Annotated in this window: 576 protein-coding genes, 5 tRNA genes, 2 other RNA genes and 11 pseudogenes; 307 read left to right on the top strand and 287 right to left on the bottom strand. The window is 70.6% G+C overall.

All coding sequences use genetic code 11. The features are described 5' to 3' along the window. The first annotated feature begins 112 nt into the window (after positions 1-112). From ACE101_RS20210 to ACE101_RS20220, 3 genes are all read left to right on the top strand, one after another. On the top strand, positions 113-757 hold the full coding sequence (locus tag ACE101_RS20210; RefSeq protein ID WP_379133251.1) for a L,D-transpeptidase: 645 nt from the start codon (positions 113-115) through the stop codon (positions 755-757). A gap of 324 nt (positions 758-1,081) precedes the next feature. Beyond that, positions 1,082-3,757, top strand: a complete 2,676-nt coding sequence (gene ppdK / locus ACE101_RS20215; RefSeq protein WP_379133253.1) for a pyruvate, phosphate dikinase — start codon at positions 1,082-1,084, stop codon at positions 3,755-3,757. 155 nt (positions 3,758-3,912) lie between these two features. Further along, entirely contained in the window at positions 3,913-5,094 is a 1,182-nt protein-coding gene (locus ACE101_RS20220; RefSeq protein WP_379133256.1) for a cell wall hydrolase, read from the top strand. Positions 5,095-5,261: 167 nt separating this feature from the next. Here the strand turns inward: ACE101_RS20220 and ACE101_RS20225 are convergent, their stop codons facing one another. From ACE101_RS20225 to ACE101_RS20245, 5 genes are all read right to left on the bottom strand, one after another. Further along, positions 5,262-5,471, bottom strand: coding sequence for a hypothetical protein (locus ACE101_RS20225; protein ID WP_379133259.1), 210 nt, complete (start codon positions 5,469-5,471; stop codon positions 5,262-5,264). A 70-nt stretch (positions 5,472-5,541) separates the two neighbouring features. Then, complete coding sequence (locus ACE101_RS20230) at positions 5,542-7,776, bottom strand: xanthine dehydrogenase family protein molybdopterin-binding subunit (RefSeq protein ID WP_379133262.1); 2,235 nt, start codon at positions 7,774-7,776, stop codon at positions 5,542-5,544. Continuing rightward, a complete protein-coding gene (locus ACE101_RS20235) occupies positions 7,769-8,839 on the bottom strand; it encodes an FAD binding domain-containing protein (protein WP_379133264.1) in 1,071 nt (356 codons plus the stop codon). The genes ACE101_RS20230 and ACE101_RS20235 overlap by 8 nt, the downstream gene beginning before the upstream one ends. After that, on the bottom strand, positions 8,836-9,333 hold the full coding sequence (locus tag ACE101_RS20240) for a (2Fe-2S)-binding protein (RefSeq protein WP_379133266.1): 498 nt from the start codon (positions 9,331-9,333) through the stop codon (positions 8,836-8,838). The genes ACE101_RS20235 and ACE101_RS20240 overlap by 4 nt, the downstream gene beginning before the upstream one ends. A 170-nt stretch (positions 9,334-9,503) precedes the next feature. Then, complete coding sequence (locus tag ACE101_RS20245) at positions 9,504-10,601, bottom strand: FUSC family protein (protein ID WP_379133268.1); 1,098 nt, start codon at positions 10,599-10,601, stop codon at positions 9,504-9,506. Between the two features lie 222 nt (positions 10,602-10,823). On the opposite strand from ACE101_RS20245, the gene ACE101_RS20250 reads away from it, so the two are divergent. After that, positions 10,824-11,594, top strand: coding sequence for a transporter substrate-binding domain-containing protein (locus ACE101_RS20250; protein ID WP_379133270.1), 771 nt, complete (start codon positions 10,824-10,826; stop codon positions 11,592-11,594). A gap of 21 nt (positions 11,595-11,615) precedes the next feature. On the opposite strand, the gene ACE101_RS20255 is transcribed toward ACE101_RS20250, so the two are convergent. The 8 genes from ACE101_RS20255 to ACE101_RS20290 all read right to left on the bottom strand — a co-directional run bounded on the left by ACE101_RS20255 (position 11,616) and on the right by ACE101_RS20290 (position 22,548). Then, positions 11,616-13,307: a methyl-accepting chemotaxis protein gene (locus ACE101_RS20255; RefSeq protein ID WP_379133272.1), complete on the bottom strand. Its 1,692-nt coding sequence runs from the start codon at positions 13,305-13,307 to the stop codon at positions 11,616-11,618. Between the two features lie 435 nt (positions 13,308-13,742). Next, positions 13,743-15,725 carry a transketolase gene (tkt, locus tag ACE101_RS20260; protein WP_379133275.1) on the bottom strand — a complete coding sequence of 661 codons (1,983 nt, stop codon included), beginning with the start codon at positions 15,723-15,725 and terminating at the stop codon, positions 13,743-13,745. A 184-nt stretch (positions 15,726-15,909) separates the two neighbouring features. Beyond that, positions 15,910-17,796: a TRAP transporter large permease gene (locus tag ACE101_RS20265; protein WP_379133278.1), complete on the bottom strand. Its 1,887-nt coding sequence runs from the start codon at positions 17,794-17,796 to the stop codon at positions 15,910-15,912. Positions 17,797-17,807: 11 nt separating this feature from the next. Continuing rightward, a complete protein-coding gene (locus tag ACE101_RS20270) occupies positions 17,808-18,824 on the bottom strand; it encodes a TRAP transporter substrate-binding protein (RefSeq protein ID WP_379133281.1) in 1,017 nt (338 codons plus the stop codon). Between the two features lie 199 nt (positions 18,825-19,023). Then, positions 19,024-19,908 carry an NAD(P)-dependent oxidoreductase gene (locus tag ACE101_RS20275; RefSeq protein WP_379133284.1) on the bottom strand — a complete coding sequence of 295 codons (885 nt, stop codon included), beginning with the start codon at positions 19,906-19,908 and terminating at the stop codon, positions 19,024-19,026. Beyond that, positions 19,899-20,927 (bottom strand): transketolase family protein, encoded by a 1,029-nt coding sequence (locus ACE101_RS20280; RefSeq protein WP_379133287.1) that lies wholly within the window; start codon positions 20,925-20,927, stop codon positions 19,899-19,901. Before ACE101_RS20280 ends, ACE101_RS20275 begins: the two co-directional genes overlap by 10 nt. Next, positions 20,924-21,784 carry a transketolase gene (locus ACE101_RS20285; protein WP_379133289.1) on the bottom strand — a complete coding sequence of 287 codons (861 nt, stop codon included), beginning with the start codon at positions 21,782-21,784 and terminating at the stop codon, positions 20,924-20,926. Before ACE101_RS20285 ends, ACE101_RS20280 begins: the two co-directional genes overlap by 4 nt. Before the next feature lie 14 nt (positions 21,785-21,798). Beyond that, positions 21,799-22,548, bottom strand: a complete 750-nt coding sequence (locus ACE101_RS20290) for an SDR family NAD(P)-dependent oxidoreductase (protein WP_379133292.1) — start codon at positions 22,546-22,548, stop codon at positions 21,799-21,801. Between the two features lie 343 nt (positions 22,549-22,891). Between ACE101_RS20290 and ACE101_RS20295 the strand changes: the two genes are divergently transcribed. Beyond that, on the top strand, positions 22,892-24,751 hold the full coding sequence (locus ACE101_RS20295) for a tetratricopeptide repeat protein (protein ID WP_379133294.1): 1,860 nt from the start codon (positions 22,892-22,894) through the stop codon (positions 24,749-24,751). 83 nt (positions 24,752-24,834) lie between these two features. After that, positions 24,835-25,716, top strand: coding sequence for a 4-(cytidine 5'-diphospho)-2-C-methyl-D-erythritol kinase (locus ACE101_RS20300; RefSeq protein WP_379133297.1), 882 nt, complete (start codon positions 24,835-24,837; stop codon positions 25,714-25,716). A 207-nt stretch (positions 25,717-25,923) separates the two neighbouring features. Here the strand turns inward: ACE101_RS20300 and ACE101_RS20305 are convergent, their stop codons facing one another. The 5 genes from ACE101_RS20305 to ACE101_RS20325 all read right to left on the bottom strand — a co-directional run bounded on the left by ACE101_RS20305 (position 25,924) and on the right by ACE101_RS20325 (position 32,445). Next, complete coding sequence (locus ACE101_RS20305; RefSeq protein WP_379133300.1) at positions 25,924-26,961, bottom strand: polyprenyl synthetase family protein; 1,038 nt, start codon at positions 26,959-26,961, stop codon at positions 25,924-25,926. A gap of 215 nt (positions 26,962-27,176) precedes the next feature. Then, complete coding sequence (locus tag ACE101_RS20310; protein WP_379133302.1) at positions 27,177-27,815, bottom strand: TetR/AcrR family transcriptional regulator; 639 nt, start codon at positions 27,813-27,815, stop codon at positions 27,177-27,179. 50 nt (positions 27,816-27,865) lie between these two features. After that, positions 27,866-31,003 (bottom strand): efflux RND transporter permease subunit, encoded by a 3,138-nt coding sequence (locus tag ACE101_RS20315; protein ID WP_379133305.1) that lies wholly within the window; start codon positions 31,001-31,003, stop codon positions 27,866-27,868. Positions 31,004-31,016: 13 nt separating this feature from the next. Further along, positions 31,017-32,117 (bottom strand): efflux RND transporter periplasmic adaptor subunit, encoded by a 1,101-nt coding sequence (locus ACE101_RS20320; RefSeq protein ID WP_379133307.1) that lies wholly within the window; start codon positions 32,115-32,117, stop codon positions 31,017-31,019. A 136-nt stretch (positions 32,118-32,253) separates the two neighbouring features. Continuing rightward, a complete protein-coding gene (locus tag ACE101_RS20325) occupies positions 32,254-32,445 on the bottom strand; it encodes a hypothetical protein (protein WP_379133310.1) in 192 nt (63 codons plus the stop codon). Positions 32,446-32,447: 2 nt separating this feature from the next. On the opposite strand from ACE101_RS20325, the gene ACE101_RS20330 reads away from it, so the two are divergent. From ACE101_RS20330 to ACE101_RS20350, 5 genes are all read left to right on the top strand, one after another. Beyond that, on the top strand, positions 32,448-32,729 hold the full coding sequence (locus ACE101_RS20330) for a hypothetical protein (RefSeq protein WP_379133313.1): 282 nt from the start codon (positions 32,448-32,450) through the stop codon (positions 32,727-32,729). A 65-nt stretch (positions 32,730-32,794) separates the two neighbouring features. Continuing rightward, entirely contained in the window at positions 32,795-33,250 is a 456-nt protein-coding gene (locus ACE101_RS20335; protein WP_379133315.1) for a histidine kinase dimerization/phosphoacceptor domain -containing protein, read from the top strand. Continuing rightward, on the top strand, positions 33,244-33,411 hold the full coding sequence (locus ACE101_RS20340; RefSeq protein ID WP_379133316.1) for a hypothetical protein: 168 nt from the start codon (positions 33,244-33,246) through the stop codon (positions 33,409-33,411). The genes ACE101_RS20335 and ACE101_RS20340 overlap by 7 nt, the downstream gene beginning before the upstream one ends. Positions 33,412-33,448: 37 nt before the next feature. Further along, positions 33,449-33,682 (top strand): putative signal transducing protein, encoded by a 234-nt coding sequence (locus ACE101_RS20345; RefSeq protein ID WP_379133319.1) that lies wholly within the window; start codon positions 33,449-33,451, stop codon positions 33,680-33,682. After that, a complete protein-coding gene (locus ACE101_RS20350; protein ID WP_379133322.1) occupies positions 33,666-34,415 on the top strand; it encodes a tRNA1(Val) (adenine(37)-N6)-methyltransferase in 750 nt (249 codons plus the stop codon). The genes ACE101_RS20345 and ACE101_RS20350 overlap by 17 nt, the downstream gene beginning before the upstream one ends. A 67-nt stretch (positions 34,416-34,482) precedes the next feature. Here ACE101_RS20350 and ACE101_RS20355 read toward each other — a convergent pair whose 3' ends face one another. Beyond that, a complete protein-coding gene (locus ACE101_RS20355; RefSeq protein ID WP_379133324.1) occupies positions 34,483-34,791 on the bottom strand; it encodes a hypothetical protein in 309 nt (102 codons plus the stop codon). Positions 34,792-35,094: 303 nt separating this feature from the next. Between ACE101_RS20355 and ACE101_RS20360 the strand changes: the two genes are divergently transcribed. From ACE101_RS20360 to glyS, 3 genes are all read left to right on the top strand, one after another. Further along, complete coding sequence (locus tag ACE101_RS20360) at positions 35,095-35,958, top strand: S49 family peptidase (protein ID WP_379133327.1); 864 nt, start codon at positions 35,095-35,097, stop codon at positions 35,956-35,958. 70 nt (positions 35,959-36,028) lie between these two features. Further along, complete coding sequence (locus ACE101_RS20365) at positions 36,029-36,973, top strand: glycine--tRNA ligase subunit alpha (protein ID WP_379133330.1); 945 nt, start codon at positions 36,029-36,031, stop codon at positions 36,971-36,973. 63 nt (positions 36,974-37,036) lie between these two features. Beyond that, complete coding sequence (glyS, locus tag ACE101_RS20370; protein WP_379133333.1) at positions 37,037-39,142, top strand: glycine--tRNA ligase subunit beta; 2,106 nt, start codon at positions 37,037-37,039, stop codon at positions 39,140-39,142. Positions 39,143-39,233: 91 nt separating this feature from the next. Here glyS and ACE101_RS20375 read toward each other — a convergent pair whose 3' ends face one another. After that, on the bottom strand, positions 39,234-39,425 hold the full coding sequence (locus ACE101_RS20375; RefSeq protein WP_379133335.1) for a hypothetical protein: 192 nt from the start codon (positions 39,423-39,425) through the stop codon (positions 39,234-39,236). Between the two features lie 422 nt (positions 39,426-39,847). On the opposite strand from ACE101_RS20375, the gene ACE101_RS20380 reads away from it, so the two are divergent. Next, on the top strand, positions 39,848-40,000 hold the full coding sequence (locus tag ACE101_RS20380) for a hypothetical protein (RefSeq protein WP_379133337.1): 153 nt from the start codon (positions 39,848-39,850) through the stop codon (positions 39,998-40,000). A 31-nt stretch (positions 40,001-40,031) separates the two neighbouring features. Here the strand turns inward: ACE101_RS20380 and ACE101_RS20385 are convergent, their stop codons facing one another. Together ACE101_RS20385 and ACE101_RS20390 are read right to left on the bottom strand one after the other, a co-directional pair. Continuing rightward, positions 40,032-40,223, bottom strand: coding sequence for a hypothetical protein (locus ACE101_RS20385; RefSeq protein WP_379133339.1), 192 nt, complete (start codon positions 40,221-40,223; stop codon positions 40,032-40,034). Between the two features lie 683 nt (positions 40,224-40,906). Beyond that, positions 40,907-41,062, bottom strand: coding sequence for a hypothetical protein (locus ACE101_RS20390; RefSeq protein WP_379133342.1), 156 nt, complete (start codon positions 41,060-41,062; stop codon positions 40,907-40,909). Positions 41,063-41,557: 495 nt separating this feature from the next. Between ACE101_RS20390 and ACE101_RS20395 the strand changes: the two genes are divergently transcribed. Both ACE101_RS20395 and ACE101_RS20400 read left to right on the top strand, forming a co-directional pair. Beyond that, entirely contained in the window at positions 41,558-42,763 is a 1,206-nt protein-coding gene (locus ACE101_RS20395; RefSeq protein WP_379133344.1) for a glycosyltransferase, read from the top strand. Then, a complete protein-coding gene (locus tag ACE101_RS20400) occupies positions 42,760-43,572 on the top strand; it encodes a WecB/TagA/CpsF family glycosyltransferase (RefSeq protein WP_379133347.1) in 813 nt (270 codons plus the stop codon). The genes ACE101_RS20395 and ACE101_RS20400 overlap by 4 nt, the downstream gene beginning before the upstream one ends. 235 nt (positions 43,573-43,807) lie before the next feature. Here the strand turns inward: ACE101_RS20400 and ACE101_RS20405 are convergent, their stop codons facing one another. From ACE101_RS20405 to ACE101_RS20415, 3 genes are all read right to left on the bottom strand, one after another. Further along, positions 43,808-44,278: a cysteine hydrolase family protein gene (locus ACE101_RS20405; RefSeq protein ID WP_379133350.1), complete on the bottom strand. Its 471-nt coding sequence runs from the start codon at positions 44,276-44,278 to the stop codon at positions 43,808-43,810. 190 nt (positions 44,279-44,468) lie between these two features. Then, complete coding sequence (locus tag ACE101_RS20410; RefSeq protein WP_379133352.1) at positions 44,469-45,761, bottom strand: lipopolysaccharide biosynthesis protein; 1,293 nt, start codon at positions 45,759-45,761, stop codon at positions 44,469-44,471. A 13-nt stretch (positions 45,762-45,774) separates the two neighbouring features. Next, positions 45,775-46,782, bottom strand: a complete 1,008-nt coding sequence (locus ACE101_RS20415) for a lipid II:glycine glycyltransferase FemX (RefSeq protein ID WP_379133355.1) — start codon at positions 46,780-46,782, stop codon at positions 45,775-45,777. Between the two features lie 201 nt (positions 46,783-46,983). Between ACE101_RS20415 and ACE101_RS20420 the strand changes: the two genes are divergently transcribed. Next, on the top strand, positions 46,984-47,781 hold the full coding sequence (locus tag ACE101_RS20420) for a polysaccharide deacetylase family protein (protein WP_379133358.1): 798 nt from the start codon (positions 46,984-46,986) through the stop codon (positions 47,779-47,781). After that, the gene (locus ACE101_RS20425) at positions 47,768-48,892 is read left to right on the top strand and encodes a glycosyltransferase family 4 protein (RefSeq protein ID WP_379133360.1); all 1,125 of its coding nucleotides are present in this window, start codon (positions 47,768-47,770) and stop codon (positions 48,890-48,892) included. Before ACE101_RS20420 ends, ACE101_RS20425 begins: the two co-directional genes overlap by 14 nt. A 7-nt stretch (positions 48,893-48,899) precedes the next feature. On the opposite strand, the gene ACE101_RS20430 is transcribed toward ACE101_RS20425, so the two are convergent. Continuing rightward, positions 48,900-50,930: a right-handed parallel beta-helix repeat-containing protein gene (locus tag ACE101_RS20430; RefSeq protein ID WP_379133362.1), complete on the bottom strand. Its 2,031-nt coding sequence runs from the start codon at positions 50,928-50,930 to the stop codon at positions 48,900-48,902. A 407-nt stretch (positions 50,931-51,337) separates the two neighbouring features. Between ACE101_RS20430 and ACE101_RS20435 the strand changes: the two genes are divergently transcribed. Next, entirely contained in the window at positions 51,338-52,804 is a 1,467-nt protein-coding gene (locus tag ACE101_RS20435) for a GumC family protein (RefSeq protein ID WP_379133364.1), read from the top strand. A gap of 153 nt (positions 52,805-52,957) precedes the next feature. Then, positions 52,958-54,139, top strand: coding sequence for an O-antigen ligase family protein (locus ACE101_RS20440; RefSeq protein ID WP_379133366.1), 1,182 nt, complete (start codon positions 52,958-52,960; stop codon positions 54,137-54,139). Between the two features lie 163 nt (positions 54,140-54,302). On the opposite strand, the gene ACE101_RS20445 is transcribed toward ACE101_RS20440, so the two are convergent. Beyond that, a complete protein-coding gene (locus ACE101_RS20445; RefSeq protein WP_379133369.1) occupies positions 54,303-55,277 on the bottom strand; it encodes a hypothetical protein in 975 nt (324 codons plus the stop codon). 252 nt (positions 55,278-55,529) lie between these two features. Next, a complete protein-coding gene (locus ACE101_RS20450; protein WP_379133372.1) occupies positions 55,530-55,730 on the bottom strand; it encodes a hypothetical protein in 201 nt (66 codons plus the stop codon). 284 nt (positions 55,731-56,014) lie between these two features. On the opposite strand from ACE101_RS20450, the gene ACE101_RS20455 reads away from it, so the two are divergent. Then, entirely contained in the window at positions 56,015-56,302 is a 288-nt protein-coding gene (locus ACE101_RS20455; protein ID WP_379133375.1) for a hypothetical protein, read from the top strand. Positions 56,303-56,629: 327 nt separating this feature from the next. Here the strand turns inward: ACE101_RS20455 and parE are convergent, their stop codons facing one another. Then, a complete protein-coding gene (parE, locus tag ACE101_RS20460; RefSeq protein ID WP_379133378.1) occupies positions 56,630-58,714 on the bottom strand; it encodes a DNA topoisomerase IV subunit B in 2,085 nt (694 codons plus the stop codon). Between the two features lie 256 nt (positions 58,715-58,970). Here parE and ACE101_RS20465 point away from each other — a divergent pair, with 256 nt between their 5' ends. Further along, the gene (locus ACE101_RS20465) at positions 58,971-59,159 is read left to right on the top strand and encodes a hypothetical protein (RefSeq protein ID WP_379133381.1); all 189 of its coding nucleotides are present in this window, start codon (positions 58,971-58,973) and stop codon (positions 59,157-59,159) included. Between the two features lie 7 nt (positions 59,160-59,166). On the opposite strand, the gene topA is transcribed toward ACE101_RS20465, so the two are convergent. Then, entirely contained in the window at positions 59,167-61,875 is a 2,709-nt protein-coding gene (topA, locus tag ACE101_RS20470) for a type I DNA topoisomerase (RefSeq protein WP_379133383.1), read from the bottom strand. A 189-nt stretch (positions 61,876-62,064) separates the two neighbouring features. Here topA and ACE101_RS20475 point away from each other — a divergent pair, with 189 nt between their 5' ends. The 4 genes from ACE101_RS20475 to dprA all read left to right on the top strand — a co-directional run bounded on the left by ACE101_RS20475 (position 62,065) and on the right by dprA (position 66,320). Then, complete coding sequence (locus tag ACE101_RS20475; RefSeq protein WP_379133385.1) at positions 62,065-63,015, top strand: aspartate carbamoyltransferase catalytic subunit; 951 nt, start codon at positions 62,065-62,067, stop codon at positions 63,013-63,015. 179 nt (positions 63,016-63,194) lie between these two features. Next, positions 63,195-64,496 (top strand): dihydroorotase, encoded by a 1,302-nt coding sequence (locus ACE101_RS20480; RefSeq protein ID WP_379138813.1) that lies wholly within the window; start codon positions 63,195-63,197, stop codon positions 64,494-64,496. Further along, complete coding sequence (gene plsY, locus ACE101_RS20485) at positions 64,496-65,098, top strand: glycerol-3-phosphate 1-O-acyltransferase PlsY (protein ID WP_379133388.1); 603 nt, start codon at positions 64,496-64,498, stop codon at positions 65,096-65,098. The genes ACE101_RS20480 and plsY overlap by 1 nt, the downstream gene beginning before the upstream one ends. A gap of 34 nt (positions 65,099-65,132) precedes the next feature. Beyond that, complete coding sequence (gene dprA, locus ACE101_RS20490; protein WP_379133391.1) at positions 65,133-66,320, top strand: DNA-processing protein DprA; 1,188 nt, start codon at positions 65,133-65,135, stop codon at positions 66,318-66,320. A gap of 59 nt (positions 66,321-66,379) precedes the next feature. On the opposite strand, the gene ruvX is transcribed toward dprA, so the two are convergent. Beyond that, positions 66,380-66,877 carry a Holliday junction resolvase RuvX gene (gene ruvX / locus ACE101_RS20495; protein WP_379133394.1) on the bottom strand — a complete coding sequence of 166 codons (498 nt, stop codon included), beginning with the start codon at positions 66,875-66,877 and terminating at the stop codon, positions 66,380-66,382. Positions 66,878-66,927: 50 nt separating this feature from the next. On the opposite strand from ruvX, the gene ACE101_RS20500 reads away from it, so the two are divergent. The 6 genes from ACE101_RS20500 (at position 66,928) to gatB (ending at position 72,252) form a co-directional block, all read left to right on the top strand. Then, on the top strand, positions 66,928-67,638 hold the full coding sequence (locus ACE101_RS20500; RefSeq protein WP_379133397.1) for a metal-dependent hydrolase: 711 nt from the start codon (positions 66,928-66,930) through the stop codon (positions 67,636-67,638). Between the two features lie 100 nt (positions 67,639-67,738). After that, positions 67,739-68,317, top strand: coding sequence for a hypothetical protein (locus ACE101_RS20505; RefSeq protein ID WP_379133399.1), 579 nt, complete (start codon positions 67,739-67,741; stop codon positions 68,315-68,317). A 129-nt stretch (positions 68,318-68,446) separates the two neighbouring features. Then, positions 68,447-68,734, top strand: a complete 288-nt coding sequence (gatC, locus tag ACE101_RS20510) for an Asp-tRNA(Asn)/Glu-tRNA(Gln) amidotransferase subunit GatC (protein WP_379133402.1) — start codon at positions 68,447-68,449, stop codon at positions 68,732-68,734. A gap of 56 nt (positions 68,735-68,790) precedes the next feature. After that, entirely contained in the window at positions 68,791-70,284 is a 1,494-nt protein-coding gene (gene gatA, locus ACE101_RS20515) for an Asp-tRNA(Asn)/Glu-tRNA(Gln) amidotransferase subunit GatA (protein ID WP_379133405.1), read from the top strand. Between the two features lie 4 nt (positions 70,285-70,288). Then, entirely contained in the window at positions 70,289-70,588 is a 300-nt protein-coding gene (locus ACE101_RS20520; protein WP_379133407.1) for a hypothetical protein, read from the top strand. Between the two features lie 191 nt (positions 70,589-70,779). Next, the gene (gene gatB / locus ACE101_RS20525; protein WP_379133410.1) at positions 70,780-72,252 is read left to right on the top strand and encodes an Asp-tRNA(Asn)/Glu-tRNA(Gln) amidotransferase subunit GatB; all 1,473 of its coding nucleotides are present in this window, start codon (positions 70,780-70,782) and stop codon (positions 72,250-72,252) included. Positions 72,253-72,452: 200 nt separating this feature from the next. Here gatB and ACE101_RS20530 read toward each other — a convergent pair whose 3' ends face one another. Beyond that, positions 72,453-72,659 carry a DUF1737 domain-containing protein gene (locus ACE101_RS20530; RefSeq protein ID WP_379133411.1) on the bottom strand — a complete coding sequence of 69 codons (207 nt, stop codon included), beginning with the start codon at positions 72,657-72,659 and terminating at the stop codon, positions 72,453-72,455. A gap of 121 nt (positions 72,660-72,780) precedes the next feature. Further along, positions 72,781-73,638 carry an outer membrane protein gene (locus tag ACE101_RS20535; RefSeq protein WP_379133413.1) on the bottom strand — a complete coding sequence of 286 codons (858 nt, stop codon included), beginning with the start codon at positions 73,636-73,638 and terminating at the stop codon, positions 72,781-72,783. 276 nt (positions 73,639-73,914) lie between these two features. Here ACE101_RS20535 and ACE101_RS20540 point away from each other — a divergent pair, with 276 nt between their 5' ends. The 3 genes from ACE101_RS20540 (at position 73,915) to ACE101_RS20550 (ending at position 76,940) form a co-directional block, all read left to right on the top strand. After that, complete coding sequence (locus tag ACE101_RS20540; protein ID WP_379133416.1) at positions 73,915-74,100, top strand: hypothetical protein; 186 nt, start codon at positions 73,915-73,917, stop codon at positions 74,098-74,100. A 227-nt stretch (positions 74,101-74,327) separates the two neighbouring features. Then, a complete protein-coding gene (locus ACE101_RS20545; protein ID WP_379133419.1) occupies positions 74,328-75,758 on the top strand; it encodes a DEAD/DEAH box helicase in 1,431 nt (476 codons plus the stop codon). A 120-nt stretch (positions 75,759-75,878) separates the two neighbouring features. Further along, positions 75,879-76,940 (top strand): GGDEF domain-containing protein, encoded by a 1,062-nt coding sequence (locus ACE101_RS20550; protein WP_379133421.1) that lies wholly within the window; start codon positions 75,879-75,881, stop codon positions 76,938-76,940. A gap of 93 nt (positions 76,941-77,033) precedes the next feature. Here the strand turns inward: ACE101_RS20550 and sufA are convergent, their stop codons facing one another. Both sufA and ACE101_RS20560 read right to left on the bottom strand, forming a co-directional pair. After that, positions 77,034-77,414: a Fe-S cluster assembly scaffold SufA gene (gene sufA, locus ACE101_RS20555; RefSeq protein ID WP_379133424.1), complete on the bottom strand. Its 381-nt coding sequence runs from the start codon at positions 77,412-77,414 to the stop codon at positions 77,034-77,036. A gap of 240 nt (positions 77,415-77,654) precedes the next feature. Beyond that, positions 77,655-79,457, bottom strand: coding sequence for an ABC transporter transmembrane domain-containing protein (locus ACE101_RS20560; protein WP_379133427.1), 1,803 nt, complete (start codon positions 79,455-79,457; stop codon positions 77,655-77,657). Positions 79,458-79,596: 139 nt separating this feature from the next. Here ACE101_RS20560 and rpmE point away from each other — a divergent pair, with 139 nt between their 5' ends. Further along, entirely contained in the window at positions 79,597-79,845 is a 249-nt protein-coding gene (gene rpmE / locus ACE101_RS20565; protein ID WP_379133430.1) for a 50S ribosomal protein L31, read from the top strand. 170 nt (positions 79,846-80,015) lie between these two features. Here the strand turns inward: rpmE and rcdA are convergent, their stop codons facing one another. The 10 genes from rcdA to ACE101_RS20615 form a co-directional block, all read right to left on the bottom strand. Then, the gene (gene rcdA, locus ACE101_RS20570; protein WP_379133432.1) at positions 80,016-80,549 is read right to left on the bottom strand and encodes a protease adaptor protein RcdA; all 534 of its coding nucleotides are present in this window, start codon (positions 80,547-80,549) and stop codon (positions 80,016-80,018) included. A 490-nt stretch (positions 80,550-81,039) separates the two neighbouring features. Continuing rightward, a complete protein-coding gene (locus tag ACE101_RS20575; RefSeq protein WP_379133433.1) occupies positions 81,040-81,255 on the bottom strand; it encodes a hypothetical protein in 216 nt (71 codons plus the stop codon). A gap of 90 nt (positions 81,256-81,345) precedes the next feature. Then, complete coding sequence (locus ACE101_RS20580; RefSeq protein WP_379133436.1) at positions 81,346-81,924, bottom strand: GbsR/MarR family transcriptional regulator; 579 nt, start codon at positions 81,922-81,924, stop codon at positions 81,346-81,348. Positions 81,925-81,940: 16 nt separating this feature from the next. Further along, positions 81,941-82,072, bottom strand: a complete 132-nt coding sequence (locus tag ACE101_RS20585) for a DUF2474 family protein (RefSeq protein WP_379133438.1) — start codon at positions 82,070-82,072, stop codon at positions 81,941-81,943. Continuing rightward, complete coding sequence (gene cydB, locus ACE101_RS20590) at positions 82,072-83,079, bottom strand: cytochrome d ubiquinol oxidase subunit II (protein WP_379133441.1); 1,008 nt, start codon at positions 83,077-83,079, stop codon at positions 82,072-82,074. The genes ACE101_RS20585 and cydB overlap by 1 nt, the downstream gene beginning before the upstream one ends. Before the next feature lie 10 nt (positions 83,080-83,089). After that, the gene (locus ACE101_RS20595; RefSeq protein WP_379133443.1) at positions 83,090-84,526 is read right to left on the bottom strand and encodes a cytochrome ubiquinol oxidase subunit I; all 1,437 of its coding nucleotides are present in this window, start codon (positions 84,524-84,526) and stop codon (positions 83,090-83,092) included. Between the two features lie 247 nt (positions 84,527-84,773). Further along, positions 84,774-85,748: an NADPH:quinone oxidoreductase family protein gene (locus tag ACE101_RS20600; RefSeq protein ID WP_379133445.1), complete on the bottom strand. Its 975-nt coding sequence runs from the start codon at positions 85,746-85,748 to the stop codon at positions 84,774-84,776. A 90-nt stretch (positions 85,749-85,838) separates the two neighbouring features. Further along, complete coding sequence (locus ACE101_RS20605; protein WP_379133448.1) at positions 85,839-87,152, bottom strand: lipopolysaccharide biosynthesis protein; 1,314 nt, start codon at positions 87,150-87,152, stop codon at positions 85,839-85,841. Then, entirely contained in the window at positions 87,149-88,084 is a 936-nt protein-coding gene (metA, locus tag ACE101_RS20610; RefSeq protein ID WP_379133451.1) for a homoserine O-succinyltransferase MetA, read from the bottom strand. Before metA ends, ACE101_RS20605 begins: the two co-directional genes overlap by 4 nt. 17 nt (positions 88,085-88,101) lie before the next feature. Beyond that, positions 88,102-89,400 carry an O-acetylhomoserine aminocarboxypropyltransferase/cysteine synthase family protein gene (locus ACE101_RS20615; RefSeq protein WP_379133454.1) on the bottom strand — a complete coding sequence of 433 codons (1,299 nt, stop codon included), beginning with the start codon at positions 89,398-89,400 and terminating at the stop codon, positions 88,102-88,104. Positions 89,401-89,720: 320 nt separating this feature from the next. Here ACE101_RS20615 and ACE101_RS20620 point away from each other — a divergent pair, with 320 nt between their 5' ends. Next, positions 89,721-91,502, top strand: coding sequence for a long-chain-acyl-CoA synthetase (locus ACE101_RS20620; RefSeq protein WP_379133457.1), 1,782 nt, complete (start codon positions 89,721-89,723; stop codon positions 91,500-91,502). Positions 91,503-91,659: 157 nt separating this feature from the next. Here the strand turns inward: ACE101_RS20620 and parC are convergent, their stop codons facing one another. Together parC and recO are read right to left on the bottom strand one after the other, a co-directional pair. Beyond that, positions 91,660-93,906, bottom strand: coding sequence for a DNA topoisomerase IV subunit A (gene parC / locus ACE101_RS20625; protein WP_379133459.1), 2,247 nt, complete (start codon positions 93,904-93,906; stop codon positions 91,660-91,662). A gap of 53 nt (positions 93,907-93,959) precedes the next feature. Then, positions 93,960-94,700 (bottom strand): DNA repair protein RecO, encoded by a 741-nt coding sequence (recO, locus tag ACE101_RS20630; RefSeq protein WP_379138816.1) that lies wholly within the window; start codon positions 94,698-94,700, stop codon positions 93,960-93,962. Positions 94,701-94,972: 272 nt separating this feature from the next. On the opposite strand from recO, the gene ACE101_RS20635 reads away from it, so the two are divergent. Then, the gene (locus tag ACE101_RS20635; protein WP_379138819.1) at positions 94,973-95,893 is read left to right on the top strand and encodes a chemotaxis protein CheA; all 921 of its coding nucleotides are present in this window, start codon (positions 94,973-94,975) and stop codon (positions 95,891-95,893) included. Positions 95,894-95,918: 25 nt separating this feature from the next. On the opposite strand, the gene ACE101_RS20640 is transcribed toward ACE101_RS20635, so the two are convergent. From ACE101_RS20640 to ACE101_RS20650, 3 genes are all read right to left on the bottom strand, one after another. Further along, entirely contained in the window at positions 95,919-97,631 is a 1,713-nt protein-coding gene (locus ACE101_RS20640; protein WP_379133461.1) for a calcineurin-like phosphoesterase C-terminal domain-containing protein, read from the bottom strand. 62 nt (positions 97,632-97,693) lie between these two features. Then, positions 97,694-97,888 (bottom strand): DNA gyrase inhibitor YacG, encoded by a 195-nt coding sequence (locus ACE101_RS20645; RefSeq protein ID WP_379133463.1) that lies wholly within the window; start codon positions 97,886-97,888, stop codon positions 97,694-97,696. 7 nt (positions 97,889-97,895) lie between these two features. Then, positions 97,896-98,543: a Maf-like protein gene (locus ACE101_RS20650; RefSeq protein ID WP_379133466.1), complete on the bottom strand. Its 648-nt coding sequence runs from the start codon at positions 98,541-98,543 to the stop codon at positions 97,896-97,898. Between the two features lie 188 nt (positions 98,544-98,731). Between ACE101_RS20650 and ACE101_RS20655 the strand changes: the two genes are divergently transcribed. Further along, positions 98,732-98,806 (top strand) — tRNA-Gly (locus ACE101_RS20655). A 304-nt stretch (positions 98,807-99,110) separates the two neighbouring features. Here the strand turns inward: ACE101_RS20655 and ACE101_RS20660 are convergent. Beyond that, positions 99,111-99,926 carry a hypothetical protein gene (locus tag ACE101_RS20660; RefSeq protein WP_379133468.1) on the bottom strand — a complete coding sequence of 272 codons (816 nt, stop codon included), beginning with the start codon at positions 99,924-99,926 and terminating at the stop codon, positions 99,111-99,113. 25 nt (positions 99,927-99,951) lie between these two features. On the opposite strand from ACE101_RS20660, the gene ACE101_RS20665 reads away from it, so the two are divergent. After that, the gene (locus tag ACE101_RS20665; protein ID WP_379133470.1) at positions 99,952-100,500 is read left to right on the top strand and encodes a hypothetical protein; all 549 of its coding nucleotides are present in this window, start codon (positions 99,952-99,954) and stop codon (positions 100,498-100,500) included. Between the two features lie 97 nt (positions 100,501-100,597). Here the strand turns inward: ACE101_RS20665 and ACE101_RS20670 are convergent, their stop codons facing one another. After that, entirely contained in the window at positions 100,598-101,209 is a 612-nt protein-coding gene (locus tag ACE101_RS20670) for a hypothetical protein (protein ID WP_379133472.1), read from the bottom strand. Between the two features lie 102 nt (positions 101,210-101,311). Beyond that, complete coding sequence (locus tag ACE101_RS20675; protein WP_379133475.1) at positions 101,312-101,701, bottom strand: hypothetical protein; 390 nt, start codon at positions 101,699-101,701, stop codon at positions 101,312-101,314. Positions 101,702-102,454: 753 nt separating this feature from the next. Between ACE101_RS20675 and ACE101_RS20680 the strand changes: the two genes are divergently transcribed. Together ACE101_RS20680 and ACE101_RS20685 are read left to right on the top strand one after the other, a co-directional pair. Then, positions 102,455-102,739, top strand: a complete 285-nt coding sequence (locus ACE101_RS20680) for a hypothetical protein (RefSeq protein ID WP_379133478.1) — start codon at positions 102,455-102,457, stop codon at positions 102,737-102,739. A gap of 317 nt (positions 102,740-103,056) precedes the next feature. Further along, positions 103,057-103,692, top strand: coding sequence for a transglutaminase-like cysteine peptidase (locus ACE101_RS20685; protein ID WP_379133480.1), 636 nt, complete (start codon positions 103,057-103,059; stop codon positions 103,690-103,692). On the opposite strand, the gene ACE101_RS20690 is transcribed toward ACE101_RS20685, so the two are convergent. The 4 genes from ACE101_RS20690 to ACE101_RS20705 all read right to left on the bottom strand — a co-directional run bounded on the left by ACE101_RS20690 (position 103,676) and on the right by ACE101_RS20705 (position 106,476). Next, positions 103,676-103,987, bottom strand: a complete 312-nt coding sequence (locus tag ACE101_RS20690; protein ID WP_379133483.1) for a hypothetical protein — start codon at positions 103,985-103,987, stop codon at positions 103,676-103,678. The genes ACE101_RS20685 and ACE101_RS20690 overlap by 17 nt on opposite strands. Positions 103,988-104,194: 207 nt before the next feature. After that, the gene (arfB, locus tag ACE101_RS20695; RefSeq protein ID WP_379133486.1) at positions 104,195-104,620 is read right to left on the bottom strand and encodes an alternative ribosome rescue aminoacyl-tRNA hydrolase ArfB; all 426 of its coding nucleotides are present in this window, start codon (positions 104,618-104,620) and stop codon (positions 104,195-104,197) included. A gap of 80 nt (positions 104,621-104,700) precedes the next feature. Beyond that, the gene (locus tag ACE101_RS20700) at positions 104,701-105,816 is read right to left on the bottom strand and encodes an alkene reductase (RefSeq protein ID WP_379133488.1); all 1,116 of its coding nucleotides are present in this window, start codon (positions 105,814-105,816) and stop codon (positions 104,701-104,703) included. A gap of 159 nt (positions 105,817-105,975) precedes the next feature. Beyond that, a complete protein-coding gene (locus ACE101_RS20705; protein ID WP_379133490.1) occupies positions 105,976-106,476 on the bottom strand; it encodes a MarR family winged helix-turn-helix transcriptional regulator in 501 nt (166 codons plus the stop codon). Between the two features lie 230 nt (positions 106,477-106,706). Here ACE101_RS20705 and ACE101_RS20710 point away from each other — a divergent pair, with 230 nt between their 5' ends. After that, positions 106,707-107,132: an organic hydroperoxide resistance protein gene (locus ACE101_RS20710; RefSeq protein WP_379133493.1), complete on the top strand. Its 426-nt coding sequence runs from the start codon at positions 106,707-106,709 to the stop codon at positions 107,130-107,132. 81 nt (positions 107,133-107,213) lie between these two features. Here the strand turns inward: ACE101_RS20710 and rdgB are convergent, their stop codons facing one another. From rdgB to ACE101_RS20725, 3 genes are all read right to left on the bottom strand, one after another. Further along, positions 107,214-107,846 carry an RdgB/HAM1 family non-canonical purine NTP pyrophosphatase gene (rdgB, locus tag ACE101_RS20715; RefSeq protein ID WP_379133495.1) on the bottom strand — a complete coding sequence of 211 codons (633 nt, stop codon included), beginning with the start codon at positions 107,844-107,846 and terminating at the stop codon, positions 107,214-107,216. A gap of 5 nt (positions 107,847-107,851) precedes the next feature. Then, positions 107,852-108,565 (bottom strand): ribonuclease PH, encoded by a 714-nt coding sequence (gene rph / locus ACE101_RS20720; protein WP_379133498.1) that lies wholly within the window; start codon positions 108,563-108,565, stop codon positions 107,852-107,854. Between the two features lie 101 nt (positions 108,566-108,666). Next, positions 108,667-108,927, bottom strand: coding sequence for a hypothetical protein (locus tag ACE101_RS20725; protein ID WP_379133500.1), 261 nt, complete (start codon positions 108,925-108,927; stop codon positions 108,667-108,669). Between the two features lie 240 nt (positions 108,928-109,167). On the opposite strand from ACE101_RS20725, the gene hrcA reads away from it, so the two are divergent. Genes hrcA through pdeM form a run of 3 tightly spaced genes read left to right on the top strand, consistent with a single transcriptional unit; the run spans position 109,168 to position 113,584 of the window. Further along, entirely contained in the window at positions 109,168-110,271 is a 1,104-nt protein-coding gene (gene hrcA / locus ACE101_RS20730; protein WP_379133502.1) for a heat-inducible transcriptional repressor HrcA, read from the top strand. Then, positions 110,268-112,823: a ligase-associated DNA damage response DEXH box helicase gene (locus ACE101_RS20735; RefSeq protein WP_379133504.1), complete on the top strand. Its 2,556-nt coding sequence runs from the start codon at positions 110,268-110,270 to the stop codon at positions 112,821-112,823. Before hrcA ends, ACE101_RS20735 begins: the two co-directional genes overlap by 4 nt. A gap of 47 nt (positions 112,824-112,870) precedes the next feature. Continuing rightward, on the top strand, positions 112,871-113,584 hold the full coding sequence (gene pdeM, locus ACE101_RS20740) for a ligase-associated DNA damage response endonuclease PdeM (RefSeq protein WP_379133506.1): 714 nt from the start codon (positions 112,871-112,873) through the stop codon (positions 113,582-113,584). Between the two features lie 119 nt (positions 113,585-113,703). On the opposite strand, the gene nth is transcribed toward pdeM, so the two are convergent. Further along, on the bottom strand, positions 113,704-114,450 hold the full coding sequence (nth, locus tag ACE101_RS20745) for an endonuclease III (RefSeq protein WP_379133508.1): 747 nt from the start codon (positions 114,448-114,450) through the stop codon (positions 113,704-113,706). A gap of 20 nt (positions 114,451-114,470) precedes the next feature. Between nth and ACE101_RS20750 the strand changes: the two genes are divergently transcribed. After that, on the top strand, positions 114,471-115,007 hold the full coding sequence (locus ACE101_RS20750) for a DUF2244 domain-containing protein (RefSeq protein WP_379133510.1): 537 nt from the start codon (positions 114,471-114,473) through the stop codon (positions 115,005-115,007). Between the two features lie 148 nt (positions 115,008-115,155). Here ACE101_RS20750 and recD2 read toward each other — a convergent pair whose 3' ends face one another. From recD2 to ACE101_RS20775, 5 genes are all read right to left on the bottom strand, one after another. Beyond that, complete coding sequence (gene recD2, locus ACE101_RS20755; protein ID WP_379133512.1) at positions 115,156-117,363, bottom strand: SF1B family DNA helicase RecD2; 2,208 nt, start codon at positions 117,361-117,363, stop codon at positions 115,156-115,158. 45 nt (positions 117,364-117,408) lie between these two features. Next, entirely contained in the window at positions 117,409-117,777 is a 369-nt protein-coding gene (locus ACE101_RS20760) for a hypothetical protein (RefSeq protein ID WP_379133514.1), read from the bottom strand. A gap of 102 nt (positions 117,778-117,879) precedes the next feature. Next, a complete protein-coding gene (locus tag ACE101_RS20765) occupies positions 117,880-120,231 on the bottom strand; it encodes a penicillin acylase family protein (RefSeq protein WP_379133516.1) in 2,352 nt (783 codons plus the stop codon). A 108-nt stretch (positions 120,232-120,339) separates the two neighbouring features. Beyond that, on the bottom strand, positions 120,340-121,533 hold the full coding sequence (locus tag ACE101_RS20770) for a GGDEF domain-containing protein (RefSeq protein ID WP_379133519.1): 1,194 nt from the start codon (positions 121,531-121,533) through the stop codon (positions 120,340-120,342). Positions 121,534-121,963: 430 nt separating this feature from the next. Beyond that, positions 121,964-122,980, bottom strand: coding sequence for an alpha/beta fold hydrolase (locus ACE101_RS20775; protein ID WP_379133521.1), 1,017 nt, complete (start codon positions 122,978-122,980; stop codon positions 121,964-121,966). Between the two features lie 73 nt (positions 122,981-123,053). Between ACE101_RS20775 and ffs the strand changes: the two genes are divergently transcribed. From ffs to truA, 7 genes are all read left to right on the top strand, one after another. After that, an RNA gene (ffs, locus tag ACE101_RS20780) (signal recognition particle sRNA small type) lies at positions 123,054-123,150 on the top strand. Between the two features lie 60 nt (positions 123,151-123,210). Next, entirely contained in the window at positions 123,211-125,046 is a 1,836-nt protein-coding gene (locus ACE101_RS20785; protein ID WP_379133524.1) for a DNA polymerase III subunit gamma/tau, read from the top strand. A 54-nt stretch (positions 125,047-125,100) separates the two neighbouring features. Continuing rightward, positions 125,101-125,424, top strand: coding sequence for a YbaB/EbfC family nucleoid-associated protein (locus tag ACE101_RS20790; RefSeq protein WP_379133528.1), 324 nt, complete (start codon positions 125,101-125,103; stop codon positions 125,422-125,424). A gap of 252 nt (positions 125,425-125,676) precedes the next feature. After that, positions 125,677-126,282: a recombination mediator RecR gene (gene recR / locus ACE101_RS20795; RefSeq protein WP_379133531.1), complete on the top strand. Its 606-nt coding sequence runs from the start codon at positions 125,677-125,679 to the stop codon at positions 126,280-126,282. Positions 126,283-126,378: 96 nt separating this feature from the next. Continuing rightward, on the top strand, positions 126,379-126,900 hold the full coding sequence (gene def, locus ACE101_RS20800; RefSeq protein WP_379133534.1) for a peptide deformylase: 522 nt from the start codon (positions 126,379-126,381) through the stop codon (positions 126,898-126,900). A 7-nt stretch (positions 126,901-126,907) separates the two neighbouring features. After that, on the top strand, positions 126,908-127,840 hold the full coding sequence (gene fmt, locus ACE101_RS20805; RefSeq protein ID WP_379133537.1) for a methionyl-tRNA formyltransferase: 933 nt from the start codon (positions 126,908-126,910) through the stop codon (positions 127,838-127,840). Between the two features lie 5 nt (positions 127,841-127,845). Then, positions 127,846-128,631 carry a tRNA pseudouridine(38-40) synthase TruA gene (gene truA, locus ACE101_RS20810; RefSeq protein WP_379133539.1) on the top strand — a complete coding sequence of 262 codons (786 nt, stop codon included), beginning with the start codon at positions 127,846-127,848 and terminating at the stop codon, positions 128,629-128,631. Positions 128,632-128,747: 116 nt separating this feature from the next. On the opposite strand, the gene ACE101_RS20815 is transcribed toward truA, so the two are convergent. Both ACE101_RS20815 and dapE read right to left on the bottom strand, forming a co-directional pair. After that, a complete protein-coding gene (locus ACE101_RS20815; protein WP_379133542.1) occupies positions 128,748-129,329 on the bottom strand; it encodes a hypothetical protein in 582 nt (193 codons plus the stop codon). Positions 129,330-129,396: 67 nt separating this feature from the next. After that, positions 129,397-130,587, bottom strand: coding sequence for a succinyl-diaminopimelate desuccinylase (gene dapE / locus ACE101_RS20820; protein ID WP_379138821.1), 1,191 nt, complete (start codon positions 130,585-130,587; stop codon positions 129,397-129,399). Positions 130,588-130,690: 103 nt separating this feature from the next. Here dapE and ACE101_RS20825 point away from each other — a divergent pair, with 103 nt between their 5' ends. Next, positions 130,691-131,482 (top strand): HesA/MoeB/ThiF family protein, encoded by a 792-nt coding sequence (locus tag ACE101_RS20825; RefSeq protein WP_379133545.1) that lies wholly within the window; start codon positions 130,691-130,693, stop codon positions 131,480-131,482. Here the strand turns inward: ACE101_RS20825 and ACE101_RS20830 are convergent. The 3 genes from ACE101_RS20830 to ACE101_RS20840 form a co-directional block, all read right to left on the bottom strand. Further along, positions 131,451-132,932 (bottom strand): AMP nucleosidase, encoded by a 1,482-nt coding sequence (locus ACE101_RS20830; protein ID WP_379133548.1) that lies wholly within the window; start codon positions 132,930-132,932, stop codon positions 131,451-131,453. The genes ACE101_RS20825 and ACE101_RS20830 overlap by 32 nt on opposite strands. 482 nt (positions 132,933-133,414) lie before the next feature. Further along, positions 133,415-133,936, bottom strand: a complete 522-nt coding sequence (gene infC / locus ACE101_RS20835; RefSeq protein ID WP_379133551.1) for a translation initiation factor IF-3 — start codon at positions 133,934-133,936, stop codon at positions 133,415-133,417. 254 nt (positions 133,937-134,190) lie between these two features. Continuing rightward, a complete protein-coding gene (locus ACE101_RS20840) occupies positions 134,191-135,420 on the bottom strand; it encodes a glycosyltransferase family 4 protein (RefSeq protein ID WP_379133554.1) in 1,230 nt (409 codons plus the stop codon). Between the two features lie 171 nt (positions 135,421-135,591). On the opposite strand from ACE101_RS20840, the gene ACE101_RS20845 reads away from it, so the two are divergent. Further along, the gene (locus ACE101_RS20845; protein ID WP_379133556.1) at positions 135,592-136,401 is read left to right on the top strand and encodes an alpha/beta hydrolase; all 810 of its coding nucleotides are present in this window, start codon (positions 135,592-135,594) and stop codon (positions 136,399-136,401) included. Between the two features lie 51 nt (positions 136,402-136,452). Here the strand turns inward: ACE101_RS20845 and ACE101_RS20850 are convergent, their stop codons facing one another. Beyond that, the gene (locus ACE101_RS20850; RefSeq protein WP_379133559.1) at positions 136,453-136,704 is read right to left on the bottom strand and encodes a BQ00720 family protein; all 252 of its coding nucleotides are present in this window, start codon (positions 136,702-136,704) and stop codon (positions 136,453-136,455) included. An 86-nt stretch (positions 136,705-136,790) separates the two neighbouring features. After that, positions 136,791-137,225: an Hsp20 family protein gene (locus ACE101_RS20855; RefSeq protein ID WP_379133562.1), complete on the bottom strand. Its 435-nt coding sequence runs from the start codon at positions 137,223-137,225 to the stop codon at positions 136,791-136,793. Positions 137,226-137,536: 311 nt separating this feature from the next. Between ACE101_RS20855 and ACE101_RS20860 the strand changes: the two genes are divergently transcribed. Further along, positions 137,537-139,060, top strand: a complete 1,524-nt coding sequence (locus ACE101_RS20860) for a carbohydrate porin (protein ID WP_379138824.1) — start codon at positions 137,537-137,539, stop codon at positions 139,058-139,060. Between the two features lie 141 nt (positions 139,061-139,201). On the opposite strand, the gene ACE101_RS20865 is transcribed toward ACE101_RS20860, so the two are convergent. From ACE101_RS20865 to rplU, 14 genes are all read right to left on the bottom strand, one after another. Beyond that, a complete protein-coding gene (locus ACE101_RS20865) occupies positions 139,202-139,849 on the bottom strand; it encodes a DUF2939 domain-containing protein (protein WP_379133564.1) in 648 nt (215 codons plus the stop codon). A 39-nt stretch (positions 139,850-139,888) separates the two neighbouring features. After that, positions 139,889-140,437, bottom strand: coding sequence for an RNA pyrophosphohydrolase (locus ACE101_RS20870; protein WP_379133567.1), 549 nt, complete (start codon positions 140,435-140,437; stop codon positions 139,889-139,891). Positions 140,438-140,516: 79 nt separating this feature from the next. Next, positions 140,517-141,719: a divergent polysaccharide deacetylase family protein gene (locus ACE101_RS20875; RefSeq protein ID WP_379133570.1), complete on the bottom strand. Its 1,203-nt coding sequence runs from the start codon at positions 141,717-141,719 to the stop codon at positions 140,517-140,519. Between the two features lie 122 nt (positions 141,720-141,841). Then, the gene (locus ACE101_RS20880; RefSeq protein WP_379133572.1) at positions 141,842-143,164 is read right to left on the bottom strand and encodes a S41 family peptidase; all 1,323 of its coding nucleotides are present in this window, start codon (positions 143,162-143,164) and stop codon (positions 141,842-141,844) included. Then, positions 143,164-144,471, bottom strand: coding sequence for a murein hydrolase activator EnvC family protein (locus ACE101_RS20885; RefSeq protein ID WP_379133575.1), 1,308 nt, complete (start codon positions 144,469-144,471; stop codon positions 143,164-143,166). Before ACE101_RS20885 ends, ACE101_RS20880 begins: the two co-directional genes overlap by 1 nt. Beyond that, a complete protein-coding gene (gene rlmH / locus ACE101_RS20890) occupies positions 144,468-144,956 on the bottom strand; it encodes a 23S rRNA (pseudouridine(1915)-N(3))-methyltransferase RlmH (protein ID WP_379133577.1) in 489 nt (162 codons plus the stop codon). The genes ACE101_RS20885 and rlmH overlap by 4 nt, the downstream gene beginning before the upstream one ends. 30 nt (positions 144,957-144,986) lie before the next feature. Next, complete coding sequence (gene rsfS, locus ACE101_RS20895; RefSeq protein WP_379133579.1) at positions 144,987-145,496, bottom strand: ribosome silencing factor; 510 nt, start codon at positions 145,494-145,496, stop codon at positions 144,987-144,989. Beyond that, positions 145,493-146,128: a nicotinate-nucleotide adenylyltransferase gene (locus ACE101_RS20900; protein ID WP_379133582.1), complete on the bottom strand. Its 636-nt coding sequence runs from the start codon at positions 146,126-146,128 to the stop codon at positions 145,493-145,495. Before ACE101_RS20900 ends, rsfS begins: the two co-directional genes overlap by 4 nt. A gap of 7 nt (positions 146,129-146,135) precedes the next feature. After that, on the bottom strand, positions 146,136-147,431 hold the full coding sequence (locus ACE101_RS20905; protein ID WP_379133584.1) for a glutamate-5-semialdehyde dehydrogenase: 1,296 nt from the start codon (positions 147,429-147,431) through the stop codon (positions 146,136-146,138). 93 nt (positions 147,432-147,524) lie between these two features. Then, positions 147,525-148,646 carry a glutamate 5-kinase gene (gene proB, locus ACE101_RS20910; RefSeq protein ID WP_379133587.1) on the bottom strand — a complete coding sequence of 374 codons (1,122 nt, stop codon included), beginning with the start codon at positions 148,644-148,646 and terminating at the stop codon, positions 147,525-147,527. A gap of 110 nt (positions 148,647-148,756) precedes the next feature. Next, positions 148,757-149,785 (bottom strand): GTPase ObgE, encoded by a 1,029-nt coding sequence (obgE, locus tag ACE101_RS20915; RefSeq protein WP_379133590.1) that lies wholly within the window; start codon positions 149,783-149,785, stop codon positions 148,757-148,759. A 64-nt stretch (positions 149,786-149,849) separates the two neighbouring features. Then, positions 149,850-150,491: a GNAT family N-acetyltransferase gene (locus ACE101_RS20920; protein ID WP_379133593.1), complete on the bottom strand. Its 642-nt coding sequence runs from the start codon at positions 150,489-150,491 to the stop codon at positions 149,850-149,852. Between the two features lie 190 nt (positions 150,492-150,681). Then, positions 150,682-150,948, bottom strand: a complete 267-nt coding sequence (gene rpmA / locus ACE101_RS20925) for a 50S ribosomal protein L27 (protein WP_379133596.1) — start codon at positions 150,946-150,948, stop codon at positions 150,682-150,684. A 46-nt stretch (positions 150,949-150,994) separates the two neighbouring features. Continuing rightward, complete coding sequence (gene rplU, locus ACE101_RS20930) at positions 150,995-151,312, bottom strand: 50S ribosomal protein L21 (protein WP_379133599.1); 318 nt, start codon at positions 151,310-151,312, stop codon at positions 150,995-150,997. 290 nt (positions 151,313-151,602) lie between these two features. On the opposite strand from rplU, the gene ACE101_RS20935 reads away from it, so the two are divergent. The 4 genes from ACE101_RS20935 to ACE101_RS20950 all read left to right on the top strand — a co-directional run bounded on the left by ACE101_RS20935 (position 151,603) and on the right by ACE101_RS20950 (position 156,160). After that, on the top strand, positions 151,603-151,992 hold the full coding sequence (locus tag ACE101_RS20935) for a DUF2267 domain-containing protein (RefSeq protein WP_379133602.1): 390 nt from the start codon (positions 151,603-151,605) through the stop codon (positions 151,990-151,992). A gap of 285 nt (positions 151,993-152,277) precedes the next feature. Further along, positions 152,278-153,270, top strand: a complete 993-nt coding sequence (gene olsB, locus ACE101_RS20940) for a l-ornithine N(alpha)-acyltransferase (protein WP_379133605.1) — start codon at positions 152,278-152,280, stop codon at positions 153,268-153,270. Between the two features lie 199 nt (positions 153,271-153,469). Continuing rightward, positions 153,470-153,688, top strand: coding sequence for a hypothetical protein (locus ACE101_RS20945; protein ID WP_379133606.1), 219 nt, complete (start codon positions 153,470-153,472; stop codon positions 153,686-153,688). A gap of 135 nt (positions 153,689-153,823) precedes the next feature. After that, on the top strand, positions 153,824-156,160 hold the full coding sequence (locus ACE101_RS20950; protein ID WP_379133608.1) for a type IA DNA topoisomerase: 2,337 nt from the start codon (positions 153,824-153,826) through the stop codon (positions 156,158-156,160). Between the two features lie 157 nt (positions 156,161-156,317). On the opposite strand, the gene ACE101_RS20955 is transcribed toward ACE101_RS20950, so the two are convergent. From ACE101_RS20955 to fliL, 4 genes are read right to left on the bottom strand one after another with little or no spacing between them, the layout of a single operon-like run. Beyond that, positions 156,318-157,241, bottom strand: coding sequence for a MotE family protein (locus ACE101_RS20955; RefSeq protein ID WP_379133611.1), 924 nt, complete (start codon positions 157,239-157,241; stop codon positions 156,318-156,320). Then, positions 157,238-157,726, bottom strand: coding sequence for a DUF6468 domain-containing protein (locus ACE101_RS20960; protein WP_379133614.1), 489 nt, complete (start codon positions 157,724-157,726; stop codon positions 157,238-157,240). Before ACE101_RS20960 ends, ACE101_RS20955 begins: the two co-directional genes overlap by 4 nt. Positions 157,727-157,761: 35 nt before the next feature. Further along, entirely contained in the window at positions 157,762-158,982 is a 1,221-nt protein-coding gene (gene fliM, locus ACE101_RS20965; RefSeq protein ID WP_379133617.1) for a flagellar motor switch protein FliM, read from the bottom strand. An 11-nt stretch (positions 158,983-158,993) separates the two neighbouring features. Next, the gene (gene fliL / locus ACE101_RS20970; RefSeq protein ID WP_379133619.1) at positions 158,994-159,503 is read right to left on the bottom strand and encodes a flagellar basal body-associated protein FliL; all 510 of its coding nucleotides are present in this window, start codon (positions 159,501-159,503) and stop codon (positions 158,994-158,996) included. A 263-nt stretch (positions 159,504-159,766) separates the two neighbouring features. Between fliL and flgF the strand changes: the two genes are divergently transcribed. The 4 genes from flgF to flgH are packed head-to-tail and all read left to right on the top strand — an operon-like array spanning position 159,767 to position 163,129. Next, on the top strand, positions 159,767-160,513 hold the full coding sequence (gene flgF / locus ACE101_RS20975) for a flagellar basal-body rod protein FlgF (protein ID WP_379133622.1): 747 nt from the start codon (positions 159,767-159,769) through the stop codon (positions 160,511-160,513). A gap of 16 nt (positions 160,514-160,529) precedes the next feature. After that, positions 160,530-161,321: a flagellar basal-body rod protein FlgG gene (flgG, locus tag ACE101_RS20980; RefSeq protein WP_379133625.1), complete on the top strand. Its 792-nt coding sequence runs from the start codon at positions 160,530-160,532 to the stop codon at positions 161,319-161,321. A 6-nt stretch (positions 161,322-161,327) separates the two neighbouring features. Then, entirely contained in the window at positions 161,328-162,368 is a 1,041-nt protein-coding gene (gene flgA / locus ACE101_RS20985) for a flagellar basal body P-ring formation chaperone FlgA (protein WP_379133628.1), read from the top strand. A 20-nt stretch (positions 162,369-162,388) separates the two neighbouring features. After that, complete coding sequence (flgH, locus tag ACE101_RS20990) at positions 162,389-163,129, top strand: flagellar basal body L-ring protein FlgH (protein ID WP_379133630.1); 741 nt, start codon at positions 162,389-162,391, stop codon at positions 163,127-163,129. 16 nt (positions 163,130-163,145) lie between these two features. Here flgH and ACE101_RS20995 read toward each other — a convergent pair whose 3' ends face one another. The 3 genes from ACE101_RS20995 to ACE101_RS21005 form a co-directional block, all read right to left on the bottom strand. Then, a complete protein-coding gene (locus ACE101_RS20995) occupies positions 163,146-163,538 on the bottom strand; it encodes a GcrA family cell cycle regulator (protein ID WP_379133633.1) in 393 nt (130 codons plus the stop codon). Positions 163,539-163,690: 152 nt separating this feature from the next. Continuing rightward, positions 163,691-164,110: an RNA polymerase-binding protein DksA gene (gene dksA, locus ACE101_RS21000; RefSeq protein WP_012333933.1), complete on the bottom strand. Its 420-nt coding sequence runs from the start codon at positions 164,108-164,110 to the stop codon at positions 163,691-163,693. Positions 164,111-164,441: 331 nt separating this feature from the next. Continuing rightward, positions 164,442-164,855, bottom strand: a complete 414-nt coding sequence (locus tag ACE101_RS21005) for a flagellar assembly protein FliX (RefSeq protein WP_379133635.1) — start codon at positions 164,853-164,855, stop codon at positions 164,442-164,444. Between the two features lie 229 nt (positions 164,856-165,084). On the opposite strand from ACE101_RS21005, the gene ACE101_RS21010 reads away from it, so the two are divergent. From ACE101_RS21010 to ACE101_RS21020, 3 genes are read left to right on the top strand one after another with little or no spacing between them, the layout of a single operon-like run. Next, a complete protein-coding gene (locus ACE101_RS21010; RefSeq protein ID WP_379133638.1) occupies positions 165,085-166,197 on the top strand; it encodes a flagellar basal body P-ring protein FlgI in 1,113 nt (370 codons plus the stop codon). Between the two features lie 60 nt (positions 166,198-166,257). Then, positions 166,258-166,608, top strand: coding sequence for a rod-binding protein (locus ACE101_RS21015; RefSeq protein WP_379133640.1), 351 nt, complete (start codon positions 166,258-166,260; stop codon positions 166,606-166,608). Then, complete coding sequence (locus tag ACE101_RS21020) at positions 166,592-167,059, top strand: hypothetical protein (protein WP_379133641.1); 468 nt, start codon at positions 166,592-166,594, stop codon at positions 167,057-167,059. Before ACE101_RS21015 ends, ACE101_RS21020 begins: the two co-directional genes overlap by 17 nt. On the opposite strand, the gene ACE101_RS21025 is transcribed toward ACE101_RS21020, so the two are convergent. After that, a complete protein-coding gene (locus ACE101_RS21025; protein WP_379133644.1) occupies positions 167,060-167,383 on the bottom strand; it encodes a porin in 324 nt (107 codons plus the stop codon). A gap of 120 nt (positions 167,384-167,503) precedes the next feature. On the opposite strand from ACE101_RS21025, the gene ACE101_RS21030 reads away from it, so the two are divergent. Further along, on the top strand, positions 167,504-168,283 hold the full coding sequence (locus tag ACE101_RS21030; protein ID WP_379133647.1) for a class I SAM-dependent methyltransferase: 780 nt from the start codon (positions 167,504-167,506) through the stop codon (positions 168,281-168,283). A 111-nt stretch (positions 168,284-168,394) separates the two neighbouring features. Here ACE101_RS21030 and ACE101_RS21035 read toward each other — a convergent pair whose 3' ends face one another. The 4 genes from ACE101_RS21035 to ACE101_RS21050 form a co-directional block, all read right to left on the bottom strand. Then, on the bottom strand, positions 168,395-170,050 hold the full coding sequence (locus ACE101_RS21035; RefSeq protein WP_379127565.1) for an ISL3 family transposase: 1,656 nt from the start codon (positions 170,048-170,050) through the stop codon (positions 168,395-168,397). Between the two features lie 107 nt (positions 170,051-170,157). Continuing rightward, complete coding sequence (locus tag ACE101_RS21040) at positions 170,158-171,957, bottom strand: hypothetical protein (protein ID WP_379133650.1); 1,800 nt, start codon at positions 171,955-171,957, stop codon at positions 170,158-170,160. A gap of 4 nt (positions 171,958-171,961) precedes the next feature. Continuing rightward, entirely contained in the window at positions 171,962-173,836 is a 1,875-nt protein-coding gene (gene flgK / locus ACE101_RS21045; protein ID WP_379133653.1) for a flagellar hook-associated protein FlgK, read from the bottom strand. 41 nt (positions 173,837-173,877) lie between these two features. Then, complete coding sequence (locus tag ACE101_RS21050) at positions 173,878-175,248, bottom strand: flagellar hook protein FlgE (RefSeq protein WP_379133656.1); 1,371 nt, start codon at positions 175,246-175,248, stop codon at positions 173,878-173,880. Between the two features lie 242 nt (positions 175,249-175,490). Here ACE101_RS21050 and ACE101_RS21055 point away from each other — a divergent pair, with 242 nt between their 5' ends. Together ACE101_RS21055 and ACE101_RS21060 are read left to right on the top strand one after the other, a co-directional pair. Continuing rightward, a complete protein-coding gene (locus ACE101_RS21055; protein ID WP_379133659.1) occupies positions 175,491-175,958 on the top strand; it encodes a BLUF domain-containing protein in 468 nt (155 codons plus the stop codon). A 126-nt stretch (positions 175,959-176,084) separates the two neighbouring features. Continuing rightward, positions 176,085-176,537 carry a response regulator gene (locus ACE101_RS21060; RefSeq protein ID WP_379133661.1) on the top strand — a complete coding sequence of 151 codons (453 nt, stop codon included), beginning with the start codon at positions 176,085-176,087 and terminating at the stop codon, positions 176,535-176,537. A gap of 35 nt (positions 176,538-176,572) precedes the next feature. On the opposite strand, the gene ACE101_RS21065 is transcribed toward ACE101_RS21060, so the two are convergent. After that, the gene (locus ACE101_RS21065) at positions 176,573-178,195 is read right to left on the bottom strand and encodes a peptide chain release factor 3 (RefSeq protein ID WP_379133664.1); all 1,623 of its coding nucleotides are present in this window, start codon (positions 178,193-178,195) and stop codon (positions 176,573-176,575) included. A gap of 140 nt (positions 178,196-178,335) precedes the next feature. Beyond that, positions 178,336-179,097: an SDR family oxidoreductase gene (locus ACE101_RS21070; protein ID WP_379133666.1), complete on the bottom strand. Its 762-nt coding sequence runs from the start codon at positions 179,095-179,097 to the stop codon at positions 178,336-178,338. Between the two features lie 122 nt (positions 179,098-179,219). Here ACE101_RS21070 and ACE101_RS21075 point away from each other — a divergent pair. Both ACE101_RS21075 and ACE101_RS21080 read left to right on the top strand, forming a co-directional pair. Next, positions 179,220-179,294 (top strand) — tRNA-Gln (locus ACE101_RS21075). 206 nt (positions 179,295-179,500) lie between these two features. After that, positions 179,501-179,731 (top strand): hypothetical protein, encoded by a 231-nt coding sequence (locus ACE101_RS21080; protein WP_379139073.1) that lies wholly within the window; start codon positions 179,501-179,503, stop codon positions 179,729-179,731. Here the strand turns inward: ACE101_RS21080 and ACE101_RS31700 are convergent. Beyond that, a complete protein-coding gene (locus tag ACE101_RS31700) occupies positions 179,620-179,874 on the bottom strand; it encodes an FAD-dependent monooxygenase (RefSeq protein ID WP_502361933.1) in 255 nt (84 codons plus the stop codon). The genes ACE101_RS21080 and ACE101_RS31700 overlap by 112 nt on opposite strands. On the opposite strand from ACE101_RS31700, the gene ACE101_RS21090 reads away from it, so the two are divergent. The 4 genes from ACE101_RS21090 to ACE101_RS21105 all read left to right on the top strand — a co-directional run bounded on the left by ACE101_RS21090 (position 179,782) and on the right by ACE101_RS21105 (position 181,692). Next, a complete protein-coding gene (locus ACE101_RS21090) occupies positions 179,782-180,435 on the top strand; it encodes an AMP-binding protein (protein WP_502361937.1) in 654 nt (217 codons plus the stop codon). The genes ACE101_RS31700 and ACE101_RS21090 overlap by 93 nt on opposite strands. 217 nt (positions 180,436-180,652) lie before the next feature. Next, the gene (locus tag ACE101_RS21095) at positions 180,653-180,976 is read left to right on the top strand and encodes a hypothetical protein (protein WP_379133671.1); all 324 of its coding nucleotides are present in this window, start codon (positions 180,653-180,655) and stop codon (positions 180,974-180,976) included. A 161-nt stretch (positions 180,977-181,137) separates the two neighbouring features. After that, a complete protein-coding gene (locus tag ACE101_RS21100) occupies positions 181,138-181,365 on the top strand; it encodes a PadR family transcriptional regulator (protein ID WP_379133674.1) in 228 nt (75 codons plus the stop codon). Positions 181,366-181,461: 96 nt separating this feature from the next. Next, on the top strand, positions 181,462-181,692 hold the full coding sequence (locus tag ACE101_RS21105) for a hypothetical protein (RefSeq protein WP_379133677.1): 231 nt from the start codon (positions 181,462-181,464) through the stop codon (positions 181,690-181,692). Positions 181,693-181,914: 222 nt separating this feature from the next. Here ACE101_RS21105 and ACE101_RS21110 read toward each other — a convergent pair whose 3' ends face one another. Then, a complete protein-coding gene (locus tag ACE101_RS21110) occupies positions 181,915-182,220 on the bottom strand; it encodes a hypothetical protein (RefSeq protein WP_379133679.1) in 306 nt (101 codons plus the stop codon). A 189-nt stretch (positions 182,221-182,409) separates the two neighbouring features. Between ACE101_RS21110 and ACE101_RS21115 the strand changes: the two genes are divergently transcribed. Continuing rightward, a complete protein-coding gene (locus tag ACE101_RS21115) occupies positions 182,410-183,012 on the top strand; it encodes a PAS domain-containing protein (RefSeq protein WP_379133682.1) in 603 nt (200 codons plus the stop codon). Positions 183,013-183,316: 304 nt separating this feature from the next. After that, the gene (locus ACE101_RS21120) at positions 183,317-184,798 is read left to right on the top strand and encodes a methyl-accepting chemotaxis protein (protein WP_379138827.1); all 1,482 of its coding nucleotides are present in this window, start codon (positions 183,317-183,319) and stop codon (positions 184,796-184,798) included. A gap of 243 nt (positions 184,799-185,041) precedes the next feature. Here the strand turns inward: ACE101_RS21120 and ACE101_RS21125 are convergent, their stop codons facing one another. Next, positions 185,042-227,491 carry an LEPR-XLL domain-containing protein gene (locus ACE101_RS21125; RefSeq protein WP_379133685.1) on the bottom strand — a complete coding sequence of 14,150 codons (42,450 nt, stop codon included), beginning with the start codon at positions 227,489-227,491 and terminating at the stop codon, positions 185,042-185,044. A 176-nt stretch (positions 227,492-227,667) separates the two neighbouring features. Beyond that, the gene (locus ACE101_RS21130; RefSeq protein ID WP_379133688.1) at positions 227,668-228,453 is read right to left on the bottom strand and encodes a SapC family protein; all 786 of its coding nucleotides are present in this window, start codon (positions 228,451-228,453) and stop codon (positions 227,668-227,670) included. Between the two features lie 644 nt (positions 228,454-229,097). On the opposite strand from ACE101_RS21130, the gene ACE101_RS21135 reads away from it, so the two are divergent. After that, positions 229,098-230,099, top strand: coding sequence for a helix-turn-helix domain-containing protein (locus tag ACE101_RS21135; protein ID WP_379133690.1), 1,002 nt, complete (start codon positions 229,098-229,100; stop codon positions 230,097-230,099). Between the two features lie 15 nt (positions 230,100-230,114). Here ACE101_RS21135 and ACE101_RS21140 read toward each other — a convergent pair whose 3' ends face one another. After that, positions 230,115-232,496 carry a tryptophan 7-halogenase gene (locus tag ACE101_RS21140; protein ID WP_379133693.1) on the bottom strand — a complete coding sequence of 794 codons (2,382 nt, stop codon included), beginning with the start codon at positions 232,494-232,496 and terminating at the stop codon, positions 230,115-230,117. 286 nt (positions 232,497-232,782) lie between these two features. Here ACE101_RS21140 and ACE101_RS21145 point away from each other — a divergent pair, with 286 nt between their 5' ends. The 5 genes from ACE101_RS21145 (at position 232,783) to ACE101_RS21165 (ending at position 240,088) form a co-directional block, all read left to right on the top strand. Next, positions 232,783-233,070: a DUF3467 domain-containing protein gene (locus ACE101_RS21145; protein WP_379133695.1), complete on the top strand. Its 288-nt coding sequence runs from the start codon at positions 232,783-232,785 to the stop codon at positions 233,068-233,070. Positions 233,071-233,136: 66 nt separating this feature from the next. Then, a complete protein-coding gene (locus tag ACE101_RS21150; protein WP_379133697.1) occupies positions 233,137-235,002 on the top strand; it encodes an efflux RND transporter periplasmic adaptor subunit in 1,866 nt (621 codons plus the stop codon). Positions 235,003-235,012: 10 nt separating this feature from the next. After that, the gene (locus ACE101_RS21155; RefSeq protein ID WP_379133699.1) at positions 235,013-237,157 is read left to right on the top strand and encodes a peptidase M50; all 2,145 of its coding nucleotides are present in this window, start codon (positions 235,013-235,015) and stop codon (positions 237,155-237,157) included. Continuing rightward, complete coding sequence (locus ACE101_RS21160) at positions 237,150-239,144, top strand: preprotein translocase subunit SecA (RefSeq protein WP_379133701.1); 1,995 nt, start codon at positions 237,150-237,152, stop codon at positions 239,142-239,144. Before ACE101_RS21155 ends, ACE101_RS21160 begins: the two co-directional genes overlap by 8 nt. 11 nt (positions 239,145-239,155) lie before the next feature. Beyond that, positions 239,156-240,088, top strand: coding sequence for an efflux RND transporter periplasmic adaptor subunit (locus ACE101_RS21165; protein ID WP_379133703.1), 933 nt, complete (start codon positions 239,156-239,158; stop codon positions 240,086-240,088). A 37-nt stretch (positions 240,089-240,125) separates the two neighbouring features. On the opposite strand, the gene ACE101_RS21170 is transcribed toward ACE101_RS21165, so the two are convergent. Next, complete coding sequence (locus ACE101_RS21170; protein WP_379133704.1) at positions 240,126-240,818, bottom strand: GntR family transcriptional regulator; 693 nt, start codon at positions 240,816-240,818, stop codon at positions 240,126-240,128. Positions 240,819-241,118: 300 nt separating this feature from the next. Between ACE101_RS21170 and ACE101_RS21175 the strand changes: the two genes are divergently transcribed. Continuing rightward, positions 241,119-241,973, top strand: a complete 855-nt coding sequence (locus ACE101_RS21175) for an FRG domain-containing protein (protein WP_379133706.1) — start codon at positions 241,119-241,121, stop codon at positions 241,971-241,973. A 172-nt stretch (positions 241,974-242,145) separates the two neighbouring features. On the opposite strand, the gene ACE101_RS21180 is transcribed toward ACE101_RS21175, so the two are convergent. Further along, entirely contained in the window at positions 242,146-242,892 is a 747-nt protein-coding gene (locus ACE101_RS21180; RefSeq protein WP_379133708.1) for a glucose 1-dehydrogenase, read from the bottom strand. A 107-nt stretch (positions 242,893-242,999) separates the two neighbouring features. On the opposite strand from ACE101_RS21180, the gene ACE101_RS21185 reads away from it, so the two are divergent. After that, positions 243,000-243,329, top strand: a complete 330-nt coding sequence (locus ACE101_RS21185; protein ID WP_379133710.1) for an ArsR/SmtB family transcription factor — start codon at positions 243,000-243,002, stop codon at positions 243,327-243,329. 53 nt (positions 243,330-243,382) lie between these two features. On the opposite strand, the gene ACE101_RS21190 is transcribed toward ACE101_RS21185, so the two are convergent. The 7 genes from ACE101_RS21190 to cysC form a co-directional block, all read right to left on the bottom strand. Next, complete coding sequence (locus tag ACE101_RS21190) at positions 243,383-244,114, bottom strand: ABC transporter permease (protein WP_379138830.1); 732 nt, start codon at positions 244,112-244,114, stop codon at positions 243,383-243,385. 2 nt (positions 244,115-244,116) lie between these two features. Beyond that, positions 244,117-244,866 (bottom strand): ABC transporter permease, encoded by a 750-nt coding sequence (locus ACE101_RS21195; protein ID WP_379133713.1) that lies wholly within the window; start codon positions 244,864-244,866, stop codon positions 244,117-244,119. Between the two features lie 13 nt (positions 244,867-244,879). Then, positions 244,880-245,719, bottom strand: coding sequence for an ABC transporter ATP-binding protein (locus ACE101_RS21200; protein ID WP_379133716.1), 840 nt, complete (start codon positions 245,717-245,719; stop codon positions 244,880-244,882). Then, the gene (locus ACE101_RS21205; protein WP_379133719.1) at positions 245,716-246,762 is read right to left on the bottom strand and encodes an ABC transporter substrate-binding protein; all 1,047 of its coding nucleotides are present in this window, start codon (positions 246,760-246,762) and stop codon (positions 245,716-245,718) included. The genes ACE101_RS21200 and ACE101_RS21205 overlap by 4 nt, the downstream gene beginning before the upstream one ends. A 189-nt stretch (positions 246,763-246,951) precedes the next feature. Then, positions 246,952-249,012 (bottom strand): phosphonate metabolism protein/1,5-bisphosphokinase (PRPP-forming) PhnN, encoded by a 2,061-nt coding sequence (gene phnN / locus ACE101_RS21210; protein WP_379133721.1) that lies wholly within the window; start codon positions 249,010-249,012, stop codon positions 246,952-246,954. 7 nt (positions 249,013-249,019) lie between these two features. Further along, complete coding sequence (nadC, locus tag ACE101_RS21215; protein WP_379133723.1) at positions 249,020-249,856, bottom strand: carboxylating nicotinate-nucleotide diphosphorylase; 837 nt, start codon at positions 249,854-249,856, stop codon at positions 249,020-249,022. A gap of 226 nt (positions 249,857-250,082) precedes the next feature. Beyond that, positions 250,083-250,763, bottom strand: a complete 681-nt coding sequence (gene cysC, locus ACE101_RS21220; RefSeq protein ID WP_379133725.1) for an adenylyl-sulfate kinase — start codon at positions 250,761-250,763, stop codon at positions 250,083-250,085. A gap of 591 nt (positions 250,764-251,354) precedes the next feature. Here cysC and oxc point away from each other — a divergent pair. Next, complete coding sequence (gene oxc, locus ACE101_RS21225; protein ID WP_379133728.1) at positions 251,355-253,136, top strand: oxalyl-CoA decarboxylase; 1,782 nt, start codon at positions 251,355-251,357, stop codon at positions 253,134-253,136. A 103-nt stretch (positions 253,137-253,239) separates the two neighbouring features. Then, positions 253,240-253,935, top strand: coding sequence for an alpha/beta hydrolase (locus tag ACE101_RS21230; protein WP_379133731.1), 696 nt, complete (start codon positions 253,240-253,242; stop codon positions 253,933-253,935). Between the two features lie 393 nt (positions 253,936-254,328). Here the strand turns inward: ACE101_RS21230 and ACE101_RS21235 are convergent, their stop codons facing one another. From ACE101_RS21235 to ACE101_RS21245, 3 genes are all read right to left on the bottom strand, one after another. Next, positions 254,329-255,525, bottom strand: a complete 1,197-nt coding sequence (locus ACE101_RS21235; RefSeq protein WP_379133734.1) for an HPP family protein — start codon at positions 255,523-255,525, stop codon at positions 254,329-254,331. Positions 255,526-255,755: 230 nt separating this feature from the next. Then, positions 255,756-257,006, bottom strand: coding sequence for a formyl-CoA transferase (frc, locus tag ACE101_RS21240; RefSeq protein WP_379133736.1), 1,251 nt, complete (start codon positions 257,004-257,006; stop codon positions 255,756-255,758). A gap of 197 nt (positions 257,007-257,203) precedes the next feature. Beyond that, positions 257,204-257,635, bottom strand: coding sequence for a PAS domain-containing protein (locus ACE101_RS21245; RefSeq protein WP_379133739.1), 432 nt, complete (start codon positions 257,633-257,635; stop codon positions 257,204-257,206). A 354-nt stretch (positions 257,636-257,989) separates the two neighbouring features. Here ACE101_RS21245 and ACE101_RS21250 point away from each other — a divergent pair, with 354 nt between their 5' ends. Then, entirely contained in the window at positions 257,990-258,682 is a 693-nt protein-coding gene (locus ACE101_RS21250) for a GntR family transcriptional regulator (RefSeq protein WP_379133742.1), read from the top strand. Between the two features lie 13 nt (positions 258,683-258,695). On the opposite strand, the gene ACE101_RS21255 is transcribed toward ACE101_RS21250, so the two are convergent. The 4 genes from ACE101_RS21255 to ACE101_RS21270 are packed head-to-tail and all read right to left on the bottom strand — an operon-like array spanning position 258,696 to position 261,794. Continuing rightward, on the bottom strand, positions 258,696-259,484 hold the full coding sequence (locus ACE101_RS21255; RefSeq protein WP_379133744.1) for an amino acid ABC transporter ATP-binding protein: 789 nt from the start codon (positions 259,482-259,484) through the stop codon (positions 258,696-258,698). A 13-nt stretch (positions 259,485-259,497) separates the two neighbouring features. Further along, complete coding sequence (locus tag ACE101_RS21260; RefSeq protein WP_379133746.1) at positions 259,498-260,172, bottom strand: amino acid ABC transporter permease; 675 nt, start codon at positions 260,170-260,172, stop codon at positions 259,498-259,500. 9 nt (positions 260,173-260,181) lie between these two features. Further along, a complete protein-coding gene (locus tag ACE101_RS21265; RefSeq protein ID WP_379138833.1) occupies positions 260,182-260,847 on the bottom strand; it encodes an amino acid ABC transporter permease in 666 nt (221 codons plus the stop codon). 50 nt (positions 260,848-260,897) lie between these two features. Beyond that, positions 260,898-261,794 (bottom strand): transporter substrate-binding domain-containing protein, encoded by an 897-nt coding sequence (locus ACE101_RS21270; protein ID WP_379133748.1) that lies wholly within the window; start codon positions 261,792-261,794, stop codon positions 260,898-260,900. Positions 261,795-261,969: 175 nt separating this feature from the next. Here ACE101_RS21270 and ACE101_RS21275 point away from each other — a divergent pair, with 175 nt between their 5' ends. Further along, the gene (locus ACE101_RS21275; protein ID WP_379133750.1) at positions 261,970-263,445 is read left to right on the top strand and encodes a protein adenylyltransferase SelO; all 1,476 of its coding nucleotides are present in this window, start codon (positions 261,970-261,972) and stop codon (positions 263,443-263,445) included. 12 nt (positions 263,446-263,457) lie between these two features. Here the strand turns inward: ACE101_RS21275 and ACE101_RS21280 are convergent, their stop codons facing one another. The 10 genes from ACE101_RS21280 to ACE101_RS21325 form a co-directional block, all read right to left on the bottom strand. Next, positions 263,458-264,732 carry a lytic murein transglycosylase gene (locus tag ACE101_RS21280; protein WP_379133753.1) on the bottom strand — a complete coding sequence of 425 codons (1,275 nt, stop codon included), beginning with the start codon at positions 264,730-264,732 and terminating at the stop codon, positions 263,458-263,460. 374 nt (positions 264,733-265,106) lie between these two features. Further along, positions 265,107-265,191: transfer RNA gene (locus ACE101_RS21285), tRNA-Tyr, on the bottom strand. Positions 265,192-265,286: 95 nt separating this feature from the next. Beyond that, positions 265,287-267,080, bottom strand: coding sequence for a single-stranded-DNA-specific exonuclease RecJ (gene recJ / locus ACE101_RS21290; protein WP_379133755.1), 1,794 nt, complete (start codon positions 267,078-267,080; stop codon positions 265,287-265,289). 160 nt (positions 267,081-267,240) lie between these two features. Further along, entirely contained in the window at positions 267,241-268,641 is a 1,401-nt protein-coding gene (locus tag ACE101_RS21295) for an NAD(P)(+) transhydrogenase (Re/Si-specific) subunit beta (protein WP_379133758.1), read from the bottom strand. 4 nt (positions 268,642-268,645) lie between these two features. Further along, the gene (locus ACE101_RS21300; RefSeq protein ID WP_379133760.1) at positions 268,646-269,095 is read right to left on the bottom strand and encodes a proton-translocating transhydrogenase family protein; all 450 of its coding nucleotides are present in this window, start codon (positions 269,093-269,095) and stop codon (positions 268,646-268,648) included. Positions 269,096-269,112: 17 nt separating this feature from the next. Next, positions 269,113-270,252: a Re/Si-specific NAD(P)(+) transhydrogenase subunit alpha gene (locus ACE101_RS21305; protein ID WP_379133761.1), complete on the bottom strand. Its 1,140-nt coding sequence runs from the start codon at positions 270,250-270,252 to the stop codon at positions 269,113-269,115. A 219-nt stretch (positions 270,253-270,471) separates the two neighbouring features. Further along, positions 270,472-270,765, bottom strand: a complete 294-nt coding sequence (locus ACE101_RS21310; protein ID WP_379133764.1) for an aa3-type cytochrome c oxidase subunit IV — start codon at positions 270,763-270,765, stop codon at positions 270,472-270,474. A gap of 145 nt (positions 270,766-270,910) precedes the next feature. Continuing rightward, positions 270,911-272,272 (bottom strand): ABC1 kinase family protein, encoded by a 1,362-nt coding sequence (locus ACE101_RS21315; protein ID WP_379133767.1) that lies wholly within the window; start codon positions 272,270-272,272, stop codon positions 270,911-270,913. 109 nt (positions 272,273-272,381) lie between these two features. Beyond that, on the bottom strand, positions 272,382-272,693 hold the full coding sequence (locus ACE101_RS21320) for a metal-sensitive transcriptional regulator (protein WP_379133770.1): 312 nt from the start codon (positions 272,691-272,693) through the stop codon (positions 272,382-272,384). Positions 272,694-273,072: 379 nt separating this feature from the next. Continuing rightward, positions 273,073-274,923, bottom strand: a complete 1,851-nt coding sequence (locus ACE101_RS21325) for a M3 family oligoendopeptidase (protein ID WP_379133773.1) — start codon at positions 274,921-274,923, stop codon at positions 273,073-273,075. A gap of 308 nt (positions 274,924-275,231) precedes the next feature. On the opposite strand from ACE101_RS21325, the gene ACE101_RS21330 reads away from it, so the two are divergent. The 10 genes from ACE101_RS21330 to ACE101_RS21375 all read left to right on the top strand — a co-directional run bounded on the left by ACE101_RS21330 (position 275,232) and on the right by ACE101_RS21375 (position 287,988). Then, positions 275,232-276,719 carry a sigma-54-dependent transcriptional regulator gene (locus ACE101_RS21330; protein WP_379133775.1) on the top strand — a complete coding sequence of 496 codons (1,488 nt, stop codon included), beginning with the start codon at positions 275,232-275,234 and terminating at the stop codon, positions 276,717-276,719. 172 nt (positions 276,720-276,891) lie between these two features. Then, positions 276,892-278,820, top strand: coding sequence for a L,D-transpeptidase family protein (locus tag ACE101_RS21335; protein ID WP_379133778.1), 1,929 nt, complete (start codon positions 276,892-276,894; stop codon positions 278,818-278,820). A 158-nt stretch (positions 278,821-278,978) separates the two neighbouring features. Further along, positions 278,979-280,481: a peptidoglycan L,D-endopeptidase MepK gene (locus tag ACE101_RS21340; protein WP_379133780.1), complete on the top strand. Its 1,503-nt coding sequence runs from the start codon at positions 278,979-278,981 to the stop codon at positions 280,479-280,481. A 97-nt stretch (positions 280,482-280,578) separates the two neighbouring features. Next, a complete protein-coding gene (locus ACE101_RS21345; protein WP_379133782.1) occupies positions 280,579-281,544 on the top strand; it encodes an ABC transporter ATP-binding protein in 966 nt (321 codons plus the stop codon). Beyond that, positions 281,541-282,728 (top strand): ABC transporter permease, encoded by a 1,188-nt coding sequence (locus tag ACE101_RS21350; RefSeq protein ID WP_379133785.1) that lies wholly within the window; start codon positions 281,541-281,543, stop codon positions 282,726-282,728. The genes ACE101_RS21345 and ACE101_RS21350 overlap by 4 nt, the downstream gene beginning before the upstream one ends. A gap of 171 nt (positions 282,729-282,899) precedes the next feature. Then, a complete protein-coding gene (locus ACE101_RS21355) occupies positions 282,900-283,883 on the top strand; it encodes an MBL fold metallo-hydrolase (RefSeq protein WP_379133788.1) in 984 nt (327 codons plus the stop codon). 152 nt (positions 283,884-284,035) lie between these two features. Continuing rightward, positions 284,036-285,565, top strand: coding sequence for a phytoene desaturase family protein (locus ACE101_RS21360; protein WP_379133789.1), 1,530 nt, complete (start codon positions 284,036-284,038; stop codon positions 285,563-285,565). 53 nt (positions 285,566-285,618) lie between these two features. Continuing rightward, on the top strand, positions 285,619-286,356 hold the full coding sequence (locus ACE101_RS21365) for a lysophospholipid acyltransferase family protein (RefSeq protein WP_379138836.1): 738 nt from the start codon (positions 285,619-285,621) through the stop codon (positions 286,354-286,356). Positions 286,357-286,372: 16 nt separating this feature from the next. Further along, a complete protein-coding gene (locus tag ACE101_RS21370; RefSeq protein ID WP_379133792.1) occupies positions 286,373-287,482 on the top strand; it encodes a glycosyltransferase family 2 protein in 1,110 nt (369 codons plus the stop codon). After that, complete coding sequence (locus tag ACE101_RS21375) at positions 287,479-287,988, top strand: Mut7-C RNAse domain-containing protein (RefSeq protein ID WP_379138839.1); 510 nt, start codon at positions 287,479-287,481, stop codon at positions 287,986-287,988. The genes ACE101_RS21370 and ACE101_RS21375 overlap by 4 nt, the downstream gene beginning before the upstream one ends. Here ACE101_RS21375 and ACE101_RS21380 read toward each other — a convergent pair. Further along, entirely contained in the window at positions 287,957-288,451 is a 495-nt protein-coding gene (locus ACE101_RS21380) for a DUF427 domain-containing protein (protein ID WP_379133794.1), read from the bottom strand. The two genes, ACE101_RS21375 and ACE101_RS21380, sit on opposite strands and share 32 nt — an antisense overlap. A gap of 181 nt (positions 288,452-288,632) precedes the next feature. Here ACE101_RS21380 and otsB point away from each other — a divergent pair, with 181 nt between their 5' ends. Both otsB and ACE101_RS21390 read left to right on the top strand, forming a co-directional pair. Then, the gene (otsB, locus tag ACE101_RS21385; RefSeq protein WP_379133797.1) at positions 288,633-289,382 is read left to right on the top strand and encodes a trehalose-phosphatase; all 750 of its coding nucleotides are present in this window, start codon (positions 288,633-288,635) and stop codon (positions 289,380-289,382) included. Positions 289,383-289,458: 76 nt separating this feature from the next. Continuing rightward, positions 289,459-289,881: an FKBP-type peptidyl-prolyl cis-trans isomerase gene (locus ACE101_RS21390; protein WP_379133800.1), complete on the top strand. Its 423-nt coding sequence runs from the start codon at positions 289,459-289,461 to the stop codon at positions 289,879-289,881. Between the two features lie 279 nt (positions 289,882-290,160). Here ACE101_RS21390 and ACE101_RS21395 read toward each other — a convergent pair whose 3' ends face one another. The 5 genes from ACE101_RS21395 to ACE101_RS21415 all read right to left on the bottom strand — a co-directional run bounded on the left by ACE101_RS21395 (position 290,161) and on the right by ACE101_RS21415 (position 295,258). Continuing rightward, on the bottom strand, positions 290,161-290,895 hold the full coding sequence (locus tag ACE101_RS21395; protein ID WP_379133802.1) for an ABC transporter ATP-binding protein: 735 nt from the start codon (positions 290,893-290,895) through the stop codon (positions 290,161-290,163). Beyond that, positions 290,892-291,644, bottom strand: a complete 753-nt coding sequence (locus ACE101_RS21400) for an ABC transporter ATP-binding protein (RefSeq protein ID WP_379133805.1) — start codon at positions 291,642-291,644, stop codon at positions 290,892-290,894. Before ACE101_RS21400 ends, ACE101_RS21395 begins: the two co-directional genes overlap by 4 nt. Continuing rightward, positions 291,641-292,975, bottom strand: a complete 1,335-nt coding sequence (locus tag ACE101_RS21405; protein WP_379133808.1) for a branched-chain amino acid ABC transporter permease — start codon at positions 292,973-292,975, stop codon at positions 291,641-291,643. The genes ACE101_RS21400 and ACE101_RS21405 overlap by 4 nt, the downstream gene beginning before the upstream one ends. Continuing rightward, positions 292,972-293,925, bottom strand: coding sequence for a branched-chain amino acid ABC transporter permease (locus ACE101_RS21410; RefSeq protein ID WP_379133811.1), 954 nt, complete (start codon positions 293,923-293,925; stop codon positions 292,972-292,974). The genes ACE101_RS21405 and ACE101_RS21410 overlap by 4 nt, the downstream gene beginning before the upstream one ends. Positions 293,926-294,022: 97 nt before the next feature. Then, a complete protein-coding gene (locus ACE101_RS21415; protein WP_379138842.1) occupies positions 294,023-295,258 on the bottom strand; it encodes a branched-chain amino acid ABC transporter substrate-binding protein in 1,236 nt (411 codons plus the stop codon). Positions 295,259-295,552: 294 nt separating this feature from the next. Here ACE101_RS21415 and ACE101_RS21420 point away from each other — a divergent pair, with 294 nt between their 5' ends. The 3 genes from ACE101_RS21420 (at position 295,553) to ACE101_RS21430 (ending at position 298,165) form a co-directional block, all read left to right on the top strand. Further along, entirely contained in the window at positions 295,553-296,398 is an 846-nt protein-coding gene (locus tag ACE101_RS21420) for an IclR family transcriptional regulator (RefSeq protein ID WP_379133814.1), read from the top strand. A 115-nt stretch (positions 296,399-296,513) separates the two neighbouring features. Further along, positions 296,514-297,272, top strand: coding sequence for an SDR family NAD(P)-dependent oxidoreductase (locus ACE101_RS21425; protein ID WP_379133816.1), 759 nt, complete (start codon positions 296,514-296,516; stop codon positions 297,270-297,272). Positions 297,273-297,283: 11 nt separating this feature from the next. Beyond that, positions 297,284-298,165, top strand: a complete 882-nt coding sequence (locus tag ACE101_RS21430) for a beta-keto acid cleavage family enzyme (RefSeq protein WP_379133819.1) — start codon at positions 297,284-297,286, stop codon at positions 298,163-298,165. Between the two features lie 192 nt (positions 298,166-298,357). Here the strand turns inward: ACE101_RS21430 and ACE101_RS21435 are convergent, their stop codons facing one another. From ACE101_RS21435 to ACE101_RS21470, 8 genes are all read right to left on the bottom strand, one after another. Further along, positions 298,358-298,771, bottom strand: a complete 414-nt coding sequence (locus ACE101_RS21435) for a helix-turn-helix domain-containing protein (protein ID WP_379133822.1) — start codon at positions 298,769-298,771, stop codon at positions 298,358-298,360. Positions 298,772-298,792: 21 nt separating this feature from the next. Then, on the bottom strand, positions 298,793-300,457 hold the full coding sequence (lnt, locus tag ACE101_RS21440) for an apolipoprotein N-acyltransferase (RefSeq protein WP_379133825.1): 1,665 nt from the start codon (positions 300,455-300,457) through the stop codon (positions 298,793-298,795). A gap of 233 nt (positions 300,458-300,690) precedes the next feature. Next, positions 300,691-301,812, bottom strand: coding sequence for a hemolysin family protein (locus tag ACE101_RS21445; RefSeq protein ID WP_379133828.1), 1,122 nt, complete (start codon positions 301,810-301,812; stop codon positions 300,691-300,693). Positions 301,813-301,845: 33 nt separating this feature from the next. Beyond that, a complete protein-coding gene (gene ybeY, locus ACE101_RS21450) occupies positions 301,846-302,325 on the bottom strand; it encodes an rRNA maturation RNase YbeY (protein ID WP_379133830.1) in 480 nt (159 codons plus the stop codon). Positions 302,326-302,336: 11 nt separating this feature from the next. Beyond that, the gene (locus tag ACE101_RS21455) at positions 302,337-303,446 is read right to left on the bottom strand and encodes a PhoH family protein (RefSeq protein ID WP_379133833.1); all 1,110 of its coding nucleotides are present in this window, start codon (positions 303,444-303,446) and stop codon (positions 302,337-302,339) included. 10 nt (positions 303,447-303,456) lie between these two features. Further along, the gene (miaB, locus tag ACE101_RS21460) at positions 303,457-304,800 is read right to left on the bottom strand and encodes a tRNA (N6-isopentenyl adenosine(37)-C2)-methylthiotransferase MiaB (protein ID WP_379133835.1); all 1,344 of its coding nucleotides are present in this window, start codon (positions 304,798-304,800) and stop codon (positions 303,457-303,459) included. 135 nt (positions 304,801-304,935) lie between these two features. Continuing rightward, positions 304,936-305,361, bottom strand: a complete 426-nt coding sequence (locus ACE101_RS21465) for a hypothetical protein (RefSeq protein WP_379133838.1) — start codon at positions 305,359-305,361, stop codon at positions 304,936-304,938. A 55-nt stretch (positions 305,362-305,416) separates the two neighbouring features. After that, on the bottom strand, positions 305,417-306,316 hold the full coding sequence (locus ACE101_RS21470) for a hypothetical protein (protein ID WP_379133840.1): 900 nt from the start codon (positions 306,314-306,316) through the stop codon (positions 305,417-305,419). Between the two features lie 529 nt (positions 306,317-306,845). On the opposite strand from ACE101_RS21470, the gene ACE101_RS21475 reads away from it, so the two are divergent. Then, positions 306,846-307,877 carry an aspartate-semialdehyde dehydrogenase gene (locus tag ACE101_RS21475; protein WP_379133843.1) on the top strand — a complete coding sequence of 344 codons (1,032 nt, stop codon included), beginning with the start codon at positions 306,846-306,848 and terminating at the stop codon, positions 307,875-307,877. Positions 307,878-308,278: 401 nt separating this feature from the next. On the opposite strand, the gene ACE101_RS21480 is transcribed toward ACE101_RS21475, so the two are convergent. After that, complete coding sequence (locus ACE101_RS21480) at positions 308,279-309,445, bottom strand: M20 aminoacylase family protein (RefSeq protein ID WP_379133845.1); 1,167 nt, start codon at positions 309,443-309,445, stop codon at positions 308,279-308,281. Between the two features lie 209 nt (positions 309,446-309,654). On the opposite strand from ACE101_RS21480, the gene ACE101_RS21485 reads away from it, so the two are divergent. After that, positions 309,655-310,533 (top strand): aldose 1-epimerase family protein, encoded by an 879-nt coding sequence (locus ACE101_RS21485; RefSeq protein WP_379133848.1) that lies wholly within the window; start codon positions 309,655-309,657, stop codon positions 310,531-310,533. A gap of 96 nt (positions 310,534-310,629) precedes the next feature. Further along, complete coding sequence (locus ACE101_RS21490) at positions 310,630-311,592, top strand: tyrosine recombinase XerC (protein ID WP_379133850.1); 963 nt, start codon at positions 310,630-310,632, stop codon at positions 311,590-311,592. A gap of 21 nt (positions 311,593-311,613) precedes the next feature. Here ACE101_RS21490 and ACE101_RS21495 read toward each other — a convergent pair whose 3' ends face one another. The 3 genes from ACE101_RS21495 to ACE101_RS21505 all read right to left on the bottom strand — a co-directional run bounded on the left by ACE101_RS21495 (position 311,614) and on the right by ACE101_RS21505 (position 315,098). Further along, positions 311,614-313,152 carry an ABC transporter ATP-binding protein gene (locus tag ACE101_RS21495; RefSeq protein WP_379138844.1) on the bottom strand — a complete coding sequence of 513 codons (1,539 nt, stop codon included), beginning with the start codon at positions 313,150-313,152 and terminating at the stop codon, positions 311,614-311,616. A 25-nt stretch (positions 313,153-313,177) separates the two neighbouring features. Further along, positions 313,178-314,188, bottom strand: a complete 1,011-nt coding sequence (locus tag ACE101_RS21500) for a BMP family protein (RefSeq protein WP_379133853.1) — start codon at positions 314,186-314,188, stop codon at positions 313,178-313,180. Between the two features lie 115 nt (positions 314,189-314,303). Then, positions 314,304-315,098, bottom strand: a complete 795-nt coding sequence (locus ACE101_RS21505) for a helix-turn-helix transcriptional regulator (protein ID WP_379133856.1) — start codon at positions 315,096-315,098, stop codon at positions 314,304-314,306. Between the two features lie 81 nt (positions 315,099-315,179). Here ACE101_RS21505 and ACE101_RS21510 point away from each other — a divergent pair, with 81 nt between their 5' ends. Further along, positions 315,180-315,974, top strand: coding sequence for a class I SAM-dependent methyltransferase (locus ACE101_RS21510; protein ID WP_379133858.1), 795 nt, complete (start codon positions 315,180-315,182; stop codon positions 315,972-315,974). A gap of 46 nt (positions 315,975-316,020) precedes the next feature. Here the strand turns inward: ACE101_RS21510 and ACE101_RS21515 are convergent, their stop codons facing one another. Beyond that, the gene (locus ACE101_RS21515) at positions 316,021-317,658 is read right to left on the bottom strand and encodes a dihydroxyacetone kinase subunit DhaK (protein WP_379133861.1); all 1,638 of its coding nucleotides are present in this window, start codon (positions 317,656-317,658) and stop codon (positions 316,021-316,023) included. A 38-nt stretch (positions 317,659-317,696) separates the two neighbouring features. Further along, the gene (ribA, locus tag ACE101_RS21520) at positions 317,697-318,806 is read right to left on the bottom strand and encodes a GTP cyclohydrolase II RibA (protein WP_379133864.1); all 1,110 of its coding nucleotides are present in this window, start codon (positions 318,804-318,806) and stop codon (positions 317,697-317,699) included. Positions 318,807-318,944: 138 nt separating this feature from the next. Here ribA and ACE101_RS21525 point away from each other — a divergent pair, with 138 nt between their 5' ends. The 3 genes from ACE101_RS21525 (at position 318,945) to ACE101_RS21535 (ending at position 321,479) form a co-directional block, all read left to right on the top strand. After that, positions 318,945-319,628, top strand: coding sequence for a RibD family protein (locus ACE101_RS21525; RefSeq protein WP_379133866.1), 684 nt, complete (start codon positions 318,945-318,947; stop codon positions 319,626-319,628). Between the two features lie 69 nt (positions 319,629-319,697). After that, positions 319,698-320,240: a cytochrome b gene (locus ACE101_RS21530; RefSeq protein ID WP_379133868.1), complete on the top strand. Its 543-nt coding sequence runs from the start codon at positions 319,698-319,700 to the stop codon at positions 320,238-320,240. 105 nt (positions 320,241-320,345) lie between these two features. After that, complete coding sequence (locus ACE101_RS21535; protein ID WP_379133870.1) at positions 320,346-321,479, top strand: M20 family metallopeptidase; 1,134 nt, start codon at positions 320,346-320,348, stop codon at positions 321,477-321,479. Positions 321,480-321,500: 21 nt separating this feature from the next. Here the strand turns inward: ACE101_RS21535 and ACE101_RS21540 are convergent, their stop codons facing one another. The 3 genes from ACE101_RS21540 to dut all read right to left on the bottom strand — a co-directional run bounded on the left by ACE101_RS21540 (position 321,501) and on the right by dut (position 323,639). Further along, a complete protein-coding gene (locus tag ACE101_RS21540) occupies positions 321,501-322,547 on the bottom strand; it encodes an HD-GYP domain-containing protein (protein WP_379133872.1) in 1,047 nt (348 codons plus the stop codon). A 96-nt stretch (positions 322,548-322,643) separates the two neighbouring features. After that, on the bottom strand, positions 322,644-323,144 hold the full coding sequence (locus tag ACE101_RS21545; RefSeq protein ID WP_379133874.1) for an RrF2 family transcriptional regulator: 501 nt from the start codon (positions 323,142-323,144) through the stop codon (positions 322,644-322,646). A 9-nt stretch (positions 323,145-323,153) separates the two neighbouring features. After that, positions 323,154-323,639 (bottom strand): dUTP diphosphatase, encoded by a 486-nt coding sequence (gene dut / locus ACE101_RS21550; protein WP_379133876.1) that lies wholly within the window; start codon positions 323,637-323,639, stop codon positions 323,154-323,156. 345 nt (positions 323,640-323,984) lie between these two features. Here dut and ACE101_RS21555 point away from each other — a divergent pair, with 345 nt between their 5' ends. The 3 genes from ACE101_RS21555 (at position 323,985) to ACE101_RS21565 (ending at position 327,308) form a co-directional block, all read left to right on the top strand. Beyond that, on the top strand, positions 323,985-325,103 hold the full coding sequence (locus tag ACE101_RS21555) for an asparaginase (RefSeq protein ID WP_379133878.1): 1,119 nt from the start codon (positions 323,985-323,987) through the stop codon (positions 325,101-325,103). A 228-nt stretch (positions 325,104-325,331) separates the two neighbouring features. Then, entirely contained in the window at positions 325,332-326,234 is a 903-nt protein-coding gene (locus tag ACE101_RS21560) for a GGDEF domain-containing response regulator (RefSeq protein ID WP_379133881.1), read from the top strand. 384 nt (positions 326,235-326,618) lie between these two features. Next, positions 326,619-327,308 carry a helix-turn-helix transcriptional regulator gene (locus ACE101_RS21565; RefSeq protein ID WP_379133884.1) on the top strand — a complete coding sequence of 230 codons (690 nt, stop codon included), beginning with the start codon at positions 326,619-326,621 and terminating at the stop codon, positions 327,306-327,308. 42 nt (positions 327,309-327,350) lie between these two features. Here ACE101_RS21565 and ACE101_RS21570 read toward each other — a convergent pair whose 3' ends face one another. Beyond that, positions 327,351-328,586 (bottom strand): DNA topoisomerase IB, encoded by a 1,236-nt coding sequence (locus ACE101_RS21570; RefSeq protein ID WP_379133887.1) that lies wholly within the window; start codon positions 328,584-328,586, stop codon positions 327,351-327,353. A 143-nt stretch (positions 328,587-328,729) separates the two neighbouring features. Here ACE101_RS21570 and ACE101_RS21575 point away from each other — a divergent pair, with 143 nt between their 5' ends. Together ACE101_RS21575 and ACE101_RS21580 are read left to right on the top strand one after the other, a co-directional pair. Further along, entirely contained in the window at positions 328,730-329,869 is a 1,140-nt protein-coding gene (locus tag ACE101_RS21575) for a glycosyltransferase (protein WP_379133888.1), read from the top strand. Further along, positions 329,866-330,537, top strand: a complete 672-nt coding sequence (locus ACE101_RS21580) for a class I SAM-dependent methyltransferase (RefSeq protein WP_379133891.1) — start codon at positions 329,866-329,868, stop codon at positions 330,535-330,537. Before ACE101_RS21575 ends, ACE101_RS21580 begins: the two co-directional genes overlap by 4 nt. A 12-nt stretch (positions 330,538-330,549) precedes the next feature. Here ACE101_RS21580 and ACE101_RS21585 read toward each other — a convergent pair whose 3' ends face one another. Beyond that, on the bottom strand, positions 330,550-331,647 hold the full coding sequence (locus ACE101_RS21585) for a patatin-like phospholipase family protein (RefSeq protein WP_379133893.1): 1,098 nt from the start codon (positions 331,645-331,647) through the stop codon (positions 330,550-330,552). Positions 331,648-331,905: 258 nt separating this feature from the next. On the opposite strand from ACE101_RS21585, the gene ispG reads away from it, so the two are divergent. After that, positions 331,906-333,192, top strand: a complete 1,287-nt coding sequence (gene ispG / locus ACE101_RS21590) for a flavodoxin-dependent (E)-4-hydroxy-3-methylbut-2-enyl-diphosphate synthase (protein ID WP_379133896.1) — start codon at positions 331,906-331,908, stop codon at positions 333,190-333,192. A 203-nt stretch (positions 333,193-333,395) separates the two neighbouring features. Next, a complete protein-coding gene (locus ACE101_RS21595) occupies positions 333,396-335,366 on the top strand; it encodes a potassium transporter Kup (protein WP_379133899.1) in 1,971 nt (656 codons plus the stop codon). Here ACE101_RS21595 and ACE101_RS21600 read toward each other — a convergent pair. The 7 genes and pseudogenes from ACE101_RS21600 to ACE101_RS21630 form a co-directional block, all read right to left on the bottom strand. Beyond that, positions 335,356-336,627 carry a nucleotide disphospho-sugar-binding domain-containing protein gene (locus tag ACE101_RS21600; protein WP_379133902.1) on the bottom strand — a complete coding sequence of 424 codons (1,272 nt, stop codon included), beginning with the start codon at positions 336,625-336,627 and terminating at the stop codon, positions 335,356-335,358. The two genes, ACE101_RS21595 and ACE101_RS21600, sit on opposite strands and share 11 nt — an antisense overlap. Positions 336,628-336,712: 85 nt before the next feature. Then, on the bottom strand, positions 336,713-337,369 hold the full coding sequence (locus tag ACE101_RS21605; RefSeq protein WP_379133905.1) for an NrsF family protein: 657 nt from the start codon (positions 337,367-337,369) through the stop codon (positions 336,713-336,715). Positions 337,370-337,475: 106 nt separating this feature from the next. Further along, positions 337,476-338,036 (bottom strand): annotated as a pseudogene (locus ACE101_RS21610) (RNA polymerase sigma factor); the annotation flags it as partial. Between the two features lie 22 nt (positions 338,037-338,058). Beyond that, the gene (locus tag ACE101_RS21615; RefSeq protein WP_379133907.1) at positions 338,059-338,763 is read right to left on the bottom strand and encodes an NrsF family protein; all 705 of its coding nucleotides are present in this window, start codon (positions 338,761-338,763) and stop codon (positions 338,059-338,061) included. Between the two features lie 287 nt (positions 338,764-339,050). Then, positions 339,051-342,239: an efflux RND transporter permease subunit gene (locus ACE101_RS21620; protein ID WP_379133909.1), complete on the bottom strand. Its 3,189-nt coding sequence runs from the start codon at positions 342,237-342,239 to the stop codon at positions 339,051-339,053. A gap of 93 nt (positions 342,240-342,332) precedes the next feature. Beyond that, entirely contained in the window at positions 342,333-343,463 is a 1,131-nt protein-coding gene (locus ACE101_RS21625; RefSeq protein ID WP_379133912.1) for an efflux RND transporter periplasmic adaptor subunit, read from the bottom strand. Positions 343,464-343,635: 172 nt separating this feature from the next. Further along, positions 343,636-343,956: a rhodanese-like domain-containing protein gene (locus ACE101_RS21630; protein WP_379133914.1), complete on the bottom strand. Its 321-nt coding sequence runs from the start codon at positions 343,954-343,956 to the stop codon at positions 343,636-343,638. A 217-nt stretch (positions 343,957-344,173) separates the two neighbouring features. Here ACE101_RS21630 and ACE101_RS21635 point away from each other — a divergent pair, with 217 nt between their 5' ends. Together ACE101_RS21635 and ACE101_RS21640 are read left to right on the top strand one after the other, a co-directional pair. Further along, a complete protein-coding gene (locus ACE101_RS21635; RefSeq protein ID WP_379133916.1) occupies positions 344,174-344,308 on the top strand; it encodes a hypothetical protein in 135 nt (44 codons plus the stop codon). A gap of 69 nt (positions 344,309-344,377) precedes the next feature. After that, the gene (locus ACE101_RS21640) at positions 344,378-345,664 is read left to right on the top strand and encodes a glycosyltransferase family 4 protein (RefSeq protein WP_379133917.1); all 1,287 of its coding nucleotides are present in this window, start codon (positions 344,378-344,380) and stop codon (positions 345,662-345,664) included. Between the two features lie 2 nt (positions 345,665-345,666). On the opposite strand, the gene ACE101_RS21645 is transcribed toward ACE101_RS21640, so the two are convergent. After that, positions 345,667-346,593, bottom strand: a complete 927-nt coding sequence (locus ACE101_RS21645; RefSeq protein WP_379133920.1) for a methyltransferase domain-containing protein — start codon at positions 346,591-346,593, stop codon at positions 345,667-345,669. A gap of 370 nt (positions 346,594-346,963) precedes the next feature. On the opposite strand from ACE101_RS21645, the gene puuE reads away from it, so the two are divergent. After that, positions 346,964-348,391 carry an allantoinase PuuE gene (gene puuE, locus ACE101_RS21650; RefSeq protein WP_379138846.1) on the top strand — a complete coding sequence of 476 codons (1,428 nt, stop codon included), beginning with the start codon at positions 346,964-346,966 and terminating at the stop codon, positions 348,389-348,391. A gap of 43 nt (positions 348,392-348,434) precedes the next feature. On the opposite strand, the gene ACE101_RS21655 is transcribed toward puuE, so the two are convergent. The 3 genes from ACE101_RS21655 to ACE101_RS21665 form a co-directional block, all read right to left on the bottom strand. Beyond that, positions 348,435-349,310 (bottom strand): tetratricopeptide repeat protein, encoded by an 876-nt coding sequence (locus tag ACE101_RS21655; protein WP_379133923.1) that lies wholly within the window; start codon positions 349,308-349,310, stop codon positions 348,435-348,437. After that, complete coding sequence (ilvD, locus tag ACE101_RS21660; protein ID WP_379133925.1) at positions 349,297-351,030, bottom strand: dihydroxy-acid dehydratase; 1,734 nt, start codon at positions 351,028-351,030, stop codon at positions 349,297-349,299. The genes ACE101_RS21655 and ilvD overlap by 14 nt, the downstream gene beginning before the upstream one ends. Before the next feature lie 457 nt (positions 351,031-351,487). Then, on the bottom strand, positions 351,488-352,624 hold the full coding sequence (locus ACE101_RS21665; protein WP_379133927.1) for a zinc-binding metallopeptidase family protein: 1,137 nt from the start codon (positions 352,622-352,624) through the stop codon (positions 351,488-351,490). A gap of 272 nt (positions 352,625-352,896) precedes the next feature. Between ACE101_RS21665 and ACE101_RS21670 the strand changes: the two genes are divergently transcribed. From ACE101_RS21670 to ACE101_RS21680, 3 genes are read left to right on the top strand one after another with little or no spacing between them, the layout of a single operon-like run. Beyond that, positions 352,897-356,142 carry a transglutaminase family protein gene (locus ACE101_RS21670; protein ID WP_379133930.1) on the top strand — a complete coding sequence of 1,082 codons (3,246 nt, stop codon included), beginning with the start codon at positions 352,897-352,899 and terminating at the stop codon, positions 356,140-356,142. Continuing rightward, positions 356,139-358,649 carry a circularly permuted type 2 ATP-grasp protein gene (locus ACE101_RS21675; RefSeq protein ID WP_379133933.1) on the top strand — a complete coding sequence of 837 codons (2,511 nt, stop codon included), beginning with the start codon at positions 356,139-356,141 and terminating at the stop codon, positions 358,647-358,649. The genes ACE101_RS21670 and ACE101_RS21675 overlap by 4 nt, the downstream gene beginning before the upstream one ends. Next, positions 358,646-359,557, top strand: coding sequence for a transglutaminase family protein (locus tag ACE101_RS21680; RefSeq protein WP_379133935.1), 912 nt, complete (start codon positions 358,646-358,648; stop codon positions 359,555-359,557). Before ACE101_RS21675 ends, ACE101_RS21680 begins: the two co-directional genes overlap by 4 nt. Here the strand turns inward: ACE101_RS21680 and ACE101_RS21685 are convergent. Further along, positions 359,547-359,738, bottom strand: a complete 192-nt coding sequence (locus tag ACE101_RS21685) for a DUF1192 domain-containing protein (RefSeq protein ID WP_379133937.1) — start codon at positions 359,736-359,738, stop codon at positions 359,547-359,549. The two genes, ACE101_RS21680 and ACE101_RS21685, sit on opposite strands and share 11 nt — an antisense overlap. Positions 359,739-359,924: 186 nt before the next feature. Here ACE101_RS21685 and rpmH point away from each other — a divergent pair, with 186 nt between their 5' ends. From rpmH to ACE101_RS21710, 5 genes are all read left to right on the top strand, one after another. Further along, positions 359,925-360,059: a 50S ribosomal protein L34 gene (rpmH, locus tag ACE101_RS21690; RefSeq protein ID WP_010300405.1), complete on the top strand. Its 135-nt coding sequence runs from the start codon at positions 359,925-359,927 to the stop codon at positions 360,057-360,059. 28 nt (positions 360,060-360,087) lie between these two features. Then, positions 360,088-360,501 (top strand): ribonuclease P protein component, encoded by a 414-nt coding sequence (locus ACE101_RS21695; RefSeq protein WP_379133939.1) that lies wholly within the window; start codon positions 360,088-360,090, stop codon positions 360,499-360,501. Positions 360,502-360,607: 106 nt separating this feature from the next. Beyond that, positions 360,608-362,425: a membrane protein insertase YidC gene (gene yidC, locus ACE101_RS21700; RefSeq protein WP_379133942.1), complete on the top strand. Its 1,818-nt coding sequence runs from the start codon at positions 360,608-360,610 to the stop codon at positions 362,423-362,425. Continuing rightward, the gene (yihA, locus tag ACE101_RS21705; protein ID WP_379133945.1) at positions 362,425-363,072 is read left to right on the top strand and encodes a ribosome biogenesis GTP-binding protein YihA/YsxC; all 648 of its coding nucleotides are present in this window, start codon (positions 362,425-362,427) and stop codon (positions 363,070-363,072) included. Before yidC ends, yihA begins: the two co-directional genes overlap by 1 nt. Further along, entirely contained in the window at positions 363,072-363,446 is a 375-nt protein-coding gene (locus tag ACE101_RS21710) for a DUF423 domain-containing protein (protein WP_379133949.1), read from the top strand. Before yihA ends, ACE101_RS21710 begins: the two co-directional genes overlap by 1 nt. Positions 363,447-363,462: 16 nt before the next feature. Here ACE101_RS21710 and ACE101_RS21715 read toward each other — a convergent pair whose 3' ends face one another. Then, entirely contained in the window at positions 363,463-364,128 is a 666-nt protein-coding gene (locus ACE101_RS21715; protein WP_379133952.1) for a metallophosphoesterase family protein, read from the bottom strand. 141 nt (positions 364,129-364,269) lie between these two features. Then, positions 364,270-366,906 (bottom strand): ATP-dependent chaperone ClpB, encoded by a 2,637-nt coding sequence (gene clpB, locus ACE101_RS21720; RefSeq protein ID WP_379133955.1) that lies wholly within the window; start codon positions 366,904-366,906, stop codon positions 364,270-364,272. A gap of 239 nt (positions 366,907-367,145) precedes the next feature. Here clpB and ACE101_RS21725 point away from each other — a divergent pair, with 239 nt between their 5' ends. Further along, the gene (locus ACE101_RS21725) at positions 367,146-367,916 is read left to right on the top strand and encodes an MOSC domain-containing protein (protein WP_379133958.1); all 771 of its coding nucleotides are present in this window, start codon (positions 367,146-367,148) and stop codon (positions 367,914-367,916) included. A gap of 38 nt (positions 367,917-367,954) precedes the next feature. Here ACE101_RS21725 and ACE101_RS21730 read toward each other — a convergent pair whose 3' ends face one another. Continuing rightward, entirely contained in the window at positions 367,955-368,164 is a 210-nt protein-coding gene (locus tag ACE101_RS21730) for a hypothetical protein (RefSeq protein ID WP_379133961.1), read from the bottom strand. 311 nt (positions 368,165-368,475) lie between these two features. On the opposite strand from ACE101_RS21730, the gene ACE101_RS21735 reads away from it, so the two are divergent. The 3 genes from ACE101_RS21735 to ACE101_RS21745 all read left to right on the top strand — a co-directional run bounded on the left by ACE101_RS21735 (position 368,476) and on the right by ACE101_RS21745 (position 369,915). Continuing rightward, positions 368,476-369,120, top strand: coding sequence for a helix-turn-helix domain-containing protein (locus tag ACE101_RS21735; protein WP_379133963.1), 645 nt, complete (start codon positions 368,476-368,478; stop codon positions 369,118-369,120). Positions 369,121-369,131: 11 nt separating this feature from the next. Further along, positions 369,132-369,464 carry a hypothetical protein gene (locus ACE101_RS21740; protein WP_379133966.1) on the top strand — a complete coding sequence of 111 codons (333 nt, stop codon included), beginning with the start codon at positions 369,132-369,134 and terminating at the stop codon, positions 369,462-369,464. A gap of 76 nt (positions 369,465-369,540) precedes the next feature. Next, positions 369,541-369,915, top strand: coding sequence for a secretin GspD/PilQ domain-containing protein (locus tag ACE101_RS21745; RefSeq protein ID WP_502361934.1), 375 nt, complete (start codon positions 369,541-369,543; stop codon positions 369,913-369,915). 63 nt (positions 369,916-369,978) lie between these two features. Here the strand turns inward: ACE101_RS21745 and ACE101_RS21750 are convergent, their stop codons facing one another. Beyond that, positions 369,979-370,137: a hypothetical protein gene (locus ACE101_RS21750; protein WP_379133970.1), complete on the bottom strand. Its 159-nt coding sequence runs from the start codon at positions 370,135-370,137 to the stop codon at positions 369,979-369,981. A gap of 271 nt (positions 370,138-370,408) precedes the next feature. Between ACE101_RS21750 and ACE101_RS21755 the strand changes: the two genes are divergently transcribed. The 7 genes and pseudogenes from ACE101_RS21755 to ACE101_RS21785 all read left to right on the top strand — a co-directional run bounded on the left by ACE101_RS21755 (position 370,409) and on the right by ACE101_RS21785 (position 377,687). Then, entirely contained in the window at positions 370,409-371,947 is a 1,539-nt protein-coding gene (locus ACE101_RS21755) for a YifB family Mg chelatase-like AAA ATPase (protein WP_379133973.1), read from the top strand. Between the two features lie 112 nt (positions 371,948-372,059). Beyond that, a pseudogene (locus ACE101_RS21760) lies at positions 372,060-374,194 on the top strand (ATP-binding protein). A gap of 43 nt (positions 374,195-374,237) precedes the next feature. Beyond that, positions 374,238-374,498, top strand: coding sequence for a hypothetical protein (locus tag ACE101_RS21765; RefSeq protein WP_379133976.1), 261 nt, complete (start codon positions 374,238-374,240; stop codon positions 374,496-374,498). A gap of 103 nt (positions 374,499-374,601) precedes the next feature. Further along, a tRNA-Ile gene (locus ACE101_RS21770) sits at positions 374,602-374,677 on the top strand. 518 nt (positions 374,678-375,195) lie between these two features. After that, positions 375,196-376,617 (top strand): pilus assembly protein TadG-related protein, encoded by a 1,422-nt coding sequence (locus ACE101_RS21775; protein WP_379133978.1) that lies wholly within the window; start codon positions 375,196-375,198, stop codon positions 376,615-376,617. A gap of 2 nt (positions 376,618-376,619) precedes the next feature. After that, a complete protein-coding gene (locus ACE101_RS21780; RefSeq protein WP_379133980.1) occupies positions 376,620-377,138 on the top strand; it encodes a TadE/TadG family type IV pilus assembly protein in 519 nt (172 codons plus the stop codon). Between the two features lie 12 nt (positions 377,139-377,150). Beyond that, entirely contained in the window at positions 377,151-377,687 is a 537-nt protein-coding gene (locus ACE101_RS21785; RefSeq protein WP_379133983.1) for a TadE/TadG family type IV pilus assembly protein, read from the top strand. Positions 377,688-377,808: 121 nt separating this feature from the next. On the opposite strand, the gene ACE101_RS21790 is transcribed toward ACE101_RS21785, so the two are convergent. Both ACE101_RS21790 and ACE101_RS21795 read right to left on the bottom strand, forming a co-directional pair. Further along, positions 377,809-378,462: a hypothetical protein gene (locus ACE101_RS21790; protein ID WP_379133985.1), complete on the bottom strand. Its 654-nt coding sequence runs from the start codon at positions 378,460-378,462 to the stop codon at positions 377,809-377,811. Then, positions 378,459-379,676 (bottom strand): ATPase, encoded by a 1,218-nt coding sequence (locus tag ACE101_RS21795; protein ID WP_379133987.1) that lies wholly within the window; start codon positions 379,674-379,676, stop codon positions 378,459-378,461. The genes ACE101_RS21790 and ACE101_RS21795 overlap by 4 nt, the downstream gene beginning before the upstream one ends. Positions 379,677-379,920: 244 nt before the next feature. On the opposite strand from ACE101_RS21795, the gene ACE101_RS21800 reads away from it, so the two are divergent. Beyond that, positions 379,921-381,210, top strand: a complete 1,290-nt coding sequence (locus tag ACE101_RS21800) for a cystathionine gamma-synthase family protein (protein ID WP_379133989.1) — start codon at positions 379,921-379,923, stop codon at positions 381,208-381,210. Between the two features lie 9 nt (positions 381,211-381,219). Here the strand turns inward: ACE101_RS21800 and ACE101_RS21805 are convergent, their stop codons facing one another. Next, on the bottom strand, positions 381,220-382,308 hold the full coding sequence (locus tag ACE101_RS21805) for a glycosyltransferase family 61 protein (RefSeq protein WP_379133992.1): 1,089 nt from the start codon (positions 382,306-382,308) through the stop codon (positions 381,220-381,222). Positions 382,309-382,461: 153 nt separating this feature from the next. Between ACE101_RS21805 and ACE101_RS21810 the strand changes: the two genes are divergently transcribed. From ACE101_RS21810 to ACE101_RS21825, 4 genes are all read left to right on the top strand, one after another. Then, positions 382,462-384,255 (top strand): cation:proton antiporter domain-containing protein, encoded by a 1,794-nt coding sequence (locus ACE101_RS21810; protein ID WP_379133996.1) that lies wholly within the window; start codon positions 382,462-382,464, stop codon positions 384,253-384,255. Positions 384,256-384,264: 9 nt separating this feature from the next. Next, on the top strand, positions 384,265-385,371 hold the full coding sequence (locus ACE101_RS21815) for an ATP-dependent DNA helicase (protein ID WP_379133999.1): 1,107 nt from the start codon (positions 384,265-384,267) through the stop codon (positions 385,369-385,371). A 221-nt stretch (positions 385,372-385,592) separates the two neighbouring features. Continuing rightward, a complete protein-coding gene (locus ACE101_RS21820) occupies positions 385,593-385,889 on the top strand; it encodes a ribbon-helix-helix domain-containing protein (RefSeq protein WP_379134002.1) in 297 nt (98 codons plus the stop codon). Beyond that, positions 385,886-386,182 carry a type II toxin-antitoxin system RelE/ParE family toxin gene (locus tag ACE101_RS21825; RefSeq protein WP_379134004.1) on the top strand — a complete coding sequence of 99 codons (297 nt, stop codon included), beginning with the start codon at positions 385,886-385,888 and terminating at the stop codon, positions 386,180-386,182. The genes ACE101_RS21820 and ACE101_RS21825 overlap by 4 nt, the downstream gene beginning before the upstream one ends. An 80-nt stretch (positions 386,183-386,262) precedes the next feature. Here the strand turns inward: ACE101_RS21825 and ACE101_RS21830 are convergent, their stop codons facing one another. The 3 genes from ACE101_RS21830 to ACE101_RS21840 all read right to left on the bottom strand — a co-directional run bounded on the left by ACE101_RS21830 (position 386,263) and on the right by ACE101_RS21840 (position 387,147). Continuing rightward, on the bottom strand, positions 386,263-386,763 hold the full coding sequence (locus ACE101_RS21830; protein WP_379134006.1) for a P-loop nucleotide/nucleoside kinase family protein: 501 nt from the start codon (positions 386,761-386,763) through the stop codon (positions 386,263-386,265). 4 nt (positions 386,764-386,767) lie between these two features. After that, positions 386,768-386,908, bottom strand: a complete 141-nt coding sequence (locus ACE101_RS21835) for a hypothetical protein (protein ID WP_379134008.1) — start codon at positions 386,906-386,908, stop codon at positions 386,768-386,770. An 89-nt stretch (positions 386,909-386,997) separates the two neighbouring features. Then, positions 386,998-387,147 carry a hypothetical protein gene (locus ACE101_RS21840; protein ID WP_379134010.1) on the bottom strand — a complete coding sequence of 50 codons (150 nt, stop codon included), beginning with the start codon at positions 387,145-387,147 and terminating at the stop codon, positions 386,998-387,000. 195 nt (positions 387,148-387,342) lie between these two features. Between ACE101_RS21840 and hslV the strand changes: the two genes are divergently transcribed. Continuing rightward, on the top strand, positions 387,343-387,873 hold the full coding sequence (hslV, locus tag ACE101_RS21845) for an ATP-dependent protease subunit HslV (RefSeq protein ID WP_060849237.1): 531 nt from the start codon (positions 387,343-387,345) through the stop codon (positions 387,871-387,873). Positions 387,874-387,933: 60 nt separating this feature from the next. Next, entirely contained in the window at positions 387,934-389,247 is a 1,314-nt protein-coding gene (gene hslU, locus ACE101_RS21850; RefSeq protein WP_379134013.1) for an ATP-dependent protease ATPase subunit HslU, read from the top strand. A gap of 63 nt (positions 389,248-389,310) precedes the next feature. On the opposite strand, the gene mraY is transcribed toward hslU, so the two are convergent. From mraY to rnpB, 7 genes are all read right to left on the bottom strand, one after another. Then, entirely contained in the window at positions 389,311-390,396 is a 1,086-nt protein-coding gene (gene mraY, locus ACE101_RS21855; RefSeq protein ID WP_379134015.1) for a phospho-N-acetylmuramoyl-pentapeptide-transferase, read from the bottom strand. Positions 390,397-390,486: 90 nt separating this feature from the next. Next, positions 390,487-391,980 carry a UDP-N-acetylmuramoylalanyl-D-glutamyl-2,6-diaminopimelate--D-alanyl-D-alanine ligase gene (locus ACE101_RS21860; protein ID WP_379134018.1) on the bottom strand — a complete coding sequence of 498 codons (1,494 nt, stop codon included), beginning with the start codon at positions 391,978-391,980 and terminating at the stop codon, positions 390,487-390,489. Further along, a complete protein-coding gene (locus tag ACE101_RS21865) occupies positions 391,977-393,440 on the bottom strand; it encodes a UDP-N-acetylmuramoyl-L-alanyl-D-glutamate--2,6-diaminopimelate ligase (RefSeq protein ID WP_379134020.1) in 1,464 nt (487 codons plus the stop codon). Before ACE101_RS21865 ends, ACE101_RS21860 begins: the two co-directional genes overlap by 4 nt. Next, positions 393,437-395,227, bottom strand: coding sequence for a peptidoglycan D,D-transpeptidase FtsI family protein (locus ACE101_RS21870; protein WP_379134022.1), 1,791 nt, complete (start codon positions 395,225-395,227; stop codon positions 393,437-393,439). Before ACE101_RS21870 ends, ACE101_RS21865 begins: the two co-directional genes overlap by 4 nt. Positions 395,228-395,235: 8 nt before the next feature. Beyond that, the gene (ftsL, locus tag ACE101_RS21875; RefSeq protein ID WP_379134024.1) at positions 395,236-395,697 is read right to left on the bottom strand and encodes a cell division protein FtsL; all 462 of its coding nucleotides are present in this window, start codon (positions 395,695-395,697) and stop codon (positions 395,236-395,238) included. Continuing rightward, positions 395,694-396,704: a 16S rRNA (cytosine(1402)-N(4))-methyltransferase RsmH gene (gene rsmH, locus ACE101_RS21880; RefSeq protein ID WP_379134027.1), complete on the bottom strand. Its 1,011-nt coding sequence runs from the start codon at positions 396,702-396,704 to the stop codon at positions 395,694-395,696. Before rsmH ends, ftsL begins: the two co-directional genes overlap by 4 nt. A gap of 390 nt (positions 396,705-397,094) precedes the next feature. Further along, positions 397,095-397,506: RNase P RNA component class A (gene rnpB, locus ACE101_RS21885), an RNA gene on the bottom strand. A 121-nt stretch (positions 397,507-397,627) separates the two neighbouring features. On the opposite strand from rnpB, the gene ACE101_RS21890 reads away from it, so the two are divergent. Beyond that, positions 397,628-397,798, top strand: coding sequence for a hypothetical protein (locus ACE101_RS21890; protein WP_379134030.1), 171 nt, complete (start codon positions 397,628-397,630; stop codon positions 397,796-397,798). Positions 397,799-397,923: 125 nt separating this feature from the next. On the opposite strand, the gene ACE101_RS21895 is transcribed toward ACE101_RS21890, so the two are convergent. Next, positions 397,924-399,009 (bottom strand): calcium:cation antiporter, encoded by a 1,086-nt coding sequence (locus ACE101_RS21895; RefSeq protein WP_379134032.1) that lies wholly within the window; start codon positions 399,007-399,009, stop codon positions 397,924-397,926. Between the two features lie 93 nt (positions 399,010-399,102). Next, a complete protein-coding gene (locus ACE101_RS21900; RefSeq protein WP_379134035.1) occupies positions 399,103-399,543 on the bottom strand; it encodes a VOC family protein in 441 nt (146 codons plus the stop codon). A 143-nt stretch (positions 399,544-399,686) separates the two neighbouring features. Here ACE101_RS21900 and pepN point away from each other — a divergent pair, with 143 nt between their 5' ends. Both pepN and ACE101_RS21910 read left to right on the top strand, forming a co-directional pair. After that, positions 399,687-402,371 carry an aminopeptidase N gene (gene pepN, locus ACE101_RS21905; protein ID WP_379134038.1) on the top strand — a complete coding sequence of 895 codons (2,685 nt, stop codon included), beginning with the start codon at positions 399,687-399,689 and terminating at the stop codon, positions 402,369-402,371. A 180-nt stretch (positions 402,372-402,551) separates the two neighbouring features. Beyond that, positions 402,552-404,894: a PAS domain-containing sensor histidine kinase gene (locus ACE101_RS21910; protein ID WP_379134041.1), complete on the top strand. Its 2,343-nt coding sequence runs from the start codon at positions 402,552-402,554 to the stop codon at positions 404,892-404,894. A gap of 302 nt (positions 404,895-405,196) precedes the next feature. Here the strand turns inward: ACE101_RS21910 and ACE101_RS21915 are convergent, their stop codons facing one another. Next, on the bottom strand, positions 405,197-408,127 hold the full coding sequence (locus ACE101_RS21915) for a bifunctional [glutamine synthetase] adenylyltransferase/[glutamine synthetase]-adenylyl-L-tyrosine phosphorylase (protein ID WP_379134044.1): 2,931 nt from the start codon (positions 408,125-408,127) through the stop codon (positions 405,197-405,199). A gap of 197 nt (positions 408,128-408,324) precedes the next feature. After that, a complete protein-coding gene (locus ACE101_RS21920) occupies positions 408,325-408,804 on the bottom strand; it encodes an Lrp/AsnC family transcriptional regulator (protein WP_379134046.1) in 480 nt (159 codons plus the stop codon). Positions 408,805-408,948: 144 nt separating this feature from the next. Between ACE101_RS21920 and ACE101_RS21925 the strand changes: the two genes are divergently transcribed. Continuing rightward, a complete protein-coding gene (locus ACE101_RS21925) occupies positions 408,949-409,962 on the top strand; it encodes a 1-aminocyclopropane-1-carboxylate deaminase (protein ID WP_379134048.1) in 1,014 nt (337 codons plus the stop codon). Here ACE101_RS21925 and ACE101_RS21930 read toward each other — a convergent pair. The 6 genes from ACE101_RS21930 to ACE101_RS21955 all read right to left on the bottom strand — a co-directional run bounded on the left by ACE101_RS21930 (position 409,941) and on the right by ACE101_RS21955 (position 415,058). Continuing rightward, positions 409,941-411,386 carry a sensor histidine kinase gene (locus tag ACE101_RS21930; RefSeq protein ID WP_379134051.1) on the bottom strand — a complete coding sequence of 482 codons (1,446 nt, stop codon included), beginning with the start codon at positions 411,384-411,386 and terminating at the stop codon, positions 409,941-409,943. The genes ACE101_RS21925 and ACE101_RS21930 overlap by 22 nt on opposite strands. Continuing rightward, positions 411,383-412,069 (bottom strand): winged helix-turn-helix domain-containing protein, encoded by a 687-nt coding sequence (locus tag ACE101_RS21935; RefSeq protein WP_379134053.1) that lies wholly within the window; start codon positions 412,067-412,069, stop codon positions 411,383-411,385. The genes ACE101_RS21930 and ACE101_RS21935 overlap by 4 nt, the downstream gene beginning before the upstream one ends. Before the next feature lie 392 nt (positions 412,070-412,461). Then, positions 412,462-412,905 carry a Ros/MucR family transcriptional regulator gene (locus ACE101_RS21940; protein ID WP_379134056.1) on the bottom strand — a complete coding sequence of 148 codons (444 nt, stop codon included), beginning with the start codon at positions 412,903-412,905 and terminating at the stop codon, positions 412,462-412,464. A gap of 151 nt (positions 412,906-413,056) precedes the next feature. Continuing rightward, positions 413,057-413,419 carry a DNA-binding transcriptional response regulator gene (locus ACE101_RS21945; protein ID WP_379134058.1) on the bottom strand — a complete coding sequence of 121 codons (363 nt, stop codon included), beginning with the start codon at positions 413,417-413,419 and terminating at the stop codon, positions 413,057-413,059. A gap of 326 nt (positions 413,420-413,745) precedes the next feature. Further along, a complete protein-coding gene (locus ACE101_RS21950) occupies positions 413,746-413,919 on the bottom strand; it encodes a hypothetical protein (protein ID WP_379134060.1) in 174 nt (57 codons plus the stop codon). 71 nt (positions 413,920-413,990) lie between these two features. Next, positions 413,991-415,058 (bottom strand): GSCFA domain-containing protein, encoded by a 1,068-nt coding sequence (locus ACE101_RS21955; RefSeq protein ID WP_379134062.1) that lies wholly within the window; start codon positions 415,056-415,058, stop codon positions 413,991-413,993. Here ACE101_RS21955 and ACE101_RS21960 point away from each other — a divergent pair. Continuing rightward, on the top strand, positions 415,048-416,061 hold the full coding sequence (locus ACE101_RS21960) for a WcbI family polysaccharide biosynthesis putative acetyltransferase (protein ID WP_379134065.1): 1,014 nt from the start codon (positions 415,048-415,050) through the stop codon (positions 416,059-416,061). The two genes, ACE101_RS21955 and ACE101_RS21960, sit on opposite strands and share 11 nt — an antisense overlap. A gap of 10 nt (positions 416,062-416,071) precedes the next feature. On the opposite strand, the gene ACE101_RS21965 is transcribed toward ACE101_RS21960, so the two are convergent. After that, entirely contained in the window at positions 416,072-416,467 is a 396-nt protein-coding gene (locus ACE101_RS21965; RefSeq protein ID WP_379134068.1) for a response regulator, read from the bottom strand. A gap of 368 nt (positions 416,468-416,835) precedes the next feature. On the opposite strand from ACE101_RS21965, the gene pal reads away from it, so the two are divergent. The 4 genes from pal (at position 416,836) to ftsH (ending at position 421,419) form a co-directional block, all read left to right on the top strand. Further along, positions 416,836-417,360: a peptidoglycan-associated lipoprotein Pal gene (pal, locus tag ACE101_RS21970; RefSeq protein WP_379134071.1), complete on the top strand. Its 525-nt coding sequence runs from the start codon at positions 416,836-416,838 to the stop codon at positions 417,358-417,360. Between the two features lie 73 nt (positions 417,361-417,433). Continuing rightward, complete coding sequence (gene ybgF / locus ACE101_RS21975) at positions 417,434-418,345, top strand: tol-pal system protein YbgF (protein ID WP_379134074.1); 912 nt, start codon at positions 417,434-417,436, stop codon at positions 418,343-418,345. Continuing rightward, positions 418,342-419,373: a tRNA lysidine(34) synthetase TilS gene (gene tilS / locus ACE101_RS21980; RefSeq protein WP_379134076.1), complete on the top strand. Its 1,032-nt coding sequence runs from the start codon at positions 418,342-418,344 to the stop codon at positions 419,371-419,373. Before ybgF ends, tilS begins: the two co-directional genes overlap by 4 nt. A gap of 123 nt (positions 419,374-419,496) precedes the next feature. Beyond that, complete coding sequence (gene ftsH / locus ACE101_RS21985) at positions 419,497-421,419, top strand: ATP-dependent zinc metalloprotease FtsH (RefSeq protein ID WP_379134079.1); 1,923 nt, start codon at positions 419,497-419,499, stop codon at positions 421,417-421,419. Positions 421,420-421,931: 512 nt separating this feature from the next. On the opposite strand, the gene ACE101_RS21990 is transcribed toward ftsH, so the two are convergent. After that, positions 421,932-422,108 carry a hypothetical protein gene (locus ACE101_RS21990; RefSeq protein WP_379134082.1) on the bottom strand — a complete coding sequence of 59 codons (177 nt, stop codon included), beginning with the start codon at positions 422,106-422,108 and terminating at the stop codon, positions 421,932-421,934. Between the two features lie 497 nt (positions 422,109-422,605). Between ACE101_RS21990 and minC the strand changes: the two genes are divergently transcribed. The 3 genes from minC (at position 422,606) to minE (ending at position 424,561) form a co-directional block, all read left to right on the top strand. Next, a complete protein-coding gene (gene minC, locus ACE101_RS21995) occupies positions 422,606-423,367 on the top strand; it encodes a septum site-determining protein MinC (RefSeq protein WP_379134085.1) in 762 nt (253 codons plus the stop codon). Positions 423,368-423,479: 112 nt separating this feature from the next. Continuing rightward, the gene (gene minD, locus ACE101_RS22000; protein ID WP_379134088.1) at positions 423,480-424,295 is read left to right on the top strand and encodes a septum site-determining protein MinD; all 816 of its coding nucleotides are present in this window, start codon (positions 423,480-423,482) and stop codon (positions 424,293-424,295) included. Continuing rightward, the gene (minE, locus tag ACE101_RS22005; protein ID WP_379134091.1) at positions 424,292-424,561 is read left to right on the top strand and encodes a cell division topological specificity factor MinE; all 270 of its coding nucleotides are present in this window, start codon (positions 424,292-424,294) and stop codon (positions 424,559-424,561) included. Before minD ends, minE begins: the two co-directional genes overlap by 4 nt. A 502-nt stretch (positions 424,562-425,063) precedes the next feature. Here the strand turns inward: minE and ACE101_RS22010 are convergent. Beyond that, complete coding sequence (locus ACE101_RS22010; protein WP_379134094.1) at positions 425,064-426,131, bottom strand: LysR family transcriptional regulator; 1,068 nt, start codon at positions 426,129-426,131, stop codon at positions 425,064-425,066. A 170-nt stretch (positions 426,132-426,301) separates the two neighbouring features. Between ACE101_RS22010 and ACE101_RS22015 the strand changes: the two genes are divergently transcribed. The 3 genes from ACE101_RS22015 (at position 426,302) to ACE101_RS22025 (ending at position 430,163) form a co-directional block, all read left to right on the top strand. Then, positions 426,302-427,177, top strand: coding sequence for an NAD(P)-dependent oxidoreductase (locus ACE101_RS22015; protein ID WP_379134097.1), 876 nt, complete (start codon positions 426,302-426,304; stop codon positions 427,175-427,177). A gap of 14 nt (positions 427,178-427,191) precedes the next feature. After that, on the top strand, positions 427,192-428,721 hold the full coding sequence (locus ACE101_RS22020) for an aldehyde dehydrogenase family protein (protein WP_379134100.1): 1,530 nt from the start codon (positions 427,192-427,194) through the stop codon (positions 428,719-428,721). Positions 428,722-428,798: 77 nt separating this feature from the next. Beyond that, positions 428,799-430,163, top strand: a complete 1,365-nt coding sequence (locus tag ACE101_RS22025; RefSeq protein WP_379134102.1) for a DUF3100 domain-containing protein — start codon at positions 428,799-428,801, stop codon at positions 430,161-430,163. 31 nt (positions 430,164-430,194) lie between these two features. Here the strand turns inward: ACE101_RS22025 and ACE101_RS22030 are convergent, their stop codons facing one another. After that, on the bottom strand, positions 430,195-431,445 hold the full coding sequence (locus ACE101_RS22030) for a NupC/NupG family nucleoside CNT transporter (RefSeq protein ID WP_379134106.1): 1,251 nt from the start codon (positions 431,443-431,445) through the stop codon (positions 430,195-430,197). A gap of 240 nt (positions 431,446-431,685) precedes the next feature. Between ACE101_RS22030 and ACE101_RS22035 the strand changes: the two genes are divergently transcribed. Together ACE101_RS22035 and recA are read left to right on the top strand one after the other, a co-directional pair. Continuing rightward, the gene (locus tag ACE101_RS22035) at positions 431,686-434,610 is read left to right on the top strand and encodes a caspase family protein (RefSeq protein WP_379134109.1); all 2,925 of its coding nucleotides are present in this window, start codon (positions 431,686-431,688) and stop codon (positions 434,608-434,610) included. A gap of 196 nt (positions 434,611-434,806) precedes the next feature. Beyond that, positions 434,807-435,898 (top strand): recombinase RecA, encoded by a 1,092-nt coding sequence (gene recA, locus ACE101_RS22040; RefSeq protein ID WP_379134112.1) that lies wholly within the window; start codon positions 434,807-434,809, stop codon positions 435,896-435,898. 69 nt (positions 435,899-435,967) lie between these two features. Here the strand turns inward: recA and ACE101_RS22045 are convergent, their stop codons facing one another. Further along, complete coding sequence (locus ACE101_RS22045) at positions 435,968-436,384, bottom strand: MAPEG family protein (RefSeq protein WP_379134114.1); 417 nt, start codon at positions 436,382-436,384, stop codon at positions 435,968-435,970. A gap of 240 nt (positions 436,385-436,624) precedes the next feature. Between ACE101_RS22045 and alaS the strand changes: the two genes are divergently transcribed. The 6 genes from alaS to ACE101_RS22075 all read left to right on the top strand — a co-directional run bounded on the left by alaS (position 436,625) and on the right by ACE101_RS22075 (position 444,637). Further along, a complete protein-coding gene (gene alaS, locus ACE101_RS22050) occupies positions 436,625-439,285 on the top strand; it encodes an alanine--tRNA ligase (RefSeq protein WP_379134117.1) in 2,661 nt (886 codons plus the stop codon). A 245-nt stretch (positions 439,286-439,530) separates the two neighbouring features. Continuing rightward, positions 439,531-440,085 (top strand): dTDP-4-dehydrorhamnose 3,5-epimerase, encoded by a 555-nt coding sequence (gene rfbC, locus ACE101_RS22055; RefSeq protein ID WP_379134120.1) that lies wholly within the window; start codon positions 439,531-439,533, stop codon positions 440,083-440,085. A 25-nt stretch (positions 440,086-440,110) separates the two neighbouring features. After that, positions 440,111-441,160 carry a dTDP-glucose 4,6-dehydratase gene (gene rfbB / locus ACE101_RS22060; protein ID WP_379134123.1) on the top strand — a complete coding sequence of 350 codons (1,050 nt, stop codon included), beginning with the start codon at positions 440,111-440,113 and terminating at the stop codon, positions 441,158-441,160. A 3-nt stretch (positions 441,161-441,163) separates the two neighbouring features. After that, on the top strand, positions 441,164-442,060 hold the full coding sequence (gene rfbD / locus ACE101_RS22065) for a dTDP-4-dehydrorhamnose reductase (RefSeq protein WP_379134126.1): 897 nt from the start codon (positions 441,164-441,166) through the stop codon (positions 442,058-442,060). An 11-nt stretch (positions 442,061-442,071) separates the two neighbouring features. Further along, positions 442,072-442,959, top strand: a complete 888-nt coding sequence (gene rfbA, locus ACE101_RS22070; protein WP_379134129.1) for a glucose-1-phosphate thymidylyltransferase RfbA — start codon at positions 442,072-442,074, stop codon at positions 442,957-442,959. Positions 442,960-443,104: 145 nt separating this feature from the next. Continuing rightward, positions 443,105-444,637: an acyl-CoA carboxylase subunit beta gene (locus ACE101_RS22075; RefSeq protein ID WP_379134132.1), complete on the top strand. Its 1,533-nt coding sequence runs from the start codon at positions 443,105-443,107 to the stop codon at positions 444,635-444,637. A 20-nt stretch (positions 444,638-444,657) separates the two neighbouring features. Here the strand turns inward: ACE101_RS22075 and ACE101_RS22080 are convergent, their stop codons facing one another. From ACE101_RS22080 to ACE101_RS22090, 3 genes are all read right to left on the bottom strand, one after another. Continuing rightward, a complete protein-coding gene (locus ACE101_RS22080) occupies positions 444,658-445,575 on the bottom strand; it encodes a metallophosphoesterase (protein WP_379134135.1) in 918 nt (305 codons plus the stop codon). A gap of 163 nt (positions 445,576-445,738) precedes the next feature. Next, positions 445,739-445,936 (bottom strand): hypothetical protein, encoded by a 198-nt coding sequence (locus tag ACE101_RS22085; protein ID WP_379134137.1) that lies wholly within the window; start codon positions 445,934-445,936, stop codon positions 445,739-445,741. Between the two features lie 288 nt (positions 445,937-446,224). Further along, a complete protein-coding gene (locus tag ACE101_RS22090) occupies positions 446,225-447,607 on the bottom strand; it encodes an aminotransferase (RefSeq protein WP_379134140.1) in 1,383 nt (460 codons plus the stop codon). A 128-nt stretch (positions 447,608-447,735) separates the two neighbouring features. On the opposite strand from ACE101_RS22090, the gene ACE101_RS22095 reads away from it, so the two are divergent. Together ACE101_RS22095 and ACE101_RS22100 are read left to right on the top strand one after the other, a co-directional pair. Beyond that, entirely contained in the window at positions 447,736-448,275 is a 540-nt protein-coding gene (locus ACE101_RS22095) for a hypothetical protein (RefSeq protein WP_379134144.1), read from the top strand. Between the two features lie 15 nt (positions 448,276-448,290). After that, positions 448,291-449,037 (top strand): 2-keto-4-pentenoate hydratase, encoded by a 747-nt coding sequence (locus ACE101_RS22100; protein WP_379134147.1) that lies wholly within the window; start codon positions 448,291-448,293, stop codon positions 449,035-449,037. Between the two features lie 10 nt (positions 449,038-449,047). On the opposite strand, the gene ACE101_RS22105 is transcribed toward ACE101_RS22100, so the two are convergent. From ACE101_RS22105 to msuE, 4 genes are all read right to left on the bottom strand, one after another. After that, positions 449,048-450,562: a sensor domain-containing diguanylate cyclase gene (locus ACE101_RS22105; protein WP_379134150.1), complete on the bottom strand. Its 1,515-nt coding sequence runs from the start codon at positions 450,560-450,562 to the stop codon at positions 449,048-449,050. 211 nt (positions 450,563-450,773) lie between these two features. Then, complete coding sequence (locus tag ACE101_RS22110; RefSeq protein WP_379134153.1) at positions 450,774-451,613, bottom strand: ATP-binding cassette domain-containing protein; 840 nt, start codon at positions 451,611-451,613, stop codon at positions 450,774-450,776. A 28-nt stretch (positions 451,614-451,641) separates the two neighbouring features. Continuing rightward, positions 451,642-452,427, bottom strand: coding sequence for an ABC transporter permease subunit (locus tag ACE101_RS22115; protein ID WP_379134156.1), 786 nt, complete (start codon positions 452,425-452,427; stop codon positions 451,642-451,644). 68 nt (positions 452,428-452,495) lie between these two features. Next, positions 452,496-453,092 (bottom strand): FMN reductase, encoded by a 597-nt coding sequence (msuE, locus tag ACE101_RS22120; protein WP_379134159.1) that lies wholly within the window; start codon positions 453,090-453,092, stop codon positions 452,496-452,498. Positions 453,093-453,428: 336 nt separating this feature from the next. Between msuE and ACE101_RS22125 the strand changes: the two are divergent. Further along, a pseudogene (locus ACE101_RS22125) lies at positions 453,429-454,012 on the top strand (acyl-CoA dehydrogenase family protein); the annotation flags it as partial. A 291-nt stretch (positions 454,013-454,303) separates the two neighbouring features. Then, positions 454,304-456,433 (top strand): hybrid sensor histidine kinase/response regulator, encoded by a 2,130-nt coding sequence (locus tag ACE101_RS22130; protein WP_379134161.1) that lies wholly within the window; start codon positions 454,304-454,306, stop codon positions 456,431-456,433. Between the two features lie 89 nt (positions 456,434-456,522). Here the strand turns inward: ACE101_RS22130 and ACE101_RS22135 are convergent, their stop codons facing one another. Continuing rightward, positions 456,523-457,815, bottom strand: a complete 1,293-nt coding sequence (locus ACE101_RS22135) for a flagellin N-terminal helical domain-containing protein (protein WP_379134164.1) — start codon at positions 457,813-457,815, stop codon at positions 456,523-456,525. Between the two features lie 1,072 nt (positions 457,816-458,887). Next, positions 458,888-460,183, bottom strand: coding sequence for a flagellin N-terminal helical domain-containing protein (locus ACE101_RS22140; protein WP_379134167.1), 1,296 nt, complete (start codon positions 460,181-460,183; stop codon positions 458,888-458,890). Positions 460,184-460,727: 544 nt separating this feature from the next. Between ACE101_RS22140 and ACE101_RS22145 the strand changes: the two genes are divergently transcribed. Further along, on the top strand, positions 460,728-461,147 hold the full coding sequence (locus tag ACE101_RS22145) for a flagellar biosynthesis repressor FlbT (RefSeq protein WP_379134170.1): 420 nt from the start codon (positions 460,728-460,730) through the stop codon (positions 461,145-461,147). On the opposite strand, the gene ACE101_RS22150 is transcribed toward ACE101_RS22145, so the two are convergent. The 4 genes from ACE101_RS22150 to ACE101_RS22165 are packed head-to-tail and all read right to left on the bottom strand — an operon-like array spanning position 461,108 to position 466,150. After that, positions 461,108-461,893 (bottom strand): ATP-binding cassette domain-containing protein, encoded by a 786-nt coding sequence (locus tag ACE101_RS22150; protein WP_379134173.1) that lies wholly within the window; start codon positions 461,891-461,893, stop codon positions 461,108-461,110. The genes ACE101_RS22145 and ACE101_RS22150 overlap by 40 nt on opposite strands. Continuing rightward, positions 461,890-463,623, bottom strand: coding sequence for a dipeptide/oligopeptide/nickel ABC transporter permease/ATP-binding protein (locus tag ACE101_RS22155; RefSeq protein ID WP_379134176.1), 1,734 nt, complete (start codon positions 463,621-463,623; stop codon positions 461,890-461,892). The genes ACE101_RS22150 and ACE101_RS22155 overlap by 4 nt, the downstream gene beginning before the upstream one ends. Beyond that, a complete protein-coding gene (locus ACE101_RS22160) occupies positions 463,620-464,567 on the bottom strand; it encodes an ABC transporter permease (protein ID WP_379134179.1) in 948 nt (315 codons plus the stop codon). The genes ACE101_RS22155 and ACE101_RS22160 overlap by 4 nt, the downstream gene beginning before the upstream one ends. 5 nt (positions 464,568-464,572) lie before the next feature. Continuing rightward, positions 464,573-466,150 (bottom strand): ABC transporter substrate-binding protein, encoded by a 1,578-nt coding sequence (locus ACE101_RS22165; RefSeq protein ID WP_379134182.1) that lies wholly within the window; start codon positions 466,148-466,150, stop codon positions 464,573-464,575. Between the two features lie 739 nt (positions 466,151-466,889). Here ACE101_RS22165 and ACE101_RS22170 point away from each other — a divergent pair. Both ACE101_RS22170 and ACE101_RS22175 read left to right on the top strand, forming a co-directional pair. Then, positions 466,890-467,909 (top strand): glycosyltransferase, encoded by a 1,020-nt coding sequence (locus ACE101_RS22170; RefSeq protein WP_379134185.1) that lies wholly within the window; start codon positions 466,890-466,892, stop codon positions 467,907-467,909. A 610-nt stretch (positions 467,910-468,519) separates the two neighbouring features. Further along, positions 468,520-469,671, top strand: a complete 1,152-nt coding sequence (locus ACE101_RS22175; protein ID WP_379134188.1) for an alginate lyase family protein — start codon at positions 468,520-468,522, stop codon at positions 469,669-469,671. 190 nt (positions 469,672-469,861) lie between these two features. On the opposite strand, the pseudogene ACE101_RS22180 reads toward ACE101_RS22175, so the two are convergent. The 6 genes and pseudogenes from ACE101_RS22180 to ACE101_RS22205 all read right to left on the bottom strand — a co-directional run. Continuing rightward, positions 469,862-470,230, bottom strand: a pseudogene (locus ACE101_RS22180) (transposase); the annotation flags it as partial. Positions 470,231-470,253: 23 nt separating this feature from the next. Further along, positions 470,254-471,605: pseudogene (locus ACE101_RS22185) on the bottom strand (IS701 family transposase). Between the two features lie 159 nt (positions 471,606-471,764). Beyond that, positions 471,765-472,901 carry an acyltransferase family protein gene (locus tag ACE101_RS22190; RefSeq protein WP_379134191.1) on the bottom strand — a complete coding sequence of 379 codons (1,137 nt, stop codon included), beginning with the start codon at positions 472,899-472,901 and terminating at the stop codon, positions 471,765-471,767. A 72-nt stretch (positions 472,902-472,973) separates the two neighbouring features. After that, complete coding sequence (locus ACE101_RS22195) at positions 472,974-474,359, bottom strand: O-antigen ligase family protein (protein ID WP_379134194.1); 1,386 nt, start codon at positions 474,357-474,359, stop codon at positions 472,974-472,976. Positions 474,360-474,454: 95 nt separating this feature from the next. Continuing rightward, a complete protein-coding gene (locus tag ACE101_RS22200; RefSeq protein ID WP_379134197.1) occupies positions 474,455-476,476 on the bottom strand; it encodes a glycosyltransferase family 2 protein in 2,022 nt (673 codons plus the stop codon). 32 nt (positions 476,477-476,508) lie between these two features. Then, positions 476,509-477,321, bottom strand: a complete 813-nt coding sequence (locus ACE101_RS22205; RefSeq protein WP_379134199.1) for a methyltransferase domain-containing protein — start codon at positions 477,319-477,321, stop codon at positions 476,509-476,511. A gap of 1,114 nt (positions 477,322-478,435) precedes the next feature. Between ACE101_RS22205 and ACE101_RS22210 the strand changes: the two genes are divergently transcribed. Beyond that, on the top strand, positions 478,436-479,578 hold the full coding sequence (locus ACE101_RS22210) for a hypothetical protein (protein WP_379134202.1): 1,143 nt from the start codon (positions 478,436-478,438) through the stop codon (positions 479,576-479,578). A 24-nt stretch (positions 479,579-479,602) separates the two neighbouring features. Here ACE101_RS22210 and ACE101_RS22215 read toward each other — a convergent pair whose 3' ends face one another. Next, positions 479,603-480,328, bottom strand: coding sequence for an FkbM family methyltransferase (locus ACE101_RS22215; protein WP_379134205.1), 726 nt, complete (start codon positions 480,326-480,328; stop codon positions 479,603-479,605). A 276-nt stretch (positions 480,329-480,604) separates the two neighbouring features. Between ACE101_RS22215 and ACE101_RS22220 the strand changes: the two genes are divergently transcribed. The 3 genes from ACE101_RS22220 (at position 480,605) to ACE101_RS22230 (ending at position 482,498) form a co-directional block, all read left to right on the top strand. Further along, the gene (locus tag ACE101_RS22220) at positions 480,605-481,351 is read left to right on the top strand and encodes a hypothetical protein (protein WP_379134208.1); all 747 of its coding nucleotides are present in this window, start codon (positions 480,605-480,607) and stop codon (positions 481,349-481,351) included. A 229-nt stretch (positions 481,352-481,580) separates the two neighbouring features. Next, the gene (locus ACE101_RS22225; protein WP_379134211.1) at positions 481,581-481,724 is read left to right on the top strand and encodes a hypothetical protein; all 144 of its coding nucleotides are present in this window, start codon (positions 481,581-481,583) and stop codon (positions 481,722-481,724) included. Between the two features lie 33 nt (positions 481,725-481,757). Next, positions 481,758-482,498 carry an LbetaH domain-containing protein gene (locus tag ACE101_RS22230; RefSeq protein WP_379134214.1) on the top strand — a complete coding sequence of 247 codons (741 nt, stop codon included), beginning with the start codon at positions 481,758-481,760 and terminating at the stop codon, positions 482,496-482,498. Between the two features lie 52 nt (positions 482,499-482,550). On the opposite strand, the gene ACE101_RS22235 is transcribed toward ACE101_RS22230, so the two are convergent. Next, positions 482,551-486,366 (bottom strand): heparin lyase I family protein, encoded by a 3,816-nt coding sequence (locus tag ACE101_RS22235; RefSeq protein WP_379134217.1) that lies wholly within the window; start codon positions 486,364-486,366, stop codon positions 482,551-482,553. Positions 486,367-486,892: 526 nt separating this feature from the next. Here ACE101_RS22235 and tnpA point away from each other — a divergent pair. The 5 genes and pseudogenes from tnpA to ACE101_RS22260 form a co-directional block, all read left to right on the top strand. Next, positions 486,893-487,267 (top strand): IS66-like element accessory protein TnpA, encoded by a 375-nt coding sequence (gene tnpA / locus ACE101_RS22240; protein WP_379134220.1) that lies wholly within the window; start codon positions 486,893-486,895, stop codon positions 487,265-487,267. Beyond that, positions 487,257-487,514, top strand: a pseudogene (tnpB, locus tag ACE101_RS22245) (IS66 family insertion sequence element accessory protein TnpB); the annotation flags it as partial. The gene tnpA and the pseudogene tnpB, both read left to right, overlap by 11 nt. 353 nt (positions 487,515-487,867) lie before the next feature. Further along, a pseudogene (locus ACE101_RS22250) lies at positions 487,868-487,993 on the top strand (IS66 family transposase); the annotation flags it as partial. 9 nt (positions 487,994-488,002) lie between these two features. Beyond that, complete coding sequence (locus ACE101_RS22255) at positions 488,003-488,107, top strand: IS66 family transposase zinc-finger binding domain-containing protein (protein ID WP_379138848.1); 105 nt, start codon at positions 488,003-488,005, stop codon at positions 488,105-488,107. Positions 488,108-488,119: 12 nt separating this feature from the next. Beyond that, positions 488,120-488,426 (top strand): annotated as a pseudogene (locus ACE101_RS22260) (transposase domain-containing protein); the annotation flags it as partial. Positions 488,427-488,454: 28 nt separating this feature from the next. Here ACE101_RS22260 and ACE101_RS22265 read toward each other — a convergent pair. From ACE101_RS22265 to ACE101_RS22280, 4 genes are all read right to left on the bottom strand, one after another. Then, positions 488,455-490,404 (bottom strand): heparinase II/III family protein, encoded by a 1,950-nt coding sequence (locus tag ACE101_RS22265; protein ID WP_379134223.1) that lies wholly within the window; start codon positions 490,402-490,404, stop codon positions 488,455-488,457. Positions 490,405-490,427: 23 nt separating this feature from the next. After that, on the bottom strand, positions 490,428-492,746 hold the full coding sequence (locus tag ACE101_RS22270; protein WP_379134226.1) for a glycosyltransferase: 2,319 nt from the start codon (positions 492,744-492,746) through the stop codon (positions 490,428-490,430). 113 nt (positions 492,747-492,859) lie between these two features. Then, the gene (locus ACE101_RS22275; protein ID WP_379134229.1) at positions 492,860-494,122 is read right to left on the bottom strand and encodes a nucleotide sugar dehydrogenase; all 1,263 of its coding nucleotides are present in this window, start codon (positions 494,120-494,122) and stop codon (positions 492,860-492,862) included. Between the two features lie 134 nt (positions 494,123-494,256). Further along, a complete protein-coding gene (locus ACE101_RS22280) occupies positions 494,257-495,756 on the bottom strand; it encodes an O-antigen ligase family protein (protein ID WP_379134232.1) in 1,500 nt (499 codons plus the stop codon). 312 nt (positions 495,757-496,068) lie between these two features. Between ACE101_RS22280 and ACE101_RS22285 the strand changes: the two genes are divergently transcribed. The 5 genes from ACE101_RS22285 to ACE101_RS22305 all read left to right on the top strand — a co-directional run bounded on the left by ACE101_RS22285 (position 496,069) and on the right by ACE101_RS22305 (position 504,369). Beyond that, on the top strand, positions 496,069-498,234 hold the full coding sequence (locus ACE101_RS22285) for a GumC family protein (protein WP_379134235.1): 2,166 nt from the start codon (positions 496,069-496,071) through the stop codon (positions 498,232-498,234). A gap of 85 nt (positions 498,235-498,319) precedes the next feature. Continuing rightward, positions 498,320-500,569, top strand: a complete 2,250-nt coding sequence (locus ACE101_RS22290) for a polysaccharide biosynthesis tyrosine autokinase (RefSeq protein WP_379134238.1) — start codon at positions 498,320-498,322, stop codon at positions 500,567-500,569. Continuing rightward, complete coding sequence (locus ACE101_RS22295) at positions 500,559-501,356, top strand: hypothetical protein (RefSeq protein WP_379134240.1); 798 nt, start codon at positions 500,559-500,561, stop codon at positions 501,354-501,356. The genes ACE101_RS22290 and ACE101_RS22295 overlap by 11 nt, the downstream gene beginning before the upstream one ends. Before the next feature lie 46 nt (positions 501,357-501,402). After that, on the top strand, positions 501,403-502,860 hold the full coding sequence (locus ACE101_RS22300; RefSeq protein ID WP_379134242.1) for an oligosaccharide flippase family protein: 1,458 nt from the start codon (positions 501,403-501,405) through the stop codon (positions 502,858-502,860). Between the two features lie 228 nt (positions 502,861-503,088). Continuing rightward, a complete protein-coding gene (locus ACE101_RS22305) occupies positions 503,089-504,369 on the top strand; it encodes a polysaccharide biosynthesis/export family protein (protein WP_379134245.1) in 1,281 nt (426 codons plus the stop codon). Between the two features lie 173 nt (positions 504,370-504,542). Here the strand turns inward: ACE101_RS22305 and ACE101_RS22310 are convergent. From ACE101_RS22310 to ACE101_RS22320, 3 genes and pseudogenes are all read right to left on the bottom strand, one after another. After that, positions 504,543-505,079: pseudogene (locus tag ACE101_RS22310) on the bottom strand (IS630 family transposase); the annotation flags it as partial. A gap of 17 nt (positions 505,080-505,096) precedes the next feature. Continuing rightward, on the bottom strand, positions 505,097-505,516 hold the full coding sequence (locus ACE101_RS22315) for a winged helix-turn-helix domain-containing protein (RefSeq protein WP_379126108.1): 420 nt from the start codon (positions 505,514-505,516) through the stop codon (positions 505,097-505,099). A gap of 430 nt (positions 505,517-505,946) precedes the next feature. Beyond that, positions 505,947-506,759 (bottom strand): class I SAM-dependent methyltransferase, encoded by an 813-nt coding sequence (locus tag ACE101_RS22320; protein ID WP_379134247.1) that lies wholly within the window; start codon positions 506,757-506,759, stop codon positions 505,947-505,949. 1,161 nt (positions 506,760-507,920) lie between these two features. On the opposite strand from ACE101_RS22320, the gene ACE101_RS22325 reads away from it, so the two are divergent. From ACE101_RS22325 to ACE101_RS22350, 6 genes and pseudogenes are all read left to right on the top strand, one after another. After that, entirely contained in the window at positions 507,921-508,598 is a 678-nt protein-coding gene (locus tag ACE101_RS22325; protein WP_379134249.1) for an exopolysaccharide biosynthesis polyprenyl glycosylphosphotransferase, read from the top strand. A gap of 189 nt (positions 508,599-508,787) precedes the next feature. Then, a pseudogene (locus ACE101_RS22330) lies at positions 508,788-509,006 on the top strand (phosphomannomutase/phosphoglucomutase); the annotation flags it as partial. Between the two features lie 273 nt (positions 509,007-509,279). Further along, complete coding sequence (locus ACE101_RS22335; protein ID WP_379134251.1) at positions 509,280-510,722, top strand: mannose-1-phosphate guanylyltransferase/mannose-6-phosphate isomerase; 1,443 nt, start codon at positions 509,280-509,282, stop codon at positions 510,720-510,722. Between the two features lie 415 nt (positions 510,723-511,137). Next, positions 511,138-511,344, top strand: coding sequence for a hypothetical protein (locus ACE101_RS22340; protein WP_379134253.1), 207 nt, complete (start codon positions 511,138-511,140; stop codon positions 511,342-511,344). A 297-nt stretch (positions 511,345-511,641) separates the two neighbouring features. After that, positions 511,642-512,289, top strand: a complete 648-nt coding sequence (locus tag ACE101_RS22345; RefSeq protein WP_379134256.1) for a class I SAM-dependent methyltransferase — start codon at positions 511,642-511,644, stop codon at positions 512,287-512,289. Positions 512,290-512,308: 19 nt separating this feature from the next. Further along, complete coding sequence (locus ACE101_RS22350) at positions 512,309-513,523, top strand: glycosyltransferase (RefSeq protein ID WP_379134257.1); 1,215 nt, start codon at positions 512,309-512,311, stop codon at positions 513,521-513,523. A 44-nt stretch (positions 513,524-513,567) separates the two neighbouring features. Here ACE101_RS22350 and ACE101_RS22355 read toward each other — a convergent pair whose 3' ends face one another. Beyond that, positions 513,568-514,020: a hypothetical protein gene (locus ACE101_RS22355; protein ID WP_379134260.1), complete on the bottom strand. Its 453-nt coding sequence runs from the start codon at positions 514,018-514,020 to the stop codon at positions 513,568-513,570. A 201-nt stretch (positions 514,021-514,221) separates the two neighbouring features. Between ACE101_RS22355 and ACE101_RS22360 the strand changes: the two genes are divergently transcribed. After that, on the top strand, positions 514,222-514,497 hold the full coding sequence (locus tag ACE101_RS22360) for a hypothetical protein (RefSeq protein ID WP_379134262.1): 276 nt from the start codon (positions 514,222-514,224) through the stop codon (positions 514,495-514,497). Positions 514,498-514,665: 168 nt separating this feature from the next. Here ACE101_RS22360 and ACE101_RS22365 read toward each other — a convergent pair whose 3' ends face one another. Beyond that, entirely contained in the window at positions 514,666-515,040 is a 375-nt protein-coding gene (locus tag ACE101_RS22365; RefSeq protein ID WP_379134264.1) for a hypothetical protein, read from the bottom strand. 406 nt (positions 515,041-515,446) lie between these two features. On the opposite strand from ACE101_RS22365, the gene ACE101_RS22370 reads away from it, so the two are divergent. From ACE101_RS22370 to ACE101_RS22405, 8 genes are all read left to right on the top strand, one after another. Further along, on the top strand, positions 515,447-516,910 hold the full coding sequence (locus ACE101_RS22370; RefSeq protein WP_379134266.1) for a UbiA family prenyltransferase: 1,464 nt from the start codon (positions 515,447-515,449) through the stop codon (positions 516,908-516,910). 77 nt (positions 516,911-516,987) lie between these two features. Continuing rightward, positions 516,988-518,061: a hypothetical protein gene (locus ACE101_RS22375; protein ID WP_379134268.1), complete on the top strand. Its 1,074-nt coding sequence runs from the start codon at positions 516,988-516,990 to the stop codon at positions 518,059-518,061. A gap of 627 nt (positions 518,062-518,688) precedes the next feature. Further along, positions 518,689-519,432, top strand: coding sequence for a Crp/Fnr family transcriptional regulator (locus ACE101_RS22380; protein WP_379134271.1), 744 nt, complete (start codon positions 518,689-518,691; stop codon positions 519,430-519,432). An 842-nt stretch (positions 519,433-520,274) separates the two neighbouring features. Then, positions 520,275-521,051, top strand: a complete 777-nt coding sequence (locus tag ACE101_RS22385; RefSeq protein ID WP_379134274.1) for a response regulator transcription factor — start codon at positions 520,275-520,277, stop codon at positions 521,049-521,051. Positions 521,052-521,406: 355 nt separating this feature from the next. Next, complete coding sequence (locus tag ACE101_RS22390; RefSeq protein WP_379134276.1) at positions 521,407-523,722, top strand: GumC family protein; 2,316 nt, start codon at positions 521,407-521,409, stop codon at positions 523,720-523,722. Positions 523,723-523,771: 49 nt separating this feature from the next. Continuing rightward, positions 523,772-524,794: an NAD-dependent epimerase/dehydratase family protein gene (locus ACE101_RS22395; RefSeq protein WP_379134278.1), complete on the top strand. Its 1,023-nt coding sequence runs from the start codon at positions 523,772-523,774 to the stop codon at positions 524,792-524,794. 49 nt (positions 524,795-524,843) lie between these two features. Next, positions 524,844-527,084, top strand: coding sequence for an NAD-dependent epimerase/dehydratase family protein (locus ACE101_RS22400; protein ID WP_379134281.1), 2,241 nt, complete (start codon positions 524,844-524,846; stop codon positions 527,082-527,084). Next, positions 527,074-528,393, top strand: a complete 1,320-nt coding sequence (locus tag ACE101_RS22405; RefSeq protein WP_379134284.1) for an MATE family efflux transporter — start codon at positions 527,074-527,076, stop codon at positions 528,391-528,393. Before ACE101_RS22400 ends, ACE101_RS22405 begins: the two co-directional genes overlap by 11 nt. 353 nt (positions 528,394-528,746) lie before the next feature. Here the strand turns inward: ACE101_RS22405 and ACE101_RS22410 are convergent, their stop codons facing one another. The 3 genes from ACE101_RS22410 to ACE101_RS22420 all read right to left on the bottom strand — a co-directional run bounded on the left by ACE101_RS22410 (position 528,747) and on the right by ACE101_RS22420 (position 532,572). Continuing rightward, positions 528,747-530,033 carry a methyl-accepting chemotaxis protein gene (locus ACE101_RS22410; protein ID WP_379134287.1) on the bottom strand — a complete coding sequence of 429 codons (1,287 nt, stop codon included), beginning with the start codon at positions 530,031-530,033 and terminating at the stop codon, positions 528,747-528,749. Positions 530,034-530,296: 263 nt separating this feature from the next. After that, positions 530,297-531,505, bottom strand: a complete 1,209-nt coding sequence (locus tag ACE101_RS22415; protein WP_379134289.1) for a glycosyltransferase — start codon at positions 531,503-531,505, stop codon at positions 530,297-530,299. 80 nt (positions 531,506-531,585) lie between these two features. Then, complete coding sequence (locus ACE101_RS22420) at positions 531,586-532,572, bottom strand: NAD-dependent epimerase/dehydratase family protein (protein ID WP_379134292.1); 987 nt, start codon at positions 532,570-532,572, stop codon at positions 531,586-531,588. 527 nt (positions 532,573-533,099) lie between these two features. Here ACE101_RS22420 and ACE101_RS22425 point away from each other — a divergent pair. Beyond that, entirely contained in the window at positions 533,100-534,428 is a 1,329-nt protein-coding gene (locus tag ACE101_RS22425; protein WP_379134294.1) for a right-handed parallel beta-helix repeat-containing protein, read from the top strand. 148 nt (positions 534,429-534,576) lie between these two features. Here ACE101_RS22425 and ACE101_RS22430 read toward each other — a convergent pair whose 3' ends face one another. The 4 genes from ACE101_RS22430 to ACE101_RS22445 all read right to left on the bottom strand — a co-directional run bounded on the left by ACE101_RS22430 (position 534,577) and on the right by ACE101_RS22445 (position 539,787). Continuing rightward, positions 534,577-535,305: a Crp/Fnr family transcriptional regulator gene (locus ACE101_RS22430; RefSeq protein ID WP_379134297.1), complete on the bottom strand. Its 729-nt coding sequence runs from the start codon at positions 535,303-535,305 to the stop codon at positions 534,577-534,579. Between the two features lie 55 nt (positions 535,306-535,360). After that, on the bottom strand, positions 535,361-536,635 hold the full coding sequence (locus ACE101_RS22435; RefSeq protein ID WP_379134299.1) for a glycosyltransferase family 4 protein: 1,275 nt from the start codon (positions 536,633-536,635) through the stop codon (positions 535,361-535,363). 355 nt (positions 536,636-536,990) lie between these two features. Continuing rightward, entirely contained in the window at positions 536,991-538,400 is a 1,410-nt protein-coding gene (locus tag ACE101_RS22440) for a mannose-1-phosphate guanylyltransferase/mannose-6-phosphate isomerase (protein WP_379134300.1), read from the bottom strand. Between the two features lie 130 nt (positions 538,401-538,530). Continuing rightward, positions 538,531-539,787 carry a polysaccharide biosynthesis/export family protein gene (locus ACE101_RS22445; RefSeq protein WP_379134301.1) on the bottom strand — a complete coding sequence of 419 codons (1,257 nt, stop codon included), beginning with the start codon at positions 539,785-539,787 and terminating at the stop codon, positions 538,531-538,533. 372 nt (positions 539,788-540,159) lie between these two features. On the opposite strand from ACE101_RS22445, the gene ACE101_RS22450 reads away from it, so the two are divergent. The 3 genes from ACE101_RS22450 to ACE101_RS22460 all read left to right on the top strand — a co-directional run bounded on the left by ACE101_RS22450 (position 540,160) and on the right by ACE101_RS22460 (position 543,616). Further along, positions 540,160-541,155, top strand: coding sequence for a UDP-glucuronic acid decarboxylase family protein (locus ACE101_RS22450; protein WP_379134304.1), 996 nt, complete (start codon positions 540,160-540,162; stop codon positions 541,153-541,155). Continuing rightward, positions 541,152-541,985 (top strand): WecB/TagA/CpsF family glycosyltransferase, encoded by an 834-nt coding sequence (locus ACE101_RS22455; protein WP_379134307.1) that lies wholly within the window; start codon positions 541,152-541,154, stop codon positions 541,983-541,985. The genes ACE101_RS22450 and ACE101_RS22455 overlap by 4 nt, the downstream gene beginning before the upstream one ends. 179 nt (positions 541,986-542,164) lie before the next feature. Further along, on the top strand, positions 542,165-543,616 hold the full coding sequence (locus tag ACE101_RS22460; RefSeq protein WP_379134310.1) for an exopolysaccharide biosynthesis polyprenyl glycosylphosphotransferase: 1,452 nt from the start codon (positions 542,165-542,167) through the stop codon (positions 543,614-543,616). Positions 543,617-544,389: 773 nt separating this feature from the next. Here the strand turns inward: ACE101_RS22460 and ACE101_RS22465 are convergent. Together ACE101_RS22465 and ACE101_RS22470 are read right to left on the bottom strand one after the other, a co-directional pair. Next, a complete protein-coding gene (locus ACE101_RS22465; protein WP_379134313.1) occupies positions 544,390-545,103 on the bottom strand; it encodes a LuxR C-terminal-related transcriptional regulator in 714 nt (237 codons plus the stop codon). Between the two features lie 967 nt (positions 545,104-546,070). After that, positions 546,071-546,688 (bottom strand): DUF2939 domain-containing protein, encoded by a 618-nt coding sequence (locus tag ACE101_RS22470; protein ID WP_379134315.1) that lies wholly within the window; start codon positions 546,686-546,688, stop codon positions 546,071-546,073. A gap of 368 nt (positions 546,689-547,056) precedes the next feature. Between ACE101_RS22470 and ACE101_RS22475 the strand changes: the two genes are divergently transcribed. Then, entirely contained in the window at positions 547,057-547,647 is a 591-nt protein-coding gene (locus ACE101_RS22475) for a HupE/UreJ family protein (RefSeq protein WP_379134318.1), read from the top strand. 42 nt (positions 547,648-547,689) lie between these two features. On the opposite strand, the gene ACE101_RS22480 is transcribed toward ACE101_RS22475, so the two are convergent. Then, a complete protein-coding gene (locus ACE101_RS22480) occupies positions 547,690-548,580 on the bottom strand; it encodes a class I SAM-dependent methyltransferase (RefSeq protein WP_379134321.1) in 891 nt (296 codons plus the stop codon). Positions 548,581-548,694: 114 nt separating this feature from the next. Between ACE101_RS22480 and ACE101_RS22485 the strand changes: the two genes are divergently transcribed. Further along, the gene (locus ACE101_RS22485) at positions 548,695-548,949 is read left to right on the top strand and encodes a hypothetical protein (protein ID WP_379134323.1); all 255 of its coding nucleotides are present in this window, start codon (positions 548,695-548,697) and stop codon (positions 548,947-548,949) included. 222 nt (positions 548,950-549,171) lie between these two features. Continuing rightward, positions 549,172-549,248: transfer RNA gene (locus ACE101_RS22490), tRNA-Pro, on the top strand. Positions 549,249-549,337: 89 nt separating this feature from the next. Here ACE101_RS22490 and ACE101_RS22495 read toward each other — a convergent pair. From ACE101_RS22495 to ACE101_RS22515, 5 genes are all read right to left on the bottom strand, one after another. After that, complete coding sequence (locus ACE101_RS22495) at positions 549,338-550,591, bottom strand: tyrosine-type recombinase/integrase (protein ID WP_379134326.1); 1,254 nt, start codon at positions 550,589-550,591, stop codon at positions 549,338-549,340. Between the two features lie 331 nt (positions 550,592-550,922). After that, a complete protein-coding gene (locus ACE101_RS22500; protein ID WP_379134329.1) occupies positions 550,923-551,636 on the bottom strand; it encodes a hypothetical protein in 714 nt (237 codons plus the stop codon). Next, positions 551,633-552,106, bottom strand: coding sequence for a hypothetical protein (locus ACE101_RS22505; RefSeq protein WP_379138851.1), 474 nt, complete (start codon positions 552,104-552,106; stop codon positions 551,633-551,635). Before ACE101_RS22505 ends, ACE101_RS22500 begins: the two co-directional genes overlap by 4 nt. A gap of 2 nt (positions 552,107-552,108) precedes the next feature. Next, positions 552,109-552,516, bottom strand: a complete 408-nt coding sequence (locus tag ACE101_RS22510; RefSeq protein ID WP_379134331.1) for a hypothetical protein — start codon at positions 552,514-552,516, stop codon at positions 552,109-552,111. A 7-nt stretch (positions 552,517-552,523) separates the two neighbouring features. Beyond that, complete coding sequence (locus ACE101_RS22515; RefSeq protein ID WP_379134334.1) at positions 552,524-553,486, bottom strand: hypothetical protein; 963 nt, start codon at positions 553,484-553,486, stop codon at positions 552,524-552,526. 122 nt (positions 553,487-553,608) lie between these two features. Between ACE101_RS22515 and ACE101_RS22520 the strand changes: the two genes are divergently transcribed. Further along, complete coding sequence (locus ACE101_RS22520) at positions 553,609-554,097, top strand: hypothetical protein (protein ID WP_379134337.1); 489 nt, start codon at positions 553,609-553,611, stop codon at positions 554,095-554,097. Here the strand turns inward: ACE101_RS22520 and ACE101_RS22525 are convergent. Further along, entirely contained in the window at positions 554,070-554,870 is an 801-nt protein-coding gene (locus ACE101_RS22525; protein WP_379134339.1) for a BRO-N domain-containing protein, read from the bottom strand. The genes ACE101_RS22520 and ACE101_RS22525 overlap by 28 nt on opposite strands. 173 nt (positions 554,871-555,043) lie before the next feature. Continuing rightward, the gene (locus ACE101_RS22530) at positions 555,044-555,709 is read right to left on the bottom strand and encodes a helix-turn-helix domain-containing protein (RefSeq protein WP_379134342.1); all 666 of its coding nucleotides are present in this window, start codon (positions 555,707-555,709) and stop codon (positions 555,044-555,046) included. Between the two features lie 636 nt (positions 555,710-556,345). On the opposite strand from ACE101_RS22530, the gene ACE101_RS22535 reads away from it, so the two are divergent. The 8 genes from ACE101_RS22535 (at position 556,346) to ACE101_RS22570 (ending at position 562,128) form a co-directional block, all read left to right on the top strand. Then, positions 556,346-556,726, top strand: coding sequence for a hypothetical protein (locus ACE101_RS22535; protein ID WP_379134345.1), 381 nt, complete (start codon positions 556,346-556,348; stop codon positions 556,724-556,726). Next, positions 556,723-557,019: a DUF837 domain-containing protein gene (locus ACE101_RS22540; RefSeq protein ID WP_379134347.1), complete on the top strand. Its 297-nt coding sequence runs from the start codon at positions 556,723-556,725 to the stop codon at positions 557,017-557,019. Before ACE101_RS22535 ends, ACE101_RS22540 begins: the two co-directional genes overlap by 4 nt. Next, complete coding sequence (locus ACE101_RS22545) at positions 557,019-557,402, top strand: VRR-NUC domain-containing protein (protein ID WP_379134350.1); 384 nt, start codon at positions 557,019-557,021, stop codon at positions 557,400-557,402. Before ACE101_RS22540 ends, ACE101_RS22545 begins: the two co-directional genes overlap by 1 nt. A 2-nt stretch (positions 557,403-557,404) precedes the next feature. After that, on the top strand, positions 557,405-557,860 hold the full coding sequence (locus ACE101_RS22550) for a hypothetical protein (protein WP_379134352.1): 456 nt from the start codon (positions 557,405-557,407) through the stop codon (positions 557,858-557,860). Beyond that, positions 557,860-558,165 carry a hypothetical protein gene (locus ACE101_RS22555; RefSeq protein WP_379134355.1) on the top strand — a complete coding sequence of 102 codons (306 nt, stop codon included), beginning with the start codon at positions 557,860-557,862 and terminating at the stop codon, positions 558,163-558,165. The genes ACE101_RS22550 and ACE101_RS22555 overlap by 1 nt, the downstream gene beginning before the upstream one ends. A gap of 82 nt (positions 558,166-558,247) precedes the next feature. Beyond that, on the top strand, positions 558,248-558,565 hold the full coding sequence (locus ACE101_RS22560; RefSeq protein ID WP_379134358.1) for a hypothetical protein: 318 nt from the start codon (positions 558,248-558,250) through the stop codon (positions 558,563-558,565). Next, positions 558,558-561,209 (top strand): PriCT-2 domain-containing protein, encoded by a 2,652-nt coding sequence (locus ACE101_RS22565; protein ID WP_379134361.1) that lies wholly within the window; start codon positions 558,558-558,560, stop codon positions 561,207-561,209. Before ACE101_RS22560 ends, ACE101_RS22565 begins: the two co-directional genes overlap by 8 nt. Before the next feature lie 247 nt (positions 561,210-561,456). Then, on the top strand, positions 561,457-562,128 hold the full coding sequence (locus ACE101_RS22570) for a transcription termination/antitermination NusG family protein (protein WP_379134364.1): 672 nt from the start codon (positions 561,457-561,459) through the stop codon (positions 562,126-562,128). Between the two features lie 500 nt (positions 562,129-562,628). Here ACE101_RS22570 and ACE101_RS22575 read toward each other — a convergent pair whose 3' ends face one another. Further along, the gene (locus ACE101_RS22575; protein ID WP_379134365.1) at positions 562,629-562,796 is read right to left on the bottom strand and encodes a hypothetical protein; all 168 of its coding nucleotides are present in this window, start codon (positions 562,794-562,796) and stop codon (positions 562,629-562,631) included. 104 nt (positions 562,797-562,900) lie between these two features. On the opposite strand from ACE101_RS22575, the gene ACE101_RS22580 reads away from it, so the two are divergent. The 5 genes from ACE101_RS22580 to ACE101_RS22600 all read left to right on the top strand — a co-directional run bounded on the left by ACE101_RS22580 (position 562,901) and on the right by ACE101_RS22600 (position 564,750). Continuing rightward, a complete protein-coding gene (locus ACE101_RS22580; RefSeq protein ID WP_379134366.1) occupies positions 562,901-563,026 on the top strand; it encodes a hypothetical protein in 126 nt (41 codons plus the stop codon). Positions 563,027-563,036: 10 nt separating this feature from the next. Further along, complete coding sequence (locus ACE101_RS22585; RefSeq protein WP_379134368.1) at positions 563,037-563,276, top strand: hypothetical protein; 240 nt, start codon at positions 563,037-563,039, stop codon at positions 563,274-563,276. Positions 563,277-563,378: 102 nt separating this feature from the next. Continuing rightward, on the top strand, positions 563,379-563,660 hold the full coding sequence (locus ACE101_RS22590) for a hypothetical protein (protein ID WP_379134370.1): 282 nt from the start codon (positions 563,379-563,381) through the stop codon (positions 563,658-563,660). Between the two features lie 144 nt (positions 563,661-563,804). Then, a complete protein-coding gene (locus tag ACE101_RS22595; protein WP_379134373.1) occupies positions 563,805-564,392 on the top strand; it encodes a hypothetical protein in 588 nt (195 codons plus the stop codon). Beyond that, positions 564,340-564,750, top strand: coding sequence for a hypothetical protein (locus ACE101_RS22600; protein WP_379134376.1), 411 nt, complete (start codon positions 564,340-564,342; stop codon positions 564,748-564,750). Before ACE101_RS22595 ends, ACE101_RS22600 begins: the two co-directional genes overlap by 53 nt. Positions 564,751-565,202: 452 nt before the next feature. Here the strand turns inward: ACE101_RS22600 and ACE101_RS22605 are convergent, their stop codons facing one another. Then, a complete protein-coding gene (locus ACE101_RS22605; protein WP_379134378.1) occupies positions 565,203-566,507 on the bottom strand; it encodes an SEC-C metal-binding domain-containing protein in 1,305 nt (434 codons plus the stop codon). 297 nt (positions 566,508-566,804) lie between these two features. Between ACE101_RS22605 and ACE101_RS22610 the strand changes: the two genes are divergently transcribed. From ACE101_RS22610 to ACE101_RS22650, 9 genes are all read left to right on the top strand, one after another. Further along, positions 566,805-567,209, top strand: a complete 405-nt coding sequence (locus tag ACE101_RS22610) for a hypothetical protein (RefSeq protein ID WP_379134381.1) — start codon at positions 566,805-566,807, stop codon at positions 567,207-567,209. Then, on the top strand, positions 567,206-569,797 hold the full coding sequence (locus ACE101_RS22615; protein ID WP_379134384.1) for a PriCT-2 domain-containing protein: 2,592 nt from the start codon (positions 567,206-567,208) through the stop codon (positions 569,795-569,797). Before ACE101_RS22610 ends, ACE101_RS22615 begins: the two co-directional genes overlap by 4 nt. A 1,943-nt stretch (positions 569,798-571,740) precedes the next feature. Further along, positions 571,741-572,580 (top strand): hypothetical protein, encoded by an 840-nt coding sequence (locus tag ACE101_RS22620; RefSeq protein ID WP_379134387.1) that lies wholly within the window; start codon positions 571,741-571,743, stop codon positions 572,578-572,580. A gap of 4 nt (positions 572,581-572,584) precedes the next feature. Continuing rightward, on the top strand, positions 572,585-572,824 hold the full coding sequence (locus tag ACE101_RS22625) for a hypothetical protein (RefSeq protein WP_379134390.1): 240 nt from the start codon (positions 572,585-572,587) through the stop codon (positions 572,822-572,824). Between the two features lie 81 nt (positions 572,825-572,905). Further along, on the top strand, positions 572,906-573,148 hold the full coding sequence (locus ACE101_RS22630) for a hypothetical protein (RefSeq protein ID WP_379134393.1): 243 nt from the start codon (positions 572,906-572,908) through the stop codon (positions 573,146-573,148). A 103-nt stretch (positions 573,149-573,251) separates the two neighbouring features. Next, positions 573,252-573,470 carry a hypothetical protein gene (locus tag ACE101_RS22635; protein WP_379134395.1) on the top strand — a complete coding sequence of 73 codons (219 nt, stop codon included), beginning with the start codon at positions 573,252-573,254 and terminating at the stop codon, positions 573,468-573,470. A gap of 11 nt (positions 573,471-573,481) precedes the next feature. After that, complete coding sequence (locus ACE101_RS22640) at positions 573,482-574,522, top strand: hypothetical protein (RefSeq protein WP_379134398.1); 1,041 nt, start codon at positions 573,482-573,484, stop codon at positions 574,520-574,522. Positions 574,523-575,165: 643 nt separating this feature from the next. Further along, a complete protein-coding gene (locus ACE101_RS22645; RefSeq protein ID WP_379134401.1) occupies positions 575,166-575,354 on the top strand; it encodes a hypothetical protein in 189 nt (62 codons plus the stop codon). A 235-nt stretch (positions 575,355-575,589) separates the two neighbouring features. Further along, a complete protein-coding gene (locus ACE101_RS22650) occupies positions 575,590-575,979 on the top strand; it encodes a GFA family protein (protein ID WP_379138853.1) in 390 nt (129 codons plus the stop codon). Positions 575,980-576,266: 287 nt separating this feature from the next. Here ACE101_RS22650 and ACE101_RS22655 read toward each other — a convergent pair whose 3' ends face one another. Further along, positions 576,267-576,413 (bottom strand): hypothetical protein, encoded by a 147-nt coding sequence (locus tag ACE101_RS22655; protein WP_379134404.1) that lies wholly within the window; start codon positions 576,411-576,413, stop codon positions 576,267-576,269. A gap of 226 nt (positions 576,414-576,639) precedes the next feature. Between ACE101_RS22655 and ACE101_RS22660 the strand changes: the two genes are divergently transcribed. The 3 genes from ACE101_RS22660 to ACE101_RS22670 all read left to right on the top strand — a co-directional run bounded on the left by ACE101_RS22660 (position 576,640) and on the right by ACE101_RS22670 (position 581,535). Beyond that, entirely contained in the window at positions 576,640-577,713 is a 1,074-nt protein-coding gene (locus tag ACE101_RS22660) for a HamA C-terminal domain-containing protein (RefSeq protein ID WP_379134407.1), read from the top strand. Then, positions 577,710-580,319: a DEAD/DEAH box helicase gene (locus tag ACE101_RS22665; protein WP_379134410.1), complete on the top strand. Its 2,610-nt coding sequence runs from the start codon at positions 577,710-577,712 to the stop codon at positions 580,317-580,319. The genes ACE101_RS22660 and ACE101_RS22665 overlap by 4 nt, the downstream gene beginning before the upstream one ends. Positions 580,320-580,431: 112 nt before the next feature. Beyond that, positions 580,432-581,535 (top strand): IS630 family transposase, encoded by a 1,104-nt coding sequence (locus tag ACE101_RS22670; protein ID WP_379134412.1) that lies wholly within the window; start codon positions 580,432-580,434, stop codon positions 581,533-581,535. A 148-nt stretch (positions 581,536-581,683) separates the two neighbouring features. Here the strand turns inward: ACE101_RS22670 and ACE101_RS22675 are convergent, their stop codons facing one another. Both ACE101_RS22675 and ACE101_RS22680 read right to left on the bottom strand, forming a co-directional pair. Then, positions 581,684-582,130: a BrnA antitoxin family protein gene (locus ACE101_RS22675; RefSeq protein WP_379134415.1), complete on the bottom strand. Its 447-nt coding sequence runs from the start codon at positions 582,128-582,130 to the stop codon at positions 581,684-581,686. Then, positions 582,114-582,401, bottom strand: coding sequence for a BrnT family toxin (locus ACE101_RS22680; RefSeq protein ID WP_379134417.1), 288 nt, complete (start codon positions 582,399-582,401; stop codon positions 582,114-582,116). Before ACE101_RS22680 ends, ACE101_RS22675 begins: the two co-directional genes overlap by 17 nt. Positions 582,402-582,949: 548 nt before the next feature. On the opposite strand from ACE101_RS22680, the gene ACE101_RS22685 reads away from it, so the two are divergent. From ACE101_RS22685 to ACE101_RS22840, 32 genes are all read left to right on the top strand, one after another. Continuing rightward, positions 582,950-583,339, top strand: a complete 390-nt coding sequence (locus ACE101_RS22685) for a hypothetical protein (protein WP_379134419.1) — start codon at positions 582,950-582,952, stop codon at positions 583,337-583,339. Beyond that, the gene (locus ACE101_RS22690; RefSeq protein ID WP_379134422.1) at positions 583,332-583,688 is read left to right on the top strand and encodes a hypothetical protein; all 357 of its coding nucleotides are present in this window, start codon (positions 583,332-583,334) and stop codon (positions 583,686-583,688) included. The genes ACE101_RS22685 and ACE101_RS22690 overlap by 8 nt, the downstream gene beginning before the upstream one ends. Beyond that, positions 583,685-583,858 (top strand): hypothetical protein, encoded by a 174-nt coding sequence (locus tag ACE101_RS22695; protein WP_379134424.1) that lies wholly within the window; start codon positions 583,685-583,687, stop codon positions 583,856-583,858. The genes ACE101_RS22690 and ACE101_RS22695 overlap by 4 nt, the downstream gene beginning before the upstream one ends. A 74-nt stretch (positions 583,859-583,932) precedes the next feature. Further along, positions 583,933-584,523 (top strand): phage antirepressor N-terminal domain-containing protein, encoded by a 591-nt coding sequence (locus tag ACE101_RS22700; RefSeq protein ID WP_379134427.1) that lies wholly within the window; start codon positions 583,933-583,935, stop codon positions 584,521-584,523. Position 584,524: 1 nt separating this feature from the next. After that, a complete protein-coding gene (locus ACE101_RS22705) occupies positions 584,525-585,742 on the top strand; it encodes a tyrosine-type recombinase/integrase (RefSeq protein ID WP_379134429.1) in 1,218 nt (405 codons plus the stop codon). Positions 585,743-585,762: 20 nt separating this feature from the next. Further along, entirely contained in the window at positions 585,763-587,562 is a 1,800-nt protein-coding gene (locus tag ACE101_RS22710) for a phage terminase large subunit family protein (RefSeq protein ID WP_379138856.1), read from the top strand. 2 nt (positions 587,563-587,564) lie between these two features. After that, complete coding sequence (locus ACE101_RS22715) at positions 587,565-587,822, top strand: phage head-tail joining protein (protein ID WP_379134432.1); 258 nt, start codon at positions 587,565-587,567, stop codon at positions 587,820-587,822. Positions 587,823-587,884: 62 nt separating this feature from the next. Next, positions 587,885-589,417: a phage portal protein gene (locus tag ACE101_RS22720; protein WP_379138859.1), complete on the top strand. Its 1,533-nt coding sequence runs from the start codon at positions 587,885-587,887 to the stop codon at positions 589,415-589,417. Further along, positions 589,417-590,319: a S49 family peptidase gene (locus ACE101_RS22725; protein ID WP_379134435.1), complete on the top strand. Its 903-nt coding sequence runs from the start codon at positions 589,417-589,419 to the stop codon at positions 590,317-590,319. Before ACE101_RS22720 ends, ACE101_RS22725 begins: the two co-directional genes overlap by 1 nt. A 67-nt stretch (positions 590,320-590,386) precedes the next feature. Then, a complete protein-coding gene (locus ACE101_RS22730; RefSeq protein ID WP_379134437.1) occupies positions 590,387-590,974 on the top strand; it encodes a hypothetical protein in 588 nt (195 codons plus the stop codon). Between the two features lie 3 nt (positions 590,975-590,977). Then, positions 590,978-591,358, top strand: coding sequence for a head decoration protein (locus ACE101_RS22735; protein ID WP_379134439.1), 381 nt, complete (start codon positions 590,978-590,980; stop codon positions 591,356-591,358). Positions 591,359-591,364: 6 nt separating this feature from the next. Continuing rightward, positions 591,365-592,420: a major capsid protein gene (locus ACE101_RS22740; protein ID WP_379134442.1), complete on the top strand. Its 1,056-nt coding sequence runs from the start codon at positions 591,365-591,367 to the stop codon at positions 592,418-592,420. Between the two features lie 88 nt (positions 592,421-592,508). Further along, positions 592,509-592,805 (top strand): hypothetical protein, encoded by a 297-nt coding sequence (locus tag ACE101_RS22745; protein WP_379134445.1) that lies wholly within the window; start codon positions 592,509-592,511, stop codon positions 592,803-592,805. After that, positions 592,802-593,158 (top strand): head-tail joining protein, encoded by a 357-nt coding sequence (locus ACE101_RS22750; RefSeq protein WP_379134448.1) that lies wholly within the window; start codon positions 592,802-592,804, stop codon positions 593,156-593,158. The genes ACE101_RS22745 and ACE101_RS22750 overlap by 4 nt, the downstream gene beginning before the upstream one ends. Further along, entirely contained in the window at positions 593,155-593,820 is a 666-nt protein-coding gene (locus tag ACE101_RS22755; RefSeq protein ID WP_379134450.1) for a DUF6441 family protein, read from the top strand. The genes ACE101_RS22750 and ACE101_RS22755 overlap by 4 nt, the downstream gene beginning before the upstream one ends. A gap of 35 nt (positions 593,821-593,855) precedes the next feature. After that, positions 593,856-594,479: a hypothetical protein gene (locus ACE101_RS22760; RefSeq protein ID WP_379134452.1), complete on the top strand. Its 624-nt coding sequence runs from the start codon at positions 593,856-593,858 to the stop codon at positions 594,477-594,479. A 9-nt stretch (positions 594,480-594,488) separates the two neighbouring features. Next, entirely contained in the window at positions 594,489-595,934 is a 1,446-nt protein-coding gene (locus ACE101_RS22765; RefSeq protein WP_379134455.1) for an SGNH/GDSL hydrolase family protein, read from the top strand. Positions 595,935-595,937: 3 nt separating this feature from the next. Continuing rightward, complete coding sequence (locus tag ACE101_RS22770; protein WP_379134458.1) at positions 595,938-596,372, top strand: hypothetical protein; 435 nt, start codon at positions 595,938-595,940, stop codon at positions 596,370-596,372. 21 nt (positions 596,373-596,393) lie between these two features. Next, complete coding sequence (locus tag ACE101_RS22775) at positions 596,394-597,335, top strand: phage tail tube protein (RefSeq protein WP_379134460.1); 942 nt, start codon at positions 596,394-596,396, stop codon at positions 597,333-597,335. A 2-nt stretch (positions 597,336-597,337) separates the two neighbouring features. Continuing rightward, a complete protein-coding gene (locus ACE101_RS22780; protein WP_379134463.1) occupies positions 597,338-597,754 on the top strand; it encodes a hypothetical protein in 417 nt (138 codons plus the stop codon). 53 nt (positions 597,755-597,807) lie between these two features. Then, the gene (locus ACE101_RS22785) at positions 597,808-598,005 is read left to right on the top strand and encodes a DUF7697 family protein (protein WP_379134466.1); all 198 of its coding nucleotides are present in this window, start codon (positions 597,808-597,810) and stop codon (positions 598,003-598,005) included. Next, the gene (locus ACE101_RS22790) at positions 597,992-601,576 is read left to right on the top strand and encodes a phage tail length tape measure family protein (protein ID WP_379134469.1); all 3,585 of its coding nucleotides are present in this window, start codon (positions 597,992-597,994) and stop codon (positions 601,574-601,576) included. Before ACE101_RS22785 ends, ACE101_RS22790 begins: the two co-directional genes overlap by 14 nt. A gap of 3 nt (positions 601,577-601,579) precedes the next feature. Next, positions 601,580-601,954 (top strand): hypothetical protein, encoded by a 375-nt coding sequence (locus ACE101_RS22795; protein ID WP_379134472.1) that lies wholly within the window; start codon positions 601,580-601,582, stop codon positions 601,952-601,954. A 3-nt stretch (positions 601,955-601,957) separates the two neighbouring features. After that, complete coding sequence (locus ACE101_RS22800; protein WP_379134474.1) at positions 601,958-602,506, top strand: DUF1833 family protein; 549 nt, start codon at positions 601,958-601,960, stop codon at positions 602,504-602,506. After that, positions 602,503-602,910: a glycoside hydrolase gene (locus ACE101_RS22805; RefSeq protein ID WP_379134477.1), complete on the top strand. Its 408-nt coding sequence runs from the start codon at positions 602,503-602,505 to the stop codon at positions 602,908-602,910. Before ACE101_RS22800 ends, ACE101_RS22805 begins: the two co-directional genes overlap by 4 nt. Beyond that, positions 602,907-608,228 carry a host specificity factor TipJ family phage tail protein gene (locus ACE101_RS22810; RefSeq protein WP_379134480.1) on the top strand — a complete coding sequence of 1,774 codons (5,322 nt, stop codon included), beginning with the start codon at positions 602,907-602,909 and terminating at the stop codon, positions 608,226-608,228. Before ACE101_RS22805 ends, ACE101_RS22810 begins: the two co-directional genes overlap by 4 nt. Next, on the top strand, positions 608,225-608,653 hold the full coding sequence (locus ACE101_RS22815; protein ID WP_379134483.1) for a hypothetical protein: 429 nt from the start codon (positions 608,225-608,227) through the stop codon (positions 608,651-608,653). Before ACE101_RS22810 ends, ACE101_RS22815 begins: the two co-directional genes overlap by 4 nt. Next, positions 608,646-608,864, top strand: a complete 219-nt coding sequence (locus tag ACE101_RS22820) for a hypothetical protein (RefSeq protein ID WP_379134486.1) — start codon at positions 608,646-608,648, stop codon at positions 608,862-608,864. The genes ACE101_RS22815 and ACE101_RS22820 overlap by 8 nt, the downstream gene beginning before the upstream one ends. Beyond that, a complete protein-coding gene (locus ACE101_RS22825; protein ID WP_379134489.1) occupies positions 608,857-609,063 on the top strand; it encodes a hypothetical protein in 207 nt (68 codons plus the stop codon). The genes ACE101_RS22820 and ACE101_RS22825 overlap by 8 nt, the downstream gene beginning before the upstream one ends. Positions 609,064-609,104: 41 nt before the next feature. After that, positions 609,105-611,381 (top strand): hypothetical protein, encoded by a 2,277-nt coding sequence (locus tag ACE101_RS22830; protein ID WP_379134492.1) that lies wholly within the window; start codon positions 609,105-609,107, stop codon positions 611,379-611,381. 10 nt (positions 611,382-611,391) lie between these two features. Continuing rightward, complete coding sequence (locus ACE101_RS22835; protein WP_379134495.1) at positions 611,392-611,757, top strand: hypothetical protein; 366 nt, start codon at positions 611,392-611,394, stop codon at positions 611,755-611,757. Positions 611,758-611,891: 134 nt separating this feature from the next. Continuing rightward, positions 611,892-612,581: a YoaK family protein gene (locus ACE101_RS22840; RefSeq protein WP_379138862.1), complete on the top strand. Its 690-nt coding sequence runs from the start codon at positions 611,892-611,894 to the stop codon at positions 612,579-612,581. Between the two features lie 170 nt (positions 612,582-612,751). On the opposite strand, the gene ACE101_RS22845 is transcribed toward ACE101_RS22840, so the two are convergent. Beyond that, the gene (locus ACE101_RS22845) at positions 612,752-613,327 is read right to left on the bottom strand and encodes a hypothetical protein (protein ID WP_379134497.1); all 576 of its coding nucleotides are present in this window, start codon (positions 613,325-613,327) and stop codon (positions 612,752-612,754) included. Between the two features lie 374 nt (positions 613,328-613,701). Here ACE101_RS22845 and ACE101_RS22850 point away from each other — a divergent pair, with 374 nt between their 5' ends. From ACE101_RS22850 to ACE101_RS22875, 6 genes are all read left to right on the top strand, one after another. Continuing rightward, positions 613,702-614,520, top strand: coding sequence for a class I SAM-dependent methyltransferase (locus ACE101_RS22850; RefSeq protein WP_379134500.1), 819 nt, complete (start codon positions 613,702-613,704; stop codon positions 614,518-614,520). 220 nt (positions 614,521-614,740) lie between these two features. Continuing rightward, positions 614,741-615,307, top strand: coding sequence for a glycoside hydrolase family 108 protein (locus ACE101_RS22855; protein ID WP_379134503.1), 567 nt, complete (start codon positions 614,741-614,743; stop codon positions 615,305-615,307). Positions 615,308-615,395: 88 nt separating this feature from the next. Then, the gene (locus tag ACE101_RS22860; protein WP_379134506.1) at positions 615,396-616,094 is read left to right on the top strand and encodes a hypothetical protein; all 699 of its coding nucleotides are present in this window, start codon (positions 615,396-615,398) and stop codon (positions 616,092-616,094) included. A gap of 11 nt (positions 616,095-616,105) precedes the next feature. Beyond that, the gene (locus ACE101_RS22865; protein ID WP_379134509.1) at positions 616,106-616,612 is read left to right on the top strand and encodes a hypothetical protein; all 507 of its coding nucleotides are present in this window, start codon (positions 616,106-616,108) and stop codon (positions 616,610-616,612) included. Between the two features lies 1 nt (position 616,613). After that, positions 616,614-616,976 (top strand): hypothetical protein, encoded by a 363-nt coding sequence (locus ACE101_RS22870; protein WP_379134512.1) that lies wholly within the window; start codon positions 616,614-616,616, stop codon positions 616,974-616,976. Positions 616,977-617,357: 381 nt separating this feature from the next. Then, entirely contained in the window at positions 617,358-618,662 is a 1,305-nt protein-coding gene (locus tag ACE101_RS22875) for an OprO/OprP family phosphate-selective porin (protein WP_379134514.1), read from the top strand. Between the two features lie 31 nt (positions 618,663-618,693). On the opposite strand, the pseudogene ACE101_RS22880 reads toward ACE101_RS22875, so the two are convergent. Then, positions 618,694-619,020 (bottom strand): annotated as a pseudogene (locus tag ACE101_RS22880) (ROK family protein); the annotation flags it as partial. Between the two features lie 359 nt (positions 619,021-619,379). On the opposite strand from ACE101_RS22880, the gene ACE101_RS22885 reads away from it, so the two are divergent. Continuing rightward, positions 619,380-620,870, top strand: coding sequence for a carbohydrate porin (locus ACE101_RS22885; RefSeq protein WP_379134517.1), 1,491 nt, complete (start codon positions 619,380-619,382; stop codon positions 620,868-620,870). A gap of 19 nt (positions 620,871-620,889) precedes the next feature. Next, positions 620,890-621,348, top strand: a complete 459-nt coding sequence (locus ACE101_RS22890) for a hypothetical protein (RefSeq protein ID WP_379134520.1) — start codon at positions 620,890-620,892, stop codon at positions 621,346-621,348. Positions 621,349-621,411: 63 nt separating this feature from the next. On the opposite strand, the gene ACE101_RS22895 is transcribed toward ACE101_RS22890, so the two are convergent. The 5 genes from ACE101_RS22895 to ACE101_RS22915 form a co-directional block, all read right to left on the bottom strand. After that, complete coding sequence (locus tag ACE101_RS22895) at positions 621,412-621,609, bottom strand: hypothetical protein (RefSeq protein WP_379134523.1); 198 nt, start codon at positions 621,607-621,609, stop codon at positions 621,412-621,414. 10 nt (positions 621,610-621,619) lie between these two features. Beyond that, on the bottom strand, positions 621,620-621,871 hold the full coding sequence (locus ACE101_RS22900; RefSeq protein ID WP_379134526.1) for a hypothetical protein: 252 nt from the start codon (positions 621,869-621,871) through the stop codon (positions 621,620-621,622). Between the two features lie 36 nt (positions 621,872-621,907). Further along, on the bottom strand, positions 621,908-622,165 hold the full coding sequence (locus tag ACE101_RS22905) for a hypothetical protein (protein ID WP_379134529.1): 258 nt from the start codon (positions 622,163-622,165) through the stop codon (positions 621,908-621,910). 571 nt (positions 622,166-622,736) lie between these two features. After that, entirely contained in the window at positions 622,737-623,024 is a 288-nt protein-coding gene (locus ACE101_RS22910) for a hypothetical protein (protein WP_379134532.1), read from the bottom strand. An 849-nt stretch (positions 623,025-623,873) separates the two neighbouring features. After that, positions 623,874-624,152 carry a hypothetical protein gene (locus ACE101_RS22915; RefSeq protein WP_379134534.1) on the bottom strand — a complete coding sequence of 93 codons (279 nt, stop codon included), beginning with the start codon at positions 624,150-624,152 and terminating at the stop codon, positions 623,874-623,876. A 1,163-nt stretch (positions 624,153-625,315) separates the two neighbouring features. Between ACE101_RS22915 and ACE101_RS22920 the strand changes: the two genes are divergently transcribed. After that, positions 625,316-627,358 (top strand): peptidoglycan DD-metalloendopeptidase family protein, encoded by a 2,043-nt coding sequence (locus tag ACE101_RS22920; protein WP_379134536.1) that lies wholly within the window; start codon positions 625,316-625,318, stop codon positions 627,356-627,358. Positions 627,359-627,375: 17 nt separating this feature from the next. Here ACE101_RS22920 and ACE101_RS22925 read toward each other — a convergent pair whose 3' ends face one another. Beyond that, positions 627,376-627,846, bottom strand: a complete 471-nt coding sequence (locus tag ACE101_RS22925) for an Lrp/AsnC family transcriptional regulator (RefSeq protein WP_379134539.1) — start codon at positions 627,844-627,846, stop codon at positions 627,376-627,378. A 110-nt stretch (positions 627,847-627,956) separates the two neighbouring features. Between ACE101_RS22925 and ACE101_RS22930 the strand changes: the two genes are divergently transcribed. The 3 genes from ACE101_RS22930 (at position 627,957) to ACE101_RS22940 (ending at position 630,964) form a co-directional block, all read left to right on the top strand. Further along, a complete protein-coding gene (locus ACE101_RS22930; protein WP_379134541.1) occupies positions 627,957-628,931 on the top strand; it encodes a mitochondrial fission ELM1 family protein in 975 nt (324 codons plus the stop codon). Between the two features lie 33 nt (positions 628,932-628,964). Continuing rightward, the gene (trxB, locus tag ACE101_RS22935) at positions 628,965-629,942 is read left to right on the top strand and encodes a thioredoxin-disulfide reductase (RefSeq protein ID WP_379134544.1); all 978 of its coding nucleotides are present in this window, start codon (positions 628,965-628,967) and stop codon (positions 629,940-629,942) included. 131 nt (positions 629,943-630,073) lie between these two features. Beyond that, entirely contained in the window at positions 630,074-630,964 is an 891-nt protein-coding gene (locus ACE101_RS22940; protein ID WP_379134546.1) for a LysR family transcriptional regulator, read from the top strand. 220 nt (positions 630,965-631,184) lie between these two features. Here the strand turns inward: ACE101_RS22940 and msrP are convergent, their stop codons facing one another. Then, a complete protein-coding gene (msrP, locus tag ACE101_RS22945; RefSeq protein WP_379134548.1) occupies positions 631,185-632,159 on the bottom strand; it encodes a protein-methionine-sulfoxide reductase catalytic subunit MsrP in 975 nt (324 codons plus the stop codon). A gap of 332 nt (positions 632,160-632,491) precedes the next feature. Between msrP and ACE101_RS22950 the strand changes: the two genes are divergently transcribed. Then, the gene (locus ACE101_RS22950) at positions 632,492-632,728 is read left to right on the top strand and encodes a hypothetical protein (RefSeq protein ID WP_379134551.1); all 237 of its coding nucleotides are present in this window, start codon (positions 632,492-632,494) and stop codon (positions 632,726-632,728) included. 64 nt (positions 632,729-632,792) lie between these two features. On the opposite strand, the gene ACE101_RS22955 is transcribed toward ACE101_RS22950, so the two are convergent. The 3 genes from ACE101_RS22955 to ACE101_RS22965 all read right to left on the bottom strand — a co-directional run bounded on the left by ACE101_RS22955 (position 632,793) and on the right by ACE101_RS22965 (position 637,004). Continuing rightward, positions 632,793-634,541 carry an AMP-binding protein gene (locus ACE101_RS22955; RefSeq protein WP_379134554.1) on the bottom strand — a complete coding sequence of 583 codons (1,749 nt, stop codon included), beginning with the start codon at positions 634,539-634,541 and terminating at the stop codon, positions 632,793-632,795. A 35-nt stretch (positions 634,542-634,576) separates the two neighbouring features. Continuing rightward, complete coding sequence (locus ACE101_RS22960) at positions 634,577-635,299, bottom strand: hypothetical protein (protein ID WP_379134555.1); 723 nt, start codon at positions 635,297-635,299, stop codon at positions 634,577-634,579. A gap of 202 nt (positions 635,300-635,501) precedes the next feature. Beyond that, positions 635,502-637,004, bottom strand: a complete 1,503-nt coding sequence (locus ACE101_RS22965; RefSeq protein ID WP_379134556.1) for a leucyl aminopeptidase — start codon at positions 637,002-637,004, stop codon at positions 635,502-635,504. 276 nt (positions 637,005-637,280) lie between these two features. Between ACE101_RS22965 and lptF the strand changes: the two genes are divergently transcribed. Genes lptF through rsmA form a run of 5 tightly spaced genes read left to right on the top strand, consistent with a single transcriptional unit; the run spans position 637,281 to position 644,102 of the window. Further along, the gene (lptF, locus tag ACE101_RS22970; RefSeq protein ID WP_379134558.1) at positions 637,281-638,447 is read left to right on the top strand and encodes an LPS export ABC transporter permease LptF; all 1,167 of its coding nucleotides are present in this window, start codon (positions 637,281-637,283) and stop codon (positions 638,445-638,447) included. A 7-nt stretch (positions 638,448-638,454) separates the two neighbouring features. After that, the gene (gene lptG, locus ACE101_RS22975) at positions 638,455-639,543 is read left to right on the top strand and encodes an LPS export ABC transporter permease LptG (protein ID WP_379134562.1); all 1,089 of its coding nucleotides are present in this window, start codon (positions 638,455-638,457) and stop codon (positions 639,541-639,543) included. Positions 639,544-639,587: 44 nt separating this feature from the next. Then, complete coding sequence (locus ACE101_RS22980) at positions 639,588-642,209, top strand: LPS-assembly protein LptD (protein WP_379134564.1); 2,622 nt, start codon at positions 639,588-639,590, stop codon at positions 642,207-642,209. A gap of 19 nt (positions 642,210-642,228) precedes the next feature. Beyond that, positions 642,229-643,233 (top strand): 4-hydroxythreonine-4-phosphate dehydrogenase PdxA, encoded by a 1,005-nt coding sequence (gene pdxA / locus ACE101_RS22985; protein WP_379134567.1) that lies wholly within the window; start codon positions 642,229-642,231, stop codon positions 643,231-643,233. Continuing rightward, complete coding sequence (gene rsmA / locus ACE101_RS22990; RefSeq protein ID WP_379134569.1) at positions 643,230-644,102, top strand: 16S rRNA (adenine(1518)-N(6)/adenine(1519)-N(6))-dimethyltransferase RsmA; 873 nt, start codon at positions 643,230-643,232, stop codon at positions 644,100-644,102. The genes pdxA and rsmA overlap by 4 nt, the downstream gene beginning before the upstream one ends. 4 nt (positions 644,103-644,106) lie before the next feature. On the opposite strand, the gene ACE101_RS22995 is transcribed toward rsmA, so the two are convergent. From ACE101_RS22995 to ACE101_RS23035, 9 genes are all read right to left on the bottom strand, one after another. Continuing rightward, a complete protein-coding gene (locus ACE101_RS22995) occupies positions 644,107-644,907 on the bottom strand; it encodes a bestrophin-like domain (RefSeq protein ID WP_379134571.1) in 801 nt (266 codons plus the stop codon). Between the two features lie 142 nt (positions 644,908-645,049). Then, positions 645,050-646,012 carry a Tim44 domain-containing protein gene (locus ACE101_RS23000; protein WP_379134574.1) on the bottom strand — a complete coding sequence of 321 codons (963 nt, stop codon included), beginning with the start codon at positions 646,010-646,012 and terminating at the stop codon, positions 645,050-645,052. A gap of 203 nt (positions 646,013-646,215) precedes the next feature. Further along, positions 646,216-647,343 (bottom strand): ATP-binding protein, encoded by a 1,128-nt coding sequence (locus ACE101_RS23005; protein ID WP_379134576.1) that lies wholly within the window; start codon positions 647,341-647,343, stop codon positions 646,216-646,218. Between the two features lie 149 nt (positions 647,344-647,492). Then, positions 647,493-647,846: an SUF system Fe-S cluster assembly protein gene (locus tag ACE101_RS23010; RefSeq protein ID WP_379134579.1), complete on the bottom strand. Its 354-nt coding sequence runs from the start codon at positions 647,844-647,846 to the stop codon at positions 647,493-647,495. A gap of 212 nt (positions 647,847-648,058) precedes the next feature. Further along, on the bottom strand, positions 648,059-649,300 hold the full coding sequence (locus ACE101_RS23015) for a cysteine desulfurase (protein ID WP_379134582.1): 1,242 nt from the start codon (positions 649,298-649,300) through the stop codon (positions 648,059-648,061). Between the two features lie 137 nt (positions 649,301-649,437). Further along, entirely contained in the window at positions 649,438-650,757 is a 1,320-nt protein-coding gene (gene sufD / locus ACE101_RS23020) for a Fe-S cluster assembly protein SufD (RefSeq protein ID WP_379138865.1), read from the bottom strand. A gap of 2 nt (positions 650,758-650,759) precedes the next feature. Continuing rightward, positions 650,760-651,512, bottom strand: coding sequence for a Fe-S cluster assembly ATPase SufC (sufC, locus tag ACE101_RS23025; protein ID WP_379134584.1), 753 nt, complete (start codon positions 651,510-651,512; stop codon positions 650,760-650,762). 146 nt (positions 651,513-651,658) lie between these two features. After that, on the bottom strand, positions 651,659-653,128 hold the full coding sequence (gene sufB, locus ACE101_RS23030; RefSeq protein ID WP_379134587.1) for a Fe-S cluster assembly protein SufB: 1,470 nt from the start codon (positions 653,126-653,128) through the stop codon (positions 651,659-651,661). 68 nt (positions 653,129-653,196) lie between these two features. Further along, positions 653,197-654,372 carry a cysteine desulfurase family protein gene (locus ACE101_RS23035; protein ID WP_379134590.1) on the bottom strand — a complete coding sequence of 392 codons (1,176 nt, stop codon included), beginning with the start codon at positions 654,370-654,372 and terminating at the stop codon, positions 653,197-653,199. 267 nt (positions 654,373-654,639) lie between these two features. On the opposite strand from ACE101_RS23035, the gene ACE101_RS23040 reads away from it, so the two are divergent. The 4 genes from ACE101_RS23040 (at position 654,640) to ACE101_RS23055 (ending at position 660,235) form a co-directional block, all read left to right on the top strand. Next, entirely contained in the window at positions 654,640-655,299 is a 660-nt protein-coding gene (locus ACE101_RS23040) for an alpha/beta hydrolase (protein ID WP_379134593.1), read from the top strand. 183 nt (positions 655,300-655,482) lie between these two features. Next, positions 655,483-656,448 carry an endonuclease domain-containing protein gene (locus ACE101_RS23045; RefSeq protein ID WP_379134596.1) on the top strand — a complete coding sequence of 322 codons (966 nt, stop codon included), beginning with the start codon at positions 655,483-655,485 and terminating at the stop codon, positions 656,446-656,448. Continuing rightward, on the top strand, positions 656,445-657,104 hold the full coding sequence (locus ACE101_RS23050; protein ID WP_379134599.1) for a hypothetical protein: 660 nt from the start codon (positions 656,445-656,447) through the stop codon (positions 657,102-657,104). Before ACE101_RS23045 ends, ACE101_RS23050 begins: the two co-directional genes overlap by 4 nt. Next, positions 657,101-660,235, top strand: a complete 3,135-nt coding sequence (locus tag ACE101_RS23055) for a helicase HerA domain-containing protein (RefSeq protein WP_379134602.1) — start codon at positions 657,101-657,103, stop codon at positions 660,233-660,235. The genes ACE101_RS23050 and ACE101_RS23055 overlap by 4 nt, the downstream gene beginning before the upstream one ends. 163 nt (positions 660,236-660,398) lie before the next feature. Here ACE101_RS23055 and ACE101_RS23060 read toward each other — a convergent pair whose 3' ends face one another. Beyond that, positions 660,399-664,436 (bottom strand): Pls/PosA family non-ribosomal peptide synthetase, encoded by a 4,038-nt coding sequence (locus tag ACE101_RS23060; RefSeq protein WP_379134605.1) that lies wholly within the window; start codon positions 664,434-664,436, stop codon positions 660,399-660,401. 289 nt (positions 664,437-664,725) lie between these two features. Next, on the bottom strand, positions 664,726-665,319 hold the full coding sequence (locus ACE101_RS23065) for a histidine phosphatase family protein (protein WP_379134608.1): 594 nt from the start codon (positions 665,317-665,319) through the stop codon (positions 664,726-664,728). Between the two features lie 113 nt (positions 665,320-665,432). On the opposite strand from ACE101_RS23065, the gene ACE101_RS23070 reads away from it, so the two are divergent. Then, on the top strand, positions 665,433-666,383 hold the full coding sequence (locus tag ACE101_RS23070; protein ID WP_379134610.1) for a polyphosphate kinase 2 family protein: 951 nt from the start codon (positions 665,433-665,435) through the stop codon (positions 666,381-666,383). A 55-nt stretch (positions 666,384-666,438) separates the two neighbouring features. Beyond that, entirely contained in the window at positions 666,439-667,320 is an 882-nt protein-coding gene (locus ACE101_RS23075) for a glycosyltransferase family protein (RefSeq protein ID WP_379134612.1), read from the top strand. Positions 667,321-667,566: 246 nt separating this feature from the next. Here the strand turns inward: ACE101_RS23075 and gyrB are convergent, their stop codons facing one another. The 4 genes from gyrB to ACE101_RS23095 form a co-directional block, all read right to left on the bottom strand. Further along, positions 667,567-669,993: a DNA topoisomerase (ATP-hydrolyzing) subunit B gene (gene gyrB, locus ACE101_RS23080; RefSeq protein ID WP_379134615.1), complete on the bottom strand. Its 2,427-nt coding sequence runs from the start codon at positions 669,991-669,993 to the stop codon at positions 667,567-667,569. A gap of 275 nt (positions 669,994-670,268) precedes the next feature. After that, on the bottom strand, positions 670,269-671,231 hold the full coding sequence (locus tag ACE101_RS23085) for an aldo/keto reductase (RefSeq protein WP_379134617.1): 963 nt from the start codon (positions 671,229-671,231) through the stop codon (positions 670,269-670,271). An 11-nt stretch (positions 671,232-671,242) separates the two neighbouring features. After that, positions 671,243-671,884 carry an MBL fold metallo-hydrolase gene (locus tag ACE101_RS23090; protein WP_379134619.1) on the bottom strand — a complete coding sequence of 214 codons (642 nt, stop codon included), beginning with the start codon at positions 671,882-671,884 and terminating at the stop codon, positions 671,243-671,245. Positions 671,885-672,020: 136 nt separating this feature from the next. Continuing rightward, a complete protein-coding gene (locus tag ACE101_RS23095; RefSeq protein WP_379134621.1) occupies positions 672,021-672,875 on the bottom strand; it encodes a protein-L-isoaspartate O-methyltransferase family protein in 855 nt (284 codons plus the stop codon). A gap of 226 nt (positions 672,876-673,101) precedes the next feature. On the opposite strand from ACE101_RS23095, the gene ACE101_RS23100 reads away from it, so the two are divergent. Continuing rightward, positions 673,102-676,101 carry a penicillin-binding protein 1A gene (locus ACE101_RS23100; RefSeq protein ID WP_379134623.1) on the top strand — a complete coding sequence of 1,000 codons (3,000 nt, stop codon included), beginning with the start codon at positions 673,102-673,104 and terminating at the stop codon, positions 676,099-676,101. Positions 676,102-676,252: 151 nt separating this feature from the next. Continuing rightward, on the top strand, positions 676,253-677,278 hold the full coding sequence (locus tag ACE101_RS23105; protein ID WP_379134626.1) for a hypothetical protein: 1,026 nt from the start codon (positions 676,253-676,255) through the stop codon (positions 677,276-677,278). 38 nt (positions 677,279-677,316) lie between these two features. Here ACE101_RS23105 and ACE101_RS23110 read toward each other — a convergent pair whose 3' ends face one another. After that, positions 677,317-677,529, bottom strand: coding sequence for a hypothetical protein (locus ACE101_RS23110; protein WP_379134628.1), 213 nt, complete (start codon positions 677,527-677,529; stop codon positions 677,317-677,319). Positions 677,530-677,715: 186 nt separating this feature from the next. Between ACE101_RS23110 and ACE101_RS23115 the strand changes: the two genes are divergently transcribed. Beyond that, entirely contained in the window at positions 677,716-677,961 is a 246-nt protein-coding gene (locus tag ACE101_RS23115; RefSeq protein ID WP_379134630.1) for a hypothetical protein, read from the top strand. Positions 677,962-678,056: 95 nt separating this feature from the next. On the opposite strand, the gene trhA is transcribed toward ACE101_RS23115, so the two are convergent. Both trhA and ACE101_RS23125 read right to left on the bottom strand, forming a co-directional pair. Continuing rightward, a complete protein-coding gene (gene trhA, locus ACE101_RS23120) occupies positions 678,057-678,761 on the bottom strand; it encodes a PAQR family membrane homeostasis protein TrhA (RefSeq protein WP_379134633.1) in 705 nt (234 codons plus the stop codon). Between the two features lie 88 nt (positions 678,762-678,849). After that, positions 678,850-679,920: a COX15/CtaA family protein gene (locus tag ACE101_RS23125; protein ID WP_379134636.1), complete on the bottom strand. Its 1,071-nt coding sequence runs from the start codon at positions 679,918-679,920 to the stop codon at positions 678,850-678,852. A 167-nt stretch (positions 679,921-680,087) separates the two neighbouring features. Between ACE101_RS23125 and ACE101_RS23130 the strand changes: the two genes are divergently transcribed. Beyond that, complete coding sequence (locus ACE101_RS23130; RefSeq protein WP_379134638.1) at positions 680,088-680,303, top strand: DUF2842 domain-containing protein; 216 nt, start codon at positions 680,088-680,090, stop codon at positions 680,301-680,303. Positions 680,304-680,417: 114 nt separating this feature from the next. Next, a complete protein-coding gene (locus ACE101_RS23135; RefSeq protein ID WP_379134640.1) occupies positions 680,418-680,762 on the top strand; it encodes a hypothetical protein in 345 nt (114 codons plus the stop codon). Between the two features lie 105 nt (positions 680,763-680,867). On the opposite strand, the gene ACE101_RS23140 is transcribed toward ACE101_RS23135, so the two are convergent. Next, positions 680,868-681,920: a polysaccharide deacetylase family protein gene (locus ACE101_RS23140; RefSeq protein WP_379134641.1), complete on the bottom strand. Its 1,053-nt coding sequence runs from the start codon at positions 681,918-681,920 to the stop codon at positions 680,868-680,870. Between the two features lie 136 nt (positions 681,921-682,056). Between ACE101_RS23140 and ACE101_RS23145 the strand changes: the two genes are divergently transcribed. Both ACE101_RS23145 and ACE101_RS23150 read left to right on the top strand, forming a co-directional pair. Next, complete coding sequence (locus ACE101_RS23145) at positions 682,057-683,283, top strand: GNAT family N-acetyltransferase (RefSeq protein ID WP_379138868.1); 1,227 nt, start codon at positions 682,057-682,059, stop codon at positions 683,281-683,283. 101 nt (positions 683,284-683,384) lie between these two features. Beyond that, on the top strand, positions 683,385-683,633 hold the full coding sequence (locus ACE101_RS23150) for a hypothetical protein (protein WP_379134642.1): 249 nt from the start codon (positions 683,385-683,387) through the stop codon (positions 683,631-683,633). Positions 683,634-683,861: 228 nt separating this feature from the next. Here ACE101_RS23150 and ACE101_RS23155 read toward each other — a convergent pair whose 3' ends face one another. From ACE101_RS23155 to repA, 3 genes are all read right to left on the bottom strand, one after another. After that, on the bottom strand, positions 683,862-684,890 hold the full coding sequence (locus ACE101_RS23155; protein WP_379134644.1) for an extracellular solute-binding protein: 1,029 nt from the start codon (positions 684,888-684,890) through the stop codon (positions 683,862-683,864). Between the two features lie 153 nt (positions 684,891-685,043). Then, positions 685,044-686,117: a plasmid partitioning protein RepB gene (repB, locus tag ACE101_RS23160; protein WP_379134647.1), complete on the bottom strand. Its 1,074-nt coding sequence runs from the start codon at positions 686,115-686,117 to the stop codon at positions 685,044-685,046. Beyond that, complete coding sequence (repA, locus tag ACE101_RS23165) at positions 686,114-687,331, bottom strand: plasmid partitioning protein RepA (RefSeq protein ID WP_379134650.1); 1,218 nt, start codon at positions 687,329-687,331, stop codon at positions 686,114-686,116. Before repA ends, repB begins: the two co-directional genes overlap by 4 nt. 323 nt (positions 687,332-687,654) lie before the next feature. Between repA and ACE101_RS23170 the strand changes: the two genes are divergently transcribed. Both ACE101_RS23170 and ACE101_RS23175 read left to right on the top strand, forming a co-directional pair. Beyond that, positions 687,655-688,446 (top strand): metallophosphoesterase family protein, encoded by a 792-nt coding sequence (locus ACE101_RS23170; RefSeq protein WP_379134653.1) that lies wholly within the window; start codon positions 687,655-687,657, stop codon positions 688,444-688,446. Between the two features lie 52 nt (positions 688,447-688,498). Next, on the top strand, positions 688,499-688,807 hold the full coding sequence (locus tag ACE101_RS23175; protein ID WP_379134656.1) for a hypothetical protein: 309 nt from the start codon (positions 688,499-688,501) through the stop codon (positions 688,805-688,807). Positions 688,808-689,007: the final 200 nt, after the last annotated feature.

Genomic DNA, 689,007 nt, shown 5'->3' on the forward strand with positions numbered 1-689,007 from the left:
CCGCCGCGCTTCCCCACGACCCTGCGGCCCGCACGACACACATCCGGGCGTCGGATGCCGTTAGGAGGAAAGGAGAGACGTCAGACGAACCAGAGTCATGAGGTGCCCTGCCATGTTCCCGCGCCGGATCCTTCTCGTCCTTGCCGCGGGCCTGCCGCTCGCAGCCTGCAACGCCCGCGCTCCCGTCAAGGTCGCGGCCGTGGACGATCCCGCGGCGTGGTACATCGGCGCGATGCCGGATCAGCCCTACGACGTGCCCCTGGTCGATCGCAGCCGGATGGATCCGAAGTACCGGCGCCAGGTGGTCGCCTATGCGGGGCCGGAGAAGCCCGGCACCATCGTGGTCGATATCGACGAGCGCCTGCTCTATCTCGTGCAGGACAACGGCGAGGCCGTGCGCTACGGCGTCGGGGTCGGCAAGCTCGGCTTCTCGTGGAAGGGCACCGCCACCGTGGGCCGCAAGGGCGTCTGGCCCGATTGGGGGCCGACCGCCACCATGGTGAGCCTCAACCCGGACCTGCCGCGCTCGCGCAAGGGCGGGCTCGACAACCCGCTCGGCGCCCGGGCGCTCTATCTCTACCAGGGCCCGCGCGACACGCTGTTCCGCATCCACGGCACCAACGAGCCCTGGAGCATCGGCGAGCAGATGTCCTCCGGCTGCGTGCGCATGCTCAACGAGGACATCGTCGACCTCTACAACCGGGTGCCGGTGGGCACCACCGTGCTGGTCAAGCGGCACGGAAAGTACCGGGCCTGACCGGCCCGGGCCGCGCGAGGCCTCCGCGCGGCGTCGTGACGCGGCCACGCTTGGTCGCCGCAGACGCGGTCATGACGATCGGTCCGGCTCATCACCGGCCGGTCTTCGCGCGTGTGCGCCGTGTGCGCGGCGCGACTATGCCGCGACTGGCGAAGAATAAAGCGGCGATCGGCCTGAACTCTACGGTTTAGGCGGATTCCGTGGTCCCGGCCCGAATCGCGGGGAGAGGAGCGGCGGCGCCCCACCGTTCAGCTTGCGTTGTGCCGAGGGATGGTCCAACCCCGCGAGGCGTGAGGTTGCAACCCGGACATACGGACGAACACCATGGCGAAGTGGGTCTACACCTTCGGCGACGGCAAGGCCGAAGGGCAGTCGTCGATGCGCAATCTGCTCGGCGGCAAGGGCGCGAACCTCGCCGAGATGTCGAATCTCGGCCTGCCTGTGCCGCCCGGATTCACGATCACGACCGAGGTCTGCACCTATTTCTACGATCACGGCCGGGAATACCCGCCGGAGCTGAAGGCGCAGGTGGATGCCGCCCTGGAGGCGGTCGGCGGGCTGACCGGGCGCTGCTTCGGCGATGCCGAGACGCCGCTCCTCGTCTCCGTGCGGTCGGGCGCCCGGGCCTCCATGCCCGGCATGATGGACACCGTCCTCAACCTCGGCCTCAACGACACCACCGTCGAGGCGCTGGCCCGCGGCTCGGGCGACGAGCGCTTCGCCTATGACAGCTACCGGCGCTTCATCACCATGTACTCGAACGTGGTGCTCGGCGTGGAGCACCACACCTTCGAGGAGGCGCTGGAGCACTACAAGGAGTCCAAGGGCCTCGACCTCGACACCGACCTCTCGGCGCAGGACTGGAAGCACCTGATCGGCGAGTACAAGGGGATCGTGAAGCGCGAACTCGGCCAGGACTTCCCGCAGGATCCGCAGGCCCAGCTCTGGGGCGCGATCGGCGCCGTCTTCGGCTCGTGGATGAACCCGCGCGCCAACAAGTACCGCGAATTGCACAACATCCCGGCGAGCTGGGGCACCGCGGTCAACGTGCAGGCCATGGTGTTCGGCAACATGGGCGACACGTCGGCCACCGGCGTCGCCTTCACCCGCAACCCCTCGACCGGCGAGAAGGCGCTCTACGGCGAGTTCCTGATCAACGCCCAGGGCGAGGACGTGGTGGCGGGCATCCGCACGCCGCAGGACATCACCGAGGCCGCCCGCATCGAGTCCGGCTCCGACAAGCCCTCGATGGAGCGGGCGATGCCGGAGGCCTATGCGGAACTCGTCCGCATCTACGGCCTGCTCGAACACCACTACCGCGACATGCAGGACATGGAGTTCACCGTCGAGAACGGGAAGCTCTGGATGCTGCAGACCCGCAACGGCAAGCGCACCGCCAAGGCGGCCCTGCGCATCGCCGTGGAACTCGCGGCCGAGGGCCTGATCACCGAGCGGGAGGCGATCGGCCGGGTCGAGCCGGCCTCCCTCGACCAGCTCCTGCACCCGACCATCGACCCGAAGGCCGAGCGCAAGGTGATCGCCACCGGCCTGCCGGCCTCGCCGGGCGCGGCCTGCGGCGAGATCGTCTTCAACTCTGAGGAGGCGGAGGCCGCCAAGAAGGCCGAGCGCAAGGTCATCCTGGTGCGCGTCGAGACGAGCCCCGAGGACATCCACGGCATGCACGCGGCCGAGGGCATCCTCACCACCCGCGGCGGCATGACCTCGCACGCCGCCGTGGTGGCGCGCGGCATGGGCAAGCCCTGCGTCTCCGGCGCGGGCGCGATCCGGGTCGACTACAACGCCCGCACGCTCTCGGTGGGCGGCGTGACCCTGAAGGCCGGCGACCTCGTCACCATCGACGGCTCGAACGGGCAGGTGATCCGGGGCGAGATGCCGATGCTGGAGCCCGAACTCTCGGGCGACTTCGCGACCCTGATGGGCTGGGCGGACACGGTGCGGACCATGAAGGTGCGCGCCAATGCCGAGACCCCGGCCGACGCGCGCGCGGCCCGCAACTTCGGCGCCGAGGGCATCGGCCTCTCGCGCACGGAGCACATGTTCTTCGACGAGGGCCGCATCACCGCCGTGCGCGAGATGATCCTCGCCGACGACGCCGAGGGCCGGCGCGCCGCGCTCGCCAAGCTGCTGCCCTACCAGCGGGCGGATTTCGTGGAGCTGTTCACCATCATGTCGGGCCTGCCGGTGACGATCCGGCTGCTCGATCCGCCGCTGCACGAATTCCTGCCGAAGGAGGAGGAGGTCGCGGCCTTCGCCGCGGAGACCGGCCTGCCGGCGGACAAGCTGCGCCGCCGCATGACGGAGCTGCACGAGACCAACCCGATGCTCGGCTTCCGCGGCTGCCGCCTCGCGATCCTCTTCCCCGAGATCGCCGAGATGCAGGCGCGGGCGATCTTCGAGGCCGCCGTCGAGGCCGGCAAGCAGACCGGCAAGCCGGTCATCCCCGAGGTGATGGTGCCGCTCGTCTTCACCAAGGCCGAGTTCGACCTCGTGAAGGCGCGCATCGACGCGATGGGCAAGGCGGTCGCGCAGGAATCCGGCGTGACGGTCGAGTATCAGGTCGGCACGATGATCGAGCTGCCGCGGGCGGCCCTGCGGGCCGGCGACATCGCGCAGACGGCGGAGTTCTTCTCCTTCGGCACCAACGACCTGACGCAGACGACGCTGGGCATCAGCCGCGACGACGCGGGCACCTTCATCGGCTCCTACACGAAGAACGGCATCCTGACCTCGGATCCCTTCGTGTCGATCGACCAGGAGGGCGTCGGCGAACTCGTGAAGCTCGGCGTCGAGCGCGGCCGGGCGGTGCGTCCGGGCATCAAGCTCGGCATCTGCGGCGAGCACGGCGGCGATCCGGCCTCGATCGCCTTCTGCCAGGAAGTCGGTCTCGACTACGTCTCCTGCTCCCCCTACCGGGTGCCGATCGCCCGCCTCGCCGCCGCCCAGGCCGCGTTGCAGGAGAAGCCCCAGAGCCAGGCCTGAGGCCGGCGACGGCCGCCGCTCCCCGGAGCGGCGGCCCGAATTAACCCCCGCGAAACCATACGCACCGATCATCCCGGGCAGCCGCGATGCGGCTGTCAGTGCAACAGCCGCGGGATCGGAGCGTGGGGAAGAGACGGACAGTGCGGGGGAGGGGCGTGCGGTGGATCTGCGCCGCCACGGCTCCGTGGGCGGTCGCCACGGGCGTCCTCGTCTCGTTCACCGCGGCGGCGGGGGTGGATTCCTCCCTCGGCGCCAGCGCCATCCCGGCCCTGACCGCGCGGGCCACGCCGCCCCTGCCGGTCGAAGGGTTGATCGGTCCCGTGAGCCTCACCGGCCCGGGCCTGACCGCGCCGCTCGATGCCGAGCCGCTGCGCGCCGATCTCAAGACGGATGCGGGGCTCTCACCGCTGCCGCAGCGCGGCGCCAAGGCCGATGCGCTGCTGCCGGCCCGCGTCGGCAGCCTGCACCGGCTCGCCGCGATCCGCCGCTCCGGCTGGTTGAGCGGTGCGGGCAGCGGGATCGCTTCCACGCTCACCACCGGCCCGGCGGTGTGGGACCCCGAGGTCGAGCCGCTGAACGGCTTCGTTCCGTTTCCCGAGGGCGAGGGGTTCGACCGCGCCGCCGAGAGTTCGCCGACGAGCGGTGCCTCGCAGGAGACCCGCGGCGCCTCGACGGGCGGGCGCACCCGCGACGCCCGTCAGGACGGCGGCACGCCCGCGGTGCCCCGGGCGGTCGCCCTGTCGTCGACCACGCCCGCGCCCGCCGACGCCACCCCGATCGAGGTCGCGGCGGCTCCGGTCGCCGGCGGCTTCGTCTCGCCCCGCCTCGATGCGCGCAGCGGCGTCACCGCGGTGGCACGCATCGCGCCCGACGCGCTCCCGACCGAGGAGGCGCGGCGGCGCTACGCCGATCTCATCACGCCGGACAACGCCGAGAAGGAGCAGCGCTGCCTCGCGGAGGCGGTGTATTTCGAGGCGCGCGGCGAGCCGGAGCAGGGTCAGGCGGCGGTGGCGCAGGTGGTGCTGAACCGCGCCAAGAGCGGGCTCTATCCCGCGAACATCTGCGGCGTCGTCTACCAGAACCGGCACCGCTATCTCGGCTGCCAGTTCTCCTTCGCCTGCGAGGGCCGCTCGCTGCGGGTCAACGACGAGGCCGCCTGGACCATCGCCACGCGCGTCGCCAAGGCGGTTGTGGAGGGCCGCACCTATCTCGCCGATGTCGGCGGCGCGACCCACTATCACGCGGATTACGTGCGCCCGCGCTGGTCGCGCCGTCTACGCAAGATGGACGTCATCGGCCGCCACATCTTCTATCAGCTCAAGCCCGGCCAGACCTGACGAGCGCCACTGGCGTCGGGACTCCTCGTCCCGGCACCGCTTGCGGTTCCATAAGATACCTTATGCGAATCAGGGCTGCAGGCGCAAAGTCGAACTGTCCCACCTGAGCCCCGTGCAAGCCGGTCGCAATGCCGGTCGGCCGTGTCGGCCTCCCCGGCCGACCGCGCCTACCGGTGCACCGGCCCCTCGGCCTTGGCCGTGCCGAGAATGCAGAGCGAGATGCCAGCGACGCCGATCAGCGTCCCGATGGCCGATTGGTGGATGTAGGACCAGTAATAGCCCGGCCCGCCCACCGCGATCCCCGCGAGCGTCAGGAGGAGGCCCCGGAACGGCGACGCGTTCTGGGCGTCCGGCATGTCGTGGGTTGCGGCATCCATGGGCAGGCCTCGATGGTGCGATCTGCCATCAACGCGGGGCATGCAGCCCGGGGTTCCCCGGGCCGCGCGATCAGAGAAGCCGGTCCAGGGTGATCGGCAAGTCGCGGACGCGGATCCCGGTCGCGTGCCGGACCGCGTTGGCCACCGCGCCGGCCGTGCCCGTGATGCCGATCTCGCCCACGCCCTTGATGCCGAGGGCGTTCACGTGCGGATCCTCCTCCTCCACGAGGATCGCGTCGAGGGACGGCACGTCGGCGTTCACCGGCACGTGATAGTCGCCGAGATTGGCGTTCATGATCCGGCCGGAGCGCGGATCGTGCACGGCCTTCTCGTGAAGCGCGAAGGAGACGCCCCAGATCATCCCGCCGTAATACTGGCTGCGCACCAGCCGCGGATTGATCACCCGGCCGGCCGCGAAGGCGCCGACGAGCCGCGTGCAGCGCACTTGGCCGAGATCGGGATCGACCTTGACCTCGGCGAAGACGGCGCCGTGGGCGTGCATCGCGTAGGATTCCCGCGCCGCCGGATCCGTGCTGCTCGATCCGCGGCCCTCGACCGAGGCGCGGCCCGCGCGGGCGAGGATCTCCGTGAAGGCCTCGCCCCGGCTCTCGTCGTCCCGGCGCAGGAGCCGTCCGTCGCGCGCCACCACGCCCGTATTGCCCGCGCCGAACAGCGGCGAGCGCTCGTCCGCCATGGCGAGCGCGGCGAGTTCCGCGATCGCCGCCGTGCCGGCGGCGTGGATGGCCGAACCCGCCGTCGCCGTATGGGCCGAGCCGCCCGCGATGCCGGCATTGGGCAGGCGGGAATCGCCCATGCGGAAGCTCACCTGATCGGGCGTGAGGCCGAGGGATTCCGCTGCGATCTGGGCGAGCGCCGTCCAGGCCCCCTGCCCCATGTCATGGGCGCCGATCTCGACGCTCGCCGCCCCGTCCGCCGTCAGTTCCGCGCGCGCCTCGGCCTGGAACATCAGCGCCGGGAAGGTCGCGGTGCCGAGGCCCCAGCCCACCAGGAGCCCGTCGGCGTCGCGCATCTGCCGGGCCGCGCGCGGGCGCGAGGCCCAGCCGAACCGCTCGGCGCCGAGCCGGTAGCACGCGCGCAGGGCCTTCGAGGAGAAGGGCCGTCCGGAGGCCGGCTCGCGCTCGGCGTAGTTGCGCAGGCGGAATTCCAGCGGATCGAGGCCGCAGGCCTCCGCCATCTCGTCGATGGCGCTCTCCAGCGCCACGCTGCCGGTGGCCTCGCCCGGGGCCCGCATGAACAGCGGGGTTCCGGTGTCGAGCCGCACCGCCCGGTGCGAGGTGGCGAGCGCGGGCGTGGCGTAGAGCGTGTGCGAGACGCCGCCGGCCGGCTCCACGAAATCGTCGAAGCTGCTCGACGCCGTGAGCGTGCGGTGGTCGAGGGCGAGGAGCCTGCCGTCCGCATCGGTGCCGAGGCGCAGCGTCTGCCGGGTCGGGGCGCGGTGGCCGACCGGGCCGTACATCTGCTCGCGGCGCAGCACGAGCTTGACCGGCCGGCCGAGGAGCCGTGCCGCCATCGCGCCGAGCACCTGCGGCCCGGAGATCAGGCCCTTCGAGCCGAAGCCGCCACCCAGGAACGGGCTGCGGATGTGGATCGCGTCCGGCCGGATCCCGAACAGGCCGGCGAGCCGCCCCTGCGCGATCGCCATGCCCTGGCTCGGCGTGTCGAGAGTGAGTTCGTCCCCCTCCCAGGACGCCACCACCGCGTGCGGCTCCATGGCGTTGTGGTACTGGGCCGCCGTTTCATAGGTGGCCTCGACGCGCCGCTCGGCCCGGGCGAGGCCCGCCTCCACGTCGCCGGTCGCCATGTCCGGTGGTTCCCCGACGCCGATCGCCTCCGGCCGGTAGGGCTCGGCGGAATCGAGACCGGTCCGGGCCGGCTCGGCCTCGTAGCGCGGAGCGAGCAGGGCCGCACCCTCGGTCGCGGCTTCCAGGGTCTCGGCGATCACCACGGCGATGGCCTGGCCCGGATAGCGGACGCGGGAATCCTGGAGCAGCTCCATGCGGAAGGTGAAGGGATCGGCCTTCTCGTCTGGATGACGGGCGAGCGGCGGGGCGTTCTCGGGCGTCATCACGGCGACCACGCCCGGATGCGCCTGGGCGGCCGCGACGTCGAGGGACACGACCCGTCCCCGCGCGATCGTGCTCGTCGCCAGGACGGCGTGGAGCATGCCGTCCGGGTGATGGTCGGCGGCGTAGTGCGCCGCCCCCGTGACCTTGAGCCGGCCCTCCCGGCGGGTGAGCGGCTGGCCGAGATTCGACCCCTGACGCAGGCGGACGGGCTCAGGCATGGGTGATCTCTCCGGCGATCTCTCCCGGCGCGGGGACGAGGACGGAACCCGGCAGCGCCGGCAGGCGGGCGGGCGTTCCCAGGGCCGCGCGGGCGAGGGCCCGCGCGACGAGGCGGCGGGCGAGTCCGATCTTGAAGGCGTTCTCCCCCGAGGGAGACGCGGCGGCGAGCACCGCCTTGCCCGCGCGGGCGAAGGCCTCCGGGTTCGGGGCCGCGCCGACGAGGAGATCCTCGGCCGCCCGCTCCCGCCAGGGCTTGAGCGCCACGCCGCCGAGGGCGATGCGCGCCTCGGCGATCCGGCCGCCATCGAGGCGCAGGGCCGCCGCCGCCGAGACGACCGCGAAGGCGTAGGAGGTCCGCTCACGCAGCTTCAGGTAGCGGGAATGGCCGGCGAAGGCCGCGGCCTGCGCCGGGAGCCGCAGGGCGGTCACGAGCTCGCCGGGCTCCAGCACCGTCTCCCGGTCGGGGGCCGAATCGGGCAGGCGGTGGAAGGCCTCGAGGGGCACCGCGCGGGGCCCCGCCGCACCGGCGATCTCCACCACCGCGTCGAGGGCGACGAGGGGCACGCAGAAATCGGACGGATGGGTCGCGATGCAGTGCTCGCTCCAGCCGATCACCGCGTGCTGGCGGTTCTCGCCGCCCCGGGCATCGCAGCCCTCGCCCGGCTGGCGCTTGTTGCAGGCGCTCGCCGGATCGAAGAAGTAGGCGCAGCGGGTGCGCTGCAGGAGGTTGCCCGCCACCGTCGCGGCGTTGCGCAGCTGCGCCGAGGCTCCCGAGAGCAGCGCCTCGGCCACGGCCGGATGGGATCCGGCGAAATCCGGATCGTGGGCGAGGTCGGCGTTGCGCACCAGCGCCCCGATGCGCAGCGACCCGTCGGGCAGCCGCTCGATCCGGTCGAGGCCGGGCAGGCGCGACACGTCGACGAGGCGGCTCGGCCGCACGATGCCGCCCTTCATCAGATCGACCAGATTGGTGCCCCCGGCGAGGAAGACGGCGCCGGGCGCCGCGCCCGCCGCCACCGCCTCGGAGACGGAGGCCGGCCGGACGTAGTCGAACGGATTCATGCCGCCTCCCCGCGATCGTGCTGCCGCAGGCGCGCCTGCGCGTCGCGGACGGCCTCGGTGATGCCCGCATAGGCCCCGCAGCGGCAGAGATTGCCGCTCATCCCCTCGCGGATCCGCTCTGGATCGTCGCCCGCCTGTCCCTCGCGGATGAGCCCGACCGCCGACATGATCTGGCCCGGGGTGCAGTAGCCGCATTGCAGCGCGTCATGCGCGATGAAGGCCTCCTGCACCGGGTGGAGCGTGTCGCCCTCCGCGAGCCCCTCGATGGTGAGCAACTCGGCGCCGTCGTGGCTGACGGCGAGCGCCAGGCAGGCATTCACCCGCCGCCCGTCCACCAGGATCGTGCAGGCGCCGCACTGGCCGCGGTCGCAGCCCTTCTTGGTGCCGGTGAGCTGGAGGCGTTCGCGCAGCAGATCGAGGAGCGTCACGCGGGCGTCCTCCAGAACCACCGCCTGCGCGGCGCCGTTCACGGTGAGGGTGATCGGAATGGGCATGCCGCCTCCTGTCCGGATGCACAGGGGAGCTAGGCGGCCGGCCGCCAGCGGCCAGGGCGGGCCTCCCGCACCGCGACATCACGTCCGACGGGGCTCCCCCTCCCCGACCGAGCCCGGGCAGGTCGAGGAGGTCCCGGTGGCACGGATGTCGAGAAGAGCCGGCCGAGGGATCAGGCGGCGTCCCGCATCACCGCCACCGTTTCCGCCGCCCGCTCGGCGAGATCGTCGAGGTTCCGCCGCATCTGGTCGAGGGAGAAGGCGATCCAGAAGATCTGGCCGACCACGTCGGTGGAGAGGGCGCGGGTGAGCTGCCGGCGGCGCATCTCGTCGATCGCCCCGCGATAGGCCTCGATCGCGGCCGGAAGCGCGGCCTCGTCGCGCGAGGGCGGCTGCCCGGCTTCGAGGCTGTCGGCGATGCCGCGCAAGCGCCGGGCCGCCGCCGCGGAGGCGTCCGCCCACGGCGTTTCGAGCGCTGGCCCGAGATCGGCCTCCCGCGTCGCGCGCCGCAGCACCACGACGTCGTGGCGCAGGCGCATGAGCGTGCGGGCGAGCGGCTCGGCGTCGGGCGCGGCGGCGAGCCGGCTGCGCCGCTCGCGGGCCGCCTCGGCGACCAGGGTTTCGAGCCGGTCGAGGCTGCGCCGGGTCGCGAGCGGCAGGCCCTGCGCGTCGATGGCCGCATCGTCGTGCCGGCCGAGCGCGTCGAGTTGCTGGGCGAGCAGGCGGGCCGTGCGGGCGGCTTGATTGCGCACCACCCGCGAGGCGTGAGCCGGCACGACGAGATGCGAGACCGCGAGGCCGACCGCGCAGCCGAGCCCCACCTCCAGGATGCGGTCGACCGCGAAGGCGATGGGCCCGAGCGTGCTGCCCGTGGTGCTCAGGAGCACGATCACGGCGGTGATCGGCGCGATCCGGAATCCCGCCGAATGGGCCGCCGCCACCGAGAGGGGCGCCACCGCGACGACGAGGGCGAAGGCGCTCGCCACGCCGCTCTGATGCGGGATCGTCAGCGCCACCGCCCCGCCGTAGATGGCGCCGAGCACCGAGCCCAGGAAACGGTCGACGGCGGCCTTGAGGGAGGAGCCGAGGCTGCTCTGGGTGACGATGAGCGCCGTGATCACGGCCCAGAAGGATTGCGGCAGGCCGAGCCCGCCCGCGAGCGCGAAGGTGAGGAGGCTCGCGACCGTCATCCGGCCGGCCTGCATGACCTTGGCGCGATTCCGGGCGAGCCAGGCCCGCGGGCGGGCGGCAAGGGTCGAGATCTTCGTCATCGTCCGCCCTCTCCACGACGGGCCGGCGCCGTTCTGTCAACAGCCGCAGCGCGGCCGTGGACAGGCCCCCCCGGGCCGGCTAAGCAGAACCGCGTAGAGAAATTCTGCTTAGATTCCTGATTTCGCATCATTTTCTCCGCCGAACCGGTGACCATTTCGGCACCGGCCGCTGCGGCCGGCGGAATGATGCTGAGCCAGACGGCGACGCAACGGGGGCGACGGATGAGCAAACGCGGGTGGGCCGGAATCGTGGCGGCCGGATGTCTGGCGATGGCAGGGCCCGCGGCGGCCCGGCCGCTCGCGGCGATCAAGGAGAGCGGCACGCTCCGGGTCGGGCTGACAGGCGATTACGCGCCCTACTCGCTCAAGCGCGAGGACGGCAGCCTGAAGGGGGCGGATGTCGACATGGCGGCGGACCTCGCCCGGACGCTCGGGGTGACGCTCGCCATCGTGCCCACCACCTGGAAGACGCTCAAGGACGACCTCCTGGCCGACCGCTACGACATCGCCATGGGCGGCGTCAGCGTGACGGCGGACCGGGCCGCGGTGGCGGATTTCTCGGTGCCGGTGATGACGGACGGCAAGCGGCCGATCGTGCGCTGCGCCGATGCCGGGACCTTCACCTCCATCGCCGCCATCGACCGGCCGGAGGTGCGCGTGGTGGTCAATCCCGGCGGCACCAACGAGCGCTTCGCCACCGCGCATTTCCCGCACGCCGCCCTGCGGGTGCATCCCGACAACCGCACCATCTTCGAGGAGGTGGCGCAGGGCCGCGCCGATCTCATGGTCACGGACGGCGCGGAGGTGGATTACCAGTCGCGGCGCCACCGCGGCGTGCTCTGCCCGGCGGCGGTGCCCGACACCTTCGATCACGCCGACAAGGGCTACTGGATGACCCGCGACCCCGCTTTCAAGGCGGCGGTGGATGCATGGCTCCAGACCTCCCTGAAGTCGGGCGCCTACGACCGGGCCCTGGAGGCGGCGGCCCAGTAACGGGCCGCCCCAGCCCGACTCTCAGGCGGCGCGAACGGTGGCGAGGAAGTGGGCCACCTCGGCGCCGAGCTGCTCGGATTGCCGCGACAGCTCCGTCGCCGCGCTCAGCACCTGCGCGGCGGCCGCGCCGGTCTCCTCCGCCGCCCCGGCGACGTCCGTGATGGTGGAGGTGACCTCGCTGGTGCCGTCCGAGGCCTGGGCGACGTTGCGGACGATCTCCTGCGTCGCCGCACCCTGCTGGGCGACGGCCGAGGCGATCGCCGCCGCGACGCTGCGGATCTCGCTGATCCGGCCGGTGATCCCGGCGATCGCATCGACCGCCTGCGTTGTGACCCCCTGGATCTGGGCGATCTGCGCGGAGATCTGGTCGGTGGCCTTGGCGGTCTGGGCCGCGAGTTCCTTCACCTCGGCGGCGACCACCGCGAAGCCGCGCCCCGCCTCCCCGGCCCGGGCCGCCTCGATGGTGGCGTTGAGCGCGAGCAGGTTGGTCTGGCCCGCGATGGAGGAGATCAGCCCGACCATGTCGCCGATGCGGGTCGCCGTCTCGCTGAGGAGCTGGACGAGCTGCGTGGTCTGATCGGCCTCCCGCACCGCCGCCTCGGCGAGGTCCGAGGAGCCGCTCACCTGCCGGCCGATCTCCTGCACGGATGCGCCGAGTTCCTCCGCCGCGGCCGCGACCGTGCCGACATTGACCGACGCCTCCTCGGCGGCGGAGGCCACGGAGGCGGAGCGGGCCGCCGTCTGCGCCGCATTGGCGCTCATCGTCTGGGCGGTCGCCTGGAGTTCCGTCGCCGCCGTCGCCACCAGCCCGACCACGCCGCCGACCGACTGCTCGAACTCCTCGGCCATCGCCAGCGTCGTCTCGCGCCGGATCCGCTCGTTCTCCGCCCGGCTGGCCGCGTCCCGCGCCCGCTCCTCCAGCGCCCGCGTCTTCAGCCCCTCCCGCAGGTCGACGACCGCGGAGGCGATCTGGCCGATCTCGTCGCCGCGCCCGACGCCGCTCACCGGCGCCTCGATGTCGCCCTCCGCCAGCCGCTGCAGCGAGCCGGTCAGGCTGCCGAGGGGCTTGGCGACGCCGCGCCCGATCACCACCGCGAAGGCCCCGAACAGCAGCGCGGCGAGAAGGATGTTCCAGCTCAGGGAGCGGATCTCGCGCCAGAGCGCGGTGTCCACGTCGTGAACGTGCAGGCCGGCCCCGACGATCAGGCGCCATTCGGGGATCCCCACCGAATAGGCCACCTTCAGGGTCTCGGCCGTCTCCCCCGGCTTGACCCAGTGGAAGTCCGTGAAGCCCTGGCCGGCCCCGCTGGTCCCGACCTCGACCACGTCGCGGACGATGGCCTTGCCGGACTTGTCCTTCAGATCCAGCATGGACTTGCCCTCCAGCTCGCGCCGGATCGGGTGCATGGCGGCGGTGCCGTCGAAGTCGTAGACGTAGAAGTAGTTGCCGCCGTCGAAGCGGGCCTGCCGCAGGGCTTCGAGGGCCGCGCGGCGCGCCTCCGCGTCGCTGAACTCCCCCGCCCTCGCCCGGGCCGCGAAGCCGTGCATGATCGTCGCGGCGGCCTCCACGCCGTGCTGGATCTCGCTGCGCTTCTGCGCGAGCATCAGATCGCGCATATGCACGAGCGTCAGCGTCATCGACCCTGCGAGCACGGTCAGCGCCGCGAGCGCGAGCACGATGAAGCGATGGGTCACACGAAACCGGTAGGTCATCAAGGGCTCCGAATCACGGCGCTCCGACCTTGCTTTGTTATCGTTAAGATCCCTTCACCATACGGCGCAGCGGCCAATCGGGCCATCTCGGTCGGGCGATGGTGAACAGCAGAAATCAAAAATCTGAACTTCTGCAGTAATAATCGACATCTGCTCCCGGTCGTGATCTTCATAAATGCGATCGATCCTAATTTATTAGATTAAATCGAGAAATTTCGGCATAATTTCAGAAAATGGAAAGCCATAACGGCAGTGATTTCGGATATCTTCTAGGCGAGAGCAGAGGGCCGGCGCGGATGACTGCGCGGGCGGCCGTCCTCCGGGCCCCTCTCATACGGTTTCCGGTTGATTGCTTCGCAATGCGGAAATCGGCTTCGCTCAAGCGCCGCGCGGGCTTGCTGATACCCAATCCGCTTCGATCAAGCGGATTGGGTATCAGAGCCGCGCCCGTGCCTCGCGCACCACCGCCTCGGCGGTGATGCCGAAATGGCGAAACAGCTCGTCGCCGGGGCCCGAAGCGCCGAAGCCCGTCATGCCGACGAAGCCGCCGGCCTCGCCGATCCAGCGGTCCCACCCGAAGCGCAGGGCCGCCTCGACCGCCACCCGGACGCTGCCGGGCGGGATCACCTCCGCCCGGTAGGGCGCGGGCTGCGCCGCGAAGGCCTCCCAGGAGGGCATCGACACGACGGCGGTCGGGATGCCCTCGGCCTGGAGCTGCGCGCGGGCCGCGAGCGCCACCGCCACCTCCGAGCCGGTGCCGATCAGGGTGACCCGCTGGCGCCCGCCCGTCGCCGGGGCGAGCACGTAGGCGCCCCGCGCGCTCAGGTTCTCGCCGCCGGGGCTTTTCCGGAGCGGCGGCAGCGGCTGGCGCGAGCAGATCAGCGAGGTCGGGCCGTGCCGGTTGGCGAGCGCCATCTCCCAGGCCTCGACGGTCTCGACCGCATCCGCCGGGCGCAGCACCAGCATGTTGGGAATGGCGCGCAGCGAGGCCAGGAACTCCACCGGCTGGTGGGTCGGCCCGTTGCGGCCGATGCCGATCGAATCGTGGCTGTAGACCGTGACGACCGGCAGCCCCATCAGCGCCGCCATGCGCAGGGCCGGGCGGAGATAGTCGGAGAAGACGAGGTAGGTGGCGCCGACCGGGATCAGCCCGCGATGGGCGGCCATGCCGTTCATCATCGCCCCCATGGCATGCTCGCGGATGCCGTAATGCAGGTAGCGGCCGGCGCGGTTCTCGGCCGTGAAGGCGGCGAGCGCCTGCTTGTGCTTGGTCGGTCCTTCGAGGTCGGGGGCGCCGCTGAACAGCTCGGGAACGCTCTCGGTCAGGGCCGCCAGGATGTCGGCCGCCACCTCGATGCTCGGGCGCTCCGGCGCGGTCTCGGTCCAGTCCCGCTTGAGGCGCGCGAGCGTGTCCCGCCACGCCTCCGGCAGGCGCCCCTCGGCGCGGCGGTCGAACTCCGCGCGGGTCGCCGCGAGCAGGGCCGCCCGGTTCTCCTGCCATGCCGCATAGGCCGCCCGGTTGCGGGCCTCCGCCCCGTCGCGCCACGCCGCCAGCACGTCGTCCGGTACCGCGAAGGCCGGATGGTCCCACCCGCGCGCGGCGCGGGCCTCCGCGCAGTCGCTGTCGAACACCCGGCCGCCATGGGCGCCGCGCTGGCCTTCGAGCCGCGGCAGGCCGCGCCCGATGATCGTGCGGCAGGCGATCAGGCTCGGGCGCGGATCGGCCTTGGCGAGGAGGAGCGCCGCCGAGACGGCCTCCACGTCGTGCCCGTCGCAATCGATCACCTGCCAGTCTGCGGCCTGGAAGCGGGCGCGCACGTCCTCCGAGATCGAGAGGTCGGTGCTGCCGTCGTCGGTGATGCGGTTGTCGTCCCACAGGAAGGTGAGCTTGCCGAGGCGCAGGTGGCCGGCGAGCGAGATCACCTCGTGGGCGATGCCCTCCTGCAGGCAGCCGTCGCCGACCAGGGCGTAGGTGCGGTGATCGACGAGGCCCGGGCCGAACTCGGCGGCGAGCTTGGCCTCCGCCACCGCCATGCCGACCGCGTTGGCGATGCCCTGCCCGAGGGGCCCGGTCGTCGCCTCGATGCCGTGATGGGGGGCGAATTCCGGATGCCCGTGGCAGGGCGAGCCGAGTTCGCGGAAGGACTTGATGGCCTCGATGGAGATGCCGGCATAGCCCGCAAGGTGCAGCGCCGCGTAGAGCAGCATCGAGCCGTGGCCGTTCGAGAGCACGAAGCGGTCGCGGTTCGGCCATTCCGGATCGGTCGGATTGCAGACGAGGTGCCGCGTGAACAGCGCGGTGGCGATCTCGGCGCAGCCGAGCGGCGCGCCCGGATGCCCGTCGCCGGCGCGGGCGATCGCGTCGAGGGCGAGGAAGCGGATGGCATCGGCCATGCGGCGGGGATCGGCGGCGGCCATGACGGGGTCCTGCGGGCAAGGCGGGGGCGTTCGGAGCCGGGGCTCCGTTCGCCTCTCCGGTGGAGAGGTCGCGACGGGTGGTTCAAGGACCGGGACTTGCGAGAACCGGCAGGCCGACGTGACGGGCGTCGGTGACCGTCCCAGGGCGTCTCCGGAGACCCTGGGACGTCGGTTCGGAGCCGGATCAAGGTTTGGCGAGGAAGCCGATCGAGATCCAGGGCACCAGGATGACGACGACGAGGCCCGCGATCAGCGCCAGCATGTAGCCGACGATCGGGCGGATGCCGGCGTCGGGGTGGATCCGGCTGATGGCGCAGGCCGCGTAGTAGCCGACGCCGAAGGGCGGGGCGAACAGGCCGACGCCCATGGCGAGGATCACCACCATCGCGTAGTGCACCTCGTGCACGCCGACCTGGCGGGCGATCGGGAACAGCAGCGGCCCGAACAGCACGATGGCGGGGATGCCCTCCAGCACCGAGCCCAGCACGATGAAGGCCAGGGCCGACACCGCCAGGAAGCCGAGCGGCCCGCCCGGCAGGCTCTTCATGATCACCGCGAGGCTCTGCGAGAAGCCGGACTGGGTGAGCGCCCAGGCCATGCCGGTGGCCGCCCCGATGATCAGCAGGATCGCCCCCGACAGCGAGGCGGTCGAGACCAGCATCGGGTAGAGCCGCCGCCAGTCGAACTGGCGGTAGATCAGCAGGCCGGCGAGCATCGCGTAGACGATGCCGATGGTCGAGACCTCGGTGGCCGTCGCCACGCCCTCCACCACCGCCGCCCGGATCACGAAGGGCAGCGCCAGGGCCGGGATCGCGATGACGAGGGCGCGGCCGATCTCGGCCCCGGTCGCCCGGCGGACGTGGCTCAGATCCTCGCCGCGGTAGCGCCACCAGACCAGGGCGCAGAGCGTGATGCCGAGGACGAGGCCGGGCAGCAGGCCGCCGGTGAACAAGGCGGTGATCGACACGCCGGTGACCGAGCCGATGGTGATCAGCACCAGCGAGGGCGGGATGGTCTCGGTCTGCGCGCCGGTGGCGGCGAGCAGCGCCACGAGGTCGCCCTCCTTGGCACCCCGCGCCTTCATCTCGGGAAACAGCACCGGGGCCACCGCCGCCATGTCGGCGGCCTTCGAGCCCGAGATGCCCGAGACGAGGTACATGGCGCCGACCAGCACGTAGTGCAGGCCGCCGCGCACGTGGCCGAGCAGGGCAGCGAGGAAGCCGACCATGGCCTTGGCCATGCCGGTCATCTCGATGAGGAGACCGAGGAACACGAAGAGCGGGACTGCGAGCAGGATGAGGTGGCTCATGCCCTCGTCCATCCGCCCCACCACCACCATGGACGGCGCCCGCGTGGTGAAGGTGAGATAGGCGAAGGTGGCGAGGCCGAACGCGAAGGCGATCGGCACGCCCGAGAAGACCAGCGCGCCGACCACGAGCACGAAGAAGATCAGGAGGTTCCAGTTGCCGAGCGTGCGCAGGGTCGGCTCGAGGTAGAACAGGGCGGCGATCACCGCGCCGGCCAGGACCAGGGCGCCGAGGGAGGCCTTCCAATCGGCGCTCTCGACGAGGCGCAGCGCCGCGATGGCGAGCATCAGCACGAAGCCCACCGGCAGCGCGGCGGCCCGCCACGCATTGGTGATCTCGAGAGCCGGCGTCTGGACGAACAGCTCCTCGCTGGCGAACTCGTAGGCGGGTTCGAGGAGGAGCCCGATGAAGACGAGGCCCGCCGCCAGCGACACCGCGTCCAGGAAGGCGCGCATCTTCGGGGAGGCGAGGCTGACGACGGCGGTCATGCGCATGTGCTCGGCGCGCCGGTAGGCGACCACGGCGCCGAGCATGGCGAGCCAGAGGAACAGGATCGAGGCGAGTTCGTCCGCCCACACGATCGGTTGGTGGAAGACGTAGCGGCTCACCACGCCGGACAGCAGCACGACGATCTCCGCCACCACGAGAAGGGCGGCGGGGATCTCGATCAGGACGCCGAGCGCGTCGTCGAGCCACTTGAGCCTGGCCCGGTAGCTGCCGGCCGCAGCGACGGCCGGCGGATCATCCGCGAGTTCGAGATGCATTCGGTCCTCCCTCAGGCCAGTTTTCCGGACACGGCTTCCAGGTGGCCCCAGGCCGCGTCTCCGAACTTGGCGCGCCAGTCCTTGTAGAAGGTCGTGCGGGAGAGCGCATCGCGGAAAGGCTCGCGATTCACCTCGATGAAGGTGATGCCCTTCTGGGTGAGTTCCTGGCGCAGGGAGGCGTTCAGGCGGACGATGTCGGCGCGCTGGTCGTCGGCCGATCGGTCGAGCTCGCGGGTGACGAGGGCGCGCAGGTCCTCCGGCAGGCGCTGGAAGGCGCGCTTGTTGCCGAGGATCCAGTAGCCGTCCCAGACGTGGCCGGTGAGGCTGCAGGACTTCTGCACCTCGTAGAGGCGCGTGGTCGCCGTGATGGCGAGCGGGTTCTCCTGGCCCTCGAAGATCTTGGTCTGCAGGGCGGAGTAGAGTTCGTTGAAGTTGAGCGGGGCGGCCCCCGCGTCGAGGGACTTGAACAGCGAGGTCAGCATCGGGGCCGGGGGCACCCGGATCTTGAAGCCCTTGAGATCGTCGGGGGTGCGGATCTCGCGGGTGGACGAGGTGATGTGGCGGAAGCCGTTGTCCCACACCTTCGAGACGGACTGGATCGGCGTCTTGGCGATCTGCTCGCGCACGTAATTGCCGAGGCCGCCATCCATCGCCTGCCAGACCGCGTCGTAATCCTTGAAGGCGAAGCCGGTGTTGGGGAGGCTCGCGGCGGCCACGAAGGTCGCGAGGATCGAGGTCGAGAGGTTGAAGAACTCGACGCTGCCGTTGCGCACCTGCGAGAGCAGGTCGGTGTCGGAGCCGAGCTGGTTGGCCGGGAAGAGCTTGATGTCGAGGCGCCCGCCCGAGGCCTCGCGGATGCGGTTGAGGGCTTCCTGGGCGCGGATGTTGATCGGGTGGGTCGGGTCCTGGCCGGTGGCGAGCTTGTACTCGAACTCGGCCGCGTGGGCCGGGCGGCGCAGGATGGTGACGAGGGGCAGGCTGGCCGCGCCGGCGAGGAGCGTGCGGCGGCTGAGGGTCGATGTCGACATGGGCGTTCTCCCTGAATTTGGTCGTTCGAGGTCGGTTGGCCGTGTTGTTCTTGCTTGGGCGGATCCCGCTCATCGCGTCGGGGCGGAGCGCGGGATCCCCTCTCCCGGGTGGGAGAGGGGGATCGCGCCTTCCTTCAAGCTGCTGGCTCGGACGTCGATGTTTGAAGCCTCGCACGCCCGGAGGAGCGAGGCTCGCGCCTCACCCCTGTCCGTTGAGCTTCCGGTAGGAGCGGATGACCTGGCTGTCGTCCAGGAGCCCCTCGCCGCGCCCGGAGGTGGCGAGGAAGAGCTGATGGGCGAGGCTCGCCAGCGGCAGGGCCGCCTTCTGGTCGCGCCCGGCCTCCAGCACGATGCCGAGATCCTTCACGAAGATGTCCACCGCGCTGGTGACGCGCGGCGTCTCCTCGAGCATGCGGGGCCCGCGGTCGCGCAGCATCCAGCTCGCCGCCGAGGAGCCCGACAGGATCTCCAGCACCACGCCGAGGTCGACGCCGACCTGCTCGGCGAGCGACAGCGCCTCGGCGGTGGCCACGATGTGCACGCCGCAGAGGAGCTGGTTGACCGCCTTCACGGTGGCCCCCTGCCCCGGCTTCGTGCCGACGTGGAAGATCCGCGTCCCCAGCGCGTCGAGGATCGGCCGCACCCGCGCGAAGGTCTCCTCGGAGGTCGCCGCCATCACGGTCAGCGTTCCGCCCTCCGCCCCGACGACCCCGCCCGAGACGGGCGCGTCGACGAAGCGGCGGCCCGCCGCCTCGACCCGCTCGGCGATCCGCACCACCGCCTCGGGCGGGCAGGTCGCCATCAGGATCACGGCGGCTTCGGGCGCGAGCGCCGCGAGGGCGCCCTCCCCGAACAGCACCGCCTCGGCCTGGGCGGCGTTCACCACCATCAGCAGGAGGGCGTCCGCGCCGGCGGCCGCCTCCGTCGGGGAGCCCGCCTCCGTGCCGCCGGCCCGGGCGAGGGCAGCCCGGCTCTCGGCCCGCACGTCGTAACCGCGGACCGAAAAACCCTTGGCGGCGAGGTTCGACGCCATGGGCAGGCCCATGGAGCCGAGACCGACGAAGGCGATCGCGCCTAGAGCCATTCGCGGATGCTCCGCACCACCGCCTGGGTCGAGAGACCGTAGCGGTCGTGGAGGGTCGGCAGCGCGCCGGCATCCAGGAACTCGTCCGGCAGGCCGATCTGGCGGAAGCCCTTCTCGGGCAGGATGCGGTTGCGCATCAGCAATCCCGCCACCGCCTCTCCGAGGCCGCCGATCACCGTGTGGTTCTCGGCCACCACCACGAGCCGGCCGCCGCGTCCCGCCTCGCGCAGGATCGTCTCCTCGTCGAGGGGCTTGATGGTCGGCACGTGCAGCACGGCGACGTCGACGCGGTCGTCCGCCAGGGCCTCGGCGGCTTCGAGCGCCCGCATGGTCATCAGGCCCGAGGACACGATGAGCACGTCGCGCCCGTCGCGGATCGTCTTCGCCTTGCCGAGCTCGAAGCGGTAGCCGTACTCGTCGAGGAGAAGGGGCACGTTGCCGCGCAGGAGCCGCAGGTAGACCGGGCCCTGATGCGCCGCCATGGCGGGCACCACCTGCTCGATCTCGTGCGCGTCGCACGGATCGATGATGGTCAGGTTCGGCAGGCCGCGGAAGATCGCCAGATCCTCCGTCGCCTGGTGGCTCGGCCCGTAGCCGGTCGTCAGCCCCGGCAGCGCGCAGGCGATCTTGACGTTCAGGTTCTCCTCGGCGATCGCGAGGCAGATGAAGTCGTAGGCGCGCCGCGCGGCGAAGACCGCGTAGGTGGTGGCGAAGGGCATGAAGCCCTCGCGGGCGAGGCCAGCCGCCGCGCTGAACAGCAGCTGCTCGGCCATGCCCATCTGGTAGAAGCGGTCCGGATGGGCCTGCGCGAAGATGTGCAGGTCGGTGTACTTGCTCAGATCCGCGCTCAGGCCGACGATGTCGGGCCGCTCATGGGCGAGCTGCGCCAGGGCGTGGCCGAAGGGCGCCGCCTTGGTGCGCTGGCCCGGAGCGGCGAGCGAGGCGATCATCGCCGAGGTGGTGAGCCGCGGCCCCCCGTTCAGCAGGTGGGTTGGTCTGTCGTACTTCGAGCGCCTCATTCCGGCCTCCCCTCGGCCAGGACGGCCAGTGCCTGTTTCCATTCCGCGGCCTCGACGCGCAGGAAGTGGTTGCGCTCGCGGGCCTCCAGGAACGGCACGCCCTTGGCCATGGTGGTGTCGCAGATGATGATCCGGGGCCTGGGCTCCGGATGCGCCTTGGCGGCGTCGAAGGCCCGCACCACCGCCTCGAGGTCGTTCCCGTCGACCCGCTGCACGAACCAGCCGAAGGCCTCGAATTTCGGCGCCAGCGGCTCGAAGTTCAGGACGCCCCGCGACGGTCCGTCCGCCTGCATGCCGTTCACGTCCACGATGCCGATCAGGTTGTCGAGCTTGAACGAGCCGGCCGACATCGCGGCCTCCCAGGTCGAGCCCTCGTCGAGTTCGCCGTCCGAGAACAGGTTGTAGACGAAGTTCTTCGAGCCCTTGCGCTTCAGGCCCAGCGCGAAGCCGACCGCGATGCCGAGACCGTGGCCGAGCGAGCCGCCGGTGATCTCCATGCCGGGCGTGTAGGCGGCCATGCCGGACATCGGCAGGCGGCTGTCGTCGCAGCCATAGGTCTCGAGTTCGTCCTCCGGCAGGATCCCGGCCTCGATCAGCGCCGCGTAGAGCGCGATGGCGTAGTGGCCGATCGAGAGCAGGAACCGGTCGCGGCCCTCCCATTCGGGATCCTCGGGCCGGTAGGTCATGGCGTGGAAATAGGCGACCGCGAGCACGTCCGCGATCCCGAGCGCCTGGGCGATGTAGCCCTGGCCCTGGACCTCGCCCATCCGCACGGCGTTGCGGCGGATGCGGAAGGCCCGCTCGGCGAGCGACACGTTCGAGCGCTCGTGGGGTTGGATGGCCTCAGCCGGCGACATGGTCTTCCTCCCTCTCAGTGGATCAGCATGCCGCCGTTGACGTCGATCACGGCGCCGGTGGTGTAGGCGGAGAGGTCGGAGGCCAGGAACAGGCAGGCCTTGGCGACGTCGTCGGCGACGCCGAGCCGGGCCAGCGGGATGCCCTTGATGATCTCGGCCTTCAGCGCGTCGGTGAGCTTGCCGCCGGTGATGTCGGTCTGGATCAGGCCGGGCGTCACCGCGTTGGCGCGGATGCCGTCGGGGCCGAGTTCGCGGGCCATCGCCTTGCAGAGGCCGAGCACGCCGCCCTTGGCGGCGCTGTAATGCGGGCCGCCGAAGATGCCGCCACCGCGCTGCGCCGAGACCGACGACATGCAGATGATGGAGCCGGATTTCTGCGCCCGCATCTGCGGGATCACCGCCTGGCTCATGTAGAGCGTGCCGCGCAGGTTCACGTCGGTGACCGCGTCGTAGTTCTCCGGCGCGATGTCCATGATCTTGAGCGGCTGGGTGATGCCGGCGTTGTTCACGAGGACGTCGATGCGGCCGAAGCGCGCCAGCGTCTCGTCGGCGGCGGCCTGGCAGGCCGCCCGGTCGGTGACGTTGCAGGCGAGCCCGAGATGGCCGCTGCCGATCTCGCGCGCCGCGGCCTCGGCCTGGCCCGCATCGAGGTCGAGGATGACGATCCGGCCGCCCTGCTCGGCGAACAGGCGGGCGGTGGCGCGGCCGATGCCGCGCAGCGAAGCGGCGCCCGTGATCAGGCAGACCTTGTCGGACAGAAGCATGGATTCCTCCCTCGTGCGGCCGGTTCGGCGACCGGCCGGCGCATCGATTGCGACCGACGAGGGGGAGCGGCGCGTCGCCGCGCTGCCAGGCAGGATCTCGCATCCTGCCGGGGCCCCGGGATCCGGGCGTTTCCTCTCGCTGTCGTTGAGTGGACCCTGCCAGGGGGAGACGCCGCGGACAAACGCGGAATTTGCAACGTCAGATGAATCCGATTCATCTGTTCGGCGGGCCGTGCCTCCCGCTCGCCCCGGTTTGGTCTTGCCGCTGCCCCGTCCAGAGTCCAATGTCGCGCCCGATTGCGCGCCGCGGTCGCGGCCGGCGCGCCGATGGAGCCGTCGCTTGGTGCCCACCACCCGTACTCTCTCGTCCCGCCTGCGCGGCGGCGCCGCCCTGTTGGCGCTGCTGCTGGCGGCCCCTTCTCCCGTCCTCGCCGCCCGGCTGACGCCCCGCGACGCGATCTCGCCGTCCGCCTACGAGCCGGCCGATTCCCTCGAGGGCAACTTCCTGGCGGCCTACATCGCCGGCGCCTCCCGCGACACGGCCGCCGCCGCCTCCTATTACCGGGAGGCGGTGAAGGGCGACCCGCGCAATGCCGAGCTCCTGGAGCGCTCCTTCGTGGCGCTGCTGGCGGACGGCTCGCTCCAGGAAGCCTTCCGCGCCGCCGAGAAGCTGACCGCGCGCGACTCCTCGAACGGCCTCGCCCAGCTCGCCCTCGGGGTGCAGAAGCTGAAGGCCAAGCAGTGGAGCAGCGCACGCCAGAACCTGCAGCGCGGCGGGCGCGGGGCGGCCGCCGACCTCACCTCGACCCTGCTCACCGCGTGGTCCTACGCGGGCGAGGGCCAGGGCAAGCGCGCCTTCGAGACCGTCAACCGGCTCAAGGGCGAGCGCTACTACAACGTCTTCCGCGACTACCACGCCGGCCTGATCGCGATCGTGGTGGGCGACAAGGTGGAGGCGGAGCGGCGCCTCAAGGCCGCCTACGACGCCGACCGCAACACGCTGCGCATCGTCGACGCCTATGCCCGCTTCGAGGCGGATTCCGGCCGGCCCGACCTCGCGGTCGCCGCCTATCAGGCCTTCGACGCGGTGCTGCCGCGCCACCCGATCGTGCGCGACGCCCTGGAGAAGCTGAAGGCCGGCAAGACCCTCGGCCCGCTGATCACCAGCGCGCAGGAGGGCGCCGCCGAGGTGCTGTACGGCCTCGGCTCCGCCGGCACCTCGCAGGGCGACGAATTGCCCGCCGTGGTCTACCTGCGGCTCGCCCTCAACCTCGCCCCCGAGCATCCGCTGGCGCTGCTCACGCTCGCCGACACGCTCGAGCGGATGAAGATGCCCGACCGCGCCAACGAGACCTTCGCGCGGATGCCGGCGGGGTCGCCCCTCAAGCTCAACGCCGACATTCAGATCGGGCTCAACCTGGAGCAGATGGGCAAGGGCGAGGAGGCCCTGGCCCATCTCGATCAGGTCGCCAAGACCTACCCGAACGACGTCGACGTGATCTCGGCGCTCGGCAGCGTGCAGCGCTCGCGCAAGAAATACGCGGAGGCCGCCGAGACCTACGGCAAGGCGATCGCGCTGATCGGCGCCGAGCCGGCGCAGAACTACTGGACGCTGTTCTACTACCGCGGCACCGCCTTCGAGCGGGCCAAGGACTGGCCGAAGGCCGAGGCCGACCTGAAGAAGGCCCTGGAGCTGGTGCCCCAGAACCAGCCGAACGGGCGGGCGCAGGTGCTCAACTACCTCGCCTATTCCTGGGTCGACCAGAACATGAACATCGACGAGGCCTTCCGCATGCTCAAGCAGGCGGTCGACCTCCAGCCGCGCGACGGCATGATCATCGACAGCCTCGGCTGGGCCTATTTCCGGCTCGGCCGCTACGACGACGCGGTGCGCGAGCTGGAGAAGGCCGTCGACCTGAAGCCGGGCGACCCGACCATCAACGACCACCTGGGCGATGCCTACTGGCGCAGCGGCCGGCGGCTCGAGGCGAAGTTCCAGTGGCAGCACGCCAAGGACCTCAACCCCGAGCCCGAGGATCTGGCCAAGATCGACCAGAAGCTGAAGGACGGCCTGCCCGAGCCGGACAAGCCCGCCGCCACGGCGGAGAGCCATCCGACCCCGGATCAGCCCGCCATGCCCAAGGGCGCGCCCGTCCCGAGCGACCCGCCCGCCATGGGGAGCGAGCCGAAGGGCGGCGGCTAGCTCCGGGACCGGATTGCCGGACGGAGGAACCCCTCTCCCGCCTGGGAGAGGGGGTTTTTGCATGGTGCCTGACGAGTCCTGACGTGTTGCCCCTGACCACCCGCGCGCCCGCGAAGATCAACCTGACCCTGCACGTGCTCGGCCGCCGGCCGGAGGACGGCTACCACGCCCTCGAGAGCCTCGTGGTCTTCGCCGGCGTCGGGGACACGCTCACCCTCGAACCGGGCCCCGGGCTCGCCCTCGCCGTCTCGGGTCCGACCGCGGGCCCGGCCGGCCCGACCGCCGACAATCTCGTGCTGCGGGCGGCGAACCGGCTCGCGGCGCTGGTGCCCAATCTCGCGGTGGGCCGCTTCGCGCTGGTGAAGCGCCTGCCGGTGGCGGCGGGCATCGGCGGGGGCTCGTCCGACGCGGCGGCGGCGTTGCGCCTCCTCGCGCGCCTCAACGACCTGCCGCTCGACCATCCGGCCCTGGCGGACGCCGCCCGCGCCACCGGGTCGGACGTGCCGGTCTGCCTCGATCCGCGGGCCCGGATGATGCGCGGGGCGGGCGAGGCGATCGGCCCTGCCCTCGCCCTTCCGAGCCTTCCCGCGGTGCTGATCAATCCCGGGGTTCCGGTCGAGACGGCGCCGGTCTTCCGGGCCCTCGGGCTCAAGGTCGGCGAGGCGAACCCGGCGGCGCGGGTGCCCCATCTGGAGATCCCGGCCGATCTCGGCGCGAGCGATCTGGTCGAGCGGATCGGGCCCGCGCGCAACGACCTCGAAGCCCCGGCGCTGACGGTCGCCCCCGTGATCGGCGACACGCTCGGCGCGCTGCGCGACCAGCCCGGCTGCCGGCTCGCCCGCATGTCGGGCTCCGGCGCCACCGTGTTCGGCCTGTTCTCCCACCGCACGCGCGCCGCCCAGGCCGCCCGCGCCATCGCGGCCCGGCATCCCGGCTGGTGGGTGCGCGCCACGATGCTGCGCTGATCCCCGCATTCGCGCTCGTTCAGGCATGGGACGGCCCACGGCGCTCGGCCGCCAAGAGGCGGGGCGCGATCCCGAGCAGGGGCGGCATTGAGCCGGCCACCCGTCCAGCCCTCATGCGTCGAGAACCCGCCGCCCGCCGGACCCAAGGCAGCGGGAACCGAGGCGGCAGGCGAGACCATCGCATGCCGCCTCAGGTCGGAAGCCGGCTCAATGCGCCCGGGCGATGCAGAAATCGACCGCCTGGAGCAGGGCTCGCTTCATCGGCGCATCGGGAAAGATCGCCAGCGCATCGCGGGCGATGGCGCCGTAGTGGCGGGCGCGCTCGATCGTGTCCTCGAGCGCCCGGTGGCGCCGCATGATCCCGATCGCCGCGTCGAGGTCGCGGCCCTCGTCGATCTCGCCCTGCTCCAGAGTGCGGCGCCAGAAGGCCCGCTCCTCGGCCGTCCCGCGGCGGAACGAGAGCACGATCGGCAGGGTGATCTTGCCCTCGCGGAAATCGTCGCCGACGTTCTTGCCGAGCGCCGCGCTGGTGCCGCCGTAATCGAGGGCGTCGTCAACGAGCTGGAAGGCGATGCCGAGATTCATGCCGTAGCTGCGGCAGGCGGCGGCCTCCGATTTCGAGCGCTCGGCGAGGACCGGGCCGACCTCGCAGGCGGCCGCGAACAGCTCGGCGGTCTTGGCGCGGATCACCGCGAGGTACTCGTCCTCGGTGGTTTCGGTGTTCTTGGCCGCGCCGAGCTGCATCACCTCGCCCTCGGCGATCACCGCCGCGGCGGAGGAGAGGATGTCGAGGGCGCGCAGGCTGCCCACCTCGACCATCATCTTGAAGGCTTGGCCGAGCAGGAAGTCGCCGACGAGCACGCTCGCCTGGTTGCCCCACTTGATGCGGGCGGCGACCCGGCCGCGGCGCATGTCGCTCTCGTCCACCACGTCGTCGTGAAGAAGCGTCGCCGTGTGCATGAACTCGACGCTGGCGGCGAGCTTCACGTCGCCGTCGCGGCCGCCCTCGGCCGAGCGGTAGCCGCAGAGCTGGGCCGTCGCCAGCGTCAGGATCGGCCGCAGCCGCTTGCCGCCGGACGCGATCAGGTGATTGGCGACCTCCGGGATCATCGTCACGTCGGAGCCGGTGCGCGACAGGATCGTCGCATTCACCCGCTCCATGCCGCCTGCGACCAGCGCGACGAGGTCGTTGAGGCTCGCCTCCGGATCGGAGGATTTCTCTTCGAAGGGGAGGACGACGCCCACGCGCGGACAATCTCCGAGGTTCGAGGGAGGCCGCCCGGAATGCCCGGACGACCGCTCTGGATCTCCGTCGAGCGCGAATTCCAGGATCGGAACCGCGCCCCGTGCGCCGCCGGGCCGTCTCGCGAAGGGCGTCACGCCCCCGCGGTGCACCAGCCCCTTTGCACGCGATCAGCCTCGGCGGCAACACGCAGCTTGCCGCAAGGCACAGGCGGAACTCACCGCGCCCGCAGGCCCGCGAGCACGAAAGCGATCATCTCGTCGAGGGTCGGACCGGCTTCGTCGGCGCATTGCGCGATCAGCGCCGGGTGGCAGAACCGCACGAAGGCCGCGTGGACGCAGCGCGCCGCCGCCATCGGATCGGCGACGTCGAACTCGCCCGCCTCCGCCCCCTCCGCCACGAGGCGGCAGAGCATCCTGTCCACCGCGCCGATGTGGCAGTGCACCACGTCCCAGCTCTCCGCCATCGCCACCTCGACCATCTCGTGCATGCGGCGGTTGGCGGTGAATTGCTGGGCGCTGCGGCTGTGAAGCGTGACGAGGAACTCGCGCAGGCGTTGCGGCGCCGGCACGCCGGGCCGCGTCGCGATCGCCCGGAGCTCCGCCTCGATGCCGGCGAGGAGCCGCGCGGCCACGGCCTCGTTGAGCGCCTTCTTGGAGGGAAAGAACCGGTAGACGTTGCCGGGGCTCATACGCAGATCCGCCGCGATGTCGGCCACCGTGGTCTTGCGGTAGCCGAGGTCGCGGAAGAGCCGCTCCGCGATCGCGAGGATCCGGCACCGCAGGTCGCGCGATCCCGGATTGTCCGGCTCCCGCCCCGGATGCTCCGGTTCCCGGATCAGATTCTCTGTCGTCATGAGGGGTTACGCTCCGGGGCCGAAACGCGGCCCGGTTCCTCTGGGTCCTGTCATTCGGCGGCGATGGCCATCGGGATGACAGTCTGCCGCACTTCCCCCGGTTGTCCACCCTCGTCGAGGCGGCGGCGGTACCACAGGGCGTAGAGGGCGGGGAAGAAGAACAGCGTCAGGAAGGTCGCGACGAACAGCCCGCCCATGATGGTGACCGCCATCGGCCCCCAGAAGGCGCTGTGCGAGAGCGGGATCATCGCCAGGATGGCGGCGAGCGCGGTCAGCACCACCGGCCGCGCCCGGCGCACCGTGGCCTCGACGATCGCCTCGCCCCGGCGGTGGCGGCCGGCGGCCACGTCCGCCTCGATCTGGTCGACCAGGATGACCGCGTTGCGCATGATCATCCCGGCGAGCGCGATCAGGCCCAGCAGGGCGACGAAGCCGAACGGCTTCCCCGCGAGGTTGAGGCCGAGCGAGGCGCCGATGAGCCCGAGCGGCGCGGTGAGGAAGACGAGGATCAGGCGCGAGAAGCTCTGCAGCTGGATCATCAGCAGCGTCAGCATCGCCAGGATCATGACGGGGAAGAGGATGAACAGCGAGGCGTTGGCCTTGGCGGATTCCTCGACCGCGCCGCCGATCTCCAGCCGGTAGCCGGGCTGGAGCGAATCGCGGATCGGCTTGAGGGTCGGCCAGATCGCGTTCGTCACGTCCGGGGGCTGCACGCCGTCGACGACGTCGGTGCGCACGGTGATCGCCATGTCGCGGTTGCGCCGCCACAGGATCGGTTCCTCGTGGCCGTGATCGAGCCGGGCCACCTGCGCCACCGGCACCGCCACCCCGTTGCGGGAGAGCACGGTGAGGTCGCCGATGCGGCCGAGGTCGAGCCGCTCCGCGGCCACCGCTCGGGCGACGACGCCGACCTGCTCGATCCCGTCGCGCACCGTGGTGACGGTGAGGCCCGAGAGCAGGGTCTGGAGCGTCTGCGACACGTCCTGCACGTTGAGCCCGAGCGCACGGGCGCGCTCCTGGTCCACGACGAGGCGCAGCGACGGCGTCATCTCGTTCCAGTCGAGCTGCGGCTCCTTCACCTTGTCGTTGCGGCGCACCGCGTCGCGGACCCGGTAGGCGATCTCGCGCACGGTCATCGGATCGGGGCCGATCACGCGGAACTGCACCGGGAAGCCGACCGGCGGGCCGAAATTGAAGCGGTCGACCCGCACCCGCGCCTCGGCGAGCGCACCCGCTTCCACCGCCTTCTCGATCCGCGCCTTGATCCGCTCGCGGGCCTCGACGCCGCGGGCGACGATGACGATCTCCGCATAGGCCTCGTTCGGCAGTTCCGGGTTGAGGCCGAGCCAGAAGCGCGGGCTGCCCTGGCCGAGATAGGCCGTGTAGGTCGCGATGTCGGGATCGTCCCGGCCGAGGAGCCGCTCGGCCGCCTGCACCACGCCCGCCGTGGCGCCGATGGCGCTGCCCTGCGGCAGGCGCAATTGCAGGAAGAGTTCGGGACGCTCGGAGAGTGGGAAGAATTGCTGCTGGACGCGGCCGAACCCGACCACGGAGGCCGCGAAGATGCCGATCGTCGCCGTCACCGTCGCCACGCGCCGGCGCGTGCAGGCCCGGATCATCCGGCGCAGGACCCGGTACAGCCGCGTCTCGTAGAGGGCATCCGGGTCGCCGTGCGAGCCGTGTTTGGCAAGGTCCTTGGCAAGGTCCTTGGGCAACAGCAGCACGCCGAGATAGGGCGTGAACAGCACGGCCACGAACCACGAGGCGACGAGCGCGATCGCCACCACCCAGAAGATGCCCCCCGCATACTCGCCCACCGACGAGTTCGCGAAGCCCACCGGCAGGAAGCCCGCCACCGTGACGAGGGTGCCGGTGAGCATCGGGAAGGCGGTCGAGTCCCAGGCGAAGGCCGCCGCGCGCAGGCGGTCCCAGCCCTGCTCCATCTTCACCACCATCATCTCGACCGCGATGATGGCGTCGTCCACGAGGAGCCCGAGGGCGATGATGAGCGCGCCGAGGGTGATGCGGTGGAGATCGATGCCGAGCGCCTGCATCACCACGAAGGTGAGCGCCAGGACGAGCGGCACCGAGAGCGCCACCACGATGCCGGTGCGCCAGCCGAGCGAGAGGAAGCTCACGGCGAGCACGATGACGAGCGCCTCCACGAAGGAGCGCTCGAACTCACCCATCGCCTCCTCCACCACCTTGGGCTGGTCGGCGACCATGGTGAGGTCGATGCCCTGCGGCACCGCCGCCATGAACTCGCGGGAGGCCGCCTCGACGCCCTCGCCGAAGGCCATGATGTTGGCGCCGCGCGCCATCACCACGCCGATGCCCAGCGCCGGCCGCCCCATCTGGCGCACGAGGCTGTCCGGCGGGTCGACGAAGCCGCGCGTCACCGTGGCGACGTCGCCGAGGCGGAAGGTGCGCCCGCCCGCCTCGACCGGAGTCTCCGCCACCGCCCGAACGCCGTCGAGGGCGCCCGTCACCCGCAGCGGGATGCGCTGGGCCGCGGTCTCGACCGTGCCGGCCGGCACCACCGCATTCTGCCGGCCGAGGGACTCGAACAGGGTCTGGGGCGTGATGCCGAGCGTCGCGAGCTTGGCGTGGCTGAACTCGACGAAGATGCGCTCCTCCTGCACCCCGTAGAGGTTCACCTTCACGACGCCGTCGACCTTGAGGAGGCGCTGGCGCAGCCCCTCCGCCACCTTCTTGAGCTGCGCGTAGTCGGCCCCCTCCCCGGTCAGCATGGAAAGGACCGAGTCGACGTCGCCGTACTCGTCGTTGACGTTCGGGCCGATGAGGCCGGCGGGCAGCTCGCCGCGCACGTCGTCGAGCTTCTTGCGGATCTGGTAGAACAGGGCCGGCACCTGACCCGCCGGGGTGTTGTCCCGGAAGACGACCTGCATCGCCGCGAAGGACGGCTTCGCGAAGGTGGTGACCTTGTCGAAGAAGGGCAGCGTCTGCAGCTTCTTCTCGATGCGGTCGGCGACCTGATCCTGCATCTCGCGGGCGGTGGCGCCGGGCCACAGCACCGTCACGACCGCCACCTTGATGGTGAAGTTCGGATCTTCCGCCCGCCCGAGGCGCAGGAAGGCGAAGCTGCCGCTCGCTGCGACGGCGAGGATCAGGAACAGCACCAGGGCGCGGTGCTCGACCGCCCATTCGGAGAGGTTGAGGCGCTTCACGGATCCCTCCCGCTCAGAACTGGAGCGCCTCGACCACGCGCACGCGCTGGCCGGGATCGAGCTTCTGCACGCCGAGCCGGACGATGCGCTCGCCCTCCGCGACGCCCGCGGAGACGAGGGCGTCCTGCGCCTCGTAGGCCGCGACCGTCACCGGCCTGAGGCTGAGCCGGCCCTCGGCATCCACGCTCCAGACGGAGGAGCCGGTTCCCTGGTTGAACAGGGCGGCGAGCGGGATGCGGACGATCCGCTCCGCCGTGGCGCCGCTGAGGGTCACGGTGGCGGTCATGCCGAGCTGCACGCGCTCGTCGGCGTCGGGCAGGGAGAAGCGGGCGAGGTAGGTGCGGGTCGCCGCGTCGGCAGCGGGCGCCAGTTCGCGCAGGCGGGCCTTCAGCCTCGCCTTCGGGTCCGACCACAGGCCGACCGTGGCCTCCCCGGCCCGGGCCTGCCCGACCAGGGATTCGGGGATCGCGATCACCGCCTCCTTCTCGGCCGTGCGGGCGAGCCGGATCGCCGCCTGTCCCGGCGCCACGACCTGACCCGGCTCGATCATGGTCGCGGTGACGACGCCATCCGCATCCGCCGCGAGCACCGCGTAGGAGACGGCGTTGCGCGCCAGCATGAGGGCGCGTTCGGCCCGCAGCAGCCGGCCCCGCGCCTCCTCGGCGGCGGCCTTCTGCCGGTCGAGGGCGGAGGCCGCGGTCCAGCCCTGCGCGGCCAGCGTCACCCCGCGCTTGAGATCGGCCTCGGCCTGCGCGAGAGAGGCGGAGGCTGCCGTGCGTTCCGCCTCGGCCTGCTCGGTCTGAAGCCTGAGATCGATCTCGTCGAGGGTGGCGAGCGGCTGCCCGGTCCGAACCAGATCGCCGACATTGACGAGCCGTTTCTGGATCTTGCCCTGCACCCGGAAGCCGAGATCGCTCTCGATGCGCGGCCGGACGGTGCCCACGAAGGTGCGGCTCGGCACGCGGTCCTCGAAGGCGACGGGCTGGACCAGGACCGGCCGGGCCGCCTGCGCGCCGGGGAAAGCCGGCGCCTTCTCCTCGGTGCAACCCGCGGCGACGAGCCCGACCACGGCGGCGAGCGCGAGGTCGGCGGACAGGAAGGCGAGACGTGCCATCACGGGGCTCCGGCCGGAAGGAGGTGCTGCGGCCGGGCGGGTCCTGCCTCCGGGCGAGGGGGCGGAAGCCCGGCGGGGTCCGGTCCGGCCGCAGCACGCGAAGGCTTACGCCGAAATTGACGATTGTCAACAATCGTCAATTTTCCTCCCCGTCCGACCCTTCGCGATGACCGCGGCTGCGCTGGCGGAGTGCTGCGCAGCTTTGGATATTCCAACCGAATTTGAATGAAACAATTTCGATCCCATCGTTGCCGGCGCTTTTCCGCAGCAGAACCGCTTCGCAAGAGCAATAAATACTCTCGATGAACCCATGCAGAAGGCGGTACATCGATGACTATGGTCCTTGCGACGCAGCGCGGCCGGCACCATTCCTGGTTGAGTTACGGCATCGGGGTGCTGCTGTTATTGGCTCCGACCGGGTTTCGTCTGGCGTTCGGCGACCACCTGCAAGGCGTGCCCTTCATCATGCTCACCCCGGCCATCGCCCTCGCAGCCCTGCTGGGCGGGGTGCGGGCCGGGCTCGTCACGGCCGGCCTAGCCTCACCGCGGCCGCGGTCTGGTTCCTGCCCCTCGGCCTCGCGCGGCCGTTCCGCTGGCCGGGCGGCCCCGTAGCCCTCCTGCTCTATGCCCTCACCAGCGCCATCCTGCTCGGCGCGATCGACGCGCTGAACCGCACGGTGGACGCCCTGCGCCAGGAGCGGGACCGCTCGACCCTCATGTTCGAGGAGTTGCAGCACCGGGTCGCGAACAATCTCTCCTTCGTGGCGAGCCTGATCGGCCTCGAGCAGCGCCGCCTGCGGGACGGAGCCGACGCCGCGGAGATCCTGACGCGTGTGCAGGACCGTCTCGACCTGATGAGCCGCATCCACCGCCGCCTGCACGATCCCAGGGCGGCGGAGCGCCCGGTGGCGGATCAGCTGCGCGCCCTCTGCGACGATCTGCTCGCGGTCGCCGGTGCGACGGGCATCGTCTGCGACGTCACGGCTCCGGGCGTGACCCTGGGCCTAACGCGGCTCCTGCCCGTCGCGCTGATCGTGGCGGAGACGGTGACGAACGCCGCCAAACACGCCTTTCCGGCCGGCCGGGGCGGATCACGATCACGCTCGACAGCGTACCGGGCGGCTGCGTGCTGACGATCCGCGACGACGGTTGCGGCTTTCCGGCCGGCTTCGATCCGGAGGCGAGCCGCAGCCTGGGCCTGCGCATCACGCGCTCGCTCGTGCAGCAGCTCGGGGGCGAGCGGCGCGTCTCGGCCGGCAGCGGCGTGACGACGCTGGTGCGCTTCCCGGCGTGATGCTGGCGCCGGGCGCCGGGCCGGGGCATGAGACGGCATGGTCGAGATCCTGCGAACCAACGACATCGTGCTGATCGGCTTCGCGCAATCGCTGCTGGAGGGTGCCGCCATCCCGGTCCTCGTGGCCGATGCGCATATCAGCGCCCTGGAGGGGATGATCGGGGCCTTCCCGCGCCGCCTGCTCGTGCCCGGGGATCACGCGGCGCAGGCCCGGCGCCTGCTCACCGATGCGGGGCTCGCCCACGAGCTGCGCGATGCGCCCCGGCGCTGACCCGCAGCCCTGGCTGGGGGGACGCCTGCACCTGCACCAGCCGCCGCGGGGAGCGCACCGGGCCGGCACGGATGCGGTGCTTCTCGCCGCCGCCGCCGGAACCCCAACGGGGACCGTCTACGATCTCGGTGCCGGCACCGGGGCGATCGGCCTCGCGGTCGCGGCGCGGGCGCCCGGCTGCCGTGTCGTCCTGGTGGAGCGCGAGGCGGAGGCCGCGGCCCTGGCGCGCGCGAACATCGCGCTCAACGGACTGGCGGAGCGCGCGAGCCTCGTCGCGGCGGACGTGACCGCCGCGGCGGCCGCACGCCGGGCGGCGGGGCTCCTGCCGGATACGGCCGATCTCGTGCTGACGAATCCGCCCTTCTTCATGGGCGGCCACCGCCCCTCGCCGGTGGCCGCGCGGGCGGCCGCGCATGCGATGCCCGAAGGCGGCCTCGATGCGTGGCTGCGCACCTGCGCCGACCTGCTGCGCCCGGGCGGGCGCCTCGTGCTCATCCACCGGGCGGACGCCCTGCCCCCGTGCCTGGACGGCCTCGGCGGGCGGTTCGGCGGCGTCACCGTCCGGCCGATCCATGCGCGGCCGGGGGAGCCGGCGCTGCGCGTCCTGATCGCCGGCATCCGCGGCAGCCGCGCGGCCTTCGGGCTGTTGCCCGGCCTCGTCCTGCACGGGCCGGACGGCCGCTTCACCGCCGAGGCCGAGGCGCTCCATCGCGGCGAGGCGCTGCTCGACTGAGCCCGGCGCGGCGCGAGCGGCACCGGGTCGCCCCGGATGCCCATCCCGCCGGACCGGTCCGACCCGCTCAGTAATAGACGTAGAAGCGCGGCCGGTAGTAGCGGCGATAGTACGGACGGTAGTAGTAGCGCCGGTACGGGCGGTAGTAACGGTACCGCCGGTAGGGGCGGTAATAATAGCGCCGATACGGACGGTAGCCGTAGTACCGGGGGTAATAATACTGGGCCTTGTCGACGAGCGGCGCCGCCTGGGCGGCCTCGCCCAGCGCGACCGCGCCGGCACCCGGCAGGGCGGCCGCCTCGCTCCGCCCGGCCGTGAGCCCGAAACCCGCGACGATCATGGTCAGCACCACGGTCGCCCAACGAAGCACACGCATCCACGTTCTCCTCATGCAGCATCCCCGGCCGGGCGGAGGGCCCGCCGGGGAACGAGACCAAGACAGGGGGCCCGCGCGATCCGGCGAGATCCCCGGACGACGCGCACCCCCGCGGATGCTCGCGACGACGGGGTCGACCGAGGAGCCGCAAGCCCCAACCTAGGCGCCTGCCGACGCGGGTCCAATCGACGGGGTCGACGAAGCTGTGAGCCTGCTCTCGGTCGGGAATGCCGAGCCGCCGGCTTGCGGGAGGGCACGGCCGAGCCTACCTCCGGCCCGGTTCATCGGAGTGACCAGACCCCCATGCCGTTCGCGTTCCGCAGCGCCCTGCGCGCCCTCCTTCCCGCACGGCTGCGCCGCGATCGTCCGGTCGTGCCGGTGGTGCGCCTGAGCGGGCCGATCGGCGCGGTCTCGCCGCTGCGCCAGGGCCTCTCCCTCGGCGCCTGCGCGCCGGCCCTCGAGCGCGCCTTCGGCATCCCCGGCATCAAGGCGGTCGCCATCATCATCAATTCGCCGGGCGGGTCCCCGGCGCAATCGCACCTCATCCATCGCCGCATCCGGGCACTCGCCGCCGAGGCGAAGGTGCCCGTCCTCGCCTTCGTGGAGGATCTCGCGGCCTCGGGCGGCTACATGATCGCCTGCGCGGCCGACGAGATCATCGCGGATCCCTCCTCCCTCGTCGGGTCGATCGGCGTCGTCTCGGCCGGTTTCGGCTTCCAGGGGCTGATCGAGCGGCTCGGCGTCGAGCGGCGGGTGCACACGACCGGGCCGTCGAAAGCCATGCTCGATCCGTTCCGCCCCGAGGATCCGGCGGACATCGCCCGGCTCAAGGACATCCAGGCGGACGTGCAGGCGCTGTTCAGCGAACTCGTGCGCGAGCGGCGGCCCCGGCTCTCGGGCGATCCCGGGGACGTGTTCTCGGGCGCGGTCTGGACCGGGCGGCAGGGCCTCGCGCTCGGCCTCGTGGACTCGCTCGGCGACGCGCGCACGGTGCTGCGGGAGCGCTACGGCGAGAGGGTCGAGATCCGCCTCGTCGAGCAGGTGCGCGGCGGGATCCTCGGCCGGCTGCTGCGCCGCCGGGAGCCCGGCGCCGCCGGGGCCGAGGCGCTCGCCGGGGCGCTCGCCCTGCTGGAAGAACGGGCCGCCTACGGGCGGTTCGGCCTGTGACGGATCGCGTCCCGGGTTGACTTGAGGGGGCTCCCCCGTAAACGGGCCGGGCCTTTCCGCGAGACGCCCGATGACCGCCACCGACGACGCCCTGCACCCGACGCGTTCGTTCCAGGGCCTGATCCTGACGCTGCAGCGCTTCTGGGCCGCTCAGGGCTGTGTGATCCTCCAGCCCTACGACATGGAGGTCGGCGCCGGCACCTTCCATCCGGCGACGACCCTGCGCGCCCTCGGCCCGCGCCCCTGGAAGGCCGCCTACGTGCAGCCCTCCCGGCGGCCGAAGGACGGCCGCTACGGCGAGAACCCGAACCGGCTCCAGCATTATTACCAGTTCCAGGTGATCCTGAAGCCGAACCCGCCGAACCTCCAAGAGCTCTACCTCGCCTCCCTGCAGGCGATCGGGGTCGATCTCGCGCTCCACGACATCCGCTTCGTCGAGGACGATTGGGAGAGCCCGACGCTCGGCGCCTGGGGGCTCGGCTGGGAATGCTGGTGCGACGGAATGGAGGTGAGCCAGTTCACCTACTTCCAGCAGGTCGCCGGCTTCGAATGCGCGCCGGTGGCCGGCGAGCTGACCTACGGCCTCGAGCGCCTCGCCATGTACGTGCAGGGCGTCGAGAACGTCTACGACCTCAACTTCAACGGGCTGGACGGCGCCGACCGGGTCTCCTACGGCGACGTGTTCCTTCAGGCCGAGCAGGAATACTCGCGCCACAACTTCGAGGCCGCGGATACCGAGATGCTGTTCCGGCAGTTCCGGGACGCGGAGGCCGCCTGCCGGAAGTACCTCGAAGCCGGCGAGCCCGGCATCGATGCCAACGACGCCCGGCACAGGATGGCGCAGCCGGCCTACGACCAGTGCATCAAGGCGAGCCACGTCTTCAACCTGCTCGACGCGCGCGGCGTGATCTCGGTGACGGAGCGCCAGAGCTACATCCTGCGGGTGCGCGACCTCGCCAAGGCCTGCGGCGCCGCATGGCTGCGGACCGAGGCCGGCGGCATGGCCGCCGGTTAGGGACCCGCCTCCTCCGCTCTCGCCCGTCTCGCCCGCGCCTCTCCTGACCCCGCCGGTGCCCCGATGCCCGATCTCCTGCTCGAACTCTTCTCCGAGGAAATCCCGGCCCGCATGCAGCGCCGGGCCGCGGAGGATCTGCGCAAGCTCGTCACCGACGCCCTCGTGGAGCGCGGTTTCCTCTACGAGGGCGCCAAGGCCTTCGCGACGCCGCGCCGGCTCGCGCTCCACATCGCCGGCCTGCCGACCCGCGGCAAGGACGTGCGCGAGGAGCGCAAGGGCCCGCGCGTGGGCGCGCCCGACGCGGCGGTGCAGGGCTTCCTCAAGAGCGCGGGTCTGACGAGCCTCGACGAGGCCAAGGTGGTCTCGGATCCGAAGAAGGGCGAGTTCTACGTCGCGCTGATCGAGCGGCCCGGCCGCGACACGATCGACGTGCTGGCTGAGATCCTGCCGGCGGTGATCCGGGGCTTTCCCTGGCCGAAATCCATGCGCTGGGGCGCCGCCTCGGCCGAGCCGGGTTCCTTGCGCTGGGTGCGCCCCCTGCACGCCATCGTGGCGAGCTTCGGCCCCGAGACCGAGACGCCGGAGCGGGTGCCCTTCGCGGTCGACGGGATCGAGGCTGGCTTCATCACCTACGGCCACCGCTTCCTCGCCCCCGGCCCGATCGAGGTGCGCCGCTTCGCCGATTACCAGCCGTCCCTCGAGCGGGCGCGCGTCGTCCTCGATGCCGACCGCCGCCGCGACATCATCCTGCACGACGCCCGCGACCTCGCCTTCGCGCGCGGGCTCGACCTCGTGGAGGACGAGGGCCTGCTGGAGGAGGTGGCGGGCCTCGTCGAGTGGCCCGTGACCCTGATGGGCTCCTTCGACGAGAGCTTCCTCGACATCCCGCCGGAGGTGATCCGCGCGACGATCCGGGCGAACCAGAAGTGCTTCGTGCTCCGCGCCCCCTCGGCGGATGGGCGCGAGCGGCTCGCCAACGCCTTCATCCTGGTCTCGAACCTCGTCGCCTCGGATGGTGGCGCCGCGATCGTGGCGGGCAACGAGCGCGTGGTCCGCGCCCGGCTCTCCGACGCCAAGTTCTTCTGGGAGACCGACAGGAAGGTTCCGCTGGAGAGCCGCCTGCCCAAGCTTCAGGACATCGTGTTCCACGAGAAGCTCGGCACGCAGGGCGCGCGGGTGGAGCGCATCGCGGCGCTCGCGAAAGCGCTGGCGCCGCAGGTCGGCGCCGATCCGGCCCTGGCCGAGCGCGCGGCGCACCTCGCCAAGGCCGACCTCGTCACCGAGATGGTGGGCGAGTTCCCCGAGCTGCAGGGCCTGATGGGCCGCTACTACGCCGAACTCCAGGGCGAGCCGGCGGCGGTCGCCGCGGCGATCGAGGAGCATTACAAGCCCCTCGGTCCGAGCGACCGCGTGCCGACCGAGGCGGTTTCGGTGGCGGTGGCGCTCGCCGACAAGCTCGACACGCTCGTCGGATTCTGGGCCATCGACGAGAAGCCGACCGGCAGCAAGGACCCCTTCGCCCTGCGCCGCGCGGCGCTCGGAGTGATCCGCCTCGTCCTCGCGGCCGGCGCCCGGCTGCCGCTGCTCCCGGTCTTCGCGAGCGCCGCGGCGGGCCACGCCGCCGCCCCGCCGGACGCCTTCGCGGCGGACCTCCTCGGCTTCTTCGCCGACCGCCTCAAGGTTCACCTGCGCGACCAGGGCGCCCGCCACGACCTGATCGACGCGGTCTTCGCCCTGCCCGGCCAGGACGACCTGCTGATGGTGGTGCGCCGGGTCGAGGCGCTCGGGCGCTTCCTCGACACGGAGGACGGCCGGAACCTGCTCGCGGGCTTCCGTCGCGCGGCGAACATCCTGCGGATCGAGGAGAAGAAGGACGGCCGCGCCTACGACGCCGCGCCCGATCCCGCGCTCTTCGCCCTGCCCGAGGAATCAGCCCTCGCGACCGCACTCGATGCGGCGCGGGACGAAGCCGCCGAGGCGGTGGCGGCCGAGGATTTCGAGGGGGCGATGCGGGCGCTCGCGGCCCTGCGCCCGCCGGTGGACGCCTTCTTCGACAAGGTCACGGTGAATGCCGAGGACGCGGCCGTGCGGGCGAACCGCCTCGCCCTCCTCAACGCCCTGCGCGCCGCGACCCGCGCGGTGGCGGATTTCGGCCGCATCGAGGGATGACGACGAAAGCCGCGGCGTGATGCCGCGGCTGATCACCCTCACCGGAGGAGGTCTTGCAAGATGCAATCTTGCGAGGCCGGCTCTGCCGCCTTCAGGCGGCGTCCGCCAGCATCTCGCGCACCGAGCGCGGCCGCTGCTCGCGGCCCCAGGCATGGAACAGGTAGTAGCCGTTCCAGCGGGCCGCCTGGCGGGCCGCGTCGAGAACGAAGCCGCGCGGCAGCTCGGCGACTCCCCGCACGCCGGCCGCGTAGCGCCAAGTCGGCATGCGGATGAACGACGGCACCGGCAGCCACGTGGGCACTGCACAATAAAGCTCCCGCTTATGTGCATTGCGAAACAAATTATAAGAAACGATCTCGCCGTCCATTTGCCTCTCCCCCCTTATTCGCTTCGTACTTTGGTCGGAGTGCCATGTCAAGGCAAATAGAACGGGCGATCTTATGTTGATTTAAGATAATTCTGGGCAGCGGCGCATGGCCGTTGCTCGCTGCGGGTCCGATATTGTCATGCGCGCCAATTGAATTCTGCTGGATGTTGGTGGGTGTTCTCAGGCTGCAAGGCGGAAGGCGATCGGGTTGCAGGGCACCGGATTGTCCGCGATCCGGCGCATGCAATTCCTGCATATCTCCCATCTGGCATTTGGAATACCAGGCGGCGTTGTGCAGTGCGATAAGCGGACATCGCACGACACCACGGGACACCGTCATGACCGCCTTCATCTTCCTCGGCTTCGTCGCCATCGCCGCCAATGCGATGCTGGCCGTGCTCGCGGCCGATCGGCTCACCCCCAAGGAGCCCGCTCTTCCGCTGGTCGCCGGAAACGAGAACGAGATCGCGGCCGCCAAGCTCGCGGCGTAAGCCTCGCCGCGGCGCTCCCGCCGCCCGCGCCTCACTCGGCGCGCTGGCTCATCGGAAATCCTGCTCCCTCGATGGCATCGGCGATGCTCAGCGCCGTGCCGATCACGAGGAGGAGCAGGCCCACTCCGATGAGGCCGATAGCCTCGACCGGCCGCCACGCGTGAGGATTCCGACGTCCCCGCGCAGGCCCGGTCCGGGCGGGATGAGCGATGACACGTGGCATGAGCGATCTCGCGCCTGCGTCGCAGCGCCACCGATCGATCTCCGGCTGGCCTGTCGCAGTGAACCGAGGCTATGCAGCCTTGGTTAACGATGCGTTAAGTGAAGATTTTCGCCCTATCGCTCGCCTGAAGGCCGCTCCGGCTTCTGTTCTCCCATAGATTCGCTCGCGCCACGAGGACGACGAGGATTTCGATCAGCCCTCCAGGGTACGGGATCGAACGATCCCCGGCCGCTTGCACCGGCCGCGCGACGCTCAGCCGATGGCGATGATCCCGCCCGGCGGCCTTTCGCCGATGCCGGCCGGGCGCCTGCTCTTCCGGCTCCCTCTCAATGCGGCGGAAGCGTGGCCGCCACGGCCATCCGTTCCCGCATGGCCCGCGCCCGCGTCGCCGGGCCGGAGGGCCGCCGGCCGCCCCGTCGGTTCAGGGTATGTTCCGTTCCGGCCTGGGCACAACAGGGCTCGAGCCCGCTCTCCGGGACGGAGGCGGGCCACGCGGATTGTCAGGTTCCCCGGATGCGGGTTCCTCGGATGAAAGACCGGATCGGCCGATCCGTCCACGAGAGCTGCCCCCGATCGCGTTGCGATCGGGGGCAGCTCTCGGCTTTCGATCCGACATGCGTCCTGTCCCGAACCGGTATCGACGTCGGTGGGACGCGCTCCGAGCGCCCGTGTGGGCGTAACAGTCAACCGATGCTGTAGACCCGCTCGATCGCGACGCCGCAGCTTTCCGCGAGGCTGAAGGCGAGCTCGCGCGTGAGGCCGAAGATCAACGGGCGCTCTCCGCGCAGCAACGTGTAGCTGCCATCCGGCTTCACGGTGATGCGGACCGGCTCCGACATGGGCGTCTCCCTGTACTCGGCTGGCTCGCGCATGACGGCCAGCATCTTTATGGCGCCACGCTAGGCCGATTCGCGGCGCGCTTGAAGAGCCTCGCGCCGACGAGGACGCGCCGGGACCTGCGCCGGCCCGCGCGGGGCGCGCCTGATCATGCCGTCCTCTTCGCGCATCGTCGCCGGTCGGCATCCGGTGCCGTCACGCGTCCGGCGCCGGGCCTCGCGGCGGTGCGCGCCGGGCCGCCACCCGCGGGGCGGCGCAGCCGTCTCATCCGGGGACGTCCCGATGCCGGCGCCGAGCGCTCGTGCGCCGATGAACTGGTTGCGCCGTCACGAATACTGACCGTTTACCGTAAACGCGCAGATTTCGTTTCGTTTTGAAACGAAAACCGCTGGCACACGGCTCGCTCGAAGCCGGGCATCGACGATGCACCGCACGAGTGTGGCCGAATGCTTCCATCCCCGCTGACGATCAGGCGACCCGCTCCGGCAGCGCTTGAGGTGCCGGCCAGCCGGGGCACGGATGCCCCGGCGCTCCGCGTCCTCGTCGTTCACAACCGCTATCAGATCCGCGGCGGCGAGGATGCCGTCGTGGAGCGCGAGGCCGCCGCCCTGGCGCGGGCCGGCTGCGGCGTCGAGGCCGTCTTCGTCAGCAACGACGACATCCGCGGGCCGGTCGACCGCCTGCGGACGGCGTTGGAGGCGGCGCACGCGCCGCGCGGCATCGCCCGGGTGCTGGAGGCGGTCCGGAGCTTCCGGCCGGACATCGTCCACGCGCACAACACCTTCCCGCTGATCTCGCCCGCCGTGCACGCGGCGGTGCGCGCCGCCGGCCCGGCGACGGTCCAGACCCTGCACAACTTCCGGGTGGCCTGCGCGGGCGCCATGCTGATGCGCGACGGCGCGCCCTGCGAGACCTGCCTGACGGGTTCGCCCTACGCGGCCGTGCGGCACGGCTGCTACCGGGGCTCCCGCGCCGGCTCCCTCGCCGTGGCGCGGATGATCGACCGCCACCGCCGGGCGGGCACCTGGACGCGGAGCGTCGACGCCTTCGTGGCGCTCACCGAATTCGCCCGCGGGCGCTTCATCGCGGCGGGGCTTCCCGCCGACCGCATCGCCGTCAAGCCGAACGGCCTCGCCGATCCCGGCCCATCGGAGGCGCGTCGCGACGGCATCCTCTTCGCCGGCCGCCTGAGCCGAGAGAAGGAACTCGAGACCCTGGCGGCGGCCGCCGCCCGCCTGGATGCACCCGTCGCGGTGGTCGGCGACGGGCCCCTGCGTGCGGATCTCGTCGGCGCACCGGGCCTGCGGCTCGCCGGCCCTCTGCCGGCGGCGGAGGTTCAGGACCGGATGGCGCGGGCCGCGGCGCTCGTCGTGCCCTCCCTCTGGTACGAGGGCCTGCCGATGGTCGTGGTCGAGGCCTTCGCGGCGGGCACGCCCGTCATCGCCTCCCGCATCGGCGCCTTGGCCGACCTCATCGAGGACGGCGTCACCGGCCTCCTCGTCACCCCCGGCGATCCCGACGACCTCGCGCGCGCCTGCCACCGGATCCTCGCCGATCCCCCGGCCGCGCGCCGGATGGGGGCGGCCGCACGCGCCGCCTACGCCCGGTCCTGGACCGAAGAGGCGACCACCGCCTCGCTCCTCGCCATCTACCGCCGGGCGCTCGCCTCCCGGTCAACCGCAGGTCTGAAGAGCGCGTCATGAGCCATGATCCCGCCGTTTCCCGCTACCGCTTCGCCGGCATCGGCATCTCGGTCGTCGACATGCCGGGGCTGATCCGCTCGGTCGCGCGGCGGTTGAACGGCCCGCCGCATGCGCCGGGGAGCTTCGTCGTGTTCCGCGACGCGCACGGCATCGTGCGGGCGACCGAGGATTCCCGCCTGCGCGCGGCGCACGAAGCGGCGCTGCTCGTGTGTCCGGACGGCCGGCCGCTCTACTGGATCGGGCGCCTGCGCGGAGCGGCGGGGATCGGGCAGGTGCCGGGCATCGAGTCCGTCGAGGCGGTCTGCCGGGCCGGCATCGCCCAGGGCTGGCGGCACTATTTCCTCGGCGGCGGCGAGGGCGTGGCCGAGCGGCTCGCCGCGACGCTGTCCAAGCGGATACCCGGGCTCGTCGTGGCCGGGGTCGAGACCCCGCCCTTCCGGGATCTCGATGCCGCCGAGGCCGAGACGATGCGCGCGCGCATCCGGCGATCGGGCGCGCAGATCATCTGGGTCGGCCTCGGCACGCCCAAGCAGGAACTGTTCATGGTCGAGCACGCGCCGCACCTGCCCGGGACGATCGCCATGGGCGTCGGAGCGGCCTTCGACGTCCTCACCGGACGGGTGCCGCGGGCGCCGCGGACGCTGCAGATCCTCGGGCTCGAATGGGCCTACCGCCTCGCGCGCGAACCGGGACGCTTGGCCGCCCGCTACGGCCGCACGATCCCGCGCTTCCTCGGCCTGGCGCTGCGCGAGAGCTGGCAGGGCGCGCGGACGGCGGCGCTGGCGCAGAGCAGCATCCCGCGGCTCTGAAAGCCGCGGGACCTCAGCCGGCGGCCCGCGGCGGCGGCGACCCCGCAGACGCCGCGGCGTTGCGAACACGCTGACCTTGCCAGGCCGGCAGCCGCCTTTCCGCCACCCTGCGGATCGGCCGAGCCGCGGCGGGGCACCGTCTCGTTCCGGATAGTGCGTCTCGTTCCGCCGATCTCTCCTGGCCGATGTCCGGCAGCGGGTCCCCGCCCCCGGGTGGGACGCAGGTCCTGGTCCCTCAAAGCTCCTCGGCGCCGTGCAGGACGTTTCCGGCACCGAAATGGCGCCTCCGGAGGCTCGCACCCAAGTTGGCGGATCGGTCCAGCGACGAGCCGACGGTCAGCCATGTCAGCAGGGTCGGGTGAAGCCCGGCACCGAAGAGCATGAAGCCGGCGGCCAGGCAGCAGGTATCCTCCTGAAGGCCGCAGACCAGGACGCGCTCGATCCCCGCGCTCCTCAGATGGCCGACGAGTTCACGTTGCGGAAGGTCGCCGTGCTTCACGAACACCCTGTCGGCGGGGACGAGCGGATCATCGGCCGCGGCAGGCTTCCATCCAAGTTGACGCCAGAACGGCGTCACGGCCTCGTCGTGACGCTCAACCGTCGCCACCGAGTGCATGGTCCGCGCGAGCCGGGCAATCTGCGCGACCTGCCATTGCGGCGGGCTGAAGCAAGGCTGAACGTCGATGATCAGGAGGGCCTGTTTCATGGGCTCGCACGCCGCATCATTGGCCGAAGCGGTCACCGGTTCGTCGCGGGCAATGCCGTAAAATCAAAGACTTAAAGCGGCACCCGATTGCAACGTGATCGGGTGCCGCTTTCGTGGCTGCGCCTGCCGCTACCAACGGACGGCAGGCGGACCGCGCAACGGGTGCAAGCCCGGTCGCGTGCGCCGTTCATCAGGCCGCTCCCCCACCCCGCCGCATGGCCGCGACGAGGGAGAGCAGCGAAGCTGCGTGGCCGGCGATCACCGCGCTCGCGGCGCCGGTCACGCCGGCATAGGTGATGAGTGGCCAGACCAGCGCCAGCGAGACGCCCATGCTGACCGCGAGCGAGAGGAAGATCACCCGCGTGTTCTGCTTGGCGCGGAAGTAATGCGCGGTCAGGTCGCGCAGCAGGACCAGCACGACGCCGAGCGACAGGATCTGCAGGCAATGGGCGTAGGCCGCGTAGTCCTGCCCGAAGATCAGGCCGAGCCAGAATCCCGCCGGCCCCGCGAGGACGAGCAGGATCGCCCCGATGGGCAGGCCGAGCCGCAGGCCGGCGCGCAGCAGGGAGCGCTTGAGCGCCGCCTCGCCGCCCGCCGCGTAGGCCCGCGCCGCCGCCACCGGCAGGACGTTCTCGGTGGCCGCGAGCAGGAGGAGCACGGTGCCGACGAGGTATTGCGCCGCCCGCAGGCCGCCGAGCGCGTCGAGGCCGAGGGCGGAGCCCGCGGCGATCCAGACGAACTGCTCCTGTGCGAAGGTCACGAACACGATCGGCAGGAGCCAGCGGGCGATCGGCATGTGGCGCCGCGTGAGGGCGACGACGTGGAGGCGGCGCGGCGAGCGGATAGCCGGCCTGGCGAACCCGATTACGAAGGGCAGCGTCGTCGCGAGCGAGGTCGCGGCCAGCAGCCACACGTATCCGACACCGTCCATCGCCCCGTGCTCCAGCCAGACGAGGCCGCCCGCGAGGGGGAAGCTCGCCGCGCGGGCGAGATCCATCCCGAGCGCCAGCATCCCCTCGCCGCGGGCGAAGAGCAGCCGGCGCAGGGTGAACTGGATGTTCTGCGCCAGCATCAGGGCCGTCGCCGCCACCAGGCCCGGGATGGAGGGCTCTCCGCTCAGACTGAGCGCGACGACCACGAACGCGGCTCCGGGCAGCGAGAGCAGGACGGCCCCCGCGAGCACGCTCGCCGCATAGGTGCCGGAGACCCGCCCGCGCGTGCCGGAGAGCGTCATCATCGGCGCGGTGATGAGCGCGTTGTGCAGCCCTTGCGCGAAGGACAGGACGATCAGCACCAGGGCGAAGGAGCCGAACTCGGCGATGCCGAGGAGGCGGGCGGCGGCGATGCCGCTGAGGAAGCCGAAGCCGCTGACCACGCCCTGATCGGCGAGCGAGACCAAGCCGGCGGGGACGCGGGCGGCGAGGCGGCCCAGTTCGAGCCGGATCCGCGCGAAGGCCGGGGCGGGCAGAACGGCACCGTGCATGGGGAATCGTCCTTCAGCGCCGCGCGAGGAACGCGGCTGCGGCGTCGCGCAGGAGCCGGCTGCGGCCGTAGAGCCAGAGCGGCGCGCTCTGAACGACGTTGCGGCAGAGGCCGCGCTTGAAATCGAAGACGCCGCGGTTCGCCGCCGGGTCGATGCCGCCGAAATCGAACACGTGGTGGCCGTCCGCCTTGGCCTGCTCGACGCAGCGCCAGACCGCGAGGGGCGCCGCATGGGTGGCCCGGGCGCGCTCGTTCGAGGCCGCGAAGAAGTCCGTCCAGCGCGTCGGCGTCCTGTGCGCGATCCGGATCAGGATCGGCTCGCCCCTCTCCCGAACCTCCAGCATCGCCACGCGCGGATCACTGGCGGCCACGTCCCGATAGGCTTGCGTGTCGAGCGTGCTGGAGAAGCCTTTGCGGGCCTTGAGCGCGGCATACATGCGGCTGAAGCCGTCGAAGGCGCGCAGGCGCTCCTCCGGATCGGAGAGAAGATGCGTGCTCAGATCCCCGTTGCGCTCGGCCTTGCGCAGGTTGGCCCGCCAGCGCGGATCCATCCGCGCCCGGATCGCGTCGAGATCCTGCGCGAGATCGAGTTCCAGGGTGTGGTTCCGGGCCGAGACCACGGGGGTGAAGCCGTGCGCGAGCAGCGCCAGCACGGCATCCCGGCGCTCCGGCTGGTGGTAGTTCACGCCGACGAGGTCGCTGCGGCGCAGATCGAGATGGGCCAGGAAGGCCTGCAGCACCGCCTCGGCCCGGCTCTCGCCCAACGGGGTGAGGATCGGGCAGCCCTGGGCCAGGATGAAGCGGCCGGGCCCCCGTCGCCGCTGCTGGTACTGGATGTAGGCGAGGTCCTCGCCCTCGCCCTCGCCGGCGCGGATCGCGATCCGCCGGACCGCCCAGCCGATGCGGCTCTTGTAGGTGCCCCAGGGCCGGGCCGCGTAGATGCTGGCATCGGGCTGCCGCCCGATCGCGCTGTCCCATTCCGTGGCATCCGCGAGGTCGACGATCGCGAGCTGGGCCGCCATGAACACGCACACTCCGTTGTCTGCCCCGGCACGGGACATCGGCCGCGCCGACAGCGCGTCCGGCGCAAGGCCGGGGCCAGATCGTCCTGCGTAGTCCCGGCCGGTGGACGGTGGAGTAACCATGCTTCGCTTCGCGTGATAGTGGCGGTTATCATGGGTCTGCGCCGTGTTATGGTGACTCACCATTCGCCTGAGATGACGATGCATCGCTGGGTCAAGACAACCTTGCGCGACACGCCGGGATTGCGCGAACTCGCCTTGCGCGGCGGGTCCTGGCTGCGCACGGTCGCCTGCGCGGAGCCGGGCCTCTACACCCTCTGCTACCATCGCGTGCCGGCCGCCTGTCAGGACGGGTTCGCGGCCCAGCTGCGCTTCCTCCGGCGGCACGGCGACTTCATCGACGCCGACACGGCGGTCGCGCGCGTCGCTGCCGGCTGGCCGCCCGGCGAGCGCGCGTTCCTGATCAGCTTCGACGACGGCTACGCGGACAATGTCGACGTCGCCCTGCCCGTGCTGCGCGCCCTCGGCCTGCCGGCGATCCTCTTCCTGGTGAGTGCCTGGATCGATGCGCCGCCGCAGCCGGAGGGAGAGCGCCTCTACTTGAACCGCACGGACGTCGCGGCGTGGTGCGAGGCCGGGCTGCGCGTCGGCTCCCACGGCACCACGCATGCACGGCTGAGCCGGATCGCGCCCGAGGCGGTCGCCGCGGAGCTGAGCCAGTCGCGCAGCCACCTCGCAGCGCTCACCGGGCAGGACATCGTGCATTTCGCCTGCCCCTGGGGCGTGGCCGGGCATGATTTCGATCCGGACCGCGACCCCGGCCTCGCGCGGGCGTCCGGCTACCGGAGCTTCTTCACGACGCGGCGCGGCCACGCCGCCCGACCGGAGGACCTGCTGCTGATGCCCCGCCACGTGGTCGAGCCGCACTGGGCTCTGTTCGAATTCGAGGCGCTCCTCGGCGGGCCCAAGCTCGGGTGGCGGTTCCATGGCACGGCCTGAGCCCGGGGCGCCCCGCCCGGTCGTGGTGGTGACGGGCGCGCTCGCCCCCTACACCCACCGGCTCTACGAGCATCTGGCGGGCGAGCTCGACCGGCCCCTGCACGTTCTCTCGTGCACGCCGCGGGAGGCCGCCCGGCAATGGGTGGTGCCGGCGCCCCGCCACTACCGGCACGCCGTGCTGCCGGGCTTGCGCTGGCATCGCGACTCGATCCGCAATCTCTACGTGAATCCGGCCGTGGTACCGCGGCTCCTCGCCCTCCGGCCGGCGGCCCTCGTCCTCAACGACTTCTCGCCGACGATGGGGTTTGCTGCCGCGGCGGCCCGGCTGCGGGGCATCCCCTACGCGATCCGGACCGACGGCGTGCCCGAGACCGATCCGGGCGGACGCTCGCGCCCGCACCGCCTCCTGCGGCGCGGCATCGTGTCGGGGGCGGCCTTCGGGCTCGGACCGAGCGCGGGCAGCGCGCGGCTCCTCGCGCGCTACGGCCTGGCCGCCGACCGCTTCGCGCTGAGCCCCCTGTTCCCGGCCTGGAGCCCGGCCGCCGCGCCGCCGCCCGGGGCGGCGCGCCCCTACGACCTGCTGTTCTGCGGCATGCTGAACGAGGCGGTGAAGGGCGCCCGCTTCTTCACCGAGGTGGTGCTGGGCTGCCTCGCGCGCGGGCGCCGGCTCTCCGTGCGGGTGGCGGGCGACGGGCCGCTGCGGAGCGAGATGGAGGCGCGCTTCGCCGAGGCCGGCGTGCCGGCGCGGTTCGACGGCTTCCTGTCCCAGGATGCCCTGGCGGAGACCTACGCCTCGGCCCGGCTGTTCCTGTTCCCGAGCCGCGGGGATGTCTGGGGCATCGTGGTCCAGGAGGCGCTCCAGAGCGGGGCGACGGTGCTGGCCTCGCCTCATTCGGGTGTGGCGCGCGAACTGCTGGAGGCCGAGGGCTGCGGCATCGTGCGCCCCCTCGACCGCGACGCCTGGATCGCGGCCACGCTCGAGCTGCTCGACGATCCGGCGCGGCGGAGCGCCCTGCGGGCCGCCGCGGCCGCGGTCCTGCCCCGCTACACGCCCGAGGGCGCGGCAAGCGGCTATCACGCGGCCGTCGAGCGGATGCTCGCGGCGGCCTGAGCCCGCCTCAGGGGGCCCGGAACGGGCGCTCCAGCAGCGTGTCCCGGCGCATCCCGGCGGGATCCATGCGCCGCGCAACCCTGCCGTCCGCGAGCGCCCGCGCCAGGGCGTCGGGCGCGGCGAGGCCCGGCAGGTCGAGGAGCGTGTTGAACAGGATGGTCTGGCGGCGCGGATCACCCTCCTGCTCGAAGAACAGGTCGCGGCCGTTGATGATCAGGTTGCCGGTGATCTCGTTGTTGCGGGCCACCGTCGGCTCGTCCGACAGAAGGGCGGCAAGGCCGGGATAGCGCTCGCGCCAGCGCGCGGAGGCGACCGGCACGGCGGCGTAGGCGGCGCGTACCTCCGAATGGGGATCCGACACCGCCGCCGCCATCCAGGTCTCCCCGCGGGAATCGAGGCTCACGGCCGGGCTCGACGCCACGAAGACGTTGTCGGTGATCGCGTTGTCGCTGCCGCCGCCGACGAAGACCGGCTTCTGCACCCCGACGAACAGATTGCGGCTGACGCTGAACCCGCTCGCCATGTCGTCGAGATAGACGCCCTTCACCTCGAAGCCGGGGGCGGGCGTGACGTCGTGGACGTAGTTCTCGCGGATGGCGGAGCCGCGGGCGGTCCAGTCGCGCCCGGCATAGATCGCCCCGGAATCGCTGAGGCCGTACAGGAGCCGGGCGACCTCGTTGCGGGCGAAGAGATGATCGTTCCCGCGCAGATGGACCGCGTAGCCGACCGCGTCGTGGATGTAGTTGCCCACCACCTGCGCCCCGACGCCGTCGACGTCGATGGCGGGGTTCTGCGTCGGGGCGAGCCGGGCGAAGCGGGTGAGGCGGCTGTCGCGGACGAACAGGCCGCCCGGCACCAGGGCGGCGCGGTCGCCGCCGACGAGGCGGATCGCCGCCGCGCCGATGTCGTGGATCGTGCAGCCGTCGAGGCCGCCGCCGGCGACGCCCTCGAACACGGCGGCGCGGCCGGCCGCCCAGCCGAGATCGCTGTGACGGATGACGATGTCGGCGCCGCCCCGCACCACGACGAGGTCGCCGCGCGCCCGTTCGAGCCGCAGGTTCTCGATCGCTACGTGCCGGGCGCCCTCGGCCACGATCAGGCTCTCGGCGACGCTCGCTTCGAGATCGGGCCCCCCGGCGGCCGGCCACGCGAGCAGGAGGCCGCGCCGCCCGTCGCGCCACCACTCGCCGGGCGCGTCGAGCTCGCTCAGGGCATGGAGCACGACCGCCCGCCCACCGGACTTCACCCCCTCGTAGGGCGGTTCGGCGAGGGTGAGGCCGCCCCGCCCGTCGACCCGCTCGACCGGGATGGTCTCGCGCAGCCAGTCCCATTGCCAGAAGCCCTCGGCCCAGAGGTCTGGCTCGTGCTCCCAGGAGCGGCCGGGCGGGTCCTTGAAGGCGAAGGCGGGGGACCCGGCGCCCGCGACCGGCACCACCGTGGCGTCGCCCTCGTTCGGCCAGCGGGCGGGATGCAGAGCCCCGCCGCGGTCGAACACCTCCATCGCCTGCGCGGAACGCTCGCCGAGGCGGTTCGTCTGCCGGAAGCGCGGCTCGCGCCGCAGGGTCTCGGGCAGCCGGTAGGCCCGGACCTGCCCCCGCGCCGCCGCGGGAAGCCGTGCGCTCAGGTCGGCCGGCATCGGCGCGGGTGGCAGGGGCAGGCTGCCCGCGAGACGCGAGGTTCCGTCCGGCGCGCCGCGGATCACGAGGGGGGCCTCCCGCGTGCCGCCGTGCTCGGGCCCGATCCGGACCGCCTGCGCGAGCCGGTGCAGCCCCGGTTCGAGAGCGATGACGATCGGCGCCCCCGTCCCACGCCGCCGCAGCTCCGCCGCGCGGGCGAGCGCCTCTCCGAGGCTGGTGAACCGATCCTGGGTTGGGCGCGCGAGGGGGGCATCGCTCGGGGCGACCCGGAGGATGCGGGCCGGCGCCTCGCCCGCGGCGGCCGGCGCCGCGACGGGGATCCAGGATGCGAGGATCGCGACCGCGAACCGCCCCAGGCGAGGCGACCCGCGTCGTGCGGCCGATGACCGGATCCTGCACATTGCTTCAGGGCCAGGATTGCAAAGCCACACCATTTCCCCGTCCATCGCATCCAATAAGGTTGATCTTAGAAAGATAGACGGAAGAAATACTTACCCTATGCCATCGATTTCCCGGACGATCGGAGCGGGAGCGGACGGGGATCCGGGAAGGGGTGGTTCACCAGGTGCAATCCCACCTCTGGGGCGGTTCAACAGCCCGCTGCGGGTTGTCGGGGTTCCCCGGCGCCTGCGCCATCCGTGCTGTCCCGGGATCCGCGCCGCATCTGGCGCGGCGGTTGCGACCCTCCCGCCGAGAGCGTCCGGCCGGGCGCCGATCGTATCGAAACGGGACGGAGCCGCGCCGCGCGGCCGAGCCCTGGGCGAGCGGGTCCGGCCCTCGGTGTCGCAAAGGCACAGCGGAGACCACAGTGACCACGCATCTTTCGCGATCGATGCTCCAGAACGCCGGCACCCGAGACGCCGATGCCTTCGTCAGCATCGGGCCGGTCCTCGATCTGCGCGCGCTCCTCGGCATTCTCGGCCGTCAGAAGCTGTGGCTGCTGCTGCCGCCGGTCCTCGCGCTCGTGCTGGTGCTCGCCGTCGCCCCGCTCATCCCCGAGCGCTATCAGGCCAGCACGCAGCTCCTGATCGATCCGCGCGGCCTGCAAGTGGTCGACAAGGAACTCACGCCGAGCGCGCAGACCAGCGACGCCAGCATGACCATCGTCGAGAGCCAGGTCCGGGTGATCACCTCCGAGCGCGTGCTCCGCGACCTGATCGCCCGCGAGCGCCTGACCACGGATCCGGAATTCGCCCGGACGGGCGGTCCCCTGGCGCCCCTGCGCGCCGCCGTGAGGCGCCTGATCGGGGGCGCGGAGGTGCCGGAGGAACCGACGCTGCGCGTGCTGCGGCTCCTCCAGAAACGCGTGAGCGTCAAGCGCAACGAGCGCAGCTACATCATCGACATCGCCGTCGAGGCGTCGAGCCCCCAGATGGCCGCCCGCCTCGCCGACGCGCTGGCCACCGCGTATCTCGAGGGCGAATTCTCGGCGCGCAGCGACCTCGCTAGGCGCGTCGGCGTCTCCCTCTCGGCGCGCCTGTCCGAGCTGCGCGACGAGGTGCGCACCGCCGAGGAGCGCGTCGAGGCCTTCAAGGCCGAGAGCAACATCGTGGGCGCCGCGGGCCGCCTCGTCAGCGAGCAGCAGCTCTCCGACCTCAACGGCCAGCTCGTGGTGGCGCGGGCGCGGACGGCGGAGCTCAAGGTGCGCACCGAGCAGATCGAGCAGGCGCGCCGCAGCGGCGATGCGTCCTCCATCACCGAGGCGGTTCAGTCGCAGACCATCGCGCAGATGCGCTCCCAACTCCTCGACATCAAGCGCCGGCAATCCGACGCCATGACGCTGCTCGGTGCGCGCCATCCGGAGGTGGTGACGCTCGAAGCCCAGGCCCGCACCGCCCGGGGCCAGATCCGCGAGGAACTCGACCGGATCGCGAATGCGGCCCGCATCGATTACGAGCGCGCCCGGGCCAACGAGGCCTCGCTGTCGCGCAGCCTCGACGGATTGAAGAATGACGCCCTCTCGACCAACCGGGCCTTCGTGCGCCTGCGCGAGCTGGAGCGCGCGGTGGAGAGCAGCCGCAGCGTCTACGAATCCTTCCTGCGCCGCGCCAAGGAGGTGAGCGAGCAGCAGGCCGTCGACAGCGCGAATTCGCGGGTGATCTCGCGGGCGGTGCCGCCGCGCGATTCCACCAACATGCCGCTGGTCGTCCTGCTGCTCGCGGCGCTCGTCGCGGGCGGCGGCATCGGCGTCTGCGCGGCGTGGCTGCGCGACGCGCTGCGCCGCCCCGGCCTGCCCGTCCCGCCGCGGGACGTCTACCGGCACCGCGCCGCCTGAGATCCGTCTCGCCGGGGCACGCGTCCCCGGCCCTCGGCGGAACGGCCTCATGCCGCTCCGCCGAGCGTCTCGTTTTCGCAGCAACGTCGCCGCCGGGCCGGTCGCCGCTTCGGTGAAGGATGCCCAGGACCGGTCGAGACCGCGGGAGCCGCCATGGGTGCCATCCAGTATCGTGCGCTGCGGGACGATCCCCGGGTCGGCTTCTGGACCGCCGTGGTGATCGCGGCGATCCTGGCGGTCTGGCGGCTCGGCAGCTTCGCCGATGCGAGCGGCGGCAGCCAGACCAAGTACATCCTCTACGTCCTGCCGCTCGCCTGCCTCGTCGCGCAGGTCTGCGCGCGCCGGTTCGTCGTCCCGATCAGCGCCCCCGGCCTGCAGGCGGTCGGGCTCTACCTCCTCGCGGTGGGCGCGTCCCTCGCGGTGAGCCGGTCGACGAACGCGTTCACGCTGCGCGACGTGCTCATCATCGCCACCTACCTGCTGATGTTCGGGGTGTCGTGGTCGGCTTCCCCGCGCGAGGTTCTCGCGATGGGCATCACCTGCTTCGTCTGCATGGCCATCGAGGCGTTCCAGGACGGCATCAGCTTCAACGTCGACATCCTCGATTCCGACGGCATCCTCGAATCCGTGATGGCCTTCCCGCTCGGCGTGATCGTCCTCTACTGCATCCGCACGCGCCGGCTCGGCCCGGGGATCCTGGCCACGCTCCTGTTCTTCGCCGCCTACAAGCGGATCGCCATCCTGGCCGTCATCGGCGTGGTGGCCTTCGAGTGGGGGCTGGCCCTGGTCGGCCTCGCGCACCGGCGGCGCGCCGTCGCGACGACGGCCGTGATCGTGCTCTCGATCCTGTCGCTGTTCTCCGCGCGCCTGTTCGAGTTCGCCGCGGTGCTGATCGGGGGCGAGCACGTCTCGGCGAACAGCGTGTCGCTCGGCCGCTTCGAGTTCGCGCAGGCCATCTGGCGCCAGCTCGACGCCGCCCCGCTGCTCGCGCTGCTGTTCGGGCACGGCCCCGGCTCGGCCGACAGCTTCGTGCAGGCGGCCATCGACAACGCCAGCAATCCCCACAACGACTGGCTCAAGATCTTCGTCGATTACGGGGTCTTCGGCTTCGTCGTCATGCATCTGGTGCTGCGCCGGATCTTCGCCGGCGGTGCCTTCGCGACCTCCGTCCACCTCTACACGGTGATCGTCATGATGACGGACAACGTGCTGATCTACACGTTCCATCACGCGATCGTGCTGGTGGTGATGCGCGCCGCAGCGCCGCTCGCCGCCCGCGCGACCCGGCCGGCAATGGGGAGTGCTCCGGACGTTCCCGCGCCGATGCCGCGATGAGGACGGCCGAGCCGGAGCGGCGGTCCGGGGGACTGTTCGATGCGGTGACGTGACTCGCCGGGCCGGGCTAGCTCCATCTCCGGCCGTCAGGGCGCGCACGCCACCGATTTCGCGCTGATTCCGGATCAGGCCGCGGCGGCTTCCAGCGGCTAAGCCGCAGCCATCACGGCCCGAACAGGACCGCCTCGGTGTAGGACAGATCCGCGAGAGCGGGCGGGTTCGGCCCCCGGTAGAGCTTCGGGGCCCGGTCCGGGAAGTAGCGCCCGACCGCACCCGCCATCGGACCATCGGCATCGACCACGAACCACGGGGCCGCATGGTGGCGCAGCAGGTGGCGCCCGATCGCTCCCAGCCACGCCGAGAGGTCGAGGTCCGGCGAGCGGTAGACGACCTGGAGGCTCGGCACTTGCGGCCATTCCCGCCGCCCGGGAATGAGGTTGAGCTTGCGCCACTGGAGGACGACGAGCCCCGCCCCGTCGCGATCGGAGCAGATCAGGCTGAGGCATCCGTAGGAGTGATGGTCGCGCGCGAGGCGCGCCTGCGCGTCCGGAAGCAGCGCGAGGGCGTCGGGTCCGCAGGCCCGCACCTGCTGGCCGGCCCGCGGCCGGCTCAGGGCCGGAACGACGAGGAACTGTCCGCGGCAGATGCGCCGGAAGCCCCGCACCGCGTGCGTCGCCAGGGTGTGGGGAGCGGGCGACATGTTCACGTAGGTCGTCGTCTTGTCCCGCATGGCGTAGCCGTCGAGCATGACGCCGAGGGAGCGGAACGCCGGCTCCACGTACCAGCTCGACAGATTGCAGCGCAGATGCGGACCGGCCGGCCCCTCGACCTGCTGATAGAGCGTGAGCAGGACACCGACTGCCTGTCCCTCGTGCTCCAGCAGGAAGCCGTAGCGCGGGACGCCCGCGGGCAGGGGCCGGGCCCGGTGCCGCTCCAGGCCGGTGCGCCAGTAGGCCTCCGAGCGGTCGGCGAAGCCCTTGCGGAGGAGCCGCAGCACCGCGCCGAGGTCCGCCTCCTCGATGGCGCGCGAGCGCAGCCTGGGCGCGCCCGCGCCGGTACGGCGCTCGTCCGGCCGGCCGGGTGCGGCGGGAGCCGCCGGGACGGGATCGCGCTCATCGACGGTGATCAGCGCCTGCATTCATGCTCTCCTGCGCGCGCCGTCCCATTTGCGGAGCAGCCGTCTCGGGAGCGAAGACCACGCCAGATCGGCGGATGGATCGAACCGGTCCGTAACGATGGTTAACCTCGCGCGGGCACCCGGCGGCACTCGCGGTTCCGGTGTCCCTGGCGCGATCTGAACGCGACGCCGCACCCGTCGTGCCCGTGCCGTTCCGGAACGGGCGGGTCCGACCCGCGGGGCCGGCGATCACCCGATCCGGGGCCGGAGCGATCACTTTCCCGGGTTGAGGATGCGGCGAACCTCGCTGAAGAAGTCGACGGCGGCATCCTTCTCCGCATCCGCGCGGTCGTCGTTCGACGCCACCGTCATGATCTGCGCATCCAGGCGACCGTTGACGAAGCCGCGGAAGTTGGGGTCCCGGTCGTTCAGGTACTTGGCCAGCATCATGATCGCGGTCTCGATCACGCGCACGCGGGTCTCGAATTCCATCGCTGACATTCCGTTGGGGCTGAGTATGTCCCGGGCCGTGACTCGATCGTCAGATGACCGGTCGCGCCGACGCCAATCGCCGTTCGACGACTTCTCCTCGGCCCGGACTCAGAATCGCCGAGACGGCTTAATGAAGCGTGCATCGGGCTGCGCGGCTCTTCACGGCCGGCTCTTGGCAATCCTGCCAATCTCCCGGCAACCGAAACACGGGCGACGCGTTGAGGCGCTGAGTTGCACTATCGGGATGATGCGCCGGAGCGATCAGGATGCAGAAGTCGTCGACTTACGGAATGGTCCTGGCGGGTTTGAGCAGCCTGCCGCTGATGCTCGCGATCCCAGAGCCGGCCGCCGCCCAGGGAACCCAGCGGGAGCGGATGGCCTGCATGTCGGATGCCATGACCCATTGTTCGAGCGCAGTTCCCGATCCGGACCGCATCGAGGTCTGCCTGCGGCGCAACTACAGCCGCATCAGCAGCAATTGTCAGCTCGTGCTGGGCCCGGGCGAGCCGGCGATCCGGGCCGTCGCGGCCGGCGGGATGCGCAACCGTCCGTAGTGGCCGGTGCCGGCGATCAAGGATCGCCGGCTCCTCGGCGGGAGAGCCTGTTTGGCGGCTCTCGGCAATTGCTCTCAGAAAACCCTTCGTCCCACCCTCGCCCTCCTTCGAGGCTCCTTCGGAGCAGCTCAGGGTGAGGGGGAGAGTGGGATGGCTGCAGAACCCGTCATACGGTTTCCGGATGATCGCTTCGCGATGCGGAAACCGGCCTCGCTCAGGCGCCGCGCGGGCTCGTGATACGGTTTCCGAAAGTGATCTTCCGGAAACCGTATCAAACTGGCTCCGAGGCGCGCGATACGCGCTCCATCGCCTGCCGCGCCGTACGGATCAGATATCGAGCCCGGCCTCGTCCGCGAAGGCGGCGCGTTCCGAGATGAAGGCGAAGCGGGCCTCGGGCTTGTTGCCCATCAGGCGCTCCACCGTGTCGCCCGTGATCTCGCGCGCCTCGTCCAGCACCGCGACGCGCAGCAGCGTGCGCTTCGCGGGATCCATCGTGGTCTCCTTGAGCTGGCCCGGCATCATCTCGCCGAGGCCCTTGAAGCGCCCGATCTCGACCTTGCCGTTCTTGAACACGCTCTTGATCAGCTGGTCCTTGTGGCGGTCGTCGCGCGCATAGGCGCTCTTCGAGCCCTGGGTCAGCCGGTAGAGGGGCGGCACCGCGAGGTAGAGATGCCCCCGCTCGATCAGCCGCGGCATCTGCCGGTAGAAGAAGGTGATGAGCAGCGAGGCGATGTGGGCGCCGTCCACGTCCGCATCGGTCATGATGATGACCTTCTCGTAGCGGAGGTCGTCGTCGCGGTAATGCGTGCCGGTCCCGCAGCCGAGCGCCTGGGTCAGGTCCGAGAGGAGCTGGTTGGCGCCGAGCTTGTCGCGGCTCGCCGAGGCCACGTTCAGGATCTTGCCGCGCAGCGGCAACACCGCCTGCGTGGCGCGGTCGCGCGCCTGCTTGGCCGAGCCGCCGGCCGAATCGCCCTCGACGATGAAGATCTCGGAGCCCGCGGCGCCGGCCTTCGAGCAATCGGCGAGCTTGCCCGGCAGGCGCAGCTTGCGGGTCGCGGTCTTGCGGGCAACCTCCTTCTCCTGGCGGCGGCGCAGGCGCTCCTCGGCCCGGTCGATCACCCAATCGAGGAGGCGGTTCGCCTGCGTCGGCGAGGCGGCGAGCCAGTGGTCGAAGGCGTCCCGCACCGCCGCCTCGACGATGCGCGAGGCTTCGAGGGTCGCGAGCTTGTCCTTGGTCTGGCCTTGGAATTCCGGCTCGCGGATGAACACCGACAGCATGGCGGCGCAGGTCGCCATCACGTCGTCGGTGGTCACCGCCTGCATCCGCTTCACCTGCCCCACGCGCTCGGCATGGTCGCGCAGGCCCCGCAGCAGGGCGATGCGCAACCCGCTCTCGTGGGTGCCGCCCTCGGGCGTCGGCACGGTGTTGCAGTAGGAGGAGGAGAAGCCGTCCTCCTGCGAGAGCCACGCCACCGCCCATTCGAGGGAGCCGTGGCTGCCCGGCTTGGTGATCTTGCCGGTGAAGAGCGCGTCGGTGACGAGTTCCTTGCCGTCGATCTCGCGGGCCAGATAGTCCTTCAGGCCGGCGGGGAAGCGGTGAACCGCTTCCGCCGGCACGTTGTCCACGCCCTCCAGCAGGGCGGGCGCGCAGCGCCAGCGGATCTCGACGCCACCGAACAGGTAGGCCTTCGAGCGCGCCATCTTGAACAGGCGGCGCGGATCGAAGGTCTGCGCACCGAAGATCTGCGGGTCGGGGTGGAAGCGCACCCGCGTGCCGCGCCGGTTCTGCACCCGGCCGACCTGCTCCACGCCGCCCTGCGGCAGGCCCCGCGAGAAGGTCTGGCGGTAGAGGGTCTGGTTGCGCGCGACCTCGACCTCCAGGAGGTCGGAGAGCGCGTTCACCACCGACACGCCGACGCCGTGCAGGCCGCCCGAGGTTTCGTAGACCTTCGAGTCGAACTTGCCGCCCGCGTGCAGCGTGGTCATGATCACTTCGAGGGCGGACTTGCCCGGGAATTTCGGGTGCGGGTCCACCGGGATGCCGCGGCCGTTGTCGGTCACGGTGAGGAAGCCGCCCTCCTCCAGCTCCACCTCGATGAAGCTCGCGTGGCCCGCCACCGCCTCGTCCATCGAGTTGTCGATCACCTCGGCGAAGAGGTGGTGGAGCGCCTTCTCGTCGGTGCCGCCGATATACATGCCGGGCCGGCGCCGCACCGGCTCCAGCCCCTCCAGCACCTCGATCGCCGACGCGTCGTAGCCCGCCTCCGGCGCGGGCTCCGGCTGCGGCACGGCCACGGGCTTCGGGCGTTTGGCATCGGCACCTTTGGCACCGGCGCTTTCGGGCCCGGCGGCGGAGTCGACGGACGCCGGCTTGGCGCCCGGACCGAAGAGATCCCGCGCGACGTCGCTCACGCGGCGACCTCGCGACGGAGGGACGGCTCTGGCAGCATTGGCACTCATCCTCTCCCTATACCGGAACAAACCGGAAACAGAAAGGGTCCAAACAGGGGCAGAGGCGCGCAGGGCGCGCCGGCGAGTCACCGGTTCGTAAACAGGTTACGTTAAGATTGCTTCACTCCGCACCCCCCTCCGGCCCGAGCCGGAACAAAGAGAGCCTCAACGCGTTACGGCTAAGCTGTCGCCGTGATCACCGAGGAGACCCCAGCCGATGACCGTCGCCACTCGTCACGCGCGTCACGCCGCTCTCGCGCGCGCCGAGCGCGCGGCCGGCCAGGCCTTCGGCTACCTCGACGAGGCCACCATGCTGGCCCACCAATCCGTCCACCGCTTCGCCGCCACGGCGACCGGGGCCGCCGTGGCCGTCGCCGTCGCGGCGACGCTGGCCTGGACGCTCTGAGCGGGCGCTATTCGGCGGCGGCCGCCTTCTTGCTCTTGGCGGCACCGGTCTTGGCGCCGCCGGCCTTCGCCGTCGTCTTCTTGGCGGCCGTCTTCTTGGCCGGGGCCTTCTCGGCCGAGTCCTCAGCCGCATCCGCCTTGCGGGTGCGGCCCCGCGCCGTCGGCTTCTTCTTCGTGCCGCCTCCGGCTTCGCGCCGCGCCGCGATCAGCTTCAGCGCCTCGTCGAGGGTGATGGCATCCCGGTCCGTGCCCTTCGGCAGGGTCGCGTTCACGTCGCCGTCCGTCACGTAGGGGCCGTAGCGTCCGGCCTTCACCGTGACCGTCCGGCCCTCCGGATCGTTCCCGAGCGCGCGGCCCGGATCCGCCGCCGGCCGTCCGCCGCCCTGCTCCTTGGCGACGATGAGGTCGATGGCGCGGTTTGCGCCGATCTCCAGGAGATCGTCGTCCTTGCCGAGATTGGCATAGGTCTTGCCGTGCTGCACGTAGGGTCCGAAGCGGCCGAGATTGGCGAGGATCGGCTCGCCGGTCTCGGGGTGGCGGGCCACTTCGCGCGGCAGCGCCAGGAGCTTCAGGGCGATCTCGAGCGTCACGTCCCCCGGCGAGAGGCCGCGCGGCAGCGAGGAGCGCTTGGGCTTCTCGGCACCCTTCTCCGCCGAGGCCTCGCCGAGCTGCACGAAGGGGCCGAAGCGGCCGTCGCGCAGGGTCACGGGCAGGCCCGTCGCCGGATCCTCGCCGAGCACGCGCACGCCGGGCTGGCCGCCCTCGCCGGAGGTGCCCTCTCCCTCGCCGTCGATGCTCGCCGCCGAGAGCTGCCGCGTGTACTTGCATTCCGGGTAGTTCGAGCAGCCGACGAAGGCGCCGAACTTGCCGAGCTTGAGCGAGAGGGTGCCGCTCGCGCAGTTCGGGCAGGTGCGCGGGTTCGCCCCATCCGCCCGCGGCGGGAAGATGTGCGGGCCGAGCAGCTGGTTGAGCGCCTCCAGCACCTCGGCGGTGCGCAGCTCCTTGGTGCCGGCGATCGCGGCCGAGAACTCCCGCCAGAAGTCGCGCAGCACCTGCCGCCAGTCGATCTCGGCATTGGAGATCCGGTCGAGCTGCTCCTCCAGCTCGGCGGTGAAGTCATACTCGACGTAGCGCCGGAAGAAGCTCTCGAGGAAGCCGGTGACGAGGCGCCCCTTGTCCTCCGGCATCAGGCGCTTCTTCTCCAGCCGGACGTATTCCCGATCGCGCAGGACCTGGAGCACGGCGGCGTAGGTGGAGGGACGGCCGATGCCGAGTTCCTCCATCCGCTTCACGAGGCTCGCCTCGGAGTAGCGCGGCGGCGGCTCGGTGAAGTGCTGACTCGCGGCGATGCGCTCGCGCTTCAGGTCGTCGCCCGTCGCCATCGGCGGCAGGCGGCGGGATTCCTCGTCCTCCTCGTCGTCTTTGCCCTCCTGATAGAGGGTGAGGAAGCCGTCGAACTTCACCACCTGCCCGGTCGCCCGCAGGTCGAGGCGGCGCGGGCCGACCTGGGCGGCGATGTCGACGGTGGTGCGCTCCAGCTCCGCCGATTCCATCTGGCTGGCGATGGTGCGGATCCAGATCAGCTCGTAGAGCTTGGCCTGCTCGGGTTCGAGGAAGCGGGCGACCTCCTTCGGCAGCCGGCCGAGATCGGTCGGGCGCACCGCCTCGTGCGCCTCCTGGGCATTCTTCGCCTTGACGCTGTACCTGCGCGGCGCGCCCGGCAGGTAGTCCTCGCCGAACTCGGCCCCGATGACGCGGCGCGCGTCCTGGATCGCCTCCGGCGCCATGTCGACGCCGTCGGTCCGCATGTAGGTGATGAGGCCGACCGTCTCGCCGCCGATCTCGATGCCCTCGTAGAGCCTTTGCGCGATGCGCATGGTCTGGGCCGGGGCGAGGCCGAGCTTGCGCGAGGCCTCCTGCTGCAGGGTCGAGGTGGTGAAGGGCGGCTGCGGGTGGCGCTTGGCGGGCTTCGCCTCGACGTTCGCCACCGTGAAGGTCGCGAGTTCGAGGTCGCGCCGGAACGCCTCCGCCTCCTCGGCGGTCCCGATATCGAGGCGCTGGATGCGTTTGCCGTCCGCGCCGACGAGCCGGGCATCGAACACCGCGCCCTTGGCGGTAGCCAGGGTGGCGACGAGCGACCAGTATTCCCGTGCCTTGAAGGCCTCGATCTCCGCCTCGCGGTCGCAGACGAGGCGAAGCGCCACCGACTGCACCCGGCCCGCCGAGCGGGCGCCGGGGAGCTTGCGCCACAGGACCGGCGAGAGGTTGAAGCCGACGAGGTAGTCGAGGGCGCGCCGCGCCAGATAGGCGTCGACCAGCGCCTGGTCGATCTGCCGCGGCTGGGCCATCGCCGTCTGGACGGCGTCCTTGGTGATGGCGTTGAAGGTGACGCGCTCGACCGGGATGTCCTTGAGCACGCGCTTGGCGTGCAGCGCCTCCAGAACGTGCCAGGAGATCGCCTCGCCCTCGCGGTCCGGGTCGGTGGCGAGGATCAGCTTGTCGGCGCCCTTGACCGCGCGGGCGATCTCCGAGACGCGCTTGGCCCCGCGATCCTCCAGCTCCCAGAGCATCTTGAAGTCCTGCTCGGGATCGACCGAGCCGTCCTTGGCGGGCAGGTCGCGCACGTGCCCGAAGGAGGCCAGAACCTCGTAGTCGCGGCCGAGATATTTGTTGATCGTCTTGGCCTTGGCCGGCGACTCGACGACGACGACTTTCATGAACGGCTTGCCTCTTCCCAAGCAGACCGCTGCGGTCTTGAGTCTCGACGGGGGCGAACGCGCGGCGCTCGGGGGGAGCCGCCTCGGGCCGGAGAAGTGGGTGAAGCAACCGCGCTTGTCAAATGCCGGGATGACGAGGGCTGCCCTGCTTGCAGGCCGGACGCCCTCCTCCTATAGGCGGGGCTCAGCATGAGCACCCAGCCGATCCGCCCGGGCTTCCCGCACCGTCACCTGCTCGGCATCGAGGGCCTGACGCCCCTCGACATCGCCGCCCTGCTCGACCGTGCCGACGAGGCCGTCGAGATCAGCCGGCAGGTGGAGAAGAAGCGCGCGACGTTGCGCGGCCGCACCCAGATCAACCTGTTCTTCGAGCCCTCGACCCGGACGCAATCGTCCTTCGAGCTCGCCGGCAAGCGGCTCGGGGCCGACGTGATGAACATGTCGGTCGCCTCGTCCTCGGTGAAGAAGGGCGAGACCCTGATCGACACCGCCGCGACGCTGAACGCCATGCGGCCGGACATCATCGTGGTGCGTCACCATCAGGCCGGCGCGGTGCATCTCCTCGCCCGCAAGGTCGATTGCGCGGTGGTGAACGCCGGCGACGGCGCCCACGAGCACCCGACCCAGGCCCTCCTCGACGCGCTGACCATCCGCCGCAACAAGGGCCGGATCGCCGGCCTGCTGGTGGCGATCTGCGGCGACGTCCTGCATTCCCGCGTCGCGCGCTCGAACATCATCCTGCTCCAGGCCATGGGCGCCCGGGTGCGGGTCATCGGCCCCTCGACGCTGCTGCCGCCGGGCATCACGCGCATGGGCGTCGAGGTCTTCACCGACATGCGGGCGGGTTTGCGCGACGTCGACATCGTGATGATGCTGCGCCTGCAGCGCGAGCGCATGAACGGCTCCTTCGTGCCCTCGGTGAAGGAGTATTTCCGCTATTTCGGCCTCGACGGCGAGAAGCTCGGCCTCGCCAAGCCCGACGCGCTGGTGATGCATCCGGGCCCGATGAACCGGGGCGTCGAGATCGCCTCCGACGTCGCGGACGGTGCGCAGTCGCTGATCCGGGAACAGGTGGAGATGGGCGTGGCGGTGCGCATGGCCGTGCTGGAGGCGCTGGCGACGCACCTGCCGAACGCTTGACATGCCGCGGCGGGATTTCGAGCCTGATCGCCGGGCGGTCCGGCGTTCGGAGCGGGAGGGCTGGCTCGATGGGAGTGACACGCCGTGACGGCCTGTATCGGCATATCTGAGGTGGCGGCGCGGCCCGGCCTCTCGCGGTCCGGCCTCGTCCGGGCCCTGGTTCTGAACGAAATCGCGGGCTGATCGTGCGACCCTGTCTCATCTCCAACGCGCGCCTCGTCGACCCCGCCACCGGCCGGGACGGGAGCGGCGCCGTCCTCATCCGCGACGGCCGCATCGCGGACGTCCACTGGGGTGCTGCTCCGCCCGCGCCGGAGGGCGCGGAGATCGTCGACGGCAACGGGCACGTGCTCGCGCCCGGTCTCACCGATCTGCGCGCCTTCGTGGGCGAGCCGGGGGCCGAGCACCGCGAGACCCTGGCCAGCGCCAGCGCCGCCGCCGCCGCGGGCGGCGTCACCACGCTGGTCTGCATGCCGAACACCAACCCGATGATCGACGAGCCGGCGATCGTGGATTTCGTGCTGCGCCGCGCCCGCGACACCGCGAGCGTCCACGTGCTGCCCGCCGCGGCGATCACCAAGCACCTCGCCGGCAGGGAGATGACGGAGTTCGGCCTCCTGTCCGAGGCCGGCGCCGTCGCCTTCACGGACGGCTTGCGCGCCGTCACCAACGCGCAGGTGATGCGCCGTGCCCTCACCTATGCCCGCGACTTCGGCGCGCTGCTGATGCAGCACGTCGAGGAGCCCGACCTCGTCGGCGACGGCGTGATGAACGAGGGCGAGATGGCCTCCCGCCTCGGGCTGCACGGCATCCCGCGCGAGGCGGAGACGATCCTGCTCGAGCGCGACCTGCGCCTCGTGCGCCTCACCAAGGCCCGCTACCACGCGGCCATGATCTCCTGCGCCGATTCGATCGAGATCGTACGGCGGGCCAAGGAGGCGGGGCTTCCCGTCACCTGCGGCGCGTCGATCAACAACCTCGTGCTCAACGAGAACGACATCGGCCACTACCGCACCTTCTGCAAGCTCTCGCCCCCCTTGCGCACCGAGGAGGACCGGCAGGCGGTGGTGGCGGCCCTGAACGAGGGCGTGATCGACGTCATCGTCTCGGACCACAACCCGCAGGACGTCGAGACCAAGCGCCTGCCCTTCGCCGAGGCCGCGGACGGGGCGCTCGGCATCGAGACGCTGCTCGCCGCCGCGCTCCGCCTGGTGCATGCGGGCGACGTCGCCCTGCCGCGCCTGCTCGCCGCCCTGTCGGCGGAGCCGGCCCGGCTCCTCGGCCGCGAGGACGGGCGCCTCGCCGCGGGGGCGCCGGCCGACCTCGTCCTGTTCGATCCCGACGAGCCCTACGTGCTCGACAAGCGCCTGCTCAAGTCGCGCTCCAAGAACTCGCCCTTCGACGAGGCGCGGCTCCAGGGCCGCGCCCTCCTCACGATGGTGAGCGGAGAGGTGGTGCACCGCGTCGAGGCGGGCCGCTGATGGGCGCACAGAGCGGGTTCCTCCTGCTGGCCGCCCTCGGCTTCGGCTATCTGCTCGGCTCGATCCCGTTCGGGCTGATCCTCACCCGCTTCGCCGGGCTCGGCGACGTGCGGGCGATCGGCTCGGGCAATATCGGCGCCACCAACGTCCTGCGCACCGGCCGCAAGGGCCTCGCGGCGGCGACGCTGGTGGGCGACGCTCTCAAGGGCACGCTCGCCGTGCTGATCGCGGCCCGCCTCGGCGATCCGGACGCCGCCCTCGCCGCGGGCCTCGGCGCCTTCCTCGGCCATCTCTTCCCGGTCTGGCTCGGGTTCAAGGGGGGCAAGGGCGTCGCGACCTTCATCGGCGTGCTGCTCGCGCTGGCGCCGCTGGCCGTCCTCGCCTTCGCGGTGATCTGGCTCGGGCTCGCGGCCCTGCTGCGCTACTCCTCGGCCGCGGCGCTCGCCGCCAGCGCCGCCACCCCGGTCGTGCTCTGGGCGATGGGAGAGAGCCGCATCGCCCTGCTGTTCGTGGCGCTCGCCCTCCTGCTATGGTGGAAGCACACGCCCAACATCCGCCGCCTGATCGACGGTACGGAGGGCCGGATCGGGCAGAAGGGGTGAGACGATCCCCTGCCCTGCCGCAGGGGAGCCTCACGTGCAGTTGACCGATGCGCAGCGTCTCGACTGGCTGCGGCTGATCCGCTCGGAGGGCGTCGGCCCGCGCACCTTCCGCGGGCTGGTGAACCGCTTCGGCGGGGCCGGCCCCGCCTTGGAGGCGCTGCCGGACCTCGCCCGGGCGCGCGGCAAGGCCGTCAAGGTCACGACGAAGGCGCAGGCCGAGCGCGAGATCGCGGCGGCGGCCCGGATCGGCGTGCGCTTCGTCGCCATGGGCGAGGCGGATTATCCGACGCCCCTCCAGGCCACCGACGATTGCCCGCCGCTCATTGCCCTGCGCGGCGAGGCCGCCGCGCTGCGGCGCCCCTGCGTCGCGATCGTGGGCTCGCGCAACGCCTCCGCCGCCGGGCTCACCTTCACGGAGCGGCTGGCCCACGCGCTGGGCGCCGAGGGCCTCGTCGTCGTCTCGGGCCTCGCCCGGGGGGTCGATGCCCGCGCGCATGCCGCCGCCCTCGAATCCGGCACCGTCGCGGTGCTGGCGGGAGGCCACGATCGGATCTACCCGGCCGAGCACGAGCCCTTGGCCGACCGCATCCTCGATCGCGGCGGCGCCATCGTCGCCGAGATGCCGCTGGGCTGGGAGCCGCGCGGACGCGATTTCCCGCGCCGGAACCGCATCATCTCGGGCCTGTCGCTCGGCTCGATCGTGGTCGAGGCGGCGCGCCGCTCGGGCTCGCTCATCACCGCGCGCTTCGCCCTCGAACAGGGGCGCGAGGTCTTCGCCGTGCCGGGCTCGCCCCTCGATCCCCGGGCCGAGGGCACCAACGACCTGATCCGGCAGGGCGCCACTCTCTGCGCCGATCCCGACCACGTCCTCGCAGTGCTGGCCCCGCTCATCGCCGGCCGGGGCGAGGCCGGCGGCGCGGAGGACGGCGAGCGGCCCGCCGGCCCGTCCCTGTACTGGGACGAGACCGACTTCTTCGGAGAGGACGCCGCGCCCCGGGCGCGGCGTCCCGGCTTCGAGGAGGCGCAGGAGCCCGCGCAGGAGCCCGCGGAGGCAACCGACCGGGGCCGCCTGGTCGGCCTGCTGGGGCCGTCGCCCGTCGCGGTCGATGCCCTCGCCCGGCAGGCGGGCCTGCCCGCCCGCTCGGTGCAGGGCCTCCTGCTGGAGCTGGAACTCGACGGGCTGGTGCTGCGCCATCCGGGCGGCGCGGTGTCGCTGCGCTGAGATCCACGCTCCTCCCGCCCGCGGCATCGGGGCGAGAGCGCGGGGGATGCGGCGCCGGCCTAGCCGGGATCGTCGGAATCCGGGTCCGGCTCCAGGCCGGCCAGCACGTCGAGGCAGCCCTGCAGGATGTAGGCGGCGGCGAGCTTGTCCACGAGTTCGCCGCGGCGCGCCCGCGAGGCGTCGGCTTCGAGAAGCGTGCGGGTCACGGCCGCGGTCGAGAGGCGCTCGTCGAACAGCAGCACGGGCAGCGGCAGGATCGGCGCGAGGTTGCGCACGAAGGCCCGGGTCGATTGCGCCCGCGGTCCCTCGCTGCCGTCCATGTTGAGGGGCAGACCGACGACGAGCCCGCCCACCCCGTGCTTGCGGGCGAGCGAGGCGAGCCGCTGCGCGTCCGGCGTGAACTTCACGCGCTTGATCGTCTCCAGCGGCGAGGCGATGCGCCGTCCCACATCCGACAGCGCGAGGCCGATCGTCTTCGTGCCGAGATCGAGGCCGAGGAGCCGCGCGCCGCCGGGACGCGAGGATTCCGCGAAGCTCGCGAAATTCTCCCGGTTCACCGGCGGCGCCCGGGCTTTAAGTACGTCGCGTCCATCCGGGAGACCTCCTCATGCGCATCACTTGGTTCGGCCACTCGGCCTTCCGCCTCGACTTCGGGTCGAGCCACGTCCTGATCGATCCCTTCTTCACCGGCAACCCCGCTTTCGAGGGCGGCGACGCCGCCCGCGCGAAGGCGGTCGAGGGCGCGACCCACATCCTGATCACCCACGGCCACGGCGACCACGTGGGCGACACCCTCGCGGTGGCGGGCGAGACCGGCGCCAAGGTCGTCACCAACTACGACCTCTGCATGTGGCTCGCCTCCAAGGGCCTGACCCATTTCGATCCGATGAACACCGGCGGCACCACCGACCAGGGCGCCTTCACGGTCACCCTCGTGCGGGCGGACCATTCGGCCGGCATGAGCGAGGCCGGCGTCACCGTGCCGCTCGGCCTGCCGAACGGGATCGTCGTCCGCGCGCCGGGCGAGCCCACGATCTACCACATGGGCGACACCGACATCTTCGGCGACATGGCGTTGATCCAGGAGATCTACCGCCCCGACGTGCTGATGGTGCCGATCGGCGACCGCTTCACCATGGGCGCCGAGACCGCGGCGCTCGCGGTGAAGAGGTTCTTCAAGCCGAAGGCCGTGATCCCCTGCCATTACGGCTCCTTCCCGATCATCGACCAGACCGCCGACGCCTTCGTGGCCGCCCTCGACGGCAGCGGCGTCCAGGTGGTCGTGCCCCACAAGGGCACCGCGGTGACGATCGGGTGAGGCGCCGCGCCGATTAAGGTTAAGGGAAGGTTGCCGTGGCGGGAGCGATCGGCGGGCGTTAACTCGGTGTTTACCCGCCGCCAACCGCACGAGGCCGCCCGTGCTGTCCTTCTCCTTCGCGACCACGCTGCCGTCGGGCGGCCGTGACGGCGCTCTTCGCCTGACGGTGGATCTCGACGGCTCGCTCTCGCCCCTGCGCGGCCCGCTTCCTGCCGCGGCGGGCCGCTTCTCCCGCTGGCTTCAGCGCGAGCCGGCGCGCCGCAGCCGGGTGCCGCACGCCGCCCTCGTGGCGATCGGGCGCGCCCCCGCCCCGCTGCGGCCGCCGAACCGCCCCGCAACGGCAACCGCCCGCGCCCGGGTGCCGGGGGGTGCCTTCGTGCCGGTCGGGCACGCCGCGCGCGACGCGGCTCAACCGCCGAGGCCGCATCCCGGCCGGCCGCGGATCGCCCCCGCCCCGCCGGCCCGGCGCCTCGCGCGGCCGCGCGGGGCGGCGATGCCGCTGCGTCACAAACTCATGCTGGCGCTCGCCGCCGAGGTGCTGCTCGCCGGGACGGCGCGGGCCCGCCAGGACTTCCGGACCCCCGCGATCATGATCGAGGATGCCGATCACCACGGTCACCGGATCGCATCCGCCGCAATCCGGTGGGAGACCGCCTGCGCTGAAGCCGCGCGCTGCTGAAGGACGGCGCCGTCTCCGGGGCAGGCGCTGATCCCGCCTCCCCTCGCCGTTGCGACCGCGCGAAGGCCGGTGCTATAGCGCCGGACAAACGGCCCCCGAGGCCGGACTTTCCACGCGAAGCGGGGTTTCATGTCGGTCGACGCGCAGACGGTTCGGCGCATCGCGCATCTGGCGCGCATCGCCGTGAGCGACGCGGAGGTGCCGCCGCTCCAGGACGAGCTCAACGCCATCCTGGCCTTCGTCGAGCAACTCGGCACGGTCGACGTCTCGGGCGTCGAGCCGATGACCTCGGTCACCCCGATGGCGATGAAGCAGCGCGAGGACGTGGTGACCGATGGCGGCTACGCCCGCGAGGTCGTCTTCAACGCGCCGCTGACCGAGGACAACTACTTCCTGGTGCCGAAGGTCGTCGAATAGGCGGGCGGGAGCGCGTTTCGGCGCGCGGGCATCTTGGGCGGCGAGGACTTTTCGACTTGAGCACGACACCGGCAGACCTGACCGAACTCACCCTCGCGGATGCGCGCGACGGTCTTCGTCAGAAATCCTTCTCCGCCCGCGAGATCACGCAGGCGCATCTCGACGCCGTGGCGCAGGCCCGCCCGCTCAACGCCTACCTGATCGAGACGCCCGAGCGGGCGCTCGCCATGGCGGAGGTGGCCGACCGCAAGATCGCCGCCGGCGAGGCGCGCCCCCTCGAAGGGCTGCCGCTCGGCATCAAGGATCTGTTCTGCACCCACGACGTCCCGACCACGGCGGGCTCGAAGATCCTCGAAGGCTTCCGGCCGCACTACGAATCGACGGTCAGCCACAACCTCTGGCGCGACGGCGCCGTGATGCTGGGCAAGCTCAACCTCGACGAATTCGCCATGGGCTCCTCGAACGAGACCAGCGCCTACGGCGCGGTTGTCTCGCCCTGGCGCCGCAAGGATTCCGATGCGCCGCTCGTGCCGGGCGGCTCCTCGGGCGGCTCGGCCGCGGCGGTGGCGGCGCGCCTCTGCCTCGGCGCCACCGCCACCGATACCGGCGGCTCGATCCGCCAGCCCGCCGCCTTCACGGGCACCGTCGGCATCAAGCCGACCTACGGGCGCTGCTCGCGCTGGGGCACCGTCGCCTTCGCCTCCTCCCTCGATCAGGCCGGCCCGATCACCCGCACGGTGCGGGATTCGGCGATCCTGCTCGCCTCCATGGCCGGGCACGACCCGAAGGACACGACCTGCGTCGATCTCCCGGTGCCGGATTACGAGGCGTCGGTCGGGCGCGGCGTGAAGGGCCTCACCATCGGCATCCCGAAGGAGTACCGCGTCGACGGCATGCCGGCCGAGATCGAGCGGCTCTGGCACCAGGGCGCCGAGTGGCTGAAGGCGGCGGGCGCGACCATCGTCGAGGTGTCGCTGCCCCACACGCAATACGCCCTGCCGGCCTACTACATCGTGGCCCCGGCCGAGGCCTCCTCGAACCTCGCCCGCTACGACGGCGTGCGCTACGGCCTGCGCGTCCCGGCCAAGGACATCGTCGGCATGTACGAGCAGACCCGCGCGGCCGGCTTCGGCCGCGAGGTGAAGCGGCGCATCATGATCGGCACCTACGTGCTCTCGGCGGGCTATTACGACGCCTACTACGTGCGCGCGCAGAAGATCCGCACCCTGATCAAGCGCGACTTCGAGACCGTCTACGCCAACGGCGTCGATGCGATCCTGACCCCCGCGACGCCCTCGGCAGCCTTCGGCATCGGCGAGAAGCAGAACGCCGATCCGGTGGAGATGTACCTGAACGACGTCTTCACGGTGACGGTGAACATGGCGGGCCTGCCCGGCATCGCCGTGCCGGCGGGGCTCGACGCCCAGGGCCTGCCGCTCGGCCTGCAGCTCATCGGCCGCCCCTTCGACGAGGAGACCCTCTTCGCCGCGGCACAGGTCATCGAGGATGCGGCCGGCCGCACCGTCCTGCCGCCGCGCTGGTGGGCCTGACCGCGTGACGGTTCCCTACTACCCGCCATCCGTCTGGCTGATGGCGGGCCTCGATCCGGTTCTGATCGGGGTCGCGCTCGTCCTCGGCTGGAAGGCGGATCAGTTCGGCAAGCTGTTCATCGTCGCCATCGTGGCGCTGGCGGTGTCGGTGCTGGCCTCGTGGATCCTCACCGGCATCGGCCTGCCCTGGCCGGCGCCGGTCGGCCACGACCTGCCGACCTTCTTCCCGGTGCGCACGGTGGCGGCCTTCCTGTGGGCCGTCCTCGGCTACGGTGCGCGGCGCGTGATCGCGCCCCGGACCTGACGCGCTTGACCGCCCCCGCCACGGCTTCCTACTAAGCATCGTTCGCCGCGGTGGTCCCCGGTTGGGCGGCGAAGATGATGCAAAACCAAGAGCCTGAGCGGACTTGCATGGGGCAGTCCTGCCTGGGCGAAACCGCACGCCTCTCCCGTTCGGGAGAGGACCGATCGCGCCATTCTCGGAGATCCCCTGCCATGAACGCTCCCGTGAACCCCAAGAAGCTGATCAAGGGCGCCTTGGGCGACTGGGAGGTGGTGATCGGCATGGAGGTCCACGCCCAGGTGACGAGCCGCTCGAAGCTCTTCTCGGGCGCCGCCACCGCCTTCGGCGCCGAGCCGAACGACCATGTCTCGCTGGTCGACGCCGCGATGCCCGGCATGCTGCCGGTGATCAACCGCGAATGCGTGGCCCAGGCCGTGCGCACCGGTCTCGGCCTCAAGGCGCAGATCAACCACCGCTCGGTGTTCGACCGGAAGAACTACTTCTACCCGGACCTGCCGCAGGGCTACCAGATCAGCCAGTACAAGAGCCCGATCGTCGGCGAGGGCGAGGTGCTGGTGGACCTCCCGGACGGCGAGACGATCCGGGTCGGCATCGAGCGCCTGCACCTGGAGCAGGATGCCGGCAAGTCGCTGCACGACCAGCACCCCTCCCTGAGCTTCGTCGATCTCAACCGCTCGGGCGTGGCCCTGATGGAGATCGTCTCGACGCCCGACCTGCGCTCGTCCGAGGAGGCCAAGGCCTACGTGACGAAGCTGCGCACCATCCTGCGCTATCTCGGCACCTGCGACGGCGACATGGAGAAGGGGAATCTCCGTGCCGACGTGAACGTCTCGGTGCGCCGCCCCGGCGAGCCCTTCGGCACGCGCTGCGAGATCAAGAACGTCAATTCGATCCGCTTCATCGGCCAGGCGATCGAGACCGAGGCGCGCCGCCAGATCGCGATCATCGAGGACGGCGGCACCATCGAGCAGGAGACGCGCCTGTTCGACCCGGCCAAGGGCGAGACGCGCTCGATGCGCTCCAAGGAGGAGGCGCACGATTACCGCTACTTCCCCGATCCGGACCTGCTGCCGCTGGAATTCGACCAGGCCTTCGTGGACGCGCTGGGCGCCGACCTGCCGGAGCTGCCCGACGCCAAGAAGGCGCGCTTCGTCGCCGATTACGGCCTCTCGGCCTATGACGCGACGGTGCTGGTGGCCGAGCGCGCCTCGGCCGACTACTTCGAGGCGGTGGCCAAGGGCCGCGACGGCAAGGCCGCGGCGAATTGGGTCATCAACGAATTGTTCGGCCGCCTGAACAAGGAGGGGCGCGGCATCGAGGACTCTCCGGTCTCGGCCGATCAGCTCGGCGCGATCATCGACCTGATCGGCGACGGCACGATCTCGGGCAAGATCGCCAAGGACCTGTTCGAGATCGTCTGGAGCGAGGGCGGCGATCCGCGCGCCATCGTGGAGAGCCGCGGCCTCAAGCAGGTGACGGATACCGGCGCGATCGAGGCCGCGGTGGATCAGATCATCGCGGCGAACCCGGACAAGGTCGAGCAGGCCAAGGCCAAGCCGACGCTGCTCGGCTGGTTCGTCGGCCAGACCATGAAGGCGACGGGCGGCAAAGCCAACCCGGCGGCGGTCAACGCTCTCCTGAAAGCCAAGCTCGGCATCGAGTGAGGTGGGAGCCGGGTTCGGGGCTCTCCTCCCCGTTCCCGGACGGCCGACGCGTCGGCGAACCGCCCGCAAGCAGCAGCGCCCGACCGGGAACGGACCTCGCACCGCTCCTCATCGGCGGTGGCGCGTAATCATCATCCGCGGCTCCCGGGGCACGAGAACGGCCGGCGATCATCGGCCGCTCCGCATCCCCCTGCGGGCGATCACTGCTCGGACAGCTTCATTTCCGGGCTGTATTCCTTGCCTTCGACCTCCTTGACGACCGCCTGGGCGGCGATGATCTGCCCGGTCGCGCTGTTGAAGGTGAGCGACGGGGATCCCGACAGCGACCATCCCTTGTTCAGGGCGTCGGTCACGCGATGGCAGAAGGCTGCGTCGTCGGGCCCGGTCAGAAGACGATAGAGCTTCATCCTGCTCCCTCATGGCTGGTCCGGCCTGATCCGTCCCGGCTCTTCATGGCCCGCTCCAACGACGAGAGCCCGGCCTTTCGGCCGGGCTCTCGCGCTGGGTGATCGGGGCCCAGGCTGGATCTTAGTAGGTGCCGAACTTGTAGTTCAGGCCGGCGCGGACCACCGCGAACTCGGTGTCGCGGCGCAGGTTGGCGCCGCTGACCACGACCACGCCCGGGCTCGACGTCGTCACGATGCCGCCCGCGTTGTTCACCGCGAAGGCGCCGTTCAGGCCGTTGCCCCGGTCGAGGTTCACGTAGAGGCCTTCGACCTTCAGCGTGACCGCGTTCGACTTGAAGAAGTTCAGGAACGAGTCGGTGGGCAGGGCGTACTCGACGCCGCCGCCGACGGTCCAGCCGGTCTGGAAATCGTCACGGTTGGCCGTGCCGAAGTCGCTGCCGCCGCCGCCGCCGTAGGCGAAACCGCCGGTGGCGTAGACCAGGGTCCGATCCCAGGCGTAGCCGAGACGGCCGCGCACGGTGCCGAAGTAGTCGAGGCCCGACAGGCCGTTCGGGTTGAAGACCTGCTGGGCGGCCAGCGGGCCGGTGGCCAGGAAGCGGTTCCGGTCACGGCCGAAATCGGCGTACTGGGCGTCGGCCTCGATGCCGATCACCACGCCCGAGCCCGGCGTGAACTGGTAGTTGTAGCCGACCTGACCACCGCCGACGAAGCCGTCGGAGTTGTTGCGGTTCTGGAAGGCGACGACCGTCGGGTTGAAGACCAGGCCGGAGGCCGGGCCGACGCCGATCACGGTCGGGTTGTTGTTGTCGTTGGTGCCGAAGCCGTAGCCGGCGTTGAAACCGGCGTAGAAGCCGGTCCAGGTGAACACCGGCACCGGCGTGAACACCGGCGGGGGAGCGGCCCGGCGCGGCAGATCCGCGGCCGAGGCGGCAGCGGTGAGACCCGCAAGGGCGACCGTGGAGAGGAGGATCTTCTTCATTCTCATGGTCCTGTTGGCGAGAGCCGGCGGGGCTTCTATCCCCGGCCTCACGTCCGGTCTGTCGCTTTCCTGCAACGAGGACAGCCAATAACCCCCCACTCGTCAACAAAAGATGAACTCACGGTTCTGGCGAATCGAAAAATGCTCCTCACGGTCATTACGCCAGATTAACCTTAATATCCTATTGTGCATCCGGTTCGATACCGGAGGCTCGACCGCATGCCGAAGAGTGATGACACGGCCCCGCCCCGCATTCTCTTGATGCGGACCGGCGCGGTGGCGATCGTGATGATGGTTGCGGCGGTCGTCGCGACGCGGTTCATGGCGAACCAAGGCCGTGCGACGCTCCAGCATGCCGCGGCCGCCGCCTTGCGGGTGGTCGCGGAGCCCGAAACCACCGGAACGCTGGCCGCGCTCGGCGATCTTCGCCTCGATCCCTGCGCCGTCCGCGCGGCGCCGTGAGCGGCATCGCCGCGGATTGTGGCGACGCAACCTCTTGACAAACCCGCGCCCATCGGGCGTGTCGCAGCGGCCGGCGCGATCCCGCGCGCGGCAGCAATGGCAGGTTCGGGTGTTCCGGTCGCACGAGCGCGGCGGGGATGCGAAACTTCTTTTCGTCCAGGCCGTTGCCGCGACGGATTCCCCATCGCGCCGGTTGCCCGGCCCGCGCGCAACGGTTTTCATTCCTGATGTCATTCGCCGAACTCGGTCTCAGCGAAAAGGTCCTGCAGGCCGTCTCCGCGGCCGGCTACACCACGCCGACCCCGATCCAAGCCCAGGCCATCCCGCACGTGCTCGCCCGCCGCGACGTTCTCGGCGTCGCTCAGACCGGCACGGGCAAGACGGCCGCCTTCACGCTGCCGATGCTCACGCGCCTCGAACAGGGGCGCGCCCGCGCGCGCATGCCGCGCACGCTGGTCCTCGAACCGACGCGCGAACTCGCCGCGCAGGTCGTGGAGAATTTCGAGCGCTACGGCACCAACCACAAGCTCAACGTGGCGCTGCTGATCGGCGGCGTCTCCTTCGCGGATCAGGACGCCAAGATCACCCGCGGCGTCGACGTGCTGATCGCGACCCCGGGCCGCCTGCTCGACCATTTCGAGCGCGGCAAGCTGCTGCTCACCGGGGTCGAACTCCTCGTCATCGACGAGGCGGACCGCATGCTCGACATGGGCTTCATCCCGGATATCGAGCGGATCGTGAAGCTGGTGCCGTTCACACGCCAGACGCTGTTCTTCTCGGCGACGATGCCGCCGGAAATCCAGCGGCTCGCGGACGACTTCCTGCACAATCCGGTGCGGATCGAGGTGGCGCGCCCCGCCTCCACGGCCTCCACCATCGAGCAGCGCCTCGTCGCCACGGGCGGTGAGGGCCACCAGAAGCGCAAGACCCTGCGCCGGCTGATCCGCGGTGCCGAGGAACTCAAGAACGGCATCATCTTCTGCAACCGCAAGCGCGACGTGGCGCAGCTGCAGAAATCCCTGGCCAACCACGGCTTCAACGTCGCGGCCCTGCATGGGGACATGGATCAGCGGGCCCGCATGGCGGCCCTGGACGCCTTCCGCTCGGGCGAGACCCCGCTCCTCGTGGCGAGCGACGTGGCCGCCCGCGGCCTCGACATCCCGGCCGTGAGCCACGTCTTCAACTTCGACGTGCCGCACCACGCCGAGGATTACGTTCACCGCATCGGCCGCACCGGCCGGGCCGGGCGCAACGGCTCCGCCTTCACTCTGGTCGCGCGCGGCGACGAGAAGGCGCTCGCCGCCATCGAGAGCCTGATCGGCCAGCCGGTTCCCTGGGCGGAGGGCGACCTCGCCAGCCTCCCGGAGGAGGAGCCCGGCGAGACCCGCGAGCGCCGTCCGTCGCGCGAGCGGAGCGGCCGCAGCGACCGGGCCGGTCGCGGCGACCGCAGCCGGCGCGGCGAGCGCCGGGTCGGTGAGGAGCGGCCGAAGCAGCCCCGCCGCGAGGCCCCCCCCCGGGCCGAGGATCGTCCCCGGGCGGCCGCCCGGCGTCGCGACGAGGACGATGCCATGCCGGAGGCCGAGATCGGCCTCGGATCCCATGTCCCGGCCTTCTTGCTCCGTCCGGTCGTGCTGAAGAAGCGAAAGGACCGTGAGTAGAGGGGCAGTTGTCCCGCTTGTTATAGTCGTGGCTGCAGCTTTAACGGCTTTTCCACCCGTTCGCTGTAGCCAGACGTGGTCGGACGGGTAGCGTTCCAGTCCGACGCACGGAGAAGCCGGATGAGCGACCTGTTCCGGGCCGACACGGACCGTAGTTTCACGGTCGGCCAGCGGGCCATCGAGCTGATGAAAGCCTACGGGTCTTCGGCAAGCCCGCGCAGCTATGCTGTCTGGTATACGTACGTGTCAGGGCATCAGCCTCTGCTCAACGAGGCGGTGAAGCGCCTGACGGCCGAGCACGGCGTTCTGCGCGACGATACGATCGACGTCCTCTACGACACCTACATCGACAGCCGCCGGCATTTCGCGGAGACCGAACGGGCGGGCACCACCATGCTGTCCGAGATGGAGCAGGTGCTGGAGATGCTCGACGTGGCGCTCGGCTCGACCGCCCGCTACGGCGCCTCGCTCCAGGCCTTCAGCCAGGATATCGTTTCGCCGACGGCGAACCGCGCCCGGCTGCGTGACCTCGTCACCTCGCTGATCGTTGCGACGCGCGACGTCACCGCGAACAACCGTACCCTCGAAGCGCGGATGCGGGAGAGCCGCGAGGAGATCCAGAGCCTTCACGAGACGCTGGAGGCGGTGCGGGTCGAATCCCTCACCGACCCGCTGACCGGCATCGGCAACCGCAAGCTGTTCGAGGAGGTTCTGCGCAAGGCCGTCGAGGGCGCGGCCGCGAAGGCGCAGCCCCTGTCGCTCATCATCCTCGACATCGACCATTTCAAGCGGTTCAACGACGTCTACGGCCATCTCACGGGCGACCGCGTGCTGCGGCTCGTGGCGCTGACGATGCGCGAGATGGTCGATTCCCGTGCCACCATCGCGCGGTTCGGCGGCGAGGAATTCGGGGTGATCGTGCCCTACGGGGCGCGGAGCGAGGCGGTCAGCGTGGCGGAGCGGATCCGCACCAGCGTGATGGGCCGCGAGCTGGTGAAACGGTCGAGCGGCGAATCGCTCGGCCGCGTCACGGTCTCGGTCGGCGTCGCCTCCTACCGGGGCGACGACACCGCCGTGTCGCTGCTGGAGCGTGCCGATCAGTGCATGTTCGCGGCCAAGCGTGCCGGCCGCAACCGCGTCGTCGTGGACGATGCGGAGTTCGAGGCGACGCAGGTCGCCTGATCGCGGCGAGCAGCGGGGGAGCCCGCCACTCGCCGTTCCCGAGAGACGTCACGCGTCGGACGGGTTCGATGCGCGGGCGGCCGCGCCCTCGGGTCAGGCCTCGGCGGCCTGAAGCGCCTCGGGCTTGACCGGCGTGATCGCCACCGATTCGCCGCAGCCGCAGGCCGAGGTCTGGTTCGGGTTGTTGAAGACGAATTGCGACGACAGCTTCGTCGTCTGGAAGTCCATCTCGGTGCCGAGCAGGAACAGCACGGCCTTCGGATCGACGAAGACGCTGACGCCGCGATCCTCGACCACGTCCTCGCCGGGACGCCGCTCCTCGGCATATTCCATCGTGTAGCTCATCCCGGCGCAGCCGCCGTTCTTCACGCCGACGCGCACGCCCGCGATGGGGCGATCGGCATCCGCGATGATGCTCTTGATCCGCGCGGCGGCGGCCTCGGTGAGCGACATCACCTTGAAACTCTTGACCATCGTTCTCTCCGGCAGCCGGGTTCAAGGCCCGGGCGGTTGAGGATTCAAACCATCGACCGGCAAGATAAGCATCGCCCGGTGCGGGGTCCACCGCACCGGAGCCGCAAGGCCCTCGTCGGACGGTCAGGGCCGTCGTCATACGGTTTCCGGATGATCGCTTCGCGATGCGGAAACCGGTCTCGCTCAGGCGCCGCGCGGGCTCGTGATACGGTTTCCGAAAGTGATCTTCCGGAAACCGTATCAGACGGCAACCAGCCGCGCGCCCTGGCCCTCGCCGGGATCGGCGAACTGCAAAGCCGCGAGCTGGGCGTAGAGCCCGTCGCGGGCGAGCAGCCCCTCGTGGGTGCCCTCTTCCACCACGCGTCCCTCGTCGAGCACGAGGATGCGGTCCGCCGCGCGGATCGTGGCGAGGCGGTGGGCGATCACCAGCGTGGTGCGCCCGCGCATCAGCAAGTCGAGGGCGGCCTGCACGGCGCGCTCGCTCTCCGCATCGAGGGCCGAGGTCGCCTCGTCGAGAAGGAGGATCGGCGCGTCCTTCAGGATCGCGCGGGCGATGGCGATGCGCTGGCGCTGGCCGCCCGAGAGGGTCACGCCGCGTTCGCCGACAGGGGTGGCGTAGCCCTGCGGCAGGGCGCGGATGAAACCGTCCGCATGGGCCTGCTCGGCGGCCCGGATCACCTCGGCCTCGCTCGCCTCCGGTCGTCCGTAGCGGATGTTGTCGAGCACGCTGCCGCTGAACACGGTCGGGTCCTGCGGCACGAGCGAGAGGCGCGCGCGCAACGCCGCCGGGTCGACCGTATCGACCGGGACGCCGTCCACCCGCACCCGTCCCGAATCGGGATCGTAGAAGCGCAGGAGCAGTTGCAGCACCGTGCTCTTGCCGGCGCCGGACGGGCCGACCAGGGCGACGCGCTCCCCGGGCGCGACGCGGAAGGTCAGGTCGTGCAGGGCGGAGCGCTCCGGCCGCGTCGGATAGGAGAAGCTGACGCTCTCGAAGGCCACCTCGCCCCGCGGCGGGGCCGGCAGGGCCGCGGGCGCGGCCGGAGCGGCGATGGCCGGCTCGGTGCGCAGGATCTCGCCCAGGCGCTCCGCGGCGCCCGCCGCGAGGGTGAGTTCGCCGTAGACCTCCGAGAGCTGCCCGAGGGCGCTCGCGCCGAACACCGCATAGAGCACGAATTGCGAGAGCTGGCCGGCCGACATCACCCCGCTCGCCACCCCTTGCGCCCCGTACCAGAGCACGCCGACGACGCTCGCGGAGACGAGGAAGATCGCGACGCCGGTGAGCAGCGCCCGGGCCCGGGCGGAATCGCGGGCCGCCGTGAAGGCCGCCTCGGAGGCCGCGGCGAAGCGCGCGGCGGTGGCCGGGCCCATGCCGAAGGCCTGCATGGTCCGCACCGCGCCGACCGCCTCGGTGGCGTAGGCGGAGGCGTCCGCGAGCCGGTCCTGCGCGGCGCGCGAGCGGCGGCGCACGCCGCGGCCGGAGAGGATCAGCGGGAACACGATGACCGGGATCGCCGCGAGCACAAGCACGGAGAGCCGCGGGCTCGTCCACACCATCATGGCGACCGCGCCGAGGAACAGGAAGGCGTTCCGCAGCAGGATCGAGAGCGACACGCCGAAGACCGACTTCACCTGCGCGGCATCCGCCGTGAGGCGCGAGACGAGTTCGCCGCTGCGCGTCCGATCGAAGAAGGCCGGATCGAGGATGGTGAGCCGCGCGAAGACGGCGGCGCGCAGATCGGCGATCACCCGCTCGCCGAGCGTGACCACGAAGTAGTAGCGCGCGGCGCTCGCGACCGCGAGCACGCCGACGACGCCGATCAGCGCCCCGAAATAGGCGTCGATCAGGGCCGCGCCGACCTGCGAGAAGCCGAGATCGACCACGCGCCGGATGGCGATGGGGACGACGAGCGTCGCGCCGGCCGCGGCCATCAGCGCGACGAGCGCCGCGGCGATGCGTCCGCGGAAGCGGAGGGCGAAGGGTATGAGCGGCTTCAGCGCGCCCAGGGAGGCCCGGGAGCGGGCTGTGTCGGCGGAATCCATGTCGAGTGAGTGAATCCGTTTGTTACGCTTGTTTGGCGCCGTCGGGTGAGGTATAGGCCGCCGCTCATCCGATTACGCGCGATCAATGGCCGCGGCCCCGAGCGGAGCATGTGCGGCGGGCCGTTTCAAGGATTACGTCATGGCGAAGACCACTGCCAAGAAGGCAACCGAGCATCCCGACTACCACTTCATCAAGGTGGTGATGACGGACGGCACGGAGTACACGACCCGGTCGACCTGGGGGAAGGAGGGGGACACCCTCAACCTCGATATCGATCCGACCACCCACCCGGCCTGGACGGGCGGCGAGCAGAAGCTGATGGACCGCGGCGGCCGCGTGTCGCGCTTCAACTCGCGCTTCGGCAACCTGACCTTCGGCAAGAAGTAAGCCTGCGGGCGCACGGCGCCCGGCACCGGCTTGCACGGATCGAGCCCCGGCCTCCGGTCGGGGCTTTTTCGTGTCCGTCGTCCGGAACGGGACGCCCGGGTCCGCCCAAGACGAAGCCCCTCCTCCGCGAGGGAGAAGGGGCCGGGTTCCCGCCTTTCGGGAAGAGGCGTCTACTGCGCCGCGTTGAAGGCGGCGCGCAGCATGCTGTGCTGGGCGAAGACCGGGCTCTCGCGCGGCGCCGGCGTCGGGCGGTCGTCCGAGATCAGGCTGTCGAGATGCCGGATCCGCGCATGCAGGCGCTTCGAATGCTCGACCAGCGCCTGAAGGGACAGCGGCAGCTCCGCGAGCACCACCGCCGAGGTCTCCGGCCCCTCATTGGTGCCGAGCCGCACCCGGGTCTTCTCCTGCTGCGCCTCGCTCAGGGTCAGTTCGCCCTCGGCCACCGCGCGCTGCACGAGCAGCCAGGAGGCGATCTGCATCAGGCGGGTCGTCAGGCGCATGCTCTCGCTGGCGTAGCTCAGGGCCGCATGCCGCGCGAGAAGCCGGGATTCGTCGCGGCCGGGACCGTCGAGATAGGCGGCGGTCTCCTCCACCAGGGTCATGCCCTCGCGGAACAGGGTCCGGAAAGCCTCCGAGGCCACGAAGGTCTCGCCGAAATTCACCGTCTCGCGCGGGTCCCGAAACATGACGTCCATCCCCAACATGACCCCTCCTGCGACCTGGGCGTCCTGGCGCCGTTCCGTTTCGGAACAGGCGCTCCGTGTTCGAACCCGACGTCGCAACAATAGCGCCGCGGGCCGGCCGGCGCCCGGGTAACGGCGTATTAACCTTAACGCGCAACGCGCCAGACGGCACGGGGCTCCCGAGTCGCGGCGTCGCGGGGAAGGATGGGGGCCAAAAAAGAAAGCCGCCCCGAAGGGCGGCGAAGAGTCGTACAGGGAGGCATCAAACAGAGTGGACAGAGACCACTCGACATCCAGAAGGCTGGACAGCTCCGGTTATCGTGTAGAAAGCTTAAGGAATGGTTAACGGACTGTAACGCCAAGCTCGATCCGGAAACCTTCACGAATGGTTACGACGACGCCCGGTCGACGCGACGGCGAGCGAGGCGGGGGAGACAAACGAAAGCCCCTCTCCCGCGAGGGGAGAGGGGCCCGAGCCTTGTCTTGACCAAGCGTTGCGGCTGGCGAGCCGTCAGCCGGCATGCAGCTCCGGGCCGCCCGCGGCCGCGAACGCGGCCCGCGCCTTGCGCGGTGCATCGTTGTAGGGCGCGTTGTAGCAGCGGCGCACGGAGGCCCAGTAGGCGTCCCGCTCCGCGGGGGAGAGGCGGCTGAGCGCGGCGTTGAGCGCCGCTTCACCGGCCGCTTCGAGGCTCTTCAGGTCCGAGGTGGTCAATTCGATGGACGACATGCCCGATCACATCCGAGCGTGAGACGATGGCGCCACCATGGCACAGCTCGTGCCGCACTGCACGCGCTTCGGGACGCCAGCGTGATCGAATCATGACCGGCCCGGCTCGCCCTCGTCCCGGCGCGGCCCGGCGCCGAGCAGCCGGTCCTTCATCTCCAGGATCCGCTGCACCCGCGCGCCGAGGCTGAGGAGCTGGATCAGCCGCTCGGTCTCCAGGCGCCGCACATCCGCGTACCAGCCGGCGAAGAGTTCGAAGAGGTCGTGCATCTCGCGCAGCCGTGCCTGCGCATGCCGCTCCTCGTCGGTCCGCGGCTCCTGCATCAGAATCTCGCGCAGCAGGGTCAGGGTCGGGTCGACCTCGCGCTTCTTGCGCTCCTCCACCAGGGTGCGGACGATCTGCCAGATGTCGTCGGGCGTCGAGAAGTAGTCGCGCCGGTCGCCGGGCACGTGCTGCAGGCGCACGAGGTTCCAGGCCTGCAATTCCTTCAGGCCCATGCTGACGTTCGAGCGCGAGAGGCCGAGCCGCTCGACGATCTCGTCGGCGTTGAGGGCCCGCTCGGCGACGAAGAGCAGGGCGTAGATCTGGCCCACCGTGCGGTTGATGCCCCAGCGCGAGCCCATCTCGCCGAAATGGAGGACGAAGGTCTGGATCAGCGGGGGGAGCTGCACGCGGGCACCCGACGGGTCAGACGGCCTTGAGCCAGGCGCGCAGGACGAAGGCCACCGCCCCGAGGACGAGGACGCTGCCGCCGTAGAGCGCCACGAACCAGAGGAGCCGGCGCCATAGCGCCGCCGGCTCCGGGGACGGAGGTGCCATCAGTGGTAGCCCGTCGAGTCGACCTTCCCGCGGAACACCCAGTACGAATAGGCGGTGTAGGCCAGGATGATCGGGATCAGCACCGAGGCGCCGACCAGCATGAAGATCTGGCTCGACCGCGGCGAGGCGGCGTCCCAGATCGAGATCCGGCCGGGCACCACGTCCGGGTAGATGCTAATGCCGAGGCCGATGAAGGAGAGCAGGAACAGCCCGAGCGCGATCAGGAAGGGCGCCCGCTCCCCGCCGCGATGCAGCGAGCGGAAGAAGAACACGCTCGCGATCACGACGAGGAGCGGCACCTGGGCGGCGAGGAGCACGTTCGGCATCGTGAACCAGCGCTGCCAGTACTTGCCCTCCAGGAAGGGCGTCACCGCGCTCACCAGCGCGATCGCCACGATGGTCGCGGCGCCGAGGCCCGCCGCGAGGCTGCGCGCCCGGTCCTGAAGCGGCCCGACCGTGCGCATCACGAGCCAGGTCGCCCCGAGCAGCGCGTAGCCGCAGACCAGGGCGAGCCCGACCAGGATGCTGAAGGGCGACAGCCACTCCCACCAGCCGCCCGCATAGGCCCGGCCCTCCACCGTGATGCCCTGCAGCATGGCGCCGAGCGCGATGCCCTGGGCGAGCGCGGCGACCACGGAGCCGCCCGTGAAGGCGAGGTCCCAGAAGGCCCGGTGTCCCGGATCGCGCCAGCGGAACTCGAAGGCCACGCCCCGGAAGATCAGGCCGAGCAGCATGGCGATGATCGGCACGTAGAGGGCCGGCAGCAGCACCGCGTAGGCGAGCGGGAAGGCGGCGAACAGGCCCCCTCCCCCGAGCACGAGCCACGTCTCGTTCCCGTCCCAGACCGGGGCGACCGAGTTCATGGCGGTGTCCCGCTCCTCACCCGGCCGGAAGGCCGGGAAGAGGATGCCGATGCCGAGATCGAACCCGTCCATCACGATGTAGGCGAACACCGCGAAGGCGATCACGAAGGCCCAGACCACCGTCAGGTCGATGTGCTCCACCATCTCCACCTCCTCATTCGGCGGGCTGGAGCGTGCGGTCCGGATGGACCGCGGGGGCCGGCGTGATGCCGGCCGTGCGGATCGGCGCGCCGGTCTCGACGCCGGGCTCGCCGTAATGCGGCGGCTTGCTCATCAGCTTGAGGATGTAGATCACGCCCATCGAGAACACCGCGAAGTAGATCAGCACGAAGGCGGTCAGCGAGCCCGCCACCGCGGGTGCCGAGAGGGGCGAGACCGACTGCGCCGTGCGAAGCAGCCCGTAGATCGTGAAGGGCTGGCGCCCGACCTCGGTGGTGATCCAGCCCGCCAGCACGGCGACGAAGCCGGCCGGGCCCATCAGCAGGGCAAAGCGGTGCAGGGAGGCCCATTCGTAGAGCTGGCCGCGCAGGCGCGCGTAGAGGCTGAACAGGCCGAGGGCCAGGATCAGGAAGCCGAGCCCCACCATCACCCGGAAGGACCAGAACACCACCGGCACCGGCGGCCAGTTCTCCCGCGGCACCGTGTCGAGCCCCTTCAGCGGCGCGTCCGGATCGTGCTTGAGGATCAGCGAGGACAGCTTCGGGATCTGCAGGGCGTAGTCGACCCGGCGCGTCTCCTCGTTGGGCCAGCCGAACAGGACCAGCGGCGCCCCGGCCGGGTGGCTCTCGAAATGGCCCTCCATGGCCATGACCTTGGCGGGCTGATGCTCGAGCGTGTTGAGCCCGTGCGCGTCGCCGGCCGCGATCTGGATCGGGGCCACCAGGGCGGCCATCCACATCGCCATCGAGAACATGGTGCGGGCGCCCTCGTGCGGGCCGCCCACCGCCGCCTTCCGGTCGCGCAGGAGGTGCCACGCCCCGACCGCGCCGACCACGAGCGCGGTCGTCAGGTAGGCGGCCAGCACCATGTGCACGAGGCGGAACGGGAAGGAGGGATTGAAGACGATCGCCCACCAATCCTGGGGTACGAACTGCCCCTTCTCGTTCAGGGCGTGGCCCTGCGGCGTCTGCATCCAGGAATTCACCGACAGGATCCAGAAGGCCGAGAAGAACGTGCCGGCCGCCACCGCGAGCGTCGCCAGGAAGTGCAGGCGCGGGCCGACCTTGCTCATCCCGAACAGCATCACGCCGAGGAAGCCCGCTTCCAGGAAGAAGGCGGAGAGCACCTCGTAGGCCATCAGCGGCCCGAGCACGGGACCGGCCTTGTCGGAGAACACCGACCAGTTCGTCCCGAACTGGTAGGACATCACCAGCCCCGACACGACGCCCATGGCGAAGGCGACGGCGAAGATCTTCACCCAGTACTTGAACAGGTCGAGGAAGACTTGGCGCCCGGTGGCGAGCCAGAGGCCTTCGAGCACGGCGAGGTAGCTCGCGAGCCCGATCGAGAAGGCCGGGAAGATGATGTGGAACGCCACCGTGAACCCGAACTGGATCCGGGCCAGGAACAGCGCATCGACGTCCGACAGCATGGACGAACCTCCGTGCGAGGCTTGCCTCCGGGGAGGCCGGGAACGCAGGTTATCTCGTCTTTTCAGGGATTTCTGAAAATACAGGAACTACGCGACCCATCGCCGCGACCCGGCGGCGGCGCGGGCGCCGTCGCGGGGTCGTGAACGCTGAACCGTGACGATGGGATCTAGCGGAGCGGTCCGCCGCGGCCAGCCACCCCGCGCGACCGGGGCGGTCCGCCGGGTTTTCGTCGGGATGCGCGACCCGTCAGGGCCGCAGCAGGACCTTGCCCACCGCCTCGCGGCGCGACAGGACGCCGAGCGCCTCGGCGGCCTGCGCGAGCGGGTAGACGCCGTGGACCTTGGCGGTGAGCCGGCCCTCGGCGACCAGCGCGAGGAGCCGGGCTTGGTTGGCGGCGTGCGCCTCGGGCTCGTTCTTCACGAAGGCGCCCCAATGCACGCCCTGCACGTCGATGCCCTTGAGGAGCACGAGGTTGAGGGGGATCTTCGGGATCGGTCCGGCCGCGAAGCCGATCACGAGGAACCGCCCCTTCCAGTTGAGCGAGCGCAGGGCCGGCTCGGAGAAATCGCCGCCGACCGGGTCGTAGACGACGTCGATGCCCCGCTCGCCGCCGAGGCGGCGCAGGCCCTCGCGCAGGTTCTCCGTCCCGTAATCGAGCACGAGGTCGGCGCCGTGCGCCTTGGCCGCCGCGAGCTTGTCGGCCGAGGAGGCGCAGGCGATGACGCGGGCGCCCATGGCGTGGCCGAGTTCGACCGCCGCGAGGCCGACGCCGCCCGAGGCGCCGAGCACCGCCAGGGTCTCGCCGGGTTTCAGGGCGGCGCGATCCTGAAGAGCATGGAGCGAGGTGCCGTAGGTCACGGTGAGGCCGGCGGCCTGCTCGTCGCTGACGCCGTCCGGCACGCGGCTGAGGCTGCCCGCGCGGACGACGATGCGCTCGCGGCAGGCGCCGTGGCCCAGATGCGCGATGACCCGCTCGCCGACGCGAAATCCCTCGACGTCCGGCCCGAGCGCCTCCACCACCCCGGCCGCCTCGGCGCCCGGCGAGAAGGGCAGGTCCGGCTTCACTTGGTAGCGCCCGGCGATGATCAGAGTGTCGAAGAAGTTGAGCGCGGCCACCGCGACCCGCACCAGCACCTCGCCGGGACCGGGCACCGGATCCGGCAGGTCCTCGATCACGAGATCCTCCGGGCCGCCGAGCGCCTTGCACAGGAGCGCCTTCATCGTCGTCCTCCCCGCCGCCGTCGTCGGCGGCCTGCCGCATCCCTGCGGCAGGCGCGCGAGGCTGGCAAGGGAGGGATCGGACCGGAGCGATCAGGCCAGGGCGGGCCGCGGTCGCAGGAGCGCGAGCACGTCGGTGCGCATCTCCCCGAGGCGGCGCAGGGTGACGGCCGTGCCGAGGATCCAGGCGGCGTAGCTCGCCAGAACCGCGCCCGCCGCCCCGGCGACGCCGAACACGGGCGTGAGCACGAGATTGGCCCCGACCAGCACCGCGAGCGCGAGGATGCAGAGGCGGGCGTTCAGCCCCTGCGCGCCGGTGAGCGTGAGGACATGGGCGCTCGGCCCCGCCAGCGCCCGCAGGAGCTGGCTGCCGATCAGGATGGCGAGCGGCGCGGCGCCCTGCCGGAACTCGGGACCGAACAGGCCGAGCAGCGGCTCGCCGGCCAGGGCAACCGCCGCGAGGGCGGCGAGCGTCGCCACGGCCGGCAGCGTCACCGCCCGGCGCAGGATGCGCCGCATGGCGGAGAGGTCGCCCGCGAGGCGCGCGTCGGCGAAATCCGGCACCGCCATCTGCTGGGTGACCTGGACCACGTAGCCGACGAGGAGCGCGAGCTTCAGGCAGAGGCCGAACACCGCCACCTGCGCCGCGGGAAGGAAGGGTGTGACGCACAGGATGCCGAGATCGGCGAAGATGTTGGTATAGAGCGAGAGCAGGATGAGGGCGTGCGCCTCGCGCCGCCAGCGCCGGGTGAGCCGGCGCGGCGGGATGCGCCGGGCCGGCAGGTGCGGTGCCAGCAGCCGGTACTGGACGACGGCGATGACGAGGGTGAGCGCGGCGAAGAGCCCCGTCACCACGGCGCCCGAGGCGCCGGGCCAAGCGAGGCCGAGCGCCACCACGAGGCCGAGGAGGCAGGCCGGCCGCACGATGCCCTCGGGCACGTAGCAGAGGCCGAACAGGCGCATCGCCCCGGCGAGATTCGTGAACAGGGTGAGGCTCGCCGTCGCCGGGATCAGCAGGCCGGCGATGACGCCGCAGGTGCGCGCGGTCGCGTCGAGGCCCGGCACGGTCAGGCTCAGGGCGACGATCCCGGCGCCGAAGGCGAGCGCGGTGGCGAGGCTGTCGCCGGTGGCCCGGGTCACGAAGGCGGCGTAGAGGCCGCGTCGCGCCTCGGCGCGGTAGCGGGCGGCGAAGCGCGGGGCGATCTGCTGATAGCCCTGGGTGGCGATGAGCCCGGCCACGATGGCGAGGCTGGTCGCGGCGTAGAACAGGCCGAGATCGTGGGCGCCGACGAAGCGGGCGAGGAAGGCCTGCGCGGCGAAGCCGAAGCCGGCCCCGCCGAGGCGGATCGCCGCGAGACCGGCGGAGCCGCGAAGGAGGCGGGCGAGGAGCCCGGCGCGGCCGGTCATGCGGCGCTCGCGGCGTCGGCGGCCCGGGCCCCGCGCCGTGCGGCGACGAGGGCGAGCCAGTTCGCGAACAGGGCCCGCGCCATCCCGGGCCAGGCCGGATCGGCGGGCGGGACCATGGCGGACGGATCGTTCCCGGCCGCGTCGAGGGAGGCCGAATCGAAGTAATGCGCGGGCAGGTCCGGCCGGTCGGGCCGCTCGCCGGCGAGGAAGCGGGCGAGGTCGCGGCGATACTCGCGGGCGAGGCTGTCGGGATCGTATTCCGGATGCCCCTGCAGGAAGACGAAGAGGCTGCGGCCCGGCCGCACGAACAGGTCGACCCCCGCCTCCTCCGAGCGGGTCAGCACGGCATAGCCCGCCGCCGCCAGATCGGTCTCCGGCAGCTCGTTCCAGCGGGAATGCGGCACCGGCAGCGTCTCGGGCAGGCCGGCGAGGAGCGGATGGCGGCCTTGCGCCCGGCAGGCGAACACGCCCGCGCGCTTGCGCGGCAGCCGGCGGCGGGCGACGCCGTCGAGGTGCAGCACCGCCGCATGGGCGGCGAGACACGAGAACAGGGTCGAGGCGGTGTTGTCCCGGGCCCAGTCGACGACGCGGGTGAGCGCCGGCCAGGAGGGCTCGTCGCGCAGATCCGCCGCGCGCGGCTCGCAGCCGGTGACGATGAGCGCGTCGAGGCCGGCGCTCTCCAAAGCGTCGGCGGGGGCCGAGCGCGGGGCGAGGTAGTCGAGCGCCTGCGGGCTGCGGGCGATCTCCGGGAGATGGAAGCGCAGCAGGCGCACCTCGTCGCCCAGCAGCCGCGCGAATTGCCGTTCCGTTGCCGCGAGTGCGGTGTCCGGCATGTTGTTGAGGAGGCCGATGGTGAGGCGCTCGCCGCCCGGCGCACGCCGCGCGGGGCGCAGCGGGATCGCGGGCGGGGACGTGACGACGGGCTGGCGCATCGCTGTCCGCCTCGCGGCTACTCGGCGGCGCGGATCAGGCCGCGGCTCGCGACCGCGAGGGCCTGATCGAGGTCGGCCACGATGTCGTCGCTGTGCTCGATGCCGACGGAGAGCCGGATCGTCTCGGGCCGCACGCCTGCATGGCGCTGCTCCTCGGGGGACATCTGGCGGTGGGTGGTCGAGGCCGGATGGCAGGCGAGCGACTTGGCATCGCCGATATTGACCAGCCGCTTGACGAGCCGGAGCGCGTCGTAGAAGGCCGCGCCCCCCGCATAGCCGCCCTGCACCCCGAAGGTGAGCAGCGAGGAGGCCTGCCCGCCGAGGTACTTGCGCGCCATCGCGTGGTAGGGGCTGTCGGGAAAGCCCGCGTAGTTCACCCAGGCGACGCGGGGATCGTCGCGCAGGAATTCCGCGACCTTGCGGGCGTTCTCCACGTGCCGCTCGACCCGCAGCGCCACCGTCTCGATGCCCTGGAGCAGCAGGAAGGCGCTCATCGGCGCCAGCACCGCCCCCGTGGTGCGCTGGTAGACGCTGCGCGCCCGCGCCGCGAAGGCGCCCGCCCCGAACCGCTCGGCATAGACGAGGCCGTGATAGGAGGCGTCGGGCTGGCAGAACATCGGGAAGCGCTCGGCGTGCTCCATCCAGGGGAAGCGCCCGCCATCCACGATGATGCCGCCGAGGGTGGTGCCGTGGCCGCCCATGAACTTCGTGAGCGAGGCGACGACGACGTCCGCGCCGTGATCGATCGGCCGCATCAGGATCGGGGTCGCGACGGTGTTGTCGACGACGAGCGGCACGCCGTGGGCATGCGCCACCGCGGCGAGTTCCGCGATGTCGCAGATGTTGCCCGCCGGGTTGCCGATGCTCTCGCAATAGACCGCCCTGGTGTCGCGGTCGATCAGGCGGGCCACCGCCTCGGGGGCATCGCTCTCGGCGAAGCGGGTGCGGATGCCCTGGCGCGGCAGCACATGGGCGAAGAGCGTGTGGGTGGTGCCGTAGAGCTGGGGCACCGAGACGATGTTGCCGCCGCAATCGGCGAGCGTCGCGATGGCATAGTGCAGGGCCGCCTGGCCGCTCGCGACGCTGAGCGCGGCGTGGCCGCCCTCCAGCTCCGCCACCCGCCGCTCCAGCACCGCGTTGGTCGGGTTGGCGATGCGGCTGTAGCGGTAGCCCTCGGCCTCCAGGTTGAACAGGGCGGCGCCGTGCTCGGCGCTGTCGAAGGTATAGGCCGCGGTCTGGTAGATCGGCACCGCGACCGCCTTGGTGGTCGGGTCGTCGTCGTAGCCGGCGTGGATCGCGATCGTCTCGGGCCGCATCGTCTCGTCCTCGCAGCTGTCGTGCTGGCGACCTGCAAGCGGCGCACCGTCCGGATTGTGCCGTAACGGAACGATCCCGGTGGTGCGTGCGGTCGTCGATCGCGGGATCCTCGCGCCGGAACTCTTTCGTCTTGCTTCCCGGCGGTCCGCGAAGGCGGCATTCCGGACGGGAAGCGGCGTCCATGCTGAAGATTGTCTTGCCGCAAAGGCTAGGATCGTCTGGTCTCGGGGCCGCCGCGCCCTGGAAGGACGCCGCAAGCCTTTGTTCATGCCTTGGGCCGCAGCGTTCCGTCCGAACTCGGCAGACTGGGATGCGAGGCATGGCGACCGCGAGCGCGCAGGTGGCGCGGCACGAACCGTCCGCTCGGCCGGGCGGCTGGCTCGGGGCGCTCGAACGCACGTCCCGAATCGGCGCGCAGCCCTGGCGGACCCTGCCGCGGGTCGTCGACGACCTCGGCCTCGCCCATGGCGAGGCGCCGGCGCTGATCGGCGAGCATGGCAGCCTGAGCCATGCCGGCCTCGCCGAGCGGGCGCGCCGCTATGCCCGCTGGGGGCTCGCCGAAGGCATCCGGGCCGGCGAGACGGTGGCCCTGCTGATGCCGAACGGCCCCGACTACATGGCGGCCTGGCTCGGGCTCAGCCGGATCGGCGCGCGGGTCGCGCTCCTCAACACCAATCTCACGGGGGCGAGCCTCGCGCATTGCATCGCGGAAGCCACGCCCCGGCACCTGATCGTCGGCGAGCGCTTCGCCTCCTCCTGCACCGCGGCGGCGCCGCATCTCGCCGAGCGGCCGCGGCTGGTCTGGGCCGGCGATCTCGCAGCCATGCTCGCGGACCACGACGGGGCGGCCTTCGCGGAGGGTGAGGAGCGCGGCGTGACCCTCGCCGATACCGCCCTCTACATCTACACCTCCGGCACGACCGGCCTGCCGAAGGCCGCCCGGGTGAGCCATCACCGGGTGATGACCTGGAGCCACTGGTTCGCCGGGCTCCTGGCGACCGGGCCGGAGGACCGGCTCTACAATTGCCTGCCGATGTATCACAGCGTCGGCGGCGTGGTCGCGACCGGCAGCGCCCTCGTGGGCGGCGGGGCGGCGGTGCTGCGCGAGCGCTTCTCGGCCCGGCGCTTCTGGGACGACATCGCGGCAGAGAACTGCACCCTGTTCCAGTATATCGGCGAGCTCTGCCGCTATCTCCTCGCCGCGCCCTCCCATCCGTTGGAGCGGGCGCATGCGCTGCGCATCGCCACCGGCAACGGCTTGCGGCCGGAGATCTGGACGGCGTTCCAGGCGCGGTTCGGCATCCCGCGCATCCTCGAATTCTACGCGGCCACCGAGGGCACCTTGTCGCTCTGCAACGTCGAGGGGCGAGTCGGCGCGGTGGGGCGGGTTCCGCCCTTCCTGGCGCATTCCTCGCCGGCGGCGATCGTCCGGCACGATCCGGAGACCGGCGCGCCGGCCCGGGGCGCGGACGGCCTCTGCCTGCGCTGCCCGCCCGGCGAGGCGGGCGAACTGATCGGCCGGTTGAGCCGGGAGGTCGGAAGCCAGCGTTTCGAGGGCTACACCAGCGCCGCGGCGAGCGATGCCAAGGTGCTGCGCGACGTCTTCAAGCCGGGCGACGCGTGGTTTCGCACCGGGGACCTGATGCGGGTCGACCGCCAGGGCTTCTACACCTTCGTGGACCGGGTCGGCGACACCTTCCGCTGGAAGGGCGAGAACGTGGCGACGACGGAGGTGGCGGCGGCGCTCGCCGCGGCGGCCGGCGTCGAGGCGGCGGCGGTCTACGGCGTGGCCGTCCCCGGCACCGAGGGCCGGGCCGGCATGGCGGCGATCAAGGCCGGGCCGGGCTTCGATCTCGCGGCTCTGCGCCGGGATCTCGCCGAGCGGCTGCCGGCCTATGCCCGGCCGCTGTTTCTGCGGCTCTGCGCGGATTTCGAGATCACCGAGACCTTCAAGCAGAAGACGCAGGCGCTGGCGGAGGCGGGTTTCAACCCGGCCCGCGTCGCCGACCCGCTCTACTTCGACGATGCGGGGGCCGGGGCTTACGTGCCGCTCGACGCGGATCTCCACGCGCGGATCGTGGGCGGCGCGGTTCGGGTCTGATCGCGCGGTCGAGCGAACCGGGCGCAGCATTCCCCGCTCGGGGCGAGTGACGACCTTCAAACATCACCGGACGAGGCGCGATTTCTCCTCTCCCCGTCTGCGGGGAGAGGAGATGCACACGGCCGAAGTGCGTCGATGTGCGACCTGTCCCCCGCCGCTACAGCCGGTTGCTCCGCGGGAAGCCGCGCGGCGCCATGGTGCCCACCGTGCCCCGGTGGCCGATCCACTTGGCCAGCTCCTCGCCGACGACCGTCCGCGTGCGGCCGGCGCTGTCGGGCCAGGTCAGGCCCTCGGCCAGCTTGAACACGCCCAGATAGGCGAGCGTGCTCTCGCGGTAGCGTTGCAGGCGCACGCCCTTGCCGCGGGCCATCTCGGGGATCTCGGTGAGCGGGAAGACCACGAGCAGGCGGTTCTCGCCGCAGGCCACGACGTGGTCGCCCTCCCCCACCTCGACGCAATGCGTGACGACCGCGTCCCCGTCGAGGGCGATGACCTGCTTGCCCTTTCGGGTATTCGCCACCAGCCCGTCCGTGGCGGTCGTGAAGCCGCGCCCGTCGCTCGTCCCGAACAGGAGCTTCGTCCCCGCCCGGTAGGGCCAGACCGTCACGATGTCGCTGCCCTCGTCGAGATCGGCCATCAGCCGGATCGGATCGCCGAAGCCGCGCCCGCCCGGCAGCTTCGCGGCGTCGAGCGTGAACACCTTGCCGTTCGTCGCCAGCACGAGGAGCTTCGCCGTCGTCTCGGTGGGGAAGCTGAGCTTGAGCGCGTCGTCGCCCTTGAACTGCACGCCCGAGAGATCGGCCACGTGGCCCTTGAGCGCCCGAATCCAGCCCTTCTGCGACACGATCACGGTGATCGGCTCGCGCTCGATCATCGCCTCGGCGAGGTCGATGTCGGAGGTGTCCGGCGGGTTCTCCAGGGTGGTGCGGCGGCGGCCGAGCGGCGTCTCCGGCCCGAAGGTCTTCTTCACCGCCCGCACCTGCGCGGCGATGGACTTCCATTGCAGCGGCTCGGAGTCGAGCAGGGCGTCAAGGTCGGCCTTCTCGGCGGTGAGGGCCGCCTGCTCGCGCTTCAGCTCCATCTCCTCCAGCTTGCGCAGGGAGCGCAGCCGCGTGTCGAGGATGGCGTTCGCCTGCACCTCGGTGAGCTGGAAGTAGCGCATCAGCTCGGCCTTCGGCTCGTCCTCCTCGCGGATGATCCGGATGACCTGATCGAGGTCGAGATAGACGATGAGGAGGCCGCCGAGGATCTCCAGCCGCCTCTCGATCTGCCCGAGGCGGTGGCGGGAGCGGCGCTGGAGCACCACGCGGCGGTGGTCGAGCCACGCGCGCAGGGCCTCGGCGAGGCCGACCACCCGCGGCACCTGCCCGCTCACCAGCACGTTCATGTTGAGGGAGAAGCGGCTCTCCAGTTCGGTGAGCCGGAACAGCGATTCCATCAGCACGACCGGATCCACCGTGCGGGAGCGCGGTTCCAGCACGACGCGCACGTCCTCCGCCGATTCGTCGCGGACATCGGCGAGGAGCGGCAGCTTCTTCTCGGTGAGCAGCTCGGCCATCTTCTCGATGAGCCGCGCCTTCGGCACGCCGTAGGGAATCTCCGTGACCACCACCTGCCACGCGCCGCGGCCGAGATCCTCCTTCGTCCAGCGTGCGCGGACCCGGAAGCCGCCCCGCCCGGTGCGGTAGGCCTCGGCGATCGCCGCCGCGGAATCGACCACGATGCCGCCGGTGGGGAAGTCCGGCCCCTTCACGAAGGAGGTGAGCTGCTCGGAGGTCGCGCCCGGATGCGTGATCAGGTAGAGCGCCGCGTCGCAGAGTTCGGCCGCGTTGTGCGGCGGGATCGAGGTCGCCATGCCGACCGCGATCCCCTGCGAGCCGTTGGCGAGCAGGTTCGGGAAGGCCCCCGGCAGGACGACCGGCTCGTCCTTCTCGCCGTTGTAGCTCGGGCGGAAATCGACCGCGTCCTCGTCGATGCCGTCGAGGAGGAGGCGCGCCACCTCCGTCAGCCGCGCCTCGGTGTAGCGGTAGGCGGCCGGGCCGTCGCCGTCGATGTTGCCGAAATTGCCCTGGCCGTCGACCAGCGGGTAGCGCTGCGCGAAATCCTGGCTCAGGCGCACCAGCGCGTCGTAGATCGCCTGGTCGCCGTGCGGGTGGAAGTCACCCATCACGTCGCCGACGATCTTCGCGCATTTCTTGAAGGCCGTATTCGGATCGAGGCGCAGCAGGCGCATCCCGTAGAGGATGCGGCGATGGACGGGCTTGAGCCCGTCGCGCGCATCGGGCAGGGCCCGGTGCATGATGGTCGAGAGCGCGTAGGCGAGGTAGCGCTCCTCCAGCGCGGCCTTCAGCTCGACGTTCTCGATCCCGTCGCGATCGGATGGCGGCTCGAACGGCTTGCCCATGACTCCGTCAGCTCATTGGTGTCCGGTTTCGAGGCCGGAACATAACACGAACATCAACCGGCATCCGCGGTGCCGAGTGCGACGAATCGCTCACGCTCCTCGGGCGGCGCGAGACCGCGCGGCTGCCAGACATGCTGGTCCAGGAAATATCCCGTCAAGGTAAACCCCTGACGAACGTCGCGCGCGGTCGGCGTGGCGCCGGTGCCGCCGGATCCGCGCGGGACGAGGAAATCCGGCAGGGCGAGGAGCCGGTCGCGCCAGGGTTCGCCGGCCTCGGCGCTGACGGCGCGCCCGCTCTTCGGCGAGACGTAGGCAAGATAGGCGTTGGAGCCCGTCGCTGCGCAGGCCGAGAGATCGAGGCCGAAGCCGAGTTCGGCCAGGATCGCGAGTTCGAACCGCACCATCAGGGCGGGGGCGACGGCTGCGTCGGTGAGATGCGCGATCAGCACCTGGGCGGCGGCGTAGAGGTTCGGATGCGGGTCGCGCTCCGGCAGGAGCCGCAGCAGGGCGGCCGCGTGGGAGAGGCCGTAGAGGGCGAGGCGCGAGCCCATCAGCCGGCCGGCCGCACTCTCGACCGGCTCCACGGTGAAGTGACCCAGGCCGTCGTCGAGGCGCGCGCGCCAGACCGCCCGCACGCGATTGCCGGGTTGCAGCACGGGTTGCATGCGCCGCGAGCGTCCCCCCTGGACGAGGCCGCGATGGCGCCCATGCTCGGCCGTCATCAGCTCGAGGATGACGCTCGTCTCCCCGTGCCGCCGTGCCCCCAGGACGAGGCCCTCGTCGCTCCATTGCATGAGGACGACATAGACCATCGGCCCCGGCAGAGGGGAGCCGATTTCGCGATGATGCCGATGCGGCCCGCGGCGCCCGGCCCCGGGCCGGACCGCGCATCCGGACGGCGAGGTGTTGCAAAACCGCACGGGCCGGGCTTGCCGACGTGGCGGCGCGCTAACGGATTCGTGAGTTGTGCCCGCTATTTCCGTGAAGCTGCCCGTCGCTCGACATCTTCGCGCCTGATTCGCAGGGATGCTGTCAAGCGGGGAGGCAAGGGACGAGGGCCGTGAGCATGATGTCCGTGGAGATCGATCCGACCGAGCGGCGCGAGACCAAGCCGGCGCGCCTCGCCTGGCGCGGCCCGGTGCTGATCGCGGCCGCCGGGCTCGGCGGGGTCGTCGCGCTCGGCGCCCTCGCCTATCCGGCCGTCTCGGCTCTGATGGAGCCGCGCGCGAGCGGGATCCGCGTCGGCCCGGTCCGCGAGATGCCGGAGATCAAGGACGGCGTTCCGGCCCTGCGCGCGGATGGCACCGAGGCTCCGCGGGTGCGCACGGTGGCGATTCCGCCGGCGAGCCCGGTCGAGAAGCCCGCGGAGGCCGCGCCGGTCGCGCCGGTTCCCGCCCGCGCGGACAGCCTCGTGACCGGCACGCTCAATCCGCCCCAGCACTTCGAGCGTGCGCTGCCGGCTGGGCCCGACGCCAAGCTCGCGGAATCCAAGCCCACGGAATCCAGGTCCACGGAATCCAAGCCTGTCGAGGCCAAGGCTGCGGAACCCAAGGTCACGGAGTCCAAGGCCAGCGAGGCCAAGGCTGTCGGGGCCAAGCCTGTCGATCTCAAGCCCGTCGAGCCGAAGCCGGTGGCGGTGAAGCCCGCCCAGCCGAAGCCGGCCGCGCCTGCCCCCGAGACCCACGAGGCCGCGGCCAAGCCGGCTGCGCCCGTCAAGGCGGCGGTCAAGCCGGAGAAGCCCGCGCCGAAGCCCGTCGCCAAGTCGGAGAAGCCCGAACCGGCGAAGATCACGGCGGCCAAGCCGCCCGCCAAGTCGGCCACGACCCGGACGGCGGCGGCCGAACCGGCCCCCGCGGCGCCCGCCGAGCCCGAGCCGAGAACCTTCCTCGGCCTCCCCGTTCCGGATCTCGCGCCGGCCGGGAAGGCGATCAAGGACACGGTGGATGCGGTGGGCGACGCGGTGATCAACTTCCCCAAGCGGCTGTGAGGGCGCACCGCGGCCCGCGCCGGGCTCAGATCCGCCGCGGACCGGCCTCGCCCGCCAGCACCTCCAGGACAATCCCGGCCTCGTGGCGGCGGCCGTACTCGTCGGTCGCCTCGACGCTGACGCGGTGCGTGCCCGGGCCGAGATCCCGCGGTAGCCGGGCGGTCCAGACATGCGTGGAGGGCTCGGCCTTCACCCACGGCTTCTTGGTCGCGGCGTTCCGGGCATAGAGCGCGGCCACGAAGGGATCCGGCCGGCGCGTGCGCACCATGTCGATCGCCGCGCCGCCGTTGATGCGGAAGCACAGGCGGCTCTTCGGCCCGCCATCGAAGAAGTTCACGACGAGATCGGTGGTGCCGACCGATTCGGCGGGAATCGGCGATCCGAACAGCTCGTTCAGCCGGGTGTCGGGCAGGTTGGCGACGTCCTCGCCGTGGAACTGGCTCTCCAGCACGATCCGCATCTGCCGGGCGCCGTCCTCGCTCGCCGGAACGTAGCGGGTGGTGTAGTCGCGCCCGCTCCGGATGCTCAGCACGTGGAAGCCGTGGGGCGTACCGTCCCGGCTGTCGGCGGTGGCGATGCCGCGGCGGTCGAGGGGCCCGCTCCACCAGGAGCCGGACACGGCGGTGAGCACGTGGTGGTGATGCGCCTGCGGCCCCGACGCGCCGGGCCGGCCCTCCGCATCGAGGTAGTGGTGCTCGGTGGTGTGCGTGTGGCCCGCGATGCTGAAGGATGGACGCCCCGCGAGGAGGCGCAGCAGGGCGGCCCGGTCGGTGGTGCTGATTCGCGGATCGTCGGGACCGAGATCGGTGGCGAGGGGGATGTGCGAGGCCACCACGACGAGGCGGTCGCGCGGGGTCTCGCGCAGCACCGCCTCCACGAAGGCGAGCTGCGCCTCCCCGATGCGGCCCTCGTAGGTCCCGCCGCGCGCCGCCGAGCCCGTGGCGGCTCCCCGGTAATGGACGTTGTCCAGCATCAGGAACAGCACGCCGCCGTGGTTGAAGGCGTAGTACGGCGCCCCGTAGGCGCGCTTGAAGGTCTCGCGGCTGTGGCGGGCGTCGGGGGCCTCGAAGTTGAGGTCGTGATTGCCGCCGATGTGGTACCAGGGCACGCCGACCCGCCCGATGATCCGGTTCTGCCGGGCATAGAGCGACAGATCGTCGAACAGCACGTCGCCGGTGGTCAGGCCGAAGGCGGCCTTGATCCCCATGGCGCGGGTGACGGCGGTGTCGCGGACGTAGCCGAGCTCGGCATGGCTCTCGGGCTGCGGATCCGTGAACAGGATGACATCGAAATCCCCGCTCTCCTCCGCGCGGGTGAGGCCGAAATCGATCGAGGCCGGCAGCGGCCCGGTGGGCGCGATTCCCGCGAAGCGCAGGTTCAGCGCCGCGGGCGTCCCGGCCGGGTGGTGCAGATAGGCGAAGCGCGGGATGTTGTCGGCGTCCCGCTTCAGGGCGTAGCCGTTCGGCTTGATCACGAAAATCGCCGTCTCGTCGCCGATCGGCAGCGTGTAGCGGCCCTGCGCATCGGTGCGCACCACCTCGCGCCCGTTCGACACCAGCACGTCCGGGATGCCCGGATCCTCGGCCCCGCGGCGCCCGCCTCCGGAGCGGTCCTCGTACACCACGCCGCTCGCCTGCGCGGCGGCCGTCTCCTGCGCGCCGGCCCCCCGCGGGGCCAGGGCGAGGGCCGCCGCACCGGCCACGGTCTCGCGCCGCGTCAGCGTCATCCGTTCGCTCATCCGCCGTCTCCCTTTGCCGGCTCCTTCAAGCACGGGTGGTTGAAAACCGGATGACGGCGGCCTCAGCGTTCGCCCTCGTCCTCGGAGCCGAGGGCGTCGTCCTCGCGGCCGGGAATGGCGTAGCGGCCGCTGAACCAGCGCTGCAGGTCGACATCGGCGCACCGCTTCGAGCAGAAGGGCCGGAGCTTCGGATCCGCCGGCTTGCCGCAGATCGGGCAAGGGGCGGCGAGCTTGTCGTCGGGAGTGTCTGCGGTCACGGCAGCCTCACGCGGCGGCGCGCCAGGCGCCGCGGACGGGATAGCCTTCCCCCTCGAGAAGGGCGATGGTCTCGTAGAGCGGCAACCCGACCACCGCGCTGTAGGATCCCACCAGCTTGACCACGAAGCCCCCAGCGAGCCCCTGGATGGCGTAGCCGCCCGCCTTGCCCCGCCACTCGCCGCTCGCCACGTAGGCTTCGATCTCCCGCGTGGCGAGGCGCTTGAAGCGCACTCGGGTCTCGACGAGGCGCTCGCGGGTGCGGTCGCGCGGGCCGGCGATGCAGACGGCGGTGTAGACGCGGTGCGTGCGGCCCGAGAGCAGGCGCATGCAGGCCTCGGCCTCGTCGGCGACCTCGGGCTTGGGCAGGATGCGCCGGCCGACCGCGACCACGGTGTCGGCCGACACCACGTAGGCGCCGCTCAGATCCTCGCCGTGACGGGCGGCGGCGACGGCGACGTCGAGCTTGGCGCGGGCGAGGCGCCGGGCCAGCTCCCGCGGGCGCTCGCCCTTGAGCGGCGTCTCGTCGAGGTCGGCCGGCAGCAGGGCATCCGGCTCGATGCCGGCCTGCTGCAGCAGCGCGAGGCGCCGCGGCGAGGCCGAGGCAAGCACGAGCTTGGGGCGTGAGCCCGAGGCAGGCGGAGAAGACTCGGTCATGGCGCGCCCTGGGTGATCGGGGGGTCGTCTCGGCGAGACGCACCTGCCCTATCTCGCGCCCGCCGTCCAGCCACGCCGCGCCGCACCGCACACCCCCGTGGACAAACCCGCCTGCACTGCGTATGGTCCAGCCGACTCGGACGGGCGCCCCGCGCCGCCGGGTTCGATCGGGCCTCGCAGGGTCCGATGCGGGCGTAGTTCAGTGGTAGAACGTCAGCTTCCCAAGCTGAATGTCGTCGGTTCGATCCCGATCGCCCGCTCCAACTCCCTGATTCACATTTCGAGCAGATCGTCGCGGCATTCCTGGCCTCGGCGATGATCCCTGCCGCTTGCGCGGGGGCAGCCGCGAAAGCGGAGGCGCCACGGGCGACACGTCGCTCGTCCTTGTGTTGCGCCAAGGTCTGTCACGGAGAATCAAGCGAGGAAGAGCAGCCTGAATAAGGTGCGGGCACCGGCGCGGCGCCGAGGGAGGGATTCAGGAACGGAGGCTGCCGAGACGGCAGATCGAGGTGCAACGGCGCAAGTGGCGCCGGTGACGATCGACGAGCGGGGACTGCGACGATGGGGTCAGACGCGGGATCCACTTCTCCGGCTCCTGAGACGGCCGTCATCGACCCGCCGCGGCCCAGGAGATGGGGAGGTCTCGCCCTCGTCGTCGCCCTCCTGCTCTGCGCCGCTGGCGTGTTCGCGGTCGCTCATTTCTGGTCGCCGCACGCCAACCTGCGGGTCACGACGGGGCCGCCGGGCAGCGCCGCCTACCGCTTCATCACGGCCTTCGTGTCGGTCTCCAAAGTTCAGCACCCCCGCGTCAACCTTGAACTCGTGCAGGTGAGCGACCTCGCCGGGAGCGCCAAGGCGCTCGAGGAGGGCCGGACCGATCTTGCGATCGTGCGCAGCGACGCGGCACCACCCGCCAACGCCCAGACCATCGTGATTCTGCGCAGGGACGTCGTTGCCTTCGTCCTGCCGCCCCAAAGCCATGTCAGCTCCGTCGCGAACCTGGCGGGCCAGGTCATCGGCATTCCGGCCGGGCCGCTGCAAGCCTCCAATGCCGAGGTTCTCGACGCGGTTCTGTCCTATTTCGACGTGCCTGCGAAGGACGTCGGCAGGATCTTCCTGTCGGTGGACGATCTCGCCCAAGCCGTCCGGCAGAAGAAGCTCGCGGCGGTGCTCGCAGTCGGCCCCATGGCGCCCGGCGAGGCCGTCGACGTGGTCGCCGCGATCGCACGCGCGACCAAGGGGGACACCGGGAATCCTCGGGCTCGACGAGGCGGAGAGCATCGGCAAGCGTTTCCCGGGCTTCGAGTCGATCGACGTGCCGGCCGGAGCGTTCCGGGCGAGGCCGGCGACGCCGAGCGACACCGTCACGACGCTCGCCGTCACCTATCGGTTCGCCGCCTCGGAACTGATGCCCAACGTGGTCGCCGCGGCCATCGCCCGTTCGATCCTGACCACGAAGACCAAGCTCGCGGCCCTGACTCCGCTCGCCAACCAGATCGAGGCGCCCGATCCCGACGACAAGAGCCCGACCCTGCCCGTCCACCCGGGTGTCGCAGCCTACCTGAGCGACGGGGACCGGAGTTTCTTCGACCAGTTCCAGCAATACTTCTACGTCGGTGGGCTCGTGATCAGTCTCGCCGGGTCGTTCTTCGCGGCCGCATCGGCCCAGTGGAACCGGCGACGGTCGGAGGCCGGTTGGCAGCCGATCAAGCGGCTGGTCGAGATTGCCGACACGGCGCCGCAAGCCGACCTGCCAGGGCTTGCCGCGTTGGAGAACGAGTTTCACCAGCTCGTCTCGGCGGTCCTGGGCCGCTCGCCGGAGGGCGGCAACACCGATCGGATGTCCGCTTTCTCGACAGCCCTGGCGCATGCGCGGCACGCCCTCGACCAGCGGCGCGCGAGCCTTGGTCCGGAGACGGGATCCCGGCCCGCACCCACGCTCGTCGCCACCCATTGAGGGACGATCGGCCGGCCCTCGTCGCACGTGCTCCGGCTGGGCCTTTCACCCCATGGAACGCGGTCACGGGCGCAACGCTTGGCGCACCTCCGAACGGCTACGTGGCCGCCCGTGGGCCGACGAGAAGGGAGCGCAATCGGTCCTCGCCGAGCACGCGACCAAGCTCGCGGTAGGCGAAGTACGGGATCAGGGCGACGAACATCACCCATGCGAGCGTAGCCAGCCCGGCCGGGCCCCCCGCGATCTCGGGCAGGACCTCGCCCACGGCCTTCCCGTGCCACGCTCCCACCAGCACCTCCTCCAGCGCATAGGCCGCGACCAGGACGACGGTGAAGGCCAGGGCGCGATAGAGGATCAGAGTGGCGAGTCGTCCCTCCTCCAGGCGGCGGCCGACGACGGACGACCCCAAGCCCGAAGACTCCGCGATCAGCATCATCTTGGCGAATACCAGAGCGTTGATGAGGCCAAGCGCATAGAAGTGGTGGCTCGGAAAATGCGGGACCTCCTGATCGACGCGGGCATATATGTTGAGACAAAACAGGATCAGGGTGCCGAAGATGACGATCAGATAGAGAGCGAACCACAGGTAACGCTCGGCCTCGTCGATTGCGCGGCGAACGACCGTCCGCCCGGGTCTCTGCGTGTTGGAATTCGCGGAGTTCGTGGGCGGTGAAGCCGGGGTCTCGGCTCGATCGGACAGGGCGCTCATGGACCGCCTCCTGACGGAATCGGGACAGGAGCAGGCGGTGCGGGGCCGCCGGCGGCACGGCTCGGAATCGTCACTCCGGCCATGGATGCGGGGCTCCGGCTCTCACCCGGCCTGACAGCGCTGATAGCTCTGAAGACTTTTGAAGTCCGGCCCCAGCGAGACCACGTTGCTCTCCCTCGAGACGAGGATCAGGTTCGCGATCGACGGCTGCGGCGACTCACCGGTCGAGCAGCGCATATGGGCGGAATAGATCGGGCCGGCCCGGCCTGCGGTCTCGTCGACCCAATCGATCGTGCATCGTGAGTCCGCGCGGGCGTAATCCGACGCGGTGATCGAGAGGGCCGGCTGATCATTGTTGATGCACGATTGGCCGGCCGGGACCCACTGGCCCCAGAACGTCTCCGGGACAGCTCTGTGACGCTTGATGTCCGCGGTCGCTGCGTGGGAGGCGACCAGGAGTGGGATGGCCGCAGCCATGCCGATGACCCGCATGCATGCCCCCTGTCTCTCGTCACTGCGTTCAGGCTCATCGCCGCCTGCGCCGGATATCCGGCCGATCTCGGGAACGGTTGCGCGTCAGGATGGCCTTCCGTGGGAGGAGCTTCGATCGTGCGACGCCGTCTTTCGCCGGGACCGCCGGTCGACGCTGCCGTTACGCTTGGGCGAACCCGGTGACGCCCGCCGGATCTGCCAGCAAGCCTCATTGAATATGGGCCGGCCCCCTGCCGCTTGATCGCCGGAGACAGCGGCGGTTCGGACGAAACGATGGCCAGCCGCCAGTCGCCAGTCGCCAAGCGTCGTTGCGGACGTTCAAGCCTGGGTTGAGGCGGAATGCGGTCGCCTGCCTTCGAACGAAAAGCCTGGCTCCTGCTCTGCCGATCGGAGACATAAGCCGTCCGGCACCTTCCAAGACGAGGGCCGCGTGCCCCGATCGGATCAGGGTCAGCGCCACGCACATGCGCGGCGCGTAGGCGGCGGCGCGGCAGGAGCACGGACCGGCGCCGGCGATCGTCGCGGGCGCAGACGGGGCGGCCATGATGTCCGGTGTCGGACGTCAGGGTCAGGCAAGTCCAGGCGGGACTTGGCGGATGAAGCAATTTATTTCAAACGGTGAAGCAATTTAGTTCATACGCATCAATGCATGATCCGATCGATCTAGATCAAATGCTTGATTGCGTCCGCGTGCCCGATCGATATTTATGGGATTAAATTGCTAGCAATTGGTTGCAGCGAGAGAGGAGGTCCATGATTGCCTCGATGTTTCACAAGCCTGTGCGCCTGAATAATGGCACGGATGACAGGGACGGCTGTCTGCTGTTCTTCCAGGACGAGCTGATCTGTGTGCTCGTGCAGCTCTCGGCCACGACCCGCGAGGAGACGGGCGTGAACGGGCACTGGTTCATCGAGGCGGGCTTCGGCCCCTGCCACGTCGGACCGGCTGCGAGCCCGATCTTCGGGACGATCGATGAAGTCAAATCGTGGGCCGCCAAGCGGTTGAGCTGCGGGCGGGCAGACGCGGATCTCTGCTGAGACCGGCGCCCGGTCCACCGGATCGCCGTTCCCGCCGTCGCCGGCCCATTCCGGCCCACGGCCAGCCAATCCGTATCCTTGTGCAGAGAACCCGGCCGAGGGAACGCGCCCAAGGGAACACGCCCAAGGGAGCCCGCTCGAGCAAACCCGACGAAGGAAATCCAGCCGCGACGCCCGGAGCCGCCGTCCCGCACCCCTCCCTCCGGGGCTGTGGACGAACGGGGGCGCCTGTTAACCCTAGCTTAACCACTCCATTGCCGGCGTCCTGATCCCGTGTCACCAAGGCTTAACGAAAGCTTAACGGGACGGGCAGGCAGATGCGGAGCACGGATCGGAGCCGGGGCGTCGTCAAGACCGCCGTCCTCATCGCCAGCCTCCTGATCGCCCCGCAGGCGAGCGGCCAGACCCTGGCCGCCCTGCCCCAGGCCACCGCGCTGGCCTCCGTCGCCGGCGACACGAAGCCGATCCCCGCCTGGGTGGATTTCTGCCAGCGCTACGCGTCGGAATGCGCGGTGGATGCCGGCGAGCCCGACCTGATCAGCCTCAGCCCGCGCCTGTGGCAGACGATCTCCACGATCAACCGCAGCGTGAACGCTCGCATCCGCCCCCTCACCGATCAGGAGCATTGGGGCGTGCCCGATCGCTGGGACCTCGCCGAGGACGGCAGCGGCGATTGCGAGGATTACCAGCTGCTCAAGCGCAAGCTGCTCGCCGAGAGCGGCCTGCCCCGCCGGGCCATGCGCATGACCGTGGTGATCGACGAGAAGGGCGAGGGCCACGCCGTGCTGATGCTGCGCACCGACCGCGGCGACCTCGTGCTCGACAACAAGACCAGCGCCGTGCTGCCCTGGCACCGCACCGGCTACACCTACATCAAGCGCGAGTCCCAGGACGCCGTCGCATGGGTCTCGCTGGGCCGCGCGGTCGGGCCGCTCGTCACCGCGAATCGCTGATCGCCAAGTGAAGCCCGGCTTGGTGAAGCCCGGCTTGGTGAAGCCCGGCTTGGTGAAGCCCGGCTTGACGCGCCTCTTCAGCGAAGGCTGCGGTGGCGTGCGTCCAGGGAGCCTGCAGGACCACCCGCACCGGAGCGCGATCGACCAAGTCCCCGGACGGGTGGATCGTCGGATCGAGCCCCGGCCGCAATCCCAGTGCGGCGGCGCCGTCGCCGCCCGCCACCATCAGCACGCCCAGCCACAGCATTCCGACGCCGAGAGCCTCCGCCCCCAGCCGCACGCATCCCCGCTTCATCGGATCGACCTCGTCCCTGCCCGCGGCGGCCTTGTTGAGACCAGGCGCTCGCGTGGACGGCATCGTCCCGCACGGGACTTAACGGTGCCCCTTCAGCGATGAAAGGCTGGCCTCGTCTTCCCGGCAAGTGCGGATCGTGCTGAATCGTTCGTCATGCGGCGCGCCGGGACTTCGGATCTCCGCGTCTCGACAGGGTGACGTGTTCGTTTACTCTGATCCCGGGGCGCTGCCGCGCAGGCGCTTGACGCTGCCGCGCCGCGTCTTGGCGTCGAGGCGCCGGGTCTTCGACGCGAGGGTCGGGCGGGTTGGGCGGCGCGGCTTCGGCGGCACGGCGGCCTCGCGCACCAGCTCGGCGAGCCGCTCGCGCGCCTCGGCGCGGTTGCGCTCCTGCGTGCGATGCGCCTGCGCGGTGATCACCAGCACGCCGTCCGCCGTCAGCCGCCGGCCGGCCAGCTTCATCAGGCGGATCGCCACCGCGTTCGGCAGCGAGGGCGAGCGGCGCACGTCGAAGCGCAGCTGCACCGCCGTCGCGACCTTGTTGACGTTCTGGCCGCCCGGCCCGGAGGCGCGCACGAAGCTCTCCTCCAGCTCGGCCTCGTCGATGATGATGGAGGGCGTGCATTCGAGGCTCAACGAGGCGTCTCCCGCGCGGTCGGGCGAGAGATGACCCGCGCAGGCGCCGGGCACAAGGCGGCCGGCGCCCGCGGGACCGGTTACGCCGCCGCGTCGAGGGCCGGATAGTCGACGTAGCCCCGGGCGTCGCCGCCGTAGAAGGTCGAGCGGTCGTAGCGGTTGAAGGCCGCGCTCTGGCGGATGCGCTCCGGCAGATCAGGGTTGGCGATGAACAGGCGGCCGAAGGCCACCGCATCGACGTTGCCCCCCGCCACCGCGGCGGCAGCCGTCTCCGGCGTGAAGCCGCCGGCGGCGATCAGCGGGCCGCCGAAGCGCTTCTTGAAGCGCGACGCCGCGTCCGGCGCGTTCGGGTCGAGGGCGTTCACGTCGCTGGTCTGGTCCGCCCGCGGCTCCACCACGTGCAGATAGGCGAGGCCCCGGCGGCCGAGTTCCGTGGTCACGTGGTCGAACAGCGCGCCGGGATCGCTGTCCTTCATGCCGTTGAAGTGGCCCCAGGGCGAGATCCGGATGCCGACCCGGTCCGCCCCGATGGCACCCGCCACCGCGTCCACGACCTCGAGCTGGAACCGCGCCCGGTTCTCGATCGAGCCGCCGTAGCGGTCGGTGCGCCGGTTGGTGGAATCCTGCAGGAACTGGTCGATCAGGTAGCCGTTCGCGGAGTGGATCTCGACGCCGTCGGCGCCGGCCGCGCGGGCGTTGAGCGCCGCCTGTCGGAACTGGCCGACGATGGTGGCGATGTCCGCCTCCTCCAGGGCGCGGGGCGTCTCGAAGGGCACCGCGTTGAAGCGGCTGTCCATGTGGTTGCCCGGGGCCGGCACGGCGGAGGGAGCCACCGGCAGGGCGCCGCCCGGCTGCATGGAGGAATGCGAGATGCGGCCCGTGTGCCAGATCTGGATGAACAGGTGGCCGCCCTTGGCGTGGATGGCGTCCGCGACGCCGCGCCAGCCCTCGATCTGCTCGGCCGTGTAGACGCCCGGCGCTCCCGGATAGCCGCGCGCCTGCTCGGTGATGTCGGTGGCCTCCGCGATGATCAGTCCGCCGCGGCTCGCGCGCTGGCCGTAATACTCCGCGTTCAGGGGCTGGGGCACGTCGCCGGGCTGGCGCGAGCGCATGCGGGTCAGCGGCGCCATCACGACGCGATGGTCGAGCCGGACCGCGCCCAGGGTGAGCGGCTGAAAGAGCGTGTCGGTTGTCATGGAATGGCGAACTCCGGGAGCGGAGCCGCCCGGCGGCTCCGTCTGTCCTGTCCGGCGCGGCCGGACCCCCGACAGATGGGGGCCGGCCCGCCCCCCGGAAGGCTCAACCGTCGGCGGTCGGCTCGGGCAGTGCGGTTTCGCACATGCGACGCCGTCGCCTCAGGACGGGCCGCGCTCCGGTGCCGCGTGGGAGTGCAGGGCGTCGCGCAGCTCGATGATCTCGTCGCGCAGGGTGCGCAGACGCTCCGGCGAGCGGTCGGCGGCGCAGAGGATCTCCTCCGGGAAGGGCAGAGCCTTGTGGCGGAGCGCGCGTCCCGCATCGGTCAGGGTGATCCGCATCAGCCGCTCGTCGCTCTCGTCGCGCGCCCGCCGCACCAAGCCCGCGCCTTCCAGCCGCTTCATCAGCGGCGTGAGCGTGCCGGAATCGAGGTAGAGCCGCTGGCCGATCGCCTTCATGGTCTGCCCGTCCTCTTCCCAAAGCACCAGCAGGACGAGATATTGCGGGTAGGTCAGGCCGAGGCTGTCGAGCAGGGGCTTGTAGATGCGGTTGAAGGCATGCGCCGCCGAATAGACCGCGAAGCAGATCTGGCTGGCGAGGTGAAGGTCGCCGGTCGCCCGTCCGTATTGCGACGGGGTCTCCTCCGCGCGGGAGTCTGACATGTCCGTCTCCTTCCTGCAGGACCGGACGCCGTGGCGATCAGCGCCACACCACCGTCATGGGTTGCGTGCCATTCCCGCAGCGACCGCGGGAGAACGCAACCCAAGATACGTGTCTCCGGCGAAGAAAACAAATTGCGCACAATGAATTTGCGCGCTATATGAAACCCATCGGCTCTCGGAGCCGTTCGGATTCCACCGGGCGGACGTCGCCCACTCAACGGAGAATACCGATGACCGTCGACGTGAAGTACACGACCCAGGCGACCGCCACCGGGGGCCGCGACGGCCGCGCGCAGACGGCGGATGGCAGCCTCGACGTGAAGCTGACCACGCCCAAGGAGCTGGGCGGCGGCGGCGGCGAGGGCAACAACCCCGAGCAGCTCTTCGCGGCGGGCTATTCCGCCTGCTTCCTCGGCGCGATGAAGTTCGTGGGCGGCCAGGAGAAGATCAAGGTTCCGGCCGACGCGACCGTGACGGCGACCGTGGGCATCGGCCCGCGCTCGGAGGGCGGCTTCGGCATCACCGCGAATCTGAAGATCTCGCTGCCGGGCCTCGACCGCGAGACCGCGCAGGCCCTGGTCGAGAAGGCGCATCAGGTGTGCCCCTACTCGAACGCCACCCGCGGCAACGTCGACGTCGGTCTGGAAGTGGTCTGAGCCGCGGCGCGACGCCGGCGCGATCCGCCTCGCCGGCGTCGCGCCGGCTCTGTTCGTCGGGGCGAATACACGCCCCGACGATCACCCGTCGCGGCGCAGGCAGGCGGCCGCGAGGTTGAGGAAGGCGCGGGCCCGGTGCGACAGGGCGCCGCCCGTCTGCCAATCGATCCCGTGCTTCTGCGCGGAGTTGAGTTCGCCGAAAGTCAGCGGGCTCTCGTCCGGCTTGAACATCGGGTCGTAGCCGAAGCCGAGGCTGCCCCGCGGCGGCCAGACCAGCTCGCCGAACACCCGCCCCTCGAACAGCTCCTCGTGGCCGTCGGGCCACGCGATCACGAGCGCCGAGACGAAATGCGCCCGGCGGTTCGTCGCCGCACGCTGGGCCAGCTCCCGCTCGATGCGCGCCATCGCGCCCGAGAAATCCTTCGAGCCTCCCGACCAGCGGGCGGAGAACAGGCCGGGCGCCCCGTCGAGGGCATCCACGCACAGGCCGGAATCGTCCGCGAAGGCCGGCAGTCCCGTCGCCGCGGCGGCCGCGCGCGCCTTGATCGCCGCGTTCTCGGCGAACATGGTGCCGGTCTCCTCGGGCTCGGGCAGGTTGAGTTCCCCCGCCGAGACCGCCTCGACGCCGAAGGGCGCGAGAAGCTCGCGCATCTCCTTCAGCTTGCCGCTGTTGTGGGTCGCGATGACGACCCGCCCGGAGAGGATCCGTGCCATCGCGATCAGCCCACCGCCTGCTTCTGCAGAGCGACGAGCTGGGCGACGCCGCTCTTGGCGAGCCGCAGCAGGCCGAGGAACTCCTCCTCCGAGAAGGGCGTCACCTCGGCGGTGCCCTGCACCTCCACGATGCCGCCGGTGCCGGTGATCACGAAGTTCGCGTCCGTCTCGGCGGCCGAATCCTCGGCGTAGTCGAGATCGAGGATCGGCGTGCCCTTGTGAATGCCGCAGGAGACGGCGGCGACGTGGTCGCGCATCGGATCGACCGAGATGATCGAGCGACCGCGCATCCAGGTGAAGCACTCGTGCAGCGCCACCCAGGCCCCCGTGATCGAGGCGGTGCGGGTGCCGCCATCCGCTTGCAGCACGTCGCAATCGATCACGATCTGGCGCTCGCCGATGGCCGGCAGGTTGACGACGGCGCGCAGCGAGCGGCCGATCAGGCGCTGGATCTCCTGGGTGCGGCCGGACGGCTTGCCGGCATTCACCTCCCGCCGGTTGCGCTCGTGCGTCGCACGCGGGAGCATGGCATACTCGGCCGTGATCCAGCCCTTGCCGGAGCCGCGCAGCCAGGACGGGCCGCGCTCCTCCAGCGAGGCGGTGCACAGCACCCGGGTCTCCCCGAAGGTGACGAGGCAGGAGCCCTCGGCGTAGCGAGCCACGCCCCGCTCCAGCGTGACCTTGCGCAATTCATCCGGCGCACGCTTCGAGGGACGCATCGGGCTCTCCTTGGATCTTCACGGGGTCGCGCTCTTAGGCGCAGACGGGCCCGGCGGCAAGCGGCCCGGAGAACCGCGCGGTCTCCGGGCCGGTCAGCGGCTCAGGCGCGCCAGTGCCGGCGATGATGATGGTGATGGTGGTGCCGGTGGTGGCGCCAGTGATGATGGTGGCGGCGGTGGTGGCGATGCCCGTGCCAGTGCCGGACCGGGACGACGCCGCTCTCGGCGGAATCGACCACCCCGGGGGCCGGCGCGAAGGGGGCGGCCTGCGCGGAGCCGCCCGCGCCCACGAGACCGGCCACCACGAGGGCGGCCGCGGCAACGAGATGACGACCGCGAACCGTGAAACGGGGGATCAGCATGACGGCCTCCAAGATGCATGTCGACCCGTCGGCGCCGTGCGCCGAGCGGGACCGGCACCATGGCGGCGGGAGGATGAACGGATCCTGATGGCAACGACAGGCCCCGCGTTCAGCCTGCCGGGCGCCTCTGCCGCGCGGCGCGAGAACCGCGAAGACACAACCCTGCGCCAAGGCCGCGCAGGCGCTTGCACCGGCGCGCCGACAGCCTCACACTGAGAGACTAGACGTTCCAAGCGGTTGATGAACACGCGCGATCTCCCTCCCCTGCCGGCCGGCCCTGGCCACGCCCGCAGCCTCGCCGAGTTGAACGAGCGCTCGCGCGAGATTTTCCGCCAGATCGTCGAGAGCTATCTCGCGACGGGCGAGCCGGTCGGGTCGCGAAACCTCGCCCGCATCCTGCCCATGGCGCTCTCGCCGGCCTCGGTGCGCAACGTCATGGCCGACCTGGAGCAGGCCGGCCTGATCTATGCGCCGCACACCAGCGCGGGCCGCCTGCCGACCGAGACGGGCCTGCGCTTCTTCGTGGATGCGCTGCTCGAACTCGGCGATGTCGGCCGCGACGAGCAGGGCCGGATCGAGGCGCAGATGCGCGCGGCCGCCTCCCGCCACACCTTCGAGACCGCGCTGACGGAAGCCTCCGTGATGCTCTCGGGCATCTCCCGGGGCGCCGGCGTGGTGGTGACGACGAAGCAGAACGCCAATCTCCGCCACGTCGAGTTCGTGCGGCTCGATCCCGGCCGGGCCCTGGTGGTGCTCGTCTCGGAGGACGGCTCGGTGGAGAACCGCCTCGTCGACCTGCCCGCCGGCCTGCCCGCGGGGGCGTTGCAGGAGGCCTCGAACTTCCTCAACGCCCGCATCCACGGCCGCACCCTCGGCGAGTTGCGGGCCGAGATCGAGATCGGCCGCGAGGCGATGAAGCGGGAACTCGACGCGCTCACCGAGCGGCTGGTCGATGCGGGCCTCGCGCGCACGGTCGGGCCGAGCGAGGAGCGTCAGCTCATCGTGCGCGGTCAAGCGAACCTCCTGGAGGATCTGCGCGCCGCGGAGGATCTGGAGCGGATCCGCCTCCTGTTCAGCGACCTGGAGAGCCAGAAGGACGTCATCGATCTCCTCACCCGCGCGGAGGGGGGCGAGGGCGTGCGGATCTTCATCGGCTCCGAGAACAAGCTGTTCTCGCTCTCCGGCTCCTCGATGATCGCCGCGCCATTCCGCGACGGCCGTCAGAAGATCGTCGGCGTCGTCGGGGTGATCGGCCCGACCCGGCTCAACTACGCCCGCATCGTGCCGATGGTCGATTTCACCGCCCGGGTGGTCTCCCGGATGCTGGAGAACGGGCGCGGGTGAGCGCCGGCGAGGGCGCCCGGACGAGGCGCCGGGCGCGCGCCGCGGCATCCCCCGCGCCGGAGCCGGAGGAGGCCGCGCTTCCCCCGGCCTTCGGCGCATGGTTCGCCGCGCGCGGCTGGGCGCCGCGCCCGCATCAGCTCGCCCTGCTCGCCGCCGCGCGGGCCGGCCGCTCGGCCCTCCTCGTCGCCCCGACCGGCGCCGGCAAGACGCTCGCCGGCTTCCTGCCGACCCTGGTCGACCTCGCCGGGCGCGCGGCCTCCGAGCGGCGCGGCCTGCACACCCTCTACATCTCGCCCCTGAAGGCGCTCGCGGTCGACATCGCCCGCAACCTCGAGGCACCGGTCGCCGAGATGGGGCTGGGCTTGCGCATCGAGACCCGCACCGGCGACACCCCGGCGCACAAGCGCAGCCGCCAGATCGAGCGCCCGCCGGACATCCTGCTCACCACCCCCGAGCAGCTCGCCCTGCTGATCGCCCACCGGGAAGCCGAGACCTTCTTCGCCGGAATGAAGCGCGTGGTGCTGGACGAGTTGCACGCCCTCGTCACCTCGAAGCGGGGCGACCTCCTCGCCCTCGGCCTCGCCCGTCTGCACCGCCTCGCCCCGGGCCTCGCCGCCACCGGCCTCTCGGCCACGGTGCGCGAGCCGGAGGCGCTCCAGCGCTACCTCGTCCCGCAGGCGCCGGAGCCCGGCCTCGCCGACCTGATCACGGTGGCCGGCGGCGCCAAGCCCGACCTGCGCCTCCTGGAGGCGAGCCGGGCCCTGCCGCTCGCCGGCCACACCGCCTGGCAGGCGATGCCGGCGATCTACGACCTCATCCGCCGCCACCGCATGGTGCTGGTCTTCGTCAACACCCGGCTCCAGGCCGAGTACACCTTCCAGGAATTGTGGAAGCTCAACGAGGATTCGCTGCCGATCGCGCTCCATCACGGCTCCCTCGACGCCACCCAGCGCCGCCGGGTCGAGGCCGCCATGGCGGAGGGCCGCATCCGCGCCGTGGTCTGCACCGCCACCCTCGATCTCGGCATCGACTGGGGCGACGTCGACCTCGTGGTGAATGTCGGGGCGCCCAAGGGCGCGAGCCGGATCATGCAGCGCATCGGCCGGGCCAACCACCGCATGGACGAGCCCTCGAAGGCCTACCTCGTCCCGGCCAACCGCTTCGAGATCCTCGAATGCCGCGCCGCCCTCGACGCCGTCGAGGAGGCGGCCCAGGACACGCCGGACCCGCGCCTCGGCGCCCCCGACGTGCTCGCCCAGCACGTGCTCGGCATGGCCTGCGCGGGGGGCTTCGCGGTGGAGGATCTCCACGAGGAGGTGCGCTCCGCCGCCCCCTATGCCGGCCTCACCTACGAGGAGTTCGAGCAGGTCGTCGATTTCGTGGCGACCGGGGGCTATTCCCTGCGCGCCTACGAGCGCTTCGCCAAGATCCTGCGCGGGCCGGATGGGCTCTGGCGGGTGCGCGACGCCCGCACCGCCCAACAATACCGCATGAATGTCGGCACGATCATCGAATCGACCACCGTGAAGGTGCGCCTCGCCCGCGGCGTGCGCGGCAAGCCCGGCACGATCCTGCCGGCGGGCGGCCGGGTGCTCGGCGAGGTGGAGGAGGATTTCGCCGAGACGCTGACGGTCGGCGACACCTTCCTGTTCGCCGGCGAGGTGCTGCGCTTCGAGGGGCTGCACGAGGACGAGGCCCTGGTGACCCGCGGTCCCGCCGGCACCGACCCGGCGATCCCGAGCTATGCCGGCTCGAAGTTCCCGCTCTCGACCTTCCTGGCCGCCCGGGTGCGCGCGCTGATCGCCGACCCGTTCGAATGGGACCGCCTGCCCGCCCAGGTGACCGACTACCTGCTCCAGCAGCGCCGCCGCTCGATCCTGCCGGGGCCGCGCGACCTCCTGGTCGAGACCTTTCCGCGCGGCAACCGCTACTACCTGACCTGCTTTCCCTTCGAGGGGCGGCTCGCCCACCAGACGCTCGGCATGCTGCTCACGCGCCGGCTGGAGCGGGCGGGCCTGCGCCCCCTCGGCTTCGCGGCGAACGATTACGGCCTCGCCGTCTTCGGCACCCGCGATGTCGCCGAGCGGATCGGCCGTCAGCCGGACTTCCTCGACGATCTCTTCGCCGAGGACATGCTGGGCGACGACCTCGAAGCCTGGCTCGATGAATCCGCGATGATGAAGCGCACCTTCCGTCAATGCGCGGTGATCGCCGGGCTGATCGAGCGGCGCCATCCGGGCCAGCGCAAGACCGGGCGGCAGGTCACGATGTCGACCGACCTCGTCTACGACGTGCTGCGCAAGCACGAGCCCGACCACCTGCTCCTGCGCGCCGCGCGCCAGGATGCGGCAACCGGACTCCTCGACGTGCGCCGCCTCGGCATGATGCTGTCGCGCATCCAGGGGCGAATCATCCACAAGGCGCTCGACCGCGTCTCGCCGCTCTCCGTGAACGTCATGCTCGAGATCGGGCGTGAGCGGGTCTACGGCGAGGGGGCCGACGAGATTCTGGCCGAAGCCGAGGCGGCGCTGCTCGACGAAGCGCTCGCCTGACACCCAGCAACGAGCCAGCGCGCCCGGGCTCCAAGGACGAAGAGACCGTGACGCCGGCCCTGAAGCTCGAGAAGACCCGGAAGACCCCTGCCCTGTTCCTCGCCGGCGAAGCCCTCACCCTCGATCTGAGCGGCGCCCTCTGGCTCGACGCCCACCGCACCCTCGTGGTGTCGGATCTGCATCTGGAGAAGGGCTCCTCCTTCGCCGCCCGCTCGGGCCAGTTCCTGCCCCCCTACGACACCCGCGAGACGCTCGCCGCCCTGCACGAGGCGGTGGCGCGGTTCGACCCGGCCCGGGTGGTGGCGCTCGGCGATTCGTTCCACGATGCCGGCGGTCCGGGCCGGATGGATCCGGGCGACCACGCGCTGATCGCCGCCCTGCAGGAGGGCCGCGACTGGATCTGGATCAACGGCAATCACGACCGCGCCGTGCAGGACGGCGTCGGCGGCCGTTTCGCGGATGCGCTCGTCGTGGGCGGCCTGACGCTCCGGCACGAGCCCAGTCCGGGCGCGGCCCCCGGCGAGGTGGCGGGCCACCTGCATCCGGTGGGCAAGGTCGCCATGCGCGGCCGCGCGGTGCGTCGCCGGTGCTTCGCGACGGATGGCGAGCGCTTGGTGATGCCGGCCTTCGGCGCCTATGCGGGCGGCCTCAACGTGCGCAGCCCCGCCTTCGACGCGCTCTTCCCCGGCGGGCTCACCGCGCATCTCCTCGGCGACGGGCGGCTCTTCGCCATCGGCCGGACGATGCTGACGCGGGACTGATCTCCGCGGAGCCCGTTCGGTCGATCTTGCGGCCTTTCCCATCCGCCGCCCCAGGACGGGGGCGAGGGTTGGGGAGAGGGTGTATGGGAAGCGGTCCGCGCCGGCCGTCGAACGGGCCTTCAGGCCGGTCCCGGCGTCTTGTCGGGGAAGCGGCAGAGGTCCGCGATCACGCAGCGCCAGCATTCGGGCTTGCGCGCCTTGCAGGTGTAGCGCCCGTGCAGGATCAGCCAGTGATGGGCGTTGAGGCGGTAGGGTTCCGGCACGATCGCCTCCAGCCCCTCCTGCACCTTGTCGGTTGTGCTGCCGATGGCCAGCGGAATGCGGTTCGACACCCGGAAGATGTGGGTGTCGACCGCGATGGTCGGCTCGCCGAAGGCGACGTTGAGCACCACGCTCGCGGTCTTGCGGCCGACGCCGGGCAGCACCTCCAGCTGCGCGCGCTGCCGCGGCACCGCGCCGCCATGCTCCTCGACCAGGATGCGCGACAGCGCGATGACGTTCTTCGCCTTGGTGTTGAACAGGCCGATGGTGCGGATGTGGTGGCGCACCACCTCCTCGCCGAGCGCCAGCATCGCCTGCGGATGATCGGCCTTGGCGAAGAGATCGCGGGTGGCGAGGTTGACGCCCTTGTCGGTCGCCTGGGCCGAGAGCACCACCGCCACGAGCAGCGTGTAGGCGTTGACGTAGTCGAGGTCCGAGCGCGGCGCCGGGTTCGCGGCGCTGAGGCGCGCGAAGATCTCCCGCAGGGTCGCCGCATCGACGGGCTCCGGCCCCACGGGACGTGCGGGCGCGGTCATGGGTGCGACGAGGGCCGCCCCGGCCTTCGTCTTCACTTTCGAGGGAGAGGCCGGCTTTCGTCGTTTCATGGCCGCCTTATATTGCCTGCATGGAGAGCGACAAGGCACAGGACGGCCGGCCGGCGCGCCACCCTTACGGGCGCGATCCGGACGCGATCGAGCGTCCGGTCTTCGCGGCGGTGATCCGGCCGCACTGCTCGCTCGGCCGCACCGGCTTCACCGTGGTGATGGGCGGCTGTTGCCTCGTTTCGCTGGTGACGAGCATCGTGTTCCTGACGCAAGGATTCTGGCCGATCGCCGGCTTCTTCGGCCTCGACATGCTGGCCCTGTGGCTCGCGCTCAGCCTCAGCCTGCGGCGCGGGCGCTCCTTCGAGGAGGTGATGATCAGCCAGATCGAGATCCTGCTCGCCCGCGTGAGCCATCGCGGCGAGCGCTCCGAATGGCGCTTCAATCCCCTGTGGAGCCGGCTGCACAAGGTCGAGGACGAGGAGTACGGGCTGCAATCGCTGGCCATCGTGTCGCGCGGGCAGCGGGTGCTGGTGGCCCGCGACGCCTCGCCGCCCGAGCGCGAGACCATCGCGGACGGCATGACCCGCGCCCTCGCCGAGGTGAAGAAGGGATTTTAAGCCGGTCCCCCTCACCCACTTCTTTCGCGGATCTCCCTCCACGGCGCTCCGGTCGTGCGGGAAAATCGGGTCATGACGACTACGTCATCTTGCAAGCCGGCTTCTGATGCGACGTCTTCGGCTTCCGCCGATGCCCGTGCGCGCCGGCTCATCCCGCCCCCAGCCACTCCTTCAGCTTCGTGAAGCGCGGCCGCATCGCGCCGCCCCGCACCGCGATCGCGACCGCGCGCTTCTGCGCCACCAGCACCACCAGCTGCTTGCCGCGCGTGACGCCCGTGTAGAGGAGGTTGCGCGCGAGCATCGTGTAATGCTGGAGCGCCACCGGGATCACCACGGCCGGATATTCCGAGCCCTGCGCCTTGTGGATGGTGATGGCGTAGGCCGGCGAGAGCGCGTCGAGTTCGTCGAAGGGCCACGCCACCTCGCGCCCGTCGAAACCCGCCACCAGCGTCCCCTCCTCGGCGTCGATCCGCAGCACCACGCCGAGATCCCCGTTGAAGACCTCGCGGTCGTAGTCGTTCTGCCCCACCATCACCCGGTCGCCCGGGGCGAAGCGCCAGCCGAAGCGCTCGACGGAGTGGAGCGGCGCCGGGTTCAGCACCTGCTGGAGCGCGTGGTTGAGGTTGCGGCTCCCCAGCGCGCCGCGGGTCATCGGGCAGAGCACCTGCACGTCGCGCACCGGATCGAGGCCGAAGCGGCGGGGGATCCGCCGCGTCACGATCTCGACCAGCCGCTCGGCGCCGATCTCCGGATCGGCGATCTCGACCAGGAAGAAATCGCCGGACGGGTCGGGGCTGCCCTCCGGCATGCGCCCGGCCTTGATCCGGTGGGCGTTGACGATGATCCGGCTCTCCGCCGCCTGCCGGAACACCTCCGTGAGGCGCGCCACCGCGATCCGGCCGGAGCCGATCACGTCGGCGAGCACCTGCCCCGGCCCGACCGAAGGGAGCTGGTCCACGTCGCCCACGAGCCAGAGCGCCGCGTGCCGCGGCAGCGCGCGGGTGAGCGCGTTCATCAGCGGCACGTCGATCATCGAGGCCTCGTCCACCACGAGCAGGTCGCAGGCGAGGGGGTTCTGCTCGCCCCGCTGGAAGCCGCCATGGGCGGGGTCGACCTCCAGCAGCCGGTGCAGGGTCTTGGCCGGGCGCCCGGTCTGCTCGCTCATGCGCTTGGCGGCACGCCCGGTCGGGGCCGCGAGGAGCACCTCGGCCCCGACGGTGGCGAGGATCCGCAGCAGCGCGTCGAGGGTGCTGGTCTTGCCGACGCCGGGCCCGCCGGTGATCACCGCGACCTTCGCGCCCATCACCGTGCGGGCCGCCTCGCGCTGCGAGGGCGAGAGTGACCGGCCCGTCTCGGCCTCGACGCTCGCCAGCGCCGCATCGACCGCGATCTCGCCCCAGGGCAGCGGGGCGGCGTCGAGGGCGGCCAGCCGCTCGGCGATCGCCCGCTCGGCGGCGTGGAGCCCGCGCAGGAAGACGTGCGTCTCGCCCCCGATCGCGTCCGCCACCACCGCCTCGCCGCCGATCTCCTCGACCAGGGCGGTGCGCACGAGGGCCGGCTCGACCCCGAGCAGGTCGGCGGCGCGGGTGACGAGATCGGCCACGGGCAGCGCGCAATGGCCGTCATCCATCGCCGCCTGGAGCGCGTAGGCGATGCCGGCGCGCAGGCGTGCCGGCGCGGTCGGCGGCAGGCCGAGCCGGGTGGCGATGGCATCCGCGGTGCGGAAGCCGATGCCGCGCACGTCGCGGGCGAGCCGGTAGGGATCGTCGGTCATCACCGCGATCGACTCCGCCCCGTAGGTCTTGAAGATCCGCACCGCCCGCGCCGTGCCGACCCCGTGCGCGTGCAGAAAGACCATGATCTCGCGCACCACCCGGTGCTCGGCCCAGGCCGAGACGATCCGCTCGGCCCGCTTCGGCCCGATGCCCGTCACCTCGGTGAGGCGCTCCGGCTGGGCCTCGATCACCGCGAAGGTCTCGGCCCCGAAGGCCTTCACGATGCGCTTGGCCATCTCCGGGCCGATGCCGCGCATCTGGCCGGAGGCGAGGTAGCGCTCGATGCCCTCCGCACCGGTCGGCGGCGTGCAGGCGAGGGTGTCGGCCCGGAACTGGAGCCCGTGATTGCGGTCGCTGACCCAGGCACCCGTGGCGGTGATCCACTCCCCCGCCGCGACCGCGGGCGCGTGGCCGACCACCGGCACGAGGTCGCGCCGGCCCCGCGCCTTCACCTTGAGGACGCAGAAGCCGGTCTCGGCACTGTGGAAGGTGACGCGCTCGATCGTCCCCGCGAGGGCGTCGGGGGGCGGTTCGGCGCCGCCGGCCCGCGGCGGGCGGCGCGTGGACGAGAAAGCGGCCATCGGGTCACGGCAAAGATCGGGAGCACGCGACCGGAGCGCAAGCCTCTACCAGATGCCCGGCACCTCGGCGGGCGGGACCGGCGGCGCATAGCGCTCGTGCGGCGGGCCGAAGCCCTCCAGCCGCCAGGGCCGGTGCCGGTGCCAGCGGGGCGGCCCCTCGGGGCCCGCGCCCGCGTCGCAGACGCGCACGCGCCGCACCACCTCCTCGCCATCCGCATCGATGCGGCGCCTCACGAAGACGCGGCAGGTCTCCTCGTCCCGGGAGAAGCGCGGCGGCGGGGGCGGCGGAGGTGCGTAATCGGGCCGGACGCCGTAGGGCGATGGGGGCGGCTCGTCGAGATCGGCCGCGAGGGCCGGGCCGGCGAGAACGGCCAGAACGGCGACGATGAGGCCGGATCGGGCGGGGCGGCACATGGAGGAGCTCCGGGGCGGAACCGGACCGGGACCGCCGATACCGCCACCCTGCCCTGCCGGCCTTGAACCCGGTCTGAAGCCGGCATTGGGCAGCCGTACAGGTCACCCGGCCGGAACCAGGCGGATCACCCGCTCGGTCGCCGCATCCACCGCCTCGCGCGAGTAGAGGAGCGGCCGGTATTCCCGCTTCGCCCAGGGCTCCGCATGGTCGGCGTAGTGCGGCGAGCGCGGATCGCCCGATTGGCCCGGCCCGTTGATGAACAGGCTGGCATCCCAGTTGCCGACATCCACCACCATGCGGAACGAGGCACCGGCGACCAGCCGGAAACTGTCGGTGCGGTAGCCGGTATACATCACGGTCGAACCCGAGCCCCCGACCGGCAGCGGGCCGATATCGTGCCCGGGCAGGCCGGCCCCCGAGAGCGGGTGGATGAAGTGGGCGCGGTGCAGCTGTCCCCAGCGCCAGCCCTGCGGATCGGAGCCGAGCCGGGCAAGGCCGTCGCGGAACGCCGCCGCCAGGGTTCCGGCAAGGAGCGCGGCGCGGACCTCTCCGTCGAGGGGCGGCTCGCCCGCCTCCAGGAGGCCGAGCAGGGTTTCGGTATCCCCGGGGGCGAGGAGCGCCGCGACCGCCGCGTCCCGTGCCAGCACCCCGAGCAGGGCCGGGCGCAGGTGAACCGCCCACCAGATCTCCACCAGGGCCGCGGGCGCGCTGTCCTCGTGCACATGCCCGTCGAAGGCGCCGAGCAGGGTCAGGGCCGCCCCGAGATCCCCCTCGCCCCCGGCGAGCACCCGGGCGCCGAGGCGGGCGAGCCGCAGGGCCGGGAGCGAGACGTCGTCGCCCTGGAGCGCTGCCGAATCGGCGAGCGTGTGCCGCGGCTGGCCGTCGAGCACGGCGGCGATGCGCTGCGCGCGCCACGGCTCGGCCCATTCGTAGCCGAGAGTTTCGGGATAGCCGTCCGGCAGGTTCATCTCGTTGGCGCTCGCCACGAAGCCCCGGGCCGGATCGATGCTGCGGGGCAGATCCGCCGCATCGACGAAGCCGTCCCATTCGAAGCGCCCGTCGCCCGGAACCGGCATCAATCCGTCCCAGTTCGGCCGGCGCGGCGCCTTGCCGGCGACGAACCACCCGATGCGGCCCGATTGATCCGCGTAGACCTGATTGACGGTGGGCGCCGACCAGTGCCGCAGGGCCTGCGCGAAGGCCTCGGGATTGTCCGCATCCAGATAGGCGAGACTGCCGAAATAGGCGGAGGTGCCGGGCTCGCTCCAGACGGTGCGCAGGGCGAAGGCCCGCCCCGCGGCGCGATCCTCGTGCACCACCGGGCCGTGGCGGGTGAAGGCGAGCCGCACGATCTCGTCCGGTCCGCCCCGCACCGGGATGTGCTCCTCGATCCGGTGCAGGCGCTCCCAGCCATCCGCGTAACGGTAGAGATCCGGGTCCTCGGGGTGGATCTCGTAGACGTAGAGATCCTCCTGATCGAGGGGCGCGATGGTGAGGCTGAAGGCGGCCCTGCCATTATGGCCGATGGAGATGCCCGGCAGCGCCGGCTCGCCCGCGCCGATCACGTCGAGGCCCGGTGCCGAGAGATGCACCACGTAGCGCAGGGACGGCAGCGTGTAGGCGCGGTGCGGGTCGCTCGCCAGGATCGGCCGCCCGGTCGCGGTGCGGGCGGGCGCCACGGCCCAGTTGTTCGAGCCCTCGGCGGGCGGCGCCCCGGCCGGCGGCGCGGCCTCGCCCGCGACGACGGCGCCGTGCTCGGTGACCATGCTCCAGCGCCACGCCTCCGCGCGCGGGCAAGCGAGCCGGGCGGGCGTGAAGCCGACGCCCACGGTGCCGAGACGGATCAGGTCGAGCACGGCCGCCGGCACGGCTGCCGGATCGAGCCCCTTCGGCAACCCCGGGACGTGCGCCGGCGCCAGCGCCTTGCGGCAAGGATCGAGGGCGAGCGCGCCCCGCGCCGCCACCTGCGCCCTGGCGACCTCCGAGAGCGCGTTGCGGGTCAGCGCGTGGCTGCGGATGCGCACGACATCGAAGACATCCCAGCGCGCCGGGCGCGTGCCCGTGGCGGCGAATTCCGGCGGCAGCCAGGACGGATCGCTCTCGGTCAGGCCGATGAAGGCGTTGAGGCCGGCGACGAAAGCCTCCGCGATCGCCCGCGCCTCGGGCGTGCCGTAGGCCGCCCACTCGGCCGCCTCCTCGCCCCGGTAGAGGAAGAGCCGCGCGGCCCGATCCTGGGCGAGGTAGCCCGGCCCGAAATCCGCCGCCAGTCGCCCGAGACCGCGCTTGCGCCAGAGGTCGAGCTGCCAGAGCCGGTCGCGGGCGGCGTTGAAGCCCTGGACCCGGAAGGCGTCGCGGCGGCTCTCGGCCCGGACATGCGGCACGCCCCAGCGGTCGATGCGGATCTCGGCCGGGTGCTCGAGGCCCGGAATGGCAAGGGTGGACTCGGCTGGCATCGTCGCTCCTTCGGACCGCGGCGGCAGTCTCCTCGGCGCTGCCGGAGCTGTCCAATCAGGGCTGGCCCGCGGCATCCGCGCTGGTGCGGGGCACGGTTTCCTGGCGGTCTAGCATGTTGCCCGGATGGAGGAGCTGCGTGACGGCCCGCCCGCTCCTGGTCCAGGGGCACGCGGGGGGTCGGCACGGCGCCATCGCAGCCGATCGCGTCCCTGCCGCTTGGCCTCGTAGAGGGCCGCATCGGCAACCTCCAGAAGCGGCCCGAGCCCGGTCTCGCCGGGACCGAAGATCGCGGCGCCGATGCTGATCGTGGCTGTCGCGAGCGGGAGGGTCCGGGCGTCCTGGACCGCAGCGAAGCGCGCACGAAGGGCCGATCCGACGCGCTCGACGTCGGCGGAGGCCGCTTCCGTCAGCAGGGCCGCGAACTCGTCCCCGCCGAGCCGGGCGACCAGGGCGCCGGAGGGCAGGGTCGCGGTGAGCGCCGCCGCCAGCGCGACGAGGGTGTGGTCGCCGGAACGGTGGCCGAACGTGTCGTTCACGGCCTTGAAGTGATCGACGTCCAGCAGCAGCAGCGCGCCGCCGTGGGGCTCCGCCGCGCGCAGGAGACGGGCGGCCCGCTCCTCGAAGGCCCGGCGATTGAGGACGCCCGTCAGCGGGTCCTGCTCCGCCAGCGCCGCGATCCGATCCTCCCGCCGACGCCGGACCGAGGCGGCCATCAGCAGCGCGAGCAGGACCTCGACGACGATCCCTTCGAGCAGCGAGAGCTGGATCAGCAGCCCCTTGAAGCCGATCAGGCTGACGAAGGCCCCGGGCAGGAAGACGAGGCACGTCTTGAGGCCGTAGAAGGCGCCATGCCCGAGGAAGGTGTAGGCGAGCCGGTTGGAGGCGGAGGTCTTGCAGGGCCCGGGCGCCCGGAGCAGCAGCAGGCCCGTCGCCGACGCGACGATGGCGACCAGCACCGAGTTCAGGACACCGAAGATCCGGGTGACGCTCGCATCGGCCGGCACGGCGACGAGGAGCATCCACGGCAGCAGCAGCCCCCACCAGAGCGGGCTCAGCCGGCGCCCGACGAAGCGCCCGACGCCGAACAGAAACAGGAGATGCGCGATCACCAGGAGGCCGTTCGCGGCCCACACGCCGAGATAGAACGAGAAGGATTGGCGCAACGGCGACATCGAGCAGCCGAGCACGATCACGGCGAAGCCGGCGCTCCAGAACGGAAGCGCTTGATCGCGAACGACGCGCCACTCCAACGCCAGGAAGCCCGCCGTGATCAGGGCGATCACCAGCGTCAGCAGCAACAAGGTCGGAGCGTCTATGCCTATCGCATCAGCCGACTAATCATCAATCATAAAATCGTATACACGATCTTCTTAAACAAAACATTCCTTCGATCATCTATAAATATATTATTGAATAAAGATCAATATCCGTCCGTTGCCGCAACCGGCGCACGCCCCTGGGTAATCATCATAAAAATCGGCGATCTCAATGGTTTGCTCCCGATCGAGGTCCGACCGTCACGCGGCACGCCGGTCCGGAGCGACCGTGCTGAACAAGCCGATCGTGCATCGCGGGTCTCCCGCTTTCCCGGACGACCGAAGCGACAGCGGAAGCAGATCCGGGACAGGGGGAAGAACCGGCAACGGACGCATGCGTCCGCGCACAGATCCGACGCGGCCGCCACCATCCGTCCGCGCCGTCCGGGTCGACGGCTGCCGGCACCACGGGTCGTCAGCGTCCGGCCAGCGCTTTCAGCAGGGCCTCGTGGAAACGATCCGGCGCCTCCACCTGCGGCGAGTGGCCGAGATCCGGGAAGGCCACGAGCTTGGCATCGGGGATGAGGCGGACCACCTCCGGGCCGAGGAGATCGTAGCGCCCGAGCGTCGCCGCGAGGCCCGCAGGCGCGCGGTTGGCGCCCGGCGCGGTGCGGTCCTTGTCGCCGACGACGAGCACGGTCGGCACGCGCAGGCGCTCGAACTCGTGCACCACCGGCTGCGTGAACACCATGTCCGAGGTCTGGGCCTGGTTCCAGGCCACGCGCTCCGCCCCGGGGCCCGCATAGAGCCCCGCCTGCATCCGGACCCAGCGGTCGTATTCCGGCTTCCACTGGCCGTTGTAGTAGAACTTGAGCTGATAGGCCTTGATGCTCTCGAAGCTGGTCTTGCGTTCCTGGGCGAAGGCGGCGTCGATGGTCTGGTAGGGAACACCCTTCTCCTGCCAATCCTCCAGGCCGAGCGGATCGACCATGACGAGCTGATCGACCGTGTCGGGGAACATCAGCGCGTAGCGGGCGGCGAGCATGCCGCCCATCGAGTGGCCGATGATCGTGGCCTTGCCGATGCCGAGGGCGTCGAGCAGGCCCTTCGTGTTGGTGGCGAGCTGCGCGAAGCCGAACTGGTAGCCTGCGGGCTTGGTCGACTTGCAGAACCCGACCTGGTCGAGGGCGAGCACCCGGTAGCCGGCGTCGCGCAGCACCGCGATCGTCGTCTCCCAGGTGGCGGCGCAGAAATTCTTGCCGTGCAGCAGCACCGCGACGCGGCCGTTCGGCTGCGCGGGCGCCACGTCCATGTAGGCCATCGCCAGCGTCTGTCCCTGCGAGGTGAAGCTGTGGCGGCGCACCGGATGCGGGTAGGCGAAGCCTTCGAGTTCGGGCCCGTAGGTCTCGGCCGCGCGCACGGGCCCGGCCGAGCCGGCCAGGGAGCCGATCGCGAGGGCGAAAGCTGCGGCGGCGAAGGCACGGTGCGGCATGGACGTCTCCGATCTGTCACGACGGCGCGGTCCCGCGCTTGCGTTTCCGCCGCCGCCCGCTCATATAGGCGCCGGGAGGTTGGCGGGGGACGTTTCACTCGCCAACCGGGTCAGGTCCGGAAGGAAGCAGCCCTAACGAGAACGAGCGGGTTCTCGTCCAGCCTCCCACCTCATCCTCACGAGAGCGCGCGCCTGGCCATCGGCCAGCGCGCCCTCCGCGACCGCGGCGCATGGACGAGACCACCGGCACGCCTTCGACCGACGAGCCGGGTTTCCCCGGGCTCGTTGCACCGGCCACCCCAGCGCCGGCCGCCGCACCCTACCGGGTGCTCGCCCGCAAGTACCGCCCCAAGGATTTCGAGGATCTGATCGGCCAGGGCGCCATGGTGCGCACGCTGGCGAACGCCTTCGAGGCCGGGCGGATCCCGCAGGCCTGGATGCTCACCGGCGTGCGCGGGGTCGGCAAGACCACCACCGCCCGCATCCTCGCCCGCGGCCTCAACTACGCCCTGCCCGACGGTTCGGCGGCCGGCCCGACGATCCACATGCCGGGTCTCGGCCTGCACTGCGCGGCCATCATGGAATCGCGCCACATCGACGTGCTGGAGATGGACGCCGCGTCCCATACCGGCATCGACGACGTCCGCCAGATCATCGACGGCATCCGCTACGCGCCGGTCTCCGCGCGCTACAAGGTCTACATCGTCGACGAGGTTCACATGCTGTCCGAGAAGGCGTTCAACGCCTTCCTGAAGACGCTGGAGGAACCGCCGCCGCACGCGAAATTCGTCTTCGCCACCACCGAGATCCGCAAGGTTCCGGTGACGATCCTGTCCCGCTGCCAGCGCTTCGACCTGCGCCGGGTCGAGGCGGGAACCCTGATCGCCCATCTCCAGCGGATCTGCGTGGCCGAAGGCGTGACCGCCGAGCCGGAGGCGCTGGCGAGCATCGCGCGGGCCGCCGAGGGCTCGGTGCGCGATTCCCTCTCGCTCCTCGACCAGGCGATCGCGCACGGCGCCGGCACCGTTTCGACGGAGACCGTCCGCGACATGCTCGGCCTCGCCGACCGGGCGCGGATCATCGACCTGTTCGAGGCCGCCATGCGCGGCGACGCGCCGGCCGCCTTCGCGGAACTGCGCGCCCAGCACGAGGCCGGCGCGGACCCGTCCGTCGTCCTTCAGGACCTCGCCGAGTTCACGCATCTCGTCACCCGCCTGAAGGTGGCGCCCGACACCGCCCGCGCGGACGGCGCCCTGAGCGAGGCCGAGCGCGGCCGCGGCAGCGACTTCGCCGACCGGCTCTCCGTGCGGGCCCTCTCCCGGGCGTGGCAGATCCTGCTCAAGGCCATCCCCGAGGTGCAGGCCGCGCCCCGGCCGCTCGCCGCGGCCGAGATGGCCCTGGTCCGGCTGATCTACGCCGCCGACCTGCCGACGCCCGACGAGGCGCTGCGGCAGGTGAGGGAGGGCGGCGGCGTGACCCTGCCGCCCGGCGCCCGCACGCCGCCGGTCGTGCCGGCGGGCGGCCCCGCCCTGCGCGCGCTGCCGGACAGCCGGCCGCGGCTCGAAGCCGTCCCGGCGCCTCTCCCCTCGCCGGCCGCCTCTCAGGCGCCGGCCGCACAGGCCGCCCCCCTGCCCGAGGCGGCCCCGGCCCTGCGGCTGCGCCGGTTCGAGGACGTGGTCGCGCTCGCCGATGCCAGGCGCGACATCGGCCTCAAGGCCGCCCTGGAGCGGGACGTGCATCTCGTCCGCTTCGAGGATGGACGGATCGAGTTCCGCCTCGCCGAGGGCGGTCGCCCGACCCTCGCCAACGATCTCGCCCGGGCGCTCGACCTGTGGACGGGCCGCCGCTGGGTCGTGGCCCTGTCCAAGGAGACCGGCGAGGCGACGCTCGCCGCCCGCGCCAAGGCCGAGGTCGAGAGCCGCCACCAGGGCGCGGCGGCCCATCCGCTGGTCCAGGCGGTGCTGAAGAACTTCCCCGGCGCGCAGATCATCGACGTGCGCGAGAAGCCGGCGGAGACGCCGCCGGACGATCTCGCGCCGCCCGACGAGGGCGAGGCCGACCTGTAGCGGCGGCCGCCCCCGCGCCCCACATTGCTCGATGACCGATTCAGAGGACACGCCATGCGCGACATCATGGGGCTGATGAAGCAGGCCCAGGCCATGCAGCAGAAGATGGCCGACCTGCAGAACGAACTCGACGCCGTCGAGGTCTCCGGCGGGGCCGGCGGCGGCGCCGTCTCGGTGACGATGACCGCGAAGGGCCTCGTGAAGGGCGTCTCGATCGACGCCGCCCTGCTGGTGCCCGACGAGAAGGAGATCCTGGAGGATCTGATCGTCGCCGCGGTGAACGACGCCCGCGCCAAGGGCGAGCGCGCCGCCCAGGAGCGCATGCAGGAACTCACCAAGGGCCTGCCCCTGCCCCCCGGCATGAAGCTGCCGTTCTAGCGCATTTTCCGACGAAGCGGATACCGGTTCGCCGCAGACAATGCGGCGAAATCAATGACATAGAGCAGCGCCCGAGTGCAACGTGATCGGGCGCTGCTCCAGCGCCCACCCGCCCTCTCTCCGCTGGCGAGGGGCGGGTTCTGCGTCGCGTCTCGGAGCCCGTTCGACGGCTCTCGGCACCTGAGAATGAGGGTGCGGGTGGGACGGCTGCGTAACAGGTCGAACAGGCTCTCACACTCGGATCCGCCTCCCATGCCCCAAGCCGTCGCCGGTCCGGAGATCGAGCGCCTGATCCAGCTCCTGGCCCGGATGCCGGGCCTCGGGCCGCGCTCGGCCCGCCGGGCGGCCCTGCAATTGATCAAGAAGCGGGAAGCGCTGCTCGCGCCCCTGGCGGAGGCGATGCGGATCGCCAACGAGCGCATCGTGGTCTGTCACGAATGCGGCAACGTCGACACCGCCGATCCCTGCACGATCTGCCGCGACCACAGCCGCGACCCGTCGATCCTGGTCGTGGTCGAGGACGTCTCCGATCTCTGGGCCCTCGAACGCTCGGGCGCGGTGACGGCGCGCTACCACGTCCTCGGCGGCGTGCTCTCCGCCCTCGACGGCATCCGGCCGGAGAACCTCAACCTGTCCCGTCTCGTCGAGAGGGCGAGCGTGCCGGAGATGCGCGAGATCATCCTCGCCCTCAACGCCACCGTCGACGGGCAGACCACCGCCCATTACGTCACCGAACTCCTCGCCCACCTGCCCGTGAAGGTCACGAAGCTCGCCCACGGGGTGCCGGTGGGCGGCGAACTCGACTACCTCGACGAGGGCACCCTCTCGGCCGCGATCCGCCAGCGCACCGCCTTCTGAGCATCGACGCACGGATTTGACCCCGGGCGGACGAATCCCTATCTCGAACTGTCTTGTTGAGCAGCGCCCCGCGGCGCCCCGATCCGGTTTACCTGCATGACCATCCGCCCCCTCGTCATCCTTCCGGACGCGCGTCTGCGCGAGGTCTCCGAACCGGTCGGCACGATCACGGGCGAGGTGCGCAAGCTCGCGGCCGACATGCTGGAGACCATGTACGACGCGCCCGGCGTCGGCCTCGCGGCGATCCAGGTCGGCGAGCCGACCCGGATCGTCACGGTCGACACCTCGAAGGAGAAGGAGGCGCGCACTCCCCTCGTCCTCCTCGATCCCGAGATCGTCTGGACCTCCGAGGAGACCCGCTCCTACGAGGAAGGCTGCCTCTCGATCCCCGAATACTACGCCGAGGTGCTGCGGCCCGACCGCGTGCGGGTGCGCTTCCGGACCCTCGACGGCGAGGTGGTTGAGCAGGAGGCGGACGGCCTCCTCGCCACCTGCCTGCAGCACGAGATCGACCATCTCAACGGCGTGCTGTTCATCGATCACATCTCGAAGTTGAAGCGCGACCGCGTGCTGAAGAAGTTCTCCAAGGCGGCCAAGCGCGGCCAGGAAGCGGCCTGATCGGCCGATGTCCCTCAAGGTCGTCTTCATGGGCACCCCGGATTTCGCGGTGCCGACGCTCGCCGAGATCGTGGGGAGCGGTCACGAGGTCGTGGCGGTCTACACCCGGGCGCCCGCGCCGGCCGGGCGCGGCATGGCGCTGCGGCCCTCGCCCGTGCAGGCCCTCGCCGAGCGCTTCCGGCTGCCGGTTCTGACGCCCGCCACCCTGCGCACCGAGGAGGCCGCCGAGACCTTCCGCAGTCACGGCGCGGACGTGGCGGTGGTGGTCGCCTACGGCATGATCCTGCCGCCCGCGATCCTCGACGCGCCGGACCTCGGCTGCCTCAATCTTCACGCCTCGATTCTGCCCCGCTGGCGCGGCGCCGCGCCGATCCAGCGCGCGGTGATGGCGGGCGATGCCGAGACCGGCGTCGCGGTGATGCGGATGGAGCCGGGCCTCGACACCGGCCCGGTCGGGATGCTGGAGCGGGTGGCGATCACCCCCGACATGACGGCGGGCGACCTTCACGACCGGCTGATGCCGCTGGGCGCCGACCTGATGAACCGGGCGCTCGGCGCCCTGGAGCGCGGTGGCCTGACCTTCACGCCCCAGGCGGAAGAGGGCGTCGTCTACGCCCACAAGATCACCAACGAGGAGGCGCGCCTCGACTGGGCCGAGCCGGCGCAGCGCCTCCATGACAGGATCCGCGGTCTCTCTCCGTTCCCCGGCGCCTTCTTCATGGCCGATCTCGGCCGCGGGCCCGAGCGGGTGAAGGTGCTGCGCGCGAGCCGCACCGATGGGCGGGGCGAGCCGGGCAGGCTCCTCGACGCGCAGGGCACCATCGCCTGCGGCGAGGGGGCGATCCGGCTCCTGCGCGTGCAGCCGGCCGGGAAGGGCCCGATGGAGATCGGCGATTTCCTGCGCGGGCGGCGCCTGGAGCCCCGCGCGCGCCTCGCCTGATCCCGATGCCCCGCTACAAGCTCGTGGTCGAGTACGACGGCACGGCCTTCGCGGGCTGGCAGCGGCAGGCTGCCGACCGCAGCGTTCAGCAGGCCCTGGAAGAGGCGATCGCGCGCTTCGTCAACGCGCCGGTGCGGGTGCATTGCGCAGGCCGCACCGATGCGGGGGTGCATGCCTCGCATCAGGTCGTGCATGTGGACCTCGCGCGGGACTGGCGCACCGACACGGTGCGCGACGCGGCCAACGCCCATCTGCGCCCGGAACCGGTGGCGGTGCTGAGCGCCGCGCGCGTCGGGCCGGATTTCGACGCCCGCCACTCGGCGCTGAAGCGCCATTACCGCTACCGCATCCTCAACCGCCGCAGCCCGCCCGCCCTCGCGCGGGGCTACGTCTGGCACGTGCCCTGGGGACTCGACGCCGCGGCGATGCACGCGGCGGCCCAGACCCTGCTCGGCCGCCACGACTTCTCGGCCTTCCGCGCCGCGGAGTGCCAAGCGAACAGCCCCCTGCGGACCCTCGATCAGCTCGACGTCACGCGCAGCGGCGAGGAGATCCTCGTCGCGACCTCGGCGCGCTCCTTCCTGCACCATCAGGTGCGTGGGATGGTCGGCACGCTGATGCTGGCGGGCTGCGGGCGGCTCGACGCGGCGGGCGTGCGCGCGGTGCTCGATTCCCGCGACCGGGCGCGCTGCGGCCCTCTCGCGCCGGCAGCCGGGCTGACGCTCGCGGGCGTGGATTATCCGGCGGAGGTGTTGGTCGCGCCCCAGGATCCCGGCGCAGGCGGATCTTAGGGCAGGTCTCGGCCGCGTCCGATCACCTCCGACGGCAGCCGCGACGCTCAACTTGGACAACCTGAGCCGACGCGTCATCGTCCGCCGCTTGTTCCGGGGGCGATCCATTCTTCCGCCTATATCAACGCGTGCGCCCCGCCGGCCACCATCGCCACGATCCCCGCGCAGGCGAGCGTCGTCAGCGCGGCGGCGGGGCCGGACAGGCCGAGCGTCTCGCGCACCGCCGTCGCGTGAACGCGCAGCACGACGACCGTGAAGGCGCCGGCTTGAAGGACGGCCAGTCCCGGGGTGGACAGATCGAGGGCGAGCAGCAGGCCCGGCACCGACAGGGCCAGGAAGGCCACCACCAGGATCCAGTTCGTCACCACCACGAAGGGCACGTAGAAGGCGGTCAGCCGCAGGCGCCGGGCGATCCCGATCATCGCGACCGGCACCGCCAGGAAGCAGGCCAGCACGCCGCCGAGAACCGCCAGCGTGACGTGGTCCGCCCGCAGGAGCGGCGCCCCGTCGAGGGCGGCCGGGCCGCGCTCCAGGGCGAGCGCCGTGACCGCCGCCGGGGCCGCGAGCACGATCGCCCCGAAGGAGCGCCAGAAGCCGCGCTCGCTGCAATCGAAGCAGCGCAGGGCGCCCGGCTTGTGGTTCAGGAGGCCGGCAGTGCCGCGCAGGGAGCGGGTGATGTCGTCCGCGCTGACCAGCATGCGATCCGGAGCCCCTGCCGGATCCCAGCGCCCGGCAGGGGGAGATTCAACTTTCGTCGTAGATCGGTCAAGCCGTCTGTTGCGGCGCAGCATCGTCCGGGAAGGTGTCGTCGAGCACCCGCCGGAAGATGCCCGTGAGCCGGTCGAGATCGGCCACGGCCACGCGCTCGTCCACCTGATGCATGGTCTGCCCGACGAGGCCGAACTCGATCACCGGGCAGGCATCCTTGATGAAGCGCGCATCCGAGGTGCCTCCGGTGGTGGAGAGGGCGGGCCGGCGGCCCGTCTCGGCCTCGATCGCCGCCGCGACCCGGTCGACGAAAGCGTCGGGCTGCGTGAGGAAGGCGACCGCGTTGGTGGGCCGGACCTCCAGCGTGTAGCGCACCGCGTTGCCCGAGGCGGCGGCGAGGCGGCGGCGCAGCTCGGCCTCCAGGGTCTCGGGCGTCCAGAGATCGTTGAAGCGGATGTTGAACATGCCCCGCGCCTCGGCCGGGATCACGTTCGTGGACGGATTGCCGACGTCGAGCGTGGTGAATTCGAGATTCGAGGCGTCGAAATGCGCCGTGCCCTGGTCGAGGGGCGTGGCGAGGAGCGCGCCCGCGAGGCGGATCAGGCCCGGGATCGGGTTGTCGGCCCGGTGCGGATAGGCGACGTGCCCCTGGATGCCGTGCACGGTCAGCGCGGCGGTGAGCGAGCCGCGGCGGCCGATCTTGATCATGTCGCCGAGCGCGTCGGGATTGGTCGGCTCGGCGAGGATGCAGAAGTCGAAGCGCTCGCCCCGCGCCCGGGCCCAGTCGAGGAGCTTGACCGTGCCGTTGACGGCCGGCCCCTCCTCGTCGCCGGTGATCAGGAAGGCGATGGAGCCCCCGAAATCCGGCCCGCGCTCGGCCAGGAAGGCCAGGGTCGCCGCCACGAGGCAGGCGATGCCGCCCTTCATGTCGACGGCGCCGCGCCCGAAGAGGTCGCCGCCCTCCACGACGCCGCCGAAGGGGTCGTGCCGCCACGCGGCCGCGTCGCCCGGCGGCACCACGTCCGTGTGGCCGGCGAGCAGCAGGCAGGGCCCGGCGGTGCCGATGCGGGCGTAGAGGTTCTCCACGTCCGGCGTGCCGGGCTCGGAGAAGACCGGACGCTCGATCGTGAAGCCGGCGGCGTCGAGCTGATCGGCGAGGTAGGCGAGCGCCCCACCCTCGGCGGGGGTGACGGAGGGGCAGCGGATCAGCCCCTGGGCGAGGGAGAGAGCGGACGGGGTGTTCGGCACGGGCGGCCCCGGTTGGACGACGAAGCCCGACCCGTTAGCGCCGAACGGCTGGGATGCAAACATCCGGCTTCCGGCCGGGCGCGTCCGGGGTTATGGGCCGGACATGACGAGCCTCTCCTCCGACGAGATCGAGCGCTACGCCCGCCACATCGTGCTGCGGGACGTGGGTGGGCCGGGCCAGGCCCGGCTGAAGGCCGCCCGCGTGCTGGTGGTGGGCGCCGGCGGCCTCGGGGCGCCGCTGATCCAGTATCTCGCGGCGGCGGGCCTCGGCACGATCGGCGTCGTGGACGACGATACCGTGTCCCTGTCGAATCTTCAGCGGCAGGTCATCCACGGCACGCCCGATATCGGGCGGCCCAAAGTCGAGAGCGCAGCGGCGGCGGTGGCCCGCCTCAACCCGCACGTGCGGGTCGAGACGCATGCCTTGCGGCTCTCCGCCGACAACGCGCCGGCGCTGGTCGCCGGCTACGACCTTGTGGCGGACGGATCGGACAATTTCTCCACCCGCTACACGGTCTCGGATGCCTGCTTCCGGGCGGGCAAGCCCCTCGTCACCGCGGCGCTCGGGCAGTTCGACGGTTCGCTCACCACGATCCGGGCGCACGAGACCGGCCCGGACGGGCGGCCGAACCCGACCTATCGCTGCCTGTTTCCCGAGCCGCCGCCCGCAGGCGCGGTGCCGACCTGCGCGGAGGCGGGCGTGCTCGGCGCGCTCGCGGGCCTGATGGGCTCCCTGATGGCCCTGGAGGTGATCCGCGAGATCACCGGCTTCGGCGAAGGGCTGGTCGGGCGCCTGCTGATGGTCGACGCCCGCTCCCTGCGCTTCGAGACCCTGGCCTATGCCTGGGACCCGGAGAACCCGCTCAGCGGAACGGCGGCTCGTCGAAGCTCCTGAGCTTGCGGGAGTGCAGGTTGCTGCGGTCGCGCCGCAGGGCGTCGAGGGTGGCGAGGCCGATCAGCAGGTGCTCGCCCACCGCCCGCTCGTAGAAGGCGTTGGCGGCGCCGGGCAGCTTGATCTCGCCGTGCAGCGGCTTGTCGGAGACGCAGAGCAGCGTGCCGTAGGGCACCCGCAGCCGGTAGCCCTGCGCCGCGATGGTGCCGCTCTCCATGTCGACGCCGATCGCCCGCGAGAGGTTGATGCGCCGCCGCTCCTGCGACCATCGCAACTCCCAGTTGCGATCATCGTAGGTCACGACGGTGCCGGTGCGCAGCCGGCGCTTGAGGGCCTCAGCCCGCTCGCCCGTCACCGTCGCGGCGGCCTCCTGGAGCGCCACCTGCACCTCGGCGAGGGCCGGGATCGGCACGTCCGGCGGCACCAGCTCGTCGAGGATGCGATCGCGGCGCAGGTAGCCGTGGGCGAGCACGTAGTCGCCGATGGTCTGCGACTGCCGCAGGCCCCCGCAATGCCCCACCATCAGCCAGCAATGCGGGCGCAGCACCGCGAGGTGATCGGTGATCGTCTTGGCGTTCGAGGGGCCGACGCCGATGTTGACGAGGGTGGTCCCCTGCCCGTCGCGGGCGACGAGGTGGTAGCCCGGCATCTGGGAGCGGTGCCAGGGTGAGGCGGCGATGAGCGCGTCGGGGCTCGCCTCCCCGGCCTCCTCGGCGGTCACCGCGACGCCGCCCGGCAGCACGAGCCGCTCGTAGCGGTCGGGCGCCTGTTGCAGCGTCCTCAGGCCCACCCGCACGAATTGATCGACGTAGCGGTGGTAGTTCGTCAGCAGGATCCAGGGCTGGATCGCCCGCCAATCGGCTCCCGTGTAGTGCACGAGGCGGCGCAGCGAGTAATCGACCCGCGGACCGTCGAAGAGCGCGAGGGGCCGGGGCTCGTCGCCGGATTCGAGCCAGAGGCCGTCCGCGATCTCGTCGCCGACGGTGGAGAGCATCGGGGTCGGGAAGTAGCGCGCCAGTTCGCTCGACGTCTGGTCGCCGCGGCTCAGCTCGACGCCCGGCTCGACCACGTAGGGATAGGGAATCTCCTGCGCGCTCGGGCCCACCTCCATGGCGGCACCGTAATCGGCCACGAGGGGGCGCAGCTGCTCCAGCAGATAGGCGCGGAAATGGGCGGGCTGCGTCACCGTGGTGGCGTAGACGCCCGGGCCTTGGAGCTTGGCGGTCGCGCGCTTGATGCGCGGCATCGGGCCGGTGGGGCGATAGGTCAGACGCAGCTCAGGGTAGCGGAAGCTCAGGCGCTCGGAATGGTCGGGCGGCACCCCGTCGCGCAGGAAGCGTGCGAGTGCGGCCTTCAGGCTGTCGGTGGCGGAGGCGTGCAGGGCGGCGAGACGGTCGACCGCCGTCTCCGGCTCCGTCACGGTCTCCATCGGTCTCAGTTCGTCGGCGAACACGATTCTCGCGGCCTCCTCGCGGATCCGGGGGAAGGCCCCGGCGGGCAAAGCGCTCGCCCGTGTTGCGGCGGCCTCGCCCGGAAGGCAAGGCCGCCCGCGGGGCAAGGCCGCGCAACGGGACTTCAAGTCCGCCCCGACGTCTCATACGGTTTCCGGATGATCGCTTCGCGATGCGGAAACCGGCCTCGCTCAGGCGCCGCGCGGGCTCATGATACGGTTTCCGAAAGTGATCGTCCGGAAACCGTCTCATGCGGCTTCCGATTGATCGCTTGGCGATTGCTGCGCCATCGCTTCCGCGATGCGGAAACCGGCTTCGTTCGGGCGTCCGAACGGTCACGTGCGGACGCCGTATCAGTCCGGCCCAACACCGAAGCCCCGGCGAGGCGAGCCTCCCGGGTGCCAAGGCGGCACGGATCCACGGCGGCGGGGATCAATCGCGGCCGCGCCGGGGCGGGAACCCGCGCCCGAGCAGCGGCGCGCGGTCAGCGCGGCGCCAGGATCATGATCATCTGGCGTCCTTCGAGCTGCGGCTCGCTCTCGACCTTGGCGACTTCCTGCGTCTCGGCCTTCACGCGTTCGAGCAGGCGGAGACCGAGATCCTGGTGCGCCATCTCGCGGCCACGGAACCGCAGGGTCACCTTGACCTTGTCGCCTTCCTCGAAGAACCGCTGCACGGCCTTCATCTTGACGTCGTAGTCGTGCTTGTCGATGCCGGGCCGGAGCTTGATCTCCTTGACCTCGACCGTCTTCTGGCGCTTGCGGGCCTCGGCCTGCTTCTTCTGCTCGTTGAAGCGGTAGCGGCCATAGTCGAGCAGCTTGCAAACCGGCGGCACGGAATTGGGCGCGATCTCGACGAGGTCGAGTCCCGCTTCCTCTGCGACCTGCAGCGCTTCGAAGAAGCCCATCACGCCACGGTTCTGTCCGGTGTCGTCGATGAGTTGAACTTCACGAACGCCGCGGATGTCCCGGTTGGCGCGCGGCCCGTCCTTCTGCGGGGCCGGCATGGCTCTCATAGGTCTGCGAATGGCTGTGATCTCCTCGTTGCTGCCACGATCGGCAAGTCGCCCGCCCCTGAGCCTCAAGAGCGGGGATGGACTGCCGCGCGGACAAACTCATGTAAACCGCGGCACCTTGGCTAAACCGCGCGGGATGTCAACTCGCCGGAAGGGAACTTGGTTGCGCGGGGGTGTTGAACCCGCGGAATCTTGTTCGAATCCGGCGCCAAGCGGAGTTCCGGCTGAAGCCGGAGGTTGCAAATTCACGCCGCACCGCCCGCTCGGCGGAGAAGCCCCGCATAGACGTCCAGCGTGTCGGCGGTCATCCGCTCGAGCGAGAAGTTCTGCTCGACGTGATGGCGCGCCCGGCGGGCCAGCGCATCCCGGGCGCTCGCTCCAAGCCGCAGGGCCTCCGCCACCGCCCTGGCGAGCGGCTCGACCTCGCCGGCCGGGACGCGCCAGCCGGTGCGCTCCCCCGCCGGCACCTGTGGCGGCGCCAACACGGTCTCGCGCACGGCGCCGAGATCCGAGACGACCACGGGCGTGCCGAGGGCCTGGGCCTCGACCGCGGCGCGGCCGAAGGCCTCGGGCGCCGTGGAGGGCACTGCCACCACGGAGGCCGCCCGCAGGGCCGCCGGCATGTCGGTGCAGTGCCCGACCCGGCGCACGATGCCCGCGAGATTGTGGCTGGCGATCAGCGCGTCGAGTTCGCGGACGTAGCCCGCCCGCCCCTGATCGTCGCCGGCCAGGATCACCGCGAAATCCCGCAAGCCGCCGGACCGCAGGGCGGCAGCGGCCTCGATCAGCACGCGCTGCCCCTTCCAGGCGGTGAGCCGGGCGGCGAGCAGGACGACGCGCTCGTGCGGGGCGATGCCCCAGGCCCGGCGCAGGGCCTCGACCCGGCCCGGGCCGACCTGCGCCGCCGAGAAGGTGGTGAGGTCGGTTCCCCGGTGGATCACCCGCAGCCGCTCGTCGCCGGCCTGGGGATGCGTCGCCCGGATCAACTCCGCGGTGTAATGCGAATTGGCGATGACCACGTCGCCCCGGGCCATCACCGAATTGTAAAGCTGCTTGACGGGCGTCCGCCCCGCATAGCTGCCGTGATAGGTGGTGACGAAGGGAATGCCGAGGCGCCGCGCTGCGCCGAGGGCGACCCAGGCGGGGGCCCGCGAGCGGGCATGCAGCAGCTGCACCCCTTCCGCCCGGCAGATCCGGGCGAGGCGCCCGACATTCAGCGCCATGGCGAACGGGTTCTTGGTGCGCGCCGGGAACGGCACCCAGGCACCGCCCTTGGCCTGCAACTCGCCGACGAGGCGTCCGCCCTCGGTGGCGACGAGGGCCCGGCCCCCGACCGCCGCGAGGGAGGCAGCCACGTCGACCGCCGTGCGCTCCGCGCCGCCCGCATCGAGCTCCGGGATGATCTGGAGCACCGTCGTGCCCGCGAGCGGGTGGCGGGTGCTGGCGGGAAAGGCGGTGGCCTGGCTCGACGGCATGGGGCTCCAGGTCATCGCTCGGCACGCCACGCTGTCCGGTCCGCCCGTCGCGGCCGTTGCGCCTGGGCGCACTCCCTGGTGTAGAGGTTCGGTGACGCCGAGCATGCCGTGACCTTCTCGCGATCGGATTTCCGATCTGTAAACGCTCAGGCCCGGAGACCCTGCCCCACGATGGATCAGCCGAACCCTCCCGCCATTCCGATGCCCGTCACGACGAACGGGCGGACCCGTCAGATCGCAACCCTGGTGCGCCCCGGCAAGGGGCCGCCCGTCGTGTGGCTCGGCGGCTTCCGCTCCGACATGCGCGCGACCAAGGCGGAGGCGCTCGATGCCTGGGCGGAGGCACGGGGCCGTGCCTTCATCCGCTTCGACTATGGCGGGCACGGGGAATCCGAGGGTGCGTTCGCGGATTTCACCATCTCCGACTGGCTCGGGGATGCGGAGGCGGCGATCGCTCGGCACGCTGCAGAGCGGCCGATCCTCGTCGGCTCCTCGATGGGCGGCTGGATCGCGCTCCTCGCCGCCCGGCGCGTGAAACCGGCGGGCCTCGTCCTGATCGCGCCGGCGACCGATTTCACCGAGACCCTGATGTGGGAGCGCTTCCCCGACGAGATCCGCCGCCAGATCGCCGAGCAGGGCGTCTGGCTGCGGGATTCCGCCTACTCGCCCGAGCCGACCCCGGTGACGCGGGCCCTGATTGAGGATGGGCGGCGCCACCTCCTGCTCGGCGGGCCGATCGACCCGGGCTGCCCGGTCCGCATCCTCCAGGGCATGGCCGATCCGGACGTGCCGTGGGCGCACGCGATGCGCCTCGTCGAGCGGCTGCCGGCTCACGAGGTGGTCGTCACCCTGATCAAGGATGGCGATCACCGCCTGTCGGATCCGGCGAGCCTCGCACGGTTGACGGCGGCGGTGGAGGAGCTCGCCGGAGCAGCCCTGACGAGACATCCCCTCGCCCGGCCGGGCAAGGGGATGTCCTGATCTCGGATGTGCTGATCTCGACGATCCCGGTCGCGCCTGCTCCGCGTCGGGTCAGTGCACGCTCACGGCCTGGAGGTCGTGCGCCCAGGCATTGGCGATGGCCGCGTCGCGGCTGTCGGTGAGCAGGATCGGCGCGCCGCTCGCGGACAGGAGCGCGAAGAGGCTGAGGCCGGGGGAGAGATCGGGCGCCTGCGGGAAGAGGCGCTTCACGTCCTCGGAGCTCATCGGCTTGACGTAGGCGACATGGCCCTCGCCGAGAGCGGCGAGCGCAGTGGCATCGATGGTCGTATTCTGGTCGGTCATGGTTCGCCCTCCTTCAGAGGCGGCAGAGCGGTTGGTCGCGGCGGGCCCCGCAGCAGCCCGGCAACGCGGAGATGATATGGTGTGCCTCACTCGGTTTCGCGCGAGGCGATGTCGATCCGTCGCACGATGCGCTCGGGCTCCGGGCGGACGAGATCGATCGACAGCAGCCCGTTCGACAGGTCGGCCCCCATCACCTCCATGCCGTCGGCGAGCAGGAAAGCGCGCTGGAACTGCCGCGCGGCGATGCCGCGATGCAAGAAGGTCCGGCTCTTGTCATCCGTCTGGCGGCCGCGGACGATGAGCTGACTCTCCTCCAGGGTGACGTCGAGCTGGTCGCGGGTGAACCCGGCCACGGCCAGCGTGATCCGCAGGCGCTCCGGCTGCCGCTCGGTGCGGGCGAGCCGCTCGATGTTGTAGGGGGGATATCCGTCATTCGCGGCCTTGGCGACGCGATCGAGCGCCTGCTCGATCTCGTCGAAGCCGAGAAGAAACGGATGCCCGAAGGGCGAGGGACGCGACATGGACGAACGAAGCCCTTCTGCGACGAGGCACTTCGAGACACGAGCCCGCGATCGCAGCGCTCAGGTGGCCGGCGGCCATCCGCCGTGCCGTAGATATGGAAGCGGCCGGAAGGGCCATCAAGGGGCAGCGCCGCCGACGCCACGCTCTCCCCGTCTTCCACAGTGGTCCGGGCGCAACGCTGCGCGCGTTCCGCAAGGTCACGGACCCGGGGGCCTCTGGTTGCCGCTCCTCGCTTCCGCTAACGCTGGAGGCATTCCAACCTGCCGCAGCCGCCCGGCTGCGCGGCCGATCTGACGTGTCGAGGTTCGTGATGCGCCGCCCGGCTTGGTTTCCGGTCCTCATCCTCACGCTGGTCTGCGGGCCGGGCGCGGTCCTCGCCCAGGCCGGCGGCGGGCCGGGGGCGACCTCGGTCGCCGCGCCGGTGATGCCGCCTTCCCCCGCCCTGCCGGAGGGCGCGGGCGGCGATCCGCAGACCTCGGTGGCGCAGGCCGAGACCTCGGCGAAGCCCTCAGCCAACCTGACCACGTCGATCCAGGGGCTGCTCGGTCCGCAGGCGGATCCGGGCGGCATCCGCAGCTTCCTCGCCAAGCGCGGCATCGAATACAGCCTGACCTATATCGGTGAGGCCCTCGGCAACGTTTCGGGCGGCATCCGCCGCGGCGCGATCTACGAGGGCCGCCTGGATCTCCAGATCGATGCCGATCTGGAGAAACTCGCCGGCTGGAAGGGGGCGGCCTTCCACACCAATTTCTACCAGATCCACGGCACCGGCCTGTCCCGCTACTTCGTCGGCAACCTCGACGTGATCAGCGGCATCGAGGCGCTGCCGTCGTCGCGCCTGTACGAATTGTGGATCGAGCAGAAGCTCTTCGATGACCGGTTCGGCCTGAAGGTCGGCCAGATCGCCGCCGACACGGAGTTCCTCGTCAGCCAGACGGCGACCCTGTTCCTCAACTCGACCTATGGCTGGCCCGACATCACCGGCGTGAACCTGCCGAGCGGCGGCCCGGCCTATCCGCTGGCGTCGCCGGCCGTGCGGGCGAAGTTCACGCCGAACAAGAACTTCTCGCTGCAGGTCGGCCTGTTCGACGGCGACCCGGCCGGACCCTACCGGCCGGGCCTCGACCCCGATCCGCAGCGCCGCAACCGCACCGGCACGAATTTCCGCGTGACCGACCCGCCGCTCCTGATCGCGGAGGCGGCCTATGCCTACAATCTCGACGGCGGCGCCCGGAAGCGGCCCGTCATCGACGAGCCGGGCACGGTGACGCTGGGCGGCTGGTATCACTTCGGCCGCTTCGACTCGTTGCGCTTCGACGAGACCGGGCGCTCGCTGGCCGATCCGTCCACCAGCGGCATCGCCCGCCGGTTCCGCGGCAACGACGGCATCTACGGCATCATCGACCAGACCCTGTTCCGCGAGCCCGACAAGAACGACGAGGGCGCGAGCGCCTTCATCCGCCTCTCCGGCTCGCCGGGCGACCGCAACCTCGTGGATTTCTACGTCGATGCTGGCCTGGCCTATAAGGGCCTGCTGCCGGGGCGCTCCGACGACACGGTCGGCATCAGCCTCGCCTATTCGCGCATCTCGCAATCGATCCGCGGTCTCGACCTCGACACGATCCTGGCGACGGGGCAGCCTCAGCCGATCCGGAATTTCGAGGCGCAGCTCGAAGTGACCTACCAAGCTCTGATCGCCCCGGGCATCACGGTGCAGCCCGACTTCCAGTACGTCTTCCATCCGGGCGGCAACGCGGTAAACCCGCGCTCCCCGAGCGGCCAGCGGATCAAGAATGCCGCGATCCTCGGTGTCCGCTCGACGATCCGGTACTGATGCGGAGGTGGTCGGGAGTGGCCCCCGTTCCCCCGCCGGACCCCGGATCTCCTTCCGCCGACGCGACAGGAATCCGGGAACGAGGGCAGTGGATTCTTCGGTCAACCATGCCCCTCGCTGCCCGGCGATATCCCGTCCGGCTCAGTCGGACCTCGATGGCCGCGGGGTCTGCGGCTCCGCACGACCGGGCAGCCGCACCAGCTTCTGGCTGATCCGCTCGCGCAAGGCCGCCGGGAGTTCGAGATCGACCACCCGCCATGTGAAGCCGCGCAGCCGCAGGCGCAGGCGGACCTGCTCCGCCCGCGGATGACCCGGCGGGTAGCTGAACACGACGCCGCGGAAGCCGCGCATCTCGGCGGTCCGCGCGAGCGCGACCAGGTCCGGCAGCGTGCGCGCCGACAGGCCGTGCCCGCGGCCGGATTCCTCGGCGGCGCCCTGTGCCGGGGCGACGCCCAGGCGCTCGGACGAGCCATCACCGAGGAGATCGACCAGCACCTCGGGCGTCACCAGGGCGCCGACCACCGGTTCCACCAGCCCCGCCACCGCCTCGGTGAGGATCTGGCGGTCGCGCGACGACAGGTCCGGCTTGGACTCGATGGCCGCGAGCGCCGCCGCCGTGGCCTGCCGGCTCAGGGACAGGCGCAGGGTGCGGACGTTCACCCGCTGCGACACGGCCGCGACGTCCCGCATCCGCACCGCCTCGCTCAGCCGGTAGAGCGCGAAATAGGGGGACAACGAATACGCGAACCACGCCAGGACGAGGCCGGCGAGCAGGCACCACCACCGCATGCGATCAGGTCGCCACCGCGCGCAAAGCCGGGCCGCGGCTCATGCCGGACGCGCGAAGGGAGCGAAGGCCGCGATGACCTGCTCGTAGACCGGGCGCTTGAAGGGGATGATCAGGGTCGCGAGGTTGGCCAGGGGCTCCCAGCGCCACGCCTCGAACTCGGCCTTGTGGGCGCCCCCGCCCGGCCGGTGGATGTCGATCTCGCCGTCATCGCCCTCGAAGGCGAAGGCGAACCACTTCTGGGTCTGCCCCCGGTAGCGCCCCCTCCAGGGCTGACCCGCCGCGAAGGTGGGCAGGTCGTAGCTGTACCAGCCGGGCGCCTCGGCGAGGAAGCGCACCGCCTCGGGCCGCACGTTGGTCTCCTCGTAGAGTTCGCGCAGGGCCGCGTCGCGGGGCGTCTCGCCGGCATCGATGCCGCCCTGCGGCATCTGCCACGCATGCGCCTGCGTCTCCGCGGCGAGCGCCCCCTCCCCGCGGCGGCGGCCGGCGAAGACCAGCCCGTCGCGGTTGAACAGGGCGATGCCCACGCAGGGACGGTAGGGAAGGTCGGCCAGGGCGGAGCCGGCCGCTCGGGTGTCGTGATCTGCCATCGGGCGCTCAATCGAACCTGTTCACGCGCTGCTGCGTCGTTGTGCGAGAGAAGTCGCGGCCGGACAAGCGCCGGGCTGGTCAGCGGCGCGTCCTCAGGGCGCGGCTCGCCGGCACCAGCAGGATGCCCCGGGCTTCGAGATCGCGGCTCCAGCGGGCGATGCGATCGATGGTGAGGGGAAGCGCCATGGCGGAGCCGAGGGCGAGGCCCTTGCGGCGGGCGGTCTCCTCCAGGCGGGCGAGTTCGCGATCGATGGCGTCGGGCAGCGGCTGGGCGTCGATCACCGCATCGGCCCGGGCCACGGGCGCCTTGGTGCGGCGGCCGGCCTCCAGGGCGACGGAACGCGGCGAGCTGCCGTCATCGAGGAAGCCGAGCCCCCTGGCGGCGATCTCGCGCAGGACCGGGTCGAGGGAAGCGGCCTCGGCCGTGAGGCGTGCGCCCATGTAGTTGACGACGCCGACCGCCCCCGGCACGCGGGAGAGGACGAAGGCGAGACGGTCGGCATTCTCCGCGGGCTTGGCGCCGGCGAGCAGCGTCTGCGGGCCCGGATCGTTGTCCGGATAGTCGAAGGGCTCCATCGGCGCCTGGACCATCACCTCGTGGCCCGCCTCCCGGGCCTGGGTCACCATCTTGGCGATGTCGGTGCCATAGGGGGCGAAGGCGAGGGTCACCGCGGGCGGCAGCCGCTTCATCGCGTCCTGGGTCACGGCTTGGCCGATGCCGAGCCCGGTCACCACGAGGGCGATGCGGCCGGCCGTCGCCGCCCCGCCCGGCAGGCCCGGTGCTTCGGGGCGGGCATAGACGTCGAGGGCGCGGGCGCCGTCCGGCCCGAGGCGCGGGAGCGCCCCGTAGCGGCCCTTCTCCACCAGCCGCGGATCGGGCGCGGGCGCGAGGCGGATCTCGCCCGCATCGGGCACTTGGATGGGCACTTGGATCACCACGGAATCCGGCACCGCGCTCCCCTCCGGCCGGGTGACGGCGACGCCGGAGGCGCGCTCGACCTCCCCGGCGGTGCGGTTCGGCCCCGGCGGGGGCGTCGCGACCAGGGGTTCGGGCGGCGGGGCCACCGGCTCGCGCCGGGTGATGGTCACGAGGGCGTGCGGCTCGCCGCCGAGCGGATCCTCCGTGAAGGCGACGGTGCCGACGAGCGCGGTCGTGGCGACGATCAGGGCCACGGCGAGGATCGGGCGCAGGGGGATGGCGGCCCGCCAGCGGGCGAACCGGGAGGGCGTCTCGTTCCGCATCCCGAGCGGCCGGGAGAGCACATCGTTCGCGAGGGTCACGGCGTCGGATCCGACTTGGCGACCGCCCGGATACGAAGAGGCCCGCAGCGACGGTCGTCTGACCGTCATTGCGGGCCTTCATGGTTAATGCCGGTTTAACGCCGGCCGGCGGCGATCCCGGTTCAGTTCGGGACGCCGGTCTTCGCCGTGTTGGCGGCACCCTTCTGCACGCCGTGCAGCAGGTCGACGGCGGCGGTGAGCTGCTTGTCCTTGGCCGGATCCGGCGGAACATAGGCCGAGGAGCCGCCGCGCTCCTCCTGGTCCTTCTGCTTCAGGTGGCCCTTCAGGCCGGCCTCGCCCTTGGTCTCGTCCTTGCCCTTCAGGTCGTCGGGCACCTCTTGCAGGACTTCCTGATCGGGCTCGATGCCCTTGGCCTGGATCGAGCGACCGGACGGCGTGTAGTAGCGCGCCGTGGTCAGCCGCAGCGCGCCGTTGCCGCCGAGGGGGATGATCGACTGCACCGAGCCCTTGCCGAAGGAGCGCGTGCCGAGCACGGTCGCGCGCTTGTGATCCTGAAGCGCGCCCGCCACGATTTCCGAGGCGGAGGCCGAACCGCCGTTCACCAGGACCACCACCGGCTTGCCCTTGGTCAGGTCGCCGGACTTGGCCGAGAAGCGCTGCGTCTCGTCGGGGTTGCGGCCGCGGGTCGAGACGATCTCGCCCCGGTCGAGGAAGGCGTCCGACACCATCACTGCCTGATCGAGCAGGCCGCCCGGGTTGTTGCGCAGGTCGATGACGTAGCCCTTCAGCTTGTCGCCGGGCAGGTCGGTCGAGAGCTTGTCGATCGCCGCCTTCAGGCCGTCGAAGGTCTGCTCGTTGAACTGCGTGAGGCGGATGTAGCCGACATCGCCGCCCTCGACCCGGGAGCGCACCGGCTTGATGCGGATGAGGTCGCGGTTGAGGGTGATCTCCAGCGGGTCCTTGGCCTCCTTGCGGGAGATCTTGAGCTTCACCGGCGAGTTGACCGGGCCGCGCATCTTGTCGACGGCCTGGTTCAGGGTCAGGCCCTGGACCTGCTCGTTGTCGATCTGGGTGATGATGTCGTTGGCGAGGAGGCCGGCGCGGGCGGCCGGCGTGTCGTCGATCGGCGTGACGACCTTGATGAGGCCGTCCTCCATCGTCACCTCGATGCCGAGGCCGCCGAACTCGCCGCGGGTCTGCACCTGCATGTCGCGGAAGCTCTTGGCGTCCATGTAGCTCGAATGCGGATCGAGCGAGGTCAGCATGCCGTTGACCGCCGCCTCGATCAGCTTCGCCTCGTCGGGCTTCTCGACGTAGTCGGTGCGGATCTTCTCGAACACGTCACCGAACAGGCTCAGCTGACGGTAGGTCTCGGCGGAAGCCGCCACCGCGCTCGTGCCCGAGAGCAGATGGGTCTGGGTCGCCACCGTGGCGGTCCCGGCGCCCAGGATCGCACCGAACAGGACGAGGGAAACTTTGCGCATTATCCGCGAACCTTCTCGCTTGCCGCCTTGGCCCACCACGGCTCCGGGTCGATGGAGCCACCGTCTTTCCTGAACTCGACGTATAGGACGGGATCGTTCCGCCCGCCGGCTCCCGCCGAAGGCGCCAAGCCCGAGTCCCCCATCATGGCGACCGGCTCTCCGGCAAGCACGAATTGACCCACGTTCACGTTGATCTGATCCATGCCCGCCAGAAGGAGATAGTAGCCGTCGCCCGCGTTGATGATCAAGAGACGTCCATAGCTGCGGAACGGGCCCGCATAGGCCACCCAGCCATCCGCCGGAGAGGACACCACGGCCCGCGGGCGCGTCGCGAGCGAAATGCCGCGCGTCGTTCCGCCATTGCCGTCCGGCGCCCCGAAGGTCCGGACCATCTCGCCGCTCGCGGGGCGCAGGACCGCTCCCCGGATCTGCGCGAAGGGCATCTTGGGCGCCAGCCGGGCCGGGTCGCGCAGGGCGGCGGCGGCGAAGCGCTCGCGGGTCTCGCGGCTCTCGGCCTCCGCGGCGCGGCGCGCCGCCGAGATCTCGCCGTCGAGCCGGTCGACCAGATCCTTGACGGTTCGCGCCTCCTTGGCAAGGCCGGAGGCCCTCTCGCGCTCGCCCGCGAGTCCGGTCTCCGCCTCGCCGAGGCGGGATTGGCGCGCCGCGATCAGCGCGGTGATCCGCTGCTGCTCCGAGGCCCAGTCGGCCAGATCCCTGCGCAGGGTCTCGCGGTCGGTGGCGATCAGGCCGCGCAGGCGCTCCAGCTCGGTGAGATCCCCCGCCAGGGTCTCGGCCTCGCCTTGCAATTCGGGCACCACCGCGCCGAGCAGCATCGAGGTGCGGATCGCGGCGAGCACGTCCTCCGGCTGCACCAGCACGGCGGGCGGCGGGCGGCGCCCCATCCGCTGGAGGGCGGCGAGCACCTCGGCGATGACGCCGCGGCGCGCCTGGAGCGAGCGGCGGATCGCGGCTTCGCTCCCGGTGAGGGTCTGGAGCCGCGTCTCCAGGGCGGCGATGCGCTCCTCGCCCTCCTGCGCCTTGCGGGTGCCGTCGATGAGGGCTTGGTTGAGGCGGGCCCGGTCGCCCTTCAGCTCGGCGACCTCCTTCTCCAGCTGGTCGCGGGCCGCCGCGCTCGCGGCGAGCGCGGTTTCCAGCGCCTTCAGGCTCTCGGCGCGCTGCTCCTTCTCGGCCCGGGCCTGCTCGACCGGGTCGGGCTTCGGCGCCTCGGGCCGCGCCGGGGAACGCTCCTGCGCGAGGGCGACCGGCGCGGCGAGCACGAGGGCGAGAAGGGGAAGGCGGCGGATCACGGGGCGCCGCGATGATAGGGGTGGCCGGCGAGGATGGTCATGACGCGGTAGAGCTGCTCCAGGACCAGCACTCTGACCAAGCCATGCGGCAAGGTTGCGGCCCCGAAGGCGAACAGGAGATCGGCCCGGCGCTTCACGCTCTCGCAGAGGCCGTCGGCGCCGCCGATCACGACCGCGAGGCCGGGCCGGCCGCCGTCCCGCCATGCGGCCACCTGATCGGAGAGGGCGAGGCTCGTCACGGAGCGCCCTCCCTCGTCCAGCACCACGAGAGCGCTTCCCGGCGGCACCGCGGCGAGGATCGCCGCCCCTTCCTCGGCGGCGCGATCGGCCGCGCGGCGGGCACGGCTCTCAGCGAGTTCCGTCAGCTGGACGGCCGAGAGGCCGAGGCCGCGGGCGAGCGCATCCGCCCGCTCCCGGTAGGTCTCGGCGAGGTCGCGCTCGGGCCCCCTCTTGAGACGGCCGACGACGATGAGGGCGAGCCGCACCGGCCCCCTCCCTTTCCTGGCAGGACGGCGTCAGCCGGCGAGGCGGTCGCCCGGCCGGTCGGAGCCCCACATCTTCTCGAGGTTGTAGAAGTGCCGCACCTCGGGCCGGAAGATGTGGACCAGAAGGTCCCCCGCATCGATCAGCACCCAGTCGCAGGCCGGCAGCCCCTCGACCCGGGCGTTCCCGTAGCCGGCGGCTTTCAGCTCCTGCATCAGCTTGTCGGCGATGGAGCCGACGTGCCGGTGCGAGCGGCCTGAGGTGATGATCATGGCATCCGCGATCGAGGTCTTGCCGGCGAGGTCGATCTCGATCGTGTCCTCGGCCTTCATGTCCTCGAGGCAGCGCCGGGCGATCCCCATGAGATCCTCGGCCGGCGGCGTCTCCGCCTCGGGCCGAGCGGGAAGCTCGTGGATGTGAGCCTCGTGGGAAGACTGTTGGTTCAGTGCCGACCCCTGTCGATGCGCGCCACGCGGCGCCATGGCCTCAAGATAAGGGCTGGACGCCCCGGCTTTCAATACGGTGATGCCGCCGGACGTCATCTTGGCGTGGATTCGCTGCCCGCCGTGGCGTCGCTCGCACGTCGGGAGTGCCGGAGCGCGGTCGAGGACAGGTCGGAGCGCGGCCCGTAGATGAAGGTCCAGGCCGGCGGAGCCGCCCCGGCGAGGCAGGCCGCCTCGCGCTCGTCGAGCCGGAACCGCCGCAGCGCCCGGGCCGCCGGCGAGGCGATCGCCCTCAGCGTGAAGCCCGGCCGGTCGATCACCGCGACCGGCACGGTGCGGGCGATGTCGCGCCATCCCTGCCAGCGATGGAAGCTCGCGAGGCTGTCGGCGCCCATGATCCAGACGAAGTGGACGCCCGGGCGGTGCCGCAGCAGCCACGCCAGCGAATCCCGCGTGTAGCGGGCGCCGATCGCGGTCTCGAAACCGGTCACGGCGATGCGCGGATCGCGGGCGATGGCCTCCGCCCCGGCCACGCGCGCGGCGAGGGGGGCGAGGACGCGCCGGTCCTTCAGCGGATTGCCGGGGCTCACCATCCACCACACCCGGTCGAGACCGAGTCGGCGCAGGGCGATCTGGCTCACATGCAGGTGGCCGGCATGGGCCGGGTTGAACGAGCCGCCGTAGAGGCCGACCCGCAGACCCGGCGCGCTCGGCGGCAGGCGGACGATCACCGAACGGCTACGGCCGGGTCTGACCGGAGCCGTGCACGCGGTACTTGAAGGTGGTGAGCTGCTCGACACCGACCGGGCCGCGGGCATGCATCCGCCCGGTGGCGATGCCGATCTCGGCCCCGAAACCGAACTCGCCGCCATCCGCGAACTGCGTCGAGGCGTTGTGGACCACGATGGCCGAGTCGACCTCGCCGAGGAAGCGCTCGGCGGCGGCGGCATCGTCGGTGACGATCGCGTCGGTGTGGTGGGAGCCGAAGGTCTCGATGTGGTCGATGGCGGCGTCGAGCCCGTCGACCACGCGCACGGCGATGATGGCGTCGAGATACTCGGTCCGCCAATCGGCCTCGCTCGCCGGGGTCACGCGCGGGTCGACCGCCCGGGTGGCCTCGTCGCCCCGGACGGCGCAGCCCGCCTCCAGGAGATCGCGGACGAGGGGCGCGAGATGCGTGGCCGCGCAGGCGCGGTCGATCAGGAGCGTCTCGGCCGAGCCGCAGATGCCGGTGCGCCGCATCTTGCTGTTGCGCACGATGGTGCGGGCCATGGCGAGATCCGCCTGCGCGTGCACGAAGACGTGGCAGATCCCCTCCAGATGCGCGAAGACCGGGACCTTGGCCTCGGTCTGCACCCGGCCGACGAGGCTCTTGCCGCCGCGGGGCACGATCACGTCGATGCAGCCGTCGAGGCCGGCCAGCATGGCGCCGACCGCGGCGCGGTCGCGGGTGGGCACCAGCTGGATCGCCTCGGCCGGCAGGCCCTCGGAGGCGAGGCCCTCGGCCATGGCGGCCGCGATGGCGGCGGCGCTGCGCAGGCTCTCGGAGCCCGCCCGCAGCACCGCGGCGTTGCCGGCCTTGAGGCAGAGCGCCCCCGCATCGGCGGTGACGTTGGGCCGGCTCTCGAAGATCACGCCGACCACGCCGAGCGGCGTCGAGATGCGCTCGATGGCGAGCCCGTTCGGACGCTCGAAGGCGGCGAGCTGCCGCCCGACCGGATCGGGCAGGCCGGCGATGGCCTCCACGGCCTCGGCGATGGCCTCCACGCGGGCGTCGGTCAGTTCGAGCCGGTCGAGGGTCGCGGCCGGGAGATTCTTGGCGCGGGCATCGGCCATGTCGGCGCGGTTCGCCTCCAGGATCGCGGGAGCCGAGGCGCGGATGGCGGCGGCGGCGGCGCGCAGGCCCGTGTCCTTCTGCTGCGCCGGGACGAGCGCCATGCGGCGGGCGGCGGCCCGGGCCTTGCGGCCGATCTCCCGCATGATGGCGTCGACATCGTCGGCCCCGGCACGGACCTTCAGGGTGAGCACGGACACGGCACGGTTCCCGGTGAACGGTGAGGCGGCTCCCCATCGAGAGCGCCCCCCCTCATGCCACGCAGGCGCCGCCAGCGACAAGCAGAGCCGCCGCTATTCGCCGATCAGAGCCATGTCGTCCCGGTGGATCATCTCTGCGCGTCCGGGATAGCCGAGCACGGCCTCGATCTCGCGGCTGGAATGGCCGATGATGCGGGCCGCGTCGTCGCTGTCGTAGGCGACGAGGCCGCGCCCCAGAATCGTGCCGGAGAGAGAGCGGATCACCACGGCGTCGCCGCGGGCGAAGGCGCCCTCGATCCGCGAGACGCCCACCGGCAGCAGACTCGCCCCGCCCTGGAGCGCGCGCTCGGCGCCGGCATCGATCACGAGGCTGCCGCGGGGTTCGAGGGAACCGGCGATCCAGGTCTTGCGGGCGGCGGTGGGGGTGGAGGCCGAGAGGAACCACGAGGCCCGCGCGCCCGCCGCCACGGCCTTGAGCGGGTTCTTGCCGCGCCCGTCTGCGATGAGCATGTGGGTGCCGCCGCCGGCGGCGATCTTGCCCGCCTCGATCTTGGTGCGCATGCCGCCGCGGGAGAGTTCCGAGGCCGGCCCCCCGGCCATGGCCTCGATCTCGGGGGTGATCCGCTCGATGACCGGCAGGTGGCGGGCATTCGGATCGCTCGCGGGCGGGGCGGTGTAGAGCCCGTCGATGTCCGAGAACAGGACCAGCAGATCGGCCCCGATCATGGTGGCGACGCGCGCGGCGAGCCGGTCGTTGTCGCCGTAGCGGATCTCCGAGGTCGCGACCGTGTCGTTCTCGTTGACGACCGGGACGGCGCGGACCTCCAGAAGCTTGAGGGTGGTGGCGCGGGCGTTGAGGTAGCGCCGCCGCGCCTCGGTGTCGGTGGGGGTCACCAGAATCTGGCCCGCCACGATGCCGTGATGGGCGAGCGCCTCCGACCAGTAGCGCGCGAGCGCGATCTGGCCCACGGCGGCGGCGGCCTGGCTCTCCTCCAGCCGCAGGGCGCCGGCGGGAAAGCCCAGCACCGTACGCCCGAGGGCGATCGAGCCGGACGAGACGACGAGCACGTCGACGCCGCGCGCATGCAGATCCGCGATGTCCTCCGCGAGGGCGGCGAGCCACGCATGGCGCAGGCGGCCGCGCGCGCGGTCCACGAGGAGCGCGGAGCCGACCTTGAGAACGACGCGGCGGAACTGATCGAGGGCGGGAGTCATCGCGGGAGAGCCGGGGGGAGAGGGGTTCCCCCGCGCATAGCCGGAGACGGGCCGGCGCGACAGCCCCCGGATGCCGGCGCCGCGATTTCAGCGGCGGGCGGCCCGTCCCCTCAGGGCTGCCACGCCTCGGCCGGCTTCGCCTCATCGACACTGGCCGCATCCATGGCCGCCATCAGCGCACGCAACGCCTCCGGCACGCCCTGGCGGGTGGCCGCGGACAGGACGAGCGGCGGCCGGCCGGCCGCCTCCGTGAGCCGCGCGACCTGCTCGGCCAGCGTCTCGGGATCGAGCACGTCGGCCTTGGACAGGGCAACGATCTCGGGCTTCTCCGCGAGGGCGTGGCCGTAGGCGTCGAGTTCCGCCCGCACCAGCCGGTAGGCGGCGCCCGCATCCTCGTGGGTGCCCTCCACGAGGTGGAGCAGCACGCGGCAGCGCTCGACATGGGCGAGGAAGCGGTCGCCGAGGCCGACGCCCTCGTGGGCGCCCTCGATCAGGCCGGGAATGTCCGCGAGCACGAATTCGCGGGTGTCGACGCGCACCACGCCGAGCCCCGGATGCAGGGTGGTGAACGGATAATCGGCGATCTTCGGTTTGGCCGCCGTCACCGTCGCCAGGAAGGTGGACTTGCCCGCATTGGGCAGGCCGACGAGGCCCGCATCCGCGATCAGCTTGAGCCGCAGCCAGAGCCAGTGCTCCTGGCCTTCCAGGCCGGGATTGGCGTGGCGCGGGGCACGGTTCGTCGAGGTGGTGAAATAGGCGTTGCCGAACCCCCCATTGCCGCCGCGGGCGAGCAGCACGCGCTGGCCCACCCGCGTCAGGTCGGCGATCAGGGTCTCGCGGTCCTCTGCGAGGATCTCGGTGCCGGCCGGCACCTTCAGCACGACGTCCGCCCCCTTGCCGCCCGCCCGGTTGCGGCCCGAGCCGTGCTCGCCCTTCTTGGCCTTGAAATGCTGCTGGTAGCGATAGTCGATGAGGGTGTTCAGCCCCTCCACGCATTCCGCCCAGACGTCGCCGCCGCGGCCGCCGTCGCCGCCGTCCGGACCGCCGAACTCGATGAACTTCTCGCGCCGGAACGACACGCAGCCGGCTCCGCCATCGCCGGAGCGGACGTAGACCTTGGCTTCGTCGAGGAACTTCACGGCACGATTCTCCTGAGCAATCAACGCGGACGAGCCGGAGGGGATGCCCCTCCGGCCGGACCCGTCAGCCGCCCGCGCGCAGGCTCTCGCCCGCGGCGCGGTGGCGATCGAAGACGAGGCCCGCGGCGTGCCACGTCTTCAGGCTGTCCCAGGCCCGCCGGTCGAGCCGGAAGTGATCGACCGGGAACAGGCCGCCCCGGGCCGGGAAGGCGCTGAGGCCCGAACCGACCGCGGCGAAGCCGCACTTCTCCAGCACCCGCCGCGAGGCCGGGTTGACCACCCGGGCCGCCGAGGTGAGCGCCGCCCCCTCCGTATAGGCGAAGAAGGCGTCGATCATCGCCCGGGCCGCCTCGGTGGCGAGGCCCTCGCCCCAGTGCGGCTGGCCGATCCAGTAGCCGAGATGCGGGCCGTCCCGATCGGGATCGGGCTCGATCCCCACCACGCCGATCAGCGTCTGCGGCTGGCGCCGCGGCGTGATCGCCATGGTGAGGGCCCGCCCCTCCGCATTGTCGCGCCGCGCCCGCAGGATGAACGCATCCGCCTCCCGCGGGTCGAGCGGATGCGGAATTCGCGCGGTCATCTCGGCGACGGCTTTCTCACCGGCGAGGCGTACAATGGCTTGCGCATCGGCCTGGCGCGGCCAGCGCAGCCAGAGCCGGCGGGTCTCAAGCCGGAAGACGTCGTCGCGGGTGAGGTCGGGGAACATCGGTACACTCCGATCCGACCGGAAAGGGCAGGGGCGCCCTCGCGCGGCCACGAGAACGACGAAGGGGAAGGTGGTGCCCCACCCTCCCCTGGTTCTCGATCGGAGCTTGGCCGTTCAGGGCCAGGATCGCGGATCCGCCGGGTCGGTGTGGGGACACCGGCGGAGCTCCTTCGTCACTGGCTCCGTCGGCTTACTCTGCGGCCTCTTGGGCCGGAACGACCGTTACGTAAGCTCGGCCCTGTTTGGTCACGAACTGGACGCGGCCCGCCGTGAGCGCGAAGAGGGTGTGGTCACGGCCCATCCCGACATTGGTGCCGGGATGCCAGCGCGTGCCGCGCTGACGCACGATAATGTTGCCGGCGATGACGGCTTCGCTGCCGAACTTCTTCACGCCGAGACGGCGGCCGTCGGAATCGCGGCCGTTGCGGGACGAACCGCCTGCTTTCTTGTGAGCCATCGGGCTAACTCCTGAATCTTGCTATGGGATCTGCTGCCTGCCTGGATCAGGCGGCGCTGATGCCCGTGACGCGCACCACGGTGAAGTCCTGGCGGTGACCGCGCTTGCGGCGCGAGTTCTGCCGGCGGCGCTTCTTGAAGGCGATGATCTTGGGGCCGCGCTTCTGCGCGACGATCTCGCCCGCGACGCTGAAGCCGGACAGCGTCGGCGCGCCCACCTGCGTGGCGCCCTCGCCGTTGGCGAACAGCAGCACTTCGCCGAAGGTCACGGCGGTGCCGGCGTCGCCCTCGAGCTTGCCGATCGTGATGACGTCGTTGGCGGCGACGCGGTACTGCTTGCCGCCGGTCTTGATGACTGCGAACATCGTTCTGGTCTCGTGTTCCATCCGGGCTCCGGCAGGGACCGGGCGCCGTCTTTTTGGCAGTTGACGCCCGCGGCGCCCCATGGACCGCCGCGAACGCGACGGCGCGCGGACCGAAGGGTCCGCGCGCCAAGGATGGTTCACTAACCGTTCGCTCCGCCTCGTGTCAATGCCGCGACTGCATCCGGCGCGTCATCACGGCACGGATCCCGGTTTCGATCGCTCCTCCCCGGCCCGGTTGATTTCACGCGGCGCATCGCCGAAGACCACATCGTCTGTCGCAGGAGACCATGATGGAAGAGCTTGTTGCCCGGGTGACGCAAGCCACGGGACTGGACGCGACCACGGCCCGGACGGCCATCGGCCACATCCTGGCTTTCCTGCAGAAGGAAGGGCCGGCGGCTGAAGTGAACCAGCTCATCACGGCGATCCCCGGGGCCGACAGCGTCGTGTCCCAGGCGAGCGGCACCGAGAGCGGCGGCGGCGGACTCATGGGGATGCTGGGCGGCCTGATGGGCGGCGGCGTCATGGCGCTCGGCCAGAAGCTGATGGCGGACGGCGTGTCCATGGGCCAGATGCAGCCGCTCGGCCGCGAACTCTTCGCCTATGGCCGCGAGAAGGCCGGCGAGGACGTCATCGGGCCCATCGTCGGCTCGATCCCCGGCCTCAGCCAGTTCATCTGAAGCCTCGTTCACCGAGGCGCGTGCCGGTCCGCCGGCGAGACCGTGCCGCGATGGGACGCAAAGCGGAACCGCCCCGTCGCGATTCCGCCCGCAACCTTCGCCGGCTCGGAATCGGAACGGCCGTGCGCCGTTCCGGCGCTTCCCCCAGATCTGATCGAAGTTATTGATCAGCTTCGTTTTCCTGTGTCACACAACCGTGCGGGCTTCATGCTGTTCTCCCGCCGAGACGGCACGGCGCTCCTGTCGGGCGCGCGGGTTCGAGTGGCCGCACAGGAAATCACGATCATGGTTCCGTTCCTCTCCCGCGGCCCGCTCCCCGCCGGGCGCGACGCCCAGGCTCCGACGGCCCTCGCCCGCCTGATGCAGCGCGCCGGCGAGGCGCGGCCCGGCATCGACCTGCGGGGCGCGGTCGCCTCGTCGCGGCTGTTCCCGCCGCTCAAGCGGCTGCCGACCCACGGGCTCGATCCGGTCCTCGGCCGGATCGGCGCGCTGGAGGTGCGGCTCGCCACCCGGCCGAAGGATGTCCGGCGGGCCCAGCGCCTGCGCTACCGGGTCTTCTACGAGGAGATGGCGGCCGTGCCCTCCGCGCTCGCCGCCCTCAAGCGCCGCGACGTGGACGAGTACGACGCGGTCTGCGACCACCTCCTCGTCATCGATCACGCGGCGACGGAGGCGAAGCCGTTCCGCAAGCCCCGCCCGAAGGTGGTCGGGACCTACCGCCTGCTGCGCCAGGAGCAGGCGGACCGCCATTTCGGCTTCTACACCGCCGGGGAGTACGATATCGGGCCGGTCCTCGACGCGCACCGGAGCCTGCGCTTCCTGGAGCTCGGCCGCTCCTGCGTGCTCAAGCCCTACCGCACCAAGCGCACGGTCGAGCTGCTCTGGCACGGGATCTGGACCTACGTGCTCCATCATCGGATCGATGCGATGCTCGGCTGCGCCAGCCTCGACGGCACCGATCCGGACCGGCTCGCCCTGCCCCTGAGCTTCCTGCACCACTTCGCCCGGGCCTCCGACGGCTGGTGCGCCCGCGCGCTGCCGGAGCGGCACGTCGCGATGGACCGAATCAGCCGCGAGGCCATCGACCCGAAATCCGCCCTGCAGGCCCTGCCGCCGCTGGTCAAGGGCTACCTGCGGCTCGGCGCCACCTTCGGCGACGGTGCCGTGATCGACCGGCAATTCGGGACTACGGACGTGTTCGTGGTGCTGCCGGTCGCGGCGATCGCCCCCCGCTACATCGGTCATTTCGGGGCCGGCGCAGAGCGGCACGCCGCCTGACGCAGCCCTCCCGGCGGCGCGCCGGGCCCGAGCCCCCCCGCATTCTACCCCTCTTGCCATCGCGCCCCATGAACGATGGGGTGTGCCGAAGCACGACCGGGGATCGCATTCCGCGTCTAGATCGTTGGGACCCGGCGACGAGGCGGGGTGTCAGGGTGAGGGTGGCGAGATGAGCGAGCGATCGAGAGAGAGGTGTCGCGTGTCCCGGCGCCGGACGCGCCGTCACCGGTCCCAGGGCTTGGCGCCCCGCCGGATCCTCTACGCGGTGGACGTGCTCGACGCCTACACGCCGTGCGACGCGCGGCCGGCGAACGACAACGCCGCCATGCCCGGCATCCACCGCATCCGGCACCGGTCGGCGGCCTTCCTGAGGATCGTTCCGGGATCGGAGGGCGTCGAGGTCCGCACGGCGCCCTGAGACGGAGCCGCTCCGGGTTCCGAGGGTCGGTTCGCGGTCCGGGATCGTGGACGTCGCGCCCGCGTCGGTTGACCGGCCAGGGCACGCGCCTTAAGTTCCTGCTTTGTTCGCGCATCCGCTCCGGGATCCCGAATCATGGCCCGCGCCTCGTCCGACCGGACGCTGTTCTTCTTCGAGAAGCCTTCGGCGATGAGGCAGCTGCAGCGCTTCTTCAAGGCGCCGACGACGGTCTGCGTGGCCGCGGAGGGCCATCTCCTGGCGGCGCAGGAGCCGGCTGCGATCAGGCCGGCCTGGAAGACCTGGCGTTTCGACGATCTGCCCATCGCGGTCGACGAGATCCCGGTGACCTGCGCGCGCAACCGCTCGGGTGCCTCGCACGAGGCGCGGATCGCGGCGATCCGCGGGGCTCTGCAGGGCGTCGACCGGGTGATCATCGCGACCGATCCGGGGCGCGAGGGATCGATGATCGCCTGGGAGGTGCTGGAGCATCTCGGCTACCGGGGCCGCGTGGACCGGCTGAAGCTCGGCGCCCTCGACGAGGTCTCGATCCGCCGCGCCTTCGGGGCGCTCGCCCGCGAGCCGGATTCGGGGGAGCGGGACTACGCGGCCTATCTCGAAGCGCTCTGCCGCCGCTACGAGGATTGGCATCTCGGCCTCAACGGCACGCGGGCGGTCTCGCTGCGCCTGCGCCCGCCCGCCTTCCGGGAGCCCTGGCGGTTCGGCGGCGTGCAGACGCCGACCCTCGCGATCCTGGCGGATCTCGAGCGGCGCATCCAGGATTTCGTCCCGCGCGACTTCTTCAAGATCGCCCTGCCGGTGGAGACGCAGAGCGGCGCGGCCCTGACCCTCTGGCACGCCCCGAAGGAGCGGATCTTCGACCGGGCCGAGTCGGAGGCGATCCGCGATGCCGCAGCCGGCTGGTCCGGGCCGCTCGCGGTGGCCCAGAAGGACGTGCGGCGCCCGCCTCCCCGCCTGTTCTCGAAGGACACGCTCGCCCGGCGCTGCGCCAAGCGCTTCGGCTGGGACCCGCAGCGCACCGCCGCGACGGCGCAGGATCTCTACGACCGCGGCTTCCTGAGCTATCCGCGCACGGAATCCGAGCACCTGCCGGAGAGCCAGAGCGGCGATGCGGCGGCGATCCTGGCGGCGATCGCCGGCAGCCTGGACGCCGTCGCCGATCTGATACCCGCAGCGGCGGCGATCGTGGTGCGGCGCGGGCCGCGCGGCCACTACGTGAAGGATCCGGGCGAGCACCACGCCATCGTGCCGCTGCGCAAGGTGCCGCGGTCCGGCGAACTCGCCCCGGAGGCGTGGCGCCTGTGGGAGTTGGTGGCGCGCTCCTACATCGCCGCCCACCTGCCGGACGGTATCGACGCGCGCACCACCGTGACGGCGACGGTTGAGGCTCCGCCGGGACCCAAGCGCTTCGCAGTGACGGGCAGCGTGGTGCGCGCACCGGGCTGGCGGGCGCTCTACGGGACGGAAGCGGAGGACGAGGATCCGGTCCCGGGCAAGACGCGGCGCGACGACGAGCCGACGACCGGCCGCCTCCCGCCCGTGCGCGATGGAGAAGCCGCCCGGGCGACGGACGCGGTGGTCGAGACCGCGGTGACCGAGCCGCCGCGGCGCATCACCCGGGGCGAATTGCCCGTCGTGATGGGCCGGCTGATCGATCAGGTCGAGGATCCGGCGCTGCGGCGCGCCCTGGAGAATCCGGCCAATCCCAACGAGCCGCGCGGCCTCGGCACCGCCGCCACGCGCGACGCCGTGCTGCCCAAGCTGGAGAAGAGCCACTACGTGGTTCTGGCCAAGGGCAAGGACCCGGCGATCACCGTGACGGAGGCGGGTCTCGCCTTCATCGACGCCGTGCGGCGGGTCTTCCCGGCCTATGGCGATCCGGTCGGCCGGGCCGTGTTCGAGGCGGATCTGGGCGAGATCGGCCGCGCGCCCACCCGTGCCGAGGCGGTGCGGCGGGCCGAGGAGTTCCGGCAGCGGACGCGGGCGCGGCTCGACGCCCTGATCGCCGCGGTGGCAGGCTCGGAGCGGATCGCCGTGGCGGCGCCGGCTCCGGACGCGGCGGGGCGGCCGCCGACCACCGCCATGGTGTCCTTCGCGACGGCGCTGGCGGCCCGCAAGGGCGTGCGCCTGCCGCGTGGGCTCAAGCAGGACGCCGCCATCTGCCGCCGGTTCCTCGACGCCCATGCGGAGCCGCGCGAGGCGGTCGCTCCGGGGACGGCACGGCCGCCGACGCCCGCGATGCGCCGCTACGCCGAGGCTCTCGCGCGCGAGAAGGGCCTCGACGGCCTGCCGGACGATGCGGCGACGGATTTCGCCGCCTGCCGCCGGTTCCTCGACGCGCAGGGGGCCTCCAAACCGGCAGGCCGGGAGCCGCGTCCGGCGCGAAAGCCGGGTGTCCGGCGCCGGGCCCGGCCGCGGACCGGCGGAGACCGCCATGCCGATTCACCGGCGTGAGCATCGATCGCCGAAACGGTGACCAGTTCGGCGGCAACGAGAAGCCAAGCCGAATGGCACGGGCCGAGCCTGCTTGGGGCAAGCCTGCTTGGGGCCACTCTGCTTCGCCAATTCCGGACGCGCGCAGGCGGCTCACGCCGGGAGCGCCGGAGGTCTCTCACCGTGGCGGTGCGTCGATCGCCGGCAACTCGTTCGGTGGGAGCGGCGGCGCGCCGGGCGCGGCCGGACGCGGAGCAACGCCGCGCGCGCGCATCGCCAGCGCCACGGTCAGCCGCTCGGCGGTCTCGGGCTGCATCACCGCCAGCACCTCGGCCATCTTGCGCGGGTTCATGGCCACCACGACCGGGACCAAGACGTCGAGGGACAGGCGATCGAAGACGCGGGCCGCATCCTTCGGCTTCATCGTCTCGTACATGGTCACGATCGGCCGCAGACCGGCGGCCTCGCTCTCGCTCCTGCGGGCCGGGACGCCCTCCGCCTTGTCCTCCAGCGACTTGAGATCGTTGATGCGGCTCTCCAGCCGCCGCTCGGCATTCTCGATCAGCTGCTCGCGGGTGTCGAGGTCGCGGTTGCGCTGCTGAAGCGCCTCGCGCCGCGCGCCGAGCTTCTCCAGGATCGCCCGCTCGGCCGAGGCGGCCCCGTCCGGCGCCTTCGCCGCGGGGCTCGCCGCGTCCTTGGAGACATCCTTGGGCGCTTCCTTGCCCGCTTCCCCCTCCTTCGGCGCGACCGAGCCCGTGACAGACGGATCCGGCAGCTCGGCGTTGGTCCGCGCATAGGCGAGCACGCGGGCGAAGTCCGACCGGCGCGGGCCCCCGTCATCGGCCGCGAGCCCGATAAGCTTCAGGAGCAGGAGGCCGCCCGCCGCCAGCGCCACCCCGTCGATCAGGCGCAGCCGCAGGCTCGGGGGGCGCCAGGACGGCTTGCGGACGAGGCTCGCGGCCGGGCGGGCGGCAGCCGGCGATCGCGCTTCGGCCGCGGGCTTGACGCCTGAAGCGGGCTTGACACCTGAAGCGGGCTTGGCCGTCGGCGCCGTCGGGACGCCCGCGATGAAGGCCGCGATCCGGCGCAGCCGCGGATTCATGCGGCCTGGCTTTGCAGGCGGCTCAGCGCACGCTCGCTCAGGGCCCGCGCGGCCGCGGCGGCGGCGCCGAGCCGCTCGGCCGTCGAGACGACGGGTGTCTCAGGCGCTGCGGGCTGGGGCTTGGCCGGCCGCGGCATCGCGGGCTCGGGCGCGGCCGGACGAGCCTGGGCGACGATCCGCCCGATCCGCGCCATCACCGCCTCGCCCGCCCGGACGCCCTCGGCGAGGCCGGTTGCCGTCGCCTCGGCCACGCTGAGGCGCTCGGCGAGGGTGCGCTCGCATTCGCCGAGCGTCGCCCGCAGACCGGTAATGGCGCGCTCGGCCGATTCCGTGGCGACCATCAGGTCGCCGATGGTCCGGCGCAGGGCGGTCTCGTCGGCCTTGAGGCGGGTGATGCGGCGGCTGAGGCGCACCGAGGAGGCGATGCTCGCCACGAGCAGGATGGCCACGAGGCTGTCGGCCAGCATCCCGATGAGGGCGGTCATGGCAGCACCCCGTCCTGGCAGGTCTCGGGCATGGATCAGCCGTCCTTCTGGTTCTTCATGGAGGCCTCGAAGGCCGCGAAGGTGGTGCGGGCGCGCCGCAGCGGACGGGTCACCTGCACGGCGATGCTGTCGTCGAGGCGCCCGATCCGCCCCTGGGTCAGCGCCCAATCGCCGCAGCGCAGGGTGATGAGGTCGCTGGGCTTGGCGTCGAACATGATGGTGTCGCCGACCTCGAGCGCGAGCACCCGCTTGAGCGGCAGCGTCATCTGATGGAGCACGGCCTCGACTTCGAGATCGGCCTGCCAGATCTCGGTGGCGAGATGCCCTTCCCAGACGTGGTCGCGCCCGAGCTTCTCGCCCATGAAGCTCTGCACGAGCAGGTCGCGGATCGGCTCGATCGTGGCGTAGGGAAACAGGATCTGGAGCAGGCCGCCGCGGCCCTCCATGTCGAGCTTGAGGTCGATCAGGATGGCCGCGTTGGCCGGCCGCGTGATGGTGGCGAAGCGCGGGTTCGACTCGATGCGGTCGATCTGGAACCGCACCGGCGACAGCGGCTGGAACGAGGCTTCGAGGTCGCTCAGGATGATCTCCAGCATCCGCTGCACGAGCGACATCTCGATGCCGGTGAAGGGCCGTCCGTCGAGGCGGATCGTGGTGCTGCCGCGCTTGCCGCCGAGCAGGAGGTCGAGAGTCGCGTAGGCGAGGTTCGAGTCCACCGTCAGCAGGCCCGAGTTCTCCCACACCTCCGCCTTGAACACGCCGAGCAGGGTCGGCATCGGGATGGCGTTGAGATAGTCGCCGAACCGCACCGAGGTGATGTTGTCGAGGGTGACCTCAACGTTGTCCTGGAAGAAATTGCGGAGGCTCGTCGACAGCAACCGGATCATCCGGTCGAAGACGATCTCCAGCATCGGCAGGCGTTCGTAGCTGACGACGCCCGAATCGACGATGGCGCGGATCCCCCCCGCGCCCGAGGCCGAGAGCTCCCTCAGCGAGAAGCCGAGGACTTGATCAATCTCCTCCTGGTTGAGGATACGGTCGTTGCCGGCGAGTTCGGGGAGGTTCTCGGCCTCGCCCTCGTCGATCATGTTGGCCCATTCGGCCGCCATGTCGCTGGCATGGGCGGTTGTGCCCTGCTCGGCGAGCGCCGCACCCCATTCCTCGGCGAGCGACGCGTCGCTGCCGCCGCCGCCGCTCTGCTCGGCGAGGGCGGCCGCCCAATCGTCGTCGAGGATCTCGTCGTCCGGACCGGTCACCTTCCGCGCCCCTACTGGATCACGAATTCCTTGAACAGCACCGCGTCGACCTTGGCGGGATAGACCGCGACGTTGACGCGCCGCAGCAGTTCCTCGCGCAGGCGATAGGTGCCCATCGAACCCTCGAAGTCCCCGGCGCGCAGCTCTCGGATGTAGGCTTGGAAGGCATCCTCGATCCGCGGCATCAGCGGCTGGATCTCCGCCGCCACCTTCGCGTCCCGGACCTCCAGGCTGAGCTTGAGCTTGATGAAGCGGGTCTGGGTCTGGCCGACATCCGAGCTGAGGTTCATCACCATGTCGCGGACATCGACGAAGGCGACCGGGGCCCTGGCCGCGGGAGCCTCCTTCTCAGCATGGGCCGCGCGGCCCTTGAGCACCAAGTAGCCGCCGCCGGCGCCGCCGAGCAGCAGGACGGCACCGGCCGCGATCAGGATGAGCTTCTTCTTCGATCCGCCGGGGGCGGGAGCCTTGCCTTCGGCGCCCTCTTCGTCGTCGGGGGCCTTTTTCGGCTTCTTCGCCATCGCTCGCTGTGATCCCGCGCCCGCCCGGACCCGCGCGGCGGTCTGACCAAACGGTAAGGAGATACGGTTAACACCTCGTTAAGGCGGCAAATCCTGCCGGGTCGAACCTGCCGCGCGGCGCCGGGAGCGCGGCCTCACCGGCCGCCCGCAGGACACCAGATCTTTGACATAACTGCGATTTCTCGACCGATGGCGGCTGGCACGCCGCCTGCGATCCCCTCCCTGCCAGTCCCGCGGGACCGGGCGGTGGAGCGCAGGCACGGATGCAGAACGCGCAGTTGATCGGCCTCTCGGCCCAGGTGGCCCTCGGGCGCGAGCTCGAGGTGATCGCCAACAACATGGCGAACGTCTCGACCACGGGCTTCAAGGCGCGCGCCACCCGCTTCGAGGAATACCTGATGCCGAAGGCCCGCGCCGAGACCTTCCGCATGCCGGACCGGCGCCTGTCCTACGTCATCGATGCCGGCACGCCGCTCGACCTGCGGCAGGGCCCGGTCGAACCGACCGGCAACCCGCTCAACGCCGCGATCCGGGGCGACGCCTTCTTCGCCGTGCAGACCGCGCGGGGCGAGCGCTACACCCGCAACGGCGCCTTCGAACTCAACGCCCAAGGCCAGCTCGTCACCAGCGACGGCGACCTCGTGCTCGGCGACGGCGGGCCGATCCAGATCAACCCGCAGGAGACCGGCGCGGCGATCGGGCCGGACGGCACCGTCTCCACCAACCAGGGCAACCGCGGCAAGCTGCGCCTCGTGCGCTTCGCCGATCCGCAGGCGCTCACCAATGCGGGCGCCAACCTCTACGCGTCGAGCGCCGCCCCGCTTCCGGCCGGCCCGCAGGCCCGGGTCGAGCCGGGCGCCGTCGAGCGCTCCAACGTCAGCCCGGTCCTCACCATGACCCGGATGATGGAGGTGAACCGCATCTACGCCCTCGTCTCCGACACGGTCTCGCGCATGGACGCGCTGCGCGGCAGCGCCATCCAGCGCCTCGCCGATATCGGCAACGCCTGACAGGAGACTCCGAGCGATGCGCGCCCTCTACGCCGCCGCCACCGGCATGGCGGCCCAGGAACTCAACGTTCAGGTCATCTCGAACAACATCGCGAACCTGCGCACCACCGGCTACAAGCGCCAGCAGGCGCATTTCCAGGATCTGCTCTACCAGAACCTGCGCCGGGCGGGCTCGGCGACCTCCGACCAGGGCAACCAGCTGCCCGCCGGCCTCGCCCTCGGCTCGGGCGTCAAGACCACCTCGACCGCCCGGGTGATGAGCCAGGGCACGCTCTCCTCGACGGAGAAGACCTACGACGTCGCGATCCGCGGCGAGGGCTTCTTCCAGATCACCATGCCGGACGGCCGCACCGCCTATTCGCGCGACGGCTCGTTCGATCTCGACCAGCAGGGCCAGATCGTCACCCGCGACGGCTACCTCCTCAACCCGAGCATCACGGTGCCGAACAACGCCACCGGCGTGACCATCAGCGCCTCCGGCATGGTCCAGGCCACGGTGCCGGGCCAGACCGCCCCGCAGAATCTCGGCCAGATCCAGCTCGCCCGCTTCGTCAACAAGGTCGGCCTGGAATCGATCGGCGACAACCTCTTCACCGAGACCCTGGCCTCGGGCCCGGCCATCACCGGCAATCCCAGCTCCGAGGGCTTCGGCAACCTGCAGCAGAACTACCTCGAAGAGGCGAACGTCAACGCCGTCACCGAGATCTCGTCGCTGATCGCGGCGCAGCGCGCCTACGAGATGAACTCGAAGGTCGTCACCGCCGCGGACCAGATGCTGTCCACGACCTCGCAGATGTTCCGCGGGTAACGCGCCATGAGCCACGCTCCGACCGATCTCCCGACCCGCATCGCCGCCCGCATCGTCCTCGGCCCCGGGATCCTCGGGCGCACCGCGCTCGCCCTCGTCGCCCTGGGCCTGCTCACCCTGCCGGTGCTGGCGGGGCCGGCGCGCCCGCTCCTCAAGGGCGACATCACCGCCAAGCGCGACGTGATCACCCTCGGCGACCTCGTGGAGGGCGCGCCCGCCGATCTCGCCGAGCGCCCCCTGTTCCGGGCGCCCGCCCTCGGCGCGACGGGCACGATCCAGGTGCGCCGCATCGTCGAGGCGGCGGCCGGCCTCGGCCTCGAACCGCCGGAGAGCGGCGGACGCCTCCAGGTCAGCGTGCAGCGCGCGGCCCGGCGCATCGCCGGACCCGAGATCGAGACCGCCGTGACCGCCGCCCTGGCGCGCCAGCAGGGCTTCGATCCGAGGAACCTCTCCGTCGCCTTCGACGGCGAGCCCCCGGTGCTGACCGTCCCGGTCGATCTCGACGGCGCGGCCGAGGCGGTGGAACTCGCCTACGACCCGCGCAGCCGGCGCATCTCGGCGCTCGTGGTGGTGGGCGCGCGCCAAGCCTCCCTGCGGGTGAGCGGCCAAGTGATCGAGATGACGCAGGTCGCGGTGCTCACCCGCCCGCTTGCCCGCGGCGAGACGGTGGGCGCGGCGGACGTCACGACCCAGCGCCGCGTGCGCGATGCCGCCGCCGCGGACGCCCCCGCCGACATGGCGGCGCTCGTCGGGCAGGTGGCGCAGCGCCCGCTCCCGGCCGGCCAGCCGCTGCGCTCCGGCGATCTCGTGCGGCCGGATCTCGTCCAGCGCGGGGACACGGTCACCATCCTCTACGAGGGTTCCGGCGTGAGCCTCGCCCTGCGGGGCCAGGCCAAGGAGGGCGGTCCGCTCGGCGCCGTCGTCGCCGTCGTCAATCCGGTCTCCAAGAAGGTGCTCCAGGCCACCGTGATCGGCCCCGGCCGGGTCAGCGTCGGCCCGGCGCCGAAACCCGCCAGCCTCGCCGCCGCCCTCCCCGCCCGCCCGTGAGCGACAGGTCCCGGATTGCCATGACCCGCCCCGTCCGTCTCGCCCTGCCCCTCGTCGCCGCCCTCGGCCTCTCGGCCTGCAACACGGTCGACCGGCTCTCGAATGTCGGTGCGCAGCCCACCCTCTCGGCCATCGAGGACCCGACCGCGCAGGCCGGCTACAAGCCCGTGCGCCTGCCGATGCCGGAGCTGCAGCCGGTCTCCTACGCGCCGAACTCCCTGTGGCGGACCGGCTCGCGGGCCTTCTTCAAGGACCAGCGCGCGGCGAAGGTCGGCGATCTCGTCACCGTGAAGGTCAACGTCACCGACAAGGCCAACCTGAACAACGAGACCAAGCGCTCGCGCGCGAACTCCGAATCCTTCGGGATCCCGAACGCCTTCGGCCTCGAGACGAAGACCAAGATGCTCGGCGGGGCCACGCCGGACAAGCTGCTCAACACCGACTCGACGATGAGCAACGACGGGGCGGGCTCGATTCAGCGGGCCGAGACGGTGACCACGAACGTGGCGGCGATCGTCACGCAGGTGCTGCCCAACGGCAACCTCGTGGTCGAGGGCAAGCAGGAGATCCGCATCAACTTCGAGGTGCGCGAACTCGTCGTCGCGGGCGTGATCCGCCCGGAGGACATCGAATCGGACAACACCATCGATTCGGCCAAGATCGCCCAGGCGCGCATCGCCTATGGCGGACGCGGCCAGATCACGGACGTGCAGCAGCCCCGCTACGGGCAGCAATTCCTCGACATCCTGCTGCCGTTCTGAGGCGCTGATCCGCCGCTCAGCGGCGGACGGCGCGCTGGCTGCGCTCCATGGGCGTGTAGGCGATCCGGGCATGGGCCTCGCAATAGGGCAGCCCGGGCTGACGCTTGGCGCAGCAGAAGCGGAAGTCGCGGCCCATCGGATCGCCCACCGGGAAGCGGCACGACCATTCCTTGAGTTCGAGGATGGGGTGCAGGGGCTCCGCCGCCGCCGGCGGCGCGGGGTCGTTGGCGGCGGCCTGCGCCTCCGTCGCCAGGTTCTTCCGGGCCAGTCCCAACCGGTGGATCTTGCCCATGACCGCGTTGCGGTCCTTGAGGCCGAGCCGCTTCGCGATCTCCGAGCCGGTCAGGCTCTCGCTCCACAGCCGCTTGAGTTCCTCGATCCGCTCGTCCGTCCAGGTCGACATCGCCATCCCGTCGATCACTCGCGAGTCGACGTGTCGGCGATCCGCCGGCCGGATTCCAGCGGCCAGGGCCGGCGGCGCGATTCTATCCACCGCGAATCGCGAGGCCGCCCCGGCCCGCGCCGCCGGCGGAGGCGGCGCTGCACCTCGAGCGTGCAGGATCAATCGTCGCGATAGACGCGCTCGCGGCGCTCGTGCCGCTCCTGCGCTTCGAGCGAGAGGGTCGCGATCGGCCGGGCCTCCAGCCGCTTGAGCGAGATCGGCTCTCCGGTCTCCTCGCAATAGCCGTAGGATCCGTCCTCGATGCGCGCCAAGGCTGCATCGATCTTGGCGATCAACTTGCGCTGGCGGTCACGGGCGCGCAGCTCGATGGCCCGGTCCGTCTCCGACGAGGCCCGGTCGGTGAGATCCGGATGGTTCTCGTTCTCGGTCTGCAGCGCGACCAGCGTGTCCTGCGCCTCACGCAGGATGTCCTGCTTCCAGCTGAGCAACTTGCGGCGAAAATACTCGCGCTGCCGCTCATTCATAAAGGGTTCGGCATCGCTGGGGGCATAACCGTCCTCGATCACGACCTTCGCCATCACGCCCCTCGAGTCTTCTGAGTTATCGCGGCCGGCGCCGTTCGGAGCAGGCGTATAATCGAGCCGCGAGGGCCCGACAACGTGCTGCCGTCATCACGCAAGGTTTAGACCGACCGCGCCCTCGCCCCCTGCTGCAAATGCGCCACGTGGGTTGCAACCCCGCGACAGTACCGAAGCGCAGCCGGCGAGACGCCGCTCTCCCGGCAGGCCCGCCACGCAGCGGCACTGCTCGCAGAGATGGAGGCCAGGCGCAATCCGAACTTCCGGTTGATGCAGCCTCCCGGTTGCAGCATCGGCAGGGGCCGGCGGCGCCGGCACCTCCCGCCGCTCCTCATCCGGCAACGCCGAGCTTGGCGAGTTCCACCTCGGCCCGCAACTCGATCTGGCCGATCAGGTCGTCGAGGCGCGGATCGCCCGTCGGGCCCATCCGTTCCGCGAGCCGGGCGGCGATGGTCCTGAGATCGGCGGTGTTCACGCGGCCGCCGAGCAGGGCGGCCTTGAGGCGGTCGAGGGCGTCGAGGAGGTCGTGCCCCCGGCGCGCGGATTTCCGGCGGCGCTCGGCCGGATCCTCCGCCTGCGCCTGGAGGGTCAGGATGGCGTCGAGCCCGGCGAGCGGCACCGCCCCACCGGCGCTGGTGGCGGCCTGCGGCGTGGAGGACGAGAGGGTGAAGGTCTGGCTCGCGTCGCCGGGGCGCTTGGTCACGGCGCCCGGGCCGGCGGTCGCGAAGCGGGGATCGACGCGCATGCGGGGCTTTCGGGATTCCTGAGGCTCGTCCGAACCTCCCCCGTCATGGTGAACGAACCGTAAAGGAGCCGGCAAATCCTGCCGGCCCGGTCGAAAGGACCGGGGCGGCCAACGCGCGGCGCATCCGCACTCGGGAAAAATCATGCGCCTTGTCAAAGACATGGCGTGGCCACCCGCTTGGCATGTTCCTGGCAGCGTCGGGGGCAGCCCGCCCGGAACCCCATACCCGATGCGCCGTCCGCTCCTCCTCGTCCTGCTGTCGCTCCTCGCGATCCTCCTCGGCGCCGCGCCGAGCCTCGCCCTGTCGCGGGTGAAGGATCTCGCCACGATCGAGGGCGTGCGGCCGAACCAGCTCGTCGGCTACGGCATCGTGGTCGGCCTCAACGGCACGGGCGACACGCTCAACAACGTGCCCTTCACCAAGCAGTCGGTGCAGGCGATGCTGGAGCGGCTCGGGGTCAACACCCGCGGGGCGACGATGCGCACCGCCAATCTCGCCGCCGTGATGGTGACGGCGAACCTGCCGCCCTTCGCCACCCAGGGCACGCGGATCGACGTCACGGTCTCCTCCCTCGGCGACGCCAAGTCGCTCCAGGGCGGGACGCTGCTGGTCACGCCGCTCCTCGGCGCGGACGGGGAGGTCTACGCCCTCGCGCAGGGGTCGCTCGCCATCGCGGGTTTCCAGGCGGAGGGCGACGCGGCCAAGATCACCCGCGGCGTGCCCACCAACGGGCGCATCGCCAACGGCGCCATGATCGAGCGCGAGATCGAGTTCAAGCTCAACCAGCAGCGCGCGCTGCGGCTCTCGCTGCGCAATCCCGATCTCACCACCTCGAAGCGCATCGCCTCGGCGATCAACGACTTCATGGGGGCCGACACCGCCGAGCCCACCGACCCCTCGACGGTCACCTTGCAGGTGCCGGCGCGCTACCAGGGCAACATGATCCGGCTGCTGACCGAGATCGAGCAGCTCAAGGTCGAGCCCGACCAGACCGCCCGCGTGGTCATCGACGAGCGCTCGGGCATCATCGTGATGGGCCGCGACGTGCGCGTCTCCACGGTGGCGGTGGCCCAGGGCAACCTCACGGTCACCATCGCCGAGCAGCCGCAGGTCAGCCAGCCCGAGCCCCTGTCCAATGGCGCCACCGTGGTGGTGCCGCGCACCGCCCTCAAGGTCGATACCGGCGACAAGAACAAGCTCGCCCTCGTCAAGGAGGGGGTGAGCCTGCGCGAGCTGGTCGACGGGCTCAACGCCCTCGGCATCGGCCCGCGCGACCTGATCTCGATCCTGCAGGCCATCAAGGCCGCGGGCGCCCTCCAGGCCGACATCGACGTGATGTGACCCGCGCTGACGTGGCCCCCGCTGACCCACCCCCACTGACCCACCAAGGAGACGATCCGGATGCTGCCTCTCGCTCCCCTCGCCGCCACCACCGCGATCGCCGCCGGTCAGGCGCTCGCCGGCGTCGCCGGTTCGGCGCTCTCCGCCGCCACCGGCTCGACCGACAAGGTCAAGAAGACCGCCCAGGACTTCGAATCGATGTTCCTGGAGCAGACCCTCGACAAGCTCAACGGCTCGACCGGCACGGACGGCCCGCTCGGCGAGAACGGCACGGGCGGCGGGGTCTACCGCTCGATGCTCAACAAGGAATACGCCCAGGGCATCGTGAAGAGCGGCGGCGTCGGGATCGGCGATCAGGTGATGCGCGAGATGCTGCGGATGCAGGAGGCCGGCCATGCCGCCGCGGCCTGAGCCCGTGGCCGATGCCGCCGGCGCCGAACGGCTGGTGGCCGAGACGCTGCGCCGGATGGAGGAGCTCGAAGGCGTGCTGGAGCACGAGAGCGCCCATATCCGCGCTGGCCGTCTGCGCGAGGGCCTCGCGGACGAGGCGCGCAAGGCCGCCCTCGCTGGCGCCTATCTCCAGGGTCTGGAGACGGTGAAGGCCAACGCGGTCGCCCTCGCCCGCTTCGCGCCCGCGGGGGTCGCGGCGTTGCGCGAGGCGCATCGGCGCTTCGCCGCCATCGTGGAGACGAACCAGACGGTGCTCGCCACCGCCCGCGCCGTGTCCGAGAGCTTGATGAAGTCGCTGTCGAGCGAACTCGCCCGGGCCGCGCAGCCGCAGGGCTACGGGGCCCAGCGCCCGGCGCCCTCGCCCTACGGCGCGGTGCGGGCGACACCCCTCGTCCTCTCGCGCAGCCTGTGATCAGGGCGCGCCGGAGCCGGCGCGCAGGCGGATATAGGTGCGGGCCGGGCCGAGTTCGGTCTGGGTCCGGGCATCGATCGCGAGCCGCCCTTCCGCGCCGACGGACGGGGTTGCGTCCCGCGCAGGCGCGATCCGCGTGCCGGCCTCCGCCCGCATGCGCCCGCCGATCCGCAGGCAGGTCTCCGTGCCGGACATCCGGGCGAAGCCCGCCCCCTGCGCCGGGCAGAGCACCGGCACGCGGGGCAGGTCGAGATCGAGGGCCTGCCCGGGCGCCGGGACGGCGGCCCACAGGCCGATCGCCGCGACCATCTTCCACCGCCTCATGCGCCGCTCCATCCACCACGCCGCGCCCAGGATCGCCGGGCCTCGCGGCCCGATTCCGACATCGACCGGACCCATCCGCTCCTCCTACCTTGCCGTGCGGGCCTGCCCGGAGACAACAGCATGACCGACATCCATCGCGCCGCGGCAGCGGGGTTCACGGCGCAGCCGGACCTCTACGTGTCGGGCCGGCCGGGCTATCCGGCCGCGATCGTGCCGTGGCTGCGCGCCGAACTCGGCCTCGGCCCCGGCCGGACGGTGCTCGATCTCGGGGCGGGCACGGGCAAGTTCCTGCCCTGCCTGCGCGAGACCGATGCGCGGGTGATCGCGGTCGAACCCGTCGCGGCGATGCGCGAGAAACTGGTTCGGGAGCATCCGGACGTGCAGGCCCTCGATGGGCGGGCCCAGGCGATCCCGCTCCCCGACGCCTCGGTCGACGCCGTGGTCTGCGCCCAGGCCTTCCACTGGTTCGCCTCGGCGGCGGCGCTCGCCGAGATCGCCCGTGTGCTGCGTCCGGGCGGCTCGCTCGCCCTCGTCTGGAACGTGCGCGACGAGGGCGTCGGCTGGGTGGCGGCCCTGTCCGCGATCATGAACCGGCACGAGGGCGACGTTCCGCGCTACCACACGGGCGCGTGGCGGCAGGTCTTCCCGGCACCGGGCTTCGGGCCCTTGCGCGAGACGCGGTTTCCCCACCGCCATGTCGGCCCGCCCGAGGCGGTCATCCTCGACCGCGCCCTCTCGGTGAGCTTCATCGCCGCCCTGCCCGCGGCGGAGCGCGAAGCCGTGGCGGCCGAGATCCGCGCCCTCATCGCGGCGACGCCGGACCTCGCCGGGACGCAGGAGGTCGCCTTCCCGTACGAGACGGCGGCCTTCGCGTGCCGGCGGGTGGACGATGTGAGCTGAGGGGGCGAAACATCGGGATGGCGATCCGATCCCCACCACCCCCTTTCCCGGAACCCCTTCCGCTGTCGCTTCAATCGTCCAGGAAACGGGTTCTCCCGCACTTTGCGTGGATCAGGCCGCGATGAGGGTGCGCCGTCGCAGTAGGTCGAAGCTGGCGCGACCGTACATGGTGCGCTTGAGCATCTTGAGCCGACTGATCTGCCCTTCCGCCTGAGCGTTGCTCCACGACGTCGTTAGCGCGGCCCGAACGGCCGCGCCATCCTGCGTCAAACCGGCCGCGAAGGTCTCCAGCGCAGCGACACCGCAGGTCTGGGTGTCGAGCAGCCACCTGTCGAACTCGCCGGCAGGGTCCGCCGGGCGGTCGCCACCCAGGCCACAGGCCCGCACGAGCATCGTGAACCGCTGCGCCAGATCGGCGATCCGTGCGGCTTCAGGATCCTGCCGGATGCGGGCGAGGTCAGCCGCGGCGCGCGGCTGCAGTGTCGCGAGGGGCTGCACCAGGATCCAGGCCAGCTGCTTCGGAGAGGGGATTGGCACGGCGCTGATCGCCTCGGCGTTCGTCGAGGCGGTTTGCGACAGCCATTTGCGGGCCGTGCGCCGCGCCGGCCTCGTGCGACGTTCGGCGACGAAGCGGTGCACCTGCCGATGGGTCCCCGCGAAGCCCTGGGCACGGATCTCGCGCCAGAGCGCCATGGCGTTCTCGCACCCCTCAGCCATGCGCTGCTCCAGATGAGCGAGGTAGCGGTCGAGGCGAGACGGATTGGGTCGGCGCCTGGCGCGCTCCGGGAAGCTCTCGGCCTGGGCGTACTTGCGTACCGTCGCACGCGCCAGACCCGTCGCGCGCCCGATGGCCAGCAGCGTCTCGCCGGCGAGATGACGCCGGCGCACGTCCTCGTAGGCTGCAAGCCGGCGAGCGCGGCTGTCGCGGCTGATGGCAATCTCGGCCGCGCTGCGGCAATAGGCATGCGGGCGTTCCCCCGGCTGTCGGCCGTCACCTGTGGGAAGGACGGGAAGCTGTCGCAGCCGGCCGTGAGCACGGCCAAGCCAGCGTTCGAGGGCTTGGCGCATGTTGAGGAGGAGGTGCCATCGATCGGCGACCTGGAGAGCAGCGGGGGCGCCCGCCGTGGCCGCTCGGGCGTACTCGGTCGAGCGGTCGCGGGCGATGATCTGGATACCGGGATGGCGACGCAGCCACGCGGTGACGGTCACAGCCGAGCGGTCGGGCAGCAGGTCGATCGGGCGTCGGCGTTCGAGGTCAACGAGGAGGGTGCCGTAAGTCCGTCCCTTGCGGATGGCCCAATCGTCGATGCCGACGGCTCGTGGTGGATCCGCACGCGGCAGCGGGAGGCGGTGCAAGAGGCGCAGCATCGTATCGGGGCTGGTCCGCATCCCCAGGTGGCCGGTCAGGCGTGCACCGGCCTCCGCGCCCGCTGCAAGCCCGATCCGGGTCTGGGCCTGAGCGAGGCGGCGCGTCCGTCGGGCTCGTGGGGGCACCAGCCGTGGGAGAGGCTCGGCGAAGGTGCGGCGGTAGCAGGTGGGATGACGGCAGTAGAAGCGTCGGATGCGCAGGCGCAGCGTCACGGGCTGGCCGAGGCTCGGCAGATCGGCGGGACGGCGATCGTAGCGGCTGTGAACGGCGGAACTGAGCGTGCCACAGGCCGGACATTGCGCATGAGCGCGGCGCACATGGGCGAGGATGACGAGGTGATCAGCGCTCCGAGTGACGCTCTCGATGGCGCAGCCCGGCAGGGATGAGGGGACGATCATCCCGTCCGTGAATCAGCCAGCGCCAGCTTCGTCACCGCGACCGTTCCACGCAAAGTGCGGGAGAACCAGGAAACGGGGTGAGGTTACGGTCTGCCCCTGATCCGCCGCTACAGGTAGTTCGCCAGCGACAGCTTCGCCAAGGTCGAGGTCGTCTGGTAGCTCGCCTGGAGCTGCGTCTGGAGCGTGAGCAGCTTCGCCGCCACTTCCTCGGTGGTGACGGATTCGATCCCGTCGAGGGAGTTCTGGAGGACGAGGCGTGTGGCGGCGTTCTGCGTCTTCTGGCTCGCGACCCGGTTCGAGGCGAGGCTGAACTCGGTGCTCATCTGCGCGATGGTCTGCCCCTCGTCGGGTTTGAGCAGGCCCATGAGCCGGTCGGAGAAGGCCGAGAAGCGGGTGTCGTCGGTCTTGTCGTCCGTGAAGGTCACGCTCGCGGCGACCGCGATGCCGGCGAGCGCCTTGCGCAGGGCCGGCTCGTTCGCCTGGAGGCCGACTTCGACGGACTGGCCCGCGGAGATCTGCAGGGTCGCCGTCGCGCGGGCATCGGTCGAGGTGTCGTCGCCCCGATACCAGATCACGGTGCGTCCGCTCGGATCGGCGACGTAGCCGGTGGCGGTGCCGGCCGCATCCGTGGCGACGCGCCGCGGCGCGAGGCCCGGCGAGGACGAGGCCGCGAAGAAGTCGGAAGCGGCCCGCGTGGCCGAACTCGCCGCGAGGTCGGTGCCCGCGGCGCTCCCGATCGCGGCGGAGAGCGCGGCCTGGAGGTTGCTCGCCGTCTCCTCCGGCGTGGCGCCGAGGGCGAAGGTGCCGGCCGCATTGCTGCCGGCCGCCGCGGCCGTCAGGGTGATGGTCGTGCGGGTGCCGTCGCGCAGGCCGAGGACCACGCGCACGGTGTCGCCGACGCTCGGCTGCGCGTCCACCGTCAGCGCCGCCGAGGCCGCGGTGCCGCCGCTCAGGGTGGCGGCCACGCCCGGCGGGGCGGCGCTCTGCGCGCCGGCGACGGTCCGGCCGCCGAGGGCCGCCGTCAGGTTCGCGGCGCTCTGGATGGCATCGCCGCCGATCGCGAAGGTGTTCTGGCTGCCCGCGGCCGGCGCGGTGCGGGCGGTCAGGTCGACGAAGCCCTGGCTGCCATCGGCGTTCTGCACGGTCACGCGGACGATGTCGCCGTCCTTCGGCTGGCTCGCGAAGGCGAGCGTGGCCGAGGCCGGCGCGCCCGCGACGCTGGCGAGCCCGATCGCCGCGGGGTTGGAACTGGCGGCGCTCTCGATGGTGAAGCCGAAATTCGCCCGCACGTTCGGGTCCGCGCTCTCGGCCAGCGTCACCGTACTGCCCGTCCGCGCGAGCGAGAGGCGGCCCGTTGCGGGCGTCCGCGTGCCGAGATCGGCGCTCCGGCGCTCCGCGATCAGCCGGGAGACGCCGTCGAGCGAGGCGGCCGGATCGCCGTTGAGGATCTTGTCGGAACTCTCCACCGGGGGAATGTTCGTCACCCGCCCGCCGAAGATGTACTGGTCCGCGGCATTCTGGTTGAGGGCGTCGACGAACCCGCCGAGGCGGCCCTCCGCCATGCTCCGCAGGTTGGCGCGGGCCGAGCCGCCGACCTGGGCCGCCGTATTGCTGAGCTGGCTCCAGGTGTCCGAGGCCAGGGTGGCGGCCTGCTGGATGCTGGCGCCGGCGAGCTTGATCCGCGTCGTGCCGCGGTCGATGACGGCGTCGTAGCCATCGAGGCTGGCGAGCTGGGCATGGGCGCCGAGGCTCGTGGTCCGGCCGGCCCCGAGCCCGCCATAGGTCTCGGCGGCGCGCCCGCTCGCGAGCTGCCCCGACAGGGCGTTGAGCTGGCTCTTCAGCCCGACGAGCCGGCGGGTGTTGAGATCGCTCGCGTAGGTGCCGGCGGCATAGGGGGTGATCGCCATCGCGTCAGATCCGCATCAGGGTGTCGAGCATGTCCTTGGCCGCCGTCAGCACGCGGGCATTGGCCGCGTAGGCGGATTGGAGCTGGATCAGCTTGGACAGCTCCTCGTCGATGTTGACGCCCGATTGCGAGGCGAAGCGGCTCTGCGCCGTCGAGAGCGCGATCTGCTGGCCCTCGTCGAGCTGCTTGGCCTGGGCTGCGGCCGCGCCCTGAGCGTCGATGATCGATTGCGCGAAGCTCTGCACGCTCGCGCTGTGGGGCGCGCTGACCCCGCCGATCCCGCTCGCCGCCGAGAAGGTGCGGCTCGTGCCCGTGAGCGCGTCGCGCAGGAAGTCCGGCCGCTTGGTGTCGCCGGTGCCGGTCGGGTCGGCGTAGGTCACCAGCCGCGCCGTATCGGCGGAGAGCGCCGGATTGACCGTGAGGCGCTGCGCGAGTCCGGTGAGGTGCGCGCCGCCCTCGAAGGAGCCCGTATAGACGCCGTTGTCGTCGCCCGAATCCACGAAGAGCGGGATCTGCACGGCGCCGTTCTGCGTGTCGGTCGGGCTCGTCGGCACGGTGATGGAGGCGCTCGCCCCGGTGAGCGTGAGGCCGCTCGCCAGGATCCGCACCGCGCCGGCCCCACCCGCGGGCGCGGCAGCGACGGAGAAGCCGGAGCCGAGGGCCGCGGCGATGGCGTCGGCAAAGGTCGAGGGTCCGCCCGAGACGTCGAAGGGAACGACGAGCGCGGTCGGGTCGTCGGTCAGGCTCGGGTCGATGGCGGCGGGGGCATTGCCGTTGGTCGGCATCAGGACGACGTTGCGGGCGACGCCGCTCGCCGTCCGCACACCGAGCGTGACGGCGTTGCCGGCCTGGAGGCCGGTGAGATCGATGTCGAAGCCGCTGCCGCCCGCCCCCGTCGCGGCGGTGCCGGTCACCGCCTTGTCGCTCATCGCCCGCGACAGGCCGGCCGCCAGGTCGTCGAGCTGGCGCTGGGCCTGAACCAGGGTGTCGTCCCGCAGGGTGAGCGCCGCCGCGATGGAGCCGGAACGGATCGCCTTGTCGGCCACAAGGTCGATGCGCGCGCCGGCGGGCGTGGTCGCCGTGATGGTGCCGACCCCGCGCGTGCTCGCATCCGTGCCGTAGAGGGCGGAGGGCCCGAGGTCGCTGCGCCCGTCGAAGCTGAGCACCGCCGCCGCGCCGTGATCGACCAGCGTGACGCCCGAACTCGTGAGCACCGTCACCGAGCCGTCGCCGAGGGCGGTGGCCTGCACATCCATGGACCGGGCGAGTTCGGTGATGCGCTGGTCGCGCTGGTCGAGCAGCTCCGCCCCGAGCGCGCTGCCCCCGCCGTTCCCGCCCGCGCCCACGATGCGGACGTTGAGATCGGCGATCTGCGACAGCAGGGTGCTGGCCGAGGCGACGCCGGCCCCGAGCCGTCCCTCCAGGCCGCTGCGCAGGTCCTGCACGCCGCGCGCGATCTCGCCGATCCGGTCGGCGAGCCGGCCGGCCTCGCTGATCACGGCGGAGCGGTTCGCCGCCGCGGTCGGGTCGTCGGCGAGCGTCTGGAGAGAGGTCGCGAAGGCGTTGACGACCCCGTCGAGGGCGGCGTCGCTGCCGGGCGTCCCGTAGAGCGCATCGATCTGCGCCTGCACCGAGGCGACGAGGTCGGTATAGGCCGCCCCCGCGGTCTCGAGACGCAGCTGCTTCTGGGCGGTGGCGTCGAGGACCCGCGTCACCGTGCCGGTGCCGACCCCCGCATTCCCGGTCTGCGAGACCGGCGTGAGATTGCGCTTGACGTAGCCGGCCGTGCCCTGGTTCGCGACGTTCTGCGAGACGATGCCGATCGCCGCCTGCGTCACCTGCAGGCCGGCCGTCGCCGTGTTGAGCGCGTTCAGGGCCATCGGTCCACCTCACCTCGCACAGACGCTCTCCCGCGCCGCCGTCACCGGATGATGTTGATGAGGTCGCTCATCATCTGCTGGGCGGTCGACATCACCCGCGTGTTGGCCGAATAGGCCTGCTGGGTGATGATCATCTTCGAGAATTCGCTCGCCGTGTCGGTGTTCGACTGCTCGACATTGCCGCCGACGATGGTGGTGCCCTTGAGGCCGGTGAGCGGCTCGCCGGAATCGACGGTCTGCGCGTAGTTCCCGCCCGAGGTCGCCTTGAGGGCGTCCGGAGCGTTGAATCGGACGACACCGACCTGCGCCAGGGCGAGGCTGTTGCCGTTCGAGTAGGTGCCGGTGAGCTTGCCGTCGCTCGTGACGGCGAGCGCCGTGAGGCTGCCGGAGGCGTAGCCGTTCTGCTGCAGCGTGTTGGTGGTGATCTGCCCGCTCGCCGCCCCGTACTGGGTGAGCCCGCCGCTCATGTCGAGGCTGACCGTGCCGAGCGCGGTGCCGTCCACCGTCAGGCCCGGGATCGCGAGCGTCCCGCCGGTGGGCGCGGTGATCTGGCCGCTGCCGTTGAAGGTGAAGGCCGTGCCGACGTTCTTCCAGGTGGACGCGGCGGCGGTGGTGCCGGTCTTGCTGGCATAGAACAGGTTCCAGGTGTCGCTCGTCCCGGTGCCGGACTCCGCGGCGGCGACCTTCGCCCAGCGCATCTGCAGGTTCACGGGGGACCCGTCCGCCGCGTAGGCGGTCAGCGAGCCGCCGGAGATGCTGGAGGACAGGAAGCTGTCGGTGTCGCTCGCCGCCACGCTCGCCGGCGTGGCCGCGCTGCCGGAGAGCACGCGCACGTCCCCTCCGGCGAGCGCTCCGAGCAGGGTCGATCCGGAGGTGGTGGTGGGCGATTTCGGCAGGTTGGCCGCGTAGGAGATCGTGGTGGTGGCCTTGGCGGGCACCGCCTGGTTCGAGATCTTGATGACGCCGTCGCCGGTCGCTTGGCCGGTCAGCGGGTCGAGGCTCTGGCCGACGAGGTAGGAGCCGGCTCCGTTGACGAGATTGCCGTTCTTGTCGACCGTGAAGTCGCCGCGGCGGGTGTAGAGGTCGCCGGTCGGAAACGTCTGCTGGCCGGCCGTGTCCGTCCCGGGCGTGCGCACGACGAAGAACCCGTCGCCGTTGAGCGCCATGTTGGTGGTGACGCCGGTCGCGGTGAGGTTGCCCTGCAGCGTGTTGGTGAGCTGCGAATAGGCCGCCACCGATCCGCTGGTCTGCGTGCGGGCCGGCTCCTCGGTGAGCATGTCGACGAAGGTGGTGTCGACGCGGCGGAAGCCGGTGGTCTGCGCGTTGGCGATGTTGCCCGAGATGTTGTCCAGGGAGAATGCCTGGGCCTTCAGGCCGGAGACCGCGGTCTGCAGAGCGTTGAAAACATCCATCGCGGCACAATCCCGTCCCGTCGTTCCGGATCATCCGCGGCAAGCCCGGTGCCAGAGCCAAGTGTTTGATTTCACGAAGGTCGCGGGCGACGCGGCCGGCAGAACATGCCGGCCCGGACGGACCACGGGGCAGAAGATGCCGGGTCCCGTCCCGCACTCCATCGGATGCGCGGCACCCCGTTTACGCGCTGTTGAGCGCGCAGGGCCTATGACCGGTCAGGCTCTTGCCGGACGACGGGCGCATGCGGAACAAGCGGACCAGCCTCATTCATCTGATCTACTTCTCGCGCGCGCTCGTCTCGACGGAGGGCGCGATCCGTGCGCGCGAACTCGGCGAGATCGCCCGGCAGGCACAGAAGCGCAACGAGTTCTCGGTGATCACGAGCTTCCTGATCTACGAGCAGGGCTACTTCATGCAGGTGCTGGAGGGCGATCGCACCTCGATCCAGGACACCTTCACCCGCATCGTGAACGACCGGCGCCACCGCGACGTGCAGATCATCGAGTGGCGGGAGATCGTGAAGCGGGAATTCGTCTCATCGTTCAACATCGCGCAGCGCGTCGCCGCCAACGAGCTGGTGTTCCAGAAGGCGAACGTGCTGCCGATGCTCCAGCGCGGCACCCCCAAGGCGCCGGTCGTCTACGGCCTCGCGCGGGCGCTCCAGGCCGATTCCATGGCCAAGCAAGGCATCGACCATCTCTTCGTCTGAGTCCCGGGCGCACCCGCATGCCGCGCATCGGGGTAGCCCTTCCTCAATCATTCTGGTGTGGCGTGGTCCCGGTGAGGCGCTGCGCCGGAATGCGTGCAGCACCGTAGTCAGGTCCGGTTGGTCTCCATGAGCGATGTTCCTTCGATCCTCATCGTGGACGATCAGGTGAAGCTGCTTCGCCTCGTCACCGAACTGATGAACCGTCTCGGCTTCCCCGAGGTCGACGGCGTCACGAACGGGCCCCAGGCGCTGGAGGCGCTCCGCAGTCGCCGGTACGGCCTCGTCATCGCCGACCTCGACATGGAGCCGATGGACGGCATCCAGCTGCTGCGCGAGATCCGCTCCGACGACGCGCTGGTGAACATCCCCTTCATCCTCACCGAGACCTCGTTCAGCTTCGAGGACATCAACGTGGCGCATATCACGGGCGCCGATGCCTTCATCCTCAAGCCGTTCGATCTGGCCCTGCTGAAGACCAAGCTGAAGCAGGTGCTGAACGGCCGCCCGCGCAAGCGCGAGCGGGCCGCCGCGGACACCTCCGCCCTCTCGGCGGATTTCCCGATGCTGGCCAAGCTCTGAAGGGTCCGGCCGGCGCGATCCGGCGGCCGTTACCGTCAGGCCGCCCGCTTCTGGTAGTCCTTCACGTCGGTGAAGCGGATCTCGGTCCAGCGGTCCTGCTCGTACTTGAGCGAGAAGGCCGTGGTCGCCATGAAGACCGGCGCGCCGTCGAGATCCGCCGCCATGGACGAGCCGTGGGCCGCCATGAACTTGTCGAGTTCGGCCGGCGCATCGGCGTCGATCCAGCGGCAGATGGTGAAGCGCGTCGGATCGTAGTCGATCGGCAGGCCGTACTCGGCCTGGAGGCGCTCCTTGAGCACGTCGAGCTGCAGGGCGCCGACCACGCCGACGATCGCTCCCGATCCGTCATGGGGCACGAAGAGCTGCACGACGCCCTCCTCGCCCATCTGCTGCAAGGCCTCGCGCAGCTTCTTGGCCTTCATGGCGTCGGTGAGCTTGATGCGGCGCAGGATCTCGGGCGCGAAGCTCGGCACTCCGCGGAAGACGAGGTCCTCGCCCTCGGTGAGCGTGTCGCCGATGCGCAGGGTGCCGTGGTTGGGGATGCCGACCACGTCGCCCGCATAGGCCTCGTCCGCGATCGCCCGGTCCTGCGCGAAGAAGAATTGCGGCGCCGAGAGCGAGATCGGCTTGCCCGTGCGCACCAGCCGCGCCTTCATGCCCCGCGTCAGCCGGCCGGAGCAGACCCGCATGAAGGCGATGCGGTCGCGGTGGTTCGGATCCATGTTCGCCTGGATCTTGAACACGAAGCCGGTCATCTTCGGCTCGGTGGGCGCGACCTCGCGCCGGTCGGCCGACTGTCCCCGGGGCGGCGGCGCCACGCCCGCGAGCCCGTCGATCAGGTCGCGCACGCCGAAATTGCGCAGGGCGGAGCCGAAGAACACCGGCGTCAGGTGCCCCTCGCGGAAGGCCGCGAGATCGAAGGGCTTGCAGCCGGCCTCGGCCAGCTCCGCCTCCTCGCGCCACGCATCCGCCTCGCCGCGCTCCGGCAGCAGCGTGTCGAAGAGCGGATCGTCGAGCCCCGAGACCGGCACCGTGCCGGCCTCGTCGGCGGCGTCGAGCCGGCGCACGCGCCGGTTGGCGAGGTCGTAGGTGCCCGCGAAGCTGCGCCCGCGCCCGATCGGCCAAGTGATCGGCGCCACGTCGAGGGCGAGCGTCTTCTCGATCTCGTCGAGGAGGTCGAAGGGATCGCGGGATTCCCGGTCGAGCTTGTTGACGAAGGTGACGATCGGGATGTCGCGCAGGCGGCAGACCTCGAACAGCTTGCGGGTGCGCGCCTCGATGCCCTTGGCGGCATCGATCACCATCACGGCGGAATCGACCGCCGTGAGCGTGCGGTACGTGTCCTCCGAGAAGTCCTCGTGGCCCGGCGTGTCGAGGAGGTTGAAGACGCAATCGCCGTATTCGAAGGTCATGACCGAGGTCACGACCGAGATCCCGCGCTCCTTCTCGATCCCCATCCAGTCCGAGCGGGTGGCGATGCGGTTGCGCTTGGCCTTGACCTCGCCCGCGAGCTGGATGGCGCCCCCGAACAGCAGCAGCTTCTCGGTGAGCGTGGTCTTGCCGGCGTCCGGGTGGGAGATGATCGCGAAGGTGCGCCGCCGCGCCACGGGGTCGGCGGGCCGCGTCGTCGCGGTCGTGGGATCGGTCTGCATCAGCATGGGGGCGAAAGAACCTGAGGCCGCGCGACGGGGCGCGGCCGAGCAACCGGAAACGAGCGGTGCCACGGCAGCCGCGGCACCTGTCACGCCCTTCTACAGGATGTGGGCCGGCCCGGCCAACCGGGCCTGCGCGCCGGGGCTCAGCCGCGGCCGATATACGGCATCGTGGTCGCCATCACCGTCATGAACTGAACGTTCGCGTTCAGCGGCAGGCTCGCCATGTAGACGACGGCGTCGGCGACGTGCCGCACGTCCATCACCGGCTCGACCTTGACGGAGCCGTCGGCCTGGGGGACCCCGGTCTGCATGCGCGCCGTCATCTCGGTGGCGGCATTGCCGATGTCGATCTGGCCGCAGGCGATGTCGAAGGCACGGCCGTCGAGGGAGGTCGAACGGGTGAGACCGGTGATGGCGTGCTTCGTCGCCGTGTAGGGCGCGGAGTTCGGGCGCGGCGCATAGGCCGAGATCGACCCGTTGTTGATGATCCGTCCGCCCCGGGGATTCTGCCGCTTCATCAATCGGAAGGCCCCCTGGGTGCACAGGAACGCCCCGGTGAGGTTGGTATCGACCGCGGCCTTCCAGGCCGAGACGGGGAGTTCGTCGAGGGGCACCGGCGGCGCTCCGATGCCGGCATTGTTGAACAGCACGTCGAGGCGCCCGAAGGTCTCGGCGAGAGCGTCGAACAGGGCGGCGACCGAGGCCTCGTCGCCGACATCGGTCGGCTGCGCGAGGACGCGGCGCCCCTGCGCTTCGATCTCCGCCTTCACCGCCGCCAGGGGCTCGGGCCGGCGGCCCGACAGGACGACGTCGTAGCCCGCACCCGCGAGCCCGAGCGCCACCGCCCGCCCGACGCCCGATCCGGCTCCCGTCACCAGCGCGACCTTCTGCGGTCCATTGCTCATCTGGATCCTCCCTGGGGGGTCTCACGCACCCCTCGCCCCGGGCTTACACTGCGGCCCGTCCGCCTCCAACCGGACGGTTGCCAGGCCCGCCCACCCCGGCTATGGAAGCGCCATCCGCACGGTGGGGCGTCGCCAAGCGGTAAGGCAGCGGTTTTTGGTACCGCCATTCCCAGGTTCGAATCCTGGCGCCCCAGCCAATCTACCTTTGTTCTGCAAAGGCTCCACCCGCGGACATGTCGGAACATCGCGCGCGATTCGGACGCCTGAACGCCGGCATGGACTGCTTACCTCGGTGCACGAGCCAGCGAGACGCGTGTTTCGGCGCCGTCATGCATGTCTGGTGAGTTTCTGGTTACGAACCATCCATGGTCAGGCGGGTTTAGGACGGAGATGGGAGGCGCCCATGTCCACCGAATCCCCACCCTCCAATCCCGATGGCCCTGCACAGCCCGCGGCGACGCACGGAGCGACCATTCGCTGGAGCAGCCGGGGGCACGGCACCGCGCAGGTGACGACGGGCGGCTATGCCACGCGGGAGGAGGCCACCGCCGCGGCCGTCAGGATCGCCATGGAGAAAGGCTGGACACCCCCGCGCTGGTGGCAGTTCTGGCGCTGGCGCGACAGGCGATCCTGATACCGTGAGACGGGGCTCACCGTCCCTGCCCGACCGGCGGGGCTGTGGATGTGCGCCGCGTCGCCGGCCAGGAAGACCCGCCCCCGCCGGTAATCGGCGACCTTGCGCTCGTCGAGCCGCAGCTCTTCGCGCTGATGGACCACCCGGATAGGGAGCGGCGCGACCTCTCCTCCCTGCGTACCCTCACGCATGTCGGGGCCTCGGCGCCGCCGACGCTGCGTCGGCGGGAGCGCGAGCGCTTCGGCCCGATCATCGCCCATACCGACGGGGCGAGCGAGATGGGCCTCGTCAGCCTTCTCTCGCCGGCCGACCACATCCTCCCCGATCCGGAGGCCGACACCTCCGCCGGGCGCATCCTCCCCTCCGTCGAGGTGAGATTCAGGAGCGCCGACGCCACCCTCACGGAGCCGGAGCCGGAGGTCGGCGGCGCCATCGAGGTGCGCTCGCCCGCGATGGCGGGCGGCTATCGCAATCGAGCCGACTTGCAGAGGGCGGCCTTCCGCGACGGCTGGGACTGCTCCGGAGATCTCGGGCGGCTCGGCTCCGGATCGTTCCGGTCCCGCGGGTTCCGCGCACCGAGCAGGGAAAGCCGGACCGGGAGGCGATCCGCAGCCTGCCCTGCTCCGGGACCTGAGCGCCGGAATGCCGCCTCTCAACGGCCGGCGACCCGACGGGTATCATCGGCGGCACGCAACCTCCAGTGATACGGTTTCCGGAAGATCACTTTCGGAAACCGTATCACGAGCCCGCGCGGCGCCTGAGCGAGGCCGGTTTCCGCATCGCGAAGCGATCATCCGGAAACCGTATGAGTCATCCTCATGCACCACACTCAGCTTACCCCTGGGCGGGGCAAGCCCGCTCCCGCCCACGAGCCGCTCGTCCGAGGCCTGGAGGCCAAGGCCGGCGCGATGCCCGGGTCCGATGGCGCGTAGACGCGCGCTCGGCGCCGGCCTGCTGTCGCAGCACATCCTGCCGAGCGCGGCCACGATGATCGGGGTTTGCACCACCCTGATCGGCCTCGTGAAGATCATCGAGGAGCGCATCGGTCCAAGTCACGTCGACGAATACGCCGCCCTGACCGCTCTCCTGTTCCTCGGGAGTTCGATGGCGTCGTACCTGTCGATGCGCTGGTCGGGCGAGGAGCGCCTCTCGGCAAGGCTCGAAGGCGCGGCCGACATCTGCTTCCTCATCGGCCTGCCGAGCCTCTCCGTGATCTCGGTCCTGTTCGCGTACGAGGCGGTCTGAAGCCCGCGCGGGCCTGCTGGAGCACTACCCCTTTCTCGTTGCCTCTCCTGCTGATGAGCGAGCTGTCGTGCCGCTGGTCCGCATACAAGATCGCGGGTGCCGGCCGGCGACGACCTCACCCGCGAGGCCGCGGCGATCCGGTGCGAGCTCCGGGGGTTGAGATGATCGAGAACCGGATCCGGCTGGTCATCATCGGCGCGCTCCATGTCGGTGGCCCGATGTCGGGGGAGCAGCTATCGGAAGCATCCGGCATCGGCGCCGGCTATCTCTATCCGGCGCTGTTCACGATGGAGGACCAGGGCCTCGTCACTGGTGAGTGGGAGAACGGGCCGGCGCCCCGACGCCGGATCTTCGGTCTGCGCCCGCGGCATACCCGTCCTGCTTCTTAACCCATGTTTGCAGCTGAGCTCGCACCAATCGGCGCTTACCGCGTTCGATCTGGGCCGCCGCTCAAGGGAGGGCGTCTCACAGGATGGACGCGGAAGATGGAGACACCGATCGCCGACAGCTTCCTTCATGAGGCCGCAGAAGCGCGTGATCGCCTCCTTCACCATCGCCGCCAATTGTGTCGCGCGATCACCCGCTCGGGCTATCGCGATGCGCCGCTCGGCCGGCTCGCCCTGGTGCAACGGGACCTCGAAGCGATCGAGGCCGTGATCCGGGACGAGAGACGCCGGCTGGAGCAGGGTGATCTCCAGGAGGACACACGCCTTTAGCCGCGCTCCCGCCCCGCCGCATCATCCGCGAATCGTTCCGGCGGTCGCATTCGGGTGGAAAGCCGATACGCTCAGGTGCGTCCCGATCGGCCAGGGCGAGGTCGCAACACCCGCAGGCTTCAAATCAGCACGTCATATTACCTAAAGATAATAAAATATATCGCAGCGTATGATATTCAATTTATAAAATCTCACGAGACAATGCGAATTCATGGGCAAAAATCAATCCCCCTTGCCAAGTCTCCTGGCCGTCGCCAGCACCAGATCCAGCAAATGCTGACGCGTGTCCGGATCGCTGATCCGGCTGAACGCGCGTACGAGTTCGACCGACTGGTTCTCCAGGCTCAAGGGACCGGCTGATCCATCAGCCGGAACTTCGTTCGGCAATGCATCGAGCCGGGTCCCGAGCACCGCCTCGATCCGCCGCAGGCGATCAGCACGACAGCTTCTGGTTGATTGCTGGTCATCCTTCGCAGATGCATTGAGACGACAGCCAGGATCGTCCGAATGACGCTCGCGCTTGGTCATCAGCTTCTCCTCGGCGCAGCCAGCCCGCGGTGTGGCGCCGGCACAATAACACGGATGCAGCGTCACAGTACCGAGGATTGCATACAATCAAAGCTATTGATCCCGCTTGCGTTTTCACGTTACGAGCCGGATCCGGGAAACAGACCGGAACGACCGGCGGTTGTGCCAAGGCGGGGTGAGAGGGCATCGATGCCGGGCTCGGATTACACACTCGACGCGGGGGTGAATCCCCTCAGCGAGCTGATGACAGCGGAATCGGTAGGCACCTGGGATTGGGACATCCCGGCCAACCGCCTCTACACCGATGACGTGCTGGCACGCCTGTTCGGCGTCGATCCCGAGCAGTCGAAGGCCGGCTTGCCGCTGGAGCACTATACGGACGGCATCCATCCGCAGGATCGCGAGTGGGTGGTGCCGTACATCGCCGACGCCACCGAGCGCTCCGGCCTGCTCATTGCGGAGTACCGTACCTGCTCGCAAGGGGGCGACGTGCGCTGGGTGCTGGCGCGCGGCCAGTTCTATCACGACGCGGTCGGCCGGCCCCTGCGCAGCCGCGGCATCATCATCGACATCACCAACCGCAAGCTCGACGGGGAGTCCTTCGCGGGCGAGGTGACCCCGCAGGCTCATCATCCGCTCGAACGGGCGGCCGATCTGTGCCTGTCGGTGCGTGACACCATCGTCGAGGCTGACAATCCCTTCCTGCTGAAGCTCATCGACATGCTGCTGCTGGAGCTGGGCCGCGAAGTGGGCGAGCTGGCGCGGGCCGAACGGCGCCAGCGTCTCAACTGACGCCGGCCGACCTGGCTGGCCTCGCGGGATCCCGTGCAGGGGTTCCGAACCCGGCTGGATGCGGCGACCGGATACGCGGGCCCTGCGGCGCTGAGCGGAGCCCGATGGCGCATCGCGCAGCGGAGAGCCGGACGGCGAAGGCCGATGCCGGCTTTCCGGGCAGCCACGATCCGGATCGGTTGTGTTCGCGAAATTTTAGGCCTTCCGACTCATCCATGGGTTGCAAAAGCTGCTGACCCGGCGATCCACCCGGACTGCGCGCGGCATGTGCGGCTTTTCCGATGCGTGCTGCGGGGGGCTGACCATGTTCGGACGGATGAAGCGGGCCGCTGCGGAGGCCATGACAAAGCTCGCCGCGCTCGACCGCTCCCAGGCCGTCATCGAGTTCGATCGCGACGGGACGATCCTCACCGCCAACGCGAACTTCCTTGCCGCCGTCGGTTACGACCTGTCCGAGATCGAGGGCCGGCACCACGACCTGTTCGTCGAGCCGGCCTATCGCGCCAGCGCGGCCTATGCCGAGTTCTGGGCCACGCTCCGGCGTGGCGAGTTCCATGCCGGCCAGTTCAAGCGGATCGCCAAGGACGGCCGCGAGATCTGGATCGAGGCCACCTACAATCCCATCCGCGACCGTGCCGGCAAGCTCCACAAAGTCATCAAGTTCGCCACCGACGTCACCCGTCAGAGGCTGGAGGATGCCGACCGCAAGGGCCAGATCGACGCCATCCGCAAGTCGCAGGCGGTCATCACCTTCGATCTCGATGGCCGCGTGCTCGATGCCAACGACAATTTCCTGAGGGCGGTCGGCTACGCGATGGCCGAGATCGCCGGCCGGCACCACAGCCTGTTCGTGGATCCGGCCCTGAAGGCGAGCCCGGACTACGCTGAATTCTGGTCGCGCCTGCGGCGGGGCGAGTACCAAGCCGGGCAGTACCGGCGGCTCGGCAAGGGCGGACGCGAGATCTGGATCGAGGCGTCCTACAACCCGATCCTGGATGCCGGCGGCCGGCCCTACAAGGTGGTGAAGTTCGCCACCGACATCACCGCCCAGGTGAGGCTGCTCGGCGAGTTCAGGCGCCTCATCGAGCAGAATTTCGGCGAGATCGAAGGCGCGGTCGGGCGCACGACCCGGGAGGCGGGCGGCGCGGGCGAGGCCGCAGGCGCGACGTCGCAGGCCGTTCAGACCATGGCGGCGGCCGCGGAGGAACTCGCCGCGTCGGTGACCGAGATCTCGGAGACCATGGCCAAGGCCCGCTTCGTGATCGACCGGACGCATCAGCAGGTGCACTCCGCGAGCGGGGTCACGCGGAGCCTGTCGACGGCCACGATCGCGATGAGCGGGATCGTCGGGCTGATCCAGACGATCGCGAACCAGATCAACCTCCTGGCGCTCAATGCCACGATCGAGTCGGCACGGGCGGGCGCGGCGGGCCGCGGCTTCGCGGTGGTGGCCCAGGAGGTCAAGAGTCTCGCCAACCAAGCCTCGCAGGCGACCGCGCAGATCTCGGCCGAGATCGGCAACGTGCAGGCCATCTCCGAGCAGGTCGTGACGTCGCTGGAGGCGATCCAGCACTCGTTCGGCACCATGCTGGAGCACGTGACCAGCACGGCCACGGCGGTGGAGGAGCAGAGCGCGGTCACGCGCGACCTGTCGGCGAACATGCAGAGCGCGGCGGGTGCGGTGACCCTGATCGCGGAGAACATGCGGGTGATCTCCGGCTCGGTGGCCGGCATCTCGGAGGCGGTCGCAACCACCAAGACCGCGGCCCGGATCCTCACCCGATAGGCGCTTCACGGGGATCCCGCCCGCGCGCCTCAGCAGAAGCCGCCCCACGCGATTCTGCTTGAATTCCTGCTCCCGGATTTTCGCCGCCGAACTCGCCACCACGTCTACCAACGGCCCGAGATGCTGACGCACCGGTCCGTTGGGCCATCTCGAAATTTCAGCGCCAAGTCGGAGATTTCGCGGACATTCGAGAACGGAACCAGCGGTCATGTTCGATGACCGCTGGTATTGGGCGAATGATGCTCAGAGGAACATCACGTCTCCGGCGTCGGCCTTCGGTTCGAGGTTGCCGCTCTCCTCGTCGAAGACGTAGGTCGTGTACCGCCCCTTCGCCGTCCGCTCGGACGGGTCGACGTGGATGACGATGCCCGTGTCCCGGATGGTCCGGATGACATCGGTGGGATTCAGGGGCTTGTGCGCGAACCCCCGGATCGGGGTCTCCGCCGCGACCTGCGCCGCGAGCAGGCTCGCGCCCGGCGCGCCCTGGCCGGGCAGCGTGACCCCGGCATCGAAGCTCCAGTAGGCGGTCTTCTTGTAGACGCCGAGGAACGTGTAACCGGTGCCGCCGGTGATCTCGTCGCCGCCCGCGCGGTAGGACGGCGCCGTCCCGCTCATGATCGCGCCGATCTGCTCCAGCGTCAGCCACGGCGCCTGTGCCATCACCCCGCGGTACCACGCCAGCACCGCCTTCTTTCCGGGATGCGGGTTGTTCAGGAACGGATAGGTGATGGTGCCGCCCCAGCTCGCGCCGCCGAGCCAGCCGGTCGCCGCCATGGTCGCGTCGTACCACGCCAGCAGAGCCTTCTTCCCGGGATGCGGGTTGTTGGCGAAGGGATACTGGTAGCCCCACGGGAAGAAGCCGGCCGCCCCGGGCGGCGAGCCGAAGGTGTAGCTCGCATAGGGGTAGAGGCCGTAGGCGGTGCCGAGGCCGGGCATGCCCCAGTAGGCCTGGGTGTAGGCAGCAAACGCGCCGCTCGTGTGCCGGCCCGCCACCGCCGTGCCGTTGGCGTAGCTCAGCATGGTGGTCGGCGAGCCGGCCGCACCGATGAAGCCGAGGCTCGCTCCGCCCATCCCGAGGGTGACCGCGCCCTGCGCCAGCCCGACCGGGCCGGGCGCGATCGCGTAGAGGGCGTTGGGACCGACGAGGCGCCCGGCCGCGTCGAGGGCGGGAACCAGCATCACGGTCGCGCCGAAGATCCGGTTCGCCTCCGCGCCTCCGTCGATCACGTCGTGGTTGATCAGCACGGCGCCCGGGTCGCGGGAATAGTGCCGGCCGTCCGGTCCCCACCCGCTCGTTGCCGCGCTGAAGAGCACGCCCGTGCCGAGGGTCGAGCCGTTCCACGAGAACGGGCTGGTCGTGCCGGCGAAGAGCCGGGCGAGAACCTGGATCCGGTCGGCAGCGAGGGAGTCGGACGTGGTGGCGCCGCCGTCGCTCGTCCCCTCGACGGGGAGCTGGATGAGGGCCGTGTCGCCCACCAGCACATCGCTGCCGGGACCGCCCGCGATGCGGTCGTTGCCGATGTCGAGCGCGTAGCCCTGGCCGTTGCCGAACACGATCTCGACGGTGGCCTTCGCGGCGAGGTCGGCCGGATGGTTCGCGGCGAGATGGGCTGCGAGCGCCGCATCCTGCGCCGCCGCCTTGGCGACGAGCACGGCGTTCACCGCCGCGGCCTGCTCCCAGGTGAGCGGGTCGAGCTCGGCATTGGTGCGGGCGACGCCCGCCTGCACCATGATCAGGTTGTCGCCCACCACGAGATCGTCGCCGTCGCCGGCATCGATCACGTCGTTTCCGAGCACGAGGTGGTGCGGCGTCCGGAAGTCCGCCAGCGCGGTCGAGATCGTCGCCATCGAGGCGGCGACGAATTCGCGGGCCCGGCTCACGGTCGCGGTGAGGTCCGAGACCACCCAGCGCATGTCGCCGAGGAAATCGGCGAGCGCCGTGGCCGAGGCGAGGGACAGGTCGTCGAGCGGTCCCCGGCCGCGGACCACGATCCGGGCCTGATCGCCGACGATGGTGTCGGCGCCCCCACCGCCCGCGATGGAGTCGTTGCCGAAGCGCAGCTCCTCGGGCGAGCGGATGCCCCTGGCGTGGTCGGTCATGTCGACGCCGGAGGCGAAGCTGTCGAGCATCTCCAGCAGCTGCTGCATGGCGAGCGTCACCGCGTCGATCCGGCCGTTGAGCGCGGCGTAGCGTGTCACGTCGAGGGTGAAGATCTGGGCGTCGTCGCCATAGATCGTGTCGGCGTCGACGCCGCCGTCGATGGAATCGTTCCCAGGCAGGACGCCCCGCGTGTCGACGAGGTTCGGCACCACCGCTGCGTAGACGGTGAGCGCCGCGCCGTCGCTCCGGCGCACCGGACCGGCCCCCGCGATGTCGCCGAGCGCGCCGGCGAGATTCGGATAGGCGGTGATGCGCGGCGCGCTCGCGTTGAGCACTTCCGGCAGGAGGTTCGCCGCCGGGACCACGACCGCGCCGCCGAGCGGCAGGTCGAGCCCGGCGGATTCCGCCGCGCCGATGAGCCGGACCGCGTTCACGATGGTCGGCAGGTCCGAGACCGTCTCCGCGGCGTTCGACGCCCGATCGCCGAAGATCAGATCGTCGCCCGCGCCGCCGCGGATGGTGTCGTCTCCGCGCTGGCCGAACAGGACGTCGTTCCCGTCGCCGCCGTCGATGACGTCGTTGGCGGCCGCCGCCAGCGATACCGCCAGCACCGCGGTGTCGAAGCGGCCGTTCGCGGTGAGCATCGTCCCGCCCGCCGCGTCGCTCGCGCCCGTCGCGAGGAGCAGGTCGGACTTGGCGAGCGCCTCGATCCGCAGGGTGAGATCGACGGCATCGCGGGATTCCATCCGCATCGCGGCCGTGACGGTGCCGGCCTCCTCCAGCACCACGTCCCGGTGCCAGCTTCCGTCGCTGTCGAGCAGGGCGGAACCGTCCGGCCGGTAGGCGCGCACGATCCGGCCCACATCCCCCAGGATGACGTCCCGGCCCGCGCCGCCGCTCAGGGAATCCGCCCCGAGGCCGCCGACGATCGCGTCGTCGCCGGTGCCACCCTCGATCCGATCGTCGCCGCGCTGGCCGAACAGCTGGTCGTCGCCATCGTCGCCCGTGATGACGTCGTTCCCGCCAGTCCCGTCGATGAGATCGAAGGGCATGACCGCGCGCCGCACGGAGTCGAACGGCGCCGGGTCGCGCAGCCACGCGACGGCCTTCAGGTCGTCCACGAGGACGTGGCGGGTGATGACGCCGTTGTCGCCCAGGATCACGTCCGCACCGGCACCGCCCGCGATGACGTCGGCCCCGTCCGCCGCGCCGACCACGTTCGAGCCGCCGATGATGTCGTCGTCGCCCTCGTCGCCGAGCAGCCGGTCGTCGCCCTGGCCGCCGAAGATCGCGTCGTCGCCGGCATTGCCGTGGATCTCGTCGTTACCGCCGGCCTCGTCCGCTCCCGTGAAGAGGGAGATGCCGCGCTGGTTCACCGGCAGGGCCGTGTCGTAGAGCGCGTGGTCGCCGAACAGCCGGTCGTGGCCCTCGCCGCCCAGGATGGTGTCGGCATCCGTACCGCCGGCCACGAAGTCGTTGCCGGCCCCGGCATCGATCCGGTCCGCGCCGCCCGCGAGCGGGTCAGCGGATTGCAGGCGGCGCAGCGCGCGGACGCCGGCGACGGTGACGAAGTCGGCGGCGCCGTTGTCGCCGAGGATGAAGTCCGCCCCCGCGCCGGTAGCGATCGTGTCGAAGCCGGCGCCGCCGAGCACGACGTTGTCGCCCTCGCCGGCCGTGATGGTGTCGCCGCCGCCCGTCTCGGCGTCGATCGTGGCGGTCGAGGCGAGAATGCCCGACGCGAAGGTCGCCCTCCCGGCATCGCCCAGGATCACGTCGGCACCGGCGCCGGTGACGATGCGGTCGGAGCCCATGCCGCCGACCACGAGGGTGTCGCCGTCGCCGGCCGTGATCGCGTCATCGCCGCCCGTGCCGGTGTCGGTGGAGATTACCTGCCGGAGCAGCCCCTCACCGTCGTAATCCGCCCGACCGAGGTCGCCCAGCACCACGTCGCGGCCCTGTCCGGTGATGATGCTGTCGGAACCCGCACCGGCGATCACGAGGTTGTCGCCGTCGCCGAGGCTCAGCACGTCCGCGTCGCCGATCTCCGGATCGGTCGAGCGCACCAGCTCCCGCTTGCCGTCCGCCTGGAAGCGCACGAGGCCGTTGTCGCCCAGCACCACGTCGGCGCCGGAACCCGCCGTGACGACGTCGCGGCCCGCGCCGCCCAGCACCACGTTGTCGCCCTCGCCCGCCTCGATGCGGTCGTCGTCGCCCGAGCGCGGATCGGTCGTGGCGATCCGCATCGGACGGCCGGCCGTGAAGCCCGCCTCGCCCGCGTCGCCCAGGATCACGTCGGCCCCGCGCCCGGTCGTGATCTGGTCGCGGCCGGCTCCGCCGACCACGATGTTGTCGCCCTCCCCGGCCTTGATCACGTCGTCCCCGCCGCCGCGCGGATCGAGGCTCGCGACCTCCGTCACCACTCCGGCCGCATCGAAGCGCACCACGCCGTCGTCGCCCAGGATGATGTCGGCGCCCGCGCCGGTCGTCACTGCGTCGCGGTCGACGCCACCGAGCACCACCGCGTTGCCATCGCCAGTCACGATCGTGTCGCGGCCGCCCGAGATCGGATCGGAACTGCTCACCTCCGCACGGATTCCGGCCGCGAAGCGCGCCGAACCGTTGTCACCGAGCACGACGACATCGCCGTTGCCGAGGGTGATGGCGTCGTTGCCGGCGCCGCCGATCACCACCTTGTCGCCGTCGCGGCCGGTGATGTGGTCGTCCCCGCCGACGAGCGGATCGAGGCTCGCCGCGAGCGCCCGCAAGCCGCCCGCGAAGGTCACCTGACCGTCGTCGCCGAGGATGATGTCCCGGCCGGTGCCGACCGCGATCGTGTCGGCGCCCACGCCGCCGATGGCGAGGTTGTCGCCGTCGCCGGCGTTGATCACGTCGTCTCCGCCCGCGGTCGGGTCGGTGCTGCCGAATTCCCGGCGGATCCCGGCCGCGAACACCGCGTAGCCGTTGTCGCCCACCACCACGTCGCCGCCCGCGCCCGCCGCGATCGTGTCGGCGCCCACGCCGCCGATCACCACGTTGTCGCCGCCGCCGGCCGCGATGGCGTCGTCGCCGCCGAGGCTCGGATCGAGGCTCTCGGCCCGGGTCACCCGGCCCTGCGCACCGAAGGTCAGGTGGCCGTTGTCGCCGAGCACGATGTCGGCATCGGCGTCGTCCTTGCCGGCATCGATGGCATCGCCGCCGAGGCCGCCCACCACGATGTCGGCGCCCGCCCCGGTCACGATCCGGTCCGCCGCGCCGCCGCTGCGGTCGCTGGCGACCTCCGCGATGATTCCGGCGAGGAAAGTGATGGTGCCGTTGTCGCCCAGCGCCACGTCGCGGCCGCGGCCGGTGGTGATGCTGTCGGAGCCCGCACCGCCGATCACGAGGTTGTCGCCGTCACCTGCATCGATCGCGTCGTCACCGCCCACGCCCGGATCCAGGCTCTCGACCCGCGTGACTACGCCTGCGGCCAGGATCACCCGCCCGCTGTCGCCCAGAACCATGTCGGCCCCGGTCCCCAGCGTGATCGTGTCGGCACCGACGCCGCCGAGAACGATGTTGTCGCCCTCCCCGGCCGCGATCGTGTCGCCGCCGCCGATCCCCGTATCCGTCGCACGGATCTCGACCGGCAGACCCGCCGCGTCGAACGTCACCTCGCCCGCGTCGCCCAGGATCACGTCCCGGCCCGCGCCCGTGGTGATCACGTCCGCATCCGCACCGCCCAGCACCATGTTGGCGCCCGTGCCCGCCCGGATGTCGTCCGCTCCGCCCACCGACGGGCTCAGCGTGCGCGCCGCCACCGGCCCATCGGCGGCCAGCGTCACCGTTCCCGCATCGCCCAGGATCAGGTTCGCGCCCGCGCCGACCTCGATGCGGTCGCCACCCGCGCCGCCGATCGCCACGCTGCCACCGTCGCCGATCGTGATCAGGTCGCGCGCGCCCAGCTCGGGGCTCGTCGCGGTGATCACGCTGGCGCGCGCCTGCGCGTCGAATTCCACCGTGCCGTTGTCGCCCAGCACCACCGAGCGGCCGTTGCCGAGGCCGATCGTGTCGGATCCCGAGCCGCCCAGCACCACCGCGTTGCCGGCGCCCAGCGTCACCGCATCGTCGCCGACGACCGTGACGTCGCCGGTCTCGGCATGCGCCACCCGGCCGGCCGCGAACCGCACCAGACCCGCATCGCCGATGACCACGCTGTCGCCGTCGCGCGCACCGACCGTGTCCGCCCCGGCGCCGCCGATCACGGTCTTGGCGCCGTCGCCGAGCGTGATGGCATCCGCCGCGCCCAGGCTCGGATCGAGGCTCTGGACGAGCGTGAGCACGCCACCCGCGAGATCGATGCGGCCGCTGTCGCCCAGCACCACGTCGGCGCCCGCGCCGGAGGTGATCGTGTCGGTCCCGAAGCCGCCGAGCACGACATCGTCGCCGTCGCCGGCCGCGATGGTGTCGCTGCCCCCGAGACCCGTCTCGGTGGAGAGCACCTGCCGGAGCAGCCCCTCACCGTCGTAATCCGCCTGACCGAGGTCGCCCAGCACCACGTCGCGGCCCTGTCCGGTGGTGATGCTGTCGGAACCCGCACCGCCGATCACGAGGTTGTCGCCGTCGCCGAGGCTCAGCACGTCCGCGTCGCCGATCTCCGGATCGGTCGAGCGCACCAGCTCCCGCTTGCCGTCCGCCTGGAAGCGCACGAGGCCGTTGTCGCCCAGCACCACGTCGGCGCCGGAACCCGCCGTGACGGCGTCGCGGCCCGCGCCGCCCAGCACCACGTTGTCGCCCTCGCCCGCCTCGATGCGGTCGTCGTCGCCCGAGCGCGGATCGGTCGTGGCGATCCGCACCGGACGGCCGGCCATGAAGCCCGCCTCGCCCGCGTCGCCCAGGATCACGTCGGCCCCACGCCCGGTCGTGATCTGGTCGCGGCCGGCCCCGCCGACCACGATGTTGTCGCCCTCCCCGGCCTCGATCACGTCGTCCCCGCCGCTGCGCGGATCGAGGCTCGCGACCTCCGTCACCACTCCGGCCGCATCGAAGCGCACCACGCCGTCGTCGCCCAGCACGATGTCGCGGCCGATGCCGAGAGCGATGCTGTCGGCGCCCACCCCGCCGATGGCGAGGTTGTCGCCGTCGCCGGCGTTGATCACGTCGTCTCCGCCCGCGGTCGGGTCGGTGCTGCCGAATTCCCGGCGGATCCCGGCCGCGAACACCGCGTAGCCGTTGTCGCCCACCACCACGTCGCCGCCCGCCCCCGCCGCGATCGTGTCGGCGCCCACGCCGCCGATCACCACGTTGTCGCCGTCGCCGGCCTCGATGGCGTCGTCGCCACCGAGGCTCGGATCGAGGCTCTCGGCCTGGGTCACCCGGCCCTGCGCATCGAAGGTCAGGTGGCCGTTGTCGCCGAGCACGATGTCGGCATCGGCGTCGTCCTTGCCGGCATCGATGGCATCGCCGCCGAGGCCGCCCACCACGATGTCGGCGCCCGCCCCGGTCACGATCCGGTCCGCCGCGCCGCCGCTGCGGTCGCTGGCGACCTCCGCGATGATTCCGGCGAGGAAAGTGATGGTGCCGTTGTCGCCCAGCACCACGTCGCGGCCCTGTCCGGTGGTGATGCTGTCGGAATCCGCCCCGCCGATCACGAGGTTGTCGCCGTCGCCGAGGCTCAGCACGTCCGCGTCGCCGATCTCCGGATCGGTCGAGCGCACCAGCTCCCGCTTGCCGTCCGCCTGGAAGCGCACGACGCCGTTGTCGCCCAGCACCACGTCGGCGCCGGAACCCGCCGTGACGACGTCGCGGCCCGCGCCGCCCAGCACCACGTTGTCGCCCTCGCCCGCCTCGATGCGGTCGTCGTCGCCCGAGCGCGGATCGGTCGTGGCGATCCGCACCGGACGGCCGGCCGTGAAGCCCGCCTCGCCCGCGTCGCCCAGGATCACGTCGGCCCCACGCCCGGTCGTGATCTGGTCGCGGCCGGCTCCGCCGGCCACGATGTTGTCACCCTCCCCGGCCTCGATCACGTCGTCCCCGCCGCTGCGCGGATCGAGGCTCGCGACCTCCGTCACCACTCCGGCCGCATCGAAGCGCACCACGCCGTCGTCGCCCAGGATGATGTCGCGGCCGATGCCGAGAGCGATGCTGTCGGCGCCCACCCCGCCGATGACGAGGTTGTCGCCGTCGCCGGCGTTGATCACGTCGTCTCCGCCCGCCGTCGGGTCGGTGCTGCCGAATTCCCGGCGGATCCCGGCCGCGAACACCGCGTAGCCGTTGTCGCCCACCACCACGTCGCCGCCCGCCCCCGCCGCGATCGTGTCGGCGCCCACGCCGCCGATCACCACATTGTCGCCGTCGCCGGCCTCGATGGCGTCGTCGCCGCCGAGGCTCGGATCGAGGCTCTCGGCCTGGGTCACCCGGCCCTGCGCATCGAAGGTCAGGTGGCCGTTGTCGCCGAGCACGATGTCGGCATCGGCGTCGTCCTTGCCGGCCTCGATGGCATCGCCGCCGAGGCCGCCCAGCACGATGTCGGCGCCCGCCCCGGTCACGATCCAGTCCGCCGCGCCGCCGCTGCGGTCGCTCGTCGCCTCGGCGCGCAGGCCGAGGGCGTAATCCATCGCGCCGTTGTCGCCGAAGACCACGTCGTCGCCGGCCCCCGCGGTGATCGTGTCGGAACCCGAGCCGCCGAACACCCCGTTGCGCCCGTCGCCGACCGCGATCGCGTCGTTGCCCGACACGCTCGTGTTCTGGGTCTCGACGCGCACCAGGATGCCGGCCCGGAACTGCACCCGGCCGTCATCGCCGAGGACGGTGTCCGCGCCCGCCCCCGCCGCGATCGCGTCGTCACCCGCGCCGCCGATCACGACGTTGTCGCCGTCGCCCGCCTCGATGCGGTCGCCCGCGCCGAGCAGGGAGTCGAGGCTGCGGGCCAGGACGAGGACGCCGTCCGCGAAGCCGAGGCTGCCGTCGTCGCCGATGATGACGTCGTCGCCGCGCCCCGTGACGATCCGGTCGGCACCGACGCCGCCGATCACGATGCCGCCACCGTCGCCGAGGGTGATGGTGTCGGCCCCGCCCGCCATCGGGGCGGTCGTCACCGCCGTCAGCACCCGGCCGAGTTCATCGAATCGCAGTTCATCGAACTGCACTTGGCCGTTGTCGCCGAGGACGATGGTGCGGCCATGGCCGCCGGTGATCGTGTCGGCCCCCGAACCGCCGAGGATGAGGCTGCCGCCGTCGCCGACGAGGATCCGGTCGGCGCCGCTCACGGAATCGTCGGTGGTCTCGACGAGAACCGGCAGGCCGGCGGCCGTGAGGGTGGCGCGGCCGGCATCGCCCAGGATGACGTTGTGCCCGTCGCCGCCCGTGACCGTGTCGGCGCCCGCGCCCGCGATCACCAGGGTGCGGCCCTGGCCGAGCGCGATGGTGTCGCCGTCGCCGATCGCGGGCGCGATGCTGGTGATCGCGACGACCTGTCCGCCCTCGAAATCCGCCTGTCCGCCGTCGCCGAGCACGACGTTGGTGCCGTCGCCGAGGGTGATGCGGTCGCGCCCGGCGCCGCCGATCACGACGTTGTCGCCGTTCCCCGCCGCGATGACGTCGTCGCCACCGATCTCGGCCGACGCCGTGACCGCGCGCAGGATGGTGCCGCTCGCGTCGAAGCTGACGATGCCGTTGTCGCCGAGAATGACGGCGCCCCGGTCCTTCCCCTCGATGCTGTCGCCGCCCGCGCCCCCGAGCACGACGTTGCGGCCGGTGCCGAAGACGATCCTGTCCGCGCCGCCGATCTCGGCCGCCAGGGTCTCCACGCGGGTGCGGGTGGCCGTGGCGGCCGCACCGCTCGTGATGCCGACCGCGAAATCCGCGCGCCCGCCGTCGCCGAGGATGACGTGATCCCCCGCGCCGGTGGTGATCGCGTCGCTGCCGGCGCCGCCCAGGATGACGTCGTTGCCGTCAGCGGCCGTGATGGTGTCGGCGCCGCCGGTCCCGAAGTCGATCGACTCGACATGGTCCGCGAGGCCGGCCGTGAAGGTGGCCTTGCCGCTGTCGCCCAGGATGACGCGGTTGCCCTTGCCCGCCGTGATGGTGTCGCCGCCGAAGCCGCCGATGATCGTCACGTCGCCGTCGTCGGCCGTGATGGTGTCGGCGCCGCCGATGCCGCTGGCGAGCGAGGTGACGGTGGCGATCAGGTCCGCCGCGAAGGTGGCGCTGCCGCTGTCGCCGAGCACCACCTGCGTGCCGCGGCCGACCGTGATCCGGTCCGCGTCCGCGCCGCCGAGGATGGTCGAGCTGCCGTCCTGCGCCTTGATGGTGTCGGCGCCGCCGATGCCCGGATCGATCGACTCGATGCTGGCCAGGAGGCCCGCCGCGAACGCGGCCGCGCCGCTGTCGCCGAGGATGACGTGGTTGCCCTTGCCCACCATGATCGCGTCGCCGCCGAAGCCGCCGATGATGGTGGTATCGCCGTCATCGGCCGTGATCGCGTCGGCGCCGCCGGTGTCGGTGGCGGTCGCGGTGATGCCGGCGATCAGCCCGTTCGCGAAGGTGGCGCTGCCGCTGTCGCCGAGCACCACGTGCCGGCCCCTGCCGACCGTGATCGTGTCCGCGCCCGCGCCGCCCAGGATGGTGGTGCCGCCCTCCGCCGCCGCGATGACGTCGCCGCCGCCGATCGCAGCCTCGCCGTCCCGGGTCTTGACGGCGGAGAGGGCCCGCCCGCCGTCGACCAGGGTGAAGGTCGCCTCGCCGGTATCGCCGAGGATGACCTGCGTGCCCTTGCCGACGCCGATCCGGTCCGAACCGGCGCCGCCGACGATGACGGAATCCCCGTCCTGCGCCGTGATCTGGTCGTCGCCGCCGATCGCCCCCGACAGGCTGGCGATGCTCGTCAGGATGCCGTTCGTGAAGACGGCGTCACCGTTGTCGCCAAAGATGACGTGGTTGCCCGCCCCGGCCGTGATCCGGTCCGCGCCCGCGCCGCCGAGGATGACGGTGTCACCCGAGGTCGTGGTGATGATGTCGGCCCCGCCCGCGGCCGTGTTGGTCGAGACGGCCCGGCTGAGGACGTGCGTGCCGTCCAGGAAGACCTGCGGCGTGGCGAGCCCGTCCTGATGGATCTGCCCGTGATCGCCGATCACCACGTTGGCGCCGGCCTTGGCGTCGATCGTGTCCGCGCCGGCCCGGCCGGTGTCGTCGATGGTCAGGATCCGCGTCGCGACCGCGAGGTCGAAGGCGGAATCGCCCAGGATCAGGTCGGCGGAGGGTCCGCCGGTGATCGTGTCATCGCCAGCGCCGCCCGCGATGATGTTGCGGCCCGTGCCGCCGATCAGGACGTCGTCGCCCGCGCCGCCGTCGATCACGACGATGCCGGTCGCGCCGGAGGCGTCGATCCGGTCGTCGAGGCTGACCGGGCGGCCGTCGATGCGGGTCGAGCCCTCCGGACGGAATGCATAGGCCCGCCCGGTCGGGTTTCCGGGCGTCGAATCGTAGCGGCTGTTATCGGCCGAGGTGTCGCCGAACAGGGCGAGCGGGCCGGTGGAGCCGGTCACCGTCAGGGTGTCGGCGCCGCCGCCGCCATGGATCTCGGTGAGGGTTCCCGCCGCGGTGCCCGCCACCGTGACGCTGTCGTCGCCCTCGCCGAGCAGCACCTGGACCGAGCCCATGCCGGCATAGGTGATGCCGCCGCGATAGGTCGTGCTGCCCGTGACGATGTCCTGCGTGGACATGCCGAGGCCGCCGATATGGTCGGCCGTGAGCACGCCCGTGACGTTGGTCTGCACCGAGTCGTTGGAGACGACGAGCTGGTCGAGATCGGGCTTGCCGTTCGTGGCGATGGCCCGCGAGACCGGGGCGTTCGTCTCGCCCGGCAGGGTGATCGGCTGCTGGAGGCCGCGATTCTGCGGCCCGGTGCCGCCCTCGAGCACCAGCGGGCCCTGGATGCCGCCGACGTCGTGCGGCTGGCGCGAGAAGGTCTTGAGGTCGCTCTGCGTCTTGGCGCCGTTCGGATCGCGCGCGACCGTGATCCGGATCGGCGTGTCGGAGTCGTTCGGGCCGAAGGTCACGCTCGCGGGCCGCCCGCCCGCCGCCGCGGTGAAGCGCGGATCGCTGCTCGACAGGATGGTCTGGCCGTCGCCGGCCAGGGTCACCGTCACCGCCGCCGTCGGCGGCGTCGTCAGCACCATGTCGTAATAGGAGGTCTGCGTGTCGGTGACGACGACGCCCGTGGCGGCCGGGCGCACCAGCACGCCGGCCGAGTTCCCGTCCACGACCGCGACGTTGACCACCGGCGTCTCGGTCATGCCGCCGAAGAAGCCGGCCGCGCCGAGCGAACTCGTCACCCTGTGAGTGATCTGCACGGTCTCGCGGTTCTGGACCTGACCGTCCGGCGGGGCCGAGACGAGCACGGTCTGGCCGATGGCCCAGTTCGCCGCCGTGAAGGTCAGGACGGCATCGCTGTTCGTGTCGACCGGCAGGGCGCTGCCATCGGCCCGGGTCAGCCGGATGCGGCCGCTGTTCGCGGACAGCGCCACGGTGACGGTCTCGCCGGCCCGGGGCGGATTGTTGAGGACGACCGTGTAGCTGTCCGTCTGCTGCGGCTTGGTGCCTTCGAGGACCGTGGTCTCGCCATCGGTCTGCGTGATGATCAGGCCCGGCTTGTCGTCATCGATCACGGTGACGAGCGTGGTGCGCAGGACGGCGCCGTTGACCTCGGCGTTCGAGCTGAGGACCGAGTGCCCGATCGCGATCTTCTGGTCGCCCTCGGCCGCCGTGTCGGATTTCGCGCGGACGAAGACCGTCCGGGCCGGCGCCCAGACGTAGCCCCCGGCCCCGTCCGAGACCGTCGTGACGCGCAGCGTCAGGCTGTCCGCATAGGTGACGCCGTCGGCCGAGACCTCGATCGTGCCGGCGCCGCCCGCGAGCCCGCGCATCTGCGCGGAGGCCTGCGCCGCCGAGACGGTGACGACCGCCACATCCGCCGCCGTGAGCTTGGTCGTGGCCGGCGGCGGCGGGGCCACCGTGTAGGTGGCGACGCGGCTGCCCGCCTGGTTCGGCCGGGTCTCGGCGCTGTCCTCGCGGACGGTCAGGCCACCGCCATCGCCGATCGCCTGCCCCTCGGCCGTCGCGACCGTGGCGTTGACGCCGGCGACGAACAGGCCGTCGAAGCGCTTGTCGTCGCTCGACACGGTGTGGTTGATCAGCGCCGAGTTGCTCTTGGCGTCGCGCGAGATCACCTCGCCCGAGACGTCGCCCGCGACGTTGAAGGTGTCGCTGCCGAGCCCGCCGATCAGGGTCGTGACGACGCCCGCCGCCGTCGAGAGCACGTAGAAGGTGTCGTCGCCCTCCAGGCCGTCCACCTCGACCGCCTGGACGTTGCTGAACTTGATCGAGAGACCGGCCCCGTAGACGCCGTCCTTCGTCACCACGAAGGTGTCGGCGAACTCGGTGCCGAGCGCCACCACCCGGTTGAATCCGCTGCCGCCGTCGATGTCGACCGGCGCGTTGATGTTGTACTCGATCTTGTCGTTTCCGCCGCCCGCGTTGACCTTGATCTTGCCGTTATTGGCAAGCGCGAAGGCGCGGATCACGAACTCGTCGTCGCCATCCTCGCCGTCGAGGCGCAGGTCGGCCTTGTTCGAGTAGATCTGGAAGACGTCATTGCCGGTGCCGCCGTAGATCACAATCGGCACGGAATTGCCCTTGGACAGGTAGCCGCCGAAGGAGAGCTGCACCGTGTCGAAGGCGTCTTCGGCGAGGAGGCCGTTGGCGACGTCGCGCGGCGTCGCGAAGACCTGCCCCATCTGGAAGAAGTCGTCGTCCGCGCCGCCGTCGAGGGTCATCAGCGCGGCGTCGTCGTCCATATAGAAGCGGTCGTTGCCGAGCCCCGCCTCGACCACGATGCGGCCGTTGAGCGAGGCGTCGACGTTGATGCGCTCCACCGCCGCGTCGGCCGGATAGGTGCCGTCCGCGTTCGGATGGACCAGGGCGACGAAGTTCTTGCGGCCGAGGACGGTGTCGGCCGCATCCGTGCCGAGGATCGTCAGCGTGTCGACGCCGCGATCGGCGTCGCCGCTGTCGTGGACGTTGATCCGGTAGGACGAGGTCCCGGCGAGCTGAACCAGCGCCGTGTCGGTGTCCTGGCCGCCGTCGATGTCGAGGGTGTCGCGCCGGCCGTTGCTGACGCTCGACAGGGTCGGCAGGCTGGTGATGGTGATCCGGTCCTGTCCGTCCTGGCCGAGGATGCGGGTGTTGCCCGCGATCTCGGTGAGCGCGGCGTCGAGTTCGTCGTCGCCGGCCCCGAGCGCGATGTCCGTCCCGGTCGAACGCAGGCGCCCGCGCAGGGTCACGCGGTCGCGCCCGCCCAGGGTCGTCAGGGCCAGGGTCGAGGCCGCGACCGTGCTGCCGAGGAGGGTGATCACGTTGTCGCCCGCGCCCGCGCGGATCGCGATCGAGCCGGCCTCGATGGTGGCCGTCCGCAGCACCGTCCCGTTCGCCGAGACCGCGCCCGTGATCGTATCGGCATCCGCCCCCGTATTGACGGTGAGGGCGCCGGACACGGTCCAGTTGCCGCCGAGGCCGACCGTGCCGGCGCCGTTGCCGAGCGCGATCGCCACCGATCCCGCCTGGACGCGCGCCGAGGCCTGGACGAGGCCGGCGACGATCAGCGCGTCGGTGAGCGTGTCGATCCCGCTTCCGCCCCGGATCGAGAGGGCGCCCGCCACCGTGGTGAGGCCGGTCAGCCGGATGTCGTTGCGGCCCGATCCCGCGCCGTTGCCGCTGCCGGCCGCGATCTCCAGCGAGCCCACCCGGACGGTGCCGTCGACGGCGATGGCATCCGCGCCGTCGCCCGTCCGCAGGACGAGGGCCCCGGCGATGTCGAGATCGGCCGCGATCGCGAGCGCGTTGTCGCCGTCGCCCGCATCGATGGTCAGGGACGCCGCCTTGATGCGGCCGGCGAGGGTGACCGTGTCGGCGCCGGAGCCGGACGCGATGCCGATCGCGCCGTCGACATGGGCTTCGCCGTCGAGGCTGACCGCGTTGCGGCCCGCGCCCGCGTCGATCCGCAGCGCGCCGAGACCGACGACGCCGTTCGCGATCGAGCCGTAGCTGCCCTTGAGGGTGATGGTGTCGTCGCCCGCGCCGGTGACCACCGCGACTTCGCCCGAAACCGCGAAGGTGCCGTCGAGGCCGATCCGGTTGGTGCCGTCGCCCGCCGCGATGGCGAGCGAGCCCGCCTTCAGCGCTCCGGTGAGCGTGACGGCATCGTCGCCCGAGCCGGCCGCGATCCGCGCCGCCCCGCCGATATTGTACTCGCCGCCGAGCGTGATCGTGTTCCGGCCGTCGCCCGCATCGATCCGCAGCGCGCCGAGCCCGATCACGCCGCCCGCCACCGAGCCGTAGGTCCCGGTGAGGCTGATCGTGTCGTCGCCCGCGCCGGTCAGCACGGCGAGTTCGCCCGTCACCGCGTAAGTGCCCGACAGGGTCACGGCGTCGGCATCGGTGAGGCTCGCCCCCGGCGCGGCCGCGTCGATGGTGAGGCTGCCGGTGCGGACGTCGCCGGCGAGCGTGACGGTGTCGCCGCCGTCCTTGCCGCGGATAGTGATGGAGCCGCCGACGGTCAGCGCGCCCTCGACGGGCTTGCCGTCCCGGTCGAGGGTGATGCTGCGCGTGCCGGTGGCGAAGCTGCCGTCGAGGCGGATGACGTCGCCGTTGCTGCCGCCCTCGATCAGGATCGAGGCGCCGACATAGCTGCCCTTGAGGTCGATGATCGCGCCGGTGTTGTCGGACGCGCCCGACGCGCTGGTGTCGCCGCGCAGGGTGATCGCGCCCTTGGCCTTGATGACCGCGCCCGACTGGATGGTGAGGTTGTCGCCCGCGTTGAGCGTGACCGAACCGCCGGTCGAGAAGATCGTCACGCCCGACAGCACGGTGAGATCGTCACCGGCCGAGCCGGTCTCGCCGGCCGTCTGGACGATGTCGCCCCCCGAGATGATGTCCTTGTCGATGGTGAGCGGGCTCGACGTGCGGATGCTGAGCGTCCCGGCCGCGCGGAATCCGGGTGCGGTGTCGGCGACGACGCCGCCGACGCGCAGGCCGCCGATGTTCCAGAGATGGACGCTGCCGGCGGTGCTGTAGCCCTCGATGCCGCCGTAGCTGTCCGCATGGGCGCTGCCGTTGTCGGCCGTCATCCGCGCGACGATCCGCTTGTCGGCCGTGCCGATATCGGCCTTGGCGATCAGGTAGGCCTTGCCGGAGGTCAGGTTCGAGGCCGTCGCGGCCGGATCCTTGCTGGCATCGTCGTAGAGCGCGAGCCCGTTGAGGATGCTGCCATCCGCCGCCGTGAGGAAGGCGACGCCGCTGCGGCCGGTGCCGACCGTGCCGAGCGCGAGGTCGCCCCGCACCTCGTTCAGGTAGAGGTTGCCGAACACGGTCTGGGCGCTCACCGCCCCCAGCCGGTCGCCGCCCGCGCGGCTGTCGATGTCGACGTTGTTCGCGGCCGTGCCGATGGTGTTGCCGGCGATGAGCGTGACGCCGTTCGCCGTGACGTTGACGCCCGGGCGCGATTCCGCGCCGTCGTTGCTCAGGGCGGAATCGATGTTGGTCGGATCGACGAGGTCGCCCGCATCGAGGATCGACACCGCCGCCTTCAGGGTGACGTCTCCGTTGCTCGCGGTGACCGCGAGGACGTTCATGGAGGTGCCGGTCTCCTCGAGATGGACCCCGTCGCGGCCCGAGGCGAGGACCGTGCCGGAGAGCTTCATCTCGATGCGGTCGCCGGCGGTGCCGATGCTGCCGCCCTTGGCCTTCAGGTAGACGTTGGCCGCGACGATCTTGTTGGTGTCGGTGTGAACGGCGTCGAGGATCCCGCCGGTCTCCGCCACCAGGTAGACGCTGCCGCTCTGCGAATAGGCGGATTCCAGGTTCAGGTCGCCGTTGCGCTCGGTGACGCGGATGTCGCCGGCCGTGCGCACCGTGAGCGCGCCCGTGCCCTGGAGATCGATGCCGATGACCCGCGCGGCATCGCCGACGCCGCCGTCGCCGCCTTCGAGCACGATGTTGCCGCCGCGCACGGTGGTGCCGTTGGCGTCAGCAGCGGTGCTGATGCCGGTCTTCGTCTTGATGCGGATCTCGTCGCCGCCCGTCGAGACGACGGAGGTGAGCTTCAGGGCGCCCTGGGTGCCCACGTAGATCTGCCCGCCGGCGCTGACGTCGAGCGTGCCGGTGGCCGAGAGGTTCATGGCCTTGCGGCCCTGGATCAGCACCTGCTTGATCAGGTTGCCGGGATTGGTCGGGTCGGAGGCCGACTGGAACACCACGACGCCGCGCGCGCCCTCGGCCCTGATCCGCCCGGTCTCCACGACCGTGATGGTCGAGGCCGTCACCGAGGCGACCGTGTAGTAGGTCGTCGCGCCGGTCTGGTTCTGAGTGGTGACGCCGAGGGTTCCGGCGACGCCGATCAGCATGCCGGCCTTGAAGCCGTCATCCAGGAAGCTGCCCGAGGACCGGGTCAGGGTGCCGTCCGCGCCGAAGGCGATCGAGGTGGTGGTGCGCGGCCCCTCGCCCGTCGCGACGGTCTGGCCGAGGCTGATGGTCTTGGCGGTCTCCGCCGTGAAGGTCTGGCCCGCCGCGGTGAGGATCACGCCCTGGTTGATGGAGGCGATCGTGTAGACGGTCGGCGTCTCGCCGGTGGCGTTCTGGGTCGCGCCGCCGATGTAGAGGGTGCCGCCGACCTTGAAGATCGCCGGATCCCAGCCCTGGCCGTCCGTGCGCGTGATCCGGCCCTGGCCGCCGGCATTGTCGAAATCGACGCGTGCCTGGACCGGGGCCGAGGTCAGGAAGACGATGTCGCTGCGCTCGGCGGCGCCGAGCGCCACGAGCTGGTCGCGGTTCAGGGGCTGCCGCGTGGTGAGGTCGATCACGGTGACGCCGTCGACCGAGCCGATATGGCCGCCCGTGCTGGCGACGCCGCTGACCACGAGGCGCAGATTCGCCCCGCGGATGACCGGATCCTGCTTGTCGACCTGGGTGCTGGTCGTCTCCTTGAGCAGGCCCTGGCCGACCGCGTTGATCAGCTCGTCCTGCGTCCAGCGCTTGATGCCGGCATTGATCACATCCTTCGTCGTCTGGTCGATGAAGAAGTGCGGATTCGCCTGCCGCGTCGTGCCGAGGTTGAACTGCGCGAAGAACGTGTCGAGCTTGGCGTAGTCCGCGGTGCGCTGGCTCGAGAGCTGCGACACCCGGCTCGCGACCGCCGCGTCGATGGCGCTGCTGGTCAGCGTGCCGGCCCTGAGCTTGGCGGCGCCGTCCGCCCGGTAGCTCGCAAGCGCCGTATTCAGCGCGTCGCCGGTGAGGCGCGGCGCGAAGGCCGCGTTGTAGATGCCGGGATTCGCCTGCTGGTTGCGGTAGCTCCAATACGTGGCGTAGTCGGCCTGATCGCCCGCCGGGAGCGTCAGGGCGTAGGCCGCGTCGTAGCCGTTGCCGTGGGCGCCGAAGCGCGCGTGCAGCGCCTGATAATCCGCCTTGATCTGGGCTTCGGCCGTGGCGAGGCGGGAGGCCACGTCATCCGCGATCGCCGCGTCGCCGAGCGAGGTCGCGCGGCCGGCCGCGGTGAAGCTCGCGGTGGCGCTCGCGCGTTCCGCGCCGGTCAGATGGACGCTGCCATTCGCCAGCGTGGCGCGCTGCGCCCAGTAGGTGGCGTAGTTCGTGGCGAGGTTGGCGTTGTAGACGTCGCCGAACCGATCGAACGTCGCCTTGAGCGCCGTGTAATCGGCCGCGCGGCTCGCCTGAAGGGCGGCGATCTGCGCCGCGACGTAATCCGCGAGGTCGGCGCCGGTCTTGCCGGCATTGCGGCCCTGCTCGGTGTACTGGGCCTCGTAGGAGCTCTGCTGCGAGGCCGAGAGGAGCGGGGTGCCGTCGGGGGCGAGGTTGCCGCGATAGGTCCAGTACGCCTCGTACTTGGCCCCGAAATCGGCGGCCTGGCTGCTGCCGAGGCTGCCGAACACCGCGTCGAGATCCTGGTAGGCTCCGTTGCGCTCGGCTTCGAGCCGGGCGATCTGCGCCGCCACGTAGTCGGTGAGCAGCGACCCGCTCAGAGTCGAGGTCAGAACCTGGCTGCGGATGGCGTCGCGCTCGGCCTGCGCGACGGGCACGACGAAGCCCGCATCGAAGCGCGCCGTGTCGGCCTGCTGGCCGCGGTAGCCCCAGTAGGTCGCGTAGGCGCCGCCGATATCGGCGACGTCGCTGTCGCCGTACTTCCCGTACTGCGTGTTCAGGGTCTGGTACTGGAGCGTGCGCGAGGCCTCCAGCGTCGCGATCGCCAGCGCCACGTCATCGTCGAGGGCACTGCCACTCAGCCCCTTGTCGAGGCCCTGCTGGCGGTAGAGCGCCTGATAGGAGGCGAGTTCCGCCGAGCCGGCCGCGAAGCGGAACGTGTAGGTCGGGTCGTAACGGGACGGGTCGGCCTGCAGGTTCCGGTAGTGCCAGTAGGTGGCGTATTCCTGCCGGGCGACGCTCTCGTAGGCGTCGAGCGTCTCGTTGAACTTGCGGTTCGCGTCGGCCTCGGTGAGGGCGAGATCCTTCCACACGCCGTCGATGAGCTGCGCTTCCACGCGCTCGTCGCGCACCACGAGGGTGTTGACGTTGAGCAGGCTGCCGGCATCGACCTTCACGAGGACGTCGCCGCTGGTGGTGAGGCCGTAGAGGCGCAGGTCGCCGCGGGTCTCCTCGATCCCGACCTCGCCGGTCGCCGTGATGGTGACGCGGTCGCGCTGGGTGCTGCCGGTATCGAGCTTCAGGACGGCGGCATCCGTCGCGCCGCCGACCCTGCCGCCCGCCGTGATCGTCAGGCTGCCCGCCGTGATCGCGCCGGCCCGGCCGGCCGCCGCCGTGATGTCGCCTCCCGCGACGAGGGTGACGTCGTAGCCCGAGCCCGCCGTGACGCGGTCGATGGCGAGATCGCCCGAAGTCTTCAGGTAGATGGTGCCCGCGCTCGTGGTCGCCGAGAGAGCGCTCGTCGCGTTGACGGTGAGCGCCCGGTCGGAGGCCGCGGTGCCGGTGCCCTGGCCGATGCTGCCGGCTGCCGTCAGCGAGACGATGGCGCCCGACACCGTTGCGGCGGGGCTCAGCGCCTGGATGGCGCCGCCCGAGACGATCGTCGTGGTTCCGGTGGCGTTCGCGATGCCGCCGACGAGCAGCACGCGGCCGGCGCCGGTCGAGGTGATGGTGACGCTGCCCGTGCTCGCCCCGATGAAGCCCATCGCGATCGGGTAGCTGGCATACACGCTGTGCGTGCCATCGGTCTCCGTGTAGGTGACCGCGATCCGCTCCTGGTAATAGGTCTTCTTCCCGTACCACGTGCTCTCGGTCCAGCTGCGGCCGGCCTTGACCTCGGTCGGGCCGGTCGGGACCGTCACCCGCGAGTCGTAGTTGTAGGCGCCCTTGCCCGTGGCATCGAGGTAGAAATAGGCGCTGTTCGGGACCAGCTCGCCCGTCTTCACCGTCTTGGTGTCGTAGTTGTCCTCGTCCGGCGGGTCGGCCGCGAAGGCGTCGATGCCGAGCCACGACGAGGTGCCGGAGGTCTTGGTGTAGGTGGTCTTGTCGCCGCGGCCCGCCGTGAAGGCGTAGCGGAAGCTCTCGGCGGTGCCGCTCCCGTTCGTGAGGCCGGCGCCGGGGGTGTAGCTGGTGATCGCGCCGCCGTTCTGGTGGCCGCCGATCTCCGCGCCGTTCGCCCCGAGCAGGGCTTGGTAGCTGGTGATCGAGCCGTCCGCCTTCTGCGTCAGCAGGGTCTTGCGCGCGACGGCACCGGTCGCCGCGTTGGCATAGGCGAGATCGGTGATGTCGATGATGCCGCTGCCGCGCTGCGACACGTCGAGACGCGCCACCACGACGTCGTAGTCGAGCTGGTTGTTCACCGTCACGCTGGCGAAGCCGCCGAGCGCCCGGATCGCGCCCTGGTTCGGGCTCGTGTTGACGATCGTCCCGGTGAGCTCGATCTTGCCGCCGCTCGACGTGATCTCGCTGATCACGATGCGATTGTTCTGACGGTCGAACACCGCCGAATAGCCGTCCTGCGTCAGCGACTGGATGACGTTCGTGCGGTAGGGGTTGTTCTTGATCTGCTCGATCTCGGCCGAGACTGCCGAATTCTTGAGGATGTTGATGGTGTAGACGTCGCGGCCGCTCTGAACGAGGCCGTTGATGTTGAGGAACTGGGCGTTGATGGTGACGTTGCCGCTGGCGACGAGGCGCGCCGAGGCGGTGCTCTGGAGGGCGCTCAGCACCTTCGAGGCATCGCCCGCATCCACGATCTTGTTCGGATCGCCGCCCGTGATCGCCCCGGCGACCTGCCCGTAGGGATCGCCGCCGACGGGGTAGATCGTCCTGTCCTTGATCGTGACGGCGCCGCCGATCTCCGAGATGTTGTTCTTCACCCGGATCGTGGCGCGGATGGTGTAGTCGCCGCCGGTCTGCGTGCGCGTGGTGAGATCGGCATTCACCGCGACGATGTCGCCGAGGATGTTGAGCGACGGCGCCGGCACCAGGACGTCGTTGATGGCGGTCGCGCCGAGCCAGTTGCTGAGCGTGATCTTGCTGTAGTTGCTCGGCGAGACCACGCCGCCGGTCGTCAGCGTGCCGAAGGCGACGCTGGACGCCGGCAGGCCGGGGAAGAGCAGCGCGTTCTCGTCGGCGATCGCCTTGCGCTTGGCCGCGAGGTCGGTCACGCCTGTGACGTTCTGGCCGTTGTAGAAGGTGCCGCCGTTCGATTCCGGCATCACGATGCCGCCGATGTTCAGCGCGGCGCTCGAGTAGTTGTCGATCGCGACCTTGGTGTCGGACTTGGCGTCGAGGTCGCCCGCGCCGGTGAGCTGGCCCGCCACGATGTTGATGCGGCCCGCGCCGGCGGTGAACCGGCCGATCGTCAGGGTCGGCACCTCCCGCTGGATGGGCAGCACCGTCACGCGGCCCTGGCCGTCCCGCACGATCTCGGCGAGGCCCTGGCTCTGCAGGACGCCGACGATGCGCGCGACTTCGCTGTTGTAGAAGTCCTGCAGCGTCGCGTTCTGCGCGTAGTTCTGCAGCTTGTCCTGGGCGTCGTAGAGCTGCTGGATCAGGGCGCTCTGCGCGTAGGCCGAGCCGAAGCTGACGGTGATCGGCACGCGCTTGAGGGTGACGCTGGTGCCGGAGGTCAGCGAGAAGGTCTTCTGGGTCGGATCGGCCGCGGCGAGGCTGCCCGCGCCGGTGAGCTGCTGATCGTTGATCAGCACGGTGCCGGTGATGGTGGTGGCGCCGCCCGCCCCCACCGTCATCTGGTCGATGGCGATGGCGATGTTGCGCGCAATCCCGGTGGTGATGGTGCCGTCGACGACGACGCGGCCGGTGCCGCCCTGGTTGGCGGTGCCGGAATAGACCGCCTGGGCATTGCCGCCGAGCACGCTGTCGATCGCGCCCGCGACCGCCGTGGTCCAGTTGGTGCCCTTCGCCTTGGCGTCGGTGCTGACCGTGTTGAGGCGGTTGGTGAAGAGATTGGCGTCGCCCGCCGTGGCGACGGTGGCGCCGGAGGCGACCGTCACCGTGTTGGTCTGGACGACGGTGATGTCCGCCTTGATCGTCTGGATCGGGATCGCGCTGCCCGCGAAGGTGTCGGTCCGGGCCGAGATGACGTAGCTGTCGTCGATTTGCTTCAGGTCGGTGCCGGCCAGGAGGTCGACGTCGCCGTAGGCGGTGATCGCCGCGCCCTGCGCCACCATGACGGTGTTGACGGGCCGCAGGTCCACCAGAGTGGCGCCCGCCGCCACGGTGGCGGCCCCGAACGTCTCCGAATTGGCCACCGTGCTCGCGCGGCCGGTGCCGTTCGCCGAGGCCGTGAGCGTGCCGAGCGTGAACAGGCTGGCATTCTCGCCAATCAGCACCTGCGCCGTGAAGGCGTTGGCGATGATCGTCGAGGTCGTGCCCGCCCCCGAGATCGCGCCGCCGGTGGTCAGCGTGACCTTGTCGGAGGCGTCGATCCGGTTCCGCGCCGTGAGCGAGATCCCGCCCGGCGCCGAGACGCCGCCCACGGTCTCGAGCTTCGTCGGGTTGGCCGCGGTGCTGCTCGCCACGGTCACCGTCGCGGTCACCGCGACGGTGGTCAGGCTGTCGGCGCCGGCGGCGCTCGCGATGCCGCCCGTGGTGCCGACGATGTTGGCCTGGGCGAGCGGCGGCTTGAGCACCGTGTTCTGGGCGCTGGCCTGGATGTCGCGGGCGAGCACGCTCGCGCCGGCCCCGAAGGTCGCCGCCGTGTCGTGGCTGAAGGTGGTGCGCACCACCGCACCGCTGCCCGCCAGCGCCCCGTAGGCGCTGGTGAGAACCTGGCCGCTGCCGGTGGCGACGTGGTTCGCCGCCATGAAGAACAGGCCGCTCGCGGCGGAATTCGCCGTGAGGTCGAGGTTCGCGCCGGGATCGAGGCTCGCTTGCGTCGCCCCGGTCGAGGTGCTGGTCGCCACGCCCGCGCTGCCCGAGGCGAGGCCGTAGGCGCCCGCCACCGCCACGGCGGCGTTGTCGTCCGATCCGCTCGCCGTCACCGTCATGGCGCCGGCCCGGATCGCCCCCGTGGTCTTCAGGCGGGCGCTGGTCTGCGTGTTCGACGTCGCCGTCGACAGGGTCGCGCCCGCGCCCACCAGGCCGGCGCTCGCGCTGCTGCCGTTGGCGACCTGCTGCGTGCGGGCGTTCGCCGCGAGCGTCACCGTCCCGGCCACGCTCAGCACCGTGCCGGCGTCGAGCGTGCCCGCCACGCGGCTGTCGTTGGTGGCCTGCGTCACGGTGGAATTGAGGCCGATGAGGCCGCCGGCCGCGCCGGTCGCCTCCGCGTTCGCCGCGCTCTTGCCCGCGGCCTGCGCGAGCGTCGCCTGCACGACGAGATTCGTGGCGGTGATGGTGGCGTTGCGGGTGAAGGCCGCCACCGTGGCGCCGACCTTGGCGAACGCCGTCGAGGCGCCGACCGCGGCGGTGCCCGCGTTGATGCCCGTCGCCGCCGCATGGACGTCCGGCGTCGCCACGGCACTCACGGTCACGGTGGCGCCGCTCACCTGGGCGCCGTCGATCGAGGCGGTCACGGTGGGCGTCACCGCCGCATCGGCGACGGAGCCGCCGGCCGCGAGGGCGAAGATGCCGCCCGCGACCGCGATGCCGACCACCGCCGTGTCCACCGAGGTGGTGTCCGCGGCCTCCACCGTCACGTCGCCCGCGGCCGTCACCCGGCTGCCCGAGACGATGCCGGCGGAGGTGCGGCTGTCGACGCGGTCCTGCGTGACCGCGCCGCCGCCCGCGAAGCTGTAGCCCACCGGGCTGAAGCTCGCGGCGAGCGAGGCGGTGGCGGAGCGGCTCGTCAGGCTCGCGGCCTCGGTCGCCCGCACGGTCACCGAACCGGTGGCGCTCAGGCCGCGATCCGCCGCCCGGATCCGGGCGGTCACGTCGTTGGCGATGGTGTTGGTCGCCGCTGCGACCGCCACCGCGATCGCGCCGCTGCCGATGACGCCGTAGCTCGCCGCCAGGGAGGCGGCCCCCGTGGTCACCGAGAGAAGCGAGGTGTCCGCCGCCGTCACGGCGACCTCGCCGGCCCGGATGCCGGTGCCGTCGCCCTCGACATGGGCGGTGACGCCCGCCGAGACTTGGTTGCGAGCCCCCGCCCCGGCGCCGGCGCCCTGCGCGCTGATCGCCCCGCCGCCGACCGCGACGGCACCGGCCGCCGTGAGCGCCGTGATGGTCTGGCTCGCCTGCGCGCTGACTTCGAGCCGGCCCCTGGCCGTCAGGGTCGCGTCGCTCGCCAGGGCCTCGACCGCGATCGCCGGCTTGGCCGTGCCGGCGTCGAGGATCTCGCGGTTGAGCGACGTGAAGCCGATGACGTTGAAAGCCGTGCTGACGCCGAGGCTGACGCCGACCGCGACGCCGCCGACCGAGGCGCCGGCCGCGAGCGCGATGGTGCGGGCGTCGATCGCGGCGGTGTTCTCGGCATGGACCGTGATGCCGGTCTCGGCCGAGATGGTGGCGCCCAGAACCGTCGCCCGGGTCGCGCCGCCGATCAGGTTGGTGGCGATGGCGCCGCCGCCCGCCACGCCGACCGCCACCGCGCCGCCCGAGAGGGCGGCGGAGGCCGCCGCCACCTGGGCGCTGATGGTGGGCGCCGACGCCGCCTGGACGCTGACGCCGCCGGTGCGGGCCGTCACGGCCGCCCCGGAGATCGAGCCGGTGACGCTGTCGTTGATGATGTTGAGGGCCGTCGCGACGCCGATCGAGGGCGCGACGCCCACGGCGCCGAAGGCCGCCGCGATGGCCGCGGTGCCGACATGGACCGATTGCGTGGCCGCATCCCGCGCCGACACGCCGACGGAGCCGGCCGTGACCGTCGTGGTCGAGCCCTCGATCGTCGCGCTGGTGGCGACGCCGATCGCATTGCCCGAGTAGGAACCGGCGCCTGCGACGCCGACGCCGACGAGGGCGCCGGTCACGACGGCGGCGGAGGCCGCCACGGTCGCGCGGATCGTGCTGGCGGCGGTCGCCGCCACCGCGACGGCGCCCTGCGCATCGAGCGCCGTGTCGGCGATGCGCGCCTGGACGGCGGCGCTGCCGGTCTGGAGCGGCTGGGCGCGGCGCTGGCCGTTGTCGTCGGTCGACCACGTCCCGATCAGGTTCTGCGCGCCGCTGAGGCCGAGGGCCACGGGCACGCTGGCGATGCCCGCCCCGCCGCCCGCCACGCTGGCGAAGGCCACCGTCGCCGTGATGGTGGCGCTGCTCGCCGCGGTCACGCCGACGCCGCCGGCGCTGGTGATGCGGTTGCGTCCGCTGCCGCTCGTGTCGACGAGCGCCCGGGTGCTGCCGGTGATGACGTTGAGCGCCGAGGCGCCGCCGCCCGCCACCTGGACGTTGGCGATGCCGGCGCCGCCGAGGCTCACGGTCGCCGCCGAGACGGTGGCCGTGATGGTCGCGCGGTCGGTCGCCGTCGCCGAGACGTCGCCGCTGCGGCTGGTCAGCCCCGTGCCGAGGTCGCGCAGGGTGGCTTCGGTGTCATTGCCGATGGTGTTGGTGGCCACCGTCGCCGCGACGGTGACGCCGACGCTCGCGACGCCCGCGCCGCTGCCCGCCACGCCGACCGCCCCGGCGATCGCGGTGATCGAGGCGCGGTTCTCCGCCGAGACGGCGACGCTCGCCGCCTTGATGCCGTCCGCGCCCGCATTGCGGATCGCGGCCCGGGTCGGCACCGCGACGGTGTTGACGACGCCGCTCACCGAACCGGCGACGCTGACCGCCGCCGCGCCGCCGCCCTGGATCGAGGCGGAGACCGCCGCGAGCGAGGCCTTGATGGTCTGCTGCGAGAGCGCGCCGACGCCGAGCGCACCCGTGGCGTCGAGGCTGGAATCGGCGAGATAGGCCTGGACCTCGCTGCCGCCGCCGATCTGGTTCACCGCCGCCGCGATGCCGATCGCCACGCCGACGCCCGCCGCACCCCCGCCGCCGCCCGAGGCGGCCGCCGCATCGACGCTCGCGGTGATGCTGGCATCCGCCGTCGCCGCGATGCTCACCGCGCCCTGCGCGGTGAGACGGCTGTTCGTCACGAAGGCATCGGTCTTGGAGCCGATCGCGTTGCGCGCGCCCGCGCCGCCGCCGGTCACGCCCACCCCGGCGGCTCCGCCGCCCGCCACCGCGAGCGCCGCGGCCGCGGAGATGGCCTTGATCGAGCCCGTGCTGGTGGCGCCGACCGAGATCCCGCCCGCCGTCGTGACGAGCCCGTCATTCGCCCCGTCGATAGAGGCCTGGACGTCGTCCGCGATGCTGTTGAGGGCGAGCGCGAAGCCCACCGCCACGCTCACGCCGGCGGCCCCGCCGCCCGACCCCGCCAGGGAGGCCGCACCGGTGATCGCGCTGATCGCCGAGGAATCCCGGGCCGAGACCGTGACGCTGCCGGCCCGGATGCCGGTGCCGTCGCCCTGGATGACCGCGTGCGTCGCCACCGCGATGGCGTTGGCGCTGACCGAGCCGGCCGCCGTCACCGAGACGCCGGCCGCGCCGCCGCCGTTGATCGCCGCCGAGGCGGCGACGATGGTGGCCGCGATGGTCTGGTCGGCGGTCGCGGTGACGCCGAGGGCGCCGGCGACCGTGAGCGCGGAATCGAGGACGGCCGCCTGCACGCCCATGGCGGCGCCGGTCGCCGTATCGACCCGCTGGCCGTTGGCGTCGACGCCGCTCGTCCAGCCGCCGATCCGGTTCTCGGCACCCGCGACGCCGATCGCCACGCCGACGCCCGCCGCCCCGCCGCCCCCGCCCGAAGCGGCCACGGCCGAGATGATCGCCGTGATCGCCGAACCCGCCGCCGCGCTCACGCCGAGCGCGCCCGCGCTGGTGAGCCGGCTCGCATCGACCGTCGCGGTGACCGAGCCGAGGATGACGTTCGACGCGAAGGCGCCGCCGCCGCTGACGCCGACGCCGGCTGCACCGCCCCCCGCCACCGAGAGGGCCGCCGCGGCGGCCGCCGCGAAGATGGTGCCGTCGCGCCGGGCCGCGACCGTGACGTCGCCGGTCCGGGTGGTGAGGCCCGTATCCGCGCTGCGGATCGCCGCCTCGACCGCGCCCGAGACGCTGTTGAGGGCCAGCGTGAAGCCGACCGCCACGGCGACGCCCGCCGATCCGCCGCCGGCGCCTCCGAGCGAGGCCGAGCCGGCGAGCGCCTTGATGCTCGAACGGTCGGTGGCGTCGAGCGCGACGCTGCCCGCCGTGATGCCGGTCGCCCCGTCCCCGTCGATGACCGCGCGGGTGACGACGCCGACCGCGTTGGTGACGACGACGCCCGCCGCCGCCACGCCGATGCCGGCCGCACCGCCGCCGCCGATGGCGGCGGACGCGGCCGCCACCTGCGCCTGGATCGCCTGGTTCGCGGTCGCCGCGACCGCGAGCGCGCCGGTGGTGACGATGCTGCTGCCGGTGATCGTGGCGAGCACGCTCGATTCACCGCCGATGACCGGGGCGTCGACGCGGGTCCGGTCGCTGCCGCTCGTCGTCCAGGCGCCGATCTGGTTGGCGGCGGCCGAAGCGCCCACCCCCACGCCGACGCCGGCCGAGCCGCCGACCCCGGCCGCCAGGACGGGGGCGAGCACGGTCGCGGTGATCGCCGAGGCGCCCTCGGCCCCGACCGAGAGGCTGCCGCTGCCGGTGATCCGGCTCGCGTCGATATGCGCCCGCGTCGCGGTGACGATGGAGTTGAAGGCGAAGGCGCCGCCGGCCGAGACCGAGACCCCGGCCGAGCCGCCCCCGCCGATGCTCATCGCCGCGGCCGTGGTGCTGGTGGTGATGGTGGCGGCGCTGCGCGCCGCGACGGACACCGCCCCGGTCGCCGAGAGGCCGTCCGTCACGTCGGCGATGGCCGCCTCGACGGCGTTGGCGATGCTGTTCAGGGCGAGCGCGAAGCCCACCGAGACGCCCACCCCCGCCGAGCCGCCGACGCCGGCGCTGATCGAGGCGGTGCCGGCATTGGCGGTGATGCGCGAGGTGTCGGTGGCGCTGACGCGCACCGCGCCGGCGCCGACCGCGTTGCTGGCGACGGCGCTGCCCGCCGCGCCGGTCCCCTCGATGAAGGCGCGGGCCGAGACCGCGATGGCATTGACCACCACGGTTCCGCCGGCGGCGACGCCGACGCCGGTATTGCCGCCGCCGCCGATCGCCACGGAGGCCGCGGCGACGAGGGCGCTGATCGTGTTCTTCGATTGGGCGTCGAGGCTCAGCGTGCCGACGGCATTCGTCCTCACGCGGGTGAGCGAGGCCTCGACCACGGTGCCGCCGCCCGTCGCGAGCGCGTCGCGCCGGTCCTTGCCGGTGCCCGTGGTGGTCCAGGTGCCGATGCGGTTCTCCGCGCCCGCCGCGCCGATGCCGACCCCGACGCCATTGGTGCCGCCGACGCCCGCCGCCAGCGAGGCCGCCACGATGCTGGCGGTGATGGTGGTGGAGGCCTCCGCCGCGACGGCGATGTCGCCGGCGCTGTCGAGCCGGCTCTCGCCCGCGGTCGCCCGCGTGCCGGTGGTGATCACGTTCGACGCGAAGGCGCCCGCCCCCGCGACCGCGACCCCGTTCGTGCCGCCGCCGCCGATGCTGAGGGCTGCCGAAGCGGCGGTGGCGGTGACCGAGCCTGCCGACTTCGCCGAGAGCGCGAGCCCGCCGCCCGTGGTCTCGAGGCCCTGGTCGAGGCCGCTGATCGTCGCCGAGACGTCGTTCGCGATGCGGTTGAGCGCGATGCTCGCACCGATCGCGATCGCGACGCCGGTGGTGCCGCCGGCCCCGACCGCCAGGCTCGCCGACAGGGCCTTGGCGCCGATCGCGGAACCGTCCTCCGCCGACACGGTGGCGCTCGCCGCGCGGATTCCGGGCGTGGCGCCCGTCGCGTCGCCGTCGATCACCGCCTGGGTGGCGAGCCCGATGAAGTTCTGGGCGTAGGTGCCGCCGGCGCTCACCGCGCCGCCGGTCTGGCTGCCGGCCGAGAGGGCGGCGGCGACGGCCACCAGCGTCGCGTTGACCGCGTTCGTGGTGGTCGCGGTGACCGAGAGCGCGCCGGTCGCATCGACCCGGGTGTTGCGCAGGGTGGCGGTGACCCCGGCGCGGTTGCCCTGGACGGGAGCGTCGGAGAGCCGGTTCGCCGCCGCATCGTAGGCGGTCCAGGAGCCGATCTGGTTGTAGGCGATGGCGATGCCGAGCGCCCCGGCCCCGGCGGAGCTGCCGCCCGAGGCCCCGATCGAGGCCGCGGCCCCGACGATGTCGGCATCGATGGTGAGCGTGCTGGTCGCCGCGACGCGCACGGCGCCGCCCGCTGTGACGCTGCCGTTCTCGACGAGCGCCGAGGTCGTGCTGTCGATGAGGTTGACGGCCCCGGCCCCCGCGGCGGCGACGCCGACGCCGTTGCTGGTGGCGCTCGCGCCGGCCGCGAGGCTCGCGGCCGCCGCGATGGTCTTGATGCGGCCGGTATTCGCCGCCGTGACGGCGAGGCCGCCGGCACCGGTGCTCAGGGTCGCGACGTTCGCCACGCGCGCGGCGACGTCGCCCGCGACGCGGTTGACGGCGACGCTGGCCCCGAGGGCCACCGCGACGGCCTTCTGGTCGCCGAGCGCGAAGGCGATCGAGAGCGCCCCGAGATTGGCGGTGATGGCCGAGCTGTTGGTGGCCCCGACCGTCACGCTGCCCGCCGCGATGCTCGCCGCGTCGGCGATCTCGGCGGTCGTGGCGGCGCCCACCGTGTTGCCGGCCCCGGCCCCCGAGAGGCTGACGCTGGTGGACGAGCCCGAGCCGGTCGCCGAGACTCCGATGGCGGCGGCGAGGACGGTGGCGTCCACGCTCCGGCCCGTCGTCGCGGTCACCGCGAGCGCACCCGTGGCGTTGACCGGGCTGCGCAGCAGCGAGGCCCGCACCGGCCCGCCGCTGCCGACCGTGTTGGCGGCGGCGGAGACGCCGATGGCGACGCCGGTGGCCGTATCCTTCGTCGCCACGCCGGCCGCGATCGAGAGGGCGCCGGTGAGCGCCTGGATGCCCGAATCGTCGCGCGCCGAGACCGTGACGCCGCCGATGGCGGCGTTGCTCGAACCGAGGCCCGAATCGGTGATCTCGGCGATGGTCGAGCCGGAGATGGTGTTGACGGCGAGCGCGCCGCCGCCGCTCACCGCGAAGCCCTGACCCTGGCCGCTGACCTCCGCGGCGACCGAGGCCGCGATGGTCTGCGCCGTGATGGTCGCCGCGCGCTCGGCCAGGGCCGAGACCGTGCCGGAGCCCGACACCGTCGAGACGGCATGCAGCGCCGCCGTGACGTTGCTCGCGATCTCGTTGGTCGAGAACGAGCCGCCGATGGCGACCGCGCGGCCGTTGCCGCTCGATTGCCCGCTGAAATTGGCCGCGACGGCGATGGCCCGCGCCGTCGTCATGATGGCGGATTCGTCCCGGGCCTTCACGGCGACGCCCTCGGCGCCGGACGCGATGGTGTCGTCGGCGAGCCCCCGCCCGTCGATCAGGGCCGTGACCTCGGTGACGACCTTGTTGCCGGCGTAGAGCCCGGCGCCCGCGAGCGAGGTGTTGCCGCTGCCCGCGCCGCCGCCGCCGCTCGACGCGCCGAATGCCACCGCGGTGGCGCCGATCGCCGCGTCGATCGTCGCCTTGGAACCCGCCGCGACCGAGACCCGCCGGTCGGCATTGACCTTCGCCTTGGTGATCCTGGCCGAGACGTCGAGCGAGGAGGTGGTGCCCGAGCCGAAGCCGTTCCCGGTGGGCAGACCGCTTCCGTAGAAGCCGATCATGTTGAAGGCGAGGGACACGCCGATCGCGAGGGCGGAGGCGGATTCCTTGCCGACGACCACCGAGACCGCGGTGGCGTCGATGCCGGCCGTGATGGCGGAATCGGTGCGGGCCGAGACGTCGACGGCGCCGCTGCCGCCGTTCCCCTGCGCGTCCTCGGCCGTCGTGCCGGTCGCCCAGAGGTTGCTGGTGGCGATGTGCGCGTCGACGCCGCCCAGGATGGTGTTGAAGCCGAGCGCCCCGCCCCCCGCGAAGCCGATGGTGTTGCCGGTCTCCTTGCTGACGATCGCCGCGATGGCGGTCGCTGCCGCCTCGGCCCGGATCGCCGCCGCGCTGCGCGCCGCGACCATGACCTTGCCGTTCGTCGCCCGCAGCGTGTCGACGCCGTCGATGCCCGCGGTGAGCGCGTCGTCGACGATCGTGTTGCGGGCGAGGCTCAGCCCGACCGTGATCGACGTGGTCGTGGTGCCCCCGGTATTCGTGCCGGTGCCCCCGGTGGTGCCGCCGCCCGGACCGGAGCCGCTCGTGTCGGGCAGGCGGTAGACCACCGCCGTGACCGGGGCCGAGACGTCGGCCGCGATGCTGGACTCGCTCGTCGCGGTGACGGCGACGCCCGCATTGGTCAGCGTGCCGCCGCCCGTGATGGTGGCGGTGGTCGCCAGCTTGACGAGGTTGAGGGCGCTCACGGCGCCGACGCTGGTCGCCGCCTCGCCGACGCTGGCGACCGCATTCTCGATCCTGGCGGTGATCGCCGCGTGCGAGCGCGCCGCGACCGTGACGACGCCGGTGGCGTTGACCGGCGTGCTGCCGATGCTCGCCCGCGCCGCGAAGGGCGACTGACCCTGGATCGTGGTCGCGAGATCCGTGCCGGCGAGCGCGTCGACGAGGTCGAGCAGGAAGTTCTGCGAGGCCACGCCGATCTTGTTGGCCGCGAGCGTCACGCCGACCGAGGTGCCGCTCGATTCGACGCTGCTGTCGACCGTGGCCTTGATCGTGGCCGTGTCGTTGGCCGTCACGGTGACGCCGCCGACCGTGGTGCCGGCCGCCGCGTCGCCGAGGATGCTCGCGCTGATCCCGGCGCTCGCCGAGCCGACCACGCTGTTGCCCGCGATCACCCCGCCGATGGCGAGCGAGGTCCGGCCGGCCTCCTGGCCGGGCTTGAGCTTCGACTCGACCTTGCTCGTGATCGTGGCCGCGATGCTGCCGGTCTGATCGGCCTGGACGGTCACGTCGCCCGCCCGCGCGACGGTGACCCCCGTCATCTCGGCGCTCGCCGTGCTGCGCACGCTGTTCTGGACGAGGATGCCGCTGACCGCGACCGCGTAGGGCTTCGCCGCGGCGCCCGTGCCGGTGCCGCCGGTTCCCGTCCCGCTTCCGGTGCCCGAGCCGGTCCCGCCGGTCGCCGGGGTCGAGGAGCCGGCCGTATCCTTCGTCTCGCCGAGGTTGAGGATGCCCGGCGGCAGGAATTTCACGAATTCGCGGAGATTGTTCTCCCGCCAGGAATGCGCGGCATCGAAGGTCTCGCTGCCGAGATCGATGGATTGCGTCGCCCCATAATAGACGTAGAGCGTCTCGACGCCGTTTGTCTTCGTGTAGACCGTATCGCCGAACTTCACGGTCCGGGTGCCGGACGCGGTCGTGTAGGTGTAGTCGCCGAGAACCTTGTCGGCGAAATCCTGCAACAGGCTGTTCTTGGTCAGGCTGGAGAGCGACGAGAGGGCGTTCTCGGCCGTGATGGCGCCGTTGCTGACCGCCTTGACGGTGACCGCGCCGCCGGCGTCGACGGTGGTCGCCTTCGCGGTGCCATCGACCTGCGCCAGCGCGCGGGCGTTGACGAGGTTGCTGGAGAGCGCGAAGCCGAGGGCGTAGGTGCTGGCATTCTTCAGCACGGCGTTCGAGGCGCTGGCCTTGTTGGTCAGCGAGGCGCTGATCGCCGCATCGGCACTCGCCTGGACCGTGAAGGCGCTGCCGGCGCCGGTGGTCACCGCGCTGCCGGAGACCGTGGCGCGCGCGCCGGCCGGGGTGTCGTCGAGGTTCTGGCCCTGCGCGATCACCGGATCGCCGGTGAGCGTGTCGATCGCCCGGAACAGGACGTTCTGCTCCCGCCAGCCGACCGTGTTGAAGGCCAGCGTGACGGCGACCGCGCCGTTGTCGCTGGAGGTCGCGCTCTTGGTGGCGGCGGTGATCGCCGCCTTGTCGTCCGCGACGACCGAGACGCCCCCGCCGCCGGCGAGCGTGGCATCCTGCACCGTCGCGGTGGCCGCGCCGAGGACCGCGTTCGTCGCGATCACGCCGCCGAGGGCGAGGCTGGTGGTCTGCGTGCTGCCCGCCGCCTGACCGCCGGTCGGCTTGTAGGAACCCGCCGACTTCACCGTGGCGGCGCTGTCGGCGGTGGCCTGGATCGTGCCGGTCTCGCTGGCCGAGACGGCGACGGCCCCCGTCCCGCTCGTCACGCGCGCGCCCGTGATGGTCGCGGTGGCGTCGCCGTGGACGCTGTTCAGCACCACGAGACCGCCGATCGCCAGGGCCGAGGCGGATTGCGGGCGGACATTCGCCGCCGGGTTCGCCGCCGAGGGATCCCCGGTCGGAGCCTGGGTCTCGCCCGCTGGCGTGGCCGCGGCGGGCGCCGCCGGATTGGTCGCGCCGGTGGTGCCGGTGCCGGGCAGCGTGAAGTCGTCGGGGAGGAACGAGGAGTCGAGCGAGCGCTTCCAGAGCAGCTTGTTGGTGAAGTCCGTCGCCGCGAGGTCGAGCGTCGCCGGGCTGCCGCCCATGTAGACGTAGATGTCGCCCGCCTTGTAGTCGGAGGCGCTGTTGGCGATCTTGACCCAGTCGGCCTTGCCGCCGGTGGTGGTCGTCAGATCGACCGCGGCGAGGAGGATCTCCTCGAGCGGGCTCGTGCCGACGTATTTCCAGATCTGCCCGCCCGCGGTGGCGAGCGTGTTGCCGGTCTCGATGGTGACCGTGGTGGCGGAGGCGCTGCGCTGATCGTAGGTCGGCTTGGCGTAGCCCTCGCCGATGCGCACGCGGGTGCCGAAGCTCACCGTCTGCAGGTTCTCGGTGAGCGTGCCGCCGGACGCGGCGTCGAAATCACCGAAATCCGAGAGCTTGAGCCCGAGCGGGGCCAGGAACGCCTCGACCTGCGCCTTGATCCGGTCGACCTGCGCCTGCGCCTCGGCCTTCAGGCTCTCGATGCTGAGTTCCTGCCCGAGCAGGATTCCGAGCCGCTTCTGCGCGTCGGAGCCCGCCCGCAGCGCCTCGTCGCGCAGGAGCCCGATGCGGGAGGCGTCGATCAGGCCCTTGACCGCCTCCGAACGGCCCTCGGCCGTCCCGTCCGCCGCCCCCTGGAGCTTGCCCTTGGCGAGCGTCAGGACGGACTTGAGCGTCTGGTTCTCGCTCGATGCGCCGATCCGGGCGACGACCCCGTCGATCGCGTCCGCGATGGCCCCGTCGAGGGCGCCGAGCACGGCCGTGTCGAGGCTGCCGAGCTTGTCGATCAGGCCCTTGGCCTGGGTCTCCAGGCCCTCGATCTTCTCGAAGGCGCTCGCGGCCAGTTCCTTGGCCCTGGCGACCTGGGCGACGACCTTGTCCTCGAGGGCGCTCACCTCGGCCGGCAGCAAGTCCCGGCGGTTCTTGACGAGGTTGCCCTGGACGGTCGCGGCCTGGACCTCGTTCGGATTGGTCGAGAAGTCGGAGGGCAGGAACTTGTTGAGCTTGCTTTGGCTCGTGACCGTGCCGCCGTCGGTCTTCGTCACCGTCGAGCTGGTCACGATCTGGACGTTCGAGGCGATGCCGTTCGAATCCGCCGCCTGCACGCGCACGGCCCCGCCCGCCGCGGCGATGTCGCTGCCGCCGGCCGTGTCGATCGCGAGCCCGGAATTGTCGATCGTCGCGGTCGCGCTGCCGCTGACCTTGTTCGAGGCGAGGACGACGCCGAAGCCGCTGCCGCCCGAGCCCTTGAGCGCGTCCGTGCTGCTGAGCGCGGCGTTGCTCACCGTCGCGTTGATCTTCGCGGCGGCGCTCGCCGCCACCGCGATGTCGGCGCCGGCCGCGATCGCCGAGGCCACGATCGTCGCCTTGGCGCCCGAGCCGGTCTCGCCCCCGAAGGCGTTCGCCAGGGTCGGCGAGCCGATCAGCGCGTCGAGCGTGTTGAAGAGCAGGTTCTGGGTCTCGTAGCCGACCGAGTTGAAGGCCAGCGTGACGGCGCCCGAGACGCCGCCATTGTCCCCGCCCGTCGTGGTCGAGGAGGCCCGCAGCCGCGCGTCGACCCCGGCCTCGTTGTCGGCCTGGACCGTGAGCGAGCCGTCCGCGGCCGTGGCGGTGCTGCGCAGGATCGAAGCCTCGGCCCCGCCGCGCACGACGTTGGTGACCGCGATGCCGTTGGCCGCGATCAGCGTGCCGGAATTGCGCGCGGGTTCGCCCGGCGCCGGGGACGGCGCGGACTTGAACGCCTGCCCGCCCGAGGAGGCGACGGTGCTGACCACCGTCGCCGCGATGTCGCTCTTGTCGGTCGACAGGATCGAGAGGTCGCCCTTTGCCGCGACGGTGGCGTCGGTGACGCGCGCGAGCGCGCCGCCGGTCACCTCGTTCATCACGATGAGGCCGCCGAAGGCCTTGGAGGAGGCCGCCGGAGTCGGCGCGGTGCTGGCCGGGATCGTGATCGCGCCGGTGGCCGGGTCCCTGGCATCCGGATCCGTCGAGGGCGTCACGCCGCTGTCGGTCTTCGTCGCCGCATTGCTCACGGACGGGGGCGGCGCGATCTTGTCGATCTGCGGTGCCGCCGACAGGGCGAGCGCGCTCACCCAGTCCGCACTGGTGTAGTCCGCGCCCTTGAGCGTGACCTTGGCGTTGTCGGGGCCGCGATAGATGTAGATCGCGCCGCGCACGCCCTTGGACAGCGTGTCGTTGACCGAGAGCCGCACGGCCTCGCCGACGCGCATGTACTGGTAGCCGTCGAGGGAAGAGTAGCGGGCGCGGGTCTTGGTGACCCTCGTGGTGGTGCCGGTCGTCGCGTCCTCGGAGACGGTGGTGATCGCCTTGGCATCCGCCGTGGTGCCGGCGGTGTCGGCGGGTTTGGTCGGCGTCTGCGCGACGGTCACGCCCTCCGCCACGTTCAGCCACTTCGTCGCGTCGCTGTAATCGGCCCTGCCGAGATCGAGCGAGGCCTTGGCACCGATATAGACGTAGACCTGCCCGTTGATCCCCTTCGTGGTCGCGGTGCCGGGATTGTAGTCCGCAGCGAGCCGCACGCGGTCGCCGGTCAGGACGGTCTTGGTGCCCGACTTCGTCGTGTAATCGTAGGTGTTGAGGGCGCGCGCCTCGGCGATCTTCGCCACTGCGGCGATCACCCCGTCGACCGCCGAGGCGCTGACGAGGGTGCTCGACGAGGTGACGCCGGCCTGGTTCGCCGCGGTGACCGAGACGCCGCCGAATTCCGAGGCGACGCTGCCCTGGCTCGTCGCGGGCGCGCTCGCCCCGACGCTCGGCGCGCCGATGAAGGCCTCGGCCCGGCCGCTCACCTTGTTGCTGGCGAGGATTGCCCCGGCCGAGATGCCGCGCGCGCCGGTCTGGGCCGCGTGCTCGTAATCCTCGGCCGTGGTCTGCGAGACCTCGTTGCCGACCGTGGCGGCGATCTGCGCCGTGGTCTCGGCGCCCACCGCGACGTCGCCGCCCGCCTTGACCACCGACCCGGTGATCGAGGCGGTGGCATCGGCCGCCTGCTCGCCCCGGGTCGCCGCCGCGATCAGCGGGTCGCCGACGATCGTGTCGACCGCGTTGAAGAGCAGGTTGGCCTGCTCGTAGCCGACCGCGTTGAAGGCCAGCACGACGCCGACCGCCGCCGTCTCGCCCGCGACCGACCCCGTGGCGCTCGCCGTGATCGAGGCCGTGTTGCGGGCCTTGACGCTGACGAGCCCGCCGGTGGACAGGCCGGCGCCGCCATCGACATGGCTCGCCGCGATCGAGGCCGTCGCGCCGTTGAGCACCGTGTTGGTGACGGCGACGCCGCCGAAGCCCTTGCCGCCCTCGATCACGCTCGCGTCCGAGGCCGTGATCGTCGCCCCCGATTCCGCCGTCACCGCGACGTCGGAATCCGTCGCCACCACCTGGGCGCCGGTGATCAGCGCCTGCGCCTTGCCGGAGACCTCGTTGCGGTCGAAGACGAGGCCCAGGCCGGTGGAATCGATGCGCCCGGCCTTCGGCTGCGAGCCGGTGGTGCCGCCCGGCACGACGTTCGCGGCGTCGAGCTTCTTCCAGAGCGAGAAGTCGGAAAAGTCGCGCGTGGTGTCGCCGAGAACGGCGTTCGTGAGCGGCGTGCCGCCCATGTACTGGTAGACCGCGCCCGCCTCGCCCTTGCCGGCCCCGCTCGGGGTCCAGGCGGTGCCGAGGCGGATCGTCTGGCCGAACGTCACCGTGCGCGTGCCGGAGGCCGTGGTGTAATCGTACTCGCCGAGGAGCTGATCGGCCGCCTTGGTCGCGCCGATCACCGAACCGGTCTTCGTCGCCGTCGCGCTCGCACCCACCGTAGTGCTGGCCTCGATGGCGGCCTCGTCCTTCGCCGAGACCGCGACGCCGGTGCCCTGGATGGTCCGCGCGCCGGACTGCCCGTCGATCGTCGCGGTCGCCGCGCCGCTGATGCGGTTCATCGCCACGAGGCCGGAGACGGCGAGCGCCGAGGCGCTGGCCGCCTGGGCGGTGGCGGCGACCGCGTTGCCGAGTTCGGCCTTGATGGTGCCGGCCGATTGCGCGGCGACCGTGACGGCGCCCGCCGCGGTGACGGCGGCGTTGGTGATCGTGGCGCTCGCCTGGGCCGGGCTGCCGGTCCCCAGATTGGTGCCGATCACCGCGTTCAGGCTGTCGAACAGCAGGTTGCTGTTCTCGTAGCCGACGGCGTTGAAGGCGAGTTGCACGCCCGCCGCGCGAGCCGTCGTCCGCGGCGGGGTGGCGGGCGGGGTCGTGCCGCCGCCCGTGCCCGTGCCGGTCCCCGTTCCTGTCCCCGTGCCCGACGCACCGGCGGGCCCGGTGGCGGCGGCCGTGATCTGCGCCGCGACAGTGGCGTCGATCGAGCCGGCGGTCTCGGCCTTCACCGAGACGTCGCCGCCCGCGCCGCTCGTCGTCACGCTGCCGCCGTCGATGGCGGCCGTGGCGAGCGCGTTGACGGTGTTGGTGGCGATCACCGCGTTGATGGCGAGCGCCGTCGCGTTCGACGTCTGCGCCTTGTCGAAGGCCGAGACGGTGCCGGGCGTGTCGGCGCTGGTGTCGCCGGCATCCGCCTTGTCCTTGAGCGTGGCGGTCGCCTCCGCCGTGGCCTCGGCCTTGGCCGTGATCGTCGCGCTGCGGCTGGCGGCGACCGCGACGCTGCCCGAGGCGATCGTGCTCGCCCCGGCGATCCGCGCCGTGGCGCCGCCCGCGATCTCGTTGCGCACCACCATGCCGCCGGCCGCCGTCGCGCCCGCGCCGGTCGCCTTGCTCTGCACGGTCTCGGCGTCCCGCACCGGGCGCCAGAGATCGAGATCGCCGTAATCCTGGGTCTTGAGATCGAGCTTGGTCGCCGCGCTGCTCGGGATGTCGGCGCCCATATAGGCGTAGACGGCGTTCTTCTGGCCGATCTTCTTCCAGAGATCGATGTCGGTATAATCGGTCGTGGCGAGGTTGAGCGGCGCGGAATCCGCGGTTCCGGCGTAGCGGTAATAGGCGCCGGCCTCGCCCTTCTCGGCCGGGTAGCCCGCCTGGAGCAGCACCACGTCGCCCGGATGGACCACCCGCGTCAGGGTCGCGGGAGTGACCGGGTTGCCGGGATTCGCGGGATCGACCGCGTCCGCCGTGCCGGGCTTGACCGGATCGGGCGAAGTCGGGATCGCGGCGGGGAAGTCGAGGACGACGCGCTGGCCGAGGGTGATCGCCACGGGGGCGGGGGCGCTGGCCTTGAAGTCGGCGGGCTTGGCCGCCTTGGTGTCGAGGCCGCCGTCGCTCGACGCCTCGCTCGACGCGACGAGCTTCACGTTGGCGTTGATGGTGGCGACGTCGGTGCCGCGCACCGCGAGGGCGTCGCCGTTCGTCACCGTCGCGCCGCTGATCTCGGCGGTGGCGGAGCGTGCCATGCGGTTCTGGACGATGATGCCGCCGATGCTGCGGCTCGACGCGCTCGCGGTGCCGCTTCCCGCCGAGGGGTCCTTGCGCTGGGGCAGGTTCAGCCGCGCCAGCACCGTGTTGAGGGCGCTGCGCTGGAGATCCGCCTTGGCCTTCTGCGCCTCGGTCTGCTCGGGGCTCGCGCTGGTCACGCTGGTGCTGACCGTGGCGTTGACCGTGCCGGCGCTCGACGCGTTCACCTGGACCGCGCGGTCCGCGCGCACGGAGGCGCTGCTGATGCGCGCGCTCACCGCCTGCGCGGCCATGGTCGAGAAGAAGGCGGTGCCCAGGATGGCGTCGATCGCCGTGCCGGCGAGCTTGTCGGCGAGCGCCCCGGTGGCGATGCCGGCTAGCCGGTAGCCGACGACGTTGAGCGCGGAGGCCCCGCCGATTGCGGTGGCGCCGGCCTGGGTCCCGCCCTCCGCCGCGCTGCGCGCCCGCGCGTCGATGGCGGAGAGGTCGATGGCGTTCACGCGGACGTCGCCGCTGCCACCCGCGGTCAGGGCCGTATCGCCGAGCGCCGCCTGGACGGAGCCGCCGCTGATCGTCGCGGTGGTGCTGCCGAGCACGATGTTGGCCGCCACGGAGCCGGCGACGCCGACCTTGGAGGCGACCGCCGCGGCCGCGGCCTCGGCGCTGAGGGTCAGGGAATTCTGCGCCTGCACGGAGACGCCGGCGCGGCCGGTGACGACCGCGTCGGTGAGCGCCGCCCCGGTGGCGCGCTCGGCGGTGTTGATCGCCGAGCCGCGCCCGATCCCGACCGCGCTCGCGTCGCTCGTCGGCGTCGCATCGATATCCGAGGCGGTGTCGACCGGCACCGCCGTCGCGGTGGCGGCGGTCGCGTCCAGAGCCAGGAAGGAGACCGATCCGGCGGCGGTGATGCGCGCCGCCTCGGCGACCGCGTGGGTGCCGCCGGTGAGCACGTTGCGCGCCTGGATCGCGGTCGCGGTCGCCGTGGTCGCGTTGGTGGCGGCCGCCTCCACCGAGGCGGCGCTCAGCAACACCCCGCGCACGGCGACCGTGACCGTGTCGTCGATCGTGTTGGTGACGGCGCCGGCCTTGACCGGCGCTTCGAGGGATCCGTTCGTCTCGCCGTCCCCGGCGATCGTGGTGTCGTTCCCCTGGGCGTCCCGGCCGAGGCCGGGCGTCGCCGCGCCGATGCGCGTCGTCACCGTGCCGCGGTTGTCGGCGGCGAGCGACAGGCCGCCCTCGGCCTCGATCACGCTCGCGGCGCCGGCCGCCGGCAGCGTGCCGCCGGTCGTCGGGCCGATCACCACGGCGGTCGTGCGCGCGACCGTGGCGTTGCCGGTGAGCGCGAAGAAGTTGAGGAGGTCGCTCACCACCGGCAGGTCGCCGTCGTCGGTCGCCACGAGGCGCGTGGCGACGTCGGTGCGGTCCTTGGCGGCGATCCGGACGGCCGGATCGGCCGGGGCCGGAGCGCCGGGGGGCACCGCCTGCACGATCCGGGCGCCCGGATCGATGCTGACCGTGGTGACGTTGGTGACGCGCGTCTCGGTCTTCTTGACGAGGCCGGTGGCGGCCTGCTCGATCGGCGTGAACACGTCGGACAGGGAGGCATCGCCCTTGGCGACGGCCTTGATCTGGTCGGCCGTGCCGCTGCCCGTGCTGGTCAGCGTGCCGATGCCCGGCAGGACGAGGCCGATCTCCGTGACGGTCACGCTGGCGGCCGTATCGGCCGTGAGGGCCACCGTGCTGCCGTTCACCGCCCCGCCCGCGCCGACCGCGATGGTCGCGATGTTGGCGAGGACCGGGGTCACGGATTTCAGCTGCGGCGAATCCGCGGAGGTGAGCGTCACGGCGTTGTCGACGCGCGTCGAGACCGAGGCCGCGCCGTTGGTGGCCGTCACGCGGCCGTCGAGGGTGACGGTGGCCGAGCCCGTGGCGTTGACCGACAGGGTCGAGGCGAGCGCCGGGACGACGTCGCTCGCCCCCGCATTGAGGGCGAGGTTGCTGCGCACGCCGATCGAGACCGAGGTGCCCTCGATCACCGCACCGCTGCCGAGGCTCAGCGCCATCTCGGCATCGACGTTGCTCGACAGGGCGTGGCTCGCCGCATCCGCCAGGACCGTCGCGGCGGTGGCATCGGCCGAGACGGCGAAGCTCCCCGTCGCCCGGATGCCGGCGCTGGCGAAATTCAGCGCGTTCCGGCCGATGCCGCCCGAGAAGGACAGGTCGACATTGCCCGCGATGGTTGTCGCCCCGGTGTCGACGACGAGGGTGTCGTCGCCCGCGCCGCCCGACACGGAGACCGAGACGGAGGGCGGCAGGCTCGCGAGGTGGAGCGTGTCGCTCCCGGCCCCGAGCAGGATGCCGAGGCTGGTCGTGGGTGCCTGGAACGCGATCAGGGGGGTCGCCGCGCCGGTCGTGCCGAGGCCGTAGACCGCGCCGTTCAGGCCGAGCGTCATGTCCGAGGCCGGGCCGGACAGGGCGCCGCTGAGATCGAGGGAGAGGCCGGCCACGCCGCCGAAGGTGCCGCTCAGGCTGGCGCCTGCGCCGATCGACAGGGCGGCGGTGCTGCCGCTCGCGCCCCCGAGCGACGCGACGCCGCCGAAGTCGGTCGCGAACTTCCCGGCGCTGACCGAGCCCCGATCCGCGCCCGTCAGCGTCCAGAGCGCCGAGGGCCCGCTGTCGAGGACGAGCGAATCCTGCACCCCCGCCCCGAGGATGCGGAAGCTCGGCAGCGAGGCGGTGGCATCGTGCTTGTTGAGGTCCGCGAAGGAGGCGGCATCGACGCGGATGATGTCCCGGCCCGTCGAGCCGTTGATCGTGACCGCGCGCAGTTCGCCGATATCGCCGAAGGCCAGGACCTTGCCGGGCTCGCCGGCGGCGCCGGCCTGGTTCAGGTCGATGATCTGGACGCGCTCGACCTGGACCACCTGGGCCTGGGTCGTGTCGACATGCTCGATGAGGCGGACGAGGAGCTGATGCTCGGCCGCGACCGGGGTCGCGTCCGTGGCGATGTTGACGGTGATGTCGGTGCTGAGGAGCACCCGAGGCTCCAGCGGATCGAAGATCAACCGGTCGCGGCGCAGGGAGAGGCCGTTCTTCGCCTTGAGCTTGGCGATCAGGTCGCGCTTGGAGGCGCGCCGCGGCCGCGAGGCCTGCGGCCGCGGCGCCGCCTGCGCGCGATCCCGGCGCCGGAAGAGCGGTCCCCAGAAGCCCTGCGACGTGAACGGGAACGCCATGCTCAACTCTCCTGGCGAGCGATGCGGCTCTCGCCGGCGCCCGCGGCGGCGGACGTGCCACGAGGGCGGCGACCGCGAGCGGACCCGGCAAGGAGGAGGGCGCGCGAGACGGGCCGCGCGCCCTCCGTCAGCGATGTGCGAAGAAGGAGCGGGCCGCGGCGGGCAGCCCGCGGGGATCAGGCCGTTCCGCTGGTCGCGAAATCGGCGGGCGCGGCAGGAGCCGTGTCCGGAACCGGCTGGCCGACGCGCTCGGCGATCGGCGCCAGATTCGTGAGCGAGGCGAGGTGCAGGTAGATCAGCTCGAGCTCGTCGGCCTGCATCAGCTCCGCCAGCTTGTCCCCCGACAGGGCCTTCAGCCGCTCGCGGTTGATGACGCTGAAGCCCGAGAGGGTCGCGCGCTGGCCGGTGCGCAGGGTGAACTGCGCCTGCATCGGCTCGAGGAGACCCAGATTCTCCAGGCGGGCGACGAAAAGCTTGGTGCGCTGGAACTGCGCCTGATAGGCCTGCAGGAAGCCGAGCACGTTCTGGAGGTACTGCGTGCGCTCGCCATCCGCATCGAACAGGCGCTCGCCGCGGCCCTCGTCGTTGCAGCCGGCGAATTCCTCGTCGACGCACAGGGTGAAGAGCGCGTCCGGAGCATTCGCGTCGTCGGCCGAGAACACGAACGGATAGCGGCGCAGGAAGGCCGGCACGTATTTGCCGGTCCAGGCGCCACCCTCGCCCACGTAGAGGTTCTCGCCGTCGCGGATGCCGAGCAGCACGACCGGGATGATCTCGTCACCCGCGCCGCCGAATACGATGGTGTACTCGGACGCGGCCGGCGCGAACTCGGCCGCCATCAGCGGCACCGAGTTGATCTCCCGCGCGAACTCATAGCTCGAGCCGGCCTTGATCGACCACGAGCCGTGACGCTGCCGCGTGACCGGCACGGCCCGCTCGTAGATCAGGAGCTGCTTGGCCATCGTTCACTCACCCCCAACGTGCAATTTTTGTATCCGCTCGTCCATATCAGTGCGTCCGGCGGCTGCGGAGGGGTTGCCGGTCGTTTGTATTGACCTACCGTCTCAGAACTGCGCGGCGGAGTGCTGATCCGCGCGCGGTGTGTCCCTGCGGTTAACATTCACCAGCAATCCCGATCGATCTCGGACCGGGTCCGGAGCCCGCGCCATCCCGACTAGCACCGCTGCCCGCCGTCCCGGGCCGCGCGCGGCCCGCCTGAATACAAGGCCAATTCGGCGGCACATCGTGTCTCGGTTGTGTCTCTGCCCTGTTTGGGGTAGCCAGCCTCGCGGTGGCCGCCACCACAAAACCTCACGCAGTCGTTTCTTTATTGGTGTCTCACATGCGGTCTGTCGGCCTGTTCATCGGCGCGGCGGCGTTTGAAGATGGCGGCACGATGAAGGGCTGCGGATGCAAGTCGTGCCCGGCCGGCCGCATCATCGGCAGCGCCCGGCCGTGCGGCGGGCGCGCAAGACCGGCCGTCCGGACCGCCGGGAACACGACCTGATCATGGTGATTATCCCGGATCGGCCTCGGCCACCGTGGCGGTCTGCCGCTATGGCCCGGAAACTCTACGGCTGCCGCCCCACGCCGGACCCCCTCTCTCGTGCCGAACCTTCCCCAGCTTCACTATCTCACGACGGAGCTTCCCGAGGCGGAGGCGGGGCGGATGTGGCGAGAGGTGCTCTCGCCCCTGTTCGAGCCGCTTCCGAGCAGCCTGAGCCGCGCTATTCCGGTCGGCTCGGTCACGGGCGCCATCGTCGGGGAACTCGCCGTCGCGCGGGTCGCCTACAACGCGCAGAATTTCCTGCGCGACGCGACGCGGGTCCGCAGCACGCCGGACCACATCCTGCTCCATCTCTACAAGAGCGGCGGCTTCACCGGGCGGATCACGCGGCAGCAGACCACGATCTGGGGCGGCCACGTGGCGGTGATCGACCTCGCCTGCACCGTCGAGACGCAGGCCGCCTCGTCCGACACCACAGCGCTGATCGTGCCGCGCAAGTTCCTCGCCGGCCTCCCTCTCGACCGCTTGAAGCCGCGCCTCGACGGGGCCCGCAACCGCCTGCTCGGGGCCTGCATCTCCTCCCTGCGCGAGCGCAGCGCCCAGCTCGAAGAGGCCGATGTCGAGGCGGCGGTGGCCGACACCACCGCGCTGATCCGGCGCATCCTCGACCCCTCCGGCTGGGATGCGCCCATTGAGGCGGCCTGCACGGAGGGCGGCCTGCGGACCCTGGCCGAGGAGGTGGTGCGCAACAACCTCGCCCTGACGGACCTCTCGCCGGACTGGCTGGCCGCCGAATTGCAGATCTCGCGGGCCACGCTCTACCGGCTCTTCGCGCCGCATGGCGGCATCATGCGCTACGTGCAGGAGCGCCGGCTCCTCGCCGTGCAGGCCGCCCTGCGCGATCCGCTGGAGCGCCGCCGCCTGTCGCGCCTGCGGGTCGATTTCGGGTTCAACAGCGAGGCGCATTTCAGCCGCAGCTTCCGCGCCCGCTTCGGCGTCACGGCGAGCGAGTACCGCAAGGAGCAATGGGCGCTCGCCGCCCGCACTCAGCTCACCAACCCCGCGATGATCCGGCAATGGTGGAGCGGCGTCGCCACCTGAACCCGGCAGAGATCCTCAGCGCGCGCGCACGCCGGAATAGAGCGTGACGAAGGGCTGCCCGTCGCGGCCGAGACCAGCGGCGACGTGCCCGAGCCGTTCGCCGCGGCGGGCGGCGAGCGCCCGCCCGGCCTCCTCGGCCGGGACCCCGAGAGCCGCGAAGGCCCGGGTCAGGATGTCCTCCAGGGCCGCGACCGTGAGGCCCGTCGCATAGAGGTTCAGGTCGTAGGAGAGGCGCGGACCCGGCTCCTCGCGCGCCTCCAGATAATGCGGCGGGCCGTCGCCCTGCGCGCGCACGGCCGCCAGGATGGCGTGGCCGAGCCCCACCACGAAGGGTCCGCCGGCCTTCTCCGCCACCTGCGCCAGGCGCCGGGCGATCTCGTCCGGGCTGCGCGGGCCGGGCCAGTGGTAGAACGTCACGACCGGTTCGGCCCGCGCGAGCGGGCTCCACTTGTAGGCGCGGTGAACGAGGATCGGCTCGCCCGGTCCGGCCGGCCCGTGCTGCCAACGGCGGTCGGCCTCGGCCGACCACTCGACATAGAGCTTGTAGAGCGGGCCACCCGGCCCGTCCTCGAAGCCGAGATGCAGGATGTCCGCCCCGGCGATCGCGGCGGCCGCCTCGGCGCGGGCGGCATCGGCGAGCCCCAGTCCCGCGGCGATGCGCGCGAGGGTCCGGCCGGGATCGAGCCCGAGCGCCGTGCGGTGGAGGCTCAGCAGGAAGCGGTCGGCCTGGAGCGCGCCCCGCGCCGCCTTGATCGAGCGCTCGCAGCCGAAGGGCTGGCGCAGGGACGCGACCATGTCCACGAGGCGCGCGCCCGGCGCCGACCGGCGCAGCACCGCCAGCGGGTCGGCCGGCTCCCGCGCCGTCCGCAGGGTGGCCGAGACCGCGCCCTCCGGCAGCGGGCCGTGGATGCGGGCGAGGAGTGCCGCCTGCGGCGCCATCGCGCCCGCCAGCCGCTCGGTCCGCTCGCGCACGGCTTCGAGGAAGCGCCGGCTCTCGTGCCGGTTGGCGAGGTCGGCCGGGGCGAAGGCCCGCCGCGGCAGGCAGCCGGCCCCCGCGAGGGTGTGGAAATACGCGGTCTCGTCGAAGGCCGCGCCGGCCGGCGCCTCGATGCAGCCCGCGGCCTCGTAGAGGGCGAGGCGATCGGCGAGGCTGTCCGGAACCGCGGCGGCGCGCGCCTCCGCCCAGAACGGCTCCGGACGGCGACCGAGCCGGCCATGCAGGGCGACGGCATCGCGGGCCGCCTCGTGGACGAGGGCCATGCGCGCGCCGTAGGCCCGGCGCAGGGGCTCCTCGGGGGCGCCGCGCGGCAGGAGATCCACGAGGCTCTCGATCGCCCGCTGGATGAGGTGGAGGCCGAGGCCGGCGACGGGCCCGACCTCGCAGGCGGCGGCGCCGAGCGCCACCACGTTCTCCCGCCAGATCACGGCCCGGCAGCCGCTGCGCAGGGGCCGGGCGGAGGCGGCATCGCCCTCCCCGCCGAGCGCCCGGGCCGCGGCCGAGGCCTCGCCCCGCCGGGCGACGACGCGGCAGGCGGTGCGGTCCGCCAGCGGGATGCGCTCGATCCAGCCGGACGGCGTGCCCTCGTACCACGTGGCGGGCGTCCAGGCCGGATCGGCCGGCAGGGACAGGCCGAGGCTCTCGTGATCGGGGGTTTCAGGGCCGAGGATTCCGCCCCACCGGCCGTCCCAGGCTTCGCCGAGACCCTCGCCGATCAGGATCCCGGCCGCGCCGCTGCAATCGAGGAAGAGATCGCCCGCGATGCTGTTGCCCTCGCCGAGGTCGAGGGCGCGGACGGCGCCTTGCCCGTCCCGACGGACGGCGCGGACGCGGCCCTCGGTCCAGGCGACGCCCTCCGACCGGGCGAGGTCGCGCAGGAAGCCGACCAGCCCGTCCCGGTCGAGGTGATAGCCGTAATCGCCCGCCTCCACGATGGAGGAACCGCCGTCCGCACCGCCCGGCCCGCGACCGAGGGCGGCCAGGCGCGCGTTGAGGGCGTAGTCGCCGTAGTCGCCGGCCGCCGCCCCGGCGAGCGCGTCCCGCACCCAGAAATGGAACAGGTCGAGCCCGTTCGGCCGCGGCCCGCAGGGCCCGAGGGGCAGCCAATGACCGGTGCCGGCCGCGAACCAGTTCTCGAAGCGGCTCGCCAGCCGGTAGGTGGCGGCGCAGCGGCGCATCAGCGCCGCCTCCTCGATCCCGGCCCGGCGCAGGAGGCGGGTGAAATCCGGCCCGGCGACGACGGCCGCGCCGCCCGATCTCCGGGGCCGCGGCGCCACCACCGTCACCCGCCAGCGCGCCCGGCGCAGGATCGGCTTCAGGATGGCGGCGGCCAGCGCGCCGGCGAGCCCTCCGCCGACGATGACGATCCGGCGCGGGCTATCATCGACCGGGAGGGTCATGTGAGACTCTTGATCAACGGAATCGTCGTAACGGCCGCTCTTTGCCGTACTCTCCCCGTGAAGGCCGACTAGGGAAAGTCCGCGGTATTCACGGTACTGCGGGTCGACACTTGCGCCCAACCGGCGAACCAATCAAGGGTAGGGCGCGGGGCATCCCGCCAAAAGGGCGGTTCGATCGTCAATCCGATTCGGCGAGGGCCAATTCGCGACACGTCTCAGCGTGCCGCCGCGGGTCCTGGCGCGCCGGAGCAGGCCGTTCGACCGTGGGGGAACAGTGAGACAATCGATGCAGAACGAGTCGGACGCCGTGAAAAGCCGCGCCATCATCTGGCGCGAGGACGAGATGATCACGCAGTTCGCGAACGTGGTGAACGTGCAGGGCACGCGCGAGCAGGTCGATTTGTTCTTCGGCACCAACCGCACCTGGAACGTCAGCGAGAACTCGGACGTGGTGGTCGATCTGTCGAACCGGATCATCCTGACGCCGCTCGCCGCCAAGCGGCTGCTCTCGGTGCTGACGGGCGTGCTCAACGAGTACGAGAGCCGTCACGGCCGCCTGGATCTCGAGGGCTGATCCGCCCCCATCAGGTCTCCCCCGCCGGCCGTGGTCCGGCTTCACGGTGTCACCGGGCGAAGAGCGATGAGCAACGGCGTGGCGGCGGACAAGGGCGGTGATGCCGCCGCGACCGACGAGCGGCCGTTGGTCCTGGAGCCGGCCCTGTGGCAGCGGCTCCAGGCCGCCGCGACCTTCGAGGCCGCGGCCGCGGCCTGGCTCCCGCTCCAGGCGCAGCTGCTGCGGGGGGCTCAGGCCGGCACCGTGCTCGCCGGCGACGCCCCCGCGGCGCTGGCGCCGCTCGCCGTCTGGCCCGCCGGCTCCCGCGAGGACCTCGCCGAGGCCGCCCGGGTGGCGGCCGCCGAGAAGCGCCCGATCGTTCAGGAGCCGGCCTCGGGCGACGGGGCCGCGCTGGTCGCCGTTCCGCTCGTCGAGGCCGAGGGCGGAGACCTCTTCGGCTGCGCCGCCTTCCGCCTCGTCGCCCGCGACCGGGACGTCCTGCGCGCGGCGATCCGGCAGGTGCAGTGGGGCGCCGCCTGGCTCGCGGCCAAGCGCGGGCTCGCCTGCGGGCGCGACGAGCGCCGGCAGCTCGCCCGCGCCCGCGCCGCCCTCGACCTGCTCGCCGGGGTGCTGGAGCAGGAGCGCTTCAAGGCCGCCTGCATGGCGGCGGCGACGGATCTGGCGATCACCTTCGACTGCATGCGCGCCGCGGTCGGCTTCTCGCGCAAGGGCACCGCGCGCGTGGCCGCGATCTCGCACACCGCGCAGTTCGAGCGCTCGATGAACCTCGTGCGCAAGCTCGGCGCCTGCATGGACGAGGCGCTCGACCAGCGCAGCCTCGTCCTGTTCCCGGCGCCGGAGGGCGACACCGCCGTCACGCGGGCCCATGCCGATCTCGCGCGCCTGCGCCACGACGGGCGCGTGCTGACGGTGCCCTTCCTCGCCAACGACCATTTCGCCGGGGCCTTCACCCTGGAGCGGGCGGGCGACACCCCGTTCGACGCGGAGACGATCGCCATCATCGCGGCGGCCTGCGCGGCGATCGGCCCCGTCCTCGACGAGAAGCGGCAGAACGACCGCTGGCTCGCGGTGAAGGCCGGCGAGGCGGCGGGCGCGCTCGCGCGGCGCATCGTCGGTCCGAACCATGCCGGCCTCAAGCTGACGCTGGGCGCCCTCGGCCTCGCCGGTCTCCTGCTCGGCACGGTGACGGCGGATTACCGCGTGACCGCGGATGCGCGGGTCGAGGGGCTGGTGCGCCGCGCCGTCGTCGCGCCTTACGACGGCTACCTCAAGCTGGCCGAGCACCGGGCGGGCGACATGGTGCACAAGGGCGACCTGCTCGCCGCCCTGGAGGACCGTGACCTCGTGCTGGAGCGCCTGCGCTGGGTGACGGAGCGCCAGCAGCGCCGCTTCGAGTACGACAAGGCGCTGGCGACGCGCCAGCCCGCGACGATCAACGTGGTCCGCAGCCAGATCGATCAGGCCGAGGCGCAGATCAACCTCGTCGACGAGCAGCTCGCGCGCCTGAAGTTCTACGCCCCCTTCGACGGGCTGATCGTCTCGGGCGATCTCAGCCAGTCGATCGGCGGCGCGATCGGCAGGGGCCAAGTGCTGTTCGAGGTCGCCCCCCTCGACGATTACCGCGTGGTGATCAATGTCGACGAGCGCTTCATCGCCGATCTGCGCGAGGGCCAGACCGGCCAGATGCTGGCGGGCGCCCTGCCCGACCAGCCCTACCCGATCGTGGTGCAGACGATCACGCCGGTCGCCGAGGTGAGGAACGGACGCAACATGTTCCGCGTCGAGGGGCAGGTCACCGCGGCCTCGACCCGCCTGCGCCCGGGCATGGAGGGCATCGCCAAGATCGAGGTGGACCGCCGCCTGCTCGCCTGGACCTGGGCGCGGCCGATCCTCGACTGGCTGCGCCTCGCGGTCTGGCACTGGGTGCCGTGAGGGCCGCGCCGTGCACTCGCTCTTCAGCCAGTCCTGGTACCGGGTCGCCGCCCTGCGGCCGCGCCTGCGCAGCCACGCCGAGATCCACCGCCAGCGCTTCCGCGGCGACGTCTGGTACGTGCTTCAGGACCACCAGACCGGCCGCTTCCACCGGCTGTCGCCCGCCGCCAACCTGATCGTCTGCCTGATGGACGGGCGACGCACCGTCCAGGAGATCTGGGACCACGCGGTCTCCCGCAACGAGGACGACCCGCCGACCCAGGACGAGACGATCCGGCTGATCTCGCTGCTCCACGGCTCGGACCTGCTGGAGGGCGCCTTCCCGCCGGACTTCGCGGAGCTGCTCGAACGCGCGGACGCGGTCTCGCGGCGCAGCCTGATCGCGCGGGTGCGCAACCCGCTCGCCCTGCGCTTCCCACTCTTCGATCCCGACCGGCTGCTCGACCGGCTGGCGCCGCTGTTCCGGCCGCTGTTCTCGCTGCCGGGACTGATCGCGTGGCTCGCGATCGTGGCCGCGGGCCTGATCGTGGCCGGGCTGCACTGGAGCGAGGTGACCGGCGACCTCGCGACCCAGCTCCTGTCGGCGCAGAACCTCGCGGTGATGGTCTGCATCTATCCGCTGATCAAGGCGCTGCACGAGGCGGGGCACGCCTGCGCCGCCAAGGCCTGGAACGGCGAGGTGCACGAGGTCGGGATCATGCTCCTCGTCATGATCCCGGCGCCCTACGTCGACGCCTCCAGCTCCGCGGCCTTCGGCTCGAAATGGCAGCGGATGGTGGTCTCCAGCGCCGGCATCTTGGTGGAGATGCTGCTCGCCGCCCTCGCGACCGTCGTGTGGGCGACGGTGGAGCCGGGCCTCGTCAAGGCGGTGGCCTTCAACGTCATGGTGATCGGCGGCGTCTCGACGCTCCTGTTCAACGGCAACCCGCTGCTGCGCTTCGACGGCTACTACATCCTCGCCGACCTGATCGAGATCCCCAACCTCGCCGCCCGCGCCAACCGCTACCTGCTCTACCTCGTGCAGCGCTACGCGCTGAAGATCGAGAGCGCCGAGAGCCCGGTCACGGCGCGGGGCGAGCGGGCCTGGATGGCCGCCTACGCGGTGGCCGCCTTCGTGTACCGCACCGGCGTCTCCCTCGCGATCGCCTCCTTCGTGGCGACGCAGTTCTTCGTGTTCGGGGTGCTGCTCGCCCTGACGGCGGTCGCCGGCATCGTCGTGCACCCGCTCGTCAAGGGCGGCCGGTTCCTGCTCACCGACCCGACGCTGAACGGCCGGCGCGCCCGGGCGCTGCGGGTCACCGGCGCGGCTTTGGCCGCGATCCTCGTCGCGGTCTTCGCCGTTCCCCTGCCCTATGCGACCATCGCGCAGGGCGTGGTCTGGGTGCCGGACCGCTCCGAGCTGCGGGCACGGACGGACGGCGTGCTCACCGATTTCCTCACCGAGCCCGGGCGTCAGGCCCGCCAGGGCGATCCGCTGGTGCGGCTCGACGATCCGAGCCTCGAGGCCCGGGTCGCCATCCTGGAGGCGCAGCTCGCCGAGCTGCGTCTGCGCTACGACGCCGCCCGGCTCGGCGACCGCGTCCAGGCCGGAATCCTCGAAGAGCAGATCGGCAGCGCCGAGCAGACGCTGGCGGTGGTCCGCACCCGGGCGGCCGACCGGGTGCTCTATGCCGAGCGGGAGGGGCGCCTCGTCGTGCCGGGGGCGACCGATCTCCCGGGCCGCTACGTCCGCCGGGGTGACCGGATCGGCTTCGTGCTCAGGTCCGACGATCCGGTGGTGCGGGTGGTGGTGCCGCAGGCGGATGTGGACCTCGTGCGCAGCCGGCCCGGCCCGGTCGCCGCGCGCTTCGCCGACAGCCCGCAGGTCCGGCACGCGGCCTCCATCCTGCGCGAGGTGCCCGGTGCGCAGAGCGAGGTCCCGAGCCTCGCCCTCACCCCCCAGGGCGGCGGCCTGATCCCGGTCGACAGCACGACCGGTGAGAAGCCCCGCGCGCTCCAGAGCATCTTCGTCTTCGACGTGCAGGTCGCGGGCGGCATCCCCCTCGACGTCATCGGGGAGCGGGTCTACGTGCGCTTCGACCACGGCAGCGAGGCGATCGGCTGGCGCCTGCTGCGCGGCCTGCGCCAGCTCTTCCTGAGCCAGTTCCGTGTCTGAGACGCTGGGCCTCCCCGCCCCGCTGCGGCTGCCGCCCCTGCGCGCCTATGCGGAGCGGACGGTCCTGCGGCCGGGGGTGATCGACCGGGCGGCGACCCGGGCCGTCGGCGCCGTGCGGGCCCGGCTCACCGGCTGGCAGGGGCGGCGCTACGGCCGCCTCGCGCGGGCGGCGATGGAGCGCTGGATGAGCATGGCGATGCTCAGCGACGCCGCCCTCGATGCGGAGCGGCGCGTCATCTCGGCGGCCCTGCGCGGACGCGAGACCTTCCCGCCCGGTGCGGTGGCGGAGGCCTTCGCGCTGATCCGCGAATTGTCGGCGCGCATCAGCGGGCAGCGCCCCTACCCGGTGCAGATGATGGGCGCGGCCGCCCTCCTCGACGGCCGCGTCGCCCAGATGGCGACCGGCGAGGGCAAGACCCTCACCGCGGCGCTCGCCGCCGGCACCGCCGCGCTCGCCGGGCTTCCGGTCCACGTCGTCACGGTGAACGCCTACCTCGCCGAGCGCGACGCGGCGCTGATGCGCCCGCTCTACGCGGCTCTGGGGCTCACGGTCGGGGTGGTCGGCGAGGGGCAGGAGGTGGCCGAGCGGGCGGCGGCCTATGCCTGCGACGTCACCTACTGCACCAACAAGGATCTCGCCTTCGACTACCTGCGCGACCGCATCGCGCTGGGCCAGCGCGCCACCGACATCCGCATCAAGCTGCGCAGCCTCGCCGCGGAACCCGGGGTGACGCCGCCGCTGCGCCTGCGCGGCCTGCACTTCGCCATCGTCGACGAGGCCGACAGCGTGCTGATCGACGAGGCGCGCACGCCGCTGATCATCTCGGCCCAGGCGGGATCGCAATTCGAGCCCGCCACCCTGACCCAGGCGCTCGGGATCGCGGCGGCGCTGGAAGCGGGGCGCGACTACGTGGTGGAGGCCGACCAGCGCCGGATCGTGCTGACGCAGGACGGGCGCGAGACTCTCGATGCCCGGCTCGCCGGGGCGGGGCCGGCTTGGCGCGCGCGGGTCACGCGCGAGGAACTGATCCGGCAGGCACTCTCGGCGCTGCACCTGTTCCATCGCGACGAGCACTACATCCTGCGCGACGGCAAGGTGGTGATCATCGACGAGTATACGGGCCGCGTCATGCCCGACCGGGCCTGGAGCGACGGCCTCCACCAGATGATCGAGCACAAGGAGGGCTGCGCGCTCTCCTCCGCCCGCAGCACCATCGCGCGAATGACCTACCAGCGCTTCTTCCGGCGCTACCGCAAGCTCGCGGGCATGACCGGCACCACGGCCGGCGTCGCGGCGGAGTTCTGGACCGTCTACGGGCTGGCAGTGGCCCGCATCCCGACGCACCGCCCCGTCCAGCGCAAGCACCGGCCCGACCGGGTGCTGCCCGACGACGCGGCGAAATGGGAGGCGGTGGTCGAGCGGGTCGCGGCCCTGCACCGGCAGGGCCTTCCGGTGCTGCTGGGCACGCGCTCGGTCGCGTCCTCCGCGGCGGCGAGCGCGCGGCTCGCCGCGGCCGGGCTGCCGCACACGGTGCTCAACGCCGCGCAGGACCGCCAGGAGGCCGCGATCGTCGCCGGGGCGGGGGAGCGCGGCCGGATCACGGTGGCGACGAACATGGCCGGGCGCGGCACCGACATCAAGCTCGGCCCCTGGGTCGGGCAGAACGGCGGCCTTCACGTCATCATGACCGAGCGCCACGACGCCCGCCGGATCGACGACCAGCTCGCCGGCCGCAGCGGGCGGCAGGGCGAGCCCGGCAGCTTCGAGGCGATTCTGTCCCTCGACGACCCGCTGCTCGACGGCTTCCCGGTTCCCCGCCCCCTCGCCCGCGCCCTTCTCGCCCGCTTCGGCCAGCCGGCCGGGCGACTGCTGCTGCGGTGGGCCCAGCACCGCGCCGAGCGGCTGCACGCGCGCATGCGCGCCGATCTCCTGCGCTCCGACCGGATGCAGGACCGCATCCTGGCCTTCGCCGGCCATTCCGAATGAGGTTCCGCTCGATGACGACCCCTTCCCTGACGGCGTCGGCCCTCGCCGCGGCCCTGCTCGCCGCCGGCCTCGCCACGGCGCGGGCCGAGCCCGGGACCGTCGATTGCGTGATCGAGCCGACCCAGAAGGTGAAGATCGGCAGCGCGACGCTCGGCATCCTCAAGGAGGTCGCCTTCAACCGGGGCGATGCGGTCAAGGCCGGCGACGTCATCGCGCGGCTCGACACCAGCGTGGAGGAGGCCAACGTCGCCCTCGCCCAGGCGCAGGCGTCGAGCCGGGAGAACATCGAGGCGCAGCGCGCCCGCGTCGAACTCTACAAGCGGCGGCTGGAGCGGCAGAACCAGCTCTCGAAGGGCATCGTGACCCAGGAGAAGATCGATCAGGTCGAGGCCGATTACGAGATCGGCAAGCGCGACCTCCAGACCGAGACCCTGAAGCACGACCTCGCGGGCCTCGAACTCGCCCGCGCCCGGGCGCAGCTGGAGCTGCGCATCATCCGCAGCCCGATCAGCGGGCTCGTCACCGAGCGCCTGATGGCGAGCGGCGAGTTCGTGCGCCAGGACGGCGCCATCTACACGCTGGTGCAGCTCGATCCGCTCTACGTGGAGGCCTACGTCCCGGTGACGCGCTGGGGCGAGATCAAGCCCGGCTCCATCGGCACGGTCACCCTCGACAAGCCGATCGGCGGCACCTATCCGGCCGAGGTCACGGTGGTCGACCGGGTGTTCGACGCGGCGAGCGGCACCTTCGGCGTCCGGCTGGAGCTGAGGAACCCGGACAATGCGCTGCCGGCCGGCCAGCGCTGCAAGGTGAGCTTCACCGCGCCCGCCGCCTCCGGGCCCGTCGCCGACGCGCTGCCACCCGAGACCGGGGGCATGGGCGCCGGGTCGCTGCCGCCGGTGCGGACACGGCCGTCGTCCTCCATCCCGCGCTCGCGGCCGTAGCGGCTCCGGTTCGGACGGGGCGACGCAGAACTCCCCCCTATTCCCGCGTCTCGGGCTCGAAGAAGCGGCCGGGCGCGGCCTGCACCACCTCGCGCGTGGCGCCGATATGCCGGCGCATGGCCGCCTCGGCCCCCGCGCCGTCCCGCGCGGCGATCTGCGCGATGATCGCGGCGTGCTCCCGCTGGGCGGAGGCGAGGTCGTGGGCGCGCAGGAACCGCGTCTGGACCCGGAAGAACATCAGCTGCGCCAGGAAGAGATGCTCGCGGATCATGCTGTTGCCGCCGGCATCGAGGATCGCCTCGTGCAGCGCGTCGTTGATCCGCAGATAGGCTTCGACGTCGTTGTCCGCCGCGGCCGCCTCCGCCTCCCGGTGGATCGCACCGAGGCGCGCCACCCCGGCGGGATCCGCCCGCTCGGCGGCGAGCCGCGCCGCCAAGCCCTCCAGGGCCTCGCGGACCTCGATCAGCGAGAGGCACTCGGCCCGCGAGAAGCGGCGCACCCGGGCGCCGCGATGCATCTCGACCGTCACCAGCCCTTGCGCGACGAGCAGGCGCAACGCCTCGCGGACGCTGCCGCGGCTCGCCGCGAGGTCCAGAACGAGGTCGCTCTCGACCAGCCGCTGGCCCGGCGCGAGCTGCCCGTCCCAGATCCGCGACCGGATCTCGGCCGCGAGGGCTTCGGGCGCCGAGCGGGCCTCGGCGGTTCTGTCGAGGTCGAGAGATTTCTTCACGCCCACCTGCCGCCCGCGATCCGGCCGCGCGGGCGCTCCTCCCGTCCGCGCGGCCGGGCCGCGCCATGGCCTGCAAAGCTCGGGGAGACCAACGGATCTGTCCAGCGGGGACAGGGGGATTTGCACATCGTGCTCCCAGGCCGGGCCGCGCGCTTCTGGTCTATAGGAGGCCGGTGCCCGCTCGAGCAGCGCCCGATCGCGGCGCGATCGGGCGCTGCTCTCGGTCTTTGGTTCAACGCGCTTGCCTGCGCCGAATCGGTATCCACTTCGGCGGGAAGCGCTCTGGAGCGGTAAGACGATATGCAGATCGTGGACGTGCGGAGCTGGGAGCAGCTTCAGACCGAGCTGTTCAAGAACGCCTGGAACGCGCGGATCCGGCGGCACCGCTCGCCCTACCTGTTCCGCGGCGTCGGGCGGGCGCGGTTCGACACCCGCACCTCCCTGGCCCGGCTCGGCGGCGAGTACTGGACTCTCGAAGCGCATCTCCTGCGCAACTTCCGCAAATACGCCCACCGGGAAGTGGTTCCGTTCGACGACGACTGGAACTGGATCGCGCTCGGCCAGCACCACGGCCTGCCGACCCGGCTGCTCGACTGGACCTACTCGCCCTACGTGGCGATGCATTTCGCGACCTCGGAACTCGCGCATTACGACAGCGACGGCGCCATCATCGTGGTGGATTTCCACGCCGCCGCCGACCAGCTGCCGGAGCACCTGCGCGCGATCCTGTCCGAGACGGGCTCGCACGTCTTCACCACCGAGCTGCTGCGCCGGGTGGCACCGAGCCTCAAGTCCTTCGACGACGGCCACCGCGACCTCGACTTCGTCACCTTCTTCGAGCCGCCCTCGCTCGATGAGCGCATCACCAACCAATACGCGGTGTTCTCGCTGCCTTCGAACGCGCGGCTGAGCTTCAGCGCATGGCTCGAAGCCCACCCGGTGATCGCCCGCAAGCTGATCATCCGGGCCGATCTCAAATGGGAGATCCGCGACAAGCTCGATCAGGCGAACATCACCGAACGGGTGCTGTTTCCGGGGCTCGACGGGCTCAGCCGCTGGCTCGGGCGCCAGTACATGAAGCCGGAGGACGTGCATCTGCGCGCCGAGGACGACACCTGGAGCCAGCAGCAGGAGATCCCGCCGACCTCGGCGTGATACCGGCGGCCCTTGAACATGACCGCCGGTTCCGGTCTCGGATTCTTGCCAAGTCTCTGACTTGGCGTCGAAAATGCGAGATGGCCTGACGGACCGATGCGTCAGCATTTCGGGCCGCTGGCATGACAAGGCGCTCCCGGAGGGGAGCGCGCCCGGGCGGACCGCGGGATCCTCAGCGAACCCCGCCGCTGGCGTTGATCTCCTCGCCGGTCACCCAGCGGGCCTCGTCGGAGGCGAGGAAGGCGACCACCCCGGCGATGTCGTCCGGCTGGCCGGCCCGGCCGAGCGGCGTCTGGGCGACGAAGCCGGCCTCCATGTCCGAGCCGGCGATGCCGGCCGCGTGCGTGCCCTCGGTCACCACATAGCCCGGGCTCACCACGTTGACCCGGATCTTGCGCGGGGCGAGTTCGTTGGCGAGGACGCCCGTGATCGCGTTCACCGCGCCCTTGGTCCCGCTATAGACCGCCGAGGTCGCCGGATGAATGCTGGTGACGACCGACGAGATGTTGACGATGCTGCCGCCTTCCCCGAGGTGCTTCGCCGCCGCCTGGGTCGCCAGCAGCACGCCCAGCACGTTCACGTCGAAGAGACGGCGGTAATGCGCCTCCGTCACCTCCTCGATGGGGGAGAATTCATAGACGCCCGAGTTGTTGACCAGCACGTCGAGCCGGCCGAACTCTTTCACCGCCGCCTCGATCAGGCCCTGCGCCTGCGCGGCGTCGGATACGTCGCCCTTGACCGCGACGGCCCGGCCGCCGGCCGCGGTGATCGCCGCCACGACGGCGTCGGCGCCCGCCTGGCTCGACACGTAGTTGACCACCACCGCCGCGCCGTCCTTCGCCAATGCCTTGGCGATCGCCGCCCCGATGCCCTTCGAAGCGCCCGTCACCACCGCGACCTTGCCGTCGAGCTTTGCCATGTGTGCTAACCTTCGAGATGGGCCGGCTCCGGGATGGTCGCCTTGGTCCCATAGTTCGGAATTTCAGAACTAATGGATCGCGGTTCAAGACCCCATATGGAGAAATCATGAGGCCCTTGTTCCATCCCGCGATCGAGGACGTTCGGCCGGAGGCGATTCTGCACGCCCTGTCTGATCCGAACCGGGCGGCGATCTTCGCGCAGATCACCAGGGCGGGCTGCGTCGAGGCCTGCTCGGCGGTCTCCGCGGTGGGAGACCGGGTGATCCCGAAATCCTCGCTCTCCAACCATTTCAAGGTGCTGCGGGAGGCCGGGCTGATCCGCAGCGAGCGTCACGGCATCGAGATGCGGAACCAGTCGCGCTGCACCGAGGTCGAGGCGCGCTTCCCCGGCCTGCTGTCGGCGATCATGAACGCCTACGCGTCAGGGAGGCGGTGAGGTCGCGACCGGACTTGCGTTGCCGGACCGGTGACCACTTCGGCGAATGATGCTCAGCGCTGCCGCGTGCGGTCGAGGGCGAGGAGCGCCGCGTTGATCGTCACCGCGAAGCCGGTGAGGAGGAGCGCCACGGCGAGCACGCTCGCCATGTCGCCGCGCTCCATCGCTCCGACCGCGAGATGGCCGAGCCCGCGCTGGGAGGCGAACATCTCGCCGATGAGCACGCCCAGGAGCGTGAGCGAGACCGCGAGCCGGGCGCCCGCGTAGATTTCCGGCAGGATCGCGGGCCAGATCACCGTAGCGACGGTCTGCCAGCGCGTGAGCCGCATCGTCGCCGCGGTGCGCAGATAGACCGGCCTCATCCGCAGCACCGCGTTCATGGCGAAGAGCGTGAGCGGGATCACCCCGTGCATCACCCCGAAGGCGACCCGCGCCGACAGGCCGAGCCCGAACAGCAGCAGGACCACGGGATAGAGCGTCACCTTCGGCAGGGCGTAGAGCGTCACCAGGATCGGCTCCGTCACCTCGCCAGCGAGCCGGCTGGTGCCGAGAACGAGGCCGAGCGCGATCCCGCCCGCCAGCACGATGGCGAGCGAGAGGCCGAAGGCCCGTCCCGTCTCCGCCACGTCGCGCCAGAAGCCCGGATCGGCGAGGAGCCGCCGCAGGGCCGTGATGGTCTGCGCGGGCGAGGCGATGCCCGCACCGCCGGCCACAACCGCGAGGATCTGCCATGCGGCGAGGCCGGCCAGCAGGACGAGGAGGGTGCCGAGGTGATCCGGTTTCATCGTCACCGCGCGAGCCTCGCCTGGAGACGGCGGTCGACGGCGTCGAGGGCGGCGTTGATGGCCGCGACCACCAGGATCACCAGCAGCATCAGGCCGTACATCTGGCGATTGTTGAAGTTGTTGTAGGCGTAGGCGATGGCGTAGCCGAGGCCGGCGCCCGAGAGGATGAATTCCGAGGCGATCACGCCGATGAAGGCGTAGGCCACCGCGAGCTTCACCCCGGTGAACAGGTAGGGCAAGGCCGCCGGCAGGCTGATGCGCAGGCTCGTGGCGACCGGCCCCATGCCGAAGACCCGGGCCGTGCGCCGCAGCACCGGCGGCACCCGGTCCAGCCCGGTGAGCGTCGCGGTGATCATCGCGACGATCGCGAGCAGGGTCGAGATCGCGATGATCGCCCCGCTGCCGACGCCGAACAGGATGATCAGCACCGGATAGAAGATGAAGGTCGGCACCGCGTAGTAGCTCGCGAGCAGCGGCTCGACGGAGGCCCGCAGCAGCGGCAGGGCGTGGAGCACGCTGCCGATGGCGAAGCCGAGCCCGATGGCGAGCAGCGTCGCGCAGAGCACGTTGCCGAAGCTCGTCAGGATGTCGCCGGTGAGGCTCCCGTCGCGCAGGAGCTCGACGAGGCTCGCCGCCATCTCGGAGGGCGGCAGCACGGCGCTCGCCGGCACGAGGCCGCCGCGCACCGCGGCCTCCAGGGCGCCGACGAGGCCCGCGACGAGGGCGAAGCGGATCAGCGGGGCGGGGCGCATCGGGGTCGGCCTGTCAGCGGCGGGCGAGGTGCTTGAGCGATTCGGCCCGGAGCGTGTCCCAGAGCCGCGCCGTGAGTTCGCCGAAATGGGGCTGCGAGACGACACGGCTGTCGCGCTCCCGCGGCCAGCCGGTCTCCACGAGGTCGATGAGGCGGCCGGGCCGGGCCGACATCACGCCGACCCGGTCCGAGAGCATCGCCGCCTCGTCGAGGGCATGGGTGATCAGCAGGACCGTGGCGCCCGTCTCGCGCCACAGCCGCAGCAGTTCGTCGCCCATCAGGAGGCGGGTCTGCTGGTCGAGGGCGCCGAAGGGCTCGTCGAGCAGGATCAGGCGCGGGCGGGTCACCAGGGTGCGGGCGATGCAGACGCGCTGGCGCATGCCCCCCGAGAGCTGGGCCGGATAGGCCTCCGCGAAGGCGGACAGGCCCATGAAGTCGAGGGCGTGTTCCACGCGCTCCCGGATCGTTCCCGCGTCGAGCCCGGCCCGGCGCAGCCCGAAAGCGACGTTGTCGCGCACGGTGAGCCAGGGGAACGAGGCGTCCTCCTGGAACACGACCCCGACACCGTCCGGGACGCGTCCCGCGAGCCGTCGCCCCTCGAAGGTCACGCTGCCGTCGGTCGGCAGGCCGAGGCCGGAGAGCACGTCGAGCAGGGTGGACTTGCCGCAGCCGGACGGGCCGACCACGGAGAAGAACTCGCCCCGGACGAGGTCCAGATCCACCGGGCCGAGGGCGTGGATGGCGCCGACCTTGCCGCGCGGCCCGAAGATGCGGGTGACGCCGCTGAGGCTCGCATGGATCTCCCGGGACGCGGGCGCGGCCCGCTCCGGCACGCGCGAGACGAGGGCCGTCATGACTTGGCTTGCAGGTCCGCGGGCAGGAAGGAGCGGTCGATGAACTTCGAGAAATCGACCTCCCCCTTGACCTCGCCCACGAGCCGCAGGGCCTCGACCGCGCGGTCGAGCTCGACCTGGCTGAGTTCGCCGTCGCTCCACATGCGCGGTCCGATCATGTTCGCCACCGCCCGGCGGGCGATCTCGGGGTCGAGCTTGTAGTCCCGGGCGATCAGCCGGCCGGCCGCCTCGGGATCGGCGTAGATGGCGGCGACGCCCGCCCGGCGCCCGGCGATGATCGCCTTCAGCTTGTCGGGATGCGCCTTGGCGAAGGCCCGCGTGGTGATGCCGACCGAGGTCGTCATCGGCGGGAGGATGTCGCGGGCCGCCACCACCGTGCGGTACTTGCCCTCCCGGATGAGCGAGAGCGGCTCGATCAGGGTCGCGGCGGCCACCGCCCCCTGCTCCAGCATGGTGAGGCCGTTGACGTAGCCGCCGGAGGCGACGCGCTGCACCTTGGCGGCGTCGACGCCCTGGGCGCGCAGCTCCATCAGCAGCAGCATCTCGGACACGCCGCGCGGCGAGGTCACCGCGACCTTCTTGCCGACGAGGTCCTTCAGCTCCCGCACCGGCGAATCCGGCATGGTGACGAGGGAGGATTCGGCGACGCTGCGGGTGCCGGTATTGACGATGAGGATGTCGAGCCCCTGCGCCTGGGCGGCGATGGCCGCCCCGATGGCGACGTCGCCGTAGGGCGTCGGGCTCGCCAGGATGTTGCGCACGGTGGTGCCGCCGCCGGCAGAGCCGATGATGCCGGTGATGTCGATGCCGGCCTTCCTGAACAGGCCCTGGTCGAGGGCGACCGTGTAGGGCACCCCGTAGAGGCTGGTCCCGTACTGCGTGACCGAGATCTCCTCGGCGAAGGCCCGCGTGCCGGGCAGCAGGAGCGGCGCCCCCGTCAGGAGCATCAGCAGCGCGGCCGCGCGGCGCAGACCTGCGGCAGGGCGGGGCCGCGCCGTCCGGCGGCCATGGGCCGGGATCCGATCGAGCCGAACGAGGGCCATCTGTCACGCTCCCCACTCTGTCGCGGAGCCGATGCGGCGCTGCTCCGCTCCCCTGAAAACTCGTTTGTATACCAATGGGATCGTAGAAACCCGGCCGTGCCCCTGTCAAACCGGTGATGGCGCGGGAGCCGGCCGCTCGCGAGGCGTCGGCGCTTCAATTTGGGGCACGCGGCCCAGCCATGCGGCAGTTCACTGCAAGCCCCCGCTCGCGGCGCCGTCGAGCCGGTAGCCCGTGGCGGCGGCGGCTCGCGCGGCGGCGGCGGCCAAGTCGGCCGGCGCATTGGCGTGCAGCACGAGGAGCGGGTCGCCCGCCCGCACCGGCTCGCCGATCCGGGCCAGGAGATAGACGCCCGCGCCCTTGTCGGCGGGCGCGCCGGCGGTGCGCGCGAGGCCGCTGATGGCGATGCCGTCGATGCCCGTCACGATGCCCGAATGCGCGGCGCGGACCGTGTGCGTGAGGCGCCCCGGCTCCTGCGGCACCGGCTGGCGCCCCTGCGCCTCGACGATCGCCTCCAGGGCCGCCCGCGCCGCACCCGAGGCGAGCAGTGCCTCCGCCCGCTGCCGGGCCCGGCCGCAATCCGCAACCGCCGGATCCCAGGCGATGATGCGGGCGGCGAAGCCGAGCGCCTTCTCGCGCAGGTCGGCCGGAGCCTCCGGATGCCCGTCGAGGACGCGCAGGACATCGCGCACCTCGAGCGCCGGCCCGATGCCGCGCCCGATCGGCGCGCGGCCGTCGGTCGGCACGGCCTCGACGGTGAGGCCGAGCCGCGCCCCGATCCGCTCCAGCAAGACGCCGAGTTCGGCGGCCTCGCCGGCATCGGCGAGCCGCGCGCCCGGCCCCCAGGGCAGGTCCATGGCGACGTGGGTGGCGCCCGCGGTCAGCTTCTTCGACAGGATCGAGGCCACCGACCAGCGCGCCGAGGCCAATCCGAGCGGGCGGGTGATGCCGTTCATCACGTCGTCCAGGGGCGAGTGGTTCAGGCGTCCGTTCCACACCACGCAGCCGCGGGCGCGCGCCACCGCCGCATGCACCTCGTCGGGGCCGAGATCGACCCGGGCCAGCGTCTCCATCGCGTCGGCGGTGCCGGCGGCGGAGGTGATGGCCCGCGACGAACTCTTCGGGATCAGGAGACCGTGGGCGGCGACGATCGGCACCACGATCATGGTGATCCGGCTGCCGGGAATGCCGCCCATCGAGTGCTTGTCGACGACGATCGGCGCGTCCCAGCGCATCGCCGCCGCATGGCGGGCCCGCACCCGCGCGAGCGCCATCACCTCGTCGTCGGAGAGGAAGCGGTTGGCCGCGACGAGGAAGCCCGCGATCTCACCCTCGGCGTAGCGGCCCGCCACCATGTCGCGCAGCACGGTCTCGTACTCGTCCTCCGACAATTCGGCCCCGCGGATCTTGCGGCGCAGGACATCGCGGCTGCACGGCGCGGGCGAACGGCGGATCGCCACGCAGGTCGCCTCCGGCCGGCCCAGCGCCCGGAAGGCCTCGGTCGAGAGGCCGATCTCGTCCGGGCGCAGCCACGCCCCCGATTCCGCGAGGGCGACGTCGGCGCAGAGCCGCGCCGCACCCGCCTCGATCTCGATGCGGCAGCCGGCGTAGTCGGCAGCCGGGACCGCGATGCTGTCGCGGGGCAGGAAGGCGAGGTGGCGCCCGCCGGTATCGATGGCGGTGGCGCGCAGGCGCAGGCGGGCGGCGGCCCCTTCGAGGGCGGCGACGAAGCGTTCGATGCCGATCTCCGGCTCCGCGTCGTTGGCCACCCGGATCACCTCCAGATGGTCCGGCAGCGCCGCGGCCTTCCGGGCGAGCCGGGCGCGCAGGGCCGCGCCGCTCTCCCGGGCCCGGCCGGCGATCCGCGCGGCGAGCACCTCCGGCGGCGCCGTCACCTCGACCACGACGAGGCGGGGCACGCGGTCGGCGAGCGCGGCCACGGCGTTGCGCGAGCCGTTCGCCACCACGTGCCGGCCGGCCGCGAGATCCTCGCGCAAACCCCGGGGCAGGCCGTAATGCAGGCCATGGGCCGACCACGCGGCGAGGAAGCCGCCGGCCGCCGCGCAGGCCGCGAAGGCGTCCTCGCTCATCGCCTCGTGGTCCTCGCCGGCGGAGCCAGGGGGACGCGTGATCACCCGCCGGGCGAAGACGTAGCGCCGACCCGCCCCGAGCGCCGCGCGGGCGCCCTCGATCAGGGTGTCCTTGCCGGCGCCGCTCGGGCCGACGACGAGGAAGAGGATGCCCTCGGGCATCGCCGGCTCAGGCCGGCTCGTCCAGCCCGATATCGACCGGGGGTGCCCCCTGGGTGATCTTGCTCGTGGAGATGTAGTCGACGCCCGTCTCGGCGATCGCCCGGATGGTGTCGAGGCGGATGCCGCCGGAGGCTTCGAGGGGCACGCGGCCGGCGACGAGATCGACGGCTGTCCGCATGTCGGCGAGGCCCATGTTGTCGAGCATGATGACGTCGGCCTTCGCGGCCAGCGCCTCCTCGACCTGGGCGAGGCGGTCGCACTCGACCTCGATCTTGGTGAGGGTCGGCAGCTGGCGCCGGGCGCGCGCCAACGCCGCCGCGATGCCGCCGCAGACGGCGATGTGGTTGTCCTTGAGCATCACGCCGTTGTCGAGGCCGAGGCGGTGGTTGAGGCCGCCGCCGCAGGTCACGGCGTGCTTCTCCAGCATGCGCAGGCCGGGCGTGGTCTTGCGGGTGTCGATGAGGCGGGCCTTGGTGCCCTCGATCGCGGCGACGTATTTCGCGGTCTCGGTGGCGACGGCGCAGAGGCGTTGCAGGATGTTGAGGGCGGTGCGCTCGGCGGTGAGGATGCCCTGGGCCGGGCCTTCCACGCGCATCAGCACCGCGCCCTTGCCCACGCGCTCGCCGTCCCGCACCCGGATGTCGAGGGCGAGACGCGGCTCGTAGCGGCGGAAGACCTCGGCGGCGATCTCGATCCCGGCGACGTGCATCGGCTCGCGGGCATTGACGTCGAAGCGGCCGCGCGCGTCCGGGGAGACCATCGTCTGCACCGTGAGGTCGCAGCAGCCGACATCCTCGGTGAGCCAGAGATCGATGAGGCGCTGAACCGCAAACCGATCGTACATGATGCGCGATCCCTTCCGCTCCGGGTGGCGTGGCGTCATACGCGGGCGCCGCTCCGCGTTGATCGTTCGATTAGATTGTTGGACAATTCGGGCGGTGTCAACGCGATGCGCGAGACCCCGCGTGGCTGCGCCGACGGCTTTCCAGGGTCCGTGACGGACGGCGCTGGTCACGGATCACCGAGACCCGGGGTGGGTCGCGACATCCCCGACGCCGTCTTGACGCGCGTCAGCCGCGCTCGCCCTCCGAGACCTGAAGCGCCAGCAGACCGTGCGAGACGACGGTGGCCTGTCCCAGCACGCTCTCCTCCAGATGGGCGATCACCCGCGCGGCGGCCTGCTCGGGCGCGAGACGGCCGGTATCGAGGTGCAGGTCCGGCGCCTCCGGCGCCTCGTAGGGCGAATCGATCCCGGTGAAATGCGCGATCTCCCCGCTGCGCGCCCGCCGGTAGAGGCCCTTCGGGTCGCGCCGCTCGCATTCCGCCAGGGGGGCGTCCACGTGAACCTCGATGAAGGGCACCGCTCCGGCCGCCGCCCGCGCCTGCGCCCGCTCCCGCCGGAAGGGCGAGATCAGCGAGACGAGCACGATCAGCCCCGCATCCGCCATCAGGCGCGCCACCTCGACGGTCCGGCGCATGTTCTCGACCCGATCGGCATCGGAGAAGCCGAGATCGCGGTTGAGACCGCAGCGCAGATTGTCGCCGTCGAGGATGGTGGCGTGCCGGCCGGCGGTCGCGAGGTCGGCCTCGACGAGATTGGCCAGGGTGGATTTGCCCGCGCCCGACAACCCCGTCAGCCAGACGATGCACGGGCGCTGTCGCAAGGCCCCGGCCCGCTCCCGCGCCGATACCCGGTGCGGATGCGGATGGATCGTACTCGACGATGGCGCATGAAGATCAGCGACGATCATGCCGCCATATTAGAATCGAGCTTGGCCGTGCGAAACCCTGACGTTGCCAGCGAAAGCGAGATATTTGTTAAGCAACGTTTCCTGATGCAGCCGCGACATGCGGATGGGGTGGCGGCTCATCGATCCGCGCAGGGCGAGGCGGGCACGGTGCGGAGTTCACCCGCGCGTCGGTCGACTCTTCCGCCGCCGGACCGAACCGTGGGGCGGAGCACCGTTCCGCGTTGACAAACCGGTCCGCTCGGGGGCACACTCCTCTGGTATACAGTCGACCTGATACAAAATCAGGCGCACCCGGAATGCCCCGTCGCGGGGGCTGCTCCGGGTGACGAATGACCGCCTCAGGAGGAACGCTCATGATCCGCTTCGCCCCCCGATCGCCGGAATGATGCCGGCGGCCGCCGCGCGTGGGCCGGTCTGAGCCCGGCAGCGGCCGACACCACACCGCCCCGCCGGTACGGGGAGGATCGGCCCGGAGATCCGCCGTCCCCCCCTCACGCACCGCCGCAGCGTATCCGCGCGCCGCTCAGCGATCCACGGCCGGGCCGACCCGGCCCGGACCCATCACACGAAGCAGAGACCAGGGGAACAACGATGGAAACCACCGTCAAGACGCAGGCCGAGCCGGCCACCGAGATCGATACGGACGCCCTCGCGTCGGGTGCCGCGGCGCCGGGCGAAGCCGAGCAGACGGACGGGTTCCATCTCGTCATCGACGCCCTCAAGCTCAACGGCATCGACACGATCTACGGCGTGCCGGGGATCCCGATCACCGATCTCGGCCGCCTCGCCCAGGCCGAGGGGATGCGGGTGGTGTCCTTCCGGCACGAGCAGAATGCCGGCAACGCGGCGGCCATCGCGGGCTTCCTCACCAAGAAGCCGGGCATCTGCCTCACCGTCTCGGCGCCGGGCTTCCTCAACGGCCTCACCGCGCTCGCCAACGCCACCACCAACTGCTTCCCGATGATCCTGATCAGCGGCTCCTCGGAGCGCGAGATCGTCGACCTGCAGCAGGGCGACTACGAGGAGATGGACCAGCTCGCCATCGCCAAGCCCCTCTGCAAGGCGGCCTTCCGGGTGCTGCACGCGGCCGATATCGGCATCGGCGTCGCCCGCGCGATCCGCGCCGCGGTGTCGGGCCGTCCGGGCGGCGTCTATCTCGATCTGCCCGCGAAGCTGTTCTCGCAGGTCATGGATGCCGAGGCCGGCGCCCGGTCGCTGGTGAAGGTCATCGACCCGGCCCCCGCCCAGCTCCCGGCGCCGGCCGCGGTGCAGCGGGCCCTCGACCTGCTGAAGGGCGCCAAGCGCCCGCTGATCATCCTCGGCAAGGGCGCCGCCTACGCCCAGGCCGACGACGCGATCCGCGCCCTCGTGGAACGCAGCGGCATCCCCTACGTGCCGATGAGCATGGCCAAGGGCCTGCTGCCCGATACGCATCCGCAATCGGCGGGCGCGGCGCGCTCCCTCGTCCTCAAGGATGCGGACGTCGTGCTGCTGCTCGGCGCGCGCCTCAACTGGCTCCTGTCGCACGGCAAGGGCAAGACCTGGGGCGAGCCGGGCTCGAAGAAGTTCATCCAGGTCGACATCGAGCCGCGCGAGATGGACTCGAACGTCGAGATCGCGGCCCCCCTCGTCGGCGATATCGGCTCCTGCGTCGCCGCGCTCCTCGACGGCATCGGCGCCGATTGGCCGGCCCCGCCCGCCGACTGGACGCGGACCATCACCGAGCGCAAGGAGGCCAACCTCTCCAAGATGGCCGCCAAGCTGCGCAAGACCGGCGCGCCGATGGACTTCCACGGCGCCCTCGGGGCCCTGCGCGAGATCATCCGCGAGCGGCCGGACGCGATCCTCGTCAACGAGGGGGCCAACACCCTCGACCTCGCCCGCTCCGTCATCGACATGTACCAGCCGCGCAAGCGCCTCGATGTCGGCACCTGGGGCGTGATGGGCATCGGCATGGGCTTCGCGATCGCCGCCGCGGTCGAGACCGGCAAGCCGGTGCTGGCAGTGGAGGGCGACAGCGCCTTCGGCTTCTCGGGCATGGAGATCGAGACGATCTGCCGGTACAACCTCCCCGTCTGCGTCGTCGTCTTCAACAACAACGGCATCTACCGGGGCACCGACACCGATCCGACCGGCCGCGATCCCGGCACGACGGTGTTCGTGAAGGATTCCCGCTACGACCGGATGATCGAGGCCTTCGGCGGCGTCGGCGTGAACGCGACCACGCCGGAGGAGCTGAGCCGCGCCGTGAACGAGGCGATGGATTCGGGCCGCCCGACGCTGATCAACGCGGTGATCGACCCGAATGCCGGCACCGAGAGCGGCAATATCGGCAGCCTCAACCCGCAGAGCACCGTGCGCAAGAAGAAGTGAGGCGGCCCACGGCCGTTCCGCGGCGGGCCCCGCCCCGCCCTGCCCCGCCGGCCCCGGCTGCCGGCGGGGCTTCTCGTCTGAAACCCCGACCGGATTGAGCGCCGTGATCGACCCCTCCCTCGCGGGCTGTCTCGCCTTCGCCCACCGCCTGCCGACGCGCCCCGCCCTGCCACCCGGCCGCCACGCCCTGGGCCTGTTTCCCGAGCGCGACGCGCTGCTGGTGGTGCCGCCGAACCTCGACCCGCGCCGGCCGACGCCGCTCGTGGTGCTGTTCCACGGCGGGGGCGGCAGCGCGGGCAAGATCCTGCCGATGCTGGAGGCGCACGCGCAGGTGCAGGGCTTCCTGCTGCTCGCCCCGCAATCGCTCTTCCCGACCTGGGACCTCGTCATCGCCGGCCACGGACCCGACCGGGAGCGGCTCGACGCGGCGCTCGCCGCGGTGGCCGACCGCTACCTGCTCGATTCCGGGCGCCTCGCCTTCGCGGGCCATTCGGACGGCGGCAGCTACACCCTCGCCATGGGGCTGACGAACGGGCATCTCGCGACGCATCTGATCGTCTCGTCGGCGGGCTTCCTGGCGGTGCAGGTGCAGCGGGGCGCCCCGCGGATCTTCCTCTCGCACGGCACCCGCGACGCGCAGATCCCGATCGAACGCAGCGCGCGGCCCCACGCCGCCCTGCTTCAGGGCGCGGGCTACGATCTCACCTATGTCGAATACGACGGCCCCCACGCCTACGACCCGGCGGTGGTGGACCGGGCCGTGGCGTTCTTCATGCAGGAGAGCGCGGTGGCGGCCTGATACGGTTTCCGGACGATCACTTTCGGAAACCGTATCACGAGCCCGCGCGGCGCCTGAGCGAGGCCGGTTTCCGCATCGCGAAGCGATCATCCGGAAACCGTATGACGACGTTCGGCCGGCAGGTCAGGCGGGCTCGCGGAACACCGGTTCGGGCTGCGTCGGCTCTGACGGATGAAGGCCGCGGCGGTCTCGACGATCGCCCCGATCATCCGGCTCGCGAGGTCCGATCCGGGCGCGGGAGCCCCTCTCCCGTTCGGCAGAGGGGACTCCGCGCGGAAGCAGCCCGCCGGATGCGCCACAGGGCTCCGCAGCCTTGATCGAGGCCCCGTCGCGGCCTTCGAAGAGCTGATCCCGGGCGCGCTCCCCGCCCGGGACCGCTCATCAGCACACCGCTCACGCGCCGACGAGCACACCGGCCGGAACCCTGGCGGGGGCCGGCTCGCTCCGGCGTGTCCCGCTCGCGACGAGCAGGGCGTTGATCACGTCCGTCTGCGAGACGAGGCCGATCAGCCGCTGGTCGGGTCCCACCACCGGCAGGTGCGGCAGGCCGCTCTGGGACATGAAGAGAGCCGCGTCGGCGAGCGGCGTCTCTGGATGCACCGGGATCACCGGGGCGGTCATCACGTCCGCCACGCTCCCGTGCGGCGCCCGGCCCCGCTCCAGGGTCAGCCGGACGCGCCGCCCGAGATCGAGGCGGGGGCCCTGACGGTCCCAGGCGGCCTTGTCGATGAGATCGTTGTGCGTGACGAGGCCGAGCACCCGCGCGCCCTCGTCGGTGACGGCGAGCGCCCGGATCGGCCGGCGCCGGAACAGGGCCACCGCCTCGTCCAGGGAGGCATCGGGGGCGATGCCGATCACCTCCCGCGACACCACCGCCGCGCAGGTCGTCGCCCCGAGGGAGCGCCGCGAGGCCCGCAGCAGGGCGTGGTGCAGGATCGCGTCGAGATCGGCCCGGCCGATATCGACCAGCTCGCCGAAATCCTTGAGCGCGCCGTCGAGGTCGGAGGCGGTGAAGCCGAGGCTGGTGAAGGGCGCGGGCGCGAAGCGCGCGGCGGCCGGCGCCTGGGGGGGGCGGTGCGGGTAGGACCGCCCGGTGAGGTTGTTGAACAGGATCGCGGTGGCGAGGAGGATGAGCGAGTTCACCGCGACCGGCCAGAGCACGAAACCGTAGCCGAGGGCGTGGATCGCCGGGCCGCCGAGCACGGCCGTGAGCGCGACGGCGCCGCTCGGCGGGTGCACGCAGCGCAACGCGGTCATCGCCGCGATGGCAAGGCTCACCGCCACCGCCGCCGCCCAGAACGGATCGGCGATGAGGGCGGCCGCCGTGACCCCGATCACGGCCGCGACGGTGTTGCCGCCGATGATCGACCAGGGCTGGGCGAGCGGACTCGCCGGCACCGCGAAGAGCAGCACCGCGGAGGCCCCCATGGGCGCGATCAGGACGGGCAACGCGGCATCGCCGCCGAGGGCGGCTCGGCTGATCAGGCCGGTCACCAGAATCCCGGTGAGGGCGCCGAGCGCCGCGCGCAGGCGCTCCCGCAGGCTCACGGGCATCAAGTCGGGGAGGAAACGTGTCAGGCGGTTCAGCATCGAGACGGACCTCGGCACCATTCCGCCGGCCGACGCGGCCGGTGCCGACACGGTCACCGGTTCGACGGCGGAAATGATGCAAAACCAAGAGCCTCAGCAGAATGGCGCCATGCCGTTCCGCTTGGTGGGGCCCGGTCCCGCCGGGCGACGCGGCCAGGCGGAACCGGGAGCGGCACGAAAAACGGCGCGTCGGGGACGCGCCGTCGTCGTGGTCGCCGCTGCGGTTCCTATCAGACCGCCCGCTCCTGGTGCAGCATCTCGATCTGCTGCTCGGTGTAGCCGAGGCCGCGCAGCACCTCGTCGGTGTGCTCGCCGAGCAGCGGCGACGGCTTCACGTCGATGGCGAGATCCGAGAACTTGATCGGGCTGCCGACCGTCAGGTACTTGCCGAGCTGCGGATGCGGCACCTCGACGATGGACCCGCTCGCCCGCAGCGACTTGTCCTCGGCGATCTCCTTCATCGACAGCACCGGCGCGCAGGGGATGTCGAACTTGCGCAGGATGTCGACCGCCTCGTACTTCGTCTTGTCGGCGAGCCAAGCCTCGATGAAGGCGAAGATCTCGAAGATCTTGTCCTGACGGGCCCGCGGCGTGTTGTAGGCCGGATCCTGGATCCACTCCTCCTTGCCGAGCGCCCGGCAGATCGGCGCCCAGGCGTGACCCTGGATGGTGAAGTAGATGTAGGCGTTGGGATCGGTCTCCCAGCCCTTGCACTTCAGCACCCAGCCCGGCTGGCCGCCGCCGCCCGCATTGCCGCCGCGCGGCACCACGTCGGTGAACTGCCCGTGCGGGTATTGCGGGTATTCCTCCAGGAAGCCGAGCGCGTCGAGGCGCTGCTGGTCGCGCAGCTTCACGCGGCAGAGGTTGAGGACCGCGTCCTGCATCGAGACGGCGACCTTCTGGCCCTTGCCGGTCTTGTTGCGGGCGTGCAGCGCCGTGAGGATGCCGATGGCGAGGTGCATGCCGGTGTTGGAGTCACCCAGAGCCGCGCCGCTGACGGTGGGCGGGCCGTCCCAGAAGCCGGTGGTCGAGGCGGCGCCGCCCGCGCACTGGGCCACGTTCTCGTAGACCTTGAGGTCCTCGTAGTGGTGGCCCTCGCTGAAGCCCTTCACCGAGGCCACGATCATGCCCGGGTTGAGCTCGTTGATCCGGGCCCAGGAGAAGCCCATGCGGTCGAGGGCACCGGGACCGAAATTCTCGACGAGGACGTCGGATTCCTGGATCAGCTTCTCGAGGACTTCCTTGCCCTGCGCGGTCTTGGTGTCGAGGGTGAGCGAGCGCTTGTTCGAGTTGAGCATCGTGAAGTAGAGCGCGTCCGCATCGTCGACGTGCCGCAGCTGGCTGCGGGTGACGTCGCCGGCGCCGGGCCGCTCGACCTTGATCACGTCGGCGCCGAACCAGGCCAGGAGCTGGGTGCAGGCGGGACCCGCCTGGACGTGGGTGAAGTCGATGATCTTGATGCCGTCGAGGGGCTTGCTCATCTAGGACACTCCTCCGCTTTGATGATCGGCGGCTTGGCCCGCCTTGGAACTTCGGCACGGACCGCTCGGCTCGGGCCCGTGCTCCCTCAGCAGACTGGCATTGGCAGGCCAACGCTTCGTCCGCTTAGGTTTCTGATGTATTGCAGGTTTTCGTCGCAAAACCGGTGACCGCTCTTGCGAAACCTGCTCAGGTCAGCTCAGCCCGAGCGCGCTGCTTCGAGTTCGCTGATCTTGCTGCGCAGGGCCTTCTCCTCGGCCCAGCGGCTCGTCTCGTCCCGGATGGCGGCCACGATGCCGGTGACGCGGCCGTCCGCTCCGTGAAGAAGCCCGACGGTGAACGCGATCGACAGCGTCCGCCCGTCCTTGTGAAGTGCGGGAACCCGCAACAGGGTGGTGCCGTAGCGGGTCACCCCGGTCTGCATGGTCTTGTGGTAGCCGTCCCAGTGCCGCTGGCGCTGGCGCTCCGGCGTGATCAGGTCGAGGCTCCGGCCGATGGCCTCGTCCTTGGTGAACCCGAAGATGCGCTCGGCCGCCGGATTCCAGACGGTGATCAGGCCGTCCTGGTCGGAGACGACGACCGCGTCTCCGATCGCCGCGACGATTGGCTCGAAATCACAGGTCGTCGACATCGATCCGCCCCGCTCCCTCGTCCGCAGGTTGTCTGGTTCGAGCGGTTGACACCGTCAGTCTTGGGGACGTGCGGTGGGATGATGTCTCGTGTGACGCGTCGATGCGCAGCCCATGCATTCGGCTGTCATTCAGCAGGCCCTCCCGATTTCGACGCCGGCTTCTTGCGGTTCATCCTTGTCCGGCCGGACGAGTATTTTGTCTTGTTGTGTTGGCATGTGGTATGCCAGCATTCTGACGATGTCAAGCGGAGGATCCGCCCGGCTGAACGGGCGGTGCCGGATCAGGGATCGAACGGGCGCCCGGGGCCCGGCCGACCTGTCCGCCCCGCGGGAGGAACCGAGTCGGGAGCGCCCATGATCAGGTCGGTGGAATTCACCGTGACGCCGATCGCCGCCACGGTGAACCTGCGCACGCGGGTCTACGAGGCCCTGAAGGCGGCGATCGGCGAGATCGACATCTACGGGAGCGCGGAGGAGATCCGCCTCGACGAGCGGCGGCTCGCCCGGGATCTCGGCGTCAGCCGCACGCCGGTGCGCGAAGCCTTCACGGTGCTGGAACAGGAAGGATTCGTCCGCTCGGAGGCGCGCCGCGGCGTCTTCGTGGTGCGCAAGACGCAGGCGCAGATCATCGGCATGATCCACGCCTGGGCGGCGCTCGAAGGCATGGCCGCCCGCCTCGCCTGCCAGCGCGCCACGGATGCGGAGCTGGCCTCCCTCGAGACGCTGTTCGCCGCCTTCCTGGAGCGCGCGCCGTCCGAGCAGATCGAGGCCTATTCGGACGCGAACCTGCGCTTCCATCAGGCGGTCATCGCGCTCGCCCATTGCCCGGTCTTCGACGGCCTGTCCGGCTCGCTGATGATCCACGTGCGGGGCATCCGCCGGGCGGCGATCCGGACGGACGGGCGGGCCGAGCGGTCGGATGCCGAGCACCGCGCGATCCTGCGCGCGCTCGGCGCCCGCAACGGCGAGGAGGCCGAGCGGCTGGTGCGCGCCCACGGGCTCGGCCTCGCCGCCCATGTGGAGCGCGGCGGCGAGGCGCTCGGATGAGCGGGCGGTCCGCTCAGGCCACCCTGTCCCGCCCGACCACGGCGTGGAAGCGGCCGAGGAAGCTGCGCAGTCGCTCGCTCCCGGGCTGCCCGAAGATCTCCCGCGGTGGGCCGGCCTGGGCGACCCGGCCCTGGTCGAGGAAGAGCACGTGGTGCGCGACCTCGCGCACGAAGTGCATCTCGTGGCTCACGAGCAGCATGGTCATGCCGCTCTCGGCGAGGGACTGCATCACCCCGAGCACCTCGGCGACGAGTTCCGGATCGAGGGCGGAGGTCGCTTCGTCGAAGAGGAGGAGGCGCGGCTGCATCGCCACCGCGCGGGCGATCGCCACGCGCTGCTGCTGGCCGCCCGAGAGCTGGTAGGGGTAGTGCCCCTGGCGCTCGGCGAGCCCGACCCGGCCGAGCCAGTGCGCGGCGATCTCGCCCGCCTCCGCCCTGCTCTTGCCGAGCACCTTGGTGAGGCCGAGCATGACGTTCTCCCGCGCCGTCAGGTGCGGGAACAGGTTGAACTGCTGGAACACCATGCCCATGCGCGCGCGCTGGGCCGCGATGCGCGCCTCGCCGAGGCGGCGGCGGCGGCCGTTCTCGATACGGTAGCCGACCGGGTCGCCGTCGAGGCGGATCTCGCCGCCGTCGTGCTCCTCCAGCAGGTTGACGCAGCGCAGGAAGGTGGTCTTGCCCGAACCCGAGGCGCCGATCAACGAGACCACCTGCCCCTGCCGGATCGTGAGATCGATGCCCTTGAGCACCTCCAGGCCGCCGAAACGCTTGCGAACTCCGACGGCTTCCAGCAGTAGCGTCATGGTCGTCATCCTCTCAGTAGCGCAGATGCGAGAAGCGGCGCTCCAGGACTGCGCCGAGCTGGGCGATGCCGAGGTTGATCGCGACGTAGATCACCGTCGCGAGCAGGTAGAAATCGATGATCCGGTAGTTGCGCGCCATGACTTGCTGCGAGGCGAGCAGGAGATCGACGACGCCGATGATCGACAGGAGCGTGGTGCCCTTGGCGATTTCGAGGCAGGTGTTGATCCAGGGCGGCAGCATGCGGCGCAGCGCCTGCGGCAGGATCACGTAGGCGAGGCGCTTGGGGAAGGTGAGGCCGATGGCCTTGGCCGCCTCCGTCTGACCGGCCGGGACCGACTGGACCGCCCCGCGCAGGGTCTCCGCCACATGCGCCGCCGCAAAGGCCGAGAGCGCGAGGATGCCCGCCGTGAGGGCGGCGACGTTGATGCCGAACAGCGCCAGCCCGTAATAGGTGAACAGGATCAGGACCAGCACAGGCATCCCGCGCATGACGTCCACGTAGAGGCGGGCGAGCCCGCGCAGCCACCACCAGCCGTAGGTCAGGCCGACCCCGATCGCGAGGCCGGCCAGCGTCGCCAGCAGGATGCTGACCAGGGTGGCGAGCAGCGTGATTCCGACACCGGAGGCGAGCGAGGCGCGCGCCTGCCAAGCCTCGAACAGGAAGCTTCCGGGCTCCAGCGTGAACACGGGGCCTCCTTAGCGGATCGCCGCGTAGCGGCGCTCGACCAGCCGCAGGCCGGTCGCGATGAGATAGGTCGTGGCGAGGTACAGCGCGCTCGCGGTGAGCCACACCTCCATCACCCGGAAGGTGTTGGCGTTGATCTGGCGGGCCGTGAAGGTGAGTTCCGGGATCGCGATCGCGGCGGCGAGCGAGGTGTCCTTGAACAGCGAAATCAGGTTGTTGCTCACCGCCGGCAGGGTGATGCGAACCATCACCGGCAGCACGACGTAGAGCTGGCGCTGCCACGGCCGCAGGCCGATCGCCTTGGCGGCCTCCACGTATGGCTGCGGGATCGAGGCGAGACCGGAGCGGAACACCTCGCACAGGTAGGCCGCGGCATAGAGCGAGAGCGTGAGGACGAAGCTCTGCGTCTTGTCGAAGACGGTGACGTCGAATTCCGGCAGGCCGAAATAGACGAAGAAGATCAGCAGCAGCAGCGGCGTGCAGCGGACGAACTCGACATAGGCCCGCACGGGCCCGGCGAGCCAGCGCTTGCCCGAGAGCCGGGCATAGGCCGCCGCGAGCCCGAGCAGGCTGCCGATGATGAGGGAGACCACCGCGAGGCCGAGGCCGAGGGCGAGCGAATCGAGGAGCCGGCCGGCATTGCGCGCGATCACCGACCAGTCGAAGTGATAGGCGATCATGCGCGGCGCCGGGCCCCCGCGGTGGCGGTCATCTCCCGTCTCCCCGCTCAGGCGAACTCGGCCGGGAACCCGACCTTCGGGATCGCCAGCTCGATGCCGAACCACTTCTTGTAGGAGGCTGAGAAGGAGTCGAAGTCGACCCCGCACATGGCTTCCTTGTAGACGGTGTTCACCCAGTTGAGCCAGATCGGGTCCCCGGGCTTCACCGCCGAGGCGTAGGAGTTCGGCATCCAGCCGTAGCCCGAATCGACGAAGCGCCCGGGGGCCTCCTGCATCAGCCAGCGGATCGCCGATTGGTCCAGCATGGCCGCGTCGACGCGGCGGGCGTTGAGCGCCTGTACGGCCGCGTCGGGACTCTCGAAGGCATCGACCTTGGCCTGCGGCAGGGCCTTGTGGATCCACTCCTCCAGGAAGACGTTCTGCATGCCGCCCACGGTCACCGCGCTGCCGGCGGCCTTGAGGTCCCCGTGAGTCTTGTACTTGCCGCCGCGGGCCAGCAGCAGGAGGCCGTTGCCCTCGCGGTAATACGGAATCGTGAATTCCACCTGCTGGGCCCGGCCGGGGGTCACCGTCATCCATTGCACGACGATGTCGACCTTGTCGGTCACGAGGCTCGGGATGCGGGCATCCGATCCCTGCAACACGAACTCGACCTTCGCGGGATCGTCGAACAGGCTCTTGGCCAGCAGCCGGGCGAGATCGATGTCCATGCCCACCAGGTTGCCGCCGGCATCCTGGAAGTGCCAGGGCGGGTTGGTGCTGCCGGTGCCGACGATGAGCTTGCCGCGCTCCTTGATGGTGTAGAGCTTGCTCTTGGCAGCGGTCTGGGCCTGCGCCGCGGCGGGGGCGAGCAGCGCAGCGCCGCCGAGAGCCGCCCCCGCGAGGCCGAGGCCGAACAGCCCGCGCCGCGCTTCGTTCACCCCGGTCCCGTTCTTCTCGCTCATCGGCCGATCCTCCGCCCGCGTCGCGCGACGCCCTTGCGTCAACACGCCCGTCGCGGAGCAAGAAGACTGCCAATCCGGGCCCGCGGCATCGTCCCGCCTCCAGCGCCCGGTGGCTGGCCTCGCCGGATCCGATCCCCACATGGTCGGCAGGACTTCTCTCGAGGCTCGCTGCGCGATGACCGCCATTCCGTTCGACAACAGCTACGCGCGCATGCCGGAGCGCTTCTTCGCGCGGACCGATCCGTCCCCGGTCTCCGCCCCCCGGCTGATCCGCCTGAACCGGGATCTCGCGCGGTCGCTCGGGCTCGATCCGGACTGGCTCGCGGGCCCGGAGGGGCTCGCGATCCTCGCCGGCAACCGGATCGCCGCGGGGTCGGCGCCGATCGCGACGGCCTATGCGGGCCACCAGTTCGGCCACCTCGTGCCCCAGCTCGGCGACGGCCGGGCGATCCTCCTCGGCGAGGTGATCGACCGCGACGGCATCCGCCGCGACATTCAGCTGAAGGGCTCCGGCCCGACGCCGTTCTCGCGCCGGGGCGACGGCCGGGCCGCGCTGGGGCCCGTGCTGCGCGAGTACGTCGTGAGCGAGGCGATGGCGGCGCTCGGCATCCCGACCACGCGGGCGCTCGCCGCCGTCACCACGGGCGAGCGGGTGATCCGCGAGACGCTGCTCCCCGGCGCGATCCTCACCCGGGTCGCCTCCAGCCACATCCGGGTCGGCACCTTCCAGTTCTTCGCGATCCGCGGCGACACCGAGGGCGTCCGCCATCTCGCCGACCACGTCATCGCCCGGCACTATCCGGAGATCGCCGGGGAGGCGCAGCCCTACGCCGCCCTCCTCTCGGCGGTGATCGCCCGCCAAGCCGCCCTCGTGGCGCAATGGCTCGGCGTCGGCTTCATCCACGGCGTGATGAACACCGACAACATGTCGGTGGCGGGCGAAACCATCGATTACGGGCCCTGCGCCTTCCTCGATGCCTACGATCCCGGCACGGTGTTCAGCGCCATCGACGAGCAGGGCCGCTACGCCTACGGCAACCAGCCGATGATCGCGCAGTGGAACCTCGTGCGCCTCGCCGAGACCCTGGTTCCCCTGCTCGCCGACGGGACCGAGGCGGCGATCCGCATCGCCGAGGAGCGCCTAGCCGCCTTCGGGCCTCTGTTCGAGTCCGCCTATCTGGCGGGCCTGCGGCGCAAGCTCGGCCTGTTCACGGAGCGCGCGGAGGATCGGGCCCTGGCCGGAGCCCTGCTCACCGCGATGACGGAGAACCAAGCGGATTTCACGCTCACCTTCCGGCATCTCGGAGCCGCCGCGGCCGATCCGGTCCAGGATGGCCCCGTGCGCGACCGCTTCATCGATCCGACCGCCTACGATGCCTGGGCAATGCGCTGGCGGGAGCGCCTCGCCGCGGAGCCGCAGGGTGCCGAGGAGCGCCGCCGCGCCATGGACCGGGCCAACCCGGCCTTCATTCCGCGCAACCACCGGATCGAGGCGGTGATCGAGGCGGCGGTGGAGCGCGACGACTTCGCCCCCTTCGCCGAGTTGCTGACGGTGCTGTCCGCGCCCTACGAGGATCAGCCCGCCTTCGCGCGCTACGCCGAGCCGCCCGAAGCGCACGAGCGCGTGCACCGGACCTTCTGCGGGACGTGAGCGAGGCCGGCCTCAGGGCGCAGCCCGCAGGCGCTCCAGCAGGGCCGCATCGGCGTAGCCGTCCGGCACGAGCCCCGCGGCCTCCTGAAAGGCCCGCACCGCCCGGCGCGTCTTCGGCCCGATCTTGCCGTCGATGCCGCCCGCGTCGAAGCCGCGCGCGGTGAGGCGGGATTGGAGATCCTGCCGCTCGTCGCGGTCGAGGATGCGGTCGCCGCGCGGCCAGGGCTGGACGACCAGCCCCGCCCCGCGCAGGCGGTCGGAGAGATGGGCCACCGCGAGCGCGTAGGACAGGGCCGTGTTGTAGCCCAGGATCACGGAGAAATTCGGCCGCAGCAGGAAGGCCGGCCCGCGGGCTCCGGCGGGCACCAGGAGCCGGGCCGGCGCGTTTCCCTGCCCGGATGCCTCGTCCCGGGCGGACGTGTCCCCGGCCACGCGCAGCCCGAGGGCCAGCCATTCGGCGAGCGGACGCTCCGTGGTCTCGTCGGCCAGCCGGTAGTCGAAGCCCTCCGGCAGGACGACCTCGGTGCCCCAGCCCTCCCCGGACCGCCAGCCCATCACCTTGAGGAAATTCGCCGTCGAGGCGAGGGCGTCGGGCACCGAGGTCCAGATGTCGCGCCGGCCGTCCCGGTCGAAGTCGACGGCGTGGCGCAGATAGACGGTCGGCATGAACTGGGTGTGCCCCATGGCGCCGGCCCAGGAGCCGGTCATCCGCTCGGGCGGCAGGCCGGCCTGATCGGCGATGCGCAGGGCCGCGACGAGTTCGTCGCGCCAGTAGGACACGCGCTCGCCGCCGCCACAGGCCAGGGTGGCCAATGAGCGGATCACCGGCCGGACCTTGTTCGGCTTGTCGAGGACGGCGCCGTAGCCCGATTCGATGCCCCAGAACGCCGCGAGGACGAAGCGGTCGACACCGTAGGCCGCCTCCACCGCCGCGAAGGTCGCCTCCCACTCGGCGAGCTTGGCGCGCCCATCGGCAACGGCCTCCTCGGTGACGGCGGAATCGACGTAGTTCCAGATCGGCTTCTCGAACTCGGCCTGCCGGCGGGAGGCGGCGAGCACCTCCGGATCCGGCGAGAGATCCCGGAGCGCCTGCGCGGCCAGAGCGGGCGCGATGCCGCGCGCCACCGCCTCGGCCGTGAGACCCGCCTTGCAGCCCTCGAAAGCGGACGCATCGTCCACCGGGACGACGGCCGTCTCGGCGTGCGCCGGTGAGGCGGACGCGATCACGCCCGCCAGCAATGCGCGCGCGGCGATGCGGGTCCGGTGTCTCGGGTGGGACGTCATCATCGACGGCTCCTCGGCAGCGGGGCCTCTCGGCCGCCTGACGCCGTGACCCGCGCCCGTGCGGGTCCGGCAGGCCTTGGATCTGTGTCGGACGGGATGGTGGCGCAATCCAGCCGGGTGCGAACCTGTGCCTCCCTGCTGCTCCCGTGCTCGACCGGGATCAGCATCTCGGCCAGATCCCGCACCCTCGATCGGCTCAGCCGCAGCCGCTATCCCTGCGGTCGACGATTGGCTCGGGCTTCATCGCCCACCACCGGACATTCCCGTCAGTGGCCTCAATGCCGGCTTGCGGTCCGGAGAAGGTGCAGCAGAACGGCCGATCGCCCGCGCCTGCGCCCGTCTCTACCGCAACCAGAGAATTCACTTTGAAGGACGAATGGTGGGGGAAGTAGGACTCGAACCTACGAAGGCATAGCCAGCGGATTTACAGTCCGCCCCCTTTGCCGCTCGGGACATTCCCCCATCGCGGCGTCCGCCGCGAGACCGGCACCGCAGCGCCGATGGCGGCCCTTATGGTGGAGGTACCCCGGGGGTGTCAAGCGGGAAGACGGGGCCTCTCACGAGGCCTCTGCCGCATCGCACAGGCGCAGTTGCACCCGGTCTCCGCCGCGCCAGCGGTCGCGGGCGAGGGTGCCGGCGGCGTGGATGTCCCGGCCGATGCCGCGCAGGAGCAGCTGGCCGAGCGGGCCCTCGGCGGCCCGAAAGGCGATCGCTCCGACCGTGACGCCGTCCCGCCCGCGCAGCTGGGCCTTGACATGGCCGGTGCCGACGATGCGCGCATCGGCAATCCGGTGGCGGGCGAGCGCGAAGACCGGCTCCGGCGCGCCCTGGCCGAAGGGACCGGCCCGCTCCACCGCGTCGACGAGATCGGGCTGCACGCCGCCGGCCGAGAGCACGCCGTCGATGAGAAGCGCCTGCGCCGCCCGTGCGTCCCCCACCGCGGCGGCGAGATCCCGGATGAGCCCGTCGCGGAAGCGGTCGAGATCGACGGCGGCGAGCGTCACGCCCGCCGCCATGGCGTGGCCGCCGCCCTTGGCGGCGAGGCCCGATTCCACCGCCCGCCGCACCGCGCAGCCGAGATCGGCGCCGATGATCGAGCGCCCCGATCCGGTCGCCGTGCCGTCCTCGCGCAGCGCGAAAGCGAAGGCCGGGCGGCCGAAACGCTCCTTCAGCCGCGCGGCGATCAGGCCGACCACGCCCGGATGCCAGTCGGGGCTGCCGGCAACGATCACCGGCTGGTCGGGATCCCGCTCCAGGCGCAGCGCCATCAGAGCCTCGGCCTCGGCCACGGCGGCGGCCTCGATGGCCTGCCGCTCGCGGTTGAGCTGATCGAGCTGCGCGGCGATGCCGGCCGCCTCGATCGGATCCTCGCAGAGGAGGAGCCGCGCCCCGAGGGTCGAATCGCCGATCCGCCCGCCGGCATTGATGCGCGGGCCGACGAGGAAGCCGAGATGCCAGGCCTGCGGCGCCTCCGCGAGGCCCGCCGCGTCGAGGAGCGCCGCGAGGCCGAGCCGGCCGCGCCCGCGCATCACCGCGAGGCCCTGGCGCACGAAGGCCCGGTTGAGACCCGACAGGGGCACCACGTCGGCGACGGTGGCGAGCGCCACGAGATCGAGACCGCCCAACAGATCGGGAAGGTCGATGCCGTCCCGGCGCAGGCGCCGCTTGAGCGCCACCAGGGTGAGGAAGACCACCCCCGCCGCGCAGAGATGGCCGAGCCCCGAGAGGTCGTCCAGCCGATTCGGGTTCACCACGGCGCGGGCCGGCGGCAGCGTCTCGGGCGCGCCGTGATGGTCGAGGACCAGTACGTCGAGCCCGAGACGCGCCGCCTCCGCCAGGGGCGCGTGTCCGGCCGTGCCGCAATCCACCGTGACGAGGAGGCTCGCTCCCTCTTCGGCCAGGACGCGGATGGCCTCGATGTTGGGGCCGTAGCCCTCGGTGATCCGGTCCGGGATGTGGAGCCGGAAGGGCACGCCGAGGTCGCGCAGCGTCCCGGCGAGGAGGGCCGCGCTCGCCGCCCCGTCGACGTCGTAATCGCCGAAGATCGCGACCTTCTCGCGCTTCAGCACCGCGGCGGCGAGACGGTCGGCCGCCGCCTCCATGTCGAGGAGCACGCCGGGATCCGGCATCAGGTCGCGCAGGCGCGGCTCCAGGAAGCCCGGGACCTCCGCCGGGGCCACGCCGCGGCCGGCGAGCACCCGGGCCAGCACCTCCGGCAGGCCGTGGCTCTGCGCGATGGTGACGGCCGCCGCCTGGGGGCCGGCCTCGCCGCAGCGGTCGCGCCAGGGGCGGCCGAGCACGGAGCGGTGGACGTCGAGGAGCGGGCGCGGAAGGTCGATGAGCGTGGTCACGGGTGCAATCTAGCGGGATTCCCGCCCGCCCGCTGCCGCAGCCGGGCGACACCGGCGAGCCTCGACGCGCCCCGGCTCGGATCCGGCTCCCTCGATGCGGGACCGCAAATAAGAAGCGGGGCCGCAAGGCCCCGCTTCGCTTCGCCGTGTCGAGCCCGCGTCAGAGGCTCTTGACGATCTCGTCGACCACCTTCTTGGCGTCGCCGAACAGCATCATGGTGTTGTCGCGGAAGAAGACCTCGTTCTCGACGCCCGCATAGCCGGAGCCCATGCCGCGCTTGATGAACAGCACGGTCTTGGCCTTCTCCACGTCGAGGATCGGCATGCCGAAGATCGGCGATTGCGGATCGGTCTTGGCGGCCGGGTTGGTGACGTCGTTGGCGCCGATCACGAAGGCCACGTCCGCCTGCGGGAACTCGCCGTTGATGTCCTCCAGCTCGAACACCTCGTCGTAGGGCACGTTGGCCTCGGCGAGGAGCACGTTCATGTGGCCCGGCATGCGGCCCGCCACCGGATGGATGGCGTACTTGACCTCGACGCCCTCCTTCTTGAGCTGGTCGGCCATCTCGCGCAGGCTGTGCTGGGCCTGCGCCACCGCCATGCCGTAGCCCGGCACGATGATGACCTTGGCGGCGTTCTTCATGATGAAGGCCGCGTCGTCCGCCGAGCCCTGCTTCACCGGCCGCGTCTCGACCTGTCCGCCGCCGGCCGCCGCGGCCGAATCGCCGCCGAAACCGCCGAGGATGACCGAGATGAACGAGCGGTTCATCGCGTGGCACATGATGTAGGACAGGATCGCGCCCGACGAGCCCACGAGCGAGCCCGTGATGATCAGCGCGAGGTTGCCCAGCGTGAAGCCGATGCCCGCCGCGGCCCAGCCCGAGTAGGAGTTGAGCATCGACACGACGACCGGCATGTCGGCGCCGCCGATCGGGATGATCAGGAGCCCGCCCAGCGCGAAGGACAGGATCACGATCAGCCAGAAGATGACCTTGCTCTCGTTGGCGATGAAGGTCGCCAGCAGCACGACGAGGAGCAGGCCGAGCACGATGTTGATCAGGTGCCGCTGCGGCAGCATGATCGGCTTGCCCGACATCCGGCCGTCGAGCTTGAGGAAGGCGATCACCGAGCCCGTGAAGGTGATGGCGCCGATGGCGACGCCGAGCCCCATCTCGAACAGCGACTGCTTGTGGATGTGGCCGCCTTCCAGGATGTTGAAGGCCTGCGGCGCGTAGAGGGCGCCGGCCGCCACCGCGACGGCCGCGAGGCCGACGAGGGAGTGGAAGGCCGCCACCAGCTGCGGCATCGCCGTCATCGGCACGCGCTTGGCGATCACCGCACCGGCGCCGCCGCCGATGCCGAGCCCGAGCAGCACCAGGATCCAGGCTCCGAAGCCGGCCGGCGGATGGCCGATCAGCGTGGTCAGGATGGCGATCGCCATGCCCACCATGCCGTACAGGTTGCCCTGCCGGGAGGTGGTCGGGTGCGACAGCCCCCGCAGCGCCATGATGAACAGGACGCCGGCGACGATGTAGAGAAGGGACGAAACGTTCTCCGACATCGCGTCACGCCTTCTTCTTGTACATGGCGAGCATGCGCTGGGTGACGAGGAATCCGCCGAAGATGTTCACGCTCGCGAAGACGAGGCCGAGGAAGCCGAAGAAGCGAGCGATCCCGGTCCCCTTCTCGATCAGCGGAACGCCGACGGCGAGGAGCGCACCGACCACGATCACCGAGGAGATCGCGTTGGTGACGGACATGAGCGGGGTGTGGAGGGCCGGGGTCACCGACCAGACCACGTAGTAGCCGACGAAGATCGCCAGCACGAAGATCGCGAGGCGGAACACGGTCGGGTCGACCGCGCCGTGGGTGACGGCCGCGATGCCGTGGCCCGCCGCATCGGCGATGGCCTGGGCTTGGTCGGCGGCCTTGGCCGCGATGTCGGCGGCGGTGCGGGCGGCGGCCGCGGCCGCGCGGGCCTGCTCGGCCGCCTGGTCTGGAGGAAGCGTCGCCATGAAGGTCTCCGCGGGGATCAGGCTTTGGGCTGGAAGTTCGGGTGGACGACGGCGCCGTCGCGCGTCAGGCAGGTCGCCTTGACGAGTTCGTCGTCCCACTTCACGGCGAGACTCTTCGAGGCCTTGTCGACCAGGGTCTCGACGAAGGCGTAGAGGTTGCGCGCGTAGAGGCTCGACGAGGTGGCGGCGAGGCGGCCCGGAACGTTGGCGTAGGCCACGATCTTCGCGCCGTTCGGGGTCTCGACGATCTCGTCCGCCTTGGCGCCCTCGACGTTGCCGCCGCGCTCCACCGCGAGGTCGACCAGGACCGATCCGGGCTTCATCGCCGCGACCATGTCGGCGGTCACGAGCTTCGGAGCGGGACGGCCGGGGATCAGCGCCGTGGTGATGACGATGTCCTGCTTGGCGATGTGGCTCGCCACCAGCTCCGCCTGCTTGCGGCGGTACTCGGCCGACATCTCCTTGGCGTAGCCGCCGGCCGTCTCGGCCTGCTTGAACTCCTCGTCCTCGACGGCGATGAACTTCGCGCCGAGCGACTCCACCTGCTCCTTGGCGGCGGGGCGCACGTCGGTCGCGGTCACCACCGCGCCGAGGCGCCGGGCGGTCGCGATGGCCTGGAGGCCGGCCACGCCCGCCCCCATCACGAAGATGCGGGCCGCCGGCACGGTGCCGGCCGCGGTCATCATCATCGGGAGCGCACGGCCGTAGACCGCGGCGCCGTCCACCACAGCGCGGTAGCCCGCGAGGTTCGCCTGGCTCGACAGGACGTCCATGACCTGGGCGCGGGTAATGCGCGGCATCAGTTCCATGGCGATCGCCGAGACGCCCGCATCGGCCAGGCCCTTGAGCTCGGCCTCGTGGCCGTAGGGGTCCATGATGCCGATGACGAGCGCACCGCGCTTGAGGCCCGCGAGCTCCGCTGCCGCCGGCCGGCGCACGCGCAGGACGATGTCGGCATCGCCCGCCGCATGGCCGGCATCCGGCGCGATGGTGGCGCCGACCGCCTCGAACTCGCTGTCGGGAATTCCGGCCTTCGCCCCCGCCCCCGCCTGGACGGTCACATCGGCGCCGAGAGCCTTGTATTTCTTGACCGTCTCGGGGATCGCCGCGACGCGCGGCTCCGCCGGGTCGGTCTCGGATAGCACCGCGATCCGCATCCATCTATCCTTCGGTCACATGGCAAGAACAGCTGCCGACGACGCCGGCGCTGAGGGGAGACCCACACGACCGTAGAGCTGATTCCTCCCGCCAAGATTGGCTCTAGTTGATTTTGGCGGGCTTTGAAAGCGGGGCATCGCTGTTGGTATACATAATACAAAAGCCGCTGCCGGCCCGGCAGCGGCTTTCCGCGCATTTCGTGCGGTGGATGAGGCCGATCAGTAGAAGGCGAGGAGCCCGGCGAGCACCAGGGCGACCGCCGCGGGCGCCCTCCAGCCGAGCTTCGGCGCCAGCGCGCCGACCGCGCCGGCGATGCCCGACACCACGACGCCGAGAATCGCCGTCAGCCACGCCTCGCGGATGCCGCCGATGGCGAGCGAGAGCACCCAGCAGATCACGACCGTGGTCGCGATCTCGACGAAGCGCACGAAGCCGCGATAGGTCGCCTCGTGCGTGGCGCCGTCCATGGCGTGACCGTAGACGTCGTGGGAGGCGTGGTTGGTGCTAGCCATTCTGCGGGGCCCTGGTCTTCTGGCTGTTTGGAGGCGCTTTAGCGCATGGTCAGGGTTGCGGCAATGCGGCTGCGCCCGGCGGCGCCACCCCCATTCGGATGAGCCGCCGGCCGCGGCGAGGCGGGATTAAGATCGGGTTCCGGCCTCATGCCGGCTGCGGAAGCTTGGCGGCGTCGAGCACCGTCCTCTGGCGTTCCGCCAGTTCGTCGAGGGAGAAGCGGTCGATCTCGGCCTCGAACAGGCGGTGGTAGTTGAGTTCGGAGCGCAGGTGCAGGAACACCGCGCCGAGCCCCACCGCCGCCCGGTCCATGAACACGAACTCGCGCGGCACCGTCACCGGACCCCGCTCCTTGAGCGCGCGATGCACCTCGAAGGCTTGGCGCCGGCCATACTCGCCCGGTTTCACCCCGTCCGCCACCGTGCGCACCCGGTCCTCCAGCAGCGGGCCGTAGATGAACCGCGCCCAGATGTTGAGGATGTCGATGAGTTCGCGGTTCAGCTTGCGGAATCCCCAGCTCTCATAGGCATGGACGATCCGCTCCCGGTCGTTGTGCAGGAGGCCGCGGTAGAGGTCCACGACGCCGCCGACGAAGCGCGGGTGGAAGATGCGGATGCAGCCGTAATCGAGCAGGTTGATGCCCTGCGGCTCGCCGCCCTCCGAGAACACCGTGTAGTTCCCGAGATGGGGATCGCCGTGGATGACGGCGGCGCGGCTGAAGGGGTGCCACCACGCCTTGAACATGGCGTGGGCGAGCCGGTTGCGGATCTCCAGCGGGCCCTGCGCGAAGGCGAGGATCTTCTCGCCCTCGAGCCAGCCGAGCGTGAGCAGGCGCTTGGTGGAGAGGGCAGGATGCACGACGGGGACCCGCACGGTGGCGACGTCGCGCAGGACCTCGCCGTAGAGGACCGCGTGCTTGGCCTCGCGCTGGTAATCGAGCTCCTCGCGCACCCGGTCGCCGATCTCCTTGGCGATCTCCCGGGTGTCGATGGCGATGCGCAGCCGGCGGTGGAGCGCGAAGGCGAGTTCGAGCTGCTTGAGATCCGCCTCCACGGCGGATTGCATGTCCGGATACTGGAGCTTGCAGGCGAGGGGCTCGCCCTCGCGCGTCGTCGCGCGGTGGACCTGTCCGAGGGAGGCGGCGGCGGAGGGCTTGAGGTCGAAGCTGCCGAAGCGGCCCTGCCAGTCGGGCCCGAGCTCGGCCATCATGCGGCGCTTGACGAAGGCCGCCCCCATCGGGGGAGCCTCGGATTGGAGCTTCTGGAGTTCCTGCGCGTATTCGGGCGGCAGCAGGTCGGGCACCGTGGCGAGGAGCTGCGCCACCTTCATGATCGGCCCCTTCAGGCCCCCGAGGGCCTGGGCCAGGGCGGCGGCGTTCGACAGGTCCTCGCCCTTCAGCCCGAGCAGGCGGGTGCCCGCCATGCGGGCCGCGACGCCGCCCATGTTGGCCCCGACCCGGGCGTAGCGGGCGGCGCGAGCGGAGAAGCGGTTGGCCTCGGTGTCGGACATGCGCGGGGAACTCGGGGGACGGCGTTGGCTCCCCTGAGATAAGGCTCGCCGACGGCGGCGCTAGGCCACCGGGCGGGATGGTCGCACCGGGGCGTCAGGCTTGCCTCAGTCAGGCTTGCCTCAGCGCTGCGCGCAGCACCCGGATCATCTCCTCGACGGCGCCGTCATGGTCTTGACTCCGCACGGCGTAGTTCACGGAGGCGTCGAGATGATCGCTGATCAGTTGCAGCGCCGCCTCCCGGACCGCGGCCGTGATGGCGTTCATCTGCTGCACCTCGTCCAGGCAGTAGCGGTCCTCCTGGACCATCGACTGAAGGCCGCGGACCTGTCCCTCGATGCGCTTGAGCCGCTGCAGGACCGGCCGCTTCTCCTCGTCGGTGCGGCGGATCTGAAGGCGCCCGTCCTGGTAGGTGTAGTCCATGACCATCCGATCCGATTCGCCCGCGGTCATCATATGACGAGGTCGCGGCGGAGTGCTCGCTGCGTAGGGACGATCGCCTTCTGTCTCTACGGAACTCGGACCGATCGGATATTTCCACCCCGGTGGTCAAGACCGATCGCTCGAAACGTGCAAGGAAACGGTCAAGTATGCTCGCGGCCGTGCCTGGTCGGCGACAGACGCCCCGAGCGATCCCTCTCGTCCGGATGAGCGCGTCCCAAGGCAGCGTGGCAGTCGTCGCGCTCCGGGCCGCGCCCCCGTCCGCGTCAGCCCGGAGCATTGCCGGCTGCGGGGCCCCCGCGAAACCTCGCGAAAGGACCGCGCCCGGCAACGAGACCACGGCGGAAGCGGGCGCGCCGCGTCAGACCTCCATGCCTTCGAGCTCCGCGATCATGCCCTCGATCATCGACAGGCCGATCTGCCAGAAGGCGGGATCGCGCGCATCGAGCCCGAACGGCGCGAGAAGCTCGCCGTAGGGCCGGGTTCCGCCCGCCGACAGCAGGGCGAAGTAGCGGTCGACGAAGCCCTCCTCGGCCTTCTGGTAGACACCGTAGAGCGAGTTCACGAGGCAGTCGCCGAAGGCGTAGGCGTAGACGTAGAAGGGCGAGTGGATGAAGTGCGGGATGTAGGCCCAGAAGGGCTCGTAGCCCGCATCCAGCCGGATCGCCGGCCCGAGGCTCTCGGCCTGGACGGACATCCAGAGGGCGCAGATCTGCTCGGCGGTGAGTTCGCCCTCGCGGCGGGCGATGTGGAGCTTGCGCTCGAAGACGTAGAAGGCGATCTGCCGCACCACGGTGTTGATCATGTCCTCGACCTTGGCGGCGAGGAGCGCCCGGCGCTGGACGGGCTCGGTGGTGGCGTCGAGCACGCGGCGGAAGGTCAGCATCTCGCCGAACACGCTCGCGGTCTCGGCGAGCGTCAGGGGCGTCGGCGCCATCAGCGCGCCGTTGCCCGCGGCGAGCACCTGATGCACGCCGTGCCCGAGCTCGTGGGCGAGCGTCATCACGTCGCGCGGCTTGCCCTGGTAGTTCACCAGCACGAAGGGATGGGCCGAGGGCACGGTCGGGTGCGCGAAGGCGCCCGGCGCCTTGCCGGGCCGCACGGGCGCGTCGATCCAGCCGCCGTCGAAGAAGCGCCGGGCGATCTCCGCCATCCTGGGCGAGAAGGCGCCGTAGGCGGAGAGCACCGTCTCGCGCGCCTCGGCCCAGGCGATGGTGCGCTGCTCGACCTTGGGGAGCGGCGCGTTGCGGTCCCAGTAGGCGAGGCTGTCGCGGCCGAACCAGCGCGCCTTGAGCCGGTAGTAGCGGTGCGAGAGGCGCGGATAGGCCTGGGTCACCGCCTCCACGAGGGCCGCCACCACCTCGGGCTCGACCCGGTTGGCGAGGTGGCGGGAATCCGCCACATCCCCGAACCGGCGCCAGCGGTCCGAGATCTCCTTGTCCTTGGCCAGGGTGTTGGTGACCAGGGTGAAGACCCGGAGATTCGCCCGGAAGACGCCGCTCAGCGCCTCCGCAGCCTCGCGGCGCACGTCCTCGTCGGCATCCTGAAGCTTGTTGAGGGTCGGCTCCAGGGTGAGCTGCTCGCCGTGAACGGGAAAGCGCAGGGAGGCGATCGTCTCGTCGAACAGACGGTTCCAGGCGGCGCGGCCGGTGACCGACTTCTCCAGGAGCAGCCGCTCCAGCTCGTCGCCGAGCTGGTGGGGCTTCTCGCGGCGGATATCCTCGATCCAGGGCCGGTAATGCGCCAACGGCGGCACGGCCGTCGCCGCGTCGAGCACGTCGTCGGGCACCCGGTTGAGTTCGAGGGTGAAGAACAGGAGGTCGCTCGACGCCGCGGTCAGCCGCTCCTGGGTGTCGCCGTAGAACTTGGCCCGGGCCGGATCGGTGGTGTCGCCGGAATAGACGAGGCCGGCATAGGACATCAGCCGGCCCATGAGATCCTCCAGGGACTCGTAGGCGGCGACCGCGGTCCCGAGCCGGTCGGAGGCGCCCTCCCCGGCCGCCAGGGCGGCGATCCGGCCCTGGTAGCTCTCGGCGAAGGACCGGCACTCGGCCTCGGCCCGGGCGAGGTCGCGCGCGAAGGCGGGATCGTCGGTTCCCGCATAGAGGTCCGAGAGGTCCCACTCGGGCAGAGGGCCGAGATCGACGGCGCGTGCCGTGGCCTGGGCCGCGCTCAGGGTGCTGTCCGTCGGCGCGGCGGCTCGGGTCGGCATGGGCTCTCGTCCTCTCTTGGCAATCGGCGACGATCGCGGGTGCGATCAGCCCCGTCATATCGGCAGCCCGGGGCCGGCGATCAACCGAGCGATCCTCGCAATGCGGTGAGCATCCGGCGCGGAAGCCGCAAGACCGAAGGAGGATGTCGCCGCGGCAACGATCCGTTGGCGTTAATCGGCACTTTACGGTTGTGGGCGAGGATCCGGCTCGAAACGAAACAGTCACGCGAGTCGGCACCGCGGATGCAGGGCCGGGCCACGACGCCCTTCGCCCCGCCCGCTGCCTTCGCCCAGCCGAAAGGGACAGGATGTCGACCACGGTGCTGATCGTCGATGACGATCCCGTGCAACGGCGCCTCGCGGAGGCGATGGTCCGGCGTCTCGGCTTCGAGGCGATGGTGGCCGAGGGGGGCGAGGCGGCGCTCTCGGCCCTGCGCCTGCCGGATGCGGGCATCGACGTGGTGCTGCTCGACCTCGTGATGCCCGGCGGCCTCGACGGGCTCGGCGTGCTGGCCGAGATGCGCAGGAGCGGGATCGACACGCCCGTCATCGTCCAGACCGCCAACGGCTCCATCGACACCGTGGTCACGGCGATGCGGGCGGGCGCCATCGACTTCGTGGTCAAGCCCGCCGGCGCCGAGCGCCTGCAGGTCTCGATCAAGAACGCCCTGCAAGTCGACCAGCTGCAGGACGAGATCCGGCGCATGCGCCGGCGCGCCTCGGGGGCGCTGACCTTCAAGGACCTGACCTCGAAGAGCCCCGACATGGGCCGGATCATCCGGCTCGCCGAGCGGTCGGCGAAGTCGAACATCCCGGTGCTGATCGAGGGCGAGTCCGGCGTCGGCAAGGAGGTGCTGGCCCGCGCCATCCAGGGCTCGGGCGAGCGGCGCGGCAAGCCCTTCGTCACGGTCAATTGCGGCGCGATCCCCGACAACCTCGTGGAATCGACCCTGTTCGGCCACGAGAAGGGCGCCTTCACGGGCGCGACCGAGCGCCATGTCGGCAAGTTCGTCGAGGCCTCGGGAGGCACGCTGTTCCTCGACGAGATCGGCGAACTGCCCCTCGACGCCCAGGTCAAGCTGCTGCGCGCCCTCCAGGAGGGCGAGGTCGATCCGGTCGGCGGGCGCAAGAGCGTGCGGGTCGACATCCGCCTGATCTCGGCCACCAACCGCTCGCTCCTCGACCTCGTCAAGCAGGGCCGGTTCCGCGAGGATCTCTACTACCGGCTCAACGTCTTCCCGATGACCCTGCCGCCGCTGCGGGCGCGCCGCGAGGACATCCCGGACCTCGCCCGCTCCTTCTGCGCGCGCTTCGCGGCCGAGGAGGGCAAGCGGGTGCGCGGCTTCACCGCCGAGGCGATGGCGCTGATCACCCGCTACGACTGGCCCGGCAACGTGCGCCAGCTCGAGAACGCGCTGTTCCGCGCCGTGGTGCTGGCGGATGGCGACGAGCTGACCGTGGCGGAATTCCCGCAGATCGCCGCGCAGGTCGAGGGTTTCGACGTGCGCATCCCGGCGGCGCCGAGCCTGCCCGAGGCGATGGCCGCCGCAGCGCCCCTGCGCGAGATCGTCCGCGTCGAGGTGCGCGATCCCCACGCCATCTCCCTCGTCGCCGAGGAGACCGGCGAGATGAAGACCATGGAGGGCCTGGAGGGCGAGATCATCCGCTACGCCCTGCAATTCTACCGCGGACGGATGTCGGAGGTCTCCCGCCGCCTCGGCATCGGGCGCTCGACGCTCTACCGCAAGCTCAAGGACCTCGGGATCGACGAGGACAAGGCGGACGACGCCGCCTGATCCGAGAAACGACGGCCGTGGGCCGGGACATCTTCGCGCCTCAACTGTTCCATACCGGGAGCGCGAGGCATGTGCGCGAGGGCACGCCTTATTGGGGCGCGTCCCCTAGCTTAAGTATCGGTAGAGTGACGATTCGCGGCCGGTGCCCGGCGGCGTGTTCCAGGAGACGATCATGCTCCCCAGGCGCAGGGCCTCCGCGCTGGTCGCGGTGCTGATGGCGGGAGCCGCGAGCCTCGCCGGTGCGCGGGCGCAGGAGGCCGCGTCGAGCCCGCCCGCGACCGCGCCGGCGGCTCCCACCGCCTCAGAGGCGCCCGCTCCCGCAGCGCCGACGGCCGCCGAGGCCCCGGCCCCGATTCAGGCACCCGAGCCGCCGGCCCAGGCCGCGGAGGCGCAGAAGCCCCCGCTGCCCGACGATCCGGTGGCGTCGGCGATCGCCACCAAGCTCGCCGACACCAATGTGCCGCTGCTGCGCCGCGTCGGCCGCAAGGAGCGGGAGGCGCTCCAGGCCTTCTACGCCCTCGGCGCCTTCAAGCCGGTCTGGATCGCGGACGGCGCCTGGACCGACGCGGCCAAGGCCGTGATCGCCCGCCTCGGCGCCGCCGGGGAGGACGGGCTCGATCCCCTCGACTACCCGACGCCGCTCCTCGGCCTGCCGACCCGGGCCCCCGAAGACCTCGCCGAGGCGGACCTGAAGCTCTCCGCCGCCGCCGCGCTCTATTCCCGGGACGCGCGGGGCGGCCGCATCGAGCCCTCGCGGCTGTCGCGCCTGATCACCCCGAAGCTCGACCTGCCCTCCGCGGACGCGGTGCTGCCGCGGCTCGCCGCCGCCGGGACCGGGGCCAACGCCCTGCTGCAATCCTACAACCCGGCCCAGCCCGGCTTCCTCGCCCTGAAGGCGAAGCTCGCGGCCCTGCGCGCCCAGCAGCCCGGCGGCGCCGGGCCGATGGTGCGCCTGCCCAAGGGCCCGACCCTGAAGCCCGGGATGCGCGACGCCCGCGTCCCGCTGATCCGCGCCCGGTTCGGCCTCGGGGCCGCCGACGACGCCACCGCCTACGACGCCGCGGTGGCGGGCGCCGTCGAGCGCTTCCAGCGCGAGCGGGGCCTCGCCGCCACCGGGCAGCTCAACCCGCAGACCGTGGCGGCCCTCGCCGGCCCCTCCCCGGGCCGGCAGGAGGCGGATCTCCTCGCCAACATGGAGCGCTGGCGCTGGCTGCCGGCCGATCTCGGCAAGACCTTCGTCTGGGTCAACATCCCCGAACTCAAGGTGCGGGTGATGACCGGCACGCGGGTGCTGGACGAGGCCCGGGTGATCGTCGGCAAGCCGGATTCGCCGACCCCGGTCTTCTCCGGCGAGATGACCTACGCGGTGGTCAATCCGTCCTGGAACGTGCCGCCCTCGATCCTCAAGAACGAGTTCCTGCCGCGGCTCGCCAAGGACCCGAACTACGCCGCCCGGCTCGGCTATGAGGTCGTGCGGCGGGGCAACAGCATCGCGGTCCGCCAGCCGCCGGGCGAGCGCAACGCCCTCGGCTTCATCAAGTTCATGTTCCCGAACGACCACGCGGTCTACCTGCACGACACGCCCAACCGCACGCTCTTCGCGCGGAGCAGCCGGGCGCTCAGCCACGGCTGCGTGCGCGTGGACGACCCGTTCCGCTTCGCCCAGGTGGTGCTCGGCCCGACTTGGCCGACCGAGCGGCTCAAGAAGCTCATCGGCAAGGGCGAGCGCACCGTGATGCTGCCCGAGAAGCTGCCGGTCCACCTCGCCTACTTCACCCTGGTGGCGGACGAGGGCGGGAGCCTGCGCCAGTACGACGACCTCTACGGCATCAACGCCCGGGTGAAGGTGGCGCTCGGCCTCTCGAGCGAGGCGCCGCCCGCGCCGGAGGCCGCCCGCAAGCCGAAGGCGAAGCCCGTCCCGGCGGCCGCCCCCGCACCGCGCGCCCCCGTCCCGGTGCGCGAGGCGCGGCCGAGCCGCGCCGTCGCCCAGGCGCCCCGGCGCACGCGCCCCATCGCCACGGCGAGCCCCGGCGTGGTGCAGCCGGCCCCCGACTATGACGAGGCGCCCGCACCCGCGGCCCCGCGCTTCGGCTGGTGGTGAGCCGGCGGGCAACCGGTTCGGACAACAACCTGTGGACGCCCGGGCCCTTCGCCACACGGCCGACTTTTGGCCACGGTTAAGGCTTAACCACCACCGCAAGGGGAGACGGGGCTGGCGGTAACCGTCCTTTCACGGTTCTCGGCAACCCTGCGTTCACCATGGCGGCCGCCGCAATCGCGGCGGGACGGGGGGCGGAGACGAACGTGCGAGCGCTGCTGCGGACCGGCTGCCGGACGGCGGCGCCCTCTCTCCGACCGGCCTGGCGCCGGGCCGGCCTCGCCGCGATCGTCGCGACCGTGCTGATCGGCGGGAGCCGTGGCACTCAGGACGCTGCCGCCAACGGCGACACCCGCACGCTCACGATCATTCACGAGCACACCAAGGAGAGCGCGACCATCACCTTCAAGCGGGATGGACGCTACGACCGGGCGGCGCTCGAACAGCTCAACTGGCTCCTGCGCGACTGGCGCATCGACGAGCCGACCAAGATGGACCCGCGCCTCTTCGACGTGGTGTGGGAGGCCCACCGCGCCACCGGCTCCCAGGACGCGATCCACATCGTCTCGGCCTACCGATCGCCGCAAACCAACGCGGCCCTGCGCCGCCGCTCCCGCGCCGTCGCCGAGCACAGCCAGCACATGCTCGGCAAGGCGATGGATTTCTACCTGACCGACGTCTCGGTGGACCAGATCCGCGAGATCGGCATGCGCATGCAGCGCGGCGGCGTCGGCTGGTATCCGCACGCCTACAATCCGTTCGTGCATCTCGATGTCGGGTCGGTGCGCGCGTGGCCGCGGATGCCCTACGACCAGCTCGCCCGGCTGTTCCCGGACGGGCGCACCGTGCACCTGCCGCGGGACGGCCGCCCCCTCCCCGGCTACGAGCAGGCGAAGGCCGAGATCCTCGCCCGCGGCGGCTCGGTGCTGGGCTACGGCCAAGCGGTCGCCGCCGTCGACGAGGAGGACAGCCCGAACGTCGTCGGCCAGTTCTTCAGCTTCCTGTTCGGCGGCGGGTCGAAGCCGTCGCCGGCCCCCGCACCGCAGGCGCCCCAGCGTGTGCGCCCGGTGGTCCTGGCGAGCGCGGCGCCGGACGATGCGGGCACCCGCGGCGTCCTGGCCTACGCGCCGCAGCCGGATCCGCGCGCCGGAATGCCCGTGCGCGACGCGCCGGTCCCGGTCGCACCCGCGGAGCCCGCTCCCGTCGCCGCGGCCCCCGCGCCCGAACCCGCTCCCGCCGAGCCGGGCGCGCCGCTGCCGCCGCGCCGGCCGGCCGAGTTCGCCGCCCTGGCGGACGCCCTCGTCGCGGTGCCGCTGCCGCCCGAGCGGCCGGCCTCGATCCAGATCGCCTCGGCGGATCCGGCAGCGCTCGGACCGCTGATCGCGCCGCGTCCGGCGCCCGCCCGCTCCCCCGCCGCCGAGGCGGCCGCGGGCGACGCCAAGGCGCAACTGCGCGCCCTCTTCGCCGCGGCGGCGGATCCGGCAGCCGCGCAGGGCCGGACCGTGCGCCTCACCCAGGCCCGCACGGCGCCGCGCGGGACCCCGCCCGCCGGGCTCGTCGCCGCCCCTGCCGGCGGCGTCGCCCTCCGCTTTCAGCCGCGCGGGCCCGAGGAGGTCGATGCCGGCCGCTTCTCCGGCCCCGCCGTGAAGCCGGGCGCACGCTGACCGGATCGGCTCCGCCGCCCATCCGGATTCCCGATGGGCCGTGGGCGCGAAACCGGGCACAGTGTTCCGCCCCCTGCTCGGACCGGCAGCGATTTCCGTGAGCGCATCGTCCCCCTCGCCCGCCGCGCTCGTCCGAGACCTCGCCTTCGCCTATCGGGGCCTGCCGGTGCTCGACGGGGTGGAACTGGCGGTGCGGCCGGGCGAGATCCTGGCCCTGCTCGGTCCCAACGGCGCCGGCAAGACCAGCCTGATGCGGCTCCTCGCCGGGCGCCTGTCTCCGGGGCGCGGCGCGGTCCGGGTGCTGGGCGGCGATCCCGCCGCCGATCCGGCGGTCCGGCGCGGGATCGGCTGGGTGCCGCAGGAGATCGCGCTCTATCCCCGCCTGACCGTGCGCGAGAATCTCGACGTGTTCGCGCGGCTCGCTGGCCTGAAGCGGGCCGCCCGCGCCCCGGCGGTGGCGCGGGCCCTGGAGCGCACCGGCCTCGGCGCGGTGGAGGGCAAGCTCGTCGGCCTGCTCTCCGGCGGCTATCAGCGGCGCACCAACATCGCGGCGGCCCTGCTGGCGGAGCCGCGCGTCATCCTGCTCGACGAGCCGACCCAGGGCATCGACCGGGCGGCGCGCACGGCGATCCATGCGGTGCTCGGGCGCCTGCGCGGCGCGGGCGCCGCCATCCTGCTCGCCACCCACGACTTCGCGGAGGCCGAGCGGCTCGCCGACCGCGTCGCCTTCCTGCGCGACGGGCGCATCCGGCTCGACGGCCGGCTCGACACGCTCCTCGCCACCCTGCGCTCAGGGCCGCCCGAGCACGAGGCGGCCCTGAGCGACCCGGCCGGGCCGGCCGCCGCCGCGGCCCTGCGCGCCGCGGGCTTCCATCCGGCCGGGGCCCTGACGTGGCGCGCCGCCGATGCGGTGGCGGGCGGGCGCGACGGGGCGGCGCTCCTCGATTACCTGCGCAGGGCCGGCGTGCCGGTGCGCGAGATCCGGGTGCGCGAGCCGGGGCTCGAAGCGCTCTATCTCGACGTGGTCGGCGTCGCTCCCGCGGTGGAGGCCGAGAGCCGATGATCGCCGCCGCCTTCCGGGTGATGCTGCTCACGCTGCTGCGCGACCGGGCCGCCCTGACGATGGCCTTCGTGCTGCCGACCGTGATCTTCTCGGTCTTCGCCGCGATCTTCTCCGGCGCGGTCGGCGACCGGGTCCGCATCCATCTCGGCCTCCTCGACGAGGCGCGCACCGCGACCACGCGGCGCCTCGCCGCCGCCCTGGAGGCCGATCCGGCCCTGCGCGTCGGCCGCCTCGACGGCGACGCGGTGGCGGCGGTCCGGCGCGGCGAGGTCGACGTCGCCCTCGTCCTGCGCGGCGATCTCGCGGCGGGAGCGGCCGGCACCACGGCCGGGGCGCCGCTCCTCCTCGTGGAGAACCCGGCCCGGGCGCTGGCCACGCCGATCGCGCTCGGCCAAGTGCAGCGCGTGCTGAACGAATCGCTGCCCGACGTGGTGCTGTCGCGGGTGGTGGCCGACGTCGAGCGCACGGGCAAGATCGGCGCGGACGAGCGCGCCTTCCTCGACCGGACCTTCGCGGAGAGCCGGGAGCGGCACGAGGCCTTCTCCTTCGCCGCGCTCGTGGAGCGGCTCTCGACCGCGCGGGCCGGCAGCAACGACCGGGTGAGCTACTATGCCGGGGCCATCGCCGCGGTCTTCCTGCTGTTCGCCGCCATGCAGGGGGCGCTCTCCCTGGTGGACGAGCGCCAGTCCGGCATCGCCGACCGGCTGGCGGCGGGGCCGGGCGGCCTGTCGGTGGTGGTGCTCGGCAAGTTCCTGTTCCTGGTCGTGCAGGGCCTGGGCCAGGGGGCGGTGATCTTCGCGGCGGCCGCCCTGCTCCACGGCGTCTCGATCGGCCCGCAATTCCTGCCCTGGCTGGTCACCGGCATCCTCGTCTCGGCCATGGCGGCGGGGCTCGCCCTCGCGGCCTGCGCGGCCGCGCGCACCCGCCAGCAGGCGCATCTCGTCTCGACCTTCGGCGTGCTGCTCCTGTCGGCGGTCGGCGGCAGCATGGTGCCCCGTTTCCTGATGCCGCCCTGGCTGCAGAGCCTCGGCTGGTTCACGCCGAACGCCTGGGCGATCGAGGCCTATCAGAGCGCGCTCGGCGAGGGCGCGGCGGCGGCCTGGCCCGCCTGGGGCGTGCTCGCCGCCATCGCCGCCGCGGGGCTCGCCGCTGCGGTGGCGCTGGTATCCCGGCGCGCCGCGTGAGGCCGCTCTTCCGCACGGCGCGGGGCGCCTGACCCTGCGACAACCCGGTTTGACAACCGGGCGGGAGCGGCCGACAAAGATCGCCCCGCAGAGGTTCAGGCCGCCCCGGCCGACGGCATCCCGTCGACCACCGCGCGCATAATGAACCCCCGGGACAGCGTGGAGGAAACCATGACGATCGGGTTTGACCATCCGAGCCGGCGCGGCCTCGTGCTCGGCGCGGCGGCGGCGGCCATGACGGCGGGCCTCTCGACCGCAACGCGCGCCAAGGCGCCGATGCTGCGGACGCAAAGCCCCTATTACTACCGCTTCAGCCTCGGCGACGCCGAGGCGACGATGGTGTCGGACGGCACGCTGCCGCTCGGCGATCCCCATACCAACTTCCTCGGCCTCAGCCCGGCCGAGATGGACGCCCAGCTCACCACCAACTTCCTGCCGCTCTCGAACGCCATCCTCGAGCAGAACATCCTCATCCTCAACACCGGCAACCGGATGGTGCTGTTCGACACCGGCATGGGCTCGCTCAAGCTCTTCGGCCCGACCACCGGCAAGCTGCTCGCCACGATGCGGCAGGCCGGCATCGACCCGAAGGACATCGACGCCGTGGTGATGAGCCACGCCCATGTCGATCATTGCGGCGGCTGCGTCGCCGACGACGGCACCTCCAACTTCCCCAACGCCCAGTTCTACATCTCGCAGGCCGATTTCGAGTACTGGACCGACCCGTCCAAGGTCCCGGCCTCCATGCCCGCCTTCCTCGACACGGCGCGCAAGAACCTGCTGCCGATCCGCGACCGGCTGGTCTTCTACAAGGACGGCCAGGAATTCCTGCCCGGCATCCAGGCCCTGGCGGCGCCCGGCCACACGATCGGCCACACGATCTTCATGATCACCTCGGGCAAGGACAACCTCTGCTACCTCGGCGACCTGACGCACCACCCGGTGCTCCTGATGGAGAAGCCCCTCACCGAGTTCGCCTACGACACCGACCCGAAGCAATCGGCGCAGTCGCGGCTGCGGATGCTGACCATGCTGGCGCAGAACCGCATCCCGATCCTGGCCTATCACTTCGCGTGGCCCGGGATCGGCCACGTCGCGGCGAACGGCCAGGGCGGCTTCCGGTACTACCCGCAGGCCATGAAGATGGAACTCTAGCCCCGCGCCCGCGGCCTCGACCGGGCCCGCTCCCGGGTCGCGATGGGACGCGCTTCCCGCCGCACCGGTATCCCCTTCGGCGCGGAGCGCTCTAGCTCCCCGGAATGGCGCGCGCCGTTCCGGGCTGCCGCGCCGCGGGAGTGACGTCCGTGATGCGGTCTGGGTCGGCGGTCGCCGTGGTCGGCGGAGGGTTGGGTGGTCTGGCGGCGGCCTGCGTGGCGGCCGCCCGCGGCCATGCGGTGACGCTCTACGACAAGAATCCCTGGCTCGGCGGCAAGGCCGCCCTGCTCCAGGAGGGCGGCTTCCGCTTCGACATGGGGCCGACCATCCTCACCGTGCCGCGGGTGCTGGAGCGCATCTTCGCCGAGGCCGGGCGCTCGGTGCACGATTACATGGACCTGCGGCGGCTCGACCCGCAATGGCGCTGCTTCTTCGACGACGGCAGCCGCATCGACCTCGTGGAGGATGTCGGCCGGATGGCGGCCGAGATGGACCGCTTCGTTCCCGGCGCCGGCGCGGGCGAGGGCTACCGCCGCTTCATCGACGTCTCCGAGCACCTGCACGGCATCTCGGAGAAGTTCTTCTTCTGGAAGCCGGTCGAGGACCTGTTCGACACCATCAACATCCGGGCGAACATGAATCCCGGCACGCTGCGCGACGTGCTCTCGCTGCGCATGCACGCCTCCGTCGCCAGCACGATCCGCGGCAAGGTGCGGGACGCGCGCCTCGCCCAGATGCTCGATCACTTCGTGCAATATGTCGGCTCCTCGCCCTACGGGGCGCCGGCCGTCCTCTGCGCCATCGCCCACATGCAGACCGCCGAAGGCGTCTGGTATCCGATGGGCGGCACGCGCGCCGTGGCCGAGGGGCTGATGCGGCTCGCCACCGATCTCGGCGCGACCCTGAAGCCCGACAGCGAGGTCGAGGGGCTGGCGATCGAGAACGGCGCCGTCACGGGCCTGCGCACCCGGGACGGCCTCGCCCGCTACGACCGGGTGATCTCGAACATGGATTCGGTGCGCACCTACCGCGAACTCGTCGGCGGCGAAGTCGGCCGCACCTACGAGCGCAGGAGCTTCGAGCCGGCCTGCTCGGGCGTGGTGCTCTATCTCGGCCTCGACCGGCGCTACGAGCACCTCGCCCACCACGATTTCGTGTTCTCGCGCGACCCCGAGGAGGAGTTCGACGCGATCTACAAGAAGGGCGAGCCTGCCCCCGACCCGACCGCCTATCTGGCGGCGCCGAGCGTCACCGACCCCTCGGTCGCCCCCGCGGGCGGGGAGGCGCTCTACGTCCTCGTGCACACGCCCTATCTGCGCCCGCACCACGACTGGTCGCAGATGCTGCCGGCCTACCGGCGGGTGATCCTCGACAAGCTCAAGCGCACCGCCGGCCTCCACGACATCGAGGACCGCATCGTGGTCGAGCGGCACCTGACGCCGGCCGACATCCACGCCCGCTACAAGGTGCTCAACGGGGCGATCTACGGGCTCGCCTCGCATGGCCGGATCATGGGGGCGTTCAAGCCCGGCAACCGCTCGCGCGCGGTGCGCGGGCTCTACCTCGCGGGCGGGGCGGCCCATCCCGGCCCCGGCATGCCCATGGTGATGATGTCCGGCTGGATCGCCGCCGACGCCATGGACCAGGATGCCCGCGGCGAGGCCCTGCGGACCGCCTCGTGAGGGACGCGGCCGCCGATCCGACCGCGCGGCGCTCCGCCCTCGCGTGGCGCTTCATGGCGGCCTATTTCGACCGCTACCTGCGGCGGCACATGAATGCCCTGCGGGTGAGCCGCTGGGGCGTGCCGGATCCCGGCGGCCATCCGGGGCCGATCATCGTCTATTGCAACCATCCGGCATGGTGGGACGCGGCCGTGCTGATCCTGCTCGCCGACCGCTACTTCCCGGACCGGGAGGGCTACGCCCCCTTCGACGCCGCCATGCTGGAGAAGTACGGGATCTTCGCGCGGATCGGCGCCTTCGGGGTCGATCTCGCCTCGCGCCGGGGGGCGGCGAGCTTCCTCGCCGCCGCGCGCCGCATCCTCGCACGCCCGGACCGCGCCCTCTGGATCACCGCCCAGGGGCGCTTCAGCGACGCGCGCGAGCGCCCGCTCGGCCTGCGGCCCGGCGTGGCGCACCTCGCCGAGATCGCGCCCGGCGCGGTGTTCTGGCCGCTCGCCCTCGACTACGCCTTCTGGGAGGAGCGCGGGGCCGAGGCCTTCGCGGCTTTCGGCGCGCCGATTCCCGCCCGCGACCTCCTGGCCCTGCCCCGGCCGGATCGCCTCGCGCGGCTCGAAGCGGAGCTGACGACCATCCTCGACCGGCTCAGCGCCGACGTCATGCGCCGCGACCCGTCCCGCTTCGTCGCGCTGGTCGAGGGGCGGCGCGGGGTCGGCGGCATCTACGACGCGTGGCGGCGCCTCGGCGCCGCCCTCGCCGGGCGCCGCTTCGAGCCCGGCCACGGCGGAGGCTGAGGCAAGGAATGCTCCCGTGACAGCGCTCGCGCTCCTCGCCCTGATCCTCGCCCTGATCCCGGCCCTGCACGCCATCGGCAACCTCGCGACTCTGCACGTGCCGAGGGCGGAACCGGGCCCCGGCCTCGTCTCGATCCTGATCCCCGCCCGCAACGAGGCCGCGAACCTCGCCGCGACGCTCGCGGCGGCGCTGGCGAGCCGGGATGTCCCGGTGGAGGTGATCGTCGGCGACGACCATTCCACGGACGGAACGGCGGATCTGGTGACGGCGCTCGCCGCCCGCGAGCCGCGCCTGCGGCTCCTGCGGGTGCCGCCCCTGCCGCCGGGCTGGACCGGCAAGAACCACGCCTGCCACGCCCTCGCGCAGGCGGCGACAGGGAGCGCCCTGCTGTTCATCGACGCCGACGTGCGGATCCACCACCACGCCGCCGCGGCGCTCGCCGCCCATGCCCGCCGCGCCGGCGCAGCCCTGGTGAGCGGGGTGCCCCGGCAGGTGACGGGCTCGCTCGGCGAGCGGCTCACCGTACCGATGATCAACTTCCTGCTGCTCGGCTACCTGCCGATCCCGCTCGCGCGGCTCCTCCCCCACCCGGCGCTCGGCACGGCCTGCGGCCAGCTCGTGCTGATCACCGCCGAGGCCTACCGCGCCACGGGCGGGCACGCGGCCATCCGCCAGACCCTGCATGACGGGGTGCAGTTGCCGCGGGTCTTCCGGCGGCAGGGCTGGCACACGGACCTCGTGGACGCCGCCCCGCTCGCCACCTGCCGGATGTACGCGAGCTTCGGCCAAGCCTGGGCCGGGTTCTCGAAGAACGCCCACGAGGGCCTCGCGACCGTCCGGGCGCTCCCGCTCTGGAGCCTCCTGCTGTTCGGCGGCCACGTCCTGCCCTGGCTCCTCGTGCTCGCGGGCGATGCCGGCGGCCTGCCGGCCATCCTCGTCTCGCTCGGCACGCGGATGGCCGTGACGCGGAAGGCCCGCGAGGATGCCTGGACGGTTCCGCTCCACCCGCTCGCCATCCTCACGACGCTGGCCTTGCAGTGGAACGCGCTGATCCGCCCGGGCCGGGCGGGCGTTTCGACCTGGAAGGGCCGCACCTATCCGGCGGCCCCCGGGCGTTCGCCCTGACCGGGACGTCCGCCGAATCCGCCCCGCCGCGCTGGCTCTGCGACGAGATGCTGGCCCGGCTCGCGCGGATCCTGCGCGCCGCCGGCTACGACACCGCCCTCGCCGCCCCCGGCACGCCGGACCGCGCCTTGCTGGAATCGGCCGGGCGCGAGGGGCGCGTCCTGCTCACCCGCGACCGGCGGCTCGCCGCGGCGGCCGGGCACCGGGGTCTGCTGATCTTGCAGGACGAGCCGGAGGCGCAGGCGCGGCATCTCGCGCGCGCCTGCGGCATCGCTTGGTCCCTCGCCCGCTTCACGCGCTGCCTGATCGACAACGAGCATCTGCGCGAGGCCGCGCCCGCGGAGATCGCGGCCCTGCCCGCCGCGGCCCGGGCCGGACCCGGCCCGTTCCTGGCCTGCCCGGCCTGCGGACGGGTCTACTGGCCGGGCAGCCACGTCCGCCGGATGCTGGAGCGTCTCGACCGGCTCGACGCCGCTACCAATGCTCGGTCCCCGGATCGCCCTTGAAGGGGCCGACCACGCGGGGGGTGATCCAGCCGCCGTAGAAGCGGCCGGCCTGCGGCGTCACCCGCGCCTCGCCGACGTAGCAGGCCTCCATCGGCCCGGCATAGAAGGCGAGGTAATGCGCGAGCGGCTCGAACCCCGCCATCGGCGCCGGATACATCCAGGCCGCGCCGGGCGCCGTGGCGTCGCCGACCGTCACGTCGAACAGGAAGGAGCGCCCCTTCCATTCGCAGATGCCTCCCGGCATCGGCGAGCCGAGCAGGTCGGGCAGGACATCATCGGGCGGGAAGTAGTAGGTGGGCGGATGGCTGGTCTCCAGGATGCGGAGGCCCGCGCGGGTCTCGGCGATGGTGACGCCGCCCAGAACCACCCGCAGGCGCTCCGGCACGGGTTCGAGACGCGGCGGGCGCGGGTAATCCCAGACGCTCTCCTGCCCAGGTCCGGGCATCATCGGCTGCGGGTGCATGCGGGCTCCTCCTGACGCGGAGGATGGGGCAGGTTCCGCGCTCCGGCGCCGCGGCACGATGCCCGGGGCCGCCGCCCCGGACACCGCCATTTGCCACGCGCCGGGGCTTGCGGTTTAAGCCCCTGGCCGCACCAAGGGCCCGTTCCGTGGGCGGAAGGCCGCCAGCCGGAGAGCCGATGCCGTGACCGATTCCCTCGCGCTGTTCCTCGACTTCGATGGCACCCTCGTCGACATCGCCCCGCGCCCCGATCAGGTCGTGGTGCCCCCGGAGCTGCCGGGGGCGCTCGCGCGGCTGCGGGCGAGGCTCGGCGGCGCGCTCGCCATCGTGACCGGCCGGCCGATCGCCACGATCGACGGCTTCCTCGCGCCCGAGCGCTTCGATGTCGGGGGCCTGCACGGCGTCGAGATGCGGCGCGGCAGCGACGTGGCCGGCTGCGAGCCCGCCGCCCACCCGGCTTTGCGGGCCGGCGTCGTCGCGCTGGCGCATGCGGTGGCGGATCTCGACGCGGTGCTGATCGAGGACAAGGGCTGCTCGGTGGCCGTCCACTGGCGCCTCGCCACCCCGACCGATGCCGGGCGCGCCCAGGACGCGATCGAGCGCCTGGCCGCCGATCTCGGCCCCGCCTACCGGCTGCAGCGCGGCAAGGCGGTGGCGGAGATCCTGCCCGCCACCGCGACCAAGGGCCACGCCATCCGCTCCTTCCAGCAGGAGGCGCCCTATGCGGGCCGCCGGGCCGTGTTCTTCGGCGACGACCTCACCGACGAGAAGGCCTTCGTGACCGTCAACGCCGATGGCGGGGTGAGCGTGCGCATCGGCGGCGGCGCGACGGTGGCGCAGCGCCGCCTCCTCCAGCCGGAGGACGTGCGCGAATTGCTGCTGCGCTGGGCGGACGGCGCGCCGATCGATCCCGGCGCGCTGCCGCTCGCGTGAGCGGCGGCCTCTCGGCACGGCGCCGCGGGCGTGCTAACGCAGCCACCCGATCCAGAAGCGAGGACGATTGTCCGCGATGCGCTTGTCTTCCCTCTTTCGTGCCGGAGCCTTGTTGATCGCCATGTCCAGCGCCGCCTCTTCCGCCGATTACGTCACCACCCCCTCGGGCCTGCAATACAAGGACACCGTCGCCGGCACCGGCGCGGCGCCGAAGGCCGGCCAGACGGTCAGCGTCCACTACACCGGCTGGCTCGACGACAAGGGCAGCAAGGGCAAGAAGTTCGACAGCTCGGTCGATCGCGGCCAGCCGCTGAACTTCGCGGTCGGCACCGGCCAGGTGATCAAGGGCTGGGACGAGGGTCTCTCGACCATGAAGGTCGGCGGCAAGCGCACCCTGGTGATCCCGCCGGACCTCGGCTACGGCGCGCGCGGCGCCGGCGGCGTCATCCCGCCGAACGCCACGCTGATCTTCGACGTCGAGCTGCTCGGGGTTCGCTGAGCGCCGGGATCCGGACGTCGATCCGCTGGCGGCGAGGAGCGGTCAGGCGAGCTTCGAGGCCAGCGCTGCGCGGTGGCATCTCAGCAGGCGGAGCGGGCGGGTGCCGGGGACGCCGGCTCGTCAAGCCCGCGTGGGAGTTCCGGCGGCCGGAACGTGATCGTCCGGCAAGCCGCCTCATACGGTTTCCGGATGATCGCTTCGCGATGCGGAAACCGGCCTCGCTCAGGCGCCGCGCGGGCTCGTGATACGGTTTCCGAAAGTGATCGTCCGGAAACCGTATCACACCTCCAGCCATTCCCGCCGCACCGCCTCGTTCGCCAACAGCGCGGCGGGCGTGCCCTCGAAGACCATGCGGCCATGGCCCATGACGTAGAGGCGCTGCGAGAGCTTGAGGGCGATCGTCAGCTTCTGCTCGACGAGGAGCACCGCGACCCCGCGGGCGGCGATCTCGGCGATCAGCTCGCCGACGCGGGACACCATCTGCGGTGAGAGCCCCTCGGTCGGCTCGTCGATCATGATGAGGTCCGGGTTGCCCATCAGGGTGCGGCAGATGGTGAGCATCTGCTGCTCGCCGCCGGACAGGACCCCGCCGGGCGTGTCGATGCGCTCCTCGAGCCGCGGGAAGAGCCGGAAGATGTCGGCCTCGCTCCAGCGCGCCCCCGATCCGGCCTTCTCGCCGAGCGCGAGGTTCTGGCGCACGGTGAGCTTGGGGAAGATCGCGCGCTCCTCCGGCACGTAGCCGAGGCCGCGGCGGGCGACGACGTGGGGCTTGAGCCCCGCCACCGGCTTGCCCTTGAAGCGCACGCTGCCGCGGGGCGCCACGTCCCCCATGATCGCCTTGAGCGTGGTCGAGCGGCCGACGCCGTTGCGGCCGAGGATCGAGACGATCTCGCCCGCCCCGACCGTGAAGCTGACGCCCTGGAGGATGTGGCTCTTGCCGTAATAGGCGTGCAGGTCCTCGACCTCGAGGAGGGCCGGGGCGGCCCGGGGAGGCATCGCGAGGGCGGCGCTCATGCGGCGGCGACTCCCAGATAGGCTTCCTGCACGGCGCGGTTCTCGCGGATGCGCTCGGGCGTGTCGGTGGCGATGAGGCGCCCGTAGACCAGCACCGAGATGCGGTCGGCGAGGCCGAACACCACCGCCATGTCGTGCTCCACCATCAGGAGCGTGCGCCCCCGCGTGACCTCGCGGATCAGCGCCGTGGCGTGCTCGCTCTCGCTATGGCTCATGCCGGCCATCGGCTCGTCGAGCAGGATCACGCGGGCGTCGCTCGCGATGCTGATGCCGATCTCCAGCGCGCGCTGCTCCGCATAGGCCAGCATCCCGGCCGGCATGGCGGCCCGGTGACCGAGGCGGATGCTGTCGAGGATCTCGGCGGTGCGCTCCGCGACGCCGGGCAGGCGCTCGACGCTGCGCCAGAACAGCGGCCGGTAGCCCATGGCCCGCAGCACCGCGCAGCGCACGTTCTCCCAGACCGTGAGCTTGGGGAAGATGTTGGTGACCTGGAAGCTGCGCGCGAGGCCGCGCCGGGCGATCACCGCCGGGCGCGCGCCGGTGATGTCGGCTCCCTCCAGGCGGATGGTGCCGGAACTCGGCACGAGGCGCCCGCTGATCAGGTTGAACAGGGTCGATTTGCCGGCTCCGTTCGGCCCGATGATGGCGTGGCGCTCGCCGGTCGGGACGGTGAGATCCACGCCCGCGATGATCTGCGTCGCACCGAAGGACTTGGTGACGCCGGAGAGTTCGACGGCCGGTGCGGTCATGATCCGCGTCCCTCCCGGGCGGCGAGGGAGGCCGCGTGCCACGCCTCCGCGACCCGCGGCGCCACGGCGCGCAGGCCGAGGACGCCACCGAGGAAGGCCGCCCCCGCCACGAGCCAGGGCAGCGGCGTCGCCACGTCGAGGCCGATCCCGAACAGGGTCATGGCGGTGCCCTCCCCGGCCTTCACCAGCGCCCGGAAGCCCATCTCGATCAGGGCGATGCCGCCGGTCAGCAGGGCGAGGAACGGCACCAGGGCCAGCGCGTAGGCGGGCAGCAGCCGGTGGGCCGTGCCGGCGCGGATCAGCGGGCCGTGCATCAGCGCGAGCCCCGCGATGCCGCCCGGCGCGAACATCACGATGCCGATGAACAGGAGCCCGAAATAGAGCTGCCAGACCTCGGTGAGGTCGCTGAGCGAGACCTGCAGGACGGTGACCAGCACGGCGCCAATCACCGGCCCGACGAAGTGCCCGATGCCGCCGATGAAGGCCGCGAGCAGCACCACGCCCGATTGGTGCAGGCCGAGATAGGAGGAATTGACGATCTCGAAGTTGATGGCCGCGAGCGCCCCCGCCACGCCCGCGAAGGCGGCCGAGAGGCAGAAGGCGACGAGGCGCACGCCCTGCGGCTCGTAGCCGATGAACTCGACCCGCTCGGGGTTCTCCCGCACGGCGTTGCACAGGCGCCCGAGCGGGGTGCGGGTGATGCCGTACATCAGCAGCGCGCAGACCAGGCACCAGCCGGCGATCAGGTAGTAGACCTGGATCTGCGGCCCGAAGCTGAGGTCGAACAGGCGCAGCATCTTGGTGCGGTTGGTGGTGATGCCCTCCTCGCCGCCGAAGAAGCTGTGCAGGATGTGCGAGCCCGAGGCGACGAGTTCGGCGAGGCCGAGCGAGATCATCGCGAAGACGGTGCCAGCCCGGCGCGTCGAGACGAGGCCGAACAGGAAGCCGAAGGCGAGCCCGGTGAGGGCGCCGACGAGGGGCATGACGGCGAGCGGCACCGGCAGCCGTCCGGCCGCCACGACGTTCATGACATGGACGGTGAAGAAGGCGCCGAGCCCGTAATAGACCGCGTGCCCGAAGGACAGGAGGCCGGTCTGCCCGAGCAGCATGTTGTAGGACAGGGCGAAGACGATCATGATGCCCATGAGGCTCATCATCGTGAGCGAGGCGCCGCTGGTGAAGACGTGCGGCGCGGCAGCCAGGATGGCGGCGGCGGCGAGCCAGGGCAGGAGCGCCCCGACGAGGCCGTGCTCCCGCGGCCGGGCGGCGCGCACCGGGCGGCTGCCGGCCCAATCCTCCGCGGCGGGCGCGCGTTCGGCGAGGTCCGTCATGCTTCGCGGTTCCCGAGAAGCCCGGTCGGCCGCACGATCAGCACGATCACGAGCAGGAGATAGGGGATGACCGGCCCGATCTGCGCGATCGTGACGGTCCAGAGATCGCCGAGGACACCGCCGGAGGGCGCAGCCTCGAGGCCGAGCGCCGCGAACACGCTGGCCACCGAGACGTCGAGGGAAATGGCGAAGGTCTGGACGAGGCCGATCAGCAGCGAGGCCACGAAGGCCCCGGTGAGCGAGCCGAGGCCGCCCACCACCACCACCACGAACAGGATCGGCCCGAGCAGGCCCGCCATGTTGGACTGGGTGACCAGGGCCGGCCCGGCGATGACGCCCGCCACCGCCGCGAGCCCGGTGCCGACGCCGAAGACCAGCATGAACACCTTCGCCACGTCGTGGCCGAGCATCGCCACCATGTTCGGATGGGTGAGCGCCGCCTGGATGATCAGGCCGACCCGCGTGCGCGTCAGGGCCAGCAGCAGGCCGGCGAAGATCGCCACCGACACGGCCAGCATGAACAGCTTGTAGGCGGGATAGTTGGTGCCGAAGATCGTGAAGGCCGGGAAGTCGAGGAGGGCCGGGACGCGGTAATCCACCGGCAGCTTGCCCCAGACCATCTGCACCACCTCCTCGATCACGTAGGCGAGGCCGAAGGTGAAGAGCAGCTCGGGGACGTGGCCGTGGCGGTGGACGTTGCGCAGGCCGTAGCGCTCCACGAGCGCGCCGAGGCCGCCGACCACGACCGGCGCCACCACGAGCCCGATCCAGAACCCGGTGAACCGGCTGATCTGATAGCCGAAGAACGCGCCGAGCATGTAGAAGCTCGCATGCGCGAAGTTGAGCACGCCCATCATGCTGAAGATGAGTGTGAGCCCGCTCGCCATGAGAAAGAGCAGCATGCCGTAGAGCACGCCGTTCAACGTGGAGACGATCACGAGTTCAAGCAACGGGTGGTCTCCCGAGGCGAGGATGGTGGTCGGCCGTGGTGGAGACGCGGGCCCCCTCTCCCGCACGGGAGAGGGGGCCCGCGCCTGCCGGATAGGCTCAGCTCGGCCGGTCCATCTTGCAGGTGGTGGGCAGGAGCGTGTCCTTGGCGCTCACCTCGCCCGCCGCCTTCCAGCCCCACCCTGTATTCTCGGCATCGAACTGCGTGGCGGTATCCACCGGTCCCAGCTGCGAGATGTACATCGTCTGGAACAACTGGTGGTCGTCCGGCCGCATGAAGCTGTCCTGGCCGTAGAGCGTGTCGTTGTGGATCGATTCCATCGCCTTGGCGATGGCTTTCGGATCCGTGGACTTCGCCGCCGTGGCGGCCTTCACCAGGATGTTCATCAGGTTCACGGCGCGCGGATAGGTCAGTTCCTGGCCGATCCGGGCCCGGAAGGCCTTCTCGAAGTCGTGGCCGGGCGGGAACGGGATGTTCGCGTAGCCCTCGGCGATCTGGAAGACGCGGTCGGCGAGGTTGGCCTGCTTGATCGCGGTCGGGCCGCCGGTGCCGCCGCCGTAATAGGTGTAGAAATTGGCCTGGAGCCCCGCATCGCCCGCCGCCTTCAACAGCAGCGACATGTCCTGCGCCCAGTTGCCGGTGATCACCGTGTCGGCGCCCGACGCCTTGATCTTGGCGATGTAGGGCGAGAAGTCGTTGACCTTCTGCAGCGGCGCGACCTCGTCGCCGACGATCTGGATATCCGGACGCTTCTCCTTGAGCATGGCACGCGCCGCCGAGCGCACCGCCTGCCCGAACGAGTAATCCTGATTGATCAGATAGACCTTCTTGATCTCCGGCTTTCCCTTGATGAAGTTGGTCAGGGCCGCCATCTTGATGTCGGAATTGGCGTCGAAGCGGAAGTGCCAATAGCTGCACTTGGCATTCGTCAGCGCCGGATCGACCGCCGCATAGTTGAGGTAGATGACTTCCTTGCCGGGATTGCGGTCGTTGTACTTACCCACGAAATCGATGATCGCGGCCGCCACGCTGGAACCGTTGCCCTGCACGACGACGCGCGCACCCGCGTCGATCGCCTTCTGGAGCTGGACGAGGCTCTCCTGCGGGTTGAGCTTGTTGTCGTAGCCCGTCACTTCCAGCTTGAGATCGGCGTTCTTGGCGTTGAGCTGCTCCGCCATGTACTGGAAGGTCTTCAGGCCCGACTCGCCGGTGCTGGCGCCGCCGCCCGAGAGCGGATCGATGAAGGCGATCTTCAGGGTCGCGGGGGCCGCCAGCGCCGTACCCGCCGCCAAGGCCAGAAGCCCGGCCGCGGTGGTGCGCGCGATCGTTCTCAACACGGTCGTCCTCCTCGGGTCGCGTTTCCGCCTCGTCGCTGGCGCGCCGCGTTCGGCGTCGCCGGCGGCTTGTCCGCCGCGTCAAATCGCGGGGACGTCCCCGGGGCATGGCGCACCCCGGGTTTGCCGCGCCGGTCGAAGCCTGCCCTCAGGTCCGTGGCCGGTCAAGACGCGAAATCATGATCCGCATCGCGAAACAGGTTGCCGAACGGCCAGCGGATTGGGCAGGGTTCACGGATCGACTGCCGCGCGTCCCGCGGTGATCCGGGTGACCCATACCGAGTGGACGACACGATGCCACAGGCTTTCGCGACGGGCCGCGAGCCGCAGCGCGGCCGCGCCGGGACCTTGCCCGACCTCATCGAGGGCGAGGATGGCGACCGTCAGTTCGTGACGGCCCTCGCCCGCGGGCTTCAGGTGCTGCGCGCGTTCCGGGACGCGACCGAGATGCTCGGCAACCGCGAGATCGCCGAGCGCACCGGGCTGCCCAAGCCCACCGTCTCGCGCCTGACCCATACGCTGCTCACCCTCGGCTACCTCGTCCACGGTGATGACGGGGAGCGCTACGGGCTCGGCCCCGCGGTGCTGGCGCTCTCGGCGGCGTTCCTGCGCCAGAACTCCTTCCCGCAGATGGCGAAGCCCTACCTGCAGGACCTCGCCACCGCCGTGCAGGCGCATGTGGCGCTCGGGCTGCTCGACGGGCTCCACAGCGTGTACATCCAGCTCTGGCGCGGCGTGGGCCAGACCATCACCCTGTCGCGGGAAGTGGGCTTCCACCTGCCGCTCGCCCGCAGCGCCATGGGCATGGCGACGCTCGCGGGCATGGACGAGGAGCAGCGCGCCCCCCTGCTGGCGCGCCTGCGCGCGGAGAGCGGGGCCGACTGGCCACGGCTCGATGAGACCATCGCCCGCTGCACCGCCGAGGTGGCGGAGCAGGGCTTCTGCATCGGGCTCGGGATCTGGCACCCGGAGATCAACGCGGTGGCGGCCCCGGTGCACAGCCCGGGCGCCCGGGGCCTGTTCGCCATCAACATCAGCGGACCGGCCTTCCTGATGACCGAGACGGCGTTGCGCGCCGAGATCGGCCCCAAGCTCATGGCAACGATCGACCGGATGCGCGCCCTCGGGATCGTCGACTGAACCGGTGTCCGGACGATCCGCCCGACCGTGATCGCACCCGCGAGGCCAACCCTGGACAGGCCCGCCACACCCTGCCATCACTTGCGAAACACGATTTCGCAGGGTGGAAGCGCGGATGATCAGTGCCAATCTGGCGGGGCAATGCGTCCTGGTGACGGGTGGGGCCTCGGGAATCGGGCTCGCGGCCGTCACGCTCTTCGCCCGCAACGGCGCCACGGTGGCCCTCAACCATCTGCCCGAGGATCAACGCGGCCCGGAAGCCGCCGCGCGCCTCGCCGACGAGGGCCTGCGGGTGCTCGCGATCCCGGGCAACGTCGCGGCGGCGGGCGAGGCGGAGGATCTGGTCGGGCGGGCGGTCGCGGCCCTCGGCGGCCTCGACGTGCTCATCAACAATGCCGGCACGCCCGGCACCCATCAGCCGATCGCCTTCTCCGACCTCGACGCGATGACCGAGGACTTCTGGCAGACGATCCTGTCGACGAACCTGATCGGCCCCTATCGCTGCGCCCGCGCCGCGGCCCGGGCCCTGAAGGCGCGGCGCGGCGCCATCGTCAACACCGCCTCGGTGGCCGGGCTCGGCCGGCGGGGATCGAGCATCGCCTATTCGGCGAGCAAGGCCGGCCTCGTGAACCTCACGCGCAGCCTCGCCCGCGCGCTCGCCCCGGAGGTGCGCGTCAACGCGGTGGCGCCCGGCCTCGTGGAGACGCCCTGGACGGAAGCCTGGCCGCCCGAGCGCAAGCAGGCGACGCTCGCCCGCACCCTGCTCGCCCGCTTGGCCAAGCCCGAGGACATCGCCGAGGCGATGCTCTTCCTCGCCGCCGGTGCGGCCTACATGACCGGGGAGACCCTGGTCGTGGATGGTGGAAACGACTGAGGATCCCCGCGATGTCACGTGCGACCGTCATCACCTGCGCCCTCACCGGCTCGTTCGACACGCCGTCGAAGAACCCGGCCGTCCCGGTCAGCCCGAAGGCGATCGCGCAATCCGCCCTCGACGCGGCCGGCGCCGGCGCCGCGGTGGTCCACATCCACGTGCGCGACCCCGGGACCACCAAGCCCAGCATGGAGCTGGCCCTCTACCGCGAGGTGGTCGAGCGGATCCGCGCGCGCAACACCGACGTGATCCTCAACCTCACCACGGGCGCGGGCGGGCGCTTCGTCCCGGGCGAGGACGACCCCGCGATCGCGGGGGCCGGCACCAGCCTCGCCTCCCCAGAGGTCCGCACCCGCCACGTCACGGCGCTGCGGCCGGAGATCTGCACCCTCGACGTGGCGACGATGAATTTCGGCGAGCACGCCTTCCTCAACACGCCCGGCCACCTGCGGGCCATGGCGGCGCGGATCGCCGAGGCCGGCGCCCGGCCGGAGATCGAGGTGTTCGACCTCGGGCAGATCGAACTCGCCAAGCACCTGATCGCGGAAGGGCACCTCGCCCGCCCGCCCCTGTTCCAGATCTGCCTCGGCATCCCGTGGGGTGCCCCGGCGACGCCCGAGACGCTCCTGCAGATGCGCGACCGGCTGCCGCCAGACGCGGTCTGGTCCGCCTTCGGCATCGCGCGCGCCGAGTTCCCGATGGTGGCGCTGGCCGCGACCGCGGGCGGGCACGTGCGGGTGGGGCTGGAGGACAACCTCTACCTGTCGCGCGGTCAGCTCGCGCCAAGCAACGCGGCCCTGGTCGAGAAGGCGGCCACGCTGCTCTCGCTCCTCGACTGCGCCCCGGCCACGCCGGAGGAGGCGCGCCGCCTGTTCGGGCTCGCGCCGCGCTGAAGGCCGGCATCGCGGGCGCGCGCCCGACACGGCTCGGCAGCGCCGAACCGGCCGCCCGGATCGGGATTCATACGGTTTCCGGATGATCGCTTCGCGATGCGGAAACCGGCTTCGCTCAGGCGTGCGCGGAGCCCTGCTCCGTGCCGCGCGGACTGGTGATACGGCTCCCGCACGGATCGTCCGGACACGGTTTCACTCCGGGCTCGCGCTCTCCTTGCCGCCGAGCGCCTCGACCAGCGACACGAGGCGGCGGCGGACCTGCGGGTCCGTCACCCGCTGGAAGGCCCGCACGAGCTGGAGGTCCTGGCTCGTCCAGAGAACGTCCGTGGCCGGCAGCCGCGGCGTCTCCGGGCGCTCCTCGTCGTGCCCGCTCTCGGGGCGCGGCGCGCCCTCGTAGAAGAAGCCGACCGGCACTCCGAGCATCTCGGCGATCTGCTGCAGGCGGCTGGCGCTGATGCGGTTGGCCCCCTTCTCGTATTTCTGGATCTGCTGGAACGTCACACCGAGCGCATCGCCCAGCTTCTCCTGGCTCACGCCGACGAGGAGCCGCCGGACACGCACCCGGTGCCCGACATGACGATCGATTGGATCCGGTGCCTTCTTCAACGGCCTGCTCCACCCCCTGCCTTACGGCCGCGCGTTCCTTCCGCGCACGCCGATGGCCAGCAGGGCAGACCCTAGAAGCAAAGCCGCGAAAAACAAATCGCCAAAACGCGCGTAGAACGTCCTTTCCCCTAGGTTGTGGGGAAGCTTCCCGTCGAGCACCCCCTCCGCACCGACCGGAAGGAACCCGACGACCCGTCCGTAAGGGTCGACGATCGCTGATATGCCAGTGTTGGCGGCCCGCACGAGTGGCAAGCCTTCCTCTACGGCACGCAGGCGCGCCTGCGCGAAATGCTGACGGGGACCCGGCGTATCGCCGAACCAGCCGTCATTGGTGAGGTTGAGGATCAGGCCCGGGCGGCTGCCGTCCGGCACCACTTCGCCGGGGAAGATCACCTCGTAGCAGATCGAGGCGGCCACCGGCGGCAGCCCCGGCACCGCGAGGGGGCGGCGCCCGCCCTCGGCCGCCGTGAAGCCGCCGGGCACGGCCACGAACTGGCGCAGGCCCAGGGTGCGCAGGATCCGGTCGACCGGCTCCGGCAGGTATTCGCCGAACGGCACCAGATGATGCTTGTCGTAGGGCACCCCGAGAATGCCCTCGGCCCCGATGGTCAGGATGCCGTTGTAGAAGTGGAGCCGCTCGCCCGGCAGCGGCTCGTCGGCGCGGGCGGCGCCCGTGACGAGGATCTTGCCCGGCGGCAGCGCGGCGGTGATCCGGGCCAGCGCCTTGGGCTCGCGCTGGATCAGGAACGGGAAGGCCGATTCGGGCCAGATCAGGTGCGTGATGTCGGCGAGCCCGCGCGAGTCGGGCGCCGTCGCGCTGTCGCTGAGGCCGAGATAGCGTTCGAGTATGCCCTCGCGGTTGCTCGGGTTGAAGCGGGCATCCTGGGGGATGTCGGGCTGGACGAGGCGCAGCCGCACCCCGGGCACCGCCGGCATCGGTGCCGCGGGCAGGCGCCACGCGCCCGCCCCGGCAAGGAGCGCGACCGCCGCGAGGGCGAGGAGCGGCGGCGTCCAGCGCGCCCGCGCGGTCGCCCCGGTGGCAAGAACCGCCGGGGACGCCCCGATCAGCACGGCGAGCAGGGTGAGGCCGTAGAGCCCGAGCACGGAGGCGGCCTGCATCAGCCAGAGATTCTGGCCGAGCGCCATCCCGAGCGTGTTCCAGGGAAAGCCGGTGAACAGGTGTCCGCGCAGCCATTCCGCAGCCGACAACCCGACCGCCAGCGCGAGGATTCGTCCCCAGCCGGGAGACCAGATCAGCCGCGCCAGAGCGAAGCCGAGGCCGAAGAACAGCCCCAGCACCGCCGGCAGGCCGAGCACGCCGAGCGGCATCAGGACGGCGAACTCGTCGGCATCGACCAGGAAGGCGGCGCCGAGCCACCACAGCCCGGCGACGAGGTAGCCGAAGCCCCAGGCCCAGCCGATGAGCGCGGCGGTGCGGATCGTGGCGAGACGCCGCAGCCGCCCGGCGCCGGTGGCGGCCCCGTCGAGGAGCCAGATCGCGGGCACGAGCGCCACGACGAGGGCCGGCAGGATGCCGAAAGGCGGCATGGCGAGCGCCCCGCAGGCGCCCGCGAGCCACGCCAGGGTCAGGCGCCGCCAGCCCGAGGTGAGCGCGACGCGGTCGGCCAGGACGCCGAGCCGGGAGGGAGACGAGGCGCTCGGCGCATCGAAATCAGGATGCCGCATGGATCTTCCGCAGGACCGGGCGAACCGGCCTCGGCGCACCGGGGCCGGTTCGCTCAGGTTCTTGAATCATCGCAGGGTCTCGACGCGGCACCGCGGCCAAGCCTGCTGGGCGGTTGCGGGCCGCGGAAGCGGCCGGGCTGAAGCGGAATCGCACGGGGCGATGCCGCTCATCGTCTGGTTGCCGCATCATCGCCGCCGGACCGGCGACCGCTTCGGCGCATGAGGCCGGCGAGTCAGGCGCCCGCGTCGACCGGAGCGCCCGAACCGCTGAGCGTGTGCGGCGGCGGCAGGGCGAGGGGCTCGGCCGCCGCCGCGAGCTTCGCCGGGCCGTGATGCAGGCGCAGGCGCTTGATCCGGCGCGGATCGGCGTCCAGCACCTCGACCTCGAAGTCGCCCGGCACGGCGATGACCTCGCCGCGCGAGGGCACCCGGCCGGTGATGGTGACCACGAGGCCGCCGATCGTGTCGACCTCCTCGGCCATCTCGCCCACCGCCCCGGCGATGTCGAAGCCCGTCGCCTCGGCGATGTCGTCGAGGCTCGCGCGGGCATCCGCCACGTAGATCTCGGCCTCTCCCTCGACGCGCAGGACCCGGTGGCCCTCGGCGACGTCGTGCTCGTCCTCGATGTCGCCGACGACGACCTCGATCAGGTCCTCGATGGAGATGAGGCCGTCGGTGCCGCCGTACTCGTCGATGACGAGGGCCATGTGGGTCCGGCTCGCCTGCATGCGGACCAGGAGGTCGATGGCCGGCATGGACGGCGGCACGAACAGCACCGGCCGCAGGATGCGGGTCGAGGCGAGGGTCGCGTTGAGGTCGACCGTTCCCAGGCTCGGCGCGCGGGCGAGGTTCGGGCGGCTGGCGCGGCCGTCCTCCTGGATCATCGGCGGCGGCTCGGCGGTGAGCCGCCCGCCGCGGGCGGAGCCGGCCTCGGCCCGCGCCGCCAGATGATCCACGAAGTCGCGGATATGGACCATGCCGCGGGGATCGTCGAGGGTCTCGCCGTAGACCGGCAGGCGCGAATGGCCCGCCGTGCGGAACACCTTGAGCAGCTCGCCGAGGGAGATGTCGTCGGATACCGCCACGATGTCGGCGCGCGGCACCATCACGTCGTCGACCCGCACGCGGTGCAGGCTGAGCACGTTCTTCAGCATCGCCCGCTCGACGGGCGAGAAGGCGTGGTCGCCGTTCTGCGCCTCCGCCAGCGCGTCGGTGATCTCGTCGCGCTGGGTCTCGCGCGGCTTCAGGTGGAAAATGGTGAGGAGACGGTCATACCACGGCTCGCGCGCCGAACTGTCCTCGTCCGGGGCGGCCTGGGCGGTCGCGGCGGCGCCACGACTTCGATCGTTGCTCATGTCTCTCTGGTCTGGAATTGCAGCGCCCGCGGCTTAGTCCACGGTGTCGCCATAGGGGTCCGGAATGCCGAGACGCCGCAGCGCGGTGACCTCAAGCGCTTCCATCGCCTCGGCCTCGGCCTCGTCGGTCTCGTGATCCTGGCCGAGGAGGTGCAGCGTGCCATGAACCAGCAGATGCGCAAGGTGGTGGCCGAGTGGCTTCGACTGCTCCCCACTCTCGCGCAGCATTGTGTCATACGCAAGAACGACGTCACCGAGGGGCCGCAGCCCCCCGCCATGGGGGTGCCCGGCCGGGAAGGAGAGCACGTTCGTGGGCTTGTCCTTGCCCCGCCACGTGCGGTTGAGCTCCTGCACGGCCTCGTCGTCGGTGAGCACCACGCTCACCTCCACCGGCCCCTCCGGCGGCAGGACGGCGAGCGCCGCCTCCACCGCGCCGCGCACGAAGGCGCCGAGATCCGGCACCGCCTCCTCCCAGCGCTCGTCCTCGAGGACGACGTCGATCTCGTTCTCCATCGCCGGCCCCGTCACGGCAGGGGCCCGCGCCGGGGAGCCGGGCGGCTGTCCGGCGGCTCGCCGCCCTGGCGCGTATCGGCCTCGTAGGCGGTGACGATCCGGCGCACGAGATCGTGACGAACCACGTCCGCGTCCTTGAAGGTCACGCGGCCGATGCCCTCGACCCCCTCCAGGATCCGTACCGCCTCCACGAGGCCGGATTTCTGGCCCGGCAGCAGGTCGATCTGGCTCGGATCGCCGGTGACGATCATGCGCGAGTTCTCGCCGAGCCGCGTGAGGAACATCTTCATCTGCATCGAGGTGGTGTTCTGCGCCTCGTCGAGCAGCACCACCGCGTTGGTGAGGGTGCGCCCGCGCATGAAGGCGAGCGGCGCGATCTCGATCATGCCGGTCTGGAGCCCGCGATCGACGTGGCGCGCCTCCATGAAGTCGTAGAGGGCGTCGTAGATCGGGCGCAGATAGGGATCGACCTTCTCGCGCATGTCGCCCGGCAGGAAGCCGAGCCGCTCGCCCGCCTCCACGGCCGGGCGGGACAGGATCAGGCGCTCGGCGTGGCCCTGCTCGAGGAGCGAGACCGCGTAGCCCACCGCGAGCCAGGTCTTGCCGGTGCCCGCCGGCCCCTCGGCGAAGACGAGTTCGTTGGCGCGCAGGGCCTTGATGTAGGCGTCCTGCGCGGCGTTGCGGGCCCGCACGGCCCCGCGGCGGCGGGTGGCGATCTGGTCGAACTGCGCGCGCTCGCCGTTGGTGGGCGCCTCCGCGGCCGGAAACAGGCTGCCCTGGAGCGAGGCCTCCTGGATGACGCCGTCGACGTCGCCGAGGGTGAGCGGCGCGCCGCCGCCGTCCTTCACCCGGGAGTAGAGCGTCTCCAGCACCATGCGGGCCCGCTCCACGGCCTCCGGCGTGCCCTTGACCACTACGTGATTGCCCAGCGCGGTCGCCACGATGCCGAGCCGCCGCTCCAGATGGGCGACGTTCTGGTCGTACTGGCCGAAGACCAGGCTCGCGAGGCGGTTGTCGTCGAAGGTGAGCGCGATCTCGGCGGCCTCGCTCAGGCCCGCGACCGGCCGTGCGGCCGTCTCGCGTCCCCGTCCACCGCGTCCCGAAGACTCTCCCGGTCGCAAATCGGAGCCCCTATGCTGCGGCGGCCGGCGCCGCCTCCGCCCGTTCCCCGAACAGGCTGTTGGAACCGGCGCGGGTGAGGCGCACCGGCAGGACCGTGCCGATCACGGCCGCATCCGCCTCGATCTGCACCGCCTGGAGATAGGGCGACTTGCCGGCGACCTGACCCGGATGCCGGCCGGCCTTCTCGATCAGCACGTCGACCACGCGCCCGATCGAGGCCCGGTTGAAGGCCTTGGTCTGCGCGTCGAGGAGCGCCTGCAATTCGGCCAGCCGCTCGCGCTTCACCGCCTCCGGCACCGCGTCCTCGCTCTCGGCGGCCGGGGTGCCCGGCCGCGGGCTGTACTTGAACGAGAAGGCGCTGGAGAAGCCGACATCCGCCACGAGGCGCAGCGTCTCGGCATGATCCGCGTCGGTCTCGCCGGGGAAGCCGACGATGAAGTCGGAGGAGAGCGCGATGTCCGGCCGCGCCGCGCGGATGCGGTCGATGAGGCGCCGGTAGGTGTCGGCGTCGTGCTTGCGGTTCATGGCCGCGAGGATGCGGTCCGAGCCCGACTGCACCGGCAGGTGCAGGTAGGGCATCACCGCCGGGCAGTCGCGATGGGCGGCGATGAGGTCGTCGTCCATGTCGCGCGGATGGCTCGTGGTGTAGCGCAGCCGCGCGATGCCCGGCACCTCGGCGAGGCGGCGCAGCAGGCGGCCGAGCGACCACGTCGCCCCGTCCGGCCCCTCGCCGTGGAAGGCGTTGACGTTCTGGCCGATGAGGGTGAGTTCGCGCGCGCCGCCCGCGGCGAGGCGCTCGGCCTCGGCCAGGATCTTGTCCACCGGCCGCGAGACCTCGGCCCCGCGCGTGTACGGCACCACGCAGAAGGCGCAGAACTTGTCGCAGCCCTCCTGCACGGTGAGGAAGGCGGAGGCGCCGAGCACCCGGCGCGGCGGCAGGTGATCGAACTTGTCGTCGATGGGGAATTCCGTATCGACGACCTTGCCCTCCCGGGCCCGACGCAACAGGTCGGGCAGGCGGTGATAGCTCTGCGGCCCCACCACCACGTCCACGGAGGGGGCCCGGTGGATGATCTCGCGCCCCTCGGCCTGGGCCACGCAGCCCGCCACGACGATGGTCGTCTCGCGCCCGGCCTCGGCACGCTCGCCCTTGAGGTCGCGCACCCGGCCGAGTTCGGAATAGACCTTCTCCGCCGCCTTCTCGCGGATGTGGCAGGTGTTGAGGACGACGACGTCCGCCTCCTCCATCACGGCCGTTTCCGTGAAGCCCTCGCGGCCGAGCAGATCCACCATCCGGGCCGCGTCGTAGACGTTCATCTGGCAGCCGTAGGATTTGACGAACGCTTTCTTCAACGAACCGGCCTTCTGCGGGGGATGGGGCGGAGGGTTCCCCGTCATGTAAGCCGTCGCGGCCGGATTGAGAATAGGCGGACCGGAAACGGAACGGGCCCCTCGCGGGGCCCGTCGCGCCGGTGACGATCCGGGAGATCAGTAGCCGCGGGCGTAGCGGCGGCGGGAGAGCGGCGAGGTCGGATCGAGGTAATCGAGGCCCGAGAGGTCGACCGAAACGGACGACAGGCCCGGCCTTGCCCCGATGAAGGCGGTGTTGGTGATCGGATCGGGCAGCACGCCGGCCCCGCCCCAGCGCTCGCGGTTGGCGATGTAGGGCGGCGAGGCCAGGTACGACGCCGTGATGAAGTGCGGGTTCGTCGCCGGGTTGGAGACCGAGCCCGCATTCGGCGCCACCACGTTGCCGGCATCGAGCCAGCTGCGCGGACGCACGCGGATGGCGAGGCCCTGACCGCCGCGGTAGCTGCGGATGACGTAGCTGTCCTGCGCCTCCGAGCCGACGGTTCCGGCGCCCAGGGTCGCGAGGGAGAGAAGCCCGAGCAGGGCTAGGCGGGACGTGCGCATGGACGGAACCTCGATCATGGTGCCGCGAGCGTAGCGGCAAGTGGATAAGGAAAGGTCAGCGGCTTGTGTCGGGATGACGTCCCAGCGCGGCCGTAGTTCCCGGATCCCGCCACGCTTGGGCCGATTGTCGCACTTTCGCCGCATTTTTTCGCTCGCGGGGCCGGCGGGCCGCCGTCGTGTCCCTCGGCTCGGGCGCCGGCGGCGCGCAGACCGGGCGGGCGGGCCGGGTCAGGAGATCGACCACGGCCGCCGGCAGCAGCACGTTCGGCCGGGCGGTGAGCCGGTCGAGGGCGCAGCCGACCGCGACGGGCTCCGGCGGCAGGCCGAGGGGGGCGCAGAGCCAGCCGTCGAGCCGGATCGCGGGATCGAGCAAGCGGAAGGCCGTGCAGGCGCGCTGCCCCTCCGACCCCGACAGCGTGGCCTCCAGGGTTTCGACCGGTCCGAAGCGGCTCTCGATCCGGCCGCGGTCGCCGGTGCGGATCACCGCGAGACCGTCATGCTCGGCGGCCCGGCGCACGAGGCTCACGAACAGGCCGGTCTCCAGATCGGGCGCCTCGGCCAGGGTGACGCGCAGGAACGGCGTCTCGATGGTGCCGAAGTCGCCGAGCGCGAGGCTGTCCTCCCGCAGGCCGAGGCTCGGCCGCCGCCGGGCGCCGGCACGCGCCTCATCCGTCCCGTCGAGGCGGTAGCGGTCGGCCGCGGCATCCTCCCAGACGGGCGGGGCGGCGATGGCGGCCGGCGCCGGGGCGGGCGCGTCCCGGCGCTCGCTCGCCAGGATGCTGAGGAGCGCGATCACCGCGGCGGCGCCGATGCTCTTGCGCAGGGGCTGCCAGCCGGAGCGCCGGGCGGCCCGGGGCAGCGGCCGCGGCAGCATCGGCTCGGCCGGTCCGAGATCGCGGGCAAGCGCGCGTCCGGCCCGCGTGAGGGCCGCATCGTCGAAATCCCGCAGCGGCACGGGGCCTCCGATCGCTGGGCATCATTCGCCGTCGTGGTCGCCCGTTCGGCGGCGGAAATGATGCGGAGACACGAGGCCGGGCGGACCGGCCTCACGCAGGTCCGCCCGGCGCAGCCGGGAGATCGGGCCGCGCGCCCATGCAACCGCAGCCGCCTCGCCAACCCGTTCGCGCCGGCGTCCTGTCCACGCCTCGTGCGGATCATGGTGAATCGGCCGTGAGCGCTGACGACCGGACGAATCTGTCGCCGGCGCAGCGTCCCGGCCCTTGACAGAAGGGCAGCCCGCGGTGTTGCTGCGCTCGGCCGTGCTCCCCATCTTCCGTGGGCGCAGCGTCCGGGGATTTTGACCGCGCCATGCGTGCTGTGTCGATTACGACGAAACCGAAAGCCCTGACGGCGATCACCGCCGGCTGAAGCCTCGCGTCGTCCTCGGATCCCTCCCCGTCCGTGGCGGACGGAGGCCGGGCTCCTTCAGTGAAGCCCGCCCGCACTCTCCGGGGAGGAGTCTTTCGCCGAACTGGAGAAGCAAGATGGGTTACAAGGTCGCCGTCGTCGGAGCCACCGGCAATGTGGGCCGGGAGATGCTCGACATCCTGGCCGAGCGTGCCTTCCCCGCCGAGACGGTCGTGGCGCTGGCCTCCCGCCGCAGCCTCGGCCAGGAGGTCTCCTTCGGCGACAAGACGCTGAAGGTGCAGGCCCTCGACCAGTACGACTTCTCCGACACGGATATCTGCCTGATGTCCGCGGGCGGCGACACCTCGAAGGAATGGTCGCCGCGCATCGGTCAGCAGGGCTGCGTCGTCATCGATAACTCGTCGGCCTTCCGCTACGATTCCGACGTGCCGCTGATCGTGCCGGAAGTGAACGCGGACGCGATCACCGGCTTCTCGAAGAAGAACATCATCGCCAACCCGAACTGCTCGACGGCGCAGCTCGTCGTGGCCCTCAAGCCGCTGCACGAGGCCGCCACCATCAAGCGCGTCGTGGTCGCCACCTACCAGTCGGTCTCCGGCGCCGGCAAGGAGGGGATGGACGAGCTGTTCAACCAGACCCGCGCCGTCTTCACGGCGGGCGAGGTCAAGGTGCAGAAGTTCACCAAGCGCATCGCCTTCAACGTCATCCCGCACATCGACGTCTTCATGGAAGACGGCTCCACCAAGGAAGAGTGGAAGATGGTGGCCGAGACGAAGAAGATGCTCGACCCCAAGATCAAGCTGACGGCGACCTGCGTGCGCGTGCCGGTGTTCATCGGTCACTCGGAGGCGGTGAACGTCGAGTTCGAGCGGCCGATCAGCGCCGAGGAAGCGCGCGAGATCCTGCGCTCGGCGCCGGGCGTGCTCGTCGACGACAAGCGCGAGCCGGGCGGCTACATCACCCCGCACGAGGCGGCGGGCGAGGACGCGACCTACATCTCGCGCATCCGCGAGGACATCACCGTCGAGAACGGTCTGTCCTTCTGGTGCGTGTCCGACAACCTGCGCAAGGGCGCGGCCCTCAACACGGTGCAGATCGCCGAGGTGCTGATCAACCGCAAGCTGATCAGCCCGAAGACGGCCGCCTGAGCACGCGGATCGGGAGCCCCTCGCCTCCCCCCGGGGTCGAGGGGCTGTCGGGCGCGATGATGAGCCTTGCCGGACCGACTGGTTCCAGCTTCGGTCTCAAGACGAATTCGCGACCCCGACGGAAATCGCAAGTCGTTCCGCGACAATCCCCTTCCCGGATCTCCTTCCGCTGACGCTCCAGTCGTCCGGGAAAGGGCCGGGAATTCCGGTCAGCAACGACGATGCCCTCGGCACCCGGTGCGGGGGCAGATCAAGGGCTGGCGGCGCGGCGTTGATCCGGCCTTGCCCCAGCCCTGAGGCGCGGAAGCGGTCGAGGATGTCGGCATCGGGCCGAAGCGTCGCCTGCGTCATCCTCGTGCCGGTCAGCGCCCTGGAGGGTTGCTCCGCGGACGCGCGCCCGATCAGGCCGGCATCGCCCGCTCGATCAGCCGCGCCCACAGGGACACACCGTAGGGCGTCGCCGCGTCGTTGAAGTCGTAGGCCGGGTGATGCAGGCCCGGGCCCTCGCCGGTGCCGAGGAAGATGTAGGCCCCCGGCCGCTGCTCCAGCATGTAGGAGAAGTCTTCCGCGCCCATCATCGGGTCGACGGCCCGGTTCACGCCGTCCTCGCCCGCGACCTCGGCGGCGATGTCGGCCATGAAGGCGGCCTGCTCCGGGTGGTTGTCGGTCACCGGGTAGCCGCGGCTGTAGACCGTCCGCGCGGTGGCCCCGAAGGCCGCGGCGATGCCGGCGGCGAGCGCGCCGATGCGCTCCTCGCAGAGCTGGCGCGTCGCCTCCGTCAGGCTGCGCACGGTGCCGTTCAGAACCGCCGTCTGCGGCAGCACGTTGAAGGCCTCGCCCGCCCGCATCGTGGTCACCGAGACCACCGCCGAGGCGATCGGATCGGCGTTGCGCGCCACGATCGATTGCAGCGCCGTGATGATGTGGGCCGAGATCAGCACCGTGTCGATGCATTCCTGCGGCTGGGCCGCGTGGCCGCCCCGGCCCTCCACTGTGATCGTGAAGCGGTCCACCGCCGCCATGATCGGCCCCGGCCGGATGGCGAAATGGCCGAGCGGCAGGCCGGGCTTGTTGTGGAGCCCGTAGACCTCTTGGATGCCGAAGCGCTCCATCAGGCCGTCCTTCACCATGGCGTCGCCGCCGCCGCCGCCCTCCTCGGCCGGCTGGAAGATCATCACCGCCGTGCCGTCGAAGTTGCGGGTCTCGGCGAGGTACTTGGCGGCGCCGAGCAGCATCGCCGTGTGCCCGTCGTGCCCGCAGGCGTGCATCTTGCCCGGCACCGTCGAGCGGTAGGGCACGGCGGTCGCCTCCTCGATCGGCAGCGCGTCCATGTCGGCCCGCAGCCCGACGGTGCGGCCCGAGCTCCCCGTCCGGCCGCGGATCACGCCGACGACGCCGGTCCGGCCGAGCCCCGTCACGACCTCGTCGCAGCCGAAGGCCCGCAGGCGCTCGGCGACGAGGCCGGCGGTTCGGTCCACCGCGAAGAGCAGTTCGGGATGCTGATGGAAGTCGCGCCGCCAGGCCGTGATTTCGTCGGTGAGCGCGGCAACGCGATTGATGACGGGCATGGGAGTCTCGGAATCGTGATGGATGACGTGGCCGAAGATCGAAGCGACCAGCAAGCCGCAGGCCAGGGCGCCGGTCAACTCCGGGCTGGGTCGCGCCGCGCGCATGAGCCCCATCACCTCACGGCGTGGCTTGCCACGACACCCGCGACGGGCGACTGACATCGGCGACCGAGGCGCCCGTCGCCTGAGGACGATTCCGAGGACAACCGATGAGCGAGACGATCGAGATCCGCGACGGCAGCACGCGCGCCGTCATCGCCCTGCACGGAGCGGAGCCGGTCTCCTGGCAGGTGGATGGCCGCGAGTATCTCTGGAGCGGCGACCCGGCCCACTGGAATCGCCACGCCCCCTGGCTGTTCCCGGTCGTCGGCGCCTCGGCCGGGGGCCAGGTCGCGGTGGCGGGCCGAAGCTATCCGATGGCGCAGCACGGCTTCGCTCGCGACAGCCGCTTCACGGTGGTGGAGCAGGGGCCGGACCGGGTGCGGCTGCGCCTCACGGAGACGGCCGAGACGCTCGCCCGCTATCCCTTCCCGTTCCGCCTCGACATCGCCGCGCAGGTGGAGGCGGGGCGCCTCGCCTTCGCCTGCGAGGTGACGAATCCGAGCGGGGCGCCCCTGCCCTACGCGCTCGGCTTCCACCCGGCCTTCCCCTGGCCCTTCGCGGATGGGGAGCGCCGGGCCGGCGGCGGCTACGCGGTGCGCTTCGAGCAGCCGGAGCGGCCCGCCGCGCCGGAGGTCGGGCCGGGCGGCCTGCTGCGGCGCGACGAGCGCCCCGTGCCCCTCGACGGCGACGCGCTGCCCCTCGATCCGGACCTGTTCACGGAGGCGCTGGTCTTCCTGAACGCCCGCAGCCGCTGGATGCGCTTCACGGCGCCCTCCGGCGCGGCGATCCGGCTGGAGGCGGCGGAGTTCCCGCATCTCGCCGTGTGGACGAAGCCGACCGCGCCCTTCCTGTCCCTCGAATGCTGGACGGGCCACGCCGATTGGATGGGCTTCTCCGGCGACCTCTCCGAGCGGGATTCGCAGCGCCTGCTCGCGCCGGGGGCGAGCGCGCGGCACGGGGTGGTGCTGAGCGTCGAGGCGGCCTGACCCGTCAACCGGACGGAAACCGCGATCCGGTTGGGTTGCGAGGCCCCATCGCTCCCGCCTCGCGCGGGGGCGACGGCCTCCCACGACGGATCGCCCATGCTCCAGACCACGCCTCCCGACCTCCTCCTCGGTGCCGCGGATGTCCGCGCGGCGGCGGCGGCGTGGCTCGTCACGCTCAAGGCCGAGCGGCGCTTCTCCGCGAATACCGTCGAGGCCTATGAGCGCGACCTGCGCCAGTTCCTGGCCCATCTCGCCCGCTCCGGGGCCGCGCCGACCATCCCCGCCCTCGTCGCCCTCAAGCCGCGGGACGTCCGCGCCTTCATGGCGGCGCGGCGGGCGGAGGGCGTCAGCGGGCGCAGCCTGATGCGGGCGCTCGCGGCCCTGCGCTCCTTCGCCCGCCATCTCGACCGCGAGGGTCACGGCACGGTCTCGGCCCTCTCCGCCGTGCGCTCGCCCAAGATGGAGCGGCGCCTGCCCCGGCCGCTGCCCGTCGCCGCCGCGGTGGCGATGGCGAGCCCCGACATCCGCGCGGGCGAGGATCGACCAGCCTGGGTGCTCGCCCGCGACGCCGCGGTGCTGGCGCTGCTCTACGGGGCGGGCCTGCGCATCGGGGAAGCGCTCGGCATCCTCCGCAAGGATGCGCCGGTGGGCGGCCTCGACGCGCTCACCATCGTCGGCAAGGGACAGAAGACCCGGATGGTGCCGGTGATCGCGCCGGTTCAGGCGGCCGTCGAGGAATACCTCGCCACCTGCCCGCATCCGCTGCCGCCGGACGGCCCGCTCTTCGTCGGGCAGAAGGGCGGTCCGCTCTCGCCGCGCATCGTGCAGCTCGCGGTCGCCTCCCTGCGCGGGGCCCTGGGCCTGCCCGACACCGCGACGCCCCACGCCCTGCGCCACTCCTTCGCCACGCACCTGCTCGCGCGCCAGGGCGACCTGCGCGCGATCCAGGACCTGCTCGGCCACGCCTCGCTCGCCACCACGCAGGTCTACACCAAGGTCGATTCCGCCCGCCTCCTCAGTGCCTTCGATGCCGCCCATCCGCGGGCGGGGCGGGGATAGCGATCCTCCGCCGGCCGGGGTTCAGGCCCCGGCCGCGGCCGGGGGAGACTCGCGCATCGCCTGGCCGGCCATCATCAGCCCGAGTCGGGTGAGATCGAGGCTCTCCGCCGGCAGCGCCTCGGACAGGCGCGAGCGCACCATCACGGCGATGCGGTCGCTCAGGGCGAAGAGCTCGTCCAGATCCTCCGAGATCAGCACGATCCCGGCCCCGCGCCCCCGCGCGTCGAGGAGCCGGCGATGCACCGCGGCGACGGCGCCGATGTCGAGGCCGCGGGTGGGCTGCGCCGCCACGATCAGCACCGGATCCGCGTCGAGGGCCCGGGCCAGGATGACCTTCTGCATGTTGCCGCCCGACAGGAGCCGGATCGGCGCGTCGGGCCCCGGGCAGCGGATCGCATAGGCCGCGATCGCCTCCTCGGCCCGCGCCCGCATCGCCCCGAAGCGCAGGAAGCCGAGGCGCTGGAAGCGGCTCCGGATGCCCTCGGCCGCGACGGTCTCGGCCACCGACATCGACGGCACGGCGCCCTCGTGGTGCCGGTCCTCGGGGATGCGGCCGATCCCGAGGGCCACGAAGCGGTCCGGTGAAAAGCGGGTGAGCGGCCGGCCCCGCAGCCGCACCGTGCCGGCACCCGGCCGGGCGAGCCCGAACAGCAGCCGCGCCAAGGCCGCCTGCCCGTTGCCGGCGACGCCCGCGATGCCGAGGATCTCGCCCTCGCGCAGGACGAGGCTCGCCCCCTCCAGCCGGTTGCGGGCATCCGCCCCGGGCACGGACACGCCCTCCAGGGCCAGTACCTCGACGCCCGGCGCCCGCGCCGTGCGGCGCGAGGGCGGCACCGCGCGGCCGACCATGAGTTCCGCCAGGAGCGCGCGGTCGGCGCCCCTGGTCGCCCGCTCCGCCACCTTGCGCCCGCCGCGCAGCACCGCGATCCGGTCGCTGCCCGCCACCACCTCGCCGAGCTTGTGCGAGATGAAGGCGATGGCGAGCCCCTGCTCCGCCAGGGTCCGCAGGGTCGCGAACAGGCCCTCGCTCTCGGCGGGGGTGAGGACGGCGGTGGGCTCGTCGAGGATCAGCACCCGCACATCGCGGTAGAGGGCCTTGAGGATCTCCACCCGCTGACGCTCGCCCACGGTCAGCCGGCCGGTGGGCAGGTCGAGGTCGACGGTGAGGCCGGAGCGGCGCATCAGATCGTCGAGGCGTCGGCGCGCCGGGCCGGTCCGGCGCCGCGGCCGCCAGAGCCTCTCGGTGCCGAGCATCACGTTCTCCAGGCCCGTGAGGGCGTCCGCGAGCGTGAAGTGCTGATGAACCATGCCGATCCCGGCGGCGAGCGCGGCGCGGGGCTGGCCCGGGGGCAGCGCAGCGAGGCGCCCGTCGCCCCCGGCCACCCGGACGCTGCCCGCGTCGGCCGTGTAGTGGCCGAACAGGATGTTCATCAGCGTGGTCTTGCCGGCGCCGTTCTCGCCGAGCAGGGCCAGGATCTCCCCGGCCCGCAGATCGAGGTCGATGCCGTCATTGGCGACGAGCGCGCCGAACCGCTTGGTGATGCCGCGCAGTTCGAGGATGACGGGCTTTTCGGGCGCGTCCACGTCAGGCGGTGGATTTCGGCTCGGAATCGTTCACCGCCACCGTGAAGGCGCCGGAGCGGATCTCCTTCTCCTTGGCGAGAACGAGGTCGATGACCGGTTGCGGCACCAGCTTCGGGTCGAGGGGCGCGAGGGAGCAGCCGCCCTTCGCCATGTGGCTCCAGGGGCCGTAATCCTCCGCCGCCCAGGAGCCGTCGATCACCTTCGCCACCGCGCGGTCGATGGTGGGCTCCATGTGCCAGAGGGCCGAGGCGATCACCGTGCCGGGATATTGCGCGGCGGTGTCGATGACGTTGCCGACCGCCTTCACGCCCCGCTCCTTGGCGGCGTCGGAGACGCCGAAGCGCTCGGCATAGAGCACGTCCGCCTTGCGCTCGATCATGGCGAAGGCCGTTTCCTTGGCCTTGGGCGGGTCGTACCAGGAATTGATGAAGGAGACGAGGAACTTGACGTCCGGGTTCACGGACCGCGCGCCCGCCATGAAGGCGTGCATCAGCCGGTTCACCTCCGGGATCGCGTAGCCGCCGACCATCCCGATCAGGTTGGTCTTGGTCTCCTTGCCCGCCACCATGCCGGTGAGGAAGGAGGCATCCTGGATGTAGTTGTCGAAGACCGAGAGGTTGGGCGCCTGCGCCGGAAAGGACGAGCCCATCAGGAAGGCGGTGCTCTTGTAATCCCCGGCGATCTTGCGGGCCGGGCGCTCCAGCCCGAAGGCCTCGCCGATGATCAGGTCCTTCCTGCCCTCCGCGTATTCGCGGATGACGCGCTCCGCATCGGTGTTGGCGACGTTCTCGGAATAGACGTAGGTGATGTCGCCACGCGTCTCGGCCGCCTTGAGCGCCAGATGGATCCGGCTGATCCATTGCTGCTCGATCGGCACCGAGGCGACGAGGGCGACCGCGATCGGCTTCGCCTTGGCGGCCCAGGCCGGCCCGCCGAGTCCGGCGCTGGCGAGCGCCGCGCCTCCCGCCGCCAGCAGGCCGCGCCGGCTCAATCCCCGCTCGTCTCGCATCATTCCTGGGCTCCCCCGCGTCTTGGATCCAGGCCACCATGCCGGCCCGCCCGGCGCAAGCCGTTTCCACGGGCAATCCCGAGCGGATCGCGGGCGCGGCGCCGCTGAGCCGGGCAGGTCAGGCCGGGCCGCACCGCTCCGCGGCGACGGGCACGAGCAGGACGAGCTTGTAGTCCGGCCGGTCGGAGGCCGCGAAGCTGTGCTGGAGATAGGCGACGGGCCCGTCCTCCGGATGGTGGAAGCGGCGCAGCCCCCCGGTCCGGTCGCGGACGTCCTGCTCGTCCCAGATCGCCGCGAAGAGCGGGCTGTCGCGCCGCAAATCCTCCACCAGGGTGCGGGCGCGGGGATCGGCGAGGCACTGGCCGTAATCGGCACGGAATTCGGCGATGACGCGCCGGGCGCGCTCCTCCCATTCGGGGATCAGGCGCCGGGCCGCCGGGTCGCGGAAGACGTAGTGCAGGAGGTTGCGCCCGCCCGCGCCGTCGAGCCAGCCGCCGAACAGGCGCCCGGCGGCGGCGTTCCAGCAGCAGGCGTTCCAGAGCCGGTCGAGGCCGTAGGCGGGATGCCCGATCGCCGCCACCGCGGCCCGCAGCGAAGCCGGGGCGTCGGCGCTCGGGCCGGGCTGCGCCGCGCGCGGATCCCGCCGGCCGGCGAGCTCGAACAGGTAGGCCCGCTCGGCGCGGGTGAGGGCGAGCGCGCGGGCGAGGCGGTCGAGCGCCTCCGCCGAGACCTGCACGTCCCGCCCCTGCTCGATCCAGGCGCACCAAGTCGGGCTGATGCCCGCGCGGGCGGCGAGTTCCTCGCGGCGCAGGCCCGGCGTCCGGCGCCGCCCGGTGGGCTGGTCCGGCCGCAGCCGCTCGCGGTGCGAGCGCACGAAGGCCCCGAGGTCGCGGCGCTGATCCGGTGCGAGCATGGCAGCTTCTATACCAGGATAAGCGCTCAGCTTGTACCAGGCTGAAAGACGGGCAGGATGAGACGGTCACGGAGACGCACCATGGACAAGCCGCAAGAGATCCCCGCCTCGACCCCCGTCTCGCACGAGACCCTCGTCACCGCGCAGTTCGGCCCGCGGGCCGCGGCCTATGTGGAGAGCGCGGTCCACGCCACGGGAGAGGATCTCGCCGCCCTCGACGCGATCGCCGCCCGGGCCGCCCCGCGGCGCGCCCTCGATCTCGGCTGCGGCGGCGGGCACGTCGCCTACGTGCTGGCGCGCCACGCGCGGGCGGTGGCGGCCTGCGATCTCTCCGCCGAGATGCTGGCGGCGGTGGCCGCGACCGCGCGGGCCCGCGGCCTCACCGCCATCGAGACCGTCGAGGCCCCGGCCGAGCGCCTGCCCTTGCCGGATGCGAGCGTCGATTTCGTGGCCAGCCGCTTCTCCGCCCATCACTGGCGCGACGTCGAGGGCGGCTTGCGCGAGGCGCGGCGGGTGGCCGAGCCCGGCGCCCCGGCCATCTTCATCGACATCGTCTCCCCGGGCTCGCCCCTCCTCGATACCCATCTCCAGGCGGTGGAGCTGCTGCGCGATCCCTCCCACGTGCGCGACTACACGGCCTCCGAATGGACCGGGATGCTCACCCGCTGCGGCTTCGTCGTCGAGGCCTGCCGCACGTGGCGCCTGAAGATGGAATTCGCCTCCTGGATCGCCCGGATGCGCACGCCCGAGACGCATGTGCAGGCGATCCGGGCGCTCCAGGCGCTCGCTTCCGAGCCGGTGCGGCGGCATTTCGCCATCGAGCCGGACGGGTCCTTCTTCATCGACGGGCTGATGATCGAAGCGCGCGCGGCGTGAGGCCGCCGCTCCGGATCGATGACGGAGCGCGGGGTGGGTGCCGGCGCTACGCCGCCCGTCCCGCCAGCGCCGCGAACACGAGCGCCACCGCGGCGGCGCCCGGATCCTCGTGCCCCGCCAGCGTGTCGGCGGCGAGGTAGCTCGACCGCCCGGTCCCGGCCCGGGTCATGGCTGCGGTCGCCCGCGCGCCGTCGCGGGCGGCCTCGGCGGCGGCGGAGAGGCCGCCCGCGCCGAGGATCGCGGCCGCCGGGATCAGCGCGTCGAGGAGCGTGCGGTCGCCGGCCTTGGCGCCGCCATGGAGCTGGAGCCGATCGATGCCCTCGGCCACGGCTTGCGGCCAGCCGGCGCCCCGCCCGAGCGCCGCCCCGGCCGCCGCGAAGAAGATCGACATCAGCACGCCGCTCGATCCGCCGACCACGCGGGCGAGGCGCTCGGACAGGGCGAGGCACAGGGCGGCCGGGTCCGCCTGCGGCAGCCGGTCGAGATCGGCAAGCACCGCGCGGGCGGCCGATGCGAAGGTGGTGCCGGTGTCGCCGTCGCCGACCTTCGCGTCGAGGGCGTTGAGATCGCCCTCCGCCCCGATCAGCGCGCGGCAGGCGGCCTCGATCGTCGCCGCCACGCGCGGATCCTGCGAGGCGGGCGCCGCCTCCGCGCGGGAGAGCCCGGTGGGAAGCGGCCTCAGCACGGACGGGACGACCGCCCGGGCGCGCGGCCAGGCAAGGACGGGGGTCTCGGCGCGTAAGGCCTCCTCCAGCGCCGCATCGAGGGCGACGACGGTCAGCGAGGCGCCGTGCATGTCGAGCGCCGTCATGGCGGGGGCCGGGCCGAGGAGCAGGCGCACGCGGGAACCGAGGGCTGTGTCGAGCACGGCCTTCGTCAGCACCTGCATCTCGAGGGCGGTGGTGGCGCCGAGATTGTTGACGAGGAGCGCGAGCCGCTCCGCGGAGGCGACCGGGCCGTCGAAGCGCGCGGTCATCCGCGCCGCGAGATCCCGCACGGGCGGGAGCGGGATGCGCTCGATCCCCGGCTCGCCGTGGATGCCGAGGCCGAGTTCCGCCTCGCCCGGCGCGAGGCGCTGCTCCGGCTCGCGGCCCGGGACGGTGCAGGTGGAAAGCGCGATGCCGAGGGACTGGACGGAAGCGGCCGCGTGGCGCGCCGCCGCGGCGACCTCCGCGAGCGGCCGGCCCGCGGCGGCGGCGTGACCCGCGGCCTTGTGGACGATGAGCGTCCCGGCGAGGCCGCGCGGCTGCTTCGCGCCCGGGATGGCGACGTCGTCCGAGACCGTCACGGTCTCGACCATCAGCCCGGCCGCCCGGGCGCGCTCGGCGGCGAGGCCGAAATTCAGCCGGTCGCCCGCGTAGTTCTTGATGATGAGGAGGCAGCCCGCCGGACCGGTGACGGCGAGAATCGCCGCCAGAACCGCGTCCACCGAGGGCGAGGCGAAGACGTCCCCGCACACCGCCGCGGTGAGGAGGCCCGGCCCGACGAAACCCGCATGGGCGGGTTCGTGGCCGGAGCCGCCCCCCGACACCACCGCGACCGCCTCGCCGGTCCAGTCCGCCCGCAGCACCACGCGGATCGAGGGATCGCCGTCGAGGCGGGCGAGCCGCCCCTCGCTCGCCGCCACGAGCCCGTCCACCGCATCGCCGACCAGGGTGGCACGATCGTTGAGGAAGTGGGTCATGGGCGCGCGTCCTTTCGCGGAACAGGGGTCCGGCAAGGCTATCCGCCCGTCACCTCGGCACAGGCGAAGGGACCGAGGTCGAGGGCGTGGCCGGCGACGTCGCGCTTGGCGGCGAGGTAGCGCGCGTTCTCCGGGGTGACGCGGCCGAGCGCCCGCTGGGCGCCGACCACGGTGAGGCCCGCCTCCGAGAGGGCGGCGATCTTCTCGGGGTTGTTGCTCAGCACCCGCACGGTGTCGACGCCGAGGCAGCGCAGCATGGCGGCGGCGAAGTCGAACCGGCGCTGGTCGAGCCCGAAGCCGAGCGCGGCGTCGGCCGCGTAGGTGTCGAAGCCCTTCGCCTGGAGATCGTAGGCGCGGATCTTGTTGGCGAGCCCGTTCCCCCGTCCCTCCTGGTCGAGGTAGAGGATGATGCCGCCGCCATTCTCGGCCATCCAGCGCGCGGTGCCGCGCAGCTGGTCGCCGCAATCGCATTTCAGCGAGCCGAAGAGGTCGCCGGTGAGGCAGGCGGAATGCACCCGCACGGCCACCGGCTCGCCGCGATCCGGGCGCCCGATCACCACGGCCACGTGGTCGCGCAGACCCTCGCCGCCGCGGAAGACCACGAACTCGGCCTCGGGCGCACCGTCGAGGGGCACCGGCGCCCGGCTGACGATGGCGAGGGACGCCGCCTGCCGGGTGCGGAACTGCTCCACCGCCCCGGGCTCGACCGCGAGCGCATCCGCCGGCACCGCCGCGACCGGCGCCACCACCACGGCCGGGATCATCTGAGCCAGCCGCGCAAGTTCGAGGGCCACCGCGTCGACCCGCCGGGGGCAGGCGACCGGGGCGTCGATGCGTCCGTCGACCTTGAGGGCGAGCGCCGCGATCCGGTCCGGATCGACGCTCGGCAGCGCCACCGCCCCCGCCTCGAAGCGGCTGGAGAGCCCGATGCGGCGCAGGCGGGGCGCCGGCAGCACGAGGCGCGCCGTGCGGCTCAGGTCTTCGAGCGCGGCGGCGAGATCGGCATCGAGGCTCTCGGCGGAGACGGCGAGCGCCGGCTCGTCGCCGAGGATCGCGACGGGCCGTCCGGCCCGCATCTCGGCGATGGCCCGCTCGACCTGCACCTGTTCGCGGCGCGGCCGCTCGTCTACGTTCGTGGTCAGAGACATGAGCAACTCGTGGACGTGCCGCCCGGGACCGAACCGCGTCGGGAGATCGTGATGAAGGCCGGGGTGGAATACGCGAGGGAAGGTTGGACGTCCACGCAGGCCCGGCCGGGGCCTGACGCGGATGCGGCGACAGATGGGATGTCCGCCACGCTTTTCGCGCCCCTGGCGGAAGGTTCCCGCGATCAACCTTTCGTGATTGCCCAGCTTGGTCAATCCCTGGACGGGCGAATCGCCACCCTGTCGGGCGATTCGAAATACATCAACCGGGCCGCCGCGCTCGACCATCTCCACCGCCTGCGCGCGCATGTGGACGCGATCGTGGTCGGGATCGGCACGGTGCTGGCGGACGATCCGCTCCTCACGGTGCGGCGGGTGGCGGGTCGCAGCCCGGCCCGCATCGTCATCGATCCGGCCGGCCGGATCCCGGCCGGGGCGCAATGCCTGCGCGACGCGGACGGCGTGCGCCGCATCGTGGTCTGCCGGCCGGAGAGCCGCGTCCCCGCGGGCGCCGAGGCCCTGCGGATCGACGCGCCGGGCCCGTTCTCGCCGCCCGCGCTGGTGGCGGCCCTCGGTCGCCTCGGCTTCGCGCGCATCCTGATCGAGGGCGGCGCCCACACCATCTCGCGCTTCATCGATGCGGGGGCGATCGACCGGCTGCATGTGATGGTGGCGCCGCTGCTGCTCGGATCGGGCCGGCCCGGCCTCGACCTGCGCCCGATCGCGGCCCTGCGCGAGGCGATGCGCCCGGTCACCCGCTGCTATCCGCTCTGCGACGGCGACGTGCTGTTCGACTGCGACCTGCGCCGCTGCGCGCCGCCGTGAGCCCGCCCCCGTGCCCGTCCCGGGCGCAGCGCCCTACCTCTCCGGAGGCCATGCGCCGCGGAGGGGCCGATGACGCCGACCCATTACTCGTCCGTCCAGAAATTCCTGCACTGGGCCATCGCCCTCCTGATCTTCGGGCTCGTCCCCGTCGCGATCACGATGACGAATATCGGCGAGGGCGAATTGCAGAACCGGCTGTTCGAGCTGCACAAGTCCGTCGGTCTGACGGTGCTGGCGCTCGCCCTCGCCCGCATTCTGGTGCGGGCCGCCCGCGGCGCGCCGGGCCTCGTCGAGGGCCTGCCCGCGTGGCAGCGGACGGCCGCCCGCACCTCGCACATGGCCCTCTACGGGCTGATCGTGCTGGTGCCGGTGCTCGGCTGGGCGGGCACCTCCGCCTGCTGCGCGCCCGTGGCGTGGTTCGGTCTCCTGTCCGTCACCCTGCCGATCTCCGGCGGCATGCCGGTCGGCGAGCGCATCCTGAGCGTCCACGTCGTCGCGGCCTTCCTGCTGGTCGCCGTGGTGCTCGTCCATATCGGGGCGGCGCTGCACCATCACTTCGTCCGCCGCGACCCGACGCTGCGGCGCATGCTGCCGGGAACCGGCACGCCCTGACGCCGCGGCCGGCGCGCCCGGCATGGCCGCGTTGCCCGAACGCCCCTTGCGGCGGGCGCGGCATCGCGGGATGGGCAGGCTTTCGGCCCGGAGGAGCCAGAGCCCATGAGCAGCGACACCACCGTCCCGTCATCCGAGGAGACCGTCGCCGGCATCGGGCGCTGGGCCTCGATCGAGAGCCCCACCGACGACGCGGCGGGCGTGAACCGGATGATGGATGCGGTGGCCGCCGAGGCCGACGGGGCCGGCATTCCCTGGGAGCGGATCGGCGGCAAGGACGGCCTCGGCGACAGCCTGATCCTGCGGGCCGGCCCGCAACGGCCGGACGCCCCGGTGCTGGTGCTCTCGCATCTCGACACGGTGCATCCCCTCGGCACCCTCGCCGCGGACCTGCCCGTGCGGGTGGAGGGCGACCGTCTCTACGGGCCGGGCGTCTACGACATGAAGGGCGGGGCGTGGCTCGCCCTCCAAGCCTTCATTGCCGCCGCGAAGGGCGGGGCGGCGCAGCGCCCCCTCGTCTTCCTGTTCACCAGCGACGAGGAGATCGGCTCGCCCACGACCCGGGGCCTGATCGAGGATCTCGGGCGGGAGGCCGCCGCGGTGCTGGTGACCGAGCCCGGCCGCGACGGCGGCAAGGTCGTCACCGGCCGCAAGGGCGTCGGCCGCTTCGACGTCCACGTGGAGGGCCGCCCGGCCCATGCGGGCAGCCGTCACGCGGACGGGCGCAACGCCATCCGGGAGGCGGCCCGGCTGATCCTCGCCATCGAGGGCATGACCGATTACGACCGCGGCATCACCACGACGGTCGGCCTGATCCGCGGCGGCACGGCCGAGAACGTGATCCCGCAGCATTGCCGGTTCAGCGCCGACCTGCGGGTGGTCACCGCGGCGGACGGGCAGGCCTGCGCGGCGCAGATCCTGGCCCTGAGCCCCTCGCCGGATTTCGCCGTCACCGTGACCGGCGGCATGAACCGCCCGCCCTATCCGCGCTCCGAGACCACCGGCCGGCTCTACGAGCGGGCCCGCCGGATCGCCGAGGCCGAACTCGGCCTCGCGCTGGGCGAGGTGCCGCTCACGGGCGGCGGGTCGGACGGCAACTTCACGGCCGCCCTCGGCATCCCGACCCTCGACGGCCTCGGCATCGACGGGGACGGCGCCCACACCCTCGCCGAATACGGCCTGATCTCATCGGTCGCGCCCCGCTGCCGGCTGATGCGCCGGCTGCTCGAGACCCTGTGAGCGAACCGGGCCGGAACCCGCTCAGGCGGCCCGGTCGGTCGGGCGATCCTCGACCAGCGCGACGACGTCGTCCCAGCGCGACAGGAAGGCCTGGACGCAGGTCGGGTCGAAATGCGAGCCGGACTGCTCCTCCAGAAAGCCGCGGGCGCGGTCGAGGGACCAGCCCGGCTTGTAGACCCGGTCGGAGATCAGCGCGTCGAAGACGTCGGCCACCGCGGTGATCCGGCCGGGCAGCGGGATCTCCTCGGCCTTGAGGCCGCGCGGATAGCCGGTTCCGTCCCAGCGCTCGTGATGGGTCAGCGCGATCTCGGCCGCGAGCCGCAGGAGCCGCGACGGGCTGTCGCTCAGCATGCGGTAGCCGCGCAGGGCATGCTGCATCATCTCGGCCCGCTCCTCGTCGGTGAGCGGCCCGGGCTTGCGCAGGATCGCGTCGGCGACGCCGATCTTGCCGATGTCGTGCATGGTCGAGGCGAGCGCGATGTCGTTCGCCTCCTCCTCCGGCAGGCCGAGCCCGTCCGCGATGGCGATGACGCAGCCCGCCACGCGGGTCAGGTGGTCGCCCGCCTGGTCGTCGCGGAACTCCGCCGCCAGCATCAGGCGGTGGATGATCTCCCGCTCGCGCTGCGCGCTCTCGACGGTCATCCGCTCCATCTCGCGGACGAGGCCGTTCGCCGTCGCGGCCATGCCCTGCGCCCGGGCGAGCGCGATGAGGTTGCGGGCCCGGATCTGCAGGTCGAGGCCGTCGAGGGGCGGCAGCACCACGTCGGTGGCGCCCGCCTCCAGCGCCCGGCGGCGGGTGGCGGCCGGATTGCCGGAGGCCAGCAGCATCAGCGAGGTCCGGGCGAGATGCGGCAGGCGGCGCAGCTCGCCCACGAGGCCGATCCCGTCGACCTCGGCCGCGTCCTCGATCATCACGAGGTCCGCCGCCTGCCGGTCCAGGGCCGCGCGGGCCTCCTCCGCATCCTTCACCACCAGGGTCGGAAAGGCCGGCGAGAAGATGCGCGACAGCGGGCTCGGGTCCGGGCGGGCCGTGACGATGATGACGGACGTATCAGCGGCTGCGGTCATGCGCGTCGGATCTCGTGCCTGCCTTCCATCCGGCATGGCGGTCCGGGGCACTATCGCGGAGTTTGCTGAATCGTTCTTTAAACAAAGTATCCCGGATCATATTGCGAAATCTCCGGCCGGCGGGTCGGGCGGCAGAAGCTGCGCGGCCTCGGCCTGGCGGCAGAGATCCTCGATCGAGACCGCGTCGAGGACGGCGAGATAGGCTTGGCCCGCACCGGCGAGGAGCGGATGCACGAGGGCGGCGAGGGCGGGCCGGGCCGGCTCGGGTTGATCGAGGCTCAGCACCGCCCGGGCCACGTCCCCCGCGCTGATGCGCCGCCGCTCGCGGGCGAGCTCGTAACCCCCGTGCGGGCCGCGCAGGCCCTTCAGCAGGCCGTGGCGCACCAGGGCCTGGAGGACTGGCTCGAGATGCCGCGGCGGCAGCCCGTGGCGGGCGGCGAGCGCCTTGGCGCTCACCGGCTGGGGACGGGCATGCAGGGCGATGTCGATCACCGCCGCCACCGCGAGGGCGAGACGCGGCGGGGCGAGCGCGGGGAGCGCCTCCGCCGTCGCGGGCTCCGCGGGAGCCGGGCGGAGCTGGGACGAGGGCTGCGCCATCCCCTCCCCTCAGGACCGCCCGCTCGACCCGAAGCCGCCCGCGCCCCGCGCCGCCGCCTCGCCCGAGAAGCGCTCGACGACGCGGATCCCCGGCCGGGTCACGCGGGTGAAGACGAGCTGTGCGATGCGCTCCCCGGGGGCGATGGTGAGCGCGGCCCCGGTTTCCGGCGGGTTGCGGTTCCAGACCGAGAGCATCAGGGGACCCTCGTAATCGGCGTCGATGACGCCGACCGTATTGCCGAGGACGAGCCCCTCGCGATGGCCGAGGCCGGAGCGCGGATAGACCAGGGCGCACCAGTCCGGATCGCGGATCGCCACCGCGAAGCCTGCGGGGACCAGGGCCGGCACGGCCTGCGGCGCGAGGACGAGCGGCGCGTCGAGGCAGGCATGCAGGTCGAGCCCGGCGGCGAGCGCCGACCCCCAGCGCGGAAATCCCCAGCCCGGCAGGCGCGGATCCAGGATGCGGACCTCGACGGCGAGATCGTCCGCCATCATGCGCGCATCCGGAGAGCGCCACGCGTCGGATACGGGCGGCATCGGCGGAAGGGCTGATCGGGCATCGGCGAACACCTCGCGCGCACCGTCCGACGCTGCGGAAGCCAGTGCGTTGCAGGGATTGCGGCACAACCAAAGCCGCGGGACGGGATCCGTTCCCGCGGAGATCCCCCGCGGGCCGGGCGCCCCTTATGCCCCGGACGGGGCATCGGCGGCTACCCGGGAGCCGGCCGGCCCCGACGCGCACCGCCACGACACGGAAGACGGGTTCCGCCGGATGCGGCGTTGGCTATGGTGAGGCGGCCGTGCCTCATGGACGCACGATCCCGCAACGGAAGATCCGACATGCCCCAAGCCTCGCCCCGGCGCCTCGGTCTCGCCGCCCTCCTCCTCGGCGCGGCTCTGCCGCTCGCCGGCCTCACCCCCGCCGCCGCCCTGGAGGCGCCCCAGCCCAATGCCGGAACCGCCGCCACCCGCAAGGCGAACGTGGTGATCCTGGCGACGGGGGGCACCATCGCGGGCGCCGGAGCGGATGCCAGCAACAGCGCCACCTACCAGGCCGCCAAGGTCCCGGTGGACAAGCTCATCGCCGCCGTGCCGACGCTCGGTCAGGTCGCGGATGTCCGCGGCGAGCAGGTCTTCCAGATCGCCTCGGAGAGCTTCACCAACGCCCAGCTCATCGCGCTCGGCAAACGCGTCTCGGCCTTGCTGAAGCAGGATGACGTCGACGGCGTCGTCATCACCCACGGCACCGACACGCTGGAGGAGACGGCGTTCTTCCTCGACCTCGTGGTGAAGAGCGACAAGCCGATCGTGGTGGTGGGCTCGATGCGGCCCTCGACGGCGCTCTCGGCGGACGGCGCCCTCAACCTCACGGACGCGGTCGTCACCGCGGCGAGCCCGGAGGCCCGGGGCAAGGGCGTCCTCGTCACCATGAACGACGAGATCCAGGCCGGGCGCGACGTGACGAAGCGCGTCAACATCAAGCCGAGCGCCTTCTTCAGCCAATGGGGACCGCTCGGCATGGTGGTCGAGGGCAAGACCTACTTCTTCCGCGCGCCGGTGAAGCGGCACGGCACCGCCTCGGAATTCGACATCGAGGCGATCGACGCCCTGCCGGAGGTCGCCATCGTGTACGGCTCGGGCAACATGAACCCGACGCCCTACACCTCCGCCGCCCAGGGCGGCGCCAAGGCGATCGTCCATGCGGGCACCGGCAACGGCTCGGTGGCGGGCTACCTCGTCGACACGCTCAAGGATCTGCGCGCGAAGGGCACGCTGATCATCCGCTCCTCGCGCGTGGGCGACGGTTTCGTCCTGCGCAACGCCGAGCAGCCGGACGACAAGTACGACTGGGTCGTCGCCCACGATCTCAACCCCCAGAAGGCCAAGATCCTGGCCGCCGTGGCGCTGACCCGCACCAGCGACACCAAGGAACTGCAGCGCATCTTCTGGGAATACTGAGCCCTTCGGCCGCGCCGGGCCGCGATGCGGTCCGGCGCGGCACCACGGCACGGGGCCGAGACCGCCGCGTCTAGACTGCTCGACGCGGGCACGGCGTCTTGGCGGATCCGGAACGCATCCTTGAGAGGACGTTAATCAGCTTGCGCGAGATTGGCCGCGCGGACGGGATACCCGCTTCCGCGCCGGCCCGACGCTGCTCCGAGCCGGGTGTCGCGCAGGGGGAGTGTCATGCACATCGTCGTCGTCGACCCGAGCCGGGTCGTACTGAAGGTGATCGGCTCGCTGCTCGACCCGCGCGGCTATGCCGTGAACACCTTCACGGATTCCCGCGAGGCGCTCGACTTCATCACGGCCAACGCCTCCGTGACGGCGCTCATCACCAGCCTCGAGGTGCGGCCGCTGAGCGGGCTCGAACTGTGCTGGTCCGTCCGCCTGCTGGCGGAGGGGCACCGGCCGCTCTCCATCATCGCCATGTCGTCGGCGCGCAACGCCCGCAACCTCGCCGAGGCGCTCGACAGCGGCGCGGACGACTTCATCGACAAGCCCCCGGGCGCCGAGGAACTCTACGCGCGGCTGCGCGCGGCGGAGCGCATGACCCGGATGCAGCGCCAGCTGATCCGCCTCGCCGAGACCGACGCGCTCACGCAGCTGCTCAACCGCCGCGCCTTCATCCAGCGCCTGTCGGACACCGCCGAGCGGGCCGGGGCCCACGGCCGGTTCGGCCTCGTGCTGGCGGATATCGACATGTTCAAGCGCATCAACGACGAGCACGGCCACGACGTCGGGGACGCCGCCATCCAGGGCGTGGCGCGGGCGCTCTGCGAGCTGCCCGAGAGCATCGTCGGACGTCTGGGCGGCGAGGAATTCGGCATCGCCCTGCCCGGCCGGACCCTGGAGGAGGCGGAGACCGCGGCCAACCGCCTGCGCCTGCGCTGCACGCAGCTGCGCTTCAAGGGCAGCCGGGGCCCGGTGCAGCTCACCTGCAGCTTCGGGGTGAGTGCGTGGTCCGAGGGCGAGACGCAGGAGAGCCTGTACAAGCGCGCGGACATCGCCCTCTACGAAGCGAAGTCGAGCGGCCGCAACCGCGTGGTGTCCGCCTTCGCGGACCTCGTCCTCGCCCGTACGGGCTGATGCCGGCCGGCGGCCCGGCACCGGAGACTTCGCCGGGCTGCGCGATCGTCCGCCCGATGACCGTCGCTGTCCCGATCCGGAACAGGTGGTCACGGCCGGCATCGATCATCCGGGGATGAACCGACCGTGCGTGACGGCGGGCGACCGTTTCTCAACCTTAACGCGCGGTTACCAACCGCCGCCGCCGGTGCCGGACCCCTCGCGGCTGAGCGAAAAACCTCATGAATTTCAAGCGACTGCCAACCGTCGCGGTGAATCCCGGGTGTTCGGCCGGGGCTCTCTCGCCCGAACGGCCCACGCAGCGCCGCCGGCTGGAATGCCGCTTGAAGCGGATCCCCCGTCAACACTGGCGCGTGTCCCGCGCCGAGACGGAGGCAGAACGGTATGAGTGACGCCGTGAAAGTGCTGATCGTGGATGAGCCGGCGGATCTCGGAGCAGCCTTCCAGGCGACGCTGGAGCACCATCCGGAGCTTCGGACGGTGAGCGAGAGCGACCTGCGGGCGGGGATCGAGGCATCGCTCCAGGGCGGCGTCGCGCTGGTCTTCGCGCCGGAATGCGGGGCAGCCGCCATCGCCGCCCTGCGCGCGCATCACCCGGGGCTGAAGGTGCTGGTGGCGTTCCTGGCGGCCGATGCCGCACTCCTGGGTGATTGGGTTGCGGCCGGCGCCGATGCCTTCGTGGCCCGCACCGCCGCCCCGCACGAGATCTGCGCGGCGATCATCGGGCTGGCCCGCGGCGTTCCGCTCTGCGACGGCGCGCCGGACCTCACCGCCGCGGAGGAAGTGGCCGCCAGCCTCGGGCTCACCCCCCGCGAGGCCGAGGTGCTGCGCTTCCTCAGCGCCGGCTTCAGCAACAAGGAGGTGGCGCGCCGCCTCACCGTCAGCGTGCGGACGGTGGAGACGCACCGGCTCAACCTGCGCCGCAAGACCAAGACCGGACGACTCAAGGACCTCGTGCAGCTCGCCCGGCAGATGGGGCTGTCGCCGGTGGTGGATACCGAGCAGACCGCCGGCCGCCCGAACGGCGCGATCCGGACCACGCGGCATCACGGCCACGCGGCGGCTCCCCACTGAGGGGGCCGCCCGGTCTCCGTCCGCCGCGGATGCGCTCCGCCCTCAGGCGGCCCGCCGCGAAGAGGTCCTCCGACCGGACGACTTGCGACCGGACGAGGTGCGACCGGACGGCTTGGCCGAATCCGTCGTCCCCTTGCGGCTGCGGCCCGCCGCAGCATCGGCGTTCCGCGCCGGCGTCGCGTCCCGCGAGGCCCCCGCGAGCCGCGCCTGCAACAGGGCGAGCACGGCCGTCTCCTCCGGCCGCAGCCGGTGGATGTCCTCGCGCAGCTCCGCCTGAACCTCGTCGCGGATCCGGAGCAGGAACTCGCCGTCGAGGTAGCAGCCGAGCACCTCGGGGTGGATGTAGCACTTGCGGCAGATGGTCGGCGTGTTGCCGAGCCGTTCGGCCACCCGCTCGATGGCGCTGCGGATGTTGCGCTTGGCCGCGGCCTGGTTGTCGAAGGCCTCGAATTCCCGCAAGGCCAGCGCCGCCAGCACCGTGCCGGACCAGGTGCGGAAATCCTTGGCGGTGATGTCGCGCCCGGAGATCTCGCGCAGATAGGCGTTCACGTCGGCCGAGGTGACGTCGCGCTGCACCCCGTCCGCGTCGAGATACTGGAACAGCTCCTGGCCCGGCAGGTCCTGGCAGGCCTTCACGATCTTCGCCACGCGCCGGTCCTGCACGGAGAGCTGCCAGACCTTGCCGCTCTTGCCCTTGAAGCGGAATTTCAGCGACGCCCCCTCGACCGTGACGTGGGGGTCGCGCAGGGTGGTGAGGCCGTAGCTGCGGTTCGCACGGGCGTAATCGTCGTTGCCGACCCGGATCAGCGTGGTCTCGAGGAGATGGACGACGGTGGCGAGCACCTTCTCCCGCGGCAGCCCGCGCCGGCCCATATGCTCCTGCACGGTGGCGCGCAGCGCCGGGAGCACGGCCGCGAACTCCATCATGTGGGCGAACTTGGTCGATTCCCGCGCCTCGCGGAAGTGCGTGTGGTAGCGGTACTGCTTGCGCCCGCGATCGTCGCGGCCCGTCGCCTGGATGTGCCCGTTGGCGTGGCGGCAGATCCACACGTCCGTGTAGGCGGGCGGGATCGCCAGGGCCTTGATGCGCTTGAGCACCGCCTCGTCCGTCACCGGCCGGCCCTGCGGGTCGATGTAGCGGAAGCCGCGCCCGTTGCGCTTGCGACGGTAGCCCGGCTCCTCGTCGCTCACGTAGCGCAGGCCGACCTCGCGGGCGGCCTCGCGGGTGTCGACGCGATCCTCCGGCGCGGACGTCGCCGTCTCGGGATCCGACAGCATGCTTCTGCCTCTCGTGGCGGGATGGAGCCCTGGGAATCTCCTCAACCGGAGGGCCCGGCTGCGGGTTCCTGCGGCCTCGGCAACCGGTTGGCGCGGGCGGCCCGATCGGCTTAGGGAACAGGGGACGGATCGGGGAGAACCGCGTGACGGCGCAGCACGGCCAGACAACCATCGCGTTCGTCGTCACGGAGGACTGGTTCTTCGCCTCGCATTTCCTGCCGATGGCGCGCGCGGCGATCGCCGCCGGCCACGCGGTCGCCGTGGTGACGCGGGTGCGCGACCACCGCGCCGTCATCGAGGCCACCGGCGCCCGGGTCGTCGCCCTCGACGCGGAGCGGTCGAGCCTCAATCCCATGACGGCGGGCTACGCCGCCGGGCAGCTCGCCGCGATCCTGAAGGCCCTGCGCGCCGACCTCGTCCACTGCATCGCGCTGCGCGGAATCCTGGTCGGGGGTGCGGCGGCGGCGCTGGCCGGCATCCCGCGGCGGGTCTACGCGCTCACCGGCCTCGGCCTGTTCGGCGTCAGGACCGACCGCACCGGCCGGCTCGCCCGGGGCGCCCTGCGGCGGCTGATCCGCGGACCCCTCGAGACCGCCCGCACCCGCTACCTGTTCGAGAACCCGGACGATGCCGCCCTGCTCGGGCTCGATCCGGCCGGGCCGCGCGTGACGATCGTGGGCGGAGCCGGCGTCGATCCGGCCGCCTGGACGCCCGCCCCCCTGCCCCCGCTGCCGCCGCTGCGGGTCGCCCTCGTCGCGCGCATGCTGTGGTCGAAGGGCGTCGACACCGCGGTCGAGGCCGTGCAGCGCCTGCGCGCGGCCGGGATCGCGGTCGAGCTGGAGCTCCACGGCGCGCCGGACCCCTCCAACCGCCGCGCGATTCCCGAGGCCACCCTGCGCGGCTGGTCCCGCGACGGCATCGCCTGGCACGGGCCGAGCGCGGCGGTGGCGGCGGTCCATGCCGGTGCGCACGTGGTCTGCCTGCCCTCGCGCGGCGGCGAGGGCCTGCCCCGCTCGCTCCTCGAAGGGGCGGCGAGCGGCCGGGCCCTCGTCACCACCGACGTGCCGGGCTGCCGCACCCTGGTGCGGGACGGGATCGAGGGGCTGGTGGTGCCCCCCGACGATCCGGGAGCGCTCGCCGCCGCGCTCGCCCGCCTCGCCGCCGACCCGGATCGCGTCGCCGCGATGGGGGCGGCCGCCCGGCGCCGGATCCTGGAGGGCGGCTTCACCGAGGCGGCGGTGGCCGGGGCGGTGGCGCGCCTCCACGCGGAGATGCTGGCATGATTCCGGACGCGCCGCGCGCGATCGAACCCCTCGCGTTCATCCGCGCCAACACGCGCCTGCGGCCGGTGCCCCACGCGCCCGAGATCCGCCTGCACGTCGCCGACGAGGCCACGGACCTCTGGAGCCGCACCGAGGAGGAACTCGGCGAGATCGGACTGCCTCCGCCCTTCTGGGCCTTCGCCTGGGCGGGCGGACAGGGCCTCGCCCGCTACGTCCTCGACCATCCGGAGACGGTGGCGGGGGCCCGCGTGCTCGACTTCGCTTCAGGCTCCGGCCTCGTCGCCGTCGCCGCCGCGATGGCGGGCGCCGTCTCGGTGGAGGCGAGCGACCTCGACGTCTTCGCGCTCGCGGCGATCGGCCTCAACGCGGCGGAGAACGGCGTCGGCGACCGGGTGCGGGCGCTCGCCGGAGACCTCGTCGGCCGCGACGAGGGCTGGGACTGCGTGCTCGCCGCCGACATCTTCTACGAGCGCGACCTCGCCGCCCGGGTGAGCGACTGGCTGGGCCGCCTCCAGGCCCGCGGCGCCCGGGTGCTGATCGGCGATCCCGGCCGCGCCTACCTGCCGAAGGACCGGCTGGAGAGCCTCGCGACCTACGCGGTGCCCGTCACCCGGGCGCTCGAGGATGCGGAGATCAAGCGCACCGGGGTCTGGCGCTTCGGGCCCTGAGCCGGCCCGGGCTCAGCCGTACATCTCGCGCAGATCGAGACTGCCCGCACGGCCCACCGCGTCGAAATGCTGCTCCAGCCACGCCCGGCCGGCGGCGCGGCCCTCGTCCCGCAGGCGCAGGAAGAACGGCCATTGCGGCTTCAGCTTGGTCGAGGCGGAGTAGTCGTCGAGGGCGCCGCTGCCGTCGATCCGATGCAGGCGCATCGGCCGGTAGCCCGCCGGCGCCAGCGCCCCGCCCTCGATCAGCTCCTGCACGAAGTCGATCGCCCGCAGCTCCCGCATCAGGTTGCCGTTGAAGGTGATCTCGTTGAGCCGGTCGCGGATCTCCTGGGAGGTGCGCGGGGTCATGCGCCGCTCCACCGGGTTGATCTGGACGAGCAGGACGTCCCGGGTCTCGGCCCCGTGATACAGCGGATAGAGCGGCGGATTGCCGAGATAGCCCCCGTCCCAGTAGGGCACGCCGTCGATCTCCACCGCCTGGAACACGGTCGGCAGGCAGGCCGAGGCCATGATGTGGTCGGGCGTGAGGTCCTTGCTCTCGAACACCGCGATCTTGCCGGTCCAGACGTTGGTGGCCGAGATGAACAGCGGCACGGCGTCGCCGGAGCGGAGGGCCTCGAAATCCACCGTGTCGATCAGCGAGCGCCGGAGCGGGTTGAGGTTGAATGGATTCGCCGCGTAGGGGCTCGCCAGGGCCGACCAGAAGGCGACGAAGGGGGTGTGCTTCCAGAACCGGAGCACGCCGTCGAACAGGGTCTGCTGGGGACGGGGCAGGTCGCCGTCGACGCTGACCTCCCGCCAGAAGGCTTCGAGCTGCGCGCGCGCCATGTTGGGCCCGCCCTTGAGCCAGCCATCCGTCATCACCACGGCGTTCATGGCGCCCGCGCTCGCCCCGGTGATCGCCTCGAAGGCGAGGCGGCCATCCTCGATCAGCGCGTCGAGGACGCCCCAGGTGAAGGCGCCGTGCGCGCCGCCGCCCTGGAGGGCGAGCGAGATGCTCTTCTCGGCTCGCGGCCCGGCGAGGCCGCGGGCGGATCCGGACGGCGCGGGCGCGGCGCCGGCCGGTGATTCGGGAATCGGAGGGCGATTCGTGTCGAGCGTGTCGGTCATGGCCTCGATCGGGGATTGCTGCATTGCACGATGAGATGGTGCGATGCACAGAGGGCGCAACCCTCGCGTCCCCGCCCCGCCTCGACAGATGCGGAGCGATGGGCCATGAAGCATCGGGCCGTGAAGGGCTCTTCAACCGTGCGCGCGGTCGCCGCCGCGCGGGTCCGGCATGCGGGCGTCACAGACTTGACGCCGGACGCGCGCAGGATCAGCTAAACGTTTGACGCCTGGCGCGAACCGCCCGGCACGAGGGATCCGATGCAAGCCATGGAAGCTCCCGCCGCTCCCGAGATCGCCGGCCCCGCGCCCCGGCACGGCACCGTCGGCGTGCGGATCGGCGAGGGCGAGGGCGCCGTCACCATCGGCGGCGGCGCGCCGATCGTCGTCCAGTCGATGACGAACACCGACACGGCGGATATCGATGCCACGGTGGCCCAGGTCGCCGCGCTCGCCCGCGCCGGCTCCGAGATCGTCCGCATCACGGTCGACCGGGACGAGGCCGCCGCCGCGGTGCCGCGGATCCGCGAGCGCCTGGACCGGATCGGCTGCCACGTGCCGCTCGTCGGTGACTTCCACTACATCGGCCACAAGCTGCTCACCGAGCATCCGGCCTGCGCCGAGGCCCTGGCGAAGTACCGCATCAACCCGGGCAATGTCGGCTTCAAGGAGAAGAAGGACCTCCAGTTCTCGACCATCGTCGAGATGGCGGCCAAGCACGGCAAGGCCGTGCGCATCGGCGCCAACTGGGGCTCCCTCGACGACGCCCTCCTCACACGCATGATGGATGAGAACGCCCGCAGCGAGCGGCCCCTCGACGCGCGCGCGGTGATGCGCGAGGCGATGGTGCAGTCCGCCCTCCTCTCCGCCGACCGCGCGGTGGAGATCGGCCTGCCGAAGGACCGCATCGTGCTCTCGGCCAAGGTCTCGGCGGTGCAGGACCTCATCGCGGTCTACCGCGAGGTGGCGCGCCGCTCCGACTACGCCATCCATCTCGGCCTCACCGAGGCGGGCATGGGCACCAAGGGCGTCGTCGCCGCCTCCGCGGCCATGGGCGTCCTCCTGCAGGAGGGCATCGGCGACACGATCCGCTACTCGCTGACCCCGGAGCCCGGCGGCGACCGCACCGTGGAGGTGAAGGCCGCCCAGGAGCTGCTGCAGACCATGGGTTTCCGCACCTTCGTGCCCCTGGTCGCGGCCTGCCCCGGCTGCGGGCGCACCACCTCGACGGTGTTCCAGGAACTCGCCCGCGACATCCAGAACTGGATCGCGACCTCGATGCCGGAATGGCGCAAGACCTATCCGGGCGTCGAGACGCTGAACGTGGCGGTGATGGGCTGCATCGTGAACGGCCCGGGCGAGTCGAAGCATGCCGATATCGGCATCTCGCTGCCCGGCACCGGCGAGAGCCCCTCCGCGCCGGTCTTCATCGACGGCAAGAAGGCGCTGACGCTGCGGGGCGCGACCCTGGCCAAGGATTTCGAGGCGATCGTCATCGACTATATCGAGCGTCGCTTCGGCCAGGGCCGGCGCACGGCCGCCGAGTAATTGAGGCCGGCTCCCTTGCGTGACCCTGCCCCACCATCGTGTCGGGCGGGGCGTGAGCTAGGCATGCGCAGGGGCGCGTGCTACATTCTCGCCACATTTGAGGTCGTGCGCGCTCCTCGCCCGGCCTCCACGGCTTCGCGCCGCCGAACGGCCCTGCATCACGCCCGGCGGCGCATCGCCCGCGGGCGCAGTCTCGATCAGCCATGACACAGTCAGCTGCACCCGCGAGTGGGACCAACGTCCCGCCCGAAACCCTGACACCGCCCAGCGGCGGCCCGCCGACCCCCGCGGGCAGCGTGGACGAGCCCGAGGGGCATGGCGGCGCGCACGCCAAGTTCTGGACGCTGTTCATCGGCTCGATCGGCGTCGTCTACGGCGACATCGGCACGAGCCCGCTCTACGCCTTCCGCGAGGCGCTGGGGCCCGGCCGGGCGGACGGCGTCCTCACCCAGGAGGAGGTGCTCGGCACCGTCTCGCTGCTCCTCTGGGCGCTGATCCTGATCGTCACGATCAAGTACGTCCTGCTGCTGCTGCACATGGACAACAAGGGCGAGGGCGGCATCCTCTCGCTGATGGCCCTGGCCCGCAAGGCGCTCGGCGGCTCCCGCACGGTGTTCATGCTGGGGCTCCTCGGCGCGGCCCTGTTCTACGGCGATGCCATCATCACCCCGGCGATCTCGGTGCTCTCCGCCGTGGAGGGCCTGAAGCTCGTCACGCCGGCCTCCGAGCACTACGTCCTGCCGATCACCATCGCGATCATCGTGCCGCTCTTCCTGGTCCAGAGCCGGGGCACCGGGCGCATGGCGACCTTCTTCGGCCCGATCACCCTGGTCTGGTTCCTCGCCATGGCGGTGGCGGCCCTGCCGCACATCATCCGGCGGCCGGACGTGCTGGTCGCCCTCAATCCCTGGCACGCGGCCCACTACCTCGTCAGCCACGGCACGGGGGCGCTGATCGTGCTCGGCGCCGTCTTCCTCGCCGTGACCGGAGCCGAGGCGCTGTTCGCGGATCTCGGCCATTTCGGGCGTCGGCCGATCCAGGCGGCCTGGAGCGTCGTGGTCGGCCCGGCGCTCGCCCTCAACTACCTGGGCCAGGCGGCCCTGGTGCTGACGAACCCGGACGTGTCGGACCCGTTCTTCCAGCTCGTGCCCGAATGGGCGCTGCTGCCGATGGTGATCCTCGCCACCGCCGCCACCGTCATCGCGAGCCAAGCGGTCATCACCGGCGCCTTCTCGCTCTCCCGCCAGGCGGTGCAGCTCGGCCTGTTGCCGCGGCTGGAGATCCGCCACACCTCGGAATCGCATTCCGGCCAGATCTTCCTGCCGCAGATCAACACCTTGCTCCTCGTCGGCGTGGTGGTGCTGGTCGTCCTGTTCCGCTCCTCCAGCGGGCTCGCTTCGGCCTACGGCATCGCCGTCACCGGCACGATGCTGATCACCGCGAGCCTCGCCTTCCTGGTCCTGTGGCGGTTCTGGAACTGGTCGCCGCTCGCGGCGGGCGCCGTGATGGTGCCGTTCATCGCCATCGAGCTGATGTTCCTGGTCTCGAACCTGCTCAAGGTGTTCGAGGGCGGCTACGTGCCCCTGATGCTCGCGGGCTTCCTGCTCCTGCTGATGTGGACCTGGGTGCGCGGCGTCACCATCCTGTTCAACAAGACCCGCAAGACCGATGTGCCGCTCGGCGAGCTCGTCGGCATGCTGGAGAAGAGCCCGCCCCACATCGTCAAGGGCACGGCCGTCTTCCTGACCAGCGATCCGGAGACGGCCCCTGCCGCCCTGCTGCACAACCTGAAGCACAACAAGGTGCTGCACGAGAAGAACGTCGTGCTCACCGTGAAGACCATCGACCTGCCGCGCCTCAACGACGCCGACCGCATCCGCATCGAGCCGATGGGACCGCATTTCTGGCGGGTGGTGATGAAGTTCGGCTACATGGAATCGCCGAACATCCCGAAGGGGCTGGCGCTGCTGCGCAAGCAGGGCTTCAAGTTCGACATCATGGCGACGTCGTTCTTCCTGTCCCGCCGCTCCATCCGCCCGGCCGCGCAATCCGGCATGCCGCTCTGGCAGGACCGCATCTTCATCGCGCTCGCCCGCAACGCCAACGACGCCACGGACTTCTTCCAGATCCCGACCGGCCGCGTGGTGGAGGTGGGCACGCAGGTCACCGTGTAGGGCGCTGCGCGGCCGCATCAAGGACCGCGAGGATCTCCCGCGCCGTGTCGTGCCGGGCGAAGGCCTGCGCCATCGCCCGGGCACGGGTCCGGTAGCGCGGATCGTCCAGCACCGCGTCGATGCCGCGGCGGAGCATGTCCGGATCCGGCCGGTCGGCGGCGAGATTGATGCCGACCCCCGACCAGCCGACCCGCGTGCCGACCTCGGCCTTGTCCTCGGTGAGCCCGGCCGACACCACCGGTACCCCGGCCTGGAGCGTGAAGCGGATGGTGCCGTAGCCGCCATTGGTGACGAGGGCGTCGAGCCGGGGCATCAGGTCGCCGAACGGCAGGAAGGTCGCCACGCGGGCATTCGCCGGCAGCGGCATCCGGATGGCGTCGAGGGGCCGTCCTCCCGTCGTCGCCAGCACCAGCACGTCCTCGCGGTCGGCGAGGGCCTGGAGCGTCGGTTCCACCAGCTCGCCGAGATCGGCGTTGGCCAGCGTCCCCTGGGTGACGAGCACGATGCGCCGGGCCCGGTCGAGATCCGGCCACCACGCGGGCAGCGGGCCGGTGACGGCGGGCGGTGACAGGGCGCCGACGAAATGGATCCGGGGCGGCAGCGGCGAGAAGTCGTACTCGAAATCCGGCACCGTGAGCTGCACCACCGCGTCCGGCAGGGTGAGGATCGCGTGCGTGAGCGAGGCCGGCAGGGGCGACGCGCCCGCGCGCGCCAACAGCGCATCCGTGTAGGCGCGGACCGGATTCGTGAAGGCCTCGTCCACCGCGGCCTTGATGGCGGCGTAGCGCGCCCGGTCGGCCGCGTCCCGGGCCGGCGGCAGGCCGGGACCGAGGGGCGCGCCGTCCGGCCGGTCGAGGAACAGGAAGCTGACGTTGCAGGTGACGATCGGCGGCCGCGGCCGGTCGCCGAGCAGGAGCGGCAGCACGCCGAGGAAGAGGCTCCCCGCCACCACGACGTCCGGACGCTCCGCGGCGACCAGGGTGCGCAGCACCTCGGCCTGCCGGGGCATGCAATCGATGAAGCGGCGCTGGAACTCCCGCCGGCCGCGCTCCGGCCCGGGCGGCAGTTCGGTCTCACGGTATTCCGGGCCGTGGTCGTCCGCGTAGGGAATGCAACGGAAGCCCGCGGCCTCGACCTTGGGGCGGAAATCGCTCGCGGTGGTCACCACGATCTCGTCCCCCCGCGCCGCCGCCAGCCGGGCGATCGCGAGGAGGGGGTTAATGTGTCCGGTGAGCGGGGTGGCCGCCAGCAGCAACTTCATCGTCGTCTCCGCCCCGGTTCGCGCCGGGAAACAAGCCCCTCCCGGACCATTCCCCGCCGCGAGGGCGGGTTCCCGGCCCGTTCGGTCAAGACGGATCGCGGGCGAGCAGGCGCCCACCCGCCAGGGCGTTGAGCCCGATCACCCCGAGGATGGCCAGGGCGTGGACGGCGAGGTCCGTCGCGGTCGCATCGTGCGGGTGGACGAGGACGAGGAGCGTCGCCGCCGCCGCCGCCACGGCGAGGCCGCCGAGCATGGCCGTCAGCACCGGCCGCAGCGGACAGGCCCGGCGCAGCATCACCAGCAGGAGGAACGAGAGCGGCAGCGACAGGCCGATCAGGATGGCCGCGCAACCGCGCATCTCCGCCGCGTCGGCGAGATCGGTGCCCGGCGCCAGCCAGGCGCGCAGGCAGCCGATGCCGCTCGCCCCGATCCAGAGGGCGGCCGGCGGCACCGGAAGGAGGGCCCAGCGGGGTGAGCGTCCCGGCACGCTGGTCATGAAGGCCGCCAGCGCCGCGCTCGCCGCCGTCAGGGCCGCACCGAGGGCGGAGAGCCGCAGGTCCATCACCGCCATGCGCAGGCGCATCCCGTCGAGATCGGCGAAGGGCAGGATCAGGAGCGCCAGCCCCAGCACCGCCGCGCACCAGAGCCCGCCGCGCCACGCCGGCGGGGCCAGGGGACGGACCGGGCGAAGGTCCCGGGCGAGGGCCTCGACCAGCCGCTCGTGCGAAGCGACCTCAGACATGGCCGTTCTCCCTGTCATACGGTTTCCGGTTGATCGCTTCGCGATGCGGAAACCGGCTTCGCTCAGGCGCCGCGCCGGCGGATGATCCGGTTTCCGGACGATCACGTCCGGAAACCGGATCACCGGCGAGCACCGTGCGCAGGCTCTTCAGCGCCCGGTGCAGGTTGACCTTCAGCGCGCCCTTGCTGCGTCCCGTCGCCCGCGCCGCCTCCTCGAGCGAGCGCTCGGCGAGGGAGAGCTGCTCGATCGCCTGCCGCTGGCCCTCCGGCAGGGCCGCCACCGCCCGGGCGAGGGCCGCGGCGCGCTCGCGCTGCTCGATCCCCTCCCCCGGCAGCGGCCCGGCATCGCTCTCGCTCTCGTAGGCGAGCGGATCGTACACCTCCGCCGGGCGGCGGCTCGCGCGGCGCATCAGGTCGATGGCCCGGCGCTGGGCGATGGCGCGAAGCCAGGGCAGGAAGGGGCGGGCCGGATCGTAGGTCGCCCGCGCCCTGTGCACGGTGAGGAGCGTGTCCTGCACCACGTCGTCGATCGCCTCCGGCCGCACGCCCTGGGCGCGCGCCGCGGCGGCGATCACCGGCACGCAGTCGCGCAGCAGCACGCGGTAGGCGGCGGCATCGCCGGCCTGCGCCGCCGCCATCGCCTGCGAGAGTCTGGTTTCGATCTCCATGGAGGATCCCCGGACATCGCGCTCAGTCTAACCCGGCGCGGCCCGGACCAGGAGCCGCAACCAGCGACTCACCGGAGCGGGGCTCCGTCAGGAGGCGCCGCCCCGCGGCCGCGGCGACGCCGGTGATGAGGAGAACGGCCGCGACGTGGACGGCGAGATCCGCCAGGGACGGCCGATAGGGATGGAACAGCGCGACGAGGGTCGCCGCCGCGGCGGCGGCCGCGAGCCCGACGAGGGCGCCGGTGAGATGCGGGGACAGGGGGTGACTGCGCCGGACCACCTCGCAGAGGACGAGGGCGATGGGAACCGCCACGCCGAGGATGAAGGTGAGACAGGCAGCCGAGGCGGGCAGCGTCGCCGGATCGCGGCCCATCGCCGGCCCGTTGAACGCCGCCACGGCGCCGGCTCCGAACCAGATCGCCGCCGGCGGCAGCGCCAGCACCGCCCAGCGCGGCCCGCGATCGGGCAGTCCGGTCAGGACCGCCGCCGCCGCGGCCGCCACCGCCGTCAGGGCCGAGCCGGCGAGCATCAGCCCGATCTCCGGCATCGCCCGGATCCGCCCGGCGAGATCGGACAGGTCGGCGACGGCGGCGAGCCCCGTCGCGAGCGCCGCCACGACGGCCCCCCAGCCCCCGGTCCGGCGGCCGGGCGGGCCGAGCCGCCGCATCGGTTCGAGGCGGCGCGCGAGATCCTCGATCGTGGCCCGGTGGCGGGCGTCGCGCGTCATCGCCGCCGCATCCCCCGGATCGGGCGGGCAGGGTGCGCGGGGCGAGGAGAGCGGCGCATCGGTCTTGGATCCAGCGGCGGTGTCGTCCGAGCTCCTTTCGCCCGTGGCGGAGCGACGGTTACGCGCGAGGCTCGCCGCACGCACCCGATGAGGGTTCGTCGCTCGCCGGAGCCCGTCGCGTGTCTGCGGGGGGCTTGGTGAAGCGCGCGCCCCGAAACGGCCAGGGCCCCGCTCCCGATGGGAGCGGGGCCCTGCGCGTCGGCCCGAGCCAATCCTCGATGCGATCCTCAATGCGCCGCCGCGAGGTTCTCCGGCGGCTCGTCCTTGCCGCGCCAGCGGTCGATGCGGATCAGGACGTGGCGGATCACCACGTAGAAGACCGGCGTCAAGAACAGGCCGAAGATGGTGGCGCCGAGCATGCCGAACAGCACCGCCGTGCCGAGCGCTTGGCGCATCTCCGCGCCCGGGCCGGTGGCGATGGCGAGCGGCACCACGCCCAGGATGAAGGCGAAGGCCGTCATCAGGATCGGGCGCAGGCGCAGGCGGCAGGCCTCCACGGCCGCGGCCACCGGGCCGCGCCGCTCGCTCTCCTCCAGCTGGTGGGCGAATTCCACGATCAGGATCGCGTTCTTGGCCGCCAGACCGATGAGCACGATGAGGCCGATCTGGGTCAGGATGTTGTTGTCCTGCGCCCGGAACTGCACCCCCGCGAAGGCCGCGAGCACGCCGGTCGGCACCACGAGCAGGATCGCGAGCGGCAGCGCCCAGGATTCGTACTGCGCGGCGAGCACCAGGAACACCAGCACGACGCCGAGGGCGAAGACGTAGATCGCCGTGTTGCCGGTCGCCTTCTGCTGGAAGGCGATCTCGGTCCACTCGTAGCTCATGCCCTCCGGCAGGATCCTCTTCGCCAAATTCTCCATCGCGGTGAGCGCCTGGCCCGTCGAGATGCCGGGCTTGGTGTCGCCCTGCACCGGGATCGAATAGAACAGGTTGTAGCGCTGCACGATCTGCGGGCCGGCGATGTCGCGCACCCCCGCCAGCGAGCCCATCGGCACCAGCGCGCCGGTGGAGGAGCGGACCTTGAGCCGCTCGATATCCTGCTTCTCCAGCCGGAACTTGGCGTCGGCCTGCGCGCGCACTTGGTAGATGCGCCCGAAGGTGTTGAAGTCGTTGACGTAGGCACCGCCGAGATTGACCTGGAGCGTCGAGAACACGTTGGCGAGCGGCACGTTCAGCATCCGCGCCTTGGTGCGATCGATGTCGAGGTAGATCTGCGGCGTGTCGTTCCCGAAGGTGGTGAAGACGCGGGTCAGGGCGGGATCCTGGTTTGCCGCGGCGATCAGGTCGCCGGAGGCGGCGAGCAGGCTCGCGATGTCCGAGCCGGTGCGGCTCTGGACCTGCATCTTGTAGCCGCCCGCGTTGCCGAGGCCCCGCACCGGCGGCGGCGGGATGGCGATGATGCGCGCCTCCGTGATCGAGGCCGTCTTGGCGAAGACCTCGCCCACGATGGCACTCGCCGTGCGCCCGCGCTCCAGCCGCTCCTTGAACGGCTTGAGCGTCAGGAACATCACGGCGCCGTTGGTCGTGTTGGTGAAGGTGGCGCCGTCGAAGCCCGAGATCACCACCGCGTTGCCGACGCCGTCGATGGTGAGCGCCCGGGCGGCGGCCTCCTTGACCACCGCCGTGGTGCGCTCCAGCGCCGAGCCCGGCGGCAATTGCACCACCACGATCAGGTAGCCCTGGTCCTGCAGCGGGATGAAGCCCGTCGGCGTGGTCCGCACCAGGTGGAGCGTGCCGGCGATCACGCCGCCGTAGAGGACGAGCATGACGAGGAGCGGCACGGTGCGGCCGGTGAGGAAGCGGATCGTCGCCGCGTAGCCGTTCGCCGTGGCGTCGAAGCCCCGGTTGAAGGTGTTGGCCGCCCAGGCGCCGAATCGCGCCACGAAGAAGCGCGGCCGGGCATGGGCGTGGTGGGGCTTGAGCAGCAGCTTGCAGAGCGCCGGCGACAGCGTCAGCGAGTTGAACATCGAGATGATGGTCGAGGCCGCGATGGTCAGCGCGAACTGCCGGTAGAACTGGCCCGAGATGCCCGGGATGAAGGCGGTCGGGATGAACACCGCCGAGAGCACCAGCGCGATGGCGACCACCGCGCCGCCGACCTCATCCATGGTCTTGTGCGCCGCCTCGCCGGGCGAGAGCCCGTCCGCCATGTTGCGCTCGACGTTCTCCACCACGACGATGGCGTCGTCGACCACGATGCCGATGGCGAGCACGAGGCCGAACAGCGTCAGGTTGTTGAGCGAGAAGCCGAGCGCCGCCATCACCGCGAAGGTGCCGACGAGCGAGACCGGGATGGCGATGATCGGCACCAGGGCCGTGCGCCAGCTCTGGAGAAACACGAGGATCACGACCACCACGAGGACCACCGCCTCGCCGAGGGTCTTGTAGACCTCGTGCACCGATTCGGAGATGAACTCGGTGGGGTTGTAGGCGATCCGGTATTCGAGGCCGGGCGGAAAGTCCTTGGCGAGGTCCTTCATCAGGCTCTGCACCTGCTCGGCGGCTTCGAGCGCGTTGGTGCCGGGACGCTGGAACACGCCGATGCCGATCGCCGGCTGGCCGTTGAGGAAGGATTGGGTGACGTAGTCCTTCTGGCCCATCTCCACGCGGGCGATGTCGGAGATGCGCACGAGGCGCCCGTCCGAGGCCTTGACGATCACTTTCCGGAACTCGTTGGGGTCCTGGAAGCGCCCCTGCGTCTGCACGACGAACTGGAAGGCCTGCTCGGAGGGCGCGGGCGGCGCCCCGAGCGCGCCCGACGCGACCTGGACGTTCTGCTCCTGCAGGGCCGAGATCACGTCCGTGGTGGAGAGCTGGTAGGCTGCGAGCTTGTTCGGATCGAGCCAGATGCGCAGGGCGTATTCGCTGCCGCCGAACACCGTGATGTCGCCGACGCCGTTGAGGCGCAGGAGCTGGTCGCGGATGCGCAGGTAGATGTAGTTGGCGATGTAGTTCTGGTCGTAGGTGTTGTCGGGCGACAGCACGTGCACGACCGTCATCAGGTCGGGCGAGGATTTGCGCACCGTGACGCCGAGGTTGCGCACGTCCGGCGGCAGGCGCGGCGTCGCCACCGAGAGCCGGTTCTGGACCAGCACGTTGGCGATGTCGAGGTTGGTGCCGAGCGCGAAGGTGACGGTCAGCTGCATGTTGCCGTCGTTGGTCGACAGCGACGACATGTAGAGCATGTTGTCGACGCCGTTGATCTCCTGCTCGATCGGCGTCGCGATGGTGGCGGCCACGGTCTCGGCATTGGCGCCCGGATAGGAGGCGCGCACGACCACGGTGGGCGGCACGATCTCCGGATACTGCGAGACCGGCAGCGAGATGTAGGAGACGTAGCCGATGATCAGGATGACGATCGACGTCACCGAGGCGAAGATCGGCCGGTCGACGAAGAAATGGGCAAACCGCATCGGGGACCTCCGGCCTGACCCGCCGCATGGGGCGGGCGGCCGCTCTGTCGTATCGGGTGGCGGACGGGTGCCGGGGCGGTCCCGCCCCGGCCCTCACCGGGTCGGGGACAGTTCCTTGCGATCGGGCGTCACCTTGGCGCCCGGACGCACGCGGGTGAGCCCGCTGATCACGATCGTCTCGTCGCCCTTCAGGCCGTCGCGGACGATCCGGTAGCCGTCGATCTTCGGGCCCAGGCGCACGGTGCGGGTCGAGATCGTGTTGTCGTCGCCGACCACGTAGACGATGCGCTTGTCCTGGTTGGCCGCCACCGCCTCGTCGGGGATGAGCACGCCCTTGTAGGGCAGCGAGGCCGGCATGCTGACGACGCCGAACAGGCCCGGCTTGATGAAGGTGTCGGAATTCTCGACCGTGGCGCGCAGGAGCACCGTGCCGGTCGATTCGTCGACCCGGTTGTCCACGAAGTTGAGCACGCCCTTGCGGGTCGGCTTGTCCTCGCCCGTGAGCGCCACCAGGATCGGCACCGTGTGCTCCTTCTGGGTGGCGCCCATGCCGATCCGCAGCGTGCCCTGGTAGACCAGGAACGAGCGCTCATCGACCGGGAAGGAGAAGTAGATCGGGTCGAGGGACACGATCGTGGTCAGCATCGTCTGGTCGGTGATGACGATGTTGCCCTCGGTGACGTTGCGCTGGGAGATGCGGCCGGTGATCGGCGAGCGCACCTCGGTGAAGTCGTAGTTGAGCTGGGCCTGCCGCAGGGCCGCGGTGGCATTGTCCACATCGGCCTGAGCGGTGAGCGAGGCTTGGCGGCGCTGGTCCGTGACCTGCTCGGAGATGTTGCCGGAGCGGCTGAGCGTCTGGGCGCGCTCCAGATCGGTCTGCGCGAAGTTCAGCCGCGCCTGGGCCGAAGCGAGCGAGGCCTGGGCCTGGTCGAGGGCGGCCTTGTAGGGCCGCCGGTCGATGGTGAAGAGGAGGTCGCCCTTCTTCACCACGGCGCCGTCCTGGAAGTGGATCTTCTCCAGGTAGCCGGTCACCCGGGCGCGCACCTCGACATAATCCACCGCGTTGAAGCGGCCGGTATAGTCGTCGCGCTCCACCACCTCCTTGACGATGGGCTTGGCCACCACGACCGAGGGCGGCGGCCCGCCCGGGGCCTGCCCGAGCGCCTGCCCGCCTGCCGCGATCAGGAGCGTCGAGACCATCGCTGTCAGCCAGCGCCTGCGCATACTCACTCTCCCGTCTCGGATGCTTCGCGTCCGGCCGCGAGAAACCGGGCCGTCCGCCCGGCCGCGCCGGATGGGCCGCTGCGGGAACCGCGCCGTCGATCCGGGCGCGGCCCTCCCGCGGGCCTCGAGGAAACCAACGACCGGGCCGCGGCGCGACCCGGAGACATCCACCCTACTCGACCGCCTCGCCGGCCCCGAGCCAGTCCTTGAACCCGCCGACGTAATGCTCGGTGAGCGGCACGCCGCGGCTCTGCGCATAGGCCAGGGCCCGGGCGGAGCGCACGCCCGCCGCGCAGGACAGCACCGGACGCCGGCCATCCGCGGCGATCAGCGCCTGCAAGGCGTCGAGGTCGAAGGCCGAGAGCGGATGAGAGACGGACCCGGGGATGTGCCCGCGGGCGAATTCGTCGGGCTCGCGCACGTCGATGAGCAGGACCGTGCCGTCGGCCAAGCCACGCTTCACCGCTTCCCGATCCAAGTCCACGATCGCCATATCGCTCACCTGACAGCGGAACCCGGACTTCCGGTCCGCACAACAGAAGATGTGCCCGATCGGATGCGTCGGACAATGCTCCGGATTACCCATAAAGGCGAAGTGTGGCGCTCAGGCAACCGCCCCCGCCTGCAATGCGCCCGCGAGCGGAGCGCCCCCGGGGCGGTCCGCTGACGAATGTGAATAATCATCACTGCTTAGGCTGGCAAGCGCACCCATGTGCGGCATCGCACAGACCTCGGTCGGGGTCGGGCGGGCGCTGGCCTCGCGCGCCCGGGGCGTCTATGGCCGGGCCTGGGCGCTCGGCCGGAGACGCCCGGCGCATCGCCGCCTTGCCTGCTCGACGCCCTGACCCGGCGCGGGTTTCGGGGGGGGCCGCGAGGCATGCTCATCGATCCCCGGCCGGCCTCAACGGACCCTGATGACCGACAGCCCCGTCGTCTTCGACCTGACCCGCCTGATCACCCGCCTGAGCCACGCGAGCCCGACCGGGATCGACCGCGTCGACCTCGCCTATGCGCGGCACGTTCTCGGCCAGGGAGAGGCGCGATTCGGGCTCGTCTCGACGCCGATCGGGCCGAAGCTCCTCGACCGCCGGGCGGCCGCGGCCATCGTCGAGACGGTGGCGGCGGGCTGGGTCGAGGATGGCACCGCAGAAGCCGATCCGGTCTATCGCGCCCTCGCCGCCCGGCTCGGCCACGCCGTTCCGGCGGCCCCCGGCGCCCCGCGCCCGCCCCGGCGGCGGCCGGTCCAGGCCGCGATCCGCCTGCAGGTCCTGCGGGCGCCGGGGCCGGAGGAGCTGCCGCGCGGGGCGATCTATCTCCACACCTCGCATCTGCGCCTCGACAAGCCGGGCCGGTTCGACTGGCTCTACGACCGGCGCGACATCCGCCCGGTCTTCTTCGTCCACGACCTGATCCCGATCGACTTTCCCGAATACGGCCGCGCGGGCGAGGCCGCCCGCCACGCGCAGCGCATGCGGACCGTCTCGCGCCACGCCGCGGCCGTGGTGGTGAACTCGGCGGAGGTGGGGGCGCGCTTCCGGGCCTATCTGGAGGCCCATCGCCTGCACGTCCCGCCGGTGACCGTGGGGCCGCTCGGGGTCGAACCCGCCTTCCTCGACCGGGCCGGCGCGGCGCCGCTGCCGGACCGGCCGACCTTCGTCGCCTGCGGCACGATCGAGCCGCGCAAGAACTATTACGGGCTCCTCAACGCGTGGCGCGAACTCGACGCGCGGCATGGCGCGCGCACGCCGCGCCTCGTGGTGGTCGGACGGCGGGGCTGGGAGAGCGAGAACCTGATCGATCTCCTCGACCGCAGCCCGGCGGTGCGCCGCCACGTGATCGAGGTGGCCGGCCTCTCGACGGCGGGCCTCGTGCGGCTGATGCGGGGCGCCACGGCCCTGCTGATGCCCTCCTTCGCGGAAGGCTACGGGCTACCGGTGGTCGAGGCCGCAGCAGCGGGCCTGCCGGTCGTCGCCTCGGACCTGCCCGTGCACCGGGAGATCGGCGAGCGCTTCGCCCATTTCATCCATCCCCTCGACGGGCTCGGCTGGATGCAGGCGGTGGAAGACCTCGCGGCAGCGGATTCGCCCCTCCGGCGTGCGCTGGCGGAGCGCCTCGTCGGCTACCGACCGCCGCGCTGGGAGGACCACTTCGCGCGCGTCGACCCGCTCCTCGACCGCCTCGGGCGCGGCGAGGCGGCCTGACCTCAAGGGCCCGCCGGCTTCTCCGCGCAGACCAGCAGCACTTGGCCCGAGCGCGGCAGCAGCCAGCTCAGCGCCCGCAGCGCGATCGCGGCCGCCCGGGTGAGGGGGTTGCGGTACTCTCCCGGTCCGTGCCCGGCATTGAACGTGCTGGCGCGGACCGGGCCGAAGCCGAGAGAGCGCAGCACCCGCGTCAGCCGCGCGCCGTCGTAATACATGATGTGGCCGAGGAGCCCGCGCTCCACGTCGTCGGGATCGTCCATGAAGTGGAGGAAGTCCCAATGGCCGAGGGCGAAGCGGATCCGGTGCTCGATGCAGACGGCGTTCGGCGTCGTGATGATCAGCAGGCCGCCGGGGCGCAAGGCCCGCTGGCAGCGGCGCAGCAGGCGCATCGCCACCGTGTAGTCGAGATGCTCCAGGATCTCGGTGCACAGCACGACATCCGCGCAGCCCTCGGCCACGCTCAGGTCGGGATCGCGGAAATCCTCGCCGATCCGCGCGATCCCGCGGGCGTCGAGCCAGCCGCGAATCGTCGGATCGGTGAAGGTCTGGGACTGGGGATGGTCCACGACCGTCCATGACAGGCGCCGCGGCCCGAGTTCCCGCGCGGCGAGATCGAACAGGACGGGATCCGGCTTGCCCTGGTTGAGGCCGGACATGTTGAGCACGTGGACGGCATCGAGCCCGCGCGCGGCGACATGCGTCAGGATCGCCCCGAGGAGAGTCGCCACGCGCGCGCCGCCGCTGCGGTTCCAGGCAGCGGCATCGGCGCTGACCTGCCCGAACAGCTCACGATCGAGCGCGCCGAACGCGACGAAGACCTCCTCGTCGAGGGAACGGCGTCGTTCGGCATGCCTCGCGCCGTCCTTATCCGAACGGCCCGAGCGAGCGAGGCTCGCCCCATCCGAAGAGAGCGCATGCTCTGAAGTCATGTTCGCCTCCCACGACGATGAATCTTTGGTTGGCGCGAGATGCATCGGATTAGCGCTGAGCGGTGAGCCGGCACAAGGGCTCAAACTGCTTAGAGCAGCGCCCGATCACGGTGAACTCGGGCGCTGCTCCAGGTCTTTGATGTTACCGCATCGTCTGCGACGAACCGGTATCCACTTCGTCGGACAATGCTCTGGCGGCCTGGTCCCATTCGGGATTCCGGGGCGCGGGTGGCAGATCCCGCCATCGGCTCCCCCGGAACGGGCTGGCCGCCGGCGTCCGGATCCGTCCCGGGCGGTCCCCCGTTTCCCATCCGCCGGGCGGATCGCTAAACTCGACCGTTTCCGCAGCCGGACCGGAGCCATGGCCGAAATCCCCTACCCGCGCGACATGACCGGCTACGGCCGCACGCCCCCGCAGGCCGGCTGGCCGGACGGCGCCCGCCTCGCCGTGCAGTTCGTCATCAATTACGAGGAAGGCGGCGATAACTGCCTGCTGCACGGGGATCGCGGCTCCGAGGCGTTCCTGTCCGAGATCGTCGGCGCGGTCTCCTGGCCGGGCCAGCGCCACATGAACATGGAGTCGATCTACGAATACGGCTCGCGCGCCGGCTTCTGGCGCCTGTGGCGGCTGTTCACCGCGCGCGGGCTGCCGGTGACGGTCTACGGCGTCGCCACCGCCCTCAAGCGCAACCCCGAGGCCGTCGCGGCCATGCGGGAGGCCGGCTGGGAGATCGCCTCGCACGGCCTCAAGTGGATCGACTACAAGGACTTTCCCGCCGAGGAGGAGCGCGCCCATATCGGCGAGGCGATCCGCCTGCATACCGAGGTAACGGGCGAGCGGCCGCTCGGCTTCTACCAGGGCCGCACCTCAGAGCACACCGTGCGCCTCGTCATGGAGGAAGGCGGCTTCCTCTACACGGCCGATTCCTACGCGGACGACCTGCCCTACTGGGTGACGGGCCCGCGCGGCCCGCAGCTCGTCGTGCCCTACACCCTCGATGCCAACGACATGCGCTTCGCCACCGCGCAGGGGTTCAACAGCGGCGATCAGTTCTTCACCTACCTAAAGGACACGTTCGACCTGCTCTACGCCGAGGGCGCGGAGACGCCGAAGATGATGTCGGTGGGCCTGCATTGCCGGCTCGCCGGGCGGCCCGGCCGGGCGGCGGCGCTTGCCCGCTTCCTCGACTACGTGGCGGAGCATGCCGATGTCTGGGTGACGCGGCGGATCGACATCGCCCGGCACTGGATCCGCCACCACGCGCCCGGCGACCTGAAGCCCAGCACCATGAGCCCGGCGCTCTTCGTCGAAGCCTATGGCGACGTGTTCGAGCACGCGCCCTGGGTGGCGGAGCGCGCGCATGCGGCGGGCCTCGGCCCCGCGCAGGACAATGCGGACGGCCTCCACGCGGCGATGATCGCGGCGATGCGGGCCGCCGACAGGGACCGGCAGCTCGCGCTCATCCGCAACCACCCGGATCTCGGCGAGCGGGTGGCGGCGCTCACGCCGGATTCGGCTGCCGAGCAGGCGAGCGCCGGTCTCGACGCCCTGGACGAGGAGCAACGGGCGCGCTTCCTCGACCTCAACGCCCGCTATCATGCCCGCTTCGGCTTCCCCTTCGTGATGGCGGTGCGGGGCCGCTCCGCCGCGGAGATCCTGGCGGCCCTGGAGGAGCGGCTCGACCACGACCCGGAGGCCGAGCGCGAGACGGCGCTGACGGAGATCGAGCGGATCGCCCTGCTGCGCCTGCGCCAGCGGCTGCCTTCGCTGCCGGATGTCTTCACGCACACCGCCTGAGCGCGCCCCGGCGGGCACCGCGCGCTCGCGCGATGCCCGCCGGTCAGCGCGCCCGGGCGCTGCGGCGGTAGAAGCCGTCGACCTGCGCCTGGGCCTCGGCCCGGTCGCGCTCGCTGGCGGCCGACATCGCCTGCTCCTGCAGGGTGACGATCCACTGGTCCTTCGCCCCGTCCGCGGCGTCGCGGGCGAGCGTCAGCCACGCGAGGCCGCGGGAGCGCTGGGTCGGCACGCCCTGGCCGTTGATCAGCATCTGGCCGAGCAGGGCCTGCGCGGCCGGATGGCCCTTCTCGGCCGCGAGGTTGAACCAGCGCGCGGCCTGCCTTGTGTCCTGGGCCACGCCGGTGCCGTCGAGGTAGAGCCGGGCGAGGTTGTACTGCGCGTTCGGGTCCCCGTAATACGAGGCCGCGTAGTTGAACATCTCGTAGGCCCGCTCGACGTTCGGCCGGACGTAGGACCCCTTGATGCCGTCGAGGAAGTAGCGGCCGAGCGCCGTGAAGGCGCTCGACACCACGGTGGCGGTGGCGGAATCCGGGCCCTCGTCGGCGTTCTCGTCGGCGATCTTCGAGAAGAACTCGAAGGCCTTGAGATCGTCGTGAGGAACCCCGTCGCCCTCCGCGTACATGCGGCCGAGCTTCCACAGCGCCAGGGCGTGCCCCTGCCCCGCCGCGTATTCGAGGGCGCGGGCCGCACCCTCCTTGTCGCCCGCATTGTAGTCGCGCACGCCCGAGCGCACCGCCTCGCGGGCATTGCGGTAGCCACCCGCCGCCGGCACCGGCGTGCGCACCGCGGCGTCGAGGGCCGCAGCCGGTCCGGCGCCGCAGACGGCACCGAGCAGCGCCGCGCCGACGAGCGCGGCGCCGAGACCTCGGCGCCGGCCGGACGGTGCTCCGCGCCTGCGGCCGTCCTCAGATATCCGCATAAGCGAGCGTCTCCTGGGCTCCGCCCGGATGCGTCACGGCGCCGGTCACCGCCGGGCCGACGGTCTGCGCGTATTTCCAGAGATAGCCGGAGGTCGCCTCGTTGCCGCGCGGGGTCCAGGCCTTGCGGCGCTCGGCCAGCTCCTCGTCGGAGAGGTCGACCGCCAGGATGCCCTGGATCGCGTCGAGCCGGATGACGTCCCCGTCCTTGAGGAGGCCGATCGGGCCGCCCACCGCCGCCTCCGGCCCGACATGGCCGACGCAGAAGCCGCGGGTGGCGCCCGAGAAGCGCCCGTCCGTGATGAGCGCGACCTTGTCGCCCATCCCCTGCCCGTAGAGGGCCGCGGTGGTCGCCAGCATCTCGCGCATGCCGGGGCCGCCCTTCGGGCCCTCGTAGCGGATCACGAGGACGTCGCCCTCCTTGTACTGGCGGTTCTGCACCGCCGCGAAGCAGGCCTCCTCGTTGTCGAAGACCCGGGCCGGGCCGGAGAAGACCTGGCGATCCGGCGGCATGCCGGCCACCTTCACGATGGCGCCCTCGGGGGCGAGGTTGCCCTTGAGGCCGACCACGCCGCCGGTCGGGGTGATCGGCGTGTTCGCTTGCCGCACCACGTCCTGGTCCGGGTTCCAGGCCACCTTGGCGAGGTTCTCCGCGATGGTGCGGCCGGTCACGGTCAGGCAGTCGCCGTGCAGGAAGCCGTGATCGAGCAGCGTCTTCATCAGGAGCGGGATGCCCCCGACCTCGAACAGGTCCTTGGCGACGTAGCGCCCGCCCGGCTTCAGGTCCGCGATGTAGGGCGTGCGCTTGAAGATCTCGGCGACGTCGAACAGGTCGAAGGCGATGCCGGCCTCGTGGGCGATCGCCGGCAGGTGCAGGGCCGCGTTGGTCGAGCCGCCGGAGGCCGCCACCACGGTGGCGGCGTTCTCCAGCGCCTTGCGGGTGACGATGTCGCGCGGGCGGATGTTCCTGGCGAGGAGGTCCATCACCATCTCGCCGGCCGCGGCGCAGAACTTGTCGCGGATCTCGTAGGGCGCGGGCGCGCCGGCCGAGTACGGGAGCGCGAGACCGATCGCCTCGGAGACGGTGGCCATGGTGTTGGCCGTGAACTGCGCGCCGCAGGCCCCGGCCGAGGGGCAGGCGACCTGCTCCAGCTCGTCGAGGTCGTCGTCGCTCATGGCGCCGACCGAGTGCTTGCCCACCGCCTCGAACAGGTCCTGCACGGTGACCGGGCGGCCCTTGAAGGTGCCGGGCAGGATCGAGCCGCCGTAGATGAAGATCGACGGCACGTTGAGGCGCACCATCGCCATCATCATGCCGGGCAGGGACTTGTCGCAGCCCGCGAGGCCCACGAGGGCGTCGTAGGCGTGGCCCCGCATGGTGAGTTCGACCGAATCGGCGATGACCTCGCGGGAGGGCAGCGAGGCACGCATGCCCCGGTGACCCATGGCGATGCCGTCCGTCACCGTGATGGTGCAGAACTCGCGCGGGGTGCCGGCAGCGGCGGCGACGCCCTTCTTCACCGCCTGAGCCTGACGCATCAGGGAGATGTTGCAGGGCGCGGCCTCGTTCCAGCAGGAGGCGACGCCCACGAGCGGCTGATGGATCTGCTCGCGGGTCAGCCCCATCGCGTAGAGGTAGGAGCGATGGGGAGCCCGGGCCGGCCCCTCGGTGACATAGCGGCTCGGCAGCTTCGACTTGTCGATGGTGTGACGCGCGTCCATGGCCTGTCCCGTACTCACTGTGCTCAGGATCGGTCGGTTTGGTCCGAAGTCCTGATCCTATCGCCGTGCGGTCTTTTGGAGGCCGGACGACGGCGCTCAACGACACCCCTGACGAATAATTCGCCAGCGTTGCCCGCGATCCCCGGGAGGCCCCGGTTCGGCGCGGTAAATCGTTGTGGGGACAGCCGTTTAACGTGGCCGTTGAGGTGCCGCCGGTTTATGGCGGGATCGGGGCGGCGGAAGGGGCGCTTGAGGGCAATCCTGGGATGCTTTCGCGGTGTTGCGACCCCGCCACAGCTAAGCTTGCCGATGGGGCAGGAACGGCGGCATCCGCGGGCGCCGCTCCTTGGCGCCGCGCGGTCATCCCGGGCCTGCGCGACCGAGACGACAGGGGGCGATCCCGAATCGGAACCCGGGTGGCCGACGGACCGGGTTCGGGCGGGCGCCGGAGGCCGGATCAGATCGACCGCGGCGGAGCGATCGGCGTGCGCAGGCTCGCGATCACCGCCTTCAGCGTGGCGGCGACCTCGCCCGGTGCATCGTCGCGGGCGTGGATCCGCTCATGCACGAAGGAGAGTTTGCCGATCACCGTGGGGGTCAACCGGAACGGGTAGAGATCGGGCTGGCCCATGCTGCGGTTCAGCGAGTTCATCGCGAAGGTGAGCGGCAGCCACGCCTCGATCAGCCGCTCGAGATCGGGAGCGTGGTGGGGATCGAAATCGACCGTGGCGGCGAGATCCGCGCGCAGCTTCGGCTGCATCCGGAGCCCGAAGCTGCCCGCGGTCTCCAGCGTGTCCACGATGTGGAGGTAATGGGCGAAGGTTTCGGCGAAATCCTCCCACGGATGCGCCGTCGCGTAGGCGGAGACGAAGTGCTCCTGCCACGCCTCGCCGGGGCCCTGCGCGTAGTAGCGCTGCAGGGCGGAGCCGTAATCCGCCCGCTCGTCGCCGAAGATGGCGCGGAAGGCCGGCAGGCTCGGATCGTGCCGCACCAGCACGTTCCAGAAGTAATGGCCGATCTCGTGCCGGAAATGGCCGAGCAGCGTGCGGTAGGGCTCGCCGAATTGGGTCCGGCGCCGCTCGCGCTCCACGTCGTCGGCCTCCGCGAGGTTGACGGTGATGAGGCCGTTGTCGTGGCCGGTGAGCACGGCGGGGCCGATCATCTGCGCCTCGGCCGGGTCGACCAGGAAGTCGAAGGCGAGCCCCTCGGGATCGTCCCGGCGCAGGGCGAGCGGCAGCCGCATGCGCAGGAGCGAGTAGAACAGCCGCCGCTTGGCGAGTTCGATCTCGCGCCAGCGGGTCAGATTCCAGGGAATCGAGAGGTCCGGCACCATGCGGTTGTGCCGGCAGGCGACGCAGTAGATCTCGGCCGAATCCTCCGGCACCAGCCAGTTGCAGGCGGCGTGAGCCGCGTTGGCGCAGGCGCGGTAGCGCCGCTCCGGCGCCGCGAAGGCCCGCAGCGTCCCGTCCCCGGCGCTCAGGGTGACGACCTCCCCGCTCTCGGGGTCATAGCCGGCGCGCCGCTCGCAGCTCGCGCAGCGCGTCGTCTCGAAATGAAAGGGCTGCTCGCACGCTTGGCACTGGAAGATCTTCATCGCCGCATCCGCCCGATCGCCGGTTCGCCTCCCGGTCGGCCGGGTTTTCTCAAAAGGAGAATGACCGGCGAAGAGTTCCCCATGGACCGGCACGAGACTTGCCTCAATTCTTCGCAGCCGCGCCCGCCTGGGTGCGCGTCCTGGGAGACCCGAGGAACCACGTCCCGGCACGTCAGTCCCGGTCCGCATCGCGCGGCTGACGCGGAGGGCGCGGGCGTGTAGAAGCCGGCGAGACCAGGATCGCAAGACGCCGCCAGAGCACCGGAGAGACCGTGTCAATCAAGGCCGCCCTGCACCACGTCACCTCCTACACCTACGACCGCCCGGTGGGCCTGGGGCCGCAGGTGATCCGCCTGCGTCCGGCGCCGCACACGCGCACCCGCATCCTGAGCTATTCGCTCAAGGTGACGCCGGGGAACCACTTCGTGAACTGGCAGCAGGATCCGAGCGGCAACTGGCTGGCGCGGCTGGTCTTTCCGGAGAGGACGACGCAGTTCAAGATCGAGGTCGATCTCACCGCCGACATGTCGGTGATCAACCCGTTCGACTTCTTCGTCGACGAGTACGCCCAGACACTGCCCTTCGGCTATCCGCCGGAGCTGGAGGAGGAACTCGCCCCCTACCTGGTGCCGAACGAGGGCGGCCCCCTGCTCGACGCGCTCATGGACCGGCTGCCGGAGGAGACGAACACCGTCCTGTTCCTCGTCGCGCTGAACCAGCTGGTGCGCGACAGCGTGAAATACGTCGTGCGCATGGAGCCGGGCGTGCAGACGCCCGAGGAGACCCTGGAGGCGGGAAGCGGGTCGTGCCGCGATTCCGCGTGGCTGCTCGTGCAGATGCTGCGCCGCCTCAATCTCGCGGCGCGGTTCGTCTCCGGCTACCTGATCCAGCTCGTCCCCGACACCACCGCGGTGGACGGCCCGGCCGGCACCGCCAAGGACTTCACCGACCTGCACGCCTGGGCCGAGGTCTACGTGCCCGGCGCCGGCTGGATCGGGCTCGACGCCACCTCGGGCCTGCTCTGCGGCGAGGGCCACATCCCGCTCGCCGCCACCCCCCATTACCGCTCGGCGGCGCCGATCTCCGGCATGGCGGATCCGGCCGAGGTCGATTTCGACTTCGCCATGACCGTCACCCGGGTGGCGGAGGCCCCGCGGGTGACCAAGCCCTTCTCGGACGAGGCCTGGGGCGCGATGGACGCGCTCGGCGATCGCATCGACCGGGACCTCCAGGCCCAGGACGTGCGCCTGACCATGGGCGGCGAGCCGACCTTCGTGTCCGTGGACGATTTCCAGTCGGCGGAATGGAACACCGCCGCGGTCGGGCCGACCAAGCGCAACCTCTCCGACCAGCTGATCCGGCGCCTGCGCGCGCGTTTCGGCAAGGGCGGGCTCCTGCATTACGGCCAGGGCAAGTGGTATCCGGGCGAGAGCCTGCCCCGCTGGGCCTTCGCCCTCTACTGGCGCAAGGACGGCCAGCCGATCTGGCGCGACGCGAGCCTGATCGCCCGCGAGGCCGGGCCGGGGGATGTCGGCATCGAACACGCGGAGGGCTTCGCCAAGGCCCTCGCCCGGCGCCTGGGGCTCGATCCCTTCGTGCAGCCGGCCTTCGAGGATCCCGAATACTGGGAGCGCCAAGCCTCCGAGCTGCCGATCAACGCGACGGTGATGCAGCCCCGGATCCGCGACAAGGAATTCCAGGAGCGCATGGCCCGCGTCTACAAGCGCGGCCTCGCCGAGCCAGCCGGCTACGTGCTGCCGCTGGCCAATATCGCGATCGGCGCAGAGCGTCATTGGGTCTCGGAGAAGTGGGAGACGCGGCGGGGCGCGCTCTACCTCGCCCCGGGCGATTCCCCGGTCGGCTTCCGCCTGCCGCTCAGCGCGCTCTCCTACATCCCTCCGGAATCCTACCCCTACTACGCACCCCAGGATCCGCTGGAGGAGCGCGGCCCCCTCGCGGCCGCGCCGGCGGTGGCGCGCTCCGGCCCGGTCCACGGTGTCGCGGTGCGCACGGCACTCGCCATCGAGCCGCGGGAGGGCACGATCTGCGTGTTCATGCCGCCGCTGGAGCGGGCGGACGAGTACGTGCAGCTCCTCGACGCCCTGGAGCGGACCGCGGCCGAGACCGGCCAGCCGATCCATATCGAGGGCTACGAGCCGCCCTACGATCCGCGCCTCGGCGTCATCAAGGTCACGCCCGATCCGGGCGTCATCGAGGTCAACGTGCACCCGGCCAAGACCTGGCGGGAGGCGGTGGAGATCACCACCGGCCTCTACCAGGACGCCCGGGAGACCCGGCTCGGCGCGCAGAAGTTCATGATCGACGGGCGCCACACCGGCACGGGCGGCGGCAACCACGTGGTGCTGGGCGGCTCCTCCCCGGCCGATTCGCCCTTCCTGCGCCGGCCGGACCTGCTCAAGAGCCTCGTGCTCTACTGGCAGCGCCACCCGTCCCTGTCCTACCTGTTCTCGGGCCTCTATATCGGCCCGACGAGCCAGGCGCCGCGCATGGACGAGGCGCGCCACGACGGCCTCTACGAGCTGGAGATCGCGCTCGCCCAGGTGCCGCCCCCCGGCGGACCCGAGGTGCCGCTCTGGCTGGTCGACCGGCTGTTCCGCAACGTGCTGGTGGACGTCACCGGCAACACCCACCGGTCCGAGATCTGCATCGACAAGCTCTACTCGCCGGACGGACCGACCGGGCGGCTCGGCCTGCTCGAATTCCGCTCCTTCGAGATGCCGCCGGACGCGCGCATGAGCCTCGCCCAGCAATTGCTGCTGCGGGCGATCATCGCGTGGCAATGGCGCGAGCCGCAGGAGGGCGGGTTCGTCCGCTGGGGCACCGCGCTCCACGACCGCTTCATGCTGCCCCACTTCCTGTGGCAGGACTTCCTCGGCGTGCTCGACGACCTGCGGGATGCCGGCTACGCCTTCGATCCGGCCTGGTACGAGGCCCAGCGCGAGTTCCGCTTCCCGCTCTACGGCAGCGTCTCGCATGGCGGCGTGACGCTGGAGCTGCGCCAGGCCCTGGAGCCCTGGCATGTGCTCGGCGAGGAGGGCTCGTCGAGCGGCACCGTGCGCTACGTCGATTCCTCGGTGGAGCGGCTGCAGGTGCGGGTGGAGGGCTACGTGCCGAGCCGCCACGTCGTCACCTGCAACGGCCGGCGTCTGCCGCTCACCGAGACCGGGCGTTCCGGCGAGGCGGTGGCGGGCCTGCGCTTCAAGGCGTGGCAGCCGGCCTCGGGCCTGCACCCGACGATCCCCGTCCACTCGCCGCTGACCTTCGACATCGTGGACACGTGGTCGAGCCGGGCGATCGGCGGCTGCACCTACCACGTGGCGCATCCGGGCGGGCGCAACTACGAGACCTATCCGGTCAACACCTACGAGGCCGAGGGACGGCGCCTCGCCCGCTTCCACGACCACGGCCACACCCCGGGCCGCGTCGCCCTGGCGCCGGACGAGCCGCGGCGCGAGTTCCCGCTCACCCTCGACCTGCGGACGCCCGCCCCGCGATGAGCGCCGTCCCGCTCGCCGCGAGCGAGGGCGTCGGCGCGGCGCGGGCCGAGCGGCGCGCCCGCTGGAGCGCCGGCTACCGTCCGCTCCCGGGCGTGCCGGACGAACTCCTGCGCGCCGACGGGACGACCGCGCGGGCCTGGGACGTCTTCCTCGACCGGCTCTCGGGCCTGCCCGAGGACGAGATCGACGCCCGCCTCGCCTCGGCGGAGCGCCACATCCACAACACCGGCGTCGCCTACCGGGTCTACGGGGAGGCGGCGGAGCGCGACTGGCCGCTCGGCGTGCTGCCGCTGATCGTGGACGGCGACGAGTGGGAGGAGATCTCGGCCGGCATCGTGCAGCGGGCGAGCCTGCTCGAGACGGTGCTCGCGGACCTCTACGGCGAGGGGCGGCTCGTGGCCGCCGGGCTGATCCCGGCCGCCGCGGTGGCGGGCAGCCCCGAATTCCTGCGCCCGCTCCACGGGGTGCGCCAGCCCGGCGGCGGGCGCCAGCTCCATCTCTACGCGGCCGACCTGTCGCGGGGCCCGGACGGGCGCTGGCGGGTGCTCGCCGACCGCACGCAGGCCCCCTCGGGCATCGGCTACGCGCTGGAGAACCGCATGGTCCTCGCCCGCGCCCTGCCGGAGGTGCACGGGGCCCTCGACGTCGAGCGGCTCGCCCCCTTCTTCCAGGAGTTCCGGGACGGCCTTGCCGCCGCGGCGGAGCGCACCGAGCCGCGCATCGGGCTCCTCACCTCCGGCCCCTACGGCGACACCTATGGGGAACAGGCGGTTCTCGCCCGCTATCTCGGCCTCGCTCTGGTCGAGGGCGACGACCTGATCGTGCAGGAGGACCGCGTCTACGTGCGCACCGTGGCGGGCCTCAAGCGCGCCGACGTGCTCTGGCGCCGGGTCGACGGCGACTTCGTCGATCCCCTCGCCCTCAACCCGGATTCCCGGCTCGGCGTGCCGGGGCTGGTGGAGGCGCTGAAGGCCGGCGCCTGCGTGATGGGCAACATGCCGGGCGCGGGCCTGGTGGAGGGCGGCTGGCTCGCCGCCTATCTGCCCCGTCTCGCCGAGCACCTGTTCGGCCGGCCCCTGCGCCTGCCCGGCCTCTCCACATGGTGGTGCGGCGACGCCGCCCAGCGGGCGGAGGTGCTGGCACGGGCCGACGCCCTGACCCTGCGCCCCGCCGCGGCTCCGGCCCAGGGCGCCTTCACCAACCGGACCTTCGGGGGGCGCGATTGCGACGAGACCGCCCGCCTCCTCGCGATCCTGCGCGACCGGCCGGGCGACCTCGTCGCGCAGGAACCGGTCCAGCTCTCCACCGCGCCGGTCTGGGACGGGAGCGGCCTCGTGCCCCGCCCCTTCGTGCTGCGCGTCTTCGCGGCGGCGGTGCCGGGCGGCTGGGCGGTGATGCCGGGCGGGTTCTGCCGCATCTCGGACCATGCGGACGTGCAGCCCGTCGCCATGGGGGCGGGGGTGCGCGCCGCCGACGTCTGGGTGCTCGCCGGGCGCGGCGGCGACGCCGCCCAGTCGCTGCCGCGCCCGGACCAGCCCTCGGTGCGCCGCGTGCAGGGCCTGCTGCCGAGCCGGGCCGCCGACAACCTGTTCTGGCTCGGCCGCTACCTGGAGCGGGCCGAGGCGATGCTGCGCCTCGGCGTCTGCCTGCTCAGCGGCACGGGTGCGGTGTCGCGCCGGGAGGAGGATCTCGGCACGCATGCGCGGCTGCGCGGCCTCCTTCACGCCTGGGGCGCGGTGCCGAGCACCTTCGGGCCGCCCGCGGCCCTCGCCGCCCACGCCCTGTCGGGGCGCGAGGCCTGGGGCTCGGCGCTCGCCCAGGTGAGCGCGGCGCGCCGCAACGCCGCCTCCCTGCGCGAGCGGCTGTCCTTCGAGACCTGGCGGGCGCTGAGCGCGCTCCTCGACGTGCTGCAGCGGCCCGAGGCGGCGCCCGCCTCGGAGGCGGCGTGGCTCGACCGGGCCGAGCGGGCCCTCGAACTCACCTCCGCCCTCGCGGGGCTGGCGCAGGAGAACATGAACCGGGCCGGCGGCTGGCCCTTCGTGGATATGGGCCGGCGCATCGAGCGGGCGATCAACACCTGCCGCCTCGCGGCGGTGTTCGCGGCGGACGGGGCGAGCGGCGACGATCTCGCCATGCTGCTCCAGCTCGTGGATTCCCGCATCTCCTACGGGTCGCGCTACCTCCTCGGGGTGGCGCTCGCGCCGGTGCGCGACATGGTGATGCTCGATCCCTTCAACCCGCGCTCGGTCGCCTTCCAGGTCGAGCGGCTCGGCGAGCACCTCGCCGGCCTGCCGGCCCTGCGCCAGGACGGGCTGCCGGAGCCGCAGACGCGCCTCGTGCGCCGGCTCGCGGGCGAGATCGCCAGCGCGGAGGCCGCCATCCTCTCCGCCGCGGACCTCCAGAGCTGGGAGACGCGGCTCTGGGCCATCGCGGAAGCGGTGGGCGCGCGCTATTTTCCGGGCGGCTCGGACGCCGCCCGCCCCGAGCGACTGGTGGCCCTCGCGTGATCTACCTCCTGCGCCACGTCACGACCTACAGCTACCGGGACACGGTCACGCATGCGCGCTGCACCCTGCGGCTGACCCCGGCGCATGGCGAGGGGCAGCGGGTCCTCTCGCACCAGATCCTGATCCAGCCGGCCCCGCACCGCCGCGAGACGGACCGCGACTTCTTCGGCAACACCACCACGAGCCTCACCGTGGAGGCGCCTCACCGGACCTTCCGGATCGAGGCGATGTCGCGGATCGAGGTGGAACGCGCGCAACTGCCCGACCTCGCCTCCGGCCTCACCTGGGAGGAGCTGCGCGAGCGGGTGCTCGCCCATGCGAGCCTCGCCCCCGACGCGCCGGTGCATTTCGTGGGCCCGAGCCCCCGCGTGCCCCTCGTCGCCGCGGTGACCGACTACGCCCGCGAGAGCTTCCCGCCCGGGGGCGGCGCCTATGCGGGGGCGGTCGAGCTGATGCGGCGCATCCACGCCGACTTCACCTTCGATGCCGGCGCCACCGATGTCGGAACCCCCCTCGCCCAGGCCTTCGCGGGCCGGCACGGGGTCTGCCAGGACTTCTCCCACATCATGATCGCGGGCCTGCGCGGCCTCGGCCTGCCGGCGGCCTATGTCAGCGGCTACCTGCGCACGCGCCCGCCGCCGGGCATGAAGCGCCTCGAAGGGGCGGATGCGAGCCACGCCTGGGTGGCGGTCTGGTGCGGCGACGGCTGGCACGGGCTCGATCCCACCAATGCCGTCGGCGTCGAGGACGACCACATCGTGCTCGCCCATGGCCGCGACTACGCCGACGTGGCGCCGGTGGCGGGCATCATCGCCGGCTCCGGCTCGCAGCGCCTGACCGTCGCGGTGGATGTGGTGCCGGAGGACGAGGCCGAGTTCGCCCCGGCGGGGAGCAGCGCTACAGCTTGAAGACCGCGTGCGCGGCGGCCTGCGAGGCCTCGCGCTGGCGGCGGGCTTCCTCCAGCCGCGCGATCTCCCGGCGCAGGAGCGCGAGGCGGGCGTCGAGATCGGCGATCGAGAGCGCCGTCAGGTCCTGGCCGATCAGATGGTCGGCGATCACGGGCCGCTTCGTCTCGTCGTCGTTGAGCATGGCTTGCCTCCCCGACGCTTCCTTAACGCGATTGACTCGCTCCGGCCATTCCGCCATACACCGCCCGACGCGACGCCGCCGCCCGACGAGGGCGGGCGCTCGCCATTCGTCATCAACCAGTTCTGAAATCCACGAGGGCTGCGGCGGTGTTCGACATCGTCGGCCCCGGCCTTCGGAGACATCGCCGTGAAGAGAACCTACCAACCCTCCAAGCTCGTGCGCAAGCGTCGTCACGGCTTCCGCGCCCGCATGGCCACGGTCGGCGGCCGCAAGGTCATCGCCGCCCGCCGCGCCCGCGGCCGCAAGCGCCTGTCGGCCTGACCGGCCTCGCGCGGCCCTGGCGCGCCGCATGCGCGCTGACGCGCCGCCGATCGGACGGATCACGCGGCGCCCCGACTATCTGGCGGCGGCCGCGGGCCGCCGTTTCCACACCGGGCGGATGACCGCCCAGGGGCGCCTGCGCGAGCCGGGAGCGGAAACCGGGTTGCGGTTCGGCTTCACGGTGACGAAGAAGACGGGCCATGCCCCGGAGCGCAACCGCATCCGCCGCCGGCTGAAGGCCGCGGTGGCGGCGATCGGGACCGAGCACGCGGGGAAGCCACTCGACGTCGTGCTGATCGGCCGCCGGGAGGCGCTGAGCGCTCCCTTCGAGGTCCTGGTCGACGATATCCGGCGAGCCCTCGCCGCGGTGACGAAACCGAAGCCGGCGGCCAAGCCCGGCGGACCCCGCCGCGGATCGGCACCGCCCGAACCAGAACCGTGAGGCGATGCCGGTCGCCCGGCCTTGCCTCTCAGACCAGGATGCGGAGCCGGGGCGCCGTGGGCGCGCCCGGCTCGGCGCGTGAGGCGGCAGGCGTCGCGGGACCTTCATGGGCAACGACAAGACCAACATGATCATCGCCATCGCGCTGTCGCTGGCGGTGTTGCTCGGCTGGAACTACTTCATCACGGCGCCCCAGGTGGAGCGCCAGCGCCAGCAGCAGGCCCAGACGGCCGCGTCCCCGAGCCCGAAGGAGGGCGGCCCCTCCGCACCGGTGCCCGGCACCCTGCCGGGGGCGGCGGGCGGCAATCCGCAGGCGGCGCTGACCCGCGAGGAGGCCCTCGCCCGCTCGCCGCGCGTGCGCATCGACACCGACGCCCTGCGCGGCTCGGTGGCGCTCAAGGGCGGCCGCATCGACGACGTGTCCCTGAAGGGCTACCACGAGACCGTCGACCCGAAGAGCCCCGAGATCATCCTGCTCTCGCCGACCGGCTCGGCCAATCCCTACTACGCCGAGTTCGGCTGGGTCGGGCAGAATGCCGGCCCGCTGCCGGGCAGCGACACCGTCTGGACCGCCGACGGCGAGGTGCTGAGCGCGGGCAAGCCCCTGACCCTGACCTGGGACAACGGCGCCGGCCTCGTCTTCCGCCGGGTCCTCTCGGTCGACGACAAGTACATGTTCACGGTCGAGGATTCGGTCGAGAACAAGGGTGCGAACGCGGTCACGCTCTATCCCTACGGGCTCGTCTCGCGCTGGGGCAAGCCGCACACCCAGGGCTACTACGTCCTGCACGAGGGCCTGATCGGCGTCGCCGGCGACAAGGGCCTGCAGGAATACACCTACGACAAGATGGCCAAGGAGAACCCGCTCGGCAGCCCCGGCACCCGCGGCGTGAGCTGGCCCGGCATCGTCGGCGGCTTCCTCGGCATCACCGACAAGTACTGGGCCGCCGCGGCGATCCCCGACCAGAAGACGCCCTATACCGGCTCCTTCACCGAGCGCGACGAGGGCGCCACCAAGGTCTACCAGGCGAGCAACCTCGGCGACGCCAAGACCCTCGCGCCGGGCGCCACCATCCAGGCCAGCCAGCACCTCTTCGCCGGCGCCAAGGAGGTCTCGACCATCGACGCCTACCGCCAGAAGCTCGACATCAAGCAGTTCGACCTGCTGATCGACTGGGGTTGGTTCTATTTCATCACCAAGCCGATGTTCAAGGCACTGGACTTCTTCTACAAGTTGTTCGGCAACTTCGGCGTCTCGATCCTGGTGGTGACGTTCATCCTGAAGCTGTTCTTCCTGCCGATCGCCAACCGCTCCTACGTCTCGATGGCCAAGATGAAGGCCGTCCAGCCGGAGATGACGGCCATCCGCGAGCGCTACGCCGACGACAAGGTGAAGCAGCAGCAGGCCATGATGGAGCTGTACAAGAAGGAGAAGATCAACCCGGTGGCGGGCTGCTGGCCGGTGCTGATCCAGATCCCGGTGTTCTTCGCGCTCTACAAGGTGCTGTTCGTCACGATCGAGATGCGGCACGCGCCGTTCTTCGGCTGGATCCGCGACCTCGCCGCGCCCGATCCGACCTCGATCCTCAACCTGTTCGGCCTGCTGCCCTTCGCGGCCCCCGACATCGTGCATCTCGGCGTCTGGCCCATCGTCATGGGCATCACGATGTTCCTGCAGATGAAGATGAACCCGGCCCCGCCCGACCCGGTTCAGGCCCAGGTCTTCACCTTCATGCCGATCATCTTCACCTTCATGCTGGGCTCGTTCCCGGCGGGGCTGGTGATCTACTGGGCCTGGAACAACCTGCTGTCGATCAGCCAGCAATACTGGATCATGCGGCGCAACGGCGTGAAGGTGGAGTTGTGGGACAACCTGCGCTCGACGTTCTCCCGCGGCAGCACCGTCAAGGCGGCGAAGGGCTGATGGCCGACCAAGCCGACGACGAGGCGCTCCGCGAGGCGGGGCGCCTGCTCTTCGCGGGCGCCGCCGACTTCGCCACGGCGGCCGATTCCCTCGAGAGCCTGCCGCCGATGAACGGCCACGAGATCGCCTTCGCGGGCCGCTCGAACGTCGGCAAGTCGAGCCTGATCAACGCGCTCACCGGGCGCAACACGCTGGCGCGCACCTCGCACACGCCGGGGCGCACGCAGCAGCTCAACTTCTTCGATCTCGGCGGCAAGCTGACCCTGGTCGACATGCCGGGCTACGGCTACGCGGCGGTATCGAAGGCCAGGGTCGCATCCTGGACGGAGCTGATCCACGCCTATCTGCAGGGCCGGGCCAACCTCGCGCGCGTCTACCTCCTCATCGACGCCCGGCACGGCATCAAGGCGAACGACGCCGAGGTGCTCGACGAGCTCGACTCGGCCGCGGTCTCCTACCAGATCGTGCTCACCAAGGCGGACGCGCTCAAGAAGGGCGAGATCCAGGCGAGGCTCGACGCCACGGCGGCCGCTCTCGCCCGCCGGCCCGCCGCCTATCCGGAGATCATCCTGACGTCGAGCCGCACGGGCGACGGCATCGCGGAGCTGCGGGCGAGCGTGGCGCGCCTCCTCGCCGAGCGCGCCTGATGCTGCCCCTGCCCGAGCGGCTCCTCCTCGCCCTCGGAGCGCTCGCCGGCCTCCTCGGCGTGGCGCTCGCCGCTGCCGCGGCGCATCTGACCAACGGCGGCAATCTCCAGACCGCCGCGCAATTCCTGCTGTTCCACGCCGGTCCGCTGCTCGCGCTGGCGGGTCTCGCCGGCAGCGGGCGGCTCCGCGCCGGCCCGGCCCGGCTCGCGGCGCTCGCCCTGGTCCTCGGCCTCGCGCTGTTCTGCGGGGATCTGTCCCTGCGCGCCCTTGCCCAGGTGCCCCTCTTCCCGATGGCGGCGCCCGGCGGGGGCATCCTGCTGATGCTGGGCTGGGGCCTCGCCGCCGTCGCGGCCCTGTGGCCGCCTCGCTCCTGATCGCCCGGCCGCGAATCTACGCCACTTGCAGGAAGGCCTGGGCCGGTCCCAGATCGCGCGTGAACACGCCCGCGGTCAGCGGGCCGCCGAAGACGGCGCCGGTGTCGAGGTTGGTCCGATGGCGGCGCACATCCGGCTGGCCGCCGCGCACCGGCGTGTGGCCATGCACCACGTGGCGGCCGAAATCGTGATCGGCGGAAAGGAACGGCTCGCGGATCCAGAGCCGCTGGTCGGGATCCGGATCGGGGGCCGGCCGGCCGGGCCGGAACCCGGCATGCACGTACCACCGGGCCTCGTCCGCATGCACCGTCGGCAGGGCGGCGATCCAGTCCAGGTCATCGCGAGGAATCTGGTCGACGCGGGACACGCCGTAGGAGGCCAGCACCGTCCGGCCGCCGTTGAACAGCCAGAGCGGCTCGTCGGCGCCGGAGAGCGCACCCAGCAGCATCGCCTCGTGATTGCCCATCAGGCAGACCACCCGGTCGGGCTCGCGCGCCTGAAGGCCGCGCAGGGTGGCGATCACCCGGGCGCTGTCCGGCCCCCGGTCGACGTAGTCGCCGAGGCAGACGATGCGGCGCGACCGCCCGGCCCGGTGCTCCTCGATCTGCATCAGGAGCCGGTCGAGGCGATCGGCGCAGCCGTGAATGTCGCCGATCGCGTAGGTGAGGTCCGCGCCGTCCATATCCGTCCCTCACCCCATCATCCCCGGCAGAATGGCCTCGCGCAATTCCGCCGGGCGTCCCGGTTCTTCGCATCACCGAGAATCGGCGGAGGGCCGGCGCCCTGCGGCGCCGGCCCTGCGGCGCCGGCCCTCCGGGATCGCTCAGTTCAGCGTGACGTTGGCCGGCCGGCGACCGGCCGTCACCGCCACGTCGGCGATCACCAGACCCTCCGGCCCGAGGCGCACCGGCACGGTCTCGCCGTCGTGGATGTGGCCGCTGAGCAGCTGCTCGGCCAGCGGATCCTGCACGGCCTTCTGGATCACGCGCTTCAGCGGACGCGCCCCGTAGGCCGGGTCGTAGCCGCGCTCGGCGAGCCAGGCGCGGGCGTCGGGCTCGACCTCGAGGGTGATCTTGCGCTCGTCGAGGAGCTTCTGGAGGCGGGCGAGCTGGATGTCGACGATCGCCCCCATCTCCGCCCGCTGGAGGCGGTGGAACAGGATGATCTCGTCGACGCGGTTGAGGAACTCGGGCCGGAAATGCCCGCGCACCACCGCCATCACCTCGTCGCGCACCGCGTCGCTGTCCTGGCCTTCCGGCTGGTTCACCAGGTACTCGGCACCCAGATTCGAGGTCATCACCAGGAGCGTGTTGCGGAAGTCCACCGTCCGCCCCTGCCCGTCCGTGAGCCGCCCGTCATCGAGAACCTGCAACAGGACGTTGAACACGTCCGGATGCGCCTTCTCGATCTCGTCGAACAGCACGACCTGATAGGGCCGGCGCCGCACCGCCTCGGTCAGCGCCCCGCCCTCCTCGTAGCCGACATAGCCGGGCGGCGCGCCGATGAGCCGGGCGACCGAATGCTTCTCCATGTATTCCGACATGTCGATCCGGACGAGGGCGGTCTCGTCGTCGAACAGGAAGCTCGCCAGCGCCTTGGTCAGCTCGGTCTTGCCGACGCCCGTCGGCCCGAGGAACATGAACGAGCCGATCGGCCGGTTCGGATCCTGCAGGCCGGCGCGCGCCCGGCGCACCGCGGTCGCGACCGCCTCCACCGCCTCGCGCTGGCCGACGACCCGCTTGCCGAGGGCCGTCTCCATCGCGAGCAGCTTCTCGCGCTCGCCCTCCAGCATCTTGTCGACGGGCACGCCGGTCCAGCGCGAGACGACGCCCGCGACGTGGTTGGGCGTCACCGCCTCCTCCATGAAGCCGGAGCCGTTGCCGCGCGTGCCGTCGGCGCCGCGGGCCTCGATCTCGGCGAGTTCCCGCTCCAGCCCCGGGATGATGCCGTAGGCGAGTTCCCCCGCCCGCTGGTACTGGCCCTGGCGCTGCGCGGAGGCGAGTTCGGTGCGCGCCTCGTCGAGCTTCTTCTTCAGCTCCGCGGCGCGGCCGAGCTTGTCCTTCTCGGACTTCCAGCGCGCCGTGATCGCCGCCGACTGCTCCTCGAGGTCGCCGAGTTCCTTCTCCAGCCGGGTCAGCCGGTCGCGCGAGGCCGCGTCGGTCTCCTTCTTCAGCGCCTCGGCCTCGATCTTCAGCCGCACGATCTCGCGGTCGATGTTGTCGAGTTCCTCGGGCTTCGAGTCGACCTGCATGCGCAGGCGCGAGGCGGCCTCGTCGACGAGGTCGATGGCCTTGTCGGGCAGGAAGCGGTCGGTGATGTAGCGGTTCGACAGGGTCGCGGCCGCCACCAGGGCCGCGTCCTGGATGCGCACGCCGTGGTGCTGCTCGTACTTCTCCTTGATGCCGCGCAGGATCGAGACCGTGTCCTCCACGGTCGGCTCCGACACGAAGACCGGCTGGAAGCGCCGGGCGAGCGCCGCATCCTTCTCGACGTGCTTGCGGTACTCGTCGAGGGTCGTCGCCCCCACGCAGTGCAGCTCGCCGCGGGCGAGCGCGGGCTTGAGCAGGTTCGAGGCGTCCATCGCCCCGTCCGCCTTGCCGGCGCCGACCAGCGTGTGCATCTCGTCGATGAACAGGATGATGCCGCCCTCGGCCGCCGTGACCTCGGAGAGCACGCCCTTCAGGCGCTCCTCGAACTCGCCGCGATACTTCGCGCCGGCGATCAGCGCGCCCATGTCGAGGGCGAGCAGCCGCTTGTCGCGCAGGCTCTCCGGCACGTCGCCGTTGACGATGCGAAGCGCCAGCCCCTCGACGATGGCGGTCTTGCCGACGCCAGGCTCGCCGATCAGCACCGGGTTGTTCTTGGTGCGCCGGGACAGGACCTGGATGGTGCGGCGGATCTCCTCGTCGCGGCCGATCACCGGGTCGAGCTTGCCCTCGCGGGCGGCCTCGGTGAGGTCGCGGGCATATTTCTTCAGGGCGTCGTAGGCGTTCTCGGCGGTGGCGTTGTCGGCGGTGCGGCCCTTGCGCAGGGCATTGATCGCCGCGTTGAGCGACGCCGCGGTCACGCCCGCCGCGGTCAGCGCCTTGCCGGCCTCGCTGTCCTTCTCGACCGCGAGAGCGAGCAGCAGCCGCTCCACGGTGACGTAGGAATCGCCTGCCTTCTCGGCGGCCTTCTCGGCGGTGTCGAACAGCCGCATGAGGTCGCGCGTCGCCTGCGGCTGCGAGGCGCCGCCGGACACCTTCGGCTGCTTGTCGAGCCACGCCTCAATCTGGGCCAACGCCACGCGCGACTGTCCGCCGGCACGGTCGATGAGGCCCGCGCAGAGACCCTCCGGGTCGTCGAGCAGCACCTTCAGCACGTGGCCGGGCGCGAGCTGCGGATGACCTTCGCGCATGGCGAGGGCCTGGGCCGATTGCACGAAGCCGCGGGCGCGCTCGGTGTATTTCTCGAAATTCATCTCGTCTCCCCTCCTCTGATCGCGACCTTCCGCCCCTCATGGGCGCGGACGGACCGACAGCTGCCCTCGCCTCTCCGGCGCCGGGCCCCGGCTCTCTGGCTGAGCCACCGGTGACCTCCATGTGGTGTGGCATAAGGGTAACACAAGGGGTGAGGCCGGATCGGAGGGAGGATCCGTCATGCACGCGGCGGGGGACCGCTCCGCTTGTCGCGCGCGGACCGGCAGCGTAGCCCTATGGCATGAGCACCCTTCGCGTCGCCGCCCTGCACCGCTACCCGGTCAAGGGCCTCTCGCCCGAGCCGCTGGAGAGCGCGGATCTCGCGGCGGGGGCGTATTTCCCCGGCGACCGGCTCTTCGCGATCGAGAACGGCCCGAGCGGCTTCGATCCGGCCGCACCGGCCCATCAGCCGAAGATCAAGTTCCTGATGCTGATGCGCAACGAGGAACTCGCGCGGCTCGCCACCCGCTACGACGACGCGACCGGCACCCTGAGCATCCGGGAGGGCGACCGGGGCCGGCTGCGGGCCGATCTCGGGACGCGCGAGGGTCGGCTGTCGCTCGAAGCCTTCTTCCGCCGCTTCATGCCCGAGGCCCTGCGCGGCCCGCCGAAGCTGCTCTCGGCGCCCGCGGGCTTCCGGTTCACGGATTCCCGCCGCGGCTTCGTCTCGCTCATCAATCTCGCGAGCGTCGCGGCGATCGAGGACATGGTCGGCGTGCCGGTCGATCCGCTGCGCTTCCGCGGCAATCTTCAGATCAGCGGGCTCGCGCCCTTCGCCGAACTCGACCTCGTCGGGGCGGAGCTGGTCTGCGCGTCGGGGCTGCGCCTGCGGGTGACCAAGCGGACCGAGCGCTGCGCCGCCACCAACGTCGATCCTGCGACGGGTCTGCGCGACCTCGCGATCCCGCGGGCCCTGATGCAGCATCTCGGCCATACCGATTGCGGCGTCTACGCGGAGATCGTGGCGGGCGGATCGCTCCGGCGGGGCGACGCGCTCGCCGTGGCGGCCTGAGCGCCCCGGCCCGCGGGGCGCCCCGGCGGCCGGAGCGGCTATTCGCGCGTGCGCAGCCAAGCCGGCTCGGGATCCTCCGGCGGCAGCACGGCCGCGACGGCATCGAGATCGACCGTGTAGGTGTCGGTGAGGAGCCGCCAGAGATCCCGGCGGCTGACGGCGCTGCGACCCAGCGCGTCGACGGTGGCTGCGAGCAGGACGGGGCTGGTCAGAGCGGGACGCGGAAGCAGCGAATCGGAGTAGGGCATCGTTCGATCTCGCGGGTGCGCATCGAAGATGCTGATGCATCGTGGTTAATAACTCCTTAATCCGGTCGCGCCGCGAGATCGGTCGGCTGGCTCGCGCAGTATCCGCGGGCCCGCGACGCAGTTGTCCCGGTGCGCGGCAGCGACGGCATGGCAACCTCCGGGGAACCCCTTAGGGCTGTTTCCTTACGCGGCGGCCCGGAATTTCGTCGCCCGGTCGATCCGGCCATTGTCGCCTCATCCAATGCGGGACGAGGACGGAAGCGATGGTACGCGACACTGCACGGACGGTCTCCCGATCCGCCGATCAGGGCATGGCCGCTCCCGCCGCCGGCCTGCACGAGACCGGTCTGTTCGCGGAATGCCCCGACCTCATCGGCACGCCCTCCGCCTTCGCCCGTGACGAGGAGATCTTCGGCGAGGGCGAGGAGGCGGAGTTCGTCTACAAGGTCGTGAGCGGCGCGGTGCGCAGCTACAAGATCCTCGGCGACGGGCGCCGGCAGATCACCGGGTTCCACCTGCCCGGCGACCTGTTCGGCTTCGATCCGGGCGAGAGCCACGGGCACACGGCGGAAGCGGTCAGCGACACCCGCGTCCTCATCTTCAAGCGGCGGCCGATCGAGCGCGCGGCGACGCAGCGGGCCGAGGTCGCCTGCCAGCTCTGGGAGATGACCGCCCGCACCCTGCGCTACGCCCAGGATCACATGCTGATGCTCGGGCGCGGCTCGGCCCAGGAGCGGGTCGCCACCTTCCTGATGAAGGCCGGCGAGCGGTTGGGCGGAGCCGGTGCCGTCGAATTGCCGATGACCCGGCGGGACATCGCGGATTACCTCGGCCTCACGTTGGAGACCGTCTCGCGCACGATCTCGCACCTGGAAGAGGAGGGTGCGCTCCTTCGTGCGGGCGCCCGCCACGTCACGCTCCGCCGCGGTCGCCTGCGCCAGCTGGTCGAGGCCTGATTCCCAGGCCGGTGTCCGGGCAAGCCCGGCTGGCACTCGGCGGCGGAGCCGCCAGCCTCGCCGTGAAGCCCGCGAGCGCCCAGGCCTTCCCGATCTCCTATTCCCGCAAGCTCGTCCCCGAGATCTTCGCGAACCTCGTCCTGCCGCCGCGCTATACGCCACATCCGGTGATCGGCTCGGAAGTCTACGCGGAGCCGCCCGAGCCGGCCGCCCTGCGCCGGGATCGGAGGAGCCGCTGGTCCTCGGGACCGGTGGGAGCGACACGGGTGGCTTCCGGCTCGACTTCGAGCGGGCCGAATTCCGGGACGTCATCCGCGCCATCCTCCACGACGCCCTCGGCGTGAGCGACTCCCTCGGCGCCGAGGTCAGCGGCCAAGTCACCGTTTCGTCGGCGCGCCCGCTCGGGCGCACGAAGTGACGATGCAGATCGTGCAGGAGATCTCGGCCGTGGTCTCCGCCGCCGATACCCTGACGCCGACCATCTCGAAACGCCGGGTGGCGAGCCCGATCTCGGCGGCGAACGGCCAGACCGTGCTCCTCGCCGGCCCGATCAGCCAGGAGCGCCTGCGCGGCCGCCACGGCATTCCCTTCCTCGATCGCATCCCCGAGGTGGGGCGCCTGGTCAGCGCCACCGCCAATTCCGACGCGCGCAAGGAACTCGTCGTCTTCGTCCGGCCGGCCGTGGTCCGCGGCAACCGCGACGCGCAACCGGTGACCGAGGCCCTTCGGACCCAGCTCATGGATGCGGGCCTGCACCGGGGCGCCGCGCCGCGGTCGGCAGTGATCAAGCCGTGAGCAGGATCGCAGCCGCCATCCACCCGCCGGGATCGCGCCGCCGGGCGGAGCGGGACCCGCGCCTCAGGGTTCGGCGGCCTCCGCCGAGGCGCTGTCCAGCGACGACGTCGCCCCGGCCGTGAGCCAGCCACCGGCGATGGCGCCGACGACGAGGGCGCCCGCCACGAAGACGACCGGGAGGGCGAGGGCCAGGAGCGGGCTCTGTTTCGGGGGAGTGGTCATGCGGCCTCCTCTCACATCGCTCCGAACCTCGGGACAACGCCGCAGATTCGGATCCGTGCCGATGGCGACATTCCAAGCATATTGCGTGCCCAGGACGGCCGCCGTCACCCCCTCTTTTCGGCAAATATACACGGCAAAGTTGTGAAATCCTCGCCGTCCGGCGCCTCGGGGAACCAGAATTGCCCCGCTTGCCCGCAAGCACCGCCTCCGAGGGTTGTGAAAGGCCACGCTTCGTCATAACCTTACGGAATATTCGTCGGAAACCTTCGCCATGGTCACGCGCGTCGCCACCGTCGCCTTCGAGGGCATCGAGGCGCGGGCCGTCGACGTGCAGGTGCAGATCACGCCCGGGGCGGTCGCCTTCACGGTGGTGGGCCTGCCCGACAAGGCGGTGGCGGAATCCCGCGAGCGCGTGCGCGCGGCCCTGATCGCCTCGGGGCTCGCGCTCCCGGCCAAGCGCATCACCGTGAACCTCGCCCCGGCCGATCTGCCGAAGGAGGGCTCGCATTACGACCTGCCCATCGCGCTCGGGGTGATGAGCGCCATCGGCGCCCTGCCGGGCGATGCCCTCGCCGGCTACTGCGTGCTCGGGGAACTCGCCCTCGACGGGGGCATCACCGCGGTGGCGGGAGTGCTGCCCGCCGCCATGGCGGCCAATGCCCGCGGCCTCGGCCTGATCTGCCCGGCGGCGAGCGGCCCGGAAGCCGCCTGGGCCGGAGGCGAGATGGAGGTGCTGGCGCCCCGCTCCCTCATCCAGCTCGCCAACCATTTCAAGGGCACGCAGGTCATGGCCCGCCCGCAGCCGGCAGTGGCGGCGGAGGGCGGCCTCCTGCCGGACCTGCGCGAGATCAAGGGTCAGGAGGGCGCCAAGCGGGCGCTGGAGATCGCCGCGGCGGGCGGCCACAACCTCCTGATGAACGGGCCGCCCGGCTCCGGCAAGTCGATGCTCGCCGCCCGGCTGCCTTCGATCCTGCCGCCGCTCGGCCCCCGCGAACTCCTCGAGATCTCGATGATCCAGTCGGTGGCCGGAGAGCTGAAGGACGGCGCCCTCTCGAACCGTCGCCCCTTCCGGGCGCCGCACCACTCGGCCTCGATGGCGGCGCTGGTCGGGGGCGGGATCGGCGCCCGGCCGGGGGAAGCCTCCCTCGCCCATGGCGGCGTGCTGTTCCTCGACGAATTGCCGGAATTCACGCCCCAGGTGCTCGATTCCCTGCGCCAGCCGCTGGAGACCGGCAGCGTGATGATCGCGCGGGCCAACCACCGCGTGACCTATCCGGCGCGCTTCCAGCTCGTCGCGGCGATGAATCCCTGCCGCTGCGGCCACGCCACCGAGCCGGGCTATGCCTGCCGCCGGGGGCCGAACGAGCGCTGCGTGGCGCAGTACCAAGCCCGCCTCTCCGGCCCCCTCCTCGACCGCATCGACCTCCGGATCGAGGTGCCCGCCGTCACCGCCGCCGACCTGATCCTGCCGCCGCCGACGGAGGGCTCGGCGGAGGCGGCCGCCCGCGTCGCGGCGGCCCGCGCCCGGCAGGAGCGGCGCTACGCGGAGGCCGGCCTGCCCGGCGGGACGACCAATGCCGCCTGCCCGGCGAGCCTGATCGAGGCGGCGGCGCGGCCCGACCCGGACGGGCTCGCCCTGATCCGCGACGCCGCCGAGGCGATGCGCCTCTCGGCCCGCGGCTTCCACCGCGTGCTGCGGGTCGCGCGCACCCTCGCCGACCTCGACGGGGAGGCCCGCGTGCGCCGCCTGCACCTCGCCGAGGCTCTGTCCTATCGCGGCCGCTCCACCACGCACCCGGCCGCGGCCTGAGATGCGCGCCAATCGACACGTCGTCTTCGCGATCTGCTAACCCCATCCCGCAAGTCATCTTTCAGCTCTCCGCCGCATCCTGCGCCCCGCAGGCGGGCCGGGGGACGGGGCGATGGGATGGATCGAGGGCGCGACGCGGACCGGCATCGCCGCGGCCCTGCGGGCGGAATCCGGGCTCGCGAAGGCCGGTCTCGGCCAGGAATTCGGGCTGGGATTCGGCCTCCTCGCCGCGCTCCTGCTCGGCGCGCTGGTCTGGTACCTGCGCCGGCTCGCGCTGGGGCGCCGCGAGCGCGAGATCGAGCACCTGCACGACCGCATCTGGCACCTGTCCGAGAGCGAGGAGCGCTACCGCAGTCTCGTCGAGGCCCAGATCGAGGTGATCGTGCAGCGCGACGCGGAGGGACGCATCACCTTCGCCAACGAGGGGTTCGCCCGCCTCGCGGGCAGCAGCCCGGAGGCCCTCCTCGGCAGCACGCGCGAACTCGCCCTGCTGGAGAGCACCCCGACCGAGCGGCGGCCCGACGGCACCCGGGCGGCCGACGTGGCGGTGGCGCCGCCCGAGGGCGGAGCGCCGCGTTGGTTCGCCTTCGTGGAGACCGCTGTGGTCGGCCGCGACGGGCGCCCGGAGGTGCTGCGCGCCGGCCGCGAGATCACCGAGCGGATCGAGGCGGTGCGCTCCCTCGACGAGGCCCGCAGCCGGGCCGAGGCCGCGAGCGTGGCGAAGTCGCGCTTCCTCGCCACGGTCAGCCACGAGTTCCGCACGCCGCTCAACGGCATCCTCGGCATGGCCGACCTGATGCTCGAAACCGCGCTCAGCCCCGAGCAGGAAACCTACATCCGCGCGGTGAAGACCTCCGGGGAGGCCCTGCTCTCGCTGATCGACGGCATCCTCGATTTCTCGAAGATCGAGGCCGGCCGGGTCGACCTCGCGGCGGAGCCCTTCGACCCCGCCGGGCTGGTGGAGAGCGTGGTCGAGCTGCTGGCGCCGCGGGCGCAGGACAAGGGGTTGGAGATCGCCGCGGACCTCGCCGACGACCTGCCGCTCCAAGTGATCGGCGACGGCGACCGCGTGCGGCAGATCCTGCTCAACCTCGCCGGGAATGCCGTCAAGTTCACGGAGACCGGTGGCGTCGGCGTCACCGCGTCATGGCTGGACGGAGAGATCGTGCTTGCCGTGCGCGACACCGGGCCGGGCATCCCGCCGGAGCGGCTGCCGCTCCTGTTCGAGGAATTCGAGCAGGGGGATAGCAGCGCGAGCCGGCGCCACGAGGGGACGGGGCTCGGCCTCGCCATCACCCGCCGGCTCGTCGACCGCATGGGCGGGCGCATCGAGGCGACCTCGCGACCGGGCGAGGGCAGCTGCTTCCGCGTCGTGCTGCCGCTGCGGGCCGCGGGCGAGGCGAGGCCCCTCCCCCCTCCCTGGCCGGCCGGCGGATCCTGATCGCGGCCGCCTCGGCGATCGAGGGGCCGCTCCTGCGCGCGCGCCTCGCGCGGGCGGGCGCCGTCGTCATCGTCGCCGAGACCGAAGCGGCCGCCCGCCACGCCCTGGCGGGTCGCGAGGACGACCCGTCCTCCTTTGACGCCGTGCTGGCCGACCGTGCGCTGGGCGACGAGGCGGTGCGCCGCATCGCGGGCCTCGCCAAGCGGGCCGGCGTGTCCCGGACGATCGTGCTGCTCTCACCCTTCGATCGGCGCGATTTCGGATCGCCGGTCTCGGCGGGGTTCGACCGCTACCTGATCAAGCCGGTGCGGGCGCTGTCGCTGTTCGCGCGTCTGTGCGAGGAGGCGCCTCCGCCGGGCGGCGAGCTGCGCCGGCCCTCGCGGACGGAGCGGCCGGCCGTCCCCCGCCTCCGCCCCCGCGTCCTCCTTGCCGAGGACAACCCGATCAACGCGCTCCTCGCGCGCAAGGCCCTGGAGCGCCTGGACGCCGCCGTGACCTGGGTGCCGGACGGGGTCGAGGCCCTGCGCCACCTCGAAGCCGCCGCAGCCGGCGAAGCCGAGGGCTTCGACCTCGCGCTCCTCGACATCCGGATGCCCCGCCTCGACGGCCTCGAGGCCGCGCGGCGCATCCGCGCCTTCGAGTGCGCCCGCGGCGCAGCGCCCCAGCACCTCGTCGCTCTGACCGCCAATGTCGGCGCCGAGGATCAGGCGGCGGCCGAGGAAGCGGGCTTCGACGGCTTCCTCTCGAAGCCTCTCGACCTCGCCGCGCTGCCGGCGCTCCTCGCCGGGGTGGCGCGCGCGGCGTGAGCGGCGATTGACAGGCCCGGTTCCGCCGCGCGAGGAGAGCCGCATGGCCGAGCCCATTCCCGCCCCCGACCGGTCCCGCGACGCCGCCCTGGCCGGCGGCATCGCCGCCCTCACCCTGGTGGTGATCCTGGTCGCGAATCTCGTACCCACCGGACACGCGGCGGCCGGCCGGCCCGCCGAGGACCCGGCCTGCCTCGAATGGACGGACGATTGCGTGGTCTGCACGCGCGACGGCGGATCCGTCGCCTGCACGACTCCCGGCATCGCCTGCGTGCGGCGGGCACCGGAATGCACGCGCCGGTGAGCCCGGCCATTCCCCGGCGTCTCAAGCCGTGCGACGGCCGTGCGTTTTCGAGGGTGACGCCAGCGCTTGAACCCGCTATCCGTCCGAATGCATCCTCCCTGCGGGGCCTGTAGCTCAATGGTTAGAGCCGACCGCTCATAACGGTCTGGTTGCAGGTTCGAGTCCTGCCGGGCCCACCACACCGCACTCAAGTGCTTGTGGGGAAACCAGGGTCTGCAAACTTGCAGCAGGATGAGTGCCGATATCGGCGGTCGGCATGACCGAGAGGGTGGCGCGGGAACGCCACATGCTGGGCTGACTCGCATCGACGCGGCGCATCGCCTCACTGAACCAGCAGACACACGAGCGGGTCGTCAAGTCGCGACGAACATGACGACGCGGGTGGGAACCGGGCCGTCCCGAATGACTGCGCGGCGGATGCCAGTGACGCCGTCATTCCGGATGGCGCGCAAGCGGATAATCGCGATGAAACCGCGATCTTCCTTGCGTCATATCGCGCCGGAAGATTTCCCCTTCGAGCATGTCGGCTTTCCAACCTTCAGTCAGAAAATTCTTCAATTACAGAAACGAGAGATTCGAGCGCCACTCCGCTTTTGAACGCGATGGACAGTCATCCACGTTCTCATGAGGGTAAAATCCGGAGCGTAACTCTTCAGATATACCTCGCGTGCCAAAGGCTGTCGGACAGGAGAATCCGATGCGGTCATGGGCGGCGCAGATCCGCAGGGTCTTGGCGGACCGCGAGGGCAACCTCGCCATCCTGACGGCCTTCCTGATGGTGCCGATGGTCCTCGTCGTCGGAGGCGCGATGGACCTCGTCGTCTACGAGCGGGCGCGCCTCGCCCTGCAGGACGCCCTGGACCGCGGCACCCTCGCGGCCGCCTCCCTCTCGCAGACCAAGGAACCGCAGGCCCTCGTCAAGTCCTATGTGGATGCGGTACCGGCGATCAAGGGCGCGCAGGTCTCCGTCAGCGACGACCACAAACCCAACCTGCGCAAGGTGACGGCCCAGGCGACGATCCGCCAGACGACGGCGTTCCTCAAGCTCGCCGGCATCGGCACGCTCGTGGTGACCGCAGCCTCCACCGCCCAGGAGAAACGCTCGAACATTGAGGTGTCGGTCGTTCTCGACATCTCCGGATCGATGTACGACAACGGCGGCCTCGCACAGTTGAAGCCGGCCGCGAAATCCTTCCTGGACGTCGTCCTCAAGGACGATCTGCGGGCCACGACGTCGGTCAGCATCATCCCCTTCGCGGGTGCGGTGAATCTCGGCTTCGGGGTGTTCAACCTTCTGTCGGGCTACGTCCCCTCGCTCGGCGAGAAGGATGCGGGCCCGAATGCGAACGGCCAATGCGACCCGTCGGTGCTGTCGCTCTATGCCCGGCGGCACTGCTACTCGTCCTGCTTCGAGATGGTCGATGCCGACTTCAAGGCCGGCACGCCCCTGTTCCCGAAGCGCGATCAGGTCCCGCATTTCTCGGTCTACAACATCAGCGCCAAGGGCAAGCTGCCCTGGTGGTGTCCGACGGATTCCGCCGCCGTCTCCTACCTGACGAACGACATCACCTACCTCAAGCAGCGCATCGACGCCCTCGCCCCCTACGACGGCACCGGTACCGCCTACGGCATGAAATGGGCCGAACTCCTCCTCAACCCGGCCATGCGGCCGACCGTGGCCACCATCGGCAATACCGGGCTCGCCCCCATCCCCGCCGAGTTCCGCAACCGGCCGGCCGATTTCGGGAGCGCGGACACGCTGAAGTTCATCGTTCTGATGACGGACGGCCAGATCGGGTTCCAGCCCCGGCCCGTCGGCTCCCTGTCCGGCAATACGGGGACGGCCGAGGTGACCGACAAGAACGTCACCGGCTCCAACTCCAAGACCGTCTACACCGAGGCGCAATCGGCCGCCTTCTACAAGCAGGTCTGCGACTATGCGAAGGCCGAGGGGATCACGATCTTCACGGTCGCCTTCAAGGTGGATGCCGCGGTGGCCAAGTCCATCGCGGCCTGCGCGAGCGACCAGTCCTACGCCCTGAAGGTCGACGGCCTCGACATGTCCACGGCTTTCCAGTTCATCGCCACGTCGATGCAGAAGATCCGGCTGGTGAACTGACCATGAGGCTGCGATCCTTCCGGCGCTCCACCTCGGGCAGTGCGGCCCTCGAATTCGCGATGCTCGCGCCCCTGTTCCTGTCCGTGGCGTTGTCGAGCTTCGAGGCCGGATGGCTGATGATCCAGTCCAGCCGCCTCGATCAGGCCGTCTCCAAGATCGTGCGCCTCGTGCGGGTCGGCGACGCGAACGCGCCGAAGACGCAGGATCAAATGCGGATTGCGATCTGCACCGAGGCGGTGGTCATCCGCGACTGCGCCAACGTCCTCACGGTCGAACTGACGCCGGTCGCCACCGCCTCCGATATTCCGGCCTCCGCGGTGCAATGCGTCGACCGCGGCGCGAAGCTGCAGCCGAGCGTCGCCTACAAGGAGGGCAGCCGGGCCGCGATCATGTATCTGCGGGTCTGCGTCGTCGTGGATCCGGTGACGCCCTTTCTCGGGCTCGGCCTGGCGCTTCCGAAGGATGCGACGGGCGGCTACGCGCTGATCTCGCGCACCGCCTTCATGAACGAGCCGGGCTGAGGAGGCATGCCGATGCAGACGGTCGCCATCCTTCTCCGCCGGTTCCGCCGCTCGGACCATGGGACCTCGGCCATCGAGTTCGCGCTGATCATGCCGGCGCTCGTGGTGCTCGTCGGCGCCGGCCTCGTCCTGTTCCTGCTCTCCCAGGGCGCCAACCGGGCGGAATCGGCCACCTTCACCATCGCCGACATCCTGTCCCGCAAGAGCACGGTCAACAAGACCTTCCTCGACACGACCTACGACATGTTCGTCAAGATGCTGCCGGCGGCGTCGAGCGAGGTGACCTTCCGGGTCAGCAGCATCCGCAAGACGAAGGGCACGCTCGCGGTGGATTGGTCGTACCCGGTCGCGCCCCTGAAGGCGCTGTCCGACCCCGCCGCCATCGCGGCCAATCTCCCCGACATCGCGGACAGCGACTCGCTGATCGTGGTGGAGACCGGGGTCGCCTACGTCCCGGCCGCCGGGCTGATCGGCATCGCCGCCGGCAGCCACGTCAACGTCGCGGCGACCCGGCCGCGGTTCACGGCGTCGATCACCTACGAGAATTGAAGGGCCGCGCCCCGGCTCATACGGTTTCCGGATGATCGCTTCGCGATGCGGAAACCGGCCTCGCTGAGGCGCCGCGCGGGCTCGTGATACGGTTTCCGAAAGTGATCGTCCGGAAACCGTATCAGATCTTCGAGGCGTCGAACCACACGCAGTTGCGGGCCACCACCGCGAAACTGATCTCCGAGCGGGCCGGCTGCGGCAGCACCGCGCCGTCGATCGCCACCGTGGTCTGGTTCGAGGTGGTGCCGTCGCCGAAGCTCTGCGGGCGCGTGACGTAGCAATACTGCTTCTCGGGCTTCGCCTCGTCGCCCTTGAAGTTCCAGCCGGTCACGATCGACCCGTCGAGATAGGGCACGGTCTTGAACACCGTGAAGCTCGTGCGGATCGCGATGCTCGCCGGCGCCTCCGACTTGCCCTGGTTGGTGGTCAGCGCCGCCACGTCGGGCCGGCCATTCCCCTTCGGGACTCCGCCTTCGAGGCGAAGCGTGTTGTCGGTGAGCGTGACCTCGCCCTTGGTCTTCAGGGTGACGTCGTTGAGGGCCGTGGTCAGGGCCGCGGCGAGCTTGTCGGCCGCGCCCTGCACCTCGTGCATCGTCGCGTAGCCGTAGAAGGCCGCACCCGCGCCGAGGCCCGCGAGGCACGCGAAGGCGCCGAGGCCGAGGGCCCGGAACAGGAAGGCGCGGGCCGCGACCATGCGGGCCTCGGCCCGCAGGCGGCCGTTGACGTGCTGGGCGAGCGCCACGTTCTCGGGCGTGCCGGGGGCGAGGTAGCTCACGATCTCGGCCTCTCGATGCGATCGTCATCCCGGGCCGGCCCGGCGGCCGGCGCACTCCCCTGCGGGCGGCGCTGGTCGAGGGGGATCGCCGCCCCGGAGGCGATCGCCTCGCGCACCGCGCGCTGGGCGTCGCCGAACTGCCCGGCGCTCTCGGCGATCTGGTTGAGGAGGAGCGGCATTCCCTCTTGGTTGAGCACGACGCCGAGATCGTCCTCGTCCGCGTAGGTGCGGCGCAGTTGCACCGCGCAGAGCGCGAGGAGCGTCGAGGCGAAGGCCGCGCAGAGGGCGGGCACGAACACGAAGATGCGCAGGAAGGCGTGGACCTGCTGGTCGGTGACGTCGATCGGATCGACGCCGTAGACCATCGCCGTGAAGGAGTGGAGCTGCGAGCGCCGCACGGCGTCGCGGTAGCTCACCTCGGCCTCGGTGACGCGCCGGTCGGAGGCGCCGCGGTCGAGGGCGGCCCGGGCCGCGCGGGCTTCGGCGAGGTTCTTGGCCACCGCATTCCGCTCATCCCCGGCGCTCTTCAGGCTGCCGGCGATGGTCGCGGTGCGCGGGTCGGTGACGCAGCGCATGTAGGAGTAGCGCTTGCCCCGGCTGTTGGTGCCCGAGAGCCGCTCGCAGCGCTGGCCCGGCAGGCCGGCGAGCTGGGCCGAGGCCTCGCTCGCGCGCTTCTCCAGGGCCTGGGATTCGGCGCTGTACTGGGCGACGCGGGCATCGGCCTGGGCGATCCGCGTGTCGAGGCTCGCCCGGTCGGCCTGCGCCTCGTTCAGCACCGTGCGCGCCTTCGCGGCCTCGGCGAGGCGGGGGTGGAACATCATCTCGCCGAGCTGCGACACGGATTTGGTGGTCACGCCCGCCGCCATCACGATGCCGATCACCGCGAGGCTCTTGATCAGCCAGTCCCGCTGCACGCGGATCAGGATGCCGAGCGGCACGCGGCAGAGCTCGATCGCCGCGTAGACCACGGGGGCGAGCAGCATGAACCAGAAGCTCTGGTCGTTGCGGTCCGCGTAGGTCTCGGCGAAGAACCACGCCCCGGCGAGCGAGGTGCAGATCACCAGCGCCTCGACGAGGTAGGCGATGCCGACGTAGCCCCAGCGGATCCGGTAGCCCTTCTCGATGGCGCGCCGCTGCTTCCAGGCGGCGGTCTCGTCGCTCCAGGCGCGCTTCTCGCGGGCGACGATCCGGTCCGGGGGCTTTCTCAGCAGCATCGACGCTCCTCGCGCGGGCGCAAAGGCGTCCGCGTCAACGGATTCTCAACCCATGGCATGACGCCGTTTTGCGCCGAAAATACGCCGCTTCCTACCCCTGCGGTTGCAGCGCACCGCAACCCGCGCAGCGGTCCACGGCTTTTCGACGCCGCGGCCGGCGGCCCGTTTCTGTCCTATCTTCCCCGGCGGGAATCGGCGCCGGCCGGCGCCGATTCCCTCCAATCGCTGCTGCGCGAGGGCCCGCATGTCGGACGACCGCTACCACAAGGACCGCCTCGGCAACCGCCGTCTGCATCCCGAGACCCTGATGCTCGGCTACGGCTACGATCCCGCCCTGTCGGAGGGCGCGGTCAAGCCACCGGTCTTCCTGACCTCCACCTTCGTCTTCACCTCGGCCGAGCACGGCAAGGCCTTCTTCGACTACGTCTCGGGCCGCCGCGAGCCGCCCCGGGGCGAGGCGGCGGGCCTCGTCTATTCGCGCTTCAACCACCCGAACAGCGAGATCGTGGAGGATCGCCTCGCGGTGTTCGAGGAGGCGGAGAGCGCCCTGCTGTTCTCGTCGGGCATGGCGGCGATCGCCACGACGATCCTGGCCTTCGCCCGGCCGGGCGACGTGGTGCTGCATTCCCAGCCCCTCTACGGCGGCACCGAGACGCTGATCGCCCGGACGCTCGCGGGCTTCGGCATCGGGGCGGTGGGCTTCGCGAACGGCACCGATCCGGCCTCGCTCGGCGAGGCCGCCGCCGCGGCCCGCGCCGCCGGCCGGGTCAGCGTGGTGATGGTGGAGACGCCCTCGAACCCCCTCAACACCCTCGTCGACCTCGCGCTGGTGCGGCGGATCGCCGACGAGATCGGTGCCGCCCAGGACGGGGCGGCGCCGGTGGTGATCTGCGACAACACCCTGCTCGGTCCGCTCTTCCAGCACCCGCTGCGGCACGGAGCCGACATCTCGGTCTACTCGCTCACGAAATACGTCGGCGGCCATTCGGACCTGATCGCCGGGGCGGCCCTCGGCTCGGCGGCGCGGATGCGGCCGGTGCGCCTGCTGCGCTCGGCCATCGGAACGCAGCTCGATCCGCATTCCTGCTGGATGATCGGCCGCTCCCTCGAAACCCTCACCCTGCGCATGGGCGCCGCCAACCGCAACGGCGAGCAGGTGGCGGCGATGCTCGCGCGCCACCCGAAGGTCACCCGGCTCCACCACCTCGCCTATCTGGAGCCGGGCTCGCCCGCCGCACGGGTCTATGCGGCGCAATCCGACGCTCCCGGCTCGACCTTCTCCTTCGACGTGGCGGGGGGCGAGGCGGAGGCGTTCCGCGTCCTCAACGCGCTGCAATTGTTCAAGCTCGCGGTGAGCCTGGGGGGCACCGAGTCCCTCGCCTGCCATCCGGCCTCCACCACGCATTCGGGCGTGCCGAAGGAGGTGCGCGACCGCCTCGGCGTGACCGACGCGACGATCCGCGTCTCGATCGGCATCGAGCATCCCGACGACCTGATCGCGGATCTCGAAGCGGCGCTCGCGACCCTGTCGTGACGGCGTGGGTCAGGGCCGCCGCCCGGCGGCGATCCTGACCTGCCGGGCGATGCGCGCGCGCAGCTCCGCGGCCAAGCCCCGGGCGCGGTCGAGGGCGCTCCGGGGACCGCCCGCCTGCGCGTCGATCTCGTCGAGGCGGTCGAAGGCTTGGGCGCGCGCCACGAGTTCGGCCGCCACCGCCCGGGGATCGCGCACGACCCAGCCGAAATGGAAGGCGTCGCCGCTCTCGGCGTAGCGGGTGCCGGGGGGGAAATAGTACTTGGCCGCATGGCCGGAGACCGCGTCGATCAGCGCGAAATTCGCGTGGAGGCGCTCCATCCAGTTGAGGCCGAGGAGCCGGCATCCGGGCGCCGCGAAAGCCGAGGTGTGGAAGGCCGAGCCCGTGGATCCCATCACGATCCGGCGGGTGGAGAGCAGCCGCACCTGATCGCCGAAGGGCAGGGTCTCGGGCGCGACGATCTCGACGCCGCACCGGTCGAGTTCCGCCACGATCGCGTCCTCGTTGGCGATGCGCGAGATGCCGGAGGAGAGCCGCGTCTTCGACAGGTAGACCGGCCGGCCGAGGCGCTCCCCACCCCAGAAGGGCTGACCGACCGCGCGGCAGAGATCGCCGAACACGCGATGGACGAAGGCCTGCTCCCTGAAGGCGGGGTCGGGCAGGACGAGGCGCGGGATCCTGACCGGCTCGTAGAAGCACGCGACCCCTTCCGCCCCCACCCCGAGGCCGCCGAGGATCGCCCCGACATAGCCGGGTCCCTCGGCCGGCGCCGGCGTGAAGGCGAGAAGGCGCGGGAGCGGGCCCTCCCAGCCGAGGAGCGGCCACAGCCGGGCGAGGGTGTCGACGATGAAGTGCCCGTAATGGGGCGCGAGCGCGCCCACGAACAGGTAGGTCGCCTCCGGTGCAGGCACCGGCGCAGGGCGCGGGCCCGGCTCCCCGCCGCCGCCGGCGATGCGCTCCCCGGCGGCGAGGAGCGCCCAGCGCCCCTGTGCATCGGGGGGTACGTAGACCGCGTGCTCGACGACCCGCAGGGCCGGCAGCGCCTCCAGCAGCACGGATTCGCCCCAGAGCTCGCGGCAGCGGCGAAGCCTGCGTTGCATTCCTCTCTCCATCGCCTCCCCTTGGCACAGTTTCGGGAATGTCGCGAACCGGCCGAAACGACAAAGCGGCCGCCCTTTCCGCTTGCCCCGGCGGCCCGCCTCTCCAAGATGGTGCGGCTCCCCTCCCCCGGCCCGTGAGATCGACCGCCTGCGATGACCGACCCCGTGACCTCCGGCGCTTCCTGGAAGGAAGCCATCCTGTTCCTGGTCACGGCCGGCGTGGTGGTGCCGCTGTTCCACCGGCTGCGGATCAGCCCGGTCCTCGGCTTCATCGGGGCGGGGGCCCTGCTCGGCCCCTCGGGGCTCGGGCGCCTCACCGGCACCGCGCCCTGGCTCGCCAACGTCACCATCGGCAGCCGCAGCGAGATCGCGCATTTCGCCGAACTCGGCGTGATCTTCCTGATGTTCATGATCGGGGTGGAGCTGTCCTGGGAGCGCCTGCGCATCCTGCGCCGGCTGGTCTTCGGCCTCGGCTCGCTGCAGGTGGCGGTGTCGAGCCTCCTCCTCGGCGGCCTGCTGCTGCCCCTCGGGGTCAGCCCGACGGCGGCGGCCCTGGTCGGGCTCGCCCTCGCCCTCTCCTCCACGGCGGTGGTGCTGCCCGTGCTCGCCGAGCAGAAGCGCCTCAACACCCCGGCCGGCCGGGCGAGCTTCGCGGTGCTGCTGTTCCAGGACCTCGCGGTGGCCCCCGTCCTGTTCGCCATCGCGGTGCTCGGGCGCAAGGACGGCGATGCCCTCGGCGGCCTCGCCGTCGCCCTCGGGCAGGCGGTGGTGGCGGTGGTCCTGATCGTCGGGGCCGGGCGGCTCGGCCTGCGCCCGCTGTTCCAGCTCGTCGCGCGCACCCGCAGCCCCGAGCTGTTCATGGCCGCCTGCCTGCTCGTGATCGTGGCGACCGCCCTCGTGGCGGCGTCGAGCGGGCTGTCGACCACCCTCGGCGCCTTCGTGGCCGGCCTCCTCCTCGCCGAGACCGAGTATCGCCGGGCCATCGAGGCCACCATCGACCCGTTCAAGGGCCTGCTCCTCGGGGTGTTCTTCGTCTCGGTGGGCATGAACCTCGATCCGGCGCAGCTCGTGAACGCGCCGGCGGCGATCCTCGGGCTCTCCTTCGCGGTGATCGCGCTCAAGGCCGCCGTGATCCTCGCCATCGCGCGGGCCCTGAAGCTGTCGCGGGCGGTGGCGGTCGAGACCGCCCTGCTCCTGGGAGCGGGGGGCGAGTTCGCCTTCGTGCTGATCGGCAGCGCGCTCACGGCCGGGCTGGTCCCGGAGGATCTGGGACAGGCGGCGCTCATCGTCACCACGGTCACGATGGTGACGATCCCGATCCTGGCGGCCATCGCCCGCCGCCTCGGGCGCCGCCTCGACCGCCGGGCGCTCGCCCATCAGGTGACGGCCGAGCCGCCGCCCGAGACGCAGCAGGGCCGGGTGATCGTGGCGGGCTACGGCCGGGTCGGGCGGCTCGTCGGCGAGATGCTGGCCCGCCACAAGGTGCCCTATCTCGCCCTCGACATGGATGCGGCGCGGGTCGCCGAGCAGCGCCGCCTCGGCAACCCGGTCTTCTTCGGGGATTCCGCCAATCCCGAGTTGCTGCGCCGCTGCGGCATCGCCAGCGCGCGGGCCCTCGTCGTCACCCTGGATGCCCCCCGCTCCGTCGAGGCGGTGGTGGCGGCGGGCCGGGCCGAGCGGCCGGACCTGACCATCGTCGCCCGCGCCCGCGACGCGCGCCACGCCACGGCGCTGTACGACCTCGGGGTGGACGACGCGGTGCCGGAGACGATCGAGGCCTCGCTGCAGCTCTCGGAGGCGGTGCTGGTGGATGTCGGCGTGCCGATGGGCCTCGTCATCGCCTCGATCCACGAGCGCCGCGACGAGTTCCGCGCCCTCCTCAAGCGCAGGGAGGAGGCGCCCGCGCCGGAATTCCAGGCCCGCCGGACGGTCGGCAAGGCGCATTGAGGCCGGGCGATGAGCGTGCAATTCGGCCCCCAGCAGGAGGCGGCCCTGCAGGCCGTCTCGGCGTGGCTCCGGGCGGGAGAGCCGCAGGTCTTCCGCCTGTTCGGCTTCGCGGGCACCGGCAAGACGACGCTCGCCCGGCGCCTCGCCGAGGATGTCGAGGGCGGGGTGCTGTTCTGCGCCTATACGGGCAAGGCGGCCTCGGTGATGCGCCAGCGCGGCTGCCCGGACGCGTCGACCATCCACAGCCTGATCTACCGCACTCGCGAGGATACCGAGGGCGGGCCGGCCTTTACCCTCAACCGCACCGGGCCGGTGAGCAAGGCGGCCCTCGTCGTCATCGACGAATGCTCGATGGTGGATGCCGACCTCGGCAACGACCTGCTCTCCTTCGGCAAGCCGGTGCTGGTGCTGGGCGATCCGGCGCAGCTGCCGCCGGTGAAGGGCGGCGGCTTCTTCACCGAGGCCGAGCCCGACGTGATGCTGACGGAGGTCCACCGCCAGGCCGCCGACAACCCGATCGTGCGCCTCGCCATGACGGTCCGCGAGGGCGGACGGCTGGACTTCGGCGATTACGGCGAGAGCCGGGTGATCCCGCGCCGCGCGATCGACCCCGCCACCGTGCTCGCCGCCGACCAGGTGCTGGTCGGGATGAACCGCACCCGACGGCTCTATAACGGCCGCATCCGCGAGCTGATCGGCCACGCCGACCCGATGCCGGCGGTGGGCGAGAAGTTGGTCTGCCTGCGCAACGACCGCACCAAGGGCCTGCTCAACGGCTCGACCTGGACCGTCCAGGCCCTGCGCGCCGCCCCCCGCCCCGACCTCGTGCGCCTCGACGTGGTGCCGGAGGACGATCCGGCGCTCCGCCGCAAGCCCCAGGACATCCGGGTTTTGCGCTCGGTGATTGCCGGCAGCGAGGAGGAGGTGCCGGCGATCCTGCGCCGTGAGACCGAGGAGTTCACCTACGGCTACGCGCTCACCGTGCACAAGGCGCAGGGGTCGCAATGGGACCGCGTGGTGCTGTTCGACGAATCCTACGCGTTCCGCGAGCACCGGGCGCGCTGGCTCTACACCGCGCTGACCCGGGCGGCGGAGGTGATCACGGTGGTGGTGTAGAGATGGCGTCGTTCCGTCCTCTCATACGGTTTCCGGATGATCGCTTCGCGATGCGGAAACCGGCCTCGCTCAGGCGCCGCGCGGGCTCGTGATACGGTTTCCGAAAGTGATCTTCCGGAAACCGTATCACTGGAGTCGGGAGGTGGGCGTATGATGGATGTCACGCGACGTTCCGTGCGGGTTCCGTTTGGGACGCCCCATTTTTACTGGCGAGGTTTCTGATGGCTGCGGTCGAGTCCATCACGGTCGATCTCCCCTCCGACATCGCTGAGTCCGTGCATCAGGCTGTCGAGGCGGGCGAGTACGCATCGGCGAGCGAGGCGATCGGCGATGCGGTGCGTTTGTGGAAACAGCATCGGAACGCCCACGACGATACGCATGGCTATTCGATCGAGGAGTTGCGCGAGTTGGTCCGCGAAGGTCTGGAGAGCGGGCCGAGCCAGTGGGACAGCATGGCCGAGGTGAAGGCCGAGGCACGCCGGCGCTTCGAGGCGTCTGCCGCGAAGGTCGATCGGTGAGGACGGTCCGGCGAACCCGCCGGGCCGACGAGGATCTGATCCACATCTGGTCGAGCATCGCGCAATATGATCCGGGCGCGGCCGATCGCCTGCTCGACGCGATCGAGCAACGCTGGCAGCTGCTCGTGCAGCATCCTTATTCGGGTGTCTCGCGCGAGGAGATCGCTCCCAACCTCCGGCATCTTGTGATCAGACAGTATCTGATCCTCTATCGTGTCGAGGCGGAGACGATCGAGATCGTCCGCGTGCTCCACGGTCAGCGCAAGCTCGATCGATCGATGATTGAGGATTAGCCTCTACGTCTTGGTCTCGCGCGCCCGTGTCTGAAGGCATGCGCCACGGAAGCCAGCACGGATGGTTCGGCGCGCGGGCCTCAGGCTAGCCGGTCTTGCGCCACGATCCCGAGCACGGCGACGACCGCCTGCGAGGGCGATGAGGTCGCGCTGTCGATGACGAGGCACGGCCGGTCCCAGGACTCGTAGTCCAGGCGCAGGATCGCCTCCCACGAGGGCAAGACGAGACCGGGAATGTCCGACACCCGTCCCTCGACGCGGCGGCGGTGCTCCTCGCGGTCCGGGCACACCACCTCGACCTCGATCAACCGCGCTCCGGCGCGGCCGGCCATGTCCCGCCACCCCTCGCGGCTGGCGGTGTTAGGGTTAACGCAATCGGCCACGACGATCCGCCCGTCCGCGAGATTCGCCCCCGCGAGGGCCTGCGCCACCGCGTAGCCGGACGCGCCTACGGCGTCCGCCGGCACGCCCGAATCCCGGATCGCCTGCTCGATGACGTCGATGCGCAGATGGGCCGCCGCGAGGGCGCGGGAGATCGCCGTCTTGCCCGTTCCGGGCAGGCCGCCGAACACGATCAGCATACCTTCATTCACCGGCAGCCCGCCGTTCCTCGATCTCCCGCGTCGTCCGGTCATAGATGTCTGACGCGACCTTGAGGGCGAGCAGGCCACCGATGATGAGAACGGCACTCACGCCGAGGATCTGCCATGCGTCGGTGACGGTCATCGATGTCGATCTTCGGCTCGGAGGAAGCGAAGGACCGCCTGACCGGCGAGGTGGAAGCTTACGCCCGCGATGAGGAGAAGTCCTCCGCCTCAGGCGAACACGCCGTGGCGGCCCTGCGTGATCGGGATCACGAAGGCGGCCCCGAACACCGCGATGGCCATTGAGTTGAACAGCGAGGCAAGCAGCTTGGCTCCCTCGTTGAAGCGTTTGGCACGATGTTTCTGGTCGCCCTTCGGCATCGGGTATCCGGCGGGAGCGCGAAGGCGGTGACTCGCTTCGCGCTCGCATATGACCCAACGTCATGACGGTGGTCCAGTGCTATGGGCGCTGCCCCCGCTGGACGAACGCGCCGCGAGCCCCCACCTACGCCGCAGCACGACAGCCTGCCCGGAGAGACATCCTTGGCCAACGACGACGCGGGGGGCGCCCCCCGCATGCATGCGACGACGATCCTGATGGTGCGCAAGGGCGGCCGGGTGGTGATCGGGGGCGACGGGCAGGTCAGCCTCGGCCAGACCATCGTCAAGGGCAACGCCCGCAAGGTCCGGCGCCTCGCCAAGGGTTCGGTGATCGGTGGCTTCGCCGGCGCCACCGCCGACGCCTTCACGCTGTTCGAGCGGCTGGAAGCCAAGCTCGAGCAGTATCCGGGCCAGCTCACCCGCGCCTGCGTCGAGCTGACCAAGGATTGGCGCACCGACCGCTACCTGCGCCGCCTCGAGGCGATGATGCTGGTCGCCGACAAGGACGTGAGCCTGCTGCTGTCGGGCGCCGGCGACGTGCTGGAGCCCGAGGGCGGCGTGATGGCGATCGGCTCGGGCGGCAACTACGCGCTCGCTGCCGCCCGGGCGCTGGAGGAGCAGGAGCTCGACGCCGAGGCGATCGTGCGCCGCGCCATGCGGATCGCCGCCGAGATCTGCGTCTACACCAACGGCAGCCTGGTGATCGAGAGCCTGGACGCGGCCTGACCGCCCGCCTCCTTCATCTCCGGCCGCGAGAACCCTGCGTAGAATTCGAAGAAATCCCCCATGACCACCTTCTCCCCCCGCGAAATCGTCTCCGAACTCGACCGCTACATCGTGGGCCAGGCCGACGCGAAGCGCGCGGTCGCGATCGCCCTGCGCAACCGCTGGCGCCGCCAGCAGCTCCAGGGCCCGCTGCGCGAGGAGGTGGCACCCAAGAACATCCTGATGATCGGGCCGACCGGCTGCGGCAAGACCGAGATCTCCCGCCGCCTCGCCCGGCTCGCCAACGCCCCCTTCCTGAAGGTCGAGGCGACCAAGTTCACCGAGGTGGGCTATGTCGGCCGCGACGTCGAGCAGATCGTGCGCGACCTCGTGGAGGTCGGCATCGGCCTCAAGCGCGACGAGAAGCGCCGCTCGGTCCAGGCGAAGGCGGAAGCCGCGGCCGAGGGCCGCATCCTCGATGCCCTGGTCGGGCCGACCGCGAGCCCGGCCACCCGCGACAGCTTCCGCCGCCGCCTGCGGGCGGGCGAACTCGACGACAAGGAGGTCGAGATCGAACTCGCCGGATCGAGCCCGGCGGGCCTGCCGATGTTCGAGATCCCGGGCATGCCCGGCGCCGCGATGGGAGCGATCAACCTCGGCGATATGCTCGGCAAGGCGCTCGGCGGCCAGAAGGGCAAGCCGCGCCGCATCACCGTGCGGGACGCCCACGCGCCGCTGATGGCGGAGGAATCCGACAAGCTCCTCGACCAGGACAGCATCGTCCAGGAGGCGATCCGCGAGGTCGAGGACAACGGCATCGTGTTCCTGGACGAGGTCGACAAGATCTGCGCCCGGGAGGGCCGCGGCGGGGCCGATGTCTCGCGCGAGGGCGTGCAGCGCGACCTGCTGCCGCTCATCGAGGGCACCACGGTCGCGACCAAGCACGGGCCGGTGAAGACCGACCACATCCTGTTCATCGCGAGCGGCGCCTTCCACGTCTCGAAGCCCTCCGACCTGCTCCCCGAGTTGCAGGGCCGGCTGCCGATCCGGGTGGAGCTGAGCCCGCTCACGGTGGACGACTTCCGCCGCATCCTCACCGAGACCGAGGCGAGCCTCCTCAAGCAGGCCGTGGCGCTGATGGCGACCGAGGGCGTGAGCGTGACCTTCACGGAGGACGCGGTCGACGCGCTGGCCAAGGTCGCGGTCGAGGTGAATTCCTCGGTCGAGAACATCGGCGCGCGCCGCCTTCAGACGGTGCTGGAGCGGGTGCTCGACGACATCTCGTTCACCGCCCCCGACCGCTCCGGCGAGAGCGTGACGATCGACGCCGATTACGTGCGCACGCGGGTCGAGAGCCTCGCGCAGAACGCGGATCTGAGCCGGTTCATCCTGTAGCCGGCATCCGCGGATCGCGGCTCAAAGGCCCTCTCCCCGCGCGGGAGAAGGGCCATGCGGCTGTCAGCGCAGCTTCAGCGTCGCGAGGCCGAGGAGCGCCAGCACCACGGCGATGATCCAGAACCGGATCACCACCTGCGGCTCCTTCCAGCCCTTCTGCTCGAAGTGATGGTGGATCGGCGCCATCCGGAAGACGCGCTTGCCGGTGAGCTTGAAGGACGCGACCTGGATGATCACCGAGGCGATCTCCAGCACGAACAGGCCGCCCACCACCGCCAGAACGATCTCGTGCTTCGTCGCCACCGCGATGGTGCCGAGAAGGCCGCCGAGCGCGAGCGAGCCGGTATCGCCCATGAAGATCTGGGCCGGGGGCGCATTGAACCACAGGAAGCCGAGCCCGGCCCCGATCAACGCCCCGCAGACCACTGCGAGCTCACCCGTGCCCGGCACGTAGTTCACCTGCAGGTACGAGGCGTAGATCACGTTGCCGACCAGATAGGCGATGATCCCGAAGGTCGCCGCCGCGATCATCACCGGCACGATGGCGAGGCCGTCGAGCCCGTCCGTGATGTTCACCGCGTTGCCGGCGCCGACGATCACGAAGCTCGCGAACAGGATCCAGAACACGCCGAGATTGATGATCGCGTCCTTGAAGACCGGGAAGGCGAGCCGGTAGGCGAGGCCCGGCGCCGAGTACTCGGCCACCGCCACGCAGGCCGCGATCGCGATCATCGCCTCGAGGCCGAGCCGGAACTTGCCGGAAAAGCCCTTGTGGCTCTGCTTCGTCACCTTGAGATAGTCGTCGTAGAAGCCGATGGCGCCGAAGCCGAGGGTCACCACGACGGTGATCCAGACGTAGCTGTTGCGCGGATTCGCCCACAGGAACACGGCGACGAGCAGCCCCGCCAGGATCATCAGCCCGCCCATGGTCGGCGTGCCGCGCTTGGTGAGCAGGTGCGTCTGCGGCCCGTCCTCGCGGATCGGCTGGCCCTTGCCCTGGCGCAGGCGCAGGAGCGAGATGATCCAGGGCCCGAACCAGAACACGAAGAAGCCTGCGGTGAACAGCGCGCCGCCGGTCCGGAAGGTGATGTAGCGAAACACGTTGAACGGCGAGAACACGCCGCTCAGTTCCGACAGGAGATACAGCATCCCGGGCTCATCCCGATGGTGAGGTGAGCGCCGGCGGGGATGACGGCGCCATCTGTGAAGGGGGCTCCGGCCGGGCCGGGGCGCGAGCGTTCAGCTCGGTCGTCCGGCCGCGAGGGATTCCGCGGCGCCCCCGTAGCGGGCTTTGAGGGCCTCGACAATGCGGCCCATGCGGGTGCTGTTCGAACCCTTGACCGTCAGCGCGTCGCCGGGGCGGATCTCGGCCAGCACCGCGTCGAGCAGCTCGGCCGAGGTCGGCGCGGCGACGCCCCGTGTGCCGGCGGGCAGCGCGTCGAACAGCTCGGCCATCATCGGCCCGGCCACGAAGACGAGGTCGATGCCGTGCTCCTCCACCGCAGCGGCGAGCTCCCGGTGCAGGCGGGGGGATTCGGTGCCGAGTTCCAGCATGTCGCCGAGCACGGCGATCCGCCGGCCGCGGCCCTGGATCTCGATCCCGGCGAGCGTCGCGAGGGCGGCGCGCACCGAGGCCGGGTTGGCGTTGTAGCTCTCGTCCACGAGCAGCGCCTCGCCGCCGGGCAGACGCAGCATCGTGCGCTCGCCGCGGCCGACCGGCGGCCGGAGCTGCGCCAGGGACAGGGCCGCGAGCGCGAGGTCGGCCCCGAGCGCGTGCACCGCCGCCATCACGGCGAGCGAGTTCAGCGCCGTGTGCCGGCCCGGGGTGCCGAGCCGGTAGGTCACGGGGATGCCCATCACGCGGGCATCCACGATCGAGAGGTCGGGCCGCATCAGGATCCGCTCGGCCCGCACATCGGCGTCGGGGTGCTCGCCGAAGCTCACGATCCGTCCCGCCCGCGACGCGAGGGCGTGGGCGCCGAGGCGCTCGAAATGCGGGTTGTCGCGGTTGACGATCGCGACGCCCCCCGGCTCCAGGCCGGCGAAGATCTCGCCCTTGGCATCCGCGATGCCGGAGAGCGACTGGAAATGCTCGATATGGACCGGCTCGACCGTCGTCACGATGGCGATCTCGGGCCGCACCAGACGGGTCAGCGGGACGATCTCGCCCGCGTGGTTCATCCCGATCTCGAAGACGCCGAACCGGCTCGCCCCCGGCATCCGGCCGAGGGTCAGGGGCACGCCCCAATGGTTGTTGTAGGAGGCGACCGAGGCGTGGGTGGCCCCCTGCGCCGCCAGCACGTGGCGCAGGGCTTCCTTGGTGCCGGTCTTGCCGACCGAGCCCGTCACCGCGAGCACCCGCGCGGCGCTGCGCGCGCGAGCCGCCGCGGCGAGCGCCCGCATGGCGGCCAGCACCGGATCGTCCCCGACCGCGGGCACCACGACGAGCGGCCCCGCATCCGCGAGGTCGGCCGCCCTGTCCTGCGAGACCACGGCCGCCCCCGCCCCGCGGGTCAGAGCGTCGCGCACGAAGTCGTGGCCGTCGCGGGCCTCGCCACGGATCGCGAAGAACAGGTCGCCGACCTTGAGGGTGCGCGTGTCGATCGACAGGCCGGCGAGCGGCTGGGCGGCCGCGGCATCGCTGCCGGCGGCGGTTGTGCCGCCCCCCGTGGCGGCCAAGCGGCCGCCGGTGGCAGCCAGGACCTCGGCGAGGGTCCAGAGGGGCTCGGTCATGCACGCGTCTCCTCGATCGCGCTCAGCACCGCGTCGCGGTCCGAGAACGGCAGCGTGCGGTTGCCGATGATCTGGCCGGTTTCATGGCCTTTGCCTGCGACGAGCAGGACATCGCCGGGCGACAGGTCCCGCACGGCGCTGCGGATCGCCTCCGCCCGGTCGCCGATCTCCTCGGCGCCGGGGGCGGCGGCGAGGATCTCCGCCCGGATCGCCGCCGGCTCCTCGCTGCGCGGGTTGTCGTCCGTGACGATGACCCGGTCGGCGCCCTCGACCGCGATGCGTCCCATCATCGGACGCTTGGCCCGGTCGCGGTCGCCGCCGCAGCCCATCACGCAGACGAGGCGCCCGGTGGTGAAGGGGCGCAGGGCCTGGAGCACGCCGGCGAGCGCATCGGGCTTGTGCGCGTAGTCGACGACGCAGAGCGCGCCGTCATGGGTCGCGACCCGCTCCAGCCGCCCCGGCACGCCGGCGAGGTGTCCGAGGGCCGCGACGACCTCCGGCAGGCGGCCCCGCCCGGCGGGCGTCGCCAGGACGAGGGCGGCCGCCACCAGGGCGTTCTCCGCCTGGAAACCGCCCACGAGGGGCAAATCGACGCGGTAGTCCCGGCCCTCCGCCTCGATCGTCAGGGCCTGCGCGAAGCCGCGCGTCTCGATGGCGGTGAGCCGCAGGGTCTCGCCGGCGCGGCCGGTGGTGACGAGCGGCAGCCCCCTCGCCCGCACGGCCGCCACGACGCGCTCCGCCATCGGCCCGTCCGCGTTGACGATCGCGGGCGCGTCCTGCGGCAGCAGGGTGTCGAACAGGCGCAGCTTCGCGGCGAGATAGGCCTCGGCGGTGTGGTGGTAGTCGAGGTGGTCGTGGCCGAGATTGGTGAAGCCCGCCGCGACGAGGCGCACGCCGTCGAGGCGCCGCTGCTCGATCCCGTGCGAGGAGGCCTCCATGGCGAGCGCCGCGATGCCGTCGCCCGCCAGCCGGTCGAGGGTCTCGTGCAGGGTGACCGGGTCGGGGGTGGTGAGGGAGCCGTAGGCGGCCCCGTCCCCGGTGACGACGCCGAGCGTGCCGAGGCTCGCCGAGCGGGTCCCGAGCCGGGCCAGGATCTGGCGGACGAAATCCGCCACCGAACTCTTGCCGTTGGTGCCGGTGACCGCGACGATGCTCTCCGGCTGGCGCGGGGAGAAGCGCGAGGCCGCGAGCGCGAGCGCGCGGCGGGCATCGGGCACGGGCAGATAGACGACACCCTCGGGCAGGGCCTCCGGGCGGGGTCCCTCGGCCGCCATGGCGACGGCGCCGGCCGCCGCCGCGGCCGCAGCGAAGCTGCGCCCGTCCGCCCGCGTCCCCGGCACCGCCACGAACACGAAGCCGGGGGCGACCCGCCGGCTGTCGGCGGTGAGGCCGGCGACGGCGATCCCCGCGGCCGCGCCCGCGGCCTCGGGGAACAGGGTGCCGAGTGTGGCCGCGCTCATCGTCCGCCGACCTCGTTGGCGTGGTAGGCGCCGAGCTTCACCATCAGCGGGAAGGGCTTGGCCGGCGGTTCGAATTGCGGCGGCAGGCCGAGGATCGGCGCCGTCCGGGCGATGATGCGGCCCGTGACCACGCCCGAGTTCCAGGCCGCGGTGGCGTAGGAGCCGGATTCCGCCGCCACCGCCTGCGGCTCGTCCATGATGGTCACGAACAGGTATTTGGGCTTGTCCATCGGGGCGGCAGCCATGAAGGTCGTGAACAGGCGGTTCTTCACGTAGCGCCCGCCAATCACCTTCTCGGCGGTGCCGGTCTTGCCACCGACGAAGTAGTACGGGATGGCCGCCTTCTTGGCCGAGCCCTCGGTGGCGTTGAGCCGCATGATAAACCGCATCGCCTCGCTGGTCTGCGGCGACAGGACCGGGGTCGCCTTCTCGCGGGCGGCGGCCTCGTCGCGCTTCAGGAAGGTCGGCGTGATCAGGAAGCCGCCATTGGTGATCGCCGCGACCGCCGAGGCGGCCTGGATCGGCGCCACCGCGAGGCCGTGGCCGAAGGCGATGGTGATGGTGTTGATCTCGGTCCAGCGCGGCGGGATGATCGGCTCGGCGCTCTCCGGCAGTTCGGTGCGCAGGCGGTCGAGCAGGCCCATCTTCTTCAGGAAGGCCTTGTGGCCGGGCACACCGACCCCGAGCGCCATCTTGGCCGAGCCGATGTTGGAGGAATGCGTGAACACCTCCGGCATCGTGATGACCCGGTTGGTGCCGTGATACTCGTGGATCTTCTGGCGGCCCCAGTGCAGCACGCCGCCGCGGGTGTCGAAGGTCGAGTTGACGTTGAACTTGCCCGATTCGAGGGCCATGGCCAGCGTCATCGCCTTGAAGGTCGAGCCCATCTCGTAGACGCCGACATTCATGCGGTTGATGCGGTCGGGATTGAGGGCGTCGGCGGGCTCGTTCGGGTCGAAGTCGGGCAGCGAGGCGAGCGCGATCACCTCGCCGGTATTCACGTCGAGGATCATCGCCGCCGCGGCCTTGGCGCGGTAATGGCCCATGCCCCAGGCCAGTTCGTCGCGCACCGCGTGCTGGGCGCGCAGGTCGATGGAGAGCTGGACCGGCGAGAGGTCCGCCGACTTCTCGATGAAGCCGAGGTTGTTGAGGTCCTTCAGGCCCGTCTTGTCGATGTACTTCTCCATGCCGGCGATGCCGACATTGTCGAGGTTGGAGAAGCCGAGCACGTGGGCGGCCGCGACGCCGTTCGGATAGACGCGCTTGTGGTCGGGCAGGAAGCCGATGCCCGGGATGCCGAGCCGGTGGATCTCGGCCTGCTGCTTGGGCGTGAGTTCGCGCTTGACCCAGACGAAGCCCTTCTTGGTGCTGAGCTTCTCGCGCAGCTCGCGGGCGTTGAGCTGCGGCAGGACGGCGGTGAGGAGTTCGACCGCCTCGTCCTTGTCGTAGATGTTGCGCGGCTCGGCGAAGAGCGAGACCGTGCGGATGTCGGTGGCCAGGATCTCGCCGTTGCGGTCGACGATGTCGGGGCGGATCGCGGTCGCGGCGGCGGCGGCGACCCGCTGGGCCGAGCTGCTCGGCTCCTCCGGGAAGGCCGCCTGCTGGATGAGCCGGCCGGTGATCACGCAGAACACCGCCGTGAAGACGAGGCCGACGAGGCCCACCCGCGCGGCGCTGCGCTCGATGGCGAAGCGGAACATCGCGCGCAGGATGGTCACGATCAGGGCCTGACGCGCCGGGGCCTCGGGCGCGGGCTCCGGCTGGGCATGGTCGGGATGCTCGGACACGGTGAAGCCTACCTCGTCGCCGTCGGGGTGCGGGTGGACGTGCGGGGGGAGCGGGACGCGGAGGTCGAGCCGGTGGTGCGCGGCTCCTCGGCGCTCCGGTTCGTGGTCGCGGCCGGGCGCTCCTTGCCGGTCGGCGTCGCCGTCGCGAGGAGCCCGAGGGATTCGAGCTTGCGGGCGATCTCGTCGCCGCGGTCGGCCTTGGCCGGAAGGTCGGCGAGCCGCCCGAGATGCTCGGTCCCGATCGGTTCGAGCTGGAGATACTTGTCGACGGCCGCCTGCAGGCGGTCCGGCCGGGTGAGGAGCTGCCACTCGGCGCGCAGCACAGCGGTGGCCTCGCGCTCGCGGCGCAGGCGGCTCTTCAGCTTGGCGACCTGCTCGGCTTGGTAGAGCGTGTCGTACTTGATCGAGTAGGCGTAGACGGCCGAGGCGATCAGGCCCGCGATGGCGAGGAGGTGGAGCAGGCGGATCACCGGCGGCCTCCGCGCTCGCGGGCGGGAAGTGCTGCGAGCGCTTCGAGCACCGTCAGGGGCTCGGGCGCCGGCGCGTCGGTGCGCTCGCCCGCGCGCAGCTTGGCCGACCGCGCGCGCGGATTGGCGGCGGCCTCCGCCTCGCCCGGGCCGACCGGCCCCTTGGTGACCAGGGTGAAGACCTTCGGCGCCGGCTTCTCCGCCATCGGCAGGTGCCGGGAGGCCGAGACCGCGCGGCCGCTGCGGGCCGAGAAGAACTGCTTGACGATCCGATCCTCCAGCGAGTGGAAGGTCACCACGGCGAGCCGGCCGCCGGGGCGCAGGATGCGCTCGGCCGCGTGCAGGGCGCGCTGGAGCTCGCCGAGCTCGTCGTTGACCGCGATGCGCAGGGCCTGGAAGGTCCGGGTCGCCGGATGGATGCCGCTGCCCGGCTCCGCCCGGACCACACTGGCGACGATCTCCGCCAGGGCCGCCGTGGTGGCGATGCGCTCGCGGCGGCGCGCCTCCAGGATGGCCCGGGCCACCGCCCGCGCCCGGCGCTCCTCGCCGTAATGGTAGATGATGTCGGCGAGGTCGGCCTCCGGCGCCTCGTTGACGAGGTCGGCGGCGCTCTCCCCCTCGCATTCCATGCGCATGTCGAGGGGACCGTCGTGGCGGAAGGAGAAGCCCCGCTCCGCCCGGTCGAGCTGCATGGAGGACACGCCGACATCGAGCACGACGCCGTCGACCGCCGCGACGCCCGCGTCCCGCACCAGCCGGTCGAGGTCGCCGAAGCGGCCCTGGATCAGGGTCAGGCGCCCCTCCATCTCGGCCGCGAGCCCGCGGCCCGCCGCGATGGCGCTGGGATCGCGGTCGATGGCGATCACGCGCTGCTCCGGCCCCGCCGCCAGGATGGCGCGGGTGTAGCCGCCGGCCCCGAAGGTGCCGTCGACCACCACGCCCGCGCCGAGGCGCAGGGCGGCACGGACCTCGGCCAGGAGGACCGGGATGTGGGGCGGCGTCTCGCTCACGGCGCATCTCCGGCTGGCTTCGGCCGACAGGGGCGCCGCCTCGCGGTGGCAGCGCGATCGCACGCGTGACGCTCCATGATGCTCCGCATGGTTCAGGGGCTGCGCGACTGGCAGCCGCATCCGGTGCGGCCGCGCGCCGGCCCGCACCCCAACATAGGACGCACCGGGCCGAGCACTGCCGAGGCAGGATCCCGGCGCCGGTTTACGATGCGCCATCAATGAGTTGGGCTGGGCTATCATGGGCCTCCGGAAGCGTCAACGCGGCCCGGCGGGACAGCCACGTCGCCTAGTGGCGATCAGACGTCAGCAACGTTAACGAAGGCTTGCGGTTTTCGCCGCCGGTCCGGCCCGCACGGGGCGGACCCGGACTTTCGGCGGAGCCGCCGAAGAGGGATCAGCCGGCCTGTAAGCCGGGTTCTGTAAGGCCCGACGGGATCCGCAAGGATCCCCCCGGACGTGGCGGCCATTCCTCTGGGACGGCCGTTGCCGACCGCCTCGAGCAACCAACCCGGGCGACGAGGCTGGAGAGGAGCCCTGCGCGGTCCCGGAGGCCCGCCCGTGTCGCCCCTATTCGGTTTTGCTCCCGGTGGGGTTTGCCGTGCCGTCCGCGTTGCCGCGTCCGCGGTGCGCTCTTACCGCACCCTTTCACCCTGGCCGCAGGGCCCCGAGGGGCCCGCGGTGGTCTGCTCTCTGTGGCACTGTCCCTGGGGTCGCCCCCGCCGGACGTTATCCGGCACCGTCTCTCCATGGAGCCCGGACTTTCCTCCCCGCCTGACGGCGGAGCGGCCGCCCGGCCGGCTGATGGGCGCGATGTGCGACGCGGCGGCGGCGGCGTCAAGTCGGGTTGCCGGTCCGCAGTCCCGCTCCTAACTCTCGCGGCTAAGGCCGCCGCGAGCCGCGGCCGTGCAGAACGGAGGCAACCCATGAGCGAGACCGTCGAGGCCGGCTGGACGCTGGAGACCGTGCAGCAGCTCAGGACCATGGCCCGCGAGGGCGTGGCGCCCTCGGTGATGAGCCTGAAGCTCAAGCGATCCGTCGCGGCGATCCACGCCAAGCTCGCCGAACTCGGCATCACCCCGACCGCGAAGGCCTGAGAGCCGCTCCCCGGCGGAATCGTGCGGGGCAGTTCTGCCGAGCCCCCTGGTTTCCGCGGTCGCCGCGGCCGAAACGGTGACCGCGTCAGGCGGGATGCCAAGCCGGGCGAAGGCGCCCCGCCCGGTCACGGCATCAGGGCGAAGAACAGGAACGAGGCGAAGATCACGAGGTGCACGATGCCCTGGAGCACCGTCGTGCGCCCCGTGCCGAGCGTGATCACCGCGACGAGCAACGTCAGCGCCAGGAGCACCTGATCCTTCGGCCCGAGCCCGAGGGCGAGGGGCTGCCCGATCACGACGGAGACGAGGGACACCGCCGGGATGGTCAGCCCGATCGTCGCCAGGGCCGAGCCGAGGGCGAGGTTCATGCTGGTCTGGAGCCGGTCGGAGCGGGCCGCGCGCAGGGCGGCCAAGCCCTCGGGCATCAGCACGAGGGCGGCGATCACGATGCCGGCCACGGTCTTCGGCACGCCGAGGACGGCGATGCCGTGCTCCAGGGTCGGGTTGAGGGCCTTGGCCAGCCCGACCACCGCGACGAGGCAGGCCAGCAGCAGGCCGAAGCTGGCCAGGGCGACCCGGGCGGACGGCGGCGGCGCGTGGTCGTCCTCGCTCTGTCCGCCCCCTTCCGGCAGGAAGTAGTCCCGGTGGCGGATGGTCTGCACGAAGACGAAGGCCCCGTAGAGAACCAGGGAGGCGGCCCCGGCGAAGAGGAGCTGGGGCACCGTGAAGACCGGCCCGGCGGTGTTCACGAAGTTCGGCAGGACGAGCGTCAGCGTGACGAGGGCGGCGAGCACGGCGAGGGCGGCGAGCGCGCCCTGGAGCTGGAAGCCCTGCTCGCGATGGCGCACGCCGCCCGCGAGCAGACACAGCCCGACGAGGCCGTTGCAGATGATCATCACGGCCGCGAAGACCGTGTCGCGGGCGAGTCCCGCCTTCTCAGGCCCCCCCGCGATCATCACCGAGACGATGAGCGCGGTCTCGATCACCGTGACGGAGAGCGCCAGCACCAGCGTGCCGAACGGCTCCCCCACCCGGTGGGCGACGACCTCGGCGTGGAACACCGCCGCGAACACCGTCGCCACGAGCACGATTCCGGCCGCCGCGAGCAGCAGGGCCGGCGGCTCCATGAGGAGAGCGGCGCCGAGAATCAGCCAAGCCGCGGCAGGCCAGACCCACGCCCACCACGGCATCCCGTTCTGCGGCACCTGCATCGTTCATCCTCTCTCGCGGCGCTCCGCACCGACGGAACGCTCATCCCGATCCTCACGATTTCCGCGGCGCCCCGGAGGGCGCCGCGGAGGCGGCTACCACGTGCCGGTGTTCGGCATCGAGGCCCAGGGCTCCTGCGGCGGCTTGGATCCGCCCTTCTGCAGGATCTCGATCGAGATCCCATCGGGAGAACGGATGAAGGCCATGTGACCATCCCGCGGCGGGCGATTGATGGTCACGCCAGCCTCCTTCAGCTTGGCGCAGGTCTCGTAGATGTCGTCGACCTGATAAGCGAGATGTCCGAAATTGCGCCCGCCGGTATACTCCTCCGGGTCCCAATTGTAGGTCAGCTCGAGCAGCGGCGACTTGCTGTCCTTGGCGCGGGCGACGTCGCCCGGAGCAGCGAGGAAGACCAGGGTGAAGCGGCCCTTCTCGTTCTCCACGCGGCGCACCTCCTGCAGGCCGAACTTGCCGCAGTAGAAGTCGAGGGCGCGGTCGAGGTCCGCGACCCGGACCATCGTGTGCAGGTATTCCATCGTCGGGGGCTCCTGAATGACGGGGCCATATCTGGCACGGGTCCCGACCGGGTCAACGCGAATGAGGCCGCGCGGCGCGTTGCGCCCGGTCGCGCGCCGGCTACAAGTGGGCAGGCAACGCCGCCGAGGAGCCCATCCGTCCCATGCGCACCGAGACCCCGCCGATCGTCCGCCTCGCCGACTACCGGCCGAGCGACTACCTGATCGACCGGGTCGATCTCGACGTGCGCCTGCACCCGACCGAGACCCGGATCACCGCGACCCTGGCGCTGCGGCCGAACCCGAAGGGCGAGCCCGGCGCCCCCCTCGTCCTCGACGGCGACGACCTCGCGCTGCTCGCCGTCTCCCTCGACGGCCAGCCGACCGCCCCGGGCGCCCTCGACGCGACGCCCCGCGGCCTCACCCTGCACCAGCCGCCCCAGCGCCCCTTCGTGCTCTCCGTCGAGACGCAGGTGAACCCGAGCGCCAACACCAAGCTGATGGGGCTCTACCGCTCGAACGGCGTCTACTGCACGCAGTGCGAGGCGGACGGTTTCCGGCGCATCACCTACTTTCTCGACCGGCCGGACGTGCTCGCGGTCTACACCACCCGCATCGAGGCCGACCGCGACGAGGCGCCGGTGCTGCTCGGCAACGGCAACCCGGTGGAGGCCGGCGAGGCCGGGCCGGGACGCCACTACGCGATCTGGCACGATCCGCACCCCAAGCCCGCCTATCTGTTCGCCCTGGTGGGCGGGCGGCTCGGGCGGATTGCCGCCCCCTTCACCACCATGGAGGGCCGGGCGGTCGAGGTCGCGGTCTATGTCGAGCCGGGCAAGGAGGCGCGCGCGCCCTACGCCCTCGACGCGGTGATCCGCTCCATGGCCTGGGACGAACGCGTCTTCGGCCGTGCCTACGACCTCGACGTCTTCAACGTCGTCGCCGTGTCCGACTTCAACATGGGCGCGATGGAGAACAAGGGCCTCAACATCTTCAACGACAAGTACGTGCTGGCGAGCCCGGACACCGCGACGGACGCGGACTACGCCAACATCGAGGCGATCATCGCCCACGAGTACTTCCACAACTGGTCGGGCAACCGCGTCACCTGCCGCGACTGGTTCCAGCTCTGCCTGAAGGAGGGCCTGACGGTCTTCCGCGATCAGGAATTCTCGTCCGACGAGCGCTCGCGGCCGGTGCACCGCATCGCCGAGGTGCGCACGCTGCGCGCCCGCCAGTTCCCGGAGGATGCGGGGCCGCTCGCCCATCCGGTCCGGCCGCAGGCCTACCGGGAGATCAACAACTTCTACACGGCGACGGTCTACGAGAAGGGCGCCGAGATCGTCCGCATGCTGCGCACCCTGCTCGGCCCGGAGACCTTCCGGGCGGGCATGGACCTCTACTTCAGCCGCTGCGACGGCACCGCGGCGACGGTGGAGGATTTCCTCGCCGCCTTCGCGGAGGTGAGCGGCCGGGATCTCGCGGCCTTCGCCCGCTGGTACGCGCAGGCCGGGACGCCGACCGTCTCCGTCTCCGGACGCTACGACCCCCATCAGCGCAGCTACAGCCTCGACTTCCACCAGAGCCTGCCGACGGTCGCCACCGAGGCGACGGGCGGGGGCGCGCCCCAGCCCCTCGTCATCCCGATCGCCCTCGGCCTCGTCGACCGGGCGGGCGGCATCCTCGCGGCGCGGTCCGACCGGGTGCGGGACGGCGTCTTCGTGCTGGAGGAGGAGAGCGACCGCCTCGTCTTCACCGACGTCGAGGCCGAGCCGGTGCCGTCGCTGTTCCGGGGCTTCTCGGCACCCGTGAAGGTGGCCCATTCCCTCGATACGGGGCAGCGCCTCGCGCTGCTCGCCCATGACAGCGATCCGTTCAACCGTTGGCAGGCGGCGCAGAACCTCGCCCTCGGCATCCTCACGGCACGGACGCGCGGCGGCGCCCCGCTCGGCACCGAGGCCGGGCCGGATGGGGAGGCCCTCGCCGGGGCGCTCGGCAGTTTCCTCGACGCCGAGGCGTTGCGCGACCCGGCCTTCGCGGCCCTGGTTCTGACGATCCCGGCCGACCAGGAGGTGGCCCAGGAGATCGGCGCCAACGTCGATCCCGACGCGATCCACCGCGCCCGCTGGACCCTGCGCGCCCATCTCGGCCGCCTGCTCCGAGACCGGCTCCTCGCCCTGCGCGACGCGCTCGCCGCGCCGGCGGGCAGCCCGTTCAGCCCCGATGCCGCGAGCGCCGGGCGGCGGGCCCTGCGCAACGCCGCCCTCGACCTGATCGCCGCGGCCGATCCCGACCTCGGCACGCGCCTCGCCGAGGCGCAATGCGAGGCGGCGGACAACATGACCGACCGGCTCGCGGCGCTCGCGGTGCTCACCCTCCTGCCGGGCGCGGCGCGCGAGCGGGCGCTCGCGGCCTTCGGCGAGGCCTATCGCGGCGAGCCCCTGGTGCTCGACAAGTGGTTCGCCCTCCAGGCGCTGATCCCCGAGGAGGGGACGGAGGCGCGGGTGCGCGGGCTGATGCGCCACGCGGGCTTCTCGGCCGCCAACCCCAACCGGGTGCGGGCGCTGATCGGCAGCTTCAGCCTCAACAACCCGACGCAGTTCCACCGGCCGGACGGCGCCGGCTACGATCTCCTCGCCGAGACGGTGCTCGATCTCGACTCGCGCAACCCCCAGGTTGCGGCACGTCTGCTCACCGCTTTCAATACCTGGCGGATGCTGGAGCCGGGCCGCCGGGCGCTCGCCGAGGCGCGCCTGCGGAGGATCGCGGCCATGCCGGGCCTGTCGCCGGATGTCGGCGACATCGCCAATCGTTCGCTCGCGCCCGCCCGCCACCACATAACCGCTTGAGGTATTGCATCAATCCCGATTCGGCGCCCGTAGCGGCACGATGATTTAACGAGAGTTTAACCCTCCTCGCATCGCAGCGGAAAGCTGGACAAATCAGCTGTGGAAATGTCACAAGGATGAACGATTCGGCCGCGCGCAAGCGGCCGGGCCGCACCATCCGGGCGTGTGAGGGGAGAGAGCATGTTGGAGGCGGATCCCGCCCCACTCGCTGCGCGTGCGGCCACGATCCTCGGCATCGCACGAGCCATCACCCCGGCTCACCAGCGGTTGGCGCGCGCGGAATCCTGGCTCCGCTTCGCGATCCCCGCGATCCTCGGCCTCTTCCTGATCTCCCTCTTCGCCATCACGGCGACCCAGCTCCTCGGCCAGCGCCGCGACGCGGTGGCCGATGCAGGGCGCGAGATCGACCTCCTGGCCCGGCTCGCCGCGACGAGCCTCTCGGCCGTCCCCCCCGAGGCGGAGCTGCGCCTCGACGGCGCGGTCCCGGCCTCCGCCCTCGTGGCGGGGCGCGAGGTCCACCTGATCGGGCCGGACGACCTCATCGCCGCCTCGCTGCCGCGCCCTCTCCCGTCCGGCCGCCGGCTCGCGAGCCATCTCGACGATGCGCAACCGCTCCTGATCCTGGGCGAGCGGGCCGGCGTGATGAGCGTGACGCTCGACGGCGTGCCGGCCCTCGCGACCTTGCGCGCCCTGCCCTCCGGCCGCGGGCAGGTGGTGGTGGTGCAGCCCCTCGACACGGTCACGGCCGCCTGGCAGAGCCGCGCCCGCACCGAGGCGGTGGTGATCGGCACCGCCACCCTCGTCATCATCTGCGTCGGGCTCGCCTACACGCTCCAGGCGGACCGGGCCCGCACGGTGGACCGCGTCTGCGAGCAGGTGCGCCAGCGCCTGGACACCGCCCTCTGCCGCGGCCGCTGCGGCCTGTGGGACTGGGACATCGCCCGCGGGCGGATCTACTGGTCGGACTCGATGTACCAGCTCCTCGGCTACGTCCGGGAGCACGAGTTCCTGTCCTTCGGCGACGTCAACGCGCTGGTCCATCCCGACGACACCGACCTCTACGGACTCGCGAGCCAGCTCGCCGCCCAGGACGCCACCGTCGACCACGAGTTCCGCATCCGCAGCGCGGGCGGCGAGTGGATCTGGCTGAAGGCGCGGGCGGAGATCGTGCGCGACCCCGACGACGGCGGACGCCACCTCGTCGGCATCGTCATCGACATCTCCGAGCAGCGCCGCCTCGCGGAATCGACCGCCACCGCCGACATGCGCCTGCGCGACGCGGTGGAGGCGGTGTCGGAGGCCTTCGTGCTCTGGGACGCGCAGAACCGGCTCGTCCTGTGCAACTCGAAGTTCCGCCGCCTGCACGCCCTCACCCCCGAGGAGGCTTTGCCGGGCCGGCGCTACGATACGATCATGGGCCGGGCCGCCGTGCCGACGGTGCGCCGGGAGATCCCGAACACCGATCTCGCCGAGACGGGGGCGCGCACCTTCGAGGCCGAACTCGCGGACGGCCGCTGGCTGCAGATCAGCGAGCGGCGCACCAAGGACGGCGGCTACGTCTCGGTCGGCACCGACATCACCACCCTCAAGCGCCACCAGGAACGTCTCGTCGAATCCGAGCGCCAGCTCATCGCCACCATCGCCGACCTGAAGCGCTCGCGGCGCACCCTCGAACTCCAGACGCAGCAGCTCGCCGATCTCGCCGAGCGCTACCTCGACCAGAAGGCCCAGGCCGAGAGCGCCAACCGCTCCAAGTCCGAATTCCTGGCCAATATGAGCCACGAGCTGCGCACCCCGCTCAACGCCATCCTGGGCTTCGCCGAGGTGATGCAGGACGAGGTCTTCGGGCAGCTCGGCTCGGAGAAGTACCGCGAATATTGCAGCGACATCCGCTCCAGCGGCCAGTACCTGCTCTCGGTGATCGACGACATCCTCGACATGTCGCGCATCGAGGCGCGCCGGCTGACCCTGGTGAAGCAGCCGGTGCCGGTGGCGGTGGCGCTGGAGCGCGCCCTCAAGCTCATCGCCGAGCCGGCCCGGGCGAAGGGCCTGACGCTCAGCGTCGAGATGAACGCCGACGCGGTGGTGCTGGCCGACGAGCGCGCCCTGCACCAGATCCTGGTGAACCTCTTGCAGAACGCCGTGAAGTTCACGCCCGAGGCGGGCCGGGTCGCGGTGCGCACCCGGCGCTCCCTCGACGCGGTCCACATCTTCGTGGAGGACAGCGGCATCGGCATCCCGAAGGCGGTGCTGCCGAAGCTCGGCGCACCCTTCGAGCAGGTCGAGAGCAACCTCTCGCGCAGCTTCAAGGGCTCCGGCCTCGGCCTCGCGATCTCGCGCTCGCTCACGGAACTGCATGGCGGGCGGCTGCGCATCCGCTCGGAAGTCGGGGTCGGGACGATCGTACTCGTGCGCCTGCCCCAGCCGCAGCAGGTGCGGGCGGACACGCCCCCGCGCGGCGAAGGAGGCTCTGCGGCGCTGCCGTGGCCGCGCGCGGCGGTGCTGGAGACGGCGGACGCCTGAAGCAGCGGCCCGCTCAGGGCGCCGCGTCCCAGGGATCGATCAAGCGAACGCCGCAACCCGCGAAATCGGCCACGTTCCGCGTCGCGACCGGCGCGTTCCGAGCGCAGGCCCTCGCCGCGATCATCGCATCACGCCGGTGATCGGCCGTCCCTGCCGACATCGCGCTTCCTCGGGCACCGAATGCCCATGGCTTCGGCCCGCTGCCGCAGCCGGCTCGCCAGCCCATCCTCGAGATCGGGAATGACCATGGTCGCCGTCGGATCATCCGATCGGCCGGATCGGCACGGCTCAACGCGCCGCCCTCACCCGATCAGCCGCTCCCACCACCCCCGCACTTCCGCACGCGCCTCCGCGAGCCGGGCGAGCAGGGCCGCCTCGTCCGGCAGGCCCGCCGCGGCGGCGAGGCGCGCGCGGGTGGCGGGAGCGGCGCCCTTCTCGAAGGGTCCCTCCACCATCAGCCGCTGCCAGTGGTGGACGTCATCGAGAAGGCGGTAGGCCGTGGTCAGCGCCTCCGCGGCCCCCTCGGGGATGAGCCCGAGCGCCCCCGCCTCGGCGAAGACCGCGGGCGCGTCGCGGCCGATCAGGCCCGGATGCGCCGCCGCGTGGGTCAGGACGAGGCCCTGCGCCAGGAAGTCGAGGTCGAGCAGGCCGCCCGGCGCCAGCTTGAGGTCGTGGGCGCCGCCATCCCCCTTCTCGCGGGTGATGAGGGCACGCATCTCGCGCACCTCCCGGCTCACCGCGGCAGGGTCGCGCGGGCTCTGCAGGATCTCCGCGACGGCGGCCGCGATCTCGGCGCCGAGGCCGGGATCGCCCGCGAGCACCCGGGCGCGGGTGAGCGCCATGTGCTCCCACAATCCCGCCTCCTCGCGCTGGTAGGGCACGAAGCGCGGCCATTGCCCGGCCACCGGCCCCTGCCCGCCGCTCGGGCGCAGGCGCAGATCCACCTCGTAGAGATGCCCGCGCCGGGTCGGCACCGTCAGCGCCGCCACGAGACGCTGGGCGAGGCGGTTGTGATAGACGGCCGCGTCGAGAGGGCGCCGCCCGTCGCTCTCGCGGTCCTGCGGGTCGAAATCGTACAGGACGACGAGATCGAGATCGGATTCGGCGGTGAGCTGGCGCGAGCCGAGCCGCCCGAGCCCGAGCACCGCGACCCGTGCGCCCCGCACCCGCCCGTGTTCGATCGCGAAGGCGTCCTGCACGGCGGCGAGCGCCTCGGCGACGGCTCGCTCGGCGATGGCCGCGTAGGCCCGTCCCGCGCCGGCGGGCGGCAGGATGCCGGAGAGCAGACGCGCCCCGGTGACGAAGCGCATCTGCCGGGCGGCGTCGCGCAACCGGTCGAGGAAGTCCTCGAAGGCGGGAGGGGCGCCGATCAGGCGGCGCATCTGCGCGGCGAGCGCCGGCTCGTCGGTGACGGGCTCGACGAAGGCCGGGTCGATCACCGCGTCGAGGACGTGGGGACTGTAGGCCACGGTCTCGGCCAGGCGCGGCGCCGTGCCGAGGAGGTCGGCGAAGAGCAGCCGCAGGCGCTCGTGCGAGCGCAGGATGGTGAGGAGTTCGACCGCCGCCGGCATGCGGCCGAAGGCGTGGTCGAGGGCGGCGAGGGCCCCGTCCGGATCCGCCGTGCCTCCGAGCGCCTGGAGCAGGGCCGGGACGAGTTCGGTCAGCACCTCGCGGGCCCGCGGGCTCGTCACGGCCGGCCGCCGCCCGTGATGCCAGCCGCGCACCGTCTCGGTCGCCTGTTCCGGGTTGCGGAAGCCGAGGCCGCGCAGGGTGGCGAGCGTCGCCGGATCGTCCTCCGCCCCGGTGAAGACGAGGTCGCCCATCTCCGCCGAGAGATCGGGCCCCGCCTCGAACAGCAGGGCGTAATGCCCCTGCACGCGCTTGGCCTGCGCGACCAAGGCCGCCCCGAGCGCCTCCGCGTCCCGGTAGCCGCAGAAGCGTGCGAAGCGGGCGAGGCGCTCGGGATCCTCGGGCAGGCGTTGGGTCTGCTCGTCGGCAACCATCTGCAAGCGATGCTCGATGGTGCGCAGGAACCGGTAGGCCTCGGCGAGTTCGTCGCGGGCCTGCGGGGTGATCCAGCCCTCGGTATGGAGGGCGGGCAGCATGTCGAGGGTGCGCTGGCCGCGCAGGGAGGGGCGGCGCCCGCCGAAGACGAGCTGCTGCGTCTGCACGAAGAACTCGACCTCGCGGATACCGCCGCGCCCGAGCTTGATGTCGTGGCCTGCCACCGCGATGGCCCCGTGGCCGCGCACCGCGTGGATCTGCCGCTTCATGGCGTGCACGTCGGCGATGGCCGCGAAATCGAAGTACTTGCGCCAGACGAAGGGCCGCAGCTCGGCGAGGAAGCGCTCGCCGAGCGGGATGTCGCCGGCCACGGGCCGGGCCTTGATGAAGGCGGCGCGCTCCCAGTTCTGGCCCACCGTCTCGTAATAGGTGAAGGCGGAATCGAGGGAGAGCGCGGTCGGGGTGGCGCCCGGATCGGGCCGCAGCCGGTAATCCACCCGGTGGACGTAGCCGTCCGCGGTGCGCTCCTGCAGCAGCTTGGCGAGGCCCTGGGCGAGCCGGCTGAAGAAGGGCGTGGCCTCGATGCCCTCGCGCAGGGGCGCGGCCGCGGGGTCGAAGAACACGATGAGGTCGATGTCGCTCGAATAGTTGAGCTCGCCCGCCCCGTGCTTGCCCATGCCGAGCACGATGATCCCGCTTTCCGCCTGCGGCGCCTCGGGATCGCGCGGCCGGAACCGGCCCGTGCCGGCCGCCTCGTGCAGCACCGCATCCAGCGCGCCCCGCACCGAGGCGTCGGCGAAGTCGGACAGGGCCGCCGTCACCGCCTCCACCGACCAGACCCCACCGATATCCGCGAGGGCAACCAGGAGCGCGTGCGCGGCCCGGTTGCGACGGAGAGCACGGCCGACCGCGTCCCGCGGCGTGCCAGCGGCACCCGCGCCCCATTGGGCGGCGACGAGATCGGCATGGGCCGCCTCGGGCGGCTGGGCGAGGAGGCGCGCGAAGCGGCCGGGCTCGCGGGCGATCAGCCCCCAGAGGAAGGGCGAGTGGTCGGCGAGGCCCAGCGTCAGGGCGCGCACCGGGCCATCGCTGCGCAGGGACGCGGCGAGGCCCGCATGCTCCGGCTCGGCGTCGAGGGCCGGCAGCAGGTCGGCGAGGCGGTCGCGCGCCCGCTCGGCATCCGAGAGAAGCGGGGCGGCTCGGATCCGGTCGAGGAGCGGGGCTGACATCGCGCGGCCTCCCGTCTAAGCAGAACGGCATGGAGCAATTCTGCTGAACTTCTTGATTTCGCATCATTTTCACCGCCAAACCGGTAACCGTTTCGGCACCGGTCGCAGCGGCCGGCGGAATGATGCTCAGGGCTGTCGCGCCCCTTGGCCCCGGTGGTCGCACGATCCGGCAGCCGGGACAACCGCCCGGGAGCGGCTCAGAAATCCAGCGGCGCGTTGTCGATCACCTCCTTCATCACGAAGAAGGTGCGGGTCTGGCGCACGCCCGGAAGCGCGATCAGCTTCTCGCCGTGCAGGCGGTTGAAATCGGCCATGTCGCCGACCCGGATCTTGAGGACGTAGTCGAAATCACCCGCCACGAGGTGGCAATCGAGCACGAAGCCGAGGGAGACCACCGCCCGCTCGAAGGTGGCGAAGCTCTCGGGCGTCGAGCGGTCGAGCACCACGCCCACCATCACGAGCGCCCCGCGCCCCACCGCCCGCGGCGCCACCATGGCGCGCACCGCCGCGATGGCGCCGTCCCGGAACAGCCGCTGCGTGCGCCGGTGGCAGGTGGCCGGACTGAGATTCACCCGCTGGGCCAGTTCGGCATTCGAGAGCCGGCCGTTCTCTTGGAGGAGGCGCAGGATCCGCACGTCGATGCGGTCGAGCCCCTGGCCTTCGGAAGGATCTTCCATCGGATGGCATTCTCCTGATGGATTTGATCATAGCACGGCCGATCACGGCGCGAACGCGGCACCGGCAGCGCGCAGTTCGAGAGCACCTTTCAGGCGATCGCTGCTAGCTTGCCTCCGCTTCCTCGCTGATCCGGAGATCCGACCGTGCTCTCGAAATTCGAACGCTACCCGCTGACCTTCGGGCCGACGCCGATCGAGCGGCTGTCGCGTCTCTCCGCCCATCTCGGGGGCGAGGTCGAGCTCTACGCCAAGCGCGAGGATTGCAATTCCGGCCTCGCCTTCGGTGGCAACAAGCTGCGCAAGCTCGAATACATCGTGCCGGACGCGATCGCCTCGGGCGCCGACACGCTGGTCTCGATCGGCGGCGTGCAGTCGAACCACACCCGCATGGTGGCCGCGGTGGCGGCGAAGATCGGCATGAACTGCCGGCTCGTGCAGGAGGCCTGGGTGCCGCACGAGGACGCGGTCTACGACCGGGTCGGCAACATCATGCTGAGCCGCATCATGGGGGCCGACGTGCGCCTCGTGGATGACGGCTTCGACATCGGCATCCGCCAGAGCTGGCAGGAAGCCATCGACGACGTGAAGGCCAAGGGCGGCAAGCCCTACGCGATTCCCGCCGGCGCCTCGGTGCACAAGTTCGGCGGCCTCGGCTATGTCGGCTTCGCCGAGGAGGTGCGGGCGCAGGAGCGCGAACTCGGCGTCACCTTCGACTACATCGTGGTCTGCACGGTCACCGGCTCGACCCATGCGGGCATGCTGGTGGGCTTCGCCAAGGACGGCCGCGAGCGCCGGGTGATCGGCATCGACGCCTCGGCGACGCCGGCCCAGACCAAGTCGCAGGTGCTCGAGATCGCCCGCCGCACCGCCGAGCTGGTGGAACTCGGCCGCGAACTCTCGGCCGACGACGTGGTGCTGAACGAGGATTACGCCTACCCGATCTACGGCGTGCCCTCCGCCGAGACCAAGGAGGCGATCCGCCTCTGCGCCCGGCTCGAAGGCATGATCACGGACCCGGTCTACGAGGGCAAGTCCATGCAGGGCATGATCGACCTCGTGCGCAAGGGCTTCTTCCCCGCCGGCTCGAAGGTGCTCTACGCCCATCTCGGCGGCGCGCCGGCCCTCAACGGCTACGGCTACGCCTTCCGCAACGGCTGAGCGGAAACGGCGGCCGCGGAAGCGGGCAGGCTCAGCACCGCCCGCAGCCCCGGCGCGTTGTCCTCCAGCAGGAAGGCGCCGAGGTGGAGGCGGGCGACCGCGTTGACGAGGCTGAGGCCGAGGCCGAAGCCCGGACGCGAGCGCGCCGTCTCCAGGCGCACGAAGCGCTCCAGCACCCGGCCGCGCTCCGCCGCCGGGATGCCCGGCCCGCGATCGGCGACCGCGAGGCGGATCGTGCCGCCCTCCCGCCGGGCCGACACCGTGACGACCGGCTCGGCGGCCTCGGCCCCGTACTTGAGGGCGTTGTCGATCAGGTTCGCGATCGCCTGTCCGATCAGCTCGCGGCTGCCATGCACCGCGAGCCCGGTGGCGATCTCGGTGCGAAGCGTCACGCCGCGCTCCTCGGCCACCGCCTCGTAGAGTTCCGCGACTTCGAGGGCCACCGCCCCGGCATCGAAATCGGCGAGGGTCTCCCGGGTGCCCCCGGCTTCGAGGCGCGCGATCATCAGGAGCGCGTTGAAGACCCGGATCAGGTTGTCGCTCTCCTCGATATTGGCTTCGAGGGCGGCCCGCAGGGTGTCGGGATCGTCCGCCGTGCGCAGGGCCTCGTCGGCCTTGTTGCGCAGGCGCGTCAGCGGCGTCTTCAGGTCGTGGGCGATGTTGTCCGAGACCTCGCGCAGGCCGCGCATCAGCTCGCCGATGCGGTCCAGCATGGCGTTGAGGTTCTGGGCCAGACGGTCGAGCTCGTCGCCGGTCCCGGCGAGCGACAGGCGCCCGTCGAGGTCGCCCGCCATGATGCCGCGCGTGATCTCCGTCATGGCATCGACGCGCTTGAGCACGCGCTGGGCGATGAACAGGCTGCCGACGAAGCCGAGGCCCACCACCAGCATCAGCGACCATGCGAAGGCCCGGGCGATCACGGCGCGCAGGCGGTCGCGCTCCTCGACGTCGCGCCCGACGAGCAGCCGGAATCCCCCGGGCAGGGTGAAGATGCGCACGATCGCCCGGTGGTCGAGCCGCTCGCCGTCGGTGCCACGGCCATAGGCCGTCTCGGTCTGGCCGGGCGCGGCGAGGAGGCCCGCCGGCAGCGATTCGACGTTGCCGACCACGTGCTCCCCGGCGGGCGTGGTCACGAGGTAGAGCGAGGCGCCGGGTTCGCGGGAGCGCCGCTCCACCACGCTCACGAGGCGCCGGATGCCGCCCGCCGCGTACTGATCGGACAGCCCGCTGATCTCCGCCTCGATGGTCGAGACGATCTGGTCGTCGAGCACCTGCCGGGCGTTCCAGGCCACGTAGCCGAGGGCGAAGAACGCGAAGGCCGCGAAGACCAGAAGATAGGCCAGCGACAGCTTGAACGCGGTGGTGCGGAACAGGGTGAGGAGGCGCGTCGGCAGGCTCTCCGGCGCGGGCGGCCGGGCGCTCACCCGTCCCCGCCGGCCCGGACCATGTAGCCTGCCCCCCGCACCGTGTGGATCATCGGCCGGTCGAAGCCCTTGTCCACCTTGGCGCGCAGGCGCGAGACGTGGACGTCGATGACGTTGGTCTGCGGGTCGAAATGGTAGTCCCAGACGTGCTCCAGCAGCATCGTGCGGGTGACGACCTGCCCGGCATGGCGCATCAGGTATTCGAGCAGGCGGAACTCGCGCGGCTGGAGCACGATCTCCTGGCCGCCGCGGGTGACGCGGTGCGACAGCCGGTCGAGTTCGAGGTCGCCGACCCGGTAGGCGGTGGGCTCGCCCGCCCCGCCCCCGCGGCGACGGGCCAGCACCTCGATCCGGGCGAGGAGTTCCGAGAAGGCGTAGGGCTTGGGCAGGTAGTCGTCGCCGCCCGCGCGCAGGCCCTTCACCCGGTCGTCGACCTGCCCCAGCGCCGAGAGGATCAGCACCGGCGTCTGCACCCCCTGCTCGCGCAGGGATCGGATCAGCGACAGCCCGTCGAGCTTGGGCAGCATGCGGTCCACGACGAGGACGTCGTAGTCGCCCTCGCGGGCGAGCGCGTAGCCGTCGAGCCCGTCGGCGGCGAGATCCGCCACGTGGCCGGCTTCGCGGAAGGCTTTGGAGAGGTAGGACGCCGCCTCGCGGTCGTCCTCGATGATCAGGAGGCGCATGGCACGCGATACTAACCGAACTTGAGCGGCGGCGCCCCGGGCAGGGCCCGCCCCGACGTGCCGGCCGGGGGCGCGGCACACGGCACGTCGGGTTCGCCTCGCTCGAGGACGGCAGGCCGGGCGAGGAAGAGCCCGACCTGCCGCGGCGGAGACCGGCGGATCGTCCTGGGGGGCGACGATGGATCCGACGGTCCGGCCCTCGGGGCCGGGGCGGGGGAGCCCGGGGGATGAAAGGTCCCGACCGCGCCCGGCGACATCCTCAGTGATGCACCCGCGTGGCTTACGCCCGCGTCTCCGGAACATGACAATCCGGTAAGGCGGGCCGCCCGCTTCGGGCGTGCCCGCGCCTCGCAGGCCCGGCGGCTCGGACGTTTCGGGGTCCGGGATCCGTTTCAGGCGTCGGACGGGCCGGCATCCTGCGCGGACGGTTTGCCGATCGGCAGGCCGAGGGTGAGCGCGCGGGCGAGTTCCGAGCGGCGCTTCGAGTAATCGGCGCAGGTCATCGGATAGTCGGGCGGCAGGCCCCACTTCTCCCGGTAGGTTTCCGGCGTCAGGCCGAGCCGGGTGAGATGGCGGCGCAGCGTCTTGTAGGATTTGCCGTCCTCGAAACTGATCAGCGCCTCGTGCGTGATCGAGCGCCGGATCTCCTGGGGCGTCGGCTTCGGAGGCCGGGCCGGCGCGGCCTTGCCCTGGGCCGCACTGCGCAGGGCGGTGTGGATCTCCGCGAGGAGGCGGGGCAGTTCGCTGGCCTGAAGGTGATGATGACTGAGATAAGCGGTCGCGATGTCAGCCGTCAGCGCGGCGAGCTTGCCGGCGTTCGGATTAGTCGAATGCATGAGACGTTAGGCCTTGCCGAAGGCGGGGATCCGCCAGGGAAGCCAAAGTTAACACGACTGATTAAACTGCGTCATTCCTTACCGAATGAAAATGGCGCGAAATCGCATTTCGCATGTTCCCTGCGGCAGGTGGCGGCCAATTGTCTTGACCTCAAGCCAAGCAAGCTTCGAGAATGTCCGCCAGCGGCGCGCGGCGCGGCAGGCCCGGATGCTCCGGCGGTTCGGCGCTGAGCAGGCGGCGATCGGCGTCGTAGCCGTCGAAGAACACCACCGGGATGCCCTCGTGGCGCAGCTGGGCCGCGAGCGCGACGCCGTGCCCGCCGCCCGCGAGGCGGTCCACCATCGCCACGTCGGCGATCTCGTCCTGCGCCCAGATCAGGGCGTCGGCCTCCCGGGCGAAGGGCTGGACGAGGCAGCCGAGATCCTCGAGCGTTCCGCCGAGCTGCGCGCGCAGCCACGGATCGGGCGTCAGCAGCAGGACCACCCGATAGAAGAACCGCGTGTCGGGTATCATCCAGCCCCTTTCCGGTGAGCATGGGGGTTTGATGCGGGCGCGGCGGCTGGTCTTTCACGCAGGTCATTGTGGGCCCCGCCGATTCGGCAGAACGCAGGGAGACGACAGGCCCGAACGGAGACTGTGAGATGGCGACCACGAACGGCGCGCGCCCGGACGATCGGGATCCGGCGGACGGCAGGGATTTCGGCGATTCGGCGGGCGAGGGCAGCGGCGGGTCCGGCCTCGACCGTCACGAGGTCGGCGACGACGCGCCCCTCGCGGAGCACCGGCACAACCCCCTCGACGATGTGATGAAGCCGCCGCTCGGACGGCCGGACAAGGCCTCAGGGACCGCCCGCGAGGGCGCCGAGGACGGCCATCACCAGTTCGTCGAGGTCGACCCGGCCGTCGAGGCGGATCGGTCCCGATCCTGAGGCATCGAGCGTCAGGCGCCCGGCGGCGGCCTGCCGCTCCAGCTCCGCCAGGATCGCCTTGCGCACGGGCTCTTCGAGGTTCATGGCCGGCTTCCTCATGTCCGCGAGGACATCGCGCGGAGCCGCCGGAAGATCCCGCGCGGGCCGGGAAACCCTCAGGCGAGGCTGCGCTCGATCTCCTCCTCGTCGCAGATCACGCCGCGGGTCCGGGCGAACTCGGCCCCGGTGACGGCCTCGCCGGCGAGAGCCCCGCTCGGCGCGGCCGCCCCCGGGGTGAAGGCGGCGAGGAAGCAGCGCATGACGTGGCGGATCCCCGCCGGCGTGACCGAGCGCTGATCCTCGGCGTAGTAGCGGGCGGCGTTCTGGCCGCCGGTGACGATCTCGTAGGACGGGAAGTACACCGCCCGCGCATCCCCCGCGATCGCCTCCTCGGCGGCGACCCGCAACACCGCCTTGGTGTAGGTGTTCGAGACGAGGACGTGGCGGGGGATGCCGGTGGCGATCATCGGCACCGGCGAGACCGTGACGATGACCCGCGCCTCCGGATTGACGCCGCGCAGGCGGTCGAGGAAGCCGCGCAGGTCCGCCGTCGCCTCCGCCGCCCCGGCATTGACGAGGTGATAGGCCTCCGGATCGTAGACCCCGCCCGCGACCCCGGGCGCCAGCGGCAGGGCCGCCCCGTCCGCGCGGTGGCGCCAGCCCTCGGTCTGGCCGAGGGTCAGCACGAAGACGTCGAGGGTCTCGAACAGCGTCCGCACCTGCGCGAGATGCGCCGCGCGGGCGCTCGCCACCGCCTCCCGGTCGGGAAAGCCCGCGGGCTCGATGGTCGGGCGGAACGGGTCGACGAAGCGTCCGTCCGCCCGGGTCCAGGCGTCGAGGGCGGGCACGAAGGCGCCGTAGGCCCGGTCGAAGAGCTGCACGAATTGCCGCGGCGTGTAGAGGTTGCCGTAGCGGGCCGAGTAGGTGCCGTACTGGCGCGCCTCGGCCTCCTGCGCCGCGAGGCCGGGTGGCGCGGCTTCCGTGATGTAGTAGTGGTAGCCGGCGTCGCGCAGGGCCTGGGCCACGCGCTGGGCAAAGCAGCTGCCCGCGGTCGCCACCCGGTCGGCCGGGGTGATCGGGAACGGCGTGGCGGGGCGCGGATCGAGCGCGAAGGGCGGCACGCCCGCGACGGCCCGCCGCCAGAACCGCTCATCCGGCAGGTCCGCATAGGGATTGTGCGCCATTTCGACCCTCGTCTCGCCTCCGCGGCCCCTGGTCCGCACGCTGTTCTCCCTCCGATCCTGGGCCGTACCGTGGCGGGAGCGCCGGTCAGGGCCCGCCGAGGCTCCGGGCCCGCGCATCGCGGTGATCGGCAATTGCCAGGGCCGCGGCCTCGCGGCGGCGCTCGGCCTCCTCTGCCCGGGGAGCCGGGTCAGGCTGCTGCCCACGGGCCGGCTGCGCCGCATCGCCCGGGATGCGGACGCCCTGGCGGAGGACTTGCGCGGCAGCGACCTCGTCCTTTCCCAGTCCTTCCCCGATGCCGTTCTGCCGGGCGGGGTCGCGGCCCTGCGGGCGCGGCTGCCGCAGACCCGCCTGTTCCCGACCCTCGTCTTCCCGGGCTTCCACCCGGACACGATCTATGTCGGCGAGGATGCGGCCCTGGTCCCCTCCCCGCTCGGCCTCTACCACTCGGCGATCGCGGCCTTCGGGTTCCTGTGCGGCCTCGACGAGGCGCGCACCACGGGCCTGTTCCGCGAGGAGGTGTTCGCGCGGCTCGGCTATCTCGACATCTGGGACGGTGCGGCGCGGGCGATGCGCGACGCCGCGGCGGAGGAGGGCTTCCCCCTCGACCGGGAACTCCTGCTCTGGAGCCGGCGGGGCTGCTTCATGCTCAACGTCAACCACCCGAAGCTCTTCGTGCTCGGGGACATCGCCCGGCGCCTCCTCGCCGAGGCAGGCCTGCCGGTGCGCGACGTCGATCCGGAGACCTACCTCGCCGACGACCTCCTGCGCGACGTGGTCTGGCCGGTCTATCCGCCGCTGGCCGAGCGCTACGGCGTGGCCGGCTCCTACCTGTTCAAGGGCAAGGCCAGCGGCGCGGCCCTGCCGGACCTCTACGACCTGCCCGCCTTCGTCGCCGCCTCCTTCCGCATCTATCGCGGCCTGCCGCGCGCGCGGCTCACCGGCGTGCGGCTGGAGACCTGGGCGGCGGATGCCGGGCTGCGGGCGCTGTTCGCGGCGGCGTGAGGCGCCGCGCTCAGGCGCAGCGCTGATCCACCTCGCCCCGCATCATCCGCGCGAGGCCGACCACGTCGTCGAGCTCGAACGGCTTCTGGAGCACGATGCCGCCCTGGATGCGGCGCGGATCGATGTGGATCAGGGTCGAGGAGAACACCGCCGGGCGGGCGGGATGCAGCGCCCGGTAGGCCTCGGCGACGTCGAAGCCATCGATCAGGCCCGGCAGCCGGATGTCGGTGAACAGCCAGTCCACCGCGGGGCCGTGCCGCCGCAGCAGGGTGAGGGCGGCCTCCCCGCTCGACGCCGCGAGGGAATTGAGGCCCTCCTGCGCGAAGACCGCGGTCAGCATCTCGAGCAGCAGGTAATTGTCCTCGACGATGAGGACGCTCATCGGGCGGTGGGGGTTCGCGGCCATGCGTCGGTCTCACTCGGACGCCGTCAGGGTTACCGGTAAGGGTTAAGGAACGCTGATGAGATGGTGCGCAACCGTTGCCGGGGCGCGGCGCTGGGCGGTGGCCGACGCGGCCGTCCCGGGGCACGGCGACCGTTGCTGCACCGCAACACGCCGGCGCTTCCGGCATCGACCCGGGCCGGCGCCGCAGCGTGGCCGCAATTCACCGCTGATTAACCTTCGCAGATGGTTTCCGGGGCGGAGCGCCCCGCGAGCCCCCGCCGCAAGGCGCCGTCAAGGTTGACGGAACCTTCGCTTAACCGGCCGGGACCTAGAGGATGTCGCAAGTCGCGGCGGGGCTGCGTTCGCGCCCCGTCAGAGGAGTACCATCGATGTCGCTGCCGCTCGCCTCGTCGCGCGTGCTCAGGGCCGCCGTCGCGGTCGGTCTCGCCCTGTCGATCGCCGCCTGCTCGTCGAACAAGGATCTCGCGGATGCCTCCGCCCTCGCGGGCGGCGGAGCCGGGGGCTACGGCGGGGCCGCCACGCCCGGGAGCGCCCAGGATTTCGTCGTCAATGTCGGCGACCGGGTGTTCTTCGAGTCCGATTCGACGGACCTGACCCCCACCGCCACCGCCACCCTCGACAAGCAGGCCCAGTGGCTCTCGCGCTATCCGCGCTACACGTTCCTGATCGAGGGACACGCGGACGAGCGCGGCACCCGCGAGTACAATTTCTCGCTCGGCGCCCGCCGCGCCCAGGCGGTGCGGGACTACCTGGCCTCGCGGGGCATCGCCGGCTCGCGCGTGCGCACCGTGTCCTACGGCAAGGAGCGCCCGGTGGCGGTCTGCAACGACATCTCGTGCTGGTCGCAGAACCGCCGGGCCGTCACGGTGCTCGACGGCGGCGCGGGCTCGTGAGAGCCCGCCCCCGTTTTGCCGCGAGGGGGCAGATCTGCTATCGCGGCGCCCCGCGCCTGCCGAACGTGCCGCCATGCTCCGCCGCCTGATCCTCGTCACCGGTCTCCTTCTCGCCGCGACACTGCCCGGGAGGGCCCAGGACGCCGCCGACCTCGTCGTGCGGCTCAACCGCCTGGAGAACCAGTCCCGCCAGATGGCGGGCCAGATCGAGACCCTCCAGTACGAGAACCGGCAGCTCAAGGAGCAGCTGCGCAAGTTCCAGGAGGACGTCGAGTACCGCTTCCAGGAGAGCAAGGGCGCCCGCCCCGCCGCTCCGGCGGCCGCGGCCAAGCCGGGCAAGCGCAGCGACGCCTTCGACCCGAGCCAGGCGCCCGGCGCGCCCGGGGCGCCGCTGCCGCTCGGCACGACGACGCCCTCCGCGCCGCGGGCCGCCGCGGCGGCGCCCGCGACCCCGAACACCACCGCGGCCCTCTCGCCGCCCGCCGCCGCCCTGGAAGAGCCGGTGCCGCCCTACGGCGAGCCCGTCGACCTCGCGCCGAGCCGGGTGCCCGCGGCCCCGGTCCGCCCCCGCGAGAGCGTGGCGGCGACCGGCAGCGGCGATGCCAAGGCGGATTACGAGATGGCCTACGCCTACGTCCTGCAGCGCCAGTACGAGCAGGCCGAGATGAGCCTGCGCCAGTTCATCCAGTCGCATCCCCGCGACACCCTGGTGCCGGACGCCACCTACTGGCTCGGCGAGACCTACCTGCAGCGCAACCGCACCCGCGAGGCCGCCGAGCAGTTCCTGAAGGTCTCGACCGATTATGCCCGCTCCCGCAAGGCGCCCGATGCCATGCTGAAGCTCGGCGCCTCCCTCAACGCGCTCGGCGCCCGCGAGCAGGCCTGCGCCACCCTCGCCGAGCTGGAGCGCAAGTTCCCGCAGGCCTCCGCCGCCGTGAAGCAGGGCGTCGACCGCGAGCAGAAGCGGGCGCGCTGCGCCGCGTGACCGCGGCGGCCCGGCCGCTCGACCCGGAGGAGATCGCGCGCCGGCTCGATCCCTGGCTCGGGATCGGGTCCCGAGCGGGCGGCGTCGTGCTCGCCGTGTCGGGAGGGCCGGATTCGACCGCCCTGATGGGCGGCGCGGCGCTGGTGGGCCCCCGGATTCCGGTGATCGTCGCCACCGTGGATCACGGGCTGCGGCCCGAAGCCGCCGCCGAGGCGCAGGCCGTGGCGGCGCTCGCCGCGGATCTCGGCCTCCCTCACCGAACCCTCGTCTGGCGCGGGGACAAGCCGCGCTCGCGCCTGCAGGAGGCGGCCCGGGCGGCCCGCTACGACCTCCTCGTCGGGCTCGCCCGTGAGCGCGGCGCCGCCGCCCTCCTCACCGCCCATACCCTGGACGACCAAGCCGAGACCGTCCTGATGCGGCTCTGCGCCGGCTCGGGACCGGCCGGGCTCGGCGGCATCGAGCCCGTGCGGCATCTCGACGGCCTCCTCCTCGCGCGTCCCTTCCTCGACCTGCCGAAGGCCCGGCTGGTGGCGACCTGCACGGCACGGGGCTGGCCCTTCGTCACCGATCCGGGCAACGCCGATCCCCGCTTCGCCCGGGGACGCCTGCGGCGCGTGCTGCCGCTCCTCGAATCCGAGGGGCTGACGGCGGCGCGCCTCGCGCGCTTGGCCGAGCGCCTGCGGCGAAACGAGGCGGCGCTCCGGGCTGCGACCGAGGCCGCTAGGACCGCCCTGGTCCGGCCGCGGCCCGGTGGGCTCGCGCTCGACGCGGCGGGCTTGGCGGCCCTGCCCGAGGCGGTGGCCCTGCGCGTGCTCGCCGACGCGATCGGTGCCGTCGCGGGCCGGAATTCACGCCCGGCCCGCCTCGAACGGCTCGAAGAGGCGCTCTTCACCCGCCTTCTGCCGGCGATCGCCGCGGGCGAAAGGCCACGCTTCACGCTGGGCGGCGTCCTCCTCGACCTATCCGATGGGGTCGTGGCGCTGCGTCCCGAGCCGCTCCGACGCGCCAACCGGGGGGGAGCGCCCTAGCCCCAACCCTCCCGGGCGATTTACTTGGCAAGGGGGGGTGTGGCGCCTACATTGGGGTCCGAGTGTCGGCAGCCATCCCTGCACGCCTGCGTGGCGCCGCGCTCCACAGGGAATGTCTTTTCGATGAACCCCAACTTCCGCAATTTCGCCCTGTGGGTGGTCATCTTCCTGCTCGTCCTCGCGCTCGTGACCCTGTTCCAGAACCCGGGTCATCGCTCCGGCGGCAGCGAGATCGCCTACAGCCAGCTCCTCAACGACGCCGATGCGGGCCGCATCCAGAGCGTCGTGATCTCGGGGCAGGAGGTCAGCGGCACCTACACGGGCGGCGGCACGTTCACCACCTACGCGCCCAACGACCCCTCGCTGGTGTCGAAGCTCCAGAGCAAGGGCGTGACCATCACGGCCCGGCCGCCCTCGGACAACACCCCGTGGTTCATCGCGCTCCTCGTGAACTGGCTGCCGATCCTGGTCTTCATCGGCGCCTGGATCTTCCTGTCGCGCCAGATGCAGTCCGGTGCCGGCCGCGCCATGGGCTTCGGCAAGTCGAAGGCGAAGCTCCTCACCGAGGCGCATGGCCGCGTCACCTTCGAGGACGTGGCGGGTGTCGACGAGGCCAAGGAGGACCTGCAGGAGATCGTGGAGTTCCTGCGCGACCCGCAGAAGTTCCAGCGCCTCGGCGGCCGCATCCCGCGCGGCGTGCTCCTCGTCGGCCCGCCCGGCACCGGTAAGACCCTGATCGCCCGGGCGGTGGCGGGCGAGGCGAACGTGCCGTTCTTCACCATCTCGGGCTCGGACTTCGTCGAGATGTTCGTGGGCGTCGGCGCCTCGCGCGTGCGCGACATGTTCGACCAGGCGAAGAAGAACGCCCCCTGCATCATCTTCATCGACGAGATCGACGCGGTCGGCCGTCATCGCGGCGCCGGCCTCGGCGGCGGCAACGACGAGCGCGAGCAGACCCTCAACCAGCTCCTCGTGGAGATGGACGGCTTCGAGGCCAACGAGGGCATCATCATCATCGCGGCGACGAACCGCCCCGACGTGCTCGACCCCGCGCTCCTGCGCCCGGGCCGCTTCGACCGCCAGATCATCGTGCCGAACCCGGACGTGATCGGCCGCGAGCGCATCCTGCGCGTCCACGTCCGCAAGGTGCCGCTGGCTCCGGACGTCGACCTCAAGGTGATCGCCCGCGGCACGCCCGGCTTCTCGGGCGCGGACCTGATGAACCTCGTCAACGAGGCGGCGCTGCTGGCGGCGCGGCGCGGCAAGCGCATCGTCACCATGCACGAGTTCGAGGACTCGAAGGACAAGGTGATGATGGGCGCCGAGCGGCGCACCCTGGTCATGACCGACGACGAGAAGCGCCTCACCGCCTATCACGAGGGCGGCCACGCCATCGTGGCGCTGAACGTGCCGGCGACCGATCCGGTCCATAAGGCGACGATCATCCCGCGCGGCCGGGCGCTGGGCATGGTCATGCAGCTGCCCGAGCGCGACAAGCTCTCGATGTCCTTCGAGCAGATGACCTCGCGCCTCGCGATCATGATGGGCGGCCGCGTCGCCGAGGAGATGATCTTCGGGCCCGAGAAGGTGACCTCGGGCGCCCAGTCGGACATCGAGCAGGCGACCCGCCTCGCCCGGATGATGGTGACCCGCTGGGGCTTCTCGCCGGAACTCGGCACCGTGGCCTACGGCGAGAACAACGACGAGGTCTTCCTCGGCATGCAGGTCAACCGGCAGCAGAACGTGTCGGAAGCCACCGCGCAGAAGATCGACGCGGAGGTGCGCCGCCTCGTCGAGGCCGGCCTGCAGGACGCCCGCCGCATCCTGAGCGAGCACAAGGACGATCTCGAAGCCCTCGCCCGCGGCCTGCTCGAATACGAGACGCTGAGCGGCGACGAGATCCGCGACCTGCTCGACGGCAAGCCGCCGGTCCGCGACACGGGCGATTACCCGCCGACCCCGGCGCGCGGCTCGCCGGTGCCCTCCGCCGGCCGCGGCCGGCCGCGGGAGAACGACGGCGGCTACGAGCCCCAACCCCAGGCCTGATCGGCTCAGGGGGACGCACGAAGAAGGGCGGCGGGAGCGATCCCGCCGCCCTTCTTCATTATCCCAAGCCGGGCGACGCCCCTCGCCCGTCATATCGGGCGCCGGCTCATCAGCGGAGCGGATCTGGCAATCATACGGTTTCCGGATGATCGCTTCGCGATGCGGAAACCGGCCTCGCTCAGGCGCCGCGCGGGCTCGTGATACGGTTTCCGAAAGTGATCTTCCGGAAACCGTATCAGACCGCTCCTCATGCTCACGTGGCGCGTAGCGCCCTCGACGCATCCCGGACCGCTCATCCAAGAGTCATTCAAGTGATTGGCGTCTCGGACACATCGTTCCGGGGTGCTTCGAGGCTCGCTCCCGGCGATCGAAGACCGCCCAGCACCTCGGCATGGGGGCAAGTCGCGGCCGCCATAGCACCGCTCCCGATGCGTCGAGACCGCGTCGTGGCCCCTCCGATCGGGAGTGGATCCCGCCCATCCCGCTTCGTCTGCCGGGGTCGGACAGCCCGGCTACTTGCCGCCGCCGCCCGCGCCGCCCGCTCCGCCGCCGGTGGTTCCGGAGGTCGGCTTGTTGTTCTGGGTGGCGTTGCCCGCGGCCCCGGCCGAGCTTCCGGCCGGGCGTCCCTGCGCCAGAACCGGGCCCGCGATGACAATCAGGACAGCGCTGAGTGTCGCGATCTTCCTCATCGAACGTCTCATCTCCAGGCCGACACACCGGCCCTATGCCGGCGCAGCCCCCTGGAAACGCCGAGATCGATGAGTAGATCCCGATTTTTGTCGGTGAGCCTCGACTGCGATATCAGGAGATGAGCCAGGCCGAACAGAAAAGCAGCGCGAAGAAGAGGCCAGAACTCACCAAAACAGCCCGCACTTCGCGGTACTGGATCAAAATAGAGTCGGGAGCAGGCAGCATGGCGAGAGAACCGCAAGGAGCAGCTCGGCTTTCTTGTCATGGCTCCCCTTAAAAGGCGATGAGGAGAATTGCTGAACGGCCTGCAAATGGCGGGTTGTCACTTGTACGCAACAAGGGAAGGCGGCCGCTCGCGGCTCGACCGGGGTGAGATGCGGCGTCACGGGCAAGCGTTAATGATCGCTGCGCAATCGTGCTTCCGGCACCACGCCGTTAACCGGCCGGTAACCATGTCGCGGGCTTGATGGGATCAGGTAACAACTCGTCAAGCATCGTGACCAGCACCAGCCACACCCGTCCCTCCCTCCCGCTGCGCGGCCGCTCCTTCCGGGCGCTCGTGCTCGCGCCGGAGCGGCCCCTCGACGAATGGTTCGCGCAGCTGGACGCTCTCGTCCTGCGGTCGCCGACGCTGTTCACGGAGCGGCCCGTGATTCTGGACGTCGCCGGATTCGCGCAGCACGCTGCGCCGGCGGCCTCCCCCACCGCAGCGCCGGAGCCCGCGGGCGACGGCGAGGCCTCCCCCGCGGAACCCGCAGCCGACGCGGCGACGCCCGATCTCTCCCATCTCCTCGCCGAACTCGACCGGCGCGGGATCCGGATCATGGGCATCGAGAAGGCCGAGCCGGCCTGGACCACGGCGGCGATGCCGCCGCGGCTGAGCGGCGGCCGGCCCGCCGACATGGCGCCGCCGCCCGAGAAGCCGAAGCCGAGCTCGCTCGTGCTGGAGACGCCGCTGCGCTCCGGGCAGACCATCTACCATCCGGACGGCGACGTCACCGTGATGGGCTCGGTCTCCTCGGGCGCCGAGATCCTCGCGGGCGGCTCGATCCACGTTTACGGCGCCCTGCGCGGCCGGGCCATCGCGGGGGCGGGCGGCAACCGGCGCGCCCGCATCTACTGCCGCAAGTTCCAGCCCGAACTGCTCGGCATCGACGGGCTCTTCCGCACCGCCGAGACCACGGATCCGGGCCTGCGCGGCAAGCCCGTGCAGGTCTGGCTGGAGCGCGACGCGCTCCGCATGGCGACGCTGGACTGAAACAAGGGCCGGCGGCTCCGGCCGCCGGCCCTCGTCGATCGCGGGGTCGGCGCGGCGGACCGCCGGAAGTGCGGCCGCCCGCACATCGAGGACGAATCTGGGGGAGAACACGATGGCAAAGGTTTTGGTTGTTACATCGGGCAAGGGCGGCGTGGGCAAGACCACGACCACCGCCGCCCTCGGAGCCGCCCTCGCCCAGGGCGGTCAGAACGTCTGCGTCGTCGACTTCGACGTCGGTCTGCGCAACCTCGACCTCGTGATGGGGGCCGAGCGCCGCGTCGTCTACGACCTCATCAACGTCGTCCAGGGCGACGCCAAGCTCGCCCAGGCCCTCATCCGCGACAAGCGCGTCGACACCCTCTCCATCCTCCCCGCCTCCCAGACCCGCGACAAGGACGCCCTCACCGACGAGGGCGTCGCCCGCGTCATCGGCGAGCTGCGCGAGCGCTTCGACTGGGTGATCTGCGACAGCCCCGCCGGCATCGAGCGCGGCGCCACGCTGGCCATGCGCCACGCCGACGTCGCCGTGGTGGTCACCAACCCGGAGGTCTCCTCCGTGCGCGACTCCGACCGCATCATCGGGCTGCTCGACGCCAAGACGGCGCGGGCGGAGGCCGGCGAGAGCCTGGAGAAGCACCTGATCCTGACCCGCTACGACCCCTCGCGGGCGGACCGGGGCGAGATGCTCAAGCTCGAGGACGTGCTGGAGATCCTGTCGATCCCGCTGCTGGCGGTGGTGCCGGAGAGCGAGGAGGTGCTGAAGGCCTCCAACGTCGGCAGCCCGGTGACGCTGAACAACCCGGCGAGCGCACCGGCGCGGGCCTATGCGGATGCGGTGCGCCGGCTCAAGGGCGAGAGCGTGGCGATGACCATCCCGACCGAGCGCAAGTCCTTCCTCAACCGTCTCCTCTCCCGGAGGGCCGCATGAAGCGCTTCGGCTTTCGTCCCCGCAGAGGCTCCGCACCCGCCGCGCGGGACCGCCTCAAGATGCTGCTCGCGCAGGACCGTGCCCTGTTCGGCCGGCGCGACATGATCGCCCTCCTGCGCGAGGACATCATGGCCGCCGTCGCCAAGCACATGGCGGTGGACAGCGACAAGGTCCGCGTCAATCTCGACCGCCGGGGCGGCGTCTCGACGCTCGGGATCGACATCGACCTTCCGGCCTACAAGAGTGCGGGCCTCGCGGGCGCCTGAGGCCCCGCCGCTCGACTCGAAAGGTCCCGGATGCCGTCCGACGCTCCGACGTATTACGCCAACGCCCTCCTGGGGCTCAGCCTGCGCCGACCCGGCATCCTCCAGCTCACACTGGGCGCTGCCGGGTTCCTCTCCGAGGAGCCCGATCCGGTGGTGCGCCTCGCCCTGCCGGAGGACACGGTCGTCGAACTCGTCGAGGCCCTGGTCGAGGGCCTGCAAGCGGCCGCCGAGGCCGAGGACGACGAGGACGACGAGGCCTCCCCGGAGCCCTACGAGGCCTCGGTGGGCGACGTCGCCACTGCCGGGCTCCTCGCCACCACCCTCGCCACCGCCATGGGCGATTGCCTCAGCCTCCTCGCCGAGCGGCCGGATTTCTCCGAGCGCCTGAGCGAGATCGAGGAGCGCGCCCTCCTCACCACCCGCAACTCCGTCTCGGAGGGCGTCTCGGTGGAAGACGAGGCCAAGGCCGTGCGCGACACCGTCGCGGTCCTCCAGAGCCTGTTCACGCAATGGCGGGCCGACCACGCGCCTCCGCCCGAACCGCCCCCGCAGGGCCCCTCCCCGACGGACGGTCCCTCCCCGCAGGACGATCCGTCCCCGCAGGGCGATCCGTCCCCGAAGGGCGATCCATCCCCCTGACCGGTGCGTCCCGCCGCCGGTTCGGCAGTTCCTGCGCCATCGCGCGGGCGAGATGCTGGAGGAAGCGCGCGGCGGCGTCCGGCAGCTGGCGCCCGAGCCGCGTGACGATCTGCGCCTCGACGGCGTTCAGCGCCGGATCCGCGAGCGGCACGGCGCAGAGGGTCCCGGCCGCGATCTCGGAGGCGGCGCAGAAGGCGGGCAGCAGCGTGACCCCGTTCGCCGCGATCACGAACTGCTTGAGCACCGAGATCGAGCTGGTGATCAGCGCCGCGCCCAGCCGCACGCCCTCGGCCCGCTCGGCCCCCGCGATGATCTGGCGGATGCCGTAGGCGGGATGCATCATTCCGAGGCGGGCAGCCGCGAGATCGTGCAGCGAGAGCGGCGTGGACAGCCGGGCGAAGGGATGGTCCGGACGGACCACGACCCGGATCGGATGGGCCAGGGCCAGATGCGTGCGCAGGCGCGGCTCCGGCGGCGGATTGTAGACGAGGCCGACATGCGCCTCGTCCTCGATCACCCGGCGGACGACGTCGTTGGTCGCCGCGAGGTCGAGGGTCATGGTCACGGCGGGATGGCGCGACCAGAAGCCCTGCAGCACCCCGGACATCAGGTCGCCGATGAAGCCCTCGCCCAGCACCACGTCGATGTGCCCGCGCCGCAGGTCCTTCAGCTCCGAGAGCTTGGCGAGCGTGTCCTCCCGGTCGGAGGTCTGCCGCCGGTAATAGTCGAGGAGCAGGGTGCCGGCATCGGTCGCCCGCACCCCGCGCCTGTGCCGCTCGATCAGCGGGGTGGCGAGCGCCGCCTCCATCTGGGCGAGCTGCCGGCTCACCGCCGAGGCGTTGATGTTGAGCTTGTCGGCGGCGGCGCGGACCGAGCCGCAGCTCACCGCGGTGGCGAGATAGCGCAGGCCGCGCTCGTCCAGGCCGTGCATTCTTTCCTCCCGTAACCTTCCGGGTGTGGCCCGGAGCGCCGGGTGCGTTGCCGGCAAGTCAACGCAAAATACCTGCCAGCGCCATTCTTCTCAACGCTCGCCCGCGGCACTCTCCGGATCCGAGAGAGCGGCGCGAGACGGCGCCCGCGAGCCGTCCGGGAGATTCAGGCATGCAGACGATCGGTGTCATCGGCCTCGGCAACATGGGGCGCGGCATGGCCCTGTCCCTGGCGCGGGGCGGCTTCCGGGTGCTCGGCACCGATGCCGCGGCGGCGGCGCGCGAGGCGGTGGCGGCCGAGGGCATCGCGGTTGCCGCCTCGGCGCGGGAGATCTGGGATTCCTGCGAGATCGTCGTGCTCTCGCTGCCCACCGCCGAGATCGTCGAGGCGGTGCTGCTCGGGCCGGACGGCCCCCTCCGCGGCGCGCGGCCGGACCTCCTCGTCATCGACACCTCGACCTCCCATCCCGACACCACCCGCCGCGTCGCCGCGGCGCTGGAGCCCGCCGGGATCGCCCTCATCGACGCGCCGGTGAGCGGCGGCCCGAAGGGCGCCCATGCGGGAACCCTCACCATGGTGATCGGCGGGACCGATGCGGCCCTGGCGCGCGCCGAGCCGGTCCTCGCAGCGATGAGCGCCACGCGCGTGCACGTGGGCGGGGTCGGCGCCGGCCACGTCACCAAGATCGCCAACAACCTGCTCTGCGCCGCCCATCTGCTCACCGCCGCGGAAGCGGTGCGCATGGCCCGCGACGCGGGCGTCGATCCCGTTCGCCTGCTCGCCGGGATCAATGCCGGCTCGGGCCGCAGCGGCGTGACCCAGGTGAACTTCCCGACCTGGGTGCTCAACGGCGCCTTCGATTCCGGCTTCACCATGAAGCTGATGCGCAAGGACGTTCGCCTCGCCGAGAGCCTGATCGACGCGCTCGGCCTCGACCTGCCGGTCGCCGCGGAGGTGGCCCGCCTGTGGCGCGAGAGCACGGAGGCCGCCCCGGATTCCGAGGACTTCAACCGCATCGTCGCGCTCCAGCTCGACCCGGCCCGCTGAGAGGACAGATTGCCATGACCGAGACCCGCCCCCAGGCGCTCGCCGCCCTCGTCCGCCACTTCTTCCCCGAGGCCGCCGGGATCGGTTCCTGGGTCGACGGCCGCATCGTGCCCGGCACCGGCGAGGCGGTGACGCTCACCGACCCGGCGAGCGGCCTGACGCTCGCCACCTACCCGGATGCCGGCCCGGCCGTGGTCGCGGAGGCCGCCCGGGCGGCCCTCGCCGGCCAGGCGCGCTGGGCGGCGCTGACGGGCGCGGCCCGCGGCCGGGTGATGCAGGACATCGCCCGGGCGATCCGCGCCGAGATCGAGCCCCTCGCCCGCCTGGAGGCGATCACGGCCGGCAAGCCCCTGCGCGACTGCCGGGTCGAGGCGACCAAGGTCGCCGAGATGATCGAGTACTACGCGGGCTGGGCCGACAAGCTGCACGGCGACGTCATCCCGGTGCCGACGAGCCACCTGAACTACACCCGCCGCGAGCCGGTGGGCGTGGTGCTCCAGATCACGCCCTGGAACGCCCCGATCTTCACCTGCGGCTGGCAGATCGCCCCGGCGCTCGCCACCGGCAACGCGATCCTGCTCAAGCCCTCCGAGCTGACCCCCGTCACCTCGCTCGCCGTCGCGGCCCTGGCCGAGCGGGCGGGCCTGCCGCCGGGCGTCGTCAACGTGCTGGCCGGCTTCGGCCACACCACGGGTCAGGCGGCGATCGCCGAGCGGGCCGTGTCGAAGGTGGTGTTCGTCGGCTCGCCGGCGACGGGCGCGCGCATCGCCGAGGCCGCCGCCCGCCGTCTCGTGCCCTGCGTGCTCGAACTCGGCGGCAAGTCGGCCAACATCGTGTTCGCGGATGCGGATCTGGAGCGCGCCTGCCTGGGCGCGCAGGCGGCGATCTTCGCGGGGGCGGGCCAGTCCTGCGTCGCGGGCTCGCGGCTCCTCGTGGAGCGCCCGATCTACGACCGCTTCGTCGCCATGGTGGCGGAAGGCGCCCGGCGCATCCGCGTCGGCGATCCCCTCGACCCCGAGACCGAGATCGGCCCGATCAGCAACGCCAACCAGTACCGGCACGTGCTCGGCATGATCCGCAGCGGCCTCGACCAGGGCGCGACGCTCGCCGCCGGCAGCGACGGCACCCCGGCCGAGGGCGGCTTCTTCGTGCGCCCGACCGTGCTCGCGGGGGCGACCAATGCCATGGATTGCGCCCGCACCGAGATCTTCGGGCCGGTGGTGACCGCGATCCCCTTCGACACCGAGGCCGAGGCGATCGCGATCGCCAACGATTCCGATTTCGGCCTCGCGGGCGCGGTCTGGACCCGGGACGTGGGCCGCGGGCATCGGGTGGCCGCGGCGGTGCGGGCCGGCACCTTCTGGATCAACGCCTACAAGACGATCCACGTCGCCTCGCCCTTCGGCGGCTACGGCCTGAGCGGCTACGGCCGGTCGAGCGGGGTCGAGGCCCTGCACGAATACACGCAGGTGAAGAGCGTCTGGGTCGAGACCGCGGCGGCGCCGGGCGCCTCCTTCGGCTACGCCCCCGGCGTCGGCGCCTGATCCACCTGCCTGCCCTGCCCGGTCCCGGGGGCGGCGCCTCCGGCCCGGGCTCCTGCGCCCCAACCGGAGACAACGCCATGATGAGCCAAGCGCTCGCCCCCGAGACCACGCCCTCCCACGATCCGCCGGCCGCCGCGGCCTCGAAGCGGGGCACCCTGAAGCTGTTCGCGCTCGCCCTCGTCGTCGTGGTGCTGGCCGAGCTGATCGGCAACGTCGCGATCCCGGTCGGCCACGGCAAGATCATCCTGCTGCCGCTGCTCTGGGCCCTGCTGATGGGCGGCGCGCTCGGCCTCGCGGCCGGGCGGCTGCCGGCCCCCTTGCGGGTGACGGCGCCGCTCCAGCACCAGGCCGCGGCGATCCTCCAGCCGGTTCTGCTGCTGTTCATCGCCAAGCTCGGCCTAATGGTCGGCGGCTCGCTGCCGAAGATCCTGGCCTCCGGCTGGGCGCTCGCCTTCCAGGAATTCGGCCACTTCTTCGGCACGATGGTGTTCGGCCTGCCGGTGGCGCTCCTGCTCGGCATCAAGCGGGAGGCGATCGGCGCCACCTTCTCGGTCGGGCGCGAGCCGAGCCTCGCCATCATCGGCGAGCGCTACGGCATGGCCTCGCCGGAGGGCCGCGGCGTGCTCGCCGAGTACCTGACCGGCACGGTGTTCGGGGCGGTGTTCATCGCCGTCCTCGCCGGACTGGTCGCGAGCCTCGGGATCTTCAACCCGCTCGCCCTCGCCATGGGCGCCGGCGTCGGCTCGGGCAGCATGATGGCGGCGGCCTCGGGCGCCATCGCGGCCCAGCAGACCCCCGAGATGGCCAAGGACGTCGCGACCTTCGCGGCGGCGAGCAACCTCATCACCACCACCATCGGCACCTACTTCACCCTGTTCCTGTCCCTGCCCTTCACGGTCTGGGCCTACGGCGTGCTGGAGCCGATCCTCGGCCGCGGCCGCGGCCGGACCGAGCCCGCCGCGGCCCCGGTGGCGGGTTTGCCCGAGGAGGCGCCCGCCCTCGGCTTCGGCGCCCTGGCGGCGGCGTGGCTCGCGGCGGCGGCCTTCGGCCTGATCGGCAACGCGCTCACCTACGGCACGCGCCCCGACGGCGCGGTGCTCGGCGGCGCGGCGATCATCGTCGGCGTGGTGGTGGCGGGCTGGGGCCTCTACCGCCTGACCGGCCGCCGGCTGCCCGCCGTGGTCTGGACCTCGCTCATCGGCATGGCGCTCACCTATCCGGGCCTGCCCTTCGCCGCCGAGGTCGCGGCCCTCACGGGCAAGATCAACTTCCTCGCCCTGGCGACGCCGATCCTCGCCTTCGCGGGCCTGTCGATCGCCAAGGACGTGCCGGCCTTCCGGCAGCTCGGCTGGCGCATCGTGGTGGTGTCGTTCATGGCCAATGCCGGCACCTTCCTGGGCGCCACCCTGATCGCCCAGTTCTGGATGCATCCGCCGGTGTGACGAGACGGGCGCGGGGCACCGCTCCGCGCCCTCAGGTCCCGATGAACAGGCCCGCGATGGCCGCGCTCGTGAAGTTCGACAGGCTGCCGGCCAGGATCGCCCGCAGGCCGTAGGCCGCGACCTCCGAGCGGCGCTCGGGCACGAGGCTGCCGAAGCTCGCGAGCTGGATCGCGATCGAGGCGAGGTTCGCGAAGCCGCAGAGCGCGAAGCACAGGATCGCGGTGGTGCGGGGCCCGAGTTCCCCGCTCTTCAGCACCGGCGAGAGATTGGCGTAGGCCAGGAACTCGTTGAAGGCGATCTTCTGGCCGATGGCGGTCCCGACCATGCCGGCCTGCTCCCAGGGCACGCCGAGGATCCAGGCGAGCGGGCTCAGGGCCACCCCGAGGATGCCGTCGATCGAGGCGCCCGGCAGACCGGCGAGGCCGCCGATCCAGCCGACGAGGCCGTTCGCCAGCGCGATGAGGCCCACGAAGGCGATCAGCATCGCGCCCACCGCCACCGCCACGGCGAGCCCCTTCTGGGTGCCCTCCGCCGCCGCCTCGATGACGTTGACCGCCCGGCGCTCGCCGAACTCGGCCCGCATGGTCTTGACCCGGCTCGGCTCCGTCGCCGGGACCAGGATCTTGGCGTAGAGGAGGCCGCCGGGGATCGCCATCACCGAGGCGGCGAGGAGGTAGTCCATCGGCACGCCGAGCGCCGCGTAGCCGGCCAGGATCGAGCCCGCCGTGGAGGCCGCCCCGCTCGACATCACGGCGAACAGCTCGGATCCGGTCAGGAGCGGCAGGAAGGGGCGCAACGCCACCGCGATCTCGCTCTGGCCGATGGCGATGGTGATCACGGCGGAGAAGGTCTCGATCCGCGAGGTCCCGATGAGGCGCCGCAGCCCCGCCCCGATCCCGCGGGCGAGCGCCTGCATGATCCCGAAGTGATAGAGCACGCCGATCAGCGCCGAGACGTAGACGATCTGCGGCAGCACCCGGAAGGCGAGCACGAAGCCGCCATTGCCGAACATCTCGAACATCTTCGGCTCGACGAGGCCGCCGAACAGGAAGGCCGCCCCGCGATCGCCATAGGCCAGCACCGCGCCCACCGCCTCGGCGGCGACGGTGAGGACGCGCCGCCCGAGGGGCACGAACAGGATCAGGGCCCCGAGCGCGATCTGGATCGTCAGCGCCGAGAGCACCACCCGCGGGCGGATCGCCCGCCGGTTCGTGGAGAACAGCACCGCGACGCCGATCAGGACGGCGAGGCTGAGCGCGCAGTGAAGGATTCTGTCGGCCATCCGGGATCCTGTATCCGCCCCCGCAGGGATTTCGGAACCGTGGTTTGCGGCTCGCCGTCGAGACCCTGCTCCGAAGCGAGGAGCGCAGCCGGCAAGGCCTCGGCCGACGCGGCCCCGCTCGAGGACAGCAAGGGCGATGCCGCTGACGCAGCATCCCGGCCGGTTCATTCAGGCGGAGTTCACCCAGCGCCGCCCGTATTGCACCGGTATGCATCCCGCTACAGCAGGGAGAGGACTCCGATGGCGCAGGCCGCACGGATCATCGCGCTGATGCTGGCCGCGCTCGCGGCCCTGCTGCCGGCTCCGGCCGGCGCGGCTCCAGCCGAGACCCGGATCGCCCTGGTGATCGGCAACGGCGCCTACGAGGCCGGCGCGCTGCCCACCGCCGCCAACGATGCGGGCCTCGTCGCGCAGACCCTGCAGGCGGCGGGGTTCGACGTGGTCGGCGCCCGCGACCTCGACGAGGACGGCCTGCGCCGGGCACTGCGGGACTTCACCGACAAGGCGGCGGCCGCCGGGCCGGACGCGGTCGCCTTCGTCTACATTGCGGGCTACGGCCTGCAACTCGACGGCGAGACCTACGTCGCGCCCGTCGATGCGCGGATCGGCACCGCCTCCGACGTGCCGCTGCGGGCCCTGCGGATCTCGGACTACGCCAAGCGCCTCGCGGCGCTGCCGCTCAAGGCGCGCTTCCTCGTGCTCGACGCCGCCCACAGGGCGCCCTTCCGCCTGACGGGCGATCCGCTCGCGGGCGGGCTTGCCCTCACGGAGGCAGAGCCGGGCTCCCTCGTGGCCTTCAACGCCGCACCCGGCACCATCGGCCCGGAGGAGCAGGGCCCCTACGGCGCCTATGCGCGCGCCCTCGTCGAGATGATGCGCGAGGGCGGCCTGACACCGAACGACCTGTTCGAGCGGGTCCGCCTGCGGGTGAGCGAGACCACGGGCGGAGCCGAGATGCCCTGGCACAGCGCCCATATCGACGCGCCCTTCGTGTTCTTCGAGCGGGCGCCGGACGCGCCCCCGCTCGCGGCCCAGGTGGCGGCGATGGACAGCCGGAAGCCCGTCGGCGAACTCGGCCCCCGGACGGCCTTCGCGCGCTGCGTCGCCCGCGACACCCTTGCCGGCTACGAGGAATTCCTCGGGGCCTATCCGCGGGATCCCCTCGCCAAGCGCGTGCGGGCCATCGTCGCGGCCCGGCGCGAGGCGCTGATCTGGCGTCGCTCGCGCCTCGCCGACACGCCGGACGCCTACTGGTCCTATCTCGACCGCTATCCGCGCGGCCCCCACGGCTTCGACGCGCGCCGCCGCCTGCGGCAGCTCGCGGCCGCCGCCGAGCCGCCGCCGCACTTCGCCGCCCTCGCCTACGACGTGCCGCCGCCCCCGCCCGAGGAGGTGGTCTATGTCGAGCGGCCCGTCCTCGTTCTCGACGACCCGGATTACGATCTGCCCCCTCCCCCGCCGCCGGTCTATCTGCCGCCGCGACCGGCCTACATCGTCGATCTGCCGCCGCCGCCGCCCGTGGTGGAGGAATACGCCCTGCCGACGCCCGCCTTCGTGCCCGTCCCGGCCTATGTCCGGCCGCCCCAGGCGGTCGCGGCGCCGCCCGGCAACGTGATCTACGAGCACATGCACGACACCACGGTGATCGAGCAGATCAACGCCGCCAACGCGGCGCCGGCCCGCGGCGGAATCTCCGGCACCACGATCGCGGCCGGCGTGGCGGGCGCGGCGCTCGGCGCCGTCGCCGCCCGCGTGGCGCTGCCGCCCTCGCTGTCCCGGAAGGCCGCCCTGCGCCCGAGCCTGCCGTCCGCTCCCGGCAGCCAAGCACCCGCTCCGGGCGGCCAAGCCGTCCCCCCGACCGGTCAGCCGGCATCCGGCTTTTCCGGACAGCCGAACCCCGGCGTCCCGGGCCAGCCGGGCCCGGCCGCCCAGCCCGCCGGGCGCCCGGTCGGCCTCACCGGTCAGCCCCTGCCGAGCCAGTCCCCACCCGGCCAGCCCGGCGCACCGGCTCCGCAGGCGGCCCGGCCGCCGGGAGCCCCGCTGCCGGGATTCGCGCCGGCCGCGCCGCAGGGAGGACGCCCGGCCGCCCCCGCCGCGGCACCGGGCCAGCCGGCCGGCCAGGCGGGCCCGGGAGGACCGCCCGCGGCGCAGCAGGCCGGGCGACCGAACGCCCCGGAGCAAGCCCTGCCGGCTCCGAACCCGCCGGCCCAGCCGGCCGCCGGACAGGCTCCACCCGCTCAGCAAGCCGGGCGTCCGGCGCCGACGCCGGCCCCGACGCCGCAGGCGGCACGGCCGAACGCCCCGGGCCAAGCGCTGCCGGTGCCGAATCCGCCGGCCCAGCCGGCAACGCGGCCGAACCCGGCCGCCATCGCGCCGGCCCCGGTCCCGGGTCAACCTGCCCGGCAGGCCGGGCATCCGGCCCCGACAGCGCCGGCCGCCTCGCCACAGGCGGCGCGGCCGAACACTCCGGGACAGCCCCTGCCCGCGCCGACTCCGCAAGCGCCGCATCCGAACCCGCCCGCGGCCGCTCCGGCGCAAGCGTCGCCGCCTCAGCAGGCGGGACACCCCTCTCCGTCGGCGTCGCCCGCCGCGGTGCCCAGCCAAACCGCCGCGCCCGCCAGGCCCGGGCAGCCGATCCCCGCACCGGCTCCGCAAGCCGGACGCCCGGCCCAGCCCGGCCCCGCAGCCCTGCGTCCCGCTACGCCCCTCGCCCTGGCGCCCCGCGCCCAGGACGACGCCACCCGTCGGCAGCAGATGATGCAGGAGCAGGCCCAGCGGGCGGCGGCTCAGCGCCAGCAGGAGGCCGCCCGCCAGCAACAGGCAGCCCAGGCGGCACGCCAACAGCAGCAGATGATGCAGCAACAGGCCGCTCAGCAGGCCGCGGCCCGCCAGCAGGCAGCCGCCCAGGCCGCCCGGCAGCAGCAGATGCAGCAACAGATGATGATGCAGCGCCAGCAGCAGGCCCAACAGGCGGCCGCCGCGGCCCAACGCCAGCAGCAGGCCGCCCAGCAGGCCGCGGCCCGCCAGCAGGCAGCCGCTCAGGCGGCACGGCAGCAGCAGATGATGCAGCAGCGCCCGCAGCCGGCGGCGCCCCATCCGGGACCGGGAGCGCAGCCCGGAGCCGGGCGGTCCTGCGGCCATCCGGGCCAGCCGCCCTGCCGCTGAGCGCGAGCGGGGCCGGATCGCAGTCCCGGTCCCGCCCCTCCCGGGCCGCTCACGCCCCGCAGGTCACCTGCGCCAAACCGCCCATCGTGCCGAAGTTCTCCCCAGCCACCCTTGCCGAATGAGAACAAAACAAGTACATGCAGAGGACCGCGCGCATTGAGAATCCCTCCGACCCCGTGCCATAAGGACCGTTCAGATGGCTCAGTCCTCGCTGCGACTGGTGGAAAACCCGACCATGGATAAAGACAAGTCGAAGGCGATCGATGCCGCGCTCGCCCAGATCGAGCGCGCCTTCGGCAAGGGCTCGATCATGCGCCTGGGCAAGGGCGACAAGGTGCAGGAGGTCGAGACCATTTCCACCGGCTCGCTGGGGCTCGACATCGCGCTCGGCGTCGGCGGCCTGCCGCGCGGGCGGGTGATCGAGATCTACGGCCCGGAATCCTCGGGCAAGACGACGCTCGCGCTGCACACGATCGCCGAGGCCCAGAAGAAGGGCGGCGTCTGCGCCTTCGTGGATGCCGAGCACGCGCTCGATCCGGTCTATGCCCGCAAGCTCGGGGTGAACCTCGACGACCTGCTGATCTCGCAGCCCGATACCGGCGAGCAGGCCCTGGAGATCACCGACACGCTGGTGCGCTCGGGCGCCATCGACGTGCTGGTGGTCGATTCGGTGGCCGCGCTGACGCCGCGCGCCGAGATCGAGGGCGAGATGGGCGACCAGCAGCCGGGCCTCCAGGCCCGCCTGATGAGCCAGGCCCTGCGCAAGCTCACGGGCTCGATCTCGCGCTCGAACTGCATGGTGATCTTCATCAACCAGATCCGGATGAAGATCGGCGTGATGTACGGGAGCCCCGAGACCACAACGGGCGGCAACGCGCTGAAGTTCTACGCCTCGGTCCGCCTCGACATCCGCCGCGTCTCGACCCTGAAGGACCGCGACGAGCCGATCGGCAACAGCGTCCGGGTCAAGGTCGTCAAGAACAAGGTGGCGCCGCCCTTCAAGCAGGTCGAGTTCGACATCATGTTCGGCGAGGGCGTGTCGAAGGTCGGCGAGCTGATCGACCTCGGCGTGAAGGCCGGCATCGTCGAGAAGTCGGGAGCGTGGTTCTCCTACGACAGCCAGCGCCTCGGCCAGGGCCGCGAGAACTCCAAGGGCTTCCTGCGCGACAATCCCGACATCGCCAACCGCATCGAGATGGCGATCCGCCAGAACATGGGCCTCGTCGCCGACAAGATCCTCGAGAACGCGGTTCCGACCGCCGATGATCTGGACGAGGGCGACGCCTGATCCGCGCGCGATCGACAGCGTCCGAGGCCCGCCGCGAGACATCGCGGCGGGCCTCGTCGTGCCGGGGGTTCAGCGCACGAAGGGGCCGATCTTGGTGAACAGCCCCACGAACACGAAGGCGATCCCGACCATCGCCACGCCCCAGATCAGCGTGCGGATCATCGGGATGCCGAAGCCGTAGACCGGCAGGTAGACGAGCCGCGCCCAGAAGTAGAGATGAGACCCCAGCACCACCGCCGTGTTGTGCCGGCCGATCGCCGCCGCCGCGAGCACCAGGGTGGCGAAGAGCGGGAAGGTCTCGAAGAAGTTCTTCGAGGCCCGCTCCAGCCGGCCCGCCGCCCCGGTGACCGGCGTCTGCGTCTCCCGGTTGCCCGCCGCCCAGGTCAGGCCGCCCCGCTGCGTCAGCCCGGCGGCGGAAGCCGCCACGATGTGTGCGAAGCCGAGCAGCACCGCATAGGCGAGGAGGCGGATCTCGATCGGCATCATGGGCGAATCTCCAGCAGGCCCGGCGGCTTGGCCGTCCCTTGGCCGCCCGATCCGACATAGCGGAGGCCGCCGCCTCGACACGGGGGGGCCGCGTGACTAAGACAGCGGGCGCGAGCCCTTCCGTGCTCCTCACGCAACCTCCGTCGCCGGCTCCGCTCCGGGCGCGGGCGGGCGTTCCGTGAGCGGCACTCCGGGCCGAGCCCTTCTCGCCCGTCACCCAACCGCACGAGTCTTCACCCGATGAGCGGCGTCAACGAGATCCGGTCGACCTTCCTCGACTACTTCGCCAAGCACGGCCACGACATCGTGGCGTCCTCGCCGCTGGTCCCGCGCAACGACCCGACCCTGATGTTCACGAACGCCGGCATGGTGCAGTTCAAGAACGTCTTCACCGGCGTGGAGAAGCGGCCCTACCAGCGCGCGGTCACGGCGCAGAAATGCGTGCGCGCCGGCGGCAAGCACAACGACCTCGACAACGTCGGCTACACGGCGCGCCACCACACCTTCTTCGAGATGCTCGGCAATTTCTCGTTCGGCGACTATTTCAAGCCGCTGGCGATCGAGTTGGCCTGGAACCTCGTGACGAAGGAGTTCGGGATCGACAAGGAGCGCCTGCTGGTCACGGTCTACGCGGACGACGAGGACGCGGCGGCCCTGTGGCGCAAGATCGCGGGCTTCTCCGACGACCGCATCATCCGCATCGGCACCTCCGACAACTTCTGGCAGATGGGCGATACCGGCCCCTGCGGGCCGTGCTCGGAGATCTTCATCGACCAGGGCCCGGAGCTGTGGGGCGGCCCGCCCGGCAGCCCGGACGAGGACGGCGACCGCTTCCTCGAATTCTGGAACCTCGTGTTCATGCAGTACGAGCAGATCGAGCCGGGCAACCGGCTCAGCCTGCCGCGGCCCTCGATCGACACCGGCATGGGCCTGGAGCGCATGGCGGCGATCCTCCAGGGCGTGAAGAGCAACTACGACACCGACCTGTTCCGCAGCCTGATCGATGCGGTCGCCCATCAGGTCGGCCGTCCGCCCGAGGGGGCGCAGACCGCCTCCTACCGGGTCATCGCCGACCACCTGCGCGCCGCCTCGTTCCTCGTCGCCGACGGCGTGCTGCCGGGCAACGAGGGCCGCGGCTACGTGCTGCGCCGGATCATGCGCCGGGCCATGCGCCATGCCCAGCTGCTCGGCGCCCGCGACCCGATGATGTACCGCCTCGTGCCGGTGCTGGTGCGCGAGATGGGCCAGGCCTATCCGGAGCTGGTGCGCGCCGAGGCGCTGATCAGCGAGACGCTGCGCCTGGAGGAGACCCGCTTCCGCCGGACCCTGGAGCGTGGCCTCTCGATCCTCGACGCCGAGACCCGCGACCTCTCGGAGGGGCAGAAGCTCTCGGGCGAGACCGCGTTCACCCTCTACGACACCTACGGCTTCCCCCTCGACCTGACGCAGGACGCGCTCAAGTCCCGCGGCATCGGCGTCGACACCGAGGGCTTCAGCGCCGCCATGGAGCGCCAGCGCGCCGCGGCCCGCGCCGCGTGGTCGGGATCGGGCGAGGCCGCCACCGAGACCCTGTGGTTCGCGCTGCGCGAGCGCGTGGGCGCCACCGAGTTCCTCGGCTACGAGGCGGAGACCGCGGAGGGCGTGGTCACCGCGCTGGTGAAGGGCGGCGTCGAGGTCGAGGCGCTGGAGACCGGCGAGGACGGCCTCCTCGTGGTGAGCCAGACGCCGTTCTACGGCGAATCGGGCGGCCAGGTCGGCGACACGGGCCTCGTCACCGGGCCGGGCCTGCGCGTGCGGGTGACCGGCACCGAGAAGAAGCTCGGCGACCTCTTCGTGCATCACGTCACCGTGGAGGAGGGGCGGCTCACGGGCGGGCAGGCGGTCGAGCTGAAGGTGGATCACGCCCGCCGCGCGGCGATCCGCTCCCATCACTCGGCGACGCATCTCCTGCACGAGGCGCTGCGGCAGACCCTCGGCGACCACGTCGCCCAGAAGGGCTCCCTCGTCTCGCCGGACCGCCTGCGCTTCGACTTCAGCCATCCCAAGCCGATGAACGACGCGGAGGTCGCGGCCGTCGAGGAGATCGCGAACCGCATCCTCCTGCAGAACACCCCGGTGGTGACGAAGCTGATGGCCGTCGACGACGCCATCGCCACCGGCGCCCGCGCCCTCTTCGGCGAGAAGTACGGCGACGAGGTGCGGGTGGTCTCGATGGGCGAGGACCGCACCGAGGACGGTCGTCCGAAAGCCTTCTCGGTGGAACTCTGCGGCGGCACCCATGTGGGGCGCACCGGCGAGATCGGCGTCATCACGGTGCTGGGCGAGAGCGCGGTGGCCTCGGGCGTCCGCCGCATCGAGGCCATGACCGGGGACGCGGCGCGCCGCCACCTCGCCGAGGAGAGCCGCCGCCTCGCCGCCGTGGCGGGCCTGCTCAAGGTGCCGCCCGCGGAGGCGCCCGAGCGGCTCGCCGCCGTGATCGAGGACCGGCGCCGGCTGGAGCGCGAACTGGCCGAGGCCCGGCGCAAGCTCGCCATGGGCGGCGGCGGCACGGGCGAGGATCCGGTGCGCGAGATCAGTGGCGTCAAGCTGATGGCACGCGCCGTGCAAGGCGTGGAGATGCGCGACCTGAAGAGCCTCGCGGACGAGGGCAAGAAGCGGCTGGGTTCCGGGATCGTCGCGATCGTCGGCGTGGCGGAGGACGGCAAGGCGGGCCTCGTCGTCGGCGTGACGGACGACCTCACCGACCGATTCGACGCGGTCGCCCTGGTGCGTGCGGGCTCGGAGCGGCTCGGCGGCAAGGGCGGCGGTGGACGCCGCGACATGGCCCAGGCCGGCGGTCCGGACGGGGCGGCGGCCCAGGCGGCCCTGGATGCGATCGAGGCAGCCCTCGCGGCTGCCTGATTGTGCAATACTGGCAAGATCATACGGCACCGCGCCGAGACTTTGGCCATCGCTGACGATGAAGCGTCAGCCTCGATCGAGACGAGATCCGGATCTCTGCCGGCTTGTCAGATTGATCATCAACCTCTAGGGGCCTGCCCGTATACTCGGAGCCTGGCGCGTCGACGCAACTGGGACACGGTCGCCTCTCGGAACGGCGATGGGCATCGCGTAGCCGACGCCAGAATAGATGGAGAGCGTGACGCATGCAGGTGGTGGAGCAGTCGATCCCGGACGTGAAGCTGGTGATCCCCAAGCGGTTCGGCGACGACCGCGGCTGGTTCTCCGAGACCTTCCGCGCCGACATCCTCGCCCGGGCCGGCATCACCGACGCCTTCATCCAGGACAACCAGTCCTTCTCCGCGCATCGGGGCACGGTGCGCGGCATCCATTTCCAGACCCCGCCCCACGCCCAGGCCAAGCTGGTGCGCGTCATCGCCGGCGCCATTCTCGACGTCGCCGTGGATCTCCGCCGCGCCTCCCCGACCTATGGCCGCCACGTCGCCGTGCGCCTCGACGCCGAGAACGGCCACCAGCTCTTCATTCCCATCGGCTTCGGCCACGCCTTCTGCACGCTGACGCCCGACACCATGGTCGCCTACAAGGTCGCGGGCGGCTATTACAGCCGCGAGCACGACGGCAACCTGCTCTGGAACGATCCCGACCTCGGCATCGACTGGCCCGTCGCCCCGGATGAGGCCGTCCTCTCCGACAAGGACAGGATCGCGCCCCGGCTCGCCGAACTGCCCGCCCGCTTCTGACGCCCCGAACGGAGATCCCTCACCCATGCGCATCCTCGTCACGGGCGGCTGCGGCTTCATCGGCTCGGCCCTGGTCCTCCACCTCGTCCAGGATCTCGGCCACGACGTCCTCACCCTCGACGCCCTCACCTACGCGGCCAATCCCCTTTCGCTGCGGGCGCTCAAGGACGACCCGCGCCATCGGTTCGCCGAGGCCGACATCTGCGACGCGGAGCGGGTGAACGCGCTCTTCGCCGAGTTCCGGCCGCAGGCGGTGATGCACCTCGCCGCCGAGAGCCACGTCGACCGCTCGATCACCGGGCCGGCCGCCTTCATCCGCACCAACGTGGTCGGCACCCAGGTGATGCTGGAAGCCGCGCGCGCCCATTACGGCCGGCTCGCGGGGGCGGAGAAGGACGGCTTCCGCTTCCTGCACGTCTCCACCGACGAGGTCTACGGCTCGCTGCCCCCGGACGGCTTCTTCACCGAGGAGAGCCGCTACGATCCGCGCTCGCCCTACTCCGCCTCGAAGGCGGCCTCCGACCACCTCGCGCGGGCTTGGCACGAGACCTACGGGCTGCCGGTGCTGGTGACGAACTGCTCGAACAATTACGGGCCGCGGCACTTCCCCGAGAAGCTGATCCCGCTGATGATCCTCAACGCCCTCGAGGGCAAGCCGCTGCCGGTCTACGGGGACGGGCAGAACGAGCGCGACTGGATCCACGTCGAGGATCACGCGCGCGGCCTGGTGGCGGTGCTGGAGAAGGGCCGGCTCGGCGAGACCTACCTGCTGGGCGGGCGCTCGGTGCGCAACAACCTCGCGGTGGTGAAGACGCTGTGCGCGATCTTCGACCGGCTGCGGCCGGAGGCCGGTCCGCACGAGCGGCTGATCAGCTTCGTGACGGACCGTCCGGGCCACGACCGGCGCTACGCGATCGACCCGAGCAAGGCGGAGCGCGAGGTGGGCTGGCAGCCGACGCGCAGCTTCGAGCAGGCGCTGGAGGACACGGTGCGGTGGTACCTCGACAACCAGGGTTGGTGGCAGCCGATCCGGGAGGGCCGCTACACGGGCGAGCGCCTCGGGCTGACGGGCTGAAGCATGACCCGCGCGATCCTCGTCCTGGGCGGCGGCGGCCAGGTCGGCACCGAGCTGCGGGACCTCGCTTGGCCGGAGGGCGTGACGGTCCACGCCCCCGCCCGCGACGCCCTCGACATCACCGATGAAGCCGCGGTGGCGGCGGCGATCGCCGAGCGGCCCTACGCGGCGGCGATCAACACCGCCGCCTACACGGCGGTGGACAAGGCCGAGAGCGAGATCGGCGCGGCGTGGCGCCTCAACGCGCTGGCGCCCGCCTACATCGCCGCCGCCACCGCCCGGGCAGGCATCCCGCTGGTGCAGGTCTCGACCGACTACGTCTTCGATGGCAGCGGCACGGGCGCCTACGCCACCGATGCGCCGATCCGGCCGACGAGCGTCTACGGCGCGAGCAAGGCTGCGGGCGAACTCGCGGTGCGCACCGGCAATCCGCGCCACGCGGTGGTGCGCACGGCCTGGGTGGTCAGCCCGCACCGGGGCAATTTCGTCAAGACGATGCTGCGGCTCGCCGGCGAGCGCGACGGCCTCACGGTGGTGGACGACCAGCACGGCTGCCCGACCTCCGCCGCCGACCTCGCCGCGGCGCTCGCCACCATCGCGTTGCGCCTCGCGGACGACCCGTCGAGCCCGACCGGCACCTATCACTGCGTGAATGCCGGCGCGACGACGTGGTGCGCGTTCGCGCGGGCCATCATGGCGGGAGCGCGGGCCCGCGGCGCCCGTGGGGTGCCGGTGGAGCCGATCCCGACCGCCGCCTATCCCACCCCCGCCCGGCGCCCGGCCAATTCGGAGCTCTCGACCGAGACGCTGACGCGCGACTTCGGCATCGCGCCGCGCCCCTGGCAAGCGGCTCTCGACGACATTCTCGACCGCCTGATCGGCCCGGCGAAACCGGCCTGAGGAGACCTTTGATGAAGGGCATCGTGCTCGCCGGCGGATCCGGCACCCGTCTGCACCCGGCGACGCTGGCCATCAACAAGCAGCTGCTGCCGATCTACGACAAACCGATGATCTACTATCCCGTGTCGGTGCTGATGCTGGCCGGGATCCGCGACATCCTGATCATCTCGAGCCCCGAGCACCTCGACAACTACAAGCGGCTGTTCGGCACGGGCGAGCAGTTCGGCGTGAACTTCTCCTACGCGTTGCAGCCCAAGCCCGAGGGGCTGGCCCAGGCCTTCATCATCGGCCGCGAGTTCGTCGGCACCGATCCGGTGGCGCTGATCCTCGGCGACAACCTGTTCTTCGGAGCCGGCCTGCAGGAGCTGGTCCGCCGGGCGCGGGCGCGCGAACAGGGCGCGACGGTATTCGCCTACCACGTCGATCAGCCGGAGGCCTACGGCGTCGTGAACCTCGATGCCCAGGGCCGGCCGACGAAGCTCGTCGAGAAGCCCAAGGAGCCGGAATCGACCTGGGCGGTGACGGGCCTGTACTTCTACGACAATCAGGTGATCGACATCGCGGCGGCGGTGAAGCCCTCGGCCCGCGGCGAACTCGAGATCACCGACGTCAATCAAGCCTATCTGGAGCGCGGACAGCTCCAGGTGGAATGCATGTCGCGCGGCTACGCGTGGCTCGACACCGGCACCCATGACAGCCTGCTCGAAGCCGGCGAGTTCGTGCGGGTGATCCAGCGCCGGCAGGGCATGCAGGTGGCCTGCCTGGAGGAGATCGCGTTCCAGCAGGGCTGGATCCCGGCCGAGCAGGTCACCGCACGCGGCCAGCTCTTCGCCAAGACCGCCTACGGCCAGTACCTGCTGCGGCTCGCCCGCGAGAGCGACCGGCGGCCGGCCTCCTGACCGGGAAGCCCGGCGTCCGGATGTCCCGGGCTTCCCCCTTCCGGCCGGTTTTGCGGCACCGCGGCCGCGTGCTAGAGCCGCCTTTCCCGAATACCGCCAAGCCTTGCAGGCTGAGGGCGCCGGACGAACACAGGCGGCAGGCACCATGAAGGATATCCTCGAACGGCTGGACCAGCGGCGCGCGCAGGCCCGGCTCGGCGGCGGCGAGAGCCGAGTGGCGGCGCAGCACAAGCGCGGCAAGCTCACGGCCCGGGAGCGCATCGAACTCCTCCTCGACAGCGGCTCGTTCGAGGAATTCGACATGTTCGTGCAGCACCGCTCGAACGACTTCGGCATGGAGAACCAGAAGATCCCCGGCGACGGTGTCATCACCGGCTGGGGCACCATCAACGGCCGTGCCGTCTTCATCTTCTCCAAGGACTTCACGGTCTTCGGCGGCTCGCTCTCGGAGGCGCACGCCCAGAAGATCATCAAGGTCCAGGACATGGCCCTCAAGATGCGCGCGCCGATCATCGGCCTGTTCGATGCCGGTGGCGCCCGCATCCAGGAGGGCGTCGCCGCCCTCGGCGGCTACGGCGAGGTCTTCAAGCGCAACGTGCTCGCCTCCGGGGTGATCCCGCAGATCTCGGTGATCATGGGACCTTGCGCGGGCGGCGACGTCTACTCGCCCGCCATGACCGACTTCATCTTCATGGTGCGCGACACCAGCTACATGTTCGTGACCGGCCCCGACGTGGTCAAGACCGTGACCAACGAGGTGGTCACGGCCGAGGAACTCGGCGGCGCCAAGGTCCACACCACCAAGTCCTCGATCGCGGACGGCTCCTACGAGAACGACGTCGAGGCGCTGCTCCAGATCCGGCGCCTGATGGACTTCCTGCCGGCCAACAACCTCGAGGGCGTGCCGGAGATCGAGAGCTTCGACGATCCCCTGCGGCTCGACAAGAGCCTCGACACCCTGATCCCGGACAACCCGAACAAGCCCTACGACATGGGCGAACTGATCCGCCGGGTGGTGGACGAGGGCGACTTCTTCGAGATCCAGGCGGCGTTCGCGCGCAACATCATCACGGGCTTCGGGCGCATCGAGGGGCGCACGGTGGGCATCGTGGCCAACCAGCCGATGGTGCTGGCCGGGGTGCTCGACGCGGACGCCTCCCGCAAGGCGGCGCGCTTCGTGCGCTTCTGCGACGCCTTCGGCATTCCGCTGGTGACCTTCGTGGACGTGCCGGGCTTCCTGCCGGGCACCGCCCAGGAATATGGCGGCCTGATCAAGCACGGCGCCAAGCTGCTGTTCGCCTACAGCCAGGCGACGGTGCCGCTCGTCACCATCATCACCCGCAAGGCCTTCGGCGGCGCCTACGACGTGATGGCCTCCAAGCATGTGGGCGGGGACGTGAACTACGCCTGGCCGACCGCGCAGATCGCCGTGATGGGCGCCAAGGGCGCCGTCGAGATCATCTTCCGCCAGGACCTGGGCGACCCGGAGAAGATCGCGGCGCGCACGGCCGAGTACGAGGAGCGCTTCATGTCGCCCTTCGTGGCGGCGGAGCGGGGCTACATCGACGAGGTGATCATGCCGCATTCCACGCGCCGCCGGGTGGCGCGGGCGCTCGCCATGCTGCGCACCAAGGAGAGCGAGCAGCCCTGGAAGAAGCACGACAACATCCCGCTCTGACGCGCGGGGCCGGCCTTCACTCAGGCGTGGAGGCCGGCCGCCCCCGCGAGATCGACCAGCACGATCTCCGGCGGCACGCCGAAGCGCACCGGGATCCGGCTGAGGCCGAGACCGCCCGAGACGACGAGGTGGCGGCCCTTCTCGACCACGTGGCCGTAGACGTAGCGCTGGCCGTACCGCGAGGGCGTGACCGGCGAGTAGCCGAGGATCCGGACCTGCCCGCCATGGGTGTGGCCCGAGAGGGTCAGCGCCACCCGGTCCGGGACCTTCGGGAAGATGTCGGGCTCGTGCGCCATCAGGATCACGGGGGCGTCGTCGGTGATCTGCGCCAGGGTGGTGGGCAGGTCGGCGAGGCTGCGCATGCTGCCCTGCGGCACGAAGGGCTCCTGGTCGGCGAGACCGGCGAGCCAGAACGGCCGCCCGTCCTGCACCAGACGCAAGGCGGCGTTCTCCAGGACCGGGATGCCCTGCGCCTCCAGCGCGCGCCGGGCCTCGACCGGGCCGCGGTGGCTCGCCTGCGCGGCGGCATCATCCCACCAATCGTGGTTGCCGAGGACCGCGTGGACGCCCAGCGGCGCGCGCAGGGCCGAGACGGTACGGGCGAAATCCGGCAGCGGCACCTTGCGGGCCGCGATCGGCCGCGCGCCCGGATAGTCGCCGAGCAGCAGGATCAGATCCGGGTTGAGGGCATTCGTCGCCGCCACGATCGCCTCGACCCGCGCCAGCGACATCCAGGGCTCGCCGATGTGGAAATCGGCGAGCGCGGCGATCCGCAGCTTGAGGCCGGCGGGCCAGTTCGCGGGCCGCGGCGCGTAGGCGGTGACCACGAGGCGCCAGCCCGGCTCGATCGCGAAGGCGTAGGCGCCCGTGGAGCCGCCGAGCGCCGCCAGCCCGGCGGCGCCCGCCAACACCTGTCGGCGGCTCGGCATGATCAGCATCGATGCGGCCCCTGAGATCTGGTTGCTCGCGCGTGCCGATGCCGAACCGGCATCCCCTGCGATGGGGCACGCTCCGGCCGGCGGATGGCAGGGCATCCGCCGCGCGGGGGAATGAGGCGGTCGACCGGTTAAGATCCCATCAAGCTCCGGTCGGAAACCCCGCTCAATCGACGATGTCGTGTTCGTGGAAGCGTGCCGGAGGCGCCTTCGGCGCCGTTCTCGCCGATTTTCCGACGATCCGGGTCGCCGCGGCGAGGGCGGGCAAGGCCAGGGGGCGAAAGCCTGCCGCCACGCCGGCCCCGCTCGGACGACTCGTCGGGCGGGTCTCGGCGGCACCGGAGCTCTGCGCTTGCGACACCATCGGGATCGATCCTCTCGTCACCTCGGCCTCGCGCGGCCGGTCCCCTCGGTAGAGCGGCCGATCGGGACGGCGGTCGGGCGCCATTGCGGCCCGGCCGGGGCAAGACGCAGGCGCGCCCTGCCCCAGAGATGGACGGCGGATGAACAATGCATCCGGTCGATGGCGTTGCCGGAGCAGCGCCCGATCGCGTTGCGATCGGTTGCGGCTCTCAACCTTTGTGACGCGCTTCCTTTCGCCGAACCGGGATCCATTTCGGCGGGAAGCGCTCTGGGCGGAGACCGGTTCCGCTCAGGCCGCCGTCAATCCTTCCTGGCGGATCCACTCCGCCGTGCGGTCGAGGGCCCGCCCGAGGCGGTCGAACAGTGTCTCGATCTCGTCGGGGGCGATGACGAGGGGCGGGCAGATCGCCAGCCGGTCTCCCGCCAGCGAGCGGATGATCAGCCCCTCGCCTTGCGCGAAGGCGACGCAGCGGGCGGCGACGCCCGCCTTGGGGTCGTACTGGGTCTTCGTCGCCTTGTCGGCGACGATCTCCAGGCCGCCGATGAGGCCGATGCCGCGCGCCTCCCCGACGAGGGGATGCGCGGCGAGGGCGGTGAGCCGGCGCTGGAACAGCGGCGCCTTCTCGGCCGCCCCCTCGACCAGCCGGTCGCGCCGGTAGATCTCCAGGGCCTTGATGGCGACCGCGCAGGCGACCGGATGCCCCGAATAGGTGGTGCCGTGCCCGAAGGTGCCGAGTTTGCGGCTCTCGTCGAGCATCGCCTGGTAGAGCGGCTCCTCAACGGTGAGGCCGCCGAGCGGCATGTAGGCCGAGGTCACGGCCTTGGCGAAGGAGAGGCTGTGCGGGCGCATGCCCATGGTCTCGGCGCCGAACCACGTGCCGAGGCGTCCGAACCCGCAGATCACCTCGTCGGCGATGAAGCGGATGTCGTAGGCGGCGAGGACGGCCTGGATCGCCGCGTAATAGCCCTGCGGCGGCACGATCGCGCCCCCCGCCCCCAGCACCGGCTCGGCGATGAAGGCCGCCACCGTGTCGGGATCCTCCCGCTGGATGAGGGCGTCGAGCTCGGCGGCGAGGCGCGCGGAGTAATCCTCCTCGCTCTCGCCCGGCTGTGCCCCCCGGTAGTGATGCGGGCAGGGCGCGTGCAGGAAGCCCGGCAGGGGCAGGTCCCAGTCGGCGTGGTTGGCCGGCAGGCCGGTGAGCGAGGCCGCGGCGACGGTGACGCCGTGATAGCCCTTGGTCTGCGCGATGATCTTCTTCTTGCGCGGGCGGCCGAGGGCGTTGTTGAGATACCACGTCAGCTTGACCTGGGTGTCGTTGGCCTCGGAGCCCGAGGAGGTGAAGAACACCTTCGAGACCGGGATCGGCGCCTGCTCCTTGATCAACTCGGCGAGTTCGATCGCCGGATCGTGGCTGCGGCCGGAGAAGAGATGCGTGAAGGGCAGACGCGCCATCTGCTCGCGGGCGGCCTCGACCAGCTCCTCGTTGGAATAGCCGAGCGCCGTGCACCACAGCCCCGCCATGCCTTCGATATAGGGGCGCCCATCCGTGTCGTAGACCCAGACGCCGTGGCCGCGCTCCAGCACCAGCGGCCCGGATTCGCGAAACAGCGCGAGGTTGGTGTAGGGGTGGATCAGGGTTTCGACGTCGCGGGCGGCGAGGTTCGAGAGCATCGTCGGTGCTTTCCTCGGAGGCTCGACGGGCGGGGGAGCCCCGTCGGCGGGTGATCCGCACGTCCGCCACACTAGCGGCGCGATGCCCCGGCACCAAGGCAGCCCCGCGCAATCCGATTTCCGACCGCATGATCGACCCGGCCCAGATCGCCTCCCACCCCGCCCCCGGCCGCAGCTGCGGCCCCTGCACCCTGTGCTGCAAGGTCTTCGACGTGCCCGCGGTGGAGAGCGTCGCCGGCACGTGGTGCCGCCACGCCGTCAGCGGGCGGGGCTGCGGCATCCACGCGGAGCGCCCCGACCATTGCCGGGCCTTCCACTGCCTCTGGATGACCGAGCACTGGCTCGGCCCCGAATGGAAGCCCGACCGCGCCAAGATGGTGCTCACCCTCGATCCGGTGACGCGCTTCCTCAACGTGCAGGTCGATCCGGGCCAGGCCGGCGCGTGGCGCCGCGCCCCCTACTACGCTCAGCTCAAGCGCTGGGCCGTCGCCTCCCTGGCCCAGAAGCGGCACGTCATCGTCTTCGTGAACAAGAACGCGACGGTGGTTCTGCCCGACCGCGACGTGGCGCTCGGCGTGTTCGAGCCCGGAGACCGCTTGGTCGCCCGCGAGCGGATGACCGCCGCCGGCCCGGTGATCGACGTCGAGAAGGTGCGGGCGGCGGCCTGAGCCGGAAGAGAACCCATGGACGACCTGACGCGCCCCACGCCCGATGCCATCGCCGGGCTGCTCCTCGCCGCCCGGTCGGGCGCTCCCCTCCCCTGGCGGCGCGCGCTGCCGCGGGATGCGGCGGAGGCCTACGCGGTGCAGGCCCGCACGATCGCCGCGCTCGGGGCCGTCGGCGGCTGGAAGGTGGGTGCGAAGGGGCCGGACGCAACGGTCAGCGGGGCGCCGCTGCCCGCCACCGGGATCCTCGCCTCGGGTGCCGTGCTGCGCGGCGCGGGCTGGCGCGTGCGCGGCCTGGAGGTGGAGGTCGGCCTGCGGCTCGGCCGGGACCTCTCCCCGGATGAGGCGGATCCCCTGGCGGCGGTGGAGGCCGTGCTCCCGCTCATCGAGGTGGTGGAGTCGCGCCTGGCGGATTGGCAGGCGGCCGATCCCCTCGCCCGGCTCGCCGACCTGCAGAGCCACGGCGCCCTGGTGCTCGGCGCGCCGGCCGCCTGCGATCCGCGGATGCTGGACCTGCGTCAGGTCGAGGCCGTGCTCACCATCGACGGCAAGGAGGCCGCCCGCACCCGCGGCGGCAACCCGGCGGGCGACGTGCGGCGGCTGCTCGGCTGGCTCGCCCGGCACTGCGCCGAGACGAGCGGCCGGCCGCCCCGCGCGGGCGAGGTGATCGCCACGGGCTCCTGCACGGGCATGATCTTCGTGAGCGAGGGCGCGCGGGTCGCCGGCCGGCTCACCGGGCTCGGCGACGTCACGCTGGAATTCTGAACCGCGCCCCTCAGGCGACGCGCTGCATCTCCTGGCGCGGGTCCGGGGCCGCCTCGCCCGCGATCTCGGTCCTGTTCCGGCCGCTCGCCTTGGCGCGGTAGAGGGCCGCGTCGGCCGCGCCGTAGAGCCGCGCGGGCACCGTCGCGGGCGGGAGGCCGGGCCGGGCGACGGCGGCGCCGATGCTCACCGTGACCGCGCCCGGCTCGACGCCCGCGGCCGGAAGCGCGAACTGCGCCACCTCCGCATGCACCGACGCGGCCACCGCGCCGGCGCCCGGCCCCTCGACGCCCGGCAGCAGGATCGCGAATTCCTCACCCCCCAGCCGGCAGGCGAGATCGCTCGGGCGCCGGGCGCTGCGCGCGAGACACTGGGCGAGCCCGGCGAGCACCTCGTCCCCGACCTGATGGCCGTAGCGGTCGTTGATCCGCTTGAAGTGATCGGCATCGATGATCAGCAGCGCGAGCGGCGCGCCGTCGCGGCACGCCTGGGCCCAGGCCACCTCCAGCGCCGCGTCGAACCGGCGGCGGTTCGGCAGGCCGGTGAGGGCGTCGGTGAGCGAGAGCCTGGCCAGCTCGGCCTCGGCGGTTGAGCGCCGCGCCAGTTCGCGGGTGAACAGCAGGACGAGACCGGCGCTCAAGGTCCCGAGGAGGAGCACCACCGCACCGATCACCAGCGCCTGGTGGCGCCAGCCCGCCTCGATCCCGTCCACCGGCAGCGCGACGGTGAGGATCAGCGGCAGGTCGCCGATCCTCCGGAACGCGACATAGTGCTCGACACCATCCGCATCGGGCATGACGAACTGGCCGCTCTCCGCCGCCTGCAGGCGCTTCAGCAGCGGGGTGCCCGCGATGGTCCCGCCATCGTTGGACGCGGTGGCGGGATGCCGCATGAGCTGCATGCCGTCGAGACGGATGAGGCTGATCACTCCGCCCGGGCCGAGCCCGAGCCGGTCGAAGGCCCGCGTGAAATGGGTGAGCCGCAGGGTGCCGACGACGATGCCGTCGAAGTCGCCATCGTCCGCCGCCAAGCGCCGGCTGAGCACGATCAGACGTGCGCCCGAGATCCGCGAGGTGAGCGGGCGGCTGATGAACAGCCCGCGATCCGGCTGCTCCCGATGGATCTGGAAATACCTGCGATCGGCGAAGTTCAGTTGCCGGGGCGGAATGCTCGCGGCGTCCAGGACCGTGTCGCCGTGCCTGTCGAGGACGAGGATCGAGCCGATATCCCGCGCGCTGGCGGCCCGGTCGAACAGGATGATCTGGCGCAGCTCGGGCGTCGCCGCGACGACCGCCGGCAGCTTCAGCCGGCTCACCATGGACGAGAGCGACAGATCGATGATCTCGACGTTGCGGCCGACATCGCTCGCGACGAGCTGGAGCAGGTTGCCGGCCGTTTGCCGGGCCCGCTCCCACACATCCGCCCGCAGGATCGTCAGCATGACCGCCGACAGGAGCAGCATGCCGAGCGGAGCCAGGACGCCGAGCACGACCCACCAGCGGACCGCCTTCGCGCTTCCGGTGAACAAGGATGATTTCGGCGCTCGCAAGGCAATCACGACCCGGTCTCCCGCGGGCCCACCATGACTCCGGGGCCCTTAACGCAAGACTTGCAGGAGCCGAACTCTGCGCTCGTTCAGAGACCGGACCGGCTTCCCGGGCATCGGCTGCCCGGGCGAGCATCATGGCATTTCCCTTGATTGCAAAGCCAATAGAATTCGCCGCGCGGGATCGCGGCGCTCAGACGAGGGCCTGATCGGCGAGCAGATGCTCAAGGATGCGGCCTTCGAGGGCGGCGAGATCCGGATCGCCCCGGCGGCGCGGCCGGGGCACGTCGACCCGCAGGTCGAGGGCGATGCGGCCCTCCTCGACCACCAGGATGCGGTCGGCGAGCGCCACCGCCTCCGCGACGTCGTGCGTGACGAGCAGGGCCGTGAAGCCTTGCGCCCGCCAGATCCGTTCGATCAGGTCCTGCATGCCGATGCGGGTGAGGGCATCGAGCGCGCCCAGGGGCTCGTCGAGGGCGAGGAGCCCGGGCCGGCTGACGAGGGCCCGGGCGAGGGCCACGCGCTGGCGCTGCCCGCCCGAGAGGGTGGCGGGCCATTGCCCCGCCTTCTCGGCGAGCCCGACCTCCGCGAGAGCGGCGCGCGCCCGCTCGCGCCGCTCCGCCCGGGTGCCCTCCTCGCCGAGCCCCACCGCGACGTTGTCGATCACCCGCGCCCAAGGAAGCAGGCGCGGCTCCTGGAACATGATGCGCTTGAGACGCCGCGGATCCCGGGTCTCCCGCGCGGCCGCGTCCAGGGCGATGCGGCCCTCGGTCGGGGTGTCGAGGCCAAGGACGAGGCGCAGCAGGGTGCTCTTGCCGCAGCCCGAGCGGCCGACCACCGCCACGAACTGGCCGGCCGGCACATGCAGGTCGAGGCCGCGGATCACCGTGTGGCCGTCGAAGGACTTCGACAGGCCGCGCAGGGTCACGGCGATGCCGTTTCCGGCGGCCGAGGGGTGATCCGCGTCGAGGCTGCGGCGGGGGCTCGCCGGGGCGAGATCCGATTCGGAGCGGCGCAGGGCGGTGGCGGTCATGGTCGCTCGTGATGTGGCCAGGGGGAGGTCAGGCGGCCCGGTAGGCCGGGTTCCAGGACAGGCAGAGGCGTTCGAGCCGGCGCGTCAGCGCATCCGCGACCTTGCCGAGCACGGCGTAGATCAGGATCGCCAGCACGACGACGTCGACCAGCATGAACTCGCGCGCCTGCATGGCCATGTAGCCGAGGCCCGAGGAAGCCGAGATCGTCTCGGCGACGATCAGGGTCAGCCACATGATACCGAGCGCATAGCGCAGGCCCACGAAGATCGACGGCAGGGCGCCGGGCAACACCACGCGCAGGAACAGGCTCCCCCGCGACAGGCCGTAGACCCGGCCCATCTCGATCAGTTGCGGATCGACCGAGCGGATGCCGTGCAGGGTGTTGGCGTAGATCGGGAAGAACACGCCCAGGGCCACCAGGAACAGCTTCGCCTCCTCGCCGATCCCGAACCACAGGATGACGAGGGGAATCAGCGACAGATGCGGCACGTTGCGGATCATCTGGACGGTCGTGTCGGTGAGCCGGTCGGAGACCCGCGACAGGCCGTTGGCGAGGCCGAGCAGGAAGCCGATGCCACCGCCGATCAGGAAGCCGGTGGCCGCGCGCAGGAAGCTGACCCAGAGATTGGTCCAGAGTTCGCCCGTGCGGCCGAGCCGGACGCCTGCCGCGACGACGTCGAGGGGCGCGGGCATGAAGCGGTTCGAGACGAGGCCGAGCGAACTCGCCGCCTGCCAGCCGGCGAGAACCAGGACCGGAACGAGCCAGGGCGTCAGGCGGGCCGAGGCCCGATCGAGGACGGAGGAGCGCGGCATCGGCGGATCTCAGCCGTTGCGGGTGGGCCGGAGCCGCACCGCACCGGCAAACGGGGTGGACGGGCCGATCACCGGCCGGCTCCGGCGGCGCGCAGCTCCGGCCCCCGGGCGCTCGCGGCGGCACTCGCGGCGGCTTGGCCGAGCAGGGCGGCGAGCTGGCCCGCGGCGTCGCCCACCCGCGCCCGGATGCCCGCATCGACGAGGGCGCCGTCGCGGAAGTCCGGATCCGACGCGTAGACCGCGGTCGGCAGCGCGAGCGCCGAGAAGAAGCCGAAGAGCGGCCGGAAGGCGTGCTCGACCACGAGGGCGTGACGGGCGCCCCCGCCGGTCGCCGCGATGGCGACGGGCTTGTTCACCAGGGCGGCCGGATCGACGAAGTCGAAGACGTGCTTGAACAGCCCCGTATAGGCGCCCTTGTAGACCGGCGAGCCGACGATCAGGCCGTCCGCCTCCTCGATCTCCTCGACGATGCGGCGCGCCGGCAGCGGGAGATCGCCGCGCGACCACGCGGAACCGAGGCCCGGCCCGGCATCGACCACGTCGTAGAGGCGGATCTCGACGGGGATCCGGGCGGCGGTCTCCTCGGCGATCGCCTCGACGAGGGTACGGGTCTTCGAGGGGCGCTGCAGGTTGGCGCTGAAGCCGACGAGTTTCGGACGCGTCATGAAGAGGGTTCCGCTGCGTGGAGGGGTGCGGGCGCGCCGCCGGGCCGCCCACCCGGTGACGGGGCCGTCGAACGAGGCCGAATGCTCCGCCAGAACCCGCCGGAGGTCAATGAAATGTTCCTTTGAAAGAACGAGCCTTCGGAGATCATTGTGCCTATTCGGGCCGCCGATCGGAGAAGCAAGTTCCCCTTCGGCGCGTTGGTCTCCCATCACGAAAGTCCCTCGCGGCGATCCGGGTCGGGCTATGCTGCCGGGCCCGGCACAGACAAGGCGCTGTACGGTTTAAAGAACGATCCGGCGAAGCCGGAGGCAGGAATCGACTTTTCGAAAAGACGGGTGCAGGCACGCAACGGAGCCTTCTCCCGGCAAGCCGGAGCCGGGGAGGCCCTTCCCCGGAACCGCCGAAAAAAGCACGTCGCTTTCTTTTCGGAGGCGCTCAGCGTGGCGCGGGAGCTGGCCGACAATCTCCGGCGTGGCGCCGCCGAGCGCGACCGGGCGAAGGCCCGCCCGCTCGCCGAGTTCGACGCCTTCTCCCAGAGCGGCCTGTGGTCGATCAACGTGCCGCGCGCTCACGGCGGGCCCGAGGTGTCCTACCGGACGCTGGCCCAGGTCATCGCCATCGTCTCGGCCGCCGATCCGTCGATCGGCCAGATCGCCCAGAACCATCTCGGCATCGTGGCGGCGATCCGCACGGTGTCCGAGCCCGACTGGCAGACGCTGCGGTTCGGCGAGGTGCTGCGCGGCACGCGCTTCGGCAATGCCTTCTCGGAGAGGGGCACGAAGCGCGCGGCCGACGTCGCCACCGCTTCACCGATCACGGCGACCACGTGGTGGTGCGCGGGCAGAAGTTCTACGCCACGGGCGCGCTCCTCGCCCATCTGGTGCCGATCATCGCCCTCGATGACCCGGGGCGGGGGTATCGGGACGGTGCCGCGCGGCGTTCCGTGAAAGCCCCGCCGCAGGCCGGACATCTCGGCGGATGAGGCGCGGGCGTGCCGGCGCCTCATCCGAGGCGCGATCGATCCTGGCTCCCGCGACGGGCCGCGCTATCTTCCCTGGGGAAAGTCTCAAGCCGGCCCTGGCTCGCCGAGGCGACCGGACCGAGGCCGCGATGGTGCGGACCGAGGCGGGAGGATCGAAGCAGATGCCGCTCCCGACAGGCCCGTCCCGGCGAAGGCCGCCCATGACGGCGTGCGAGGGGACGCGCTCCCATGGCGGCTGAGGCGGGCGCGCCGTGGCTGGTCGGCGGTGGCGCCCTCGGCACGCTCATCGCGGAGCGGGACTGGTCGGATTCGCCTCTCGGGATCCCGGCGCGCTGGCCTGCGGTCCTCACGGCGACGGTCGGCCTGATGCTGCCGGCGCACGCCCAGATTGTGCTGTTCTGGGGCCCGGACTACGTGGCGCTCTACAACGACGCCTACGCGCCCACGATCGGGAGCAAGCACCCGCGCGCCCTCGGCCGCCCCGCCCGGGAGAACTGGTCCGAACTCTGGGACGATCTGGAGCCGCTGCTGCGCCGGGTGCGCGAGACCGGCGAGACGGTCTTCGCCGAGAGCCGGCCCTTCTACATCGAGCGGCACGGCTTCGGCGAGACCGTCCATTTCGACATCTCCTACTCGCCGGTGCGGATGCCGGACGCCACGGTGGGCGGCGTGCTCTGCATCGTCGCGGAGACGACGGGGCGGGTGCGCGCCGAGGCGGCCCTGCGCGAGAGCGAGGCGCGCTTCCGCACCATGGCGGATCACGCGCCGGTGATGATGTGGGTGACGGATGCGACCGGCGCCTGCACCTATCTCAACCGCGCCTGGTACGGCTTCACGGGGCAGGCGCCGGCGCAGGGCGCGGGCTTCGGCTGGCTCGACGCGGTCCATCCTGACGACCGGCGGGCCGCAGCCGACGCCTTCGACACCGCCCGGGCCTGCGGCGGCCCCTTCCGGCTGGAATACCGCCTGCGCCATCGGGACGGCCGCTACCGCTGGGTGCTCGATGCCGGGGCGCCCCGCTTCGCTCCCGGCGAGGCGGATCTGGGTTTCGTCGGCTCGATCATCGACATCGACGATCAGGTGCGCGCCCGCGAGGCGCTGACGCGGGATCACGAGGCCCTGGAAGCCGAAGTGAGCGCGCGGACGGCGGACCTTCAGGCCGCCAATGCCCGGCTCACCGCCGAGATCGAGGAGCGCACCCGCATCGAGGAGGCGTTGCGGCAGGCGCAGAAGATGGAGGCGGTGGGCCAGCTCACCGGCGGCATCGCCCACGACTTCAACAACCTGCTCACCGGCATCGTCGGCGCCCTCGACCTGATGCAGACCCGCCTCACCGAGGGCCGCACCGAGAATCTCGGCCGCTACCTGGGCCTCGCCATGACCTCGGCCCAGCGGGCGGCGGCCCTCACCCACCGCCTGCTGGCCTTCTCGCGCCGGCAGACCCTCGACCCGAAGCCCACCGACGTGAACCGGCTGGTCGAGGGCCTGGAGGACCTGATCCGGCGGACCGTGGGACCGCAGATCGTCCTCAGCCTGGCGGCGGCGCCGGATCTCTGGACCGCGCGCGTCGATCCCAACCAGCTCGAGAACGCGCTCCTCAACCTGTGCATCAATGCCCGCGATGCCATGCCGGAGGGCGGGCGGATCACCATCGCCACGGCCAACCGGAATCTCGACGCGGCGGCGGCCCGCGTCTGCGACCTCGCGCCGGGCCCCTACCTGACCGTGGAGGTCCGGGACACCGGCACCGGGATGACCCCGGACGTGGTGGCCCGGGCCTTCGACCCGTTCTTCACCACCAAGCCCCTCGGCCAGGGCACCGGCCTCGGCCTCTCGATGATCTACGGCTTCGCCCGCCAGTCGGGCGGGCAGGTGCGGATCATCTCGGAGCCCGGCCGCGGCACCACGGTCCGCCTCTACCTGCCGCGCCACGACGGCGGCGCGTGGAACGCGGTGGCGAACGGGGCGGCGTTCCCCTCCCCTCGGGCCGGTGCGGGAGAAACCGTCCTCATCGTCGACGACGAGCCGAGCGTGCGCGTGGTGGTCGCGGACGTGCTGCTGAATCTCGGCTACCGGATCCTGGAGGCGGCCGACAGCGCGGCGGGCCTGCATTGTCTCCAGGGGCCGGAGCGCATCGACCTTCTGGTGACGGATGTCGGCCTGCCCGGCGGAATGAACGGCCGCCAGTTGGCGGAAGCGGGCTGCGCCCTGCGCCCCGGCCTGAAGGTGCTGATGATCACGGGTTTCGCCGAGACGGCGGCGACGGGCGCGGGCGACCTGCCGCCCGGGATGCAGGTGATGACGAAGCCCTTCGCCCTGGACTCGCTGGCGGCGCGGGTCAAGGACCTGATCGGGTAGACGGAAGACGGCCGACGCGAAAAGCCCCGCCTCCTTCGGAGGCGGGGCTTCCGGGAAGCGGCCCGGATGCTGCCCGGGCCGCGATCGGCTTAGCGGAAGAGGGAGAGGACGTTCTGGCTCGACGAGTTGGCGATGCTGAGCGCCTGGACCGCCAGCTGCTGCTGGGTCTGCAAGGCCTTCAGCTTGGTCGACTCCTCCTCGATGTCGGCGTCCACCAGGGTGCCGATGGTGCGCTCGTTGGCCTTCTTGAGCGCATCCACGAAGGTGATCTGCGTGTCGATTTGCGTCTTCTTCGCACCGAGCTTCGAGCCCGCCGTGGTCACCGCGGCGATCGCCTTGTCCACCGCCGTGATGTAGGTCGCCACTTGCGCATCCGTCGCCGACGAGATGTCCATGCCGGTGATCTTCGTGGCACCGCTGTCGAGGATGCCGCCCGCACCAGCCGCGCCGCCTGCCGCGGCCGTGCCGGAAGCGGTCACCGCGGTGGTGCCGTAGCCGATGCTGACCGTACCTCCGGTGACGCTCAGCGCGGAAGCCGCCCCCTTGGTCGCCGACTCGAACACGATCCGTCCTGCTTCATCGAGGCTGGCGGTCACCTTGCCCTTGAGGTTGGTGTTGTTGGCGATGCTATTGTTGATCGCCGACAGCAGCTCGTCCTTCGTCACCTTCTGGGCGTCAGCCGCCACGCCGGCCATCGCGGTCGCGTCGAGCTTGATCGTCTCGGAGCTTCCGCCATCGACCTGGATCGTCAGTGAGGCGTCGTTCGAGCCGCTCAGATCCACCGTGCCGTTGACCGCCGAGCCGGCGACCACCTTGGCGGCCGTGGCAGGCGTCGCGTCCGCCGCCTTGTCGTAGAGGCGGATCGACTTCACGTCGATGTCGACATTCGAGAAGTTGATCGCGCCGGTCTTATCGCGGGTGAAGCCCGCCACGACCGACTGCGTGTCCTTGTAGACAGTGGTGTCGCTGGAGTCGACGGAGAGCCAGTTCTGGCCGCTCGACACCGACGAGTCGGCATAGGCTTTGATCTGCGCCAGCGTCGCGGTGATCTCTTCCTGGACCTTGGTCTTGTCGACGCTCGAGGAGGTCGCGGTCTGGAGCTTGCTGCGCAGGTTCTGCAGGCTGGTGATGACGTTGTTCACGCCCGTATAGGCCGTGTCCACCGCCGAGGAGCCGAGGCCGAGCGCGTCCTTCACCGCGCCAAGCGAATTGTTGTCGGTGCGGATCGTGGTGGCGATCGACCAGTAGGCGGCGTTGTCGGCGGCGCTGGTGACGCGCAGGCCGGTCGAGACGCGGTTGCTGGTGGTGTCGAGCTGCGAGCTGATCGACTTGAGGGTCGTCAGCGCGGTCATGGCGGAGCTGTTCGTGAGCAGGCTGGTCATGATGTCGATACTCTACGCTACTTGCGGGAACTGGTTCACATCCGGGCTCACACCGGAGAAGCGGAACGGCATCATGCCTTCAGCTCGCAATCGAGCCTGACCCACAACGCAAGAACCCGGGCTTCCACCGGGGTAACAGCATGAGTTCGGGCCTTACGACCAAATTCACGCGCCACCGCGTCTCTGCCGACCTGGACGACCGTTGGGACAACCGCCGCGTCGACGCCCTAGATCTAAGTTCTCCGACTTTAACGAGATCTGAAAGCAGCCATCAACGCTGATGCGCACCACAACGCGATGCGATTCCTTGGTTACCCGAAGATTCATCATGAATTCGTCTGGCAGGTCCGTTAACTATACGGAGCCTGATTCATCCATCGGCGACGAGCGCATCGCCTCATGCCGCGCCCGCCGACCGGCACCGGGCAACAGCGGAGAAGCCTCGGGATGGGAGACATCCAATCGGCGCCAGGTATGCATCGGCGCGAGACCGCCCTCTCGGCCACGGTCCACGACAGTGAGCGGGCGAGCGGCGCTCGGGGGCTGAGTTCGCCCGGCGAAGGGGTCCTCCGCCCACTGTTTCGCGCTGCCCGGCTTTCCAGTGTCGTGTACCCCCTGCCTCTCGGCGAGCGCCGCAGGCCGCGCGGGCGGCAGTCGGACGCTCGTTGATCCGCAAATCGGTCGGCGCCTCATGCCGGGGATCCCGGGCGCAGCGGTAGCCTCGCCCCCGGTCCGATCGATCCGGTCGACAGCCGGCGAATGCGACCTCCAATCGCCAGTGTCGGCACGAGGATCGGTGGGCTGCCAGGGGCATCGGAGACGAATGGCCCTGGCTCATACGGTTTCCGGATGATCGCTTCGCGATGCGGAAACCGGCCTCGCTCAGGCGCCGCGCGGGCTCGTGATACGGTTTCCGAAAGTGATCTTCCGGAAACCGTATCACTCGCCCAGCGACACATGCGGCGCTCACCGCCCAGGCACAAGCAGACGAGCGCCAGAACGGCGAAAGCCGCGCCTCCTTACGGAGACGCGGCTTTCTGGGTATTCCTCGCGTGGGCGGGATCGGTCAGGCTTATCGGAAGAGGGAGAGGACGTTCTGGCTCGACGAGTTGGCGATGCTGAGCGCCTGGACCGCCAGCTGCTGCTGGGTCTGCAAGGCCTTCAGCTTGGTCGACTCCTCCTCGATGTCGGCATCCACCAGGGTGCCGATGGTGCGCTCGTTGGCCTTCTTGAGCGCATCCACGAAGGTGATCTGCGTGTCGATCTGCGTCTTCTTCGCACCGAGCTTCGAGCCCGCCGTGGTCACCGCGGCGATCGCCTTGTCCACCGCCGTGATGTAGGTCGCCACCTGCGCATCCGTCGCCGACGAGATGTTGATGTCGGTGATGCGGGTGGCACCGGTGTCGAGAATGCCGCCGGCCCCCGCCGTGCCGGTAGTCCCCGCCGTGCCGGAGGCGGTCACCGCGGCGCTGCCGAAGCCGACATCGACCGAGGCATTGCCGGTGACGCTGAGCGCAGCAGTGGCACCGGTCGCGGTCGTCTGCAGGGAGAGGCGGCCCGCTTCATCGAGGCTGGCGGTCACGAGGCCCTTGAGGTTGGTGTTGTTGGCGATGCTCTTGTTGATCGCCGACAGCAGCTCGTCCTTCGTCACCTTCTCGGCGTCAGCCGCCACGCCGGCCATCGCGATCGCATCGAGCTTGATCGTCTCGGAGGCGTTGCTGCCGATCTGGATCGTCAGTGAGGCGTCGTTCGAGCCGCTCAGATCCACCGTGCCGTTGACCGCCTTACCTGCTACGATCTTCGCAGCCGTTTCCGGGGTTACGCTCGCCGCCTTGTCGTAGAGGCGGATCGACTTCACGTCGATGTCGACGTTGGAGAAGGTGATCGCGCCGGTCTTATCGCGGGTGAAGCCCGCCACGACCGACTGCGTGTCCTTGTAACCGGCCGTGTCGCTGGAATCGACCGAGAGCCAGTTCTGGCCGCTCGACACCGACGAGTCGGCATAGGCCTTGATCTGCGCCAGCGTCGCGGTGATCTCTTCCTGAACCTTGGAACGATCGACGCTCGAGGAGGTCGCGGTCTGGAGCTTGCTGCGCAGGTTCTGCAGGCTGGTGATGACGTTGTTCACGCCCGTATAGGCCGTGTCCACCGCCGAGGAGCCGAGGCCGAGCGCGTCCTTCACCGCGCCAAGCGAATTGTTGTCGGTGCGGATCGTGGTGGCAATCGACCAGTAGGCGGCGTTGTCGGCGGCCGTCGAGACGCGCAGGCCGGTCGAGACGCGGTTGCTGGTGGTGTCGAGCTGCGAGCTAATCGACTTGAGGGTCGTCAGCGCCGTCATCGCCGCGGTGTTCGTGAGCAGGCTGGTCATGATGTCGATACTCTACGCTACTTGCGGGAACTGGTTCACATCCGGGCTCACACCGGAGAAGCGGAACGGCATCATGCCCTCGGCTCGGATCGAGCCTGACCCACAACGCAAAGACCCGGACTTGCACCGGAATGGCGATCTGGCCTCATGCCGCGAGACCAGACCGATCCCGCACGCCATCAACACTCAACGATCTCGGTACGCTTAACTTCCATCCGCTCGTTGATGGAGATTGTTTAGGCTAACGGCCCCTAACAACACCTGAACGGCATCAACCTTAACGGCGCCCACCGACACCGAGGAGATTTATGGTTATCGCAGAGTAAATACTCCCGGCAAGCGGCGATGTTCGATTTTGATCCGGCGTCGCACTTGCGGGCGAGCTGGGAACGCGGGTTAATACGCTGCAAAGGAATATGCTTAACGAGTGCTTGCCGGACCGCGCCGGACGGCGAGCCGCCGGAACGAAGCCCCCTTTTCGGGAGTCAGGTTCGTGCAAGGCTCGGCGACTAGATCCCTCGCCACTCCGGAGGACGGTGGACGCATGAAGAGGTCGGATTCGACGGGACCGATGCGGGCCTTCATCAAGAAGGGCGCCCGCTTCTTCCTGAACGGTGCGCTGATGCGGGCGAGCGACAGCGTCACGCTGGATATCCACGCGGTCGACGTGCTGCTGATGCCGAGCCACCTCATCGACGCCGAGGAGGTCCACACCCCCTTGCAGCAGCTCTATTACTGCGTCCAGCAGATGCTGATCGCGCCCGAGCGCAAGGCGGAATGGCAGGAGGGCCTGCGCAGCTGCGTGGCGGGCGCGGGCCTGCCGGATCGCGAGGTGCTGCGGCCGGTCCTGCGGCTGGTCGAGCGCGAGAAGTACCAGAGCGCGATGGCGCAGCTGCGCAAGGTCATGCGCGAGGAGCGCGACTCTCAGAGCCGTGGCACGGAGGCGACGAGCCGGCGCGTATAGGGGTGCCGCGGCGCGCCGAACACCGTCTCCGGTGGGCCCTCCTCGACGATCGCGCCGCCCGCCATCACGGCGACGCGGTCGCAGAGCGCCTCCACCACCGCGAGGTCGTGGCTGATGAACAGGTAGCTGAGGCCGTGCCGGGCCTTGAGATCCGCGAGCAGGCGCAGCACCTGGGCCTGGACCGAGAGATCGAGGGCCGAGACCGGCTCGTCGAGGACGATCACCCGCGCTCCGGCGGCGAGCGCCCGGGCGATGGCGATCCGCTGCGCCTGTCCCCCTGAGAATTCGTGCGGGTAGCGGTCGAGATGGGCCGGTTCGAGGCCGACCGATTCCATCAGCGCGGGCAGGCGCGCCGCCCGCGCCGGCCCGTCGAGGCCGGCGAGAAGGCGCAGGGGCGCGGCCAGCGCCTGACGGATCGTCTTGCGCGGATTGAGGGACGAGACCGGATCCTGGAAGACGTACTGGATCGTCCGTCCGAGTTCCCGCGGCCCCGCCCGGACCAGCGCGGGGAGCGGCCGGCCCGCCACCGTGACCGTCCCGGCGCTCGGCCGCGTCAGCCCGACGAGGCAGCGCGCCAGGGTGGACTTGCCGCAGCCCGACTCCCCGACGAGGCCCAACGTCTCGCCCGCCGCGACATGGAGCGAGATGCCTTTCAGGGCCGCCACCTCGCCCCGCCCCCGGGCGAACCAGCCGCCGCGGGCCGGATAGGTCTTGACGAGGTCGGACACCGCGATGGCCGGCGTCACGCGCGGCGCTCCGTCAGGATCGCCCGGGCGCGGCCGAGCACCGGCACCGCCGCGATCAGGCCGCGCGTATAGGCGTGCTGCGGCGCATCGAGCACCTGTGCGGTCTCCCCCTCCTCCACGATCCGGCCGCCCTGCATCACCGCCACCCGGTCGCAGAGGCGGCGCACCACCCCGAAATCGTGGCTGATGAACAGGATCGCGAGGCGCCGCTCCCGGCGCAGGCGGTCGAGGAGAGCGAGGATCTCCGCCTGAACCGTCACGTCGAGGGCGGTGGTCGGCTCGTCCGCCACGATGAGGTCGGGCTCGTTGGCGAGCGCCATGGCGATGGCCACGCGCTGGCGCTGCCCGCCCGAGAGTTCGTGCGGATAGGCCCGGCCGATCGTCCCGGGATCGGGCAGGGCCACGGCGGCGAAGAGGTCGCGGGTGCGGGCAGCCGCCTCCCGGGCCGGGATCACGCGGTGGGCGCGGATCGCCTCGATGACCTGATCGCCCACCCGAATCAGCGGGTGGAGCGTGGTGAGCGGGTCCTGGAACACGTAGGCGATGCGGTCGCCGCGCAGCCGCCGCAAGGCCCCGGGCGCGAGGCCGAGGAGATCCTGCCCGCCGAAACGGATGGCGCCCCCGGTGATCACACCCGGCGGCGAGGCGACGAGGCGGGCGATGGCCTGGGCGGTCACCGACTTGCCGGAGCCCGATTCGCCGACGAGGCCGAGGCACTCGCCGGGGGCAACCGCGAGGCTCACGGTCCGCACCGTCTCGACGGGGCCCGCCGCTCCCTCGAAGGCGACGCGGAGCCCCCGCACCGCGAGCAACACCTCCGGGCCGCCGGCTGCCGGATCGGCCGGCGGGCCCGCGGGCCGCTCCACCCGCGTCGCGGCGCCCGGACGCGTCGGCGCCCCCGTCCGCAAACGCGGATCGATGGCGTCGCGCAGCCCGTCGCCGATCAGGTTGAGGCTCATCACGATCAGGAACACCATGAGGCCCGGGATTCCCGCCACCGCGGGCGCGGTGATCAGCACCTTGCGCCCCTCTCCCAGCATGGCGCCGAGATCGGCCTGCGGCGGCTGCGAGCCGAGGCCGAGGAAGGAGAGACCGGCGGTCTCCAGGATCATCCAGCCCACCGTGGTCGAGACGGTGACGACGATCACCGGCAGGACGTTGGGCAGGATCTCGGTGAGGAGGATCCGCGCCGGCCCCATCCCGGAGAGGCGCGCGGCGGCGACGAAATCCTGGCGGCTCAAGGTCGCGGCGACGCCCCGCACGGTGCGGGCGAAGAACGGGATGTTGGCGACGACGACCGCGTAGAGGGCGTTGAGGAGCCCCGGCCCCAACGCCGCCACTACCGCGAGCGCGAGGAGCAAGTAGGGGAAGGCCATCAGCACGTCGATGAAGCGCATCAACACCGCCTCGATGCGCCCGCCCGCGAAGCCCGCAACGAGGCCGAAGCCGGAGCCGATCACGGCCGCGAGCGCCGCCGCCGTCACGCCGACCGCGAGGCTCACCCGCGTGCCCCAGACCAGCCGCGCGAGGCTGTCGCGCCCGAGCGCGTCGGTGCCGAGCCACGCGCCCGGGGTGAAGGGCGGCAAAAGCCGGGCGGCCGGGGCGGTGGCGTTCGGATCGGCAAGCGGCAGCCAGGGCGCCGCCAGCGCCGTGCCGGCGACGAGGACGATGACGACGAGACCCGCCGCCGCGGGCCGGTTGCGCAGGAACCGCGCGAGAAAGCCGGTCACGCCCCGATCCTCGGATCGAGCAGGCGCTGCAACAGGTCGGCCGCGAGATTGAACAGCACGTAGGCCGTGGCGACCACGAGCACGCCGCCCTGGACCAGCAGCACGTCCCGGGTGGCGATGGCGTTGACCAGCATCCGCCCGATCCCCGGCCATTGGAATACCGTCTCGACGTAGACCGCGCCGCCGAGGACGAAGCCCGCCTGGGTGCCGATGACCGGAATGACCGTCACGAGGGCGGCTCGGACGGCGTGGCGCAGGACGATGCCCACCTCGCTCACGCCCTTGGCGCGGGCGGTGCGGACGAAGTCCTGGCGCAGCACCTCCAGCATGGCCGAGCGGGTGAGGCGCGCGATCACCCCCGCCGCCACCACGGCCAGGGTCACGGCGGGCAGCACGAGGTGGCGCAGGCGGTCGGACAGATCCTCACCGCCGTAGATCGCCACCATTCCGCTCACGGGCAGCAGGCGCCACTGGACCGAGAAGAGCAGGATCAGCAGGAGGCCGAGCCAGAACGAGGGCATCGAGATGCCCACCAGCACGCCGAGCGTCGCGATGCGGTCGGTCCAGCCGGATTGGCGGACCGCCGAGACGATCCCGACCGAGAGACCGAGCAACGCGGCGAGAAGGAGGGCGGCGCCGGCCAGCACCAGGGTCGCGGCGAAGCGCTCCGTGACCTCGTCGAGAACCGGGCGGTTGAGGCTGTGCGAGCGGCCGAGATCGCCGGTCAGCACGTGCGACAGCCACGTGAGGTACTGGACCGGCAGGCTGCGGTCGAGGCCGAGGTCGCGGTTGATCCGCGCGACGCTCTCCGGCGTGGCGTAGGGGCCGAGCAGGGCCAGGGCCGGATCGCCCGGGATCAGCGCCATGATCAGGAAGACGATCAGGCTGAGGCCGGTCAGCACCGGGACGAGGCCGGCGAGGCGGGCGAGGAGCGCGGATCCCACCGGGCTCACCGCTTCGACACGCCGACGAGGCGCAGGCTGAAGGAGGGTTCGAGGGAGAAGCCCCGCACGGCAGCCGTGGTGACGGCCCCCTGCTTGCCGTGGACCACCACGGCAAACGGCGCATCCTCCGCGACGATGCGCTCCACCGCGCGGTAGAGATCCCGCCGCCGGCCGGGCTCGGTGGTGCGCCGGGCCTCTTCGAGCAGGCGGTCGAGGCCGGGATTGGCGTAGCCGCCCGCGTTGAAACCGCCCTGCCCCGGCCGGGCATCGCTGCGCAGGGCGAGCGAGGGCAACTGGTCGGGATCGTTGGTGATCCAGGCCATCTCGGCCATGTCGGCCTCCCCGAGGCCCCGGTTCACCCGGGCCAGGTAGGCGTTCCACTCGTAGGTGCTGATGCGCGCATCGAGCCCCACCGCGGCGAGATCCGCCTGGATCGCCGTGCCCATCGCCACCGGATCGAGCATGCCCGATCCGCCCTCGGTCACCAGGAAGGAGAGCCGCGCGCCCTCCGCCCCGGCCTCGCGCAGGAGACGGCGGGCGCGCTCGGGATCGTACGGGTAGCCCGGGAGATCCGGATCGTCGGCGAGGGCGAAGACCGGGGCGGTGATGCCGCGGGCCGGCACCGCGGTGCCCTGGAGCACATGCGTGGCGATCGCCCGCCGGTCGATGGCGTAGTTCACGGCCTGCCGCACCCGCCGGTCACGGAGCGGGCCGGCCTGCATGTTGAGGATCAGGTACCAGAGATGCGGCCCGACCTGCTCGTGGACCGCGAAGCCCTCCCGGTTCCGGAACAGGGCGAGGGCATCCGGCGGCATCTCGGTCATCAGGTCGACGCCGCCGGCCAGCATCTCGGTGGCGCGGGTGTTCGGATCAGAGAGCGGCCGGAAGATCACGAGGCGGGAGGCCGCCGTCCCGTCCCAGTAATCGGGGTTGCGGGCGAGCGTCACCTTCCGGCTGCTCTGCCACTCGACGAAGCGGAACGGGCCGGTGCCGACAGGCCGGCGCCCGAACGCTCTCCCCTCCTCCATCACGGCCTTCGGCGAGACCACGAGGCCGGTCGGCCCGGCGAGGTTGGCCAGAAAGGGCGCGAAGGGCTCCCGCAGGACGAACCGTACCGTCCGCGCATCGACCGCCTCGACCCGCTCGACCATGCGGAACAGGAAGGCGAGCGGGAACGGGCCCGTCTGCGCCGCCGGGTGGGCGGGATCGAGAAGGCGTTCGAAGGTGAACTTGACGGCTGCGGCATCAAGGGCGGAGCCATCGTGAAAGCGCACGCTCTCGCGCAGGCGGAAGCTGTAGCGCCGGCCGTCCTCCGAGACGGTCCAGCTCTCGGCCAGGGCCGGCTCGACCTCCAGGCTCCCGGGCCGGTAGCGCACCAGCCCGTCATAGAGGTTGACGAGGATGCGCGCGTCGTTGGTGGCGGTGGTGACGCCGGGATCGAGGGAGGCGGGTTCCGCCGTCTGCCCGACCACGAGCACATCGTCCGACACTTGCGCGACGGCGGACTCAAGGACGCAGAGCGCGACGAGGGCTCCGATGACAGGGCTGACGCACGCGGACTTGACGACCAGCACAGATCCCATCCTCGACAGCCGGAAGGGCAAAGGGCGGGTCTCATCGCGCCGAAGGATTCTCGGCAGGCGCGTGCCAGCCCCAGCCGCGGCACCGCTCCGGATGTGGCGCATGGAACGGGAAAGTCATCCGCCATCAGGCTCGGAAAGCAGCGTCGCGCGATCCTCTCGGCGCCGGGCGGCTCTCGGATCGAGCCCGGCCTGCGACGCGACGGCGGGCAACGCAACTGATGGCCGTCGCCAAGGTGCAGCCACCGGATCTGCTCTCCCGGCACATTCGCGGCTCATCAAGGCTGCATCGGTCAGACAGGCGGATGGCGCAGAACCGTTCCTCCCGAGGGGCGTATCCGCCTCTCGGTGACGCGGGCCTCGCCCTCTCGCAGGGAGACCCTATGTGATGTCTGCGCGCGAGACCGCAACATGCTATCGGGACGAGGTGTATTCGGTGTTCGAGACGTGTGCGTGGCCCCTCGCACCTGACGACGCATCGAGGCCGAGATATGTGGATCTCTCCATGCCCTCGGCCGACGCACCCGTCACACCACGCGGCAGATCGGGGCTCACCCGCTTAACAGCAAGCCACACCAGCACAATGTGAGGATCAGGACACGATCCCAGCGCGACACTGGCTCTCATGCAGGTGCCCGGTTTAGCATGCGTCCGTGGGTCGTGAGATCTTAAGCCCGCCGGGAGTAGATCGCCTCCTGGGTCGCCTGAGGACTTTCAAAACTTCGCTTGGAGGGCAGCAACGGTGTTGGACACAGTAAGTTGCCGAGATTTAAAAAAAGTGATTGCGATAATTGTTTCCTATAAATCTGCCGATCAAACCGTTGAATGCCTGGAGGCCATCGCTCGCTCGGTCTACCCTTTCGCGGGGGTTCATATTTGCGAGAATGGAGGCGCAGATGCATACGACAATTTGGTGGAACAGCTGTCGTCCGAACAAGGACGCATCAAATCATCGGAAAGCCGGCCAGCACAAAGAGTCTTGCGAACAAAACATCTTCGCAATGGTTGCTCAAATTTGTATGTGCATGAGGCCGAAGGAAATCTCGGATATGCGGGCGGCGTCAACGTTTGCTTGGCGGCACTTGCCTACGACGAGTGGGACGCAGTCCTGATTCTCAATCCCGATGCATTGATCGCGCCCGATGCTTTAGGAGCACTCGTTTCTCACGCCGAAGATCCGAGTTACGGCATGATCGGCTGCCGCTTGGCTCTGTCAGAGAGCGGTAAAATTCAAATGTATGGTGGCCAGTGGCGGCCATACATCGCGAGAGCGAAGAATATTGGATTCGGATCCTCTCTCGATGCGCCGGTAGATGCCCCTGCGATAGAACATCAAATGGACTTTGTATGCGGCGCCGCCATGTTAGTGACGCGCGCGTTCGTTGATACAGTCGGCCTCATGGACGAGAGCTACTTCTTGTACATGGAAGAAGTTGATTGGTGCTTTCGGCGAGGAAAATTCAAGCTCGGATATGCCCACGGAGCCGTCGCGATGCACGTGCACGGCGTCAGCACCGGCGCGAGCACGCACGCCGATAAACGCTCCGCACTATCGATCTACCTCAACGAGAGAAACAAACTTCTATTCACCCGTCGCTTTTACCCTAAAATATATCCGATCGCAATCGTAACGACCTTATTATACATTTGCCTGTATCTCAGGCGGGGTGATTTGCATCAATGGCTGAGCGGCCTTTCCGGCTGGCTCGCGGGGCTGAGAGGCCAGATCGGGCAACCCACCGACAGGATCATGCGCAGTTGAGCAGACTTAAGTCGGCAAGCCAACGCTTCGGCGGCTTCGATTCTTGTTATACCGCAGATTTCGCCGCAAAACCGACGACCCTTTCCGCGAAATCTGCTTGAATATCGGATGGAGGCTTCCGCGGAGCAGGATCCGAGCACGCTGCAATCGGATCCCACTCGAGGTCTCTGGTTTTACTGCATTTTCTGCGACGAACCGGCATCCCCTCCGCCGGAAAATGCTTTAGGTTGGCTCTCCTTCGGGAAGTGACGGATGCAGCGAGGATCATCGATTGCGATGTTCGGCCAGTGCCATTCCTGACAGCCATGGCCCATGGTGCCGCTTTCGACGGAACAAGCCCTGCCGGCGTGAGGCGATCGCTCGGCCCCGGTTTTTGCCTCGGCGCGGACACGGCCTTCGAGCCGGAAACCCTCGCGCTCCGGGAGCTATCTTCCTTGGCGGCAGATCCTGCGGTGGCGAGATCCCGGCCCCGCGCGAGAATGCCGCGACCGAATGCGGATCGAACGTCAGGCGGCGACGAGGGGCTGCGGCTTCGCAAACCTCGGCCTATTCCTGCCGAGGTCGCTTGATCCAGGCTACACCCCGCCCGACGAAACGGAGATACGATTCGATGCGCACATCGCTGGTCACTGCGGTTACGCTGACGTCGGTGCTTTGCATCGGCTCAAGCAGCCTTGCTGCCAACCGTGTCCTGCCGCCCTTCGACCCGGACGCTGCCCGTCAGGTGATGGGGCGGCAGACGCCGTCGGGCCCCTGTACGGACCCACCGCCGCCGGCGGTCGACATGGGCGGTCTGCAGTCGCGCTATGACCCCAAGGATCCGACCCAATCCAAGGTCGATCCGGAGCGGGACCGGCGCGACAAGGAGCGCTCCGCATCAGTCGAGAAGTTCACGACCGAGATCGATCGGCTCGCCGACCGCTACGCCACCTCGCAGCCCCCCAACCAGCAGATCGCGGCCTGCATGATGCACAAAGTCGCGGTCTGGGCTCGCGCCGAGGCGCTGACACGGAACGTCGACCAGAATGACCGCCTCGGCCGCCACCAAGCGATCATGACCCAGGCCTGGCACGGAGCGGGGCTCGCCAGTGCGCTGGTCAGGGCCGGCGGGCTTGAGGCCGCGCCCGGCCCGGACGCCGATGCGGTGAGGGATTGGATGCGCCGCTTGGCACTCAACGTGAAGGCCGAGTACACGCCGCCCTTCACATGGCTGATCCCCGCGAACAATCATAAATACTGGTCGGGCTACTTTCTCGGAATCGCAGCGGCGCTGCTCAACGACCCGACGCTCTTCAAGTCCGCCCGCTCCATACTCGACGATGCGATTGATGACATCGGTCCGGACGGCTCGATCGCCAAGGAGATGTCGCGTGGGCCGCGGGCGCAATCCTACCAATTCTTTGCAACAATGCCGATTGTGGGGCTCGCCGTTCAAGCTGAGCGCAACGGCGTGCCCCTATCGACCAAGCAGTATGAAGCTCTCGACCGGCTGCTGACTTTTAACGTCGACGCACATCAGAACCCCGGACTTGCCGAGACGAAGGCCCGGGCCAAGCAAGAGCCGACCAATCGGTCCTTCGATTTTGCATGGGTCGATATGATCATGCCGAGCCTCAAAAAGCGCAATCCGGACTTAGCGGCACGGCTGGATGCCGTGGTTTCAGCGCCCCGAATGCGGCCAGCTTGGCACATTTTCCTCGGCGGCGACGTCACCGCCACATACAATCCACCTGCCTTGTCACGCTCCCCATCAGCCCAGTGATAATCGTCTCTGGACAGCAACGAGGCCACGCCGCTTGTTCGGCGAGCAACCGGTCTCGAAGCACGCGACCTTCGAGACCGAGACATCAACGCAGCGCCCCAGATGAACCGGGGCCACTGTCACGACTGTCTGGTTGTGTGTATGGTCGCGGGATGTGGTGTGACGGATCGAGCCTGAAACGTTTAGGCTCCTTCGTCCAGACCTGAAGGAGAGCCACGACGTGGCGCGGGCGGAAGTCGGCGATCGTGCGGAAGTCCGGCCGCTTCATCCCGGTCACCGCCATCACGTCGACCCGCTCTTCGCAGGCACGGGCGAGTTGACGGGACGAGTACAGGTCCCAGCTCTAGCCGTAGAGCAAAAGCGCCACCCTCATGCCGGGATGGTAGGGCGGGTAGCCGCGTTCCTCGGCGTAGGTGTCGAGGATGGCCGAAAGGTCGAGGAGCTCCCGCACCGTGTCGCGCACGAAATGCGCCACATACCCAGGCGGCGCGAACTCATGCAGCGACGGCGGCAAAAGCCAGCCCTGATCGACATCCCACCCGCGAAACACCTTGGCCATGAGCCAAGTGAATCACCTTAGCACTACTCTTCCAGGTTCATAGCAGCATGTGGATGAGCGTTGGACGCCGGCAGTGCGGGCAGCGGGTCAGAGATGCGCGAGGAGCGCGGCGGCGACGCGGCGTCGGACCTCGGGCAGCGTCGGCTGGGGCGGCGGGCCGGGCGCGTGCGATCCGCACCTTTTCCCCGACCCGCAGGCTCTGCAGGAAGGCGAACGCAATCTGGCACAGAAGGGCGTGGTGGTGCAGCCCGACCCAGGAGCGGCCCTCGAAGTGGTCGAGGCCCAGTTCCTCCTTGAGCTGCTGGTGGGCCTGCTCGCAGCTCCAGCGCGCCTTGATGGCGGCCGCCAACTGCTCCAGTGGGGTGTCCGCCGGATGGTTGGTCAGGTGCAGCTTGCGCTCACCTGTGAGACGGTGCTCACACACCAGCCAGCGCTCGGCCCCTGGCCGGTGCTGGGCCCCTGAGGCCAGCGGGCCGTCGGCCACGCGCACGCGCCGAGCGCTGAAGGCGGCCCGGAGCGGCCCTTTGGTACCGGTGCGCCACGACACGCTGCGGAACGTGGCGTCGGGGGGATCGGCGAACAAGGCCGCAGCCGGGCGGCTCGGCGCCGAGGGCACGGGGTGCTTGCGCGGGCGCCCTCCCGCCTTGGTGGGCGCAGGCATGGCCGTCGTCACGTCGGCGGCAAACACCTTCTGGGTCGGCGGCAGGCCCAGCGCCCAGCAAAGACCCCGGGCATCGAGGGCGTCGCGGAACGCAGCCACCTTGCCGTACTCGGCATCGCCCAGCACGCACCCGAAGCGCACGCCCTGGTCGCCCAGCCGGTCGATCTCGTCCAAGGCGATCTGCCACTTCGGCCGACCGGAGATGTCGTCGGGCACCCCCGCCGTATGTCGCCGCGCCGGATCGGAGGCCCAACCGTCAGGCAGGAACAGCCGCAGTGCCACCGGGACCGGAACCTCGCCTCGGGCCAGCGTCAGAGAGACCAACGCCTGGCAGTTCGCCTTCTTGCCGAGCTGACCGCAGTACTGGCGCTGCACGCCCACGGAGTGGCGCCCCTGCTTGACCAGCGCGGTGTCGTCGACCACCAGCACGGCCTCCGGCCCGCCCACGAGTTGCTCGGCCTGCTCGGCCAGCACGCGTTCGAGCCGTGCATGCGGCCAGGGCGAGGCGGACACGAAGTGGTGCAGTTGCTGCACGTTGCCGGGCGCAACGCGCGCTGCCATCGGTTCGACGCTCTTGCGCTCGCCGGGCAGGAGCAGACCTCGCAGGTAGAGCGGCGCCCAACGTCGCTGCTCGGCGCGGGGCAAGGCGGCCAGAAAGGGAGCCAGCCATGCCTCCAATAGTTCTAGCCAAGATTTCGACCCGACCTCATCCATCGCGCTCCTCCCGTGCACCTCAGCGAACGAGAGATAAGATGCCGTAACCTGGCAGAGTAGTGCTAGAGCACCTAACAGAACCGTCCTTCACTCCTGCTAAATCATTGAAATTGCAGGGGCGATGACGGTTTAGATAGAGGCTCTTAGTCGGACAGGCCCCTAGCGCTCGACCGTACTCCGGCTTACCCTGCCGAACCAAGATTTCAGATAAACAAGAGCGCGACCGTTTCGCTCGAACTGATCCTGCGCACGATTAACCAATTCCACGACGGCACGCTTTCGCCGCATAAGCGGAGCCTCAATAGCGTGCCAAGAAAAAACAGCGTACAATAAGCAAAATAACAGCGAGATCGGAAAGTTAATCCACCATTTTTGGAGCATCGGCCAAGACGCAACAACTTGCTGGATCGGAAACGCAAAGAGGTATATTCCATATGAATAATCTCCCGTCCTCATTAAAGCTGGAACGGACCAGTTCTGAAGACCGATATAGACAGTCAAATAGGCAGCGGGGAAGCAGGCGAAATAAAACAACTCGGAGCGCTGCAGCATTATGAGACAAAGGAGTGCGCTAACGGCTGCTAGCGATCTAAGCAAAGGAATATGCGCCCGCCAAACATAGATAAGAACGCCAATCATAAAAGAGAAAACCAACGCCCGACCCGAGCTAATCTGCTGCGGCTTGTCCATAGCGACAAAATAGGCGGTCAGCAAAGCCGCACCTACGAGACAAAGGCAGAGAAACAATCTCGGACGCCGGACAAAGCCAAGCAATGCGACAAGGGCAAGAGCGATATAGCACTCAAGCTCATACGGCACCGTCCAGAGCGACCCATTGACGACTGCAGGATATGGATTTGTGTGAAAGACCTCAGGCAGCCTGAACGAGATAATCCCAACAGCGTTCAGAATATATCTGAAAAACAGATGATCACTGAAGTACTGAGCGATCGGCAGAGTTGTGAGGAATGGACCAAGCACCAATGCCGACAGGAGCACCTCGACAGTCAAAGCTGGGAAAATCCGCAACGCACGCAGCGACAAGAACGCAGGAAGCCGATTCCGTTCCAAGCTGCCGGCAACCAAAAAACCACTCAGCGCGAAGAACATGAACAGAATCAGGGAGATCAGAGCTCTTACCGGCAAGCCGAGCGCCGTATCGTATGCCCATTGCCCATAGGAAATCGGAAAGCTGTGCCACAGCACGACAGCAGTCGCCAATCCTATGCGGAGATAATCAAATCCTGTTGTCCCTCGCTTCTCCGCCAAATGCGCATGTATCGTCACCGGTGACATTATATTACCCCAATCTATGCTCTCCAAGTGAGAGCGCGAGGGACATCAAGAACGCTACGGAGCCAATGGTTATCAGACGCGCTGCGCACAGATGTTTTGATTCGGCTTTCGGTCGGAGGGCAAGTACAATGCCTCCGTAAACCCAGCACGCAGTCCAATGATAACACCAAATAACCCCCAGCAAGATCCCCACACATGGACTGTGAAAGACGCAAGTATAAAAGTTATTAGGGCTAAATTGACTGCTATTCTTGGCCTTTCATTCGCTCCCATTGGACGATGAAACATCTGACGCGGAGTGATAACGAAGAAGGACCCAAGAACCACGCCTATCAACAGAGCAAGTCCAACATATCCATATTGAAGCGCGATCACAAGCCAAAGTGCGTCTATACTCGAAAGCAGATCCCACGGCCTAAACCAGTCACGATCTCCAACTCCAAAGATTGGCGATATGACTAGATTTTTTCCGATCCAATGCCAGATTTCCAACCGTGTCATGCCAGTGGTAGGATCAAGAGTAAATCCACGAATAAATGCAACAACCGGATCCTCGACAATCAAAAACAGCACCACAACACAAATAATGACGATCGACAATAGAAAAGCCCAACGCCAATGCAATCCCTGGAAAAGATGATCATACAAAATTATCGCTAACACCAATCCAAATAGAAGCATCGGAGCAGAAGATAAAGCAATGGCAACACCGAGAGCGCATACCAACATAGCAAATAGCCTGTGTGCTTGTCGGCGAATATTAAAATACATCAGCGGCGCCAGCACTACGAAAAACAACCCGAAAAGAATGGAATGCTCGATAGGACCTCTCGCTCTCGCGAGTCCGAACCGGTATTGAGCAGCTGACCCGGCCAGCACTTCGACATCGCCGTAAAATTTTACCGTGCGAAAATTTCCAAAGATCTGAGTTGATATGCGACCTAGGATATTTTCACCACTCAGGGTATCAAGGGATCCAAGACCCAACATTATTACAGCGGTACAGAGTAAAATTGGAGTGATTTTGAGTAGTCGATCAGCGTTTCCAAGCAATACTCGCGCGATGAGGTATGGAACGAAAATTTCGAAAGCCAGCACACCAAGATTGCTTCCTACTGCGCCTGCTCCTCCCGATACGAAGGCAGAAAAAGGCACCCAACCGGCGAATCCGATGATAAAAAAATCCGACACCACGGGAACGTAACGAGAGTGCCGAATTTTACGCACGATCGCGATAACAAGCGGAACCAAGCACACGATAATGGCAAGCCGCCGCATCGTCATAACTGTTCCGATTCGAACCGCGGCCTCGGTCGGAAACAGGTATGAAAAGAACAACATCGCCGTGCAATATTTAGCGAGACGATCGTCGCCCGTATCCCATCGGCCCGCGCGCACGGCGCTCGTCGGAATGGCCGGTGAAAACTCTTGAGCCTCTTTAAGAGCTGAGATGTTCAATGCGAGAAACCCCTTAGCCGCCTCTCGATAATAAACCTTCGATCACATATTACTTGTCAGGCTATATGACGAGCGTCTATCTCTTGACCGAGGACTCACGCACTGGCTGCCTCATTCAAAGTTTGTGCCGATGTCGGCGGCCGAGCGAACTGCTTTGGAAAACCAGTCTCGCGACGCAGGCCCGCCGCCCAGCCCGCGAAAGCGTGCCGGAACTGCGACCATCCTCCGCGGCGCAGGTAGCGCAGGGTGTAGAGACCGGCCGTCACCGCGACGAGCGGCATCAGGGCGGGGCGGAACTTCCAGGTTAGGAGGACGCCACTGCGCTCAAGCAGGTAGATCGACAGTGCCGAGCGCGCGCTCATGTCCCGGCTGGAACCGATCGTGGCGCCGTGATCGTGGTGGATGACGGCCTCGTGGCAGTAGCCGAGCGGCAACGTCCCCCGTCGCAAGCACCAGTCGACCTCCTCCGAGAACAGGAAGTAGCGCTCGTCCATCGGTCCGACCTGCTCGACGAAGGTGCGCGAAGCGAGGAGGCAAGCGCCGGAGACGTAGTTGATCTCGCGCTCGACCGCGCCGACGTCCACGGCCGCGTCGGCAGGCCGGCCATAGCCGACGTTGAGCCCGCGCCCAAGCCACCAGCGCCAGCGTCCCCCGTATTGCTGGACGGTGTTAGAGGCCGAGAAGACCAGCCGCGCGCCGACTGCGCCGTAGCTGCCCGCGGCGAGATGGGAATGAAGTGCGGCGAGCGCGCTGGGCTCGGGCTTCGCGTCGGGATTGAGCACCCAGAACGCCGTCCAGGCCGGATCATCCGCCACCGCGTCCGCCACGACGTTGAGCCCGCCCGAATAGCCAAGGTTGCCGCTCGCCTCGTAGACGAGGAGCGCCCGCCCGCCATGGGTGCGGCCGCGGGCGCGACCGACGACGCGCGCCGGCAGGGGACCGGCCTCGTCGCGTCCGAGAACACCGTCGCAGGTGGGCGCCAGGGCCTCGACGAGTGCGGAGAAGGCGGCGGCCCCGCCGTTCTCGCAGATGTGGATCTCCAACTCGGGGAAGTCGAGCCGATCGCAGGCGGCGACCAGTCGCGCGAGAATGTCGGCGCAATTGTAGCCGACGACGGCAACGATCGCCTTCGGAGGGATCGTCGCCGAGGCGGCCCTCTTTGGTGTGCTCTCGGTCAAGGTGCGGTCCGGTCGGTCAGTGCGCTCGCCGACCGCCCCCAGGAAGTAGAGGCGGTGGCTGAGTAGGAAGCGATAGAGGCGTATGTGGATCAGGATCCTAGCCGCATTGAGGCGGTCGCGCCAGCGACTGAGCTTCGAGGTCAGCGCCACGACGACGAGATGCGGGCCGATCGACAGGAGCACGAGCCAGTGGCGCATGAGCCAGAGCAGCCCCCTGCGGCCTCCGGCCCTGGTCAGCCCGTAGGATTCCGTGATCATGCGGAACCACTTCGCCTCAAGCTCGGACAGCGTGCGGCGCGCGGGGTGTTCGATCACGACCCGGTCGGAATAGGCGAGCCGGTAGCCCATCAGGACGGCGCGCCGGCACCAGTCGACGTCCTCGGACAGGCCGCGGCGGAAGCCGCCGACACGGCCGAAGGTGCGCCGCGTCGTGAACAGCGAGGCCGTGACGCTGAAACCGTTGCGGCGCACGTATTTCGAGTTGCGGAAGGCGAAGACCGCCTCGAAGGCTTCGACGGGCGTCATCGCCGCCTCGTCCTGCGCCCTGACGCGGACGAGTCCGCCGACGATGTCGGCGGCGTCGAGTTCGCCGATGCCGGCCCGCAGCCAATCTGGCTGAGGCCGGCAATCGCTGTCGGTGAAAGCCAGGATGTCGCCCCGCGCCTCGCGGACGGCCCGGTTGCGCGCCGCCGCCGCGCCGCGCTCAGTCTCGACGATGAGCCGCGCTCGGCCGCGAATCCGGGCCCGGACCGCCTCCACTCCGCAGGGAGAGGCGTTGTCGCAGACCACCACCTCGAAATGCTCGCGGGGCAGCGTCTGCCGGGTCAAGCAATCGAGACAGGCGTCGAGGCGGTCGAGGTCGTCGTAGTGCGGAACGATCACCGAGACCCGGACCGGGTTCCCGGCCGAGGCCGCGACCGCCAGAGCGCTCTCCCCCACGTCAGCTCCGCCGGCTCCCGGTGCGCCGGCCGTCATGCGGGACCGTCAGCCTTGGTCGCGAGGAAGATGCGCTCGCCCCTCTTGAGGCCGTAGCGCAAGACGTCGGGCTCCTTGCTGACCCATTCCTCCAGGGCGAAGCCGGCGGCGCGGACCCGGTCCCGGAAGTCGCGGCCATAGTAGCGCACGTGGTCCTCCTGGCCGAAATGAACCAGACGGTCGGCCCGCTGGGTGATGGCGGGGTTCTCGTAGGTTTCGTCGAGCCCCTCCTCGATCGGCACCATCAGCACTGCGAGGCCGCCGGGACGCAGGACGCGGCGGATTTCGGCGAGGGCGCGGCGGTCGTCGACATGCTCGAGCACGTGCAGGCAGAACACCACGTCGAAGGAGGCATCGGGCAGTGCGATCGCTTCGATGTCGATCTTCAGGTCGACGTTCCTGGCGAACAGATCGCAGGTGACGTAGCGCTTCGGACCTTGATCGCGGATGAACTTCGACAGGCCTGGCTCGGGCGCGAAATGCAGCACTTCCTTGCCCGCGATGAAGGGGGTGCGGCTCATGTAGAGCGCCAGAGCCCGATGTCGCTCCAGCGACAGGCAGGCCGGGCAGGTCACGTCGGCGGTCAACGGGAAGCCATAGGCGAAGAAGCGGCCCTCGTGACCACAGAGGCTGCACTGACGCGGGCTCTGGTTTCCGAAGATCCGCACCGCACTCTTCGCCAGGAAGCGGGCAGCGCGGGCATGGGCCTTGAAGCGTCGTGGCGCTGCCAATCTCATCATCATCTCCCCTCGCGGTGGCTGGTCCAGAGCCTCGATGGCCCCGGACGGCCACTCGTGGAACTCTCGCATGAGCGAGATATGCCGTCAGCCGCTCCGGCCAAGCCGGCCGCGAATTTCCCAGATCATCACACGGGGCCTCCCTGCTCGCCCGCTTCCAAGCCGGGAGCCCCACGAAAAGGAAATGCACGGGTTTCTTTCCAACAGTCAAGAGCCAGCCGGAAATGAACGCCGGAGAGAAAAGATGCGACAGTATGATACGTTCAGACCTCTCGGGCGGATCACTGATCTTACCGTATTCTGACTGTTGGAGCATAGATTGCGGCAGGCCTGCGGCGATCGACGCCGTCTAAGAATATGATGAACGAAGAGTGCCTGATCCAGTACCGCTACTTTTGCCTGCGAACGCGACCGGGTAGCCACGGGTCGACGATCTCCGGGAGATTCTGAATCGCGTCTCCTTTTTGCAATGCAGCAGAATCCTGCAGGATGCGGTCATCGAGAGACTTGCCGCCCGTCGGCAGCCGCTCCGCTCGTCCGATTGTCGCGCGCGACGACGACCGCCCGGATCAGATCAACCATTGCAGCGCGGTGAAGGATTGGAACAGTCCGGAAGAGATATCGGCACCATCGTCCGCGAACCGTCATAACCAGCCGTCCAGTGGGATCGCGCCTCAAGGTCAGCGCCCCTGCGCTTGAGCGACAACGGAGCGCAGGCGCCTCTCGCCCCTGGATCAAGGCCTCGGCGCGCGCGATGGCTTCGGCAGTCATGGTATCGGCATGACCGAAGCGAGCCTCACCCCTGCCGTTGGCGCCGTGCCACGACTACCAATCACAAAGGTCCGCGCACCTTCTTCGAAAAGGTGTAGCTTCGAGTGGGACGGCCGGTAATCCACATCAGTGCATCACGGCAGCTATGCCATTGGGTGCTCACGCGAAGCTCAGACCCCACAAATCCGAAATGCTGATTCGATGCCAATCTTTTCAGTCGAGTCTAGACCTTCCGTTCTCGTCAGCCGGGGGCAACGACAGACATTGGCAAGTCGGCCTGCGCTTCCTTATCATGCTGGCATTCTCGGTAGTCTCCGCAGTTTGCAACAGAGATAAATCATAAACTCTTATCTGCCTTAATGGCGCCACAGTGGCCTGGGCAACGGTACTCCTCGTGATTTCTGGAGAAACAGACGTGAGCAATGTCGCATCGGCGAGCAGCGGCGCCATAGCGCTCGTTCCGTTGGCGAATGACCAGCATGCGGCGTCCGCGGGCTGCGGGCCGACCATTCGCGCGGTCGACCCGCGGCGGTATGACAGGCACGAATGGGATTCCGAGATGGCGCGCGTCGGCGGCTCCGTGCGTTCGACCCACGCTCATCTGCGCGGCCTTTCCCTCAAGCGCCCCTGGCGGCCGACGCGCAGCTTCGCGGTGACGCTCGTCGGCGAGACCCGGCCGATCGGCTACTTCACCCTGCGCCGCAAGGGCAGCGTATGGGAATTCTACGACGGGCTGCGCCTGGCCCCGGAGCATGCCCACCGCTGGGACGCGGCCATGGCCTCGTCGCTCGCCGCCTGCGGCCCGGCGATCTACCGTTACGGCTGGACCTGGAGCCCGGAACCATCCCGCGAGGCGGCGCTGCGGGGCATCGCGGGCGTCGAGGTTCTCGCGACGGTCGAGGCCGTGGTGCAGGGCATCGACTTCGCCAATTGGCCGAGTTGGGAGGCTTACCGCGCGGCGATCAGCCAGAACGCGAAGCGCAACGCCAGGAAGTTCGAGGCTCGCCTGCGGGAAGCGCCGGTCGTGATGCGCCGTGGCGCCCGATCCCTCGTTGACCTCTGGCACCTCGTGCGGATGCGGCGCGAGATGTACGCCCGCAAGGGCATTGCCTTCGGCGCTCTCGGCGCCCTTGCGGGACATCTGGCCAATCTCCTCGCCTGCCCGAGGGATGGATTGATCGCGAGCGTCCGTGGCGACGAGCGGGTGGCGGCGATCATGCGCCTCGTCGAGCACCTCGAAACCACCTATTATTTCGAGGGCTCGCACATTCCCGGCGAGGAGGGGGCAGCCTGGTACCTGACCCTCGCCGTCCTCCAGCGCGCCTATCGCGCAGCACCGTTCGGCAAGTTCCTGATGGGCTTCTACATCGTCGGCGACGAGCTCGCCGAGGGTCTGATCCGGTCGCGGACCTCGCTGCGGGTGACCAACTGGCCCACCGCGATCGTCACCTTCGCGTGGCAACCGCCCGCGGCACCGGCGACGCGCGAACCCGACCAGGCGGCACTCGCGCAACACGATCGGCCCGTGCCACGGGCTCTGACACCCGAGGCGGCCTGATCCACCGCACCGGAGGGCGACCGCTCACGGCACGGCATAGAGGGCGTTCTTGCCACCCACCGACCCGGGGACGATGGCTCCATCCCGCACCGCGCATTCGACGTAGCCGAGACCTCGCAGGAAACGGACGATCTCGCCCTCGGGCGGAACCGCCTCGATCAGCAGGACGGGCCGAAACGCGTTCAGCGTCTCGGCCGCCCCCTTGAGGACCTGAAGCTCAAAGCCCTGGACGTCGATCTTGATGAAGGCCGGCTTCAAGCCTTGCGCGTCCAGGGTCTCGACGCGGCAGCTCAGCCTGTTGATCGACAAGGCGTCCCGGGAGAACCCGTAGATCGTCTCGGGCGAGAGCCATTCGCTCGCCTCGCGAACGTCCATGGAGGCGAGACCGTCATACACAAAGCCCCGGTAGCTCGGGACATAGAGGTCGAAGACGTCGCTCCGGTCGGCGAGGCCGACCCCATGGACCGTGACGCCGCCGCAGCCGGCATAGCGCCGCCGCAGCATCTCGGCGAGCATCGGGTTCGGCTCGAACGAGTGGATCGCGACGTCGCGGCGATAGAGCCGGCAACTCTCGATGGACTGCCCGTGATTCGCTCCAACGTCGACGATCACTCGATCCCGGAAGTCGATGTGGCGGATGCAGGCGAGATCCCTGTCATGCGGCAACCGTGCGAGCCGCCTGGCGTGAAGGTAGAACCGGTCCTTCGCGGATTTCAGGAACGGGAAGTAGCTCTGCGAGGTACGAAGCACCTTCCTCAAAGCGTTCCCCATATCTCGCACCCCTCATCCGCCCCCGGGCGGTTCGGGCAACAGCATAGCGACGGCCGGGTCGGGCGTCGATGAAGGTCCATCGGGCATCCTCCGAATCTCGCCTACGCAGTTCTCTGCGGCCGGATTCCATCGATTGATGACGAAAGAGTGGAGAAACCCGGTCCGCCCGATTTGCATAAAGGTTAACAAGTGGTAACGCTCGCCGCGGCTCGGCATTCGGCTACAGGTCGGAGGATCGCAGGGCGGGAGGAGACCATGGCATTGAGGCATCTGGGTGGGTTGGTTTTGGCTGCCGGTGCTGTGTTGATCCTTAACGCAGGTCCGGCTCTCGCAGCCTCCTGCGGCAGGGCGATCGGGCTGCCCGCCCGGACTTTGATCGACTTCAACGCGAACCCCACCAACCTCCTCACCGAGACGGCCAATGTGGCGGGGCGGGTCACGGCCATTGTGTCGGCCGATACGAACACCACCGCGGCCGTGTTGCGGGTAGCTCATTTCGGCGACTCCGACCAGAAAGCCGGGGTCGGCAAGGGTCTCGCCCGAGCCGCCCTGGCCTGCCGGGAGGATGTACCGGCCGAGACCACCGCCATCCAGGACCGAGTCATCGCCGCGAACGAACCCGAAATCCTTCGGGCCTTTCTGCTCGAGATGTCCGAGGCTCCCGGGCTGACCGGAGCGGTGAGTGGCCCGAGTGTTTCCCGCGGCGCCCGAACGGCTCGCGGCTCCAGCGGAGGCGATGCAAGTGGCGGCGCGGTGCCGCGGACGGTCAGCAGCGTACCGATCGCCGCTCCCGATACCTCAAGGAGCAGCGGCACGACCCGCGCCTCTTCGTTCAGCTACCTGCCGTCGAGCTATCATCCGTCACCGAGCTATTATTCGTCCTCCAGCTATTCCTCGTCGCCGGGGTCTTCGAGCGCATCGAGTGTCTCGCCCTCTTTCACGGCGGCCCGCTTCACGACCGGAGACAGTCGCTTGCAGGCATCCTCGCCGCGCAGCCCCTGATGGCTCGCCGCCTACGCCGGTGGTCGGGAGAGCAGTTGCAACACGTCGTTGTGCTGTGCAATAACGACCCTCGGTGAAGCAATCGCGGGGCAGATGACGCGGCGATGGACGAGGCCAAAAGCCAGATTTATACGCTACGATTCCTGCGAGCTTCAGCTGCCTTGCTCGTCGTATTTAATCATTGCGAGCAACAGGTTCCAGGGCTGCCTCAGCTTTTCCCTGATGAGCTTTGGGCCTCCGGCGTCGGATGGGCGACGCCTCCTACGCGGTCTACCTGTGGTTCGATGAGCCGAGCCACGACGTCCTCAAGCGGCTCGCGACGCGCATGACGCCTCGTCGGGCCGAGGTGGGGCGAGCGATGGCGGGCAGTTGAGCGATGGGTCGTCCTCAGTCAGGTCACGGGCATATGGGCAGCAAGGCACCGTTCGAGGACGTTGCGTTGAACCCGGCCGGGCTGTCGCGCTCGGGTCAGCCCAACGATTCGGCGCTCCGGGAATCGGCGCTGCTGCGGGCAGTCCTCGCCTCACCGCTGGCCGCCCTGCCTCCGCGGCTGCTTGCCCGAGCCGCACTCGCCCTGGAGGGCGGGCAACTCCTGAGCCGGACGCTGCGGCGCCTACTCTGGCAGCACAACGGCGTCATCGTCGGCGCCTATTCTTATGGGGGCATGCTTGAGGTCACGCGCGCTCGGCGCGACGGCCTCGTCATCGGTCGTTACGTCTCGCTGTCGGTCACCGCGCGCTGGGGTCTCAATCATCGACCTAACCGGATCGGGATGAGCCCGGTCTTCGACGGGCCGGATGCGGCCGAGACGCGCCAGGGGCTGGTGATCGGCTCGGACAGCTGGATCGGCGACTTCGCTGTCGTGACCGGCTCCTGCCACCGAATCGGGATCGGCGCGGTGGTCGGCGCGGGCGCGGTGGTGACCCGTGACGTGCCCGATTTCGCTATCGTCACCGGCGCGCCGGCCCGGGTGCGTCGCTATCGCTTCCCGGAGAGCGTACAGGAGCGCATCCTGGCTTCGCGCTGGTGGGAGCGCGATCTCGACGAACTTGCGCCCTGGATGAGTGAGTTCCGGCTCGACGCCGTAACCCCGCAGGTGCTCGCGGCGCTCGACCGCATCCAAGCCCTCGCGCCGCCCGCGGGCTGACCCGCGAGCGGCCGTGCCGCACATCATATCCCGGCGAAGCCGGAGCGCGATCTCAGAAGAATGCGAAATCGCTTTGGTTCAGCGCGGTCATCGCCACGTTCTGGAGCGTGACTGAGCCGTGGTTGGCGACCTTGATCACGGTGTCGGCCCCATTCTGCTGCATATCCAGATGTGCGAAGTCTTGGATGAGCGCGTGGTCGAACGCCAGCACGTCGCGTCCCGCTTCGCCGGCGATGAAGTTGCGCACGGTGTCATTGCCGAACCCGGCGTTGAACACGACCGTGTCGCCGTTGACGAGAGAGAAAACGTCGTTGCCCGTGCCGCCCCAGAGCAACGTGTCCGCCGTGTAGCCCGTAACCGTCTTGTTGCCCTTTCCATCGACGGTGGCCATCGCAGTCAGGGTACCGGCCTCGTCATAGGTCCGCTCCGTCGCAACATAGGCGCGATCGGTGATCCCGTAATCGAAGATCTGCCGGCCCCCATCCACAAGGACGTTCTCCGTCTTGGTCACCTGTCCGGCCTTGTAGAGGCTGTGGGTGGAGGCAATAGCGGGATCGAAGACGGAGGAGCCGGAACCGATCGCGACGACAGCATAGTCCGTCCGGATCGAGGTCAACGCGCCGGTGGGATCGTAAGTCGAGCTGACGCTCGATCCGTCGCTTTGCAAGGCCTTGGTCGTCTGGAGCTTGCCGGCAGCATCCCACTGTTCGTAGAGCGTCATCGTGCCGAAGCTGTCATAGGCGCGGTGGACTGAGGCTACGCTTCTCGAGGCGAAGGCGTAATCGTAAACGTCACGGGTGCCGTCGATGTGACGATTCTCGACCTTGGCCAGGGATCCGGCGGCGTCGTAGAACTTTGTCACCGTGCCATCCGCCACCTTCGTGACCGTGTAGTCGATCTTGCCGGCCGCGGTCGTGGAAGCGCTCGACAGGAAATTGCCCCGGTCGTCGTAATCCGTAGCGAGCGTCGAACCGTCGGCCTTCCAGGTCTTCACGTAGTCGAGCGAGCCGTCGGTGTTCCTCTGCTCGTAGAGGCGCAGCACGCCCTGCGCGTCGTAGGAGCGGTGGCCCGACGCCGTCTTGCTGCCGGGGACGGTGTAGTCGTAGACCTCGCGCGCGCCACTCGTCGCCGCGATCTCGGTCTTGGTCAGAAGACCCGTGGCGTTGTAGGTCTTGGTCGTGGTGCCGCCGGCATCCTTGACGAAGCTGTAGTCGAGGCTGCCGTCGGCGTGCTTGCGCTCGACGGCCGTGAGCACGCCCTTCGCGTCGTAGTGCGAGACGGCACTGGTGTAGGTCCGGCCCGTGACGTTGAAGTCCGAGACGTCGCGGCTGCCATCCGCGCGGGTCAGCGTCGTCTGGCTGAGGACATTGCCGGCGGCGTAGTTGCTCACCAGCGTCGAGCCGTTCATGTTCCAGGCCTGCGTCAGGGCGAGCGAGCCGTCGGTGTTCCTCTGCTCGTAGAGGCGCAGCACGCCCTGCGCGTCGTAGGAGCGGTGGCCCGACGCCGTCTTGCTGCCGGGGACGGTGTAGTCGTAGACCTCGCGCGCGCCGCTCGTCGCCACGATCTCGGTCTTGGTCAGAAGACCCGTGGCGTTGTAGATCTTGGCCGTGGTGCCGCCGGCATCCTTGACGAAGCTGTAGTCGAGGCTGCCGTCGGCGTGCTTGCGCTCGACGGCCGTGAGCACGCCCTTCGCGTCGTAGTGCGAGACGGCACTGATGTAGGTCCGGCCCGTGACGTTGAAGTCCGAGACGTCGCGGCTGCCATCCGCGCGGGTCAGCGTCGTCTGGCTGAGGACATTGCCGGCGGCGTAGTTGCTCACCAGCGTCGAGCCGTTCGTGCTCCAGGCCTGCGTCAGGGCGAGCGAGCCGTCGGTGTTCCTCTGCTCGTAGAGGCGCAGCACGCCCTGCGCGTCGTAGGAGCGGTGGCCCGATGCCGTCTTGCTGCCGGGGACGGTGTAGTCGTAGACCTCGCGCGCGCCACTCGTCGCCACGATCTCGGTCTTGGTCAGAAGACCTGCGGCGTTGTAGATCTTGGCCGTGGTGCCGCCGGCATCCTTGACGAAGCTGTAGTCGAGGCTGCCGTCGGCGTGCTTGCGCTCGACGGCCGTGAGCACGCCCTTCGCGTCGTAGTGCGAGACGGCACTGGTGTAGGTCCGGCCCGTGACGTTGAAGTCCGAGACGTCGCGGCTGCCATCCGCGCGGGTCAGCGTCGTCTGGCTGAGGACATTGCCGGCGGCGTAGTTGCTCACCAGCGTCGAGCCGTTCATGTTCCAGGCCTGCGTCAGGGCGAGCGAGCCGTCGGTGTTCCTCTGCTCGTAGAGGCGCAGCACGCCCTGCGCGTCGTAGGAGCGGTGGCCCGACGCCGTCTTGCTGCCGGGGACGGTGTAGTCGTAGACCTCGCGCGCGCCACTCGTCGCCACGATCTCGGTCTTGGTCAGAAGACCCGTGGCGTTGTAGATCTTGGCCGTGGTGCCGCCGGCATCCTTGACGAAGCTGTAGTCGAGGCTGCCGTCGGCGTGCTTGCGCTCGACGGCCGTGAGCACGCCCTTCGCGTCGTAGTGCGAGACGGCACTGGTGTAGGTCCGGCCCGTGACGTTGAAGTCCGAGACGTCGCGGCTGCCATCCGCGCGGGTCAGCGTCGTCTGGCTGAGGACATTGCCGGCGGCGTAGTTGCTCACCAGCGTCGAGCCGTTCATGTTCCAGGCCTGCGTCAGGGCGAGCGAGCCGTCGGTGTTCCTCTGCTCGTAGAGGCGCAGCACGCCCTGCGCGTCGTAGGAGCGGTGGCCCGATGCCGTCTTGCTGCCGGGGACGGCGTACTCGTAGACCTCGCGCGCCCCGCTCGCCGCCACGACCTCGTGGCGGGTCGCCGCCCCCTTGGCGTCGTACTGCCAATTGTCCAGCGAGCCATCCGCGTGCCGGATCTGCTGGTAGTCGAGGCTGCCGTCGCCGTGGCGGCCCGACAGCGAGACGATCTTCCCGCTCGCGTCGAACGCGACCGTCTCGCTGACGTAGCTCTTGCCGGTGATGCCGTAGGTCGTGATGGTCAGATCGCCCTTGGCGCCCGTCTCGACAACCTTGGTGAGTGCGCCGGACGCGTCGAAGGATGTCACAATCTTCGCGCCATCGGATTGCGTCGTCACCGTCGCGGCAATCCGGCCGCTCCCGTCGTACTGGTTGTAGGTCACCGGGCCGGCCGGCGTGGGGGCAATGGTGCCGGGCGTGACACTGACATCGAGGTCACTGTAGACGGCCGCGAGGGTCTCCGGCGCATCGCCACGGTAGATCCCCTCTTTCCAGTAGACGCCGGTCTGACCGGGCCAACCGAGCCTGCCCGAGTAGTCGACGATCTTGACGCCATCGCGCATCACGGCGATGTGGCCCGAACCGTCGGGATCGAAGCTCGCCTGGATATCGAAGTCGTAGGCGTGGCCACGCTGGATCGGGGCGCGATCCGTGAAGATCGATTCGACCACGTCCTTCCCGGTCGCATCGCGGTAGGCGACCTTGACGACCATGTTGTCGCCCTCGAGGCCGATCGCGAAGGGCGGTGCGAGCCCCTTGCCGCCGCCGCTTTCGCTCTGGTGGAACTGGCCGAGGATCGTGAAGTTCGCGGTGTTGGCCGCGCCCGGCTCGACCATCATCGTGTAGGAAACGCCGATCTTGCTGCCATCGGCGATATCCGAGCGCATCGCGATCTCGGAACGGTTCTTGTTCGACGGGTCGCTCACCCAGGTGTCGCCAGCACGCACCTCGAAGCGGTAGCTATTGGGAGCGATCCGGAGCAGACTCCAGGGCTCGCCCGCGATCTGGACGTTGTAGAGCGTATCGTCGACCGAGATGATGGTGTTCTTCGCAATGACGGTGGGCATGCTGGCTTTTGCCTCTGGCAGGCCAAAATCCGGCCTAATCCGCAATGATGTTCACGGAGAGATCGGCACGGCCTGGCTTTGTTTCGTAGGCTCATATCAGCGGATGATCGTAACAACATTGTTTATGATCTCGATCGCACTTATTCCTTCCGGACCAAATACGGTTTTGACGACTCTTTTTAGTATTTAAAGCGCCTAAGACATTGGAGAGACAGCTATTGATTTATAAAAGCAAAAAGTAACCCTGCTGCAGGCATCGCTCTTGCGGCGACCCGCGATAACCCCGTCCGCTCAGGCTGACGCTTTGCGGTCGTCCTCGCATCCTGCAGCGGTGAGGCCGCTGCGGTCCGCTTATGGATTGTAGGCCGCGCAAGCCTGCCGGAAGGCGGCGCCCAGTCCCAGCGACACGCCGTCCGGGTCGAGCGTACGGTAAGCGCTCAGTGACACCGCCTTGTGCGGGTCCTGCTGTGCTCTGGATAGAGGAGTTGGCGTCGAATGACGCCGTATCGGCCCTGTGTCTGGACCTATGACGAACCCTGCTCATGTCGTTGTTGCGGGCACGCGCCGAACCTGGTCGCCTGAGCAGAAGCGCGCCATCCCGGCCGAGGCGGACGATCCCGCCACGACCGCGTCGGCGGTGGCGCGCCGACACGGTCTGCATTCCAGCCTGCTGTTCCGGTGGCGGCGCGCCATGCTGGCCGAGCAGCAGGCCCCGGCAGTCTGCGCCCGGCCGACCTTCATCCCGCTCGCACTGCCACTCCCCACCGGCGCGGCAGCCGAGACGCGCACGGGGTCGCGCGTGATCGAGATCGAGCTATCCAACGGGCATCGCGTGCGGGCCGGGGCCGGTGCGGACCTGACGCTCCTGCAGGGCGCGATCGCGGCGCTGCTTGGCCGATGATCCGGGTCCCGTCAGGCTCGCGCGTCTGGCCGGCCACCGGGCACACCGACATGCACAAGGCTTCGACGGGCTAGCCGCCCTCGTCCAGGACCATCTGGCGCACGACCCGCTCTCGGGGCAGGCCTTCGTGTTCCGCGGGCGTCAGGGGCACCTGATCAAGGTGCCGTGGTGGGACGACCAGGGTCCGGGCCTGTTCGCCAAGCGCCTGGAGAAGGGCCGCTTCGTCTGGCCGGCCGCCCGCCGGTGCCGCGGCCGCCTGACGCCGGCCCAGTTCGCCATGCCGCTGAAGGGGATCGACTGCGCACGCCGCTGCGCAACGACCGGCCGACGCTCGCGGGCTGAGGCGGGAGACTACAGAGGCGATAGCGTCCAGGGTCCCGGCCTGTGGCGACCGCTCTCCGTGAGAGCTAAGCTGCTGGCATGGCTCCCGATCCTGCCTTGCTGCCCGACGACGTCAACGCGCTCAAGCGTCTGATCGTCGGCATGGCGCGCGAAGCCGTCCACGCCAGCACCTGATCGAGAAGCTGCGCGGTGAGCTCGCCCGGCTGAAGCGGGTACGGTTCGGCACCTCCTCCGAGAAGCTCGGCGCGCCTCAAGCAGCTTGAACTGGCCATCGAGGTGCTGGAGGTCGACGAGGCCGAGCGTCTGGCTGGCGCACCGGTCGTCGCCGAGGCGAAGGCCGCACGCCGCAGGCCGGCCCGGCAGGACCTGCCGGCGCATCTGCCGCGCGAGAGCGTGGTTCACGCCGGTCCCTGCGCCTGCCCGGACTGCGGCGGGGCGCTGCGCCGGATCGGCGAGGACATCACCGAGAGCCTCGACTTACGTGCCCGGCCGGTTTAGTTGCGCACCATGCTGGCGCGCTGGCCGGCGCTCATGCGCGCCTTCGACGACGGGCGTCTGGCGCTCGATAGCAACGCGGCCGAGCGAGCGCGGCGTGGCGGTCGGGCGCAAGAACTATCTGTTTGCCGGATCCGAGTTGGAAGCCGAGCGCGCGGCCGCGTTCTACACGCTGATCGAGACGGCCAAGATGAACGGGCTCGACCCAGAGACCTATCTGCGTGACATGCTCACGCGCATCGCCGATCAGCCCGCCAAGCGCTTGGCTGAACTGCTGCCCTGGAACTGGATGCCGACCGGCTCGGACGCGCAGGCTGCCTGACCAGTCGGTCCGTCACCGATCGCCTCCTTTAGAGCCGAATATCGAACACGAGTGCTTCCGGCATCCGGACTCCGGACCAGCGGATGGCAGTCGTCGGATGCTTCTCACCAAAGCGGCTTGAATGCCAAGCCTGCTCGGTCTCTGGTCCCAGCACGGCGAGGCCATCGGGATGATTACAGGATAGAGTTACCGGCCGCCCCTCGGGCAACTGGACGATGACCATGCCCTCCTCCCGGCGCGCGACACAACCGGGCGCGAGGACGAAACTGACAGCGACGCTTGCATCACAGGGTGTGCCGACCAAGCGGTCGGTGATGCGGAATCCGTCCGGGGTCGCGGCGACAGCGCGCTCGTGACGGACCCCGAAGCGCCCGACATAGCCGTCGTGGGAGGCGCGCAGAGACCACTGCGCGCCCTTGGCGGCCTCGTCGAGCCGGGCGTGGGCCTTATGCGACCAGTTGAACGGGCCGGAAATGATGCTCTGGTCGGTCTCGTCCAACGCCAGCGTGTTGTGGGCAAGAGTACCGCGAAACAAGCTGCGCCATTTACCGCCGGCATGGTAGAGGTAAGTGCCGGGATCGACGAAGACCGGGACATCGTCGAGGGTCAACGTCACGGCGAGCGCGTCGGCGTGCCCGTGCGCCGCAATGGAGAGATAGCCGAGCGGACCATGGTCGAGGACGAGCGCCAGGGCACGTCCCGCCCGGCGCTCGCGCACCACGCTGTAGCCTCCCTCGGGAAATTGCACGAGTCCGCCCCCGGAGCGGTCGGGCAGATCCGCCGCACCGAGCAGCAGCGCCCGTAGGCCACCTGCCTCGGCCGCCGTCCTCGTCCCCTGCCCTGTTCCCGCCAGGATGGCCGAAGCGATCGCGGCGGCGTAACGGTGTTCCTCACCCGTCGGGGCGACGACCTTGCCCTCATCGTCGTCGCCGATCGCCGGCACTTCGCCGCGCCCGTCGGCAAGGGTGGCGATGAAGTTCGCAAAGAGCGTCAAGCGCTCTCCGACGGCGGGTGCGAGGGGACGTCCCGCGGCGTCCGCGGCGCGCAGGCACAGCAGCAAGAACTCGGCGGTGAAGGCACCGTAAGTCGGCGATTGCTCGGCCGGCACGCCGTCGGCGAGAATCTGCTTCTCAGCCTCGGCCTCCAATATCCGGCGGCCACCGGTCTCGAGCGCCGCCGCCTCCGCAACGGTTTCGGCGCAGGTCGAGAAGCAGAGCCCGATCAGGAACTCGCCGGCGGCCTCCGCGACCAAATGGTTATTCGCCGAGCTGAAGCGCGAGGGGAAGCGCTTCATCCAGGCCCCTTGGGCGCGCAGGATTCGGCGAATGCGCACGATCGTGTCCGTGGACAGCCGATCCGCGCAGAGCGAAGTGACGATGAGCAGGCTGATCGAGCGAAGTGCCAGTTCGATGCCGGAGTTCCAGGCGACGCCGCGATACGGCGGGTTCGCCTCGTACCAGCTTTCGACTGCGTCCTCGATCGCTGCGAGCGCGGTGCCCTCCCGGTCGCCCTCCAAGGCGACGTGGGCAGCCAATGTCTGAAGGAACTGGAGGCGGTTGAACTCCCAGACGTACTTGATGTCGCCGAGCCGCCGCTCGTGACGATAGGCAATGTCGAAAGAGAATTTTTCGGATCCGGGCCACGTCTCGCCCGATACGGGATCGAGCCGCCAGATCTCGGGGTCGAACAGACGCGCCGGGTCGCGGCGCGGCCACGTCACGCTCAGCGTCGCGTATTCGCCCGCGAGCAATGACTGCGCCGCGACCGCGATCCGCCGCGCCGCCATCTCGTCAGCCCGCGCGTCGAGCGCCGCCCTCAATCCTGGTATGACCGGAGCCGCCGTGCCCTCGGCCGGGTAGCGCGCCCAATCATCCAATCGGCCGCGAGCCGTCACCATGGCGACGCGCTCTCTGACGCGAAAGGCGATTTCCGGGACGCTCATCGAGCGCAGCCGGTTGACATACCATCTGAGCGACACTGTGTTCCCCGATTCGCGTCCGGTCAGGCGAACAACTCGGCGCGCAGATTGGCGAGCGTGCTGCGCAAGTTGGCGCGGCGCGCCTCGCGGCGCGCCAACATCCTGCGGCGGTAGCCATCCTCGTCCGCGAGCGTGGCATCGAGCGCCGCGATCAACGACGGAGCGGTGAGATCGACGAAGAGCGCCGCATCACCGAGCACCTCCTCGATGATCTCGGATCGGTTGGTGATCAGGGGGGCCCCGAGGGACAGTGCTTCTTCGACTGCAGTCTGCATGATATGCGACCGTGTCGAGAGTGTGACGACTACGCTGACCGCCGCCATGTGGCGGATGAAGTCCTCGCGGCTGACGAAGCCGAGCAGCACCACGTTGCCCGGCACGTTGGCCATCACCGTTGGATCAGCCTTGCGATGATCGCCCGTGACGTAGAACGTCGCGCCCGGCCGCGCGAGGGCGGCCTCCCAGACGATCTCGACCGGTTCGTCGTTGTTGGCGAATGAGCAGACGACGAGCACCGAGGGCCGCGGCAGCACCAGTGGCGACGCATCGGTCGGCACGGCCATCTCGCCGGGGATCTCCGGCACCAGCACCGAGCGTCCGCCCATCGCGGTCACCGCCTTCGCATCGCGACGGTTGTGGTTGGCGGTGAACAGCGCCCGGCGCGTGAGATATCCGAACAGGCGGGCGGCAAGGCCCGACCGGTTGGGCACATAGGCGTTCGAATGACCGTCGAGCACGAAGGGCACCCGGAAGGGGATCGCGTAGAGGGCGCCGGCGACCAACAGCGGCAGGGGCTGGTTGAGCATCAGCACGTAACGCGGCCGGCGAGCGTAGAGCAGGGCGAGCGTCATGAAGAAGGAGGCGACGTAGCGCAGCGCTTTGCGCCATGCCTGACGGCCGCCGAACGGCGCGATCAGCCAGAGGTCGGCACCGAGGCTGCGGGCCGTCATCAGCGAGCGGAAGCAGTCGGGCTTCCAGGCGATGAACACGCCGCCCTCAGCCGGCCCCTCCGGCTCGCCCGATAGCCACGGCGTGGCACGGATCTCGCGAAATGCGGTGCCGCCAGCTCTCCCGGCCATCAGCGGCGCCTCGATCCCGAACAGGCGCTCGTAGGCGCGCACCAGCACCTCGACCTGCCGGTTCCAGGAGAGCTGCGTCTCGACGCGCTCGCGGCCGAACACTCCCATGCTGCGGCGGCGTTCGGGGTCGTCGAGAAGCTCGACGAGCTTGTCGGCGAGGTCTACCGAATCGTTGCTTCGCGCGTAGAGCGACGCTTCCTGGGCCGAGTAACGCCCCTCGCGCACCTCGAACTGCACGATCGGCCGGCTGAAGGCCATGTACTCCATGATCTTGTTCATGGTGGACATGTCGTTCATCGGAGTGACGAGGTCGGGGTTGACGCAGACGTCAGCCGTTGAGAGCACCTCGAACAGTTCCGCATCCGGCGCCCGGCCGAGGAAGGTCACGTAGTCGTCGACGCCGAGTTCGACCGAGAGTTCCTTCAACGAGGCGAGGCTGGGACCGCCGCCGACGAGGCAGAACTGAATGTCGGTTCGTCCGCGTTCATGCACGAGATGGGCGACCGCCTTGAGCAGCAGGTCGATGCCCTCCTGCGGACCCATGACGCCGACGTAGCCGACCATGTAGGGCCGGCCCTTCTTCCAGGCCGGATTCGGCGGCACCGGCTTGACCCGCGACAGGTCGGGGCCGCTGCGCACCACGAAGACGTCGTCCGGCTTCATGCCGCCGCGCTCGATCGCGACGCGCTTGTAGCTCTCGTTCGTGGCGATCGAGACGTTGGCCGCCATGAAGGTGAGCCGCTCGAACAGCACCATCAGTCGCCAGAAGAAATCACGCTTTCCGAACTTGGTCTCGTAGAGTTCCGGGTTGACATCGTGGTGGTCGAACAGGAATCGCTTGCCGAGCAGCTTGAACGGCAGCGCGACCAGGAAGATCAGGTCCGGCGGATTGCAGGCGTGGATCGCGTCGAAGCCGCGCCCGAGGAAGATCTTCCAGGCGAGCACGCTCTCCCACCAGAGCGCGGCCGCGTATTCCTTAAGGTAGCCGAGCGCCGAATCGCCTTCGGCCGGCAAGGGATGGCGCAGGATGCGAATGCCGTCCAGCACCTCCTCCCGCGCTTCGTAGCCCTTGCCGACCGGGCAGATGATGGTGATCTCGGCACCGGCCGCGCGCAGCGCCCTCGCTTCTTGCCAGACGCGACGGTCGAATGGGACCGGCAGGTTCTCGACGATTATCAGAATGCGCTTGCCAGCCAACGACGCGACTGCGCGCGGCGCAGTGCTCTCGTCGTCAGCCTTCTCGACGGTGTCGATCGCTCTCATCTCGGCTCGTCAGTCGCCTCCAACGCCTCGGATGTCCGACGGCGCCGTCCAATATCCGTCTCCGACGCCCGATGGGACCCCGGAGACCATTCGCTTGCGGGAATTATGATCCGTCAGGACAAGGTGTTGATGTCCACGACGCGATTCGCTTTCAGCGACAGCCGCCCCGCCGTGCCGTTGGTATCGATCACGACATCGTAGTGCGTGCCCGTCACGGTTTCGTCCGACACCAGGATGTTGGGTAGATTCGGCAGGTAGGCGAAAGCATAGCCGAGGTTCTGGCCGACGAGCTGGCGCGGCTTGAGGCCGGGATCGTAGACCGACAGCGCGTAGCCCGCCTGAAGCAATTTGCGCGCAAGGTCAATCTTCGGACTCTCGCGCAGATCGTCGCTTCCGAGCTTGAAGGCGAGCCCAATCATCAGGACCCGGGCTCCCGGCTTGAGACCTGCGGTGCAGTGCTCGAAGAGATGATGCTTGTGGGCCTCGTTCGAGCGCAACAGCGAGTCGATGAGATGGGTATGCGCCCCGACATCGGCCGAGATGTACTGCAGTGCCCGCACATCCTTGGGCAGGCACGAGCCGCCGAAAGCATCGCCGGGCCTGAGATAATAAGGCGAGATGTTGAGCTTGGTGTCGGAGACAAAGATCTCGTGCACTTGGCGCGCGCTGATATCGAGCTGCATGCACAGCCGCCCGATCTCGTTGGCGAATGCCACCTTGACCGCATGGAAGGTATTGTCGACGAACTTGGTGAACTCGGCTTCGCGGAACCGGGTGTAGAACACCGGCGCGTCGAGGTTCTTGTTCATCTCGTCCATGCGGGCATTGGCCTTGCCATCATGGGTGCCGATCACGATCTTGGGCGGATTGAAGAAATCCTTGATCGCCACCGCCTCGCGCAGGAACTCGGGGTTGTAGACCAGCTCGAAGGCGCTGGAACCGGCGCCCAGCGCCGCCTCGAAGATCGGCGCGATCAGCCCTTCGATCGTCCCGGGGCGGATCGTGGAGCGGTAGACCACCGTCAGCGGCGTGCGGCGCTCCGGGTTGACGGCGGCCGCGATCTGCCGCGAGACCTCGGCGATATAGCCCATGTTGTGAGAGCCGTCGGGCCGGCTCGGCGTACCGACGCAGACGATCGCCATATCGCAATCGTTGATCTGCTCATCGGGCTGATTTGTGCAGTGCAAACGTCCCTGCGCAACCGCCTGCTTGAGCAGGTCCTCCAGACCCGGCTCGGCGATGTGCGAGATCCCCCCGTTGGTCTTGGCGACCTTGTCGGCGCTGACGTCGACGCCGAGCACGTCGTGGCCGTCTTTCGCCAGGCAAGCAGCAGCCGTCAGACCAACATATCCAAGACCATAGACAGCGATCTTCATACCGACCCTTCCGTAGCGCCAAGATTCGCCCACCGCGCATCCGGCAGAATCAACGGACCAGAGCCGGACCGTTGCGTCTATCACCATACAGGACGGTCCGCATCTCTGCGGCACGACATGGAACGTCCTGCGATTTACTCGACGCGTCGCATCTTGCTGCATCGCAGAAAAAAATGCAACACGAGCCGCGTGCGCGAGAAGCCAGGCGGCATTGCGGCGGCACCCTGGCCGGCCGAGGCGCCCCGCATGTCCGCGCCTGCCGACGACCCGACGCGGTCTTCGCGGCGCACCCGCGCCGCCGCCCCCAGCGCCGCGCCAACGACGACAGCCACGGGCAGGGCGAAGCCCGGGATCTGCAACGGATAGTCGACGAGGGAATGGAGGCCGGACTGGACCAGCGCAACCGCACCGACGAGCAGGATCGGCCGCGAGGGCTCACGCCAGGCTGCGCGCGCCAGTTGACCGACGGCGGCGGCGAAGGCAGCGAGCACGCAGAGTGCGAAGGGCACCCCAACCTCGACTGCGATCTCGATCAGCGTGGAATGAGCCTTGTTCCAGATGCCCAGCATCGACGACTCGGCCCGACGCTTCGCCGGAAAGATCAGCTCGAAAGTGCCGGCGCCGTGGCCGGCCAGCCAACGCTCGACGATGAGATCGACCGAGCCTGCATAGGTGAGGTAGCGTTCGGTGTCGGTCAGGCCCTCGTCGCGGATCCGTGCCTCGAGACCGGCGCCGCCGATCGCGAGGATCAGCCCGAGCGGAACCACCGCCAGGGCGGCAATGCGGCGTGCACGACGCGCCCGGAGACGACGACCGCGGCCGGGCAGCCGAATCGCCATCACCACCGTGGCGGACGCGGCGGTGGTGAGCGAGGTCAGTATGCCCGCCCGCGAACCCGTCATCATCAGTGCGGTCAGGATCGGGACGACCGCGAGGAGGCGCAGCGTCAGAGGGCCGCCGGCCCGGAACCGGGCCGCGTCCCGCAGGAGATTTGGCCGGAACGGCAACTCCGCCCGGATCCAGGCGCCGATCAGGGCGAGATGGATCATGAGGATGAAGCCGAGGAAGGCGGCTTCGGTGTTACGGTTGAAGAACGTCCCGGTGAGATTGGCCAGGTGGGTGCGCTTGGGCGTGAACAGGACGTAGCCCGGCACGGCGAGCTGCATGACAAGGCCGAGCAGCGCGTAGACCAATCCGGCGAGGCCGAGTGCCTCCAGCAGGCGGCGACTTCCCCCCGCGATCTGCGCCAGCCCGAGACCGCCGGCGAGCGCGAGGGCGAGAAGCAGGGCATACCCGATCGCGAAGCGCGTCCTGTCGGCATCGACCGAGAAGCTCGGCACCCCGGGCTCACCGAGCAAGGCCGCGGCGGCCGACCAGATCTCGGCCGCCGGCAGGGCACCCGGCGTACTCTGGAGAAGCGCGATCAGGCTGTAGGCCGCCATGAGCGTCAGAGCCGGCGCGGCCAGCCGCATCCGCGACCAATCGACCATGCGGGGCGGCGCGAGGAGCAGAGCAATCGCGAGTGCCGCGAGAGCGATCACCACCGCCTTCGGCCCGATCGAGCCGTAGGGCAACGGAGCCAGGATGGCGGTTCCGGTCACCAGGAGTGTGAAGACCCTGTCCCGCCGGCTCATCGCACCCCCCCCTCGGGGAGGCCGCTGCCGTGCGGCGTCCTGCCCGAATTCCGCCAGGATACTTTGTTGTGCGAATCGAGAACGGGCGGCGCCGGCGCCGCGACCGGCCGATTGTGCACTGCACCGACGTCGTGATAGATACTGCGCGGGCTGATGATCGAGCGCATGATCATTCTTCGGAATTGACCGAAGGACCGAATCCTTGTTCAGAAAAGGCTAGAAGACCGAATCATGGCTCAAGTCAAGCTCGAAGCGGGGGCATTGCGTCTCTATTTTTCGCATGTCCTCGGCGTGCATTCGTAGGCCTTCGGCATGCTGAAGCGCCAGAGCATTGATCTCGCCTACGAGACCTACGACTCCCTCGTGAACTCGGCTCGCGTCAGCGCGCCAGGCGATGTCTCGTTTCTCTTGGGCGTCGTCAGGCGGCGCAGGCGCCTCATCGGCCTGTGCACGCTTGTCGGACTGGGCATGGGACTCCTGGCCTTCGCCCTTCTGCCCCGCGGCTATCTCGCGGAGGCACAGATCGTCATCGATTTCCGACGCCTCGCGGTTATCGCCCCCAACGAGGCGGCCTTCAACTACCGCATGAGCGATGCGGCGGTGCAGACGCAGGTGGCGATCGTCGTCTCCGACAGCGTGCTGCGGCGGGTCGTGGACAAGCTCGACCTGACGAAGGATCCCGACTTCGTGCGGCAGCCCGGCTTCGCGACGTCGGTGCTGTCGACGATCGGGCTGGTCGCGGATCCCTCCTCCCTGGCCCCGGACTTGCTACGCGATCAGGCCGTCATTCCCCTGCGCAAGGTGGTGCGTTCCGAGCGTGAGGGCATCTCCTACATGATCACCATCAAGGCGACCTCGTCCGACGCCGAGAAGGCCGCGCGCATCGCGAACGCGGTCGCCGCCGCCTATGTCGAGGACCAGCAGGGCTCCCGCTCGACCATCGCGGAACAGGCGCACGAGTGGTACAAGGCGCGCCTCTCGGAGTTGCAGGATCTCGCCGCGACCGCGCTGCGCGCCGCGGCCGACTTCCGAGCCAGGAATCAGATCGTGGTGGCATCCGGGCGCTACGTCGAGGAGCAGCAGATCGAAGATTACAGTATTCGCCTGCTCGGCACTCAGAACCGCCGCGTCATCGCACAGGCGCGTCTGGAGCGGGTCGACGCGATGTTGAAGCAGGGCACGGAGGGCCAAGCCGTGCTCGGGGGCAGCGTCGCCGAGGAACTGCGCAATCCCATCATTGTCGGCCTGCTCAGCCGCGCCAACGATATCCGTCGCCGCAACGCCGAGAACATCAACCGCTACGGTCCCAATCACGAGGCGGTGAAGCGCGGCGAGCTGGAACTCGCCGAGATCCAGCGTGCCGTCGACGACGAGTTACGCCGCGTCCTCGAGGCCCTACGCAGCGAGGCCGAGATCACGAAGAGCGAGGAGATCAATCTTCAGGCCATCCTGAAGGACCTCGGCAATCGGGTCACGGCCGCGCAGAAGGCCAGGGTCGAGCTCGACCTGCTCGAAGCTGCCGCAACGAGCTACACCAAGCTGCGTGACCTGTTCGTGCAGCAGTACAGCGCCGCGACGCAGCAGGAGACCTATCCGGTCAACGAAACCCTTATCCAGACCCGCGCGACGCCGCCGCTGCGCCCGAACTCGCCGGCCCTGCGCCAGACGCTCGTCGGCGGCTCGGCCGCGGGACTGGTGCTAGGTCTCTGCGTGGCTTTCGGCCTGCAGGCCTTCGACCGGCGTCTCCGGACCCGCGCCCAGCTGGAGCTGGTGACCGGCCGCCCCTGCCTCGGCTACGTGCCGGCGACCGATCCGCCAGGCCATGGCGCCCTCAGCCAGCGGTTCCACGAGTCGATTCTTCTGAACATCCGCGGCGGAGCCGACGAGCGCTCCCCCCGGGTCGTCGGCATCGCCGGCGCCATGCCCGAGCACGGCGCCTCGCAGATCTCACTGAAGCTGGCGGACCTCGCCGCCAGAACCTGCGAGAGAGTCCTGTTCGTCGATCTGCATCAGACCGTGCACGCCCCGACGGCCGGATCCGGCAGCGTCACGGCGCCGATGGCGTCGCTCGGCGTCATGCCGCACGCGGCCCGGCCCAACCTGTTCCTCCTGCCGAGTTCGGCCCTCCGGGCGGAGCACGCCGGCCGGGCAGATGGTCTCGACTTGTCACGGCTGTCGGTGGTACTGGAAGAGGCCCGCCACAATTTCGACCTCGTCATCGTCGATCTGCCGCCGCTGGCTCCCGTGACGAGCACCCGCCAAGTCACGGCACTCCTCGACTGCTTCGTCCTCGTCGTCGCCTGGTACGCCCTCGGCGCCCAGGAATTGTCCGACCTTCTCTCCTCCTATGGTGACCTCGGAGACCGGATGATCGGCGCGGTTTACAGCCGCGTCGATCTCGGGAAGGTTGACGAAACCGAGGATGCCGCCCTGATCAACACGGTCAGCCTCCTCGACGACCGACGTGAGGCCGCATAGTGAAGGACGCTCAGCCGATGCCGCCCTCCGCGCCTCCATGCGCCATGCTCCGAGGCACCAGTGCGTCTCCGAGGAGCGGACGGTCATGAATTTCCGTGATACGCCTCCTGCCGCAGCGTTCGGCCCCCCGGCAAGGACCTGGGAGAACGAGGCTAGCCTCAAGAACGAGCTCCTGGCCTTCTTCCGGATGCTGCGCCGCCAGACGCCGCTGCTCGGCGGCGGCTTTCTCGCGGGCGCTGTGCTGGTGGGTATCTACGCTCTGACGGCGACGCCGATCTATCGCGCGACGGCGCAGATCAAACTCGACCCGCGTGCGCTGGCCTCGATCGAGACCACCGACGAACGCGGCCGGCGCTCCGATGCACCGCAGACCGATTCGGCCCGCGTCGACACGATGGTGGAGGCGCTGAAATCGACGCCGATCCTCGAATCCACGGTCCGTAGCCTCGGCCTTCAGGACGACCCGGAGTTCAACGGCAGCCGCGGCTCACTGATCCGTTCGGCGATCAACGCCCTGGCGGGCGACGAGACGCCGCCGAGCGAGGAGGAGCGCGTCGTCGCCGCCACCGAGATTCTCGGCAAGAGCCTCACGGTGGAGCGCACGGCCGGCACCTATGTGGTGGTGGTCGGCGTGATGTCCGAAAGTCCCGAAAAATCAGCGCGGCTGACCGACGGGATCCTCGATGCCTACGTCAACAATCAGCTTGTCCAGTACTCGCAGACCGCCAAGGCCGCGGCGGGCTGGATGCGGTCGCGCCTGGCGGAACTCGGAGCCCAGACCCTCAAGGCCGACAGCGCAGTCGTGGATTACAAGGCCAGCAAGGGTATCCTGACCTCGGACGGCAAGCTCGTCGCCGACAAGATCCTGGGCGACATCGCGACCAAGCTGACCGAGGCCAATGCCGATCTCGTCGAGAAGAAGGCGCGTCTCGACCGGATCGTCGCGGTCAACCAATCCCAGGACATCGACGCATCGGTCGGAGACGCAGCCGTCAACGAAATCATCGTCAACCTGCGTAAGCAGTACATCGAGGCGCAGAATCGCGCCGCCGAGTACGCCAAGCGCTTCGGCGAGGAGCATCAGGCGGTGCTCCAGTTGCGCCGGGATGCGGCCGGCATGCTGCAGGGCATCCGCAGCGAGTTGCGCCGCATCGAGGAGAACTACCGCAGCGACTACAACGTCGCCTTCCAGCGCGAGCAGAGTCTGCGCCGGGAACTTGACCAGCAATTCACCCGGAACATCGACGTCAACCAGAACCGAGTTCAGCTGCAGGAACTCGAGAGCACGGCCCAGGCCGCCCATGCGGCCTACGAGGATATGCTCAAGCGCTTCACCGAGGTGCAGCAGAAGCAGAGCTTCCCGATCACCGAGGCGACGATCACCAGCAAGGCATCGGTCCCGACACAGAAGTACAAGCCTCGCGTTCTGCTGCTGATACCGGCCGGTGCGCTCTTCGGCCTGATCGTCGGCTTCGGCATCGGTGTGGTGCGCGACATGCTCGACAAGCGCATCCGCACCAAGCGTGAAGCGGCGGCGGCGGCCGGCGTCGAGTGCCTCGGCCTCTTCCCGGCGATATCGCCGCGGGACTTCGCCCGCGAGCCCACGACGTTCGTTCACACCGGACGTGCGGACAAGATGTCGCTGCCCTGGGACTACGTCATGCACGAGCCCTTCTCCGTCGGGGCCGAGGCAATCCGGTCGATCAAGGTCGCCCTCGATCAGAGACGCGACGCCAACCGCGTCATCGGGATCGCCTCGTCCCTGCCGGAAGAGGGCAAGTCGACGATCGCGAGCATGCTCGCCCATCTCCTCGTCGGCGGTGGTGCACGGGTCCTGCTGATCGACGCGGACATGCGCAACCCGGCCCTCTCCCGGCGCTTGCATCCTACCGCAAAAGCGGGCCTCGCCGATGTCCTGATGGGCAGCGCCGCCTTCAGCGAGGTGATCGCGCGCGACAAGAGCGGCCGCTTCGACTTCCTGCCGGCCCTCACCGGCGGACGGATCAGCCATTCGCACGATCTGCTCGGCTCGGCAGCGATGAAGCAGCTGCTCGACGAGACCGCAGCGTTCTACGACTATGTCGTGATCGATCTGCCCCCGGTGCTGCCGGTGGTCGATGTTCGCTCGATCGCGCCGCTCATCGACGCCCTCCTGTTCGTCGTGGCCTGGGCCAAGACGCCCCGGGATGTGGTGGAAGCAGCAGTCACCGTGAGCCCGGCCCTGCGCGACAAACTCATCGGCGTCCTCCTGAATCGGGTCCGCCTCGACAAAGTCGAGCGCTACGGCGAGTACGTGAATTCCTACTACTCGGCCAAGTACCACAATGCGGCCTGACCTCCCGTCCGGCCGATCGCACGAGGGGGAAGGCCGGCGCGGGGCGAGGCGACGCTTCAGGCCAGCGAGCCCGGCTGCGCGCGCCATCGTCGCCGGCGCTGCCTTCGCCTGGATCTTCACGGTTGGGCTCGCCGAGGTCGCATCGGCACCCGCCGTGGCCATCGGCCAGCGGCTTCTGCAGGACAGCACGTTCACGCGCGAGGAACTCTCGGCGGCGGCGACATCGGTCGAGTCCCTCGAGACCTCGAATGCGGCCTGGGCGCGCGCGGTCATTGCCCTGCACCTCTTGGAGATCGAGCCCATACCTCAAGCGGCGGAAGCAGAAGCCGGCCGTCTGCCTGATCCCGCGGCGATCGACGTACGGCGCCGCACGGCCGAGGCCGCCGTGCGCCAAGCGTTGCGTCTGTCGCCGAGCAGCGGCTACTTCTGGTACGCGCTCTTCGCTCTCAACCTGCCGGCCGAGGGTGCGCCGGCCCCGGCGACCCTGCCGTTCCTGGCGAAGTCCTACGAACTTGCGCCACGGGAGGGCTGGGTATCGCTCCGCCGTTCCCCCACCCTGGTACCCCTGCGCGCCGTGCTACCTGAGGCGTTCAGGCTTCGTATCGAGGCGGAGTTCCGGACTCTGCTCAAGCAGAACATCCTGCCGGTGATCCAGAAGGTCTTCGTGATCTCCGATCCGGCCCTACGCCTGGAGGTGCTGCGGCACATGGAGACTCTGCCTGCTTTCGAGCGCATGCGCTTCCTGCGCGGCCTCGCCCGCGAACTCGATGCCGGGTCCGAGGGCTGAAGCCCGTGAGCCGCAGACGACGCCAAGTCCCTTCCGGAGTGATCGCGTGACCGGAAGACCGGCCTCTCGCTACCTCGCCAATTCCGTGCTCGCCTTCGCCACTCTGGCCGAGGTACTGTTGCCGTTCCTGCGCAACGTGGCGCTCGCGCGGTTGCTCGATCCGCACAATTTCGGTCTCGCCGTCACTTTCTCGGTGGTCTGGGGTATTTTGGAGCAGGTCACCGACATCGGCATCGTGTTCTCGGCGATGCGGCACCCGGGCGCGGCCCATCCGGACCGCTATTACGCGACGCTGCACAGCCTCGCGGTCCTGCGCGCGAGTTTCCTGTTCATCGTGCTGACCGCGCTGTCCCCGCTCTGTGCCTGGGTCTTCGCCGCACCCGAGGCGGTCTGGGCTTATGCAGGCCTCGGCATCGCCGCCTCGATCCGGGGTTTCATCAACCTCGGTATCCGCGAAGCGATGCGCTCCTACCAGTACTGGCGGGAGGGAACAGCGGTATTCCTCTCGCAGCTGTTCTGGACGGTGCTGACCGTGGTGGCGGCTTGGTGGCTCGAGGACTTCAACGCCGCGCTCGTCGGCATCATCGGCAACGCCATCTGCTACGTCGTCCTGACTCATCTCCTGTCGCCACGGCGCATGCGCTTCGGCTGGGATCGGGGCCTCGTCGCGGAGAACCTCACCTACGGCCGGCCGCTGATGTTCAACGGCATGTCCAACGCCTTCACCCAGCTCGCCGACCGCTTCGTCGTCGGCATGACGCTCGGCGTCGTCCAACTCGGCATCTACAACGTCACGTTGGCGACGGCGATCCTGCCGCGCAATGCCATCACCAAGTTCCTCAACACGCTCTACATGCCCGGCTTCGTCAACTTGGATGCGGGCCGTGCCCGGGATGTGCGTCTGTTCGAAACCTGGGTTTTGAACCTCGGTTTGCTGGGGTTCGCCTACGGCATAGCCCTGATCTCGATCGGGCCCGTCGTGATCGGCGGCATCTTCGGTCCGGCTTTCCGTCCAACGCCGCTGATCATGGGCCTCGTGGCAATCCTGCTCTGCACCAAGTTCCTGATCCAGCTGCCTGTGCCCTCCGCGCTCGCTTACGGCCAGACACGGTTGATCTTCTACGGCAACGCGGCCTCGGCGGTGGGTGTGCTGTGCAGCATCGGCGTGCTGCTCCTGACCCGCGACCTTGAGCACTTCATCCTCGCCCTGACAGTAGCCGACTTCGCGGCACTCTGCCTGATCGCCTCACTGAGCATCTCCCGCTACGGCTCGGTCCCATGGCTCCTGTGGACCTACGTCCTGCTGCCGAACCTGGTGCTGGCGGGTCTGCTCGCGCTTCAATTGACCGTGTCCTTCACTTTGCCGGCCTGGATCGCCGTGTCCTGGAGTGTCGGCGCGGCGGTGATCATGCTCCTCGTCGCGATCTCCTACGCGGGAGGCTGGCGTCCCGATGTGATCTCCGTCCTGCGGCGTGCCGAGAAAGCGGAGGCCGAGGCAGCCTGAACCGCCGCTTCGCGCATTTCTCGATCGTGCGTCGGGCCGGCGGCCTCCCGGGTCTGGACAAGGAAAAACGACTTGACGTACTGGACAGCGACGAATCCGCTTTCTCCCGCCGACATCTCGCGGAAGCAGCGGCAAGCAGTTCCGAGCCATCCTCGGCATCCTCCCGGGCAGGTACATTGCTCCGTTCCTGCGCGGGCCCGCCAATACCGCCCTCGTGTCGAGTTGCCCGTGACGATCCGAGCCTTCATCCTCCGAACCTTCGCGTGCCTGGTCTGTGCGCTTGTGCTGGGCGCACTCTGTGCTCTCCCCGCCAAGGCCGCTGATTCCTACAAGCTTGCGGTCGGCGACACGGTGCTCTTGAGCATCGCCGGCCTCAACGTTGAACGTCGAATGACGATCGGCGTCGATGGCATGGTCAACGTCCCGCTCATCGGTGAAGTCAAGGCGGACGGCAAAACCATCTCTGAGCTCCTGGAAGCGATCAAGAAGGACTTGCCGTCCAAATCCTATACCTTGCGCACGCCCGATGGCCGGGACGCGGTGACGATCATCGCGCCGGACGAGATCGGCCTCTCCGTCGCCGAGTACCGGCCCGTCTACGTCACCGGCGATGTGGTGCGGCCAGGTGAGGTAGCCTACAAGCCGGGCATGACACTGCGCCAAGCCGTGTCCCTCGCCGGTGGCTATGACATCGTGCGATTCCGCATCGAGAACCCCGCCTTCGCCACCTACGATCTGCTCGCCGAATACCGCCAGGTCTGGCTCGATCGCGCCCGAACCGCCGCCCGGATCGCATGGCTTGCTTCGGCACTCGGGCAGACCAATCAGGCACACGCCCTTCCCATCGGCCGGGACCTGCTTTCCGACAAGATCAAGGCCGAAGCCGCACGGGCGGAAACGGACGTCTTGGAATCCAAGGCGGCGAACTTCCGCACTGCGCGCGAGAACGCACAGCGCAATCTCACCAGCGCCGGCGAGTACGTTCGGGTCCTTGAGCAGCAACTCAAGACCGAGGAGGAATCGGCGAAGGTCGATGCGGAGGAGTCTGACCGGATCGCCGATCTGTTCCGTCGCGGCACCGTGCCGGCGACCCGCCTCGCCGAAGCGCGCCGCCTGACGCTTCTCTCTGCCACGCGCGTCCTTCAGGTCGCCTCGCAACTCGAGATGGCGCGGCGCACCCGCCTCGACAGTGAGCGGGACCTGCGCAAGCTCGACGAAGACCGACGCACCGAACTTCTGACGGCCATGCAGGAGAATCAAAGCGAACTCCGGCGCGCAGCCCCCCATATCGACGCGGTTTGGGAGAAGCTGCGCTACATCACGGCGTTGCGCTCACAACTCGTCGAGGGCGGCTCAGGTGGTGAGCGGCAGATCTCCCTGGTGCGCCGGACCGAAGGCAAGGTCCGGACCTCCGCCGCGGAGGAGGACGTATCGCTGGAACCGGGCGACGTCGTCGAGGTACGCCTGCGCATCGACTATGAAGCGGGCATGCCTTTCAGCGCAAACTAAGCAGATTTGGCAAAAGTGGTCACCGGTTTGCGATAGAAACCGGCGACATATCAGAAACCTAGGCAGACTTGCGCCGGCTCGCCAATGCAAGTCTGCTTAGAGTACGCCCTGCCGGAGCGGACACCATTTCGGTGTCAGGACGTGCAACGGAACAAGGACTGATACCGCCGCGCTTATGAACTGATCTGTTTCAGGTAGGGGTAGGCGCAGAGGGACTTGATGCGGCCGGTCTCTGCCGCGAGCGCAGTCCAGGCCCGGCAGCACGCCTCGACGACGGCCTCGTCGTCGGCGAGGAGCCGATGGGAGAGGTAGCGCTCGCGCAGGTAGAGCCAGACACGCTCGACCGGGTTCAGCTCGGGACTGTAGGGCGGCAGCGGCACGAGGGTGAGGTTGGGCGGGAGCGTCACCGCGCGCGGATCGTGCCAGCCCGCACCGTCCCGCACCATCACAGCGTGGGTGTCGGCTGGGATGCTGGCCGCAAAGTCGGCCAGGAAGCGATCCATGGCCTGGGTGCAGACCCGCGGCAGCACGAGGGCGAACTCCTCGCCTGTGGCGGGCCACACGGCTGCGAAGATGTAGGCTGAGGCGAAGCGCTTGTCGCACAGCCCTGGTGGGCGTTGGCCGCGCACCCACCAGCGATGGCCGGTCCGGCCCTTCTGGCCCACGCGCGCCTCGTCCATGAACCAGAGCGCGATCGTCTTGTCCGGATGGGCTTGGGCCGCCGCCGCTACGGCGGTGCGAAGCCCCCTTTGGCGAAAGCGGCCGCCGCACGGGCGTTCCGCTTCGGGTGAACGGGCCTGGCCTTCTGCTTCGACAGCCCGAGCCGACGCACGACCCGCGACATGGATTGCGGGCACATCGTCTTGTCGAACCGCTCCTCGATGAAACGGCAGAGGTCCGGCAGCGTCCAACTCGACGGCTCCCCTTGCTCGGGATCTGGCCCAACCAGGATCCGATGCACCAGAACTGCTTGCTCACCCTCGCTGAGGATCTCTCGCCTGTGGCCGTGCGGACGATCCACCAGCCCGGCCAGCCCCTCGGCATTGAACCGGATCACCGCATCGCGCAGAGCTTGGCGCTCCATCCCGGCCGCCCGCGCCGCCTCGGCGCGGCTCATGCCTTCCAGCGCATTGGCGATCGCCAGCATCCGCTGCGCTGTCGAACGGCGAGGCTCTTTCCTGGCCCGCCGCCTCAACTCAGTCGGCGTCGCGACATCCTCCCGGATTGGCAAACCGCGTCCCATTCCGACCTCCCGCTTAGGCAGGAGCCAATTGAATCAGCTGCTTCGTTCCCGGGGAACACCCAGCCGAGTCACCTCAATCGCGCGCCGGTATGAGAGCCGCGCCCGATGGCAATCCGATCGGGCGTGGCCTTAGGCGTCCCTCGCTTTTTCGATGCCCATCGTGCGGATTATCACTCTAGAATATTCGTTGAGTGATATGGTTTCCGCAACGCCAAGCGGGCGATCGGAAATCGCACTGATCGGAATCACCCCGGTTGGGACATTGGCCGGCGAGAAAAGCGGTTGATGTCCGAGCGGAGCTGATTGATCTACGCCGGTGCGTCATCGCGAACGATCAGCACTCAACTTCGGCACCATAGTCCGGAATGGTGATCCTTACCTTTGCATCAGCGCCGGGCTTTGCGGGGCGCATGACCGTGTTGACGGATTGATAGACGACGACGCTGTCGTGGCTATTGCTGAAGGGGGCTGTTGCCTTCTCCGCCGGGTCGAAATCGAGCTTCTCAGCAAAGAAACGCTGGAATTGCGGGCAGGAATCGAACAGATGAACCTGCGCAGGGTTGTAGTATATGATAAATATCTTTAATTCTGGCCTTGCCAAAATCTGATCGCAGACTGCATTGATGAAGATATTTGTCAAATTTCCCTTGAAAGGATTATATAGAAAGAAGATTAAATTATCCATTTCAGAAAGATCGATCTTGGTGGCGTCTCCGTTGACGACCTTGATAACAGGACGCTGCGGGTATAGCCTTTCAATTATCTCTGAATTATTTCTAGCGATTGTACAGATATCGGTATCGTATTCAACGCCGATGATTGACTTGAACGGAAATTCCGTTGCCACTGCCAGCGCCCGGCCGAGCCCGCAACCGACATCGATGAAGGTGAAATCATCTACATCGCCAATCATATTGATTGACGTTCGTATGATGCTCGGCTGGGACCCGACATAGCCCAGGCACGAGAAATACATGTCCCACCGATCAGGCCTGAATAGGCTCAACGCATTGAGCTTGGAGAATTGCTTGGATGTCTCGATTCCCAATTGCCGATCGATCGGGTGGGGCAACCATTTTCCATGAGATTTTTGCCGGAAAGCGATATTGACGAGGCGAAAAAATTGCCTTGCTCCTGACCCGCTCATAATCGGTGCCCATGATTCGAAGAGGAATGCCGAACAGCGACGACCTCTAAAGGTAGATGGCACGATGCCACGAACACGCACAAGGATGGGAGGACGAGAACAGGCTTCATGAGTGAATCAGGGAAGATGCCGCAATATGCAGCGCCTGCTTCCAGCCGTGCATTATCCGAGACTCTGCGGGCATGCGCCAAGTCGATGCAATTGATTCACCAGGACAAGATCGCTCGAACGACGCGTAGCAGGATCGCAGCCGAGCGGGCACTTCTTCGCAAGCTGGACGGCAGAAGGATCGGGCGGCGCGGCGGGCAGAGAGAAAGGCGCGAGCAGATGGATGATCGGGCGCAGATCCGGGCATCAGGGGCAGCCACTGCTCCCCACGCCGACGCCACTCGAAGCGCTGGATGAGGCAGCGAGGACAAGAGCGTGGGATGGGCGGAGCGAGCAATCCGCCGTGTTCGATCACGGCACAACGTCTCGGGTCCGAGCGAGGCACAACCATCCCGGCGCGAGACATCGACATTCTTGCGGCATATCACCTCACTGGGATGATCTCGGCGGAGGAGCCGGACAGGATCGGATCGGCACTCCTCGGGTGGCGGCGAAGCGCCAATCAACTCGGTACACGGGCGGCATCGCCGCGGGCCACGCGACACCTTGCAGACGGTCGCCGTCGAAAAGGTGAGGCCGGATTCGGCGGGTGCAACATAAATCGGCGAGAAGAGCCTGCGAACTATGCGCGAGGAAGGGATCGCACTCCCGTGGACAGGCCGATGAGCCCGATCGACCGCATGGCGCTCGGTCGGCGGACGAAGCAAAATGCAGCGCCATTTCGACTGCCGACATGGCTATGTCGGTCCCAGATAAGTCCGGAGAGGGATAGATGCGGTGGCATTATGCGCCTCCTGCCGCCGCGCGGGCCCGAGATCGCTCGGCCAAGCCGACAGTTGAACCGTCAATCAACGCTGCTTTGCTCAATTTGACTTACAGGGCAGGCATAAATATTTCAATATTACACTGCGATGAATCGGCTTACAGGAGATCAATTTACATTGCGACAATGCTTAACATATGCCCGGGTTGTTTTGACTAAAATTGGCCTGTTTGTTGCACTGCGGCGAGGGATGGGTTAATGAGCCACGAAGTTCGTCGAGGTGGAGCGTCATGGAAGCCGCGAGCAACGACTTCGATCAGACCGCGAGCGCTGGGCAGGTTCTCGATCTCGAGTACACGCTCGCTCGTCGTGTCCCACTCCCCAGTTTTGTCCCATCCCTCGATCCGGTTTTGGCGCTTGTCGCGCTGATATTGCTTGCTCCTTTGCTGACGTTGGTCGCGATAGCCATTCGCGTGGACAGCGAAGGACCTGTTTTCTTCCGCCAGACCCGCACAGGTCTGAATGGGAGAAGATTTCAGATCTACAAGTTCCGTTCGATGCGAGTGCAAGAGAACGGGCCGGTTGTGCAGCAAGCCACCAGAGGCGATCTACGCGTCACCCGAGTCGGCCGCATCCTGCGCAAGACCAGCCTGGACGAGCTGCCACAGCTCTTGAACGTCCTGCGCGGCGAGATGGCTCTCGTCGGTCCTCGCCCTCACGCGCTGGCCCATGATGAATACTACGGCCAGCGTATCCCGTCCTACACGCGACGTTTCGCGGTCAAGCCGGGCTTGACGGGCTGGGCGCAGATCAATGGCTCACGGGGAGAGACGCCGACCCTGGCGCACATGAAGCGGAGGATCGAGCTTGACCTCTGGTACATCGAGCGCCGCAGCCTCGGACTGGATCTCGTGATCCTGCTTCGAACGGTGCTGACCGAGGTGACCGGCCGGACGAATGCGTATTAGTCGGTGAGGGGTTCCGGCGGGGTGCGTCTCGCGCACGGAATCGAAAATGCCCGCCTCTGGCATGTGGTTTCTGCTTCAGGTGCCTGACCGTGCGACTTTCGCTCCGCCAGGGATGCGAAGGAGCACTGCGGCACCAATTGGCGAGAACGCTTCCCAAACCGCACCCGTCCCTGGCTCCAAACAAATGCGCCGATCTGGGGAGCGAAGATCGCAAGCCTCGTGAGGGTGAACGGGGTGGTGAGCGCGACGGAGGACGGGACCTGGGGTCTGGTGCGGGCCTCCTCGAACAAGCCGGAGCTGGTGACGGAGAATCCGGTCTCGAAGGAACGGCTACGGGCGATGTTCGCCAGGCTCGACGGGGTGCTGCGCGAGACCCCCGAGGCCGGCGCCCGCAACCAGACCATCTAAGTATCATTCGCTGACGTGGTCATTGATCCGGCAGTGAGAATGGCTAAAAAAATATGCAGAATAGCCTTGCGCAGTTCCGCCTAGGCGCCTGCGTTTCGGCCATCCTTCGAGTTGCCGAGCGGCATCCCTCTCCAGTGAAAGGGGTGCTGCTTACGATACTTGATGACGCCGCAGGCTTGTGAGCGGCGCCATCTGCGATACACAGCCGAGATTGGCTGATTCCTCCCGAGGACGAGCCGAGGCCGGCTTTCTGCCTGAGATGATGGAGACACCATGGGCGATCGCATCCACCCCGTGATCCTGTGCGGCGGATCGGGCACCCGGCTGTGGCCCGCCTCGCGCGAGAGCAATCCCAAGCAGTTCATCCCCCTCGCGGACGCCAACACATCCTCCTTCCAGGCCACGGCGTTGCGCCTGCGCGACGCCGATGTCTTCGCCCGCCCCACCGTCATCACCGCCCAGGACGCCCGCTTCATCGTCGGCGAGCAGCTCGCCGCCCTCGGCATCGCCGCCGACATCCTGCTCGAGCCCCAGCGCCGGGACTCCGCGGCCGCCGTCGCGGTGGCCGCCCTCAACGCTGCCAGCCACGACCCGGGCGCTCTCGTGCTCATCCTGGCCGCCGATCACATGATCGGCGACACCCCTGCCTTCGTGGCCGCCGCCCGCAGCGCCGCGACCGCGGCCCGCGACGGCCACATCATGACGCTCGGCATTACCCCGACCGGACCGGCCACCGCCTACGGCTACATCCAGCCCGGCGAGTCGCTCCCCGGAGAGGCCGGCGCCGTGGGCGCCCGCGCCATCGCCCGCTTCCTCGAAAAGCCCGATGCCGGCCGCGCCGCTGGCCTGATCGCCGAGGGGGCGCTGTGGAACAGCGGGTACTTCCTGTTCCGCGCCGACGTGATGATCGAGGAGCTGCGCACCTTCGCGCCCGCCGTGCTGGAGGCCGCTCAGGCCGCACTGGAGGAGGCCACCACCGACCTCGACTTCGTGCGCCTCGCCCCCGCCGCCTTCGCGCGCGCGCCGCAGATCTCGATCGACTACGCGGTGATGGAGAAGACCCGGCGCTCGGGCGTGCTGCCGGTGCGGTTCCCGTGGTCGGACATCGGCACCTGGGGGGCGCTGTGGGAGGTGCTGGAGCGGGACACCGACGGCAACGCCCTGCGCGGGCGGGTGGCGGTGCGCGACACCCGCAACAGCCTGGTACACAGCCCGGCGGAGATCCTGACCACGGTGGTCGGGCTCGACGATGTGGTGGTGGTGACGACGGCGGACGCGGTGCTGGTGACCACACGGGCGGGCGGAGCCGCGGTGAAGGGTCTGGTGGAGGATCTGCGGGCGCGGGGGGAGCCGGAAGCGGATGCGCACCGGCTGATGTACCGGCCGTGGGGCTCGTACCAGCGGATCGACATTGGCGATCGCTTTCAGGTGAAGCGGATCACGGTGAAGCCGGGGGCGCGGCTGTCGCTGCAGAAGCACTATCACCGGGCGGAGCACTGGGTGGTGGTGCGGGGCACGGCGGAGGTGACGGTGGACGATCGGGTGGCGCTGGTGCACGAGAACGAGGCGATCTACCTGCCGATCGGCTGCACGCATCGTCTGGTCAATCCGGGCAAGATCCCGCTGGAACTGATCGAGGTGCAGGTGGGCAGCTACACGGGCGAGGACGACATCATTCGCATCGAGGATGTCTATGGCCGCAGCGACGCAGCCTGACGGCATGAGGCAGCTCTGCTGAACGCCCTCTTCCTGCATCATCCTCTCGCCGAAGCGGTCATCGGGTCGGCGAGACGATGCGCGGAGCGCTCGCCGCCAAAATGGTTTCCGGTTCGGTGAGAGTGCGTTGAACCGGATTGCGAGAGCCGCTCCTGATCGACGGGTGTGCGCGCGTACGGGACCGTGCGGCTTGTCATCGCCGCTCGGCTTGCCGTATTGAGCATGGCAGATCGCGGAGGCCATCAGGCGCCGATCCCCCGCTCGACTTGAATGCGAAGCGCCGGCCTGAAAATGTCAGAGGGACCTGGGACGGCGTCTGATCTGGAGGCATCGCCCGGCGCCGCGGACAGCCTCGTCGCGGCGCGGCGGCTCAGGCCTGCAAGTGAGCGCACAGCGCTCAATCGAGAGGCACATCTTGCTCCTGCAGCTCATCGGGGTGGCACTGGGCGTGATCGTCGGATTGCCGATCGCGCTGTTCGGCTTCATGCGGCTCGAGGAGCGGCCGGGCCGGCTGAGCTGGGCCATCTTCGCCGTCGGGGTGGCGATCACCCTCGGACCCGCGACCGTGACCGCCCTCTCGCACTACCAGCAATCCGGGAGCGGGCGCTACGTGGGGCACTGAACGGAGGACGTGGCCCTGTTTCGGGCACGGGCCTCCACGCGCCGCTGCGAGCCCATCACGGGCGGATCAATCCGAGGCAGCCGTCGCGCCAGCGCGGCAGGTTGGCTGCAACGGCATGAGATCATGGGCATATCCGGGAACCGGCGCGACTGTTCGCAAGCTCCCGGGCGGGATCGACCAGCATGCCGGCCGCGTTACGCCGGGCGCGAGCGTCCCGCCACGCTGGCCGCCACCGCGGACCTATGCTAGCTGGACGATCGATTCGCGACAGATCCTGAAGCCGATACGAGCACGACTTTGACAACGTTTCCCCCGCGGCGAGTGCCGCACAAGCGCGTGCTCAACACGGGCAGTGGCCCCTACGACCGCGGGAAGCTGCATCCCGCCTTTCACGGCGGCAACTGGAACGAGATCCGCCTGGATATCGACGCCCGCGTCGCCCCGGACCTCGTCGGCTCCGTCACGGATATGCGCGCCTTCGCACCCGATGCGAGCTTCGATGCGATCTGGTCGTCGCACAACGTCGAGCATCTCCATGCCCACGAGGTGCTGCCGACCTTCCGGGAATTCGTCCGCGTCCTGAGGCCGGACGGCTTCGCGCTCATCACCTGTCCGGATCTGCAGGCGGTCGCGCAGCTCGTGGCGGAGGGAAAGATGGACCAGACGGTCTACGTCTCCCCCGCCGGTCCGATCACCCCGCTCGACATGATGTTCGGCCACATCGCCTCGATCGCGGCCGGCAACCACTTCATGGCCCACAATACCGGCTTCACCGCCGAGCGGCTGGGCCGGACCGGGCTCGATGCGGGCTTCCACGAGGTGCGCATCGGCAAGGGCCGGTTCTACGACATCTGGGCGCTCGCGCTGATGCCAGCGGCCGATCTCGGACAGATCGCTCCGCTGTTCCGCGAGACGGATCAGTTCGATCTGATGCGGTGGCGCTGAGGCGCCGCGGCTGGCGGAGATGCGCTTCCTCTTCGTTCACAACAACTTTCCGGCGCAGTTCCGGTTTCTGGCGGAGCACCTCGCCCGCGATCCGCAGCATCGCGTCGCCGCGATCGGCACGACGACCGCCCGAGACCTGCCCGGCATCCGGGTCGAACGCTACGCCTTCGAGGATATCGGCCACGCGGAGGTCCACCCCTTCGCCCGCCGCTTCGACCGCGAGGCCCGCCGGGCCGAGCAGGTGCTCTACGCCCTCAACGCCCTCGATGCGGCCGGCTTCATTCCCGACGTCATCGTCGCCCATAGCGGCTGGGGCGAGACGCTGCCGTTGCGCGCGAAGTATCCGAATGCTCGGATCGTCGTCTATTGCGAGTTCTTCTACCGGGACCGGGGCGGGGACGTCCATTTCGACCCGGAATTCCCGCTCCTCGGCGTCGACGGGCTGACGCATCTGCGGGCCAAGAACGCCGCGCAGCTGCTGGCCCTGGTCGACAGCGACCTCGGCCTGTCGCCGACGCCGTGGCAGCGCTCCACCTATCCGGCCGAATTCCAGCCGAAGATCGCGGTCGCCCATGAAGGGGTCGATCCGCTGACCGTACGCCCGGACCCCGCCGCCACGTTCCGCCTGCCGAACGGCCAGGTTCTGCCGGCAGGTGCCGAGGTGCTCACCTATCTCGCGCGCAACCTCGAACCGATGCGCGGCATCCACATCTTCCTGCGCGCGCTGCCGGCGATCCTGGCGGCGCGGCCCTCGGCCCAGGTCGTGATCGCGGGCGGCGACGGCACCTCCTACGGGGCGACGGCATCGGACGGACGCTCATGGAAGGACACCTTCCTCGGCGAGGTCCGGCACCGCCTCGACCTGCGCCGGGTGCATTTCGTGGGCCCCCTGCCCTACGCCGAGTACCTGCGGCTGCTGCAGGTCTCTCGCGCGCACGTCTATCTCACCTACCCGTTCGTCCTGTCGTGGTCCCTGGTGGAGGCGCTGTGCGCCGGCTGTCTCGTGATCGGCTCTGACACGGCGCCGCTGCACGATGCCATCGAGCACGGCCGCAACGGCCTCCTCGTGCCGTTCTTCGACACCGACCGCTTGGCACGCACGGTGACCTCGGCCCTGGCCCATCCCGAGCATTATCACTGGATGAGGCAGGAGGCGCGGGCCTCGGCGATCGCCCGCTTCGACCGGCGAAAGGCGCTCGGCGCCCAGCTCGCCGCCGTGCTGCCCCGGGGCTGAGACCCGGCCGGCGGAACTCGGCCCCGCGCCGGCCCGAGGCGGGCCTATTCCCCGTGCAGCTTCGAGGCCTTGAAGACGCGGACGCGACGGCGGCCCGCGCCGGGCATGTCGTCAAGCAGGGGAGTCGCGGGGATCGCGCGCGTGGCCCAGGCGATGCCGGTCGTCTCGTGCACCGGCTGAGGCGCCGGCGGAGCCGCCGGCCGCGCGCGGTTCCGGCTCGCCAGATCGGCGAGCTCGCGGGCACCGACGAATTGCCAGTCCTGATCGTAGACCCAGACGCCGTCGGCACCCATCGTGCGCCGCGCCTGGGCGAGGCCGACCGCCTCGTCCGGCGATGCCATGCGCGTGTAGATGTGCACGTCACCGAACTGGGCCACAACCTTCAACGACATCAATCCCGTCTCCCCGGCGGATCCGCTCCGCGCGATCATCCGCACATGCCCGCGCGAGATGGCGAGCGCATGGCAGGTCGACGCCGCGGCCGCGCGTGGCGACATTGGAGCATTCGCGTCGGGGCCTCAAGCGCTCGCGCGGCCGAACGGCCCGCAGCCGCCTGCGGTCACCGCGCCGAAGGGGTATCGCCCCGCAGCTCCGTGGTTGCGCCCCAATACCCGGGTAGGATGTCGGGTCTCCGGTCGGGCGGGCGGCACGCCCCGCCCGCGGAGGTCGACGCTTCGAAGCCGGAGGACCCTGCCTGCATGGCCATCTATCTCGTCAGCTTCGACCTTCGCACCGTCTCGCACGATTACGAGCATCTCTACCGGGCGCTGGTGGAGATGAGCGGCAAGGAGAGCCATCCGACGGCGTGGCTGGTGGAATCGAACCTGCCGCTCCGCGAGATCAGCTCGCAGCTCCTCGGCTACGTGACGCGGGAGGACGGGCTGCTCGTCGTGGAGATCACGCCGGCCACGCCCTGGGCGGCGACGCGGCTCAAAGGCGGAACCGGCGAATGGCTCAAGGCGAAGCGGCCGTGACCCCCGCCGGCGCGACGCCCCGGGGTCGCTTCGGCCTTGCCGGACCGCCCTCGGAGCCGGGCCGGTCTAACCGTCATTCGCCGAACCGGCATCCACCGATTCTGCTTCGCTTCCCGATGGGTTGCAGGTTTTCGTTGCAAAACCGGCGACCACGCTTGCGAAACCCGCTCAGAAGGTGACCGGCGGGAAGATGATGTTCACGTTGCTGAGCCACGTGCGCAACGCCAGCGCGCGGTGCTTGGCCTGCGTCACGTTGAAGTAGTTCTCGGCGAGTTCGACGACGGCATTGCTGCCGCGGAACTTGTCGGGATGGCGATCGACGAAATCCTGGACCTGTGCGGCGGACTGAGCCCCCTGGCAGAACAGGTAGGTCAAGGCGTGATCGGATTCGAAGCGCGACACGACCAGGAAGATCTTGATGTCGCCGGTCGCCTGCCACTCGGCGGGACGGCTGACCGACCGGCTCCGGGCGGGCTCGAGACCGCCATCACCGCCGACGCGGAAGATCATGACGTCCGATTCACGTCCGTTTCCGCTGCTCATCGCTCTGCTCCCGTCCTGCTCCGGCTGACGCGGATCGCTCACCGCACCGGTTTGCCCCTTCGGTGACACGCCCCGCGGGATCCGCGTGGCAGCCGGGGCGGACCGGTTGCACGCGCTCCGCCACTCTCCGAATCGGCGATACGCGAACGGCGCGGGCGGGCCAAGATCCGATGAGGCCGCGCCCCGTCTTCCCGGCCGCGGCGCGGCGCCCGGAGCACGGCCGGCCCGGCGGCGATTCCGGATGAGAGCTCGGGGCCGGGACGGATCAGGGTTTGCGGCCCGCACACCCTCCGCCCTCGCGCGTACCTCGAAAGATCTCGTTCCGCGGAAGGCCCGCTCTGGCACTGTCGTGCCGATGTGGGATTGCCCGCCAGCGGAGGTGAGAATGGCCGAAGCCCAGTCGCTGATGGCTGAATCCACAGACGTCGACCGCCGGACGGCCCCGGCGGCACCGCTCGTGGTCGATCTGGACGGCACGCTTCTGCGCACGAACATCCTGTTCGAGTGCGCTCTGGCGTTCCTGCGGCGCAATCCGCTGGGCGTATTCTCGATCCTCTACTGGCTGATGCAGGGCCGCGCGCGACTCAAGCAGGAACTCGCCCGGCGGGTCCTGCTCGATCCGAAGCTGCTGCCGCTGAACGAGGCGTTCTACACCTACCTCGCCGGCGAGCGCGCCCGCGGGCGCAAGACCTATCTCGCGACGGCGGCGGACGGCACCATGGCCCGGGCGGTGGCGGAGTGCTACGGCCCCTTCGACGGGGTGCTCGCCAGCGACGGCGTGATCAACCTGAAGGGCCGGCACAAGGCCGAGGCCCTGGCGCGCGCCTTTCCGAACGGCTTCGCCTATGCGGGCGACAGCCGCGCCGACTACCCGATCTGGTCGCTCGCCGACGAGGTCATCGCGGTCGGCGGCGCCCGCTTCACCGGGGCCGCCTCCCAGCGCCTCGGCAAGTCGGTGATGCGCTTCCCCACGCCCGCGATGCTGCCGGCCCTGCTCGAATGCGCCCGGCCGCACCAATGGGCGAAGAACGCGCTCGTGGTGGCACCGGCCGTGCTCGGCGGCGTCGCCACCGATCCGTCGCGGATGCTGCACGTCCTCGTCGCCTGCGCGGCCCTCTGCGTCGTCGCCTCCTCCACCTACATCATCAACGACCTCTGGGACGTCTCCGACGACCGCCGCCACTGGTCGAAGTGCCGGCGCCCCATCGCCAGCGGGCGCCTGCCGGTAGCCGCGGCGGCCGGGTTCGTGCCCTTCGGCCTCGGCCTGGGCTTCGCGCTCGGCGCGCTCGTGGGCCCGGCCGTGGTCGCGGCGCTGCTCGGCTACACCGTGCTCACGGTGGCCTATTCGCTCTCGCTCAAGCGGGTCCCGCTCCTCGACGTGCTGGTGCTCGCCGGCCTGTTCACGCTCCGGCTCATCCTCGGCACCGTGGCGGCCTCCGTGCCGCCCTCGCCCTGGCTCCTGGTCTTCTCGATGTTCCTGTTCGGCTCGCTCTGCTTTGCCAAGCGCTACATCGAGGTGGAGCGCTGGCGCGAGCGCGGCGAGGGCAAGGTCACGAGCCGGGGATACGAGACCGGTGACGGGCCGCTGCTGCTCGCCCTCGGCATCGGCACCGGGATCGCCAGCACGGTCACCATCGTCCTGTACGTGATCTTCGACGCCTTCCGGCACGATCTCTACGGCAACGCGGATTGGCTGTGGGCCTTCCCGGTCATCCTGTTCCTGTGGTTCTCGCGCATCTGGCTCGCCGCCTCGCGCCGGCAGCTCGACGACGATCCGGTCGCCTTCGCGCTGAACGACGCGCCCAGCATCATGCTCGGGGCCGCGCTGCTCGGTGCCTTCGTCCTCGCCTGGGCGGGAGTCCTCGCGTGACGGCCCCGGGCGCCGACACCGGGGCAGCGCCCGTCCGGCAGGCATCGGGGGGATTTCGCAGGAGGTCACGGCAAGCCATGCTGCTTCGATCGCTCACGCCCGAACTCGCCCTGTCCGGAGCGGCGGCCGGCGACCTCTCCGGCCTCCGCCCTCCCGCCCCCGCCGGCCGCAGCACCTCCGGCGGGGAGGCCGCGAATTGGGCCGAGGCATTCCGGCAGGAATATCCGGATCTCTTCGATGCGGGGCAGCCCCCGGCACCGCCCAGGCGATCCGGCCCGGGGCGCAGCATCGGCCTTGCCGTCGCGCTCCTTCTCGGAACGGCCCTCGGCGCCCTCGGCACGGCCGCCTTCCGCTCTCCCCTGCCGGCGCGGGCCGGCACCAACGAGGCGGCCACCCGCCTGACCGAGGCCGACGCGCAGATCGCCTCCCTCTCCGCGGCGGTGAAGGCCGCCCAGGACGCGGAGGCGGCGGCCCGGATGCAGATTGCGCAGGCCGAGGCGAAGGGCCTCGAGCAGGCGCAGGCCGCACGCCATGCCGCCACGATCGACGCGGATGCGCTGCGCGAGCGCATCCGCGGCCTGGAGACCGAGGTGGCCGAGCGCGCCCGCGCCCTCGATGCCTCGGCGGCAGCCCTGGCGGCCTCGGAGACCGAAGCGGCGGGCCTGCGCCGCTCCCTCGCGGAATCCGCGACCGCGATCGCCGCCGCGGAGCAGGCCGGGACGGAGGCACGCAGCGGCCGCGCGGCGGCCGAGGCGGCCCTGGCCGAGGCGCTGCAGCGGCAGGAGGCGGCACCGTCACGGGCCGCCGCGACGGCGGAGGAGAGCGGCGGAGCCGCTGCTTCTCCGGCCGCCGCAGCCCAGGCGGATCCTTGGCCGGAGACCGCTACGCTCCTGCCTCGCTTCGTGAGCTTCCACGCGACGCAGCCCGCCGCGGGCCCACCCTTCGCGGCACCGCTCCCCTCGGTCACGGGGACCGTGGAGCCCCGTCGCCCGGATGCGCCCTCGCCGCAGGCCATTCCGGCGGTGGGCACCGCCCGTGGGGTCCCTTCGGGCCGGGCCGCGCCGCGGGGCCGGAGCGGCAGGCAGGCGGCGGAGGCGGTGCGCTCGCCCGCCGCTCGGACCACGCCGAAACCGGCAACGAGCACCGATTGACCGCGCGAGGCAGCGCTCCGTCACGCGCCGCCCTGTCCGGCCAAGATCACGGCCCATGGCCCATGGCTCAAGTCCACGTTCGCGGCCCAAGTAAAGCCTTACTAATATCCTACCGGTTAAAGGCCCTATTGGTCCGCCGGCGGACCAAGACCGGCATAATCCCGGGCGTATACCGGCGTAACGGTTATATGGTGGAACATTAACATATTTTGTGGTGCCGACAAATCACGGTCATGAATGTGCATGAATGCGCCCGAGCGAGCTGATCCCAAGAAACTCGCAGGCACATGCGGAGGAGAGGATGATCCGACCGGCATGCGCGTGACGGAACGATATTGGCACTCTGCTGATGTCGAACGTCGTGCAGCAAGAGTTCTCAGCAGCTCCGCCGTCCGGATCGTCGCCGGGTCCGGATCTGCCGTCGCGATCGACTCGACCTCCCGCCATCCTCGATCCGGACTCGAAGCGGCCCCGCACCGGAGCCGTTCCCGCCGGACCTCACCCTCGCCGAAGCCGCCCGCCGTCATGCGCGATGATCATCGGATACGGCCCCTCCGCGCGGGATCCCCCTCATGCTCGCCACCGCCCACGACCCGTTCAGGTGATGCCCAGTTGCGGAGTTGAGAGATGTACCATTGCCTCTCCAGACGGCCGGCCGCGCGCAGCCAGGCTCCCAACGGATGGTCCTACGCCCCCGCGTCCGCCGCGCCGCGTCCCCTGTCGATTCCCGCTCGCACCGACATCTCCGAGATCTGCGGCACCGAGAGCATCGTCGTCCTCAACGAGGGCATCGCGTGCCTCTACCGGCTGCTGCCGGACGGCTCGCGCCGGATCCTCTCGCTCATCCTGCCGCGGGAATTCTGCTGCGGCCATCTGCCGGACATCCGGCAGCTCGGATACGCCATCGGAACGCTGACCGCCTGCTCGATCCACCGGGTCTCGCCGTGGTCGAGCCTCCATCTGGCCGAGGGCAACCCCAAGGTCGTCGAGGCGCTGCGCTGCCATACCCTGCTCAAGATGAACATGATGCAGGAATGGCTGTGCAACACGGGGCGCGGCTCCGACAAGCAGATGGCCCACATCTTCTGCGAGTTGTTGGTGCGCCTGCAGGCGATCGGCCTCGCGGACGGCAACGGCTTCGATCTCGACATCACGCAGGCCGACTTGGCCGACATGATCGGGATCTCGCCCGTGCATGCGAACCGCGTGCTGAAACTGCTCTCGCGCAAGAAGCTGCTCGACTGGCGCAGCCGGCGCGTGGACATTCCGGACGTTCCGCGCCTCAAAGCCTTCGCGGGCTTCTCGCCGCATTATCTGGCGATCCCCTCCGCGACCGCGCTTCCCTGCTGGACGCCCCCGGACGCCGTCTGAGCGTCCCGTCGCCCCGCCTCCCGTCGATCCGCTCCCGCCCTCATCCCGAGGTTGCGGGCAGGTCCCGCGCGCCGGCCTTCCCGGCGGCCCGGAAGGCCGGCGCCCCCTGCGCAACGGCGATCTCCGCAGGGTCGAGCAAGTGACGCTGCAACCGCCGGGCAGCCGCCTCGGTTGCGGATGACTCGTCGCGAGATCTCGCGACCGATCCGAAGATCCGGAGACAATCCTCGGGTGCAATTGGCAGTCACGCCGGATGATCCTCCGCATGACGTCAGTGTCGCACCCCTTCGGTCGAGACGAGATCCGCGCACCCGAAGACCGCGCGCAGAACAGAGAACCCCGGTCGGATCATTCGATTCGCCTCATCGGCCGAACAGAATTCGGACATCCATCGCCTTCGATCCAGCATGCAGCGATAGAACTGCGACGAAACCAAACAATAACCAAACCAATTCAGATCTCCATGCCCCACACAGTGTCAGGACCTGGAGGCAGAGGCCCAGCATCACCGCCGCGCTTACCCGGGGGCGGTATCCGATCTCTCCGTATAGAATACTGAAAATCAATCACAAGTAGTATACGATGACCTTCCAAAATATAGCAACAACCGACAGGTGTGATAACGCACCAAAAGAGGCGACAGGTTAATATTGATCAATGCAGCAACTGTCGGAACGTGTACAAAATAGTCCATATTCGTACGCCAGCGTACTCTTATCCCGCCGCAGGGCGCTCAAGCATCGAGTGCGATCATGACGAATGGGCAGCAGGGCAGTCTCGATCCGCGCCATCAGGCGCACCACGAAAGATTGGGGACGGTGATCGTTGGAGGGACGGAGCTGTTGCGCGAAGGGTTGAAGCGCCTCCTCGTCCCGAAGGGCTTCAACGTGATCGCCACCGAGAACCGGCTCGGCGAGGCCGCGCGGCCCGGCGGCGCCCCGGAAACCCCCGCCATCGTGATCCTGTGCGCACAACCCAAGACTGAGCTGAGCCTCGACGAAGTGCGCGCGGCCCGCACGCAATTCCCGCACAGCGTCCTCGTCTGCCTGTGCGCGACCTCCAATGAGGCGCAGATCGTTCCGATGCTCGAGACGGGCGCCGCAGCGATCCTCACCCAGGCGACCGGGGTGAACACGCTGATCCAGGCCGCCGAGCTGGCGCTCATGGGCCACCGGGTGGTGCCCTGCCTGCCGCAGGCCGCGACGGAGACCGCGGAGGAGGAGCCGGCGGCCCCGGCCCAGGCCCCGGCCGCCTGCAACGATCCGGCCGCCGCGACGCAGTCCTTCCGCCCGTCGGCCCGCGAGGTGAAGATCATCGCCTGCCTGGTCCGCGGCGAATCGAACCGCGACATCGCCCAGCAGCTCGCCATCCCGGTCGGCCGGGTCAAGGGACACGTCAAGGCGATCCTCCGCAAGATGCGCGTGCAGAACCGCACCCAAGCCGCCATCTGGGGCATGAAGAACCGCCTTGGTTCCGAACCCGGCGCGATGGCGGACGAGGATGCCGGCTTCGACGGTTCGCTGACCGATGGCGGCCTGCCGATGATGCCCCAGGTGGGCGCCGTCGCCTCGCCCGAGATGCACGCGGCGGCCCTGATGCGGCCCGAGATCCCGCGCTGAAGGCCCCGCGCTCAGGCGGGGTCGCGCGAGGCGATCCTGCCCGGCTTCCCCGTCTCGGCCCATGCCCGCGCGGCCCGGCGGCGCGTCCGGGTCAAGCACGCATCGGTTGAACCATGAAGGCCCGATCCGGCCGCGCGGACGATCGTCCGCGCGGCCGTTTTCGTCTTTGGGCTCGGTACGGCGAAGGACGGCCCAATCGGGGTAATCCCTGTTAGCCCGTTCCAACGATCCGCCTGTCGCGGTCAGATCCATGTGCCGGGCGGCCAATCCCGAGGCCGCCCATCCCACATGCCCGATCCCGACGCGACCCTCGCCGCGCGAGGCCGCATCGGTGCGGCACGAGCGCGAGGACGGAATGAACTGTGTTCCGGATCAGCAGCCGAAGGCGGGCTCGGGCCTCAACCTACGGCAGCATTACGAGAACCAGAGCCTCGGTGCTCTGACGGCGCTGTGGCGCCATCGCCGGATGATCGGCGGCGTCATCGCCGTCGCGTCGGTCCTCGCGCTCGCCGCCTGCTTCGTCCTGCGGGACCGCTACACGGCCGAGGCGATGATCCAGGTCGATCTCGCCCGTCCGCCGGCCCTCCAGGGCGGACAGCCCGGCCAGGCCGCGCAGCCCGCCGCGAACCTCGATGCCGGCGCCCTCGTCGAGAGCGAGGCGCGGGTGATCAAGTCGCGCTCGGTCGCCCGGCGCGTGGTGGACGACCTCCACCTGCAGGACGATCCGGCCTATGCGCGCCATCCCGGCCTGGTGTCGCGGCTCGTCGCCGGCATCCAGGACGTCTTCGGCGTGCATGCGGACGCGGCGGCGGATGCGGGGTCGGTCGAGGCCGAGCGGATCGCCGGCCAGATCGCCCGCGGCCTGACGGTGACCAACGATTCGCGGGCCTACCTGATCTCGGTCGCCTACACGGCCACCAGCCCCGACAAGGCGGCCGACCTCGCCAACGCCTTCGTCGCCGCCTACCAGGGCAACCGCCTCGAAATGGCGGTGGCCGAGGCCGAGCGCGCCAGCGCCTGGCTGGAGAGCCGGATCCGCGCCACGGGCGTGGAGCTGCGACAGGCCGAGACCGCCATCGAGCAGTACCGGCAGGAGACGAATTTCGTCGAGAGCGCCTCGGGCGGGAACCTGCCGCAGCAGGAACTGCGCGACGTCCAGACCCAGCTCGTGGCCGCGGGCCAGAGCCGGCTCGCCGCCGAGGCGCGGCTGACCCGGGCCCAGGAGATCTTCGCGGCCGGCGGCGTGCCCTCGGCGCAGGACCTCACCGGCGCCCCGGTGATCCAGCGCCTCCTCGACAGCGTCGAGACCGCCAAGCGCGACCTCGCGGCGCTGAGCACGACCGGCCCGCGCCATCCCCGCTACCTCCAGGCCCAGGCGGCCCTGACCGATGCCGAGCAGCGGCTGCGCCAGGAGATCGACCGCACCATCGGCAACCTGCAGAGCGAGGTGCGCAGCGCCGCGGCGGACGAGGCCCTCCTCGCCGGACGGGTCGATTCCCTCAAGGCCTCGGTGATCGACGCCATGGGCCGCGAGGCGAAGCTGCGCAGCCTCCAGGCCAGCGCGACGGCGATCCGCGACCGGCTCAAGCTGCTCAGCGACAGCCACGCCCAGGCCCTGGCGCTCGCCGGCATGACCACCTCGAACGTGCAGGTCGTCATGCGGGCCCGGTCGGTGCCCTCACCCTCCGGGCCGAACCGCCCGCTGATCTTCGGCCTCGCCGTGCTCGGCTCGGCCGTGGCCAGCGCCGCCCTGGCGCTCCTGATCGAGCGGCGGGACACGGGCTTCCGCTCGGGCGGCGTGATGGCGGAGGAGACCGGCACCCGCTGCCTCAGCATGATCCCGGCGATCACCACGCATTCGGACGCCGCGGCGGTGCGGATGTTCGACGAATCGGTCCGGCTGGTGGCGGCTTCCCTCGGCTGGCCGCACGCGCCGGTCGCCCCCCAGGTGCTGCTCGTCACCTCCTGCGTGCCGCGGGAAGGCAAGTCGCTCCTCTGCATGGCGCTCGCCAAGCTCCTCGCCGGGCGCGGCACCCGCACCCTCGTCATCGACACGGCGGGAACGCGGGCGGGCGAGCCGGACGGACCCACGCTCGAGAGCGTGCTCGCCGGCGACCATCGGGACTTCCTCGACAGCCTGCGCGACCGGCCGGTCGGGCTGCTGCGGACCGGCACCGGCCCGGACGGGGGCGACCACCTCCTCGGCGAGGCCTTCGAGACCTTCCTGGCAGCCGCCCGCGAGAGCTTCGACGTGGTGCTGATCGAGGCCCCGCCCGCGATGCTGGTGGTGGACGTCGCCCCCCTGGCGCGCCTGTCGGACGCGGTGATCCTGGCCGTGCGCTGGAACCGGACGCCCCGCCGCACGGTCCTGGCGACCCTGCAGCGGCTTCAGGATCTCTCGATCCGGATCCGCGGCCTCGTGCTCACGCAGGTGGATCTCGACGAGCACCGGCACGAGCGCTTCGCCGACCAGTGCGCCCACTACACCGCCTACCGGCCCTTCTTCGAGACCTGCGCGGCGCCGCCCCGCAGCGGCCGGGGCCGCAGCGCCGGCATGCCGCCGGCGATCCGGGCGCCCGAGGAGCGGCCCGCCATCGCCCAACCCGCCGAGGAGCGGCCCGCCGGCTTCGTCATGACGCCGTCGCCCACCCCGGATGCCGGCGCCGCCTGAGGCGCCGCCCCCCGAACCCCGCACGGGATCGCACAAGGAGAGGCTTCCAATGAGGATCATGGTGATCGGCGGGAACGGGTTCGTCGGCCGGCCGCTGTCGCGCCTTCTCAGCACGGAGCACGAGGTCTGCGTGCTCGACACCCTGCGCTACGGCGCCCTGCGCTTCACGGGCGAGGAACTCTCCCGCCTGAAGGTGGTGCTCGGGGACATCAACGACCCGGACGAGGTCGGCGCCGCGATCGCCGCCTTCCGCCCCGAAGCGATCGTCCACCTGGCGGCGATCCACTACATCCCGGAATGCGAGCAGGATCCGGGTCTGGCCGCGCGGGTCAACGTCGCGGGCACCGTCAACCTGCTCACGGCCTGCCCGCCCGGCTGCCGCTTCGTCTTCGCGAGCAGCGGCGCCGTCTACAAGGCGGACGAGCGTCCGCACGGCGAGGTCGAATCCATCGTCGAGCCGAGCGACATCTACGGCTTCACCAAGCTGCACGGGGAGCACTACGTCCGCTACATGGCGGCCCTGCGCGGCTTCCCGGCGGTGGTGGTGCGCCTCTTCAACGTGATCGGGCCGGGCGAGACCAACCCGCACCTGATGCCCGAGATCGTGGCCCAGCTGAAAGCCGGGTACAGCCGCATCGCGCTCGGCAACCTGACGCCGAAGCGCGACTACATCCATGTCGAGGACGCGGCCCGCGGTTTCCGGGCGGCGGCGCTCGCGGGCGAGGTCGCTCCGGGCGACTGCGTCACCGTCAATCTCGGCACCTCCCACGCCTACTCGGTCGAGGAGGTGCTTGGGCGGCTGCGGCGCATCTCCGGGCTCGACTTCGCGGTGGCCTCGGACCCGGCCCGCATCCGCGCGGTCGACCGGCCGGTCCTCGCCGCGGATATCGGGCGCATCAAGGCGCGGTTCGGCTGGGAGCCGGCCTGGTCGATCGACGCGGCCCTCGCCGATCTCTGGGAGCGGCCCGACCTCTCGACGCATCTCACCACGAAGTACCGGCTCGACGCCGAGCCCGTCCCCCTTCCGCGCGCGGCCCCGCTTCCCGGCATCGCCGCCGCGGCGGCGCCCTGACCCCCCTCCCCGCCTCGGACCCTCCAAAGACCTGAAAGGCCCCACTTCCATGCCTCAGCGTTCCCCATCCGATACGCCCCGCCTCGCCATCATCGGCTGCGGTGCCGTGGTCGAGCATCACCTGCTCCCCGCGCTGCGCCGCCAGGGCTGGGCGCCGGAGGTGCTGATCGACCGCTCGCCCGCGCGCCTCGCCCTGCTCGCCGGCCGCACGGGGCGCAAGCGCTCCGCCGTCGTCATCGCGTCCGACTGGCGGGAGGTCGCCGACCGCTTCGACGCCGCGGTGGTGGCGACCCCGCACACCACGCACGGCCCCCTCGGCCTCGCGCTCCTGGAGGCGGGCAAGCACGTCTTCATGGAGAAGCCGCTCGCCACCACGAGCGCGCAGGGCACCGCGATGATCGCCGCCGCCGAGGCGCAGAAGCGCGTCCTCACGGTCGGCCTCCTGCGGCGCTACCTGACCATCGCCCGCTGGACGAAGGCGCTGATCGCCTCGGGGCGGCTCGGCACGATCCGCCGGGTCGAGGCCCGCGAGGGCTTCGTGTTCAACTGGGCGACGAGTTCCGACGCGCTCCTGCGGCGCGATCTCTCGGGCGGCGGCGTGCTGATGGACACGGGCGCCCACACCCTCGACCTCCTGGGATACTGGCTCGGCGACTTCACCCCGATCGCCTATCAGGATGACGGCGAGGGCGGCGTCGAGGCCGACTGCATCCTCGATTTCGCGCTGCCCGGCGGCGGCCGCGGCCGACTCGAGCTGAGCCGCACCCGGGAGCTCAGCAATACGGCGCGCATCGAGGGCACGGACGGCTTCGTCGAGGTGGCCCTCTACCGCAACGAGGTGCTGGCGGGCTCCGAATCCGTCCTCGCCTTCGAGCACGAGGGCGTGACGCCCGCCACCATGAAGCCGCAGCTCTTCCCGGCCCTGTTCGACGGCGAGATGCGGGACTTCCTCGCCAGCGTGCGCGGGCCGGACCGGCCCTCGCTGCCGGCGGTGGCGGGCCTGCGCTCGGTGCGCTGGATCGAGAGCTGCTACGCCATGCGCCAGCCCCTCGAGCGGCCGTGGGACGCGGTGTCCGCCACGCCCGTCGGCGCGATCGGCCCGGGCACCCGGGTGGCGGTGACCGGGGCGAGCGGCTTCATCGGCGGCCGCCTCGTCGAGCGGCTGGTGCGGGCGGGGGCCGACGTCACCTGTCTCATCCGCGAGATCGGCACCTCCACCCGCCTCGCGCGGCTGCCGGTGCGGCTCCTGCGCACGGATCTCGCCGATGCGACGCAGGTCGAGGCGGGGCTCAAGGGCGCGGAGGTGGTCTTCCACTGCGCCTACGATCCGCGCTCGCGCAAGCAGAACCTCGACGGCACCCGCAACATCGTGCAGGCCTGCTCGGCGCAGAGCGTGAAGCGGCTCGTCTACGTGAGCACCTTCTCGGTCTACGAGCCCTTCCCGGACGGGCCGCTCACCGAGGAGACCCGCAACGGCGATCCCTCCTGGATCTACGTGCGCGACAAGCTCGCCATGGAGACCGAGGTGCTCACCGCCGCCCGCGAGCGGGGCCTCGCCGCCACCGTGGTGCAGCCCACCATCGTGTACGGCCCGTTCTGCAAGCCGTGGACGAACGCCCCGGCCGAGATGCTGATCACCGGCGAGGTCGTGCTGCCGAGCAAGGGCGAGGGCGTGTGCAGCGCGGTCTTCATCGACGACCTCGTCGACGGGATGCTGCTCGCCGCCACGCGCCAGGAGGCGATCGGCGAGCGCTTCATCCTGTCGGGGCCGGACGACGTCACCTGGGCGACCTTCTACGGCGAATTCGCCCGGGCGCTCGGGGTGCGCCAGCCGGCCTTCTGGCCGCTCGACCAGGTGGGGCGCGCCAATCACGGGCTGATGCGCGACATCAAGCTCGTGGCGCGCAACCCCAAGCGCATCATGCAGATCATCGTGCGCTGGCAGCCGGCGCGGCAGGTGCTCCAGGCGGGGCTCGACGCCATGCCCAAGCCCCTGCGGGCCCTCGTCGACCGCTACTATTTCGGCACCGGCGGCCGGGTCTTCGGCGAGGTCTTCGTGCCCGATCCGCAGAAGACCGCCCTCTACCTCACCAAGGGAGCGGCGGAGATCGGCAAGGCGCAGCGCCTGCTCGGCTACGCTCCGCGCCACAGCTTCGCGGCCGGCATGCAGGCGACGCGTCCCTACCTCGAATGGGCCTTCGCCGACCTGCGGCGGGCGGCCCAGCGCGCCGCCGGCCCCTCCGAGCCGCCGCCCGCGCCGATCGCACCCGGGATCGCCGATGCCCGCTGAGCCGGTCTCCGGAACGGATCTCCTGGGGCCCGGGGCCGCCGCGAGCGGCGGCCTCCGGCACCGGGCCAGGGCCGCCCTCGCGCAGGCGGGGCGGCTGGGCTGGCCGCTCGTCGATCAGGGCATCGCGAGCGTCGGCACCTTCGCGCTCACCGTCACCCTCGCCCGGGTCCTCGACCCGGGCGAGTACGGGGCCTTCGCCCTGCTCCTCGGCGGGCTGATGACCCTCCACATGGTCACCTCGTCGCTGGTGTTCTATCCGCTCTCGATCCGCATCGCCGCGGAGGGCGGCACCACCGCGTCCCGGCACGACGGCCTCGTCCCGGCGGGCCTCCTCCTCCTCGCCGTGCTGCTGCTGCCGGCGCTCCTCGCCGTCGCCCTCGGCCTCGCCCTCGTCGGGCGCCCCGACCTCATCCTCCCGGCCTCGGCCTATTTCATCCTCTGGCAGGTGCAGGAGGCGCTCCGGCGGCTGCTCTTCGCGCAGTTCCGCTTCGCCGCGGCCGTCCCGGGGGACGTGGTGAGCTATCTCGGGCAGGTCGCGGTGGTGGTGGCCCTCGCCCAGACCGGCCGGCTGTCGCTGGCGAGCGCGCTCCTCGCGATGGCGGCGACCTCCGGCATCGCGGCGATCCACCAAGCCATCCTGTCGGGGGCGCTGGCGCCCGTGCGGGTGCGGCGCTCCCTGCGGGCCACCGCCCGGGACTTCTGGGCCCTGGGCGGCTGGTCGCTCGCCAACAACCTGCTGGCGATCCTGCGCATCCAGCTCCTGCTCTGGGGGCTCGCGGCGCTGGCCGGGGCGGGCATCGCCGCCTTCCTGCAGGCGGGCCTGAATCTCGTGAACCTGATGAACCCGCTGGTGATCGGGCTGTGCAACATCATCCCGCAGACGGCGGCGCGCGCCCATGGCCGAGGCAAGGCGCAGGCGTGGCGCGCGGCACGGCCCATCGCCCTCGCCGGGGCCCCGGTCGCCCTCGTGTTCTTCCTCGCCCTGGCCCTCGCCCCGGACCTCCTGCTGAGCCTCGTCTACGGCGCCGAGTCGCCCTACCGGGCCCTCGCTACCCCGGTGCGGCTCCTCGCCCTGTGGGCCCTCACGGCCTACGTCACCGACATGATCTGCTCGTACTTCCACGGGGTCGAGGCGGCCCGGCTGGCGCTGATCATCAACGCGGTCGGCACGGCCGCGACCCTCGTGGCAGCCGTGCCCCTGGTGGCGGGCCTCGGCCTCGTCGGTGCCTGCATCGCCCTCTGCATCGCCGGGATCGTCCGGGTCGTGCTGGCGTGGCGCCTGCTCGGCCGGCTCATCGCCGAGGATTGACACGGTGTCCGGACGATCACGACCGGATCACCGGCCCGCGCGGCGCGGAGCCTTGCTCCGCGCACGCCTCAGCGAATCCGGCCTCCCGGGCGAGCGCTCGCCCGGGAGGCCTTGTCATACGGTTTCCGGATGATCGCTTCGCGATGCGGAAACCGGCCTCGCTCAGGCGCCGCGCGGGCTCGTGATACGGTTTCCGGAAGATCACTTTCGGAAACCGTATCAATCGGAGGCCCAGAGCAGCGCCCGATCACGGTGCGATCGGGCGCTGCTCTCGGTTTTTGATGTCACCGCCTTGTCTGCGACGAACCGGGATCCGCTTCGTCGGACAATGCTCTGGAGCAGGGTCGCAGGGCTCAGGCCGCCCGGATCGTGGTGAGGAAATGCGTGACCTCGCCGCCGAGCCGCTTGGACTGCTCCGTGAGCGCGGAGGCGGCGGAGAGGACCTGACCCGCCGCGTGGCCGCTCTCCTGCGCGGCCGACGCGATCCCGGCGATGGTGTGCGTCACCTCGTCGGTGCCGGTGGCCGCCTGGGTGATGTTGCGCACGATCTCCTGCGTGGCGGCCTGCTGCTCGTCCGCCGCCGCCGCGATCGCCGCCGCCGCGCCGTTGATCTCGCGGATCCGCGCCGAGATCGTGCCGATCGCCGACACCGCCCGGTCCGTCGCCGACTGGATCTGGCCGATCTGGCCGGAGATCTCGTCGGTGGCCTTGGCGGTCTGGGTGGCGAGCTCCTTCACCTCGGCGGCCACCACCGCGAAGCCCCGGCCCGCCTCGCCGGCCCGCGCCGCCTCGATCGTCGCGTTGAGCGCGAGCAGGTTGGTCTGGCTCGCGATGGAGGAGATCAGCGCCACGACGGTGCCGATCTTCGAGGCCGCCGCGCTCAGCTCCGTCATCAGGGCGGCGGTTTCCTCGGCCTCGTCGACCGCCGTCCGGGCGAGCTTGGCCGAGCCGTCGACCTGGTGCCCGATCTCGGAGACCGAGGCGCCGAGCTGCTCGGACGCCGCCGCCACGATGCCGACATTGGTCGAGGCCTGGGCCGCCGCGGCCGCGACCTCGCTGGTGCGCCGCGTCGACTGGCCGGCGAGGTCGGACATGGTGCGGGCCATCGCCTCCATCTCCCGCGTGGCGCTCGACAGGCTGGCCAGCGTGGTGGAGCTGGCGGTGTCGAAGGAGGCGATCAGGCCCTCGAGCTGCTGCGAGCGCGCCTCGCTGGCCTGCAGCGCCTCGACCTCGGCGTGGATGTCCACCAGGGAGCCGCAGGTGCGCACCGCGATGCCTTGCGCGTTGAAGGATACGCCGCCCATCGCCCGGAACCACCGGTACGATCCGGTGGGCATCCGCAGGCGATACTTGACGTCGTAATGGCCCTTGCGCTTCGGATCCTTGAGCGCCTTGCCGAAGGCCTCGAAGGTGGCGCCGGCATCATCCGGATGCAGCGTGCCCGACCAGGATTCCATCGTATCGGGGTAATCCGCCTTCGAGGCGTGGCCGACGAGGCGGCGGAACTCGGCGCTCCATGTCCAGCGGCTCTTGGGATGCGCGGGGTCTCCGTCGTGGAGGACCGCGTCCCACAGCCCGACGCCCGCGGAGGCTCCGAGAAGCTCGAGCAGCCCATCGGAATCCTGACGTTTCTTGAACATGATCACCCCAGAGACAGTACCCCTTCTCGATCCACCATCATCGTTAATATCCGGTTGTAATCCGGCAGATCGCCAGTTTGTCGCAAAACGTTCGACTGGGGGCACAGGGGGCAGGCCATTCGTTAATCTGCCAATTAAAGTAAAATCTCCGAAGCAAAAAACATCGCAAGCCGATCCGCCGTCACCGGGCCGGTGAAGTGGATCGAAAGCTCGCGACGACCGAAGGGAACGTATTGCGCGGGCCGGAGCCTCGCCGCGGCCGCTCAGAACGCCGGCTGCAGGCCCATGGCCGGGACGGCGTAGAGATCCTCCAGACGGCGGGCCGAGCGCGTCCAGTCGCCGATCTCCAGGGCCATCCGGTGGGCGGAGCGCGAGAGGCGCGCCCAGCCCTCCGGCGGCACCCGCGCGGCGGCCCCGAGCGCCTCGGCGACGCCGGCGCCGGAGAGGTCGCCGACCACGAAGCCGGCGCCGTAGCGCTCCACCGCGGCGCCGAGCCCCGTCGCCCGCGACACGATCAGCGGGAGACCGTTCAGCGCCGCCTCCATGGCACCGATCGGCTGCCCGTCGAAGCGCGAGGACTGGACGAAGTAGTCCCAGCTCCGTAGGGCCCGGATCTTGTCCTCTCCGAAGGCGGGGCCGCCCACCGACACCTGGGCCGAGACCCCCTCGCGCTCGGCGAGCGCGCGCAGCGTGTCGCCCTCGTTGCCGTCCCGCCCCATGCCGGCGAGGGCGAGGCGCCCGGCGCCGCCCGCCGCGTGGTGGCGGGCGAAGCCCTCCACCAGGAGGTCGAGCCCCTTGTGCCAGACGGCGTAGCGGCCGCAGAAGCCGAAGGTCGGATAGCCCGCGGAGGGGCGCTCGCGCTCCGGCCAGAGCGGCTGCGCGTCGAAGGCGCTCGAATAGCTCGCATTCTCGACGATCTCGATCCGCGCCCGGGGGGCGATCCGCCGGACCGTCGCGGCCTCGTGCTCGGTGAGGGCGTGCACGAAGGCCGCGTTCTCCAGGAACCGCCGCTCGAAGACCGACAGATACAGGGAGGCCGCGGGGCGCACCGCCCGCAGGTCCTCGTCGAAGACGTGGGCGTAGCGCCCGTGAATGGTGACGACGTAGCGCACGCCGCGGCGCACGAGGTCGCGGCCGGTCAGGGGCAGGATCGGCCGCCGGCCGCCATGGATGTGGACGACCGTGGTCGGGCCGGCACCGTCGAGCACCCCGTCGATCACCCCCGAGGCGGGATGGACGAGGCGGCCGAACAGCCGGTGGCCCGACAGGCGCAGCGGCTGGACCGGCGCAGCCCATTGCCTCAGGTCGAGCCCCTCCCCGCTCTCGTGCAGCAGGACGATCCGGACCCTGTGGCCCATCCGCAGCTGCTCCCGGGCGAGCTTGCTGGCGACGTGATGGATCCCGTTCGTCCGGGAATCCTCGGCCTCCTCGAAGACGAGATGGCGGATGTCGAGCGTCGCGTTGCGGAGCATGGGGCGTCGGGATCCGTCAGGCGGGAGAAAGGGGCGGCACGCCGGAGCGTGCCGCCGGTGACGATGCGAGGAGCGCAGGCTCACTCGGCCGCGGCCAGGACGCCGCTGCCGCGCGACCGCTCGAGCTCGGCGGCGATCCAGCGGTAGGTCGGGACGAGGCCCTCGCGGATCGTGGTGCGGGGCTCCCAGCCCAGCACCTGCCGGATCAGGGCGTTGTCGCTGTTGCGGCCGCGCACGCCCTGCGGCTTCGAGCGGTCGTGCCGCTTGCTCACCTGCTTGCCGGCGATCTCGGCGGCGACGTCGACCAGTTCGTTGATGCTGATCATCTCGTCGGTGCCGAGATTGAGCGGCGCGCTGTAATCGGACTGCATCAGGCGAAACAATCCCTCGACGCAATCGTCGATATACATGAACGAGCGGGTCTGCAGCCCGTCGCCCCAGACCTCGATCTCGCCGCCATCCGGGCAGAGCGCGACCTTGCGGCTGATCGCGGCCGGCGCCTTCTCGCGGCCGCCGTCATAGGTGCCGAGCGGACCGTAGACGTTGTGGAACCGCACCACCCGGGTCGGGATGTTCCAGTCCTCCGTCATGTATTGGCAGAGCTTCTCCATGTAGATCTTCTCGAGCCCGTAGCCTTCCTCCGGAAGAGCCGGCCAGGCCATGTCCTCGCGCAGCGGCGTCACGTCCGGCGAGGTCTGCAGGTTCGTGGGATAGATGCAGGCCGAGGATGAGAACAGGAAGCGGCCGACCGTGTTGTCGTGGGCAGCCTTGGCCATGTGGGCGCTGATCAGCGTGTTGTTGAGCGTGATCTCGGCGTGGGACCCGCTGATGAAGCCGATGCCGCCCATATCCGCGGCGAGGTGATAGACCTCCTCCATTCCGCGGGTGACCGCCTGGCAGGCGTCGTGGAGGCGCAGGTCGCACTGCACGAACTCGTGCGCCTTCGTCTCCTCGAACTGAGGATACTTGATGTCGACCGCCCGAACCCAATAGCCGCGGTCGACCAGAAAGTTGACGAGGTGGTGGCCGATGAATCCGCCGGCACCGGTAACCAGAACAGTCTTCATGGTGGTCCGTCCTCTCCTGCATCGCACACGGGAAAGTCGTGACATGACCATCGGGGACAGCGCTATCTGGCATGCGGGCTACGACCGAATCGCCCGCCGCCCACCCCTCTTGCGGCATTCCAAACGGGCCTGAATCCGGCCCGCCGCCGCGCGCGCTCCTCACGCGCGGCTGCCCGACCAGATCAGCCAAGTCAACCTTTCGTATTCGTTTCCACGCCACACTATCGCCCTAATTTCGGATTTGAGCTTAACCCTAACGAAATATCAAAAATTAATTTTACGCCTCGGATAACCGTACTCACACGTACGAAACCCTGAATATGTACTTGTGAGTACATTCGCAGCCAGCCCCAACCAACCGGGCTGGTGGCTGCACAACCGATCCGATTTCGACGCGACGCCGCCCGCGGAGGGCGCGGTCGCTCGGAAATCCGTGCGCCTGCACGGACCAGAACCCGGTCGCATGAAGCGAGCGGGACGGACGCCTGCGGCCCTACGGCCGGGCAGCAACAACGACAGGAGATACGATGCGGTTCACGTCTCGTCACGACACCGTCGCCCACACTGGATCCTGGTGGCAGATGAAGCGGCGCTCGCCGTCTTCGACCGACACCGATCAGGCCGGTTCGGATTCGAGCCTTCCCGCAGCGTCAGACCCCACCGACCCGACCGCTGCAACTCCGGATCCCGTCACCACCGCTCCGACGACGCCGTCGGACACCACCGAGCCCACGACGGGCACGCCGTCCCCGACCACGCCGGTCGCCACCGCGCCCGAGCCGGTCGTGACCCCGCCCGTGAGCGATCCGGTCACCACGGCACCCGTGGACGATTCCACCGATCCGGTCGCGAGCACGCCGGCCGTCCCGCCGACGACCGCCCCTGCGGCCGGCGCGCCCACGACCACGACGCCCACCACGCTCACCCGCCACGACGGCACGGTGGTCGCGAAGTCCGGTGACGTGATCAAGGATCTCGATATCTACGTCAGCGACGGCGAGGGCATCACGCTCGACGACGCCGACAACGTCACCATCAGCAACGTCCGCATCCACTACAACGGCGCGGGCACCAGCGGCGAGGGCAGCGGCATCTCGGCCCTGAACGCGGACGGCCTGAAGATCGATCACGTGGAGATCTTCGACGCCGGGGCTCCGGCGAGCGGCGCCGAGCGCAGCACGGAGCACAACGGCATCGCGCTCTACCAGAGCCCGGGGGCGCAGGTCAGCGCCGTCACGATCCACGACGCCTCGACGGGCATCTACCTGCAGGATTCGCCCAACGCCATCCTGACCGGGATCGAGGGCTACGACATGCGCGGGCCCTATCCGCGCGGCCAGCTGGTGCAGTTCAACCGCTCCGGCAACAGCAGCCTGGAGAACTTCTACGTCCACAACGACGCCGCGACCTCCTGGGTCGAGGACAACATCAACGTCGGCGACAGCAACAACGTCACGATCAAGAACGGCCTCATCGACGGGAACAACTCGCCGAGCGGCCAGGGCGTGATCTTCGAGAACTCGACCGGCGGGCTGGTGCAGAACGTCGACGTCATGCACATGGGCAACGGTGGCTTCGCCGATTACGGCAGCGGCAACACCTTCGACCACGTGCGCTCGTTCGACAATTTCGCGACCGACCAGGGCCGCGGGCAGCCGATGTCCAACGGGCTGATCTTCGGTCTCGCCAACGACACGACGGTCACCAACGCGTCCTACCAGAACCCCGGCGCCCCGCAGAACATCGTGTACGGCGAAGCCTGGGAGAACGGGACCTTCGGCGGCACGTTCAGCGCCACGGAGGTCACCGGCCAGACGCCGATGGCCGCCTGGCACAACACCTTCAACTGGGCCTGACGTCGGTTCGGCGGAATTGCGACGCGGTTCCGCCGGCGCGCCCGTCCCTGCATCGTCGCTGCCGGGCCGGTCACCGGTTCGGCAGCTGATGCCGACAACGAAGCGGCCGCCGCATCCCGCGGCGGCCGCTCTCCCGCCCGCGGCGGGGTCAGCCGAAGGGGCCGATGAGACGCCGGTACTCGCTCTCGGCGGTGCCGTAGGCTTCCCCCGCGACGAGCACGAGCTTCTCGCGGTCGAGCACCGTGATCCGCCCGCGGCTGGTGGCGAGCGCCTCCATCCGCTCGAGGCCGTGCAGGGCCGCGGTGATGCCGGGCCGGTGCGTGCCCAGCATCAGGGCGAGCGCCTCGTGGGTCATGGCGATCTCGCTGCCGGAGAGCCGGTCGAGGGCCTGGAGCAGCCACAGGGCGAGGCGCTCGTCGAGCTTGTTGCGGCGGCAGACGAGGGCGGCCTGGCAACTCCAGATCAGCACGACCTCGACGTAGCGCATCAGGATCTCGTGCAGAATGCTGCTCTGAACGAGAAGGCGGTGCAATGCGCCGGCCCCGATCCGCAGGGCGGTGCCGGATACCCGCACTTGGACGTCGTGGGGCGCACACTCGACCCCGAGCACCGAGGCGGTGCTCACCATCCCCTCGCGCCCCACCACGAGCGTGTCGAGGACGCCGCGCCCGCCGACGTTGAAGATCACGGACACCAGTCCGCTCTCGGGGAAATAGACGTGGCTGATCGGCTCGTTGGCGGTCACGATCCGCTGGCCGGCTTCCAGCTCGACCTCCTCGAAGAGCGGACGGATCCGGTCGAAGCTCTCGGCGGGCAGCGCCCGCAGCAGGCGGTTCTGCACCGCGGGCTCCTGGAGCGGCGAGGACCAGCCGGCCATCAGCCCTGCTCCGCTGGCGCCGCGGCCTCGTCGTCGCGTCCGCTGGGCGGCCCGATCATCCCGGAATGCGCCACGATTCCCTCCCTTCGCTAACGGCGCGCACGGGCGCCGGCGCCGCAGCGAACCTGCGGTCGATCTCTCGGGCGGACAGGACGCGCCGGTAGGCGCGCAGCGCCTTCTCGGCGGCTGCCTCCCAGGTGAAGCCGGCCGCAACCCGCTCCCGCGCGCGCGCACCCATCCGGGCGAGGCGGTCGGGATCGGCGGCGAGATCGACGATGGCCGCGCGCAAGGCCTCCGGGTCGCCGGGGTGGACCAGCCGGCCGCAGGTCTCGTCGATCTGATGGGGGATGCCCCCGACCGACGACGCGAGCACCGGCCGCCCATGCGCCATGGCTTCGAACACCACCAGCGGCAGCGTGTCGGCGAGGGTCGGGAAGACGAAGAGGTCGGCGCGCCGCATCAGGGCCGCGACCTCCGCATCGGACAGGCGTCCGGTCACGACGATGCGCTGGCCGGGCCCAGCCGCCGCCAGGGCCCCCGCATAGTCGATCTCGGGGCGGGTCTCGCCGCCGACGATGAGCGTGAAGGGCTGCTTCAGGCCGAGCACGCCGCGCAGCAGCACGGGCAGGCCCTTGTTCGGGGTGTGATTCGCGAGGAACAGGGCGGTGAGGGGAGCGCCGGGCTCCGGGCTGCCGAGCCCGAACCGCTCCCAGATCGCCCGATCCTCCTCGGGACGGCCCGCGGCGGGTAGCCGCACCCCGTTCGGCACGAGGTCGATGCTCTCGCCCGCGAAGCCCATGCGGCGGATGATTCCGAAATCGGCCGGCGACAGCGCCAGGATCGCGTCGGCCCCCCGCACGGTGTCGGAGACCGGCCCCTGGACGAGGAGCCGCCAGGCCGCGCGCTGCGCCGGGCCGAAGCCGTAGATCTCGGCGCCGTTGGCGATCTCGTTGAAGCCGTGCGTCGAGACCACGTAGGGGATGCCGGCGGCCCGGCAGGCCCGCGCGATCCGCCGCATCTCCAGGGCCGGCATCGGGTTGTGGATGTGGACGAGATCGTAGGCGCCCGGCCGGATCGCCCGCGGAATGTCCGAGCGGTAGAACGGCGTGCGGTGCCGGTTCCCGAGGCGCGACCAGGGCAGGCCCGGCGGCAGGCCCGTGCGCACCGGCAGCCGGTGGCAGCCCTCGGGGGCGTCGGACGCCCCCATCATGTTCGCCACCGTCATCGCGCAGTTGCCGGCGAGCGCGGCGCTGAGGGTTTCGCCGGCGCGGGCTCCCCCGCTGACCGAGAGATGAGGAGGCACCACGATGGCGGAGAGAACGCGGATCATGGGACCTCCTCGGGCGGGGTTCGGGGCTGGCGGATTCACTGCGGGTCGTGAGCATTGCCTCGCCCCGCTTGCGGGGAGAGGGCCTGGGGATCGAAGATCCCACGCGACCTTGTCGTCGGCAGAGCGAGGCGTCAGCCGAAGGTGAGGGGGCGGTGCCGGATGTGGCTCCTCCGGAAGCGCCCCTCACCCCCGCGGCGAACCTGCGGTTTCGCCGCTCCCTTCGCCCCGGCAAGGGGCGGTGGGATCGGTCCGATCCCCAGGGCCTCGCCCCGCTTGCGGGGAGAGGAGAGATCCGCGCCGCATCCGGCGAAGGGGAACCGTCGCGGCCCGGGCGGGCGGAGAGGCGCAACCCGCCTCACGCGCGGGCGTAGATGTCCTCGATGCGGACGATGTCGTCCTCGCCGAGATACTCGCCGTGCTGCACCTCGATGATCTCCACCGGCGTATTGCCGAAATTCTCCAGGCGGTGGACGGCTCCGAGGGGGATATGCGCGTGCTGGTTGGGCCCGAGTTCCCGCACCTCGTCCCCGATGGTGACGCGGGCATGCCCGGTGACGACGACCCAGTGCTCCGCCCGGTAGCTGTGCTTCTGGAGCGAGAGCCGGCCGCTCGGGCGCACGACGATCCGCTTGACCTGGAAGCGGCTCCCGGAATCGATCACCTCGTACCAGCCCCAGGGCCGGTGCACGCGCGGATGGGTGTCGGCCTGCGGCCGGCCGTGCTCCTGGAGGCTGGCGACGATCTCCTTCACCTCGCCGGCCCGGCTGCGGTCGGCCACCAGGATCGAGTCGGTGCTCGCCACCACCACGATGTCCGACAGGCCGAGCACCGAGGTCAGCGGTCCGTCGCTCGACACGTAGCAGCCGTGGGCGTCGCGCATCTCCACCGCGCCGCGCGTCACGTTGGCGTCGGCATCCGCCTCGCCGAGGGACCAGAGCGCGTCCCAGCTGCCGATGTCGGACCAGCCGCAGGACATCGGCACCACGGCGGCCCGGTCCGTATGCTCGAAGACCGCGTAGTCGATCGTCTGGCGCCGGGCCCGCGCGAAGCTCTCGGGCTCCAGGCTGGCCACGCCGATATCCCGCCGCGCCTGCGCCACCGCGCCACCCACCGCCGCGACGGTCTGGGGGTCGTGGCGCTCGTACTCGCCGATCAGCGCGCCGGCCCGGAACAGGAAATTGCCCGCGTTCCAGAGGCAGCCGTCGAGGAGATAGGTGGCGGCCCGGGCCGCGTCGGGCTTCTCGGCGAAGCGCGCCACCCGCCACGCGCCCTCCCCGAGCGCATCGCCGGGCCGGATGTAGCCGTAGGCGGTGGCGGGATGGGTGGGCGTGACCCCGAAGGTCACGAGGTGATCGGACAGGGCGGGGCCGATGCCGGCCACCACCGCGTCGCGGAAGGCGGTCTCGTCCCGGACCATCTGGTCGGAGGCGAGGACGAGGATGAGGGTATCGGCATCCTCGCGGGCGATCTCGCAGGCGCCCGCCAGGATCGCGGGGCCGGAATCCCGCCGCTCGGGCTCGATCAGGATGTCGGCCTGCACGCCGATCTCGGCGAGCTGCTCCTCGACGAGGTAGCGGTGCAGGGTGTTGGTGACCACGAGGGGACGCTGGGTCGCCCCGAGCGCCACGGAGCGCAGGACCGTCTGCTGGAAGGTCGACCGGTTGCCGACCAGGATGGCGAACTGCTTGGGCAGCGAAGCGCGCGATACAGGCCACAGCCGCGTCCCGTTGCCTCCGCACATGATGAGCGGCCTGATCTCGGTCATGCTTGTCTCCCGCCTGAATACCGAGCCGTCAGTCGGCTCCCGCACACTGTCATGCTCATGATTTTGCAGGAAATTTGAAATGCATCTTCGGTATTAATCGTACACAACCCCAGAAGATCTACCCCATATCTCAACGGATCCCGGGGCCGGCCTGGGCGGCGCGGGTGCGGCCGGAGGCCGGCGTCTCACGGCGCACGTCGACGATGTCGCCGGGCAGGAGGGACGTGCCGGCCTCGGCCGTGATGGTCTCGGTGCGCCCGTCCTGCACGCGGGTGATCACGATCTGGCGGATCGCCTCGTTGGTCTCGGGCGCGGCCAGGGAGCCGGCGGCCTGCAGCCGGGCCGCCCGGATCTCGCGGGCGCTGGAGAGCTGCGTCTCCGCCTCGTTGAGCCGCGTCGTCGCCTCCTGCATCTCCGACAGGATGCGCCGCTGATAGGAATCCTTCATCTCCTGCAGGCGCAGGGCGAGGTCGCCGAGCGACAGGTCGAGCCGCGCGAGGTCGGAGTTGAGGCGCGCGATGGTACCCTTGTTGCGGGCCTCCTCGCGCTGGAACTCGATGCCCTGGTAGCGGCGGGCGAGGCCGTTCGCCATCAGCTTCTCGTAATCCTCCATATGGGCCTGGATCAGCCGCAGCTGCGTCTCCTCGGCGGTGCGCTGGGCCTGCACGCCGGCGATGTCGGCCTCGATGCGCGGCTTCTGCGCCTGGAGCATCTCCAGGGACTGGAGCAGGGCGCTGCGCTGGGTCGTGAGGATCTGGCGCTCCTCGGCCAGGATCGGCGCGGCGCCGGCATCGCCCTCGACCTCGGCCGGCGGGCGGAAATTCTCCTCGTTGCGGCGCTGCGCCTCCAGGCGCGCCCGCCGGATCCGGTAGAGGCGCCGCGTGGCTTCGAGCACGCGGACGCGCTCGTCGGCGAGCAGGAAGTCGGTCTGCTGGTTGATCTGGATCTGCTCGGGGCGCGCGAAGCCGCCCGCGAGCGCGATGCCGCTCAGGACCGAGAGGCCAGGCCGGAATGCGTAGCTCCCGGGCTGGCGCACGTCGCCGAGCACGTAGATCGGCCGCATCTCGATGATGCGCAGGCTCACCACCGGCTGCTGGACGAAGCCGTCCACGAGGCGGGCGACGACCTGATTCTGGGCGTCGCGCAGGGTGACGCCCGCGACCGGCACCTCGCCGATGAGCGGCAGGAACAGGTTGCCGTCGGTGCCGACCGCGTAGTCTCCGGACATCTCGGTCTGTCCGTAGACCGAGAGGGCGACGCGGTCTCCCGGTGCCAGCCGGTATGCGGAATCCTGCGCGGGCGCGGATGCGGGCAGCCCGCACAGGCCGGCGAACAGGAGCGCCGCGCGGGCTGCGCGCGCCGTCGGAACGGGCAGGGTCATCACCATGGCAGGGTCGCTCTCGAACCGTCGCGAGGGAGGCCGGGGCCCATCCGGATCGCCCGACTGCCGCGCATGCTAGCGGCGGGCGGCGAGGCTCCGGCATCACCCTTCCGTCGAGCGGACAGGCTCCTTCGAGTTAGTCCGCGGACGGACAGTTCTCGGCCCAGAACACCCGGGACGGGCCAAGCGTATTACAGCGGATCACCGTCCCGCCGAAGAATCTCCACCGAATGCGCCAGTTGTCGCGTCCGGTCGGACGGCGCCATGCTTGATGAGCAACTCGACCATGGATGCTGGCGCGGCCCGCCTCCCGCGAGAGCCGGGCTCAGCCCGGCGCGGGTTCCAGGCCGCCATGCCCCGGGCAGAAGGATCGTCGACATGAAGCGCATACTCGTGACCGGCGGTGCCGGCTTCATCGGCTCGCATCTCTGCGAACGCCTGCTGCGGCAGGGGAACGAGGTTCTCTGCGTCGACAACTTCTTCACGGGCACCCGGGCCAATTGCGAAGCCCTGCTCGCCAACCCGTCCTTCGAGCTGATGCGTCACGATGTGACCTTCCCGCTCTACGTCGAGGTGGACGAGATCTACAATCTCGCCTGCCCGGCCTCGCCGATCCACTACCAGCGCGATCCGGTCCAGACGACGAAGACCAGCGTCATGGGCGCGATCAACATGCTCGGCCTCGCCAAGCGGCTGCGCGCCCGGATCCTCCAGGCCTCGACGAGCGAGGTCTACGGCGATCCCGACGTGCATCCGCAGCCCGAGGGCTATTGCGGCCACGTCAACATCGCGGGGCCGCGCGCCTGCTACGACGAGGGCAAGCGCTGCGCCGAGACCCTGTTCTACGACTACCAGCGCCAGCACCGGATGTCGGTGCGCATCGCGCGCATCTTCAACACCTACGGCCCGCACATGCACCCGCAGGACGGGCGCGTCGTCTCGAACTTCATCATCCAGGCCCTGACGCACCAGCCCATCACCATCTACGGCGACGGCTCGCAGACGCGCTCCTTCTGCTACGTGGACGACCTCGTCGAGGGGCTCATGCGCCTGATGGCCCTCGACCAAGAGCCGGGCGGCGCGGTCAATCTCGGCAACCCGGTCGAGACGACGGTCCTGGCCCTCGCCGAGCGCATCGTCGACCTCTGCAACTCGCGCTCGACGATCAGCTGCCACCCCCTGCCGCAGGACGATCCGCGGCGGCGCTGCCCCGACATCACCCGGGCGCGCGACCTGCTGCACTGGTCGCCGCGGGTCGATCTCGATGCCGGGCTCACCCGCACCATCGCGTACTTCGAGGCGCAGCTCGCCCGCAACACCGCCACGGTGCAGATGCTGCGGGCCCAGGCCGCGCAGCAGGCGGGTGCCCGATGACGGCCGCCGCCGAGACCCGTCCCTGGGAGCGCGAGCGGGCTCCCGTCCTCGGCGTCGGGGTGAGCGTCATCACCCTGTCGGACGCCGTCCTCGCCCTCGACAGCTTCGTGCGGAGCCGGCGCCCGCACTTCGTCTGCATCACCGGCGTGCACGGGGTCATCGAGTGCCGCACCGATGCCCAGCTGCGGGCGATCCACGCCGAGGCGGACCTCGTCACCCCGGACGGGATGCCCCTCGTCTGGATGTCGCGGCTGCTCGGCTTCGGCCCGATCAGCCGCGTCTACGGGCCCGACCTGATGCGCGAGGTGATGCGGCTGTCCCCGGCGATGGGCTACCGGCACTACTTCTACGGCGGTGCCCCCGGCGTTGCCGAGGCGCTGCGCGACCGCCTCTGCGCCGAGATTCCGGGGCTCACGGTGGTGGGCACCCACTGCCCGCCCTTCCGGGCGCTGACGCCCGAGGAGGATGCGGCGATCGTCGCGGAGATCAACGCCGCGCGGCCGGACTTCGTCTGGGTGGGCCTGAGCACGCCCAAGCAGGAAACCTGGATGGCCTCCCATCGCGGGCGCGTCGCCGCACCCGTGATGGTCGGGGTCGGCGCGGCCTTCGACTTCCTGGCCGGGACCAAGCGACAGGCGCCGCGCTGGATGCAGCGCTCGGGACTGGAATGGTTCTATCGCCTCGTCACCGAGCCGCGGCGCCTCGCCGGGCGCTACGGACGGATCGTGCCGCTGTTCCTGATCCTCGCGACCCGCCAGCTCCTCGGGCGGGCCCTGGCGGGAGGCGGAGCAGGGCCTCAGCCGCCGCGGCCGCTCGCCAAGGGCAACTGACGCCGGAGGGCAACCGGTGCCCGGGCGGCGGGATCGCCCGGGCCAGGTCCCTCCCCCGGCAGGCTTGATCGGCCGAACCGCCGCAAGCCTGACCGGCCATCCGATTTGTCGCGGGTTCTCGCCGGACGGCCGCAAGGCGACGGTCCGGCCCCCGCTCCGCGGTCTTCGAGAGGTTGATCATGCGCAACGGCAACACGGTCATCTCTTCCGTCGCAACGATCGGACGGGCGACCCACGCCGAGCGCCGCCCCGCCCGTCGCGTGCGGCGGGGCCTCGTGGCGGTCTCGCTGATGAGCGGGGACGCCGCGGTCGCGGTCGTCGCGGCGGCCGCGGCCGGCTTCCTCCTGCGGTTTGCCGGCCTGCCCGCCGGGACCGCGCTGGCCGGCGCGCTCCCGCTGCCGACGCTCGCCATCCTGCCCGTCTTCGCCGCCCTCGGCCTCTACGGCAGCGGTGGCCCGAGCCCGCCGGAGCGGCTGCGGCTGCGCGCCCTCGGCGTCGCCCTCTACGCGATGGCCTGCCTGCTCGTCGGCTCCGGCCTGGCGGCGCATCAAGTCGGGCTGATTCTCCTCGTCGCCGCGCTGATCCTCGTCCTCGGCTTCTACGGCGAATGGGCGGTGCAGCGCCTCCTCATGCGCACCGGCGCCTGGGGCGCCCCCACGCTGATCGTCGGCTGCGACGAGGCGGGCCGGACCCTCGCCGGCACCCTGCTGGCCCAGCCCGAACTCGGCCTGCGGCCCATCGGCTTCGTCGCCGACCGGCTCGCGGAGCCCCCGCGCTCCGAGCCGCTGCCGGTCATCGATTCCCTCGACGCGACGAGCCTGTCCTCCGCGGAGGTGATCGTGTTCTCCTCCTGCGCGGATCTCGCGCAGCATGACGGGATCCGCAGCGGGGCCGGACCGTCCGCCCGGCTCCTGCTCGCGCAGCGGATCGAGGATCTTCAGAACCTGTGGCTGCAGGTGCATCCGCTCGGCGGCGCGGTCGGCCTGGAGATCCGGCGCGAGCTCTACCGGCCGCGCAACCTGCTGCTCAAGCGGGTGATCGACGGGGTGATCGCCGGCATCGGCCTCCTCGCGCTGGCGCCGCTCATCCTGCTGCTCGCCGGCCTGATCGCCCTCGCCGATCCGGGCAGCCCGTTCTACACCCAGGTCCGGGTCGGCCGGAACGGGCGCCCGATCCGCGTGCTCAAGCTGCGCACCATGTACCGCGATGCCGAGCACCGCCTGCGCGACCATCTCGAGACCTGCCCGGCCGCCCGGGCGGAGTGGCAGCGGTTCTTCAAGCTCGCGGACGATCCCCGCGTGCTCCCGCGGGTGGGGCATTTCCTGCGGCGCAGCAGCCTGGACGAGCTGCCGCAGCTCTGGAACGTGCTGTGCGGCGACATGAGCCTCGTCGGCCCGCGGCCCTTCCCGTCCTACCACCTGGACAGCTTCGACCCCAGCTTCCGCCGCCTGCGCGTCAGCGTGCCGCCCGGCCTGACCGGCCTGTGGCAGATCTCGGCCCGCAGCGACGGCGACCTGGCGGTTCAGGAGAGCCAGGACACCTACTACATCCGCAACTGGTCGATCTGGCTCGACCTCTACATCCTGCTGGCGACGGTTCCCGCCGTGCTCGGGGCCAAGGGCGCGCGCTGACCGGCGCGCGCTGACCGGCACGCGGTGACGGCCTGACGGGCCAGGCGCGCCCATCATCCCGCCCCCTTCCGAGGCTCCGGCGATCGACGATCGCCGGAGCCTCGGCATGGGTTTGACCGTCGGCTTAATGTCGGTCCTGGGCTGAGCGATCCCGGGTGGCGCCACACTCCGCGGGCCGAGGTGGCGCGTAGCGCCCTCGAAGCACCCCGGACACTCATCCACAGGAGGATGGGCGCCTTGGACATACCGGTCCGGGCAGCCTGCCGGTCCGGGCTGCGTGCCGGCGAAGGCCGGCCGGAGGCTCCCTGCTGATAGGCGCAGATCGCTCACCACCATCAGCATGACGAGGTAGCTTGACCGCGCCCGATGGAGCTGACGCTTCGGTTCGCCGCGATCATGCTGGAAGGACGCCGCCGGCTCGTCAGCTCGCGGATACCCTGGTTTGTTTCTGCTCCACGACGATGTCGCGGTCCTTGCACCCAGCTCTTCCAGCAGCCGATCGTCGGGGAGACTTTCGATCCAGCCCTCTATCAGGCTTATCCAATCCCGACGCCCGAAGCCTCCGGCACGGGCCGCGCTGCCGCGTCCCGGCGCATGGCACGACGAAACCCCCCGCCGGGTGCCCCGGCGGAGGTCTCTCATACGGTTTCCGAATGATCGCTTCGCGATGCGGAAACCGGCCTCGCTCAGGCGCCGCGCGGGCTCGTGATACGGTTTCCGAAAGTGATCGTCCGGAAACCGTATCAGGTCCGGCCGCGCGGAAAGCGGCGGGCTCAGTCCAGGGCGGCGTCGAGGCGCGCGGGGGCGATGCCGTGACGATGGGTCCAGATCGCCGCCTGCGTGCGGTTCTGGAGACCGGTCTTGCGAAGGATGCTCTTCACGTGGATCTTCACCGTCGCCTCGGCGATCGACAGCCGGCGGGCGATCAGCTTGTTCGACAGGCCCGCCGCCAGATAGGCGAGAATCTCCACCTCGCGGTCCGTGAGCGTCTCGTTGGCGGCGAGCCCGCGGGGTGCGTCCGGGGCCGCCGGCGGGCGGTGGCTCGGGCTCGCCACGCAGGAGCGGCCGAGATGCGGCACCACGCCCATGGGCATCACGATGTTGCCCTGCATGACTACGTTCAGCGACTTCACCAGCGCTTCCGGCTGCGTGAGGACGTCGAGGCAGGCCCGCACACCCATCGCCAGCCACTCGCGCAGGGTCGTGGCATCGGACGGCTCCGCCAGGATGGCGATGCGCGCCCTCGGTGCCAGCCCGCGCAGCCGCGGGATCACCTCGCGCGGGCTCTCGTCCCATCCCCACTCACTCAGGAGGATCAGCTCCGGCTCCAGGCTCGGATCGAACTCGGCGATGCTGCCGATCGAATCGACGACGAGATATCCGTTCTCTTCGAGGATGCTGGTCAAACCATCCAGATAGAGGCCGTTCTGACCGATCAGGACGGTCGCGACGGAGGGGTGCTGCGCGGATCTGAGGCGGATCCGCATACCGGCCTCCGCGGTGCCTGCCGGAACCATACCGAACGGGGGTTCAACCGTGCTCGACATCCACCAAACTCCCTGTTCCCGAGCCTTTTGATCGTCACGCCTCCGCACCGGTCTGATCGCCAGTGTCGGGACGCGTTGGGCGAGCGCGCGCAGCTCCGTCTACACGGTTGGCGCCATGGCCCCGGGCCCATCGATGCGTGTCCCGCACGTCACTTCGGATGCCTTCCATGCCGAAGGCGTGCGGATTTGTTCTTGTCCGAGCCGGATGTGAGGGCTCTGATTGGCCTCGACAGATAAGATGATTGTTCTCCCCAATCATCATTGTCAAGCAACCGTTCACCAAGCACCTGTGATCAGCTTGTCTGCGCGTTTATCGATCGACCATGACGCAGATTATATTTCATGAGAGACGATCATGTCGCATACCAGAAGGTGCCGTCAAAACGGCACATAGGATTTCCGCGATCGAACCCGGCGAATTGACCGCACGATCTGCGGGCATGTTGCACCATGCCCGTCCAGGAGAACGGCATTTCGCCTATATTGCAGCGGTATCATGAGATTTTATTCAATTTTCTTGCTTGGATTCACCGCAATTTTGCGAGAGATACAGGTTAACCAAGACGGAGCCGACGGCGAAATCGCGGCCATGCGTTCGGACAGAGATGACAAGAGTTCATTGAACTCCGACAGCAATGTTCGATCGATGCATTCTAGTCGGTGTTGCGCGGATTCAGCAGAATAAAGCTTCTTCGTCGCGGATTCAGAATATGGCTTGACGACCACGATTCGCACTCCGCGGGCCTTCCACCGGGGTTTGACCGGTGGGATCGAGCCTTCAGCGCGGAAGAACTAACCCCTTTGCGTGCGCAGGCACACGCCGGCTGTCGCCGGGAGTACCGGGTGAGGATGCGGGGCTCGTGCGGATTGCGCCGGAGCCGGACCGCCGCGGCGGCGGCGGCGGGCGCTATTGGACCCGGCTCTCCGGAACCGTCACCGTGAGCCGGGTGCGGGCCGCGATCTCGCGCGCCACCTGCGCGAGCAGCTCCGGCGAGAGATCGACCCCGTGCAGCTGCCAGCGCCAATTGCGCATCTGGAAGTGGAGGACGAAGCGCGGCTCCGCACTGTCGCGCAGCGGGAAGCGCAGCGTGAAGCGGCGGAAGCCGTGCAGGTCGACCGCCATGAACAGGGGCCACACCTTGCGCCAGCCGACCGCCCGCAGCACGCCCTGCGGGGCCGGCGCCTTCCCGAGCCGGTCGACCCAACCGTCATCCAGAAGGTCGACCAGGATCGCCGGCGTCACCAGCTCGGCGACGATCGGCTCGGCGGCTTGCGCCAGGGCGAGGCTGGACAGGGACAGGGCCGCCGCCGCCGCCGGCTCGCGGGGCTGAACGAGGGCCGCAACCTGGCGCAGGAGCGACAGGCGCACGGCCCGCAGGTTCACCCGCTCCTGAAGGGTGACGGTGTCCTGGTCCTGGACGGCGCGCGCCAGCTCGTAGACGGCAAGCATCGGCGAGACGGCGAACACGCACCATGCCAAGCCCAGGAGGGCCACGATCCGGATGGTCACGCGTGCCGGGCACATCTCTCCGCCGCCGTTCGGGTCACCGCCGATGCCGAGCGTCCCCCATCTCCGTGGCGGAATGTTGCCCGATCGTGTCCCCCCGCTTAGCGGGCGATGCGCGCCGGCGCCAGGGGCGGCATCGCCCCGCGAGGCAGCGTGCGCCCACGCCGCGATGCGATTCGCGGGCTGGCGGGCGACGGGGTCGCGGCCGCCCCGTTGCCCGCTTTCCCGGATCACGAGACCGGCTCCGCACCCGCGCCCGGCCCTCCAACTTCGACGGCGACCCGGGATCACCGCTTGGTTCGCCGCCGCGGATGACGGCGGCGCAGATTCTTGCATAAGCTCCTGCATAAGAGCTTGGCCACGACCGAAGCCACGGAGCCCGTCCCATGCGTCCGATCCCCCTGCGTCTCGTTCCCGTCCTCGCCGCCGCGCTGTTGCTGCTGCCGCAGGCGGCGCTTGCCCATCCGGGCCACGTGGAGGCCGCCGGCTTCCCGCACGGCTTCGCCCATCCGCTCGGCGGGGCCGACCACGTGCTCGCCATGCTGGCGGTGGGGCTGCTGGCGGCCCTGCGCGGGGGCCGCGCGCTCTGGGCCGTGCCGGCCGCCTTCCTCGGCATGATGATCCTCGGCGGCGCCCTCGGCGTGGCGGGGATCGGCCTGCCCTTCGTGGAAACCGGGATCGGGCTCTCGATCGTGGCGTTCGGACTCGCAGCGGCCTTCGGGCTCGGCCTGCCGGTGGCGGCGCTCGCCGCGCTCGTCGGCGCCTTCGCGGTCTTCCATGGCTACGCCCACGGGGCCGAGATGCCCGAGACCGCCTCGGGCCTCGGCTACGGAGCGGGCTTCGTCGCCGCGACGGCGCTCCTCCACGGGGCGGGCCTCGGGCTCGGTCTCGTCGCCGGCCGCCTGCGGGCGGCGGCGCCGGTGGCGGGCGCCGCGGTCGCCCTGTCGGGTGTCGCGGTGCTGGCGCATCTCGTCTGACGCCGGGGCGGAGACGCGGGCCGCCCGCGTCTCCGCCCCGGCTCACTTGGCCGGGTTGGTCCCGCTCACCAGCCAGCAGGCGGCGCCGAGCACCACCGGCTCCGTCGGCGGCAGGGCGGCGATGACGGCCTCGCGCGCGCGCATCCGCGTCGCCTCGTCGAGATCCCGCAGCAGGGCCGAGACCGGCCCCACCGTCAGCGCGAAGCGCGCGGCCTCCTCCCGGTCGCGGCCGAGCGTGAGCCCGCGGGTCACCGCCTGCTCGCGCACCGCCGTGAAGCCGGCCTCCGCGAGCAGGCCGGCGAGAGCGCCGGCCTCCCCGAACCGGAACGGGCCCGGCGCGCCCGGCGCCGGAGGCTCGGGTGCGGGCGCCACGCGCAGGACCGCCTCGCGCGGCACCGCCACCCACGGATTGTCGGGCAGGCCCTGCCAGCACAGGAGCACGATGCGCCCCCCGGGTTTCAGCGCCCGACGCAGATTGGCGAAGGCGGCCCGCGATTCGTCGAAGAACATCACGCCGAAGCGCGAGATCACCACGTCGTGGACGGGGGGCAGCTCCGTGATCTGCGCATCCGCCTCGATCCAGGTCACCGGCGCAGCTTCCGGGGTGCGGGTCCGGGCGCGGGCGAGCATCGGGCGCGAGAGATCGAGACCGGTGGCGGAACCGCCCGGCGCGACCGCATCGGCGGTCATCAGGGTCGTCTCTCCGCAGCCGCAGCCGATATCGAGCACCCGCTCGCCGGGACGCGCCGCCGCCGCCTGGACCAGCGCCGCCGTGAGGGGCGCGAAGACCGTATCGAGCGCGTCCTGCATCCGCGCCCAGCGTTCCCCGACCTCCCCGTTCCAGTACTCGCTCTGCGGCATCGGATCCGGCATGGCGCTCCCCTCGGGCTCGGTGACCGGCCCCTTGTGGGTGACCGCGGGCGGTCCGTGCAAGCGGGATCCCGGCACCCGGGCGGCGGCGCGTCCGGGTTGCACGCCGCCGCGGCCGCCGACTATGCGGCTCCCGCATGTCGGCCCGGACGGGCCGGACCCGCGGGGAGGATGCGGATGGATGACCTCGACAGCTATCGACTCCTCACCGCCGAGGAGATCGTCCTCGGCCTCGCGGCGATCGGCGCGGCGGTCGCCCGCCATGCCGCGCCCGGGAGGGAGATCCGCGCCGTCCTGACACCGGATGGGATCCGCCTGGAAGGCCGCGGCACCGGCGAGCCCCGAAACCTGCTGATCCCGTTCCGGGAGCTGCGGCGCCGGCCGGGTTATCTCCTGGCTCGGGAAGCGGCGCGCTTCGCCGCGCATCTTTAGAGCATCGCCCGACGAAGCGGATGCCGGTTCGTCGCAGACAATGCGGTAAAATCAGAGATCTAGAGCGCGCCCGGTTGCACCGTGATCGGGCGCTGCTCGAGAGGGCCGGAGGGCCGGCCGCGCCAGGGCGGCGCAAGAAATGTCACGCTTGGGCACGCAAGCCGCTTGCAGCCCGCAAAAGCCGTCGCTATAAGGCCCCCACGTCGGCGGCGCCGACGCCTTCGGAGTGTAGCGCAGTCTGGTAGCGCACCACGTTCGGGACGTGGGGGTCGCAGGTTCAAATCCTGCCACTCCGACCATTAAATCAATAGCTTAGCGAATTCCCGATTTCGCTGGCCCAGGAAATGGCCCAAGAATTGTGGCCTGCCTGATTACCTCTCCAAGCTAATCATCGACGACCGCCGAACGCGCCGGCTGCTTCCTCCTGGAAGTCCGGATGGTGGTGCCCGTAGGTGCCCTGCAGCGTCTCGATCGTCATACCCAGCATGCCGGCCGCCTCCCACGGGTCGACGCCAGCTTGCATCAGCCACGTCGCGGCCGTGTGCCGTAGCACGTGCGGCACGATGCCGTCCTCCAGGCCTGCGTCGGCGAGACAGCCCTCCCACCCGGTGCGAATCGGCGTCGAGAGCGGCGAGCCGTCCGTCCGGTGGATCACGTAGATGGTCGGCTCCTCCCGCAGGCTCTTGCGCCGCTCGCGCGCCGGCTCGGGCCGCGCGTCGATCTTCGCCCAGCGGCGGACATGCGCCATCAGCCGGTGCGCGATCTTGGCCGGCGGCCGGCGCTTGCGGCTCTCCCGCTCGCCGATTCCGCGCCGGTAGAGGCGCCCGCGCTCTAGATCGATCCAACCGCCGGTCGTGTTCGGATGCCATTGCAGCCGCTCCACAGCCTCGTGGCGCGTGCCGGTGTAGAGCCCGATCAGGATGAAGCGGCGGATGTGCCGGCGGCGCGTGCGGGTCACCCGGTCGCGCAGCACAAGGCGCCCGGCCCCGTCCTGCTTCCATCGCCCGAAGAGCGGATCCCATACGAGGCCGCACGCCGCGCCGAGCAGCCGGGCTGCCTCGTGGCGGGTCAGCCAGCGCTCTCGCGCGCTCGACTTCGGCGGCAGCGTCACCTTGGGCACCGCTGTCAGCGTGTACTCGGCGTGGTAGAGGTTCACAGCCGCGCGCAGGACCTCGAGATCTCGGCGCGCCGTCGCGGCGCTGACCCGCTTGCCCAGCGCCTTGCCCTTCCGGGCCGCCTTCAGTGGCTGCGCGGTGCGCCACGTGACGTATTCCCGGCAGGTCGCGCCCTTGATCGCGCCGACCGCCTTGTCACCCCAGAATTCCAGCAGCTTCGCGATGTAGGCGAGCAGCTCGTCATACCGCCCGAGCGCGTCCTTTCCCGCCCCCTCGCCCGGGTTCTTCGCCTTCGCGTAGAAGGTCAGGACGTCGGTGATCGCGAGGTCAGCGGGTGAATGACTGCCGAGCGTCGATTGGTGCTGGCGCCCGATGTACGCCGCAAGGCTGCGCGCAGCTCCGCTATGGTCGTCTGGCCCGCACTCTGTGCTGATTTCAGCGCCTCGGTGGAGAATGACCCAGACGGGATCGCGGCCGGCGCGCTCGCGGAGATAGAGGCGTGGCGGCTTGGCTTTGCGGCCCGGCATGGCTTGGTCATCTCTCGGATGGCGCGCGGCGTGGTCAGCATCTTGCCGGCGACACACCGCACGGCAAGATCACCGTTGCGGTAGGCGGTCCGCAGGGACGAGAGCGTCATCGGGCCCTGCGGGAAGAACACGGCGGCGGCCTCGGCGAGCGTCATGGGCTCATCGTCGGACCACAGGTCGGGCGTCGGGCGCTGGGCGATTCGGACAGAGGCGCGTGGCATCCCCTACCTGCCCTTCGCCTTGCTCTCGAAGGCCAGGAAGAGGGTGACACCGAGCGTCAATCCGATGACGGCTATCGTGAGGCCGACAATCGGGGCGCAATCGCAGGCCATCACCCCACTCCCAGCCAGTCGGGGAGACCGAGTGCCGGCCGCAGAGCGCTCGCGAATGCGACGAAACCCGGGTGAATCCTTAGCCAATCCCGCAGCCAAGTCTCACGGAACGGCTGCAGCCAGGACTGGCCCGCCTGTGCCCACTCGCCGTGCATCGACACCGCATAGAACGCCGCCGCCTCAATGCAGGCGATCTCCTGTTCGCCCAGATGCTCCAGCGCTGCCGTCATGATGGTGTCGAGGGCGACGTAATACATGTCGGCCAGCAGGTCGTGCTCGCTCCCGATCTGCGCCATGTTCTCGACGATCAGGGGAATGAAGAATTCGGCGCGCTCGTGCCAAGACGGATGGTCCATCATCCCCGTGACCCACGCCTCGACGGGCGTGAGATCCTTTGCCGGCATCCGCGGATAGAGCGGAGAGTCCGGGCGCGGCAAGGGCACCCGCGGCACGGGGTGGCCGCCGAAATCCTCCAGCCGCAACCGCACCTGCTGCATGTCTCCGGCCCCGGGCCGCGCCTGCCGAGCAGTCTCTTCGGCGAAGCGCCGGCGTTGGGCCGGATCATGAATGCCGGCGAGCAGCGCGCTTGCCTCGACGTCGAACACCCAGGCGTTCTCGTGCTCCGGCGGCAAGTCGGTGCGCCGGTAGATCTTGATCTGGACGCCGTAAGGCGTCGCCATGTAGCCGTCGTGGATCATGGACGGTCCGGTCATTCTGCGCTCTCCGCTGCACCATCGGGGAAGGCGTCCGGCCGGATCTCGGCAGCCCGCGCCCAGATCTCCGTCATGATCTCGTGGCCGAGCAGCTCGCGGGCGGCGACCATGAACGCCCGCCGCTGTCCGTTGATCTGCGCCCGGTCGGCCACGCGGTTCGCTTCGGCCCGCGCCTCCTGCTCGGCACGCCGCAGCGCCCCTATGCGCTCTTGGAGGCGCGGGCGGATCCGCCGCTTATGCTTCAGCGCGAGCTCGGCCCGGCGCCGCCAGGCCGGATCGGCGTCACCGCGAAGCTGCGCGGCCGAAAGCTGGCCTTCGATGCTCAGGATCTCCCCGTCCAGGCGATCGAGAAGCGCCCTGCCCTGCTCGACCGTCGCGACGTCGTCAACGTGCACCGAGGTCCTGTCATTGGCGAAGAGGATCCCCGTGCCTGGGATGCCGCGGTCGGGCGCCGCCCCTGTGGCTCGCATGGTCACGCGGCACCTCCCTGAGGCGTCGCGCTGCCATCAGGAAGCGCCAATCCCTGCACCACGACCGCGAGCGCGGCAAACACCTCAGGCTCGTCGTCCATGCCCTCGTAGCTCCGAAGGTAGGTGTCGAGGTGGTGGAGCAGGGCGACGAGGCCGCCGAAGGTGGTGACCTGTACGGTGAAGATTTCCCGCCATGCCCGCTCATCAGCCGCGTCCGCCTCGTCGCGCTTGCCATCAAGGATGGCGAGCGCGCTGGGTGACGTGGCGCCGCCGCGCGCCCGGATGGCCGCCGGGTCGGAGGCCGTGATGGCCTCGCCGAAGCCGTAGTGCGCGAGCCGGTGGCGCTCGATCGCCGCGAAGATCGGATCGTGGCGGTGCGCGGCGACGGCCGCGGGATCGACGTGGATCATGGCGTTCTCACGCGGCTGCGGGATGAGAGTGCTTGACCGGCGCGGCCTGGCGGGCCGGTTCGCGCTGCGCCACCGCCGCAGCAGCCGGCGCGATCCACTCGCTCTCCGCGTGTTTCGGGGTGATATCCTCACGCGGGACGCGCACGAGACCGGCCCGGGCCATCAGTTCATCGAGCAGCGCCCGGCAGGCGCGCTCACCGGCGCCGATGTCTTCGTCATCCCACCATTCGGCGACCTCGCGGGCGATGACGCGGGCCTTCAGGCCGAGGTCGAGTGCCGTGTTGCCCGGGATGGCGGACATGAACCGCATGGCCTCGCGCTGCTTCCGGACAGCGTGCTTGGTGGCGGATTCGAGCCCAGGCAGGAGAGTGGCCGGTGCGCCCCTGTTCTCCTTCAGGTCGCATGCCCGGTCGTAGACGCCCAACCAGTCGAGGTATTCGCGCTCGAGCCGTATGAGCTCGGCGGTGAAGGTGCTCACCTCGGCGACCGGCGGCGGGTCGAACGGCAGGCCGAGCTTCACGATGCCGTCCGGCGCATACCAGGGCGCAAGGTAGTCGGCCCAGGCCGGCATTATGTAGTCGGCGCCGAGCGCCTTCACCGTGAGACCGGTGTGGGCCTCCAGTGCGCTGGCGATTGAGAACAGCACCCGATGGAGTTCGGCGCATGCCTGCTTGAGGTTGACGTCCGGATCCTCGTCGATGCGCGATGCGATGCCGTAGGCGATCACCGTCTGCGCCAGCGCGTCGGAGAGCGTCCTGGCTCGCCCATGGCTGATCGCCTCCTGCAGCGCCTCGATCCGGCGCGACACGAGCTCCATCGCCCGCTCGCGCTCCATCTCCTTGTCGCGGTCGCCCTTCACCTCCGACGACGCCTCGTCGATCCTCCGGTGCAAGCGCACCGCCTCACCCAGCATTCGTCCCAGGTCGCCTGGGGAGGTACTGCCATTCCGTGACCGCGCCTCGTGGTACATGACACGCTCCTGTGCCGGTTGGGCAGGTTGTGCGACTTGTGCAACTTGCTCAAACGGAACACGGCTGTGCGTGCCCGTCAAGCGGAGTTGTGCAACTTGTGCCAGTCGGCTATGAGAGGCCCATGGCCGACGAACTCAAAGACCAGCGCATCCCGATCATGATGACCCCTTCTGAAGTGAAGGCGGTTGAAGACTGGATGTTCGCAAATAGAATTAAGTCGAGAGCCGAGGCTATTCGTAGATTATGCCAACTTGGTATCGCTTTAGATTCAAATATGGATCAGTTGATAGAAAATCATAAAAAAGCAGTTCTTACTCTTCATGAACATGTAAGTGAATTAGATGAAGAAAAAATGGCCGATCTGCCTTATATACAAAGAATACGCATACTCAAACCACTTGCTTTAGCTCTTTTTGATCTTGTCATGGATAACGAAGAAATCATGAGATTGTTATTTACTGCATCGTTTGTTTATAGAAATCCTGAAGATTTACCAACAGAAGATGGGTTATCAATTGAGAACATTAGAAGCGGTCTAGCGAAAATCGACGCCCGCAAGAGCGCTGACAAGAAAGATCGTCCTCAACCCGATGATGACAGTTCCGAATGAAGAAGAGGAACAATATCCCGCGACCACTTAAGCTGCCGCACGGGCGTACCGTCTGAGTGCTTTTTGCCGGTGTCGAGGAAGACAGCGAAGGGCTTGCCCGTGGCGGTAGGAACCCAGAAGGGCCGATCCTTGGCGTCGCGCCGCCCCTCTTGGAAGCCGCGGTCCGCCAGCAGGTTGTTGACCGCGATGGCCGAGAGGCCGCCGAGTTCCTTGCCAAGGTCGGTCGGGGTGAGAAGCGGGGCCTGCTGCGGCGCCAGGAGATGGGTCGCGCCCATCAGCGCCAGCGGATCGACACCGGTCGTGGTGCGCGTCGCCCGGTTGGCCGCCAGCGCCGCTTGGTTGCGGTCGAGGCCGATCAACTCGCCGATGGAGAAGTAGCTGCGGAAGGCGCTGGCGACCCCGGGCGCTTCGGACTGCTCGGCCGGCGCGTAGGTGCCGGTCCGGCGGATGCTCGGCAGCACCTCGTGGAAGACCCAGCGTTGGAAGCGGGTGATGGTCTGCCGGATCTCGGGTGGGACGGAGTTCGTCGCCCGGCGCTGGAGGATAGCCCGGTACAGGCCCGCCTCGCTGATGATCGCGACCGTCTGCTCGCCTCCAGGGGTACCCACCGTGTGGGTACCCTTCTCGTCTTCGTCGAGCGTGCGGGTCAGCTTCTCAGCGTCCCGGTGTCCGAGAATGATGGCAGCGTCGGCGGCGACGAACCAGCTCTCGCCGTCCCGGTCGACCAAGCGCAGCGGCTTGGCTTCGAAGTCGAAGGTGGTGAGCGATCCCATCTCTCACCTCTCCATGCGACGGGTGAGGTGGTGACCGACGCCCCATGCGGCGGCGACGATCAGGACGGGAATGAAGGGGATCAGGTTGGGGAGCACGACGGGCCTCCACCACCTCCCACCGAGGCGGTGGATGTCATATAGCCATATCAGCTAAGAATGTAAAGCCGATTCGGCTATGGAAGCGGATAGCCATCCTCGTCCTGCACGTGGGCAGGCGAAAGGACGATCATCGAAGCGGGAGCTGCGTCCACCACCACAACCCCTCGCAGCGGAGCGGCGCCGGCGATCTGCACGTCGTAGCGGCCGCTCAGCTGTGATGGACTTAGAACGCCGACGATCTTTTTTGTTTTTGGCACATCATCTCTGTCGCCACTTTCTTGGATCTCCACCAAGCAAAGTTTGTGTAAGTATGTGCTAGGATGATTAAATGCAGGATATGTAAATCTTATCAAATCACCATTGCTCATAATTGGATAATATGCGTCCGTATTAACGAAATACCAGACCGTTCTATCTGGCTCTTTGGCGCCCAAGGCAATTTGGAACGGCATCGGCTGGTCGTTTTCGAGCGTTAAATTATCTGCAATACCTTTGTCATTCAAATTTCCCGAGACATATACTGTCCTAGTAAGCGGGGCATCTGCTATAAGCTCCGCTGGTTCAACACCCAATGCGTCAGCGAGACGCTTCATCCAGTCCTGGGTCAGCCGCATCTCACCGCGTTCGAGCTTCGAGATCGTGACCCAGTGAGCGCCGGCCTTCTCGGCAAGCTCGCTCTGGCTCCACTTCCTGTTGAGGCGAAGTTCATTGATCCGATTCGGGTTGCGCTTCTGCTTCATACAGCCTGTGTCGCTTAGCCGCTCGCCAGCCACCATATCCACATCGGCTATAAGACCCCTTGACCGCGTCATAGCCGATATGACTATATCGCGCCATGACACCTCAGGCATGGCGCAAAAGTGTTGGCTACTCGCAGGCGCGGGCCGCTGCTGCAGCTGGCCTGAAGGGCCGCAACCCCGCTCGCACGTGGCAGCGGTGGGAAGCCGGTGAGCGCGAGCCGCCCATCCATGTGGTCGTTGCGATCGAGGCACTGAGCCTCGGTCAGGTGACCGCCGCCTCGTGGATGGCGGTTCGTTCTCGTTATCTGCGATCAACATCCCCGGTGCAGGGCCTGCCTGCTCTCCAGTCATGCTGACCTCACCGCCGCATCACCACGCCCCGGCTCGGGGTATTGCACCTCTCCCAGGGCGCGTGCCGGCGGTTCTGCTGCCGGTCGTGTTCCTTCCGCTTCTTCTTGTTGTTCTCAGTGCACCTGGTGGAATGACCCGCCAAGATCTTGCTGCCGAGCGCACTGATCCCAGGTTGATCGCTACTGTTCCGTACCCCCATTGCGAAGAGCTCCCTGCTGTCGAGTGCCAATCGACCACGGAGGCCTTTGCGTGTCCGGCAAAAATCTGTTGCACCGGAGTGGACCGTTGAGCGCGACGTTGACAGATGGGGCGGTCCTCGCCCGCGATCTGGCGCAGTGGCTGGAGGACCGCGAGGCCTCCGGCGGCATTGCGCGCCCTGCGGCGCGGAGCAATCTGGAAAGGCGCCACGGGATCCCGCGGGGTGTGTTCTGGTCCGCGCGCCACCGGGCGCGTGAAACGTTGGGGCAGTGGCTCGACGCCCTTATCGAGGCCCGCGTCGCCGTCGCCCGGAGTGAGGTTCATGAGCTTGAAACGACGCTGGCGGCTGCTCGGGCTCTTGGTCGATCTGATCTGGCAGGTGAAATCGCGGCGGCGGAGGCTGATCTCGCGAATGCGCGAACCCGTCTCGCCACGATCTGCCGCCCCACCGGTGGAGCGGCCCGATGATGGCCGCGGAGGTCCTCGCGCCGCCCGCTGAGGGCGGCGGCTCCGAGAAAGCCTATCGGGACCGGCTGTTCCGGGCCTGGGTCGACGCCAAGCGCTGCGCGGCCGAGAGCGAGAACCCGGCCGATCACGCCGTGGTGGCTGCGGCCTACACCGCATTCATGCGGGCCCACCTCGCCCGCGAGGAACGCGATCTTCTCGCCGTCGAGGATGAGGTCGCGCGCCTCACCGCGGAGAACCTGCGGCTACGCGCCGCCATCCTGCGCGCCTCCGACGCCGTCGCGGAGAGCGCGTGATGGCCGCCCGCGCCCGCCCCGAGCACGACATCCAGGTCGCCATCGTCGGACGGCTGCGCGGCAGCTTCGATGCCGTCGTGGTGGCGGTCCCGAACGGCGGGCGGCGCGGCAAGCGCGAGGCGGTCGACCTCCGAGCCGAGGGCGTCGAGTCCGGCCACCCCGACCTGATCGCCTACGGCCGTGACGGCCGCCTCCTCCTGATGGAGGTGAAGGCGCCCGGCGGCTCGCTTAGCGCGGAGCAGCGGCGCCTGATCCCGAAGTTGCGCGACCGCGGTTTCCCCGTGGTGGTGGTCCGCGACGTCGATGGCGCGGTGCGCGCGATGCGTGAAGCCGGGTTCGGACCGCGCGTTCCGCCGGCGGCCGAGCCGACGACCGGCTTCTGAGCATGGCGGAGCTCCAGACCGATCCCCCGGCGCGCCGCCGCGCCCGCCTTCCCGGCTCCCGAGAGCCTAGGCACCCGGCCCGGCGCGGCAAGCCGGGCGGTGGCGAGGCCGAGAAGAAGCTTCGCGAGGACGAGAAGCTGTCCAAGCTCTACCGGGCCTGGAAGCGCCAGAAGATGCAAGCCCTGCTTGACGGGCCGAACGGCGAGGCCATCCGCGAGCCGGACCGCTTCATGAAAACCATGAGGCTGACCGACGCGGAAGCGCTGATCGCGCGCATCGAGGCCGCGGCGTGGATCCACGGGATGTCCGCCGACGATCGCGCCGACCTCCTGAGCCTGATCGGCCGCCGCATCGTGCTGATGCGCGAGCGCAACGGCCTCGACCCCTTCAACGACGGCGTGCCCGGCGACCCGCCGCGGGCCTTCGAGCGGATCAAGACCATCATGGGAGTACGGTGATGGCAGGCGGCAAGCTGGCAGTCGAGATCGCCGACTTCAAACCCTTGGAGCGCGGCAGCTTGCGGGGCTTCGTGACGGTGCGCATCCCGGCGATGCGGCTCACGATCCGTGATTGCACCGTGAATGAGAGCGGCGGGCGTCGCTGGGTGGGATTGCCCGGCAAGGCGCAGCTCGGCCGCGACGGCGAGACCATCAGGCGGGACGGCAAGGTCCAGTACACGCCGACCTGTGTGTTCGATTCGAAGGAGGTCGGCGACGCGTTCAGCGCGGCGGTGCTCCAGGCCCTCGACGCGAAGCAGTGCTGAACAAGTCATGCCGAAATCCTCTCGCCGAGGGGCGACCCCAAACAGAACGCGGCCAGCCATCGCGCCCCTGGATCTTGAGGCGGTGATCGAGGGCGATCGCCGTTTCTTCCGGCGTCACCGGGATCGGTCGCACCGCGTGCGCCACCTGTCGGATGCCGAGCGGGCCGCGTTCGAGCGCGCCGGCAAAGTCCTGCGCGCTCCTATCCCGGGATGGCGATGGTTCGTCGCGGTGAAGCAGGTCGCCCCCGGTGTGCGGATCCGGCAGCCGTTTCAGGGCCCTGAGGCCGCGGAGGTCGATCTCCCCGAGGACTTGGCCGCCGGCTTGTGGTCTGCCGTCGCCGACAACGAGCGGACCGGCGCGGGCTACGGCATCGTGAACCTCGGCGGCGCCCATGAGTGACACCCCCGACGATGCTCTGACCGAACTGCGCCTCACGCTGCGCCGAAACGGCTACCACCCGGTGCCGGTGTCCGGGCCGCGCATGAACGTCTCCGCCGCGGGCAAGCGCCCGGTGATGAAGGACTGGCAGACCCGGTGCCTGGGCGCCTCGGCCGAAACGCTGCGCGCGTGGCGCCGCGCCGAGCCGGCATGCACCAACACCGGCCTGCTCACCGGCGCGCTGGCGGGCGTGGACATCGACATCCGACGGGAGGAACTGTCCGCCGCCATAGAAGCCCTGGCCCGCGAGCTGCTGGGCATCACGCCGCTCCGCCGCATCGGCCTCGCTCCGAAGGTGCTGCTCGCCTACCGGTCCGCATTGCCCTTCGACAAGATCCAGACCCCCGATCTTCGGTTCACCGAGGACGTGGCCGAGAAGCCGACCAAGGTCGAAGTGCTCGGCCGCGGGCAGCAGTTTGTGGGGTTCGGGATCCACCCGGAAACGCAGCGCCCCTATGAGTGGCCGGATGCCTCCCCGCTGGATGTCGCGTTCGCCGATCTGCCGGAGGTAATGGAAGGCCAGCTTCGGCAATTCGTGGCTGAGGCCGAAGAGATGATCCGCGCTGCCGGCGGAGCGACCACGGCAGAACGTCGGCGTGAGAACCGGAGGCGCGAGGATGGCGGACGCCGAGCAGCCGGGTTGAGCGAAGGGCAGCCTCCGGACCGCGCGCTGATCGCAGAAGCGCTCGAGCACATCCCGAACGACTTCGACTACGACGGGTGGGTGAAGGTCGGCTTTGCCCTCTACAACGGCTTGGGCGAGGCTGGGCGCGACCTCTGGGAGCGCTGGTCCGCCTCGTCCCCCCGCAACGATGCCGAACTGACCGCGAAGAAGTGGTCGACCTTCGCGCAGGGCCGCAGCGTATCGGTTGCGACCCTGTTCTGGCATGCCGCACAGAACGGATGGCGAAGCCGCGAGCGCTCCCCCGGCGCCCGCCGGCGCGCCCGCCGGGCCGAGCGCTTGCGCAACGGGGTGCAGGGCGAGGACCTTTCGGAGGAAGGGGGGGCACACGGTGCTGACCCTGAGACAGGCGAGATCGGCGTACCGACTATACGCGTCATCGCCGGCCAGGTGCCGCGCGCGGTCAGGGAGACCGAAGCAGCGCTTCTCAAGGCCGGAGCGCAAATCTTCACCCGGGCTGGATCGCTCGTCCGGCCCGTCACCGAACTCGTGCCCGCAGCGGACAGCAAGACGACGCTGGTGACCCGCTTCCGCGAGATGTGCCCGGCGAGCATGGCCGACCACGCCGCGAGGGTGGCGCGGTTCGAGCGCTACGATGCGCGCAGCGAGGACTGGGTCACCATCAATCCCCCGGCGGAGGTCATGACGGCCCTGCTGGCGCGCGAGGGCGAGTGGCGGTTGTCGCCCGTGGCCGGGATCGTCACGACACCGACGCTGAGGCCGGACGGAACGGTGCTGGCGCAACCGGGCTATGATCCCGCCACACGCCTGCTGCTGGTTCTGGCGCCGAACTTCAAGCTGCCGGCGATCCCCGATCGCCCGACGCGCGCCGACGCAGAGCGGGCGATCAAGCTGCTCAAGGAGTTGATCGCGGAATTCCCGTTCGTGACGCCGGTCGACGTCGCCGTGGCTCTGTCCGGCATGATCACGGGGGTGGTACGCGGCGCGCTACCCGTCACGCCGCTCCACGCGGTCAATGCGCACACGCCGGGCACGGGTAAGAGCTACCTCGTGGACCTCGCGTCGGCCATCGCCACCGGCCGGCGCTGCCCGGTCATCGCGGCCGGCAAGACCGAGGAGGAGACCGAGAAGCGGCTCGGTGCCCTGCTACGCGAGGCGGTGCCGGTGGTGTCGATCGACAACGTGAACGGCGAACTCGGCGGCGACATGCTGTGCCAGATGACGGAGCGCCCGATGGTGCGGGTCCGCATCCTCGGCAAGAGCGAGGCGCCCGAACTGGAGTGCCGCTCAACCGTCTTCGCCACAGGCAACAACCTCACGCTCGTCGGCGACATGACCCGACGCGCCGTCATCTGCGCAATGGATGCCGGCGTGGAGCGGCCCGAACTGCGCGAGTTCGCCTTCGATCCGGTCAAGCGCGTGCTGGCCGATCGTGGCGCATACGTGGCCGCCGCGCTGACGATCGTCCTGGCCTACCGCGCCGCGGGCTCGCCCACGGTGTGCGGTCCAATCGGGAGCTATGGCGCGTGGTCCGAGATAGTGCGCGCGCCCCTGATCTGGCTCGGTGAGGAAGATCCGGTCACGAGCATGGAAACGGCCCGCGAAGAGGATCCTGAACTCTCCGCGATCCGCGAATTGTTCGAGCATTGGCGCGGCCATCCCGGCTTGCATCTCGGTTCGCCTCATTCGGTCAATAGTATCATTCAGGCCGCGTGCGAGCGACATACCAACCAGTTCGGCGACCACACCGGAGAGTTCCGATACCCGGAATTCCGAGATCTTCTCCTCCGGCAGGCCGGCAATATGGGGGCTGTGAACAGCGCAAAACTTGGACTGTGGTTCAAGAGGATAGGCGGGCGTGTAGTCGATGACTTCAAGATACACGTCAATCCTGATGAAAAGAGGGGAAATAAATACAGCCTGTCGCAGGTCAGTCACGCCCATGCGTGGGCTGCGGAGTGAAGCGGGAGGGGGGGGTTAGGGGGACTTCGGGGGGGTTCTACGGTCAACGCGTGGAACTGTCAGAAACCACTTCTTCCTCCAAGAGCCTCCCACACACACAGCGCACACATCCGTGACAGTTTTAGGGGTGTGAGGCTGGCACCCCCCCGAAGTCCCCCTAACCCCCCCCCCTCGCCCGAAAGCCCCACGGGAGCACGCCAATGGCACTCGGAAAGAATCGCCCTTGGTTGCCAGCACCCGACACTGAGTGACCACCGGCGAGTTCGCCAGACCATCAGAGCGCCAACCCAAGAGTGCCGTCCCCATGTCTCGTCGTTCGACTGCCCTCGCCCACGCCGCCGGTGATGCGACCGACGCGCCCGTCCTGCCGGCCGATCCTGCCCTGCGCCTCGGCGAGCGGTGCCGCTGGTCGCGAGACATGCGCCGGTCGACGGCGATGGCGCACGCGGCGGGCGAGCCGACGCCCCTGCGCTGGCACGCCGCCGTCACCTTCCCGAGCTGCGAGATCAGGGTCAGGGACGCGATGCAGCGGCGCGGGATCGATACCGTGCTCCCGATGATCCGGTTCTGGCGGATCCGCTCCCGGCAGAGGTTCATCGCCGAGAGGCCGCTGCTCGCCCGCACGGTGGTGTTCGGCCTGGATCACAGCTGCCAGGACATCGCCAACATCGAGGGCCTGGAGCACGTCGTGCGGGGCGCCTCGGCCGGATGGGCGGACCTGCCCGAGCAGGACGTCTACGACCTGCGCCTGAGCATCCTGCGGGGGGAGTTTGATGCGACGTTGCGCCAGAGCCATCCCGAGCGCCCGTGGCCGCGGCTGATCGCCTACCTGATCCGCAACGGCGATCTGCCGCCGCAAGCCGCGTGGACCCACAGGCAGGCGAAAGCGGCCGGCTTGAAGTTCTCGGTGGCGGCGTGATATGTCAGACACGTCAGCACGGGCAGACTGTGGCAAAAATGTCACCGTCCTCCCGTGCGGTAGCATTGGTGGCCCCGCGCGAGAGGTCGTGGCGGGACTTCTTCGGTGGGACAAGCGCCGACCGGGGTGAGCCGGTCGGCGCCGGAAGTTGTAGCAAAGCTACTTCTTCCTGATCGTTTCCACGACGTGAGTCTTGGGCTTGGACGTAGCCTTCTTCACCGTAGTGAAGCGCCCAGTCACGGCGCTTCTGCCGATCTTACGCGTTGCCATCAGTATCACCTCCCTTCTCGGGCAGTCGCCCGGCCGCAGAGGCTTCTGCGAGAAGCGACAGTGAATTGAGGCACGCGCTGCTGTTACAGCTCAGCTTGGAAACAGCGTCAAGTTGCAAATCGACCTGATCTGCGCACGTCGGCCATCATGGATGGGTTCCCCGACATATAGGCGCTGAGGGCTGGGCTGGCTTTCGCTAGTAGGCCGGTCTCACTTCGAATTTGGAGGGCTTAAGCCCCCGCCTCCTCCAGCAGCTTCTCCATCTCCGCCTCGATGTCGTAGGGGGCGGCTTCCTCGATCTGCCGGAACTCCTTCCCCTCGTTGGTCTCGATCATCAGGGCGCGGATGTCGTTGCGGAGGTCGAGGCCGGCGAGGTAGGCGGTGATGGTGGTGTTCATCTGTTGTCTCCATCTCTGATGTCTTAGTTATACTGACCAATACTTGAGACGTCAACGGCAAAGACGAGAACTTCTCAAAGTATTTTGCAGATAATGGCGAGCCTATGTCTGGCCTGACCGGCGGCGGCTGGGGTGGTGACTTGCTGGTCCTCATGGCCAGCCTTGCGGGCACCTCCGCCCTCGTCGTCACCATCGTGCTGGTGGGCGAGTATCTGCTCGGCCTGCGGTGAGAGAGACGGCATGGCCGACGTTCGGAGCACCTACATCCACCGCCGTGAGGTCCGGTGCTTCATCGACCGGCGCGAGCTTGAGCGGGTGGTTCGGGAGCATGCCGCCCGGCAGGCCGGCTACGACCCGGCAGCCAGTGGCCTGACGTTCAAGGTCAGGTTCGAGGACGAGACAGAGGGCTCGCCCTCCTACAAGGTCGGCACCAAGGCGGTTGTCGAGATCGTCGAGGAGCTGCAGGCGGACCCTGAGTGAGCCCACGCCGAGCGCCGCCCTCTCGCGATGGCGGACGCGGTGCTGATCGTATGGGGTGGATCCGCGTTGTTGGGGTTGTGAAGGCTTCCTCGGAGAGAACCCATGCGGATCTCGATCGATGAGCGCGACCCCGGCTTCCGAGCCTACGCCGAGGCGCGTGATCAGGGCATCACCTTCGCCGTGACACTCGATGGAGAGCGGTTAGAGGCTGTCCACACCGCCGACGATGTGACGGGCGAGGTGATCGTGGCGGCCCGGAATGCAAGCGGCCGTATCAAGCGCGATCCCTACTTCAACGGGCGGGTACAGCTGGTGACCCTCCAAGGATGTGTCCGCATTGCTCGCAAGCACCGGCATTGGTCGGACCGCAGCGCCCCCTTCTGAGCCTCCCGATAGGCACGGCGTCAGGGCCCCTGGAGGGTTCAAACCTAAACGGGTGGTCGGGGCCCCGCCTTTTCCTAGCGCCAGGGTGCCGCAACCCGTGAACGGTGAACTGTGAACGCAGGCCGTGAACCCTCAGCTGAGGCCATGACGCAGGCCGAGTTCGCGCGGCATCGCGGTGTCTCGAAGGCCGTCGTCACGAAGTGGAAGGCGCAGGGCCTGCTCGCCCTCACCGACGACGGGCGGGTGAACGTCGAGGCCACCGAGTGGAACCTTGACCAACGCCCGGCCAAGTACCGGGGCGGCGTCACCCACCGGCCTGTGCGTACCGTGCCGGGGAGCCAGCGCCCGGCACGCGAGCCGCCTCCGGTCCGGGCACCGCGTGTACCCCAGGCTGATGCCGAGGCGCGAGACGAGGATCCGGATTTCGACCTCGACAACCCCAACCTGCCGCTCAACCAAGCCATCCAGCGGAAGGAAAACTTCCTCGGCCTCCAGCGGAAACAGGCCGTCGAGAAGGAGGAAGGCAAGCTGGTCGATCGCGCGGCGGCCGAGCGGCTGTTCTTCGAGACCGCCCGGGATCTGCGGGACGCGTGGCTGTCCTGGCCGGCGCGGATCGCGGTCACGATGGCCGACGAACTCAAGGTCGATCCCCGCGCGCTGACCCAGGTCCTGACGGCGCATGTCCATCAACACCTCGCCGAACTCGGCGAGCCGGCAGCGGATCTCGGCTGACACGGCGAGCCTCTCGCGGTCATGGCGCCGTGGCCTCACCCCTCCCCCGAACCTCAACGTGGTGGAGTGGGCGGAGCGCTACCGCCGCCTGAGCAAGGAATCGTCCAACGGCGGCCGGTTCATCACTGCCCGGGTCGAGGTCGCCCGCGGGCCGATGCTGGCGGCCACCGAGCCGGGCGTGCAGACCATCACCCTGATGGCGTGCACGCAGCTGCTGAAGACGACGGTGAGCAATAAGCAAAAATACGCTTTCACATCAATGGCTTATCCCCGCTTCGGCGGGGATTTTTATATACGCATGGTGGCCGCGCTCGAAGCCATAGGAATCAACAGGTTAGCACCGATTGACGCCGCCTGACGGCTTCTCCGTTTCGCATCATTTTACGCATGGGAGCACCCAGCTATGAGGCCCGACCGTTCCCCTGATGACGTGCTGTATGGCGTCCCCGCCATCGCCGAGGCCTTCCAGCTGAAGGTCCGGCAGGTCTACCATTTGAAGGCCGAACACGGCCTGCCGACCTTCAAGGTTGGCCGAACAGTGTGTGGGCGTCGCGGAGCGATCGCGGCTTGGCTCGCTGAGCGCGAAGCGGCGGCGCGGGATGAGCGGACGCCTCTATAGGCGGCAACAGTCAGAGGGTAAACCTCAAAATGCTTGACCTTGTAAGGGATTTCTGAGGGTGGAAAGCGGAATTCCATATAATCAAACGCTTACCACGCCTTCGATCCCAATAGATGATACAGATGTACGGCCTAGCCCTTCTCGCGGTGAGAATTCTGATTAAATATCAGAATCCTAAATGTCACAAGGACTCAGTAGTCGATCCTGTCAACAAGGGGCTTTCCTTGCCACTGAGCAAGATAAATTGACCCGTATCTGCGGAAATTCTCTGGTTGACACTCAGCAAGCGCAATTATTTGATCAGATATACGCCGATGATATTCTAGCCACTTTTCCGCATCGCTCCGATCTATTGAAAATTCAGAACCAAAACGATTCACGATCCGAAAAAATCTTTCCACAGTCGGAGGATGGGTGTCGATTGAAGCAAACGCTTTATCCAACCTATCGGCCACAGTTTCGAAGACATATAGCGCAAGGAAGAAATGTATAGCACCATGCACTAGTCGATGTCGTGCTTCCCAAGCTTTCGCCCCCATCACGCTTGCCGTGTCAGCCTCAAACTCTTGTTCCCAGCCGCGCTTATACAAGCTAAGTTGTGATGGGTTTTGTCCGATGAACGCGCCGCCTTGCTTGCTGTGAATCTTGATCACGTCATCAAATGAATGACCAAGTCGATGATGCGCATATTCATGACCTATAACGAATTGTATTTGAGCTTCAACAACTCTCTCAATCTCAGCGTGGAGGTCATATGGTACCTCTCCGCGCGGATCAATCTCAAAATCCATTGTCTCGTACATGAACATGACTCGAACAGCGATCAACAAAGCGTTGCGTCTTACTTCCAGCGGAACTTCGAGCTCTGTCGTGCCTAGAGACATGTAGTATAGAAAATGCCGCATAACCTCGGATACGATAATTATTTTACCATTTTCAGTCCTGACACACTGAGCATTGGGGATGTTAGTCAAGATAAAGCCAGATGGCACGTCTTCGCATATAAGTTGATCGATGCTGTCGAGCTTTTCTAGGTACTCTGAAAAGTCATTTGCATACAGATCATCGAGAAGTCCGCGCTGGATTCTCTGAGATCTAGCAACACTAACGCGAAATATGCGCGTGCTGTCCAATATGGCATCAGCGCGTGTCCGAAGCAGCCAGTCCTTAGCAGTCGATGGATCCATGACCGAACGGAGCTCTTCAGAGTTTGCACAGACTGACATGTACCAAATGCGTGCTACATCAGGTTCTTCACCGTCCATTCCGAAACTAGCGCTTGCATCAAAACCAGATAATTGAGCTAAATCTGTCGTTTTGATTAGATGAAAACCGGATTTATCGAGTTCGTAATTTTCTCCACCGTCACTCGTGACCTCTCTCTTTGTGCTAATTTGCTGCATATCAATCGCTTGGTTTAAGTGGCAGCGTTTGAATTTCCTGCCGCTACCGCAAGGGCACAAAGAATTACGTCCAATTTTGAGGCGCTTGCGCATGACCTGCCCGATCCGCATTGAGGGCCAGCTGCTGCTCGCGGACGCTGGTTGACCCGCCTACCATCCTCCCTAGTGAGAGCCTGTACGTCAACGGAGGCTCTAGTCGGCGACGGCCGACTAAGAGGTTCCGACTATCATTAGCGCGCCAAGGTTGGTCCATCTGCCTAGAGTCGAAACCGATCATTCACATAGCCAAGCTGATTGAGTTTTGACTTCCGGGTGCATTGAGCACCGTCGCGCGTGACCGAACACCAGCGTACGGCCTCCCTCGAAGCCGCCCACAACTTGGATCCCAACATGCCGAAGTCGAGACGCCGCCCCCCGGCGGCCGAGCACCCGCGCGCGTGCATCATGGTGGTCCGCAGTGCGCCGCCCGAGATCGGCGTCCTCATCGAGGCCGACCGCCGGTTCTTCGAGCGCTTCCCGGAACGCTCGCATCGCATCCGGCACATGGCTCCGGTGGAGGTCCAGTTCTTCTGCGAGCACGTGGACGCGCTGCCGCCGCTGCTCGACGGCATGCGCTGGTTCGTGGCCGTCAAGCAGATCACGCCCGGCTCCCGCGACCGGATCCCGTTCCAGGGCCCAACCAATGCCGAGGTCGACATGACCGAAACTCAGGCCAGGGGCCTGTACGACGTCGCGCGCCGAGCCGCCGGCGGGGCCGACAGCTTCGGTATTGTGGATCTCCGGGGCGCCGAGTGACAGACCCGGTCGACAGTCCGACCCGGATCCGCCTCGCCTTGCGCGAGCGCGGCTATCACCCCGTGCCGGTGGCCGGGCCGGACATGAACGTGCCCTCCGCCGGCAAGCGACCGCTGATGTCCAAGTGGCAGATCCGGTGCCTCGATGCCTCGCCCACGGCCATCGAGGGTTGGGAGCGCTCGGAGCCGGGCAGCGTCAACACCGGCCTGCTCACCGGTGCGCTGGTGGGCGCGGACATCGACGTGCTCCGCCCGGACCTCGCCGCGGCCATCGAGGCGCGTGCCGTCGAGGTGCTGGGGCCGACGCCGCTGCGGCGCATCGGGCGCGCCCCGAAGGCGCTGCTCTGCTACCGGGTCGCCCTGCCCGTCGACAAGATCCAGACGGCCGCCCTGCATTTCACGGCCGACGACGCCGAGAAGCCGACCAAGATCGAGGTTCTGGGCAGAGGCCAGCAGTTCGTCGCCTACGGCATCCATCCGGAGACCCGCCGGCCCTACGACTGGCCGGACGGCTCGCCGCTTGCCATCGACTTCGCAGACCTGCCGGAGGTCACGGAGGGCCAGCTCCGTACCTTTGTGGCCGAGGCCGAGGAGATGATCCGCGCGGCCGGCGGCGCGACGCGCCAGGAGCGCAGGCGCGCGACCGCCAAGCAGGAGACCGAGGGCCGCCGCGCGGCCGGTCTGAAGGACGGCGCGCCGCCGGATCAGGCCACGATCGCCGCGGCGCTCGAGCACGTCCCGAACGACTTCGACTACGACGGTTGGGTCCGCATCGGCTTCGCGCTCTACGACGGGCTCGGCCCCGCCGGTCAGGACCTGTGGGAGCGCTGGTCCGCCACGTCGCCGCGCAACGACCCGGCGGTGACGGCCCGGAAGTGGCCGACCTTCGCGCAGGGCCGGACCGTCAGCGTGGCGACGCTGTTCTGGCACGCGGCGCAGAACGGCTGGCGCCGGGCGGGCGCGCAGCGCCGCGCGGCCCGGGAGGCGCGGGCGTCCGAGCCGGACGCCGGCACCGCGGAGCCGGGGGACGATGGGCGGCCGGTGATCCGCGTCGCGGGCGGCAACCTGCCGAGCGTAGTCACCCGCGGCGAGCGGGCGCTGATCGACGCCGGCCTCGGGCTCTACCAGCGCGGCGGCCTCGTGGTGCGCCCGGCCCTGGTGAAGGTCGCCGTCGCGGACGGTCGCAAGACCATCGGCGTTCGGCTCGTGCCGGTCCGGGCCGCGCACGTCGCCGAGCTGATGACCCGCGCCGCCCGCTGGGAGCGCTACGACGGCCGCGCCGAGGACTGGGTGCCGATCGACTGCCCGCAGCGCGTCGCCGACACCTACCTGGCCCGCGAGGGGCAATGGCGCCTGCCGATCATCTCCGGCGTGGTGAACTGCCCGGTGCCGCGCCCGGACGGCTCGATCCTCGACGCGCCGGGCTACGACGAGGCGACCGGCCTGCTCTACGATCCGCAGGGCGTCGCGTTCGACCCGTTGCGGGGCGTGCCCAGCAAGGATTCGGCTGCGCACGCCCTCGACCATCTGCGCCGGCTGGTGGCGACGTTCCCCTTCGTCCGCCCGGTCGATCGCTCCGTCGCCCTGTCCGGCATTCTGACCGGCATGGCCCGCCGCGCGCTCCCCACCGCCCCGATGCACGGCTTCGACGCGCCGACAGCTGGATCCGGCAAGTCGCTGCTGGTCGACATCGCCAGCATGATCCTCGACGGCCGGCAGGCTGCGGTGATGTCGCTGGGCAAGTCCGAGGACGAGGCCGAGAAGCGCCTCGGCGCGGCCCTGATCGCGGGCGATGCCGTCATCTCGATCGACAACGTGGAACGCCCGGTCGGCGGCGACCTGTTCTGCCAAGCCATCACGCAGGAGACGCTGAAGGTCCGCATCCTCGGCCTCTCGAAGCTCGCCGAGGTGCCGTCCAACGCGGCGATGTTCGCGACCGGCAACAACCTCGTGTTCGTCGGGGACATGACGCGCCGCGCGCTGCTCTGCAGGCTCGACCCCGGCGTGGAGCGGCCCGAGACCCGCGAGTTCGCGGTGAAGCCCCTGGACGAGATCCGGCGAAACCGGCCGCTCTACGTCCGCGCCGCACTCACCGTCCTGCTGGCCTTCCACGTCGCCGGCCGGCCGCGTCAGGCGCCGCCGCTCGGCTCGTTCGAGGCGTGGTCCGGATGGGTGCGGGACGCGCTGATCTGGCTCGGGGAGCCGGATCCCTGCGAGACGATGGAAGGCCTGCGGGAGGCCGATCCCAAACTGGTCGCGTTCCGCGCCGTGGTCACGCAGTGGCGGGAGGTGATCGGGGAGGAGCGCGTCTCGGCGAAGGACGTGATCGCCCGCGCCATCGAGCCGGACGGGTCGCCCCCCGACTACGACACCGGCTATGCTGATCGCCGGGGGCGGGGCTTCCGCCATTCCGAGTTCCGCGAGGCGCTGCTGAGCGTGGCGGGCGAAGGCGGCCAGATCTCGAACCTACGCCTGGGGCAATGGCTGAGCCGCAACAAGGGGCGTCTCGTGAACGGCTGCCGCATCGTGGAGGCCGGTACCTCGGCGGGGGTGGTGCGCTGGATGCTGAGCGCGCTGCCTTCTCTCTAGAACAGCGCCTATCACGTTGCTGTCAGCTGCAGCTCTAAGTCTTTGATTTAGCAAGCTTATTGCCGTCAAATCGGGCTTCGATTCGTCGTCAAACGCACCTACCGAACATATTCTCCGAAATTTGATTCTGATACCTCAAATAGGGGATGAAATCTAATCTTTTGGCATTTAATTTTACTTGCGCATTGAGGCCGCCTGCCAGGATGTCTTGAAATCATCACGCATAAAAGCCGATATTATTTTTAGTAAACATCCAACGTAAATAGTTTCCTCTCATCTGATAGGAAGCAATGCTTCTCAAGGAGGCCGAGATGCTATTTGTCTTCTTAGTAAGTGTCGTCGCTCTGTTCTCAACGGCGGCGCATGCACAGCAAATCGAAGCGACTTCAACCCAGAATTTTTGCCGCGTTTCAATAATTACCTGCAATCAATCTCCCGAAGATAATTGCCCTGTTCAATTTGATGGTCCGATGGCAATTGGAGCAATATTCGTAAGCAACACAGGACGAATGTGCTACAAACGTGAAAATAGACCCGGGTACTGCGACTCTGGTCTTATGAACAACTGGAACTGCTTCACCATGACTATATCTGGAAAGGAGAGCGTCAGCATAGACTAGAGACATCTGCTCAAAATTGAAACCAACATTTAATAGAACAAGATGGAGGGAATCATGCGTGCAGTAACATCATCAATATTAGCGCTTACGGCCACATTAATTATACATACAAGCTCATCGGCTGGCGAGTTCACATCATGCTCATCTGTGCCGGCAACAGGTGTGGATTGCAAAGGGGAAAATTATTCTTGTGGGCAAGGATGTGTGAAATGTAGCTTGGTAAGCGTTGGGGCTCCAGCTGGTCAGACAATAATTTCAGTATCAGGATGGGCAGATAGAAACGGTTGGTGGGCCTGGGAGCAAAGTCCAAGCGTATCTGGAAATTCGGCAGTCGGTCGTGCGAAAAACTGGAGTCACAATTTGCCTCTACAGGCGTGCATCAAAATAGTTACAAATTAGATAAGCTAAAATTTTGATCTATATCGGATCAAGCATCGGCGTGGGGCGCATCATAAAATGGTGTGCCCTGTGTCGTTATGTCGGTATAAATAGCCGCGATATCTAAGTAATATCTTTAAATTACTCATATTGTGACGTAGCTTAGACATTTGCAGAATAAATATATCCAAAATACATTTCTCTCTAAGAATGACTTACTGGGAATGATACAAATAGCAGATACCTTTTCAGCGCGAAGCTAGATATCATGCGAACTACAGGATTTCGTTTCATAATAGTCGAACGGGTGTCGTTGCCTGTGGGAGATTGCCTGGCGCTCACCCACGAGCCCAGATATGGACGCCCGTCGCCCGCGCCTCAGTGGCACGCGAGAGTCTGTCCTACGCAACCTGCCTGACCGACGCCAGACAAGCACTCCCCCCGCTCCTGCCGCGCCCCGCCCTCAGAGGCCGCCCCTGGTGCCGATCGCTCCGCGCAATACTCAACGCCATTCCGCCCCTTGCCCACGGGCTGCGCGTGGCGGCGCCTGCCGTTGGACGTCCCGCTCGACCGACCATGAAACGCTGGTTCCAGCGCCTGTCACGCGAAGCGGGTTCGAGCGCCTCGCTCATGCGCTCACAATCGCGGAACCCCCGAGCGAAAGGATGAGAGCAGGCTCGGCCGGCTGCGTTCTGGACGCGCAGACGGCGTGCTCAGGCGGCCAGCGGTGGGGTTGGTGGGGTTTGGTGGGGTTGTTTCGGTACCTACGCGGCAACTGTCCCAGAACCGTAGACGCATCCTCAGACACATACACACGCACATCCGTGACATGTGCGGAGTAGTGGCCGAAACAACCCCACCAAACCCCACCAACCCCACCAAGCGGCCCTAGACGGACCCGCCGGCCGAGGCGCTTCAGGCGACACCGCGCAGCTTGCGGATGGGATGCCGCTGCCTGTTGTCGAGGCCGCGAAGACCCTGCCCCTCGATCCCGCCACCCTCCGGACCGTCAGGGACCCTGGCAAGTCGAAACGTACACGGGTGGTCGGGGTCCCCGATTGCGCTAGCGCCAGGGTCCGAAAACCCGGCAAACGGCAAACGGCAACGCAAATGGCAAATCTCACCCGCAAGGAGTTCGCTGTGCGCCGAGGGGTTGACCCGGGCACGGTGACGAAATGGGATCGCCGCGGCATCCTCGTGCTGACCGATAATGGCAAGGTCAATGTCGAGGCCACCGAGCGGATCCTCGATCAGCGCCCTGCGAAGTACCGAGGCGGCACTACCCACCGGCCGGCCCGCATCTCGCCGAAGGAAGCGCCGAAAGCCGCGCCGGAGCCCGTCGAGGCCCACGCCGACGAGGAAGACTTCGCCTTCGCGGCTCGCTGCGTCCGGGCGACGCTGGGGCGCGTGCTGGACCGCTGCAAGCCGATCGTGGCGGCGATGGTCGTCGAGGCCGGCGTGTCGATCCCGGTCGCCTACGGCCTGACCGAGATCCTGCGGATGGAACTCCACGGTCTCGCATCCGAGGCGATGGAGCACTTCGGGCACGCCGAATTCGCCCCGTACTCCGATAGCCCGCTCGATCCTCGACCCTGGCCGGGCATGCAGCCCGACGCGCCGCAGGAGCCCGACTGGCCGAAGCTGGCCGCCCTGGCCGGGGAGCCCTTCGATCAGGCGGCCTGCGAGGCCCACACGACCCGCCTGCCGTACTTCGCCGATGACACCTACAGCACCGAGTGGGTGCCGAGCGTCTGCGCTCCGCAGGGCAGGCCCACGAAGGGATAGCCGGATGACGCCCGAGGAGCGCAACGCCTGTCTGGCGGCGCTGGAGGCCGCGGAGAGGGCCGCAGACGCCCTTCGTGCGGTCCTGGCGCGCCGAGACGCCTCGCCGGCTGAATTGGTCCCCCTGGCGGAAGCCTGCCGCGCCTGGGGCTGCACCAAGGATGCTGCGCGCAAGCGGGCCCGCCGCGGCCAGGGCCGCAAGATCGCCGGCCGCTGGCATGTCTTCCTGACGCCGCCGCAGGCCTGACCGCCTTCGAACTATCCGATGCCGAATCCCTCGCGGGCGCCGACCGGCGCGCCGCTTCTCATCGACCAAGGGGAGTGCCTGATGCCGAATCCTCCGACCTGCTCGGCCTGCCGCTGGTTTCACCGCGGCCCCACCACGGCCAATCCCTTTGCCAACCGGCCCGACGACGGTGAGTGCCGGCGCCATCCGCCCGGGCTCGACAACGAGGTCGCCGCCTCCCCCGGCTGGCGGGTGTGGCCGGCCGTCTTCGACGACGACTGGTGCGGCGGCTTCGATCGCATCGGGCCCGGGGAAGCGTGCGGCCCCCGTCAGGCCGGCGAGTGAGGCGGCCGAGCCGCACTCCGCCCGCGGCATGGCACGTTTGTCCAGCCCCCGTGTCCAGTTCTGTCCAGTCCCGCGGCGCGCGCGGCTGGCGCACGATGGCGGCATGTTCGATGACGTCGCCTTCCTCTCCCGCCTCACCGTCGCCGTCCCGGACGACATCGCGTCCGCGGTGCGCGCCGTCGCGGCCGCCAAGGGGCTGACGAGCGCCGACTATGTGCGCGGCGCCGTGCAGGCCCGCCTCACCCTCGACGGAGCGCGCTTCCGGCCGCTCCCCAACCTTCAGCGCTTCGCGGTCCGTGGCGACCGCAGGCGCACAGTCTGATCGGAGCCTGTATGCGCCGCCCCAAGCCCGTCACCGATGTCTCGCCCCCGAGTATCGAAACCGAACTCGCCGGCCTCGTCACCACGCGCGACAACCTGCAGGCCCGGCAGAACGTGCTTGCGGCCGACGTCGAACGCGCCATCGCCACCCGCCGCGAGCTGCTCATCCAGGGCGGCGACGCAGCCGCGATCGCGGAGGCCGAGCATACCGTCCGCGAGCTCGAAGGCGCCGCCCTCGGGGTTGCGGACGCTCTTGCCGAAGTGGAGCGCAGGATCGCTGCCGCTGAGGATCGGATCACGGACGATCGCATCAGGGCGGAGAGGGAGAGTGCCGCCTCTACGCTTGATCGCGATGCCGACGCAGTCGATGCGGCAGCGGCTCGGGTGCAGCGAGCGGTGGCGGATCTCGTTAAGGCCCACGCGTCCCTGATCGCCGCCATCACGCCGATCGCCGCTCCGCTCTTCACCAAGTCGGACACCTACAGCCCCGAGCGGATCGCCAGCTATCTCGCCGGCCAGATGCTCGCCAAGGCGCTCCCCTCCCTCGAATACTCCGAGGCCGCACGTCAGACCCGTTGGGGCTGGATCTCCGCCGAGCCAATCGAGGTCATCGAAAGTCCGGATCCGGCCGCCGTCTTCGTCACCGGCAGCATGCGTGAGCGGGCCGCTCGCATCCGAGATGGTGGAGCCTCACCGGATCTACCCCGGTACGTGGCGCCCGAGCCCGACTTCATGCCGGCCAGGACCGAGACGATGCTCTGGGTGACAGAGCCGTTCCGCTACTCGCCCAAGCCCGGCCACGTACCCATTTCCGTGGATGCACGCCAGCAGCACCTGCCCGATCCAGTCGCAGCCCTGGCCATCGAGCGGGGGTTCGCCGTCGCGGCCGAGCCGCACAACTGGCAGGCCACCGCAGATCGCCGCCGCGCTGCCGGTCTGCGCGGTACCATCTGGGATCTGCCCGATCTCGGCATCGACCTTGAGGAGTGGCGGCAGGCCGAAGCCGATCGCCGCCGACAGGCTTGGCTCGCCGAGCAGGACCTTGCCGCCTGACCCGAGATCACTGGGGCCTTCTCCTCCCCGGTGAGGCACCCGCGGCGGTGTTGGAGGCATTCCACCGCCGCGGGTGCTGTCCCCATTTCTCTCCAGGAAGAAGCAGGTGGACGATGATCCGAACAGAAGACGAGCATCGCCAAGCGCAGGCGCGCCTCAACGAGATGCAATTCATCGTAAGAAATCGTTCACTGACTGACGACGAGCAGCGCGACTTCGATGGACTCGTCCGGGATCTCACCGCTTACCAAGAGACACGGTTGGCTGGGACGAGCCACGCTCCGACCAATCGTGTCGCGCCATCACACCAACCCGCTGCCACTACGTGCGCTCACACTCTACTGGCCGACGAGATGAGGGGCCGTTTTTCACAGTCGAGCAGTAGCATGCGACGCGAGCTGGCGCGTCGAGGTCTCGTCAGCGCGGAACGCGAACCGGCGCGAATTGATGTTTTGGCATCCTGCTCCGTTCGTCAAGACCGTGATGCTGGCAGCCAGTCACAGGCCAGCATGCGTCGAGTGCTTATCCGGGCCGGTCTGACCTCCAGGGAAAGGGGCTGACCCTATACCGGCACCATGCCGAGCCCCCGAAATGCCGGCGATGACTCAAGCGTCCTCCGCTCCCATCCTGGCACTGACTGGAGATGAGCGCATCCGGCGATGTTGAAGCCGCGCAGTCGGCCGAGGCAATGGTCAAGCCGGAACTGCTCAAGCTGCTGCCCGCAGTTCTGATGAGCGGGGCAAGTGCGGCGCAGTTGGTCACGACAGGGCGGCGGCAGTGGTCCGGGCCTCCCATGTCCGCCCCGCTCGCTATCTGGAGCAGCAGCCTCTGATCTACATCTTAGGGGACGGGCCGCACGAGGCTTGAGTGCATCCAACCCCAAGGCTGAGTGTCTCCGACCTGAATCCAGCTCCAGCTTCGCCCGAACCTAAAAAAAGGCAGACCGATCTCCAGACCCGCAATGAAACCAATTGCTCCACATATCGCAGTCTGAGCTGCATCATGCATGCTGCCGGTTCGTGAACAGGCGGCCAACAAAGCGATGTGGAGAGATCTCGGTGAGCAGGATCTTCCAGGGTGGCTGTCTCTGTGGGGCATCACGCTACGAGGCACGAGGCGATCCGATCAATGTCCGAGTGTGCCATTGCCGCCTTTGCCAGAGAGCGATCGGTGCTGCATTCAACGCCCGGGCTCTGATGCCCATCGAAGCCGTGACGATCTCGGGACCTGTCAGCCGGTTCAACTCCTCACCGGCGCTGGCTCGCGGCTTCTGCCAGATCTGCGGGACGGCCCTGTTCTCCGAGCGCGTGGGCAGCGGGGTAATCGGGCTAACGTGCGGTAGTCTGGACGAACCCACCGCCTTCAGACCGACCGCGCACATGTGGACGTCCAGCAAGCAGGATTGGGTCAAGCTCGATGATGGGCTGCCGCAGTACCCGGAGAGGCCTCCTCGTTGAAAGAGCATGGGCTCCTGAATCGCTGCAGGGCGCCTAATTCAGCGGCCTGGTATCGAACACCAAGCTCCCAGCCTAAACCTGACCAGCTTTGACCATGCGGGGACGGCTTTCGACCGAACGCAGTCATTCACGCGTGACCGTGCGGATCCCGAAAGCGGACGCTTGTTCCGCTGCTACTATGGCGGTGATGCGCCCATCCTCGCCGTTCAGCTAAGTTCGACCCAATCCCGAAACCCGCCGGTCATTCATCCAGCCCTTAGTTGCCGCATGAATTTCCCCGCGTCGGATCAAATTCTGCTGGGAAGCAGCCAGCACTCCTGGTCGCAGGCTTGAGCAGTTGCGTCCGGCTGGCGCGTGGTCATTGCCTTCGAGATGAAGGTCAGGTCAGGGGCGTTGACAACTACCCCGTCGTCGATCATTCCCTTGTCGCCCATCGAGAACTCCGGGAAGCATGTTGGGATCGCCGCCCCCCGCGAACGCCCGATAAATTCTTGTGTGCAGCAACAAGCCGTTCGCCCATAGGTTGCGGTTGGGCCGACCATCGGCTCTAGTCGGCCGTCTCCGCACGAGCCGAATCGATGCAGCCGACCGAAGCGAAATCTTACCCGCCACGCCGCTGCCCGGGGAACCCGAGCGCCGGTGCCCGTGCCTCGAACTAGGATGGCGAACGGCGGAGCGGATCGCGACGGCCCCGATGCGGACGCGGAAGCCCTCGCCCGCGCGCTCGCGACCCTGCTGAATCCTTCGAAAATCGATGGCGTGGTGAACTGCTGCGTTCGGGCGGTCCATGACGAGGCCTGGGAAGGCCCCCGGACGGGCCTGCTGCACGTCCGGTTCGGCGAGGACAGGCCGAGGGTGGAGGACCTCGCCTACCTACTCTGGACGGAGTGCATGTACTACGCACTCCCCCGGCGCAGGCAGGAGAGGTTCCGCCGCGAGATCGCGGCGGACATGACGGCGGTCGCGCGATGCTACCGGGCCGTCAGGGATCTCTTCATCGACTTCAACGCGCGCCATCCCGAGCGCGCGAGCGAACTGGGCGAAGTGCTGGCCTACTGCCTGGTGCAGGAGCACCTCGGGGCCGCGCAGGTGGCGAGTAAGATGTCCTTGAAGACGGCGGCCAACATGCCCGTCCACGGGCTCGACGGCATCCACGCGGTTTTCGAGAACGGCGCGCTGACGGTCTACTTCCTGGAGTCAAAGCTGGCGAGCGAGGGCCGGCGGGGCGTGGCGTCCTACGCCGCGTCGGCCGCCGAGTTCCTGAGCGACCGTCGCCAGTACCTCCGCGAGTACGAGATCGTCGCGGACCTCGGGAACCTAGACGCGCTTGAGGGCGAGGCAAGACAGCGCGCACTCGACCATTTCGACGTAATTGGCCACCCCGAACTCCGGCGCAGGGAACGGTTCGTCGGGATCATCTGCCATTCGGAACCGGGGCACTTCGGCAAGCGCCTGCGCATACGCGACGACCAGCCCCCCGACATCCACGAGCGCGACTTCGCGGAACGGTACGCCGCCGACCACGGCAAGCTGCGGCTTGCCGCGAGGAAGCAGTTGCTGAAGCATGGTGCAGACCCGGCGAAGGCGATCGTCCTCCTCGTGGCGGTGCCCGACGTGCGCGAGTTGCGGAAGGCGTTCTACGCGGCGATGGGCGTGGCCGAACGGGAGCTGCCGCTGGACGGCGACGACCTCGAGATGGACGACGACGAGGACGCGGGAGGCGACCCGGCATGAGCTTTGCCCTGGACCTCTCGGACCGCATGGCGGGCCACGCGGTGTTCTCGGACATCTTGTGGCGCCTGGAGAGCTCGGGCGCCGCCCGCTCCATTGCCGCCGAGATCGAGACCGTGACGGAGCCGCCCTCCGACGAGGACCTGCACAAGCTCCTCTACTGCGCGGGTGTCTTCGTGCAGACGGACGTTCTCGCCTACAGGCGCATGGCGCAGTCCATCGCCTTGAACTCGCTCATCGTCGCGGGGGGCAACGAGGGAGCGTACCAGCGCGGCCGCCGCATCCTGACGGACCTTGGCAACTTCCCCGCGCTTGACCGCGTCAGGCGCGAGGGTGCCGAGACCGGAGCCTCGTTCCTCGACGCACTCCGCCGGACGCTTTCGCGCGAGCTGAACACCGTCAGGGTCGGCGACCAGTGGATCCCCCTGACCGACTTCCAGAAGGACGCCTGGGACGAACTGCCCGACGCACGGGCGATCGCCATCTCGGCGCCGACGTCGGCGGGCAAGTCGTTCCTCGTCATCGAGCACCTGTGCCGGCAGGTCGAGCGGGCGGCTTCCTTCCGCGCCGTCTACGTCGCTCCCACGCGGGCGCTCCTGTCGGAGGTGAGCGCAAAGATCCAGAGGCGCCTCGGCGAGGCGGCCGACGTCAGGATCACCACCGTGCCGACGCAGGACCCCTCCGGTCCGGACCGCCAAGTCTTCGTGCTGACACAGGAACGCCTCCAGGTGCTGCTCGCCGCCTCGGCCGTGACGTTCGACCTCGTCGTCGTCGACGAGGCCCAGAACCTCTCGGACGGCTCCCGCGGGATGATCCTCCAGGACAGTGTCGAGCAGGCGGTCAGCCGAAGCAGGACGACCCGCCTCGTGCTCCTCGCGCCGGGTGCTCGCGGCTTCGAGGCGATCGGCGCCTCGATCGGCGCGCCCGATCTCACCGTGGCGCGTAACGAGCTTCCCTCCGTCCTCCAGAACAGGATCCAGTTGAGGAAGGCGGAAGTCGGCAACGCGCTCGAACTGGACCTGCTGACGCCGGACGGTCCGCGGCGGCTCGGCACCTACCGGAGCGGGCGGGGTTTCGACGTGCCGGACAGCCGACTGGCGGCCGCGGCCCTCGAGCTGGGCTCGATAGGGGGATCCCTCGTCTACGCGACCGGCCCAACGGATGCGGAGAAGGTCGCGCGGCAACTGTCCCACGATCTTAAGGACGGCGGCGACCCCGCGCTGGCCACGATCTCCGATTTCGTGAGGAAGCACATTCATCCCGACTACACGCTCGCCGGGATGATCCGGAAGGGCGTGGCGTTCCACTACGGCAAGATGCCGACGCTCCTTCGCGAGACCCTCGAGAGCGCCTTCCGCGACGGCCACGTAAATTTCCTCGTCTGCACGACGACGCTGTTCGAGGGCATCAACCTCCCGGCACGGAACGTCTTCATCGACACGCCCACCAGGGGCACGAGGAAGCCGCTCGCTCCCGCGGCGCTGTGGAACTTCGCCGGGCGCGCCGGGCGCATGTCCGCCGACATCGTGGGAAACGTGTTCCTCGTCGACTACGAGGACTGGCCGGACAAGCCCCTCGACGCGTTCGTCGGCTACGAGGTCCAGTCCGCGTTCCTGCGGACGGCCTCGGAGGTTCCAGACCGCCTGCTCGGGGCGTTGGGCGGCGCCATGCCTGCCGAGTTGCCGAATGACGACGACGCTCTGCGCGTGAGGGCAGCCGCCGGGCTGCTGATCTCCAAGGCCGCCGGGAGCGACGTCCGCGGGTACGTCGATCGTACCCTCGGCAGCCTCGACGAGGGGCTGCGCGCCCGCCTGACCGAGGCGAGCATCGCCGCCAACGAGCGGATCGGTCTTCCGGCGACGCTGCTGGCGACCAACTGGACCGTCGATCCCTTCGGCCTGCGTCGGCTCCACGACAACATGCTGAAGAAGGTCGAGGAGGGGAAGACGCGCAGGCTGATACCCGTCAGTCCGCTCGGGAAGGGGGCCTATAAGTCGTACAGCTCGATCTTCTCAAGGATCCACAGGGAGGTGAACGGGGGGAGCGTTAACTTCGCGGGCCTCGTGTCCGGCATCGCTCTCGATTGGATGCGCGGGGTGCCCTATCCCGTCATGCTCGCCAAGGCGGTCGAGCGGCAAAGGAGGTTCGACGCGAAGAGGATCGAGGCCAACAGGATCATTCGCGAGAAGAACCCCGCCAGCAGGGTTCAGGATCCCGACGAGATCGTCGTGGACGACGTCGTCCGCCGGGAGTTCGACCTCATCGAGGACCAGGTACGCTTCCGCTTCGTCCAGCTCGGCAAGGCGTACATCGACATACTCAACATCGTCCTTCGGGAGACCGGGCAGGAAGGGTTGATCGGCGACGTCTACGATTTCCCGTTGGCGTTGGAGTTGGGCATCTCGACCAAGTCCGGCTGGTCGTTCATGGAGCTCGGCCTGTCCCGGATCGCCGCGGCGGCCCTCCAGCCGGAGTTCCCCGACAGCAACCTCACGCCTGATGCGGCGCGCAAGTGGCTGGCGGGAATCGAGGACATCGGCACGCTGCGCCTAGGGCCGGTGATCGTGGATGAACTGCGGCGCTTGAAACTCGTACGCCCGGCGGGGTGATCCGACCTGGGTGGACGCTCCGGCGTACTTCGTCTGTGGAGGCCCCGGGCCGGAACACTAGTGTCCTGCGCCTGAAGTTTATGACAAAATGTGGGGATGCTGGGAGGTGCCGATGGCCTACCGCGTGCCCACGCCCCTGGATCTGAGCACCGAGGAACGAGCGGAGCTTGAGAGCTGGGCTCGCCGTCGCAAAACAGGCCAGGGACTGGCGCTGCGCGCCAGGATCGTGTTGCTGGCTGCCGACGGGCTGAGCAACACCACCATCGCGGCGGAACTGGCCACTGGCAAGCACACGGTCGGCAAGTGGCGCGAACGGTTCGCCCGTCAGCGCAGGGACGGGCTCCTCGACGAGCCTCGCTCAGGGGCACCGCGCAAAATCGGCGACGAACAGGTCGCCGAACTCATCGATCGCACGCTCTGCGAGCGGCCGCCAGGCGCCAGCCACTGGAGCCGGCGCAGCATGGCCAAGGCCAGCGGCGTGTCGGGCACGACGGTCGGGCGGGTGTGGCGCGCCTTCGGCCTGCAACCGCATCGGTCCGAGACCTTCAAGCTCTCGACCGACCCGCTCTTTGCCGAGAAGGTGCGCGACATCGTCGGGCTCTACCTGGCGCCGCCCACTCGCGCCCTGGTTCTCTGCGTGGACGAGAAGTCCCAGGTGCAGGCGCTCGACCGCACGCAGCCGCTGCTGCCGCTGCGGCCCGGGCAGGCCGAGCGGCGCACCCACGACTATGCCCGGCACGGCACCACCAGTCTGTTTGCCGCGCTCGACGTGAAGGCCGGGACGGTGATCGGGCAGTGCTACCCGCGTCACCGCGCCAGCGAGTTCCGCCGCTTCCTGGACGAGATCGAGGCGGCGGTGCCGGACGACCTCGACGTGCACCTGGTGCTCGACAACTCGGCGACGCATAAGACGACGCTGATCCGCGACTGGCTGGCGCAGCGCCCGCGCTACCAGGTGCACTTCACGCCGACTTCCGCCTCCTGGATCAACCAGGTCGAGCGGTGGTTCGGCCTGCTGACGGACCGGGCCATCCGACGGGGCGTGCACTGCTCGGTGGAGGAGCTTGAACGCGACATCCGCGCGTTCATCCAGGCCACGAACGCTGACCCGAAGCCATTCCGATGGGTGAAGTCGGCCGATACCATCCTGGCCAGCGTCAAGCGCTTCTGCCTGCGAACGCTCGACGCCGATCCTGACAACACGCCTTTGTCATAAACTTCAGGCGCAGGACACTAGCACCTGTTGGCCAAAGCTGCCGGGATCGACGGTCTGCCCCGGCACCAGTTCGGCATATGATGTGTGAAAGTCAGTTCCAGCTTCAAGCACCATGCCGATGCCTTAGTTGTTGGGACACTAGAGGCATTCATGCTCTACGCTTATTTGTCCTCGCCTCCTCGTCTTTGAGGATGTCGCGCGTGCTACCAGAGCGTGGCCCCTTTCGAGAGGGCGTCAAGGTCTCATCGCCGCTCATACTATTGGCGTCGGCCGTCGCCATCTGCTTGGCGCCACGCGCTAGTACATCGTGCATGCGGCCGTGCCATCCCGGGCCGGTGGCTTGGTAGGCCGCCAGTACGTCGGGATCGACCCGCATTGTGACCTGCACCCGCTTGTTCGGCGACTTCGGCCGCCCGCGCTTGGTCAGCGCCGCGAACAGCGCAGGAGGCAGAACCTCGCTGGCGGGGCGCATCCCCGCAATCTCCTCATCGGTCATCTCGCGAGCGTCAGGGTCTGCGGCCATGCGGGCTTGCAGCTCGGCCTCCTCCGCATCGCTCAGGAGGGGCACGCGTCTACGATTATCGGTGGACGGCATAGGCTTTCCTCTCGCGGTTGCTGGCGGTGCGCAGGCTGATGGCCGAAATCGCCTCCGTGCCGAGGAGCGAAAACGTCAGCGTAACGAGCTTCTTATCGAGATAGCCCGTCGCCATGTACCGGGCGCTGCCGTGCTTGCTGTCATAGCTCTGGGCGATCATGGCCGTGTCCCATTCGAACCGGTCCCGCGCATCCGCGAAGTCGAGGCCGTGCCCCGCCGGCGGAGGTTGCCGGTTCTTCTCGCGCTTCCGTTCGTCCCAGACCATCAGCATAGGTTTAGAGTAGCTACTGGAAATCCGCCAAGCAAGGAAAATCGGTAGCTACCGAAAAAAACCCGAATTGCAGCGGCGGGGAGCCACGCAGCACGAAACCCCCGCAGCCTTGCCGGGCTCGGGGTGTTCGTGTCATTGTGAAGGTGGAGCGTGACAACTCCCGAGACGGGCCCTTGCCGGGGCTGGCGTCTCAGTCCAGAGCGGAAGCCTTCCACCTTGCCGGGTGTTCGGCCCCGTAATGACGTGCTCACCTCCCGGTGAGCGCGACCGGCTCACTATGCCGGGAGTACCGCAGCACCGTCAAGCGCAAGCTTGATCGGCGATACAACAGCCCTTCGGGGTAAAGGCTGCGGTGCACGTTCTCTGGGCGTGTTGTCACCCTCCCGGTGCCAGTGCCGTTCGCTGGCATCTTGGCGCAACCTCCGTGACAAGAGCGAGCGCCCCGGCCGTGACAAGCCGGTTCCCCAGAGAGCACCACCCCTATGGGTTTCCATCGACATTCCAAGCCCGGCCAGCCCGGACCCTTCGTCGTGCCCGCCAGCGGCCCCGTGACCCGCGCCATGCGGGCGATGCGGAACGATGAGCTGGCGCCCCGACCCGACCCTATCACGGCCCTGCGCTGCGCCCTGGAGCGCCACTTTGCCAGCCTGGGGCAGCAGGTGAGCTTCGTCGAGCGGAAGCCGACGTCGCTCGCCGCGGTGCGCCGCGCGCTTGCCGACCGCATAGAGGCTGACCTCGCCGTGCTGGACGCCATCGACGGCGATAGCGACCTCGAGGTCGAGGACGGCGGAGACGACGAGCCCTGCCTGGGCGCCATGCTTCCCCAGCCCGTTCGCATCGACATCGGCACTCACGGGCGCAGGGTGCTGTTCGATGGTCTCGACCAGCGCAACTGGGCGTTCGGCAGCGACGACGACCGGGAGATGGCACATGACTGAGCGCACCTCCCGCCGCGGCTTCCTCCGCGGTCTCGCCGCGCTCCCGCTCATCGGCGGCGGCGTGGCGCTCACGGGCCGGCCCACGGCCGCGGCGGTGCCGATCACCGGCGGCATGATGGCGACCTACGTCGCGTGGCTGCACTACGAGCTGCGCGCCGTCGCGGAAGCGAGCTTCGGTGATCGCCGCTTCATCCCGGCCATCAATCCCGGCAGCGGTTGGCATGACTTCGGCCGGTGGCGTGAGGAGGGCATCGCCGCGCAGCGGCGGGCGCCCGTGATCCTCTCGGCCGCGGGCGTGCCGCTCACGAGTGCCGAAGCGGACGAGCAATGGGGAGGGCCGCTCGCATGAGGCTCATCCGCACGCTCTGCGCCCGCTGGCTGATTCGGCAGGCGACGGCTGACCTCCGGTTGGCCGCGCGCCATGCCAGGGCCGCCGCTGCGCTCGAAGCCCGCGCTTTGGACCGCATCGACGCGGCCGAGGCCTTCCTCGTCCAGACCGGCCGCCTCCGCGCGGCCTGACCTCCTGGCCCGGCCGCGGGCCGACCTCTTCGAGCGTCGACCGTGGCCGGGTCTCCATCGTCTCAGGAGGACCCATGTCCAAGCTCATCACCGTCCCCTTCCACGGGGACACCTTGTTCGCCGTCGAGCGTGAAGACGGCATCCACGTCGCCATCAAGCCCATTGCCGACCGACTTGGCATCGACTGGCGTTCGCAGCGCAGCCGCCTCAGCAGAGACCCCATTCTGTCCGAGGGGCTGGCGATGGAGCCCATGCCGTCAGTTGGCGGCGCGCAGGATACCGTCGTGCTGCGCCTCGACCTGCTCAGCGGGTGGCTGTTCGGGCTCGATGCCAGCCGCGTGCGGCCGGAATGCCGTGAGGCGGTGCTCGCCTATCAGCGCGAGTGCTTCTCTGTCCTGTTCGCCCACTTCTACCGGCGGCGGAGCGAAGGTGGGGTCATGATGACCCCTCCCCCCGCGGAGCCAGCACGCGCGGAGAGCGTATCCGTCCGGCGTGGCCTCGTCACCGAGGCGCGGCAGACCTTCGGTGCCCGGGCAGCCGGAAGCCTGTGGTTCGCGCTCGGGCTGCCCACCGTGCCCGAGATGAGCACGCCCGCGGCAGACGACCTCTTCACCTACACTGCCGTCCGCCGCGACGGCTCAACCTCAGCAACGGGAGGCCGCTGACATGGCGAGCGTGGGCAAGCGCGAGTGGACTTCGCCGAGTGGCGAGAAGCGCTCGGGTTATGAAGTCCGCTACAAGGAGGGAGGCAAACACAGGTCGAAAACCTTCCGGCTGAAGAAGGATGCGGACACCTTCCGCCGGAAGGTGGAAGCAGAACTGGCCGACCGCACCCACATCCCGGAAAGTGAGGCGCATACCGTCGCTCAGGTCTGCGAAATGTTCGTTCGCCACACAGAGGACCGCGTCTCGGATGGACGAATCGGCAAGGCTCGACAGCACGACATTAAAACGGCAGTAGATCGCCACATCAAGCCGAGGCTCGGCACCATCAAGATCAAGGATCTGACTTGGCAATCTGTCGAACGATTCTATGCCGACTGCCGCAAGGCTGGTCTCGGCCCCCGAACGCTGAAGAAGTATGCGGATATCCTGCGAATTATTGAGGACTACGCCTTCAAGCGCGACCTGACAAAGCAGCGCGTGGTCGTGGCTGCCAACAGCGAGCTGCGAGGCATCCCCCGCGGCAAGGTGCGAACCTTCACCGTGACAGAGATCGAAGCCCTGCTATCGGCCGTAGAGACGAGGCACCACCGCGGCAAGCACCACGGGCATTTGCTGACGAAATGCTTCGTCCATCTCGCGGCGTTCTGCGGCCTGCGCTTCAGCGAGATCCGGGGTTTGACATGGGGGTGCATCGACTTCGAGAAGCGCCTGCTGCTGATCCGGCACAGCCTGTCGCGGTGGGATGAGCTGAAGGGGCCGAAGACCCGTGCCGGTGTTCGCGACGTGCCGATGCCGGCACATGTCGCAGCGCTGCTGCTGGAATGGCGGGAACGGTTCAAAGTCGCCAATGAGCGCGACCTCGTGCTGATCCTGCCGAGCGGGCGCTCCGTCGCGCCGAGCGAGTTCCATGCCGGCTACTGGAAGCCGCTGCTGACCCGCGCGGGCCTGTGGGAGAAGGGACAGGACGCCCACCACTTCCACGCTCTCCGGCACTTCGCGGCAAGCTGCTTCGTGGACATGGGTATGTCCCTGCCGCGCGTCGCTGCCACGCTCGGACACAGCACCTTCGACATGACGCTACAGGTCTACGCGCACGAGATCCGCGGCGGCGACCGGCAGCACGACGTCGTGGACGTCATGTCCGGACGCCTCCTGCCGCCACCCACCTTTACGCATGACGTGCGAAATTCTTCTAAGCCATTGATTTCAAACGGCTGAATAGTCTCAAGACCACGGTCATCGAGAACATCCTCGGCCGCTTCGCCCACGTCGACCCCTGTCCCATCCTGGTGGTGCAGCCGAAGGACGATGCGGCGGAGACCTTCTCCAAGGACCGGCTCGCCCCGATGATCCGGGACACCAAGGTCCTGCGGGAGCTGTTCGGGGAGGCGAAGTCCCGGGACGCGAGCGACACGCTCACCCACAAGCAGTTCCCCGGCGGGCACATCACCCTGGTGGGCGCCAACAGCCCCACCAACCTCGCCATGCGGCCCATCCGGCTGCTGTGCTGCGACGAGATCGACAAATATCCGCTCTCGGCTGGTGGCGAGGGCCCTCCCATCGACCTCGCCGAGGAGCGGCAGGCCGAGTTCAAGACGAACAGCCTGTCGGTGCGGGCCTGCTCACCCACCGTCGCGGGGCGCTCGGCGATCGAGGCGAGCTACGAGGAGAGCGATCAGCGCAAGCCCTTCGTCGCTTGCCCGCACTGCGAGGGCTGGCACCCGCTCGAATGGGAGCAGGTGCGCTTCGACAAGGACGAGGATGGCCGGATCCGGCCCGAGACCGCCCGCTACGAATGCGTGGAGTGCGAGCACCCTTGGACGGAGGCGCAGCGTCTCGCCGCCCTGCGCAAAATCGAGTGGCGGCAGACCCGGGTCTTCACCTGCTGCGGCGAACGCCAGGTGCCGGAGGTGTGGGAGGCGGAGCGGCACGGCGTCCGCCGGGCGCTCTGCCGGCATTGCGGGACGCGCGCGGTGCCGAACGATCATACCGGGTTCCAGGCGTCGAAGCTCTACGCCCCGAAGCAGACGATCCGGGAGACGGTGGCGAAGTTCGCGCGGGCGCTGCGCCGGGGGCCGGAGGCGTTGCGGACCTTCTTCAACACCCAGCTCGCCCGCACGTGGAAGGAAGGCGCGGACGCGCCCGACTGGCAGGATGTCTACGCGCGTCGCGACGACTTCCTGTCCGGCGCGGTCAGCCGCGGCGCGCTGATCCTCTTCGCCGGGGTCGACGTCCAGAAGGACCGGCTGGAGGTCGGGATCTGGGGCTTCGGCCGCAACCGGGAGCGCTGGCTGGTGGAGCACCGCGTGCTGCCCGGCCCCACGAACCGGCCGGAGGTCTGGGCCGACCTTGAAGCCATGTTCGAGGAGACGTGGCAGCACGAGAGCGGCGCTGAGATGACGGTGCGGGATTGGGGCATCGACAGCTCCGGCTTCACCGCCGAGGTCTACGCCTTCGTGCGCCGGCAGGCCGGGCGCCCGGTCCACGCCATCGACGGGCAGGACAGCTACGCGGGGGCATTCCTCGGCGTCGGGGCGAAGGACAGCACGGCCGCCGGGAAGAAGCTCCGGCGCGGGCTGAAGACGCTGCGGGTCGGCGCCTCGTTCGCCAAGCAGGAGCTGATGGGCTGCCTCGCCCTGCAGCGCCCGGCGGCGGGGCAGGCCTTCCCTGCGGGGTTCGTGCACCTGCCGCGGGACGTCACCGAGGATCAGGTGAAGCAGCTCACCGCCGAGGAGCTGGTCACCCACGTCACCCGCGGACGCACGCGGCGGGAGTGGGTGCCGATCGGCGGGCGGCGCAACGAGGTCCTCGACTGCGCGAACTATGCCCGCGGCCTCGCGGCGATGCGCGGATGGGACCGGTGGCGCGAACCGCACTGGCGCGAGCTTGAGGCGGCGCTGGGCATCGCTCCCGTCCGCCCGAGCGCGAGCGAGGTGCCCACGGTGGCCCCGGAGGTCGCCGCCCGGACCCTCGCCGCCCGGGACCAGCACAGACGCGCCGTGCGGCGCAGCCGGGTCAACAACCGGCCCGGGAGGTAGGAATGGCGGACACGCCGGAACAGCAGCTCGCGAAGCTCCGGGCCCAACTCGCCAAGCTCGATCAGGCCATGGCGAGCGGCGTGCTCACCGTCGAGCAGGCCGACAACGCCGGGCGCATCACCTACCGGAGCTACGCCGAGATGAAGCAGGCGCGGGCGGACCTCGTGCGGCGGATCAACGACCTCGCCGCCACGCTGCCCGGCGCCGTTGTTCAGCGGCGCACCCGGCAGGTCGTGATGACGGGCCGGAGCGGGTGGTGAGCGTGGCGCAACCGGTCCGGTTCCGGGTCAAGGGCACCAGCCAGTACGTCGAGCCGCTCGCCATGGACCTCGATGGCGAGGCGGGCGGCGCGCTGGAAGCGCCGGCCTACGACGTCGCTGGCGGGCGCGGTCGTCGCTCGCGGTCCTGGCGCGTCGGCAACTACGGCCCGAACAGCGCCATCACCTACGCGCTGGACGAGCTGCGCCGGAAGAGCCGCGACCAATCCCGGCGCAACCCCTACGCCGGCGCCGCGGTCGACCGGCTGGTGAGCAACATCATCGGCACCGGCATCGTCCCGCGCTCCACGGCGGCTCGGTCGACGGACGGCCTGGACGAGGAGCAGGCCGCGCGGATCAAGGCCGAGGACGCCGCCTTCCGGGCCCGGGTGCAGGCGCTGTGGCTGGAGTGGACGGACGTCGCCGACAGCATCGGCGCACACGACTTCTACGGCCTCCAGGCCATCGCCGTGCGCGGCATGGTCGAGGGCGGTGACAGCTTCACCCGGCTTCGCACCCGGCTCCTCACGGACGGGCTGCCGGTTCCGCTCCAGCTGCAGGTTCTCGAAGGCGACCACTGCCCGCACCTCAAGACCGAGCCCAGCAACAACATCCGCCAGGGCATCCGCTACAACGCGATCGGGCGGCGCCAGAGCTACTTCCTCTACCGCGAGCACCCGGGCGACGGGATCATGACCCCGGCCGGGCTGGAGCTTGCCGAGGTGCCGGCGAGCGACGTCGCCCACCTCTACCGGGCGATGCGCCCCGGTCAGGACCGCGGTGAGCCGTGGCTGGCCCGAGCGCTGCGCACGCTCTACGACCTCGACGGCTACCTCGACGCCGAGCTGGTGCGGAAGAAGAACGCCGCCCGTCTCGTCGGCTTCATCAAGCGCACGATGGAGGAAGGCGCGGACGCTCCTCTCGGCTCCGGGCCGCTCGGTGCCGATCCGGCCGACGACGAAGGCGTGGCGACGCTGGAATTCGAGCCGGGAACCCTGCAGGTCCTGGCGGACGGCGAGGATGTCACGTTCTCGGACCCGAAGGATGTCGGGCCGAACTTCGAGATGTTCGTGCGCGAGGCCAAGCGCCAGATCGCGGCGGCCTGCGGGTTGCTCTACGAGATCCTGAGCGGCGACTACAGCCAGCTCAATGACCGCACCCTGCGCGCCGCCCTGAACGACTTCCGCCGCGCCGTTGAGGGCTGGCAGCATCACCAAGTGGTGTTTCAGTTCTGCCGGCCGGTGTGGATCCGCTGGATAGATCTGGCGATCCTCTCCGGCGCGCTGACCCTCCCCGAGGGCATGTCGCGCGCGGCGGCCTACTCGGCCCGCTGGATCCCGCAATCCTGGCCGTACATCCACCCGGTGCAGGACGTCCAGGGCAAGTCCATGGAGGTGCAGGCCGGGTTCGCCAGTCGCACCCAGAAGGTCGCCGAGGCCGGCTACGACAGCGAGGCGATTGACGCCGAGAACAAGGCGGACAACGAGCGGGCCGACGCAGCCGGCCTTGCCTACACCAGCGACGGGCGCCGCGCGGCGAAGTCGGCCGGCGACGATGCGTCCTCCGAACCCAATCCCCCCTCACCGGAAGGGCAGTGATGACCAGTGCGCTCCACGCCCTGACGGCCGAGCCGTGGGCGATCCGTCCCGACTACCTGCACTTCATGGCCTCGCTCGCGACCCTGGACCGTTCCGGCCGCGCCGATCGCCGGGCCGCCGAGGGCGAGGACTGGTTCCGGCTGGACCTGCAGGCGACGGCGGGCCCGGCCGCGCAGCGCCTGGACGGCGCGCGCTACGCCATGCTCACCCGTGAGGGTGTGGCGATCATCCCCGTCATCGGCCCCATCTTCCCGAGGGCCAACCTGATGACGGAGATGTCCGGCACCGGCACCTCGGCGACGATGCTGGCCCGGGACCTCGTCCTCGCCCGCGACAGCGCGGATGTCGGCGCCATCATGCTGCTGGTGGACAGCCCCGGCGGCTCGCCCACCGGCATCAACGCGCTGGCCGATCAGCTCTACGCCATGCGCGGCCGCAAGCGCGTCGTGGCGCACGTGAGCGGTTCGGCGGCGTCGGCGGCCTACTGGCTCGCTTCCTCGGCGGGTGAGGTCGTCACCGAGAAGACGGGCATGCTCGGCTCGATCGGCGTCGTGGCGGCGATCTCGAAGCAGGTGGAGCCCGACACTACCGGCAGCCTGTCCATCGAGATCGTGTCCTCGAACGCGCCGAACAAGCGCCCGGACCCGCAGAGCGAGGACGGCGCGGGCCAGATCCGGACGCTGCTCGACGCCATCGAGACGCAGTTCATCGCCGACGTGGCCCGCGGCCGGAAGACCACGCCCGCCCGGGTGCGCACCGACTTCGGAGCCGGCGGCATGAAGGTGGGCAGCGACGCGGTCGCGGCCGGCATGGCCGATCGCGTCCAGACCTACGACGCCACCCTCAGGGACCTGTCCCGGACCGCGGCCAACGAACGGGCCGCCCGGGCCGCGCGGCGATAGCCGCTCCACCCCATTCCGGCGCCGCCGGGATCAGAGCGCTTCGGCGCATCGCACCCAGGAGAAACGAATGCCTCGCGACCTCGCGGGCCTTCGACGCGATCGCGCGAAGGCCTCCGACCGCATGAACGAACTCGCCGCGGCCGCCCGCGGCCGGTCCATGACCGACGACGAGCAGCGCGACTTCGACGCCGCCGCCCAGGAGGTGTCCGACCTGGACCGCCAGATCTCGGCGACCGAGGCCCAGGAGGCCCTGAACTCGGCCACCTCCATCAGTCGCGCCAACGCGGCCGAGATCGCCAAGCTGTGCGTGGACGGCGGCGTGCCGGCGATGGCCGCCACCCTCCTCGCCGAGGGCGTGGGCGTCGAGGATGCGAAGAAGCGCGTCACCGAGGCCGGCGAGGCCAAGAACCTCGTGATGCTGGCGCGCCGGAAGGACCCGGGCATCCCCGAGGACTTCGCCGCCACCATGCTGGCCGAGGGCAAGACCGTCGCGGACATCCGCTCGGCGCTCTTCGACAAGCTCGTGGCCGCCGAGGAGAAGACCTCGATCCGCTCGCACCCGCCGGCCCTCGAGGGGAACGCCGGCGTCACCGCCTCCGCCAGCAGCATGGAGCGCGAGCTCCGCCGCGCCGGCCGCATCAAGAAGGATGCCTGATCCATGCCCCTCCTCGAAACCGCTCCCGTCGCCTCGGACTGGCTGAAGGCGGAGGACGGCTCCTACCGGAGTCGAGACACCGTCGTCATCGCCTCCGGCTCGGGCAAGCTCGCCTCCGGCACCGTGCTCGCCAAGGTCACGGCCTCCGGCAAGTTCGTGCCGGCCGCCGCCTCGGGCAGCGACGGCTCGCAGACCGCCGCCGCGGTGCTGCTCTTCCCGGTCGATGCGACCAGCGCCGACGCGAAGGCGGTCGTCGTCTCTCGCCACGCCGTCGTGAGCCATGCTGGGCTCATCTACGGCTCCACCATCAACGATGCCACCAAGCGCGCAGCGGCCAACGGCCAACTCGGCGCGGCGGGCATCATCGTCCGCCAGGGGGCCTGAACCGCGATGCCCGAGATCCTCGACATCTTCAACCAGGATGCCTTCTCGGCTTCGGCCCTGACTGGCAACATCACGCTGGTGCCGAACACTTACGGCCGCATCAACGCGCTCGGGCTGTTCCGAGCCGAGCCGATCGCCACCACCACGGTGACGGTGTTCATCGAGAACGGTGTGCTCAACCTGCTGCCGACCCGCCCGCGTGGCGCGCCGGCGACCCTCGGCACCCGTGGCCGGCAGAAGCCGCTGGCGTTCCCCGTGCCGCACATCCCGCACGAGGACAGCGTGCTGGCGACCGACGTCCAGAACATGCTGGCGCTCACCCCGAACGGCGTCGCCGGCCTGGAGACCGTGCTGGGCTTCCTGAACCGCAAGCTGATGGTGATGCGGGACAAGCACGCTATCACGCTGGAGAAGCTGCGGATGGACGCGCTCAAGGGCGTGATCCGCGACTACGACGGCTCGGTCATCCTCGACCTGTTCGCCGCCTTCGGCGTGACCGAGAAGGTGGTGGACTTCGCCCTCGGCACCGCATCCACCGACGTGCTCGGCAAGTGCCAGGACGTGACCGGCTACATGGAAGACAACCTCCTTGGCGAGACGATGACGGGCGTGCATGCGCTCGCCTCGCCCGAGTGGTTCCGCAAGTTCACCTCGCACGCGAGCGTGAAGGAGGCCTACAAGTACTACCAGTCGGGACCGCAGATCCTGCGCGAGGACGTGCGCAAGGGCTTCACCTTCGGCGGCATCACCTTCGAGGAGTACCGCGGCTCGGCCTCCTACGTGCAGGAGGACAAGACCACCAGCGTGCCGGAGCGGTTCGTGCCAGCCGGCGACGTGCGGTTCTTCCCGCTCGGCACCACGGACACCTTCACCAACTACTGGGCCCCGCCCGACTTCTGGTCGGCGGTGAACCAGGCGCCGGCCATCGGCGACGCGGAGGTGTTCGTGGCGCCGCTCGAGCCGAAGAAGTTCGGCAAGGGCGTGGACATCCACACGGAGAGCAACCCGCTCCCGCTCGTGAAGCGCCCCGCGCTCCTCGTGCGCGGCACCACTTCGAACTGACGCGGCTGATCCACACCGGGTCGACCTCGCGGCCGACCTGATCCCCCTGACGCCCGCACGACGGGCCATCGACACGAGGGAGGCGGCCATGCGGCTGCGCGAGAAGGGTAAGAAGGACGGCGAGGTCGTCACCATGGGCTGGGACGAGGCGCAGGCCGCGCTCCAGGCCGGCACTCACGTGGTGGCGGAGGGCAGCGACGCGAGCGACGGCAAGGACGGCCAGCCCAGCGGGGCCGACAGCCAGGGCGGCAGCAAGCCGGCCGACGACGGCCTCGATGCCAAGTCGGAGGCGGAGCTGAAGGCGCTGGCGGCCAAGCGCGGCGTCGACATCTCCGCCGCCAAGACCAAGGCCGACATCCTCGCCGCGCTCCGCGCCTCGAAGTGAGCGCCTTCGACCTCGGCTTGGACGCCATGTTCGAGGATCCGAACGTGGGTCAGGACGCGATCTGGCGTGCGGGCGGCGCCTCCACCGGGCTGCCCGTGCGCATCATGCGCGTGTCGCCGGAGGCCATCGTGGGCCTCGGCGACAACCGCTTCGACCTGAACGCCATGCTGATCTCCGTCCGCCTGTCGGAGGTGCCGGAGCCGGCGAAGCGGGATCAGGTCGACCTCCTCGATGAGGACGGCAACGTGGCGCAGACGGTCGAGGTGACCGGCCTCGCCCGGATCGACATCCGCCAGCTCGTGCGCACCTGCGAGGTGTCGCCGCTGGCGCCGGACGACGAGGACGAGCCGTGAGGTTCACCGCGACCGCGAGCGACGTCCGCAAGGCACTCGCCGGCACCGAGGTGCAGATCGCGCGCTCCGTCACGGCCGGCATGCGGCAGGTCACGGACGGCCTGAAGGAGGATCTGCGCGACGACGTGCGCAGGGCCGGCCTCGGCCAGCGGCTCGCCAATACGTGGCGCGGCCGAACCTTCCCGACCTCGGGCGAGAGCGTGGACGCGGCGGCCTACGTCAGCAGCAACGCGCCCAAGCTCATCAACGCCTTCGACCAGGGCGTCACCATCACGGCGCAGGGCCGGAAGTACCTCGCCATTCCGACACCAGACGCGGGCGTGCGTGTCGTCTCCGGCCGTCGCGCAAAGGGCTCCGGCGGCAACGGCCTCACCCCGGCCGCGTGGGAGCGCGAGACGGGCGCGAAGCTGCGCTTCATCCCGACCGCCACCGGTGGCGTGCTCGTCGCCGATGCCTTCTACCGGCGGCAGGCGGCGCGCTCCCAGCGGCGGAAGTCGTTCCGGGCGATCCGCGAGGCAGGCCCGGCGAAGGGCCGGAGCTTCGTCGTGATCTTCGTGCTGGTGCGCCAGGTGAAGCTCCGCAAGCGCCTCGACATCGACGCCGTCGCGAAGGAGTGGGCCGACCGCGTGCCCGGCGCCATCGCGGCGAACTGGACGGCCTGAGCGCCGCCGCGCCCCATCACCCGAGAGGCTGATCGATGATCCGTTTCGCTGCCGCCCTGGCGGCCATCCTGTGCTGCGCGCTGCCGGCTCTGGCCGAGGCGCCGCCGTCTGTCGCCCCCGGCGTGCCGTTCGGAACCGGAACGCAGCCGGTGGTGGTCTACGATGCCCAGGGCAACGTCGTATCCTCCTTCGGTGGCGGCGGGGGTGGCGGCGGCGGCTCCGTGACGGCTCCGGGGACGGCCGGCACCCAGGCGGAGGCGGTCCAGGGCGTCCCGGGCGGCGTGCCTCTGCCGATCAGTGCGGCGGCCCTCCCGCTCCCGGCTGGCGCGGCGACCGCGGCGGCGCAGGCCACCGGCAACACGTCGCTCGCCTCGATCGTCAACGGCCCGGCGCCCACGAGCAGCTTCTCGATCGCGCGGACGGGCAGCATCGGCACCACCGCCGTGCAGGTCTCCGGGGCAGACACGACGAACCGGCGCACTGTCACCAACACCTCCGCGATCGGCTGTGAGCTGATGCCGGCCGCCACCGCCTACGGCACCGGCTACCCGCTGCCGGCCGGTGGCTCCTTCACCTTCGACGCGTCGGGCCGCACCACGGGTGCGATCTTCGTCGCCTGCTCCGCGGCGGGCGGCACCGTCGCCGTCATCAGCTACTGAGGCCCGCCCATGCGTCGGATCGCATCCTGGCTCCTCGTCGCGCTCCTCGCCCTCGGGCAGGCAGCAGGTCTCGCCCATGCCGCCGGCCCGTCTGGCAGCGGCGTCGCCGCCTCGGCTCTCATCCCCACGCCTGCATCGCGGATCTGCGGGCAGATGGGAGACAGCCGCACGCAAAACGGCGGCGCGGTCATCTCCGGATCCTCGCAGCCCTGGTCGGCGACGCAGACCGAAGCCAACACACCGGTCTCGAAGAGATCGAACGGCTACCAGTTCTGGGTTGAATTCCTGACCTATGGGCGGATCCAACTCCCGCTCTCGCTCAACTTCGGCGTCACGGGTGACACCGCGGTCAACATGTTCGTGACCTCGGCCTCGACACGCCTCGACGTCGCCATTCAGCGCACGCTCGCGGCCGGCGGCTCGTGCATGGTGCTGTGGGCTGGCACCAACGACTGGACCGGGGGCGCCGCCTACACCGACGTGATCAACGCCTACGAGGCGGCCATCACCAAGGCGCGCGCCGCCGGCCTGCTGGTGATCTTCATCACCGACACCCCGCGCGGCCACAGCTCGGCCACGAGCGCCCGGCTGTCGACCACCAACCTCAAGCGCATGCTGCGCGCGGTGCAGTGGCTGCGCGACCAGCGCAACCGGCCCGGCGTCTACATCGTCGATGGGATGCGAGATCTCGCCGACCCCGCCTCGACGGTGGGCGACTGGCGCAGCTCGGACCTCACCTCGGACGGCACCCACCTTACGGCGATGTCCGCGGCCCTGCTGGGTCAGCAGTTCGTGGCGATCGCCAACGCCCTGCACACGCCCGCCGCCTACCTGCCGGCAGCCAACTCTGACCTCTACGATGCTACGGACAACCCGCTCGGCATCATCACCGCCAACCCGATGGTGGACGGCACCGGCGGCTCCCTCGGCGGGAGCGCCACCGGGCAAGTCGCGACAGGGTGGTCCGCCCTCTACAACAACCTGACCGGCTACACGCTGGCCTACAGCAAGGAGACCGTTGCCGATCCCGACACGGGCGCGCCGAAGGTGTGGCAGGCCCTCACCATGTCGGGCACCCCGACCGTCGCCAACACCTATGCGGGCGCGACGCAGACCATCTCGCTGGCGACCTACCCGGTCGGCACCCGCCTGCAGGTGGTCTGCGAGGTGATGTGGGACGCGGGCCTCGCCAACATCGAGGGCATCCGCGTCGGGATGGAGGGCGGGCGGACGAACGCCCCGAACTTCTGGCTGGTCTACGCGGGCAGCGTCGGCGCGGGCGGCAAGCCGATGGATGGGTCGCGGGTCTATCGCGGCCTGATGGCGACCGAGCCGTACACGCTCGCCTCCGACATCAACTCGGTCTCCATGCAGTTCCGCGTCAGCCCGATCCAGAACGCGGCCATCACCGCGAAGATCTACTGGCGCGCCTGCGGCACCCGCATCGTGCAGTAGCCCATGCCCAGCACGCGCGAGCGGGTCATCCAGGCCGTGGCCGACCTGCTGAAGGCAGCCCTGCCGAAGGCGGACCACTTCCGCAACGAGGTCAAGCCGCAGACCATCTCCACCGGTGGCTTCGTCAACGTGGACGATGGCGACCCGGGCGAGCCCGAGGTCACGCTGAACCCGCCCATCTACATCTACGAGCACCAGATCCCGGTCGACGTCGCGGCGAACAAGACCCGCACCGTCTCCGCCGAGGCCCGCCTCGACACCATGCTGCAGGCGATCGGTGCGGCGGTCGCGGCAGACCGGACCCTCGGCGGCCTGTGCGACTACCTCATGGTCTCGGCGGCGACCACCGAGCCTCTGACCGCGGAAGGCGCCGAGGTCTCCCGCTCCGCCCTGATCGGCATCACCGCCGTCTACGGCACCACCGATCCCCTGAACTGATCACCGCGAGAGGAGAGCACTATGGCCCGAGCCAGGGGCGCGAACGCCATCATGGCGGCTGCCTTCGAGACGACCTACGGCACCCCACCGGTCAGCGGCTTCCGGAAGCTCCCCTTCGTCTCGTCCAACCTCGGCGAGGAGCAGGGCCTGCTGTCGAGCGACCTGCTCGGCTATGGCCGCGAGCCGCTCCCGCCGTCGAAGGACGTCATCAACAACGACGGCGACGTGGTGGTGCCGATCGACCTCAAGAACTTCGGCAACTGGCTGAAGCTCTTCATGGGGCAGCCGACCTCCACCACCGACACCGGCACCACCACCCACGTGTTCACCTCGGGGGCGGTCAACCTCCCGTCCATGACGGTCGAGGTGGGCCTACCGGAGGTGCCGAGCTACGGCCAGAACTACGGCGTCCGCGGCAACACCATGCGCGTCCAGATGCAGCGCTCCGGCCTTCTGACGGCGACGCTCGGGCTGATCGCGCAGGGCGAGAACAAGCTGAACGCCTCGGCCGCGGGCACCCTTGCCGAAGCGACCATCGAGCGGTTCAGCCCGTTCCAGGGAGCGGTGACCCGCGGCGGTGTCGCACTCGGCTCCGTCGTCTCGGCCGACTTCACCTACTCGAACCAGCTGGAGAAGGTGGAGGTCATCCGCGGAGACGGCCGGATCGAGGACGCCGACCCGGGCATGGTGATGATGACCGGCAGCCTCGCGGTGCGCTTCGCCAACACCACGCTGCTGGATCAGGCCACCGCCGGCACGCCCGTCGAGTTCACGTTCGGCTGGGTGACCGACGCCTCGCGCTCCCTCGTCTTCAAGGTCCACTCCGTCTTCCTGCCGAAGGCCAAGACGCCCGTGACCGGTCCGAATGGTGTCCAGGCCACCTTCAACTGGCAGGCCGCCAAGGATCCGACCGTGGGCCGCACGGTCACCGCCACCCTCATCAACAACGTGCCGAGCTACTGAAGATGCTGCGTCTCGCGTCGTCCGCCGAGCCCTCCTGGCTCGATCTCCTCCCCGGCGTCCGAGTGCGGGTGCGCCCTGCCTCCGTCGCGATGATGCTCGCCGCCCGGGAGGCGGTCGGCAAGGTCGTGCGCGGCGACGATCGGGAGGATGTCGACCTGCGCACCAACATCGCCCTGGTGGGTGAGCTGGCCCGCCGGGCGATCGTCGAGTGGGAGGGCGTCGGCGATGCCGATGGCGTGCCGATCCCGGTCACGCCCGAGCACGTCGACCGGCTCATGGAGCACTGGCCGGCCTTCGACGAGTTCGATACCCGCTATGTTGGCCCGGCCCTCCGGAGGGATGCGGAAAAAAACGCATCGTCGAGCTCGCCCAATGGCACTTCGGAGGGGGCACCGATTACTGCGGCGCCTGCGGCGTAGCGTGCGACGAGTGCCCCTACACGCTTCACGCGCCGGAGACCGATGAGGGCGTCGTGGCCTGGTCGGTGATCCAGCGCTGCGGGGGGCAGATCCGGGCCGGCTTCGGCGGGCCCTACGCGCTCGATTTCGGGGCCATCTTGCTGATGGCCGAGGCGATGGGCGGAGCATCGCCGCTCCTCGCCGACGTGCTGCCTCGGATCGAAGCCGTGATCGTGAAGGCCTACCAGAAGGACAGCGATGGTGGCGAATAACGTCGCGATCCGCCTCGCCGTTGAGGGCGGCGCCGAAGTTCGGCGGACCTTCGACGATGCCGGCCGCGCGGGCCAGCAGGCCTTCCAGGTCGTGGCTACGGCGGCCGACGCCGCGGGAGCGGCCACGGACCGGCAGACCGCCCGCTACCAGCGTCTCGCGGAGGCAGCCCGGCAGGCCGAGGCCCAAGCCCGCGCGCAGGCCAATGTGAATGCCCTGCTCGGTGTCAGCACCCCGCAGCCGGGCGCCGCGCGCGCCTCCGCGTCGGTGTTCGAGGAGCAAGCCCGGGCAGCAGAGGCGGCGGCGACGCGCGTCCGATCGGCCGGCGACAGCTGGCGGGATCTCGGCGCCACCGGCCGCGCCACGCTGGCGCAGATCGAGACCGACCGCGCCCGGGCCGAGGCGAATGCGCAGGCGTCCCGCCGGCTGGGCTCGCTCGGGGTGACGCCGCAGGCCGCCAACGAGAATGAGGGTGGGGCGCGGCGTCTGCGAGCGGACGAGATCCGGAACCTCATCTTCCAGGGCGGCGATGTTCTTTCATCGCTCGGGAGCGGCGCCAGCCTTACCACCGTGGCCTTCCAGCAAGTCCCGCAGATCGCTCAGAGCTTCGCGGGCCCGGGCGGCGCGAGCGTGAAGGGAGCGCTGACGCAAGCCGGCGAGGCAGCATCGGGCCTTGCTGCTCGTGTCGGCCTTCTCGGCGGCGCGATCGGCGTCACCACGGTCGCGGTCGTTGCCGGCGGCGCGGCCCTGCTCAGCTTCCAGAGCCGGATGCGCGAGATCGATCAGCTGCTCGCGGGTGCCGGACGCGCGTCCGGCGCGAGTGCGCAGCAGGTCAACGCCGCGGCCGTCGCCATTGCGGCGTCCGGCAATACCTCGGTGCGCGAGGCGCGCACGATGGCCGCCACCTTCGCCTCGACGGGGCGGATCGGCGCCGAGATGTTCGTGGACCTCGGCCGGAGCGCGAAGGACTTCGCGGCGACCACCGGTCAGGATGTGGCCGACGCCACGAAGGAGCTGGCGCAGGCCTTTGCGGATCCGGTCAAGGGCGCCCAGACGCTCAACGAGCGGCTCGGTTTCCTGAACGCCCGGACGGAGGAGACGATCCGAACGCTCGCCGAGCAGGGTGACCGCCTCGGCGCGCAGCGCGTGCTCTTCGACGCCTACAACGCCAGCCTGTCCCGGGCCGCCGACCTGACCACGTCCCTGGGCGATGCCACCAGCGCGTTCGGGCGCGTGTTCGCGAACGTCTTCGACCGGATCGGCGAGCGCGTGTCCGACGCCTTCGGTGGCGCGACCATCGATCGGCAGATCGAGCTGCTCGAGGAGCGGCTGAAGAACGTCCAGCGGGACCGGGCCGGCGTGTTCGGCTACGTCCCGGGGAGCTCCAGCCGGTTCGATGCCGAGCAGCGGGACATCGAAAGCCAGCTCGCCAGATTTCGCGCCACGCAGGCGCAGCAGCAACAGCAGCGCATCCAGGCGCAGGCGGCGCAGAACAGCCGCCTGGTGATGGGCTTGGTGGGGCAGATCGACCCCACCACGCGCGACGTCGACACGCTGCGCAACCGCGTGGAGCTGCTGCGTAAGGCCATCTCAGATCCGGTGAAGTTCGGCCTCGACGCCCAGCAGCTTGGGCAGGTGCAGGCGGCGTTCGAGCGGCTTCAGAACCTCGCCCGGTCCGCCCGAGAGGACATCGAGCGCTATGGCAGCACCTCGGCGGCGACGGCGCTACGAGCCGCGCAGGATGCCAACCGGAACGTCGGGCTGAACCCGGTTGACCGGGCCATCACCGAGCGCGACCAGCTGCTGCGGACGCAGCTGCGCGACAAGGGCCTGGACCAGCTGCCGACCCGCGAGGAGGTGCTTCAGCAGCTCGCGGCCCGGGCAGGAAACGACAACCTCGACGCCCGCGAGCTGCAGAGCCTGACCCAGGAGCGTGACACGCGACTGCGCAGCATCGACGAGCGCAACACCCTGATCGAGACGGCGCGCGTCGAGACAGACCGGATCCGGAAGGAGGCCGAGGAGGCCGCCAAGCGCACGGCCGTCAGCCAGGACTTCATCTCGGCGATGATCAATGCCGAGAGCCGCGGCGACGCGAACGCTCGCAACCCGCGGTCCAGCGCGACGGGCCTCGGCCAGTTCATCGACAGCACGTGGGAGCGGCTGTTCCGGCGCACTTTCCCCGAGCGCGCGGCTGGGATGGACCGGGACGAGATCCTGGCGCGCCGCACCGATCGTGACGACAGCATCGCGCTGATCCGGGTCTATGCGGAGGAGAACCGCCGGGCGCTGGAGCGGGCGGGTCTCGATACCTCGAACCGGAACCAGTACCTCGCGTGGTTTGCCGGCGCCCAGGGCGCGGTCAACCTGCTGCGCGCGGACCGGAGCGCGTCGGCTGAGGAGATCCTGGGCTCGCGCGCGGCCGCGGCCAACCCGAGCATCATCCCAGGCCGGACCGCCGGACAGGTCATCGACTGGGCGGACCGGACCATCAACCGCAACCAGTCCGGCATCCGAGCAACCGAGCGCTCTGCCGACGTGCTGCGCTCGCAGATCACGCTCACCGACCAGAGCACCGAGGCCGAGGCGCGCCGGCAGAAGATCCAGGACCTCCTCAACGACGCAATCGAGCGCGGCACTGAGGTCGGCCGCCAGTTCAACACGGCGCAGGCGCTGCTCGCCGCCGACAGCTCAAAGCTGACCGACACCGCCCGCAACGAGCGTCAAGCCATCCTCGACGTCGCGAACGCCTATGCGACATCGACCGCCGCTGCCGAGCGCTCGCGCCTTGGCCGAGATCTCCTGTTCGAGCGGGCGCAGATCGGCCGGACGGACGGCGAGCAGCGCATCGCGTCGCGGCTCCGTAATTCCGGGCTCGGTCTGGATAGCGCGGAGGCCGAAGCGATGCGCCTCAACGACCGGCTGTCCGAGACCAAGAGCCTCGCGAAGGAGGCTTTCAGCGGCTTCACGTCCGACGTGATGCGGGGGACCTCGGCCCTGACCGCCCTCACCAACGTGATGCAGCGGTTCGTGGACCGGGCGCTCAACTCGTTCATCGACAAGGGCATCTCGGCCATGTTCGGCAGCGGGTCGGGCTCGTCGGCGGAAGCGGGCACCGGCATGGGCGGCTTCTTCTCGTCCATCGGGAAGGCCCTCGGCTTCGCGGACGGCGGCTTCACCGGCCCCGGGGGGCGGTACGACGTCGCCGGCTTCGCGCATCGCGGCGAGGTCATCTGGAGCCAGGATGACGTGCGGCGCTGGGGTGGGCCCTCTGTTGTCGAGGCGCTGCGAACCTCCCGCGGCTACGCCGATGGCGGGATCGTCGGCCGGGAGCTGTTCCCGGTGCCACGGTTCGCCGCGGCGTCGAACGCGCCCGGCTCGGCCATGCCCGCCATCAACTTCATCACGCCCCCCGGGATGGCCCTTGAGGCAGACGGGCCGCCACAACGGCGCGCGGACGGCTCCTACGATCAGGCCCTCCGGACCGTCGAGCGAGGTGTCGCGGGTCGCGCTCAGAACGGCCGCGGCCCGTTCCGGCAGGCGGTCGGCGGCGCCTGGTCACGGAACGGCTGATCCATGGCGATCCCCTCATGGCCGTCGAGCCTGCCGGCGCTGCGTTCCCGGGTGCAGGAAGCCGGCTCGAAGGCGCTCCACGCCGCCCCGCAGGTCACGAACTTCGATGACGGCCCCTCCCGCCAGCGGCGCCGGTCGCTGTACGTCGAGACGCCGCTGAACATGGCGATCCGCATGACGCCCGAGCAGTTCGTGGCGTTCAAGGCGTTCCACCTCGTCGGGCTGAACTCGGGGGCGCGCCGGTTCACCGGACCGGTGCAACTGCCGGACATGAGCATCGGCACGCGCACCTGCCGGATCCCGGGCGAGGTGTCGTGGTCCGCCGCCAAGCGCAACGAGTACCTCGTCTCCTTCACCCTGCTGGTCCAGGACTGGTGATCCGTGACGCTGAAACTGGCGCTCCAAGAAGCCTACGCCTCGGGCGACGAGGAGGGCGTGATCATCGACACGGTGCAGATCGACCATCCCTCGCTCGATGCCCCGATCTACCTCGCGTGCAACATCGACAGTGCGCTCGGCGACCCGGGCGACACCATCGGGCTGCCGATCGAGGAGGGTGGCGCGAAGGTCCCGCACCTGCTCTGCGCCTTCGCGGTGATCCGGCCCGGCGCCGACGAGGACGGACCCACGGACGGCAAGCTCCAGATCGACAACGTGTCGGACCTGCTGCACGACCTGCTCAAGAACGCCGTCGGCTACGACGCCGAGGTGCTGGTGAGCTTTCGGCAGTACCGGGTGCTCCCAGGCCACCTCGACGACGTGACCGGGCCCGACGACGACACGCTGTCCGGGCTGGAGCTGACCTCCTTCGAGGTCACGGCCGCGCAGGCCGAGGGCACGCTGTCCTGGCCGGATGGCCGGCAGCAGAACGTCCCGACCGGGCCGCACGCCTTCTTCGACCGCGACGAGTACCCGAGCCTGTTCTCGTGACCCGGGCGGACTTCCTGAGGAGCGTGCGCGGCCGGCCCTACGACCGCGACGCGCTGAACTGCTGGCAGCTGGCGAGCCTCACGCAGTGGACCTTGTTCGGGCGCGTGCTGCCGGCGGCGGATCCCGCGCTGGTGGCGGACGTCCCCGAGCGGGTGCGGGTGCTCGCCACCCACCCCGAGCGCGCGAACTGGCGCGAGATCGCCGCGCCGGTCGATGGTGCCCTGGTCCTGATGGGCCGTGGGCCTGGGAAAGAGGAGCACTGCGGGACGTGGCTGGCCGATGACGGCGGCCTGATCCTGCACACCGACGAGCCGCACGGTGTTGTGCTCGACCCGCCCCTGGAGATCGTCCAGGCCCGGCGGTGGCGGCTCACCTACCTGATCCCTGCACAGGGCCACGAATGACCCTCGTCGTCACCGCCAACGTCGTCGGGAAGGTCCGCGGCACCCCGGTTCGCTTGCCGAACCGGCGCCGCCGCCTGTCGACGATCGTGGCCCGTCACAAGCCGGCGGACGGGCGGCGCTACGTCGTGTCGGTCCACCGCGGCGGCACGGACGTCTACCAGCCGAACGACCGCACCGTGCGCCTTCGCGCGGCCTGGAAGCACACCCTCGTCGGCCCAAACGACACGGTGCTGATCACGGTCGTACCGATGGGCAAGGGCTTCGCCTCGATCGGCCTCGCCATCGCCTCCATCGCGCTGATTGCGCTCGCGCCCTACGCTGCCCCCGCACTGGCCGGCGCGGCCCTCGGCCTGCCGGGTGCGGCCACCGGCACCCTGTCCTTCGCGATCCAGGCCGGCATGGTCCTCGGCGGCGTCGGCCTCTCGATCGCCGCGCAGGCCTCCTCGGCCGCCAAGACGCGCAAGGAGCGCGAGGTCTACAGCCTCACCGGCGGCGGCAACGTCCCGCGCCCGGGCGCCCGCAAGCCGCTGCTCTACGGCACCTGCTGGTCGGCTCCGCCGCTGAGCCAGAAGGACTATATCGGTTACGACGGTGACACGATGGTGCTGGTCAAGCGGATGACGCTCGGCCTGGGCAAGTTCCAGATCCATCAGGTTAAGGTCGGCGATGCGCTGTTCTGGACCGAGGACGGCGGGATCCAGCCGCCCTTCAGCACCACCACCGCCGGCCCCTCTGGCACCGCGATCGAGTTCCTGTACGAGCAGCCCTCGTCACTGGCGAGCGGCGACGTCGTGTCGAGCGACGCGGTGGCGGGCCAGCAGCTGCCGCGCCCGGGCGGCAATCCCGAGTGGACACCCTGGTTCCGCGCCCAGCCGCAGGGCGTGACCACCGACCAAGTGCAGGTCAACTGGACGTTCCCACGGGTCGAGCGGCAGTCCTCCGCCGGCCGGCAGGTGCCCGGCGCGGCCGGCGCCGTGTTCCAGGCCCGCCGGATCGATCCGACCACGGGCAACCCGATCGGCGAGCCCTTCGACATCGTGCGCCAGGACGAGGGCCTCGTCCTCGCCACCACGCCGCTCCGGCGCACCGCGCTCGTCCGCTGGCCCGAGCAGGGCGCCTACGAGGTCCGCGGCCAGAACCTCCACCCCGCCAACGTCAACATCAACCAGGTCAACGACGTGACCTGGGACACGCTGATGGCGTTCGAGGACGACATCCGTATCCGCCCGCTCACGACGGAGGTGGTGATCCGGGTGCGGGCCGGCCCGGGCCTGACCATCACCGCCTACTCGGACATCACCGTCCAGGCGACCCGGATCCTGCCGGTGTGGGACGGCACGACGTGGACGGAGCAGCCGACCCGCAAGGCGGTTTGGGCCTACTGCGACCTCGTGCGGGCGAGCTACGGCCTCGCTGCCCCCTCGGGCGTCGATGCCGACAAGGCGCTCTATTACGCCAACCTGCTGAGCGCGAACGACACCTACGACGGCGCCCTGCCGGAGGTGTCCTCGTTCTGGGAGGCGGCGGGCCAGATCCTGCTGCCGATGCGGGCCGACGCCATCAAGGTCGGGGCCGTGCACAGCTTCGTGCGCGACGAGAGCCGGGCCGAGCCGCGCCACGTGCTCACCCGCCGCCAGATCGTGCGCGACAGCGCGAGCGCGACCTACAAGACCAAGGTCGAGGGCGGCGACGTCATCGTGGAGTTCGACCGCGACGGCGATCCGCGCCGGCCGGACGAGGTCCGCTACAGCTACGGCCCACCCTCGCGCACGCCGAAGCGCTACCGCGTCGCCGGCATCACGGATGGCGTGCACGCCCTCAAGCACGCGAAGTGGCTCGCGGCCGTGGCCGTGTTCCGCGGCGCCGAGCGGGCGATCACGACGGAGTGGGACGGGCGCCTCGTCTACCCGGGCGACCACATCCTCTCCGACCTCTGGTTCTTGCAGGGCAAGCAGGTCTACGGCGTCGCCTCGGCCGCCGGCAACCTGCTCACCCTCGACGTGGACGCCAACGTGCCCACCGCCTGGGGCTACGGCTCCATCCGGACCCGGGCCGGCCGCGAGTGGGGCATCCTGCGCATGCGCGGCCAGGGCGCCCGCGGGCTGGAGTTGCATCCGGACGACGTGATCGCGGCGGCTGCGCAGAGCGGGATGCAGCTCTCCGCCGTGCTGGCGCGCGACACCCAGGACCCGACCACGGTGGTGCTGGGCGAGCTCGTGGAGCTGCAAGAGACCTACGTGGCCCGCTCGGCGATCCCGTCCGACGCCGACCACGTGCGGATCGAGATGGTGCGGGACGACGCCCGGGTCTGGCAGCTGCTGGACGAGGACGTGATCGCGCCCGCGCCGGTCAACGCGGACAGCCTCGCCGAGCCGCTGGTGCCGCAGATCTCGGTACTGCACGCGCGCTGCTACCGGATCGAGACCGGGATCGAGGTGGCCTGGGGCGTCTCGCCCACCCGCGGCGCGCGCACCTATGAGGTCGAGCTGTCCTACGACAACGGCGTGACCTGGGAGACGATCTCGCCGACGAGCCCGGCCTCGAGCGGCCGCGCGCCGATGCGGCAGTCCGAGCAGCCGGTCACGGTGCGGGCGCGGGCCTACGGGCGCACCGGCCTGCATGGCGAATGGGTGTCCACCACCTTCACGACGGTGGCGCCGGTCGTCCAGGGCGAGCTGATCGAGGATTTCTCGGTCAGCCACGCGAAGATGACGGCGCAGCTCCAGAAGGAGATCGCCGACATCAACGCCAAGGGGCAGGCCACCCTCGCCCTCGGGCAAGTCACGATGGATGACGCGCTCGCGGCGATGAAGGAGGCGCTGGCGCTCGCGAACGACCACGGCGCCGATGCCAACGCGCTCGCGGAGAGCGCCCGGCGGATCGCCGCGGAGATGACCCGGACCGCGCTCCAGATCGGCCAGGGCACGCAGTTCGACGCCATACGGCAGATCGCCGACGCCTACGACCGGCTCGCGGCCGAGATCGCGACGCAGCGCACCACCACCTATGAGCAGCGCCAGCTCACCAAGGTGCAGCTCGGTCGCAGCTTCGCGGCCATCGAGCGCACCGAGCGCGCGAGCGTCTCGCGGGACGACGCCCTGGCGTCCGTTCAGACGGCGCTGTCGGTCCGGCTCGACACCGCCGAGGGCGGCATCGTCGGCAACGCGACGGCGATCCAGGGTATCAGCGCCCAGGTCACGAGCGCGGAGGGCGCGCTCATCTCGCAGGCGCAGTCGATCACCACGCTCGGCTCGCGCATCGACGCCAACGACCTCTCGATCTCCGGGCAGGCCACCGCGACGCAGCAGCTCACAACCCGAGTGAAGGCCACCGAGGACAACATCACCTCGAACAGCTCGGCGATCACCCAGCTCCAGAACACGGTGTCGACGCAGGGCGGCCTGATCACCGGACAGGCCACGGCGATCGGCAACCTCACGACGTCGGTTGCGGCGAACGGCTCGGCGATCACCGCCGTTTCCGACCGCACCACCGTGCTCGAAGGCAAGGTCACCACCCAAGGCGGCACGATCACCGCGCAGGGCACGGCGATCGACCAGCTCAAGACGGACGTCAGCGCCAACGCGGGTTCCATCACTGCGGTGTCGAACCGCACCACCGCGCTGGAGAGCACGGTCTCCACACAGGGCGGGCAGATCTCGGGGAACGCCACCGGCCTCTCCAATCTCACGACGCGTGTACAGGCGGCCGAAGGGAAGATCACCTCTCAGGGCGAGAGCATCACGTCGCTCCAGTCGACAGTGGCGACGCAAGGCGGGCAGATCTCCGGCACCTCCACGGCGCTCGGCACGCTCACCACCCGGGTGGGCACGGCCGAAGGCAAGATCACGTCTCAGAGCGAGGCGATCACCGCGCTCCAGTCGACAGCGTCGACACAGGCCGGGCAGATCTCCGGCAACGCGACCGCGACCAGCAACCTCACCACGCGCGTCGACACGGCCGAGAGCACGATCAGCGGCCACACGAACTCCCTCAAGTCGCAGGGCGACACGATCACCTCTCAGGGGCAGGCGATCACGTCGCTGCAGTCGAGCGTCTCGACGCAGGGTGGCCAGATCAGCGGCCTCACATCGTCGGTCTCGTCCCTCACCACGCGCACCGAGACGGCCGAAGGCAAGATCACGACACAGGGGCAGGCGCTCACCACGCTCCAGGGCACGGTATCGACGCAGGGTGGGCAGATCTCATCCACCACGACGGCGGTCAACAACGCGTGGGTCGTGATCAACAGCCACGACGGCATCATCGTCAATCAAGGCAAGGATATCTCGGCCCTCAGCTCCACCCTGTCGACACAGGGTGGGCAGATCTCCGCCAACGCGAGCGCGATCAGCGGGCTCACCACGCGGGTGTCCAACGCCGAAGGCGTCAACTCCTCGCAGGCCGATCGTATCGGCGCCCTGGAGAGCACGACGTCGACACAGGGCGGCCAGATCACCACCAACGCGCAGGCCATCAACAGCCTGCAGACCGTGACGTCGGTCCACGACACCACCATCCTCTCGCAGGCGCAGGACATCTCGTTCCTGTCCAGCAAGGCCAACACCCTCGACAGCAACATCACCGCGGTCGCGACCACGGCGTCGAACCTCAGCACCCGGGTCTACAACACGGAGGTCGGTCTTAACGCGGTCGCGGAGACGACGTCGTCCCTGACCTCCACGGTCGGCGGCCACACCTCGACGCTGACCACCTACGGCTCATCCATCAACGGCCTGCAAGTCCAGTGGGGCGTGACGGGCTACATCGACGGGCAGAGCGGGGGCTTCGTCTTCCAAGGCATCCGTCGCCTGGATGGGGCTGTCGAATACAGCGTCCGCATCAGCGGAAGCTTATTCGTTTCGGAGAGCATTCAAGGCTGGGCGCTCGCAGGTGACAGCATCATCGTCCGGACGGCGCAGATCGGGACCCTGATCGTCGGCACCTCGAACATGCAGAACCGGGCGATCTCGCAGATCGCCGTCGAACTCACGGGGCAGGCGACTTCACAGCTCTCGGTGACCACGCGCGCATCCGATAGCGTCATCAAGCTCTCCGCTCTCAACTATGGCACCGGCGGCGCGCAGAACCCGCGGTCTTACAATCCGGGAATGCTCAGTATCTACAGACAGAACGACGGGACGCTGGTCGCTCGAACGAACAACTCCTTCGCCTATGAGGGCAACGTGGTTTACTTCGGCCCCACGCCCCTTCAGACATTCCAAGTTGTCGGCGCCGGAACTTGGACGTATTTGGCTGAAAACACCTGTTCGGTCCCATCGGCTATGTATTTCGAGATCCTGGTGCTCGACAAATGATTGGCCCCTCTATCACGAGCCTCACCGAGATCCTTCCCTTCGTCCGGTATGCGGACGACGGGACGATCCTCAGCTCCGGCTCCATGGCCAAGGGCCATATCGAGGCCGAGCGCGCCGAGACCGGCCGCATCCTGCAGACCAGCGGTCGCCCCGATACCCACTACATCGACCTCTCCGGCGAGGAGCCGCGGCGGCGCACGAAGTCGAGCTGCCCGGCCACCCTGGACGGCCACACGCTCCGCAACCTGCCGATCCCGTGCAATGTCGAGGTGTCAGTCCCGCTCTACGACGCGCCCCGGGTCTACCGGATCGCGAGCCCGGCGGACCTGACCCTCTCGTTCGAGCACCCGGGCTCCTACCGCGTGCGCGTGATCAGCGCGCCGCACACGCCCGGCGAGTTCACGGTGGAGATGCCCGGTGCCTGAGACCGTCATCCACCACGCGACCTCCTACGCCGATCACCGCCTCGCCGAGTACCCCTCGGTCGGCGATCAGCTCGACGCCCTTTCGAAGATTGCCCTGGCGCTCGAAGCGCAGGGCATCGTCCTGCCGCCTGATGCCATGGCGGTTGTCCACCGGTGCGCGGACATCAAGGCGCGCTACCGCAAGCCCACGAATGGAGAGACCCATGGCTGAGAAGAACCCTGTGACCTTGATCCAGAACGCGAACGGGCAGGTTGTGGCGGTGAAGATGGGCGGCGGCGCCGCGGTCCCGGTGATGATCGCCGGCCCGCAGTTCTCCGCTGGCCAGATCAACCTGACGCTGACCGTCCCGAACGTGGACTTCAGCTACGAGATGCAGGGCCAGGAGCCCACGCCGCCGGCCGCCTCTTAAGCGCGGGCCGAGAGAACCTGTCACCGGAGCCCTAAGCGACCATGGCCAATCCCGATAACTCGATCTCCATCGCGACGGGATCTCTTGTCGTCTCCGGTGCGGTTACGGCGTTCAAGGCCGCCGAGTGGGACATCCTGCACGTCGGCAACATGGCGGTGCCGATCGAGTTTCAGGTCTCGACCAGCGAGCTACGGCTCAAGTACCCGTGGCCGGGGCCTGACGTCGTCGGGCGCCTGGACTGGCGGATCAACAACTGCGGTCCCTACTGGACGTCGGCGGGGACCGTCGCCCGGCGGATCAACGACCTCCTCGACAAGATGGAGGCCGGGCCGATCAAGTGGGACGCCGCCGGCACACTGGCGGAGCGCGACGACTACAACGGGCAGCCGGTCGGGTTCCTGTATCTCGCGATCGAGCCCGACGCGGTGTGGACCCTCTACACCAAGCTCGCCAACTTCGGCCTCCCCACCGACTGGAGCACCGGGCAGGCGCTCGTCCTCACCCCGACGATCACCGAGGAAGCGCGGGCCTCCCGGGACGATGCCGTGGCTGCGGCAGCCGCGGCCGACGCCGACGCCGCGGCAGCAGCGCAGAGCAAGGCGGACGCGGCGGCGATCTATCAGCAGGTGCTTGCCACGCCGCAGGCGGTGAACTCTGCCACGGTCACCGGCAAGGCGCTGTTGAGCGCGGCGAGTGCGGCTGCGGCAGCCACCGCGATCGGACTTGGTGCGGCCAGCAATGTATCTTTTCGCACCCTCGAAGTCGGCCGCACAGATGGTACCGCCTCCACTCCGTTCATCGACTTCCACTCCAGCGGCAATAACACCGACTACGACGCGCGGATCCTTGGCTCGGGCGGGAATGCAACGGTCGGCCGAGGCAACCTGACCTTCTACGCGGGTTCCGCCAGCTTCACCGGGTCGATTAGCGCGGTCGGTTCATACACTCTCGACGGCGCGGCCGGGAGTTTCCGGACGATTTACTTCAGATCCGACAGCGTGAACCGCTGGACGATCTACATCAACAACACGGCCGAGAGCGGAGGCAATGCGGGATCCAACTTCCGCATCAGCCGCTTCGCCGACGACGGCAGCACCTTAGGGGATCCTCTCTACATCGATCGCGCAAGCGGGCGCACCGGGGTGATCGAGCTGGCGATCAATCAGGCCGCGGGGAATGACCGCCGGGTGATCTACCAGTCCAACGGCACAACCCGCTGGACAGCCGGGGCCAGTCCGGCGGCGGAGACCGGATCGAATGCGGGCTCGAACTTCAACATCGCCCGCTACAGCGATGCCGGAGCCTTCATCGACACCCCGCTGACCATCGATCGCGCGAACGCCCGCACCACCTTCACCGAGATGGCCCTCAGCAAGCCGGCCGCGACCCCTCGGGTGTTCTGGTTCCAGTCCGGGGGTTCGCACCGGTGGTCGCTCAGCCTTAGCGAGGAGGCCGAGGCCGGCTCTAACGCCGCCAGCGATTTCCGAATCAGCCGCTACTCCGATGCCGCCTCGCTGCTCGACCGGCCCCTTGTCATCGAGCGCTCCTCGGGGCGCACGACGGTCACCGATCTGGCCATCAGCAAACCTGCCGCCACCACCCGGGCCCTCTGGTTCCAGTCCGCCGGCGCGAACCGGTGGTCGATCAATATCAGCACCGGCGCCGAGAGCGGGTCCAACGCCGGCAGCGACTTCCGCATCAGCCGCTACAGCGATGCGGGCGCGGGCGTCGATGAGCCCCTGTCCATCAACCGCGCGACCGGTCGCACCACGCTGACGGATCTCACCGTCACCGGCGATACCCGGATGCAAGGGACGGTGAACCACATCATCCCGGCCGCCTTGACCGGCTTCCGTCTCCAGGGCTCGGGCAAGACCAGCAAGATCGAGATCCACTCCTGGCTCACCAACAGCGCCTACAACGCGCTCTCGCAGGTGGATGACCAGGGCATCTTCTTCTACGGCAGCGCCGTCGATAGCAACACGGCCAAGGGCTTCGTGATCGCTCCATGGTCGGCCAGCGCGGCCGGCGTGCGTATGGATTACACGGGCAAGGTCGGCTTCAACAAGTCGAACCCCGTGGTGGCGGTCGACGTCGTCGGCGCTATCGCGGCGACGGCCGGCGTGTCGGTCGGCACCACCCTGCAGCTCGGCTCGTACACGGTCGCGACGGTGCCGGCCGGGACCGCCGGCATGATGATCTACGTGAGCAACGCCAGGAAGAACGGCGAGGCCGCCGGCGCCGGGACGGGTGTGGCAGCCTACTACTCCGGCGGCTCCTGGCGCCGCACGTCCGACGACACTGCAATCGCAGCCTGAGGGGAGATCGATGAGCGATCCGTTCCTGTACGAGTTCCTGTTCCGCGGACGGCCTCCGGGCGATCCCGAGTTGCCCGCGTGGCACGTGGTCATCGGCCAGTATGTCAGCCTGCCCGGCAGCGAGCCGCAGTTCGTGTCGAGCGGCCCCCTCACACCCGAGAAGGCGCAGGCGGCCGGCTTCCCCTTGGACGTGGTGATCGGAGATCTCGCGACGGCCGCGATGGTCGGACGGGATGCCCTGGCCGCCGAACTCGCCACGGCCCGCCAGGAGCGTGACGCCGCAGTCGAACGCGCCGACGCGCTGGAAGCTCAGCTCGATGCGATCCAGGCTGAGCGCGAGACCATCGCGACGGCCGCGGTCGAGGAACAGGTCTAGGATCAAAACTCGGGCCGCTCGACCGCGCGAGGGGGGGGCTGCTTCCGACCTTTTGCGGCCCCTCGGAAGGTCCGCTTTCCAGCCGCTTGGTGGATGAAGCCTATAATCGGGTTGGGCGCTGAGGAGGCCGATGCATCGTGTCCGCGCACACTGCTAGAGACACCGCGATTGGTTCCGGGCTCGCCTTCGTAGCCGGCTTCGTGGACGCCGCCGCCTTCATTGCTCTGACTGGCCTCTTCACGGCCCATGTCACCGGCAACTTCGTCCTGATTGGCGCGGAGTTGATCTCTACCTCGACCGGCGTCCTCGCGAAGCTGCTTGCCCTACCAATCTTCGTCGTGTCTGTCGCCATCACGCGCCTGATCGCCCTGGCCCTTGAGCGGAGAGGATCGTCGCCGCTTCGCCCCTTGCTGGCACTCGAAGCTTCCGTCCTGATCACCTTTGCTATTGCGGGTGCGGCCATGTCACCGCTCGGCTCACCGGATGGCGCTAAGGCAATCGGCGTCGGCATGCTCGGGGTCGCCGCGATGGGTATCCAGAACGGGATCGGGCGTCTGGTGATCGGCCACTTGGCGGCGACGACCGTGATGACCGTGAACGTCACGCAGGCCGTGATCGATCTCACCGACCGCCTGTGCGGGGCGAGGCTCAGTGAGCAGGTCAGCACCCGGCTGCGGCGCACGCTGTCCGCCGTGCTGGCGTTCGCGGCAGGCGCACTCGCAGGGGCGTTCGGTGTTGCCGCCTTGTCCTTCTGGAGTGTGCTCGTGCCGGCCTTCATCCTCGTCGTCCTGCTGATCGTTCCCGACCAGAAACCGGGTTCGTGAGCAGCAACTTCGTAGCGAAGCGGAACTTCCGCTTCCGGATGAGAGGTCGAAGTCCGCCCACCACCCCGAGCGGACCTCGCGAGCGGGTATCAAGCGTCAGGTTTGGACCACTAGTAAAGGCGGCGCGAGCGCATCAACGAACGGTAAGTTTATTCAGCAGCTGTATTTCACTAATCCGGCTCCTCCTCTGAATTTGTGAAACGAAACTCGACAGTCGTATTCGGATCTGGGTCGGTACAATAGGAGAAATGGTGAAAATAAAGCCGGGATGCGCTTCTTAAATCATTGGAATTATATTCGAATTTCCCCCGTTGAAACTCGTATGTACCGCCCTCGTGCAACCAGTATCTCTCAAGGTAGAACCCAATTCTCTTTCCGGGAATTCCATCGCGCAATTCATTTCTAAGAACTCTGATTTTTATTTTAGTATCTTTATTATTTGGCATCCAAAAAGGATCCCATTCCTGATAATAATATCTATCTTCATCCCAAACTGCTATTTTCCAAGCTGAGACCTCGTCCCGATCCCGCTTCAATATGATTTGTTTTATGCCAAGACCTCTCGGCACCATGTCCCTAAAGTAAACCCTGTTGCTGATTGGACCGCAAAGCGTCCTCACGGGCGGCTTATCTGCGACTCTGACCAACAAATTATCAGCAATGATTTTTGAGGCAACGTCGCTCGCCCAAGCATCACTTGCGGATAACACTAGAGCACAAAATATAAACGTGACAGTTCGGTGCATGCTGCCCTCCATCCGCTATGGGAAAACCCTCGGCTCTTGGGAGATCAAGGACGATGACGGGAACATGCACTAGCCAGCACAAGCTATCTTAAGTACTAATCCATTTAATTCATAGCTGTGAGCGCAAACAAATATTAGTCCGTGATCCGCGCTAGTGGTCCAAATCTGACGCTTGATACCCTCCGCGAGGGGCCGCTGCCGACACGTTGCAGAAATTCGCAACGTCCGCTTCATGGCGGTCCGATTGGAACATGATCAATTTTTCAGGTCGAAACGGACGCCAATGGCCCCGCTTGCTGTCGCTCACCCGATCGCGCAACATCCAAGTCGGCAACGGCCTGCATTTTAATGCCGAGATGCAATAGGATTAGCTCATGTCGGCTCATGAACATTGGCAAATGGATGCCAGCGCGCCGGAGTTGTATGAGCGCTATCTCGTGCCAGCCATTACCTCGATATGGGCTGATGATCTTCTTGGCCGAATTATGCTACGGCGCAGCGACAGCGTACTCGACATTGCTTGTGGTACGGGCGTTGTGGTTAGGCTGGCAGAGCAGCGCGGGCATGTCGGAAGGCTGGTTGGCATTGACGTCAATAAAGCGATGCTCGGGATTGCACGTTTGAAATCTGCAGCAATCGAATGGATCGAGGGCAGCGCTTCAGAACTGCCGTTTAACACAAACAGTTTCGACGTGGTGATTTGCCAACTCGGGCTACAATTTTTTTCTGATCGACGGTTGGCGCTTGAGGAAATGGTGCGAGTTCTCAAATCGGGCGGACGAGCGGGAGTGAGCGTCTACAGCGCGATTGAGCACACGCCGGTAGCGCACGCCTTTGTGCAAGCGCTAGACACATTTCTCGGGCCAGGAGCGTCACGAACCAAGCGTGCGGAGCATCTCTCCTGCGATGCGCAGGAGGTCGGCAGTTGGCTAAAGCAGGTCGGGTTCGACGTTGTAGAAATTGCCACTGTTTCCAAGCATATCACGTTCCCGTCGATTTTAGACTACGTTCGATTTCAGCTAACGGCGACCCCGATGGCTGCGTTGTTGAAAGATAAGGACGCGCGCGAACGTGAAAATTTGTTGGCGTCGATAGCTGACGACGCCGCTTCTCGCCTCCATCCCTCAATGCTGGCCGGTGGCAAGCTTACATTTCCTCAGCAAGCGTTTGTCGCGACGGCTTCGCTCCGCTGATGCGTCTGCTTTTGGCCTCGACACCGAAGTCCGGACCCCACCCTCAGCAGCCATTCACATGGTCAAGCTGATTGCGCTTTTACCCGTAAGGATCGGGGCCGCGCCTCAGCCGGCCTAAGCATATCTCTCCCCCGTATCGCAGATCCCCATGACCGCTGCCCTTGATGGGCCGGCGGCCGAGATCTCGTGACCCTCTGACCCCTGACAATCGGAGACCATCATGACCGCGTCGTCGTTCGACCGGGCGCTCGCGCTCGTCCTCGCGCATGAGGGAGGCTACGTCGACCACCCCGACGATCCCGGCGGGCCCACCAACCTCGGCGTGACCATCGGCACGCTCTCGGCCGCGCTCGGCCGGCCCGCCACCCGGGCCGAGGTCCGGGCGCTCACGCCGGTAAGCGTCGCACCGCTCTACCGCAGCCGTTACTGGGACGTGGTGCGCGGCGACGACCTGCCGGCCGGGCTGGACTATGCCGCCTTCGATTGGGCCGTGAACTCGGGTCCGGCCCGGGCGGCGATCGCGCTGCAGCGGCTGGTCGGCGTGGCGGATGACGGCCACATCGGCCCGCTCACGCTGAAGGCTGTCGGTGGGCAGGACCGGCAGAAGCTGATTGGCTCGCTCTGCGATGCGCGCATCGCGTTCCTTCGAGCGCTCTCGACGTGGCCGAGTTTCGGCAAGGGCTGGACGTCCCGCGTGGCCGGCGTGCGCAAGGTGGCCCTCGGCATGATCGCAGCCCCGCCCGCGGTGCCCACCTGCCCGAGCTGCGGCAAGCCGCTCGCCGCCTGACCCTCTCCCGAGCCCGGCGGGTATCCCGGCGCACCATCCCCGAGCCGGCCGGGCCCGCCGCGCATCTCCTCACAATCAGGACACCCCCATGATCCGCAAGCTCTCGCTCGCGGCGCTGGCGCTCGCCTGCGTCATCGCCCCCGCACATGCCGGCGCTGTGCTGCCCGTGGCCGATTTCACCTTTCGAGCCGGCCCCGGCGCGCCCGGCCTCGCGCTCGGCCTCGTGCTGATCAGCACCTGCGCCCTGGGCGCGGCGGCGATCGTCGCGCTCGCGTACCGCCTTCCGGTCCTCGGAACGGCGCTGGCGCTCCTCATCGCCCTCGTCCTGCCCGCCACGGCCGCCACAGCCGCCGAGGTCGGCGGAACCACCGTCGAGATTCCGTGGGGCGCGTGGCTCGCAGCGCTGATGCCCTCCGTGGCTTCGGTGGCGGTCACCATCCTGGCCGGTGTCGCCTCAGCTGCCCTCGGCAAGGTCGCGCCGTGGCTGACCCTCTTCATCAGCCAGAAGCGGATCGAGGCGACCATCCAGACCGCCGTGGACTACGGCATCAACGCCGTCGAGGGCGCCACCAAGGACGGCAAGCTCTCCGTCCCGGTGGGCTCGCGCGTGCTTGCCGTGGCGCTGCAGCGTGCCGTGGACAGCACCCCGAAGTGGATCATCGACGCTGTGGGCGGCCCGGCCGAGATCGCGGCGCGCATCTTCCGGGCGCTGCACCTCGACGAGAACGCCTCGGCCGCGAAGGTACTGGAGCCGGTCCTGGCGAGCCTGCCCGCACGGACGAAGTGAGGACGGCCGCCATGCTGCTCCCGATCGCCTCCCCCTCGGCCGCGCATCCCGCGGGGCCGTACAGCTCGCACCGCCTGTTCGAGTGGGCGATGGCGGTGATGATGCTGCTGATCGCCCTGACGCTCGCGCTGCCGGGCGATACGATGGAGCGGGCCTCGCTGAAGCCGATCGCCGACCTCGGCTTCAGCGAGGGCAGCATGGCGTTCTTCTTCGGCACGGTGGGCGTGCTGCGCGCCACCGCCCTCTACCTCAACGGGCACATCAACAACGGCATGATCCGGCCCAACGGCGCCAACGTCCGGGCGGTCTGCGCCGGGTTCGGGGCGCTGGTCATGGCGCAACTCACGCTGGCCCTGGTGGTGGATGCCTTCCGCTCGGAAGCGCCATCGTTCGTGATCCCGGTCTTCGGGACGCTGACGCTGTTCGAGGCGATCAGCTGCTACGTGGCCCGCCTCGATGCGGTGGACCGCCAGTCCCGCCTGGGCAAGGCGCTGACAGCCCTGGAGCAGGTACGCTGACATGGAGCACCTGATTGCCCTGCTTCCGCTGCTCTCCTCCATGCCGGCGCTCCAGGTGATCGTCGGCGGGATCGTCGCGCTGACCTGCGTGGCGATGGTGCTGCGGGCCAACCGCGACAAGGCCGAGGTGCCGCCGCCCGCCCCCGGCACGATCGGGGACGCGATGCTGCACTTCCAGGGCCCGGCCGCGCTGCTCGATATCCAGCGCGAGATCCGGGACATGCTCCGGCAGTGCACCGAGTACCAGGGTCGCATCGCCGAGTGCGTGCGGATCATGCGGGAGGAGAACCGGCGCCAGACCGAGCTGCTGGACAAGATCGAGCGCGAGCAGTCGGTCCAAGGGCGGGCGCACCGGGAGCACTGACCCTCGCGCCCTCCCTTCCGAAGGCGACACAAACTCCCATTCTGGAGGCGGACACCAGGGGCACGATCGAGGCGTGGCGGCGGCAGTACAACGAGAGCCGTCATCACACAGCTGCGGCCTGGTATGCTGCATCAGGGTCGTCGAAACGTGGGGGCAGACGGCCTGCTCCGGCTGGCTCGGCGCGATTTCCCTCGTTAGCTCAGTGATCCATCCAGGACTGCCCGGAGGCTCCTTGGTTCCCTTGTGGCGATGCACCCTGCTGGATGTCACCCGCAAGCCGCAGCTACTCAGGATCAGCTGTCATACGCGATTGTGAGGGATGACTGCGCAGGTGCGAAGGCAGATGGTCCGGCACTGTGAGTTTCGGGAAGGCGAGCCGTCATGAAGCGCGATTTCCGTATACACCAGAGATGGTTAGCCGGCACCGCAATCGGCCTTGCCGCGCTGGCGGGCTGGGCTCATTCTGGGTTCGCAGCTGATGCGGGAGCATCCGCTCAGACCCTGCCCCGCTTCGTCCAAGCCGATCTCGGCGTCCCTGGCGTCACCCTCGACGAGAGGGGCATCACCGTGAAGTCTCCTGACGATGCTGTGCGGTTCCGCATCGGGGGCCGGCTGCAGCTCGATCCCGGCTTCGGCGGTACCAACCCGCGCATCCCAGACGGGTTCGGCTCCAACATCGAAGTCCGGCGTGCCTGGATCGAGACCTACCTGACCATCAACAACGCCGTCGAACTCGCCTTCCAGTACGACCTGAACACGGACCGCACGCCGATTCAGGACGCTGCCATCGGCTACCACGGCATCAAGGGGCTGGTCGTATCGCTCGGCAACTTCAAGGAGCCCTTCAGCCTCCAGCAGCTGATCAGCGACAACAACACCACCTTCGTGGAGCGCGCGCTCCCCGACTCCCTCGTTCCGGCTCGCAACACGGGCTTTGCGGTTGCTGGCTATGGCGACCGCTGGACCCTCGCGGGCGGCGTATTCGGGGGCAACATCAACACCGGCGTCGAACTCGGCGGTATCGCTGGGACGGTGCGTGCCACCTACGCACCGATTCTGAGTGAGTCCGAGGTGCTCCACCTCGGCGTCGCCGGCAGCTTCCGGTCCTACGACCAGAACGATCGCAGCCTCTCATTCTCATCAAAGCCGGAGGAGTTCATCTTCCAGACCACGCTGATCAACACCAGCACCATCCGCAATGCCAACAACCTCACCCGCTTCGGGGCCGAGGTGGCCTACCAGAATGGGCCGTTACGTGTGCAGGGCGAGTACATCCGCGCCGACGTTGGTCGCAGTGGCGCGCTGTCAGGCGCCACATTCGAGGGCGGCTACGTGGAAGGCGCCTGGGTGATCAACGGCAAGGGCCGTCGCTACGCGCTTAACACGGACTACGGCACCGATGTGGCGATCTTCAAAGGGGTCCAGGTTGGTGAGACGGAGCGAGTGAGCCGGGGCGGCATTGGCGTTTTCGAACTTGCGGCGCGCTACAGCATCCTGAACCTCAAGGATGGCGGGATTGCCGGAGGCGTCGAGCGCGACTGGACGGCGGGCGTGAACTGGTATCCAGACAGAAACATCAGGCTGATGGCCAACTACACGCATGCCACCGCGGATGGCTCGCCAGTCGTGGGTGGCCAGCGGATCGAAGCGGATATCGCCGAGTTCCGGCTGCAACTCTACTGGTAGGATCCGCGCGGACCGCCTAATCTCCAGAGGACTATCGATCCACGGCGCCGCTCGCGGATGCGAACCGGGCGTTACCGAGGCCCGTCCCGATGGTGAGCACGCCCCAGCGGGCGACGTTGCGCTGGAAGGGAACCTCGCTTAGGCCCTGCACCACCGCATCGTTGTGCATCACCACCGTTGTTGCCGCCCCGCCAACCATCGGGAGGGCAGCACGCACCCGTTTCGGCAGGTTGAAGTCCGATGCCTCCCAGTTGCCCGGCAGGTTCTGCGCCCCGCGCACGATCGCACCGTCGGCGCGGATCTCGCCCGGACTGGCCAGCCCGATAAACGGCACGAGCCGGGGCCCGGCATGCTCTGCGCCGCTCCTCAGTCTGCACCTTGCCGTCGTGTTGCACGTCGAAGTAGTAGCGAGGCATGAATCCTCCTGTCTGAAGGGCATACCTCGGCGGCGAGGTCTGGGCGTCAACGTGGATCACAACATCAAGCTGGTCCCTCGCGCATGCCGAATGGCTGTTCGCTTTCCGGCTCCTCAACACCCCACGCCAGCCGCACCGCACCCTCGCCCGAAATATTAGCTGGTGCACGCGGTCATCACTCAATTATGAGGCACACTCTACCAATACGCCGGGATGAATGACCGGGTCTGAGGCGCCCCGCCCGCTCCCAGCTGCCGTGCCGCCGTGCTAGGGCGATGGGTGAGGCTGAGGGAGCGGCAACGTGCGGATCAGGATCGGCTTCGCACTCGGACTGGCGCTGGGCGCGGCGGATGTCGAGGCGCAGCCCTCGTCCGAGGACGCCGCCCGGATCGCCGGGGAGGGGATCGCCATCGGCTCGCCCTTCGGCGCCGGCGGCGACCCGCAGACCTCGGTGGCCCAGCCGGACACCTCCGCCAAGCCCTCGGCCAACCTCAACACCTCCATCGCCGACCAGCTCGGGCCCGCGGGCGACCCGGGCGGCTACCGCGCCTTCCTCAAGACCAAGGGCATCGAGTACAGCCTGACCTATATCGGCGAGGTGCTCGGCAACGCCACCGGCGGCGCGCGGCGCGGCGCCATCGCCGAGGGCCGCCTCGACGTGCAGGTCGACATGGATCTGGAGAAGCTCGCCGGCTGGACCGGCGCGGCGATCCACGCCAACGCCTACCAGATCCACGGCACCGGCCTGTCGCGCTACTACGTCGACAATTTCATCACGGTGAGCGCCATCGAGGCGCTGCCGTCCACCCGCCTCTATGAGGCGTGGTTCGAGCAGAAGCTGTTCGATGGTCAGCTCGCCCTGCGGATCGGCCAGCTCGCCACCGATACAGAGTTCGCTGTCAGCCAGACCGGCACGCTGTTCATCAACTCGACCTTCGGCTGGCCCAACATCATGGCGGTGATCCTGCCGAGCGGCGGCCCGATCTACCCGCTCGCGACGCCCGGGGCCCGGATCAAGTACGTGCCGAACCGCAACCTCTCGTTCCAGGCCGGCGTCTACGACGGCGACCCCGCTGGGCCCGACCGGCTCGGCGTCCAGCCTGATCCGCAGCGGCGCAACCGCACCGGCACCAACTTCCGCCTGACCGACCCGCCGCTCGCCATCGCCGAGATCTCGTACGCCTACAACATCGACAAGGGATCCGGCGGTGAGCCCGGCACGGTGACGCTCGGCGGCTGGCACCATTTCGGCCGCTTCGCCTCCCTCGACCGCGACGATGCCGGGCGCGCGCTGGCCGATCCCGCATCGACCGGTGTCGCCCGCCGCTTCCGGGGCAACAGCGGCGTCTACGGGATCATCGATCAGACGATCTACCGCGAGCCGGACGATCCCAACGACGGCGCCAGCGTGTTCCTGCGCCTGTCCGGCGCACCCGCGGACCGCAACCTGCTCGACCTCTACCTGGATGCCGGGATCGCCTACAAGGGATTGTTCCCGGGCCGCTCCGACGACACACTCGGCCTCGCCTTCGCGCTCTCGCGCGTCTCGCGAAGCGCTCGACAGGCGGACGTGGACGCCATCCAGTTCTCCGGCCTGCCGCAACCGCGGCGGAGCGCGGAAGCAGTGCTGGAGGCCACCTACCAGGCTGTGCTCGGCCCCGGCGTGACGATCCAGCCAGACGTTCAATACGTGTTCAAGCCGAGCGGGGGCGTCACCAACCCGCGCTTTCCGGAGCTCGGGCGCGTGAAGAACGCCGCCGTGTTCGGGCTCCGCGCGACCATCCGCTATTGAGGTTACGGGAGGAACGCACATGCGCGGCCAAGCCCGACTAGTGATAGCAGCGCTCCTGCTCTCCTCGAGCGTGTTCGGTGCCCTGAGCGCAGACGTGGAGCGGCTGGCTCGGCTGCTCATCCCAGCTCTGATGGCGCACCAGTTCGCATCTGCCTGCCAAAGCCGTGATCCAGACTTCGCCTCCGAGGTTGGAGGCTTTCCGGCGGTAGAGGCGTTCTCCGAGCGCGTTCGCGGCAGCGTGTTGGCAGGCCTTTCGCCGGCACACGCGCGGACGGTGCTTCTAAGCGCCGCTGCCGCTGCGAGAAACGCTGCCGTGTCCGAGGTTCGTGCATTGGCTCATTCATCGGCAGATGAGGAGAACCGCCGTCTCGATCGGTGGTGCGATCGGTCTGCCGAGCCGTTCGTGCGAACGATCATAGAGCGTCACGAGCAACAGCAAGAGACGTTTCGGCAGGAGATCGCACGCGCGAAAAGCTGATTTTCGCTGAGAGAGCCAGGATGATTGAAGCTTTCGCGCAGCCTTCCCATTATGGTTGCGCTTTCAGTGCTCCCCCATCTCGCTCATCGCGATCAGGTCGCGCGCTCGCGCATAGGCGAGATCCCTGAACGCGCGCTCATAGGTGTCGCTCAGGTCCAGGTCCTCCCATGCCGGGCAGCTCTGGATGTTGAGCCGGGTGATCTCGTGGATCTCGCGGGCGAGGATATCGAGCTGGGTGGGATCGGCGGTAGGTTCGATCATGAGGCCTGGGTCAGTGAGTGGCGGTGTAGAAGACGATCCGGCCCGCGGCTTCGAGGAAGTTGGCGTGCTCGCCCTCAAGTGGCACGTAGCGGCCCGTTGACCATCTCTCGGCGGTGAACCATTCGCGGGTCAGCTCGCCTTCTTCGCCGTTCTGCCACAGACGGACACGGCCAATCGCGAGGGGGTCCCCGTCCCGGTAGATCCGCTTCGTGTGCGTACCGTCCAGGCTCGGCAGCCACTCCTCATCGTAGATGATCGACATCGGCAAGCCCCCCCGGCCCCGGCGCCGCATCATAGCTCACGCCGGCCGTGCCAGCAGGATTGCGGTCCGCACGACCATGCGGCGGGCACGCGCGCTGATGTCGGGATCAGAGAGGATGTCGCTGGCGTACTCGTGGCTCGTCACGGCAGCTGCGATATCGATCGCCACGCCCTTCGCGATCAGCCGCGTGCCGGGCGTGGGATCGTTCAGATAGTCCGCGACGGCGGCATTCAGCTCGGCGTCGGTGACCTGCTTGAGCTTGAACAGCTCGCCGATCGTGGGGGTGTCAGGCATGCCGGCACCGTAGCCTCAGGAGTCGGCGGGCGGGAGGGGCAGCGGGCCGGATGGACAGGCTCGGGCACCGCTATCCGACCCGCTGGTGCCACTGCACATGCCTTACGGGGTCTCGGTCGAAGGCCGCGCGCAACGACACGCGCTCTCTATGGGGTTGGGCGGGCGTGGCGTCGTTCACTTTGGTTGAGCTTGGCCCAATCGCTGCACGCTCGACCGTGACCCGCTTGAGCTTGTAGAACTCGCCAAAGGTAGGGGTACCGGGCATGCCGTTACAGTTCCCAACCAAGTGAGCGCTCGAAGGCAGCAGCGTTCTTTTGTTGGCCTATGGGGTCTACAACCGAGATGTCGCGAAAACCTCGACCCTCTAACTCCCGGACCTTATCTAAAGCCTGCTCGTCCGTGCCGCATGCGAACGTTAGCGTGCGGCCAGAGGCATCCGTGCCTATTACCTTGTACAAGGGTACCTTCTCCTACTTGCGCCGAGCATACGCCAGTCGGCAGTGGGTCGCGAGCGAATAGGCAGGCGGCGAACTCGCCCACTTCGACGCGCCGGTGCACCTGCCGGCTCAGGCTAGTGCTTGCGCACCAAGGCGAGCAGCACATCCACGGGAAGAGGGCTGGGATGCTCCGGAAGCGCGAGGCTCACGGGCGCACCCACGGCCGCCATGATCACTCTCAGGTCTTCAACCCAGTCCTCAGCCTCGGCCAGGGTCGTAAAGCCCGTCCGGAACACCGTCTTGTCAGGCTTCATGGTCGCAGCGACGGTGAACCGCCCGTCCGGCCCATCAAGGATCTGATAGGTCACGCGACGCGCCATCAGCACGACGTTGCGCAGAATGCTTTCGCAGACACCGGTCATTCCTCTTGTGGCGTGCCAGAGCTGGGATGGGGCCTTCAACTACGAGAAGGCTGTCGGCAGGAAGAGCACTGAGAACGTCGACCTGAGCGCCGAGTTCAATGCCCTTCTTCGCGAGGCGGGATCGATCGGGGACGTCCGCGATCGCGACGATGCCTGGCACCTGGAGGCCAGCTTCATGACAGAGCGCCAAGCGCGGACATGCTCCGAGGAGCGGAGCGAGATGGAGGGCGAGGAGCCAAGGCTTGGCGCCGCGGGGCCTGAGCTCCCTCACGGAACCGCCGAGGGCTCCGCGACATACCCCCTCAAGACATACATCAGGACTTTGAGTGCCGGCCGAGCCTTCCCCCTCGCGCCGGCGTCGTTATGCGGAGGTAAAGCCCAGCGATGCAGGATCAAACGACGTCTGTCCCGGACGTGGAGCAGCAGCTCAAGCGGGTGTGGGCCACTTCCCTGGCCCTCTTGGGCGAGACGGCGCTCCTCGGCCTCGCTGTGCAGATCGCGTGGTCCAACGCTTGGCTGGGTCCGATTCGACGGGCGAGCGAGGCTTCCCAGCAGGCGTGGGCGCAGCAGGAGCGGAGCGCCCGATTGATCCGGCGTGGCGTCCCTGATCAGCTTGCCCGGCAGGGCCTTCGGATTGTGGAGCGGTGGGGGAACTAGGTGGAGCTGAAATCACCCCCGCGCCGGCGCTCCTTTGTTTATGCGCCGCCTGTGCCATCACGCTAGGCTGCCGGTTCCTGCTGGACTGACACCCGCCCAGCGCGGCCCACTGGGCGGTGGTCGAGACAACACCCAGAGCCGGCGGCCCTCCTCCCAGACCCAGGGGCGCGGCCGGCACCTATAGTTCAGCTCCTAGGAGACCTTGAGCGCGTTCTGCTCCGCCCCGTCCTCAAGGCAGCTCTTCACCCACCTCTCCGCGTCCCCGGTGGTGTCGAACGCCTCAGGCGCGCGGTGGGCGCAGGGACCAAACCCCGCTTCGAGGAACCAGCGGCCGGCGAGTTCATCGCTGACCGAATTGCGGAGCTGCGAGATGATGGCGACGAGCCGGCCGTTCGCGAACAGCAGGAGGCCGTCTTCAGGCTCGGTGAAGGTGGCAATGCGGACTGCCTGCGAGGCAAGTTGCAAGGTCATGGGAGGCACTTAGGAAGCGTGCCGGGCGCCTGTCATCCCCCCGAAAAGGCAATTTTCGCCTGCAATGTGCTGCATCAGGAGCGGGGTTGTGCCGACAGCAGATGACGGCGGCCCGGCCGCTGCTGGGGCTGCCGAGCCGCCGGTGACGCCAGCTGAGCAGTACGGCAAAGCAAGCGTGACGATCTGCAAGTAGGATTGGTCCCCCTTGGAGCAAGCACGCAGCAGAACGCCCAGCGGAGGGTTAGGACCTTGCTGGGCGTCTGTAGCAGGGGGTCTGTAGCAGGGGACTTCAATGACCGATTACCGCTTCAACAGGGCTGCGACGCCTTTGTTCCCATCTGGTGGGCTCCTGCTTGCGATAAACATGGTGGCCGGGCTGCCTACATCGCCACCGATGCCCGAGATCGAGGCAAGCTCCTGGAGCCTGCATCTCTACAGCCAGTCAGCCACAACCTCCTGACGGTAGGCCTCTGAGGGTGTTCTAGCCGAGACGGTCAGCGTCCACGTCGAAGTTCTCTACTAAGCGCCGGCAGTTGCTCCGCGTCTCCACCCACTCCTCCGGCCGGAAGCCGGGGCAGGGCGCTTGTCCAGGCGACAGGCTTGCGAGCCCGCGCGACCATTTGAGGACGGCAGGTGATAGGGCAGCGGCGGACGATTCGAGCATGGCCAGACGCTAGCCACAGAAGCCGGTGCCCAGAAAGAGCGACGGGTCACGCACCTCCGCGCAGACCTGTGGACGCTCACCCCTCCTCTGGCGCTCGCCCAGGAAATGCCCAGGAAATGGGTACGATCCCGGCGAACAAAGCGTGGGCAACTCGCACACGCACTCCATATTTATCAAGGATTTAGAATGCCCGCACCACGTTCGGGACGTGGGGGTCGCAGGTTCAAATCCTGCCACTCCGACCAAATATCCCGCTTTCTTCCATCCCCGGCAATTTCACAGGACCTAGCACGAAGCGTGATCGCACGTGCGCGATCCTCTTGCGGGGCGCCTCAATCCTGACATGCTGGCAGCCGAGACGATTGCGGACGGGCTTATGGCCTCCGGTTGATTTCGGTCCGCGGCCTGCGCATGGTCGCGCCGGCAACCGGACGCCGCCCCGCCCTGCGGGTCCGCCGCTCGGATGGGCCCGCGAGACGACATCCTTCCAGGAGCCACGGTGAAGCGCGCGCGCCTCGATCCGGCCGGGTATCCAGCAGCGACCTCCCGCGCCGGGCGGACGGCCGATCCCGGGCGTGAGCCGCCGCTCAACCTCGCGGGGGCGGATTCGCCCCGGGCGGACCGGCGCGACGTGAACCTGCGCTGGCTCGCCGCCTGCGTGCTCACCGGCATGGCCGGGACCGGGCTGATCGGCTCCGCGATCTGGGTCTCGCTTCAGGGCGAGCTGAGCTTCGCCCAGTTGCCCCAGGCGGTGGCGATCGCGGCGCGACCGCAGCCGAGCGACGGCGGCTCCAACACCGCCCGCAAGGGCGACCGGCTGGTGCGCAATCCGATGGTGGCGCTCGCCAAGCAGAGCTTCCGCGCGCCGGTCACCATCCGGGCGGGGGAGCGCGAGATCATCAAGGTCCGCCCCTTCGTGCGGATCGCCACCGCCCTCTCGACCACGGCGGGCCTCGCGGCCACCGACATCCCGCCCTTCGACCCGATGCGCTTCTTCAGCGAGCCGGGCGCCGAGCGCGCGCCGGAGGTGGCGGCGACCGAGACGCCCGACGCGGACGTCTCGGTGGTGAAGCGCAGCCTCGCCGACGTGACGGTCGGGCCGGGCGCCCCCGCCCTCACCGACGACGACGTCGCGGCGCAGATCGAGGAGGAGCGCCGGCTCGCCGCCGAGGCCGGGCGCCTCGCCGCCCTGCCCATCGCCCCGCAGCTGATGCTCTCGCGCGCCCTGCGCAGCTTCCCGGCCCTGCCGGGCCTCGACGCCGAGCCCGGGCGCGATTCCGGGCCCTTCAAGTCGATCGAGGTGCGGGTCCTGCGGGAGAACGTCACCGATCTCGCCAAGATCGACGCGCGGCCCCGCGAGGTGCCCCTCGTCGAGGAGCGCGACGTCACCATCAAGCGCGGCGAGACGCTGGAGAGCGTGCTGCGGGCCAACACCGCCCTGGAGGATCAGTTGCGGCCGATCCTGGCCGCGCTCGGCGGGTTCACCCGCGCCACCACGGTGGGCGAGGGCCAGCAGATGCGCCTGCTGATCGGGCCCGGGCCGAAGCCCGGCGATCCGCGCCAGCTCAACCGGGTGATCCTCTACGGCGAGCACGGCATCGAGGCGATCGCGGCCATGAACGACCGCGGCCAGTTCGTCTCCGTGGCGCCGCCCGCTCAGGAGGGCGTGGCGCCGAAGACCGCGCCCGCCGCCGGCTCGGACGAGGACGACGACGGCACCGGCGCCCGGCTCTATGCCAGCCTCTACGAGACCGCCGCCCGGCACGAGCTGCCGCGCAGCATGGTCGAGGATCTGGTGCGGATCTTCGGCTACGACGTCGATTTCCAGCGCCGGGTGGCGAGCGGCGACAACCTCGAACTCGTCTACACCTACGACGAGGAATCGGGCGGCTCGGCGGAACGGCCGGACCTGCTCTACGCGGCGCTGACCGTGGGCGGCGAGGCGCGGCGGGTCTACCGCTTCCAGTCGCCGGACGACGGCACCATCGACTTCTTCGACGACATGGGGCGCTCGCTGAAGAAGTTCCTGATCCGCAAGCCGGTGGCGGACGGCAACATGAGTTCCGGCTTCGGCTACCGGCGCCACCCGGTGCTGGGCTACGCCAAGCTCCACACCGGCGTGGACTGGTCGGTGCCGATCGGGACGCCGATCGTGGCGGCGGGCAACGGCACGATCCTGAAGGCGGAATGGGATTCCGGCTACGGGCGCCGGGTCGAGCTGCAGCACGCCAACGGCTATGTCACCACCTACAACCACATGTCCCGGTTCGGCCGCGGCATCGCGGCCGGGGGCCGGGTGCGCCAGGGCCAGGTGATCGGCTACGTGGGCTCGACCGGCCTCTCGACCGGCGCCCACCTGCACTACGAGGTGATCATCAACGGCCATTTCGTGGACCCGATGAAGATCCGGGTGCCGCGCGGCCGCGAACTCGATGGACGCCTGCTCGCCGAGTTCCGCCGCCAGCGCGATCAGGTCGACGGGCTGATCCAGAAATCCACCAGCGGCACCGCGCTCGCACAGCATCGCGAGGCGATGCGCTGAGAGGAGGGGCGCGGGCCCTACTCCTCCGCCAGCGGCGCCACCGGCTCGTCCTTGATCTGGTCGAGGGCGAGCGCCGTGCGGACGCTGCGCACGTTCGGCAGGGCCGTCAGATCGGCGACGAGACGCTGGAAATCCGGCAGGTTGCGGGCGACGCACTTGAGCAGGAAGTCGGTCTCGCCCGAGAGCGTCCAGGCCTCGCGCACGGCGGGCCAGGTGCGCATCTCGGCCGCGAAGGCGGCGATCTCCGCCTGTCCCTGCGCGGCGAGCTGCACCATGGCGAAGCACACCACCTCGTAGCCGAGGAGCTTCGGGTCGAGGAGCGCCCGGTAGCCGCGGATGATCCCGGCTTCCTCCAGCGCCCGCACGCGGCGCAGGCAGGGCGGCGCCGAGAGCCCGACCCGGCGGGCGAGCGCCACGTTGGTGATGTTCCCGTCGGCCTGCAATTCCCGGAGGATCGCCCAATCGATGGCGTCGAGGCGGACTGGCAAGGTGCAGGCGGGTCCCAGCGTCGGGGTTTCCGGTCCCCCGTACAGGTCCGCCGGGCGGGACACAAGGCGCCGCGCTTGACTCGTCCGGCCGCCGGCCCGATGCGGGGCCGGTGACCGCGCTTCCCCCCGGCACCACCGCCTGGATCCTCACCGACGGCAAGGCCGGCGACCTCGCCCCGTGCCGGGGCCTCGCGCAGGCCCTCGGCCTGGGCGCCGAGGAGCGGCGGGTCCGGCCCCGCCCGCCCTTCTCGTGGTGGGCCCCGCGCGGCCCGGCCGACCCGCGCGACCGGGTGCTCGCGCCGCCCTGGCCCGACCTCGCCATCGCCACCGGGCGCCGGACGGTGCCGGCGCTCCGCGCGCTCAAGCGGCGCTCGCGGGGCACGACCTTCACGGTGTTCCTGCGCGATCCGCGCATCGGCCCGGGGGCCGCCGACCTGATCTGGGTGCCGGAGCACGACCGGCTGCGCGGCCCCTCCGTGCTCGCGACCCTGGGCGGTCCGCACCCGGTCTCGCCCGCGCGCCTCGCGGCGGCCCGCGCCGCGCCCGATCCGCGCCTGTCCGCCCTGCCCTCGCCCCGCGCCGCGGTGCTGGTCGGGGGCGACAGCCGCCACGGGCGGGTGCGCCCGGAGGCGCAGGCGCGCTTCCTCGCCGCCCTCGACCGCCTGAGCCGGGAGGCGAGCCTGATGATCACCGCCTCGCGCCGCACCCCCGCGCCGCTGCGCGCGGATCTGCGGGCCCTCGCCGCCGGGCGGGGCGGCTTCTTCTGGGACGGCGAGGGCGAGAACCCCTATCTGGCCCTGCTGGCGCTGGCGGATGCGGTCGTCGTCACCGCCGACAGCGCCAACATGGTGGGCGAGGCGGTGGCGACCGGCTCCCCGGTTCTCCTCTTCGAGCTCTCCGATACCTATGTTCGGCATCGCCCGTACTTTGCCGCACTCGGGCACTACGGAGCTGTGCATCCGTTCGATGGCAGACTTGATGGTCCGCGCTACGAACCCTTAGATTTCACCCCCGCGATCGCAGAGGCCGTCGCGGCTGCCTATCTCAGGCACCGCGATGCGCTCGCCCGCCCGACCGGCCCCTGACGCCGGCCCGGGCTGGCAGGCCCGGAGACCCTGATGTCCACCACCCACGAGAAGCTCATCATCATCGGCTCGGGACCGGCGGGCTACACCGCCGCGATCTACGCCGCCCGCGCGATGGTGGAGCCCCTGCTGATCTCCGGCTTCCAGCCCGGGGGCCAGCTCATGATCACCACCGACGTCGAGAACTATCCGGGCTTCGCGGAGGCGATCCAGGGCCCCTGGCTCATGGAGCAGATGCGCCTCCAGGCCGAGCATGTCGGCACGCGGATCGTCTCGGAATACATCGCCAGGGTCGATCTCAAGCAGCGCCCCTTCCGTCTGGAGGCGGATTCCGGCGCGGTCTACACCTGCGACGCGCTCATCATCGCGACGGGCGCCCAGGCGAAGTGGCTGGGGCTGCCGTCCGAGGCGAAGTTCCAGGGCTTCGGCGTCTCGGCCTGCGCCACCTGCGACGGGTTCTTCTTCCGCGGCAAGGACGTGGTCGTCGTCGGCGGCGGCAACACCGCGGTCGAGGAGGCGCTCTACCTCGCCAACCTCGCCGCGAAGGTGACGGTGGTGCATCGCCGGGACGCCTTCCGGGCCGAGCGCATCCTGCAGGAGCGCCTGTTCCGCCACCCGAACGTCGAGGTGGTGTGGAACCACACGGTCGAGGAGATCGGCGGGCGCGAGAGCCCGGCCCCCTCGGTCACGCATGTGCGCCTCAAGGACGTGCGGACCGGCGCGGTCACCGAGCGCAGGACCGACGGCGTCTTCGTGGCGATCGGGCACCAGCCCGCCACCGCGATCTTCGAGGGCCAGCTGCCGATGCGCGCGGGCGGCTACCTCGCGGTCGCGCCGGGCACGGCGGCGACCGAGGTCCCGGGCGTGTTCGCGGCGGGCGACGTCACCGACGACGTCTACCGGCAGGCGATCACCGCGGCCGGGATGGGCTGCATGGCCGCCCTGGAGGCGGAGAAGTACCTCGCGAACCTGGCGATCGGCGAGACGCCGCGCCAAGCCGCGGCCGAGTAGGGCGAGAGGCGGGATCGGTCGCAACGCTGCGGGGTCCCGCCCCGCTCCGTCGCGGCTCAGGACAGTACGCGTTCGCGAGAGCCGCCCGCCGCCCCCCGCCGGCCGGAGCTCTGGCGCGGGGATGACCAGCCGTGGATTGGGACAAGATCCGGATCTTCCTGAACGTCGCCGAGGCGGGAAGCTTCACGAAGGCCGGCGACGACATCGGTCTGAGCCAGTCGGCGGTGAGCCGCCAGATCAGCGCGCTCGAACGCGAGCTGAAGGCGCCGCTGTTCCATCGGCACGCCCGGGGCCTGATCCTCACCGAGCAGGGCGACCTCCTGTTCCGGGCCGCCCGCGACATGAAGATGCGGCTGGAGACCACCCGCGCCCGCCTCGTGGAGACGAGCGAGCGGCCCTCCGGGGACCTCAAGGTGACGACCACGGTGGGGCTCGGCACCGCGTGGCTGTCGCACCGGATCTCCGAGTTCATCGACCTGCATCCGGACGTGCGGGTCGAACTCATCCTGACCAACGAGGAACTCGATCTCGCCATGCGCGAGGCCGACGTGGCGATCCGCCTGCGCCGCCCCGCCCAGCCGGACCTGATCCAGCGCCGGCTGTTCACGGTGCATTACCACGTCTTCGCCTCCGCCGAGTACATCAAGCGCTTCGCCGAGCCGCGGACCATCGAGGACCTCGACAAGCACCGGATCGTCTCGTTCGGCGGCGACCAGCCCTCCTACCTGATGGCGACGCACTGGCTGTCGACGGCGGGCCGCGAGGGGCGCGAACCCCGCACCGTGCATTTCACGGTCAACAACATCTCGGCCCTGCAGGTGGCGGTGGAGACCGGCGTCGGCATCGGCATCCTGCCGGACTACGTGGCGAACGGGAATCCGCATCTCGTGCAGGTGCTGCGCGACATCGAGATGCCGAACCTCGAGAGCTACCTCGTCTATGCCGAGGAGATGCGCTCGGTCGCCCGCGTCCAGGCCTTCCGCGACTTCCTGGTCGCCAAGGCCCAGCGCTGGACCTACTGAGGGACCCCACCGGGCCTCGGCGCCCGATCGGGTTTCGTTCCATGCGCCGGGCCCGGGCCTGATAGACCATCGGGGTGGTTGCGGGTCGCGCCCGTCCGGCGATCATGGGGGCGGCCGGTCCGGGACGTCGACCGGCCGATCCCCTCTGAGTGGGCCCGGCCCGGTGGCCGGCCCCGATCACACCTTAGGCCGGGCTCCGCGAGGACCCGGCCTTTTCGCGTCACGCGAACAGCCGCTCCTTCTCCAGCCCCTTGTAGAGACCCGCCACCTGCTCGGCGTAGCCGTTGTAGAGGAGCGTCGGCACCCGCTGGTCGGTGCCGAGCACGCGCTCGCTCGCCTGGCTCCAGCGCGGATGCGGCACGGCCGGGTTCACGTTCGCCCAGAAGCCGTATTCGGAGGCCTGCAGCCCCTCCCAGAAGGTCTTCGGACGCTCGGCCGTGAAGGTGATGCGGTTGATCGACTTCACCGACTTGAAGCCGTATTTCCACGGCACGGCGAGGCGCAGCGGCGCACCGAACTGGTTGAGCAGCGGCTTGCCGTAGACGCCCGTCGCCAGGAAGGCGAGTTCGTTGCCGGCCTCCGCCAGCGTCAGCCCCTCGGTGTAGGGCCAGGGATAGAAGAACTGCCGCTGGCCCGGCGCCATCCCCTTGTCGAGGAAGGTCTGCATCCGGACGTATTTCGCGTCCCCGGTGGGCTTGGCGAGGGCGACGAGCGCCGCGAGCGGAAAGCCCGTCCAGGGCACCGCCATCGCCCACGCCTCGACGCAGCGATGGCGATAGAGCCGCTCCTCCAGCGGCATCTTGCGCACCAGATCCTCGAAGCCGATCTCGAACGGCTTCTCCACCAGCCCGTCGACCTTGATGGTCCAGGGCTGGACCTTGAGGGCGTTCGAGCCCGGCGTCACCGTCTTGTTGGTGCCGTACTCGTAGAAGTTGTTGTAGTCCGCGCTATAGCGCTGCTCGGTCAGCGGCCGGTCGAGGGTGTAGGCCTCGTTCCGCCTGGCCGGATAGAGATCGGCGGTGCCGGTCGCGCCCGTGCCCTCCCCCGGCAGGGCGGCGAAGGCGGGCCCGCCCGGCAGGGCGGCCGCCGCCAGCCCGAGCGCGCCGCCGAGCAGCGTGCGGCGGTCGAGGAAGACCGCCTCCGGCGTCGCCGCACGCTCCGGAAGCTCCCAGCTGCGCTTCGATCTGATGTGCATGTCTCGACTCCTTGGCGGCTCGGTCGCCCTCGGGCCGCAGATCGGGATCCGGGAGCGGGAGCACCAATCACGGTTCGGCGAGAATGCCTCCGCGGTTACCGGCCAACGGCCCGATTCCTGCTTGTGGCTCCGGCACGGGGCTTCGCCCGGGCCCCTGGTTCGCCCAGCGCAACCCAAGTGATTTACAGGATGACGCTTCGTTTCGCATTGTAATGGACTGACCCGGCGGCAACAGGAGACTCCGACCGGCGCCGCACAATCCTTTGCGGCGATCGAAATGTGCGCGAATAAAATGCGCGACATGGCTCGCCTCGCGTGCCATAGAGCCCGCCATGCCTTCGAAGAAGCCGAAAGAGACGGCCTTCACAGTTGCCGTATCCGCCCCGGAGGACGCCGCCGGTGCTCCAGCGCTCCAAGTCTACGTGGCGATGGCGCTCGATGCGCCGCGCGCCGTCGAGGCCGTGCGCGCCGTCGCGTCACCGGATGCGGCGGTGGAATTGAGCGGCACCCTCTCCGACCGCCTGACCACCCGCCTGAAGCTGCGTCCGGGAGAGGTCAGGCCGATCTGACGCGGCGCCTCGGGCTGGCGCCGCGGCCCTCCGGCGAGACCCCGCGGTGGATCGGGATCCGCGCTCAGGGCGCCCCGTCGCGCAGCTCCCGCCGCAGCACCTTGCCGACATTGCTCTTCGGCAGGGTCTCGTGGAAGACGAACTCGCGCGGGACCTTGTAGGCGGTCAGGCTCTTGCGGGCGAAGGTGCGCAGGGCGTCGGCGGTGAGGCCGGGATCGCGCGGCACCACGTGGGCGATCACCATCTCGCCGCATTCCGGCATCGGCCGGCCCACCACCGCGACCTCCAGCACGCCCGGATGGGTCGCCAGCACGTCCTCGACCTCGTTCGGATAGACGTTGAAGCCGGAGACCAGGATCATGTCCTTCAGCCGGTCGACGAGGCGCAACTGCCCGTCGGGCTGCAGCACCGCGACGTCGCCGGTGCGGAAGTAGCCGTCCGGCGTCATCACCTTCGCGGTCTCCGCGGGCCGGCGCCAATAGCCCGGCATCACCTGCGGCCCGCGCACGTAGAGTTCGCCCGCCTCGCCGACCGGCACCTCGGCCCCGTTCGGATCGCGCACCGAGACCTCGGTCGAGGGAACCGGATAGCCGATGGTGCCCGACCATTCGCTCAAGCCGCGCGGGTTGATGGACACCACGGGCGCGGTCTCCGAGAGGCCGTAGCCCTCGATGATCGGCTTGCCGGTGAGCGCCTTCCAGCGCCGCGCCACCACCGCCTGCACCGCCATGCCCCCGGCATTCGCGAATTCGAGCATCGACCAGTCGACCTTGCCAATGTCCGGATGGTTGAGCAGGGCGTTGAACAGCGTGTTGACGCCCGACAGGTTGGTGAAGCGGTTCGTGCGCAGGAGCTTCACGAAGCCCGGGATGTCGCGCGGGTTGGGCACGAACAGGCAGCAGGCGCCCAGCCGCACCATGAAGAAGAAGCAGCAGGTGAGGCCGTAGATGTGGTAGAGCGGCAGGGCCGTGACCATGACCCGGCCGGCCCCCTCGTCGTCGCGCATGCCGAACCAGACGCGGCTCTGCTCGATATTGGCCATCACGTTGCGATGGGTGAGCATCGCGCCCTTCGAGACGCCGGTGGTGCCGCCGGTATATTGCAGGAAGGCGAGATCGCCCGGCTCGATCGCCACCGGCCGGAACCCCGCCTTGCGGCCCGCCGCGAGCGTCGCCCGGAAGCTCGTGGAGCGGCCGGGGGGCAGGCTGTAGGCGGGAACCGCCTTCTTGAGGTGGCGGGCGGCGAGCGTGACGAGCGCGCCGCGCAGGCCGATCCCGTCGCCCGCGCCCGCCACCGCCACCATCTCCAGCTCCGGGAGCGAGGGCAGCGCCTCGGCGACGACGGAAGCGAAGTTCTCCAGCACGACGAGCACGCGGGCGCCGGCATCGGCGACCTGATGGATGAGTTCGCGGGCCGTGTAGAGCGGGTTGACGTTGACGGCGATGGCGCCCGCGATCAGCGTCCCGAACAGGGCGATCGGGTAGGTCGGCACGTTCGGCAACATCAGGGCGACCCGGTCGCCCTTGCGGATGCCGTGCGCCTGCAACCAGCCCGCGAAGGCTTCCGCCCCCTCCTTCAGATCGGCGAAGCTCAGCGTCGCCCCGAAGCAGCGGACCGCCGGGCGCTCGGCGAAGCGCGCCGAGGCGGTGGCGAAGAGATCGGCCAGGGTGCCGAGCCGGTCGGCATCGATCTCGGCCGGGACGTCGCTCGGATAGGCCGCCAGCCAGGGCCGTGCCGGAATGCCGCCCGACGGGACACGCACTGCTTCACCCATCTCCGCTCCTCCCGCGGTGCCCGTTCCGCGCACCATCATTGCCGTCGAGTCGGCCGTTGGCTCGGCCGTTACTGTCAACGTTGAGAGTAACGGCCTCGCGACACGGATTCAACCGCGGCCTCCGACCGTCTCTCACGGCGTGCCATGATGATAGCGTGCGGCAGGAAGGCAATCAGCACCAATCCCGCGGCGATCAGCGCCTCCCGTCCGTCCAGGCTGCGCTGCGGCCAGCCGGCGAGGCCGAGCGTGCGGCCGAGGCCGAGGAGGCCGAGGGCCCACCAGAGGGCGGCGGCCCGCAGCAGCGCCCGCAGCAGCGCTCGCAGCCCTTGGCCGCGGCGGCCCTTGCGGCCTCCGACCAGCCCCGCGAGGCCGAGCGCCGCCCCGAAGGGCAGCATCGCCGCGAAGGCGCCGAGCGCCCGCGCCCCGGGCATCGGCACGCCGTGGAGGAAGCTCATTCCGCCCACCATGAAGGCGAGGCGCAGGACGAGGCCGCCGAAGGTCGGATAGAGCGACAATCCGAGGAGCAGCCCGAGCCCGAGCGCGGCTCCGAGCAGGCGCAGGGCGACGGGCCGATCGAGGGCCTCGCCGGTCACCGCGAGGATGCGGGCAGCCCCGTAGATCACCGCGAAGGGATAGAGCGGGAACTGATCGAGGAAGAAGCCGAAGAACAGGCCGCCGAACCCGGCCGCCTCGACGCGCGCCTGGTTCAGGCCGGCCAGAGCCGCGATCCCGACAGCGGCCAGGGCCGCCGCGAGAGGCACGAGGGCCGTGACGAGCGCCCGGCCGGGCAGGGTCATGGCTGAAGACGCTCCTCGCGCGGACACCGTGATGCCGACGTACCGCAGATCTGCGACGGAATCAGGACCCGGAGCGGGAGCCCGTCGTCCGGGATGCCTGCCGCTCCGGCGATTCGCGGGGCCCGGGAGAGAGACCCCCGCGGGCCGGCCTGCTTCGGGTCTCGCCAACGGCCCAAGATGCTGACGCATCGGGCCGTTGACGTCAGCCCTCGTAATGGTCGCGCACGAGGCGGTCGAGGAGGCGCACGCCCCAGCCGGAGCCCCAGGACCGGCTGATCTCGCTCGACGGCGCGTTCATGCCGACGCCCGCGATGTCGAGATGCACCCAGGGCACGTCGTTGACGAAGCGCTTGATGAAGTGCGCCGCCGTCGCCGAGCCGCCGTGGCGCCCGCCGGTGTTCTTCATGTCGGCGAACTTCGAGTCGATCAGCTTGTCGAAGCCCGGCGAGAGCGGCATGCGCCAGACCTTCTCGCCCGTCGTCTCCCCCGCCGCGGAGAGCCGCTCGGCCAGCTCGTCGCTGGTGCTGAACATCCCCGCATATTCCTGGCCGAGGGCGACCAGGATCGCCCCCGTGAGGGTGGCGAGGTCGATCATGAACTTCGGCTTGTACTCCTGCTGGACGTAGGTGATCACGTCGGCGAGGACGAGCCGCCCCTCGGCATCGGTGTTGATGATCTCGATGGTCTGGCCCGACATCGCGGTCACGATGTCGCCCGGGCGCTGCGCCTTGCCGTCGGGCATGTTCTCGACGATGCCGATGGCACCGATGGCGTTCACCTTGGCCTTGCGGGCGGCGAGCGCGTGCATGAGGCCGACGACGCAGGCCGCGCCGGCCATGTCGCCCTTCATGTCCTCCATGCCGCCGCTCCCCTTGATGGAGATGCCGCCGGAATCGAAGCACACGCCCTTGCCGATGAAGGCCACCGGCGTCTCGGAGGAATCGTCGGCGCCATTCCAGCGCATCACGACGGTGCGGGCCTCCTTGGAGGAGCCCTGCGCCACCGCGAGGAGGGCGCGCATGCCGAGCTTGCGCATCGCCTTCTCGTCGAGGATCTCCACCGAGACGCCGAGCTTCTCCAGGGCCTCGGTCCGGCGCGCGAATTCCTCCGGATCGAGCACGTTCGGCGGCTCGTTGACGAGTTCGCGGGCGAGGATCACGCCCTCGGCCACCGCGTCGGAGGCCCGCAGGGCCTTCTTGAGCCCGCCGGATTCGGCGGTCAGCACCGTGACGCGGCCGCCGCCGTTCTCGTCGCCCTCGCCCTTCTTGCTCTTGTAGCGGTCGAACTTGTAGGCGCGCAGGCGCAGGCCCAGCGAGAAGGCGGCGGCGGCCTCCGAGGTCGGGATCCCGCCGGCCCAGTCGAGCACCACGAGGGCCCGGCGCCCGCCGATCTTGGACGAGGCGACCCCGCCGAGCGTCGCCCAGTCGAGCTTGTCCCGCTCGCCCTCCGGCCCGAGCCCGATCACCACCAGCCGGTCGGCCTTCAGGCCCGCCGGCGCGGTCACCACCAGGGTGCCGTTCGCCTTGCCCTTGAACCGCTCGACGGCGGCGGCCCGCGCCACGATGTCGCCGGCCGTCTCCCCGGCGACCTCGCGCGCCCGGGCCGAGAGGGCGAGATCCTCGCCCACGAACAGGACGAGGTCGCTCCCCTCTTCCGCCTTCGCCGATCCGAAGGGCTCGAACGCGATGCTGATACCGTCCGCCATGACGCTGCTTTCAATCCGTGAAGGGAGTTGCCGACGCTGCGATCCCTTTGTGTAGCGGGGGGCCGCCGCCGAACGCAACGCGGCCCGCGCGACCGGGCCGGGGGTCCGCTCCGTCACGATCCGGCGAGGTGCGCTGTGACACCGGGCGCGCAGGGACGACGAAATCGCCCGCAAAAGGCCGCCTTCCGGGTGCTTGCGACGGTGGCGGCGCTTGTGCGGGGAGGACCCGCGGCTTAACCGGAGCGCTGCGGGAGGGGGCCCGACCGCGACGAGCCGATGAAGCAGATCGAGCGATACATCTTCCGCATCGCGCTCAGCGCCTTCCTGGCCTGCCTCGCGGGCCTGACCGGCGTGATCTGGGTCACCCAGGCGCTGCGCGAACTCGACCTCATCACCGCCAAGGGCCAGACGCTGCTGATCTTCTTCCTGATCACCGGCCTGTCGATCCCCGCCCTGCTGACGATCGTCGCCCCCGTCGCCCTGTTCATGGCGGTGGTGCATGCCCTGAACAGGCTCAACGGCGATTCGGAGCTCATCGTGATGAGCGCCGCCGGCATGTCGCCGCGCCACCTGATGCGGCCCTTCCTGACGCTCGCGCTCATCGTCAGCCTCGCGGTGGGCTTCCTGACCATCCAGGTGCTGCCGTCGAGCTTCCAGGAGCTGCGCGACCTGCTGACGCGGGTGCGGGGCGACTTCATCGCCAACGTGGTCCAGGAGGGGCAGTTCACCAGCCTCGACAACGGCATCACCTTCCATTTCCGCGAGCGCGGCCCCGGGGGCACGCTCCTCGGCATCTTCATGCAGGACCGTCGCGAGGCCGGGCGCAGCGTGGTCTACCTCGCCGAGCGGGGGCAGGCCGTCGATCTCGACGGGCAGACCTATCTCGTGCTGGAGAAGGGCAGCATCCACCGCCAGCAGCCCAACAGCCGCGACGCCTCGATCATCACCTTCGCGCGCTACGCCGTCGACCTCGCGGCCTTCACGCCGCCGGACACGGACACGGTCTACAAGCCGCGCGAGCGCTCGACCGCCCAGCTCCTCTTCCCGGACCCGAACGAGCATTACTACAAGCTCGTTAAGGGGCGCTTCCGGGCCGAGCTGCACGACCGCCTCACCGCCTGGCTCTACCCGCTGGCGATGGCGCTGATCGCCTTCGCGGCGCTGGGCGACCCGCGCACGACCCGCCAGGGGCGGGGGCTCGCCATCGCGGGGGCGGTGGCGGCGGTGGTGGGCCTGCGCATCGCCGGCTTCGCGGCGGCGAGCGCGGCGGTGCGCAGCCCCGCCGCCGCAGCGGCCCTCTACGCGGTGCCGCTCGCGGCGATCGGGCTGTCCGTGCTGGTCGCCTTCCAGGGGGCGCGGCTGCGCGCCTTCAACGCCGCGCTCGCCGCCCGCCTGCGCGCCGCCTCCGCCGGGCGGGCGCGGCTGCGGCCGAGCCACGGGTGAGGGCGCGATGCTGATCGGCGCCACCCTCGGCCGCTACATCGCGGCCCGCTTCCTGCGCATGATCGCGGGGGTGTTCCTCACGGTCTTCGCCCTCGTCTACACCCTCGATTTCGTCGAGCTGATGCGGCGGGCGGGAGAGACGCAGGGCATCGGCGCGCTCACGGTGGCGCATCTCTCGCTCCTGCGCACCCCCACCATCGCCGAGCAGATCATGCCCTTCGCGATCCTGTTCGGGGCGATGGGCGCGCTGCTCCAGCTCAGCCGCAAGCTCGAACTCGTGGTGGCGCGGGCGGCCGGCATCTCGGCCTGGCAGTTCCTGCAACCGGGCGTCTTCGTGGCGCTCGCGGTCGGCGCCCTGATGGTGGGCGCCTACAATCCGGTGGCCGCCGCGCTCAAGCAGCGCTCCACCGAGGTCGAGGCCCGGATCTTCGCCAAGTCCAACAAGGGCGGCTCGGGCAAGGACCTGTGGATCCGCCAGCGCAGCATCGACGGGCAGGCCATCGTGCGGGCGGAGACCGCCATCGAGGGAACCACCACGCTCGCCGGGGTGACGCTGTTCACCTTCGACGACGAGGGCGCCTTCGCGCAGCAGATCGAGGCCCGGCGGGCGGTCCTGCACGACGGCTACTGGGAGCTGCAGGACGCCCGGGTGCTCGCCAAGGATTCGCAGCCCGAGAGCTACGACACCTACCTCGTCGCCTCGAACCTGGTGCCCTCGCAGGTGCGCCAGCGCTTCACCCCTCCGGATTCCGTGCCTTTCTGGCAACTGGGCGACACGATCGCACGCACCGAGCGGGCCGGGCTCGATGCCACGCGCTATCGTTTGCAGCGGGCGGTGCTCCTCGCCCGGCCGATGCTGTTCGTGGCGATGGTGCTGGTGGCCGCCTCCGTTTCGTTAAGGTTCTTCCGGTTTGGTGGGATCGGCCGGATGGCGCTGGCGGGCGTGGCGGCGGGCTTCGCGCTCTACGTCGCCCGGCAGGTGATGGAGGGCCTCGGCGCATCGGGGATCGTCGCCGCCCCGGTGGCGGCGTGGTTCCCCGCCGTGGTAGGGAGTTTGCTCGGTACGCTCGCGCTTCTGTACCAGGAGGACGGCTGATGCCGCACCTCCGGTCGAAGGCCGCGACGGCAACGGGTGCAGGGATGGGTCGAGTCGTGCGTACGGTCGCCGCGCGGGCGGTCGATGTCATGTTGGCGGCGTTGCCGGCCTTGCTGCTGACGGCGGGGTCGTCCGATCCCGCGCGCGCGCAGGCCACGCTCGGCGACCGCGTCCATGCGGGGACGGCCAAGGGCGCGGGCAAGGCCGGCGGCCAGGAGCGCCTGCTCGTCGAGGCGCAGGAACTCGTCTACGACAACGACCGCAACACGGTCTCGGCGGTCGGCAATGCCGAGCTGCATTACGGCGCGCGCACCCTGCAGGCCGACCGCGTCCGCTACGACCGCGACACCGGCCGCGTCTTCGCGGAGGGCAACGTCCGCCTCACCGAGGAGAACGGTGCCGTCGTCACCGGCGACCGGATGGAGCTGACGGACGACTTCAAGAACGGCTTCGTCGATTCGCTGCGCGTGCAGCAGACCATCGAGCCGCGCGGGCGCCCCGCCCGGGTGCGCTTCTCGGCCCCCCGGGCCGAGCGCGCCAACGGCGAGACCACCACCTTCGAGCGCGGCACCTACACGGCCTGCGAGCCGTGCAAGGACCATCCCGAGCGCCCGCCCCTGTGGCAGGTGAAGGCCGCGCGAATCATCCACGACAACACCGAACGCAAGATCTACTACGAGGACGCCACCGTCGAGGTCGGCGGCGTCCCGGTGGCCTACCTGCCGTATTTCTACACCGCCGACCCGACCGTGCGGCGCGAGACCGGCTTCCTCGCGCCCCACTTCGTCAATTCGAGCGTGCTCGGCTACGGCATCGGCACCCCGTTCTTCTGGAACATCGCGCCCGACTACGACCTCACCGTCACGCCGACCTTCGCGACCAAGCAGGGCGTGCTCGGCCAGCTCGAATGGCGCCAGCGCCTCGCCAACGGCTTCTACAACCTGCGGCTCTCCGGCATCTTCCAGGCGACGCCGAGCGTCTTCCTCCCCGCCCCCCTCGGGCCGGGCGACCGGGAGTTCCGCGGCTCGATCGAATCCGCCGGCCAGTTCTATCTCAGCCCGCAATGGCGCGCGGGCTGGGACGTGGTCGGCGTCACCGACAAGTGGTTCCTGGACAATTACCGCATCCGCAACCAGGCGATCACCACGGATTATTTCCGGGAGGCGGTGTCCACGGCCTACCTGATCGGCCAGGGCGACCGCTCGTGGTTCGAGGCGCGGGCCTACTACTTCAAGGGCCTGTCCACCTACGACTGGCAGAAGCAGCAGCCGATCGTCGCCCCGATGGTCGACTACGACAAGCGCATCAACGGCCCCGCCCCGCTCGGGGGCGAGGTGCGCTTCCAGATGAACTTTCAGAACCTGATGCGCGACGCGACGCAGTATCAGGAGATCCCGCGCACCCGCAGCTACCTGCTGACGCCCACCGTCAACGGCAATTCCTACGCGCTCTACCCGACCTGCTCGGTGTTCGAGCGCGGACGCTGCATCGTGCGCGGGCTCGCCGGACTCGATACCCGCCTGTCGGCGCAGGTCTCCTGGCGGCGCGACTTCGTGGACGAGTTCGGGCAGGTCTGGCAGCCCTTCGCCTACCTGCGCACGGACGCCTTCTACGTCGATCCGAACACGCGCTCCTACCAGAACAACGAAGTCACCAACCTGTTCTCGCCCGACGTCGACTTCTCCGGCCGGGTGATGCCGGCGGTCGGCCTCGAATACCGCTATCCCTTCGTGGCCGATCTCGGGGGCTGGGGCGTCCACACGGTGAGCCCGGTCGCGCAGATCATCGCGCGGCCGAGCGAGACGCATATCGGGCGGCTGCCGAACGAGGATGCCCAGAGCCTCGTCTTCGACGACACCTCCCTGTTCCAGTGGGACAAGTTCTCGGGCTACGACCGGGTCGAGGGCGGCGTGCGCGCCAATCTCGGCGCCGAATACGCGATCACCACCCGCACGGGCTTCCACGTCAACGCGATGTTCGGCGAGTCGATCGCGGTGGCGGGCGTGAACTCGTTCCGGCGCGGCGACATCGCCAATGTCGGCCTGAATTCCGGCCTGGAGACGCAGGGCTCGGACTTCGTGTCCCGCCTGCAGATCTCGCCGAACCAGAACATCAGCTTCATCACCCGGGCGCGGTTCGACAACGACACCTTCGCGCTGAAGCGGCTGGAGACCGGCCTCTTCGCCAAGTTCTCGCCGTTCCTGCCCCTCGATACCTCGCTGCTCTACGCCCGCTACGCGGCGCAGCCGGAACTCGGCTTCGACCACCGCCGCGAGGGCATCCAGGCCTCGGCCACCTACAGCATCACGCCGAACTGGTTCATCACCGGCTCGCTCCTCGTCGACCTGTCGCACTACCTCGAGGTGCGGGAACTCTACACCACCTCGCTCGACGCCTATCTGCTCAACCCGGTCGGCACGCCGCCGGTGACGCCGCGCGGCAACAAGTTCTACGTCTCCTCGACGAATATCGGCTTCGGCTACCGCGACGAATGCACGACGGTGTCGCTGAACTACTATTCGTCGCCGATCGAGACAGCGGTGGGCCTGCGCGAGCGCAACCAGACGGTGCTGCTGCGGCTCGAACTGCGCACGCTCGGCGAGGCGAACCTGCGCCAGAACATCAGCACCAGCACGACCGACGGCATCGCCACGACGGTGCGGTGAGCCCCGGCGGGAGATCGCGATGAGCCATTGCCTGGCCCTCACCCAGGGCGATCCGGCCGGCATCGGCCTGGAGATCACGCTCCAGGCTTGGGCGGCGCGCGAGGCGGCGGGGCTCGCGCCCTTCCTGCTGATCGGCGACCCCGATCTCGTGGCGGAGCGGGCCGCGCGCCTCGGCCTCGCCGTGCCGGTGGAGCGGGCCGGTCCGGAGGGGGCCGCCGCGGTGTTTCCCCGTGCCCTGCCGGTGCTGCCGCTGCCCGACCGGGTGACCGCCGAGCCGGGGCGGCCGGATCCCGCGACCGCGCCCATGACCCTCGCCGCGATCGAGACGGCGGTGCGGCTGGTGCGCGAGGGCCGGGCCGCGGCCGTGGTGACGAACCCGATCGCCAAGCACGTGCTCTACGCGGCGGGTTTCCGCCATCCGGGTCACACCGAGTATCTCGCGGCGCTGGCGGCCGGCCCCGACGGGGTGGCGCCGCGGCCGGTGATGCTGCTGTGGTCGGACGATCTCGCGGTGGTGCCGCTGACGATCCACGTGCCCCTGCGCCGCGTGCCCGACCTCCTCAGCGTGGATCTCGTGGTCGAGACCGCCCGCATCGTCGACCGGGACCTGCGGGCGCGCTTCGGCCTCGCCCGGCCGCGTCTCGTTCTGGCGGGCCTCAACCCCCATGCGGGCGAGGCGGGCAGCATCGGCACCGAGGACCGGGACGTGCTCGCCCCGGCAGTGGCGCGGTTGCAGGTGGAGGGCATCGCCATCCGCGGCCCGCTCCCCGCCGACACGCTCTTCCACGCGAGGGCGCGGGCGGAATACGACGTCGCGCTCGCCCCGACCCACGATCAGGCGCTGATCCCGATCAAGACGCTCGCCTTCGACGAGGGGGTGAACGTGACGCTCGGCCTGCCCTTCCTGCGCACCTCGCCCGACCACGGCACGGCCTTCGACATCGCCGGGCGCGGCATCGCCAAGCCCGACAGCCTGATCGCGGCGTTGCGCCTCGCCGGCCGGCTCACGGCGCCGCGCGCATGAGTGCCGATGGCAGGAGTGCGGACGGCCTGCCGCCCCTGCGGGAGGTCGTGCGCGCGCACGACCTGTTGCCCCGCAAGGCGCTCGGCCAGAACTTCCTCTTCGACCTCAACCTGACCGGCCGGATCGCCCGCGCGGCGGGGCCGCTCGCGGGCGTCACGGTGGTGGAGGTCGGTCCGGGCCCCGGCGGCCTCACCCGGGCGCTGCTCGCGGAAGGGGCGGCCCGGGTGATCGCGGTCGAGCGCGACCCCCGCGCCCTGCCGGCGCTCGCCGAGATCGCGGCGCATTATCCCGGCCGGCTCACGGTGGTGGAGGCGGACGCGCTCGCCTTCGATCCCCGCCCCCATCTCGGCGCGGGCCCGGCCCGGATCGTCGCGAACCTGCCCTACAATGTCGGCACGCAACTCCTGACCGGCTGGCTCACCGCGCCGGACTGGCTCCCCTGGTGGGATTCGCTCACCCTGATGTTCCAGCGGGAGGTGGCGGAGCGGATCGTCGCCGACGAGGGCGACCGGGCGAATTACGGGCGCCTCGGCGTGCTGTGCGGCTGGCGCACGGAGGCCAGGATCCTGTTCGACGTGCCGCCCTCGGCCTTCGTGCCGCCGCCGAAGGTCACGTCGAGCGTGGTGCGGCTGGTGCCGCGCTCCGCCCCCCTGCCCTGCCGGGTCGGCGCGCTGGAGGCCGTCACCGGCGCCGCCTTCGGGCAGCGCCGCAAGATGCTGCGCCAGAGCCTCAAGGGCGCCACGCCCGATCCCGCGCCGCTGCTCGCCGCCGCCGGCATCCCGGAAACGGCGCGGGCCGAGGAGGTGCCGGTGTCGGGCTTCGTGGCGATGGCGCAGGCGCTGGATGCGGGCCGGAACCCGCCGTCCTGATCGTTCAGCGTGCCTCGGCGGCGGGTTTCACCGCCATCTGCGCCAGCGCGGCCCACAGGGGCGCCGCACTCACCGGTATCGGCCCGTCGAAGGGGCGCTCGTGGAGGGCGACGAGGCCGAGGGTCGAGACCATGCCGGCGGAGAAGATCACCATGGCGGCGATCTGGGCGCGCGGCTTGTCGAGATGCACGAGCGCCAGCGCCACCAGGGTCAGGCCGGCCAGGATCATCAGCGTCAGCCATTTCGACTGGTCGATGGTGTTCTGGGCGAGGCTGAGGCGGTCGCCGCGGGCGGCGCGCAGGCGCAGCACCGTGGTCAGGAGCGCGTTGTGGGCCGCAGGCCCGGCCTCGGCGCTGATCTGCGGCGCCGCCACGGCCTGGAGCAGCCGGCCCAGAGCCTCGCCGGCCCGGGGCGAGGATTCGCCGTCCTGCATCCGCACCCACTCGTCGGTGACGACCGCATCGAGATAGGCCGCGAGATCGGTGCGGATGTTCGACATGTCGGAGACGGTGGCGATGCTGAGATCGTAGGTCGCCAGGGCGCTGTCGCGCTCGGACTGCACGACCCGCACCGCCTGCCGCTGCCGCTCCCAGGCGTCGTTCGCGACGAACCCGGTCAGCAAAGCCAGCAGCACCGAGACGCTGCCGAAGAACGGGGCCACCACGCCGCCGAGGCCGAGGCAGAAGGCCCGGGTGGGTGGGGCGACGAGGATGAGCCGGATCAGCAGGATCGCGACGGCGAAGACGGCCGCGAGGAGCGCGAAGATCAGCCAGACGGGCTGATCGAGCCAGATACCGAGGATCACCGCTTCCCTCCGCCGAGATCCGGACCAGCTTAAAGCAGGATCCGGTGTGCGGAGCGTGACCGGCATCGATGAACGGGACGTGCAGAGGGGCCTCGAGGCCCCTCTGTCCGGGGTGCGCGGGGGCGCCCCCCGCGCGTCGGCCTTACCGGGTCTGCTGGATCGCCGAGAGGATCCAGGGCCCGCCGCGGTCGCGGCGGAAGGTCCAGACCTCGACCGCCTCGGGATCGCCGTTGGCGACGATCCGGCCGGAGCCGCGCTCCATCGTCACGTCGCGCAGGCTGTAGCGCATGGCGACGGTGGCGTAGTCGGTCGGGCCCTCGCGCCACGCTTCCGAGAGGTCGCCCTGCTGGAGCTTCACGTCGGAGATGCGGTTGATCACGCCGCGGGCGGCGTTGGCCTGCAACTCCTCGGTGAAGTAGCCCACCATCTCGGGCGTCGCGAGGCGGCGCAGCGCGGCGACGTCCTCGGCACCATAGGCGAGCTGGACCTGGGTCAGGGTGCGCTCGAAAGCCTCGTAATCCGCCGGGCCGATGCCGACCTGATCGGGCTGGGCCGGGTTCGGTCCCGGCCCCGGACGGGAGCCGCCTCCGAGGCCGCCGAGACCCGGCATGCCGGAGCGCGGATCGGGAGCCGGGCCCGAGCGGGCGTAGCCGCCGGCCATGGCCGGCTCGGCCTGACGGCGGCGGAAGAAGCGCACCGCCAGCATCACCAGGCCGACGAGCAGCGCCACTTGGATGAGGAAGCCGAGGAAGGACGCGATGCCGCCGAGGCCGCCGAAGAAGCCGCCGCCGAGCAGGGCGCCGAGGAGGCCGGCCCCGAGCAGGCCCGCGAAGAAGCCGCCGCCGAAGCGGCGCTGCGGCGCGGCCTGACCGAAGCCCGGATTGTTCATCGACGGGCCGGGCGTCGCCTGCGAGCGCTGCATCGGCGCCGCCATGCCGGGAGCCGTCGTGGTGGGCGCCGGCGCGGAGTAGGTGCGCGAGCCGCGCGAGCCCATGCTGGACGAGCCGCCCGGACGCGCTTCGCCGGCCGTCGTCGCCACGGCCATCAGGGCCGCGAGGCCGAGGGCCGCCGCCGTCCGGCGGTTGCGGGTGAAGGTGGTCATCATCGGTTCGTATCGCCTCACGCAGTCTACTCGGGCGCTCATCGCCCCATCGGGATATGGGGAGGCGCCCTGCGCAGTAAAAGGGACGGCGGATCGCGCCGCTGCGGAAGTCTGCTGGCTCCGCGGCCCGAGAATTCCCGACGCGGAGAACTTTCGCCAGGACGAAATTTTTTCGGATGAAAGGATTAACCCCGCAGGGTTCTTCGTCAGCCGTCGGGCCGCAGGCGCGGGCGCGGCAGCTCGGCGGCCGGAAAGGTGAGACGCAGGAGCGTGCCCTCGCCGGGCGTGCTGCGCAAGCCGACCGAGCCGTTCTGGCGCTTCATCAGGGCGTTCAGGATCGCGAGCCCGGTGCCACGGCCCGGCTCGCGGGTGGTGAAGAAGGGTTCGAGGGCCCGGGCCAGCACTTCCGGGGGCATGCCGCTGCCGGTATCGGCGACGCTCATCACCACGTGCCGGCCGAGCGTCCCGTCCGCCGCGACCCCTTCGCCGCCGTGATTGACGGTGGTGATGGTGACGTGGCCGCCCGCCGGCATGGCCTCGCGGGCATTGGTGAGCACGATCTGGAGGATCAGCTCGGTCTGCACCGGATCGAGGCAGGCCGGCCACAGGGCCTCGTCGAGGTCGAGGTCGAGGGCGATAGCGGGGCCGAGGATCGCCCTCGCCCGCCCGGCATAGGCCGCGAGCAGGGCGTTGAGATCGACCGGGCGCGGCTCGGGCCGGTGCTTGCGCGAGAAGGCGAGCAGATGGCGGGTGAGCGTGGAGGCGCGCTCGGCGGCGTCCGTCGCCCGGCTGAGGGCGCGTTGCACGAACGGATCGGGATGCTCGCCGAGCCGGCGCTTCAGCCCGTCGACGTAGCCGACGAGGATCTGGAGCAGGTTGTTGAACTCGTGGGCGACGCCGTTGGTGAGCTGGCCCAGCGCCTCGCGCCTCTGCGCCTGGCCGAGGGCCGATTCGACGTCGCGGCAGCGGGACATGTCGGTCCACTGGACGAGCCGCAGATCCGATCCGCTGCCCGCGGCCGTGAGGTAGAGCGCCGCCCACAGCGTGCAGCCGTCGCGCCGCCGCAGCAGGATCTCGGCGGTGGCGGCCTGGGGGGCGCGCAGCAGGGCGCGGAGCAGCCCGGCGGCCTCCGTCTCCCCGGCCAGGGCGGGAAGCGCCTGCCCGGTCAGCGCGGCGGGGTCCTCGCCGAGCGCGCGGGCCGCGGCCTCATTGGCGAAGCGGATGGTGCCGCCCTCCCCGAGGAGGAGCGTCGGCAGGGGCGAGCCGGCGAGCGTGGCGAGCGGGAGAACGGCCGGTATCCCCGGTGCGGCATCGGGCGCGAGCACATCCGACACGACAGCCCCCCGCTCGCGGCGGGATCCGCCGCATCTCGTTCCGGTCCCAGGGACCGCTCGGGCCCCGGCAGGATCTTACGCCCGGCCGGAGACCGTGGCGAGTCGCCGAAGGGAGGGGCTCGGCGAGAGGCGCTTGGAAGGAGGGGCGGCTACCACATGTCGAGGGCGACGCGGGCCTCGTCGGACATCCGGCTCTGGTCCCACGGCGGGTCGAACACCATGGTGACCGAGCAGCCCTGCACGCCCGGCACGGCCGAGACCGCGTTCTCGACCCAGCCCGGCATCTCGCCCGCGACGGGGCAGCCCGGGGCGGTGAGGGTCATGTCGATCCGCACGTGCCGGTCGTCGCCGATATCGACCTTGTAGATCAGGCCGAGCTCGTAGATGTCGGCGGGGATCTCCGGATCGTAGACGCTCTTCAGCGCGGCGACGATGCCGTCGGTGAGCCGGTCGAGTTCCTCCGGCGGAAGAGCGGAGCCGGTCTCGGGATTAGCTTCGGTCATCGGCGGTCCCTGGAACATGTCCAACCAACAGCGGCGGAGACCGCTCTCCGCCCGGACATGCGTATGATCATCGATCTAAGCAGGTTTCGCAAAAGTGGCCACCGGTTTTGCGACAAAAACCTGCGACACACCAAGAGCCTAAGCGGACGAAGCGCTGGCGCGCCAGCGCAAGTCTGCCTCGCCGCGCTCGGCCGCTTTCGAAAGGGTCTCCCTCACGCGAACATCATCTCGGCCTTGGCGAGCGCGGCGACCAGCGCATCGACCTCCTCGGCGGTATTGTAGAGGCCGAACGAGGCGCGGCAGGTCGAGGTGGTGCCGAAGCGGCCGAGCAGCGGCATCGCGCAATGGGTGCCGGCCCGCACCGCCACGCCCTGGCGGTCGATGACGGTGGCGATGTCGTGGGCATGCGCGCCCTTCATCTCGAAGGAGATCACGCCGCCCTTGCCCTTGGCCCGGCCGATGATGCGCAGGCTGTTCATGGCGCCGAGGCGCTCATGCGCGTAGGCCGTCAGCGCCGCCTCGTGGGCGGCGATCCGCTCGCGGCCGAGATCCATCATGAATTCGAGCGCGGCCCCGAGGCCCACCGCCTCGACGATCGCGGGCGTGCCCGCCTCGAAGCGGTGCGGCGGCTCGTTGTAGGTGATAGAATCCTGCGTCACCGTCTGGATCATCTCGCCGCCGCCCTGGTAGGGGGGCAGGCGCTCCAGCCACTCCTTCTTGCCGTAGAGCACGCCGATGCCGGTCGGCCCGTAGACCTTGTGGCCGGTGAAGGCGAAGAAGTCGCAGTCGAGGTCCTGCACGTCGATGGTCTGGTGCACGGCGCTCTGGGCCCCGTCGAGCAGCACCGGCACGCCGTGCGCGTGGGCGATGCGCACGATCTCCTTGGCCGGCGTGATCGTGCCGAGCACGTTCGACATGTGGGTGATCGCCACCATCTTGGTGCGCGGCGTGAACAGCTTCTCGTATTCCTCGACGAGGAAGTTGCCCTCGTCGTCCACGGGCGCCCACTTGATCACCGCGCCGCGGCGCTCCCGCAGGAAGTGCCAGGGCACGATGTTGGAGTGGTGCTCCATGATCGAGAGGATGATCTCGTCCCCCTCCCCGATCAGCCCGGCCCAGCCCATGGACGAGGCGACGAGGTTGTAGCCCTCGGTGGCGTTGCGGGTGAAGATGATCTCGTCGGTGGAGCGGGCGTTGATGAACTGGCGCGTGGTCTCGCGCGCACCCTCGAAGCCCTCGGTGGCGGCGTTCGCCATGTAGTGCAGGCCGCGATGGACGTTGGCGTAGGCCGTCTCCATGGCGTTCGTCATGGCGTCGATCACGGCCTTCGGCTTCTGGGCCGAGGCGGCGTTGTCGAGATAGACGAGCGGCTTGCCGTAGACCGTCTGGGACAGGATCGGGAACTGGGCCCGGATCGCCGCGACGTCGTAGGGCGGGAGGACGGGTGCGTTCATCGCGTCACGCTTTCTCGGTCAGGCGTCCGGCCCCCTCGCGAGGGCGGGATGATGGTGGAACGGCGGTCGTCGCGGGGAGCGCGATTACCCTCTCCCGGGTGGGAAAGGGGCCCCGCGCCCCCTCGCGCGACGAAAGCTCACCGCCGCGCGGCGAGCCAGTTCTCCACGATCGCGATCATCGCCTCGCGGGCGCCCTCGTGGGTGATCGCCTCGATGGCCTCGCCCAGGAAGGCCTGGACCAGGAGCCCCTCCGCCTGGACCCGCGGCAGGCCGCGCGCCATCAGGTAGAACAGCAGATCGTCGTTGAGCGCGCCGCAGGTGGCGCCGTGGCCGCAGGCCACGTCGTCGGCGAAGATCTCCAGCTCCGGCTTGTTCATCATCTGCCCCTCGTCGGTGAGGAGGAGGCAGTCCGACTTCATCTTGCCGTCGGTCTTCTGGGCGATCTGCTGGACGATGATCTTGCCCTGGAACACGCCGGTGGCGTCGCCGTCGATCACCGTCTTGAACTGCTCGCGGCTGACGCCGCCGACGGCGGCGTGGTCGGCGAGCAGGGTCGAGTCGCCGAGCTGCCCGTCGCCGAGCATCGTGGCGCCGTTGACGGTGGCGGTGGCGTCGTCGCCCGCGAAGAGCAGGTTGATCTGGTGGCGGGAGAAGACCGCGCCGGCCGCGACGTTCACGGTCTCGACGTGGGCTTTGGCGCCGAGCTTCACCGAGATGGTCGAGAGAGCGACCGCGTCCCGGCCCTCGCGGTTGAGGCGCGTGTGGCGCAGCACCGCCCCGTCACCGATCACCGCGTCGAGGGCGTCGTTGGGCTGGTAGGCGACGCCCGCCGGCCCCTCGTGGCTCTCGAACAGGGTGAACTCCGCCCCCTCCTCCAGCACCACGAGAGTGCGGGTGGCCGTGGAGAAGGCCTCCGTGCCCGTGCCGACGAAGCGCAGATGCACCGGCCGCTCGACCTTGAGCCCGGCCGGAACCCGGATCAGCACGCCATCCGCCATGAAGGCGGTGTTGAGCTGGTAGATCGGGTTCTCGCGCGCCTGGGCGACGGGGGTGAACAAGGCCGTCAGCGCGTGGCCCTTGGTCAGGGCCTCGACCAGCGGCACCACCTCGACGCCCTCGGGCATGGCGCCGAGATCCGAGAGGGCCGGGACGAGGTGGCCGTTGACGAAGGTGAGCCGCGCCGCCTCGACGGTGGCGAAGCCCTCCGCCTTCATCACGGCGGTGCGGGCGGCTTCCGGGGTCGGGGCCTCGGCCGGCGGCGCGGCCTCGCGGAGCGCGGCGCGCAGGTCGGAATACTTGAAGGCCTCGACCCGGCGATGGGGCAGGCCCGCCGCCTCGAAGAAGCGGAAAGCCTCCTCGCGGGCGATTCCGGAGCCGGGCAGCTTCATCCGCCGGACCTCGAACAGCTTCGACAGGGCGGTCTCGGCCGCCGTGCGCAGGGTGGTGATCTCCGCCATGGTCACGCGGCCTCGGCGCTGCGGTACTCGGCGTAGCCGCTGGCTTCGAGCTCGAGGGCGAGGTCCTTGCCGCCCGAGCGCACGACGCGGCCCTGGGACATGACGTGCACGGTATCGGGCACGATGTGGTTCAGGAGCCGCTGATAGTGGGTGATCACGAGGAAGCTGCGCTTGGGGTCGCGCAGGGCGTTCACGCCCTCCGAGACGATGCGCAAGGCGTCGATGTCGAGGCCCGAATCGGTCTCGTCGAGGACGCAGAAGCGCGGCTCCAGGAGCGCCATCTGCAGGATCTCCATGCGCTTCTTCTCACCGCCGGAGAAGCCGACATTGACCGCGCGCTTGAGCATCTCGCGGTTGATCTCCAGCGTGTCGGCGGCGGCGTAGACGCGGCGCATGAAGTCCGGCGTCGACAGCTCCTCCTCGCCGCGGGCCTTGCGCTGCGCGTTGAGGGTCGCCTTGAGGAAGCTCATGGTGGCGACGCCCGGGATCTCCAGCGGGTACTGGAAGGCCAGGAACACGCCGGCCGCGGCGCGCTCGTCCGGGCTCATCTCCAGGATGTTCTCGCCGTCGAGGAGCACCTCGCCCTCCAGCACCTCGTAATCCGCCTTGCCGGCGATCACGTAGGAGAGGGTCGACTTGCCCGAGCCGTTCGGGCCCATGATGGCGGCCACCTCGCCGTCGTTCACGGTGAGGTCGAGGCCGTTGAGGATGCGCTTGTCCTCGATCTGAACGACGAGGTTCTTGATTTCGAGCATGGTCTTGTCACCGTCAGGTCGGGACGAGCGGCCGCGATCAAGGGCCGCGATCGTCCACGGATCACGAATGGAACGGCGCCCGCCGCGGCGGGGCGGACCCCGGCGGCGGGCGGGTGCGGTCGGCCATCGGCGACGCGGATCCCGCGTCAGCCCACCGAGCCTTCGAGGCTGATCGAGATCAGCTTCTGCGCCTCGACCGCGAACTCCATGGGGAGCTGCTGGAGCACGTCGCGCACGAAACCGTTCACGATCAGCGCCCGCGCCTCCTCCTCCGACAGGCCGCGCTGCTGGCAGTAGAACAGCTGGTCCTCGGAGATCTTGGAGGTGGTCGCCTCGTGCTCGAAGACGGCGCTCGCGTTCTTCGACTCGATGTAGGGCACCGTGTGCGCGCCGCACTGGTCGCCGATCAGCAGCGAGTCGCAGTTCGTGAAGTTGCGCGCGTTCGCCGCCTTCTTGTGCGCCGAGACGAGGCCCCGGTAGGTGTTCTGCGAGCGGCCGGCCGAGATGCCCTTCGAGATGATCCGGCTCGTCGTGTTCTTGCCGAGATGGATCATCTTGGTGCCGGAATCGACCTGCTGCATGCCGTTCGACACCGCGATCGAGTAGAACTCGCCCCGGGAACCGTCGCCGCGCAGGATGCAGGACGGGTACTTCCAGGTGATCGCCGAGCCGGTCTCGACCTGCGTCCACGAGATCTTCGAGTTCGCGCCGCGGCAATCGCCGCGCTTGGTCACGAAGTTGTAGATGCCGCCGCGGCCCTGCGCATCGCCGGGGTACCAGTTCTGGACCGTCGAGTACTTGATCTCGGCGTCGTCCAGGGCGATGAGCTCGACCACGGCCGCGTGGAGCTGGTTGTCGTCGCGCCGCGGGGCCGTGCAGCCCTCGAGATACGAGACGTAGGAGCCCTTGTCGGCGATGATCAGCGTGCGCTCGAACTGGCCCGTGTCGCGCTCGTTGATGCGGAAATAGGTCGACAGCTCCATCGGGCAGCGCACGCCCGGCGGGATGTAGACGAACGAGCCGTCCGAGAACACCGCCGAGTTCAGCGTCGCGAAGAAGTTGTCGGTCACCGGCACCACCGAGCCCAGGTACTTGCGCACCAGGTCCGGATGCTCGCGCAGCGCCTCCGAGATCGGCATGAAGATGACGCCGACCTTGGCGAGTTCGGCCTTGAAGGTGGTCGCCACCGAGACCGAGTCGAACACGGCGTCCACCGCCACGCGGTTCTCGGGCGCGATGCCTTCCAGCGCCTCGACCTCGCGCAGCGGGATGCCGAGCTTCTCGTAGGTCTTCAGGATCTCGGGGTCGATCTCATCCAGCGACTGCGCCGCCTTCCGCTTCGGAGCGGCGTAGTAGTAGAGATTGTCGTAATCGATCTTGTCGTACGACACCCGCGCCCATTCCGGCTCCTTCATCGTGAGCCAGCGGCGATAGGCGTCGAGCCGCCATTCCAGCATCCATTCCGGCTCGTCCTTCTTGGCCGAGATGAAGCGGATCACGTCCTCGGAGAGGCCCTTCTCGGACTTCTCCATCTCGATCGTGGTCTCGAACCCGTACTTGTACTGATCGACGTCGATAGCGCGAACGCGATCGACCGTCTCCTGCACTGCAGGCATTCCCGTCTCCTACCGCTGACGGCTTCAAGGGCCGCGGGTTGATGACACGGCCGGTATGGGGCGCGCGATCACGCCGCCCTCTCCCGACGCTTATATAGGGTGGCCAGCAGCCGATCGAAGACCGTCAGGAACCGGTCCCTGTCCGATTCACGACTGGTCCACCCGAAACTGATGCGCAGGGCGCAGGCCGCCAGGGCGGGCGGGACGCCCATGGCGGCCAGCACCGCGGAGCGCCCGACCTTGCCCGAGGCGCAGGCCGAGCCCGACGATACCGCGACCCCGCCGAGATCGAAGGCGATGAGCGCGGTGGCCGCCTCCAGCCCCGGCACCGCGAGGCAGACGGTGTTCGGCAGCCGGGCCGCACCCGCTCCCGCGACCACGGCCTCGGGCGCCCGGGCCAGGACCGCCGCCTCGAAGGCCTCGCGCAGGCCCGTCAGCCGCGCGGCCTCCGCGGCGAGGTCGCGCCCGGCGATCTCCGCCGCGACGCCCGCCCCCACGATGCCCGCGAGGTTCTCGGTGCCGCCGCGCAGCCGCGCCTCCTGCCCGCCGCCGCGGACGAAAACCGGATCGAGGGTGACGTCCGCGGCGAGCGCCACGGCGCCGACCCCCTTCGGCCCGGCGAGCTTGTGCGCCGAGACGGTCACGGCGTCGAGACCGGAATTGGCGAAATTCAAAGGAATCCGCCCGGCGGCCTGGACCGCGTCGCTGTGCACCAGCGCCCGCCCGTGCCGGCGTGCGAGCGCGACCACCGCGCCGAGGGGCTGGAGCACGCCGGTCTCGTTGTTGGCCGCCTGGAGGGAGATCAGCAGGCTCTCGCCCGCGAGCGCGGCGAGCCGGGCTTCGAGATGCGCCAGATCGACCACGCCCTCCGCGTCGACCGGCAGCAGCTCCGTCGCCTCCGGAGCGAAGCGATGGCCGGCGAGCACGCAAGGGTGCTCGCTCGCCCCGACGAGGAGGCGCGTCGGGGCCGGCGCGCCCTGCCGTCGCAGGGCCCCCGACAGGACCGCGTTCGCGCCCTCCGTGCCGCCGCTCGTGAAGGTCACCCGGGCGGGCGCCGCGCCGAGGAGGGCCGCGACCTGGGCCCGGGCGTTCTCCAGCGCCGCGCGGGCCGCCCGGCCCTCCCGGTGGACGGAGGACGGGTTGCCCGGCAGGTCGAGGAGCGCGCGCGCGACCGCCTCCGCCACCTCGGGCCGCACGGGCGCGGTGGCGTTGTGGTCGAGATAGACGCGGTCTCCTGCCTGCACGTCGCGATGCCCTTGCCGATTTCCTTTGCCTTGCCCCCGGGGGGACGTGCTAAGGCGCGGTCGAAACACGCGTTCTGCACGCTGCCGAGCGGCTGGCGAGCGGCCCGCGAATGTGCCGGCCCCTCTTTTTAGAATTGTTCTAACGCAATAGAACTGTTCTAAGGGTGCTTGTAGGGGAGCCAACCCCCGAGTCAAGGCTCGCGCCTGACGGATGCATTCGCGCCGCACCCACGATCGTCCGGAGCGTCGAGCCCGAAAGGTCCGTGAATGCCCGAGGTCATCTTCGCCGGTCCGGCCGGCCGCCTGGAAGGGCGCTATCAAGCGCCGAAGCAGAGGGGCGCCCCGATCGCCATCGTGCTGCATCCGCACCCGCAGTTCGGCGGCACGATGAACAACCAGATCGTGTACAATCTCTTCTACACGTTCGCGAATCGCGGCTTCGCGGCCCTGCGCTTCAATTTCCGCGGCGTTGGGCGCAGCCAGGGTTCGTTCGACCACGGCGCGGGCGAGCTGTCGGATGCCGCCGCGGCCCTGGACTGGGTGCAGGCGGTCAACCCGGAGGCGCGCGCCTGCTGGATCGCGGGCGTGTCCTTCGGCTCGTGGATCGGCATGCAGCTGCTGATGCGCCGGCCGGAGGTCGAGGGCTTCATCTCCATCGCCGCCATGGCGAACCGCTACGATTTCAGCTTCCTCGCCCCCTGCCCCTCCTCGGGCCTGTTCGTGCACGGCTCGGAGGACCGCGTGGCCCCGGCCCGCGAGGTGATGCCGGTGATCGAGAAGGTGAAGACGCAGAAGGGCGTCGTCATCGAGCACCAGATCGTCGAGGGCGCCAACCACTTCTTCGACGGCAAGGTCGACGAGCTGACCCAGACGGTCGACACCTACCTCGACAAGCGCCTCGGCAAGAAGGACGAGGAGGCCGCGTAGACGGTCTGACGGCTGGCACCGGCCCCGGTCGGCGCCGCCACTTTCAATTGCCATCCCGCATTGCCGAACGACTTGAGGTTCGGTAACGATAGCCCTCGGACCGGCCAAGCTGACTTTGCGGCCGGTCGGGGAGACGGGCTCCGTGCGGCGCGCAGCGATCGGCGATGTCGGGACGGGGCGGCCGTGACGCCGCCCACCATCGCACCCGCGGGGATCGTCGGGCGGATCGCCGATCTGGCACCGGGCCGGCGCCTCGTCCTCACCGGCATCGACCGGGACGGGGTGCGCAGGCTGCTCGCTTGCGGCGCGCCCAGCCGCAGCGTCCTGGCCCTGCCCGCCGAATCGTGGCCCGGCGCCGACGCGGTGATCGCGCGCCTGCTCGATGATCTGGCGGATCTCGCCCTCGCCCTCTGGCCGCGCTGGCACGGCGGCGAGGATCCTCCCGCGGCATTCCCCGTCTCCGGCCCCTGGCTGAAGGCCGCGATGAAATGCGCCGCCGCCGGGCGCCCGCCGCGCTTCCGGCGCACCGCGCCGGCCTTCGAGCTGCGCCAGCTCATCGGCGCGGTCGATCCCCTGGGCGTGATCCTGGCCGCCGGCATCGATCCGGTCGCGCCGGCGCGGGCGGCGCCGGTGATCGCGGCCCTCGAATGGGCGCTCGGGCACGGCGCGGCCTGCGTCATCGCCTGCCCGGTGCCGCCCCCGCCTGCCCCGCCCTACGACCGGATCCTCTACGGCGCCCTCGCGGTCGCGCCGCCGCCCGAGCCGGCGGGCGCCCGCTTCCTCGCCCGGCCGTCCCGGGCGCATCCGGCGAGCGCCACCGAGCAGCGGATCGAGGCCGCCCTGCGGCGCGACCCCGAACTCGGCCCGCTCTTCTCCGCCAACGAGACCGTGCCCCTGCCCGGCTACGGGGCGCCGCGCGTGGACCTGCTCTGGCGCGCGGGCCGCGTGGTGGTGGAACTCGACGGTCCCGAGCATCGGACCGACCCGACCTTCGGCAACGACCGCCATCGCGACTACGAGCTGCTGGTCGCGGGCTATCGGGTGCTGCGCATCACCAACGAGCAGGTCGAGACCGACCTGCAACGGGCCGTCGAGAAGATCCGCGCGGTGGTGCGGGTCCGGCGGGCGGAAGGAGGCTTGTGCGGATGAGCGAGACGCTGACGCCCCGGCGGGGGTTGATCCTATGGTGCCTGCTCGGCCGGCAGGGCCGCGCGCTCCAGAGCGAGATCCGGCCGAAGATCCAGAAGCTCGACCGCGAGGCGCTGATCGAGAACGGCTATCTGGCGGCGGCGAAGCAGGGGCGCTCGCTGCGTCTCACGGTCACCGACAAGGGCTGGCGCTGGGCCGGCGAGCACCTGCGCGACCCGCTGCCGGACAATGCCCGCGTGCTTCAGGACTGGCTGGGACTGATCCACCGCCACCTCGACGCGACGGGGGCGACGCTGGCCGACCTGATCGGACAGGCTCCCGAACCGGAGCCTGTCGCGAAGGCGCCCGCCGCGAGAAGCGCCGCCAAGCGCCCCAAGCCGCCGGGGCCGCAAGCCCTGCGGACGCGGATCGAGGCGGCCTATCTGGCGCTCACGGAGGGCCGGAAGTCGGAATCCGTGCGGCTGAGCCGGCTGCGGGCGGAGCTGGCCGATCTCGACCGCGCCACCGTTGACGCCGGGCTCGCCCGCATCCTCGCGGGCGACAAGACCGCCCGGCTCGGCCAGATCACCGATCCGCGGGCGATCGACGCCGCCGAGCGCGAGGCCGCCTTCAGCCCAGCCGGCGAAGCCTTCCATCTCCTGTGGATCCAGGCATGACCAACGCCCTCGACGCCCTGCAGCGGGTGGATTTCGACTGGGTGCGCACGCTCGACAGCGTGTGGACCGACACGCCGGCCGACCCCGGCCCCAACAGCCACCTCGTCGCCGGGCTGGTGAGGGACCTGCACCAGCGGGCGAAGACCTCGGACGATCGGCCCAAGGGCTGCGTCCTCGTCGGCCAATCGGGCATCGGCAAGACCCATCTGGTCGGCGAGATGCGCCGGGAGGTCTGGCGGTCGGGGGGCTGGTTCGTCCTGCTCGACGTGCTCGGCCTCACCGATTTCTGGCGCAGCACCGCCCTGAGCTACCTCACCGCCCTGCTGCACGAGATGCCGGACGGGCGCCGCCAGTTCGAGGCGGTGCTCGCCGGGGTGGCGCGGCGCTTCAACGTCGAGCAGCAGGTCGACGAGGCCTTCAACACGCCCGACATCGACGCCCGCCGCATCGTCGATCTGCTGGTGAAGGCGCTGATGCGGCTCGACATGGCCCGGGCGCTCAAGCATCAGGACGTCTTCCGCGCCCTCTGCCTCCTGCGCGCCAACGACATGAGCGCGGTCGGCCTCGCCCATGCGTGGCTTCAGGGCCACGATGCCGACGAGGAGGCGCGCAAGGCTCTCGGCTTCCTCAGCCCGCCGCCGCCGGCCGCCGAGCTGGTCGCCGGGATGTCCTGGGTGATGAGCCTCGCCGGTCCGACCCTGGTCGCCGTCGACCAGATCGACGGCTTGGTCAGCCCCGCCAGCATCACCACCACCGACGATTTCGAGCCCGGCCCCAGCCTCGCTGCCGTCCTCGCCGCCGGCCTGCTCGCACTGCACGACGTCCGCCATCGCGGGCGCACGGTGATTACCTGTCTGCATGACTCGTGGGATCGAATCCGCGAGCAGGGCATGCAGTCAGCGATCGAGCGCTTCGAGGCGGCGATCGGCCTCGTCGGCATGAACGACCGCGCCGCCGCGACCGCGCTGATCGTCAACCGGCTGGCGCCGGCCTACGCGGAGGTGGGCTTCACGCCGCCCTCGCCGTCCTGGCCCTTCAGCGAGGCGGCGATCGCGGGTGCTGCCGCCTCCGGCATGATGCCGCGCACCATCCTGATGCGCTGCGACGCCTTCCGCCGCGCCTGCATCGAGCAGGGGGCCGTCAGCCGCTGCGACAGCCTCGCGGCGATCACCACGACGACGGTGACCGGTCCTCAGGACCCGGGCTTCGACCTCGCCGCCGCCCGCAAGGCGGCCGACATCACCGGCCTCCTCGACGAGGACGGCGCCCTCGGGCCCCTCCTGCGCGACGCCTTCGACCTCTACGCCCTCCAGGCCGAGCCCGAGGATGAGGTCGACATCGTCAACAAGGGCGATCCCGACCAGAGGATCCCGCCGCTGCACGGCCGGCTCACCTTCATCTTCCACGCCGAGAACGACCGCGAGCGGCATGTCTGCTACCGGGCGCTGCCGCACCTGAACGCCATCGCCTTCCAGGCGCGGCTGCGGGCGGCCCTCACCGCGTCGGGTATCTCGACCCGCATCCCCGACCGGGAGCTGGTGCTGGTGCGGCGCGGCGCGCTGCCGAGCGGCGCCAAGACGCGCCAGCTCGTCGAGGCCTTCACCAAGGCCGGCGGCCTGCTGATCGACCCGGCGGACGACGACCTGCGGACGCTGGCGGCCCTGCGCGACCTGCGCAGCCAAGCCGCCGCCCAGGCCCGGCTCGGCGCCTTCGAGACCTGGCTCCGGAGCGAGCGTCCCCTCGACGGGCTCGCCTTCTTCCGGGCGATCGGCCTCGGCGGCGAGCCGGCAGCGGAGGCGCCGGTCGCGCCTCCCGTCGTCCCGACGCCCCCGGAGCGCGCACCCGCACCCCCCGCACCGCGCGAGCCGACCCCGCCCGCGCCGGCCACGCCGCCGGACGCGATCCCGGTCGGCCGCCGGATGACGCCGGAAGCCGAGCCGGTGGCGCTCGCCACAGCGCTGCTTCCGCGGCACACCGCCATCATCGCCGGCTCGGGCTCGGGCAAGACGGTGCTGCTGCGCCGCCTCGTGGAGGAGGCGGCGCTCGCCGGCATCCCGGCCATCGTGATCGACCCGAACAACGACCTCTCGCGGCTCGGCGATCCCTGGCCCGAGCGGCCGCCCCAGTTCACGGCGGAGGACGACGCCAAGGCGGCGCGTTACCGGGACCACGTGGAGGTCGTGGTCTGGACACCCGGCCTGCACGCCGGCAATCCGCTGTTCCTCTCGGTGATGCCGGACTTCTCGGGGCTCGGCGACGACCGCGACGAGCGTGCGCAGGCGGTCGAGATGGCGGCCGAGACCCTGGGCCCTCTGGCCGGCGCCCGACGGGAACTCCAGCGCGGGGTGCTGGCGGATGCCTTGCGCCTGTTCGCGAGCCGGGGCGGCGGCGACCTCGCGGCCTTCACCGGGCTCCTCGCCGAGCTGCCGGACGGCGTGAGCCGGATCAGCAACGCGGAGAAGCTCGCCGCCGGCATGGCCGACCAGCTCCACGCCGCGGTGGCGACGAATCCGCTGCTGCGGGCCGAGGGCGCGGTGATCGACCCGGCCCTGCTGTTCCACGGTCCCGACCGGAGCCGCACCCGGATCTCGGTGATCAACCTGTCGGGACTCGCCTCGGAGGCGGGCCGGGAGGATTTCGTCAACCGGCTTCAGATGACCCTGTTCGGCTGGATCAAGAAGCATCCGTCGCCGCGGGGCCTGCTCTACGTGGTCGACGAGGCGCAGATCTTCCTGCCCGCCCAGCGGCAGGCGCTCAGCCTCGGCAGCGGCCTCAAGCTGGCGGCGCAGGGCCGCAAGTACGGGCTCGGGATGATCGTCGCCACGCAGGTGCCGCGCGGCATCCACAACCAGATCGTGTCGAACTGCACCACGCAGTTCCTGGGCCGGCAGAGCAGCCCGGCCACGATCGGGGCGGCACAGGACATCCTGATCGCCCGCGGCGGCAGCGGCGGCGATATCGGCAAGCTCAATGCGGGCGAGTTCTACTTCTCGACCGAAGGCAGCGGCCGGCCGGGCAAGCTGCGCACGCCGCTCTCCCTGAGCCACCACCCGGCGAATCCGCCCGCCCCGGACGAGGTGGCGGCCCGGGCGCGGGTGTCGGCCGAGCGGGTGCGGCGGGGTGCGGGGTAGGGGCGGGCCCTCAAAGGCCGAGGCTCGGTCGATTTTATGGAGGGCCGCCCGCGGCCCTCATTGAAGCCGATTGGGATAGTCGCTCCCAGGTCTGCTTTCCCAGCCGGAACCGCGCCGAGGCGAGCCGACCGGACTGCGGGTCGCGGACGGCTTCGCGCCCACCCTACGGCGCCGCATGCACCACCGGCACCGCCGGCGAACCCTCCCACTCCGTATCATCGGGGATCGCCTCGCCCTTCATGATCACGGTGAGCGGCCGCAGGCGGGCGTAATCCCCGACATCGGTGTCGTAGAGCACCGTCGCGAAGGCGCCCACCGTCACTCCGCGCCCGAGCACCACCCGCCCGACCTTCATCACCCGGTCCTCGTAGAGGTGGGTCTGGAGGGCGGACATCCGGTTGATCGACGAGAAGTCGCCGATCGTCACGCAGTCGAACTCGGTGATGTCGGTGGAGAGCATGCAGACGCCCTGGCCGGTGCGGGTGCCGAACAGGCGCAGCACCCAGGGCAGGAAGGGCGTGCCCATCAGGTGCTCCAGCAGCACCTTGCCGGCGAGGCCCCAGTACATCACCGCCACCGCCTCGGTGCGCATCGCCCACCACGACCACATCGGGTGCATGCCGGGCCGGTAGACGCCCATCAGCAGCCATTTCACGGCGATGACGACGAGGGTCTGCAGCACCGCGATCACCACGCCCGTCACCACGAAGCTGACCGCCAGCCCGCCCCAGTCGCCGGCCAGGATCGCCGGGTAGAACACGTAGTCGATGGCGATGATCGCGAAGGTGATGAACAGCATCGGCGAGAAGGACGAGGTGAAGGCCTCGAACACGCCGCGCCCGACCCGCGGCCAGATCCCCGGATCGAAGGTCTGGCGCTGGCCGAGATCGACCTTCTGACGGGTCGGCAGCTTGATCGGCGGCGAGCCGAACCAGGTCTCGCCCGGCCCCATGCGGTCGTTGGCCGGGGGCTTCGACTTGATGCCGATCAGCACGTCGTCCGGGATCACCGCCCCCGGCGGCACCACCGCGTCGTTGCCGACGAAGACCCGCGCGCCGGTCCGCACCGGGTCGAGATGCATGAAGCCGTGGCGCACCTCCTCCTCGCCGTAGACCACCTCGTCGGCGATGAAGTTGCGCTCGCCCACCTCCGCGAGGTCGTAGCGCCCGGCGAGGTTGGTGGAGATCTCCGCCCCCTTGCCCATGCCGGCCCCCATCAGCCGGTACCACGCCCGCATGTAGACCGTGGCGAAGAGGGAGGAGAGGGTCTCCAGCGTCACCTCGGCGGCGAGCGCCACCGCCCATTTGCGCAGGTAGACGCCGCTATAGACCGGGTAGCGGCCCGCCCGCAGCCGCGGCAGCACCAGCCAGCGGATCAGCGCGATCAGCCCCACCGTGCCCGCCGTCATCAGCATGGCGGTCGGCCAGGTCAGGAGCGGCAGGTAGAAGTGGTAGTCGACGTCGGTCAGCGTGGCGAGCGAATCGCTGATCTGGTCGAAGATGTAGAAGGCCGGGAAGATCGGCAGCAGGCCGACGGCGGGGATCGCCGCGAGCAGGGCCGCGTAGATCACGAAGAACGCGGCCCGCCGCTCCCGCGACACCGGCGGCAGTTCAGGGCTCGCCGAGAGGTCGACCTCGCCCACCTTGCGGCCGGGCGAGCCGTCCCAGATCTCGGCCCGGCCCACCAGGGTGCCGGCCGGAACCGTGGTGAGATCGGCGATCTCGGCGTGATCCTCGATCCGCGCCCCGTGGCCGATGACGCAGGAGGTGCCGATCGAGACGTTGTCGCCGATGGAGACGCGGCCGATCACCAGCTCGTTGCCGACGATCTCCGCGTTGGCGATGACGAGGCGCCCGCCGAGCGAGGCGCCGTGCCCGATGCTGACGAGGTCCGCCGCGCCGATGTCGATGTCCGAGACGACCGCGTCGTCGCCGACCTTGGCGCCGAGGAGCCGCAGGTAGATGCGGATCATCGGCGAGCCCTGGAGCCACTTGATGTGGACGAGGGGAGTGAGGCGCTGCGTCAGCCACCAGCGGAAATAGTAGCTGCCCCAGAGCGGGTAGCGCCCCGGCCGGGTGCGCCCGAGCAGCAGCCACTTCGCCGCGATGGCGATCAGCGCCGTCACGGCGTTGAGGCCGATATAGACGAGGAGCAGCACCGCCATCTCGGCGAAGAAGCCGAGATCGCCGCCCGTGATCAGCAGGTAGGTGACGAAGATGCCGAGCCATTGCGCCGTGGCGAGCGCGATGACGAAGGGCAGCACCACCGCCTGGGCGAGGCCGCAGAGGAAGCGGCGCAGGAGCGGCGGCGGCGCGAAGGAGAGGTCGCGCACCGCCATCTCGGCGCCGACGCCGCCGGTGCGGACGATCAGGTCGTCGGCCATCGCCCGGAGCGTGCGGTGCGCGTAGACGTCCTGCAGGGTGATGGAGGCGAGGGCCGGCGCCTCGCGCACGCCCGAGACGAAGCGGGCGGCGAGCAGCGAATGGCCACCGAGATCGGCGAAGAAATCCGCCTCGAACGGGATCGCGACATTGCCGAAGACGCGCTTGGCGGCGGCGAGGAGCGCCGCCTCCGTCTCGTTGCGCGGCTCCTCCTGCTCCCCGGTCGGGGCGGGGGTGGCGAGTTCCATCGCCCGCAGGGCCTTGCGGTCGACCTTGCCGGAGGCGGCGAGAATCGGCAGCGACGTCACCACCTCGAAATGCCCCGGCACCATGTAGGGTGGCATGGTCTCGGCGAGCTGGGCGCGCAGGCGCTGCGTCTCCAGCACCGCGGCACGCTCGGGCACGAGGAAGGCCACCAGCCGGTCGACGCCGTCGTCCTGGCGCAGCACCACCGCGGCCTGGGCGATGCCGGCCTGGGCCCGGATCCGCGCCTCGATCTCGCCGAGCTCCACCCGGAAGCCGCGGATCTTCACCTGATCGTCGATGCGCCCGTGGAAGAGGATGCGCCCCTGGGGATCGAGGGAGACCGCGTCGCCCGAGCGGTAGAGGACGGGGTCCGCACCGTCCCCGCCGAAGGGGTTGGCGATGAACTTCTCCGCCGTGAGTTCCGGCCGGGCGAGGTAGCCCGCGGCGACGCCGGGGCCGCCGATCAGGAGTTCGCCCTGCACGCCGGGGCCGACCAGCGCCAAGCGCTCGTCGACGATGTAGCAGGTGTAGTTGGCGATCGGCCCGCCGATGGTGACCGGGTCGCCCGGGCGCATCTCGGCCGCGGTGGCGACCACCGTCGCCTCGGTCGGCCCATAGGTGTTGAACAGGCGCCGGTTCGGGGTCGCCCAGCGGGCGACCAGCGGCTCGGGCAGGGCCTCGCCGCCGAGCAGGATGAGGCGCAGCCGCGGCACGTCCTGCGTCATCAGCCCGAGCAGGGTCGGCACCGTGTCGAGCACCGTGATCCCGGCCTCGTTGAGGATGCCGGGCAGGGCCTCGGCATCGCCCATCATGGCGGGGCTCGCCACGAACAAGGTCGCGCCGACGAGGTAGGGGACCCAGATCTCCTCCATCGAGAGATCGAAGGCCACCGAGGCGCCCTGGAACACCACGTCCTCGGCGGTGAGCCCGTAGAGGTCGTTGGCCGAGCGCAGGAAGTGGCAGATGTTGCGGTGGCTGATGACGATGCCCTTCGGCACGCCGGTCGAGCCCGAGGTGTAGATCAGGTAGGCCGGGTGCTCCGGCGTGAGGCCGGCGGCCCGCAGGTCGGGGGCGGGGCCGCTCGCCCCCGCGGCGGCCTCGGCCGGGGTCAGGGCGGGAGTGCCGGCCGGCGCCCGGGGTTTGAGCGCGTCGGAGACGATGAGGGCCTTGGCCGCGGCGTCCTGGAGGCAGACGGCGACGCGGTCGGCGGGCGCCTCGGCGTCGAAGGGCAGCCACGCGGCGCCCGCCTTGGTGATGCCGATCTGCGCGATGAGGAGGTCGGGGGCGCGGGCCATCCAGAGGCCGACCACGTCGCCCGGGCCGATGCCGCGGGCGGCGAGCCCGGCCGCGATCGCGTCCGAGCGCGCGTCCACCTCGGCGTAGGACAGGCGGGTGCGCTGCGCATGCGCGCCGTCGATCAGGGCAGTGTGGCCGGCGCGGCGCGCGGCGGAGTCGCGGAAGATCTCGGCCAGCACCTCGTCGCGGAGGAGATCCGGCCGCACCGGACCGCGCAGCACCGCCATGCGGGCGCTCTCGTCGGAGGTCGGGCGGACGATCCCGGCGGTCTGACTCATGCTCTGCTCCACGGCCCCGGGCCGATGCGGGCCGTCCCGGTTGGGCGGCGTCCTGCTCAAGTAGAGGATCTTGCGGCGAGGCAACGCTCGTGACGGGGGTCGGTGACGGCGGTTCAAGGCGGTGATGCGGCGGCCCGCCGCGACGCATTGGCCCAAGGTCACCCGGACGAGGAATCACGCCGGCGGGCGGCCGAAAGCCGCGGTGACTTACCGCTTCCCCGGCCTCCCCGTCCACCCGCCGGCATTGAGCGGCTCCGGATCGGATCGGGCCCGTGATGATCGCGGAGCATCAGACCCAGCGATGCCCCGCCGCATCGATGACGAGCACGCGCCCCTGCCAGATGTCCCGGTGCGGCGCCTCGGCCGTCGTCGCGTGGCCTGTGGCGACGAGGACGGCGCGGGCGACGCCGCCATGCGCCACCATCACGGTCGGCCCGGCGAGCCCGTCGAGGACGGGGCGCACGCGGTCGAGCAGCATCGCGTAGCTCTCCGCGCCCGCCCCGGGCGGGCAATGGCCCCAGCGGTCGCGGTTGCGCGCCGCGTAGGCTCGCGGGTCGGCGTCGCGCAGGTCGCGCCACGTCCGCCCCTCCCAGGCCCCGAAGCCGATCTCGACCAGGCGCGAATCGGTGGCGTAGGCGGCGGGATCGAGCCCGAGCACGCCGCGCAGGGTCTCCATGGTCGCGCGGGTCCGGGTGAGCGGGCTCGCCAGATAGGCGAGGTCGCCCGCCCGCTCCCCGAGCAGGAAGCGGAGCGTCTCCCCCACCCCCGCGGCCTGGGCGAGGCCGCGGGGGTTGAGCGGGGTGTCCCGCTGGCCCTGCAGGCGCCCCTCCGCGTTCCAGTCCGTCTCGCCGTGGCGGACGAAGTAGAGGGCGGGGCGGCTCATCGCACGCCCCCGCACCGGCCGCTCTCCCACCTGCCACCCCGGCACTTGGCGGAACGGGACCTCGGCGGTTCCGTTATCGTCGACATCGCCCTCTCCCTTCACCCCCACGCTCCATGTCGAAGAAGAAGCGCAACAGCAAGGCCGAGACCGTCCCGCACGGCCCGCACCCCTCCTCCTCAGCCTGGGCCGCAGCGGCACCCGGCTTCGAGGCGAGAAGCCCCGGCTCGATCGATGCCTACGAGGCCGCGCGGCCCGTGGCCGGGCCCGGCCTCACGGTGGTGCGCCCCGGCGTGGCCTTCTCGCTGGCGGCCGTCGATCCCGACGCGCCGAAGGACGCCGACAAGGCGGCGGCCCAGACCGCGCTCGCCGTGGAGCGGGCCCGGATCCAGTCGTTCCAGGAGCGGCTCTACGCCGAGCATCGCCGCAGTCTGCTCGTGGTGCTGCAGGCGATCGATACCGGCGGCAAGGACGGCACCATCCGGCACGTCTTCGAGGGCGTGAACCCGCAGGGCTGCCGGGTGTGGTCGTTCAAGACGCCGAGCCGGGAGGAGCTCGATCACGACTTCCTGTGGCGCTACCACCAGTACACGCCCGGCCGCGGCCTGATCGGCGTGTTCAACCGCAGCCATTACGAGGACGTGCTGATCGTGCGCGTCAAGGGCTTGGTGCCCGAGCCGGTCTGGAGCCAACGCTACGACCTGATCAACGATTTCGAGCGGCTGCTGACGCTGTCCGGAACCACGGTTCTCAAATTCTTCCTGCACATCTCCCGCGACGAGCAGAAGCGCCGCCTGGAGAGCCGGCTGGAGGATCCCACCAAGCGCTGGAAGTTCGACCCGTCCGACCTCGTCGAGCGCGAGGCCTGGGACGATTACCAGGCCGCCTTCCAGGACGCGCTGACGCGCTGCGCCACCGATCACGCGCCCTGGTACGTGGTACCGGGCAATCAGAAGTGGTTCCGCAACCTCGTCGTCGCCCGCAGCATCGCCGACACGCTCGAAGCCATGAACCCGCAATTCCCGGAGCCGCCGGAGGGGCTGGATCGGGTGACGGTGCCGGATTAGAGCCGGGCCACGGTCCGCTGCGTCGCGGCAGGGCCGGCAGCCACGAGGAGGCCGCATGGATGCCGACCGGGTGCTCGCGGGGATCGTCGTCTACGAGCCGGACCGGGCGCAGCTCCTGCGGCTCGTGACGGCCATCGCCCCCCAGGTCGGCGAAGTCGTGATCTACGCCAATTCCGCCGTGCCGGAGGCGTTCGAGTCGGACCTGCGCGCGGTGGCGGGACCGGCCCTGCTTAGCGTCCTGCGCCCGCCCGGCAATGTCGGCCTCGGCAGCGCCTACAACGCCATCGCCGGCCACGCCCGGATCCGTCGCAGCGAGTTCGTCCTCCTCCTCGATCAGGACAGCCTGCCCGGGGCGGGGTGCGTCGCGGCCCTGCGCGCGGGGTTCATCGCCCTCGACGCCGCGGGCGAGCGCCCGGCCCTGATCGGTCCGCAGCCGCTGGGCGGGGAGAACGCTCCCATGCGGGCGCCGCGGGACGGCGCGGCGGGCCCGCGGGATCTCGTTCCGGTGTCCTTCGCCATCTCGTCCGGCTCGTTGATCCGCCGCGAGGTCCTCGATGCGGTGGGTCCCTTCCGGGCGGATTTCTTCATCGATGCGATCGACACCGAGTGGTGCCTGCGGGCGCGGGCCCGAGGGTTCTCGGTGTGGATGGCCGCGGGCGTGCCGATGACCCACGCGCTCGGCCGCGGCGTGATGCGTCTGCCCCTCGGCCTGCTGGTGCCGGACCAGCCGCCGCGGCGGGTTTACACGATGATCCGCAACCAGCTCGCCCTGATGCGGCTCGGGCACGTGCCCGCCTCCTTCAAGGTGAAGGCGCTGGTCTCGCTGCCCCTGCGGATCGCCGCCCATCTGGTGCGCGACCGGGGCTCGCGCGCCATGCAGGCGGCGATCGGGCGGGGCCTCGTGGATGGCGTGAGGAACCGCCTCGGGCCGCCCTGATCCCGGTTCGACGGATCGGGATCCCGCGTGTTCCGAAAGCGATTCGGCGACCGGGTGCTGGAACCCGCCCACCCCCTCATGCTGAGGGAGCGCGGGAATGCCAGACAGGCCGGCGGCGGCTCATACGGTTTCCGGTTGATTGCTTCGCAATGCGGAAACCGGCTTCGCTCAGGGGTGCGCGGAGCCTTGCTCCGCGCCGCGCGGGCTTGTGATACGGTTCCCGGACGTGATCTTCCGAAAACCGTATCACACGTCCAGGTTCGCCACGTTGAGCGCGTTCTCCTGGATGAACTCCCGGCGCGGCTCCACCACGTCGCCCATCAGCTTGACGAAGAGGTCGTCCGCGTCGGTCGTGTCCTTGACCTTGACCTGCAGCAGCGAGCGCACGTCGCGGTCGAGGGTGGTTTCCCAGAGCTGCTGGGCGGTCATCTCGCCGAGGCCCTTGTAGCGCTGGAGCTGCAGGCCCTTGCGTCCGAGCGCCATCATGGTCTCGAACAGCGCGACCGGCCCGTGCAGGACGATCTCCTCGCTCTTGCGCACCAGGGTCGCGGGAGCGTCGTAGATCTGGCGCAGGGCGTCGGCGCGCTCGTCGAGCCGGCGCGCCTCCTGCGAGTTGATCAGCGCCTCGTCGAGCACCGCCACCTGCCGTACGCCGCGCAGGGTCCGCGACAGGACGTAGCCGCCGTCCTTCGCCTCGCCTTCCCAGCCACGCTCGATCTCGTCCGCGATGTCGTTGAGCCGCTGGGCGATCTCGTCGGCCACCGCCTCGGCATGGGCCGGATCCTCGGCCACGGAGGGGCGCAGCGCCCCCGCGATCACCGCCTGCTCGACCACGGTGCGGTCGTAGCGGGTGTGGAGACCGTGCAGGATCTGGCGCACGCCGCGGGCCTCGTCGACCAGCGCCCGGAGTTGGGCTCCCCCGAACTCGACGCCGGTGGTGAGGCGCAGCGTGGCTCCCTCGATGCCGCCGTCGATCAGGTAGTCCTCCAGCGCGCGCTCGTCCTTCAGGTAGATGGCCGAGCGGCCCTTCGCGGCTTTGTAGAGCGGCGGCTGCGCGATGTAGAGGTGCCCGCGGTCGATCAGTTCCGGCATCTGCCGGAAGAAGAAGGTGAGGAGCAGCGTGCGGATGTGCGAGCCGTCCACGTCCGCATCGGTCATGATGATGATGCGGTGGTAGCGCAGCTTGTCGGGGTTGAACTCCTCGCGGCCGATGCCGGTGCCGAGCGCCGTGATCAGCGTGCCGATCTCCTGGCTCGACAGCATCTTGTCGAAGCGGGCACGCTCCACGTTGAGGATCTTGCCGCGCAGGGGCAGCACCGCCTGGAAGGTGCGGTCGCGGCCCTGCTTGGCCGAGCCGCCGGCCGAATCGCCCTCCACCAGCAGGATCTCGCACTTCGACGGGTCGCGCTCCTGGCAATCGGCGAGCTTGCCGGGCAGCGAGGCGATGTCGAGGGCGCCCTTGCGCCGGGTCAGCTCGCGGGCCTTGCGGGCGGCCTCGCGGGCGGCGGCCGCCTCCGCCACCTTGCCGACGATGGTCCTGGCCTCGGAGGGATGCTCCTCGAGCCAGTTCGACAGGCCCTCGTTGAGCACGTTCTCGACCACCGGCCGGACCTCCGACGAGACCAGCTTGTCCTTGGTCTGCGAGGAGAACTTCGGGTCCGGCACCTTCACCGAGATGATGGCGGTCAGCCCCTCACGGCAATCGTCGCCCGTGAGCGAGACCTTCTCCTTCTTGGCGATGCCGGAGGATTCCGCGTAGCCGGTGATCTGGCGCGTCAGCGCCGCCCGGAAGCCCGCCATGTGGGTGCCGCCGTCCCGCTGCGGGATGTTGTTGGTGAAGGGCAGCACCGTCTCGTGATAGCTGTCGTTCCACCACAGGGCGACTTCGACGCCGATCCCGTCGCGCTCGGCGCGCACCACCACGGGCTGGGCGACCAGCGGGGTCTTGGTGCGGTCGAGATAGCGCACGAAGGCCTCGACGCCGCCCTCGTAGACCAGTTCCTCGCGCTTGTGCTCGGCATGGCGGGCATCGGTGAGGACGATGCGCACCCCGGAATTCAGGAAGGCGAGTTCGCGCAGGCGCTTCTCCAGCGTCGCGTAGTCGAACTCCACCATCGAGAAGGTCTGGGTGCTCGGCAGGAAGGTGACCTCCGTGCCGCGCCGGTCCCCGGCCGGGCCGACCACGGCAAGGGGCGCCACCGCGTCGCCGTGGCGGAACTCCATCGCGTGCTCCTGACCGCTGCGCCAGATCCGCAGGCGCAGCCAGGTGGAGAGCGCGTTCACCACCGAGACGCCGACGCCGTGCAGGCCGCCCGAAACCTTGTAGGAGTTCTGGTCGAACTTACCTCCGGCATGGAGCTGGGTCATGATGACCTCGGCGGCCGAGACCCCCTCCTCCGGATGGATGTCGGTCGGAATGCCGCGGCCGTTGTCGGAAACCGTGCAGGAGCCGTCCGGGTTGAGGGTCACGGTCACGAGAGTGGCATGGCCCGCCAGCGCCTCGTCGATGGCGTTGTCGACGACCTCGTAGACCATGTGGTGGAGGCCCGAGCCGTCATCGGTGTCGCCGATATACATCCCGGGACGCTTGCGTACCGCGTCGAGGCCCTTGAGGACCTTGATCGAGTCGGCGCCGTAGGTGTCGGGGGTGAGGTCGCGGGCGGGTTCGGCCATGTCGATTCCTGAGCGGGCGGGCGCTGGTCGCGGACACGCGTCGCAGAGCGCCGCCGTACCATCTCTCTCTTGGATGCCTAGATAAGCATTCCGCCTTGAGATTGCATCGGTTTCGGGCGCCGCAGGGGCGCCCGTCCCGAGTCTTCGCAGCGGCCGGTTAAGGGAGCCGTACCCGAGAGCGCTTCCCGCCGGAGTGGAGGCCGGTTCGGGGAAAGGAAGCGCGTCACACCAAAGGCTCAGAGCAACGACCGGTCGCGACGCGATCGGGCGCTGCCCTACGCGCGAATGCCGTCCCGGCTCGCCGCGTCGAGGCGGGCGATCGCGGCCGGATCCAGGGTCAGGCGCACGCCCGCGATCAGCTCGTCGAGCTGGGGCAGCGAGGTCGCACTCGCGATCGGCGCGGTGAGGCCCGGCCGGGCGACGAGCCACGCGAGCGCCACCTGGGCGGGCGTCGCTCCCTGGGCCTCGGCCACCGCGTCGATCTCCCGCAGCAGGGCGAAGCCCTTCGGGTTGAGATAGGGCGACACCCGGATCTCGCGGGCGCGGCCGGCGGCGGCGCCGGCCTCCCGGTACTTGCCGGTGAGGAAGCCCGCCGCGAGGGAGAAGTAGGAGATGACGCCGATCTCCTCCCGGCGGCAGAGGGGCTCCAGCTCCGCCTCGTAGCCCTGGCGCGCGGCGAGGCTGTATTCCGGTTGCAGGCTCTCGTAGCGCGGCAGGCCGGTGCGGGCGGCCACGTCGAGCGCCTCCTGAAGGCGCGCGGCGGAGAAGTTCGAGGCGCCGATCGCCCGCACCTTGCCGGCGCGGATCAGGCGGTCGTAGGCGCCGAGCGTCTCCTCGATCGGCGTCTCCGGATCGTCCTCGTGCGACTGGTAGAGGTCGATGCGGTCGGTCTGGAGGCGGCGCAGGGAATCCTCCACGGCCCGCTCGATATAGGCGGCCTTCAGCCCCTTGCGCCCATCTCCCATGTCCATGCCGACCTTGGTGGCGAGCACGATGCGGTCGCGGCAGCCGCGCTCCCTCATCCAGCGGCCGAGGATCGTCTCGGATTCGCCGCCGCTGTGGCCGGGCACCCAGCGCGAATACACGTCGGCGGTGTCGATGAAGGTGAAGCCTTCCGCGAGCAGCCGGTCGAGGAGCGCGAAGGAGGTCGGCTCGTCGGCGGTCCAGCCGAGGACGTTGCCGCCGAAGCAGAGCGGCGGGACGGAGAGGCCGGAACGGCCGAGGGGACGAAGCTCCATGGATCGCGCGCTCACTGCAGGAAGGGGTTGGACAGGCGCTCCTGGCCGATCGTGCTGGTCGGGCCGTGGCCGGGGATGAAGGCGAGGTCGTCGCCGAGCGGCAGGAGCTTGGTCTTGATCGCCGTGATGAGCGCCTCGTGGTCGCCCCCCGGCAGGTCGGTGCGCCCCACCGAGCCGCGGAACAGCACGTCGCCCATCTGGGCGAAGCGGGCCTCGCGGCTCACCAGCACCACGCTGCCGGGCGAGTGGCCGGGGCAGTGCAGCACGTCGAAGGTGAGGTCGCCGATCGTCACCGCGTCGCCCTCGGCGAGCCAGCGCTCCGGCGTCACCGCCCGGGCGCCGTCGAGTCCATAGGCCGCGCCGGCCTCGGGCAGGCGGTCGAGGAGCGGCTTGTCGGCGATGTGCGGCCCCTCGACCGGCACGCCGAGGCGCTCCTTGAGGTCGGCGGCGCCGCCCGCGTGATCGATATGGCCGTGGGTGAGGAGGATCTTCTCGACCGTGACGCCGGCCTTCTCGACCGCCGCGAGGATCCGCTCGAGGTCGCCGCCCGGATCGACCACCGCGGCGCGCTTCGTCGCCTCGCACCAGAGCAGGGTGCAGTTCTGCTGGAAGGGCGTGACCGGGATGATGGCGGCGCGGGGCGTGCTCGGCATGGGGCTCCGGGGGCTGACGTCTCGCAGCCTATGTAGCCCGGATGCGCCGGAGAGGCACGCATCACTCCGACCATCCACGCCGTTTCCGGATCGGAGGCGCCCCGGCCTCGCCCGGGCCCTGGACCCGCACCGGCCCTCAGGCCGGGGCGTCCGCCTCCCGCACCGACAGCCACCACCCCTCCCCGGCCACCCAGGCGCTCCCGTCGGGCTCGGTCCCGCGGTGGAGGCTGCGCACCGCCTCCATCCGGCCGCCCGCGAAGGCCGCGGCGAGGCGGGCCGCGCCCGCCGGGGTGCGCGCGCCGAGGCAGGGTACGAACAGCGTCCGGGAGAGGAAGCCCGCATCGAGGAGAGCGGCCGAATGGCCGGGGCCGCGGCGGCGCGCGAACAGGAGCCCGCCCCAGCCCCGGTCCGGGGTCAGCGGCACGATCAGGCGGCCCGTGTCCGACAGGGCGTCGAGCCAGAGGGGGAGCGGCTCGGTCGCCCCCGCATTCACGGAGACGAAATCGGCCTGCGGCAGCGGGCCGGCCGCCCCCGAACCGGCATGAACGGCGACCTGGGGATAACCGCGGAGCGCCGCCGCCGCCCGCGCGGCCAGCTCCGGCTGGACCTCGTAGGCATCCACCCGGCCCGCGGGGCCGACCAGTTCCGCGATGATCGCCGTGTAGTAGCCGCCGCCGGCTCCGACCTGCACCACCCGCTCCCCCGGCCGCAGGGCGGCCGCCGCGAGCGCCATGGCGTGCAGGCCCGGCTCGCCGTTGTTGATCCCCTCCCCCGGCAGCAGCGCCACGAGCACGTCCCGGGACAGGCCGCCGGGATCGTCCGCCGGAACGGTCTCGGGGCCGGCCTCGCTCATCACCACCCAGGGGCCGGGCCCGCAGAAATCCTCCCGCTTCACCGTCGCGAAGGCGCGGATGAGGGCCGGATCGTGCGTGCCCGCGCGGAAGGCCACGTGGCGGGCATAGGCGGCGCGCTGGCGGATCGAAACGTCCATCGCAGGTCTCGCGCACAGCAGCAGCAGGCTCTCGCGCAGGCCTCTCGCAGCCCCGGGCCGGGCCCTCCGCGGCCCGGCGGAGGACGCCCTGTCCATCGAACGGCCCCCGTCCGGCCGTGGTTCCCCGAACGGGGGCCTGACCTTAAAAGAGCCGCGTTGTACACGTCCCCTTCAGGTCCCCGGCCGTTCCCTGGCGCAACAGCCCCTCCGGCCGGGCTCAAGGCACATGAACGCGATCCTCATCAAGCTCTTCGCCACCGCGCTGACGCTGAGCCAGGCGACGACCCGGCCCGAGGCGATCCGCACCCAGTTCGACCCCGCCCGGGACGGACCGGAGGTGGTGCGCATCCTGCGCGACGGCTGCGCCCACATGCGCAAGGCCTTCGACATCGAGGACATCAACCTCGACGAGCTGATCTCCACCGCCATGGAGGATCCGAAGGCGATCGCGGGCGAGTCCAAGATCCTGCACGGCCTCGACATCGGTGAGCTCAACACGAGCTACAAGCAGTTCTGCAAGGGCGAGAACCCGCCGAACTCGCCCTTCGAGGCCAAGGCCGTGATCGAGTTCTACAACAAGGCGGTGGAGGGTCTGCCGGACGCGAACGCGCTCAAGACCCTGAAGCTGCCCGGCGTCAGCACCATCCTCGACGGGAACGGAAACCGCTTCTCGGAGACCGCCGAGCCGAACGGGCGGCGCATCGGCGTGCCGATCGGCCAGATCCCGCCGATGGTCCAGAAGGCGTTCATCGCCGCCGAGGACAAGCGCTTCGAGACCCACCGGGGCATCGACGAGCGCGGGGTGATCCGGGCCTTCATCGGCAACCTCGCCGCACCGGGCCGGCCGGCGGGCGGCTCCACCATCACCCAGCAGGTGGTGAAGAACCTCTCGGTGGGCGACGACGTCACCTACGAGCGCAAGATCCGCGAGATGATCGTGGCGGCCCGCGCCGAGCAGGCGATGACCAAGCCCGAGATCCTCGGCCTCTACCTCAACGGCATCTATCTGGGCCGGGGCGCCTACGGCATCGAGATGGCCGCGCGCAGCTATTTCGGAAAGTCGGTCAAGGACCTGCGCGTGCCGGAGGCGGCCCTGCTCGCGGGCATGCCCAAGGGCCCGAACTACTACAGCCCCGACCGCTACCCCGACCGGGCGCGCGAGCGGCGCGCCTACGTGCTCTCCCGCATGAAGGAGGAGGGCGTGATCGACGAGGCGGCGATGAATGCCGCCCTCAAGAGCGATCTCGGCCTCGTGCCGCTGGAGCGCACCCGCCAGGAGGCGGGCTTCTACTACGTGGATCACCTCGGCCGCGAGGCGCGCTCCCTCGCCGGGCTCGATTCGCTCACGGCGAGCGCCTACACGGTGCGCTCGACCCTGAATGCGGGGCTCCAGAGCGCGACGGAATCGATCCTCCAGGAAGCCCTGTCGCGCTACGAGGCGTCGACGGGCCGCGCCCGCTTCGAGGGGGCCGAGTTCAACCTCACGGACGCGGTCAAGCGCATCGAGGCCGCCGCCGCGCCGACGCCCGCCCCGGCCCCGGAACCCGCGCCGGCCCCCGCTCCGGCTCCCAAGGGAGCCAGATCCGCGAAGGCGGCCAAGGCCGTCCCTGCGAAGCCCGCGGGGCCGAAACCCGCTTGGCAGCGCGCCCTCGAATCGGCCCGCGCGCCCCTCTACGACGTGCACTGGCCCCTGGCGGTGGTGCTCGACACCGGCGCGAAGGGCGCCAATCCCCGCGTCGGCCTCGCGGACGGGCGGGTGGCGAGCCTCAACCCGGGCCAGGCCCGGGGCAAGCTCGTCCCCTACGACGTGGTGCGGGTGTCCCTGCGCGAGGGCAAGGGCGCGCCGCGGGCAGACCTGCGCGTCAAGCCCCAGGTACAGGGGGCGGCCCTGGTGCTGGAGAACCGCACCGGGCGCATCCTCGCCATGGCGGGAGGTTTCTCCTACCCGCTGAGCCAGCTCAACCGGGTGACGCAGAGCGTCCGCCAGCCCGGCTCGACGCTGAAGCCCCTCACCTACCTCGCCGCGCTCAATGCCGGCCTGCAGCCCAACACCCTGGTGATGGACGCGGCCGTGACCCTGCCGCCGATCGGCGGCGTCGGCCAGTCCTGGTCGCCGAAGAACTACGAGGGCGGCGGCGCGGGGCCGATCACCCTGCGCCGCGGCCTCGAACACTCGAAGAACCTCGTCACCGCGCAGCTCCTGCGCGGCGGCATCGCGGAGAAGCCGGAGCAGAGCCTCCAGCGCGTCTGCGACATCGCCCTCGAAGCGCAGCTCTACGCGGAATGCGAGCGCTACTATCCGTTCGTGCTCGGCGCCCAGCCGGTGCGGATGATCGACCTCGCGGCCTTCTACGCGGCCATCGCCAACGAGGGCGCGCGGCCGAGCCCCTACGCCCTCGAATCCGTCTCGCAGGGCGATGCGGTGGTCTACAAGCGGGCCGACCGGCCGCTCGCCCGCATCGGCTCGTCCGACCGGGTCGCCTTCTACCAGATCAAGAGCCTGCTCCAGGGCGTCACCCAGCGCGGCACCGCGGCGGCGCTCGCGCGCTTCGCCCCCTACGTGGCCGGCAAGACCGGCACCTCGGAGGACGAGAACGACGCGTGGTTCGCGGGCTTCACCAACGACATCACCATCGTGGTTTGGTTCGGCTACGACAACGCGGACGGCCGGCGGCGCACGCTCGGCCGCGGCCAGACCGGCGGGCACCTCGCGGTGCCGGTCTTCGGGCAGATCCTCCAGGCCGCCTGGGCGAACGGGGTGCCGAAATCCCCCCTCGCCCCGCCGAGCCCCGAGGCGCAGCCGCTGATCGCCGACGCCACGATCGACCTCTATTCCGGGCGCCGGGTGGCGGGCGGCGGCTTCACGGAGCATTTCCGCCTGCAACCGGATGGGCGGCTCGCCGACACGCAGTACCGCCTCGTCCCGCAGGAATCGCTCTACGCCATGCGGCCCGATGCGGATCGCGACGGCGACGCGCTGGATGGCGGGCGCTCCGACGACGTCCGCCGCCCGGAGGACGACCAGTACGATCCCTTCGCCGAACTCGGTCGCCAGCTCTTCGGCGGCGGTGCGCCGCCGATCCGCCGCGCCCAGCCGGTGCCGGCCCCCGAGCCGCTCTGGCCCGGCCGCTCGGCTCGCTCGCCCTTCGGCGACGACGACGACGTCTATCGCCGGCCGCGCCGTCGCGATCCCGACTATCTCTTCGGCGAAGATCCGAACTACTGATACGGTTTCCGGAAGATCACTTTCGGAAACCGTATCACGAGCCCGCGCGGCGCCTGAGCGAGGCCGGTTTCCGCATCGCGAAGCGATAATCCGGAAACCGTATGACCCCGGGGCCGCATCGTCCCGGTCCCCATCCAAGGAAGCTTCCCCCGTGCGCCACAGCCTGACGGCCCGCTTCGCCGTGCCGCTCCTCGCCCTCCTCGCGGCGAGCCCCGCCCTCGCCGAGTACCGCACCAAGGACGTGCCGAGCGTCTCCGGCCTCGAGGCCGGGGCGATCGCGCCGAACACCATCGCGTTCACCGATCACCGCGACAACCCGTCGAGCCCCGAGAGCGGGCTGACGCCCTTCGCCGAGTGGAGCCGCACCCAGCCGCTGCAGAAGGCGGTGCTCGCCCCCTACCCGGACTACGTCGAGCCGAGCTACACGGTGACGCTGAACGGCTCGGCCAAGCCGCGCCACGAGGTGCTGAAGGTCTACCTCGCCGAGGCGCGCTTCGTGGTGCCGCGCGCGCCCGACAAGATCGACCTGAAGCGCTTCGCCTCCCTCGCCTTCCTCGGCCGGATGGACCCGGCGATCAAGCACAAGGCCCTGAGCGCCGCCGAGGTGACGCCGACCAAGGACCCGCAGGCGGCCTTCGCCCGGCGGCCGGACCGGCCCTGGTGCGGGACGCCGGAGGCGCTCTGCATCGAGTCGCGCTACGACCTCGAAGGCAAGCTGCCGCTCGGGGTCAAGCTCGCCAACAAGCTGGAGGAGGGCGGCAAGAAGATCGCCGAGTTCGTCTCGTTCCAGAGCGAATTGCGGGCGCTGCCGCCCGAGGAGGCCGCCAAGCTCGCGAGCCTGACCAGGATCGAGGCGCCGGTGGCGGGTGCGCTCGAGCAGAACATCTTCTGGGTCAACCAGATCCTGCGCTTCGGCAAGTTCCTGGCGGTGGTGCAGCCGGTGAGCAATGATCCGAACAAGACGGTGGTGACCGCCTACATGGCGCTCGGCATCAAGGCCGACGTGCTCGACCGCAAGAAGGAGTACGAGCGCGTGCCGGTGCTGCGCAACCTGCTGCCGGCGCAGGTGCTGATGGGCAATTCCTCGTTCAACACCGGCACCTCGATCAGCGCCGGCCTGCCCACCTACGCCCGCAACCGCATCGCGGCCTTCGCGGACGCGCTCGCCAGGGAATGAGCGGAGGGCCGGGCGCGGGACCCCGCGCCCGGCCGATCTCAGAAGCCGCGGTTGCTGATGCTCGGCACGCTCGGCTGCGTGAACACGCGGTTCACGTCGGGCCGGCGCTGGGTGCCGTTGGTGTCGCTCGAACGCACGTAGTTCTGCGTGTTGAAGGTCTCGCTGAAGGCGGAACGCTCGGATTCCATGCTGGTGCAGGCCCCGAGCAGCACGATCAGCGTGCCGGCGGCGGCGAGGGACGGGAGCTTCATCGGTCGGTCCTGTGGGCGGCTCGAACGGCCCTCCTCGCGGTGGATCGGGGCGCCGTCAAGGCGCGCGGGCGCGCGCGGGACGGTTTGCCGGCCGCCGTGGCCGCCGCGCCGCGGCTGCGCGGATTGTGTGGAGAGCCGCGACTCCTCGCTGGTGCCGGGCGACGCTTTGCGCGACAGTTCGACTCGATGAGCAACGTCATTCCCCTGCGCGTCCGGCCGGCGCCCGATGTGTCCGCCCGAGAGACCGCCGCGGTCGTCTCCGACCTCGTGGCGATCGCCGAGCAGCTGCACGACATCGGTGCGCGCACGGCGACGCTCGGCCGGCCGCTGACCGAGACGGAGCGCACGGTGCAGATGCTGCTCGACGCCGTGACCTCGGTGGAGCGCGCCCTCGACGCCATCACGGATGGCGGGGATTACTCGCCGTTCTGACGGACGGATTCAGCTCTTCGACGATCCCGTCTACGGCGTCTGGAACGTTCGGACGGCCTCGTGCCGAGGCGATCGTCGACGGCGGGGTGCCGCGCTCACGCCGCCGCCGCGATCATGCTGTGGAACACCGCGCCGTAATGGCAGGCCGCCGCCGCCAGCACGAAGCCGTGCCAGATCGCGTTCTGGAACGGCAGGCCCCGCCAGAGATGGAAGATCACGCCCGCCGAGTAGAGCAGGCCGCCGGCGGCGAGCAGGGTCAGCGCCTGGGGCGCGAGCAGGCCGATCACCGAATCGTAGGCCATCATCCCGCTCCAGCCGAGAGCGAGGTAGAGGCCGACCGCGAGCCGGTCGAAGCGGCCCGGCAGCGCGAGCTTGATGGCTGCCCCCGCCACCGCGACGAGCCAGATCCCGGCGAGCAGGCCCCAGGCGAGGCTGCCCGTGCCGACGAGCGTCACCAGGGGCGTGTAGGTGCCGGCGATCATCAGGAAGATCGTGGCGTGGTCGGCTCGCCGGAGGCGCCATTTCAGCCGGCCGACCGGCCACATGTTGTAGGCCGCCGACACGCTCAGCATGGCCACGAGGCCCGTCGCGTAGATCCCCACGGAGACCCGCTCGGAGGGGTCGAGCCGGATGAGGAGCGCGGTGGCGATGAGGGCGGTGGCCCCGATCACCGCGAGCGCGACGCCGAGGACGTGCACGATGCCGTCGGCCAGGAGTTCGCGGGGGGTGTAGGTCCAGAGCAGGGCGGGCGGCCGGCCGTCATCGGCGGAAGCGTCGGCGTGTCCGGTCGTCATGCGCATGCGGGCTCCGGGCTCGGCCGGCGGCGGAATTGCCACCGCTGCCAATGAGAGCACCGATCACCCGCGCGGTCACCTCACCTTTCGGTGGTCAGGCCGGCGATAAGGTCGAGACGCGGGCATGCGCCACCGCCATCCCGAGGACGAGCATCGCCATCACCTGATGGGCGAGCCCGGCCCAGAGCGGCACCGCGAGGAGCAGCGTCGTGATGCCGAGCACCGCCTGCGTGGTGACGAGGCCGAGAAGGCCCCCTGCCCTCTTGGCCCCGCGGCTGCCCGGCCGGGTGCGGCGCAGGCCGAGCCAGTGCAGGGCGGCGACGGCGAGGAGCCCGTAGGCCACGAGCCGGTGGTTGAGCTGCACCAGCGCGACGTTGTCGACGAAGTTCTCGATCCAGGGCTTGACCGCGAACAGCCCCGAGAGCGGCGGGATGAGTGCCCCGTCCATCAGCGGCCAGGTGTTGTAGGTGAGCCCGGCCTTCGAGCCCGCGACGAGGCCGCCGAGCGCGATCTGGACCAGCACGAGGAGCGGCAGCGCCGCCGCGCTCCAGCGCAGGCGCCGCGGCAGCGCCGGCTCCGCCGCCCGGTCGAGCCCGGCGGCCAGCCAGACGAGCCCCGCGAAGATGGCGCTGGCCAGGGTCAGATGGGCGGCGAGCTTGATCGGCGCCACGGCGGTCATGCCGGGTTGCAGGCCCGAGGCCACCATGATCCAGCCGACCGCCCCCTGCAGGCCGCCGAGCACGCCGAGGGCCAGCAGGCCGAGGCCGAGCCGCCGGTCGAGCCGACCCGTCCACCAGAACCAGCCGAGCGGCAGGAAGAAGGCGAACCCGATCAGCCGGCCGAGGAAGCGGTGCCCCCATTCCCAGGCGTAGATGAACTGGAACTCGGAGAGCGACATGCCGCGGTTGAGGATGTCGTATTGCGGGGTTGCCCGGTACTTGGCGAATTCCTGCGCCCAGGCCTCCGCGGAGAGCGGCGGGATGGCGCCGGTCACCGGCTTCCACTCGGTGATCGACAGCCCGGAGCCGGTGAGCCGCGTGGCGCCCCCGACCGCCACCATGGCGATGACGAGGGCCGCCATGACGAACAGCCAGCGGCGCAAGGCGGCGCGCGAGCGGGGGGCGGAGCCGGCAGCGGCAGAAGGGGCGAGGACGGCGCTGGTCATGGGCCGGCCTCTACGCGCGGGCGGGCGGGCAGCGCAACGCTCGCCGGTGCCGCACCCGCGGTCTCTTTCCCTCGGGTCGCGCAAGAGACCGCGATTGCGCCGCATGGCGGGCGGGCGCGGCCTCGCGTAGGCGGGCGGCGAACGCCCACCCGCCCCGGAGATCCGTGATGCGCCGCCGCACCCGCTCGCTCATCGGCACGATCGTGATGATCGCCTTCGTGCTGATCTACGCCCCCCTGGCGATGGCGCTCGCCGACAGCCACATCGCCGAGACGCCTCCGGTGGTGCAGTCGATCCTCTATGCCCTGCTCGGGATCCTGTGGATCTTTCCCCTGATGCCGCTGATCCGGTGGATGGCGCGGCCGGATGGCGGCGCCGCCTGACGCGACGGCCGGTTTTTCGCCGCAAAACTCGGCCACAAGCCGCTACGGTGTCCCGGCGATCCTCCCGGGCGCTCCCTTCCGGCTCCCGCTCCCGACCAAGGCAGTCCCCGGCCCATGCGCCACGCGTTCGCGATGCTTCTCCTGTTCGGCCCGCTTGCCGGCCCCGCCCTCGCACAGGGCGCTCCCCGCTCGGTCGCCGATTGCGAACGCATCCGGGGCGATCTCGCCTACAATCAGTGCCTGTCGCTGTTCGGGCCGGCAGCCCCCATGAAGGGCGCGGCTGCCGCCGCCGCCGCCGAGGCCCGCCTGCCGGCCACCACCGCCAGCGCCGCCGTCACGGCGGAAGACGCCGAGCCCGCCCCGAGCTATCGCGGCCGGCGCCGCTACGGGCGGCGGGTCCATCGCGGCCGCCAGACCGCGAGCTTCGCGGTGATGAGCGGGCGTCATCGCCGCCGCTGAGATCCGAGCAGACCTGCATCGGCGTGCCGATGCTTCATCCGTTTCGATTCGTGATGTGCCGCAGGTTCTCGTTGCAGAACCGGCGGCGACCTTTGCGAGACCTGCTCAGGCCACGTTGAGCCGCCGCCCGCGGTTCCAGGCCAGGAACGGCACCCCGGAGAGCAAGGCCGTCAGCGCCGCCTCGCTCTGGAAGCAGCCATTGACCGAGACCCGCGGCAGCGCGTGGAGATGGCCGGCATGCTCCGCGAAGAGGTGGCCCGGCCGCGTCGTCACCGCCGTGGAGAAGCCCGCCTCGGCCGCGAGAGCGAAGTCGCGCGGGCCGGCCGAGGTCGGATCTCCCACCGGATAGGAGAAATGCTGCGGCACGCGCCCGAGCCGGGCCGCGATGACGGCGCGGGATTCGGCGATCTCCCGCCGCGCCGTCTCCGGACCGTGCTTGGCGAGCATCGGATGCGTGAGGGTGTGGGCGCCGATCGTGACGTCGGCATCCTCCGCGAGCGCGCGCAATTCGTCCCAGCCGAGGCAGAGCTCCCGGGTGATGGCGGTGGGATCGAGCCCCGCCTCGCCGGAGAGCCGCGCGATCACCGCGAGCAGCCGCTCCTCGGGCCCCGCCCGCAACAGCCGGTAGAGCTGCGCGAAGGCCGCGCCCTTCTGCGCCGCGCCCCTGGCCGGCAGGTCGAGCCCGATCTCCGGCGCTCGCACCCGGTCGAGCCGGCCGATCGCCCGTTCCAGCTCCACCCACCAGAGCCGTCCGGTGCCGGCCGCGTAATCGGCGGTGACGAACAGCGCCCAGGGGGCGCCGTGCCGGCGCAGGACGGGGCGGGCATGTTCCAGGTTGTCGCGATAGCCGTCGTCGAAGGTGAGGACCGCGAAGGGCCGGCGCCCGGGCCGGCGCAAACGGCCCGGCACTGCGTCGAGGTCGATCAGGTCGAAGCCGCGGCGGCGCAGGGTCGCGAGGACGCGGTCGAGGAAATCCGGCGTGATCGCGAGCAGGCGGTTCGGCGCGTAGGGGCCCGGCGCCTCCGGCCGCACGTGGTGGAAGGTCAGGATCAGGCCGAGGCCCTGCGCGGCCGGGGCGAGCCAGCGGTCGGCGCGGGTCGCGGCGATGGTCGCGAACCCGGCGCGGAACAGGCGGAGACGGGTCTCGGCGGCGAGCATGGTCGCGACCCTAGCGGCGTCCCGCCAAGGATTCGTTACCGATGCCGTGAGAAACGCCCCGTTACAGGATGGGCAATCGGCTAGTGTGCTCCCGGAAAGAGGCCGGGAAATCCGGATGATGGGGGTGCGTCCGGAGATGACGGGGCTCGCGGTCGATCTGTCGGAAGCAAAGGGGCCGAGCGCGGCCGAGGCGGTCGTGCTCGCGCCGGAGGCCTTCACGACGCTGGCGGCCGCCGAGGCGGTCTGGCGGGAACTCGAAGCCGGGCCGGCCGTGGTGATGACACCCTATCAGCGCTTCGACTTCGCCGCCGCCTACATGACGACGATCGGGCGCGCCGAGGCGGCCTCCCCTTTCGTCGCGGTGTTGCGCGATCCCCTCGGCCGGGTCCGGCTCCTCCTGCCCTTCGCGGTCCGGCGCGAGCTGGGCCTGACGGTCGCCCGGGTCATCGGCGGGCCGCACGCCAACTTCCACATGCCCATCTTCGCGACCCGCGAGGCAGCGGGCCTGCCGCACGGGACGATCGTGGCCGCCCTGCGCCGCCTCGGCCGCGTCGCTGGCATCGACGCCTTCGCCTTCGCGCACCAGCCGCGGATCTGGGATGGAACCGCCAATCCCCTGGCCGTCGGCGGCACGCCCTCGGCGAGCGATGCCTATGGGATGCGCCTCGACGGTGATGCGGAGGCGACGATCCGGCGCCTGTTCAGCGGCGACGCCCGGCGCAAGCTGCGTCAGAAGGAGAAATGGCTCGTCGACGCGCATGGCCCGGTGACACACCGCGTTGCGGCGACCCCGGTGGAGGCCGAGGCGATCCTCGCGGCCTACCTGACCCAGAAGGCGGCCCGCTTCGCGCAGCTCGGCCTCTCCGACCCCTTCGCCGGTCCGGCCGCGCGGGACTTCCTGACCGCGTCCTGCCTCCCCTCCCCTGCCGGCCCGGCGCCCTTCGAACTGCATGCCCTGATGGCGCAGGCGGATGGACGCGTCCTGGCGACCTTCATCGGCGTCGCGGATGGCCGGCGCTTCAGCGGGATGCTGACCTCCTTCGATCCGGACCCCGCCTTCGCCCGCTTCAGTCCCGGCGACCTGCTCCTCCACCGGCTGATCCGCGATCAGGCCGCACGCGGTCGCCTCGCCCTCGATCTCGGCGTCGGCGAGGCGCATTACAAGGCGAAGATCTGCGAGGAGACCATCGCGCTGGTGGACGGGCTGGTGCCGGTGAGCCCGCGCGGCCGGTTGTTGGCGATCGGCGGGCGGCTCGCCGTGACGGTGAAGCGCCGCATCAAGCGCAACCCGCGCTTGCGGTTCCTGGCCGAGAGCCTGCGCGGGGCGGCGGCGGGGCGGGTTAGAATCTTCTCCAATCGATGATTTCTGCATTGGATTAGGGCCGACGATTGAACCAATCTCGGCCATGCGCGTCTTCTCGTCGGAGCGGCTCGGCGGACGGGCCGCGGATGACGGAACGACCCATGACCAAGCTGAAGACCCTTGCCCTGGCGGCCGTGTTCGCCGCGGTCTCGCTTCCTGCCCTCGCGCAGGGCGGCTCGCCCTACAACGCCTCTGGCTCGCAGGCCGGCGGGCCGCTCGCCGGCCGCGAGCGCGCCATGGGTGCGCCGGGCGGCGCCCCGGCGGTGGGCGTGACCCCGCGCCAGTACCGCATGATGAAGCAGCAGCGCCGCATGTACCGGCACAACCACTACCGCCGCCACATGCGCTGACACGCATTTCGCGAAGCCGGCTTCCCGTTTCCCAATCGGCTTCTCATGGCGCGCCCGTCCGGCGGACCCTCCGCCGGCGGGCGTCGTCGTTTCGGGCATCAGCGCGGCGGGCGGGCGGCGCGGAGATCGCGGATCTCGGTGAGGAGCTTCACGTCGGCCGGCGCCTCCCTCGGTGTGGTGACGAAGGCCGGCGACATGCTCAGCGCCTCGGGCGAGGCACCCGAGACCCTACTCCCGCGGCGCGAGCGGAGCCGCCTTGGCGCCGTAGCGACGGGACCATTCCGCCAGGATGCGCGGGCGGTTCTCGGCCATCCAGGCGAGATTGTTGCGGATCATCCGCGCCTCGGCATGGGGCGGATAGTCGGGAGGCGGCGTCGCGAGGCCGGGATGAGCCACCACCGCGAAGGTGCGGGCATAGAGCAGGTTCGCCTCGCGGCTCGCCGCCCAGTCGGCCACCTGCCGGGCGAGATCCGCGTGCGGCGTCGATTTCAGGATCGCGAAGGCTTCCAGCTCCCAGCCGACGCCGTCCGCCGGCACCACGATCCGCAGCGGCGCCCCCGTGGCGCGCAGCGTCGCCGCCCGCATGTCGTAGGTGAGCCCGACGACCGAACGGCCGTCCGCCGCCTCGCGGCAGGGCGTCGCCGCCACCGGCAGATAGGCCGCGACGTTCTCGTGCAGCGCGTCCATGAAGGCCCAGCCGGCCGCCTCGCCCATGGATTGGAGCCAGCCGGCAACGAGAAGATAGCCGGTCCCGGTCTGGACCGGGTTCGGCATCAGGATCTGTCCCTTGAGAGCCGGGGCGAGCAGGTCGCGCCAGAACACCGGGGCGGAGAGCCGCGCGCGCTCGCCGGCCTGCGTGTTGAAGCAGATGACACCCAGATAGGCGTCCATCCCGGTCCAGGCGTAACCGTCATCGGCATCCCGGAAGGCGGGCCGCAGCCGCTCGGCGCCTCTCGGCCGGTAGGTCAGCAGCAGGTCCGCGGCCTTGAACACCTGCAGGCTCGTCGCGGCGAGGCCCAGGACCATATCGGCCTTCGGCGCCGCGCGCTCGGCGAGGATCCGGTCGGTGATGGTGCCGGTCTGGTCCCAGACCCAGGCGATCTCGACTCCCGGCACAGCAGCCTCGATCGCCGCCTTCACGGGCGCGTGCTGCTCGGGTTCGAGCGCAGTATAGACGGAGAGCCGCGTCCGGTCGGCCCCCCCGGCGGGCAGACCGATCGATGACCACAGGGTGAGAGCCAGCAGGAAGCGAAGCATCGCGAAGACCGGCGGCCGCCTCGAACGGCACATGGCGGCTTCTAAGCCGAGTTTCGCCGACAAGCCAATGCACATCCGGCGAGATTCATGGGGCGCGGCGGACCGGCCGCCTCGCCGCCAAGCCGGCATCGAGGACGCCGGCGCCGGGATGCCTCATTCCGCCGGCGCCCGTGCCTTCTTCGCCCGGAACGCCGCGTAGAGGTCCGGCAGGGATTCCACCAGGAAGGCGCCGAACTCGGGCTCCGCGACGTCGTCCACCGTCAGCTGGGTCCGGCGCGGCGTGCGGTCGATGCGCACGACCGCGCGCCCGGCCGGATTGGTCCAGGCGATGACGGCGCCGTCCGGCCCACGCCCGCCGTCCCGGACGCGCTCGGGCGCGGTGGTGAGGGCGGTGAGGAGCCGGACGAAGCGCGCATCGGAATCGAGGGCCCGGAACTCGTCCGAGGCGAGGGTGCGCGTGACGATCGCATCGGCATCGGAGCGGGCGAGGGCCTCGACCAGGGCCGACCAGCGCGGGCGGCCCGTCTTCGGCGCGGGACCGATGGCCGCGACGATTGCGGCGGGCACGGCGCGCCCGACCGCGATGAGACGGGAGAGCTGCGTCTTCTCCATCGAGAGGGCCGCCATGATGACGCTGCGCTCGAAGCCGCGATCCTCCAGCGTCACCGCGAAAGTGGCCCGCTCGATGTAGCTCAGATCCGTGCGGGCGGAATTCTCCTGGCCCTGCGCGACGACGAGATCCTCGTCGGTGAGCGGCTTCACGACGGCGCGGACCAGGCGGCCGAGCGCAAGGGCGGCGCGCAGGCGCCGATGCCCGTAGGCGACCTGATAGCGGTTCGCCTGCTCGGGATGCGGACGCACCAGGATCGGCACCTGCTGACCGCGCTCGCGGACCTGCTCGATCAGCGCCGCGTCGTCCTCCGCCGAGACGCCGAGGCGGTCGGACACGAAGGAGGGCTCGATCAAGGCCGGATCGAGTTCGACGATCCGGTCGCCGGCCGCGACCATCGCGCGAGCCTCCTCCGCCGCCGAGGCGATCCGCCCGAGCGCCCGGCCCATCGCCCCGACCGCGCCGGAGCGCACGGCGGTCCGTGGGGGCCCGGCGGGCGAGTCCACGCCCTCGGCCGATGGGGCTTCGGGCGGGTTGCCAGGTGGCAACTCGTCCGGGGGCGTCGCGCGGCCGCGGGCGGTGAGGGCGGCGCGCAGGGCATCCTTCCTGGTCGTCATGCGCCGCGCCCCCAGGCCTGCTGCATCAAACCGAGGATCTCGCCGTTGACCCCGTCGAGCGCCTCGATCGCACGATCGTAGGTGGTCCGCGAGAAGCTCTCGCGGCCGATCTCGTAGAGCGTCTGCTTCGACAGCCCGGCATCCGAGACGGCCGTCGACTTGAGCATGGTGTGGGTGAGGACCCGGTCGCGGAACAGGGAGCGCATGAAGGCCACCATCTGGGTCTGAGGACCGTCCGACGGCTCGTAGCGCGTTACCACGTAGCGCAGGAAGTCGTAATCGAGTTCGGCCCCGGCCTCCTGCACCACCCCGAGCAGATCGGAGGCCATGAGCAGGAACTGGCACATCGACATGACGTCGAGCATCTGCGGATGCACCGTGACCAGCATCGCCGTCGCCGCGCAGAGGGCGCCCAGGGTCAGGAAGCCGAGCTGGGGCGGACAATCGAGGATCATGACGTCGTAGGCATCCGCCACGCTGCCGAGTACCGTCGCGATGCGCCCGAAGAACGGCTCCGCCTCCTGATCCGCCAACGCCTTCGGCGTATCGTGCTCGAACTCCATCAGTTCGAGATTGGCCGGGACGAGGTCGAGGCCCGGGAAATAGGTGCGGCGCACCACGTCCGAAAGCGGGCGTCGCAGCGCGTCGTAGCGGATCGCCGCGTAGAGCGTCTGGTTGGCATCGACGTCGAATTCCGGCTGGTAGCCGTGCAAAGCCGTGAGCGAGGCCTGCGGATCGAGATCGACGGCGAGCACCCGGTAACCCTTCAGGGCGAGGTACTGGGCGAGATGCGCCGCCGTGGTGGTCTTGCCCGAGCCGCCCTTGAAGTTGACCACCGCGAGCACCTGGCAATGCTCGGTGCCGCTGCGATGCGGCACGTAGCCCTTGCTCTTCGGCCCGTCGTCGAGGAGGAGGCGCAGCTCGTTGATCTGGTCGAGGGTGTAGGAGCGCCGGCCGCCCGGCCCCACTTCCGGCTCCGGCCCTTTGCCCGCCAGGGAGAGCTGGCGCAGGTAGCCGTCCGCGACGCCGATCAGCCGGGCGGCCTCACCGGAGGTGAAGGAGCGCAGCAGCTTCGCCGAAGCCGGCGGAAACAGCGTGCGGCGCAGCGCGTTCAGCTCCGCCGACAGGGACCCGCCATCGGCCGCGATGAGGCTGGTGATGGAGGGGCGGGCGGTCGCGACGGCTCGCGGATTGTCCTGCGGCGTATCGGCCATTTACGGTTTCCGGACGTTGATACGGCTGTAAGCCGTAACCAGAATGCCCAAGCTGCCTGATTCGCGCAAAGCCTTTCCGAGCATCCGCGTTCCGACAGAGGTCCGTGCGCGGTTGCCAGATGGCAACGCGGGACGGGGAGGGCGGCCGGAGCCGGGGGATGCTGGGCGCAGGCCTCCCGCTTCCCGATCGTGATCCAGCCCAGCAATCATTACGGACGGTACGGTACGCGCGGAGCCGTTCTCCCGGCGGGGACGCTCGTGCTAAAGCTTGTCAGGATGGCGCAGGGGCAGTCGCGCTCCGTCGGAGGCAGGCGAGGACGAGCGTGGGCACAGACGATCGCCGGGGCGGCACTTCATGGCGCGAGCGCGTCATCCCGCGCTTGGGTCGGCGTCGGCCCACGCCCTCCGCACCTCCGGAATACTGGCCGGCCCTCGGCGGCCGCACGGTGGTGGCTTTCGGCGACATCCACGGGCGCGACGACCTGCTCGCCGCAACCCATGCCCGCCTCGACGCCCTCAGTGCGGAGCGCGGGATCACCCCGATCGAGATCTATCTCGGCGATCTGATCGACCGGGGACCGGACAGCCGCGCCGTCGTCGCCCGGATCATCGCCCGCGCCCGGGAGCGGATGGTCGTGGCCTTGCGCGGCAACCACGAGCTCATGCTGCTGCAGGCGCTCGAGAGCGACGACGCGCTCTGGCCCTGGCTGGCCCTGGGGGGCGAAGCGACGCTCCGGGCCTATCACTGCGCATCTCCAGCAGGGGAGGGGGGATCCGCCTCCACGCGGGACATGCTGCGCCGGGCCTTGTCCGAGGAGCATCTCGCCTTTCTGCGTGCCATGCCGGTGAGCTTCACCATCGGTGCGCTGCTCTTCGTTCACGCCGGCATTCGTCCTGGCCGTCTGATCGATCAGCAGGACGAGAAGGATCTCCTCTGGATCCGGGAGCCCTTCCTGTCCTCGGAGCGGGATCACGGCCTGCTCGTGATCCACGGGCACACGCCCGTCGCCGCACCGGACTTCCGCTTCAACCGGATCAACATCGATACGGGCGCCGTCTATACGGGGCGCCTGACGGCACTCCTGATCTCGGACCAGTCGATCGAGATCGTCTGAAGGTTTCCTGCGGGCATGCCGGCCCCGCGCTGCCGTCAAGGCGGATTGACGGATGGCTCCGACTCTCGTTGAAGAAGCATCGGCGCCGCCGGTGCGGTCGCCATTCCTGGCTTCAAGGACGATCGAGATGCTGCTGCTGGCGTTGGTTGCAATCCTGAGCGGCGCAGCAACATCGCTCCTGCTCTCGATGGCGGGCTATGGCTGGCTCCTGGCCGCCTTCGGATTCGCGCTCGGCGGCAGCGTGGCCGCCCTTCTCGCCGGCATGATCCTGTCCACCACGCGGCAAGACCGGTCACGCGCCGCGCGGCCGGCGCTGATGCCGGAGCCGGAGCCGTCGCGCAGCGCCCACCCGAACCCGTGACGCGGAAGCGTCGCAGAAGGTTCAAAAAGGGAGTTGACGGGCGGGGAGGCGGGCCGTATACGACCACCCATCGGCGCCGGCCGCGACGCAAGAGCGGCCCGGGCGCTTCTGCTTCTTTCCGACAGGCCAGGGGTCAGGTTCGGGTGGGTTACCCGGGTCGGCTTGGCTGTCTGTGAAGCGAGCTCTTTGACAAGTTGATC

The organism is Methylobacterium carpenticola (assembly GCF_042748905.1).
Taxonomy (GTDB): domain Bacteria; phylum Pseudomonadota; class Alphaproteobacteria; order Rhizobiales; family Beijerinckiaceae; genus Methylobacterium; species Methylobacterium carpenticola.

Bases quoted from the DNA above. Each gene is read 5' to 3' on its own strand.
- ACE101_RS20210 (WP_379133251.1), top strand. From the start codon at position 113: ATGTTCCCGCGCCGGATCCTTCTCGTCCTTGCCGCGGGCCTGCCGCTC.
- ppdK (WP_379133253.1), top strand. From the start codon at position 1,082: ATGGCGAAGTGGGTCTACACCTTCGGCGACGGCAAGGCCGAAGGGCAG.
- ACE101_RS20225 (WP_379133259.1), bottom strand. From the start codon at position 5,471: ATGGATGCCGCAACCCACGACATGCCGGACGCCCAGAACGCGTCGCCG.
- ACE101_RS20230 (WP_379133262.1), bottom strand. From the start codon at position 7,776: ATGCCTGAGCCCGTCCGCCTGCGTCAGGGGTCGAATCTCGGCCAGCCG.
- ACE101_RS20235 (WP_379133264.1), bottom strand. From the start codon at position 8,839: ATGAATCCGTTCGACTACGTCCGGCCGGCCTCCGTCTCCGAGGCGGTG.
- ACE101_RS20240 (WP_379133266.1), bottom strand. From the start codon at position 9,333: ATGCCCATTCCGATCACCCTCACCGTGAACGGCGCCGCGCAGGCGGTG.
- ACE101_RS20245 (WP_379133268.1), bottom strand. From the start codon at position 10,601: ATGACGAAGATCTCGACCCTTGCCGCCCGCCCGCGGGCCTGGCTCGCC.
- ACE101_RS20250 (WP_379133270.1), top strand. From the start codon at position 10,824: ATGAGCAAACGCGGGTGGGCCGGAATCGTGGCGGCCGGATGTCTGGCG.
- ACE101_RS20255 (WP_379133272.1), bottom strand. From the start codon at position 13,307: ATGACCTACCGGTTTCGTGTGACCCATCGCTTCATCGTGCTCGCGCTC.
- tkt (WP_379133275.1), bottom strand. From the start codon at position 15,725: ATGGCCGCCGCCGATCCCCGCCGCATGGCCGATGCCATCCGCTTCCTC.
- ACE101_RS20265 (WP_379133278.1), bottom strand. From the start codon at position 17,796: ATGCATCTCGAACTCGCGGATGATCCGCCGGCCGTCGCTGCGGCCGGC.
- ACE101_RS20270 (WP_379133281.1), bottom strand. From the start codon at position 18,824: ATGTCGACATCGACCCTCAGCCGCCGCACGCTCCTCGCCGGCGCGGCC.
- ACE101_RS20275 (WP_379133284.1), bottom strand. From the start codon at position 19,908: ATGGCTCTAGGCGCGATCGCCTTCGTCGGTCTCGGCTCCATGGGCCTG.
- ACE101_RS20280 (WP_379133287.1), bottom strand. From the start codon at position 20,927: ATGAGGCGCTCGAAGTACGACAGACCAACCCACCTGCTGAACGGGGGG.
- ACE101_RS20285 (WP_379133289.1), bottom strand. From the start codon at position 21,784: ATGTCGCCGGCTGAGGCCATCCAACCCCACGAGCGCTCGAACGTGTCG.
- ACE101_RS20290 (WP_379133292.1), bottom strand. From the start codon at position 22,548: ATGCTTCTGTCCGACAAGGTCTGCCTGATCACGGGCGCCGCTTCGCTG.
- ACE101_RS20310 (WP_379133302.1), bottom strand. From the start codon at position 27,815: ATGACGACAGAGAATCTGATCCGGGAACCGGAGCATCCGGGGCGGGAG.
- ACE101_RS20320 (WP_379133307.1), bottom strand. From the start codon at position 32,117: ATGGCACGTCTCGCCTTCCTGTCCGCCGACCTCGCGCTCGCCGCCGTG.
- ACE101_RS20325 (WP_379133310.1), bottom strand. From the start codon at position 32,445: ATGTACCGCCTTCTGCATGGGTTCATCGAGAGTATTTATTGCTCTTGC.
- ACE101_RS20330 (WP_379133313.1), top strand. From the start codon at position 32,448: ATGACTATGGTCCTTGCGACGCAGCGCGGCCGGCACCATTCCTGGTTG.
- ACE101_RS20345 (WP_379133319.1), top strand. From the start codon at position 33,449: ATGGTCGAGATCCTGCGAACCAACGACATCGTGCTGATCGGCTTCGCG.
- ACE101_RS20350 (WP_379133322.1), top strand. From the start codon at position 33,666: ATGCGCCCCGGCGCTGACCCGCAGCCCTGGCTGGGGGGACGCCTGCAC.
- ACE101_RS20355 (WP_379133324.1), bottom strand. From the start codon at position 34,791: ATGCGTGTGCTTCGTTGGGCGACCGTGGTGCTGACCATGATCGTCGCG.
- ACE101_RS20360 (WP_379133327.1), top strand. From the start codon at position 35,095: ATGCCGTTCGCGTTCCGCAGCGCCCTGCGCGCCCTCCTTCCCGCACGG.
- ACE101_RS20365 (WP_379133330.1), top strand. From the start codon at position 36,029: ATGACCGCCACCGACGACGCCCTGCACCCGACGCGTTCGTTCCAGGGC.
- glyS (WP_379133333.1), top strand. From the start codon at position 37,037: ATGCCCGATCTCCTGCTCGAACTCTTCTCCGAGGAAATCCCGGCCCGC.
- ACE101_RS20380 (WP_379133337.1), top strand. From the start codon at position 39,848: ATGACCGCCTTCATCTTCCTCGGCTTCGTCGCCATCGCCGCCAATGCG.
- ACE101_RS20385 (WP_379133339.1), bottom strand. From the start codon at position 40,223: ATGCCACGTGTCATCGCTCATCCCGCCCGGACCGGGCCTGCGCGGGGA.
- ACE101_RS20390 (WP_379133342.1), bottom strand. From the start codon at position 41,062: ATGTCGGAGCCGGTCCGCATCACCGTGAAGCCGGATGGCAGCTACACG.
- ACE101_RS20400 (WP_379133347.1), top strand. From the start codon at position 42,760: ATGAGCCATGATCCCGCCGTTTCCCGCTACCGCTTCGCCGGCATCGGC.
- ACE101_RS20405 (WP_379133350.1), bottom strand. From the start codon at position 44,278: ATGAAACAGGCCCTCCTGATCATCGACGTTCAGCCTTGCTTCAGCCCG.
- ACE101_RS20410 (WP_379133352.1), bottom strand. From the start codon at position 45,761: ATGCACGGTGCCGTTCTGCCCGCCCCGGCCTTCGCGCGGATCCGGCTC.
- ACE101_RS20415 (WP_379133355.1), bottom strand. From the start codon at position 46,782: ATGGCGGCCCAGCTCGCGATCGTCGACCTCGCGGATGCCACGGAATGG.
- ACE101_RS20420 (WP_379133358.1), top strand. From the start codon at position 46,984: ATGCATCGCTGGGTCAAGACAACCTTGCGCGACACGCCGGGATTGCGC.
- ACE101_RS20425 (WP_379133360.1), top strand. From the start codon at position 47,768: ATGGCACGGCCTGAGCCCGGGGCGCCCCGCCCGGTCGTGGTGGTGACG.
- ACE101_RS20430 (WP_379133362.1), bottom strand. From the start codon at position 50,930: ATGTGCAGGATCCGGTCATCGGCCGCACGACGCGGGTCGCCTCGCCTG.
- ACE101_RS20440 (WP_379133366.1), top strand. From the start codon at position 52,958: ATGGGTGCCATCCAGTATCGTGCGCTGCGGGACGATCCCCGGGTCGGC.
- ACE101_RS20445 (WP_379133369.1), bottom strand. From the start codon at position 55,277: ATGCAGGCGCTGATCACCGTCGATGAGCGCGATCCCGTCCCGGCGGCT.
- ACE101_RS20455 (WP_379133375.1), top strand. From the start codon at position 56,015: ATGCAGAAGTCGTCGACTTACGGAATGGTCCTGGCGGGTTTGAGCAGC.
- ACE101_RS20465 (WP_379133381.1), top strand. From the start codon at position 58,971: ATGACCGTCGCCACTCGTCACGCGCGTCACGCCGCTCTCGCGCGCGCC.
- topA (WP_379133383.1), bottom strand. From the start codon at position 61,875: ATGAAAGTCGTCGTCGTCGAGTCGCCGGCCAAGGCCAAGACGATCAAC.
- ACE101_RS20475 (WP_379133385.1), top strand. From the start codon at position 62,065: ATGAGCACCCAGCCGATCCGCCCGGGCTTCCCGCACCGTCACCTGCTC.
- plsY (WP_379133388.1), top strand. From the start codon at position 64,496: ATGGGCGCACAGAGCGGGTTCCTCCTGCTGGCCGCCCTCGGCTTCGGC.
- ACE101_RS20500 (WP_379133397.1), top strand. From the start codon at position 66,928: ATGCGCATCACTTGGTTCGGCCACTCGGCCTTCCGCCTCGACTTCGGG.
- gatC (WP_379133402.1), top strand. From the start codon at position 68,447: ATGTCGGTCGACGCGCAGACGGTTCGGCGCATCGCGCATCTGGCGCGC.
- gatB (WP_379133410.1), top strand. From the start codon at position 70,780: ATGAACGCTCCCGTGAACCCCAAGAAGCTGATCAAGGGCGCCTTGGGC.
- ACE101_RS20530 (WP_379133411.1), bottom strand. From the start codon at position 72,659: ATGAAGCTCTATCGTCTTCTGACCGGGCCCGACGACGCAGCCTTCTGC.
- ACE101_RS20535 (WP_379133413.1), bottom strand. From the start codon at position 73,638: ATGAAGAAGATCCTCCTCTCCACGGTCGCCCTTGCGGGTCTCACCGCT.
- ACE101_RS20545 (WP_379133419.1), top strand. From the start codon at position 74,328: ATGTCATTCGCCGAACTCGGTCTCAGCGAAAAGGTCCTGCAGGCCGTC.
- ACE101_RS20550 (WP_379133421.1), top strand. From the start codon at position 75,879: ATGAGCGACCTGTTCCGGGCCGACACGGACCGTAGTTTCACGGTCGGC.
- sufA (WP_379133424.1), bottom strand. From the start codon at position 77,414: ATGGTCAAGAGTTTCAAGGTGATGTCGCTCACCGAGGCCGCCGCCGCG.
- ACE101_RS20560 (WP_379133427.1), bottom strand. From the start codon at position 79,457: ATGGATTCCGCCGACACAGCCCGCTCCCGGGCCTCCCTGGGCGCGCTG.
- rpmE (WP_379133430.1), top strand. From the start codon at position 79,597: ATGGCGAAGACCACTGCCAAGAAGGCAACCGAGCATCCCGACTACCAC.
- rcdA (WP_379133432.1), bottom strand. From the start codon at position 80,549: ATGTTGGGGATGGACGTCATGTTTCGGGACCCGCGCGAGACGGTGAAT.
- ACE101_RS20575 (WP_379133433.1), bottom strand. From the start codon at position 81,255: ATGTCGTCCATCGAATTGACCACCTCGGACCTGAAGAGCCTCGAAGCG.
- ACE101_RS20585 (WP_379133438.1), bottom strand. From the start codon at position 82,072: ATGGCACCTCCGTCCCCGGAGCCGGCGGCGCTATGGCGCCGGCTCCTC.
- cydB (WP_379133441.1), bottom strand. From the start codon at position 83,079: ATGGTGGAGCACATCGACCTGACGGTGGTCTGGGCCTTCGTGATCGCC.
- ACE101_RS20595 (WP_379133443.1), bottom strand. From the start codon at position 84,526: ATGCTGTCGGACGTCGATGCGCTGTTCCTGGCCCGGATCCAGTTCGGG.
- ACE101_RS20600 (WP_379133445.1), bottom strand. From the start codon at position 85,748: ATGAAGGCGCTCCTGTGCAAGGCGCTCGGCGGCCCGGAGGATCTCGTG.
- ACE101_RS20605 (WP_379133448.1), bottom strand. From the start codon at position 87,152: ATGACCGGCCGCGCCGGGCTCCTCGCCCGCCTCCTTCGCGGCTCCGCC.
- metA (WP_379133451.1), bottom strand. From the start codon at position 88,084: ATGCGCCAGCCCGTCGTCACGTCCCCGCCCGCGATCCCGCTGCGCCCC.
- ACE101_RS20615 (WP_379133454.1), bottom strand. From the start codon at position 89,400: ATGCGGCCCGAGACGATCGCGATCCACGCCGGCTACGACGACGACCCG.
- ACE101_RS20620 (WP_379133457.1), top strand. From the start codon at position 89,721: ATGGCGACCGCGAGCGCGCAGGTGGCGCGGCACGAACCGTCCGCTCGG.
- parC (WP_379133459.1), bottom strand. From the start codon at position 93,906: ATGGGCAAGCCGTTCGAGCCGCCATCCGATCGCGACGGGATCGAGAAC.
- recO (WP_379138816.1), bottom strand. From the start codon at position 94,700: ATGCAATGGAGCGACGAGGGCCTCGTCCTGGGGGCACGGCGGCACGGG.
- ACE101_RS20635 (WP_379138819.1), top strand. From the start codon at position 94,973: ATGATGTCCGTGGAGATCGATCCGACCGAGCGGCGCGAGACCAAGCCG.
- ACE101_RS20640 (WP_379133461.1), bottom strand. From the start codon at position 97,631: ATGAGCGAACGGATGACGCTGACGCGGCGCGAGACCGTGGCCGGTGCG.
- ACE101_RS20650 (WP_379133466.1), bottom strand. From the start codon at position 98,543: ATGACCGAGTCTTCTCCGCCTGCCTCGGGCTCACGCCCCAAGCTCGTG.
- ACE101_RS20665 (WP_379133470.1), top strand. From the start codon at position 99,952: ATGCCCAACGTGGTCGCCGCGGCCATCGCCCGTTCGATCCTGACCACG.
- ACE101_RS20670 (WP_379133472.1), bottom strand. From the start codon at position 101,209: ATGAGCGCCCTGTCCGATCGAGCCGAGACCCCGGCTTCACCGCCCACG.
- ACE101_RS20675 (WP_379133475.1), bottom strand. From the start codon at position 101,701: ATGCGGGTCATCGGCATGGCTGCGGCCATCCCACTCCTGGTCGCCTCC.
- ACE101_RS20680 (WP_379133478.1), top strand. From the start codon at position 102,455: ATGATTGCCTCGATGTTTCACAAGCCTGTGCGCCTGAATAATGGCACG.
- ACE101_RS20685 (WP_379133480.1), top strand. From the start codon at position 103,057: ATGCGGAGCACGGATCGGAGCCGGGGCGTCGTCAAGACCGCCGTCCTC.
- ACE101_RS20690 (WP_379133483.1), bottom strand. From the start codon at position 103,987: ATGAAGCGGGGATGCGTGCGGCTGGGGGCGGAGGCTCTCGGCGTCGGA.
- ACE101_RS20700 (WP_379133488.1), bottom strand. From the start codon at position 105,816: ATGACAACCGACACGCTCTTTCAGCCGCTCACCCTGGGCGCGGTCCGG.
- ACE101_RS20705 (WP_379133490.1), bottom strand. From the start codon at position 106,476: ATGTCAGACTCCCGCGCGGAGGAGACCCCGTCGCAATACGGACGGGCG.
- ACE101_RS20710 (WP_379133493.1), top strand. From the start codon at position 106,707: ATGACCGTCGACGTGAAGTACACGACCCAGGCGACCGCCACCGGGGGC.
- rdgB (WP_379133495.1), bottom strand. From the start codon at position 107,846: ATGGCACGGATCCTCTCCGGGCGGGTCGTCATCGCGACCCACAACAGC.
- rph (WP_379133498.1), bottom strand. From the start codon at position 108,565: ATGCGTCCCTCGAAGCGTGCGCCGGATGAATTGCGCAAGGTCACGCTG.
- ACE101_RS20725 (WP_379133500.1), bottom strand. From the start codon at position 108,927: ATGCTGATCCCCCGTTTCACGGTTCGCGGTCGTCATCTCGTTGCCGCG.
- hrcA (WP_379133502.1), top strand. From the start codon at position 109,168: ATGAACACGCGCGATCTCCCTCCCCTGCCGGCCGGCCCTGGCCACGCC.
- nth (WP_379133508.1), bottom strand. From the start codon at position 114,450: ATGAAACGACGAAAGCCGGCCTCTCCCTCGAAAGTGAAGACGAAGGCC.
- ACE101_RS20750 (WP_379133510.1), top strand. From the start codon at position 114,471: ATGGAGAGCGACAAGGCACAGGACGGCCGGCCGGCGCGCCACCCTTAC.
- recD2 (WP_379133512.1), bottom strand. From the start codon at position 117,363: ATGGCCGCTTTCTCGTCCACGCGCCGCCCGCCGCGGGCCGGCGGCGCC.
- ACE101_RS20760 (WP_379133514.1), bottom strand. From the start codon at position 117,777: ATGTGCCGCCCCGCCCGATCCGGCCTCATCGTCGCCGTTCTGGCCGTT.
- ACE101_RS20765 (WP_379133516.1), bottom strand. From the start codon at position 120,231: ATGCCAGCCGAGTCCACCCTTGCCATTCCGGGCCTCGAGCACCCGGCC.
- ACE101_RS20775 (WP_379133521.1), bottom strand. From the start codon at position 122,980: ATGCCGCACCGTGCCTTCGCCGCCGCAGCTTTCGCCCTCGCGATCGGC.
- ACE101_RS20785 (WP_379133524.1), top strand. From the start codon at position 123,211: ATGGACGAGACCACCGGCACGCCTTCGACCGACGAGCCGGGTTTCCCC.
- ACE101_RS20790 (WP_379133528.1), top strand. From the start codon at position 125,101: ATGCGCGACATCATGGGGCTGATGAAGCAGGCCCAGGCCATGCAGCAG.
- recR (WP_379133531.1), top strand. From the start codon at position 125,677: ATGCCCCAAGCCGTCGCCGGTCCGGAGATCGAGCGCCTGATCCAGCTC.
- def (WP_379133534.1), top strand. From the start codon at position 126,379: ATGACCATCCGCCCCCTCGTCATCCTTCCGGACGCGCGTCTGCGCGAG.
- fmt (WP_379133537.1), top strand. From the start codon at position 126,908: ATGTCCCTCAAGGTCGTCTTCATGGGCACCCCGGATTTCGCGGTGCCG.
- truA (WP_379133539.1), top strand. From the start codon at position 127,846: ATGCCCCGCTACAAGCTCGTGGTCGAGTACGACGGCACGGCCTTCGCG.
- ACE101_RS20815 (WP_379133542.1), bottom strand. From the start codon at position 129,329: ATGCTGGTCAGCGCGGACGACATCACCCGCTCCCTGCGCGGCACTGCC.
- ACE101_RS20825 (WP_379133545.1), top strand. From the start codon at position 130,691: ATGACGAGCCTCTCCTCCGACGAGATCGAGCGCTACGCCCGCCACATC.
- infC (WP_379133551.1), bottom strand. From the start codon at position 133,936: ATGCCGGCCCCGCAGAAGGACGGGCCGCGCGCCAACCGGGACATCCGC.
- ACE101_RS20840 (WP_379133554.1), bottom strand. From the start codon at position 135,420: ATGCCGTCGAGCCAGGCCACCGCCTTTCCCGCCAGCACCCGCCACCCG.
- ACE101_RS20845 (WP_379133556.1), top strand. From the start codon at position 135,592: ATGGATCAGCCGAACCCTCCCGCCATTCCGATGCCCGTCACGACGAAC.
- ACE101_RS20850 (WP_379133559.1), bottom strand. From the start codon at position 136,704: ATGACCGACCAGAATACGACCATCGATGCCACTGCGCTCGCCGCTCTC.
- ACE101_RS20855 (WP_379133562.1), bottom strand. From the start codon at position 137,225: ATGTCGCGTCCCTCGCCCTTCGGGCATCCGTTTCTTCTCGGCTTCGAC.
- ACE101_RS20860 (WP_379138824.1), top strand. From the start codon at position 137,537: ATGCGCCGCCCGGCTTGGTTTCCGGTCCTCATCCTCACGCTGGTCTGC.
- ACE101_RS20865 (WP_379133564.1), bottom strand. From the start codon at position 139,849: ATGCGGTGGTGGTGCCTGCTCGCCGGCCTCGTCCTGGCGTGGTTCGCG.
- ACE101_RS20870 (WP_379133567.1), bottom strand. From the start codon at position 140,437: ATGGCAGATCACGACACCCGAGCGGCCGGCTCCGCCCTGGCCGACCTT.
- ACE101_RS20880 (WP_379133572.1), bottom strand. From the start codon at position 143,164: ATGCGCAAAGTTTCCCTCGTCCTGTTCGGTGCGATCCTGGGCGCCGGG.
- rsfS (WP_379133579.1), bottom strand. From the start codon at position 145,496: ATGACGTCCGGCGGCATCACCGTATTGAAAGCCGGGGCGTCCAGCCCT.
- proB (WP_379133587.1), bottom strand. From the start codon at position 148,646: ATGACTCCCGCCCTCGATCAGTTCCGCCGCGTCGTTCTCAAGGTCGGC.
- ACE101_RS20920 (WP_379133593.1), bottom strand. From the start codon at position 150,491: ATGTTCCCCGACCTCACCCGCGACGACGTCTTCCGGCTTGAGACCCGC.
- rpmA (WP_379133596.1), bottom strand. From the start codon at position 150,948: ATGGCTCACAAGAAAGCAGGCGGTTCGTCCCGCAACGGCCGCGATTCC.
- rplU (WP_379133599.1), bottom strand. From the start codon at position 151,312: ATGTTCGCAGTCATCAAGACCGGCGGCAAGCAGTACCGCGTCGCCGCC.
- ACE101_RS20935 (WP_379133602.1), top strand. From the start codon at position 151,603: ATGGAAGAGCTTGTTGCCCGGGTGACGCAAGCCACGGGACTGGACGCG.
- olsB (WP_379133605.1), top strand. From the start codon at position 152,278: ATGGTTCCGTTCCTCTCCCGCGGCCCGCTCCCCGCCGGGCGCGACGCC.
- ACE101_RS20950 (WP_379133608.1), top strand. From the start codon at position 153,824: ATGGCCCGCGCCTCGTCCGACCGGACGCTGTTCTTCTTCGAGAAGCCT.
- ACE101_RS20955 (WP_379133611.1), bottom strand. From the start codon at position 157,241: ATGAATCCGCGGCTGCGCCGGATCGCGGCCTTCATCGCGGGCGTCCCG.
- ACE101_RS20960 (WP_379133614.1), bottom strand. From the start codon at position 157,726: ATGACCGCCCTCATCGGGATGCTGGCCGACAGCCTCGTGGCCATCCTG.
- fliL (WP_379133619.1), bottom strand. From the start codon at position 159,503: ATGGCGAAGAAGCCGAAAAAGGCCCCCGACGACGAAGAGGGCGCCGAA.
- flgF (WP_379133622.1), top strand. From the start codon at position 159,767: ATGCAGAACGCGCAGTTGATCGGCCTCTCGGCCCAGGTGGCCCTCGGG.
- flgG (WP_379133625.1), top strand. From the start codon at position 160,530: ATGCGCGCCCTCTACGCCGCCGCCACCGGCATGGCGGCCCAGGAACTC.
- flgA (WP_379133628.1), top strand. From the start codon at position 161,328: ATGAGCCACGCTCCGACCGATCTCCCGACCCGCATCGCCGCCCGCATC.
- flgH (WP_379133630.1), top strand. From the start codon at position 162,389: ATGACCCGCCCCGTCCGTCTCGCCCTGCCCCTCGTCGCCGCCCTCGGC.
- ACE101_RS20995 (WP_379133633.1), bottom strand. From the start codon at position 163,538: ATGGCGATGTCGACCTGGACGGACGAGCGGATCGAGGAACTCAAGCGG.
- dksA (WP_012333933.1), bottom strand. From the start codon at position 164,110: ATGGCGAAGGTCGTGATCGAGGACGGTTATGCCCCCAGCGATGCCGAA.
- ACE101_RS21005 (WP_379133635.1), bottom strand. From the start codon at position 164,855: ATGCGCGTCGATCCCCGCTTCGCGACCGCCGGCCCGGGCGCCGTGACC.
- ACE101_RS21010 (WP_379133638.1), top strand. From the start codon at position 165,085: ATGCGCCGTCCGCTCCTCCTCGTCCTGCTGTCGCTCCTCGCGATCCTC.
- ACE101_RS21015 (WP_379133640.1), top strand. From the start codon at position 166,258: ATGCTGCCTCTCGCTCCCCTCGCCGCCACCACCGCGATCGCCGCCGGT.
- ACE101_RS21020 (WP_379133641.1), top strand. From the start codon at position 166,592: ATGCCGCCGCGGCCTGAGCCCGTGGCCGATGCCGCCGGCGCCGAACGG.
- ACE101_RS21025 (WP_379133644.1), bottom strand. From the start codon at position 167,383: ATGAGGCGGTGGAAGATGGTCGCGGCGATCGGCCTGTGGGCCGCCGTC.
- ACE101_RS21030 (WP_379133647.1), top strand. From the start codon at position 167,504: ATGACCGACATCCATCGCGCCGCGGCAGCGGGGTTCACGGCGCAGCCG.
- ACE101_RS21035 (WP_379127565.1), bottom strand. From the start codon at position 170,050: ATGATCGTCCCCTCATCCCTGCCGGGCTGCGCCATCGAGAGCGTCACT.
- ACE101_RS21040 (WP_379133650.1), bottom strand. From the start codon at position 171,957: ATGGCGATCACCCCCTATGCCGCCGGCACCTACGCGAGCGATCTCAAC.
- flgK (WP_379133653.1), bottom strand. From the start codon at position 173,836: ATGGCCCTGAACGCGCTCAACACGGCGACGGCCGGCCTGCAGGTGACG.
- ACE101_RS21050 (WP_379133656.1), bottom strand. From the start codon at position 175,248: ATGGATGTTTTCAACGCTCTGCAGACCGCGGTCTCCGGCCTGAAGGCC.
- ACE101_RS21055 (WP_379133659.1), top strand. From the start codon at position 175,491: ATGCGGAACAAGCGGACCAGCCTCATTCATCTGATCTACTTCTCGCGC.
- ACE101_RS21060 (WP_379133661.1), top strand. From the start codon at position 176,085: ATGAGCGATGTTCCTTCGATCCTCATCGTGGACGATCAGGTGAAGCTG.
- ACE101_RS21065 (WP_379133664.1), bottom strand. From the start codon at position 178,195: ATGCTGATGCAGACCGATCCCACGACCGCGACGACGCGGCCCGCCGAC.
- ACE101_RS21070 (WP_379133666.1), bottom strand. From the start codon at position 179,097: ATGAGCAATGGACCGCAGAAGGTCGCGCTGGTGACGGGAGCCGGATCG.
- ACE101_RS21080 (WP_379139073.1), top strand. From the start codon at position 179,501: ATGTCCACCGAATCCCCACCCTCCAATCCCGATGGCCCTGCACAGCCC.
- ACE101_RS21095 (WP_379133671.1), top strand. From the start codon at position 180,653: ATGGCGCGTAGACGCGCGCTCGGCGCCGGCCTGCTGTCGCAGCACATC.
- ACE101_RS21100 (WP_379133674.1), top strand. From the start codon at position 181,138: ATGATCGAGAACCGGATCCGGCTGGTCATCATCGGCGCGCTCCATGTC.
- ACE101_RS21105 (WP_379133677.1), top strand. From the start codon at position 181,462: ATGGAGACACCGATCGCCGACAGCTTCCTTCATGAGGCCGCAGAAGCG.
- ACE101_RS21110 (WP_379133679.1), bottom strand. From the start codon at position 182,220: ATGACCAAGCGCGAGCGTCATTCGGACGATCCTGGCTGTCGTCTCAAT.
- ACE101_RS21115 (WP_379133682.1), top strand. From the start codon at position 182,410: ATGCCGGGCTCGGATTACACACTCGACGCGGGGGTGAATCCCCTCAGC.
- ACE101_RS21120 (WP_379138827.1), top strand. From the start codon at position 183,317: ATGTTCGGACGGATGAAGCGGGCCGCTGCGGAGGCCATGACAAAGCTC.
- ACE101_RS21125 (WP_379133685.1), bottom strand. From the start codon at position 227,491: ATGGCGTTCCCGTTCACGTCGCAGGGCTTCTGGGGACCGCTCTTCCGG.
- ACE101_RS21130 (WP_379133688.1), bottom strand. From the start codon at position 228,453: ATGGCCAAGCAGCTCCTGATCTACGAGCGGGCCGTGCCGGTCACGCGG.
- ACE101_RS21140 (WP_379133693.1), bottom strand. From the start codon at position 232,496: ATGACCCTCCCGGTCGATGATAGCCCGCGCCGGATCGTCATCGTCGGC.
- ACE101_RS21145 (WP_379133695.1), top strand. From the start codon at position 232,783: ATGCAGAACGAGTCGGACGCCGTGAAAAGCCGCGCCATCATCTGGCGC.
- ACE101_RS21150 (WP_379133697.1), top strand. From the start codon at position 233,137: ATGAGCAACGGCGTGGCGGCGGACAAGGGCGGTGATGCCGCCGCGACC.
- ACE101_RS21165 (WP_379133703.1), top strand. From the start codon at position 239,156: ATGACGACCCCTTCCCTGACGGCGTCGGCCCTCGCCGCGGCCCTGCTC.
- ACE101_RS21175 (WP_379133706.1), top strand. From the start codon at position 241,119: ATGCAGATCGTGGACGTGCGGAGCTGGGAGCAGCTTCAGACCGAGCTG.
- ACE101_RS21180 (WP_379133708.1), bottom strand. From the start codon at position 242,892: ATGGCAAAGCTCGACGGCAAGGTCGCGGTGGTGACGGGCGCTTCGAAG.
- ACE101_RS21185 (WP_379133710.1), top strand. From the start codon at position 243,000: ATGAGGCCCTTGTTCCATCCCGCGATCGAGGACGTTCGGCCGGAGGCG.
- ACE101_RS21190 (WP_379138830.1), bottom strand. From the start codon at position 244,114: ATGAAACCGGATCACCTCGGCACCCTCCTCGTCCTGCTGGCCGGCCTC.
- ACE101_RS21195 (WP_379133713.1), bottom strand. From the start codon at position 244,866: ATGCGCCCCGCCCCGCTGATCCGCTTCGCCCTCGTCGCGGGCCTCGTC.
- ACE101_RS21200 (WP_379133716.1), bottom strand. From the start codon at position 245,719: ATGACGGCCCTCGTCTCGCGCGTGCCGGAGCGGGCCGCGCCCGCGTCC.
- ACE101_RS21205 (WP_379133719.1), bottom strand. From the start codon at position 246,762: ATGGCCCTCGTTCGGCTCGATCGGATCCCGGCCCATGGCCGCCGGACG.
- phnN (WP_379133721.1), bottom strand. From the start codon at position 249,012: ATGCCCGAGGGCATCCTCTTCCTCGTCGTCGGCCCGAGCGGCGCCGGC.
- nadC (WP_379133723.1), bottom strand. From the start codon at position 249,856: ATGTACGATCGGTTTGCGGTTCAGCGCCTCATCGATCTCTGGCTCACC.
- cysC (WP_379133725.1), bottom strand. From the start codon at position 250,763: ATGATCGTCGCTGATCTTCATGCGCCATCGTCGAGTACGATCCATCCG.
- oxc (WP_379133728.1), top strand. From the start codon at position 251,355: ATGGAAACCACCGTCAAGACGCAGGCCGAGCCGGCCACCGAGATCGAT.
- ACE101_RS21235 (WP_379133734.1), bottom strand. From the start codon at position 255,525: ATGCTGAACCGCCTGACACGTTTCCTCCCCGACTTGATGCCCGTGAGC.
- frc (WP_379133736.1), bottom strand. From the start codon at position 257,006: ATGAGCAAGCCCCTCGACGGCATCAAGATCATCGACTTCACCCACGTC.
- ACE101_RS21245 (WP_379133739.1), bottom strand. From the start codon at position 257,635: ATGTCGACGACCTGTGATTTCGAGCCAATCGTCGCGGCGATCGGAGAC.
- ACE101_RS21250 (WP_379133742.1), top strand. From the start codon at position 257,990: ATGATCAGGTCGGTGGAATTCACCGTGACGCCGATCGCCGCCACGGTG.
- ACE101_RS21255 (WP_379133744.1), bottom strand. From the start codon at position 259,484: ATGACGCTACTGCTGGAAGCCGTCGGAGTTCGCAAGCGTTTCGGCGGC.
- ACE101_RS21270 (WP_379133748.1), bottom strand. From the start codon at position 261,794: ATGAGCGAGAAGAACGGGACCGGGGTGAACGAAGCGCGGCGCGGGCTG.
- ACE101_RS21275 (WP_379133750.1), top strand. From the start codon at position 261,970: ATGACCGCCATTCCGTTCGACAACAGCTACGCGCGCATGCCGGAGCGC.
- ACE101_RS21280 (WP_379133753.1), bottom strand. From the start codon at position 264,732: ATGATGACGTCCCACCCGAGACACCGGACCCGCATCGCCGCGCGCGCA.
- ACE101_RS21295 (WP_379133758.1), bottom strand. From the start codon at position 268,641: ATGTCGGAGAACGTTTCGTCCCTTCTCTACATCGTCGCCGGCGTCCTG.
- ACE101_RS21300 (WP_379133760.1), bottom strand. From the start codon at position 269,095: ATGGCGACGCTTCCTCCAGACCAGGCGGCCGAGCAGGCCCGCGCGGCC.
- ACE101_RS21305 (WP_379133761.1), bottom strand. From the start codon at position 270,252: ATGCGGATCGCGGTGCTATCCGAGACCGACCCGGCGGAGCCGCGCGTC.
- ACE101_RS21310 (WP_379133764.1), bottom strand. From the start codon at position 270,765: ATGGCTAGCACCAACCACGCCTCCCACGACGTCTACGGTCACGCCATG.
- ACE101_RS21315 (WP_379133767.1), bottom strand. From the start codon at position 272,272: ATGTCCGACACCGAGGCCAACCGCTTCTCCGCTCGCGCCGCCCGCTAC.
- ACE101_RS21320 (WP_379133770.1), bottom strand. From the start codon at position 272,693: ATGGACTACACCTACCAGGACGGGCGCCTTCAGATCCGCCGCACCGAC.
- ACE101_RS21325 (WP_379133773.1), bottom strand. From the start codon at position 274,923: ATGCCGACCCGAGCCGCCGCGCCGACGGACAGCACCCTGAGCGCGGCC.
- ACE101_RS21330 (WP_379133775.1), top strand. From the start codon at position 275,232: ATGTCGACCACGGTGCTGATCGTCGATGACGATCCCGTGCAACGGCGC.
- ACE101_RS21335 (WP_379133778.1), top strand. From the start codon at position 276,892: ATGCTCCCCAGGCGCAGGGCCTCCGCGCTGGTCGCGGTGCTGATGGCG.
- ACE101_RS21340 (WP_379133780.1), top strand. From the start codon at position 278,979: ATGGCGGCCGCCGCAATCGCGGCGGGACGGGGGGCGGAGACGAACGTG.
- ACE101_RS21350 (WP_379133785.1), top strand. From the start codon at position 281,541: ATGATCGCCGCCGCCTTCCGGGTGATGCTGCTCACGCTGCTGCGCGAC.
- ACE101_RS21355 (WP_379133788.1), top strand. From the start codon at position 282,900: ATGACGATCGGGTTTGACCATCCGAGCCGGCGCGGCCTCGTGCTCGGC.
- ACE101_RS21360 (WP_379133789.1), top strand. From the start codon at position 284,036: ATGCGGTCTGGGTCGGCGGTCGCCGTGGTCGGCGGAGGGTTGGGTGGT.
- ACE101_RS21365 (WP_379138836.1), top strand. From the start codon at position 285,619: ATGGCGGCCTATTTCGACCGCTACCTGCGGCGGCACATGAATGCCCTG.
- ACE101_RS21380 (WP_379133794.1), bottom strand. From the start codon at position 288,451: ATGCACCCGCAGCCGATGATGCCCGGACCTGGGCAGGAGAGCGTCTGG.
- ACE101_RS21390 (WP_379133800.1), top strand. From the start codon at position 289,459: ATGCGCTTGTCTTCCCTCTTTCGTGCCGGAGCCTTGTTGATCGCCATG.
- ACE101_RS21395 (WP_379133802.1), bottom strand. From the start codon at position 290,895: ATGAGCGCCGCCCTCGCGATGCCTCCCCGGGCCGCCCCGGCCCTCCTC.
- ACE101_RS21400 (WP_379133805.1), bottom strand. From the start codon at position 291,644: ATGACCGCACCGGCCGTCGAACTCTCCGGCGTCACCAAGTCCTTCGGT.
- ACE101_RS21405 (WP_379133808.1), bottom strand. From the start codon at position 292,975: ATGACGGACCTCGCCGAACGCGCGCCCGCCGCGGAGGATTGGGCCGGC.
- ACE101_RS21420 (WP_379133814.1), top strand. From the start codon at position 295,553: ATGCCACAGGCTTTCGCGACGGGCCGCGAGCCGCAGCGCGGCCGCGCC.
- ACE101_RS21425 (WP_379133816.1), top strand. From the start codon at position 296,514: ATGATCAGTGCCAATCTGGCGGGGCAATGCGTCCTGGTGACGGGTGGG.
- ACE101_RS21430 (WP_379133819.1), top strand. From the start codon at position 297,284: ATGTCACGTGCGACCGTCATCACCTGCGCCCTCACCGGCTCGTTCGAC.
- lnt (WP_379133825.1), bottom strand. From the start codon at position 300,457: ATGCGGCATCCTGATTTCGATGCGCCGAGCGCCTCGTCTCCCTCCCGG.
- ACE101_RS21445 (WP_379133828.1), bottom strand. From the start codon at position 301,812: ATGAGCAACGATCGAAGTCGTGGCGCCGCCGCGACCGCCCAGGCCGCC.
- ybeY (WP_379133830.1), bottom strand. From the start codon at position 302,325: ATGGAGAACGAGATCGACGTCGTCCTCGAGGACGAGCGCTGGGAGGAG.
- ACE101_RS21465 (WP_379133838.1), bottom strand. From the start codon at position 305,361: ATGCGCACGTCCCGCCTAGCCCTGCTCGGGCTTCTCTCCCTCGCGACC.
- ACE101_RS21475 (WP_379133843.1), top strand. From the start codon at position 306,846: ATGGGTTACAAGGTCGCCGTCGTCGGAGCCACCGGCAATGTGGGCCGG.
- ACE101_RS21480 (WP_379133845.1), bottom strand. From the start codon at position 309,445: ATGCCCGTCATCAATCGCGTTGCCGCGCTCACCGACGAAATCACGGCC.
- ACE101_RS21485 (WP_379133848.1), top strand. From the start codon at position 309,655: ATGAGCGAGACGATCGAGATCCGCGACGGCAGCACGCGCGCCGTCATC.
- ACE101_RS21490 (WP_379133850.1), top strand. From the start codon at position 310,630: ATGCTCCAGACCACGCCTCCCGACCTCCTCCTCGGTGCCGCGGATGTC.
- ACE101_RS21500 (WP_379133853.1), bottom strand. From the start codon at position 314,188: ATGATGCGAGACGAGCGGGGATTGAGCCGGCGCGGCCTGCTGGCGGCG.
- ACE101_RS21505 (WP_379133856.1), bottom strand. From the start codon at position 315,098: ATGCTCGCACCGGATCAGCGCCGCGACCTCGGGGCCTTCGTGCGCTCG.
- ACE101_RS21510 (WP_379133858.1), top strand. From the start codon at position 315,180: ATGGACAAGCCGCAAGAGATCCCCGCCTCGACCCCCGTCTCGCACGAG.
- ACE101_RS21515 (WP_379133861.1), bottom strand. From the start codon at position 317,658: ATGACCCACTTCCTCAACGATCGTGCCACCCTGGTCGGCGATGCGGTG.
- ribA (WP_379133864.1), bottom strand. From the start codon at position 318,806: ATGTCTCTGACCACGAACGTAGACGAGCGGCCGCGCCGCGAACAGGTG.
- ACE101_RS21525 (WP_379133866.1), top strand. From the start codon at position 318,945: ATGTCCGCCACGCTTTTCGCGCCCCTGGCGGAAGGTTCCCGCGATCAA.
- ACE101_RS21530 (WP_379133868.1), top strand. From the start codon at position 319,698: ATGACGCCGACCCATTACTCGTCCGTCCAGAAATTCCTGCACTGGGCC.
- ACE101_RS21535 (WP_379133870.1), top strand. From the start codon at position 320,346: ATGAGCAGCGACACCACCGTCCCGTCATCCGAGGAGACCGTCGCCGGC.
- ACE101_RS21540 (WP_379133872.1), bottom strand. From the start codon at position 322,547: ATGACCGCAGCCGCTGATACGTCCGTCATCATCGTCACGGCCCGCCCG.
- ACE101_RS21545 (WP_379133874.1), bottom strand. From the start codon at position 323,144: ATGGCGCAGCCCTCGTCCCAGCTCCGCCCGGCTCCCGCGGAGCCCGCG.
- dut (WP_379133876.1), bottom strand. From the start codon at position 323,639: ATGATGGCGGACGATCTCGCCGTCGAGGTCCGCATCCTGGATCCGCGC.
- ACE101_RS21555 (WP_379133878.1), top strand. From the start codon at position 323,985: ATGCCCCAAGCCTCGCCCCGGCGCCTCGGTCTCGCCGCCCTCCTCCTC.
- ACE101_RS21560 (WP_379133881.1), top strand. From the start codon at position 325,332: ATGCACATCGTCGTCGTCGACCCGAGCCGGGTCGTACTGAAGGTGATC.
- ACE101_RS21565 (WP_379133884.1), top strand. From the start codon at position 326,619: ATGAGTGACGCCGTGAAAGTGCTGATCGTGGATGAGCCGGCGGATCTC.
- ACE101_RS21570 (WP_379133887.1), bottom strand. From the start codon at position 328,586: ATGCTGTCGGATCCCGAGACGGCGACGTCCGCGCCGGAGGATCGCGTC.
- ACE101_RS21580 (WP_379133891.1), top strand. From the start codon at position 329,866: ATGATTCCGGACGCGCCGCGCGCGATCGAACCCCTCGCGTTCATCCGC.
- ACE101_RS21585 (WP_379133893.1), bottom strand. From the start codon at position 331,647: ATGACCGACACGCTCGACACGAATCGCCCTCCGATTCCCGAATCACCG.
- ispG (WP_379133896.1), top strand. From the start codon at position 331,906: ATGCAAGCCATGGAAGCTCCCGCCGCTCCCGAGATCGCCGGCCCCGCG.
- ACE101_RS21595 (WP_379133899.1), top strand. From the start codon at position 333,396: ATGACACAGTCAGCTGCACCCGCGAGTGGGACCAACGTCCCGCCCGAA.
- ACE101_RS21600 (WP_379133902.1), bottom strand. From the start codon at position 336,627: ATGAAGTTGCTGCTGGCGGCCACCCCGCTCACCGGACACATTAACCCC.
- ACE101_RS21605 (WP_379133905.1), bottom strand. From the start codon at position 337,369: ATGTCTGAGGTCGCTTCGCACGAGCGGCTGGTCGAGGCCCTCGCCCGG.
- ACE101_RS21615 (WP_379133907.1), bottom strand. From the start codon at position 338,763: ATGACGCGCGACGCCCGCCACCGGGCCACGATCGAGGATCTCGCGCGC.
- ACE101_RS21620 (WP_379133909.1), bottom strand. From the start codon at position 342,239: ATGCGGTTTGCCCATTTCTTCGTCGACCGGCCGATCTTCGCCTCGGTG.
- ACE101_RS21625 (WP_379133912.1), bottom strand. From the start codon at position 343,463: ATGCGCAGGCGCTGGCTGACAGCGATGGTCTCGACGCTCCTGATCGCG.
- ACE101_RS21630 (WP_379133914.1), bottom strand. From the start codon at position 343,956: ATGGCGATCGTGGACTTGGATCGGGAAGCGGTGAAGCGTGGCTTGGCC.
- ACE101_RS21635 (WP_379133916.1), top strand. From the start codon at position 344,174: ATGTGCGGCATCGCACAGACCTCGGTCGGGGTCGGGCGGGCGCTGGCC.
- ACE101_RS21640 (WP_379133917.1), top strand. From the start codon at position 344,378: ATGACCGACAGCCCCGTCGTCTTCGACCTGACCCGCCTGATCACCCGC.
- ACE101_RS21645 (WP_379133920.1), bottom strand. From the start codon at position 346,593: ATGACTTCAGAGCATGCGCTCTCTTCGGATGGGGCGAGCCTCGCTCGC.
- ACE101_RS21655 (WP_379133923.1), bottom strand. From the start codon at position 349,310: ATGCGGATATCTGAGGACGGCCGCAGGCGCGGAGCACCGTCCGGCCGG.
- ilvD (WP_379133925.1), bottom strand. From the start codon at position 351,030: ATGGACGCGCGTCACACCATCGACAAGTCGAAGCTGCCGAGCCGCTAT.
- ACE101_RS21665 (WP_379133927.1), bottom strand. From the start codon at position 352,624: ATGAAGATCTTCCAGTGCCAAGCGTGCGAGCAGCCCTTTCATTTCGAG.
- ACE101_RS21675 (WP_379133933.1), top strand. From the start codon at position 356,139: ATGAGCGCCGTCCCGCTCGCCGCGAGCGAGGGCGTCGGCGCGGCGCGG.
- ACE101_RS21685 (WP_379133937.1), bottom strand. From the start codon at position 359,738: ATGCTCAACGACGACGAGACGAAGCGGCCCGTGATCGCCGACCATCTG.
- ACE101_RS21695 (WP_379133939.1), top strand. From the start codon at position 360,088: ATGCGCGCTGACGCGCCGCCGATCGGACGGATCACGCGGCGCCCCGAC.
- yidC (WP_379133942.1), top strand. From the start codon at position 360,608: ATGGGCAACGACAAGACCAACATGATCATCGCCATCGCGCTGTCGCTG.
- yihA (WP_379133945.1), top strand. From the start codon at position 362,425: ATGGCCGACCAAGCCGACGACGAGGCGCTCCGCGAGGCGGGGCGCCTG.
- ACE101_RS21710 (WP_379133949.1), top strand. From the start codon at position 363,072: ATGCTGCCCCTGCCCGAGCGGCTCCTCCTCGCCCTCGGAGCGCTCGCC.
- ACE101_RS21715 (WP_379133952.1), bottom strand. From the start codon at position 364,128: ATGGACGGCGCGGACCTCACCTACGCGATCGGCGACATTCACGGCTGC.
- clpB (WP_379133955.1), bottom strand. From the start codon at position 366,906: ATGAATTTCGAGAAATACACCGAGCGCGCCCGCGGCTTCGTGCAATCG.
- ACE101_RS21725 (WP_379133958.1), top strand. From the start codon at position 367,146: ATGAGCACCCTTCGCGTCGCCGCCCTGCACCGCTACCCGGTCAAGGGC.
- ACE101_RS21730 (WP_379133961.1), bottom strand. From the start codon at position 368,164: ATGCCCTACTCCGATTCGCTGCTTCCGCGTCCCGCTCTGACCAGCCCC.
- ACE101_RS21735 (WP_379133963.1), top strand. From the start codon at position 368,476: ATGGCCGCTCCCGCCGCCGGCCTGCACGAGACCGGTCTGTTCGCGGAA.
- ACE101_RS21745 (WP_502361934.1), top strand. From the start codon at position 369,541: ATGCAGATCGTGCAGGAGATCTCGGCCGTGGTCTCCGCCGCCGATACC.
- ACE101_RS21750 (WP_379133970.1), bottom strand. From the start codon at position 370,137: ATGACCACTCCCCCGAAACAGAGCCCGCTCCTGGCCCTCGCCCTCCCG.
- ACE101_RS21755 (WP_379133973.1), top strand. From the start codon at position 370,409: ATGGTCACGCGCGTCGCCACCGTCGCCTTCGAGGGCATCGAGGCGCGG.
- ACE101_RS21765 (WP_379133976.1), top strand. From the start codon at position 374,238: ATGGCCGAGCCCATTCCCGCCCCCGACCGGTCCCGCGACGCCGCCCTG.
- ACE101_RS21775 (WP_379133978.1), top strand. From the start codon at position 375,196: ATGCGGTCATGGGCGGCGCAGATCCGCAGGGTCTTGGCGGACCGCGAG.
- ACE101_RS21780 (WP_379133980.1), top strand. From the start codon at position 376,620: ATGAGGCTGCGATCCTTCCGGCGCTCCACCTCGGGCAGTGCGGCCCTC.
- ACE101_RS21785 (WP_379133983.1), top strand. From the start codon at position 377,151: ATGCAGACGGTCGCCATCCTTCTCCGCCGGTTCCGCCGCTCGGACCAT.
- ACE101_RS21795 (WP_379133987.1), bottom strand. From the start codon at position 379,676: ATGCTGCTGAGAAAGCCCCCGGACCGGATCGTCGCCCGCGAGAAGCGC.
- ACE101_RS21800 (WP_379133989.1), top strand. From the start codon at position 379,921: ATGTCGGACGACCGCTACCACAAGGACCGCCTCGGCAACCGCCGTCTG.
- ACE101_RS21805 (WP_379133992.1), bottom strand. From the start codon at position 382,308: ATGCAACGCAGGCTTCGCCGCTGCCGCGAGCTCTGGGGCGAATCCGTG.
- ACE101_RS21810 (WP_379133996.1), top strand. From the start codon at position 382,462: ATGACCGACCCCGTGACCTCCGGCGCTTCCTGGAAGGAAGCCATCCTG.
- ACE101_RS21815 (WP_379133999.1), top strand. From the start codon at position 384,265: ATGAGCGTGCAATTCGGCCCCCAGCAGGAGGCGGCCCTGCAGGCCGTC.
- ACE101_RS21820 (WP_379134002.1), top strand. From the start codon at position 385,593: ATGGCTGCGGTCGAGTCCATCACGGTCGATCTCCCCTCCGACATCGCT.
- ACE101_RS21830 (WP_379134006.1), bottom strand. From the start codon at position 386,763: ATGCTGATCGTGTTCGGCGGCCTGCCCGGAACGGGCAAGACGGCGATC.
- ACE101_RS21835 (WP_379134008.1), bottom strand. From the start codon at position 386,908: ATGACCGTCACCGACGCATGGCAGATCCTCGGCGTGAGTGCCGTTCTC.
- ACE101_RS21840 (WP_379134010.1), bottom strand. From the start codon at position 387,147: ATGCCGAAGGGCGACCAGAAACATCGTGCCAAACGCTTCAACGAGGGA.
- hslV (WP_060849237.1), top strand. From the start codon at position 387,343: ATGCATGCGACGACGATCCTGATGGTGCGCAAGGGCGGCCGGGTGGTG.
- hslU (WP_379134013.1), top strand. From the start codon at position 387,934: ATGACCACCTTCTCCCCCCGCGAAATCGTCTCCGAACTCGACCGCTAC.
- mraY (WP_379134015.1), bottom strand. From the start codon at position 390,396: ATGCTGTATCTCCTGTCGGAACTGAGCGGCGTGTTCTCGCCGTTCAAC.
- ACE101_RS21860 (WP_379134018.1), bottom strand. From the start codon at position 391,980: ATGACCGAGCCCCTCTGGACCCTCGCCGAGGTCCTGGCTGCCACCGGC.
- ACE101_RS21865 (WP_379134020.1), bottom strand. From the start codon at position 393,440: ATGAGCGCGGCCACACTCGGCACCCTGTTCCCCGAGGCCGCGGGCGCG.
- ACE101_RS21890 (WP_379134030.1), top strand. From the start codon at position 397,628: ATGAGCGAGACCGTCGAGGCCGGCTGGACGCTGGAGACCGTGCAGCAG.
- ACE101_RS21895 (WP_379134032.1), bottom strand. From the start codon at position 399,009: ATGCAGGTGCCGCAGAACGGGATGCCGTGGTGGGCGTGGGTCTGGCCT.
- ACE101_RS21900 (WP_379134035.1), bottom strand. From the start codon at position 399,543: ATGGAATACCTGCACACGATGGTCCGGGTCGCGGACCTCGACCGCGCC.
- pepN (WP_379134038.1), top strand. From the start codon at position 399,687: ATGCGCACCGAGACCCCGCCGATCGTCCGCCTCGCCGACTACCGGCCG.
- ACE101_RS21910 (WP_379134041.1), top strand. From the start codon at position 402,552: ATGTTGGAGGCGGATCCCGCCCCACTCGCTGCGCGTGCGGCCACGATC.
- ACE101_RS21915 (WP_379134044.1), bottom strand. From the start codon at position 408,127: ATGTCAGCCCCGCTCCTCGACCGGATCCGAGCCGCCCCGCTTCTCTCG.
- ACE101_RS21920 (WP_379134046.1), bottom strand. From the start codon at position 408,804: ATGGAAGATCCTTCCGAAGGCCAGGGGCTCGACCGCATCGACGTGCGG.
- ACE101_RS21935 (WP_379134053.1), bottom strand. From the start codon at position 412,069: ATGCGCCTCCTGATCATCGAGGACGACCGCGAGGCGGCGTCCTACCTC.
- ACE101_RS21940 (WP_379134056.1), bottom strand. From the start codon at position 412,905: ATGCATTCGACTAATCCGAACGCCGGCAAGCTCGCCGCGCTGACGGCT.
- ACE101_RS21945 (WP_379134058.1), bottom strand. From the start codon at position 413,419: ATGATACCCGACACGCGGTTCTTCTATCGGGTGGTCCTGCTGCTGACG.
- ACE101_RS21950 (WP_379134060.1), bottom strand. From the start codon at position 413,919: ATGAACCTCGAAGAGCCCGTGCGCAAGGCGATCCTGGCGGAGCTGGAG.
- ACE101_RS21955 (WP_379134062.1), bottom strand. From the start codon at position 415,058: ATGGCGCACAATCCCTATGCGGACCTGCCGGATGAGCGGTTCTGGCGG.
- ACE101_RS21965 (WP_379134068.1), bottom strand. From the start codon at position 416,467: ATGGCCGCGAACCCCCACCGCCCGATGAGCGTCCTCATCGTCGAGGAC.
- pal (WP_379134071.1), top strand. From the start codon at position 416,836: ATGTCGCTGCCGCTCGCCTCGTCGCGCGTGCTCAGGGCCGCCGTCGCG.
- ybgF (WP_379134074.1), top strand. From the start codon at position 417,434: ATGCTCCGCCGCCTGATCCTCGTCACCGGTCTCCTTCTCGCCGCGACA.
- ftsH (WP_379134079.1), top strand. From the start codon at position 419,497: ATGAACCCCAACTTCCGCAATTTCGCCCTGTGGGTGGTCATCTTCCTG.
- ACE101_RS21990 (WP_379134082.1), bottom strand. From the start codon at position 422,108: ATGAGGAAGATCGCGACACTCAGCGCTGTCCTGATTGTCATCGCGGGC.
- minD (WP_379134088.1), top strand. From the start codon at position 423,480: ATGGCAAAGGTTTTGGTTGTTACATCGGGCAAGGGCGGCGTGGGCAAG.
- minE (WP_379134091.1), top strand. From the start codon at position 424,292: ATGAAGCGCTTCGGCTTTCGTCCCCGCAGAGGCTCCGCACCCGCCGCG.
- ACE101_RS22010 (WP_379134094.1), bottom strand. From the start codon at position 426,131: ATGCACGGCCTGGACGAGCGCGGCCTGCGCTATCTCGCCACCGCGGTG.
- ACE101_RS22015 (WP_379134097.1), top strand. From the start codon at position 426,302: ATGCAGACGATCGGTGTCATCGGCCTCGGCAACATGGGGCGCGGCATG.
- ACE101_RS22020 (WP_379134100.1), top strand. From the start codon at position 427,192: ATGACCGAGACCCGCCCCCAGGCGCTCGCCGCCCTCGTCCGCCACTTC.
- ACE101_RS22025 (WP_379134102.1), top strand. From the start codon at position 428,799: ATGATGAGCCAAGCGCTCGCCCCCGAGACCACGCCCTCCCACGATCCG.
- ACE101_RS22030 (WP_379134106.1), bottom strand. From the start codon at position 431,445: ATGGCCGACAGAATCCTTCACTGCGCGCTCAGCCTCGCCGTCCTGATC.
- ACE101_RS22035 (WP_379134109.1), top strand. From the start codon at position 431,686: ATGGCGCAGGCCGCACGGATCATCGCGCTGATGCTGGCCGCGCTCGCG.
- recA (WP_379134112.1), top strand. From the start codon at position 434,807: ATGGCTCAGTCCTCGCTGCGACTGGTGGAAAACCCGACCATGGATAAA.
- ACE101_RS22045 (WP_379134114.1), bottom strand. From the start codon at position 436,384: ATGATGCCGATCGAGATCCGCCTCCTCGCCTATGCGGTGCTGCTCGGC.
- alaS (WP_379134117.1), top strand. From the start codon at position 436,625: ATGAGCGGCGTCAACGAGATCCGGTCGACCTTCCTCGACTACTTCGCC.
- rfbC (WP_379134120.1), top strand. From the start codon at position 439,531: ATGCAGGTGGTGGAGCAGTCGATCCCGGACGTGAAGCTGGTGATCCCC.
- rfbB (WP_379134123.1), top strand. From the start codon at position 440,111: ATGCGCATCCTCGTCACGGGCGGCTGCGGCTTCATCGGCTCGGCCCTG.
- rfbD (WP_379134126.1), top strand. From the start codon at position 441,164: ATGACCCGCGCGATCCTCGTCCTGGGCGGCGGCGGCCAGGTCGGCACC.
- rfbA (WP_379134129.1), top strand. From the start codon at position 442,072: ATGAAGGGCATCGTGCTCGCCGGCGGATCCGGCACCCGTCTGCACCCG.
- ACE101_RS22075 (WP_379134132.1), top strand. From the start codon at position 443,105: ATGAAGGATATCCTCGAACGGCTGGACCAGCGGCGCGCGCAGGCCCGG.
- ACE101_RS22080 (WP_379134135.1), bottom strand. From the start codon at position 445,575: ATGCTGATCATGCCGAGCCGCCGACAGGTGTTGGCGGGCGCCGCCGGG.
- ACE101_RS22085 (WP_379134137.1), bottom strand. From the start codon at position 445,936: ATGGTGTCGCAAGCGCAGAGCTCCGGTGCCGCCGAGACCCGCCCGACG.
- ACE101_RS22090 (WP_379134140.1), bottom strand. From the start codon at position 447,607: ATGCTCTCGAACCTCGCCGCCCGCGACGTCGAAACCCTGATCCACCCC.
- ACE101_RS22095 (WP_379134144.1), top strand. From the start codon at position 447,736: ATGATCGACCCGGCCCAGATCGCCTCCCACCCCGCCCCCGGCCGCAGC.
- ACE101_RS22100 (WP_379134147.1), top strand. From the start codon at position 448,291: ATGGACGACCTGACGCGCCCCACGCCCGATGCCATCGCCGGGCTGCTC.
- ACE101_RS22110 (WP_379134153.1), bottom strand. From the start codon at position 451,613: ATGACCGCCACCGCCCTGCGCCGCTCCGAATCGGATCTCGCCCCGGCG.
- ACE101_RS22115 (WP_379134156.1), bottom strand. From the start codon at position 452,427: ATGCCGCGCTCCTCCGTCCTCGATCGGGCCTCGGCCCGCCTGACGCCC.
- msuE (WP_379134159.1), bottom strand. From the start codon at position 453,092: ATGACGCGTCCGAAACTCGTCGGCTTCAGCGCCAACCTGCAGCGCCCC.
- ACE101_RS22130 (WP_379134161.1), top strand. From the start codon at position 454,304: ATGGCGGCTGAGGCGGGCGCGCCGTGGCTGGTCGGCGGTGGCGCCCTC.
- ACE101_RS22135 (WP_379134164.1), bottom strand. From the start codon at position 457,815: ATGACCAGCCTGCTCACGAACAGCTCCGCCATGACCGCGCTGACGACC.
- ACE101_RS22140 (WP_379134167.1), bottom strand. From the start codon at position 460,183: ATGACCAGCCTGCTCACGAACACCGCGGCGATGACGGCGCTGACGACC.
- ACE101_RS22145 (WP_379134170.1), top strand. From the start codon at position 460,728: ATGAAGAGGTCGGATTCGACGGGACCGATGCGGGCCTTCATCAAGAAG.
- ACE101_RS22165 (WP_379134182.1), bottom strand. From the start codon at position 466,150: ATGGGATCTGTGCTGGTCGTCAAGTCCGCGTGCGTCAGCCCTGTCATC.
- ACE101_RS22175 (WP_379134188.1), top strand. From the start codon at position 468,520: ATGCGCACATCGCTGGTCACTGCGGTTACGCTGACGTCGGTGCTTTGC.
- ACE101_RS22190 (WP_379134191.1), bottom strand. From the start codon at position 472,901: ATGTCACCGGTGACGATACATGCGCATTTGGCGGAGAAGCGAGGGACA.
- ACE101_RS22205 (WP_379134199.1), bottom strand. From the start codon at position 477,321: ATGCGAGAGTTCCACGAGTGGCCGTCCGGGGCCATCGAGGCTCTGGAC.
- ACE101_RS22220 (WP_379134208.1), top strand. From the start codon at position 480,605: ATGGCATTGAGGCATCTGGGTGGGTTGGTTTTGGCTGCCGGTGCTGTG.
- ACE101_RS22230 (WP_379134214.1), top strand. From the start codon at position 481,758: ATGGGCAGCAAGGCACCGTTCGAGGACGTTGCGTTGAACCCGGCCGGG.
- ACE101_RS22235 (WP_379134217.1), bottom strand. From the start codon at position 486,366: ATGCCCACCGTCATTGCGAAGAACACCATCATCTCGGTCGACGATACG.
- tnpA (WP_379134220.1), top strand. From the start codon at position 486,893: ATGACGAACCCTGCTCATGTCGTTGTTGCGGGCACGCGCCGAACCTGG.
- ACE101_RS22270 (WP_379134226.1), bottom strand. From the start codon at position 492,746: ATGAGAGCGATCGACACCGTCGAGAAGGCTGACGACGAGAGCACTGCG.
- ACE101_RS22275 (WP_379134229.1), bottom strand. From the start codon at position 494,122: ATGAAGATCGCTGTCTATGGTCTTGGATATGTTGGTCTGACGGCTGCT.
- ACE101_RS22280 (WP_379134232.1), bottom strand. From the start codon at position 495,756: ATGAGCCGGCGGGACAGGGTCTTCACACTCCTGGTGACCGGAACCGCC.
- ACE101_RS22285 (WP_379134235.1), top strand. From the start codon at position 496,069: ATGCTGAAGCGCCAGAGCATTGATCTCGCCTACGAGACCTACGACTCC.
- ACE101_RS22290 (WP_379134238.1), top strand. From the start codon at position 498,320: ATGAATTTCCGTGATACGCCTCCTGCCGCAGCGTTCGGCCCCCCGGCA.
- ACE101_RS22295 (WP_379134240.1), top strand. From the start codon at position 500,559: ATGCGGCCTGACCTCCCGTCCGGCCGATCGCACGAGGGGGAAGGCCGG.
- ACE101_RS22315 (WP_379126108.1), bottom strand. From the start codon at position 505,516: ATGCTGGCGATCGCCAATGCGCTGGAAGGCATGAGCCGCGCCGAGGCG.
- ACE101_RS22320 (WP_379134247.1), bottom strand. From the start codon at position 506,759: ATGAGCGGGTCAGGAGCAAGGCAATTTTTTCGCCTCGTCAATATCGCT.
- ACE101_RS22325 (WP_379134249.1), top strand. From the start codon at position 507,921: ATGGAAGCCGCGAGCAACGACTTCGATCAGACCGCGAGCGCTGGGCAG.
- ACE101_RS22335 (WP_379134251.1), top strand. From the start codon at position 509,280: ATGGGCGATCGCATCCACCCCGTGATCCTGTGCGGCGGATCGGGCACC.
- ACE101_RS22350 (WP_379134257.1), top strand. From the start codon at position 512,309: ATGCGCTTCCTCTTCGTTCACAACAACTTTCCGGCGCAGTTCCGGTTT.
- ACE101_RS22355 (WP_379134260.1), bottom strand. From the start codon at position 514,020: ATGTCGCCACGCGCGGCCGCGGCGTCGACCTGCCATGCGCTCGCCATC.
- ACE101_RS22360 (WP_379134262.1), top strand. From the start codon at position 514,222: ATGGCCATCTATCTCGTCAGCTTCGACCTTCGCACCGTCTCGCACGAT.
- ACE101_RS22365 (WP_379134264.1), bottom strand. From the start codon at position 515,040: ATGAGCAGCGGAAACGGACGTGAATCGGACGTCATGATCTTCCGCGTC.
- ACE101_RS22370 (WP_379134266.1), top strand. From the start codon at position 515,447: ATGGCTGAATCCACAGACGTCGACCGCCGGACGGCCCCGGCGGCACCG.
- ACE101_RS22375 (WP_379134268.1), top strand. From the start codon at position 516,988: ATGCTGCTTCGATCGCTCACGCCCGAACTCGCCCTGTCCGGAGCGGCG.
- ACE101_RS22380 (WP_379134271.1), top strand. From the start codon at position 518,689: ATGTACCATTGCCTCTCCAGACGGCCGGCCGCGCGCAGCCAGGCTCCC.
- ACE101_RS22390 (WP_379134276.1), top strand. From the start codon at position 521,407: ATGAACTGTGTTCCGGATCAGCAGCCGAAGGCGGGCTCGGGCCTCAAC.
- ACE101_RS22395 (WP_379134278.1), top strand. From the start codon at position 523,772: ATGAGGATCATGGTGATCGGCGGGAACGGGTTCGTCGGCCGGCCGCTG.
- ACE101_RS22400 (WP_379134281.1), top strand. From the start codon at position 524,844: ATGCCTCAGCGTTCCCCATCCGATACGCCCCGCCTCGCCATCATCGGC.
- ACE101_RS22405 (WP_379134284.1), top strand. From the start codon at position 527,074: ATGCCCGCTGAGCCGGTCTCCGGAACGGATCTCCTGGGGCCCGGGGCC.
- ACE101_RS22410 (WP_379134287.1), bottom strand. From the start codon at position 530,033: ATGTTCAAGAAACGTCAGGATTCCGATGGGCTGCTCGAGCTTCTCGGA.
- ACE101_RS22415 (WP_379134289.1), bottom strand. From the start codon at position 531,505: ATGCTCCGCAACGCGACGCTCGACATCCGCCATCTCGTCTTCGAGGAG.
- ACE101_RS22420 (WP_379134292.1), bottom strand. From the start codon at position 532,572: ATGAAGACTGTTCTGGTTACCGGTGCCGGCGGATTCATCGGCCACCAC.
- ACE101_RS22425 (WP_379134294.1), top strand. From the start codon at position 533,100: ATGCGGTTCACGTCTCGTCACGACACCGTCGCCCACACTGGATCCTGG.
- ACE101_RS22430 (WP_379134297.1), bottom strand. From the start codon at position 535,305: ATGGCCGGCTGGTCCTCGCCGCTCCAGGAGCCCGCGGTGCAGAACCGC.
- ACE101_RS22435 (WP_379134299.1), bottom strand. From the start codon at position 536,635: ATGATCCGCGTTCTCTCCGCCATCGTGGTGCCTCCTCATCTCTCGGTC.
- ACE101_RS22440 (WP_379134300.1), bottom strand. From the start codon at position 538,400: ATGACCGAGATCAGGCCGCTCATCATGTGCGGAGGCAACGGGACGCGG.
- ACE101_RS22445 (WP_379134301.1), bottom strand. From the start codon at position 539,787: ATGGTGATGACCCTGCCCGTTCCGACGGCGCGCGCAGCCCGCGCGGCG.
- ACE101_RS22450 (WP_379134304.1), top strand. From the start codon at position 540,160: ATGAAGCGCATACTCGTGACCGGCGGTGCCGGCTTCATCGGCTCGCAT.
- ACE101_RS22455 (WP_379134307.1), top strand. From the start codon at position 541,152: ATGACGGCCGCCGCCGAGACCCGTCCCTGGGAGCGCGAGCGGGCTCCC.
- ACE101_RS22460 (WP_379134310.1), top strand. From the start codon at position 542,165: ATGCGCAACGGCAACACGGTCATCTCTTCCGTCGCAACGATCGGACGG.
- ACE101_RS22465 (WP_379134313.1), bottom strand. From the start codon at position 545,103: ATGCGGATCCGCCTCAGATCCGCGCAGCACCCCTCCGTCGCGACCGTC.
- ACE101_RS22470 (WP_379134315.1), bottom strand. From the start codon at position 546,688: ATGTGCCCGGCACGCGTGACCATCCGGATCGTGGCCCTCCTGGGCTTG.
- ACE101_RS22475 (WP_379134318.1), top strand. From the start codon at position 547,057: ATGCGTCCGATCCCCCTGCGTCTCGTTCCCGTCCTCGCCGCCGCGCTG.
- ACE101_RS22485 (WP_379134323.1), top strand. From the start codon at position 548,695: ATGGATGACCTCGACAGCTATCGACTCCTCACCGCCGAGGAGATCGTC.
- ACE101_RS22495 (WP_379134326.1), bottom strand. From the start codon at position 550,591: ATGCCGGGCCGCAAAGCCAAGCCGCCACGCCTCTATCTCCGCGAGCGC.
- ACE101_RS22500 (WP_379134329.1), bottom strand. From the start codon at position 551,636: ATGACCGGACCGTCCATGATCCACGACGGCTACATGGCGACGCCTTAC.
- ACE101_RS22505 (WP_379138851.1), bottom strand. From the start codon at position 552,106: ATGCGAGCCACAGGGGCGGCGCCCGACCGCGGCATCCCAGGCACGGGG.
- ACE101_RS22510 (WP_379134331.1), bottom strand. From the start codon at position 552,516: ATGATCCACGTCGATCCCGCGGCCGTCGCCGCGCACCGCCACGATCCG.
- ACE101_RS22515 (WP_379134334.1), bottom strand. From the start codon at position 553,486: ATGTACCACGAGGCGCGGTCACGGAATGGCAGTACCTCCCCAGGCGAC.
- ACE101_RS22520 (WP_379134337.1), top strand. From the start codon at position 553,609: ATGGCCGACGAACTCAAAGACCAGCGCATCCCGATCATGATGACCCCT.
- ACE101_RS22525 (WP_379134339.1), bottom strand. From the start codon at position 554,870: ATGGGATCGCTCACCACCTTCGACTTCGAAGCCAAGCCGCTGCGCTTG.
- ACE101_RS22530 (WP_379134342.1), bottom strand. From the start codon at position 555,709: ATGAAGCAGAAGCGCAACCCGAATCGGATCAATGAACTTCGCCTCAAC.
- ACE101_RS22540 (WP_379134347.1), top strand. From the start codon at position 556,723: ATGATGGCCGCGGAGGTCCTCGCGCCGCCCGCTGAGGGCGGCGGCTCC.
- ACE101_RS22545 (WP_379134350.1), top strand. From the start codon at position 557,019: ATGGCCGCCCGCGCCCGCCCCGAGCACGACATCCAGGTCGCCATCGTC.
- ACE101_RS22550 (WP_379134352.1), top strand. From the start codon at position 557,405: ATGGCGGAGCTCCAGACCGATCCCCCGGCGCGCCGCCGCGCCCGCCTT.
- ACE101_RS22555 (WP_379134355.1), top strand. From the start codon at position 557,860: ATGGCAGGCGGCAAGCTGGCAGTCGAGATCGCCGACTTCAAACCCTTG.
- ACE101_RS22565 (WP_379134361.1), top strand. From the start codon at position 558,558: ATGAGTGACACCCCCGACGATGCTCTGACCGAACTGCGCCTCACGCTG.
- ACE101_RS22575 (WP_379134365.1), bottom strand. From the start codon at position 562,796: ATGAACACCACCATCACCGCCTACCTCGCCGGCCTCGACCTCCGCAAC.
- ACE101_RS22580 (WP_379134366.1), top strand. From the start codon at position 562,901: ATGTCTGGCCTGACCGGCGGCGGCTGGGGTGGTGACTTGCTGGTCCTC.
- ACE101_RS22585 (WP_379134368.1), top strand. From the start codon at position 563,037: ATGGCCGACGTTCGGAGCACCTACATCCACCGCCGTGAGGTCCGGTGC.
- ACE101_RS22590 (WP_379134370.1), top strand. From the start codon at position 563,379: ATGCGGATCTCGATCGATGAGCGCGACCCCGGCTTCCGAGCCTACGCC.
- ACE101_RS22595 (WP_379134373.1), top strand. From the start codon at position 563,805: ATGACGCAGGCCGAGTTCGCGCGGCATCGCGGTGTCTCGAAGGCCGTC.
- ACE101_RS22600 (WP_379134376.1), top strand. From the start codon at position 564,340: ATGTCCATCAACACCTCGCCGAACTCGGCGAGCCGGCAGCGGATCTCG.
- ACE101_RS22605 (WP_379134378.1), bottom strand. From the start codon at position 566,507: ATGCGCAAGCGCCTCAAAATTGGACGTAATTCTTTGTGCCCTTGCGGT.
- ACE101_RS22610 (WP_379134381.1), top strand. From the start codon at position 566,805: ATGCCGAAGTCGAGACGCCGCCCCCCGGCGGCCGAGCACCCGCGCGCG.
- ACE101_RS22620 (WP_379134387.1), top strand. From the start codon at position 571,741: ATGCCGCTGCCTGTTGTCGAGGCCGCGAAGACCCTGCCCCTCGATCCC.
- ACE101_RS22625 (WP_379134390.1), top strand. From the start codon at position 572,585: ATGACGCCCGAGGAGCGCAACGCCTGTCTGGCGGCGCTGGAGGCCGCG.
- ACE101_RS22630 (WP_379134393.1), top strand. From the start codon at position 572,906: ATGCCGAATCCTCCGACCTGCTCGGCCTGCCGCTGGTTTCACCGCGGC.
- ACE101_RS22635 (WP_379134395.1), top strand. From the start codon at position 573,252: ATGTTCGATGACGTCGCCTTCCTCTCCCGCCTCACCGTCGCCGTCCCG.
- ACE101_RS22640 (WP_379134398.1), top strand. From the start codon at position 573,482: ATGCGCCGCCCCAAGCCCGTCACCGATGTCTCGCCCCCGAGTATCGAA.
- ACE101_RS22645 (WP_379134401.1), top strand. From the start codon at position 575,166: ATGAGCGCATCCGGCGATGTTGAAGCCGCGCAGTCGGCCGAGGCAATG.
- ACE101_RS22655 (WP_379134404.1), bottom strand. From the start codon at position 576,413: ATGGGCGACAAGGGAATGATCGACGACGGGGTAGTTGTCAACGCCCCT.
- ACE101_RS22660 (WP_379134407.1), top strand. From the start codon at position 576,640: ATGGCGAACGGCGGAGCGGATCGCGACGGCCCCGATGCGGACGCGGAA.
- ACE101_RS22665 (WP_379134410.1), top strand. From the start codon at position 577,710: ATGAGCTTTGCCCTGGACCTCTCGGACCGCATGGCGGGCCACGCGGTG.
- ACE101_RS22670 (WP_379134412.1), top strand. From the start codon at position 580,432: ATGGCCTACCGCGTGCCCACGCCCCTGGATCTGAGCACCGAGGAACGA.
- ACE101_RS22675 (WP_379134415.1), bottom strand. From the start codon at position 582,130: ATGCCGTCCACCGATAATCGTAGACGCGTGCCCCTCCTGAGCGATGCG.
- ACE101_RS22680 (WP_379134417.1), bottom strand. From the start codon at position 582,401: ATGCTGATGGTCTGGGACGAACGGAAGCGCGAGAAGAACCGGCAACCT.
- ACE101_RS22690 (WP_379134422.1), top strand. From the start codon at position 583,332: ATGACTGAGCGCACCTCCCGCCGCGGCTTCCTCCGCGGTCTCGCCGCG.
- ACE101_RS22695 (WP_379134424.1), top strand. From the start codon at position 583,685: ATGAGGCTCATCCGCACGCTCTGCGCCCGCTGGCTGATTCGGCAGGCG.
- ACE101_RS22700 (WP_379134427.1), top strand. From the start codon at position 583,933: ATGTCCAAGCTCATCACCGTCCCCTTCCACGGGGACACCTTGTTCGCC.
- ACE101_RS22705 (WP_379134429.1), top strand. From the start codon at position 584,525: ATGGCGAGCGTGGGCAAGCGCGAGTGGACTTCGCCGAGTGGCGAGAAG.
- ACE101_RS22715 (WP_379134432.1), top strand. From the start codon at position 587,565: ATGGCGGACACGCCGGAACAGCAGCTCGCGAAGCTCCGGGCCCAACTC.
- ACE101_RS22720 (WP_379138859.1), top strand. From the start codon at position 587,885: ATGGACCTCGATGGCGAGGCGGGCGGCGCGCTGGAAGCGCCGGCCTAC.
- ACE101_RS22725 (WP_379134435.1), top strand. From the start codon at position 589,417: ATGACCAGTGCGCTCCACGCCCTGACGGCCGAGCCGTGGGCGATCCGT.
- ACE101_RS22730 (WP_379134437.1), top strand. From the start codon at position 590,387: ATGCCTCGCGACCTCGCGGGCCTTCGACGCGATCGCGCGAAGGCCTCC.
- ACE101_RS22735 (WP_379134439.1), top strand. From the start codon at position 590,978: ATGCCCCTCCTCGAAACCGCTCCCGTCGCCTCGGACTGGCTGAAGGCG.
- ACE101_RS22740 (WP_379134442.1), top strand. From the start codon at position 591,365: ATGCCCGAGATCCTCGACATCTTCAACCAGGATGCCTTCTCGGCTTCG.
- ACE101_RS22745 (WP_379134445.1), top strand. From the start codon at position 592,509: ATGCGGCTGCGCGAGAAGGGTAAGAAGGACGGCGAGGTCGTCACCATG.
- ACE101_RS22760 (WP_379134452.1), top strand. From the start codon at position 593,856: ATGATCCGTTTCGCTGCCGCCCTGGCGGCCATCCTGTGCTGCGCGCTG.
- ACE101_RS22765 (WP_379134455.1), top strand. From the start codon at position 594,489: ATGCGTCGGATCGCATCCTGGCTCCTCGTCGCGCTCCTCGCCCTCGGG.
- ACE101_RS22770 (WP_379134458.1), top strand. From the start codon at position 595,938: ATGCCCAGCACGCGCGAGCGGGTCATCCAGGCCGTGGCCGACCTGCTG.
- ACE101_RS22775 (WP_379134460.1), top strand. From the start codon at position 596,394: ATGGCCCGAGCCAGGGGCGCGAACGCCATCATGGCGGCTGCCTTCGAG.
- ACE101_RS22780 (WP_379134463.1), top strand. From the start codon at position 597,338: ATGCTGCGTCTCGCGTCGTCCGCCGAGCCCTCCTGGCTCGATCTCCTC.
- ACE101_RS22790 (WP_379134469.1), top strand. From the start codon at position 597,992: ATGGTGGCGAATAACGTCGCGATCCGCCTCGCCGTTGAGGGCGGCGCC.
- ACE101_RS22795 (WP_379134472.1), top strand. From the start codon at position 601,580: ATGGCGATCCCCTCATGGCCGTCGAGCCTGCCGGCGCTGCGTTCCCGG.
- ACE101_RS22810 (WP_379134480.1), top strand. From the start codon at position 602,907: ATGACCCTCGTCGTCACCGCCAACGTCGTCGGGAAGGTCCGCGGCACC.
- ACE101_RS22815 (WP_379134483.1), top strand. From the start codon at position 608,225: ATGATTGGCCCCTCTATCACGAGCCTCACCGAGATCCTTCCCTTCGTC.
- ACE101_RS22825 (WP_379134489.1), top strand. From the start codon at position 608,857: ATGGCTGAGAAGAACCCTGTGACCTTGATCCAGAACGCGAACGGGCAG.
- ACE101_RS22830 (WP_379134492.1), top strand. From the start codon at position 609,105: ATGGCCAATCCCGATAACTCGATCTCCATCGCGACGGGATCTCTTGTC.
- ACE101_RS22835 (WP_379134495.1), top strand. From the start codon at position 611,392: ATGAGCGATCCGTTCCTGTACGAGTTCCTGTTCCGCGGACGGCCTCCG.
- ACE101_RS22845 (WP_379134497.1), bottom strand. From the start codon at position 613,327: ATGCACCGAACTGTCACGTTTATATTTTGTGCTCTAGTGTTATCCGCA.
- ACE101_RS22850 (WP_379134500.1), top strand. From the start codon at position 613,702: ATGTCGGCTCATGAACATTGGCAAATGGATGCCAGCGCGCCGGAGTTG.
- ACE101_RS22855 (WP_379134503.1), top strand. From the start codon at position 614,741: ATGACCGCGTCGTCGTTCGACCGGGCGCTCGCGCTCGTCCTCGCGCAT.
- ACE101_RS22860 (WP_379134506.1), top strand. From the start codon at position 615,396: ATGATCCGCAAGCTCTCGCTCGCGGCGCTGGCGCTCGCCTGCGTCATC.
- ACE101_RS22865 (WP_379134509.1), top strand. From the start codon at position 616,106: ATGCTGCTCCCGATCGCCTCCCCCTCGGCCGCGCATCCCGCGGGGCCG.
- ACE101_RS22870 (WP_379134512.1), top strand. From the start codon at position 616,614: ATGGAGCACCTGATTGCCCTGCTTCCGCTGCTCTCCTCCATGCCGGCG.
- ACE101_RS22875 (WP_379134514.1), top strand. From the start codon at position 617,358: ATGAAGCGCGATTTCCGTATACACCAGAGATGGTTAGCCGGCACCGCA.
- ACE101_RS22890 (WP_379134520.1), top strand. From the start codon at position 620,890: ATGCGCGGCCAAGCCCGACTAGTGATAGCAGCGCTCCTGCTCTCCTCG.
- ACE101_RS22895 (WP_379134523.1), bottom strand. From the start codon at position 621,609: ATGATCGAACCTACCGCCGATCCCACCCAGCTCGATATCCTCGCCCGC.
- ACE101_RS22900 (WP_379134526.1), bottom strand. From the start codon at position 621,871: ATGTCGATCATCTACGATGAGGAGTGGCTGCCGAGCCTGGACGGTACG.
- ACE101_RS22905 (WP_379134529.1), bottom strand. From the start codon at position 622,165: ATGCCTGACACCCCCACGATCGGCGAGCTGTTCAAGCTCAAGCAGGTC.
- ACE101_RS22910 (WP_379134532.1), bottom strand. From the start codon at position 623,024: ATGACCGGTGTCTGCGAAAGCATTCTGCGCAACGTCGTGCTGATGGCG.
- ACE101_RS22915 (WP_379134534.1), bottom strand. From the start codon at position 624,152: ATGACCTTGCAACTTGCCTCGCAGGCAGTCCGCATTGCCACCTTCACC.
- trxB (WP_379134544.1), top strand. From the start codon at position 628,965: ATGTCCACCACCCACGAGAAGCTCATCATCATCGGCTCGGGACCGGCG.
- msrP (WP_379134548.1), bottom strand. From the start codon at position 632,159: ATGCACATCAGATCGAAGCGCAGCTGGGAGCTTCCGGAGCGTGCGGCG.
- ACE101_RS22950 (WP_379134551.1), top strand. From the start codon at position 632,492: ATGCCTTCGAAGAAGCCGAAAGAGACGGCCTTCACAGTTGCCGTATCC.
- ACE101_RS22955 (WP_379134554.1), bottom strand. From the start codon at position 634,541: ATGATGGTGCGCGGAACGGGCACCGCGGGAGGAGCGGAGATGGGTGAA.
- ACE101_RS22960 (WP_379134555.1), bottom strand. From the start codon at position 635,299: ATGACCCTGCCCGGCCGGGCGCTCGTCACGGCCCTCGTGCCTCTCGCG.
- ACE101_RS22965 (WP_379134556.1), bottom strand. From the start codon at position 637,004: ATGGCGGACGGTATCAGCATCGCGTTCGAGCCCTTCGGATCGGCGAAG.
- lptF (WP_379134558.1), top strand. From the start codon at position 637,281: ATGAAGCAGATCGAGCGATACATCTTCCGCATCGCGCTCAGCGCCTTC.
- lptG (WP_379134562.1), top strand. From the start codon at position 638,455: ATGCTGATCGGCGCCACCCTCGGCCGCTACATCGCGGCCCGCTTCCTG.
- ACE101_RS22980 (WP_379134564.1), top strand. From the start codon at position 639,588: ATGGGTCGAGTCGTGCGTACGGTCGCCGCGCGGGCGGTCGATGTCATG.
- pdxA (WP_379134567.1), top strand. From the start codon at position 642,229: ATGAGCCATTGCCTGGCCCTCACCCAGGGCGATCCGGCCGGCATCGGC.
- rsmA (WP_379134569.1), top strand. From the start codon at position 643,230: ATGAGTGCCGATGGCAGGAGTGCGGACGGCCTGCCGCCCCTGCGGGAG.
- ACE101_RS23000 (WP_379134574.1), bottom strand. From the start codon at position 646,012: ATGATGACCACCTTCACCCGCAACCGCCGGACGGCGGCGGCCCTCGGC.
- ACE101_RS23010 (WP_379134579.1), bottom strand. From the start codon at position 647,846: ATGACCGAAGCTAATCCCGAGACCGGCTCCGCTCTTCCGCCGGAGGAA.
- ACE101_RS23015 (WP_379134582.1), bottom strand. From the start codon at position 649,300: ATGAACGCACCCGTCCTCCCGCCCTACGACGTCGCGGCGATCCGGGCC.
- sufD (WP_379138865.1), bottom strand. From the start codon at position 650,757: ATGGCGGAGATCACCACCCTGCGCACGGCGGCCGAGACCGCCCTGTCG.
- sufC (WP_379134584.1), bottom strand. From the start codon at position 651,512: ATGCTCGAAATCAAGAACCTCGTCGTTCAGATCGAGGACAAGCGCATC.
- sufB (WP_379134587.1), bottom strand. From the start codon at position 653,128: ATGCCTGCAGTGCAGGAGACGGTCGATCGCGTTCGCGCTATCGACGTC.
- ACE101_RS23040 (WP_379134593.1), top strand. From the start codon at position 654,640: ATGCCCGAGGTCATCTTCGCCGGTCCGGCCGGCCGCCTGGAAGGGCGC.
- ACE101_RS23050 (WP_379134599.1), top strand. From the start codon at position 656,445: ATGAGCGAGACGCTGACGCCCCGGCGGGGGTTGATCCTATGGTGCCTG.
- ACE101_RS23055 (WP_379134602.1), top strand. From the start codon at position 657,101: ATGACCAACGCCCTCGACGCCCTGCAGCGGGTGGATTTCGACTGGGTG.
- ACE101_RS23060 (WP_379134605.1), bottom strand. From the start codon at position 664,436: ATGAGTCAGACCGCCGGGATCGTCCGCCCGACCTCCGACGAGAGCGCC.
- ACE101_RS23065 (WP_379134608.1), bottom strand. From the start codon at position 665,319: ATGAGCCGCCCCGCCCTCTACTTCGTCCGCCACGGCGAGACGGACTGG.
- ACE101_RS23070 (WP_379134610.1), top strand. From the start codon at position 665,433: ATGTCGAAGAAGAAGCGCAACAGCAAGGCCGAGACCGTCCCGCACGGC.
- ACE101_RS23075 (WP_379134612.1), top strand. From the start codon at position 666,439: ATGGATGCCGACCGGGTGCTCGCGGGGATCGTCGTCTACGAGCCGGAC.
- gyrB (WP_379134615.1), bottom strand. From the start codon at position 669,993: ATGGCCGAACCCGCCCGCGACCTCACCCCCGACACCTACGGCGCCGAC.
- ACE101_RS23085 (WP_379134617.1), bottom strand. From the start codon at position 671,231: ATGGAGCTTCGTCCCCTCGGCCGTTCCGGCCTCTCCGTCCCGCCGCTC.
- ACE101_RS23090 (WP_379134619.1), bottom strand. From the start codon at position 671,884: ATGCCGAGCACGCCCCGCGCCGCCATCATCCCGGTCACGCCCTTCCAG.
- ACE101_RS23095 (WP_379134621.1), bottom strand. From the start codon at position 672,875: ATGGACGTTTCGATCCGCCAGCGCGCCGCCTATGCCCGCCACGTGGCC.
- ACE101_RS23100 (WP_379134623.1), top strand. From the start codon at position 673,102: ATGAACGCGATCCTCATCAAGCTCTTCGCCACCGCGCTGACGCTGAGC.
- ACE101_RS23110 (WP_379134628.1), bottom strand. From the start codon at position 677,529: ATGAAGCTCCCGTCCCTCGCCGCCGCCGGCACGCTGATCGTGCTGCTC.
- ACE101_RS23115 (WP_379134630.1), top strand. From the start codon at position 677,716: ATGAGCAACGTCATTCCCCTGCGCGTCCGGCCGGCGCCCGATGTGTCC.
- trhA (WP_379134633.1), bottom strand. From the start codon at position 678,761: ATGCGCATGACGACCGGACACGCCGACGCTTCCGCCGATGACGGCCGG.
- ACE101_RS23125 (WP_379134636.1), bottom strand. From the start codon at position 679,920: ATGACCAGCGCCGTCCTCGCCCCTTCTGCCGCTGCCGGCTCCGCCCCC.
- ACE101_RS23130 (WP_379134638.1), top strand. From the start codon at position 680,088: ATGCGCCGCCGCACCCGCTCGCTCATCGGCACGATCGTGATGATCGCC.
- ACE101_RS23135 (WP_379134640.1), top strand. From the start codon at position 680,418: ATGCGCCACGCGTTCGCGATGCTTCTCCTGTTCGGCCCGCTTGCCGGC.
- ACE101_RS23140 (WP_379134641.1), bottom strand. From the start codon at position 681,920: ATGCTCGCCGCCGAGACCCGTCTCCGCCTGTTCCGCGCCGGGTTCGCG.
- ACE101_RS23145 (WP_379138868.1), top strand. From the start codon at position 682,057: ATGACGGGGCTCGCGGTCGATCTGTCGGAAGCAAAGGGGCCGAGCGCG.
- ACE101_RS23150 (WP_379134642.1), top strand. From the start codon at position 683,385: ATGACCAAGCTGAAGACCCTTGCCCTGGCGGCCGTGTTCGCCGCGGTC.
- ACE101_RS23155 (WP_379134644.1), bottom strand. From the start codon at position 684,890: ATGCTTCGCTTCCTGCTGGCTCTCACCCTGTGGTCATCGATCGGTCTG.
- repB (WP_379134647.1), bottom strand. From the start codon at position 686,117: ATGACGACCAGGAAGGATGCCCTGCGCGCCGCCCTCACCGCCCGCGGC.
- repA (WP_379134650.1), bottom strand. From the start codon at position 687,331: ATGGCCGATACGCCGCAGGACAATCCGCGAGCCGTCGCGACCGCCCGC.
- ACE101_RS23175 (WP_379134656.1), top strand. From the start codon at position 688,499: ATGGCTCCGACTCTCGTTGAAGAAGCATCGGCGCCGCCGGTGCGGTCG.